Origin of the sequence: Bordetella genomosp. 9, from assembly GCF_002119725.1 — a bacterium.
Classification (GTDB): domain Bacteria; phylum Pseudomonadota; class Gammaproteobacteria; order Burkholderiales; family Burkholderiaceae_B; genus Bordetella_C.
The window spans coordinates 1,240,463-2,150,570 of record NZ_CP021109.1; the positions used below are offsets into that span (position 1 = coordinate 1,240,463).

Annotated in this window: 825 protein-coding genes, 15 tRNA genes, 6 rRNA genes, 1 other RNA gene, 6 pseudogenes and 1 other annotated feature (2 of these 854 cut by a window edge); of the genes and pseudogenes, 493 read left to right on the plus strand and 360 right to left on the minus strand. The window is 65.1% G+C overall.

Annotated elements, in window-relative coordinates; genetic code table 11:
* From CAL13_RS05770 to CAL13_RS05845, 16 genes are all read right to left on the minus strand, one after another.
* Positions 1-380 carry the 5' portion of a terminase large subunit gene (locus CAL13_RS05770; protein ID WP_086071792.1) on the minus strand. It extends 1,126 nt beyond the left edge of the window, so 380 of the gene's 1,506 nt are visible here — the first part of the coding sequence; it begins with the start codon at positions 378-380; its stop codon lies beyond the left edge, outside the window.
* Positions 377-841, minus strand: a complete 465-nt coding sequence (locus CAL13_RS05775) for a TerS protein (RefSeq protein WP_086071793.1) — start codon at positions 839-841, stop codon at positions 377-379. Before CAL13_RS05775 ends, CAL13_RS05770 begins: the two co-directional genes overlap by 4 nt.
* A 48-nt stretch (positions 842-889) precedes the next feature.
* The gene (locus CAL13_RS21465) at positions 890-1,096 is read right to left on the minus strand and encodes an HNH endonuclease signature motif containing protein (protein ID WP_232467773.1); all 207 of its coding nucleotides are present in this window, start codon (positions 1,094-1,096) and stop codon (positions 890-892) included.
* A 112-nt stretch (positions 1,097-1,208) separates the two neighbouring features.
* A complete protein-coding gene (locus tag CAL13_RS05785) occupies positions 1,209-2,438 on the minus strand; it encodes a phage portal protein (protein ID WP_232467774.1) in 1,230 nt (409 codons plus the stop codon).
* Positions 2,435-2,992: an HK97 family phage prohead protease gene (locus CAL13_RS05790; protein WP_086071795.1), complete on the minus strand. Its 558-nt coding sequence runs from the start codon at positions 2,990-2,992 to the stop codon at positions 2,435-2,437. The genes CAL13_RS05785 and CAL13_RS05790 overlap by 4 nt, the downstream gene beginning before the upstream one ends.
* On the minus strand, positions 2,989-3,576 hold the full coding sequence (locus CAL13_RS05795; protein WP_086071796.1) for a tail assembly protein: 588 nt from the start codon (positions 3,574-3,576) through the stop codon (positions 2,989-2,991). The genes CAL13_RS05790 and CAL13_RS05795 overlap by 4 nt, the downstream gene beginning before the upstream one ends.
* A gap of 9 nt (positions 3,577-3,585) precedes the next feature.
* Entirely contained in the window at positions 3,586-4,941 is a 1,356-nt protein-coding gene (locus CAL13_RS05800) for a phage major capsid protein (RefSeq protein ID WP_232467775.1), read from the minus strand.
* Positions 4,942-4,997: 56 nt separating this feature from the next.
* Positions 4,998-6,245 (minus strand): AAA family ATPase, encoded by a 1,248-nt coding sequence (locus tag CAL13_RS05805; RefSeq protein WP_232467776.1) that lies wholly within the window; start codon positions 6,243-6,245, stop codon positions 4,998-5,000.
* On the minus strand, positions 6,236-6,661 hold the full coding sequence (locus tag CAL13_RS05810) for a DNA primase (protein ID WP_086071798.1): 426 nt from the start codon (positions 6,659-6,661) through the stop codon (positions 6,236-6,238). Before CAL13_RS05810 ends, CAL13_RS05805 begins: the two co-directional genes overlap by 10 nt.
* Entirely contained in the window at positions 6,658-6,888 is a 231-nt protein-coding gene (locus tag CAL13_RS05815; protein ID WP_086071799.1) for a hypothetical protein, read from the minus strand. The genes CAL13_RS05810 and CAL13_RS05815 overlap by 4 nt, the downstream gene beginning before the upstream one ends.
* Complete coding sequence (locus CAL13_RS05820; protein ID WP_157664811.1) at positions 6,885-7,097, minus strand: hypothetical protein; 213 nt, start codon at positions 7,095-7,097, stop codon at positions 6,885-6,887. The genes CAL13_RS05815 and CAL13_RS05820 overlap by 4 nt, the downstream gene beginning before the upstream one ends.
* Positions 7,098-7,367: 270 nt before the next feature.
* Positions 7,368-7,670 carry a helix-turn-helix domain-containing protein gene (locus tag CAL13_RS05825; protein WP_086071801.1) on the minus strand — a complete coding sequence of 101 codons (303 nt, stop codon included), beginning with the start codon at positions 7,668-7,670 and terminating at the stop codon, positions 7,368-7,370.
* Between the two features lie 10 nt (positions 7,671-7,680).
* Complete coding sequence (locus CAL13_RS05830) at positions 7,681-7,905, minus strand: helix-turn-helix transcriptional regulator (protein WP_086071802.1); 225 nt, start codon at positions 7,903-7,905, stop codon at positions 7,681-7,683.
* A 154-nt stretch (positions 7,906-8,059) separates the two neighbouring features.
* A complete protein-coding gene (locus CAL13_RS05835; RefSeq protein ID WP_086071803.1) occupies positions 8,060-8,548 on the minus strand; it encodes a hypothetical protein in 489 nt (162 codons plus the stop codon).
* Positions 8,545-9,711, minus strand: coding sequence for a tyrosine-type recombinase/integrase (locus tag CAL13_RS05840; protein WP_086071804.1), 1,167 nt, complete (start codon positions 9,709-9,711; stop codon positions 8,545-8,547). Before CAL13_RS05840 ends, CAL13_RS05835 begins: the two co-directional genes overlap by 4 nt.
* 178 nt (positions 9,712-9,889) lie before the next feature.
* Positions 9,890-9,980: transfer RNA gene (locus CAL13_RS05845), tRNA-Ser, on the minus strand.
* Positions 9,981-10,379: 399 nt separating this feature from the next.
* Here CAL13_RS05845 and CAL13_RS05850 point away from each other — a divergent pair.
* The 3 genes from CAL13_RS05850 to yaaA all read left to right on the plus strand — a co-directional run bounded on the left by CAL13_RS05850 (position 10,380) and on the right by yaaA (position 13,195).
* Complete coding sequence (locus tag CAL13_RS05850; protein ID WP_086056520.1) at positions 10,380-11,534, plus strand: cation:proton antiporter domain-containing protein; 1,155 nt, start codon at positions 10,380-10,382, stop codon at positions 11,532-11,534.
* 76 nt (positions 11,535-11,610) lie between these two features.
* Positions 11,611-12,393 (plus strand): 3-hydroxybutyrate dehydrogenase, encoded by a 783-nt coding sequence (locus CAL13_RS05855; protein ID WP_086056521.1) that lies wholly within the window; start codon positions 11,611-11,613, stop codon positions 12,391-12,393.
* 28 nt (positions 12,394-12,421) lie between these two features.
* Positions 12,422-13,195, plus strand: a complete 774-nt coding sequence (gene yaaA, locus CAL13_RS05860; protein ID WP_086071805.1) for a peroxide stress protein YaaA — start codon at positions 12,422-12,424, stop codon at positions 13,193-13,195.
* A gap of 71 nt (positions 13,196-13,266) precedes the next feature.
* Here the strand turns inward: yaaA and CAL13_RS05865 are convergent, their stop codons facing one another.
* Positions 13,267-15,483, minus strand: a complete 2,217-nt coding sequence (locus CAL13_RS05865; RefSeq protein WP_086056523.1) for an FUSC family protein — start codon at positions 15,481-15,483, stop codon at positions 13,267-13,269.
* Positions 15,484-16,005: 522 nt separating this feature from the next.
* On the opposite strand from CAL13_RS05865, the gene CAL13_RS05870 reads away from it, so the two are divergent.
* From CAL13_RS05870 to pssA, 5 genes are all read left to right on the plus strand, one after another.
* The gene (locus CAL13_RS05870; protein ID WP_232467777.1) at positions 16,006-17,715 is read left to right on the plus strand and encodes an acetolactate synthase 3 catalytic subunit; all 1,710 of its coding nucleotides are present in this window, start codon (positions 16,006-16,008) and stop codon (positions 17,713-17,715) included.
* A gap of 10 nt (positions 17,716-17,725) precedes the next feature.
* Positions 17,726-18,217 (plus strand): acetolactate synthase small subunit, encoded by a 492-nt coding sequence (gene ilvN, locus CAL13_RS05875; RefSeq protein WP_066353686.1) that lies wholly within the window; start codon positions 17,726-17,728, stop codon positions 18,215-18,217.
* Between the two features lie 60 nt (positions 18,218-18,277).
* Positions 18,278-19,294: a ketol-acid reductoisomerase gene (gene ilvC / locus CAL13_RS05880; RefSeq protein ID WP_086056525.1), complete on the plus strand. Its 1,017-nt coding sequence runs from the start codon at positions 18,278-18,280 to the stop codon at positions 19,292-19,294.
* A 237-nt stretch (positions 19,295-19,531) separates the two neighbouring features.
* Entirely contained in the window at positions 19,532-20,203 is a 672-nt protein-coding gene (locus CAL13_RS05885; protein WP_086071807.1) for a phosphatidylserine decarboxylase, read from the plus strand.
* Positions 20,196-20,975: a CDP-diacylglycerol--serine O-phosphatidyltransferase gene (gene pssA, locus CAL13_RS05890; protein ID WP_086056527.1), complete on the plus strand. Its 780-nt coding sequence runs from the start codon at positions 20,196-20,198 to the stop codon at positions 20,973-20,975. Before CAL13_RS05885 ends, pssA begins: the two co-directional genes overlap by 8 nt.
* A 51-nt stretch (positions 20,976-21,026) precedes the next feature.
* On the opposite strand, the gene CAL13_RS05895 is transcribed toward pssA, so the two are convergent.
* Positions 21,027-21,473, minus strand: coding sequence for a hypothetical protein (locus CAL13_RS05895; RefSeq protein ID WP_232462590.1), 447 nt, complete (start codon positions 21,471-21,473; stop codon positions 21,027-21,029).
* 392 nt (positions 21,474-21,865) lie between these two features.
* Between CAL13_RS05895 and rpsO the strand changes: the two genes are divergently transcribed.
* The 4 genes from rpsO (at position 21,866) to CAL13_RS05915 (ending at position 26,507) form a co-directional block, all read left to right on the plus strand.
* Positions 21,866-22,135: a 30S ribosomal protein S15 gene (rpsO, locus tag CAL13_RS05900; protein WP_086056528.1), complete on the plus strand. Its 270-nt coding sequence runs from the start codon at positions 21,866-21,868 to the stop codon at positions 22,133-22,135.
* An 89-nt stretch (positions 22,136-22,224) separates the two neighbouring features.
* Positions 22,225-24,390, plus strand: coding sequence for a polyribonucleotide nucleotidyltransferase (gene pnp, locus CAL13_RS05905; RefSeq protein WP_086056529.1), 2,166 nt, complete (start codon positions 22,225-22,227; stop codon positions 24,388-24,390).
* A gap of 121 nt (positions 24,391-24,511) precedes the next feature.
* On the plus strand, positions 24,512-25,243 hold the full coding sequence (locus tag CAL13_RS05910) for a hypothetical protein (RefSeq protein WP_086056530.1): 732 nt from the start codon (positions 24,512-24,514) through the stop codon (positions 25,241-25,243).
* 46 nt (positions 25,244-25,289) lie between these two features.
* On the plus strand, positions 25,290-26,507 hold the full coding sequence (locus CAL13_RS05915) for a threonine ammonia-lyase (RefSeq protein ID WP_086056531.1): 1,218 nt from the start codon (positions 25,290-25,292) through the stop codon (positions 26,505-26,507).
* Between the two features lie 36 nt (positions 26,508-26,543).
* On the opposite strand, the pseudogene CAL13_RS05920 reads toward CAL13_RS05915, so the two are convergent.
* A pseudogene (locus CAL13_RS05920) lies at positions 26,544-27,128 on the minus strand (PIN domain-containing protein); the annotation flags it as partial.
* A 161-nt stretch (positions 27,129-27,289) separates the two neighbouring features.
* Here CAL13_RS05920 and CAL13_RS05925 point away from each other — a divergent pair.
* Together CAL13_RS05925 and CAL13_RS05930 are read left to right on the plus strand one after the other, a co-directional pair.
* Positions 27,290-27,931 carry a hypothetical protein gene (locus CAL13_RS05925; RefSeq protein ID WP_086071808.1) on the plus strand — a complete coding sequence of 214 codons (642 nt, stop codon included), beginning with the start codon at positions 27,290-27,292 and terminating at the stop codon, positions 27,929-27,931.
* Positions 27,932-28,137: 206 nt separating this feature from the next.
* Entirely contained in the window at positions 28,138-29,763 is a 1,626-nt protein-coding gene (locus CAL13_RS05930; protein ID WP_086071809.1) for a glucan biosynthesis protein, read from the plus strand.
* A gap of 296 nt (positions 29,764-30,059) precedes the next feature.
* Here the strand turns inward: CAL13_RS05930 and CAL13_RS05935 are convergent, their stop codons facing one another.
* A complete protein-coding gene (locus CAL13_RS05935) occupies positions 30,060-30,389 on the minus strand; it encodes a hypothetical protein (protein WP_086071810.1) in 330 nt (109 codons plus the stop codon).
* A gap of 261 nt (positions 30,390-30,650) precedes the next feature.
* Between CAL13_RS05935 and CAL13_RS05940 the strand changes: the two genes are divergently transcribed.
* Positions 30,651-31,301 carry a LysE family translocator gene (locus tag CAL13_RS05940; RefSeq protein WP_198297919.1) on the plus strand — a complete coding sequence of 217 codons (651 nt, stop codon included), beginning with the start codon at positions 30,651-30,653 and terminating at the stop codon, positions 31,299-31,301.
* Positions 31,302-31,346: 45 nt separating this feature from the next.
* Here the strand turns inward: CAL13_RS05940 and CAL13_RS05945 are convergent, their stop codons facing one another.
* Complete coding sequence (locus tag CAL13_RS05945) at positions 31,347-32,033, minus strand: GntR family transcriptional regulator (protein WP_086071811.1); 687 nt, start codon at positions 32,031-32,033, stop codon at positions 31,347-31,349.
* A 125-nt stretch (positions 32,034-32,158) separates the two neighbouring features.
* On the opposite strand from CAL13_RS05945, the gene CAL13_RS05950 reads away from it, so the two are divergent.
* The 3 genes from CAL13_RS05950 to CAL13_RS05960 are packed head-to-tail and all read left to right on the plus strand — an operon-like array spanning position 32,159 to position 35,248.
* A complete protein-coding gene (locus tag CAL13_RS05950) occupies positions 32,159-33,145 on the plus strand; it encodes a Bug family tripartite tricarboxylate transporter substrate binding protein (RefSeq protein WP_086056536.1) in 987 nt (328 codons plus the stop codon).
* A 25-nt stretch (positions 33,146-33,170) separates the two neighbouring features.
* Positions 33,171-33,971, plus strand: a complete 801-nt coding sequence (locus tag CAL13_RS05955) for an enoyl-CoA hydratase-related protein (RefSeq protein ID WP_086071812.1) — start codon at positions 33,171-33,173, stop codon at positions 33,969-33,971.
* A gap of 41 nt (positions 33,972-34,012) precedes the next feature.
* The gene (locus tag CAL13_RS05960; RefSeq protein WP_086071813.1) at positions 34,013-35,248 is read left to right on the plus strand and encodes a CaiB/BaiF CoA transferase family protein; all 1,236 of its coding nucleotides are present in this window, start codon (positions 34,013-34,015) and stop codon (positions 35,246-35,248) included.
* A 65-nt stretch (positions 35,249-35,313) separates the two neighbouring features.
* Here CAL13_RS05960 and CAL13_RS05965 read toward each other — a convergent pair whose 3' ends face one another.
* From CAL13_RS05965 to CAL13_RS21155, 7 genes are all read right to left on the minus strand, one after another.
* A complete protein-coding gene (locus tag CAL13_RS05965; protein ID WP_086071814.1) occupies positions 35,314-36,006 on the minus strand; it encodes a GntR family transcriptional regulator in 693 nt (230 codons plus the stop codon).
* Between the two features lie 35 nt (positions 36,007-36,041).
* Positions 36,042-39,137: an FAD-binding and (Fe-S)-binding domain-containing protein gene (locus tag CAL13_RS05970; RefSeq protein ID WP_086071815.1), complete on the minus strand. Its 3,096-nt coding sequence runs from the start codon at positions 39,135-39,137 to the stop codon at positions 36,042-36,044.
* The gene (locus CAL13_RS05975; RefSeq protein ID WP_086071816.1) at positions 39,134-40,654 is read right to left on the minus strand and encodes a tripartite tricarboxylate transporter permease; all 1,521 of its coding nucleotides are present in this window, start codon (positions 40,652-40,654) and stop codon (positions 39,134-39,136) included. Before CAL13_RS05975 ends, CAL13_RS05970 begins: the two co-directional genes overlap by 4 nt.
* Positions 40,655-40,747: 93 nt before the next feature.
* On the minus strand, positions 40,748-41,254 hold the full coding sequence (locus CAL13_RS05980; RefSeq protein ID WP_232467778.1) for a tripartite tricarboxylate transporter TctB family protein: 507 nt from the start codon (positions 41,252-41,254) through the stop codon (positions 40,748-40,750).
* Positions 41,255-41,292: 38 nt separating this feature from the next.
* Complete coding sequence (locus CAL13_RS05985; protein ID WP_086056542.1) at positions 41,293-42,270, minus strand: Bug family tripartite tricarboxylate transporter substrate binding protein; 978 nt, start codon at positions 42,268-42,270, stop codon at positions 41,293-41,295.
* A 70-nt stretch (positions 42,271-42,340) separates the two neighbouring features.
* Positions 42,341-43,558 (minus strand): pyridoxal-phosphate-dependent aminotransferase family protein, encoded by a 1,218-nt coding sequence (locus tag CAL13_RS05990; RefSeq protein ID WP_086056543.1) that lies wholly within the window; start codon positions 43,556-43,558, stop codon positions 42,341-42,343.
* A gap of 234 nt (positions 43,559-43,792) precedes the next feature.
* Positions 43,793-44,332, minus strand: a complete 540-nt coding sequence (locus CAL13_RS21155) for a hypothetical protein (protein WP_198297920.1) — start codon at positions 44,330-44,332, stop codon at positions 43,793-43,795.
* Between the two features lie 54 nt (positions 44,333-44,386).
* Here CAL13_RS21155 and CAL13_RS06000 point away from each other — a divergent pair, with 54 nt between their 5' ends.
* Complete coding sequence (locus tag CAL13_RS06000) at positions 44,387-45,973, plus strand: hypothetical protein (RefSeq protein ID WP_157664813.1); 1,587 nt, start codon at positions 44,387-44,389, stop codon at positions 45,971-45,973.
* Between the two features lie 593 nt (positions 45,974-46,566).
* On the opposite strand, the gene CAL13_RS06005 is transcribed toward CAL13_RS06000, so the two are convergent.
* From CAL13_RS06005 to CAL13_RS06020, 4 genes are all read right to left on the minus strand, one after another.
* A tRNA-Leu gene (locus CAL13_RS06005) sits at positions 46,567-46,655 on the minus strand.
* Between the two features lie 580 nt (positions 46,656-47,235).
* Positions 47,236-48,156, minus strand: coding sequence for a bifunctional helix-turn-helix transcriptional regulator/GNAT family N-acetyltransferase (locus tag CAL13_RS06010; protein ID WP_086071819.1), 921 nt, complete (start codon positions 48,154-48,156; stop codon positions 47,236-47,238).
* A 111-nt stretch (positions 48,157-48,267) separates the two neighbouring features.
* Entirely contained in the window at positions 48,268-49,269 is a 1,002-nt protein-coding gene (locus CAL13_RS06015) for an SDR family oxidoreductase (RefSeq protein WP_086071820.1), read from the minus strand.
* 85 nt (positions 49,270-49,354) lie between these two features.
* Positions 49,355-51,151, minus strand: coding sequence for a thiamine pyrophosphate-requiring protein (locus tag CAL13_RS06020; RefSeq protein ID WP_086071821.1), 1,797 nt, complete (start codon positions 51,149-51,151; stop codon positions 49,355-49,357).
* Positions 51,152-51,411: 260 nt separating this feature from the next.
* On the opposite strand from CAL13_RS06020, the gene CAL13_RS06025 reads away from it, so the two are divergent.
* The 4 genes from CAL13_RS06025 to CAL13_RS06040 all read left to right on the plus strand — a co-directional run bounded on the left by CAL13_RS06025 (position 51,412) and on the right by CAL13_RS06040 (position 53,968).
* Positions 51,412-52,392 carry an NAD(P)H-quinone oxidoreductase gene (locus tag CAL13_RS06025; RefSeq protein WP_086071822.1) on the plus strand — a complete coding sequence of 327 codons (981 nt, stop codon included), beginning with the start codon at positions 51,412-51,414 and terminating at the stop codon, positions 52,390-52,392.
* A gap of 53 nt (positions 52,393-52,445) precedes the next feature.
* Entirely contained in the window at positions 52,446-53,258 is an 813-nt protein-coding gene (tpiA, locus tag CAL13_RS06030; RefSeq protein WP_086071823.1) for a triose-phosphate isomerase, read from the plus strand.
* Between the two features lie 20 nt (positions 53,259-53,278).
* A complete protein-coding gene (gene secG, locus CAL13_RS06035) occupies positions 53,279-53,779 on the plus strand; it encodes a preprotein translocase subunit SecG (protein ID WP_086071824.1) in 501 nt (166 codons plus the stop codon).
* Positions 53,780-53,883: 104 nt separating this feature from the next.
* Positions 53,884-53,968, plus strand: a tRNA-Leu gene (locus CAL13_RS06040).
* 297 nt (positions 53,969-54,265) lie between these two features.
* Here CAL13_RS06040 and CAL13_RS06045 read toward each other — a convergent pair.
* From CAL13_RS06045 to CAL13_RS21300, 8 genes are all read right to left on the minus strand, one after another.
* Entirely contained in the window at positions 54,266-54,946 is a 681-nt protein-coding gene (locus CAL13_RS06045; RefSeq protein ID WP_086071825.1) for a BRCT domain-containing protein, read from the minus strand.
* Positions 54,947-55,360: 414 nt separating this feature from the next.
* Positions 55,361-55,996, minus strand: coding sequence for a hypothetical protein (locus CAL13_RS21160; RefSeq protein WP_157664814.1), 636 nt, complete (start codon positions 55,994-55,996; stop codon positions 55,361-55,363).
* Between the two features lie 194 nt (positions 55,997-56,190).
* Complete coding sequence (locus tag CAL13_RS06050; RefSeq protein WP_198297921.1) at positions 56,191-58,017, minus strand: helix-hairpin-helix domain-containing protein; 1,827 nt, start codon at positions 58,015-58,017, stop codon at positions 56,191-56,193.
* 111 nt (positions 58,018-58,128) lie between these two features.
* Positions 58,129-58,944 (minus strand): PP2C family serine/threonine-protein phosphatase, encoded by an 816-nt coding sequence (locus tag CAL13_RS06055; RefSeq protein WP_086071827.1) that lies wholly within the window; start codon positions 58,942-58,944, stop codon positions 58,129-58,131.
* Positions 58,944-59,621, minus strand: coding sequence for a vWA domain-containing protein (locus CAL13_RS06060; protein WP_232467779.1), 678 nt, complete (start codon positions 59,619-59,621; stop codon positions 58,944-58,946). Before CAL13_RS06060 ends, CAL13_RS06055 begins: the two co-directional genes overlap by 1 nt.
* 404 nt (positions 59,622-60,025) lie before the next feature.
* On the minus strand, positions 60,026-60,175 hold the full coding sequence (locus CAL13_RS21470; RefSeq protein ID WP_232467857.1) for a hypothetical protein: 150 nt from the start codon (positions 60,173-60,175) through the stop codon (positions 60,026-60,028).
* Positions 60,112-60,396 carry a hypothetical protein gene (locus tag CAL13_RS21475; protein WP_232467780.1) on the minus strand — a complete coding sequence of 95 codons (285 nt, stop codon included), beginning with the start codon at positions 60,394-60,396 and terminating at the stop codon, positions 60,112-60,114. The genes CAL13_RS21470 and CAL13_RS21475 overlap by 64 nt, the downstream gene beginning before the upstream one ends.
* 197 nt (positions 60,397-60,593) lie before the next feature.
* Positions 60,594-60,923, minus strand: a complete 330-nt coding sequence (locus tag CAL13_RS21300; protein WP_198297922.1) for a hypothetical protein — start codon at positions 60,921-60,923, stop codon at positions 60,594-60,596.
* Positions 60,924-61,511: 588 nt separating this feature from the next.
* On the opposite strand from CAL13_RS21300, the gene CAL13_RS06070 reads away from it, so the two are divergent.
* On the plus strand, positions 61,512-63,065 hold the full coding sequence (locus CAL13_RS06070; protein WP_086056609.1) for a DHA2 family efflux MFS transporter permease subunit: 1,554 nt from the start codon (positions 61,512-61,514) through the stop codon (positions 63,063-63,065).
* A 45-nt stretch (positions 63,066-63,110) separates the two neighbouring features.
* Here the strand turns inward: CAL13_RS06070 and CAL13_RS06075 are convergent, their stop codons facing one another.
* From CAL13_RS06075 to CAL13_RS06090, 4 genes are all read right to left on the minus strand, one after another.
* Complete coding sequence (locus CAL13_RS06075) at positions 63,111-63,650, minus strand: gluconokinase (protein WP_086056610.1); 540 nt, start codon at positions 63,648-63,650, stop codon at positions 63,111-63,113.
* A 23-nt stretch (positions 63,651-63,673) separates the two neighbouring features.
* Entirely contained in the window at positions 63,674-64,342 is a 669-nt protein-coding gene (locus tag CAL13_RS06080; RefSeq protein ID WP_086071829.1) for a thiopurine S-methyltransferase, read from the minus strand.
* A 27-nt stretch (positions 64,343-64,369) separates the two neighbouring features.
* Positions 64,370-65,857: a PepSY-associated TM helix domain-containing protein gene (locus CAL13_RS06085; protein ID WP_086071830.1), complete on the minus strand. Its 1,488-nt coding sequence runs from the start codon at positions 65,855-65,857 to the stop codon at positions 64,370-64,372.
* Positions 65,858-66,013: 156 nt separating this feature from the next.
* A complete protein-coding gene (locus CAL13_RS06090) occupies positions 66,014-66,496 on the minus strand; it encodes a DUF2946 family protein (RefSeq protein WP_086071831.1) in 483 nt (160 codons plus the stop codon).
* A gap of 687 nt (positions 66,497-67,183) precedes the next feature.
* Between CAL13_RS06090 and CAL13_RS06095 the strand changes: the two genes are divergently transcribed.
* A complete protein-coding gene (locus tag CAL13_RS06095; RefSeq protein ID WP_157664815.1) occupies positions 67,184-69,709 on the plus strand; it encodes a hypothetical protein in 2,526 nt (841 codons plus the stop codon).
* A 7-nt stretch (positions 69,710-69,716) separates the two neighbouring features.
* Here the strand turns inward: CAL13_RS06095 and CAL13_RS06100 are convergent, their stop codons facing one another.
* Positions 69,717-70,085, minus strand: a complete 369-nt coding sequence (locus CAL13_RS06100; RefSeq protein WP_086073533.1) for a DUF2784 domain-containing protein — start codon at positions 70,083-70,085, stop codon at positions 69,717-69,719.
* A gap of 121 nt (positions 70,086-70,206) precedes the next feature.
* On the opposite strand from CAL13_RS06100, the gene CAL13_RS06105 reads away from it, so the two are divergent.
* From CAL13_RS06105 to CAL13_RS06115, 3 genes are all read left to right on the plus strand, one after another.
* On the plus strand, positions 70,207-70,578 hold the full coding sequence (locus tag CAL13_RS06105; protein WP_086056616.1) for a response regulator transcription factor: 372 nt from the start codon (positions 70,207-70,209) through the stop codon (positions 70,576-70,578).
* A gap of 133 nt (positions 70,579-70,711) precedes the next feature.
* A complete protein-coding gene (locus tag CAL13_RS06110; RefSeq protein ID WP_086071833.1) occupies positions 70,712-72,232 on the plus strand; it encodes an aldehyde dehydrogenase family protein in 1,521 nt (506 codons plus the stop codon).
* 53 nt (positions 72,233-72,285) lie between these two features.
* Positions 72,286-72,909, plus strand: coding sequence for an FMN-binding negative transcriptional regulator (locus tag CAL13_RS06115; RefSeq protein WP_086059286.1), 624 nt, complete (start codon positions 72,286-72,288; stop codon positions 72,907-72,909).
* A gap of 60 nt (positions 72,910-72,969) precedes the next feature.
* On the opposite strand, the gene CAL13_RS06120 is transcribed toward CAL13_RS06115, so the two are convergent.
* From CAL13_RS06120 to CAL13_RS06135, 4 genes are all read right to left on the minus strand, one after another.
* Positions 72,970-75,684 carry a mechanosensitive ion channel family protein gene (locus CAL13_RS06120; RefSeq protein ID WP_086071834.1) on the minus strand — a complete coding sequence of 905 codons (2,715 nt, stop codon included), beginning with the start codon at positions 75,682-75,684 and terminating at the stop codon, positions 72,970-72,972.
* 100 nt (positions 75,685-75,784) lie between these two features.
* On the minus strand, positions 75,785-76,264 hold the full coding sequence (locus CAL13_RS06125) for a winged helix-turn-helix transcriptional regulator (RefSeq protein WP_086071835.1): 480 nt from the start codon (positions 76,262-76,264) through the stop codon (positions 75,785-75,787).
* A 150-nt stretch (positions 76,265-76,414) separates the two neighbouring features.
* Positions 76,415-77,560 (minus strand): PQQ-dependent sugar dehydrogenase, encoded by a 1,146-nt coding sequence (locus CAL13_RS06130; RefSeq protein WP_086071836.1) that lies wholly within the window; start codon positions 77,558-77,560, stop codon positions 76,415-76,417.
* A gap of 99 nt (positions 77,561-77,659) precedes the next feature.
* Positions 77,660-78,748 (minus strand): Ldh family oxidoreductase, encoded by a 1,089-nt coding sequence (locus CAL13_RS06135; RefSeq protein ID WP_086071837.1) that lies wholly within the window; start codon positions 78,746-78,748, stop codon positions 77,660-77,662.
* A gap of 182 nt (positions 78,749-78,930) precedes the next feature.
* Between CAL13_RS06135 and CAL13_RS06140 the strand changes: the two genes are divergently transcribed.
* The 19 genes from CAL13_RS06140 to CAL13_RS06230 all read left to right on the plus strand — a co-directional run bounded on the left by CAL13_RS06140 (position 78,931) and on the right by CAL13_RS06230 (position 100,576).
* On the plus strand, positions 78,931-79,878 hold the full coding sequence (locus tag CAL13_RS06140) for a LysR family transcriptional regulator (protein ID WP_198297923.1): 948 nt from the start codon (positions 78,931-78,933) through the stop codon (positions 79,876-79,878).
* Positions 79,879-80,007: 129 nt separating this feature from the next.
* Entirely contained in the window at positions 80,008-81,513 is a 1,506-nt protein-coding gene (locus CAL13_RS06145) for an ABC transporter substrate-binding protein (protein ID WP_086056623.1), read from the plus strand.
* A gap of 79 nt (positions 81,514-81,592) precedes the next feature.
* On the plus strand, positions 81,593-83,389 hold the full coding sequence (locus tag CAL13_RS06150; RefSeq protein ID WP_086073534.1) for a gamma-glutamyltransferase family protein: 1,797 nt from the start codon (positions 81,593-81,595) through the stop codon (positions 83,387-83,389).
* Between the two features lie 396 nt (positions 83,390-83,785).
* Entirely contained in the window at positions 83,786-84,949 is a 1,164-nt protein-coding gene (locus CAL13_RS06155; RefSeq protein WP_086071839.1) for a porin, read from the plus strand.
* A gap of 559 nt (positions 84,950-85,508) precedes the next feature.
* The gene (locus tag CAL13_RS06160; RefSeq protein WP_086056626.1) at positions 85,509-85,868 is read left to right on the plus strand and encodes an NADH-quinone oxidoreductase subunit A; all 360 of its coding nucleotides are present in this window, start codon (positions 85,509-85,511) and stop codon (positions 85,866-85,868) included.
* Positions 85,869-85,910: 42 nt separating this feature from the next.
* A complete protein-coding gene (locus tag CAL13_RS06165) occupies positions 85,911-86,390 on the plus strand; it encodes a NuoB/complex I 20 kDa subunit family protein (protein ID WP_066353485.1) in 480 nt (159 codons plus the stop codon).
* Between the two features lie 49 nt (positions 86,391-86,439).
* On the plus strand, positions 86,440-87,069 hold the full coding sequence (locus CAL13_RS06170) for an NADH-quinone oxidoreductase subunit C (RefSeq protein WP_086056627.1): 630 nt from the start codon (positions 86,440-86,442) through the stop codon (positions 87,067-87,069).
* Between the two features lie 2 nt (positions 87,070-87,071).
* Positions 87,072-88,328: an NADH-quinone oxidoreductase subunit D gene (locus CAL13_RS06175; RefSeq protein WP_086056628.1), complete on the plus strand. Its 1,257-nt coding sequence runs from the start codon at positions 87,072-87,074 to the stop codon at positions 88,326-88,328.
* A 64-nt stretch (positions 88,329-88,392) separates the two neighbouring features.
* Positions 88,393-88,887, plus strand: coding sequence for an NADH-quinone oxidoreductase subunit NuoE (gene nuoE / locus CAL13_RS06180; RefSeq protein WP_086056629.1), 495 nt, complete (start codon positions 88,393-88,395; stop codon positions 88,885-88,887).
* On the plus strand, positions 88,884-90,251 hold the full coding sequence (gene nuoF, locus CAL13_RS06185; protein ID WP_086056630.1) for an NADH-quinone oxidoreductase subunit NuoF: 1,368 nt from the start codon (positions 88,884-88,886) through the stop codon (positions 90,249-90,251). Before nuoE ends, nuoF begins: the two co-directional genes overlap by 4 nt.
* A 13-nt stretch (positions 90,252-90,264) precedes the next feature.
* The gene (gene nuoG, locus CAL13_RS06190; RefSeq protein ID WP_086071840.1) at positions 90,265-92,592 is read left to right on the plus strand and encodes an NADH-quinone oxidoreductase subunit NuoG; all 2,328 of its coding nucleotides are present in this window, start codon (positions 90,265-90,267) and stop codon (positions 92,590-92,592) included.
* Positions 92,592-93,665: an NADH-quinone oxidoreductase subunit NuoH gene (gene nuoH, locus CAL13_RS06195; protein WP_086056632.1), complete on the plus strand. Its 1,074-nt coding sequence runs from the start codon at positions 92,592-92,594 to the stop codon at positions 93,663-93,665. The genes nuoG and nuoH overlap by 1 nt, the downstream gene beginning before the upstream one ends.
* Before the next feature lie 20 nt (positions 93,666-93,685).
* Positions 93,686-94,174, plus strand: a complete 489-nt coding sequence (gene nuoI, locus CAL13_RS06200; protein ID WP_086056633.1) for an NADH-quinone oxidoreductase subunit NuoI — start codon at positions 93,686-93,688, stop codon at positions 94,172-94,174.
* A 16-nt stretch (positions 94,175-94,190) separates the two neighbouring features.
* Positions 94,191-94,838, plus strand: a complete 648-nt coding sequence (locus CAL13_RS06205) for an NADH-quinone oxidoreductase subunit J (protein ID WP_086056634.1) — start codon at positions 94,191-94,193, stop codon at positions 94,836-94,838.
* Positions 94,835-95,143 (plus strand): NADH-quinone oxidoreductase subunit NuoK, encoded by a 309-nt coding sequence (gene nuoK, locus CAL13_RS06210; protein WP_066639044.1) that lies wholly within the window; start codon positions 94,835-94,837, stop codon positions 95,141-95,143. Before CAL13_RS06205 ends, nuoK begins: the two co-directional genes overlap by 4 nt.
* An 18-nt stretch (positions 95,144-95,161) precedes the next feature.
* The gene (gene nuoL / locus CAL13_RS06215) at positions 95,162-97,198 is read left to right on the plus strand and encodes an NADH-quinone oxidoreductase subunit L (RefSeq protein WP_086071841.1); all 2,037 of its coding nucleotides are present in this window, start codon (positions 95,162-95,164) and stop codon (positions 97,196-97,198) included.
* A 12-nt stretch (positions 97,199-97,210) separates the two neighbouring features.
* The gene (locus CAL13_RS06220; protein WP_198297924.1) at positions 97,211-98,698 is read left to right on the plus strand and encodes an NADH-quinone oxidoreductase subunit M; all 1,488 of its coding nucleotides are present in this window, start codon (positions 97,211-97,213) and stop codon (positions 98,696-98,698) included.
* A gap of 9 nt (positions 98,699-98,707) precedes the next feature.
* Positions 98,708-100,186, plus strand: a complete 1,479-nt coding sequence (gene nuoN, locus CAL13_RS06225; RefSeq protein ID WP_086056637.1) for an NADH-quinone oxidoreductase subunit NuoN — start codon at positions 98,708-98,710, stop codon at positions 100,184-100,186.
* Positions 100,187-100,240: 54 nt separating this feature from the next.
* On the plus strand, positions 100,241-100,576 hold the full coding sequence (locus tag CAL13_RS06230; protein WP_086056638.1) for a DUF2818 family protein: 336 nt from the start codon (positions 100,241-100,243) through the stop codon (positions 100,574-100,576).
* Here the strand turns inward: CAL13_RS06230 and CAL13_RS06235 are convergent.
* Entirely contained in the window at positions 100,542-100,961 is a 420-nt protein-coding gene (locus CAL13_RS06235) for a YkvA family protein (protein WP_086056639.1), read from the minus strand. The genes CAL13_RS06230 and CAL13_RS06235 overlap by 35 nt on opposite strands.
* 332 nt (positions 100,962-101,293) lie before the next feature.
* Between CAL13_RS06235 and CAL13_RS06240 the strand changes: the two genes are divergently transcribed.
* Complete coding sequence (locus tag CAL13_RS06240) at positions 101,294-103,525, plus strand: TonB-dependent receptor (RefSeq protein WP_086071843.1); 2,232 nt, start codon at positions 101,294-101,296, stop codon at positions 103,523-103,525.
* A 332-nt stretch (positions 103,526-103,857) separates the two neighbouring features.
* Here the strand turns inward: CAL13_RS06240 and serB are convergent, their stop codons facing one another.
* Both serB and mfd read right to left on the minus strand, forming a co-directional pair.
* On the minus strand, positions 103,858-104,715 hold the full coding sequence (serB, locus tag CAL13_RS06245) for a phosphoserine phosphatase SerB (RefSeq protein WP_086071844.1): 858 nt from the start codon (positions 104,713-104,715) through the stop codon (positions 103,858-103,860).
* Between the two features lie 41 nt (positions 104,716-104,756).
* On the minus strand, positions 104,757-108,221 hold the full coding sequence (gene mfd / locus CAL13_RS06250; protein WP_086071845.1) for a transcription-repair coupling factor: 3,465 nt from the start codon (positions 108,219-108,221) through the stop codon (positions 104,757-104,759).
* Positions 108,222-108,250: 29 nt separating this feature from the next.
* Between mfd and ispD the strand changes: the two genes are divergently transcribed.
* Positions 108,251-108,934, plus strand: a complete 684-nt coding sequence (gene ispD / locus CAL13_RS06255; RefSeq protein ID WP_086071846.1) for a 2-C-methyl-D-erythritol 4-phosphate cytidylyltransferase — start codon at positions 108,251-108,253, stop codon at positions 108,932-108,934.
* Positions 108,931-109,431 carry a 2-C-methyl-D-erythritol 2,4-cyclodiphosphate synthase gene (ispF, locus tag CAL13_RS06260; protein ID WP_086073535.1) on the plus strand — a complete coding sequence of 167 codons (501 nt, stop codon included), beginning with the start codon at positions 108,931-108,933 and terminating at the stop codon, positions 109,429-109,431. The genes ispD and ispF overlap by 4 nt, the downstream gene beginning before the upstream one ends.
* A 115-nt stretch (positions 109,432-109,546) precedes the next feature.
* Here the strand turns inward: ispF and CAL13_RS06265 are convergent, their stop codons facing one another.
* The 4 genes from CAL13_RS06265 to risA are packed head-to-tail and all read right to left on the minus strand — an operon-like array spanning position 109,547 to position 112,881.
* Complete coding sequence (locus CAL13_RS06265) at positions 109,547-110,065, minus strand: carboxymuconolactone decarboxylase family protein (protein WP_086056644.1); 519 nt, start codon at positions 110,063-110,065, stop codon at positions 109,547-109,549.
* A gap of 54 nt (positions 110,066-110,119) precedes the next feature.
* The gene (locus CAL13_RS06270) at positions 110,120-110,668 is read right to left on the minus strand and encodes a peroxiredoxin (RefSeq protein WP_086056645.1); all 549 of its coding nucleotides are present in this window, start codon (positions 110,666-110,668) and stop codon (positions 110,120-110,122) included.
* 52 nt (positions 110,669-110,720) lie between these two features.
* Positions 110,721-112,112: a sensor histidine kinase RisS gene (risS, locus tag CAL13_RS06275; protein WP_086056646.1), complete on the minus strand. Its 1,392-nt coding sequence runs from the start codon at positions 112,110-112,112 to the stop codon at positions 110,721-110,723.
* Between the two features lie 34 nt (positions 112,113-112,146).
* Complete coding sequence (gene risA, locus CAL13_RS06280; RefSeq protein ID WP_066639002.1) at positions 112,147-112,881, minus strand: response regulator transcription factor RisA; 735 nt, start codon at positions 112,879-112,881, stop codon at positions 112,147-112,149.
* Between the two features lie 131 nt (positions 112,882-113,012).
* Here risA and tsaB point away from each other — a divergent pair, with 131 nt between their 5' ends.
* Both tsaB and CAL13_RS06290 read left to right on the plus strand, forming a co-directional pair.
* On the plus strand, positions 113,013-114,401 hold the full coding sequence (gene tsaB / locus CAL13_RS06285; RefSeq protein WP_086071847.1) for a tRNA (adenosine(37)-N6)-threonylcarbamoyltransferase complex dimerization subunit type 1 TsaB: 1,389 nt from the start codon (positions 113,013-113,015) through the stop codon (positions 114,399-114,401).
* Complete coding sequence (locus CAL13_RS06290) at positions 114,394-115,428, plus strand: uracil-DNA glycosylase family protein (protein WP_232467781.1); 1,035 nt, start codon at positions 114,394-114,396, stop codon at positions 115,426-115,428. Before tsaB ends, CAL13_RS06290 begins: the two co-directional genes overlap by 8 nt.
* A 25-nt stretch (positions 115,429-115,453) precedes the next feature.
* Here the strand turns inward: CAL13_RS06290 and lplT are convergent, their stop codons facing one another.
* Positions 115,454-116,770, minus strand: a complete 1,317-nt coding sequence (gene lplT / locus CAL13_RS06295) for a lysophospholipid transporter LplT (RefSeq protein ID WP_086073537.1) — start codon at positions 116,768-116,770, stop codon at positions 115,454-115,456.
* A gap of 378 nt (positions 116,771-117,148) precedes the next feature.
* Here lplT and smc point away from each other — a divergent pair, with 378 nt between their 5' ends.
* From smc to ligA, 3 genes are read left to right on the plus strand one after another with little or no spacing between them, the layout of a single operon-like run.
* Complete coding sequence (smc, locus tag CAL13_RS06300) at positions 117,149-120,679, plus strand: chromosome segregation protein SMC (RefSeq protein ID WP_198297925.1); 3,531 nt, start codon at positions 117,149-117,151, stop codon at positions 120,677-120,679.
* A gap of 44 nt (positions 120,680-120,723) precedes the next feature.
* Positions 120,724-121,836, plus strand: a complete 1,113-nt coding sequence (locus CAL13_RS06305) for a cell division protein ZipA C-terminal FtsZ-binding domain-containing protein (protein ID WP_086071849.1) — start codon at positions 120,724-120,726, stop codon at positions 121,834-121,836.
* Positions 121,833-123,947, plus strand: a complete 2,115-nt coding sequence (gene ligA / locus CAL13_RS06310) for an NAD-dependent DNA ligase LigA (protein WP_086071850.1) — start codon at positions 121,833-121,835, stop codon at positions 123,945-123,947. The genes CAL13_RS06305 and ligA overlap by 4 nt, the downstream gene beginning before the upstream one ends.
* A gap of 90 nt (positions 123,948-124,037) precedes the next feature.
* Here the strand turns inward: ligA and CAL13_RS06315 are convergent, their stop codons facing one another.
* The 3 genes from CAL13_RS06315 to CAL13_RS06325 are packed head-to-tail and all read right to left on the minus strand — an operon-like array spanning position 124,038 to position 125,697.
* Positions 124,038-124,814: a peptidylprolyl isomerase gene (locus CAL13_RS06315; RefSeq protein WP_086056651.1), complete on the minus strand. Its 777-nt coding sequence runs from the start codon at positions 124,812-124,814 to the stop codon at positions 124,038-124,040.
* A 10-nt stretch (positions 124,815-124,824) separates the two neighbouring features.
* A complete protein-coding gene (locus CAL13_RS06320; protein WP_086071851.1) occupies positions 124,825-125,115 on the minus strand; it encodes a BolA family protein in 291 nt (96 codons plus the stop codon).
* Positions 125,116-125,697 (minus strand): septation protein A, encoded by a 582-nt coding sequence (locus tag CAL13_RS06325; protein WP_086071852.1) that lies wholly within the window; start codon positions 125,695-125,697, stop codon positions 125,116-125,118.
* A 67-nt stretch (positions 125,698-125,764) separates the two neighbouring features.
* Between CAL13_RS06325 and CAL13_RS06330 the strand changes: the two genes are divergently transcribed.
* From CAL13_RS06330 to CAL13_RS06360, 7 genes are all read left to right on the plus strand, one after another.
* Complete coding sequence (locus tag CAL13_RS06330) at positions 125,765-126,442, plus strand: energy-coupling factor ABC transporter ATP-binding protein (protein WP_086071853.1); 678 nt, start codon at positions 125,765-125,767, stop codon at positions 126,440-126,442.
* The gene (locus CAL13_RS06335) at positions 126,439-127,035 is read left to right on the plus strand and encodes an energy-coupling factor transporter transmembrane component T family protein (protein WP_086071854.1); all 597 of its coding nucleotides are present in this window, start codon (positions 126,439-126,441) and stop codon (positions 127,033-127,035) included. The genes CAL13_RS06330 and CAL13_RS06335 overlap by 4 nt, the downstream gene beginning before the upstream one ends.
* 98 nt (positions 127,036-127,133) lie before the next feature.
* On the plus strand, positions 127,134-127,706 hold the full coding sequence (locus tag CAL13_RS06340; protein ID WP_086071855.1) for a biotin transporter BioY: 573 nt from the start codon (positions 127,134-127,136) through the stop codon (positions 127,704-127,706).
* A gap of 75 nt (positions 127,707-127,781) precedes the next feature.
* Positions 127,782-128,942: an ABC transporter substrate-binding protein gene (locus CAL13_RS06345; RefSeq protein WP_086071856.1), complete on the plus strand. Its 1,161-nt coding sequence runs from the start codon at positions 127,782-127,784 to the stop codon at positions 128,940-128,942.
* Positions 128,943-128,952: 10 nt separating this feature from the next.
* The gene (locus CAL13_RS06350; RefSeq protein ID WP_086071857.1) at positions 128,953-129,990 is read left to right on the plus strand and encodes a branched-chain amino acid ABC transporter permease; all 1,038 of its coding nucleotides are present in this window, start codon (positions 128,953-128,955) and stop codon (positions 129,988-129,990) included.
* Positions 129,991-129,999: 9 nt separating this feature from the next.
* Positions 130,000-131,841 (plus strand): branched-chain amino acid ABC transporter ATP-binding protein/permease, encoded by a 1,842-nt coding sequence (locus CAL13_RS06355; protein WP_086071858.1) that lies wholly within the window; start codon positions 130,000-130,002, stop codon positions 131,839-131,841.
* A complete protein-coding gene (locus CAL13_RS06360) occupies positions 131,838-132,659 on the plus strand; it encodes an ABC transporter ATP-binding protein (RefSeq protein ID WP_086071859.1) in 822 nt (273 codons plus the stop codon). Before CAL13_RS06355 ends, CAL13_RS06360 begins: the two co-directional genes overlap by 4 nt.
* A 60-nt stretch (positions 132,660-132,719) precedes the next feature.
* On the opposite strand, the gene pepE is transcribed toward CAL13_RS06360, so the two are convergent.
* Positions 132,720-133,412 carry a dipeptidase PepE gene (gene pepE / locus CAL13_RS06365; protein ID WP_086059290.1) on the minus strand — a complete coding sequence of 231 codons (693 nt, stop codon included), beginning with the start codon at positions 133,410-133,412 and terminating at the stop codon, positions 132,720-132,722.
* Between the two features lie 213 nt (positions 133,413-133,625).
* Between pepE and CAL13_RS06370 the strand changes: the two genes are divergently transcribed.
* The 3 genes from CAL13_RS06370 to CAL13_RS06380 all read left to right on the plus strand — a co-directional run bounded on the left by CAL13_RS06370 (position 133,626) and on the right by CAL13_RS06380 (position 136,462).
* Entirely contained in the window at positions 133,626-134,414 is a 789-nt protein-coding gene (locus tag CAL13_RS06370) for a class II aldolase/adducin family protein (protein WP_086056661.1), read from the plus strand.
* A gap of 110 nt (positions 134,415-134,524) precedes the next feature.
* The gene (locus tag CAL13_RS06375; protein WP_157664816.1) at positions 134,525-135,517 is read left to right on the plus strand and encodes a Bug family tripartite tricarboxylate transporter substrate binding protein; all 993 of its coding nucleotides are present in this window, start codon (positions 134,525-134,527) and stop codon (positions 135,515-135,517) included.
* Positions 135,518-135,565: 48 nt separating this feature from the next.
* Positions 135,566-136,462 (plus strand): amidohydrolase family protein, encoded by an 897-nt coding sequence (locus CAL13_RS06380; RefSeq protein ID WP_086071861.1) that lies wholly within the window; start codon positions 135,566-135,568, stop codon positions 136,460-136,462.
* Between the two features lie 92 nt (positions 136,463-136,554).
* On the opposite strand, the gene CAL13_RS06385 is transcribed toward CAL13_RS06380, so the two are convergent.
* The 3 genes from CAL13_RS06385 to acnB form a co-directional block, all read right to left on the minus strand.
* Positions 136,555-137,514: a LysR family transcriptional regulator gene (locus CAL13_RS06385; protein ID WP_332457753.1), complete on the minus strand. Its 960-nt coding sequence runs from the start codon at positions 137,512-137,514 to the stop codon at positions 136,555-136,557.
* A 15-nt stretch (positions 137,515-137,529) separates the two neighbouring features.
* Positions 137,530-139,770 carry a TonB-dependent receptor gene (locus CAL13_RS06390; protein ID WP_198297926.1) on the minus strand — a complete coding sequence of 747 codons (2,241 nt, stop codon included), beginning with the start codon at positions 139,768-139,770 and terminating at the stop codon, positions 137,530-137,532.
* Positions 139,771-140,144: 374 nt separating this feature from the next.
* Positions 140,145-142,730: a bifunctional aconitate hydratase 2/2-methylisocitrate dehydratase gene (gene acnB, locus CAL13_RS06395; RefSeq protein WP_086071863.1), complete on the minus strand. Its 2,586-nt coding sequence runs from the start codon at positions 142,728-142,730 to the stop codon at positions 140,145-140,147.
* Between the two features lie 287 nt (positions 142,731-143,017).
* On the opposite strand from acnB, the gene CAL13_RS06400 reads away from it, so the two are divergent.
* Positions 143,018-143,638, plus strand: coding sequence for a transglycosylase SLT domain-containing protein (locus CAL13_RS06400; RefSeq protein WP_086073538.1), 621 nt, complete (start codon positions 143,018-143,020; stop codon positions 143,636-143,638).
* Here CAL13_RS06400 and CAL13_RS06405 read toward each other — a convergent pair.
* On the minus strand, positions 143,635-146,010 hold the full coding sequence (locus CAL13_RS06405; RefSeq protein WP_086073539.1) for a DUF3772 domain-containing protein: 2,376 nt from the start codon (positions 146,008-146,010) through the stop codon (positions 143,635-143,637). The genes CAL13_RS06400 and CAL13_RS06405 overlap by 4 nt on opposite strands.
* Before the next feature lie 260 nt (positions 146,011-146,270).
* On the opposite strand from CAL13_RS06405, the gene CAL13_RS06410 reads away from it, so the two are divergent.
* Positions 146,271-146,981: a glutathione S-transferase gene (locus CAL13_RS06410; protein WP_086071864.1), complete on the plus strand. Its 711-nt coding sequence runs from the start codon at positions 146,271-146,273 to the stop codon at positions 146,979-146,981.
* Between the two features lie 39 nt (positions 146,982-147,020).
* Here the strand turns inward: CAL13_RS06410 and CAL13_RS06415 are convergent, their stop codons facing one another.
* On the minus strand, positions 147,021-147,941 hold the full coding sequence (locus CAL13_RS06415; protein ID WP_086073540.1) for a LysR substrate-binding domain-containing protein: 921 nt from the start codon (positions 147,939-147,941) through the stop codon (positions 147,021-147,023).
* A 245-nt stretch (positions 147,942-148,186) separates the two neighbouring features.
* On the opposite strand from CAL13_RS06415, the gene CAL13_RS06420 reads away from it, so the two are divergent.
* The gene (locus CAL13_RS06420) at positions 148,187-148,456 is read left to right on the plus strand and encodes a hypothetical protein (RefSeq protein ID WP_086071865.1); all 270 of its coding nucleotides are present in this window, start codon (positions 148,187-148,189) and stop codon (positions 148,454-148,456) included.
* A 51-nt stretch (positions 148,457-148,507) separates the two neighbouring features.
* Here CAL13_RS06420 and CAL13_RS06425 read toward each other — a convergent pair whose 3' ends face one another.
* Both CAL13_RS06425 and CAL13_RS21480 read right to left on the minus strand, forming a co-directional pair.
* Entirely contained in the window at positions 148,508-149,086 is a 579-nt protein-coding gene (locus tag CAL13_RS06425) for a carboxymuconolactone decarboxylase family protein (RefSeq protein WP_232467783.1), read from the minus strand.
* Positions 149,087-149,234: 148 nt separating this feature from the next.
* Positions 149,235-149,588, minus strand: coding sequence for a hypothetical protein (locus CAL13_RS21480; RefSeq protein ID WP_157664817.1), 354 nt, complete (start codon positions 149,586-149,588; stop codon positions 149,235-149,237).
* A gap of 193 nt (positions 149,589-149,781) precedes the next feature.
* Between CAL13_RS21480 and CAL13_RS06430 the strand changes: the two genes are divergently transcribed.
* The 5 genes from CAL13_RS06430 (at position 149,782) to rrf (CAL13_RS06450) (ending at position 155,191) form a co-directional block, all read left to right on the plus strand.
* Positions 149,782-151,312: ribosomal RNA gene (locus CAL13_RS06430) — 16S ribosomal RNA — on the plus strand.
* Positions 151,313-151,442: 130 nt separating this feature from the next.
* A tRNA-Ile gene (locus CAL13_RS06435) sits at positions 151,443-151,519 on the plus strand.
* A 9-nt stretch (positions 151,520-151,528) separates the two neighbouring features.
* Positions 151,529-151,604 (plus strand) — tRNA-Ala (locus CAL13_RS06440).
* A 335-nt stretch (positions 151,605-151,939) separates the two neighbouring features.
* Positions 151,940-154,821: ribosomal RNA gene (locus CAL13_RS06445) — 23S ribosomal RNA — on the plus strand.
* Positions 154,822-155,078: 257 nt separating this feature from the next.
* Positions 155,079-155,191 (plus strand): 5S ribosomal RNA (gene rrf, locus CAL13_RS06450).
* The 16S, 23S and 5S rRNA genes sit together here with 2 tRNA genes alongside, the layout of an rRNA operon.
* A gap of 136 nt (positions 155,192-155,327) precedes the next feature.
* Here the strand turns inward: rrf (CAL13_RS06450) and CAL13_RS06455 are convergent.
* The 3 genes from CAL13_RS06455 to CAL13_RS06465 form a co-directional block, all read right to left on the minus strand.
* Positions 155,328-155,720 carry a YchJ family protein gene (locus CAL13_RS06455; RefSeq protein ID WP_086071866.1) on the minus strand — a complete coding sequence of 131 codons (393 nt, stop codon included), beginning with the start codon at positions 155,718-155,720 and terminating at the stop codon, positions 155,328-155,330.
* A 145-nt stretch (positions 155,721-155,865) separates the two neighbouring features.
* Entirely contained in the window at positions 155,866-156,141 is a 276-nt protein-coding gene (locus CAL13_RS06460; protein WP_086056670.1) for a GNAT family N-acetyltransferase, read from the minus strand.
* A 93-nt stretch (positions 156,142-156,234) separates the two neighbouring features.
* Positions 156,235-157,674 carry an MFS transporter gene (locus CAL13_RS06465; RefSeq protein ID WP_086071867.1) on the minus strand — a complete coding sequence of 480 codons (1,440 nt, stop codon included), beginning with the start codon at positions 157,672-157,674 and terminating at the stop codon, positions 156,235-156,237.
* A 138-nt stretch (positions 157,675-157,812) separates the two neighbouring features.
* On the opposite strand from CAL13_RS06465, the gene CAL13_RS06470 reads away from it, so the two are divergent.
* Entirely contained in the window at positions 157,813-158,715 is a 903-nt protein-coding gene (locus CAL13_RS06470) for a LysR family transcriptional regulator (protein ID WP_086059295.1), read from the plus strand.
* Between the two features lie 12 nt (positions 158,716-158,727).
* Here CAL13_RS06470 and CAL13_RS06475 read toward each other — a convergent pair whose 3' ends face one another.
* Genes CAL13_RS06475 through CAL13_RS06485 form a run of 3 tightly spaced genes read right to left on the minus strand, consistent with a single transcriptional unit; the run spans position 158,728 to position 161,880 of the window.
* On the minus strand, positions 158,728-159,444 hold the full coding sequence (locus tag CAL13_RS06475; RefSeq protein ID WP_086056672.1) for an IclR family transcriptional regulator: 717 nt from the start codon (positions 159,442-159,444) through the stop codon (positions 158,728-158,730).
* Positions 159,445-159,473: 29 nt separating this feature from the next.
* Positions 159,474-160,370: an NAD(P)-dependent oxidoreductase gene (locus CAL13_RS06480; protein WP_086056673.1), complete on the minus strand. Its 897-nt coding sequence runs from the start codon at positions 160,368-160,370 to the stop codon at positions 159,474-159,476.
* 46 nt (positions 160,371-160,416) lie between these two features.
* Positions 160,417-161,880 (minus strand): aldehyde dehydrogenase, encoded by a 1,464-nt coding sequence (locus CAL13_RS06485; protein ID WP_420042415.1) that lies wholly within the window; start codon positions 161,878-161,880, stop codon positions 160,417-160,419.
* 180 nt (positions 161,881-162,060) lie between these two features.
* Between CAL13_RS06485 and CAL13_RS06490 the strand changes: the two genes are divergently transcribed.
* The 9 genes and pseudogenes from CAL13_RS06490 to CAL13_RS06530 all read left to right on the plus strand — a co-directional run bounded on the left by CAL13_RS06490 (position 162,061) and on the right by CAL13_RS06530 (position 169,907).
* Positions 162,061-163,029: a tripartite tricarboxylate transporter substrate binding protein gene (locus tag CAL13_RS06490; protein ID WP_086056675.1), complete on the plus strand. Its 969-nt coding sequence runs from the start codon at positions 162,061-162,063 to the stop codon at positions 163,027-163,029.
* A gap of 183 nt (positions 163,030-163,212) precedes the next feature.
* Positions 163,213-163,596 (plus strand): hypothetical protein, encoded by a 384-nt coding sequence (locus tag CAL13_RS06495; protein ID WP_086071868.1) that lies wholly within the window; start codon positions 163,213-163,215, stop codon positions 163,594-163,596.
* Positions 163,593-164,452 (plus strand): annotated as a pseudogene (locus CAL13_RS06500) (alpha/beta fold hydrolase). The gene CAL13_RS06495 and the pseudogene CAL13_RS06500 overlap by 4 nt, the downstream one beginning before the upstream one ends.
* A gap of 126 nt (positions 164,453-164,578) precedes the next feature.
* Positions 164,579-165,748: an ABC transporter substrate-binding protein gene (locus tag CAL13_RS06505; RefSeq protein WP_086071869.1), complete on the plus strand. Its 1,170-nt coding sequence runs from the start codon at positions 164,579-164,581 to the stop codon at positions 165,746-165,748.
* Positions 165,749-165,764: 16 nt separating this feature from the next.
* Positions 165,765-166,631 (plus strand): branched-chain amino acid ABC transporter permease, encoded by an 867-nt coding sequence (locus CAL13_RS06510; RefSeq protein WP_086056679.1) that lies wholly within the window; start codon positions 165,765-165,767, stop codon positions 166,629-166,631.
* On the plus strand, positions 166,632-167,618 hold the full coding sequence (locus CAL13_RS06515) for a branched-chain amino acid ABC transporter permease (RefSeq protein WP_086056680.1): 987 nt from the start codon (positions 166,632-166,634) through the stop codon (positions 167,616-167,618).
* Positions 167,615-168,397: an ABC transporter ATP-binding protein gene (locus CAL13_RS06520; protein WP_086056681.1), complete on the plus strand. Its 783-nt coding sequence runs from the start codon at positions 167,615-167,617 to the stop codon at positions 168,395-168,397. The genes CAL13_RS06515 and CAL13_RS06520 overlap by 4 nt, the downstream gene beginning before the upstream one ends.
* The gene (locus tag CAL13_RS06525) at positions 168,384-169,097 is read left to right on the plus strand and encodes an ABC transporter ATP-binding protein (RefSeq protein WP_086056682.1); all 714 of its coding nucleotides are present in this window, start codon (positions 168,384-168,386) and stop codon (positions 169,095-169,097) included. Before CAL13_RS06520 ends, CAL13_RS06525 begins: the two co-directional genes overlap by 14 nt.
* A 3-nt stretch (positions 169,098-169,100) precedes the next feature.
* Entirely contained in the window at positions 169,101-169,907 is an 807-nt protein-coding gene (locus tag CAL13_RS06530) for an N-acyl homoserine lactonase family protein (protein WP_086071870.1), read from the plus strand.
* A gap of 234 nt (positions 169,908-170,141) precedes the next feature.
* On the opposite strand, the gene CAL13_RS06535 is transcribed toward CAL13_RS06530, so the two are convergent.
* The 7 genes from CAL13_RS06535 to CAL13_RS06565 all read right to left on the minus strand — a co-directional run bounded on the left by CAL13_RS06535 (position 170,142) and on the right by CAL13_RS06565 (position 177,010).
* On the minus strand, positions 170,142-170,774 hold the full coding sequence (locus CAL13_RS06535) for a glutathione S-transferase family protein (protein ID WP_086071871.1): 633 nt from the start codon (positions 170,772-170,774) through the stop codon (positions 170,142-170,144).
* 237 nt (positions 170,775-171,011) lie between these two features.
* Entirely contained in the window at positions 171,012-171,638 is a 627-nt protein-coding gene (locus CAL13_RS06540; protein WP_086071872.1) for a glutathione S-transferase family protein, read from the minus strand.
* A gap of 82 nt (positions 171,639-171,720) precedes the next feature.
* A complete protein-coding gene (locus CAL13_RS06545) occupies positions 171,721-172,113 on the minus strand; it encodes a hypothetical protein (RefSeq protein WP_086071873.1) in 393 nt (130 codons plus the stop codon).
* A 53-nt stretch (positions 172,114-172,166) separates the two neighbouring features.
* Positions 172,167-173,618: a bifunctional 2-methylcitrate dehydratase/aconitate hydratase gene (locus tag CAL13_RS06550; protein WP_086071874.1), complete on the minus strand. Its 1,452-nt coding sequence runs from the start codon at positions 173,616-173,618 to the stop codon at positions 172,167-172,169.
* 19 nt (positions 173,619-173,637) lie between these two features.
* Positions 173,638-174,804 (minus strand): bifunctional 2-methylcitrate synthase/citrate synthase, encoded by a 1,167-nt coding sequence (gene prpC / locus CAL13_RS06555; RefSeq protein WP_086071875.1) that lies wholly within the window; start codon positions 174,802-174,804, stop codon positions 173,638-173,640.
* 52 nt (positions 174,805-174,856) lie between these two features.
* Positions 174,857-175,750 (minus strand): methylisocitrate lyase, encoded by an 894-nt coding sequence (gene prpB / locus CAL13_RS06560; RefSeq protein WP_086071876.1) that lies wholly within the window; start codon positions 175,748-175,750, stop codon positions 174,857-174,859.
* A gap of 270 nt (positions 175,751-176,020) precedes the next feature.
* Entirely contained in the window at positions 176,021-177,010 is a 990-nt protein-coding gene (locus tag CAL13_RS06565; RefSeq protein WP_086073542.1) for a malate dehydrogenase, read from the minus strand.
* Positions 177,011-177,294: 284 nt separating this feature from the next.
* Between CAL13_RS06565 and CAL13_RS06570 the strand changes: the two genes are divergently transcribed.
* The 7 genes from CAL13_RS06570 (at position 177,295) to gltA (ending at position 183,430) form a co-directional block, all read left to right on the plus strand.
* On the plus strand, positions 177,295-178,077 hold the full coding sequence (locus CAL13_RS06570; protein ID WP_086071877.1) for a GntR family transcriptional regulator: 783 nt from the start codon (positions 177,295-177,297) through the stop codon (positions 178,075-178,077).
* A 120-nt stretch (positions 178,078-178,197) separates the two neighbouring features.
* Positions 178,198-178,611: a succinate dehydrogenase, cytochrome b556 subunit gene (gene sdhC, locus CAL13_RS06575; RefSeq protein ID WP_086071878.1), complete on the plus strand. Its 414-nt coding sequence runs from the start codon at positions 178,198-178,200 to the stop codon at positions 178,609-178,611.
* 2 nt (positions 178,612-178,613) lie between these two features.
* A complete protein-coding gene (gene sdhD / locus CAL13_RS06580) occupies positions 178,614-178,997 on the plus strand; it encodes a succinate dehydrogenase, hydrophobic membrane anchor protein (RefSeq protein WP_086056691.1) in 384 nt (127 codons plus the stop codon).
* 3 nt (positions 178,998-179,000) lie between these two features.
* Complete coding sequence (sdhA, locus tag CAL13_RS06585) at positions 179,001-180,779, plus strand: succinate dehydrogenase flavoprotein subunit (RefSeq protein ID WP_086056692.1); 1,779 nt, start codon at positions 179,001-179,003, stop codon at positions 180,777-180,779.
* A gap of 13 nt (positions 180,780-180,792) precedes the next feature.
* Positions 180,793-181,509: a succinate dehydrogenase iron-sulfur subunit gene (locus tag CAL13_RS06590; RefSeq protein ID WP_086056693.1), complete on the plus strand. Its 717-nt coding sequence runs from the start codon at positions 180,793-180,795 to the stop codon at positions 181,507-181,509.
* A gap of 336 nt (positions 181,510-181,845) precedes the next feature.
* A complete protein-coding gene (locus CAL13_RS06595; protein WP_086056694.1) occupies positions 181,846-182,106 on the plus strand; it encodes a succinate dehydrogenase assembly factor 2 in 261 nt (86 codons plus the stop codon).
* Positions 182,107-182,125: 19 nt separating this feature from the next.
* Positions 182,126-183,430, plus strand: a complete 1,305-nt coding sequence (gltA, locus tag CAL13_RS06600) for a citrate synthase (protein ID WP_086056695.1) — start codon at positions 182,126-182,128, stop codon at positions 183,428-183,430.
* 137 nt (positions 183,431-183,567) lie between these two features.
* Here gltA and CAL13_RS06605 read toward each other — a convergent pair whose 3' ends face one another.
* Positions 183,568-184,017: a DUF2214 family protein gene (locus CAL13_RS06605; RefSeq protein WP_086071879.1), complete on the minus strand. Its 450-nt coding sequence runs from the start codon at positions 184,015-184,017 to the stop codon at positions 183,568-183,570.
* Between the two features lie 240 nt (positions 184,018-184,257).
* The gene (locus CAL13_RS06610) at positions 184,258-186,564 is read right to left on the minus strand and encodes an NADP-dependent malic enzyme (protein ID WP_086056697.1); all 2,307 of its coding nucleotides are present in this window, start codon (positions 186,562-186,564) and stop codon (positions 184,258-184,260) included.
* A gap of 592 nt (positions 186,565-187,156) precedes the next feature.
* Here CAL13_RS06610 and CAL13_RS06615 point away from each other — a divergent pair.
* The 6 genes from CAL13_RS06615 (at position 187,157) to CAL13_RS06645 (ending at position 198,420) form a co-directional block, all read left to right on the plus strand.
* Positions 187,157-190,027, plus strand: coding sequence for a 2-oxoglutarate dehydrogenase E1 component (locus CAL13_RS06615; RefSeq protein ID WP_086059298.1), 2,871 nt, complete (start codon positions 187,157-187,159; stop codon positions 190,025-190,027).
* An 82-nt stretch (positions 190,028-190,109) separates the two neighbouring features.
* Complete coding sequence (gene odhB / locus CAL13_RS06620) at positions 190,110-191,345, plus strand: 2-oxoglutarate dehydrogenase complex dihydrolipoyllysine-residue succinyltransferase (protein WP_086056698.1); 1,236 nt, start codon at positions 190,110-190,112, stop codon at positions 191,343-191,345.
* Between the two features lie 192 nt (positions 191,346-191,537).
* Positions 191,538-192,965, plus strand: a complete 1,428-nt coding sequence (gene lpdA, locus CAL13_RS06625) for a dihydrolipoyl dehydrogenase (RefSeq protein WP_086056699.1) — start codon at positions 191,538-191,540, stop codon at positions 192,963-192,965.
* A gap of 154 nt (positions 192,966-193,119) precedes the next feature.
* A complete protein-coding gene (gene zapE, locus CAL13_RS06630) occupies positions 193,120-194,211 on the plus strand; it encodes a cell division protein ZapE (protein WP_086056700.1) in 1,092 nt (363 codons plus the stop codon).
* Between the two features lie 117 nt (positions 194,212-194,328).
* Positions 194,329-195,690: a tryptophan--tRNA ligase gene (locus tag CAL13_RS06635; protein WP_086071880.1), complete on the plus strand. Its 1,362-nt coding sequence runs from the start codon at positions 194,329-194,331 to the stop codon at positions 195,688-195,690.
* Between the two features lie 1,797 nt (positions 195,691-197,487).
* A complete protein-coding gene (locus CAL13_RS06645) occupies positions 197,488-198,420 on the plus strand; it encodes an NEL domain-containing protein (RefSeq protein ID WP_232467821.1) in 933 nt (310 codons plus the stop codon).
* A 21-nt stretch (positions 198,421-198,441) separates the two neighbouring features.
* Here the strand turns inward: CAL13_RS06645 and tex are convergent, their stop codons facing one another.
* On the minus strand, positions 198,442-200,835 hold the full coding sequence (gene tex / locus CAL13_RS06650; protein WP_086073543.1) for an RNA-binding transcriptional accessory protein Tex: 2,394 nt from the start codon (positions 200,833-200,835) through the stop codon (positions 198,442-198,444).
* A 160-nt stretch (positions 200,836-200,995) separates the two neighbouring features.
* Here tex and CAL13_RS06655 point away from each other — a divergent pair, with 160 nt between their 5' ends.
* Entirely contained in the window at positions 200,996-203,191 is a 2,196-nt protein-coding gene (locus tag CAL13_RS06655; protein ID WP_086073544.1) for an ATP-dependent DNA helicase, read from the plus strand.
* Between the two features lie 112 nt (positions 203,192-203,303).
* On the opposite strand, the gene CAL13_RS06660 is transcribed toward CAL13_RS06655, so the two are convergent.
* Positions 203,304-204,068, minus strand: a complete 765-nt coding sequence (locus CAL13_RS06660; RefSeq protein WP_232462593.1) for an outer membrane protein assembly factor BamD — start codon at positions 204,066-204,068, stop codon at positions 203,304-203,306.
* Between the two features lie 137 nt (positions 204,069-204,205).
* Between CAL13_RS06660 and CAL13_RS06665 the strand changes: the two genes are divergently transcribed.
* From CAL13_RS06665 to CAL13_RS06710, 10 genes are all read left to right on the plus strand, one after another.
* Positions 204,206-205,165: an RluA family pseudouridine synthase gene (locus CAL13_RS06665; RefSeq protein WP_086056707.1), complete on the plus strand. Its 960-nt coding sequence runs from the start codon at positions 204,206-204,208 to the stop codon at positions 205,163-205,165.
* Entirely contained in the window at positions 205,162-205,947 is a 786-nt protein-coding gene (pgeF, locus tag CAL13_RS06670) for a peptidoglycan editing factor PgeF (protein ID WP_086071883.1), read from the plus strand. The genes CAL13_RS06665 and pgeF overlap by 4 nt, the downstream gene beginning before the upstream one ends.
* Positions 205,948-206,107: 160 nt before the next feature.
* Positions 206,108-207,748 carry a class I poly(R)-hydroxyalkanoic acid synthase gene (gene phaC, locus CAL13_RS06675; RefSeq protein WP_086071884.1) on the plus strand — a complete coding sequence of 547 codons (1,641 nt, stop codon included), beginning with the start codon at positions 206,108-206,110 and terminating at the stop codon, positions 207,746-207,748.
* A gap of 81 nt (positions 207,749-207,829) precedes the next feature.
* On the plus strand, positions 207,830-208,567 hold the full coding sequence (phbB, locus tag CAL13_RS06680; protein ID WP_086056710.1) for an acetoacetyl-CoA reductase: 738 nt from the start codon (positions 207,830-207,832) through the stop codon (positions 208,565-208,567).
* A 294-nt stretch (positions 208,568-208,861) separates the two neighbouring features.
* Positions 208,862-209,422, plus strand: coding sequence for a polyhydroxyalkanoate synthesis repressor PhaR (gene phaR / locus CAL13_RS06685; protein WP_086056711.1), 561 nt, complete (start codon positions 208,862-208,864; stop codon positions 209,420-209,422).
* 276 nt (positions 209,423-209,698) lie between these two features.
* On the plus strand, positions 209,699-210,235 hold the full coding sequence (locus tag CAL13_RS06690; RefSeq protein ID WP_086071885.1) for an iron transporter: 537 nt from the start codon (positions 209,699-209,701) through the stop codon (positions 210,233-210,235).
* Positions 210,236-210,237: 2 nt separating this feature from the next.
* Positions 210,238-210,585 (plus strand): cupredoxin domain-containing protein, encoded by a 348-nt coding sequence (locus tag CAL13_RS06695; RefSeq protein ID WP_086059301.1) that lies wholly within the window; start codon positions 210,238-210,240, stop codon positions 210,583-210,585.
* A 23-nt stretch (positions 210,586-210,608) separates the two neighbouring features.
* Positions 210,609-211,475 carry an FTR1 family iron permease gene (locus CAL13_RS06700; protein WP_086071886.1) on the plus strand — a complete coding sequence of 289 codons (867 nt, stop codon included), beginning with the start codon at positions 210,609-210,611 and terminating at the stop codon, positions 211,473-211,475.
* Positions 211,476-211,568: 93 nt separating this feature from the next.
* Entirely contained in the window at positions 211,569-212,960 is a 1,392-nt protein-coding gene (locus CAL13_RS06705) for a 4Fe-4S binding protein (protein ID WP_086071887.1), read from the plus strand.
* A 54-nt stretch (positions 212,961-213,014) separates the two neighbouring features.
* Positions 213,015-213,887, plus strand: a complete 873-nt coding sequence (locus CAL13_RS06710) for a PhzF family phenazine biosynthesis protein (RefSeq protein WP_086071888.1) — start codon at positions 213,015-213,017, stop codon at positions 213,885-213,887.
* A 78-nt stretch (positions 213,888-213,965) separates the two neighbouring features.
* Here the strand turns inward: CAL13_RS06710 and CAL13_RS06715 are convergent, their stop codons facing one another.
* The 4 genes from CAL13_RS06715 to cphA (CAL13_RS06730) all read right to left on the minus strand — a co-directional run bounded on the left by CAL13_RS06715 (position 213,966) and on the right by cphA (CAL13_RS06730) (position 220,016).
* Positions 213,966-214,310, minus strand: coding sequence for a BON domain-containing protein (locus tag CAL13_RS06715; protein ID WP_086071889.1), 345 nt, complete (start codon positions 214,308-214,310; stop codon positions 213,966-213,968).
* Positions 214,311-214,365: 55 nt separating this feature from the next.
* Positions 214,366-214,527, minus strand: a complete 162-nt coding sequence (locus CAL13_RS06720; protein WP_086056717.1) for a DUF1328 domain-containing protein — start codon at positions 214,525-214,527, stop codon at positions 214,366-214,368.
* A gap of 243 nt (positions 214,528-214,770) precedes the next feature.
* Positions 214,771-217,356: a cyanophycin synthetase gene (gene cphA, locus CAL13_RS06725; protein ID WP_086071890.1), complete on the minus strand. Its 2,586-nt coding sequence runs from the start codon at positions 217,354-217,356 to the stop codon at positions 214,771-214,773.
* A gap of 44 nt (positions 217,357-217,400) precedes the next feature.
* On the minus strand, positions 217,401-220,016 hold the full coding sequence (cphA, locus tag CAL13_RS06730; protein WP_086071891.1) for a cyanophycin synthetase: 2,616 nt from the start codon (positions 220,014-220,016) through the stop codon (positions 217,401-217,403).
* A gap of 276 nt (positions 220,017-220,292) precedes the next feature.
* On the opposite strand from cphA (CAL13_RS06730), the gene CAL13_RS06735 reads away from it, so the two are divergent.
* The gene (locus tag CAL13_RS06735) at positions 220,293-222,593 is read left to right on the plus strand and encodes a cyanophycin metabolism-associated ABC transporter (RefSeq protein ID WP_086073546.1); all 2,301 of its coding nucleotides are present in this window, start codon (positions 220,293-220,295) and stop codon (positions 222,591-222,593) included.
* Positions 222,594-222,619: 26 nt separating this feature from the next.
* Positions 222,620-223,090 carry a cyanophycin metabolism-associated DUF1854 family protein gene (locus CAL13_RS06740; protein ID WP_086056720.1) on the plus strand — a complete coding sequence of 157 codons (471 nt, stop codon included), beginning with the start codon at positions 222,620-222,622 and terminating at the stop codon, positions 223,088-223,090.
* Positions 223,091-223,094: 4 nt separating this feature from the next.
* Here CAL13_RS06740 and CAL13_RS06745 read toward each other — a convergent pair whose 3' ends face one another.
* Positions 223,095-224,561 (minus strand): mannitol dehydrogenase family protein, encoded by a 1,467-nt coding sequence (locus CAL13_RS06745; RefSeq protein WP_086071892.1) that lies wholly within the window; start codon positions 224,559-224,561, stop codon positions 223,095-223,097.
* Between the two features lie 132 nt (positions 224,562-224,693).
* Between CAL13_RS06745 and manD the strand changes: the two genes are divergently transcribed.
* From manD to CAL13_RS06760, 3 genes are all read left to right on the plus strand, one after another.
* The gene (gene manD / locus CAL13_RS06750) at positions 224,694-225,902 is read left to right on the plus strand and encodes a D-mannonate dehydratase ManD (RefSeq protein WP_086056722.1); all 1,209 of its coding nucleotides are present in this window, start codon (positions 224,694-224,696) and stop codon (positions 225,900-225,902) included.
* A gap of 99 nt (positions 225,903-226,001) precedes the next feature.
* The gene (locus CAL13_RS06755; RefSeq protein WP_232462538.1) at positions 226,002-227,354 is read left to right on the plus strand and encodes an MFS transporter; all 1,353 of its coding nucleotides are present in this window, start codon (positions 226,002-226,004) and stop codon (positions 227,352-227,354) included.
* Between the two features lie 76 nt (positions 227,355-227,430).
* Entirely contained in the window at positions 227,431-228,156 is a 726-nt protein-coding gene (locus tag CAL13_RS06760) for a GntR family transcriptional regulator (RefSeq protein ID WP_198297928.1), read from the plus strand.
* Positions 228,157-228,193: 37 nt separating this feature from the next.
* Here the strand turns inward: CAL13_RS06760 and CAL13_RS06765 are convergent, their stop codons facing one another.
* Positions 228,194-229,330, minus strand: a complete 1,137-nt coding sequence (locus CAL13_RS06765; protein ID WP_086071893.1) for a GNAT family N-acetyltransferase — start codon at positions 229,328-229,330, stop codon at positions 228,194-228,196.
* Between the two features lie 59 nt (positions 229,331-229,389).
* On the opposite strand from CAL13_RS06765, the gene CAL13_RS06770 reads away from it, so the two are divergent.
* The gene (locus CAL13_RS06770) at positions 229,390-230,271 is read left to right on the plus strand and encodes a ferritin-like domain-containing protein (RefSeq protein WP_086071894.1); all 882 of its coding nucleotides are present in this window, start codon (positions 229,390-229,392) and stop codon (positions 230,269-230,271) included.
* On the opposite strand, the gene CAL13_RS06775 is transcribed toward CAL13_RS06770, so the two are convergent.
* The 7 genes from CAL13_RS06775 to CAL13_RS06805 form a co-directional block, all read right to left on the minus strand.
* Positions 230,241-231,137: an NAD(P)-dependent oxidoreductase gene (locus CAL13_RS06775; RefSeq protein WP_086056725.1), complete on the minus strand. Its 897-nt coding sequence runs from the start codon at positions 231,135-231,137 to the stop codon at positions 230,241-230,243. The two genes, CAL13_RS06770 and CAL13_RS06775, sit on opposite strands and share 31 nt — an antisense overlap.
* A gap of 82 nt (positions 231,138-231,219) precedes the next feature.
* Positions 231,220-232,227 carry an Ldh family oxidoreductase gene (locus CAL13_RS06780; RefSeq protein ID WP_086071895.1) on the minus strand — a complete coding sequence of 336 codons (1,008 nt, stop codon included), beginning with the start codon at positions 232,225-232,227 and terminating at the stop codon, positions 231,220-231,222.
* 23 nt (positions 232,228-232,250) lie between these two features.
* A complete protein-coding gene (locus CAL13_RS06785) occupies positions 232,251-233,180 on the minus strand; it encodes a hydroxyacid dehydrogenase (protein WP_086071896.1) in 930 nt (309 codons plus the stop codon).
* An 18-nt stretch (positions 233,181-233,198) separates the two neighbouring features.
* Complete coding sequence (locus tag CAL13_RS06790) at positions 233,199-234,218, minus strand: Bug family tripartite tricarboxylate transporter substrate binding protein (RefSeq protein ID WP_086071897.1); 1,020 nt, start codon at positions 234,216-234,218, stop codon at positions 233,199-233,201.
* Positions 234,219-234,404: 186 nt separating this feature from the next.
* Positions 234,405-235,580 (minus strand): UxaA family hydrolase, encoded by a 1,176-nt coding sequence (locus tag CAL13_RS06795; RefSeq protein ID WP_086056729.1) that lies wholly within the window; start codon positions 235,578-235,580, stop codon positions 234,405-234,407.
* A gap of 12 nt (positions 235,581-235,592) precedes the next feature.
* Positions 235,593-235,874: a UxaA family hydrolase gene (locus CAL13_RS06800; RefSeq protein ID WP_086056730.1), complete on the minus strand. Its 282-nt coding sequence runs from the start codon at positions 235,872-235,874 to the stop codon at positions 235,593-235,595.
* Positions 235,875-236,087: 213 nt separating this feature from the next.
* On the minus strand, positions 236,088-237,215 hold the full coding sequence (locus CAL13_RS06805) for a 3-deoxy-7-phosphoheptulonate synthase (protein ID WP_086056731.1): 1,128 nt from the start codon (positions 237,213-237,215) through the stop codon (positions 236,088-236,090).
* Positions 237,216-237,487: 272 nt separating this feature from the next.
* Between CAL13_RS06805 and aqpZ the strand changes: the two genes are divergently transcribed.
* From aqpZ to CAL13_RS06820, 3 genes are all read left to right on the plus strand, one after another.
* A complete protein-coding gene (aqpZ, locus tag CAL13_RS06810) occupies positions 237,488-238,231 on the plus strand; it encodes an aquaporin Z (RefSeq protein ID WP_232467784.1) in 744 nt (247 codons plus the stop codon).
* An 88-nt stretch (positions 238,232-238,319) separates the two neighbouring features.
* The gene (locus CAL13_RS06815) at positions 238,320-238,793 is read left to right on the plus strand and encodes an NUDIX domain-containing protein (RefSeq protein WP_086071898.1); all 474 of its coding nucleotides are present in this window, start codon (positions 238,320-238,322) and stop codon (positions 238,791-238,793) included.
* 108 nt (positions 238,794-238,901) lie between these two features.
* Complete coding sequence (locus CAL13_RS06820) at positions 238,902-239,258, plus strand: hypothetical protein (RefSeq protein WP_086056733.1); 357 nt, start codon at positions 238,902-238,904, stop codon at positions 239,256-239,258.
* Positions 239,259-239,333: 75 nt separating this feature from the next.
* Here the strand turns inward: CAL13_RS06820 and CAL13_RS06825 are convergent, their stop codons facing one another.
* Positions 239,334-239,711 carry a winged helix-turn-helix transcriptional regulator gene (locus CAL13_RS06825; protein ID WP_086071899.1) on the minus strand — a complete coding sequence of 126 codons (378 nt, stop codon included), beginning with the start codon at positions 239,709-239,711 and terminating at the stop codon, positions 239,334-239,336.
* Positions 239,712-239,874: 163 nt separating this feature from the next.
* Here CAL13_RS06825 and CAL13_RS06830 point away from each other — a divergent pair, with 163 nt between their 5' ends.
* Together CAL13_RS06830 and CAL13_RS06835 are read left to right on the plus strand one after the other, a co-directional pair.
* Entirely contained in the window at positions 239,875-240,888 is a 1,014-nt protein-coding gene (locus CAL13_RS06830) for a zinc-binding alcohol dehydrogenase family protein (protein ID WP_086071900.1), read from the plus strand.
* Positions 240,889-240,914: 26 nt separating this feature from the next.
* Positions 240,915-242,057 (plus strand): L-dopachrome tautomerase-related protein, encoded by a 1,143-nt coding sequence (locus CAL13_RS06835; protein WP_086071901.1) that lies wholly within the window; start codon positions 240,915-240,917, stop codon positions 242,055-242,057.
* A gap of 312 nt (positions 242,058-242,369) precedes the next feature.
* Here the strand turns inward: CAL13_RS06835 and CAL13_RS06840 are convergent, their stop codons facing one another.
* Positions 242,370-243,641, minus strand: a complete 1,272-nt coding sequence (locus tag CAL13_RS06840) for an MFS transporter (RefSeq protein ID WP_086071902.1) — start codon at positions 243,639-243,641, stop codon at positions 242,370-242,372.
* 95 nt (positions 243,642-243,736) lie between these two features.
* Between CAL13_RS06840 and CAL13_RS06845 the strand changes: the two genes are divergently transcribed.
* Entirely contained in the window at positions 243,737-244,684 is a 948-nt protein-coding gene (locus CAL13_RS06845) for a LysR family transcriptional regulator (protein ID WP_086071903.1), read from the plus strand.
* 172 nt (positions 244,685-244,856) lie between these two features.
* Here CAL13_RS06845 and ssrA read toward each other — a convergent pair.
* From ssrA to ompA, 4 genes are all read right to left on the minus strand, one after another.
* Positions 244,857-245,248: a transfer-messenger RNA gene (ssrA, locus tag CAL13_RS06850) on the minus strand.
* Positions 245,249-245,390: 142 nt separating this feature from the next.
* The gene (locus CAL13_RS06855) at positions 245,391-246,074 is read right to left on the minus strand and encodes an HAD-IA family hydrolase (protein ID WP_086071904.1); all 684 of its coding nucleotides are present in this window, start codon (positions 246,072-246,074) and stop codon (positions 245,391-245,393) included.
* Entirely contained in the window at positions 246,071-246,790 is a 720-nt protein-coding gene (gene ubiG, locus CAL13_RS06860; protein WP_086071905.1) for a bifunctional 2-polyprenyl-6-hydroxyphenol methylase/3-demethylubiquinol 3-O-methyltransferase UbiG, read from the minus strand. The genes CAL13_RS06855 and ubiG overlap by 4 nt, the downstream gene beginning before the upstream one ends.
* A gap of 243 nt (positions 246,791-247,033) precedes the next feature.
* Positions 247,034-247,633: an outer membrane protein OmpA gene (gene ompA / locus CAL13_RS06865; RefSeq protein ID WP_086056742.1), complete on the minus strand. Its 600-nt coding sequence runs from the start codon at positions 247,631-247,633 to the stop codon at positions 247,034-247,036.
* A 497-nt stretch (positions 247,634-248,130) separates the two neighbouring features.
* Between ompA and gyrA the strand changes: the two genes are divergently transcribed.
* The 15 genes and pseudogenes from gyrA (at position 248,131) to cysM (ending at position 264,951) form a co-directional block, all read left to right on the plus strand.
* Positions 248,131-250,821 carry a DNA gyrase subunit A gene (gyrA, locus tag CAL13_RS06875; RefSeq protein WP_086071907.1) on the plus strand — a complete coding sequence of 897 codons (2,691 nt, stop codon included), beginning with the start codon at positions 248,131-248,133 and terminating at the stop codon, positions 250,819-250,821.
* Positions 250,818-251,951: a 3-phosphoserine/phosphohydroxythreonine transaminase gene (gene serC, locus CAL13_RS06880; RefSeq protein ID WP_086071908.1), complete on the plus strand. Its 1,134-nt coding sequence runs from the start codon at positions 250,818-250,820 to the stop codon at positions 251,949-251,951. The genes gyrA and serC overlap by 4 nt, the downstream gene beginning before the upstream one ends.
* A complete protein-coding gene (pheA, locus tag CAL13_RS06885; RefSeq protein WP_086071909.1) occupies positions 251,944-253,029 on the plus strand; it encodes a prephenate dehydratase in 1,086 nt (361 codons plus the stop codon). Before serC ends, pheA begins: the two co-directional genes overlap by 8 nt.
* Before the next feature lie 60 nt (positions 253,030-253,089).
* Entirely contained in the window at positions 253,090-254,214 is a 1,125-nt protein-coding gene (gene hisC, locus CAL13_RS06890; protein WP_086071910.1) for a histidinol-phosphate transaminase, read from the plus strand.
* Positions 254,211-255,110 (plus strand): prephenate dehydrogenase, encoded by a 900-nt coding sequence (locus CAL13_RS06895; RefSeq protein WP_232467785.1) that lies wholly within the window; start codon positions 254,211-254,213, stop codon positions 255,108-255,110. The genes hisC and CAL13_RS06895 overlap by 4 nt, the downstream gene beginning before the upstream one ends.
* Before the next feature lie 112 nt (positions 255,111-255,222).
* On the plus strand, positions 255,223-256,557 hold the full coding sequence (gene aroA / locus CAL13_RS06900; protein WP_086071912.1) for a 3-phosphoshikimate 1-carboxyvinyltransferase: 1,335 nt from the start codon (positions 255,223-255,225) through the stop codon (positions 256,555-256,557).
* Positions 256,558-256,574: 17 nt separating this feature from the next.
* Positions 256,575-257,231: pseudogene (gene cmk, locus CAL13_RS06905) on the plus strand ((d)CMP kinase); the annotation flags it as partial.
* 183 nt (positions 257,232-257,414) lie between these two features.
* Positions 257,415-259,157, plus strand: a complete 1,743-nt coding sequence (rpsA, locus tag CAL13_RS06910) for a 30S ribosomal protein S1 (RefSeq protein ID WP_086056749.1) — start codon at positions 257,415-257,417, stop codon at positions 259,155-259,157.
* A 6-nt stretch (positions 259,158-259,163) separates the two neighbouring features.
* On the plus strand, positions 259,164-259,550 hold the full coding sequence (locus CAL13_RS06915; protein ID WP_232462542.1) for an integration host factor subunit beta: 387 nt from the start codon (positions 259,164-259,166) through the stop codon (positions 259,548-259,550).
* A gap of 164 nt (positions 259,551-259,714) precedes the next feature.
* On the plus strand, positions 259,715-260,038 hold the full coding sequence (locus CAL13_RS06920) for a LapA family protein (protein ID WP_086056750.1): 324 nt from the start codon (positions 259,715-259,717) through the stop codon (positions 260,036-260,038).
* A gap of 63 nt (positions 260,039-260,101) precedes the next feature.
* On the plus strand, positions 260,102-261,322 hold the full coding sequence (gene lapB, locus CAL13_RS06925; RefSeq protein ID WP_086056751.1) for a lipopolysaccharide assembly protein LapB: 1,221 nt from the start codon (positions 260,102-260,104) through the stop codon (positions 261,320-261,322).
* The gene (rfaE1, locus tag CAL13_RS06930) at positions 261,319-262,257 is read left to right on the plus strand and encodes a D-glycero-beta-D-manno-heptose-7-phosphate kinase (RefSeq protein WP_086071913.1); all 939 of its coding nucleotides are present in this window, start codon (positions 261,319-261,321) and stop codon (positions 262,255-262,257) included. Before lapB ends, rfaE1 begins: the two co-directional genes overlap by 4 nt.
* Positions 262,254-263,243, plus strand: a complete 990-nt coding sequence (gene rfaD / locus CAL13_RS06935) for an ADP-glyceromanno-heptose 6-epimerase (RefSeq protein WP_086056753.1) — start codon at positions 262,254-262,256, stop codon at positions 263,241-263,243. Before rfaE1 ends, rfaD begins: the two co-directional genes overlap by 4 nt.
* Positions 263,244-263,425: 182 nt before the next feature.
* Positions 263,426-263,956: a ComEA family DNA-binding protein gene (locus CAL13_RS06940; RefSeq protein WP_086071914.1), complete on the plus strand. Its 531-nt coding sequence runs from the start codon at positions 263,426-263,428 to the stop codon at positions 263,954-263,956.
* An 83-nt stretch (positions 263,957-264,039) separates the two neighbouring features.
* Entirely contained in the window at positions 264,040-264,951 is a 912-nt protein-coding gene (gene cysM / locus CAL13_RS06945; RefSeq protein WP_086071915.1) for a cysteine synthase CysM, read from the plus strand.
* On the opposite strand, the gene mltB is transcribed toward cysM, so the two are convergent.
* Positions 264,924-266,177, minus strand: a complete 1,254-nt coding sequence (mltB, locus tag CAL13_RS06950; protein ID WP_086056756.1) for a lytic murein transglycosylase B — start codon at positions 266,175-266,177, stop codon at positions 264,924-264,926. The genes cysM and mltB overlap by 28 nt on opposite strands.
* A 9-nt stretch (positions 266,178-266,186) precedes the next feature.
* On the opposite strand from mltB, the gene CAL13_RS06955 reads away from it, so the two are divergent.
* The 16 genes from CAL13_RS06955 to CAL13_RS07030 all read left to right on the plus strand — a co-directional run bounded on the left by CAL13_RS06955 (position 266,187) and on the right by CAL13_RS07030 (position 282,960).
* On the plus strand, positions 266,187-267,110 hold the full coding sequence (locus CAL13_RS06955) for a histone deacetylase family protein (RefSeq protein ID WP_086071916.1): 924 nt from the start codon (positions 266,187-266,189) through the stop codon (positions 267,108-267,110).
* A 130-nt stretch (positions 267,111-267,240) separates the two neighbouring features.
* Positions 267,241-267,990 (plus strand): electron transfer flavoprotein subunit beta/FixA family protein, encoded by a 750-nt coding sequence (locus CAL13_RS06960; RefSeq protein ID WP_086056758.1) that lies wholly within the window; start codon positions 267,241-267,243, stop codon positions 267,988-267,990.
* Between the two features lie 2 nt (positions 267,991-267,992).
* Entirely contained in the window at positions 267,993-268,922 is a 930-nt protein-coding gene (locus tag CAL13_RS06965) for an electron transfer flavoprotein subunit alpha/FixB family protein (RefSeq protein ID WP_086071917.1), read from the plus strand.
* A 434-nt stretch (positions 268,923-269,356) separates the two neighbouring features.
* Positions 269,357-271,192 (plus strand): acyl-CoA dehydrogenase, encoded by a 1,836-nt coding sequence (locus tag CAL13_RS06970; protein WP_086071918.1) that lies wholly within the window; start codon positions 269,357-269,359, stop codon positions 271,190-271,192.
* Between the two features lie 415 nt (positions 271,193-271,607).
* Positions 271,608-272,249 (plus strand): peroxiredoxin, encoded by a 642-nt coding sequence (locus CAL13_RS06975; RefSeq protein WP_086056761.1) that lies wholly within the window; start codon positions 271,608-271,610, stop codon positions 272,247-272,249.
* A gap of 269 nt (positions 272,250-272,518) precedes the next feature.
* Complete coding sequence (locus CAL13_RS06980; protein ID WP_086071919.1) at positions 272,519-273,556, plus strand: sulfate ABC transporter substrate-binding protein; 1,038 nt, start codon at positions 272,519-272,521, stop codon at positions 273,554-273,556.
* Positions 273,546-274,487 (plus strand): sulfate ABC transporter permease subunit CysT, encoded by a 942-nt coding sequence (gene cysT / locus CAL13_RS06985; protein WP_086071920.1) that lies wholly within the window; start codon positions 273,546-273,548, stop codon positions 274,485-274,487. The genes CAL13_RS06980 and cysT overlap by 11 nt, the downstream gene beginning before the upstream one ends.
* On the plus strand, positions 274,484-275,383 hold the full coding sequence (gene cysW / locus CAL13_RS06990; RefSeq protein WP_086056763.1) for a sulfate ABC transporter permease subunit CysW: 900 nt from the start codon (positions 274,484-274,486) through the stop codon (positions 275,381-275,383). Before cysT ends, cysW begins: the two co-directional genes overlap by 4 nt.
* A gap of 20 nt (positions 275,384-275,403) precedes the next feature.
* Positions 275,404-276,459, plus strand: a complete 1,056-nt coding sequence (locus CAL13_RS06995; protein ID WP_086056764.1) for a sulfate/molybdate ABC transporter ATP-binding protein — start codon at positions 275,404-275,406, stop codon at positions 276,457-276,459.
* 25 nt (positions 276,460-276,484) lie between these two features.
* Positions 276,485-277,216: a phosphoadenylyl-sulfate reductase gene (locus tag CAL13_RS07000; protein WP_086071921.1), complete on the plus strand. Its 732-nt coding sequence runs from the start codon at positions 276,485-276,487 to the stop codon at positions 277,214-277,216.
* Between the two features lie 41 nt (positions 277,217-277,257).
* Positions 277,258-278,166, plus strand: a complete 909-nt coding sequence (gene cysD / locus CAL13_RS07005) for a sulfate adenylyltransferase subunit CysD (RefSeq protein WP_086071922.1) — start codon at positions 277,258-277,260, stop codon at positions 278,164-278,166.
* Positions 278,167-278,182: 16 nt separating this feature from the next.
* Positions 278,183-279,481, plus strand: a complete 1,299-nt coding sequence (locus CAL13_RS07010) for a sulfate adenylyltransferase subunit 1 (RefSeq protein WP_086056767.1) — start codon at positions 278,183-278,185, stop codon at positions 279,479-279,481.
* A 190-nt stretch (positions 279,482-279,671) separates the two neighbouring features.
* Positions 279,672-280,976, plus strand: coding sequence for a PA0069 family radical SAM protein (locus CAL13_RS07015; protein ID WP_086071923.1), 1,305 nt, complete (start codon positions 279,672-279,674; stop codon positions 280,974-280,976).
* A 19-nt stretch (positions 280,977-280,995) separates the two neighbouring features.
* Positions 280,996-281,400, plus strand: a complete 405-nt coding sequence (locus tag CAL13_RS07020) for a hypothetical protein (RefSeq protein ID WP_086071924.1) — start codon at positions 280,996-280,998, stop codon at positions 281,398-281,400.
* A gap of 150 nt (positions 281,401-281,550) precedes the next feature.
* A complete protein-coding gene (rplS, locus tag CAL13_RS07025) occupies positions 281,551-281,961 on the plus strand; it encodes a 50S ribosomal protein L19 (RefSeq protein WP_086056770.1) in 411 nt (136 codons plus the stop codon).
* 252 nt (positions 281,962-282,213) lie between these two features.
* Entirely contained in the window at positions 282,214-282,960 is a 747-nt protein-coding gene (locus CAL13_RS07030; protein WP_086071925.1) for a CoA pyrophosphatase, read from the plus strand.
* Here the strand turns inward: CAL13_RS07030 and rsgA are convergent.
* Complete coding sequence (rsgA, locus tag CAL13_RS07035) at positions 282,954-283,790, minus strand: ribosome small subunit-dependent GTPase A (protein ID WP_232467822.1); 837 nt, start codon at positions 283,788-283,790, stop codon at positions 282,954-282,956. The two genes, CAL13_RS07030 and rsgA, sit on opposite strands and share 7 nt — an antisense overlap.
* 179 nt (positions 283,791-283,969) lie before the next feature.
* Positions 283,970-285,220, minus strand: a complete 1,251-nt coding sequence (locus CAL13_RS07040; RefSeq protein WP_086056773.1) for a M48 family metallopeptidase — start codon at positions 285,218-285,220, stop codon at positions 283,970-283,972.
* 59 nt (positions 285,221-285,279) lie between these two features.
* On the opposite strand from CAL13_RS07040, the gene orn reads away from it, so the two are divergent.
* Positions 285,280-285,825, plus strand: a complete 546-nt coding sequence (gene orn / locus CAL13_RS07045; protein ID WP_086056774.1) for an oligoribonuclease — start codon at positions 285,280-285,282, stop codon at positions 285,823-285,825.
* Here orn and paaX read toward each other — a convergent pair.
* Positions 285,791-286,771 (minus strand): phenylacetic acid degradation operon negative regulatory protein PaaX, encoded by a 981-nt coding sequence (paaX, locus tag CAL13_RS07050; protein ID WP_086073549.1) that lies wholly within the window; start codon positions 286,769-286,771, stop codon positions 285,791-285,793. The two genes, orn and paaX, sit on opposite strands and share 35 nt — an antisense overlap.
* Positions 286,772-286,911: 140 nt before the next feature.
* Between paaX and paaA the strand changes: the two genes are divergently transcribed.
* The 9 genes and pseudogenes from paaA (at position 286,912) to paaK (ending at position 294,999) form a co-directional block, all read left to right on the plus strand.
* Complete coding sequence (gene paaA, locus CAL13_RS07055; RefSeq protein WP_086071927.1) at positions 286,912-287,946, plus strand: 1,2-phenylacetyl-CoA epoxidase subunit PaaA; 1,035 nt, start codon at positions 286,912-286,914, stop codon at positions 287,944-287,946.
* Entirely contained in the window at positions 287,939-288,226 is a 288-nt protein-coding gene (gene paaB, locus CAL13_RS07060) for a 1,2-phenylacetyl-CoA epoxidase subunit PaaB (RefSeq protein WP_086056776.1), read from the plus strand. The genes paaA and paaB overlap by 8 nt, the downstream gene beginning before the upstream one ends.
* Before the next feature lie 9 nt (positions 288,227-288,235).
* Positions 288,236-289,000, plus strand: a complete 765-nt coding sequence (gene paaC / locus CAL13_RS07065) for a 1,2-phenylacetyl-CoA epoxidase subunit PaaC (RefSeq protein ID WP_086071928.1) — start codon at positions 288,236-288,238, stop codon at positions 288,998-289,000.
* Entirely contained in the window at positions 288,994-289,521 is a 528-nt protein-coding gene (paaD, locus tag CAL13_RS07070; protein WP_086071929.1) for a 1,2-phenylacetyl-CoA epoxidase subunit PaaD, read from the plus strand. The genes paaC and paaD overlap by 7 nt, the downstream gene beginning before the upstream one ends.
* Before the next feature lie 44 nt (positions 289,522-289,565).
* A pseudogene (gene paaE, locus CAL13_RS07075) lies at positions 289,566-290,661 on the plus strand (1,2-phenylacetyl-CoA epoxidase subunit PaaE).
* A gap of 42 nt (positions 290,662-290,703) precedes the next feature.
* On the plus strand, positions 290,704-292,368 hold the full coding sequence (gene paaN / locus CAL13_RS07080) for a phenylacetic acid degradation protein PaaN (RefSeq protein WP_086071930.1): 1,665 nt from the start codon (positions 290,704-290,706) through the stop codon (positions 292,366-292,368).
* A gap of 10 nt (positions 292,369-292,378) precedes the next feature.
* Positions 292,379-293,188, plus strand: coding sequence for a 2-(1,2-epoxy-1,2-dihydrophenyl)acetyl-CoA isomerase PaaG (paaG, locus tag CAL13_RS07085; RefSeq protein ID WP_086071931.1), 810 nt, complete (start codon positions 292,379-292,381; stop codon positions 293,186-293,188).
* Positions 293,185-293,646 (plus strand): hydroxyphenylacetyl-CoA thioesterase PaaI, encoded by a 462-nt coding sequence (paaI, locus tag CAL13_RS07090; RefSeq protein WP_086071932.1) that lies wholly within the window; start codon positions 293,185-293,187, stop codon positions 293,644-293,646. The genes paaG and paaI overlap by 4 nt, the downstream gene beginning before the upstream one ends.
* Positions 293,647-293,688: 42 nt before the next feature.
* Complete coding sequence (gene paaK, locus CAL13_RS07095) at positions 293,689-294,999, plus strand: phenylacetate--CoA ligase PaaK (protein ID WP_086071933.1); 1,311 nt, start codon at positions 293,689-293,691, stop codon at positions 294,997-294,999.
* Between the two features lie 9 nt (positions 295,000-295,008).
* Here the strand turns inward: paaK and CAL13_RS07100 are convergent, their stop codons facing one another.
* From CAL13_RS07100 to radC, 4 genes are all read right to left on the minus strand, one after another.
* The gene (locus CAL13_RS07100) at positions 295,009-296,427 is read right to left on the minus strand and encodes an MATE family efflux transporter (protein ID WP_086071934.1); all 1,419 of its coding nucleotides are present in this window, start codon (positions 296,425-296,427) and stop codon (positions 295,009-295,011) included.
* Positions 296,424-298,157 carry an ArnT family glycosyltransferase gene (locus tag CAL13_RS07105; RefSeq protein WP_086071935.1) on the minus strand — a complete coding sequence of 578 codons (1,734 nt, stop codon included), beginning with the start codon at positions 298,155-298,157 and terminating at the stop codon, positions 296,424-296,426. The genes CAL13_RS07100 and CAL13_RS07105 overlap by 4 nt, the downstream gene beginning before the upstream one ends.
* A 161-nt stretch (positions 298,158-298,318) precedes the next feature.
* On the minus strand, positions 298,319-298,582 hold the full coding sequence (locus tag CAL13_RS07110; RefSeq protein ID WP_086056786.1) for a type B 50S ribosomal protein L31: 264 nt from the start codon (positions 298,580-298,582) through the stop codon (positions 298,319-298,321).
* Positions 298,583-298,778: 196 nt separating this feature from the next.
* Positions 298,779-299,459 (minus strand): RadC family protein, encoded by a 681-nt coding sequence (gene radC, locus CAL13_RS07115; RefSeq protein WP_086071936.1) that lies wholly within the window; start codon positions 299,457-299,459, stop codon positions 298,779-298,781.
* Between the two features lie 53 nt (positions 299,460-299,512).
* On the opposite strand from radC, the gene CAL13_RS07120 reads away from it, so the two are divergent.
* The 3 genes from CAL13_RS07120 to maiA are packed head-to-tail and all read left to right on the plus strand — an operon-like array spanning position 299,513 to position 301,644.
* Positions 299,513-299,989, plus strand: a complete 477-nt coding sequence (locus CAL13_RS07120; RefSeq protein WP_086056788.1) for an FKBP-type peptidyl-prolyl cis-trans isomerase — start codon at positions 299,513-299,515, stop codon at positions 299,987-299,989.
* Entirely contained in the window at positions 299,989-300,972 is a 984-nt protein-coding gene (gene ispH / locus CAL13_RS07125; protein ID WP_086056789.1) for a 4-hydroxy-3-methylbut-2-enyl diphosphate reductase, read from the plus strand. Before CAL13_RS07120 ends, ispH begins: the two co-directional genes overlap by 1 nt.
* Before the next feature lie 27 nt (positions 300,973-300,999).
* Positions 301,000-301,644, plus strand: coding sequence for a maleylacetoacetate isomerase (gene maiA, locus CAL13_RS07130; protein WP_086056790.1), 645 nt, complete (start codon positions 301,000-301,002; stop codon positions 301,642-301,644).
* A 62-nt stretch (positions 301,645-301,706) separates the two neighbouring features.
* Here maiA and garD read toward each other — a convergent pair whose 3' ends face one another.
* Positions 301,707-303,260: a galactarate dehydratase gene (gene garD / locus CAL13_RS07135; protein ID WP_086073550.1), complete on the minus strand. Its 1,554-nt coding sequence runs from the start codon at positions 303,258-303,260 to the stop codon at positions 301,707-301,709.
* Between the two features lie 212 nt (positions 303,261-303,472).
* Between garD and kdgD the strand changes: the two genes are divergently transcribed.
* The gene (kdgD, locus tag CAL13_RS07140; RefSeq protein ID WP_086071937.1) at positions 303,473-304,387 is read left to right on the plus strand and encodes a 5-dehydro-4-deoxyglucarate dehydratase; all 915 of its coding nucleotides are present in this window, start codon (positions 303,473-303,475) and stop codon (positions 304,385-304,387) included.
* A gap of 36 nt (positions 304,388-304,423) precedes the next feature.
* On the opposite strand, the gene CAL13_RS07145 is transcribed toward kdgD, so the two are convergent.
* The 3 genes from CAL13_RS07145 to CAL13_RS07155 form a co-directional block, all read right to left on the minus strand.
* Positions 304,424-305,296 (minus strand): NAD(P)-dependent oxidoreductase, encoded by an 873-nt coding sequence (locus CAL13_RS07145; RefSeq protein WP_086071938.1) that lies wholly within the window; start codon positions 305,294-305,296, stop codon positions 304,424-304,426.
* Positions 305,297-305,327: 31 nt separating this feature from the next.
* Entirely contained in the window at positions 305,328-306,080 is a 753-nt protein-coding gene (locus tag CAL13_RS07150; RefSeq protein ID WP_086059311.1) for a GntR family transcriptional regulator, read from the minus strand.
* 162 nt (positions 306,081-306,242) lie between these two features.
* Complete coding sequence (locus tag CAL13_RS07155; RefSeq protein WP_086056793.1) at positions 306,243-307,700, minus strand: MFS transporter; 1,458 nt, start codon at positions 307,698-307,700, stop codon at positions 306,243-306,245.
* Positions 307,701-307,856: 156 nt separating this feature from the next.
* Between CAL13_RS07155 and CAL13_RS07160 the strand changes: the two genes are divergently transcribed.
* On the plus strand, positions 307,857-308,219 hold the full coding sequence (locus CAL13_RS07160) for an ArsR/SmtB family transcription factor (protein WP_086056794.1): 363 nt from the start codon (positions 307,857-307,859) through the stop codon (positions 308,217-308,219).
* Here CAL13_RS07160 and CAL13_RS07165 read toward each other — a convergent pair.
* The gene (locus tag CAL13_RS07165) at positions 308,209-308,811 is read right to left on the minus strand and encodes a diguanylate cyclase (RefSeq protein WP_232467786.1); all 603 of its coding nucleotides are present in this window, start codon (positions 308,809-308,811) and stop codon (positions 308,209-308,211) included. The two genes, CAL13_RS07160 and CAL13_RS07165, sit on opposite strands and share 11 nt — an antisense overlap.
* A 283-nt stretch (positions 308,812-309,094) precedes the next feature.
* Here CAL13_RS07165 and CAL13_RS07170 point away from each other — a divergent pair, with 283 nt between their 5' ends.
* Entirely contained in the window at positions 309,095-310,303 is a 1,209-nt protein-coding gene (locus tag CAL13_RS07170; protein ID WP_086071939.1) for a zinc-dependent alcohol dehydrogenase, read from the plus strand.
* Between the two features lie 27 nt (positions 310,304-310,330).
* On the plus strand, positions 310,331-310,786 hold the full coding sequence (locus CAL13_RS07175) for a hypothetical protein (protein WP_086071940.1): 456 nt from the start codon (positions 310,331-310,333) through the stop codon (positions 310,784-310,786).
* Between the two features lie 48 nt (positions 310,787-310,834).
* On the opposite strand, the gene CAL13_RS07180 is transcribed toward CAL13_RS07175, so the two are convergent.
* The 4 genes from CAL13_RS07180 to CAL13_RS07195 form a co-directional block, all read right to left on the minus strand.
* Positions 310,835-311,818, minus strand: coding sequence for a c-type cytochrome (locus tag CAL13_RS07180; protein ID WP_086071941.1), 984 nt, complete (start codon positions 311,816-311,818; stop codon positions 310,835-310,837).
* Positions 311,815-313,587, minus strand: coding sequence for a GMC family oxidoreductase (locus CAL13_RS07185; RefSeq protein ID WP_086056798.1), 1,773 nt, complete (start codon positions 313,585-313,587; stop codon positions 311,815-311,817). The genes CAL13_RS07180 and CAL13_RS07185 overlap by 4 nt, the downstream gene beginning before the upstream one ends.
* Complete coding sequence (locus tag CAL13_RS07190; RefSeq protein ID WP_086071942.1) at positions 313,584-314,444, minus strand: gluconate 2-dehydrogenase subunit 3 family protein; 861 nt, start codon at positions 314,442-314,444, stop codon at positions 313,584-313,586. The genes CAL13_RS07185 and CAL13_RS07190 overlap by 4 nt, the downstream gene beginning before the upstream one ends.
* A gap of 149 nt (positions 314,445-314,593) precedes the next feature.
* A complete protein-coding gene (locus tag CAL13_RS07195) occupies positions 314,594-315,100 on the minus strand; it encodes a CinA family protein (protein ID WP_086056800.1) in 507 nt (168 codons plus the stop codon).
* A 13-nt stretch (positions 315,101-315,113) separates the two neighbouring features.
* Between CAL13_RS07195 and CAL13_RS07200 the strand changes: the two genes are divergently transcribed.
* A complete protein-coding gene (locus CAL13_RS07200) occupies positions 315,114-315,704 on the plus strand; it encodes a DUF421 domain-containing protein (RefSeq protein WP_232467787.1) in 591 nt (196 codons plus the stop codon).
* On the opposite strand, the gene CAL13_RS07205 is transcribed toward CAL13_RS07200, so the two are convergent.
* From CAL13_RS07205 to CAL13_RS07215, 3 genes are all read right to left on the minus strand, one after another.
* On the minus strand, positions 315,685-317,514 hold the full coding sequence (locus tag CAL13_RS07205; RefSeq protein ID WP_086071943.1) for a RecQ family ATP-dependent DNA helicase: 1,830 nt from the start codon (positions 317,512-317,514) through the stop codon (positions 315,685-315,687). The genes CAL13_RS07200 and CAL13_RS07205 overlap by 20 nt on opposite strands.
* Complete coding sequence (locus CAL13_RS07210) at positions 317,495-318,013, minus strand: hypothetical protein (protein WP_086071944.1); 519 nt, start codon at positions 318,011-318,013, stop codon at positions 317,495-317,497. The genes CAL13_RS07205 and CAL13_RS07210 overlap by 20 nt, the downstream gene beginning before the upstream one ends.
* A 241-nt stretch (positions 318,014-318,254) precedes the next feature.
* Positions 318,255-318,330, minus strand: a tRNA-Thr gene (locus CAL13_RS07215).
* A gap of 259 nt (positions 318,331-318,589) precedes the next feature.
* Between CAL13_RS07215 and CAL13_RS07220 the strand changes: the two genes are divergently transcribed.
* From CAL13_RS07220 to CAL13_RS07265, 9 genes are all read left to right on the plus strand, one after another.
* Positions 318,590-319,300 (plus strand): GntR family transcriptional regulator, encoded by a 711-nt coding sequence (locus CAL13_RS07220; RefSeq protein WP_086071945.1) that lies wholly within the window; start codon positions 318,590-318,592, stop codon positions 319,298-319,300.
* 54 nt (positions 319,301-319,354) lie between these two features.
* On the plus strand, positions 319,355-320,032 hold the full coding sequence (locus tag CAL13_RS07225; protein ID WP_086073552.1) for a DUF2848 domain-containing protein: 678 nt from the start codon (positions 319,355-319,357) through the stop codon (positions 320,030-320,032).
* Between the two features lie 30 nt (positions 320,033-320,062).
* Positions 320,063-321,382: an amidase gene (locus CAL13_RS07230; protein ID WP_086073553.1), complete on the plus strand. Its 1,320-nt coding sequence runs from the start codon at positions 320,063-320,065 to the stop codon at positions 321,380-321,382.
* 53 nt (positions 321,383-321,435) lie between these two features.
* Positions 321,436-322,764 (plus strand): MFS transporter, encoded by a 1,329-nt coding sequence (locus CAL13_RS07235; RefSeq protein ID WP_086056807.1) that lies wholly within the window; start codon positions 321,436-321,438, stop codon positions 322,762-322,764.
* A gap of 147 nt (positions 322,765-322,911) precedes the next feature.
* Positions 322,912-322,987 (plus strand) — tRNA-Asn (locus CAL13_RS07240).
* A gap of 418 nt (positions 322,988-323,405) precedes the next feature.
* Positions 323,406-323,885: a hypothetical protein gene (locus tag CAL13_RS21170; protein ID WP_157664818.1), complete on the plus strand. Its 480-nt coding sequence runs from the start codon at positions 323,406-323,408 to the stop codon at positions 323,883-323,885.
* A gap of 915 nt (positions 323,886-324,800) precedes the next feature.
* On the plus strand, positions 324,801-325,097 hold the full coding sequence (locus tag CAL13_RS07255) for a hypothetical protein (RefSeq protein WP_086056809.1): 297 nt from the start codon (positions 324,801-324,803) through the stop codon (positions 325,095-325,097).
* Between the two features lie 80 nt (positions 325,098-325,177).
* Positions 325,178-326,203: a Bug family tripartite tricarboxylate transporter substrate binding protein gene (locus tag CAL13_RS07260; protein WP_157664819.1), complete on the plus strand. Its 1,026-nt coding sequence runs from the start codon at positions 325,178-325,180 to the stop codon at positions 326,201-326,203.
* Between the two features lie 142 nt (positions 326,204-326,345).
* Complete coding sequence (locus CAL13_RS07265; protein ID WP_086071948.1) at positions 326,346-327,551, plus strand: MFS transporter; 1,206 nt, start codon at positions 326,346-326,348, stop codon at positions 327,549-327,551.
* 159 nt (positions 327,552-327,710) lie between these two features.
* Here CAL13_RS07265 and CAL13_RS07270 read toward each other — a convergent pair whose 3' ends face one another.
* Positions 327,711-327,932, minus strand: a complete 222-nt coding sequence (locus CAL13_RS07270; RefSeq protein ID WP_086071949.1) for a hypothetical protein — start codon at positions 327,930-327,932, stop codon at positions 327,711-327,713.
* A 435-nt stretch (positions 327,933-328,367) separates the two neighbouring features.
* Here CAL13_RS07270 and otnI point away from each other — a divergent pair, with 435 nt between their 5' ends.
* The 3 genes from otnI to CAL13_RS07285 are packed head-to-tail and all read left to right on the plus strand — an operon-like array spanning position 328,368 to position 330,603.
* On the plus strand, positions 328,368-329,177 hold the full coding sequence (otnI, locus tag CAL13_RS07275) for a 2-oxo-tetronate isomerase (protein ID WP_086071950.1): 810 nt from the start codon (positions 328,368-328,370) through the stop codon (positions 329,175-329,177).
* Positions 329,174-329,554: a RidA family protein gene (locus tag CAL13_RS07280; RefSeq protein ID WP_086071951.1), complete on the plus strand. Its 381-nt coding sequence runs from the start codon at positions 329,174-329,176 to the stop codon at positions 329,552-329,554. Before otnI ends, CAL13_RS07280 begins: the two co-directional genes overlap by 4 nt.
* A gap of 11 nt (positions 329,555-329,565) precedes the next feature.
* Positions 329,566-330,603 carry a CobW family GTP-binding protein gene (locus CAL13_RS07285; protein ID WP_086071952.1) on the plus strand — a complete coding sequence of 346 codons (1,038 nt, stop codon included), beginning with the start codon at positions 329,566-329,568 and terminating at the stop codon, positions 330,601-330,603.
* A gap of 633 nt (positions 330,604-331,236) precedes the next feature.
* Here the strand turns inward: CAL13_RS07285 and CAL13_RS07290 are convergent.
* Positions 331,237-331,313: transfer RNA gene (locus CAL13_RS07290), tRNA-Met, on the minus strand.
* A 78-nt stretch (positions 331,314-331,391) separates the two neighbouring features.
* On the opposite strand from CAL13_RS07290, the gene scpB reads away from it, so the two are divergent.
* The 8 genes from scpB (at position 331,392) to typA (ending at position 343,814) form a co-directional block, all read left to right on the plus strand.
* A complete protein-coding gene (gene scpB, locus CAL13_RS07295; RefSeq protein ID WP_086071953.1) occupies positions 331,392-332,672 on the plus strand; it encodes an SMC-Scp complex subunit ScpB in 1,281 nt (426 codons plus the stop codon).
* A gap of 803 nt (positions 332,673-333,475) precedes the next feature.
* Positions 333,476-335,224 (plus strand): 23S rRNA pseudouridine(2605) synthase RluB, encoded by a 1,749-nt coding sequence (gene rluB, locus CAL13_RS07300; protein ID WP_086073554.1) that lies wholly within the window; start codon positions 333,476-333,478, stop codon positions 335,222-335,224.
* 348 nt (positions 335,225-335,572) lie between these two features.
* The gene (rimP, locus tag CAL13_RS07305; RefSeq protein WP_086056815.1) at positions 335,573-336,061 is read left to right on the plus strand and encodes a ribosome maturation factor RimP; all 489 of its coding nucleotides are present in this window, start codon (positions 335,573-335,575) and stop codon (positions 336,059-336,061) included.
* A complete protein-coding gene (gene nusA / locus CAL13_RS07310) occupies positions 336,058-337,539 on the plus strand; it encodes a transcription termination factor NusA (protein ID WP_086056816.1) in 1,482 nt (493 codons plus the stop codon). The genes rimP and nusA overlap by 4 nt, the downstream gene beginning before the upstream one ends.
* 93 nt (positions 337,540-337,632) lie before the next feature.
* Positions 337,633-340,782: a translation initiation factor IF-2 gene (gene infB, locus CAL13_RS07315; protein ID WP_086056817.1), complete on the plus strand. Its 3,150-nt coding sequence runs from the start codon at positions 337,633-337,635 to the stop codon at positions 340,780-340,782.
* 17 nt (positions 340,783-340,799) lie between these two features.
* Positions 340,800-341,201: a 30S ribosome-binding factor RbfA gene (gene rbfA / locus CAL13_RS07320; RefSeq protein WP_086056818.1), complete on the plus strand. Its 402-nt coding sequence runs from the start codon at positions 340,800-340,802 to the stop codon at positions 341,199-341,201.
* 38 nt (positions 341,202-341,239) lie between these two features.
* On the plus strand, positions 341,240-341,977 hold the full coding sequence (truB, locus tag CAL13_RS07325) for a tRNA pseudouridine(55) synthase TruB (protein WP_086056819.1): 738 nt from the start codon (positions 341,240-341,242) through the stop codon (positions 341,975-341,977).
* A gap of 10 nt (positions 341,978-341,987) precedes the next feature.
* Complete coding sequence (gene typA, locus CAL13_RS07330; protein ID WP_086056820.1) at positions 341,988-343,814, plus strand: translational GTPase TypA; 1,827 nt, start codon at positions 341,988-341,990, stop codon at positions 343,812-343,814.
* Between the two features lie 199 nt (positions 343,815-344,013).
* On the opposite strand, the gene CAL13_RS07335 is transcribed toward typA, so the two are convergent.
* From CAL13_RS07335 to CAL13_RS07380, 10 genes are all read right to left on the minus strand, one after another.
* On the minus strand, positions 344,014-344,613 hold the full coding sequence (locus CAL13_RS07335; RefSeq protein ID WP_086071954.1) for a nitroreductase family protein: 600 nt from the start codon (positions 344,611-344,613) through the stop codon (positions 344,014-344,016).
* Between the two features lie 206 nt (positions 344,614-344,819).
* Positions 344,820-345,452, minus strand: a complete 633-nt coding sequence (ureG, locus tag CAL13_RS07340; protein ID WP_086071955.1) for an urease accessory protein UreG — start codon at positions 345,450-345,452, stop codon at positions 344,820-344,822.
* Between the two features lie 14 nt (positions 345,453-345,466).
* Positions 345,467-346,147 carry an urease accessory protein UreF gene (locus CAL13_RS07345; protein WP_232467825.1) on the minus strand — a complete coding sequence of 227 codons (681 nt, stop codon included), beginning with the start codon at positions 346,145-346,147 and terminating at the stop codon, positions 345,467-345,469.
* Positions 346,131-346,772, minus strand: coding sequence for an urease accessory protein UreE (ureE, locus tag CAL13_RS07350; protein ID WP_086071957.1), 642 nt, complete (start codon positions 346,770-346,772; stop codon positions 346,131-346,133). Before ureE ends, CAL13_RS07345 begins: the two co-directional genes overlap by 17 nt.
* Before the next feature lie 33 nt (positions 346,773-346,805).
* Positions 346,806-348,473 (minus strand): urease subunit alpha, encoded by a 1,668-nt coding sequence (ureC, locus tag CAL13_RS07355; RefSeq protein WP_420042438.1) that lies wholly within the window; start codon positions 348,471-348,473, stop codon positions 346,806-346,808.
* A gap of 82 nt (positions 348,474-348,555) precedes the next feature.
* Positions 348,556-348,861 carry an urease subunit beta gene (locus tag CAL13_RS07360; protein WP_086056826.1) on the minus strand — a complete coding sequence of 102 codons (306 nt, stop codon included), beginning with the start codon at positions 348,859-348,861 and terminating at the stop codon, positions 348,556-348,558.
* A gap of 16 nt (positions 348,862-348,877) precedes the next feature.
* Positions 348,878-349,504, minus strand: a complete 627-nt coding sequence (locus CAL13_RS07365; RefSeq protein WP_086071959.1) for a HupE/UreJ family protein — start codon at positions 349,502-349,504, stop codon at positions 348,878-348,880.
* 47 nt (positions 349,505-349,551) lie between these two features.
* The gene (gene ureA, locus CAL13_RS07370; RefSeq protein WP_086056828.1) at positions 349,552-349,854 is read right to left on the minus strand and encodes an urease subunit gamma; all 303 of its coding nucleotides are present in this window, start codon (positions 349,852-349,854) and stop codon (positions 349,552-349,554) included.
* 12 nt (positions 349,855-349,866) lie between these two features.
* Entirely contained in the window at positions 349,867-350,739 is an 873-nt protein-coding gene (locus CAL13_RS07375; RefSeq protein WP_086071960.1) for an urease accessory protein UreD, read from the minus strand.
* A 321-nt stretch (positions 350,740-351,060) separates the two neighbouring features.
* Complete coding sequence (locus CAL13_RS07380) at positions 351,061-351,687, minus strand: TIGR00730 family Rossman fold protein (RefSeq protein ID WP_086059316.1); 627 nt, start codon at positions 351,685-351,687, stop codon at positions 351,061-351,063.
* Positions 351,688-351,742: 55 nt separating this feature from the next.
* Here CAL13_RS07380 and polA point away from each other — a divergent pair, with 55 nt between their 5' ends.
* The 3 genes from polA (at position 351,743) to CAL13_RS07395 (ending at position 356,456) form a co-directional block, all read left to right on the plus strand.
* Positions 351,743-354,460, plus strand: coding sequence for a DNA polymerase I (gene polA / locus CAL13_RS07385; protein WP_086056830.1), 2,718 nt, complete (start codon positions 351,743-351,745; stop codon positions 354,458-354,460).
* A 79-nt stretch (positions 354,461-354,539) separates the two neighbouring features.
* Positions 354,540-355,511 carry an SDR family oxidoreductase gene (locus tag CAL13_RS07390; protein WP_086071961.1) on the plus strand — a complete coding sequence of 324 codons (972 nt, stop codon included), beginning with the start codon at positions 354,540-354,542 and terminating at the stop codon, positions 355,509-355,511.
* A gap of 153 nt (positions 355,512-355,664) precedes the next feature.
* Complete coding sequence (locus CAL13_RS07395) at positions 355,665-356,456, plus strand: dienelactone hydrolase family protein (protein WP_086071962.1); 792 nt, start codon at positions 355,665-355,667, stop codon at positions 356,454-356,456.
* Positions 356,457-356,689: 233 nt separating this feature from the next.
* Here the strand turns inward: CAL13_RS07395 and CAL13_RS07400 are convergent, their stop codons facing one another.
* Positions 356,690-358,354 (minus strand): Na/Pi cotransporter family protein, encoded by a 1,665-nt coding sequence (locus tag CAL13_RS07400; RefSeq protein WP_086071963.1) that lies wholly within the window; start codon positions 358,352-358,354, stop codon positions 356,690-356,692.
* Positions 358,355-358,591: 237 nt separating this feature from the next.
* Between CAL13_RS07400 and CAL13_RS07405 the strand changes: the two genes are divergently transcribed.
* Entirely contained in the window at positions 358,592-359,983 is a 1,392-nt protein-coding gene (locus tag CAL13_RS07405) for an L-serine ammonia-lyase (RefSeq protein WP_086073555.1), read from the plus strand.
* A gap of 270 nt (positions 359,984-360,253) precedes the next feature.
* Here the strand turns inward: CAL13_RS07405 and htpX are convergent, their stop codons facing one another.
* Entirely contained in the window at positions 360,254-361,126 is an 873-nt protein-coding gene (gene htpX, locus CAL13_RS07410; protein ID WP_086071964.1) for a protease HtpX, read from the minus strand.
* Positions 361,127-361,311: 185 nt separating this feature from the next.
* Between htpX and CAL13_RS07415 the strand changes: the two genes are divergently transcribed.
* Positions 361,312-362,193 carry a DMT family transporter gene (locus CAL13_RS07415; protein ID WP_086056835.1) on the plus strand — a complete coding sequence of 294 codons (882 nt, stop codon included), beginning with the start codon at positions 361,312-361,314 and terminating at the stop codon, positions 362,191-362,193.
* Complete coding sequence (locus tag CAL13_RS07420) at positions 362,190-363,059, plus strand: sulfurtransferase (RefSeq protein WP_232467788.1); 870 nt, start codon at positions 362,190-362,192, stop codon at positions 363,057-363,059. The genes CAL13_RS07415 and CAL13_RS07420 overlap by 4 nt, the downstream gene beginning before the upstream one ends.
* A gap of 263 nt (positions 363,060-363,322) precedes the next feature.
* Here the strand turns inward: CAL13_RS07420 and CAL13_RS07425 are convergent, their stop codons facing one another.
* Both CAL13_RS07425 and CAL13_RS07430 read right to left on the minus strand, forming a co-directional pair.
* Positions 363,323-364,468, minus strand: coding sequence for an aromatic ring-hydroxylating oxygenase subunit alpha (locus CAL13_RS07425; protein ID WP_086056837.1), 1,146 nt, complete (start codon positions 364,466-364,468; stop codon positions 363,323-363,325).
* Positions 364,469-364,624: 156 nt separating this feature from the next.
* Positions 364,625-365,590, minus strand: a complete 966-nt coding sequence (locus CAL13_RS07430; RefSeq protein ID WP_086056838.1) for a Bug family tripartite tricarboxylate transporter substrate binding protein — start codon at positions 365,588-365,590, stop codon at positions 364,625-364,627.
* A 210-nt stretch (positions 365,591-365,800) separates the two neighbouring features.
* Between CAL13_RS07430 and CAL13_RS07435 the strand changes: the two genes are divergently transcribed.
* The 10 genes from CAL13_RS07435 to CAL13_RS07480 all read left to right on the plus strand — a co-directional run bounded on the left by CAL13_RS07435 (position 365,801) and on the right by CAL13_RS07480 (position 374,321).
* A complete protein-coding gene (locus tag CAL13_RS07435; RefSeq protein ID WP_420042417.1) occupies positions 365,801-366,103 on the plus strand; it encodes an exodeoxyribonuclease VII small subunit in 303 nt (100 codons plus the stop codon).
* Entirely contained in the window at positions 366,100-367,011 is a 912-nt protein-coding gene (locus tag CAL13_RS07440; RefSeq protein WP_086071966.1) for a polyprenyl synthetase family protein, read from the plus strand. The genes CAL13_RS07435 and CAL13_RS07440 overlap by 4 nt, the downstream gene beginning before the upstream one ends.
* Before the next feature lie 47 nt (positions 367,012-367,058).
* Positions 367,059-368,948 (plus strand): 1-deoxy-D-xylulose-5-phosphate synthase, encoded by a 1,890-nt coding sequence (gene dxs, locus CAL13_RS07445; RefSeq protein ID WP_086071967.1) that lies wholly within the window; start codon positions 367,059-367,061, stop codon positions 368,946-368,948.
* Between the two features lie 168 nt (positions 368,949-369,116).
* The gene (gene folE2, locus CAL13_RS07450; RefSeq protein WP_086071968.1) at positions 369,117-369,935 is read left to right on the plus strand and encodes a GTP cyclohydrolase FolE2; all 819 of its coding nucleotides are present in this window, start codon (positions 369,117-369,119) and stop codon (positions 369,933-369,935) included.
* Positions 369,936-370,242: 307 nt separating this feature from the next.
* Positions 370,243-370,617, plus strand: a complete 375-nt coding sequence (gene rpsF, locus CAL13_RS07455; RefSeq protein ID WP_086056842.1) for a 30S ribosomal protein S6 — start codon at positions 370,243-370,245, stop codon at positions 370,615-370,617.
* Positions 370,618-370,719: 102 nt separating this feature from the next.
* Complete coding sequence (gene priB, locus CAL13_RS07460) at positions 370,720-371,037, plus strand: primosomal replication protein N (protein WP_086056843.1); 318 nt, start codon at positions 370,720-370,722, stop codon at positions 371,035-371,037.
* Positions 371,038-371,149: 112 nt separating this feature from the next.
* Entirely contained in the window at positions 371,150-371,422 is a 273-nt protein-coding gene (rpsR, locus tag CAL13_RS07465) for a 30S ribosomal protein S18 (RefSeq protein ID WP_086056844.1), read from the plus strand.
* A gap of 13 nt (positions 371,423-371,435) precedes the next feature.
* Positions 371,436-371,891, plus strand: coding sequence for a 50S ribosomal protein L9 (gene rplI, locus CAL13_RS07470; protein WP_086056845.1), 456 nt, complete (start codon positions 371,436-371,438; stop codon positions 371,889-371,891).
* A 223-nt stretch (positions 371,892-372,114) separates the two neighbouring features.
* Positions 372,115-372,939 carry a hypothetical protein gene (locus tag CAL13_RS07475; RefSeq protein ID WP_086056846.1) on the plus strand — a complete coding sequence of 275 codons (825 nt, stop codon included), beginning with the start codon at positions 372,115-372,117 and terminating at the stop codon, positions 372,937-372,939.
* Positions 372,940-372,947: 8 nt separating this feature from the next.
* Complete coding sequence (locus CAL13_RS07480; protein WP_086071969.1) at positions 372,948-374,321, plus strand: replicative DNA helicase; 1,374 nt, start codon at positions 372,948-372,950, stop codon at positions 374,319-374,321.
* Between the two features lie 46 nt (positions 374,322-374,367).
* On the opposite strand, the gene CAL13_RS07485 is transcribed toward CAL13_RS07480, so the two are convergent.
* From CAL13_RS07485 to CAL13_RS07505, 5 genes are all read right to left on the minus strand, one after another.
* Positions 374,368-375,357, minus strand: a complete 990-nt coding sequence (locus CAL13_RS07485) for a bile acid:sodium symporter family protein (protein WP_086056847.1) — start codon at positions 375,355-375,357, stop codon at positions 374,368-374,370.
* 104 nt (positions 375,358-375,461) lie between these two features.
* Complete coding sequence (gene pdxA, locus CAL13_RS07490) at positions 375,462-376,478, minus strand: 4-hydroxythreonine-4-phosphate dehydrogenase PdxA (RefSeq protein WP_086071970.1); 1,017 nt, start codon at positions 376,476-376,478, stop codon at positions 375,462-375,464.
* 16 nt (positions 376,479-376,494) lie between these two features.
* Entirely contained in the window at positions 376,495-378,195 is a 1,701-nt protein-coding gene (locus CAL13_RS07495; RefSeq protein WP_086071971.1) for a PhoH family protein, read from the minus strand.
* 57 nt (positions 378,196-378,252) lie between these two features.
* The gene (locus tag CAL13_RS07500) at positions 378,253-378,717 is read right to left on the minus strand and encodes a peroxiredoxin (protein WP_086056850.1); all 465 of its coding nucleotides are present in this window, start codon (positions 378,715-378,717) and stop codon (positions 378,253-378,255) included.
* Positions 378,714-379,169 carry an Mth938-like domain-containing protein gene (locus CAL13_RS07505; protein WP_086073556.1) on the minus strand — a complete coding sequence of 152 codons (456 nt, stop codon included), beginning with the start codon at positions 379,167-379,169 and terminating at the stop codon, positions 378,714-378,716. The genes CAL13_RS07500 and CAL13_RS07505 overlap by 4 nt, the downstream gene beginning before the upstream one ends.
* A gap of 168 nt (positions 379,170-379,337) precedes the next feature.
* Here CAL13_RS07505 and alaC point away from each other — a divergent pair, with 168 nt between their 5' ends.
* The 6 genes from alaC to crcB all read left to right on the plus strand — a co-directional run bounded on the left by alaC (position 379,338) and on the right by crcB (position 385,646).
* A complete protein-coding gene (gene alaC / locus CAL13_RS07510) occupies positions 379,338-380,525 on the plus strand; it encodes an alanine transaminase (RefSeq protein ID WP_086071972.1) in 1,188 nt (395 codons plus the stop codon).
* A complete protein-coding gene (locus CAL13_RS07515; protein WP_086056852.1) occupies positions 380,522-381,826 on the plus strand; it encodes a homoserine dehydrogenase in 1,305 nt (434 codons plus the stop codon). The genes alaC and CAL13_RS07515 overlap by 4 nt, the downstream gene beginning before the upstream one ends.
* Entirely contained in the window at positions 381,823-383,232 is a 1,410-nt protein-coding gene (gene thrC, locus CAL13_RS07520; protein WP_086056853.1) for a threonine synthase, read from the plus strand. The genes CAL13_RS07515 and thrC overlap by 4 nt, the downstream gene beginning before the upstream one ends.
* Positions 383,233-383,358: 126 nt before the next feature.
* Entirely contained in the window at positions 383,359-384,297 is a 939-nt protein-coding gene (locus CAL13_RS07525) for an ATP-binding cassette domain-containing protein (protein ID WP_086071973.1), read from the plus strand.
* A gap of 29 nt (positions 384,298-384,326) precedes the next feature.
* Positions 384,327-385,148 carry an ABC transporter permease gene (locus tag CAL13_RS07530; RefSeq protein ID WP_232462545.1) on the plus strand — a complete coding sequence of 274 codons (822 nt, stop codon included), beginning with the start codon at positions 384,327-384,329 and terminating at the stop codon, positions 385,146-385,148.
* Positions 385,149-385,259: 111 nt separating this feature from the next.
* Positions 385,260-385,646, plus strand: a complete 387-nt coding sequence (crcB, locus tag CAL13_RS07535; protein WP_420042418.1) for a fluoride efflux transporter CrcB — start codon at positions 385,260-385,262, stop codon at positions 385,644-385,646.
* Between the two features lie 36 nt (positions 385,647-385,682).
* On the opposite strand, the gene hpnE is transcribed toward crcB, so the two are convergent.
* The 3 genes from hpnE to hpnC are packed head-to-tail and all read right to left on the minus strand — an operon-like array spanning position 385,683 to position 388,703.
* Positions 385,683-387,002: a hydroxysqualene dehydroxylase HpnE gene (gene hpnE, locus CAL13_RS07540; RefSeq protein WP_086071974.1), complete on the minus strand. Its 1,320-nt coding sequence runs from the start codon at positions 387,000-387,002 to the stop codon at positions 385,683-385,685.
* The gene (gene hpnD, locus CAL13_RS07545; RefSeq protein ID WP_086071975.1) at positions 386,999-387,862 is read right to left on the minus strand and encodes a presqualene diphosphate synthase HpnD; all 864 of its coding nucleotides are present in this window, start codon (positions 387,860-387,862) and stop codon (positions 386,999-387,001) included. The genes hpnE and hpnD overlap by 4 nt, the downstream gene beginning before the upstream one ends.
* Positions 387,863-387,866: 4 nt before the next feature.
* Complete coding sequence (gene hpnC, locus CAL13_RS07550; protein ID WP_086071976.1) at positions 387,867-388,703, minus strand: squalene synthase HpnC; 837 nt, start codon at positions 388,701-388,703, stop codon at positions 387,867-387,869.
* Between the two features lie 187 nt (positions 388,704-388,890).
* Between hpnC and alr the strand changes: the two genes are divergently transcribed.
* The 3 genes from alr to radA all read left to right on the plus strand — a co-directional run bounded on the left by alr (position 388,891) and on the right by radA (position 392,316).
* Entirely contained in the window at positions 388,891-390,033 is a 1,143-nt protein-coding gene (gene alr / locus CAL13_RS07555) for an alanine racemase (protein ID WP_086071977.1), read from the plus strand.
* Positions 390,034-390,193: 160 nt separating this feature from the next.
* The gene (locus tag CAL13_RS07560) at positions 390,194-390,910 is read left to right on the plus strand and encodes an SDR family oxidoreductase (protein WP_086056858.1); all 717 of its coding nucleotides are present in this window, start codon (positions 390,194-390,196) and stop codon (positions 390,908-390,910) included.
* Between the two features lie 26 nt (positions 390,911-390,936).
* Positions 390,937-392,316: a DNA repair protein RadA gene (gene radA, locus CAL13_RS07565; RefSeq protein WP_086071978.1), complete on the plus strand. Its 1,380-nt coding sequence runs from the start codon at positions 390,937-390,939 to the stop codon at positions 392,314-392,316.
* A gap of 576 nt (positions 392,317-392,892) precedes the next feature.
* Here radA and CAL13_RS07570 read toward each other — a convergent pair.
* From CAL13_RS07570 to CAL13_RS07580, 3 genes are all read right to left on the minus strand, one after another.
* Entirely contained in the window at positions 392,893-393,798 is a 906-nt protein-coding gene (locus tag CAL13_RS07570; protein WP_086071979.1) for a hypothetical protein, read from the minus strand.
* Between the two features lie 190 nt (positions 393,799-393,988).
* Complete coding sequence (locus CAL13_RS07575) at positions 393,989-394,405, minus strand: GreA/GreB family elongation factor (protein ID WP_086056860.1); 417 nt, start codon at positions 394,403-394,405, stop codon at positions 393,989-393,991.
* A gap of 307 nt (positions 394,406-394,712) precedes the next feature.
* Entirely contained in the window at positions 394,713-394,898 is a 186-nt protein-coding gene (locus CAL13_RS07580) for a hypothetical protein (RefSeq protein WP_157664820.1), read from the minus strand.
* 296 nt (positions 394,899-395,194) lie between these two features.
* On the opposite strand from CAL13_RS07580, the gene CAL13_RS07585 reads away from it, so the two are divergent.
* The 10 genes from CAL13_RS07585 (at position 395,195) to CAL13_RS07630 (ending at position 404,748) form a co-directional block, all read left to right on the plus strand.
* Positions 395,195-395,392 carry a hypothetical protein gene (locus CAL13_RS07585; RefSeq protein ID WP_086071981.1) on the plus strand — a complete coding sequence of 66 codons (198 nt, stop codon included), beginning with the start codon at positions 395,195-395,197 and terminating at the stop codon, positions 395,390-395,392.
* 203 nt (positions 395,393-395,595) lie between these two features.
* The gene (locus CAL13_RS07590) at positions 395,596-398,148 is read left to right on the plus strand and encodes an ABC transporter permease (protein WP_086071982.1); all 2,553 of its coding nucleotides are present in this window, start codon (positions 395,596-395,598) and stop codon (positions 398,146-398,148) included.
* Positions 398,145-398,573, plus strand: a complete 429-nt coding sequence (locus CAL13_RS07595) for a group II truncated hemoglobin (protein ID WP_086056865.1) — start codon at positions 398,145-398,147, stop codon at positions 398,571-398,573. The genes CAL13_RS07590 and CAL13_RS07595 overlap by 4 nt, the downstream gene beginning before the upstream one ends.
* Positions 398,574-398,893: 320 nt before the next feature.
* Complete coding sequence (locus tag CAL13_RS07600; protein WP_086071983.1) at positions 398,894-399,613, plus strand: 3-deoxy-D-manno-octulosonic acid kinase; 720 nt, start codon at positions 398,894-398,896, stop codon at positions 399,611-399,613.
* A gap of 128 nt (positions 399,614-399,741) precedes the next feature.
* The gene (locus CAL13_RS07605; RefSeq protein WP_086056867.1) at positions 399,742-400,842 is read left to right on the plus strand and encodes a polyamine ABC transporter substrate-binding protein; all 1,101 of its coding nucleotides are present in this window, start codon (positions 399,742-399,744) and stop codon (positions 400,840-400,842) included.
* A gap of 5 nt (positions 400,843-400,847) precedes the next feature.
* On the plus strand, positions 400,848-401,975 hold the full coding sequence (locus CAL13_RS07610) for an ABC transporter ATP-binding protein (protein ID WP_086056868.1): 1,128 nt from the start codon (positions 400,848-400,850) through the stop codon (positions 401,973-401,975).
* Positions 401,972-402,892, plus strand: a complete 921-nt coding sequence (locus CAL13_RS07615) for an ABC transporter permease subunit (protein WP_086056869.1) — start codon at positions 401,972-401,974, stop codon at positions 402,890-402,892. Before CAL13_RS07610 ends, CAL13_RS07615 begins: the two co-directional genes overlap by 4 nt.
* Before the next feature lie 17 nt (positions 402,893-402,909).
* Positions 402,910-403,689, plus strand: coding sequence for an ABC transporter permease subunit (locus CAL13_RS07620; protein ID WP_420042439.1), 780 nt, complete (start codon positions 402,910-402,912; stop codon positions 403,687-403,689).
* Positions 403,686-404,042, plus strand: coding sequence for an arsenate reductase (locus CAL13_RS07625; RefSeq protein ID WP_086071984.1), 357 nt, complete (start codon positions 403,686-403,688; stop codon positions 404,040-404,042). Before CAL13_RS07620 ends, CAL13_RS07625 begins: the two co-directional genes overlap by 4 nt.
* Positions 404,043-404,055: 13 nt before the next feature.
* Positions 404,056-404,748 carry a DNA-3-methyladenine glycosylase gene (locus tag CAL13_RS07630; RefSeq protein ID WP_086073557.1) on the plus strand — a complete coding sequence of 231 codons (693 nt, stop codon included), beginning with the start codon at positions 404,056-404,058 and terminating at the stop codon, positions 404,746-404,748.
* Positions 404,749-404,799: 51 nt separating this feature from the next.
* Here the strand turns inward: CAL13_RS07630 and CAL13_RS07635 are convergent, their stop codons facing one another.
* Positions 404,800-405,549: a YrbL family protein gene (locus CAL13_RS07635; RefSeq protein WP_086071985.1), complete on the minus strand. Its 750-nt coding sequence runs from the start codon at positions 405,547-405,549 to the stop codon at positions 404,800-404,802.
* Between the two features lie 171 nt (positions 405,550-405,720).
* Here CAL13_RS07635 and rmuC point away from each other — a divergent pair, with 171 nt between their 5' ends.
* From rmuC to phoU, 3 genes are all read left to right on the plus strand, one after another.
* The gene (gene rmuC / locus CAL13_RS07640) at positions 405,721-407,091 is read left to right on the plus strand and encodes a DNA recombination protein RmuC (protein WP_086071986.1); all 1,371 of its coding nucleotides are present in this window, start codon (positions 405,721-405,723) and stop codon (positions 407,089-407,091) included.
* 82 nt (positions 407,092-407,173) lie between these two features.
* Positions 407,174-407,851, plus strand: a complete 678-nt coding sequence (gene rpiA, locus CAL13_RS07645) for a ribose-5-phosphate isomerase RpiA (RefSeq protein ID WP_086071987.1) — start codon at positions 407,174-407,176, stop codon at positions 407,849-407,851.
* 177 nt (positions 407,852-408,028) lie between these two features.
* On the plus strand, positions 408,029-408,754 hold the full coding sequence (gene phoU / locus CAL13_RS07650) for a phosphate signaling complex protein PhoU (RefSeq protein WP_086056876.1): 726 nt from the start codon (positions 408,029-408,031) through the stop codon (positions 408,752-408,754).
* A 401-nt stretch (positions 408,755-409,155) separates the two neighbouring features.
* On the opposite strand, the gene CAL13_RS07655 is transcribed toward phoU, so the two are convergent.
* Complete coding sequence (locus CAL13_RS07655; RefSeq protein WP_086056877.1) at positions 409,156-409,428, minus strand: oxidative damage protection protein; 273 nt, start codon at positions 409,426-409,428, stop codon at positions 409,156-409,158.
* Between the two features lie 110 nt (positions 409,429-409,538).
* A complete protein-coding gene (gene argA / locus CAL13_RS07660) occupies positions 409,539-410,894 on the minus strand; it encodes an amino-acid N-acetyltransferase (protein WP_086056878.1) in 1,356 nt (451 codons plus the stop codon).
* A 505-nt stretch (positions 410,895-411,399) separates the two neighbouring features.
* Here argA and CAL13_RS07665 point away from each other — a divergent pair.
* Positions 411,400-413,214, plus strand: a complete 1,815-nt coding sequence (locus CAL13_RS07665; RefSeq protein ID WP_086071988.1) for a DUF342 domain-containing protein — start codon at positions 411,400-411,402, stop codon at positions 413,212-413,214.
* A gap of 82 nt (positions 413,215-413,296) precedes the next feature.
* Entirely contained in the window at positions 413,297-417,223 is a 3,927-nt protein-coding gene (gene hrpA, locus CAL13_RS07670; RefSeq protein ID WP_086071989.1) for an ATP-dependent RNA helicase HrpA, read from the plus strand.
* 96 nt (positions 417,224-417,319) lie between these two features.
* On the opposite strand, the gene lpxO is transcribed toward hrpA, so the two are convergent.
* Entirely contained in the window at positions 417,320-418,219 is a 900-nt protein-coding gene (gene lpxO, locus CAL13_RS07675; protein WP_086071990.1) for a lipid A hydroxylase LpxO, read from the minus strand.
* Between the two features lie 115 nt (positions 418,220-418,334).
* Between lpxO and dnaE the strand changes: the two genes are divergently transcribed.
* From dnaE to CAL13_RS07700, 5 genes are read left to right on the plus strand one after another with little or no spacing between them, the layout of a single operon-like run.
* Positions 418,335-421,829, plus strand: a complete 3,495-nt coding sequence (gene dnaE / locus CAL13_RS07680; protein ID WP_086056882.1) for a DNA polymerase III subunit alpha — start codon at positions 418,335-418,337, stop codon at positions 421,827-421,829.
* Positions 421,829-422,929: a glycosyltransferase family 4 protein gene (locus tag CAL13_RS07685; RefSeq protein ID WP_086071991.1), complete on the plus strand. Its 1,101-nt coding sequence runs from the start codon at positions 421,829-421,831 to the stop codon at positions 422,927-422,929. The genes dnaE and CAL13_RS07685 overlap by 1 nt, the downstream gene beginning before the upstream one ends.
* Positions 422,926-423,774, plus strand: coding sequence for a polysaccharide deacetylase family protein (locus tag CAL13_RS07690; RefSeq protein ID WP_086071992.1), 849 nt, complete (start codon positions 422,926-422,928; stop codon positions 423,772-423,774). Before CAL13_RS07685 ends, CAL13_RS07690 begins: the two co-directional genes overlap by 4 nt.
* The gene (locus tag CAL13_RS07695; RefSeq protein WP_086071993.1) at positions 423,771-424,547 is read left to right on the plus strand and encodes a glycosyltransferase family 2 protein; all 777 of its coding nucleotides are present in this window, start codon (positions 423,771-423,773) and stop codon (positions 424,545-424,547) included. Before CAL13_RS07690 ends, CAL13_RS07695 begins: the two co-directional genes overlap by 4 nt.
* On the plus strand, positions 424,544-425,659 hold the full coding sequence (locus tag CAL13_RS07700) for a glycosyltransferase (RefSeq protein ID WP_086071994.1): 1,116 nt from the start codon (positions 424,544-424,546) through the stop codon (positions 425,657-425,659). Before CAL13_RS07695 ends, CAL13_RS07700 begins: the two co-directional genes overlap by 4 nt.
* 76 nt (positions 425,660-425,735) lie before the next feature.
* On the opposite strand, the gene CAL13_RS07705 is transcribed toward CAL13_RS07700, so the two are convergent.
* The 7 genes from CAL13_RS07705 to CAL13_RS07735 form a co-directional block, all read right to left on the minus strand.
* Positions 425,736-426,446 carry an ABC transporter ATP-binding protein gene (locus tag CAL13_RS07705; RefSeq protein WP_086071995.1) on the minus strand — a complete coding sequence of 237 codons (711 nt, stop codon included), beginning with the start codon at positions 426,444-426,446 and terminating at the stop codon, positions 425,736-425,738.
* On the minus strand, positions 426,431-427,213 hold the full coding sequence (locus tag CAL13_RS07710) for an ABC transporter ATP-binding protein (protein WP_086071996.1): 783 nt from the start codon (positions 427,211-427,213) through the stop codon (positions 426,431-426,433). The genes CAL13_RS07705 and CAL13_RS07710 overlap by 16 nt, the downstream gene beginning before the upstream one ends.
* On the minus strand, positions 427,207-428,223 hold the full coding sequence (locus CAL13_RS07715; protein ID WP_232467789.1) for a branched-chain amino acid ABC transporter permease: 1,017 nt from the start codon (positions 428,221-428,223) through the stop codon (positions 427,207-427,209). The genes CAL13_RS07710 and CAL13_RS07715 overlap by 7 nt, the downstream gene beginning before the upstream one ends.
* 3 nt (positions 428,224-428,226) lie before the next feature.
* Complete coding sequence (locus CAL13_RS07720; protein WP_086071997.1) at positions 428,227-429,108, minus strand: branched-chain amino acid ABC transporter permease; 882 nt, start codon at positions 429,106-429,108, stop codon at positions 428,227-428,229.
* Positions 429,109-429,124: 16 nt separating this feature from the next.
* Positions 429,125-430,345: an ABC transporter substrate-binding protein gene (locus CAL13_RS07725; protein WP_086071998.1), complete on the minus strand. Its 1,221-nt coding sequence runs from the start codon at positions 430,343-430,345 to the stop codon at positions 429,125-429,127.
* 104 nt (positions 430,346-430,449) lie between these two features.
* Positions 430,450-431,274 carry an alpha/beta fold hydrolase gene (locus tag CAL13_RS07730; RefSeq protein ID WP_086071999.1) on the minus strand — a complete coding sequence of 275 codons (825 nt, stop codon included), beginning with the start codon at positions 431,272-431,274 and terminating at the stop codon, positions 430,450-430,452.
* Positions 431,271-432,830, minus strand: coding sequence for a benzoate-CoA ligase family protein (locus tag CAL13_RS07735; RefSeq protein WP_086072000.1), 1,560 nt, complete (start codon positions 432,828-432,830; stop codon positions 431,271-431,273). Before CAL13_RS07735 ends, CAL13_RS07730 begins: the two co-directional genes overlap by 4 nt.
* 196 nt (positions 432,831-433,026) lie before the next feature.
* On the opposite strand from CAL13_RS07735, the gene CAL13_RS07740 reads away from it, so the two are divergent.
* The 7 genes from CAL13_RS07740 to CAL13_RS07770 all read left to right on the plus strand — a co-directional run bounded on the left by CAL13_RS07740 (position 433,027) and on the right by CAL13_RS07770 (position 443,157).
* Positions 433,027-433,932 (plus strand): helix-turn-helix transcriptional regulator, encoded by a 906-nt coding sequence (locus tag CAL13_RS07740; RefSeq protein ID WP_086056893.1) that lies wholly within the window; start codon positions 433,027-433,029, stop codon positions 433,930-433,932.
* 132 nt (positions 433,933-434,064) lie between these two features.
* The gene (gene boxC, locus CAL13_RS07745; protein ID WP_086072001.1) at positions 434,065-435,723 is read left to right on the plus strand and encodes a 2,3-epoxybenzoyl-CoA dihydrolase; all 1,659 of its coding nucleotides are present in this window, start codon (positions 434,065-434,067) and stop codon (positions 435,721-435,723) included.
* A 13-nt stretch (positions 435,724-435,736) separates the two neighbouring features.
* Positions 435,737-437,164 carry a benzoyl-CoA 2,3-epoxidase subunit BoxB gene (gene boxB, locus CAL13_RS07750; protein WP_086072002.1) on the plus strand — a complete coding sequence of 476 codons (1,428 nt, stop codon included), beginning with the start codon at positions 435,737-435,739 and terminating at the stop codon, positions 437,162-437,164.
* A gap of 163 nt (positions 437,165-437,327) precedes the next feature.
* The gene (gene boxA / locus CAL13_RS07755; RefSeq protein ID WP_086072003.1) at positions 437,328-438,668 is read left to right on the plus strand and encodes a benzoyl-CoA 2,3-epoxidase subunit BoxA; all 1,341 of its coding nucleotides are present in this window, start codon (positions 437,328-437,330) and stop codon (positions 438,666-438,668) included.
* 508 nt (positions 438,669-439,176) lie between these two features.
* Positions 439,177-440,241 (plus strand): glycosyltransferase family 4 protein, encoded by a 1,065-nt coding sequence (locus tag CAL13_RS07760; RefSeq protein ID WP_086056896.1) that lies wholly within the window; start codon positions 439,177-439,179, stop codon positions 440,239-440,241.
* A complete protein-coding gene (locus CAL13_RS07765) occupies positions 440,238-442,400 on the plus strand; it encodes an amylo-alpha-1,6-glucosidase (protein WP_086072004.1) in 2,163 nt (720 codons plus the stop codon). Before CAL13_RS07760 ends, CAL13_RS07765 begins: the two co-directional genes overlap by 4 nt.
* Before the next feature lie 28 nt (positions 442,401-442,428).
* Positions 442,429-443,157 (plus strand): polysaccharide deacetylase family protein, encoded by a 729-nt coding sequence (locus CAL13_RS07770; RefSeq protein WP_086072005.1) that lies wholly within the window; start codon positions 442,429-442,431, stop codon positions 443,155-443,157.
* 10 nt (positions 443,158-443,167) lie between these two features.
* Here the strand turns inward: CAL13_RS07770 and CAL13_RS07775 are convergent, their stop codons facing one another.
* From CAL13_RS07775 to CAL13_RS07785, 3 genes are read right to left on the minus strand one after another with little or no spacing between them, the layout of a single operon-like run.
* A complete protein-coding gene (locus tag CAL13_RS07775) occupies positions 443,168-443,509 on the minus strand; it encodes a zinc/iron-chelating domain-containing protein (RefSeq protein ID WP_086072006.1) in 342 nt (113 codons plus the stop codon).
* A gap of 26 nt (positions 443,510-443,535) precedes the next feature.
* The gene (locus CAL13_RS07780) at positions 443,536-444,300 is read right to left on the minus strand and encodes a YdcF family protein (RefSeq protein ID WP_086056900.1); all 765 of its coding nucleotides are present in this window, start codon (positions 444,298-444,300) and stop codon (positions 443,536-443,538) included.
* Between the two features lie 14 nt (positions 444,301-444,314).
* On the minus strand, positions 444,315-445,322 hold the full coding sequence (locus CAL13_RS07785; RefSeq protein ID WP_086072007.1) for a glycosyltransferase family 9 protein: 1,008 nt from the start codon (positions 445,320-445,322) through the stop codon (positions 444,315-444,317).
* Between the two features lie 126 nt (positions 445,323-445,448).
* On the opposite strand from CAL13_RS07785, the gene msbA reads away from it, so the two are divergent.
* Together msbA and CAL13_RS07795 are read left to right on the plus strand one after the other, a co-directional pair.
* Positions 445,449-447,227 carry a lipid A export permease/ATP-binding protein MsbA gene (msbA, locus tag CAL13_RS07790; RefSeq protein WP_086072008.1) on the plus strand — a complete coding sequence of 593 codons (1,779 nt, stop codon included), beginning with the start codon at positions 445,449-445,451 and terminating at the stop codon, positions 447,225-447,227.
* 75 nt (positions 447,228-447,302) lie between these two features.
* Complete coding sequence (locus CAL13_RS07795) at positions 447,303-447,854, plus strand: DUF924 family protein (protein WP_086072009.1); 552 nt, start codon at positions 447,303-447,305, stop codon at positions 447,852-447,854.
* 48 nt (positions 447,855-447,902) lie between these two features.
* Here the strand turns inward: CAL13_RS07795 and rng are convergent, their stop codons facing one another.
* Together rng and CAL13_RS21175 are read right to left on the minus strand one after the other, a co-directional pair.
* Entirely contained in the window at positions 447,903-449,387 is a 1,485-nt protein-coding gene (gene rng, locus CAL13_RS07800; RefSeq protein ID WP_086056904.1) for a ribonuclease G, read from the minus strand.
* A gap of 252 nt (positions 449,388-449,639) precedes the next feature.
* Positions 449,640-449,915 carry a hypothetical protein gene (locus tag CAL13_RS21175; RefSeq protein ID WP_157664821.1) on the minus strand — a complete coding sequence of 92 codons (276 nt, stop codon included), beginning with the start codon at positions 449,913-449,915 and terminating at the stop codon, positions 449,640-449,642.
* A gap of 193 nt (positions 449,916-450,108) precedes the next feature.
* On the opposite strand from CAL13_RS21175, the gene CAL13_RS07805 reads away from it, so the two are divergent.
* From CAL13_RS07805 to CAL13_RS07830, 6 genes are all read left to right on the plus strand, one after another.
* Positions 450,109-451,639 (plus strand): 16S ribosomal RNA (locus CAL13_RS07805).
* A 130-nt stretch (positions 451,640-451,769) separates the two neighbouring features.
* A tRNA-Ile gene (locus tag CAL13_RS07810) sits at positions 451,770-451,846 on the plus strand.
* A gap of 9 nt (positions 451,847-451,855) precedes the next feature.
* A tRNA-Ala gene (locus tag CAL13_RS07815) sits at positions 451,856-451,931 on the plus strand.
* A 335-nt stretch (positions 451,932-452,266) separates the two neighbouring features.
* Positions 452,267-455,148 (plus strand): 23S ribosomal RNA (locus CAL13_RS07820).
* A 257-nt stretch (positions 455,149-455,405) separates the two neighbouring features.
* Positions 455,406-455,518, plus strand: a 5S ribosomal RNA gene (gene rrf, locus CAL13_RS07825).
* 230 nt (positions 455,519-455,748) lie between these two features.
* Positions 455,749-457,074, plus strand: coding sequence for a dicarboxylate/amino acid:cation symporter (locus CAL13_RS07830; RefSeq protein WP_086056905.1), 1,326 nt, complete (start codon positions 455,749-455,751; stop codon positions 457,072-457,074).
* A 124-nt stretch (positions 457,075-457,198) separates the two neighbouring features.
* Here CAL13_RS07830 and CAL13_RS07835 read toward each other — a convergent pair whose 3' ends face one another.
* The 11 genes from CAL13_RS07835 to CAL13_RS07885 are packed head-to-tail and all read right to left on the minus strand — an operon-like array spanning position 457,199 to position 467,433.
* Positions 457,199-458,146 carry a cupin domain-containing protein gene (locus CAL13_RS07835; protein WP_157664822.1) on the minus strand — a complete coding sequence of 316 codons (948 nt, stop codon included), beginning with the start codon at positions 458,144-458,146 and terminating at the stop codon, positions 457,199-457,201.
* Positions 458,147-458,156: 10 nt separating this feature from the next.
* Positions 458,157-458,915 (minus strand): ABC transporter permease, encoded by a 759-nt coding sequence (locus CAL13_RS07840; RefSeq protein ID WP_198297929.1) that lies wholly within the window; start codon positions 458,913-458,915, stop codon positions 458,157-458,159.
* Positions 458,912-459,688 (minus strand): ABC transporter permease, encoded by a 777-nt coding sequence (locus CAL13_RS07845; protein WP_086056907.1) that lies wholly within the window; start codon positions 459,686-459,688, stop codon positions 458,912-458,914. The genes CAL13_RS07840 and CAL13_RS07845 overlap by 4 nt, the downstream gene beginning before the upstream one ends.
* Entirely contained in the window at positions 459,685-460,704 is a 1,020-nt protein-coding gene (locus tag CAL13_RS07850; RefSeq protein WP_086072011.1) for an ABC transporter substrate-binding protein, read from the minus strand. The genes CAL13_RS07845 and CAL13_RS07850 overlap by 4 nt, the downstream gene beginning before the upstream one ends.
* Before the next feature lie 18 nt (positions 460,705-460,722).
* Positions 460,723-461,565, minus strand: coding sequence for a TauD/TfdA dioxygenase family protein (locus CAL13_RS07855; protein ID WP_086056909.1), 843 nt, complete (start codon positions 461,563-461,565; stop codon positions 460,723-460,725).
* Positions 461,566-461,620: 55 nt separating this feature from the next.
* Positions 461,621-462,433, minus strand: a complete 813-nt coding sequence (locus CAL13_RS07860) for a class II aldolase/adducin family protein (RefSeq protein ID WP_086072012.1) — start codon at positions 462,431-462,433, stop codon at positions 461,621-461,623.
* Positions 462,430-463,287 (minus strand): ABC transporter ATP-binding protein, encoded by an 858-nt coding sequence (locus tag CAL13_RS07865; RefSeq protein ID WP_086056911.1) that lies wholly within the window; start codon positions 463,285-463,287, stop codon positions 462,430-462,432. The genes CAL13_RS07860 and CAL13_RS07865 overlap by 4 nt, the downstream gene beginning before the upstream one ends.
* 59 nt (positions 463,288-463,346) lie before the next feature.
* Positions 463,347-464,600, minus strand: a complete 1,254-nt coding sequence (locus tag CAL13_RS07870) for a M20 family metallo-hydrolase (RefSeq protein WP_086073560.1) — start codon at positions 464,598-464,600, stop codon at positions 463,347-463,349.
* Between the two features lie 10 nt (positions 464,601-464,610).
* Positions 464,611-465,492: an alpha/beta fold hydrolase gene (locus CAL13_RS07875; protein WP_086072013.1), complete on the minus strand. Its 882-nt coding sequence runs from the start codon at positions 465,490-465,492 to the stop codon at positions 464,611-464,613.
* A gap of 10 nt (positions 465,493-465,502) precedes the next feature.
* Positions 465,503-466,636 (minus strand): pyridoxal phosphate-dependent aminotransferase, encoded by a 1,134-nt coding sequence (locus CAL13_RS07880; protein ID WP_086072014.1) that lies wholly within the window; start codon positions 466,634-466,636, stop codon positions 465,503-465,505.
* A gap of 11 nt (positions 466,637-466,647) precedes the next feature.
* Positions 466,648-467,433: an SDR family oxidoreductase gene (locus CAL13_RS07885; RefSeq protein WP_086072015.1), complete on the minus strand. Its 786-nt coding sequence runs from the start codon at positions 467,431-467,433 to the stop codon at positions 466,648-466,650.
* Positions 467,434-467,775: 342 nt separating this feature from the next.
* Between CAL13_RS07885 and CAL13_RS07890 the strand changes: the two genes are divergently transcribed.
* From CAL13_RS07890 to bioD, 5 genes are all read left to right on the plus strand, one after another.
* A complete protein-coding gene (locus tag CAL13_RS07890) occupies positions 467,776-468,483 on the plus strand; it encodes a GntR family transcriptional regulator (protein WP_232467790.1) in 708 nt (235 codons plus the stop codon).
* 205 nt (positions 468,484-468,688) lie between these two features.
* A complete protein-coding gene (bioB, locus tag CAL13_RS07895; RefSeq protein ID WP_086072017.1) occupies positions 468,689-469,696 on the plus strand; it encodes a biotin synthase BioB in 1,008 nt (335 codons plus the stop codon).
* A complete protein-coding gene (gene bioA / locus CAL13_RS07900; RefSeq protein ID WP_086072018.1) occupies positions 469,684-471,054 on the plus strand; it encodes an adenosylmethionine--8-amino-7-oxononanoate transaminase in 1,371 nt (456 codons plus the stop codon). The genes bioB and bioA overlap by 13 nt, the downstream gene beginning before the upstream one ends.
* On the plus strand, positions 471,047-472,339 hold the full coding sequence (locus tag CAL13_RS07905; RefSeq protein WP_086072019.1) for an aminotransferase class I/II-fold pyridoxal phosphate-dependent enzyme: 1,293 nt from the start codon (positions 471,047-471,049) through the stop codon (positions 472,337-472,339). Before bioA ends, CAL13_RS07905 begins: the two co-directional genes overlap by 8 nt.
* Positions 472,340-472,413: 74 nt before the next feature.
* Entirely contained in the window at positions 472,414-473,145 is a 732-nt protein-coding gene (bioD, locus tag CAL13_RS07910; RefSeq protein WP_086072020.1) for a dethiobiotin synthase, read from the plus strand.
* Between the two features lie 21 nt (positions 473,146-473,166).
* Here the strand turns inward: bioD and CAL13_RS07915 are convergent, their stop codons facing one another.
* From CAL13_RS07915 to CAL13_RS07950, 8 genes are all read right to left on the minus strand, one after another.
* On the minus strand, positions 473,167-473,679 hold the full coding sequence (locus CAL13_RS07915) for a DUF1993 domain-containing protein (RefSeq protein ID WP_086072021.1): 513 nt from the start codon (positions 473,677-473,679) through the stop codon (positions 473,167-473,169).
* Between the two features lie 91 nt (positions 473,680-473,770).
* Positions 473,771-474,391, minus strand: a complete 621-nt coding sequence (locus CAL13_RS07920; protein WP_086072022.1) for a Maf family protein — start codon at positions 474,389-474,391, stop codon at positions 473,771-473,773.
* Positions 474,391-474,861: a 23S rRNA (pseudouridine(1915)-N(3))-methyltransferase RlmH gene (rlmH, locus tag CAL13_RS07925; protein WP_086072023.1), complete on the minus strand. Its 471-nt coding sequence runs from the start codon at positions 474,859-474,861 to the stop codon at positions 474,391-474,393. Before rlmH ends, CAL13_RS07920 begins: the two co-directional genes overlap by 1 nt.
* A gap of 56 nt (positions 474,862-474,917) precedes the next feature.
* The gene (gene rsfS, locus CAL13_RS07930; RefSeq protein ID WP_086059329.1) at positions 474,918-475,313 is read right to left on the minus strand and encodes a ribosome silencing factor; all 396 of its coding nucleotides are present in this window, start codon (positions 475,311-475,313) and stop codon (positions 474,918-474,920) included.
* Between the two features lie 145 nt (positions 475,314-475,458).
* Positions 475,459-476,049: a nicotinate (nicotinamide) nucleotide adenylyltransferase gene (gene nadD, locus CAL13_RS07935; protein ID WP_086056923.1), complete on the minus strand. Its 591-nt coding sequence runs from the start codon at positions 476,047-476,049 to the stop codon at positions 475,459-475,461.
* Positions 476,046-476,960 carry an oxygen-dependent coproporphyrinogen oxidase gene (gene hemF / locus CAL13_RS07940; protein WP_086073561.1) on the minus strand — a complete coding sequence of 305 codons (915 nt, stop codon included), beginning with the start codon at positions 476,958-476,960 and terminating at the stop codon, positions 476,046-476,048. The genes nadD and hemF overlap by 4 nt, the downstream gene beginning before the upstream one ends.
* Before the next feature lie 20 nt (positions 476,961-476,980).
* Entirely contained in the window at positions 476,981-478,282 is a 1,302-nt protein-coding gene (gene purD / locus CAL13_RS07945; RefSeq protein WP_086072024.1) for a phosphoribosylamine--glycine ligase, read from the minus strand.
* Positions 478,283-478,381: 99 nt separating this feature from the next.
* Positions 478,382-479,116, minus strand: a complete 735-nt coding sequence (locus CAL13_RS07950; protein ID WP_086056926.1) for a YebC/PmpR family DNA-binding transcriptional regulator — start codon at positions 479,114-479,116, stop codon at positions 478,382-478,384.
* 169 nt (positions 479,117-479,285) lie between these two features.
* Between CAL13_RS07950 and CAL13_RS07955 the strand changes: the two genes are divergently transcribed.
* Positions 479,286-480,815: a helicase HerA-like domain-containing protein gene (locus CAL13_RS07955; protein WP_086056927.1), complete on the plus strand. Its 1,530-nt coding sequence runs from the start codon at positions 479,286-479,288 to the stop codon at positions 480,813-480,815.
* 30 nt (positions 480,816-480,845) lie between these two features.
* On the opposite strand, the gene CAL13_RS07960 is transcribed toward CAL13_RS07955, so the two are convergent.
* Positions 480,846-482,213, minus strand: coding sequence for an aspartate aminotransferase family protein (locus CAL13_RS07960; protein ID WP_086072025.1), 1,368 nt, complete (start codon positions 482,211-482,213; stop codon positions 480,846-480,848).
* 262 nt (positions 482,214-482,475) lie between these two features.
* Between CAL13_RS07960 and CAL13_RS07965 the strand changes: the two genes are divergently transcribed.
* Positions 482,476-483,543 (plus strand): tartrate dehydrogenase, encoded by a 1,068-nt coding sequence (locus tag CAL13_RS07965; protein WP_086056929.1) that lies wholly within the window; start codon positions 482,476-482,478, stop codon positions 483,541-483,543.
* Positions 483,544-483,862: 319 nt separating this feature from the next.
* Entirely contained in the window at positions 483,863-484,873 is a 1,011-nt protein-coding gene (locus CAL13_RS07970) for a hypothetical protein (RefSeq protein ID WP_232467791.1), read from the plus strand.
* Between the two features lie 74 nt (positions 484,874-484,947).
* Here CAL13_RS07970 and CAL13_RS07975 read toward each other — a convergent pair whose 3' ends face one another.
* From CAL13_RS07975 to CAL13_RS07990, 4 genes are all read right to left on the minus strand, one after another.
* On the minus strand, positions 484,948-486,567 hold the full coding sequence (locus CAL13_RS07975; RefSeq protein WP_086056930.1) for a DHA2 family efflux MFS transporter permease subunit: 1,620 nt from the start codon (positions 486,565-486,567) through the stop codon (positions 484,948-484,950).
* Entirely contained in the window at positions 486,564-487,754 is a 1,191-nt protein-coding gene (locus tag CAL13_RS07980) for an HlyD family secretion protein (protein WP_086072026.1), read from the minus strand. Before CAL13_RS07980 ends, CAL13_RS07975 begins: the two co-directional genes overlap by 4 nt.
* Before the next feature lie 19 nt (positions 487,755-487,773).
* Positions 487,774-489,213 carry an efflux transporter outer membrane subunit gene (locus tag CAL13_RS07985; RefSeq protein WP_086072027.1) on the minus strand — a complete coding sequence of 480 codons (1,440 nt, stop codon included), beginning with the start codon at positions 489,211-489,213 and terminating at the stop codon, positions 487,774-487,776.
* A gap of 139 nt (positions 489,214-489,352) precedes the next feature.
* Positions 489,353-489,832: a MarR family winged helix-turn-helix transcriptional regulator gene (locus CAL13_RS07990; protein ID WP_086056933.1), complete on the minus strand. Its 480-nt coding sequence runs from the start codon at positions 489,830-489,832 to the stop codon at positions 489,353-489,355.
* A gap of 166 nt (positions 489,833-489,998) precedes the next feature.
* Here CAL13_RS07990 and CAL13_RS07995 point away from each other — a divergent pair, with 166 nt between their 5' ends.
* The 3 genes from CAL13_RS07995 (at position 489,999) to CAL13_RS08005 (ending at position 492,383) form a co-directional block, all read left to right on the plus strand.
* The gene (locus CAL13_RS07995) at positions 489,999-490,952 is read left to right on the plus strand and encodes a DMT family transporter (RefSeq protein ID WP_086072028.1); all 954 of its coding nucleotides are present in this window, start codon (positions 489,999-490,001) and stop codon (positions 490,950-490,952) included.
* 71 nt (positions 490,953-491,023) lie between these two features.
* Positions 491,024-492,016 (plus strand): quinone oxidoreductase family protein, encoded by a 993-nt coding sequence (locus CAL13_RS08000; protein ID WP_086072029.1) that lies wholly within the window; start codon positions 491,024-491,026, stop codon positions 492,014-492,016.
* A 151-nt stretch (positions 492,017-492,167) separates the two neighbouring features.
* Positions 492,168-492,383, plus strand: coding sequence for a YgdI/YgdR family lipoprotein (locus CAL13_RS08005; protein WP_086072030.1), 216 nt, complete (start codon positions 492,168-492,170; stop codon positions 492,381-492,383).
* 71 nt (positions 492,384-492,454) lie between these two features.
* On the opposite strand, the gene CAL13_RS08010 is transcribed toward CAL13_RS08005, so the two are convergent.
* The gene (locus CAL13_RS08010) at positions 492,455-493,480 is read right to left on the minus strand and encodes a class 1 fructose-bisphosphatase (RefSeq protein ID WP_086072031.1); all 1,026 of its coding nucleotides are present in this window, start codon (positions 493,478-493,480) and stop codon (positions 492,455-492,457) included.
* Between the two features lie 25 nt (positions 493,481-493,505).
* Positions 493,506-496,208, minus strand: a complete 2,703-nt coding sequence (gene pepN, locus CAL13_RS08015; RefSeq protein WP_086072032.1) for an aminopeptidase N — start codon at positions 496,206-496,208, stop codon at positions 493,506-493,508.
* A 154-nt stretch (positions 496,209-496,362) separates the two neighbouring features.
* Here pepN and CAL13_RS08020 point away from each other — a divergent pair, with 154 nt between their 5' ends.
* Positions 496,363-497,001 (plus strand): DUF4136 domain-containing protein, encoded by a 639-nt coding sequence (locus CAL13_RS08020; protein ID WP_086072033.1) that lies wholly within the window; start codon positions 496,363-496,365, stop codon positions 496,999-497,001.
* A 118-nt stretch (positions 497,002-497,119) separates the two neighbouring features.
* Here CAL13_RS08020 and CAL13_RS08025 read toward each other — a convergent pair whose 3' ends face one another.
* A complete protein-coding gene (locus CAL13_RS08025) occupies positions 497,120-497,491 on the minus strand; it encodes an H-NS histone family protein (RefSeq protein ID WP_086056940.1) in 372 nt (123 codons plus the stop codon).
* A gap of 119 nt (positions 497,492-497,610) precedes the next feature.
* On the opposite strand from CAL13_RS08025, the gene CAL13_RS08030 reads away from it, so the two are divergent.
* The 7 genes from CAL13_RS08030 to glcF all read left to right on the plus strand — a co-directional run bounded on the left by CAL13_RS08030 (position 497,611) and on the right by glcF (position 506,727).
* Positions 497,611-498,435, plus strand: a complete 825-nt coding sequence (locus tag CAL13_RS08030) for a carbon-nitrogen hydrolase family protein (protein WP_086072034.1) — start codon at positions 497,611-497,613, stop codon at positions 498,433-498,435.
* A 20-nt stretch (positions 498,436-498,455) separates the two neighbouring features.
* Entirely contained in the window at positions 498,456-499,916 is a 1,461-nt protein-coding gene (gene tldD / locus CAL13_RS08035) for a metalloprotease TldD (protein ID WP_086072035.1), read from the plus strand.
* Between the two features lie 296 nt (positions 499,917-500,212).
* The gene (gene aroG / locus CAL13_RS08040) at positions 500,213-501,283 is read left to right on the plus strand and encodes a 3-deoxy-7-phosphoheptulonate synthase AroG (RefSeq protein ID WP_086056943.1); all 1,071 of its coding nucleotides are present in this window, start codon (positions 500,213-500,215) and stop codon (positions 501,281-501,283) included.
* A gap of 88 nt (positions 501,284-501,371) precedes the next feature.
* Entirely contained in the window at positions 501,372-502,781 is a 1,410-nt protein-coding gene (locus tag CAL13_RS08045; RefSeq protein ID WP_086056944.1) for an FAD-binding oxidoreductase, read from the plus strand.
* Positions 502,782-502,853: 72 nt separating this feature from the next.
* Entirely contained in the window at positions 502,854-504,356 is a 1,503-nt protein-coding gene (locus CAL13_RS08050) for an FAD-linked oxidase C-terminal domain-containing protein (protein WP_086056945.1), read from the plus strand.
* Positions 504,357-504,368: 12 nt separating this feature from the next.
* Complete coding sequence (gene glcE / locus CAL13_RS08055; protein WP_086056946.1) at positions 504,369-505,478, plus strand: glycolate oxidase subunit GlcE; 1,110 nt, start codon at positions 504,369-504,371, stop codon at positions 505,476-505,478.
* A gap of 4 nt (positions 505,479-505,482) precedes the next feature.
* The gene (glcF, locus tag CAL13_RS08060) at positions 505,483-506,727 is read left to right on the plus strand and encodes a glycolate oxidase subunit GlcF (RefSeq protein WP_086072036.1); all 1,245 of its coding nucleotides are present in this window, start codon (positions 505,483-505,485) and stop codon (positions 506,725-506,727) included.
* Here the strand turns inward: glcF and CAL13_RS08065 are convergent.
* The 3 genes from CAL13_RS08065 to CAL13_RS08075 all read right to left on the minus strand — a co-directional run bounded on the left by CAL13_RS08065 (position 506,724) and on the right by CAL13_RS08075 (position 509,772).
* Positions 506,724-508,163: an NAD(P)(+) transhydrogenase (Re/Si-specific) subunit beta gene (locus CAL13_RS08065; RefSeq protein WP_086072037.1), complete on the minus strand. Its 1,440-nt coding sequence runs from the start codon at positions 508,161-508,163 to the stop codon at positions 506,724-506,726. The two genes, glcF and CAL13_RS08065, sit on opposite strands and share 4 nt — an antisense overlap.
* Positions 508,163-508,477 carry an NAD(P) transhydrogenase subunit alpha gene (locus CAL13_RS08070; protein ID WP_086056949.1) on the minus strand — a complete coding sequence of 105 codons (315 nt, stop codon included), beginning with the start codon at positions 508,475-508,477 and terminating at the stop codon, positions 508,163-508,165. Before CAL13_RS08070 ends, CAL13_RS08065 begins: the two co-directional genes overlap by 1 nt.
* A gap of 185 nt (positions 508,478-508,662) precedes the next feature.
* A complete protein-coding gene (locus CAL13_RS08075; RefSeq protein ID WP_086072038.1) occupies positions 508,663-509,772 on the minus strand; it encodes a Re/Si-specific NAD(P)(+) transhydrogenase subunit alpha in 1,110 nt (369 codons plus the stop codon).
* A gap of 154 nt (positions 509,773-509,926) precedes the next feature.
* Here CAL13_RS08075 and mnmA point away from each other — a divergent pair, with 154 nt between their 5' ends.
* Together mnmA and CAL13_RS08085 are read left to right on the plus strand one after the other, a co-directional pair.
* Entirely contained in the window at positions 509,927-511,042 is a 1,116-nt protein-coding gene (gene mnmA / locus CAL13_RS08080) for a tRNA 2-thiouridine(34) synthase MnmA (protein ID WP_086056951.1), read from the plus strand.
* Positions 511,043-511,167: 125 nt separating this feature from the next.
* Positions 511,168-511,983 carry a sulfite exporter TauE/SafE family protein gene (locus CAL13_RS08085; RefSeq protein WP_086072039.1) on the plus strand — a complete coding sequence of 272 codons (816 nt, stop codon included), beginning with the start codon at positions 511,168-511,170 and terminating at the stop codon, positions 511,981-511,983.
* Between the two features lie 94 nt (positions 511,984-512,077).
* Here CAL13_RS08085 and CAL13_RS08090 read toward each other — a convergent pair whose 3' ends face one another.
* A complete protein-coding gene (locus CAL13_RS08090; protein ID WP_086056952.1) occupies positions 512,078-512,692 on the minus strand; it encodes a glutathione S-transferase in 615 nt (204 codons plus the stop codon).
* A gap of 179 nt (positions 512,693-512,871) precedes the next feature.
* Between CAL13_RS08090 and purB the strand changes: the two genes are divergently transcribed.
* On the plus strand, positions 512,872-514,248 hold the full coding sequence (gene purB, locus CAL13_RS08095) for an adenylosuccinate lyase (RefSeq protein ID WP_086073563.1): 1,377 nt from the start codon (positions 512,872-512,874) through the stop codon (positions 514,246-514,248).
* 307 nt (positions 514,249-514,555) lie between these two features.
* Positions 514,556-514,810, plus strand: coding sequence for a hypothetical protein (locus CAL13_RS08100; RefSeq protein ID WP_086072040.1), 255 nt, complete (start codon positions 514,556-514,558; stop codon positions 514,808-514,810).
* Between the two features lie 357 nt (positions 514,811-515,167).
* Here the strand turns inward: CAL13_RS08100 and CAL13_RS08110 are convergent, their stop codons facing one another.
* Complete coding sequence (locus CAL13_RS08110) at positions 515,168-515,506, minus strand: hypothetical protein (RefSeq protein WP_086072041.1); 339 nt, start codon at positions 515,504-515,506, stop codon at positions 515,168-515,170.
* 388 nt (positions 515,507-515,894) lie between these two features.
* On the opposite strand from CAL13_RS08110, the gene CAL13_RS08115 reads away from it, so the two are divergent.
* Positions 515,895-516,098 carry a cold-shock protein gene (locus CAL13_RS08115; protein WP_086056956.1) on the plus strand — a complete coding sequence of 68 codons (204 nt, stop codon included), beginning with the start codon at positions 515,895-515,897 and terminating at the stop codon, positions 516,096-516,098.
* 423 nt (positions 516,099-516,521) lie between these two features.
* On the opposite strand, the gene CAL13_RS08120 is transcribed toward CAL13_RS08115, so the two are convergent.
* Positions 516,522-517,223 (minus strand): VirK family protein, encoded by a 702-nt coding sequence (locus CAL13_RS08120; protein ID WP_157664823.1) that lies wholly within the window; start codon positions 517,221-517,223, stop codon positions 516,522-516,524.
* Between the two features lie 136 nt (positions 517,224-517,359).
* On the opposite strand from CAL13_RS08120, the gene CAL13_RS08125 reads away from it, so the two are divergent.
* Positions 517,360-517,680: a hypothetical protein gene (locus tag CAL13_RS08125; protein WP_086072043.1), complete on the plus strand. Its 321-nt coding sequence runs from the start codon at positions 517,360-517,362 to the stop codon at positions 517,678-517,680.
* Positions 517,681-518,132: 452 nt separating this feature from the next.
* On the opposite strand, the gene CAL13_RS08135 is transcribed toward CAL13_RS08125, so the two are convergent.
* The 3 genes from CAL13_RS08135 to egtD all read right to left on the minus strand — a co-directional run bounded on the left by CAL13_RS08135 (position 518,133) and on the right by egtD (position 520,608).
* Positions 518,133-518,209: transfer RNA gene (locus CAL13_RS08135), tRNA-Met, on the minus strand.
* Between the two features lie 191 nt (positions 518,210-518,400).
* Positions 518,401-519,693 (minus strand): ergothioneine biosynthesis protein EgtB, encoded by a 1,293-nt coding sequence (gene egtB, locus CAL13_RS08140; RefSeq protein ID WP_086072045.1) that lies wholly within the window; start codon positions 519,691-519,693, stop codon positions 518,401-518,403.
* A gap of 24 nt (positions 519,694-519,717) precedes the next feature.
* Positions 519,718-520,608, minus strand: a complete 891-nt coding sequence (gene egtD / locus CAL13_RS08145; protein WP_232467792.1) for an L-histidine N(alpha)-methyltransferase — start codon at positions 520,606-520,608, stop codon at positions 519,718-519,720.
* A gap of 346 nt (positions 520,609-520,954) precedes the next feature.
* On the opposite strand from egtD, the gene CAL13_RS08150 reads away from it, so the two are divergent.
* The 4 genes from CAL13_RS08150 to CAL13_RS08165 all read left to right on the plus strand — a co-directional run bounded on the left by CAL13_RS08150 (position 520,955) and on the right by CAL13_RS08165 (position 523,687).
* A complete protein-coding gene (locus CAL13_RS08150) occupies positions 520,955-521,290 on the plus strand; it encodes a DUF883 family protein (RefSeq protein WP_086056960.1) in 336 nt (111 codons plus the stop codon).
* A gap of 62 nt (positions 521,291-521,352) precedes the next feature.
* Positions 521,353-521,865: a hypothetical protein gene (locus CAL13_RS08155; protein WP_086056961.1), complete on the plus strand. Its 513-nt coding sequence runs from the start codon at positions 521,353-521,355 to the stop codon at positions 521,863-521,865.
* Between the two features lie 18 nt (positions 521,866-521,883).
* Positions 521,884-522,201: a hypothetical protein gene (locus CAL13_RS08160; RefSeq protein WP_157664422.1), complete on the plus strand. Its 318-nt coding sequence runs from the start codon at positions 521,884-521,886 to the stop codon at positions 522,199-522,201.
* Positions 522,202-522,229: 28 nt separating this feature from the next.
* Positions 522,230-523,687 carry a phospholipase D-like domain-containing protein gene (locus CAL13_RS08165; protein WP_086056963.1) on the plus strand — a complete coding sequence of 486 codons (1,458 nt, stop codon included), beginning with the start codon at positions 522,230-522,232 and terminating at the stop codon, positions 523,685-523,687.
* A gap of 110 nt (positions 523,688-523,797) precedes the next feature.
* Here the strand turns inward: CAL13_RS08165 and CAL13_RS08170 are convergent, their stop codons facing one another.
* Positions 523,798-524,166: a hypothetical protein gene (locus tag CAL13_RS08170; RefSeq protein WP_086072047.1), complete on the minus strand. Its 369-nt coding sequence runs from the start codon at positions 524,164-524,166 to the stop codon at positions 523,798-523,800.
* Positions 524,167-524,334: 168 nt separating this feature from the next.
* Here CAL13_RS08170 and CAL13_RS08175 point away from each other — a divergent pair, with 168 nt between their 5' ends.
* Complete coding sequence (locus CAL13_RS08175) at positions 524,335-524,658, plus strand: hypothetical protein (protein ID WP_086072048.1); 324 nt, start codon at positions 524,335-524,337, stop codon at positions 524,656-524,658.
* 88 nt (positions 524,659-524,746) lie between these two features.
* Here CAL13_RS08175 and CAL13_RS08180 read toward each other — a convergent pair whose 3' ends face one another.
* Positions 524,747-526,273, minus strand: a complete 1,527-nt coding sequence (locus CAL13_RS08180) for an RNA polymerase factor sigma-54 (protein ID WP_086072049.1) — start codon at positions 526,271-526,273, stop codon at positions 524,747-524,749.
* Positions 526,274-526,517: 244 nt separating this feature from the next.
* Between CAL13_RS08180 and CAL13_RS08185 the strand changes: the two genes are divergently transcribed.
* Positions 526,518-526,970: a PRC-barrel domain-containing protein gene (locus CAL13_RS08185; RefSeq protein ID WP_086072050.1), complete on the plus strand. Its 453-nt coding sequence runs from the start codon at positions 526,518-526,520 to the stop codon at positions 526,968-526,970.
* A gap of 32 nt (positions 526,971-527,002) precedes the next feature.
* On the opposite strand, the gene CAL13_RS08190 is transcribed toward CAL13_RS08185, so the two are convergent.
* On the minus strand, positions 527,003-528,016 hold the full coding sequence (locus CAL13_RS08190; protein WP_086056968.1) for a sigma-54 interaction domain-containing protein: 1,014 nt from the start codon (positions 528,014-528,016) through the stop codon (positions 527,003-527,005).
* 354 nt (positions 528,017-528,370) lie between these two features.
* On the opposite strand from CAL13_RS08190, the gene CAL13_RS08195 reads away from it, so the two are divergent.
* Together CAL13_RS08195 and CAL13_RS08200 are read left to right on the plus strand one after the other, a co-directional pair.
* Entirely contained in the window at positions 528,371-529,762 is a 1,392-nt protein-coding gene (locus tag CAL13_RS08195) for a sigma-54-dependent transcriptional regulator (protein ID WP_086056969.1), read from the plus strand.
* Between the two features lie 186 nt (positions 529,763-529,948).
* The gene (locus tag CAL13_RS08200; RefSeq protein ID WP_086056970.1) at positions 529,949-530,509 is read left to right on the plus strand and encodes a type 1 glutamine amidotransferase domain-containing protein; all 561 of its coding nucleotides are present in this window, start codon (positions 529,949-529,951) and stop codon (positions 530,507-530,509) included.
* Positions 530,510-530,567: 58 nt separating this feature from the next.
* Here the strand turns inward: CAL13_RS08200 and CAL13_RS08205 are convergent, their stop codons facing one another.
* The 4 genes from CAL13_RS08205 to CAL13_RS08220 all read right to left on the minus strand — a co-directional run bounded on the left by CAL13_RS08205 (position 530,568) and on the right by CAL13_RS08220 (position 534,634).
* Positions 530,568-530,849, minus strand: a complete 282-nt coding sequence (locus CAL13_RS08205; protein ID WP_086056971.1) for a hypothetical protein — start codon at positions 530,847-530,849, stop codon at positions 530,568-530,570.
* Between the two features lie 107 nt (positions 530,850-530,956).
* Positions 530,957-532,183, minus strand: coding sequence for a YeeE/YedE family protein (locus CAL13_RS08210; protein WP_086059332.1), 1,227 nt, complete (start codon positions 532,181-532,183; stop codon positions 530,957-530,959).
* Between the two features lie 197 nt (positions 532,184-532,380).
* Positions 532,381-533,658 carry an arsenic transporter gene (locus CAL13_RS08215; protein WP_086072051.1) on the minus strand — a complete coding sequence of 426 codons (1,278 nt, stop codon included), beginning with the start codon at positions 533,656-533,658 and terminating at the stop codon, positions 532,381-532,383.
* 31 nt (positions 533,659-533,689) lie between these two features.
* Positions 533,690-534,634, minus strand: a complete 945-nt coding sequence (locus CAL13_RS08220) for an AEC family transporter (protein WP_086072052.1) — start codon at positions 534,632-534,634, stop codon at positions 533,690-533,692.
* Positions 534,635-534,752: 118 nt separating this feature from the next.
* Here CAL13_RS08220 and CAL13_RS08225 point away from each other — a divergent pair, with 118 nt between their 5' ends.
* Positions 534,753-535,190: a GNAT family N-acetyltransferase gene (locus CAL13_RS08225; protein WP_086072053.1), complete on the plus strand. Its 438-nt coding sequence runs from the start codon at positions 534,753-534,755 to the stop codon at positions 535,188-535,190.
* Between the two features lie 118 nt (positions 535,191-535,308).
* Here CAL13_RS08225 and CAL13_RS08230 read toward each other — a convergent pair.
* Positions 535,309-535,393: transfer RNA gene (locus tag CAL13_RS08230), tRNA-Leu, on the minus strand.
* Positions 535,394-535,604: 211 nt separating this feature from the next.
* Between CAL13_RS08230 and dsdA the strand changes: the two genes are divergently transcribed.
* Positions 535,605-536,984, plus strand: coding sequence for a D-serine ammonia-lyase (gene dsdA, locus CAL13_RS08235; protein WP_086072054.1), 1,380 nt, complete (start codon positions 535,605-535,607; stop codon positions 536,982-536,984).
* Between the two features lie 200 nt (positions 536,985-537,184).
* Here the strand turns inward: dsdA and CAL13_RS08240 are convergent.
* Positions 537,185-537,269: transfer RNA gene (locus CAL13_RS08240), tRNA-Leu, on the minus strand.
* A gap of 96 nt (positions 537,270-537,365) precedes the next feature.
* On the opposite strand from CAL13_RS08240, the gene rnr reads away from it, so the two are divergent.
* From rnr to CAL13_RS08275, 7 genes are all read left to right on the plus strand, one after another.
* Positions 537,366-539,837: a ribonuclease R gene (gene rnr, locus CAL13_RS08245; protein ID WP_086056976.1), complete on the plus strand. Its 2,472-nt coding sequence runs from the start codon at positions 537,366-537,368 to the stop codon at positions 539,835-539,837.
* A gap of 47 nt (positions 539,838-539,884) precedes the next feature.
* A complete protein-coding gene (gene rlmB / locus CAL13_RS08250; RefSeq protein WP_086056977.1) occupies positions 539,885-540,622 on the plus strand; it encodes a 23S rRNA (guanosine(2251)-2'-O)-methyltransferase RlmB in 738 nt (245 codons plus the stop codon).
* A 39-nt stretch (positions 540,623-540,661) separates the two neighbouring features.
* On the plus strand, positions 540,662-541,906 hold the full coding sequence (locus tag CAL13_RS08255) for a cystathionine gamma-synthase family protein (protein WP_086072055.1): 1,245 nt from the start codon (positions 540,662-540,664) through the stop codon (positions 541,904-541,906).
* 14 nt (positions 541,907-541,920) lie between these two features.
* On the plus strand, positions 541,921-542,601 hold the full coding sequence (locus CAL13_RS08260; protein WP_086072056.1) for a Fe2+-dependent dioxygenase: 681 nt from the start codon (positions 541,921-541,923) through the stop codon (positions 542,599-542,601).
* A 303-nt stretch (positions 542,602-542,904) separates the two neighbouring features.
* Positions 542,905-543,177: an HU family DNA-binding protein gene (locus CAL13_RS08265; protein WP_086056980.1), complete on the plus strand. Its 273-nt coding sequence runs from the start codon at positions 542,905-542,907 to the stop codon at positions 543,175-543,177.
* Positions 543,178-543,390: 213 nt separating this feature from the next.
* Positions 543,391-543,466 (plus strand) — tRNA-Val (locus CAL13_RS08270).
* Positions 543,467-543,560: 94 nt separating this feature from the next.
* A complete protein-coding gene (locus CAL13_RS08275; RefSeq protein WP_086056981.1) occupies positions 543,561-544,037 on the plus strand; it encodes a VOC family protein in 477 nt (158 codons plus the stop codon).
* 75 nt (positions 544,038-544,112) lie between these two features.
* Here the strand turns inward: CAL13_RS08275 and CAL13_RS08280 are convergent, their stop codons facing one another.
* The 4 genes from CAL13_RS08280 to CAL13_RS08295 form a co-directional block, all read right to left on the minus strand.
* Entirely contained in the window at positions 544,113-544,550 is a 438-nt protein-coding gene (locus tag CAL13_RS08280) for a carboxymuconolactone decarboxylase family protein (protein WP_086056982.1), read from the minus strand.
* A gap of 77 nt (positions 544,551-544,627) precedes the next feature.
* Complete coding sequence (locus CAL13_RS08285; RefSeq protein ID WP_086072057.1) at positions 544,628-545,605, minus strand: tripartite tricarboxylate transporter substrate binding protein; 978 nt, start codon at positions 545,603-545,605, stop codon at positions 544,628-544,630.
* 124 nt (positions 545,606-545,729) lie between these two features.
* Positions 545,730-546,929 (minus strand): CaiB/BaiF CoA transferase family protein, encoded by a 1,200-nt coding sequence (locus CAL13_RS08290; protein WP_086072058.1) that lies wholly within the window; start codon positions 546,927-546,929, stop codon positions 545,730-545,732.
* 22 nt (positions 546,930-546,951) lie between these two features.
* The gene (locus CAL13_RS08295; RefSeq protein ID WP_086072059.1) at positions 546,952-547,791 is read right to left on the minus strand and encodes an HpcH/HpaI aldolase/citrate lyase family protein; all 840 of its coding nucleotides are present in this window, start codon (positions 547,789-547,791) and stop codon (positions 546,952-546,954) included.
* Between the two features lie 87 nt (positions 547,792-547,878).
* On the opposite strand from CAL13_RS08295, the gene CAL13_RS08300 reads away from it, so the two are divergent.
* From CAL13_RS08300 to CAL13_RS08330, 7 genes are all read left to right on the plus strand, one after another.
* A complete protein-coding gene (locus CAL13_RS08300) occupies positions 547,879-548,802 on the plus strand; it encodes a LysR family transcriptional regulator (RefSeq protein ID WP_086072060.1) in 924 nt (307 codons plus the stop codon).
* 189 nt (positions 548,803-548,991) lie between these two features.
* Positions 548,992-549,816: an energy transducer TonB gene (locus tag CAL13_RS08305; RefSeq protein WP_086072061.1), complete on the plus strand. Its 825-nt coding sequence runs from the start codon at positions 548,992-548,994 to the stop codon at positions 549,814-549,816.
* 149 nt (positions 549,817-549,965) lie between these two features.
* On the plus strand, positions 549,966-550,871 hold the full coding sequence (locus CAL13_RS08310; protein WP_086056987.1) for a MotA/TolQ/ExbB proton channel family protein: 906 nt from the start codon (positions 549,966-549,968) through the stop codon (positions 550,869-550,871).
* Positions 550,872-551,360, plus strand: coding sequence for an ExbD/TolR family protein (locus CAL13_RS08315; protein ID WP_086072062.1), 489 nt, complete (start codon positions 550,872-550,874; stop codon positions 551,358-551,360). It abuts the gene before it with no gap.
* A gap of 70 nt (positions 551,361-551,430) precedes the next feature.
* Positions 551,431-552,111 (plus strand): response regulator transcription factor, encoded by a 681-nt coding sequence (locus CAL13_RS08320; RefSeq protein ID WP_086056989.1) that lies wholly within the window; start codon positions 551,431-551,433, stop codon positions 552,109-552,111.
* A 183-nt stretch (positions 552,112-552,294) separates the two neighbouring features.
* On the plus strand, positions 552,295-553,320 hold the full coding sequence (locus CAL13_RS08325; RefSeq protein WP_232467828.1) for a sensor histidine kinase: 1,026 nt from the start codon (positions 552,295-552,297) through the stop codon (positions 553,318-553,320).
* On the plus strand, positions 553,317-555,227 hold the full coding sequence (locus tag CAL13_RS08330; RefSeq protein WP_086056991.1) for a potassium transporter Kup: 1,911 nt from the start codon (positions 553,317-553,319) through the stop codon (positions 555,225-555,227). Before CAL13_RS08325 ends, CAL13_RS08330 begins: the two co-directional genes overlap by 4 nt.
* Positions 555,228-555,354: 127 nt before the next feature.
* Here CAL13_RS08330 and argG read toward each other — a convergent pair whose 3' ends face one another.
* From argG to argF, 4 genes are all read right to left on the minus strand, one after another.
* On the minus strand, positions 555,355-556,689 hold the full coding sequence (argG, locus tag CAL13_RS08335; protein ID WP_086056992.1) for an argininosuccinate synthase: 1,335 nt from the start codon (positions 556,687-556,689) through the stop codon (positions 555,355-555,357).
* Between the two features lie 83 nt (positions 556,690-556,772).
* Complete coding sequence (locus tag CAL13_RS08340) at positions 556,773-558,086, minus strand: MFS transporter (RefSeq protein WP_086072064.1); 1,314 nt, start codon at positions 558,084-558,086, stop codon at positions 556,773-556,775.
* Positions 558,087-558,148: 62 nt separating this feature from the next.
* Positions 558,149-559,585: an amidase gene (locus CAL13_RS08345; RefSeq protein WP_086073564.1), complete on the minus strand. Its 1,437-nt coding sequence runs from the start codon at positions 559,583-559,585 to the stop codon at positions 558,149-558,151.
* 359 nt (positions 559,586-559,944) lie between these two features.
* On the minus strand, positions 559,945-560,886 hold the full coding sequence (gene argF, locus CAL13_RS08350; protein ID WP_086056994.1) for an ornithine carbamoyltransferase: 942 nt from the start codon (positions 560,884-560,886) through the stop codon (positions 559,945-559,947).
* A 243-nt stretch (positions 560,887-561,129) separates the two neighbouring features.
* On the opposite strand from argF, the gene CAL13_RS08355 reads away from it, so the two are divergent.
* Entirely contained in the window at positions 561,130-561,450 is a 321-nt protein-coding gene (locus CAL13_RS08355) for a DUF3579 domain-containing protein (RefSeq protein WP_086056995.1), read from the plus strand.
* Between the two features lie 29 nt (positions 561,451-561,479).
* Here CAL13_RS08355 and CAL13_RS08360 read toward each other — a convergent pair whose 3' ends face one another.
* Positions 561,480-562,439 carry a 2-hydroxyacid dehydrogenase gene (locus CAL13_RS08360; RefSeq protein ID WP_086072065.1) on the minus strand — a complete coding sequence of 320 codons (960 nt, stop codon included), beginning with the start codon at positions 562,437-562,439 and terminating at the stop codon, positions 561,480-561,482.
* Between the two features lie 39 nt (positions 562,440-562,478).
* Positions 562,479-563,450: a Bug family tripartite tricarboxylate transporter substrate binding protein gene (locus tag CAL13_RS08365; protein WP_086056997.1), complete on the minus strand. Its 972-nt coding sequence runs from the start codon at positions 563,448-563,450 to the stop codon at positions 562,479-562,481.
* Between the two features lie 254 nt (positions 563,451-563,704).
* Between CAL13_RS08365 and CAL13_RS08370 the strand changes: the two genes are divergently transcribed.
* The 4 genes from CAL13_RS08370 to garL all read left to right on the plus strand — a co-directional run bounded on the left by CAL13_RS08370 (position 563,705) and on the right by garL (position 567,484).
* The gene (locus CAL13_RS08370; protein ID WP_086072066.1) at positions 563,705-564,634 is read left to right on the plus strand and encodes a dihydrodipicolinate synthase family protein; all 930 of its coding nucleotides are present in this window, start codon (positions 563,705-563,707) and stop codon (positions 564,632-564,634) included.
* Between the two features lie 152 nt (positions 564,635-564,786).
* Positions 564,787-565,512 (plus strand): FadR/GntR family transcriptional regulator, encoded by a 726-nt coding sequence (locus tag CAL13_RS08375; protein WP_420042440.1) that lies wholly within the window; start codon positions 564,787-564,789, stop codon positions 565,510-565,512.
* A gap of 136 nt (positions 565,513-565,648) precedes the next feature.
* Positions 565,649-566,689 carry an Ldh family oxidoreductase gene (locus tag CAL13_RS08380; RefSeq protein WP_232467829.1) on the plus strand — a complete coding sequence of 347 codons (1,041 nt, stop codon included), beginning with the start codon at positions 565,649-565,651 and terminating at the stop codon, positions 566,687-566,689.
* Positions 566,690-566,710: 21 nt separating this feature from the next.
* The gene (garL, locus tag CAL13_RS08385; RefSeq protein ID WP_086072068.1) at positions 566,711-567,484 is read left to right on the plus strand and encodes a 2-dehydro-3-deoxyglucarate aldolase; all 774 of its coding nucleotides are present in this window, start codon (positions 566,711-566,713) and stop codon (positions 567,482-567,484) included.
* A gap of 279 nt (positions 567,485-567,763) precedes the next feature.
* Here garL and rpsT read toward each other — a convergent pair whose 3' ends face one another.
* The 10 genes from rpsT to CAL13_RS08435 all read right to left on the minus strand — a co-directional run bounded on the left by rpsT (position 567,764) and on the right by CAL13_RS08435 (position 575,550).
* Positions 567,764-568,027: a 30S ribosomal protein S20 gene (gene rpsT / locus CAL13_RS08390; RefSeq protein WP_086057001.1), complete on the minus strand. Its 264-nt coding sequence runs from the start codon at positions 568,025-568,027 to the stop codon at positions 567,764-567,766.
* An 82-nt stretch (positions 568,028-568,109) separates the two neighbouring features.
* Entirely contained in the window at positions 568,110-569,102 is a 993-nt protein-coding gene (locus tag CAL13_RS08395) for a FecR family protein (protein ID WP_086072069.1), read from the minus strand.
* Positions 569,103-569,305: 203 nt separating this feature from the next.
* Positions 569,306-570,874, minus strand: coding sequence for a murein biosynthesis integral membrane protein MurJ (murJ, locus tag CAL13_RS08400; RefSeq protein WP_086057002.1), 1,569 nt, complete (start codon positions 570,872-570,874; stop codon positions 569,306-569,308).
* 45 nt (positions 570,875-570,919) lie between these two features.
* Positions 570,920-571,678: a 3-hydroxyacyl-CoA dehydrogenase gene (locus CAL13_RS08405; RefSeq protein ID WP_086057003.1), complete on the minus strand. Its 759-nt coding sequence runs from the start codon at positions 571,676-571,678 to the stop codon at positions 570,920-570,922.
* 27 nt (positions 571,679-571,705) lie between these two features.
* The gene (gene adk / locus CAL13_RS08410) at positions 571,706-572,359 is read right to left on the minus strand and encodes an adenylate kinase (RefSeq protein ID WP_086072070.1); all 654 of its coding nucleotides are present in this window, start codon (positions 572,357-572,359) and stop codon (positions 571,706-571,708) included.
* Positions 572,360-572,449: 90 nt separating this feature from the next.
* The gene (kdsB, locus tag CAL13_RS08415; protein ID WP_086057005.1) at positions 572,450-573,214 is read right to left on the minus strand and encodes a 3-deoxy-manno-octulosonate cytidylyltransferase; all 765 of its coding nucleotides are present in this window, start codon (positions 573,212-573,214) and stop codon (positions 572,450-572,452) included.
* A gap of 6 nt (positions 573,215-573,220) precedes the next feature.
* The gene (locus CAL13_RS08420) at positions 573,221-573,409 is read right to left on the minus strand and encodes a Trm112 family protein (RefSeq protein ID WP_086073565.1); all 189 of its coding nucleotides are present in this window, start codon (positions 573,407-573,409) and stop codon (positions 573,221-573,223) included.
* A 10-nt stretch (positions 573,410-573,419) separates the two neighbouring features.
* Entirely contained in the window at positions 573,420-574,475 is a 1,056-nt protein-coding gene (gene lpxK, locus CAL13_RS08425; RefSeq protein ID WP_086072071.1) for a tetraacyldisaccharide 4'-kinase, read from the minus strand.
* On the minus strand, positions 574,472-574,882 hold the full coding sequence (locus CAL13_RS08430) for an ExbD/TolR family protein (RefSeq protein WP_086072072.1): 411 nt from the start codon (positions 574,880-574,882) through the stop codon (positions 574,472-574,474). The genes lpxK and CAL13_RS08430 overlap by 4 nt, the downstream gene beginning before the upstream one ends.
* A complete protein-coding gene (locus CAL13_RS08435; protein WP_086059338.1) occupies positions 574,879-575,550 on the minus strand; it encodes a MotA/TolQ/ExbB proton channel family protein in 672 nt (223 codons plus the stop codon). The genes CAL13_RS08430 and CAL13_RS08435 overlap by 4 nt, the downstream gene beginning before the upstream one ends.
* Before the next feature lie 345 nt (positions 575,551-575,895).
* Between CAL13_RS08435 and xseA the strand changes: the two genes are divergently transcribed.
* From xseA to pcaF, 4 genes are all read left to right on the plus strand, one after another.
* Positions 575,896-577,257, plus strand: coding sequence for an exodeoxyribonuclease VII large subunit (gene xseA / locus CAL13_RS08440; RefSeq protein WP_086072073.1), 1,362 nt, complete (start codon positions 575,896-575,898; stop codon positions 577,255-577,257).
* A gap of 144 nt (positions 577,258-577,401) precedes the next feature.
* Positions 577,402-577,980, plus strand: coding sequence for a superoxide dismutase [Fe] (sodB, locus tag CAL13_RS08445; protein ID WP_086057009.1), 579 nt, complete (start codon positions 577,402-577,404; stop codon positions 577,978-577,980).
* A gap of 198 nt (positions 577,981-578,178) precedes the next feature.
* Positions 578,179-579,588, plus strand: a complete 1,410-nt coding sequence (locus tag CAL13_RS08450; protein WP_086057010.1) for a chloride channel protein — start codon at positions 578,179-578,181, stop codon at positions 579,586-579,588.
* 109 nt (positions 579,589-579,697) lie between these two features.
* A complete protein-coding gene (gene pcaF, locus CAL13_RS08455; protein ID WP_086057011.1) occupies positions 579,698-580,903 on the plus strand; it encodes a 3-oxoadipyl-CoA thiolase in 1,206 nt (401 codons plus the stop codon).
* Between the two features lie 197 nt (positions 580,904-581,100).
* On the opposite strand, the gene CAL13_RS08460 is transcribed toward pcaF, so the two are convergent.
* Together CAL13_RS08460 and CAL13_RS08465 are read right to left on the minus strand one after the other, a co-directional pair.
* A complete protein-coding gene (locus CAL13_RS08460; protein ID WP_086072074.1) occupies positions 581,101-581,598 on the minus strand; it encodes a DUF192 domain-containing protein in 498 nt (165 codons plus the stop codon).
* Between the two features lie 95 nt (positions 581,599-581,693).
* The gene (locus CAL13_RS08465) at positions 581,694-581,939 is read right to left on the minus strand and encodes a cold-shock protein (RefSeq protein ID WP_006220277.1); all 246 of its coding nucleotides are present in this window, start codon (positions 581,937-581,939) and stop codon (positions 581,694-581,696) included.
* A gap of 224 nt (positions 581,940-582,163) precedes the next feature.
* Between CAL13_RS08465 and clpS the strand changes: the two genes are divergently transcribed.
* The 11 genes from clpS (at position 582,164) to CAL13_RS08520 (ending at position 598,250) form a co-directional block, all read left to right on the plus strand.
* The gene (clpS, locus tag CAL13_RS08470) at positions 582,164-582,478 is read left to right on the plus strand and encodes an ATP-dependent Clp protease adapter ClpS (protein WP_086072075.1); all 315 of its coding nucleotides are present in this window, start codon (positions 582,164-582,166) and stop codon (positions 582,476-582,478) included.
* Between the two features lie 505 nt (positions 582,479-582,983).
* Positions 582,984-585,287 (plus strand): ATP-dependent Clp protease ATP-binding subunit ClpA, encoded by a 2,304-nt coding sequence (gene clpA / locus CAL13_RS08475; RefSeq protein WP_198297750.1) that lies wholly within the window; start codon positions 582,984-582,986, stop codon positions 585,285-585,287.
* A complete protein-coding gene (locus CAL13_RS08480; protein ID WP_086072077.1) occupies positions 585,287-586,639 on the plus strand; it encodes a paraquat-inducible protein A in 1,353 nt (450 codons plus the stop codon). The genes clpA and CAL13_RS08480 overlap by 1 nt, the downstream gene beginning before the upstream one ends.
* 19 nt (positions 586,640-586,658) lie before the next feature.
* Positions 586,659-588,347 carry a PqiB family protein gene (locus CAL13_RS08485; RefSeq protein WP_086072078.1) on the plus strand — a complete coding sequence of 563 codons (1,689 nt, stop codon included), beginning with the start codon at positions 586,659-586,661 and terminating at the stop codon, positions 588,345-588,347.
* Positions 588,344-589,000, plus strand: a complete 657-nt coding sequence (locus tag CAL13_RS08490) for a PqiC family protein (protein WP_086072079.1) — start codon at positions 588,344-588,346, stop codon at positions 588,998-589,000. The genes CAL13_RS08485 and CAL13_RS08490 overlap by 4 nt, the downstream gene beginning before the upstream one ends.
* 229 nt (positions 589,001-589,229) lie before the next feature.
* Positions 589,230-593,045, plus strand: a complete 3,816-nt coding sequence (putA, locus tag CAL13_RS08495; RefSeq protein WP_086072080.1) for a trifunctional transcriptional regulator/proline dehydrogenase/L-glutamate gamma-semialdehyde dehydrogenase — start codon at positions 589,230-589,232, stop codon at positions 593,043-593,045.
* A gap of 390 nt (positions 593,046-593,435) precedes the next feature.
* Positions 593,436-594,593, plus strand: a complete 1,158-nt coding sequence (locus CAL13_RS08500; RefSeq protein ID WP_086072081.1) for a branched-chain amino acid ABC transporter substrate-binding protein — start codon at positions 593,436-593,438, stop codon at positions 594,591-594,593.
* Between the two features lie 126 nt (positions 594,594-594,719).
* A complete protein-coding gene (locus tag CAL13_RS08505) occupies positions 594,720-595,649 on the plus strand; it encodes a branched-chain amino acid ABC transporter permease (RefSeq protein ID WP_086057020.1) in 930 nt (309 codons plus the stop codon).
* Positions 595,646-596,737: an ABC transporter permease subunit gene (locus CAL13_RS08510; RefSeq protein ID WP_086057021.1), complete on the plus strand. Its 1,092-nt coding sequence runs from the start codon at positions 595,646-595,648 to the stop codon at positions 596,735-596,737. The genes CAL13_RS08505 and CAL13_RS08510 overlap by 4 nt, the downstream gene beginning before the upstream one ends.
* Entirely contained in the window at positions 596,734-597,519 is a 786-nt protein-coding gene (locus CAL13_RS08515) for an ABC transporter ATP-binding protein (protein WP_086057022.1), read from the plus strand. The genes CAL13_RS08510 and CAL13_RS08515 overlap by 4 nt, the downstream gene beginning before the upstream one ends.
* A complete protein-coding gene (locus tag CAL13_RS08520; RefSeq protein WP_086057023.1) occupies positions 597,516-598,250 on the plus strand; it encodes an ABC transporter ATP-binding protein in 735 nt (244 codons plus the stop codon). Before CAL13_RS08515 ends, CAL13_RS08520 begins: the two co-directional genes overlap by 4 nt.
* A gap of 8 nt (positions 598,251-598,258) precedes the next feature.
* On the opposite strand, the gene CAL13_RS08525 is transcribed toward CAL13_RS08520, so the two are convergent.
* Both CAL13_RS08525 and CAL13_RS08530 read right to left on the minus strand, forming a co-directional pair.
* A complete protein-coding gene (locus CAL13_RS08525; protein ID WP_086073566.1) occupies positions 598,259-599,542 on the minus strand; it encodes an Nramp family divalent metal transporter in 1,284 nt (427 codons plus the stop codon).
* Positions 599,543-599,833: 291 nt separating this feature from the next.
* The gene (locus CAL13_RS08530; RefSeq protein WP_086072082.1) at positions 599,834-600,259 is read right to left on the minus strand and encodes an OsmC family protein; all 426 of its coding nucleotides are present in this window, start codon (positions 600,257-600,259) and stop codon (positions 599,834-599,836) included.
* Positions 600,260-600,437: 178 nt separating this feature from the next.
* Between CAL13_RS08530 and CAL13_RS08535 the strand changes: the two genes are divergently transcribed.
* From CAL13_RS08535 to CAL13_RS08545, 3 genes are all read left to right on the plus strand, one after another.
* The gene (locus CAL13_RS08535) at positions 600,438-600,896 is read left to right on the plus strand and encodes a (2Fe-2S)-binding protein (RefSeq protein WP_086057025.1); all 459 of its coding nucleotides are present in this window, start codon (positions 600,438-600,440) and stop codon (positions 600,894-600,896) included.
* 32 nt (positions 600,897-600,928) lie between these two features.
* Positions 600,929-603,190, plus strand: coding sequence for a xanthine dehydrogenase family protein molybdopterin-binding subunit (locus tag CAL13_RS08540; RefSeq protein ID WP_198297960.1), 2,262 nt, complete (start codon positions 600,929-600,931; stop codon positions 603,188-603,190).
* A 182-nt stretch (positions 603,191-603,372) separates the two neighbouring features.
* Complete coding sequence (locus CAL13_RS08545; RefSeq protein ID WP_086072084.1) at positions 603,373-604,485, plus strand: NADH:flavin oxidoreductase/NADH oxidase; 1,113 nt, start codon at positions 603,373-603,375, stop codon at positions 604,483-604,485.
* A gap of 37 nt (positions 604,486-604,522) precedes the next feature.
* Here the strand turns inward: CAL13_RS08545 and dut are convergent, their stop codons facing one another.
* Genes dut through CAL13_RS08560 form a run of 3 tightly spaced genes read right to left on the minus strand, consistent with a single transcriptional unit; the run spans position 604,523 to position 606,243 of the window.
* Positions 604,523-604,972, minus strand: a complete 450-nt coding sequence (gene dut, locus CAL13_RS08550) for a dUTP diphosphatase (protein ID WP_086072085.1) — start codon at positions 604,970-604,972, stop codon at positions 604,523-604,525.
* Between the two features lie 45 nt (positions 604,973-605,017).
* Complete coding sequence (locus CAL13_RS08555; protein WP_086072086.1) at positions 605,018-605,590, minus strand: hypothetical protein; 573 nt, start codon at positions 605,588-605,590, stop codon at positions 605,018-605,020.
* Between the two features lie 11 nt (positions 605,591-605,601).
* Positions 605,602-606,243 carry a DedA family protein gene (locus CAL13_RS08560; protein WP_086057030.1) on the minus strand — a complete coding sequence of 214 codons (642 nt, stop codon included), beginning with the start codon at positions 606,241-606,243 and terminating at the stop codon, positions 605,602-605,604.
* 97 nt (positions 606,244-606,340) lie between these two features.
* Here CAL13_RS08560 and CAL13_RS08565 point away from each other — a divergent pair, with 97 nt between their 5' ends.
* Complete coding sequence (locus CAL13_RS08565; RefSeq protein ID WP_086072087.1) at positions 606,341-607,393, plus strand: metal-dependent hydrolase; 1,053 nt, start codon at positions 606,341-606,343, stop codon at positions 607,391-607,393.
* A gap of 57 nt (positions 607,394-607,450) precedes the next feature.
* Here CAL13_RS08565 and coaBC read toward each other — a convergent pair whose 3' ends face one another.
* The 4 genes from coaBC to CAL13_RS08585 are packed head-to-tail and all read right to left on the minus strand — an operon-like array spanning position 607,451 to position 613,039.
* Positions 607,451-608,647 carry a bifunctional phosphopantothenoylcysteine decarboxylase/phosphopantothenate--cysteine ligase CoaBC gene (gene coaBC / locus CAL13_RS08570; RefSeq protein WP_086072088.1) on the minus strand — a complete coding sequence of 399 codons (1,197 nt, stop codon included), beginning with the start codon at positions 608,645-608,647 and terminating at the stop codon, positions 607,451-607,453.
* A 31-nt stretch (positions 608,648-608,678) separates the two neighbouring features.
* Positions 608,679-609,227: a signal peptidase II gene (lspA, locus tag CAL13_RS08575; RefSeq protein ID WP_086072089.1), complete on the minus strand. Its 549-nt coding sequence runs from the start codon at positions 609,225-609,227 to the stop codon at positions 608,679-608,681.
* Positions 609,220-612,081 (minus strand): isoleucine--tRNA ligase, encoded by a 2,862-nt coding sequence (gene ileS, locus CAL13_RS08580; protein WP_086072090.1) that lies wholly within the window; start codon positions 612,079-612,081, stop codon positions 609,220-609,222. Before ileS ends, lspA begins: the two co-directional genes overlap by 8 nt.
* Entirely contained in the window at positions 612,071-613,039 is a 969-nt protein-coding gene (locus CAL13_RS08585) for a bifunctional riboflavin kinase/FAD synthetase (protein ID WP_086057035.1), read from the minus strand. The genes ileS and CAL13_RS08585 overlap by 11 nt, the downstream gene beginning before the upstream one ends.
* Positions 613,040-613,106: 67 nt before the next feature.
* Between CAL13_RS08585 and purN the strand changes: the two genes are divergently transcribed.
* Positions 613,107-613,775, plus strand: coding sequence for a phosphoribosylglycinamide formyltransferase (gene purN, locus CAL13_RS08590; RefSeq protein WP_086073567.1), 669 nt, complete (start codon positions 613,107-613,109; stop codon positions 613,773-613,775).
* Positions 613,776-613,806: 31 nt separating this feature from the next.
* A complete protein-coding gene (locus CAL13_RS08595) occupies positions 613,807-615,294 on the plus strand; it encodes an RsmB/NOP family class I SAM-dependent RNA methyltransferase (protein WP_420042419.1) in 1,488 nt (495 codons plus the stop codon).
* Here CAL13_RS08595 and CAL13_RS08600 read toward each other — a convergent pair.
* Positions 615,266-615,655: a hypothetical protein gene (locus CAL13_RS08600; protein WP_198297931.1), complete on the minus strand. Its 390-nt coding sequence runs from the start codon at positions 615,653-615,655 to the stop codon at positions 615,266-615,268. The genes CAL13_RS08595 and CAL13_RS08600 overlap by 29 nt on opposite strands.
* Positions 615,656-615,966: 311 nt before the next feature.
* On the opposite strand from CAL13_RS08600, the gene CAL13_RS08605 reads away from it, so the two are divergent.
* Both CAL13_RS08605 and CAL13_RS08610 read left to right on the plus strand, forming a co-directional pair.
* Positions 615,967-617,175: a DesA family fatty acid desaturase gene (locus tag CAL13_RS08605; RefSeq protein WP_086059342.1), complete on the plus strand. Its 1,209-nt coding sequence runs from the start codon at positions 615,967-615,969 to the stop codon at positions 617,173-617,175.
* Positions 617,172-619,460, plus strand: coding sequence for a UvrD-helicase domain-containing protein (locus tag CAL13_RS08610; protein WP_086072092.1), 2,289 nt, complete (start codon positions 617,172-617,174; stop codon positions 619,458-619,460). Before CAL13_RS08605 ends, CAL13_RS08610 begins: the two co-directional genes overlap by 4 nt.
* A gap of 18 nt (positions 619,461-619,478) precedes the next feature.
* On the opposite strand, the gene CAL13_RS08615 is transcribed toward CAL13_RS08610, so the two are convergent.
* The 5 genes from CAL13_RS08615 to dapC are packed head-to-tail and all read right to left on the minus strand — an operon-like array spanning position 619,479 to position 625,510.
* Positions 619,479-621,428 carry an ABC-F family ATP-binding cassette domain-containing protein gene (locus CAL13_RS08615; protein WP_086072093.1) on the minus strand — a complete coding sequence of 650 codons (1,950 nt, stop codon included), beginning with the start codon at positions 621,426-621,428 and terminating at the stop codon, positions 619,479-619,481.
* Positions 621,425-622,321, minus strand: coding sequence for a 50S ribosomal protein L3 N(5)-glutamine methyltransferase (gene prmB / locus CAL13_RS08620; protein WP_086059343.1), 897 nt, complete (start codon positions 622,319-622,321; stop codon positions 621,425-621,427). The genes CAL13_RS08615 and prmB overlap by 4 nt, the downstream gene beginning before the upstream one ends.
* 8 nt (positions 622,322-622,329) lie before the next feature.
* Positions 622,330-623,469: a succinyl-diaminopimelate desuccinylase gene (gene dapE / locus CAL13_RS08625; RefSeq protein ID WP_086072094.1), complete on the minus strand. Its 1,140-nt coding sequence runs from the start codon at positions 623,467-623,469 to the stop codon at positions 622,330-622,332.
* Positions 623,469-624,290: a 2,3,4,5-tetrahydropyridine-2,6-dicarboxylate N-succinyltransferase gene (gene dapD, locus CAL13_RS08630; RefSeq protein ID WP_086057040.1), complete on the minus strand. Its 822-nt coding sequence runs from the start codon at positions 624,288-624,290 to the stop codon at positions 623,469-623,471. The genes dapE and dapD overlap by 1 nt, the downstream gene beginning before the upstream one ends.
* Positions 624,291-624,310: 20 nt before the next feature.
* On the minus strand, positions 624,311-625,510 hold the full coding sequence (gene dapC / locus CAL13_RS08635) for a succinyldiaminopimelate transaminase (RefSeq protein WP_086072095.1): 1,200 nt from the start codon (positions 625,508-625,510) through the stop codon (positions 624,311-624,313).
* 44 nt (positions 625,511-625,554) lie between these two features.
* Here dapC and CAL13_RS08640 point away from each other — a divergent pair.
* Positions 625,555-625,641, plus strand: a tRNA-Leu gene (locus CAL13_RS08640).
* A 164-nt stretch (positions 625,642-625,805) separates the two neighbouring features.
* A complete protein-coding gene (locus tag CAL13_RS08645) occupies positions 625,806-626,795 on the plus strand; it encodes a tyrosine-type recombinase/integrase (RefSeq protein ID WP_086072096.1) in 990 nt (329 codons plus the stop codon).
* Here the strand turns inward: CAL13_RS08645 and CAL13_RS08650 are convergent.
* From CAL13_RS08650 to CAL13_RS08705, 16 genes are all read right to left on the minus strand, one after another.
* Complete coding sequence (locus tag CAL13_RS08650; protein WP_086073568.1) at positions 626,779-626,988, minus strand: helix-turn-helix transcriptional regulator; 210 nt, start codon at positions 626,986-626,988, stop codon at positions 626,779-626,781. The two genes, CAL13_RS08645 and CAL13_RS08650, sit on opposite strands and share 17 nt — an antisense overlap.
* Before the next feature lie 121 nt (positions 626,989-627,109).
* Positions 627,110-627,502 carry a hypothetical protein gene (locus tag CAL13_RS08655; RefSeq protein ID WP_086072097.1) on the minus strand — a complete coding sequence of 131 codons (393 nt, stop codon included), beginning with the start codon at positions 627,500-627,502 and terminating at the stop codon, positions 627,110-627,112.
* Between the two features lie 3 nt (positions 627,503-627,505).
* On the minus strand, positions 627,506-627,883 hold the full coding sequence (locus CAL13_RS08660) for a hypothetical protein (protein WP_086072098.1): 378 nt from the start codon (positions 627,881-627,883) through the stop codon (positions 627,506-627,508).
* Positions 627,876-628,112, minus strand: a complete 237-nt coding sequence (locus CAL13_RS08665; protein ID WP_086072099.1) for a hypothetical protein — start codon at positions 628,110-628,112, stop codon at positions 627,876-627,878. Before CAL13_RS08665 ends, CAL13_RS08660 begins: the two co-directional genes overlap by 8 nt.
* Positions 628,112-628,303, minus strand: coding sequence for a hypothetical protein (locus tag CAL13_RS08670; protein WP_086072100.1), 192 nt, complete (start codon positions 628,301-628,303; stop codon positions 628,112-628,114). Before CAL13_RS08670 ends, CAL13_RS08665 begins: the two co-directional genes overlap by 1 nt.
* Entirely contained in the window at positions 628,300-629,100 is an 801-nt protein-coding gene (locus CAL13_RS08675; RefSeq protein WP_198297932.1) for a Lar family restriction alleviation protein, read from the minus strand. The genes CAL13_RS08670 and CAL13_RS08675 overlap by 4 nt, the downstream gene beginning before the upstream one ends.
* Positions 629,090-629,983, minus strand: coding sequence for a hypothetical protein (locus tag CAL13_RS21310; protein ID WP_198297933.1), 894 nt, complete (start codon positions 629,981-629,983; stop codon positions 629,090-629,092). Before CAL13_RS21310 ends, CAL13_RS08675 begins: the two co-directional genes overlap by 11 nt.
* Positions 629,970-630,275 (minus strand): HNH endonuclease, encoded by a 306-nt coding sequence (locus tag CAL13_RS21680; protein WP_420042441.1) that lies wholly within the window; start codon positions 630,273-630,275, stop codon positions 629,970-629,972. Before CAL13_RS21680 ends, CAL13_RS21310 begins: the two co-directional genes overlap by 14 nt.
* A gap of 260 nt (positions 630,276-630,535) precedes the next feature.
* Positions 630,536-630,835: a hypothetical protein gene (locus CAL13_RS21180; protein ID WP_157664826.1), complete on the minus strand. Its 300-nt coding sequence runs from the start codon at positions 630,833-630,835 to the stop codon at positions 630,536-630,538.
* A gap of 93 nt (positions 630,836-630,928) precedes the next feature.
* Positions 630,929-631,537 carry a hypothetical protein gene (locus CAL13_RS08685; RefSeq protein WP_086072103.1) on the minus strand — a complete coding sequence of 203 codons (609 nt, stop codon included), beginning with the start codon at positions 631,535-631,537 and terminating at the stop codon, positions 630,929-630,931.
* Between the two features lie 6 nt (positions 631,538-631,543).
* Positions 631,544-631,687, minus strand: a complete 144-nt coding sequence (locus tag CAL13_RS21185; protein WP_157664827.1) for a hypothetical protein — start codon at positions 631,685-631,687, stop codon at positions 631,544-631,546.
* Positions 631,688-631,697: 10 nt separating this feature from the next.
* Positions 631,698-632,201, minus strand: coding sequence for a siphovirus Gp157 family protein (locus tag CAL13_RS08690; RefSeq protein WP_086072104.1), 504 nt, complete (start codon positions 632,199-632,201; stop codon positions 631,698-631,700).
* A gap of 12 nt (positions 632,202-632,213) precedes the next feature.
* Positions 632,214-632,831, minus strand: a complete 618-nt coding sequence (locus CAL13_RS08695) for a hypothetical protein (RefSeq protein ID WP_086072105.1) — start codon at positions 632,829-632,831, stop codon at positions 632,214-632,216.
* A 2-nt stretch (positions 632,832-632,833) separates the two neighbouring features.
* A complete protein-coding gene (locus CAL13_RS08700) occupies positions 632,834-633,487 on the minus strand; it encodes an AAA family ATPase (protein WP_086072106.1) in 654 nt (217 codons plus the stop codon).
* 96 nt (positions 633,488-633,583) lie between these two features.
* A complete protein-coding gene (locus CAL13_RS21585) occupies positions 633,584-633,718 on the minus strand; it encodes a hypothetical protein (RefSeq protein WP_269768194.1) in 135 nt (44 codons plus the stop codon).
* Positions 633,715-633,987, minus strand: a complete 273-nt coding sequence (locus CAL13_RS08705; RefSeq protein ID WP_086072107.1) for a hypothetical protein — start codon at positions 633,985-633,987, stop codon at positions 633,715-633,717. Before CAL13_RS08705 ends, CAL13_RS21585 begins: the two co-directional genes overlap by 4 nt.
* On the opposite strand from CAL13_RS08705, the gene CAL13_RS21590 reads away from it, so the two are divergent.
* Entirely contained in the window at positions 633,986-634,120 is a 135-nt protein-coding gene (locus CAL13_RS21590) for a hypothetical protein (RefSeq protein ID WP_269768195.1), read from the plus strand. The two genes, CAL13_RS08705 and CAL13_RS21590, sit on opposite strands and share 2 nt — an antisense overlap.
* 14 nt (positions 634,121-634,134) lie before the next feature.
* On the opposite strand, the gene CAL13_RS08710 is transcribed toward CAL13_RS21590, so the two are convergent.
* The 5 genes from CAL13_RS08710 to CAL13_RS21190 form a co-directional block, all read right to left on the minus strand.
* Positions 634,135-634,407: a hypothetical protein gene (locus tag CAL13_RS08710; protein WP_086056564.1), complete on the minus strand. Its 273-nt coding sequence runs from the start codon at positions 634,405-634,407 to the stop codon at positions 634,135-634,137.
* Complete coding sequence (locus CAL13_RS08715; RefSeq protein WP_086072108.1) at positions 634,404-634,616, minus strand: hypothetical protein; 213 nt, start codon at positions 634,614-634,616, stop codon at positions 634,404-634,406. The genes CAL13_RS08710 and CAL13_RS08715 overlap by 4 nt, the downstream gene beginning before the upstream one ends.
* A gap of 13 nt (positions 634,617-634,629) precedes the next feature.
* Positions 634,630-634,953, minus strand: coding sequence for a hypothetical protein (locus tag CAL13_RS08720; RefSeq protein WP_086072109.1), 324 nt, complete (start codon positions 634,951-634,953; stop codon positions 634,630-634,632).
* A 24-nt stretch (positions 634,954-634,977) separates the two neighbouring features.
* On the minus strand, positions 634,978-635,694 hold the full coding sequence (locus CAL13_RS08725) for a hypothetical protein (RefSeq protein ID WP_157664828.1): 717 nt from the start codon (positions 635,692-635,694) through the stop codon (positions 634,978-634,980).
* A gap of 70 nt (positions 635,695-635,764) precedes the next feature.
* A complete protein-coding gene (locus CAL13_RS21190; RefSeq protein ID WP_157664829.1) occupies positions 635,765-636,028 on the minus strand; it encodes a hypothetical protein in 264 nt (87 codons plus the stop codon).
* Between the two features lie 244 nt (positions 636,029-636,272).
* Between CAL13_RS21190 and CAL13_RS08730 the strand changes: the two genes are divergently transcribed.
* Entirely contained in the window at positions 636,273-636,539 is a 267-nt protein-coding gene (locus tag CAL13_RS08730; protein WP_086072111.1) for a hypothetical protein, read from the plus strand.
* A gap of 492 nt (positions 636,540-637,031) precedes the next feature.
* Positions 637,032-637,271, plus strand: coding sequence for an Arc family DNA-binding protein (locus tag CAL13_RS21685; protein ID WP_086072112.1), 240 nt, complete (start codon positions 637,032-637,034; stop codon positions 637,269-637,271).
* A gap of 49 nt (positions 637,272-637,320) precedes the next feature.
* On the opposite strand, the gene CAL13_RS21690 is transcribed toward CAL13_RS21685, so the two are convergent.
* Genes CAL13_RS21690 through CAL13_RS08750 form a run of 4 tightly spaced genes read right to left on the minus strand, consistent with a single transcriptional unit; the run spans position 637,321 to position 639,276 of the window.
* A complete protein-coding gene (locus tag CAL13_RS21690; RefSeq protein ID WP_420042420.1) occupies positions 637,321-637,776 on the minus strand; it encodes a DUF6941 family protein in 456 nt (151 codons plus the stop codon).
* Positions 637,769-638,242, minus strand: a complete 474-nt coding sequence (locus tag CAL13_RS08745; protein WP_086072114.1) for a helix-turn-helix transcriptional regulator — start codon at positions 638,240-638,242, stop codon at positions 637,769-637,771. The genes CAL13_RS21690 and CAL13_RS08745 overlap by 8 nt, the downstream gene beginning before the upstream one ends.
* Complete coding sequence (locus CAL13_RS21315) at positions 638,172-638,588, minus strand: hypothetical protein (RefSeq protein ID WP_198297934.1); 417 nt, start codon at positions 638,586-638,588, stop codon at positions 638,172-638,174. The genes CAL13_RS08745 and CAL13_RS21315 overlap by 71 nt, the downstream gene beginning before the upstream one ends.
* Positions 638,589-638,631: 43 nt before the next feature.
* Complete coding sequence (locus CAL13_RS08750; RefSeq protein WP_157664830.1) at positions 638,632-639,276, minus strand: LexA family transcriptional regulator; 645 nt, start codon at positions 639,274-639,276, stop codon at positions 638,632-638,634.
* Between the two features lie 168 nt (positions 639,277-639,444).
* On the opposite strand from CAL13_RS08750, the gene CAL13_RS08755 reads away from it, so the two are divergent.
* From CAL13_RS08755 to CAL13_RS08885, 26 genes are all read left to right on the plus strand, one after another.
* The gene (locus CAL13_RS08755) at positions 639,445-639,669 is read left to right on the plus strand and encodes a transcriptional regulator (protein ID WP_086072116.1); all 225 of its coding nucleotides are present in this window, start codon (positions 639,445-639,447) and stop codon (positions 639,667-639,669) included.
* Between the two features lie 92 nt (positions 639,670-639,761).
* On the plus strand, positions 639,762-640,199 hold the full coding sequence (locus CAL13_RS08760) for a phage regulatory CII family protein (protein ID WP_086072117.1): 438 nt from the start codon (positions 639,762-639,764) through the stop codon (positions 640,197-640,199).
* A complete protein-coding gene (locus CAL13_RS08765) occupies positions 640,199-640,672 on the plus strand; it encodes a hypothetical protein (protein ID WP_086072118.1) in 474 nt (157 codons plus the stop codon). The genes CAL13_RS08760 and CAL13_RS08765 overlap by 1 nt, the downstream gene beginning before the upstream one ends.
* Positions 640,669-641,028, plus strand: coding sequence for a Ref family recombination enhancement nuclease (locus CAL13_RS08770; RefSeq protein ID WP_086072119.1), 360 nt, complete (start codon positions 640,669-640,671; stop codon positions 641,026-641,028). The genes CAL13_RS08765 and CAL13_RS08770 overlap by 4 nt, the downstream gene beginning before the upstream one ends.
* Positions 641,025-641,792, plus strand: coding sequence for a helix-turn-helix domain-containing protein (locus tag CAL13_RS08775; protein ID WP_198297935.1), 768 nt, complete (start codon positions 641,025-641,027; stop codon positions 641,790-641,792). The genes CAL13_RS08770 and CAL13_RS08775 overlap by 4 nt, the downstream gene beginning before the upstream one ends.
* Positions 641,734-642,534, plus strand: a complete 801-nt coding sequence (locus tag CAL13_RS08780) for an ATP-binding protein (RefSeq protein ID WP_232467793.1) — start codon at positions 641,734-641,736, stop codon at positions 642,532-642,534. The genes CAL13_RS08775 and CAL13_RS08780 overlap by 59 nt, the downstream gene beginning before the upstream one ends.
* Positions 642,535-642,581: 47 nt before the next feature.
* Positions 642,582-642,881, plus strand: coding sequence for a hypothetical protein (locus CAL13_RS08785; protein WP_157664831.1), 300 nt, complete (start codon positions 642,582-642,584; stop codon positions 642,879-642,881).
* A gap of 5 nt (positions 642,882-642,886) precedes the next feature.
* Complete coding sequence (locus tag CAL13_RS08790; RefSeq protein ID WP_232467830.1) at positions 642,887-643,339, plus strand: putative PDDEXK endonuclease; 453 nt, start codon at positions 642,887-642,889, stop codon at positions 643,337-643,339.
* Positions 643,340-643,492: 153 nt separating this feature from the next.
* The gene (locus CAL13_RS08795) at positions 643,493-644,014 is read left to right on the plus strand and encodes a hypothetical protein (protein ID WP_086072121.1); all 522 of its coding nucleotides are present in this window, start codon (positions 643,493-643,495) and stop codon (positions 644,012-644,014) included.
* Positions 644,015-644,764: 750 nt separating this feature from the next.
* On the plus strand, positions 644,765-644,944 hold the full coding sequence (locus tag CAL13_RS08800; protein ID WP_086072122.1) for a hypothetical protein: 180 nt from the start codon (positions 644,765-644,767) through the stop codon (positions 644,942-644,944).
* On the plus strand, positions 644,941-645,255 hold the full coding sequence (locus CAL13_RS08805) for a hypothetical protein (RefSeq protein WP_198297936.1): 315 nt from the start codon (positions 644,941-644,943) through the stop codon (positions 645,253-645,255). The genes CAL13_RS08800 and CAL13_RS08805 overlap by 4 nt, the downstream gene beginning before the upstream one ends.
* Positions 645,256-645,367: 112 nt before the next feature.
* On the plus strand, positions 645,368-645,781 hold the full coding sequence (locus CAL13_RS08810) for a hypothetical protein (RefSeq protein WP_232467794.1): 414 nt from the start codon (positions 645,368-645,370) through the stop codon (positions 645,779-645,781).
* Entirely contained in the window at positions 645,778-647,286 is a 1,509-nt protein-coding gene (locus CAL13_RS08815) for a terminase large subunit (RefSeq protein ID WP_232467795.1), read from the plus strand. The genes CAL13_RS08810 and CAL13_RS08815 overlap by 4 nt, the downstream gene beginning before the upstream one ends.
* A complete protein-coding gene (locus CAL13_RS08820; protein WP_086072125.1) occupies positions 647,283-648,518 on the plus strand; it encodes a phage portal protein in 1,236 nt (411 codons plus the stop codon). The genes CAL13_RS08815 and CAL13_RS08820 overlap by 4 nt, the downstream gene beginning before the upstream one ends.
* A gap of 5 nt (positions 648,519-648,523) precedes the next feature.
* Positions 648,524-649,381, plus strand: coding sequence for a head maturation protease, ClpP-related (locus CAL13_RS08825; RefSeq protein ID WP_086072126.1), 858 nt, complete (start codon positions 648,524-648,526; stop codon positions 649,379-649,381).
* A gap of 9 nt (positions 649,382-649,390) precedes the next feature.
* Positions 649,391-650,593 (plus strand): phage major capsid protein, encoded by a 1,203-nt coding sequence (locus CAL13_RS08830; protein WP_198297937.1) that lies wholly within the window; start codon positions 649,391-649,393, stop codon positions 650,591-650,593.
* Positions 650,594-650,941: 348 nt separating this feature from the next.
* On the plus strand, positions 650,942-651,331 hold the full coding sequence (locus tag CAL13_RS08840; protein WP_198297938.1) for a hypothetical protein: 390 nt from the start codon (positions 650,942-650,944) through the stop codon (positions 651,329-651,331).
* A complete protein-coding gene (locus tag CAL13_RS08845; RefSeq protein WP_086072130.1) occupies positions 651,328-651,639 on the plus strand; it encodes a head-tail connector protein in 312 nt (103 codons plus the stop codon). Before CAL13_RS08840 ends, CAL13_RS08845 begins: the two co-directional genes overlap by 4 nt.
* Entirely contained in the window at positions 651,639-651,995 is a 357-nt protein-coding gene (locus tag CAL13_RS08850) for a head-tail adaptor protein (protein ID WP_086072131.1), read from the plus strand. The genes CAL13_RS08845 and CAL13_RS08850 overlap by 1 nt, the downstream gene beginning before the upstream one ends.
* Complete coding sequence (locus CAL13_RS08855; protein ID WP_086072132.1) at positions 651,992-652,555, plus strand: hypothetical protein; 564 nt, start codon at positions 651,992-651,994, stop codon at positions 652,553-652,555. The genes CAL13_RS08850 and CAL13_RS08855 overlap by 4 nt, the downstream gene beginning before the upstream one ends.
* 2 nt (positions 652,556-652,557) lie before the next feature.
* Entirely contained in the window at positions 652,558-652,926 is a 369-nt protein-coding gene (locus tag CAL13_RS08860) for a DUF3168 domain-containing protein (protein WP_232467796.1), read from the plus strand.
* Between the two features lie 59 nt (positions 652,927-652,985).
* Positions 652,986-653,453: a phage tail tube protein gene (locus tag CAL13_RS08865; RefSeq protein WP_086072133.1), complete on the plus strand. Its 468-nt coding sequence runs from the start codon at positions 652,986-652,988 to the stop codon at positions 653,451-653,453.
* Positions 653,454-653,456: 3 nt separating this feature from the next.
* Positions 653,457-653,834 carry a hypothetical protein gene (locus tag CAL13_RS08870; RefSeq protein WP_086072134.1) on the plus strand — a complete coding sequence of 126 codons (378 nt, stop codon included), beginning with the start codon at positions 653,457-653,459 and terminating at the stop codon, positions 653,832-653,834.
* Positions 653,835-653,851: 17 nt separating this feature from the next.
* Positions 653,852-654,061, plus strand: coding sequence for a hypothetical protein (locus CAL13_RS08875; RefSeq protein WP_086072135.1), 210 nt, complete (start codon positions 653,852-653,854; stop codon positions 654,059-654,061).
* A gap of 9 nt (positions 654,062-654,070) precedes the next feature.
* Positions 654,071-656,218: a phage tail length tape measure family protein gene (locus CAL13_RS08880; RefSeq protein WP_086072136.1), complete on the plus strand. Its 2,148-nt coding sequence runs from the start codon at positions 654,071-654,073 to the stop codon at positions 656,216-656,218.
* Positions 656,218-656,568, plus strand: a complete 351-nt coding sequence (locus tag CAL13_RS08885; protein WP_086056599.1) for a hypothetical protein — start codon at positions 656,218-656,220, stop codon at positions 656,566-656,568. Before CAL13_RS08880 ends, CAL13_RS08885 begins: the two co-directional genes overlap by 1 nt.
* Positions 656,569-656,627: 59 nt before the next feature.
* Here CAL13_RS08885 and tnpB read toward each other — a convergent pair whose 3' ends face one another.
* A complete protein-coding gene (gene tnpB, locus CAL13_RS08890) occupies positions 656,628-657,761 on the minus strand; it encodes an IS200/IS605 family element RNA-guided endonuclease TnpB (protein ID WP_086072137.1) in 1,134 nt (377 codons plus the stop codon).
* A 125-nt stretch (positions 657,762-657,886) separates the two neighbouring features.
* On the opposite strand from tnpB, the gene CAL13_RS08895 reads away from it, so the two are divergent.
* The 11 genes from CAL13_RS08895 (at position 657,887) to CAL13_RS08945 (ending at position 667,611) form a co-directional block, all read left to right on the plus strand.
* The gene (locus CAL13_RS08895; RefSeq protein WP_086072138.1) at positions 657,887-658,363 is read left to right on the plus strand and encodes a DUF1833 family protein; all 477 of its coding nucleotides are present in this window, start codon (positions 657,887-657,889) and stop codon (positions 658,361-658,363) included.
* Between the two features lie 76 nt (positions 658,364-658,439).
* Complete coding sequence (locus CAL13_RS08900; RefSeq protein ID WP_086072139.1) at positions 658,440-659,039, plus strand: hypothetical protein; 600 nt, start codon at positions 658,440-658,442, stop codon at positions 659,037-659,039.
* A gap of 436 nt (positions 659,040-659,475) precedes the next feature.
* Positions 659,476-663,393, plus strand: a complete 3,918-nt coding sequence (locus CAL13_RS08910; RefSeq protein ID WP_232467797.1) for a host specificity factor TipJ family phage tail protein — start codon at positions 659,476-659,478, stop codon at positions 663,391-663,393.
* Positions 663,394-663,801: 408 nt separating this feature from the next.
* Positions 663,802-664,038, plus strand: coding sequence for a hypothetical protein (locus CAL13_RS08915; RefSeq protein WP_086072141.1), 237 nt, complete (start codon positions 663,802-663,804; stop codon positions 664,036-664,038).
* 355 nt (positions 664,039-664,393) lie between these two features.
* Complete coding sequence (locus tag CAL13_RS08920) at positions 664,394-664,966, plus strand: DUF4376 domain-containing protein (protein WP_157664832.1); 573 nt, start codon at positions 664,394-664,396, stop codon at positions 664,964-664,966.
* 42 nt (positions 664,967-665,008) lie between these two features.
* Positions 665,009-665,275, plus strand: a complete 267-nt coding sequence (locus tag CAL13_RS08925; protein ID WP_086072143.1) for a hypothetical protein — start codon at positions 665,009-665,011, stop codon at positions 665,273-665,275.
* A complete protein-coding gene (locus CAL13_RS08930; RefSeq protein ID WP_086072144.1) occupies positions 665,272-665,532 on the plus strand; it encodes a DUF7940 domain-containing protein in 261 nt (86 codons plus the stop codon). Before CAL13_RS08925 ends, CAL13_RS08930 begins: the two co-directional genes overlap by 4 nt.
* Positions 665,519-665,944, plus strand: a complete 426-nt coding sequence (locus tag CAL13_RS08935; RefSeq protein WP_086072145.1) for a glycoside hydrolase family protein — start codon at positions 665,519-665,521, stop codon at positions 665,942-665,944. The genes CAL13_RS08930 and CAL13_RS08935 overlap by 14 nt, the downstream gene beginning before the upstream one ends.
* 255 nt (positions 665,945-666,199) lie before the next feature.
* On the plus strand, positions 666,200-666,454 hold the full coding sequence (locus CAL13_RS08940) for a hypothetical protein (protein ID WP_086072146.1): 255 nt from the start codon (positions 666,200-666,202) through the stop codon (positions 666,452-666,454).
* A 600-nt stretch (positions 666,455-667,054) separates the two neighbouring features.
* Positions 667,055-667,216 carry a hypothetical protein gene (locus CAL13_RS21195; protein ID WP_157664833.1) on the plus strand — a complete coding sequence of 54 codons (162 nt, stop codon included), beginning with the start codon at positions 667,055-667,057 and terminating at the stop codon, positions 667,214-667,216.
* 188 nt (positions 667,217-667,404) lie between these two features.
* Positions 667,405-667,611, plus strand: coding sequence for a cold-shock protein (locus tag CAL13_RS08945; RefSeq protein ID WP_086057113.1), 207 nt, complete (start codon positions 667,405-667,407; stop codon positions 667,609-667,611).
* A gap of 61 nt (positions 667,612-667,672) precedes the next feature.
* On the opposite strand, the gene CAL13_RS08950 is transcribed toward CAL13_RS08945, so the two are convergent.
* Complete coding sequence (locus CAL13_RS08950; protein WP_086057114.1) at positions 667,673-668,200, minus strand: TIGR00645 family protein; 528 nt, start codon at positions 668,198-668,200, stop codon at positions 667,673-667,675.
* A 355-nt stretch (positions 668,201-668,555) separates the two neighbouring features.
* On the opposite strand from CAL13_RS08950, the gene tig reads away from it, so the two are divergent.
* The 4 genes from tig (at position 668,556) to lon (ending at position 674,546) form a co-directional block, all read left to right on the plus strand.
* Positions 668,556-669,866, plus strand: a complete 1,311-nt coding sequence (gene tig / locus CAL13_RS08955) for a trigger factor (RefSeq protein WP_086057116.1) — start codon at positions 668,556-668,558, stop codon at positions 669,864-669,866.
* The gene (gene clpP, locus CAL13_RS08960) at positions 669,866-670,522 is read left to right on the plus strand and encodes an ATP-dependent Clp endopeptidase proteolytic subunit ClpP (RefSeq protein WP_086057117.1); all 657 of its coding nucleotides are present in this window, start codon (positions 669,866-669,868) and stop codon (positions 670,520-670,522) included. Before tig ends, clpP begins: the two co-directional genes overlap by 1 nt.
* Positions 670,523-670,619: 97 nt before the next feature.
* Entirely contained in the window at positions 670,620-671,918 is a 1,299-nt protein-coding gene (clpX, locus tag CAL13_RS08965; protein ID WP_086057118.1) for an ATP-dependent Clp protease ATP-binding subunit ClpX, read from the plus strand.
* A 168-nt stretch (positions 671,919-672,086) separates the two neighbouring features.
* Positions 672,087-674,546 (plus strand): endopeptidase La, encoded by a 2,460-nt coding sequence (lon, locus tag CAL13_RS08970; RefSeq protein ID WP_086057119.1) that lies wholly within the window; start codon positions 672,087-672,089, stop codon positions 674,544-674,546.
* Positions 674,547-674,679: 133 nt separating this feature from the next.
* On the opposite strand, the gene lexA is transcribed toward lon, so the two are convergent.
* Complete coding sequence (gene lexA / locus CAL13_RS08975; RefSeq protein ID WP_086057120.1) at positions 674,680-675,330, minus strand: transcriptional repressor LexA; 651 nt, start codon at positions 675,328-675,330, stop codon at positions 674,680-674,682.
* A 143-nt stretch (positions 675,331-675,473) separates the two neighbouring features.
* Positions 675,474-676,679 (minus strand): amino acid aminotransferase, encoded by a 1,206-nt coding sequence (locus tag CAL13_RS08980; RefSeq protein ID WP_086072147.1) that lies wholly within the window; start codon positions 676,677-676,679, stop codon positions 675,474-675,476.
* A gap of 76 nt (positions 676,680-676,755) precedes the next feature.
* Between CAL13_RS08980 and uvrB the strand changes: the two genes are divergently transcribed.
* From uvrB to CAL13_RS09035, 11 genes are all read left to right on the plus strand, one after another.
* Positions 676,756-678,783: an excinuclease ABC subunit UvrB gene (uvrB, locus tag CAL13_RS08985; protein ID WP_086057122.1), complete on the plus strand. Its 2,028-nt coding sequence runs from the start codon at positions 676,756-676,758 to the stop codon at positions 678,781-678,783.
* A gap of 260 nt (positions 678,784-679,043) precedes the next feature.
* The gene (locus tag CAL13_RS08990; RefSeq protein WP_086057123.1) at positions 679,044-679,535 is read left to right on the plus strand and encodes a low molecular weight protein-tyrosine-phosphatase; all 492 of its coding nucleotides are present in this window, start codon (positions 679,044-679,046) and stop codon (positions 679,533-679,535) included.
* Positions 679,536-679,865: 330 nt separating this feature from the next.
* The gene (gene iscR / locus CAL13_RS08995; RefSeq protein ID WP_086057124.1) at positions 679,866-680,426 is read left to right on the plus strand and encodes a Fe-S cluster assembly transcriptional regulator IscR; all 561 of its coding nucleotides are present in this window, start codon (positions 679,866-679,868) and stop codon (positions 680,424-680,426) included.
* Between the two features lie 22 nt (positions 680,427-680,448).
* Positions 680,449-681,660 carry an IscS subfamily cysteine desulfurase gene (locus CAL13_RS09000; RefSeq protein WP_086072148.1) on the plus strand — a complete coding sequence of 404 codons (1,212 nt, stop codon included), beginning with the start codon at positions 680,449-680,451 and terminating at the stop codon, positions 681,658-681,660.
* A gap of 75 nt (positions 681,661-681,735) precedes the next feature.
* Positions 681,736-682,122 carry a Fe-S cluster assembly scaffold IscU gene (iscU, locus tag CAL13_RS09005; protein WP_086057126.1) on the plus strand — a complete coding sequence of 129 codons (387 nt, stop codon included), beginning with the start codon at positions 681,736-681,738 and terminating at the stop codon, positions 682,120-682,122.
* A gap of 2 nt (positions 682,123-682,124) precedes the next feature.
* The gene (gene iscA, locus CAL13_RS09010; protein ID WP_086057127.1) at positions 682,125-682,448 is read left to right on the plus strand and encodes an iron-sulfur cluster assembly protein IscA; all 324 of its coding nucleotides are present in this window, start codon (positions 682,125-682,127) and stop codon (positions 682,446-682,448) included.
* Positions 682,449-682,451: 3 nt separating this feature from the next.
* Positions 682,452-682,970, plus strand: coding sequence for a Fe-S protein assembly co-chaperone HscB (gene hscB / locus CAL13_RS09015; protein ID WP_086057128.1), 519 nt, complete (start codon positions 682,452-682,454; stop codon positions 682,968-682,970).
* A 79-nt stretch (positions 682,971-683,049) separates the two neighbouring features.
* Complete coding sequence (gene hscA / locus CAL13_RS09020; RefSeq protein ID WP_086072149.1) at positions 683,050-684,915, plus strand: Fe-S protein assembly chaperone HscA; 1,866 nt, start codon at positions 683,050-683,052, stop codon at positions 684,913-684,915.
* Positions 684,916-684,938: 23 nt separating this feature from the next.
* The gene (fdx, locus tag CAL13_RS09025; RefSeq protein ID WP_086057130.1) at positions 684,939-685,280 is read left to right on the plus strand and encodes an ISC system 2Fe-2S type ferredoxin; all 342 of its coding nucleotides are present in this window, start codon (positions 684,939-684,941) and stop codon (positions 685,278-685,280) included.
* Positions 685,280-685,474: a Fe-S cluster assembly protein IscX gene (gene iscX / locus CAL13_RS09030; RefSeq protein ID WP_086057131.1), complete on the plus strand. Its 195-nt coding sequence runs from the start codon at positions 685,280-685,282 to the stop codon at positions 685,472-685,474. Before fdx ends, iscX begins: the two co-directional genes overlap by 1 nt.
* Before the next feature lie 51 nt (positions 685,475-685,525).
* Positions 685,526-686,431 carry a methylglyoxal synthase gene (locus tag CAL13_RS09035; protein ID WP_086072150.1) on the plus strand — a complete coding sequence of 302 codons (906 nt, stop codon included), beginning with the start codon at positions 685,526-685,528 and terminating at the stop codon, positions 686,429-686,431.
* 18 nt (positions 686,432-686,449) lie between these two features.
* Here the strand turns inward: CAL13_RS09035 and lysS are convergent, their stop codons facing one another.
* From lysS to prfB, 3 genes are all read right to left on the minus strand, one after another.
* Positions 686,450-687,970, minus strand: coding sequence for a lysine--tRNA ligase (lysS, locus tag CAL13_RS09040; RefSeq protein WP_086057133.1), 1,521 nt, complete (start codon positions 687,968-687,970; stop codon positions 686,450-686,452).
* A gap of 8 nt (positions 687,971-687,978) precedes the next feature.
* Positions 687,979-688,734: an SDR family oxidoreductase gene (locus tag CAL13_RS09045; RefSeq protein ID WP_086072151.1), complete on the minus strand. Its 756-nt coding sequence runs from the start codon at positions 688,732-688,734 to the stop codon at positions 687,979-687,981.
* A 490-nt stretch (positions 688,735-689,224) separates the two neighbouring features.
* A protein-coding gene (gene prfB / locus CAL13_RS09050; protein WP_157664436.1) for a peptide chain release factor 2 occupies positions 689,225-690,329 on the minus strand; the annotation gives its coding sequence in 2 pieces (ribosomal slippage) (positions 689,225-690,247 and positions 690,249-690,329; 1,104 coding nt in all).
* Positions 690,330-690,616: 287 nt separating this feature from the next.
* On the opposite strand from prfB, the gene CAL13_RS09055 reads away from it, so the two are divergent.
* Positions 690,617-691,924, plus strand: coding sequence for an MFS transporter (locus CAL13_RS09055; protein WP_086057135.1), 1,308 nt, complete (start codon positions 690,617-690,619; stop codon positions 691,922-691,924).
* 274 nt (positions 691,925-692,198) lie between these two features.
* Here CAL13_RS09055 and recJ read toward each other — a convergent pair whose 3' ends face one another.
* Both recJ and CAL13_RS09065 read right to left on the minus strand, forming a co-directional pair.
* Complete coding sequence (gene recJ / locus CAL13_RS09060; RefSeq protein ID WP_086072152.1) at positions 692,199-693,899, minus strand: single-stranded-DNA-specific exonuclease RecJ; 1,701 nt, start codon at positions 693,897-693,899, stop codon at positions 692,199-692,201.
* Positions 693,881-694,834, minus strand: coding sequence for a hypothetical protein (locus CAL13_RS09065; RefSeq protein ID WP_086072153.1), 954 nt, complete (start codon positions 694,832-694,834; stop codon positions 693,881-693,883). Before CAL13_RS09065 ends, recJ begins: the two co-directional genes overlap by 19 nt.
* A gap of 121 nt (positions 694,835-694,955) precedes the next feature.
* On the opposite strand from CAL13_RS09065, the gene CAL13_RS09070 reads away from it, so the two are divergent.
* The 11 genes from CAL13_RS09070 (at position 694,956) to CAL13_RS09120 (ending at position 709,958) form a co-directional block, all read left to right on the plus strand.
* Positions 694,956-696,188 carry a lipoprotein-releasing ABC transporter permease subunit gene (locus CAL13_RS09070; RefSeq protein ID WP_232462555.1) on the plus strand — a complete coding sequence of 411 codons (1,233 nt, stop codon included), beginning with the start codon at positions 694,956-694,958 and terminating at the stop codon, positions 696,186-696,188.
* Complete coding sequence (locus tag CAL13_RS09075) at positions 696,181-696,855, plus strand: ABC transporter ATP-binding protein (protein ID WP_086057140.1); 675 nt, start codon at positions 696,181-696,183, stop codon at positions 696,853-696,855. Before CAL13_RS09070 ends, CAL13_RS09075 begins: the two co-directional genes overlap by 8 nt.
* A 19-nt stretch (positions 696,856-696,874) precedes the next feature.
* Positions 696,875-697,681: a TatD family hydrolase gene (locus CAL13_RS09080; RefSeq protein ID WP_086072154.1), complete on the plus strand. Its 807-nt coding sequence runs from the start codon at positions 696,875-696,877 to the stop codon at positions 697,679-697,681.
* A 242-nt stretch (positions 697,682-697,923) separates the two neighbouring features.
* Positions 697,924-698,262: a DUF4148 domain-containing protein gene (locus CAL13_RS09085; protein ID WP_086072155.1), complete on the plus strand. Its 339-nt coding sequence runs from the start codon at positions 697,924-697,926 to the stop codon at positions 698,260-698,262.
* Between the two features lie 368 nt (positions 698,263-698,630).
* A complete protein-coding gene (locus tag CAL13_RS09090; protein ID WP_232467798.1) occupies positions 698,631-701,183 on the plus strand; it encodes a DNA internalization-related competence protein ComEC/Rec2 in 2,553 nt (850 codons plus the stop codon).
* A 183-nt stretch (positions 701,184-701,366) separates the two neighbouring features.
* Complete coding sequence (locus CAL13_RS09095) at positions 701,367-702,296, plus strand: alpha/beta fold hydrolase (RefSeq protein WP_086057143.1); 930 nt, start codon at positions 701,367-701,369, stop codon at positions 702,294-702,296.
* 4 nt (positions 702,297-702,300) lie between these two features.
* Entirely contained in the window at positions 702,301-703,149 is an 849-nt protein-coding gene (locus CAL13_RS09100; RefSeq protein ID WP_086057144.1) for a 3',5'-nucleoside bisphosphate phosphatase, read from the plus strand.
* A gap of 60 nt (positions 703,150-703,209) precedes the next feature.
* The gene (gene greB / locus CAL13_RS09105; RefSeq protein WP_086072156.1) at positions 703,210-703,758 is read left to right on the plus strand and encodes a transcription elongation factor GreB; all 549 of its coding nucleotides are present in this window, start codon (positions 703,210-703,212) and stop codon (positions 703,756-703,758) included.
* 77 nt (positions 703,759-703,835) lie between these two features.
* Positions 703,836-707,873 carry a phosphoribosylformylglycinamidine synthase gene (purL, locus tag CAL13_RS09110; RefSeq protein WP_086072157.1) on the plus strand — a complete coding sequence of 1,346 codons (4,038 nt, stop codon included), beginning with the start codon at positions 703,836-703,838 and terminating at the stop codon, positions 707,871-707,873.
* Positions 707,874-707,885: 12 nt separating this feature from the next.
* Positions 707,886-709,358, plus strand: a complete 1,473-nt coding sequence (locus CAL13_RS09115) for a M20 family metallopeptidase (protein WP_086072158.1) — start codon at positions 707,886-707,888, stop codon at positions 709,356-709,358.
* 27 nt (positions 709,359-709,385) lie between these two features.
* Complete coding sequence (locus tag CAL13_RS09120) at positions 709,386-709,958, plus strand: DUF1415 domain-containing protein (RefSeq protein ID WP_086073575.1); 573 nt, start codon at positions 709,386-709,388, stop codon at positions 709,956-709,958.
* Between the two features lie 96 nt (positions 709,959-710,054).
* Here CAL13_RS09120 and CAL13_RS09125 read toward each other — a convergent pair whose 3' ends face one another.
* Positions 710,055-710,960, minus strand: a complete 906-nt coding sequence (locus CAL13_RS09125) for a class I SAM-dependent methyltransferase (RefSeq protein ID WP_420042421.1) — start codon at positions 710,958-710,960, stop codon at positions 710,055-710,057.
* Positions 710,961-711,213: 253 nt separating this feature from the next.
* Here CAL13_RS09125 and fusA point away from each other — a divergent pair, with 253 nt between their 5' ends.
* The 4 genes from fusA (at position 711,214) to CAL13_RS09145 (ending at position 718,145) form a co-directional block, all read left to right on the plus strand.
* A complete protein-coding gene (gene fusA, locus CAL13_RS09130) occupies positions 711,214-713,322 on the plus strand; it encodes an elongation factor G (RefSeq protein ID WP_086073577.1) in 2,109 nt (702 codons plus the stop codon).
* Positions 713,323-713,464: 142 nt separating this feature from the next.
* On the plus strand, positions 713,465-714,925 hold the full coding sequence (gene guaB, locus CAL13_RS09135; protein WP_086057149.1) for an IMP dehydrogenase: 1,461 nt from the start codon (positions 713,465-713,467) through the stop codon (positions 714,923-714,925).
* 106 nt (positions 714,926-715,031) lie between these two features.
* A complete protein-coding gene (gene guaA / locus CAL13_RS09140; RefSeq protein ID WP_086057150.1) occupies positions 715,032-716,624 on the plus strand; it encodes a glutamine-hydrolyzing GMP synthase in 1,593 nt (530 codons plus the stop codon).
* 306 nt (positions 716,625-716,930) lie between these two features.
* The gene (locus tag CAL13_RS09145) at positions 716,931-718,145 is read left to right on the plus strand and encodes a tyrosine-type recombinase/integrase (RefSeq protein WP_086072159.1); all 1,215 of its coding nucleotides are present in this window, start codon (positions 716,931-716,933) and stop codon (positions 718,143-718,145) included.
* A 117-nt stretch (positions 718,146-718,262) separates the two neighbouring features.
* On the opposite strand, the gene CAL13_RS09150 is transcribed toward CAL13_RS09145, so the two are convergent.
* Positions 718,263-719,243 (minus strand): LuxR family transcriptional regulator, encoded by a 981-nt coding sequence (locus CAL13_RS09150; RefSeq protein WP_069220142.1) that lies wholly within the window; start codon positions 719,241-719,243, stop codon positions 718,263-718,265.
* A gap of 84 nt (positions 719,244-719,327) precedes the next feature.
* On the opposite strand from CAL13_RS09150, the gene CAL13_RS09155 reads away from it, so the two are divergent.
* Together CAL13_RS09155 and CAL13_RS09160 are read left to right on the plus strand one after the other, a co-directional pair.
* A complete protein-coding gene (locus tag CAL13_RS09155; protein WP_086072160.1) occupies positions 719,328-719,621 on the plus strand; it encodes a helix-turn-helix transcriptional regulator in 294 nt (97 codons plus the stop codon).
* The gene (locus CAL13_RS09160; protein ID WP_086072161.1) at positions 719,618-720,733 is read left to right on the plus strand and encodes a replication initiator protein A; all 1,116 of its coding nucleotides are present in this window, start codon (positions 719,618-719,620) and stop codon (positions 720,731-720,733) included. The genes CAL13_RS09155 and CAL13_RS09160 overlap by 4 nt, the downstream gene beginning before the upstream one ends.
* A gap of 642 nt (positions 720,734-721,375) precedes the next feature.
* Here the strand turns inward: CAL13_RS09160 and CAL13_RS09165 are convergent.
* The 6 genes from CAL13_RS09165 to CAL13_RS09190 form a co-directional block, all read right to left on the minus strand.
* Positions 721,376-721,681 (minus strand): hypothetical protein, encoded by a 306-nt coding sequence (locus CAL13_RS09165; RefSeq protein ID WP_069220143.1) that lies wholly within the window; start codon positions 721,679-721,681, stop codon positions 721,376-721,378.
* A 2-nt stretch (positions 721,682-721,683) separates the two neighbouring features.
* The gene (gene trbL, locus CAL13_RS09170; RefSeq protein ID WP_086072162.1) at positions 721,684-723,357 is read right to left on the minus strand and encodes a P-type conjugative transfer protein TrbL; all 1,674 of its coding nucleotides are present in this window, start codon (positions 723,355-723,357) and stop codon (positions 721,684-721,686) included.
* Position 723,358: 1 nt separating this feature from the next.
* The gene (locus CAL13_RS09175) at positions 723,359-723,553 is read right to left on the minus strand and encodes a hypothetical protein (protein ID WP_086072163.1); all 195 of its coding nucleotides are present in this window, start codon (positions 723,551-723,553) and stop codon (positions 723,359-723,361) included.
* A 2-nt stretch (positions 723,554-723,555) separates the two neighbouring features.
* Positions 723,556-724,320 carry a P-type conjugative transfer protein TrbJ gene (gene trbJ, locus CAL13_RS09180; protein WP_086072164.1) on the minus strand — a complete coding sequence of 255 codons (765 nt, stop codon included), beginning with the start codon at positions 724,318-724,320 and terminating at the stop codon, positions 723,556-723,558.
* Positions 724,321-724,395: 75 nt separating this feature from the next.
* The gene (locus CAL13_RS09185) at positions 724,396-724,704 is read right to left on the minus strand and encodes a hypothetical protein (RefSeq protein ID WP_086072165.1); all 309 of its coding nucleotides are present in this window, start codon (positions 724,702-724,704) and stop codon (positions 724,396-724,398) included.
* The gene (locus CAL13_RS09190; RefSeq protein WP_086072166.1) at positions 724,704-724,922 is read right to left on the minus strand and encodes a hypothetical protein; all 219 of its coding nucleotides are present in this window, start codon (positions 724,920-724,922) and stop codon (positions 724,704-724,706) included. Before CAL13_RS09190 ends, CAL13_RS09185 begins: the two co-directional genes overlap by 1 nt.
* A gap of 408 nt (positions 724,923-725,330) precedes the next feature.
* On the opposite strand from CAL13_RS09190, the gene CAL13_RS09195 reads away from it, so the two are divergent.
* Entirely contained in the window at positions 725,331-725,705 is a 375-nt protein-coding gene (locus tag CAL13_RS09195) for a plasmid mobilization protein (RefSeq protein ID WP_086072167.1), read from the plus strand.
* A 16-nt stretch (positions 725,706-725,721) separates the two neighbouring features.
* Here the strand turns inward: CAL13_RS09195 and CAL13_RS09200 are convergent, their stop codons facing one another.
* The gene (locus CAL13_RS09200) at positions 725,722-725,904 is read right to left on the minus strand and encodes a hypothetical protein (protein ID WP_081336731.1); all 183 of its coding nucleotides are present in this window, start codon (positions 725,902-725,904) and stop codon (positions 725,722-725,724) included.
* Positions 725,901-726,092 (minus strand): helix-turn-helix domain-containing transcriptional regulator, encoded by a 192-nt coding sequence (locus CAL13_RS09205; RefSeq protein WP_086072168.1) that lies wholly within the window; start codon positions 726,090-726,092, stop codon positions 725,901-725,903. The genes CAL13_RS09200 and CAL13_RS09205 overlap by 4 nt, the downstream gene beginning before the upstream one ends.
* A gap of 219 nt (positions 726,093-726,311) precedes the next feature.
* Here CAL13_RS09205 and CAL13_RS09210 point away from each other — a divergent pair, with 219 nt between their 5' ends.
* The 10 genes and pseudogenes from CAL13_RS09210 (at position 726,312) to CAL13_RS09260 (ending at position 737,746) form a co-directional block, all read left to right on the plus strand.
* Positions 726,312-726,509 carry a plasmid partition protein ParG gene (locus CAL13_RS09210; protein WP_069220149.1) on the plus strand — a complete coding sequence of 66 codons (198 nt, stop codon included), beginning with the start codon at positions 726,312-726,314 and terminating at the stop codon, positions 726,507-726,509.
* Positions 726,510-726,694: 185 nt separating this feature from the next.
* A complete protein-coding gene (locus tag CAL13_RS21320) occupies positions 726,695-729,469 on the plus strand; it encodes a class I SAM-dependent DNA methyltransferase (protein WP_086072169.1) in 2,775 nt (924 codons plus the stop codon).
* Positions 729,466-731,520 (plus strand): DEAD/DEAH box helicase, encoded by a 2,055-nt coding sequence (locus tag CAL13_RS09220; RefSeq protein ID WP_086072170.1) that lies wholly within the window; start codon positions 729,466-729,468, stop codon positions 731,518-731,520. The genes CAL13_RS21320 and CAL13_RS09220 overlap by 4 nt, the downstream gene beginning before the upstream one ends.
* Positions 731,513-732,697, plus strand: coding sequence for a GIY-YIG nuclease family protein (locus CAL13_RS09225; protein WP_086072171.1), 1,185 nt, complete (start codon positions 731,513-731,515; stop codon positions 732,695-732,697). Before CAL13_RS09220 ends, CAL13_RS09225 begins: the two co-directional genes overlap by 8 nt.
* A 657-nt stretch (positions 732,698-733,354) precedes the next feature.
* Positions 733,355-734,111: pseudogene (locus CAL13_RS09230) on the plus strand (IS3 family transposase); the annotation flags it as partial.
* Positions 733,675-733,788, plus strand: a sequence feature (AL1L pseudoknot). Its footprint overlaps the pseudogene before it by 114 nt.
* 270 nt (positions 734,112-734,381) lie before the next feature.
* Complete coding sequence (locus CAL13_RS09240) at positions 734,382-735,338, plus strand: DNA cytosine methyltransferase (RefSeq protein ID WP_086072173.1); 957 nt, start codon at positions 734,382-734,384, stop codon at positions 735,336-735,338.
* The gene (locus CAL13_RS09245) at positions 735,338-736,198 is read left to right on the plus strand and encodes an NgoMIV family type II restriction endonuclease (RefSeq protein ID WP_232467799.1); all 861 of its coding nucleotides are present in this window, start codon (positions 735,338-735,340) and stop codon (positions 736,196-736,198) included. The genes CAL13_RS09240 and CAL13_RS09245 overlap by 1 nt, the downstream gene beginning before the upstream one ends.
* A 13-nt stretch (positions 736,199-736,211) precedes the next feature.
* Complete coding sequence (locus CAL13_RS09250) at positions 736,212-736,619, plus strand: very short patch repair endonuclease (protein ID WP_420042442.1); 408 nt, start codon at positions 736,212-736,214, stop codon at positions 736,617-736,619.
* A gap of 109 nt (positions 736,620-736,728) precedes the next feature.
* Positions 736,729-736,878 (plus strand): annotated as a pseudogene (locus CAL13_RS09255) (transposase domain-containing protein); the annotation flags it as partial.
* A 556-nt stretch (positions 736,879-737,434) separates the two neighbouring features.
* Entirely contained in the window at positions 737,435-737,746 is a 312-nt protein-coding gene (locus CAL13_RS09260; RefSeq protein WP_086072176.1) for a hypothetical protein, read from the plus strand.
* 281 nt (positions 737,747-738,027) lie between these two features.
* Here the strand turns inward: CAL13_RS09260 and CAL13_RS09265 are convergent, their stop codons facing one another.
* From CAL13_RS09265 to CAL13_RS09275, 3 genes are all read right to left on the minus strand, one after another.
* Positions 738,028-738,666 (minus strand): LysE family translocator, encoded by a 639-nt coding sequence (locus tag CAL13_RS09265; RefSeq protein WP_086072177.1) that lies wholly within the window; start codon positions 738,664-738,666, stop codon positions 738,028-738,030.
* 89 nt (positions 738,667-738,755) lie between these two features.
* Positions 738,756-739,601, minus strand: coding sequence for an AraC family transcriptional regulator (locus CAL13_RS09270; protein WP_086072178.1), 846 nt, complete (start codon positions 739,599-739,601; stop codon positions 738,756-738,758).
* Between the two features lie 91 nt (positions 739,602-739,692).
* The gene (locus CAL13_RS09275) at positions 739,693-740,562 is read right to left on the minus strand and encodes a LysR family transcriptional regulator (protein ID WP_198297939.1); all 870 of its coding nucleotides are present in this window, start codon (positions 740,560-740,562) and stop codon (positions 739,693-739,695) included.
* Between the two features lie 280 nt (positions 740,563-740,842).
* On the opposite strand from CAL13_RS09275, the gene CAL13_RS09280 reads away from it, so the two are divergent.
* Together CAL13_RS09280 and CAL13_RS21695 are read left to right on the plus strand one after the other, a co-directional pair.
* Positions 740,843-741,787, plus strand: coding sequence for an aromatic alcohol reductase (locus CAL13_RS09280; protein WP_086073578.1), 945 nt, complete (start codon positions 740,843-740,845; stop codon positions 741,785-741,787).
* Positions 741,735-742,064 (plus strand): helix-turn-helix domain-containing protein, encoded by a 330-nt coding sequence (locus CAL13_RS21695; RefSeq protein ID WP_420042422.1) that lies wholly within the window; start codon positions 741,735-741,737, stop codon positions 742,062-742,064. Before CAL13_RS09280 ends, CAL13_RS21695 begins: the two co-directional genes overlap by 53 nt.
* Positions 742,065-742,233: 169 nt before the next feature.
* Here the strand turns inward: CAL13_RS21695 and CAL13_RS09290 are convergent, their stop codons facing one another.
* On the minus strand, positions 742,234-743,034 hold the full coding sequence (locus CAL13_RS09290) for an APH(3'') family aminoglycoside O-phosphotransferase (protein ID WP_086072180.1): 801 nt from the start codon (positions 743,032-743,034) through the stop codon (positions 742,234-742,236).
* Between the two features lie 9 nt (positions 743,035-743,043).
* A complete protein-coding gene (gene soxR, locus CAL13_RS09295) occupies positions 743,044-743,508 on the minus strand; it encodes a redox-sensitive transcriptional activator SoxR (RefSeq protein ID WP_086072181.1) in 465 nt (154 codons plus the stop codon).
* A gap of 213 nt (positions 743,509-743,721) precedes the next feature.
* Here soxR and CAL13_RS09300 point away from each other — a divergent pair, with 213 nt between their 5' ends.
* Positions 743,722-744,918, plus strand: a complete 1,197-nt coding sequence (locus CAL13_RS09300) for an MFS transporter (protein ID WP_086072182.1) — start codon at positions 743,722-743,724, stop codon at positions 744,916-744,918.
* A 60-nt stretch (positions 744,919-744,978) separates the two neighbouring features.
* Here the strand turns inward: CAL13_RS09300 and CAL13_RS09305 are convergent, their stop codons facing one another.
* A complete protein-coding gene (locus CAL13_RS09305; RefSeq protein WP_086072183.1) occupies positions 744,979-745,863 on the minus strand; it encodes a LysR family transcriptional regulator in 885 nt (294 codons plus the stop codon).
* Positions 745,864-745,986: 123 nt separating this feature from the next.
* On the opposite strand from CAL13_RS09305, the gene CAL13_RS09310 reads away from it, so the two are divergent.
* Positions 745,987-746,892, plus strand: a complete 906-nt coding sequence (locus tag CAL13_RS09310; RefSeq protein ID WP_086072184.1) for an NmrA/HSCARG family protein — start codon at positions 745,987-745,989, stop codon at positions 746,890-746,892.
* Positions 746,893-746,948: 56 nt separating this feature from the next.
* Here CAL13_RS09310 and CAL13_RS09315 read toward each other — a convergent pair whose 3' ends face one another.
* On the minus strand, positions 746,949-748,211 hold the full coding sequence (locus tag CAL13_RS09315) for a YbfB/YjiJ family MFS transporter (protein ID WP_086072185.1): 1,263 nt from the start codon (positions 748,209-748,211) through the stop codon (positions 746,949-746,951).
* Positions 748,212-748,366: 155 nt separating this feature from the next.
* On the opposite strand from CAL13_RS09315, the gene CAL13_RS09320 reads away from it, so the two are divergent.
* Positions 748,367-748,975 (plus strand): TetR/AcrR family transcriptional regulator, encoded by a 609-nt coding sequence (locus CAL13_RS09320; protein ID WP_086072186.1) that lies wholly within the window; start codon positions 748,367-748,369, stop codon positions 748,973-748,975.
* A gap of 161 nt (positions 748,976-749,136) precedes the next feature.
* Entirely contained in the window at positions 749,137-749,592 is a 456-nt protein-coding gene (locus CAL13_RS09325; RefSeq protein WP_086072187.1) for a carboxymuconolactone decarboxylase family protein, read from the plus strand.
* 163 nt (positions 749,593-749,755) lie between these two features.
* Here CAL13_RS09325 and CAL13_RS09330 read toward each other — a convergent pair whose 3' ends face one another.
* On the minus strand, positions 749,756-750,214 hold the full coding sequence (locus tag CAL13_RS09330; RefSeq protein WP_086057164.1) for a winged helix-turn-helix transcriptional regulator: 459 nt from the start codon (positions 750,212-750,214) through the stop codon (positions 749,756-749,758).
* 200 nt (positions 750,215-750,414) lie between these two features.
* Here CAL13_RS09330 and CAL13_RS09335 point away from each other — a divergent pair, with 200 nt between their 5' ends.
* Positions 750,415-751,584, plus strand: coding sequence for an MFS transporter (locus CAL13_RS09335; protein WP_198297940.1), 1,170 nt, complete (start codon positions 750,415-750,417; stop codon positions 751,582-751,584).
* 9 nt (positions 751,585-751,593) lie between these two features.
* Here the strand turns inward: CAL13_RS09335 and CAL13_RS09340 are convergent, their stop codons facing one another.
* The 5 genes from CAL13_RS09340 to CAL13_RS09360 all read right to left on the minus strand — a co-directional run bounded on the left by CAL13_RS09340 (position 751,594) and on the right by CAL13_RS09360 (position 755,134).
* Complete coding sequence (locus CAL13_RS09340; RefSeq protein ID WP_086072189.1) at positions 751,594-752,370, minus strand: molybdopterin-binding protein; 777 nt, start codon at positions 752,368-752,370, stop codon at positions 751,594-751,596.
* Positions 752,367-753,245: a cytochrome b/b6 domain-containing protein gene (locus tag CAL13_RS09345; protein ID WP_086073579.1), complete on the minus strand. Its 879-nt coding sequence runs from the start codon at positions 753,243-753,245 to the stop codon at positions 752,367-752,369. The genes CAL13_RS09340 and CAL13_RS09345 overlap by 4 nt, the downstream gene beginning before the upstream one ends.
* Before the next feature lie 56 nt (positions 753,246-753,301).
* Positions 753,302-753,937: a hypothetical protein gene (locus tag CAL13_RS09350; RefSeq protein WP_086072190.1), complete on the minus strand. Its 636-nt coding sequence runs from the start codon at positions 753,935-753,937 to the stop codon at positions 753,302-753,304.
* A gap of 114 nt (positions 753,938-754,051) precedes the next feature.
* Positions 754,052-754,297: a hypothetical protein gene (locus CAL13_RS09355; protein ID WP_086072191.1), complete on the minus strand. Its 246-nt coding sequence runs from the start codon at positions 754,295-754,297 to the stop codon at positions 754,052-754,054.
* A gap of 129 nt (positions 754,298-754,426) precedes the next feature.
* Positions 754,427-755,134, minus strand: coding sequence for a TetR family transcriptional regulator (locus CAL13_RS09360; protein WP_420042423.1), 708 nt, complete (start codon positions 755,132-755,134; stop codon positions 754,427-754,429).
* A gap of 291 nt (positions 755,135-755,425) precedes the next feature.
* On the opposite strand from CAL13_RS09360, the gene CAL13_RS09365 reads away from it, so the two are divergent.
* The gene (locus CAL13_RS09365) at positions 755,426-756,085 is read left to right on the plus strand and encodes an O-methyltransferase (protein ID WP_086072192.1); all 660 of its coding nucleotides are present in this window, start codon (positions 755,426-755,428) and stop codon (positions 756,083-756,085) included.
* Between the two features lie 37 nt (positions 756,086-756,122).
* Here CAL13_RS09365 and CAL13_RS09370 read toward each other — a convergent pair whose 3' ends face one another.
* The gene (locus tag CAL13_RS09370; protein ID WP_086072193.1) at positions 756,123-756,785 is read right to left on the minus strand and encodes a TetR/AcrR family transcriptional regulator; all 663 of its coding nucleotides are present in this window, start codon (positions 756,783-756,785) and stop codon (positions 756,123-756,125) included.
* Between the two features lie 109 nt (positions 756,786-756,894).
* Between CAL13_RS09370 and CAL13_RS09375 the strand changes: the two genes are divergently transcribed.
* Positions 756,895-758,169, plus strand: coding sequence for a glycosyltransferase (locus CAL13_RS09375; protein WP_086072194.1), 1,275 nt, complete (start codon positions 756,895-756,897; stop codon positions 758,167-758,169).
* Between the two features lie 41 nt (positions 758,170-758,210).
* Here CAL13_RS09375 and CAL13_RS09380 read toward each other — a convergent pair whose 3' ends face one another.
* Positions 758,211-758,900 (minus strand): type 1 glutamine amidotransferase domain-containing protein, encoded by a 690-nt coding sequence (locus CAL13_RS09380; protein ID WP_086072195.1) that lies wholly within the window; start codon positions 758,898-758,900, stop codon positions 758,211-758,213.
* Positions 758,901-759,312: 412 nt separating this feature from the next.
* Here CAL13_RS09380 and CAL13_RS09385 point away from each other — a divergent pair, with 412 nt between their 5' ends.
* Both CAL13_RS09385 and CAL13_RS09390 read left to right on the plus strand, forming a co-directional pair.
* The gene (locus CAL13_RS09385) at positions 759,313-760,794 is read left to right on the plus strand and encodes a SulP family inorganic anion transporter (RefSeq protein WP_086072196.1); all 1,482 of its coding nucleotides are present in this window, start codon (positions 759,313-759,315) and stop codon (positions 760,792-760,794) included.
* 174 nt (positions 760,795-760,968) lie between these two features.
* The gene (locus tag CAL13_RS09390; RefSeq protein WP_198297941.1) at positions 760,969-762,444 is read left to right on the plus strand and encodes a pyridoxal-phosphate dependent enzyme; all 1,476 of its coding nucleotides are present in this window, start codon (positions 760,969-760,971) and stop codon (positions 762,442-762,444) included.
* Positions 762,445-762,463: 19 nt separating this feature from the next.
* Here CAL13_RS09390 and CAL13_RS09395 read toward each other — a convergent pair whose 3' ends face one another.
* Positions 762,464-762,958 carry an Lrp/AsnC family transcriptional regulator gene (locus tag CAL13_RS09395; RefSeq protein ID WP_086072198.1) on the minus strand — a complete coding sequence of 165 codons (495 nt, stop codon included), beginning with the start codon at positions 762,956-762,958 and terminating at the stop codon, positions 762,464-762,466.
* Complete coding sequence (locus CAL13_RS09400; RefSeq protein ID WP_086072199.1) at positions 762,955-763,848, minus strand: LysR family transcriptional regulator; 894 nt, start codon at positions 763,846-763,848, stop codon at positions 762,955-762,957. The genes CAL13_RS09395 and CAL13_RS09400 overlap by 4 nt, the downstream gene beginning before the upstream one ends.
* Positions 763,849-764,023: 175 nt before the next feature.
* Between CAL13_RS09400 and CAL13_RS09405 the strand changes: the two genes are divergently transcribed.
* Entirely contained in the window at positions 764,024-765,262 is a 1,239-nt protein-coding gene (locus CAL13_RS09405) for a YbfB/YjiJ family MFS transporter (RefSeq protein WP_086072200.1), read from the plus strand.
* A gap of 110 nt (positions 765,263-765,372) precedes the next feature.
* Here CAL13_RS09405 and CAL13_RS09410 read toward each other — a convergent pair whose 3' ends face one another.
* From CAL13_RS09410 to CAL13_RS09425, 4 genes are all read right to left on the minus strand, one after another.
* Positions 765,373-765,984: a superoxide dismutase gene (locus CAL13_RS09410; RefSeq protein WP_086059356.1), complete on the minus strand. Its 612-nt coding sequence runs from the start codon at positions 765,982-765,984 to the stop codon at positions 765,373-765,375.
* Positions 765,985-766,240: 256 nt separating this feature from the next.
* The gene (msrA, locus tag CAL13_RS09415) at positions 766,241-766,750 is read right to left on the minus strand and encodes a peptide-methionine (S)-S-oxide reductase MsrA (RefSeq protein ID WP_086057177.1); all 510 of its coding nucleotides are present in this window, start codon (positions 766,748-766,750) and stop codon (positions 766,241-766,243) included.
* Positions 766,747-767,196: a peptide-methionine (R)-S-oxide reductase MsrB gene (msrB, locus tag CAL13_RS09420; RefSeq protein ID WP_086059357.1), complete on the minus strand. Its 450-nt coding sequence runs from the start codon at positions 767,194-767,196 to the stop codon at positions 766,747-766,749. Before msrB ends, msrA begins: the two co-directional genes overlap by 4 nt.
* 220 nt (positions 767,197-767,416) lie before the next feature.
* Complete coding sequence (locus CAL13_RS09425) at positions 767,417-768,325, minus strand: LysR family transcriptional regulator (RefSeq protein WP_086072201.1); 909 nt, start codon at positions 768,323-768,325, stop codon at positions 767,417-767,419.
* A 188-nt stretch (positions 768,326-768,513) separates the two neighbouring features.
* On the opposite strand from CAL13_RS09425, the gene CAL13_RS09430 reads away from it, so the two are divergent.
* Complete coding sequence (locus tag CAL13_RS09430) at positions 768,514-769,275, plus strand: SDR family NAD(P)-dependent oxidoreductase (protein ID WP_086072202.1); 762 nt, start codon at positions 768,514-768,516, stop codon at positions 769,273-769,275.
* Positions 769,276-769,398: 123 nt separating this feature from the next.
* Entirely contained in the window at positions 769,399-770,859 is a 1,461-nt protein-coding gene (locus CAL13_RS09435) for an MFS transporter (RefSeq protein ID WP_086072203.1), read from the plus strand.
* Here CAL13_RS09435 and CAL13_RS09440 read toward each other — a convergent pair.
* Complete coding sequence (locus tag CAL13_RS09440) at positions 770,799-771,083, minus strand: hypothetical protein (RefSeq protein WP_086072204.1); 285 nt, start codon at positions 771,081-771,083, stop codon at positions 770,799-770,801. The two genes, CAL13_RS09435 and CAL13_RS09440, sit on opposite strands and share 61 nt — an antisense overlap.
* Positions 771,084-771,379: 296 nt before the next feature.
* Between CAL13_RS09440 and CAL13_RS09445 the strand changes: the two genes are divergently transcribed.
* Positions 771,380-771,952, plus strand: coding sequence for a DUF4232 domain-containing protein (locus tag CAL13_RS09445; protein WP_157664835.1), 573 nt, complete (start codon positions 771,380-771,382; stop codon positions 771,950-771,952).
* Positions 771,953-772,012: 60 nt separating this feature from the next.
* On the plus strand, positions 772,013-772,969 hold the full coding sequence (locus tag CAL13_RS09450) for a tripartite tricarboxylate transporter substrate binding protein (RefSeq protein WP_086072206.1): 957 nt from the start codon (positions 772,013-772,015) through the stop codon (positions 772,967-772,969).
* Positions 772,970-773,091: 122 nt separating this feature from the next.
* Here CAL13_RS09450 and CAL13_RS09455 read toward each other — a convergent pair whose 3' ends face one another.
* On the minus strand, positions 773,092-774,552 hold the full coding sequence (locus tag CAL13_RS09455; protein ID WP_086072207.1) for an MFS transporter: 1,461 nt from the start codon (positions 774,550-774,552) through the stop codon (positions 773,092-773,094).
* A gap of 90 nt (positions 774,553-774,642) precedes the next feature.
* On the opposite strand from CAL13_RS09455, the gene CAL13_RS09460 reads away from it, so the two are divergent.
* The 7 genes from CAL13_RS09460 to CAL13_RS09490 all read left to right on the plus strand — a co-directional run bounded on the left by CAL13_RS09460 (position 774,643) and on the right by CAL13_RS09490 (position 781,588).
* Complete coding sequence (locus CAL13_RS09460) at positions 774,643-775,344, plus strand: TetR/AcrR family transcriptional regulator (RefSeq protein WP_232467800.1); 702 nt, start codon at positions 774,643-774,645, stop codon at positions 775,342-775,344.
* A 238-nt stretch (positions 775,345-775,582) separates the two neighbouring features.
* Positions 775,583-776,671 (plus strand): ABC transporter ATP-binding protein, encoded by a 1,089-nt coding sequence (locus CAL13_RS09465; RefSeq protein WP_086057184.1) that lies wholly within the window; start codon positions 775,583-775,585, stop codon positions 776,669-776,671.
* On the plus strand, positions 776,671-777,756 hold the full coding sequence (locus tag CAL13_RS09470) for an ABC transporter ATP-binding protein (protein WP_086072208.1): 1,086 nt from the start codon (positions 776,671-776,673) through the stop codon (positions 777,754-777,756). The genes CAL13_RS09465 and CAL13_RS09470 overlap by 1 nt, the downstream gene beginning before the upstream one ends.
* Complete coding sequence (locus CAL13_RS09475) at positions 777,753-778,643, plus strand: carbohydrate ABC transporter permease (RefSeq protein WP_086072209.1); 891 nt, start codon at positions 777,753-777,755, stop codon at positions 778,641-778,643. The genes CAL13_RS09470 and CAL13_RS09475 overlap by 4 nt, the downstream gene beginning before the upstream one ends.
* The gene (locus CAL13_RS09480) at positions 778,636-779,448 is read left to right on the plus strand and encodes a carbohydrate ABC transporter permease (protein ID WP_086057187.1); all 813 of its coding nucleotides are present in this window, start codon (positions 778,636-778,638) and stop codon (positions 779,446-779,448) included. Before CAL13_RS09475 ends, CAL13_RS09480 begins: the two co-directional genes overlap by 8 nt.
* Positions 779,449-779,458: 10 nt before the next feature.
* Positions 779,459-779,767, plus strand: a complete 309-nt coding sequence (locus CAL13_RS09485; RefSeq protein ID WP_086057188.1) for a DUF2160 domain-containing protein — start codon at positions 779,459-779,461, stop codon at positions 779,765-779,767.
* Between the two features lie 90 nt (positions 779,768-779,857).
* Positions 779,858-781,588 carry an ABC transporter substrate-binding protein gene (locus CAL13_RS09490; protein WP_086072210.1) on the plus strand — a complete coding sequence of 577 codons (1,731 nt, stop codon included), beginning with the start codon at positions 779,858-779,860 and terminating at the stop codon, positions 781,586-781,588.
* Between the two features lie 48 nt (positions 781,589-781,636).
* On the opposite strand, the gene CAL13_RS09495 is transcribed toward CAL13_RS09490, so the two are convergent.
* On the minus strand, positions 781,637-782,740 hold the full coding sequence (locus CAL13_RS09495) for a mandelate racemase/muconate lactonizing enzyme family protein (protein WP_086072211.1): 1,104 nt from the start codon (positions 782,738-782,740) through the stop codon (positions 781,637-781,639).
* A 241-nt stretch (positions 782,741-782,981) separates the two neighbouring features.
* On the opposite strand from CAL13_RS09495, the gene CAL13_RS09500 reads away from it, so the two are divergent.
* From CAL13_RS09500 to CAL13_RS09515, 4 genes are read left to right on the plus strand one after another with little or no spacing between them, the layout of a single operon-like run.
* The gene (locus CAL13_RS09500; protein WP_086072212.1) at positions 782,982-783,782 is read left to right on the plus strand and encodes an SDR family NAD(P)-dependent oxidoreductase; all 801 of its coding nucleotides are present in this window, start codon (positions 782,982-782,984) and stop codon (positions 783,780-783,782) included.
* Between the two features lie 10 nt (positions 783,783-783,792).
* A complete protein-coding gene (locus tag CAL13_RS09505; RefSeq protein ID WP_086072213.1) occupies positions 783,793-785,982 on the plus strand; it encodes an alpha-ketoacid dehydrogenase subunit alpha/beta in 2,190 nt (729 codons plus the stop codon).
* The gene (locus tag CAL13_RS09510; protein ID WP_086072214.1) at positions 785,982-787,229 is read left to right on the plus strand and encodes a 2-oxo acid dehydrogenase subunit E2; all 1,248 of its coding nucleotides are present in this window, start codon (positions 785,982-785,984) and stop codon (positions 787,227-787,229) included. Before CAL13_RS09505 ends, CAL13_RS09510 begins: the two co-directional genes overlap by 1 nt.
* A 13-nt stretch (positions 787,230-787,242) precedes the next feature.
* Positions 787,243-787,989, plus strand: coding sequence for an SDR family NAD(P)-dependent oxidoreductase (locus tag CAL13_RS09515; protein WP_086073582.1), 747 nt, complete (start codon positions 787,243-787,245; stop codon positions 787,987-787,989).
* Positions 787,990-788,047: 58 nt separating this feature from the next.
* On the opposite strand, the gene CAL13_RS09520 is transcribed toward CAL13_RS09515, so the two are convergent.
* From CAL13_RS09520 to CAL13_RS09540, 5 genes are all read right to left on the minus strand, one after another.
* Positions 788,048-788,896 carry an SDR family oxidoreductase gene (locus CAL13_RS09520; RefSeq protein ID WP_086072215.1) on the minus strand — a complete coding sequence of 283 codons (849 nt, stop codon included), beginning with the start codon at positions 788,894-788,896 and terminating at the stop codon, positions 788,048-788,050.
* Between the two features lie 15 nt (positions 788,897-788,911).
* On the minus strand, positions 788,912-789,616 hold the full coding sequence (locus CAL13_RS09525; RefSeq protein ID WP_086072216.1) for an ABC transporter ATP-binding protein: 705 nt from the start codon (positions 789,614-789,616) through the stop codon (positions 788,912-788,914).
* On the minus strand, positions 789,609-791,522 hold the full coding sequence (locus CAL13_RS09530) for a branched-chain amino acid ABC transporter ATP-binding protein/permease (protein ID WP_086072217.1): 1,914 nt from the start codon (positions 791,520-791,522) through the stop codon (positions 789,609-789,611). Before CAL13_RS09530 ends, CAL13_RS09525 begins: the two co-directional genes overlap by 8 nt.
* 13 nt (positions 791,523-791,535) lie before the next feature.
* Positions 791,536-792,402 carry a branched-chain amino acid ABC transporter permease gene (locus CAL13_RS09535; protein ID WP_086057197.1) on the minus strand — a complete coding sequence of 289 codons (867 nt, stop codon included), beginning with the start codon at positions 792,400-792,402 and terminating at the stop codon, positions 791,536-791,538.
* A 66-nt stretch (positions 792,403-792,468) separates the two neighbouring features.
* A complete protein-coding gene (locus CAL13_RS09540) occupies positions 792,469-793,671 on the minus strand; it encodes an ABC transporter substrate-binding protein (RefSeq protein ID WP_086072218.1) in 1,203 nt (400 codons plus the stop codon).
* Between the two features lie 174 nt (positions 793,672-793,845).
* Here CAL13_RS09540 and CAL13_RS09545 point away from each other — a divergent pair, with 174 nt between their 5' ends.
* The 3 genes from CAL13_RS09545 to CAL13_RS09555 are packed head-to-tail and all read left to right on the plus strand — an operon-like array spanning position 793,846 to position 796,507.
* Positions 793,846-794,628 carry an SDR family oxidoreductase gene (locus tag CAL13_RS09545; protein ID WP_086072219.1) on the plus strand — a complete coding sequence of 261 codons (783 nt, stop codon included), beginning with the start codon at positions 793,846-793,848 and terminating at the stop codon, positions 794,626-794,628.
* A 12-nt stretch (positions 794,629-794,640) separates the two neighbouring features.
* Positions 794,641-795,579 carry a 3-hydroxyacyl-CoA dehydrogenase gene (locus CAL13_RS09550; protein ID WP_086072220.1) on the plus strand — a complete coding sequence of 313 codons (939 nt, stop codon included), beginning with the start codon at positions 794,641-794,643 and terminating at the stop codon, positions 795,577-795,579.
* Positions 795,572-796,507, plus strand: a complete 936-nt coding sequence (locus CAL13_RS09555; RefSeq protein WP_086072221.1) for a 3-keto-5-aminohexanoate cleavage protein — start codon at positions 795,572-795,574, stop codon at positions 796,505-796,507. Before CAL13_RS09550 ends, CAL13_RS09555 begins: the two co-directional genes overlap by 8 nt.
* Positions 796,508-796,515: 8 nt before the next feature.
* Here the strand turns inward: CAL13_RS09555 and CAL13_RS09560 are convergent, their stop codons facing one another.
* Both CAL13_RS09560 and CAL13_RS09565 read right to left on the minus strand, forming a co-directional pair.
* Positions 796,516-797,583, minus strand: coding sequence for a glycerol dehydrogenase (locus tag CAL13_RS09560; RefSeq protein ID WP_086072222.1), 1,068 nt, complete (start codon positions 797,581-797,583; stop codon positions 796,516-796,518).
* A gap of 65 nt (positions 797,584-797,648) precedes the next feature.
* Entirely contained in the window at positions 797,649-798,356 is a 708-nt protein-coding gene (locus tag CAL13_RS09565; protein WP_086057203.1) for a GntR family transcriptional regulator, read from the minus strand.
* 112 nt (positions 798,357-798,468) lie between these two features.
* On the opposite strand from CAL13_RS09565, the gene CAL13_RS09570 reads away from it, so the two are divergent.
* From CAL13_RS09570 to CAL13_RS09585, 4 genes are read left to right on the plus strand one after another with little or no spacing between them, the layout of a single operon-like run.
* Complete coding sequence (locus CAL13_RS09570; protein ID WP_086057204.1) at positions 798,469-799,326, plus strand: transketolase; 858 nt, start codon at positions 798,469-798,471, stop codon at positions 799,324-799,326.
* A gap of 11 nt (positions 799,327-799,337) precedes the next feature.
* Entirely contained in the window at positions 799,338-800,390 is a 1,053-nt protein-coding gene (locus CAL13_RS09575; protein ID WP_086073583.1) for a transketolase family protein, read from the plus strand.
* Positions 800,387-801,199 (plus strand): shikimate dehydrogenase family protein, encoded by an 813-nt coding sequence (locus tag CAL13_RS09580; protein WP_086072223.1) that lies wholly within the window; start codon positions 800,387-800,389, stop codon positions 801,197-801,199. Before CAL13_RS09575 ends, CAL13_RS09580 begins: the two co-directional genes overlap by 4 nt.
* A 17-nt stretch (positions 801,200-801,216) precedes the next feature.
* Entirely contained in the window at positions 801,217-802,815 is a 1,599-nt protein-coding gene (locus tag CAL13_RS09585; protein ID WP_086072224.1) for a GMC family oxidoreductase, read from the plus strand.
* 36 nt (positions 802,816-802,851) lie between these two features.
* Here the strand turns inward: CAL13_RS09585 and CAL13_RS09590 are convergent, their stop codons facing one another.
* A complete protein-coding gene (locus tag CAL13_RS09590; RefSeq protein ID WP_157664836.1) occupies positions 802,852-803,568 on the minus strand; it encodes a hypothetical protein in 717 nt (238 codons plus the stop codon).
* Between the two features lie 218 nt (positions 803,569-803,786).
* On the opposite strand from CAL13_RS09590, the gene CAL13_RS09595 reads away from it, so the two are divergent.
* The 4 genes from CAL13_RS09595 to ypfH all read left to right on the plus strand — a co-directional run bounded on the left by CAL13_RS09595 (position 803,787) and on the right by ypfH (position 808,936).
* A complete protein-coding gene (locus CAL13_RS09595; RefSeq protein ID WP_198297942.1) occupies positions 803,787-804,461 on the plus strand; it encodes an ABC transporter ATP-binding protein in 675 nt (224 codons plus the stop codon).
* Positions 804,458-806,986, plus strand: coding sequence for an ABC transporter permease (locus CAL13_RS09600; RefSeq protein ID WP_198297943.1), 2,529 nt, complete (start codon positions 804,458-804,460; stop codon positions 806,984-806,986). The genes CAL13_RS09595 and CAL13_RS09600 overlap by 4 nt, the downstream gene beginning before the upstream one ends.
* Before the next feature lie 52 nt (positions 806,987-807,038).
* Positions 807,039-808,166: a lipocalin-like domain-containing protein gene (locus CAL13_RS09605; RefSeq protein WP_198297944.1), complete on the plus strand. Its 1,128-nt coding sequence runs from the start codon at positions 807,039-807,041 to the stop codon at positions 808,164-808,166.
* 68 nt (positions 808,167-808,234) lie between these two features.
* Positions 808,235-808,936: an esterase gene (gene ypfH / locus CAL13_RS09610; protein WP_086057210.1), complete on the plus strand. Its 702-nt coding sequence runs from the start codon at positions 808,235-808,237 to the stop codon at positions 808,934-808,936.
* A gap of 31 nt (positions 808,937-808,967) precedes the next feature.
* On the opposite strand, the gene CAL13_RS09615 is transcribed toward ypfH, so the two are convergent.
* The 13 genes from CAL13_RS09615 to glgA all read right to left on the minus strand — a co-directional run bounded on the left by CAL13_RS09615 (position 808,968) and on the right by glgA (position 834,354).
* A complete protein-coding gene (locus CAL13_RS09615; RefSeq protein ID WP_086072228.1) occupies positions 808,968-810,455 on the minus strand; it encodes an efflux transporter outer membrane subunit in 1,488 nt (495 codons plus the stop codon).
* A 13-nt stretch (positions 810,456-810,468) separates the two neighbouring features.
* The gene (locus CAL13_RS09620; RefSeq protein ID WP_086072229.1) at positions 810,469-811,479 is read right to left on the minus strand and encodes an efflux RND transporter periplasmic adaptor subunit; all 1,011 of its coding nucleotides are present in this window, start codon (positions 811,477-811,479) and stop codon (positions 810,469-810,471) included.
* Between the two features lie 2 nt (positions 811,480-811,481).
* On the minus strand, positions 811,482-811,694 hold the full coding sequence (locus CAL13_RS09625; RefSeq protein ID WP_086057213.1) for a DUF1656 domain-containing protein: 213 nt from the start codon (positions 811,692-811,694) through the stop codon (positions 811,482-811,484).
* Positions 811,691-813,763, minus strand: a complete 2,073-nt coding sequence (locus CAL13_RS09630; RefSeq protein ID WP_086072230.1) for an FUSC family protein — start codon at positions 813,761-813,763, stop codon at positions 811,691-811,693. The genes CAL13_RS09625 and CAL13_RS09630 overlap by 4 nt, the downstream gene beginning before the upstream one ends.
* The gene (locus CAL13_RS09635) at positions 813,760-814,239 is read right to left on the minus strand and encodes a MarR family winged helix-turn-helix transcriptional regulator (protein ID WP_086057215.1); all 480 of its coding nucleotides are present in this window, start codon (positions 814,237-814,239) and stop codon (positions 813,760-813,762) included. The genes CAL13_RS09630 and CAL13_RS09635 overlap by 4 nt, the downstream gene beginning before the upstream one ends.
* A 451-nt stretch (positions 814,240-814,690) precedes the next feature.
* Positions 814,691-817,387 (minus strand): malto-oligosyltrehalose synthase, encoded by a 2,697-nt coding sequence (treY, locus tag CAL13_RS09640; protein ID WP_086072231.1) that lies wholly within the window; start codon positions 817,385-817,387, stop codon positions 814,691-814,693.
* Positions 817,384-819,519, minus strand: a complete 2,136-nt coding sequence (malQ, locus tag CAL13_RS09645; RefSeq protein ID WP_086057217.1) for a 4-alpha-glucanotransferase — start codon at positions 819,517-819,519, stop codon at positions 817,384-817,386. The genes treY and malQ overlap by 4 nt, the downstream gene beginning before the upstream one ends.
* Positions 819,516-821,351: a malto-oligosyltrehalose trehalohydrolase gene (treZ, locus tag CAL13_RS09650; protein ID WP_420042424.1), complete on the minus strand. Its 1,836-nt coding sequence runs from the start codon at positions 821,349-821,351 to the stop codon at positions 819,516-819,518. Before treZ ends, malQ begins: the two co-directional genes overlap by 4 nt.
* A complete protein-coding gene (glgX, locus tag CAL13_RS09655) occupies positions 821,348-823,456 on the minus strand; it encodes a glycogen debranching protein GlgX (protein WP_086057218.1) in 2,109 nt (702 codons plus the stop codon). The genes treZ and glgX overlap by 4 nt, the downstream gene beginning before the upstream one ends.
* A 7-nt stretch (positions 823,457-823,463) precedes the next feature.
* Complete coding sequence (glgB, locus tag CAL13_RS09660; protein ID WP_198297945.1) at positions 823,464-825,683, minus strand: 1,4-alpha-glucan branching protein GlgB; 2,220 nt, start codon at positions 825,681-825,683, stop codon at positions 823,464-823,466.
* A gap of 30 nt (positions 825,684-825,713) precedes the next feature.
* Entirely contained in the window at positions 825,714-829,049 is a 3,336-nt protein-coding gene (gene treS / locus CAL13_RS09665; RefSeq protein ID WP_086057220.1) for a maltose alpha-D-glucosyltransferase, read from the minus strand.
* 39 nt (positions 829,050-829,088) lie between these two features.
* Positions 829,089-832,535: an alpha-1,4-glucan--maltose-1-phosphate maltosyltransferase gene (locus tag CAL13_RS09670; RefSeq protein WP_086072233.1), complete on the minus strand. Its 3,447-nt coding sequence runs from the start codon at positions 832,533-832,535 to the stop codon at positions 829,089-829,091.
* 199 nt (positions 832,536-832,734) lie between these two features.
* Complete coding sequence (gene glgA / locus CAL13_RS09675; protein WP_086057222.1) at positions 832,735-834,354, minus strand: glycogen synthase GlgA; 1,620 nt, start codon at positions 834,352-834,354, stop codon at positions 832,735-832,737.
* A 359-nt stretch (positions 834,355-834,713) separates the two neighbouring features.
* Here glgA and CAL13_RS09680 point away from each other — a divergent pair, with 359 nt between their 5' ends.
* Positions 834,714-835,856: a ligase-associated DNA damage response exonuclease gene (locus tag CAL13_RS09680; RefSeq protein WP_086073586.1), complete on the plus strand. Its 1,143-nt coding sequence runs from the start codon at positions 834,714-834,716 to the stop codon at positions 835,854-835,856.
* A complete protein-coding gene (locus tag CAL13_RS09685; RefSeq protein ID WP_086072234.1) occupies positions 835,853-837,523 on the plus strand; it encodes an ATP-dependent DNA ligase in 1,671 nt (556 codons plus the stop codon). Before CAL13_RS09680 ends, CAL13_RS09685 begins: the two co-directional genes overlap by 4 nt.
* Positions 837,524-837,590: 67 nt before the next feature.
* On the opposite strand, the gene CAL13_RS09690 is transcribed toward CAL13_RS09685, so the two are convergent.
* The gene (locus CAL13_RS09690) at positions 837,591-838,517 is read right to left on the minus strand and encodes a LysR family transcriptional regulator (RefSeq protein ID WP_086072235.1); all 927 of its coding nucleotides are present in this window, start codon (positions 838,515-838,517) and stop codon (positions 837,591-837,593) included.
* Between the two features lie 131 nt (positions 838,518-838,648).
* Here CAL13_RS09690 and CAL13_RS09695 point away from each other — a divergent pair, with 131 nt between their 5' ends.
* From CAL13_RS09695 to CAL13_RS09715, 5 genes are all read left to right on the plus strand, one after another.
* Positions 838,649-839,782, plus strand: a complete 1,134-nt coding sequence (locus tag CAL13_RS09695) for a C45 family autoproteolytic acyltransferase/hydolase (RefSeq protein WP_086072236.1) — start codon at positions 838,649-838,651, stop codon at positions 839,780-839,782.
* 81 nt (positions 839,783-839,863) lie between these two features.
* Positions 839,864-840,895: a Bug family tripartite tricarboxylate transporter substrate binding protein gene (locus CAL13_RS09700; RefSeq protein WP_157664837.1), complete on the plus strand. Its 1,032-nt coding sequence runs from the start codon at positions 839,864-839,866 to the stop codon at positions 840,893-840,895.
* A 13-nt stretch (positions 840,896-840,908) separates the two neighbouring features.
* On the plus strand, positions 840,909-841,739 hold the full coding sequence (locus CAL13_RS09705) for a polysaccharide deacetylase family protein (RefSeq protein WP_086072238.1): 831 nt from the start codon (positions 840,909-840,911) through the stop codon (positions 841,737-841,739).
* The gene (locus tag CAL13_RS09710; RefSeq protein WP_157664838.1) at positions 841,736-842,617 is read left to right on the plus strand and encodes a polysaccharide deacetylase family protein; all 882 of its coding nucleotides are present in this window, start codon (positions 841,736-841,738) and stop codon (positions 842,615-842,617) included. Before CAL13_RS09705 ends, CAL13_RS09710 begins: the two co-directional genes overlap by 4 nt.
* A 416-nt stretch (positions 842,618-843,033) precedes the next feature.
* Positions 843,034-844,287, plus strand: coding sequence for an MFS transporter (locus CAL13_RS09715; protein WP_086072240.1), 1,254 nt, complete (start codon positions 843,034-843,036; stop codon positions 844,285-844,287).
* Positions 844,288-844,308: 21 nt separating this feature from the next.
* On the opposite strand, the gene CAL13_RS09720 is transcribed toward CAL13_RS09715, so the two are convergent.
* Positions 844,309-845,727, minus strand: coding sequence for an FAD-containing oxidoreductase (locus tag CAL13_RS09720; RefSeq protein ID WP_086072241.1), 1,419 nt, complete (start codon positions 845,725-845,727; stop codon positions 844,309-844,311).
* A 267-nt stretch (positions 845,728-845,994) separates the two neighbouring features.
* Here CAL13_RS09720 and CAL13_RS09725 point away from each other — a divergent pair, with 267 nt between their 5' ends.
* Both CAL13_RS09725 and CAL13_RS09730 read left to right on the plus strand, forming a co-directional pair.
* On the plus strand, positions 845,995-846,588 hold the full coding sequence (locus tag CAL13_RS09725) for a DUF2975 domain-containing protein (RefSeq protein ID WP_232467802.1): 594 nt from the start codon (positions 845,995-845,997) through the stop codon (positions 846,586-846,588).
* Positions 846,589-846,593: 5 nt separating this feature from the next.
* Entirely contained in the window at positions 846,594-846,800 is a 207-nt protein-coding gene (locus CAL13_RS09730) for a helix-turn-helix domain-containing protein (RefSeq protein WP_086072242.1), read from the plus strand.
* Between the two features lie 126 nt (positions 846,801-846,926).
* Here the strand turns inward: CAL13_RS09730 and queD are convergent, their stop codons facing one another.
* From queD to CAL13_RS09745, 3 genes are all read right to left on the minus strand, one after another.
* On the minus strand, positions 846,927-847,370 hold the full coding sequence (gene queD / locus CAL13_RS09735; protein WP_086057231.1) for a 6-carboxytetrahydropterin synthase QueD: 444 nt from the start codon (positions 847,368-847,370) through the stop codon (positions 846,927-846,929).
* A 28-nt stretch (positions 847,371-847,398) separates the two neighbouring features.
* Positions 847,399-848,031 carry a 7-carboxy-7-deazaguanine synthase gene (gene queE / locus CAL13_RS09740; protein ID WP_086072243.1) on the minus strand — a complete coding sequence of 211 codons (633 nt, stop codon included), beginning with the start codon at positions 848,029-848,031 and terminating at the stop codon, positions 847,399-847,401.
* A gap of 325 nt (positions 848,032-848,356) precedes the next feature.
* Complete coding sequence (locus tag CAL13_RS09745) at positions 848,357-849,649, minus strand: NCS2 family permease (RefSeq protein ID WP_086059364.1); 1,293 nt, start codon at positions 849,647-849,649, stop codon at positions 848,357-848,359.
* Positions 849,650-849,738: 89 nt separating this feature from the next.
* On the opposite strand from CAL13_RS09745, the gene tsaD reads away from it, so the two are divergent.
* On the plus strand, positions 849,739-850,770 hold the full coding sequence (tsaD, locus tag CAL13_RS09750; protein ID WP_086072244.1) for a tRNA (adenosine(37)-N6)-threonylcarbamoyltransferase complex transferase subunit TsaD: 1,032 nt from the start codon (positions 849,739-849,741) through the stop codon (positions 850,768-850,770).
* Positions 850,771-850,804: 34 nt separating this feature from the next.
* On the opposite strand, the gene plsY is transcribed toward tsaD, so the two are convergent.
* A complete protein-coding gene (gene plsY / locus CAL13_RS09755) occupies positions 850,805-851,452 on the minus strand; it encodes a glycerol-3-phosphate 1-O-acyltransferase PlsY (protein WP_086057234.1) in 648 nt (215 codons plus the stop codon).
* A gap of 106 nt (positions 851,453-851,558) precedes the next feature.
* Between plsY and surE the strand changes: the two genes are divergently transcribed.
* The 7 genes from surE (at position 851,559) to rlmD (ending at position 858,342) form a co-directional block, all read left to right on the plus strand.
* Positions 851,559-852,320, plus strand: coding sequence for a 5'/3'-nucleotidase SurE (surE, locus tag CAL13_RS09760; protein WP_086057235.1), 762 nt, complete (start codon positions 851,559-851,561; stop codon positions 852,318-852,320).
* Positions 852,305-853,135: a protein-L-isoaspartate(D-aspartate) O-methyltransferase gene (locus CAL13_RS09765; RefSeq protein ID WP_198297946.1), complete on the plus strand. Its 831-nt coding sequence runs from the start codon at positions 852,305-852,307 to the stop codon at positions 853,133-853,135. Before surE ends, CAL13_RS09765 begins: the two co-directional genes overlap by 16 nt.
* A 17-nt stretch (positions 853,136-853,152) precedes the next feature.
* Complete coding sequence (locus CAL13_RS09770; protein ID WP_086072245.1) at positions 853,153-854,052, plus strand: peptidoglycan DD-metalloendopeptidase family protein; 900 nt, start codon at positions 853,153-853,155, stop codon at positions 854,050-854,052.
* A 1-nt stretch (position 854,053) separates the two neighbouring features.
* Positions 854,054-854,833, plus strand: a complete 780-nt coding sequence (locus tag CAL13_RS09775) for a 3'-5' exonuclease (RefSeq protein ID WP_086057236.1) — start codon at positions 854,054-854,056, stop codon at positions 854,831-854,833.
* A gap of 120 nt (positions 854,834-854,953) precedes the next feature.
* On the plus strand, positions 854,954-855,568 hold the full coding sequence (locus CAL13_RS09780; RefSeq protein WP_086072246.1) for a hypothetical protein: 615 nt from the start codon (positions 854,954-854,956) through the stop codon (positions 855,566-855,568).
* 407 nt (positions 855,569-855,975) lie between these two features.
* Complete coding sequence (locus CAL13_RS09785; RefSeq protein WP_086057238.1) at positions 855,976-856,728, plus strand: TorF family putative porin; 753 nt, start codon at positions 855,976-855,978, stop codon at positions 856,726-856,728.
* A 195-nt stretch (positions 856,729-856,923) separates the two neighbouring features.
* Positions 856,924-858,342 carry a 23S rRNA (uracil(1939)-C(5))-methyltransferase RlmD gene (gene rlmD, locus CAL13_RS09790; RefSeq protein WP_086072247.1) on the plus strand — a complete coding sequence of 473 codons (1,419 nt, stop codon included), beginning with the start codon at positions 856,924-856,926 and terminating at the stop codon, positions 858,340-858,342.
* 89 nt (positions 858,343-858,431) lie between these two features.
* On the opposite strand, the gene argH is transcribed toward rlmD, so the two are convergent.
* Positions 858,432-859,850: an argininosuccinate lyase gene (gene argH, locus CAL13_RS09795; RefSeq protein ID WP_086057240.1), complete on the minus strand. Its 1,419-nt coding sequence runs from the start codon at positions 859,848-859,850 to the stop codon at positions 858,432-858,434.
* Positions 859,851-860,043: 193 nt separating this feature from the next.
* Between argH and CAL13_RS09800 the strand changes: the two genes are divergently transcribed.
* Genes CAL13_RS09800 through CAL13_RS09810 form a run of 3 tightly spaced genes read left to right on the plus strand, consistent with a single transcriptional unit; the run spans position 860,044 to position 862,392 of the window.
* On the plus strand, positions 860,044-861,720 hold the full coding sequence (locus CAL13_RS09800) for an NAD+ synthase (RefSeq protein ID WP_086072248.1): 1,677 nt from the start codon (positions 860,044-860,046) through the stop codon (positions 861,718-861,720).
* 32 nt (positions 861,721-861,752) lie between these two features.
* Entirely contained in the window at positions 861,753-862,091 is a 339-nt protein-coding gene (locus tag CAL13_RS09805) for a P-II family nitrogen regulator (protein WP_086057242.1), read from the plus strand.
* A 10-nt stretch (positions 862,092-862,101) separates the two neighbouring features.
* Positions 862,102-862,392: a 4a-hydroxytetrahydrobiopterin dehydratase gene (locus CAL13_RS09810; RefSeq protein WP_198297947.1), complete on the plus strand. Its 291-nt coding sequence runs from the start codon at positions 862,102-862,104 to the stop codon at positions 862,390-862,392.
* A gap of 10 nt (positions 862,393-862,402) precedes the next feature.
* Here CAL13_RS09810 and CAL13_RS09815 read toward each other — a convergent pair whose 3' ends face one another.
* Positions 862,403-863,299 (minus strand): LysR family transcriptional regulator, encoded by an 897-nt coding sequence (locus CAL13_RS09815; RefSeq protein ID WP_086072249.1) that lies wholly within the window; start codon positions 863,297-863,299, stop codon positions 862,403-862,405.
* Between the two features lie 241 nt (positions 863,300-863,540).
* Here CAL13_RS09815 and CAL13_RS09820 point away from each other — a divergent pair, with 241 nt between their 5' ends.
* From CAL13_RS09820 to CAL13_RS09840, 5 genes are all read left to right on the plus strand, one after another.
* Positions 863,541-865,169 carry a gamma-glutamyltransferase family protein gene (locus tag CAL13_RS09820; RefSeq protein ID WP_086057245.1) on the plus strand — a complete coding sequence of 543 codons (1,629 nt, stop codon included), beginning with the start codon at positions 863,541-863,543 and terminating at the stop codon, positions 865,167-865,169.
* Between the two features lie 98 nt (positions 865,170-865,267).
* Positions 865,268-866,782, plus strand: a complete 1,515-nt coding sequence (locus tag CAL13_RS09825) for an ABC transporter substrate-binding protein (RefSeq protein ID WP_086057246.1) — start codon at positions 865,268-865,270, stop codon at positions 866,780-866,782.
* A 71-nt stretch (positions 866,783-866,853) separates the two neighbouring features.
* Positions 866,854-867,798 (plus strand): ABC transporter permease, encoded by a 945-nt coding sequence (locus CAL13_RS09830; RefSeq protein ID WP_086057247.1) that lies wholly within the window; start codon positions 866,854-866,856, stop codon positions 867,796-867,798.
* Positions 867,795-868,673: an ABC transporter permease gene (locus CAL13_RS09835; protein ID WP_086057248.1), complete on the plus strand. Its 879-nt coding sequence runs from the start codon at positions 867,795-867,797 to the stop codon at positions 868,671-868,673. The genes CAL13_RS09830 and CAL13_RS09835 overlap by 4 nt, the downstream gene beginning before the upstream one ends.
* A gap of 14 nt (positions 868,674-868,687) precedes the next feature.
* Positions 868,688-870,562: a dipeptide ABC transporter ATP-binding protein gene (locus CAL13_RS09840; RefSeq protein ID WP_086073589.1), complete on the plus strand. Its 1,875-nt coding sequence runs from the start codon at positions 868,688-868,690 to the stop codon at positions 870,560-870,562.
* Positions 870,563-870,640: 78 nt separating this feature from the next.
* Here the strand turns inward: CAL13_RS09840 and CAL13_RS09845 are convergent, their stop codons facing one another.
* Positions 870,641-875,329, minus strand: a complete 4,689-nt coding sequence (locus CAL13_RS09845; RefSeq protein ID WP_086072250.1) for an NEL-type E3 ubiquitin ligase domain-containing protein — start codon at positions 875,327-875,329, stop codon at positions 870,641-870,643.
* Positions 875,330-875,567: 238 nt separating this feature from the next.
* Between CAL13_RS09845 and CAL13_RS09850 the strand changes: the two genes are divergently transcribed.
* Positions 875,568-876,104, plus strand: a complete 537-nt coding sequence (locus CAL13_RS09850; protein WP_086057250.1) for a YaeQ family protein — start codon at positions 875,568-875,570, stop codon at positions 876,102-876,104.
* Between the two features lie 53 nt (positions 876,105-876,157).
* Here CAL13_RS09850 and CAL13_RS09855 read toward each other — a convergent pair whose 3' ends face one another.
* Complete coding sequence (locus tag CAL13_RS09855; protein ID WP_086072251.1) at positions 876,158-876,772, minus strand: chorismate--pyruvate lyase family protein; 615 nt, start codon at positions 876,770-876,772, stop codon at positions 876,158-876,160.
* Positions 876,773-876,889: 117 nt separating this feature from the next.
* Here CAL13_RS09855 and CAL13_RS09860 point away from each other — a divergent pair, with 117 nt between their 5' ends.
* Both CAL13_RS09860 and mdeB read left to right on the plus strand, forming a co-directional pair.
* Positions 876,890-877,621 carry a pseudouridine synthase gene (locus CAL13_RS09860; RefSeq protein WP_086057252.1) on the plus strand — a complete coding sequence of 244 codons (732 nt, stop codon included), beginning with the start codon at positions 876,890-876,892 and terminating at the stop codon, positions 877,619-877,621.
* Positions 877,622-878,030: 409 nt separating this feature from the next.
* The gene (mdeB, locus tag CAL13_RS09865; RefSeq protein WP_086073590.1) at positions 878,031-880,676 is read left to right on the plus strand and encodes an alpha-ketoglutarate dehydrogenase; all 2,646 of its coding nucleotides are present in this window, start codon (positions 878,031-878,033) and stop codon (positions 880,674-880,676) included.
* A 33-nt stretch (positions 880,677-880,709) separates the two neighbouring features.
* Here mdeB and CAL13_RS09870 read toward each other — a convergent pair whose 3' ends face one another.
* Positions 880,710-881,645, minus strand: a complete 936-nt coding sequence (locus tag CAL13_RS09870; protein WP_086059369.1) for a LysR family transcriptional regulator — start codon at positions 881,643-881,645, stop codon at positions 880,710-880,712.
* 223 nt (positions 881,646-881,868) lie between these two features.
* On the opposite strand from CAL13_RS09870, the gene CAL13_RS09875 reads away from it, so the two are divergent.
* From CAL13_RS09875 to adeC, 3 genes are read left to right on the plus strand one after another with little or no spacing between them, the layout of a single operon-like run.
* Positions 881,869-883,059: an efflux RND transporter periplasmic adaptor subunit gene (locus CAL13_RS09875; RefSeq protein ID WP_086057253.1), complete on the plus strand. Its 1,191-nt coding sequence runs from the start codon at positions 881,869-881,871 to the stop codon at positions 883,057-883,059.
* Between the two features lie 21 nt (positions 883,060-883,080).
* Positions 883,081-886,263, plus strand: a complete 3,183-nt coding sequence (locus tag CAL13_RS09880) for an efflux RND transporter permease subunit (protein ID WP_086072252.1) — start codon at positions 883,081-883,083, stop codon at positions 886,261-886,263.
* Between the two features lie 11 nt (positions 886,264-886,274).
* Positions 886,275-887,849 (plus strand): AdeC/AdeK/OprM family multidrug efflux complex outer membrane factor, encoded by a 1,575-nt coding sequence (adeC, locus tag CAL13_RS09885; RefSeq protein ID WP_086072253.1) that lies wholly within the window; start codon positions 886,275-886,277, stop codon positions 887,847-887,849.
* A 55-nt stretch (positions 887,850-887,904) separates the two neighbouring features.
* Here the strand turns inward: adeC and CAL13_RS09890 are convergent, their stop codons facing one another.
* Together CAL13_RS09890 and ugpQ are read right to left on the minus strand one after the other, a co-directional pair.
* Complete coding sequence (locus CAL13_RS09890; protein WP_086072254.1) at positions 887,905-888,762, minus strand: 23S rRNA (adenine(2030)-N(6))-methyltransferase RlmJ; 858 nt, start codon at positions 888,760-888,762, stop codon at positions 887,905-887,907.
* Positions 888,763-888,784: 22 nt separating this feature from the next.
* Positions 888,785-889,534 (minus strand): glycerophosphodiester phosphodiesterase, encoded by a 750-nt coding sequence (gene ugpQ / locus CAL13_RS09895; RefSeq protein WP_086059370.1) that lies wholly within the window; start codon positions 889,532-889,534, stop codon positions 888,785-888,787.
* A gap of 194 nt (positions 889,535-889,728) precedes the next feature.
* Here ugpQ and CAL13_RS09900 point away from each other — a divergent pair, with 194 nt between their 5' ends.
* Entirely contained in the window at positions 889,729-891,684 is a 1,956-nt protein-coding gene (locus CAL13_RS09900) for a SurA N-terminal domain-containing protein (RefSeq protein ID WP_086072255.1), read from the plus strand.
* Positions 891,685-891,884: 200 nt separating this feature from the next.
* On the opposite strand, the gene CAL13_RS09905 is transcribed toward CAL13_RS09900, so the two are convergent.
* Complete coding sequence (locus CAL13_RS09905) at positions 891,885-892,550, minus strand: arylesterase (protein ID WP_086072256.1); 666 nt, start codon at positions 892,548-892,550, stop codon at positions 891,885-891,887.
* Between CAL13_RS09905 and CAL13_RS09910 the strand changes: the two genes are divergently transcribed.
* Positions 892,549-893,226, plus strand: coding sequence for an ABC transporter ATP-binding protein (locus CAL13_RS09910; RefSeq protein WP_086072257.1), 678 nt, complete (start codon positions 892,549-892,551; stop codon positions 893,224-893,226). The genes CAL13_RS09905 and CAL13_RS09910 overlap by 2 nt on opposite strands.
* A 16-nt stretch (positions 893,227-893,242) precedes the next feature.
* On the opposite strand, the gene CAL13_RS09915 is transcribed toward CAL13_RS09910, so the two are convergent.
* From CAL13_RS09915 to CAL13_RS09925, 3 genes are all read right to left on the minus strand, one after another.
* Entirely contained in the window at positions 893,243-894,655 is a 1,413-nt protein-coding gene (locus CAL13_RS09915; protein WP_086072258.1) for an FAD-binding oxidoreductase, read from the minus strand.
* Positions 894,656-894,858: 203 nt separating this feature from the next.
* Positions 894,859-895,071: a DUF1059 domain-containing protein gene (locus CAL13_RS09920; RefSeq protein WP_086057261.1), complete on the minus strand. Its 213-nt coding sequence runs from the start codon at positions 895,069-895,071 to the stop codon at positions 894,859-894,861.
* A 127-nt stretch (positions 895,072-895,198) separates the two neighbouring features.
* Positions 895,199-896,182, minus strand: a complete 984-nt coding sequence (locus tag CAL13_RS09925) for a DMT family transporter (protein ID WP_086072259.1) — start codon at positions 896,180-896,182, stop codon at positions 895,199-895,201.
* Between the two features lie 115 nt (positions 896,183-896,297).
* On the opposite strand from CAL13_RS09925, the gene CAL13_RS09930 reads away from it, so the two are divergent.
* From CAL13_RS09930 to CAL13_RS09965, 8 genes are all read left to right on the plus strand, one after another.
* The gene (locus CAL13_RS09930) at positions 896,298-897,302 is read left to right on the plus strand and encodes a LysR family transcriptional regulator (protein ID WP_086072260.1); all 1,005 of its coding nucleotides are present in this window, start codon (positions 896,298-896,300) and stop codon (positions 897,300-897,302) included.
* Positions 897,303-897,404: 102 nt separating this feature from the next.
* Positions 897,405-898,214: a putative hydro-lyase gene (locus CAL13_RS09935; RefSeq protein ID WP_086057264.1), complete on the plus strand. Its 810-nt coding sequence runs from the start codon at positions 897,405-897,407 to the stop codon at positions 898,212-898,214.
* A gap of 374 nt (positions 898,215-898,588) precedes the next feature.
* Entirely contained in the window at positions 898,589-899,866 is a 1,278-nt protein-coding gene (locus CAL13_RS09940) for an ABC transporter substrate-binding protein (protein ID WP_420042443.1), read from the plus strand.
* Between the two features lie 65 nt (positions 899,867-899,931).
* Entirely contained in the window at positions 899,932-900,783 is an 852-nt protein-coding gene (locus CAL13_RS09945; protein WP_086057266.1) for a branched-chain amino acid ABC transporter permease, read from the plus strand.
* Positions 900,784-900,802: 19 nt separating this feature from the next.
* Positions 900,803-901,783: a branched-chain amino acid ABC transporter permease gene (locus tag CAL13_RS09950; protein WP_420042425.1), complete on the plus strand. Its 981-nt coding sequence runs from the start codon at positions 900,803-900,805 to the stop codon at positions 901,781-901,783.
* The gene (locus CAL13_RS09955) at positions 901,770-902,492 is read left to right on the plus strand and encodes an ABC transporter ATP-binding protein (protein WP_086057268.1); all 723 of its coding nucleotides are present in this window, start codon (positions 901,770-901,772) and stop codon (positions 902,490-902,492) included. Before CAL13_RS09950 ends, CAL13_RS09955 begins: the two co-directional genes overlap by 14 nt.
* A gap of 4 nt (positions 902,493-902,496) precedes the next feature.
* Positions 902,497-903,204, plus strand: a complete 708-nt coding sequence (locus CAL13_RS09960; RefSeq protein WP_086072263.1) for an ABC transporter ATP-binding protein — start codon at positions 902,497-902,499, stop codon at positions 903,202-903,204.
* A gap of 188 nt (positions 903,205-903,392) precedes the next feature.
* Positions 903,393-904,682 carry a Glu/Leu/Phe/Val family dehydrogenase gene (locus CAL13_RS09965; protein WP_086059371.1) on the plus strand — a complete coding sequence of 430 codons (1,290 nt, stop codon included), beginning with the start codon at positions 903,393-903,395 and terminating at the stop codon, positions 904,680-904,682.
* 57 nt (positions 904,683-904,739) lie between these two features.
* On the opposite strand, the gene CAL13_RS09970 is transcribed toward CAL13_RS09965, so the two are convergent.
* The 4 genes from CAL13_RS09970 to CAL13_RS09985 all read right to left on the minus strand — a co-directional run bounded on the left by CAL13_RS09970 (position 904,740) and on the right by CAL13_RS09985 (position 907,631).
* Positions 904,740-905,516 carry an RsiV family protein gene (locus tag CAL13_RS09970; RefSeq protein WP_086073591.1) on the minus strand — a complete coding sequence of 259 codons (777 nt, stop codon included), beginning with the start codon at positions 905,514-905,516 and terminating at the stop codon, positions 904,740-904,742.
* A 109-nt stretch (positions 905,517-905,625) separates the two neighbouring features.
* A complete protein-coding gene (locus tag CAL13_RS09975) occupies positions 905,626-906,402 on the minus strand; it encodes a lipoate--protein ligase family protein (protein ID WP_086072264.1) in 777 nt (258 codons plus the stop codon).
* Positions 906,399-906,674 (minus strand): lipoate protein ligase C-terminal domain-containing protein, encoded by a 276-nt coding sequence (locus CAL13_RS09980; protein ID WP_086057271.1) that lies wholly within the window; start codon positions 906,672-906,674, stop codon positions 906,399-906,401. Before CAL13_RS09980 ends, CAL13_RS09975 begins: the two co-directional genes overlap by 4 nt.
* Before the next feature lie 54 nt (positions 906,675-906,728).
* On the minus strand, positions 906,729-907,631 hold the full coding sequence (locus CAL13_RS09985; protein WP_086057272.1) for a DMT family transporter: 903 nt from the start codon (positions 907,629-907,631) through the stop codon (positions 906,729-906,731).
* A gap of 151 nt (positions 907,632-907,782) precedes the next feature.
* Here CAL13_RS09985 and CAL13_RS09990 point away from each other — a divergent pair, with 151 nt between their 5' ends.
* Positions 907,783-908,250 (plus strand): Lrp/AsnC family transcriptional regulator, encoded by a 468-nt coding sequence (locus CAL13_RS09990; RefSeq protein WP_086059373.1) that lies wholly within the window; start codon positions 907,783-907,785, stop codon positions 908,248-908,250.
* 61 nt (positions 908,251-908,311) lie between these two features.
* Entirely contained in the window at positions 908,312-909,142 is an 831-nt protein-coding gene (locus CAL13_RS09995; protein WP_086072265.1) for an amidohydrolase family protein, read from the plus strand.
* A gap of 35 nt (positions 909,143-909,177) precedes the next feature.
* Here CAL13_RS09995 and CAL13_RS10000 read toward each other — a convergent pair whose 3' ends face one another.
* Entirely contained in the window at positions 909,178-909,678 is a 501-nt protein-coding gene (locus CAL13_RS10000; RefSeq protein WP_086072266.1) for a glutathione peroxidase, read from the minus strand.
* Positions 909,679-909,834: 156 nt separating this feature from the next.
* On the opposite strand from CAL13_RS10000, the gene CAL13_RS10005 reads away from it, so the two are divergent.
* Positions 909,835-910,108, plus strand: the 5' portion of a protein-coding gene (locus CAL13_RS10005; protein WP_086072267.1) for a tetratricopeptide repeat protein. 47 nt of this gene lie beyond the right edge of the window; 274 of the gene's 321 nt are visible here — the first part of the coding sequence; it begins with the start codon at positions 909,835-909,837; its stop codon lies off the right edge, out of view.

Sequence of the window (910,108 nt, forward strand, 5' to 3'; positions counted from 1 at the left end):
GGCAGGCCAAGCAGCCGCTTGCTGGACGGAACGATCTTGACCACGTTGGATAGCTTCGCCGATAGCTGAACCATCTTTGCGGCCAAGTTGAAAACTAGGGCAGCTTGGTCGCGGCTCATAGCGCCGGACACAATCTGGCTGTTCCGCTTCGCTTCCGGCCCCACAAGGTGGGCAAGCAGTAGCCCGGCAATCAGGCCGGTCTTGCCGTTCTTGCGTGCGATGGACAGGTAAGCGCGCCGTGTTCCCTCCGGGTTGTCGTAGACCTCTCGGATAAATCGCTTCTGGAAGTCCGCAAGGCACAGCGGTTGACCAACATGCGCGCCATCAGGCGTCACGCAGTACTTCTCGATAAAAGCAATAACGCGCTCGCCCCGTGTCATTGGACCGTCCGCAGGCTAGGGATAAGGTCGTCGTCGTGATCCTGACCAGCCGCGGCACGCTCCAGCGCCAAAGCATTGCCAGCATCGCGGGACCGGCCCACAACCGCCTCCGCATGCACGTGCAGCATGCGCGCCAGAGACACAGCACGGCGGCTCAACGTCTCGATAAGTTTGTGCTTCGGATTGAGCGCGCCATCGATCACGTCGCCTTCTTTGAAGACTTCATCCTGCAAGCGCTCCACGTCCGCTTGGCACCGCGCTAAGTTCGCAGCGTGCGCTAGATCCGTCTCCGTCCACGTATTGCGGGCGCGGGCAGTTACTACCGCGTTCCAAAAGGGCCAGTCCTGGGGGCGCAGGGTCACATGGGCAGGCGGCTGCAAGGGGCCGAGCGCTGCAGCTTGGGCCGCTTCGATAGCGGCAGCGGTGGAATCAGAGCGTTTGCGTCGTGGCGTCGATTTCATAATATGGAATCTCTGGACTTAGCAATTACTCGAGGGGGAACGGTCGGTCTAGCCCCCTCGGTTGCTGGTGATTTCTCGGTTCCATGGGTGCGCGGGATCGGTCGGCATCCCCTGGGCGTCACAGCCGTAGGCCACGCGCTTGCCGTGGTCGCGTGCGGTCTTGCGGGAATGGCATTCATGGCACAGGCCCACGAGGTTGCCCATGTCGTTGTTCCCCGGGTCGCCGTCGTGGTGGTCCACGTCCGTAGCAGGCACAACCAGGCCGCGTGCCGTGCAATCCCTGCACAGCGGTTGATCGGCCAGTACCGACGCACGCAGCCGCTGCCATGCGGCGCTATTGAGCGGGATAGTGCGGCGCGGGTCTGCATCACGTCCGGTTCGCTTGGCTCTGGGTAGGCGCGGGGCCAGAGCCAGGCGCGGCGGCACTTCCTTGAGCCGGGGCTTGAGCATCTTTATCTTTGGCATCGTCTATTCCTTCGATAACGGGTAGGTTTTCTAAGCGGCGGGCCTCGGACTTGAGTAGCCATCCGGCGCTGATGCCCTTGTCATAGAAGTCCGCGCGGGTGGTGGAGTCGCCACGCAATAAGCCCTCTACGCTGTGTTCCGCGAAGTAGGTACGCCGTCCTGCATCGGTCAGAAGTTGGCGCGCTATGGCCTGTTCCCACGCCACCAAATGACGGCGCAGGGTGAGCGTCACGAATTGGCGGTTCATCTCCACGCTGTTGGAGTAGTTGCCGTGGCGCAGATCGCCAATGATGGTCGGCGGGACACGGAACAGGCGAGCTACTTCCTCCACACTGAATTGCCGTGCCGCGATCCATTCGGCGTCCTCAAGCGTCATGCTGATGGTCTGGTAATCGACGCCTTCCTCCAGCAGGGCAGTCTTGCCACTGTTAGCTCCGCCGCTGTACTGGCTGTCCCACGATGCTTTAAGGGCTGCCCGCTGCTCCGGCTTCAGCTTCTGCGGGAACTTGAGAATGCCGGATAGTCTGGCCCCGTTCCGGAAGGTTGCATTGCCGTGGTCGCGTTCGCTGATAGAAAGCTCGATCACTTCCTTTGCAGCCTGGATGGGCGATATACCCAAGGCGAACTCGTCCCCGGCGCGGTGGCGCAGGTGGAACACCTCATCATCAAGCAGGCGATGCACGCGGCCAGCGCGGTCGGCATACTCGTAGCCAAGCTTTTCGCCCACGCGCAGCACGCTCATGCGGTCAGGCGGGACTGGAATAAGCTCACGCACCTGGCCGTCCCAGCCGCGCACGATGCGGGCGTAGGCGTTCCCCCGGAGCAGGACGCAGGCTTGCATCCATTCGCGGAACTCAAGCGCCGTCTGCACCTTGTTGGGCGAGTCGTGCAACACCTTGTACAGCGGATGATCCGTCGCAGGCGTGCGGCTTTCGCCTTCGCGCCGGTAGGTAATCAGCGGAAGGCTTGCGATCGTCTCGCTGATGGCGGCCACGCAAGCGTAAACGGCGCTAACACTCTGCGCCGTCTTGTCGTTTACAGGGCCAGTCCGCAGTGCCTGCCAATTCTCCCAATAGGGGTCGCCGTTGGCACGTTTCTCAAAGCCGAAGCGAGACAGTAGGCGCTCAATCATCGGCACGTCTCCAGCCACAAAGCGCGAGGATCACAGCCGCCCACCGTGAAGAATTGGTATTGCTTCGGCATCGAGCGCATGGCTACGGTGGTATCGGCATAGGCCGGGTCGTGGGTTAGCGTGATCTCCTGCAAGTCCACATCAAGCAGTTCGCGCAGCCATTCCCCGCCGTTTCGCTCTTCCCATCGGTCCCCTCCGCTACGCACTCGGAAGCCGAAGGAGCAACCAGAAACGTCGCCACGATCAACAAGGATGGCGAGGTCGCGCCCATGCGTGGTGTCGGGCAATGCCAGATCGAAGTGCAGGCCGGTTTGGTCCTCGGCCAGTTTCAGCGTGCCGCCGCGGGTCGTGCCGAGCAGGGCATCCCCTTTGTGATGGTAAAGAGCGCGCACGTTAGTGCCAGACGCCAGGGTCTTTGCGAATGCACCAGGGCGAACAATTTCCGTAAAGCCACCAAGGTTGGCTTCGCTTCCGAAGATTGCTGCGTATCCGGTCAATCGACCGGGCGATACGGCGCGTAGGGTGCCGCTGGAGCGGATTTCGATATCGGTCATACTTGATCTTCCGCGTAGATTCCTGCCGACACCACGGCGCTGCCGACAATCATTTCCCCATACAGCAGCGGCACGGGATTGCCCTGTGCGCTCGTGTTCACCGGACCATTGAAGTTGTAAGAGGCCCCGTTGTCGGGGCTATCTTTGGTGCTCAGTCCACGCTGCTGGGTGGAAAGCATCTGTACGACTCCACCGATAGCCAGCGCCGCGCCGAACTGCATGAGATACGGGGAAGCGGCTGCAAGGGGCGTGAATGACAGAACAGCCCCAACAGCGACCAACGCCGCGCCGAGGATGGTCTGGAATACCCCGGCTCGTTTCGCTCCCTGCACTACCGGCGCAATGCGAATGTCTTCATCGCCGACCGGATGCTTCAACTCGTCCTCACCGAGATTGCGTTTTCCAAGGAAGCAGGCGTAGGCGGCGCCGCGATCTAGGCTGGCGATGAGTTCCTTCTCAAATCCGGGAATAACCACGCACAAGGCCCGTACCGCCTCAGCGGTGCTATCGACTGCCAGGCGATGCACGCGGCCAAACTTATTGCCCAGCCAGCCGTAAAGGCGGATTGTGCGCAGTTTTTCCATGTCAGCCCCTTACTGTTCGGTCGGCGCGGGCGGTACGGCAACATCGTTGGCGATGACGAAGGCTTCCGGGTAGCGGATCGCCACATCGGCGGTCGCCATCGCACGCACTTGCACGCCGCCCCGGCTGTATGCCGGTTCAGCGTAAGGGTTGACCAGCACGTCCAGCTCAGACCAAACGCCCAGCAGGACTTGCGACCAATCACCCAGGATCGCCGTGCCCTTGCCAGCGTCAACCGGCAATTGCCGCGTGGTGCGCAGCGGATATTCCGCCAGTTGCCCACCTTGCAGCAGATAGCCCGGCAGGCCGGTCTCCTTCAGCGTGCCGGACAGGACGCGTTTCACGCCCACCGAGGTAAGCCAGGTTCCGTTGGTCAGCTCGGTATCCTCGAAGGCTTCCACCATTGTGAGGACGGTTGCCCAATCGAGGGTGGCGAGGCTGAAGGTTTGCGTGCCCGGAGCATGCAGGACGCCCAGCGGTTCGTTGTTCGTGCCGGTTCCAGCGATAATGGCGCGGTCCAGTTGCTTGGCGATCAGGAAGGCCAAATCATCGCGCACAAGCTGCTCAATATCCGGGCTGGACTGTTGGAGCAGTTGACGGCTCATTTCCGTCTTGCCGCCAACATGCTTGGGGGTCAGGCCCACGCTATCGAACGCCATATTGCCTTCCGGCACAGCTTGGCCCTCGGCAACCCAGCCGGTTTCCAGCCCGCTGCCGTACTTGGGAATGGACAGGTTGCCACGCAGACCGGTCAAGACGCGGACACCCAGCTTGCGCGCCACAAGGGACTCACGCAGCGGGCCGATATACAGGTCGGCGCGATGATCGGTGGGGACCAGATCCGATGCGCTCGTCGTCGTATTCACGCGCTGCTCCAGGGCCGACATGGGCACGAATGCGCCTTGTGCCTTGCGGCCCGTGCGACGTTCGATTTCCTGGCTGTATTCCCGCTCAGCGCCGTCCAGGCTACGGCCTTCCATCTGCGCCCGCATGCTGGCGACCACGGACACGCGCTTTTCCAGCTCCGCTAGGGACTTGTCGCCATGCGGCGTGATCGGCTCGCCCGACATGCGGCGCTCTTGTTCAGCCATGAACGCAGCGCGCTGCTCGTCGCCTTCCAGATCGGTGACTTCGGCTTTCAGTTTGTCAAACGCAGACTTCTCCGCGTCGTTCAGGTTGCGCTTTTCGGCTTCCGCCTTGGCAAGAATGCCGCGCATTTCGGTGGTCTTCGCGGCGCGGGCTTCGCGGATTTGGGCAAGGTTCATTCGGGTCTCATGTGGTGGATGACTGAGACCTAAATAACATGCAACTACTGGACAAAAACGCAGCCCCGGAAAGTCCGTCCCCCCGCGAACCAGGGCGGACAATTGACCTCCCGGGGCGTTGGTTCTATCCAACGGAGAACCAAAAATACGGGCCCAGGCTATCCGCGCAGGTCAGCATAGGACTTAGGGTTTTCCATTAAGGTGCTCACCTTTTCATTAAGATGCTCACCTTTAGAACGTGAGCACCTTAATGTTTCGTTGAGCGCCTTAATCGGCATGCGCCACAGCCAGGCCCCGCCCCCTCGGGTTCCCGCCGCCCCTTCTCGGTAGGCCTCTACTCCGATGGCTTTCTGAGCGCGGCGGATGGTCGCCCAGGCGTAACCGGCGTCAGACGACTCCGCTTTGACGGTCTTGGCCGGGACCGGGCCGTCGCTCAGTAGGTCCCTGAGAAACTGCTCGGCGTCCGCCCTTTCTGTGCTTTCGTCGTCGCTAGCCTCAACGCTTCCAAGAATTTCCCGAGCGCTGCCGTCTATCGTCTCGCCCCAGGTAACGCGCGTGGTCTCAATGCCGCCATCCACGCTGCACGGTTCGATGTAATACGACACCCCGCCGTCGTCCAAGCTGATATTGGACTTGGCGCGGGCCAAGACTCGCGCCTCATCACCCTCCTGCTTTGCCGCCACCAAAACGGTGCGCGCCAGTGCTCCAAAGGCCTGAGAACCGATAACCCGGTCCTGTGGACTAGATCCGGCAGAACCTTTGGAAAAGTGACTAATGCCCAGCACGGCGCAATCGTGTTCCTCCGCGAAGTCCACCAGCGATTGCAGCCCACGGCGCACATCGTTGGCTTTGTGCATGTCGCCGGAGATTGCCGACACGATGGGATCGACCATCAACATCGCTGCCCCGCCGATTCTCTTTACCGCATCATGTAAGGTCGGAATGTCTCTGGCCGGGTCGAACGGCATTGCATTGCCGTATTCGTCTGTCACGGCCTGTACGAAGAAAACCCGAGACACATCCGCGCCGCACGCCATAAGCCGCGGCTTCAGCGTGTCGGCAGGGTCATCTTCGCTAGACCAAACGAGAATGTTCTCGCGCGTAGTGCATGCCACCCCATCGGGCCAACGGGCGGCGGTTGTCACGGCCGATGCAAGGCCAAGGGCAAGCGTGGTTTTGCCGGTACCCGCCGCCCCGGCCAGGATCGTCAACTTGCCGCGTGCCAGCCAGCCGGGCCAAAGCCAGCGAATGGGGCGCTCCTTTACTTCGGACGCACAAAGCAATGTGACGCTCGCAGCCCGGCGCGGGATATCGCTGTACGCCCCGATAGGCGGCAGTTCGGGCATCGACCGATCCAATTGCGATTGCGCCTGCTCTAGCAGAGAAGCGCGCTTTTCTACCTGCATTCGCATACCTCCAGCGCGTGATTGATGCGATTGGCCGCCAGCCAAAGACGTTGCCGGTCATCGTCAGTAAGGGAGACACCCTTGGCGATATTTCCTGCGGCCACTGCGGCCACCAGGGCCTCGAAGGACACACATCGAAGCGCATCGGCGTACGAGAACGGCATGCGGGCAGTGCGCAGGGCCGACCTGGGCGCACGGTCCCGGAACAGGTCATTCACCTGCATGCCGACAGAGAACAACACGTCATAGACGCTGCACCCGCCGAAGTCGTGGACAAGCACCTTGCCGTCGTCTGTCTCGCGAATCGCAAGGGATTGCTTTGATTTGGAGTCGTGCGCTGGGCAGCACGCTACCCAGCGGCCAGGGCCGGTTTTCTTGACGCGTTCCAGCCGGGAGAGAAAGGTATCGACGCTCATTGCCGGCCCTCCGCATCAGGGAGCCCCAATGCCTTGCGCAGGGCGTACCAGTGCGTGTGATCGGCGTGAAGGTCGTGGGCGACCTCGATCAAGGCAAGAAGATTGGGATCGTCCTTGGGTGCCATTTCCCGGATGGCAAGCAATACCGCATATACCCGGTCTTTCTGCACGTCCATGCAGTTCAGGCGATGGGACACTTCAAAGATGTTGTTGATCGGCGCGCTCATCTTTCGGCCCCCTCACCGTTGACCATCAAGCGGATTTCCTCGGCCAGGTCACTGGCGAGCCACAGAACATGATCGCGCTGCACTTCGGGCAGGCCATTGAAGGCGCTGCATCCCTGTCCGTGGATCAACATCAAGAGGGAAGAAAGCTGCGCCGTGCGGTTCTCGAGATCGAGTTGAACCATAGCGCGGCGAGAGGGGGTATTAGCCATGAGCGGCCTCCTTTGTCAGGTAGGCCCGCCGTCCGCTGTCAAACGGGGTGGGCGGGCAGAGAGCAGGGTTGACAGACCGGTGACAAAGGAAACCGGCAGGCCGAAGCCTCCCCGCAATCGCCCGCCCAAAGAGGGTGCGCAATAGCGTACGGACGTAAAAATACCGCCTGGCGGCGGTCGTCCGCCTTTGTCGATTCTGGCTGTCAAACCAGGCTGCGTCTGTATCGGCAGCACGTCCATTATGGGGAAATTCGACGTAGGCCGCAAGCATCATTTCCCCCCGAAGCTGTAGAGTGCCACGCGGCTATGACTGTAGCCGTCACCGTCGATGATCGTCACCAGGTCGGTGCGAATGTCGTAACCCAGGCGGCGCAGTTCCAGCACGCGGGCGGCGCATTGGTAACAGCCGATCCGGCGCAGGTCGTAGCTCGTCTTGGGGCCGGTGGCCAACGCGGACAAGATGCGTTCGCGCTGCGCTTCGGTCGCGGTGGATTTGGGGTTAAACTTCGGGCCGTGACTTGCCGCCAAGCGATCACCAGCCCCGCCTTGTGTGGGGTTTTTCTTTTGCGTCATCGTGGACCCCTTAGGCGGCAATGGGGTCGGCGAGGAAGGCGTCCAGAGTTGCGCCGGAAGTCTCGGCTTCCATCTGCCTGCGCCAGTCTGCGGCGGCTTCAGCGCTGATGAGGGTGCGGCGGCCCAGCTTCATCAAGCGCGGGCCTTTCCCCTGCTTAATCAGGTCGTATAGGTGCGTGCGACTGATGTTGTGGGAATCGCAGAACTGCGGGATGGTCCAGGTTGCTTTATGCATGTTCGTTTGTCCTTGAACGTTTGGGGGCGTCCGGCCGGGACAAACAACATGCTAGAGATCAATGCGGGCGCTGGATATTTGTATATCAAGGCGCGTGGTTGAATAAGATTGGATCGCTGAAAGTATTCTAAAAAGCGGTCGAAAAATTAGAACATTAGTGGATGTTCCCTCTATCTATTTTCCGCGTGAACACCTCAAGTGCTCGGTCGTGCCTGTCCCAATAGTCGTTCCAGTCGTAATAGTCCTTCGTAACCTTTTGCGCTGACTTGTGGTGCTTCGCCGCCACGGCGGCAATCGCGTGAGTGACTTTCTCGCCGTTCTTAACCAAGCCTCGAACCTCACGCGCAATGGCTTTCCGGGCCTTTTCGCTGGCACTTTCGATGGGGAGGTTATCGAAGATGTATGGGAAGTGGACGCGAGGGTCTTTGGGGTTATCTGGTCCTAACACCAAATGCATTGCGACCACCAGGGCGGCTTTATCGAACGCGGTTTTGCGCTCCCAGCTAAGAACGTTATTGACAAAGATGCGTATGGCATCGCGCAATAAGCCCTCGTCCCGTTCGGCAAAGGGGTCATCCGTGATCCCTTGCTCGAATCGGGCTTCCAGTTCATCGTCATCAATAAACTGATCGTCTTCGCTCATCGCCTCTTCCTTTCGCTATCCAGATAATCCGCCCACCACTGCATCATCTTTCCCCGCTGCTTGAGATAAAGGGCATGGTTGTAGGCGGCGCTGATTTCATTCCGTTCTTGGTGTGCAAGCTGCAATTCGATATGCTCGTGCGGCCAGCCATGCTCGTGCAGAATCGTTGACGCTACGCCCCGAAAACCGTGTCCTGTCATCCGCCCCCGGTAGCCCATTCGATACAAGGCATACAGAATGGTGTTATTGCTCATAGGTGTTTCAGGGTTACGCTCACCGGGGAAAAGCAGGGCATGCCCGAAAGACACAGCTCTTAGTTCTTCGAGCACCGCCAGCGCCTGCCGCGACAACGGCACGATGTGCGGTGCCTTCATCTTCATGCGCTCCGAAGGAATGTTCCATCGGGCGGCGTTAAGATCGAACTCTTCCCACCGGGCCGCAATCAATTCCGTAGTACGCACGAAGGTGAGCGCCATCAGCCTGAGCGCAAGGCGGGTATGTTCATTCCCAAGATAACCGTCAATTGCTGCCAGTAGGGCTGGCAATTCTTTGGCGTCGATCCGGGAATAGTTGCGCTTCTTGCGCGTCTTGAGTACGTCAGCGGGCCGCACGTCCGCCACCGGGTTACGCTCGGCCAGGTCGTGGGCGACGGCATAGCGCATGACCTGGCCGCAGGTTTGCAAGGCGCGCTTGGCGATATCAAGCGCACCGCGGTTCTCAATCTTCTTCACCGCGTCCCGAAAGGCGGACGCCGGGATACCCCCAACAGGCATACCCCCAATCTCCGGGAATATATCTGCCTCAAGCCGACGGATGACGTATTGGGCGTGGCGCTCGCTACGGGCAGGGGACCAGTGTGCCCACCATTGACGGGCTACCTGTTCAAACGTTAGGGCGCCGGATGGCTGCTTCTTGACCAGCATAGGATCAGCACCGGTGTCCAGCACCGCACGGGCTTCCTGGTGCAGCTTACGGGCCTTGGCCAGCGTTACCTTTGGGTAGACGCCGAAGGCCATCACCTTCTCTTTGCCGCCGTGCCGGTACTTCCAACGCCAGTATTTCCCGGCCCGGTTAACCAGCAGGTACAGGCCGCCGCCATCGGCAAGCTTGCGCGGCTTGTCGCCCGGCTTCTCGTTGCGGATCTGGGTATCTGTCAGGGGCATGCGCCTGGGGGTATCTCGGGATGGAATCTCAATAATACCCCCACATCTACCCCCAAGTACCCCCGGCTGTAGGCGCTCATCCACGAACATCGACGGACAACAAAAAACCCGCAAGCCTTTGATTCCTGCGGGTTTCTGGACTTCTGCGGATTTTGGCGACCCAGCGTAAACACATAACTGGCGGAGAGGGTGGGATTCGAACCCACGATACGGGAGAACCGTATACCGGATTTCGAGTCCGGCGCATTCGACCACTCTGCCACCTCTCCTGAAGGTGTTGCGTCGCGGCGTCTTTCCGTCTTGGCCTGCACGAAGCGGCGTTGACGCCGATGCCAGGCCGCGACGAGTGGTCCATAAGACGTCGCGGAAACTTTTGCCTTGCCCTGTGTAACCGTGCCGAAGGTGATTCGAAGTCGATCGCTATCGTTTCGCTATCGCTTTCGACAACGGCTGATCACCACCTGTGCTCGCCGTTTGCAAACGCGAGCTGGGCAACGGGGTCTGCAGCACGGGGCCTGCAGCAAAGCCCGCTATTCTACAGTAAATCCAGCGCCCTTGTATAGCGTGCGTTCCGACACCGCTACGGCTTAGTGCGGTTTTGCCACTCTGCCAAGCCCCGCCGACGTAATTTTTTGTCAGAATGCGTTGTCCGTCCGGCCAGGGTGCTCATGGAACTCGTCGTCATCCTCCTGCTTTCCGCCGTGGTGTGCGTCCCACTGACCCAGCTGCTGGGTTTGGGAGTCATTCCCGGGTACCTGCTTGCCGGTATCGTGATCGGTCCGTCGGGCCTGGGACTGGTCACGGACGTGCCGGACGTCGCCAGCATTTCCCAGTGGGGCGTCGTCATGATGCTCTTTGTCATCGGGCTGGAACTGGAGCCCGCCCGCCTATGGGGCATGCGGCGCGAGGTTTTCGGCGTCGGGCTCTTCCAGCTTGCGATCTGCGCCGGCGTAATGGCGGTATTGATGGGGGCGCTGCGGCAGCTGAGCCATCTGTCATGGGCGGGGGCGATCGTTTGTGGTCTGTCCCTGGCCCTGTCTTCAACCGCGGTGGCCTTGCGGCTGCTGGACGAGCGCCAGTTGACGCGTACCCCCATGGGACGCACAGCGCTGGGCATCCTGCTTTTGCAGGACATCGCCGCGATACCGATTTTGGTTGGCATCGGCATTCTGGGCGGCGGCGGCACGCGAGCCCCGTCTTTCGTCTGGTCGCTGATCGCGGTGGCGGTGGTGCTGGCGTGCGCACGCCTGCGGGTCATCAGCTGGGTGGACCGGGTGCAGTTGCGGGAACTCTTTACCGCCGGGACGCTGCTGGTCGTCATCGGATCGGCGCAACTGTTCGACCATGCGGGCCTGTCGGCCGGCCTCGGCGGCTTCCTGGTCGGGGTACTGCTGGCGCGGTCCCGATATCGCGACGCCTTGGAGGCGTCGATCGATCCGTTCAAGGGGCTGTTACTGGGCTTGTTCTTCGTCAGCATCGGTATGGCGGTCAACCTGGATGTCGTGCGGGCGCACTGGCCGTTCATCGCCCTGAGCGTGGCGGCCTTGCTGGTGGTCAAGGGCGGCATTCTGTATGGAATCGCCCGCATGGCGGGCCTGCCGCGATACCACCGGCTGACGTTCGCCATCGTGCTGGCGCAGGGAGGCGAATTCGGTTTCGCCATCTTCAATGAAGCGTTGGACAACGGGATACTGAACCAGGTGCAGCGCGACGTGGTGTCCGTGGTGGTGGCGGTGTCCATGGCCCTGGTCCCGATCCTGATCAAGGTGCTGGAGCGCGTGCAGCCCGAGCGCGTGCGCGGCTACACTTCCGGGGCGCCATAACGTCGCGCGGGCCTGCCGCCGCCGCGGCGCAGCCGCGCCCGTGCCGCCCCACTGATCGCCGCAAAGGAGAAACCTCATGCTGAAAGGAAAAGTCGCCGTCGTTACCGGATCCACCAGCGGTATCGGGTTGGGTATTGCCACCGCGCTGGCCGCCCAGGGGGCGGACATCGTCCTGAACGGCTTCGGCGAGCCGGCCGAAATCGAAAAGACCCGCGCCGGCCTCGCGCTGGCGCACGGCATCAAGACCGTCTATGACGGCGCGGATTTGTCCAGCGGGCCGGCGGTGCGGAAACTCATCGAGAATACGGTGGCCGCCTTCGGCCGCATCGACATTCTGGTCAATAACGCGGGAATCCAGCACACCGCGCTGATCGAGGATTTTCCGCCGGAGAAGTGGGACGCCATCATCGCGCTGAATCTGTCGGCCGTGTTTCACGGCACCGCCGCGGCGCTGCCCCATATGAAGAAGCAGAAGTGGGGGCGCATCATCAATATCGCCTCGGCGCATGGCCTGGTCGGGTCGCCGAGCAAGTCCGCTTACGTTGCCGCCAAGCACGGCGTCGTCGGATTGACCAAGGTGACGGCGCTGGAAACCGCCGGTTCGGGCGTCACGGCCAACGCCATCTGCCCCGGCTGGGTGCGCACGGCGCTGGTGGAAAAGCAGATTACCGCCTTGGCGGCCCAGGGCGGCGTGGACCAGGAGACCGCGGCCCGCGAACTGCTCAGCGAAAAGCAGCCCTCGCTCCAGTTCGTGACGCCGGAGCAATTGGGCGGTACGGCTGTCTTCCTTTGCTCGTCCGCCGCCGACCAGGTGACGGGCACGACCATTTCGGTCGACGGCGGCTGGACTTCGCGTTGATTTTTTCGGAATAAGGAATTCTTCCAAGATGCTGTTTCTGCTGTCTCCAGCCAAGAAACTGGACTACGACTCCCCGCTGCATGTCGACCTGCATACCGAGCCGCTGTTCGTCGATCAAGCAGCTGCCTTGATCAAGGTGCTGAAAAAGAAGTCCGCGCAGGACATCGCCGCCCTCATGGACCTGAGCCCGGCGCTGGCGGAGCTGAACGTGAAGCGGTATGCCGCCTGGAAACCGGTCTTCACGCAGCAGAACGCCCGCCCGGCCGTGCTCGCTTTCAACGGCGACGTGTACGAAGGCCTGCAGGCGAAAAGCCTGAGCGCGCCGCAGCTGCAATGGGCGCAGGACCACGTTGCGATCCTGAGCGGCCTTTATGGCGTACTGCGGCCGCTGGACCTGATGCAGCCGTACCGGCTTGAAATGGGCACGCGCCTGGAAACGCCGCGGGGCAAGAATTTGTACGAGTTCTGGGGCGCCGATATCGCCAATTACCTGAACGAGCGCCTGCGGGGCCAGAAGCATCCGGTCGTGATCAACCTGGCCTCGGAGGAGTATTTCAAGTCCGTGGACCTGAAGGTGCTCAAGGCCAGGGTGGTGCAATGCGTCTTCCAGGACTGGAAGGGCGGGGCGTACAAGGTGATCAGCTTCAACGCCAAACGCGCTCGCGGGCTGATGGCGCGCTACGCGATCCAGCACAAAATCGCCACGCCGGAGAAGCTGCAGGGATTCGATAGCGAGGGCTACGCCTACGATGCATCGGCGTCCTCGCCCGACAAGCTCGTATTCCGTCGCAGGCAGGCCTGATCCGCGGATGACCGGGCAGGCACATGGCGCGCGGCGCGTTGCCGTGTGCCTGCTCCGATTCCTTCCGGCGCCTAGCTGTCGAGCGCCGCGCTCTCCTGGCGGATCATCTGCGCGGCGCGGACCATGAGCTTGAGCGGGTAGGCCAGGGCGGCCAGATCGCCCCGGGTGTCGACCTGGTCGGCGACAGGCGGCGCCGGCGGCTGCGCCGGATCGAGCATGGCCGAAATGGCGTCCATCGTGTTGACGACGGCCGGCGGCGGCTCCTCGCGGAGCGTGGCCAGCGCGGGCACCGCCGCGGTCGTTTGCGACGCCAGCACGTGGTTCTGGATCAAAAGGTTGTTGAGTTCCGGCACGTATTGCTGGCGCGAACGCGGCTCGCTCATCATCCGGTAGAACGCCTGGGCAAAGTTGCTGAAGGCCACGTGCACGTTCTTGCGCGCCAGGCGCCAGTTCAGGTCGGCGTCGATCTCGTTCTGCGTGGCGGGCGGTTCCGGCACGGGGCCTTGTTCCTGGTCGGCGCTGGGACGGCGCGATTGCTTCTGCCGCATGACGGCCGCGTACTGCAGGCCGGCCTGCAGGTAATCCCGGTTGGCCTTGATCGCCGCACGCGCCAGCGAGGGCATGGAGCGGGCTTCCCACCATGGGAATGCGTAGCTGCAGAGCAGGGAAAGCGCGCAGCCGATGAAGGTGTCCAGCGCGCGTTCGCCGATGACGTCCATGGAGACCGTGCCGGGCGAGACGAAGTGAAAGACCAGCACCACGAAGACGGTGTTGAAAATGGCGCTGGCCATGTAGTTCAGCAGCACCAGGCTGTTGCCCATGATGCAGGCCACCAGCAGGCAGGCGAACAGCACGCCCGGCGTGTCCGTGACATTCAACAGGATCAGCGCCAGCAGGCAGCCGATCAGCGTGCCGGTGAGCCGCCAGCCGTTGCGCTGCCGCGTCAGGGCGAAGCCCGGCTTCATGATGATCACGATGGTCAGCATGATCCAGTAGTTGTGCGCGGAAAAGGCGTGCGGCATCCATATCTCGCTGCCGGTCATCGCGATCGCCGCCGCCAGCGTCACGCGCAGGGCATAGCGGAAGTTCGGCGAGTCCAGCCGCAAGTTGCTGGTGATCATGCCCAGGCGGAATTCCTGCCGGGACATGAAGCGCGTCAGGGATTTGTCGATGCGAAGGGCGCTGGTGGGCTTGGCGTCCGGGCCTGCCAGGGTATGGTCGCCCAGCCGTTCCACGATGCGGCCGGCATTGCGCAGACGCCGCTGCAGCTGGATGAGCAGCGCCAGGATTTCGGGCTCGCGTTCCCCCAGGCCTTGCTGCCGTAGCTGGTGGATCTCGTATTCGATGGCCCGCAGCTCCGCCTTGATGCGCGTGCGGCGCTTGACCGGCGCGCCCTGGGAGACGCTAAGGGCAATGCGGTTCAGGTCCAGCGACATCTTCAGCAGCGCGTCCTGCATGAAGAGCAGGATGTCGTTGCCCGCCAGCGTGCGGCGCAGGGCGGCGTAGTCGGTGTGCGTGGCGAACAGGGTGTCCGCCAGCTGCAGCATGTCGACGAACATGTTCCAGACCATCACGCGGCGGCCGTCGCCGGCGCCCTTGCCGCGCGGCAGGGCGCGCAGGACGACGTCGCGCGCGGTCTGGTGGGCGTCGGTCATGGCCGACTGGCGCTGGATCAGCGTGCGGTAGCTGTCTTCCAGATCTTCCGAGGGGTCGTAGAACGCCGCGCGGGCGGCCACGTAATCCGCCGTGGCGAACAGCGCCACCGACATTGCCTGCTGTTCCTCGCGCAGCCAGAACACGCGGCTGAACCCCAGGCTGAACAGCAGGTAGAACAGGGCGCCGCCCAGCGTGCCGGCCGCGTGCAGCAGCACCTGGTTTGCCGGCAAGGGCGAATGCATCGTCAGCGCCATCACCAGCAGTCCCGCGAAGCCGATCAGGCCGCCGCGCTTGCCGAAAACCGTGAACAGCGAATAGACGAAACACTGCGCGATGACGACCAGCCACAGCGCCAGCGGATGCGTGGACGCGAAACCGGTGATGCAGACGGTGACGGTCGCCAGGATGGCCCCGCCCAGCATTTCGTTGGTGCGATGGCGCTGCGGCCCGCCGGGCTGGTCGATGATGGCCACGCATTGGGCGCCGAAGGTGGCGACCAGTCCCAGCGTGTATTCCCCGAACAGGGCGCCCAGGATCAGGACGGGCAGCAGCATGCCGACCCCCTGCCGCACGCCCCCGAAAAAATAGTGGCTGTAGATGAAGCGGCGGAGGTTCGCGATGCGCAAGTCCATGGGTGGCGGCTTGGTCCGAAGGGGATAGTCCGCAAGTATAGAGAGTCCGCTGGCGGCGCGGACTGCCGTAGCCGCCAGGCATTGGCGGGGGATGTCGCGCGGAACCGACGCGTTGAATGGAAACGGCTTCCACGAACCCCTTCCGATTTGCTACAGGACCGGCAAACACGGTAAATTCCCCGGTTCCCGCAGGCCCGATATCCTGGGCCGGCGGCGATGGTTTGCCAGTTTCCCGGCCTACCGGCCGGTTTCAAAGCGCCAGCAGCACCCTGCCGTTGGCCGCGCCACAAGCGCGGAGTCAAAGGCTTCCATTTCGCTATCCGGCGCCCGTTGTGGGCGCATGCACTGCGTTCAGGAAGGACGCGTGCCGGGCCGGCAAGGCATCCGGGTGGAGCGGTTCCGTGAACCGCGAAGCGCCGGGTCGTGTTGCCGGGACCGGTATCGGGTCCAGCAGCCGCCATACATCGTATGGAGGCGCCGCACTCCCGATCGCAGGGCCGGAACACAGAAAGGAAAGACATCATGGATCTCAATGGCGCCGACATCGTCGTACGCTGCCTGGCCGAGGAGGGCGTCGAGCACGTCTTCGGCTACCCCGGCGGCGCGGTGCTCTATATCTACGACGCAATCTTCAAGCAGGACAAGTTCCAGCACATCCTGGTGCGGCATGAGCAGGCCGCCGTGCACGCTGCCGACGCGTACTCGCGTTCCTCGAACAAGGTGGGCGTGTGCATCGTCACCAGCGGCCCCGGCGTGACCAACGCGGTCACCGGCATCGCCACCGCGTACATGGATTCCATTCCGCTGGTCATCATCAGCGGCCAGGTTCCCACCGCGGCCATCGGCGAGGACGCGTTCCAGGAGTGCGACACGGTCGGCATCACCCGTCCCTGCGTCAAGCACAACTTCCTGGTGCGTGACGTCAAGGATCTGGCCGATACGCTGCGCCGGGCCTTCTACATCGCCCGCACCGGCCGCCCTGGCCCGGTCCTGGTCGATATCCCCAAGGACATTACGCTCGCGCCGTGCAAGTACGTGCCCGCAAAGGGCGAGATTTCGATGCGCTCGTACGCGCCGGTCAACAAGGGGCACCAGGGCCAGATCAAGAAGGCCGTGCAGATGCTGCTGCAGGCCGAGCGGCCCATGATCTATACCGGCGGCGGCGTCATCCTGTCCGACGCGGCGGCGGAGCTGCGCGCCCTGGTTGACCTGCTCGGCGCGCCCTGCACCAATACGCTGATGGGCCTGGGCTCGCTGCCGGCGGATCACAAGGCGTTCCTGGGCATGCCCGGCATGCACGGCACGTACGAGGCCAACATGGCGATGCAGCATTGCGACGTGCTGCTGGCGATCGGCGCCCGCTTCGACGACCGCGTGATCGGCAACCCCCGCCATTTCGCCCAGAACCCGCGCAAGATCATCCACATCGATATCGACCCCTCGTCGATCTCCAAGCGGGTGCGTGTCGACGTTCCCATCGTCGGCAACGTCAAGGACGTGCTGATCGACATGCTGGCGCAGCTGCGGCTGGCGGAAACGCAGCCGCCGTCGCTGGAAAAGTGGTGGCAGCAGGTGCAGGAGTGGCGCGGCAAGGAATGCCTGAAGTATTCCCGCTCCGACTCGGTCATCAAGCCGCAGTTCGTAGTGGAGAAGCTGTGGGAAGTCACCGGCGGCAATGCCTTCGTGACCTCCGACGTGGGCCAGCATCAGATGTGGGCTGCGCAGTACTACCGCTTCGGGCAGCCGCGCCGCTGGATCAATTCGGGCGGCCTGGGCACCATGGGCGTGGGCCTGCCGTACGCCATGGGCGTGCAGATGGCCAACCCCGGCCATGATGTGGCGGTCATCACGGGCGAAGCGTCCATCCAGATGAACATCCAGGAGCTGTCCACCTGCCATCAATATCATCTGACGCCCAAGATCATCTGCCTGAACAACCGCTTCCTGGGCATGGTGCGCCAGTGGCAGCAGATCGACTACGGCTCGCGCTACTCGGAGTCGTACATGGACTCGCTGCCTGACTTCGTCAAGGTGGCGGAAGCCTACGGACACGTCGGCCTGCGCATCGAAAGTCCGGCGGACGTAGAGCCCGCGTTGCGCGAGGCGTTCAGAAAGCACAAGGACTGCCTGGTGTTCCTGGACTTCATTACGGACCGGACCGAAAACGTGTGGCCGATGGTCAAGGCCGGCCGCGGCCTGACCGAAATGCTGCTGGGTTCCGAGGATCTGTAAGGGGGGCGCCATGAAACACGTAATATCGGTTTTGCTCGAGAACGAGCCGGGCGCCTTGTCCCGCGTGGTGGGCCTGTTTTCCGCGCGCGGCTACAACATCGAAACCCTGACCGTGGCGCCGACGGAAGACGCCACGCTGTCGCGCATGACTATCGTCACCACGGGATCGGACGAGGTGATCGAGCAGATCACCAAGCACCTGAACCGCCTGGTCGACGTGGTCAAGGTCGTGGACCTGACCGAAGGCGCCCACATCGAGCGGGAACTCATGCTCGTGAAGGTCCGCGCGGTCGGCAAGGAGCGAGAGGAAATGAAGCGCATGGCGGATATCTTCCGCGGGCGCATCATCGACGTGACCGACAAGTCGTACACCATCGAACTGACCGGTGTGCAGGAAAAGATCTCGGCCTTTATCGAGGCGCTGGATCGCAGCGCGATTCTCGAGACCGTTCGTACCGGGGTCTCGGGGATCGGACGCGGGGAACGCGTACTGAAGCTATGACCGGCGCAGGCCGATCGATCAATCACACATCACAGAAGCACGAATACCGGAGCTATTGAAATGAAAGTTTTCTACGACAAGGATTGCGATCTCTCCCTGATCAAGGGCCGTACCGTTGCCATCATCGGCTACGGCTCGCAGGGCCATGCTCATGCGCTTAACCTGCATGAATCCGGCGTCAAGGTCGTGGTCGGCCTGCGCAAGGGCGGCGCCTCGTGGAACAAGGCCGCCAACGCCGGCCTGAAAGTCCAGGAAGTGGCCGAAGCCGTCAAGGGCGCGGACGTCGTCATGATGCTGCTGCCCGACGAAAACATCGCCCAGGTGTATCGCGACGAGGTCCATGCCAACATCAAGGCGGGCGCCGCGCTCGCCTTCGCGCACGGCTTCAACGTGCACTACGGCCAGGTCGTGCCGCGCGACGACATCGACGTCATCATGGTGGCCCCCAAGGCCCCCGGCCACACGGTCCGCTCCACCTACACCCAGGGCGGCGGCGTGCCGCATCTGGTCGCGGTCTACCAGGACAAGTCCGGCGCGGCGCGCGATGTGGCCCTGTCCTATGCCAGCGCCAATGGCGGCGGCCGCGCGGGCATCATCGAGACCAACTTCCGCGAGGAAACCGAAACCGACCTGTTCGGCGAGCAGGCCGTCCTGTGCGGCGGTACCGTCGAACTGATCAAGGCCGGCTTCGACACGCTGGTGGAAGCGGGCTACGCGCCCGAAATGGCGTATTTCGAGTGCCTGCACGAGCTCAAGCTGATTGTCGACCTCATTTATGAAGGCGGCATCGCCAACATGAACTACTCGATCTCCAACAACGCGGAGTTCGGCGAGTACGAGACCGGCCCCAAGATCGTCACGGAACAGACCCGGGAAGCCATGCGCAAGGCCCTGGCCGACATCCAGAACGGCGAATACGCCAAGCGGTTCATCCTGGAGAACGCCGCCGGCGCCCCGACGCTGACTTCGCGCCGCCGCATCAACGCGGAATCGCAGATCGAGCAGGTCGGCGCCAAGCTGCGCGCGATGATGCCCTGGATCGCGGCGAACAAGCTGGTCGACAAATCGAAAAACTGATCGGCCGCGTACCCGGCTCGCCGGGTACGGTGCTTGCACCGACGGCATGCTCCGGCATGCCGTTTTCTTTTCGGCCGCGGAACGCGGGCCGGCGGGCCGGGCAGGGGCGCGGGCCCCGCGGCGTTTCTGGCGGCGCCATGCAAGGCGGCCGGCCGTCACGGATTTGTCGCTTCCATGCAGCGATGCGGACCGCCGGCAGGGCACATACGGGGCCATATCGGTTAACCTTCGGCTACGATGAATAAACCCCCTTATCCCCATCCCATCATTGCCCGCGAGGGCTGGCCGTTCCTGGCGGGCACGGTCGTGCTGGCGATACTGGTCACGCTGTGGTCGCCCGCCGTATCGGTCGTGTTCTGGATCCTCGCGCTGTTCGTCCTGCAGTTCTTCCGGGACCCGCCTCGCATGGCGCCGGACTCGCCCACCGCGGTGCTGTCGCCCGCCGACGGGCGTATCGTCGCCGTCGAGACCGTGCGCGATCCCTATGCCAACCGCGACGCCCTGAAGATCAGCGTCTTCATGAACGTCTTCAACGTCCATTCCAACCGCGCACCGGTGGACGGACAAGTGATGGACGTCCAGTATTTCCCGGGCAAGTTTTTCAATGCGGCCCTGGACAAGGCGTCGCTGGAGAACGAGCGCAACGCCATGGTTCTGCGCACCACGGGCGGCCAGCTGGTGACCGCCGTGCAGGTGGCCGGCCTGGTGGCCAAGCGCATACTTTGCTACGCGAAAAAGAACGACACCCTGGCGCGCGGCCAGCGCTACGGTTTCATCCGTTTCGGCTCGCGCGTGGACGTCTATCTTCCGCCGGCTGCGCGGCCGCGCGTTGCGCTGGGCGACAAGGTCAGCGCAACGAGCTCCGTGCTGGCCGACCTGCCAGCAACCGACGATGCGACCCATGCCTAAAATGTCGATGCGGGATCCGGAGAACCGTCACCGCAGTATCTATCTGCTGCCGAACGCGTTCACCACAGCGGCGCTGTTCGCCGGCTTCTATGCCGTCGTGCAGGCCATGAACAACCAGTTCGAGGCCGCGGCCATCGCCATCTTCGCCGCCATGGTGCTGGATGGCATGGACGGCCGCGTCGCCCGCCTGACCAACACCCAGTCGGCGTTCGGCGAGCAATACGATTCGCTGTCGGACATGACTTCCTTCGGCGTCGCGCCGGCGCTGGTGATGTACGAGTGGATGCTCAATGAGCTGGGCCGCTGGGGCTGGCTGGCGGCCTTCGTCTATGTCGCGGGCGCTGCGCTGCGTCTGGCCCGCTTCAATACGAACATCGGCGTGGTGGACAAGCGGTTTTTCCAGGGCTTGCCCAGTCCCTCGGCTGCCGCCCTCGTGGCGGGATACGTCTGGCTGGCGGTCGACAACAAGCTGCCCATCCATGACGCCTTCATGGCATGGACGGCCTTCTGCGTCACCATGTATGCGGGCATCGCCATGGTCAGCAATGCGCCTTTCTATAGCGGCAAAAGCTTCGCCCTGGGCCGCAGTGTGCCGTTCTGGGTGATTCTCCTGGTCGTGGCGGCCTTCGTTTTCGTGTCCAGCGACCCGCCGGTGGTGCTGTTCGGCCTGTTTGTCATCTATGGCGTGTCGGGCTGGTTCATCCTGGCCTGGCGCTGGAACCGGGCGCGCGAGCTGCAGCGCACGCGCACCCGGTCAGGCGGGCAGGAATAGGGCGGCCTGGTCCGCCGCTCCGCCCCTAGCGGGCGAAATCCCGCTCCTTCCCTAGCGGGCGAAATCCCATTCCTGGTCGTACATGGGGTCGGGCCCCGGATGGTGCCGCGTGACGCGGTCGCCGTTGCGGCCCATGTAGACGTACATCAACGAATTCCAGACGTCGTTTTCGCGATAGCGATACGACCAGACCACCTGCCGCACGCTGGGTAACCCGACTTCGTCGATGATGGCGGGCGGGCCGAACTCGCAGCGGACGCGGTCCGGCGTCCACACGCCTTCGGACAGAATGGCGAAGTGAGCGTCCGTCAGGATGGGAACGACCCGGTCGATCCGTCCGTCCGGTCCGACGTTGCCGCCCCAGGCATACTGCCCCAGCGGCTGCTGTGTCCAGATGACCCGCTGGCCGCCGCCCGGCAGGGGGCAGGTGAAGTTCGGCCGGCCATATTCCGCCACGACCTGGCTCAAGGGCGTGTTGGGCGGGGTTCGGGCCGCCATGTCGGCGCAGCCTGCCAGGTCGGCGGCAAGCGCCGCCGCCAGGGCGGCCGCCCCAAGTCTGGCGGCAAGGCGCCGGCCGGCGCCGTTGGCTGCCCGGCGGGTTGGCGCAATGAAATGGCTGCTGCGGGGTTGCGCGTTCATGGTCACTCCTGTTCATCGCGGTTCGGTCCGGGGCGCCGCTCGCGGCCGGTGTGGTCCCGGCAGGCCCGTGCCCGGACGCCTGCCGGCCGCAGGCGGCGTGCCCTGACATTCCTGCCCGATAAGCTATAATCCTTTGGATTTTGCTGTCGAACAACTGTCGCCCCCGAAAGTTCGCGGAGCGGCGGTTTTGTTTTTTATCCACCCCACGCCAAGGCGCCTCGGCCCTGGCGCATGTCCGAAGAGGTCAATACATGTCCGTAGCTGACATCAACAAAGCTGATATCGTCGCGCAGTTCCAGCGCGCCCAAGGCGATACCGGCTCTCCCGAAGTCCAGGTGGCGCTGCTTACGGCGCGCATCAATGAGCTGACCGGTCACTTCAAGGAACACATCAAAGACCACCACTCGCGCCGCGGTCTGCTGCGCATGGTCAGCCGCCGCCGCAAGCTGCTCGACTACCTGAAGGGCCGCAACCCCGATGCCTATCGCGCTCTGATCGAAAAACTCGGTCTGCGCAAGTGATCGACGGGGCCGGTACCCCATGACGCAACCGTGGTCGGTGCGACCTTGTCGCAGCGGCCACGGTTTTTCATTTGCAAGGAATAACCGTCATGTTCAATAAAGTGACAAAAACGTTCCAGTACGGCCAGCACACGGTCGTGCTGGAGACTGGCGAAATCGCCCGGCAAGCTTCCGGCGCGGTGCTGGTCTCCATCGAGGATACGGTGGTTTTGGCAACCGTCGTGGGGGCGAAGAAGGCCAAGCCGGGCCAGGATTTCTTTCCCCTGACCGTCGATTACATCGAGAAAACCTACGCCGCCGGCCGTATTCCCGGCGGTTTCTTCAAGCGCGAAGGCAAGCCGTCGGAAAAGGAAACGCTGACTTCCCGCCTGATCGATCGCCCGCTGCGTCCGCTCTTCCCGGAAGGCTTCTACAACGAAGTCCAGGTCGTCATTCACACGCTGTCGGTCAACCCGGAAATCGATCCCGATATCCCGGCCATGATCGGCGCATCCGCCGCGCTGGCCATCTCCGGTATCCCGTTCAATGGCCCGATCGGCGCGGCGCGCGTGGGCTATATCGACGGCCAGTACCTGCTGAACCCCACGGCGTCGCAACTGAAGCTGTCGCAGCTGGACCTGGTCGTGGCCGGCACCGAGACCGCCGTGCTGATGGTGGAATCGGAAGCCGAGCAGCTGCCTGAAGACGTGATGCTGGGCGGCGTGGTCTACGGCCACGAACAGATGCAGGCCGTCATCAATGCGATCCACGATCTGGTGCGCGAAGCCGGCAAACCCGAATGGGACTGGCAGCCGGAGCCCAAGAACGAGGCCCTGATCGCCGCCGTCACCGAAGCCGCCAAGGATGGCCTGACCGCCGCTTACCAGATCCGCGAAAAGCAGCTGCGCACGACGAAGCTGCGCGAGGTCTACGCCGACGTGCAGGCCCGTCTGGCCGCTCGCGCCGCGGAAACCGGCGAAGGGGTGCCGGATCCGGTCACCGTGGACAACATCCTGTTCGACCTGGAAGCGCGCATCGTGCGCGGCCAGATCCTGAACGGCGAACCGCGCATCGACGGCCGCGACACGCGCACCGTGCGTCCGATCAGCATCCGCCTGGGCGTGCTGCCGCGCGCGCACGGCAGCGTGCTGTTCACCCGTGGCGAAACGCAGGCCCTGGTGGTCGCCACCCTGGGCACGAAGCAGGACGAGCAGATCATCGACGCGCTCATGGGCGAATACCGCGAGCGCTTCATGCTGCACTACAACATGCCGCCCTTCGCGACCGGTGAAACCGGCCGCATCGGCGTGCCCAAGCGCCGCGAAATCGGCCACGGCCGTCTGGCCAAGCGCGCGCTCGCGCCGTTGCTGCCCGCGCCGGAAGACTTCCAGTACACCATCCGCCTGGTTTCGGAAATCACCGAATCCAACGGTTCGTCGTCCATGGCGTCCGTGTGCGGCGGTTCGCTGGCAATGATGGACGCCGGCGTGCCGATCAAGGATCACGTGGCCGGCGTCGCCATGGGCCTGATCCTGGAAGACGGCAAGTTTGCCGTGCTCACGGATATCCTTGGCGACGAGGATCACCTGGGCGACATGGACTTCAAGGTGGCGGGTACCGAAAAAGGCATCACCGCGCTGCAGATGGACATCAAGATCCAGGGCATCACCAAGGAAATCATGCAGGTGGCGCTGGCCCAGGCCCGCGAAGGCCGCCTGCATATCCTGGGCAAGATGCGCGAGGCGCTGACCAGCTCGCGCGGCGAACTGTCGGCTTTCGCGCCCCGCATGCTGACGATCAAGATCAACCCCGAGAAGATCCGCGACGTCATCGGCAAGGGCGGCGCCACCATCCGCGCCCTCACGGAAGAAACCGGCACGCAGATCGACATCTCGGACGACGGCACCATCGTGATCGCCAGTGTGGACGAGCTGCAGGCCAAGGAAGCCCAGCGGCGCATCCTGGAGCTGACGGCGGACGTGGAAGTGGGCCAGGTCTACGAAGGCAGCGTGCTGCGTCTGCTGGATTTCGGCGCGATCGTCCAGGTTCTGCCCGGCCGCGACGGTCTGCTGCACATCTCCGAAATCGCCAACTACCGCATCGCCAATATCAACGATGTGCTGAAGGTGGGCCAGAATGTCCGCGTCAAGGTCATCGAGGCCGACGACAAAGGCCGTCTGCGCCTGTCGGTGAAGGCGATCGGCGGCATCGAGCAGCAACAGGCCCAGCAGCCCGTGGCTGACGCGGCGCCGCAATCGGAGCCTCAGCCCGAGTAAGCGCGGCAGCGCTGCAAAGGAACGGCACCCGCGGGTGCCGTTTTTTTGGTCTGCGGTAAAGTGCTGGCGCGCGGCCCGCAGGGGACGCCTGGACGGCATCGACGAAATAGGCAGTTATGGCATGAGAAGGCGCGGGTGCACCGCCATCGCAACGATGATCGCAAGCGCGATGCTGGCGGCCTGCGTGTCGGCGCAAGCCCCATCGCGCGATGGGCGCCGTCCCGACGCCGAATCGATGTCGGCGGACCAGTTCATGCAAACGGACTTCAACCGTACCGTCACGCTGGAAGTCCGCGACAACATGGCAAGCCTGTACGCTCTGGCGGACAAGCTGTATCGCCGCAATCCGCGCGAATGGCGCAAGGCGGGCATGGCGGACCAGGCCGGTGCGCTGAAGCGCCTGCATGGCCTGATCGACGACCGCAGGCCGCCCGCGCCCCTGTCGGGGCTGCACGACATCCAGATCCTGGCGGTGGCGCTGGATCCCGGTTTCCAGGGCGATAGGGTGGCCGCCTTCATCTACGGTCTGGCGGACACCATTATCGCGGCCCACAACGACAAGACGCGCTTTTACGCCGCCGATGTGCTGGATGGCCAGCGCGTCTACAATGCCGCTCGTAACGTGGAAGCCGCGGCGTGGCTGCTGGCCACCCGGCGGGACAGCGCCGGCCAGCCGCTGCTGCTGGCCAACGAAATGCGCGCCGGCAGCGTCAACCTGAGCTTCGAACGCGAATTCGGGGCGATCATCGGCCGGCTGGACCTGATCGCCAATCTGTTGGGCGAAAACAGCCGGCGGGTGGGCATCAACTACGCACAAGGCCTGTTGTTTTTCAACTTCCTGCCGGTGCGGTGATGACCAGGCTGCCCACGCATCGGCTGCGCGCCTCCAGGAGGCAAACGTGATCGACCTTTCCGCCATCGAGTCCGCCCGCCTGCGCTTGCAGGGCCAGGTTCTGAACACGCCGTTTTCCCATTCGCGCACGCTGTCCGACATGCTGGGCGCCGAAATCTGGCTGAAGTTCGAGAACCTGCAGTTCACGGCCTCGTTCAAAGAGCGCGGCGCGCTGAACCGCATGCTGAACCTGGATGCGAGCGAGCGCGCGCGGGGCGTCATCGCGGTGTCCGCCGGCAACCACGCGCAAGGCGTGGCCTATCACGCCCAGCGCATGGGAATCCCGGCCGTGATCGTCATGCCGCGCTTTACGCCAACCGTCAAAGTGGCGAACACCCGGCGATTTGGCGCCGAGGTCGTCCTCGCCGGGGATTCCTTCGACGATGCCAAGGCGCATGGCTACGAGCTGGCGCAGGCGCGCGGCCTGGTCATGATTCACCCCTACGACGACCCGGACGTGATCGCCGGGCAGGGAACCATCGGCCTGGAAATGCTGCAGGCGCGGCCGGACCTGGATGCGCTTGTCGTCGCCATCGGCGGCGGCGGACTGATCGCCGGGATCGCCGTGGCCGCCAGGGCCGTCAAGCCGGATATCGAGATCATCGGCGTCCAGACCGAACATTTCCCTTCGATGTTCGAAGCCACGCAAGGGGTCACGTTGCCTCACGGGCCCTATACGATTGCGGAAGGCATCGCGGTGCGTTCGCCGGGCGAGCTTACGCGCGAGATCGTCGCGCGCCACGTCGACCGCATCGAACTCGTGAGCGACAGCGACATCGAGCATGCCATCGTGGTGCTGCTGGAGATCGAAAAGACCGTGGTCGAAGGGGCCGGCGCGGCCGGCTTGGCGGCGCTGCTGCGCGACCAGGCGCAAGGCAGTTCGCGCTTCCAGGGCAAGCGCGTGGGACTCGTGCTGACCGGCGGCAATATCGACCCCCTGATGCTCGGGGAACTCATCGAGCGCGGCATGGTCAGGGCAGGGCGCCTGGCGCGTATCCGCGTGGACCTGCGCGACCTGCCCGGCGCGCTGGCGCGCGCAACCACCGTGATCGCCGACGCCCACGCCAACATCACGGAAGTCCATCATCAACGTGCGTTCACGGCCCTGCCTGTGCGCAACGTGGAAGTGGATTTCGTTCTACAGACGCGGGGGCCGGAACATATCGCCGACATCATCGCGCGGCTGAACGCGGCGGGATTCGTCGCCAGCAATCACGATCATTGAGGTGTCTGCGGGCGCCGGATCGCCGGCAAGCGCGACCAGCGCCCGCAGACGATACAAGCGCTCTCTGTGCAGGGTGGTGACCAGCGGCTCCGGTTCCCGGCCCACCGCCGCCACGTCGGCCGCCGTGCCGGCCAGCGCTCGCGCCACATGCATGCGCTGCTCGTCCCACCAGCGCGACAGCAAGCGATCGGGGTTGTACACGTCGAGCCCCAGCCGACGTATTTCCGACCGGTTGAAGTCTTTCAAATTCCAGGTCATCAGCAGTACCGAAGGGGGGCGGGGAAGACCGCAGCGCGCGCGCTTCGCCAGTCCCGCGGCGATGACGTGGTGGTCCTTGGGATCGCTGTAACGCAGCCCCGCCTCGTACGGCCTGACGTCTCCCGGGTCGGCATCGGGAAACCGCTGCCGCATGGCTTGCCATAGGCGTTCCACATCGTCCCGGGGCACCTGCCAGAGCCGCGCGGCATTGCGTATCCATTCCTCGCCGATGCGTGCGCTCCACACAGGGCTGAACACGCCAGCCTCGGCAAGCCGCAGCAATAGCGGGCGAAGGATGGAGGACATCAGCACGCAGGCATCCAGCACCACAAAAGGCGGCGGTGTGAGGCGGGCGTCAGGCAAGGAGTCGGGCGGCACGGCAGGGCGAGATCGGGTTGGGCCATTATCGTAGCCCACGCCCTGGGAAAGCGTCCGAGGAACTGCTGGATGACGGGCGGAACGTACCCGTCGCGCTTCGCGCAGTCCATCCTCGCAGCTCTTACTACTATTCACGGAGACAATCCATGAGCATGAACGCTTTTCCCATCGGCCAGGCAGCCGCCTTCGACGTCCTGCAAGTCCTTTCCGGCGAGCCGAAGCCGGTGGAAAAACGTTCTGCCGCTGTCCAGGGAGTCGAGTCCTACGAGGCCGCGGCGCACGCGCCTGCAATCGCGGAGGATTGCCGCAAGCGCGCGCCCGCGCAAGGCGGCACCGCGGCGAGCGATGTGAACGGCACGGACCAGTTTCAGCGAAGCCGGCCGCCCGTCATGCTGACCATTCGGAAGGTCGGCGAGGACCCGGAAGCGTTCGGCAAAGGCGTGCGGGACAAGCTGGACATGGTCGTCGCCGCCTGCAAGCTGCTCGACGTGGACCGTATCGACGTGATCGCCTATTCCTTGCTCCTGCGCAAGCAGGCCTCGCCTCGCGCCTGGGCGGTGAAGGAATACCTCGGCAGCCGCGGCGTCGATCAGAATCGGATTTTCACCAAGGCGCAGGGCCCTGGCCTGTTCAGCGAGAACTATCGCCTGGGACTGGACAACACCGTGGTCGTGTTCATTCATACCAAGCCCGTCAAGCCCGCTCAGGAGAACGCGGCCTCTATTGGCGACTTGCCGGCGGCTGCGCCGCTTGTCCGTCGAGACGCCGCTACGCATCTGATCGCGTGACGCCATGCGAAGCCAAGGCGGCCGGGGCCTTGGCGCCGGGGGATTTTCTTTCGCCGTTTTTCGGTTGGTGACGCTGTGCCACGGCGGCGGCCGCATGGCCCCGCCGAGGCCATGAGCCGGCGCCAACCTATGGTTCAATGTGCCTTCCATGGCGTGGCGCCGGTCCGGCCGCGCCCTTTGTCTGGCACGTCCTTTCCATAGGTACCATGCATCGTAGAACCCTGCTGAAAGCCTCCATGGCCCTGGCCGCTTACACCGGTTTGCCGGCCTCTTTCCTGTACGCGGCGCGCGCGTTGGCCGATACCGCCGATGGCGAGGCGCAATCGTTCAGCTTCCAGGCCCTGCAAGCCAAAGCGCGCGAACTCGCCAAATCGCCCTATGTGGACACCCGCGAGACGCTGCCGCCCACGCTGGCCAATATGACCCCGCAGCAGTTCAATGCCATCCGGTACGATCCGGCGCATTCGTTGTGGCAGCGCAAGGGCAAGCTCGACGTGCAGTTCTTCCATGTGGGCATGGGGTTCCGGCAGCCGGTCCGCATGCACAGCATCGATCCCAAGAGCGGCGTCGCCCGCGAAGTGCACTTCCGGCCCGAGCTGTTCGACTACGACAGCAGCGGCGTGGACGTCAGCCAGTTGAAGGGCGACCTGGGTTTCGCAGGCCTGAAGGTTTTCAAGGCGCCCAATATCGATAAGTACGACATCGTGTCCTTTCTGGGCGCAAGCTATTTCCGCGCCGTGGACAACACGGGGCAATACGGCTTGTCCGCGCGTGGCCTGGCGATCGATACCTATGCGGGCGGGGTGGAAGAATTCCCGGACTTCATCGAATTCTGGATCGAGACGCCGCCCGCGGACAGCACGCGTTTCGTCCTGTACGCGTTGTTGAATTCCCCCAGCGCAACGGGCGCCTACCGGTTCGACATCGATTGTCTGCCGGACCGCGTCATCATGGGCATCGACGCCCATGTCAACGCGCGAAAGGACATCAAGCAATTGGGCATTGCGCCGATGACAAGCATGTTCAGTTGCGGCACCAACGAACGGCGCATGTGCGACACCATCCATCCCCAGATCCACGATTCGGATAGGCTTTCGATGTGGCGGGGCAATGGCGAGTGGATATGCCGGCCGCTGAACAACCCTGAGCGCATCCAGTTCAACGTTTTTGTCGACAACAACCCCCGCGGATTCGGACTGCTGCAGACGGATCATGACTTCGCGTCGTACCAGGACACGGTGGACTGGTACAGCCGTCGGCCCAGTCTGTGGGTGGAACCGACGACCCCATGGGGCGAGGGCGCCATCAATCTGATGGAGCTGCCCACGACCGGGGAAACACTGGACAACATCGTTGCCTTCTGGAATCCCAAGGAGCCGGTAAGGGCCGGTCAGTCGCTGCATTACGGCTACAAGCTGCATTGGGCGGCGCAGGCGCCTGTCGGGCCCACCTTGGCGCGCGTGCTGGCGACACGCACGGGAATGGGCGGCTTCGTGGAAGGCTGGGCCCCCGGCGAACACTATCCGACCGTATGGGCGCGGCGTTTCGCCATCGATTTCACAGGCGGTCCGTTGCACGGCATGGACAAGAACGAGCGGATCGAGTCGGTGGTGACGGTATCGCACGGCCAGGCGAAGGATTTCCAGATCTTCGCCTTGCATCCGGAGGTCGAAGGCTTTCGCGCCATGTTCGACTGGTACCCCACCAGCGACAGCACCGAACCGGTGGAGATGCGCGCCTTTATCCGGCGCGGCAGCGATAAACAGGTTCTGAGCGAAACCTGGCTGTATCAGTACTTTCCGCCGCCCCCCGAAAAGCGTCGCTATCCCTGATAAAAAAAAGCCACGGCCGTGCGGCCGTGGCAAATCGGTTTGCGCTCAGCCCCGCGATGTCACTGCAAGATCATCCAGGGCCGAGGCGGCACGCTATCAGCGCCCAACGATGGCGTGCCTGATATCCAAGTCTATGTGTAACTCGAAAAGGACGGCCGGTTTGTCTATGCGTCAATGCATAGCCGCGCGGATTCTGGGTCTGGGGACTGCGAGGCCGTCGCGCGTTTTTAAGCTGCTGAAATGTAACGTTACATCATTGCGGCGGTAGTTGCGCACTTTTCGTAGCGCACTTTTCATTACGCCTTGCGCTTCGTTCTTCGCTTGGTCGGCGCGGTCAGCTCGTCCTTGATCTCGCTTTGCTCCAGCACACACGGTTCCGCGGCGAGATCCGCCAGGAACTGGGCCCATACCTCGTCCAGGCAGTTGTTCGGTTTCGGAAAGCGATCACGCAACTGGTCCGCCCGCAACAGCATGGCGCGCAAACGCTTGACTTCGTAGAGCAGGGCCACGATGTCTTTCCAGACGATGACGTCCTGGTAGGCGCATGGAGCGCGGTTGGGCGTGATTTCGTACCGGGCGCGAATCCGGGTCAGTTCGGTCAGGGTGAGGGGGGGCCGGAATGGCATGGCAGAGCAGCATATCTGTATGGATATACAGTATAAGCCCGGGCGTTCCACGAAAACGGCTTCGAATCGCAACCGGAGCGCGTTGCCTTCCGGGATTCGCCGCGTGCATTGGGCGTCGACAAAATGGCCGCGGGCAAGCCGTTCGACGCGCGGACCGTCGACAAGCGGCGCCCGCACCGAACGCGGCGGAAAGGGGCGGGGCAGCTTTGCGGCGGCTGCTGCCAGCCGTCGGGCATAATCCGTTCTTTTTGCGCCCCCGCCATGCCCACCCTGCATTTGCTGTTGCTCTTTCTGGCTGCCGACCTTGCGCTCAAGCTGACGCCAGGGCCGGACATGGCGCTGACCCTGACGCGCGGCATGACGCAGGGCTTTCGCGCGGCGTGGTCCAGCGTGCTCGGCACATGGGCCGCGGGCTTCGTGCAGGTGCCGCTCGTCGTACTGGGCCTGGCCGCCATCTTTCAGCAGTCGCAGATGCTCTTTGCGGGGGTCAAGGTGCTTGGCGCGCTCTACCTCGTCTATCTCGGCGTGCGGGCATTGCGCCGCTGCGCGACGTCCGCGCAAGGGCGCCTGTCGGCGAAAGCGGGCGCCGGCCAGGACGCCTTCTGGCAAGGCTTCATGACCAACCTGCTCAATCCCAAGGTCTTCATCTTCATGGTCGCCTTCCTGCCCCAGTTCACCGACCCGGCGCAAGGTCCGGTGTGGCTCCAGATGCTCACGCTGGCGGTCATCTCGAAGATGCTGGGCCTGGTCTCCGGCGGCGTGTACGCCTACGGCGCATCGCGCATTCGCGGGTGGCTCACGCACAACGCATGGTTCATGCGTGTGCAGGACGGCCTGCTCGGCACGGCGATGCTGGCCATTGCCGGGTGGCTGCTGCTCAATCGGGATCCGCTGGTCCAGCCGGTGCGTTGAGGGCAGGCCAGAGCCGCGCAATCCGATCCGGCCGCCCGTCTCCCTTCACCGAAGGTTGTAGGCCTTCTTGCTGTACAGGTGCTGGCGCATACGTTGCTCCGCGCCGTCGCCATCGCGCGCCAGGAGCGCCCGCACGATGGCTTCGTGGTCGGCCACTCCGGCCGCCCATTCGTCCGGATCCAGGTTGGACTTATAGCGCAGCGCCTTGACCTGCAGATTCAGGCGGTCGTAGCTGGACACCAATGCCGGATTATGGGCGGCGCGGCTGATGGCGATATGGGTCCCCATGCTCGCCTCGAAATACGCGCCGATATCGCGCGCCTCATAGGCTTTCAGCATGCGGTCGTGCAGATCGGCGATATGCGCCATCTCGGCGTCGGTGGCGCGCTGCGCGGCTTGCCGCACCGCCAGGCCTTCGAGCACGCTCAGCACGTCGAAAACGTTTTCTATGTCCTCGCGCGATAGTTCCACGACCATGGCCCCTCGCTTTGGCTGAATCGTCAGCAAGCCGTCCGACGCCAGGATGCGATAGGCCTCGCGTAGCGGGGTGCGCGACACCTTGAGCAGGTCGCACAGATCGCGCTCGTTGAGCCAGGTGCCGGGGCGAAGCGTTCCATTGACGATCAGCTGCCGCAGACGGTCCGCGACCACGGCCGGCAGAGTGGGGTGATGGATGGCCAATCCATCGGGGGGAGCGGCCGCAACCGCAAGGGCGGAGTCAGGGTTTGCCATAGGTGTACAGCGTCAGGTTTGACGATAGTCTGGTGTCTGGTATACCAAATTCCAAGAAAATACCAGGTCAGCCCGAATCATAGACCAAGCCGTTACGGGCGGCGCGCACACCAAAGGAGACCATCATGTGGAGAGAAGCGCTCGCTGCCTTGGGCAGCACCTTGTTGCTCGCCCAAACATCGCCTGCGGCCGCTGAATATCCGGACAAGCCGATACACCTGTACGTGGGGTTCGTGCCGGGCGGCGGCACCGACGTATCCGCGCGCATTGTGGCGCAGCGCCTGTCGGGCATCCTGAAGCAGCAGATCGTGATCGAAAACAAGCCGGGCGCGTCCGGCCTGATTGCCGCCGACATGGTGGCGAAGGCGCCGCCCGACGGATACACGCTGCTGCTCGCGAACATGCAATCGACCGTGGCGGCGCCTTACGTACTGCCGACCTCGTTCGATCCGATCAAGGACTTCACGCCCGTCCGCTATATCGGTTCCGTGCCCAACGTACTGGTGATCAACCCTGCCCGCCACGACTTCAAGACGGTGCAGGATCTGGTGAAGGCGGCCCGCGCCAAGCCAGGCGCCCTGACCTACGCGTCCTCCGGGCTGGGCAGTCCGCAGCACCTGACGGCGGCGAGGTTTTCACAGATCGAGAAAGTGGAGATGGTCCATGTCCCTTACAAGGGCAGCGGCCAGGCGGTGGCCGACCTGCTGGGCGGCCAGGTTGATCTGAACTTCGACACGCTGCCCGGCGTCATCGGACAGATTCAGGCCGGCAAGCTGCGCCCGCTGGCCGTGACCAGCGCGCAGCGCACCCCGCGGCTGCCCGACGTGCCCACGCTGTCCGAAGCCGGCGTCAAAGGCGTGGACGTAGTGCAGTGGTATGCGGTGCTCGCGCCCGGCAAGCTGCCCAAGCCGGTCCTCGAGCGCCTGGACCAGGCGCTGGCGGAAACGCTGAAGGATCCTGCCGTGCAGGCCAAGCTGGCCGACCAGGGCATGGATGTGGGCGGAGGCCCCGACACGCCGGCCGCTTTCGCGGCATATGTGGAGCAGGAATGGGACAAGTACGGCCGCCTGACCGGCAGCCTGGGCTTGTCGAAGAACTCCTCCAAGCAATGAACTGGCCAGATAAAGGAAGCGCAACATGACCGAATCCGCGGCATCCGCCGAATCTCCCATCCTGGTCCGGCGCGACGAGGCCATCGCGACCGTCACGCTGAACCGCCCCGCCAAGCTCAACGCATTGACCGTCGATGCGTGGCGCTTGCTCGGCGATACCTTCCTGGCGCTTTCGGACGACGACGAGGTCCGCTGCGTCATACTGCGCGGGGCAGGCGAAAAGGCATTCTCCCCGGGCAACGACATTTCGGAGTTCGAGACTTCGCGGTCCAGCAAGCAACAGGCTCGCGAGTATGGCGCCATCATGCGGCGCACGATCGAAGCCATCGGCGGATGCCGCCACCCTGTGGTTGCGCAGATCCATGGCATCTGCGTGGGCGGCGGCATGGAAATCGCCAGCCTCGCCAATGTGCGCATCTGCGGCGCCAGTTCGCGCTTCGGCGTGCCCATCAAGAACCTGGGGCTGGTGATGTCGTATTCGGAACTCGGGCCGCTGGTGCGACTCGTCGGCCCCGACGCCGCGCTCGCCATGCTGCTAGAAGGCACGATTTTCGATGCCCAGGAGGCGCTGCGCCTGGGCGTTGTCACGCGCGTGGTCCCCGATGACAAGGTAGCGGCCGAAGCATGGGCTGCCGCCGAGCGCATCGCAGCGGGGGCGCCGCTGGTGGCGCGCTGGCATAAACGCTTCGTGCGCAGGATCCTGCAGGGAGGAGAACTCACGGACGCCGAGCGCGATGAGGCGTTCGATTGCTTCGACACCGAAGATTTCCAGACGGGCTATCGCGCCTTCCTGGCCAAGCAAACCCCACGGTTCCAAGGCCGCTGAGACGCTGGCGACATACTCACGGGCAGCAAGGAAGAAGCAACATGGAAGAACTCAATTCATCGTCATCAGTCAAGGACGCGCTGGCGGGCATGCGCGTCATCGAGCTTGCGCAAATCATGGCCGGGCCGACCTGCGGCATGATGCTGGCCGACCTGGGCGCCGACGTCATCAAGGTGGAAAAGCTGGAAGGGGGCGACGACGCGCGTCAATACCGCGATCCGCAGGTCAACGGCGTGTCCATGCCTTTTCTGATGCTCAACCGCAACAAGCGGGCCATCGCGTTGGACCTCAAGCGTCCGGAAGGCAAGGCGGTACTGATGCGACTGCTGCGCGATGCGGACGTCATTACCGAAAACTTCCGCAAAGGCACGATGGAAAAGCTCGGTTTGGGCTACGAAGACCTGCGCAAGGAGAATCCGGGGTTGATCTACTGCAGCGTGTCCGGCTATGGCAGCACCGGGCCGTATGCGGACAAGGGCGGCTTCGATCTGATCGCGCAGGGCTTTTCCGGCTTGATGAGCATTACCGGCGAACCGGGAGGGCCGCCTTTGCGCACTGGCAACTCGGTGGCCGATATCAACGCGGGTCTGCTGGCTGCATTCGGCATTCTTGCCGCTTATCAGCACAAGCAGCGCACAGGGCAGGGGCAGCGCGTCGAAACCTCCTTGCTGGAGGCAAGCCTGCAGCAGTTGTACTGGCACGCCGCCATCTATTTCGGATCCGGCGTATCGCCGGGGCCGACCGGTTCGGCGCATGTGCTCACGGCGCCGTACCAGGCCTATCCCACCGCCACATCGTGGATCATCATCGGCGGCGCCAACGAGAAGAACTGGACACGTATCGCGCAGACGCTGGGGCAGCCGCAATGGATAGAGGACCCGCGGTTCGCGCGCAATAGCGACCGCATGGCCAACCGCGAGGAATTGACGCGGCTGATATCGGAAATCCTATTGCGGCGCCCGGCGCAGGACTGGCTGGACGATCTGGATCGCGCCGGCGTGCCGGCCGGGCCGGTGCATTCCGTGGGCGAGGCGCTGTCGCATCCGCAAACCCTGGCGCGCGAAATGGTGGTGGAACAGCAGCACCCGCAGGCGGGCCCGATCCGCACGCTGGGCATGCCGGTGAAGTTTTCCGCCACGCCGGCGCGCTATCACCGCGCGGCGCCGCGGCTGGGCGAAGACACCCGGGCCATCCTGGCGGAATACGGCTACGACGACCGCAGCATCCAGGCGCTCGTGGACGGCGGCGTGGTCAGGGACGCGGCGCAAGTGCAATAAGGCGACGGCAAGCAGCGGGCTTGGCGCCCGTCACGCCGGCATGGCGGCGGGGCGCGGCGTCATGCTCAACCCGGCAAGCCCAGCTCCAGGATGGCGTCGCTCTTGTCCAGCATGTGCTTGCGCAGGATGCGGCCCAGGCGGGCGCCATCGCGTTGCCGCAGGGCGTCCAGCATCTGCTCGTGGTCCGCAATCGCGCTGGCCCACTTGGGCGCCTTCAGGTTGGAGCGCAGGCGAAGCGCCTGCACGCGGCGGTTGACGGAAAGATAGGTTTGCCGCAGCAGGTCGTTGCGGGCCGCCAGATTGATACGGTCATGAATCTGCTGGTTGCGGCTGTAGTAGCCCGGAAGGTCGCCTCGGGCGCGGCACTCCAGCATGGCGTCGTGCAAGGCCTGGATCTGCGCCACTTCCTCGTCGGTGATGCGTTCGCAGGCGAGTTCCCCCGAAAAGGCCTCCAGGCCGCTCAGCACCTCGAACGCTTCACGGATTTCCGCTTCGGTCATGCGGGCCACGGTGGCGCCGCGATTCGGCGATATCTCGATCAGTCCCTCGGCGGCCAGCACTTTCAGCGCCTCGCGCAGCGGCGTGCGCGAGATCCCCAGCGTTTCGCACAACTGGCGCTCGTTCAGCTTCATGCCCGGGGCGAGTTTGCCTTCGATGATGAAGTTGCGCAGATGGTCGGTGACCGAATCGTGAAGGATCGCTCTTTCCACCGGCGCCAGGAGCGGCGTGGCGCGAGGAATTTCCTGGTCTGTGTACATAGCGGATATTGACGGAACTGCCGACGCGCCAGCGGTCAGGCTGGCGCGGACTGCCGTTCCCGCGGGGACGCCGCCGAGTCGAGCGCTGCTGCCAGCACTTGGGCAACGTGCAGGGATTCTACCCCGGCCCCGTCCAGTATCTGGTGTCTGCAACTGGTGCCGTCGGCCACGATCCAGCTGTCTGGGGGAGCCGCGCGGACCGCGGGAAGCAGCGCGGCCTCGGCCATGGCCACGGAGGCGGCGAAGTGCTCGGCCTCGTAGCCGAAACTGCCCGCCATGCCGCAGCAGGACGATTCGATGACGGACACTTGCAGCCCCGGGATCCACCCGAGCACGGCGCGGATGGGTTGCACCGCATCGAAAGCCTTCTGGTGACAGTGGCCATGAATCAGGGCGTGTCGCCGCGCAGGCGTGCGCAACGGCAGCGACAGCCGCCCGGCCTTGTGCTCGCGCACCAGAAACTCCTCGAACAGGAAGGCCGATGCCGCGAGTTTGCGGGCCGCATCGCCGTGGCCGTAATGCAGGAACTCGTCGCGCAGCGTCAGCAGGCAGGAGGGCTCCAGGCCCACGATCGGCACGCCGCGCGCGACGTAGGGCGACAGTGCATCGAGCACGCGGCGCGCCTCCGCCTTCGCTTCGTTCACCAGCCCGGCGGCAAGAAACGTCCGCCCGCAGCACAGCGGCCGCTCGCCGGGGCGAACGTTCAGATGCACTGTATAGCCCGCCGTCTCCAGCACCTGGCGCGCCGCATGGGCGTTGCCGGCTTCCATGTAGTTGTTGAAGGTGTCGACGAACAGGAGCACTTCCTTCGCCGCGCCGGCCCCGGCGGACATCGCGTTCTTCGTTGGCATGCCCGCAGCCGCGGCCGGGGCAGGGCCAGCCTGGCGCAGGAACGACGCGCCGAAGCGCGGCAGCGACCGTTGCGGCGCCAGGCCGAGTCGGCGCTTGATCATCCGCGCCAGCAAGGGGCTGCGGTCGATCAGCCGGACCAGGGCGCCCAGCCGGCTGGCCACAGGCGCATAGCGCGGCAGGAAGGCCACCGCCCGGTCGCGCAGGACGAGCCCGTGCGCATCCACCCACGCGCGGCGCGCCTCGATTTTCAGCTTGGCCATATCGACGCCCGTCGGGCATTCGCGGCGGCAGCCTTTGCACGATACGCAAAGGTCCAGCGCATCTTTCACCGCCCTGCTCGCCAGGCCATCCAGCCCGATCTGTCCGCTCAGGGCCAGACGCAGCGTGTTGGCGCGTCCGCGCGTCACGTGCTGTTCGTCCTTGGTGACGCGGTAACTGGGACACATGGCGCCGCTGTCGAACTTGCGGCAATGGCCGTTGCTATTGCACATCTCCACGGCCATGGCCAGTCCGCCCGCGGGATCGCCGCCGGTGCCCGGGCGTGATTCGCGGCCGGTCATGGGGTCGCGCGAGACGTTCCAGACCGACCAGTCCAGCGCCGGCGCATAGGGCTTTACCCGATAGGAGGGCGGATATCGGAAATTGGCGGCGTCGTCCATGCGCGGCGGGTTGACGATCTTGTCGGGATTGAAGCGATTGCCGGGATCGAACAAGGCCTTGATCTCGCGAAACGCCTGGTTGATCCGGGGGCCGTATTGCCAGCTTACCCATTCGCCTCGGCACAGCCCGTCGCCATGCTCGCCGGAATAGGCGCCCTTGTAGCGGCGCACCAGTTCGGCCGCCTCCTCGGCGATGGCCCGCATCCGGGCGGCGCCATCGCGCCGCATATCGAGGATCGGCCGCACGTGCAGCGTCCCCACGCTCGCATGCGCGTACCAGGTGCCTTCGGTGCCGTGGCGATGGAACACCTCGGTCAGCTGGCGCGTGTATTCCGCCAGGTGCTCCAGCGGCACCGCGCAGTCTTCGATGAAGGATACCGGCTTGCCGTCGCCCCTCATGCTCATCATGATGTTGAGACCCGCCTTGCGCACTTCCCACAACGCCTTCTGCGCATTGGCGTCGGTCATTTCAACCACCGCCCCTGGCAGACCGAGGTCCCCGGCCAACTCCGTCAGCCCGCGCAGGCGCGCCAGCAGCATGTCCCTGTCGTCGCCGGCGAACTCCACGAGCAGGATGGCCTGCGGCTGCCCCACCAGGGCGCGTTCGATGACGGGGCGGAAGGACGGATTGTCCATCGCCAGGTCTATCATGGTGCGGTCCACCAGCTCCACGGCTACCGGTCCCAGTTTGACGATGTGCTGAGCCGCGTCCATGGACTGGTAGAAAGTCGGGAAGTTCACTACGCCTAATACCTTGTGGGCGGGCAGCGGCGCGAGCTTCAGCGTAAGCCGTCTGGTGAAAGCCAGCGTGCCTTCCGAACCGACGAGAAGATGAGCCAGATTCGCCTCGCCGTCGTCGGAATAGGCGCGCGGGTTCTGGCAATCGAAGATATCGATGTTGTAGCCCGCCACCCGTCTCAGCACCTTGGGCGTGCGCGCCGCGATCTCCTCGCGTTCGCGCAGGGCAATGGCGCGCACGCCTTCCAGGATTTCGCGCAGGCGCGGGTCGGGCGCCAGCTGCGATACGGGGCCGAAGGCGCCTTCCGTGCCGTCGGCAAGGGTGGCATCGATGGAAAGCACGTTGTGCACCATATTGCCGTATTCGATCGAGCGCGAGCCGCAGGAATTGTTGCCCGCCATGCCGCCGAGCGTGCACTGCGCCGAGGTCGACACGTCCACCGGAAACCACAGGCCATGCGGCTTGAGCCAGGCGTTCAGGTGATCCAGAACGATGCCGGGTTCCACCGTCACCGTCCGCGCCTGCGGGTCGAAGTCGGTCACCCGGTTCAGCCACTTGCTGGTATCGATGACCAAAGCCTCCGCCACCGTCTGTCCGCACTGGCTGGTACCCGCCCCGCGCGCAAGCACCGGTACTTGCGCGTCCCGGGCGACGTCCAGGGCGACCGCCAGATCGGCCTGGTCGCGCGGCACCACGATGCCGATCGGGGTGATCTGATAGATGGAGGCGTCCGTGGCATAGCGTCCCCGGCTCGCGCCATCGAAAAGCACGTCGCCGCGCAGCGCCTTGCGCAGCCTGGTGGCGAGGGCGGGCGCTGCGCCGGCGGCATAAGGGACCAGGCGCACAGGCTGGGGCAGAACCGGGGAGGGGGTCGTAGTCATGGATAGCGAGGCGACAAAGCGTTGCGGTGCTTGCGCAACCGTCCGATCAGGGCCGAAATGAGGGGCCAGAAGAGGGCGACCATGGCCAGCGCGACGATGCTGCCCACCAGGCCGTTGGACCAGAACACGCTCAGACTGCCCGAGGAAATCAGCATGGTCTGGCGAAAGGCGTCCTCCGCGCGGTCGCCCAGCACCAGGGCCAGCACCAGCGGGGCCAATGGGTATTGCAGCTTCTTGAAGAGATAGCCCACCACGCCGAACACCAGCATCAGCCAGATATCGAAGCCCGCGTTATGGACGGTGTATGCGCCGATGGCGCATACCACCAGAATCATCGGCGCCACGATGGAAAAGGGAATGCGCAGGATGGCCGCGAACAGCGGCACCGTGCACAGCACCACGAAGAGACCCGCCAGATTGCCCAGGTACATGCTGGCGATCAATCCCCACACAAACTCTTTTTGCTCGGCGAACAGCAGCGGGCCGGGCTGCAGGCCCCATATCATCAGTCCGCCCAGCAGCACCGCGGCCGTCGCCGAGCCGGGGATGCCCAAAGCCAGCATCGGCAGCAGCGCGCTCGTGCCCGCCGCGTGCGCCGCGGTCTCGGGCGCCAGCACGCCCTCCACGTTGCCCTGGCCGAAGGAGTCCGGCTGCTTGGAAAATTTCTTCGCCACGCCATATCCCATGAAGGATGCTGCGATCGCTCCACCCGGCGTGACGCCCAGCCAGCAGCCGATCGCCGCCGATCGCAACAGCACCAGCCAGTAGCGCGGCAGGCCCGCCCAGGTCTTGAACACCACTTTCAGATCGATGGCGGCTTTCTTGCCCTTGAAGGCGACGCCTTCCTCCATGGTCAGCAGGATTTCGCCGATGCCGAACAGGCCGATGACGGCCACCAGGAAGTCGAAGCCGCGCAGCAGCTCCGAAGAGCCGAAGGTCATGCGCAAGTCGCCTGAAACGGTGTCCATGCCCACGGCTGCCAGGGCGAAACCGATGCCCATGGCGATGAGGATCTTGGGCTTGGACTCGCGTCCCATCCCGATAAAGCTGCAGAACGTGAGCAAGTAGACCGCAAAGAACTCGGCCGGGCCGAAACGCAAGGCGAAGCGCGCCACCGCCGGGGCCAGGAAGGTTATGAGCAGCACCCCGACCAAGGCGCCGAAAAACGACCCGGTGAAGGCGGACGTCAACGCCTGCCCCGCCCGCCCTTGTTGCGCCATCGGATAGCCGTCGAATGTGGTGGCCACCGACCAGGCCTCGCCCGGAATATTGAAAAGAATGGACGTGATGGCGCCGCCGAAGAGCGCGCCCCAGTAGATGCATGACAGCAGGATGATGGCCGAGGTGGGGTGCATCGAGAAGGTCAGGGGCAGCAGGATGGCCACGCCATTGGGCCCTCCCAGCCCGGGCAGCACGCCGACCACGATGCCCAGCAGGATGCCGATCATCATCAGTCCCACGTTGCCCCAGGACAAGACGACGCCGAAGCCGTCCCACAGCGCGGATAGTTCTTGCATGGTGTCCTCCTAAGGCATGCGGCCGTCGTATCGGCGCCGGACGCGTCCGCTCGCAAGCGGGCCGGGCGCGCATCGTCCGGACGCCCGATCGTGCTAATAGCCGAAGAGACTTTCCAGCGGCCCCTTTGGCAAGGGCACCAGGAACTTCATCTCGAAGACCCAGAACAGCACGGCCATGACGGCCGCCGCCAGGGGCAGCCCTTTCCACAAGGGGTATTTGCCTACTGCGCGCATGAAGCCGGCGACGAAAAGGGCGGACGCGACGTAGATGCCAAGAAAGTGAATGAGCGCGACGTAGAGCGCCAGCGGTATCAGGACTACGCACACCTGGCGCAGTTCGCCGACGTGCACGAAGGGCCTGCGGTCGCGCTTGCGCAGCGCCTGTATCGCCACCGCGACCGTGGCCGCCAGGATCAGGATGCCGATGCGCATGGGGAAGTAGCCGGCCTGCGGCCCGTCCTCCGTCCAACCCGCGCCAATGGTGTAGTTGCTCCAGATCACCGTGGCCGCGAGCGCGGCAATCACAACGGCGACCACCAGTTCCATCGTCATGTACGAAACCGCGGGGCGGCTCGAACCTTGCTCTTGCTGTTCCAGCATGATCGTGCTCCTTTCGAGGCGCGCGGAGACCGGTGCGCCTAGAAGCCGGCCGACTTGATGATGTCCTTGTGCATGCGCTCATCCTTCTCCAGATACGCATTGAGCGCCGCGCCGGTCAGCAGCTCCGGTTTCAAGGCGGAGCGCTCCAGGTATTGCTGCCACTCCGGCGTCTCGCTGATCTTTTTGAAGACATCGGCGTAATAGGCAACCTGGTCCGGCGTCGCCTTGCCGGGCAGCAGGAAGATGCGGAGCATTTCGTAATGCACGTCCAGCCCCTTTTCCTTGCAGGTGGGGATGTCGGCCCAGCTCTGGGTCTCGGTCACCTTCTGGGTGTAAGACAGACGTTGCTCCGCGAAGACACATAGCGCCCGGTGTTCGCCCGCGCGCCATTGCGCCACCGACTCCGCGGGATTGTTTACGTTGGCGTCGATATGATTGCCGGACAGCTGGGTGGCCGCTTCGCCGCCGCCCTTGTACGGCACGTAAATGAACTTCGCTCCGGTCGCGTGCTCGACCATCGCGGTGATCATCTGGTCCTCGCGCTTGGAGCTGGTGCCGCCCATCTTCAGCTTGCCGGCCTTTGCCGCGGCGATGAACTGGTCCACCGTCTCGTAAGGCGACTTGGCGTTCACCCACAGGACGAACTCATCGACGGCCACCATCGCCACCGGGGAAAGGTCGCGCCAATTGAAGGGCAGCTTGCTGATCAGGGGCACCGTGTAAAGCGCGGAAGAGGCCACCAGAAGCTTGTGAGGGTCGCCGGCCGATGCCTTGGCGTCCATCAGGCCCTCTGCGCCGGACGCGCCGGCTTTGTTCACCACGACCATCGGTTGCTTCATCAGGTTGTGCTTGGCGACGATGCCCTGAATGGTCCGAGCCATCTGGTCCGATGCGCCGCCGGCGCTGAACGGCACGATGATTTCGACAGGTTTGGTGGGTTCCCAGGCCGAAGCGGCGGCGGGCATCAAGACCGCCGTCGCCAGGGCGATCGCGCAAAGCGCCTTGCTGGATTGCATCGTGATCTCCTCAGTGGTGGTGTGGTCGCGCAATGGGCGCCGCCTTCTGCGAAGCGATCGCCCCGGGGCATCAGGCCGCTTTCGCCCGGCTTTCTTGTGCGCCGTCCTGCAAGACGTCCATGGCCGCCTGCACGCCGCTGCCGCGCAATGCGATGCCGGAGAGTTTCAGACCCATCTCGCATCCCGCCAGGGTCGCCATCAGGGTCAGGTCGTTGCAATCGCCCAGGTGGCCGATGCGGAACATCCGGCCCTTGATCTTGCCCAGGCCGGTGCCCAGGGACATGTCGAAGCGCTCATAGACCAGCCGGCGCACCGCGTCGGCATCCACGCCCGGGGGCATCACAACCCCGGTGAGCACCGGCGAGTAGCGTTCCGGCTCCACGCACTGGATCTCCAGTCCCCATTCCTGGACGGCAGCGCGGCACGCGCGCGCCAGCCGCTGATGGCGCGCGAAAACCGCGTCCAGTCCCTCGGCAAGAATCATCTCCAACGATTCGTGCAGCGCGTAGAGCAAGTTCGTGTTCGGGGTATAAGGCCAGTAGCCCGTCTGGTTGCTTTCCAGGATTTCGGACCAGCGCCAGAAGCTGCGCGGCAGCCCCCCGTGCCGGCTGCATTCGATGGCCTTCGGCGAAAGGGCGTTGAAGCTGATGCCCGGCGGAAGCATCAGCCCCTTCTGGGAGCCGGAGATCGAGACGTCCACGCCCCATTCGTCGTGGCGGTAGTCGGCGCAGGCCAAGCCCGAGATGGTGTCGACCATCAGAAGGGCAGGGTGGCCCGCGGCGTCGATGGCGCGGCGAACCGCGGCGATATCCGATGTGACGCCGGTGGAGGTTTCGTTGTGGACGACGCACACCGCCTTGATCTGGTGGCCGGGGTCCCCGCGCAAGCGCTCTTCTATCATCTGCGGCTGCACGCCGCGCCGCCATCCTTCCGTGCCGGGCAAGCCCAGGAACTCCGGCTTCAGCCCCAATCCTTCGGCCATCTTTTTCCAGAGGGTGGCGAAATGGCCCGTCTCGAACATCAACACCTGATCGCCGGGATTCATGGTGTTCGATAGCGCCGCTTCCCAGGCGCCCGTGCCGGAGGCGGGGTAGATGATGACCGGATGCCGGGTCTTGAAAATTTTTTTGATGCCCTGCAGGACTGCCAGGCCGAGGGCGCCGAATTCCGGGCCGCGATGGTCGATGGTGGGGTAGCTCATGGCCCGCAGCAACCGGTCCGGCACCGGGCTGGGGCCGGGAATCTGCAGGAAATGGCGCCCTGCGGGATGGAAGTCGAGTCGCAGCATAAGCCCCTCGCTCCTGGTGTTTGGAATTTTGAATGCAAAATACCATAGCAGCAGGCGAAGGGGCTGGGAAGAGTGTCAAGCCATTTTTTTGGATAGTGGTTTACCCGCGTGGATGCGCGGGGAGATGAGGGGCGCTGCGCAGATCGCCAAGCGCCGCGGTGTGCACAGCTTCGAGATGACGCTCAGGCGCCGGGCGCTTCCCCGCCACCTCGCATGGCGGGGAAGCGCCCGGCCCTATGGGCCGCGGCGAACGCTCAGCGTCGGCCATTTATCGAGGAAGGGCCAGAACACCATCAGCATGACATCGTCGTTATCGAATCCAAGGCTGTCTGTGGGTTTCTGCGCCCCAATGTTGGCGTAGTTGCCCGCACCGATCTTCTGTGTCTTGCCCTTCAGGTCCATGGCCTTGAATTCCGAATCCTCCAACTGAAAGACTACATTGCCGGATGAGCCGGTTTTGTATGGCACCAGTTGTCCGGAATGCGGCTCGACGGTTATCGACGACGGTCCGGACACGAGCGCCTTCCCGTCTGCGGAAATCTTGAGGTACCGCTTATATGCCGAGTTATTGATCATCGCGACGTAGAACGCGCTGTCAGGCGGCAGGTTCAATGTGTATGTGACGTTCCCAATGCCTCCATCGCCTCCATTGTCTCCGTTGCCTCCATCGCTTCCATTGCCTCCAAATGCGCTTCTCTTGGCCACTGGCAGCGAAAGGGCTGCATCGATACTTTGACTCGACGAGCCTTCAAACAGCTTGTGCACGTCCCACAAGTCGCTTATCTTGCCGCTCTTGGCGGTGTAGTACTCATCGCGCCACACAACGTTATGGACACTCTTGCAGAGAAACAGGCCGGTCAACGCAGCTATTGGGGTACACGCCTGCTATTGATCGCTGTCGCCTTTCTCGGCCTTGCCCATCTGGCATTCCTGCCGCCCTGGGAAGGATTCGATGAGCCCGCGCACTGGAGCTCGGTCGAACAAATTGCCGACACCGGAACGCTTCCCTTCTATGGAAGGGCCCGTCTCAGCGCGGACATTGAAGGTTATCTGGGGCCTTGGCCGTACGGTTTTTCTCTGCCGGAAAACGGAGTGAAACGGCAAACCTACCGGACATACCGGGACGCCGGGTCTCCCGACCTTCCAACTTCCCCCGAGCGCAGATATGAGCCGGGCACGGCGCTTAATTGGCAGGCACAGCATCCACCTCTGTTCTATGGTTTGATGGCGCCCGTTTATAAACTCGTGGCGCATCTCCCCTGGGTGGACCATCTGCTGTATCTGCGGCTGGCGTCGTGGCTGATTGCTTTATGCGGGCTGGTGGTGGGTGTTCTGGCGACCGAGCGTCTGCTGCCTTCAATGGGCGGGCGCCTCGCTTCGCTGATGGCCGCCTATCCGCTCTTATTCCCGCAGTTTTTCCCCGAGATGGCGAGGCTGGGCAACGATAGTCTTGTCCTGCTGTTCTGCGGCGCGAGCTGGGCGGCGCTGCTATGCATTCTGTATGGCAAGCCAGGCGTAAAAGCCCCCATTCTCCTGGGCGTCTTTCTGGGGCTAGGCCTGCTGACCAAGGCCTTTTTTCTTCCCATCTCAGCTGGATTTTTATTGTTCCTGGCTTATTACTGGTGGAACAACAAAGTTGATTTTCCGCTGCGGCACCTGCTGCTTGCGCTTGGAGTGACCTTGCTTATCGGCGGGGCTTGGTACGTGCGCAATGCCTGGTTATTCGGCTCGGTGGTGGGCGGAGATGAATTCGTGGCTATGGAGCGCGGGCCCGGTTTTATCGAGGGGCTGCGCGCCAATTTTTCCATCGGGGCGCTGCTTCGCGGATTCGCCTCCATGATGGCCACGTTTTCGTGGGCCGGAACCTGGTCGCTCGCGCGATTGCCCGACCTGCTGCTGTTGGGCCCGCTCGCCCTGCTGGGCCTTGCCGTCGTTGGCTGGCTGCTGGACATTCGCCGCCGGCCCGTCATTGCCTGGGCGCCGCTCTTTATCGTGACGCCGATGCTGGCGGGACTAGGCTACCATGTCTTCATGAAGATCGCACAAACCGGTCTTGGCAAAGGCACGCCCGGCTGGTATTTGCACGTCCTGGCGGCTCCGCTAGGCATGATCGTCGCTCTGGGCTGGCGCTGGCCGCGGCTGATGTCGGCCTTATTCTCATACTCGCTGATCTTTGCCACCGGAGCATGGGTGATGCAGCTCACGCTTTTCAGCGGCTGCTCGGCCAAGCTGGACGGAAATCCTTACTACACATTCAAGGATTCCAGCTGCTTCATCGACTGGCATCAGTTGGATGTCCTCACCTCTCCCATGGTCGGCTTCGCCAGCCTGCTTGCAGGGGGGGTGGCACTTGGCGTGGCCGGTATCGTGCACTTTCGTGGCCGGGCGGCTTCGGTGGGCAGCGACCTGCGGTAGGGAGGCGTAGTGATTGATTATGTCCAACCGCCGAATCAGGGGAATTTGAAGTTCTTCACCCAGATTTGAGCTGGCACTATTTTCGCACCATGAGGGTCCGCGTAGTTCGGAATTGTCCGGATATGTGTAATGGTGCCGGCGTCCGCGATCGTGCCACGGCGTACGAACAGCCCATAGTCTTGCAGCAGCAGCGGACGGAATCGCGGTCTCATCGGCAAGTTTTGCCGCTGGGTGTGCCACCCGGCGCAGCCAGGTGTACGGCTCCAAGCCCGTTGGCCTTGGCCGTTTCCACCAGCGAGTAGATCAATGCGCTGATCTCGTGGCCGATCTGGACCATCGGCGTGCCGCCACGCGCAGGTGCGGGGAGTCCCGTTCGCACGCAACAAAGACTTGCGCGCGCCAACCGCTCTTGTGCGGTGTTATCGATGCCATGGGGGCTGTGCGTAGAAAACGGGGATCACAGTGAACAAATCATCGGATCCGACGCCAAACTCCGGTGGTATGCGGATGCAGTGATTTCTGCTTGGTTCTTGATTTCCCGAGCTTTTCTAATGCATGGAAATGCGAAGTCGGCGGATTCTGGAAACGACCAGTGGTGCCCGAGACCGGAATCGAACCGGTACGGCCGGTTAAAGCCGGAGGATTTTAAGTCCTCTGTGTCTACCAATTTCACCACTCGGGCTTCGTGCGGCGCCGGTCTGGACAGGCGCGAGATATCGCCGCGGCGCTGCACGGGGGGCGAATTGTACTCCGTCGGAATGGCCTGACCCGGCCCATCGGCGGCACATTCCCACCGCGCCGGCGGTCGTATCGCACCGGCGGGCGCACTCCGAAATCCGATACAATCGCCTCCACGGAAGGTTGGCAGAGTGGTTGAATGCACCGGTCTTGTTCAATCGAGCGCCGTCGGGGAAACCCGGCGGATGTAAGGAGTCAAATTCGGCGAAGCCCCTGGGCGCTTCCGAGGTAACGCCGAGCGAAGATCGATGCGGGTCGGCAATGATCACGTATGACGTGCATCACCGCTTGCTGCACCATTGCATCGATAACGTGTAGAGACTTGACGGCTCCCGCCTAACGTCCCGATCGGGACCATGGTGAAGGCAAAGTCCAGACCCGCAAACAGGTGTTTCGGCCTGGTGGCGAAAGTCATAGGGGTAAGGAAAACCGGCGGGGCTTCACGGCCCTCGTGAGTTCGAATCTCACACCTTCCGCCAATTCTTTTGTTCGCTCACTGCGCATATCGCGTCGCCCGGCGCTTTTCAAAGATCGCGGGCCAGCACCTGCCCCACCAGCTCTTTGCCGAAGCTGTGGTGCGCTTCCTCTTCCACCAGCTTGAAGCCCGCCTTGTCGTAGATGCGGCGGGCGTCGGTCAGCACACTGTTGGTCCACAGCACCATCCGCTTGTAGCCTGCCAGCCGGGCGAAGCGCAGGCATTCCTCCACCAGCCGGCTGCCGATGCCCAGGCCGCGCGCCTGGGCATCGACATAGAGCAGGCGCAGTTTCGCGGTGTCGGCGTCCTGCCGGACGAGGAATACCGAGCCGACGACCTTGCCGTCTTTTTCCGCGACCCAGCAGCGTTCGGCTCGCGGGTCGAATTCGCGCATGAACGTCGCAACGATCTGGGTGATCAAGGCTTCGAATTCGCTGTTCCAGCCATATTCCTGGGTATACAGCACCGCCTGGCGGTGGATGATCCAGCCCATATCGCCCGGTTGCGGGTCACGCAGGATATAGCTTGACGGCGCATCGGCGAGCAAACCGTGGATCTGGCCCATGGCGTCCACCAATTGATGCTGCGCCGGCGGCGACAGGCGTTGCAGCATGGCCATGACCTCGCGCCGCGAGGCATGGTCCAGCGGTTCGAAGGTGGCGCGCCCTTTATCGGTGAGCTGCAGGTGGATGACCCGCGCATCGTCCGGCGAGCGCGTCTTCGATACAAGCCCTTTTTTCTCGAACCGCGTGATTACGCGGCTCAGATAACCCGCGTTCAGCCCCAATTCCTTGCAAAGTTCGGCGGACGTCAACGTGGGGCGATGGGCCAGCTCGTAAAGAATGCGGGCTTCCGTCAGCGAGAAGTCGCTATCCAGGAGGTGCTCGTGCAACACGCCGATCTGGCGGGTATAGAAACGGTTGAAGCGCCGGACCGCCTCGGCGCGATGGGTGAGCGAGTCTACGGACATGAGGGCCACCTTGCGGATCCGCGCACGTTATTTGCCTGAAGCACATTTATAGTTGCTCGAAGCAAATAATACAAGGGGTGGCCGCCGATATGGCGGCCGTACGCGGCGTCATCAGCGCTTCTTGCGCCCCGCCCAGATCAACCCCGCCAGCGCGAGTCCCGCACCCACGAGTGCGGTGCGATGGGTGGTGGCCCACAATGCCAGGCTGTACCCCTGCGCGCGGCTGTCGAAAGATCCGTGCGCGGCGTGCAGGCCGCGAACGGGCCGCCAGAGGTTGGACGTCTTTGGCGGCGGAGTGATCGGCTTGCGTTGCTGCGCGGCGTAGTTGGTCCGGGCCAGGTAGCGGTCCAGCAGGCCAGGGAACAATTTGTTGGCGATGATGGCCTTGATGGTCGGCATGCCGACGTAGACCTCGCGCCGGCGATGGCGGGCCGCCCATACGATGGCGTGCGCGGCGACTTCGGGCTGGAAGATCGGCGGCACGGGCTGCGGCGCAAACGGCATGCGGCACTCGGCCCAGTCGAACTGCGGCGTATTCAACGCGGGCATCTGGACCATTGTGACGTGGACCCGGCTGCCGTCGTGCATCAGTTCGCTGCGCAGGGAATCGGTGAAGCCGCGCACGCCGTGCTTGGCGCCGCAATAGGCCGACTGCAGCGGGATGGCCCTATAGGCCAGCGCCGAGCCCACCTGAACGATGGTGCCCCGGTTGCGCGGACGCATGTAGCGCAGCGCCGCCATCGTGCCGTAAACCTGGCCCAGGTAGGTGACAGCGGTGACACGTTCGAATTCCTGTGCCGTCAGCTTGGACAAGGGCGAGAACACCGTCAGCATGGCGTTGTTCACCCAGACGTCGATGGGGCCCAATTCTCTTTCGATGCGTTCCGCCGCATCGTCGATGGCGCGTGGATCGCTTACGTCCAGTGCGATGGGCAGGGCCCGCACGCCCAGACGCCGGATCTCGCGGGCCGCGTCTTCCAGTGAGACGGCATCGCGTGCGAGCAGGGCCACATTCGCGCCCTCGCGCGCGAAGGCGAGGGCGGCCGCACGCCCGACGCCGGCGCTGGCCCCGGTGATGACGACGGTTTGTAGGGATGCCTTTGCATCTCGCATGTAGCTCTCCAAAGGAGTCCGCGCCGACGCCGTTCAGCACTGTAGGGCCGCCCGCCCGCGCTGAACCGCGACGCCGGCTGTTCCTCTATTCCTTCCGATTGCCCGGCAGCACGCTGCCCAGCACCTGCTTGGCGGTGTCGATCAGGACGTGGCGCTGGTCCGGGTCGCCCTTGATCAGCGTGGTGGCGAAGGCCTTGGCTTGCTGCAGCGTGATGTGGGGCGGCAGTGGCGGCACGTTGGGGTCCGCTTTTACCTCGATCAGCGTCGGCCGGTCGGCGGCCAGCGCTTGATCCCACGCTTCTCCCATCGCCTCCGGCGTATCCACGTAGATGCCGCGCAACCCGATGGATTCGGCGAACTGGTGATACGGCACGGACGGAATGCTTTGGGACGCTTCGAACTTCGGATCGCCGTTCATGACCCGTTGCTCCCACGTCACCTGGTTCAGGTCCGCGTTGTTCAACACCATGCAGACCCAGCGCGGATCGCCCCACTGCTTCCAGTACTTGGCGACCGTAATCAATTCGGCCATGTTGTTCATCTGCATGGCGCCATCGCCCACCAACGCGATCACTGGGCGTTGCGGATGGGCGAACTTGGCCGCGATGGCATAAGGCACGGCCGCGCCCATCGACGCCAGTCCGCCAGACAGCGAGCACATCATGCCGCGTTGCACCTTCAGGTCGCGGGCGTACCAGTTTGCGACGGAGCCTGAGTCGCTGGTCACGATTGCGTTGGCCGGCACGCGCGGCGAAAGCTCCCAGATCGTGCGCTGCGGATTGACGCCGCCTTCGGCTCCGGCCAGCGCCCGCTCTTCCAGCTTTTTCCACCAGTCCGCCGTCCAGCCTTCCACGGTGTCGCGCCACTCGCGATCGGCGCGCGGCTCGAGCAAAGGCAAAAGCTCGCGCAACGTTTCCACGCTGTCGCCAACCAGATTGACTTCCATGGGATACCGCAGGCTGAGCATGTCGGGCTTGATGTCGATCTGCACGCCGCGCGCCTGCCCTTCCTTGGGCAGGAATTCGGAATAGGGGAAGCCCGACCCGATCATCAGCAGCGTGTCGCATTCGGTCATCAGCTTGTAGCTCGGTTCGGTGCCCAGCAGCCCGATCGAGCCGGTCACCCATGGCAGGTCGTCGGGCAGGGCGGCCTTGCCCAGCAATGCCTTTGCCACGCCCGCGCCCAGCTTGTTGGCAACCGCAATGATTTCTTCGGTGGCATGCAACGCCCCCGCGCCCACGAGAATCGCGACTTTCTTGCCGGCGTTCAGGACCTGCGCGGCCCGGCGCAGGTCTTCCGGCTGGGGCACCGTGCGCGGCGCGCGATAGCCGACGCCGGAGTGCACGGTGCCGTGCTTGCGCGCCGGGGCCTCGTACGGAAGGTCCTGCAGATCGTTTGGAAGGATCAGTGCTGTGACCTCGCGCTTGCCCAGCGCAGTGCGCACGGCGCGGTCGACCAGGTGGCGCACCTGCCCCGGCACGCTGGCCTGCTGCACGAAGGATCCCGCGACATCCTTGAACATGGAGACCAGATCCAGCTCCTGCTGATAGTGCCCGCCCAGCGACGCGCGGGCCTGCTGGCCCACGATGGCGAGCACGGGCATGTGGTCCATCCGCGCGTCGTACATGCCGGTGATCAGGTGCGATGCGCCCGGCCCGGACGTCGCGATGCAGACGCCAAGCTCGCCGGTGAATTTCGCGTGCGCCGACGCCATGAAGGCGGCCATTTCCTCGTGCCTGGCCTGGACGAACTCGATCTTGCCCTTGGCGCGATTCAGCGCGCCGAATACGCCGTTGATGCCGTCTCCGGGGTAGCCGAATATCCGCCGCACGCCCCATGCGTGCAATCGTTCGACGATGAAGTCTCCGACAGTGGGTGCCATGGCGTTCCTCCAGTTGTCGAACGCCGCGCAACATCCGCGCGGCGTTCGAATCGTGAATGCGGCCCGCGCGCGGCGGCTTCGGTCGCGTCGCGCCGGGCATTCAAGGTCGCCCGCGCCACAGCAAAACTTGTTCCTACTGCCCGCGCCTGCATGCGGTGAAGCAAGGCAAATCACCCTTCGCGAGCGCCCGTTATGGGCCCATATTTCCTGGACGGCGCGATAATGCGGGTTTCTTCCAGAACAAGACCAGGAGGCCGTCCATGCTCGCCGTTGAAATCTCCCGCCCCGGCGGACCCGAAGTGCTCGTTCCCGTCCAGCGTTCCACGCCCGAGCCCGGTGAAGGCGAAGTCCTGATCAAGGTGTCGGCGGCCGGAGTCAACCGTCCGGACACGTTCCAGCGCAAGGGCTCGTATCCGCCGCCGCGCGGAGCCTCCGACCTGCCCGGACTGGAGGTTGCCGGAGAGATCGTCGGCGGCGACGCGGCGTCGGGCGGTTTCGCCATTGGCGACAAGGTGTGCGCCCTGGTGGCGGGCGGCGGCTATGCCGAATACTGCGTGGCGCCGGTCAAGCAATGTCTTCCCATCCCGGCCGGCCTGTCGGAAATCGAGGCGGCCGGCCTGCCCGAGACCTATTTCACCGTATGGAGCAATGTCTTCGACCGCGGGCGCCTCGGCCCCGGCGAAAGCCTCCTGGTTCATGGCGGCGCGAGCGGCATCGGCACTACGGCCATTCAGCTGGCCACGGCGCTCGGCCACAAGGTCTATGCCACCGCGGGCAGCGACGATCGCGCCCGGGCGGTGGAAAAGCTGGGCGCGGCGCGCGGCATCAACTATCGCGAGCAGGACTTCGTCAAGGAAGTTTTGGACGCAACCGGCGGCGCCGGCGTGAACGTCATCCTGGATATGGTGGCTGGCGACTACATCGCCCGCGATATTCAATGCCTGGCTGACGAGGGCCGCATCGTGCTCATCGCCACGCTGGGCGGCAACCATGGGAATGTGGATTTCGGCCAGGTCATGCGGCGGCGCCTGACCATTACCGGATCGACCCTGCGCCCGCGTCCTGTCGCCTTCAAGGGGCAGATCGCCGAGCGCCTGCGCGACACCGTCTGGCCTCTGCTGGAGAGCGGCAGGATCAAGCCGATCGTGCACGCCACTTTTCCGCTGGCGCAGGCCGCCCAGGCGCACGCCATGATGGAGGCGGGCGAGCAGATCGGGAAGATCGTCCTGACGGTGAGTTGAGCGGCTCCAAACACGATACAATCGCGGGTTTGACCGGGATTTTTTCAGAGACAATGACGACAGCCGATCGCCGCGATACGTCCGCCGGAAACCCCGGCACGGCCAATGGGGCAGGGGCGCCGCACGCCGGCGCCACGCGCGCCCGTCTGGTGCTGGGCAACTGGAAGATGCACGGCAGCCTGAACGAAAACGCCGCGCTGCTCAATGCCCTGCGAGCACGCGCCGGCGCCGGTACGTGCCAGGTCGGCGTCTGCGTCCCGTTTCCCTACCTTGCCCAGACGGAAGTGCTGCTCAAGGGCAGCGCCGTCTCGTGGGGCGCCCAGGACATCAGCGTCCATGAAAAGGGCGCCTATACCGGCGAAGTGTCGGGCGCCATGCTGAACGACTTCGGTTGCCGGTGGGCCATCGTCGGCCATTCCGAGCGCCGCGCCATGCACGGCGAATCCGACGCGCTGGTCGCCCGGAAGGCCCAGGCCGCGCTGTCTTTCGGACTGACCCCGGTGGTCTGCGTCGGCGAGACGCTGGCGGACCGCGAAGGCGGCAATACGCTGGGCGTCATCGAGCGGCAGCTGGCGCCGGTGCTGGCGCTGGGGGCCGAAGCGCTGGCGCACGTCGTCCTGGCCTACGAACCGGTCTGGGCCATCGGCACGGGCCGCACTGCCACGCCGGAGCAGGCGGAGGAAGTCCATGGCGCCATCCGCGTCGCTTTGCGCGGCCTGGGGGTGCCTCAAGTCCGAGTTCTGTACGGCGGCAGCGTCAAGGCGTCCAACGCCGCCGAGCTGTTCGCCATGCCAGATATCGATGGCGCCCTGGTGGGCGGCGCATCGCTGGTGGCCGATGAATTCCTGCGCATCGCCGCAATTTGAGTTTCCGTCCGGAGTAAGTAATGTCTTTGATGCTTTCCCTGCTGATGGTCGTGCAAGTGCTGTCGGCACTGGCCATCATCGTTCTGGTCCTGCTGCAGCAAGGCAAGGGGGCCGACATGGGCTCCGCCTTCGGCACCGGATCGGCTGGCAGCCTGTTCGGCGCCTCGGGAGCCGCCAATTTCCTGTCTCGCACCACCAAGTGGGCGGCTGTGGTGTTTTTCGCTTCCACGGCAGGCCTGGCCTATGTCACGCACAAGAATGCCGGCGGGCCGGCGGCTGTGGACAGCGGCGTGATGCAGGGCTACCAGGCGCCGGCCGATAAGTCCGTGCCTCAGGCCCCGGGTGCGGGCAGCGTTCCGGCGCCGGCGGGCGATGCGTCGGTGCCGAATGCCCCGGCGCCTGCCGCCGGCGTGCAACCGGCGGCGCCCGCCAAGCCGGATGCCTCCGTGCCGCAGGCCCCCGCCACGACGGCGCCCGCTGCGCCGGGCAAGACGGACCAGCCCGCCACGCCGGCAAAGTAAGTTATCGTTCCTTTCGCGGCTGGCGGCAAGAAACCGCTGGCCGTGCTAAAATTTCCGACTTTCCAAAGCGCCCAGGGTGATCGCCCGGCGCATTGCGAAACGAAGCCGACGTGGTGAAATTGGTAGACACGCTATCTTGAGGGGGTAGTGGCGAAAGCTGTGCGAGTTCGAGTCTCGCCGTCGGCACCAAGAATACTTTTGATGGCATCTCAGGATGTGTCAGAACCCGCGTAGCTTATGGAGCAACGCGGGTTTTTTGTTTCGCGATGGGCTTGCCTCGATCCCTCGGACAGGCCGGTCACCGCAACAAGGCGCTGCTTGGAACTGCATATGGGGCCAGGCATCCCAGCGTGAGCGCAAAGCTTGGGCAGGGAGGCGCTGATCGTGATGCTGGGCGGCGGTGACACGTCGACCCGGCAGGCCGACATTCGGCGCGCGCTACTGCTCTGGCGAAATCCTTACGGTGCGAGCACAGCGATCTTGGCTTTATGACTCCCAAGTAAGGTGATCGAACCAGTGCTGCTCGCTGACGATCCTGAGTGGCGTTCCGGCCTCGCGATAGTCCATCGCCTTCTTTATCTTCGTGCCGTGAGTGGAGTGAAGCCAGTCTCGGCTTCCGATGTCGCCGATCACTAGGTAGTGCAATTTTTTCGTTACTCCTGGGATAGCGAATCCGCCTCTGTTGTGCACTTGTTCGTGGCACCACGCTCGCGATCCACTGCTGAATTTTCCTGTGAAGCAGAAATTGCGCCCTCCGAATGTAACGTGTGGGGCCGGCTCGCATAACGGCAGCCGGGTTGAATTACTTGCCTCCCCCTTCGCTACTGCGTGATTGCCGCCTGTCGTCGCCAGCAAAAGTGCCATGATATCGGCCTCTTCCTCCGCGTCCATGTGGCCGTCTGCGAGCGCTTCGGCGATCCGCGGGTAGATTGCGCGTGCGGGCCACTCCTGTGCGGTCTGTTGGTTGGCGTTCATCCAGCCGAGAAGAAACTCGACTTCACTTTGGCATATTGCTCCGTCGGCCAATACACCCTTCACGAGCCCAATCAATTCGTCCACTTGCCGCGCCTGAACGGCGTGTGCCCGCCACCGCTCATTGAACGGCTGACCATCTTCATTCAAGCCTGGCGGCTTGAAGCGCGCCAAATTATCCGTGAACCAACCCATGTCTCTACTCCTCCTGTAACTAAGTACGCTACATCGTAGACGCGGAAATATTAGTTGCACCTTTTGAGAAGCCATTGGATGGATGTAATCGTTCTAGCCATGGACTCCCTATCAAGTGCCGGGCAGTGACCCAACAAGACACAGCCGGCGCTCTTTAGCCAACGAATCGCAGACGCCCCGGATCCGTCTGCCTCCCCTTGAAGTCACCCCAAGGGTACTTTCTTGTACTGAGAACTGATGGCGCCCTCCGTTCGGAATTCCAGCAGCCGAAACGTGAGTGCTGCCCGCTACTCGACGCCGCTGATTCGTGCCAGGAATGGATAACAGGGCGAAGCAGCCACAAAAAACGGTTGTGCACCGTAGTATGCGACCGTCCACCGGAATCCCCCCGATCTGGCGGACGCTGGGGAGGGGTTATCGCACAAAAGCGGCCACGAACAGCACTCCGGCAATGGCATAGAGCGCCGGAACGATCTTGGGTACTGTTTTGTTGTCCTTATAACCAGTTTTGAAGCGGCGGTCTCTTTTCGGCGTGAGCGCAGAAGCCATGAAAATCAGGATCGTGCTGATAAACGCCAGTCCCGCGCCGGACGTTTCGGACGGGGCATTAGCAGGCGTGGTGCTGCCGGTTGCACTGTTCGGCGCGGTTCGCACGGCGCGCGTCGATTCTATCTGAGCTATTCGTTTCTGCGGTGCTGCGGGAGACAGGTCATTCGCCGCCTGTGCTGACAGATCCTGTGCCGCTGAAACGGGCGGCGAATTCTGCATCGACGTCGAGGTCGGCTCTGGGGGCGCGGTCGGGGCAGGGGGAAGGGGCCGCATCTGTATGGTCGAGCCGGCAACGCGGGACGGTGAAGTCGGATTGGGCGGCGTCGCCTTCATTGCCTGTAGCACCGAAATTCTATCGTCGTACGCGCGAATAAGGCACGACACATCGGTGCAGCGATCACGGACGGTTCTTAGCCATGTCCTCTCTGAAGCAGCAAGTTCGGCCGAGTCGCCGAGACGCTGTGCTGCCTTTCGGTACTCGGATGCGAGCAGATTGTCCATCGCCGACACACCGGGGCTTTCACAGATTATCTGTTCAACGGGGGTTAACCGGCCGCCGCAGTCAAAGCTCGCACCCATGACAGTACTCGGTATAGATAGTGCAAGGAGTAGCAAGAGTCTCATGTCGTCATTCCTATCGGTCGCTGCGTCTGGCGTGGTTTTAACCACAGGAGATTGGGCCTGTACGGCAGGGTCTACCTTCTTATTGCTTCCAGATTGGCTTGGGCCTGTCCCAGTTCTGCGGCTGCGCTCCCCAGGGGCGACTCAAGGGCTTTACGCCGGGCAACGATGTTCCGGGCCAGCATCAGGAGATCGTCTTTGCCTTTGACGAGTTCGGCCTCGATGGCCGAGCGGCGGCTTGCAATCGCCCTGTGAAGGTCGGAAACCTGGCGTGGGTCCACAGCGGCTTGAGGATCGAAACGAAACTTCGCCTCGAGGCTGCGTCGCCATTGCATGAGCTTGTCAGTGAGGGCGGGGCCGAAGCCCGGTACAGCGAGGACAGTGGCGCGGTTAACGTCCCATGCGGTCTCGATCCCATAGGACTGCAGCATGGATTTTTTGTTTGGACCGATTCCGTGGATGACCGCGGCCTCGATATCATGCTGGTCCAGGAACTGCTGTAAGGCCAGCTGCTGTCGGTTCGCTACGAGTTTCTCGTACTGCTTGCGCTGCTCGGCAGGCAGCGCAACCCACTCTTCCCGAAGCCGCCGCAGCGTTTCCAGCTTGGTCATGAAGGCTTGCGCCGCGGTCTCCGTTTTCCAACGCCGCGACAGATCCTCATATGCGCGTTTAGCTTGTTCGACTCTCTTTTCCAACGCCGGGATATCAATGTGTCCGGCCTGCCCGTGCAGCCATCGACCGAGTGCGAAAGATATCGCCGCCCACGTATGCCAAAACTGGGCTTTGATTGCGATGCCCGCGACGACGACGGTCAAGCTGACGATAATCGCGGCGTGGCGCCACATATTGTCGCGGTTCCGTGCTTTCAGAACGGCGGCCGCTGCAGGCACGTGGGGGACCGAAGGAGGTGCGGTATATCTTGGGACCGTGATGGACGTGATCTGCGTCCATATGGCGTTGATATCGAAAGCGCTATTTCCGCGCGTCAAGGGGACGTTGGCCTGCCGCCCAAACAATACGAGTCCAGTGGCTTCTATCGGGCACCAGGGGCATTGGCGGCAGCCCGCGAAATAGTAATGTGCGGGGTTGGCCGTACAACGACGGAAAGAGGCTTCCAGCTTGGATAGCGCGGCCACCCATTCGGCGGCGGAAGGCCGTCCCGACGGGGCCGAGCCGCCAGGTGAAAAAGCTTTTTCCCATAGGTCGGCCAACAGTTCCGAAGAGACCGTTGGCGACACGGTGACCGGGGGCGGGGACATAGCAGTGCGGGCGCGGTCACGGCTATAGGCGTAGCGGTATTGCGCGATTGCTTCGCCAATGGTGAGGTCACCGGGGCCTTGATAACGGCCGGCGAACGGATGTCGCCCCATCTGCAGAATGAGGAACACCATGACGGCCAACCCGAAATTATCGTGGTTCGCCGTGCGTAATATGTTCTTGAAAGACTTCCCTTGAAGCTCAGGCGGCGTAAAGTTGTCTACTCCGACTTCGCACGGAAAATCGGCTTCCGGCGTGCAAATCTGGAAGCTATCGCAGTCGATAAGCGTCACGGTGGCGTCGCCGTTGACGCGGATGCCACCGTGATTTACGTCGCCGATCACGCAGCCCGCATCGTGGAGAACGGCGAAGGCACGTGCTGTATTCAACGCAGCTCTAACGAGCAATCGCCAATCGGCATGCGGGAAATCGGAAAGGCGACTCTTTGGACTGTAAAGCCTATGAATATCTTTGGATCCTGACAGGTTTACCATCAGAAAGCCAACGATTTCGCCGGTCGAGGAACGCAAGAGTTCGATCGGCCAGGCGGTGAGCAACTGGAGTTTGGGACTCAGTAGCCGCTGCATGGCGCCCAACTTAGCGGCTTTTGTCGCTCCGATTTCCTTGTTGTAGATTTTCGCCACAACGGCAGGGCGTCCGGTGACTTCGTATACGGACCCTTCGCCACCCGCGCCTAAGACCAAGCCAAGCTGTATCGGCCCGTCCTTTCCGAGGATTGCAGTCGACCTCATTCCTCATTCACCCTCGGGTACCGCCGCAGTGTTTCCTAGATATGGACGGCCGCGACTCGCAAGGAGCAGTGTCTTATCGTCATCCGTGCGGTCGCAAATCGCGGCCGACGCGAGGTAGGCGGCGAGTTGCCCCGATAGGGAGGGGTCGAGACCTGGTCGTGAGAGGGAACGGACGGGCTTGAAAATGCCATTGAAAAACTGGCTATGAACTTCTCGCGTCGCGTATCGGAGCACCAGAGGCTCAATTCCATCGGTGAAGACGGCGACGTCGGTAATTGTGGACTTGGCCGCTTCAAACTTGAATGACTCTCGGGATGAAGCATCCGTGAGGAATGCTGTCGTATTGATGTATTCGCCGTGGTCAGGCCAGAAGATGTACGACCATTCCTCCGGATCGGATAGAACGACCATCGCGCCGTCTCCTATCTGCAGATAAGCGGCCGCGTGTGGGCCGACGACTGCGGCAAGAAGGGTGCAGGCGAACTCGCGCAACGGAAGGTTTTCGGAATCGGCGAGGTCCTGCATCGACTGGACCGTGGCGTCAAGCCATTCGCAGGCAAGATCCCGTGTCATGTTTTCAACCGAACCACCTTGGTGGAGGTAGTTCTGTATACAGGCAACCAGGGATCGGCACGCCAATGAAGAGCCAGCATCGGAGCGCGATGCGCTTCCAGCCCCGTCCGACGCTACAAGTACAAGTATGGGCTCTGCCGCCTCGATCAGGCAAAACGCATGGCTATCCTGGCACGGAGTCTCAGTCTTGATGTGTGAGGACCCAATGACGGACGCGGCAATGCCGCGCCATTCTCCGGCATCCATCAGACGGTCGCCCAGCCTTCGGGTGCAGTCGGGTTTGCGAGCGGAACAGCATCCCCAGGGGCGGATCGCGATACGGCACCCATGGAGTTGGATAACCAGTGGAACAGGTCCCGGAACCGAAGACCTTTGAGTTGAAGAGGCGCGCGCACGGATATCTGCTGCAGCACCTCCATATTCGCCCCTTCTACGCCAACGGCGAAAAACTGAAAGCTTTTCGATTCCTCGCCTTCTCGGACGAGTCGCGCAGCATGTTGCCAGGAGTCTGTGGGGCCCCCATCGGTGATCAAAAAAACCCAGGGCCGGTAATACGCGACGCCATTCTGGCGGTACGCTTCTTTACGGCTCTTGATCATCTCGACGCCCTGCTCGATCGCCGCGCCCATCGGCGTGTCGCCTCTGGCTTGGAGAGTGGGCGGAAAGAACGCGTCTGCAGTCACGAACTCGGTGATGACTTCCACTGGCCCGAACGTCACTATGCCCACCTCTACGCGTTTCGCCGCCATCGCGTCGGCAGCCAATTCATCTTTGAACTGAAGAAGTCCCGCATTGAGTTCGGTGATGGGCGCGCCTTGCATGGAGCCCGAGGTGTCCAATAAAAGCAGGCACGGGCAGCGGTTCTCGGGGTTTTCAGCAAATTCCAGATGTCCGAAAGGCACTTGGTCGAACTGCTCAGTCACGGCACGCTCCTTGTATCCATATGACCAGAACGTATCAAAGTATATCTTTGGATGCGGAGTTCGTGCCTGATCGTTACTAAATTTGTTTGTGCGTTGTTCCATACATTAGCTGCTGCCGTCTGAACCGTGCTTGCGACGCAACCCAGTATTAGTTGCGTCGCTTGTGCAGCCGTACGGGCCACGAAGATGCTCCGGGAACGCTTCGCGCACAACGACGCGCGCGTGTCAGACAGGCCGAACCCGTCGGTCCCCAGCGCGATAAAGCGGCGATCCCGGATGAAGGGCCGGATCTGGTCCGCGACGATCTTCGTGTAGTCGGTGGCCGCGACGAGAGGCCCAGGCCGCGCCGCGCGGCACTGCTGGACGTACGGGGCGCGCGCCTCGTCTTCCGGATGCAGTCTCTTTCAGCGCTGCGCCGCCATGCTGTCGCGGCGCAGTTCCGTCAGGCTGGTTGCGTTCCAGACATTGCTGCCGATGCCGAAGTCCTCGCTCAACAGCTCCGAGGGTGCAATGACTTCTCGGATGGCGCCGCTGCCCATCGATTGCACGCGCACCGGTTGTCCGCGCCGGCGGCTTCCCGGAACAGGTAAAGACCCTTGAGAAGGCCTGCTTCCGCGCTCGCCGGCAGCGGATAGTTCTCGTTGAGAAGCGCGATGTAGTACGCATCTTCGTGCTCGACGAACATCCGCCGCAGGCGATCCTGGGTGATGACGGGCGGCTCGTATGCGAAGGTCGGATCGTAGGCGATACAGCTGGGGACCACGGAAGCCAGCATGTAGCTGTGCCGTCATCGTGTTGCAGCCCCTCGCCCATCAACGTGGTGCGGCCCGTGGGGCGCCAAGCATAAAACCCAAGGTGCGCGCGTCGGCCGCCGCCCATGGATAGAGCCATGCTGGCGGCCGCGCTGCGCGAGAGGCCGATCGGGGCGCAGCGTAAGCAGCGGGCGCTGCATGGCAGGCCCGCTGCCGTCCTTCAACGGCCCGCGCGGTCCATCGCCATGTCGCCGGGCGTCTTGGCCGGGTCGGTGCCGGGCTCCATTTCGATGTTGAACCACGTGTCGCCCGCTTCGCCGCGCAGGACGCTGGCGGTTCCGGGCGCCAGCCGGTATTCCGTGCGTTGGACGTTGGCGGATTCGATGTGAAGCACGATCTCACGGTCTGTCGTGTTGGAGATGTATATCTGTTCCCCGGCGGCGGATGGCGGCGCGGGATCGACGGAAGTCGATTGCGCGCTCAACGCCACGGGAATCGACAACGACAAGCCAAAGAGGAGTGCAATGGGGCGACGCTGCAGGATGTTCATGATGACCCTCGGTGTATCGAGAACTGAATCGGCAGCCAGGACCGCAGGCTGCGATAGGCGGCGAGAGCATCATGGATCGTGGATCCCGATGTGGAGTGCGAGCGGATGGAAGGCCGCCGCAACGATCCGGAAGGCGGTCGGCGGACGCCAGTGCAGGCGGCAGCGGACAAGCCCTTGATAAGGAAACGTCACGCAGATTTCATTGGCTGCATGTCGTGATGATGGCTCCCGTCGTGCCGGCGGACGATCCGCGCAGCGCATTACACTGCGCGCCGCCTCGCACCGCAATGGGCGGGCATGGCCGGCGGCCGCCTGCCGCGATACAGGTCATGCCTTCGCGCACATCCGGGCCGGGTTCAATGTCCGGCAACGCCGCCGTGGGGCCGTGGGCCCCTCGATACTTCGTATGACGATTTCGGGCGTGCCGTGCCGCCCGGCTTCTCCATCCGGTCCGGCCCCGCCGGGGCGCGGGGCGCGTTGCGCCCGCCGGATTGCATCGGATGGCGTATTCAGGTGACGGACAACCGATTTTCCTAATATGGGCGTGTTCCCACCGAACTTCCCGTACGTCCGGATCGAATCGCCGCCATGGCCACGCAACCATCGCCCCATCCGCCGCTGCACGGCGGTCAACTGGTGCTCGCGACCGTCGCGGTGGCGCTGGCCACCTTCATGAACGTGCTGGACACATCCATCGCGAACGTCGCGATTCCCACGATTTCCGGCAATCTCGGGGTATCCGTGGACGAGGGCACCTGGGTCATCACGGTATTCGCGGCGTCCAATGCAGTCTCCATCCCGCTGACCGGGTGGCTGACGCAGCGCGTGGGGCAGATTCGGCTGTTCGTCTGGGCCATCGCCCTTTTTACGCTGGCGTCCTGGTTGTGCGGGGTGGCGCCGAATCTTCCGGTGCTCCTGATGGCGCGGGTGTTGCAGGGCGCCGTCGCGGGGCCGTTGATTCCCATGTCGCAGGCGATCCTGCTGGGTTCGTATCCGAAAGAGAAAAGCTCGATGGCGTTGGCGTTGTGGGCGATGACGGCAACAGTCGGGCCTATCGCGGGCCCTTCGCTGGGTGGCTGGATCACCGACCGGTACAGCTGGTCCTGGATCTTCTATATCAATATCCCGGTGGGCATTTTCGCGGCCGTGGTCACGTGGGGTATCTATCGCAAACGGGAAACGCCGACGCGCAAGGTGCCGATCGATCTGGTCGGCTTGATATTGCTGATCGCCTGGGTGGCGGCGCTGCAGATCATGCTGGACAAGGGCAGGGACCTGGACTGGTTCAGCTCTCCGATCATCGTGGGACTTGGGGTTGCGGCTTTCGTGACTTTCGTTTTCTTCCTGATCTGGGAGCTGACGGAGCCGCATCCGATCGTCGACCTGCGGCTGTTCGGACAGCGGAATTTCAGCGGCGGAACGATCGCCATTTCGGTGGCCTACGGCGTGTTCTTCGGCAACCTGGTGCTGCTGCCGCAATGGTTGCAGGAATACCTGAACTATCGCTCGGTCGATGCCGGCCTGGTGATGGCGCCGCTGGGCATCTTCGCCCTGATTCTGTCGCCGATACTCGGCAGGCTGTTGCCCCGCTCGGATGCCCGCATCATCGCGACGCTGGCTTTCGTCAGCTTCGCCATTGTGTTCTTCATGCGTTCGAACTACGTGATGGAGATCGACACCTGGCATTTGGTCCTGCCGACCTTGCTGCAAGGGATACCGATGGCCTTGTTTTTCATTCCGCTGACGGCCATCATCCTGTCCGGCCAGCCGCCCCAGCGCCTGCCTGCCGCCGCCGGGTTGTCGAATTTCATCCGTGTCTTCTGCGGGGCGGTCGGGACGTCGATCGCCGGCACGGTCTGGAACAACCGCACGGTGTTGCACCATGAGCGCCTGACCGAAGTCGCCAATACCGAAAATCCGCTATTCAATCGGCAGATCGAGACGCTGCAAGGGCTGCTGCATCTGGACATCAACGCGGCGCACACGCTCTTCGATTCCACCGTGAATGCCCAGGCCGCGATGATGGGCCTGAACGACATTTTTTTCGTGTCGGCGCTGATCTTCCTGCTGATTATTCCCTTGATCTGGATTACCCGGCCGGTGAAGGGCGGCGGCGGGGCGGACGCCTCCGCCGCGCATTGAAGGCGGGCAAACGGCGCGGGCGCCGCCGCGGCAGGCGGACCCGCGCTATCCGAGCCGGCCGCCAGGCGCCAGGCCGAGCCGCCGAATAATGGTTTCCGCAATGGCCGACGGCGCAGGGCCGATGTCCACGCGTATGGACGGCTCATCCGCCTCAGGTTCCTGCAGGGTTGCGAATTGGCTATCCAGCAGGGCCGGCGGCATGAAATGGCCATGCCGCGCGGCCAGCCGGGCGGCGATCGTTTCCCTGGTGCCGGCCAGGTAAACGAAACGCACGCCATGGCCGCGGCGGTTGATGATGTCGCGGTAGGCGCGTTTCAAGGCGGAGCACGTGATGACGCCGCTTTCGCCGGCGTCCAGGCATTCCTCGACCCAGAGCGCCACCTTCTCCAGCCATGGCGCGCGGTCGGCGTCCGTGAGCGGATGACCGTTGCGCATTTTGTCGATATTGGACTGGGGATGCAGCGCGTCCCCTTCTTCGAACGGCCAGTTCAGCCGTCCGGAAAGAATGGCGGCGACCGTGGTCTTGCCGCAGCCGGACACGCCCATCAGCACCAGCACCACCGGCTGCTTGACCGGATCGGACATCCTTGCACCCTCCTGGCGTTGTGTCAGCCGTTGGCGGCGCGGCGCCCCAATCGGTAGGCCACCGCATCCAATCGCGAAACGCCGGCTTTCTGGAATTTCGGCTCCAGCTCCAGAATATCCCGCCGGTAGACGATGTCGGCGGTGGAATGCCGCCGGAACAGCGACTGGACTTCATCATCGTCCACGGAAAAGGGCGGCCCGTCCATTTCCGCCTGGGGATAGTCCAGGGTGATCAGAAGCCCCTGGTACCGGTCGTCCAGCTGGCCGTACACGTGTTCCGCATAGCGCACCCGCATGTCGCGAGGCAGGGCAATCAGGGCCGCCCGGTCGTAGACACCCACGCAGCTGCGCAGGGTGTCCGCGTCCATGTCGAAGACATCGCCGCAGATAATCTCGATATTCCCGGCGGCGTAGTGTTCGCCCATCGCGGAACGGCGGATGCGCGGGACAAGCCCTTGTTCGTCGAAGAACTGCTGCACCGCCAGGGGAGAAAGTTCGACGCCGAGCACCTGCAGGCCGCGCTGCGCCAGCCACGCCATGTCCAGCGACTTGCCGCAAAGCGGCACGAAAATGCGGCTGCCCGGCGGAAATTCCAGCGTGGGCCACAAGCGCTCCAACGGCGGCGTCACCCGTGCCTGGTGAAAGTTGGTGCGCCCTTCGCGCCACCGCTCCAGCCAGAATTCCCGATCCATGCGAATCCTCCCTTTATCGACTCGGCATCACGCCCGCATGTAGCCGCGTGACCGGGGCCGCCCCGCAAGGCGCCAGCGCACGACGTCCACCAGCATGAAAGCCAGAAAGCTTAACCCCATCAGCGGCAAACTCCAGCCCAGGGCGCAGGCCAGGACGACGGCGATCCACCGTTGAACCACGGGCAGGCGGTTCCAAGCCTGCGTCACGGTCAGGGCCGGCGACCCCGGTGCCGGCCGGCGCCGCCACCACATCGCATAGCCGATGACGATCATCGCGCTGAGCGCGATGCCGAATGCGGCCATCAGCAGCTGGTTCACCCATCCGAACAGGATGCCCATGTGGGTGTCGATGCCCCAGCGGATCAGTTTGGCGATCAGCGGAAACGTCGCGAAGTCCGCGCGGCTGACGATGGAGAAGTCGCGGCCGTCGATGGCCACAGTGTCCACCTGCGTAGGCCAGGAACGGTCTACTTCGCGCACCAGCCAGGCCTGGTCCGTCTTGCGCGGCGGACGGATCTCGATGCCGGCGGCATCGATTCCGCCCGCGCGCGCCGCCGCCAGGATGCGATCGAACTGAGACGCCACGTCCGTGGGACGGGCGCCGCCATCGCCGGCGGTCTTGGCCGACATGTCCGGCATGCCGGACATCACCGCGGCCATATGGTCGGCGTGCTCGCCCCCCATGGCGTGTCCGGCGTGGCCGGCGTCCGTTCCGGCGCCCTTCAGGCTGGTGGATACGGAGGGCGTGACCCATCCCAGCTGCTCGCGCAGCGCATCGATGTGTCCGCCGGCCCAGCGCGACCATGTCAGTCCCGTGGCGGACAGGAAAAACAGCCCGATGGCGATCGCCAGGCCGATCCCGCTGTGGATGCGGCGCAGCCGCGCCCTGCCGGTGAGCGCGCAGGCCGAGGCGGCGCGCCGGCGCCCATGCCACCACACCAGGATGCCGCCCAGCGCGGCGAACCACAGCCAGGACGCGGCCAGCTCGCTGTAGTTGCGGCCAACGTCGCCGAGCAGGAGATCCCGGTGCATCGTGTCCAGCGTCGTCCGGAAGGGCAAGGTGCCGCTGGTGCCGTAGACGTTCAGGTCGCCCTTGACGGCCAGCGTGACCGGGTCCACGAAGATGGCGCGATGTTCGGAATCCTGCAGGCTGGGCTGACTGAACATGACGCGCGTGGTGGTGCCAGGGCGCGGCGCCGGCCGCACCGCGAACAATCTGGGTTCGGGACCGACCGCGGATCTGGCCGCCGCAATCTGTTCAGTCAGGGAATGCGCAGGGCCGGATGCGCCGCTATACAGCTGATCGGCATAGAGCCGGTCTTCCAACTGCGGGGTCAGGACGAACAGGGTGCCCGTTACGGCCGCAACGAGCATGAACGGCCCGACGAAGAGGCCGACGTAGAAGTGCAGCCGGGTAATCAGGGCGATCAGGCCCGTGGCGGACGACGGGTTGGGAGCAGGGGATGGGGCAGCCGCATCCCGGATGGATGCGGGTTTCTGTGGTGAGCTTGACATGACGATGACCTCGCCTGTGTGGCGCGCAGCGCGATCCCGGCGAAAAGGCCTGGGATAGCCGAGGCGGCGCCTCGGCGCGCATGGTCCCACCGGAACCGCGCGCGTGAACGTATCGGGTCCCGCCGTAGCGGGAGTACGAGAGAAATGCGGCGGAGATCAGGCGAGGGGAGGCGCGCGCGAGCCCAATGGCGGGCCGGCGGGCGGCATCGGCGGCAGGGCCGCGTGCGGAACGATATGCGTTGCGGCGTCGGCCGCGGACGCGAGCAGAGGGGAAACGACGGCGGGCGGCAGATGCAGGGCGATATGCGCCACGGCCCAGAAGGGGCATTCCGCGCCGGCGGCCTGATCCGGTCCCTGATCATGGGTGCCGTGAAGGTGAGCGCTGCCGCCTTCGTGCTGAGCGGCGGCGTCCATGCCGGCGTGGTCATGACCATGATGCAGGTCACGCAGCAATTGGCCGATGGGCACGGCGCCCATCGATGTACACAGGCTGATGCGCAGCTGGCCCTGCCGCAGCGCATGCGGGTCCGGCATATAGCCGGCCGGTATCAGCGCCCGCACGCTGACGGCCAGCAAAAGCAGGCACATCAGCACGCGTGCGCGAGCGGTCGCGCGAAGGGTCCGGGCAGCGGGCAGCATCGGGAAATTCTACGCCATGCGGTTTCCGCGTCTCACCGCCGCAGCGGCTTCCTGCCTTCCTACCTGGCCGTCAGACGCCATCCCGCTGCAATCGGCAAGCGCGACGCATCATCGCGCCACCGTCCGGCACCGTGGCGTCGAACAGTTCTCTAAGATGCGCCGCAGCAACGGCCGATGGTCCTATTTTTTGTAGGTCATTGACGTCATCGGCCGCTGCGTTCAGGAGCGATAACGATGCCGAAAGTCAACGCCGCAGCGGGTGCCGGTACGGCCGCGATGCGGCCGGTGCGCATGCCGGCATTCCGGGTCCGTCCAGCCCATCCGCGCGCGACGAGTGCTCTTTCAGGGAGCCGTGTAATGAAGCGCCGGGCGCTGTCGGGAAAACCACGGCCCGTGCTGAAGGGCGCCACTGAAGTGATGGCGCAGCTTTCCCATCCATTGCCGCCGGCCGAAGCCGCGCCCGCGCGCCGGCACGGTCCGGCGCCATGCCGCATCGCCGCGCCGTCTCCGCCGACCGGGCGGCGTCCGGAAATTCCCGATATACCGCTTCACGCCAGGGACGGCGCCATACGGCGGGATATGGCGGTAAAAATTCTTCAGCGCGTGGAAGCGCGGCTGGCGGAGCAGCTGAGGGACGCCAATGCGGCGCCTCCTCGTATTCAAGGCGCCATGCAGCGTCACCACCGTATGCTTCAGCGCCTCCGGGAAGACATGGCGTCGCGGCTGGCGTCATCGCCTCACCGTGTGCCGGACGACGAGCTCGCGGATGGCCCGAATGCGGTCCCGGACCGGGGCCTGGAGTGGACGGAGCATGCGCAGCTGGCGCAGGCGCTGCGGCAGACGCGCAAATCGCTCCGTGCCAAGCCGTCGCTGCTCGCGCGCCTTTGGCGAGCTCTATATCCGCCCGCCCGCAAGCGTCCCGGGTATCGGCCCGATGCTTTGCTGGAAATGCTCCTGCGGCATTTCGAAGTGCAAGTGCTCGGCGGATGGGCCGCGCTTGCGCGCGTGCAGATCGAACGGGCCAAGGACTCCGGTTTCGCGCCTTACTCCCATGCCGGCGAGAGCCGTTCGGAGTTCCTGGGCGGACAGACGACCGTGTCCGCGTCGTCGGTCGCCGGTGTTCCCGTCGGCGTGGTCGTCGGGCTTACCGTCCGCGGGCGCGATCTGGCCGCCTGCGATGACGGCAGCATCGAACAAGCGCGGTGGACGTCAGGCACCGCGGGAGCAGCGCTGTCCGCCAATTTCGGGGCGGTCAAGGGGAACGTGTCCTTCACCGGCAGCTACAAGCGCCGGCATGGCATGTTCTTCAACGACGTCGCACACCTGGTGCGATCCAGCAAGGGCGTCGCGCATGGCGAAGCGCTGTCCGGGCCCGGCATGGGCGAACTGAAAAAAGCCTGGGGCAAGCGGCGGTTGGTGGGATCGACCGGTCTTTCGCTGCGTCAGCTCGATGCCATCCAGGAAAATGCCTACGCTGAGCGGGATATTTTTGCCAAAGCGGTGGGGCCGCTGGACTTGAACCCTGGCACGCGTTCCGATGGACTCCATATGGTTGCAGTGGATGCGCGAGCGCCGGATGAAGTGCTGCCGTCCGCCTTCACCTCTTCGACCTGGACGGCCGCGGCCGAGGCCGGCTTTCAGGCGGGATTGCTGCAAGTACTGGGCGCAAGCGCGACTTTGAATGCGGCGATCTCTGCGACCGACCTCGCTATCCGCCCGCGGGTGGGGTTCTGGGATGCCGTACGCGGCGTCGATACGGGGGCGTCCACGGTGGACGCCGAGGCCCGGGCCGAGCGCGTCTCGGCTTTGCAAGACGCCGGCCGCCGCATCGAGGGCGCGCTTGCGCACCTTCCATCCTTGCGCAACACCGCTGAGGGCCGGCTGGTAACCGAGCCATTCCGCATCGGCGTCGCGACGGCTGCGCAATTGCGCGGGCTGCTGGATGACATGGAGCAGGAATTCGAACGTTATTGCTATGCCCGCCGTCAGATCGCCGCGGGCACGCCCCGGTACAAGGCCATGGCGCGTCACATTGAACAGAGCTGGGGCGTTCAGGGAGCCGCTGGCGAAAAGGCCATGTACGCCTATGTGCAACGCCTCGGTATCGTGCATGCGCTGGCGGGGCTGCGCATGCAGGCGCTGGGCGAAACCGATGATCTGGCGCAGGCGCATGGCCGGCTCGCGCGCAAGCTCGATGCGCCCGGGATCCCTTCCTACGATCGCGCCAAGGCCCAGCGGTACACCACGTTCGGCAATGAACTGAAGGTGACGCTGAGGAATATCCCCGTGTCGATCAAGGGCCAGGCGGGCCTGTTGCGAAATGCCGAACGGGCCGGCATGGGAGCTTTCGCGCAAGTGGAAGCAAAAGCGGAAATCTGCGTCAGGCGCGACTGGAACATGTTGCGCGACGGCGACTACCTGTATTTGTCCGTGGACCTTGGCGGCCAGGTGGCGGCAGATGTCCACCTGCCTGCCGTCGGGCAGTTTCTGTCGGATCGGCTTCCCGGCCTGGGACCGGAACTCCTGACCCAGGCGTTGGAGCCGGCGGCGGAGGCATTGAAGGACAGCCTCATGCTGGGCCAGCAAGTGAGCGGCTCGCGGCGTTGGACGTGGACTTTCTTCCAGCCGCGAGACGGGGGCAACGCAAGCGCGATGCGGCTGCAACACTTTCGCGTGACCGCCGGGCATGGCGGACCCGTGCACGATAAGCGGCACCTGCTGTCGGAAAAAATGGGCACGCATACGCTGTCGTATCTGTTCATGCGGCATCACGCCTATTTCTCCGCCGGGTCAGGCGACCGCGCGGGACACTGGGAGCGGTTTTGCAGCGGCCATCGCGGCGAGATCGACAGAATCATGGCCGGGCTTGGAGAGGAAGAAACCACGGTCCGCGGCGAAGCGGCAAGGTATTGGGATCAAGTCATCGCCGCGGACCGGCATCGTCGCAGCGAGGATCGAAGGGCGGTTGCGACGCTGGCGCCGCAGGAGACGTCCGATCTGTCCGCCCCGCTCATCCGCCAGCGCGAAGCATTCTTCCGCGCCATGTCGTCGTACGCCAATGCCCTCAAAGCGGGCAAAGACGCCGAAACGGCCGGGGCGCGTCAGGCGGCTTGGGAGGCCCTGGAAGAATTGCTCGAAGCCCATACGCAGCCATGGCGCGATGCCAGGGGGCGCCACATCCGACGCAGCGCCAGCATCCCGCTTTTGCACTAGGGCGTGGTTAACGCCGGAAGGAGCCCCGGCGGTACAGGAGCAGGTAGATCGCGGCATTGCCGCCCAGCAATAGCGCGGCAAGCAGCGCCTGGACAGGACGCGTCAGGCCTGGCGGGTAGAGCAGCGGCATCAGGTATTGCTGCACGAAGTCGCCCGCATAGGGCGTCAGCCCGGCTTGCTCGCGCAGTGCGTTTTCCAGCGGGGTGAGCGGACAGATCCACCCCATGCCGGCAGCGGCGGCGCCCCACGCGAGCGCTGGAAGGTGCAGCCAGATCAGCCATCGTTTCCAAAAGCCTGCCAGTGCGCCGAACACCACCCATGCGACAAAGAGCGCATGCAGCAAAAGGACGGCGTTCGCCAGAAAATGATAGGTCATACGCATGGCATAAATGGGCACGGCGTTTGCTACCGCGGCCCGTTCGCCGGACCGGACCCGCTTTCTTTTCCGGTCCACGGCGTTAGCATAAAGGGATCGCGCCCGGCGCGACGGAGTGAACATGGCAAAAATCATGGTGGTGGACGACGAGGCCACCTTGGCGAACGTGATCCGGGAGGCGCTGACCGGCGCCGGCCATACGGTATACATCGAAAACGAAGGGCTGGCGGCCCTGACCCGCATGCTGGAAATAAAACCCGACCTGGTGGTTTCGGACGTCATGATGCCCGGCATGGGCGGCGCGTCGCTTTTGACCGCGATGCGCGACAACGCCTACCTGGGCGAGGTGCCGGTCATCGTCATGAGCGCCCTGCCAGAGGAAATGGTCAGCCAGGCATGCAGCGGGTATGCCTATTCCGCCTATATCGCCAAGCCGTTCGACCTGTCCGAAATGATGGACACGGTCGAACGGGTGCTGGAACGGAACGCGTAGCAAAACGCGCGGTTCGTCTACGACGGCCCGCCGACGCAGGGAGAACCAGAGGCCCCGGCCATGTGTGGCGAGGGCCCCGCGCAGCACTGTGCCAACCTGGATCCCGCCACGGGATCGCATGAGGAGACAAACCATGGACAGTCCCGCAGACCTGAAAACCCGCCCGGCCCTGTCGCCCGCCATCGAGCAATGGCTTTCGCAGCCGCGCGCCATGCTTATCGACGGACGCTGGGTGAACGCGCAATCCGGCAAGTCCTTCGAAGTGCGCGACCCCGCCACCGGGGAAGTCATCGCGCAGGTGGCCGAGGGCGACAAGGCCGACATCGATCTGGCCGTGAGGGCGGCCAGGCAGGCCTTCGAAAGCGGCCCGTGGCCGCGCATGACGGCGTCCGCCAGGGGCCGCCTGATCCATCGTATCGGCGACCTTATCCTGGAGCACGCGGACGAATTGGCCGAGCTGGAAGCCATCGACAACGGCAAGCCGAAGACGGTTGCGCGCGTCGCGGACGTCGCCCTGTCGGCTGACATGTTCCACTACATGTCCGGCTGGACCACCAAGATCGAAGGCAAGACCATACCGATCTCGGCGCTGGCGGCGCCTGGCATGGAGTTCCTTTCGTATACACGGCCGGAACCGATCGGCGTGGTGGGACAGATCATCCCTTGGAATTTTCCCCTGCTGATGGCCGCATGGAAGCTGGCTCCCGCCTTGGCGACGGGTTGCACGGTGGTCCTGAAGGTGGCCGAAGAAACACCGCTGTCGGCGCTGCGCCTGGGCGAGTTGCTTTTGGAGGCGGGGCTGCCCAAAGGCGTGGTGAACATCGTTCCGGGATTCGGCGAAACCGCGGGTGCGGCATTGGCCGCGCATCCCGGTGTGGACAAGGTTGCGTTTACCGGGTCCACGGAGGTTGGAAAGCTCATTGTCCAGGCCGCCTCGCGGGACCTCAAAAAGGTCAGCCTGGAGCTGGGAGGCAAATCGCCCAACATCGTCCTGGGCGACGCGGACCTGGATATCGCGATCCCGGGCGCGGCGGCGGCGATTTTCTTCAACCATGGACAGTGCTGCAACGCCGGCTCGCGGCTGTACGTGCAGCGGAATGTGTTCGACCAGGTGGTCGCGGGCGTCGCCGAGATGGCTGGCAAGATCACGCTGGGCCACGGTCTGCTCGAAAGCACGCAGATGGGTCCATTGGTGTCGCAAGTGCAGTACGAGCGCGTCACGGGCTATCTGGAATCGGGCAGGACGCAAGGGGCCCGCGCGGTCTGCGGCGGCAAGGGTCTGGGCGGGGAGGGCTACTTCGTCGAACCCACCATCCTGGTGGATACCAAGCCCGATATGAAGGTGGTGCAGGAAGAGATCTTCGGCCCCGTCCTGGTGGCGACGCCTTTCGATGAAGTGGACGACGCATTGATCGCGGAGGCCAACAATACCGTTTATGGACTGGCCGCCGGCGTGTGGTCGCGCAGCGAGGGCCGCGCCACGCAGATCGCCAACCGGCTGCGGGCGGGAACGGTATGGATCAATTGCTACCACGTCTTCGACGCCGCCTTGCCGTTCGGCGGATACAAGCAGTCCGGATGGGGGCGTGAAATGGGCCAGGCGGTATTGAACAACTACCTGGAAACCAAGGCCATCACGACGCGGATCGCCTAGCGCGCGGGGCGGGCGGCATGGCCCATAATGCCGGCTTGTCCCTGGAGACCGCCATGTACATCCCGTCCGCCTTTCGCGTAGATGACCTTTCCGCCATTCATGCGGCGCTGCGCGATGCGCGTCTGGCCCAGCTGGTAACGGCGGGGCCGGACGGCATCGTCGCCACGCCGCTGCCAATGCTGCTGGAGACCGGCGAAGGCGGCCAGGGCGTACTGTACGGACACATGGCACGCGCCAATCCACAGTGGAAGGCGCCCGTCAACGGCGATGCCCTGGCCATCTTCATGGGTCCGGATGCTTACGTGTCGCCGTCCTGGTACCCCGGAAAACAGCGCGACGGCAAGGTCGTGCCCACCTGGAACTATCTGGCCATCCACGTTTATGGGCCCGTCGAGTACTTCGACGATGCGGATCGCCTGCGCAAGGTCGTGACGGCCCTGACGGCGCGGCATGAGGCCGGACGGCCGCAGCCCTGGGCGGTCTCGGACGCGCCGGCCGACTACATCGCCGCCATGCTCAAGGGGATCGTGGGTGTGCGTCTGCCCATCGCACGTATCGAAGCCAAGCGCAAGATGAGCCAGAACCGCAGCGAGGAAGACCGTGCCGGCGTGGCCGCCGGACTGGCGGCCAGCGATGATCCGCTGGATCGCGCCGCCGCCGCGCTCGTACCGCGCTGAGCTGGCTGGCTCCCGATCGGACGGACGGCGCCGGGCCGGCGATATCCGGCCGGATCGCGGTCACGCGCCAGCCGGCCGCTGGCCATCGTCGCGCGACGGCCCCTTTGCGGGCGCCGATCCATCGCCCGGGGTCCCTGGCGTGGCAAGCGGCGACCCATCAGCCGGCAGCAGCAGGCTGGCGCGCGGATTGGCGATTTCGATGCCGAGTTCACGGAATCTTTCCAGGATCCGGCGGTTGATCTCCCGCTGCACGCCCCAGCGGCCCTTGTCGCTGCAGCGCATCTGCCCGACCAGGGTGATCATGGAGCCGTCCACCGAGTCGACGCCCCAGACCTCGATGTCGTTCAGTATCTGGTCCTGGAAGGCGGGGTCGGCCCGCAGCGCGGCGCCGATCTGTTTCAGTTCGCTGACCACGCGGTCGATATCGGTGTCATAGGCAACGCTGATACGGACGGCGGCGTTGCCGATGCCGCGGTTGCTGTTGGTGACCGTCGACACGGAGCTGAAGGGAACGATATGCAGGGCGCCGTCGCCCCCGCGCACCCGCACCGTCCGTATCGACAGATATTCGACGCTTCCGGATACGCCCGCGACAGTGACCCAATCGCCCACCCGCATTGCGTTTTCCATCAACAGGAATATGCCGGTGATGAAGTCCTGAACCAGCTTCTGCGAGCCGAAGCCCAGCGCCACGCCGATGATGCTGGCGCCGGCAAGCAGGGGCGTGGTGTTGATGCCGATCTGGTTCAGGGCGGTCAGGCCGACGATCAGCGCCACCACGATGAAAAGCGCGGTGCGCAGCATCGGCAGCAGCGTGCGCAGCCGGGCGGCGCGCACCATATCGCCCTGGCGTTGCCAGCGTTGCAGGCGCCGCTCCACGGCGTATTGCGCCGCCTCCCACACCAGGATGGCGACGATGACGGCCACCACGATCGTCAGCGCCGCCCCCGCCATGCTGCGGCCCAGCGTGCCGGGCGCGAACCAGTCCAGGGCGTCCAGGCCCCATGATTCGAACAATGCGATCACCGTGCAGAGCGTAATGACGACGGAGACCAGGCCGCGCATCCACGGGTAGTAGCGGTCCGATAGACGGGCGCCGCGTTGGGCGCCGCCATTGGCGGCGTCCGTTGCGGCCTCGGTCTTGTCCGGCGTGAACAGCCGGCCCAGCGCGCCGAGCAACAGGATAGCCAGAAGGCGCGCCGCCACCAGCACCGCCGCTGAGACGAGTACGAAATGGACGAGTTTCGGAAAGCCGTCCTCCACCCCCAGGGCCCATACCACCCATATGCCCATGACAAGCACGACGGCGATCACGGCCCAGGCATCGGCGAACCAGTTGCGGGCGACCGCCAGAGGGCCGCTTGCGCCGGCTGGCGCCCGCAGGGCGCTGCGCACGGGCCGCCGCAGTTTGACGATCAGCACGACGGCGCCAAGATGCACCAGAAGCGACACTGCCTTGATGAACGCGCCGCGCAGGCCGAGACCGGCGCCGAGCAGGGCGGCGGCGTCGGCGACCGCCATGCCGAATACCGCCAGGCCGACGATGCGGCGGGTCCAGGTCAGCAGCAAGGCCGCCGTGGCGGGCCCGATATCCAGCAGACGCAGGCCCTGGCCCGCGGGCGACACCAGCAGACGCATCACCGCCATGGTCAGCCGCAGCGCGACATAGGCCTGGATGAAGTCGGCCGTCACGGCCACGGTCCGGGGATGGCTGCCGGCGAATAGGCGCAACGCCAGGCTTGCCGCCACGAAGAAGAGCGCGATCGGAAGCACGTCCAGGACCAAGGCGCCGAGCGCGTAGGGCAGATTGCGCAGCGTGCGCCAGTGCTGGCGCGAGTGCTTGCGCGTTTCCTCGTCGACCTTGCGGGCCGGCTCGACGGGGCGGTCCGCATCGGAAGCGGGCGGCGCGCCGGCGGCGTTCTCGCGTCCCACGGGCACCGGCTCGACGCTGTCAACGCCGTCGCGATGCGCATGCACCAGCGCCACGCCCTCGTGTGCCGGCCGCAGCCCGGCCTGCGTGGCGTCGGCAGGCGCATCTGCCGCCGCATCCTGGCGCACGCCGTGCGCGGTCTCCAAGGCGGACGCGGCCCGGGCGCCGTCATGGCGTTGCGCCAGCCGGTCCGCATGCTCGGCCAGCGCCTGCCGGGGGCGCCGCAGCGCCCGGTGCAGCGCCCATTCCAGCGCCAGTCCAAGCGCGAACGTCCCCAGCAGCGCCAATGCGACCCGCTCCATCAGCCGCTTGTTTGCCGGCGTCATGACGGTGTTCGATTGCGCCAGCAAAGCGGGGATGGCGATGGCGGCGTCGCGGATCACGCCCAATTGCCCGACGAAGTCATCCATCCAATCGTCCAGGCTGCGCAGCGTGCGTGCCATCAGGCCGCCCGCCTCCAGCGGCACGATGGTGTCCGGCGCCGCGGCGCCGCTGCCGTCGGTGGCAGCCTCGCCCGGCGCGCTGTTGGCCGGCTCTGCCGGCGGAGGGCTGCCGGCGGGGGTGGAAGCGGCGGTGTCCCCCGCCGCAGGCGCGCCCTGCGCCGCCGCTGTCGCGCTCGACGCCGGCGCTGCGGCTGCGATGGCTCTGAGGGTGCGCAGCAATTCCGCGCGCCGCGTGTCGTCCTGCAGGATATCGATGGCGCGCTGGGCGTCCGCCGCCGTGATGGCGGGGGCCGAAGCGCTGGGCGGCGATGGCGCCTGCGCTTGCGCCGCGGCGCCTGCACGCATGAGGAGAAAAACACAGCTGAAGGCCAGCGCTGCCTTGATGAAGTCGCTTTTGTGCATGCCAACGGGCCGGCGCGAGGCGCACCGGCGGACAATCAAAAGCGAACGCCAGAGCAAGCGCTGTACCCGCGTACGGGCCTGGCGGACGTCCCCGCGCGGCTCAATAAAGCCCGGGTTCGGCCCTGGCAAGCACGCGCTGCGTGTCCGTGTGCAGCAGCGCGGGCCGGGCCAGAACGCCCGCCATGACGCCGGCCGGGTCGTCCAGCGCATCGGCTTCGCGCGCCGTCATCACCGGTTCCACGGCCGCATCGCACTCGGCCAGCGCGGGCGCGTGCTTGTCGCCCCACTCGCGCAACGCCGCCAGCACAGGGAGCAGGTCGCGCCCCTTTGCCGTCAGCACGTATTCGCGATAGACGCTGCCGTCGGAAGCCGGCGCGATGGCAAGGACTTCGCGATCCACCAGCATGCGCAGGCGCGTCGTCAGGATATTGCGGGGAATGCCCAGGTTTTTCTGTATCGCGTTGAAGCGCCGTACATCCTTGGCGACGTCCCTCAGGATCAACAGCGTCCACCAATCGCCGATGCTGTCCAGGGCTCTGGCGATGGGGCAGGGGGATGCGTGAAGACTTTTTCTTTTCATCGATTCGCTCCTTTTCAGTCGCAAGCGTGGCCGGGCCACGAGGATCGCGCGTAATAAGCGCCGCGCGCGGCGGCGGTGCTGCGATGCCCGGCTGCAACCGGCCGGGCGAACCAACAAAATCGAATACCGGCGGGGCCGCGCCGGTACGATCTAGCGTCGCGGGGTGAGCCGCAGGAGCCGCGCATCGTCGCCGTCCTCGATTACCCACAAGGCGCCGTCGGGGGCGACCGCCACGTCGCGAATGCGCTGGCCCATGTCCCACAAGTCCGCCTGTACCGCGCCGCCCTTGCCATCGAACTGAATGCGCGCCAGGGCCCGTGCGCGCAGACCGCCGATGAAGGCGGAACCCTGCCATTGCGGGAAAAGCGGCCCCTGGTAGAAGGCCAATCCCGCCGGGGCAATCACCGGGGTCCAGTAAATGACAGGCGCTTCGAACTCGGGCCGCGTCGCGTGGCGGGGAATCGGCGTGCCGTTGTATTCGTCGCCGTTCGAGACGATGGGCCAGCCGTAATTGCGGCCCGCGATCAGAAGATTCAGCTCATCGCCGCCGCGCGGACCCATCTCATGCAGCCACAAGCGTCCATCGGGAGCGAAAGCCAGCCCGTAGGGGTTGCGGTGACCGGTCGTCCAGGTCTGCGCGCGCACCCCGCCCTGCGCATGCCAGGGGTTGTCCGGCGGCGTGCTTCCGTCCAGGTTCAGGCGCAATACCTTGCCCAGCGCCTGGTCGGGATCCTGGGCGGTGTCAGGCCGCATGCGGTCCCCGGAAGTCAGGTAAAGATGCCGGCCTTCCGGATCGAAGGCGATGATGCCGCCCGGCTGTCCGCCCGATCCCTTGGGAAGTTGGCGCCAGATCACGGCCAGCCCGCTCAGCGCGGGACCGCCGCCGTCCTCGCTCAGCCGGGCGCGCGCCAGCGCGAGGCCGCCGCCTCCCTGCCCCGGCTCCACATAGCTGAGGTAAACGACGCGGTCCTGCGCGAACGTCGGCGCAAGGGCGACGTCCAGCAGCCCGTTCTGGCCGCCATAGGCCACCTTCGGCACGCCGGCCACGCGCTGTTGCCGGCCGTCGGGGCTGACCAGCAGCAGGCGGCCCGGCTTCTCGGTGATCAGCATCCGGCCGTCGGGCAGGAAAGCGATGGCCCAGGGGCGATCCAGCGCGGTCACCGGCGTGGCGGCAAAAGGCTTGTCCTGGCTGGGCTTTTGCGCGCCGGCATTGGTCTCGGCGGCGGCCATGGGCAGCGCCGCGCCGAGCGCGGCGGCCGCGACGGCCAGGGCGCAAGCGATGCGAGCGAGCTGCATGGTCCAGACCTCCTCCCTCGTGACGGCACGGCGGAAAGCAAATCCGCCGGCCCCGTGTTTTGCGGCGCGCGCCGCCTCCTGCCGTCCGCCGCCGCCGCTTCAGCCGTCCAGCGGCGCCACGCCGACGCTTTCGGCCAGCGCGTCCAGCGCCGTCCGAAGTTCCGCGTGAATGGGCACGCCGTGGGCGGCCCGTTCTTCGAACGTGCGATGGGACTGCTCCCCCGGCAGCCGGATCTCATCCCAGCCCGGCAGCCGCGGCGACGATTTCATCTGCGCCCAGATATCGTCCACCTGTTCCTCGAACTCGCGCAGCGGCATGAATGCTTCCACGTCCACCGCGATGACGGTGTGGCCGGTGTTCGTCGTCGTGGCATAGTCCCGATTGAAGTCCACGACGTCCTTGCCGAAGGCCGCGCCGTTCAGCGTGCCGGCCAGCAGACCGAACATCAGCGCCAGGCCATAGCCCTTCGCGCCGCCGATGGGCAGCAGGAAACCCTCGTTCGAGCGTTTCGGGTCCAGCAGCGGTTTGCCGTCGCGCCCCACCATCCATCCTTCGGGCATCGTTTCGCCACGCTGCGCCTTGGCCTTGACCTTGCCGTACGCCGCGTTCGTGGTGGCCATGTCGAGCACGATGGGCGGACGCGAATGGCCCGGCACCGCGATGGCGATGGGATTGGTCGACAGCAGCATCTCCGTGCCGCCCCATGGCGGCATGTGGTTGGCGCTGCCCACCGCCATATAGATACCGATCATGCCGTGCCTGAGCGGCATGCGCGCATAGATGCCTGCCGGTCCGGCGTGGTTGCTCATGCGCGCGCCCACCCACGCCACGCCGGTATAGCGCGCTTTCTGCACCGCCAGGTCGGCCGCCTTTTTCATGATCAGGTGGCCGATGCCATTGTCGCCGTCGAGCAGCGCCGAGCCCGCGCGTTCCTCCACGATGCGGATGTCCGGCCGCATGTTCATGCCGCCGGCCCGGATCCGCTTGACGTAGGCAGGCAAACGAAAAACGCCGTGTGCATCCGCGCCGCGCGCATCCGCTTCGGCAATGATGGCGCCCACGGTGCGGGCGTCGGGTTCGGGCATGCCCACGGCGGTCAGCACACGGGCGACGAAATCCTGAAGTTGCGCAATGGAGACCGAGGTGGCGCTGGCCACGGCGGCGGGAGCATTCGATACAGAGGGCATCCGATGAACCAAGCTGCTTGTAGCGGCGAGCGATAGGCCCGCCATATCAAATTGAGCTGAGGAGGCTGAGTATAGGAAGGCGGCCCCGCAGCAGACCAATGCTGATTTTTTGCGCAGCCATAACAGTCTGTTCTAGACTCCGTTCCGCCCGGCAGTCTCGCGGGCTGACTCGGAGGGAAGGGATGAACCTGAAAGCCTTGCGCTATTTCGTCGCCATTGCCGACTCGGGGAGCTTCACCGCCGCCGCCGCCCTGGTGCGCATCGCCCAGCCAGCGCTAAGCCGCCATATGCGCGAGCTGGAAGCAGAGCTTGGCGTGCCGCTGCTGCGCCGCAGTGCAAGAGGAGCGATGCTGACGCAAGAGGGCGTCACGCTCTATGAATCGGCGCGGCGCATCCTGGCCGAGGCGGAGCAGGTCCGCGCGCAGCTGACGGCCCGCGCCGAGCTGGGGCAGGCCACCATCACGGTGGGCGCGTCCCCCACGCTCGGCCAAGTCCTGCTGCCCGGCCTGTTCGAACGTTGCGACAGCGGGTTGGGCGGATTCCGGATCCTGTTGCGCGAGGCCTTCACCCCCATCCTCTCGGACTGGCTGGAACGCGGCATGGTCGATGCCGCGTTTCTGACCAACGCCGACAGCTCGCGGGATTTCGACCTGCACCATCTCTGCACCGAGCCCTTCGCGCTGATCACCGCCGCACCGCGCCGCATCGCTCCCATCGTTGCCGTTTCCGACCTGCCCGGGATACCTTTGCTGATGACGCGTTTCCACCGCAGTATCGTGGAGCGGCAACTGGACGTCGTCGGCGGCCGCCTGAACGTGCATGCCGAAGTCGATTCCGTCGCGTCCATCTGCGAATTGGTCATGCGAGGCCGTTGGACGACGCTGATGCCCGTGTCGGTGTTCAGCCGGCAGCGGGAGGCGCGCGCGGTGGCGGTATCCGAGGTCGCCGGCGTGCAGCTGAACCGCCTGCTGATGCTGGGCACGCGCCGCGACGGCAAGTCCAACGCCGGCATTGCGCTGTTCACCGAGCTCGTCAGGGCGGAATGCGAGGATCTGCTCGCCAAGGGCGTATTCAGTTTTTCCGACGGCCCCCGCGCCGCCGCACGCGGGGGCGCGCGAAGCCGGAAGTGACGGCGGGCTGCATCACGCCGCGTCAAGGACGGATGTATCGGCTTCGATACAATCGCCGCTCCGATCTGCCAGCGGCGCGCGTAGGGCGGGCATTTTCGTGGCGGGATCCCGAATCGATGGAGGACTTTCATGCGTAAACTCTGCCTTGCCCTGACCGTGGCCGGCATGCTGGCCAGCAGCGCCGCAATGGCGCAATCCACGCTGCGCATCGGCTTGCAGGACGATCCCGATGTGCTCGATCCTGTGCGCGCCCGTACTTTCGTGGGGCGCATCGTGTTCGCCTCGCTGTGCGACAAGCTTGTCGACATCACGCCGGATCTGAAGATCATTCCCCAGTTGGCGGTCTCCTGGTCCACCAGCCAGGATGGCAAGACGTTGACCATGAAGCTGCGCAAGGGCGCCGTCTATCACGACGGCACGCCCATCGACGCCGCCTCGGTCAAGGCCAACCTGGACCGCGCCCGCACGCTGGCCGACAGCAACCGCAAGAGCGAGCTGGTGACCCTGGCCAGCGTCGATGCCCCGGATGCCGAAACCGTCGTGCTGCACCTGACCGAGCCGGACGCGTCGCTCCTGTCTCAGCTGTCCGACCGCGCGGGCATGATGATGTCGCCGGCTTCCTTCGACAAGGATCCGGGCAGCAAGCCGGTGTGTTCCGGCCCTTACCGCTTCAAGGAGCGGGTGCAGAACGATCGCATCGTGCTGGAGAAATTCCCGCAGTATTGGGACGCCGCCGACTACCACTTCGATCGCGTCGTCTTCACCCCCATTCCGGATGCCACCGTGCGCGTCAACAATCTGCGCGCGGGGGATCTGAACATCATCGAACGCGTCGCGCCGTCCGATGCCAAGGCCGTGAAGGAAGACCCCACGCTGCGGCTGGCCCCCGTCACGGGACTCGGCTATCAATCGATGTCGGTCAACCTCGCCAACGGCGCGCGCGCCAACAACCCGCTGGCCAAGGACAAGCGCGTGCGCGAGGCCCTGGACCTGGCCATCGACCGCGATGCCATCAACCAGGTGGTGGGCGAGGGCATGTTCCAGCCGGCCTACCAGCCTTTCCCGCCTGCCAGCTTCGCCTACGACAAGCGTTTCGAGCGCAGCGGCCGCGATCCCAAGAAGGCGCAGCAGCTGCTGAAGGCGGCGGGCTACGACCGCGTCAAGTTCGAAATCACTTATGGCAACAACACCACGATGCAGCAGGTCTACGAGCTCATCCAGGCCATGGGCGCGGAAGCAGGCTTCGATATTTCGCTGCGGCCCGTGGAGTTCGCCGCACTGCAATCCGCGCTGGCGCGGGGCGATTTCGAGGTGGGGCAGAGCGGCTGGTCCGGCCGTGTCGATCCCAGCGGCAACATCTTCCAGTACATGTCGAGCAAGGGCAGCCTGAACGACGGCAAGTTCAGCAACGCCGAGGCGGACAAGCTGCTTACCCAGGCCCGTGCCGAGTCCGATGAGGCGAAGCGCAAGGCCCTGTACGGCAAGGTGATGGAGATCATGCATGAGGAAGATCCCATCATTTACCTGTTCTACCTGCCCTGGACGTTCGGCGTGCAGAAGCAGGTGCAGGGCTTCGTGCCGTACCCGGATGGCCTGATCCGCCTGAAGGGCGTCACCATGGCGGCCAAGAAGTAAACGCAGGGAAAAAGTGAAGGCAAAGTAAAGGCAGGCGCACACCTCCCCGCCAGGGGGCGGCTCAGCGGAGACAGACATGATGTTCACCACCCGCCCCGAGATCATGGGCACATTCGGCGTCGTGACGTCGACGCATTGGCTTGCCACCGCCGCCGGCATGGCGATGCTCGAGCGCGGCGGCAACGCCTTCGACGCCTGCGTAGCCACCGCCTTCGTCCTGCAGGTCGTGGAGCCGCATCTGGTGGGCCCCGCCGGGGAAGTGCCCATCCTGTTCTATTCCGCGGCTACCGGCCGCGCCGAGGTGCTGTGCGGGCAGGGCACCACACCGGCGGCGGCGACGCTGGACCGTTTCCGCGCCGAAGGCCTGGCGCTGATCCCGGGCAACGGCCTGCTGCCGGCGGTGGTGCCCGGGTCCTTCGATGCATGGATGCTGCTGTTGCGCGACCACGGCACGATGTCGCTGCGGGACGTCCTGGAGCCCGCCATTTACTACGCGGAAAGCGGGCATGCTTTGATGCCGCGCATCTCCAACACCATCGCGAGCCTGAAGGATTTCTTTGAAAAGCACTGGCCCACCAGCGCCGATATCTATCTGCCAGGCGGCAGCGTCCCGGCGCCGCGCCAGCGCTTCCGCAATCCGCGCCTGGCTCAGACCTGGCAGCGGGTGCTGCGCGAGGCCGAATCGGCGGGTGCCGACCGCCAGCGGCAAATCGAGGCCGCGCGCGACGCGTTCTATCGCGGTTTCGTGGCCGAGGCCGTGGACCGTTTCGCCCGCCAGCCGGTGATGGACGAAAGCGGTACGCCGCACGCCGGCGTCATCACCGGCGATGATTTGGCCCGGTGGTCGGCCACCTACGAAGCGCCGCAAACTTACGACTACGAAAACTACACGGTCGCGAAAGCCGGCCCCTGGAGCCAGGGGCCGGTGTTCCTGCAGACCCTGGCGCTGTTGAAAGAGGCCGACCTGGGCAGCGTCGGGCCGGCCAGTCCGGAATTCGTGCATCGCCTCACCGAGGCGATGAAGCTGGCTTTTGCCGACCGCGAGGTGTATTACGGCGATCCCAGCTTCGTCGATGTCCCGCTGGACGTGCTGCTGTCCGAAGACTACAACGCGCCGCGCCGCGCCCTGATCGGCGACCGCGCCTCGCACGAGCTCCGCCCCGGAACGGTGCCTGGCTACGAAGCGCAGTGCGCCCGCATGCTCGACGTGCTGCAGCGCCTGTCGCGGGTGTCGGGCTCGGACATGGTCGGCAACGAGCCAACCATGGCGGAAATGCGTGCGTCGGTGAAGCGTGGCGATACCACCCATGTCGATGTCATCGACCGCTGGGGCAATATGGTTTCCGCCACCCCGTCCGGAGGCTGGTTCCAGTCTTCCCCGGTCATTCCCGAGTTGGGCTTCGGCCTGACGACCCGTGCCCAGATGTTCTGGCTGGAAGCCGATCTGCCCGGGACGCTCGCGCCCCGCAAGCGGCCGCGCACCACGCTGACGCCGTCGCTCGCGCTGCGCGACGGCCGTCCTTACATGGTGTTCGGTACGCCGGGCGGCGACCAGCAGGAGCAATGGCAGCTGCAGTTGTTTTTGCGCCACGTTCATCATGGGCTGAATCTGCAGGAAGCCATCGACCAGCCCATGTCGCACACCTCGCATTTCCCAAGCTCCTTCTATCCCCGCGAGCGCAAGCCCGGCCACCTGGCCCTGGAGCAAAGCTTCGGCGGGGAAACGATCGACGCCTTGCGCGCGCTGGGGCACCAGGTGGAAGAGATGCCGGCCTGGTCGGTCGGGCGCCTCACCGCCGCTTCCCTGGACGAAGAGGGCTTCATGCACGCGGCCGCCACCCCGCGCCTGATGCAGGCGTACGCCGCCGGCCGCTGACCCGGCCCGGGTGTGGAAGGCCGGCCTGGATGCCGTATCGGGCGGAACGCCGGCGATGCGATCTTCCGTAGGCGAAGCGCCGCTCGGCGGCGACCGTGGCGTCGACGCCGCACCTGTGGCCGGAGGGACGCGCCCAACCGTTGCCTCCGGAACCGGCTGCCGATATCCTTCACGCAGGCCATTCAAACGGGGACGTAGTGTGGAACGCACGGCGACACCGTGTTGTATGGACCCAACAAAGCTTGGGTGCAAAGCCCTCGTTTTGCGGCACGACCATAGCCAGTCCCCCTGTTTTTTGATGCAATAGCGTCAACTTCCCTTCGCGGAGTTAGGGGGGCGGCAGGCTGGTTTGCTGGATTGCTGCTCTTGTCACTCAAATCAACGGAGATTTCTTAAATGAAAAAGACTCTGCTCGCTGCCGCCCTGCTCGCCGGTTTCGCCGGTGTTGCACAGGCAGAAACGTCCGTGACCCTGTACGGGATCCTGGACACCGGTATCGGTTACCAGAACATCAAGGGCGACGGCTTCGATAAGCAATCGAAGTTCGGCATGATCAACGGTGTTCAGAACGGTTCCCGCTGGGGTCTGCGCGGCTCGGAAGATCTGGGTGACGGTCTGCGCGCGGTCTTCACCGTCGAGTCCGGCTTCAATTCGGGCAACGGCAACTCCGCTCAAAACAACCGCTTGTTCGGTCGTCAGGCCACCATCGGTCTGGCCAGCAACAGCTGGGGTCAACTGGACTTCGGTCGTCAGACCAACGTCGCTTCCAAGTTCTTCGGTTCGATCGACCCGTTCGCTGAAGGCTTCGGTCTGGCCAACATCGGTACGGCGTTCAGCTCGTCCAACACGACCCGCTACGACAACCTGGTCCTGTATCAATCGCCCGTGTTCGGCGGCTTCCAGCTGGGCGCCGGCTACTCGTTCAACATCGACGACAACGATGCTGGCGACACCGGCTTCCGCACGAACGAAAACCAGCGCGGCATCACCGCCGGTCTGCGTTACGTCAACGGTCCTCTGAACCTGGCTGCCGGCTACGACCAGATCAACCGTCCGCATACCGCTGCTGATACCAACAGCGACGCCGCCGGTACCGGCGACCGCATCCGCGCCTGGCTGGTTGGCGGCGCTTACGACTTCGAAGTCGTCAAGCTCTCGCTGGCCTACGGTCAGACCCGCGGCGGCTGGATCCAGGCTTCGAGCCTGACCGGTCTGTTCACCAGCGGCGGCAACCCCCTGGGCAGCAGCTTCTTCCCGAGCAACATCTACAGCGACGACTTCAAGACGAAGCAGTGGATGGTCGGTCTGAGCGCTCCCATCGGCGGCGCCACCAGCGTCTTCGGTTCGTGGCAGCGTGTGAACGTCTCCGACAGCAGCCTGTACACCTCGGGCACGTACCTCGGCGAAGACAGCAACATGAACGTCTACTCGCTGGGCGTGACGTACGACCTGTCCAAGCGCACCAACCTGTACGCTCTGGGTTCCTACACGAAGAACTACGGCTTCGTGGACGATCTGAAGAGCACGGTTGTCGGCGTCGGTATCCGTCACCGCTTCTAAGCAATACCGGCGTCCGGGCGATTCGTCGCCCGGCGCCGATCGCATCGCGCCAGGGCGGGGTTCAATCCGTCCGGTGCAAGCGAATCGGGCCCGCCGATCCTGTATCGGCGGCGCTTGTTCAAGCCACCCTTCGGGGTGGCTTTTTGCTTTTGGCTGCTTTGGGTCGCCTAGCCGCCTTGGGTCCGCTTCAGCCCGCTTGGGTCCGCTTGGGTCCCTTGATTCCCTCGAGTCCTTGGATCCGGTCCTTGGGTCTTTTCAGGCGCTTGCGGCGCTTTATTCCAGGCCGCTCGGCAGAGAGGCTTTTTTGTATTTGCGTTCGGATTTTGTTATCGTTTCCGGCGAGGAAGGCGCGGCGGCGGTCGGCGGATCCGGCCCACATTATCTTCCCGGCCTTCCCCCACAAGATGTTCACTCCTGGCTTCGCGCCGCTCGCGCGCGAACGCGGAATCGCCCAATCAGCGGCGTCCGCGATCCTCTCCTCCGGCTACAGAGTTCAGCGGGAAGTAACGACGCGAATGCTACAATCGACAGGTTTGAGCATTACACGGACGCGCCCAAAATGAACCTGCAACAGTATTTCCCCGTTCTGCTATTCATCATTGTGGCGACGCTGATCGGCTTCGCGTTGATCACCGCGGGCTCGCTGCTTGGGCCGCGGCGTCCCTATGCGGAGAAACTCTCCGCGTACGAGTGCGGCTTCGACGCCTTCGAAGACGCCCGCATGAAGTTCGACGTGCGCTACTACCTCGTCGCCATCCTTTTCATCCTGTTCGACCTCGAAATCGCCTTCCTGTTTCCGTGGGCCATCGCCCATGGCGCCGTGGGTCTGGTCGGTTTCTGGACCGTGATGATTTTCCTGGCGGTCCTTACGGTGGGTTTCATCTACGAATGGAAGAAGGGCGCGCTCGATTGGGAATGACGCTTACCTGCGCATTTCCTGTCCACGCCACCAGAGAGCAATATGGCTATTGAAGAAGGCATCCACAAGCAAGGCTTCATCACGACGAGCGCCGACAAGTTCATCAACTGGGCCAAGACGGGTTCCATGTGGCCGATGACGTTCGGCCTGGCCTGTTGCGCCGTGGAAATGATGCATGCGGGCGCGGCTCGTTATGACCTGGACCAGTTCGGCATCATCTTCCGCCCCAGCCCGCGCCAGTCGGACCTGATGATCGTCGCCGGCACGCTGTGCAACAAGATGGCGCCGGCCCTGCGCAAGGTGTACGACCAGATGCCGGAACCGCGCTGGGTCGTATCCATGGGTTCGTGCGCCAATGGCGGCGGCTACTACCACTACTCCTATTCGGTGGTGCGCGGCTGCGACCGTATCGTCCCCGTGGACGTATACGTGCCGGGCTGTCCGCCCACGGCCGAGGCGCTGGTCTACGGTCTGCTGCAAATGCAGAACAAGATTCGCCTGACCAACACCATCGCGCGCTGAAGCGGGCGTCGCCCCGCTGCGCGTGTCTCGGCTTACCTAATCGTTGAAGATGATGACCAGGCTCGAAACCCTGAAAACCAATCTGCAAGCCGCGTTCGGCGAAACGCTTGCCCTGACGGAAGCCTTGGGCGAGTTGACGCTGGAAGTGCCGGCGGCCCAGTGGGTCTCCGTGTGCAATCGTCTGCGCACCGATCCGGCCCTGCAATTCGAAACCTGTCTCGACCTGTGCGGCGTGGACTACCTGAGCTGGGGCAACGGCACCCGCCAGGTGGCGGAAGATCGCATCGCCAGCCGCGGCCAGCGGGGCCGCTTCGCGGTGGTCATTCACCTGCTGTCCATCGAGCATAACTGGCGTCTGCGCGTGCGCACCTGGGCCCCGGACGACGATTTCCCCATGGTGTCGTCGCTGATCGAGTGCTGGCCGTCGGTGGGCTGGTACGAGCGCGAAGCGTTCGACCTGTTCGGCATCGTGTTCGAAGGTCATCCCGACCTGCGGCGCATCCTGACGGACTACGGCTTCATCGGCCACCCGTTCCGCAAGGACTTCCCCTTGTCCGGCAATGTGGAAATGCGCTACGACCCCGAGCAAGGCCGCGTCATCTACCAACCGGTCACCATCGATCCGCGTGAACTCACGCCGCGCGTCGTGCGCGAAGACACTTACGGAGCCGGTCGCTGATCATGGCTGAAATCAAGAACTACACCCTGAACTTCGGTCCCCAGCACCCGGCCGCGCACGGCGTGCTGCGTCTCGTGCTGGAACTGGACGGCGAAGTCATCCAGCGCGCCGACCCCCATATCGGACTGCTGCACCGCGCCACCGAAAAGCTGGCCGAGCACAAGACCTTCATCCAGGCGCTGCCCTACATGGACCGCCTGGATTACGTGTCCATGATGTGCAACGAGCACGCCTACGTCATGGCCATCGAGAAGCTGCTCGGCATCGAGCCGCCGCTGCGGGCGCAATACATCCGCGTCATGTTCGACGAAATCACGCGGATTCTGAATCACCTGATGTCGCTCGGCTCGCACGCGTTGGACGTGGGCGCCATGGCGGTCTTCCTGTACGCCTTCCGCGAACGCGAAGACCTGATGGACTGCTACGAAGCGGTGTCGGGCGCGCGCATGCACGCTGCCTATTACCGCCCGGGCGGCGTGTACCGCGATCTGCCGGACAGCATGCCGCAGTACGGCGAGCCCAGCAAATTCCGCGGCGAAAAAGAGCTGCGCGCCATGAACGAAGCGCGTTCGGGCTCGCTGCTCGATTTCATCGAGGACTTCACGAACCGCTTCCCGGCCTGTGTCGACGAATACGAAACCCTGCTGACCGACAACCGCATCTGGAAGCAGCGGCTGGTGGGCATCGGCGTGGTTTCGCCGGAGCGGGCCAAGGCGCTGGGCTTTACGGGCCCGATGCTGCGCGGCTCTGGGGTCGCCTGGGACCTGCGCAAGACGCAGCCGTACGAGGTCTACGATCTGCTCGATTTCGACGTGCCGGTCGGCGTGAACGGCGACTGCTACGACCGCTATCTGGTGCGCGTCGCGGAAATGCGGCAGAGCAACCGCATCATCCGCCAGTGCGTCGAGTGGCTGCGCAACAACCCCGGCCCCGTCATGATCGACAACCACAAGGTCGCGCCGCCCAAGCGCGCCGCCATGAAGAGCAACATGGAAGAGCTGATTCACCACTTCAAGCTCTTCACGGAAGGCTTCCATGTGCCGCCGGGCGAGGCCTACGCCGCCGTCGAGCATCCCAAGGGCGAGTTCGGCATCTATCTGGTGTCCGACGGCGCGAACAAGCCGTATCGCCTGAAGATCCGCGCGCCCGGTTTCGCTCACCTGCAGTCGCTGGATGAGATGACCCGCGGCCACATGATCGCGGACGCGGTCACCGTCATCGGCACGCAGGACATCGTGTTCGGCGAAATCGACCGCTAGGGAACGCCGCGCGACCTCGAAGAAGACCCCCGCAGGGGCCTCTTGCATATTCCGGATTCAAACTATGCTGCTTTCCGAACAGGCTTACCAGAAAATCGACCGGGAGCTCACGAAGTTCCCGGCCGACCAGAAGCAGTCGGCCATCATGGCCGCTCTTGCGATCGCGCAGGACGAGAAAGGCTGGGTGTCGACCGAGATCATCGAGGACGTCGCCACCTACCTGGGCGTCCCTCCCATCGCGGTCCAGGAAGTCGCCACGTTCTACAACATGTTCAACGTGACGCCGACCGGCAAGCACAAGATTTCCGTCTGTACCAACCTGCCGTGCGCGCTGCGCGATGGCGAGAAAGCCGGCGACTACCTGAAGCGCAAGCTCGGCGTCGACTATCGCGGCACGACCGCCGACGGCATGTTCACGCTGATCGAAGGCGAATGCATGGGCGCCTGCGGAGACGCGCCGGTGGTGCTGGTGAACAACAAGCATATGTGCGTACGCATGACCGAGGCACGCCTCGATGAACTGGTTGCCAGTCTGCGCGCGCAAGGAGAAACGGCATGAACGCGCCGGACCTGTATCGCCAGTTCGCGCAGGGGCTGGACCCCAACCCCATGGGCGATCTGTCGCAGTCGATGTGCCTGCACGGACGTCATATCCAGCCGCAGATTCTGGCGGATCTGGACGGCACCAACTGGCGGCTGGAAGACTACGTCAAGCGTGGCGGCTACGAGGCGCTGCGCAAGATCCTGACCACCGGCATGAAGCCGGAAGACGTCATCGCCGAAGTCAAGGCCTCGGGCCTGCGCGGCCGCGGCGGGGCGGGTTTCCCCACCGGGTTGAAGTGGAGCTTCATGCCCCGCACCTTCCCGGGCCAGAAGTACCTCGTATGCAATTCGGACGAAGGGGAGCCGGGCACGTTCAAGGACCGCGACATCCTGCGCTTCAATCCGCACATCGTGATCGAAGGCATGGCCATCGCCGCCTACGCCATGGGCATCTCCGCCGGCTACAACTACATCCACGGCGAAATCTTCGAAGTCTATGAGCGCTTCGAGGAAGCCCTGGAGGAAGCCCGTGCGGCAGGGTTCCTGGGCGAAAGAATCCTGGGGTCGGACTTCAGCTTCCAGCTGCACGCGTTCCATGGCTACGGCGCCTACATCTGCGGCGAGGAAACCGCGCTGCTCGAATCCCTGGAAGGCAAGAAGGGCCAGCCGCGCTTCAAGCCGCCGTTCCCGGCCAGCTTCGGCCTGTACGGCAAGCCCACCACGATCAACAACACCGAAACCTTTGCCGCGGTGCCGTGGATCATCCGCAACGGCGGCCAGCAGTATCTGGAAGTCGGCAAGCCGAACAACGGCGGCACCAAGATCTTCTCGATCACGGGCGACGTCGAGCGGCCGGGCAACTACGAAATCCCCCTGGGGACGCCGTTCGCCAAGCTGCTGGAACTCGCCGGCGGGATGCGCGGCGGCCGCAAGCTGAAAGCGGTGATCCCCGGCGGCTCGAGCGCGCCGGTGCTGCCCGCCGACATCATGATGGACACGACCATGGACTACGACGCCATCGCGAAGGCGGGGTCCATGCTGGGTTCGGGCGCCGTCATCGTCATGGACGAGACCCGCTGCATGGTGAAGTCGCTGCTGCGTCTTTCGTATTTCTATTACGAGGAAAGCTGTGGGCAGTGCACGCCTTGCCGCGAGGGCACGGGCTGGCTGTATCGCATGGTGAATCGTATCGAGCACGGCCACGGCCGCCCCGAGGACCTCGACATGCTGGACAGCGTGGCGGGCAACATCATGGGCCGCACCATCTGCGCCCTGGGCGATGCCGCCGCGATGCCGGTACGCGGCTTCCTCAAGCACTTCCACGACGAATTCGCGTACCACATCGAGCACAAGAAGTGCGTGGTCCCGCAATATCTGTAGGTCAGGAACAGCAATGGTTGAACTAACCGTCGACGGCAACAAGGTAGAAGTGCCCGAAGGCAGCATGGTGATGCATGCCGCCCAGAAACTCGGGCAGTACGTGCCGCATTTCTGCTACCACAAGAAGCTTTCCATCGCGGCCAACTGCCGGATGTGCCTGGTCGAGGTCGAAAAGGCGCCCAAGGCGCTGCCGGCCTGCGCCACCCCTGTGACCAACGGCATGGTGGTCTACACGAACTCCGAAAAGGCCAAGGCCGCCCAGAAGTCGGTGATGGAGTTCCTGTTGATCAACCACCCGCTGGACTGCCCGATCTGCGATCAGGGCGGGGAATGCCAGTTGCAGGATCTCGCCGTGGGCTACGGCGGCTCGGCTTCGCGCTATCACGAAGAAAAGCGCGTGGTGTTCCATAAGGACCTGGGCCCGCTGGTATCGGCCGAGGAAATGAGCCGCTGCATCCACTGCACGCGCTGTGTCCGCTTTGGCCAGGAGATCGCCGGCGTGATGGAGCTGGGCATGATCAACCGGGGCGAGCACTCCGAGATCACGTCCTTCGTCGGCCGCGCCATCGAGTCCGAACTGTCGGGCAACATGATCGATCTGTGCCCCGTTGGCGCGCTGACGTCCAAGCCGTTCCGCTACAGCGCCCGCACCTGGGAACTGGCGCGCCGCCGTTCGGTCAGCCCGCACGACAGCCTGGGCGCCAACCTGGTGGTGCAGGTCAAGAACGACAAGGTCATGCGCGTCGTGCCTTTCGAGAACGAAGCCCTGAACGAATGCTGGCTGAGCGACCGCGACCGTTTCTCGTATGACGGCCTGAACAGCGAAGACCGCCTGGCCACGCCCATGATCAAGGGCGCCGACGGCCAATGGCAGGAAGCGTCCTGGGCCGATGCGCTGCAGGCCGTGGCGCAGGGGCTGGCGCGCGTGCGCGACAACTTCGGCGGCGGCCAGATCGGCGCGCTGGCGACCGAATACGCCACCACCGAGGAATATGCGCTGCTGGGCCGCCTGGTCCGCGCGCTTGGTTCGGAGAACATCGACTTCCGCCTGCGCATGACCGATCCGGCCTTCGGCGCCGCCCTGACCGGGGCGCCCTGGCTCGGCATGCCGGTGGCAGATTTGGATACGCTGGATCGCGTGCTGGTGGTGGGCTCCGTCCTGCGCAAGGATCACCCGCTGATGGCGCAACGCCTGCGCCAGGCGGCCAAGCGCGGCACGCAGGTGCTCCTGGTCGACAGCATCGCCGAAGATCCCCTGATGCCGGTCACCGGCCGCATCACCGTGGCGCCGTCGGCGCTGCCGCGCGCCCTGGCCGAAGTGGCCGTGGCGCTGGCGCAGGCCAAGGGCCAGGACGTTCCCGCCGAATTCGCCGGCGTCGCCCCGGGCGAGCAGGCCAAGGTGATCGCGGCCAGCCTGGCTTCGGGCAGCCAGGCCGCGGTCCTGGTGGGCAACATGGCGGTGTCGTCGCCGCAGGCCGCGACGCTGGCCGCCAATGCGCAAAGCATCGCCACGCTGGCGGGCGCGCGCTTCGGTTTCCTGACCTCGGGCGGCAACACCGTGGGCGGCTATCTGGCCGGCGCCGTGCCGGGCAAGGGCGGCAAGACCGCCGCCGCCATGCTGGCCGATCCGCTCAAGGCCTATATCGTGCTGCACGCCGAGCCGCTGCTGGACGCCGACAACGGCGCGCAAGCTGTGGCCGCGCTGCGCGAAGCGCAGTTCGCCGTGGCTCTGACGCCGTTCCGCTCCGCCGCCGCGGACTGGGCCGACGTCATGCTGCCCGTCGCGCCGTTTACCGAAACCTCGGGCACCTTCGTGAACGCGCAGGGCCTGGCGCAAAGCTTCAAGGGCACGGTCGTTCCGTTCCAGCAGACCCGTCCCGCGTGGAAGGTGCTGCGCGTGCTGGGCAACGTGCTGCACCTGCCCGGCTTCGATGACGAGACCTCCGAATCCGTCCGCGATGCCGTGCTGTCGGGCGGCGTGGAAGGGCGCCTGTCCAACCGCATCAACGCAGCGCCCGGCTTGGGCCAGGCCGCCGGCGCCCTGGAACGCGTCGCCGACGTGCCGATCTACCGCAGCGATGCCATCGTGCGCCGCTCCGCGCCGCTGCAGGCCGCGCCGGCATCCCGTGCGCCGGCCGCCCGCATGAATGGCCAGACCCTGGCCAGCCTGGGTCTGACGGCGGGCGTCAAGGTGCGCGTGCGCGGCGCCGCCGGCGCCGTCGAACTGGAAACGGTGCAGGACGAAACCGTGGCGGACCGCGCCGTACGGGTGTCCGCCGGCTTCGAACAAACGGCCGCACTGGGCGGCGCATTCGGTGAACTGAGCGTGGAGCGTGCCTGATGGAATGGCTCAACACTTTGGAAAGCCATGGGCAGGCCTTGCTGGGCGCAACCCCGTGGCTCGTGGTCTGGACCATCGTCAAGATCGTGGTCATCGCGGTCCCCATCATTCTGTGCGTGGCCTATCTGACGTACTGGGAACGCAAGATGATCGGTTTCATGCACGTGCGCATGGGTCCGAACCGGGTGGGCTTCCGCGGGTTGCTGCAGCCCTTCGCCGACGTGTTCAAGCTGCTGACCAAGGAAGTGGTGGTGCCCTCGGCGGCCAACCGCATCCTGTTCGTGGTGGCGCCGGTGGTCACGCTGATGCCGGCGCTGGCGGCCTGGGCCGTGGTGCCGTTCGGCCCCGATGTGGTGCTGGCCAACGTCAATGCCGGTCTGCTGTACATCATGGCCATCACGTCGGTCGGCGTCTACGGCGTCATCGTGGCCGGCTGGGCGTCGAACTCCAAGTACGCGTTCCTCGGAGCGCTGCGCGCTTCGGCGCAGATGGTGTCGTATGAACTCGCCATCGGCTTCGTGCTGGTCACCGTACTGCTGGTGTCCGGCAGCCTGAACATGACCGACATCGTGCTGGGGCAGACCCGAGGCTGGTTCGCGGACCACGGCCTGACGTTCCTTTCGTGGAACTGGCTGCCGCTGCTGCCGCTGTTCGTGATCTACGTGGTCTCCGCCGTCGCCGAAACCAACCGCCACCCGTTCGACGTGGTGGAAGGCGAATCGGAAATCGTCGCCGGCCACATGGTGGAGTACTCGGGCATGGCCTTCGCCCTGTTCTTCCTGGGCGAATACGCCAACATGATCCTGTTGTCGGCCCTGGCCTCCATCATGTTCCTGGGCGGTTGGACCTCGCCCATCGACGTGGCGCCGCTGACCTGGATCCCGGGCTGGATCTGGCTGGGTCTGAAGACCTTTTTCATCGTGTCCCTGTTCGTCTGGTTCCGCGCGTCGTTCCCGCGCTACCGCTATGACCAGATCATGCGCCTGGGCTGGAAGATCTTCATTCCGCTGACCGGCGTGTGGCTGCTCGTCGTGGCAATCTGGATGCAGACGCCCTGGAACATTTGGCGCTAGCGATAGGCAAAAGGCAGGATATGGAAGCGATCAAGGATTTCTTCGGCAGCCTGTTGCTGTCCGAACTGCTCAAGGGCATGCGCCTGACGGGCAAGTATTTCTTCAAGCGCAAGGTCACCTTGCGTTACCCCCAGGAAAAGACGCCGGCCTCGCCGCGCTTCCGCGGGCTGCACGCCCTGCGCCGTTATCCCAACGGCGAAGAGCGGTGCATTGCCTGCAAGCTGTGCGAAGCTGTGTGCCCGGCCCTGGCCATCACCATCGAGTCGGACGTGCGCGAGGACGGCAGCCGCCGAACCACGCGCTATGACATCGACCTGACCAAGTGCATCTTCTGCGGTTTCTGCGAAGAAAGCTGTCCGGTGGATTCCATCGTGGAAACCCACATCCACGAATACCACGGCGAAAAGCGCGGCGACCTGTATTTCACGAAGGACATGCTGCTGGCGGTCGGCGACCGTTACGAGGCGGAAATCGCCCGCCGTCGCGCCGAAGACGCGCCCTACCGTTGATGCCGGGTAAGACTCCATGACTTTCACGACTTTTCTGTTCTACCTACTGTCCATCGTCCTGGTGGTGGCGGCTTTCCGCGTCATTACGGCGCGCAGCCCCGTCACCGCGGTGCTGCACCTGATCCTGGCGTTCTTCAACGCCGCCATGCTGTGGATGCTGCTTGGCGCGGAATTCCTCGGGCTGCTGCTCGTGCTGGTCTACGTCGGCGCCGTCATGGTGCTGTTCCTGTTCGTCGTGATGATGCTGGACATCCGCATGGCGACGTTGCGGCAAGGCCTTCGCACCTATCTGCCGCTTGGGCTCGTGATCGGCCTGATCCTGGTCCTCGAGATCTCCTTCGTGCTGGGCACGACGTGGATGGACGCGGGCGCCCCGGCCGCCATGGCGGGCGACTACAACAACGCCCGCGCGCTGGGCACGGCCATGTACACCCAATATGTGTATGCGGTTGAAGTCGGCGCCGTCCTGCTGCTGGTCGGCATGGTGTCGGCGATTGCGCTGACCCTGCGCCGCCGCCGCGACGTCAAGTACAACAATCCGGCCGAAGCGGTGCGCGTGCGCGCCAAGGACCGCTTTCGGCTGGTAAGCATGCCGGCGCAGAGCGAGCGCGCCCAGGCCGCGCGCGCCGCGGCGGCCGTCCCGTCCCAAGGAGAACAGAAGTGACGTTGACGCTGGCCCATTACCTGATACTGGGGGCGATCCTTTTTGCCATCGGCATCTTCGGCATCTTCCTGAACCGCCGCAATCTGATCATCCTGCTGATGTCCATCGAGCTGGTGCTCCTGGCCGTCAACATGAATTTCGTGGCGTTTTCGAGCTGGTCGGGCGACACCGCCGGCCAGGTGTTCGTGTTCTTCATCCTGACGGTGGCGGCCGCCGAGGCCGCCATCGGCCTGGCCATTCTGGTGCTGTTGTTCCGCAACCTGAACACGATCAACGTCGACGAACTCGATCGCCTGAAGGGCTGACGGAGTCCAGGAATAACAATGTCTAGCTCCCCCAATCTCTACCTGCTCATCGCGCTGGCGCCCTTGGCCGGCGCCATTCTGGCCGGCCTGTTCGGCACCGGGTTTCTCGGCAAGCCCATCGGGCGCCGCGGCGCGCATTGCATCACCATCCTGGGCGTCCTGATCTCCACCATCGGCGCCTTCGTGGTGCTGGGCGACGTCCTGAACGGCCACACGTACGACGGCAACGTCTATACCTGGAGCCTGATCGGCAACACGCAGCTGAATATCGGCTTCCTCATCGACCCGCTGTCGGCCATGATGATGGTGGTCGTGACCAGCGTGTCGCTGATGGTGCACATCTACACCATCGGCTACATGGCGGACGATCCGGGCTACCAGCGCTTCTTCGCCTACATCTCGCTGTTCACCTTCTCCATGTTGATGCTGGTCATGTCCAACAACATGGTGCAGCTGTTCTTCGGCTGGGAAGCGGTGGGCCTGGTTTCGTATCTGCTGATCGGCTTCTGGTACACGCGTCCGACCGCCATTTTTGCGAACATGAAGGCCTTCCTGATCAACCGGGTCGGGGACTTCGGCTTCGTGCTGGGCATCGGCCTGCTGTTCGCCTATGTCGGCTCCATGCAGTACGCGGACGTGTTCAGCCAGGCCGACAAGCTGGCCGGCATGACGTTCCCTGGCACCGACTGGCTGCTGCTGACGGTGGCTTGCATCTGCCTGTTCGTCGGCGCGATGGGCAAGTCGGCGCAGGTGCCGCTGCATGCGTGGCTGCCGGACTCCATGGAAGGCCCCACGCCGATTTCGGCGCTGATCCACGCCGCGACCATGGTGACGGCGGGCATCTTCATGGTGGCGCGCTTCTCGCCGCTGTTCGAGCATTCGGATAAGGCGCTGTCCTTCGTCATCGTGATCGGCGCCATCGGCGCGCTGTTCCTGGGCATCCTGGGCATCATCCAGAACGACATCAAGCGCGTGGTGGCGTATTCGACGCTGTCGCAGCTGGGCTACATGACCGTGGCGCTGGGCGCCTCGGCGTACTCGGTGGCGATCTTCCACCTGATGACGCACGCCTTTTTCAAGGCGCTGCTGTTCCTGGGCGCGGGCTCGGTGATCATCGGCATGCACCATGATCAGGACATCCGGAACATGGGCGGCCTGCGCAAATACATGCCGATCACCTGGATCACCTTCCTGATCGGCACGCTGGCGCTGGTCGGCACGCCGTTCTTCTCGGGTTTCTATTCCAAGGAACACATCATCGAGGCCGCCGGGGCCGCGCACGTGTGGGGGGCGGGCTTCGCTCACTACGCGACGCTGATCGGCGTGTTCGTGACCTCGCTGTATTCGTTCCGCGTCTACTTCCTGGTCTTCCACGGCAAGGAGCGCTTCGATGCGCACGGCCACGGCCATGCCCACGGCGACGACAGCCACGGCGCCGAAGCGCAGGTGCACGGCCACGACGACCATGGCCACAGCGGCCCGCCGCATGAATCGCCGTGGGTGGTCACGCTGCCGCTGATCGTGCTGGCGATTCCGTCGGTCATCATCGGCGCGCTGGTCATCGACCCGATGCTGTTCGGCAAATACTTCCAGGGCGCCATCACCATCCTGCCGCAGCATCCGGCGATGCACGAGCTGACGGAAGAATGGCACGGCTGGGTCGCGTTCGGCCTGCATGCCTTCACCACGCTGCCGTTCTGGCTGGTGGTCGCGGGCGCGGTCGTGGCCTGGTACTGCTACCTGGTCAACCCGCGGGTTCCGGCGGCCATCAAGTCCAGCCTGTCGGGGATCAACGCCATCCTCGAGAACAAGTATTTCGTGGACTGGATTAACGAGCAGGTCATCGCGCGCGCGGCCCGCGGCCTGGGCCGCGGCCTGTGGCAGGCCGGCGATCGCGGTTTGATCGACGGCCTGATCAACGGCAGCGCGCGGCTGGTGGGCTGGGTGGCGGGCGTCAGCCGCCACCTGCAGTCCGGCTTCATTTACCACTATGCCTTCGCCATGATCATCGGCATCTTGGCCCTGGTGACTTTCTTCGTACTGATTCCCCAATAAATGGCTAGCGAGATGGCATCCCAAACTTTTCCCTGGCTTACCCTCGCGGTCTTTGTTCCCATTGTTTTCGGCCTTCTGGTGCTCGCCCTCGGCGGCGACAACCGGCGCGGCCTGACGCTGTGGCTCTCGCTCATCGGCGCGGTGGCGGGGCTGCTGGTGACGATTCCGCTCTACACGGGCTTCGACGCCTCCACGGCGAACATGCAGTTCGTCGAGAACGTGCCCTGGATCAGCACTTTCAACGTCAACTACCACCTTGGGGTGGACGGGATCTCGCTGTGGTTCGTCCTGCTGACGGCCTTCGTCACGATCATCGTGGTGCTGGCCGGCTGGGAAGTGATCACCAGCCGTGTGGCGCAATACATGGCGGCCTTCCTGATCCTGTCCGGGCTGATGATCGGCGTGTTCGTGGCGCTGGACGGGCTGCTGTTCTACGTGTTCTTCGAGGCGACCCTGATTCCGATGTACATCATCGTCGGCGTCTGGGGCGGTCCGAACCGCGTGTATGCCGCGTTCAAGTTCTTCCTGTACACCTTGCTCGGTTCGCTGCTGACGCTGATCGCCTTCATCTACCTGTGGAACGTGTCGGGCGGGTCCTTCGACATCCTGCAGTGGCAACAGCTCAAGCTCGGCATGACGCCGCAGTTGCTGATCTTCCTTGCCATGCTGGCCGCGTTCGCCGTCAAGGTGCCGATGTGGCCGGTGCACACCTGGCTGCCCGACGCCCACGTCGAAGCGCCCACCGGCGGTTCCATTGTGCTGGCCGCCATCATGCTGAAGCTCGGCGCCTACGGGTTCCTGCGGTTCTCGCTGCCGATCGCGCCGGACGCCTCGCACAGCCTGGCGGGACTGATCATCGCGCTGTCGCTGATCGCCGTGATCTACATCGGTCTGGTGGCCATCGTCCAGGACGACATGAAGAAACTGGTGGCCTATTCGTCCGTGGCCCACATGGGCTTCGTCACGCTGGGCTTCTTCCTGTTCAACACGGCCGGCGTGGAAGGCGCCATCGTGCAGATGATTTCGCACGGCTTCGTGTCGGGCGCGATGTTCATGTGCATCGGCGTTCTGTACGACCGCGTGCATAGCCGGCGCATCGCCGACTATGGCGGCGTGGTCAACACCATGCCGCGCTTCGTCACCTTCTTCGTGCTGTTCTCGATGGCCAACAGCGGCCTGCCCGCCACCAGCGGCTTCGTGGGCGAGTTCATGGTGATCATGGGAGCCGTGCAGCACAACTTCTGGATCGGCCTGGCGGCCGCCACGGCGCTGATCCTGGGCGCGTCCTATTCGCTGTGGATGGTCAAGCGCGTCGCCTTCGGCGAGATCGCCAACGACCATGTGCGGGCGCTGACGGACATCAACCGCCGCGAATTCCTGATCCTGGGCGTGATGGCGATCGCCGTGCTGTACATGGGTATCTATCCCAAGCCCTTCACCGATGTGATGCATGCGTCGGTCGAGGCCCTGATGCAACACGTTGCCATCTCCAAACTGTAAGCCAAGACAATGATGCATTCTTCAACTGATTTCGCGCTGGCGACACCGGAGATCCTGCTGCTGATTCTGGGCGCAGCCATCCTGCTGATCGATGCCGTCAGCACGCATCCCACGCGCAAGCTCAGCTATCTGCTCACGCAGGGCACCCTGGTGCTCCTGACCGTCGTTTCGCTGGTCCAGTGGAACGACGGCGTGCAGGGCAGGGCGTTCGGCGGCCTGTACGTGGCCGACGATCTGGCGCACCTGCTCAAGATCGCGTCGTATATCGCGGTGTTCGTGACCTTGGTGTATGGCCGCATCTATTCCCAGTCGCGCGATATGCTGCGCGGCGGCGAGATGTACGTGCTGGCGCTGTTCGGCCTGCTGGGCCAGATGGTGATGATTTCGGCCGGCAACCTGATAACGGTGTACCTGGGCCTGGAGCTGATGTCCCTGTCGCTGTATGCCCTGATCGCCCTGCGCCGCGACAACACCACCGCCACCGAAGCGGCGATGAAGTACTTCGTGCTGGGCGCGCTTGCCTCGGGCTTCCTGTTGTACGGCATGTCGATGATCTACGGCGCGACGGGCCATCTGGATCTGGCGCAGATCGCCGAAACCATCGCCGCCGGCAAGGCGCAGAACCTGGCCCTGGTGCTCGGCGTGGTCTTCATCGTTGCCGGTCTGGCATTCAAGCTGGGCGCGGCCCCTTTCCACATGTGGGTGCCAGACGTCTACCACGGCGCGCCGACCGCGATCACGCTGCTGCTGGGCGCCGCGCCCAAGCTGGCAGCCTTCGCGATCACGCTGCGCGTGCTGATCGAAGCCATGCATACGCTGGCCGCCGATTGGCAGCCCATGCTGCTGATCCTGGCCGTGGTGTCGCTGGCCGTCGGCAATATCACGGCCATCGCGCAGAGCAACTTCAAGCGCATGCTGGCCTATTCGACGATTTCGCACATGGGCTTCGTGCTGTTGGGCTTGGCGTCCGGCGCGGCGGGCGGCCAGACCGGCGCCGCGGCCTACGGTTCGGCGCTGTTCTATATGGTCACCTACGTGCTGACCACGCTGGGCAGCTTCGGCATGGTCCTGCTGCTGGCGCGCGACGGCTTCGAGTGCGATCGCATCGACGACCTGAAGGGCCTGAACCGCCGCAGCCCCTGGCACGCATTCATCGTTCTGCTGCTCATGGTGTCCCTGACCGGCTTGCCGCCCACGGTGGGCTTCTACGCCAAGCTGGCCGTGCTCCAGCCGCTGGTGCAGAGCGGTCACGTCACCATCGCGGTCCTGGCGGTTCTGTTCTCGCTGATCGGCGCGTTCTACTATCTGCGCGTGGTCAAGGTCGTGTATTTCGACGACCCGGTTGGCGATACGCATCCGGTCACGGCATCGTTTGCGCAGCGTGGCCTGATGTCGCTGAATGGCGCCTTGCTGCTGCTGCTGGGCCTGCTGCCCGGCGGCCTGATGGCGGCGTGCGTGCGTGCGGTCCAGACCTCGCTGGGCCTGTAACCATCCCGGTGTGGCGCGCCATCGCGCGCCACATCCAGTGCTAACCGTGGGCCGATGAGTCAAACCCTTGCCGTCTGGCTATTGATCGCGTTGGCCCTGGTCTGCGCGAACCTGCCGTTCGTGAACGAACGGGTATTCGCAGTCATCGTGTGGCGCAAGGACGGCGCCCCGGCCGCCAAGCCGTTCTGGCTGCGGCTGATCGAACTCCTGGTTTTCTATTTCATCGTCGGCGGCCTGGGCTTCGCCTTCGAATCCGCGCTGGGCAACCGGTTCTCCCAAAGTTGGGAGTTCTATGTCATCGCCCTCTGTCTTTTCCTGGTCCTCGCCTATCCCGGCTTTGTCATCCGCTATCTGCTCAAGCGCCGCCGCCCGGCGCGGTTGGATGAATAACCGCCCATAGCAGCCAAAGCGCGATCGCGGCGATCGCAATCCATACCGCCACGACGAACACCGCGCCCGCCCGGCTGCGCGGCCGGGCCAGCTTGCGCGCGGACCACGCCTGCGCACGCTGCGCGCTTTCCTCGCGCACGGGGCGGGGCAACATCCGCAAGGCGGCCCACATCAGCACCGGCACCAGCACCAGGTCGTCCAGCAGGCCCAGCACCGGAATGAAGTCCGGAATGAGGTCGATCGGGCTCAGGGCATAGGCCACGACCAATATCGCCAGGCCCTTGGCGTACCAGGGCGTCGCGGGGTGGCGCAGGGCAAACCACAAGGTCATTGCGTCCTGCCGGGCACGCAACGCCCACAGGCGCCCCAACTTCAGCCATCGCATCGTTCCTCCCCGGCGCGCCTCCGCCTGTTCACTGCCATGTCCCAACCACGTACGCGAACTTGCCGTCGCCAGCTTGCGGTCGCGAGCGTGCGGCGGGGTTCCGGCAGGCGTCCGGTCGCGCCGGCGTGCCCGCGATGCAACACCGAACAATTCCGCGCAACACCCGGTGCGATATAGGGACTTCGTTAAGAATCAACACTATAGCCGCCGCCACCTCACCACAATCTCTGCGAAAGATTAATAAAGATTGTTCAAGGCTTCTAAATTGTCTATGATGCGAAACGAATTCGAAAACAAGAATCGTTGTCATTTACATTCGCTGGAGAAGCGCCTTGAAGGAGCACGACTCGTATTCCCTGAATACGCTTACGCAGTCCCTGGCCGCCGCCTTGGCGACACCGGCCCTGTTTCTTTCGCCGTACGCATCCGCACAGAATGCCGCCGGCGTCACGGAGCTCGCGCCAGTGCGGGTAGAAGGCGAGGCCTCCCCATACCAGGCGACCACGTCGGAATCGCCGAAGTTCACGGCGCCATTGCTGGATACCCCGCGCACGGTGCAGGTGGTGCCGCAGCAGGTGATTCAGGATCAGGTGGCCAATTCGCTGCAGGATGTGCTGCGCAATTCACCCGGAATCACGTTCGGCGCGGGCGAGGGCGGCCGCCCGGGTGCGGATCTGCCCATCATCCGGGGCCAGAACTCCGCCAACAGCATCTTCGTGGACGGTGTGCTCGACCCCAGTCTGCAGATTCGCGATACCTTCAACATCGAGCAGGTGGAGATCATCAAGGGACCGGATTCGGTGTACTCTGGCCGTGGCGGCGCCGGCGGCAGCATCAACCTGGTGACCAAGACGCCTCACCTGGGCAATGCCGCCTCGGGCCAGGTGCAAATCGGAACCGACAACAACTACCGCGCCAGCGCTGACGGCAATTTCCAGTTGAGCGACAAGGCGGCGTTCCGGTTGAACGTGATGGGCGCCACGGGCGACGTGCCGGGCCGGGACAGCGTGGTGGATTTCAAACGCTTCGGCATCGCGCCCTCGCTGACCGTGGGGTTGGGCACATCCACGCGCATCACGGCAAGCTACTTCCACTATCAGGATGACAGCATGCCGGACTTCTCGATGCCCTACGACCCGCGCACCGGCGAGCCGGTCACGGAAAGCAAGGGTGTGAAGCGCTCGACGTTCTACGGCCTGAACGGGCGCGACTTCATGAAGACCCGCAACGATGTGGGGACGCTGGACATCCAGCACGACTTCAACGACAAGCTGACCCTGCGCAACGTCACGCGTTACGGGACGGCGGTGACGGACTACGCCGCGACCAACCCGGACGACAGCGCCGGCAACGTCAATCGCGACCTGGTCTATCGCGCGCTGAAGGCCGGCTACTACAACACCGAGACCTTCACCAACCAGACCGACCTGAGCGGCAGCTTCAATACCGGCAGCCTGAAGCATTCCTTCGACGTGGGCGTGGAGTACACGAACATCAAGCAGGACAAGGACGGCTATACGCAGAACATCGCCAGCGCGCCCACGGCTTGCACGCTGCCGCGCAACGCGGTGAACAATCCGGCCCTGTGCACCTCGCTGTACGATCCGGACCCGCATACCTATTACCCCGGGTCGCTCTCGCGCAATGGCAACCCCGCGCGGTACAACACCGACCTGATCAGCATCTACGGCTTCGATACCGTCGAACTGAACAGGCACTGGCAGGTAAGTGGCGGCCTGCGCTGGGACCGTTACGACACCACGGCAACGAACGTTTCCGGCGCCACTGGGGCATTGCGCCGCACCGACAACATGTGGAACTACCAGGTCGGTCTGGCGTACAAGCCAGTCGAAAACGGTACGTTCTACGTGACGTACGGAACCTCTTCCACGCCGTCGGCGATCTCGTCGAGCGCCGTTTCCGATGCGCTGACCACGACCACCAGTTCGCTGGAGCCGGAACGCAGCCGCACCGTCGAGGTGGGCACCAAGTGGCAGGTGCTGGACGATCGCCTGACCCTCAGCGCCGCGGCTTTCCAGGACATCCGCAAGAACACCAGCGTGGCGGTGTCGGCCAATGAAACGGAGCAGGTGGGACGGGCGCGAGTGCGTGGCATCGAGCTCGGCTTCGCCGGCAGCATTACGCCGAAGTGGAACGTCTACGGCGGCTACGCCTTCATGGACAGCGAGCTGCAGGAAGGCGCCTACAACAGCGGCGCCGTGGGCGAGGAACTGCCGAATACGCCCCGCAATACCTTCAGCCTGTGGACGACGTACCGCCTCATGCCCAAGCTGACGGTGGGCGGCGGGGCGTACTACGTGTCCAAGGTGTACGGCAATTCCGACAAGTCGTATAACCCCGACGGCACGCCCAAGGTGCGGTATGTGCCTTCGTACTGGCGTTTCGACGCGATGGCGGCCTACGAGTTCAACGAGCATCTGACCGCCCAGTTGAACGTCGTGAACATCTTCGATGAGACGTACTACACCAAGGCCTATGCCGCGCACTACGCGCAGCTCGGCACCGGACGTGCGGCGATCCTATCGCTGAATGTGAAGTATTAACCCACCCCCGAAGCGCTGGCGCGTGAGGGACAGCCCACCCCCGAAGCGCTGGCGCGTGAGGGACAGCCCACCCCCGAAGCGCTGGCGCGCTTCCCCCTCAAGGGGGCGACGCGGGTGGACCGGCGGAGCCGGATCCACCGCGTCCCGGGTCTGGGGGATCTGTTTTCATGGGGGGGGGCGGGCTTGCCGCCGAAGCGCCGACCCGCTTTCCCTAAGAGGGCGACGTAGGTGTACGGACTTCGCCGTGTAGTGACGCTGGTTTCCTGGCGCGAATACCAGGTGCGCACCCGGCGGCAACTGCGCGGATGGCGAAGGCGATCCGCGGTGGGGGCTCAGTGTTCGAACCAGTTCAGGACGCCGTCCAGGCCGGAGACGTTGAGGGCGAAGCGGGTTTGCTCGCGCACGACGGGTTTGGCGTGGTAGGCGACCGAATAGCCGGCCAGGCCCAGCATTTTCAGGTCGTTTGCGCCGTCGCCCATGGCGATGATTTGCTCCGGGGATGCGCCGTGCCGCTGGGCGAAGGCCCGCAGGCGTTCGGCCTTGCCTGCCGCGTCGATGATCTCGCCCTGGACGCGTCCGGTCAGGACGCCGTCCTGGATGTCAAGCACGTTGGCGTGCGCTTCGTCCAGGCCTAGGCGTTCGCGCAGGCGTTCGGTGAAGAACGTGAAACCGCCGGAGACGAGCAGCACCTTGATGCCGGCGTCGCGCGCCGTGGAGATCAGCGCTTCGGCGCCGGGGTTCAGGCGCAGCCGTTCGCGGTAGACGCGTTCCAGCGCGTCCGCCGGCAGGCCGGCCAGCAGGGCCACGCGCCGCCGCAGGCTTTCGGCGAAATCGGTAATTTCGCCGCGCATGGCGGCTTCGGTGATCGCTGCGACCTTGTCCTTGACTCCCGCGATGTCGGCGATCTCATCGATGCATTCGATGTTGATCAGCGTGGAATCCATGTCCATGGCGAGCACCTTGCATTGCTTCAGGGCGCTGCCCTTGGGCATGAATGCATAGTCGATGCCGGCCGTTTCGCACCACTGCCGCACTTCGCGCCGCGTGTCCTCGTCGTGCTGCACGTCCAGCAGCCGCGCCGCGGTTGCGCTCAGGCGTTGCAGCCCCTGAGCCTGCGAGAGGGCTGCGGCCTGCTCGCAATGGTCGGCGCCTAGCGCGGGGGACTGGATGACGAGATGGTGGGCGGTCATGTCGGATAAGGGTCCGGTGAAAGAGGAGTTGGGTTGATCGCTCAGGCCAGTGCGCGCAGGACGGCCCGCACGGCTTCCACGCGGGCCGGAATCTGCTGTCCCTTGATCTCCACCCGCAGCTTGTCCTGGCCGGCCAGTTTGATATGGCGCTGCTTCTGTACGAGCTCGATGATGCGCATGGGGTCGATCGGGGGCTTGGGCCCGAACTGCAGCAGGGCCTGGTTTTCGCTGGCGTCGATCTTCACGATGCCCAGCGCCTGCGCCGCCAGGCGCAGCCGATGGGAGGCCAACAGGGTCTGCGCCGGTTCCGGCATCTTGCCAAAGCGGTCGATCAGTTCTTCCTGGATACGGATCAGGTCGTCTTCGCCCGCGGCGTGCGCCAGGCGCTTGTACACCGCCAGGCGGGCGTGCACGTCGGCGCAGTAGTCGGCGGGCAGCAGCGCCGGCGCGTGCAGGTTGACCTCGCTGGCCTGCCCGAACGGCGCTTCCAGATCCGGTTCTTCCCCTGCCTTCAGGGCGCGGACGGCTTCGTTCAGCATGTCCGTGTACATGGAGAAGCCTACTTCCTGGATGTTGCCCGATTGCGATTCGCCCAGCACCTCGCCGGTGCCGCGGATCTCCAGATCGTGCATGGCCAGGTAGAAGCCGGAGCCCAGTTCTTCCATGGCCTGGATGGCTTCGAGCCGCTTCTTGGCGTTGGATGTGATGGCGTCCTCACCCGGCGTGAGCAGGTAGGCGTAGGCCTGGTGATGGGAACGGCCCACGCGGCCGCGCAGCTGATGAAGCTGCGCCAGCCCAAAGCGGTCCGCCCGGTGGATGACGATGGTGTTGGCCGTGGGGACGTCGATGCCGGTCTCGATGATGGTCGTACAGAGCAGGACGTTGAAGCGCTGCTGGTAGAAGCCCTTCATCACCTGCTCCAGCTCGCGTTCGCCCATCTGCCCGTGCGCCACCGCGATGCGGGCCTCGGGCACCAGTTCTTCCAGCCGCGCGCGCCGGTTGTGGATGGTTTCCACCTCGTTGTGCAGGAAATAGGCCTGGCCGCCGCGCTTGAGCTCGCGCAGCAGGGCTTCGCGTATCGTGCTGCCGTCCTCGCGCCGGACGAAGGTCTTGATGGCCAGCCGCTTCTGCGGGGCGGTGGCGATGACGGAGAAGTCGCGGATGCCTTCCAGCGACATGCCCAGCGTGCGCGGAATCGGCGTCGCTGTGAGCGTCAGCACGTCCACTTCCGCGCGCAAGGCCTTCAGCGCTTCCTTTTGCCGCACGCCGAAACGGTGCTCTTCATCGATGATGACGAGTCCAAGCTGTTTGAACCGGACGTCCTTGGACAGGATTTTGTGCGTGCCGATGACGATATCGACACTGCCATCCTTGATGCCCTGGATGGCCGCGGCGACTTCCTTCGCCGAGCGGAAACGCGAAAGCTCCACCACGCGCACCGGCCAATCCGCGAAGCGGTCGGCGAAGGTCTGCGCATGCTGCTCGGCGAGCAGCGTCGTCGGACACAACAGCGCGACCTGCTTGCCGTTGGCCACCGCCAAAAAGGCCGCGCGCAGGGCAACCTCGGTCTTGCCGAAGCCAACGTCGCCGCAGACCAGCCGGTCCATGGGCTTGCCGGAAGTCATGTCCAGGATGACGGCCTGGATGGCGGCCGCCTGATCCGCGGTTTCCTCGAAACCGAAGCCCTCCGCGAATGCCTCGTAGTCATTCAAAGGCAGTTTGAAGGAATACCCTTCGCGCGCGGCGCGCTTCGCGTACAGGTCCAGCAGCTCCGCGGCGGTATCGCGCACCTGCTTGGCCGCCTTGCGGCGCGCCTTGTCCCACTGGCCCGACCCCAGCTGATGCAGCGGCGCGGATTCCGGATCGGCGCCGCTATACCGGGCGATGACGTGCAACTGCGAAACCGGGACGTACAGGGTGCTGCCGTTGGCGTACTGGAGATGCAGGAACTCCATCTCGCCTTCGCCCATGTCCATGTTGACCAGACCGTGGTAGCGCCCGATGCCGTGCTGCGCATGCACGACGGGATCGCCCTCGCGCAGCTCCGACAAGTCGCGGACCATCGCCTCGACGTTGCTGGCGCGTTCCTGCTCGCGGCGTCCGCGTCGGCTGACTGCGGCCTGGCCGGGGTACAGGTCGTTTTCGGTGATGAATGCGATGCCTTCGCCGGGCAGGCTGAAGCCTGAGGTCAACGGTGCGGCCAGCAGAGCCAGGCGCAAGGGCGACGTGCGGAAATCTTCGATGGACGCCGGCTCCGCGTCGGGCGCGAGGCCGAACTCGGTAAGCATCTGCGCCAGCGTCTCGCGTCGTCCCGCGGAATCGGCGCAAAGCAGGACCCGCCACTTGCCGCTGTCCATGACCGCGCGCAGCCGCGCCACCGGGTCGTCGGCGCGCCGCAGCACCGCAACGTCGGGCGCCGGGCCGATGTCCGGATGCGCGCGCTCGGCCGTGAATGCCAGCCGCTCGAAATCCTTGAGATGGGCAAACAGCGATTCGCCATCCAGGAACAGCGCCGAGGGGGGCAGCACCGGACGCTCGCGGTCGCTCTTCAGGAATTCGTAGCGGCTGGATGTGTCCTGGCCGAAGCGGCGCATGGCTTCGTCGATGTCGCCGAGGGTGACGGCGATGGTCGACGAATCCAGGTAATCGAAGAGGGTGGCCGTCTGCTCGAAGAACAGCGGCAGGTAGTACTCCACGCCGGCAAACGCAATGCCATTGCCGATGTCGCGGTACGGGACGGCGCGCGACGGGTCGCCTTCGAAGATTTCGCGAAAGCGCGCCCGGAAGCGGTTGCGCGCCTCCTCGTCCATGGGGAACTCGCGCCCCGGCAACAGCTGGACCTCGTTGACCGGGTACATGCTGCGCTGCGTATCCACGTCGAAGGCGCGGATCGACTCGATCTCGTCGTCGAACAGATCCAGGCGGTAGGGCACCGCGGACCCCATGGGAAAGAGGTCGATCAGGCCGCCGCGCAGACAGAACTCGCCAGGCGCGGTCACCTGCGTGACATGGGTGTAGTTGGCCAGCGTCAGTTGCGCGCGCAAGGCCGCTTCGTCGAGCTTGTCGCGCTGCTTGAACGAGAACGTGTAGGCCGCCATGAACGCCGGCGGCGCCAGGCGGTAGAGCGCCGTGGTCACCGGCACGGTCAGCACGTCCACGGACCGCCGCATCAGCGCGTCCAGCGTTTTGAGCCGCTCGGAGATCAGATCGTGATGCGGCGAAAACGCGTCGTAGGGCAGCGTTTCCCAATCGGGCAGCTGGCGCACGCGCAGGTCCGGCGCGAACAGATGGATTTCATCGGTCAGGCGCTGGGCTTCCAGGGGATCGGCCGTCAGCACGAGCAGCGGGCGGCCGGCGCGGCGAGCCAGGTCGGCCAGTAGCCAGGCATCCCCCGAACCGGGAGGGCGAGGTTGCGTATAGCGGGAGCCGGGTTTCAACGCCGCCAGGATGGAATCGGTCGACGGGACCAGCGGCGCCGTGGATGTGGGAGGGAAGGCAGCAGGCATGAGAAGGAAGATTATAAAATCACCGGCTTATGTCCGCCTCTCTTATCGCGATCGTTCCCGCGGCCGGCGCCGGCGCCCGCGCGCAAACGGGGGACGCCAGCGGCCTCCCCAAGCAATACCGGCTCCTGGCCGGGCAGCCGATGCTGCGGCACGCCGTGCTCGCGCTGCTCGCCGACCCGCGCATCGCCCAGGTCCGCGTGGCGGTTTCCCCGGGCGACCGCCGCGTCGATGACGCGCTTGCCGGGCTGCCGCGCACCGTGTGGCGCGCGTGCGGCGGCGCCACGCGCGCCGAGACCGTGGCAAATGCGCTGTCCGATAGCGGCGTGGCGGACGATGCCTGGGTATTGGTCCACGATGCAGCGCGGCCGGGTCTGACGCTCGAAGCCCTGGCGCGATTGATCGATGCCTGTCTGGACGACGCGGTAGGCGGGCTGCTTGCCTTGCCGGTGCGCGATACCGTAAAGGCCGGTACGGCAAGGGTGGCGAAGACGGTGGACCGCCAGGCATTGTGGCTGGCGCAGACGCCGCAGATGTTCCGGGCGGGCGTGCTGCTGCGCGCGCTGCGCGACGCGGCCCTGCGGGGCGTCGAAGTCACCGACGAGGCATCCGCCATCGAGGCGGCCGGCCATGCGCCGCTGCTGGTGCCGGGGGCCATGCGCAACTTCAAAGTCACCTGGCCCGAGGACTTCGCCTTGATGGAGAAATGGCTGTGAAAATCCCGTTCCGCGTTGGACAGGGCTTCGACGTCCACGCCCTGGTGACCGGACGCCCGCTGATCATCGGCGGCGTCACCATACCGCACACCCATGGGCTGCAGGGGCATTCCGATGCCGATGTGCTGCTGCATGCGATCACCGACGCCATCCTGGGAGGCGCAGGCCTGGGCGATATCGGGCGCCACTTTCCCGATACCGATCCTGCCTATCGCGGCGCCGACAGCCGCGTGCTGCTGCGCGACGCGGCGGCCAAGGTGAGGGCGGCTGGGTGGATGGTCGTCAACATCGACGCCACGGTGCACGCGCAGGCGCCCAAGATCGGCCCCCACGCCGCTGCGATGGTGCGCAATATCAGCGCCGACCTCGGCCTGGAGGAGGACGCGGTCAATATCAAGGCCAAGACCAACGAAGGGCTGGGTTATCTCGGGCGCAAGGAAGGCATCGCTGCCACGGTAGCCGCCCTCCTGTACCGCGCCGAAGCGGCGGACGCCTGATCGCAGCCGTCTTCGGCGCATGCCGCGGCGGCGCTACCGGGGCCGCGCAAGCGAAAAAAGCTCGCGCATCGCGCGAGCCTTCGACCGACGAGCGCGAAGCGCGCCTTCGTCGCGGTTACTTGCCTTGCGCGGTCAGGACCAGCGCAGCGGCGTTGACCACCGACGCGATACGGCCCACGTCGCGCAATTGTTCGACCGTGTAGCCTTCCTTCTTCAGGAGGGCGTAGTGCGACTGCACGCAGAAGTGGCATTTGCCCACGATGGACGCCGCCAGCGCGAACAGCTCGAAGCGTTTTTTCTCGACGCCGCCGCTGGTGGCGTACGCGTTCATGCGCAATTGGGCAGGCAGGCTTTTCAGCTGCGCGTCGTCCGCCATTTCCACATACGGATACCAGACGTTGTTCATGCCCATGAGGGCCGCAGCCGTCAGCGCCGCGTTGGCGTCGGTTTCCGACAGTCCCTTCTTGAAGGCTTCGATCAGCATGGGGCTGCGCGAAGCGAACGCCGCCGCCAGCGCCGCGCCCACCGCGTCTTCGGCGGGCAGCGTGGACCGCGCGATTACGCCGTCCAGGTTCAGCCGGATGTCTTTCGCCCAGTCCGGCACCGCTTCCTTAATGGCTTGGATGAATTCCATAGTTTTTACCTATAACGTGAAGCAGCAAAAGCCCGGCGAACCGGGCTGGGGAAATTACAGCGTTTCGCCGCCGACCTTACGGTTGCAGGGGCAGAGCTCGTCGGTTTGCAGGCCGTCGAGCAGACGCAGGATTTCCTCGGGGTTGCGGCCGACGTTCAGGTTGTTCACCGACACGTGCTGGATGACGTTGTCGGGATCGACGATGAAGGTCGCGCGCAGCGCCACGCCGGCGCCCTTTTCACGGATGCCCAGCTGGTCGACCAGCGAGCCAGTGGTGTCGCCGAACTGATAGTGACCCAGCTTGTTCAGGTCCGGGTGCTCACGGCGCCAGGCCAGCTTGACGAATTCGTTGTCCACGGAGCCGCCCAGCAGCACGGCGTCACGGTCTTCGAATTCCTTGGCCAGCGCGTTGAAGCCGACGATTTCGGTGGGGCACACGAAGGTAAAGTCCTTCGGGTAGAAGTAGATCACCTTCCACTTGCCAGGGAACGAGCTCTCGGTGATGTCTTCGAACGCAGAGACGCCGTTTTCTTCGTGGTGGTTGAAGCCGGGCTTGACGCCGATGACCTTGAAGGGCTCGAGTTTGTCGCCAACAGTTTTCATGTGGACTCCTATGCGTTTGGGGTGATGAAACTCAGAACTAAATTTTACGCTATTAAGATTCGCTGTCTAATTGATAATTTCTAAGTCGGGCTTTGGGCAACTCTATCCTGGCCGTCAGGCCCCCGCCGGGCCGCGGCAGCATTTTCAGCGTTCCACCCACGTGCTTGAGAAGCCGTTCCACGATCGCCAGTCCCAGCCCCGCGCCGCTGACGCCCGTACGGGCGGCCTCGCCCCGCGAGAACGGGCGCAGCAGGCGGTCGACGTCGTCCGCCGCAATCCCGGGGCCGCGATCCGAAACCTCGATGGCGATGATATTGCCCTCGGATTGCACCGCCATGTACAGATGCGCCTGCCCGTCGCCCGAGCGGCCATAGCGGCGGGCGTTCTCCAGCAGGTTGCTGACGATGCGCTTCAGGTCCAGTGCGGTGATGCGGGCGCGCAGACCCGGCGTGATCGACGCTTCGATTTCGCCCCCGGTCGACGCCGTGTGGCTGCGCTCGCGCTCGAGCAGCTCGCTGAGTACGCTGGACACATCCGTGGCCATTTGCGGCAAGGTCCCGGCCGGCCGTGCATACTCCATCAACTGTCCGATGCTGTGGTCGATCTGGGCAAGGTCGTCATCGATGGCCTGCCGCGCATCTTCGGACACCCCGCTCATTTCGATTTCCAGCCGCATGCGGGCCAGCGGCGTGCGCAGGTCATGCGAAATGCCGGCCAGCATCAGCTCCCGATCCGCCTCGGTCTGGCGGATGTCCCTGGCCATGCGGTTGAATGAAGCGTTGAGGTCGCGGATTTCGAGGGGGCCGTTTTCCGGCAGTGGCGCGGGCGTCTCCCCGCGCGACAGCACCTGGGCGGCGCGCGCCAGCCGCGACAGCGGCCGGTTCACGAAGCCGACGCTGACCGCGGCCCCCACGAGCGAAAGCAGCAGGGCGGTGGCGCCCCAGCCCAGCCATTCGATGCCCCCGGTCAATCCGATCTGCTCGCGTTCGAACACCAGCCAGTACAGGTCGTTATCGATGCGGAAGCTGACCCAGAACCCGGGTACCTGGTTGACGCCCCACGCGATCTGCGTATCCGGGCCGAAGCGGCTGCGGATATGGTCGGCCACGCGCTGCCAATAGTCGTCGTTGGGAAGCGGCTCGGCGAAATCCGTCAGTTCGCGCGGGTAGACCTGGATGCCTTCGTTCGTCGCAAGGTCGAGCAGCAGCTTGCTGCGCTCGTCCGCCTGCGCGTAGACGAGCGCCGTGCGCGTGATGTTGACCGCCGTGATGACGCGCTGCGCCATCTGGTTGGCGCGCGGGCCCAGCTCCATGCTGAAGAAGACCTGCAGCCAGGCGCCCAGGCTGACGAGCATCAAGGCCGCGAGAAGCAGAAACGTACGGCCGAACAGGCCCAGACGTATCCGCGACGTCATGGATTTGAGCGTGCTGCGAAAACGGAGCATGTTGCGGCGTTCCTGCCCCGGGAACGATCAGGTTTCAGCTGCCACCGTCCGGTACGAATACGTAGCCCAGGCCCCATACCGTCTGGATGAAGACCGGCTTGGAGGGATTCGGTTCGATGAGTTTGCGCAGGCGCGAGATCTGTACGTCCAGGCTGCGGTCGAACGCTTCGTATTCCCGGCCGCGCGCCAGTTCCATGAGCTTGTCGCGCGACAGCGGAATCTTGGGGTGGCGGGCGAAAACCTTCAGGACCGAAAATTCGCCCGTGGTGATGGGAACCTGTTCATTGTTGCGCGTGAGGGTGCGCGTGGAAAGGTTCAGGACGTAAGGCCCGAAGGCGATGGACTCGTTTTCCTGGCTCGGGGCGCCCGGGTGTTCTTCCGTGCCGCGGCGGCGCAGGATGGCATTGATGCGCGCAAGCAGCTCGCGCGGGTTGAACGGCTTGGAAAGGTAATCGTCCGCGCCCATTTCCAGGCCCACGATGCGATCGATTTCCTCGGCCTTGGCCGTCAGCATGATAATAGGCGTATTGTCGTGCCCACCCCGGAGGCGACGGCAGATGGAAAGGCCGTCTTCGCCGGGCAGCATCAGGTCCAGCACCAGCAGGTCGAAATGCTCGCGCTGCCAGAGCTTGCCCATTTCCTTGGCGTCTTCCGCGACGAAGACGTTGAAGCCCTGTTCCGATAGATATCGCCGCAGCAGATCGCGCAGGCGGGGGTCGTCATCGACAACGAGGACTTTGCGCGTCGGAGTGGTGTTTTGAGTATTCATGGCCGGAAATGTAACAGTGCCCGGAACGGCGGACTAGTGGGCGTTCACAAGATATTACACATTGGGCGAGATGGTTGAAATCCCCCTTACAAGCGAGGGCAAGTCTTTGGTATTACGTACAATTCCGGCCTATGACTTCCACTCTTTTGGCGCTTGAAACCTCGTCCTCGCGGTGCAGTGTGGCGCTGTTGCGGGACGGTCCCGGCGGCCTGTCCATCTCGGCGCTCGAGCACGATGGCGCGCAGGAACACGCCGAGCGCCTGTTGCCGATGGCGCGGGACTTGCTGCGCGATGCCGCTCTTGGCCCGGGCGATCTGAAGGCCGTCGCTTTCGGCCAGGGACCCGGCGCGTTTACCGGCTTGCGAGTGGCGTGCGGCGTGGCCCAGGGCATCGCGATGGCGCATGGCTTGCCAGTGGTGCCGATCGTCTCGCATCTGGCCGTGGCGGCCCAGGTGCCGGCCCGGCCGGAGCAGGCCATCGTGGTGGCGCTGGACGCCCGCATGTCGGAGGTCTACCTGGCGGTTTACCGCCGCACGCAAGGCGCAGCCGACAACACCCCCTGGGAAGTGCTGGCGGCGCCCATGCTGATCGCCGCGGCCGAAGCCGTGCCGTGGGTCGAGGGTCACTTGCCGCTATGGCGCGAGCGCACGGGACTGGTGTTGGAGCCGGTGCTGGCTGGTGATGCCTGGGAAAGTTACGCCGCCTTGATGGTGCCCAGCGCCGATTGGACCCGCTACGACGCACAGCGTCCGCATGCCCGCGACGTGGCCCGTCTGGCCTTGGAGGCCTGGAAGCGCGGCGAAGGCGTGCCGCCGGAGAACGCGGCGCCGCTTTACGTGCGCGATCGCGTCGCCTACACGACGGCGGAACGGCTGGCCGGACAGGGCGGCAACCCGAAGGCGCCGTCCGCGCTCCATGCATCGGCCGGCGCCCGGGCGAATCCCGCCGCGCCGAACACCGCCCCGTCCGTCGCCCCCGCCTCGGCCGACGCTTCCTCGGGGGGCGCTTTGCTTCTTCCGCCGCATGCCGCTGCGGCCGATACGGAGGGCTTGCCGGTGGAAATGGCGCCCATGACGGCCCAGGATCTGGACGAAATGGCTCGTATCGAGGCTTCCGTCCAGGCATTCCCCTGGACGCGCCGCAATTTCGCCGACGCGCTGGCGGCTGGCTACGATACGTGCGTGTTGCGGCGTGCCGGCCAGGTGCTGGGGTTCTGCATCCTTATGCATGCCCCCGACGTCTCGCACCTGCTGGTTATCGCCGTGGACAAACGGGCGCATCGCCAGGGTCTGGGTTCGCGTCTGATTGCCTGGTGCGTCGAACGGACGCGTCAACGCGGCATTGCCGGGCTGCTGCTGGAAGTCCGGCCTTCCAACGTAGGCGCTATCGCCTTCTACGAACGTCACGGCTTCCTGCACGTCGGCGTGCGGCGGGGCTATTACCCTGCGGGACGCGGCAAGCGGGAGGACGCGATGGTGATGCAGAAGGCCATCCCCGGCGTTGGGGACGGCCATGGCTGATCTGTCGGCGATGCCTGGAGCACCCCGCCTGAATCCGCTCCAGCGCGCCTGGCTGCGCGAGCTGGGCATGGAGAAGATCTGGCTGCGGCAGGAATCGGGTCAGCCTGCCGATGCGACGCCCGCACGCGGCCCCCTGACGGTCCCTGCATCACCGTCCTCGCGACAGGTTCAACCGGCGCCGGCCGCGGCGCCGACAGCCGTGCGGGATGCCGGGGGCGTGCCGCCAGGCGCCTCATCCCTCGAGCAGGATACGCGGAGCGTGTCGGCCGGCCCGGCCGGGCCGGCGGGCGTCGCGATGCCGCAGGCCCGGGCGAACGGCCCGGCGCCCGCCGCGGACACGCCCGTAGCGTCGCCGGGCAAGATTGCCGCCCCATCACGGCCCGTCCGGCCTGCCAGCCCTGTGGCGCCATCCGCGAAGGACCCGGCCGCGCCAGCGCAGCCCGCGCCCACGCCCGAAGCTTTGGCCGCCATGGACATGGAAACCTTGCGCGGCTGCGTAGCGGCGTGTACGGCCTGCGGGCTGTGCCGCGGCAGGCGGCAGGCGGTGTTCGGCATGGGGCCGGCGCCCGAGCAGGTGCGATGGCTGGTGGTCGGCGAAGCCCCAGGGGAGCAGGAGGACCGGCAGGGTTTGCCGTTCGTCGGCCGTTCTGGGCAATTGCTGGATGCCATGCTGGCCGCCGTCGGCATGAGCCGCGAGCGCGACGTCTATATCGCCAACGTGATCAAGTGCCGCCCGCCCGGCAACCGCAATCCGAAGCCGGAGGAGATCGCCGCGTGCAGTCCCTACCTGATGCGGCAGATTGCCTTGTTGAAACCCGAACGTATCCTGGTGCTGGGCCGCTTCGCAGCGCAGACTTTGTTGGGGACCGACGCGGCCATCTCCGGGCTGCGTGGCCGAGTCCATATCTTGAAAACCGACGGCCGGGACATTCCGGTTGTGGTGAGCTACCACCCCGCGTATCTATTGCGCAGTCCAGCGGAAAAAGCGCGCGCCTGGCAGGACCTGCGGCTCGCTCTGAATCTCTAGCGCGCGCCGCACGCGGTGCGGCGGCTCAGTGGACGCGGCCTTCCAGCGCCTGCCCGTGGCCTTCCTGGCCAATCTGCGACAGCAGCTCGGGCCGCGATTGCAGATTGCGGTGGCTCCAGCGCATGAAGATCAGCATCAGGATCGCAACGATGGAGCCGAAGATCACGATGACGATGCCGATGGGCAATTGCAGCCACAGCAGCACGGTATAGATGGCGACCATGAGCAGGATGTTGAGCTGCTCATTGAAATTCTGCACGGCGATGGAGTGGCCCGCTGATAGCAGCACGTGGCCGCGGTGCTGCAACAGCGCGTTCATCGGCACCACGAAAAACCCGGCCAGGCCGCCGACGATCAGCAGCAGCAGGTACACGCTCCAGGTCGCGTGCACCAATGGCATCAGCAGCACCACCAGGCCCATCGCGGCGCCCACTGGAAGCACGCTCAGCGCCTTGCGCAGCGGAATCCGGCCGGCCAGGATGGACCCGATCACAGTGCCCACCGCCGCCACGCCCATCAGAATCGACGCCTGGTCCAGCCGGTATCCCAGCTGGCTGCGGCCCCATTCGATCACGATCAGTTGCAGCGTGGCGCCGGCGCCCCAGAACAGCGTGGTCACGGCCAGCGAGATCTGGCCGAGTTTGTCTTTCCATAGGACGCGGACATAGCCGCCGAACGTCCGGATCAAACGGATGGGGTTCTTTTGCTGGGGCGGATATCGCACGTGGGTGTGCGGAATGAGCAGGTTGCACACCGAGGCCAGCAGATATACGCCCGCGATGACGAGGATGGCGGCCTCGGCGGGCGTGCGCACCAGTCTGCCGCTCACGGGGTGGCTCAGGATGATCTGTGAAATCTCCGGCGATATGAGCGCGCCGCCAAGCACGGTGCCGAGGATGATTGAAATGACGGTCAGACCTTCGATCCAGCTATTGCCCTTGACGAGCAGTTCGGGCGGCAGCATTTCGGTGACGATGCCGTACTTCGCCGGCGAGTAGGCCGCGGCGCCCACGCCGACCAGCGCATATGCGACGCAGATCAGATAGGTTTGCCCCGTGTGCGGCAGGCCCAGGCTTGCATAGGAGAACATGAGCAGACAGCCCGCCACCTTCAGCGCATTGGTGGCGAACATCACGCGGCCCTTGGGGTAGGAGTCGGCCACGGCGCCTACGAAAGCCGCCAGAAGCACATAGGCCAGCGCGAACGACCATTTCATGATTGGCGCCATCCAATCGGGCCCATGCAGTTCCTGGATCAGGGCAATCGCAGCGATGAAAAGGGCATTATCCGCCAGCGAGGAAAGGGCCTGCGCGGCCATGACCAGATAAAAACCTCGTTTCAAAGACATGTCCCCATTCACGTTGCCGGGTCAGTATCCGGCAGCGGCCGCGGTCTGGATAGCCCCAGTCCCGAAAAATTGTCAGCGAGTATAGCGTCCGCGCAGGGCAGGTCGCCTCGGATTTGCCCTATGGCGGGGCAGCGCCGCGAAGTTTGCCGCGCGGCGGCGCCGCCATGGCCGGGCAGCGCGTGCCGGAATGGCGCGCCGCAAAGGCGAGCCGCATGCGGGACCGGCGGGCGGTGGGGTATCATAAGCCCCGAAAAAAAGGCCGGTGCCCGCTGGGCCGGCCCATGGATATCGGCCCTGCGGGGCCGATTTGCCATGCGGGCGGCAGGTCCGTTCAACGCCTCGTTCAACTCTCCGGTCCGTCAAACAGATACTGTGCGTCTCACCCAGATAAAACTCGCCGGCTTCAAGTCGTTCGTCGATCCCACGGTCATCCCGGTCCCGAGCCAGCTGGTCGGCGTCGTGGGCCCCAACGGCTGCGGCAAATCGAACATCATCGACGCGGTTCGCTGGGTCCTGGGCGAGGCCAAGGCCTCGGAGCTGCGCGGCGAGTCCATGCAGGACGTGATCTTCAACGGATCCGGCAACCGCAAGCCGGCTGCGCGCGCCTCGGTGGAAATGGTCTTCGACAACAGCGAAGGCCGCGCCGCCGGGCAGTGGAGCACGTATTCCGAAATCTCGGTGCGCCGCGTGCTCACGCGCGACGGCACGAGCAGCTATTTCATCAACAACCAGCAGGTGCGCCGCCGCGATATCCACGATATCTTCCTCGGCACCGGGCTGGGCGCGCGCGGTTACGCCATCATCGGCCAGGGCATGATCAACCGCCTGATCGAGGCGCGCCCCGAAGAACTGCGGGTGTTTCTGGAAGAGGCGGCCGGCGTCTCGCGCTACAAGGAAAGGCGCCGGGAAACCGAAAACCGCCTGTCGGATACGCGCGAAAACCTGACGCGGGTCGAGGACATCCTGCGCGAACTCAATAGCCAGCTCGAAAAACTGGAGGCCCAGGCCGAAGTGGCGCGCGAATACCGCGAGCTGCAGGCCGACGGCGAGCGCAAGCAGCATGCGCTCTGGTTCTTGAAGGAATCCGGCGCGCGCGAGGAGCGTCAGAAGAAAGCGCAGGAAATCGAAAAGGCGCAGAACGAGCTGGAAGCCGCGATCGCCGAATTGCGCGCGGGCGAAGCCGCGCTGGAATCGCGGCGGCAGGCCCATTATGCGGCCAGCGACCAGGTGCATGCCGCCCAGGGCCTGCTTTACGAGGCGAACGCGCAGGTCAGCCGGCTCGAGGCTGAAATCCGCCACGTGGTGGAATCACGCAACCGGCTGCAGGCGCGGCGCGAACAACTGCGCCAGCAGATCGAGGAATGGGAGGCGCAGCAGACGCATTGCGCCGAGCAGATCGCCCAGGCCGAGGAAGACCTGGCCGTTGCCGGAGAACGCGCCCAGGAAGCGCGCGCAATGGCCGAAGATGCGCAGGCATCGCTGCCCTCGGTCGAAGCCAGGGTGCGCGAGGCGGCCCAGGGCCGCGACGGCATGCGCAGCGCGCTGGCCCGTGTCGAACAGGAGCTGGCCCTGGTGGCCCAGAGCCAGCGCGATGCCGACCGGCAGTTGCAGGCGCTGGAGCAGCGCCGCGAGCGTGTGCAGCAGGAAATGCGCGATCTGCAGACGCCGGATCCGGCGCGCCTGGAGGAATTGGCCGGCGCGCTGGCGGCGGGGCAGGAACAGCTGGATGCCGCCCAGGAAGAACTGGCGTCGCTGGAAGCCCGCCTGCCCGAAGCGGATGCGGAACGCGGCCGCGCCCAGGCGGCGGCGCAACAGGAAGCGCAAACCGTCGCCCGCCTGGAAGCCCGCCTGGCGGCGCTGGTCAAGCTGCAGGAAGACGTACAGAAGCAGGGCGCGCTGGAACCGTGGCTGGCGAAGCACGAGCTGGCCGGCATGGCGCGCCTGTGGCAGAAGCTGCATATCGAGGCCGGCTGGGAAAACGCGCTCGAGGCGGCCCTGCGCGAACGCATGGCGGCGCTGGAAGTGCGCAGCCTGGACTGGGCCAAGGCCTTCGCCGACGATGCGCCGCCGGCGCGATTGGCGTTCTATCAGCTTCCGCCCGCGGCCCCCGCGCCGGCGGCCGCGCCGGGCCTGCAACCGCTGACGGCGCTGCTGCGCATCACGGACGCGGACCTGCGGACCCTGATGAACGACTGGCTGCGCGATATCTACGTTGCCGACAGTCTGGGCCAGGCGCTGGCCGAGCGCGCGGCACTGCCGCCGGGCGGCGCCTACGTCGTGAAGGGCGGACACCTGGTGGACGCCCACAGCGTGCGGTTCTATGCGGCCGATTCCGAACAGGCCGGCATGCTGGCGCGCCAGCAGGAAATCGAGAACCTGCAGCGCGAACTCAAGGCGCAGCAGCTCATCGCCGATCAGAGCCGTGCCGCCGTCGCGCGCAGCGAGGCCGCGTGGCAGCAGGTGTCGCAGGCCCTCGTGCCCGCGCGTCAGCGCGTCGCCGAGCTCACCCGCCGGGTGCACGACATCCAATTGGAGTATTCCCGGCTGCAGCAGCAGGCGGAACAATCGGGGGAACGCGGCGCCCGCCTGCGCGAGGATCTGGCCGAAATTTCCGCGCAGGAAGAAGAACTGCGCGCGGCGCGCGAAGACGCCGAGGTGCGTTTCGAAACGCTGGACCAGGAATTGGCAGAACACCAGTCGCGTTTCGCCGATGCGGAAATCGAAGGCGAAAGCCTGGCCGCACAGGCCGAGGCGGCTCGCGCCCGTTTGCGCGAACTCGAGCGCGGCGTGCACGAATCGGAATTCGCCCAACGCGGTATCGAAGCGCGCATCCAGGACCTGCGGCGAAACCAGCAGCTGGCGGCCGATCAGAGCCAGCGGGCGCGCGCGGAACTGGAGCAGTTGCAGGGCGAACTGTCCGAGCTGGACGCATCGGCGTCCCAGGCCGGTTTGCAGGACGCGCTGGAGCTGCGCGCCGAGCGCGAAGAGGCCCTGGCGCGTGCGCGGATCGAGATGGACAACCTCGGCGCCCAGCTGCGGGGCGCCGATGAGGACCGCATCCGTCTGGAGCAATCGCTGGAGCCGCGACGCGCGCGCATCATGGAGCTGCAGTTGCAGGAACAGGCCGCGCGGCTGGCCGAGGAGCAGTTCAGCGAGCAGCTGAATGCCCGCGAGGTGGACCGCCAGGCGCTGGCGCAGTCGCTGGAATCCATGCCGGACGAATGGCGCCGCACCAGCTGGCTGCAATCGGAAGTGACCCGGATTTCCCGCCAGATCGATGCGCTGGGTTCGGTGAACCTGGCGGCGCTGGACGAACTCGCGACGTCGCGCGAACGGAAGGAGTTCCTGGACTCCCAGCAGCAGGACCTGATGACCGCCATCGAAACCCTGGAAGACGCGATCCGCAAGATCGACCGGGAGACGCGCGAACTGCTGCAGGAAACCTTCAATACGGTGAACGGCCACTTTGGCGAGCTGTTCCCGAAGCTGTTCGGTGGCGGCGAAGCCAAGCTGATCATGACCGGCGACGAGATACTCGATGCCGGGGTGCAGGTGATGGCGCAGCCGCCCGGCAAGCGCAACAGCACCATCCATCTGCTGTCGGGCGGGGAAAAGGCGCTCACCGCGACCGCCCTGGTGTTCGCGCTGTTCAAGTTGAATCCCGCTCCCTTCTGCCTGCTGGACGAAGTGGATGCGCCGCTGGATGATGCGAATACCGAGCGCTACGCCAATCTGGTCAGCGCGATGAGCGAACAAACCCAGTTCCTATTCATCTCTCACAACAAGATCGCCATGCAGATGGCGAAGCAACTGGTCGGGGTTACGATGCAGGAACAGGGCGTGTCCCGCATCGTCGCCGTGGATATCGATTCGGCGGTTCAGCTGGCGGCCGAGGCCGCATAAACCTAGCTTCAAGAGGCGTTGCCGCAAAGGCGCGGGATTCATACATGAGTGATTTGCAGATCGGGCTGATCGTCCTGGGCGTACTGCTCATCCTGATGGTTCTGGGCTTCAACTGGTGGCAGGACCGCCGGGTGCGCCGCAGGATGCAGGCGCATTTTCCAAGCAACGAGCACGATCCGCTGCTCGGCGCCGCCGGCCAGGATGGCGCCGGTTCTCACGGCAATCATGGCGGCAATTCACATGGGGCGCCGCAGCGCCGAGAGCCTGGACTGGGCAACGGACCTGCGGCCGCTTCGACTTCCGCTTCCGCGGCCCAAGCAGCGGCGCATGCCCCAGCGCATGCCGACGGCGACGATGCCGAAGAGGCGGATCCGGCGTGCGAGGTCGTCATCGAAGTCACCTTCGCCGAACCCGTGCGGGGCGGCGACCTGCTGCCGGTGACGCAGAGCATGCGCGCCGCCGGACGCAAACCCATGCGCGTTTTCGGCCAAACGGATAAGGCGCGCCATCGCGCACGTCTGCGTCCGGACGAGCATTACGCATCCCTGCAGATCGCCGTATTGTTGGCCAACCGCTCCGGCCCGTTGACGGCCATCGAGTGGTCGCAGGCATGGGCGCGCGCGCAGGATTTGGGCGAGCGGTTCGACGCCGCGATCGAAGGCCCGGACCAGCAGGCGGTGCTGGAACAGGCTGCTCGCCTGGACGATACGTGCGCGGCTCTGGACACCCAGGTCGGCCTGACGCTGCTGCTCGGCGGGGCGCAGCCGGCGGCGGAAGTGCTTGCCGTGGCGCGCGACCTGGGATTCGTGCACGATGGTCCGCGTCTGGTATGGATGTCCGACACGGGCTTGCCGCGCTTCACGCTGACGCGGGCGGACGGCGCCGCTTTCGACGCCGGCATGGCCGGCGTCGAGCGCCTGAATCTGCTGCTCGATGTGCCCTGCAGCCCGCCCGACGACCGCGCTTTCGGCCGCATGGTGGACGTGGGCCGGCAGCTGGCCCAGCGTCTGCGCGCCGAACTCGTGGATGACCAGGGCAAGCCTCTGGCCGATGCGTCGGTCGCCGTGATCGACGAGCGTCTGCAGGTCTTGTTCGGACAGTTGGAGCAGGCCGGCCTGCGCGCCGGCAGCGAACGCGCGCTGCGGGTGTTCTCGTGACCACGAGCCCGGCCAGCGGCCCCAACACCGACGCGCAGGAAGAGATCGCGCGTTTGCGGGTCGAGATCGAACAGCATAACTACCGGTATTACGTCGAAGACGCGCCCGTCATTTCAGACGCGGAATACGATGCGCTGATGCGACGCCTGATGGCGCTGGAGCAGGCGCACCCCGAGCTCGTCACGCCGGAGTCGCCGACGCAGCGCGTGGGCGCCACGCCGCTTGCGGCGTTCGGCGCCGTGACGCATGCCGTGCCGATGCTGTCGCTGGGCAATGCCTTTGACGAAGACGAGGTCCGGGCGTTCGACAAGCGCGTCACGGACACGCTGCGCGCGGCGGGATTGCTCGGGCCCGCCGCGCAGGCGGATTACTTCTGTGAATTGAAGCTGGACGGGCTGGCGATCAGTCTGCGTTACGAAAACGGCAAGCTGGTGCAGGCCGCCACGCGAGGCGACGGCCAGACGGGCGAGGACGTTACCGCGAACATCCGCACCATCCGTTCGATCCCGCTGCAGCTCAAGGCCGGCGCTCCCGAAGTGCTGGAAGTGCGCGGCGAAGTGCTCATGAACCGCCGCGACTTCGAGCGGCTCAACGAAGCCCAGGCCGCGCGCGGCGACAAGGTATTCGTCAATCCCCGCAATGCCGCGGCGGGCAGCCTGCGCCAGCTCGATCCTCGCATCACGGCGCAGCGGCCGCTGCGCTTCTTCGCCTACGGGTGGGGCGAAGTGCACGGACTCGCAGGACGGCAATCCGGTCTGTTCGACGAGCCGGCGCCGGGAAAGCGCGAGGTTTCCACCTTGCCTCGCGAAGCGCATAGCGCGATGCTGGCTTGGCTCGGGGAACTCGGGCTGCCGATCAATACCCAGCACAATCACAAGGCCAAGGGCGCGGACGGCCTGCTGGCCTTTTACGAACGCGTGGCGGGGCTGCGTCCGGTGCTGCCCTACGACATCGACGGGGTGGTCTACAAGGTCGATTCGCTGCCCGCGCAAAAGGTTCTGGGTTTCGTGGCGCGGGCGCCCCGTTTCGCGCTGGCGCACAAGTACCCGGCCGAAGAGGCCACCACGACGCTATTGGACATCGAAGTCCAGGTCGGCCGCACCGGCGCAATCACGCCGGTGGCGCGCTTGCAGCCGGTGTTCGTCGGCGGGGTCACCGTCACCAACGCCACCCTGCATAACGAGGACGAAGTGCGCCGCAAGGATGTGCGCATCGGCGACACCGTTATCGTGCGGCGTGCCGGCGACGTCATCCCCGAGGTCGTCGGCCCCGTGCTGGCGAAACGGCCCGCCGACGCGCGCGAGTTCCGCATGGTGACCGCGTGCCCTGTCTGCGGATCGGCGATCGAACGGCCGGAAGGCGAGGCGGTGGCCCGCTGCACCGGCGGGCTGTTCTGCGCGGCGCAACGCAAGCAGAGCCTGCTGCATGCGGCAGGCCGCAAGGCGCTGGACATCGAGGGCCTGGGCGAAAAGCTGGTCGATCAATTGGTGGACCGCGACCGCGTGAAGTCGCTGGCCGATATCTATAGCCTGACCGCCGAAGAGCTGGCCGGTTACGAACGCATGGGCGCGAAGTCCGCGGAAAACCTGGTGCGTGCAATCGATAAGGCGCGCACGCCCACGCTGGGGCGGCTGCTTTTCGCCTTGGGCATCCGCCATGTCGGCGAAAGCACGGCGCGCGACGTCGCACGCCACTTCGGCAGCCTGGAGGCCATCATGAACGCCACCGAGGCGCAGTTGCTTGAGGTGACGGATGTGGGGCCTGCGGTGGCGGCGTCCATCCACCGGTTCTTTGCGGAACAGCATAACCGGGACATCGTCCATGCCTTGGAAGAACAGGGCGTCAGGCCATCGGCCGAAGCCGGCGCGCGCACCGGCGCGCTCACGGGGAAGACCTTCGTGCTGACCGGCACCTTGCCGAACTGGACGCGCGATGACGCGACCCGCCATATCCTTGCCGCGGGCGGCAAGGTGAGCGGGTCGGTTTCGAAAAAGACCGCGTATGTCGTCGCGGGCGAAGAGGCCGGCAGCAAGCTGGCCAAGGCGCAGGAGCTGGGCGTGCCCGTTCTGGACGAAGACGGCCTGAAGCAATTGCTCGGCGTCGACGAATAGCCAAGCAGTGCGCTTGCAGGCAAACAAAAAGCCCCGCGTGCGGAGCTTTTTGTTTCGGGCCGCGCGGGCAGGAGCGCCCGCATTGCCGTCTTACTGGATCTTCGCCTGGTCGCGCAGCGACTTCTGGTAATCGGCCAGCAGTTGCTGACGCAGCATTTCCTCGATCTGCGGACGCACCTGATCGAGCGGGGGGAATTCGACCGGGCGGGTGTCTTCCACCTGGATGATGTGCCAGCCGTATTGGGTCTGTACCGGCTTGTCGGCGAGTTGACCCTTCTTCAGCGCGGTCACGGCCTGCGCGAAGGGAGCGACGTAATTGCTGGGGGGCGCCCAACCCAGATCGCCGCCCTTTTCGGCGCTGCCGGGATCCTTGGATTCCTTCTTCGCTGCGTCTTCAAATTTCAGCTTGCCGCTCTTGATCTGGGCGAGAAGGTCGTTGGCGGTTTTTTCGTCCGCCACCAGAATGTGTCGGACCTTGTATTCCATCTTGCCGGCTTGCTGTTTCTTGATGTCGTTGTATTCGTCCTGCACCTGCTTGTCCGTGATGGGGTGCTTTTGCAGGTAATCGGCCATCAGCGCGCGGACCAGGATGCCCTGGCGAGCCAGGTCGACTTCGGTCTGAACGTCCGGCTGCTTGTTGATGCCAGCTTTTTCGGCCGCCTGGACGAAGACCTGGCGGTTGATCATTTCCTGCTTGACCTGTTCGCGCAGTTGCGGCGTATCGGTCGCGCCCTGGCCGACGAGCAGTTTGACGAATTGATCGAGGCTTTTCTGGGTAATGGGCTTGCCATTGACCGTTGCCACGTTCTGGGCCAAAGCGGGGGCGGCAATCACGCAGGCCGCCGCCAGCAGGATGATGCGTTTCATGTATGTCCTTTCAGGGAGTTCTTGTTTCCAGCGCCAGGGCATGGAGGGGAAACGGCATTAAGTCGTCGAGCCGATCATACACCAGGCGATGTCGCGCCACGGGGCCAAGACCAACGAAACATGACGACGTTATCCGCACTGTGAAATGCGAAGCGCCGCCTTCGCTTGCGGCGTGGCCGGCGTGCAGGTGCGAGTCATCCTGTATTTCGAGCGCCACGGGGGAGAGGGCCTGCAGCCGCTGCCGGATAACCTCGGCCAGATCGGCGTTCGGCTTTGCCGCGGATTGTGCGGTTTCAACCATTTACCGTTTTCCTCCTTCGCTGCTCTGGTCGCCGGCCTCGCCTTCCGGATGCTGCAGGTGGCGGCCGAGCCAGATGGATTGGGCCACAACGAAAACGATCATCAGGCCCATCAGCCCGAACGCCTTGAAAGTGACCCATTGCGCCTCGGAAAAATGCCCCGAGAACGCCACATAAAGATTGATGGCGCCAGCGGCCAGAAAGAAGACGGCCCAGGTGGCGTTCAGGCGGTCCCATACCGGCTCGGGCAGGGCGATCTGTTTATCCAGCAGCCGGCGAATGAGATTGCGTTTGAAAACCCAGCGGCCGATCAGCAGCGCGCCGCCGAAAAGCCAGTAAAGCACGGTAGGCTTCCATTTGATGAAGACATCGCTGTGCAGCCACAGCGTGGCGCCGCCGAAAATAACGATAACCGCCAGATTGATCCAGTGCATGCCCTCGATGGGACGGCCGGCAACCTTCAGCCAGAGTATCTGCACGATCGACGCCGTAATGGCGACCGCCGTGGCGGTATAAATGCCGGCATAGCGGTAGGCGATGAAAAACAGCAGCAGCGGAAACAGGTCGAATAAAAACTTCTTCATTTGCGTACTTTTTGCGGGCGCCGCCAAGGGGCGGCGCCGGGAACCGGTTCGTGCATAATCGCGCCCCATGTTAATCGAGTTTGATCATGCCGTCGTGAGGACGCCCCAGGCCGAAATCCTGCATGGGCTCAACGTCGCTTTGCACGAACGCCGCATCGGCATCGTGGGACCGAACGGCGCGGGCAAGAGTACCTTCGCGCGGCTCATCAATGGACTGGTGCTGCCCTCTGCCGGAGCCGTGCGCGTCAACGGCCACGATACCGGCCGGGCGACGCGCCAGGTCCGCCGCGAGGTCGGTTTTGTATTCCAGAACCCCGAAAACCAGATCGTCTTTCCCATCGTACGCGAAGACATGGAGTTCGGCCTGAAGGGCCTGCTGCCGGACCGCGCCGAGCGCGAGTGCCGCGCTGCGGCGCAGCTGGAGGCGCTGGGGATTGCGCACCTGGCGGACCGCGCCAGCCATACCCTGTCCGGCGGCGAGCGCCAGTTGGTGGCCTTGGCCTCGGTGCTGGTCATGCGGCCGAAAGTCGTCGTCTTCGACGAACCGACTACCCAGCTGGATCTGCGCAACCGCAACCGGGTGCAGCGCGCCATTGCGGACCTGGACTGCGCGGCGGTGGTCGTCAGTCATGACCTGCCGCTGCTGGAGGACTTCGACCGTGTCCTGGTCATCGCCGACGGGCGTATTGCCGCCGACGATGCGCCGGCGCCGGCGCTGCGCTGGTACAGGGAGCACTACGCATGATGGAGCCGCTCTATGTCCAGGGCGGCGGCATCCTGCACCGCCTGCCCGCCGCATTGAAGCTTGGCGTGCTGCTCGCGGCAGGCATCGGGCTCTTCTTTGCTCATCGTCTGGACGTGCTCGGCGGCGCATTCATGGCTGCCGCACTGCTGGTGGCGGCGTCGGGCGCCGGAGCGGGCGCGGTATGGCGCCATATCAAGGGCCTGCTGCCCATCCTGCTCGTGGTGGGCGGCTGCGCCGCCTGGTTCGATGGATGGGGCCGCGCCGCCGAGATGCTGTTGCGGGTCGGTGCGCTGGTGGCGCTCGCGCTCGCCGTGACGCTGACCACGCGCACCAGCGATCTCGTCGATGTCTGCGAGCGGACCTTGTATCCGCTGGACCGGTTGGGCTGGGTGGACGCCCGCCGCCTGGCGCTGGCCCTGGCGCTGACGCTGCGGTTCATCCCGGAAATCTGGCGCAATTATCAGGACATCCGCGAAGCACAGGCCGCGCGCGGGTTGTCGCGGAACGTGCTGGCGCTGGCGGTCCCGCTGCTGGTGCGCACGCTCAAACGCGCCGAGGAAGTGGCCGACGCCATCGATGCCCGGGGGCCATAGTCCCGGCGAGGCGGGGCCGCAGCAGGTTCACCGGCGGTGTTATATGAGCAGGCGGCTTGAGCCGTTGGCAGTCTACATTTTGTGAGCAGGAGAGCGCCATGCGCACCAGGGATACCGTTACCGTCGCGATGTTTGCGGCGCTTATCGTCGTTTTGAGCCTTGCGCCCCCCATTCCGGTGCCGGCGCTGCCGGTGCCGATCACCCTGCAGGTGCTGGGCGTCATGCTCGCCGGCTGCATGCTGGGGCCCGTGCGGGGCGCAGCCGCGGTGGGGCTGTACCTGCTTCTGGCGGCCGTCGGGCTGCCCGTTCTGCCGGGCGGGCGCGGGGGACTCGGCGTCTATGCCGGGCCGACCGGCGGCTTTCTGGTCGGCATGTTCCTCGGCGCGGCGGTCTGCGGCGCCATCGCCCGCACGGCGGCGCGCGCCGGCCGCTCCACGCTGGTCGCCATGGCGGGCTACTTCCTTGCCTCCCTGGCGGGGGGCCTGGTCGTGGTGTACGCCGTCGGCATACCGTGGCTGGCCGTGGTGACCGGCATGACCCTGACCAAGGCGGCCCTTGCCATGGTGGTCTTCCTGCCCGCCGACATCGTCAAGGCCGTGGTCGCGGCGGTCATATCGCAGCGGGTAAGCCGGGTTTGGTCGTTCTCCCGCGACCGCGGCCCCGCAATCTGACGCGCCTGGCGGGCCGGATACCGGCCCTGAACCTATAATCCCGCTTCCCGTACAGGCCCTTTCCGGAGACAAAGGATGCATTCCAAACATAAAACAGGCATCGCGGCCGCCGCGCTGGCGCTCATCTTCCCGCTCGCGGTCCATGCGCAGGTCAAGGTGGGCGTGACGGTTTCCAGCACCGGCCCCGCTGCCTCGCTGGGAATCCCCGAGCGCAATACCGTCGCGCTGCTGCCCCAGGAAGTGGCCGGGCAGAAGATCGAATGGATCGTCCTGGACGACGCGACCGACACCACGCAGGCGGTGAAGAACATGCGCAAGTTCGTCAGCGAGGACAAGGCCGATGTGGTCATCGGCACCTCGGCAACGCCCGGCTCGCTGGCGATGGTGGACGTGGCGGGAGAGACCGGCACGCCGATGATCAGCGTGGCGGCCAGCGTGAAGATCGTCGACCCGGTCGAAGGGGCGCGCAAGTGGTCGTTCAAGACGCCGCAAAACGACGCGCTGATGGCCGCCGCCCTGGCGGATGCGATGGCGCACAACAAGGTGAAGACGCTCGGCTTCATCGGATTTTCCGACGCCTACGGCGATAGCTGGCTGCAGGAAATCAAGGGCGCCGCCGAGAAAAAGGGCATCAAGATTGTCGCGGTCGAAAAGTACGCCCGTGCGGACACAAGCGTGACGGGTCAGATCCTGAAAATCATGGCGGCCCGTCCGGATGCGGTGCTGATCGCCGGTTCCGGCACCCCGGCCGCGCTGCCGCAGAAAGAGCTGCGCTCGCGCAACTACGGCGGACAGATCTATCAGACGCACGGCGTGGCCAACGGCGACTTCCTGCGGGTGTGCGGCAAGGGCTGCGAAGGCATGTTGTTGCCCGCCGGTCCGCTGCTGGTCGCCGAGCAATTGCCGGACGACCATCCCGTGAAGCGGTCGGCCCTGACCTATGTCGCCGCTTATGAAAAGGCCCATGGCGCCGGCTCGGTCAGCACCTTCGGCGGCCATATGTGGGATGCCGGCCAACTTGTGGTGGCGGCGATTCCGGTTGCGTTGAAGACGGCCCAGCCCGGCACGCCCGAATTCCGCAAGGCCATGCGCGATGCCCTGGAAAACGTGAAGGATCTGCCTGCCTCGCAGGGCGTCTTCAACATGGGTCCGGCCGATCATGCGGGCCTGGACGACCGCGCCCGCGTCATGGTGAAGGTGCAGGGCGGCAAGTGGGTCTACCAGCCGGGGCTGTAACGGCGGTCTTATGGATTCCTCCATTGCGCTGATCCTGCTGCAGGACGGCATTGTCAGCGGGGCCATTTACGCCCTGCTGGGCATGGCCCTGGTGCTGGTGTTCGCGGTGACGCGCGTTATCTTCATCCCGCAGGGCGAGTTCGTCGCCTTCGGCGCGCTGACGCTGGCGATGCTGGTGGACGGCAAAGTGCCCGGCACGGTGTATCTGTTGCCTTTGCTCGGCGGCGTCGTATTCCTGATGGCGCTGGCCCGTGCGCTGCGCACGCGCAGCGCTGCCGGGTTGCCGACGGCGTTCGCGGCGAACATTGTGTTGCCCGCGGTGCTGTATTGGCTGACCACGCATCTGGCGGGGCCCGATACGCCGCTATGGCGCAACATGCTGTTGACCCTGCTGCTGATCGTGCCGATGGGGCCGATGATCTATCGCATCGTGTACCAGCCCCTGGCCGAAGCGTCGGTGCTGGTGCTGCTGATTCTGTCTGTGGCCGTTCACTTCGTGCTGGTCGGGATGGGGCTGCTGTTTTTCGGCGCGGAGGGGTGGCGCACGCCGGTCTTCATCGACGGCCAGGTGGACCTGGGCGTCATGGCGTGGTCTGGCCAAAGCCTGTTCGTGGTCGGGACCTGCGCGGTGCTGATCCTGGCCTTGTGGATTTTCTTCGGCAAGACGCTGTACGGGCGCGCGCTGCGGGCGACGGCGGTGAATCGCCGCGGCGCCCGGCTCGTCGGCATCAGCAGCACGATGGCGGGCGGCATCACGTTCACGCTGACGGCGCTGATGGGGGCGGTCTCCGGCGTTCTGATCGCGCCGGTCACAACCGTGTATTACGACACGGGTTTTTTGATCGGGCTGAAGGGCTTCGTCGGCGCGATCATCGGCGCGCTCGCCAGCTACCCCGCCGCCGCCGCGGGCGCATTGCTGGTGGGCCTGCTGGAGGCCTTCTCGTCGTTCTGGGCCAGCGCGTACAAGGAAGTCATCGTGTTCACCCTGATCATTCCGGTGCTGCTGTGGCTCTCCCTGCGGGGCGGCCATGCGCAGGCGGAAGAATAGGGGGCTGCCATGAGGGGAACGGCGGTGCGGCGCCTGCCTTTGTTCGTCTTTCTCGCGGTGCTGGCCGCCTTGCCGGTCATCGGCGCCACGCCGGAGTTCTGGATTACCCAGCTCAATTACATCGGGCTTGCAAGCCTGGTCGTGCTGGGGCTGGTGGTGCTGACCGGCGTGAGCGGGTTGACGTCGTTCGGGCAGGCGGCTTTCGTCGGCATCGGCGCCTATGCCACCGCCTGGACGACCACCGTGCTGGGCTGGTCGCCCTGGCTGGGACTGCTGGCGGGGCTGGTCCTGACCGGCGTCGTGGCGTGGCTGCTGGGCGCCGTGACGCTGCGCCTGTCCGGGCATTATCTGCCCCTGGGAACCATCGCCTGGTGCCTCGCCTTGTTCTACCTGTACGGAACGGTGGATGCGCTGGGCGCGCACGATGGCATCGCGGGCATCGCGCCTCTCAGCCTGTTCGGCATGTCGCTGGCGAGCGGGCGCCATATCTATTACCTGATCTGGGCACTGGTGCTGGCGGCGGTCTGGGCCACGGCCAATCTGCTGGACTCGCGCCCGGGCAGGGCCATCCGCGCCTTGCGCAACGGCGCCGGCATGGCCGAGTCCATGGGCGTGAACACGGCACGGTACAAAGTCATCGTCTTCGTCTACGCGGCGCTGCTGGGCAGCGTGTCCGGCTGGCTTTATGCGCATATGCAGCGCGCCGTCAGTCCCAGCCCGTTCGGGCTGAACTACGGCATCGAGTATCTGTTCATGGCGGTGGTGGGCGGTGCCGCCCATGTCTGGGGCGCGCTGCTGGGAGCGGCCGTCATCCTGGTGCTGAAGGACCAGATCCAGAACCTGTTGCCGCAATGGCTCAACGCCAGCGGCAATTTCGAGATGATCGTTTTCGGCATCTTGCTGATCCTGATGCTGCAATACGCGCGCGATGGCGTGTGGCCCCTGCTGGGGGCCGGATGGCGCCGCCTGACGCGTCAGGACGGCGGTCCGCGTTCGGCCGGACGCCCCGCGCAGGCGCGCGCATTGCCGCACCGAACCCGCCCGCAGGCTGGACAGCCGGTGCTGGAGGTGCGCGACATACGCAAGACATTCGGCGGTCTGGTGGCGGTGAATGACATCTCGTTCACGGTGCGCGCCGGCGAAATCATGGGTTTGATCGGCCCGAACGGCGCCGGCAAAAGCACGACGTTCAACCTGATCACCGGCGTGCTTCCGTGCACGGCGGGTGAAGTACGCTTCATGGGGGAACGCATCGACCGCTTGCCGGCGCGCGAGATCGCGCGACGCGGGGTCGGCCGCACTTTCCAGCACGTGCAACTGCTGCCCGGCATGACGGTGCTGGAAAACGTCGCGCTGGGCGCGCACCTGCGCGCCGATGTGGGCGTCATGGCGGGGGCCTTGCGGCTGGACCGCGCGCCAGAGGCGCGACTGTTGCAGGAAGCGGCGATCCAGCTCGAGCGCGTGGGACTGGGCCACTGCATGGGCGAGCAGGCCGGCAACCTGGCATTGGGCCAGCAGCGGATCCTGGAAATCGCCCGTGCGCTGGCGGGCGACCCCATCCTGCTGCTGCTGGACGAGCCGGCGGCCGGCCTGCGCTACAAGGAAAAGCAGGCGCTGGCGCAGGTGCTCGCGCAATTGCGCGATGAAGGCATGAGCATCCTTCTGGTGGAACACGATATGGATTTCGTCATGCGCTTGACCAACCACCTCGTGGTGATGGATTTCGGCACCAAACTGGCGGAAGGCGTCCCGGCCGACATCCAGCGCAATCCCGCCGTCCTGCAAGCCTATCTGGGCGGGCTGGACGACGACGTTGCCGCGCCGGCAGCCGTGGCCGAGGAGGCACGATGACGGCATCTCCTTCCGTGCAAGCGCAAACGGCGACAGCCGGCCGCGCTGCCCCGGACCGCGGCGCGGCGTCCGATTCCGCCGTGGCCCTGTTGCGCGCCGATGGCCTGTCCGTGCGTTACGGCAAGGTGGCGGCGCTCGCGCCCATGTCGCTGTCGGTGCCGGCGGGCAGCATCGTGACCGTGATCGGCGCCAACGGGGCCGGCAAGTCGACGATGCTCAACGCCATCATGGGGGCATTGCCGAGCACCGGTCAGTCGCAGGGCGGAATATGGCTGGGCGGACAGGACGTGTCGGCGTGGCCAGTGGAACGCCGCGTGGCCGCGGGCATGTCGCTGGTGCCGGAACGGCGCGAGCTTTTCTCAAGCATGTCGGTGGAGGACAACCTGCTGCTCGGCGGTTTCCGCCGCTACCGGATGCGCGAAGCGGGATGGCGCGAGAGCATGCAGGATGTCTACGAACTCTTTCCGCGCTTGAAGGAGCGGCGCACGCAGCAGGCCGGTACGCTGTCCGGCGGCGAGCGCCAGATGCTGGCCGTCGGGCGCGCCCTCATGGCCAAGCCGCGCCTGCTTATGCTCGACGAGCCCAGCCTGGGGCTGGCGCCACGTATCGTTCGCGAAATCTTTCACATCATCGCGCGGCTGCGTGAGGGCGGGGTGTCCATCCTGCTGGTGGAACAGAACGCCCGCGCCGCCCTTCAGGTCGCCGACCAGGGCTATGTGCTGGAAACCGGAGAGGTCGTTCTGTCCGGGCCAGCGGCCGAACTGGCGAACAATCCGCGGGTGGTGGAAAGCTACCTGGGCCTGGGCAACAAGGGCTGAACGCGGATCGTGGCGGCTCGGCCGCGTCCATGCCGTCGCGGCGCGGACACGGCCAGGGAATCAAACCTCGTCCACCGCCATGCCGGCGCGCAGTTCCGCCGGCGCCTTCCCCTGGCGGAACACCCACCCGGCGTGCGGACCCTCCAGCGTCATGCGGCGCCCATCGCCGGACAGCCAGTCTCCCTCGGGCAATCCGACCACCGTCACGGAGGGGTTGGCGACCAGGAATTCGGCGATGCGGTCGTTGCGCGTCTCGCCCTGGTGGCCCGCCGGCAACGCATTGGTGTAGTGCGGGTTGATCTGGAACCCGATCAGGCCCAGCGCGTCGAATCCGCCAGGGTCGACGATGGGCATGTCGTTGGTCGTGCATAGCGTCGGGCACGCCAGGTTCGCGCCCGCGCTCCAGCCCGAGTACGGCGTTCCCGCCCGCACGCGTTGACGGATGGCCTGCAGCCATCCGCGCCGGCGGCATTCGGCAACCAGCTGAAAGGTGTTGCCCCCGCCGACCAGAATCAGTTCGAAAGCGTCGGCCTGATCCGCATCCACGGTATGCGCGCCGGTGAGCGAAAAACCCAGCGGATCGAGGCGCTTCTGTACGTTTGCCGTGTAGTCGTCCCAACTCGTCGTGACGCCGGCAAACGGCACGAACAGGATTTTGCGCCGTTCGCCGGCGAGCGCCCGCAGGGGGTCGAGCGCGTGCGTCAGGTAGCTGCCGTCGGGCGAGCGGGAATTGCTGAAAAGAAGCAGGTGCATGGACATCTGGTGAAAAGCTCCGCGACTGTGGGTGATCCGGGAATGGGATCGGATCGCCGCCGCGCGATGATACCAACCGCGATGCAGCGCCGTTGCGGCGCACCATCGAAGCAGCGGAAACGCCGCATTCTCAAAACGGCAAGGCGGCCGCGTGCGCCGGCACTAACATTTCGTCAAGCGTACGGCCACGGCCCCGTTCCAGGAGATATCGCCATGATGAAGCACGAACTGAAAATTTCCTCGATGAAAGAGCATTGCTCGCCGGAAGAATGGGAAGCCCGCGTGGACCTGGCCGCCTGTTACCGCCTGGTCGCCCACTACGGCATGTCGGACATGATCGCCAACCACATTTCCCTGCGCGTGCCGGGAGAGGAAGGCACATTTCTGATCAACGCCTACGGACTGCTGTATGAGGAGATCACGGCGTCCAGCCTGCTGAAGATCGACCACCAGGGCAACATCCTGAGCAAGCCGGATTTCGGCCCGCATCTTTCGTACGGAGTGAACAAGGCGGGCTTCGTCATCCACAGCGCCATCCACGAGGCGCGTCCGGAAGTCGATTGCGTCATCCACACGCATACCTGGGCGGGCATGGCGGTGTCGTCGCTGGCCTGCGGGCTGCTGCCGCTGAACCAGACGGCGATGCGCTTCGCGAAAATCGGCTATCACGATTACGAAGGCGTCGTGCTGGACGTGCGGGAGAAAGAATCCCTGTGCCGCGACCTCGGCCAGAACGAAGCGTTGATCCTGCGCAATCATGGCCTGCTCACGGTAGGCCGCACCATCGGCGAAGCCTTCAATTGGATGCATCGCCTGGAGCTGTCCTGCAGGGCCCAGCTCGCCGCCATGGCCTGCAACGCGCCGCTGAACCCGGTTCCGAAGGACGTCGTCGAGGCCACCTGGAATCAATACCAGCCGGGCACCCGGCGCCCCTACGGGCAGATGGAATGGCCGGCGCTGCTGCGCCTGGCCGACCGCCTGGATCCCTCGTACCGGACCTGAAAGCCCACGCAGGCGACGCGGCGCGCATGGAGGCGCGCGTCCGTCGCAACGCCCCGGCGCGGCGCGCTGCGCCCGCACGCATAAGTTTCATACGCAGTACGGAGACGTCAATGAAGAAGTTCGAAGGCGCTGTCAAAGCGCTGGGGATAGCTATTGCCCTGAGCCTGGGGGCGCACTCTGCCGCCGCGCAGACTTACCCGGACAAGCCTATCCGGCTGGTCGTTCCTTATCCTCCCGGCGGCAACCTGGATATCACCACGCGCGCCATCACGACGGCAATGGCGCGTCATCTGAAGCAGTCGATCGTCGTCGAAAACCTGGGCGGCGCCGGCGGCTCCATCGGCGCGGGCAATGTGGCGCGCGCCGCGCCTGATGGCTACACCGTGCTGTCGACCACCATCGTGCCGCTGGTGGTGAACCCCACGCTGGTGCCCGGCACGAAAGTCAAGCTTGGCGACTTCGATCCGGTTGGCATGCTGGCGGTCGTGCCCTCCGTGCTGGAAGTCAATGCGAAGAACAAGCAGGGCATAAAGGACTTCAAGAGTTTCATCGCCTATGCCAAGGCGCATCCCGGCGAACTGGCGGTGGCGCATTCCGGCACCGGCACCACCAACCACATCGCGGGGCTGCTTATCGAGCAGGACTTCGGCATCAAGCTGAACCCCATCCCATACAAGGGATCCGCGCCCGCGCTGGCCGATTTGCTGGGCAATCAGGTGGACGGCATGGTGGACCAGCTGACCAGCTCGCAGCCGCAGATCCAGACGGGCGCGCTCAACGCGCTGGCCGTTACTTCCGCCAGGCGCGTCGCGCAGCTGCCCGACGTTCCGACCGTGGCCGAACTGGGCAAGCCCGATTTCGAGATGGTGACCTACTCCGCGCTGATGACCCCCAAGGGCACGCCGCTGGCGGTGCGGCAGGTGCTCAACCAGGCGCTGGCCAAGGCCGTCGCCGATCCCGAGGTGCAGCGTCAATTGCAGAACATCGGATCGGAAGTGGTGCCGTCCACCATCGACCAGACGGCGCAGATCTTCGCCAAGGAAGAGGCCAAGCTGCAGCCGCTGCTGTCCTCAGGCGTGCTCAAGCCCGAGAGCGCGCGCTGACTTCGCCGTACTTCGCTCAATCCACGTCCGCCAGAAAAGGATGGAGACATGACCAAGCCCTGTTTGCCGCCCTTGTCCGAAATCTCCGCGGTGCGCGAGCCCGTGCCGCCGGGCGCGTGCGACTCGCATGCGCACGTGTTCGGCCCGTATCGCGAATTCCCGCTGGCGGATGACCGCAGCTACACGCCCCCGGAAAACGGGCCCGGGCGCTTTATCGCGCACCTCGACCGGTTGGGGCTCAGCCGCGGCGTGCTGGTCACGGCCAGCGCGCAGGGGGATGACAACCGCAATGTGCTCGCGGCTTTGCGCGCCTACCCCGACCGGCTGCGCGCGGTGGTCGTGGTGCGGGCCGATATTTCGGATGCCGAACTGGACAGCCTGGCCGAACAGGGCGTGCGCGGGGCCCGCTTCAACCTGTACAAGCACGGCGGCAAGGCGGTTTACCGCAACGGGGTGGGTCTGGAAGACTTCATCGCCCTCGCGCCCCGCCTGAAGGCGCGCGGCTGGCATGCGCAGATCTGGATCCACGCGCCCGACCTGCCCGAGCTGGCGCCGGCGCTGCTGGCGCCGGGCGTGGAGCTGGTCGTCGACCACATGGGGCGCATGAATGCCTCACGCGGCGTCGAAGACCCGGGATTCCGGTTCCTGTGCAAGCTGCTCGCAGAGGGCAAGGCATGGACGAAGATATCCGGGGCGGACCGCAACACCGCTCAGGGCTCGCCATTTGCCGATATCGCTCCCTTCGCCACGGCGCTGTTGCAAGCCAACGCCGAACGGGTCGTATGGGGCACCGATTGGCCGCACATCAATTACTACGAGGCCCCTCAGGTTCCCGACGACGGTCTGCTGTTGAACCTTCTCACGGAATGGATGCCGGACGCCGCAACCCGTGCGAAGGTCCTGGTCGACAATCCGGCGCGGCTTTACGGTTTCGCGAAGCCGTGAGGGCGCACGCCCGGGAATAAGCGAACCGCGGATGCGGCGTGTCCGGACGGTCATGCCGCATTGCGTTCGACCGGCGACCGGCGACCGGCGGCCTACGCTGCCGGCCGGCCGATTCCGACCAGAAAATCGAACAGATCGCCAGCCGCCATCCGCATATGGGCGCGGTCGCGGGCGCACACGTAGAACTGGCGGCGGGCCCATTCATCCAGCAAGGGCACCTTGACCAGTCCCAGCAAGCCAAGGTAGGTATCGGCGATCAATTCCGGCATGACCGCGATGCCCAGCCCCTCGCGCACCATGCGGCAGCGCGCTTCGTAATTGGCGACCTGGATCTTCACGTTCAAGGGGCCGGTCAGGGTAGGGCCGGCCAGCTCCAGGAATGCTTCGAAGGAATGGCGCGGGAAGTAGCCCAGGAAATCGTAGGACCGCGCCTCGTCCAGGTGCAGGCCGGCCGCCTGCGACAGGGGGTGGCCGACCGGCACCACCAGCACCACGCGGTCCGTGCGGTAGGGATAGGACATCACGCCCGGCGCGGCGCCCGCCGCGTGATAGATGCCGATGTCCACTTCCTGGTTGGAGACCATGCGGGGAATGTCTCCGCTATAGGCTTCCACGAGATCCAGGCGGGACTTGGGGCTTTCGGCCTGGAACGCGCGGATGTCTGCAGGCAGGAATTGCACGATGGCCGAGCGGTTCGCCGCCAGGCGTATCTTGGGGATCCCATCCGGCGAGAATTCCTCGCACATGTCCTGCAGCGTGCGTACGCTGGTCAGGATGGCCTTGGCCTTGTGGTACAGCGCCGCGCCGGCCGGCGTGGGTTCCACCCCCCGGTTGTGGCGCACCAGCAGCGTGGTGCCGACCTGGCGCTCCAGCTCCGAAATGCGCTTGCTGGCGGCCGAGGTGACCAGGTGTTCGCGTTCGCCCGCTTTCGCGAGGCTGCGTTCCTCGACGGCGGCCACCAGCATTTGCAAGGCGGATAGATCGATCTTCATTGCCATGGCAGGCGGCGCGACGCCCGCGAGCCCCAATTCTTCCAGGCCACGAGTGTACATGCGGCCCGCGCCGGCTCAGAAATCCACCGCGACCGACAGCTTCACCGTGCGCGGGTCGCCCTGGATCAGGTATCCGCCGTAGGCCGAGGTCCAGTAACGCTTGTTGGCGATGTTTTCCACGCCCAGGCGCCAGACTACATCGTGGCGCTCCACCCTCGTGGCGTAGCGCACGCCAAGATCGACCGTGGTCCAGGGTTTGACTTTCACCTCGTTGGCGGTATCCAGATATTGGGAACCCGTTCGCGTGACCCGTCCTTGCAGCGTCAGGCCGGACACCCATGGCAAATCCCATTCGGCATTGAGCACTGCGTTGTAGTTCGGCACGCCAGGCGCCTTGTTGCCCGACGTGTCATCGCCGGTATCCAGAAGTTTGCCGTCAATGAACGCAATGCCGCCGATCACTCGCACGCCGCGAGCGGGCTCACCGTATACGTTCATCTCCACGCCCTGATTGCGCTGCTTGCCCAGCGGCGCGAATATCCCCGTGTTGGGATCGGTCACCCCATTGGGAGAGGGCTGGCGGATTTCGAAGAATGCAAGGTTCGCGCCGTAGTCCCCCATATCGAGCTTGACGCCGACTTCGTTTTGCTTCGACTTCCCCGGCGCGAAGGTCTGCCCCTGGTTCGCCGTTCCCGACGGCGCGGTCGGCCCGGGTTGCAAGCCTTCGATGTGGTTCGCATACAGGGACACCCGCTCCCACGGTTTCACCACGATGCCGTAGACCGGCGAGGTCGCGGAGTCGTCATACTTCGTGTCCACCTCGCCCGTGTAGCTGTAGTTCGTGACCCGGATCTTCTGGTGACGCGCGCCCACGGTGAGCAGCACGCGATCGTCCAGGAACGACACCGTGTCGGACAGCGAGACGCCGGTCATGCGGTTGCGTCCCGTCACGCCGGGGTCGTCCATGTCGCCGCCGCTCAGGATGGTAGAAGGCGAGGGCACGTGCGGCGTGTCTTCCAGGCTGGTCGCGAAGGAAGAACCGAAGGTGTAGGCGGACCGCTTTTTCAGATAGACGCTGGAGAAGGCGGCATTCACCGAATGCGCGAGCGGGCCGGTCTCGAACTTGCCCCGCACGCCCGCCATCATGCCGTAGGTGTCGGATTCGTAGGGCACGTCCAGGCGCCCGGCCATGCCAACCCCATCGCCATCCACCGTCGGATTCGAATAGGAGCCTTTTTCCCGTGCATGGTTGCCGCCGATGGCGGCATAGGCGGTCCAGCGCTCCGCCAGGTCATATTCCGCTTTCACCATGCCGAACGTGTTTTCCGTCATCGACCACGTCCACGGCTGCGCATAGTTGCTGCGCGCCGAGGGGGGGTCGGGCAGATCGATGCCCGACACCTGCACCATGGGGCGCCCCTGGTCGGTGCGTTGCTTCTGATACCCCAGGTCCAGCGAAGCCCGGAAGCGCTCGCCGCGGTAGTCCAGCCCCACCGATCCGAACGTCATGCGGGCGCTGTTGTCGTGGATACCCGTATCGCCTTCCCGTTGCAGCGCGTTGACGCGAATGCCGAACTGATTGCTGGCGCCCCAGCGGCGCGCGATGTCGGCGCTGGCGCCGCGCTGCGAGGATGTGCCGTAGTCCAGCGAAACGCGCGTCAGCGGGTCGTCGCCGGCGCGCTTGGGTTCGATGTTCACCATCCCGCCCACGCCTGACCCGGTAGCGGGCACGCCGTTCAGGAATGCACTGGGGCCCTTGAAGATTTCGATGCGTTCGGCGCCCTGCGGCGAAATGATCTGGCGCGGCATGACGCCGAACAAGCCGCCATACGATATATCGTCGCCCGCCAGCGGAAAACCGCGGATCACGAACATCTGCGCATCGTTGCCGAAGCCCCGCGTCACCTGCACCGACGCATCGTTGCGCAGCACGTCGCCGAGCGTGCGTGCCTGCTGGTCTTCCACCAGTTGCGAAGTGAAGCTGGTGACGCTGAACGGCACGTTGGCCGCATCTTGTTCTCCCAGCACGCCCAGGCGTGCGCCCTTGGCTACCTGGCCGCCCGCATAGGTGGGCGGCAGTACGTCGCCTTCGGTCTCCACCGTGCCGGTCACCGATACCGGCGCCAGGGTGGTTACCGGCGCCGCGCCCGATCCCGATGCCTGGCCGACGGCGGCAGGCGGCGAAGACGGTGGCGTGCCGGCCGATTGCGCCCATGTGCCGGCGGGCGCCGATGCCGCGCTAGCGGCCAGGCCGGCCATGGCCAGCCGCAGAGCCAGCGCCCCGGAGATCGGCGGCAGGGGGCGGGGTGCGGACAATGCGGGTTCCGACGAACCGGGGCGTTCTGGAGATGCGAAAGGCATAGGGGTTCCTGGAAGGCGGACGCGCGCGCCGGCGCGATGCGGGCCGGCAGACCGGCGAGGGTCGAAGCAACATCCGCTATGGCGATCGGCGCTGAACGAAATTGGCTCAATTAATGCGAACTGTTCGCATTATCATTAATATATTGTCACAGCGCAACGGGGTGGTAGGCTCCAGGGTCCTCAGGGGCCGTACGCCGCTCAGCGCCGCATAGGCGCCGCCACGCGCGCCGCGGGCGCGAACGATTGCCGGCGGCGCGATCGCCCCAAAAGACAAAACCCCGCCGAAGCGGGGTTTTGTCCTCGGCGCGGAAAAGTCCGCGCCAGGCCGATCAGACTTCCACGACGTCGGCGACGTCCTTGTAGTCCTCGATCTTGTCGAAGTTCAGATACTGGTAGATCTTGTCGCCGTTCTGGTTGACGACGCCGATCTCCGCCATGTATTCCTCGCGGGTCGGGATGCGGCCCAGCTTGGAGCAGATGGCGGCCAGTTCGGCAGAACCCAGATACACATTCGTGTTCTTGCCCAGACGGTTCGGGAAGTTGCGGGTGCTGGTCGACATGACGGTCGCGCCCTCGCGCACCTGTGCCTGGTTGCCCATGCACAGCGAGCAGCCCGGCATTTCCGTGCGCGCGCCGGCGCTGCCGAAAACGCCGTAATGGCCTTCCTCGGTCAGTTGGCGGGCGTCCATCTTGGTCGGCGGCGCCACCCACAGCTTGACGGGAATATCGCGCTTGCCTTCCAGCAGCTTGGACGCCGCGCGGAAGTGGCCGATATTCGTCATGCAGCTGCCGATGAAGACTTCGTCGATCTTCGCGCCGGCCACGTCCGACAGCGTCTTCACGTCGTCAGGGTCGTTGGGGCAGGCCACGATGGGTTCGGTGATTTCCGCCAGGTCGATCTCGATCACAGCCGCGTACTCGGCGTCGGCGTCCGGCTCCAGCAATTGGGGATTCGCCAGCCACGCTTCCATCGCCTGGATACGGCGGCGGATGGAACGCTCATCCTCGTAGCCATTGGCGATCAGCCACTTCAGCATGACGATGTTGCTGTTGATGTACTCGATGATCGGCTCTTTGTTCAGCCGCACCGTGCAGGCTGCGGCGGAACGTTCGGCCGACGCATCCGAGAGTTCGAAGGCCTGCTCGCATTTCAGGTCGGGCAAGCCTTCGATTTCCAGGATGCGGCCGGAGAAGATGTTCTTCTTGTTCTGCTTTTCGACGGTCAGCAGGCCTTGCTTGATCGCGTACAGCGGAATCGCGTTGACCAGGTCGCGCAGCGTCACGCCGGGCTGCATCTTGCCCTTGAATCGGACCAGCACGGACTCCGGCATGTCCAGCGGCATCACGCCGGTGGCAGCGGCGAAGGCCACCAGCCCGGACCCTGCGGGGAAGGAAATGCCGATGGGGAAGCGCGTATGCGAATCTCCGCCGGTGCCGACGGTGTCCGGCAGCAGCATGCGGTTCAGCCAGGAGTGGATCACGCCGTCGCCCGGCTTGAGCGAAATGCCGCCGCGCGTGCTCATGAACTGCGGCAAGGTGTGGTGCGTCTTCACGTCCACGGGCTTCGGGTAGGCGGCGGTGTGGCAGAACGACTGCATCACCAGGTCGGCCGAGAATCCCAGGCAGGCCAGGTCCTTCAGCTCGTCGCGCGTCATGGTGCCGGTGGTGTCCTGGCTGCCCACGGAGGTCATGCGCGGCTCGCAGTACGTGCCGGGACGCACGCCCTTGCCTTCGGGCAAACCGCAGGCGCGGCCGACCATCTTCTGGGCCAGGGTGTAGCCCTTGCCGCTGTCGGCCGGGCTGACAGGCAGGCGGAACAGGGTGGAGGGCGGCAGGCCCAGCGCTTCGCGCGCCTTGGCGGTCAGGCCGCGGCCGATGATCAGCGGAATGCGGCCGCCGGCGCGCACTTCGTCGAACAGGACGTCGGACTTCACTTTGAATTCGGCGATGACCTTGCCGTCCTTCAGCGCCTTGCCCTCATAGGGGCGCAGCTCGATGACGTCGCCCATGTTCATCTGCGACACGTCGAGCTCGATGGGCAGCGCGCCCGCGTCTTCCATCGTGTTGTAGAAAATGGGGGCAATCTTGCCACCAAGGCAGACGCCGCCGAAGCGCTTGTTGGGCACGTAGGGGATGTCCTGGCCCGTGAACCACAGCACCGAATTGGTGGCCGACTTGCGCGAGGACCCCGTGCCGACCACGTCGCCGACGTAGGCGACCAAATGGCCCTTTTCCTTGAGCTGATTCAGGAACTTGATGGGGCCGACCTTGCCGGGCTCGTCCGGTTCGATGCCCGGGCGCGGATTCTTCAGCATGGCCAGCGCGTGCAGCGGGATGTCCGGGCGGCTCCAGGCGTCGGGCGCGGGGGACAGGTCGTCGGTGTTGGTCTCGCCGGTCACCTTGAACACCGTCAGCGTCAGGCTTTGGGGCACTTCCGGACGGGAGGTGAACCACTCCGCATCGGCCCAGCTCTGCAGCACGGCCTTGGCGTTGGCGTTGCCCTTGTCGGCTTTGTCCTTGACATCGTGGAAGGCGTCGAACATCAGCAGGGTCTTCTTCAGGCCGTCCGCGGCGATCGTGCCCACCTGGGCGTCGTCCAGCAGCTCGATCAGCGCGCTGATGTTGTAGCCGCCCAGCATGGTGCCCAGCAGCTGCGTCGCCTTCGCGCGATCGATCAGCGGACACGATTCCTTGCCCAGCGCCACGGCCGCCAGGTACGACGCCTTGACCTTGGCGGCATCATCCACGCCTGCCGGGACGCGGTGCGTGATCAGTTCCAGCAAAAAGGCTTCTTCGCCGGCGGGCGGCGCCTTCAGCAGTTCGATCAGGTCGGCGGTCTGCTGCGCCGACAGGGGGAGCGGGGGAACGCCCAAAGCCGCCCGTTCGGCGACGTGTTGGCGATAGGTAGCTAGCATGAGATGCCCTGGTCGTTGTTGGGGGAATGTCGGCCGCGATTGTAGTGGTCCGCCCCCCCGCCGCGCAAGACGTCTTATATCTTATATAAGACTACGCCGGCGCGCCGAGACAGGAGGCCGCCGATCGGATTATCGTTACGCCTGCTCACGACGAGGACCCGCATGACAGCTTCATTCCGCACGCGGAAGCGGCAGCGCCAACCGGCCCGCCACGATGCCCGCGCAACCCGCCATGCCGGCGCATTCCCGTTTCGGCCCGCGGCGCATTCGTGATCGCCTTCCCTCGCATGCGTCCCCGCTGTCGCCGCCTCATCGCCGCCGTACTTAGTTTTCTGCCGCTGAGCTGGCTGGCAGGTTGCGCGACGTCGCCGCCGCGCAACCCGGACGACATCTGCGCGATCTTCCGGGAAAAGGACGACTGGTACGAAGCCGCCCTGGACGTCCAAAAGAAATGGGGCGTGCCGGTCCAGGTGCCGTTCGCCATCCTGTATCAGGAGTCGAGCTTCCGCCACGACGCCCGGCCGCCGCGCGTCTACCTGCTCGGCTTCATTCCCTGGGGCCGGGTCAGCTCCGCCTACGGCTATGCGCAGATCAAGGACGAGACCTGGGACGACTACGTTCGGCAGAACAACCGGTGGTTCGCCAGCCGCGACGATTTCGACGACGCCATGGATTTCATGGGCTGGTACATCGACAAGACCCAGAAGCTCAACGGCGTATCGAAGTGGGACGCCTACGGCCAATATCTGAACTATCACGAAGGCTGGACCGGCTACCGCGCCAAAAGCTACCGCGGCAAAGGCTGGCTCCTCGGCGTCGCGCGCAAGGTGCAGGCGCGCGCCGACCGTTTTCGCCAGCAATACGCGGCATGCAAGGACGACCTGGACGGCGGCTTCTGGCCGTTCTAGGAAGCCGGCCCCGCTTCGGGAGGCGTCCGGCCGTCGCCTGCCGGACGGGGAAGGATGGGTTTGTCCGCGCTCACCAGCATGGTCGGCGGCTTGCCGAGCGAAATATCGGCGGCCGACAGGCGCTCCAGCACCTCGAATAGCAGCGCGCTTCGCGTCGAATAGGACTGGCGCGGGGACCCGACATACCCGGTGGCATTGAAAACGAGGTTGCTGTTGTCGATGCCATCCAAAAATACGTTCGGCGCCGGCGTCTCCAGAATATCGGGGTGGTCCTTGAAGGCGGCCAGAATGATTTCCCGTGCCCGCGCCGCATCCGTACCCAGGGGCATGGGCAGCTTGATCTGCACCAGGCCAAGCGGGTTGGCGTGCGTCACATTGCGCACGGTCTTGGTGATGAACTCGGAGTTCGGCACGATGACCGTGGACCGGTCGCCCATCTGGATTTCGGTGGCGCGCACGTTGATGCGGCGGATATCGCCTTCCACGCCGCCCAGCGACACCCAGTCGCCCACCTTGACCGGCCGTTCGGCCAGCAGGATCAGGCCGGAAACGAAGTTCTGCACCACCGCCTGCAGGCCGAAACCGATGCCGACCGACAGCGCGCTCGCCACCCAGGCCAGGCGTTCCAGGCCGATGCCCAGCGCCGACAGCGCCAGTGCAACGGCAACCACCACGCCGAGATAGCCGAACAGGGTCGTCGCCGACGATTGCATGCCGGGATCCAGCGTGGTCGTCGGCAGATAGCGCGCCTTCAGCCAGCGCTTCAGGATGCGCACTGCGAGCAGGCCAACGGCCAGCACGATGAAACACTGCAGGATGGCCGCGGGCCGCAGTTGCACCTGGCCCACCGTCAGGCCGTTGAGCAATTGTTCCGCGCGCTGCACCAGCTCAACCGGCCCTTCGGCAAACTGGCCGAGCACCATTACGAAGGCGACCACGCCGATAAGCACGCGAGCCATGCCGGACAACAGCACGGCGGCCTGGTCCCGTATGCGCGGTTCCTGTCCGCGCTCCTGGGCGTCGTCGTCGCGGTGCGATGCGCCGAGCAGGGTCATGAAGAAATCGTCGATGAGCACGCTCAGCAGATACGCCGAGCTCAGCACGATCACCGTCCACACCACCTGCTTGGCCGCGAAATTGCCGAAGGCCACATAGCCGGTCAACATGGCGAGCACGGCGACGCCAAGCACGATCCAAAGCAGGCCCACCGTAATGACCAGCCAGAGCTGGCGGGGCGGCGCCTGCCCCGTCTCGGGATCGCGCAGGGCTGCGCGGCGCACGCGCTCTGCGCGGACGAGTCCGGCCGCGGCGATGACGACCAGCAGCACCGTAACCAGGCAGTTCAGTGCGATGGTGGTGCTGAGGCTGGCGTTCAGCACGACGGGCAGGCGTTCCAGCAGCCAGATGACGACGACCAGCGGACCCAGCGTGGTGGGGAACCAGCGCATTTTCTCCGCCACCGGATCGGGCACGGGCGGCAGACGCCACGATGGCCGCGAGGGCGACAGCAGGGCCAGTCCCAGGCCCGTGACGAAGCCGCCCAGGCACAGGATGCCGGCGAACCCTTCGACAAGCGACTGCGTGTCTTCCGCCAGTTGCCCCTGCCAGTCCAGGCCCACCGCCAGGAATTGGCCGATCAGCCCGGGCGCCAAGGTCGCCACCAGCACGATGAACAAGGCCTGGAAGGATCGCCGCAGCCGTCCGGCTGGCACGCGCGCCGCGGTGAAACGGCGGATCAATCGGCTGGCTGCCACCGCGGCGCCGATAACCACCGCCGACAACAACACCAGGATGGTCCAGACCCACCCGGGCGTTCCCCGGATGGCCGCTGCCAGCTCGTCGCCCAGCGTCTGCAGCCGGCTCGTGTCGCGCGGCAGATCGTCGCCGAAGTCCGACCAGAATGCCGTGCTCAGGATCGATGCGCGCCGTTCACCGAGCCGTGCCTGGAACTGGGAGCGCCGCATCGTGGACACCATTTCCGCCGTCTGCACGCCTTCCACGGAAAGCAGCCGGGCCAGCTTGATCTGCGCGTCCAGGGTGGACCGGGTCTTCTCCAGGTCGGCGCGCTGCGCCGCCACGTCGTGCGCCTCCTTGCCCGTGTCCGCAGCAGGACCAAGCTCGGTCAGCCGCGCCTGCACGGATGTCAGGACCGGCGTCAATTTCTCGGCGATGGCGTCCGCCTTCGCCTGGATGTCCAGCGCGGCGGCGCGCCGGCGCAGCAGCTCGGCGTCGTCGGTCTGTTCCGAGAGGTTTTTGCGCAGCGCCTCCATATCCTTGCGCGCGGCGTCCAGCGCCTTGTCCACTTCCTGGTGGGTGGCGGGCGCTTGCGCCTGGGCGGTTGCCGTTCCCAGGGCCAGGCACAACGCGAGCATCAGCGCGAACGCGAGTCGGATAGGGGCGAATGAAAGGGGTGAGGAAAGCGCCAGGCGGCGCGGGGCGGCGCCGGCGGCCGCAAGCGCGCGAAAAGAAGAAGAATGCATCGGGCTCGAGCAAGGTCGAAGACGCGGCAGCATACCGCGCCGAAACGGTGGGCGCTGCAACAAAAGTTATGTGCAGCACGGCGGATTTGGACGGCGCGGGAAGGATGGGTACAACGGTTGCTGAACGTCGCCTTTCGACGGGAGACGCAGCAATGACTTACGACCTTTGGTATTGGGACGGCATTCCGGGACGCGGCGAGTTCGTTCGCCTGGCGCTGGAAGCGGCCGGCATCGCCTATCGCGACCGTGCGCGCGAGCCGGGCGGGGACGAGGCCCTTGCGCGCGACATGAAGGCGCGCGACGTGCATCCGCCGTTCGCGCCACCCTACCTGGTCACCAGTGAAGGCATGACCATCGGGCAGACGGCAAACATTCTGCTGTTTCTGGGCGAACGGCACGGACTTGCCCCGCAGGACCCGGCGGGGCGCTTGTGGGTGCATCAGATCCAGTTGACCATCGCCGACCTGGTCGCCGAGGCCCACGATGTTCATCATCCCATCGCCAACAGCCTCTATTACGAGGACCAGAAGAAGGAAGCGGCGCGCCGCGCCCGCCACTTCAGGGAAGAGCGCATCCCGAAGTTCATGGGCTGGTTCGAGCGGATTCTCGTCCATGAAGGTCTGTGGCTGGCGGGCGGCGATCGCTGGACCTATGCCGATCTCTCACTTTTTCAGCTGATCGACGGCCTGCGTTTCGCCTTTCCGCGGCGCATGGCCACCTTGGCGGGCCAGTATCCCAAGGTGATGCGGTTGCACGAGCGGGTAGCGGCGCTGCCTGAACTGCAGGCTTATCTGAATAGCGATCGTCGCTTGCCGTACGGAGACGGGATTTTCCGTCACTATCCGGAATTGGACGCCGCATGACGTATCCGGCCCTTTCTTCGTGAAGACCGGCCGGCGGCGTCAGGCGGCCGCCGGCCGCTCATGCAAGGCTCGTTGCGATTGTTCCAGTTCATCGCGGATCCAATTGCGCAGCGCCGCGAGGGGCGCCCAGTCGCGTAGCGCCGGCGGATAGACCAGGTGATAGCCGCGGGCGCCTTCGTACTCGATGGAGATGGGGGAAAGCCGTACCAGCCTTCCGTCCCGTAAGGCATCCGCGGCCAGCAGCTCCCTGGCGACAGCGAGCCCCAGTCCCTGTTCCGCCGCGGAAAGCAGCAGCGCGGCGTCGTTGAACACGGCCACGGGCGTGACTTCGCGTGTTATGCCGGCGGCCCCGAACCAGGCTTGCCACAAGCCCGCTTCGCCCAGCAGCGGCTCCTCCAGAAAAGTCGCCGGCGGGGCGTCCGCAAGCCGTCCCGCCATGGCCGGACTGGCTACCACGATCATCGACATCGATTCGTTGAACAGCCGTTCCGCCACCAGGCCCGGCCAGTCGCCAAGCCCTTGCCGCACGGCGGCGTGGAATCCCTCGCGCTGCAAGTCCACGACCTGTTGCGAGGTCTCGATTTCCAGGGCGAGTTCCGGATGCCGCTGCCGCCATCCCGTCATACGCGGCAGCAGCCAGCGTTGTGCAAATGAAGGCAGGACGCTGATGCGCAGGCGCTGCTCCAGCGCCCCGGCCGCGGCGGCGGCGGTTAGCACGCCTTCATCTAGTACCGCAAAGGCCCGCTGCACGCTGCTCAACAGGGCGGCCCCCGCGCGGTTCAATACGACCCGGCGCCCACGGCGGTCGAACAAGGGGTGTCCCAGCCGCGACTCAAGCAGCCGTATCTGCTGACTGACGGCACTGTGCGTCAAATGCAGCGCATCCGCTGCCGCGCGCAGATTCTGTTTCTCCGCGACGGCGCGGAATACCGGCAACGTGTTCAAGGGAAGCCGTGGCATCTTGGTAAGAAAAACTGACCAAAATGGCAAGAATATAGCGTTTCCTTCTCGGATGTTGGTCGGATAACTTGCACAGCAAGCATCCAGACGCGCGGCCGTCGTTGAAGTGGCTCCTTGGCCCAATGCCCGGCGGTTGAGATGCGCGCCGAAAGTCGGACCGATACCGGGAACGTACGTCCGTGGTGACGTGACTTTCTCGGCCGTGGCCACTTTCCCGATCCAACTTTTCGAACAAGGAGACACCCATGTCCGACACTTCATCCCTCCCCACGGTCGCGACCGGCGCAGAGGCCGGGCAGGCCACGGTCTGGCGTCACCTGGCGGCAAAACTGGGGGCGGCCTGGAAAGGCGTCTTGCGGGCGGAGAGCGGCGAGACGCGGCTGTCCCTCGACGGGGTGTCCATCGCTGAGATGCGCCAAATGGGGCTGCCGCCCGAAGTCATGGCAGACGCCGAGGCGCGCCAGGAATACGAACGGATCCGGGCGTTCGACATCTACCTGTTCCCCAACTGGTAGGGATTTGTGCCGGTGGAGCCGCGACGAAAGGGGACGGGCGGCAGACGCCGGTCAAGCCGGACCGTGCCCATCCAGCTCCGTTTCCACTCCATCGGGCGGCTGGATGTCGAAGGCGCCCAGCGTCATGGCGATCAGCGTGTAGTAGCCGGCAATGCTGACCAGGTCGATGACGCCCGCTTCGCCCAATCGATGCACGATGCGATCGTACAAATCCTGGGGAATGCGCCGTGTCTCGTGCAGCACGTCCAGGAATTCATGGATGAGCGCCTCATCGTCATGCGAATACGGCACCGGTTTGCCGTCGCGTAGCGCTTCGATCATCGCCGGCGCAACCCCGGCCTTGATCGCCAGCGGCTTGTGCGCCCACCATTCATATTCGGAGCGCCAGTGGCGCGCGAGGATCAGGATCGCCCATTCCGATAGGCGCGTGGGCAGGCTCGTCTCATAGCGGCAATACTGCCCCAGGGCCTGCGCGTGTTCCGCCATCGCGGGCCGATGCAGCCACACTGCCAATGGGCCGCGCACCTGTCCGCGCGGCCCGGACGCAATGACGTCATGAATGCGCTTCTGTTCGGGGCTCATTTGCGCGGGTTCCAGCAGGGGAACACGAGGCAAACGGGACGTGGTCATCGCGGCTCTCCAGTGCCCGGCGGGTCCTGCCCGGCGCAGCGGCATGGCGGAGCGGCGGGGCAGGGCGGGCGGCAAATCCATCGGAGTGCCATTGTGGCCGCTGCGCGCCTACATCGATCTGAAACGCGGCACGTTCGCCGGCAGTGTGCTATAGTCGCGCCCCTTCGCTGTTCGCGGTGCTCCACCGTGTCCCGCTTGCGGCGAAGACGAGTGCGTGAAGCGCCGGCAGAAAAAAAAGAAGCGACGCTTCGATTTGACAGCCAAAAAAAACTTCTTCATAATCTCGTTTCTCTGCTGCTGACACAGCAACGACGCAAACGACGCGACGGAAACGAAGCGACGGCCCGGCAAGCGAAAGCGACCCGGCAAGCGGATGCGGCGAAGTGAGCCAAGGCGTGGTGACACGGCGCGGCGTGTGGTGGTAGAGCTTGTTCTTTAAAAACGAAACAACCGATAAGTGTGGGCGCTTGATAAGACTGAGGCGCACCTGCTTGGCGAGCAAGATGCCGGGACGCGAGTCCTGGGGTTGAGTGAGCCGGGCGGGGCCGAAGAAATCAAGTGCTCACAGAAGTAAGTTTGAATCAGGCAGAGCAATCTGTCTGGGTTCTCACTTCCTTTGAGAGCGCTAAGCGAAAGACGAATCCGGTGGCTGTTCCTGTAATGGGGGTGGCGCGGGATTCGTACGAACAGAGATTGAACTGAAGAGTTTGATCCTGGCTCAGATTGAACGCTGGCGGGATGCCTTACACATGCAAGTCGAACGGCAGCGCGGACTTCGGTCTGGCGGCGAGTGGCGAACGGGTGAGTAATGTATCGGAACGTGCCCAGTAGCGGGGGATAACTACGCGAAAGCGTAGCTAATACCGCATACGCCCTGAGGGGGAAAGCGGGGGATCTTCGGACCTCGCACTATTGGAGCGGCCGATATCGGATTAGCTAGTTGGTGGGGTAACGGCTCACCAAGGCGACGATCCGTAGCTGGTTTGAGAGGACGACCAGCCACACTGGGACTGAGACACGGCCCAGACTCCTACGGGAGGCAGCAGTGGGGAATTTTGGACAATGGGGGCAACCCTGATCCAGCCATCCCGCGTGTGCGATGAAGGCCTTCGGGTTGTAAAGCACTTTTGGCAGGAAAGAAACGGCGCCGGCTAATACCTGGCGCACCTGACGGTACCTGCAGAATAAGCACCGGCTAACTACGTGCCAGCAGCCGCGGTAATACGTAGGGTGCAAGCGTTAATCGGAATTACTGGGCGTAAAGCGTGCGCAGGCGGTTCGGAAAGAAAGATGTGAAATCCCAGGGCTTAACCTTGGAACTGCATTTTTAACTACCGGGCTAGAGTGTGTCAGAGGGGGGTGGAATTCCACGTGTAGCAGTGAAATGCGTAGATATGTGGAGGAACACCGATGGCGAAGGCAGCCCCCTGGGATAACACTGACGCTCATGCACGAAAGCGTGGGGAGCAAACAGGATTAGATACCCTGGTAGTCCACGCCCTAAACGATGTCAACTAGCTGTTGGGGCCTTCGGGCCTTGGTAGCGCAGCTAACGCGTGAAGTTGACCGCCTGGGGAGTACGGTCGCAAGATTAAAACTCAAAGGAATTGACGGGGACCCGCACAAGCGGTGGATGATGTGGATTAATTCGATGCAACGCGAAAAACCTTACCTACCCTTGACATGTCTGGAATCCCGAAGAGATTTGGGAGTGCTCGCAAGAGAACCGGAACACAGGTGCTGCATGGCTGTCGTCAGCTCGTGTCGTGAGATGTTGGGTTAAGTCCCGCAACGAGCGCAACCCTTGTCATTAGTTGCTACGAAAGGGCACTCTAATGAGACTGCCGGTGACAAACCGGAGGAAGGTGGGGATGACGTCAAGTCCTCATGGCCCTTATGGGTAGGGCTTCACACGTCATACAATGGTCGGGACAGAGGGTCGCCAACCCGCGAGGGGGAGCCAATCCCAGAAACCCGATCGTAGTCCGGATCGCAGTCTGCAACTCGACTGCGTGAAGTCGGAATCGCTAGTAATCGCGGATCAGCATGTCGCGGTGAATACGTTCCCGGGTCTTGTACACACCGCCCGTCACACCATGGGAGTGGGTTTTACCAGAAGTAGTTAGCCTAACCGCAAGGAGGGCGATTACCACGGTAGGATTCATGACTGGGGTGAAGTCGTAACAAGGTAGCCGTATCGGAAGGTGCGGCTGGATCACCTCCTTTCAGAGCGCGCGTCTTGGTTTTGCAAGCGGCCACACTTATCGGTTGTTGGATAGACTGGATCGGTGATGCCTTGGGGGCGCGGGTGTTGGTGCGCGTCTTCGGGGGTCAGCAAGCGGATCCGATGCGAATTGGGTCTGTAGCTCAGTCGGTTAGAGCACCGTCTTGATAAGGCGGGGGTCGTTGGTTCGAATCCAACCAGACCCACCAAGTTAGACTGGGGGTGTAGCTCAGCTGGGAGAGCGCCTGCTTTGCAAGCAGGATGTCATCGGTTCGATCCCGTTCACCTCCACCATTTTCCTGGGTTTTTTGCTTGGCGAAGTGGGTTGGACAGTGGTTTGGAAAGGGGATCCGCGTTCGAGAGTCTAACGGTCAGTGCCGCGTGCGGTGTTGAGCGTTGGGTTTTTTGGCCCGACGGTTTATCGGTTTATTCGTTCTTTAACAATCTGGAAGAAGCACAACGAGAAGTATTGGCGGTGCATTGTTGTTTGATGCGCCGTTGGATACGGGTTGTGATTGCATGATTAGTTCAAACTCAAGTGAATTGAGGGTGAACGGCACAAATGCGCAAAGCATCATGTCAGTAGCAAGACGGTTGCTAGGAAGGTTTTATAGCCATTAGCGTTATAGGATCAAGCGACTAAGTGCATATGGTGGATGCCTTGGCGATCACAGGCGATGAAGGACGTTGTAGCCTGCGAAAAGCTGCGGGGAGCTGGCAAACAAGCATTGATCCGCAGATGTCCGAATGGGGAAACCCACTGCCGCAAGGCGGTATCCTGAACTGAATCCATAGGTTCAGGAGGCGAACCGGGTGAACTGAAACATCTCAGTAGCTCGAGGAAAAGAAATCAACCGAGATTCCGAAAGTAGTGGCGAGCGAAATCGGAAGAGCCTTTACGATTTAGCACGCAGGATAGCCGAACGGGATGGAAAGCCCGGCCGTAGCAGGTGATAGCCCTGTAGGCGAAATTCTGTGTGTGGAACTAAGCGTAAGAGAAGTAGGGCGGGACACGTGAAATCCTGTTTGAAGATGGGGGGACCATCCTCCAAGGCTAAATACTCGTGATCGACCGATAGTGAACCAGTACCGTGAGGGAAAGGCGAAAAGAACCCCGGAAGGGGAGTGAAATAGATCCTGAAACCGTATGCATACAAACAGTCGGAGCCTCGCAAGGGGTGACGGCGTACCTTTTGTATAATGGGTCAGCGACTTACATTCAGTGGCGAGCTTAACCGGATAGGGAAGGCGTAGCGAAAGCGAGTCCGAATAGGGCGATTCAGTCGCTGGGTGTAGACCCGAAACCAGATGATCTATCCATGGCCAGGTTGAAGGCACGGTAACACGTGCTGGAGGACCGAACCCACTAGTGTTGAAAAACTAGGGGATGAGCTGTGGATAGGGGTGAAAGGCTAAACAAATCTGGAAATAGCTGGTTCTCTCCGAAAACTATTTAGGTAGTGCCTCAAGTATGACTGCGGGGGGTAGAGCACTGTTATGGCTAGGGGGTCATGGCGACTTACCAAACCATGGCAAACTCCGAATACCCGCAAGTCCAGCTTGGGAGACAGAGCACCGGGTGCTAACGTCCGGACTCAAGAGGGAAACAACCCAGACCGCCAGCTAAGGTCCCCAATTACCGCTAAGTGGGAAACGAAGTGGGAAGGCTTAGACAGTCAGGAGGTTGGCTTAGAAGCAGCCATCCTTTAAAGAAAGCGTAATAGCTCACTGATCGAGTCGTCCTGCGCGGAAGATGTAACGGGGCTAAGCGGTAAACCGAAGCTGCGGGTGTGTACTTTGGTACACGCGGTAGGAGAGCGTTCTGTAAGCCTGTGAAGGTGACTCGTAAGGGTTGCTGGAGGTATCAGAAGTGCGAATGCTGACATGAGTAGCGATAAAGGGGGTGAAAAGCCCCCTCGCCGTAAGTCCAAGGTTTCCTGCGCAACGTTCATCGGCGCAGGGTGAGTCGGCCCCTAAGGCGAGGCAGAGATGCGTAGCTGATGGGAAGCTGGTTAATATTCCAGCACCGTCGTACAGTGCGATGGGGGGACGGATCGCGGAAAATCATCAGGGTGTTGGAAGTCCCTGTTGCTGCATTGGAGAGGGCGCTTAGGCAAATCCGGGCGCGTGACTCAAGGGTGTGGCACGAGCGAGCAAGGCTCGCGAAGTGATTGGAAGGGGTTCCAGGAAAAGCCTCTAAGCTTCAGCTGTACGAGACCGTACCGCAAACCGACACAGGTGGACGGGATGAATATTCCAAGGCGCTTGAGAGAACTCGGGAGAAGGAACTCGGCAAATTGATACCGTAACTTCGGGAGAAGGTATGCCCCGGTAGTGTGAGGCGCCTGCGCGCCGAGCATGATGGGGTCGCAGAGAATCGGTGGCTGCGACTGTTTATTAAAAACACAGCACTCTGCAAAGACGAAAGTCGACGTATAGGGTGTGACGCCTGCCCGGTGCCGGAAGGTTAAGTGATGGGGTGCAAGCTCTTGATCGAAGCCCCGGTAAACGGCGGCCGTAACTATAACGGTCCTAAGGTAGCGAAATTCCTTGTCGGGTAAGTTCCGACCTGCACGAATGGCGTAACGATGGCCACACTGTCTCCTCCCGAGACTCAGCGAAGTTGAAGTGTTTGTGATGATGCAATCTACCCGCGGCTAGACGGAAAGACCCCATGAACCTTTACTGTAGCTTTGCATTGGACTGTGAACCGGCCTGTGTAGGATAGGTGGGAGGCGCGGAAACCGAGTCGCCAGATTCGGTGGAGCCGACCTTGAAATACCACCCTGGTCTGTTTGCGGTTCTAACCTTGGCCCGTTATCCGGGTTGGGGACAGTGCATGGTGGGCAGTTTGACTGGGGCGGTCTCCTCCCAAAGCGTAACGGAGGAGTTCGAAGGTACGCTAGGTACGGTCGGAAATCGTGCTGATAGTGCAATGGCATAAGCGTGCTTGACTGTGAGACTGACAAGTCGAACAGGTGCGAAAGCAGGACATAGTGATCCGGTGGTTCTGAATGGAAGGGCCATCGCTCAACGGATAAAAGGTACTCTGGGGATAACAGGCTGATACCGCCCAAGAGTTCATATCGACGGCGGTGTTTGGCACCTCGATGTCGGCTCATCTCATCCTGGGGCTGTAGCCGGTCCCAAGGGTATGGCTGTTCGCCATTTAAAGAGGTACGTGAGCTGGGTTTAAAACGTCGTGAGACAGTTTGGTCCCTATCTGCCGTGGGCGTTGGATACTTGACGGAGCCTGCTCCTAGTACGAGAGGACCGGAGTGGACGTACCTCTGGTGTACCGGTTGTCATGCCAATGGCATTGCCGGGTAGCTATGTACGGAAGAGATAACCGCTGAAGGCATCTAAGCGGGAAACTCGTCTGAAGATTAGGTATCCCGGGGCCTCGAGCCCCCTGAAGGGTCGTTCAAGACCAGGACGTTGATAGGTCGGGTGTGGAAGCGCAGTAATGCGTTAAGCTAACCGATACTAATTGCCCGTGCGGCTTGATCCTATAACCCTGATGGTTGCAACACCCATCCCAAGCAAACACCGGCTTGCATAGCCATGATGCTTGCCCACTGTGCCGGCAGCACCTGCCCCGAACAGGCAGCGCTGCCCTGCAGTCCAACCCATCCAAACCCCAATACCCTCGCCGCGACGTCGCCTGCGACGCCGCGCGTGCTTTAACCAGATTGGCGTGGCGCGACCCCCGAAAGGCCCGGACCTTACCCGGCCCCACAAGGACCCCGCACCGCGCAACCCTTTACGCCTGACGACCATAGCAAGGTGGTCCCACTCCTTCCCATCCCGAACAGGACAGTGAAACGCCTTCGCGCCGATGATAGTGGACGGACGTCTGTGAAAGTAGGTCATCGTCAGGCTCTTATCCCGCAAAACCCCGCCGGCTTCCGGCGGGGTTTTGTCTTTGTGCGCGCCCATCCTCCAACGCGCCCGTCGCGCCGCAGCCTGCACGCCTGCAACCCTGTCCGGCCCCAGGCCCGGACCGCGACGCTTGCTTCAGCTAACGTCGCCGTCCACATAGAACCAGCGGCCGTCCTCGCGCAGGAAGCGGCTGACTTCATGCAGGCGTTGCCCTTTGCCGCCGGAGCGGCCGCGCGCCACGAACTCCACTTCGGCGTGCCTGTCATCCAGCACCGTATGGCGTTTCACCCGCAAGCCGAGCCATTTCCAGTCTGGCGGGTTGGGCACGATGTGCGCTGGCCGGGTCGTGGGGTGCCATGTGTCGCGCAGGTAGTCCAGCAGATTCAGGACATACGCGCTGTACCGCGACCGCATCAGTCTTTCGGCGTCGGGCGCCTGCAGATGCTGGGGGCCATGATGCCAAGGGCCGCAACAACGCCCGTAGACAATACCGCTACCACAGGGGCAAGGAAGAGAAGGGCTGTGCACCGCGACGGTCTCCAATGAATGAGAACCGGCAGTTTAGATCGCGCGTGTCAGCCGCTAGCCATTCGCGTGTCCGATCCCGCAGGCGCCGGCGGCCGCCGGCGCGTCGGATCTGCGTGCCACGGTCCCCACGCCTTTACGGCATCGTTCAGGCGAGCAGCGGCGTGTACTCGGGATGCCGGCGAAAGTAGACGGCGGCGTATGAGCACAGGGGGACGACCTTCCAACCCTGCGCCCGCGCATATTCCAGGGCGGATCGGGTCAGTTCGGCCGCGATGCCGCGGCCGCCGACGGCGGACGGTACGCCGGTGTGCAAGATCGTCATTACGTTGTCGCGAATGGAGTAATCGAGCTCGCATTCATGCTGGTCCACGACTGCGGTGAAGCGGTGCGATTGGGCGTCGTGCGTCACGGAAATATCCATCCTCGGCTCCAGAAGCGGGTGGCGGCAGCGCTATCGCGCTGCTTTGAAATGCGCAAAGGCAAAAGGCGCCCCGGCATTTCCTCACTTTACCCCTCAGCGGCATGGCGCGCTGGCGCGCGCCGCGCCGGAGCCCGTACGGACCCGGCCATCGTCGCCACCCCGCAAGTATCGCCATACCAAGGCCGCCGCCATGAAGTAAACCGCTGCCATGGTCCCATAGGCGACCGGGAGCGCGCCGCCCCAGTCGGCGAAGAGATGCAGGATGCTGCCCATGACGGCCACGCCGACCAGCACGCCGATCTGGCGGTTGGCGTTCAGGCAAGCCGCTGCGATGTTCGCGTAGGATTGTCCGGCCACTTGCATGACGACGGCCGTCATGGACGGTACGGACACCCCGATGCCCAGGTTCACCACGCAAACCAAACCGATGAACACCCAGTAGTCCGTCTGCGGCGTCAGCACCCCGGCGGTCACCGTTGCCGCGACGCCGGATAGCGCCATGCTCGTCATCAGTGTCCCGCGCGGCCCAAGGCGGGCCAGCACGGACGAGGCCGCCAGATTTCCAAGCGTGAACATCGCCATGGCAGGAACCAGCTGCGTGCCGGCCTGCAGCGGTGTAGCGCCACGGGCTTGTTGCAGGTAAAGGCTGAGAAGGAAAAACTGCCCGTATCCGCCGAAATTGGTCAGGAAACCCAGCCCGTTGGCGGCGGGGAACCGGGACGTGGCGAACAGGTCGCGGGGCAGCAGGGGATGCGAGCTGGTGCGCTGACGGAAGACAAAGCCGGCGGCGGAAATCAGCATAAGGGCCGCCGCCCCCAGGATCGGCAAGGCAGTCCACCCGTGCACCGGTCCCTCGATCAGGACGAAGCTCAAAGCCCCAAGCGCCGTGATGCCCAGGATGTGGCTGTCCATGTTGAGGGCACGAGATCGACGCGACGACCGGGGTATGGCGCGCTGCGCCATCGCCAGCCCGATCAGACCGATGGGCAAGTTGATCAGGAATATGCTGCGCCAGCCGAAGAGCTCGATGAGTACGCCGCCGACGAATGGCCCCGATGCGCCTGCTACCGAAACGATTGCCGACCACAGCGCCAGCATTCGCGCGCGCACATGGTCGTCTGGATAGGCTCGCGTCAGCAGGCTGAGCGAGCTAGGCATGAAAAGGGCCGCGCCCACGCCCTGCAGGAACCGGGCGACGACGAGCACCGTACCGCTGGGCGCCACGCCACACAGCACCGACGCCAGCACGAACACCGCGAGTCCGGCCTGATAGACCGCTCTCGCGCCGAAGCGGTCGGCCAGGCCGCCGCCCACGAGCAGCATCGCAGCGAAGGTCAGGGTGTAGCCGTCCACCACCCAGACCAGGCCGGACAGCGGCACCTGTAGTTGCACGGAGATATTCGACAGCGCCACGTTGACGACCGTGACGTCCAGCATAGCCATGATGAAACCCATGGCGAGCGTGAAAAGGGGAAGGTACTGGGCGCGAGCCTCGCCGGCGATGGGCGGCGTTCGGGAAGAGCGGTCGGGCATGGCGTTGATCTGTTGGCGGCAATCGTGGCTGCGCGGCGGAACCGCAGCATGTCTGTCCTTCGCGCCGCATGATAGCCCCCGGGCTTGGCATGCAAAAATACGTACAATTGCCGCATAGTCATGCAAAAATGCATCGCCATGGATTGGGACGACGCACGTGTCTTTCTTGCCGTTTATCGCGGTGGCACGCTAAGGGCTGCGGCCGCTTCGCTGCAGGTCGACCAGGCCACCGTGGGGCGCCGCCTGCGCGCGTTGGAAGAGGTTTTGGACGCCCGGCTGTTCTTGCGCACGCCTCGCGGCTATGTCCCCACGCGGGCTGGCGAGGTGGCGTTGTCCGCGGCCGAAGCCATGGAACGCGCCGCAGACCAGATGCTGCGCCTGACGCAGGGAACTGACGAGCGGGTATCCGGGACGGTGCGGGTGGCGACTTCGGACACCATGGCGCGTTTCTTCATGATGTCGGCGATCCAGCGCGTGCACGAGGCTCATCCGGACCTGCGCGTCGTCCTGACGACATCGACGCACCTGAGCAACCTGACCCGGCGCGAAGCCGATATCGCCGTGCGCAACGTCCGCCCCGACAATCCGGATCTGATCTCGCGCCGGCTTGCGCGCCGCGAACTGGGCGTCTATGCCAGCAAGCGCTATTTGAAACAGCACGGCGAACCCCGCCGGGGCACCGCCTTCGAAGGCCATTCGGTCATCGTCTATCAGCGGGCATATTTCGGCGCGCGCGCCGAAACCCTGTGCGGCGAGCCGTACGGCAACGCGCGTGTGGCGCTGGAAGTCAATTCGGGCTTGATGATGATGGAGGCCGTCACGCGCGGCATGGGCGTCGGCGAGCTCGCCAACTACATGGCCGACACCACGCCGAACCTGGTGCGGATCTGGCCCGACTGCCGGGAATTCTATGACCTGTGGCTGGTGATGCACGGCGACCTGCATCGCACCGCGCGCGTGCGTGCGGTGGCGGACGCGATCATCGCCGTGTTCGAGCAGGCCGATACGGAGCAGGCGGCGGCTTCGAAGGGTCGGACCTGATCCGACGCAGGCCTATTTGACCGAGGGCCAGCGTCCGCCGAGCGACTGTGTCGCCGCGCGGGCCGCCTCCTGCACCAGCTTCGACATCTTCTTGACGGCCGCGGGAACGAAGCGCTCTTTCGGTCCGGATAGCGAAATCGCGCCGCACAACTGTCCATCGGGACCGAAGACCGGGCTGGCCACCGCCGCACAGTTCGGGTCGCGCTCGCCCATGGATATCAGCAGCAGGCCCACGTCTTCGGGCGTTTTTTCCTGCACCAGATAGGCGGTGATGAGCCGTCCCGCTGCGCCTTTGTCCAGCGGCAGCAGATCGCCGACCCGGATGCGGTCGAGCGTCGAGTGATGCGAGTCCACGCGCAGCAGGCACATGCGGAATGCCGGATCGTGGTAGACGTGAAACGATGCGCTTTCCGTGCCTTTCTCCACCAGGCCCTGCAGGATCGGCAGGATGTGCTCGGTCAGCCCGTAGGTGGCCTCGTAGGCGCGTCCCAGGCTGTGGGCGAAGGGCCCCAGCGCATAGCGGCCGTCGGCGCGCCGCACCACCAGCGACGCCTTTTCCAGCGAAGCGATCAATCGCAGCAACGTGCTTTTGTAGAACCCCGTGGCGCGTGACAGATCGGCCAAGGTGATGGGTTCGGTGCGCTGGGAGATGGCGTCGACGATGGCGAGCGCGCGCTCGACGGCGGCGACGCCATCGCTGCTGGTGTCCTGACTGGCGGTACGGCTCATTCGGGCTGAAACGTGGGTTGGGGCCTATCCTAGGCGTTGCTTCCCGGCTCGGCATCGATGACGCGGCTGACGACGGGAAAGTAGCGGTCGCCATGGCCCTGCGCCTGCGCCGCCTCGAACCAATGGTCGACGTTGCGGGCATTCAGCGCCTGGACGCCGGTCTGCTGCGCCAGCGCCAGCGCGTAGCGCAAATCCTTGCGCGCGTACCGCACAGGAAAGGCCTTCTCGGGAAAATCACCCGGCAGAATAGCCTTTAAGCCATGGTTGCGCAACGCGAAGCTATCGGCCGACCCGCGCGTGAACGTCTCCAGGACGATCTTGGGATCCACGCCGGCACGGCGCGCGATCGCCCGCGCTTCCGACAGCGCAACGACGGTTTCGAAGAGCACCATGTTGTTCAGGATCTTGACGACCTGGCCGCTGCCGACCGGTCCGCACAAGGTGATTTCCTCGGCGAAAGTGGCAATCAAGGGCTTGACGCGTTCGAACACGGCCGCGTCGCCGCCCACCATCACCGAAAGCGTGCCGGCTTCGGCGGCCGCGCGGGTGCGGGCGATGGGCGCGTCGATGAAGATCATGCCGCGCTGGGCGAAGTCGGCGGCCAGTGCACGAGTCGTATCGACGGGGGAAGTGCTGGTGTCCACGACGATCTGCCCGGCGCGTCCGAGCGCAAGCAGACCCTGTGCGTCGCGCGCCAGCTGGTCGACGATTTCGCCGGAGGGCAGGGACAGGAACACCACGTCGCACTCGCGCATGATGCCGGCCACCGTCGCACGCTGTACGCCATGCGCAGCGCTGCGTTCCAGCGGTTCGGGATTCGTATCGAAAGCCAGCACGGGCAGGCCGCACTTTTGCGCCAGATTGCGGCACATGGGTTCTCCCATCACGCCCAGACCGATAAAGCCGATACGCTTGAATTCACTCATGAATCATTCTCCGTGGGTAGTTTGCGCGGCCGCGGTGCCGCGGCGTTCAAAGTCCGAAGTAAATGCCCTTGGCCTGCTGGTACAGGCGGACGCCGTTGATGCCTTTCTCACGCCCGATACCGCTTTGCTTGAAGCCGCCGAACGGCGTACTGATCGAAAGCTGCTTATAGGTGTTGATCCATACCGTTCCGGCTTCCAGGGCGGTGGCGACGCGCCATGCGCGGCGATAGTCCCCGGTCCAGACGCCTGACGCCAGTCCGTATACGCTGTCGTTGGCCTGCGCGATCAGATCGTCTTCATCGTCGAACGGCAGCGCGCAGAGCACCGGTCCGAAGATCTCCTCGCGCACCACCAGGGCGTCGCGCGACAGTCCCGCCAGAATCGTGGGCCGGTAGTAGGCGCCGGGCTGCAGCGCCGCGTCGCCCGGACGCTCGGCGCCGGTCAGCACCTGCGCGCCGTCGCGGCGCGCGGACTCCACCATCGACTCGATTTTTTCCCGGTGCGTGAACGAGGCGATGGGCCCCATCTGGGCTCCCGCGGCCTGCGGCAGGTCCAGCTTGATCGCATTGGCGCGGGCGACGAGTTTTTCCAGGAACCGGTCGGCGACGGCGCGCTGGACGTAAAGCCGTGAGCCGGCCACGCAGGATTGCCCGCTGCCTTCGAAGATGCCGCCGGCCACGCCTTCCACCGCGGCATCCAGGTCCGCATCGGCGAACACGATGTGCGGGGACTTGCCGCCCAGCTCCAATGCGACCGGCATGAGCTTGTCGGCCGCTACGCGCGCGATGGCGCGGCCGCTCGCGGTGCCGCCGGTGAACGACACCATGCGGACGCCGGGATGTTCGACCAGACGTTTTCCAGCGACGGCGCCGGTGCCGGTGATGACGTTCAGTATGCCCGCGGGCACTCCGGCTTCGAGCGCCAGGCGGCCCAGCTCCAGCGCCGGCGACGATGTGACTTCCGATGGCTTGAGGATGACGGCATTGCCCGCGGCAAGCGCCGGCGCCACCTTCTGCGCTTCCATGGTCAGCGGCGAATTCCATGGCGTGATCGCCGCCACCACGCCATAGGGTTCATAACGCGTCATCGAAAGATAGTTGCCGCGCGGCGGCGTGACTTCCCCGCATACGGTCTCGCACACGCCGGCGTAGTAGCGGAAGGTGGCGGCGGCGCTGGCGACCTGCGCCTGGCATTCCTTCCACACTTTGCCGTTCTCGATCATCTGCAAACGCGCGAACAGTTCGGCTTCGCGCTCCATGCCGTCGGCGATCCTGCGCAGGATCGCGGCGCGCTGATGCGGCAGCATGTCGCGCCACGCCGGCTGGCGCACCGCACGCCAGGCGGCGTCCACTGCGGCATCGACGTGCTCGGCGGTTGCGGCGCTGATCAGGTAGTTCTGCGAACCGGTGGCTGGGTCCACCGACGCGAAGGCGTCCGCCTGCGCGGTCACCCACGCGCCGCCGATAAGCATGGGTTTTACGGAGTCGGGAGAGGTCGGGGAAAGGGACATGAGGCGATGCTTCCTTTGAGGACTGCGCAGCGCACGGGCGGCGCCTGACGCGATTTGAATTGACAAGCCGGGTGCCGAAAAATATAAAATAGAATACGCGTTCTGTACAGAGGAACGCGTCGCCATAGCGAAATCGACACGACGCCATAGCGAAATCGACACGACACAAGGAGACACCCCATGCGCAGCAAATGGATGCGTGCTTGCCTGCTGGCCGCCGGTCTGCTGGCCGCGAATGCACACGCCGATTCCTACCCCGACAAACCCGTGACGATGGTCGTCCCCTATCCGGCAGGCGGGGCCACCGACGTGGTGGCGCGCGCGGTGGCCGAAAAACTGACGGGGGTCTGGAAGCAATCGGTGATCGTGGAGAATCGCGCCGGTGCGGGCACGACCATTGGCGCCAGCTATGTCGCACGGGCCGCTGGCGACGGCTATACCCTGTTCATGACGACCTCCGCGCACACGATCAGCGGGCACCTCTATCCCAAGCTGCCGTACGATCCGGTGAAGGACTTCGCGCCGATCACGCTGGTGACCAAGGTGCCGCTGGTGCTGGTCGTCAATCCGGCCGTTCCGGCGAAGAGCCTGCAGGACTTCCTGGCGTATCTGAAGCAGGATGGCAGCAACGTGAACTTCGCCTCGCCCGGAACCGGCACGGCGCAGCATCTCAGCGGCGAGCTGTTCAAGATCGCCACGCACGCCAACCTGACCCACGTGCCGTACCGCGGCGATGCGCCCGCGTTTACCGACCTGGTGGGCGGACAAGTGCAGATGATGCTCGCCACCATCACCTCCGCGTTGCCGTTGATCGAATCAGGCAAGCTGCGCGCGCTGGCCGTCGCCAACGACAAGCGTGTGCCGGCACTGGCGTCGGTCCCGACGTTCGGCGAAGCCGGCATGCCGGGATTCGAGGCGGCCACCTGGTTCGGCCTGCTCGCGCCGGCTTCCATCCCGCCCGAGCGGGTCGCGCGCATTCACGATGACGTGGCGCGTATCGTCGATACGCCCGACATGCGCAAGCGCATCCAGGATCTGGGCGGGGAGGTCGTCAACAGTACGCCGCAAGCCTTCGCCGAGTTCATGCGTGCCGAGCAGGACAAATGGGGGCGGGCCGTAAAGGCTTCCGGTGCGACGGCTTCGAATTGAGGGCCGTCTCCTGGGTCGCCGTCGCGGTTTGCATACCGGGTTTCCGGCTGTTGACTTCCCGATGGCACGCCCTAGAATGTTCTCCATAAAAGAATAGACATTCTGTGCAACAGAATACGTGCAACGGCATGACGCCCCCCGCCACGGCGCTGCCGCCGGCAGGTTCCACGAAAGGCTGGAGACATGTACGAACAACCGAATCCGTCTGAGCAGGACCTCGTCCACCGGTTTTCGGCGGCGGCGCGTCATTACGCGCGGCCGCGCGACCTCGACGCCGACATCCTCGTGCAGTTTGGCGCGGCGCCGGTCATCGTGCGGGTCCGGAGCGGCGCGGTGGCGGATGTGGCCGCGCCACACGCGCCATTGGCATCCTGGGATTTCGCCATCCGCGGCAGCGTCCGCGGTTGGCAAGCGCTCTGGCAGGCCATGCCGGCGCCCGGCTGGCACGACATCTTCGCGCTGACCAAGCGTGGCGAATTCGCCATCGAGGGGCGGCTGCAGCCGCTCATGGCGCATCTGCAGTTCGTCAAGGACCTGCTTGCCGCACCCAGGGAGGGACGCGCATGAACGCCATGGAACCCATGGTCGGCCGCTACGTGCATATGCCGGTGCAGGGCCGATCCTGCCGCGTGTATTTCGAAGAGGCGGGACAAGGCGTGCCCCTGGTATGCCTGCATACGGCGGGTGCCGACAACCGGCAATACCGTCACTTGATGTGCGACCAGGCCATCACATCGCGCTTTCGCGTGCTGGCCTTCGATATGCCGTGGCACGGCAAATCGTACCCGCCGCAAGGCGCCATGCGCGATGAATACCGGCTCTCGACGGCGCTTTATGTCGATACCATCCTGGCGTTTTGCGATGCACTGGATCTCTCGCGCCCCGCCGTGCTGGGGTGCTCCATCGGCGGACGCATCGTGCTCGAGCTGGCGCGCGCCCACGCGCACCGTTTCCGCGCGCTGATCGGCGTGGAAGCGGCGGACTTCCAGTCGCCGTGGTACGACACCCAGTGGCTGCACCGCGGCGACGTCCACGGCGGCGAAGTCTGCGCCGCGCTGGTTTCCGGTCTGGTCGCGCCCCAGGCGCGGCGCAGTATCGCGACGAGACCTTGTGGCAGTACATGCAGGGCGGGCCCGGCGTCTTTCGCGGCGATCTGCACTTCTATCGCGTCGATGGCGACCTGCGCGGCCGGCTGGGCGGCATCGACACCGCAGTCTGCCCGCTTTATCTGTTGACCGGGGAGTACGACTTTTCCTGCACGCCGGAAGACACCTTGCGCACCTCTGCCGCGATCCCGGGCGCGGAGGCGACCATCATGCGCGAACTCGGTCACTTCCCGATGAGCGAACATCCCGAGCGCTTCCGAGAGTACCTGCTGCCTGTCCTGGAGAAGATCGCGCTGCAGGATCGCGGCGACGCCTGAGTCCGCAGAACGGGTCCAGGAGGCGGACCGTCGGCGTTCGCGCCCGCTGCCCGATCCAGGCCAAGCAAATTCCAAACTTCAAGGCCCTGGCGGTCCGCCGCCAGCCATCCATAACAAGGAGACGATATGAAAGTTACGACCACAACCGCGCTGCTGGTGGCGTGCGCGGCTTTCGCCGCCGGCGCGGCCCGCGCGGACGAAACCCTGAAAATCGGTGCGCTGGTCACGCTTTCCGGACCGGGCGCGTCATGGGGGCAGGGCATGCGCAACGCCGCCGAACTCGCTGCCGACCAGGTCAATGCGAACGGCGGTCTGGAGGTCGGCGGCAAGAAATACCGCGTCAGCGTGGTGGCCTATGACGACAAGTACCAGGCCAATGAAGCCGTCACGGTGGCGAACCGCCTAGTGTTCGAAGACAAGGTGCAGTACATCATCGGACCCGTGGGCTCGGCGCCCGTGCTGGCGATCCAGCCGATCACCGAGAAGAACAAGGTGATCGTGCTGACGCTCGGGTTCACGGCCAAGGCGCTGGGACCGGACAAGGCATATACCTTCCGCCCCAACGTCACCACGGCGGAGGTCGCGCAGCCGCAGATCGATTGGCTCGTGAAAACGCAGGGAGTCAGCAAGGTGGGGGCGCTGTTTCCCAACGATGAAACGGGACAGCAGATCGCCAGCGATCTGGAGGCGGCCTACAAGAAGGCGGGCGCAAGCCTGTCGGCGAAGGAGTTTTTCGAGCGCGACCGCGTGGATTTCGTCCCCATGCTGACGCGCATGATGGCGCGCGGCATCGATGCCATCGAGCTGGACGGCAATTCCCCCGCCACGGCGGGGCTGATCGTCAAGCAGGCGCGGGAGCTGGGCTTTGACGGCAAGATCGTGCGCACCGGCGGCCCTGCCACGCAGGAAATCATCAATGTCGCCGGGGCGCAGGCGGCCGAAGGCATGTTCGTGCATACCCCCATCGACCCCAACCTGCCGTCAACCAAAGCCTATGCGGAACGGTACGCCGCCAAGTACAAGCAAGCGATGAACGGCTTCAGTCCCGCCTTCTATGACGGCACGCAGCTGCTGTTCGAAGCCATGCGGCGCGCGGGAACGGTAACCGATACCGCTCGCGTGCGGGACGAGATGGAAAAGTTGTCCGATGTGGACGGTGTGCTGGGCAAATTGAGCTGGACGGGCAAGGCGATGTACGGCATCGATCACCAGCTGAACGCGCCTTTCTACGTCGCCGAAGTGAAGGCAGGCAAGGAAGTGGTCCGCGCGCGCTGCACCGTGGAAGGCTGCCGCTGACGCGGCGGGAGGCACCGTGGACTGGACCTTACTGGCCGGCCAGGCGACGATCAATGGCTTGATCGTCGGGCTGCTTTACCTGTTGATGGCCGTGGGCTTCACGCTGGTGTTCGGCGTGATGCGCATGGTCAATTTCGCGCACGGCGAGTTCTACATGCTGGGCACGTTCGCCGCGTACTTCCTGATGACCCACGGCGGCATGAGCTTCCTGCCCACGCTGGCCATCACCTTCGTGCTCGCGGTCGCCGGCGGCGCGGTGGTGGAATGGGGTGTCCTGCGATCCTTCAGGCGCGATGAACTGAACGGCATGATCGCGACGCTCGGCCTGGCGATGATCCTGCAGAACCTCGCGTTGATGCTGTTCGGCCCCGATCCGCTGTCGATGCCCGCGATCGCGCGCGGCGCCATGCGCTTCGGCAAAATCGTGGTGCCGGCTTCGCGCGTCTACGTCGTCGGCTTCGCCCTGCTGACGCTGGCTCTGCTCTATGGATTCCTGCGTTACTCCAAGCCGGGCCGCGCGTTGCGCGCCGTCGTGGAAGACTTCGAAATCGCATCGGCGCAAGGCATACGCGCACGCATCTACTACCCGCTGGGCTTCGGCCTGGGCGTCGGTCTGGCCGCCGTGTCGGGCGCCTTGATGGCGCCGTTGTTCTCGGTATCGCCCTTCGTGGGGGCCACGCCGCTGCTCAAAGCCTTCATCGTCGTCATCCTGGGCGGCCTTGGAAGCCTGCCGGGCGCGGCGGTGGCCGCGCTGGCCCTGGGCCTGACGGAAAGCTATGCCAGCCTGTTCCTGAGCGGCAGCGCGGCTGACATGCTGATCTTCGTCATCGTTATCGCGATGCTTGTCGTGCGCCCCGCGGGTCTCATTGGACGGGGGAACTAGATGAAATCCACATCTCAAGCGCTGGACGGCGCTTCTTTTGCCCGCACGCTCTCAGGGCGGGGCGCGCCTTGGCTGCTGGGACTGCTCGGCGTCGCCGCCCTGGTGCCATGGTTTTGCGGTCCCTTCGTTCTGCACCTGGCGGTGCTGGTGTGCCTGAACGCCGTGGTGGTGTCGGGGCTGGCGCTCATCGCACGCACGGGTCAGCTATCGCTGGGGCATGCCGCCTTCGTTGCGATAGGCGCTTATGCGGCCGTGTTGTGCCAGCGTTTGCTGGGGCTGCCCTGGCTGGCGGCCTGCGCGGTGGGCGTGGGCGCCGCGCTCGTGGCGGCGGCCGCGCTGGGTTGGGTAATCGTGCGGCTGCGCGGCGTCTACTTCGTGCTGGTTACCTTCGCGTTCGGCGAACTCGTCAGGCTCGCGCTGCTGGACTGGGCGCCGCTGACTGGCGGGGCAAACGGTCTGGCGAACATTCCGGCAGTCCGCATCGCCGGCTTCGCCTTCGACCAGCGCGCCACCTTCTATGCCCTGGCGTTGGTCGTCGTGGCGGGCTCGATACTGGCGATGCGGGCGGTTTTTCGCCGGCCTATCGGGCAGGCCATCGACGCCGTGGCGGAGAATCCCCAGCTTGCCGAGTCCACCGGCCTTAGCGTGCGGCGCATCCAGCTGCTCGCTTTCGCCTGCGGCTCCGCGCTGGCGGCGCTGGGCGGGGTGCTGCAGGCTGGGTATGTAGGATATATCTCGCCGGAGTCCTTCAATACCGGTATCTCCATCGGCTACATCATCATGCTGGTCATCGGCGGACGTGCGTCGATCTGGGGCCCGCTGATCGGCGCGATGGTCCTGACGCCCTTGCCGGAGCTGTTTCGCGGCGCCGTGCAGACCCAGCATATTTTCTACGGCGCGGCGCTGATTCTGATCCTGAAGTTTTTGCCGCAGGGGCTCGCCGGATTGGGCGGGCTCACGGCGCGCGCGAAGGAGGCCCGGCCATGACCGCTCCCTTGCTTGATGTACAGGCCGTTTCCCGTACGTTCGGCGGTCTGGCCGCCTTGCGCGATGTGTCGTTCCAGGTGCAACCGGGCGAGATTGTGGGCTTGATCGGGCCCAATGGCGCTGGCAAGACCACGGCTTTCAACGTCATCAGCGGGACCTTGCCGCCAACCGCGGGCCGTGTCCTGTTCGAGGGCGCCGATCTGAGCGGCGGACCCCCGAGCCGCGTGGTGGCGGCCGGACTGGCCCGCACCTTTCAATCGACCTCGACCTATCCCTCCGCCACGGTGGCCGACAACGTCGCCCGCGGACTCCTGTCGCGCCTGCGCGGATCTTCGGTGCGCCTGCTTGCGGGGCGTCGCGACGGCCTTTTGGCGCCGGCGCAGATGCATCAGGAAGTCGATGCGATTCTCGCCATGCTGGATCTGCAGCCGTGGCGCGACGCGGCGGCAGGCGCCTTGCCCTACGGGGTGCAGAAGCGGCTGGGTATCGCCATCGCCTTGGCCGCCCGTCCCCGCATGCTGCTGCTGGACGAGCCCGCCGCGGGACTGAATCACGAGGAATGCAACGAGCTCGGGCGCGTCCTGCGCAAGCTGCACGACGAGCACGGGCTGACTTTGCTTCTTGTGGAACACCATATGGCCCTCGTCATGTCGCTCTGCCACCGGATCGTGGTGCTGGTCCAGGGAGAGAAGATCGCCGAAGGCAGCCCGCAGGAAATCCGGCAGCATCCCGCCGTGATCGAAGCCTATTTGGGAGCGCCCGACTATGCCCATGCTTGAAGTCGATGACCTGACGGTGCGCTACGGCAATCTCGCCGCCGTTCGCGCGATTTCCTTTGCGGTGGAGGCCGGCCAGATCGTCGCGCTGATCGGCGCGAACGGAGCTGGAAAAAGCTCCACGCTGAAGGCGATCATGGGTCTGGCGCCGGTGTCGCAGGGCGCCATCCGGATGGATGGCGAGGACGTCGCGCGCCGGCCCTCCTCGGCGCGCGTGTCCAGCGGAGTGGCCTTGTCTCCGGAGGGCCGCCGGCTGTTCGGCCGCATGACGGTGCTGGACAATCTGTTGACCGGCGCCCACGCGGTGCGCTCGCGCACCGCTACCCGCCGGCGCCTCGACGAAATCTACGCATTGTTTCCGCGCGTGCACGAACGGCGTGGGCAGCTCGCGGGATCGCTATCCGGCGGCGAGCAGCAGATGGTGGCCATTGGCCGAGCGCTGATGGCGCAGCCGCGGCTGCTGATGCTCGACGAGCCGTCGCTTGGCATCGCGCCGAAGATTGTGGGCGAAATCGCGCAGGCCATTCAGCGGATCAACCAGGAAACGGGGATATCGATCGTGCTTGTCGAACAGAACGCGCGGCTGGCATTGCGCCTGGCGCACCAGGCGTATGCCTTGGCCAACGGCGAAATCGTCAGGGCGGGCGCCGGCGCCGAACTGCTGGCCGACCCTTTCGTGCAGAAAGCCTATCTGGGAGTGTGAAGCATGGCTGGCTCATTGCCCGCGTACGAAGTGTTCGCGCTGCGCTATGCGCGCATGCCGCGCCAGCGGCGCGACAACTTCCTGGGCGGCGACCCGCACGACGGGTCCATGCCTATGGATTTTTTCGTGTGGCTGATCCGCGGCGCAGACACCGTGGTTCTGGTCGACACGGGTTTCAACGCGGCGGCTGCCGCGCGCCGCCGCCGGGAGCTGTTGCGCTGTCCCGTTGAAAGCCTTGGGACGCTGGGCGTGCGCGCCGAAGACGTCGCTCACGTCATACTGACCCATCTGCACTACGATCACGCGGGCAATCTCGACCGCCTGCCGCGCGCGACGTTCCACGTGCAGGACGCGGAAGTCGAATATGCCACCGGCCGCTGCATGTGCCACGGCGCCTTGCGCCACGCCTACGAAGCCGACGACGTGGTGACGCTGGTGCGCCGCGTCTATGAGGACCGCGTCGTATTCCATGACGGGGATAGCGGCCTGATGCCCGGCATCGGCCTGCTTAAGATCGGCGGCCATACCAAGGGCCTGCAAGCCGTGCAGGTTCACACGCGGCGCGGGTGGGTCGTTTTGGCATCGGACGCAAGCCATTACTACGAGAACATGGGCGCGGGCCGTCCGTTTCCCATCGTCTACAACACGGCGGACATGCTGTCAGGCTATGCCCGGTTGCGGCAGGCCGCCGACAGCGACGATCACATCGTGCCGGGTCACGATCCGCTTGTGCTGGCGCGCTATCCCGCCATGGCGAACGAACCGGACATCGTGGCGCTGCACGAGCCGCCGAGCCGCCAGCGTCAGTGACGGTTCCGTTTGGAAATCAACATGTCGCCGCCGCGATGCCCCGCCAATCTTTCCACAGTTGCTGTGGACAACCTTTTGGACATTCGACGGACAAAATAAAAAAAGCCCGTCGCGTCAAAGAGATAGGGTTCCTGGGTCACGAAACGCGCAGCACGTTCTGGTGCCCCGACTGCCCTATACACGAAAACGCCGCGCCTGGAAACGCGTTTGCCAGGCGCGGCGCGCGAAAGGGGATCAGAGCGAATCCAGCTTGACTTCGAAGCCGCGCCGGGTGGCGGGCCGGGCCATCATCGTTTCATACCAGCGCTTGACATTGGGGAAATCCGCCAGGTCGACCTTGTGGCGCTCGTGACGCCAGGCCCAGCCCACGATGGCGAAATCGGCCACCGATATCGGGCCAGCGACGAACTCGACCTGCGCCAGCCGACGGTCCAGTACGCCGTAGAGGCGGCGCGTTTCATCCACATAACGCTTGGCGCCATAGCGTTTGTCGTCTTCGTTCTCCAGCCCCAGGAAGTGGTGCGCCTGGCCGGGCATCGGCCCGAAACCGCCCATTTGCCACATCAGCCACTCCAGCACCGGGATGCGGTCGGCAAGCTTGGCGGGAAGGAACTTGCCAGTTTTTTCTCCCAGGTACAACAGGATGGCGCCGGACTCGAACACGCTGACGGGTTTGCCTTCCGGCCCGTCGGGATCGACGATCGCCGGAATGCGATTGTTCGGGCTGATGCGCAGAAACTCCGGCCTGTGCTGTTCGCCATTGCGGATATCGACGGTGCGCACGGTATAGGGCAGCCCCATCTCTTCCAGCGCCACGCTGATCTTGCGGCCGTTCGGCGTATTCCACGTAAAAAGTTCGATGCTCATGATGTCTCGGATACCTTTGAAAAACCCTCGTCGCCCAAAACATAAATGTCCCCCAACCCGGGACGCCGCGGATCCGGCTCCGCCGGTCCGCCAGCGTCGCCCCCTTGAGGGGGAAGCGCGCCAGCGCTTCGGGGGTGGGCCACACCCTCGGCTTTGCCGGTCCGCAGGCGCGCCCCCTTGAGGGGGAAGCGCGCCAGCGCTTCGGGGGTGGGCCTATTTCTCCCCGGGGTGGGCTGATCAAGTCAAAGCCGGGGCGATGTGGCGCTGGAAGGCGGGGCGCTGCTGCAAACCGTCGTACCACGATTGCAATGCCGGCGTCTGCGGGCGGGCAATGCCGTCCAGACCGATGAAGCGCCGGCAATACGCGCCCAGTACGATGTCGGCGAGCGTGAACCGGTCACCCTCCATGAAACGGCGGCCTTGCAAATGGGCGTCGATCATCAGCCATAGCTTGCCGGCCTCATCCGCGAAGGATTGGATGGCGGCCATATCGCGCTGTTCCGGCGGCGTGCGCACCATGCCCCAGAAAACGTGGCGTTCCACGGGCTGCAGCGTGGACAGGACCCAATCCATCCAGCGGTCGACCGATGCGCGCAGCTTCGGCTCGTCCGGATAGATGCCGCTGGCGGCGCCATACTGCATTGCCAGATAGCGGATGATGGAGTTGGATTCCCACAGCACGAAGCCGTCGTCCTCTAGCGTGGGCACCTTGCCGTTGGGGTTCTTCGCCAGATAGTCCGGCTCGTTATTGCGGCCGAAATGCAGGCCCGCGTCGATACGCTCGTAGGGCAGCGACAGTTCGTCGCAGCACCACAGGACCTTCTGCACGTTGACCGAATTCACACGGCCCCAGATTTTGATCATGACGGTCTCCTCCTTGTGTCGCATCGGGCCGGTCGCGGCGGCCTGCCATTCTGGTTTTGAAAGCGCCCGGCGTTAACCAGCCCTAGTGTCGCACCAGCAGCAAGGCCCATACGGTGATCATCGCTGCCAGCCCGATCCAGCAGCCCGCCCAGAGACCCATGATGGGCCATTTGATGGCCATCGGCACATGCGCCGGATCGACATGCGCCAGGTTGCGGTTGGCTTGGCCGAACAGACCCTTGCGTGCGCGGGGAAACAGCAGGCGCAGGAAGTAGTCCAGAAAAATGCCGGCCTGAATCGCCCGCGGATATTCGCGGAAGGGGCGATGTTGCAGCAGTGGATGCCGCAGGGTGTCGTTGATGCGGTCCAGCTTGAAGAACCAGATCGCCGCCAGCGAAATCGCGGCAACCGCAGCGCAGGCGACGAAGATATTGAACGCCGTGGTCAGCGCGTAGACATAGATGGTTGAATTCATTGCGTAAGCATAACCGCCGGCGACCCCGGGCAGGGGCCGCCGGGCAGACGCCGTCAGATCACGTACAGGTCCACGTATTCATGGACCGGCATGGCTTCCAGCTTCTTCTGGTCCAGCGATACATCCAGGATGCGGTTCTGCTGGCGGGCCGGAAATTGCCGCGCAAGATTGGTGCGGAACTTCGCTTCCAGCAACGGGATGCCTTCCTGGCGGCGGCGTTTGTGGCCGATCGGATATTCGCAAACGACCTCGCCGAGGCGGGTGCCGTCATTGAACTCGATGGTCAGCGCGTTGGCGATGGAGCGCTTGTCCGGATCGTGGTAGTCGCGCGTGAAGGCGGGATCCTCCACGCACTCGATCTTGTCGCGCAACGCGTCGATACGCGGATCGCTGGCGAAGGCGTCTTCATAGTCGGCCGCCGTCAGATGGCCGAAGATCAGCGGAACCGCCACCATGTACTGGATGCAGTGGTCGCGGTCCGCCGGGTTGTTCAGCGGCCCCTTCTTGTCGATGATGCGGATGCAGGCTTCGTGCGTGCGGATCGTGATCTTCTTGATGTCCTCCACCCGCTTGCCCTGCGCCGCCATTTCGCGGTGCAGCTGCATCGCGCATTCCACCGCCGTCTGCGAATGGAATTCGGCCGGGTAGGAAATCTTGAACAGCACGTTTTCCATGACGTAGCTGCCGTAGGGGCGCTGGAACTTGAAGGGCTGGCCCTTGAAGGACACATCGTAGAAGCCCCAGGTCTTGGCCGTCAGCACCGAGGGATAGCCCATTTCGCCCGTGCGGGCGATCAGGGCCAGGCGCACCGCCCGGCTCGTTGCGTCGCCCGCCGCCCAGCTCTTGCGGCTGCCTGCATTCGGGGCATGGCGGTATGTGCGCAGGCTCTGGCCATCGACCCAGGCCAGCGAGACGGCGTTGATGATTTCCTCGCGGCTCAGGCCGAGCATTTCGGCCACGACTGCAGTCGAGGCTACCTTGACCAGCACGACGTGATCCAGTCCCACCTTGTTGAAGGAGTTTTCCAGCGCGATGCAGCCCTGTATTTCATGCGCCTTGATCATGGCGGTCAGCACCTTGCGCATGGTCAGCGGGGGCTTGCCGGCGCCCACGGCATTGCGCGACAGCCAGTCCGCGGTGGCCAGGATGCCGCCCAGGTTGTCCGATGGGTGGCCCCATTCCGCGGCAAGCCAGGTGTCGTTGAAGTCCAGCCAGCGGATCATCGCGCCGATGTTGAACGCCGCCTGCACCGGATCGAGCTGGAACTGCGTGCCCGGCACTTTGGCGCCGTTGGGCACGATGGTGCCGGGCACGATGGGTCCGAGCAGTTTGCGGCAGGCGGGATACTCCAGCGCCTCCAGCCCGCAGCCCAGGGTGTCGATCAGGCAATTGCGCGCGGTCTCATAGGCCAGGTCGCTCTTGATCTCATAGTTCAGTACATAGTCCGCGATGTCGACCAATACCTGGTCGGGTTCCGGACGGACATTGGAAATATGCGTGGACATGTGCGTGCCTTTGCGCGAATCACTTGCGTTTGTCGAGGGGAACGAACTTGCGGTCTTCGGGCCCGACGTAGTTGGCGGTGGGGCGGATGATCTTGTTGTCGATGCGCTGTTCGATGATGTGCGCGGACCATCCCGCCGTACGGGCGATGACGAACAGCGGCGTGAACATCGCCGTGGGCACGCCCATCATGTGATAGCTGACCGCGGAATACCAGTCCAGGTTGGCGAACATCTTCTTGGCATCGGCCATGACGGTTTCGATGCGTTCGGCGATGTCGAACAGCTTCATGCTGCCGTTCTGCCTGGACAGGTTGCGGGCGATTTCCTTGATGACCTTGTTACGCGGATCGGAAACCGTGTAGACCGGATGGCCGAAGCCGATCACCACTTCCTTGTTTTCCACCCGGCGACGGATGTCCGCTTCGGCTTCGTCTGGCGTTTCGTAGCGGCTCTGCACTTCGAAAGCGACTTCGTTCGCACCGCCATGCTTGGGGCCGCGCAATGCCCCGATGCCGCCGGCGATGGCCGAGTACATGTCCGAGCCCGTTCCCGCCACCACGCGGCATGTGAACGTGGATGCATTGAACTCATGTTCGGCGTACAGGATCAGCGAGGTATGCATCGCCTTGACCCATTCATCGCTGGGCGTCTCGCCATGCAACAGATGCAGGAAGTGGCCCCCGATGCTGTCGTCGTCGGTCTCGACGTCGATGATGCGGCCGTTGTGGCTGTAGTGGTACCAGTAGAGCAGGGCGGAGCCCAGGCACGCCATGAGCCGGTCCGCAATGTCGCGCGCCCCGGGCAGGTTGTGGTCATCCTTTTCCGGCAGCACGCAGCCCAGCACCGACACGGCGGTGCGCATGACGTCCATGGGGTGGCTCGACGCGGGCAAGGCTTCCAGCGCCACTTGCAGCTGCGCGGGCAGGCCGCGCAGGGCTCGCAGCTTGCGCTTGTACGCCTTGAGCTCGGCCGCGTTCGGCAGCTTGCCATGCACGAGCAGGAAGGCGATTTCCTCGAATTCGCTGGTATCCGCGATATCCAGGATGTCGTAGCCCCGGTAGTGCAGGTCGTTGCCGCTGCGGCCGACGGTGCACAAGGCGGTATTGCCCGCGACGACGCCGGACAAGGCGACGGATTTCTTGGGCTTGAACCCGGGTTGCTGGGTGTCCTGATCGGATGTGGTCATGTCTGCTCCTTTCCTCTTTTAGGGGCGTGGCGCTGCGGCGCGGGTAGCGCCGCTACTTGGACTTCTGCTGCTGGAACAATGCGTCCAGCCGCGACTCGAACTCGTGGTACCCGATGCGGTCGTACAGTTCGTCGCGCGTCTGCATCAGGTCCAGCACATTCTTCTGGTGTCCATCGCGCCGGATCGCGGTGTACACCGCTTCGGCGGCCTTGTTCATGGCGCGGAACGCGGATAGCGGATAAAGCACCATGCCGACGCCCACGCTCTTCAGTTCGTCGACGGTGAACAGAGGCGTCTTGCCGAATTCCGTGATGTTCGCCAGCACGGGCACCTTGACTGCCTTGACGAAGCGGTCGTAGGTGGGCAGGTCGTAGGCCGCTTCGGCAAAGATGGCGTCCGCGCCGGCTTCGACGCAGCGGCATGCGCGGTCGATGGCCGCTTCCACGCCGTGCGAGGCGATGGCATCGGTGCGGGCAATCAGATAAAAGTCCGTATCGGTACGGGCGTCGGCCGCTGCCTTGACGCGGTCCACCATTTCTTCTGTGGACACGATCTCCTTGCCGGGCCGATGCCCGCAACGCTTGGCGCCCACCTGGTCTTCGATATGGCATGCCGCCGCGCCGAACTTGATCAGGCTTTTGACCGTGCGGGCGATATTGAACGCGGATGGCCCAAAGCCGGTATCGATATCCACCAGCAACGGCAGATCGCACACATCGGTAATGCGCCGCACGTCGGTCAGGACGTCGTCCAGCGTATTGATGCCCAGGTCCGGCAGACCCAGCGAGCCCGCGGCCACGCCGCCGCCCGACAGGTAAATGGCCCGATACCCCGCACGCTTGGCCAGCAGCGCATGGTTGGCGTTGATGGCGCCAATAATCTGCAGCGGCGATTCTTCAACGAGCGCCTGACGAAACCGGGCGCCAGGCGATGAGGGTCGTGACATGCTGTCTCCCAAATGTCCAGTCCACATTGCTGCCGGCTCCACCGCACGAAACCGATGCATCCCAATCGGGGACGCCGCGGATCCGGCTCCGCCGGTCCGCCAGCGTCGCCCCCTTGAGGGGGAAGCGCGTTAGCGCTTCGGGGGTGGGTTTTCCCCGCCGGTCCGCCAGGGTCGCCCCCTCGAGGGGGAAGCGCGTTAGCGCTTCGGGGGTGGGTCTCAAAGAAAGGCCCGTTCGCACGGGCCCCTTTTCTTCTTGTTGCTTGCTTCGGCTTACTTCAGCAGGTCTTTCACGCCGTCGCGCTCTTCCAGCAGCTCTTTCAGCGTCAGGTCCATGCGTTCACGCGAGAAGGCGTCGATTTCCAGGCCGGTGACGCGCGTGTACTTGCCGTTCTCCGTGGTAACCGGCACGCCATAGATGATGCCTTCGGGGATGCCGTAGGAGCCATCCGAGGGCACACCCATCGTGACCCATTTGCCGTTGCTGCCCAGCACCCAGTCGCGCACGTGATCGATGGCGGCGTTGGCGGCGGAAGCGGCGGACGACAGGCCGCGCGCGTCGATGATCGCCGCGCCGCGCTTGCCCACTGTCGGGATGAACACGTCGCGGTTCCAGGCGTCATCGTTGATCAGCTTGGCCAGGCTCTGGCCGCCGACGGTGGCGAAGCGGATATCCGGGTACATCGTCGGCGAGTGGTTGCCCCACACGATCAGCTTCTCGATGTCGGCCACGGCCTTGCCCGACTTTGCCGCCAATTGCGACAGCGCGCGGTTGTGGTCCAGGCGAAGCATGGCGGTGAAGTTTTCGGCGGGCAGGTCCGGCGCCGACTTCATGGCGATGTAGGCATTGGTGTTGGCCGGGTTGCCGACCACCAGCACTTTGACGTCGCGCTTGGCGACTTCGTTCAGGGCACGGCCCTGGGCGGTGAAGATCTGGGCGTTGACGGTCAACAGGTCCTTGCGCTCCATGCCGGGGCCGCGGGGACGGGCTCCCACGAGCAGGGCGATGTCGGCGTCCTTGAAGGCGGTGCGCGGATCGCTGTGAGCAGTCATTTCCTGCAGCAGCGGGAAGGCGCAGTCGTCCAGTTCCATCATGACGCCCTTCAGCGCCTTCTGGGCCTTTTCGTCCGGGATCTCCAGCAGTTGCAGGATGACGGGCTGATCTTTGCCGAGCATTTCGCCGGAAGCAATGCGAAACAGCAGGGCGTAGCCGATTTGACCGGCGGCGCCGGTAACGGCGACGCGCAAAGCGGGCTTGGACATGAACATTCTCCGTAAGAGTCGTCGAGAAAAAATCTCGCCGGACAGTGTAATCGTTGTGGCCGCGCGGGCACCTGAATACCGTCAAACGAACGAGGTGGGAAAGCGCTTCGGCAGGGCGTATCCTAAGTGCAAGGTGACGTTTACGTCAATTTCGTCTTATATCTTATATAAGACATAAGACGTTGGACAGCGGTCCGCAGGTTGTGCAACAATGGCGAGCTTGCCCGCGCCGGGCCTTCAGAGGTCCTGGCGCGCTGTCCGGCGAGCGGAAGATTACGGATTCCATGGCAGATCCCAGGCCCGAAACTCCTACGCGAACCAAGGGCGCCGCCGGTCAAGGCGGCGCCAGCGCCGCTTTCAGCCCGCTGTACCGGCAGATCAAGGAATTGCTGGTCCAAAGCCTGGATCGCGGCGAATGGAAGCCGGGTGAACTCATCCCGAGCGAAATCGACCTGGCCGCGCGTTTCCAGGTCAGTCAGGGCACCGTCCGCAAGGCCGTCGACGAACTGGCGGCCGAACATGTGCTGCTGCGGCGGCAGGGCAAGGGCACCTTCGTTGCGACCCATCACGAAGCGCGCGTCCGCTACCGTTTCCTGCGGCTGGCCAGCGACGAAGGTGCGGAAGCCGAACGTGCCGAAAGCCGCATCCTGGAATGCCGTCGCGTGCGGGCCACGGCTGAAATCGCCCGCGCGCTGGAGCTTCGCGCGGGCGAAACCGTAGTGGCGATCCGCCGCCTGCTCACTTTCGGCGGCATTCCCACGGTGCTGGACGATATCTATCTGCCCGGCTCCGTGTTCCGCAGGCTGACGCTGGAACTGCTCACCGCCAACAAGGCGCCCCTGTACGGTTTCCTGGAATCCGAATTCGGCGTGAGCATGATCCGCGCCGATGAAAAACTGCGCGCCGTCGGCGCCACGACGGAAGCCGCGGCGGCGTTGAATGTCGCGCCGGGTACGCCTTTGCTGCAGGTCGACCGGACTTCCTACACTTACGGCGACCGGCCGATGGAGATCCGTCGGGGCCTGTATCTGACCGATCGATACCACTATCGCAATAGTTTGAATTGATGGACTTTTTCCGCCGATTTGATAGCAACCCGTTACATGGGCGAAAATAATACGTTTTTCCCGAAAGGGCCAGGCATTCCCGCCGTTACGATTTTCTAGTTCCGAAACCCCGAGGCCGTCATGTCCGACTCAGCTGCCAAGCCGCGTCCGCAGTTTCGCAATATCAGCATTCCCCAGATCCTCAGTTACCGCCTGCCGCTTCCCGGCAAGGTCTCCATCCTGCACCGCATCAGCGGCGCCTTGCTGTTCCTCTGTCTCCCGCTGGTCCTGCTGCCACTGCTGGCCGCGAGCGTGGGCTCCCCGGAAAGCTTCGCGAGCGTGGCGGGGATCGCGGGCAATCCCATCGTCAAGCTGATCCTGCTGGTTTTGATCTGGGGCTATCTGCATCACTTCTGTGCCGGCATCCGCTATCTGGTGCTGGATCTGCACAAGGGAATCGAAAAAGCCCAGGCGCAGAAGAGCGCCGGCGTGGTTCTGGGGGTCAGCCTGGCGCTGACCGTGGTGTTCGGTCTGAAACTGTTCGGAGCCTGGTAAGCATGGCTGTCAGCAAGAATTACGGCGCGAAGCGCCTGGTCGTAGGTGCGCACTACGGCACTCTCGATTTCATCGCCCAGCGCATCACCGCCATCATCCTGGCGCTGTACACGATCGTGCTGCTGGTCGGCATTCTGATCATGCCGGGCTTCACTTACGAGAACTGGAAGGCCCTGTTCGCCTTCCACGTGTTCGCCTTGCCGCTGGGCCAGATGCTGGCCACGCTGGCCTTCGTGTCGCTGATCTGGCATGCCTGGATCGGTGTGCGGGATATTTGGATGGACTACGTCAGGCCCGTGGGCGTGCGCCTGCTGATGCAAGTCCTGACCATCCTGTGGCTGGTGGGCTCGCTCGTGTACTTCGCGCAAATCATCTGGAGGCTCTAAGCCGTGGTCGCTGTCATGAATTCCCTGCCGCGCCGCCAATTCGATGTGGTGGTCGTCGGCGCCGGCGGTGCCGGCATGCGCTGCTCCCTGCAACTGGCCCAGGCGGGCCTGTCGGTGGCGGTGCTTTCCAAAGTGTTCCCCACCCGTTCGCACACCGTGGCCGCACAGGGCGGCGTGAGCGCGTCGCTGGGCAACATGAGCGAGGACAACTGGTACTGGCACATGTACGACACCGTGAAGGGTTCGGACTGGCTGGGCGACCAGGACGCCATCGAGTTCATGTGCCGCGAGGCGCCGAGCGCGGTGTATGAGATGGAGCACTTCGGCATGCCGTTCGACCGCAACCCGGACGGCACCATCTACCAGCGTCCCTTCGGCGGCCACACCGCCAACTTCGGCGAAAAGCCGGTGCAGCGCGCCTGTGCCGCCGCCGACCGTACCGGCCATGCGCTGCTGCACACGCTGTATCAGCGCAACGTTGCCTCGCGCACGCAGTTCTTCGTCGAATGGATGGCGCTGGACCTGCTGCGCAGCGAAAGCGGCGACATCGTCGGCGTGACCGCGCTGGAGATGGAAACCGGCGAGATCTACATCCTGGAAGCCAAGACCACCGTGCTCGCCACAGGCGGCGCCGGCCGCATCTGGGCCGCGTCGACCAATGCCTTCATCAATACTGGTGACGGGCTGGGCATGGCCGCCCGCGCGGGCATCCCGCTGCAGGATATGGAGTTCTGGCAATTCCACCCGACCGGCGTGGCCGGCGCCGGCGTGCTCATTACCGAGGGCGTGCGCGGCGAGGGCGGCATCCTGCTGAACAAGGACGGCGAACGCTTCATGGAGCGCTACGCGCCCACGCTGAAGGACCTGGCGCCGCGCGATTTCGTGTCCCGTTCGATGGACCAGGAAATCAAGGAAGGCCGCGGTTGCGGTCCGGACGGCAGCTATGTGGTCCTGAAGCTGGATCACCTGGGCGCCGAGACGATCAACAAGCGTCTGCCGTCGATTCGCGAAATCGCGATCAAGTTCGGCAACGTCGATCCGATCAAGGAACCCATCCCGGTCGTGCCCACCATCCACTATCAGATGGGCGGCATTCCGACCAACTACCACGGTCAGGTCGTGACCTGGCAGAACGGCGAATCGAAGGTCGTGAATGGCCTGTACGCGATCGGCGAGTGCGCCGCGGTGTCGGTGCACGGCGCCAACCGCCTGGGCACCAACTCGCTGCTGGACCTGATCGTTTTCGGCCGCGCCACGGGCAATCACATCGTCGCTTCGCATCCCGAACGCCAGCATTCGCACCAGAAGGTGTCGCAGGCCTCGCTGGATGCGTCGCTGGACCGCGTCAACAAGCTGGAATCGCGCACCTCGGGCGAGAAGACCCAGGACGTCGCCAACGCCATCCGTATGTCCATGCAGCGCCATTGCGGCGTGTTCCGCACGCTGGAGCTGCTGAACGAAGGCGTCACGCAGATCGAGGAGCTTGCCAAGCAGGCGGATCACATCGCTTTCAAGGACAAGTCCAAGGTGTTCAACACGGCTCGCGTGGAAGCGCTGGAGCTGGCCAACATGACCGAAGTGGCGCGCGCCACGATCAAGTCGGCGGCCAACCGTACCGAAAGCCGCGGCGCGCATGCGTTGAACGATCATCCCACGCGCGACGACGAGAACTGGCTGAAGCACACCCTCTGGTATTCCGAGGGCGGCCGCCTGGACTACAAGCCCGTACAGATGAAGCCCCTGACGGTCGAGTCCTTCCCGCCCAAGGCGCGTACTTTCTAAGCAGGATGCCGGCATGAGCACCAAGCGAATCGTTAAATTCGAGATCTACCGCTACGATCCGGACAAGGACGAGCGTCCCTATATGCAGAAGCTCGAGGTCGAGCTTCAGCCCAACGACAAGATGCTGCTGGATGCGCTGGTCCGCATCAAGAACGACGTCGATGACAGCCTCGCGCTGCGCCGTTCGTGCCGCGAAGGCGTGTGCGGCTCGGACGCGATGAACATCAACGGGAAGAACGGCCTTGCCTGTATCACGAACCTGCGTGAACTGAAGGAACCCATCGTCCTGAAGCCGCTGCCCGGGCTGCCCGTGATCCGCGATCTGATCGTGGACATGACGCACTTCTTCAACCAGTACCATTCGGTCAAGCCGTACCTGATCAATGACACGCCGCCGCCCGAGCGCGAGCGTCTGCAGTCGCCCGAGGCCCGGGAAGAGCTGGACGGCCTGTACGAGTGCATCCTGTGCGCATGCTGCTCGACGTCGTGCCCGTCGTTCTGGTGGAACCCCGACAAGTTCGTCGGCCCGGCCGGCCTGCTGCAGGCATACCGCTTCATCGCGGACAGCCGCGACGAGGCGACCGGCGCGCGCCTGGACAACCTGGAGGATCCGTACCGGCTGTTCCGCTGCCACACCATCATGAATTGCGTGGACGTCTGTCCCAAGGGTCTGAACCCGACGAAGGCGATCGGGAAGATCCGGGAACTGATGGTGCGAAGGACTGTGTGATTGGCCCACCCCCGAGGCGCTGCGCGCCTCCCCCTCAAGGGGGCGCGCCTGCGGACCGGAGGGAGGAAAGCCCACCCCCGAAGCGCTGGCGCGCTTCCCCCTCACGGGGGCGCGCCAGCGGACCGGCGAAGCCGGATCCGCGGCGCCCCGCTTGGCCTTGCTGCTTGCGTGAGGGCGCAGAGGTATTCGGTCCGAGGGGCTGGCGCGCTTGCCCTGAGGAAGCGCTGCTGGTGGAGCGGGGGCGGTGCGGTCTTGGTGATGTTTTATGGGGCGCGGGATAGGTTGGCGCCTTGGAAAGTTTTATGAACGAGCAAGCTTGCCGGCGGGGGGTGTAAATTGAACGCGCTGACGGAACTGGAGCGCGCGCGCCTGCGCTGGCGGGCGCGTCGTGGGCTGCTTGAGAACGACCTGATTATTACGAAGTACCTGGACGCGTACGAGTCGCAGTTGACCGACGCGGACGTTGCGGCGCTGACGCAGCTTTTCGAGCTGGGCGACAATGACCTGCTCGACTTGCTGCTGGGGCGCAGTGAGCCAGAAGGTGCACTGGACACGCCGAAGCTACGCGAAATCATTGCCAAGATGCGCGAGCTGTAACCCTTGAGAGGAATGTACGATGAAACTGTCAGACAAAAAGGCCACCCTAACGTTTTCGGACGGCACCGCTCCGATTGAGTTTCCGATTTACCAGGGTTCGGTAGGTCCGGACGTTATCGACATTCGCAAGCTGTACGGCCAGTCCGGGATGTTCACCTACGACCCCGGCTTCATGTCGACGGCGTCGTGCTCTTCCGCCATCACCTACATCGACGGCGACAAGGGTGAGCTGCTGTACCGCGGCTATCCGATCGAGCAGCTGGCCGTCAATTGCGATTTCCTGGACGTCTGCTATCTGATCCTGAACGGCGAGCTGCCCACGCCGGAGCAGAAGAAGGACTTCGATTCCCAGGTGACGCATCACACCATGGTGAACGAGCAGCTGCACTTCTTCCTGCGCGGCTTCCGCCGTGACGCCCACCCGATGGCCGTGCTGACGGGCCTGGTCGGCGCGCTGTCGGCCTTCTATCACGACTCGCTGGACATCACGAATCCGCAACATCGCCACATTTCGGCGATCCGCCTCATCGCCAAGATGCCCACGCTGGTGGCGATGGCGTACAAGTACTCGCAGGGCCAGCCCTTCATCTATCCGCAGAACAACCTGTCGTACACCGGCAATTTCCTGCGCATGATGTTCGCCACGCCGTGCGAGGACTACCAGGTGAACGAAGTTGTCGAGCGTGCGCTGGACCGCATCTTCATCCTGCATGCCGACCACGAGCAGAATGCCTCGACGTCCACCGTGCGTCTGTGCGGTTCGTCGGGCACCAACCCGTTTGCCGCGATCGCGGCGGGCGTGGCATGCCTGTGGGGCCCCGCGCACGGCGGCGCGAACGAAGCCTGCCTGCAGATGCTTGAAGAGTTGCAGGCCAATGGCGGCGTGGCCAAGGTCGGCGAGTTCATGGAGAAGGTCAAGGACAAGAACTCGGGCGTGCGCCTGATGGGCTTCGGTCATCGCGTCTACAAGAACTACGATCCCCGCGCCAAGCTGATGCAGCAGACTTGCAAGGAAGTGCTGGCCGCGTTGAACCTGGAGAACGATCCGCTGTTCAAGCTGGCCATGGAGCTGGAGCGCATCGCGCTGGAAGACCAGTACTTCGTGGATCGCAAGCTGTACCCGAACGTGGACTTCTACTCGGGCATCGTCCAGCGCGCCATCGGCATCCCGACCGCGCTGTTCACCGCGAACTTCGCCCTGGCCCGCACGGTCGGCTGGATCGCCCAGTGGAACGAAATGCTGACCGACCCCGATTACAAGATCGGCCGTCCGCGCCAGCTGTTCACCGGTTCGCCCCGCCGCGACGTCAAGCGCGGGAAGTAGGCGTCCCGCAGCAGGAGGCCCGCAGTAAGGGGCCTCCCTTGCAAGAAAAAAGCCTCCTGCGGGAGGCTTTTTTCTTTGGCGGCCACGCGCGCATCGGCGCGAAGCCCGGTCGGGGCTTCTTCCAGCGTTGACAGGCCCTAGCGTATGCCGCGCGCCATCAGCGCGGCGAACAACGGCAGGAAAACGAAGAGATGCGCCTGGGCCATGACCCAGCGGCGTATCCGCTTGATCTCGGTGTTGGTCGGCACGAAGCCGGGCAGCATGCGGGCCTGCCGCTGCCAGCGCAGGAAGGCCAGGGTGGGGCGCAGCGACAGCAGGGCGATGAGCACGAATAGCGTCATCTTGGCGTGAAACCACGGATTGGGCGCAATGAACGCCACGCCCTTGGCGCCGTAGAAAAGCCGCAGCAGACCGGTGACGATGACGCCAAGGGCGCTCGCCAGATAGACGCGGTCGTATACCGCCAGGCGCCGGACCGCGACGGCGGGCATGTCGGGCCGAAGCAGAACGGCCTGGGCTGTCAGGGGAACGATAAGGGTAAAGATCGCCATGAAGTGAAGCCAGGCGAGCAAAGCGTCGGTCAACATGCGGACTCCAGGGTTCGTTGCTTGAGCCGTTGTTCAAAGCCCGACTCTTTTACCTCAACCGCCTGTCATCCGGAAGATCCGCTTGTCATTCGAAAGGCCGCCGGTCATCCGGCAATGAAGCGGACGGTGTGGCCCCTCGGCGCCGCACCGGGCGCATGCCGGCGCCCGAAGATGCCGCGGGCGCCCGCACGCCCGACCCGGCGATGCCAAGGCCGGGCGCCGCGCCAGCGCCCGCCGCCATCAGCGGCGATTGGCGGCTTTGGCCGCTTCCGCCGCTTCCTGCTGCGCATCCACCACCGCCAGCGCCGTCATGTTGACGATGCGGCGCACGGTGGCGCTATTGGTCAGGATATGCACGGGACGCGCCGCGCCCAGCAGGATGGGCCCCATGGCGATGCCGTGGCTGCCGGTCATCTTCAGCATGTTGTAGGTGATGTTGCCGGTATCCAGGTTGGGCATGATCAGCAGGTTGGCCGGTCCCTTCAGCGTGCTGTCCGGATACGAGGCCATGCGAATGGCTTCGGACAGGGCGGCATCAGCATGCATTTCGCCATCCACCTCCAGGTGCGGCGCGCGTTCGGAAACGATCTGGCGGGCCTGGGCCATCTTGTTGGAGGAGGCCGTACGGCGGCTGCCGAAGTTCGAATGCGACAGCAGGGCCACCTTCGGCACCACGCCAAAGCGCAGCATCTCGTCGGCGGCCTGGATGGTGATGTCGGCCAGCTCCTCGGCGGTCGGGTCCTCGTTGACGTGCGTGTCCGCGATGAACAGGGTCTGGTCAGGCAGCATCAACACGTTGAGCGCGGCGTAGGCATTGGCGCCGGGCTTGCGCCCGATGACTTCGTCGACGTACTTCAACTGGTTGTCGTAGCGGCTGCCGACGCCGCAAAGCAGGGCGTCCGCATCGCCGCGTCGCAGGAGCATCGCGCCGATCAGCGTGTTGTGCTTGCGGACCATGGCCTTGGCGATGGCCGGCGTGACGCCGTGGCGGCCGCGCATCTGGTAATAGCTGCTCCAGGTTTCGTTGAAGCGCGCATCGTCCTCCGGGTCGACGATTTCGATCGTCTCGCCCACCGCCAGGCGCAGCCCGAACTTCCGGATGCGCATTTCGATGACGGAGGGGCGGCCGATCAGGATGGGGCGGGCCAGTTTTTCATCGACCACCGTCTGCACGGCGCGCAGGACGCGTTCGTCCTCGCCGTCGGCGTAGATCACGCGCTTGGGCGCCTGCTTGGCCTGGTGGAACAGCGGGCGCATCAGCGGCCCCGAGTGGTACACGAAGCCCATCAGCTTCTGGCGGTAAGCTTCCATGTCCTGGATCGGGCGGGTGGCCACGCCCGACTCGGCGGCAGCCTGCGCCACGGCGGGCGCGATCTTCACGATCAGGCGCGGATCGAAGGGCTTGGGAATGATGTAGTCGGGGCCGAAGCTCAGTTCCTGCCCGGCGTAGGCGCGCGCCACCTCGTCGTTCTGCTCGGCTTCGGCCAGTTCGGCGATGGCCTTCACGCAGGCCAGCTTCATTTCCTCCGTGATGCGCGTGGCGCCGGCGTCCATGGCGCCACGGAAGATGAAGGGGAAGCACAGCACGTTGTTGACCTGGTTCGGGTAGTCCGAACGGCCGGTGGCGATGATGCAGTCCGGCCGCGCCGCCTTGGCGATTTCCGGGCGGATCTCGGGCTCGGGATTCGCCAGCGCCAGAATCAGCGGCTTGTCGGCCATGGTCTTGACCATATCGGCCGTCAGCACACCGGCGGTCGAGCAGCCCAGGAAGACGTCGGCGCCCTTGACGATATCGGCCAGCGTGCGCGCCTGCGTGTTCTGGGCATAGCGCTTCTTGTTCGGCTCCATCTCGGCGTCCCGGCCTTCCCAGATCACGCCCCGGGAATCGGTCACGAAGATGTTTTCGCGCCGCACGCCCAGGTGCACCAGCAGGTCCAGGCATGCGATGGCCGCCGCGCCGGCGCCCGAGCAGACCAGCTTCACCTGATCCATCTGCTTGCCGACCACCTTCAGGCCGTTCAGGATGGCGGCCGACGAGATGATCGCCGTGCCATGCTGGTCATCGTGGAAGACCGGAATTTTCATCCGCTCGCGCAGCTTCTTTTCGATATAGAAGCATTCCGGCGCCTTGATGTCTTCCAGGTTCACGCCGCCCAGCGTGGGTTCGAGCGCGGCGATGATATCGACCAGTTTGTCCGGATCGGTTTCGGCCAGTTCGATGTCGAAAACGTCGATGCCGGCGAATTTTTTGAACAGGCAGCCCTTGCCTTCCATGACCGGCTTGGCGGCGAGGGGGCCGATATTGCCCAGGCCCAGGACGGCCGTCCCGTTGGTGATCACGCCGACAAGGTTGCCGCGCGAGGTGTATTTGGAGGCGGCGTCGTCGCCGCCCGAATGGATTGCCATGCAGGCCGCGGCGACGCCGGGCGAGTAGGCCAGCGACAGATCGTCCTGGTTCGCCAGCGTCTTCGTTGGCGTCACGGAAATCTTGCCCGGCGTGGGATGGGCGTGATAATCCAGCGCCAGTTTGGTGAGGGTTTCGTCCATTTCAGTACAGCCTTATCGATAAGGAAGAAGAACGGGGCGCGCGGCGCCGGTGGCGCGGCACGGCCGGAAAGGGGCGGAAAATTCCGGATCTGGGCTAAGGGGCCGCGGCGCGGGATGCCCGGGATCGGGGCAAAGGGCCCCGGGGTGCGGGGCGGCGGCGCGAGCGGCGGGCGGCCAGCCGTGTATTTCAGCAGAAACAGGCGCGCGGCGCTTGTTGCAGTGCGACGTAAACCGCTTCGGGCCGTGGCGCGCCGGCGCTGGCCGCCGTCCGAAGGGCCGTCCGAAGGGCCGTCCGCACGCGCTCGCCATCCGGCGCGCATCGGTGCGGCGCCTGACCGATCGCTGAACCCGCGCCGCGTTTGTCTCCGCCGCGCCACGAAACCGTCACATGGATGCCGCCGGAGCCGTTTCAAGGCGCTGCTTCAGGGGGCCGTCATGCTTGGCCCCATGCAAAGCGCTATACTGCTCGGATACGGCTTTCAAGGCTTGTACGTGCCTTCTGCCCCCCGCTATCCGCCAACCGGTTGAGCCGTGTCGCGGAAGGTTTTCCTGCATCGCAACGGGTGAAGCACCCGGTAAGGTGAAGCGTTATATGTCCACAGAGATCGAATCCAAGTCAACCTCATATCTTTTCGGGAGCAACGCTCCCTACGTCGAGGAGCTCTACGAAGCCTACCTCGACAATCCCGCCTCCGTCGGCGATAACTGGCGCAATTACTTCGACTCGCTGCAGCACCTTCCCGCGACCGACGGCCAGGAAACCACCCGCGACCAAGCCCACGCACCCATCGTTGCCTCGTTCGCCCAGCGCGCGCGCACCAATGGTTTCGTGCATCGCGGCCAGGAGCCCGATCTCTCCGTCGCTTCCAAGCAGGTATCGGTGCAATCGCTGATTGGCGCCTATCGTTCGCTCGGTTCGCGCTATGCCGACCTGGATCCGCTCAAGCGCCAGGAACGCCCCGAGATCCCCGAACTGGATCCCGCCTTCTACGGCCTGACGGAAGCCGACCTGGACCAGGTCTACTCCGCGACGAACACGTACTTCACCACCGCCAGCACGATGACGCTGCGCGACATCCTGAAGGCCTTGCGCGACACGTACTGCCGGTCCATCGGCGCCGAGTTCATGCACTGCTCGGACCCCGCGGTGAAGCGATGGATCGAGGAACGCCTGGAATCCACGCTCAGCGCGCCGCAGTTCACTGCCGAACATAAACGCCATATCCTGCAGCAGCTGACCGAAGCCGAAGGTCTCGAGCGCTTCTTGCACACGAAATACGTGGGCCAGAAGCGCTTTTCGCTGGAGGGCGGCGAAAGCTTCATCGCGGCGATGGACGAAGTCGTCAATCACGCGGGCGAAAACGGCGTGCAGGAAATCGTGGTCGGCATGGCCCACCGCGGCCGCCTGAACATGCTGGTCAACATCATGGGCAAGATGCCCGGCGACCTGTTCGCGGAGTTCGAAGGCAAGCACGCCGAAGGCCTGACCGACGGCGACGTGAAGTACCACAACGGCTTCTCCAGCGACCTTTCCACGCGCGGCGGCCCGGTGCATCTGTCGCTGGCCTTCAACCCCTCGCATCTGGAAATCGTCAACCCGGTGGTGGAAGGCAGCGTCCGTGCGCGCCAGGAACGCCGCGGCGACCGCGAAGGCAAGCAGGTTCTGCCCGTGCTGGTTCACGGCGATGCGGCTTTCGCCGGCCAGGGTGTGGTGATGGAAACGCTGAACCTCGCGCAAACGCGCGGCTACGGCACCGGCGGCACGCTGCACATCGTCATCAACAACCAGATCGGCTTCACCACTTCCGATCCGCGCGATACGCGTTCGACGCTGTATTGCACCGACGTGGTCAAGATGATCGAAGCCCCGGTCTTCCACGTGAACGGCGACGATCCCGAAGCCGTGGTCTTCGTCACGCGCCTGGCGCTGGACTACCGCGCCCAGTTCCATCGCGATGTCGTGGTCGATATCGTGTGCTTCCGCAAGCTGGGCCACAACGAGCAGGACACGCCCTCGCTCACCCAGCCCCTGATGTACAAGCGCATCAGCCACCATCCCGGCACCCGCAAGCTGTACGGCGACAAGCTGGTGGCGCAGGGCATCATGACCGACGCCGAGGTCGATCAGCTCGTCAAGGATTACCGCCAGCTCATGGAAGACGGCCATCGCACCATCGAGCCGGTGCTGACCGATTACAAGAGCAAGTACGCCATCGACTGGTCGCCCTACCTGGGCGCCAAGTGGACCGACCAGGCCGACACCGCGGTGCCGCTGGCCGAGCTCAAGCGCATCGGCGAACGCATCACGACCGTGCCCGAAGGGTTTACGGTCCATCCGCTGGTGGCGCGCCTGCTGAACGACCGTCGCGCCATGGCGCGCGGCGAGCTGAATCTGGACTGGGGCATGGGCGAACACCTGGCGTTCGCCACGCTGGTGTCTTCCGGTTATGCCGTGCGCATCACCGGCCAGGACTCCGGCCGCGGCACCTTCACGCATCGCCACGCCGTGCTGCATGACCAGAATCGCGAGCGCTGGAACGACGGCACCTACATCCCGCTGCAGAACGTCTCGGAAGGCCAGGCGCCGTTCGTCGTGATCGACTCCGTGCTGTCCGAAGAAGCTGTGCTGGGCTTCGAATACGGCTTCTCGAGCGCCGAGCCCAACACGCTGACGATCTGGGAAGCCCAGTTCGGCGACTTCGCCAACGGCGCCCAGGTGGTGATCGACCAGTTCATCAGCGCCGGCGAAGCCAAGTGGGGCCGCCAGTCCGGCCTGACGATGATGCTGCCGCACGGCTACGAAGGCCAGGGTCCGGAACACTCTTCCGCCCGCATCGAACGCTATCTGCAGCTGTGCGCCGACAACAACATGCAGGTGGTGCAGCCCACCACCGCCGCACAGATCTTCCATCTGCTGCGCCGCCAGATGATCCGGCCGTTCCGTAAGCCGCTGATCATCATGACGCCCAAGTCCCTGCTGCGCAACAAGGACGCCGGCTCTCCGCTGTCCGATCTGGCCAACGGCGGGTTCCGCACCGTCATCGGGGAAGTCGACGAGAACATCAACCCGGCTTCGGTCAAGCGCGTGCTCGTATGCTCGGGCAAGGTTTATTACGACCTGGTCAACGCCCGCAAGGAACGCGGCCTGGACAACGTCGCCATCATTCGCGTCGAACAGCTGTATCCGTTCGCGCACAAGGCGTTCGAGGCGGAACTGCGCAAGTATTCGAAGGCCACCGAGGTCATCTGGGTTCAGGACGAACCGCAGAACCAGGGGCCGTGGTTCTACGTGCAACATCATCTGTACGAAAACATGACCGAGGGTCAGAAGCTGGCGTATGCCGGCCGTCCCGCCTCGGCCTCGCCGGCTGTCGGCTACCTGGCCAAGCACCAGGAGCAGCAGAAGGCGCTGATCGAACAGGCGATGGCGCCCAAGTACAAGGGCTTCATGCTGACGAAGTAAGAAGCACGCGTGATGCGCGGCCCCGGTGCGGCCGCGCGCGTAGATCCATCATCGAATACTCCTTTTCACGGAAAAAAAACTCATGGCCATCATCGAAGTCAAAGTTCCCCAGTTGTCCGAATCCGTTTCCGAGGCATCGCTGCTGACCTGGAAAAAGCAGCCTGGCGCCGCGGTCGAGGCCGACGAAATCCTGATCGAGATCGAGACCGACAAGGTTGTGCTCGAAGTGCCGGCGCCGTCTGCGGGCGTGCTGGCGGAAATCGTCAAGGGCGACGGCAGCACGGTGACTTCTGACGAAATCATCGCCAAGATCGATACGGAAGCGAAGAGCGCCGCCGCCGCGCCGACCGCGCCCGCCGCCGAGCCGCCGAAGGCCGCGCAAGCCGCTGCCTCGGCCGCGCCCGCCGCCGCGCCTGCCGCCGCCGCTTCCACCCCGGTCGCCTCGCCCGCTGCCGCCAAGATCCTGGCCGACAAGGGCGTTGCGCCCGAAAGCGTGTCCGGCACGGGGCGCGGCGGCCGCATCACCAAGGGCGACGCCCTGGAAGCGGGCGCCAAGCCTGCCGCGGCTGCGCCGGCCGCCGCGCCGGCGCCCATGCCGACCCAGCTTTCCCTGGACGGCCGTCCCGAGCAGCGCGTGCCGATGAGCCGCCTGCGTGCCCGCATCGCCGAGCGCCTGCTGCAATCCCAGCAGGAAAACGCCATCCTGACCACGTTCAACGAGGTCAACATGCAGGCCGTCATCGACCTGCGCAACAAGTACAAGGAAAAGTTCGAGAAGGAGCACGGCGTCAAGCTGGGCTTCATGTCGTTCTTCGTGAAGGCGGCGGTTGCGGCGCTGAAGAAGTACCCCGTGCTGAACGCCTCGGTCGACGGCAAGGACATCATCTATCACGGCTATTTCGATATCGGTATCGCCGTGGGCAGCCCGCGTGGCCTGGTGGTGCCGATCCTGCGCAATGCCGACCAGCTCAGCATCGCGGAAATCGAAAAGACCATTGCTGACTTCGGCAAGCGCGCCGCCGAAGGCAAGCTGGGCATCGAAGAGATGACCGGCGGTACGTTCTCCATCTCGAACGGCGGCGTGTTCGGTTCGATGCTGTCCACCCCCATCATCAACCCGCCGCAGTCGGCCATCCTGGGCATCCACGCGACCAAGGAACGTCCGGTGGTGGAAAACGGCCAGATCGTGATCCGTCCGATGAACTACCTGGCCATGTCGTACGACCACCGTATCATCGACGGCCGCGAAGCGGTGCTGGGGCTGGTCGCCATGAAGGAAGCGCTGGAAGATCCGCAGCGCCTGCTGCTGGACCTGTAAACCGGCGGTCCGGCGCCCGCGTCGCGCGCCCAGCCCGGTTGCGGCCGGGTGGCATCGCAGAATGCGGGCGCCTGCATCACCGCCCCCGTCGCGCCGACCGGCGCATGCGCGGGGGCGGCTTTCCAGCCTTGCTTCATACCGCCGGTCGGCCGGCGTCACGCCGCCCGACCGCACCAACTCGCGAGAATCACCATGTCCAAGCAATTCGACGTCATCGTCATCGGCGCCGGCCCCGGCGGCTACATCGCGGCCATCCGCGCCGCGCAGCTGGGAATGTCGGTCGCCTGCATCGACGCCTGGCAGAACGCCCAGGGCGGTCCCGCTCCCGGCGGCACCTGCACCAATGTGGGCTGCATTCCGTCCAAAGCGCTGCTGCAGTCTTCCGAGCACTACGAGCAGCTGAACCACCATTTCGCCGAGCACGGCATCGAGGTCAAGGGCGCCAGCGTCAAAGTTGACAAAATGCTTGCCCGCAAGAACTCGGTGGTCAAGCAGAACAACGACGGCATCCTGTACCTGTTCAAAAAGAACAAAGTGACCTTCTTCCATGGCAAGGGCGAGTTCGCCGGCCAGGTGGAGGGCGGCTGGGCCATCAAGGTGAACGGCGCCGCGCCGGAAGACCTGGTGGGCAAGCACATCGTGGTGGCGACCGGTTCGGCGCCGCGCGCGTTGCCCGGCCTGCCGTTCGATGAAAAGAACGTGCTGTCCAACGACGGCGCGCTGGCCATCGAAGCCGTGCCGAAGAAGCTGGGCGTGATCGGCGCCGGCGTGATCGGCCTGGAAATGGGCAGCGTGTGGCGCCGCCTGGGCGCCGAAGTCACCATCCTGGAAGCCATGCCGGAATTCCTGGCCGCTGCCGACCAGCAGGTGGCGAAGGAAGCGCTGAAGGCCTTCACCAAGCAGGGCCTGAACATCCAGATGGGCGTGAAGATCGGCGAGATCAAAGCCACCGGCAAGTCCGTCACGGTGCCCTACACCGACGCCAAGGGCGAGCAGCAAACCCTGACCGTGGACAAGCTGATCGTTTCCATCGGCCGCGTTCCCTACACGGACGGCTTGAAGGCCGATACGGTCGGCCTGAAGCTGGACGAGCGCGGCTTCGTCGCCGTGGACGGCGACTGCAAGACCAATCTGCCCAACGTGTGGGCCATCGGCGACGTGGTCCGCGGCCCGATGCTGGCGCACAAGGCCGAAGAAGAAGGCGTGGCGGTTGCCGAGCGCATCGCGGGCCAGCATGGCCACGTCAACTTCGACACCGTGCCCTGGGTCATCTACACCTCGCCGGAAATCGCCTGGGTCGGCAAGACCGAACAGCAGCTCAAGGCCGAAGGCCGCGAGTACAAGGCGGGCAGTTTCCCCTTCCTGGCCAACGGCCGGGCCCGCGCCCTTGGCGACACCACGGGTTTCGCCAAGGTGATCGCCGATGCCAAGACCGACGAGGTCCTGGGCGTGCATATCGTCGGTCCCATGGCGTCGGAACTGATTTCCGAAGCGGTCACCATCATGGAGTTCCGTGGTGCTGCCGAGGACATCGCCCGCATCTGCCACGCGCATCCCACGCTGTCCGAAGCAGTGAAGGAAGCCGCGCTGGCGGTGGACAAGCGCGCGCTGAACTTCTGATGCGTCGCGAGCGGTTCCACCACGTCCGTGCGGCGCGGTGGACCGCATCTGACCAACCGGTTGCCCCGCCAGTCGGGGGCCGGGTCGATGGACCAAGAGGGCGGACTGCGAAGCTTCTGCCCTTTTTTTTGCCCGTCAGGAAAGGCGTTCAACGATGAATGTCCGCGAGTACTATGAGCGTGCGCTCGCCGAGCGCGGCTATCGCTCCGATGCGGCGCAGGAACGCGCCGTGGACCGCCTGCAGAAGTATTACGACGATTGGGTCGGCTTCAAGGCGATGCGGTCGAATGCGCTCAAGAAGCTGCTGAACCGGCCGGATGTGCCCCGCGGCGTCTATCTTTGGGGCGGGGTGGGCAGGGGCAAGAGTTTCCTGATGGACGCCTTCTACGCCACCGTGCCCGTGGTGCGCAAGACGCGCGTGCATTTCCATGAGTTCATGCGCAGCGTGCACCGCGAAATGCAGGAAGTCCGGGGGATGCCGGATCCGCTGGACGAAGTGGCCCGCCGGGTAGCGAAGCGGTATCGGCTGATCTGCTTCGACGAGTTCCATGTGTCGGACGTGGCGGACGCCATGATCCTGCACCGCCTGCTGCTGAAGCTGTTTGAGTACGGGACGTCGTTTGTCATGACGTCCAACTACGAGCCCGACACCCTGTACCCGGACGCGCTGTATCGCGAACGCATCCTGCCCGCCATCGAGCTGATCAAGGCCCGCATGGACGTATTGAATGTGGATGCGGGCGTTGACTACCGGCGCCGTTCGCTGGAGCAGGTGAAGGCTTACCACGCCCCTCTCGGGCCAGAGGCGGATGCGGCATTGAAGGAAGCGTTCGACAAGCTCGCCGATCGTCCGCCGGAAAAACCGGTCCTGCATATCGAGCATCGCGAGCTTCGCGCAAAGGCTTTGGCCGGCAGCGTGGTCTGGTTCGATTTCGCGACGTTGTGCGGCGGGCCGAGGTCGCAGAACGACTATCTGGAACTGGCCAGCCGGTTCCAGGCCGTGATCCTGTCGGACGTGCCGAAGATGGCGCCCCGCAACGCGTCCGAAGCGCGCCGCTTTACGTGGCTGGTGGATGTGTTCTATGACCATCGCGTGAAGCTCATCATGTCGGCGGAGGTCGAGCCGGAACAGCTCTACACCGAAGGCACGCTGGCCAACGAGTTTCACCGCACGGTATCCCGCATTCTCGAAATGCAGTCCAGGGAATACCTGGAATCCAACCGGCGCGATACGGTCGCGCTTTAGGGCTGTAACGCGTCGGGCCTCGGCGTGTGGCGCGCTGCTTCCGGCGAAACCCGGGGCGTCCGCGCCATCGATCGCCCGCACAGTAAACTTTCCGCTTCTGCTTTCTGTCACAACGCCATGAACACCCGCGTCCTTACCGGCATCACCACTTCCGGCACCCCGCATCTGGGCAATTACGCCGGCGCCATCCGTCCCGCCATCCAGGCCAGCGAGCAGCCCGGCGTGGACGCGTTCTTTTTCCTGGCGGACTATCACGCGCTGATCAAAACGACGGAAGACCCCGAGCGGGTGGCGCGGTCCCGGCTGGAGATCGCGGCGACCTGGCTGGCGGCGGGCCTGGATCCCGAACGGGTGACGTTCTACCGGCAATCCGATATTCCGGAAATTCCCGAGCTGTGCTGGCTGCTGACTTGCGTCACGCCGAAGGGGCTGATGAACCGCGCCCACGCCTACAAGGCCGCGGTGGACCAGAATACGGAAAAGGGCATCGAGCCGGACGACGGCGTCAGCATGGGATTGTTCTCGTACCCCGTGCTCATGGCGGCGGACATCCTCCTGTTCAACGCGCACAAGGTGCCGGTGGGGCGGGATCAGATCCAGCATTTGGAAATGGCGCGCGATATCGCCCAGCGCTTCAACCATCTGTACGGCGACGAGTATTTCGTGCTGCCCGAAGTCGTGATCGCCGAAGAGGTGGCCACGCTGCCGGGCCTGGACGGCCGCAAGATGTCCAAGAGCTACAACAATACGATTCCGCTGTTCGAGGGTGGCGCATCGGCCTTGCGGTCGGCCGTCATGCGTATCGTGACCGATTCGCGCCAGCCTGGCGAACCGAAGGACGCGGAAAACTCACATCTCTATACGCTCTATCGCGCCTTTGCGTCGGCCGAGGCGTCCGCCAGCTTCCGCCAGGCGCTCGAAGCAGGCATGGGATGGGGCGATGCCAAGCAGGCCTTATGCGACCTGCTGGAGCGCGACCTGGCGGCAATGCGCGAGCGTTATGTCGAACTCATGGCCCGGCCCGAGCGAATCGAGGAAATTCTGATGGCCGGCGCCGAGAAGGCTCGCAAGCTGGCCGTGCCTTTCATGGCCCGGCTGCGCCATGCCGTGGGGCTGCGCCGTCTGGAAGCGGTTCGGCAGAGCGCGCCGGCGAAAGCGGGCAAGAAGCAGGCGTCGCGGGGGGCGCGTTTCGTCAGCTTCCGCGATGAATCGGGCAGCTTCCGCTTCCGCCTCCTGGCACAGGACGGCGAAGAGCTGCTTTGTTCCATCGCCTACGCCGATCCAAAGCAGGCCGGCGCCGTCATGCGCAGCCTGCAATCCGCGCCGGTGTCGCTGCGCGCGGAAGGTCTTGGCTATGCCGCGATGGTGAATGGCGCGACCGTGGCGCATGGTCCCGATCGCGCCGACGAGGCCACTCGCGACGCGGCCATGACGCGCACGAGCGACGCGCTGGCTGCGCTTGCCGCCGCCCAGGAATAACCGGCCGGGTACCATCAAGAACAGGCCGAATCGCTAGGACGGGCGGAACCGCGGCCCCGCCATACCGACCCATCCCGACATGGCGCGTCGGGATCGCCGGCCGGCAAGCCGGCCATGGGCTGCGCCGCTTCGCTGGCGGCCTGGCCGCGCTGCCGGACCGTATCAGGAGCAGCCTGGCCCGATCGGCCGCGCAAACGTGGGGCCGGCTGCGTCCCCTCGATATCCAGCGCGTCGCCGCGGCATTGCGGCCGGGGGCGCCTCAGCTCGCGCACGCGCTCGACCGGCTTGTCGCGACGGTACGCCGCTACAGTATTCCCGACGGCGTGTGGCGCGTTCGTAGCCATAGCACGGCGCGCGCCACCGCGGCCAACGAGGCCATCGGCGTCCTGCCGAAAATCTCCGCGCATAACCATCAAGGCGACCGGCTCACCTTGCTGCCCTATGGCGGCGCCTCGGGAATGTATACCCAAACCGATACCGCAGGTGAGCGCGTGGGGGCGCTGTTGATCGCGGATACTGGCGGCTGGCTGCACAACGTCATGCCCCTGGCGAGTCTGGAGCGCTATCGGGTCGCGTCGCCGTCGACTTTGCGCGCGCTTTCGGGCCGCCGGCCGAGAGGGGATGGCACGGTCGTCCTGGACGGTGCACATTACGCTTGCCTGGGCGCCGACTATGTCGAAGTGGCGAAGGATGCGGCCGCTTCCACGGCCGCGCGGCGCATCTGGCGGGTGGTCGCGCCGCCGGGAATCGTGGCGGATATCGTCGCGTACAGGCTGGTGTTCGATCGCGCCGAAGGCTTGTGGCGGCAGGCCGGCGCGCCCAGTCTGGCCGGCGGTATGCGGCGCCTTCGCGCGGGTTCGCAGGGCCGCGCCCGGGTGGGCGCGGCATCGTCTTTGAACGTACGGATGACGCCGGATGCCGCCCAATTGACCCGGTTCCACAACGCCTTGAGCCAGGGCCTCCTCGGTGCGAGCGGGGAGCGCCTCGAAGCCTTCCGCGCCTTGCTGGACCGGGTCGCCGGCACGCCGCGGGGCGTGGCGATCCTGAATGCGATGGCCGCGTATTACGAACGGCTCGATCAGGTACCTCATATCGTGCTGGGCGAACACGGCGGCGTGGCCGGCACCAGGCCGTCACTGGATGCGCCGGTGCGCGGCAACACCTGGCATCTGGATCTGGATGCGCTCCGATTCGGTACGACCGAGGCGGCGGTCCAGGAGTTTGCGGCGGTGTACAACAACATGACGGGCCTGCTGCAGAACGAGCACCCGTTCGAAAATCCGGCCGCCGCAGGCGAGCCTGCCCTGGATCCGGCGCTGGAAAGCGCCTGGTTGGAATGGCTGGTGCACGATCCCGACAGGGGACCGCGCGTGGGCATGCCGCTATCGGACGACGAAGGACTGATCACGGCGCGGCAACTGGCGGTGAACTATCTCAGGACCCAACTGCGCGAAATCGCCTGTTATGGGGGGCTGGACAGCTCCGCACTGAAGGCGGCGCTGCGCGGCGCCAGCGGGCGCTGGGAGATGCGGCTCAATCTGTCTCATCGCGGGCTGAACAGCGTGCCACCGCTCCCGGCGGACCTCAGGATATTGGATATCTCGAACAACCCGATCCGTGTCTGGCGCAATCTTCCGCCGTCGCTGCTGGTGCTGGACGCTTCAGGAACCGGCATTTCGGCATTGCCATCGAACCTGCCCCAAAGTCTCGAGGACCTGAACCTTGCCAACAACCGGTTGCGGCGCACCGTTCTGGCCCTGCCTCCACGGCTGATGCGGCTGAGCCTTGGCGCAGGTGGTGCGGCACTGGTGGACCGAACCGTCGGTCCAGGCGCAAAGCCGCTGGGAAGCCATCGATCGGGCGTTGGGGACGCGCGCCGACGCCAAGGAATTCGCCATCTTCCTGGACCGGTTGCGGGCCACCCTCAGCTATCGCGACCCCGCATTCCGGGCGCAAGTCCACGATTGGCTGGCGGAGCTTTCCAAGCCGGATCGCGCGACGCTGCTGGACGAAACGCTGGCCGTATGCCGGGGTGGAACCGAAAGCTGCGAGGACCGCCTCGTCGCTACCTGGAACGACGCCCAGAATCTGCGCCGCAACGACGACATCCGGAACGGCGTCTATGACGAACGTATCGACGAGGTGCTGGATACCGCGCGGCAGATGTTCCGCATCGATATATTGACGGACATCGCGCGGCGCCATGAACGCGGCCATGCGGTGGAGGATCCCGTCGAGCTGTACCTGGCGTATGTCGTGAGGCTGCGCAGCGTCCTCGGCCTGACCACGGTAGCGCCCGCCATGCAGTTCTACCCGCTTTCGGGGTTGAGCCAGGCCGACCTGACGGCCGCCCGGGATACCGTGCTCGCGCGGGAGCGCGAAGAATTCGATGACTTTCTGGTGCTGGACTACGAGCCGTGGCAGACCTTGCTGCGACGCCAGGACCCGCAGGCGTATGCGCAGGCGGAACAGGAAGCGCATCGGCTGCTGGCATCGACGTTCAAGCAGCGATTGCAGGAAGAAGTCGACAAGCTTGGGCTGGATGCCGCCGACCGCGATGCGGTGGAAGATGCGCGCAAGGACCTTGGTCCGTCGATCATGCGCCGTATCCGGTACGAAGCACTGGCGCCGTTGACGCGCGCGCGCCTGCAGACCTTGGAACAGGCGCCGGAACGCGAGGCCGTGGAAGAGGCGGCGGCGCGGGAAGACGCCCGCACGCCGCCGGGCTAGGGCCGTCGACGAAGGGTGCGGCTAGCGCTTCAGCTTGGCCAGCGCCTGCGCCATGGCGTCTGCCATGGCGCCGCCCGCCGGCGCGCTTCGCCCATCCGCGCCGTTGCGGCGCGACCGGTCTCCGGCCTGCCGCGCACCGCCTGCGCCGCGGCTGTCTCCGGACGCGGCCCGCCGGGGCGCAGCCGCGGTGTCGTTCAAGCGCATGGTCAACGCCACGCGTTTGCGCGGGACGTCCACTTCCAGCACTTTCACCTGCACGGTCTGGCCGACACGCACGACGTCGCGCGGATCCTTGACGAACTTTTCCGACAGCGCGGAGATGTGGACCAGCCCATCCTGGTGCACGCCGATGTCGACGAAGGCGCCGAAGTTCGCCACGTTGGTGACCACGCCTTCCAGAATCATGCCCTCGTGCAGGTCGTTCAAGGTTTCGACGCCCTCCTTGAACTGCGCCGTCTTGAATTCCGGACGCGGATCGCGGCCCGGTTTTTCCAGTTCGGCGAAGATGTCGCGCACCGTGGGCACACCAAACCGCTCGTCGGTGAATTCGGCCGGCGACAGGCCTTTCAGCGCTTCCCTTTGACCCATCACGGCGCGAACGTCGGCCTGGATCTTCGCCAGGATGCGTTCGACCACGGGATAGGCTTCCGGGTGCACCGACGATGCATCCAGCGGATTCTCGCCGTCGCGGATGCGCAGGAAGCCCGCGGCCTGTTCGAAAGCCTTCTCGCCAAAGCGCGGCACCTTGCGCAGCGCTTCGCGCGAGGGGAAGGCGCCATTTTCGTCGCGCCAGGCAACGATGTTCCTGGCCAGCAGGGCGTTCAGGCCAGACACGCGCGCAAGCAGCGGCACCGACGCCGTGTTCACGTCCACACCGACGGCGTTCACGCAGTCCTCGATGACGGCGTCCAGCGAGCGGGCCAGCTCGCGCTGATTGACGTCGTGCTGGTATTGGCCCACGCCAATGGCCTTGGGTTCGATCTTGACCAGTTCGGCCAGCGGGTCCTGCAGGCGCCGCGCGATCGAAACAGCGCCGCGCAGGCTGACGTCCAGGTCCGGGAATTCCTGTGCCGCCAGTTCCGAGGCCGAATACACCGACGCGCCCGCCTCGGAAACCACCACGCGGGTCAGGCCCAATTCCGGATAGCGCGACATCAGTTCGCCCACCAGCTTCTCGGTTTCCCGCGATGCCGTGCCGTTGCCGATGGCCACCAATTCGATCTTGTGCTTGGCCGCGATGGCGGCCAGCGCCGCGATGGCGCCTTCGCGATCGCGGCGCGGTTCGAAGGGGTACACCGTGGCCGTCTGCACCACTTTGCCGGTGCGGTCGATGGCTGCGACCTTCACGCCGGTACGGATGCCCGGGTCCAGCCCCAGCACCGCGCGCGGGCCGGCCGGCGCGGCCAGCAGCAGGTCCTTCAGGTTGGCGGAGAACACTCGGATCGCTTCGGCTTCGGCGCTTTCGCGCAAGCGTCCGATCAGTTCGCTTTCGAATGCCGAAAGCAGTTTGACGCGCCAGGTCCAGCGGCAGACTTCACCCAGCCAGCGGTTGCGGGGCGTGGCATCGATGTCGAACAGCCCGGGACCGAGCTTGAGGAAATTGGCGATCCGCACCACGCAAGGGTGCGGCGTTTCCGCTTCCCGCTCCGGTTCCAGGCCCAGACGCAGCTCCAGCACGCCTTGCTGGCGGCCGCGCAGCAGCGCAAGCACGCGATGCGAGGGCAGGGTGCGCAGCGGTTCGCTGAAGTCGAACCAGTCGCGGAAATTCGCTCCTTCTTCTTCCTTGCCTTCCACCATCTTGGAATAAAGCAGTCCGGTGGACCAGAGATGTTCCCGCATGTTCTCGAGCAGGTCCGCGTTTTCCGCGTAACGCTCGGCCAGGATATCGCGCGCGCCGTCTAGCGCCGCCTTGGCGTCGTTGATCGAGGCTTCCGCATTCAGGTATTGCTGCGCCAGTGCGGCGGGGTCGCAGGCCGGGTCGGCCAGGATGGCATCGGCCAGCGGCTCCAGGCCCGCCTCCCGCGCGATTTGCGCGCGGGTGCGGCGCTTCGGCTTGTAGGGCGCGTAAAGGTCTTCCAGCCGCTGCTTGGTGTCGGCCGCCTCGATTTCCTTCTGCAGTTCGGGCGTCAGCTTGCCCTGCTGGCCCACCGATTCCAGGATGGCCGCGCGTCGTTCTTCCAGTTCGCGCAGATAGCTCAGCCGTACTTCGAGGTTGCGCAGCACCGTGTCGTCCAGGCCGCCGGTCGCCTCCTTGCGATAGCGCGCGATGAAGGGCACCGTGGCGCCGTCGTCCAGCAGTTCGACCGCGGACGCCACCTGGGCGGGACGCACCCCCAGTTCGGCGGCAAGTTGCGCGACGATGCGGGCTTGGTCGATGGCGGGGGCTGCAGACGTAGTGGCGTTGGTTTCAGGCATCTCTTGGGCGACGAAGAAGGAAAAACGAGGAAAAACAAGCGCCGGATTTTGCCACAAGGGCTCGTGTCCAAAAAATGCGCCCGGGACCATATCGTCCCTTTTTGAAGGATCGCCCGATGACGGGCGGTATGATGCAGGCTGTCCCGCCCGCTTGTTTTTCATGCTGCACCTGGAGCTCGCCGAATATTTCGCCGAAGACGGCCCGCTTGCCAAAGCGTCGCCGGGCTATCGCATGCGCCCGTCGCAGGTGGCGCTGGCGCAGGCCATCGAAAAGGCCATCTCCAGCCGCGCCACGCTGGTGGCCGAGGCGGGCACGGGTATCGGAAAAACCTGGGCTTACCTGGTGCCGGCTTTCCTGGGCGGCGGCAAGGTGCTGATTTCCACCGGTACGCGCACGCTGCAGGACCAGCTCTTTACACGCGACTTGCCCCGGGTGCGCGCCGCCTTGGCCGTGCCCGTCACGGCCGCCTTGCTGAAGGGGCGCGGCAACTACCTGTGCCATTACCACTTGGACCGCCTGTCCGGCGACGATCGCGCGTTGAAGTCACGCGCGGAAATCGGCCAGCTCCGGCACATTCAACGGTTCGCCGCGGTGACGAAAACCGGGGACCGCGCTGACCTTCCGCAGGTGCCGGAAGATGCCGACATCTGGCAGCGCGTTACCTCCACCCGTGAAAACTGCCTGGGCCAGGAATGTCCACGCATTCGCGATTGCTTTGTGGTGAAGGCGCGCCGCCAGGCCCAGGAGGCCGACGTCGTGGTGGTCAACCATGCGTTGTTCATGGCGGATCTGGTGCTGCGGGAAGAAGGCGTTACCGATCTTCTGCCGGAGGCGGATACGGTCATCTTCGACGAAGCGCATCAGTTGCCCGACACCGCCACGCGTTTCCTGGGTACGAGCCTTTCCACCCACCAGCTGCTCGACTTCGGGCGTGCGGCCGAAGCCGCCGGCCTGGCTTACGCCCGCGAGGCCAACAACTGGGGCGAGGCTTCGCGCAAGCTCGAGCATGCCGCCCGGGAGCTGCGGCTGGCATGCGCCGCCATCGAGACCATGCCGGGCCGCAAGGCCACCTTCGAAGCCGTGCCCGAACCGGAAGGCTTCCACGCGGCGCTGCGCGTGTTGAACGAAGCCGTTCACACGGTCACGCGAGCCCTGACGCAGGTCGCCGAGAAACATCCGGATCTGGCTGCCGCCGCCCGGCAGGGGGCGGATATTCTGCTGCGGCTGAAGCGCTGGGCGCCGCCGCCTCCCCCCGAAGGGGTGCCGGCCGCCTCCGTGGAAGACAGCGATGAGGCGGTCATCGCGGCATGGTCGGCCGCCATGGCCGCCGGCGTGCCGGCTACGGGTGTCGACGCGCCCGCATCGGACGCTGCCGGCGACCGTCCCCGTCATCCGGCTGCCACGCCGCCGCCGCTCACGGACTGGACCGGGCCGGCGGTGCGCTGGGTGGAGCACGGTACGCACCACGTACGTCTACATGCCGCGCCGCTTTCGGTGGCGCAGGCGTTCTCCCGTTACCGGAAATCCGGCCAGGCGTGGGTGCTGACGTCCGCGACGTTGTCGGTGCATGGCGATTTCGGTCATTTCACGCGCCAGCTTGGTTTGCAGGACGCCGAAACCGGCCACTGGGAGTCGCCGTTCGACTACGCCACGCAAGGGCTGCTGTTCGTGCCCAAGGATTTGCCGGAGCCCCAGGCGCCGCGCTTTGCCGAACGCTTCGTCGACACCCTCATGCCGTTGCTGCATGCGAGTCCAGGCGGCGCCCTGGTGCTCTGCACGACGCTGCGCGCTGTGGAGCGCTTCGCGGGATTGCTGGCCGATGCATTCGAGGCCGACGGCGTCGATTGGCCGCTGCTGCGCCAGGGAGAAGGCACGCGCCGCGATCTGCTGGACCGGTTCCGTACGCTGACGCACCCGGTCCTGGTGGGAAGCGCGAGCTTTTGGGAAGGGATCGATTTGCCCGGCGAGATGCTGACGCTGGTCGCCATCGACAAGCTGCCTTTCGCGCCACCCGACGATCCGGTGATCGAGGCCCGGCTGCGGGAGTGCCGCTCGCGCGGGGGCAATCCATTCGCGGAGTATCAGTTGCCGGAAGCGGCCATTGCCCTGAAACAGGGCGCCGGACGCCTGATCCGCACCATGGGCGACTGGGGCGTGCTGATGGTCGGCGACGTGCGCTTGGTCGAAAAAAGCTATGGCAAGCGCCTATGGCGCGGTTTGCCGCCGTTTGCCCGCACGCGCGACTTGGCGGCAGCCGTGGAGTTTTTGAGGGAAGGCCCATCCCTGGGCAAGGCTCGCCCCGGAAGCGCTGGCGCGCCACCGCCTCAAGCGGACGACGCTGGCGGACCGGCGTAGCCGGATCCGCTGCATCCCGGCCGTAAGGCCGCACATTCATGCGGCGGTCCGTTTGCCGCGCACGGGTGACCTGGAAAGCAAAACGCCTCCCGAAGGAGGCGTTTGGGGTGGCTTACAGCCAGCTCCAGGGGTCCCACCAGTTCTTGTCCTGCGCGAAACCCTGGGTGGGGTACTTGCTGTTCGGGAAATTGGCGTCCAGCACCCGCTTCGCGTCCTTTTCCAGCTGAGGCATGTTCAGCTTTTCGTAGGACTTGTACAGGATGTACAGCGCTTCCTCGGTCGCCGGGGCACCCTGGAAATCCGTGATCACCGTTTGCGCCCGGTTGGCCGCCGCCACGTAGGCGCCGCGTTCGTAGTAATAGCGCGCCACGTGGACTTCGTTGCCGGCAATCGCGTTGACCAGCCAGACCACGCGCAGCTTGGCATCCGCCGCGTACTTGCTGTCCGGGTAGCGCTTGATCAGCTCGTTGAAGGCGTCATACGACGCCCGCAGGCCCTTGGGATCCCGTTCGCTGGGATCCTGGCCGGTGAGATTGGTCATGAATGCGCTGGCGGGCGTGAAATTGATCAAACCCTTCAGGTAAAGCATGTAGTCCGTGCCGGGGTGGTTGGGATACAGCTGCTGGAAGCGGTCGATGGCGGCCAGGGCCTGCTCATTCTCGCCGTCCTTCCAGTTGATGTACGCCAGGTTCATCAGCGCCTGCTGCGCGTAGATGCCGAACGGGTAGCGGCTTTCGACGGCCGTCATGCGGTCGCGGGCGTCTTTCCAGTTGCCGGCGTCCATTTCCTGCTTGCCGTCGTTGTAAAGCTGTTCGGCGCTCCAGCCGGCGGTCTTATCGACCTTGGTGCCGCTGGACGCGCAGGCGGCGAGCAGCACCGTGAAGGCGAGCGCAAGGCAGAGGCGCGCGACCGACCCGAAGCGGGAGGCGGAAAACGAGGGGACGGGAACGCGGTGAATCACGAGGTCATTTCCTTGGTGTTAGCATGGCTGCGTCGATTATATGATTTGTCTCCATGTCCGATATAGCCGCCGGGGCCGATCTGCCCTCCGACGACGATCCCCAGATTTTGCGCGTGCCGGAAACCGTCCGAGCCGACCGCCTGGACAAGGTTCTATCGGGCCTGCTCACCGAACATTCGCGCAGCCGGCTGCAGGGCTGGATCGAGGCCGGCTACGTGCATGTCAATGGCGCACCCGCCAAAGTGCGGCAGGCCGTCGGGCCGGGCGACGTGATCGCGGTCTGGGAACAACCGGCGCCCGACGATCAGGCCTTCGAGCCGCAACCCGTGGATTTCCGGGTCGTGGCGGACAGCCCGGCCTGGATCGTCGTCGACAAGCCGGCGGGGCTGGTCACGCATCCGGGCGCAGGCAACTGGCGCGGCACCTTGCTCAACGGGCTGCTCTTCCGCTACCCCGAGCTGCGCGGCGTGGCCCGCGCCGGCATCGTGCACCGGCTGGACAAGGACACGTCGGGGCTGCTGGTGGTGGCCCGGACGGAGCAGGCGCAGACCCATCTGGTGCGGCAACTGCAGGCGCGCACCATGGGGCGCGAATACCTGGCGCTGGCGCACGGCTGGATATCGGCGGCCGGCACGGTGGACCGCCCGATCGGGCGCGACGCCCGCGTCCCGGTGCGGATGAGCGTGGAGCGGCCCATCGCGCCGAAACAGGCGGTCACCCATTACCATCCGGAAGCGCTGGGCGCCGCGGACAACGTGCGCGTGTCCCGGGTCATCTGCCGCCTGGAAACCGGGCGCACGCACCAGATCCGGGTCCACCTGGCCAGCCTGGGACACCCGTTGCTGGGCGATACGTTATACGGCGGCAAGCCGGCCGCCGGCGCAACGCGCCAAATGCTCCATGCCCGGTCGCTGCGGTTCGAGGATCCCGCCGGCGCAGGGCCTTTGTCCTTCGATGCGCCGCCGCCCGACGACATGGCGGCCGCCTGTCGCGCCATAACCTGGAACGAATGAAAGAAACCGTGGATTTTTTCGAACGCCCGGGCGCGGCGCAGCTGCCCATCGTGACCGGCCCGCAATGGACCGGTGTGCGCTATTTCTGCACGACCCGTATGGGCGGCGCGGGCTCGGAGCCTTATGACAGCTTGAACCTGGGGTTGCGCGCGGGCGACCGGCCCGAAGTCGTGGCGGAGAACCGGCGCCGGCTGCGCGCCGTGCTGCCGGCCGATCCCCTCTGGCTCAGGCAGGTGCATGGCAATCGCGTCATCGACGCCGACGGACCGGTTGAAGAAGAACCGGCAGCCGATGCGTCGGTGACCGCGGCGTTGAACCGTCCGCTGGCGATCATGGTGGCGGACTGCCTGCCGGTATTGATCGTCGAGACGCGCGGACGTGCGGTGGGCGCGGCGCACGCCGGCTGGCGCGGCCTGGCGGGCGGGGTATTGGAAAACACATTGAACGCGCTGCGCGCCAAGTGCCCCGATGCGGCGGGCTGGCATGCGTGGATAGGGCCAGGGATCGGCCCGGGCGCCTTCGAGGTCGGACAGGACGTCTTCGACGCGTTCGCCGGCGATGGCCCCGGCACGGCAGACCGATTCAGCCCTGTCGCCGGCCGGCCCGGGAAATGGCTTGCCGATCTGCCGGGCCTGGCCGCGGCGCGTTTGCGCCGGGCGGGTGTTGACACAGTGCATTGCAGCGGACATTGCACGGTTTCCGACCCGGGGCGGTTTTTTTCCTATCGGCGTGATGGGCAGACCGGCCGCATGGCGCTGCTGGCCTGGCTTTGCCGGGACTGAAGCCGGTGTGGCGGGGAACCGGCACTGAAGCCGGTGTGGCGGGAAACCGGCGCGGCGCGTTGGGTTTGGCGCGGCACGGCTCCCCTGAGAATCCCGCATTGACACTCCCACACCCGCAATGCACCATGCTTTTCGGAAGAGACCATAACAAGGTGTCAAGGTGAGTGCCCATCCATCCGCAGCATGGCCCGTTCCGGTGGGGGTTGCGCCGGACATCCTGTCTCAGATACAGGCCGATTTCTCGCGCGAGTGGCTTCGCCTTGCCGAAGACGCGCGGGCCGGCCGGCTGGAGCCGCCTGCGGACAAGCGCTTTGCGGGCGAGGCCTGGCGCAAAAGTCCGTCGCATTTGCTCATGGCGCACGCGTATCTGCTGTCGGGCCGCGCAATGCTGCGCATGGTTGACGCGGCCGACGTCAGCGAAGCCATGCGGTCGCGGTTGCGGTTTTCCATCATGCAATGGCTGGACGCCATCGCGCCGTCGAACTTCCTGGCCCTGAATCCCGACGCGCAGGCGTCCATTCTCTCGACCGCCGGCAAGGCGCTGGACGACGGCATGGCCAATCTGATGAACGACCTGCGCAAGGGCCGCATTTCGCAAACCGACGAAAGCCAGTTCGAAATCGGCGTCAATGTGGCCGTCACGCCAGGGCAGGTCGTCTTTGAAAACCCGCTGTTCCAGCTGATCCAGTACACGCCGGCCACGGCCAAGGTGCATGAGCGTCCGCTGGTCATCGTGCCGCCGAACATCAACAAGTTCTACATCCTGGATCTGCGCCCGGAAAACTCTTTCGTGCGGTACGCGGTCCAGGCCGGTTTCACCGTCTTCATGATGTCGTGGCGCAATCCGGTCCCTGCCGACCGCGATGGCATCGATCGGGCGCAATGGGCCGACTATCTGGATAACGCGGTGTTGCCCGCACTGCGGGTCGCTCGGGAAATCACCGGCCAGGAGCAGGTGAACGCGCTTGGCTTTTGCGTCGGCGGAACGCTGCTGGCGTCCGCGCTGGCGCTGGCGCACGGGCGCGGCGAGAATCCGGTTGCTTCCCTGACGCTGTTGACAACCTTGCTCGATTTCCGCGACACCGGCGTGCTGGAGGTTTTCGTCGATGAAACCCATGCATTGCTGCGCGAGCGTCAACTCGGCATGGGCGGTCTTATGTCGGGCCGCGAACTGGCCACCACGTTCTCGTTCCTGCGGCCCAACGAACTGGTTTGGAACTATGTCGTTGAGAATTACCTGAAGGGGCGTACGCCGCCCGCCTTCGATCTGTTGTTCTGGAACGCGGACAGCACCAATCTGCCGGGTCCGTTCTTCGCCTGGTATTTCCGCAATACCTATCTGGAAAACAATCTGAAGGTGCCAGGGCGTTGCGTGGTGGGAGATGTCCCGCTGGACCTGACCCGGCTGACAATGCCGGCGTACGTATTCGGTTCGCGCGACGATCACATCGTGCCGTGGACCTCCGCCTATGCGTCGACGCAGTTGCTGCGCGGTCCGCTGCGCTTCGTGCTCGGCGCATCAGGCCATATCGCGGGCGTCATCAATCCGCCGGAGAAAAAGCGGCGCAGCTATTGGGCCATCGGCACGCCCGACGACGATGGCCGCGAGCCGCTGCCAGGCGATCCGACGGCGTGGCTGGAACGGGCCCAGGACTGCCCCGGAAGCTGGTGGCCGGACTGGGCGGCGTGGTTGCAGCGCCATGCCGGCAAGCAGATCAAGGCGCCGGCGCGCGCCGGCAACCGGCGATATCCGCCGATCGAGCCTGCGCCCGGCCGCTACGTCCGGGTGCGCGCAACCTAGAGGCACGGCCCGGAGCAATCTGGCAGGAAAACAGCAGGAATCGGAACGTTCGCAGGGACGGTCGCAGACAGGAGAATACCGATGAGTGAAAAACTCGCATATGTGACAGGCGGCATGGGCGGCATAGGAACGTCGATCTGCCAGCGGCTCGCCAAGGACGGCTTCAAGGTCGTCGCGGGGTGCGGCCCCAGCCGTAACTACCAGCAGTGGCTCGATGAACAAGCGGCCCAGGGCTACACCTTCTATGCGTCGGTGGGGAATGTTTCGGATTGGGATTCCACCGTGCGCGCTTTCGAGAAGGTGCGCGAAGAACTGGGCCCCGTCGATGTGCTGGTGAACAACGCGGGCATTACGCGCGATGGATTGTTCCGCAAAATGTCGCTGGACGACTGGCGCGCGGTGATCGACACCAATTTGAACAGCCTGTTCAACGTTACCAAACAGGTGCTGGAGCACATGGTGGATCGCCAGTGGGGCCGCATCATCAACATCAGTTCGGTGAACGGCCAGAAGGGCCAGTTCGGGCAAACCAATTATTCGACGGCCAAGGCCGGCATCCACGGTTTCACCATGGCGCTGGCGCAGGAGGTTGCGAGCAAGGGCGTCACGGTGAACACGGTATCGCCGGGTTATATCGGCACGGATATGGTGCGCGCCATCCGGCCCGATGTCCTGGAAAAAATCGTCGCCACCATTCCCGTGCGCCGCCTCGGTACGCCGGAGGAAATCGCTTCCATCGTTTCCTGGCTGGCGTCGGACCAGTCAGGCTTCGCGACCGGCGCGGACTTTTCGCTGAATGGCGGCTTGCATATGCACTAGGGAAGCGAAGCGAAAGCGAAGGAAAAGCCAAGGAAAAGCCAAGGAAAAGCCACCCCCCGAAGCGCTTTCGCGCTTCCCCTTCCAAGGGGGCACGCTGGCGGACCGGCGGAGCCGGATCCGCGGCGTTCCCGATTGTTGGGGCGCCGGTTTTTCATGAGGGGAAAGGCGGCTGGCGCGCAGCGCCCTGGATAACTAAGATATAGGCCGTTGCACGGCGACGCGGCGTTCGTATCGGGCCGATCCGAACCGATGTCGTTCTCATAAGTACAACACGATGACCCGCAGGGGACAACCATGACGCAAGCCCAAGCAGGCGGCAGCACGCGCCTGATCAAGAAGTACCCGAACCGCCGCTTGTACGACACGCAGACCAGCACGTACATCACCCTGGCGGATGTCAAGCAGCTGGTGCTGGCCAACGAGTCTTTCCAGGTCGTGGACGCAAAAAGCGGCGAGGACCTGACGCGGAGCATCCTGCTGCAAATCATCCTGGAGGAAGAGGGTGGCGGCGTGCCGATGTTCTCGTCCAACATGCTGGCGCAGATCATCCGTTTCTATGGGCACGCCATGCAGGGAATCATGGGGTCCTACCTGGAAAAGAACATTCAGGCCTTCATGGAAATCCAGGAACGGATGGCCGAGCAGTCCAAGGGGCTCTACGGCAGCCAGTTCGGTCCCGAGGCCTGGGCGCAATTCATGAATGGCCAGGCGCCCATGATGCAGAACATGATGAACAGCTACATCGAGCAGAGCAAGAATCTGTTCGTGCAGATGCAGGACAAGATGCAGGACCAGACGCGTTCAATGTTCTCGTCTTTCCCTTTCCCGGGCGCCAGCCAGGGGAATCGCAAGTAGCGCGGTAACGCGAGGCGCGCAACGTTGAAAGGGGCTGGCGAACCTGCCAGCCCCCTGTTCACGATGGCGGGAACCGCTGGTTTGCGGGTGTGTCAATATGCTTCGGGTGGCCGGTCGGCTGCCCGGGTGGGTGCAAGGCAAAGCGGGCACGTCGGCGGATGAGCAATTCCGCATCTGCATGAAAACGGTTCTTGTTTGCATTCCGCTTTGCTTTTCCCTATGCTTTCAACTTTACGGTCGCATGCCGGCGCTTCGCGCGCCGAAAGGAAGAAATCGATGATCAAACAGGCTCTGGTGCTGGCTGCCAGCCTTGCCATTTGCGGCACGGCCTCGGCTGCGGAATATCCGATCGGCAAGCCCACGGAAAAAGGCGGAATGGAGATCGGCGCCGTCTACCTGCAGCCCATCGAAATGGATCCTCCGGGGATCATGCGTCCGGCCAAGGACTCGGACATCCACCTGGAAGCCGACATCCACGCCACCGCGGATAACCCCACCGGGTTCCCGGAGGGCGAGTGGATGCCTTATCTGGTCGTGAAGTACGAGCTGCAGAAGGTCGGCAGCGACAAGGTGCAGAAAGGCACGCTGATGCCGATGGTGGCCAATGACGGCCCGCATTACGGCGAGAACGTCAAATTGGAAGGACCGGGCAAGTACAAGCTGAAGTACTCCATTTCGCCGCCCACGGCCGATGCGCACAGCCATTTCGGCCGGCACATCGACAAGGAAACCGGTGTGGGGCCATGGTTCAAGCCGTTCGAGCTGGACTATGAGTTCGTCTATGCCGGCACCGGCAAGAAGGGTGGCTACTGATGATGCGCAGCTGCCGCGCCGTGCTGTTTGCAATCGCGCTGGCCTCGATGGCCGGCGCCGGCGCGGCGAGCGCCGATGAACTGCCCACGTTCACGCTGACCTTCAAGGCCGACGGCACCTTCGAACCTGCGCGGCTCGAGGTGCCCGCCGGCCGTTTCAAGATCGAGCTGAGCAACGAAAGCAACGAGCCGGTGGAATTCGAGAGCATTCCCCTGCGCAAGGAAAAAGTGCTGGGACCCGGCGTGAAGTCGTTCGTCGTCATCACGATTTCCCGTCCGGGCGAGTATCCCTTCTTCGACGACTTTCATCAGGACGTCAAGGGAACACTCGTCGTCAAACCCAAGGATTGAAGGGCGCAAGCGCCCGCGGTGTCATGGAACAGGTTTTATTCATAGTCTGGCGCGAGTCCGTGGAAGCCCTGCTTGTCGTGGGCATTCTGTACTCCTGGCTGCGCGCCACGCCTTCCGGCCGGCGCGGTTTGCCGTATCTGTGGGGCGGGGTGGCCGCGGGACTGGTTCTGGCGCTGATGCTCGCGCTGGTGCTGCTGGGCGTTTCCTCCTGGCTGTCCGACGAGGGGCAGGAGTGGTTCCAGGCCGGCATGGCGCTGGTTGCCTGCGTGCTGGTCGTTCAGATGGTGGTCTGGATGAAAAGGCACGGCCGCACGCTGAAGGGCGAACTCGAAAGCGGCGCGCGTACGTCGCTGCAGAACGACAACTGGTGGGGCCTTCTGGTCCTGGTGATGATTGCCGTTGCACGGGAAGGCAGCGAGACCGTGGTCTTCCTCTATGGCACCGTATCGGCCGGGGCGGAAAACAGCAGCGGCTGGATGCTTGCGCTGGCGGGCCTGGGCGGGTTCGTGGTGGCGCTGCTGACGTTCTGGCTGCTTCAACTGGGCGGCAGGCTGATCACGTGGCGGCGCTTCTTCCGCCTGACGGAAATCCTGCTGTTGCTGCTGGCCGGCTCGCTCCTGGTGGGGGGGCTGGATCATCTGATTTCGCTGGGTGTCGTCCCGCCGCTGGTCGACCCCGTCTGGGATAGCAGCTGGCTGCTGGACGACAGCAGCGGCTTCGGCAAGGTGCTGGCCGACTTCGCCGGTTACCGGGCCTATCCCGCGCTGGTTTCGGTGTTGGCCTGGGTTGCCTACTGGGTGGTGGTATGGGCGCTGCTGAGCCGCGTGCGTCCCGCCTCGCCCAGCGGCGCCGGGGCGGGCGGAAAGGCGGCACAGGCCGACGCGAGGTAAGCTGCCGTGCGGTCCGCCATCCGGCATGCGCCCCCCGCAGGCGCCGCCGGAGGCGGCGGTCAATGTGATCGAAGTATCGAAAGGGTTTCACCGATGGCTGTAGCAGTGGCGCGGGCAACCGCCCGCGTAGCCGATTACCTGCGTGACCATGCCCCGCTGCTGCGCAAGCTGCAGTGGGGCATCGTCGCGCTGTACGCGTTTCTTCTCATCGTTCCGGCGATGATGCCGCTGCCCGACAACACGGCGTCGGTCTTCAACAACCTGACCGTGGTCGCGCAGTTCGCGTTCTGGGGCATCTGGTGGCCATTTGTCCTGGTGTCCATGCCGATCATGGGACGGGCTTGGTGCGGCCTGTTCTGCCCGGAAGGCATGCTGACCGAATGGGCGAGCGAACGCGGCCAGGGACATGCCATTCCCCGCTGGATGCGCTGGGGCGGTTGGCCCTTCGTGGCGTTTGCCCTGACCACGATCTACGGTCAACTTGTCAGCGTGTATCAATATCCGCTTGCGGTGCTTGCCGTGCTGGGCGGATCCACCCTGGCGGCCATGGCCGTCGGCTGGCGCTACGGCCGCAGCAAGCGCGTCTGGTGCAAATACCTGTGTCCGGTAAACGGCGTGTTTCACCTGCTCGCCAAGCTGTCGCCCTGGCACTACCGGGTCAACGAAGAAGCCTGGCGGCATCCGGTCATCCGCATCCAGCCGGTCAATTGCGCGCCCCTGGTTCCGCTGCGCCAGATGAAAAGCGCCGGCGATTGCCACATGTGCGGCCGTTGCAGCGGTTACCGCGGGGCAATCACGCTGGCGCCCCGTTCCCCCGAGGATGAAATCGTGCGCGTTGCCGATGGCGACGCGTGGCAGACCGCGCTGCTGATCTTCGGCATGATGGGCATCGCGATGGGCGCGTTTCTGTGGACGGCCAGCCCCTGGTTCGTGACCATCAAGCAGGCGGCCGCCACCTGGCTGATCGAGCGCGACATCATGTGGCCGCTGCTCGATAACGCGCCATGGTTCGTGCTGACTCACTATCCGCAGGTCAATGACAGTTTTTCGTGGCTGGACGGCGCCTGCATCCTGTTCTTCATCGGCGCCACGACGGCCATCGTGGGCGGCGCGCTTTACCTGGCGCTGTGGCTGGCGGACCGCCTGCTTCCCATGCGGGCGGACGCAAGCCGCTCCACGCTGGGTGGCGCAGGGGTGCACAAACTCGCGCAGGCCTTGATACCGAGCGCCGGTATCGGCGTCTTCCTGGGGCTGTCGGCCACCACCATCACCCTGCTCAAGCACGAGGGCGTGAGCGCCCATTGGGCCAATCCGGTGCGGTTCACGCTGCTGACCCTGGCGATCGCGTGGACGCTGCGCCTGGCCTGGCGTGTCATGGGCCAGCGTACCGGCGCCGTGGGCCGCCGGGTGGCCGCTTGGCTCGTGTACGCGGCGGGGCTCGTGCCGTTCTGCGTTGCCTGGGTGCTGTTTTTCGTCATCTGGTAAGGCGATTGCGCATGCCGCACGGCGCGAGCCGCGTCCGTGCGGTAGCATGCGCGCATGAGAACCTACCGTTTCCGCATTCTGAACGTGTTCGCCGAATCGGCTTTCGGCGGCAATCCCCTGTGTGTGTTTGAAGACGGCCGTGGTCTCAGCGACGCGGAGATGCAGGCGCTGGCCCTGCAGTTCAACCTGTCGGAGACCACCTTCATCCTGCCTTCCGAGGCCGCCACGGCGCGAGTGCGCATCTTCACGCCCGGCTACGAGATGCCGTTCGCGGGCCATCCGACGCTGGGTACGTCGCAGGTCGTGCGGGCGCTGACCAACGCCGGCGATCGCATTACCCTGGAAATGCAAGCGGGCATCGTGCCGGTGCAGGCCGAGGGGAACGTCTGGACTTTCGCGGCGCCGGGTGGCGCATCCCCCAAAGTCACGGCGCCATCGCTGCCGGCGGAACGGATCGCCGCGCAGATGGGCGTGATGCCCCGGGATCTCGCTGGGGCGCCGCTGTGGGTCGATACCGGCGCCCATCAATTGCTGATCCCCTTGGGAAGCGCCGACGCAGTACGGCGTGCGGCGCCCGACCCCGCGCTGCTCGCGGAGTGGGAAATCAGCAAGGCGGGCAGAAAGACTGCCTACCTGTTTGCCTTCGATGGCCATGGCCCGGACGGCGCCGAGCGCGTGGTGGCGCGCTATTTTTTCGTCAAACCTGGAGGCGGCGTGGTGGAAGACCCGGGAACGGGCTCGGCATGCGCCAACCTTGGCGGCTGGGCGGTTGCCACGGGGCGAGCCTTGCCCTTGCGGGCGCGTATCGAACAGGGCGAGCAGACGGGGCGTCCCTGCGTGCTGGGCCTGGAGGTAACGGCGGACAAGGAAGTCCGCGTCCAAGGTCAGGTCTGGGAGTTCGGCGACGGGGTCATCTCGTTGCCGTGAAGCTGGCAGCCTGGACGCCAGGCAGCGCCGGCATCCTCCGCGATGCGAAGCGCCAGGTCCTGGCGCTTCGCATCCCGCTTACTTCCGGGCTTTGCTGGCATCCACCTTCAGCTCGTTCTTGACCTGCTTGACGCCCTCGACGCCGCGGGCCACGTGAGTCGCGGTGTCGCTTTGCGCCGCGGACGGGACGGTGCCCGTCAGCGTGACCACGCCGTTATTGGTTTCCACGGCGACGTCCAGCGCGCTGAGCGACTTGTCCGCCACGATTGCGGCCTTCACTTTGGTCGTGATGACGGCGTCCGAGGCATATTCGCCGACAGACTGCTTGGATTTTCCGTCCGTGTTGTCGGCCGCATGCGCGAACGGCAGCGCGGCGGCATTCAGGCCCAATACGGCGGCGGCGATGATATGGCGAGTGCGCATCGTGTTTTCTCCTTATGCGGGTTCAGATGGTCCGAAGCGGTGAATGAAGCGCCAGCTACCTTCGGAACATGCCGCCCAGGATGGAAAGCAGCGCCAGTACCAGGAAGACGAAGAAGAGGATCTTGGCAATGCCAGCCGCGCCCGCGGCGATGCCGCCGAAACCGAGAACGGCGGCGATGATGGCAATAACGAAAAAGACTGCGGCGTAGTACAGCATGGTTCCCTCCCGATGGGAAAAAGCGTCGAGGCGGGAAGCCCCGGCTCGGAATCGGCGCCCGGGGCGACAAGCCGCGGGCGTTCGACGTAGGACTACGCTACGTGCCGAGGAGAGGGAGGGTCAAACCGGGATGTGGGCAAATGTAAACGGCCGGGTCCAGCCCAGCCGTGCAGCCGCATGGCGGCACCGCTGTTACAAATGCGCAACCCTTGGCTGGGTTTTGAGCGATGCGGTTTACACGCGTCACTGCGCCATGCCGGTCGTTTCCCCGATGCGCCGCGCGATGTGGGCCAGGGCTTCCTCCACCTGGTCTACTAGGATCAGGCACAGGTCACCCGCTTGCAGGCGCGCCAGGGCTGCGTCGATGGCTTTGAATTCGCCACGTATTTCATCGATGTAGCGGGTGCGGGTCGCGCCGCGCAGGCCTTCCCTCAGCAGGGCCAGGACTTCGCCGTCCGCGCGTCCGCGCTGGCATTGGTCTTCGTACAGCAGAACGTCGTCGAAGGCATCGCCCAGGATCTCGGTCTGCCGCCGCAGGTCTTCGTCGCGGCGGTCGCCCGCGCCGCTGATCAAGGCCACGCGCCGCCTGGCGGGCATGGTTTCGACCGCGCCCACCAACGCAATGATGGCGTCCGGGTTATGACCATAGTCCGCGATAACCGTCGCGCCGCGATAATCGAAGACATTGAACCGGCCCGGCGCGCTCGCGGCATCGTTGACGAATGTCTTCAGGCCCTGGCGGATCAGCGCCCATGGGACGTCCAGCCCCCACGCCGCGCCGATGGCGGCCATGGCGTTTTCCACCTGGAATCCGATGGTGCCGTTGCGGGTAAGAGGAATGTCGGCCAGCGCGATGCGCGTAACGTCGGCGCCCTGGGCGGCCACCAGATGGCCGCCGTCCCGATACACCACCCGTCCGCCCTGCGCGCGATGCGTGGACATGCGGGGATGGTGTCCGTCGGCGGCAAAAAAGATGATGCTTCCGGGGCAACTGGACGCCATGTCGGCCACGATGGGATCGGCGGCGTTCAGCACGGCATAGCCATTGGCCTGCACATACTGCACGATCACGCGCTTGACCACGGCCAGCTCTTCCACGGTGGTGATGTAGCCCAGGCCCAGATGGTCGCCCATGCCGATATTGGTCACCACCGCGACATTGCAGCGGTCGAAGGCCAGGCCCTCGCGCAGAATGCCGCCGCGCGCGGTTTCAAGCACCGCGGCGTCGACGTCGGGGTGCAGCAGTACGCTGCGGGCGCTGCGCGGACCGCTGCAATCGCCCGTATCGATGCGCCGCTGGCCGATGTACACGCCATCGGAATTCGTCATGCCGACACGCTTGCCGTCCTGGCCCAGTATGTGCGCCGTCAATCGGACCGTGGTCGTCTTGCCGTTGGTCCCGGCCACGGCAACCAGGGGAATGCGGCCGTCCTCGCCGTCGGCGAACATGTTGGCGATGATGGCCTCGCCGACAGCCCGGCCTTTGCCGAACGAGGGGTTCAGATGCATGCGCAGGCCGGGCGCGGCATTGATTTCGACGATGGCGCCGCGCTGCTCCTCCAGCGGCAGATGGACGCTTTCGGCCACCACGTCCACGCCGCACAGATCCAGGCCGATCATGCGCGCGGCGGTGACGGCGCGGGCCGCCAGTTCCGGATGGACTTCATCGGTCACGTCCGTGGCCGAGCCGCCCGTGCTCAGGTTGGCGTTGTTGCGCAGCACCACGCGGGCGCCTTTGGGCGGCACGTCGTCCACGCCCAGGCCCTGTTTGGCCAACGTCGCGATGGCGATATCGTCGATGCGGATCTTGGTCAGCGCGGTGGCGTGGCCGTCGCCGCGCAGCGGGTCCCGATTGACCTCGTCGACCAGTTCGCGCACGGTATGAACGCCATCGCCCGAGACCTGCGGCGGATCGCGGCGCGCGGCGGCGACCAGCGTGTCGCCCACCACCAGAAGCCGGAAATCGTGGCCCGGGATGTAGCGCTCGACGATTACGTCGCGGCTGATCTCCGCGGCGGCCGCATACGCGGCGGCGATGCGTTCGCGCGTTTCGATGTTGACGGCCACGCCGCGGCCCTGGCTGCCGTCGCGCGGCTTGACGACGACCGGGCCGCCCAGCTCCTGCGCGGCGGCCCAGGCGTCATCGGCGCTGGAGACCGTGCGTCCGAGCGGGACCGGCACGCCGGCGGCGTCCAGCAGCATCTTGGTCAGATCCTTGTCCTGCGCAATCGATTCCGCGATGGCGCCGGTGCGGTCCGTTTCGGCGGCCTGGATGCGGCGCTGCCGTGAGCCCCAGCCGAATTGCACCATGCTTCCCTGCGTCAAGCGCCGATAAGGGATGTTGCGCGCCACGGCCGCCTGCACGATGGCGCCGGTGCTCGGGCCCAGGCGCACGTCCTCGTCCAGCTCGCGCAGTTGCCGCAGCGCGCCGGACAGATCGAATCCCGTATCGTCGAGCGCCGCGCGGCACAATGCTTCCCCAAGCTCGAACGCCAGCCGCCCGACGGCTTCTTCCGTGTATTCGACCACGACCTGGAAGACGCCCGGTTCCACGGTGGCGGCGGTGCGGCTGAACGCCACCGGGCAACCCGCATGCGCCTGCAGCGTCAAGGCGACCTGTTCCAGCATGTGCGCGACCGATATGGTCCCTTCGTAGCCTTCGGGACGCAGCAGCCCCAATTGCGGAAAGCGTGCGCGCAGGCGCGGTTCAACCTCGGGCATGCGATCGATGGAACACTCCAGATCGTCGCAGGTAACGATGGCTTCGATGGCGGTGTTGCGGCTCCACAGGTTGGGGCCGCGCAGCGCGCGTAGACGGGAGACGTGCATGGATTTTCCTGTCGGCCGCCGGATCGGCGCGGCGGCGCTGATCCTTAGTTCTGTCCGATCCAGTGACGGAGGCAATGCAGGGTGGTGTCCGCACTGCCTTCGTCGCACTGCAGGACGATCAGGTCGCCGGGCCGGGCGGCCGCGAGGGCCGACCGGATCGCGGTTGCATGATCGGGCTCGTCAGCGATGGCGGCGGCGCGCGTGCCCTGATGCGCGCCGGTACGCAGCAGCGCGCGCGCTTCACCGGGCGCGCGTTGCGTCGGCACCGTGGCGTCGTCATACAGCACCACGTCGTCGAAGGCCTCGCCCAGCAGCCTGCCCAGGTCGAGAAGATCCTGGTCGCGCCTGTCCTTGCCGGCGCCGTACACGATGCGGCGGCGCGATGCCGGAAAGTTCTCCGCCGCCGCGATCAGGGCACGCAGCGCCGAGGCGTTGTGGGCGCCATCGACAACCGCCGTAATGTCCCGGTGCTGCACCACGTGAAACTGCCATGGCGGGTCCGGCCGGTCCGCTTCGAATGCCTCGACACCGACGCGGATGATGTCGGCCGGCACGCCAAGCGCCCAGGCGCCGGCCACGGCGGCAAGCACGTTTTCCAGTTGGAACGCAACGCGGCCGCCGACCGTCAATGGGATCGCCGCGACTGCGGTCAGCCGCTGCTCATGTTGTCCTTGCGCCAGCACGACATCGCCATCGCGCACGAACACCGCGCGCTTGCCCAGCGCCAGATGCGAGGCGATGGCGGGCAATTGCGCATCCAAACCGAAAAACACCACCTCGCCGTCGCACAGCGGGGCCATGGCGGCGACCCGCTCGTCGCGCGCGTTCAGTACCGCCGCGCCGGTCGGCAGCACGACGTCGACCTGGGTTCGCATGACGTTGACCATGCCGTCCAGATCGCGGATGTCGTGTTCGCCCAGATGATCCGCCTGGTCGATGTTGGTGACGATGCCGACCTGGCAGCGATCGTAGGCCAGCCCTTGGCGCAGGATCACCGAGCTGCTGTTTTCGATGACGGCCGCATCCACGGAGCGGTTCATCAGCACGCGGCGGCCGCTGGCCCAGTCGGCGCGGTCGCCTCGCTCGACCTGCCGTTGATTGAAGTACAGCCCTTCGCTGCAAGCCAGGCCCACATGCCGGCCCCACAGTTGCAGCAGACGCGCCGTCAAGCGCGCGACCACGGTTTTTCCGTTCGTGCCCGATACGCCCACGACGGGTATGCGGCCGTCTTCACCGGGCGGAAAGAGATGGTCGATGATGGCTTGCCCCACCGGACGCGGCTGGCCGTCCGCGGGCTTCAGGTGCATCAGGAGTCCGGGCCCGGCGTTAACCTCGACGATCGCGCCGCGCTGTTCTTCCAGCGGGCGTGAAATGTCCTCGGCCACCAGGTCCACGCCCGCGACGTCAAGCCCCACGATGCGCGCGGCAAGCGTGACGGCGTGGGCGACTTCGGGATGCACCTGGTCCGTGACGTCGAAGGCGACATTGCCGTTGCGCTGGATCAGTACGCGGCGTCCGGCCGGCGGCACGCTATCGGCCTGGAACCCTTGGCGCGCGACTTCCAGCGTGGCGGCCGAATCCAGCCGCACCAGATTCAAGGGGCAGTCCTCGCCGCGGCCGCGGCGGGGATCGGTATTGATCTGCAGGTCGATCAGTTCCTCGATGGTGTGCTCGCCGTCGCCGGTCACCCAGGCCGGCTCCCCACGGGCAGCCGCGACCATGCGCTCGCCCACCACCAGAAGGCGGTGCTCGTTGCCCGGGACGAAGCGTTCGACCAGTACGCCGCTGCCTTCTTCCACGGCTACTTCGTATGCGGCCTTTACCTCTTCATAACTGTTCAGGTTGGTGAAAACACCCCGGCCATGATTGCCGTCATAAGGTTTGACCACGACCGGCGTGCCGATGTCGCATGCCGCTTCCCAGGCCTGGCCGACGGATTCCACCACACGGCCCTCCGGCACGGGTACGCCGCACTCCGCGAGCAGCCGCTTGGTCAGGTCCTTGTCGCGCGAGATGCCTTCGGCGATGGCGCTGGTGCGGTCCGTTTCCGCCGTCCATATCCGCCGTTGGCGCGCGCCGTAGCCCAACTGCACCAGATTGCCTTCAAACAGGCGGATGTAAGGAATGTCGCGATCGTCGGCGGCATCGACGATACACGCCGTGCTCGGTCCCAGGCAGTGGCGATCGACCATGCGTCGCAGGCGGGAGATCGTTGCTTCCACATCGAAAGGGCGGTCTTCCATGGCCGCCATCACCAGATCGCGCGCCTCGCCCAGCGCCGCACGGGTCACGTCTTCCTGCCAGGCGCGCACGATGACCTTGTATACCCCGCGTTTGGCGGTTTCGCGCGCCTTGCCGAACCCTCCGGGCAATCCGGCCAGGTTCTGCAGCTCCAGCGTGACGTGTTCGAGGATATGCGCCGGCCAGGTGCCTTCGCGCAAGCGCTGCAGGAAACCGCCGCGCACGCCGGGGCTGCATCGGTGTTCGATCAGCGTCGGCAGCCAGCTGGACAGGCGTTCCGGGAAGCCGGGAATGGTGTTGGACGGATGGTCTTCCAGCTCACCGATATCGACCCAGGCTTCCAGCACCGGACGATAGGTCCAGATGTTCGGGCCGCGCAAAGCCACGACATCGAGAAATTCAATGTCTTTCTTTTTCATGTTCTAATTTGCCGAAATCCGATGGCGAACGGAAGAGTTCCTGGCTGGTGGGCGGTTATGGTTTTGGTAGTGCCGTGCCCATGCACGGTGCGCGTATCGTCGAAGCCAGCGGTAGTCTGTGAACGCCGCCGATTATAGAAATATCGGTAAGCAGGCGGCGACGCGGATTCTATCCATGACGTCCGTTGTGTTGCAAGGAAGGCACACGTTTCCCGCTTTTCGCGGAACTCGGGTGACCGGCCTGATGGTTGCGCCGCGGATGTGTATGCGTTTTCCATGAAAAAACCCGATCCAGTGTCCGTCCAGGACGGAAATGCCCTGCCGGCCGAGCGGCGGGCTGAAATGCTTGCGCAACTGGCCGACGGCGAGACGTTGCTCGCCTGGCTGCCGCTAGACCTCGATGCTTCGCTGAAGTTCCGCGATGGCGTGATTTTTCTTACGGATCGAGCCATCGTCGCCCGGGAGCCGGGCGCCGCAAACTGGCGGCGGTGGCCATACGAAACCACCGAAGACCTGATCGTGTCCGATCATGCCGGCGCGGGGTGCCTGGAACTGCAGAGCAGGGACGCGCGTTTGGCGATATGGCGATATACCCTGGGCCGGCACCCGGCCGCGCTTCGGTTGCGCGATGCATATGTGCGGCAACGCCAGATCGCGCAGGGCATGGCGCCCGCCGAACCCCCTGCCGAACGCGTGTGCACGAACTGTCTTGCGCCGCTCGCCGCAGACCAGGAGGCGTGCGCCGGGTGCAATCCGCCGGTCCCGGCGGCGCCATCGACATGGGCTTTGCTGCGATTGTGGCGCTTCGCGGTGCCGTACCAGGTCCCGCTGACGATCGGCTTCATCCTCACGGTACTCGCCACCGCCGCAACGCTGGTGCCGCCGTACCTGACAATGCCCTTAATGGATGACGTCCTTATCCCATTCCAGAATGGCGCGCCGATCGATTCGCAGCGCGTCATCCTGTACTTGTCGGGGCTGTTCGGATCCGCCATCCTGGCGTGGGTATTGGGCTGGGGCCGCACCTACATTCTCGCCTGGGTCAGCGAACGCATCGGCGCGGACCTGCGCACCACTACCTACGAACATCTGCAGCATCTTTCCCTGGCCTACTTCGGCGGCAAGCGCACTGGCGACCTGATCGCGCGCATCGGCAGCGAATCCGATCGCATCTGCGTCTTCCTTTCGCTGCACCTGCTCGATTTCGCCACCGATGTGCTGATGATCGCGATGACAGCGGCCATCCTCATCTCCATCAATCCCTGGCTGGCGCTGGTGACCCTGGTGCCGCTGCCGTTCATCGGCTGGATGATTCATATCGTCCGCGACCATCTGAAGCATGGCTTCGAGAAGGTCGACCGCGTCTGGTCGGAGATCACCAATGTGCTGGCCGATACGATACCCGGCATTCGGGTGGTGAAGGCCTTCGCGCAGGAAAAGCGCGAGGTGCGCCGCTTCCGCGAAGCCAACCAGCGCAACCTCGACGTGAACGACCGCGTGAACCGGGTGTGGGCCCTGTTTTCCCCGACCGTCACGCTGCTCACCGAGATCGGCCTGCTGGTGGTGTGGGTGTACGGGATCTGGCAGGTCTCGCGCCATGACATCACCGTCGGCGTGCTGGCGGCCTTCCTGTCGTACATCGGCCGTTTCTATACCCGCCTGGATTCGATGAGCCGTATCGTTTCCGTGACGCAGAAGGCGGCTGCCGGCGCGAAGCGCATCTTCGATATTCTCGACCATGTTTCGAGCGTTCCCGAGGCGCGCAATCCCGTTCAGGTGGGACGCGTGGACGGACGCATCGAGCTGCGCGACGTGGGGTTTCGCTACGGCAACCGGTCGGTCATACGCGGGCTGAATCTGCGCATCGAGCCGGGAACCATGGTGGGGCTGGTGGGCCACAGCGGCTCGGGCAAGAGCACGCTGATCAATCTGATCTGCCGGTTCTACGACGTATCGGAAGGCGCCGTGCTGGTGGACGGCACGGATATCCGCACCATGGGCATCGCTTCGTACCGCCGCAATATCGGTCTGGTGCTGCAGGAGCCCTTTCTGTTCTTCGGCACGATCGCGGAGAACATCGCCTACGGCAAGCCGGACGCCACGCGGGAAGAAATCGTCGCCGCCGCGCGCGCGGCGCACGCCCATGAATTCATCCTGCGGCTGCCCCATGGCTACGATTCGCTGGTGGGCGAACGCGGACAGGCCCTGTCGGGCGGCGAACGCCAACGGATTTCCATTGCGCGCGCCTTGCTGATCGATCCGCGCATCCTGATCCTGGACGAGGCCACGTCGTCCGTCGATACCGCCACGGAAAAGGAAATCCAGAAGGCGCTGGACAACCTGGTGCGCGGCCGCACCACGATTGCGATCGCTCATCGGCTCAGCACCTTGCGCAAGGCCGACCGCCTGGTCGTGCTGGATCGCGGGCGCATCGTCGAACAGGGCAACCACGAGCAACTGATGGCTGCCGGCGGCGCCTACTACGCGCTGTATCAGGCCCAGGCGCGGCACGCCGAAGCGGGCGGGGAAGACGCTGCCGGAGATGACGACGATGACGATCTCGTCGCGCAGGCCTGATGTCGGCTCGATGAAGGGGGGATACGATGGGCGCGCCTGATTTCCGCTTGCGGCGCAATCCGCATGGACGTTTGGTGTACGAGGGCCGCGACGGCGCCGTGGTCGATGGCGTCGTGCCGGTGCGCGCGTTTCCGATCTCGGCGCCGGAGGCCGGCTGTTCGCTCGTGGACGCCGGCGGCCACGAGGTGGCCTGGATCGACCGGGTGGACGACCTGCCTCATCCGATGCGCGTGCTGGTGCAGGAAGCGCTGGCGGCGCGGGAATTCATGCCCCGCATCCAGCGCATTGCATCGGTGTCCGGGTACGCGACGCCCTGTACATGGTCCGTCCAGACCGACCGCGGGCCGACGGCCTTCGTGCTGCGCGGCGAAGAAGACATCCGTCGGCTGGGCGGCCAGGCGCTGCTGATCGCCGACAGCCACGGGATCCATTACCTGATCGGCGACATGCGGGCTTTGGACAAGCAAAGCCGCAAGCTGCTCGACCGGTTTCTGTAGGCCGCTACAGGCTGGCGTAGCGCCGGGCGGTGGCCAGGGCGCCGTCGCGGCCCAGGGCGTCGTAGGCGTTTTTCAGCGAAGCCGAGAAGCGCGGATCTTCCGCCAGCGCCGCCGGGAATATTTCCCGCACGGCGAGTACGCGCTCGACCAGGCCGTCCGCGCCTTGCGCGGCCAGCGCGGACAGCCGCGCCGCCATGGGATCGCTCAACTCCAATGCCGCGCCGCTTTCCGAGCGCCCCAGCAGGAACCGCATCCAGCCGGCGACGCCCAGGGCCAGGCGGTCCACGCCGTAGCCCGCGCGCAGGCGGTCGGCCGCCGTGCCGAGCAGGCGCGGCGGCAGCTTCTGGCTGCCGTCCATCGCGATCTGGATGCAGCGATGCTTCAAGGCCGGATTGGCCAGGCGTTGCAGCAGCTGGTCCCGATAGGACAGGCGATCGAAACTGGCGGGCACCGTCAGGGTCGGGGCGATATCGTCCGTCATCAGGCGATGCAGCAGGCCGCGCAAATCGGGATTGGCCACGGCCTGATCGACGGTTTCGATATCCGCCAGCAGCGATAGATAGACCAGCGTGGAATGCGAGCCGTTGAGCATGCGCAGCTTGGCCGCTTCATACGGCGTGACGTCGTCGACCATCAGCGCGCCGGCCTGCTCCCACGCCGGCCGGCCGGCGGGGAAGCGGTCTTCGATGACCCATTGCCGATAGCTTTCGCTGGGCACCGGCCACGCGTCCACGCACCCCAATGCGCGCGCGGCGGCGTCGCGATCGGCGTCGGTGGTGGCGGGAACGATGCGGTCAACCATGGTCGAGGGAAAGGCTACGGCGTCCTCGATCCATCGTCCCAGCGCGGGATCGAGCGCCGTTGCGTAATCCACCGTCACCCGGCGCAGGGCTGCACCGTTGTGCGACAGGTTGTCGCAGGACAGCACCGTGAACGGATGCTGGCGGCGGCGCTTGAGCGCGGCGACCAGGTAACCCGGCACGCTTTGCGGATGGTCCGGATCCTTCAGGTCGCGGACGATCAAGGGGTGTTCGAAATCGAGCCCGCCGGTCTTCGGGTCCTGGCAATAGCCTTTCTCCGTCACCGTCAGCGAAACGATCTTCACGTGCTCGTCGCACATGGCGTCAAGGACCGCCTGCGGTTCTTCCGGCGCCACCAGGATACGGCGCAGGGCGCGGGCGATGCGTACCCGCTGGCCGTTCGTATCGCGCACCAGCACGCTGTACAGATAGTCCTGCGGCGCCAACGCGTCGCGGGTATCGGGCCGGCGCAGGGAAACGCCGCAAATGCCCCAATCGCCGCCGCCGGCCAGCATGGCGTCTTCCGTGTACATCGCCTGATGGGCACGGTGGAAATTGCCCAGACCCAGATGGACGATGCCAATGCGCGGTTCCTTCCATGGGATGGCCGGCAGGTGATCGGAAAGCTGGGGCAGGCGTTGGCGGTTCAGGCGGGGCAGGGCAGCGTTCATTTTTGCGGCTTGCAGCAAAGTTCGGGGATTGCGTCGATCCGACACTATATCGGCCGGGGCGGGTTAACACTAGACAGGATGCCGATGCTGGTATGGTAGTATCCCACCCAGCCATGAGCAAGCGGAGTTTCCATGAAGATCACCCATGCCGAAGTCATCGTCTGCTGTCCGGGCCGCAACTTCGTCACCCTGAAAATCGTCACGGATCAGGGCGTGCACGGCGTCGGCGACGCCACGCTCAATGGCCGTGAGCTGGCCGTCGCGGCCTACCTGAAAGAGCATGTCTGCCCGGTCCTGATCGGCCGCGATCCGGGCCGGATCGAGGACACATGGCAATACCTGTACAAAGGCGCCTACTGGCGCCGGGGACCGGTGACCATGTCGGCCATCGCGGCCGTCGACATGGCGTTGTGGGACATCAAGGCCAAGATGGCCGGCATGCCGCTCTACCAGCTTCTGGGCGGCGCGTCGCGCGAGCGGGTGATGGTCTACGGCCACGCGACGGGCCGGGACATCGAGGAAGCGCTGGATCGCTATGCCGAGCACGTGGAGCAGGGCTACCAGGCCATACGCATCCAGTGCGGCGTCCCGGGCATGAAGTCGGTGTACGGGGTGACCAAGCACGGCGAGGCCTACGAGCCCGCCACCAAGGGCTGGCCGGAAGAGCAATCCTGGTCCAGCGAGAAATACCTGGATTTCATCCCGAAGCTGTTCGAAGCCGTGCGCAGCCGCTTTGGCTTCGATACGCATCTGTTGCATGACGTCCATCATCGCCTGACGCCCATCGAGGCGGCGCGCCTGGGCAAGGCGGTGGAACCCTACCGCCTGTTCTGGCTCGAGGATCCCACGCCCGCCGAAAACCAGGAGGCCTTCCGCCTGATCCGCCGGCATACCGTCACGCCCATCGCCGTCGGCGAAGTGTTCAACAGCATCTGGGACTGCAAGCAGCTGATCGAAGAGCAATTGATCGACTACATCCGCACGACCATCACGCATGCGGGTGGCATCACCCACATGCGCCGCATCGCGGATTTCGCGTCGATGTACCAGGTCAGGACCGGCAGCCACGGTCCATCCGATCTTTCGCCCGTTTGCATGGGCGCGGCCCTGCATCTCGACCTGTGGGCGCCGAACTTCGGGGTCCAGGAGTACATGGGTTATCCGGAACCCGCGCTGGAGGTCTTTCCGCACGCGTGGTCGTTCCAGGACGGCGCGATGCACCCCGGGGACGCGCCCGGACTCGGCGTGGATATCGACGAGGCGCTGGCGGCGAAGTATCCCTACGAACCGGCGTATCTGCCGGTGGCAAGGCTGGAAGACGGCACGCTGTGGAACTGGTAGCGGCGTGCGCGAAATGAACCGTCCCGCTGGCGTGCGTCCGGTGCGCCGCACCGGATAGGCGCCATGACAGGCATGAATCAAAAAAGACGTGGAGCAGACATGAGCACCATCACGAGTCCGAATTCCGCCCGCGGGGCGGGCGCCGGCGCGGCGCCGCAAACCATGCTAAGGCGCGCGGCCGTCGCATCGACCATAGGCACCGCCGCGGAATACTACGACTTCTTCGTGTATGCGACGGCGGCCGTGCTTTTCTTCGGCAAGCTGTTCTTTCCCAGCTCCGACCCCATGGTCGGCACCGTCGCCGCATTCGCCACATATGCCGTGGGGTTTGTCGCGCGTCCCATAGGCGGCATCGTGTTCGGGCATTTCGGCGATAAGCTCGGCCGCAAAAAGGCATTGGTGATCACCATCCTGATCGTGGGGCTGGGCACCTTCGTCATCGGGCTGATGCCCACCTACGAGCGCATCGGCTTCTGGGCGCCGCTGGCGCTGGTGGCGATCCGCATCCTGCAGGGTTTCGGCGTGGGGGGGGAACAGGCCGGGGCCGTGCTCATGACGGCCGAATATGCGCCGCGCGAGCGGCGCGGCTTTTACGCCAGCTGGGTGCAGCTGGGCGCCCCGGCTGGCTTCCTGATTCCCGCCGGGCTGTTCGCGGTGCTCACCGCCACGCTCGACGAAGAGCAGTTGCTGGCGTGGGGATGGCGCATTCCCTTCCTGCTCAGCCTGGTGCTGGTGATCATCGGCCTGTATGTGCGCCTGCGCATCGACGAGTCGCCGGTCTTCGACGAGATCCGCAAGACCAAGGCGGTGGAATCCCGCCCCGTGTCCGAGGTGTTGCGCGCGTATCCCGGCATCATCGTCAAGGGCGTTTTCGCCAAACTGGTGGAGGCCTGCGCCTTCGCCATGTACAGCACCATCGTGCTGGCCTACGGCAAGGCGAACCATCTGAACGACGCGTGGCTGCTGCAAAGCATTCTGCTTGCCGTCGGCGTGGAGCTGTTCACCATCCCCATCGCGGGCATGCTTTCCGATCGGTTCGGCCGCAAGCCCGTGTATATGGCGGGGGCCTTGCTGCAGATCGTCATGGTGGTGCCTTTCTTCCTGATGCTCAATACGGGCGATCGGCTGCTGACGCACGTGGCCATGATTCTCGTTCTGTCCATCGGCCACGCGCTTTGTTATTCGCCGCAGGCATCCCTGTTTCCCGAGCTTTTCCCCGCGCGGGTGCGATGCAGCGGCATCGCGCTGATCTGGCAGATCGGTTCGCTTATCGGCAGCGGCATGCTGGGCCTGCTGGCCGTGAAGATCATCCAGGCCAGCGGCGGCCATTACGCCGGCCTGGCCGGCTATATGGGCGTGCTGGCGCTGGCGTCCATCCTGGCGCTGCGGCTGTTGCCGGAGACCGCGCCGCAGCGCCGTGGCGATGACCTGCACGACTGGGGGCACCGCTGACCTGCGGCAATGCGACGATATACTTGCGCCTTGCCGTACCGCCCAGGACGCAAATCCGAACACGAGGGGATGAACGATGAGGTCGCGCGCGAATGCGGGCAGCGAAGCCCCGGCGCTGCCCAGGCTGGACGACATGCAGGGGCCGGTGAACCAGCGCATCTACCGGGCCTTGCGCGAGTCGATCGTCAAAGGCGTTTTCCCGCCAGGATCGCCGCTATCGGAAAAAGATATCTCCGATCGCTTCGGCGTCTCGCGGCAGCCGGTGCGCGAAGCCTTCATCAAGCTGGGCGAAGCGGGCCTGGTGCAGGTGCTGCCGCAGCGCGGCACTTTCGTCATGAAGATATCGCCCAAGCGCGTCGAAGATGGCCGCTTCATTCGCGAAGCGGTTGAAGTCGCCGTGGCCGCCAGGGCGGCGGAACGCGTCACGCCGGCGCAGATCGACGCCATTGCGGGCCTGCTGGCCGGCCAGCGCGCCGCCGCGCGCCGCAACGACACGGCGGCCTTCCTCGACCTGGACGATGCCTTTCACCAGGCGGTCGCCAACGCCGCCGATTGTCCGTCGGTCTGGCAGACGATCGAAAACATCAAGGCCAACATGGATCGCGTCCGCTATCTGAGCCTGGCGGACGTGACTCCGCTGGACGTGCTGATCGCACAGCACGAAGCCATCTTCGAAGCCCTGCACGCCCGGGATGCGCAGGCGGCGCGCGCCGCCATGCAGCAACATCTGCGCGAGCTTACGATCTCGTTCGAACCGATACGCGCGCGCAATCCGGATTGGTTCGGCGTCGCCGAGGGCTGAGCCGCATGCCGCGCGCATCGCGCGGCGCGCCGGGCGGTCATTGGGCGCCTTGCCGGAACGGCGTGTGGGACGACAGCGCTTCGCGGTAATCCTGCATCGCGGCGCCTTCCTGGTCCAGGAAGTCCGCGATGGCATGAGCGAAGCGGCGGTCGGCGATCCAGTGGGCGGAGTACGTAGGCGTGGGCAGCAGCCCGCGCGCCATCTTGTGCTCGCCTTGCGCCCCGCCCTCGAAACGATCGATGCCGTTGGCCAGGCAGTATTCGATGCCTTGCACGTAGCAGGTTTCGAAGTGCAGCCCGGGAACGAATTCCAGGGTGCCCCAATGTCGGCCGTAAAGCGCGGCGCCGTCCGTCATGTTCAGGGCCGCGGCGATGGGCGTGTCCCCGCGGCAGGCCAGTATCAGGACAAACGCATCGGGCATTGCGCGAAGGGCGCGTTCGAAAAAACCCAGGCTCAGGTACGGCGAAGACCAGTGGTTCCGGTAGGTCTCCTGATAGCAGCGATGGAAGAATCGCAAGGTGTCGCCGTCGATCTGCTGGCCGCGCAGCCACCGGAAGGAGATGCCGGCGGCGGCGACGCGCTTGCGGTCCTGCCGCAGCTTTTTGCGCTTGTCGTGGTTCAGCGCGCCAAGGAAGGCGTCGAAGTCGGCATAGCCCTCGTTACGCCAATGGAATTGCACGCCCTCGCGCACCAGGTAGCCGGCGTCGCGCAGCGCCGCCAGATCTTCTCCGGCGGGAAACAGCACGTGCAGGGACGACAGCTTCAGCCGCGCCGCCAGTTCCATCGCGCCGCGCGCCAGCGCCACGCGGTCTTCATGCGCGGCCGCCAGCAGGCGCGGCCCCGTCACGGGCGTAAAAGGCACGGCCGACAACAATTTCGGGTAGTAGCGAAGGCCATGCCTCGCGAAGGCATCGGCCCACAGCTGATCGAACACGTACTCGCCGCGCGAGTGCCCCTTGACGTACAGGGGCATCGCGCCGGCGAGCCCGCCGTCGCGCCACAGGCTCAGGTACAAGGGCGACCAGCCGGTATCCGGGGACGCGCAGCCGGTATCGTGGAGGGCGGACAGGAAAGCATGCTGTAGAAACGGCTGCGGGCCCGCCAAGGCGTCCCATTGGGCCGGGTCCACATCGTTGAGGGTATCCAGGACTTGCAGGCGTAGGTCGGCGGTCATGATGTTTCACAGGCAGGCTCAGGCAGTATAGGGCAGCCGTTTTCAAGTACGCTTGCGCGATGGTCGATGTTTTCGTTTCTTCCGCCGGCGGGCCTTGCCGGGTCGATGGCTGCGCCGCCGATTTGCGGCGCTCGGCGCTGCATGCGCTTGCTCTATCTTCGTGGCCGGACAAGCTGGCCGCCGTTCAGGCCATTCCGGCCGATGCGCCGGTGGACGTCGAAGCCGTACTGGCGCCCAGCGGGGAATTGCCCGGCCGGCCGGCCCGCCCCGAACTGGTTCCGCCCGCGCAGCTCAAGCCGCGGCCGGTCGGCACGCCCGACGGCCGCGCCGCGCTCATCCATGCCCTTGCGCATATCGAGTTCAACGCGGTCAATCTGGCCCTGGACATCGTTTGGCGCTTTCCCGGCATGCCGCCGGATTTCTACCGCGACTGGATGCGCGTGGCGCGCGAGGAGGCCGGGCACTTCCGGCTGCTGGCCGGGCATCTGGCCACGCTGGGACGGGCGTACGGCGATTTTCCGGCCCACAACGGGCTATGGGAGATGGCGGAAAAAACCCGCGACGATGTGGCCGCGCGGTTGACCCTGGTGCCGCGCGTGCTGGAGGCGCGCGGCCTGGACGCGTCGCCGCAGATCCGCGACAAGCTGCTATCCGTGGGCGATGAGGCCGGCGCGGCCATCCTCGACATCATCCTGCGGGACGAGATCGGCCATGTGGCCATCGGCAACCGCTGGTGGCGCTATCTGTGCGAGCGCCATGGACGGGACAGCGTGGACTGGCATGCGGAGCTGGCGCGCCGCTATGCCGCGCCCAGGCAGCGCGGGCCGTTCAATTTGCAGGCGCGGCGCGCGGCCGGCTTCGATGAGGCGGAGCTATCCGCGCTGGCCGGGCAAGCCCAGGGCGGTGCGGCTCAGCCCTTGGCGCCGCCCTGCGCCAGATAAGCAATCATCTCGGGCACGGCGGCGTCGGCGATGCCCGCCCGCGTGGCGGCGGCATAGGTGTCGCGTACCGCCTGGGCCGTGCCGCGGGGCGCGCCGGTTTCTTCCGCCATGGTGGTGTAGTACCCCATGTCCTTCAGCGCATTCGAGATGGAAAAGCGGAAGTTGCCCGTATCGCCGGATTCGATGAAGGGCCGCAGTCTTTCCAGCACCACGCCGCCGCCCCCGCCCTTCGCCAGGATATCCAGCAGTACGGCGGAATCGACGTTGGCAAGCTTCGCGCATGCCGCGGCTTCGGCGAGCACCGCGGAAAAACCCAGGGATACATAGTTGTGCAGCAGCTTCAAGCGATGGCCCGAGCCGACCGGGCCGGCATGCACGATGTTTTCCGCATAGGCCTGCAGGACCGGTTTGCATTCTTCGAACAGCGCCGGGTCGCCGCCGACGATCAAATTCAGGCGCCCCTCGGCGGCCTCCTTCGGCGTGCGTGTCATGGGCGCATCCAGGAAGCGTCCGCCGGCGGCTTGCACCGCCTGCGCGACCTTCAGCGTGGACGAGGGTATGGCGGTGGAGCAATCGATGACGATCGTGCCGGGCCGCATCCCGGCCAGCACGCCCTCGGCCTTGAACAGGACGTCTTCCACTTGCGGCGTTCCGGTCACGCACAGGATGACCACGTCGCTCCTGCCCGCGACTTCCGCCGGCGTGGAGGCCTTGGCCGCGCCGCGCGCCAGCAGATCGTCCACCGGTTGGTTGCCGGGATGATCGAGCAACACCAGCGGGTAGCCGGCCTTGACGATGTTGAAGGCGATGCCGTGGCCCATCTGGCCCACGCCGATGATTCCGATACGGATTTTGCCGGCCTGCATGTCTCGTCCTCCTTTGGAAGCGGATGGCCGCCCCGGACTGGAGGCGGGAGGCCATCATATAACGGCCGCCCCTGCGTGGCGCTTACGCCCGTCCAGCCAGTTGCTTCATCTCGGCAATGAGCGCGTCAGGCACATTGACGCCGCTTTCCCGTGCCTGCCGCGCCAGACCGGCGCGGCGCTGCCCGGGCAGGCGCACGCCCTCGTCGGCCAGCATCGCCGCGACCAGGGTTTCCACGCGATCCAGATAGGCGGCCCGGCCGGCCAGGGCGTCCGGGTCGATGACCAGGAAAGCCTGGCCGATACGCGCCCGGTTGCCTTCCTCGGTGAAGAAGGAATCGGCCTCGAAGCCGAAATGCGCGCCGGTCAATGCGCAGGCCAGCAATTCCACCGTAAGGGCCAGCATGGCGCCTTTGACGCCTCCCATGGGGAGCATGCTGCCGGCCAGGCCCGCCTTCGGATCTGTCGTGGGATTGCCCTGGGCGTCCAGGGCCCAGCCGATGGGAATCTGCTTTCCTTCGCGGGCGGCAACCATCAGCTTGCCGCGCGCCACTTCGGAAAGCGAAAGGTCGATCACCAGCGGCAGTTCGTCGCGGCGCGGAAAGGCGGCCGCGATGGGGTTCGTGCCGAACAGGGCGCGCTTGCCGCCCCACGCCGGCATGGCGGCGGGCGAATTCCCCATTGCCAGGCCGACCATGCCGGCGCGCGCGACCGCGTCCAGATGGTAGGCCGCGACGCCGAAGTGATGGCTGTTGCATACCCCCGCGAACGCCACCCCGTTCTCGCGCGCCCGCCTGATCGCCTGTTCGATGGCCAGGGCGCAGGCAGGGAAGGCCAGACCGTCCGCGGCGTCCACCAGGACCGCGCCGCCGCGCTCGCGCGCGATGCGGGCTACGGCGGCGCCGTCCGCGCGGCCATTGCGCAGATGCGTCGCATAGAAGGGCACGCGCGAAACGCCGTGCGAGGCGATGCCCTGCGCTTCGGCGTAGAGCAGGGCGCGAGCGGTATGCGCGGCCATCTCGGGGCTCGCGCCGGCGCCTTGCAGCGCGGCCACGGCCAGTTCATGCAGCGCGTCGAGTTGAATCGTTGCCATCTTTCCTTCCTGGTGTCGGCTGGTCAGCCTTGCTTCAATGTTTCCGCCACCCGCTGCGCCACCATGTCGGAGACACGTGTATTCGCCTCTTCGGACAGACCCGCGATGTGCGGCGTCAGGATCAGATTCGGCGCGCCCGCCAGCGGGCTGCCCGCCGGCAGCGGCTCCTCGCCGAAGACGTCGATCGCGGCACCCGCCAGCTTGCCGGCGCGCAACGCCTGCGCCAGCGCGGCTTCGTCGACGATGCCCCCGCGCGCGGTATTCACGAGCACCGCGCCGTCCTTCATGGCGGCGATGCGAGATGCATCGAACAGGTTGCGGGTATTTTCGGTCAAGGGGATGTGCAGCGTGACCGCGTCCGATTGCGCCAACAGCATCGCCAAGGCCAGCGGCGTCACGCCGGTTTCCGCCCAGACCGGATCGTCTTCGGCCAGCATCGGATCATACGCGACCACGCGCATGTCCAGCCCGCGCGCCAGCCGCGCCGTCAGCCGTCCGATGCCGCCGAAGCCCACCACGCCAAGCGTGCGGCCATCGATTTCGTGGCCGTTGGACATGGCCGCTCGCGGCCATCCGCCTTCGGCAACCTGCGCGCTGCCGTGGAAGACGCCGCGCGTCAGGACCAGGACGCTGGTAACCACATATTCGGCCACGGCGCGCGCATTGGCCCCCGTCGCCGGCAACACCGCGATCCCGCGTTCACGGCACGCCGCCACGTCGATGTTGTCCAGGCCCACGCCCAGCCGGCCCACCGCCTTCAGGGCGCGTCCGGCGGCCAGCACCTCGGCGTCCACGCGGGTCCGGTTGCGTACGATCAGGGCATCGGCCTGCGCCAGCGCGCGCAGCAGATCGGCGCGGCGGTCCACCAGGTCCGGCTCGTACCGGACATCGAAGTCGCGCCGCAGCCGATCGGCGGCCGCGGCGTCCATGAACTCGGAAATGACGATATGCATGGCTGCGGGCTCCGGGTGTCAACCGACTTGAATGTTGGCCTGGTGAATGGTCTTGCTCCAACGCGCCACCTCGCTGGCCAGGTACTGCTTGAATTCCTCGGGGCCGCGCGGCTGCGCGACGAAGCCCAGCTGGCTCAGCGTCTTTTTCATCTCCGGCTGCGAGACCTGTTTTTCGATGGCCTTGCCGATGCGTTCCACCAGTTTGGGGTCGGTGCCCGCCGGGGCCATGACGCCGGTGAAATTCTCGACGACCAATTCCGGCAAGCCAGCTTCCGCCACCGTTGGCACATCGGGCAGATCCGGGCTGCGCTGCTTGGTCGTGACGGCCAGGGCCCGCAGCTGGCCGCTTTTCACGTAGGAAAGCGATTCCGGATAGTTGGAGAAGATCACATCCAGCTGTCCGCCGATCAGATCGGTCAGTGAAGGCGCGCCGCCCTTGTACGGGACGTGCAGCAGCTTGGTGCCCGTCAATTGCTGATACAGCGCCAGGGTCAGGTGCGGCGGCGTGCCGTTGCCGCTGGAGCCGGCCGACAACCCGCCGGGCTTGGCCTTGGCGGCGCGCGTCAGATCATCCAGCGTCTTGATGTCGCTCTTGGCCGGTACCACCACCATCATCGACGATGACGCCAGGCCTGCCATGGGCACCAGGTCTTTCATCAGGTCGTAGCCGGCCTTGCCCGCGAACAGGGTGGCGTTCGCCGCGTGCGACATGGTGATCGCCAGCCATGTGCAGCCATCAGGCTCGGCGCGGGCGACATAGGCGGCGCCGATGTTGGCGCTGCCGCCCGGCTTGTTTTCGACCACGATGTTCCAGCCTTCCGCGGACGTGACGGCCTTTGCGACCTGGCGCGCGGCCACGTCGGTCAGGCCGCCGGGCGGAAAGGGTACGACGTAGTTGATCGGTTTCGAGGGCCACTGGCCGCCTTGCGCCAGGGCCTTGGAAAGCGGCGTCAACAGGGTGAGTCCGGCTGCACCCATCGCCGCCAGGGTGGAACGGCGGCCAGCCGAAAGCGGCAGAGCCGTGGATACGCGTTTCATGGGGTGTCTCCTCCGATTTGGGGACGCCCGCGCAAGCGGGTGTGCGCGGGCGGGCGGCGCCCGGCCATCTGCGGGCCGGTGCGCCAGGGAATGTCAGCCCCTGCGCCGGTACGTCTGAAAAAGCCGGCCTGGGGCCGAGGCGCGGGCGCTGCCAGCCGGAACCGGCAGCGCCAACGCCGGCGGACGTCAGGCGCTTTCGAACAGGCGCGTCAGCACGAACTCGCGGTGACCCAGCGCTTCGGCGGAGGTCCAGCGGCCGTTGACCGTGGCGAGCATGCACTCCAGCAGTTTGTCGCCGGCCTGGTCCAGGTCGATCTCACGCTGCAGCAGGCCAGAGGTGTCGACGTCGATATGCTCGGACATGGTGCGCACCGTGCGCGGGTTCGCGCAGATCTTGATGACCGGCAGGATGGGATTGCCGATCACGTTGCCCTGGCCGGTCGGAAAGAAGTGCACGACGTATCCGGAAGCGGCGCAGAGGGTGACCATTTCCGCCGCGGCCGAGGACGAATCCATGAACCACAGGCCCGGATGGGTCGGCGTTTCGGCCTTGTCCAGTACGCCGTCCACGCGGCATTTCTTGCCGATCTTCTGGATGTTGCCCATGGCCTTTTCTTCGATCGTCGTGAGGCCGCCGGCGATGTTCCCCTTGGTGGGCTGCGATTCGGACAGGTCGCTGGTCTTCCAGCGATCGATCATTTTTTGGTAGCGGTCGAACATGAACATGAAGCGTTCGCGCACCGCGTCGTTGGCACAGCGTTCGGCGACGATGTGTTCGCCGCCGGTCAGTTCGGAGGTTTCGCCGAAGACGAGGGTCGTACCGAGCGGATACAGCTTGTCGAAGGCATTGCCGACCGTGGGGTTGGCGCCGCAACCCGACGTGGTGTCCGACTCGCCGCATTTGGTCGAGACCCACAGATCGCTGATCGGACACTCCGTGCGCTGCAGGGACGTTGCGTAATGGACGAATTCCTTGGCGGCCTTGGAGGCGCGCATGATGGTGTCCAGGTCGCCGTGCAGTTCGATCGAGAAACCGGCCACCGGCTTGCCGGTTGCGGCGATGGCGTCCACCACGCGCTTGGTCCAGCCTTCCTCGATGCCGATCACGACAACGGCGGCGACGTTGGGATTGCAGCCGGTGCCGATCAGGGTGCGGAAATGCAGCTCCAGATCCTCGCCGAATTGCAGGCGCCCATACGGATGGGGCAGGGCCATCGTGCCCTTGATGTTATTGGCAACGGCCTCGGCGGCGGCGTTGGAGATATCGTCCACGGGCAGCACGATGACGTGGTTGCGCACGCCGACGCGGCCGTTGTCGCGGCGATACCCGCGGAAGGTGGTGGATGCGGAAATAACAGCCATGGAAGTTTCCCCTTACCAACGCTTGGTCTTGATGTTGTGAACGTGCGCGTGCTGGCCCACCTGGATGTCGGCCACCACCTTGCCAATGTCGACCCCGTACTTGTAGACGGTGTCGCCGACCTTCATGTCCTTGAGCGCGACCTTGTGGCCGATGGGAATGTCCTGCTTGGCCTTGACCTGGATGACCTTGTCCTCATCCATGATCCAGGCGTTCAGATCGGTGCCCGCGGTGATGCCCTCGACGACGGCCACGGCGACCGTGTCCTTCGCGTCGTGCAATACGGCATGAATCATGTCCTTCCTCCTGGTGGCGGCACGGCCGATTGCACCTTGCGCCGTGCCCGCTGTTGATCGTGCCAGCCATGTTATTTTCGAATTTCATGCATGTCAATCAAATCATATATATGAATTGAGGTGGCGAATTGAGGAGGCGGCGAAGGACGCATGAGGCGGCGCTTTGGGGGCAGGAAACGGGGCCGCGGCCTTGTGGGGCCGCGGCGCACGAGCTCAGGGACGGCGGGCTGCGCGGCGCTGGCCGACGGCCGCGGCCAGCTGGCGCAGCACCGGCTCGGTCTGCGCCCACCCCAGGCACGCGTCGGTGATCGAAACGCCGCGCCGCAGCGGCGCGCCCGGTTTCAGGTCCTGGCGTCCTTCTTCCAGGTGGCTTTCGATCATGACCCCGGCAATGCGGCCATCGCCGCCGGCGATCTGGCGGGACAGGTCGGCGGCCACTTCCACCTGCCGGCTGTGCGACTTGTTCGAGTTCGCGTGCGAGCAGTCCACCATGACCTTTTCACGCAGGCCGGCGCGCTTCAGGATGTCGCAGCAGGCGTCGATGCTGGCGGCGTCGTAATTCGGGCCTTGTTTGCCGCCGCGCAGAATCACGTGCGTATCGTCATTGCCGCGGGTTTCGAAGATCGCGGCCATGCCCATCTTGGTCATGCCCATGAAGGCATGCTTCGCCCGCGCCGCGACGATCGCGTCGGCCGCGATCTGGACACTGCCATCGGTGCCGTTCTTGAATCCCAGCGGACAGCTCAACCCCGAAGAAAGCTGCCGATGGCTCTGGCTTTCGGTGGTCCGTGCGCCGATGGCGCCCCAGGCGATCAGATCCGCGATGTATTGCGGGCTCAGCAGGTCCAGGAATTCCGTGCCGGTCGGCAAGCCGAGTCCGGCGATGTCCAAAAGCAGTTCACGCGCGCGGCGCAGACCTTCGTTGATGCGGTAGCTGCCGTCCAGGCGCGGGTCGTTGATATAGCCCTTCCAGCCGACCGTGGTGCGCGGCTTCTCGAAATACACACGCATGACGATCAGGAGGTCTTGCCGGAATTCATCGGCGGCCGCCTTTAGCAGGCGGGCGTAATCCATGGCCTGATCGTGGTCGTGGATGGAGCAGGGGCCCACGACCGCCACCAGCCGATCGTCCCGCCCGTGCAGGACGTCGGCGATGGCCGCGCGCGTGCCCTCCACCAGGTCTTGTATGGCCGGCGAAACCGGCAATTCATCCAGCAGAAGGGCGGGGGAAATCAGGGGGCGGACCGCGCCGATGCGCACGTCGTCGATACGTGTGGTATCCAGGGTGGAGTCGGCGCTGCCGACCTCGCGGTCGTGGTGAGGGTCGTCCAGACGGTTCAAAACGGTTCTCCAGGGCAATCCGCGATTTTATCCCTCCGGGCCTAGGGGCCGCCGTCCCTTCCACACGCTTGCTTACCGTTTATGCAGCGCGCAAAAGCGCACGGATTGTTACCTTCTGTCGTTATAACGGTGTACATTTCTGTCCGGCCAATGCTCATCCATGTGGGCATGCCGGGAGGGGCCCGATTCATCGTTTCTTGGGGCCAAGCGTCGCAGACGCTGAGCGCCTGAAGATGCGGCGAGCCGCGGCGGCCGTTTTTCACAGGAGAGCAATGATGATGGGCAAGCGTTGTCTGGCGGAGTTTTTCGGTACGTTCTGGCTGGTGTTCGGGGGATGCGGATCCGCTGTGCTGGCGGCCGCCTTTCCCGATCTCGGTATCGGTTTTGCCGGCGTGGCGCTGGCGTTTGGCCTCACGGTGGTCACCATGGCCTACGCGGTGGGCCATATTTCCGGGGGGCATTTCAATCCTGCCGTGACGTTCGGCGTGTGGGCCGGCGGCCGCTTCGCGACCAAGGACATCGTGCCGTACGTGGTTTCCCAGGTGGCCGGGGGCCTCGCCGCTGGCGCAGTCCTGTACGTCATCGCCAGCGGGAAAACCGGCTTCGACCCGACCGCCGGCTTCGCGTCGAACGGCTATGGCGCCCATTCGCCCGGCGGGTATACGCTGGCGGCGTGCATGGTCGCGGAATTCGTCCTGACGGCTTTCTTCCTGCTCGTCATCCATGGCGCGACCGACAAACGGGCGCCCGCCGGCTTTGCGCCGCTGGCCATCGGTCTGGCCCTGACGCTTATCCACCTTGTCAGCATCCCGGTGACGAATACCTCCGTCAACCCGGCCCGCAGCACCGGCGTCGCGCTGTTCCAGGGTAGCTGGGCGGTGGACCAATTGTGGATGTTCTGGCTGGTGCCCATCCTGGGCGGCATTGTCGGCGGCGTGGTGTATCGCTGCCTATCCGCGCCCGAGGCCGGCAGCCAGGACCTGGGCGCCGTCCACAAATCGGCCGCGCGCGCTTGATCTGAAGACGCTGGCGTCCCTTGGCCTGAACGCGGGCAAGGGACGCCGGGCCTTGACGATCGGCCCTGCCTGGTGTGTAACCCTGATCATGGCTACCACCAGCGCGGGCATCCTGATGTATCGGCGGGCGATCGACGGTCCGCTGCTTCTTCTCGTCCATCCCGGCGGACCGTACTGGTCCAGGCGCGATGACGGTGCCTGGTCGATTCCAAAGGGCGAGATCGGGCCTGGCGAAGAGCCCGCCGCCGCGGCGGTGCGCGAGTTCGAGGAAGAACTGGGCGTCGCCCCGCAGGGCAAGCTGTGGTCGCTGGGGCAGGTGCGGCAACGCGGCGGCAAGCTGGTCATTGCATTCGCGGTCGAGGGCGACTTCGAGCCCGCGCAACTTCGCAGCAACACCTTCGAAATGGAGTGGCCGCCCAGGAGCGGCCGCCTGCAGCGCTTCCCAGAGGTGGATCGCGCCGCATGGTTTTCGCTCTCGCAGGCCCGAGAAAAAATTCTGCCCGCCCAGGCGCCGTTGATAGAGCGCCTGTGGCACGTGCTCGTCAACGAGGATCAGCGCTGACTCGCTGTCTCGGGGCTGCTGAATCGGACATATCCTTTCCGCCCAAAGGGGCACCAAACGGCCGGTGGCGCACACTGACGCCTTTTTTTGCGATTTAGGAGAGCATGAATGCGCATTGGCACCGGCCGCGCCGAAACCCCCACGATTCCGTTTCCGCAGGCTGAGCACTTCGCCGATACGGCCACGTCGAAGCGTCGACAGACACGCGCGGTGTTCTATTACGGCGCAACAGGGGCGCCGGAAACCTCCCGCGCCGGACAGCCCCAGGATTCCAACGCGCCAGCGATATCGATGGAAAAGGCGATGGCGGCACTATCGAAACTGGGCGCGCTGTCTCAGCAGGCGCGCAAGGCCGCCGATGCATGGCAGGCGTCGCGTCGTCCTGAAGACCGCGCCCGGCTGGAGGCGTTGCTCGAGCGCGATGTCGCTGCGCTGAGAAACGTTGCTTCCAGAATGTCGGCCTGACGCCGGCTGGCTGTCGATCCCACCGGTGTGTGCGTTCCCTATGCTTGGGCCGGCGGGCCGGCGGGGCGGCCGGGTTCAGGCCGCTTTCTTCACGGGTTCGGCGGCTTTTACGATCACATCGCGCATATGGGTATCGCCCCAGGTCTTCAGCGCGCGAATCACCGGCCCCAAGGTGCGTCCGCGTTCGGACAGGCGGTACTCAACGCGCGGGGGAACCTCGGGATAGACGGTGCGGACGATCAATTCATCGCTTTCCAGCTCCCGCAGCTGATTGGTCAGCATGCGTTGCGTCACATTGGGCAGACGACGGCGCAGTTCGTTGAACCGCAGCACTTTCTCCAAGGACAAGTGGTAAAGAATCACGCCTTTCCACTTTCCGTCGATGACGCTGAGTGTGGCTTCGACGGCGCAGCCGGGGCTGCAGTCGAGTCGATCGTGACGGGTTCGCGGCATATATCGGCTCCAACGGGGTAGCAGGGGGGTAGTAGGGGTAGTATCTTTTTTGACACTATGGGCGGTTTATGTGCGTTCTTGCACGGTGTCGTTATACGTAGCATAGTCGCTTTCATGGATGACGGCCATCGCGCCCATCGGTACTTTTTGAAGGAGAACCTCCATGAAAGCGGTTGCGTACTACAACAATCTTCCCATCGGCGACGCCAAGTCGCTGGTCGACATCGAAGTCGACAAGCCCACTCCCGGGCCGCGCGATCTGCTGGTCCAGGTGCAGGCCGTATCGGTCAACCCGGTAGACGTCAAGCTGCGCTCGGGCGCCACGCCGCCGGCCGGCCAGCCGCGTATCCTCGGCTATGACGCCGTTGGCGTCGTCGAGGCCGTGGGCGCCGGCGTCACGCTGTTCAAGCCGGGCGATGAAGTGTTCTATGCCGGCGCGATCGACCGTCCCGGCACCAACGCCCAATACCATGTGGTGGACGAACGGGTCGTCGGCGCCAAGCCGCGCAGCTTGAACGCCCAGCAGGCCGCCGCGCTCCCGCTCACGTCGCTCACGGCGTGGGAGCTGCTGTTCGGCAAGCTCGGCGTGCCTTTCGGCCGCATGATTTCCGATGACGCGATCCTTATCGTGAACGGCGCCGGCGGCGTGGGATCCATCCTGACGCAGCTGGCGCGGCGCCTTACCGGCCTGACCGTCATCGCCACCGCCTCCCGTCCGGAAACCATCGCGTGGTCCAAGGCCATGGGCGCGCATCACGTCATCGATCATCGCCGGCCCTTGAACGAAGGCCTGAAGGAAATCGGCATCCCGCAGGTCCGGTATGTCGCGGGGCTGACCGCCACGGACAAACATCAGGCCGCCATCCTGGAAGCGCTGGCGCCGCATGGCGCGTTGGCCTTGATCGACGATCCGCAGGCCTTCGACATCGTGCCCTTCAAGCGCAAGAGCCTGTCCGTGCACTGGGAGCTGATGTTTACGCCCACGCTCTATCAAACGCCCGACATGGTGGGGCAGCACAAAATCCTGATGGAAGTCTCGGCGCTGGTCGATAGCGGCGTCCTGCGATCCACGCTGCAGGAAGACTACGGCCCCATCAATGCCGAAAATCTCAAGCGCGCGCACGCCGCGATCGAAAGCGGCCGCGGCATCGGCAAGATCGTCCTGAGCGGCTTCTGAGCCGTCGCCTTCACGGAGCGCACATCATGAAGTTGAAGCGAACGATTCCGGCATTGGCCGCCGTCCTCTTGCTGCAATGGGGGGCTGCCGCGCATGCCGACGCCGGGCTGCGCCGCATCGAAACCGTAGCCACCTTCAACGATGCCATGCCGACCGGCGTGGCGGTCAGCGGCGGCGGCCGCATCTTCGTCAACTATCCGCGGTGGGGCGACGACGTCCCCTTCACCGTCGCGGAAATCGTCAACGGCAAGGCGGTGCCGTACCCGGACGCCGCCTTCAACAAAGCCGATCCGGATCGTCCCGTCGATACGCTGATCAGCGTGCAAAGCGTGGTGGCGGATGGCAGCGGCCGGCTTTGGATCCTCGATACCGGGGCCCCGGCGTTCAAGCCGCCGATCCGCGGCGGCGCGAAGCTGGTCGCCGTTGACCTGAACACCAACCGCATCGCGAAGATCATCGTTTTGTCCGACGATGTCGTCCTGCCGACCACCTATGTGAACGACGTCCGCTTTGACTTGAGGCAAGGGAAAGAGGGCGTGGCATACATAACGGATTCGTCGATGAGCGGCCCCGGCGGCATCATCGTGGTGGACCTCGCCACCGGGCGCGCGTTCCGGCGGCTGAGCGGCGACCGCACCACCTCGCCGGATCCGGATTTCCAACCGGTCATCGACGGCCAGCCGCTGATGGTTCGTCCAAAAGGCGGCAAGCCCTCGAAGTTCCGGGTGGCGAGCGACGGCATCGCGCTGTCCGCCGATGGCGGCACGCTTTACTACTCGCCGCTTTCCAGCCGTCATCTCTATGCGGTACCCACGGCGGAGCTGCGGGACCGCTCCATCAGCGACGCCCAGCTGTCGCGGCAGGTCAAGGATTTAGGTTTGAAAGGGGCGTCCGACGGGCTGGAAGCCGACGACCGGGGCCGCGTTTACGCCGGCGACTACGAAAACCATCGCGTCCGCATGTTCGAAAACGGCCAGTGGACGACCATCGCGGAGTCCTCCGAAATCCAGTGGCCCGATACCTTCGCGACAGGCAGCGACGGGTATCTGTATTTCACCGCCAACCAGCTGGATCGCCAGCCCAATTTCCATGAGGGCGCGGACCTGCGCCGCAAGCCCTACAAGCTGCTGCGCATTCCGATCGATGGCGGCCCGGTGTCGTTGAAGTAAGGCTGGCAAGGCGCCGGCATCAGCGCCCAAATTCGGACGCGCTCATGATTGAAGGCGCCTTCACCGCTATGTAAGCCCGTGCGCGTTGGAGTCTCCCATCAGCGCCGGACGCGGCGGGTCCCCTGTGGGTGCAATCCGATTTTTATGAATCCTTTCTCACACGAGAAAACACAGCCCCAGGCCGTAGCCAGCGAAACGACGAGATACATAACCCATGGCAAGAATATCAAGTCGTTCCTGTATGGGGCTGGACTGTCCCAGGGTGATTCCGAAAGAGGGCGTATGGATTGAGACCGCTGAGTCGCCTGGGCCTTAGCCAGCCGACAGACCGGACCGGCCGGCATCATCCACGTGATCCGACAATGCGTGCGCCGCGGCTCCAGTCGCTCGCCATCTGAGCGCCAGGGCCAGCAGGGCTGCGCACGTTCCCACCGCGGTCACGCCCAACCAGCCGAAGTTGGCCAGGGCCAGGCTGCCCAGCACGCCGCCGATCGCCATGCCGACGAACACGCCGACCATCAATACGGCGTTCAACCGGCTGCGGGCGGCAGGATCCAGCCCGTACACGATCGTCTGATGCGAAATCAAGGCAACCTGGATGCCGAGGTCGAAGCCGACGGTGCTCAAGCCCAGCAGCCACAGTGCGCCCGTGGCCGGCAAGGAAGGCATCAGCACCATCGCGGCGAAGGACAAGGCCGTCAGGCCCGCTCCGGCTTTGCTGACCACGCCCGGACCGTGACGATCCGCCATGCGGCCCGCCACCGGCGCGGCCAGGGCGCCCACGGCACCCGCGATGCCGAATGCGCCCGCCGCGCTGGGGCCCAGGTTGAAAGGCTGGCCGTGCAGCATGATCGCCAGGGTCGACCAGAACGCGCTGAATGCGAGCGACAGCATCCCTTGCGACCACGCGGCCAGACGCAGGGCAGGGTGCTTGCGCCATAGTTGTCCGATGGAAGCCAGCAAGGCGGCATAAGGCAGCCGGGTCGTCGGTGCGAACGAAGGCAGGCCGCGCCACAGGATCACTGCCAGCACCAGAACGGCGAAGGCTGCGGCGTGGAACATCGTGCGCCAGCCGAAGTGGTCGGCAACAAACCCGCTGATGACACGCGACAGCAAAATCCCGAGCAGCAAGCCGGTCATTACCGTGCCCACGGTCTTGCCTCTTTGATGCGGCTGGCTGAGGACCGCTGCAGCGGGAACGATGTCCTGAGCCAAGGTCGCGGAAAGTGCGATGGCGAAGCTGGCCGCCAGCAAGGCGCCGGACGATGGCGCCATACCGCTGGACAGAAGCGCCACGCTGAGGAGAACGGCCTTGATCAGGATGATGCGCTTGCGATCGTAGCGGTCGCCAAGCGGCGCCAGGAACAGGATGCCAGCGGCGTAGCCCAGTTGCGTCAAGGTCGGCAGCCAGCCTACTGTCCTGCCGCTGGCGCCGATATCCGGGCCAAGGACGCCCAGCATAGGCTGGATGTAATAGAGCGATGCGACGCCGATTCCGGCCGAAATCGCAAGCAGCAACAGCAGTAAAGGGGAAAGCGGGCGATATGCTGTCTGCCCTTCATGCGTTGGTCGTATGGTTGCCATGATGTAGTCCAGAGTTCGCTGTGGTGCCGCATTCTGTCCTCAAGAGAGACGATGCGGTAGACGGCTCCGACGAAGATCGGTTATACGTCTGACGCATGGCCGATCCGATAACCGACAAAGGCGGCGCCGACCGCCTGACCCTCATCGATACGTTCGTGCGTATCGTCAATGCCGGCAGCCTCAGCGCCGCCGCCGAACAGTTGGGCGCAACGCAGCCCACCGTAAGCCGCCGGCTGCAGGCGCTGGAGCGAGCTGTGGGCGTACGCCTGATCCAGCGTTCCACGCATGGCATGCAACTTACCGAAGACGGACGACGCTGCTACGACCGGGCCGAGGAGCTGATCGCGTCCTGGCAGGCCTTCGACAGCGAGGTGCGTGGAGCCGGCCAGCAGCCTGTGGGCACCCTGAGGATCGTCGTGCCCCACGCCTTCGGCCAGCAGCGCTTCGTCGGGCCGCTGGCCACCTATCTGGAGCGCTACCCCGGGATGCGGGTGGAATGGCTGCTGAACGACCGCATGCCGGATTTCGTGGCGGACGGAGTGGACTGCGCGATTCGTGTGGGCGAGGTCGCCGACGAATCCGTCGTCGCGATCAAGCTGGGCGACGTGCCACGCATCATCGTCGCCGCCCCGTCCTTGCTGCCAAACGGCGTCGTGCCGCAGCATCCCGGCGAGCTGGCGGGGCTTCCCTGGCTGGCCCTGCGCACCTTCTATCGCGACGGGATCGCCCTGAGCAATACGGCCACCGGCGAATCCGTACGCGTGCCGATCCAGCCGCGCATGGCGACCGACAGCCTGTATGCCCTGCGCACCGCCGCCATACTGGGGTTAGGCGTCGGGGTGGCATCGACATGGATATTCGAGGAAGACCTGCGCGAAGGCCGGCTGCGACAGCTCGCGCCGCAATGGCAGGCCAGCGCGCTGCCCCTTTACCTTGTCTACCCCGCGAGCCGGCTGCAGCCGCGCAGGCTGCGCGCTTTCATCGATACGATGCGCGCGGAACTGGGGCAGTGGTTGAACATAGGGCCTCAAGCGCTGGGGTAGCGCGACGAGGCGGTGAGGCCGGCCCGCGATGCTCCCGTATCCCTGCGGGTTCGCATCCCCGTCTCGACGACCGGTTCGGCAATCCGCCGATCCGCCTGGTAGGGGCGCAGGCAAAAAAATAGCCAGCTTATAGGGCTGGCCATCTTCTAACGTCTTGATTTCCCTGCGAATCTGGTGGAGCCGGGGGGAATTGAACCCCCGTCCGCAAGCCCTCTGCAGGCAGTTCTACATGCGTAGTCGACCTATTTGGTTTTAACCCTGGCCTTAGCCAGCCGACAGGCCGGACCAGAGCGATTCACGTAATTTAAGCATGGACCGTGTGACCCCAGTACATGCCGATTCTTTGTTCGATGACACTGCTGCGGTTCGAGGTTGCCCTCTAGGAAGTTTTACCTTCCTCCGCCTGACCCAAAGACAAGTCAGTGCAGCGGCTCATTAAGCGTTAGCGGCTTGAGCGAAGAACGCGTCGTTGGCGTTTATGGTTTTCCAGTGGATTTACGAGCGGACTGGTGCTCGGCATGCCCTGCACTGTTTCGCGACCCACGTCGAATCCGGATCGGCCCCAGTTGTCTCCATTGTACTCTCAATGGGATCTTGATGCTGCCTTATCGCCCCCGCTGTGCGGCAGACAAAAAGGCGGCAGTTCCACGTATATAGGGGCAAGATGCGGCCAATCAAGCCCGAGATCGCAAAAAGCACCCATAGCTCAGGCCGTGGATGCTTGCGCGCCCGGCATCACGCTTTCAATCGCTTCCCATAGCGCTTCAGGACTATCCGCGCGGGCGTCGGCTTCCCACAGGGTGACGTCATGGTCGCCGCCCAGGTAGCCGTAGGCAGCGGCAACGGCCGGCATGCCGGCGGCGTGCGCAGCTTGCACATCGCGCAGGTCGTCCCCCACATACACGCACTGGCCGGTGGCGTAGCCCGCATCGCGGGCGGCGTGGAGCAGGGGGTCGGGGTAGGGCTTGGCGCGCGGCGCGGTATCGCCGCAGACCAGCGTGGCGGCTTCGTCCGTCAGGCCGAGAAACTCGACGATGGGAAGGGTCAGGCGGGTCACCTTATTGGTGACGATGCCCCAGGCATGGCCTCTGGCGCGGATGTCGTTCAACAGCTCCCGGATGCCCGGGAAGAGCCGTGTTTCCACGGTAGAGCTGGCGGCATAGTCTTCCAGAAACTCGGCGCGGGCCGCCTCGAATTCCGGGTGATCCGGCAGCATGCCCAGCGCCACCCGCAACAGGCCGCGGGCGCCTTGTGATGCGACGGGACGCAGCAATTCGTAGGGCATCGGCTCCAGCCCGCGGCGCACGCGCTGGCGGTTCGCAGCCCCCGCCAGATCGGGGGCGGTATCGGCGAGCGTTCCGTCGAAGTCGAACAGGATCAGGGCGCTCATTTGCGCGTGCTCATCAAATAGTTCACCGAGGCGTCGGAGCCCAGGGCGTAGATCTGCGTGATTGGGTTGTAGGTCATCCCGGTTATCTGCACCGGCTCCAGACCGGCAGCCCGGGCGGCGGCGGCCAGCTCACTGGGCTTGATGAAGTTCTCGTAGCTGTGCGTGCCGCGCGGCAGCAGGCGCAGCACGTATTCGGCGCCGACGATGGCAAAAAGAAAGGATTTCGCGTTGCGATTGAGCGTGGAAAAGAAGACCCAGCCGCCCGGGCGGACCAGGGTGGAACAAGCGCGCACGACGGACGCGGGGTCCGGTACGTGCTCAAGCATTTCCATGCACGTGACGACGTCGTATGCGCCCGGCTGCTCTACTGCCAGGTCCTCGACGGCGACGGCACGGTATTCCACCTTGACGCCGGACTCCAGGCCATGCAGTCGTGCGACCTTCAGGGACTTCTCAGCTAGATCGATGCCGGTGACGTCCGCTCCGTCGGCAGCCATGCTTTCGGACAATATTCCGCCGCCGCAGCCCACATCCAGAACCCGCTTGCCTGCCAGGGTGCCGACGCTCTGGCGTATCCAATCCAGCCGCAGCGGATTGATGGCGTGCAAGGGCTTGAACTCGCTGTCGGGGTCCCACCACCGGGCAGCCAGGGCGCTGAATTTGGCGAGCTCAGCCTGGTCGGCATTGGCGGCGGGGGAGGTGGGCGTGTGGGTCATGACGGGAAATGAGTAATGAAGGCTTATATATATTAGAGGCGTGCCGCCTGGCGTGCCTGTCTCTGTCATCGGCCCGCCAGGAAGGCGGGCCGGCATGGAGATGCCCAGGGACCCGCCGGCGCCCCGCTGGTTCCGTCTACCGGGAACGCGTCACGCCTCGGCGCCCGGCACAGAAAGACAACCGAGCAGGCGAAAAAAAAGGCCTCGCCGAAGCGAGGCCCTTCATTGTAGCGTCGGCAGCGATTACTGACCGGCCTTGCGGGTACCGACGATTTCGATTTCCACGCGGCGGTTCTTGGCGCGGCCAGCGGCGGTCTTGTTGTCCGCGATCGGCTGCGATTCGCCCTTGCCCTGCGTGTAGATACGGTCGGCCGGGACGCCCTTGCTCACCAGGTAGGTCTTGACCGCGGCGGCACGGCGCTCGGACAGCTTCTGGTTGTAGGCTTCGGTACCGATCGAGTCGGTGTGGCCGACGGCGATGATCGTTTCGAGGTCGATGGTTTGCGCTTGCTGAGCAACTTGATCCAGCAGTTGGCGGCCTTCCGGCTTCAGGGTCGACTTGTCGAAGTCGAAGAAGGTGTCGGCGTTGAAGACGACCTTGGCGGCCATCGGGGTCGGAGCCGGAGCCTTGGGCGCGGCTTGCGCAACGGGCACGCCGTCGCAACCCGGGATGCCGGTGGCAGGGGTCCAGAACGCGTCACGCCAGCACAATTCGTTGGTGCCGTTTTTCCACACGTTGCCGAACGGGTTGCGCCAGTTGTCGACGGTCTGGGCCGAGGCTGCACCGGAGGCCGTAACGGCGGCAAACGCGAGCGCCAGAGCGAATTTGGAGGGTTTGTTCATGTTTCTCCTCGTTGAGCTTGAAGCTGGATAAGTGACTCGCAGCGAACCCCCGCCGCTATCAGGAAAACGGGGCCAGTATAGCAACGCCAAGAACAGGTTCAAAGGATTGCGACTGGGTTTCCTGCGTGCTGGAAACAATCTTAAGGCATTTGTCGTGCACTGGCCCGCGCATTCATGCCGGACTGGACCATTTCGCCGCCCAGTCCTTGCCCTATGTTGGTTTTTGGCAACAGGCCGGGAAGCGTCGCGAAACCGCCATGGATGAGCACGGCGGCCCCGGGCCAACCCGTTTCCGGCCCCGCCGCCGGAGGCGGCTGCGGCGATTGGAATGATAGAATTTCCTGTTTCCCCGACGCATGCCGCACTCGCGTCCGCGGCTTCAGGTCGTTCCAGACCTGCCCGCGAACCGGACCGTGCGGCGGTCGGGGCCAGGTCGTCTGGCCGCCGGCGGTCGCCATGGGGCCACGGCTTCAATCGAGTCGCCACTGCTTATATATATGGATTCCTTCGCCAAGGAGACGCTTCCGGTATCGCTGGAAGAAGAGATGCGTCGCAGTTACCTCGATTACGCCATGAGCGTGATCGTGGGCCGGGCCCTGCCCGATGTGCGCGACGGGCTGAAACCCGTGCATCGGCGTGTGCTGTTCGCCATGCACGAGCTGAACAACGACTGGAACCGCCCATACAAAAAGTCCGCTCGTATCGTTGGCGACGTCATCGGTAAATATCACCCGCACGGCGATCAGGCGGTATACGACTCGATCGTGCGCATGGCCCAGGACTTCTCCCTGCGGTACATGCTGGTGGACGGGCAGGGCAACTTCGGCTCCATCGACGGGGACAATGCCGCGGCGATGCGGTATACCGAAATCCGCCTGTCGAAGATCGCTCATGAGCTGCTGGCTGACATCGACCAGGAAACGGTCGATTTCGGGCCCAACTATGACGGCAGCGAAAAGGAACCGCTGCTGTTGCCGTCGCGATTGCCCAACCTGCTGGTGAACGGCAGCTCCGGCATCGCGGTGGGGATGGCGACGAACATCCCGCCCCACAATCTGCATGAAGTCATCGACGGCTGCCTGTACTGCCTGCGCAATCCGGAATGCACGGTGGACGAGCTCATCGAGCTGATCCCGGCGCCGGATTTCCCCACTGGCGGCATCATCTACGGGCTGTCCGGCGTGCGCGAAGGCTACCGCACCGGCCGCGGCCGGGTCGTGATGCGGGCCAAGACCCACATCGAAGACATGGAAAAGGGTAACCGTCAGGCCATCGTGGTCGACGCGATCCCGTTCCAGGTCAACAAGAAGACGCTGCAGGAACGCATCGCCGAACTGGTCAACGAGAAGAAGATCGAGGGCATTTCCGATATCCGGGACGAGTCGGATAAGGAAGGCATGCGTTTGGTCATCGAGCTCAAGCGCGGCGAAGTGCCGGAGGTTGTTCTCAACAACCTCTATAAGAATACGCAGCTGCAGGATACCTTCGGGATGAATCTGGTGGCGCTGGTCGATGGTCAGCCGCGCCTGCTCAACCTGAAGCAGCTGGTGGAGTACTTCCTGCAGCACCGCCGGGAAGTGGTGACGCGGCGCACGGTTTTCCAGTTGCGCAAGGCGCGCGAGCGCGGCCACGTGCTGGAAGGTCTGGCCGTGGCGCTCGCGAACATCGACGAGTTCATCGCCATCATCAAGGCCGCGCCCACCCCGCCGGTGGCGCGGCAGGAATTGATGTCGCGGTCCTGGGACTCCTCGCTGGTGCGCGAGATGCTGGCCCGCGCCGATGGCGAAACCCCGGGCGGCATCGCTGCCTACCGGCCGGACGACCTGTTGCCCAGCTACGGCATGCAGAGCGACGGCCTGTACCGCTTGAGCGACACGCAGGCGCAGGAAATCCTGAACATGCGTCTGCAGCGCCTGACCGGGCTGGAGCAGGACAAGATTGTCGGCGAATACAGGGAAGTGATGGAGACCATTGCGGACCTGCTCGACATTCTCGCCAAGCCGGAACGCATTACTTCGATCATCAGCGACGAGCTGCAGGCCATCAAGGCGGAATTCTCCACGGCGGCCAAGGACGTCCGGCGTTCCGAAGTCGAACTGAACGCCACCGAGCTGGATACCGAGGATCTGATCACGCCGACCGATATGGTCGTGACGCTGTCGCATGGCGGTTATATCAAGAGCCAGCCGTTGTCCGAGTATCGCGCCCAGAAACGTGGCGGCCGGGGCAAGCAGGCCACGGCAATGAAGGACGATGACTGGATCGACCAGCTCTTCATTGCCAACACGCACGATTATCTGCTCTGCTTCTCCAACCGCGGCCGCGTGTATTGGCTCAAGGTGTGGGAAGTGCCGCAGGGCACCCGCACGTCGCGCGGCAAGCCCATCGTCAATATGTTCCCGTTGGCCGAAGGTGAAAAGGTCAACGTTGTGCTGCCGGTGAAGGAGTTCAGCGAAGATCACTACGTGTTCATGGCGACTTCGCGCGGGACGGTAAAGAAGACCCCGCTGTCCGACTTCTCCAACCCGCGCAAGGCCGGCATCATCGCCGTTGATCTGGACGAGGGCGACTATCTGATCGGCGCCGACCTGACCGACGGCAAGCACGACGTCATGCTTTTCTCCGACGGCGGCAAGGCGGTGCGCTTCGATGAGAACGATGTGCGCCCGATGGGCCGCAATGCGCGCGGCGTGCGGGGCATGATGCTGGAAGAGGGCCAGGCGGTCATCGCCATGATCGTGGCCGGCGACGAAGCGCAGAGCGTTCTGACCGCCACCGAAAACGGCTTTGGCAAGCGCACCCCCATCACCGAATACACGCGCCATGGCCGCGGAACCAAGGGCATGATCGCCATCCAGACGTCTTCCCGCAACGGCAAGGTCGTTGGGGCAGTACTGGTCAAGCCCGAGGATGAGATCATGCTCATCACCACGGGCGGCGTGCTGGTGCGTACGCGCGTGGCGGAGATCCGCGAAATGGGTCGCGCGACGCAGGGCGTGACCCTGATCAGCGTGGACGACGGCAGCCGTCTGTCGGGCGTGCGCCGGGTGGTGGAAAGCGATGCCGACCTCGACAGCGAAGCCGAGGCCCAGTGCGACCCGACTGGCTCCGAGCCCGGTACGGCGGACGGCGGCGATTCCAGCGATTCCAGCGATTCCAGCGAGTCTAACGAGCCGACGGAGGAATGATGGCGCGTCTGTGGAATTTCTCGGCGGGGCCGTCGGCGCTGCCCGAGGCGGTGCTCAGGCAGGCCGCCGAAGAGATGCTCGATTGGCATGGCAGCGGCGTGTCCGTGATGGAGATGAGCCATCGCGGCAAGCACTTCGTCCAGATCTGCGACGAGGCGGAACAGGATCTGCGCGAGCTGCTCGGCGTGTCGGACGATTACGCCGTGCTCTTCATGCAGGGCGGCGCGACGGCCGAAAACGCCATCGTCCCCATGAACCTGATCGGCCGGCGCGGCGCCGGCGCGGCGGACTATGTGCTGACCGGCCAGTGGTCGGTCAAGTCGCACAAGGAAGCCGCCAAGTACGGGGACGTGCACGTCGCGGCCTCCAGCGGCAGCGAGACCGAGCTGGACGGCAAAACGCAAAAGCCCTGGACCTGGGTGCCGCCGGTCGAAACCTGGAAGGTCCGCAAGAACGCTGCCTACCTGCATTTCTGCAGCAACGAAACCATCGGCGGCGTGGAAATCGCGGACTGGCCCACGGCCGGGCAATTGGGCGTGGATGACGTTCCGCTGGTCGTCGATGCCTCGTCCCATTTCCTGTCGCGCCATCTGGATGTGTCGCGCACTGGCATGGTCTACGCAGGCGCGCAGAAGAACGCGGGCCCGGCGGGCGTGACGGTCGTGGTGATCCGCCGCGACATGATCGGCCATGCCTTGCCCATCTGCCCTTCCGCCTTCGACTACGCCAATGTGGCGCCGGAGCATTCTCGCTTCAATACGCCGCCCACCTATGCGATCTATATCGCCGGCCTGGTGTTCAAGTGGATCAAGGCGCAGGGCGGCGTGGCGGCGATGGAACGCATGAACATTGCGAAGTCCGAGCTGCTGTACGGTTACCTGGACAACTCCGGCTTTTACCGCAATCCCGTCCACGCGCCTGCGCGTTCGCGCATGAACGTGCCATTCGTCCTGGCCGACGAATCGCTCAACGACGCTTTCCTGAAGGGCGCCGACGAGGCGGGGCTGACCCAGCTGAAGGGGCACAAGAGCGTGGGCGGCATGCGGGCGTCCATCTACAACGCGGTGCCCCTGGAGGCGGTGCAGGCGCTCGTGGCCTATATGCAGGACTTCGAGCGACGCCATGGCTGATTCCCTCGCCGACAAACTGCGGCCCTTGCGTGAGCGCATCGACGCGATCGACGCGCAGATTCTGGAATTGCTGACACAGCGCGCGCGGACGGCGATGGAGGTGGGCGAGGTGAAGCACGCCGAAAATGCCGACGGGCCCGTGTTGCGGCCGGACCGCGAATCCGAAGTGGTCCGCCGCCTCCAGCAGCTGAACAACGGGCCGCTGCCGCGCGAGGCGGTGGCCGCCATCTGGACAGAGATCGTGTCCGCGTGCCGGGGCCTGGAGCGCGGCCTGACGCTCGCCTACCTGGGGCCGGAAGGCTCCTATTCGGAACAGGCCGCGCTCGAGCATTTCGGTCATGCCGTCAACAAACTGCCGTGCCCGTCCTTCGACGAGGTTTTCCGCGCTTTGGAGGCGGGGCAGGCGGACGTCGGTATGGTGCCGGTGGAAAATTCCACCGAAGGCGCGGTCAATCGGACGCTCGATCTGCTGCTCAATACCACGCTGACGGTGATGGGCGAGCGCTCCTTGGTGATCCGCCACTGTCTGATGTCCCAGGACGGCACCATGGACGGCGTGAAGACCGTCATGGCGCATCCGCAGGCGCTGGCGCAGTGCCAGGTCTGGCTGAGCCGCAATCACCCGGACCTGGCGCGTTCCGCCGCCGCCAGCAACGCCGAGGCGGCGCGCGTCGCGGCGCAGGATCCGACCGTGGCGGCCATCGCCGGCGAGTCGGCGGCGGCGACCTGGGGATTGCGCGTCGTGAGCGCCGGCATCCAGGACGATCCCCACAATCGCACGCGTTTCCTGGCGCTGGGTTCGATTCCGTCGCAACCCACCGGCAACGACAAGACCAGCCTGATCCTGGCCGTACCCAATCGTGCGGGCGCTGTCTACGAGATGCTTGCGCCGCTGGCGGAGAACAAGGTTTCCATGACGCGCTTCGAATCGCGTCCCGCTCGCACGGGCCAGTGGGAATACTATTTTTACGTCGATGTGCTGGGGCACGCACAGGATCCGCATGTCGCCCGCGCGTTCGACGCCCTGCGGTCGCAAGTGGCTTTCTTCAAACTTCTCGGCTCCTATCCCGCGCAATGAAGGCGCCCTGCGCCGTCGGCGGACGTTTCCGGCCCGCGGCGGCGCGAACGCTCAATCGCTATGACTGACACCCAAAAAACCCTGGCCGCGCCCGTCCACGTGAGCGCGATCGCGCCTTACCAGGCGGGCAAGCCCATCGAGGAACTCGCGCGCGAGTTCGGGCTGGACCCGGCCGCCATCGTCAAGCTGGCGTCCAACGAGAATCCGCTGGGCATGCCGGAGTCGGCGCGCGCCGCCATGCTCGCCGCGGCGTCGTCGCTGGGGCGTTATCCGGACCCCAACGGTTTCGATCTGAAGGCGGCGCTTGCCCGCCGCTACGATGTCCCCATGGACTGGATCACGCTGGGCAACGGCTCCAACGACATCCTGGAACTGGTGGCGCTGGCCTTGCTGGAGCAGGGCACTTCGGCGGTCTATGCGCAGCACTCCTTCGCGGTGTACCGCCTGGCGACGCAGGCGCGCGGCGCCCGCCACATCGTCGTGCCGGCGCGCGATTATGGGCATGACCTGGACGCCATGCTGGCCGCGATCCAGGGCGACACGAGGGTCGTGTTCATCGCCAACCCCAACAACCCGACGGGCACTTTCCTCCCCGCGCCCACCATCCAGTCTTTCCTGGAGCAGGTGCGCGAGCGGCACGGGGAACGGGTCGTGGTGGTGCTGGACGAGGCCTACAACGAATACCTGGACCCGGAACTGCGCTTCGACAGCGTGGCATGGGTGCGCAAGTTCCCCAATCTGGTGGTGTCGCGCACTTTCTCCAAGGCCTATGGCCTGGCCGGGCTGCGCGTCGGTTTCGCCACTTCGCAACCGGTGCTGACGGATCTTCTCAATCGCGTTCGCCAGCCGTTCAACGTGAACACGCTGGCCCAGGCCGCCGCCGTGGCGGCCTTGCAGGACCGGGACTTTCTCGAACGCTCGTACCGGGTGAACAAGGAAGGCAAGGCGCAGCTCTGCCAGGCCTTCGATGCCCTCGGGCTGAAGTACGTGCCGAGCTACGGCAATTTCGTGCTGGTGCGCGTGGGCGATGCGCCACGCATCAACCTGGAGCTGCTCAAGCGAGGCGTCATTGTGCGCCCGGTCGCGGGCGACGGCCTGCCCGAGTGGCTGCGCGTCAGCATCGGGCTGCCGCAGGAAAACGCCCGCTTCATCGAAGCGCTGACCGCCATTCTGCAGGCGTCATGATGGCGACGCCGGCGGATGCGCGGAGCGGCGATGCGGCGCCGCCGATCCCCGTGCTGGCCGTCGTCGGCGTTGGGCTGATCGGCGGCTCCTTCGCGGCGGCGCTGCGCCGCGCCGGCTTGGTCGGGCGCGTTCTTGGCGCAGGCCGCAACGGCGCTTCGCTGGCGCGGGCGCGCGAGCTGGGACTGATCGACGACGTCGTAACGGTGGCGCAGGCGGCGGCGCGGGCGGACCTGATCATGCTCGCCGCGCCGGTAGGCAGTTTCGCGGCCGTTCTTGGCGAAATGGGGACGCTGCTCAAGCCGGGCGCCGTCATCACGGACGCAGGCAGCACCAAGGCCGAGGTCGTGCGGCACGCCCGGGCTGCCCTTGGCGCGCGTGTCGGCGCGTTCGTCCCCGGACATCCCATCGCGGGCGCCGAGAAGATAGGTCCTGACGCGGCGGATCCGGATCTTTATACTGGCCGCAACGTGATCCTCACCCCATTGCCGGAAAACGCCGCGGCTGATGTGGACCGGGTGCGCACCGCCTGGGAAGCCTGCGGCGCGCGCGTCCTGGACATGGATGCGGACGAGCATGACAGGGTATTGGCGTCCGTCAGTCACATGCCCCATTTTCTGTCGGCCGTGTACGTGGCGCAGGTTGCACGCAGCGCGGACAGCGCACAGCGTTTGGCCGTGGCCGGCAGCGGGTTTCGCGATTTCACGCGCATTGCCGCCGGCTCGCCGGAAATGTGGCGCGACATTTTCCTGTCGAACCGCCCGGCCATGAAGGCGGAATTGGCGGCAGTCCGCGCGGTGCTGGATGAGGCCGAGCGCGCGCTGGATGCGGGCGATGCCGAGCGGCTGGAAGGCCTGCTGGATGAAGCCGCCCGCTTCCGGCGGGGATGGAAAGCGTAGCGTCAGGCAGCGAGGCGCGCCGCCCGCGGCCGGGGAAGGCCCGCAGCCGCCCGGCGTGAAAGGGCGATGCGGCGGCGCGGAACAAATTGGTGTGCGTAAGGAGAAGGTTTACATGAGCGCAGCTTCTTATCTCGATCTGCCGCGAGCGGGCCGCGCCCGCGGCGCGGTATCGCTGCCGGGCTCCAAAAGCATATCGAACCGGGTGCTTCTGCTCGCGTCGCTGGCGGAAGGCACCACCGAAATCACTGGCCTGCTGGATTCCGACGATACGCGGGTGATGCTCGCAGCGCTGCGCGCCCTGGGCATCGACGTGCGGGCGCAGGGCGGGGACAGCGTGTCGGTGCGGGGAGCCGCGCGGTTCCCGGCTTCTGCGGCCGAGCTTTTCCTGGGCAACGCCGGGACCGCTGTGCGGCCGCTGACGGCCGCCCTGGCCCTGATGGGCGGCGACTATACGGTGTCCGGCGTGCCGCGCATGCACGAACGTCCCATCGGCGATCTGGTGGACGCCCTGCGGGCGCTTGGCGCGACCGTCGATTACACGGGCCGCGAAGGATATCCGCCGCTGCGCATCGGCCGCGGCTCACTGGCCGGCGACGGTACGGTCCGCATGCCCGGCGCGGTCTCCAGCCAGTTCCTGACAGCCATGCTGCTGGCGGCCCCGCTGTACACCCAGGCGCGAGGCACGCCGCTGGTGATCGAAATCGTCGGCGAGCTGATCTCCAAGCCCTATATCGACATCACCTTGAACCTGATGGCGCGTTACGGCGTGACGGTGCAGCGCGACGACTGGGCGCGCTTCACCGTGCCCGCAGGCGCCGCCTATCGCAGCCCCGGCCGCATCGCGGTGGAAGGCGATGCGTCTTCCGCGTCGTATTTCCTGGCGTTGGGCGCCATTGGCGGCGGCCCCGTGCGCGTACAGGGCGTGGGGCGCGACAGCATCCAGGGCGACGTCGCCTTCACCCGCACGTTGGAGGCCATGGGGGCGGACATCCAGGCCGGGCCCGACTGGATCGAGGCGCGCGGCGTCAACGTGGCGCGCGGCGAGCGTTTGCGAGCGTTCGACGCGGACTTCAATCTGATCCCGGATGCCGCCATGACGGCCGCCGCGCTGGCCCTGTTCGCCGACGGCCCCTGCCGGCTGCGCAATATCGGCAGCTGGCGGGTGAAGGAAACGGACCGCATTCACGCGATGCAGACCGAACTGGCCAAACTGGGCGCGCAAGTTGCGTCCGGCGCCGATTGGCTGGAGGTCGTTCCGCCGGGGCCCGGGCAATGGCGCGACGCGGAGATCGGCACCTGGGACGATCACCGGATGGCGATGTCGATGTCGCTGGCCGCCTTCGGCCCGGCGGCGGTGCGCATACTGGACCCCGGTTGCGTAAGCAAGACCTTTCCAACGTATTTCGACGTTTATGCCGGCCTGGTCGGCGGCGAGGAGCGTCCATGATGCAGCCCGAAAGCGCTATGAATTCCCCCGAAAACGACGTCCCGGTCATCGCCATCGACGGACCCACCGCCTCCGGCAAGGGAACGGTCGCGCATGGCGTCGCCAGGCGGCTGGGCTGGGCGGTGCTCGACAGTGGCGCGCTGTACCGCCTGACCGCGCTTGCGGCCCTGGACCGCGGCATTGCCGCCGACGATGAGCCCGCCGTGGCGGAAGTTGCCCGGGCGCTGGCCGCCCGCTTCGAGGGCCCGCACATCTATCTGGACGGCCGCGAGGTCGGCTACGACATCCGGCAGGAACGCGTTGGCAACTACGCTTCCCGGGTCGCGGCCTTCGGTTCGGTGCGCCAGGCCTTGCTGGAGCGCCAGCGCGCCTTTCGCCGGCCTCCGGGCCTGGTCGCCGATGGCCGCGATATGGGGACGGTTGTGTTTCCCGACGCAGCGCTGAAGATATTCCTGGTGGCCGACGTCGCCGCGCGCGCCGAGAGAAGGCGTAAGCAGTTGATGGAAAAGGGGATTTCCGCTAAACTTGACGACCTTCTGCGAGATATGCGCGAGCGCGACGCCCGCGATACCCAGCGTTCCGTGGCGCCGCTCGTGCCCGCCAGCGACGCCCGGGTGTTGGATTCGTCCAAGATGACGGCCCAGGAAACGGTGCAAGCCATACTCGATCTCTGGAATGGTCCGCGCACCGCCGGGCAGCAAAAGCCCGGTGCCGCGGCAGGGTCAGGGAAAGCAAAAGGATTTACCGGTGCCGGCGGGAACATCGCTCCAAGATAGCGGTGCGCTTGCCGGTTGTGTTCCACTCCGCTGGCGCGGGCAAACCGCGTTGGCGTGTATATAACCAGGCCGTTCCGGCCTATGGATTTCAATTCAATGTCTTCCAATCCCTCTACTGCCGTCCTTGAACAAGCCACGGGCGGCGAAAGCTTTGCCGACCTGTTCGCCCAGAGCCTCAAGAACCAGGACATGAAGTCCGGCGAGGTCATCAGCGCCGAAGTCGTTCGCATCGATCACAACTTCGTCGTCGTCAATGCTGGGCTCAAGTCCGAAGCTTTGATTCCGCTGGAAGAATTCCTGAACGACCAGGGCGAACTCGAGGTCAACCCCGGCGACTTCGTCTCGGTGGCCATCGACTCCCTGGAAAACGGCTACGGCGACACCATCCTGTCGCGTGACCGCGCCAAGCGTCTGTCGGCCTGGCTGCAGCTCGAGCAGGCTTTGGAGAACGGCGAACTCGTCACCGGCACCATCACCGGCAAGGTGAAGGGCGGCCTGACCGTCATGACCAACGGCATCCGCGCCTTCCTGCCGGGTTCGCTGGTCGACCTGCGTCCGGTCAAGGACACCACGCCGTACGAAGGCAAGACCCTCGAATTCAAGGTCATCAAGCTCGATCGCAAGCGCAACAACGTCGTGCTGTCGCGCCGCCAGGTGCTGGAAGCCAGCATGGGCGAAGAGCGCCAGAAGCTGCTCGAAACGCTGCACGAAGGCGCGATCGTCAAGGGCGTGGTCAAGAACATCACCGACTACGGCGCGTTCGTCGACCTGGGCGGCATCGATGGTCTGCTGCACATCACCGACATGGCATGGCGCCGCGTGCGTCACCCCTCCGAGGTCCTGCAGGTGGGCCAGGAAGTGGAAGCCAAGGTCCTCAAGTTCGACCAGGAAAAGAGCCGCGTGTCGCTGGGCGTCAAGCAGCTGGGCGAAGACCCCTGGGTCGGTCTGGCCCGCCGCTATCCGCAGGGCACCCGTCTGTTCGGCAAGGTCACCAACCTGACCGACTACGGCGCGTTCGTGGAAGTGGAAGCCGGCATCGAAGGCCTGGTGCACGTCTCCGAAATGGACTGGACCAACAAGAACGTCGACCCGCGCAAGGTGGTGACCCTGGGCGAGGAAGTCGAAGTCATGGTTCTGGAAATCGACGAAGACCGCCGCCGCATCTCGCTGGGCATGAAGCAGTGCCGCCCGAATCCGTGGGAAGAGTTCGCCACGAACTTCAAGCGCGGCGACAAGGTGCAGGGCGCGATCAAGTCCATCACCGACTTCGGCGTGTTCGTCGGTCTGCCCGGCGGCATCGATGGCCTGGTGCACCTGTCCGACCTGTCCTGGACGGAAACCGGCGAAGAAGCCGTGCGCAACTTCAAGAAGGGCGACGAGATCGAAGCCGTGGTTCTGGGCATCGATACCGACAAGGAACGCATCTCGCTGGGCATCAAGCAGCTGGAAGGCGATCCCTTCAACAACTTCGTTGCTACCCATGACAAGGGCGCCGTGGTCCCGGGCACGATCAAGTCGGTCGAACCCAAGGGCGCCGTGGTGACGCTGTCGGTGGACGTGGAAGGCTACCTGCGCGCTTCCGAGATCTCCTCGGGCCGCGTGGAAGATGCTACGACCGTCCTGAACGTCGGCGACAACATCGAAGCCATGATCGTCAACGTCGATCGCAAGACGCGTTCGATCCAGTTGTCCATCAAGGCTCGCGACAACGCCGAAACCGCCGATACGATCGCGCGCATGTCGGAAGCCAGCGCTTCGTCGGGCACCACCAACCTGGGCGCCCTGCTGAAGGCCAAGCTGGACCAACAGCGCAACGACGGTTAAATCGTCGTGACCAAGTCGGAGCTTATCGCCGCCTTGGCGGCCCGCTATCCCCAGCTGGCCGCCCGCGATACCGATTACGCCGTCAAGACGGTGCTCGATGCGATGGCCCAGGCGCTTGCCGCTGGCCAACGCATCGAAATCCGCGGTTTTGGCAGCTTTTCGCTATCGCGGCGGTCGCCCCGCATCGGACGCAATCCGAAGTCGGGCGAGCAGGTGCTGGTGCCGGGCAAGCAGGTGCCGCACTTCAAGGCGGGCAAGGAATTGCGGGAGCGGGTCGATCTGGACGGCAATAACAACGAGGGCGCCCCCTCGTCGAAGTCCTCCTCGTCGGACACCTCCAGCGATACCGTCGAAGCCGCGGTGTCGGGCGTCCGCGCCCACGCGATGCTCTGATCGCGCGGCGGCCATCCGTTGCCGCCGCGCCGGTCCCGCCGGTCTGTCGTTATCCAAGAAGCCGCCTTCATGGCGGCTTTTTTTGGTCGTCACGGAAGGCGCCCGCCGATCGATGGGTCCGGCGCGCTTACAATCTCGATACTGAACCCTCTGGAGCTCGCGTCATGCGCTATCTTGTCTGGGTGCTGCGACTCGCTGTGTTCGTCGCGGTGCTGATGTTCGCGCTCAAGAACACCAACCCCGTCCAGGTCAATTTCTACGGCGACTACATCATGCATGATGTGCCGCTGATCGTCGTCATGCTGGTCACTTTCGTGGTGGGCGCCATCTTCGGTTTGCTGCTGACCGTGCCGGCCTCGATGCGCCGCCGGCGCGAGGCCCTGCGTCTGCGCCGCGAGGTGGAGCGGCTGCAGGCCGCGATGAACAACCAGCCTTCGCAAGCGGGTGACGTGCCGCCCGAAACCATCGCTCCCATGTCGCCCCTGTGATGCGATCGCACCATACTTCCATCGCGCCCGCGGGCGTGTCCGACATCTGCGAGAACGAGCGCCGTGGATTTTGAGCCCTGGTGGTTGATATTCGTCCCATTGCTTTTCGCATTGGGCTGGCTGGCGGCGCGCTTCGATATCCGCCAGATGTTGTCCGAAACGCGCGTGCTGCCCGACTCTTATTTCCGCGGCCTGAATTTCCTCTTGAATGAGGAGCCGGACCGGGCCATCGACGCCTTCGTGGAAGTCGCCAAGCTGGACCCGGAGACGACGGAGCTGCACTTCGCGCTGGGCAGTCTGTTCCGCCGCCGCGGCGAGATGGAACGCGCGATCCGGGTGCACCAGAGCCTGCTGAATCGGGCCGACCTGCCGGCCGCCGAGCGTGAGCATGCGCAGCACGAACTGGCGCAGGATTTCCTGAAAGCCGGCATGCTGGACCGCGCCGAGGCGGGGTTCAATCAATTGCGGGACACGCGTTATTCCCTGCAGGCGTTGCGCTCCCTCATCCGCATCTATGAGTCGGAGCACGATTGGCCGCGTGCCATCGATGCCGTCAAGACGCTGCGCGGGCTGGTCGACGAACCGGTCCCGCAGTTGGTGCACTATCACTGCGAGCTCGCGCAGCAGGCGCTGTCGCAGCAGCCGCCCGACCTGGAAGCCGCCCAGACCGCGCTGGACGCCGCCGACCATGCCGCGAATATCGCCACGGACGCGGGGTCGCCGAGCAAAGGCTCCGAGGTCCGTATCGCCATGCTGCGCGCCCGGCTGGCCGCGGCCGAAGGCGACGCCAAACGCGAACGCCTGCATCTGGAATCCGTGCTGACGGACGCGCCGGACTATGCGGGCCTGGTGGCCGAGGACCTGCTTGAAAGCTACCAGGCCAGCGGCGAGTCCGCGGCCGTACTGGATCTGTTGCAGAAGCAGTACGCCAAGCACCCCTCGCTAGACCTCTTCAACACGGTATTTCGCGAACTGCGCGCGCAGCAGGGCGCGGCGCCGGCCTGGGCGTTCGCCCGTTCCGCCTTGCGGCATCATCCGTCGCTGCTGGGTTTGGACCGCCTGCTGGAGGCCGAACTGGCCGCGCCGGGCGGGGATGGGGAAGTTAGCCCGGTGCCCGGCGCCGACCTGAGCCTGCTGCGCACCCTGATCCACAAACACACCCAGCGGCTGGATCGCTACGCGTGCCGCAACTGCGGTTTTCAGGCCCGCCGCTATTATTGGCAATGTCCCGGTTGCAACGCATGGGAAACCTATGCGCCGCGCCGTCTGGAAGAACTCGAATGAGCGCTTTTCCCGTTGACGCTATTTCCAAGCGCCGCGTCCTGGTCGTCGGCGATGTCATGCTCGACCGCTATTGGTTCGGCGAAGTCGATCGCGTTTCGCCAGAGGCGCCGGTACCGATCGTGCGCGTCGCCCGCCGCGAGGATCGCCTGGGCGGAGCGGCCAACGTGGCGCGCAACGTCGTCGCGCTGGGGGGGCAGGCTACGCTGGTTGGCGTCGTGGGCGCCGACGAGGCTGGCGAACGCATCCGCGCGCTGGCCCATGACGCGGGCATTGCGCCCGGCCTGGTGGCCGACGCGCGCCACCCGACCACGCTGAAGATGCGCGTGCTGGGCAGGCAACAACAGCTGCTGCGCGTGGATTTCGAAGAATCGCCGGGCGCCTCGGCGCTGGACGTCCTTGACGCCGAGTTCGACCGCCAGCTGGAAGGCCATGACGTGGTTGTCCTGTCCGACTATGCAAAGGGCGCGCTCGGACGGGTGCAGAACCTCATCGCCCGCGCCCGCGCAGCCGGCGTTCCCGTGCTGGTGGACCCGAAAGGCGATCATTACGATATCTACCGCGGGGCCACCCTGGTCACGCCGAACCGCGCGGAAATGCAGCAGGCGGTCGGCCGCTGGCGGTCCGAGGACGATCTGGCGCAGCGCGCGCAACAGTTGCGCGAGAAACTGAATCTGGAAGCGCTGCTGGTTACGCGTTCCGAGCAGGGCATGACCCTGTTCACCGACATGGGGCGCGAACATGTCGACGCCCAGGCGCATGAAGTGTTCGACGTGTCCGGCGCCGGCGACACGGTCCTCGCCACCCTGGCGGTGACGCGCGCCGTCGGCATGCCGTGGCCGCAGGCCATGCGCTGGGCGAACCGCGCCGGCGGCGTCGTGGTCGGCAAACTGGGGACGTCCACGGTAAGTGCACAGGAATTGGGAGACCTATCATGATCGTCGTCACCGGAGCGGCAGGCTTCATCGGCAGCAATCTCGTTCGCGGCCTGAACCGGCGCGGCATTCAGGACATCCTGGCGGTGGACGACCTGACCGACGGCGATAAGTTCGTCAATCTGGCGGACTGCCGCATCGCCGACTACATGGATAAGGATGACTTCCGCCGGCTGGTGAACAGCCGCAGCCTGCCCAAACCCGATGCCATTTTTCATCAGGGCGCGTGCTCCGATACCACCGAGCGCAACGGCAAGTACATGATGGACAACAACTACCGCGTCACGCTGGAGTTGTTCGACTATTGCCAATCCGAATGCGTGCCTTTCCTGTACGCGTCGTCGGCGGCGACCTATGGCGGCTCGTCGGTCTACGCGGAAGATCCTGCCAACGAGCGGCCGCTGAATGTCTACGGCTATTCCAAGCTGTTGTTCGACCAGGTGCTGCGCACGCGTCTGCACGCCTTGACCGCCCAGGTCGTCGGCTTGCGGTATTTCAACGTCTATGGGCCGCATGAGCAGCACAAGGGCCGCATGGCCTCCGTAGCGTTTCACAACATGAATCAGTTCCTGGCGGAAGGCCACGTGCGCCTGTTTGCCGGCTGGGACGGCTATCCCGATGGCGGACAGAGCCGCGACTTCATCTCCGTCGATGACGTCGTCGCCGTAAACCTGCATTTCCTGGACAACCCGCAGACCTCCGGCATCTTCAACTGCGGGACCGGACGCGCCCAGCCGTTCAACGACGTGGCGATGGCGGTGGTCAATACGCTGCGCGAAGAACAGGGGCAGCCCGCCTTGCCGCTGGACGAACTGGTCGGCCAGGGCCTGATCCGCTACATCCCCTTCCCGGACGATCTGAAAGGCCGGTATCAAAGCTATACCCAGGCCGACGTCAGCCGGCTGCGCGCCGCCGGGTTCGACCAGCCGATGCGAGACGTGCAGACCGGCGTCGCGGAATACGTGCGTTACTGGCGCGCACGGCCGTAGGCCGTCCGCGCCGCACGCGCGCGGTCCGGATATACGTAGAACCGCGCAGGGACGTTTCCGTTCAGTCTGGTCCTGCCCAGGGCAGCCCTGGGCGATGATGGCCGTGGCGTTTCGACGCTGCGTCTGCAGGCCGCCTTGCCGGCCTGTTTCCGCCATTTTTTCACCGCTGTCCGGAGGCTCCCATGAACCCTTTCCTGCATGATCCCGTGGCGACCGTCCACGCGCCGCCTGTGCGTCTGACCGCGCGGCGTCCGTCCCTGGCACGCGGCGCGCCGCGCTGCCGCAAGCCGCCGCGGCAAGCCAGGTGGCCCCGCGTGCTTGGCCTGATCGCGTTGGCCACGGGGCTTTCCATGGCCGCTTCACCTGCCGGCGCGCTGGATGTGAACACCGCTACGATCGAGCAGTTGCGTGGCGTCCGCGGCCTGGGGCCGAAGACGGCGGAAACCATCGTCAAGGAACGCGAGCGGGGGGGCCGCTACGAGTCCATGGAGGATCTGTCGGACCGCGTGCGCGGCATCGGAATGCGCAAGGCTCAGGCGTTGGAAGCTGCCGGGCTCCGTGTGGAAGGCGTACGCGGGGCAGAGGGCGCGCGCAGCGCGGCCGGGGCAAGTCCGGCAAGCCGCGGTTCCGCGGCGGGGGGACAGGCCAAGGGCGGCGCCCAGCAAGCGGCGGGCGGGCGGCAGGATCGACAGGCGCCCCGCGGCCAGCGCTAGTCATCGCCGCGCCGGCGCGCCTTCCCCCTTGCGCCGGCGCGGCCATCCCCGGCGCCATACATCGGCGGCGTTATAGTTGCAGCATGAAAACCGTCACCTACCCAACCGTTGAGCAGACCGTCGGCAACACGCCGCTGGTGCGGCTCCAGCGCATTCCGGGCGCCGACAATGCCGCGCGCGGCAACGTCATCCTGGCCAAGCTCGAAGGCAACAACCCGGCTGGATCGGTCAAGGACCGGCCCGCCCTGTCCATGATCCGCCAAGCCGAGGCGCGCGGCGAAATCAAGCCGGGCGACACCCTGATCGAAGCCACCAGCGGCAACACCGGCATCGCGCTGGCCATGGTGGCCGCGATGCGCGGCTATCGCATGATCCTCATCATGCCGGACAACCTTTCGGTGGAACGGCGCGCCGCGATGACGGCGTATGGGGCGCAGCTGATCCTGACGCCGGCCGATAAAGGCGGCATGGAATACGCCCGCGACCTGGCCATGGCGATGCAGAGCGAAGGCAAGGGTAAAGTCCTGGACCAGTTCGCCAACCCCGACAACCCGCGCGCACATATCGAAGGGACCGGCCCCGAGCTGTGGGCGCAGACCGATGGCACGATCACGCATTTCGTCAGCGCGATGGGGACCACGGGGACCATCATGGGCGTGTCCACGTATCTGAAATCGCGCAATCCGGCGATCCAGGTCATCGGCGCGCAGCCCGAGGAAGGGTCGCAGATACCCGGCATACGCAAGTGGCCCGAAGCGTATCTTCCGGCCATTTTCGACCGCGACCGCGTGGACGCCTACGAGTACATCCTGCAGGCCGACGCCGAAGCCATGGCACGCCGGCTGGCTGCCGAAGAGGGCATCTTCGCCGGCATTTCCTCCGCGGGCGCCCTGATCGCCGCGCTGCGCGTGGCCTCCCGGGTAGAAAACGCCACAATCGTCTTTATCGTGTGCGACCGCGGCGATCGCTATCTTTCCACCGGCGTGTTCAACTGAGCGGGGCGGGCGGCCACGGCCCGCATCCTCGCCTGTATGGCTGCCGCCAGGTCGGCCACCGAGGCCGCGTAGAAATAGCTGCGGTTGTATTGGGTCACGGCGAAGAAGTTCACCGTGGCCGTGCGGTATTCCGCCGTGCCGGCGGATTCCTCCGGCAGGTCGATGACGCCCAGCATGCCCGACTGCCAGCTGACGTCGCCGGTCGCCATTGGCGAGGGTATGGCCGTAGCGCCCGCGGCCTGCAACTGCGGCCATGTCCGTGTCGGCGCCAGGCCGCCATCGACCAGCCGTGCGGCGTCCGCCGGCAGTGCGACCGGCGCGAAGATCGGGCGTCCCCGCTCCCAGCCATGCTGCATCAGGAAGTTGCCCACGGACAAAATGGCGTCGCGCGGGCTGTTGGCCAGATCGATATGGCCGTCGGCATCGCCGTCCACGGCATAGCGCATGATGCTGCCCGGCATGAACTGCGGCATGCCAATGGCGCCGGCGTAGGAACCCAGCGTCTGCAGGCTCAGCTTTCCTTGCAGCACCAGCGTCAGGAAATCCGCCAATTGCCCCTGGAACATTTGCGCCCGTTCCGGCTTGTTGGGATCCGGATAATCGAAGGCCAGGGTCGACAGCGCGTCCAGCACGCGGAAGCTGCCCATGTTGCGGCCGTACAGCGTTTCGACCCCGATGATCGCCACGATGATGGATGCGGGAACGCCGTAGCGCTGCTGCGCCAGTTCCAGGGTGTCGGCGTTTTCCTGCCAGAACGCCATCCCCCAGCCGATACGCTTGGGCTCGACGACGCGCGACCGGTAGGTCAGCCAGCTTCGGGAAATCTTGCGTCCCGGCGCCGGCGCGATCAGCCGCGCCACCGTGGGGCTGAAGCGGGCGTCGGCCAACGCGCCGCTGAGCTGCGAGGCCGGCAGGCCGCGCTCCGTGGCGAGTTGCTGAATGAAGGCCTGCACGTCCGGCCGCATGCGGCCGTCCGGGGTCGTTACGGCCGACCGCTGCTCATCGGCGGCCGCAGCGTCGCCTTCGCTGCCTATCGTCGAGGCCGCGCCCTGGTCGGGCGGCGGGCCGATGCGGATGCGGGGCACGGAGGCGTCCGGAACAGAGGGGGCGGGAGCGTTGGGACCGGCGGCCAGCGCCGAGGCGCCGGGGCTGTGTTGAGCGGTGGAGCAGCCGGCCAGCAGGGCCGCCATGATGCCAAGTTGCAGTAAGCGCCGACAGGTGAACATAATCTTCCTATGGAGACCCTGTATCTTACCCACCCGTCCTGCCGGCTGCATGAGATGGGCGAGTGGCATCCGGAATGTCCGCAGAGACTCGATGCCATATCCGACCAGCTGCTGGCGAGCGGCATCATGTCGTATCTGGACGTGCGCGAGGCGCGGCCCGCGCCGCGCGAGGCGTTGCTGCGCGCGCATAGCGCGGCATACGTGGACGCGCTGGCGCAGCGCACGCCGGCGCAGGGCTATCGCGCCCTGGACCCCGACACCCTGATGAACGCGCATTCCTACGAGGCTGCGCTGCATGCGGCGGGGGCGGGCCTGCAGGCCGTCGATGCCGTCATGGCCGGAGGGGCCGCTACGGCGTTCTGCGCGGTCCGGCCGCCGGGGCACCATGCCTGCCGCGATCGCGCAATGGGGTTCTGCCTGTTCAACAACGTTGCGATCGCCGCCTATCACGCCATGGCGCAACACCGGGTGGAGCGGGTGGCGATCATCGACTTCGACGTGCATCACGGCAATGGCACCGAAGAAATTTTCGCCGGCGATGCCCGTGTCCTGATGTGCGGCATATTCCAACATCCGTTCTACCCTTACAGCGGCGCGGAGAGCGCAGCGGAAAACATGGTCAACGTACCGGTGCCGGCCTATACGGGCGGCGCCGCCGTGCGCGACATCGTGACGCAACGCTGGCTGCCCCGGCTGGAGGCCCACCGGCCGCAGCTCATCCTGGTGTCGGCCGGGTTCGACGCCCACCGCGAGGACGACCTGGGTCAGTTGGGCCTGGTCGAGGCCGACTTCGCCTGGATGACCGAACAGATCATGCAAACGGCGCAGCGTCACGCCAACGGCCGTGTCGTCAGCATGCTGGAAGGCGGCTACGATCTTTCCGCCTTGGGCCGCAGCGTGGTGGCGCATATCCGCGCACTCGCCAGCCTGTGAGTCCACTCCGTGGACTCGGTGCGGGCGGGGCGCCAGGCCGAGGTTGTAGAATCAGGCGATTCCAAAGGATCGCGCGGCCCGCCGCGCCGTTCGATTGCTCGAAGACTCAATTATTTGTGGAGGCTGCTGGATGAAGGTCCTGGTACCGGTCAAACGCGTGGTGGACTACAACGTCAAGGTGCGCGTCAAATCCGATCAAACGGGTGTGGACATCGCCAACGTAAAGATGTCGATGAACCCGTTCGACGAAATCGCCGTGGAAGAGGCCACCCGGCTGAAGGAAAACGGCAAGGCCACCGAAGTCGTGGCCGTATCGTGCGGGGTGGCGCAATGCCAGGAAACGCTGCGTACCGCGATGGCCATCGGCGCGGACCGCGGCATCCTCGTGCAGACGGACGCCGAGCTGCAGCCCCTTGCGGTCGCGAAGCTGCTCAAGGCCCTGGTCGACAAGGAACAGCCGCAATTGGTCATCCTGGGCAAGCAGGCCATCGATGACGATGCCAACCAGACCGGCCAGATGCTCGCCGCGCTGCTGGACTGGCCGCAAGCCACCTTCGCCAGCAAGATTGAAATCGCCGACGGCAAGGCCACCGTCACGCGCGAAGTCGACGGGGGTTTGGAGACGGTCGCGCTGAAGCTGCCGGCCATCATCACCACCGATCTGCGCCTGAATGAGCCGCGCTACGTCACGCTGCCCAACATCATGAAGGCCAAGAAGAAGACCCTGGACACCTTCACGCCCCAGGACCTGGGCGTGGATCCCGCTCCGCGGCTGAAGACGCTGAAGGTCACCGAGCCGCCCGCGCGCAAGGCGGGCGTCAAGGTGCCCGATGTGGCGACCTTGGTGGACAAACTGAAGAACGAAGCGAAGGTGGTCTGACTATGACGATTCTGGTTATTGCCGAACACGACAACGCCCAGTTGAAGGGCGCGACGCTGAATACCGTGGCAGCCGCCGCCAAGCTGGGCGGTGAGATCCATGTCCTGGTCGCAGGCAGCGGCGCGCAAGCGGTGGCCGACGAAGCGGCGCGCGCGGCGGGCGTGTCCAAGGTGCTGCTGGCCGATGCGCCGCACCTGGCCGATGGCCTGGCGGAAAACCTTTCGGCGCAGGTGCTGGCCGTGGCCCAGAACTACAGCCACATCCTGTTTCCGGCGACGGCCTCCGGCAAGAACGTTGCGCCGCGGGTCGCCGCCAAGCTCGACGTCGCCCAGATTTCCGATATTTCGGGCATCGAATCGGCGGACACCTTCCAGCGCCCGATCTATGCGGGCAACGCGATCGCCACCGTGCAGTCGGCCGATCCCATCAAGGTCATCACCGTCCGTACCACCGCGTTCGACGCCGCGCCGTCGCAAGGCGGATCGGCGCAGGTCGAGACCGTTGCGCCGGTAGCGGACGCCGGCATCTCGTCCTTCGTGGGCCGTGAAGTCGCCAAAAGCGATCGCCCCGAACTCGCCGGCGCACGCGTCGTCGTCTCCGGCGGCCGCGGCATGGGCAGCGCCGAAAACTTCAAGATCCTCGATCCTCTGGCCGACAAGCTCGGCGCCGCGCTGGGCGCGTCGCGCGCGGCGGTGGACGCCGGCTACGCCCCCAACGATTGGCAGGTCGGCCAGACCGGCAAGATCGTCGCCCCGCAACTCTACGTCGCGGTCGGCATCTCCGGCGCCATCCAGCACCTGGCCGGGATGAAGGACTCGAAGGTTATCGTCGCCATCAACAAGGACCCGGAAGCCCCCATCTTCGGCGTGGCCGATTACGGCCTGGTGGGAGACCTGTTCCAGGTCGTGCCGGAGCTCGCCAGCGCGCTCTGATCCGCGTCACGGGCGCGCGCTCGGAAGGCGCGAATTGACGGCCGTCCCGAAGGGACGGCCGTTTTGCTTTGAAGCGCCCCTGCAGCGCCGCATGCAAGACCATACAAGCCCTGATGGCGCTCCCCCGCCAAACTGGTATGGTCGACGGGCGGCTCGGATCCGGCCCTGTTGCCATCAGGGATGCGCAGGCCTGGATTGAAGTCCGCATTCATCCAGCGTTGAGCCAAACGACATTCACCTGCTTCGCAACAAAGGACGCCACGGGACCGGCTCCCCTGTGCGCCAGCGCTCCCGGAAGGGGAAAGCGCCAACCGCTCCGGGGTGGACTTTACTTCGCAAGAAGTAGGGCCCGACCGGGGACGCGCGGATCCGGCTCCGCCGGTCCGCCAGCGTCGCCCCCTGGGGGAAAGCGCGAAGCGCTTCGTGGGGACCTTATGTATCAAGCACCGCTGACGGACATCCGCTTCACCCTCAAGGAGCTGGCCGGCCTGGACGACGTGCTGGCCCTGCCCGGATACGATGAGGCGACGCCCGATCTCGTCGAAGCCGTCCTGCAGGAAAATGCGCGCTTCGTGGAGCAGGCGATCGCACCGCTGAATCGTGCAGGAGACCGGCAACCGCCGGTGTGGCGCGATGGCGCCGTCGCAACCAGTCCGGGCTACGCCGCCGCCTACGCGGACTACGCCGCGGGCGGCTGGCAGGGCTTGCAGCATCCGGTGTCCTGGGGCGGGCAGGGCCTGCCCAAGCTGGTGGCTGCTGTCGCCAACGAAACGATCAACTCGGCCTGCCTGTCGTTCTCGCTTTGTCCCCTGCTGACCGATGGCGTCATCGAAGCGCTTTTGACGGTGGGCAGCGAGTCGTTGCGCAATACCTACGTGCCGAATCTCGTGTCGGGCAAATGGACCGGCACGATGAACCTGACCGAGCCCCAGGCAGGATCGGATCTGGCCCAGGTGGCAATGCGCGCCGTCCCGCAGCAGGACGGGACATACCGGCTGTCCGGCCAGAAGATATTCATCACGTACGGCGAACACGACATGGCGGAAAACATCGTCCATCTCGTGCTGGCCCGTACGCCGGACGCGCCGGCGGGCGTGAAGGGGATTTCGCTGTTCGTGGTGCCCAAATTCCTGCCCGGAGACGGCGGACGGCTGGGGCCGCGCAACGACGTCTGGTGCGCGTCCATCGAACACAAGCTTGGCATCCACGGAAGCCCGACCGCCGTGCTGCTGTATGGCGCCGGCAAGGGCGAGGCGGGTGAGGGCGCGGTAGGGTACCTGGTCGGCGAAGAGAACCGCGGCCTGGAATACATGTTCATCATGATGAACGCTGCGCGCTTCGCGGTGGGGCAGCAGGGCGTGGCGGTGGCCGAGCGTGCGACGCAGCAGGCGTTCGCGTATGCACGCGATCGGATACAGGGACGTGCGGTGGAAGGCTCGCCCGGGCCGGTCGCCATTGCGCATCATCCGGATGTGCAGCGCATGCTGCTTACCATGCGCGCGTTGACGGAAGGCGGGCGGGCAATTTCGTATATGGCCGCCGCTGCGCGCGATACCGCCGCACATCATCCGGATGCTGGCACGCGCGATCGCCATCGCGCCCTGTACGAGCTCCTGGTGCCAGTGGTCAAGGGCTTCTGCACGGAGTCGGCGGTGGAAGTCGCCTCGCTGGGCATCCAGGTGCATGGCGGCACCGGCTATATCGAGGAGACCGGCGCGGCACAGCACTATCGCGACGCCCGCATCCTGCCCATCTACGAGGGAACGACGGCAATCCAGGCGAACGATCTGCTCGGACGCAAGTTGTTGCGAGACGGCGGCGCCACGGCAGCGCGCATCCAGCAGGACATGCAGGTCACATTGGCGGCCTTGGATGCGGCGGCCGGGCGAGCGCAAGGCGATGATGCGCAGGGGCTGCTTCTTTTGCGGACGAACCTGGCGACGGCGATGCAGGCCCAGCAGCAGGCGCTGGGTTTCATGGCGCGAACCGCGATGACGGACGTGCGGGCGGTGTTTGCCGGCAGCGTGCCGTTTTTGATGCTGACCGGAGTCCTGGTCGGCGGCTGGCAAATGGCGCGTGCGGCCGTCGCCTGCCAGCGGGAACTTGCGGATGCGGCGGGCGGCCGCTGGCCGCGGGAGTTCCTGCACAACAAGATGACGACGGCGGTTTTCTACGGCGCGCACATCCTGCCGCGTGCCGGCGCGTGGTCAAGCGCGATCCAGGCGGGCGGCGTCATCGAGGCATGCGTACGGCGTTCGGATATTGCATAAGGTTATATGCAATCCATACTTTCCGGCATTTCAGTTTGGTGTGAGAATTGGCCGACCCCCGAGGCGCTGGAGGGCTTTCCCCTCAAAGGCGCGCGCCTGCGGACCGGCGGAGCCGCGGGAAAGGCTCACCCCCGAAGCGCTGGCGCGCTTCCCCCTCAAGGGGGCGCGCCTGCGGACCGGCGGAGCCGCGGGATAGGCCCACCCCCGAAGCGCTGGCGCGCTTCCCCCTCAAGGGGGCGCGCCTGCGGACCGGCGGAGCCGGATCCGCGGCGCCCCGGTTATTGTCTGTTTTGGGAGGTGGTGGCATAGGGAGCTTCGGTGGTTAAGGAGCTTCGGTTTTTGGTCGTGGGCGACCGCGGCGGACGGGTGGGGCCGGGCGCCTAACGTTTTCGTTTATTTGAAAAAAGGACAGATCATGGGACAACTCCGTTTGGGCGATACCGCCCCCGATTTCGAACAGCAATCCTCCATCGGCCCTATCCGGTTTCATGAATACCTGGGTGACAGCTGGGGCGTTCTTTTTTCGCATCCTGCCGATTTCACCCCTGTGTGCACGACGGAACTGGGCTATACCGCCAAGTTGGCGGACGAATTCGCCAAGCGCAATGTGAAGGTGCTGGCCCTGTCCGTGGATCCCGTGGACTCGCACACCAAGTGGATCGAGGACATCAACGACACCCAGGGTACGACGGTCAACTTTCCGATCCTCGCCGACGAGGACCGCAAGGTGTCCGAGCTGTACGACATGATCCATCCGAACGCCAGCGCAACCGCCACGGTGCGTTCCGTGTTCATCATCGATCCCGCCAAAAAAGTGCGCCTGATCATCACGTACCCCGCCAGCACGGGGCGCAATTTCAACGAGATCCTGCGTGTCATCGATTCGCTGCAGCTGACCGACAGCCACAGCGTCGCCACGCCGGTGAACTGGCAGGACGGCGACGACGTCATCATCGTGCCGTCGCTGAAGGACGAGGAAGTGATCAAGCAGAAATTCCCGAAGGGCTATAAGGCCGTGCGGCCGTACCTGCGGATCACGCCGCAGCCCAATAAATAACCCGGCATCCGCGTGATCGACGCCCCCTTGCAAGGGGGCGTTTTTTTTTCGCGCCGCGCACGTCCGAATGGCCGGCACGGCGCCGTCGGCCGGTATTTCGAGATTGGGGGTTTCCGGTTCGCCTTATTGCGCCAGCGGAAATATACAAACAAGAACATCTTCGTTTGAGGCGTTGGCCGTTGCCTTCACAATGCGTCCTCATTGAACGGCGCTGCCTGATGCAGGCGCGCCGCCTGTCAACAGACGCGGTGAATGCGGGACGAAGGGCGATGGCGCACGATACGCAAAAACGGGAATTTCTGAAGCGGTCTTTCGGCCTGTTCGCGGCCGGTATCGGTTTGCCCGCGCTTGCCGCGACGGGTGCCGCACGCGCCGCGGGCCGGCCGGTCGAGCTGCTGAATGTCTCGTACGACCCGACCCGCGAGCTTTATGCGCAGTACAACCCCTTGTTCGCGAAGTACTGGAAGGCCAAGACCGGCCAGGACGTAACGATCAAGAATTCGCACGGAGGTTCGGGCAAGCAGGCGCGCAGCGTCATCGACGGCGTCGATGCCGACGTGGTGACGCTGGGCCTCGCGCCCGACGTGGAGGCGCTGGTCCAGCACGGCGGACTTATCCGGCCGGGATGGCAGGACCGCCTGCCCGACAATTCCTCGCCCTACACGTCCACCATCATCCTGTTGGTCCGCAAGGGAAACCCCAAGAACATCAAGGACTGGAACGATCTTGTCCGGTCTGGCGTGTCGGTCATCACACCCAATCCCAAGACCTCGGCGGGTGCGCGTTGGAATTACCTCGCCGCCTGGGAATACGCCCGCCGCCAGGGTGGCGAGGCTGCTGCGCGCGACTTCATCGGCAAACTATTCCGCAATGTTCCGGTGCTCGACTCCGGCGCTCGCGGCTCCACCATCACGTTCGCGCAGCGCGGCGTGGGCGACGTCCTGATTTCGTGGGAGAACGACGCTTTCCTGGCGTTCAAGGAATTCGGCCCAGGCGAGTTCGAAATCGTGGCGCCCAAACTCAGCATCCTCTGTGAGCCCACCGTGGCTGTGGTCGACAAGAACGTGGACCGCAAGGGCACGCGCGAGGTGGCGGAGGCCTATCTGCGCTATCTGTACTCCGAGGAAGCCCAGGACCTGATCGGGCGCAACTACTATCGCCCGATTTCCGCGCAGGCGAAAGCCAGGTACGCGTCGCAGTTTCCAAAGCTGGATCTGTTCACCATCCGCGACCTGGGCGGCTGGCCGGCCGTGGACAAGACCCACTTCGCCGACAACGGGGTATTCGACCAGATCTATGCCAAGTAGCGGTGGCGGTCCCGCACTGCGCGGCCTTGCCGCGCCCGGCGTCCAGACCCGGCAGCACGCGGGCCTGGGCGTGGTCGCGTCCGTCCTGCCGGGCCGCCGCAAGGGCCGTACGCCGCGCGTGCTGCCCGGTCTGAACCTGACGCTGGGCTACACGCTTTTCTACCTGGGCGCGTTGGTCCTGTTGCCGCTGTCCGCGCTGGTGATCAAGGCGGCCGGGCTCAGCTGGGACGCCTTCGTCGCGGCCGTGACCTCGCCGCGCGTCCTGTCCGCCTATCGCATTACCTTCGGCGCTGCGCTGATCGCCGCGGTGGTCAATCTGTTCTTCGGTCTGCTCGTCGCCTGGGTGCTCGTGCGCCATTCGTTCCCCGGCAAGCGCGTGCTGGATGCCCTGGTCGATCTGCCCTTCGCATTGCCTACGGCCGTGGCCGGCATATCGCTGGCCGCGCTGCTGGGGCCGCACGGATGGATCGGCCAATGGCTGGCGCCCCTGGGCATCAAGATTGCCTATACGCCCGCGGGAATCGTGGTGGCTCTGATATTCATCGGCATCCCTTTCGTCGTCCGCACCGTGCAGCCCGTGCTGGAGGATCTGGAGAAGTCGCTGGAAGAGGCGGCGGCCAGCCTGGGCGCGAGGCCCGTGCAGATCTTCCTGCGCGTGTTGCTGCCCGCCATCGCGCCCGCGCTGCTGACGGGGTTTGCGATGGCGTTCGCACGCGCGGTCGGCGAATACGGTTCTGTCATTTTCATCGCCGGCAACATGCCGATGGTTTCGGAAATCGCGCCGCTGCTTATCCTGGTCAAGCTCGAACAGTTCGACTACGCCGGCGCGGCCGCCATCGGTTCGGTGCTGCTCGGCCTGTCGTTCCTGATGCTGCTCGCCATCAATGGGTTGCAGGCGTGGCAGCGTCGCGCGCATGGAGGCGAGGCATGACGTCGCCCACGCCGAACCTGAACCGTGGCAACGCCGGTATCGCGCCCTGGCTCTTGATCGCGGGCGCCGTCGCCTTCCTGTCGCTATTCCTGATCCTGCCGCTTTGCGTGGTGTTCGCCGAGGCGCTGCGCAAAGGCGTCGCGGCCTACGTTTCCGCATTGACCGAGCCGGACTCCTGGTCGGCCATCGTGCTCACGGTGGTTACCGCGCTGATCTGCGTGCCCTTGAACATGGTGTTCGGGCTTGCGGCGGCATGGGCGATCGCCAAGCACGAGTTCCGCGGCAAGTCGCTGCTGATCACGTTGATCGATCTGCCTTTCTCGGTCTCGCCGGTGGTGGCCGGCGTCTCATACATCCTCGTGCTGGGCGCGCAGGGCTGGCTGGGTCCCTGGCTGCTGGCGCACGACCTGAAGATTGTCTTCGCCGTGCCGGGCATCGTCCTGGTCACGGCTTTCGTGACGCTGCCCTTGGTCGCCCGTGAGCTGATTCCCTTGATGCAGGCGCAGGGCAGCGAAGAGGAAGAAGCTGCCGTCGTGCTGGGAGCGAGCGGCTGGCGGACCTTCTGGCACGTGACGCTGCCCAACGTACGCTGGGGCCTGCTGTATGGCGTCATTCTGTGCAACGCCCGGGCCATGGGCGAGTTCGGCGCGGTATCGGTGGTGTCGGGGCACATCCGGGGCGTGACCAACACCATCCCCCTGCAGGTCGAGATTCTCTACAACGAGTACCAGATCCAGGCAGGCTTCGCGGTCGCGTCGCTTCTGGCCGTGCTGGCGCTCGTGACCTTGGTCATCAAAACCGTGGTGCAATGGCGGCACACGCGCGGGCTCGCGCGCGACGATGCTGCGGCGGATGTCATGCCGCGGCAAGCGGCGGCGGCGCCGGCACGCGCCTAGGCACGGGACAAGGAAAACCTATGGATATCGAAATCAAATCGGTCAACAAGCGCTTTGGGTCGTTCCAGGCGCTGCGCGATGTGAACCTGCACATCGATTCCGGCGAATTGGTGGCCTTGCTGGGGCCTTCCGGTTGCGGCAAGACGACCTTGCTGCGCATCATCGCGGGGCTGGAAACGCCGGACAGCGGCAGTATCTATTTCTTCGGCGAAGACAGCACCGGCGTGCACGTGCGCGAGCGGCAAGTGGGTTTCGTCTTCCAGCATTACGCGCTATTCCGTCACATGACCGTGTTCGAGAACGTCGCCTTCGGCCTGCGCATCAAGCCCCGGTCGCAACGTCCGAACGAAGCGGCCATCAAGGAGAAAGTCCATGCGCTGCTGAACCTGGTTCAGCTCGATTGGCTGGCGGACCGTTACCCGGGGCAGTTGTCGGGCGGCCAGCGCCAGCGCATCGCCCTGGCGCGCGCCCTGGCGGTGGAGCCTCGCGTGCTGCTGCTGGACGAGCCTTTCGGGGCGCTCGATGCCAAGGTGCGCAAGGAATTGCGACGCTGGCTGCGCCGGCTGCACGACGAACTGAACGTCGCCAGCGTCTTCGTGACGCACGACCAGGAAGAGGCCCTGGAGGTAGCGGATCGCGTGGTGGTGATGAACGCCGGGCGCATCGAGCAGGTGGGCACGCCGGGCGAAGTCTGGACGCATCCGGCCACGCCTTTCGTGTACGGCTTCCTTGGCGATGTGAACCAGATCGAAGGCTATGCCGCCGGCGGGCAGTGGCGCGCCAGCGGCATTTCGCTGCCCGCGCCGACGTTCGACGGCCTGGATGAACAGCGCGCCGTGGCATACGTGCGTCCCCACGAACTCGAGGTCGTGCCCTTCGCACCGGCGTCCGAGGGCATCGCCGTGAAGCTGAACCATGCCTACCTGGCGGGGCCCAGCGCGTACCTTGAGCTGCAGCGCGAAGATGGCGCGCTGCTCGAGGCCCAGTTGCCCGAAGAGGATTACCGCGGCATGAATCTGCGCGAAGGCGCGATGCTGCTCGCCCGCCCGCGCCGCGGACGGATTTTCCGGGTATAGCGAGTGATTGGATGACCGATTGGATATGAACAGTACCGAACCCGATTCCGCCGTTGCGTCCGCCGTCGCCACCCGGTGGGCCGAGCTGTTGCGCGTGCTGGCCGATATCGCGGCCCGCTACCCGGACGCCGCGCTGGCGTCGTCGATGGCGGCAGAAGACATGGTGCTGACGCACGCCATCCATACCAGCGGCGCGCCGATCGAAATCTTTACGTTGGACACCGGACGGCTGCATGCCGAAACCGTCGCGATGCTCGACGTCATCGAACGCCGCTACGGGCGTCGTCCCACGGTTTATCGGCCCCAGCCCGACGCGGTACAGGCCCACGTCGCCGCCCATGGAGCCTTTGCGTTCTACGAAAGCCAGGCGTTGCGCAAGGCCTGTTGCCATATCCGCAAGGTCGAGCCGCTGACACGGGCGCTGGCGGGGCGGGGCGCATGGATCACCGGTCAGCGGCGCGCTCAGGCCGCGACACGGGGCAACCTGCCGGAGGAGGAGCACGATGCCACCTTCGGTCTGTACAAGTTCAATCCGCTGGCCGCATGGACCGAGGACGACGTCTGGAACGCGATCCGCACGCTGGACATTCCCTACAACCCCCTGCACGACCGCGGCTATCCGTCCATCGGCTGCGAACCCTGTACCCGTGCGATCCGGCCAGGCGAGGATGTGCGCGCCGGCCGATGGTGGTGGGAATCCTCCGATAGCAAGGAATGCGGGCTGCACGCCGGCAACCGCACCGTGGCCCAGGCCTGATCTCCGGGCCAGTCCCTATCCCAAGCAAACCGAGAAGCGACATGTCTACCGTTCATACCCGCAGCCACCTGGATTGGCTGGAGTCTGAAGCCGTTTTCATCCTGCGCGAGGTCGCCGCCGAGTGCGAAAAGCCGGTGCTGCTGTTTTCCGGCGGCAAGGACTCCTGCGTGCTGCTGCGTCTGGCCGAAAAGGCCTTCCGGCCGGCGAAGTTTCCCTTTCCGCTCATGCACATCGACACGGGCCACAACTTCCCGGAGGTGATCCAGTTCCGCGACGCGCGCGCCGCCGAGCTGGGCGAGGACCTGATCGTACGCAGCGTGGAAGACTCCATCGCGCGCGGGACCGTCAGCCTGCGCAAGGAAACCGATTCGCGCAATGCGGCGCAGGCGGTGACGCTTCTGGAAGCCATCGCGGAGTTCGGTTTCGATGCGTGCATCGGCGGCGCCCGGCGCGATGAAGAAAAGGCGCGCGCGAAGGAGCGCATCTTTTCCTTCCGCGACGAGTTCGGGCAATGGGATCCCAAGAGCCAGCGCCCGGAAGTCTGGAGCCTGTACAACACCCGCGTTCACCGCGGCGAGAACATGCGCGTATTTCCCATTTCCAACTGGACCGAGCTGGACGTGTGGCAATACATCGAGCGCGAGAATCTGGCGTTGCCGTCGATCTACTATGCGCACCGGCGCGAGGTCGTGCGCCGTCGCGGCCTGCTGGTGCCCGTCACGCCCCTGACGCCGCCGCAGCCGGGCGAACAGGTTGAGACCTTGTCCGTGCGCTTCCGCACGGTGGGCGATATTTCGTGCACGTGCCCGGTCGCATCCGAAGCCGCGGACAACGCGGCCATCATCGCCGAAACGGCCCTGAGCGACGTCACTGAGCGCGGCGCGACCCGCATGGACGACCAGACCTCGGAAGCATCGATGGAACGGCGCAAGAAAGAAGGTTATTTCTGAGCGCCAGGGAGCAAGCATGAACGCAGTCAGCGAATCTTTCCTTCCGGCGGGCGAGACCGCCGTCATCCGGCTCATCACGGCCGGCTCCGTGGACGACGGCAAGTCGACCCTGATCGGCAGGCTGCTCTACGACAGCAAAAGCGTGTTCGCCGACCAGCTCGATGCGATCGGCCGCGCGAAGTACAAGCGGGTGGCGGGCGACGGCATCGACTTCGCACTGCTGACGGACGGCCTGGAAGCCGAGCGGGAGCAGGGCATCACCATCGACGTTGCCTACCGCTACTTCGCCACCCCGCGGCGCAAGTTCATCATCGCCGACGCGCCGGGCCATGAGCAGTACACGCGCAACATGGTGACTGGTGCCTCGACGGCCGATGTCGCGGTCATCCTGATCGACGCAACGCGCGCGGCCGACGGGCGCCTGTTGCCGCAGACCAAGCGCCATAGCACCATCGCGCGTCTGCTTGGGATCCGCCACATCGTCGTCGCCATCAACAAGATGGACCTGGTGGACTGGGACCGGGCGGTGTTCGAGCGCATCCGCGGCGCGTACGCCGACCTGGCGCGCCGTATCGGCATCGAGCGCTTCCACGCTTTGCCGATGTCGGCGCTGAACGGGGACAACGTGGTCTCGTCTTCGCCTCGATCGCCGTGGTACGACGGCGGGCCGCTGCTCGCACTGCTGGAGTCGCTGGATCCCGTGCAGCGCGATGATGGCGCGCCGCTGCGTTTTCCGGTGCAGTGGGTCGTGCGCCATGATGGCAGCAGTGCGAAGGATTTCAGGGGGTATGCCGGCCGTATTGCAAGCGGGACGTTGCGTCCTGGCGACGAGATCGTGGTGCAACCTTCCGGCGTTGCCGCGCGTGTTGCCGAAATCCGCGCCCACGAGCGCGTGCTGTCGCATGCCGAGGCGGGGGACTCCGTCGTCGTCGTGCTCGACCGGGACGTCGATGTGTCGCGCGGGGACGTGCTGTCGCACGCGGCGGCTCCGGCCAGCGTCGGCAAGAATTTCGAGGCGGAGATCTGCTGGCTCGATACGCAGCCGCTGAACCCGGCGCGCAAGTATCTGCTCAAGCACGGTACCCGCCTGACCACGGCCGTGGTGCGCGAGGTGGCGACACGCCGCGATATTCACGAACTGCGGGAAGTGGAGGGCGATGTCGGCACGCTGTCGATGAACGATATCGGCAAGGTACGCATCGCCACGCGTGATCCGCTTGCCATGGACCCTTATGACGAGGTTGCCGCAACCGGTGCGTTCATCCTGATTGACGCTGCCACGCATCAGACCGCCGCGGCCGGGATGCTGCGCTGAGGGCTGCCCGGGGGGCGCTCTTTTACCACGGTGGCGGGCCGCAGAGCCTTGCTTCATGCGGGTTTTGCGGCAAAGCCACACTCGCGGATTTCGCAGGCGGCGGCGCGGGGACTTGGAGTAAAGTGGGGCGTCGCCAGAAAAACGGCGGCGGGTGCTTGCCAGGAATACTGTATGGATGTACAGTACCCTCATGGCACGTACCGATCATTCCGTTTTTGCCGGTTCTGGGTCCCCGGCTGCCGCCCCCGCCGCCTTGCGCGGTCGGGGTGCGGTTACTAATGTTCGGCACCGCTTCCAGTCCGAAGAACGCATCGCGGATCCGTCCGCGAATCCGTCCGCGGACGCAGGCTTGGATGAAGACGCCGCAGCCCGGATCGAACCGATCGCATCATCCGGCTCGCCCGCGGCGCTCCCACTGCGTACCACCGTTTCGGTCGAACAGGCCCGCAAGCTGCTGTCCCGCAATGATTCGCCGGACGTGCCTTTCGATCGCGCCATCAATACGTATCGGGGGTGCGAGCATGGCTGCGTCTATTGCTATGCCCGCCCGACGCATGCCTACTTGGGATATTCGCCGGGCCTGGATTTCGAAACCCGGCTCATCGCCAAGGCAAACGCCGTGGACGCGCTGCGCGCGGAATTGGCCAAACCGGGTTACCGGGTCGAGCCCATCAATATTGGTTCCGCCACCGACGTCTACCAGCCGATCGAGCGCGATTGGCGGCTGACGCGCGGGGTCATTTCGCTTTTGCTCGAAACCGGGCACCCCCTGACCATCGTCACGAAAAACGCCCTCATCGAGCGTGACCTGGACCTGCTGCAGGCCCTGGCCCGGCGCAAGCTGGTGGCGGTCTATATCAGCATCACGTCCCTGGACGATGCTCTTTCGCGCACGCTGGAACCGCGGGCGTCGGCGCCGTGGCGCCGCCTGCAGACAGTGCGCAGGCTGGCAGAAGCCGGCGTGCCGGTGGGCGTGCTTGCCGCGCCCATGATTCCTTTCATCAACGACGAATACCTGGAACGCATCGTTGAAGCCGCGGGGCAGGCGGGCGCCTATTACGCCAGTTACACGGTGGTGCGGCTGCCTTGGGAAGTCAAGCCGGTGTTCGAGGAATGGCTGCAGGCGCATTTTCCCGATCGTGCCGAACGCGTGCTTCACCGTATCGAAGACATGCGCGAAGGCAAGCGCAACGATCCCAAGTTCGGCTCGCGCATGCGCGGTACGGGTATCTGGGCCGAACTCCTGCGCCAGCGATTTGCCATCGCGGTGCGCAAGGCGGGCCTGAACCAGCACCGCCTGCAGCTCGATACCCGCCAGTTCGTCCCGCCCGCGGCGGTGTCCCAACCCTTTCCCGGCCAGCCATCTCCCGGCATGCCATCTCCCGGCATGCCTCGGAGCGCGGGCGTCACCGGCGGCGGCCCCCGATCCCTTCCCGAATCTGCCCGTGCGACGTTGCATCCCATGCGGCAGCTGGGTCTCTTCGACCAGATGTAGTCTCCCAAGGAGCACGTTCATGAACTTTGCCGCAGATCAGCAGTTCCCGACGAAATGGCCCTTTCCGCCGGCCCCGCCCGCGCGGCGCGGTCTGAAGCGCCTGTTGTCCCCCGCGGTGCAATGGTTTCGCGGGGCCCCCATAGGCCTGCCGAACCATCCGGGCAATCTTGTCGATCGCGCCGGTTTCGCCCATGGCGCTCTGCCGGCGGCGGCGGCTCCTGCATCGGACGGCACGGCGATCCCGCTGTCCGCCTTCCCCGCCGGCTCTGCCGTTGCCTCTGCGCCCGCCGCCGCTCCGGTCTCCGGGGTTTTGGCTTCCCAGGCGATGACAGTGCGCCAGATGGTGGTGGACGTGTTGCTTGTCGCCATGTGGGGCGCCATGATTCCGGCCCTGATGTGGCTGGGTGCCGCCGCGGGGTTCTGAAGGGTCTGGATTGCGCGGGACAGCCCCGGTGCGGTTTACCTAAGCCGCTGATTTCATGTAGAATGCCGGGTTTACCAAATCTCATCCTCTGCGCGCGGGCCGCATTCCTATCCCTCCAAAACCGCGCGGCATGATGACTCCGGAGTTCTCATGAACCTTATCGCTATCCTGGAACAGGAAGAAATCCAGCGCCTGACCGGCGACAAGACCCTGCCGTCCTTCGCCCCCGGCGATACGGTGGTCGTCAACGTGAACGTCGTCGAAGGCACCCGCAAGCGTGTCCAGGCCTTCGAAGGCGTGGTGATCGCCAAGCGCAATCGTGGCCTGAACTCGGCCTTTATCGTGCGCAAGATCTCCTCCGGCCAGGCCGTGGAGCGTACGTTCCAGCTGTACTCGCCGCAAATCGCTTCCATCGAAGTGAAGCGCCGCGGTGACGTCCGCCGTGCCAAGCTGTACTACCTGCGCGATCGTTCGGGCAAGTCCGCTCGCATCAAGGAAAAGCTGGTCAGCCGTCAGGCTGCTGCGCAATCGGCTCAAGCTGCCGAGGCCGCCGCTTCCTGATTGCGGTGATGGGTGCCGCCAGCCGGTTCCCTGCGCAGCAAAGGCACCCATGGGGTGCCTTTTTCATGCCCGCAGGAATCGCCTCGCAGCCGTCTTCCGAGTCAGCACGGGGCACCCGCGGGGGTGCCTTTTCGTTCTCTGCCGGAGGGTTTTATTTCCGCGCCCGCCTTACCGGCGGGTATCCTGTTCCCTATCCATCGCTGTCCCTTATCGCCGTCCGTATCGCGCCGCCTTTCTGAACGCCCCGCCCCCATGTCCGAACAGCCGTCCAGCCGACCCCGCCGCCCCATCGTCCGACCCGCTTTCGATCCGGCCGAACAGCCTTGGGTCGTTGCCAACGAAGGGCTGCAGGCGCTGTCTCAGGAGGCGCTGCGGCCGGAGTCCTTGCGGCGGGCCTTGGCCCAGCCGGAGAGCTGGTCGGTGCAGATGCCCCTGAACGGCGATTCGCGCTATCCGGGACGCGAAGGCCCGCCCGTGCTCGCGGCCGTGCTGATCCCGCTCGTCATGCGCGAAGCTGGCGTGACGGTCATGCTGACCCAGCGCACGGCCCACCTGCACGATCACGCCGGCCAGGTGAGTTTTCCCGGCGGGCGTATCGAGGAAACGGACGCCAGCCCAATCGCGGCCGCCCTGCGCGAGGCGCAGGAAGAGACCGGCTTGACCGCGGAATGGGTTGAGGTGCTGGGCGCGATGCCGCCGTATCTGACAGCGACGGGGTTTTCAATTACCCCTGTCGTCGCGCTGGTCAGGCCGGGCTTCACGCTGTCCCCGGATGAATTCGAAGTGGCCGAGGTTTTTGAAGTGCCGTTGGCCTTCATTGCGGATCCGGCGAACCACCGGCTGCACCGCGCCGAATTGCCGGATGGGCGGGTGCGCCGGTTTTATTCCATGCCCTGGCAGGGATACTTCATCTGGGGTGCGACGGCGGCGATGCTCCGCAATCTGTACTACCTGCTGCGCGGTCCGGCAGCGCCGGACGAGACGCAAGCGCCTCAATAGCGCTGCGCGGCCGCGTTTTCCTGCACGATGCGGGTATAGAGCGCATGCCGGGCGGGATCGATGCGGCCCTCGGCCAAGGCCGCGAGCACGCCGCAGCCCGGTTCGTGCTGGTGCGTGCAGTTGTAGAAGCGGCACTGGGCGGCGTAGGGCGCGAACTCCGGGAAGCCGCGTTCGATCTCTTCGCGGGACAAATGCTGCAGGCCGAAGGCCTGGAACCCCGGTGAATCGATGACGTCGCCCCCTTCGGGCAAGTGGTAAAGCCGGGTGCTGGTGGTCGTGTGCCGCCCCATGTCCAGGGCCGTGGAATGCTCCCGCGTGGCGGCATTGGCGCCGGGCACCAGGGTATTCAGCAGCGTCGATTTCCCCATGCCGCTCTGGCCAAGCAAGAGGTTGACATGGCCGGTCATGTGCGGGAAGAGCGTTGCCCGGGCGTGCTGGGGGTCGAGCGCGCTGACCTCCAGCACGGGCACACCCAGCTTGGCCAAAGAGGCCAGCCGAGCGCGCGCCTGCGGCAGGGCATGGGTAAGATCGGCCTTGTTCAGAACGATGAAGGGTGCGATGCCGGCGCTCCAGGCGCCCGCCAGCGCCCGCCCGGCCAGGTCGTCGGAAAAGGTTGGCTCGACCGCCACGACGATGAACAGCCGGTCCACGTTCGCGGCGAACTGCTTGGCGCGCATGTCGTCCGAACGATAGAGCAGGTTGCTGCGAGCAAGGATCTCCTCGATGGCGCCTTCGTCGCGGCCCTGCGGCGCCACGCGAACGCGGTCGCCGACCGCAGGGCCAGCCTTCTTGCCGCGGGGATAGCACTGGCGTTGGCTGCCGTCCGGCATTTCGACCAGGAAGTGCCGGCCATGTGCGGCGATGACGCGGCCTTCGAGCAGGCCGGACTGGCCGTCGGCGCCGGCCTGCGACGTGCGCCGATTGCCATTTTTTTGAAGACCGGCGTTCTGCCCCGCAGGGGCGGACACCGGCGACGATGCCTGGGATCGGGACGGGCGGCCTGGGCGACTCATCGGGCGGCCGCGCCCAGGTGCCGGATGCGAACGGCTGCCGGGGGATGGCTGTCGTAGAACGCGGAATGGACAGGGTCCGGGGTCAGTGTCGCGGCGTTGTCGTCATACAGCTTGACCAGGGCGGACACCAGTTGTTCGGCCGAGCTTTGCTGGGCGGCGTAATCGTCCGCCTGGAATTCATCGCGGCGGGAATACCAGCTGGCGATGGGCGTGAAGGGGAAAGTGAATACCGGCACGACCAGGAAGAAAAGCAGCAGCGCCATGGCGTCGTTGCGCCCGTCCATACGGGGCAGTACGCCGAGCTGCTCATAGAACCACGGTTGCTGCGCCAGCCATCCGAGCAGGGCGAAGAAGAGCAGCGCCACGGCGAAACTGACGACGATGCGTTTGACGATATGGCGGCGCGCGAAGTGGCCGAGCTCATGCGCGAGCACGGCTTCGATTTCGTCGCCATTCAGGCGCGCGAGCAGCGTATCGAAGAATACGATGCGGCGCGATTTGCCGAAGCCGGTGAAATACGCGTTGCCATGCCCGGATCGCCGCGAGCCATCCATCACGAACAGGCCGTTGATGGCAAACCCGCAGCGCTGCATCAGTTGCCGGATGCGATTGGACAGCTCCTGGTCGGCCAGGGGGGTGAATTTGTTGAACAGCGGCGCAATCACCATGGGGAACAGCAGCAGCGTCAGCAGACTGAATCCGACCCATACCGCCCATGCCCAGATCCACCACAAGTCGCCCGCCCGGCCCATGAGCCAAAGGATGGCCGCAGCCAGCGGCAGTCCTATCACGGCAGTCAGGGCCACGCCCTTGATTGCATCCGAGACGAACAGCCCGGGCGTCATACGGTTGAAGCCGAATCGCGCTTCCAGCTTGAATTGACGCCATACCGTAAACGGCAGCTCCAGCACGCCCAGCAGGACGGCCGCCATCGCGAGCAACAGAAGCTGGCGCAGGAAATCGTTGCCAGCCAGATGTCCCGCCCAGAGATCCAGCGCCTGCAGCCCGCCCAGCAAGGTCAGGCCGACCAGCACCGCCGCGTCGAAGACGCGTTCCAGCATGCCCAGCCGCACGCGCTCGACGGTGTAGTCGGCGGCGCGCTGATGGCTGGCCAAGCCGATGCGGTTGGCGAATTCGGCCGGAACACGGTCGCGATGGCGGATGACGTGGCGCACCTGCCGGGTGGAAAGCCAGAGCCTGATGCCGATATCGACCAGCAGGAATACGACGAACAACAGTGTCAGCATGGGATGGCCGGCGTAGGAATTCCGATATGAGAAAATCGGGTTTTAAAAAGGCAAATTATATGGCTCTGAACGAGAACCGCCTGGTGTGGCTGGACATGGAAATGACAGGTCTCGATCCTGAAAAGGAACGGATCATCGAAGTGGCCGTGGTGGTGACGGAGCCCGATCTGACGGTGGTGGCCGAAGGGCCCGTGCTGGTTATCCACCAGCCCGACAGCCTGCTGGACGCCATGGACAGCTGGAACAAGTCCACCCACGGCAAGAGCGGCCTGATCGACAAGGTCAAGGCGTCCACGCTGACCGAAGCCCAGGCCGAGGACGCGCTCATCGCCTTCCTGTCCCAGCATGTGCCGCCCGGAAAATCCCCGCTGTGCGGCAATACCATCAGCCAGGACCGCCGCTTCATGTTCCGCTACATGCCGCGGCTGGAGCAGTTCTTCCACTATCGCAATCTGGACGTCAGCACCCTGAAGGAACTCGCGCGCCGCTGGCGTCCGGACGTTTACAAGGGGTTCGAGAAGAAGAGCCGGCATGAAGCCCTGGCCGACATCTACGAGTCCATCGACGAACTCAAGTATTACCGCGAGCACTTTCTGAAGGTTTAAGGCCGTCCGGGCCGCCGAAACGGCGCCGCGCTTCGGGCGCAAGCGGGCCGAAGTGGCTGGGGTCGGCCCCGGCGATATCCGCCAGGTGGCGTTCCGACGCCTGAAACAGCATCCAGTACAGCCGGCGGCACAGTGTCCGCGCGGCGTGCCCCGGCCAATCGGCGGGCAGCATGCTGGCCGGCAGACCGGGGTCGTGCAGGACGAGCCGGCGCCAGCGGTGCAGCAGGACCATGCGCGCCGCGAAAGCCGCGGGGGGCGGGATGCCGTCGCGCGTGTCGGCGCCGTCCAGCGCGTTTTCCATCGGGGCGAATTGCCGCAGGAAGTGGCGGTATTGCTCGGCCAGGCCGGCCAAATCCCAGCATTGCGGCGCCAGCGCCTGCAACGGCAGCGCGCCGGCGCCCGGAAGGTCGCGCGCCGTCAGCACCAGCGCCTTGTCCCGGATCCGCAGCGTTTCCAGGATGCTGCTGGCGGTATCCTGGCGCGCCCGCGGATGCGCGAAGACGCCCGGGGCGACAACCCCGTAGCCTTCCCATTCCAAGGCCTTGCGCAGTTCGGTCCGTTCGGCCAGGCCGTTGTTGCCCGAGCGCGGAACGACGACCAGCGTCCATTGCCCATCCCAGGGCGCGTCCCCGGCGCCGTAGATGCGCGGCGCCGCGTGTGCCGTGTTGCGCGCCCCTTGCGCAGACAAACGGTACAGGCTGCGGCGGCCGTGCCGTTCCGCCTGCAGCCAGCCTTCGGCGACCAGCCGGAACACACTCGTGCGCAGCAGCCTTTCGTTGATGCCAAGCGGCAGCAGAAGGGCGATCAGATCGCCCAGCCAGATCGCCCCGCCGTGCGGTTGCAGCGCGTCGCCCAGCAGCGTGACGCACAGCGACTTGGCGCGGGGCGGATCGGCGCGCAGCAGGCGGGCGGTAAGACGGTCCAGCGCGGAGGCGGCAGCTGCCATGGCGAGCCGAAAAAGGACGTTATGAACATCCGCGACATGATACAGAAATCCAATGTGATACAGAAATACGTTTGACATTGGAATTTCTGTATTAAATAATCGGTCGGCATCGTGCGCGAAGACGCATGGAGAAGACCCCTATGGACGCATACGCGCCGCCCCCGGCCACGTCCGGCGGCCGGCAGGCCGATCCGGACGAAGCGTTCCAGCGCCGCATCGACGCCGGCGTGCGCATCGAAGCACGGGACGATATGCCGGAGGCATACCGCAAGACGCTGGTCCGGCAGATATCGCAGCACGCGCATTCCGAAATCGTGGGCATGCTGCCCGAAGGCAATTGGATATCCCGGGCGCCCACGCTCAAGCGCAAGGCGATCCTCCTCGCCAAGGTGCAGGACGAATGCGGTCACGGCTTGTACCTGTATAGCGCCGCCGAAACGCTTGGCGTGTCGCGCGACGAGATGGTTGCCGACCTGTTGGCGGGCAAGGCCAAGTACTCCAGCATCTTCAACTACCCGACCCTGAGCTGGGCCGATATCGGCATGATCGGATGGCTGGTGGACGGCGCGGCGATCATCAACCAGATTCCGCTGTGCCGCTGCTCCTATGGCCCCTATGCGCGCGCCATGGTGCGCATATGCAAAGAAGAGTCGTTTCATCAGCGCCAGGGTTACGACCTGCTGATCCAGATGTGCCGGCACGGCACGCCCGAGCAGAAGGCGATGTGCCAGGATGCGCTGGACCGTTGGTGGTGGCCGGCCCTGATGATGTTCGGCCCGCCGGATGCAGAATCGCCCAACAGCGCGCGCTCCACCCGCTGGCGCATCAAGCTGTTTTCCAATGACGAGCTGCGCCAGAAAATGGTGGACCAGACCGTGCCGCAGGCCGAATACCTGGGCCTGAAAATACCGGATCCCCATCTGCGCTGGAATGCGGAGCGCGGCCATTACGACTTCGGCGAGATCGATTGGTCGGAATTCCAGGCCGTGCTGCAAGGCCATGGTCCCTGCAACCGCGAACGCTTGGCCGCGCGCCGGCGCGCGCACGAAGAGGGCGCGTGGGTGCGGGAAGCCATGGCAGCCCATGCCGCCAAGCGCCGGCGCGCCAATGGCGCCGGTGTGAACGAGATGGACGGCGACGCCCGCGCCGAACTCGCGGAGGCGCATCATGGATGAGAAACAGTGGCCGTTGTGGGAAGTCTTCATCCGCAGCCAGCATGGGCTGGCGCACAAGCATGTGGGCAGCCTGCATGCGCCCGACGCGGAAATGGCCATCCTGAATGCGCGCGACGTTTATACGCGCCGCAACGAAGGCATGAGCATCTGGGTCGTGCGCGCGAACGATATCGTCGCCAGCGATCCGGACGACAAGAGCAGCCTGTTCGATCCTGCCCGCGGCAAGATCTATCGCCACCCCACTTTCTTCCCGATGCCGGAAGAAGTGAAGCATATCTAGGATGCGCCGATGGACCGCTGCCTGTTCGAGTTCGCGCTGCGCATGGGGGACACGACGCTGATCCTGTCGCAGCGCCTGTGCGCCTGGTGCGGCCACGGGCCTATCCTCGAAGAGGACCTTGCCCTGACCAACACGGCGCTGGACTTGCTGGGGCAGGCGCGTCTGTGGCTGTCGCTGGCCGGCGAAGCGGAAGGCGCCGGGCGCGACGAGGACAGCCTGGCCTATCTGCGAGACGCCCATGCCTTTCGCAATCTGCTGCTGGTGGAGAGGCCCAACGGCAGCTATGCCGATACCATGGCGCGCCAGTTCTTCTTCGATGCCTGGCACTACTTCCTGTTGCGCCAGCTTAGCGCATCGGCCGAGCCGCGCATCGCCGCCATCGCGGAAAAGGCCGTGAAGGAAGCCGCCTATCACGCGCGGCGTTCCGCCGATATCGTGGTGCGGCTGGGCGATGGCACCGCCGAAAGCCATGCCCGCATGCAGGCGGCGATCGATCAGGCATGGCCTTATACCGGCGAGCTTTTCACCGATGACGACATCGACGCCGAGCTTGCCCGCCGCGGCATCGCCTGCCTGCCTTCCACGCTGCGCGAATCGTGGTCGGCGCACGTGGGCGCGGTGATCGCGGAAGCCACGCTGGTCCTGCCGGCCGCCGACCTTGCCTCGCATGCCGCCTATCGGGGCGGCCGCCAGGGGCGTCATACCGAGGCACTGGGGCCGCTTCTGGCCGAGATGCAGTTTCTGCAGCGCGCGTATCCGGGGGCATCATGGTAGCGGCCGCGATCACGCCGGAACACCGCTTCGCGCCGGTCACGCCCGACCACATCGCGCGTTGGCTCGAATCCGTGCGCGACCCCGAAATCCCGGCGCTGTCCATCATGGACCTGGGCATCGTCCGCGACATTGCCTGGGAAGACAGTGCGTGCATCGTCACCGTGACGCCCACCTATTCCGGTTGTCCGGCGATGCAGGAGATCGCACAGGACATCGAACGGGTGCTGCGCGGTCATGGCCTGTCGCAGGTGCGGGTGCGCACCCGGCTGGCGCCGGCGTGGACGACCGACTGGCTGTCGGCCCGTGCCAGGCAGGCGCTATCCAGGGATGGTATCGCGCCGCCCGCCGAGCGCGCGGTCGACGCTTCCGGCATCGCGCGCCGCGCTGCGCCCGCGGTGGCGTGCCCGCGTTGCGGGTCCGCGAACACGCGCATGCTGAGCGCTTTCGGCGCCACGGCTTGCCGGGCCTTGTACCGCTGCAATGCCTGCCGCGAACCCTTCGATTACTTCAAGGCGCATTGAAAGGCTTGCGCGCCTTCATTCCCCGAGGAAGCCAACCGGACCCAATGGCGATGCCGACCAGCTTTCATCCGCTCAAGGTTGCCGAAGTGGCGCGCGATACGCGCGATGCGGTCGTGCTGACGTTCGAACTGCCGCCGTCGCTCGCGCCAGCCTTTGCCTTCCGTCCCGGCCAGTATCTGACCCTGCGCACCCGCGTGGGCGGCGAGGCGCTGCGCCGGTCCTATTCGATCTGTTCGTCGCCCGGCGACGGCGTGCTGCGCGTCGCCATCAAGCGCATGGACGATGGCGCGTTCTCCAGCTGGGCCAACCGCGAAATCAAGCCGCGAAATCAAGCCCGGCATGGTGATCGAAGTCATGCCGCCGGACGGCGCCTTCACGGTGCCGTTCGATCCGGGCAATGCGCATCATTACGTGGCCTTCGCGGTCGGCAGCGGCATCACGCCGGTGTACTCCTTGATCAAGACGGCGCTGGAGACCGAGCCGCACAGCCGCTTTACCCTGTTCTATGGCAATCGGGCCTCGTCCTCCGTGCTGTTTCGCGAGCCGCTGGAGGATTTGAAAAACCGCCATATGGGGCGCTTTGCGCTGTGCCATGTGATGAGCCGCGAGGCGCAGGACGTGGACTTGTTCAATGGCCGCCTGGACGGCGACAAGGTGCGGCGGCTGCTGACGCAGTGGCTGCGCGTGCGCGATCTCGACTATGTATTCCTGTGCGGCCCCCAGGCCATGGTGGAAGAGGTCGTGCCGGTACTGCAAGCGCTTGGCATCCCGTCCGAACGGATCAAGTACGAACTGTTCGGCGCGCCGCGCGGGCCCCGCGCCCCCGCATCCCGGCCTGCAGCGCCCGGCAGCGCGCAATGCCGCGTGACGGTGGTGCAGGATGGTCACCGGCGCAGCTTCAGCATCGACAAGAACCGCGACAGCGTGCTGGATGCCGCGCTGGCGCAAGGCATCGAACTGCCCTACTCGTGCAAGGGCGGCGTCTGCTCCACCTGCCGCTGCAAGGTGGTGGAAGGCGAGGTCGATATGGACGCCAATTTCGCGCTGGAAGACTACGAGGTCGCGCGGGGCTTCGTGCTGAGCTGCCAGAGCTATCCCGTCAGCGATACGCTGGTGTTGGACTTCGACCAGGAGACCTGATGCCGGCCCGCCATTCATGTTTTCAGGCCCGAGGAGACCGTCGTGACCCAAGATTTTTTCGAGCGCCACCGCGCCTTGCTGGAGGATGCCGTACGCGCCACCGAAACCCGCGCCTACTGGAGTTCCTATCCGGAGTCCCCAAGCCCGCGTAACTACGGCGACACCGCCAACGAGCAGGGCCGGCAGGCTTTCGATGCGCTGCGCGAGGGCGATTTCCCGATGGATATCGCAGGCGCGGGCCGCATGGCGTCGCACGAGCGTTCGCCCTACGGGCTTGCCTTGCAGATTCGTTATCCTCACCTGTCTGCCGATGCATTGGTGGCGGCGTCGTCCCGCGCGCTGGCCCAATGGCGCCGCGCCGGGCCGCGCGCGTGGGTCGGCGTGTCGCTGGAAATCCTGAGCCGCCTGAACCGTGCCAGTTTCGAAATCGCCCATGCCGTGCAGCACACCACCGGGCAGGGCTTCATGATGGCCTTCCAGGCCGGCGGTCCGCATGCGCAGGACCGCGGCCTTGAGGCAGTCGCTTATGCCTGGCGCGAGATGTCGCGCATACCGGAACGGGTGCTGTGGGAAAAGCCGCAAGGCAAGCAGGATCCGCTGCGCATGGAAAAACGCTTCACCATCGTGCCGCGCGGCGTCGCGCTGGTGATCGGTTGCTCGACCTTCCCTACCTGGAACGGATATCCCGGACTGTTCGCAAGCCTGGCGACAGGCAACACGGTGATCGTCAAGCCGCATCCCACGGCGATCCTGCCGCTGGCGATCACGGTGCGCATCGCCCGCGATGTGTTGCAGGAAGCCGGCTTCGACCCGGACGTGGTGCTGCTGGCCGCGCATGCGCCCGCCGAGCAAACCGGGCAGACGCTGGCAACGCACCCTGACGTCAGGATCGTGGACTTCACCGGCAGCAAGACCAACGGCGAATGGCTGGAACGGCATGCCGCGCAGGCGCAGGTCTATACGGAGAAGTCCGGCGTCAATCCGGTCGTCCTGGATTCCGTGGAAGACCTGAAGGCCGCGGCGCGCAACCTGGCGTTCTCGCTGGCGCTGTACAGCGGCCAGATGTGCACGGCGCCTCAGAACATCTACGTGCCGCGCGCCGGTATACCCACTGCGCAGGGAAAGGCCTCGTTCGACGACGTGGCCGCCGCCATTGCGGACGCTTTGCATGCCCTGACGGCCGACGAAGCAAAGGCCGCCGAGCTGCTGGGCGCAATCCAGAGCGAGGCCACGCTGGCCCGCTTGGACGCAGCCTCGGCGCTGGGACTGCCGGTGCTGGCCCAGAGCCGCCCGCTGGCCCATCCGCAGTTTCCGGATGCACGCATCCGGACGCCGCTGCTGTTGCGCGCGGACGCCGATCATCCCGACATCCAAAGGGAGTGGTTCGGCCCCATCGCCATCGTTGTACAGGTGGCGTCCACGGACCAGGCCATCGCGCTGGCCCGCGACGGCGCGCGCGAACACGGAGCGCTGACGTGGTCCGCCTACACCACGGATCCCGACGTGGCGCGGCGGGCGCAGGAGGCCGCCGAGGACGCGGGCGTGTCCCTGTCGTTGAACCTGACGCGGGGGGTGTTCGTCAACCAGTCGGCGGCGTTCAGCGACTTCCATGGCACGGGCGCCAATCCCGCCGCCAACGCCTCGCTGTGCGACAGCGCCTTCGTGGCGAATCGCTTCAGGGTGGTGCAAACCCGTTGGCACGCCTGAGGGAGCCGCCATGACGACACGAGACGACGCGCCGGACTATGAGGACATCCGGTTTTCCTTGCAGGACGGAATAGCGCGGCTGGTGCTGCACCGGCCCGACAAACTCAACAGCTTCACCGCGCGCATGCACGGCGAGGTGTCGAGCGCCCTTGACGAGGTGGAGTCAGGCGGGGCGCGCGTACTGCTGATCACCGGTCAGGGACGCGGATTCTGCGCGGGACAGGACTTGAGCGAACGGCGGGCCGCGCCAGGCGCGGGCCCCGTGGATCTCGGCGAAACGGTCGAGAGATACTATGCGCCGCTGGTGAAGCGCCTGCGTGCCTTGCCCATGCCGGTGGTGGTCGGCGTCAACGGCGTCGCGGCGGGCGCAGGCGCCAACCTGGCATTGGCGGGCGATATCGTCATCGCGAAGGAGTCGGCCAGCTTCATCCAGGCCTTCTGCCGGCTCGGGCTGATCCCCGACACCGGCGGAACTTATATCCTGCCGCGGCTGGCCGGCCACGCCCGGGCCCTGGGCCTGGCCATGTTGGGCGAGAAGATCAGCGCTCGGCAGGCGGAGCAGTGGGGTTTGATATGGCAATGCGTGCCCGATGACGCCTTCGAAACGACGATCGAAAAGCTGTGCCGCCATTTCGCCGCGGCGCCCACCAAGGGGCTGGCCTATACCAAGCGGGCGTTGCAGGCCAGCCTGAACCATACCCTGGACGAACAGCTGGCGCTGGAAATCGGCATGATGCGCGAGCTGGGGCGTAGCGAGGATTACGCCGAAGGCGTGGCCGCCTTCCTTGAAAAGCGTGAACCGCGATTCAGGGGGCGATGATGCGCGATCCCCAGGCGCTGGCGCGCGAAGTGGCGCGCGCCATGTATGAGGCCGACGCGGCGACGCGCTCGCTCGGCATGCGCATGGACGAGGTGGGGCCTGGTCATGCAGCCCTGTCGATGCGCGTGCGCGCCGACATGCTCAACGGCCATGGCACTTGTCACGGCGGCTTCATTTTTTCACTGGCCGACAGCGCTTTCGCCTTTGCCTGCAATGCCCGCAACGTCAGCACGGTCGCCTCGGGGTGCACCATCGACTTCCTTGCGCCCGCCCGCGAAGGCGACGTGTTGACGGCAGTTGCCAGGGAGCGTTCGCTGGCGGGACGCACCGGCGTCTACGACGTGACGGTGAGCAACCAGCACGGCGAGGCCGTGGCGCTGTTCCGGGGCCGCTCGTATCGGATACGAGGCCAGATCATCGACACCCAGAGCGAGCAGGGCGGGGACGGACATCCATGATCCACATGACCCACCGCCGACGACCGGGAAAGGAGACAAATCATGCCAACGCCGGGCAGAAGGGGACTCGATCCCATCGAACATGCCAGCCGCGACGAAATCCAGGCCCTGCAGCGGCGGCGCCTGAAATGGACGCTGACGCACGCCTATACCCACGTCCCGCACTATCGCCGCGCGTTCGATGCGGCTGGCGTGCATCCGGATGATTTCCGGGACCTGCCTGACCTGGCGAAGTTTCCGTTCACCACCAAGCAGGACCTGCGGGACAACTATCCGTTCGGCATGTTCGCCGTGCCGCGCGAGCAGGTCATTCGCGTGCACGCGTCCAGCGGCACGACGGGCAAGCCCACTGTGGTGGGTTATACGCGGGCGGATCTGGATACTTGGGCCGGTCTGGTGGCGCGCTCCATCCACGCCGCGGGCGGCAAGCCGGGGGACCTGGTGCACGTGGCCTATGGCTATGGACTGTTCACGGGCGGACTGGGCGCGCACTACGGCGCCGAACGTTTGGGATGCACCGAGATTCCCATGTCCGGCGGCCAGACAGAGAAGCAGGTGCAACTGATCCGGGATTTCCGGCCGGACATCATCATGGCGACCCCTTCCTACTTCTGCAACATCCTGGAGGAAATGACGCGGCAGGGCATCGATCCGCGGGCATCGTCACTGCGCGTCGGCATTTTCGGCGCGGAGCCCTGGACCGGCCGGCTGCGGGAAACGCTGGAATCCCGGGGCGGTCTGGACGCGGTCGATATCTACGGATTGTCCGAAGTGATGGGGCCCGGCGTGGCAAGCGAATGTGTGGAAGCCAAGGATGGGCCCGTGGTGTGGGAAGACCACTTTTATCCCGAGATCGTGGATCCCGAGAGCGGCGCGCCGGTGCCGGAGGGGGAACCGGGAGAGCTCGTCTTCACTTCGCTGACGAGGGAAGCCATGCCGGTGATCCGTTACCGCACGCGGGATCTGACGCGCCTGTTGCCGCCGACCGCGCGCGCAATGCGGCGCATGGGCAAGATCACCGGCCGCAGCGACGATATGCTCATCGTGCGCGGCGTGAATCTGTTTCCCACCCAGGTGGAGGAACTCGTCCTGAAAACCGGCCGGCTGGCGCCGCACTACCAGCTTGTGCTGACGCGCAGGGGCGCGCTGGACCAGCTCGAAATACTTGCCGAACCCAGCCCGGAGCTGGAAGGCATGCCGGAGGACCAGCGCTCGGCGCTCGCGGCGCAGTTGTCGCAGAGCGTGAAGGCGTATATCGGCGTGACGGCGACGGTACGGGTGCTGGAATGCGGGCAGGTCGAGCGCACGCTGACCGGCAAGGCCCGCCGGGTGGTGGACCGCCGTCTCGCATAGAGGCCGCCGTTACGGCGCCGCGGGCGCTGCCACGAGGCTCCGGTGCACGATGTGCCGGTACCAGGCGTGCAGCAGGGCCGCCGACAGCCCGAGCCCCGCAATGGCCATCAGCCACATGGTCCCCGCGCCCACCGGGGAACCGGGCAGCAGCAGGTTGCGCAGGGCGTCCAGGTCGCCGCGCCGCGGCCCGAAGCCGTAAAGCCAGCCGCCGCCCAGGCCGATCACGCCCAGCGCCGACGTCTGCAGCACCAGCGGCATGACGGCCACTTTGTACGCGCGCAGCAGGTAGGAGTTGATGCACTGCATGGCGTCGCACAGGTGAAACAGCGGAATCACCTGCAGCAGCGTGGCTGCCACGGCGGCGACCTGCAGGTTGTCGGTATAGGCCTGCAGGATCAGCGGCCGCCCCGTCCACAGGACCAGGGACGTCAGCGCAGCGCCGGCCAGTCCCAGGACCAGCCCCGCCATGCCGGTGCGGTGGGCCAGCGCCAACTGGCCCGCGCCTATGGCCTGCGCCGTCAGGGACGCGCTGGCCACGCCGATGGCCATCGGCATCATGTAGCACAGCGCGGCCAGGTTGGACATGATCTGATGGCCGCCCGTCACGAAGGTGCCTTCGCGGGCCACCAGCAAAGCCATGAACGTGAAGGCGCTGACTTCGACCAGGTAGGACCCGCCCATCGGCAGGCCCAGCCGCAGCAGTTCCTTCTGGGCTTTCCATTGAGGGCGGCCGATGCGCAGGTGCAGCCGGGCATAGTAGCGGTCACGCGTGATGATCCACAGGCCCCCGCCGAGCATCATCCAGGAGACCAGCGCGGAGGACAGCCCGGCGCCGGTGGCGCCCAGCGCGGGCAGGCCCAGCTCGCCGTAGATGAGGACCCAGTTGAACAGCGCCTTGAACACAATGGCGACCAGGTTGATCGCCATCACGAGTTTGGGGCGCGAGACGGCCGTCCCGAGCGCGTAGATCGTACGGAAAATCAGTGTGGCGGGCAGGGCCAGCGTCAGGGCCTGAAGATACGATGCCACGCGCGCGCGGACGTCCGGCGCGACGTCGCCCGAAAACGACAGCCACATATCCGGAAACAGCATCAAGGCGCCGCCGAACACCGACAACGCGATGGCCAGCCACACGCCCTGGCCCCACATGGCGCCGACGTCGCGCATGCGTCCCGCGCCGAAATGCTGCGCCAGGATGGGTATCAGCGCGTGGATGACGCCCATCAGGCCGACGAACACGGTGATGAAGACCGACGCGGACAATGACATGGCCGCCAGGTCGTCCGGACTGGCGTGCCCGGTCATGGCGGTGTCCAGGACGCCGAAGGCGATACCGGCCCACTGGCTGATGAGCACGGGCCACGCTTGGCGCGCGATGCCGCGCAGCGCGGCGCCGAAGGACGTCGCGGAGGACAGGGATGTAGTCATCGGGCTGAGGGCGGCACGCGCAGCAGGCGGAAGACTTCACTGCGGTCGGACAGACGGCCGCCCTGCCACAGGACATCCGCGCCTTCGCTGTATGCGGCCGTGCCGTCCTTCAAGCTGCTGCGCGTGGTCTGCTGCAGGATCAGCGTGCAGCGGTTGTCGTAGGGGAAGTTCAGATTCTCGAACACCAGGAACGAGGCGCGTTGCCCGTTGCCCAGACCCAGGCCGCGCACGCATTCGCCAGGGCGCTTGTTGCGCGCGATCGCATCGGCCAGTTCGGCCGACACCTGGCGGTAGCTGCGCGCGTAGTTGACCGGCGGCTGCCACAGCAGCACCAGCAGGATCCAGGTGGCGGCCAGGCCGGCGGCCGACATGACCGTTCCGCGCCACAGCGCCGTGGGCCTGACGCGCAACCGCCACACCACCAGGACAATCCATCCGGTGGTGACCGCAAGCGCCAGCGCCACGGCGGGCCAGGAGATCTCCGGCACATAGCCGGTCGTTTGGCGCTGGATGTTGTGTGCGATCTTCGGGGGAAAACCGAAGTTCAGCGCCACCCATCCCAGCCACACCGTGGCGGCCGTCAGGGAAAAGCACATGACGGCGAACCAGTCCAGCGTGTTGACGACGCCACGCCGCAACGTCGGCAGGGAGAACGCCGCCAGGCAGGCGCAGGGCACGGCCAGCAGGATGAACTCCGCTTCGGTCGGTTCATCGGTGAAGCCGATCAGCAGCAGGGGGCAGACCGCCATGGCCATCGGCAGCCAGACGTGGGGCGCGTAGCGCCAGCCCCGCCAGCGCCACAGCGCCAGAATGGCGAATGGCCAGGTCGGCCACAGGTACCAGGGCAGGTCCCGCAGCGTGCGCAGCAGATCGCCCGGGTCCGGCCAGGCATAGTTGTCGATGTTCCACAGCTTCCAGTTGCGCACCCAGTACTCGCTGGTGCGGGTCGCCGGGATCCACCATGCCAGCATGATGGCGGCGCACAGCACGACGCTGACGGCCAGCCAGCGGCGCTGCGTCCACAGAGGGCTTTTCGGATGGAAAGCCAGCAGGCTTCCCAGCATGATCGGCAAGGCGCCGACCCAGCCACGAATCAGGAAGGAGGCGGCCAGCGCCAGCCCCAGACTGGCGGCGCCGAGCAAAGGCCGGTCCAGCATCCGCGCCAGGGAATAGAAGGCGAAGGCCTGCGCCGCCATGATGGCGGGGATTTCCGAGGTCTCGTGGACGCGCTGCAGGATCCCGACGGTGGCCAGCAGCAGCAGCAGGGCGGCGTCCGCCAACATGCGCCCGTAGTCGCGCACCGTGGGTTCGCCGCCGAATGGCAGAGCCAGCGGTTGGGCTTCCGGGCGCCGGCCCAGCAGGTAGGTGCCGTACCACAGCGAGATCGTGGTGATCGCGAACCACAGCAGGTTGGGCAGGCGGCCCGCCGTGATCTCACCCATTTCGGAACCGAAGAGCCACATGGCGCCGCCGCCCACCCAGGTGATCAGGGGGCCTTCTTCGGCGTGCGCAAGGTGGCCCACTTGCGGCAGCAGCCAGGTGTGCCCGCCATCGCGCACGGCCGTCAGCATGGTCGCCAGGCCCACCACGTCGTCCGTCTTCCACGGATCGCGCATGAACAGGCCGAAGACGATATAGGCAACGCACAGCCCAAGCAGTGCCAGCCGGGGCAGCTTGACGGTGGCCGGCGCGGTCAGCCGGGCAGGGGTGGTGTGTGATATCGGGGACACGAAGCGTACTGTACCGGATTGGCGAGCGTGGACTTACTGCGCTGATGGGCGACCCCTCGTTGGGGCGGGATCCTGAATGGCGCCGGCATGGCCGGCTTGCTGCCCGGACAAAAAAAAGCAGCCCGCAGGCTGCTTTTTTTCCGGCGTGCGCGCTGCCGCGATCAAGCCGCCTTGCCGGCGCCCGTGGTGCGGGCGAAACGCGCGCGGAATTTTTCCACACGGCCGGTTTCGACGATACGGGTCTGCGCCCCGGTGTAGAAGGGATGCGACTTCGAGGTCACATCGCACTTGAACAGCGGATAGGTCTTGCCGTCCAGATCGATGGTTTCACGCGTGTTGACGGTGGAGCCGATGATGAACTTGTCGCCCGTCTGGACGTCCATGAACACCACTTCGCGGTATTCGGGGTGGGTATTCTGCTTCATGACTAATCCTTGAATATGCGGGTCGCCGGCCGAAAGCGGTGAAAGCAACGAAACTGCCGCAGCCAGCCCAGAGCTCGCTCGGCCAAGTCCGCCATCGGTCACCGTCACCTGTCGGTCACGTATCCAGAAAGAACTCGGCATTCTAGCCCGAACGCGGCCGCATCCGCAAGCGCAGCGCCCGTATCGGGAGGGGCGGTCACATCCTCCCTTGCTCCGCCATGGACAGGGCTGCGCCGCCCGCCACGATCAGGTGATCCAGCAGCCGCACGTCGACCAGCGCCAGCGCTTCCTTCAGATGGCGAGTCAGCCTTTGGTCAGCCTCGCTGGGGGTGGCCAGGCCGGAAGGGTGGTTGTGCGCCAGGATGAGCGCCGCGGCGTGGTGGCGCAGCGCGTCGCGCACGACCTCGCGCGGATAGACCGAAGCCTGCGACAGGGTGCCGCGGGCCACCTCGCCGGTGGCGACGAGCCGCAGCCGGTTATCCAGATAGAGCGCGATGCAATGTTCGACTTCGCGGTGCCCGAGCAGCGCGACGCAGTATTGCTTGACGCGGGCCGGCTGGTCCAGCGCGCAGCCCGCGCCCAGCTCTTCCCGCATGGCGCGCCGCGCCAGCTCCAGGACGCTCAGCACCTGGCAGCTTTTGGCGCTGCCCAGGCCATGGACTTTCGTCAGGGTCTCCGGCCTGGCCGCGAACAGGCCGCGCAGGCCGTCGAAATGCGCCAGGATGTCGCGGGCCAGGGCCAGCACGGGTCGGCCCGCCGTGCCGGTTCGCAGCACGATGGCGAGCAGTTCGGCGTCGGTCAGCACGGCGGGGCCATGCCGAAGCAGCCGTTCGCGGGGACGCTCTTCGGCGGCAAGGGGCGGGCGGGCAAGCAGCATGGCAGTATCCCTGGGTCTAAAATGGCGGATTCACCCCATTACGGTGGCATATCTTGAGCACCGCTACGTCCAGCACGAATGTTTTTGTCCGTCCGGATTCCTACCTGACGCTGCACTACCGCATCGTCCTTGCCTCGGGACCGGGCGAAGGATCCGTCTTCGCCGATACCTTTACCGGGCGGCCGGCCACGCTGCAATTGGGCGCGGGCCAGTGGGCCCCCGGCATGGAGGCCGCGCTGGTCGGACAGGCCGAGGGCAGCCGGTTCAGCGTGACGCTGCCGGCGGCCGATGCCTACGGCGAGCGCAACCCCGACCTGATCCAGCGCGTCAGCCGCGCCATGCTGGCCGAACACGCCGGCGCCGACGCCAGCTTCGATCCGGGCGACCTGGTCGAATTCCAGGCGCCCAACGGCGGCCGATATTCCGGCGTGCTGAAATCGATGGACGACGATGGCGCGCTCTTCGATTTCAACCATCCGCTGGCCGGCACGGACCTGAGGCTGGACGTCCACATCCTGGGGGTGCTGTGATGAACCGCCCCGTCACGCGTCCCGACGCCGAGGTCGTGCTGGCGCAGCCGCGCGGCTTCTGCGCCGGCGTCGATCGCGCCATCGACATCGTCGAGCGTGCGCTGGAACTGCACGGCGCGCCCATTTACGTGCGTCATGAAATCGTCCACAACCGCTATGTGGTCGAGGACTTGCGCCGCAAGGGCGCGATCTTCATCGATGAACTGGATGAGGCGCCGGCCGGCGCCATCGTCGTCTTTTCCGCCCACGGCGTATCCAAGGCGGTGCGCGCCGAGGCCGAAGCCCGCGGGCTGCAGGTGTTCGACGCCACGTGTCCGCTCGTCACCAAGGTGCACGTGGAAGTTGCCCGCATGCGGGCCGCCGGGCGCGAAATCATCATGATCGGCCACAAGGGGCACCCGGAAGTCGAGGGCACGCTCGGTCAGTCGCGAGACGGCATGTACCTGGTGGAAACGGTCGAAGACGTGCAGGCGCTGCAGGTGTCCGACCCGGAACAGCTCGCGTTCGTGACCCAGACCACGCTATCGGTGGACGATGCGGCGGCCGTGGCGGCCGCGCTGAAGGCGCGTTTCCCCGCCATCGTGGAGCCGCGCAAAAGCGATATCTGCTATGCCACGCAGAACCGCCAGGATGCGGTAAAGCTGCTGGCGCCGCAATGCGACCTGGTGCTGGTGGTAGGCAGTCCCAACAGCTCGAATTCGAATCGCCTGCGCGAGGTTGCCGAACGCAAGGGGGTCGCCGCGTATCTGGTGGACAGCGCCGACGGCATCCAGGCAGAGTGGCTGGAAGGCCGCCAGCGCATCGGCATTACGGCCGGAGCCTCCGCGCCCGAAGTGCTGGTCCAGCAGGTCGTGGACCGCGTGCGTGAATTGGGGGCGGTGTCCGTGCGGACCATGCCCGGCCTCGAAGAAAACGTCGCCTTCCCCTTGCCGAAAGGCTTGTCGCGCAAGACCGCCGACGCCAATCGCACGCCCGCGTCCTGACCGTCGCGGCGTACTTCAGGAGTCCGCATGCAGCTGTACAGCTATTTCCGCAGTTCCGCCGCGTATCGCGTCCGCATTGCCTTGAATCTGAAGGGCCTGGCCTACACCTGCGTTCCCATTCATCTGCTGAAGGATGGCGGGCAGCAGCTGAAGCCGGACTACACAAGGCTGAATCCCCAGGCGCTGGTGCCCACGCTGGTGGACGGCGATGCGGTGCTCACGCAATCGCTCGCAATCATCGAGTATCTGGACGAAACTTACCCGTCGGCGCCCTTGCTGCCGGCCACGCCGCTCGCCCGCGCGCGGGTGCGCGCATTGGCGCAGAACATTGCCTGCGACATCCACCCTCTGAATAATTTGCGAGTGCTGCGTTATCTGAAGCGGGAAATGAATCTGCCCGACGAGGCGCGCGATACCTGGTACCGGCACTGGGTGGAAACGGGCCTGCTGGCGCTGGAAAAGATGCTGGCGGATTCTCCGGAAACGGGCACGTACTGCCATGGCGATACGCCGACGCTGGCCGATACGTGTTTGGTCCCGCAATTGTTCAACGCGCGCCGGCTGAAGTGCGATCTGTCTGCGATGCCTACCGTCGTGCGGATCGACGAGGCATGCCGCGCCTTGCCGGCCTTCCAGCAGGCGGCGCCGGAAAACCAGCCCGACGCGGAATAGGCGGTTGCCCGGCGCGGCCGACGTGCGCTGGCGCCGGGCGCGGCTTCCCAGAAACCAGGCCGTCAGGTCACCGGCGCCGGATTGAACAGCGCCAGGGAGTTGTGCAGGCGCAGCGCTTCCGCACAGCTTTTGCGGCGTCCGCTGGCGACGTCGAGCATCGTGTGGAACAGTTCCCAACCGACGTCGGCAATGCTGGCTTCACCCGTGGCGATTCGTCCCGCGTTGACGTCCATCAGATCGTGCCACCGCCGCGCCAGATCGTTGCGCGTGGCCACCTTGATCACCGGCACTTCCGCCAATCCGTAGGGCGTGCCCCGGCCCGTGGTGAAGACGTGCAGGTTCATGCCGGCGGCGAGCTGCAGCGTGCCGCAGATGAAGTCGCTGGCCGGCGTGGCCGTATAGAGAAGGCCCTTGACCGTGGCCCTTTCGCCGGGCGGCACCACCCCCGATATCGCCGAACGGCCGGATTTGGCGATCGAGCCCATCGCTTTTTCGACGATATTCGACAGGCCGCCCTTTTTATTGCCTGGCGACGTATTGGCGCTGCGGTCGGCCGCCCCGCGCGCCAGGTAGGCGTCGTACCACGCCATCTCGCGGATCAGGGCCTGAGCGATCTCGGGCGTGGCGGCGCGCGCGGTCAGTTGCGCGATACCGTCCCGCACTTCGGTGTTTTCGGAAAACATCACGGTGGCGCCGGCGCGCACGAGCAAGTCGCTGGCGTAGCCTACCGCCGGATTCGCGGTGATGCCGGAAAAGGCATCGCTGCCGCCGCACTGCACGCCCACAACGAGGTCGGAGACCGGACATTGCACGCGGCGCCGCTGGTCCAGGATGGCCAGGTGGCGCTTTGCCGTTTCCATGATGGACCGCACCATCGAGTCGAAGCCGACGTGCGCTTCGTCCTGCAAGGTGACCAGGTCCACGCGGTTGCCGCCGTCCAGGACGGGGATGCTGCCGGGCGGCATGAGCCGGTCCGGCTGCAGCTTTTCACAGCCCAGGCTCACCATCATGGCCGTGCCGCCGAAATTGGGATTCAACGCGATGTTGCGCAGCGTACGGATGGGAATGATGGCGTCGGGCGCGTCGATGGCGACGCCGCAGCCGTAGGTGTGTTCCAGGCCGATGACGTCATCGACGTTGGGATAGCGGGGAAGCAATTCTTCCCGTATGCGTTTCACCGCATGTTCGACGACGCCGGAAACGCATTGGACCGTGGTGGTGATGGCCAGGATGTTGCGCGTGCCAACGGACCCGTCGGCATTGCGGTAGCCCATGAAGGTATAGCCCTCCAGCGGTTCGGCGGGGGGCGGAACCCGGGTGGAAAGCGGCAGCTCATCGAGCCTGGGCGCGGCCGGCAGGGTAGTCACCCGTTCGTTCACCCAGCTGCCGCGGGGCAGGGAGCGGGCAGCGTAGCCGATCGTGACGCCGTAGCGGACGATGGCATCGCCTTCTTCGAGGTCGCGCAAGGCGACTTTGTGGCCCTGCGGAACGGCTTCACGCAGGGTCAGACCGTCGTCGAACACGGCGCCGGCGGGCAGCCCGCCGTCGTTCACGACGATGGCGACGTTGTCATCGTCGTGGATGCGGATATAGAGGGGTGTCTGGGGCTCGGACATGATGGCGGTGTGGAGGCAGGGCGGGGGTTCCCGTCCGACGTAATGTTTGTCATCGTACAAGGAACGGCCCAGCTTGTCAGCCAAGTTTGGCTTGCAGGGCGGAAATGTATGTGCGGATCAGGCGGCAACTGGTTGGCTGGCAGTGGAGTTGGCGCGGTATACCGATATGTTGTACGATAACGTATAACTTCAACGACCCACCACGCGCCCACATGACCACGCCGCAAGAACTCAAGCAAATCATCTCCCATGGCCTCCTGTCTTTTCCGATCACGGACTTCGACGAGCAGGGCGATTTTCGTCCGAAGTCCTACATCGAGCGCCTGGAATGGCTGGCGCCGTACGGCGCCAGCGCCCTGTTCGCCGCCGGCGGCACCGGGGAATACTTCTCGTTGGCCCCCGCCGAATATGCGGACGTGATTCGCACGGCCGTGCAGACCTGCGCGGGCAAGGTGCCCATTCTTGCCGGGGCGGGCGGTCCGACACGCACGGCCATCGCCTATGCGCAGGAAGCCGAGCGCCTGGGCGCCCATGGCATCCTGTTGATGCCCCATTACCTGACCGAAGCCAGCCAGGACGGCATCGCGGCGCACGTGGAGCAGGTGTGCAAATCGCTGAAGATCGGCGTCATCGTTTACAACCGCGCCAATTCGCGCCTGGGGCCGGACCATCTGCGCCGGCTTGCGGATCGCTGCCCGAACCTGATCGGGTTCAAGGACGGCGTCGGCGACATTGAGAACATGGTGCGCGTGCGCCGGGCGCTGGGCGACCGTTTCGCCTATCTGGGCGGCCTGCCGACGGCGGAAGTCTACGCGGCGGCCTACAAGGCGCTGGGCGTGCCGGTGTATTCCTCGGCCGTTTTCAATTTCATCCCGAAGACTGCCATGCAGTTCTACCGCGCTGTCGCCAGCGACGACCACGCAACCATCGGCAAACTGCTCGACGAGTTCTTCCTGCCGTACCTGGACATACGCAACCGCCGTCCGGGGTATGCCGTCAGCATCGTGAAGGCGGGCGCCCGCCTGGTAGGGCGCGATGCCGGGCCGGTGCGCGCGCCGTTGACGGATCTTACCGACGAGGAAATGGGCATGCTGGATGCGCTCATCCGCAAGCTCGGTTCGCAATAAGCGCCGGGCGGTCGGGCGCGGTGTGCCCGCGCCCGCTTATTGTTCCGATCGGCTCAGCGCGACCTGACCCAGCACGGCCAGGTCATGTTCGCCCAGGCCTTGTTCCACGGCCGCGCGCAGGCGCGCCGCAACGACCTCGCCCAGCGGCAGCGCGGCGCCGGCTTCACGCGCGGCTTGCTGCGCCAGCCCCACATCCTTCAGGCCCAGGCTGGCCTTGAATCCCGCGGGCTGATACTCGCCCTTCGCCATCAGCGCGCCGTAGCCGCTGTAGACCGGGCCCGGAAACAGCGTGCCGCCGATCAGCGTGACGAGGGTGTCGGTTTCGATGCCGTAGGCCTTCGCCAGTGCGGCGCTTTCGGCCAACGCCTCCACGGCGCTCGCCAGCATGAAGTTCACCGCCAGTTTCATCGCGTTGGCGCGATACGGCGCGTCGCCCAGCATGACGGTTTTCTGGCCAATGGCATCGAACAACGGTGCAACCGTCCGCATGCGATCGGGCGCGCCAGCGGCCAGCAGCGTCAGCTTTGCCGCCGCCGCCGAATCGGGCCGTCCCATCACCGGCGCGGCGACATAACCCACCCCGCGCGCGTCATGCGCCTGCGCGAGACGCTTGGCAGCCGGGATGGATATCGTCGCCATGTTCACGTGGACGGCCGTGGCGTCCATGCCGGCCAGCGCCCCGCCTTCCAGGAAAACCTGCTCGACCGCCCGGTCGTCGGCGAGCATGCTGAACACAACCGGGTTGGCGCAGGCCTGCGCGGGGTCCCTGGCGATGCGGGCGCCCTGGCCGGCGAGCGGCGCGGCGGCGTCGGCGGACCGGTTCCACACCGTGACGGTATGGCCGGCCTTCAAAAGATTGGCCGCGATCGCGCGGCCCATATTGCCCAAACCGATGAATCCGATGTCCATGGCGTATGCCTCCAGACTCGCCGGCGGAAATTCAGGCGCCGCCGGTGTATTCCTGGCCCAAGTATTCGTAGGCGTCGGTATTCACGTGCGACACGCGCCATTCCACCGGCTGACGGTGATAGGAATAGGCCACGCGGCGGATCTGCAGCAGCGCCTGGCCTTGCGCGATGCCGAGCCACGACGCATGCGCCGGGCTGGCCTGGCAGGTTCGCAGGCGCTCGTCGGTGGCGATGACGTTCACGCCGAACGTGTCCTGATAAAGACTATACAGGGTGCTCGGGCGCTCCCGCAGCGTGCGTTCCGTCATCCCGGGGAACAGCGCTTCGGGAAGCGTGACTTCGTCGACCATCACGACGTCGCCGTTCAGCGACAGCACGTTGCTGAACTCGAAAACCTGGGCGCCTGCCGGCAGTCCGAGCTTCTCGCGTGCCAGCGGCGTGGCGCGTACGCGCCTGAACCGCATGAGTTCGGTGGTGGGGTAGGCCTTCTTCCCATCCTGACGCACGATGCGGAAGAACTTGAAGAAATGCGAATTGCGCGTGTGGACCGCCACATAGGTGCCACGCCCCTGGTGCCGGACCAGGATGTTTTCGGCCGCCAGTTCGTCCACGGCCTTGCGCAAGGTGCCGATGGACACCCCGAAGCGTTCGGCCAAGACCTTCTCCGGCGGTATGGCTTCGCCCTGTTTCCACTCCCCATGCGCGAGGGCCGTCAAGATCGCTTGTTTGACCTGTTCGTAAAGCGGGCTGCCCAGAGGCACTGCAGACGACAGCGGATAATTCATATCGCTTCCAACATAATGGGGCGGATTGTAAGGCGTCGCCGATTGCGCAGGGATGGCGGCGAGCCGGGCCCGCACCGGATCCGGACGGATTATATATATCATTCATATGACCGGATCCGCGGCGGCCCGTCCCACTTCTGGTAACGAGATGTGGGACGCTCGTCAGCCGCCGGCGGCTCGCTCCAGATCCTGGAACGGCGCTTTCGATCCGCGGCCTGGCAGCGCCAGTGCAAACAGCAATCCCAGAAGCATGCCGGCGCACGCCATGCAGAAGGCATGCCGCGCACCGGTCGCGATGGCATCGCGCAATGCTTCGCCCGCCATTCCTTCGACACCGCGGTTGGCGAAAGCCACCAGCACGGCGATGCCGATCGCATTGCCCACGTTCAGCGTGGTCGACGCCATGCCCGAGGCAACCCCTTGTTCATCGTGCGCCACGCCTGATGCGGCTGCGATCCACATGGCCGTCCATACCACGCCTTGGCCGATGCCTGACACGATCAGCCCGGGCACGATGGCGCCGTAGGGTGCGCCGACGAAGACGGCGGGAACCAGGCCCAGCGTGCCGGCGATCCCGACCAGGAAGCCCACGAGCAATGTGCCGCGGACGGACATGCGGTTTGCCAGCCGGGCGCCGAACTGCGTGCCCGCAAGGATCGCGACAGAGGGCACGATGAACGCCAGCCCGGTCTGCAAGGCGCTGTAGCGCTGCACATTCTGGAACAGTACGGTCAGGAAGTACGGCAGCGCCCCGAAGGTGCCCATGTAGATGAAGGTAATCGCCATGCCGGCGGCCAGGCCGCGATGGCGGAACAATCGCACCGGCATCAACGGGTCGCCGCTGCGGGTTTCGATCACCGCAAAGGCGATCAGGAAAACGATGGCCAGCGCGAGCGCCGCGACGATGTGCGGCGCCCGCCATCCGTCTTCGGGGCCCTGGACCAGTGCGTAGACCAGCAGCGTGGCGCCGGCCGTAACGGTCAGCGCGCCCGGCAGGTCGAAGCTGCGGCGCTGCGCCCGCGCGTCGTCCCTGGGAATGACGGCGAAGGCTGCCACGATGGCGAACCCCGACAGGACGACGTTGACGAAGAAGACCGATGGCCATCCATAGGCGCTGGTCAGCACGCCGCCCGCGATCGACCCGATGGTCAGTCCGCTTGCGCCGGCGCCGCCCCAGATCGCCACCGCACGATTGCGCGCAGGACCTTCCGCGAACAGCCGATTGATCAGGGACAGCGTGGCAGGAAACAGCAGCGCCGCGCCGACGCCCTGCACGGCCCGCGCGGCCACGATTACCACCGGGTGCCACGCCAAGCCGCCGGCCAGCGACGACAAGGCATACAGCCACAGCGCGAATATGAACATGCGCCGCTGGCCGAGCAGATCGGCCGCCCGGCCGCCCAGCAACAGGAATCCGCCGCAGAAGACGGTGTAGGCGCCGACCACCCACTGCAAAGTCTGTCCGGAAAAGCCGAGTCCCTTGCCGATCTCGGGCAGGGCGACGAACACGATGTTGATGTCCAGGGAATAGATGAGCTGGGCAAAGGCGAGCAGCGCCAGGCTCCAGCGGAGGGACCGATGGCGGTTGCCGGCGGATGGCGGGGAGAGCAGGGAAGGCATCGAAAGGATCTCCGTAGTCTGTTCGAATGTACGAGGAAATGCGTACTATAACGATACGAAGATACTCGAACAATAGTTCAAAGTAGAAAATGTTTGTCTATACTCGTACCGTAGGACAGCGACATGCCGTCCTGAGGCAAGCCGCCGAGATATCCCATGACTCCCAATCATCCCGACCGCAATCAGATCCGCCTGGAAAACGTGCTCGCCGCACTGGGCAACCCGCTGCGCCTGACGGTGGTGCGGGTGCTGGCCGGTGGTGGAGAGCATGCCTGCAGCGCGGTGCTGCAAGGCATCCCTAAATCCACGCTGACCCACCACTGGCGGGTGCTGCGCGATAGCGGCGTGATCTGGCAACGGCCCTATGGCCGCGAGAATCTGCTTTCGCTGCGCCGGGAAGATCTGGACGCGCGCTTTCCCGGACTGCTCGACGCCCTGCTGGGCGCGGTCCGGGAAGACAGGCTTACTCAGGAAGCGACGGCGAAGAACCTGCCGCCGCCGCACCAGTTCACTGCTTGACGGGCATCGGCGAGCGCCGCGCCTTCCTGTCCTGTCCGCGGGCCTTCAGGCCACGCAACAGTTCTTCGGCGAAAGGCAGGATCTCCAGCAGCACCGAGGCGCCCAGGACGAACACGATATAGCCCGTCGGCAGCGGGGCTTCTTTCAACCTGAGGGACCACTGCGCGGGCTCGTCGCCCAGCCCGAACAGCGCCAGGAATTGCGGCCAATGCAGCGTTGCCAATAGGACGCCTGCCATCAAGGACAACAGCTCCAGAAAACTGTGCACATGCTGCTCGAATGGCCGGACATCGCGACGCCGGGTCGCATAGCCGACATCCCACAAAGCCGTGGCTTCGTGGGCGAAGAACGCGACGATCATGACCAGGAAGATCAACGCGTTGATCTCCAGGAAGAGGCAGGCGAGCAGCGGCACTCCGATCTCCGCGAACATGAGCAGATGCAGAACCGATTCCTTCGGTCCTGCCGTGCGCGCGATATCGGTGCGCCGGTGGCATAGGTAGTCGGCCACTCCCGCGAGCATCCAGAGCGGCATGACGAAGTACATCAGAATCCATAGGGCCGGCGCGTCGGCGCCCTGTGTTTCGTTCACCTTGCGTGCTCCCGAAATTGCGGCCGGCGGAACGCGCCGCGGCGCCCGCTGCCTGGTTTGCTTTTTTTCCTGTGTGCAGCACGAGCCATGCCGCCGATGCGCGCTGCGGCCGGCCGCGCCGCATCGCCCCGTAAGAGGCGCGTTGGCGCCCCCGGACTGCGCTCGCATGGCGCTTGCTGGAGCCGACGACAGGCGGCGTGCCGCGCGCCAGCGATTGCGCGGCGGCACGGACCGACGGATAGGTCCTGAAAGCACGGATCTGCCTACTGATCAGGAGCGATATATGAAAGCTGTCGTATTCCATGCCATCGGCGACATCCGGCTCGAAGATGTGCCGGATCCCCAATTGCAGGAGGACACGGACGCCATCGTGCGTTTACAGGTGAGTGCGATCTGCGGGACGGACCTGCATTTCATCCGTGGCACGATGGAGGGCGTGGCGCCGGGCACCATCCTGGGCCATGAAGGCGTCGGCGTTGTCGAGCAGGTGGGCGCGGGCGTGCGCAATCTGCAGGTGGGGGACCGCGTCGTTATTCCATCCACGGTTGCCTGCGGATACTGTTCGTACTGCCGCGCCGGCTACTACGCGCAATGCGACAACGCCAACCCGCATGGCAAGTCCGCCGGGACCGCGTTCTACGGCGGCCCGCAGCAGGCCGGCGGATTCCATGGCCTGCAGGCGGAGAAGGCCCGCATTCCCTACGCACATGTCAACCTGGTGAAGCTTCCGCCGGAAATCAACGACGACCAGGCCATCATGCTGTCCGATATCTTTCCCACTGGCTATTTCGGCGCGGATCTGGCGGATATCGCGCCAGGACGGACCGTCGCGGTGTTCGGGTGCGGTCCGGTGGGGCAATTTGCCATCGCGTCCGCCAAACTGATGCATGCCGGGCGCATCTTCGCGGTGGACGCCGTGCCGGACCGGCTTGCCATGGCGCGCGCGCAGGGCGCCGAAACCGTCGACTTCAACGCGGAAGATCCCGTGGAGACCATCAAGCACCTGACCGGCGGCATCGGTGTGGACCGCGCCATCGACGCAGTGGGCGTCGATGCCGTGCATCCCCATCATGGACCGGCCGCCGATCCGCAGCAGAACGCCGCCATGGAAGCGCAATCGCGTGAGCTGGCGCCGCACGCGCACCCCGATGGCGCGAACTGGGTGCCGGGCGATGCACCGTCGCAGGCGCTGAACTGGGCGGTGCAGGCGCTGGCCAAGGCCGGCACCTTATCGATCATTGGCGTATATCCGCCCACCGACAACGCTTTTCCCATCGGCCTGGCCATGAACAAGAACCTGACCGTGCGGATGGGGAACTGCAATCATCGCAAGTACATCCCCATGCTCATCGAGCTCGTGCAGTCGGGTCGTATCGATCCGGCCCGGATCCTGACCAAGCGCGAGCCCCTGACCTCGGTGCTCGAAGCCTACAAGGCCTTCGACACGCGGCAGCCCGGCTGGATGAAAGTGGAATTGGCTCCGGTGGCGTGATGCCGCCTAGACAACCAGGAGAGAGTCATGAAGGCACGCAACAGAACGACGGCGCTGCGCCGTTGGGGCAACGTCGGCTGGCTCGCCGCGCTCGCGCTGGGCGCGGCGGCGATTCAAAGCATGGACGCCGTGCATGCGGCGCCGTCGGGCGGCGCAAGCCTCATTGCGCAGGCAGGCCCGGGTAGTGGCGGCCAGGGTGCTGACGGCGGTGCGGGATCCACCGGCGGCGGCCAATGGAAGCATCCCGAGTCCGGCGCCACCAGCCCTTCCGGGTCGAGCGCCGTGGGACCGGGCGACAGCCAGGGACAGGCGCGCGACGCGTCCCCGGGGCAAGGCGGCGACAGCGGCAAGCACAGCGGCAACGATACGAAGCGCGGTTCGTCCAAGGGTGCGTCCGGCATGAGCGGCAGCAGCAAGGGCAGTGCCGCGAACAGCGACAAAGGCCCCGGACACCGCGGCATGGAATCCAAGCCGGGACACTAGGGCGAGGGAAACGCGGCTCTCACAGGAGCCGCGTTTCGCTCCTGGCCTTCAGGGCTGCCGCATGCCCGAATAGTATTTGACGAGGGCCGCCTGATCTTCGGCGCTGAGCCGCTTGGCGATATCGCGCATGGTGCCCAGATCGTCATTGGCGCGCTGGCCGCTGCGGAATGCGTCCAGCTGCGTGGCCAGATAGGTGTCGGATTGCCCCGCCAGACGGGGCAGCATCGGGTTTTCGCCTTCCCCGTTCGCGCCGTGGCAATTGGCGCACGCCGCCAGCGCAAGCGCGTTGTCGCCGAATCCATGCAATACCTGTCCGCGGTCCTGCGGATTGGGCGCCGGCGGCTTCAACGGGGGCGCGGGCAGACTGCCGTAGTAGCGCGCGACGGCGGCGATGTCCTGGTCGCTCAAGCCTTTGGCGATGCCCGTCATGATCGGATGCTGGCGCGTGCCGTCGCGGTAATCCAGCAGTTGTTTGACCGTATAGGCGGGCGACGCGCCGGCCAGGATCGGGAAAGGCGTGCCGGCCGCCGGCACCCCTTGAGCGCCGTGACAGGACGCGCAAGCGGCCACGCCCGCTTCCGGCTTGCCCGAGTTCGCCAGCGATGCGCTGGACGCTGTGTCTCCCGATTGCGCCAGCAAGGCGTCCCAGCGGGCCTGGGGAAAGGAAAAGTCGGTGCCCTTGCGTGGGGGAGGCGGGGGCGGCGCGGGTTGAATCTGGGGCGCTGGCGGGCTCTGCGCGGACTGCTGGCCCTGCGGGGCCGCCGCGGTCTGCGTTGCCGCCCCGCCCGCTCCCGCTGGCGCCTGTGGCGTGCCCGTTGGCGCCTGGGCCTGACCGGGTGAGAGCGTCGCGCCGCCCGCCGACGGCTGCGGCGCGCCAGGCTGGGCCGGCGCAGGCTGGCCCGGCGGTCCGCCGGCCGGCGTGCTGCGGTGTACGGAAATATGAAACAGCGAAGCGGTTCCGGCCACCAGCACGCCAGCCACCACGACCACCGAAATGGCGCCCTTGGCGAGCGCCGCCATGTTGTCGTTCATACCTTCACCAGCGGTCCAGGAGCTTTCAGGTAATCGCGCTTCACCGCATCCACGATCCAGTACGCGGTCGCGCCCACCGTGCCGGTGGGGTTGAAGCACGAGTTCTGGGGGAACAGCGAGGCGCCGGTCACGAAAACGTTGGGCACGTCCCAGCACTGCCCGTAGCGGTTCACCACGCTGGTGCGGGGGTCGTCGCCCATGGCGGCGCCGCCGGTCAGGTGGGTGGACTGATAGCTGGCAGCCGAGTAAGGCTTGCTGCGCGGCGCGGGCTCGGTGCGGATCACGCCCTTCATCGCCTTGCCGATTTCATCGCCCTTGGCCGTCACGAAGCGCGACATGCGGATGTCGTTGTCCGGGAAGTCATACGTGATGCGCAGCAGCGGCTGCCCCCACGCATCCTTGTACGTGGGGTCCAGATCCAGATAACTGCCGCGGGTCGGCAGGGCCGAACCCGTGATGGTGATCGGTATGGCATGGTTGTAGTAGCGCTTGACCGCCTGCTTCCAGGCGGAGCCCCATGCAGGTGTGCCGCTGGGCACGGGATGGTTGCCGATAGGCGTGCCGCTTACCACCTGGATCTGTATGTACGCGCCGCCCACGAAGCCCAGCGGGCCGTGGTCGAAATTGTCGGTACAGAAGTCGTCCATGGTGACCGCGACGGCGCCCGCGCCCATGAACGGGTTGATCGGCGTCTTCTCATCGAAAAACAGGCCGACGCCAGACGTGGTCTGGTGGGTGTAATTGCGGCCCACCACGCCTTCGCCCGTTTGCGGGTCGTAGGGCTTGCCAATCCCGGAGAGCAGCAACAGGCGCACGTTGTTGATGCTGAACGCGCACAGGAAGACCAGGCTGGCGGGCTGGAACACTTCTTCGCCGGCTTCGTCGATATAGGTCACGCCAGTGGCGCGCTTCTTGTCCTTGTCCAGCTCCACCCTCAGCACATGCGTGCCCGTCCGCAGCTCGAAAGTGTTCAGCTTCATCGCTACGGGCAGTATGCAAACCTGGGGCGATGCCTTGGCGAAATGCTCGCAGCCGTAGTTGGAGCAGAAGCCGCAATAGACGCAGGCGTTCATGTGCAGCCCTTCGGAGTTCACATAGGGCCGGGTGCAGAGCGCCGACGGCTGCACGTACGGGTGATATCCCAGCTTGCGCGCCGCTTCCCCGAAGAGCGCCGGCGCGTAGGGCACCTTCATTGGCGGATTGGGGTAGGGATTCGAGCGCCAGGGTTCGAAGGGATTGCCTCCTTCCTGCTTCTGGCCCTTGATGTTGCCCGCGAATCCCGATGCACCGATCAATTTGTCGAAGCGGTCGTAGTAGGGCTCCAGTTCCTCATAGCTCACCGGCCAATCCTGCGCCGTGATGTCCTCGTCGAAAATCTTCGCGCCGTACTTCTGGGTGTAGTGCGAGCGCAGCTTGAACTCGACTTCGTCGAATCGGTAGTAGGCGCCCGACCAATGGTTGCCGGCGCCGCCCAGGTGTGTGCCCGGGTAGGCGAAGGTCCACCGCCGCATCGGCAGCGCGGTCTGGCCGACGTTGTTGCGGAAGGTGAAGGTTTCCGTGGCGGTGTTCTGGTGCAGGGCGTGGCGGCGCGTGTACTTCAATTCGTCATGCACCATGGGGCCCTGGAAATCGGGCGAGGGCCAGCGCGGCTGTCCGCGTTCCAGCACCACCACTTTCTGGCCGTTGGCAGCCAGCTCCTTGCCGATGATCGATCCGGTCCAGCCGCCGCCAATGATGGCGACGTCGACTTCCGGCAGTTTGCGGCTCATGCTGCCTCCTTCACCGTCGGAGCATCCAGCTGCGTCCGCTTTTCGGGCTGCGGCGTGGGGCCGTGCATCGGCATGTCATGCACCGGACTGTTCGCAATCGATACCGGTTCGCGCACGAACGCGACGCCGTGGCGCTCGATGTCGTTGGAGTAGCTGGCGTATGCGCCGGGAAACTGTACGAGCTTCCAACCCACCATGTCGCGGTTGCCTCCGTGGATGGGATCGCAGAAAAATCCCTCGATGGTCGCATCCATCAGCGCGCCGAAGAATACGGCGGACGGCAGGGGCGAGAAATCCAGCTTGCCTGCTTCCATGCGGGCAAGCATGTCGTCCTGCGCTGCGGCGTCCAGTTCCGTGAAGGACTTGCCGTTTTGCGCCTGCCGCACCGCCTGCGCGAAGCGCGCCAGGCCGGTGCGGAACATCTCCGCCGGCGTGTACGAAAGCTGGTAGCCCTGCTGCGGCGTCCCCGAAGCAAATGGACCGGACCGGTAGAAATGGTCGCCGCTGCCCCAGGCGCCGGCAAGCTGGCGGTCAATGTACGTCGTTACGCCGGCTTCCCTGGCGCCCGGTCCAAGGTCGTCCGCAGGAATCAGCCGGGCCACGATGGCGTCCATCAAGGCGGCCTCTTCGGCGTTGAAGAATTGCCATGCCGGCATCCCGCCTGTCGCGGCGGCGGCCGGCGGGGTGGCAGGGGAGGGCGCGCTCTGCGGCGGTGTGCCGGGCGCCGGTGCACCCGATTCCGGCGCGGGAGGATCTGCCGCGGTGGCTCGTCCGGCCAGCGCCGCGGCGGGCAGGCCGACAGTGATCGCCTTCAATACTTGGCGGCGTGAAGCGGGATCGACGGGTTTTGAGTTCATACGGTTCCCCCAGGCAAACTCGGCGCGCCGCTGCAACCGCTATGCCCGGCCTTGCGCCGTGACGCGCCATCGGTGGACATTGGGATGGCGGACGAAATCGCCGCCGCCGTGCCGGAAACCGTGCAAAAAATGCGCACGGGTGAGCCGCGTCATCGACCGCCGTGGCGCCGCCATTCCTGGTGGAGCGTGATCATGCGCTCCAAGGCATAGGCCGCGGCGGCCTTGCGTATGCCATGCCGGCCGCCATCGAAGCGCCGGGTTTCCGTGTACACCGCGGGGGTGGCGTCGGCCGCGCTGAGCTTGAACACCCATGCGAAGCATTGTGTGCCCGCCGGTATCTCGTCATCCGTACCGTCGGCCAGCCCGGTGTTGGCGATGGCCACATTCGCCGGGCTGCGCTGCGCGGCGCCCAACGCCATCTCCCGCGCGACGGCTTCGCTAGTCAGGTTGTGCGTGTCCAGCGTGCGCTGCGAGACGCCGACGCAGCGGCGCTTCGCGTCAGGCGAATAAACGACGAATGCGCAATCGAGCAGGGCGCCTGCCCCCGGCACGTCGGCCAGCATGCTGGCAATCATTCCCGCTGTGCAGGACTCGGCGGTGACGAGCGTCAGCCCGTTCTCGCGCATGAAAACGGCGACGCGATCGATGGTGTTCATGGCTTTCCTCCAAATGAAGAGAAAGCAACTGTCGGACCCGGGCCTGACGGTTGCTCGTCAGCAGCGCCGCCAGGTGGAATTGGCGCTGGCTGCGGGACCGAGGAGAAGTTGCATGGACATCCAGTGGGAAAACATTTTCACGTTCAGCATGTCGCCCATCGAAATCATCATTCGGGGCACCATCACCTATTGGTTCATCTTCATCCTGATGCGCTTGGCCGGCCGCCGCGACGTCGGTTCTCTCGGGATGGCGGACGTGCTGGTGGTCGTTTTGATTTCCGACGCGGCGCAGAACGCCATGGCCGGCGAGTACAAGGCCGTGCCCGATGGCATGGTGCTGATCGCCACGATCGTGTTCTGGAGCGTCTTCATCGATCGGCTGGCATATGCGTTCCCGCGCGTGCGTCCGCTGTTGCAGCCGCCCAAGCTGTGCATCGTCAAGGACGGGGAGCTGCAGCGCCGGGCGATGCGGCGCGAAAGCATCACGCCGGACGAGCTGGAAAGCGAATTGCGCCAGAAAGGCATCACCGATGTGGCGGACGTGCGGCGCGCGTACATCGAGCCGGACGGCTCCATCAGCGTGATCAAGAGGCCGGGCGCTTGAGCGACGGGATGGCGGGCCTGGCGCGCGGCGGCGTCCGCGCGGGCGGCGCGTGGGTTGCGGCCGCCGCCGGCGCGGATGCGGGCACCGGCGGCCTTTCTTTCAGGCGCCGGACGTACGAGGGCAGGAAACGGCGCAGTTCGCCGTTGGGAAAGCGGATGTCCACCCGCTCGAGCGTTACGGATTCCACGACGCCGGCGCCATACCGGCGCACGCGCACGCCATCGCCCACGTGGAGGGCGTTCGGCTTGCTTTCGGGCTGCTCCCGATCCGGCAGGTCGCCGGCCTGCGCCGCGGCTTCGGCCTGACGGGCCAGGTCGCAGCTGTCGCAGTGGCTGCACCGCTCCCAGGCCGGTTCCTCGCCGAAATGCGCCAGCAGCATGTGCCAGCGGCATCGCCCGCTGCGCGCGTAGGCGACCATGGACTCGAGCGTCTTGCGGTCCGTTTCGGCTCTTTCTTCGTAAGCGCGCGCGGCGTTCGCGATCTGCTCGTCCCGGTCGGCGCCGTTTGACGGCGCGTCCTTCAGTCGCAGGATGGCGTCACGGCCGTCGCGCGCCTCTCGCGCCACGATATCCGCGTCGGCCAGCAGCTTCACGGCGACCTGCAATTTCCGCAGTCCGGCATCGGCCAGGGCTTCGTGCAAGGCGTCGAAGCGCAGGCCTTGTGGCGTGTCGGCCAACGTGTGCACCACACGTTTCAAAAGTTCTTCGCCGGGATAGCGGTTGGCCAGGAAGAACTGCTGGATGCGCTTGTCCTTTTCCTCGTGGATCAGAACGCAACGGGCCGGCTTGCCATCGCGGCCCGCCCGGCCGGACTCCTGGTAATAGGCATCCAGGCTGCCGGGCAACTGGGCATGCACGACCAGCCTGACGTCGGGCTTGTCGATCCCCATGCCGAAGGCATCGGTCGCGACCATGATGCGCAGCGATCCCGACATGAAGGCATTCTGCGCCTCTTCGCGCCGGGATCCGGCCAGCCGCCCATGGTAAAGGCCCGCCGGTTGGCCCGCTTCCGCAAGCATCGCGTGCAAGGCCTCTGCCTCCTTGACGGTAGCGGTGTAGACGATTGCGGGGCCGTCCGTGCCGGCGACCAGGTCGCGCACGGCGGCCTGTTTGCTTTCTTCACCGGCAACCTGCCGGACGGCGTAATACAGATTCTCCCGATAGACGCCGACCTTGATCACGCAGGCCGCCCGCAGATCGAGCGATTCGGCAATGTCCTGGATGACTTCATCGGTGGCCGTCGCGGTCATCGCCAGCACGGGAGGCCCCCCGAGCGCGCGCACCGCGCTGGGAATCTCCAGATAAGCGGGGCGGAAATCATGCCCCCATTGGGAAATGCAATGCGCCTCGTCGATCACGAAGAGCGATACCTGCTGGCGCGTCAGCCAGCGCATGAAGTCGGCGTCCGCCAGGCGCTCCGGCGTGACGAGCAGAATGGGGCGGCGCTGGCGGGCGGCATCGCGGCGGGAATCCGCCTGCTCCTGCTCGGAAATGGCGCTGTTGAAGACCGCCGCATCCACGCCGTATTCGGCCAGTTTCTCGTCCTGGTCCTTCATCAGTGCGATAAGCGGCGATACCACCACCGTCAGGCCTTCCATGCAAAGCGCCGGCGCTTGATAGCAAAGCGATTTGCCGCTGGCGGTGGGCATGACCGCAATCGTGTCGTTGCCTCGCATGACGCTGGCCATGACCTCCGCCTGACCCGGGCGCAAAACCCGGATGTCGAACTGCTCGTGCAGCACGTGCCGCAGTTGCACCGGGATGCCATCGAAGGGCGACGAAGGCTTGCGCTTACTCTTCGACGCCGGCATAGCTTGCATCGGACATATTGATGAGGCGGGGTTGCGCTTCACGCGCACGCTGGGACGCCGCCCGCAAGGCGCGGGGCAGCGAATAGGCGGGTCCTGTCGTCACCACGCGCGCGGGGGCGACGGTGGGGGCGCCATGGGCCGCAGCCGTCACGGCCGCGGGCTGGCGAGCGTCATCTTGGGCGGATTGCGCGGCCCCGCTCTTCGCTGTCGCTTGGGGAATGTCCTGGATGAGCGGAGCGGCCCCGCCGCGCGCGCCCGGTTCGGGGCGCGGTTCGGTTTTGGATCGGTTCGCGGCTGTCATGCGACGGCGTTGCGCCGGCCGCGATTCCTGCGGCGCATCGTCATCGCCGATGCGGTGGATCAGTACGCCGGGCGCGGCGGCAACAACCATGCTCTTGCGCTCCCGCTTCGGGGCAGCGTCACGGCGGATGTGATGGCCCTGCGGGATGGACGTGACGAACAGGGCCGGGCCGGCCACGGTTTTGGTTTGCTCCTTCATCGTGTACTCCCTTTGGTTCCTGTGGTCGCCGCCGCAACAGCCGCGGCGCGACGGCTCGGAAGCCTGAGCGCATCGAGCAAGAACGGTGCCGCGCGCGGCAGGGCTGCGAAAGCAGCAGGCAAAAGGGGGAGGAAGGGCAAGAAAAAGGCAGCCGGTGGGCTGCCTTTTCTGTATCGGCAGCCCCATGGGGCTGCCCTTCAAGTGTATGCGGCAGCCCATAGGGTTGCCTTGCGGTATTCGGTGGTGCCGGCAATAGGAGTCGAACCTACGACCTTCGCATTACGAATGCGCTGCTCTACCAACTGAGCTATGCCGGCTTGCCAGTCGGGGTGCGACCCCCGGCAAAGACCGAAATGATAGCAGAGTTTTCGGCTGCTAGGGAAGAGGGTGCAGCATGCGTCGTAGCTTTCATGACGTGCATCCGAAGGCGACCGGCGCCCGCTCCGCCTGTCGGGGCAAATGGCGCGTTCTTCGTTGGGTGTCATCAGGCGTCGGAACTTGCCGATTCGGGTTTCCCCCCATTCGGGCACAGTGATATATCAGAGTATTATCACTTGCGTTTTAGACGGATCCGCCATGGCCACCACACCGATACGTGCGCGCTTGCAGGCCGCAGACATTTCCGCCCCTGCCCCGGCGGCCGCGAAGGCGTCGTCGGGAGCCGCCCTGCGCGAGTTGGCCTATGCGGAGATAAAGCGCCGCATCATTTCGTGCGAGTTCCGGCCGGGTGAGGCGATCAATGAATCGCAGGTGGGGGCGCTGCTGGGGCTCGGGCGTACGCCGGTGCACCAGGCGCTGCATCGGCTGGAAAGCGACGGATTGGTATCGATCCTGCCCCGCAAAGGGGTGCTGGTCGCGCCGCTGTCCCTGAATGAAGTGCTCGACATGATCGAAGTGCGCCTGACGAACGAGCTGCTTTGCGTCACGCTTGCGGCCGAGCGGGCCCATGGCAGCGACATCCAGGCAATGCGCGACATCGTCCAGCGTTCGGAGGCCCTGCTGGCGCACCGGGACATCAACGGCCTGATGGAACTCGACCTGAAGTTCCATAACGCGATATCGGCCGCGTCCCGCAACCGCGTCCTGGCGGAACTGCTGCGGGGCCTGCACGAGAAACAGGCGCGCTTCTGGTTTCTGTCCCTGCAGGATCCGGTGCACCTGGCCAACGTCTATCACGAGCACATGGCGGTACTGGACGCGCTGGAAAGGCGCGACATCCCGGGCGCGCGCGACGCGATCCGGGCGCATATCGACGAGTTTCGCAAGAACATCATCCGCTCCATCTGACCCGAGGGCGGAATCACCGCGGCCGTGCGGCCGCATCCAACGGGGTTCATTGTCATGCCGCAATTGCAGTTCAACATCGCCGGAGTGGGCGAGCGCAGTATCCAGATCGATCGTCTCGTCATCGCCGGCTGGGCCGGCCGCGACGAGGCCGCCGTGCAGCACCACATCCGGGAGCTGCAGGAAATCGGCGTCAAGCCGCCGTCCACGGTTCCGTGCTATTACCCGCTTGCCGCCGCGCTGCTGACCACCGACACGGAAATCGAAGTGCCGCGCGCCGACTCCTCCGGTGAAGTGGAGGCCGTGCTGTTGTCCACGCCCGAAGGGCTGCTGGTGGGCATCGGTTCCGACCACACCGACCGCAAGGTCGAGGCCTACGACGTCACGGTATCCAAGCAGATGTGCGCCAAGCCGGTCAGCCGGGACCTGTGGCGCTTCGAGGAAGTGGCCGGCCACTGGGATCAGCTGGTGTCGCGCACCTGGCGTGTGCGCAACGGCGAGCGCGCGCTGTATCAGGAAGGACCCATGACCAGCCTGCGCGATCCGCGCGAGCTGGCCAGCAAGTACGCCGCCGACGCCGGTCTGCCGGTGGGAACGGCCATGTATTGCGGCACGCAGACCGTCATCGGCGAGCTGGGCTATGGCGAGGCGTTCGAAATGGAACTGCACGATCCGGTTTTGAACCGCACGCTTCGGCACGCCTACCGCGTCCGTGTGCTTCCCGTCTCCGACTGAACCGGCTAGTCCGAAAAAGGGGTGCTTTCCATGCAGACCATTCAGCAGTTGCAGGCCGACCTGGCGGCTGGCCGCGTGACCAGCGTCAGCCTGGTCGAGCAATCGCTCGCCGCTATCGAGGCCCATCGCAAGGGCGGCGGCAGTGCTTTCGTGCACGTCGACCCGGAAGGCGCGCTGCGCGCAGCACAGGCCAGCGACGCGGCGCGGCGGGCCGGCTTCGTGCCGTCGCCGATCGCCGGCCTGCCGGTTTCGATCAAGGATCTGTTCGACGTGCGCGGACAAGTCACCACCGCGGGCTCCAAGGCGCTCGCCGGCGCGCAGCCGGCCGCTCAGGACGCGGAAGCGGTGGCTCGTCTGCGCGCGGCCGGGGCGATCCTGATCGGCCGCACCAATATGAGCGAGTTCGCGTTTTCCGGACTGGGGCTGAACCCGCATTACGGAACGCCCCGCGCGCCTTTCGATGCGGCGCGTGTCGCCGGCGGCTCGACCTCGGGCGGCGCGGTCAGCGTGGCGCAAGGTATGGCGGTCGCAACCCTGGGCACCGATACGGGCGGTTCCATCCGCATTCCTTCCGCATTTTGCAACCTGACGGGATTCAAGCCCACGGCCCATCGGGTGTCGTTGAAGGGCGGGGTGCCCTTGTCGCGAACGCTCGACTCCGCGGGGCCGTTGGCGCGGTCGGTGTCGTGCTGCGCGATCCTCGATGGCATTCTCAGCGGCGAGCCGCTGGACGCCCGCCCCGCGGTGCTGAAGGGACTGCGGCTATACGTCACGCGGGATTTCGTGTTCAACGATGTGGATCCCGCCGTGGCGGCCGCGTTCGATGCGGCGTTGTCGCGCCTGTCCGCGGCCGGGGCTTCCATCGTGCCGTTCGATTTTCCCGAGCTGCACGAACTGCCCGTGATCAACGGCGGCGGCGGTTTCACGGCCGCCGAGGCTTGGCACTGGCATCGCGAGCTGCTGCGTACAAAGGGCGACGTTTATGACCAGCGCGTGGCCATGCGCATCCGGCGCGGCGAACAGCAATCCGCTGCCGACTATCTGCAATTGATCGACGCGCGCGCCCGCATGATGGCCGTTGCCGCCGACCGTCTGCGCGATGCGGATGCATGGCTGATGCCAACCGTGGCCGTGCGTCCGCCGCGGGTGGATGATCTGCAGCAGGACGATGCGTTCTTCTCGACCAATGCGCTGGTGTTGCGCAATACCAGCGTGATCAATTTCCTGGACGGATGCGCGGTGTCGCTGCCTGCCGGCGAGCCCGGTATCGGGCTGGCCGTATGCGGCCTGCACGACGCGGACGCAAGAATCCTGCAGGTTTCCGGGGCCATCGAACCCGTATTGGCCTGACATCACCCATCCCGCCGCGGGGCGGGCAACTATTACTACTTCCGGAGTTTTCCATGTCGTCCACCGTTACCCCGGCGCCGGGTGGGGCTTCTTTTGCGCCGCTCCCGGCGGAGCGCACGCTTGCGTACCGCAAGATCGCAGTACGTTTGATTCCGTTCCTGGTCTTCCTGTTCGTGCTGGCGTGGATCGACCGCGTGAACATCGGCTTTGCGAAACTGCAGATGCTGCAGGACCTGCAGTTCAGCGAAACCGTCTATGGGCTCGGCGCGGGCATCTTCTTCATCGGCTATTTTCTGTTCGAAGTCCCGAGCAATCTGCTTCTGGAGAAGATAGGCGCGCGCCGCACGCTGGCCCGCATCACGATCCTGTGGGGTTTGGCCTCCATGGCCATGATCTTCGTGAAGACGCCCACGCAGTTCTATGTGCTTCGATTCCTCTTGGGCGTTTTCGAGGCGGGCTTCTTCCCGGGCGTCGTTCTGTATTTGACGTACTGGTTCCCGGCCGACCGCCGTGCCCGCATCAACGGCTACTTCATGACGTCTTTCGCCATCGCGGGCGTGGTGGGCGGCCCGCTCGCCGGGTTGATCATGAGCGTGATGTCGGGCGTGGAAGGGCTGACCAATTGGCAATGGCTGTTCGTGATCGAAGGCATCCCGTCAGTGCTGGCCGGCTTCGCCGTCCTGGCCTGGCTGCCGGAAAAGCCGGCCGATGCGAAATGGCTGAATGACCGCGAACGCCAGATCGTGCAACGCGATTTGGACGCCGAACGCCGCGACCCCGCCAAACATTCGTCCCTGCGGCATGCCTTCAACGGCCGGGTGTGGCTGTGCGCCCTGATCTATTTCTGCATCGTGAGCGGCAACGCCACCATCGCCTTCTGGACGCCTTCGATCATCAAGGAACTGGGCGTGCAGGGCAACTTCCATATCGGCCTGGTCTCGGCGATTCCGTTCATTCTGGGCACGATCGCCATGGTGCTGAACGGCATACATTCAGACCGCACCGGCGAGCGCCGTCTGCATAGCGTCTTCGCCAGCGTGATCGCCGCCGCCGGCCTGATGGCTACCGGTTATCTGCTGGGCAGTCCGGTGATGGCACTGTATGCGCTGTCGTTCGCCGCCATCGGCATCCTCGCCGCATTCCCTGTGTTCTGGTCGCTGCCGGCGGCGTTCCTGACCGGTACCGCCGCCGCGGGCGGCATCGCGCTGATCAACTCCGTGGGCAACCTGGCTGGCTTCGCCGCCCCTTACCTGATGGGTTGGCTGAAGGACAAGACCGGCAGCCTGGCTTCGGGCTTGTACAGTGTGGGCCTGATGGAACTGTGCGCCGCGCTGCTGGTGCTGCTGTTCATCAAGGTCAAGCGGGACCTGCCGAAGGCTTGAGGCAATGGCGCTACGCCGGTTTCGTGCAGCAGGAAGCCGCGCGAAACCGGCGCACCAAGCAGGCGGGGCGCCGAGCCCGCCGCAAAAAAACGAGCGGGTGTTGCACAACCAAAAAAATTCGTGCTATAGTCTCGCTTCTCTAGCAGTTCCCCGATAGCTCAGTCGGTAGAGCGACGGACTGTTAATCCGCAGGTCGCTGGTTCGAGCCCAGCTCGGGGAGCCAAAAACTCTAGAGAGAAGTACCGATAGATCAAGCATTTAGGCCATCCTCAGGGGTGGCCTTTTGCTTTTCCGGCGCCGAATTTTGGGTTCGATTTTGGACGGATGTTGGACAGCGTCAAATATCCACCACCCATCCAGCACTGGACTTTAACCAGCCAAGAGCGTTGTCCATCGGCACGCCGGCGCGCCACACGTCGGTGGCTTCCTTGCCCTTGCACTAGCGGCTTGACCCGAGCAGGTTCTGCTGGGGGCATTACAGCCCGACAATGGGCGGTGGTGCCAGGTCCCGTTTCACTGATGTGAATGAGTCTTGGATTTTTCTATGGTTCGAGCCGGGACTTCATGGTTGCAAGAACCTTGGCTTTGCGCGAAGAGATGTTCCTTCCGCATTCATTGGCCAGTCTCAGGAGGTTGTGACCATGCTAGTCAACAATGTCAATTCAGGTCGTGTCGTCGACACCTACCCTAACGCGATTTCGCAGAGTCTGCCCGTTTATGGCTCGCCGGCCGAGAAGGCATTCTCGGAATATCAATCAGGAAGCGCAGCGCAGATCGGTAAGGGGCGCGCCAAGCGCGATACGCTTTGGCAGGAGATAGAGTTGAAAGACGTTCCCGAATCGGGAGCGTTGAGAGATAGCAATCGCGATCGCCTGAATGAATTGGGCAACGAGATAAAAAAAGATCCAAATAAATTCACGAAAATAGAGATGGACGGTTGCTATAAGCGGGTCAAGGAAGGCGCGAAGAAAAGCGTAGCCAATGCGGAAGAATACCTAGAAGGTTATCTACGAGGGGCGGGGATCGAAAAGGATATCGAAACCGGAGAAAAACGGTGCGGCCGGTCCAGGGATGATTTCCGCAACAAACATAAGGTAGAAGTCAGGGTGTATACGGCCTAGTAGGCTAAACATTCCCCGTGACTGTCCACGACCGCAACATGCGGTGATATTCCGTTCTTGCGGGATACTTGCTCCGTTGTTCAGGCTGCGGCGCGCAGTGCGTTCTCCGCGTCGCAGTTTTCTCCCGCCACGCCGACCGTTTAGCCGCTGTTGCCAGCACTGCCGCTGGTGCCCTAGCACTCCCGCCGGCACCACGCGCTCCCACTCGATGCTTTTAGCACGCGTCGGATTCTCTCGAGCTTTGTAGCCGCACGATTCGAGGTCTATCTTTTTCTGGTGTATATGCAGCCGCAATACAACTCGGTTTTGGTGGAACTCGGTTTGTGCCCTTTCGCTTGGAACAGCAGCCTTTCTCCCGCTACATACACCGCCGTGTTGGCCAACACGCAAACGTAGCTGTATTTCACGGGAGAACTTCAGAATGACCCTATCCGCATGCCGCAATGATTGTTCGCGATCCGCCGCATCGCCCAACGTATCCGCCGACTACTCCCAGAATGGGGCGCGCGGCGATATGAAGGCATCGAAAGACGGGCGTTACGCCGACATGGCGGCGCTTCTGGACGCCGCGGCGAAGGACCCAACGCCGATCTTCGATAACGCGAACTTCGGGCCTCTGAGCCCAGAGGAACGCGCCGCATCGGATCGGAGCCTGTTGACGTCAGGGCTGAAAGCCTAGCGGACGACGCCCACCCATTCCACCGGAAAGCGCGCGGCCTGCGATGCCGGCCTTCAACACGCCGGCGTCCTGCTTCGGTACCTGGGCGGCTCCCGCCGCCTACAATCGGCGCTAGAGCAGGGCGGGGGCGGCCGGACAACGCGGCCCGTGTCCGGCATCCCGTTTCCAGCGCCGGCGCGCGCCGGCATGCCGACACGTTTACCCGCCACCGCGTGCCATCACCGGGAGTGACCATCATGAAAACGATCCGTTCGGCTTTGCCCCTCGTCTTGCTCGTGGCCGCCTGCGCCGTAATGGCGGGGTGTGCCGATGGGTCGTCCCGACGGGCCGGCTCGGGACCCTACAACGCGCCGGCTCCCACGACGCCGTCCAATGACATGGGCAGCCGTGCCGGCGGATCCAGGCCAGCCTTGAGCATTCAGGCAGGCGAGGGGGAGAAGCTGTATCTGCCGTGGTTCATCAACGACGTCGCAGGCTGGGTGAACGCCCGCAACGCGCCAGATGCGCTGGAGCGGCCTCCTGGTACGCCTTGATCATTTCGCGCGTTCGCTGCAATCGTCCAATGGCTTGGCGGCCCGCAATCTTCCGCCTTGGAGTGCAACTGACGCTCCCAATGAAGCGTGGCTCCTCCGGGCGCGGCCATGCTGCCGTGCAGCGGCTTCTCGTCGTGCTTGCCGTGGTGGCGATGATGCTGGCGCGCCCGGCCGTAGCGACTGAAGCAAGTTCCGCAGAGCCGTATTCCACAAACGCCATTACGCTCGTGGTCGGCTTTCCTCCGGGCGCGGACGCGGACGCACTGGCCCGGCTGATTGCCCGCCACGTCGGCGCCGCCCTCAAACAGAAGATCATCGTTGCGTACAGGCCGGGCGCGGCGGGCAATATCGCCGCGGCTTACGTGGCGCGCGCGCAAGCCGACGGACAGACGCTGTATCTGGCCGTGCGTCCGAACACCCTGCATAAGGTGCTGTATCCGGACGTGGCGTACGACTTCTCCCGTGACCTCTCGCCGGTCGCGCTGGTCGCCACAATGCCCTTCGTCATGGTGACCGGTGCAAATTCTCCCATCGCGACGATCCAAGACCTGCTGCAGCGGGCTCGCCGCGATCCCGGCGCTTTGAGCTGCGCCTCGGACGGCATGGGCTCGGCACCGCATCTGCTGTGCGAACGGCTGCAGCAGCAGGCGCGCATCGGGATGCTGCACGTGCCGTATCGGGGCGCCGCCCCTGCGCTGACCGACGTGATGGGGGGCCGCATAGACGTGCAGATCGTCCCCGTTGCGGCGGCCCTGCCGCACATCGCGTCCGGCAGGCTGCGGCCGCTGGCCGTGATGTCGGCCACGCGGCTTCCGGCGCTGGCCCATGTCCCAACCATGGAAGAGGCCGGTGTGCCGGGCCTGTCGCTGCAGGCGTGGTACGGGCTGGTGGCGCCCGCCGGCACGCCCGCTCCGGTCATCGAACGATTGAACCGCTCGACGAACACGGCGCTGCGCGGCCCGGGTTTGCGTGATGCAATGGCCCGGCTGGCGTACGCCGTCCCCGCACAGCCCAATACGCCGGCGATGTTCCAGGCATGGATCGCCGAAGAGACGGCGCGATGGACGGCTGTCCTGCAAGGGGGCGTGGGGCAGCCGCGCCGCTGAGTCCGGCGGGCGGGTGCGGCGACGGCGCCACAAGTCCATGCCGGCGGCAGTGGATTCAGGGCATGCCGGGGCGGGCCTTCGTACAATGCCTTCGCTGCATTGCAGCAATTCTCTGGCTCTTCCGCTACACCAGGACAATTCGATGTTGGATCAACCCGCCGCGCCTGCCCGGCCCGGCCCAGTACTTCTTGCGCTCGCGGTTGGCAGCTTCGCCATTGGCACGACCGAGTTCGCGACCATGAGCCTGCTGCCGTATTTCTCGAAAAGCCTAGGCATCGACGCGCCCACGGCAGGCCACGTCATCAGCGCCTACGCCCTCGGCGTGGTCGTGGGCGCGCCGGTGCTCGCGGTGCTTGGAGCGAAGCTTCCGCGCCGCACGCTGCTGATCCTGCTGATGGCGTTGTTCGCCGTCGGCAACGGCCTGAGCGCGCTGGCGCCCGACTATCACTCGATGCTGTTGTTCCGTTTCCTGAGCGGACTGCCGCACGGGGCCTATTTCGGCATTGCGTCGCTGGTGGCCAGTTCGCTGGTGCCCGCGAATCGCCGGACCGTCGCGGTGGGCCGGGTGTTTCTCGGTTTGACGTGCGCCACCATCGTCGGCGTGCCGCTGGCCAATTGGCTGGGGCAGGCGGTGGGATGGCGCTGGAGCTTCGGCCTGGTGGCCTTGCTGGCGATTCTGACCATGGTCAGCGTACGGCTGTTCGCACCGAACACGCCGGCGGATCCCGATTCGAGTCCGCTGCGCGAGCTCGGCGCGCTCCGCCGCGCGCAGGTCTGGCTGACGCTCGGCATCGGGGCGGTCGGGTTCGGCGGCATGTTCGCGGTCTACACCTACCTGGTGGACACCCTGACGGCGGTCACCCACGTGTCGGCCGCTACTGCGCCGCTGGTCCTCAGCATCTTCGGCGCGGGATTGACGGTGGGCAATATGGTCGTGCCGCTTTACGCGGACCGGGCCCTGATGCGCACCGCCGGCGCATTGCTGGTCTGGGCCGCAGTCATCCTGGCGCTGTTTCCGCTGATGGCGGGCAACCTCTGGCTGGCGATGATCAATGTCTTCCTGATCGGCATCGGCGGATCGCTGGCCAGCGTGTTGCAGACGCGGTTGATGGACGTCGCCGAGGACGCGCAGGGCCTTGCGGCCGCGCTGAACCATTCTGCCTTCAACACCGCCAACGCGCTCGGCCCATTCCTGGGCGGACTGGCGATCGCGGCGGGCTACGGATGGACTTCCACAGGCTGGGTCGGCAGCCTGCTGGCGGTCGCCAGCATGCCTTTGTGGGTTATCTCCGTGGCGCTGCAAAGGCGGCGCCGCGCCGCCCTTGCCGTGGCCAACCAGGCTGGCTGAACGCGGACGCATCGGTCCCCGGGGCGTTGGTCATGTCGCTCGGCTTTCGGGGGGCGTTCGGCAGGCGGAGGGTCTTCGGGCGGCGAGCGGGCGCGCCGTCTGCCCGCCACCGGGCGGGGACGTGGGACGCCCAGACCGAGGTTCCACGCCGAGGCTGGTCTACGCCTTCGCTGCTGTGCGGATCAGGGCGGCGCGGCGGGCCCGCAGGGCCGCGAGCTGTTTCTCCATTTCCCGCGCTCGTAATTTCTCTCCCAACGCCCGGCTTCCCTGCAGCCGCAGGACGGCGATGCGGCGGTATTGGCATTCCAGCTGGTGTGCGCACTCGGCGATCAGAAAATCCGTCTTGCGCAGATCGATGTACGGCTCGTGGTCCTTGATCATGGGAGCTCCGGGATGGTTGGGAACGGGCTGCGCGCGGGATGCGGAGCGGCGAGTATGCGCGTTTGCCGGGAGCGCCAGCAGGGGAGCAGTGTGTTCGGTGGGCGACGTTCAGTTGGCTGCCATCGCCACGGCGTCATCGGATAATCCTTCGGGATACGCGCCGCCGCATCGCACCGCCCATGCAGCGGTCGTGGCCCAACGGTGATCCTGCCCGCCAGGCTGCCGCGGCCCGGACCTGCCGCCTGAGCGCGGCAGGCGATGAGCGGTCCGTCGACACGGAGAGCCGCAGCGTTCATTCGCTCAGATGCAGCGACGCGGCCATGGCGGACAGCCGCGTCGGAAGGTCATAATCCGGAAACCGGCGTGACCCGCCACGCCGTTCCGCAAGGAACGATGCGGTGCGCGGGCCGCGCGTGTCCCACGGAGAAGGCGCGCATGACGAGGTTTGCCGCGAATCTAAGCTTGATGTACCCGGAGTTCGAATTCCTGGACCGCTTTCGCGCGGCCGCTCAGGACGGTTTCACGGCGGTGGAGTGCACGTTCCCCTATGCCTGGGACACCGGCGACTTGCGCAATCGTTTGGACGATTGGGGCTTGCGACAGGTGCTGTTGAACGCGCCCCCGGGCGATGCCGACGCCGGCGAGCGCGGGCTCGCATGCCTGCCACATCGGCGCGAGGCCTTTCGCGATGCCATCCTGCGCGCGCTGGACTACGCGGCGGCGCTGGCTTGCCCGCGCATCCACGTCATGGCGGGGATATGTCCGCCAGACGCGGACCGCGAGCGCCTGCACGAAACCTATCTGGAAAACCTGGCCTGGGCGGCCGAGCGGGCGCGCGGCGCCGGCCGCGACGTCATGATCGAACCGATCAATCCGCGCGACATGCCGGGCTATTTCCTGAATCGGCAGGAGCAGGCGCACGCCGTCCTGGCGGCCATTGGCGCGCCGAATCTGAAGGTTCAGATGGATCTCTATCACTGCCAGATCGTCGAAGGCGACCTGGAAACGCGGCTGCGTCGCTACATTCCCACCGGCAACGTCGGCCATGTGCAGATCGCCGGGGTCCCGGCGCGCCAGGAGCCCGACCGGGGAGAGGTCAACTATGTCCATCTTTTCGGCGTGCTCGACGAGCTGGAATACGATGGATGGATCGGCTGCGAGTATCGGCCCGCCGCCGGTACGCACGAGGGGCTGGCGTGGCTGCGCACGCTGGCACGGCAAGGACTAGCCAGGAATCAAGCATGATCGAACGTATCCAGACGGCCGATGCGCCGGTGCCCGCGGGGCATTACTCGCAAGCCATCAAAGCCAATGGCTTCGTCTTCGTGTCGGGCCAGCTGCCTTTCGCGCCCGGGCCGCACCGCGTCATGCCGCAAGGCATCGCCGCGCAGGCCCGGCAATGCCTGGAAAATCTGCGCGCCATCCTGCAGGCCGCCGGAACGTCCGTGGATAGCCTGACCAGCGTGCAGATTTTCATTCCCGACGTCGCGCTCTGGGGGGAGGTGAATGCGGTGTATGAATCCTTCATGGGACAGGCGCGGCCGGCGCGCACGGTCGTTCCGACCAATGCCCTGCACCATGGCGCCCTGATCGAATTGAACGCGGTGGCGGTCTGTCCTTGACCGTATCGGGCATGCCTTCCGACACCCGCATCGGCGTCACGGTCCTGACCGGCTTCCTGGGCAGCGGCAAAACGACGCTGCTCAACCGGATGGTCGGTACGCCGCGCTTCGCCGAGTCGGCCGTGGTCGTCAATGAGTTCGGCAGCGTGGGCGTGGACCATCATCTGGTTCGCCACGTGGGCGAAAACGTCAGGGTGCTCGAAGGCGGCTGCATCTGCTGCATGGTTCGCGGCGGCTTGGCCGATACGCTGCGCGACCTCTTTCTGCTGGCGTTGCGGCGGGCGATCAAGCCGTTTCGCCACGTCCTCATCGAAACCAGCGGGCTGGCCAGTCCGGCGCCCGTGCTGTTCACGCTGCGGCACGAACCTTTTCTTGCCGAGCGCTACGTGTACGAAGGCACCATTGCGGTCGTGGACGCGCAGCGTGCCAGTATGCAGGTCGACACCCAGCCCGAGGCCGGTCAGCAGATCGCCCTGGCGGACGAGGTCGCCGTTACCAAGCTGGATCTGGCCACGCCGGTGCAGCGGCAGGCCGCGCTGGATGCCGTGCGCGCGGTGAACCCGGCAGCGAACGTGCACGAACTCGCGCCGGATGGCGCCGTGCCGCCGGCCCTGCTCGCGACGCGCCTTTACCGGGGGCGGGCAGGCGCGGCATCCGCGGGCAGTCCCTGGCTGGCGCGTTACGGCGCCACGGCCGGGCGCGGCGCGAAGATCGTGGCCGCGCACGATGTGGCGGTGATCACGTTTGTCTTGCCTCCCTCTACCACGCGCGCGGGCTTTTTGCGCGGCATGGCCGCGCTGCAGACCGAACTGGGCGCTTCGCTGCTGCGCATGAAGGGTTTGGTCCGTTTCGCGGACGATGGAAAGCCGATGGCCGTGCATGGCGTTCACGACCAGCTATACCCAATGGTGGAGCTGTCCGAATGGCCCGACAGCGAAGAGGACGCCCGCGTGGTGTTCATCGCGCGCGGTATTGAACCGGCCGTGCTGGACCGGCGGGTGCGCTGGCATCTTGGGCAGGGCCAGGCGCGCGGCGCCGAGCCGTATTAAGGCGTCAAACGATGGCGATTTTCCCCCTCTGAAAAGTTAATAGGGGTATAATTTGTAGCGTTCCTGCAGACGGTTTGGCTCGAACACAGCGGCCAACGACGGGCATAGTCCCGGCACAGGCAGGGCTCGCCGGGTCAAGTTTCCCCAAGCTCTCACGCCCGCTTTCGCCTTTTCCGTCCACGCGCAGGTTGAAAGGCAATAAGAATACGCTCCGGTTACCGGAGCAACGCCGGACGGCTCAGTTCAATCTTTATCGACGCCGCGCCACGTCGCCCGATTCATGGGGCGCGGATACTGTCCGCCCGTCGTCCATTGCCAATATCGTTCCTTTTCGGCTTTTGCGGTTCGTGGTAGCTCTTGCATGCCCCGGCGCCGCACGGGTATTGCAGACCAGCCTTATTGGCCGAGGTTTTTTTGCAAGCGTATTTCTGCTTCGAGCCGCATGCCGCGGCTGCTTCCGCACAGACGCGCGTTCGCGCCGTGTTCCCCGCTGCCACGGCGTCTGCCGTGCGGCAGGGTGGCGCGCGCTGCCTCAGCTTGACGAAGCCGGCACGTCCGCTGCAACGTCACGCGGTGCAGCAACAAAAAAGGCTTGGTGCGGTTGTGACCGGCACCAAGCCTTGTTTGCGAATCTGGTTGCGGGGGCAGGATTTGAACCTACGACCTTCGGGTTATGAGCCCGACGAGCTGCCAGACTGCTCCACCCCGCGTCTGGAGAAAGAGATATTACTCCGGTTTTTTTGCCTTGGCAAGTCAAGGCGCCATCCCACGACGATAGTGAAGTATCGATGAACGATAGCGAGGCAACACTGGTACTCGAAACGGCGCTGTTATGTGCGCCCCAACCCATGCCACGCGCGGAGCTGCGCCAGCTTTTCTCGGAAGAGGATGGCGTGGACAATGCGCGGCTCGATGCGCTGCTCGAGGGCTTGCAGGCCGCATGGTCCGACCGCGGTCTTGAGCTCGTGTCGCTGGCCAGCGGTTGGCGTTTCCAGAGCCGGCCCCAGATGCAGCGTTATCTGGCGCGCCTGAATCCGGAGAAGCCGCCCAAATACTCGCGCGCCGTGCTCGAGACGTTGGCGATCGTGGCGTGGCGCCAGCCCGTCACGCGGGGCGATATCGAAGACATTCGTGGGGTCGCGGTATCGTCGCAGATCGTCAAAACGCTGGAAGACCGCGGCTGGATCGAAGTCATCGGCCATCGCGACGCGCCTGGCCGGCCGGCGCTGTTCGGCACCACGCGGCAGTTCCTGGACGACCTCGGATTGCGTGCCTTGGACGAGCTGCCCCCGCTGGAGGCCGGCGGCGCCATGGCGGCGCTTGAGGGCCTGGACCTGGGCGGCGGCAATGCAGCCGACGACGGCAAGGAAGGCGGCGAGGCGCAAGCAGGAGCTGCGGATTCGTCCGCGGCGGATCAGCCTGACGTCGACCAGCCGGATGCGCCGCAGGCGGATGCGCAACCGGGCGAGGGCTTGCAGGCCGACGGGCAGTCCTCTGATTCGGACCTGAGTGGCGCCCCGGCCTCCGAGGCGGAGGCTTTTGAAACGGCGTCCCCCTCCGAAGCGGACGAATCGATAGGGATCAGCCGGCCGCGTGCGGCGCCGGAGCTTGCGGCGCTGGAAACGGCGCAGGACGCCGAGGTGACCGCGATCGCTCGGGAGGCCGGACACCGGCGCGAAGCGGACGGCGACGCCGACGAAGCGAACGGCAGAGACGCGGACGCAGCCGTGAACGATCATGGAGCGTTGCCCGTCGGCGATGCCACGCCCATCGCGCCCACGGCTGGCAATGACGTGTTGTCCGCCGCCACGCGGCCGGGGCCGGACGAGCCCGAAATCCGCGTGCCTCAAGGAGATTCCATCGAGCCCGGCGTGCATCGTCCCGAGATTGTGCCGCCGAGCCCGGAGCCCGAAATCACCCCACCCGGCGGATCGCCGGAGATCGATCCGCCGGAGCCGGCGCCCGAAATCGCGCCTCCCGCGCCAGAGCCTTCGGCGCCTGAACAGCCGCCCGAAGCGCCCCCCGCCCAACCCGATGAAGACGCGCCCGGCGCGCCTCGCAAAGTTTGAATTCCGGAGTAGTCCCAGTGAGTATCAATAAGAACGTGCAGGACGATGTCATCGAACCCCGTGATACGGCGGGCGTAGCGCAGACGCAGGCGGATGCCGCCACGGAAGCCGCGCCGCGCGCCCGGCGGTCCGCATCGAAAGCGGCGGATGCCGGCGAAGCGGCGGCGCGCCCTCGCGCCCGGCGGACGACCCGAGGCAAGGCGGCCGGCGAGGATGCGGCAGCGGCCACGGCCGTGCAAATCGCGCCGCCCGCGCCCGCCGCTTCGGACTCGGCCGGCTCCCTGGACACAGGCGCGGCACCGGCCAGGAAGACGCGCACCCGTGCCGCGAAATCCGCCGTGAAAGCGGATGCGGCGCAGACGCGCGACGATGGCGCCGCCGCGTCGGCCGGTGCAGAGACGGCCGTAGCGGCGGAAAGCGCGCCACGCGTCCGGAGCCGCAAGCCGCGCGGCGCACAGGCGGCCGCCGCGACGACCGAACAAGGCACGCTTCCGTTGGCGCTGGATGAACAGGGCGCCGCGTCCCAGACCGATGGGTCGCCCGTCAAGCGCACGCGCAAGCGCAAACCGGCGGACGCGGCGGCTCTGCCATCCCATGACGCGTCTGCGCCGGCGATGGCGACTGCGCCGCGTGCGCCGGAGGGTGTCGCTCACGCCGCACCCGCGCAAGCCCACGCTGCCTCAAATTCGCAGTTTTCGGCGCCTGCCGCGGCTGCGCGCGCCGGCTCCGGCGACGGCAGCGGCGACGCGTCCGTCCACGCATACATGCCGCCGGCCGGCGCTTCTATCGAGCGCGCCGGCGCCATGCCCTCGGGCGCGGACGACCTCGGCGGTTCGTCTTCGGCGGCCAGCAGCGTTCAAAGCGCCGTGGAAGGCGCCGGGGATGTGCCGTCGTTCGCGTCGGCGCAAGCAGGGCAGGGCGAAGACACCGCCGCCGCCGGGAACCGCGGCCGTGGGCGCAAGCTGCGCACGCCATTCCGCCGGCGCCGGGGCGATGCCGTGGCGAGCGGCGACACGGCGCCGGGCGCTGACGGCGGTCCCGTTACGGGTGCCCGCGGCGGCGCCGCTGTCGACCCGGACGCCGCCTCGCCGTCCGGCGAGCGGGAAGCCGAGCAGGCGCTGGCGTACCTGGACAAGGCGGCGCGCATGGAGCAGCGGCTCAACAAGTACCTGAACAGCGAAGCGGTCATGCCCAAGCTGCACAAGGTGCTGGCGGATGCCGGCATCGGGTCGCGTCGCGAAATGGAAGAGTTGATCATCGCGGGGCGGGTTTCGGTGAACGGCGAGCCGGCGCATATCGGCCAGCGCGTCGCCAGCAGCGACCAGGTGCGTGTGAATGGCAAGCTGATTGCCCGGCCCAACACCCGCAAGCCGCCGCGCGTGATCCTGTATCACAAGCCGGCCGGCGAAATCGTCAGCCATGACGATCCGGGCGGACGCGCCAGCGTATTTGCGCGCTTGCCCAAGCTGCGCACCGGTAAATGGCTGTCGGTCGGCCGCCTGGACCTGAACACGGAAGGCCTGCTGATCTTCACCACGTCCGGCGATATGGCCAACCGCATCATGCATCCCCGCTATGGGACCGAACGCGAGTACGCGGTGCGCGTCCTGGGCGAGATGGATGACGCCCAACGCCGGTCCCTGGTCGAAGGCATCGAGCTGGAAGACGGCAAGGCCGCTTTCGGGACGCTGGAATACCTGGGCGGAGAGGGCAGCAACCGCTGGTATCGCGTCACCCTGCAGGAAGGGCGCAACCGCGAAGTGCGGCGGATGTTCGAGGCCGTCGGCGTGACGGTGAGCCGGCTGATCCGCACGCGCTTCGGCGATATCGTGCTGCCGCGCAACCTGCGCCGCGGCCGTTGGGAAGAGCTGGATCCGAACCTGGTCACGGCGCTCATGGTGCAGCTGGGCCTGTTGCGCGACGATGATGGCGGCGGCAAGCGCTCGCGCCAGCCGCAGTCGCATGACAGCGCCTTGCCGCCGGGCTTCGGGACGCTGGACAACAACGGCATGAATGGCGCGCGCATAGGCCGCCGCGGCAAGCTCCAGGGTGGCCGTGCGGGCAAGAGCGCTGGCGCCACCATGTCGTATCCGTCGGATCCCTTCGGCACTGGCCTGCTGGTCACCGGCGGCTATGCCAACGGCCACCCGCTGGGCAACGACGGAGGCGGCCGTCCCGGCAAGGGGCAGCGCCGCGGGGCCGGCAAACGCCCGCAGGGGCAGCCGGCGGCCGCCCAAGGGCAGCCGCGCGGCAAGGCGGCGCGCAAGGGCAAACCGGCTGGACCCAATCCCGGCCGTCCGCAGGGGCAGGGCCAGCATCCGGGCGCTCAGGCCGCCAACGGGCAGGCGCCCGGCGGGAATGCCGGCGGTCCCAAGGGCGGCCAGCGCGGGCGCCCCGGCAAGGCCGGCGCGCCAGGCAAGAAGCGCAACGCCAACCCCAAGGGCCCGCGCGGGGGCGGCATGGCGCGCGGCGACGATTGGCAGCCGCGGGGCGCGTCGGCGCACGAGTCCCGGTTGGGCGTAGCCGGGCTGCGCGGGCGCGGATCGCGCTGACGCGGCGGGTCCGATACGCCGCCTTGAACACGTAAACCCGCGACGCAACAGGCAATTTCGCATTTTTCTGGTAACATACCGGGTTTTCGTGGGCATGTTGCATCCGCTTGCTGCGGGCGGCATCACCCCGAGGCGATTCATCGGCGCGGACTGCTCGGCAGTACCTGGTATGGCCGGTGGGTCGTGTTGGCGGATCGGACTTTCTCGCGCGGCTTTATCGCGCGAAACGGCGCGCCGGCGCGGCCGGAAAGCAGTAAGCGTGGCGCGCGGCGCCCGTTGCGGGCTTTCCGGGCATGCTTGGCGTGTGATAACGATGGGCTGGGCTGACAGCCCATTTTTTTCGAGTGTATGGCTGATTTATTCGCATTGACCCAAGAGGCGCTGGCCGGCATGGACGTGGAACTCGTCGATGTCGAGCGGGCTCCGCTGGGCCTGCTGCGCGTCACGATCGACCGCCCCGAGGGCGTGCGTATCGAAGACTGCGAGCAGGTCTCGCGCCAACTTTCGCGCGTCTACGAGGTCGAGAACATCGACTACCGGCGGCTGGAGGTCGGATCCCCCGGCGTGGACCGGCCGTTGCGCAACGAGGCCGACTTCCATCGGTTCGCTGGGCAGCGCGTCGAGGTCAAGCTGCGTCAGGCCATCGAGGGGCGCAAGGTCTTTACCGGCACGCTGGTTGCAACGGCCGGGGATGCGGCGCAGGACCAGGGGAAAGCCGTTTTCGGCGTGGAATTTGAGGCAAAGAAGGACGATATCCAAGTGGTGAACTTCACGTTCGATGAAGTCGAGCGCGCCAAGCTGGATCCGGTCCTGGATTTCAAGGGCAAAAAGCGATGAGTCGCGAAATTCTTCTGTTGGTCGACGCCCTGGCGCGGGAAAAGAACGTGTCGCGCGAAGTGGTGTTCGGAGCGCTCGAAAGCGCGCTGGCTTCGGCCATGAAAAAGCGGTTCAAGGAAGACGCGGACATCCGTGTTTCCATCGATCGGGAAAGCGGCAGCCATGAGGGCTTTCGCCGCTGGCTCGTCGTGCCCGACGAGGCTGGTCTGCAGGAACCCGACAAGCAGGAGATGTATTCCGACGCCCGCGAGATCGTGCCGAACATCCAGGTTGGCGAATACATCGAAGAGCCGCTGGAACCGATCGAGTTCGGCCGTATCGGCGCGCAGGCCGCGAAACAGGCGATCCTGCAGAAAATCCGCGACGCCGAGCGCGAGCAGGTCCTGAACGACTTCCTGGAGCGTGGCGAGACCATCATCTCGGGCACCGTGAAGCGCATGGACAAGGGCGACGCCATCATCGAGACCGGCAAGATCGAAGCCCGCCTGCCGCGCTCGGAAATGATCCCGAAGGAAAACCTGCGGGTCGGCGACCGCGTGCGCGCCTACGTGCTGCGCATCGACCATGCGGCCCGCGGCCAGCAGGTCATCCTGTCGCGCACCTCGCCGGAATTCATCCGCCAGCTGTTCGAAAACGAAGTGCCGGAAATCGAGCAGGGCCTGCTGGAAATCAAGGCGGCCGCCCGGGACCCCGGCGTGCGTGCGAAGATCGCCGTTATCGCCTACGACAAGCGCATCGACCCGATCGGCACCTGCGTCGGCATGCGCGGGTCGCGCGTGACGGCCGTGCGCAACGAACTGGGCGGCGAGCAGGTCGATATCGTGCTGTGGTCGGAAGACCCGGCGCAGTTCGTCATCGGCGCCCTGGCCCCGGCCAATGTCGAATCCATCGTGGTGGACGAGGACAAGCACGCGATGGACGTCGTGGTGGACGAGGAAAACCTGCCCAAGGCCATCGGCGCCAAGGGCCAGAACGTCCGGCTCGCATCGGAGCTGACCGGCTGGCAGATCAACATCATGACGCCGGAAGAAAGCCAGAGCCGCCAGGAAGTCGAACGGTCGGCCTTGCGCAGCACGTTCATGAGCAAGCTCGATGTGGACGAGGAAGTCGCCGACATCCTCATCGATGAAGGCTTCACCGGGCTCGAGGAAATTGCCTACGTCCCCATGCAGGAATTGCTGGAGATCGAGGCCTTCGACGAAGACACCATCAACGAGCTGCGCACCCGCGCGCGCAACGCCCTCCTGACCGAAGCCATCGCGCAGGAAGAGCGTCTGGAAACCGCGCAGGACCTGCTCGAGCTGGAAGGCATGACGCCCGAGCTGGCCGCGCGGCTGGCCGAGCGCAAGGTGCACACCCGCGACGACCTGGCCGAGCTCGCCTCCGACGAGCTCGCCGAAATCGCGGGCCTGGAGGAAAGCCAGGCGAGCGAGCTGATCATGCGGGCTCGCGCGCACTGGTTCGATGAAGAAAAATAAGCGGCGGGGGAGCGTCATGGCGCTTCCCCGGCCTTGTCGTATTGGATCTCGCTAGTCATATTGTTATATCGCCGTACACAGGAAGAAAGCCTAATGTCGAGCAACACCGTCGCCCAGTTCGCTACCGAGCTGAAAATGCCTGCCAATGTGCTGCTGGAACAGCTGCGCTCGGCAGGCGTTGACCTCAAATCGGTGGACGACGCCGTCACCGATAGCGACAAGGCGAAGCTGCTCGACTCGCTGCGCCGCGCCCATGGCGCCGGTGCCGGCGAGGGCAAGAAGATCACGCTGACCCGTCGCCAGACTTCGGAAATCCGGCAGGCCGATGCCACCGGACGTTCCCGCACCATCCAAGTGGAAGTGCGCAAGAAGCGCGTCTTCGTCAAGCGCGATCCCGCCGAATTGGCAGCGGAAGCGGCTGCGGCGCGAGCGCAACAGACGCAGGCCGATAACGCGGCGGCGCCTGCGCCCGCTCAGGCGGCACCGTCTGGCGACGGCGCCGCCAAGCCCACGGCGCCCGCAGCGCCCGCTGCGCCGGCCACCGCCGCTCCCGCGCCGGAAACGCGCGCCGCCGCAGCCGCTCCTGCCGAGCCGGCTGCCGCCGACGGCAAGGCCGCCGAGCCCGCCGCCGCACCGGCGCCGGCCGAGCCGGCGCCCGCCCCCGAGGCAGCCGCCCCGCAACCGGCCCCTGCCGCGCCCGCCGAAGAACCGGCGTCCGCGACGCAGTCGTCCCAACCCGAATCCACTCAGCCGGAACCCGAACACGAGGCACCCGTGGCGCCAGCCGCCGGCCCCGCCGCCGAGCCGCCGGTCGCAGCAGTCCCGCCACAGTCCGTGAATACCCAAGCCATTCCCGAGGTTTCCCAGAAGCCGGAAACCCAAGTGTCAACCGCATCGAACGCGCAGTCTCCCGCACGCGCCGCGCCGTCGTCGGCGCCGAGTCCCGCTCCGGAAGATCGCCCGCGCGCCGGCATGCCCGTGCCGCCGCGCCCCGCCGTCTCCAAGGGGCCGCGCGCGGGCGACGCGCGCCGCGGGCCGCCGATTCCGGCTGCCGCGCCTGCCACGACCATGACCACCGCCCAGCGTGAAGAGGCCCGTCGCCAGGCGGAAGCCGAGGCTGCCGCGCTGCGCGAGATGCTGAACCGCCCGCGCAAGGTCCTGCGCGCGCCCGAACCGGAAGCCCCCGCGGCCGGCGCGCTGTCCGGCACGTTGCACAAACCCGCCGCCAAGACGGGCGGCGGCGCCAAGAAGGACGTCAAGGCAGGTCCTGGCGCCGGCACGAAGAAGACCATCAAGACGGCGGAAGTCTCGTCCACGTGGACCGATGACAGCGCCCGCAAGAAGCCCGCCGAGAAGACCGGCGGTGCGCCGAGCCGCGATGGCTGGCGTGCCGGCGGCAAGGCGGGCGGCAAGGCCGGCGGCCGCGGCCGCGGCCAGCAGGGCGACCGCCGTGGCGGCATGGCCGAACAGGCGCAGCAGGAATTCATCGCACGTGAAGTGCACGTGCCGGAAACCATTACGGTGGCCGATCTGGCGCACAAGATGTCCGTGAAGGCAGCGGAAGTCATCAAGCAGCTGATGAAGCTGGGCCAGATGGTGACCATCAACCAGGTGCTGGACCAGGAAACGGCCATGATCGTGGTCGAGGAATTGGGCCACAAGGCCATCGCCGCCAAGCTGGACGATCCCGAAGCCTTCCTGGACGAAACCGCGCCCGAAGGCGAAGACCTGGAGATGCTGCCGCGTGCCCCCGTGGTCACCGTCATGGGCCACGTCGACCACGGCAAGACCTCGCTGCTCGACTACATCCGCCGGGCGAAGGTCGCCGCGGGCGAAGCGGGCGGCATTACGCAGCATATCGGCGCCTATCACGTCGAGACCGGCCGCGGCGTCGTGACCTTCCTGGACACCCCGGGCCACGAGGCGTTCACCGCCATGCGTGCCCGCGGCGCCAAGGCCACCGACATCGTCATCCTGGTGGTCGCCGCGGACGACGGCGTGATGCCGCAGACGCGCGAAGCGATCCACCATGCCAAGGCGGCCAATGTGCCGCTGGTGGTGGCGGTCAACAAGATCGACAAGCCGGACGCCAACCCCGAGCGCGTGAAGCAGGAACTGGTGGCCGAGGAAGTCGTGCCGGAAGAATACGGCGGCGACGTGCCCTTCGTGAACGTGTCGGCCAAGACCGGCGCGGGCATCGACGATCTGCTTGAAAACGTCCTGCTCCAGGCGGAAATCCTGGAACTGAAGGCGCCCGTCAACGCCCATGCGAAGGGCCTGGTCATCGAAGCGCGCCTGGACAAGGGCCGCGGTCCGGTGGCCACCATCCTGGTGCAGAGCGGCACGCTCAAGCGTGGCGACGTGGTCCTGGCGGGCGCCAGCTTCGGCCGCGTGCGCGCCATGCTGGACGAGAACGCCAAGCAGGTGCAGAGCGCGGGTCCGTCCATTCCGGTGGAGATCCAAGGTCTGACCGACGTGCCGGCCGCCGGCGACGAACTGATCGTGCTCACGGACGAACGCAAGGCGCGCGAAATCGCGCTGTTCCGCCAAGGCAAGTTCCGCGACGTCAAGCTGGCACGGCAGCAGGCCGCCAAGCTGGAATCCATGTTCGACAACATGGGAGAAGGCACGCAGACGCTGGCGCTCATCGTCAAGACCGACGTGCAGGGTTCGCAGGAAGCGCTGGTCGCGGCGCTCACCAAGCTGTCCACGGACGAAGTCCGCGTCCAGGTGGTGCACGCGGCGGTGGGCGGCATCTCCGAAAGCGACGTCAACCTGGCCATCGCGTCCAACGCCGTGGTCATCGGGTTCAACGTGCGTGCGGACCAGAGCGCGAAGAAGCTGGCGGAGGCCAACGGTATCGACCTGCGCTACTACAACATCATCTACGACGCCGTGGATGAGGTGAAGGCGGCGATGTCCGGCATGCTGGCGCCTGAAAAGCGCGAGGAAGTCATCGGTCTGGTGGAAATTCGCGAGGTCTACTCGATTTCGCGTATCGGCAACGTCGCGGGCTGCATGGTGCTGGACGGTATCGTGCGCCGCGACGCGCAGGTACGGCTGTTGCGGAACAACGTCGTCACCTGGACCGGCCACCTGGAATCGCTGCGCCGCTTCAAGGACGACGTGCGCGAAGTCAAGGCCGGTTTCGATTGCGGCCTGACCTTGCGCGGCAACAACGACATCCAGGTGGGCGACCAGCTGGAAGTCTTTGAAATCAAGGAAATCGCGCGCACGCTGTAAGCTCGCGCTCCGAGTCCATGAGCCGTCACAAGTCCAAAGCCATCCCCGGCCGCAATCTGCGGCTGGCCGACCAGATCCAAAAGGATCTGGCCGGCCTGATCCAGCGCGAAATCGATGTCGCGCGGGCGGGGTTGATCACGCTGTCCGGCGTCGAGCTTTCGCCCGACTACGCGCACGCGAAGGTCTATTTCACTGTGTTGGGCGCCGAGCCGGAAACGGCCGCCGCTCTGCTGAACGAAAAGGCGGGCTGGCTGCATTCGCAGCTGTACCGCATGCTTCATATCCACACCGTTCCGACGCTGCGCTTCGTTCATGACCAGCAGGTCGCTCGCGGCATCGAGATGTCGCGCCTGATTGATCGGGCCAATCAGCCGGGTTCCTACCGCCCCGATCCCGACGAGCCGGAAGAGCAGTCCTGACGGGCTGTCGTCACGGCGCTTTTTTCTCGGACAAGACGATGGCCAAACGACGCGGGCTGATGCTCGACGGTGTCCTGCTGTTGGACAAACCCGAAGGGTTGTCCAGCAATCACGCCCTGCAGCGCGCACGCCGCACCCTGGATGCCGCCAAAGCGGGGCATACCGGCACTCTGGATCCCTTCGCCACGGGGCTGCTCGTATGCTGCATGGGCAAGGCGACCAAGCTTTGCGGCGTTATGCTGGGCGCGGACAAGGGATACCGCGCCACTTTGCGCTTCGGCGAAGAGACCGACTCCGGCGACCTCACGGGCAATATCGTGGCGCGCGCGCCGGCGGATTTCGCTGGCGTGCAGGAAACCGCGGTGCGCGAGGTGTTGTCACGTTTCCAGGGCACCATCACGCAGGTTCCGCCGATGTACTCGGCATTGAAGCGCGACGGCAAGCCCCTGTACGAGTATGCGCGTGCGGGCGTCGAAGTGGAACGCGAGGCCCGCCAGGTCACCATCCATCGCATCGATTTGGTGTCCTGCGATGGCATGACGGCCGTGATCGACGTGGCGTGCAGCAAGGGCACCTATGTGCGCACGCTGGCGCAGGATATCGGCCGCGCGTTGGGCTGCCATGCGCATCTGGCAGCCCTGCGCCGTACTCACGTGGGGCCTTTTTCGCTGGACGATGCGATAGCGCTGGAGGCGCTTCAGGCCATGCCCGACCCCAAGCAGGCGCTGCTGCCCCTGAACGCGCTGCCCGCCAGCCTTGCCCCTATTCAAACTTAAAGGATTTCTTATGACTCGCGCCTTGCGCAACGTCGCCATCATTGCACACGTCGACCACGGCAAGACCACGCTGGTCGACCAGTTGCTGCGCCAATCCGGCACCTTCCGCGAAAACCAGGCCGTCGCCGAACGCGTCATGGACTCCAACGACCTGGAAAAGGAACGCGGCATCACCATCCTGGCCAAGAACTGCGCCGTGGAATACCAGGGCACGCACATCAACATCGTCGACACCCCGGGACACGCCGACTTCGGCGGCGAGGTCGAGCGGGTGCTGTCCATGGTCGATGGCGTGCTGCTGCTGGTCGATGCGGTCGAAGGCCCCATGCCGCAGACCATCTTCGTGACCCGCAAGGCGCTGGCGCTGGGCCTGAAGCCCATCGTTGTGGTCAACAAGATCGATCGCCCCGGCGCACGCCCGGACTACGTCATCAATGCGACCTTCGAACTCTTCGACAAGCTCGGCGCGACCGAGGAACAGTTGGATTTTCCTGTCGTCTATGCATCCGGCCTGTCGGGCTATGCCGGCTTGACCGCCGACGTCCGCGAGGGCGACATGCGGCCCCTGTTCGAAGCCATCCTGAAGCATGTTCCCCAGCGCAACGACGACCCGAACGGGCCGCTGCAGCTGCAGATCATTTCGCTGGACTACAGCAGCTATGTCGGCAAGATCGGCGTGGGCCGCGTCAATCGCGGCCGCATCCGCAGCGGCATGGACGTGCAGTACCGCTTCGGCCCGGACGGCGAAAGCGGCAAGGGCCGCATCAACCAGGTGCTGAAGTTCAAGGGCCTGGAGCGCGAGGTGGTGAGCGAGGCCGAGGCCGGCGACATCGTTCTGATCAACGGTATCGAAGGCATCGGCATCGGATGCACGGTCATGGACGTGGCCTCGCCTGCCGAGGATGCGCTGCCCATGCTGCGCATCGACGAACCGACCCTGACCATGAACTTCATGGTCAATACGTCGCCGCTGGCCGGCCGTGAAGGCAAGTTCGTCACCAGCCGCCAGCTCCGCGAGCGCCTGGACCGCGAACTGAAGTCGAACGTCGCCCTGCGCGTGCGCGATACGGGAGACGACACGGTGTTCGAGGTGTCGGGCCGGGGCGAACTGCACCTGACCATTCTGCTGGAAACCATGCGCCGCGAAGGCTACGAGCTGGCCGTCTCGCGTCCGCGCGTGGTGTTCAAGGAAGTGGACGGCCAGCGCTACGAGCCGTTCGAACTGCTGACGGTGGACGTCGAGGACGCCCACCAAGGTGCCGTCATGGAAGAACTGGGCCGCCGCAAGGGCGACCTGCTCGATATGCAGCCGGACGGCCGCGGACGTACCCGCCTGGAGTACCGGATTCCCGCGCGCGGTCTGATCGGCTTCCAGAACGAGTTCCTGACCATGACCCGCGGCACCGGCCTGATGAGCCATATCTTCGACGAGTACGCGCCGGCGCGGGAAGGCAGCATCGGCGAGCGCCGCAATGGCGTGCTGATCAGCCAGGACAACGGCGAGGCCGTGGCCTACGCACTGTGGAAGCTGCAGGATCGCGGCCGTATGTTCGTCAATCCGGGCGATCCCCTGTATGAAGGCATGATCATCGGCATCCACAGCCGCGACAACGACCTGGTCGTCAACCCGATCAAGGGCAAGCAGTTGACCAATATCCGTGCGTCCGGCACCGACGAAGCCGTGCGCCTGGTGCCGCCGATCCAGATGTCCCTGGAGTATGCGGTGGAATTCATCGACGACGACGAACTGGTCGAGGTCACGCCAAAGTCGATCCGCCTGCGCAAGCGCTATCTGACCGAAAACGAGCGCAAGCGCATGGCGCGCGCCGGCGCCTGACGAGGGCAGCTCCATAACGCGCTGGCGCCCCTGACGGCTGGCCGTCCGGCCGACGTCATCGCCGCGCATGCGGCGGCCGTGCGGCAAGCGAAAGGCCTCCCGCCTGTACATTCCCGGTTCGGGATTGTCAGGCGAGAGGCCTTTTTTATTGGTCCCGCGGCGCTGCCGCGCCGGCGGGAACGTTACGGGCGCCTGGCGATCAGCGATGGACCCGGAAGCGGTCCGTATCGGCCATGAAGGTTTTTTCGTTGAAACCCGCTTCGTTGGAGCCGAACGGCATCTGCGCACGCAGTTTCCAGCTGGCGGGGATGGACCATTCGGCTGCGACGGCTTCGTCGATCAGCGGGTTGTAGTGCTGCAGGCTGGCGCCGATGTCGGCATTGGCCAGCGCCGACCACACGGAAAGCTGCGCCATGCCGCCGGACTGTTCGGACCAGACGGGGAAGTTGTCGGCATACAGGGGAAATTTTTCCTGCAGGCCCTTGACGACGTCCTGGTCCTCGAAGAAGAGGACGGTGCCCGCGCCGGCGGCGAAGCCGTCGATCTTCTTCTCCGTGGCGGCGAACGCGTCGGCCGGGACGATCTTGCGCAATGCCGACTTGGCGATGTCCCACAGCTTCTGGCTTTGGGCGCCGAACAGAATGACGGCGCGCGAACTCTGGGAATTGAAGGAAGAGGGCGAATGCTTGATCGCTTCCTGGATCAGCTCGACGACGGCGTCTTGCGTCACGGGCAGGTTCCGGCCCAGCGCGTACTGCGTGCGGCGGCGCTTCAGCGCCGCAATGTAGGCGTTATCCATCTTTGGTGTTCCTTGATACGAGGCAAAAGTGCTCAGCCGGGCATCATGGCATGATGCACTGCAGCGTGCGCCAGTATCATCATGACGTGTGGGGGTTTTCAGGAAAAAGTCAGGAGAAACAGGCAGTGAGGGAGCTGCTGTTTCCGCCGGAGCCGGGCGCCTGCGTCATGGTGCTCGCGGCACGCGCGCACGCCCGGACCGACGCATCAGGCGTTCACGCGCAGCAGGCCGCGATCTTCGATGAAGGCGACGATGTCGGCCAAGCCCTTGCCGGCCTTCATGTCCGTCATGACATAAGGACGGCCGCCCCGCATGCGGCGCGTGTCTTCTTCCATGATGACCAGCGACGCGCCTACCATGGGCGCAAGATCGGTCTTGTTGATCACCAGCAGATCCGACTTGGTGATGCCGGGGCCACCTTTGCGCGGGATCTTCTCGCCGCCGGCAACATCGATGACGTAGATCGTCAGATCCGAAAGCTCGGGGCTGAACGTGGCGGCAAGGTTGTCGCCGCCCGATTCGATGAAAACGATGTCGGCGTCCGGAAAGCGCGTCAGCATGCGATCGACCGCTTCCAGGTTGATGGACGCATCCTCCCGTATGGCGGTGTGCGGGCAGCCGCCGGTCTCGACGCCCATGATCCGTTCGGCCGGCAGGGCGCCGGCCACCGTCAGCAGGCGCTGGTCTTCCTTGGTGTAGATGTCATTGGTAATGACCACCAGGTCGTAGGCATCGCGCATGGCCTTGCACAACATTTCGGTAAGCGTGGTCTTGCCGGACCCGACGGGGCCGCCGATGCCGACGCGCAGTGGCGGGTTCTTCTTGGTGCGTTGAGTCATGGTGAGGGAAGTGGTCAGGAACGGAACAGGCGGGAGTACTGGGTTTCGTGCCGGGCTGAAAGAATGCCCAGCATCGGCGAAAAGGTCGACGCTTCTTCTTCGGGAATCAGCGCCGCGCGTTGCGCGGCCCGCGCGATCGCGGCATGCAGACTGAACAGGATGCGCTGCCCGGCGACCTGTCCCAGCGGCACGGCCTTGAGTGCGGCGGCCACCTGGTTTTCCACCCAGGCGAAAAGCCACGCGGTCAGGCAGTCCTGCAGCGTCGCGCCGGCGCGCTGGGCGGCATAGGCGTAGGCGGTGGGCAGGCTCAGCGGGCGCATGTCGCGCAGCGCGGCACGCCCCGCCGCATCGCCCCATTCCAACTCGTCCAGCAGACGGGACAGCGACCAGCCCATTTGCTCGGTCTCCTGCCGCAGTTCGAACGATTCCCGCATGGCGAGCAGAAACCCGTTCAAGGACGCGGCGGCGGCCGTGTCATCGGCGGCCCAGTTACGAAACTGCTGTGCGAGCAACACGGCCTCGCCTTCCGCCGCGATGTCCAATCCGTCGGCGATCCAGCGGGTGGCGCCTTGCGCATCGCGCACGATACCGGCGTCGATGGCGGCTTCCAGCCCCTGGGAATAACTGTAGGCGCCGACCGGCAAGGCGGGCGAAGCCAGATGCAGCAGCGATACCAGTTCAGTGCTTGCGGCCATGGCGATGCCCGGCGGGCGAATGATGATCATGGCCGTGCCCATGATCGTGATCGTGTCCATGGCCGTGACCGTGCGCGTGGCCGTGATCGTGTCCATGGCCGTGCCCGCCATGCCGCTCCTGGTACGCGCGCTGGGCCAGCGCATAGTCCTCGGCGAACGTCTCGTCGTGGCCGTGCTTGTGCCCGCCGCCGTAGGCGCCGGCTTCGGGCTCGAAGGGCGCGTCGATGGCGATCACCGTCAGGCCGAGCCGCAGCAGGAGATCGCGCAGCACCGGATCGTGCTCCAGCTGCAGATAGTCCCGGCCCACCTCCACCGGCGTATGGCGGTTCCCCAGGTGATAGGCGGCGCGCAGCAGCACATGCGGATCGGGGCAGGTGGCGCGCAGCACCGGTTCGGGGGCGGCAACCACGCGGACGAGGCCGCCGTCTTCGGCGATCAGCGCGTCGCCGTCGCGAAGCACCGTGCCGCGCGGCAAAAACAGCGCCACCGCTTCGCCGTTGTCCAGCGTCGCCGACAGCCGGCTGCGGCTGCGCGACTCAAAAGGCAATGTCAGGGTGGGCGCGCGGCGCAGCAGGGCTTTGGCGATGGTGTGGCCCTGGCCCACGGCTTTTTCGATACGTCTCATGGGTAAATCCGGACAGTGACGGCACGCCGCCGCTCAGAACAGGAAATAGCGCTGCGCCATGGGCAGCACCCGGGCCGGCTCGCAAATCAGTTCCTGTCCGTCCGCGACGACGCGATAGGTTTCTGGGTCGACATCGATGCGCGGCTGCCAGTCGTTGTGAACCATATGGGATTTGCGGATGCCCCGGATGCCTTGAACCGGCACGACGCGCTTGGTCAATCCGTACCTGGCCGCAACGCCAGCCTGGTAAGCGGACTGGGAAACGAAGGTCAGACTGCCGCGTGCCAGCGCGCCCGCGCGCGCGCCGAACATCTCCCGGTAGTGTACCGGCTGCGGGGTGGGGATCGAGGCGTTGGGGTCGCCCATCAGCGCCGTCGTGATGATGCCGCCCTTGAGCACCATCTCGGGCTTGACGCCGAAGAACGCCGGATCCCACAGCACCAGATCGGCCCATTTGCCGGCCTCGATCGAGCCGATTTCATGCGCCATGCCGTGCGTCAGTGCCGGGTTGATCGTGTACTTGGCGATGTAGCGCTTGGCGCGCGCGTTGTCGGCGCGCCCGTCGCCGGGCAGCGCCCCGCGCTGCGCCTTCATCTTGTGCGCGGTCTGCCAGGTGCGCAGGATCACTTCGCCGATACGGCCCATGGCCTGCGAGTCGCTGGAAATCATCGATATCGCGCCCAGGTCCTGCAGTATGTCCTCCGCGGCGATGGTCTCGCGCCGGATGCGCGACTCGGCAAAGGCCACGTCCTCGGCAATGGCCGCGTCCAGGTGATGGCACACCATCAGCATGTCCAGATGTTCGTCGATGGTGTTGACGGTATAGGGCCGCGTGGGATTGGTCGATGAGGGCAGCACATTGGGCAGGCCGGCCACCTTCAGAATATCGGGCGCGTGGCCCCCGCCTGCGCCTTCGGTGTGATACGTGTGGATGGTGCGGCCCTTGAACGCCGCGATCGTGCTCTCGACGAAGCCGCCTTCGTTCAGCGTGTCCGTATGAATCGCCACCTGCGTATCGGTGCGCTCGGCGACGTCCAGGCAGCAATCGATGGCGGCTGGCGTCGTGCCCCAGTCCTCGTGCAGTTTCAGCCCGATGGCGCCGGCGTCGATCTGCTCGAGCAGGGGCGCGGGCTGGCTGGCGTTGCCCTTGCCCAGCAGCCCGATATTGATCGGCCAGCCATCGGCCGCGGCGAGCATGCGCTCGATGTGCCAGGCGCCGGGCGTGCACGTGGTGGCGGCGGTGCCCGTGGCGGGCCCCGTGCCGCCGCCGAGCAGCGTGGTCAGACCGGCAGCCAGCGCCTCGTCGATCAATTGCGGGCAGATGAAATGCACGTGCGAATCGATGCCGCCGGCCGTCACGATCTTGCCTTCGCCGGCGATGATTTCCGTGCCCGGACCGATGACGATGGTGACGCCGGGCTGGATGTCGGGATTGCCAGCCTTGCCGATGGCCTGGATCCGGCCATCCTTCAAGCCGATGTCGGCCTTGACGATGCCCCAATGGTCCAGGATGACCGCGTTCGTGATGACGGTGTCCGCCACTTCCGCGCCGATGCGCTGGGACTGGCCCATGCCGTCGCGTATCACCTTGCCGCCGCCGAACTTCACTTCTTCGCCGTAGATGGTGAAGTCGCGCTCGATCTCGATAAGCAGATCGGTATCCGCCAGGCGCAGGCGATCGCCCGTGGTGGGCCCGAACATTTCGGCGTAGGCACGCCGCCCGATTTTGACGCTCACTGTGGTGTTCTCCTGTCGCCGCCTGGCGACGCCAGGCCGGGGCGTTTCATAACCGGCCCATCACGCGGCCGGCAAAGCCGTAAACCACGCGCTCGCCGTCCAGCGCGACCAGTTCCACGGTACGGGTCTGGCCAGGCTCGAAACGCACGGCGGTGCCCGCGGTGATATTCAGCCGGAAGCCGCGCGCGGCTGCGCGGTCGAAGCGCAGGGCATCGTTCACTTCGTGGAAATGGAAATGCGAACCCACCTGTATGGGGCGGTCGCCCGTGTTGTCGACCGCAAGGGTGATCGTGGCGCGCCCGGCATTGAGTTCGATCTCGCCCTCGTCCACCAGCAGTTCTCCCGGAATCATTGCGGCTCTCCCTGGCTCACGCCGTCAGCAGCGCCGCGCCATACAGCGCAACGCCCAATCCCGTCACGCGAGGCACCCAGGCATGCGCGCGGCGCAACAACATGCCTGCCCCGATGCCGGCGCCGTGCAGCGCCAGGGTGGCGAGCATGAAGCCGCCGATATAGGCGGCGGCGATGGCTGTCTCCGGCAGTTCCGCTCCGTGCGCATGGCCATGGAAAAAGGCGAACAGCGCGGCGATCCCCGCGCCCGCCCAATCGGGCAGCCGCGCCCGCGTCGCGACCATGAGACCGAGGACCAGCAGCGAGGCGGCGATCATGGGCTCGACGCCCGGCATGGGCAGACGCGCGAGCCCGAGCAGGGCGCCCGCCAGGAGCACGCCCGCGAAGGCCAGCGGCGCCATCCAGGCGCGCCGTGCCGTCATCGCGCTCCAGATGCCGACGGCGATCATTGCGCATAGATGGTCGGCCCCGGTCAACGGGTGCAGCAGGCCCGCCATGGCGCTGGCGGCCATGCCGCCGGTCTCGGCGATATGTTCGGTCCAGGGATGGGCCGCCGCCGCGGCGCCGTAAAGCAGGGCGGGCACACTGGCGATGGCGGCGATTGTGCCGGCGGTGCGGGCGCGATCGAGTGGGTTCGGTGTCATGGGCTTCCTTGGTATGGCGGACGACGCAGCGGCGTCCCGGGTGGCCGTCAGGGGATAGGGTGGTGGACGGTGACCAGCTTCGTCCCGTCCGGAAACGTGGCTTCGATCTGTACGTCCGGAATCATTTCCGGGACGCCTTCCATGACGTCGTCGCGGGTGAGCAGGGTCGTGCCGTAATCCATCAGCTCCGCAACGGTCCTGCCGTCCCGGGCGCCTTCCATCAGCGCGGCGCTGATGTAGGCCACCGCTTCGGGATAGTTCAATTTCAGTCCGCGCGCCTTGCGGCGTTCGGCCAGCAAGGCGGCGGTGAAGATCAAAAGCTTGTCTTTCTCGCGAGGCGTCAGCTTCATGGGTGTCCGATGTCAGGTCGCCCAAAGGCGCAGAGGGCGGCCGGGGACGCCGTGCACCAGGGGACGGAGCCGCAGCCACAAGGCGGCAAAGAGATTACGTAGCGGTTCGATGTGCGCGGCGGCGGCGCGCACGATAAGCACGCCCGGGACGGGCGAGGTGGCGCCGGCCCGCAGGCCTTCGTCGAAGGGCAACGCGGGGGCCAGCGCTTCAGCAAGCGCCGCCGTGCACGCGGCCCCCGCCGCCCACAAGGTGCCATAGGCGGCCAGGCCGGCCAGCCCCTGCGGCGCCTGGCGCAGCCCCGAACCGGCGCGCAGCCGCTGGCGTTCCGCCCATAGCAGCCGCCCGTCCTCGGACAGCAGGCGGACGTCCCCGCTGATCTGTCCGGCTGCCCACGCTTCGCCGGCTGCCTGCCGGCCCAGAAGGGCCGCGTCCCACCCCAGCGCGGTCGCGCCCCGGCCCAGGTGAATGTCGGTGTGCTGGCGCGCCTGGCTATGGTCGAAGTAAATGTTTTCCAGCGGCAGCCAGTCCAGCCGGGCGCCATCGCCCACGCGCAGCGTCAGCGTCTGACGCGACGGCCATGCGGGGCTGGCCTTGTACCACTTCGTCGCGCCGGGCGTAGTGACGACCGCGTGCGCGCCCTTGGCCAGCGACAGCGCGACGCTGAGGGTGTCGCCGCTTGCCAGACCCCCGGGGGGATGGAGCAGCGTCAGATGGCAGATGCCTGGGTCCGGCTCGGGGTACAGCGGTTTTTGCACCGTCAGGGGACCGCTGTGGCGGCGTTCCACCAGAACCGTGCGCCCGGCGCGGGACGCCAGACCCAGCCGCAGGGTCGCGAGCCATCCCCCGGTATGCGGGATATCGAGGATGGGCAGTGCGGCGTCCATGCGGTTCGAGCGTTCCAGGGTCTTGGCGGGGATGTCTGGCGCCTGCGGCGAACACCTTCATGTCCCCGTGCGCCGATAGGTCGATGCAAAACCCATGCCAGATTTCAGAAGCGGCGCGTCGATACGTTGCACGACGCAAAGGCGCACCAGCACGGACGGCGGACAAAAAAATCGCCCCGGGAAGGGGCAAAAAATGGGGCAAGGAGGGAGGGGAATGCGCCATATCGGTGCAGATGGGTGCACTCCGTTACGATTTTGCACCGGAACGTTCCGGAAGCCTGGCGCCGGGCATGCCGGAGGCTCCGGGGCCCGATGGAACGCTCAAGCAGGCAGAGAGGGCGCGTATTGTTCCGGCGACAGATACTTGGCGTGGAAGTCGACGATGCGCCGAACCACGATCTCGGGGTCGTCCTCCACGATGAACAGCTCCAGGTCGTGGGCGCCGATCATCCCGTTGGTCAACACGGTTTTGGCCAGCCAGTCCACCACGCCATGCCAATATTCCTTTCCCATCAGAACGATAGGCGCTGGCGGCACCTTGCCGGTCTGCACCAGGGTCAGCGCCTCGAACAGTTCGTCCAGCGTGCCGAAACCCCCGGGCAGGGCGACATAGGCGAAGCTGTGCATGAAGAACGTCGCCTTGCGCGAATAGAAATACTCGAACATCAAGCTGATGGTCTGGTATTCGTTGTTGTTGGCCTCATGGGGCAGCACGATGTTCAAGCCAACGCTGGTGCCGCCGGCATCGTAGGCGCCTTTGTTGGCGGCTTCCATGATGCCCGGGCCGCCGCCCGCGATGACCGCGAAGCCTGCCTGGGCGAGGGCGCTGGAAAGCGCTTCGCATTTTTCGTAGTAAGGGGAATCGCGGCTGACACGCGCGCTGCCGAAAATGCTGACGGCCGGACCGAGGTCGCGCAGCTTCTCAGCCGCTGTCAGTATCTCTGACATAATCACCGGTATTTGCTTGCCGGCGGGCGTCTCCCTGCCATCTGTTTTTTTGATCATGAATAAAACCCTGTTGCTGGTTGACGGTTCTAGCTATTTGTACCGCGCCTATCATGCCATGCCCGACTTGCGGAACGCCCAGGGCGAACCCACGGGAGCGCTGTACGGCGTGATCAATATGCTGCGCAAGCTGAAGCAGGACTATGACGCGCAATATGCGGCATGCATTTTCGATGCCCGTGGCAAAACCTTCCGTGACGACCTGTATCCCGAGTACAAGTCGCACAGGCCGCCCATGCCGGACGACCTGGCGGCGCAGATCGAGCCGATACACGAAACGGTGCGCGCGCTCGGATGGCCCGTTTTCGCCGTCGAAGGCGTGGAAGCCGATGACGTGATCGGCACGCTGGCCCGCATCGCGACGGAACATGGCCTGAAAACGATCGTGTCCACGGGCGATAAGGATCTGGCGCAGCTGGTGAACGAGCACGTCACGCTGGTCAACACCATGACCAACGAGACGCTGGATCCGGCTGGCGTGGTGCGGAAGTTCGGCGTGCCGCCCGAACGCATCGTCGATTACCTGATGCTTATCGGCGATACGGTGGACAACGTGCCGGGCGTGGACAAAGTCGGCCCGAAAACCGCCGTCAAATGGCTGACGGAATACGGCTCCATCGAAAGGCTGATTGAAGCCGCCGATTCGATCAAAGGGGTGGCCGGCAACAATCTGCGCAACGCCATTCCGAACTTTCCGCTGACCCGCAAGCTGCTGTCGGTGCGCTGCGACTGCGACCTGAGCGCGGTGGTATCCGGTCCCGAAGGGCTGGTGCCCGCCGAGGAAGACAAGGAAGCCTTGCTGGCGCTGTACGAACGCTATGGCTTCCGCACCTGGCTGCGCGAAATCAGCGGCGAGAGCGAACGCGTTCCCACGGGCGACTCGCGGGTGGCGCCCGAGCGCCCCGCGGCGCCCGAGCAGACCGACTACCGGATCATCACCGATTGGGCGGCCTTCGACGATTGGCTGGAAAAGCTGCGCGCCGCGCCCCTGGCCGCCGTCGATACGGAAACCACGTCGCTTGACGAAATGCAGGCCCGGCTGGTCGGCATTTCGTTCGCGATCGCGCCCGGTGTGGCGGCGTATATCCCGGTCGCCCACCGGGGACCGGAGGCCGGCCAGCAACTGCCCAAGGACGAAGTCCTGCAGCGCCTGCGCTTCTGGCTCGAAGACCCGGCCGTGCCCAAGCTGCTGCATAACGCCAAGTACGACGCGCACGTGCTTGCCAATGAAGGCATACGCCTGGCCGGCGTCGCAGAAGACACCATGCTGCAGGCGTATGTGCTGGAGTCGCATCGCGGCGTCAGCCTGGCCGACCTGGCGCAGCGTTGGCTCGGACGCAGCGGCGTCACCTACGAGGAACTGTGCGGCAAGGGCGCCAGCCAAATTTGCTTTGACGAAGTCGCGGTGGATCGCGCCGGCCATTACGCCGCCGAGGACGCCGATTTCACCATGCAGATGCACGCCATCCTGCGCCCGCGCGTCAGCGCCAACCCGGGGCTGGAGCGCATCTACAGGCTGGAACTGCAGGTTTCCGAAGTCCTGACCGATATCGAGCGCACCGGCGTGCGCGTGGATGCCGAAGAACTGGCCCGGCAAAGCCATGCGCTGGGCCAGGAGATGCTGACCCTGGAGCAGCGGGCCTATGAGCTGGCCGGTCAGCCGTTCAACCTGAATTCGCCCAAGCAATTGGGCGAAATCCTGTTCGGCCGCATGCAATTGCCGGTGGTCCGCAAAACCGCCAGCGGCGCGCCATCGACCGACGAGGAAGTGCTCAGCAAACTGGCGCAGGATTATCCGTTGCCGCAGGTATTGCTGGAATACCGCGGACTTTCGAAGCTCAAGTCCACCTATACGGACAAGCTGCCCCGCATGATCAATCCCGCCACGGGACGCGTGCATACGCATTACGCGCAGGCGGCCGTGATCACGGGGCGTCTGGCGTCTTCGGAGCCCAATCTGCAGAACATCCCGGTGCGCACGCCCGCGGGCCGGCGCGTGCGCGAAGCCTTCATCGCGGAGCACGGCGTCCTTATGTCTGCCGATTATTCGCAGATCGAGCTGCGGATCATGGCGCACGTGTCCGACGATGCCAATCTGCAGCAGGCCTTCGCCGCCGGCGAGGACATCCACCGCGCAACCGCGGCCGAAGTCTTCGGCGTTCCCCTGGAAGCCGTTGCGGCCGAACAGCGGCGGGCGGCCAAGGCGATCAATTTCGGGTTGATCTACGGCATGAGCGTGTTTGGCCTGGCGGCGAACCTGGGCATCACCCGCGACGCCGCACAGGCGTACATCGACCGCTACTTCGCGCGCTATCCGGGCGTGGCGCAGTACATGGAATCCACGCGCGTCCTGGCGCGCGAGCAGGGCTTCGTCGAAACGGTGTTCGGACGGCGTCTCTGGCTGCCCGAAATCCGCGGCGGCTCCGGGCCGCGCCGCCAGGCCGCCGAGCGCGCGGCCATCAACGCCCCCATGCAGGGCACCGCGGCCGATCTGATCAAGATGGCCATGGTCGCGGTGCATCAATGGATTGCCCGGGAAAAACTGCTGACCCGCATGATCATGCAGGTGCACGATGAACTGGTGCTCGAAGTGCCCGAAGCCGAGGCCGAACTGGTCAAGGCCGAGCTGCCGGGTTTGATGTGCAACGTGGCGCAGCTTCGGGTGCCGCTGGTCGCGGAAGTCGGCGTGGGCAAGAACTGGGAGCAGGCGCACTGATATATCGCCCGCGCCGGGGTCGCCCCGGATCGGCACGCGCGGTGCTACGCCGCCGGTACCTCAACCAAGGTCCACGGCGATGGCGAACCAGTCTCCCTTTACCGTTGTTCTCACCGGCGCATCCAGCGGCATAGGACGGGCGACCGCGCTCGCATTCGCCCGCGAGGGCGCAAGCCTGGTGCTGGCCGCCCGGGATCGCGACGCGCTGGAAAGCGTCGCGCAATCCTGCCAACGCGCCGGCGCATCGGCGCTGGCGGTGCCCACCGACGTGACGGAACCCGATCAGATGCTTGCGCTGGCGGACAGCGCAATCGAAACCTTCGGCGGCATCGACGTCTGGATCAATAACGTCGGGACGGGGGCGGTGGGCCGTTTCGACGAGGTTCCCCTCAAGGCACACCGCCGTGTGATCGAAGCCAACCTGCTGGGCCATCTGTACGGCAGCCACGTGGCCCTGCGGCATTTCCGCCAACGTGGGCGCGGCGTGCTGATCAATATGGTTTCCGTCGGCGGGTGGGCGGCCACGCCCTATGCGGCCTCGTACGCCGCCAGCAAGTTCGCCCTGCGCGGTTTCTCCGAATCGCTGCGGGCGGAACTTTCCGATATGCCGGGTATCGCGGTGTGCGAGGTCTATCCGACCTTCGTCGATACGCCGGGACTCACGCACGCCGCCAACTACTCCGGACGAAGATTGCGGCCGACGTTGCCCATGCTTGACCCGCGCGACGTTGCCGCCGCGCTGGTCGCGCTGGCTCGCCGCCCCCGTCCCTCGACAATGCTCGGCAGCGTGGCCTGGCCGGCACGGCTGGCGCACATGGTGACGCCGGACCTTTCGGCGCGCGTCGCGCGGCGCCTGATGGACGCCGGATTCCGGCGCGCTCACCCCGCGGCCATGACGGATGGCAACCTGTTCGCGCCTTCGACCGGCCACCGCATCGACGGCGGCCTGCCGCCGCAGGGACGCCGGCTGGAAACGCTTCTGAAATGGGGCATGGCCGCAATGGCCGGGTTCGCGCTATGGCGCGCCGTCTCGCGCGGCGATGGCCGCTGAGCGGCCCGTGGACGGGCTCGCCAGCCAAGCTTAAGCCAATGCGGGGCATAATCGGCTGAACGGCGTCGATGAAAGGCGCCGGATGAACGGCGCCCCAGCCGCGCGCGGACCGGCGCCTTTCGCCCATGCACCAACCAGCCAGAGGATACCGCCATGAGTTTTTCTCCCGCCGCAGGCAACGTCCAGAGCACGGCCATCCACACCAGCCCTGAGGGTCTGACGCACGGTCTGATCGATCTGCCAGTCAAGGACGGCACCGTCCCGGCCTACTACGCCACGCCGGAAGGCAAAACCAACGTGCCCATCGTTTGCGTGGTGCAGGAGATCTTCGGCATACACGAACACATCCAGGACATCTGCCGCAGGCTTGCCAAGGAGGGCTATTTCGCCATCGCGGTGAACCTGTACGAGCGCCAGGGCGACGCGTCCACCTACACGGATATCCCGACGCTGATCCAGGACATCGTTTCCAAGGTTCCCGACGAACAGGTCATGGCCGATCTGGACGCCAGCGTGGCCTGGGCCGCGCAGCACGGCGGCGATGACAGCCGCGTGGGAGTGACGGGCTTCTGCTGGGGCGGCCGCATCACGTGGATGTACACCGCGTACAGCCCCAAGGTAAAAGCCGGCGTCGCCTGGTACGGCAAGCTCACCCAGGGCCACGGCCCCCTGATCAAGCGCAACGCCGTCGACATCGCGCAGGAACTCCACGGCCCCGTCCTGGGCCTGTACGGCGGCCAGGACCATAGCATCCCCCTGGCCGACGTGGACCTGATGAAACAGCGCCTGGCCGCCGGCAACGCGCACGCCAAGGCATCCCGCATCGACGTCTACCCCGACTCCGGCCACGCCTTCCTGGCCGACTATCGTCCCAGCTACAACGAAAAGGACGCCAAGGACGCCTGGTCCAAAATGCTCGCCTGGTTCGCCCAGTACCTGAAATAAAACGAAAACGCGCCGCGCTTGAGGGAAAGCGCGTCACCCCCAGGGTTGCCACTACGCTGCACAAGAAGCAGGGCAGCCGGGGCGCCGCGGATCCGGCTTTGCCGGTCCGCAGGCGCGCCCCCTTGAGGGGGAAGCGCGTCAGCGCTTCGGGGGTGGGCCCTTCCCCTCGGCTTTGCCGGTCCGCAAGGCGCGCCCCCTTGAGGGGGAAGCGCGTCAGCGCTTCGGGGGTGGTCTCAATTAGCGCTTTCCCGCAGCCTGCTCGGCAGCAGCTCGCCTTCTTTTGCGAGTACCGGATATGCAGCCGCCCCGACAAGGTAGGAATTGACGCCTTTCACATCGCGCAAGATATCCAGGTAAAGCTGGCCGACTTCCGCCGCTTCGATGTGACCGGACTTGATCTTGTCCAGGTGCGCTTCGGACGCCTGTGCTTCCAGTGCGCGGAACCGTTCTTTTTCTCCGGCGAGGGCGCGCGCCTGGCGCAGGTCGGCATTGACGAACAGCGCCGCCGATCGGCGTTCGTTGCTCAGCAGGTGCCCCAGCGATTCATCCAGCTGCGCGCGCTGATCCGGCGCCAGGGTCCATCCCTGCTTGCGCAAACGCGCGGCGTGAGAAAGCAGCCCGCTGTAGACGATGTCCGCCGCATGGCCGATATTGCTGGTGAAGGCCAGGATCTGTTCCATGCGCTGCGTGTCCTCGCTGGTCATGTTTTCCCGATCCAGCGTGGCCAGGTAGAGCGTGATCGCGGTTTCCAGTTTGTCGACCGCCGTGTCGAGCTGCTTGGCCTGGGCCATGCGATGGCGGTTGTCGCGCTTGAATCCGGCGCGCGCCACCAGCAAAAGCGTCTGCAGCATATCGGCCATGCGCAGCGCTTCGCGCGATGCATTGCCCAGTGCGACGGCAGGCACGTCGTGCGCGGACTCGTCCAGGTACTGCGGCCGCGCGGGATCGTCCGGGTCCACCCGTTTCGGCAGCCAGCGCGTCAGCAGGGCGGCGTAGGGCGCGAGCGCCGGCAGGAACACGATCGCGATCACCGTGTTGAACAGCGTATGGAAATTGGCCACCGCGCGTGATGGATCGTCCGCGCCCAGCGCGTGCATCCAGGTGTCCACCCACGGCAGCACCGCCAGGCCCAGCACGACGCCGGCCGCGCGCGTCAGGAGATTTCCCAGCGGCAGGCGGCGTGCCGCGGGATCGTCGCCGGTCACGCCCTCCAGCATCGGATTGATCGCGGTGCCCAGGTTCGCGCCCAGCACCATGGCATACGCGGCCTCCGGCGGCACCAATTGGTGAGTCGCCATCGACATGATCAGCACCACCATCGCGACGCTGGAATGGGCTGCCCACGTCAGCACCGCCGCCACCGCCATCGCGGCGAATGGCTGAGTCGCCAAAGCCTGCAGCACGATGCGCAGCAAAGGCGCATTCTGGAAGGGGATGAACAGGTCGACCAGGGAGTGCAGCGACATCAGCAGCAGGCCCAGACCGATGAACACGCGCCCGAGATCGCGCGTGCGGCCCGGCGGATAGCGGCGGAACATCCACACGCCGCACAGGATCAGGACGGGCGCCAGGGCCGTGAGGTCGAAGGACAGCAGCTGCACGATGAGCGTCGTGCCGACGTTTGCGCCGAGCATGGCGGACAAGGCCGGCACCAGGCCGACCACTCCGCCAGCGGCGAAGCCGGTGATCATGAGCCCGGTTGCCGTACTGCTTTGCAGCGCGGCCGTGATCCCCAGACCGGCGGCAAAGGCGCGCAGCCGTGTCCCAAGCGCCCGCCCGAGCGCGGCCCCGAGGGCGGCGCCGAACGCGCGTTGAACGCCGGTCTGCACCATATGGACGCCCCAGAGCAGCAACGCGACATAGCCAGCGAAGTCGAGCAGGGTGAGGAGTCCGGACATGGGTCTTGCGCCTGTTGCGAAACGATCGAAAAGAGGGGGCTGCCGGCCGCCTTTTGCGGCAGTCCCCAATGATCGCACGGTTCCGTCCCCCGGAACGCACAATCGTTGAAAACGTTCTCATTCGTTCCGCCGCCGCGTTGCCTGCGCATGGATGGCTCGGGCGATGCTGCGCGGGCTATCATAACGAGCGGCCGGCACGCGGGGTGCCCGGAAATGCGCAACGTTCGTGGAGCCATCGTGGCGGTTTCAGTTTTCGATTTATTCAAGATCGGCATCGGTCCTTCCAGCTCCCACACCGTTGGTCCCATGCGCGCCGCCTTGCTGTTCGCCCAGGGCTTGCAGCGGGACGGGCTGTTGCCCAGGGTCGCCAGCGTGCGCGCCGAGCTATACGGTTCGCTCGGCGCCACCGGCAAGGGTCACGGCACCGACAAGGGCGTCATGCTCGGGCTGATGGGCGAGGCGCCCGATACGGTCGACCCCTCCGCGATCGCCGGCATGCTGCAAGCGGTGCGCGCAAGCCGCGTCCTGCCGCTGCTCGGCCAGCACCGCGTGCCCTTCATCGAAAAGGAACATCTGCTGTTCTACCGGCGCGAGGCGATGGCCGAGCATCCCAATGGCATGAAGTTCCACGCGTTCGACGCCGACGGCGCGTCGCTGCGCGAATCGCGCTATCTGTCAGTGGGCGGCGGGTTCGTCGTCACGGCGGGCGCGTCGAACACACAGGTGATCGCGGCGCACGACCAGTTGCCTTTCCCTTTCCGCACCGGCCGCGAGCTGCTCGAAATGGCCGCCGACTCCGGCTTGAGCGTGGCGGGGCTGATGATGCGCAACGAGCAGGTCTGGCGCACCGAAGACGAAGTCCGGGCCGGTCTGGACCGCATCTGGGAAGTCATGCAGCAGTGCGTCGCGCGCGGTTGCGGCCAGGACAATCCGGACGCCGACGGCGAACTGCCGGGTCCGTTGCGCGTGCGGCGCCGGGCGCCGGAGCTTTACCGCAGCCTGACGCAGCGCGCGGAACGCACCTTGTCCGATCCCCTGTCGGTCATGGACTGGGTCAATCTCTACGCGATCGCGGTGAACGAGGAAAACGCCGCTGGCGGCCGTGTGGTTACCGCTCCCACCAACGGCGCGGCGGGCATCATCCCCGCCGTGCTGCACTACTACGATCGCTTCGTGCCCGGCGCCAGCCGGGCCGGAATCCACGACTTCCTGCTCACCGCGGCCGCCATTGGTCTGCTGTACAAGTTCAATGCCTCGATCTCCGGCGCGGAGGTCGGCTGTCAGGGCGAAGTCGGCGTCGCCTGCTCGATGGCGGCCGGCGGCCTTGCCGCCGTGCTGGGCGGCACGGTGTCGCAAGTCGAGAATGCCGCGGAAATCGGCATGGAGCACAACCTGGGACTCACCTGCGACCCGGTCGGCGGTCTGGTGCAGATACCCTGTATCGAGCGCAACGCGATGGCGTCGATCAAGGCTGTCAACGCCGCCCGCATGGCCCTGCGCGGGGACGGACACCACTACGTGTCGCTGGACTCCGTCATCAAGACGATGCGGGAAACCGGCGCCGACATGAAAACCAAATACAAGGAAACCGCCCGCGGCGGCCTGGCCGTCAACATCGTCGAGTGCTGACGCCCAAAGAACGAGAACGCCAGCCGCCAGAAAGATGGTGCCGCCAGCCCCAGGACGCCGCGGATCCGGCTCCGCCGGTCCGCCAGCGTCGCCCCCTCGAGGGGGAAGCGCGACAGCGCTTCGGGGGTGGACTTCCCCCTCCGGTCCGCCAGCGCCGCTCCCAATAAACCACGGTGCCCCACGATCGGGGACGCCGCGGATCCGGCTCCGCCGGTCCGCCAGCGTCGCCCCCTTGAGGGGGAAGCGCGATAGCGCTTCGGGGGTGGACCTCTACCCCCGCTGCAACGCGGCGATGCGGGACTGGATCGGCGGGTGCGAGGCGAACAGCGCGCTGATGGCGCCGCCGCCGGCGATGCCGGACGCCTCGAAGGACTTCGGCAGCGGACCCGATTCCAGCCCGCCCAGGCGCGCCAGCGCGCGGATCATGGGATCGCGCGAACCCAGCAGGTGCGCCGACCCGGCGTCGGCGCGGTATTCCCGCTGGCGGGAGAACCAGGCAACGATGATGGACGCGACGATCCCGAACAGGATTTCGCAGACGATCACAGTGATGTAGTAGCCAGGCCCGATGCCGCGTTCGCTGCGGAACACGGCCTTGTCGATGAAATAGCCCACGACGCGCGCCAGGAAAACGACGAAGGTGTTGACCACGCCCTGGATCAGCGTCAGCGTGACCATGTCGCCGTTGGCGATGTGCGCAACTTCATGGCCCAGGACGGCCGTCACTTCTTCTTCCGTCATGCTTTCCAGCAAGCCCGTGCTGACGGCCACCAGCGCATCGTTCTTGAATGCGCCTGTGGCGAATGCGTTGGGGGGGCCTTCGTAAATCGCCACTTCCGGCCGGCCAATGCCGGCGCGGTCGGCAAGCTGGTGCACCGTGTCGAGCAGCCAGGCCTCCTGCTGGGTGCGCGGCGCATTGGGGGCGATCACCTGCGCCCCCGTGCTCCACTTGGCCATGGACTTGCTCATGAGCAGCGAAATGATGGCGCCGGTAAAGCCGACGACCACGGAAAAGACCAGCAACTGGCTGACGTTCAGCCCGTTCATGGTCAGATAACGGTCGATCCCCAGAATGCGCAGCGTGGCCGACAGCACGAGCATGACGGCCAGGTTGGTGAGCACGAACAAAACAATGCGTTTCATGGTTTTTATGGTCCCTTTGCGAGCGATGTAGCTTTGACGACCCGTCTTGGTCCAGGTTCCGCAGCGTATTGAAAAGTTCGCTGCGGCATTGGGCATCCTGCGATGCCGACACGCGGAGGGGCCGAAGCCAGCGGCAGAGTATAGTATCGCTTCCTTGCAACCCTACCTACGCGCGTTCCCGTCCCATGCAGGCTCTCTGGATGTTGTTGGCGTCCCTCATGTTCGCCATCATGGGGTCCTGCGTGAAGCTGGCAACGGAACACAACGCGTCGCTATCCCAGGTTGTCCTGTTCCGCGGGCTGCCGTCGGTCGTACTCCTGCTGGTTTGGGCACGCGCCGCACGCCAGTCCATCGTTCCCAGCAGCTGGAAGCTCCACGTCTGGCGCAACGTCGCCGGCGTCAGCTCGATGTGGCTGGGATTTTTCGCCCTGTCTCATCTGCCGCTGGCTACGGCCACCAGCCTCACCTATACGTCGCCGCTCTTCATTGCGGCCTGGATGCTGGGGTGGGGCGGGGCCCAGCGCGACATGGTCCGGATCATATCGGTGGGCCTGGGTTTCCTGGGCGTGATCGCCGTCCTTCGTCCCAGCATCGGGGACGACCAGTGGCTGGCCGCCTTGCTCGGGTTGGGCGCCGGGGGCGCCGCCGCGGTCGCCATGATGCAGATCCGCGAACTCGGCCGTATCGGCGAACCCGAATGGCGGACGGTTCTTTTCTTTTCCTGCGCCGTTTCCCTGAGCAGCGCCGTGGGTCTGTTCGCGGAAGGGTGGGGCGGCGCGGACGCCACCGGCTATGTTGCCCTTACCGGGATCGGCGTGGCCGGCCTGTTCGGCCAGCTGGCCATGACTCGCGCCTTCGGCCTGGGCTCTGCGCTGTTGACGGCCGCCTTGCAGTACACCACCATCATTTTCGCGGCCGTCCTCGGGATGGCCTTCTGGCATGATCATCTGGACGAAATCGCCTGGGTGGGCATGGGCTTGATCATCGCCGCGGGCTTGCTTTCCATCTGGCGCACCATGCGGGAAACGCGAGCCGGGTCGGCGGCGAAAAAGGAGAAGCAGGCATGACAGGAGAAACGGCGATGCGTCCCGCTCCACTGATATCCGCATCCGAGCTGGCCGCCCGGTTGAACGACGCGGACGTGCGCGTCTTCGACGTACGGCACGACCTGGGCGATTTCGCCGCGGGGCGGCGCCAGTACGAGGAATCGCACGTCGCGGGCGCGCGCTTCCTGGACAACGAAACCGAACTGGCCGGACCCCGCACCGGCCGCAACGGACGGCATCCGCTGCCGGACCGCGCGGCGCTGGCGGGCCTGATGGCTGCGCACGGCGTGCGGCCCGAGACGCTGGTCGTCGGATACGACGCCAGCGGGGGCCAGTTCGCCGCGCATCTGTGGTGGCTGCTGCGCTGGATCGGCCACGATCGCGTCGCCGTTCTGGATGGCGGTTGGCAAGCCTGGACGGCAGGCGGGTTGCCCGTCGAAAGCGGCCCGGCGCCACAGCCCGAGGCGCCGGCCCAGGCCGTCGTGCGGGCGCCGCTGGTGCAGGCCGTGGACGCCGACGCGGTCCTGGCCAACCTGCGAAGCAAGTCCTTTACGCTCGTCGACGCGCGCGCCGCCGCCCGCTACCGCGGGGAAGTGGAGCCCATCGACCCGGAAGCGGGCCGCATCCCGGGTGCGCTGAACCGGCCCTACACCGACAACCTTGAGGCGGACGGCCGCTTCAAGTCGCCGGCGCAATTGCGGCAGGAGTTCATCGCCGTCATTGGGGATCGTCCCCCCGAATCCATCGTTCACCAGTGCGGATCCGGCATTACGGCATCTGCGAACCTCTTCGCCATGGAAGTCGCCGGCCTTGGCGGCTCGCGGCTCTACCCGGGTTCATGGAGCGAATGGATCAGCGACCCATCGCGGCCCAGGGAAAAGGGCTGACGGCTGCCCGATCGGGATTTCGCGGCAACGGGAAAGCGGCCGCTGCCGGGATATCGCCGCACGGGCAGGCGGGCCGGTCCCGAAAAATCGGGGGCCGGGGCCGCCGCCCAGTCGAAAAGTCGCGGAGGCGATAACCGGCCCGGTTGAAAAAAATCGCGGGCCGGCTATCCGGCCCAGCCAAAAAATCGCGGGCCGGATAGCCGGCCCGCGGTGCTGTCGCAGCGAAGCTCCAGAAAGCGCCGCCGGTGCGGCGCGGCCCAGCGTCACGGGTGCGGATCGGTTTCTTCCATGATGCGCCGGTACCACTCGTGGAAGTGCTGCATGCCGTCTTCCATGGGCGACTGGTACGGCCCCGCTTCGGTAACGCCGCGCTCCATCAAGGCCTTGCGGCCGGCGTCCATCCGTTCGGCGATTTCGTCGTCCTCTTTCGCGGTTTCCATGTAAGCGGCCTGTTGCGCTTCCACGAATTCGCGTTCGAAGGCGGCGATCTCTTCGGGATAGTAGAACTCGACCACATTCACGGTGTCCTGCGGGCCGCGGGGATGCAGCGTCGAAAGGACCAGCACGTGCGGGTAGACCTCGATCATGTGCGTCGGGAAGTACGTGGCCCAGATCGCGCCGAAATCCGGCGCCTGCCCCTGCCGGTAATCCAGCAGCCGGTCATGCCACGCACGGTAGACGTCCGATCCCGGATTGGCCAGAGCCTGATGGACGCCGACGCGCTGCACGCTGTGCCAGGCGCCGAATTCCCATGTCAGGTCATCGCACGTGACGAAGCGGCCCAGCCCCGGGTGGAAGGGGCCGACGTGGTAATCCTCGAGATAGACCTCGATGAAGGTCTTCCAGTTGTAGTTGCACTGGTGGATTTCCACGTGGTCCAGCACGTAGTCGCCGAAATCGAACTCCGGACGCGCGAACAGCCCGCCCAGATCCTGCGCCGGGTCGCGCGGGCCTTCGAACAGCAGCCCATGGCAATCGCGCAGGCGGAAGCGGTCCAGCTTCATGCATGGCGTGCTTTCGAACTGGGGGGCGCCCAGCAGCTCGCCCTGCGGGCTGTAGGTCCAGCGGTGCAGAGGGCAGACGATATTGCCGCCGGTGGCCTTCAGATTGCCGGCGGGATCGGCCTGTCCGCCGACGCCGCCCAGCATCAGGGCCTGGCGGTGGCGGCAAACGTTGGAAATCAGCTCCACGCCCTCGGAGGTATGGACGAGGGCCCGGCCGCCGTTTTCCTGGACGAGCGTGCGCCAGTCGCCCACTTCGGGCACCATCTTCCGATGACCAACGTAAAGCGCGGATTGTTTGAAGATACGTTCTTGCTCGCGCCGGAAGCGGGCTTCGTCAAAGTAGGCACTGACGGGTAGCTGGGTGCGAGCTGGCACGAATTGCGCCATCCGACCAATGTCGGTCATGATTCCCTCCGCTCGGATAAAAAAGCCAGGACGGCACGAATCCGTTCTGGCGCGAAGAAAAATCGGTCTGGCCGATCGAGTGAATTGCGTATTGTACCCCAGTCCCCGTCACCGCGCCGGCGCCGGACGTCTCCTGCGGCCGGCGCGCGCTTCGGCCTATTGCAGGACGATGTTCGCCTGCCTCACCAGCTGCTGAACGACGGGCTGTTCGGCCTTCATCTGGCTGATCAATGCCTCCGCGGTGCCCGATGCCGGTTGTATGCCCATATCGAGCATCTTTTTGCGGACGGTCTCGTCCTTCAGCGCTTCCATCAGTGCGGCGCGCAGCTTCGTCAGCGCCGTTTCGGGCGTGTGCGGCGGCGCCACGAAGCTGAACCAGGCCGTCATGTCGAACTTTGGATAGCCTTGTTCGGCGAGCGTCGGCAGCTTCGGTTCGCTGTCCAGCCGCTGCGTGCTGGTAATGCCGAACACCCTCACCTTGCCTGCGTCCGCCTGCGGCATGCCGGTCGCCACCATATCGAAGAAGATATCCACGTCGCCGGCGATGAGCGCGGGCAAGGCCTGCGTGGCGCCCTTGAAGGGCACGTGCAGCATGTCGGTGCCGGTCTGGCTCTTGAACAGCTCGGCAGCCAGATGCGACGACGTGCCGGGCCCGAAGGTGGCGAAGGTCACTTTGCCGGGATGCTTGTGGGCGTAGTCCACCAGTTCCTTGACGTTGCCGAAAGGCGTCTTCGGGCTGGACAGCAGGACGAGCGGCCCGATACCCACCATGCCGATGGGCGCGAACCCATCCGGGTCGTAGGGCAATGACTTGTACAGGAAGCGGTTCGTCACCAGCGTCGAGTTGGTGGCCATCAGGATGGTGTAGCCGTCGGCCGGTTCACGCTGGACGTAGGATGCGCCGATGGTCGTGCCGGCGCCCGCCCGGTTCTCGACGATCATGGACGTGCCCAGATCCTTGCTCATCCGCTCGGCCAGAAGCCGCGTCAGGACGTCCGTCGCGCCGCCAGCCGGAAAGGGCGAGACGACCTTGATCGGGCGGGATGGATAGTCCTGTGCTTGCGCGATACCGCAGGCCGCCGCCAGGGCGGTGGCGGCGATGATTTTCAACCAGGCATGCATGGATGGCTTTCCCCTTGTGTTGCGGCGCGCCGTGGCGCCGGTGTTGTCCGCCCCCCGCAGGATTGCGGTCGATACGGATTGTTTCGAGCCGGGCCCGGACGACTATAAGAATGCGTCGTCCCGAATGCAATCGGGGTTGGCCAGAGGCCGCCCCCGCCCCGATCTCGTACAATTCCAGGATTATTCACGCGCATCTCAACGGAGACACGTTTGGCCCCCACGCAAGCCGATCAGCAGAACGATTCTTCCGCAGCGGCGTCGGGCGGACGTGGCGAGGCGCCGTTGCCCCAGGACTTCGAAACGGCCCTGGCGCAATTGGAAGCGCTCGTCGCCGCCATGGAAGACGGTTCCCTGCCGCTGGAGGAATCGCTGGCGGCCTACCGCCGCGGCGTCGAGCTCACGCGCATCTGCCAGGAGCGCCTGGCGCAGGCGGAGCAACAGGTGCGGGTGCTGGAAGGCGACCTGTTGCGCCCCCTGGACCCCGACGCGCTGGACGACGAATCGAACGGATGAAGCACGCCCATCTCGCTTTCCAGGACTGGCTGGCGGACCGCGCCGCGCATGTCGAGCGCACGCTCGATGAATTGCTGCCGTCCGTAGACACGGTGCCGGCGCGTCTGCATGAAGCCATGCGCTATGCGGTGCTGGGAGGCGGCAAGCGCGTGCGCGCCGCGCTCGTGTACGCCGCCGGTCAGGCCTGCCCGGTAACCGGCCATGCCGCCGCGATCGACGCCTCGCTGGATCGCGCCGCGGCCGCGGTCGAGCTGATACATGCCTATTCGCTCGTGCATGACGACCTGCCATGCATGGACAACGACACGTTGCGCCGCGGGCGGCCCACCGTGCACGTGCAATACGACGACGCCACCGCCATGCTGGTGGGCGACGCGCTGCAGCCGCTGGCATTCGAGCTGCTGGCCGAAATGCCCATCGCCCCGGCGCTCGTGGTCCAGGCGACCAAGGTGCTGGCCCGCGCCTCGGGCAGTCTGGGCATGGCGGGCGGGCAGGCGATCGATCTGGAGAGTGTCGGCCGTGCGCTGGACCGCGACGAATTGCAGACCATGCACGGCATGAAGACCGGCGCCATGCTGGCCGTCAGCGTGGCGCTGGGCGGCATCGTGTCGGGCGCCAGTTCCAGCGCCCGGCAGGCACTGGACGATTATGCGCAGGCGATCGGACTGGCGTTTCAGGTGGTGGACGACATCCTCGATGTGACGGCGGATACCAGCCGGCTGGGCAAAACGGCCGGCAAGGACGCGGCGGAGAACAAGCCAACTTATGTATCGCTGCTGGGCCTGGATCAGGCGCGGGCCTTCGCACAGGACTTGCGCGCGGCGGCGTTGGATGCGTTGACCCCGCTCGGAGAAGGGCGCGCGCGGCTGGCGGAGCTGGCCGATTTCATCGTATTGCGGGATCGCTGAAGCGGCGTTCGGCCGCCTGCGGCGCCCCGCCCTGGGTTGCGAAAAGCATGACCACTGACTTATTGGAAACCATCGATAGCCCTGCGGACCTGAAGCGGCTGGACCGGCGCGCCCTGAAGAAGCTCGCCGATGAACTGCGCGCGTTCATCCTGGCTTCGGTTTCCCGCACGGGCGGCCATCTGTCGTCCAACCTGGGCACCGTCGAGCTGGCGCTGGCGCTGCACACCGTTTTCGATACGCCGGACGACCGCATCGTCTGGGACGTGGGCCACCAGTCGTATCCCCACAAGATCCTGACCGGCCGCCGCGAAGGCATGGCGCGCCTGCGCCAGGAAGGCGGCATTTCCGGCTTTCCGCGCCGCAGCGAATCGGAATACGACGCCTTCGGTACGGCGCATTCATCGACCTCGATTTCCGCCGCGCTCGGCATGGCGGTGGCCTCCCGCAACGCGGGCGTGTCGCGTCAGCACATCGCGGTGATCGGCGACGGCGCCATGTCGGCGGGCATGGCGTTCGAAGCCATGAACAATGCGGGCGTCACGCCGAACATCAATCTGCTGGTGATCCTGAACGACAACGATATGTCGATCTCGCCGCCGGTAGGGGCGCTGAACCGCTATCTGGCCCGGCTGATGTCCGGGCGCTTCTACGCGGCCGCCAAGAATATGGGCAAGGCGGTGTTGCAGCATGTGCCCCCGGTGCTGGAGTTTGCCCGGCGCATAGAAGAACACGCCAAGGGCATGGTCACGCCGGCCACGCTGTTCGAGGAATTCGGCTTCAACTATGTCGGGCCCATCGACGGCCACGATCTGGACGCGCTGATCCCCACGCTGCAGAACCTGAAGGCGCTGCAAGGGCTGCAATTCCTGCATGTCGTGACGCGCAAGGGGCAGGGCTACAAGCTGGCCGAAGCGGACCCGGTGCTGTATCACGGGCCGGGCAAGTTCGACCCGGCGGTGGGTATCGTGCCGGCAAAGGCGCCTTCCAAATTGACGTTCACGCAGGTGTTCGGCCAGTGGCTGTGCGACATGGCGGAGCAGGACGAGAAGCTGGTCGGCATTACGCCGGCCATGCGGGAAGGCAGCGGCCTGGTCGAATTCGAGCAACGCTATCCTTTGCGCTACTTCGACGTTGGCATTGCCGAGCAGCATGCGGTCACTTTCGCTGCGGGACTCGCCTGCGAGGGGCAGAAGCCGGTGGTGGCCATCTATTCGACCTTCCTGCAGCGCGGCTACGATCAGCTCATCCACGATGTGGCATTGCAGAACCTGGACGTCACTTTCGCGTTGGACCGTGCCGGCCTGGTCGGCGCCGACGGCGCCACGCATGCCGGCAACTACGACATCGCCTATCTGCGCTGCATTCCGAACATGGTCGTGGCGACCCCATCCGACGAGGCGGAAGCGAGGCTGCTGCTGACCACCTGTTACCGCTATCCCGGCCCCGCGTCGGTGCGCTATCCCCGCGGCGGCGGGCGAGGCGCGCAGGTGCCCGCCACCCTGGACGACGTGCCGGTCGGCAAGGGCGTCGTCCGGCGCCATGGCGCCACGATCGCCATTCTGTGCTTCGGCACGTTGCTGCCCGCGGTGGAGAAGGCGGCGGAGGCTTTGGATGCCACCGTTGCCGACATGCGCTTCGTGAAGCCGCTGGACGAGGCGCTGGTGCGTGAACTCGCATCGCGCCACGACGCACTCGTCACCGTGGAAGAGGGCGCCATCATGGGCGGCGCCGGCAGCGCCGTTTGCGAAGCCCTGAATGCCGCCGCCGTCACCATCCCGGTCCTGCAGCTGGGCCTGCCCGATCGTTTCATCGACCATGGCGATCGGCAGGCCTTGCTGGCCGCGGTGGGGCTGGACGAGCATGGCATCGAAACGGCCGTGCGCAACCGGTTCGGTCATCTGCTGGACCGGCCGATCCAGAAAGTGAACCGCGGCTGATCCGGCAGGCTGGCGCCGGCGCGGCGCCGTGCCGGCTGTGCGATGCGCCCGGCGGGACATTATGGGTAAAAGGGTTTTCCCGCCCCTGGGCAGGTCTTTAGGGGATAATGCTCCACCATCGAGATTCAGGACGGTGCTCGAGCAGCCCGTTTGTGAAAGGCCAGACAAATGAATTCCCCTATCGACCCCGCCCTCGTCATGCCGGACATCCAGAGTTCGGCCGATACCCGGCACATCCCCATTCAGCGCGTCGGCATTCGTGGCGTGCGCCACCCCATGCTGGTGCAGGCTGCCGACGGCAGCGCCATGGCGACCGTGGCCAACTGGACGTTGACGGTGGCCCTGCCGGCCCAGGAAAAGGGCACCCATATGTCGCGGTTCGTGGCGCTGCTGGAAAAGTACCGCCAGGTTCCCATGACGCCGGCCGCCTTCCGCGATATGGCGCGCGAAATGCTGCCGCTGCTGCATGCGCAGCGCGGCGACATCACCGCCGCTTTCCCATATTTCATCAATAAGTCGGCGCCGGTCTCCGGCGTGCAGAGTCTGATGGACTATGAGGTGCAGTGGATCGCGCGCGCCGCCGGCGACGAGGTCGATTTCGAACTCGTCGTCCAGGTGCCGCTTACCAGCCTGTGCCCCTGCTCCAAGGCCATCTCCGAGTACGGCGCCCACAATCAGCGCTCGCACGTCACGGTGTCGGCGCGCATCGGCGACGAAGTGGGCGTCGATGAAATCATCCGTTTGATCGAGGATGAAGGGTCCTGCGAGGTCTGGGGGCTGCTCAAGCGTCCCGACGAAAAATTCGTGACGGAACGCGCCTATGACAACCCCAAGTTCGTCGAGGACCTCGTTCGCGACGTTGCCGCGCGTCTGTCCGTTCGCGCCGGAGTAGGCGCCTACCGGGTCGAAGCGGAAAACTTCGAGTCCATCCACAATCATTCCGCCTACGCGGTGGTGGAAGGCCAGGGACCCGCCCAACCCGCCTGAAGCTTGCGCGAAAGCCCGATTCGGGCGATAATCGAGAGCTTTCTTGCTCGATCGCCCGGCGATCGAAGCCCGCCACAAGCGCCGCGCCTTCGCTGTCTACGACGGCATCGGGGTGTGCGCCATGGCGGCGTTTCGACTCGCTGGTCCGGCGGGCTGCCCCCCGGACGCGGTTCCCGTTCGATCAACCGGCGGGCCATATGGAGTCCTCTTGCGGAATCCTCATACGGAATCCCCTAAGGAATCCCATATGGCCTATGCCCAATGGCGAGCGCGGCGGCGTCAGGGACATCCACAAGGAGTTTTACCCATGCGTCACTACGAAGTAGTGTTCATCGTTCACCCCGACCAGAGCGAGCAGGTGCCCGCCATGGTCGAGCGCTACCAGTCGCTGGTCACCGGCCAGGGCGGTACCGTCCACCGCCTGGAAGACTGGGGCCGCCGCCAGCTGGCTTACCCCATCCAGAAGCTGGTCAAGGCCCACTACGTGTGCCTGAACATCGAGTGCAGCCAGTCCACGCTGGACGAGCTGGAGCACTCCTTCCGCTACAACGACGCCGTGCTGCGCCACCTGGTCATCAAGACCAAGAAGGCCCAGACCGCCCCGTCGATCATGATGAAGTCCGTTGAGCGCGAAGAAGCGCGCAAGGCTTCGGCGGAAGCGGCCGCGGCTCAGGCCGAGTAATCGGTCGGCCATCCGGCTGATTCAAGGCTGCAAGACCGGTTTCAGCGGCAGGGTGTTCCACCTGCCCGATATCCAGCCGGGGCGACCCGGCGCGAGCGGACCATGAATGAAACCGCATTGAGCGCACAGGTTCTCGAACGCGAGCCGCTGCGCCATACGCCCGCCGGCATCCCGGTACTGGAGATGACGCTGGGCCATGTGTCGGAAGTCGTCGAGGCGGGGCATCCCCGTCGCGTGGAACTGACGATACAGGCGGTGGTCGTGGGCGACCTGGCCCTCATGCTGGCGGACATCCAATTGGGTACGCCGCTGCAGGTGCAGGGTTTCCTGGCGCCCGTGCGCCAGGGCGCGGTCAAGCTCAGGCTGCACGTCCAGCGCGCTACCCGGCTGGCGGCCGGCGGAGATCCGCCGGTGGCGTGAGGGCCGGGATGGCGCCGGATATCCGGACCGGTTATGGGAACGATGGGGCAGGGATCGCCCTGCATAGGTAAGAGATACGGGTCAAGGACCCAAACGATTCAAGAGGCACATCATGGCTTTCTTCGGTAAGCGCAAGGAAAAACGCAAGTTCGCGCAACAGAACCCGCTGTTCAAGCGCCGCAAGTTCTGCCGTTTCACGGCAGCCGGCGTGGAAGAGATCGACTACAAGGATCTGGACACGCTGCGTGACTTCATCCAGGAAAACGGCAAGATCATCCCGGCTCGCCTGACCGGCACCAAGGCCCACTATCAGCGTCAGCTGGACACCGCCATCAAGCGTGCGCGCTTCCTGGCGCTGTTGCCCTACACCGACAACCACAATTGATCCGGAGCCCGTGATGGAAGTGATCCTGCTCGAAAAAGTCCCCGGCAAGGGCAACCTGGGCGATATCGTCCGTGTCCGTGACGGCTACGCTCGCAACTGGCTGATCCCGCAGAAGAAGGCGCAACGCGCCACGGCGGCGGCCAAGGAAGCGTTCGAGGCGCGCCGCGCCGAACTCGAAAAAGTCCAGGCCGAACGCCTGGCCGCCGCCCAGGCCCTGGGCGAACGCCTGTCCGGCCAGCAGATCAAGATCTCGCAAAAGGCCGGCGTGGACGGCCGCCTGTTTGGTTCGGTCACCAGCGCCGACATCGTTGAAGCCATGCGCAAAGCCGGTTTCGACAACGTCGAGAAGTCGCAGGTGCGCCTGCCCGCCGGTCCGCTGAAGGCCGTCGGCGAGTATCCCGTGCAGGTCGCCCTGCACGCCGACGTGGTGACGGACGTCACTGTCGTGGTCGAAGGCGAAATGGCCTGAGCCCGCGGCGCCGGCGCGCTCAGGCGCCGCTGGCCTTTGGCTGGAACGTATGGACGCATGGTCCGGCGTTCCGCCGATCGACGGCACCCGCTGCAAAAAAATGCCCCGCGATGGGGCATTTTTGCCTTGTGGCGCGGGCATGCGCCAAACCGCCGCGATGCGGACGCCGTCGTACCATCGGCACTTCCCGTGCTGTCCACCCGTCATTCTCACAGGACTCGCTTTGACCCTGCCGCCCCGACACGAAGCGCCGCCCGCCGGCTTGCGCGATTGGCTGGATCGATCCAGGGCGACGCCGCAACCGTCGGTGGATGAAGTCGAGATCGATGGCGTCCAATGCGTCGTCAAGCGCCGGCGCGAGAGTCTGCGCGGGCGCATCGGCTATGTCCTGCGCTACGTGCGTGCGTTCGTCCTGGGCGTGGGGTGCCGGCTGGTGCTTGGGGAGTTTCCCAATCCTGGCGTGCTGCTGCGCAACGGCCTGGACTACGAAGCGGAGCGCCTGCGCCGCCTGCGCGCGGCCGATTGCCGCGTGCCGGACATCTGGTGGCAGGAACCCGGCCTGCTGGTTCTGGAGCACGTCGGCACCGACCTGAACGCGTTGATGCGCCACGGCAGCGAGGAATATCGCGTGGAGCTGGCCCGCCAGGCCGGACGCGACCTGGCCGAGTTCCATCAGCGCGGCTTCTGCCATGGGGGCGCGCAGATCCGCAACCTCACGGTGCGCAACGGCGAGATCTGGCGCATCGATTTCGAGGAGAACATCGGCGAGGCGCTGTCGCGGCCGCTGGGCCAGGCCTACGATTTGTTCCAGATGGTGGCGTCCCTGCTTTCGATGCGCAAACTGCCGTCGGCGGTCATGCCGCGTCTGGGGCAGGTTATGCTGGATGCCTATTTCGAAATCAACCCGGATCCCCAGGTGCGTGCGGGGCTGTTGCGGCTGGGCCGCTTCCTGCGCGTCATTGCGTGGCCGCTGCGGCCGTTGCTCGGCTGGCTGCGATCCCGCGACATCCAGGGCTTCTTCCGCGTGGCCGACGCGTTGCGACCATGAATGAACCGATGACATCTCCCACCGACACCACGCTCGAATATCTGCGCGTGCCGCCGCATTCCATCGAGGCGGAACAATCCGTCCTCGGGGGGCTGCTGCTGGACAACGCCGCCTGGGACCGTATCGCCGACGTGCTGGTCGAAGAGGACTTCTACCGCCACGACCACCGCCTGATCTGGCAGCACATGGCCAAGCTGATCGGGCTGGCCCGGCCGGCCGACGTGATCACCGTGCACGAAGCGCTGGTCACGGCCGGCAAGGCGGAAGATGTCGGCGGCATCGCTTACCTGAACTCGCTGGCGCACAACACGCCGTCGGCGGCCAACATCCGGCGCTATGCCGAGATCGTCCGCGAGCGTGCCACGCTGCGCAAGCTGGTGTCCATCGCGGACGAGATCGCCGCGGCGGCCCTGAATCCGCAGGGCAAGGAAGCGCGGCAGATCCTGGACGAAGCGGAGTCGAAGGTCTTCAAGATCGCCCAGGAAGGGGCGCGCGGTTCGGCTGGCTTCCAGGAGATCCAGCCGTTGCTGACGCAGGTGGTCGAGCGCATCGACGAGCTGTACCACCGCGAGAGCGATTCGGACGTGACTGGCGTGCCGACGGGCTTTACAGACCTGGACAAGATGACGTCCGGTCTGCAGCCGGGCGACCTGATCATCGTCGCGGGCCGCCCGTCCATGGGCAAGACCTCGTTCTCGATGAACATCGGCGAGCACGTCGCGATCGAGCAGGGCCTGCCGGTGGCCGTCTTCTCTATGGAAATGGGCGCGGTGCAGCTGGCGATGCGTATGCTCGGTTCCGTCGGCATGCTCGACCAGCACCGCATGCGTACCGGCAAGCTGATCGCGGAGGACTGGCCGCGCGTCACGCATGCCGTGCAACTGATGCAGGACGCGCAGGTCTATATCGATGAAACGCCGGCGCTCAGCGCCATGGAAGTCCGGGCCCGCGCACGCCGGCTGGCGCGGCAATGCGGCCAGCTTGGCCTGATCATCATCGACTACCTGCAGCTGATGTCCGCGAGCAGCGCGGGCGAGAACCGCGCCACGGAAATTTCGGAAATCAGCCGTTCGCTGAAGGGGCTGGCGAAGGAATTGAATTGCCCGCTGATCGCGTTGTCGCAGCTGAACCGCAGCCTGGAACAGCGCCCGAACAAACGGCCCGTCATGAGCGATCTGCGCGAATCCGGCGCTATCGAACAGGACGCGGACGTCATCCTGTTCATCTACCGGGACGAAGTCTATAACCCCGACTCTCCGGACAAAGGCACGGCCGAAATCATCATCGGCAAACAGCGTAACGGCCCGATCGGCACCGTGCGCCTGACGTTCCAGGGCATGAGCACGCGCTTCCTGAACTTCACGGCGGCGCCGCAGTATTGAGGCCAGGCCTGGGGGCGCAACGGCGTCCCGGCTCAGCCCATGGCGGTCAGTGGCGGCCGCCTTCGTCGGCTTCCGGGCGCCGCGCGAAGCGGCCCGCCAGCACGGCGCACACCATCAACTGCAATTGATGAAACAGCATCAGCGGCAGCACGATCGCGCCCACCGCATGGCCGGCAAAAAGCACCTGCGCCATGGGAATGCCGCTGGCCAGGCTTTTCTTGGAACCGCAGAACAGCAGCGTGATGCGGTCCGGCACGTTGAACTTCATGATGCGGCCCAGCATTGTCGTAAGGAACAACGCGACCGCCAGGATCACGGCGCAGGCGAGAATGAGCCCGGCCAGGGCGGGCAGCGGCGTGTTGTGCCACAGGCCTTCGTTGACCGCTTCGGAAAAGGCCGTGTAGACGACCAGCAGGATGGAACCCTGGTCCACCACCTTCAGCAGCGACTTGCGCTTGTGGACCCAGCCGCCGATCCAGCGGCGCAGGACTTGACCCAACACGAAAGGCAGCAGCAGTTGCAGCATGATCTTGCCGACCGCATCGAAGGACACGGGCGAGCTGCCTGCCTTTACCACCACCAGCCCCACAGCGATCGGCGTGATGAAAATGCCCAGCAGGCTGGATGCCGAAGCGCTGCACACCGCCGCCGGCACGTTGCCGCGCGCCATCGACGTAAACGCGATCGCCGATTGCACCGTGGCGGGCAGGCAGCACAGGAACATGATGCCCAGATATAGCTCGGGCGTGACCAGCGGCATCAGGACCGGCTTGAGCAGCAGGCCGATCACCGGGAACAGGATGAAGGTCGTCGTGAAGATCAGGCTGTGCAGGCGCCAGTGCGTGATGCCGGCAATGATGGCTTCACGCGACAATCTTGCGCCGTGCAGGAAGAAAAGCAGTCCGACGGCGATGTCGGTGATGATTTCGAAGGCGTCGATGCCCTGGCCATGGGCGGGAAGCAGACTGGCGATGATGACGGTGATCACCAGGAACAGCGTGAAGCGGTCCGGCAAAAAGCGAGTGAAGCGGTTCATTGTGCTGCGACGGAGGGCGGTCTGCCACGCGGCAACCGCGCCAGCCGGCCAGTATGGGGATTGTAAGGTGGCGCTATTGTAGTCCCGCGTCCACCCCGATGCTTTCAATCCGCTGTCGATGCGTCAGGGGTCATGGCGAGCGCCAGGTCGAAGGCGGCGACCAGCGAACTGGGGTCCGCGATGCCTTGCCACGCGATGTCGAACGCCGTTCCGTGATCCACGCTCGTGCGCACGAAAGGCAGTCCCACGGTGACGTTGACGCCTTCTTCCACGCCCAGGTATTTCACCGGTATCAGCCCCTGGTCGTGATACTGGGCGACCACGATATCGAAGTCCCCGCGACGGGCACGCATGAACACCGTATCGCCGGGCCACGGCCCGCTGGCATCGATGCCTTCGCTCCGTGCGGCCTCGATGGCGGGAGTGATGATGTCGATTTCCTCGCGGCCGAACTTGCCGTTCTCGCCGGCATGGGGATTCAGGCCCGCCACGGCGACACGGGGACGCGCGATGCCCATTTGCCGGCAGGCGGTGTGCGCCAGCCGTATGGCGCGCAGTTCCGACCCCACCGTGATGCGGGCGAACACGTCGGCCAGCGCCACGTGGATGGTGACGAGCAGGACGCGCAACTCGCGATTCGCCAGCATCATGGCGAACTCGCTCGTGCCGCTGCGCTCGGCCAGTATTTCGGTGTGGCCGGGATAATCGATGCCGCCCGCATGCATCGACGCTTTGTTGAGCGGCGCGGTCACGATGGCGCGGATGCGGCCCGCCATGGCGTCGTCGATGGCGGCGCATACATATTCATAAGCTGCGCGTCCAGCGAGTCCGTTGATTTGTCCGGGCGCCAGGTCCGGCGGCAGGGCCGGATGGCAGGCGACCACCGCAATGGCGTCGGGCGCAGGCGGAGCCTCGCCGGGACCCGCGATTTCGCGCACGGAGACGCGCGCGCCGAGCAGGTCGGCGGCGCGCCGCAGCGCCCCCGCATCGCCATAGACGACCGCCGGCGCCGCCAGCCCCTGGGCGTAGGCCTGCACCACGATTTCGGGCCCGATGCCCGCGGCATCGCCCATGGTGATGCCGACGGGCAGTCCCGCGCGGGATGGCTTGGTGGCGCTCATGCGGCGCTTTCCCTTGCTACAGAACGTCGCCGGCGTAGTCGGCGAGCCTGGACCGTTCGCCGCGCTGCAGGGTCACGTGTCCGGAGTGCGGCCAGCCCTTGAAGCGGTCAACGACATAGGTCAGCCCCGAACTGCCTTCGGTCAGGTAGGGCGTGTCGATCTGCGCGATGTTGCCCAGACAGACCACCTTGGTGCCCGGGCCTGCGCGCGTCACCAGCGTCTTCATCTGCTTGGGCGTCAGGTTCTGCGCCTCGTCGATGATCAGGTACTTGTTCAGGAAAGTCCTGCCGCGCATGAAATTCAGCGACTTCACCTTGATGCGCGAGCGGATGAGATCCATGGTGGCGGCGCGGCCCCAGTCGCCGTTGCCGTCGCCGTCGCCCATGTTCAACACGTCCAGATTGTCTTCCAGTGCGCCCATCCAGGGCAGCATCTTTTCTTCCTCGGTGCCTGGCAGGAAGCCGATGTCCTCGCCCACGGGAACCGTCACGCGCGTCATGATGATCTCGGTGTAGCGCTTGGTCTCCAGCACCTGCGTCAGGCCGGACGCCAGGGCCAGCAGCGTCTTGCCGGTGCCCGCCTGGCCCAGCAGCGACACGAAATCGCATTCCGGATTCATCAGCAGATTCAGCGCGAAGTTCTGTTCACGGTTGCGCGCCGTGATGCCCCACACGTTGTTCTTGCCATGGGTGTAGTCGCGCAGGGTGGCCAGCACGGCGGTTTTGCCGTTGACCTCGCGCACCTGCGCATACAGCGGCATCTGCCCTTCGAAATACACGAACTGGTTGACGACGAACTGCGCGCACAGCGGGCCGTTGATGCGGTAGAAGGTGGTGCCGCCCTGCTGCCACGACTCGACGTCCTTGCCGTGCTTGTTCCAGAAGTCCTCCGGCAGGGCCATGACGCCGGTATAGAGCAGGTCCGAGTCTTCCAGGACATGGTCGTTGAAATAATCCTCGGCCGCCATCCCCAGCGCGCGCGCCTTCAGCCGCATGTTGATGTCCTTGGACACCAGCACGACCTCGCGCTGCGGATACTTTTCCTGGAGGGCGCGTACGACGCCCAGGATCTGATTGTCCGCCTTGCCCATGGGCAGGTCGGAGGGCAGGGTGCTGTGTATGGCCGTGGTCTGCAGAAGCAGGCGGCCGCTGGCGTCCTTGTTGCCCAGCGCGTTCAGCGCCAAGCCTTCCTCCAGCTTCACCGTGTCGCTTACCAGCGCGTCCAGCGACCGGCTGACCTGGCGCGCGTTGCGCGCGACTTCCGACATCCCCTTTTTCTGATGGTCCAGCTCTTCCAGCGTCATCATGGGCAGGAAGACGTCATGTTCCTCGAAGCGGAAGAGCGAAGTCGGGTCGTGCAGCAGGACGTTGGTGTCCAGCACGAAAAGCTTGCGCACGCCGCTCTCGGCGCGAGCGCGCGTCTTGCGCGCGGGCTGCGGGGCAGGCGCAGGTGCGGCGCGCAGCGCCGGCGTGGCGGCGGGCGACGGCGCGCTCGTCTGCGCGGTCGCCGCCTTGCGAGCCGGCTGCTTGCGTGCCGCGGTTTTGCGCGGCGCCTCGGCTTCCGCTTCCGCGATGCCGGCCAGCTCGTGCTGGACTGATTCTTCCGCCGGCTGTGCCGCCGACGGTTTGGCGCTGCGTGCCGCGGGCGGGCGCGCGGCCTCGCCCGAGGGGAAGGTCAGGATGGCGGCGGGACGGGTGGGCAACTTGGGAAGCGGCATGGAGTCACTCTCCTTGGGGGGCCGGCAATATCGCCTGACGGGACTGCATCATTCGGATCAACCGATGCTTTTCGCGGCCTGCAGGACTTCCTTGGCATGGCCGGGCACTTTCACCCCGCGCCACTCCTGCACCAGCACGCCGTAGGCATCGATCAGAAAGGTGCTGCGCTCGATGCCGCGCACCTGCTTGCCATACATGTTCTTCTGTTTAATGACGCCGAACAGATTGCACACGGTTTCGTCCGGGTCGGTGATCAGGGGGAAGGGAAGCTCGTACTTGCACCGGAAGTTCTCGTGCGACTTCAAGGAGTCGCGCGAGACGCCGATCACGACGCAACTGGCTGCCAGGAAGTCGGGATAGAGGTCGCGGAAGTCCTGGCTTTCCGTCGTGCATCCCGGCGTGTTGTCCTTGGGATAAAAGTAAAGGACCACGGCGCGCCCCCGGCACTGCTCCAGGCTGATCGGGCCGATCGTGCTGTCGGCGGTGAAGAGCGGGGCGGGTTTGCCTATGATCGGCTTCATCGAGCGGGGTCTCCGGTGGGAATCAGCGCGACGACGACGCGCCGGCCTTCGGACATGAGAATGTTGTAGGTGCGCGCGGCGGCCTGGGTGTCCATCACCTCGATTCCGATGCCGGCGCCCAGCAGCGGCCGCAGCACCTCGGGGCGCAGGAAGCGCTGGCGGGCGCCGGTGCCGATGAGCAGGACTTCCGGGGCGTTGGGAGGAAGGGCGGGCGCGGTGGCGGGCTCGTCCAGGAAAGCGAGCGGATCGCTGGCGGCTTCAGGCAGGCCGGCGGCCTGGCGCAACAGCGCGGAAGTGATCTGGTCTGCCGAATCGACCGGCCATTCAGCGACCGGGCCTTCGGGGCCGAATGCGACCGCGTGGGAAAAACGTACCTGGTTGACTTCGATATATCCGTCACCGTATGCCGTGACGGTGTTCAGCGCCGACGCAGGCTCAGTATGTAGCTTCAATAAGGACTCCGGCTTGTTGTGCGGATAATAGCGCATCGGAATGGCGGCATGTTGCGCGCCCAACACGAGGGAAATGGCATTTTTTGAGCCTATTTGCCGGGCTGCGCGCCATCGGCTAGATTATCGGGTTAGCCCAACAATTCCCTCCCCGCATCAAGGATTCCCGCCATGAGGAAGTTCTCGCGCATCGAGCGCCTGCCGCCCTATGTTTTCAATATCACGGCCGAATTGAAAATGGCGGCGCGACGGCGGGGCGAGGACATTATCGATATGTCGATGGGAAATCCGGACGGGGCCACGCCGCGCCATATCGTCGATAAGCTGGTCGAGGCGTCGAGCCGGCCGGATACGCACGGTTATTCGGTTTCCAAGGGCATCCCGCGCTTGCGCAAGGCCATTTCCGACTGGTATCAGCGCCGTTATGCCGTGGATATCGATCCGGACAGCGAAGCCATCGTCACCATTGGTTCCAAGGAAGGGCTGGCGCACCTGATGCTCGCCACCCTCGACCGCGGCGATACGGTGCTCGTTCCCAATCCCAGTTACCCCATCCATATTTACGGGGCGGTGATTGCCGGCGCCAATATCCGTTCCGTCCGGATGACGCCCGGCGTGGATTTCTTCGAAGAACTGGAACGCGCCGTTCGCGAGTCCATTCCCAAGCCCAAGATGATGGTGCTGGGTTTTCCCAGCAATCCGACGGCGCAGTGCGTGGATCTTTCCTTTTTCGAGCGCGTGGTGGCGCTGGCGAAGGAGCATGACATCCTGGTCGTCCACGATCTGGCGTACGCCGATATTTGCTTCGACGGCTATGTCGCGCCGTCCATCATGCAGGTGCCTGGCGCCCGCGACGTCGCCGTCGAGTTCTTCACCATGAGCAAGAGCTACAACATGGCCGGCTGGCGCATCGGCTTCATGGTGGGCAATCGCGAGCTCGTGCACGCTCTGGCGCGCATCAAGAGCTATCACGACTACGGCACGTTCACGCCCATCCAGGTTGCATCGATCGCGGCGCTGGAAGGGCCGCAGGATTGCGTGCGGCAGGTGGTGGAACAGTACCGCAGCCGGCGCGACGTGCTGGCCCGAGGCCTGCACGAGGCCGGCTGGAATGTGGAGATTCCCAAGGCATCCATGTATATCTGGGCGCAGATCCCCGAACCCTATAAGGCCCAGGGCTCGCTCGAGTTTTCCAAGCGCTTGCTGGCGGACGCCAAGGTCGCCGTCTCCCCGGGGATCGGGTTCGGCGAGTACGGCGACGAATATGTGCGCTTCGCGCTCATCGAAAACGAGCAGCGCACCCGCCAGGCGGTGCGCGGCATCAAGGAAATGTTCCGCAAGGACGGATTGTTGAAATGAATCCCATGAAGGTGGGCCTGCTGGGCCTGGGCGTGGTGGGCGGCGGCACCTGGACGGTCCTGTCGCGCAACGCCGAAGAAATCGCGCGGCGGGCGGGGCGCCGTATCGAAGTGACGCATATCGCCGTGCGCGACGCCGCCAAGGCGGCCAGCCGCGTCGGCGACGCCGTGGCGATCACGACCAACGCCTACGAGGTCGTGCGCAATCCCGATATCGACATCGTCGTCGAACTGATCGGCGGCGACACGCTGGCGCGCGAGCTGGTGCTGGAAGCCATCGCGCAGGGCAAGCATGTGGTCACGGCCAACAAGGCGCTGCTCGCCAAGCATGGCAACGAGATTTTCGCGGCCGCGTCCGAACGCGGCGTCATGGTCGCCTTCGAAGCCGCGGTGGCGGGCGGTATTCCGATCATCAAAGCCATACGCGAAGGTTTGACCGCCAACCGCATCCAGTGGGTGGCGGGCATCATCAACGGGACGACCAATTTCATCCTGTCCGAAATGCGCAGCCGCGGGCTGCCCTTTGCCGACGTGCTGGCCGAGGCGCAGCGGCTGGGCTATGCGGAAGCCGACCCCACCTTCGACATCGAAGGCGTGGATGCGGCGCACAAGCTGACGCTGCTGGCGTCGCTGGCCTTCGGTGTGCCGGTGCAGTTCGACAAGGCCTATGTCGAAGGCATTTCGGCCCTGGCGCAGGAAGACATCGCGCATGCGGAACGGCTGGGCTATCGCATCAAGCTGCTGGGCATCACGCGCCGGCGTCCGCACGGCATCGAGTTGCGGGTGCACCCCGCGCTGGTGCCCGCCGAACGGCTGCTGGCCAACGTCGAGGGCGCGATGAACGCGGTGCTGGTGCGCGGCGACGCCGTGGGCCCCACGCTGTATTACGGGCAGGGCGCCGGCGAGGAGCCGACGGCGTCGGCCGTGGTGGCGGACCTGGTGGACGTTACCCGCCTGCATACCGCCGATCCGGGCAACCGCGTGCCGCACCTGGCCTTCCAGCCGGACGCCATGTCCGATACGCCCATCCTGCCCATCGAGCAGGTATCCACGTCCTATTACCTGCGCCTGCGTGTGGATGACCAGCCGGGCGTGCTGGCGGACATCGCCCGCATTCTGGCCGCACACCGGATTTCGATCGGCTCCATGATCCAGCAGCCGTCGCACATCGGCGGCGCGGATATCATTTTCCTGACGCACGAGGCGGTGGAAGGCGACGTCAACCGCGCCATCGCGCAGATCGAAGACCTGCCGTTCGTGCGTTCGCGGATGACCCGCATCCGCATGGAGCAACTGTCATGAAGTACGTTTCTACGCGCGGTGGGATGGCGCCGCAGAGCTTTTCCGACATTTTGCTGGAGGGCCTGGCGCCGGACGGCGGACTGGCGGTGCCGGAAACGTTGCCGCGCCTGTCGGCGGAAACGCTCACGTCCTGGCGCGGGCTGCCCTATGCGGACCTGGCGTTCGAGGTGTTGCGGCTGTTTGCGGATGACATTCCCGCGGACGACTTGCGGCGGCTGACGCGGGCTGCGTATACGGAGCAGGTATTCGGCAGCGAGGATATCGTCCCGTTGCGGCCGCTGACGGGCGGCATGAGTCTGCTGGGCCTGTCCGAAGGGCCGACGCTGGCCTTCAAGGACATGGCCATGCAGTTCCTCGGCCATGTCTTCGAATACGTGCTCGCCAAGCGCGGCACGACGCTGAACATCCTGGGCGCCACGTCGGGCGATACCGGATCGGCGGCCGAGTATGCGCTGCGCGGGAAGAAGGGCGTGGCGGTGTTCATGCTGTCGCCGCATGGCCGCATGAGCCCCTTCCAGCGGGCCCAGATGTACTCGCTGCAGGACGAGAACATCCACAACATCGCCTTGCGGGGCGTGTTCGACGACTGCCAGGATATCGTCAAGGCCCTGGCCGGCGACCTCGAGTTCAAATCGGCGTGCCGGCTGGGCGCGGTGAATTCGATCAATTGGGCGCGCATCGCCGCCCAGGTCGTCTATTACATCCACGGCTGGCTGCGCGCCACGACGCGTGCGGACCAGCAGGTATCGTTTGCCGTGCCGTCGGGCAATTTTGGCAACATCCTGGCCGGCCACATCGCCCGGCGCATGGGCTTGCCGGTGCGCCGGCTTGTGCTCGCCACCAACGAAAACAACGTGCTGGAAGAATTCTTCCGCACTGGCATCTACCGGCCCCGTTCAGCGCTGCACACCTATGCGACGTCCAGCCCGTCCATGGATATCTCGCGGGCATCCAACTTCGAGCGTTTCGTCTACGACCTGGTGGGCGCGGATGCCGCGCGCGTGGCGGATCTGTGGCGCGAGCTCGTGCAGACCGGCCAGTTCGATCTGTCCGCCATGCGGCCCGCGTTCGAGTCGCAGTATGGCTTCGTGGCAGGCGCCAGTTCCCATGCGGACCGTCTGTCCACCATCCGTTCGACCTATGACGATACGGGGGTGCTGATCGACCCGCATACCGCGGATGGCGTACGCGTGGCGCGGGACTACGTCGAACCTGGCGTGCCGATGCTGGTTCTGGAGACCGCGCTGCCGGCGAAGTTTTCCGAGACGATCGAACAGGCGCTGGGCCGCCCGGTGCCTCCGCCGGCCGGACTGGCGGATCTGGAGTCCCTGCCGCAGCGCGTGCAGGTGATGGATTGCGACGCGGCCGCGGTACGGGATTACGTCCGGACCCACGCCGTGCTGTAAGGCATTCCGCCGGGGCGGCCGGCTCGTGCGGGCGTTGTATGCGCGCGCCGGCGCAACGGCACGGTCGTCGCGGCCGTGGTCGGTTCCCACTAGAATGGACCGATGACGCTCGCGCCCTCAGATACGATGTCCCGCCTCGCGCCCGATACGCCGGCCCTGCGTATCGAAGGCCTGTACAAGCGCTACAACGGCCGGCCCATCGTGCAGGGCCTGTCGTTTTTTTTGCGCCGCGGCGAATGCTATGGCTTGCTGGGACCGAACGGCGCCGGCAAGACCACCACCCTGAGGGCCTTGCTGGGCCTGACGCCCATTGACGGCGGCAGCGTGACCTTGCTGGGATACCCCGTTCCAGCCCAGGCCACCACCGCGCGCATGCGGGTCGGCGTGGTCCCGCAAATGGACAACCTGGATCCGGACTTCACCGTCGTCGAGAATCTGCTGGTGTTCGGCCGCTATTTCGGCCTGGCCGACCGGCGGATCAAGGAACGCATTCCCGGCCTGCTCGAGTTCGCGGCCCTGACCGCCAAGGCCGACGCGCGCATCGGCGAGCTTTCCGGCGGCATGAAACGCCGGCTGACCTTGGCGCGCGCCATGATCAACGACCCGGATCTCATCGTCATGGACGAACCCACGACGGGGCTCGATCCGCAAGCCCGGCATTTGATCTGGGAGCGCCTGAAAACCTTGCTGGGGCAGGGCAAGACGATTCTGCTGACCACGCACTTCATGGATGAGGCCGAGCGCCTCTGCGACAGACTGGGCGTCATCGACCATGGCAGCATGATTGCGGAAGGCAGCCCGCGCGCCCTGATCGAGAAACATGTGGAGCCGCAGGTGGTGGAGGTCTATGGCGAGGGCCTGCACGCCTGGCTGGCGCAGCACCGGGCGGCGCTGCGGGCGCGCATCGAGGTCAGCGGCGAGACCGCCTTTTGCTACACCGGCGACGCCGAGCCTATCGTCGCGACTTTGCGCGGCGCGGCCGGCGTGCGCTCCCTGCATCGGCCGGCCAATCTGGAAGACCTTTTTCTGCGCCTCACGGGCCGGGATATGCGCGAGGACACGTGATATCGGGCACGCCTCCCGGGGAGATCGTCATGCATTCATCCGTCCAGGACCAGCCGCCATCCTCCGCCGCGCAGCCGATGTGGCGCTGGCCCGCCCTGACGCGCGGCAGCATCGCCGTCATCCGCCGCAATTTCCTGGTGTGGCGCAAGACCGCGCTGACCACCATCCTGGGGGATGTGCTCGACCCCATGGTGGCGCTGCTGGCGCTGGGCTATGGCCTGGGCGGGATGCTGCCGGGCATGGAAGGCGTGCCGTATGTGACTTACCTTTCCGCCGGCTCCATCTGCGTGGGGGCGCTGTACGGCGCCACCTTCGAGGCGACGTACAACGCGTTTTCACGCCTGCAGATCCAGCGCACCTGGGACGCCATATTGAATACGCCTCTCAGCCTGGACGACGTGGTCTGGGCGGAGATCCTATGGGCCACCGCCAAAGCGCTGAAAAGCGGCATCGCGATACTGCTCGTCGTGCTTGCGCTCGATATTTCCCGGGCGCCCACGCTTGCCTGGCTGCCTCTGGTCCTGGTGCCGATGGGCGTGGTGTTCGCGGCCATGGCCATGGTGGTCAGCGCGCTGGCGCGCGGCTACGACTTCTTCATGTATTACTTCACGCTCGGGGTCACGCCGATGGTGTTTCTGTCCGGCGTGTTCTTCCCCGTATCGCAGCTGCCCGCGCCTCTGGTCGCGGTGATGCAGTGGCTGCCGCTGGCGCCGGCTGTGGACATCGTCAGGCCTTTGGTGCTGGGCCAGACGCCCCCGGCATTGTGGGGCGATGTTCTTCAGCTGCTGGCGACCGCCGCGCTGGCCGTTTGGGCGGCCGCGGTGTTGATGCGGCGCCGTTTGCTGCGATAGTTCTTTGCGATAATCCTGCCCGGCTCCCGCCCGCCGCACGTGGCGCGCACGTCGCGTCGCGCGTTGTCGCGGCGCACGCCGGCCGTTTCTCCTATCGACGATCCCATTCCTATGCTGCCGATACTCTCACCCGCGAATTTCATCGCCATCGGCGCCGGCGCGGCGCTGGGGGCATGGCTGCGCTGGCTTTTGGGGTTGTTCCTGAACGCCGGCGGCTGGCCGTGGGGCACCTTCGCGGCCAATCTGCTTGGCGGCTATGCAATCGGCGTGCTGATGGCGCTGGTCTCCGCCCATCCCGACTGGCCGGCCTGGGTGCGGCTCGCGTGCATTACCGGATTTCTTGGGGGCTTGACGACGTTTTCCACTTTCTCGGCTGAAACCGTTGCGTTCGTCGAGGAAGGCGCGCTCGGCATGGCGCTGGCGTATGCGGCAGCAAGCCTGGCCGGTTCGCTCGCGCTGACGGCCGCGGGCCTTTATACGGTACGCGGCCTGCTGTAGGCCCGCGCGCTGTTTCCGGCGCGAGACGAAACGACGTCAGGCGCCGGGCGCTTTTTCGAGAATCGCCGCGGCCGCGCGCAAGCCGCTGCGTACCGCGCCTTCCAGCACGCCGGGATAGCCGGTATCTGTCCAATCTCCCGCCAGGGCGAGCGCCCGCCATGCCGTCGCCTGCGGGGGCCGCCACAGGCCCGGCAGCGCCATGAAAGCCGCCCGCTTGTCGACCAGCAATGTGGCGCGCACGACCGCTGGCATGGGGGGTAGCCCGCCCTGCAGGGCTTGCTCCCGCAGCTGCTCCACGATCGCCGCGATGGCGGCATCGCGCCCGCGCGCGGCCAGCGCCGTGGCGGCGCTGACCACCACGGACAGTTCCGCCGGGCGGCCGACGCGCCCCGCCAGGGCGGCGCGATCGAAGACCCATTGGCCGTCATGTCCGCGCGCCGGCGATTCTGCCAGCATCATCATCGGTTCAGGCAGCGCCCACGGCGCCGCCAGTTGCAGCGTGAGGGTGGCGATGGGCCCATGGGCCATCGTTCCCAGCCCGGCCGCCAGGTCGCCCGCGGCGCCGCGCCGCAACAGGCGGGCGGCGGCCGCCGGCGGAACCGCGATGACGGCGGCGTCGTAGCGTTCCCCATCGACGGCCACGCCGGCCCCGCCGGGATCGACGCGCCTGATGGCATGGCCGTAGCGCATGCGGCAGCGGCGGGCTGCTTCGTCGGGCCACAGCGCCGACATATCGACCCGGGGCAGCAGGATGTCCGTGGCGTTTCCGGGGCCGCCCAGGCTGTCCCGCAGTACGTTCGCATAGAGCTGCGCGCACGCCTGTGCAATGGGGGTGTTCAACGCCGCCAGGCACAACGGTTCCCAGAGCCAGCGTACCGGCCCGGGCGGCTGCCTGTGCCGCTGCAGCAGATCCGCCACGGTTTCGCCGCGCGCGGTTCGCCAGTTCGACGCGCGCAACGAACGCATCATGCGGACGCATGCGAGCCTGTCCCGCCAGCCCAATCCGCGCGCCCCGAGCAGCGCCACCGCCGTGTGCCAGGGCGCGGGCAGGCGCGGCGCCGACAGCCGGAAGCGGTTGTTCAGAGCCGCCAGGCGCAGCGGCTGGCGCAGGAGCAGCGCGCCGGGATCGCGTCCCAGCCGCCGCATCAGCGCCAGGGTTTCGGTATAGGCGCCCAGCAGAATATGCTGGCCGTTGTCCAGCGCCATGGCGAAATCGTCTTTCGTGCCCGGCACGCGGCGGGCCCGGCCGCCCGGCGTATGGCCGGCTTCGTAGACGGTCACGTCGCAGCCGGCCTCGCGCAGCGCCGTCGCCGCGGCCAGCCCCGCCCAGCCCGCACCGACGACCGCGGTTTTCACCGCGACAACCGCCGCACCACGTTCCGTCCGCCGCCTACCCAGGTCTTCCAGGCCAGCCACAACTTGCGCAGGGGCGTCAGCGAGATGCGCTGATGCAGAACCTGCCAGTTGTCGCGTTCGATTTCGTCCAGCAGCGCGTGGTAGATCGCCGCCATCATCAACCCCGGCCGTTGCGCGCGGCGGTCGGCTTCCGGCAGCGCCTGCATGGCTTCTTTGTATAGGCCGCGCGCGCGATCGGCCTGGAAGGCCATCAGCTCGCTGAAGGCCGGCGAATACTTCCCGTTCAGGATGTCTGCGGCCTTTACGCCGAACTGCTGCAGGTCGTTCACCGGCAGATAGATGCGGCCGCGCCGCGCGTCGTCGCCCACGTCCCGGATAATGTTCGTCATCTGGAAGGCGAGCCCCAGCCGCTCCGCATAGACCAGCGTCGAGGGATCGGTATAGCCGAATATGGCCGCCGACATTTCTCCGATCACGCCAGCCACGTGCCAGCAGTACTTGCGCAGCCCCGGCCAGTCCAGGTAGCGCGTCTGGTCCAGGTCCATTTCCATCCCATCGATGACGGCAAGCATACGGTCGCGCGCAATCCCATAGGGCTGCAGATGGGGCGCCAGCGCACGCGTCACGGGGTGCTCGGGCGCGCCGCCGTACATCCGGTCGATTTCGGTACGCCACCACGCCAGCTTGATCCGCGCCACGGAGACATCGCTGACCTCATCGACCACATCGTCCACTTCACGCCCGAAGGCATACAGCGCCGTAATCGCGCGCCGCCGCTCGGGCGGCAGGAACAGAAACGCGTAGTAGAAACTGGACCCGCTCTTGGCGGCCTTTTCCTGGCAGTATTCGTCGGGATTCATCTAATCATCCATGGCGCAGCGCTTTCCAGATCATCAGCGCCCAGTCCTTGGGGCCCAATTCCGGACGGTTCATGAACACGTCGAAGCGCGCGCCCTCTATGCGTTCCAGTATACGGAGGCCGCCCTGGACGACCAATCGCAGTTCCAAGCCGATGCGGCCGGGAAGGCGCCGGGCCAACGGCGCGCCGGAGTGTAACAGCGCCCGAGCATGTGCGACCAACTCGCGCATCAGGCCTTCCCATTCCGGCGTCAGCCGGCATGCCGCAATATCTTCTTCCGTGACCCCGTGCCGAAGCAGGGTGTCTTGCGGCAGATACACCCGCTGTTTGCGCCAATCGATGCGGACGTCCTGCCAGAAATTCGTCAGTTGCAGGCCGGTGCAGATGGCATCGGCGTCGCGCACATTACCCGGCGTTGCCGCGCCGTACAGATGGAGCATCAGCCGGCCCACCGGGTTGGCCGAACGCGCGCAGTAATCGAGCAGGGCGCTCATGTCGGCGTAGCGTTTCACGGTCACGTCCTGTTCGAAGGCGGACAGCAGGTCGTAGAACGGCGTGATCGGCAATTGGTGGCGCGCGATGGTATCGGCCAGCGGGTCGAAGACGCGCGCAAGTTGCGGGTCGGCGATGGGCCTCGCGCCGGGCTTGCCCTGCGCGATCCGGTGCAGCTCGGCGCGATACGCCGCAAGGGCGGCCAGCCGTTGTGCGTCATCGGCGGCGCCTTCATCGGCGATGTCGTCGGCGCTGCGGGCGAAACGGTAGATGTCCGCCACGGCGCGGCGCAGCCGGCGCGGCAGCAGGACGGAGGCAACAGGGAAATTCTCGTAGTGGTCGACAGCCATGTGGGGAGGCGCCGCGCCGGCGCGCCGATTCGAAGAAGGGGCGGCGGCGCGGCCGTACGTCAGGCGTGGATGGGCCGCCTTGTTCCAGGCGTTGATCGGCCGCTTATTTTAGAGGCCCCCGCCACGGCGTCCGCGCCGTTCGCGGCAGGGCAATCGGGTAGACTTGGCATGCCTAAGGATTGCCGCAATGCCACGCCCGATTTCCGTCACCATTTCCGTCTCCGCCCTGGCTCACAATCTTGCCGTCGTGCAGCGGCATCTGGAACAGGCCGCAGCCGCTGCGCGGGGCCGCGGCGATGCCTGCAAGACTCCCTCCATCTGGGCCGTCATCAAGGCCCATGGCTACGGGCATGGCACGGCCCAGGCGGCGCGCGGGTTCGCCAACGCAAACGGCCTTGCCATGCTCGACCTGGCCGAAGCCGTCGAGTGCCGGGAAGCGGGGTGGACGAAACCCATTCTGCTGCTGGAAGGCTTCTTCGAACCTGCCGATCTGGAAATCCTCGACCGCTATCGCCTGACGTCGGTGGTTCACACGCGCGAACAGCTAGACATGCTGGCCGGCTATCGGCCTTCGCGCCCGCTGAACGTTTTCGTCAAACTGAACAGCGGCATGAACCGGCTCGGCTTCGCGCCGCAGGCCTATCGCGACGCTTTCGCCCGCGCGCAGGCGCTGCGCGAACAAGGCGTCCTGGGAGCCGTCGGGCGCATGACGCATTTCGCCAATGCCGACGCGCCCGAGGGCGTGGCGAGCCAGCTGGAAGTCTTCCAACGCACGGCCGGGGATCTGCCCGGCCCGGTCAGCCTGTCGAATTCCGCGGCCACGCTGCGCTATCCCGAAATCGCGCTCGCGCGGCCGGATGGCGAAAGCTGGGTGCGTCCGGGCATCTGCCTGTACGGCGCCTCGCCTTTCTTCGATACAGACGCCGCCACCTTCGGCTTGCGACCCGCCATGTCGCTGCGTTCGCAGATCATCGCGGTCCAACACCTGCAACCGGGCGACGCCGTCGGCTACGGCAGCCTGTTCACCGCGGACCGCCCCTTGCGCACTGGCGTGGTGGCGTGCGGCTATGCGGACGGCTATCCGCGGCATGCGGGAACCGGCACGCCCATCGTCGTGGCTGGCGTGCGCACGCGCGTCCTTGGGCGGGTCTCCATGGACATGCTGTGTGTGGACCTGACGCCCGTGCCGGACGCTGGAATCGGCGCGCCGGTGTCGCTCTGGGGCGCTGACGGACCTTCGGTCGACGAGGTCGCCCAGGCCGCCGGAACCATTGGCTACGAACTTCTTTGCGCGCTCGCGGCGCGTGTGCCGGTCCGCAGCGTCGCCTGATCTCCGCCATGGCGTCGTCGCATCGCGCCGGCGCGGCCGCAGCGGCCGATCCGGGCGGCGCGACGGCGGGTTGCCTGGCCGCGCACGAAACCCGAGACAGACGGTCCGGATGGTGGTCTACTTGGCGCTTTGCGGTAAGCAGTCTGAAGGCGAGGTAACCATGAAAGACAAATGCGTCCTGGTGACGGGAGCCACCAAGGGAATCGGTTGGGCGCTCACGCGGCGCCTGGCGGATATGGGATGCCATGTGGTCGGCATTGCCCGGAATACGAGCGATGTCGATTTCCCGGGTTATCTGTATGCATGCGATCTGGCGGATGCCGGCAAAACCGAGGAAGTGCTGCGCGAAATCCGTGACAAGTATCCCGTCGATGCGGTCGTCAACAACGTAGGCCTGGTGCTGCCGCAACCGCTGGGATCCGTGGAGCTGGCATCGCTGTTCAACGTGCTGGATCTGAACGTGCGCGTCGCCGTCCAGGTCGCGCAGGCTTTCGTCGAGAACATGAAGGCGCGCCGTGCCGGACGTATCGTGAACGTGGTCAGCCGGGCCATCTATGGCGGCTATGAGCGGACCAGTTATTCGGCGGCGAAGAACGCGCTGGTGGGGTGTACGCGCACGTGGGCGCTGGAGTTGGCCGAGTACGGGATTACCGTCAATGCCGTGGCGCCGGGCCCGATCGAAACAGAATTGTTCCGGGCCAGCCGGCCGGTTGGCAGCGACGCCGAAAAGCGGATCCTGTCCACCATTCCGATGAAGCGTATCGGCAGCCCGGCCGATGTGGCGGCCGCCATTGCATTCCTCCTTTCCGATGATGCCGGGTACATCACCGGGCAGGTGCTGTCGGTGGATGGCGGCGGCAGCATCGCCGGCCGCTGACGGCGCCTTGCCGGTACACTGCCGGCATGGCCAAATCCCGAACCGTTTACGTCTGCGCCGAGTGCGGCGGCACAAGCCCGAAATGGCAGGGCAAATGCCCGCACTGCAACGCCTGGAATACCCTGGAAGAAACCGTGGAGACCGCCGCCGCGCCCGCCGCGGCGGCTTCCCATCGCTACGCGCCGCTGGCGTCATCCAGCCCGGTGCGCAGCCTTGCCGAGATCGAAGCGCGCGAGGTGCCGCGCCAACCCACGGGGCTGGACGAGTTCGATCGCGTGCTCGGCGGCGGCCTGGTAGCGGGGGCAGTGGTGCTGATCGGTGGCGATCCGGGCATCGGTAAATCTACCTTGCTGCTGCAGGCGCTGGCATCTTTGTCCGAATCGGCGCGCGTCCTGTACGTGACCGGGGAGGAATCCGCCGAACAGGTGGCGCTGCGCGCGCGGCGCCTGGGTCTGACCACGGGCAATGTCGATTTGCTCGCGGAGATCCGTCTGGAGGCCATCCAGGCTGCGGTCACCGAGCAGAAACCCGCGGTCGCCGTCATCGATTCCATCCAGACGCTGTACAGCGGCGAGCTGACCGCCGCGCCGGGGTCCGTATCGCAGGTGCGCGAATGCGCGGCGCAATTGACCCGTCTGGCCAAGCAGACGGGCATCGCGATCGTCATGATCGGCCACGTCACCAAGGACGGCGCCCTGGCGGGCCCACGGGTACTGGAGCACATCGTGGATACGGTGCTCTATTTCGAGGGCGACACGCACTCGTCCTTCCGCCTGGTGCGCGCCTTCAAGAACCGCTTCGGCGCCGTGAATGAATTGGGCGTGTTTGCGATGACGGACCGCGGACTGCGCGGCGTGGCCAATCCTTCCGCGCTGTTCCTGTCGCAGCATGACCGGCAGGTGGCCGGATCCTGCGTAATGGCGACGCAGGAGGGCACGCGCCCCTTGCTGGTGGAAATCCAGGCGCTGGTGGATGGCGTGCAGGGCTCCAACCCGAGGCGCCTTACCGTCGGGTTGGAAAGCAACCGGCTGGCGATGCTGCTGGCCGTGCTGCATCGGCATGCGGGAGTGGTGACGTCGGATCAGGACGTGTTCGTCAACGCGGTCGGCGGCGTGCGGATCACCGAGCCCGCGGCGGATCTGCCGGTTCTGCTGTCCATCATGTCGTCGCTGCGCGACCGGCCGTTGCCGCGCGGGATGGTGGCGTTCGGCGAGGTTGGCCTGGCGGGGGAGATCCGGCCGGCGCCGCGCGGGCAGGAGCGCCTGCGGGAAGCGGCGAAGCTGGGGTTCAACGTTGCGCTGATCCCCAAGGCGAATGCGCCGCGGCACCCGATCGAAGGGCTGGAAGTGTGGGCCGTGGACCGCCTGGAACATGCGTTGGATCGCTTGAAGAACGGCGCCGGATGACCGGCGGTTCCGTGGTTCGCCAATAGGTATCCGGCGGGCGGGGCGGCACCGTGACGCTGGCCGTCCGGCGGGGTGGCCATTGGCCCTGTCCGGCCCGGTCGGCCGGTCCGGCGCCCGGGCGCCGGACACCGCATCGCTCGCTTCGTCCGGCGGCCGCTCGATGCCGGCGTTCTTTCGGACAGCGGTGCGGCTCGCCTTCCTTCAGCGTCCGCTCGCTCGGCCTCCGACGTGCCGGACAGGGCCAATGGCCACCCCGCCGGACTGCGTCGTGCCTTATCGGCGGCTGCTGGGGCGGGTGGGGTTCTTGCGCTTCGTGGCTGGACTTTCGCGTTCTGGATGATTTTGCGGTGCCCGATCATCGCGCCCGCCCTGCGCGGGCGCGATGATCTTACGCGTTGTGGTGCGGTGTGGGCGCGATGATCTTACGCGTTGTGGTTCGGTGTGGGCGCGATGATCTTGCGCGTTGCGGTTCGGTGTGGAGGTGCTCGCGTTTCGTGGACCGTGAGGCTGCGCGGTGCGTTGGGGCAGCGGTCGCTCAGGACTTTCGTTCTCGCGATGAGTCTGCCGACGTGCTGGCTAGGTGGGGCAAGCAGACGCAGCGTCATTCGGCGAGCAAGCCGATTCGTCCGGCCCGGCCCACCAGCCGCTGTGCAGTTGGACGGGCCGGCGGCGCGCCCGGACCTGGGCGCTGGTTTCCCATGCGTCATCGCGTACGTCCAGTCCCGCATAGATGCCGTACCCAGGGCCTGCCCGGATTTCTTCCCCCGCGCGTATGCTTTCGCCGGCGCGGATGGCGCCTTCGGCCAGTATCGAGCCCGAGGCGCGTATCCCCCATCCGGCGTGGATGTGTCCGGCGCAGCGCAAGGTGGCGCCGCATTCCACGCCGTGCTTGACCGTGATGGCCGCCGCGCATTCCATCTCTTCGCCGACCCGTACGCCGGCCAGACCGTCCAGCGGTCCGTGCAGATGCAGGGAACCGCCGACCCAGACGTCGGCGCGCGCGCGCAGCCCGGCCCCGCCCGTCAAGTCCCAGCCGACACGCAGGCGTTCGGCCGAGACTGCACCGGCGGCATCGAGGTTCCAGGCAACCAGCAGGTCGCCGCCTGCCGCGATCGCCGCATCGCAGGACAGGGCGGCGCCACAGCGTATTTCGCCGCCGGACGTGACGCGGTTGGCGCGTATGCCGCCGTCCACGCGCAAGTCGCGGCCGACGCGCAGGACTGTGTCCACGCGGACGCTGCCTCGCACGTGCAACGTGCCGGCGAAGACGATGGCGTGCGCCTCGATATCGTCCAGCACGCACACGGCGTCGGTGGGGCCGAACTGGTCGAGGAGCCAGCACGCGTCGCCGACGCGGCCGTCGGCGACAAGGGCGTCGAGCAATTGTTGATAGGAATCATCGGCCCTGGCGTTGCGCAGGTACCAGCGATAGCCGTCCGCGCAGGGTTGCTTGGCCTTGATGAAGGCTTTGGTAATGTCCATGTCGATCCTTTCTTCCGCCCGGCAGGCGTGACGAGGCCCGCCGGCGGGCATGGGAAGAGGTCGGGGCAGGGCGGAGCGTCACTGCCGTGTCGGGGCGAAGTGGTGATTACGCATCGAAGCGATGCGGTCGCGGGGCGCCCGAAAGCGATGCAGTCATTGCGCGCCTGTGGCGCGCGGCGTCACAGCCGTGTCATGTGCCGTAGTCGCCGGCAGCTTCGGGCTGATACAGGATCTTGGCGATCGTGCTGGTGTGCACGACGCGGTCGCGTCCCTGCCACTGGATCGTCTGGCCTTCGCGGCATCCAATCAGGCTCAGGCCCAGCGGCGACAGCACCGAGATGCAGCCGTGCGCGGCGTCGGCCTCGGCCGGATAGACGAGCGTCAGCTCCTGCTCGCCGTTGTCCTCGCCGCGCAGCAAGAGCCGTGTGCGCATGGTCACGAGATCGGGCGGCACGGCGGGTCCGGGGACGGTGGGCGCCGTGACGAGCAGGTCGTGGGCGTCCTGGGTGGCGTCATCGTGACGGCTGGCGGTCAGCCGGGTCAGCAGACCGACGAGACGGGCATGGTCGAGTTCGCTCAGGACTCTTTCTTCGGCGGAAACGTGCATGGGGCACTCCTTGTGGGTCGTGCGCCGCACGGCGGTGCGGCACGGTTTCGCGCGGGCTGTGCCCGACGACCTGGAGGAATGCGCTTTGGGGGGAAGGGGTGCTGCGGGTCGCCGGGCTCAAGCATGTGCGGCAAAAGCCGCGGCCGGTCCGGTGTTGTGGCGTCGAAGCGGGCGCGCGCACGCCAGCCCCCGCCGCTGAAGCGGACGGGCGGCAACGAAGGCGTGCACGGGATGCCGGGAAGTCATGAAGGGGATTGTAGGCCGTGCTGTGCGTTGCGTCCAATGACCGTGCCGGTCGCACGTGCGTTCAAGCGCGATCGGAACGCCGCGAAAGAAAATCCGCGACGAAGGCCTGAGCGGTCACGCCGGCGCGGCGCGGCACGCTTGCCACCACGATCTGCGCCGTTGGCGCGGGCGATAGTTCGATCTTGTGGAATCGCAGGGACGAGGTCTTCGCCTTCACCATGGACCATGGCACGACAGCGGCGCCCATGCCGGCCTCGACCAAGGTCAGGATCGACGGCAGGCGGCTTTCCTGCGATAGGCATCGGCAGAAGCATCGTCGCGGTTGAGGTCCTGCGTGCGGCGTTGGCGGTCGCATGCACTGCTGGCGAATGGCCGGACACGCCACAATTTTTCTGAAAAGCGCCTGAAATCGATGGCGGGATTTTTTTTCGGTGTCGACGAAACCTTCGCGCAAAGTCCTGCTCAAACGCAGTACGGGAAACATGGCATGGTGCCGTTCCCGTGGGTTGAGGCCTGATGGCCTTGCTAAATATGGAGTTTCATATGACCAACCGCTCCCGTATCGCTGCTTTCCTGTCCGCGTCCGCCCTGTGCCTGGGTCTGAGCGCGGCGCCCGCCGTGTTCGCCGCTGAAGCCGGTTCGGCCAATGCCAAGCCGGCCAAGGCGCATACCCACAAGCACAAGGCCAAATCGGGCGCCACCGCGAAGAAGTCGGCTGCTCCGGCACCGGCCGCGAAGTAAGCCACGATTCCTTATCGCCTGGCGAAGCTTCCGCAAGGAAGCTTCGCTTTTCTTTTTTATGCGCTTCGGCCGCGCCGTGCGGCCACCGCGGCCCGCCGCATGCGTCGGTGGTCAAGGTCTCCGCGCCGTGGCGGCCGCGCCATCGTGCCTCCGGTCATCGGCGCGCGGTCATTGCCAGGGAACTGTCAGGTTACGATTAGGCCATGCACGATACCTCCGCCGCCCGCCTGGACGCCGCCATTCCGGCATCCGCTCCGACAGGTTTGAGCCACAGCTTGCGGCTGGGCGTGCGCGCGCTGCTGCGCGACTGGCGCGCCGGCGAACTGCGGCTGCTCGTCATCGTGCTCATCGTCGCCGTGGCCGCCGTCACGAGCGTGGGATTTCTCGCCGACCGCGTTGGGCGCGCGCTCGAACGCAATGCCGCCCAAATGCTGGGCGCCGACATCGTGCTGGACGCGGACGAACCGATCCCGGCAGCCTTCGAGCGCCGGGCCCGCGAGCAGGGTTTGCGGCTGGCGCGTACCTACCAATTCCCATCCATGGCCTCGGCCGGCCAATCGTCGCAGCTGGTCTCGCTGAAGGCAGTGGAAGCCGGGTATCCCTTGAGAGGCGGTTTGCGTACGGCTGCAGAGCCGGCGGGCCTGGAAACCGCCACGCGCGACATCCCGGAACCTGGCACCGTGTGGGTCGACGCTCAGGTGTTGTCCGCGCTTGGCGTCCGGATGGGGGATCGCATCGCGCTGGGCGACAGTCAGTTCCGTATCGCGCGCGTGCTGACCTACGAGCCCGACCGCGGCATGCAGTTCGTGAACCTGTCGCCGCGCGTCTTGATGCGCGCGGACGAGCTGGCGGCCACCCATTTGCTCGCGCCGGGCAGCCGTGTCGGTTACGGCCTGCTGGCTGCCGGCGATGCGTCCGCGGTGGCGGCTTACTCCCAATGGCTGCAAGCCCATCTGCAGCGCGGCCAGAAAATCGCAACGGTCGAGTCTGGACGCCCGGAGATCCGGCGCATGCTCGATCGGGCGCAACGGTTCCTGTCCCTGGTCGCGTTGCTCGCCGTGCTCATTTCCGCGGTGGCGGTCGCGCTCGCCGCCACCCGCTTCATGGTGCGCCATCGGGACGGCATCGCGATCATGCGCTGTCTGGGCGCGACGCAGGCGCAGATTGCCCGCATGTTGGCCGCCGAATTCCTGATGGTCGGGCTGATCGCCTCCCTCGTGGGCGGCATGTTCGGCTATATGGCCCATTTGGGGCTGATCGCCGCGCTGGGCCGCATGCTGGACGCCGATCTCCCGTCGCCATCCATGGTGCCGGGCATCCAGGGACTGGCCACCGGCCTGTGGCTGCTGCTCGGTTTCGCCCTGCCTTCGCTGGCGCAATTGCGCCATGTGCCGCCCGCGCGCGTCCTGCGTCGCGACGTGGGTCTCGTGCGTCCGGGCAGCGCCGCGGGCTACGCCGTCGGCGCGGCGGGCTTCGCCCTCTTGATATGGTGGTTCGCTGGCGACGCCATGCTCGGCGTCGTCATCGCGGGCGGCTTTCTGGGCGCCTTCGCCGCCTTTGCGCTGGTGGCGCTGTTGTGCGTTCAGGCGCTTGCGCGTCTGCGGCGGGCTGCTGGTGGAATGCCGGCTTTGCGCTTCGCCCTTGCGGGCGTGGTGCGGCGGCGGGCCGCCACGGTCACGCAGGTCTGCGCGCTGGCGATCGGCCTGATGGCCTTGCTGCTGCTTACCATGACGCGTACCGATCTGGTCGCAGGCTGGCAGCGGACCCTGCCGCAGGATGCGCCCAATCGTTTTCTGATCAACATCCAGACCGATCAGCGTGAGCCGGTGGCCGCCGCCTTGCGGCAAGCGGGCGTCGGCGACGTCACGCTGTTCCCCATGATCCGGGGACGCCTGGTCGCGGTGAACGGCCGTCCCGTTTCGGCCTCGGATTACGCCGAGGAACGCGCGCGCCGCCTGGTGGATCGGGAGTTCAATCTGTCGTACAGCGCGACCATGCCTTCCTACAACAGCCTGCAGGCGGGCCGCTGGATGTCCGCCGATTCGCGCGAAGTGTCGATGGAATCCGGCATCGCGGCGACGCTGGGCCTGGGGATGGGGGACAAGTTGACGTTCGACATCGCCGGACAGTCCGTGGAGGTTACGGTGACTAGTCTGCGCGGCGTGGACTGGGATACCATGCGGGCGAATTTCTTCGCGATGCTATCGCCCGGCGTGCTTGCCGATGCGCCGCAAAGCTGGATCACCGCGTTTCACCTTCCTTCCGGGCAGCGCGAGCTGCTGCCGCGCCTGGTGCAGCGCTTTCCCAATCTGACCGTGTTCGATGTGGATGCCATCCTGCGGCAATTGCAAGGCGTGCTGGATCAGGTCGTACAGGCCGTCCAGCTGCTGTTCGGTTTCACGCTGGCGGCCGGCGTGCTGGTGCTGACGGCCGCGCTGGCCGCCACGCGCGATGAACGGGTGCGCGAGGCCGCCGTGCTGCGCGCGCTGGGCGCAACACGCCGGCAGCTGGCACGCGCGCAACGTATCGAGCTGCTTGCGGTCGGCGGCCTGGCCGGCCTGCTTGGCGCGGCGGGCGCGGGCGCGGTGGCCTGGGCGCTGTCGCGGCACGTCTTCGATTTCGACATTACCTTCAGTCTGTGGCCATGGCTGGCGGGCGTCGCGGTCGGCATGCTGGGCGCCTGGGCGGGCGGCGCGCTGGCGCTGCGCGGCGTGCTTCGCACGCCGCCCCTGGTCACTCTGAGAGAAGCCCTATGACAACCACCACGCGGGTTCAACCGATTTTCGAACCCCTCGATCACACCCGCACGATTTTTGAACAGCTGGGCGGTGAGCCGGCCGTGCGCGAGCTGGTCAACCGGTTCTATGACCTCATGGACATCGAAGAGGACTTTGCCGCCTTGCGGGCGGCGCACGGTCCGAGTCTGGACGCTGCCCGGGAAAAGCTGTTCCTGTTCCTGTGCGGCTACTTCGGGGGCCCCGACCACTACGTCCAGAAGTATGGCCACCCGCGGCTGCGCGCCCGCCACCTGCCGTTTTCCATCGGCGAGGCAGAACGCGATCAGTGGGTGGCCTGCATGGGAAGGGCGATGCAGGACATGAATGTGCCGGCGCCGTTGATGGACCGCCTGCTGCACGCGTTCTACGGTACGGCCGATTGGATGCGCAATCGTGCGGGGTAGGAGGGCCCACCCCCGAAGCGCTGCGCGCTTCCCCCTCGAGGGGGCGACGCTGGCGGACCGGCGGAGCCGGATCCGCGGCGTCCCGGATCGTGGGGCACCTGTTTTCATGGGAGGGAGGGCCCACCCCCGAAGCGCTGCGCGCTTCCCCCTCGAGGGGGCGACGCTGGCGGACCGGCGGAGCCGGATCCGCGGCGTCCCCGATCGCGGGGCATCTGTTTTCTTCGGCGGACCGGCGGAGCCGGATCCGGGGCGTTCGCGGTCGGGCGGCGGCTGGTTTGGGGCTGGCGCCTTGTTTTTTGCTGCGGCTAGGGTGAGGGGCCATGGGCGCTGAGACGTTACGGGTGGCCTGGCAGGGGAAGCGGCCGGGGGCGATGTGTTATGACGCGATGCAAGTGCCGAGGGCGGATCCGGCAATGTTCGACCCTGCCTACTATGGCGCGCGGGCCGAGCCCGTCGCGGTCGGCGGGCGGCAGTCGGCCTGGTTTGTCGATGGGGATTGCGGGCCGGCCGTGCTGCGTCATTATCGGCGCGGCGGCATGGTGGCGCGGATCAGCCGACAGCGCTATATCTGGCTGGGGGAAGCGCGCACGCGCTGCTTCAGGGAGTTCCGGCTGCTGGAGTCCCTGGCCGCCCAGGGGCTGCCGGTGCCTGCGCCGCTGGCCGCCGCGTATTGGCGGGTGGGTGCGCTGACTTACGAAGCGGCCATTCTGGTGCGGCGCCTGCCCGACGTGCGGCCGCTCGCGCGGATGCTGCAAGAACCCGTTTGGGATGCGGCGGCCGATGCCATCGCGCGGATGCACCAGGCGGGGGTCTGGCATGCCGACCTGAACGCGTACAACATCCTGCTGGATGCGCGCGGGAAAGCCTGGATCATCGATTTCGACCGCGGCAGGCAGGGAGGCGTCTCCGGGCCGGCCAAGCGCCGGAATATGGAGCGACTGCAGCGTTCGCTGGTGAAGGTCGGCGGCGCCGCCGGACAGGCGTTTTTCGAGCGTTTGAACCAGGCCTACCAGAATCGCATGACCCGGGCGCCGGCCTGACGGCAGGGGAAAAAAGGAATTATCATTTTTGCCTTTGCGCGCGGCAGGCCCGCGCTGGGGGCGGCTGGCTGGCATTGTCCGGCGCGGCATCATCGATACGGAATTTTCACGGCAAGGGGCTCTGTAACATGGGTATCAACGCGCGTGCGCGCTTGGCGGCGGGAGCCTTGATGGCGCTGACGGCGTTGTCGGCGAAGGCTCAGGAAAACGTGGTCAACGTCTACAACTGGGCCGAATACACGGCGCCCGACACGATTCCGGGGTTCGAAAAGGAAACCGGCATCAAGGTCCGTTACGACACCTACGACAACAACGATACCCTGCAGGCGAAGCTGCTGACGGGCAAGTCCGGCTACGACGTCGTCGTGCCGTCCACGCATTACGCATCCCGCCAGTTGCAGGGCGGCTTGTTCCAGCCCCTGGACAAGGACAAGATGCCCAATCTGAAGTACCTGGACCCAGACGTGATGGCCCTGGTGGCCCAGGTCGATCCGGGCAACAAGTACTTCGTGCCGTGGGGCTACGGCACCAACGGCCTGGGATACAACGTCACCAAGGTGCAGGCCATCATGGGCAAGGACGCGCCCCTGAACAGCTGGGACATGCTGTTCAAGCCTGAGAACGCCGCCAAGCTGAAGGACTGCGGCATTTCCGTCCTGGACGAAGCGGCGCAGGTCTTTCCGGCGGTGCTCCATTACCTGGGCAAGGATCCCAACAGTACCAATCCGGACGACTACAAGGCGGCGCTGGATGTGCTCAAACAGATCCGCCCCTACATCCGCCAGTTCAGCTCGTCAGGCTATATCGATGAAATGGCCTCGGGCGACCTGTGCATGGTGTACGGGTTCTCCGGCGACGTCATGATCGCGCGCGACCGGGCGAAGCAGAACAAGCAGTCTTTCGAGATCAATTACGTCATTCCGCAAGGCGGAGCGCCGGCCTGGTTCGACGTCATGGCGGTGCCCAAGGATGCGCCGCATCCGGAAAACGCGATGAAGTTCATCAACTACATCGAGACGCCGCAGGTCCACGCCGCCATCACCAACAAGATGTTCTATCCGAACGCCAACAAGGAAGCGCGCAAGTACGTCGTGCCGGAAGTGGCGGACAATCCCATGATCTATCCGCCGGCGGATGTCTCGAAAACGCTCTACGTGATCAAGGCGCAGCCCATCAATATCCTGCGCCTGCAGACCCGCATGTGGGCCGAACTGAAGTCCGGGCGATAAGCATCATGAATGACAGCCGTTACGCGGCCCCCCATGCGGCGGATGCCGACGAATTCGTTCGCGTCTGCGATCTGGTGAAAATCTTCGGCGACACGGTCGCCGTGCGTTCGGTGAACCTGGCGGTGCGCCGCAACGAGCTCTTCGCGCTGCTGGGAAGTTCCGGCTGCGGCAAGTCCACGCTGCTGCGCATGCTGGCCGGATTCGAGGAAGTCACTTCCGGGCAGATCCTGCTGGACGGCGAAGACATCACGAACGTGCCGCCTTATCGCCGCCCGGTCAATATGATGTTCCAGTCGTATGCGCTGTTCCCCCACATGTCGGTGGAGGCCAATGTCGCGTTCGGGCTGAAGCAGGAAGGCGTCGATCGCGCCGAAATCCACGATCGGGTGTTTGAGGCGCTCAACCTCGTCCAGATGGCCGGCTACTCCCGCCGCAAGCCGCACCAGTTGTCCGGCGGGCAGCAGCAGCGCGTGGCGCTGGCGCGCAGCCTCGTCAAGCGGCCGAAGCTGCTGTTGCTCGACGAGCCCATGTCGGCCCTGGACAAGCAGATACGCCAGAACACGCAGATCGAACTCGTGCGCATCCTGGAACAGGTAGGCGTGACGTGCATCATGGTGACGCACGACCAGGAAGAGGCCATGACGATGGCGCACCGGCTGGCGGTCATGACCGAAGGCCAGATCGTCCAGGTCGGCACGCCGCAGGACGTGTACGAGTTTCCGAATTCCCGCTTCGTGGCCGGTTTCATCGGCAGTACCAATCTGTTCTCGGGCACCATCGTCGTGGACGAACCGGACCATGTGGCGATCGAAAGCGACCAGCTGTCGCGTCACCTGTACGTCAGTCATGGGGTAAGCGAGCCGCTGGGCATGCCGGTCCACGTGTCCATCCGTCCCGAACGCATCGTCGTGTCGCGTGAGCAGCCCGACAGCGCCTACAACTGGGCGCACGGCGCGGTCACGCACATGGCATGGATGGGCAGCTATGCGCTGTACCACATCCGGCTCGATTCCGGCGCGACGGTAGAAGCCACCGTGCCAAGGCGCGTCTTCGAAAAAACCGAAGCGCCGGCCGTGCACGAAGAGGTCTACGTCAGTTGGGACGCCGACAGCGCCACGGTACTGCCGTCATGAACGGGTCCTTGCTGCGCCGCCTGCTGCCATCGTCGCGGGCGCTGGCGGTCGTGCCGCCATTTGCCTGGCTGGCCTTGTTCCTGCTCGTGCCTTTCCTGCTCGTGCTGAAGATCAGCTTCGCGGACCTGCAGTTCGGGGTGCCGCCGTACACGCCGCTGGTCGAACTGAAGGACGAGGCCCTGAACTTCAGCCTGCACCTGCGGGGCTACGCGCTGCTGTTCACCGACAGCCTCTATCTGGCGACCTATCTCAGCTCGGTGAAGATCGCCGCGATCAGCACGGTCTGCTGCATTCTCATCGGCTATCCGATGGCGTACTACATCGCACGCTCGAATCCCGAGACGCGCAACATCCTGCTGCTCGGCGTGATCCTGCCGTTCTGGACGTCGCTGCTGCTGCGTGTGTATGCCTGGGTAGGCATCCTGCGCAACGATGGCCTGCTGAACAAGCTGCTGCTCGGGCTGGGCATCATCTCGCAGCCCCTGGAGATCTATCGCACCGATCTGGCGGTTTACATCGGCATGGTCTATTCCTACCTGCCGTTCTTCATCCTGCCGCTTTACGCGAACCTGGTCAAAATGGACCTGCGCCTGCTCGAGGCCGCCTACGACTTGGGTGCGCGTCCCTGGCAGGCGTTCTGGCAGATCACCGTGCCGCTGTCCCGGCCGGGCGTCATTGCCGGCGCGATGCTCGTGTTCATTCCGGCCGTGGGCGAGTACGTCATTCCCGAGATGCTCGGCGGCGCCAACACGCTGATGATGGGCCGCGTCATGTGGAGCGAGTTCTTCAACAATGCGGACTGGCCCATGGCCGCGGCGGTGACGTGCGTGATGGTCCTGCTGCTGCTCGTGCCGTTGGCGCTGTTCCAGTACAACCAGGTCAGGCAGGTGGAGATGATGCGGGAGGGCAAGCTGTGAAAGGGCCTCACCGCGGCATGCGTGCGCTGGCCCTGGGCCTGGGCTTCGCCTTCCTGTATATCCCCATCCTCAGCCTGGTGGTGTTTTCGTTCAACGATTCGCCGCTGGTCACATCCTGGTCCGGTTTTTCCTTCAAGTGGTACGCGTCCTTGTTTCATGACGACGCGCTGCTCAGCGCTGCCTGGCTGTCGTTCCGCGTTGCCGCGCTGGCGGCGACGGCCGCAACGGTGATCGGCACGTGGGCCGGCTACATCCTGGCCCGCATGGGCCGGTTCCGCGGTTTTTCCCTCTACATAGGCATGCTCAGCGCGCCGCTCGTCATTCCCGAAGTCGTCATCGGCATCTCGCTGCTGCTGATGTTCGTGGAAGTGAGGAGCACCATCGGCTGGCCGGAGAACGGCATCTTCACCATCTGGGTGGGGCATACCACCTTCTGCATGGCCTTCGTCGCGGTGATCATCCAGTCGCGCGTACGCGACCTGGACCGTTCGCTGGAAGAGGCCGCGCTGGACCTTGGCGCCACTCCGCTCAAGGTCTTTTTCACCATCACGCTGCCGCTGATCGCCCCGGCGCTGGCGTCGGCCTGGCTGCTTTCCTTCACCCTGTCGCTGGACGACGTCATCCTGTCGTCCTTTCTTTCCGGTCCGGGCTATACCACGCTGCCCATCGAAGTCTTCTCGCGGGTCCGGCTGGGCCTGAAGCCCGAGGTCAATGCGCTGGCGGCGTTGTTCATCCTGACCGTCGGCATATGCGTGGTGGTGGCCAACCGACTCCAACGCCGCAAGGAGAGCGCATGAACTTGCCCATACTCTACGGTTTGAAACAGTGCAGCACCTGCGTAAAGGCGCGGACCTGGCTGGACGGGCACGGCATTGAACACGAGTTCATCGATTACCGCGACCATCCCGTGCCGCCGGCCACGCTGAAAGCCTGGGCCGAGCAGTTGGGCGGGTGGGAAAAGCTGGTGAACCGGACCTCCATGACCTGGCGTGCGTTGCCCGAGTCGCGCAAATCCGCGTCCACCGATGCCCAGTGGCAGGCGCTGATCGCCGAGTATCCGGCCCTGGTGCGGCGGCCGGTCACCGTAACGCCCGACGGTGCGGTAGCCGTCGGGTTCTCGGAAAAACGCTATAGCGAACGTTTTGCCTGATCCCGCCGGGCGCATGCTGCCCGATTCCTTCTTCGACCGCGACGCCCAGCAGGTTGCGCGCGAATTGATCGGCATGGTGCTGCGCCGCCGGCACGGCGACCTGTGGCTGTCCGCGCGGATCATCGAAACCGAAGCCTATTACCTGCACGACAAGGGCAGCCACGCGTCGCTGGGATACACGCACAAGCGGCGCGCGCTGTTCATGGACGGCGGCGCCATCTACATGTATTACGCGCGGGGCGGCGACTCGTTGAACATCAGCGCCGGCGGCCCGGGCAACGCGGTCCTGATCAAATCGGCGCATCCCTGGCTGGACGCGGTGTCCGGCGAGGATTCCCTGGCCCGCATGCAGGCGCTGAACCCCGACGCTCAGGGCCGCTCGCGGCCGCCCCAGCGGCTATGCGCAGGCCAGACGCTGCTGTGCCGAGCGCTGGGCCTGAAAGTGCCGGAATGGGATGGCGGCCGCTTCGATCCGTCGTCGTTCTTCGTGGAAGACATCGGCGCACGGCCGCGCCGCCTGATCCGGACCGTGCGTCTGGGCATACCGGAAGGGCGTGACGCCCATTTGCCTTATCGCTTCGTCGACCCTGCGTACGCGCCGTTCTGCACCCGCAATCCGTTGCGCCGGGGGCAAGTGGCGGGGCGCGACTATGATTGGATCACGCGGCAGGGCAGGCCTTGCAAGGGTCAGGCTGACCCAGCCTGACCCTTTCCAGCATCTTGGCGCTTCGCGCTCTTTCCCTTCCCAGTAGGCGATTCAATCGTGCAGCTGCGGCCGCGCAAGACTGCGCGCCTGCAGCTTGGCGCGCAGCATGCGGTATTTACGCTGGATGCGGCGCCGGTTCAATGTCTTGCTGTAGGCGAACAGCGGGATGGCTTGCTTCGAGCCGAAGCCATCGATCAGATACAGACCGGTTTCGCCGTCGGCGTTCAGGCCCATGACCACGTTGCGCGCCGAGACGTCGTTCAGGACGACATGGTGATCCGCGAGCGCGTCGAAGAAATTGTCCAGCTCGCGGGCAAGCGTTTCGTCCAGGCCGCGTTCGCGCACGATCTGTTCGACCGTCGGCGCCAGGCCGCCCTGTCCGTCGGTGATCTTTTCGACCAGCAATCCCAGGCCGAGATTGGTCTGCGCCAGCCCAAGCATGCGCGCCATGGGGATCTTCCAGCGTCCGGCAGCCGCATGCTGGGCGGCCGCATATTCCGCCAGCTCGGCGATGTGGTTGCGATAGGCGCCGTCGCGCTGCAGGTTCTTGCGCCAGCGGCGCAGCGGACGCGTGCTGAGATGATCCGCCAACTCGGCCAGATCGACCACTTTCACAAGCAGGGACGGGTGGGTGGGGTGCTGGTACACCAGCCGCTCCGCGCCGGATGCGATCGGGCGCAAGCCAGCCAGGTCGAGCATATCGAAGGGGGCAAACGTTTCCCCTGCCACCGGCAGCGGCGCCAGGGACGCCAACGGCGGCGCGGCGAACTCGCGCCTGGCCGGGAGGGAAACGATGCTCATTCGGTGTTGTCCGTGCTGTGTGGCGTTTTTGATTTTTGTAACTGCCACAGTTTTATTACGAAAATTCCACGACTGCAGTAGTTTGACCGGTAAACGCGCGCGCGGAAAGCCAAAAAAGACCGGTGTGGCGCCGGCCCTACAATGCGCGGGTGTCATGCATAGGAGAGGGTGTTGCCGCAAAGCGACATTTTGCTGTTGTCCTGGGTGGGTGCGGCCGCGGCCGTCGTGGCCGCCGTCGCGGCGATTGTGGCAGCGTGGCGGGCCGGACGATCCACCGGCGTCGGCGTTCGCCTGGAGGCGCTGGCCGCGGAGCAGGAGCGCACGGCGCGCGAGCTGCGTTTGGAACTCTCCGAAAGCCAGCGCGGGCTGCGCGTGGAGCTCGGTCAGCAGCTGGACGCGCTGCGCGGCGGCATCGCCCGCGACGCCCAGGCCGCGCGTACCGAAAGCGCCGAGTCGCTGGCGCGGTTCGGCGCGGCTTTCGGCGAGCAGGTGCAGCGCCTGATCGATCTGAACGATCGCCGGATGCAGGAGGTCCGGCAGACCGTGGAGCAGCGCCTGCAGGCGCTCCAGAGCGACAACGCCGGCAAATTGGACGAAATGCGCCGTACGGTGGACGAGAAGCTGCACGCGACGTTGGAACAGCGCCTTGGGGAATCCTTCAAGCTGGTGTCAGACCGCCTGGAGGCGGTGCACAAAGGGCTGGGTGAAATGCAGTCGCTGGCGTCCGGCGTGGGCGACTTGAAACGGGTGCTGACCAACGTCAAGTCGCGCGGCACCTGGGGCGAGGTGCAACTGGCGCGGCTGCTCGAAGACACCATGACTCCCGATCAATATGCCTGCAACGTCAAGCCGGTGCCGGGCAGCGACGCCATCGTCGAATTCGCCATCCGCCTGCCCGGGCGTGCGGAAGGCGGCGCGCCCGTGTGGCTGCCTTTGGACGCCAAGTTTCCCAAGGAAGAATACGAACGCCTGATCGAAGCAGAGCAGGCGGCCGACCCCGATGGGGCTCGCAACGCCGCTGCGGCGCTGGCGCGCGCCGTGGAACTCCAGGCCAAATCCATTGCGGCGAAATACATTGCGCCGCCGCACACAACGGATTTCGCCATCATGTTCCTGCCTACGGAAGGGCTCTACGCCGAAGTCCTGCGGCGGCCGGGCCTGCTGGACAAGTTGCACGGGATGCGCGTCAACGTGGCCGGCCCCGCCAACCTGGCGGCGTTGCTGAACAGCCTGCAGATGGGTTTTCGCACGCTCGCCATCGAGCGGCGGTCTTCCGAAGTCTGGCAGGTGCTGAGGGCGGTCAAAACGGAGTTCGGCCGCTTCGGCGAGGCGCTGGCCGGCGTGAAGCGTACGCTGGATACGGCCAGCAGCAAGATCGGCCAGACGGAGGTCCGCACACGCGCCATGCTGCGCAGCCTGAAGGCCGTGGAGGCGCTGCCGGGCGACGCCCCCGGCGCCGGGGCAGGCGCGCCCGAGCAGGGCGGAAACGGCCTGGCGACGACCGTGTTCGATGCGGACGATGACGAGGCGCCACAGGCGTAGCATGGAGACGGCCGTCGCGCGGGGAACCATGTGCCGGCCGATCTGCTAAATTTTCCCGCTTTACTTTCTTCCAGGTTTTCCCATGCTCAGCCAGCAAGAATTGAAGCAGCAAGCCGCCACTGCCGCGCTCGAATTCGTCGAGGAAGTGGCCGGCGCCGATGTGGTCATCGGCGTCGGCACCGGTTCGACAGCGGACCTTTTCATCGATGGACTGGCCCGCTTCAAGGAAAAACTGCGCGGCACCGTCGCCAGTTCCACCCGCAGCGCTCAACGCCTGCAAGCGCTGGGCATCCCGGTGCTGGATTTGAACGACGTGGAACGCATGCCGATCTACGTGGATGGCGCCGACGAAATCGACGGCAATCTGCACATGATCAAGGGCGGCGGCGGCGCGCTGACGCGCGAGAAGATCGTCGCATCGGTGGCCGACCGCTTCATCTGCATTGCAGACGAATCCAAGCTGGTGAAGCGCCTTGGGACATTCCCGCTGCCCGTGGAGGTCATTCCGATGGCGCGCGCCGCGGTCGCTCGCCAGCTCGCCTCGATGGGAGGGCGGCCGGCCCTGCGCGAAGGATTCGTCACCGACAATGGCAACGTCATCCTGGACGTGTCCGGCCTGCCCATCACGGACGCCGCGGCCCTGGAGCTGCGCATCAACAACCTGCCGGGCGTGGTGACCTGCGGACTGTTCACGCAACCGGGCGCGCACGTCGCGCTGCTCGCCACGCAACAAGGTATCCGGCGCTTGTCCCGGCCCTGACCGGGCGGCATGGAGGCAAGGGCCGCAGCCGCCCGTCGGCTGCGGCGTGAAGCAGTTCATAATGCTGTCACATGGGAGTCATAAGCTGCTGCGCGATGCGGCCCGGGACTTCCATGATGGCATTTCTTGGAGGCGCGCATGGCAATGGCAACATCATCAACCCCGCTGGGAGCCCGGATGACCGAGCACACAAACAAACAATTCGATGCCGACCTGGAACGCGTCCGTTCGCAATTTCTGGCGATGGGCGGCGTGGTGGAAGCCATGATCCAGGATGCCATCGACGCTTTGGCGCAGGGCGATATGGCCCTGGTCGACAAGGTGCGCGAGCGCGAAAAGGAAGTGAACCGCTACGAGGTCGAGATCGATCAGTGCATCAGCCAGATCCTGGCGCGGCACCAGCCGACCGCGATTGACCTGCGCATGCTGCTCGCCGTCAGCAAGATGCTGACCGATATGGAGCGCTGCGGCGACGAGGCGGAAAAGGTCGCCACCGTCGCACGGCGCATCCACGAAGGCGAGGTGCGTACCGTCCCCATGGTCGATCTGCGCCACATCGCGAATCGCGTGCTGAACATGCTCCGTCTGGCGCTGGACGCCTTTGCACGTCTGGACCCGGTGCAAGCCGCGCAGGTGGTGCGCAGCGACAAGGAAGTCGACAAGGAATGGAAGGCCGCCCTGCGGCAGGTCATTTCCTTCATGATCGAAGACCCGCGCACCATCACCCCGTCGATCGACCTGATCTTCATCGCCCGCGCGCTCGAACGCATTGGCGACCACACCAAAAACATGTGCGAGCGCGTCATCTACATGGTCCGCGGCGCCGACGTCCGCCACACCGGCGCCAAGAACGCCGAAAAACAGGCGCGCGGCGAAGAAGAAGACACCGAAACCACCGGCTGACGCTTCCCCGCATTCGTCCCCACCAAAGAAAAGGCGGCCCGTCAGTTCATCAGGGCCGCCTTTTCTTCGATCCACTCACTCGCGCAAGTCGCGACTGCCTCCCGATTCGGGGACGCCGCGGATCCGGCTCCGCCGGTCCGCCAGCGTCGCCCCCTTGAGGGGGAAGCGCGTCAGCGCTTCGGGGGTGGACCTATCCAGGACGCCGCGGATCCGGCTCCGCCGGTCCGCCAGCGTCGCCCCCTCGAGGGGGAAGCGCGTCAGCGCTTCGGGGGTGGACCTATCCAGGACGCCGCGGATCCGGCCCGCCGGTCCGCCAGCGTCGCCCCCTCGAGGGGGAAGCGCGTCAGCGCTTCGGGGGTGGGCCTTCCCTTGGGGAAGCGCGTCAGCGCTTCGAGGGTGGGCTACCCCGCCGGAGGCACGAAGCCCTGCGCTTCAACGCTGCCGTCTTCGAACAGATAGCGCTCCATCTGCTGCTGCAGATACTTGCGGGCACGGGCGTCGGCCAGGTTCAGGCGGTTTTCGTTGACCAGGCGCGTCTGGATTCCTTTCCACTCTTCCCAGGCTTCCTTGGAAATGCTCTGCCAGATGCGCTGGCCCAGTTCGCCGGGGTAGGGCGGGAAATCGAGCCCTTCGGCTTCGCGCTTGAGTTTGACGCAATGAACGGTACGGGTCATGGCTGCCACTGCCTGATGAATTCGGAACCGTCGATTTTACCGAAGCGCGGCCTCGCCTGATCCACCGGCCGGAATCGCCCGATCCAGCATGGCTTTCCGGCCTCGACCCACTAGAGCCGTTTGATGAAAACCAGGCTGTTGCGGGACCGGTTGTAGTGCTGTTGCTTTTCGCGAGGCAGGTCGGCCACGCCGCCCTGTACGAAACCGCGCTTCATGAACCAGTGCGACGTGCGTGTGGTCAGCACGAACAGCCGTTTGGCCCCCAGCGCGCGGGCACGGGATTCCATGTGACGCAGCAGCAGTTCGCCTTCGCCCGAGCCCTGCCATTCCGGGTGGACGATCAGGCACGCCATCTCCGCCATCTGCTCTTCCAGATACGGATGCAGCGCCGCGCATCCGTAGATGACGCCATCGTGCTCCAGAACCGTGAAGTTCTCCACGTCGCGCTCGATCACGCTGCGCCCGCGGGGCACCAGCGTACCGTCCGCTTCCAGCGGCTCCACCAGGCTCAGGATGGCCCCGACGTCGTCCACCGTGGCCGGCCGCAAGTCGTCCAGCTTATCTTCCACCACCATCGTGCCCACACCGTCGTGCGTGAAGATCTCGAGCAGGACGCTGCCGTCCAGGCTGAAGGGCACCACGTGTGCGCGGGCGACGCCGCGCTTCACGGCCTTGGAGCTGTATTCGATGAACAAGGCCGTGTCCTCGTCCAGTTCGCCCTTGGCGAGCAGCGCATCGGCATCCACCCGGGCCAGCTCCGTGTCGATGGTGCCGTCCTCGTTGCGCACGCCGTCCGTGGCGGACAGGAAGATCAGCTTCTCAGCGCGAAGCGCCACGGCGACGCTGGTGGCCAGGTCTTCCATCGCCAGGTTGAAGGCCTCGCCCGTCGGCGAGAACCCCAGCGGCGACAGCAGCACGACCGAACCTTTTTCCATGGCGAAGCGCATGGCGTCCACGTCGATCTTGCGCACGTGGCCGGTGTGCTTGTAATCGACGCCATTGATCACGCCCGTGGGCCGCGCCGTGACGAAGTTTCCGGAGATCACCCGGATCTGCGAATGGGACATCGGGGTGTTGGGCAGCCCCTGGCTGAAGGCCGCCTCGATGTCCAGGCGGATTTCACCGGCGGCTTCTTTCGCGCATTCCAGGGCTGCGGCGTCGGTGGGCGACAGGCCGCGATCGAACTGATGGGTGTAGCCCTTCAGGCGCAGCTGCTCATTGACCTGCGGCCGCGAGCCATGCACGAGCACCAGCCTTATGCCCAGCGCGGAAAGCAGCGACAGATCCTGCACCAGCGCATTGAGCGCGCCAGCCTGGACGAGTTCCCCGCCGAAAGCCACCACGAATGTCTTGCCTCGGAAGGCATGCACATACGGAGCCACTTCTCGGAACCAGCGCACGAACTGGGCGGGTGCAAATCCAGGAGCTTCCTGTGCGGAGACGGTGTCTTGATCCAGGTCGGGCATGATGCGGGCAAAGAGCCGGGAAAACGGAAAAGGGCGGCCAGATTGCGTCTGGGGTTAAGCGTGAAATTATAGTGACCGCGGGAGCGTGCCGGCGTATGCGCCTGTGAACGCAGCGGAGGCGCCCCCCGCCGCTTCCGTGGCGTCGAGGCGTGAAACGATGCTGCCGCATTGTCGTTCCGTTGCGCGCCAACGGGGATCTCCATGCCGTGATTTCGCGGCGGAACCGCCCCGGCAAGGGCCTGTCCGCTGGTTCGGTGATGAAACGACGATGGAGCCCCAAGAGAGGCGGCCCCGTCCAGTAATAAAACCGCAAAATAAGGAAAAAAAGGGCCGCAACTTGCGGTTTAGAAATTAATATTCTGAAATACGCACCGCGCCGAGCCGCGAGCGAGCCTATCGCGTGCAACGCCTTCGACCCAACAACGATACCAAGCTGACATGGGGACACGTGATTTACGGACACGTGATTTCCGCATGCCGGTGATTTCATCGAGGACACACGGCTGTGACGCAATCCTATTGGCTGACATTGGATCCCGCCACGCGTGAGCTGCGTGCCGGGTTCCGCGCGGCGGCAGCGGTGGAACCGCCCGATTCCGATATGTTGAAGGCCGCGCTCGCGGCGCGCGGCTGGACCGCCGATGCGTTGGATCGTGCCGCCGTGGCTGCATTCCTGGCCAGATGCAAGGAAGCAGCGGCGCGCATGGGTGGGGAAGCGATGCGCGCGGGGGGCGCCATGCCCGCCGCGCCGGATCTTGCGCGCGTCGCTGATGGCGTGGCCGAAGTGTCGCAGGAGCTGGCCGCCATCGAATCGAATGCGGCACGCCTGGGCGCGACGCTGCAAATGATGGACGCTACGCCGGACGCCGATGCCGATGCCGGTGCCGGCGCCGCCGTTGACGATCAGGGCGTGGTGGAGGCGGTGATCGGCGAAGTGGTCGACGGGGCTTTCGAACTCGAAATCACCGAGGACAAACAGCAGGTCTTCCTGACCTTGCATGCCGCGCGCGGCGGCCGCGGTGTCCAGCTTGCGGAAGTGCGCGCGGCGCTGGCCGGGCACAACATCGTTTATGGCGTGGATGAACAGGCGCTGCTGCAGGCGGTGGAGCAGGGGGCGGTGGAATCGGCGCTGATTGCTTCCGGCATCCCGCCCAAACCCGGCGCGCCAACGCAGTTTGAAAGCCTGTTGAAGCGCGAGCGCGAGCCGGAAGACGACAATGCGCTCGTGGACTATCGAACCTTGGGCAGCCTGGTGCTGGTCAAGGCCGGCATGCCGCTGATGCGTCGTATTCCCGGTACGCCGGGCACCGATGGCATCGATGTGTTCGGCAATCCGGCGCCCCCGCCGCCGCCCGACGATCTGCCGTTCGACGACAACCTGGCTGGCGTCGCCGCGGATCCGGCCGATCCCGATGTGCTGGTTGCCGCCATCGACGGCATGCCTTCGCTGCTGCCGCATGGCGTTTCCGTCAACCCGGTGGTCGAGGTGGACGCCGTCGACCTGGCATCCGGCAACATCGACTTCCAGGGCACGCTGCAGGTGCGCGGCGACGTGACGACCGGTATGTCCGTCAAGGTCAGCGGCGATGTGCTCGTCAGCGGCACCGTCGAAGCCGCCCACATCGATGCCGGCGGCAATGTCGTCGTCAAGGGCGGGATTCTGGGCGCGGCGGAGGGGTCGCCCGGCGCCGAAACCACGCGCCTGGCGCAGGTGTCGGCGCGCGGTTCCGTGCAGGCGCGTTTCATCGGCAATGCGACGATCAGCGCAGGCAAGGATGTCGTGGTCGAGCGCGAGATCCGGCAAAGCGACGTGGCGGCTGGCGATACCGTGACCGTGGGATTGAAGGGCTCGCAGCAAGGCAACATCAACGGCGGGCAAGTGCGGGCCTTGCGGGCGGTGAAAGCCGTCTCCCTGGGTACGATGGCCGGCGTGCGCACGGTCATCCAGGTCGGCGTGAATCCGCATGCACAGGCGCAGAAGGAAGCGCTGCAGCGCACGCGCCAGCGCTTGGTCGAGGAAAAGTCCAAACTGGAGCAGCTCATCATTTTCCTGCGCAAGAACCCGGAGAAAGCCGCCAATGGAATCGGCGACCGGGCGTTGCTGACCCACGGCAAGCTGCTCAAGGACCTTGCCGCCGTGGAGGCGCGCGAGCGCCGCCTGGCGGCGGAAAACACCGTGGCCGAAGACGCCGTCATCCACGCCGCGCGCAAGATGCACAGCGGCGTCGAACTGCGGGTGGTGAACCGGCACGAGGAAGTCACGGAGAACCTGCCCGGCGGCACCGCCAGGCTGGCGCAGGGCAAGATCATCATCCGCTAGCCGTCTCCGCTGGCGCACGATCTTCCGGGATGGCAACGCACAGCGCACGGCGCGGCGCCGGCGAAAAACTATAATTGCGGGGATGACCGTCAAGCCCCAGATACCCTCTCGGCGCGGCCGGGCCGCGCCCGGGCCCGACGCCTCGCCACCGCAGCCTTCCACGCCTTCGTCTGCCGTCCCGCTCCGCTCCATACCAGCGATCCGTTATCCCGAGGATCTGCCGGTCAGCGCGCGGCGGGAAGAGATCGCGCGCGCCATCGCGGCGCATCAGGTCGTCATCGTCAGCGGCGAGACGGGCTCCGGCAAGACCACGCAGTTGCCGAAAATATGCCTCGAGCTGGGACGCGGCCGCACCCGCATGATCGGCCATACGCAGCCTCGCCGGCTGGCGGCGACCTCGGTGGCCCGCCGCATCGCCGAAGAACTCGATACGCCGTTGGGCGAGGTGGTCGGATACCAGGTGCGCTTCAACGACCGCACGGGGCCCAATGCCGCGATCAAGCTCATGACCGACGGCATCCTGCTGGCCGAAACCCAGCGCGACCCGCTGCTCAAACGCTATGACACCATCATCATCGACGAGGCGCATGAGCGCAGCCTGAATATCGACTTCCTGCTGGGCTACCTGAAGCGCGTGCTGCCGCGGCGGCCGGACCTGAAGGTCATCATTACGTCGGCCACGATCGACGCGGAACGTTTCGCGCGGCATTTCGCGGACTCGCCCGAACGGCCGGCGCCGGTCATCGAAGTGTCCGGACGCCTGTATCCGGTGGAGATCCGCTACCGGCCGATTCGCGCCGAGGAAGGGGAAGACGCGGATACGTCGTCCGGGGCGGCGCGCGAGCGCGGGCGTGACGAAGAGCGCGACCTGGTCGATGCCATCGTCGATGCGGTTGACGAGTGCGCCCGGCATGGCCCGGGCGATATTCTGGTTTTTCTGCCCGGCGAGCGCGAAATCCGCGAAGCCGCCGAGGCGCTGCGCAAGCGGCATCCCGTGGCCACGGAAATCCTGGCGTTGTACGCCCGGCTGTCACAGGCGGAGCAGGAGCAGATCTTCCGGCCGCGCGGCAATGCGCGGCGTGTGGTGCTGGCGACCAACGTCGCGGAAACCTCGCTGACGGTGCCCGGCATACGCTTCGTCGTGGACAGCGGCCTGGCGCGCGTCAAACGCTATTCCTGGCGCAACAAGGTCGAACAGCTTCGCATCGAGCCGGTGAGCCGCGCGTCGGCCAACCAGCGTGCGGGCCGTTGCGGCCGGGTGGGGCCGGGCGTGTGCATACGCCTGTATGACGAAGCGGATTTCAATGCGCGGCCGCCGTTCACGGATCCGGAAGTGCTTCGCAGCTCGCTCGCGTCCGTCATCCTGCGGATGAAGTCGCTCAAGCTGGACGACATCGAGGATTTTCCCTTCGTCGAGGCGCCGCCCGGACGCGCCATCGCCGACGGCTATCACCTTTTGCAGGAGCTCGGCGCGATCGAACCGGCGTCGCGTCCCGCCCGCGGCGACGACGCCGACGGCGACGCGCCTGGCCCGGCCTATGTCCTGACCCGCACCGGGCAGGAGCTGGCGCGCCTTCCCCTGGATCCCCGGATCGGCCGCATGATCCTGGCTGCGCGCGAACAGCAGTGCCTGGCGGAAATGCTGATCATCGCGTCGGCGCTGTCGATCCAGGATCCGCGCGACCGCCCCATGCAGGAAAGGGAGGCGGCGGAAAACGCGCACGCGAAATTCGCCGACGACAAATCCGAGTTCCTGTCGTTCATCAAACTTTGGCGCTGGTACGGCGAGCAGGTGCAGCACAAGGCTTCCCAACGCAAGCTCGTGAATCTGCTGCGGCAGAACTTCCTGTCGCCGCTGCGTTTGCGCGAATGGCATGACGTGCATTCGCAGCTTGCCTCGGTGGTGGGCGAGCAGGGCTGGCGCGTGAACCAGGCCGAGGCCACCTATGAACAGATCCACATGGCGCTGCTCACGGGTCTGCTCGGAAACATCGGCTACAAGAGCGATGACGGCGCCCATTACCAGGGCGCGCGCGACATCCGCTTTCACATCCATCCCGGATCGCGCCTGGCGAAGAAGGCAGGCCGGTGGATCGTCGCGGCAGAACTCGTGGAAACGACCCGTCTGTATGCGCGCTGCGTGGCCCGCATCGAGCCCGTGTGGATCGAACGCGTGGCGCCCCATCTGCTGCGGCGCAGCTGGTCCGATCCCCGCTGGGAGAAAAAGGCCGGACAGGTGGTCGCCAACGAGCGCGCCATGTTGTATGGACTCGTCATCTATTCGGGCCGGCGGGTGCATTACGGCCGCATCGATCCGGAGCGCGCACGTGAAATCTTCATACGCGAAGCGCTGGTTCCCGGCGACATTGACACGCGGCTGCCGTTCGTCGCGCAGAACCGCCGCCTGATCGCCGAGATCGAGAAGCTTGAGCATCGCGCGCGGCGTCCGGACATTCTGGTGGACGACACGCTTATCCAGGCGTTCTACGATCGCCAGATTCCGGCCGGCATGAGCCAGACCGCCACGCTCGAAAAGTGGTACGCCGGCCTGGACAAACTGGCCGCGCAGGCGCTGCTGCTTACGCGCGAAGATCTGATGCGGCACGAGGCGGCGGGCATCACCACGGACGTCTTTCCGAAGAAAGTGGAATGGCAGGGCGTGGAAATGGCCCTGGACTATCACTTCGAGCCCGGCTCTGCGCGCGACGGCGTGACGTTGTCCGTGCCGCTGTTCGCCTTGAACCAGATCGACGCCCAGCGCTGCGAGTGGCTGGTGCCAGGGATGCTGAAGGAGAAAGTCCACCTGCTGCTGAAGTCCCTGCCGCAGAAGATCCGGCGCCATTGCGTGCCCTTGCCCGACTACGCGGCCGGCTTCTACGAGCGCTGGTTCGACAGGCTGGGCGACCCGCAGCAGGGCTTGCTCGACGCGCTGGCGCAGGACATGTGGGAACAGGTGAAGGTGCGGCCCGCGCCGGCGGACTTCAAGCTGGAGACACTGCCGGCCCACCTCTTCATGAATTTCCGCGTCATCGACGAACACGGGCGCATGCTTGGGGCGGGCCGCAACCTGGCGCAGTTGAAAGCCGAGTTTGGCCGCCAGGCGCAGGCCGATTTCCAGCAGCTTGCCGCGCGCGACACCCAGGTGGCGCAGGCCCTGGCTCAGGATGGATTGACCTCCTGGTCCTTCGGCGAGCTGCCGGAGATCATGGAGATCCGCCGCAAGGGGCAGTCCGTGATCGGCTATCCCGCCCTGGTCGATCGCGGCGACCACTGCGATCTTGACGTGTTCGATGATCCCGAGGAAGCGAAGAGGCACCATCGGGCCGGCCTGCTCAGGTTGTTCCGCCTGGGACTGCGCGAGCAGGTCAAGTACCTGGAAAAGAACCTGCCCGACCTTACGCGGATGAGCATGCTCTTCATGCCGCTCGGCACGCAAGAGGCCCTGCGCGACCAGATCCTGGACTGTGCGCTGGCGCGGGCCTGCCTGGCCGAACCCTGGCCGGTGAACCAGGAGCAGTTCGAGGCGCGGCGGCTGGAAGGCAAGGGCAGACTGGGCCTGCTGGCGCAGGAAGTCGCGCGCCTGGCGGGCGCCGTGCTCACGGAATGGGCCGCGGTGCAGCGCAAACTGCCGCAGGCCAAGCCGCATGCCGCGGCCTACGCTGACCTGCAGCAGCAGGTGGGCGCGCTGGTCCCGCCGACTTTCCTGCGCGACACGCCGCACGCCCAGCTGGCGCATTTTCCGCGCTATCTCAAGGCAGCGGTGGCGCGCATCGACAAGCTTCGGGCCGATCCCGCGCGCGACCAGCGCCTGATGGCCGAAATGGCGCCCTTGCTCACGCAATACCAGCGCGCCCGGGCTGCGCTGAAAGGCGCGCCCGATCCGCGTCTGGACGAGTTCCGATGGATGCTGGAAGAACTGCGCGTCGCCCTGTTCGCACAGGAGCTGCGCACGCCGATGCCGGTTTCGGTCAAGCGGCTGCAAAAGGCGTGGGAGTCGATGCGGCGCTGAGCGCCGCGATTCCGCGCTTCCGGACCTGCATGCGCGCCCGCCGGTCAAAAGAGGACAGTGCTGCCGGCGTTCCGGTCGGGCCCGTCCGGCGATCCGTCAGATCCAGACGAACGCGCCGATCACCAGCACCACCAGGCCCCATTTCACCGCCTTGTACAGCGGCTTGTTCCAGGCCTTGAAGCGCTTGCGCGCCTGGTCCAGGCGGTAGTGGGCGTGGGTCAGCCGATTGATGGCGCCGGTCTGATCGTTCGCATCGTTGGGCGAACTCGCCGCGGACATTACCACGCGGCCGAACCAGCGATTGAAAGCCTCCGCCCAGCGCCACCGCAGCGGCCGTTCGACGTCGCAGAACAGGATGATTCGGTTGCGGCCGGACTGGTTGTGCGCTTCGTGGATATAGGTTTCGTCGAACACCACGCCTTCGCCGTCGCGCCAGCTGTATCGTTCGCCGTCCACCACGATATAGCAGCGATCGTCATTGGGCGTCGCCAGCCCCAGGTGATAGCGGAGCGAGCCCGAGAAGGGGTCGCGGTGAGGATTCAGTTTGCCGCCGTCGGGCAGCTCGGCGAACATCGCTGCCTTGACCTTGGGCAGGCTCTTCAGCAAGGCGACCGTGCGCGGGCACAGGGCTTCCGCGGAAGGATGGCGGGCGTCGTACCACTTCAGGTAGAAGCGCTTCCAGCCGTACTTGAAAAAGGAATTGAACCCGATATCGTCATGCCGCTCGGCCGCCTTGATGCGGCGCAGCTCTGCCATGTGCAGCGCCTCGTCACGGATGATCTCCCAGTTGTCCTGCAGGACCTGCAGTTCCGGGATCTCGCGAGTCGATATATAGGGCGTGGTCGGCACCCGCGAGGCGAGAACCATGAAAGCGTTTACCGGCGCTAGCAGCACGGAATGGTCGAGGAAAACGCGGGACCAGGCCAGCCGCACGCGGCCGCGGTAATGCCCATACAGGATGGCGGCCAGCCACAGGCCAGGGATCAGCCATTTCATAGCGAGAGACAGAAAGTCGGATCAACCGCATATTCTTGCACAGCCGGGGCGCGGCCGGGGCGGCCGATGCGTTGGGCGATGCCGCGGCGGGGAGTCGGCTGAGTACAATCGCGCCATGTCAGAAGAAGCCGTCGTAGCCCCGTCCCCGTTTGTCCATCTGCGCGTCCATTCCGAGTTCTCGGTGGTGGACGGGCTGGTTCGTATTCCCGATCTGGTCAAGCGCGCCGCCAAGCTTGGCCAGCCCGCGGTTGCGCTTACCGACCTGTGCAATCTGTTCGGGCTCATCAAGTTCTACAAGGCCGCGCGCGGCGCAGGCATCAAGCCGATAGCCGGCTGCGACGTCTGGATCACCAACGACGACGATCGCGAAAAGCCGCATCGCCTGCTCGTGCTGGTGCGCAACCGGCAGGGCTATCTGGATCTTTGCGACCTGCTGACTCGGGCCTGGCTGAACAACCAGCACAAGGGCCGGGCGGAGGTGCGGCGCGAATGGCTGCAGCGGGCGCAAGGGCTGATCGTGCTTTCCGGCGGCCGCGCCGGCGACGTCGGCCAGGCGCTGGAAGCGGGCAATGCGGCCCAGGCCCAGGCGCTGGCGCGCCAATGGGCCGCGGCATTTCCCAACGCCTATTACATCGAACTGCAGCGCGCCGGTTTCGATGGCGACGAGGCCTACGTGCAGGCCGCCTTGCGGCTGGCCGGCGAATGCGGTTTACCGGTGGTCGCCACGCACCCCGTGCAGTTCCTGGACAAACATGAATTCCAGGCTCACGAAGCCCGGGTATGCATCGCCGAAGGCGAGATCCTCGCCAATCCGCGGCGCGTGCGGCGCTTCAACGAAGACCAGTACCTGCTGGACAGCCAGGAAATGGCGCGCCGCTTCGCCGACGTGCCTTCCGCGCTGGAAAACACCGTCGAGATCGCCCGGCGCTGCAACCTGACACTGGTGCTGGGCAAGCCCCGGCTGCCCAATTTCCCGACGCCGGAAGGCGTCACGCTGGACGACTATCTGGTCCAACTGTCGGAAGAGGGCCTGGAAAAGCGGCTGAAGTTTCTCTTTCCCGACGAAGCGGAACGCGCCGCCAAGCGCGACATGTATTTCGAGCGCCTGCGGTGGGAGTGCAAGACCATCATCCAGATGGGCTTTCCCGGCTACTTCCTGATCGTGCAGGACTTCATCAACTGGGGCAAGAACAACGGCGTGCCGGTGGGGCCGGGCCGGGGTTCGGGCGCGGGCTCGCTGGTGGCCTACGCCCTGGGCATTACCGATCTCGATCCGATCCGCTACGACCTGCTCTTCGAACGGTTCCTCAATCCGGAGCGGGTTTCCATGCCCGACTTCGATATCGATTTCTGCCAGGACAACCGCGAACGGGTCATCGACTACGTCAAGTCCAAGTACGGCCGCGAGGCGGTCAGCCAGATCGCGACCTTCGGCACCCTGGGCGCCAAGGCCGTCGTGCGCGACGCAGGGCGCGTCCTGGACATGCCTTATACCTTCTGCGATGGTCTCTCCAAGCTGATCCCCTTCAACCCGGCCGATCCCTGGACCTTGGAGCGCACGCTCAAGGAGGAGCCGGCCTTCCGGGAACGCTACGAGCAGGAAGAGGAAGTGCGCGGTCTGGTCGACCTGGCCAAGCCGCTGGAAGGCCTGACGCGCAGCATCGGCATGCACGCGGGGGGCGTGCTGATCGCGCCCGGCAAGCTCACCGATTTCTGCCCGCTCTATTGCCAGCCGGGCCAGGAAAACAGCGCGGTATCGCAGTTCGACAAGGACGACGTCGAGGCCGCCGGCCTGGTCAAGTTCGACTTCCTGGGCCTGCGCAACCTCACGATCCTGGACTGGGCCGTGCGGTACGTGCGCCAGTTCAACGAAGACAAGCGCGACTTCGACATCATGGCCGTGCCGCTGGACGACCCCGCGGCGTACAAGGTCCTGACCGACGCCAACACCACCGCCGTGTTCCAGCTGGAATCGCGCGGCATGAAAGAGCTGCTGAAAAAGCTGCGGCCCAGCACCTTCGAAGACATCATCGCCATGCTGGCGCTCTACCGCCCCGGCCCGCTGGAATCGGGCATGGTGGATGACTTCGTCAACCGCAAGCACGGACGCGCGCCGGTCGACTATTTCCATCCCGACCTGGAAGGCACCCTCAAGAGCACGTACGGCGTCATCGTGTATCAAGAGCAGGTGATGCTGATCTCGCAGATCATCGGCGGCTATTCGCTGGGCGGCGCCGACCTGCTGCGGCGCGCCATGGGCAAGAAAAAGCCCGAGGAAATGGCGAAGCACCGCGAACTGTTCCAGAAGGGTGCGCAGGAAAAAGGCCACGATCCCAACCTGGCGGTCAAGCTCTTCGACCTGATGGAGAAATTCGCGGGCTACGGCTTCAACAAGTCGCACTCCGCCGCCTATGCGCTGATCGCCTACCAGACCGCCTGGCTCAAGGCATACCATCCCGCCGAATTCCTGGCCGCGACGCTGTCTTCCGATATGGACGACACCGACAAGGTGCAGACGTTCTGGCGCGACGCGGTGGAAAACGGCGTTGAAGTCCTGCCGCCGGACGTCAACGCGTCGAATTACCGTTTCGAACCGGTCGCCGATGCGCGCACCGCCAAGGGTTTGCCGCCGCGCACCATGCGTTACGGCCTGGGCGCGGTGAAAGGCACGGGCCAGAGCGCGGTCGAGGAAATCATCCGCGCGCGCAACGAGGGCGGGCCGTTCAAGGACCTGTTCGATTTCTGCCGGCGCGTGGACAAGCACACCGTCAATCGCCGCACCATCGAAGCCCTGATCAAGGCGGGCGCCTTCGACAGCATCGAGCCGAACCGCGCGGCCCTGCTGGCGTCGGTGCCGACCGCCATGGAGGCGGCCGAACAGGCTGCGCGCAGCGCGAACCAGGTATCGCTGTTCGGCGACGACGGCAGCGACGTGGTGGCAAGCGAGTTGGCCAAGGTGCCGCCCTGGAACCTGCACACCAAGCTGACGGAAGAGAAGTCTGCGCTGGGTTTTTATTTCAGCGGACACCTGTTCGACGCGTGGCGCGACGAGGTCCGCCGCATCGTGCCGATGACGCTTGCCCGGCTCGAGCCGCAGCGCGAGCCGCAGTGGATGTGCGGCGTACTGTCCGGCGTGCGCGCAATGATGACCCGGCGCGGCAAGATGGTTTTCGCCGTCCTGGACGACGGCACCGCGCAGGTCGAAATCTCCATCTTCAACGAGCTTTACGAAAAGCACCGCAATCGCCTGCGCGAGGACCAGCTGCTGATCGTGCACGGCAAGGTCAGCAACGACGAGTATTCCGGCGGCATGCGCATCGTGGCCGAGAACCTGTTCGACCTGCAGCTTGCCCGCGAGGCGCGCGCCCGCGCGTTGCGGATCCGCCTGAACGGCAACGCCGACGCGGCCCACCTGCGCAAGCTGCTCAACCCCTATCGCGCCGAGCCGGAGAACGGCGTGCCCGGCACGCCGGTGGAAGTGGTGTACACCCGCGATAACTTCCTGTGCACCGTGCGCCTTGGCGAAGACTGGCGCGTGCGGATGGCGGACGCGCTGCTGGAACGGCTCAACGAATGGACACGCCCGGAAGGCGTGGAGATCGCATACTGATGAAACCCCTACGCATCGTGCATTCGGAGGCCGCGGTGGCCTTCGGCGGCCAGGAGCACCGCATCTTCAAGGAAATGATCGCCATGCGGGCGCGCGGCCATCACATGGAAGCCATCTGCCAGTCGCGGGCCCAGCTGGTCAAGCGCCTGACCGACGAGGGGTTCAAGGTTCACCAGGTCGATATGGACGGTGTGGCCAACTACTTCAAGGGCATTGCGAAGATCCGCCGCATCCTGAAAGCCGGCCGCTTTGACGTGCTGAACACCCACAGCCGGCGCGACACCGTCATCGCCGCGCCCGCGGCCCGCATGGCGGGCACGCCGCTGATCGTGCGCACGCGCCACCTGGCGAGCAAGGTGGGGTCCATGTGGTCTTACACCATCCTGCCGCACCGCGTGACGACCGTCAGCGATCACGTGCGCGAGTACCTCATTACCCGCGGCGTGCCGCGCGACGCTGTCGCCACGCTGTATTCGCCCATCGTGCCGCCGCCGCCCATCGAGCGCTCGACGCTGCGCGACGAGCTGGGGCTGTCCGATACGGACATCGTGGTCGGTTGCGTGGCCGTCATGCGGCCCATGAAGGGGCACATCGACCTGATCGACGCCATGGTGCCGCTCATGCAGACCCGGCCCAACCTGCATCTGGTTTTCGTGGGCAGCGGGTCGCCGACTTTCGAGCGGGTGCAGGCCTATATCGCCGAGCTGGGCCTGCAGTCGCGTATCCACCTGATGGGTACGCGCCGCGACGTGCCGAATCTGCTGGCCGGCTTCGACCTGTTTGCATTGGCGACCCTGCAGGAGGCGTCCGGAACCGTTTACGTCGAGGCCCAGGCCAGCGGCCTGCCGGTGGTCGGCACCAACGTGGGCGGCGTCTCGGAGATGTTCCGCGACGGCATCAGCGGCATCCTCGTGCCGCCCAAGGACAAGGCCGCGCTGACCGCGGCTTTGCAGCGTCTGATCGACGATCCCGACCTGCGCAGGCGCATGGGAGAAGCCGGCCGGCGCATGATCCGGGAAGAGGGCGTGTTCTCGCCCGAGCGCCTGGCCGAACGGACGGAAGCCATCTACCGCAAATGGCTGGCGGAGCGACGCCGATGAAGCAAGCGCACAATGTCCCGGTGCTCATGTACCACCACGTCACGCCGGCGGGTGGCATGATCGCCGCCACGCCGGCGCACTTCGAAAGCCAGATTGCGTGGCTGGCGCGCGCAGGCTATACCGCCTTGACGGCGGACCGCTTCGCCGCGCACCTGGCGGGCGATCCGGCGCCGGAAAAGTCAGTACTCATTACCTTTGACGACGGTTATCTGGACAACTGGGTTCACGCGCATCCCATCCTGCAGCGTTACGGCATGCATGCGGTGATGTTCATTGTGACGGGTTGGATCGGCAGCGGCCCAGCGCGGGCCCATGCCGGTCAGGCCGGCGCACCGGCGGCGCCCGACCACGCGGCCTGCAAGGCGGCGATTTCCGGCGGCCGCGCGGACGAAGTCATGGCGCGCTGGAGCGAAATCGAGGCCATGCAAGCCGCCGGCACGTTCGAGTTCCACAGCCATACCCACACGCACACGCGCTGGGACAAGACCTGCGGCAGCGATGTGGCGCAAAAGCGCGAGCGCATCGCCGAAGAACTCGACAGCTCTCGCGCGACGCTCGCCATGCGCCTGGGCAGGTCCAGCCCGCACCTGTGCTGGCCGCAGGGCTATTTCGACGATGACTACCTGCAGGCCGGCCGCCAGGCGGGATTCCGCTATTTCTATACCACCGACGCGCTTGGCCAGAACACCGTGGGCGCCGACCCCGAGCATATCTACCGGTTCGCGGTCCGCAATCAGCCGGGACGCTGGCTGGCGCGCCGGCTCTGGCTGGGCGGGCATCCCTTCTGGGGGCCGCGCTATCACGCCTGGAAGGCATGGAAACGCCGCCTGAGGGGACGCGCATGAAGCTGTCGGTCATCGTCATCACGAAGAACGAAGCGGCCAACATTGTGGCCTGCCTGGATTCCGTGGCCTTTGCCGATGAGTTCATCGTGGTGGATTCCGGCAGCACGGACAACACGATAGAGCTGGCGCGGGCCATGGGCGCGACCGTGGAGCAAACGCACGACTGGCCCGGCTTCGGCCCGCAAAAGAACCGGGCGCTGAATCTTGCGCAAGGCGAATGGGTGCTTTCCATCGATGCCGATGAGCGGGTCACGCCCGAGCTGGCCAAGGCCATTCAGGACGCCATCGCCGCGCCGGCCTCCGACGCCTATGAGATTGCGCGGCTATCGGATTTCTGCGGCCGTTTCATCCGGCACAGCGGATGGTGGCCGGATTACGTGGTGCGTCTGTTCCGTCGCGACCGCGCCCGGTTCAGCGATGCGGCGGTGCACGAGAAGGTCGTTCCCGCGCCTGGCAGCCGCATCGGCCGCCTGCCGGGCCACTTCGTGCACTATCCGTATCCCAACCTGGATGCGCTGGTGAACAAGGTCAACCGCTACTCCTCGGATGCCGCCGCCATGATGCATGCGCGCGGCAAACGCACCGGCATCTGGGGCGCCCTGGGCCATGGGTTCTGGACCTTCGTGCGCATTTACCTGATCCGCCGGGGATTCCTGGATGGCCGCCATGGACTGGTGCTGGCGGTCACGGCGGCGGCGGGCAGTTTTTTCCGTTATGCGAAGCTGATGTTCCTGACCGAAAACGCGCGCCGCGACGGCGCTCCCCGCCCTTGAAGATCCTGTACACGAACTTCCATCCCCGCAACGGCGGCGGACACGTTACCTACATCATGAATCTGGCGCGCGGGCTGGGCGGTGCGCATGCGATTACGGTCGCCACCCCGGGCACCAGCCGCCTGTACCGCTATGCGGGCGAACTGCCTGGCGTGCGGACGGTCGATATGCGTTTCCGCTCACGCGCGTCGGCCCTGCTGAGCGAGCCGTCCAGGCTGCGCAGGCTGATCGTCGAACAAGGCTTCGATCTGATTCACGTCAACGGATCGGCCGACCATCGCCTCGTCATGCTCGCCACCTTGGGCATGCGGCGTCCGCCCATCGTGTTCACCAAGCACAACGATCTTCGGCTCGATACCATCGGCCATCGCATGCGGGCGCGCCTGGCGACGGACCAGGTGATCGCCGTCAGCGAGTTCGTCGCCGGCCTGCTGCGACGGTCGGCATATGGACGCTTGCCGATCACGACCGTGTATCACGGCATCGATACGGATTATTTTTCGCCGCCTTCCGAGGCCCTGCGGCCGGCGCTGCGCGAGAAATACTTCGGACCGACCGCCCCGGGCAAGATCCTGCTCGGCAGCGCCGGCGGCACCGACTACGAGAAGGGCTGGCTGGATCTGCTGGCCGGCCTGGCGCTGCTCGATCCCGCGGAGCGGCAGCGCTTCCGCGTCCTGGTCGCCGGGGACCCGCCCACCGAGGAAAAAATGGCGCGTGTGCGCGAACTTGGGCTGCAGGACCAGGTGGTTTTCCCGGGGCTTCTGGACGACGTGCGCCCGGCGCTTGCGGCGTGCGACGTGGGCTTCGTCCTGTCGTATCGGGAAGCGCTGTCATTTGCGTGCCGCGAGGTGATGTCGCTCGGTCTGCCGGCGCTGGTCTCCGATGCGGGCGGGTTGCCGGAAAACGTCCGCGATGGGCATGACGGCTGGATCGTGCCGGTGCGCAGTCCGCAGGCGATCGCCGGCGTGCTGCGCGGCATGCTGGCCGACCCGGGGCGGATCGCCGCCATGGGAGCGGCAGCGCGCGAGCGAAGCCTCCATGAATTCAACCTGTCGCGGTTCGTGTCTGCGACGCTGGCCGTCTACAGGCAGGCGCTTGGCCGCGCAGCCTGAATCGGGACAATCCCGCCACTGGCTTGGATAGAGGCCGGCGGCAGCGTCCGTCGGCAGGCTGCCGCCGGGAAGCGGCCTACACGCCCAGGTAGCGTTCCAATACCGTGGGCATCCTCGCCAGTCCGGGGCTGCTGTCCTGATGCGCCAGCACGCCTTTCTCCATGATGACGCAGCGATCGGTGTGGGCCAGCACCGCGCGGTAGTTGCGGTCCACGATCAGCGTCGATATACCGGAGCGGCGGATGTCGGCGATGACGCGCCACAATTCGGCCACGATCAGCGGCGCCAGTCCTTCGGTGGCCTCGTCCAGAATCAACAGGTCGGGGTTGGTCATCAGGGCCCTGCCGATGGCCAGCATCTGCTGCTCGCCGCCTGACAATTGCTGGCCCCCATGATGGGCACGTTCGCGCAGTCGCGGAAAGGTGTCCATGACGCGGGCATAGTCCCAGTCGCGGCGTCCGGACGCGCCGGCGCGCGCCGCTACGAGCAGGTTCTCGCGTACCGACAGGTTGGGAAAGATGCCGCGCCCTTCGGGGACGTAGGCCATGCCCAAGCGCGCCCGCGCATGCGCGGGTGCATGCGTACGGTCGCCGCCGGCGATGCGCACGCGGCCGGCGCTGCAACGCAGGTGGCCCGCCAGCACGCGGATAAGGGTCGTCTTTCCCATGCCGTTGCGACCCAGCAGGCCGACGGCCTCGCCCGGGCCGATGTGCAGGTCGACGCCGCGCAGCACGTGGCTGGCGCCGTAATGCGCGTGCAGCGCTTCGCCTTCTATCCATGCGGGCATGACGGGTCTCCTGCCGCGACGGCCGCGTCGCCGTCCGTGCCGAGGTAGGCGGCGCGGACCGACGCGTCTGCGCGGATGGCCTGCGGGCTGCCGCTGGCGATCACGGCGCCATTGACCATGACCGTGATCGTATCGGCGATGCGAAAGACCGCATCCATGTCGTGTTCCACCAGCAAAATGGCGTGATCCGGCTTGAGGGCCTGCAGCAGCGCGAGCATGCGCCCGGTTTCCTCGGGACCCATGCCCGCCAGCGGTTCGTCCAGCAGCAGTACGGACGGCCTTGTGGCCAGGCACATGGCGATCTCCAATTGGCGCTTGCGGCCGTGCGGCAGCGTGCCGGCGATGCGGCCGCTGTCCGCCGACAGGCCGGCGCGGGCCAGTGCGTCCTCGGCCCGGGAGGCCGTCAGAGGGCAGGTTTCGGCGTGACGCCACCACTGCCAGAATCGCGGCCGCGCGGCTTGCGCCGCCAACCGGCAGTTCTCGCGGACCGTCAGGGTGGGGAACAAGGTGGACCGCTGGTAGCTGCGTCCCAGGCCAGCCCGCGCGCGGCGGGGCTGGGGCCATGCCGTGACGTCGTCGTCGCCCAGCCGCACCGTACCGGCGTCGGGCGGCAAGTCGCCGGACAACAGGTTGATGAGCGTGGATTTGCCCGCGCCGTTGGTGCCGATGACGGCGTGCACGCTGCCTGGCCGCAGCGTCAGCGATACGTCGTTGACGGCCGTCAGGCCGCCGAAGCGGCGGGTCAGCCCTTGTGCGCGCATCAGCATATCGGATCGACTCCCTCGGCATGGCGTTGCCGGCGGGATGCCCGCGCCGCCGTGGCGCCGTCGGTCAGGCCGGCCAGGCCGCGAGGCAGCAAGGCCACCAGCAGGATGATCGTCATGCCCATCGGCAGGTGCCAGTGGCGTGCGTAATCGCCGAACACGGCCTCCGACTGAAAAAGCTCCTGCATCAGCACCAGGGCCGCCGCCCCGGCGACCGCGCCGCCGGGGCGCGCCATGCCGCCCAGGATCACCATCAGCAGCACCAGGCCCGATTGTTCCCAGGCGAAAAGCTCGGGCGTCACGAAGCCATCCTTCAGTGCGAACAAAAAGCCCGCCAGGCCGGCCAGCGCGCCGCCCACCGTATAGGCGGCCAGTTTGTAGGGAAAGGTGGAATAGCCGGCCGCGCGCATGCGTTGTTCATTGATGCGGATGCCTGCCAGGGCGGCGCCGAAGGGTGAACGCCGCAGCCGCGCCAGGAAGGCCCAGGCCAGCGCCAGACAAGCCAGGACGAAGAAATGGAAGGTCGCCGTATCCGTCAGGTCGAAGGGCTGCAGGCCGCCCGGCGCCAGTTCCGGGCGGAAGTACAGATAGGCGCCGTCGCTGCCTCCTCCCAGCTTGGTATCGTGGAACACGTAATAGGCCATCTGCGCGAACGCCAGCGTGACCATGATGAAGTACACCCCCCTCGTGCGCAGTGCCAGCGCCCCGGTTGCCAGCGCGTACGCCGCGCCGCCGCCCATGGCCGCGGCCAGCAAGGGCAGCAGCGGCCCGGCGGACGAGGCCGGCGACAGCAGCGCGGCGGCGTACGCGCCGATGCCGAAGGGCGCTGCGTGCCCCAGGCTGACCAGGCCCGCCTCGCCCACGAGCAACTGCAGGCTCAGCGCGAACAGGGCGTAGATCATGATGCGAGCGCCCAGGCCCACGTAATAGTCGTTGGTCACCCAGGGCAGCAGCGCCAACGCCAGCAGGGTGGCGATCGCTGCGGCGCCCGCGCCTGTAATCTTCATCGCCATCGCTCACCCCTGTTTGAACAAGCCTTCCGGCTTGCACAGCAGGATGGCCGCCATCAGCACGTAGACCAGCACGCCTGCCGCCGCGGGAAAGAACACCTGCCCCATGGTGTCCACGAAGCCCACCAGCATCGCGGCCAGGAAGGCGCCGCGTATGGAGCCGATGCCGCCGATCACCACCACCACGAAGCAGGCGATCAGCACGCCGCTGCCCATGCCGGGATATACCGACGAGACAGGCGCGGCGATTGCGCCCGCCAGCGCGGCCAGCGCGACGCCCGCCGCGAAGACGATGCGGTACAGGCGGTCGATGTCCACGCCGAGCGAAGCGATCATCTCGCGGTTGCTTGCGCCAGCCCGCACCATCATGCCGATGCGGGTGCGCGTGATGACCAGGTAAAGCAGCAGCGCCACTGCGGCGCCCACCGCTGAGATGAACAGGCGGTAGACCGGATACGTCATGACGCCGCCCAGCGCGACGCTGCCCTGCAGCCACGCCGGCATGGCCACGCCATGCACGTCGTTGCCGACCAGGATCGCGCGCGCTTCTTCAAACACCAGGATCAGTCCGTACGTCATCAGCACCTGCTGCAGGTGATCGCGCCGATACAGGAAGCTGAAGAAGACCAGCTCCAGCGCATAGCCCAGCGCGGCGGCCAGGATGACGCAGGCCAGAATGGTCAACGGCAAGCCGCCGCCTGTCGCGCGCTCCACCAGCGGCCCCAGGGCGAAGGCCATGTACGCGCCGGCCATATAGAAGCTGCCGTGCGCCAGGTTGATGATGCCCATGATGCCGAAGATGAGCGTCAGCCCGCTGGCCACCAGGAACAGCAGCAGCCCGTACTGCACCGCGTTCAGGCATTGAATCAGGAAGACGGCCGGATCCATGGCGCCGCTCCGCGCGCTACAGCCTGCAGCCGCGGGCTGGGTCGGCCAGCTTCTTGACGGCCACCTTCACCACCTTGTTTTCCAGCCCGTCGACCTGGCGCAGATAAATGTCCTGCACGGGGTTGCCCGCAGCCGATAGCGTGAAACTGCCGCGCGGGCTATCGATGACGGCGGATCGCATCGCCTTGCGCATCTCGTTCTTCTTCGCCTTGTCGCCCTGCACAGCCTGCAGGCCGGCGCCCAGCAGCTGGGCGGCGTCGTAGCCCTGCACGGCATACACATCCGGCGGCGTGCCCGGGTAGGCCTTGGCGTAGGCGGCGCGGAAAGCCTTGTCGCGCGGCGTATCCAGGCCGTCGGCGTAGTGCAGCGTGGTCAGCAGGCCTTGCGCGGCCTGCCCCTGTGCCTGCAGCGTCCCGTCGGTCAGGAAGCCCGACCCGTAGAGCGGGATGGTTTTGTTGAGCCCTGCGGCCGCATAGTCCTGCACGAACTTCACGGCGCCGCCGCCGGCAAAAAAGGTGAAGACGACGTCCGGCTTGAGCGCGGCGATTTCGGTCAGCAGAGGCTGGAACTCGACGTTGGGGAAGGGCAGGCTAAGGTCTTTCAGGATCTTGCCGCCTGACTTCTCGAAGCCTTCCCGGAAGCCGGCCACTGCTTCGTCGCCGGCGGCGTATTTCCAGGTGATGGTGACAGCCGTCTTGTAGCCTTTTTCCGCCGCGACGGGGCCCATGGCATAGGCGGGCTGCCAATTGCTGAACGAGGTGCGGAATACGCCCAGGCCGCACATGGGGCCGGTGATGGCGTCGGCGCCCGCATTGGTCACGAGCAGCGTGGTGTCGGATTCCTTCGCCGCCTTTGTCAAGGCCATGGCGACGCCGGAATGCACAGTGCCGACCAGGATGTCGACGTGGTCTCGCTTGATCAGCCGGTTGGCGTTCTCGGGGGCCTTGGCGGGATTGGATTCGTCATCCACCTTGTAGTAGACGACCTCGCGGCCGCCGAGCTTGCCGCCCTGTTCATCGACGTAGAGCCTGAAGCCGTTCTCGATGGCCGTTCCCAGGGCGGCGTAGGTGCCGCTGTAAGGCAGCATGAAGCCGATCTTGATCGGCTCCGCACCCGGCGCGGCCGGCTGCTGCGCCAGGGCAGCGGCGCATGTCAGGGCCGAAGCGGCGGCCAGGGCGGCGGTTCGGGCGGCGATTGCGCCGGCCCGCGTGGCGGCGCTTTTCGTGGGCGTGTTCATCGTGTGTCTCCGGTCTGTTTATCGTTATCGCTATACGTACGCGGTGTGCAAGGCGCACATCGCCGGTGAACTGTGCCGCGCCACGGCGGGTCGCCATGGCGCCTTTACGGCCTGATCATGCGCAGGAACTCCTTGATGGCATCGATGACGGCCTGCGGCTGGTCGCGGTGCGGCGAGTGGCCGCAATCGGGCAGCACCCGCATGCTGGCGTGCGGGGCGCGCCGGGCAATGCTTTCCACCTGCGCCAGCGTTCCGTATTCGTCGTCTTCGCCCTGCAACGCCAGCACCGGGCAGACGATGTCCGCAAGAACCGCTTCGATATTCCAGCCCCGGAATGCAGGGTCCAGCCAGATGTCGTTCCAGCCCCAGAAGGCGGAATCGGGGTCGTCGTGATAGCGCCCCAGCTTGTCGCGCAGATCGGTGTCCAGGTAGGCCCGGCGCGCCGCCTCGATATTGCGGACGGTGATGTCTTCCACAAACACGTGGGGCGCGGCTGCAATGACGCCCGCTACGGCATCGGGATACCGCGCCGCATACAGCAATGCGATCGAGCCGCCGTCGCTGTGGCCGAACAGAATGGGGCGGTCGCGCCGCGCGTCCAGATGCAAGGCCTGGAACAGCGCGGGAAGCACCGCGTGGGCCTGCGTATGCATGAAGCCGACCGGCCATTTTTCGCCGGCGGGCCGCGGCGTGGAGCGGCCATAGCCCGGCCGCGAGTAAAGCAGCCCGCGGCAGCCCGCGGCTTCGCAGACCCGCGCCGGCCAATCTTTCCACATCGAGAGCGACCCGAGTCCTTCATGCAGGAAGACCAGCAGCGGCGCATCGGCGCGCTCGCGCGCGATCCATTGGTATTCCAGCCGAAACTCCCGCCCGTCCGCCTGGACGGGAACCGAAGCGCCGTCTACGGGCGGCCGTGCAATATCAGTCATGCCCGCCGCTCCTCCATTTGCCGCAACCGGAAGCGCTGGATCTTGCCGGTAGCGGTTTTGGGCAGTTCCTCGGTGAAGTCGATCTGCCGCGGGTACTTGAAGGGAGCCAGATGCTGCTTGACGTAGGCCTGGAGCGCGGCCCCGGTGTCCGGGCCGGGCGCATACCCTGGCCGCAGCACCACATAGGCCTTGGTCTTGACCAGGCCGTGTCCATCGGGCACGCCGATGACGGCCGCTTCCAGCACGGCTTCGTGCTGAATCAGGACGTTCTCCACCTCGACCGGCGAGACGTACTGCCCGCTGACCTTGATCATGTCGTCGCTGCGTCCGGCATAGGTGTAGTAGCCGTCCTCGTCGCACACATACTTGTCGCCGCTCTTCAGCCAGTCGCCCAGGAAGCATTGCCGCGTTTTTTCCCGGTTGTTCCAGTACATCAGGGCCGCGCTCGGGCCCTTGATGTAGAGATCGCCGATGGCGCCGGGCGGCACCGGCCGCCCCTGCTCGTCGCGCAACTCCACTTCATAGCCGGCCACCGGCATGCCTGTGGTGCCATAGCGGATGCGGCCGACGTGGTTGCTGATGAAGATATGCAGCATCTCGGTGGAGCCGATGCCGTCAAGGATGTCGCAGCCGAAGTGCCGGCGAAAGCGCTCGCCGATGTCGCGCGGCAAGGCTTCACCCGCCGAAGTACAGACGCGCAGCGCGACCGCGTCGCGCGGCGGAAGATCGGGCGCGGCCAGCATTGCCGCGTACAGCGTGGGCACGCCGTAGAACACCGTGGGGCGGTGCCGCGTCAGCCGCTGGAATACGGCCTGCGGGGTGGGGCGCTCGGCCATCAGTATCACCGTGGCGCCCACCGACAGAGGAAAGGTCAACCCATTGCCAAGGCCGTAGGCGAAGAACAATTTGGCGGCGGAAAACACGACGTCGTCCTCCCGGATGCCGAGCACCGGCTTCGCGTAGAGTTCAACGGTGTGCCATAGATTCCCGTGCGTGTGCACGACGCCCTTGGGCTTGCCGGTGGAGCCGGACGAATACAGCCAGAATGCCATCTCGTCGGCCAGGGTGCGTACGGCGGCAATGGCGGGCGTGCCGGCCATCGCGGTCTCCATCTCGATCTCGCCATTGGCCGGCGCCTGTGCCGGGCGCGAGACGATGATGTGCGCCACTTCCGTTTCCGTGCGGTCCATCGCCTGGCGCAGCACGGGCAGCAGGGCGCCCGATACGATGGCGGCACGCGCGCGGCTGTGCGACAGGATGTAGGCATAGTCGTCGGCTGTCAGCAGGGTGTTCACCGCCACCGGCACGATGCCGGCATGCAGGGCGCCCAGGAAGGCCACCGGCCAGTCCACGGTGTCCTGCATCAGCAGCAACACCCGCTCTTCCCGGCGCAGGCCAAGCCGCTTCAGCAGCCCGCCGAAACGGGCCAGGCGGTCCGCCAGTTCGCCGTAGCTCAGCGTGCCGAAATCGTCGATATAGGCTGCCTTGTCTGCCCGCGCCGCGTTCAGTGCGACCAGGTGCCCGGCGAAATTCAGTTCCTGCGGACAGCTTTCCACGGTGCGTCTCCTGTCTTTATCTCGTCCCGCCGCTGGAAGGCCTAGAATCACAGGCCGCCGCGCTTGACGCCATCCGTCCTGCGGCGTCAGCCTGCATTCAACCTTGGCAGGAAAAATAGTGCTTTAATCGCCCCTGGTCAAGCACTATAATGCATGAATCGTTGTACCCTAGGGAAATCTCGGAGCAAGGAGACCCATGACTCAAGCGGTGGATATGGCCGCCCCCGAACCGCGCCGCGACGCCTTTCTGGTGGCCCTGGGGGAACGCGTGCGACGGCTGCGGGCCATCCGCGGCATGACCCGCAAGGCCTTGGCGCAAGCCACAGGGGTTTCCGAGCGCCATCTGGCCAATCTCGAGCACGGCGTCGGCAATGCGTCCATCCTGGTGCTATTGCAGATCGCCAAGGCCTTCAATTGCGCGCTGGCCGAACTGGTGGGCGACGTCACCACGGAATCGCCGGAATGGCTGTTGATCCGCGAGCTGCTGAGCGGACGCAGCGAAGCCGACCTGCAGCGCGCCCGGGAATCGCTGGCGCAGTTGTTCGGCATGGGCGGCGCGCAGCGTCCCAATCGTTTCCAGCGGATCGCGCTGATCGGGCTGCGCGGCGCCGGCAAATCCACACTGGGCCAGATGCTGGCGGACGACCTGGGCTATCCCTTCGTCGAACTCAACGTGGAGATCGAACGGGTAGCCGGTTGCGGCATCCTGGAAATCCACAATCTCTACGGCCCCAATGCCTACCGCCGCTATGAAAAGCGGGCGCTCGAAGAAGCCGTTCAGCTGTATCCGGAGATGGTGCTGGCGACCCCTGGAGGGCTGGTGTCCGAGGCGGCTACTTTCAATCTGCTGCTGGCGCATTGCTATACCGTGTGGTTGCGCGCCACGCCGGAGGAACACATGGGCCGCGTGATGGCGCAGGGCGACTTCCGGCCGATGTCCGGCAACAGCGAAGCCATGGCGGATCTCAAGCGCATACTGGCCGGCCGCGAAGCGTTCTACGCGAAGGCCGACCTGACCTGGAATACCAGCCACATGGACGTGGCGGAGTGCTTCGCCGGTCTGCGTGCCCAGGTCCGCAAGGCGGGCGGGCTGCCCCTCTAGTCCGAAAGTCTTTCCCCGGCGTCTGCATTTTTTTGCACGTCCGCCTTGACTGGCGCAGTGTCATGCACTATTCTGCATCAAACATAGATTCATGCAATATGTTGCATGCTTCGTGCGGTGCAGGAGACCTTCATGACGAACGCCGTAGCTCCGGTCGATTTCCGGACCGATCCCACCCGCTATCGCCACTGGCGCTTGACCACAGACGGCCCGATCGCCACGCTCGCCATGGACGTGGCCGAGGACGGCGGCTTGCGCCCGGGCTACAAGCTCAAGCTGAACTCCTACGACCTGGGCGTCGACATCGAACTGCACGACGCCCTGCAGCGGATCCGTTTCGAGCATCCGGAAGTCCGCACCGTGGTCGTCACCAGCCTGAAGGACCGCGTCTTCTGTTCGGGCGCCAACATCTTCATGCTGGGGCTGTCCTCCCACGCCTGGAAGGTGAACTTCTGCAAATTCACCAACGAGACGCGCAACGGCATCGAAGACGCCAGCCGTTACAGCGGCCTGAAGTTCATTGCCGCGGTCAACGGCGCCTGCGCGGGCGGCGGCTATGAACTGGCGCTGGCCTGCGACGAAATCCTGCTGGTGGACGATCGGTCGTCGGCCGTCGCCCTGCCGGAAGTGCCACTGCTCGGCGTGCTGCCCGGCACCGGCGGCCTGACACGCGTCATTGACAAGCGCAAGGTGCGGCACGACCACGCCGACATCTTCTGCACCCTGGTGGAAGGCGTGCGTGGCGAGCGCGCCAAGGCCTGGCGCCTGGTCGACGACGTGATCAAGCCGCAGCGGTTCGCCGCCGGCGTGCAGGAACGCGCGCTGGCGCTGGCCGAAGGCAGCCGGCGTCCCGGCCAGGGCCCCGGGGTGACGCTGACGCCGCTGGAACGGCGCGACAGCCCAGACGGCCTTTCCTACCGCTACGTCCAGGTGGACATCGATCGCCAGCGGCGTGTCGCCAACTGGACCGTACGCGCCCCGGACGAAATGCCGCCGCAGGACGCGCAGGCCATCCTGGCGCAGGGCGCCGAGTGGTGGCCGCTGCGCATGGCCCGCGAACTGGACGACGCCATCCTGTGGATGCGCACCAACGAACTGGACGTTGGCACCTGGGTGTTGCGCACGCGCGGCGATGCGCGGGCCGTGCTGGCCGCCGACGCCGCGCTGCAGGCGCATGCGGACCACTGGTTCGTCAATGAAACGGCCGGCATGCTGCGGCGGACGCTCGCGCGCCTGGACGTGACGTCCCGCACGTTGTTCGCGCTGATCGAGCCGGGTTCCTGCTTTGCCGGAACGTTGCTGGAACTGGCCCTGGCCGCCGACCGCATCTACATGCTCGACGACGAAGACGCAGCCGATCCCGCGCGCATCGTGGTTGGCGAGCGCAACTTCGGCGCCTGCCCGATGGTCAGCGGCGAAAGCCGCCTGCAGCGCCGCTTTCATGGCGAGACCGGGCCGCTGGAGGCCGTGCGGGCGCAGGCCGGAAAGGCGCTGTCGGCCCGCCAGGCGCTGGACCTGGGCCTTGCCACCTTTACCCCCGACGCCATCGACTGGGACGACGAGATCCGGCTCGCGCTGGAAGAACGCGGCGCGCTGTCGCCCGATGCGCTGACGGGCATGGAAGCAAATCTTCGCTTCGGCCCGCGCGAAACCATGGAAACCCGCATCTTCGGGCGGCTCACCGCCTGGCAGAACTGGATATTCAACCGCCCCAACGCCGTCGGCGAGAAGGGCGCCCTGAAGGTATACGGCAAGGGCGAGCAAGCGGCCTTCGACTGGAACCGGGTCTAACGGGAGCACCGACATGTCAGGCGTCAATTATTCCGACAAGATACCCAACAACGTCAATCTTTCCGGGGACCGCGCGCTGCAGCGCGCCCTGGAACACTGGCAGCCCAATTACCTGCAGTGGTGGCGCGACATGGGCCCCGATGGGGCGCACAACCACGATGTCTACCTGCGCACCGCGGTCAGCGTCGAGCCGGATGGCTGGGCCCATTTCGATTACGTCAAGATGCCCGACTACCGCTGGGGCATCTTCCTGACGCCGCAGGACGGCCAGCGCAAAATCCACTTCGGCGAGAACCTGGGACGCGACGTGTGGCAGGACGTGCCCGGCGAACACCGCGCCAATCTTCGCCGCATCATCGTCACCCAGGGCGACACCGAACCCGCATCGATCGAGCAGCAGCGCCATCTCGGATTGACCGCGCCGTCGCAGTACGACCTGCGCAATCTGTTCCAGATCAATGTGGAGGAAGGGCGGCACCTGTGGGCCATGGTGTACCTGCTGCACCGCTACTTCGGCCGGGATGGCCGCGAGGAGGCCGACGCGCTGCTGCAGCGCACGTCCGGCGACGCCGACAATCCGCGCATTCTCGGCGCCTTTAACGAAAAGACGCCGGACTGGCTGTCCTTTTACATGTTCACCTACTTCACCGACCGCGACGGCAAGTTCCAGCTGTGCGCGCTGGCGGAGTCCGGCTTCGACCCCCTGGCCCGCACGACGAAGTTCATGCTGACGGAGGAAGCGCACCATATGTTCGTGGGCGAGTCCGGCGTGTCGCGCATCATCCAGCGCACCTGCCAGGTGATGAACGAACTGAAGACCGATGATCCCGCGGCCGTGCGCGCGGCCGGGGTGATCGACCTGCCCACCATCCAGCGTTACCTGAACTTCCACTACAGCGTCACCATCGACCTGTTCGGCGCCGACCAGTCCTCGAACGCGGCGATTTTCTACAGCGCCGGGCTGAAAGGGCGCTACGAGGAGGGCAAGCGCCAGGACGACCATCAGCTCAAGCATGACAGCTATCGCATCCTGGCGGTGGAAGGCGGCAAGCTGCGCGAAGTCGAAGTGCCGATGCTGAACGCGCTGAACGAAGTCTTGCGGGATGACTTCATCCGCGACTCCGTGGCGGGGGTAAGCCGCTGGAACAAGGTCATTGAAAAAAGCGGCATTCCGTTCCGCCTGACCGTTCCTCACAAGGCCTTCAACCGCCAGATCGGCACGCTGGCCGGCGTCAAGGTCTCGCCGGACGGTGAAATCGTCGACGACGCACGCTGGCAGGCCGGGCTTGCGCACTGGCTGCCCACCGACGAAGACCGCGCCTTCGTCGCCTCCCTGATGGGCCGCGTGACGGAGCCGGGCCGCTTCGCCAACTGGATCGCGCCGCCCGTCATGGGCGTGAACCGCCAGCCCGTCGATTTCGAATACGTACGCTTCAACTAGGGTCTGTCAACGCCAGAAGGAGCCCCCGCATGAGTACGCAAACAGGCGCCCGGCAAGGCGCGAAGCGTAGACATAGTGGTGCCATGGCGGGCGTTCGCAACGCGGCCAGACGCCTTCCAGCGTTGACACGCCCTGGGCTGCAGTCCGCACTCCCGGTGTCACCATGAACGCGCCTCTGCCCGCCACGCTTTTGAAGCAGCACCTGATCGATCCGGAGATCTGCATCCGCTGCAATACCTGCGAGGAAACCTGTCCCATCGATGCGATCACGCACGACGCCAACAACTACGTGGTCAATCCGGACATCTGCAACGGCTGCATGGCGTGCGTGCCGCCTTGCCCGACCGGCTCCATCGACAACTGGCGCGTCGTCGCGCGTGAACACGCGTACGGCGTGGAGGCGCAGTTCGGCTGGGATGCCTTGCCTGCGCAGGAGCCGGTCGAGGCGCTTCTGGCCGCCGCGGCAGCGGCCGACGTCGGGACGCCCGCGGCGAATGCGACCGCTTGCGTGGACGCGGCGTCCGGATTCGCCGGCGCGCTGGATGCGGACGTCCCCCCCGGCACGATGGAGGCGGCCGTCGGCAACGCGGGCGCGCAGGCCACGGCGGCCGATGTTACGCCCGCGCGCGGCGCCATCGTGCCGCCCTGGTCGGCGGCCCACCCTTACGTCAATCTCTACACGCACAAAGACCCCGTCATCGCCACCGTCGTCGGCAATTACCGCGTGACCGACGACGACGCGGAGAGCGACGTGCGCCACATCGTGCTGGACTTCGGCGAGTCGCCGTTCCCGGTCCTGGAGGGCCAGTCCATCGGCATCCTGCCGCCCGGCGTGGACGCGCGTGGCCGGCCGCACCACGCCCGCCAGTATTCCGTCGCCAGCCCCCGCGACGGCGAACGTCCCGGCTACAACAACCTGTCCCTGACCGTGAAGCGGGTCGTGGGCGGCCGGGACGGCAACACCCATGACGGGCTCTGTTCCAACTACCTTTGCGACCTGGAACGGCACGATACCGTGCGGGTGATCGGCCCCTTCGGCAGCACCTTCCTGATGCCCGGCCGGCCGGGCGCCAATCTGCTGATGATCTGCACCGGCACCGGTTCGGCGCCGATGCGCGCCATGACCGAGCGCTGCCGGCGTCGCATCGGCGGCGGGGAGAACGGCACCCTGATGCTGTTCTTCGGCGCGCGCACGCGCCGCGAACTGCCGTACTTCGGTCCCCTGATGAAGCTGCCGCGCGATTTCATCGACATCAACCTGGCCTTGTCGCGCGAACCAGGCCAGCCGCGGCGCTATGTGCAGGACCTGATCGTGGAGCGCGCGGACGACGTGCGGGCGCTGCTGAACGACGACAGGACCTGCATCTATGTGTGTGGCCTGAAGGGCATGGAAGCCGGCGTGCTGGACGCGCTGCGCCAGGTCGTCGTGCAGGCCGGCCAGGATTGGACTGTCCTGCACCAGGCCTTGTGCCGGCAAGGCCGGCTGCATTTCGAGACGTATTGACGCGCCCGGGCCCGTCTGGCGCGTTCGGGCAGGTCTTGAAAACCATGGGACCCGATCCTATTCTAGGGAGGCTTCGGCTTCCCGCCATGAATGCCGACGCTTGGTCTCTCGTCCTGTCGCAGTTCGTGGAGATATTCGTGATGTATCGGTTCCCGTACGCGTTTGATGCATTCGCCATACCGGGTCTTCTACAACGCGAATGCCTGTCAGCACCGGCCCTGCAGGGCCGCCGAGCGCCGTGTCTGCCCGCAGCGGCGCTGCCTCCCGACCACCCGCCCGATGGCCGCACGCGATCACCGCGGCCGTGCCGCGAGGCATCGCGGGCGGCCCTGTAGCCATCAAGGTCGTCTTTAAACACTGAACCCCTGAGCATCCCGTCCGGCGCGTTCCGGGGCGCGTTGCTGCGCTCGCGGCCGGCAGGCTGTCGCGCACACGCCTGGCCGTGTGCCGCGCATTGCGCCGCGCCTGAATACCGGAAACCGCCGGGCGGAAAACCGAGAGGAAAAGAATGAGGATTGCGCAGATCGCCCCCTTGTACGAAGCCGTGCCGCCCCGTCTTTACGGCGGCACCGAACGGGTCGTCGCCCACCTGACCGAAGCCCTGGTCGAACAAGGGCACGACGTGACGCTGTTCGCCGCCGCCGATGCCCGCACCAGCGCCCGCCTGGCGCCCATGCGGGAGCGGTCCCTGCGGCTGGACCCGCAGGCGCTGAAGTCGGATGTGGCCGCCCATCTGGGCATGCTGCACGCGCTGCGCGATCGCGCGGACGAATTCGATGTCCTGCATTTCCATATCGATCTGCTCCACTTCCCGTTCTTCGAGCATATCGCCGGGCGCACGCTGACCACGTTGCACGGCCGGCTGGACTTGGCCGATCTGCCCCAGGCTTACCGGCGCTGGTCCGCCTATCCGCTCGTATCCATCTCGGATCACCAGCGCACACCGCTGCGGGAAGCGAACTGGATGGCGACCGTCCCCCATGGGCTCGATCCGCGCGGCTACCGGTTCGCCCGCGAACCGGCGGGCGGCTATCTGGCGTTCCTGGGCCGGATCTCTCCCGAAAAACGGCCGGACCGCGCCATCCGTATCGCGCGCGAGGCAGGCATCCCGCTGAAGATCGCGGCCAAGGTGGACAACGCCGACCGCGACTACTTCGAACAGACCATCCGCCCGCTGCTGGACGGCCCCGGCGTGGAGTTCATCGGAGAAATCGGCGACGCGACCAAGAGCGATTTTCTTGGCAATGCGCGCGCCTTGCTGTTCCCGATCGACTGGCCGGAGCCTTTCGGCCTCGTCATGATCGAAGCCATGGCCTGCGGCACACCGGTCATCGCGTGGAATCACGGGTCGGTGCCTGAAGTGGTCGATGATGGCGTCACGGGCTTCGTTGTGGATGACATTCCGCAGGCCGTCGAAGCGGTGTCGCGCGCCCATATGCTCGATCGGGCCCTGATACGGCGTGTCTTCGAGCAGCAGTTCACCGCCCAGGCCATGGCCAACCGGTACGTTCAGTTGTACATGCGCCTGGCGCGCCAGGACCGGGTCAGCATGATGGAAAGCGAGGCGGCATGAACACTCCCACCCTGGCGCCGGGCGATACCGGCGCGACCGGAAGCGACATCATCGAGCCGCGTTCGCCGCAGCGTCTTTTCGTGCTGAAGGAAGGCGACACTTTCCTGGTCGCGGACGCGTTCGGGGACGTGACCGGCGAAGGCGACGGCCTGTTCCACGACGATACCCGCCTGCTGTCGACCTTCCGGCTGCGGCTGGCGGACCGGCAGCCCTCGCTGCTGTCCAGCGCGGTCAGCCAGGACAACGCCTTCTTCACCGCGAACCTGACGAACCGCCCCTTGCCGCCCCTGGGCGGCGCATCGACCCCGGAAGGTGTCATCCATGTGGAGCGCCGCCGGTTCCTCTGGCAGGGCCGGCTGTTCGAGCGGATCACCCTTGTCAACTATGGGGAGCGGGTTGCGCGGGTGCCCCTGTCGCTGCATTACGGCGCCGATTTTCGCGACATGTTCGAGGTCCGGGGCCAGCAGCGGCCGCGGCGCGGTGAATTCCACGTCGGCCACGTCGGCGCCCGGGACGTAGAGTTGTGCTACCGCGGTCTGGACGACCGCTGGCGTAGGCTCGTCATCGCGTTTTCGGAAGTGCCGGCGCGCATCTCGGCGGACCAGGCCCATTTCGACGTCACGCTGGGCGAGCGGCAGCACTGGGAGCTTTACGTCGAAGCCGGCGGCGACGCGGCGGCGTGCGGGCGGACCCGCTGGCGCGCGGCGGCGGCCCAGGCCAGGCGCAGTTTGCGCGTGCGGCGGCGGCGGGGCGCGGCATTGCATGCGTCCAGCCGCCTGTTCCAGGCATGGGTGGACAAGTCGGCCGCCGATCTCGCGTTGCTGACGACCGAACTCCCTACCGGGCCTTACCCCTATGCGGGCATCCCGTGGTTTTCGACGCCGTTCGGGCGGGACGCCATCGTGACCGCTTTGCAGACCTTGTGGCTGGATCCGGCGCTTGCGCGCGGCGTGCTGGCCTTTCTCTCGCGCAACCAGGCGCACGAGACGTCCACCTTCCGCGATGCCGAGCCGGGCAAGATCATGCATGAGACCCGAAAGGGCGAGATGGCGGCGGCCAATGAGCTGCCTTTCGGCAGATACTACGGAGGCGTCGATACCACGCCCCTGTTCATCATGCTTGCGGGCGCCTATGCGGAAAGGACGGGCGACCTCGCTTTCATCGGCTCGATCTGGCCCGCGCTGTTGTCGGCGGCCAATTGGATCGAGGACAACGCCGCCCGGCACGGTACCGGCTTTCTCAGTTACGCCCGTGGCGAGGAGTCCGGCTTGGCGAACCAGGGCTGGAAGGACAGCCACGATTCCGTCTTCCACGCCGACGGCAGTACGCCGCGGGGTCCCATCGCCCTGATCGAAGTCCAGGGCTATGCCTACGCGGCGTACCGAGGCTTGGCCGCGCTGGCGCGCGCGCGGGGCGAGGAGGGGCGAGCCCAGGGCTGGGAGCGCCGCGCCGACGCTTTGCGCCAGGCCGTGGAGCAGCACTTCTGGCAGGACGACATGCAGTTCTACGCGCTGGCGCTCGATGGCGAGGGGCGGCCGTGCCGCGTGCGGGCTTCCAACGCGGGACATCTTCTCTATACCGGGCTGCCATCGCCCGTCCGGGCGCAAGCGGTGGCGCGGCAACTGCTGTCCAAGTCCTTCCGCACGGGCTGGGGCATTCGCACGCTGGCCGTGGAGGCGCCGCGCTACAACCCCATGTCCTACCACAATGGATCCGTATGGCCGCACGACGTCGCCCTCTGCGCGGCGGGGATGGCGCGTTACGGACTGCGCGACGGCGCCGCGCAACTGCTCGATGCGATGTTCGAGGGCGCGTCCTACTTCGGCATGCGGTTGCCCGAACTGTTCTGCGGTTTCGAGCGTGGCGCCGGCGAGGCGCCCATCGCGTATCCCGTCGCGTGCCTGCCGCAGGCATGGGCGGCCGGCTCCGTCTTCATGCTCCTGCAGGCCTGCCTGGGCCTGCGCGTGGATGGGCCGCGGCATCGTGTGATCATCGAACAGCCGCGGCTGCCGCACGGCATGGAAACCCTGCGGATCGCGCGCCTGGCCGTCGGCGGCCAGTTGCTGGATTTCACCTTCCAGCGTTTGCAGGACCGGGTGGTGGCGTTCGTGCGGCAGAACGGCGACGCGCCGCGCGTCCGTGTGGACCTCAGGCTGTAGCGGCGGACCGGCTCGTATAATCGCGCGCATGTCGATCCCCATACTCATGTATCACCAGGTCGGTGCGCTGGCGCCGCGCGGCACGCCGTTTCGCGGGCTGACGGTGGACACGGCCAGCTTCCGCCGCCAGATGACGTGGATGCACCGCCTGGGCTACCTGGGGCTGTCGATGCGCGACCTCATGCCGTATCTGCGCGGCGAACGCAGCGGCAAGGTCTTCGGCATCACGTTCGATGACGGTTTTCGCAACGTGCACGACAACGCGATGCCGGTCCTCGCCGACCTGGGATTCACCGCCACCAATTATTTCGTCGCCCGCCAGTTGGGCGGCAGCAATGTGTGGGACCATGCGCACGGCGTGCCGTCGTCCCCGCTGATGACGGTCGCCGAAATGCGCGAATGGGCCGCGGCCGGCAACGAGGTGGGGTCCCACACCCTGGACCACGTTCATCTTCCGCTGCTGGACCCGGCCGAGGCGCGCCGCCAGATTGCCGGTTCGCGCCAGGCGCTCGAAGACGCGATCGGCCAGCCGGTGACGGCGTTTTGCTATCCCTATGGCGAGTTCACCGAAGCGCACATCGGCATGGCGCGTGAGGCGGGCTACGAGAACGCCACGCTGACCAAGCGCGGGCTCGCAAACGGCAATGACGACACGATGGCGCTGCCGCGCGTGCTGGTTGCCGGCTCCACCGGCATCGTCAGCTTTCTGCGCAAGATGCTGACCTCGTACGAGGACCGCAAGCGCCGCAACTGGTAGCAGGCGTCCGCTAACGGTGCGGCGGCATCGCGGCTTGTGTCCCTCTGGGCAAGGAGGCCGCCGGCGCGGTCAGTTTTTCCAATTGCCCCAACCACACCATCGCGTGTTCGCGAGAAGCGCCGCACATTTCCTGGCTGGGCTGCAGCCCGCCGCATACCGCCGGGCGTTCCGGGCGCCCGAACAGCTCACAATCCATGGCCTCGGTCAGGTGCGCGCAGCGTTCGCCGGCCGGCTTGCCCGCGGGCATTTTCGGCAAGGGCGAGGTGATGGAGGGCGCGATGCAGCATGCCCCGCATCCGCGCCGGCACGCCGCGGCGTCGCTGCCAACCTCCGACGGCTGCGACGTCGCCATTGCGCGTGCGGGCGGGGCACTGGCCGTCATATCCATCCCCGCAGCCAGTACACGAAAAGTCCCGTGTACTCCTTGATGATGGAGCGGCTGGCATCGAACGCCCGCTCGTGCGGCAGCCACGGCGAAATGCGAGGAGACTCCGGAAGCACGATCTGCGGCTGGGACGGAGCGGGAATGGCCGTGATGCCCTGCTTGCGGAAGGCGGCCATCGCGCGCGGCATGTGCAGCGCGGACGTGACCAGCAGCACTGTGCGTATGTTGTGCTCCTTCAGCTGGTTTTCGGTCAGGATGGCGTTTTCATAGGTGGTCCGGCTGTCGTTTTCCAGGATCATCGCGCTGCGCGGCACACCTGAAAGGCGCAATGCGTGCGCCATGCCCTCGGCTTCGCTGACGTCGCCGCTCAGCGCGCCGCCGGACAGCACGATTTTGGGCGCGCGTCCCGCGTCGTACAGCTGCTCCGCGGTCCGGAAGCGCCGGATCGCCGTTTCGCGGTCGTAGGGCAGGAACCAGTTCTGGCGGTCATTGGCGATATTGCCGCCCAGCACCACGATCGCGTCTGCGGTCGGCAGTTCGTTCGGCGGCCGATAGGGATAGGCCTGTTCCAGCATGCCGCCCAGCCACAGCGAGGTCGCGGGCAGCGACCAGGCGTAGGCCCACGCCATTCCGGCCAGCGCCACCGCCAAGCCGGTCTTGCGCCAGCGGAACAAGGCCAGCACCAGGCCGATCGCCATCAGGGTCAGGCACAAATAGAGCGGGATGATGAGGTAAGCAAGCAGACTGACGATAGACATACCGTCCCGATTGTTCAGGCCGGCGCCGCCCCTGTCAATTCACGGGATGCCCCGCCGGGCGCGGGCAGGTTCAACAGATTTTCAGCCGTTTGCGCCACTTCCTGCACCGACGGCCAGGCATCCTCGTCCCCCAGGCAGCAGGCGCCGGCCGACCATGGGCCCGTCCGCGCGCGCTGGGTCACTCCGAACAAGGTGATCTGCCGGGCGCCCACAGCCGCCGCTACGTGCGACACCCCCGAATCGTTGCAAACGACCAAAGCAGCGCGCGTGGCGAGGGCGGCAAAGGCGCCCAGCCCCATGGGCGGCAGCAGCAGGGCGTCCGGGGCGTTGGCGCGCGCGGCCTGCGCTTCGGCCGGCGGCGGACACATGACGACCGGCAGGCCCGCGGCCTTCAGTGCGCGCGTCAGGTCGGCGAAGCCCGGCCACACCTTGTTGCGGCCGCGATGCAGCCCCGTCGCCGTCGGCGCGATCAACACGAATGGCCGGTCGCGCAGCCCGGACTTGATCAGGGCGGCGTCGGCGTCGGCGCGATGCGCAGGCGTGAGCGTCAATCCGAGCTCGGGACCAGGATGCGCGTTGCCAGTGGGCAGCGCCCAACGTCCCAACGCCTCGCGCGCCAGGTAGTACCAGGACTGCACGGCATGCAGCGGCCCGGCCGGCTTGTTCACCGGCCATCGCAGCAAGGGGCTGCGGCCATCGTCCCGATAGCCGGCCACCGGCAATCCGGCAAGCCGGAAGACGGCGGCGCTGGAAAGCGAGTCGGGCAGGGCGAGCGCCACGCCGCCCCGTCCGGCGGTCCGCACGTGCGCCCGCACGGCGCCGCGGTCGTGCAGGAACCCGCCGCGCATGGCGATGAAATCGTCCTGGCCGGCCACGCCGGCGAGCAGATCGCGCGCCCAGGGACGTGCGCACAGGACCACCGGCACGCCCGCGGCGCGCAGCAGCCGCAGCGCGGGAAGGCTCATGCAGACATCGCCCACCCAGTTCGGGAGGCGCACGTACAAACGGGTTATCGGCGGCATAGGGAAGGGCGCACGACGGGCGCGACACGGCTTTTCGATTCAAGGGGATGGGGCGGGCCGCCGGCCGTGCAGGGGGCGCGCCGACGGTACAATGCCCCGCACGATTGTATTCAAGCGGGAGATTTCTTGGATTCTGCCACTCGCACCAAGGTGGCCGGCTCCCATCCGGTCAAGGCTGTGCTATGGAAACGTATTTATTCCCGCGTGGGCTCGCACTGGAAGGCGCTGGTGCTCGCCATCCTGCTCATGGCGGGGGCGGCGGGCACCCAGCCCACGCTGGCCGTCATCATGAAGCCGCTGCTGGACGACGGCTTCAGCGGCGCGAAGCCTTATTACGTCTGGGCGATTCCGCTGGCCGTCGTCGGCCTGATTTTCCTGCGCGGCGTGTGCAACTTCTTCAGCGATTACCTGCTGGCCTGGGTCGCGAATAACGTGCTGCGCGGCATACGGCAGGAGATGTTCGACCGGCTGCTGGGCCTGCCGGACGAGCACTTCAAGCGCGGCGATACGGGACGGTTGCTGAACCGCTTCACCATCGATGCTGGCAACGTCACGGGCTACGCCACCGACGTCATCACCGTTCTCGTGCGCGAAAGTCTGGTGGTGGTGGCGCTGATCTGCGTGCTGCTCTATATGTCCTGGGTGCTGACGCTAATCATCCTGGTCATGCTGCCTGTGTCGGTGTCCATCGCCCGCGTGTTCATTCGCCGGCTGCGCAAGATCAACCGCGAGACGGTCAACATGAACGCCGAGCTGACCCGCGTGGTTGGCGAAGGCATCGACGGCCAGCGCGTCATCAAGCTGTTCGACGGTTACGACTACGAGCGGGGCCGCTTCAGCTACGTGAATTCGCGCCTGCGCCGCTTCGCCATGCGCAGCGCCGTCGCCGACGCCGCCATGACGCCGCTGACGCAGGTCTGCATCGCCTTGTCGGTGGGCGGCATCATCGCCGTCGCGCTGGGGCAGGCCAACGCCGGGATGCTCACCGCGGGCAGCTTCGCGGCCTTCATGGCGTCGCTCGCCCAGCTCTTCGATCCCATCAAGCGGCTGACCAATCTGGCGGGAAGGATGCAGCGCATGCTGATTTCCGCCGAAAGCGTTTTCATGCTGATCGACGAAGTGCCCGAGAAGGAAACCGGCCAGCGCACGCTGCCGCAGCCGGTGCGGGGCCGCATCGAATTCGAAGCGGTGTCGCACCGTTTCCCGGACGCCGATCGCGAAACGCTGAGCAAGGTCACTTTCACGGTGCAGCCCGGCGAGACCGTGGCGTTGGTGGGGCGCTCGGGCAGCGGCAAGACGACCCTCGTCAATATGCTGCCGCGCTTCGTCCACCCGACAGGCGGGCGCATCCTCGTCGATGGCATCGATATCCGCGACCTGACGCTGGGCAGCCTGCGATCCCACCTGTCGCTGGTCAGCCAGGACGTGGTCCTGTTCGACGATACGATCGCGGTCAACGTCGGCTATGGCGCGCTGGGACAGGCGAGCGACGAACAGGTGCTGCAGGCGCTGGAGGCAGCCAACCTGAAGGATTTCGTCAATGGCCTGCCCAAGGGAATCCATACGCCGGTCGGAGAAAACGCGGCGCGCCTGTCTGGCGGGCAACGGCAGCGGCTGGCCATCGCTCGGGCGCTCATCAAGAACGCGCCCATCCTCATCCTCGACGAAGCCACCTCGGCGCTGGATAACGAATCCGAGCGTCAGGTGCAGGCGTCGCTGGAAAGGTTGATGAAGGGGCGCACGACGCTGGTGATCGCCCACCGTCTTTCGACGGTACAGAATGCCGACCGCATCGTGGTCCTGGACGACGGCAAGGTCATGGAGCAGGGCCGTCACGAGGAGCTGCTTGCGGCGAACGGCTTGTACGCCAACCTGTACCGGATGCAATTCCGCGAGTCGGAGTAGCCGGGCGCCCGGCCGAAAGGCTGGGCAAGCCGCGGTTTCCGGCCACTTCCCGTTCGACATTCCAAAGGGGCGCCCATGTTCGACGATCTGCCTCCCGACGCCGCCGCCTTGCTCCGGTTCTGGCGCGATGCCGGCCCCGGCAAATGGTTCGCCAAGGACATGGCGTTCGATGCGGAATTTTCGGGGCGGTTCGCGCCCCTGCACTTCGCTGCCGCACGCGGCGAACTTGACGACTGGGCCGACACGCCATACGGGGCCCTGGCTTTGTTGATCCTGCTCGATCAGTTTCCGCGCAACGCCTTTCGCGGCACCGCGCATATGTATGCCACCGACCCGCTGGCGCGGCGTGTAGCGGCGTACGCCGTGGAACGCGGCTGGGACGACCGCATCGAGTCGGATCTGCTGGTATTCATGTATCTGCCGTTCGAGCACTCCGAAGACCCGGCCGATCAGGCGCGCTCGGTGGCGCTTGCGGACAAACTGGACCCGCGCAGCCGGGATTTCGCCATTCTGCACCGGGACATCATTGCCCGCTTCGGTCGCTTTCCGCATCGCAATCGCCATCTGGGGCGCGATAGCACACCTGAAGAGCTGGCTTTCCTGGCCGAGGGCGGCTTCGCGGGCTAACGGGCGCGAAGCGTCGCCGCGGCCGCATCTTTCGCGCCCAGCGGCGGCCTAGATCAGGATGAGGTCGTACTGCTCCTGGGTATAGCTGGCTTCCACTTCCAGCGAAATCTTCTTGCCGACGAAATCGCCCAGCATCGCCAGGTGCTGGCTTTCTTCTTCCAGGAACAGATCCACGACTTCCTGCGAAGCAAGGATGCGGAACTCCTTCGGGTTGAATTGCCGCGCCTCGCGCAGGATTTCCCGCAGGATCTCATAGCAGATAGTGCGCGCGGTACGGACATGACCGCGCGATTGGCAGGTGGGACAGGGTTCGCACAACTGATGCGCCAGCGAGTCCCGCGTCCGCTTGCGCGTCATTTCCACCAGACCGAGCTGGGTGAAGCCGTTCACCGTCATCCGGGTGCGGTCGCGCGCAAGGGCTTTGCGCAGTTCGGCCAGTACCGTTTCGCGATGACCAGCGTCCTCCATATCGATGAAGTCCAGGATCACGATGCCGCCGAGGTTGCGCAACCGTAGCTGGCGCGCGATCGCCTGCGCCGCCTCCAGGTTGGTCTTGAAGATCGTGTCGTCGAAATTGCGTCCGCCGACGAAGCCGCCGGTGTTCACGTCCACGGTGGTCAGCGCTTCGGTCTGATCGATGATCAGGTATCCGCCGGACTTCAGGTCCACCCGGCGCGACAGGGCGCGCTGGATCTCCTCATCCACATTCGCCGTGTCGAACAGCGGGCGTTCCCCGCTGTAATGGCTGATGCGATCGACCACCGAAGGCGTATAGAGGCGAGCCCATTCGATGAGGCTCGCGGTGGTGGTGCGCGAATCCACCCGGATGCTGCCGGTGTGCGGCCCGACCATATCGCGCAGCACCCGCTGCGCCAGCGTCAGGTCCTGATGCAGCACCGCCGGCGCGGGCTGGCTGCGCGCGGCGGCCTGCACGCTTGCCCACAGCTTTCGCAGGTACTCCAGGTCCGCGCGCAGCTCCTCGTCCGTGGATCCCTCCGCCTGCGTGCGAACGATGAATCCGCCTTTTTCGTCCTCGGGCATCAGTGCTTGCAGCCGCTCGCGCAATTGGATGCGCTCGGCTTCCGAGTCGATCTTCTGCGAAATGCCGATGTGCGGGTCGTGGGGCAGATAAACCAGCATGCGGCCCGCCATGCTGATCTGCGTGGAAAGCCGCGCGCCCTTGGTGCCCAGCGGATCCTTGATGACCTGGACCATCAGCGTCTGGCCTTCGAACAGCAGTTTTTCGATGGGCGTCGGCGTGACGCCCTGGCTGCGTTCCGCACGGTTTTCGCGCAGATCTGCGATATGTATGAATGCGGCGCGCTCCAAGCCGATATCGACGAAGGCGCTCTGCATGCCGGGCAACACGCGCACGACGCGGCCGAGATAAATGTTGCCGACGTGCCCGCGCTGGATGCTGCGCTCGACGTGCAGTTCCTGCACCGCGCCCTGTTCGACCACGGCGACGCGGGTTTCGAACGGTGTGACGTTGATGAGGATGTCTTCGAAAACATCGGAAGGGTTGGCGGACATGGCAGCAGACGAAAAGGGGGAGAACGAAACTGACAGGCATGCGGCGGACCACGCCAGGCGGGGCTGCCCATCAGTCGAAGTCTATCCATAAAGCGCCGCCCGGGCGATGCTGACGTTCCGTTGCGGCGGCATCGCGCGCACTGTGCTATAGTCCCGCCCCTTCGCCAAGCGAAGGCGGGAATGAAGAAGCCGACGGCTGCAGTATCGCCGGCCGGTGTGCGCCGCGGCGCGGTCGATAGGCCTCAGCGCGGATCACAAACAAGCAAACATGACGCCGGTTTGACACGCACAAAAAACTTCTTCATAATCTCGTTTCTCTGCTGCTGACACAGCAACGACGCAAACGACGCGACGGAAACGAAGCGACGGCCCGGCAAGCGAAAGCGACCCGGCAAGCGGATGCGGCGAAGTGAGCCAAGGCGTGGTGACACGGCGCGGCGTGTGGTGGTAGAGCTTGTTCTTTAAAAACGAAACAACCGATAAGTGTGGGCGCTTGATAAGACTGAGGCGCACCTGCTTGGCGAGCAAGATGCCGGGACGCGAGTCCTGGGGTTGAGTGAGCCGGGCGGGGCCGAAGAAATCAAGTGCTCACAGAAGTAAGTTTGAATCAGGCAGAGCAATCTGTCTGGGTTCTCACTTCCTTTGAGAGCGCTAAGCGAAAGACGAATCCGGTGGCTGTTCCTGTAATGGGGGTGGCGCGGGATTCGTACGAACAGAGATTGAACTGAAGAGTTTGATCCTGGCTCAGATTGAACGCTGGCGGGATGCCTTACACATGCAAGTCGAACGGCAGCGCGGACTTCGGTCTGGCGGCGAGTGGCGAACGGGTGAGTAATGTATCGGAACGTGCCCAGTAGCGGGGGATAACTACGCGAAAGCGTAGCTAATACCGCATACGCCCTGAGGGGGAAAGCGGGGGATCTTCGGACCTCGCACTATTGGAGCGGCCGATATCGGATTAGCTAGTTGGTGGGGTAACGGCTCACCAAGGCGACGATCCGTAGCTGGTTTGAGAGGACGACCAGCCACACTGGGACTGAGACACGGCCCAGACTCCTACGGGAGGCAGCAGTGGGGAATTTTGGACAATGGGGGCAACCCTGATCCAGCCATCCCGCGTGTGCGATGAAGGCCTTCGGGTTGTAAAGCACTTTTGGCAGGAAAGAAACGGCGCCGGCTAATACCTGGCGCACCTGACGGTACCTGCAGAATAAGCACCGGCTAACTACGTGCCAGCAGCCGCGGTAATACGTAGGGTGCAAGCGTTAATCGGAATTACTGGGCGTAAAGCGTGCGCAGGCGGTTCGGAAAGAAAGATGTGAAATCCCAGGGCTTAACCTTGGAACTGCATTTTTAACTACCGGGCTAGAGTGTGTCAGAGGGGGGTGGAATTCCACGTGTAGCAGTGAAATGCGTAGATATGTGGAGGAACACCGATGGCGAAGGCAGCCCCCTGGGATAACACTGACGCTCATGCACGAAAGCGTGGGGAGCAAACAGGATTAGATACCCTGGTAGTCCACGCCCTAAACGATGTCAACTAGCTGTTGGGGCCTTCGGGCCTTGGTAGCGCAGCTAACGCGTGAAGTTGACCGCCTGGGGAGTACGGTCGCAAGATTAAAACTCAAAGGAATTGACGGGGACCCGCACAAGCGGTGGATGATGTGGATTAATTCGATGCAACGCGAAAAACCTTACCTACCCTTGACATGTCTGGAATCCCGAAGAGATTTGGGAGTGCTCGCAAGAGAACCGGAACACAGGTGCTGCATGGCTGTCGTCAGCTCGTGTCGTGAGATGTTGGGTTAAGTCCCGCAACGAGCGCAACCCTTGTCATTAGTTGCTACGAAAGGGCACTCTAATGAGACTGCCGGTGACAAACCGGAGGAAGGTGGGGATGACGTCAAGTCCTCATGGCCCTTATGGGTAGGGCTTCACACGTCATACAATGGTCGGGACAGAGGGTCGCCAACCCGCGAGGGGGAGCCAATCCCAGAAACCCGATCGTAGTCCGGATCGCAGTCTGCAACTCGACTGCGTGAAGTCGGAATCGCTAGTAATCGCGGATCAGCATGTCGCGGTGAATACGTTCCCGGGTCTTGTACACACCGCCCGTCACACCATGGGAGTGGGTTTTACCAGAAGTAGTTAGCCTAACCGCAAGGAGGGCGATTACCACGGTAGGATTCATGACTGGGGTGAAGTCGTAACAAGGTAGCCGTATCGGAAGGTGCGGCTGGATCACCTCCTTTCAGAGCGCGCGTCTTGGTTTTGCAAGCGGCCACACTTATCGGTTGTTGGATAGACTGGATCGGTGATGCCTTGGGGGCGCGGGTGTTGGTGCGCGTCTTCGGGGGTCAGCAAGCGGATCCGATGCGAATTGGGTCTGTAGCTCAGTCGGTTAGAGCACCGTCTTGATAAGGCGGGGGTCGTTGGTTCGAATCCAACCAGACCCACCAAGTTAGACTGGGGGTGTAGCTCAGCTGGGAGAGCGCCTGCTTTGCAAGCAGGATGTCATCGGTTCGATCCCGTTCACCTCCACCATTTTCCTGGGTTTTTTGCTTGGCGAAGTGGGTTGGACAGTGGTTTGGAAAGGGGATCCGCGTTCGAGAGTCTAACGGTCAGTGCCGCGTGCGGTGTTGAGCGTTGGGTTTTTTGGCCCGACGGTTTATCGGTTTATTCGTTCTTTAACAATCTGGAAGAAGCACAACGAGAAGTATTGGCGGTGCATTGTTGTTTGATGCGCCGTTGGATACGGGTTGTGATTGCATGATTAGTTCAAACTCAAGTGAATTGAGGGTGAACGGCACAAATGCGCAAAGCATCATGTCAGTAGCAAGACGGTTGCTAGGAAGGTTTTATAGCCATTAGCGTTATAGGATCAAGCGACTAAGTGCATATGGTGGATGCCTTGGCGATCACAGGCGATGAAGGACGTTGTAGCCTGCGAAAAGCTGCGGGGAGCTGGCAAACAAGCATTGATCCGCAGATGTCCGAATGGGGAAACCCACTGCCGCAAGGCGGTATCCTGAACTGAATCCATAGGTTCAGGAGGCGAACCGGGTGAACTGAAACATCTCAGTAGCTCGAGGAAAAGAAATCAACCGAGATTCCGAAAGTAGTGGCGAGCGAAATCGGAAGAGCCTTTACGATTTAGCACGCAGGATAGCCGAACGGGATGGAAAGCCCGGCCGTAGCAGGTGATAGCCCTGTAGGCGAAATTCTGTGTGTGGAACTAAGCGTAAGAGAAGTAGGGCGGGACACGTGAAATCCTGTTTGAAGATGGGGGGACCATCCTCCAAGGCTAAATACTCGTGATCGACCGATAGTGAACCAGTACCGTGAGGGAAAGGCGAAAAGAACCCCGGAAGGGGAGTGAAATAGATCCTGAAACCGTATGCATACAAACAGTCGGAGCCTCGCAAGGGGTGACGGCGTACCTTTTGTATAATGGGTCAGCGACTTACATTCAGTGGCGAGCTTAACCGGATAGGGAAGGCGTAGCGAAAGCGAGTCCGAATAGGGCGATTCAGTCGCTGGGTGTAGACCCGAAACCAGATGATCTATCCATGGCCAGGTTGAAGGCACGGTAACACGTGCTGGAGGACCGAACCCACTAGTGTTGAAAAACTAGGGGATGAGCTGTGGATAGGGGTGAAAGGCTAAACAAATCTGGAAATAGCTGGTTCTCTCCGAAAACTATTTAGGTAGTGCCTCAAGTATGACTGCGGGGGGTAGAGCACTGTTATGGCTAGGGGGTCATGGCGACTTACCAAACCATGGCAAACTCCGAATACCCGCAAGTCCAGCTTGGGAGACAGAGCACCGGGTGCTAACGTCCGGACTCAAGAGGGAAACAACCCAGACCGCCAGCTAAGGTCCCCAATTACCGCTAAGTGGGAAACGAAGTGGGAAGGCTTAGACAGTCAGGAGGTTGGCTTAGAAGCAGCCATCCTTTAAAGAAAGCGTAATAGCTCACTGATCGAGTCGTCCTGCGCGGAAGATGTAACGGGGCTAAGCGGTAAACCGAAGCTGCGGGTGTGTACTTTGGTACACGCGGTAGGAGAGCGTTCTGTAAGCCTGTGAAGGTGACTCGTAAGGGTTGCTGGAGGTATCAGAAGTGCGAATGCTGACATGAGTAGCGATAAAGGGGGTGAAAAGCCCCCTCGCCGTAAGTCCAAGGTTTCCTGCGCAACGTTCATCGGCGCAGGGTGAGTCGGCCCCTAAGGCGAGGCAGAGATGCGTAGCTGATGGGAAGCTGGTTAATATTCCAGCACCGTCGTACAGTGCGATGGGGGGACGGATCGCGGAAAATCATCAGGGTGTTGGAAGTCCCTGTTGCTGCATTGGAGAGGGCGCTTAGGCAAATCCGGGCGCGTGACTCAAGGGTGTGGCACGAGCGAGCAAGGCTCGCGAAGTGATTGGAAGGGGTTCCAGGAAAAGCCTCTAAGCTTCAGCTGTACGAGACCGTACCGCAAACCGACACAGGTGGACGGGATGAATATTCCAAGGCGCTTGAGAGAACTCGGGAGAAGGAACTCGGCAAATTGATACCGTAACTTCGGGAGAAGGTATGCCCCGGTAGTGTGAGGCGCCTGCGCGCCGAGCATGATGGGGTCGCAGAGAATCGGTGGCTGCGACTGTTTATTAAAAACACAGCACTCTGCAAAGACGAAAGTCGACGTATAGGGTGTGACGCCTGCCCGGTGCCGGAAGGTTAAGTGATGGGGTGCAAGCTCTTGATCGAAGCCCCGGTAAACGGCGGCCGTAACTATAACGGTCCTAAGGTAGCGAAATTCCTTGTCGGGTAAGTTCCGACCTGCACGAATGGCGTAACGATGGCCACACTGTCTCCTCCCGAGACTCAGCGAAGTTGAAGTGTTTGTGATGATGCAATCTACCCGCGGCTAGACGGAAAGACCCCATGAACCTTTACTGTAGCTTTGCATTGGACTGTGAACCGGCCTGTGTAGGATAGGTGGGAGGCGCGGAAACCGAGTCGCCAGATTCGGTGGAGCCGACCTTGAAATACCACCCTGGTCTGTTTGCGGTTCTAACCTTGGCCCGTTATCCGGGTTGGGGACAGTGCATGGTGGGCAGTTTGACTGGGGCGGTCTCCTCCCAAAGCGTAACGGAGGAGTTCGAAGGTACGCTAGGTACGGTCGGAAATCGTGCTGATAGTGCAATGGCATAAGCGTGCTTGACTGTGAGACTGACAAGTCGAACAGGTGCGAAAGCAGGACATAGTGATCCGGTGGTTCTGAATGGAAGGGCCATCGCTCAACGGATAAAAGGTACTCTGGGGATAACAGGCTGATACCGCCCAAGAGTTCATATCGACGGCGGTGTTTGGCACCTCGATGTCGGCTCATCTCATCCTGGGGCTGTAGCCGGTCCCAAGGGTATGGCTGTTCGCCATTTAAAGAGGTACGTGAGCTGGGTTTAAAACGTCGTGAGACAGTTTGGTCCCTATCTGCCGTGGGCGTTGGATACTTGACGGAGCCTGCTCCTAGTACGAGAGGACCGGAGTGGACGTACCTCTGGTGTACCGGTTGTCATGCCAATGGCATTGCCGGGTAGCTATGTACGGAAGAGATAACCGCTGAAGGCATCTAAGCGGGAAACTCGTCTGAAGATTAGGTATCCCGGGGCCTCGAGCCCCCTGAAGGGTCGTTCAAGACCAGGACGTTGATAGGTCGGGTGTGGAAGCGCAGTAATGCGTTAAGCTAACCGATACTAATTGCCCGTGCGGCTTGATCCTATAACCCTGATGGTTGCAACACCCATCCCAAGCAAACACCGGCTTGCATAGCCATGATGCTTGCCCACTGTGCCGGCAGCACCTGCCCCGAACAGGCAGCGCTGCCCTGCAGTCCAACCCATCCAAACCCCAATACCCTCGCCGCGACGTCGCCTGCGACGCCGCGCGTGCTTTAACCAGATTGGCGTGGCGCGACCCCCGAAAGGCCCGGACCTTACCCGGCCCCACAAGGACCCCGCACCGCGCAACCCTTTACGCCTGACGACCATAGCAAGGTGGTCCCACTCCTTCCCATCCCGAACAGGACAGTGAAACGCCTTCGCGCCGATGATAGTGGACGGACGTCTGTGAAAGTAGGTCATCGTCAGGCTCTTATCCCGCAAAACCCCGCCGGCTTCCGGCGGGGTTTTGTCTTTGTGCGGGCCGTGCGCGCGAACTGACGAGCGCGGCCTGCCGGATTACCCGCATTTTCGGAAAACCGATTTCAGTATCCAGACAGGATGGCCCGATAGTCATCCCATAAAATAGCGCTACCCGTGCGTATCCCGGGTGGCGCTCTGGGCGGATGCTCGGGCCACGCACAGCAGAGTGGATGGAGCAATGATCGAAGTAGATGAGACCGCGGTGCCGCGGAAGCAGAAGTTTTATCAAATCCTATATGTCCAGGTCCTGGTAGCCATCGTCATCGGCATCCTACTGGGCTATTTCAAACCCGATACCGCTGAAGCGATGCGGCCGCTAGGCGACGGCTTCATCAAGCTGGTCAAGCTGATCATTGCCCCGGTGATTTTCCTGACGGTATCCACCGGTATCGCCGGCATGAGCGACCTGAAACGGGTCGGCCGAGTGGCGGGCAAGGCTTTCGTTTATTTCCTGGTTTTCTCGACGATCGCGCTCATTGTCGGCATGCTGGTCTCGCACCTCGTGCAGCCCGGCGCCGGCATGCATGTCGATCCGCAGACGCTCGATAACAAAGCGGTCGCCCAGTACGTGACAAAGGCGCACGACAGCACGGTGACCGGCTTCTTGATGAACATCATCCCGAGCTCGCTGGCCGGACCTTTCGTCACGGGGGATATTCTCCAGGTACTGTTCGTGTCGGTGCTGTTCGGCGTGGCGCTGGCCTTGGTTGGCGAACGTGGCAAGCCCGTTCTGAACCTGCTCAACGCCCTGGCGCATCCGGTCTTCAAGATGGTCGCGATCCTGATGCGTGCCGCGCCGATCGGCGCCTTCGGCGCGATGGCGTTCACCATCGGCAAGTACGGCATTCATTCAGTGTTGAATCTGGCGGCGCTCGTGGGCACGTTTTACGCCACGTCGATTCTGTTTGTCGTCATCGTGCTTGGCCTGGTTGCCCGCTATAACGGCTTCTCCATTATCAAGCTGGTTCGCTACATCCGCGAAGAGCTGCTGCTCGTGCTCGGCACCAGTTCATCGGAGGCGGCGCTGCCAACCCTGATGCAGAAGATGGAACGCGCCGGCTGCTCCAAGCCCGTGGTAGGTCTGGTCGTGCCCACCGGTTATTCCTTCAACCTGGATGGCACCAACATCTACATGACCATGGCGGCGCTGTTCATCGCCCAGGCCTGCGACATTCATCTGTCCCTGGGCGACCAGGTGCTGCTGCTCTTGGTGGCCATGCTGAGCTCCAAGGGGGCCGCGGGGGTGACCGGGTCAGGGTTCATCACCCTTGCGGCTACCTTGTCCGTGGTGCCGAGCCTGCCCCTGGCCGGCATGGCGTTGATCCTTGGCGTCGATCGTTTCATGTCGGAATGCCGTGCGCTCACCAACCTGGTCGGCAACGCGACGGCTTCGATCGTGGTGGCCCGCTGGGAAGGGCAGTTGGACAAGGATGCGCTGGATGCCGCGTTGAACGGGGAGACTCCCGTGTCGGCTCGGCCCGCGCAGCCGGCGGTCAGTCGCTGACGCTATACCCGGTTCTCCTGCGCGGAGATCCGGGGCCGAGGCACTGATATCAGGCCGTCAAACACGCCCGGGACAGGCGTGTTTGACGGCCGATTGCCTTCATTCGCCGGATCCGCTTCCAGCCTTACGCCGGATCAGACGTCCACGCGAAGCCCATGGTCCGGCCTTCGTAGTACAAGCCGCCGTCCTGCACGATGAGGAAGTCGGCTCGCGCATCACCCTCGTTATGGTGCGAGTGCGCCACGCCGGCTGGCGTGACGAGGGTAGCGCCTTCCTCCCACGCGCAGCGCACACCCCCCAACATCGAGTGGCAGGAAGTTCCGGACAGAACCAAGGTCAATGCCGCGGAGTTGTGGCGATGCGCGGCTTGTGAGCCGCCTGGCGCCAGCGTGTTGAGGGATAGCGTCAATGCCGGCATGATGTTGCGCTTTTCCTCCAGCGCCTCGCAGGAGAAGACCACGGCCCGCCCGGAAGTATCCGCATCAGGTGTCGCCGCCTGCACGCTATCCATGTGCGCGGCAATGTCTGCGCGTGTGAAATGAACCGCCTGACCGATTCCTGCCCTGGGCGCAAGCTCAAGCGCGGCAAGTAGCGGCTCGTCAGTCACGACCCAGAGAAGGACGTCGTGGTCCGCATCCGCCGTGAGCTCGGTTCTGCGGCATGGCAAGAGAAACACGTCGCCGGAGCCGAATGCCAGCCGTTCGTCGCTACCCGTGTCAACGCCTGCTCCCGTCGACACGGTTCCGCGGCCAGCCATGACGTACCAGATGGACGACGAAGCGCGCTCGGCAAATGGCGCCACGATGGACTCGCCTGCCTGGATTCGGGCATAACGCGCCAGCATGAACGGCGTCGTGGCGGGATAAGCGCAGCCCAGTTGATCGGACTGATCGCAGGCGTAGAAACCGGAGGCCGCATAGGGCACCGCCGCCATGCGGGGCGGCTCTGTGAAAACACGGGCCGTCACCTCTGGCAGGGCGATATTGAACGCGTTTGCCGAGTTGAAATATCGGGCGCGAGCCTGTGCCGCGGTGGCCGGCGAACGCGCGCGACCCACTGGCAAGGCCGCCATCCGCAGGCCGCTATTTCCAGAAGACATAGCGCCTCTCGAGCAGGTTTACGATGCCGAACAACAGCAGGCTGGCTCCCGACGCCACAAATATGGCCGACCATACCTGTACAAAGTCGATCTGCAGGACGGCCTGGAAAATCGTCCAGCCAAGGCCGCCCGTGGCGCCCAGCATTTCGGTCACGATAGCGACGATCATTGCACGCACCGTAGATACTCGCATGCCGGCGGCGGTCAACGGGATGGCGGCCGGCAGCCGCAACCGCCACAGGATGGCCGCACGGTCGGCGCCGAAGCTGCGCATCAGGTCGACGACGCGGGGGTCCACGCGGTCCAAACCGGCCAGCGCGTGCAGGAACACCGTGAAGCCCACCGCCAGGGCCACCATTACGATTTTCGATTCCGGCCCCACGCCGAACCATAGAAGAATGAGCGGCGCATAGGCGACGACCGGCACGGAGTTCAACGCGGTTGCCAGCGGCAGCAGCACCTGCCGGGCGCGGGGCAGCATGGTCAGGACGACGGCGAACACGATACCCGCGCACGCACCAAGGAGGAAGCCGCATACCGCTTCCATGATGGTCAGGCGAGCGGCCTTCAACAGCGCCTCGTGCTGCGTGGCAATCGCCGCAAGGATCTGGGTCACGCTCGGCAGTACGTAGGGCGGCAGATCGAAAGCGCGGGTGCAGGCTTCCCAGAGCACGGCGACCCCGATCATGCCAAACGTGGCGCGTTTCGCGCTGCGCGAAAGATGCGGCAACCGGTACTTCACAGTTCGCTCCTCCAGAACACGGCCTTGCGCTCGGCCCATGCAACAAGCGCGTAGAACGACGTCCCGAGCAAGCCCGCCATGAGAATGGCGGCCCACAGTGCGATGAACTGTTCGTTGTACATTGCCTGCAGCAGAAGGACCCCGAGCCCGACCGTGTCGCCAAACCATTCGCCAGCGATCGCGCCCAGCAGGCTCAGCGTGCATGCCAGCCGCAGCGCAACGAAAATCTGCGGAAGCGCCGCCGGAAGCTGCAGCCTGAGCAAAAGCTGCATGGGACTGGCCCCGAAGCTGCGCAGCAAATCCAACTGCTTTCGGTCTATCGCTTCCAGTCCATTCAGGGTGTTCACCGTCACTGGGAAAAAGGTCAGGTAGAACGCAATTACGGCCTTCGCGAGAATCGTGTTGCCGAACCAGAGCACTACCACCGCCCCGAACGCAATCACGGGTATCGTCTGTGAAACGATGAACAGCGGAAATATCAGTTCGCGCAGCGCGCGCCAGCGGTGGAATAGAACGCCATTGAGCACCCCTACCGCTGCGCCGGCTGTGTATCCCAGGAGCGTTTCGGATAGTGTCCGGACAAAGCCGGACGCGTAGGCGCCGGGCACCGCCGCGATCGCTTGCAGAATGACGGAGAGCCGAGGCAGGTAGTAGGGGCGGATGCCGGCAACAGCGACCCCCGTCTCCCAGATGACGGCAATCAGCAGGATGGCCGCGAGCGTTCGCAGGAGGGCGTGGGCGCTTGCCGCGAAGCCTGGCGCGCCAGCGTTCATGGCAGTCGCTCCGCGACGGGAATCGCCTGGAGGAAGCGGGCGTCGAACGCCTTCTCGACGTCCATGGGTTTGGCAATGACCTTGTTGGCGAGCAGGAACTGCTCCGCGGCCTTCATCGCGGCCGGATCGATCCAGAACAGGCCTTCCGTTTTCGCATTCCCCGCCGTCATCAGACGATATGCTTCGGTCAGCATGAATTCCTGGTGAGCGCGGTCCAGTGTGGGCGAGGCTTTCATCACAATGTCCACCGCTTCCTTCGGATGCAGCATTGCATCGCGCCAGCCACGTATCGATGCCTTCAGGAAAGCAGTGACGAGTTCCGGTTTCTCCTGCGCCGTCCGAGTGGATACGATCAGCGTGTCGCGCGGGAAGGTGATGCCGTAGTCTTCGGCCTTGAATAGCCGCAGATTGTCCTCGCCGACGCGTTGCCGGATCGTATAGAGCTCGTTGTACCAGGTAGCGGTGACGACATCGACGTCGCCGTTGACAAAGGGCGTCACGCTAACCTGCTGAGGTTGGATATCGACTTTGGCCCGATCGATCCCCTGGTTCGCCAGCATGCCGAAAAGTACATAGTTCGCGCCGGTGAACCACGCTGTAACCTTCTTTCCTTCGAAGTCTTTCAGCGTCTTGATTTTGCTATCCCGGCGAGCCACGAAAACGAACGGCGTAATCTGGTGCGCTACTCCGATGGAAACGATGGGCATGCCCTTGTCGATTGCCGCCATGACGCTGTCCGTCCCCCCCGAAAGCCCGAAGGTGTCCGCGCCGCTGGCCACCAGGTTTTCCGTAAGCAGGTTGGGACCGCCGGGATTGATGGTCAGGTCGATGCCCTCCTGCTTGTAGTAGCCTTTCGCCAGGGCATAGTAGAAGCCGGCGAATTGGGCTTGCGGCAACCACTTCAAGCGCAGCGATGCCTTGACTGGTTCATCCGCTGCCCGCGCAGCGGGCGCAAGCGCGACGACGGCAAGCGCTGCTCCCCATGCCAGCGTGACGAGCATTTTCCTGATGTTCATCGTGGAATCCCCTTGTCTTCAGAATGGCCGCGTGCCCGCGACGGTGGTTCGGTGCATGATGCGCCGGTATTTGGTGTCCTCGTACGGCGTGGCGCAATGCATGGTGCAGCGGTTGTCCCAAATGATCAGGTCTCCCTGGCGCCACTTGTGCCGATACACGAACTCTTCGGATATGGCATGCCGGTTCAGCTTGTCCAGAAGCGCATTGCCTTCTTCCGGTGGCAGCCCATTGACCGACTTGATGATGTCCTGACCGACATACAGGGACAGACGTCCCGTCACGGGATGCGTGCGTACGAGCGGATGAACCACATCAGGCGTGCGCGCCTTCTGTTCGTCGCTCAAGGGTTCGCGGTCCGCGAAGGCTTTGCCGTAGTAGCCAGCATACGAATGCGTGGCGCTCAAATGACGGATGCTGGCCTGCACTTCGGGTGGCAGGGCCTCGTAGGCCAGATGCATGCTGGCGAAAAGCGTGTCGGCGCCGACAGGAGGCACCTCCACGGCGTACAGCAGCGATCCCATGCTCGGTTCAGCGACATAGGAAAGGTCGGAATGCCAGTTCCATCCTTCCTTGTGATTGCCGATGGGTTTGCCGTCCTCCGTCACGTTGGACAACACGTAGATTTCCGGCAAACCGGTAGTCAGGAATTGCTTGAGGACATGTGTCATCAGGTCGCCGAACCGGCGGCTGATGCCGACGTGACGCGCATTGCTCAGGGTCTGGCCGCGGACCAGAATAAGCGAGTGGCGGTCCAGTTCCTTGACGAGCTGATCCACCGCAGCGTCGCTGGCAGGGTCGGATAAATCCAGGCCCACGACTTCGATACCGAAACCGGGGTGCAGGGGCCGTGTGTGCAGCATGATGGTTCCTCTAGGGTGGCGATCCGTATCCCGTGGCGGGATGGGTCTGGGTGGCTTATCGCTTGTAGGAGGTGTCAGCGCGGTCGAGCTGTCTCAGCAGCGCCGGCCATTCGCGCTCGCCGGGGATGAGGATGTCGCCCTGGTTCTCCCAGAACTGCCGGGCCGCTTTCTCGCATGTTTCCGGTTCGGGAAGCATCATTGGTCCTGCGCCTCCCGCGACGGCGGCCTGCATGGCAAGCTGAATGCGCGCCGCTCGTTCGAAGTAGTACAGCAGCATGAACGCTTCACCTGGCGTGCGGCCTACCGTCAAGAGTCCGTGATTGCGCATCAGCATGACGGGATTTGCACCGAGGTCAGCCACGAGCCGTTGCCGCTCGTCCATATCGATAGCCACGCCCTCATAGTCGTGGAACCCCTGGCGCCGGTAGAACCGCATGGCGAACTGAGACAAGGGCAGCAGGCCATCGCGTTGCGCGGAAACGGCCACGCTGGCGTCGGAGTGGGTATGCAGTACGCATGCAGCATCGTGCCGAGCCTGGTGGATGGCGCCGTGGATCACGAACGCGGCCACATTCACCTCGTGCGGCGTATCGCTCAGTTTTCGCCCTTCGATATCGATCAGCACCAGGCTGGAAGCGGTGATCTCTTCGAACTGGAGCCCGTAGGGGTTGATCAGGAACCGGTCCGCGGCGCCCGGCAGGCGCAGGCTGATGTGGTTGTAGATCAGATCGTCGAGCTTCAAGGCCGCAACCAATCTGTAGCACGCGGCAAGAGACACTCTGGCATCCCATTCCACGTCCGAAATACCGTGCGGGCGCCGCACGTCATCCGTTGCGTCATGGCGTGTTGCGCCGTGGATTGCGATCATGGCCGCTTCTCCTGCAGGTCCGGCGTCGTGAACGACTTCATGCTTTCTTCCTCGATAGCGGACAGCAGCGTCCGCTTCATGGCGATGAACTCCGGCGATGTGACGATGTCCGGCAGGCGCGGTCTTGGCAAGGCGACCTTTTGCTCCAGCTTGACGCGGCCGGGCCGCGAGGTCATGACGAGGACCCGATCGCCCAGGAACAGCGCCTCGTCTACATCGTGCGTAATGAACAGGATGGTGCGCCGGTGTTTTTGCCACACGTCCAGCAGCCAGCGCTGCATCATCGTTCGCGTCAGCGCGTCCAGTGCGCCGAACGGCTCGTCGAGCAGCATCAGGTCGCGCTTGAACATGAACGTGCGCATCAGCGCCACCCGCTGCCGCATGCCGCCGGACAGCTGCTGCGGATACTGCTTCTCGAAGCCGGCCAGACCGAACTCCGGCAACATCTCCATCGCGGCGCGACGCGCGTCCGCGCGGCGTACGCCCTCGAGCTCGACCGCCAGGATTGCGTTGTCGATGACGGTGCGCCAGGGCAGGAGCAAGTCCCGTTGCGGCATGAAGGACACTTTTCCGAGCAGGTCGCGCGCGGGGCAGGGCTTGCCGAGGAACTGGATGCGTCCGCCGGCATCCGGCTCTTCCAGGCCAGCGACGATATTGAACAGCGTGCTTTTGCCGCAGCCGCTGGGACCTACCACCGTGACGAATTCGCCTGGCGCGATGTTGACCTGCAGTTCACTCAGCGCTCGCACCGATCCGAACGTCTTTGAAATGTTCGCCAGCGTCAGCAAGGGCTGGGTGGCCGACGCGCGGTCGCCGGGAGACGCGTACGCCAAGGGGGCGGTCTGCGCGTGCATGGGCAATACTCCTCTGGACAAGGGAACAAGCTGCCGTATGGGCGATTGGGCGGCCGCGCTCACGGCGCCGCCCCGGTCGCCAGTCCGGCCAGGACTTCGGCCAGCACCCGCGTGCCGGCATGCAAATCGCCGGGCTGGGCGTATTCCTCTTCGTTATGTGTGACGCCGCCCCGGCAGGGGACGAAGATCATTGCCGAGGGACACACGGTGTGCAGATAGCGTGCGTCGTGGCCCGCCGCCGATATCAGGTCGCGGTGCGGCAGCGACAGCGTATCGGCGGCGCGGCGTACGCGGCGGCGCATGTCCTCGGGGAAGGTCAGCGAATCCGCCTCTGACAAGCGTTCCACCTGCACGTCGCACGGGCCCGCGTGAGCCTTGCACGTGATCTCCACCATGGCAGACAGCCGGCGCAGTTCCGCGGTGTCCGGATGACGGAGGTCCACCGAGAAGACAACCTTGCTGGCCACGACGGACGGCGCGCTCGGGGTGACGTCGAAACGCCCGACGGTGAACTTGACCATGTCGCGCGCGTCGTGAAGCGCGGAAGCCAGGGCCTGGACCATCGCCGTGGCCGCCAGCAGGGCGTCCTTGCGCTCTGCGCGCGCCGAGGTGCCGGCGTGCGCGGCCTCGCCCTGCACGCAGACACGGAAAGTGTGTTTGCCCTGTATCCCGGTGACCACCCCAATGGGTATACCCTCGCGTTCAAGCACCGGGCCTTGCTCGATATGCGCTTCGACATACGCGTGCACAGGGCCGCCCAGGCACCGGAGGGGGATCGCATCGAGCAGGGCGGCTTGCGCGTCCAGCGCTTCGCGCACCGACACGCCGGCGGCATCGCGTACCGCAAGGGCGGCCTCCAGCGTCCGCTGGCCCGCGAATACCGCCGATCCCATCATCCCGGGCGCGAAACGCGATCCTTCCTCATTCATCCACGCCACGACGTCGATTCCGCGCTGCGGCCTGACGCCGGCTTCCTGCAAGGCTTGCACCGCTTCAAGGGCCGCCACGACGCCGTACGCGCCATCGTATCGGCCGCCCGTAGGCTGGCTGTCCAGATGCGAGCCGCTCAACAGCGGCGCCAGCGCGGGTTCCGCTCCCGGCCAGCGCAAAAAGAAATTGCCCGCCGCGTCGCGGGTGGCATGCAAACCGAGCTTTTCCCCCCACGCCGCCATCAAGCGCTGCGCGCGCGCATCTTCGGCGGACAAGGCCGGCCGGTTGACCCCGCCTGCCGCGGTGGCGCCGATCTGCGCCAGTGCGTCCAGGCGGGCCATCAGCCGTTCGGGGTCGACGAAATCGGAAGGGCGTGGCGTCATGGGCGGCATGTCAGGCGGTTTTCATGATTTCGCTGGCAACCGAGCGGGGGTCGCGAGGCTGCCATCTGCCTTGTTCAACCGTCGCAAGGAAATCCGATACGAACTGATTGAACAGTGCCGGCTCTTCCAGGTTCAGCGTGTGGCCGGCCTTGGGCAGCACCGCCAGTCCGCTCGCAGGTATGGTCCGCTTCATGAAGATGCCCGGTTGCAGACAGTGATCGTCTTCGTCACCCACCACGATCAGCGTTGGCACCGGCATCTGGCGCAGCTCGTGTTCCAGGTCGTAAATGGACGGACGGCGCGCCTGCACGCCCCGCATCGTCAGGGCGGAGCCCTTGGCGTCATGTTCGCCCAGTTGCGTCGCGAATTCCTGCCAGCCGCGCGGGTCTTTCAACTGGAAGATGATGCGCGAAGCTGCCCGGGAGTAGGTCCTGGCAAATACCGCGGCACCTTGCGACTCGAACTTGTCCGCTACCTCGCGGGATACCGTACGGAAGTATTCTTCGTACTGCTTTTCCGCCCCGTAGCCGGCCCCCGCAACGACGAGCGACAACGCACGTGGCGCGTTACGCAGGCCGAAATGCAGGGCCGCGAAGCCGCCCATGGACAAGCCGACGACATGTGCGCGTTCGATACGCAGTGCATCGAGCACATCGGCCATGTCATCCACGGCGATGTCCTGCGAATAGCGGTCCAGCGACTCCGGCACGTCCGAAGGCGCATAGCCGCGGGCGCTGTAAGTGATGCAGCGGTAGCGGCGGGCGAAGTAACGCATCTGCGGTTCCCAACTGCGCCAATCTCCGCCGAATTCGTGGACGAACAGGATGGGCGTGCCCGATCCTGCTTCTTCATAGTGCAGCCGGATGCCATCGCGGGTTGTGATCGTGGGCATGTGAAGGGTCCTAGTAAAGCGCGCTGGCGTGCGGTTCTCGCCGGGCCTGATCGACCATCTTGGGAAGCAGCTCGCAGAACCGGTCCGCCCAGGATTCGGGCACGGTCAGGCTGATCTTCACGAAGCGGTCACCAAATCGTTTGGTGTGGTAGGTGCCCTGGCGGATCATGATTCCGTGTTTCTGGTAGGCGGCCACCAGCGCTTCGGGCTTCACGCCGGCATCCACGGTTTCCACGATGACAAGGTTGGCCTGTGAGGGATGGACAGGCAGGCGCAACCCCGGCACCCTTGCGGCGGCTTCGGCCACCGATGCCTGGTTGCGCCTTTGCCGGCGTCGCACATCGGGGAACCAGTCGGCCTTGGTTTGCAAGCCGGCAATGGCGGCCCGTTGCGAAAGCACGTTGCTGCCAAGATTGTTCGGCGGCGCCGTTGCCAGCCGCTCGATGATGTCCGGGTTGGCGATGACAGCGCCAAGCCGCATGCCAGCCAGTCCCAACCATTTCGAGAAGCTGTACGTCATGATGGTTTTTTCGGGATAGAAGCGATAGGCCGGCGTGAAGGCGTCGGCGAAGTGAAAATACGTCGCGTCGTGAATCAGAAAGGCGTCAACGGACCTGGCGATCGCGGCGATTTCACGGATCTCATCCTCGGTGTGGCAGGTGCCGAGCGGATTGTTGGGATCAACCAGGTAGATCGCCGTGGTGTCCGGTCCGACGGCCGCCCGCAGCTGTGCCGGCGTCAGCTTGTATTGCTGCTCAGCGTTGTAGATTGGCAGCTCCACTACGCGCGCGCCTGCCTGCCGGGCGAAATGCATGGGCCACGCCCAGCTGGGGTCCGTCGTGACGAAATCCCTGCCCGTCTGGCATACGTGGCGGCATACGCTGTACAGCGCCTGCACCGCCCCGTCCGTGACAAAGGCGCAGGCATCCGGCACGCCGGCGTCTTCCACGATCAGGCGGCGCAGCGCCTCGAACCCAGCGGGCGGCGCGTAGGCGTGATAGTCGCCGCGCGCGACCGCGTCCATGATTGCCTGGACGACGGCCGGATGCGGGTCGAAGTGATTGGTGTTCTGTCCCAGCCACATCAAACCCGGCGTATTGCACAGGCGGTCGAAATAGGCATTGCGTTCTTCAAAGCCCCGCATGGCGTACCCCGTCAGATGATGGAGCGACGCGACGCGATGCCGCCATCGATGGTGACGATGGTGCCAGTGATATAGCCGGCACGCGCGGATGAAAGCCAGACGATCAGGTCGGCGACTTCCTCTGCGGATGCGGGGCGCTTTGCTGGATACTTGTCGAACAGTTCTTCCCAGCGGGCTTCATCGCCGTACCAGTCCAGCGCTCGCCGCTTCATCAGCTTCACCATGCGATCGGTCGCCACCGGCCCCGGGTTGACGCCCACGACCCGAATGCCATCGTCCAGGCTACGGCCGCCCAGGGCGCGCGTGAAGGCCATCATGGCGGCATTGCCCGTCGTGCCAACGATGTAGTCCGCGTCCGGGTTTTCGCCGGAATTGCCGATGTCGTTGACGATGACGCCGGCGCCGCGGGATTTCATATGGGCATAGATTTCCCGCGACAGCGTGACGTAGGAGAAGATCTTCATGTCGAGGCTGTCGCGCCAGACCTGGTCGGATAGCTTGTCAAGCGGTCCGGCCGCCGAGTCGGCCGCGTTATTGACCAGAATGTCAACGCCGGCGCAGCGGCGCGCCAGTTCCATCGCATTCGCATTCACCGCGAGGTCCATAGGGTGAATATGGACGTCGACGTCATGGGACTGCACGAGCGCGTCGCGCGCTGCCGCAAGTCCTGCTTCGGAGCGCGCGGCCAAATGCAGGGTGCTCACGCCTTCATTTGCGAAGCTGTGCGCGGTCGCCAGACCGATGCCCTTGGACGCGCCGGTAATCAGCGCCGCCTTCCCTTTCAACCCCAAATCCATTGCGATGTTCCTTACCTGAGTATGTACACAGACCCCCGGGTCATGTATGCAACTGGACGCGTGGGGTGAGGCGATCGGCCAACCCGTCGTCGCCGGCGGGGTATCCGATGAAGGAGACAAACGCAACATCCATGCCAAGTCCGTTTACCGCTGCTGGGAAAAGGCGCTAGGTTTCGATGCGCCAAGCAGGTGCCAAACATGGTTCGAGACGCACAATATCGTGCATACTGGGCGATGTTTCTTGTATACAAGAGCGGCTATAATGTCTCGCTAGTGCCATCTCGCGTGGCCGTTCAGTGCGTTGCCCATCGGCAGCCGCGCCTCGGCCCAAGGACAGCAGGAGTGAAAACAGTATCCAAAGCGACTTCGCCTTCATCCCGCTCATCGGACCGATCGGCTACTGCGCCAAGCCGTTCGGCGCAAGTCCAGAAGGCGCTGGAAAGGGAGATCCTTTCTGGGCAGCTCGCGCCAGGCGCCCGGCTGGACGAAGTGGAGCTGGCGCAACGTTTCCGTGTATCGCGCACTCCGGTACGCGAGGCGCTGCGGCACCTGGCGTCCGCCGGACTGATTCGCATACGAAGCCGCCAACCGGCTCAAGTCGTGGAGTTGTCGGCGTCGCGGCTGATCGAGATGTTCCAGGTCATGGCCGAATTGGAAGCGCTTTGCGCCCGCATGGCGGCGCGGCGCATCTCGGCATCCCAGCTCGCCCTGCTTGGCGGGCTGCATGCGCAATTGGCCCAATTGGCGAAAACCGACCAGGTCGAGGACTTTTATGAGGTGAATCGGCACTTCCACGAATTGATCTACGAGGCATCGCAGAACGAGTTCCTGGCCGAACAGACGCGTGCGTTGCGCAATCGCATCGGCGCATACCGGAAGCTCGTTACGCAAAAGCCCAGCCGCCGCGCCGCAACGCTGACGGAGCATGAACAAGTCCTGCGCGCCATCGCCACGGGCGACGAGGATGGCGCCGCGCAGGCGATGCGAGGCCATGTCAATCTGCTGGGCGAGAAGCTGCTGGACTTCATCGCGCTATTCCCGAAGCCGTAGTGCAGACATATTTGGAAACGACTGCGTGGCAACTATTCGGCCCCGCGTTTACGCGGCAAGATGTCAGCAGCGTCTGGCCAACTCCGCCGAACTCCGCGGAGTAGGCGTCAACCTGCCGGTAAAAACGCCATAGAATCGCCATTGCGTGGCGGCATTCCGCTCCCTACGATCCGGCCGTTTTTCAACGCCGCTTCTGGAGTACGCCATGCCGCATACCCGCACCGTTGCGCCACCGCAGCGCGGTTCGCATCGAATTCCATCCCCGGGCCGTTGGACCGGCCAGGCTGTCGCAGCGCTCTACGAGCTGCCTTTCCCGGAACTGATGCACCGCGCGCAGCGGGTGCATCGCCTTAATTTCGACCCCACCGAAATTCAGCTTTCCAGCCTGCTGTCGATCAAGACGGGGGGCTGTCCGGAGGACTGCGGGTATTGCTCACAGTCCGTGCATCACGACACCGGGCTGAAGGCGCAGCCCCTGATGGACCTGGAGGAAGTGCTGACGGCCGCGCGCGCCGCCAAGGCGGCCGGCGCCCGGCGCTTCTGCATGGGCGCGGCATGGCGTTCCCCCAAGCCCAGGCAGGTCGCTGCCGTCGCGCGCATGATCGAGGGAGTCAAGGCGCTGGGCCTGGAAACCTGCGTCACCCTCGGCATGCTGGATGACCAGCATGCGCGGCAACTCGCCGATGCCGGCCTGGACTACTACAACCACAACCTGGACACCTCGCCTGAGTTCTACGGCAACGTCGTGACGACGCGCACCTACCAGGATCGCCTGGATACCCTGCAACGCGTGCGTGAGGCCGGCATCAAAGTGTGCTGCGGCGGCATCATCGGCATGGGGGAAGACCGGCGGGCCAGAGCGGGCCTGATCGCCCAGCTCGCCAACCTGGATCCCTATCCGGAATCGGTGCCCATCAACGGCTTGATGCGGGTCGCCGGAACGCCGATGCACGCAGCCGAGAAGCTCGATCCGTTCGAATTCGTGCGGACCGTCGCCGTGGCGCGTATCGCCATGCCGCGCGCCATGGTGCGACTGTCCGCCGGGCGGCAGCAGATGGACGATGCAACGCAGGCATTGTGTTTCCTGGCCGGCGCGAACTCCATGTTCTACGGCGATGTTCTGCTGACGACTGGCAACCCCCAGGTGGATGCCGACCGCGGGCTGCTGGCGCGGCTGGGTATGCGCACGGGAGATGCCGTATGCAAGGCATAGCGCATCCTGACCGCGCGGCGGATCTGGTCGGTCGCAGCTTGCGCGCGGTCTGGCACCCCTGCACGCAGATGAAGCACCACGAACGCTTCCCTTTGCTGCCCATTGCGCGCGCCAGCGGCCCATGGCTCTACGACACGGCAGGACGCCGCTATCTGGATGGCATCAGCTCGTGGTGGGTCAATCTGTTCGGTCACTCGCATCCCGCGATCAATGCCGCGCTGACCCGCCAGCTGGACACGCTGGAACACGCCATGTTGGCTGGATGCACGCATGAGCCCGCAGTGGCGCTGGCCGAGCGTCTGTCGAGCCTGACGGAGGGCGCCCTGGGGCATGCATTCTTTGCGTCGGACGGCGCCTCGGCGGTAGAGATCGCCCTGAAAATGAGTTTTCACTCCTGGCGTAACCGAGGCCAATCGGGCAAGCGCGAATTCGTGTGCGTCGAGCACGGCTACCATGGTGAAACGCTCGGCGCATTGGGCGTGACGGACGTTGCCTTGTTCCGCGACGCGTACGGCCCATTGCTGCGGCACGCGCACCGCGTCGCAACGCCGGACGCCAGGGGGGCCATGCCTGGCGAAACCGCAGGTGACGTGGCGGCGCGCGCACTGGCCGGTGTCGCGGCCCTGTTCGAGGCGCGCGGCGCCTCCATCGCGGCGATCATCGTCGAACCGCTGGTGCAGTGCGCGGCCGGGATGGCAATGCACGATCCAGCGTATCTGCGCGGCCTGCGCGCCTTGTGCGACCGGCACGGCGTACACCTGATTGCCGACGAGATCGCCGTCGGTTTCGGGCGTACCGGCAGTTTTTTCGCACACGAGCAGGCGGGCATACGGCCCGACTTCCTGTGCCTTTCCAAGGGAATCAGCGGCGGCTATCTGCCTTTGTCCGTGGTGTTGTGCAGCGACGAAATCCATGAGGCCTTCTACGATGACGACATCGCGCGGGGCTTCCTGCACTCGCACTCCTACACCGGGAATCCGCTAGCGTGCGCGGCAGCCCTTGCGACGCTGGACCTGTTCGACCAGCTCGATGTGCTGTCGGCCAATCGCGTTCGGTTCGATGCCTTGGCGGCCGCACTGAGCGACCTCGACGGGCATCCCGGCGTCACGCATTTCCGGCGGTGCGGCGCCGTGCTGGCTTTCGACGCCGTGGTGGACGACGCGTATGCCGCAAGCAGCTTTGCGCGCCGCTATGCAGAGCACGCCCTGGCGGCCGGCGCCTTGCTGCGTCCCATCGGCCGCACGGTTTACCTGATGCCGCCTTACATCCTGGACAAAGAACACATCGGCTTGCTGGCGTTCGCGACGATACAGGCGCTGGACCGCACGCTCAACGACAAGGTGCCACGCCATGCCTGATTCCACTTTCCCCATCCGACCCGCGGCCAACTTCTCCGGCACGCCGCCGGCGGGCGACCGGCGCACCGCCTTCGATACTCTGGAACGCCGTATCGCGGAACTCGAAGCGCAGTCTTTGATACGGCGGCGGCGCGTCGGCGATACGCCCTGCGCGCCGCGCGTCCGTGTCGACGGTCAGGCGCTGGTCGCCTTCGCCAGCAATGATTATCTGGGTCTGGCCAACCACGCGGCGCTCATCGACGCCATCGGGGAGGGCGCGCGCCGCTATGGCGCCGGCAGCGGCGGGTCGCATCTATTGGGCGGGCATTCGCGCGCGCATGCCATTCTGGAAGACGCGCTGGCGAGCTACGTTGGCGCGTTTGCCCGCGACCCGCGCGCCTTGTCATTCTCTACGGGGTATATGGCCAATATGGCGATTCTGACCGCCCTGGCCGGACGCGGCGCGACGGTGTACTCGGATGCCTTGAATCACGCATCGCTGATCGATGGTGCCCGGCTGTCCCGCGCCGATGTTCGCATCTATCCGCATGCGGACGCGGGAGCGCTCGGCGCGATGCTGGAGGCGGATCGCCGCGACGGCGTCAAACTCATCGTGACCGATGCGGTATTCAGCATGGACGGCGACGTGGCGCCGCTGCGCGAGCTGGCGGTGCTGGCCGAGCGGCACCAGGCCTGGCTCGTCGTCGACGATGCCCACGGCTTCGGGCTGCAGGGAATGAACGGCGCGGGAACGGTGGCGGCCCTGGGGCTGCAAACGCCGCTGCTGGTCTACATGGGAACGCTGGGCAAGGCCGCCGGTGTGGCGGGGGCCTTCGTCGTCGCCGAGGCGACCGTGATCGAATGGCTGATCCAGCGGGCACGAACCTATATCTTCACCACCGCGGCCGCGCCGGCGCTGGCGCATGCGGCCACGGTCAGTGTCGCGCTGATGCGGGGACCGGAAGGCGATGCCAGGCGCGCCCGCCTGCGCGATCACATCGAGGCCATGCAGGGATACATCGCGCAAACGATGTGGGGACGGCCGATGTGGGGACGGCCGCCTGAAGCGTCGCCGCGTACGCCCATCCTGCCCATTGTCGTCGGCGCCAACGAGGCTGCAATGGCGCTTGCCGACTGCCTTCTGGAACGTGGCTTCTGGCTGCCGGCGGTCCGGCCCCCCACGGTGCCGGCGGGTACGGCTCGCCTGCGCTTGTCGCTATCCGCGGCGCATGACGCTGGCGATATCGCCCGGCTTGGCGCCGCCCTGGTCGAGGCCTCCCGCCGGCCGCCGATGCACCAGGCCTGACCCCATCCATGCAATCAACCGATCCGGGGCCCTGCCGATCCGTCGCGCGGGCGCCCCTGGCGCGGACAGACACCATGACACGCAGACACGCATCTTATTTCGTTGCAGGAACCGACACGGAAATCGGCAAAACGCTGGCCAGTTGCGGCTTGCTCAGCGCCTTCGCCGCACGGGGGCTGTCCACGGCGGCAATGAAGCCCGTCGCCGCCGGCGCGGCGCCCGATGCAGCCGGCATATGGCGCAATGAGGACGCCGAATTGCTGGCCGGTTGCGCCACCGTGCCGGTGCCGCGCGATCTCTCCACGCCTTTCCTCCTGCACGAACCCGCAGCGCCGCACCTGGTGGCGGATCGGGAAGGCGTGACGCTGGACATCGCCCGCATCGTCAGTTGCCACCGCGATATCGCGGCGCGAGCCGATATCACCATCGTGGAAGGGGTCGGGGGCTTCCGGGTGCCCTTGGGCCGGGACCGTGACACGGGGGACCTTGCGCACGCGCTGGCGCTGCCTGTCATATTGGTGGTCGGCATGCGGCTGGGCTGCTTGAGCCACGCGCTTCTGACGGCCGAAGCCATCGCATCGCGCGGCCTGCGGCTTGCCGGATGGATCGCCAACACCGTCGATGCCGCCATGCGCCTGCCCCGGGAAAACCTTGCCACCTTGCAAGACCGCTTCGCGCGCCACTACGGCGCGCCGCTGCTGGGCGCGATCCCCCGGCTGCCGGCGCCTTCTGGCCGGGCAGCAGCGGCGTGGCTCGATGTCGATCCCATTTTTCCGCCCGGGGCGGCTCAGGCGCACCCGGAATGAGGGGTCGATCCGGGTTGCCGATCAGCCAGGATAGGGGCCGAGGAAGTCCAGCTTGCCGATAGGCACCCCGCAGTGGCGCAGGATGTCGTATGCCGTGGTGATATGGAAGTAGAAATTCGGCAAGGCAAAGGTCAGCAGATAGGCATCGCCCTGGAACGTCGGCTTGAAATCGCCGAAGCTCAATTGCACGGTGCGGCTTTCGCTGCCTTCCAGGGCCGAGGCGGGCACGCTCTGCAGCCAGGCGATCGTATCGGCGATGCGCTTGCGCAGTTCCGGGAAAGTGGTCTCCGTATCCTCGAAGCTCGGCGCATCCAGGCCCGTCAGGCGTTTGACCGCGAACTTCGAAGTGTCGCTGGCGCGCTGGATCTGCCCCGACAAGGGATACATGTCCGGGGCCAGGCGGGCATTGACCAGCGTGGACGGATCCACGCCGTTCTGCGCCGCGTGCGACTCCGCCTTATCGAGCAAAGCGGTGAGCACGTTCAAGGCCCGGACAAATACGGGAACGGAAGCCTGGTACATCGACAAAGGCATGATGGTCTACTCCGTGGCACGAATGGCGGCTCCGAACGATTCGGAGGCGTGACGCCGCAGCCCGGGCGCATGGCAGCGTCCCGGACAGCCGCTATGGTACGTCGATGCCGACGCGCCGGAGCAGGGCGGCGGTTTCATACAACGGCAGACCCATCACGCCGGTGTAGCTGCCGTCGATGCGGGCGATGAAGGCCGCGGCCACGCCCTGTATGCCGTATGCCCCAGCCTTCCCATAGGGTTCGCCGCTGTCGCAGTAGCGCTCGATCTCCGCCCGCGTAATGGTTCTCATGCGGACTTCGGTGATCGACACATCCTCGAACATGCGGCCGTCGGCGCAGACGACGACCGCGGTATGCACCTGGTGGCGCGAACCGGACAGCCGCCCGAGCATGTCGATGGCATGCGCGCGGCCATCCGGCTTGCCGAGCACTTCGCCATCGAGGATCACCGTGGTGTCCGCGGCCAGCAAGGGCAGGGGCGGCAAGCCCTGGTCGCGAATGGCGAGTTCCCCGCGTTGCGCTTTCTCGCGGGCCGTCCGCCGGACATAATCGGCGCCGGCTTCGCCCGGGTGCCGGGGCTCGTCTTCGCCGGGCGGGGCGGGCACGTTCAGGACGCGGTGCGCGATGCCGATCTGATGCAGCAGTTCGCGGCGGCGCGGGCTGGTCGACGCCAGATAAAGACGGGGCACGGGATGCGAGTCAGCGAAGGCCATTACGCGCGATGATAAGGATGATTGGTCAGGATCGCCCACGCGCGGTACAGCTGTTCCGCCAGCAGGATCCGCACCATGGGGTGAGGCAGGGTCAGGGACGACAGGCGTATCGATGCATCGCAGGATCCCTTCAGGGCCTCGTCCAGGCCGTCCGGCCCGCCCACAAGGAAGGCGACGTCGCGGCCCAGGCCGCGCCATTGTTCCAGCGTCCTGGCGAGCGCGGCGGTGGTCAGGTCCCGTCCGCGCTCGTCCAGGGCAACGCGCAGGACGCCCGCGGGCAACGCCGCCTCGATCCGGCGCGCTTCGGCGGCCATCATCTGCGCAGGCGTTTTGCCGCTGGTGCGCGGTTCAGGCTTGATCTCCCGCAATGCCAGGGCACAGTCCGGCGGAAGACGCTTGGCGTAGTCGTCCCAGCCGCTTTCCACCCAGGCTGGCATGCGCGTGCCCACTGCGACGACGAGCAGTTTCACGCTGAACGGACGCTAGGGCGCTCAGAGACGTTGGTCATGCCGGGGCCGCTCCGGAATCAGATGTCGTCTTCGTCGTACGTGGCGCCCGACAGCGCAGGGCGTGTCGATTGCGGCAACAGCTTGACGCGGACCGGCTTGCCGCCCCAGATCTCTTCCAGGTTGTAGTACTCGCGTATTGCCGGCTGCATGATATGCACCACGACATCGCCCAGGTCGACGACGACCCACTCGCCGGTATCCTCGCCTTCGACGGCAACCGGGATGCGCAGGGCACGGGCGCGGTCCGAGACGCTGGATGCCAGCGCGCGCGTCTGCCGGTTCGACGTCGCGCTGGCGATGACCACACGGTCGAACAGGCTGGTCAGGTGCGTCGTATTGAAGATCTTGATGTCCTGCGCCTTTACGTCCTCGAGGGCGTCGATGACGGCGCGCTGTAGTTTCTGTATTTCCATGTTGTAACTATAACCCTCCGGGCCGCCTCGGTGAGGCTGGTAATCCTGCTCCGTCATGCGCTCGGCTTGCCCAAGGCGCGGCAGGCCGGTTTCATCGGCTGTTCCGGCCGCGCGGACCCGTGCAAGCCGGCAGCGCCCGGATGATTCAATCGTGGTAGAGGCGATGCGCGCGTATGTAACGGGATACCGGCTCGGCAAGCAGGCCGTCCACCGGCAAATCATGTGCCAGCCGGTCGCGGATCGCCGAGGCCGATACGGGCATTTCGGCGAAGGGCAGGGTTTCCACCTGCCGCCCCTGAGCAGCCAGCCGCTGCGCCAGTTCCGCGGGCGGCGTCGATGGCGCGCCAGGCCGGGTGGCGACGGCCAGATCGACTCGATCCGCGATGCCCTGCCATTCGCGCCAGGAGCAGAAATTGGCAAGCTGGTCCGTACCGAGCAGCCAGACGTAGCGCCGGTCCGCAGGCAAGGCCCGAATGGTCTCGATTGTGTAAGTGGGGCCGCCGCGGTCGATTTCGGTGGTGTTCAGCACGAGACCCGGCTCGCCGGCGATGGCCAGACGGATCATTTCGCACCGTTGCGCCGGCGTCGCCCGCAAGGGGCCGCGCTGCCAGGGCGAGGCGGCGGGAATCAGTTCTACCCGCTGCAGATCCAGTGCGTGCAAGGCCGTGCGGGCCAGAGCAAGGTGCGCCACGTGGATGGGGTCGAAGCTGCCGCCGAGCAGGCCGATGCGTTTCAAATCCAATCTCTTGCGGTAAGGAAGCCGGCCAGCGCCGCTTCCGGCGAGCCCGGTTCCGGGTGCCAGTCGTAGCGCCAGTGCGCGACGGGCGGCATCGACAGCAGAATGGATTCCGTGCGGCCGCCGGATTGCAGGCCGAAAAGCGTCCCGCGGTCGTAGACCAGGTTGAATTCGACGTAGCGGCCGCGGCGGTATGCCTGAAATGCCCGTTCGCGCTCGCCGTAGGGTTCCTTGCGGCGCAGCTCCACGATGGGCATGTACGCTGGCAGGAAAGCGTCGCCGACATCGCGGGTCAGGGCAAAGCAGGCGTCGAAGTCGGGCTCGTCCAGATCGTCGAAAAAGACGCCGCCCACGCCGCGCGCTTCGGCCCGGTGCTTCAGGTAGAAATATTCGTCGCACCATTTCTTGAAACGCGGGTAGTAGTCCTCGCCATGGGGGGCAAGCGCGTCCCGGCAGGTGCGGTGAAAATGCCGCGCGTCCTCCTCGAACGGATAGTAGGGCGTCAGGTCCATGCCGCCGCCGAACCAGAACGCCGTCGTTTCTGCGCTGTGCCGCGCGGGCGCGGCGAACATCCGCACGTTCATGTGGACGGTCGGAACATAGGGATTGCGCGGATGCAGGACCAGCGACACCCCCATGGCCTGCCAGGGCCGGCCAGCCAGGTCCGGGCGGCGCGCGCTGGCCGAGGGCGGCAGGCTTTTGCCCATGACGTGGCTGAACAACACCGCGGCGCGCTCGAACACATGGCTGTTTTCGATCATCCGCGAAACGCCCCCGCCGCCCTCCGCGCGCTGCCAGGCATCGGTGCGGAAAGTCGCGCCATCGACCTGCTCCAAGGCGGCGACGATGCGGGCTTGCAGGCCCGTGAAGTATTCACGCGCGCGGTCCGGATCGGGTGTGCCGGCGACCATGGAAGAGGAGGCCGGCGCCATCATGCTGCCTTGGGTTTCGCCGGGCCGCGTTTCAGCGCCCGCCAGCCGATGTCCGTACGGTACTGCCGGCCGTCGAAAGCGATGCGGTCCACCGTCTCGTAGACCCGCTCCCGTGCCATGCGCACCGAATCGCCCAGCGCCGTGACGCACAGCACCCGTCCGCCGGCGGTCGTGATTCTGCCGTCATGGGCCCGCGTGGCCGCATGGAATACCATGCAATCGCTGGCGTCCTCCGGCAAACCGGTGATGGTGTCGCCGGTGCGCGGCGTGCCCGGATAATTGTGCGCGGCCAGAACCACGCCCAGCGCCGTGCGGCGGTCCCAGACGATGTCCGCCTGGTCCAGCGTGCCGGCGATGGCATGTTCCACCACATCCACGAAATCACTCTTGATGCGCATCATGATGGGCTGCGTTTCCGGGTCCCCCATGCGGCAATTGAATTCCAGCACCTTGATGGCGCGATCCGGGTCGTCGCCGGATGCGATCATCAGGCCCGCGTAAAGGAAGCCCGTGTAGGGCAGCCCGTCGCGCGCCATGCCCTGCACCGTGGGCAGGATGACTTCCCGCATGATGCGGTGATGCAGTTCTGGCGTTACCACCGGCGCGGGCGAATAGGCGCCCATGCCGCCCGTATTCGGACCCTGGTCGCCGTCCAGCAAGCGCTTGTGGTCCTGGCTGGTGGCCAGCGCCAGGACGTTGCGGCCGTCCACCATGACGATGAAGCTGGCCTCTTCGCCTTCCAGGCATTCCTCGATGACGACGCGCGCGCCGGCCGCGCCGAGCGAGCCGTCGCCCAGCATGGCGTCCACCGCCGCGTGCGCCTCATCGAGGGTGGTGGCAACCACCACGCCTTTCCCGGCCGCCAGCCCGTCGGCCTTGATGACGATGGGGGCGCCTTCCTGATCGATGTAGGCGTGCGCCTGGGCGGGGTCGCTGAAGGTCTGGTAGCGCGCGGTGGGTATGTTGTGCCGCACCATGAAGGCTTTGGCGTAATCCTTGGAGCTTTCCAGCTGGGCCGCCGCCTTGGTTGGCCCGAAGATTTTCAGGCCGCGCGCGCGGAAGATGTCGACCACGCCGGCCGCCAGCGGCGCTTCCGGCCCGACGACGGTAAAGGCGACGCCTTCGCGCTGGACGAAGTCGGCCAGCTCTTCGGCGCTGGTGAACGGTACGTTTTGCAAACTGCCGCGTTGCGTGCCGCCGTTGCCGGGCGCCACGAAAACCTTATGGACGCGCGGGGACTGCGCCAGTCGCCAGGCGAGGGCATGTTCGCGGCCGCCCGAACCGATAACCAGGAGTTTCATAGTCGATGGATAGGATGAATGTAGGCGCGAGGGCAGAACCGCGGGCCGCTGGGGCTGTGCCCCGGTGTTGCAAGCCCGCCGGTGGCGGGCCGGCGGGAATCATGCGTCGGTTTCATCGAGGACGGCCGTGGTGTAGACCTCCTGGACGTCGTCCAGCGCTTCCAGGGCGTCGAGGAGCTTCTGCATCTTGACGGCGTCTTCGCCTGCCAATTCGGTTTCGTTCAACGCTTTCATTACGACGCCTTCGACCTCGGCCTTCAGGCCGGCGGCTTCGAAGGCCTGCTTCAGGGCGGCGTAGTCCGCCGGCGCGCTGATGACTTCTATCACGCCTTCGGAATCGGTGGTGACGTCTTCCGCGCCCGCTTCCAGGGCGGTCTCCATGACCTTGTCTTCCGGCGTGCCCGGCGCGAAGATGAATTGGCCGCAGTGCTTGAACATGAAGGCGACGGAGCCTTCCTGGCCCAGATTGCCGCCGTTCTTCGAAAAGGCGTGGCGGACTTCCGCGACGGTGCGGGTGCGGTTGTCCGTCATGCAATCCACGATGACGGCTGCGCCGCCCACGCCATAGCCTTCGTAGCGGACTTCCTCGTAATTGTCGCCGTCCGCGCCGCCGGCGCCGCGCTGGATGGCGCGCTGGATGTTGTCCTTGGGCATATTGGCGTCGGTGGCCTTGTCCCAAGCCAGGCGCAGCCGCGGGTTGCTTTCCGGGTCAGGGCCGCCCGCCCGCGCGGCGACGGTGATTTCTCGGATGATCTTGGTCCACAGCTTTCCCCGCTTGGCGTCCTGGCGACCCTTGCGGTGCTGAATATTGGCCCATTTACTGTGTCCGGCCATGGCTTCTCGAATAGGAGTGAGGCAAAGGGCAGGTATTTTAACTTGCCGTCCTCCCCGCTGGCGTCACCGCCGGCTTGCAAGCCTCGACGCCCGGATAGAGAATGGCCGCGCCGGAAGGCGTTACGCCGGCCGGCGCACCAGACCGCAACAATCTTCTCCGGAGTCCGCCATGTCCGACAATGCCACCCCTGTTCCGCCGCTACCGATCGCCCGGCACGACGGTCAGGACATTCTGCTGCTTCCCGGCATGGCGAACCGGCATGGATGCATCACCGGGGCCACCGGCACCGGCAAGACTGTCACGCTGCAGGTGTTGGCCGAGCATTTCTCGCGAATCGGCACGCCGGTATTCATGGCCGACGTGAAGGGCGACCTGACGGGAATTTCCCAGGCGGGCAACCCTACGCCCAAGCTGCGCGAACGCCTGGCCGCGCTGGGACTGGCCGAACCGGCCTGGGGCGCCTCGCCGGTCATCATGTGGGACGTCTTCGGGGAACAGGGCCATCCTGTCCGGGCGACCGTTTCCGATATGGGGCCGCTGCTGCTGTCGCGCATGCTGGAACTGAACGACACGCAGGAAGGCGTCCTCAACCTGGTGTTCAAGGTCGCGGACGACGAAGGTTTGCTCCTGCTGGATCTCAAGGACCTGCGCGCCATGCTGCAAAGCGTGGCGGACCGCGCGGCGGCGCTCAAGACGCGGTATGGCAACGTCTCGGCCGCCACGGTGGGCGCGATCCAGCGCGGGCTGCTGGCGCTCGAATCGCAGGGGGCGGACGCCTTCTTCGGCGAGCCGATGCTCGACGTGGCGGACCTGATGCGCGTCGATGCGCAGGGCCGCGGGGTGGTCAGCATCCTGGCGGCGGACAAACTCATGCAGGCGCCCCGGCTGTACGGCATCTTCCTGCTGTGGCTGCTTGCGGATCTGTACGAAAAACTGCCCGAGGTCGGCGACCCGGACCAGCCGCGGCTGGTCTTTTTCTTCGACGAGGCGCACCTGCTGTTCAATGATGCGCCGCGGGCTCTGCTGGAAAAGATAGAACAGGTAGTGCGTTTGGTGCGATCCAAGGGCGTCGGCGTCTACTTCGTTACCCAGAACCCGCTGGATATCCCCGAAGCGGTCCTGGGACAGCTGGGCAACCGGGTCCAGCATGCGCTGCGCGCCTTCACGCCGCGCGACCAGAAAGCGGTGCGGACGGCGGCGCAGACGATGCGGCCCAATCCGGCCTTCGATATGGAGCAAGCCATCACGGAGCTGGGCGTCGGCGAAGCGCTGGTCTCGCTGCTCGATGCAAAGGGGCGGCCCGATATCACGCAGCGGGCGTGGATTGCGCCGCCGGCCGGCCGGATCGGTCCGGCCACCCCTGCCGAGCGGCAGTCGCTCCGCACGACTTCGCCCGTGCAGGGCAAGTACGAACAGCAAATCGATCGGGAGTCGGCTTATGAAGTGCTGGCGGGGCGAGCCGCCAAACCGGCCGGCGACGATGCCGATGCGCCTGGAGGCGGAACGCCGCCCGCCACGGGCAAGGAGGCGGGCGGTTTCATGGACGGGCTGGGCGACGTGCTGTTCGGATCCACCGGCCCGCGCGGCGGGCGCCGGGATGGCGTTGTGCAGACCATGGCCAAAACGGCGATGCGTTCCGTTGCGCGCGAACTGGTGCGCGGCGTTCTGGGCTCCCTGTTGGGATCGCGGCGCCGCTGAGGCGCCGCCTCCGGGCGGAGGCGGCTGCCGTCAGCCTACGACGTGGCGGGTCACATCTTCCAGCGTACGCTTGAAGCGGGACACCATGTCCCGCACTTCCTCCGGCGTGATGATCAACGGCGGGCAGAACGCGACAGTATCCTGGATGCCGCGGATGATAAGGCCATGCGCATGCGCCTGTTCGTAGGCGTACCCGCCTGCCTTGCCCAAGGGATCGAAGGGGCGTTTCGTCGCCTTGTCGGCGACCAGTTCCACGCCGGCAATGAGGCCCACGCCACGGACCTCGCCGATCAGCGGATGGTCAGCCATGGCGCGCAGTTCGCTTTGCAGGACTTCTCCCGAGCGTGCCGCGTTTTCCACCAGCCTGCGCTCTTCGATCAGATTCAGGTTCTCCAGCGCCACCGCCGTGGCTACGGGATGTCCGCTGGCGGTGTAGCCGTGACCCAGCGTCCCGACGCGGCCGCTGTTTTCGGCGATGACCTCGTGCACGCGCGGCGACAGCAGGACGGCGGCCAGGGGCATATAGGAAGAGGTGATCTGCTTGGACAGCACCATGATGTCCGGCTCGATGCCATAGGTTTGCGAGCCGAAGAAGGTGCCCAGCCGCCCGAATCCCGTAATGACCTCGTCGGCGATCACCAGAACGTCGTACTTGCGGCAGACGGCCTGGATCTTCTCCCAATACGTGCGCGGAGGCACGATGACGCCGCCCGCGCCCATCACCGGCTCCCCGATGAATGCGGCCACCGTTTCCGGACCTTCCTGGACAATCAGGGTTTCGAGTTCGGCCGCCATGCGCGTGGCGAAATCTTCCTCTGTTTCGCCCGGATTGGCGTTGCGGTAATGGTGCGGACAGGCGGTGTGCCTGATCTGCGGCAGCGGCAGATCGAAATCGCGATGATTCCCCGGCAAGCCCGTCAGGCTGGCGGATGCCACCGTAACGCCGTGGTAGCCGCGATGCCGGGCGATGATCTTCTTTTTTTGCGGGCGCCCCAGTGCATTGTTGTAGTACCAGACGAACTTGATCACCGTGTCGTTGGCTTCGGAACCGGAGTTGGTGAAGAAAGCGCTCGACATCCGGCCCTGCGTATAGCCGATCAGGCGTTCAGCCAGCGCAATCGAGGGTGAATTCGATTTATGGGTGAACGTGTGATAGTAGGGGAGCTTGGCCATTTGGCGCGATGCCGCCTCGACCAGGCGGGGCTCGCCGAAGCCCACGGCCACGCTCCACAATCCAGCCATGCCTTCCAGGAACTTGTTGCCCTGGTCGTCGTAGACATAGATGCCTTCGCCGCGCTCGATTACCCGCGGACCCACGGTACGGTGCTTGACCGCGTTGGTGTAAGGGTGAAGCTGGTGACGTATGTCCTGTTGGTGGGAGTCGGGCGTGATCGGCATGGGAATTCCGGAAGAGTCGAGGAGGGTGGGCCGTGGCAATCCTGGTGCGCGCTTTCGCACCGCGCATGTCCGACATAGTATCCGTCCGCGCCACGTCCGTGAACGGACCGGCGTTGCCGGCTTTGCGCCATGCAAGGGTCGGATCCGGCCCGCTTGTGTTGCCGCGTCATGGCCGCTGGCCGATAATGGCCCCCGCGCGTCCGTAAGCGGCGGCGCCGCCGGATCGGGCGGCACGATCACAATCGAATCATGGAGACGGCCAGTGGCTGACAAACACAGGATCGCGGTAATTCCCGGGGACGGTATTGGAAAGGAGGTCGTCCCTGAAGGGCTGCGCGTGCTGGATGCGGCGGCCGCCAAATTCGGCATCCAGTTCCAGTGGGACCATTTCGACTGGAGTTGCGACTATTACGCCAAGCACGGCAAGATGATGCCGGACGACTGGGCGGCGCAGATCGGCGGCCATGAAGCCATCTTCTTCGGGGCCATCGGGTGGCCTGAAACCGTGCCGGACCATGAGGCGCTGTGGGGATCGCTGTTCCGCTTCCGGCGGGACTTCGACCAATACATCAATCTGCGGCCTGTGCGGCTGATGCCGGGCGTGGTCTCGCCACTGGCGAACCGCAAGCCCGGGGATATCGATTTCTTCATCGTCCGCGAAAATACCGAAGGCGAATACTCGAACAGCGGCGGCAAACTCTTTGCGGGCACCGAGCGCGAAGTCGTGATCCAGGAGAGCGTTTTCACCCGCGTCGGCGCGGAACGCGTCCTGAAGTTCGCGTTCGAACTGGCGCGCAAGCGGGGCAAGCATCTGACCGCGGCGACCAAATCCAATGGAATTTCCATTTCCATGCCGTGGTGGGATGAGCGGGTGGCGGAAATGGCGCAGCGCTATCCCGACGTGCGCTGGGACAAGTACCACATCGACATCCTCTGCGCGCACTTCGTGCAACGGCCGGATATGTTCGACGTGGTGGTGGCGTCCAACCTGTTCGGCGATATTCTGTCGGACCTCGGTCCCGCCTGCACCGGCACCATCGGCATCGCGCCTTCGGCCAATCTGAATCCGGAACGAAAATTCCCGTCGCTGTTCGAACCCGTCCACGGTTCGGCGCCCGACATCTACGGCAAAGGTATCGCCAACCCGATCGGCCAGATCTGGAGCGGGGCGCTGATGCTGGATTTCCTGGGTTATCCCGAAGCGTCCGCCGCCGTCGTCGCCGCGATCGAGCACGTGCTGGCCAACGGCCCGCGCACGCCGGATATGAAGGGCGACGCCCGCACCGAAGACGTCGGGCGCGCCGTCGCCGAACGCGTGGCCGCGATGTAAGGTATGGCGGCAGTCGCCTGCCGCGCCGCAACAAAACGTAATTAGTGCGTGTACGGGGCAGTCGAGGCGACCCCGCGACGTGCGGCGCGGCCTGGTTCGAGCTTCCGGAAAGGCAGAGCGCCTTGTAAGCGGGTTTTCCCCTGCAAGTTTGTAAATTCCGATGGAAATTCAACCTATTGGAAGCGCTGCGGGGGTATAGTCTGATTGCCGCGGTGCGCGCTGCGGCGTTACATCTCCCGCGACTGCGGCCCGCTCACGGGAACATTTTTGTACTTTTGGTTTTTTTCGTTCGGGTTTGGCATTGTTATCTTCCACAGGTTTGGCTGTCGACAACGCGGAGTCCCTGGTTACGGGAAAGGTTTCCGATCAACCGGAAGCCGGCAGCGCCGTTGCGTCGGGCAATGACACGGTAGGCGACAAGCCGCTCGACCGTTTCTGGCGCAAATGCTATGCGCTGTTTCGTAGCCGCAGGATGCAGCACAATCGCCATCTCTGGCCGTATGTGTCGATCCGCCGTGACGAGCAGGGCGCCATCTCATCGTTCTCCGCCTTCGGACGCCCGGTGCCGTTGACGCCCCTGTCTCAGGCATTCCACGAACAGCACGACGAAGTACACCTTATCCTGAGCGGCCCTTCGGTGGCCGAGATCGCGTACGATCGCCTGCCCATGCAGGCTGCGATGGGGGTCAACGGTTCGATCTCGCTCGCAAGGCAGTTCGATATCCCGTTCAAGTACTACTGCGTGATCGATCAGAATTTCGTGCGGCGCCGGCTCGACCTGATGCGCGAAGTCGTCGACCGCGAGCTCACGCTGTTCGTTACCCCCGATGTGCTGCGGTACATGGTGCAGGGCCTGCCCACGCCGGAACGCTACCGGTGCCGCATCTGCGTCATTGAAGTCGTGTCCGAGCGCGCTTTCCAGCCGCATTGCCGGCCCGAAGAACTGACCGCGATGGCCAGGAAAAACCCCGCGATGTCGCTGTTCGATCCCCGGCGTTCATTGGGATACAGCTTCGATCTGGCCAGCGGCGTGTTCGACGCGGACACGGTCGCCTATGCCGGGCTGCAAATCCTGGTGGCTGGCGGCGTGCGGCGCATTTACATGCATGGCCTGGATCTCGGCTTTTCGGGCGCCCGGCGTTTCTACAAGGAAGCCCGACCAGAAAACAGCCGGCTGGTGCGCAATTTCGACCGCCTGATCGAGCCGTCTTTTCTGCACGCGGCCGCCCTGTTGAAGGAGCGCGGCGTGCATCTGTTCAATCTGTCCATGAACAGCGCCCTGTCCGATCGCATCATTCCCAAGGTCGACTGGCGCAATCTCGTTTCCTGAGCCAGACGGACCGGCGCGCAGCCCTCCGGCGAGATGCACGGCGCAACGCGGCCTGCGCCGCGCCGTGTGCGTACTCAGTGGGCGCCCGCCGCTGCCTCCGTGGCGCCGGCATCCTTGGCGCGCGCGGGACGCGCGAACCAGACCAGACCCGTCAGCAACAGGAAGACGATCGCCGAGCCGTAGAACACGTCCAGCGCCGACATCGTGAAGGCCTGGGTGTCCAGCATGCCATTCAGCGCCTGCAGGGCCTGGTCCGCAGTCATCCCGGCGCTGTGCAAAGCGTCCATGACGGGGCCGTAGGCATGAGCGCCAGGGTGTGCCGCTTCGGTCAAGTGCGCATGGTGCATGGTGGCGCGATTCTCCCAAAGCGTCGTCGCGATGGAGGTGCCGAACGCGCCCGCGGTGAGCCGGCAGAAGTTGGACAGGCCCGCCGCCGCCGGTATGCGCCATGGCTCCAGCCCCGACAAAGTGATCGAGGTCAACGGCACGAAGAACGCAGCCATGGCGGCGCCTTGAATGACCGTGGGCACCATCAACGCGCCGATGTCGGTCTGCGGCGTGAAGCTCGATCGCATGTAGCAGACAAGGGCGAAGACGATGAAGGCGAACGTGACAAGCTGGCGGGGATCGCGGGTTGCCAGCATGCGGCCCACCACCGGGGTCAGGGCGATAGCGAGGATTCCCACTGGCGCGGTGACGATACCGGCGTCCGTGGCGGTGTAGTTCATATTGCTTTGCAGCCACAGCGGCAGCAGCACGACGTTGCCGAAAAACACGCCATAGGCGATGGCGAGCGTCGCGGCGCCGATCGTGAAATTGCGGCCCTTGAAAAGCCGCAGATCGACGATCGGATGCGCCTCGGTCAATTCCCAGATGATGAAGAACACGAAAGCGACCACGACCACGACGGCCAGCGTCACGATGGTTGAGCTTTCGAACCAGTCCAGCTCCTTGCCCTTGTCCAGCATGACCTGCAGCGCGCCCACCCAGACCACCAGCAGCACCAGGCCTGTCTTGTCGATGGGCAGCTTGTGCGTCACCGATTCCCGGTCGCGGTAGATGCGCCAGCTGAACCAGGCGGCCACCAGACCCACCGGCACGTTGATGTAGAAGATCCACGGCCATGTGTAGTTGTCGGAAATCCATCCGCCCAACAGGGGGCCGGCCACTGGCGCCACCAAGGTCGTCATGGCCCACACCGCCAACGCCATGCCGGCCTTGTGTTTGGGAAAGCTCGCCAGCATCAGGGTCTGCGACAACGGGATCATGGGCCCGGCGACGGCGCCTTGCAGTACGCGGAACGCGATCAGGGCTTCCAGCGTGGGCGCGAAACCGCACAGCCACGACGCCAGCACGAACAGCAGCGTGGAGGCCAGAAACAGCCGAACCTGCCCGAAGCGCTGCGTCAGCCATCCGGTCAGCGGCACCGTGATCGCGTTGGCCACGGCGAAGGAGGTGATCACCCACGTGCCCTGGCTGGTGCTGACCCCCAAGTCGCCGGAGATGGTTGGAATGGACACGTTGGCGATGGACGTGTCCAGCACGTTCATGAACACGGCCGTCGACAGCGCGATCGACCCGATTATCCGCGCGCTGCCTTCCAGGGGAGGGTAGGTGCGCGGCGCGGGTGCGGCATTACCGGGCGCTTCCGGTTCCTGCTTCGGGGCCGGTACGGCATTGCTGGAAGGATTCATCTTGCAAGATTGGCTTCGATGATTTTCTGGATCAGAACTTCGGCCTGCTGGTGGTCAGGTTCGAAGGCCCGGGTGGCCAGCGCCGGTTCCGTGCGTTGCGATTGCGTCACGGCCGCGCCTTCCTGAGACCGCAGGTCGACTTCGACGTCCATGGACAGGCCAATACGCAGGGGATGTGCCTTGAGCTCTTCCGGATCCAGCGCGATGCGGACGGGCACGCGCTGCACGACCTTGATCCAGTTGCCGGTGGCGTTCTGCGCCGGCAGCAGCGCGAAGGCGCTGCCCGTCCCCGCGTCAAGGCCGACAACCTTGCCGTGGTAAGTGACGCTGCCGCCGTACAGGTCGGCAGTCAGCTTCACAGGCTGACCGACACGCATGTCACGCAGCTGGCCTTCCTTGAAGTTGGCTTCCACCCACACCTGGTCCAGCGGCACGACGTTCATCAGCGTGTTGCCGGGTGCGACGCGCTGGCCCACCTGGACGCTCCGGCGCGCCACCATGCCGGTGACGGGGGCAGGCAGCACCGTGCGGGAGCGGGCCAGCCAGGCATTGCGCAGTTCCGCTTCCGCCTCGCGCACGTCCGGGTGGTTTTCCACCGTGGTGCCATGGGTGAGCGCCTGGTTGGTTTCCAGCTTGGCCTTGGCGGCTTCCAGCGCAGCCTTGGCCTGCGCCAGACCGGATTCCGCCGCCTTCAGCGTGGTCTGGGCATGCAGGATTTCCTCGCCGCTGACGCCGCCCGATTTGGCCAGCATCTGACGGCGGGCGAAGTCGCTGCGGGCGCGGGTCAGGTCGGCCTGCGCGCGCTCGACGTCAGCCTGGCGCACCGCCACGTCGGCGGCCAGCGCATCGTTCTGCACGAACAACGTGCGCACCTGGCGCACCGTCTGCGCGAGCTTGGCTTCCGCCTGCTGCAGGGCGATGTCGGTGTCCGAGGGATCAAGCCTGATGAGCGGAGCGCCCGCGGTGACCGTCTCGGTGTCGTCCGCTTCGATGGCGACGACCGTACCGGGCACCTGGGGGGTGATCTGGACCAGGTTGCCATGTACGTAGGCGTCGTCGGTGCTCTCGAAGTGCGAGCCGACCAGCCACCACCATGCGCCGTATGCGATGGCGATGAGCACGAACACCGCCGTTGCGATGAGCATCAGGCGCTTGCGTTTGGGGTTCGAGGTTTGAGGGGCGTTCATGACGTCAGAGTCCGGTTCTTCAATGGGTGGTGTTTGCATTCGCCGGGGCCTGGGCCACCGTGGCGTCATCGGATGGGGCGACGTAGCCGCCGCCCAGCGCGTTGGCGAGATCGGCGTCGAGCTTGTAGGCGCGGTAGCGCAAGTCGGTTTCCCGCCGTGCCTGCGCCAGCACATCGTTCTGCGCAATCAATACCGTCAGGTAATTGCCCAGCCCGGCCTTGTACCGGTTCACGGCAAGCTCATATGCCGCGTCAATGGATTCGCGTGCCTGCCGTTGCTCCGCCGTCTCGCGGCCGATCAGGCGCAGCGCATCCAGCGCATCGGCAACCTGGCGCACCGCGTCCAGCACCGTCTGGTTGTAGTCCGACACCGCCAGATCAGCGTCCGCGCGCCGCCCCGCCAGATTGGCGTTCAGTTCGCCGCCATGGAAGATGGGCAGCGAGATCGCGGGGCCGATGGAAGCCGTGCGGCTGGCCGCTTCCAGCAGGTTGTTGGTGCCCAGCGCCTGGAAGCCGATAAAGGCCGTCAGGTTGACGTTGGGATAGAACTGGGCCTTGGCGACGTCGATGGTGCGTCGTGCCGCTTCCGCTCGCCATCGTGCGGCTGCCACGTCCGCGCGGTGACCGAGCAGTTCGAGCGGAACCGCGGCGGGGATGCCGCCGGCCGGCACGGTCAGCGTCACGGGCTGCAGGCTTTGCCCGCGTTGCGGCCCGGCGCCCGCCAGCGCCGCGACCTGATTGCGCAACTGCGCCAGCGTTGTCTCGATCTGCGTCAGTTCGACCTTTGCCTGTGAAAGCTGGGATTCCGCCTGCTTGACTTCCACCTGGGTATCCAGGCCCGCGCCGAAGCGCTGCCGCGTAATCGACAGCGTTTCCTCGCGCTGCGCGATGATGCGTTTGAGCACTTCACGCTGGGCAAAGGCGTTCTGCAGGCTCAGGTAGCTTTGAACCATGGCGCTCGACAGCATGGTGCGCGCCGCCTGCCTGTCAGCCTCGGCGGCTTGTTCGCGCGACAGCGCCGACTGCAGGGCGGCGCGGTTCTTTCCCCAGAAATCCAGCTCATAGCTGAAGTCCAGACCCAGGCGGGTGTCGCTCTGGACCGACCCCGCGAGCGGCTCGGGATAAATGTAGTTCTCGGACATCCGTTCGCGCGTCAGCGAATAATTGGCGTCCACGCGGGGGAAGAGGGGGGCGCGGGCGCCCCGCACGGCGGCATTGGCCTGCGCCAGGCGGGCCTGGGCGGACGTCATGGACGGGTTGTTCGCCAACGCCTCCTGGACCAATGCGTTCAGCTGCGGGTCGCCGTAGCGCTCCCACCACTGGGTTGTCGGCCAGGCAGGCGCCTGATCGCTCAGGCCCAGCTTCTGTCCCGATAGTTCGGGCACGGCGTCCGGGCCTTTGTCCATGAATGCGCAACCGCTCAAGGCGATCACGACCAGTAAACTCGATAGGCGTTTCATAGCTTTGACTTCGCGATACGGAATCCGGGCCCCGGCATACCCGGGCAGCGGCTTTAAGTTTCTTGTCAACTTGCTGACTGTTTACTTACTGACTAGTCAAGTATCTTGGCGGACAATGGCCGGGGCAGGCGCCGGCCGGTCATGACCTGCCCGGCGGCACGGGCGCCGATCCGTTGGCCAGCATGCGGCGCATGAAGTGCATGAGCATCGCGACTTCGGCTTCGCTGAAGCCGCGCAGGTAGTGATTCACGGTGCGCGCGATATTGGCCGGAATGTCACGGGCGATGGCTTGTCCTTCCTCGGTGAGCTCGATGCGCACCACGCGGCGATCCTGCTCGCTGCGCTGCCGGCGCACCAGCTTCTTTGCCTCGAGCCGGTCGAGCGTACGGGTCATTGCGCCGGTGTCCACGCCGTTCAGCCGAGCCAGCTCCGCCGCCGTGTCCGCGCGGCCCAGTGCGATCATGGCCACGGGGCGCCATTGGGTGGCGGTGAGGCCTAGCGGCGCCATTTCCTGGTCCAACGCCCGGTTCATGGAGTTGTAGACCATCTTGATGAGGTAGCCGGGGTTGTCCTCAACCCGGCTGCGATCGCAGCGATAAAGAGGGGAATCTTCTGACATGGCAGTAGTTGCATTGCGCGTGGACGTAAATTTAGCTGCCTAGGCAACTACTGTCAAGGGTGCGATCGTGCCGTTCGGCCGACTTGCCACGCCGATATCGCGCCTTTGTCACGGCCGCGAAGAAAGAGGGTGCAAATCCCCCGACCCCAACCATAAAATCGCTGCCATGAATTCCACCGTCGTCACGCCGGCCGCAGCCGGTCTATCCAGCCGCGCCGTCGGCTTCCTGTTGGCCGCCCTGGGCGCAATTTTGTTTTCCGGCAAAGCCATCGTCGTCAAATTCACATATGCGTACGGCGTTGACGCTGTGACACTTATCGCCTTTCGCATGCTTTTCTCCCTGCCGTTCTTCGCGGTGATCGGGTGGCTGCAGGCGCGCCGCGCGCGGCGCGGGGAGATTCCGGTCCTGACGGGGCGGGAACGCATCAAGGTCGTCCTGCTCGGGCTCATCGGCTATTACCTGTCCAGCTTCCTGGACTTTCTTGGCCTGCGCTATATCAGCGTGGGCCTGGAGCGCCTCATCCTGTTTCTGTCTCCGACGCTGGTGCTGCTCATCACGGCGTTCTGGCTGAAGCGCCCCATTGCGTCGCGCCAATGGCTGGCCTTGCTGTTGTCCTACGCCGGCGTGGTGCTGGTCTTTGCCCACGATATGGCGCAGACGGGCCACGATGCGGTGCTCCTGGGCTCGGCATTCGTGTTTGCGTCGGCGTTGACCTATGCGTTGTATCTGATCGGTTCAGGCGAACTGGTCAAGCGTGTGGGTTCGACCAGGCTGACCGCGTATGCCATGTCCGTATCCAGCATTGCGTGCCTGATCCAGTTTTTCCTGCTGCATCCTGCTTCGACGCTCGTGCAGCCCGCCGGCTTTTACGGCTTGTCCTTCATACATGCCACTCTCAACACCGTCCTGCCGGTTTTCATGATCATGGGCGCAGTTTCGCGGATCGGTCCGCCGCTTGCCGCCCAGCTTGGCATGCTGGGGCCGGTGTCGGTGCTGTTCCTGGCTTTCTGGTTTCTTGGCGAGCCCATCACCGCCTGGCAATTGGCGGGGACGGCGCTCGTATTGGCGGGTGTTTTCGTATTGTCCGGACGCAGCCGGGCGGCCGGCAGGCCGGCCTGATCTTCTCGCGCGAATCGCCACCGTTTATCGACCCATTCATTCACGACAAACGCAAAAGAAAGGAGCGTCGTATGGCCAGCAATACAGTCAAGGCAATCCAGCTGGAGGCGCATGGCGGCCCCGAAGTGCTGAAGCTGGTGGACGTGGAGGTTTCTCCTCCCGCGCCCAATGAAGTGACGGTCCGCCAGCACGCTGTGGGACTGAACTTCATCGATATCTATTACCGCACCGGCTTGTACCCCCATCCTTTGCCGCACGGCCTGGGTTTCGAGGCCGCCGGCGTGGTAGAGGCGGTCGGCAGCGATGTTGCGCACATCAAAAAGGGCGACCGCGTGGCATACGGCCAGAGCCCGTTAGGCGCCTATGCGGAAATGCGCAACGTGCCGGCCAATAACGTCGTCAAGTTGCCGAAAGGGATCGCGTTCGATGAAGCGGCTGCGATGATGCTCAAGGGACTGACGGTGCAGTATCTGTTCCGCCAGACCTACCGCCTGCAGGGACACGAGACGATTCTGTTCCACGCCGCGGCTGGAGGTGTCGGTCTGATCGCGTGCCAATGGGCGCGGGCCTTGGGCGTCAAGCTCATCGGCACCGTATCGAGTCCGGAGAAGGCCGAACTTGCTCGCGAACATGGCGCATGGGAAACCATCGACTATTCGCGCGAGAACGTCGTCGAACGGGTTCTCGAGCTGACCAATGGCAAGAAAGTGCCGGTCGTGTATGACGGCGTGGGCAAGGACACCTGGGAAACTTCGCTCGATTGCATCGAACCGCGCGGGCTGATGGTGAGTTTCGGCAATGCCTCCGGCCCGGTGACCGGCGTCAACGTGAATATCCTCAATCAAAAAGGCTGCCTGTACCTGACCCGCCCGTCGCTTGGCCCGCACGTCAATACGCCGGAGAAGCTCAAAGCCGCTTCCGACGAATTGTTCGACCTGGTGCTGAAGAAAAAGATTCGCATGCGTATCGACCAGCGTTTCCCGCTTGAGCAGGCCGCAGAGGCTCACTCCGCGCTGGCTTCCCGTAAAACGACCGGGGCGACCGTTTTGATGCCGGCCGGCTGACGCTGGCCGCCGGCAGCGCGCGCTCGCTGCCGGCGCATCGCCCCGGTTTGAACCGGATTAACAGACGCTCGCATTTTCTGCACATCCGGTCACCACTGGCCGAGGCCTGCTTCGATACATTGGGTCTGTCCCTCACGAAAGGAGATACGACATGACCAAGAAGTCGATGGTTTTGGCGCTTGTTGCAGCGGGCGTTCTGGCGGGATGTTCGTCGCCTTCCGTTGTGCAGACCAAGGACGGCTCGCAGATCGTGACGCCGGACAAGCCCGAGTACGATAAAAAGTCCGGGATGTACCAGTACGAGAATAACGGCAAGGATGTGCAGATAAACAAGGACGAAGTCCGCTCCATTCAGGAGGTGAAATAACTTCTGCCGCCCTGGAGTAAAAAAAACGGCGCCCCAGTCTGCCTGGGGCGCCGTTTTTTTGAAGATTGCGCCTACTGCGCAGTGTCGTGCTCGCGATGGTAACGAGCCACCGTCTCCACTTCATTGCGCGAACCCAGTATCACGCTGACGCGCTCGTGCAGCTGGGACGGCTGGATATCCAGAATGCGCCGCTTGCCATCGATGGCCGCGCCGCCGGCCTGTTCGACGATGAAACTCATCGGGTTGGCTTCGTACATCAGCCGCAGCTTGCCCGGCTTGGAGGGTTCACGCGCATCCCAGGGGTACATGAAAATGCCGCCACGGGTGAGGATGCGATGCACGTCGGCGACCATGGAGGCCACCCACCGCATATTGAAATCCTTGCCGCGCGGACCGGTCTTTCCCGCCAGGCAATCGTCGATATAGCGCTTCACGGGCGGCGCCCAATGACGCATATTCGACATATTGATGGCGAATTCCTTCGTGTCGGCCGGGATCTCCAGCTTTTCGTGCGTCAGCACCCACGAACCCATCTCCCGATCCAGCGTGAACCCGACCACACCCGCGCCCACGGTCAGCACCAGCATGGTCTGCGGCCCATAGACCGCGTAGCCGGCGGCGACCTGCTGGCTTCCGGGCTGCAGAAAATCCTTCTCCGTGACGGGCTGACCGGGCTCATTCTGATGCGGCGCATGCAGCACCGAGAATATCGTGCCGATCGATACATTCACGTCGATATTGGAGGACCCGTCGAGCGGGTCGAACAGCAACAGGTATTCGCCTTTGGGATAGCGATTCGGAATGGGATGTATCGTTTCCATCTCTTCGGACGCCATCGCCGCAAGGTGGCCCCCCCATTCGTTTGCTTCCAGCAGGACCTCGTTGGACATGACGTCCAGTTTTTTCTGGACTTCGCCCTGGACGTTTTCGGTGTCAAGGCTGCCGAGCACCCCGCCGAGCGCCCCTTTGCTGACCGCGTGGCTGATGGTTTTGCAGGCGCGGGCCACCACTTCGATCAGCAGCCGCACTTCGGGTTTTACGATCTGGGCCTGGCGCTGCTGTTCCACCAGGTATTGGGTCAGGGTTTTACGTTTCAAGCGACTCTCCTAGAACAGATAATCTTCAAGCAGCCAGCTCCAGCGCCTTCGAGACGATCTCCATCACGTTGCGGGACAGGCCGGCGTGGCCGCGCACGCGCTCCAGGGCCGCCCGCATGGGATCGCGCAGCGCGGGAACGAAGCGTGACCAGTTGTCCATTGCGCGCGCCAGCCTGGCCGCGACTTCCGGGTTGAGCGCATCGAGCGCGAGTACCTGCTCTTCCCAGAACGCATAACCGGATCCGTCGGGGACGTGCACGCCACGCGCGTTGTTCAGGCAGAACTGGAATATCAGGGCGCGGGCGCGGTTGGGATTGCGCAGAGTGAAGGCCGGGTGCGCCATCAGCCCGCGCACGGTATCCACAGTGGTCGAGCGCGCCGTGGCCTGCAGGCTGAACCATTTGTCGATCACGAGCGGATCCTGCTGCCACTGTTCGTAGAAGCCGCTCAAGGCGCGCGCGGCGGTTTCCTGGTCGCCGTAATTGACCAGCGCCGTCAAGGCGCCCAGGCGATCCGTCATGTTGCCCGCCTGCTCATATTGCGCGAGCGCCCAGGCTTGCGCTTCGGCGTCGCCTCCGGCCATGAGATGGGCCAGCGCCATGTTCTTCAGGGCGCGCTTGCCCGCGGGCTCGGGCGCGGGGCTGTACGGGCCCGGCGTCTGGCAGCTGGCGAAGGCGGCGCGCCATGCGTCGGCCAATTGCCTGCCCAGCTCGGCACGGACGAAATCCCGCGCCACCGCCAAGGCAGGCGGGTCGATGGCCGCCATGCGCTCGGCCAGCGTTTTTTCCGAGGGCAGCGACAGGGCCCGCGCGCGGTAGGCCGCATCCAGGCCGGGATCCTCCAGCAGGGCGCGCCAGGCGGCGACGAAGGCGGGTTTGACATGCAGCTGCGCGCCCGCCTGGTGCAGCGCGGCCAAGCCCAGAATCTCCCGCGTTGCCAGTTCCTGTCCCGCTTCCCAGCGCGAGAACGGATCGGTGTCATGCGCGGACAGCAGCGCAAGCTCTTCGTCCGTCCATGGGTATTCCACGATGACGGGGGCGGAAAAACCTCGAAGCAGGGAAGGAACGGGGGCACTGGGTATATCTTCGAACACCCACTCCTGTCTTTCCGAAACCAGTTCCAGCAATGCCGTCTGGGTTTGCTTGCCGTCCATGCGCAACGTCATGGGGTTGCCATGCCGGTCGAGCAGGCCCAAGGCGAAGGGAATGTGGAACGGCTGTTTGCCGGCGGGATCGGGCGATGTTTTTTCCACCCCTACGGGGGCGCAGCGCTGGGACAGGCCGACGGTGCAGCGGCGCGCGGCCGCGTCGTAATGCAATTCCACGCTGACGCGCGGCGTTCCGGCCTGCCGGTACCATCGCCGGAAAACCGACAAATCGCGGCCCGGATGCTGGCGGGTATATACCGACTCCATTGCGGCGACAAAGTCGTCGCACGTTACCGCCTGGCCGTCGTGGCGACGGAAATACTCGTCCATCCCGGCGCGGAAGCCCCCCTCGCCCAGCAGCGTATGCTGCATCCGGATGACTTCGGCGCCTTTCTCATAAACCGTGGCCGTATAGAAATTGCCGATTTCCTGGTAGCTTTCGGGGCGGATGGGGTGCGCCATCGGGCCCGCATCTTCCGGAAACTGCGCGGCCCGCAACGTCACCACGTCGTCGATTCGTTTGACGGCGCGCGCACTGGCGGCCGCCCGCTCGTCCAGCCCGCGCGCCATCATGTCCGCGCTGAATTCCTGATCCCGGAACACCGTCAGCCCTTCCTTCAAGCTCAGCTGGAACCAGTCGCGGCAGGTAACGCGGTTGCCCGTCCAGTTATGGAAATACTCATGGCCGATGACCGACTCGATTGCCTCGTAGTTCGCGTCCGTCGCCGTCTGCGCGTCGGCCAGCACGTAAGCAGCGTTGAAAATATTCAGGCCCTTGTTTTCCATCGCCCCCATATTGAAGTCGCGCACCGCGACCACCATGAAGCGGTCCAAATCAAGTTCAAGCCCAAAACGGCTTTCATCCCACCGCAGGGCCCGCACGAGCGATTCCAGCGCCCACTCTGTTTTCGATTCGGATCCCGGGTCGCTGTAAACCTGCAGCAGGACCTCGCGTCCAGAAGCCGTTTTCAAACGGGTTTCGCGATGCGTCAGTTGCCCCGCAACCAGGGCAAACAGATAGCAAGGCTTCGGGAAGGGGTCTTCCCAGACGACCTCTTTGCGGCCGTCCGGCAGGGTGCGGCTTTCCAGCAGGTTGCCATTGCTCAGCAGTACGGGATAATCCGGCCGGGCCCGCAGCGTGACGCGATAACGCGACATCACATCGGGCCGGTCCGCAAACCAGGTAATGCGGCGAAAGCCTTCAGCCTCGCATTGCGTGAAGAAGTTCCCGCCGGACACGTAAAGGCCCATCAGCGTGGAATTTTCAGATGGCCGGCAACGGCTGACGATCTCCACGACGGCCTCATTGCCGAGACCGGGCAGGATGAGTTTGTCCGCGTCCAGCTGGTATGCGCCCGGGCTCAGCGGCCGCCCATCCAGCGACACGGAGATGAGCTCTAGTTCGCTGCCATCGAGCTCGAGAGGCGCGTCGCCGCCGCCGGGGTGCCGCCGTACCTCCAGCCGGGACGTAACCGTCGTGACGTCCGGCTCCAGATCGAAGGCCAGCGAAACCTGCGGAATATCGAAGGGATAGGGGCGGTAATCCTTGCGGTAGACGGTGACGGAGGTTTCAGTACGCATGGCATAGCCTGTCTGAGGAAAGTCGGCCCCTATTGTAGGTCGGGCCTTGGGAGGGCTCGCAAAACTTTGCTTCCAGTTTCCTGTCCAATACTGCCGTGCACCGCATTATGATGACCCGTGGGCGCTCGCGCCTCGTCGTTACGCAGGAGTCCTTATGTATCTGACCAAGCTGTATCGCTCATGGCGCATGGCGCACGCTTTCGCCCTGCTTCTGATCCTGGGGATGGTGGCGGGATGCGCCACGACGGAATCGGTCTCGGCGCGCGTCACGTCCTTCCAGCAATGGCCGGCGGACGCGACGGGGCAGCCCTATCGTTTCGTGCTGAACGATCCCGGGCAGAACAACAACCTGGAATATCAGAATTTTCAGGACATGGTGCGCGCCGGCATCGGCAGCACCGGACTCGTGGAGGCCAAGCCGGGCCAGCCGGCCCGCTTTGACGTCTCATTCGCCTATGGCACGACGCAGACACAGGTTAATGTCCGTCAGCCTTACGACCCATATTTTTATGGGGGGTTCGGCCCCGGCTACTACGGACGTCCTTGGGGCCCCTGGGGGTACTGGGGCCCTGACTGGGTCGATGTGCCGGTGGCGGCGTATCGCAATTCGCTCACGGTCATCATCCGGGACGCCAGCCAGGGCGGCAAGGAGGTTTACCGGGCAACTTCGTATAGCGTCTCGGAACGGGAGGAACTGCTGAAGGTGATGCCTTACCTGGTGCGGGCCATCTTCGACAACTTCCCCGCAAACAACGGCTCGGAACGTCGCGTGCGCTATACCGTAGGCCACTGAGCCGTGGCCGGGAACGCTTGCCCCGCGCCGTTCCATTCGTTCGCCAATAAAAACCCCGCAGCCGGAGCCGCGGGGCAGATGGAAGGGCAGAGACCGGCAGTGCCGGAACGGCCGGGATTTACTGGATGAGGAAACTCTCCCGGGAAGCGCCGGCGGCTTCCGCCGCCGTGAGCCAACGCGGCGCCTTGCCGCGGCCGCTCCACGTTTCCTTGGTTTCGGGGTGCCGATACTTCGGCGCGACCGGACGCTTCGCGGGAGTCGCTGCGGCCGTTGCGGCGCTCTTCTTTGCGGGCCCACGGCGCGCGGCGGCGGGCTTGCCGAAAGCGGCCGCAATTTCTTCTGGAGTGATATCGTATTCGCGCATGGACCGCACGATCGAAGCGATCACAGGCTTGCGCCGCTTGAGCTGAAGCGCTTCCGCCTTTTTACGCAGTTTATCGATCTCTTTTTCGATCCTTGCCTGCTGCGCGGCGTAGGTTTCTCTTGGCATGGTGTATCGATCCTTATTATGGGAATTGATTTTCCGTCCAGATTATAGTTATTTTGTCGACAATAGCACAAAATCACTTCTTGGATTATCCCTGGAATTCTTGAATCTATTTGTTTCCGATGACTCATCCTCCTGATCGTCCCGCGTCCTCCCGCATTGCAGCGGTGCAGATGGTAAGCACGCCCATTGTGAAGGAGAATCTGGACGCCGCGGCTCTATTAATCGCAAAAGCGGCCGAATCCGGCGCCGCGCTTGTCGCGCTGCCCGAATATTTCTGCTTCATGGGACAAAAAGATCACGATAAGCTGGCGATTCGGGAAACCGAAGGGGCAGGCCCCATTCAGGAATTTCTATCGGCGCAGGCGCGCCGTTATGGGGTTTATGTGGCCGGCGGCACGCTCCCGCTGGAAAGTCCGGATGAGCGCCGCGTTTACAACACATCGCTCGTATATGGACCGGACGGCAAGCCGCTGACCCGCTACGACAAAATTCATTTGTTCAATTTCAAGCGGGGCGCCGAGGCCTATGACGAATCCATCGCCATCCGGCCCGGAAGCGGCGTCCGGACTTTCGAGACGCCGTTCGCGAAAGTCGGCTTATCGGTGTGCTATGACCTGCGCTTTCCCGAGCTTTACCGGGCGCTGGGCCAAGTCGACCTGATTCTCGTCCCCGCAGCCTTTACCTACACCACAGGCAAGGCACACTGGGAAGTCCTGCTGCGGGCGCGCGCCATCGAAAACCAGTGCTACGTGCTGGCGCCCGCCCAGGGCGGCCTGCACCCCAACGGACGGCGCACGTGGGGCCATTCCATGCTCATCGATCCTTGGGGCGAGATCATCGACGTGCTGGCGGAAGGCCCGGGTGTGGTAGCGGGTAACATAGACACCGCGAGGCTTGCCGAGGTCCGAACGGCCTTGCCCGCGCTGCGCCATCGCGTCATGTGAACCGCCACCGAGTTGTCCGTATGAAAATCACCGATCCCGACATTCATGCCCTGGCCACCGCCAAATCGCTTCTGCTCGACCCTTGGGGACTGAGCGAGGCCGATATGGCGCGCGCCCTTGGCGAAATATTCACCCACAAGGTCGACTACGCCGACCTGTACTTCCAGTACACGCGCAGCGAAGGCTGGAGCCTGGAAGAAGGCATCGTCAAAACGGGCAGCTTTTCGATCGGGCAGGGGGTTGGTGTGCGCGCTATCAGCGGCGAGAAAACGGCTTTTGCCTATTCCGACTCCTTATCGCCTGAAGCTTTGCTTTCATCAGCGCGTGCCGTGCGCGGCATCGCCCGTCAAGGCGCCGGCAAGGCGAAGGTACGGGGCAATGGCGAAGCGGGGCGGGCCCACGACCTTTATCCCGGTATCGATCCGTTGCTTACCATGAGCGCGCCGGACAAGGTTGCGTTGCTGGAGCGCATCGAACGTATGGCGCGAGCGCGCGATCCTCACGTGATCCAGGTCATGGCGGGCCTGGGTGCCGAGTACGATGTCATCCTCGTGGCGGGCAGCGACGGACGGCTGGCCGCCGACGTACGGCCGCTCGTGCGGCTCTCCCTGACCGTGATTGCCGAACGCGACGGCCGCCGCGAGATGGGCCATGCGGGCGGCGGCGGCCGTACCGGACTCGCGTATTTCACCGACGAGATTCTGCGCGGCTATGTGGAACATGCCGTCCATGAAGCCCTCGTCAATCTCGACGCCCGTCCCGCGCCGGCCGGCGAAATGACGGTGGTCCTGGGATCGGGATGGCCCGGCATCCTGCTGCACGAAGCGGTAGGGCATGGTCTGGAAGGCGATTTCAACCGCAAGGGCTCCAGCGTGTTTGCCGGCCGTATCGGCGAACGGGTGGCGGCGAAAGGCGTGACGGTCATTGACGACGGCACGCTGCCCGACAGGCGGGGTTCGCTCAATGTGGACGACGAGGGCAATCCCACGCAGCGCAACGTTCTGATCGAGGATGGCATTTTGCGCGGCTATATGCAGGACACGATGAACGCGCGTCTGATGAAGACAGCCGCGACCGGCAACGGCCGCCGCGAATCGTTCGCGCACCTTCCCATGCCGCGCATGACGAATACGTACATGCTTGGCGGGGACACGCCGCCCGAAGAGATCATCGCGTCGGTCAAGCGCGGCCTTTACGCCGTGAATTTCGGCGGCGGGCAAGTGGATATCACCAGCGGAAAGTTCGTATTCTCCGCGTCCGAAGCCTACATGATCGAAAACGGCAAGGTCACCTATCCGGTCAAGGGCGCTACCCTCATCGGCAACGGTCCGGACGCCATGACGCGAGTCAGCATGATCGGCAACGACATGCGCCTCGACTCCGGCGTGGGCACCTGCGGCAAGGAAGGGCAGAGCGTCCCGGTCGGCGTCGGCATGCCGACCTTGCGCATGGATGGCCTGACCGTCGGCGGCACGGCCTAGCGGGCGGGCGGATTTCTATGCTAGGATTTGTCGCGATTTGAATTGGCGTGCCCGTATCCGGTCACCCAGGCGCGCCGGGCGAAATCCCGGCAATGAGCAGACGAAATGACGCAAGCAAGCAACCGCGGCTTCACCGCCCGATTTTATTTTTATTTTTATGGCTTTCCGATGCCGCTGGCGGAGGAAGGGTTGCGCGCATACTAAGGTTTGCCTGAATCCCCCCGAAAAAGCCGCCAGCACACTGGCGGCTTTTTTTGTGCCCGCCAGCCTGGCCCGTACCCAGGAAGGAGCTTTCCGTGTCACACAATACCGATGACCTGCGTATCCGCGAAATCAAGGAGCTCACGCCGCCCGCGCACGTGATGCGCGAATTTCCCTGCACCCAGCCGGTGTCCGACATCGTTTACTCGGCTCGGCAGGCCCTGCATCGGATACTCCATGGGATGGACGACCGTCTCGCGGTGGTCATCGGACCTTGCTCCATCCACGATCCCGAAGCCGCGCTGGACTATGCGCGGCGGTTGAAAGGAGTGCGCGAGCGCCTGCGCGGCGACCTGGAGATCGTCATGCGGGTTTACTTTGAAAAGCCGCGCACCACGGTCGGGTGGAAGGGCTTGATCAACGACCCCGATCTGGATGGCAGTTTCAACATCAACAAGGGCGTGCGGGTGGCCCGTGAGCTGTTGCTCGAAATCAACGCGCTTGGCCTGCCGGCGGGCTGTGAATTCCTGGACATGATCACGCCCCAATACATCGCCGACCTGGTGTCCTGGGGCGCCATCGGCGCGCGCACGACGGAAAGCCAGGTTCACCGGGAACTGGCTTCGGGGCTTTCCTGCCCGGTCGGATTCAAGAACGGCACCGACGGCAATGTAAAAATCGCAGTCGATGCCATCAAGGCGGCATCGCAGCCGCATCATTTCCTGTCCGTGACCAAGGGCGGGCATTCGGCCATCGTTTCGACCGCCGGAAACGAGGACTGTCATGTCATCCTGCGCGGCGGCAAGACGCCCAATTACGATGCAGCCAGTGTGGGCGCCGCCAGCCAGGAACTGGCAAAGGCCGGGCTGGCGCAGCGGCTGATGATCGACGCCAGCCATGCCAACAGCAGCAAGAATCCGCAGAACCAGCCGCTGGTCGCGCAGGACATTGGCCGCCAGATCGCCGACGGCGATACCCGCATCGTGGGCCTGATGGTGGAAAGCCATCTGCTGGCTGGCAGGCAGGATCTGGTGCCGGGCAGGCCTCTCACCTACGGCCAGAGCATTACCGACGGCTGCATCGACTGGGAGACGTCGGTGCAGCTGCTGGAAGGGCTGGCGCAGGCGGTGCAGGCGCGCCGGCAGGCGCTCGGCAGCGGCAAGTAAGCGCGTGCTGCGGTGCGGCATACCAAAAGGCACAGCGCGAAGGAGCCGCGTCGTAGAATGACGGATTCCCTCCGGTTCGGACAACAACATGAACGACCTGACCGCTCCTTCCGCCTTGCGCCGGCCGCTGCCTGAAGACTGTCTCGCGGAATTGCGAGCCGTCCTCGGCGAACGGCTGTCCACTGCCCAGGCCGTGCGCGAGCACCACGGCCACGACGAATCCCCATACCCGGACGTCCTTCCCGACGCCGTTGCGTTCGCGCACACGACGGAAGAAGTGGCCGCCATCGCGCGAATCTGCAATGCGCATCGCGTCCCGATCGTCGCGTATGGCGCCGGATCTTCGCTCGAAGGCCATCTGCTGCCTGTGCAGGGCGGTATCACGCTGGACCTGTCCCAGATGAATGCCGTCCTCGAGGTGCATGCGGGCGACTTCACTGCTACCGTGCAGGCTGGCGTGACGCGCAAGCAGCTCAACGAATATCTGCGCGATACCGGTTTGTTCTTTCCCGTCGATCCCGGTGCGGACGCGAGTCTCGGCGGAATGGCCGCTACCCGTGCTTCCGGCACGAATGCGGTCCGCTATGGGACCATGCGCGAAAACGTGGTCTCGCTTACCGTCGTCACGGCCGATGGGCGGGTCGTGCGTACGTCGCGCCGTGCCCCGAAGTCGTCGGCCGGATACGACCTGACCCGCATTTTCGTCGGCAGCGAAGGCACCTTGGGCATCATCACTGAAGTGACGGTGAAGCTGTATCCGCAACCCGAGGCCATATCGGCCGCCATCTGCAATTTCGCTTCGCTGGGCGATGCGGTGGACAGCGTTATCGAAATCATCCAGGCCGGCGTGCCGGTCGCCCGGGTCGAGTTCATGGACGAACACGCCGTGCGGGCGGTGAACCGCTACAGCAAGCTGGAACTGCGTGAAACGCCGCTGCTGCTTTTTGAATTTCACGGCAGTACCGCCGGCGTTCAGGAGCAGGCCGAGGTGGTTCAGGAAATCGTGCGCGGCCACGGCGGGATGGACTTCGAGTGGGCCAACCGTCCAGAAGACCGCAACCGGCTATGGGCAGCGCGGCACAACGCCTATTTCGCCGGACTGCAATTGCGGCCGGGCTGCCGGTCGAGCACGACGGACGTATGCGTGCCCATCTCCGCACTGGCCGATTGCGTGCGCGAAACGGCGCGCGATCTCGCCGAGGCGCCATTCCCCACGACCATCGTCGGCCATGTGGGAGACGGCAATTTTCATGTGCTGATGCTGCTGGATCCCGACAGCACGGAAGAATGGGAAGCATCGGAGCGCATCAATCACGCGCTGGTGCGGCGCGCCATCGCGGCCGACGGCACCTGCACCGGTGAGCACGGCGTGGGGCTTCACAAGATGGGCTTCCTGTTGGAGGAGCACGGTCAGGACGCGCTGGATCTGATGCGCAGCCTGAAACACGCATTCGACCCCAACAACATTCTCAATCCGGGAAAGATCATAGATTGGTAGCCGCGGCCCGGGATCGTGCGTTGGGGTAAATCCCTGACTGTGCGTTTGTCCGCCCCGAGCTATCTTTGTGCAATGAACACCCTGGTAGAGACCGACCTTACGGATGCGCAGGTGGCCCCGCCTGCCGTCCCGGAACTGGTGGCCGCATTGCAAGCGGTGTTGCCCGCGCATTGCGTGCTGTACCGCGAAGAAGACACGCGGCCATATGAGTGCGACGGACTGTCCCTGTATCGCGCTTTGCCGGCCGTCGTTTGCTTGCCCGAAAACGAGGCGCAGGTGCAACAGGTCCTGCGGGTATGCAAGCGTTTGAACGCGCCGGTGGTGCCGCGGGGGGCCGGCACCGGTCTCTCGGGCGGCGCCATGCCGCACAGCCAGGGTGTGTTGCTCGGACTTTCCAAGCTGAACCGCATCAAACGGATCGATCCCGAGAACGCCTTGGCAGTGGTCGAGCCCGGCGTGCGCAATTTGGCAATTTCGGAAGCGGTGGCGCCTTACGGCTTGTATTACGCGCCCGATCCTTCCAGTCAGATTGCGTGCTCCATCGGCGGCAACGTCGCCGAAAACTCCGGCGGCGTACGCTGCATGAAGTACGGGCTGACCGTGCACAACATCCTGAAGGCGCGGGTCGTGACGATCGATGGCGACATCGTCGAACTCGGCAGCGAAGCGCCGGATGCGCCGGGTCTGGATCTGCTTGCAGTCTTCATCGGCTCGGAGGGCATGCTCGGCATCGTGACGGAGATCACGGTGAAACTGCTGCCCAAGCCCGTGTGCGCGCAGGTCGTGCTTGCCAGCTTCGCAAGCGTCGAAGCCGCCGGCCACGCGGTCACGCATATCATCGCGGCAGGGATCATTCCAGCCGGGCTGGAGATGATGGACAGGCAGGCGGTGCACATGGTGGAGCCTTTCGTGCAGGCGGGCTACGACATGGACGCCCAGGCCATCCTGCTGTGCGAATCCGACGGTACGCCTGAAGAGGTGGCGCACGAGATCGCCCGCCTGGAAGCCGTGCTGAGGGAAGCCGGCGCGACGCGACTGCAGGTGTCGACTTCCGAGGCGGAGCGGCTACGGTTCTGGGCGGGGCGCAAGAACGCGTTTCCCGCCGCCGGCCGCGTATCGCCGGACTACTATTGCATGGACGGCACGATCCCGCGGCGGCACCTTGCCCGTGTGCTGGGGGCGATTGAACAGATGGAAGACGAGTTCGGCCTGCGCTGCGCCAACGTATTCCATGCCGGCGACGGCAATTTGCATCCACTCATTCTTTTCGATTCCAACAAGCCGGACGAGACCGAACGCGCCGACAAATTCGGCGTGGCGATCCTCGAGCTGTGCGTACAGGTGGGAGGCACCGTGACGGGAGAGCACGGTGTGGGTATGGAGAAAATCAATCAGATGTGCGTGCAATTCTCGCGCGAGGAGCTCGATACGTTCCTCGCCGTCAAGCGTGCGTTCGACCCGAGCTGCCTGCTCAATCCGCAGAAGGTGATTCCCACGCTGGCGCGCTGTGCCGAGTACGGCAAGATGCACGTGCACGGCGGCGAACTGCGATTCCCGGACCTGTCCCGTTTCTGAAGCAGGTTCGTCATGGAATTCGTCCTGTCGGAGTTGTGCGACCAGGTTATGACCGCGCGCGCCGCGCATAAGCCCCTGTTCATCTGCGGCGGCGGCAGCAAGGCTTTCTACGGCAATCATCGGCCCCTGCGGCCGGAGGACGGCCATTGCCTGCTCGACGTCACCGCTTATCGGGGTATCGTCAATTATCAGCCGTCCGAACTTGTCGTCACGGTGCGCGCCGGCACGCCGCTGCGCGAACTGGAGGCGGAGCTGGCGGCGCAAGGCCAGATGTTGCCGTTCGAGCCGCCGCACTACGGAACCTCCGCCACGGTCGGCGGCTGCGTGGCGGCGGGCCTTGCCGGGCCGCGCCGCATGGCGGTCGGCAGCGTGCGCGACTTCGTCCTCGGTGTGCGGCTGCTCGATGCGCACGGCCGCGTGCTCAATTTCGGCGGCGAGGTGATGAAGAACGTGGCGGGCTACGATGTGTCGCGGCTGCTTGCCGGCTCGCTGGGCATTTTCGGCGTGTTGCTGGAAGTCTCGTTGAAGGTCTTGCCGCGGCCGATGATGGAGCGATCCCTGCGGCTGCAGGGTACGCAAAGCGAAGCGCTGGCTGCATTCGCGACGTGGCGGCGTTTGCCCATGCCGGTATCGGCGGCTTGCTGGATACCCATGGGCCGCGACGACCTGGGCGAGATCCTCGTGCGCCTGTCCGGCGCGCCGCCCGCCATCGACGCCGCACAGGCGCGCATTGGCGGCGAGCCGGTGCCCGATGAACGGGCCGCCTTGCTGTGGCAGTCGCTGCGTGAACAGACGCACGAGTTCTTCGACCGGTCTCAACCGCTGTGGCGCATAGCCGTGCCGCCTGCCACCGCGCCCATGGCCCTGGGGCCGACGCTCATCGAGTGGGGGGGCGGGCAGCGCTGGGTCAGCGGTCAGCAAGAGCCAGCATCGATACGCGCGGCAGCGCAGGCGCGTGGCGGCCATGCGACCCTTTTCCGTGCTGCCTCTCATCGGGATGTTCCGCGCGACGGCGTCTTCCATCCGCTGGCGCCCGGCGTGGCTACCTTGACGCGCCGGCTGAAGCAGGAGCTCGACCCGTCCGGCCTTTTCAACCCAGGCCGCCTCACCCTGGAGCTATAGCGCCATGCAAACCCAAATCGCTTCCTGGGCGCGCGATACGGATTACGGCCGCGAAGCCGACGCCATCCTGCGCCGCTGCGTGCATTGCGGTTTCTGCACGGCCACGTGCCCGACTTATCAGGTGTTGGGCGACGAGCTGGACGGTCCGCGCGGCCGTATCTACCTGATCAAGCAGATGCTGGAGGGCGCGGAGCCGACCCGTTCCACCCAGACCCATCTGGACCGCTGCCTGACATGCCGCAATTGCGAAACAACATGTCCGTCCGGCGTCCAGTACGGCCACCTCGTCGATATCGGCCGTGCATTGACAGCCGAGCGGGTGCGCCGTCCGTGGACCGAGCGTGCCGCGCGGGCCTTGCTGCGCAAGGGACTCAACTCCCGGTGGTTCGCGCCCGCGATGCGTTTGGGACAGACCTTGCGGCCCCTCTTGCCCCGCGCCATACAGGCCAAGGTGCCCGTTCGGCGTCCGGCCGGACCATTGCCCGATACCCGCGCGCATTCCAGGCAGGTGCTCCTGCTCGCGGGGTGCGTGCAGCCTTCCATGATGCCCAGCATCGACGCGGCCACCATACGGGTGCTGGACGCGCTCGGTATCGGCAGCATCGTTGCGGCCGGCGGCGGCTGTTGCGGGGCGATCAACCTGCATCTGGATGACGTCCCGGCGGCGCTGGCCCAAATGCGCGCCAACATCGATGCGTGGTGGCCGCTGGTCGAGAGCGGCAAGGTCGAGGCGATCGTGATGAACGCATCCGGGTGCGGTGCGATGGTGAAGGAGTACGCGCATCATCTGCGCAAGGATTCCGCCTATGCCGGCCGTGCCGCGCGAGTCGTGTCGCTGGTGCGTGATGTTTCCGAAGTGGTGGCGCCGCACGCCGGCGAACTGCGGCAACGTTTGAAAACGCCGGTGCGCGCCGCTTTTCATCCGCCGTGCACGCTTCAGCACTGGCAGGGACTGCGGCCGCTTGCCGACAAGCTGTTGGCGGATCTCGGCTTCGATCTGCAGCCGTTTGCGGACCGTCACTTGTGCTGCGGTTCCGCCGGCGCTTATTCGGTGATGAATCCCGGAATGGCGGCCACGTTGCGGGATCGCAAGTTGGCTGCGATCGCGCCGGCGGCTCCGGATGTCATCCTGTCCTCGAACATCGGATGCATCACGCATCTGCAAAGCGGGACGGCCATCCCGGTGCGCCACTGGATCGAAATCGTCGATGAAGGTCTGCGAAGCCCCGCTGGTGCCTGCAAGGGCTAAGCCACTGCCTTGACCATATCCTCAATGACCTTCTTGGCGTCGCCGAACACCATCATGGTGCGGTCCATGTAGAACAACTCGTTGTCCAGGCCGGCGTAGCCGGCGGCCATGGACCGCTTGTTCACGATGATGGTCCTGGCCTTGTACGCCTCCAGAATCGGCATGCCTGCGATCGGCGATTTCGGATCGTTCTTCGCCGCTGGATTGACCACGTCGTTCGCACCAAGAATCAGCACGACATCGGTCTGCCCGAACTCGCCGTTGATGTCGTCCATCTCGAAGACCTGGTCGTAGGGCACTTCCGCTTCGGCGAGCAGCACGTTCATATGCCCCGGCATTCTGCCCGCGACGGGATGGATCGCATAACGGACGGTGACCCCCGCGTCCGTTAGCTTGGCGGCCAGCTCCTTCAGGGCATGCTGGGCGCGCGCCACCGCCAGGCCGTAGCCCGGCACGATGATGACCGATTCCGCGTTCGCCAGGACAAAGGCGGCGTCTTCGGCGCTGCCGGATTTGACGTTGCGCTGCGTGTCGGCCGCCCCTGCGGAGCCCTGTTCCCCGCCGTTGCCGAAGCCGCCCAGCAGCACGTTGAAGAACGAGCGGTTCATCGCCTTGCACATGATGTAGGAAAGAATGGCGCCGGAGGATCCCACCAGCGATCCGGCGATGATCAGCATCGGATTGTTCAGCGAAAAGCCGATGCCGGCCGCCGCCCAGCCGGAATAACTGTTCAACATCGACACGACCACCGGCATGTCGGCCCCGCCGATGGGGATGATGATCAGCACACCCAGCACGAACGCGATCGCCGTCATTGCGGCGAAAGGCGTCCACGAGGGCTGCAATACAAACGCCACGCCGCAAGCGAGCATGACGATCGCCAGCACCAGATTGAGGGCGTGTTGCCCCCGGAACACCACCGGTGCACCTTGGAACAGGCGGAAGCGATAGCGGCCAGAAAGCTTGCCGAAGGCAATGACGGATCCTGAGAACGTGATTGCGCCAACGAAGGTCCCGATGAAGATTTCCACCCGGTTTCCCATGGGGAGAAGGGCGCCCATGGGCGCGATGCCGAAGGCGTGCGGCTCGGCCACCACAGCGACGGCAATCGCCACGGCTGCCAGACCGATCATGCTGTGCATGAAGGCCACGAGCTCCGGCATCTTGGTCATTTCCACGCGCCCGGCCATGATGGTGCCCGCCGTGCCGCCGATCAGCAGTCCAAGCAACACCCAGCCAAGCCCCATCCCGGCGATTCCCGGTCCGGCGAGGCCGACGATCAACGCGCCCGTCGTCAGGACCGCGATCGCCATGCCCGCCATGCCGAATGCGTTGCCCAAGCGCGATGTGGTGGGATGCGACAGGCCCTTCAACGCCTGGATGAAGCAGACGGAGGCGACCAGGTAAAGCAGGGTAACGACGTTCAGGGAAATCATCAGGCGTCCTCCCCGCGCGTTTTCCTTTCCTTCTTTCTGAACATCTCGAGCATGCGCCGAGTTACCAGAAAGCCCCCGAAAACGTTTACCGCAGCCAGGGCAACCGCCAGCACACCCATGCTCCGCGCAAGGTTGCCTTCGGTCAGCGCGGCGGCAAGCATCGCCCCGACGATGATGATGGCCGAGATGGCATTGGTCACCGCCATCAGCGGCGTATGCAAGGCCGGCGTCACATTCCATACGACGTGGTAGCCGACGTACACGGCGAGCACGAATATGATTACGTTGATCAGGGTCGGACTGATGGCATCCATCTCAGTTCTCCATTGCGCTGCAGCCACCGCATCAAACAAACGCGGCCTCCAAACCAACAGGGGCCCCAAACTCCAGAAAGCCACCCCCCTCAAATGGACCGGCGCACAAAACCGGTACCGTGATCGGGGACGCGCGGATCCGGCTCCGCCGGTCCGCAGCGCCGCCCCCTTGAGAGGGAAGCGCGCTAGCGCTGCGGGGGCGCGTTACCCACAGCACACCCCGTCACGATTTCGTCTTCCCACTGGATCGCCAGCGCGCCGTCCCTGTCCACGATGAGCTTCATGAACTCCAGCAGATTGCGGGCGTACAGGGCCGAGGCATCGGTGGGCACCAGCGCCGGCAGATTGGTCAGCCCGACCAGGGTCACGCCATGTTTCTCCACGACACGTCCTGGTTCGGACAAGGGGCAATTGCCCCCGCGCTCGACGGCAAGATCGACCACCACCGAGCCAGGCTTCATGTTCTGCACCGTCTCGGCCGACACCAGCATGGGCGCCGGACGGCCCGGGATAAGGGCCGTCGTGATGACGATGTCGGCTTGTCTGCAGCGTGCGGCGACCATCTCGGCTTGCCGCGCCATCCAGGCGGCAGGCATGGGCCGGGCATAGCCGCCCGTGCCCTCTGCGATCTGTCGCTCCTCCTCGGTCTCGAACGGCACGTCGATAAACTTGGCGCCCAGAGATTCCACTTGCTCCTTGGCAGCGGGCCGCACGTCCGAAGCCTCTACCACGGCGCCCAGCCGTCTCGCCGTTGCGATGGCCTGAAGGCCGGCAACGCCGGCGCCCAGGATCACGGCCCGCGCGGCCTTCAGCGTGCCGGCGGCGGTCATCATCATCGGGAAGAGTCGGCCGTAGTAATGGGCGGCGAGCAGCACCGCCTTGTAGCCCGCGACATTGGCTTGGGACGATAGAACATCCAGGCTCTGCGCGCGGGTGATGCGCGGCGCGGCCTCCAGGGCGAACGCGGTCACTCCCGTGGCGGCCAGCCGTGCGATGCCTTCGGTATCGAACGGGTCCAACATGCCGATCACGATGGAGCCACGCTTCAAGGCGGCCAGTTCATCGCCATGTGGGCGCCTGACTTTCAGCACCACCTCGGCGGACAGCGCCTGATCCGCCGACACGAGCGTGGCGCCCGCCGCCTCGTAGTCGTGGTCCGGGTAGCGAGCCGCGGCGCCGGCGCCTCGCTCCACCATGACCGTATTCTTGCCCGCCACGTACTTCCTGACGGTCTCCGGTGTTGCCGCAACACGCGTTTCCCCTGGCAGGGTTTCCCGCGGAATACCGATGCGCATGCGCTCTCCTCGTCGGATATCGGGCCGGAGACACTTATACACGACTTGACCTTCCGTGGCGTCAGGGGAAAACCACCGGGTAAAATGCCAGGCGCCCCACCGCTGCCGGTCTGGCCGGTGGGGCGGCCACTTTTTCCAAGCGATTTTCTTCCCCATGTCCTCCATTGCTCCCACCAAAGGCCGCGTCGTCGTCGGCATGTCCGGCGGCGTCGATTCCTCGGTTACAGCCTGGCTGCTGAAACAGCAAGGCTATGAGGTAATCGGGCTCTTCATGAAAAACTGGGAGGACGACGACGATTCCGAATACTGTTCCACCCGCCAGGACTGGCTGGACGCCGCCAGCGTCGCGGATCTGATCGGCGTCGATATCGAAGCGGTGAACTTCGCGGCGGAATACAAGGACCGCGTTTTCGCGGAGTTCCTGCGCGAGTATTCCGCGGGCCGTACGCCCAATCCCGACGTTCTTTGCAACGCCGAAATCAAGTTCAAGGCGTTTTTGGATCACGCGATGAGCCTGGGCGCCGAGCGCATCGCCACGGGGCACTATGCTCGCGTACGGGCGGTGCAGAGCGGCGGACGCACGCAGTACCAATTGCTGAAGGCGTTGGACGGGACCAAGGACCAGAGTTATTTCCTGCACCGGCTCAACCAGGACCAGCTGTCGCGCACCATGTTCCCGTTGGGAGAAATTCCCAAGACCGAGGTGCGGCGGATTGCCCACGAGATCGGCTTGCATAACGCGGCGAAGAAAGACTCCACCGGCATCTGCTTCATCGGCGAACGCCCCTTCCGCGAATTCCTGAACCGCTATCTGCCGACCGCACCGGGACCCATACTGACGCCCGAGGGCCAGCGCGTCGGCACCCATACCGGCTTGTCCTTCTATACGCTGGGCCAGCGCAAAGGCATCGGCGTCGGCGGGGTCAAAGGGCGGCAACGCGAGGACGGCACGGCGCAAGCGTGGTATGCCGCTCGCAAGGATCTGGCAAGCAATACCCTTTATGTGGTCCAGGGCCATGATCACCCGTGGCTCTTGTCGCAGTCGCTGAATGCGCAGGACGCCAGCTGGGTCGCCGGCGAGCCCCCAGCGCCGGGCGCCTACGCGGCCAAGACGCGGTATCGGCAGGCCGATGCGCCTTGCACATTGGGCGACGGCGCAACCGCCGCGTTCACACTCGCATTCGACGAGCCCCAATGGGCGGTGACGCCGGGGCAGTCCGCCGTTCTCTACGACGGCGACGTTTGCCTGGGCGGGGGTATCATCGCGTAGTTTGCGCGCCGGAAGGGGCAGGGCGCCGCTGCGTGGGGCGATGAACCGTGTCGCTGCCGCGCCGCGGCGCGGCGTCACGTCCGGACCGCGACATTCGAACCACGATCATAACGATGGAGCGGGATGTGGATATTCCAATGCTGGTTTTGCTGTTGCTGCTTGGTGCGGGCGCCGGATTCGCGGCGGGTCTGCTTGGAATCGGAGGGGGCATGGTTCTCGTGCCTTTCCTGACCATGCTGTTCGACTGGCATGGCATGCAGGACGACCTGGTGGTCCATGCCGCGATCGCAACTTCCATGACCTCCATCCTTTTCACATCGGTTTCCAGCGTGCGTGCGCATCATGCCGCGCGTGCCGTCATCTGGCGCATCGTGGCGGCCATGGCGCCCGGCCTGATCATCGGGGGCCTGCTGTCCGGCGGCGCGGTCTTTGCGGCGCTGCATACCGGATGGCTATCGGCCTTTTTTGCCGCCTTCGTCGCCTATTCGGGCTATTCGATGCTGCGCAATACCAAGCCGAAGGCATCGCGGCAGATGCCAGGCCTGGTCGGTACGTCTGCAGCCGGGGCGGGTATCGGCTTCATATCCGGACTCGTCGGGGCCGGCGGCGGCTTTCTTTCCGTTCCGTTCATGATCTGGTGCAACGTGCCGCTGCGCAACGCCGTTGCCACCTCGGCGGCACTGGGCTTTCCGATTGCCCTGGCCAATAGCGCGGGTTATGTCGTATCGGGCTTGCGGGAAGCCGGCCACACGCCGGGCATGCTCGGATATATCTATTGGCCCGCGCTGCTGGCCCTTGTGTGCACCAGTGTGCTCACCGCGCCCATGGGCGCGCGCATGGCGCACCGTCTGCCCGTGGCCACGGTCAAGCGGATCTTCGCCGTGCTGCTTTTCGCGCTCGCCGTGTTCATGGCATACAAGGCCTGGCGCGCATTTGCCTGAGCCGGTGCTGGTTGCGCTTCAATGACAAGGGGCGCCGAAAGGCGCCCCGGTGTTTTCCGCCGCGGCTGCGTCGCAGTCGCGGGATTCCCCCGTCTTACGCCCCGGGGGGCGGAAGGGTGTCCGCGAAAGATTGGCGCGCCGCAAGTTTTTCCGCCAGGCGAGCCAGGTTCGTGTGGCCCGACCGCCAGTCCAAATCGGAGAAACGCAGGTCCAGATAGCCCAGGGCGCACCCGACCGCCACATCGGCCAGGGTGTAGTTGATGCCCATGCAGTATGCGTGCTCGCCAAGGCTTTTGTTCATGGCGTCCAGGCTGGCGTGGATCTTGCCGTATTGGCGCGCAATCCATTCTTCGCTGCACTGTGCCTGCGGGCGCTGACGTTCCTTCACGATGGCCACGCAGGCATCCAGGACGCCATCGGCTATGGCTTCCCAGCACTTCACGGCGGCGCGTTCGCGGCCGGACTGGGGAATCAGGCGCGCAACCGGCGACAAAGTATCCAGGTATTCGACGATAACGCGCGAGTCGAACAGCGCGCCGCCGTCTTCCATCACCAGGCAGGGCACCTTGCCCAATGGATTGAATTGCTGGATGTTCGTGTCCGGCGACCAGACGTTTTCCAGCTCAAAGCGGTAATCCAGCTTTTTTTCCGCCATGACGATCCGTACCTTGCGTACGTACGGGCTGGTAAGTGAGCCTATAAGTTTCATGGATATACAGTCATAGTCGGAAAGCGGGCGGCAGTATAGCAGGATGATGCCACGCCGAAACACGGCATGGCGGGGTGTCGGATACGCGGGCGCACGCGGGTGGGGCAGGGAGACCGCGAGTGATAAAATCGCGCGGTTTTTCCGCGCTTTTCAACGTACTTTCCGGTTTTTCGCTGCTCATGCATATCGCTTCCGCCCTCAGTCCGCTCAACGCGCTTTCCCCTCTCGACGGGCGTTATGCCTCCCGCGGCGACGCCTTGCGCGGCCTGCTCTCCGAAGCCGGCTTCATGGCTCACCGCGTCGAAGTGGAGGTCGCCTGGCTGACGGCCCTGGCGGAAGCAGGACTGCCTGAGCTGCCGGCGTTCTCCAACGAGGCCCGCCAGCGCCTGCAGGCCATCGTCGCGGATTTCAGCGAGGCGGATGCGGCGCGCATCAAGGAAATCGAACGGGTCACGAACCACGACGTCAAGGCGGTCGAGTACTGGCTGAAGGAAAAGGTCGCGGACGATGCAGAGCTGTCCCGGGCTGCGGAGTTCATCCATTTCGCCTGCACGTCCGAAGATATCAACAACACCTCGCACGCGCTGATGTTGTCGCGTGCATGCAACGGTGTGCTGCTCCCGACACTGAAAAAAGTGCGGGATAAGCTGGCCGCCATGGCGGAGGCGAACGCCGATCAGCCCATGCTGTCCCGCACGCACGGGCAGCCTGCCAGCCCGACCACGCTGGGCAAGGAGTTCGCCAATGTGGCGGCGCGCCTGTCGCGCGCCATCGACGCGGTCGAGGCGGTGCAGCCGCTTGCCAAGCTCAACGGCGCTACCGGCAATTACAACGCCCACCTGGCCGCCTATCCCGAAATCGACTGGCCCGCCTTCAGCAATCGTGTACTCCGCGGTCTTGGGCTGACGCAGAATCGCCATACCATTCAGATAGAGCCGCACGATTGGATGGCCGCGCTTTTCGACGCGGTCGCGCGCGCCAACGTGATCGTGCTCGATCTGGACCGTGACATCTGGGGTTATGTCTCCCTGGGCTACTTCAAGCAACGGCTGAAGGAAGGCGAGGTCGGTTCTTCGACCATGCCGCACAAGGTCAACCCCATCGATTTCGAGAACTCCGAAGGAAATATCGGGCTTGCGAACGCGATGCTGCGCCATTTGGCCGACAAGCTGCCGGTATCGCGTTGGCAGCGCGACCTGACCGATTCGACGGTGTTGCGCAACCTGGGGGTGGCCTTCGGATATTGCATGGTGGCGTGGGACGCCTGCCTGCGTGGGCTGGACAAGCTGGAAGTCAATGCGGCGGCCATCGACGCCGATATCGACGCATGCTGGGAGGTCCTTGCCGAGCCGGTCCAGACGGTCATGCGCCGCTACGGGCTGCCCCAGCCCTACGAGCAGCTCAAGGCCCTCACGCGAGGCAAGGGAATCACCGAGGCAGCCTTGCGGGAATTCATCCAAGGCCTGGCGCTGCCGCCGCAGGCCAAAGAGCGTCTGCTGGCAATGACGCCCCGGTCGTACATCGGTCTCGCCGCCGAACTGGCCCGGTCGTTGTAAAAACTTCCACGCCCCCCGAAAAGCCGGCAGGTCCTGCCGGCTTTTTTTCGTCCGTACGCCGCGGGCCGGCCCGCAATCCGTTTCGCCGGGGCATCCCGCGACGGCAACGCAATTATGGCCGTTTCGAATCCACACAGTTTTGTGTCGATATGCCTCGCTTCTGCTGCGTTCCCCGGCGAAGTGTCCCCGCTTTTGCCGGCATCCCCAGGCCTCGTCCGGCGGGCTTTTCCCTGGGAGGAGCCGGATAGAGGCGCCTCAGGCACACAGCTTGCTCATGGACCGGCACCATTCCGCAAGGCGATACGCAATGGAAGTTTTCGCAAAAACCTTCAACGCTTGGGGCGCGACGCTGACGGTCCATCCGGAGGGCCAGGGCAAGTACGGCTGGAAGATCGTGGTCGAAGACCGTCGTCAGGGTTCGCCTCGCGTCCAATGCATCTCGTCTCCAATCGGCTTCCCGTCCGTGGACGAAACCATCCTGGATGGCCGCGCCGCGCTTGAAGCGCTGGTGCCGGAGCCTTGCGGTACCGAAGAACTACACCGGCCGTATCAGCCGGAATGACTTTTCATATTCAGCCGTTAGCCATACTGGAGAAAACAATGAGCGCAATGATGTGCCTTCCTTGCCAGAGCATTACCCTCGCCACTCCCGGGCTGCAGGCCCACCAGAATCTGGTTCACGAGGGCTTTGTACGGCCCACGGAAAAGCATCGGGAGAATCACCGCGAGGACCGGTTCCGTTGTTCTTGCTGCCACACCCAGTGGGTTCGCGAGACCGACCGTTGGGGCATGGACTTGGGCTTTCGGCTGGCACCCATTCAGAATGGCGCCCGGCCGCGCTTCGCGTACTCTGAAAACAATCCGCGTCCAGGCGTGCGCGTATATCAAGTGTCGCCGACCTGAGCGGGCGCCGGATGGGTTAATGCAGTTCCGTGTCGATCCTGCTCGGGTCGTAGCCCAGAAGTTGCAGCGCCGCTTCGTACGCCGCCGGCGTTGCGCACAGGAATACGGCGATATCACCGGGGTTGATATTGTCCAGCACGTCGCCGATTTGTTTTGGTGCCGCGGCCGGGTCGCTGACCGCGGTGGCGTGGATTTCTCCTCCTGCCTCCACTTCCGTGCGTGGAACGATGTCGGCGATTGCATTCAGGTCCGGCGCGCTCACCACCACATAGCTTCTTATGAATTCACCTTCCAGGGTGGTCCGCAGGGCCATGCCGGCCGCCAAGTCCGCCGTGCGGACGCTGATGATGCTCATTCTCTTACCTGTCTGTGGCGGGCCGTTTTTCGAAGCGGCCCTCGATATATCGGTATTCCAATATATACGCTTTCCGCCAGCGTCCAGGACAGCCACCGTGGCGGCAAATCCACGGGCGGGCGCCTTCACAATCTTCATGTGCAACGCCGCGTAAGACGACCCACATTTTATGCGCGGCGTTGTAGCACTTAGTTTCAATTATCGTGGAGGAGGCCGGAAAAGCTTTTGACTTCTATTGTGGGGCCGTTCATAGTGTCGTGGAGATTTTCAAGCGGTGCGATCTTTGTACAGTTCAGAGTGCTTCCCGGTCTCCGCTATTGTTCTTGGCCCAAGCTTGAAAGTTTCGTGTCCCGGGCGTTAGCCCTTTGTAATTGCAAGGAAAATCGGTATGGAAACCGGCGTCGTTAAGTGGTTCAACTCTGAAAAAGGTTATGGCTTTATCACCCCCGAGTCGGGCGGTAAGGACCTGTTCGCGCATTTCTCGGAAATCCAGGGCAGCGGCTTCCGCTCGCTCGAGGAAAACCAGCGCGTGCAGTACGAAGTAGCCACGGGTCCCAAGGGTCCGCAAGCTACCAAGATCCGGGTCATGTAAAGCTCCAAGCTTGAATGCCTGACAAAAAGCCCCGCTTGCCGGGGCTTTTTGCTGTCTGGCGGAAATGATGGGGCGGCGCGGCACTGATACCGCCCCGCCAGGAAACTTGGCCGTACAGGCCTTTGCCGCCGGGGAAACATGCCTGCAGCCTTCGCCTGACCGGCTGGCCGCCGGCGGGATAATGTGGTTTTACGGTGGAAGAGGGCGATGGCGACGAGCGGTACATTGGGTGCGGCGCTGAGCACCGCCATTTGGGCGGCCATCGCGGGCGCCGTATGGGCCTCGGTTACGGCTGCGCTTTTACGCGGGCCCGCATGGGTACGCGCCGGGCGTTGGCTGGCCAACGCGGCCGGATGGTTCGTGATCGTCATGGTGCCGCAAGGACTTCGCCTGTGGGCGCCCAGCCCCCTGGTGCACCGGCTGTTACCGCATACCCTTACCGTCCCGGAGCTCGCGCTGCTGGTCAAGATTGCCGCCATTGGGGGAATCGTCGGCACGGCTGCCGCTACCCTGTATCGTCATCTTCTCCGTCGTCTGGGCCAACGGCACTAGCGAGGGCTCCGGCGGCTCGCCGGTGTCCAGAAACCTGATGCCCTTGTCGATACCGCATCGGTACTCTCCCCGCATCGTGACCTCGTCGCTCCCCTCGGGTCGCGAATCGAAGCGGACGATGACGGAGCCGTCTCGCATGGCGCGATATCGGATGTATTCCACGATCGGCCGGCTCTCCGTGTCCAAGGTGGCATGCACATCCGCGAACGCTACGTATTTTCCGTCCGGGATCAGAAAACGGGAGATCATCATCCCGCCCAGAATGTGCGGCGGCGGCTTGATGCTTGTCCCGCGGTCGCATTGGGAGAGGTCCAGTACGGTGGCAAGAAGGCGCCCGCCGGTCAATGCGGACACAAGCTTGTCATAGCTATCCACGGCGCTGGATGCAGATGCGGCCGTTGCGCCAGACGCGATCAATGCGCCAGCGGCGGCCAAGGCCACGCTGGCGAAAGCGCGGGCATGCATGGTGCTTTGCGGGTCTGCGCGTTCCGTTGTGCTCCGGACGCCCGCCATATCCGAATCGGGGTGGCGTTGCGAGGACGCAACAAGCGAGCGAGACTGGGTGCGAGTCATGGGCCAATGCTCCTGAGATGGTGTGGGCAGTATTCCTGCCATGCCGGATTCGCGGTCTGTGAGCCATCCCTGTGCATGGTTCCTGCGCATCCTCGCGCGGATTTTCTTGAGGTCAACGGTCCACAGGAGGTATCAAATGGCCGATATTCGGATAGAAATTGCGATGGCGAAGGGCAGGGAGAGGCTGCTCGGTGCAGCCCCCGAGATCGAGCGCAACGCAGACGCCCGCGCGACCGAGCAGGCCGGGCGCGCTCAGCAGGAACGCATGGCGCTTTACGAGGCGGAAATCGATCGGGAGATCGAAACCTACGCGCAGCAGCAGGGGATCGAGGTGGGTGAACTGCTTCTGCGGCTGGGCGCTGAGTCCGAGGAGCAGGCCGATGAACTCGTGGCCTCCTGGCGCGACCATGGTGGCGGGTCCGCCGGCGATACCGGGGACAACAACGCTTCTGGGTGATCGCGCGCGGGGACGCTCCGCGACTCAGGGTTTCCCGGATACCCGGCCCAAATGCGCAGTGTCCGGGCGCCGCAAGCGGCGGGGCTCATTGACCCGTGGGCGGATAGTTAGGCCCGGCGCCAAAGCCGCGCTCGCTTGCCCACGGATTCGCGGCGCCGGGATGCGGCGGCCCAGGATGTTCGAACCGCCCGTCGCCGGCACAGCCCGCGAGCAGCATGCCGGCGGTGCATAGAGCAGCAAGGCGGCGCCGATGGACGAGGGTCATGCGAAGCTCCTTGTGCCCTGAGCGCAGGGCCCGCGCGGCGGCGCTCCAAATTGCGCCGCCGCCGATTGTCGGCATCGGATGTGCCCGGATCGGACTGCTCCAGGGATTGCGGAGCGCAGGGCAGATTGCGGAGCGAAATGAAGACGAAACGAAAACGGCCCGCATCGCTGCGGGCCGCATAAATACTTGGTGGCGCATCCCTGATTCGAACAGGGGACCTGCGGATTATGATTCCGTCGCTCTAACCGGCTGAGCTAATGCGCCAACTTCCGCGGGTTTCGCCCGGCGATCGGCAGTGCCGAAAGCTACGCTTCCCTGGAAAAGAACGTGATTCTAGCACGCACTTTTCAGGTCTGCAAAACGGTTGGGCAGCTCCTTTGGCATGGCTTGCGCAACGCTGCATTCCGGCCGCCCCCCACGCCTTGCCGGCCCGGCCGCATTGCCGGGGGCGATCCTCATGCATCCCGAGCCAGCCGCAGTCCGGAGAACTGCCAGCGGGCGTCCGGCGGGAAGAAGTTGCGGTAGGTCGCCCGGATATGCGATCGGGGCGTGGCGCAGGACCCGCCGCGCAGCACATACTGGCTGCACATGAACTTCCCGTTGTACTCCCCGACGGCTCCGGCCGCAGGCGCGAAGCCGGGGTAGGGCTCATAGGAGCTCGCCGTCCATTCCCAGACATCGCCATACATTTGCAGCGGCCCCGCACCGTTTGCGGCCGCGGGCGCCCGCGGATGCAGAAGGCCCGATTCCGCCAGGTTGGCGTGCGGGTCCACGCCGTCCAGGGTCGAAGCCATTTGCTCCCATTCCGCCTCTCTTGGCAGGCGCGCGCCTGCCCAGCGCGCATAGGCGTCCGCCTCGAAGTAGCTGATGTGCGTGACGGGAGCGTCCAGGTCCAGATCTTCCATTCCGTGCAGCGTGAAGCTCCGCCAGACGCCGTCGGCATGTTCCCAATAAAGGGGCGCCTCCCAGCCATGGGCGCGCACGGCATCCCATCCGAGGGAAAGCCAGTATTCCGGTCGGCGATAGCCCTCATCCTCCACGAAGGCGAGGAACTCTCCCTGCGTGACCGGACGGCGCGCCAGCTGGAAAGGCTGCAGCAGCACCTGGTGCGCCGGCGTTTCGTTATCGAAGCAGAATCCATCACCGCCATGGCCGACGGTCACAATGCCGCCCGGGTGTTCCAGCCACGCCTGCGTCGGCGCCGAGCCGGCCGCGCGGGGCCGTTTTGCACCGGCGTACGAGGGTTTGAGCGCGCTGCACGACAAAAGATGTTTGACGTCGGTCAGGATCAGTTCCTGATGCTGTTGTTCGTGGTGCAGGCCAAGCTGCACCAGCGCACCGAGCTCGGCATCATCACCGTGGCCCGGCAGCAGACGCGTCATGGCGGCGTCAACGTGGCGCCGGTATGCCAGGATGTCCTGCAAGGCCGGCCGCGTGAGCAGGCCGCGTTGCGGTCGGGGATGGCGTTCACCGATGGCGTTGTAGTAGGAATTGAAGAGAAAGCCGTAGCGCGGGTGGAACGGGGCGTAATCCGCGGCATAGCGCTGCAGGATAAAGGTCTCGAAGAACCAGGTGGTATGCGCCAGGTGCCATTTGACGGGGCTGGCATCCGGCATGGATTGGGCTTGGCAGTCTTCAGGCGTCAAAGGCGCGGCCAGCGCCAAGCTGGCCGATCTGACCATCCCGTAGTCCAGCGACGTACCGCGACGTTCTGGGGCGGCCGGCGTTGCGCGATGTCGAGCGTCCATGAGCGTATCCAATGCAAGCTCCCTTCAGGCGCGCGCGCAGAAAACGGCAAACCATTCCCGTTCGTCCGTCCAGTAGCGGATCTGCCCGAAACCCGCGCGCGCGAGCATGGTCTTGAAAGTTTGAGGGCGGTATTTGTACGAGTCTTCCGTGTGGATCGCTTCACCTTCTTCAAAGCGGCGCTCGCCGCCGTCCCATCTGACCACGGCGGTCTTGCGCGCGCGCAGATGCATTTCCATGCGCGATCGGGCTTCGTTGAAGCAGGCGACGTGCTGCCATTGCGCCGGATCGAAGTCGGCGTTGAGGATGCGGTTCACGTGGCGAAGCAGATTCAAGTTGAAGGCAGCCGTAACGCCGATCGCGTCGTCATACGCCGGTTCAAGTATCTCCCGCGGTTTCACGAGATCCACGCCCACGATGATCGCGCCACCCGGCGCCTGGCGCCGCATATTGGCCAGCAGCTCGGCCGCCTGCTCCGGCGGCAGATTGCCGATGCTCGAGCCGGGATAGAAGAACGCGCGTCCTTCGGGCAGGACTTCGTCGGGCAGCGAGAGGTCGTGAAAAAAATCCATCCCCAGCGCCACCAGATCCGGATCGGGATAGCGGCCCGCAATCCGCCGGACGGCCGCCTTCAGATAGTCGGCCGAGATATCAACCGGCACGTACTGGGCCGGTTTCAAATGTTCGAGCAGCCTTTCCGCCTTCGCGCAATCGCCGGCGCCCAGATCGATCAAGGCGCGGACCCGACCGGCGTGACCGACGATTTCACCGGCGTATCGCGAGAAGATCTGGTTCTCACAGCGCGTCGGATAGTACTCGTCGAGCAGCGTGATGGCGGTGAAGAGGCTGGAACCGAGTTCGTCATACAGGAACTTGGGACTGATCTCTGCCTGTGGCTTCACCAGTCCCTCGCTCAACTCTTTTCTTACGGTATCCGCACCTTCGATGTGACGCTGGTGAAAACGCGGCCGTTGCGGCAATGCAGGGATGTGCGGACTGGAAGGCGGGGGATCGGCGAGCGGTGGCGAGTACGAGGAAGAGCGCATGCGAAGTCCTTTTGAAATAGACGTCAGGCCAACCGGATGGCAGAGCAACTGCTGTTCCTGCAACGCGGCTAGCGCCGGTTTGGCATGGCCGCGCTGAAATAGCGCTTTACCCCTGGTTTCGAAAGAAAAGGGCCAATGCAGAGGTCACGCTCGACAATGGCTCTTACGGTACGCCGTCACCTTTGGCATCTGCAAGGCTTTTTTCCAAGGAGAGACCATGAATACGAATTCCCATAGCGCTGAACTCCTGGCCAGCAAAGAGAAGGTTGCGACGAGCCTGCGGGAATTGATGTCCGGCACCGAAGAACTGCTCAGGTCAACCGCTTCGTACACCGGCGAAGAGATAGACCGTGCACGCCAGCGCCTGAAAGGCCAGTTGGAATCGGCGCGCAGCCTGGCCGGTACTTGGGAAAGCAATGCCGCAGAGCGGTATCGGCGCGTATCGTCCGCTACCGACGACTACGTTCACGAGAACGCTTGGAAAACCATCGGGGTCGCCGCCCTGGTGGGAGCCCTGATCGGTGCCTGGCTTGCATCTGGCGACCGGCGCTAGTCGTGCCGCGCCGGCCCTGATCATGCCAACGGCGCGTTGAGTATGGAGGAGCGAGGGCTACCATGCCGTTGATTGTCGTTGCGCGCTTCGACACTTTGGCCGCCGCCGCAAGCGCCGCGCACGCGCTCATGGGCGAGGGGTTCCGCGACGATGCGGTGGCGGTCTTCCGTGCGGCGGACCAGCGTGAGCGATGGCCCCGTGCGCGGGTTCACGCCGCCATGGCCAGAATCGCCGGCCTTGCGGCTGCGGGGTCGGGCGTCGCCGCCGCTGCTGCGGCATTGCTGGACACGCCGGCCCCGTACGGTGTTGCCATTGCGGCGTGCGGCGCCTTGGCTGGCTCATTGATTGCGACTCTGATCTCGCGCGCCGGCGCGCATCGCGCCCGACCATACCGTGCCCAAGGCGCTTTCGTCGCCGTCGTGGCGGAGCCCGCAAGGGCGGCGCAAAGCGCCCAGCTGCTGCATGACGCAGGCGGCTGGGGAGTGGAACGTCTGGGCGGCCGCTACGTGTCGCCGGAAGCCCTGTATCGGGATGCCGGCTTCGACGAGTTCCATGCGGGCCAAACGATTCCATGATGTCCAAGGAGAAAAACCATGAAAGCTGCACGTACCGATGAACACGACCGTCGTCCTGCCGACACGACACATCCTGCCGGGGAGCAGGCTGAAACGCGGCGTGAAGGGCCGCCTCGTGTGGCGCATGAGCTCGATCGCGAGCAGGAATGGGACGAGGCGGCCCAAGACCGCGGTTATCAAAAAGGCGACCAGGGCGGATACAAGGGCGACTACGACCAGGCGAAGTATGAGAAGCGCGACTTCGGCTTTCCGCGAAAGGAAGACGCCGAGCGGCGGCAGGGATCCCGCCAGGCCACGCCATCGCTGGCTGAAGGCGAACAAAAGCCGAAAAAGTAAACTCCCCTTCCAAGAATAAGAAACCATCATGAACGTGTCATGGCGGGCCGGATGGCTCGCGGTGGTTTGCTGTTTTCTCGCGGCCTGCGCGACGGTACCCGACGCCCAGCCCGCCGCGATTTCTCCTTCCAGCAGCCAGATTCGCATCGCCACCAGCTCCGGATGGCTCAGCTACCGGCGCAGCCAGGATATCGTCAAGAAACTGGACCAGGCAGGCGGTGCGTCGGTTGCTCCAGAATCGCCTGGCGGCGGGGATCCATCGGCCGGTTTTCTCGCCCGCCATCTCAAGGTGGAGGAGGCCATCAACGGCACGCCACTGGTGGCGGGAAACCGCGTCGACCTGCTGGCGGACGGACCCAGCACGTATCGCGCGATGCTGGAAGCCATAGCGTCGGCGCGGCAGTACATCCACATGGAAAGCTACATCTTCGACGATGACGATGCGGGACGCGCGTTTGCCGACGCCTTCATCGCCAAGCGGAAAGAGGGTGTCGCGGTGGCCCTGATGGTCGATGGGGTGGGCACGCTCAGCACGCCGAAGTCCCTTTTCGACCGCATGCGCGACGCCGGCGTCCAAGTGGTCGTTTTCAATCCGGTGAATCCCGCGCATGCCCGTGGCGATTGGTCGTTGAACAACCGGGACCACCGCAAATTGCTGGTCGTGGACGGGCAGGTCGGTTTCCTCGGCGGCATCAATATCAGCGAAGTCTACGAGTCCTCTCCCTCGGGCGGATCGTCTTCGTCGATCTTGCGCGGCAGCAGCACGAGCGACAAAAAGCCCGATCCCAAGAAGGCGCCGTGGCGCGATACCCAGATCCGTGTTCAAGGGCCTGCGGTGGCCGAGATCGAGCGCGTGATGCAGGCCGGCTGGCAGGAGCAGCATGGGCCTGCGCTGGACCCACGGGAGTTTTATCCGAACGCACGGGCGCAAGGCGATCTGATCGTCCGCATTGTCGCGAACCGTCCTGGCGACCGCGACGGCTACACGCTTTACCTGACCTTGATGTCGGCCATTCAAAGCGCTCAGAAGACCATACATATCACGATGGCTTACTTCGTGCCCGACCCGGCGTTTCTACAGGGCTTGATGGATGCAGCGAAGCGCGGCGTCGACGTCACCTTGGTGCTTCCAGGCTTCACCGATTCGTCGCTGGTGTTTCATGCCGGCCGGTCGTACTACAGCGAGCTGCTCGAAGCTGGGGTGAAGATCTACGAGCGGCGGGATGCTTTGCTGCACGCCAAGACGGCGGTGATCGACGGCGTGTGGTCCACGGTCGGTTCCAGCAATATGGATTGGCGCAGCTTCGCTTTGAACTACGAGCTGAATGCCATCGTTCTCGGCGCGCCGTTCGCAACGCAAATGGAGGCGCTCTTCACGGATGACGTGGCGCAGTCCCATCGCATCGACCCGCAGACATGGGCGGACCGTGGCTTCAAGGCGCGTTTCATGGAAGGGGTGGCGCGGCTGTTCGAGCGCTGGCTTTAATGCCTGGTCTGGCGCCGGCCATTTCGACTCGATGCGGTGGAAACAGTAAACCGCCCCGGAAAAAGAAAAGGGCGCTTCGCTCTCGCGAAGCGCCCCTCCAATCTGGGTGCTTACTTGCCGTACCGCGTCTTGGCGTCGGCCAGGCACGCGTCCTTGGCGTTCCCGGACATGGCGTCGCATTTTTCCTTCGCCACGTCATAGTCGGCCTTGCGTTTTTCCTTGGTGGCGTCATGGCGCGCTTCAGCCTGTTCCTTGGCCTGCTTGGTGTCCGCCTTGGCGTTCTCGCGGGCAGCCTTGGCCTGCTTCTCGCAGACGTCCTTCTCGTTGCCCTTCATCGCATCGCACTTCTTCTGGTCGGCCCGGTACTGTGCGTCGATTTCCTTGTTTGTCATAGGCGCCTGTGTCTGCGCCTGCGCAGTGAAGACGAAGGCAGGGATGCTGACGAAGGCGGCGCTCAGGGCCAGTTTGATGGGGCTCATAGATGTACTCCTTGTATTGTTGGAACGGGCCTCACGGCCCACCCTGGATGGGCATATCCGATAAGCAATTGGTATGCCGCGGAAGCGCGCCGCCAGCGCCGCGCGCGCGAGGATGGGCATAGCGGTTGCTTATGAAAGGTCCCACATCGCCAAGAAGGGAGAACGTCAATGAAGCTCAGTCGTATCACGTCCATGTTGATCCTCGCGGCCGCGGTTGGCACCGGTACGGCGATGGCGCAGCAAAACGCGCCCACCATGCCTTCCACCACGCCGAATGACTCCACGGCGACGCCGCCCAACAACGACAAGGTGCCGCCCGGCACGCCGGCTCCCGCGCCGTACTCGTCCCAGCCGAGCACCACGGCGCCGGTGATGCGCGATACGTCGGGCAACAAGGAAACCGAACCTCGCCTGCCTTCCGATCCCAAGAACACCAACGTCTCGCCGACGCAAGGCGGCGGTGCGCCTTATACGGAGCCCGGGAAGCGATAAAGGCGGCGCCGGATGCGGGCGCCAGGGCGCCCGCGGCACCGAAAGACAAACGGGGCGCCTCGGCGCCCCGTTTCCATTGAGCATCGACTCAGTACTGCCGACGCATTTCAGCGGGGGGATACTTCAACTGGCCCCGGTACTTCGAAACGGTGCGGCGCGCCACCACCACGCCCTGCTGCCCCAACATATGGGCCAGATCGACGTCCGACAAGGGCGAGGACGCGTCCTCGCCGTCGATCATCTCTTTGATGAGCGCGCGCACAGCCGCAGCCGAGCAGCTCCCGCCCGTGTCGGTATAAAGCTCCCGCGAGAAGAAGTGCTTGAACTCGAAGATGCCGCGCGGCGTGGCCATGTACTTGTTGCTCGTCGCCCGTGACACAGTGGATTCGTGAATCTCCAGTTCATCGGCGATTTCGCGCAACATGAGCGGGCGCAGTGCAATTTCCCCGTATTCGAAGAACGTCTGCTGGCGCAGGACGATTGCCTCCGCCACGCGCTGAATGGTGCTGTAGCGCTGTTCTACGTTGCGGATCAGCCAGCGGGCTTCTTGCAGTTCCTGCGCCATGGGCGATCGGTCGCTGTACCGGGCATTGCGGAACAGGTCGGCATAAGCGCGATGCAGCCGCGCGCGCGGCATGGCCGCGCGGTTCGGTGTGACGATCCATTGCCCGTTGAACTTCTGTACAACGACGTCGGGCACGACGTAGCTCGAATCGGGTTCGGCATAGCGCAATCCCGGCCTGGGGTCGAGCCGGCGGATCAAGGCGCAGGCCTTGCGCAGTTCGTCATCGCTGCACTGGCATACGCGTACGAGCCCGGAGAAGTCGTGCTTGCCGAGGCGTTCCAATTCGTTTTCGACGATATGCAAAGCCAGCTCGCGCGCGGGCGTATCTTCGTCCATGGCTTGCAATTGCAGTTTCAAGCACTCGGCCAGATTGCGTGCCGCAAGGCCTGGCGTGTCGAGCTGCTGCACAAGCTTCAGGGCGACCTCCCATTCTTCCCGCTCCGGCGGCGGGTCGAACACGCCGTCGCCCGCGAGCTCGGTCAGCTCGGTGCGCAGATAGCCCTCTTCGTCGAGTCCCTCGATGATGTATTCCGCCATCAGCCGATCCCGCGGCGCGAGGCGGTAACTGCATAGCTCGGTGCGCAGGCGGTCGCGCAGATCCTCCGTGCTGCGCGCCCACTGGCCGACATCGCTGTCGCCGTCGCCCGTCGCGCGCGCAGCAGGATAGTCGCCGGAGTATTCCGACTGGAAGTCAGGAAGTTCCGGCAGTTCAGTGACGACTTCCGGCGGCGCTTCGGTGATCGCGGGCGCCTGCATATCGGGCGCCGCCGAGATGCTTTCGCTCATGACCGAGTCGCTGGCGGATGCCGGCGAGGATGCTCCATCAACAGGTGTCGCGGCCGTCTCTTCGTCGCCTTCCTCCAGAAAAGGATTGGTGGCCAGCGCCTGTTCGATTTCGCGGGTGAATTCCAACGCGGACATCTGGAGCAGTTTGACGGACTGTTGCAGCCGCGGCGTCAGGCTGGTCTGCTGACGCGCCCTGAGTTCGTACGTGGCTTGATGTGCCAATTGCTGTCTCCGTGATTGAATGCAGGGAACGGAAACGTCCATTCCATTCAAAAAGGATGAAAGCAAAGTACGTGCCATTTTTCGGTGTCGCAGACGTTTTCCCGATTTCTGGCGTAAGCCCGCGTATTTATTGGCTTTCTGGGGCACGCGATATGCTGACCGGCGGGTACCAGGCTCTTCCCGAGCCGCCGGATGCCCACGTTCGCTTTGCGGAATTTCCACGCCATGTAATAAGTTCCGAGGGCGGGGGCTGGATTTTTTGTACCGCTGTAGCAGGAGAAGCGTCATGGACCATGGCCGGGATAGCGCGACCCCGCCGCGCGCCGCCGCGGCCGGCTCGCCGGCAGAAACCCGCATCGTCGGTTCCGGCAAGAAATCCGGCACGGGGCCGGGGCCGGAGATCATGGCTGCGGCAACCCTCGAAGGCAACGATGTGCTGAACCTGTCAGGAGAAAAACTTGGCACGCTGCAGGACATCATGATCGACGTCCCATCGGGCCGCATCGCCTATGCAGTGTTGGCGCGCGGGGGCGTCATGGGCATCGGCGACAAGCTCTTCGCGATTCCGTGGGGCGCCTTGACGCTGGATACGGACCGCAAGTGCTTCCTGCTCGATATCGACCTGGAGCGTTTGCGCAACGCTGCCGGTTTCGATAAGGACAACTGGCCGCGCATGGCGGACCCCGCGTGGGCGGCGGCGGTTCACGAGTACTACGGGCAACCGCCGTATTGGTCCTGACCGCCGCGCCGAAGGGCACGGCGGGCGCCGGTTCAACCGGAGTGCGGCGACGCCGACGAGGCGTCGTAGGTTCCCAGGCGGTTGTAGAGCGTCTTCAGGCTGATACCCAGGGTGCGGGCGGTGCGGCGCTTGTCGCCCTGGTGGTGCGCGAGCGTCGCGAGGATCAACTCCCGTTGCGCCTGCAGCAGGGAAGTCCCGACGCACATTTTCAAGGTGCCCTGGGCGACTTGCGTCTTGGCCGGCCGGCGCGACAGCGCGGGCCCCGCGATCTCCACGACGTTGTCGGCAAGGATGAAGGCGCGATGTATCGCGTTTTTCAGTTCGCGCACATTGCCGGGCCAGTCATACGCCACCAGGGTCTCCATGGCACGCTTGGAGAACACCTTGCGAGTGGATTCCGCTGCATTGAAGCTGTCCAGGAAGCGCTGCGCGAGATACGGAATGTCCTCGACCCGTTCGCGCAGCGGGGGCACGCGCAGCGGCACGACGGCAAGCCGGTACAGCAGGTCCTCGCGGAAGCGGCCCTCTGTCACCGCCTTGTAGGGATCGCGGTTTGTCGCCGCAACGATCCGCACATTGACCTTGACCGGTTGCAGGCCGCCCACACGGTGGAAGGTGCCCGTTTCAAGCACGCGCAGCAGTTGGACCTGCATATCCAGCGGCATTTCGGTGACTTCGTCCAAAAACAGTGTGCCGCCGCTCGCGTGCTCGAAGTAACCGATGTTCTGCGCGATCGCGCCGGTGAAGCTCCCTTTCTCGTGTCCGAACAGTTCTGCTTCGATCAGCGTGGCGGGAATGGCCCCGCAATTGACCGGTACGAAAGGCTGATCGACGCGCTGGCTGCGGCCGTGTATTGCACGCGCGACCAGCTCTTTGCCGGTGCCGCTTTCGCCCACGATCAAGACGCTGGCTTCCGTACCGGCTACCTTGTCGATCTGCTCGGCCAGCTTGCGCATGGCCTCACACTTGCCCATTGTCCAGGGATCTGGCGGGGTCGTGTGGTCGGGGCGCGCGCCTGCGCGCGTCGACGCGGAAGCGTTTGGCATGGGTGTTTCCTTCCTGGCTTGTCGGGTGCTCCGGCTCGCGGAGGACGCCGGACTCTGAATGGGAAATTCCTATAAGAAAGATCGTACTCAGCCAGCTTACGGGCCATTGCAAGCATCTGAAAGAAGATGAAAATCTTAGCCAACTGTACGAATTCATTACGTTTGGCCGAGAAGCGGCACGATAAGCTTCGCTGCCGAAATCGGCCCGCATTATGCACCGGTCTCCGTCTTTATTGCGATGCGGAGCATGCCTGACCGACGCTAGAATGGAGGACGAGGATCGGCGGGTACGCGGCTGCGCCGCTGCCCATCTATAGGCCTTGGAAGAAAACTCGAACTTCACGGAAACTGCGCATGCCACATGTTTTGATCGTCGATGACGAATCTCCGGTGCGAACCGCGCTGGCAGAGATCGTCAAGGACGAAGGGTTCACCGTTGCCCAGGCGAGCGACCTGCGAGAGGCGAAGATCCAGATCCTGCGCCAATCGCCCGACCTGGTGTTGTCCGATCTGCAGTTGCCGGATGGGAGCGGGCTGGAGATTTTCCAGGCCCTGAGCTCCCCGAATGTGGACGTCGTTTTCATCACTGGGCACGCCAGCGTGGAAAGCGCCGTGGACGCCCTGCGCCTTGGCGCCATCGATTACCTGCTCAAGCCGGTCAACATCCAGCGCCTGAAAATGGTGCTGGGACGGATGCCGCGCAACGCCGATCTGTCGCCGTGGGGCGGCCCGTTCGAGGCGGAAGACCGCTTCGGGAAAATGCTGGGCAAATCCGAGCCCATGAAGCAGTTGTACCGCCAGATCGCCAAGGTGGCGCCGACGGAGGCGACGGTCTTCCTGATGGGCGACAGCGGAACCGGCAAGGAGCTGGCCGCCCAGGCCATTCACGAACTGAGCAATCGCCGCAAGGGTCCCTTCCTACCGGTGAACTGCGGCGCGATTTCGCCCAACCTGATCGAAAGCGAGATGTTCGGCCACGAGCGCGGCAGTTTTACGGGGGCGGATCGGCAGCACAAGGGCTATTTCGAGCGGGCGGCAGGCGGCACGCTGTTCCTGGACGAAATCACCGAAATGCCGATCGACCTGCAGGTGAAGCTGCTGCGCGTGCTGGAAACCGGCCTGTTCATGCGGGTCGGCACAAACCGGGAGATTGCCAGCGACGTGCGGGTGGTTGCGGCGACGAACCGCAATCCTGAGGAGGCGGTCGCGGAAGGGAAGCTTCGCGAGGACCTCTATCATCGCCTGAACGTGTTCCCGGTCGAGCTGCCGCCCCTGCGCGAACGGGGCGACGACGTGATCCTCATCGCGCAGCGGTATCTCGATATGCTGAACAAGGAGCGCGGCGCCAACAAGAAATTCGCGCCGGACACGCTGGAAAGCCTGCGCAACCACAGTTGGCCCGGCAACGTGCGGGAGCTGAAGAACTACGTCCACCGCGCTTTCATCCTTGCCGACGACAACGAGATCCGCGCCGGAATCGTTCCGCTGCAGATGTCTCCCGAGAAGGCGGCCACGGGGACGCAGATCACGGTGCCCGTGGGCGTGCCGCTTGCCGACGCGGACCGGCGGCTGATCTTCGCCACGCTCGAGCAGTGCGGCGGCGTCAAGAAGCACGCCGCCGAGATCCTCGGCATCAGCCTGAAGACCTTGTACAACCGGCTCGAAGAGTATGCGGCTGCCGGCCACTATCCCAAGGTGAACGGCGAAGGCGGAGCCAAGGCAGAAGCGGCCGGCCGAGCCAAATAGCGCTTGCCGTCAGGCACGCGGTGGGCAGGCGACTCTGCTGTAAACCGCTTGCCCGCTTGCGTCATCGCCGCCATGGCGAGGGAAGTCCTGGCCCCTCAGCCTCGTCCCGTCTGGCATCGCACTTGCGGCGCTGCGGGCGTTGGCCCGGCCGTGGCGGCCGGGCCGCTTCCATGACGAGGTGCATAAATGGCAGATGTTCTCAAGGACGTTACCGTCGCCATTCTGGCGGTCGATGGGTTCGAGCAGGCCGAGTTGCTGGAGCCGCGCAAGGCCTTGCAGCAGGCGGGCGCACGGGCGGTAGTCATCTCGGCCCGGCAGGAACCCATTCAGGGATTCAAGCACACGGAAAAAGGCGAGACGGTCGACGTCGATCTGACCTTTGCCGAGGCGGATCCCGAACATTTTGCTGCCGTACTGCTGCCGGGCGGCGTAGTCAACGCTGATGAGATCCGCCAGCATCCCAAGGCGCGGGAGTTCGTCCGTCGCATCAGTGAAGCCGGCAAGCCGCTGGCGGTGATCTGCCACGGCCCCTGGCTGCTGGTCTCCGCCGGATTGGTCCAGGGCCGGACCTTGACCAGCTGGCCCTCGCTGCAGGACGATCTGCGCAACGCGGGAGCGAACTGGGTGGACCAGGAAGTGGTGGTGGACGGAAACTGGGTCAGCAGCCGCAAGCCCGACGATATTCCCGCCTTCAATCGCGAGTTCATCGGACTGCTCTCCAAGGCCGCCCGTCCCCAGGCCGCATAGGGGCGGCTGGACCGCCCGCGGCATGCGGCCGGCGGCTGAGCTGCCGCCAGTGTCGGCGCTACCCCCCGTTGCGGGCGGGATCGGGGCGGGTATGAGCCAGGCCGGCGTCGTCTTCGTCCACAATGCGGTCGGTGGCGATATCGTCGGCGGCTGGGCCGTCCGGATCGCCCTCCACGTCGGCGCGCTCACCGGTGCCGGTCGCATCCGTATCCGTATCGGGTGCGTATGGGCCGACGTCGCTGGCGGAATCCGAAGAATCGCTGGGACCCAGCGCGCGGTTGCCGTGGCCGGGCAGGGACGTGTCGGCCAAATCGGCGTCGGGGTTGTATCGTGTTGCCATGAGTGCCTCCTGATGGGTTCGCCTCGCCCGACATGGCGCGAGGCGACGTTATGTGGCAGGAAGCAATCGCTGTGCCTCGCCATGGGGGAGGCAACCGGTTTGGAGCCTTAGCAGCTGCTGGGCGGAGGCGACTTTTCCACCGCCAGGCCGAACACCGGCCGCAGGCGCACGCCCAGGGCGCTGCCCGCGAACGCCGCGGGCAGCCACAGCCAGGCATGCAGGCTGCCGGAGATGATGCCGCTGAAATAGGCGCCGATATTGCAGCCATAGGCCATGCGGGCGCCGAAGCCGAGCAGCAGGCCGCCCACCACCGCGCCAGCGAGGGACCGGGCCGGCACTTTCCAAACCGGTGCGAACTTGCCGGCGGCCGATGCGGCGGCCAGGGCGCCGAGCATCAGCGCGATGTCCATGACACTCGTCACGTCCTCGCGCACCGGCGCTGCGAGCGCCTTGGATTGCTTGGCCCAGTAGGCCCAGTTCGCCACATCGCCGCCCAGGGCGTCCCATACCTTGGCGCCCCACAAGGCGAAGGCTGACGTGATGCCCCAGGGCCGGCCGGCCAGCGCCAGCGTGGCGAAGTTCAGAACGACCAGCGCCACGCCGCCCCAGACGAGCGGCCAAGGGCCCCGGACCAGGCTGGCGGGGCGGTCGGTGCGCGCGGCGAAGGAAACGAGGCGACCGTGCCGGCGCCGTTCCATATGGGTCGCGATGGCGGCGATGACGCCGAATACCGCCAGGTTCGCCACGATGGCGGGGACCGGACCCCATGCCAGTACGAACGAGGTCGGCTTGATGGCCGGCAATGCGGACCACCACGGGAAGGTGTAGGTGCCCAGCACGGACCCCACGATGAAAAACACCAGTGTGACAACCATGCGGGTGTTTCCGCCGCCCACCGCGAACAGGGTGCCCGACGCGCAGCCGCCGCCCAATTGCATGCCTATGCCGAACAGGAACGCGCCCAGCAGGACCGAGAGGCCGGCCGGCGATACCAGGCCGGCCACCGGCTGGCCAAAGAGCGATCCTTGCGACAAAACGGGGAAAAAGACCAGCACGCCCACCGCGAGCATCAGCATCTGGGCGCGCAAGCCGGCGCCGCGGCGGTCGGAGACAAAGACCCGCCATGCCTGGGTAAAGCCGAACGAAGCGTGGTACAGGGTAACGCCAAGCAGGGCGCCGGTAATCCATAGCGCCGCCTGCCGCCAGCCGACGGTCGCCCCCAGATACCACGTGCCGAGGATCAGGAGTAGCAAAGCCGCCCAAAGGGGACGGCTATTGATGCGTAGCGGCGGCAGGGTGCCGCCCAGATTCAGGGTGGATGCGTTGACGGACATGATGGGATGCAGGCGGGCGCGCGCCGGGGTGGCGCGCCAAGGAGCCACTGTAAGGGTTAACGCTTATTTCTCAAAATAATGAATATCGATTAGTACATCATTTATGGGTATAAAGACGCCGTGCCGATGGGCGCGGGTGGCGAGCCGCCGGCATCGTGAGCGAGTGCCAGAGCACATGGCGCGGGGCCGGCGCGCCTTTACATCAGCCGCACCGCCAACGCAGCGAGCGTGATCAGCAGGACGGGCAGGGTCAGCACCACCCCCATCCGGAAGTAATAGCCCCAGCCGATATGCAGGCCTTTGCGGTCCAAAACGTGCAGCCACAGCAGCGTCGCGAGGCTGCCGATGGGCGTGATCTTCGGACCTAGGTCGCTGCCGATGACGTTCGCATAAATCATGGCTTCCCTGACCGTGCCGGTGACGGCAGTGTCGGCGATGGACAGGGCGCCAACCAGGACGGCAGGCAGGTTGTTCATGACCGAAGACAGCAGCGCGGCGGCCACGCCGGCGCCGAATGCGCCACCCCAGACGCCGCCCTGCGCGCACCACCCCAGGAATGCGCTCAGGTGCGCGGTCAGTCCGGCATTGCGCAGGCCATAGACGACCAGGTACATGCCGAGCGAAAAGACCACGATGTGCCACGGCGCATGACGCATGATGCGCCGCGTGCCGACGATGTGCGTGCGTCCCGCGATGGCCAGCAGACCGAGGGCGCCGGCAGCTGCGATGGCGCTTACAGGGATGCCTGCGGGCTCCAGAATGAAAAAGCCGGCCAGCAGCAGGCTAAGCACGAGCCAGCCGGCACGGAACGTGGCGGGATCGCGTATCGCGCTGCGAGGTTCAGGCAATTCGCCATTGTGATACCGCGCGGGTACCGCGCGCCGATAAACGACGAGCAGCATCGCGAGCGATGCCGCCACCGCGACCAGATTCACGGGCACCATCACCGATGCGTAGCGGGCGAAGCCGATATCGAAGAAATCGGCCGAGACGATATTGACCAGGTTGGAAACGATCAGCGGCAGGCTCCCCGTATCGGCAATGAAACCGGCGGCCATGACGAAAGCCAGCGAAGCGCCGGCGCCCAAGCCCAGGGCAAGCAGCATCTCCATCACGATGGGGGTCAGGATCAGGGCTGCGCCGTCGTTCGCAAACAGGGCGGTGACCATGGCGCCCAGGAGGACGATCAGGGCGAACAACCGGCGGCCGTGCCCCTGGCCCCATCGTGCGACGTGCAGGGCGCACCACTTGAAGAAGCCTGCTTCGTCGAGAAGCAGGCTGGTGACGATGATGGCGATGAAGGTAGCGGTTGCGTTCCACACGATGTGCCAGACCGCGGCAATGTCGCCCAGGTGGACCACGCCGGTGGCCAATGCCAGCAAAGCGCCGCCCGCGGCGCTCCAGCCGACACCGAGTCCGCGGGGTTGGGTGATCACCAATGCCAGGGTCAGGACGAAGATGCAGGCAGCGAGCATAAGGCGGGAAGCGGAGTGTGGGGCAAGCGGGCTACCGGACGCCGTGACGTTCTATCCAGGCGATAAGAACGGAAATGGTGAGGACGGAGCCGAGTGTCGAAAGCAGGATGGTCCGCGACGCCACGCGTGCGTCGCGGCCATAAAGCTGGGCAAGCATGAAGGGCCCTGTCCCGATGGGGAGGGCACTGAGCAGGACCGCGGTCCAGGCCCAGACTGGCGGCAATGAAAAGACGCCGAAAGCAAGCAGCGCCGTCACGCCCGGTTGAACCAGCAATTTCGCCGCCACCACACGGGCGACCGCCTTGCCGTCGCCGCCGCCTTGGGCCTGCGCCAAGAAAAGGCCGATGGCAATCAACGCGCATGGGCTGGCGGCGTTCCCCAGAAGCGCCATGAACCTGTCGATGGACTCGGGCAGCGGCACACCGGTCAGCGACCATGCGAAGCCGGCCAGGGGCGCGATCAGCAAAGGATTCCGGCCCAACGCCAGGCCGACCTTCCATACCGTTCTGCCCATATGCTGGCCGTGCTGCAGGTCGAATTCGATCAGGGCAACCGACAGACCGAAAAGCACGCAGGCCGTGATCATGGTGGCGACGACGGCCGGCGCCATGCTTTGTTCGCCGAACACCACCAGGCACAGAGGAATGCCCATGAATCCGACATTCGCATACGAATTGCCGAGCGCCTCGATACTGACGTCGGTCAACGGCGTCGCCTTGCCGCGATGCGCCACGAGCGCCACAACGAAGGCCGCCCCGATACCGCCCAGGAAAGACGCGATGTAGCCGCCATGCGCCAGCTGTGCCCAACTGACGTGCGACATTGCCCTGAATAGCAGGGCCGGCAGGGAAAGGTAAATGACGAAGCGGTTCAGTACATCGCTGGCCGCGTCGCCCATCAAACGCTTGCGCGCCGCCAGCCATCCGACGAGGATCAGGGCGAATACCGGCAGTGCGGCAGTGACGACGGCATGCATGGGGGAGAGAGCGCAAAAAAGGAGCTCATTCTAACTGCGCCCGGCGACAGGGATTTGCGTGATCCCCCCCACGCTGGCGAAAATCCCGCTTTATCCATAAGCATGCGAGGAATGCAGTATGAGCGAACCATCCATCGCGGTTCGGACGGGGGACTGGGATCGGCTCCGGCAGGATGCGGCCGGCGTCCGGCACGCCGTGTTCGTCGTCGAACAGCGGGTTCCCGCCGAGCTCGAACTCGATGAACTGGATGCGGTGTGCCTGCATGCCGTCGCCTACGATGCCCAGGGCAATGTTTTGGGAACCGGACGCCTGCTTCCGGATGGTCATATCGGCCGCATGGCGGTGCATCGCCATGCGCGTGGCATGGGAGTCGGAGCCCGGCTGCTTCAGGCCCTGGTGGAAGCAGGGCGCGCGGCGGGGCATCGCAAGCTGGTCCTGAATGCCCAGACCCATGCGCGTGGATTCTACGAAGGGCAGGGATTCGTGGCGGAGGGCGACATTTTCATGGACGCCGGTATACCGCACGTGACGATGACTCGAGTGCTGCGCAACTGATTCGCGCCGGTCCTTGGACAAACGCCCAGGACCAATAGCCCCAAAACGAAAACCCCCGCGTGTGACCGCGGGGGTTTTCACATCATCGGCGCCGTCGCGCCGATGACGATATATCGGGTGGTGCCCAGGAGAGGACTCGAACCTCCACACCTTGCGGCACATGGACCTGAACCATGCGCGTCTACCAATTCCGCCACCTGGGCATATTCGCAGCCGCCAGAAATGCGCGACGTCGAACAGGAGCGGGATTATGCACATTTTTCGCTCGTGTGGCAAGTTGCCAGCTTTTTCGGTGGATCGCGGATTCTTTGTTGAATCCCAGTCGCCCCTTGTGGCCGTGCCGTGTTGCCGGCCGGCCAGTAGCATTGTCAAAATGCCGCCATTCTTTTATTCGGACACGCCGGGCAGCAAGCCATGATTGCAGATCGATCCATCGAACAGTGGTCCCAAAGCCATCCACTGCTCGAGGACCTTATCGCGTTGAAGCCGACGACATGGTTCAACCCGGCGGTGTCGCCGGCCCGTGAAGCGTTGCCGGACGTCGGTCTGACTGAGCGAGACGTGGCCGACGCCGGCGCCCGGTTGACGCGTTTTGCGCCGTACATCGCGCGCGTGTTCCCCGAGACGGCGGCTGCCGGCGGCCTTATCGAGTCCCCGATCCGGCCGGCGCCCCGAATGCAGGAGGCCCTTGCCGGACGTTACGGCGTGGACCTGGCGGGTCGGCTCTGGGTCAAACTCGACAGCCATTTGCCGATTTCCGGTTCCATCAAGGCGCGCGGCGGCATTTACGAGGTGCTCAAGCATGCCGAGGATCTCGCGCTGGCGCATGGGCTGCTGTCCAACGGCGAAGATTATTCGAAACTGGACAGCGATGCGGCCCGGGCTTTCTTCGGCCGGTTCCGGATTGCCGTCGGCTCTACCGGGAATCTCGGGTTGTCCATCGGCATCATGGGCGCCACGCTGGGATTCCAAGTAACGGTCCATATGTCGGCCGATGCTCGGCAATGGAAGAAAGACAAGCTGCGCGCCCATGGGGTGAGGGTGGTGGAATACGCATCCGATTACAGCGCGGCGGTGGCAGAGGGCAGAAAACAGGCCGCCCGGGACGCGACGTGTCACTTCATCGACGACGAAAATTCCCGGAACTTGTTCCTGGGCTATGCGGTCGCGGCCGAACGGCTGAAGCAGCAGCTTGCGGCGGCCGGCATACGCGTGGACGCGTCGCACCCCCTGTTCGTTTATCTGCCGTGTGGCGTCGGGGGCGGGCCCGGCGGCGTGGCATTCGGTCTGAAGCTGGCTTTTGGCGACGCGGTGCACTGCATCTTCGCCGAACCCACGCATTCGCCCTGCATGATGCTGGGCGTCTATACCGGCCTGCACGACGCCGTGTCGGTTCAGGATTTCGGCATCGATAACGTTACCGCCGCGGATGGGCTGGCGGTGGGGCGGCCATCCGGTTTCGTCGGCCGCGCAATGCAGCGTCTGGTCGATGGCTATTTCACAGTTGAAGACGATGAACTGTACGCCCTGCTTGCGTTGCTGCGGCAAGCGGAAGGCATCGCGCTGGAGCCGTCGGCGCTGGCGGGAATGCCCGGTATCGTGCGCGTCATGATGCCCGATCAGGCGGCATATCGGACGCGCATTCACTTCGACGCGGCGGCACAGGCGAACGCGACCCACATCGCGTGGGCAACCGGCGGCAGTATGGTGCCCGAGGGCGAGATGGCGGCTTACCTGTCCAAGGGCGGCCGGATACTTGCAGAGACTGGGCACGACGGGCCCCTTGAACGCTGAAGCGGTGCGTGGCCTGGCGCGGCAGCGGCCCGCCGGGCGGCGCTAAAAAAAACCGCGCCCGGGACCCCCCGATCTGAAAGCCGAAGAAAACCACGCCGAAGAAAACTACGCCAAAGAAAAACCCCGCAGGCCATTTCGGACCTACGGGGCTTTTCGGAATACGACGGTCTTGTCGAAAGAACTCTTATCGAGAGAACCGTTGGTGCCCAGGAGAGGACTCGAACCTCCACACCTTGCGGCACATGGACCTGAACCATGCGCGTCTACCAATTCCGCCACCTGGGCACTGTATTTTCGTTAGAATACCGCCTTTGCAATTGATTCCGCGGCGATTTCCTGCGAAAGCACAGAAGCTGCGCATTATAAACAGGAATTCCGACTTTGGCAAAACGATCGAGCGACGAAGCCAATAACAAAAACAAGAACAGACCGACGGTCGTGCCCGAGACGCCCCCCGATTTTGATCCCGACGTCCCGAGCCGCGAAGCCATCCTGCGCGCCTTGCGTTCCGCTGGCGCGCCGCTGTCCCCCGCGGAGCTGGCCGAGCGCATGGGGGTCCAGCGGCCTGAGACGCAGGTAGGTTTCGAGCGGCGGCTGGCCGCCATGGAGCGCGACGGCCAGCTGTTGCCCAATCGCAAGGGCGTGCTGCTGCTTGCCACCAAATTGGACTTCGTCCCGGGCCGGGTCCAGGGGCATCGCGATGGATTCGGTTTTCTCGTCCGCGACGACGGTGGGCCGGACATCTTCCTCTCGCCGCGCGAGATGCTCAAGGTTCTGCACGGCGACCGTGTGCTGGTCAAGCTCAGCGGCGAGTACCGGGGCAAGCCGGAAGGCAATATCGTCGAGGTCATCGAGCGCCGGACCAACAAGCTGGTGGGCCGGTTCCTGCACGAACATGGATTGTCCATCGTGGTGCCGGAAGACCAGCGCATCAAGCACGACATTCTGATCCCGCCCAGCGATACGAATGGCGCTCAGCACGGGCAGGTCGTGTCGGTCGAGATAATCGAGCAGCCGACGCGTCATACGCAGCCGTTGGGCCGCGTGGCCGAAGTGCTCGGCGAAATCGACGACCCCGGCATGGAAATCGAAATCGCGGTGCGCAAGTTCGACGTGCCGGTGGAATTTTCCGAAGCGGCGCGCAAGCAGGCGGCGCGCCTGCCCGACGCGGTCCGTAAGTCGGACCTGAAAGACCGGGTGGACCTGCGCGATATTCCGCTGATCACCATTGACGGCGAGGATGCCCGCGATTTCGACGACGCCGTCTACTGCGAACCCGTCGAGCTGGGCTCCGGACAGCGCAAGCGGCCGGCGTGGCGCCTGCTTGTGGCCATCGCCGATGTCAGCCATTACGTGCGGCCCAACGATGCCCTGGACGACGACGCGGTCGAGCGCGGCACGAGCGTCTATTTCCCGCGGCGGGTCATTCCCATGCTGCCGGAAACGCTGTCGAACGGCCTGTGCTCGCTCAATCCGCACGTCGACAGGCTGGTGCTGGTGTGCGACATGGTCATTCCCGCATCGGGCGCGAAGGCCGGGACTGTGACGGCGTACCAGTTCTACAACGCGGTCATGCATTCGCATGCGCGCACCACCTACACGAATATCTGGGCGGCGCTGCAGCAGCCGGGTGGCCCGGCGGCACAAGCCATGGCCGATGTGATGCCGCACGTGCAGCATCTGTACGAGCTTTTTCAGCTCCTGGCGCAGGCGCGCCGCAAGCGGGGCGCGATCGATTTCGACACGGTCGAAACCAAGATTGTGTGCAATGAGCTCGGCCGCATCGAGCAAATCGTGGGCGTCGTGCGCAACGACGCGCATCGCCTGATCGAAGAGTGCATGCTGGCCGCGAACACCTGCGCGGCCGACTTCATGGCGCGCAGCAAGCACCCGGGCCTGTACCGCATTCACGAGGGACCCACGCCGGACCGCCTGCAATCCCTGCGCGAGTTCCTGCGCACCCTGGGTCTGTCGCTGGGCGGCGGCGATACGCCTACGGCAAAGGATTACGGCGAGTTCCTGGATAGTGTGCGCAACCGTCCTGATTATCCCTTGCTGCAGACCATGTGCCTGAGGTCGATGCAGCAGGCCATGTACAGCCCGGAAAACGTCGGCCACTTCGGTCTCGCATATCCGGCGTATACGCATTTCACGTCACCCATCCGGCGCTATCCCGACCTGCTGACCCATCGGGTCATCAAGGCCCTGTTGCAAGGCGGACGCTATGTGCCCAGCCTGGAAGACGAGCCGGTGGTCATCGGCCGCTCCCACAAAGAGCACGAGCATGCCATCTGGGAAAAACTCGGGCTGCTGCTGTCGGCCAGCGAGCGCCGCGCCGACGAAGCCTCGCGCGATGTCGAAGCCTGGCTGAAGTGCTGGTTCGTCAAGGAGCGCGTTGGCGAGGATTTCAGTGGCACCGTGACCGGCGTTGCGAGTTTCGGCATATTCGTCACGCTCGATACCTTGCACGTCGAAGGCCTGGTGCACGTATCGGAACTGGGCGGCGAGTATTTCCAGTTCAACGACGCCTTGCACGAGCTGCGCGGCGAACGGACAGGCATGCGCTATCGGCTTACCGACAAGGTCCAGGTTCAGGTCGCGCGTGTGGATCTCGAAGCCCGGCGTATCGAATTCCGCCTGGTCAAGGGCACCAGTTTCGAAGCGCTGCGCAAGGCAGCGCAGCGGGGGCCCGATGAACCGCCGCGGCGCATCAAGAAGGCGGCCGGCACCAAGCCGCAGGCGCTGAAGGGCCAAACCGCCAAGGCGCGTCGCGCCGCCGCCAAGAAAGCCGATCGCGCGGCGGCCCGTCAGGCCCAGGCCGCCACCACATCCGCGGCGCGTAAGCGCCGCTGAGCATCGGCCGCCCTGGCGGCGGCTTCTATCGAAGAGGTATTGGTTCTATGGCGTCGACCCAGGTACTCGCAGGGTTTCACGCGGTGGTGGCGCGCCTGCGCCACGCGCCTTCATCCATCAAGGAAATCTATGTGGAAGAGACGCGTCGCGACAAGCGCATGGCGTCGCTCACGCAGCAGGCCGCGCAGGCGGGCTGCAAGGTGCATCCGGTGCCGTCCGAACGTCTCGACGGGATGGCGCGCGGCACCCGCCACCAGGGCGTGGTGGCCCTGGCTGAGCCGGCGCAACTCGCTGTCGATATCGACGACGTCCTTGAAGGGATCGGGGGACCGGCCTTTCTTCTCTTGCTGGATGGGGTCACCGATCCCCACAATCTGGGCGCCTGCCTGCGTACGGCCGACGCGGCTGGCGTACATGCCGTGATCGCCCCGCGCGATCGCGCCGTCGGTCTGAACGCGACGGTGCAGCGCGTCGCTTGCGGTGCGGCCGACACCGTGCCGTACATCATGGTCACCAATCTCGCCCGCACGATGCGCGCGCTGAAGGATCGCGGGATCTGGCTGGTCGGCACGGACGACCAGGCCGGCACGCCGCTGCATGGCGTGGACGCGCGCCGGCCCATGGCGTGGGTCATGGGCGCCGAAGGGGAGGGGATGCGCCGGCTGACGCGTGAAACCTGCGATGAACTCGTGCATATCCCGATGCTCGGATCGGTGGAAAGCCTCAACGTCAGCGTGGCGAGCGCGGTGTGCCTGTATGAAACCGTGCGCCAGCGCCAGGGGTAAAATCGCTCGCTTACCGTATCTCCTTGGCGCCCCACCATCATGGAAAAGTCCGGCTTCACCACCAGCATTCTGCATTCCGACCGGCGTGACGCCGTCGAGCACGGCGCCGTGCACAAGCCCATTCACGTCTCGTCGCAATATGGATATGCGGATGCGCATGAATTGGCCGCCGTGTTCCAGGGCAAGCCCGGCTATTCCTACGCGCGCCAGGGCACCCCGACGACCGCGGCGCTGGAATCGCGCATCACGAAGATGGAAAACGGCGCCGCCACGGTGAGCTTCGCGACCGGTATGGCGGCATTGGCAGCGGTCTTTACCACATTGCTGCGCGCGGGCGACCATCTGGTTTCCAGTCAGTTCATCTTCGGCAACACCAACAGCCTGTTCGCAACGCTGGCCGAGCTGGGCGTCGAAACGACCTTCGTCGATGCGACCGACGCCGAGCAGGTGAGGGCAGCGCTGCGTCCCAACACGCGCATGGTCTTCGTCGAAACCATTGCGAATCCCGGTACCCAGGTTGCCGATCTGCAGGCCATCGGCGCAATCTGCCGGGAGCGCGGCCTGGTCTATCTTGTCGACAACACCCTGACGTCGCCTTGGCTGTTCCGCCCCATCGACGTTCAGGCGTCGCTCGTGATGAACTCCCTGTCCAAGTACATCGGCGGACACGCCAATGCGCTGGGCGGATCGATCACCGATACGGGGCTGTACGACTGGTCCAGCTATCCCAACATCTTCGACTCGTATCGCAAAGGCCCATCCACGGGATGGGGCCTTCTTCAGATCAAGAAGAAAGGCCTGCGCGATATGGGCGGCACCCTGGCCGCGGAACCCGCGCATCGCATATCGGTTGGCGCCGAAACGCTGGCGCTGCGTATGCGCAAGCACTGCGATAACGCATTGGCGCTTGCGCGCATGCTTTCCAAGCACCCCGGCGTCAGCAAAGTCTATTATCCCGGCCTGGAATCGCACCCGCAGCATGCCCGCGCGTCGCAGTTGTTCGACGGCCGTTTCGGCGCCTTGCTTGGTGTGGAACTGATCGATGGCATCGACTGCTTCGAATTCCTGAATCGGCTGCGCGTGGTGATCCTCGCCACCCATCTGGGCGACACGCGTACGCTGGCCCTGCCCGCTGCGCACACCATCTATTACGAAATGGGTGCGGCTCGCCGCGCGCAAATGGGCATCGCGGACAGCTTCATACGGGTATCGGTTGGCATCGAGGACGAGGAAGACCTGCTCGGCGATTTCGACCACGCCCTGCGCGCCTGTATGGGCGCTTGAAACGGAGGGCCGCGATGCTGATACACATCGCCGAAGTATTCCAACCCGAAGAGGCCGCCGACATCCGGCGGCGCCTCGAAACCGCCGACTGGCGCGATGGCAAGATCACCGCGGGCTACCAGTCGGCGCAGGTGAAGCACAACCGTCAGCTGGCCGAGAACGATCCATTGGGGCAGGAGATCGGCAGCCAGCTGCTGCAGCGTCTGGCGGGAAACAACCTGTTCATGTCCGCGGCCCTGCCGCGGAAGATATTCCCGCCGCTTTTCAACCGGTATGAAGGCGGCGAAGCGTTCGGCTATCACGTCGACAATGCCGTGCGGCCCATTGCCGGCACCGCCGAACGGGTCCGCACCGATCTATCCGCCACTCTGTTTTTTTCCGAGCCGGACAGTTACGAGGGCGGAGAGCTGGTCATCGATGACGTGTACGGGCCGCGTCCGGTGAAACTGCCCGCCGGGCACATGGTTCTGTATCCGGGAACGAGCCTGCACAAGGTCAACCCAGTGACGCGGGGCGCGCGCATCAGCGCATTTTTCTGGATACAAAGCCTGGTGCGTGAGGACGCCCAGCGCACGCTGTTGCTGGAACTCGACGTCGCCATCCAGCAGTTGAATCAAACCGTGCGCGACCACCCTGCCATGACGCAATTGACCGGCGTCTACCACAACCTGCTGCGGCGCTGGGTGGACGTCTAAGGTCGGCATGGGCCCCGTATCGCCGGCCATGCAGGCGTCCGCGGCGTTGTCGCGCGAAAGCCAGCAGCCATGCGGGTTTGCGGGGTTTTTTCTTGACAGTGCTCTGCCGGCGGTGCCTAATACGGCTCTGCGTCGCTCCTGGTTTGCCCGCTTCACGCCGGCAGGATCACGAGCGGCGTAGCAATTTAAACGTCGCGATTTTCGCGTTTCTCCAGGACGCGAGTCGCTCCAAGAAGAAGCCGTTCGACCGTCCGGCAGGCCGCCGCGCCGCCAGGACGCCATACCTGTGAGGGGTAATCCTGCATGAACAAAACTGAGCTCATCGACCACATCGCCACCAAGGCGGATATCTCGAAGGCGGCTGCCGGCCGTTCGCTCGACGCCTTGATCGGCGCCGTGAAGTCGACGTTGAAGAAGGGCGGCACGGTAACACTGGTCGGTTTCGGCACCTTCGCCGTTTCTTCGCGCGCCGCCCGTACGGGCCGCAACCCGCGCACCGGCGAAACCATCAAGATCAAGAAGGCCAAGGTGCCCAAGTTCCGCGCTGGCAAGGCGCTGAAGGACGCCGTCAACTGATTGTCCCGGCCGGCGCGCGCCGCCGGCGGTCCCAAGGACGTTGCCATCACGGCCATCGGCTTGAACCTGGTGACGCAGCGCCGAAACGCCGATAGTGTTGCCCCACGCGTTTGCGGACCTGCCGGCCGGTCGCTATAATCGCCGGCTCGCGGTTGCGGATCGTCATTCATCCCGCAGCGCGTGGTTCTTGCAAGAGTGGCCCCACTCGAACGTGGGTGCTTAGCTCAGCTGGTAGAGCGGCGCCCTTACAAGGCGTAGGTCGGGGGTTCGAACCCCTCAGCACCCACCACTCCAATTTCCCAAGTTCCCAGTTTCCGGTCATCCCGCAGACACGCCGACATCACAGGCGGTACACGCCTGGGTCTGCCAGGCCACACAGGGAGATGCGCTTGGATCTGCTGATCAACATCGACGTCGACGACATCGCGCGGGCAGAGGCCTTCTATCGCGATGCCTTCGGACTGCGCGCAGGCCGGCGCTTCGGCGCCGATGCCGTTGAAATGCTCGGCGCCCGGGTGCCTATCTACCTGCTGCGTAAGGCCGCGGGCACAGCGCCGGCCCCACGCCCGGCCGCCAAGCGCAGCTATGAGCGCCACTGGACACCCGTGCATCTGGACTTCGTGGTGACGGACTGCGATGCGGCTGTGGCGCGCGCCGTAGCGAGCGGCGCCAGGGTGGAGACGCCCGCGGCCACGCAATCCTGGGGCCGGATCGCCGGCCTGGTCGATCCCTTCGGCCACGGCTTGTGCATCCTTCAGTTCATCGGGCGCGGTTACGATGCGATCAGCGATTGTGCATCGCCGCCACCTGGGCAAGGGCGGCCGGAAACCGACAATGCCGCGGCGCCGGGCGGCGAGTGATACACGCATGCTCATTGCCTGGGCCCGCGGCTGCTTGCTGGCAGGCCGAACTGCAGGCTGCACTTGGATTCCACATCATTTCGGGTCTCGCGGCGATGCTGGCGTCAAGGCATAGCCGATGTCGCCGGCCACGTCGCGCAGAATATTCTGCGCAAGATTGAAGGCCGTATTGGCCGCCGGCACGCCGGCATAGATCGCGTTCTGCAGCAGCACTTCCTTCAGTTCATCGGGCGTCAGCCGCGTGTCGTCCGCCGCGGCAAGGGCCGCCCTGACATGGAGCTCGAATTCCTCCCAGCGGCCCATCGCCATGGTCGTCGTCAGCACCATGATGCGGCGGGTCTTGCGGGGCAAGCCGGGGCGGCTCCATATTTCGTCCCACGCGTAGCGCGTAATCAGGTTCTGGAACTCCGCGGTAAACGTCGTCGCGCGCGCCAGGGATCGTTCGACCCAGTCGTTTCCCAGCACTTCCCGCCGGTTGCGCAATCCCTTTTCGAAACTCTCGTCCTTGCCCATGGCCTGCTCCTGAAAAGATGCGGGGCCGCTTGCGCGGCCCCGTACGATCGTTCTGTCCAGCCCGTGCCGGGCGGCGATCAGTTCACCGTGATGTTATTGCTTTTGGCCACGTCGGCCCAGCGCTTCTCTTCGCTTTCCACGAACTTCGCGAATTCCTCGGCCGAGCTGCCCACGGGCGTCAACCCCAGCTTGGCCAGTTTCTCGCGGATGTCCGGGCGCGCCAGCGTTTGCTGCACCATGGTCTGAAGTCTGGCCACTACCGCCGGCGGCGTGCCGGCAGGCACGAAGAACCCGTTCCACTCTTCGACGTTGAAGTCCTTGAAGCCGCTTTCGGCCATGGTCGGCACGTCGGGCAGTTCGGCCATGCGCTGGCCCGAGGTGACCGCCAGCGCGCGCAGCTTCTTGCCGCTGATGTAGTTGATGCTGGACGCCGCGTTGGCGAAATAGACGTCGACCTGGCCGCTCATCACATCGACGAGGGCCGGGGCGCCGCCTTTGTACGGGATGTGCACCAGTTCAAGCGAGGCGTCTTTCTTCAGCAGCTCGCCCGCCATTTGAGCCAGGCTGCCGGGACCGTAGGAAGCGAACGTATGCTTGCCGGGCTGCTTCTTCGCCGAGGCGACGAAATCCTGCACGCTTTTGAAGGGCGAGTCTACCGATGCCACCAAGACGTTGGGAACGCTGACGGCCTGCGACACGGGAATGAAGTCCTTCTTGGGATCGTAGGGCAGCTTGCGCACCACGGCGTTGATGGCGAAAGCCGATGCATCGTAAAGCACGGTGTAGCCGTCAGGCGCCGATCGGGCCACGTACGCGGCGCCGATGGAGCCGCTGGCGCCGCCTTTGTTCTCGATGATGACGCTTTGCTTGGCGACTTCGCTCAGGCCTTGCGCGATGATCCGCGCGGCGTTGTCGGCGCCGCCGCCGGCCGAGTAGGGCACCACCAGCGTGATGGGTTGCGCGGGATACTCCGCCGCGACCGCGGCGCCATGCAGGCCCAGGATCGCGAGCGCGGCCGCCAGTACGGCCACGCCTTTGCGTTGTTGCGATTTCAAAGTCTTCTCCAGTCCGATTGGGGTCAAAAAGTCGTTGATTGTGCGCCTCGGCTCGTCACTCGCCGAGGCGTATTGATTGCGGTTGTTTGTGCGATGCGGGTTCCGTGCGAAGGCCGTCGCTTTCTTAGCGGGCGGCGGCGCTTCCCAACAGGGATTCGATTTCGTTGTCCGCGTAGCCGAGTTCGCTGAGGATGTCGCGCGTATGCTGGCCCAGCGCCGGCGCGCCTTCGGCCGCGGGGTCGGGGGCGGCGCCGATGTCGTCGCCGAATACCGCCCAGCGGCGCAAGCCCTGATACGCGCCCGCCTGTGGATTGCGATACTCCCCCATGAAACCCATGGCCTGCACCTGCGGATGGTCGAACATGTCTTCCACGGGATTGACGACGGCGCACGGCACGCTCTGGCCAAACCGCTCGGCCCAGGCCTTCGCGCTATCGCGGGCCAGCGCGGCGCGTACTCGCGGAATCAGTTCATTGGCGCGAGCCGCACGTTTTTTCACCGTGTCGTACTCGGGGTCGTCGGCCAATTCGCTCAATCCGAGGTGCTCGCAGAGCGATCGCCAGAAGTGCGGGGTGTTCGCCGAAATATAGATGTAGCCTTCTTGAGTGGGATGAATGCCCGTGATTCCGCCGGACCGCATATCGCGTTCGATGTGGCGTGGCTCGCCTTCGGCCCAGACCAGTCGGGCGGACTGCATGGCCAGGGCGCTTCCCAAGAGCGAGACGTCGATGGCCTGGCCTGCGCCGGTCTTCTCGCGCTGGTACAGCGCAGCCGATACGGCGTTGGAAATGAGCGCTGCGCCGTAATAGTCGACCACGGACCCGTACAGGATTTCCGGCGGGCCGCCGGGTTTGGCTTGCGATGCGCACATGCCGGTCATCGCCTGCAGCACCTGATCGTAGCCAGGCTGCCTTGCCATCGGGCCCACGGCGCCGTAGCCGGTCATTGCGCAGTAGATCAGGCGGGGATTGAGGGCGTGCAGGGTAGCAAAGTCGATACGCAGGCGTTCCGGCACGCCGGGCCGGAAGTTGTGGACCAGGACGTCCGCCCGAACCACCAGCCGGCGCAGCACCTCGTAGCCCGCCTCGGTTTTCAGGTCGAGGCAGATGCCGCGCTTGTTCCGGTTGATGCCCAGGAAGGCGCGGCTTTCGGCGGCCAGCGTGGAAGGATACTTGCGCAGGTTGTCGCCTTCCGGCGGTTCGACTTTGATGATCTCCGCGCCCATGTCGCCCAGCAACGCGCAGCCATAGGGGCCGGCAATGTAGGCGCTGAGGTCGAGCACGCGAATGCCCGACAAGGGCAGTTGGGAAGTGGCTTGCGTCATGAGAACCCTGGAACAGAAAAAATCACGCTTGGCCCGAAGCGAGCAGAATGTCTTTGGCGCGGCGCACGAACGGGGCGTCGATCATCTTGCCGTCCAGCAAAAACGCTCCTGTCCCTGCCTGCGCGCGGCTGGCTTGCACGATGCGGCGGGCTTGCGCGATCTCTTCGCTGCTATAGGCGTACACCTCGTTGGCGATGGCGATCTGTGTGGGATGGATGCACGATTTGCCGAGGAATCCCAGCGAACGCGACAGGCGCGCCTCGGCGCGGAAACCGTCCTGGTCCGCCACATTGGGATATGCCCCGTCCAGCACATACTTGCCGCTGGCGCCGGCTGCCAAGCGCAGGGCAAGCATGACGTGACGCAGGGTCTCCGGTACGTAGCGCGCAATGCCGAGCGGCTCGAACAGGTCGCCCAGCCCCAGCTGAAGACCGCACACCATCTCGTGCGCCGACGCAATGGCGGCGGCGTTCGCAAGCGCGGCAGGGGTTTCGATGTTCACCAGCAGGCCGCCCCGGAAGCCGGCTTCCAATAGCGTCTTCGCCACCGCCTGCACATCCGCGGCGCTTTCGAGCTTGGGGACGTTCAGGATATCGACCGGGGCCGCCGCAAGGGCTTGCAGATCGGCATGAAAGAGGGGTGTGTCCGCGCCGTTGACACGGACGATAATTTTTTTGCCGTGTCCGGGAAAGTCGTGCGCCATCTCGGCTTGTAGCCACTTGGCCAGGATGGTGCGAGCCTCGTCCTTGCGTTCCGGCGCCACGGCATCCTCGAGATCGAAGGAAATGGCGTCTGCCGCGCTGCGCATCGCCTTGGGGAACAGTTCGGGCCGCGAAGCGGGGACGAAAAGTTTGCTTTTCATCTTTGTCTCCTTTGGCCACATTGTGGCAAACCCGCCGGGCGGGATGCGGCGGCCGCGCTACGATAAAACGATAGAATCTCTATCATTATGAATACTGACTATATCAAGACGTTGCTGGCTATTGCGCGCTATGGGTCAATGGCGGCCGCCGCCCGCCGCCTGGGTTTGACGCATGGCGCCGTGGCGCAGCAGATCCGCGTGCTGGAGAAAGAGTTCGGCACCATCCTGGTGGCGCGCGCCGGGCGCACGGTGCATTTGACGGAAAAGGCGGCGCAATTGCTCGAGCCGGCCGAGGCGGTGCTCGAGCAGCTGGACCGATTGCGCTATCTGGCGCGCTCCAGCGAAACCGTCGGTGAACTGCGGCTGGGCGCCGGCCAGACCGCGCTGAATACGACCGTGCCGGCCATTCTCGAGGCGCTCATCAGGCGCCACCCGGGCATCAACGTCGATATTCGGCCGGGCCACTCGGCGCAGTTCTATCCCGCCATCGAAAAAGGCGAACTGGATGTCGCCATTGCCTTGCAGGCGCCGTACTCGCTACCGAAAAGCATGGACTGGCATTTGTTGCGGGAAGAGCCGCACGTGCTCGCCGCGCCGCCTCAATTGGCCGGCCAGGACGCTCACACATTGCTCGCCACGCAGCCCTTCATCCGATATACGCGCAGCGATTGGGGCGGGCGTCATGCCGACGAGTATCTGCGGCGCGTCGGTATCCAGCCCCGCGAACGGTTTGAACTGAATGCCATCGAGTCCATCGCCGTGATGGTGAGCCGGGGACTGGGGGTCGCCATCCTGCCGTTATCGACAAGCGCCCTGACGTCCCGGCTGCACATCCTGACGTTGCCGCTGCCGGCGCCGTGCGAACCGCGCCGGTTCGGCCTGATCTGGTCACGAGGTTCCCCGCGCAGCAGCGTGATCCGGGCGTTCCTCGAAATCGCCGTAAGCGAATACGCGAAGTTCGCTCCCGCTACTACCGCATCGCCGGCGGGTATCGCGTCTGCCGGCGTCTGAAGAATGGAAGCGCCGCGCTTGAAGCGTCGACCCGGGCAGGGGTCGGCCAGGGCAGCGAGCCGTTGACCCAACGCTGAATGGTTTTGCGAATAATTCCTATTTGAGATAGGATATCGGACTCATTCTAATCGCCGAGCAACCGGAGCCAGGTTGCAGCGGCGCTTCCTGGTCATGGCATCGGGCTGGTAAATGCCTCGCAATAAAAAGAGCGGTTGGTCCACGTCGTCGCAATCTCCGCTGGCAATCAGGATAGGGGCGGGCATCGCGGTGGTCGCCGCACATGCCGTCGTGGCGTCCGCCATGCTTGCCAATCCAGAGGTCGTGCCTGTCCCGCCGGAAAGCCAGCCCATCATGGTGAGCGTGGTGGAGGCGCCCGTGCCCCAGGTGGCGAAGGCGCCTGAGACGCCCGAGCCGCCTCGTCCGCCGCAGCCTGAAGTGCAGCCGCAACCGCCCGAACCCCAGGTCCAGCCCGACCCCGAACCGGCGCCTCCCGAGAAAGTGGAGCCCCAGCCCGAACCGGAACCGGTGATCGAGCGTCCCGCTGTACCGGCGCCCAAACCCAAGCCGATACCCAAGCCACAGCCCAAGCCGAAACCCAAGCCGGAGCCCGCGCGGCCGGCGCCGCCGCCAAAGCCGGTGGAACAGCCGCCCGTGCCTCCCGCGCCTCCCTCGGGCGCGCCCGAGGGGGCGACGACGACGCAGGCGCCGCGCCAGGGGCCGCCGCGCGACCAGCCCGAATTGGTTTCCAACATCGAGTACCTGGGACCCGGGCCTGCCCCCGTCTATCCGATGGCGTCGAAGCGGCGCCGCGAAGAGGGGCGGGTGACGGTGCTGGTGGTCATTAGCCCGCAAGGCCTGGTGGAAAAGGCAACGGTTGTGTCTTCGTCCGGCTACCCGAGACTCGACGATGCGGCGCTGGATGCCTTGCGCAAGGTCCGCTTCAAGCCCTACACGCGCAACGGTGTCGCCTATACCGTCCAGGCCCGCATCCCGTTCGATTTCAACATCCGATGAAAACCAAAACCCACCCCCGAGGCGCGAACCCGCCTCCCCCTCAAGGGGGCGGCGCTGGCGGACCGGCAAAGCCGGATCCGCGGCGTTCCCGAGTGGTTTAAACCCCTTTCATGCGGCGCGTACTTGGTGCCGCATTTTGGAGAACTGACATGTCAATCGCACATCACATTGCCATGGTGCTGGCGCAGGCGATGCCTGCGGCGCCGGCCGACGCTGGCGCAGGACCCGCGGCGGCGCAGGCGCCGGCTGCGGTCGGAGAGGCCGCCGGCAATGCGCTGCAGGGCGCCGCGCCGCTGCCCGCGCCGGACATGGGCATCATGCACTTCGTCGCACAGAGCGATATCGTGGGCAAGACGCTGTTCGTCATTCTGATCCTGATGTCGCTGGTGACGTGGTACCTGATCCTGGTGAAGGCCGGTCATAGCATGGTGATCCGATCCCGATCGCGGGACTTCCTGAACAAGTTCTGGAACGCGGGATCGCTGGAGCAGGTCGAGCATGAAATCGCGACCCACGGCGCGCGGGATCCCTTCTCGCACCTGGCCGCGCATGCGATGCACGCCCAGGCGCACCACGCCAAGTACGGCGCCACCAAGCTTGCCGAAGCCGGCTCCAACGGGGAATTCGTCACGCGGACGATGCGCAAGGTCATCGACGAAGAGACCGCCAAGCTGGAGAACGGCCTGACCGTACTGGCGTCGGTGGGTTCCACCGCACCGTTCGTCGGCCTGTTCGGCACGGTCTGGGGCGTCTACCACGCCCTGGTCGGAATCGGCCTGGCCGATGGGGTAACCATCAACCGCATCGCCGGACCCGTGGGCGAGGCGCTGATCATGACGGGACTGGGCCTGGCGGTGGCCATCCCCGCCGTGCTCGCCTACAACGCCTTCGTCCGGAAGAACCGCGTGTTCCTGTCGCGCCTGGACGCCTTCGCGCACGACTTGTTCGCGTTCCTGACGACGGGGCAGCAGGTGGCGGTTTCCGACAGCAAGGTGCGCGCAATGCGCCGCACGGGCGCCGTCAACGGCGTGAACGGCGTGCGCGGGAGCGAATAAATGGCTTTCGGCGGATTCGACAACAAGGGGCCGGGCGGTCATGCCATGTCGGAGATCAACATGGTGCCGCTCATCGACGTGATGCTGGTGCTGCTGGTGATTTTCATCATCACGGCGCCGCTGCTGGCGCATTCCATCCGTATCAACATGCCGCAGGTCAGCGCCGAGCCGGTCAAGGAAGAACCCAAGACCATTGACCTGGCCATCGACGCAAGCGGCCAATTGTTCTGGGATGAGAAACCCGTGCCCGAGTCGGAACTGGCCGATCGATTCGCGGGCGCCGCGGCGACGCAGCCGCAGCCGGAACTCCGCATCCGGGCAGACCTGAACACCCGCTACGAGACGCTTGCCAAAGTGATGGCCGCGGCACGGCGCGCGGGGCTGGGACGGATCGGTTTCGTGACGACACCCGGCTCGGCCGACGCCGGCGGGCAGCCCCCGGCCGGTTCGGCGCCGCGGGCGCCGGCGGCCGGCGCCCCCGCCAGGTAGGCGCGAAATATTTCGCCGGACGCCCGTGCGCGGCAGCGCGCGGCTGTCCGGATCGCGCTAGAATCGCGCCATGCGAGTACTGGTAATCGAAGACGACACAACCCTGGGCCATGCGCTGCAGGAGTTTCTGGCCGACCAGGGGTATGCGGTCGATTGGCTAACCGATGGCGACAAGGTTCTTGGCGCCCTGGCTGGCCAACCTTACGATCTGCTTCTGCTCGATCTCAATCTTCCCGGCATGAGCGGCCTCGATGTCCTGCGCCAACTGCGCGCGGACGGCAACCAGGTCCCCGTGCTCATATTGACGGCCCGTGACGGATTGGAAGACCGCGTCGCGGGGCTGGATGCCGGCGCCGACGACTACGTCACCAAACCCTTTGACCTGCCCGAACTGGCGGCGCGCGTGCGTGCGTTCGGCCGGCGCCGCAGCGGCCAGGCGCAGCCCTTGATCGAGGTCGGCCCGCTGGTCTTCGATACGGTAGGCCGCGAAGTCAGGGTCAATGGCGAGCGTCTGTCGCTGTCCGTCCGGGAACTGTCCGTCCTGGAGATGCTGATGGCCCGGGTAGGCCGTGTCGTCACCAAGCGCCAGATCGTCAATTCCTTGTCCGCCTGGGATGCCGACTTCAGCGAGAACGCCGTGGAGGTCTACGTGTACCGCTTGCGCAAGCGCCTCGAAGGCACGGGCGCCAGCATCCAGACGGTGCGCGGCTTCGGCTACCTTCTGGACGTGGAAATGGCCGGTTCGGCCTGACGTGGCGCCAGAGCGGCCGGGCGCTTCCACCCGACACGCGGCCGCCACCGGCAGCCGGCGTGGTCCGTGAACATGACCGTGGATATTCCGTCCGAACGCATCCGTAGCGCGCAAGACGCGCGGGCCTACCGGCCTGGTCTCCTGCCCAGGGGATCGCTGGCCCGCTATCTGGTCGTGCGCCTGTTGCCGGCCATCCTGTTTCTGGTCATGCTGGACCTGGCGGCCACCTGGGTCATGACGCACAAGTTCGACATGACGCTGTGGGAACTGGAAGATTTCTTCCTGCTCATGGTGCTGGGCCAGGTGGTGCTGATGGGCCTGTTCGCCTGGGTCGTGGTTCATGGGGTCCGTTCAGGACTGCGTTCGGTGAACCTTCTGTCCGAGGAAATCCGGCAGCGCTCCATCGACGATATGCAGCCCCTCGAGGTTGCCGGCGTACCCGTCGAGATGGAGCCGCTGGTCCTCCATACCAACGATCTGCTTGCAAGGCTGGACGCTTCGCTGGCGGCGCAGCGCCGGTTCATCGGCCACGCGGCGCATCAACTGCGCACGCCGCTCAGCGGCCTGCGGCTGGAATCGGAGCTGATGCTGGCGCGTCCCTTGCCCGACGACGTCCGCGCCCGCGCCGAGCGCATCAAGGCCGTCAGCGACCGCATGATCCGCCTGGGACAGCAATTGCTGGTGCTGGCGCGTGCCGACCCCAATGCGCGGCCGCAGGACAGCTTCGTGCGTGTCGATTTATGCGAATGGGCAAGGGCCAGCGGCGCCGAATGGATTCCCCGGGTGCGCGCGGCGCAATTCGAACTGGATCTGAACGCGCCGGATTCGCCGGTATGGGTCGACGCGGACCCTCTGCTGCTTGACGAGCTTCTGGGCAATCTGATCGACAATGCGCTGCGTTACGGCAGGAAAGGCGGGCGGATCACGCTGAACGTCGGAGGCAACCCGCCCAGTCTCACGGTGATGGATGACGGACCCGGGATTCCTCCGGAGGACCAGGACCGGGTCTTCGAAGCCTTCTACCGGTCGCCCTCCGCGACGGCGGGGGGATCCGGCCTGGGTCTGGCCATCGTCCGCGAGATCGCCCACGCGCATGGCGCGTGGTGGAAACTGTCCAGCCGGCCGGAATTCCCTGGAACGCGCTTGACCGTGGTATTTCCCGGCCCCAGGAAGGGGGCGCAATTGACTCGACACGACATTCAGGTATGACAACCGGAACTGCAAGCGCGCCGCCAGCCACGGCCGCACAACATGCGCCTTCGTCCAGGGCCGCCCTGGTGATCGGGGCGCTTGGCGTCGTCTATGGCGACATCGGCACCAGTCCCCTGTACACCTTGCGCCAGTGCCTGGTCGGATACGGCGACCTCAAGCCGGAACACGTGCTCGGCGTGCTGTCGATCCTGTTCTGGATGCTGATGCTGGTGGTGTCGTTCAAGTACGTCACGCTGGTGTTGCGGGCCGACAACCGCGGCGAAGGCGGGACGCTGGCGCTGCTCGAGCTTGCCATCCGCGGCCGCCATGGGCGCGCTCGCACATTGCTGATCGCGCTGGCAATCTTCGGCGCGGCCCTTTTCTATGGCGACAGCATGATCACGCCCGCCATTTCCGTGCTGTCGGCGCTGGAAGGGATCAGCGTGGTATCGGACCGGTTCGAGCATTGGATCGTGCCCATCTCGCTGGTCGTTCTGATCTGTCTGTTCCTGATCCAGTCGCGCGGTACGGGCACGGTGGGCAAGCTGTTCGGTCCCATCATGGGCCTGTGGTTCGCCACTCTGGCAGTGCTGGGCATATGGCAGATCACGCAAACGCCCGCCATCCTGTCGGCGCTGAATCCGATGTGGGGCTTGCATTTCGTGGTGGAATCCCCGCGCGCCAGCTTCGTGCTGCTGGGGTCCGTCGTGCTGGCGCTGACCGGGGCGGAGGCGCTGTATGCCGATATGGGGCACTTCGGGCGCGGAGCCATCCGCCGCGCGTGGTTCTGGATGGTGGCACCGGCCTTGACGCTCTGTTATTTCGGGCAGGGCGCCTTGCTGCTGCGGGACCCGGCCGCGATATCGAACCCCTTCTTCCTGCTGGCGCCGGACTGGGGCGTCGTGCCGCTGGTCTGCCTGGCAACCGTGGCGACGATCATCGCTTCTCAGGCGGTCATCTCCGGCGCCTATTCCATGACTCGCCAGGCCGTGCAACTGGGGTACTGGCCGCGCATGGAAATCCTGCACACGTCCGCCATCGAGAAAGGGCAAATCTATCTGCCGCAGGTCAACGCCCTGTTGCTGGCGGCAGTGCTGGTTCTGGTCGTGGTTTTCCGCAGTTCGGACAATCTTGCCGCTGCCTATGGTTTCGCCGTGACGGGAACCATGCTGACGACGTCCGTGTTGATGTTGTCCTTGATGTCGCGTGCGGCCGTCAGCGGCCCCCGTCGCTTGATGTGGTGGGGCGTGCTGGGCTTCCTGCTCGTCTTCGATCTGCTGCTGTTTTCCGCCAATGCGCTGAAGGTGGAAGAGGGCGGCTGGCTGCCCCTGATGGTCGGCCTGGCCGTTTTTACGCTGATGCTGACATGGCGGCGCGGCCGGTATCTGCTCAGCGAACAGCAGCAGCGCGACAGGCAGCCCCTGGCCGAGTTCATGGAACAGTTGGAGCAATATCCGCCCGCGCGGGTGAGCGGTACGGCCATTTTCATGACCATGAACCCGGGCAATGTGCCGCCGGCCTTGCTGCACAACCTAAAGCACAACAAGGTGCTGCACGACCACGTCCTGTTCCTGACGATACACAGCGCCGACGTCCCGTACGTGTCTCCGGAAGAGCGGTTTTCGGTCAAGAAGCTCAGCGCCTCGAGCTGGCAGGCCGTCGTCACCTACGGCTTCAAGGAAGAGCCGGATGTGCCCGAGGCCCTGCGTGAAGTGGCCGAGGCCTATCCCGAGCTGGATCTGGAGCCGATGCGCACCTCGTACTATCTGTCGCGCCAGACCGTGGTCGCCGCCAAGCGGCCCGCGATGCAAGGCTGGCGGCGCGCCTTGTTCTCGTTCATGGCGCGCAACTCGACGCGCAGTACCAAGTTCTTCAAGATCCCGCCGAACCGGGTCGTCGAAATGGGGATGCAGGTCGAGCTCTGATCGCCGGCATCATGAAAAAGCGGCGGTGAACCGTTCACGGGCTGCGCGATGCGCTGCCTGGGTTCGGTTCACCGCCGCTGTCTTCAGGCGGGCGGGGCGCGCCATCGCGCGCCCCAAGCTGTGACGATTACTTCTTTTCGTCCTTCAGCTGAGGCAGGGCCGCGCCGGCAGTGGGGGCCAGCAGGCCTGCCTGAACGTAGGTGAACAGCTTTTCGCGCGTGTCGACAATGTCCAGATTGCGCATGGTGAGCTGACCGATGCGGTCCTGCGGCGAGAACACCGATTCGCCCTTCTCCATGGTCAGGCGCTCGGGCTTGTACGTCAGGTTAGGCGACGCCGTGTCCAGGATGGAGTAGTCGTTGCCGCGGCGCAATTCCAGGGTGACCTCGCCGGTCACGGCGCGCGCGACCCAGCGCTGGGCGGTTTCCCGCAGCATGATGGCCTGCGGGTCGAACCAGCGGCCCTGATACAGCAGGCGGCCCAGCTTGCGGCCGTTCTCGCGATACTGTTCGATGGTGTCTTCGTTATGGATGCCGGTGATCAGGCGCTCATACGCGATGAAGAGCAGCGCCATGCCGGGGGCTTCGTAGATGCCGCGGCTCTTGGCCTCGATGATGCGGTTTTCGATCTGGTCGCTCATGCCCAGGCCATGGCGGCCTCCGATGCGGTTGGCTTCCAGCATCAGTTCGACCGGGTCGGCATACTCGACGCCATTCAGGGCCACGGGGCGGCCTTCGACGAAGCGCACGCTGACCTCTTCGCGCTTGACCTCGACGTCATCGCGCCAGAACGCCACGCCCATGATGGGCTGGACGATGCGGATGCCGGAATTCAGGTGCTCCAGATCCTTCGCCTCGTGCGTGGCGCCCAGCATGTTGGAGTCGGTCGAATAGGCTTTTTCCGCGGACATGCGGTATTCGAAACCGGACTGGCGCATGTACTCGGACATTTCGGCGCGCCCGCCCAGTTCATCGATGAAGGCCTGGTCCAGCCACGGCTTGTAGATGCGCAGGGCGGGGTTGGTCAACAGGCCGTAGCGGTAGAAGCGCTCGATATCGTTGCCCTTGAAGGTGCTGCCGTCGCCCCAGATGTTGACGTCGTCTTCCTTCATGGCGGCCACCAGCATGGTGCCGGTGACGGCGCGGCCGATGGGCGTGGTGTTGAAGTAGGTGATGCCCGCCGTGGAAATGTGGAAGGCCCCGCTTTGCAGGGCGGCAATGCCCTCGGCCACCAACTGGGCGCGGCAGTCGATCAAACGTGCCTTTTCAGCGCCGTAAAGCATGGCGCGGCGCGGGATTTCCTCGTAGTCCGGCTCGTCCGGCTGCCCCAGGTTGGCGGTGTAGGCATACGGCACCGCGCCTTTTTCACGCATCCAGTGTAGGGCGGCGCTCGTGTCCAGACCGCCTGAGAACGCGATGCCGACTTTCTCGCCGACGGGGATGTGCTGAAGGATGGTTGCCATTGCGTGTCGCCTGGGGGAAGAAAACCCGCAATTTTAGCGCTTTTGTCCCGCGTCGGGCCTGCCCCGCCGCGGGACGATGCCCCTCAGACGGTGCGGGAAGTGGCCACGTCGGCCGGGGCGGCGATACCGCGCCCGGGCTGCGCGCCGTCTTCATCGATGCGCGACAGATCGAGCCCGTTGGTTTCGGGCAGCATCAGTGCCGAAATGATCACCACCGCGTAACCGACCCCGGCGACGACAGCGATCGACACGCCCAGGCCCAGGCTGCCCCCGCTCAGCCAGCCGACGCTGAGCGGGAAGAACGAGCCGATGACGCGTCCGACGTTGTACGAGACGCCGTATCCCGTGGCGCGCACGCTGCTGGGGTAGGACTCCGAAATGGTGGCGCCGATGCCGGAGAACATGCCCTGCATCAGGATGCCCATGGGAAAGCCCAGGAACAGCATGGACGTGTTGGAAATGGGAATGATCATGTACACCAGCGCCATCGCCATCGCGCCTATTGCGAACAGAACATAGGTGGCGCGGCGGCCCAGGCGGTCGGTCGCATAGGCGCCCGCCACGTAGCCGAGAAAGGAGCCGAGGATCATGACGACCAGATATGAGCTGGTGCCGAATACGGACAAGCCGCGCTCCAGCTTCAGATAGGTCGGAAGCCAGGTCGCAATCGCGTAATAGCCGCCCAGCATGCCGCCCGAAAGCAGGCTGCACAGCACCGTTTTCGTCAGCAGCGGGAAACGGAAGACACGGCCCAGGTTCTGCTTGAGCGGCGGTGCGCCGGCCGACGCCCGCGCGGCCATGTAAATGGCCGGCTCTTCCAGATTCCGGCGCAGGTAGATGACCACGAACGCCGGCAACACGCCCAGGAAGAAGCAGGCGCGCCAGGCATACTCGGGCGGCATGACGGCGTACATGGCGGCGTAGGCAAGGGCCGCCGCGCCCCAGCCGAACGAATAGCTGCTTGCCGTGAAGCCGGAATACTTGCCGCGGTGCGCCGGGTTGCGGATCATCTCCGTGACCAGAACCATGCACAGCGACGACTCGCCGCCGAAGCCCAGGCCCTGGATGATGCGGAACACCATGAGCTGTTGCGGGCTTTGGGACAGCCCGCACATGAAACAGGCGAATGCGAACACCACGATGGTCCAGCGCAGCACGCGCACGCGGCCGTAGCGGTCGGCCAGCACGCCTGCCAGGATGGCGCCGACCAGGGACGAGACGAGCGTGTAGGTGACGATGGCGCCCGCCTCCGACTTGCTCATGTTCCATTGGGACAGCAAGGTCGAAATCAGGAAGGAATAGATCATGAAGTCGAAGACATCGACCGCGTGGCCCAGAAAGGCGCCGTAAAACCCTTTGCGCTCCATGCGCGTCAAATCCTTGAACCAGGCAAACATGCTTTTCCCCTTTTCGTATCGTTGATTGAGCAAGGACGGAAATACGGTGCTTGGTCGCGCGGTCAGGCGCTTCGCAGGCGGACGGGCGGTTGGAACGCGTAGCCGTTGTCTTCCAGCCATTGGGCAAAGCGCAAGGAAGTCAGATCGCGTCCGAGGCCCGCGACGATCTGCACGCCCACGGGGAGTCCGCCCGCCGTGCGTCCGGCCGGCGCCACGGTCGATGGCAGGCCGCAAAGGCCGGAATGGCCGGCCCAGAACAATTGGGTCGTCATCGGCTGCGCCTCGCCGTTCACGTCCAGCGTGCGTTGCCACGGCTCGCCGGTCTCGTTCAACGGGAAGGCCGCGGTGGCGGCCGCCGGGCACAGCAGCACGTCATGCTCGCCGAAGAAGTCCGCCCAGGCGCGGGCAAAGCCGCGCCGCGTCTCGGCAAGCCGCAGCCAGGCCCGATGATCCAGCGCTGCGCCCACATATTGCAGGGCCGCATAGGAGTCGTCGCCAGGATCGGCATGCCGGGCGAGCGCTCGCACAGTGTCGAACGCGGCATCGCTCATGTACGTGGACGTCGCCGCGCGGAGCATCAGCACATAGGTTCGCCACAGCGCGCGCGCGTCGATGGCCGGCTTCGCGTTCCAGCTGACCCGCACGCCCATGGCCGACAAGCGGCGGCCCAGCGTCTCGATGGCGCCGGCGACATCTGCGTCGACCGGCGCGAACGGATGGGTTGGCAGAACCGCCACGCGGAACTCGCGCGGCGGCCGGTCTGGCGCGGGCCGCAGCGGCATGTGGGCAGTCGCGCCGTCGGCCCCGCCGGCAAGCACGCCGAGCAGGATTTCAAGGTCGCGTGCCGAACGCGCGATGGGGCCGGCAACATTGATGTCCGGCGCCGCGTCGGTTCCGCCGATGCCATGCCCGCGCAGCGAGATCAGCCCATGACTGCTTTTGTGGGAAAAGACGCCGCAGTAATGGGCCGGATTGCGCAGCGAGGAACCGATGTCCGAACCGACGTCGAACAGGCTCATGCCGGTGCAGACGGCGGCGGCGCTGCCGCCCGATGAGCCGCCCGGCGTGCGCGCCGGATCATGCGGGTTGCGGGTGGTGCCGTACAGCGCGTTGTAGCTTTGCCAATCGCGCAGGTAGACCGGCACATTTGACTTGCCCACCAGGATCGCGCCCGCCTGCCGCAGCCGCCGCACCACATCGGAATCTTCGGAGACACGGCGGCCGGCATGGGCGGGGTCGCCGCACGTCGTGGGCCAGCCCGCGACGTCGAAGCTTTCCTTTATGGAAAAGGGGATGCCGTGCAGCGGACTCGGGAGGGCGCCGTCACGGCGTGCCGCATCGGCGCGCCGTGCCTCGATCCTGGCCGCGTCATAGTCGTGGACGGGCAGGGCGTTGATGGCGGGGTGGTTTTCCAGAAAGGCAGCGTGGCAAGCGTCCACCAGCGCCTCGGCCGTGATTTCGCCGTCGCGAAGCGCCTGCAGGCATCGCCACAGAGGCATATAGCGCAAGCCGGACGCGGCGGATGCCGCTGTGTCGATGGGACGATCCACTGCTCCTCCTGAGGGCCCGACGGAACCGTACTTTGTATACTATATTCGCGTAGCGGCGCAGGAAATCCGGGTTGTCCCGATCGAGGGTAAGTCCGGGGTATGGACGTTGATCCGGCGGAAGCGGGAAGGCAGGAGAACGGGAAAGAGAAGAGGGACGAGGGGCGATGGCGCGGTCGCGCGACAGCGACGTGCATGCCCTACGGCGCCGCAAAACATTGCGCCCGCCGGAAGGGCGGGCGCAACGGACGTTTTTCGTCGGATCGCGAAGACTCTTTGCCGCGTGCGAATGAACGCGACCGGCCTGGAAGTCAGGACAGCCGGCCCAGAAGCAGGAATTCCATCAGGGCTTTCTGGACGTGCAGCCGGTTTTCCGCCTCGTCCCAAACCACGCTTTGCGGCCCATCGATGACCTCGCCGGTGACTTCTTCACCGCGGTGCGCCGGCAGGCAATGCATGAATACGGCATCGGGCGAAGCCACGGCCATCATGTCGGCATCGACGCACCAGTCGGCGAATGCCGCGCGGCGTTGCTCGTTTTCCGCTTCATATCCCATGCTGGTCCACACATCGGTCGTCACCAGATGCGCGCCGCGGCAGGCCTCCATCGGGTCCCTGAACTGCCGCAGCACGCCGTCGGGCGGCGTGCCGATGCGCGCCGGGTCCAGCTCATAGCCGGACGGCGTCGAGACGTGCAGCGTGAACCCAAGCATCTCTGCCGCCTGGAGCCAGGTGTACGACATATTGTTCGCATCCCCGACCCAGGCCACCGTCTTGCCGGCGATCGGCCCGCGGTGTTCCACATAGGTGAAGATGTCGGCCAGGATCTGGCAAGGGTGGAATTCGTTGGTCAGGCCGTTGATGACCGGCACGCGTGAATGCGCGGCGAAGCGTTCGATGCGCGTCTGCTCGAACGTGCGGATCATGACGATATCGACCATGCGCGAGATGACGCGAGCGGTATCCTCGATGGGCTCGGCGCGGCCCAGCTGGGAGTCGTTGGACGTCAGGTTGATGACCGATCCGCCCATCTGGTACATGCCCGCTTCGAACGAAACGCGTGTACGCGTGCTCGCTTTTTCGAAGACCATCGCCAAGGTGCGATCGTGCAGGGTCATGTGCGGCTCGTAGCGTTTGAACTTGTCCTTTATCAGGCGTGCGCGATCCAGCACGTAGGCGATTTCAGCCGCAGAGAAATCCCGGAATTGCAGAAAATGCCGCAAGGGGCCATTTGGAGTGCTTGCTGTTGTCATGGTCAGTCTGCAAATCGTTGGTCCGGCCCGCTGGAGAGGGGCGGGCGGGGCGCCTCATTATGCCTGTACTTTGCGAACGCGTCCTTTATGCCGGGGTTCGCTGCAAATGCCAGCGTAAAGGCCTCAGTTCGACCGCGAGGGCGCGCGCCGAATACAATCCGTAAGCTTCAATCATATACAATCGGCGCCGCGGCACGAGTCCTGCGGCCACGTCCCTGACGGCGCAGCGAGCGCTCGTCGCCGATAGCAGAACCAACGGTATTCCGCGTGCGACAACTCGTTATTCTCGGTGTTACGGAAGATGGACGGCGCTTTCGCCCCAGCGATTGGGCCGAGCGGCTCGCTGGCGTCATGGCGCAATTCCGGCCGCCGGGCAGCGCGCCGAGCACGCGCGGGCTGTACTACTCGCCCTATGTGATGCCGGTCATCATCGATGGCGAACGCAGTGTGGTGGTCGATGAACGCCTGCGCGAACTCGAGCCTCTCGCATGGAAGTTCGTCGTCGATTTCGCCAAAGATAATCGCCTGAAGACCCAGGAAAGGGAAATCGCCCATCCTCTGTAGATGGGCGACGGTTTATCGCAATCGGGGGCTTATTCCACGACCGGCGTCAGTACCTTCCCGGTTTTCAAGAAAGCCTCCAGATTCGCCAGCATCAGGTTTTCCATCTCGAGGCGCGTTTCCAGCGTCGCGCTGCCGATATGGGGCAGCAGCACCACATTGTCGTTTGCCTTGAGCGCGTCGGGCACCTTCGGTTCATGTTCGAAAACGTCCAAGGCGGCATTGCCCAATTTGCCGGTCTGCAAGGCTTCGACCAAGGCGTTCTCGTCGATGACGGGGCCACGCGCGATGTTCACGATGGTGCCCTTGGGCCCCAGCGCTTCGATCACTTCCTTCGAAATCAGATGGAAGGTGCTGGGGCCGCCGACCGTCGCGACCACGAGAAAATCGGCCCACGCCGCCAGGTCGCGCAGCGACGCTTCATACGTGTAAGGGACGTCATCGCGACGGCGGCGGCCGTGGTAACGGACCTCCATATCGAACCCGCTGCCCCGCTTTGCGATGGCTTGGCCGATGCGGCCCAGGCCCACGATACCCAGCTTCTTGCCGCTGACACGGCTGCCAAGCGGGATGCTGCCGTGGACCTGCCCCCAGCCGCCGGTGCGCACGAAACGGTCGCCATAAGCGATGCGGCGGGCGGCGGCGAGGATCAGACCCCACGCCAGATCGGCAACGCAGTCGGTCAGAACGTCGGGTGTATTGCTGACCTGTATCCCACGGCGCTGGGCCGCTTTGACGTCGATGGTCTCGTAGCCGACGCCCCAGCTGCAAATGGCCTTGAGGTCGGGCAGCGCATCGATGATCTCTGCAGTGCATCCCATGCTGGCCGACGTCACAAGCACGTCGACCCCTTTGCCGTGCTCGGCCAGGGCGGCCTTCCGGTCGGGATACTTCCAGAGCTCGACGACATCGTAGTCCCGCGCCAGGCGGTCGTTCGCGGTGGGGGATCCGGCGTAGGAGCCGACCTGGATGATGCGGTGCTTGGCGGTCATGTCGTCTGTCGTTCAGGAGTTCCGGAGAGCGCGGTTATGCTACTCCAACTTGATGTTGGCCTTGGAGATCACGTCCTTCCAGCGGTTGACCTCCTGTTGCTGGAATGCCGTGAATTTTTCCGGGCTGTCGGCCACCACTTCAAAACCCAGGCCATTCAGCGTCTTCTCGACCGCGGGGTCACGCAGCGTCTTGCGCAATGCGTCCGAAAGCGACGTCACGATGTCCTGCGGCGTCGCGGCGGGCACGGCGAAGCCCTGCCAGGAGTACACCACCATATCGCTGACGCCGGCTTCCTTCATCGTCGGTACATTGGGCAGGTCCGGGATGCGCTGTTCGCCCGTCGTCGCCAGCGCCTTCAGTTTGCCTGCCTTGATGTGGGTCAGCACGGCGCCAAGGTTCTGGAAAGACACGTTGACCTGGCTGCCCATGAGGTCGCTGATCGCCGCCGCGCCGCCGCGGTAGGGGACGTCAACGCCGGTGGTGCCCGTCTTCTGGCGGAACAGCACGGCCGATAAATGATCGGACGAACCGGTGCCGGACGAGGCATAGGACACCGCGCCAGGGTTTTTCTTGGCGTATGAGATGAGCTCTTCGACGTTGTTGGCGGGGAAGGTGGGGGCCGCCACCAGCACATTCGGGTTGCGCACCGCCATGGTCAGGTACTTGAAGTCCTTGCTGGGGTTATAGGACAAGTCCTTGTACAGCGCCTGGTTGATGGCGAAAGTGCCGATGGAGCCGACCATCATCGTGTAGCCATCCGGCGTCGAGCGCGCCAGCGCCTGCGCCCCGATGGCGCCGTTGGCCCCGGGTTTGTTCTCCACGACGAATGTCTGACCAAAGATCTTGTTCAAGCCTGGCAAAACGGCACGCGCTGTGATGTCGGAGGAACCGCCAGGGACGAACGGGACGATCACCGTAACCGGTTTGTCGGGATATTTGGCAAGGGCGGGCGCGGCGACGCCCAGTGCGAAGGCCGCGGCGAGCGCGAAGGCGCGAATCGGACCGGTCATTTTTGTCTCCTGTTGTCAGGGGCGCGCCTGAGTGCAGGGATCCCCGCGCGCTTGTCCTGTTGTAGGTTGTCGGACTACGTGCTTGTTAGACAACTATATGGATTGAGTGTAGATATGTCAACCAAGTATACTTGTCAGCATTCTGTTCGCGCTTGTCCGACAAGCTGCTTGCAGCGCCGTGCTCGCGATCGCACCGGTGCGCCGTCGCAACCCGCCAACGCCGACCCGCCAACCCCTCTACCCAGGAGCTCCCCATGAAAACCACGCTTGTTACCGTGGACGATCTAGGCCGTTCGGTCATCGCGGTGCCGCCGCTGGCCCGTCACGCAGATCTGACGCTCAATTCCCAGGCCAATGCCGCGCTTCTGCGGCATCTTGAGCAGGGCGGGGTGCGCAGCGTGATGTATGGCGGCAATGCAAACTTCTACAACCTTGCCGTCAGCGAATACGCCCGGGTGCTGGACTTCCTTGCCGAACACGCAGGCGCCGACACCTGGGTGCTGCCATCGGCCGGTCCGGATTATGGGAAATTGATGGACCAGGCCGCGGTCCTCAAGTCGCGGGCTTTCCCGGCAGCCATGCTGCTTCCGATGTCCTTTCCGTTCACGGACGCGGGCCTGGCCGACGGCATCCGCCGCTTCAGCGACGCCATCTCGCGTCAGGTCGTGATCTACATCAAGGCTGCGAACTACATCGCGCCATCCACCTTGGCGCGCTTGGTCGAGGAAGGGCGCATTGCCGCAGTCAAATACGCCGTGGTGCGTGAAGATCCGTCCCAGGACGCCTACCTGTCCGCCCTGCTCAAGGAAGTCGACGCGCGCCTCATGGTCAGCGGTATCGGCGAACGGCCGGCCATCGTTCATTTCCGGCAGTTCGGCCTGCAAAGCTTCACTTCCGGTTCGGTTTGCGTGGCGCCGCGCGGGTCGATGCAATTGCTTCGTCTGCTGCAGGCTGGCAGGGTACATGAGGCGGAAGCGGTGCGCGCTGCCTACATGCCGCTGGAGGATTGCCGGGACAGCATCAGCCCCATCCGGGTGCTGCACGATGCGGTGACACTGGCCGGCGTTGCCGATATGGGGCCCATGCTGCCCCTGTTGTCCGGGCTGACCCCAGCCGAACGGGAACAGGTGGCGCCGGTCGCGCGCGCCTTGTTCGAACGCGACCGGGAATTCGCGGCGGCATAGCGTCAAGGCGTTGCCTGGGGACTTGCCGCGGCGCGCTTCGGCTGCGCCGCCTCGATGACGTACGATTAGGGCTCGATTCGAAGGAGAGCGATTTGTCCAGCAAGCACCGTGCGTCGGACCTGCCCCACGAAGGCCGGACGGCCGAAGCGACCGTGGCAAACGGAGAGAGCGCCCGCACGCTGGACCGCAGTCAGCGCGTGCGATTGGGGGACCAGCTGTACGGGCAGATTTTCGACCGCATTGCGTCGGGCGAGCTCAATGTCGGCGACAAGCTGCCCTCGGAGCACGAGATCTGTGAACAGTTCGGCGTTTCGCGTCCCGTTGTGCGAGAGGCTCTGCTGCGGCTGCGCGCCGATGGCCTGGTCAGCGCCTACCAGGGCTTGGGAACCTTCGTCATTCATCAGCCGGCCCCGCGCCTGAAAACGTTTGGCGACGTGCAGAACGTCGGGGCGTACCTGCGTGCGCAGGAGGTGCGGCTGGCGCTGGAAGGGGAGGCGGCGCGGCTGGCCGCGATGCGACGTACCGACGAACAATTGAAGAAGATCGTCGAGGCGCACCAGGCCTTTGCCGAGGCGCTGGCGCAGGGCAGGGTGTCCGCGGAGGCGGATCTGGCTTTTCACGCAAGCATCGCCGAGGCCAGCGGCAACGACTTCTTCCTTGGCGTGCTGGAAACCATCCATGAGTCCATACACGGCTTCATGCGGCTTTCGCTGAACTTGACGCGCACAGGATCGAAGCAGCGCGCCGAACGGGTCATGGACGAACACGCGAGCATCCTGGCCGCCATCCGCGAACAGGATGGCGAGCGGGCGCGCACGACCATGCAATTTCATCTGGGGCAGGCGCGGTATCGGCTGGTCGATCGCGAACGCGACTGATTCGCGGCCTTTTGCGCCCCAAGAACGCGGCCCACAAAACAGGAGACATGCAGTGGCAAGCAACGGAACATCCACCTTCAATGCATCGCCCGAATCCGTGCGCGAGCAGATTCTGCGGGTGCTGAGTGCGTGGGGCATGCAGCCGGACCTGGCCGGCACGGCCGCCGATCTGATGGCCGAAACCGATCTGCTCGGCATCGATTCGCATGGGATTTCCATGCTGCCCAGTTACGAGCAAAAAGTGCTGGCCGGGACGCTGGCCATCGCCGCGCGTCCCCGTGTGGTACGCGACAGCACGGCCTCGGCGTTGCTGGACGGCATGGGCGGCCTAGGCTATCCCGCGGCCGAGCAAGCCATGCGCATGGCAGTGGACAAAGCGCTCGAGCACGGGGTTGGCGCGGTCGCGGTACGCAATTCCCACCACTTCGGCGCTGCGGGGGTTTACGCCCGCATCGCCGTCCGCCGCGGCGTCGTCGGGCTGGTGACCAGCAGCGCCAATGGCGTCATCATGGTTCCGACCCATGCGGCCATGCCGATGCTGGGCACCAATCCCATCGCTTTCGCCGCGCCGGCGGCGCGCAACGAACCCTTCGTTCTGGATATGGCGACCACCACCGTCGCGGCCAATAAGGTGAAGGTATACGACTTCCATCGCAAGCCGCTGCCGCCAGGCTGGGCGGTGGACGAACGTGGCGAGCCGGTTACCGACGCCGCGCAGGCCATGACATATATCTTCGATCGTCCAGAAGGGGGCTTGACGCCGCTGGGCGGCACTCCGGCCATGAGCAGCCACAAAGGCTATGGGCTCGCCATGATGGCGCAGATATTGGGATCCACCCTGAACGGCAGCGGTTTCGCCGCCGTGCATGCCAAGCGGCGGCAGCCCGGCGATCCCGACAATATCGGCCATTTCTTTCTTGCCTTGAATCCGGACGCGTTCCGCGACGCGGGCTCCTTCGAGGCCGATCTGGACGAGATGATCGACGCCATGCATGAAGCGCCTCGCGCGCAGCCGGACGTGCCGGTGCAGGTGGCCGGCGAACCGGAAGCGCGGGAGCGGGCCCGCCGGGAACGCGAAGGCATCCCTATCCCAGCGGCGCTGGAAATGCGTCTGCGCGAGATATGCGAACGCTGCCGCGCCGACTTCGTACTTGCGCCCATGGCTGCCAAAGCCTGATCCCGCTCACCCACAGATAGGATCACGACGATGACTTCACCGCTCCCCAACCGCTTTCGCCAGCGCATTCTCGCGCGTGAACAGGTGATTGGCTTCTGGATGTGCATGGCCAGCCATATCACCGCCGAACTGGCCGGCCTGGCGGGCTACGATTGGCTGCTGCTGGACGGCGAGCATTCGCCCAACGACGTCCCCATGTTCCTGCAGCAATTGCAAGCCTTGCAGGGCAGCGACGCGGCGCCCGTGGGCCGCCCAACCATCAACGATCCCGTCGAGATCAAGCGGCTGCTGGATATCGGGTTCTACAACCTGCTGATTCCTTTCATCGAATCCGCGGATGAAGCGCGCCGGGCTGTCGCGGCCACGCGCTATCCGCCGGCCGGTATTCGCGGCGTCGCGGGCATGCAACGCAGCAACCGCTACGGGACCGTGCCGGACTATCTGCAGACCATCAACGACAACATCTGCGTACTGTTGCAGATCGAGAGCCGGCGCGGCATCGAGGCGGTAGACGAAATCGCCGCGGTGGAGGGCGTGGACGGCATCTTCATCGGTCCTTCGGACCTGGCCGCGGCGCTCGGGCATATCGGAAACCCTGCGCACCCCGACGTGCAGGCGGTGATACGGCATCTTTACGAGCGTGCGTCCGCCCATGGAAAGGCGGTGGGGATACTCGCCCCGGTACCGGCGGACGCGCGCCGCTATCTCGATATGGGGATGCACTTCGTCGCCGTGGGGACCGACCTGGGCGTGTTCAAGCAGGCGACGTTCGCGCTGCGGGAGAGCTTCCGATAGGCGTGTAGCGTCTGGCCGGCGGCTCGCCAGACGCACGGATAGCCACCGGCGAATCGAAAACAAAAAGGACGTCCCTTGGAGCGCGCCGAAGGTTGGAGCTGTACAGCCAACCTGGGAGGCGCCGTTCACACGGGGCGTCCTTTCGATTTGCCGAGAGGTTCGCGCAAAGCTCGCGGGCAGGCGTGCCGTTGCGCGCGAAGTCGCTTGTTCGACTGAATGCTTTTGTCGCGAGCCAAGCCCGGCGGCGAAGCAGCCGGGGCTTAGTTGCAATCAGCCGGATCAGGCCAGCGACTTGACAGCGGCCGACAGGCGGCTCTTGTGCCGAGCAGCCTTGTTCTTGTGGATGATGTTCTTGTCCGCGACGCGGTCGATCACGCTGGTCGCCTTCTGCAGCACGGCAGTCGCGGCGGCCTTGTCGCCGGCTTCCACGGCTTGGCGCACGCGCTTGATGGCGGTGCGCAGCATCGAGCGCAGGCTGGAGTTGTGCTTGTTGCGTTCCACCGATTGGCGGGCACGCTTGCGAGCTTGGGCGGTATTGGCCATGTTGCGAGTATGTTAGAAATTCGGCAAAGCTCGCTATTTTAGCAACTATGGCCCGGATTGCAAGCTTTACGCGTTGGCCGGGCTACGAGGACAGCACGTCGATCGTCACGAGCCACGGCGTGATGCGACGCACGGTGATGGGCATGCTCCGCTCCAGCGTGCCCAGGGTGGCGTCCGTATCGTCCAAGGGGAACTGTCCGGTCACCGGCAGGCCCCCGGCCGCCATGGATACGCGCAGCATCCCGCTACGGTACGGCCGCAGCGCCGCCACCACTTCCGCAAGGGGCCGGTTGCGCACCGCGATCCATCCTGTTTCCCACGCCGCGTCGGCAACCAGCTCCGGACGCGGCGTATCGACGCGCGCATCGTCGAAGCGGGCCCCCATCCCGGCGCCGACAACACCGCGCGCCTTTGAGAGCGTTTCGACCTCCACTTCGTGCTCATGCACGACGACCAGCGAGCGGCGCGCCTGCTGGCGCACCATGAAACGGGTGCCGAGCGCCCGGACGGTGCCTTGGTCGGTGGTCACAGTGAACGGGCGGTTGGGGTCATGGGCCACGGAGACGGTGACGGCGCCTTCCAGCAGCCGGACATTGCGAACGGCGCCTGCAAAGTCCAGGCGAACCCTGGAACGTGCGTCCAGAAGCATCTGGCTGCCGTCCGAGAGCCTGTACAGGCGGCGTTCCCCGGTGGCAGTGGCGGCGTCGGCCGTCAGGTTGTGCAACGGGTAGACCTCGTTCAGCCCGATACCGGCCGCGGCCGCCATGCCCAGCCCGAGCGCGCCAGCCAGCAGGCGGCGGCGCGTACGGTTCACCCGCAAATGGCGGGGTACCAGGGCTTGGGATCCATAGGACGCGGCAGGCGGCGCGGCGGCACCGCTGCCCGGGGTTGCAAAACCGATGGGGTAGAAATCGCTGAGACGCCCGAAAGATGATCCGAGCGCCGAGGTCAATTGCTGCCAGGCGCTCTCGTGAAGGGGATTCTCGGCCCGCCACGCCAGGAAGTCGGCGTAATCGGATTGGGAGGCGCGGCCGGAACGCAACAGCAGCAGCCAGTTCACGACCTGGTCTGCCACGGGCGTCGATCTGTCCGGAGGGGCGTCCTTTTCCAAAACGGGGTCCGAGGGTGAGCGAGTCGGGGTGTCGAATTGTAAATATTAAAGCGTTTTATCAAGAACCGGCCAAATTTGCCAGTGGGGTAAGCAAAAAATCGGTCTTCCGGGCAGGCGCAGCCGCCGCCGAGACACTGGCTGGGCGGCCGGGTGGCTTGAATGAATGGCTATGCAGGCTTGATGGCGCGCCTGCGGGTGAAGTCCCGCGGGCGGAAGCCGCACAATGCCAGTACGCCGAAGTAAGCGAAGGCGCTGGCTGCCAGGACGGCGGCAAGCAGCAGGATGCGCTGGCCGCTGTGCGCCTGCAGCGCCAGCCAGTTCAAACGCGCGTCTGCGTACAGGAGCACGCCTGCAAGGGCGGCCAAGGCCGGCAGCAGGCGCAGCAGGAACACGCTCCAGCCGGGTGCGGGGCGGTAGACGCCCCGCTTGTGCAACACCCACAGGAGCAGGGAGGCATTGATGCACGCGCCCAGGGCGATCGCCAGCGCCAGCCCCGCGTGCGCAAGGCGGGGCACCAGGATCAGGTTCAGGCACTGCGTTGCCACCAGGGCGACGATCGCAATCTTGACCGGCGTCCGGATGTCCTGCCGGGCATAGAAGCCCGGCGCCAGGATTTTTACGGACAGCAGGCCAATCAGTCCGACCGAATACGCCATGACGGCGAGCCGGGTCTGCAGGACATCCCGGACGGCAAAGGCGCCGTAATGGAACAGGGTGGCCACCAATCCGTCGGCCAGCAGCGCCATGCCGAGTGCGCTGGGCAAGCCCAGCAGCAGCGTCAAGCGCAAGCCCCAATCAAGCAGTGCGCTATAGGCGTCGCCATCCGCGCGCGCATTCGCGGCCGACAGGCTAGGCAGCAGTACGGTGCCCAGCGCCACGCCAAGCAGCGCGGTGGGAAACTCCATGAGGCGGTCGGCATAGGAGAGCCACGTCACGCTTCCAGGCGGCAGCCACGTCGCGATATTGGTGTTGATCAACAGCGAAATCTGGCCCACGGAGACGCCCAGGATGGCAGGCAGCATCTGCTTCAGGATGCGCCGGACGACGGGGTCGCGCCACGCTTCCCGCACCCGCAGGCTGTACCGTGGCACCAGCCCGAGCCGCGCCAGTGCGGCCCATTGGATGGCCAGTTGCAGCACGCCGCCTGCCATCACGCCAATGGCCAGTGCGTAGACTGGCGGGTCGTAGCGGGGCGCCAGCCAAAGGCACGCCGCGATCATGCTCAGATTGAGAAGCACGGGCGTGAACGCAGGTACCGCGAAATGGCGCCAGGTATTCAGCACGCCCGACGCGAAGGCGACCAACGACATGCACAGGATGTAGGGAAACATCGCCCGCGTCATCCACACGGCGGCATCGAACGCGTCCGCGCCGGCCTCGCCTCGCAGCCCGCTGGCCATCGCCGTCACCACCCATGGGGCCAGCACGATACCCGCCGCAGTCACCAGCATGAGCGCGCAGGTCAGCAACAGCGCCACACGGTCCAGCAGATGGCGTACCGCTTCTTCGCCGTTCCTGGTTCGCGCATCGCCCAGGATCGGCACAAACGCCTGGGCGAAGGCGCCTTCCGCGAACAGGCGGCGCAGCAGGTTGGGGATCCGAAAGGCTACCCAGAACGCGTCGGTAAGCGGCCCTGCGCCGAAGGCGCGGGCCACCAGCACGTCTCGGATCAGGCCGGCGATTCGGGACAGCAAAGTGAAACTGCTGACCGTGGCGGCCGATCGCAACAAACTCATGGCGTAGACGGGTCTATGTGGCCGGGCGGCGAAGGTTCGACGTGCTTACTTGGGCGGCATGCGGATCGCGCCATCCAGACGGATCGTTTCGCCGTTGAGCATTTCGTTCGTGATGATGCTGTGCACCAGCTTGGCATAGTCCTCGGGACGGCCGAGCCGGGCGGGGAAGGGGATGCTGGCGGCCAGAGAATCCTGCACTTCCTGCGGCATGCCGAAAATCATCGGCGTGCCGAAAATGCCGGGCGCGATCGTCATGCATCGTATGCCGAGCTTGGAAAGGTCGCGTGCGATGGGCAGCGTCATGCCAGCCACGCCGGCCTTGGACGCGGCATAAGCGGCCTGGCCGATCTGGCCGTCGTAGGCGGCAACAGAGGCGGTATTGATCAGGATGCCGCGTTCGCCAGTGGGTTCCGGCGTGTTGGCGCTCATGGCGTGGGCGGCCAGGCGCATCATGTTGAAACTGCCAACCAGATTGATGGCGATGACTTTCTGGAAAAGGTCCAGGGGGTGCGGGCCGTTCTTGCCCACGATGCGCGCGGCCGGCGCGATCCCGGCGCAGTTGACCAGGCCGAAGAGCGGGCCCAGCGCCGTGGCCGCGGCCACGGCGGCCTGCGCATCGGACTCCTGCGTGACGTCGCAATGGACGTAATGCTGCCCGAGTTCGGCGGCCAGGCTGCCTCCGGCTTCGTCCTGCACGTCCGCGATGACGACACTGGCGCCGTTGGCCGCCAGCATGCGAGCCGTTCCGGCGCCAAGGCCCGAGGCGCCGCCCGTGACGATAAACACCTTATTCGCGATTTCCATAAATGCGTTCCCCTGCCTGATCCGCTGCTAGCCTTGAAGCGCGTCGAACAACCGCGTACGGATTTCGTCCACGGCGCCCACGCCCGAGATCTTGCGATAGCGGGGCGCCTGGGAATCGGATTTCGCCCAGTTCGCGTAGTAGTCCACCAGGGGGCGGGTTTGTTCGCGATAGACCGACAGACGGTGGCGTACGGTTTCTTCCCGATCGTCGTCGCGCTGCACGAGCGGCTCACCGGTCACGTCGTCCTTGCCTTCCGCCCGGGGGGGATTGAAGCGCACGTGATAGCTGCGGCCGCTGGCGGGATGCACGCGCCGTCCGCTCATGCGTTCGATGATGTCTTCTTCAGGAACTTCGATCTCCACGACATAGTCCAGCTTGACGCCTGCGTCCTTCAAGGCGTCTGCCTGCGGGATGGTGCGCGGGAAGCCATCGAAAAGATAGCCCTTGGCGCAATCCGGCTGGGCCAGCCGGTCGCGCACAAGGCCAATGATGATTTCGTCGGAAACCAGACCGCCTGCGTCCATGACCTTTTTGGCTTCCAGGCCCAAAGGCGTCCCGGCCTTGACCGCCGCACGTAGCATGTCTCCCGTGGAAATCTGCGGAATGCCGAAATGCTGGGTGATAAAACCGGCCTGGGTGCCTTTACCGGCGCCTGGCGGGCCGAGCAGGATGAGACGCATAGGAACTCCTGAGGATGTAATTCTTTTGTTGGGCCCGATTATGCCGCATCGCGCATCGCGAGCTTGCCTGCGTGCGGCTGGACGAATCCCTTATAACGCATTTGCATAGTGGGCACGAACGCGCTCCAGATCGGCAGGGGTGTCGACCCCGGCAGCGGGCGCGTGCTGCACCTGGTGCACCAGAATCGTGTAGCCGTGTTCCAGGGCGCGCAATTGTTCAAGTGATTCGAAACGTTCCAGAACGCCTTGCGCCAGGCGCGGGAAGCGGCGCAGGAAGTTGGCGCGGTACGCGTAAAGGCCGACATGGTGCCATGCGGGCAGCCCCTCGGCCATCCGCCGTTGGCCGTCGGCCAAGGCATCGCGCGCCCAGGGGATGGGCGCGCGGGAAAAATACAGCGCCCGCCCATCGGCGGCGCACACCGCCTTGACCACGTTGGGATTGAACAGGGCCTGCGCGTCCGCGACCGGGCAGGCGCAAGTCGCGATGGCGGCGTCCGGGCGGCTGGCAAGCAGGCCGGCGACGGCGTCGATCAACGCAGGCTCTATCAGCGGTTCATCCCCTTGCACGTTGACCACAATGGCGTCGTCAGCCAGTCCGAGCAGATCTATTGCCTCTGCCAGCCGATCCGTGCCGGTGGGATGGTCCGCGCGCGTGATGAGGGCCTCATGGCCGTGCGCCTGCGCGGCGTCCGCGACCCGGGGGTCGTCGGTGGCGACGAGCACCCGGCTGGCGGCGGACAGGCGCGCGCGATCCGCGGTGCGCACGACCATGGGTTTGCCCGCGATATCTGCGAGCGGTTTGTCGGGAAGCCGGGTGGAGGCGGCGCGCGCCGGAATGATGGCGATGAAATCCACGATGCCCTACGACGCGTCGGCGCCGCGCTCGGCATCGAGATTTCTGGCTTCGCTTTCCAGCATGACCGGAATACCGTCACGCACGGGATAGGCCAGCCGGTCCGCCACGCAGACGAGCTCGGCCTGCGGACGATCGTAGCGGAGAGGGCCCTTGCAAATGGGGCAGACGAGTATATCGAGCAGACGGGATTCCATGATCGGCATTTTAGTTATCCCCGCCGCGGCGCGCCACTCGGCCCACGCGCGCCGCGATCCAGTCGAAAAAGTCCGGATCGGAAAACCGCGGTGTGACCGGCACGGCCCATAAACGGTTATCGCCCAGGCCGCTGCACTTGATCGCATCCTTGGCCGTCACCAAGATCAACCCGGCCTTGATTCCGGCAAAGGGCGATTGCGCATAACTGTAATGGTCGGGCAGCGGCAGGGTGGTTTCAAGGGCGACGCCGGCCGCCCGCAGCGTGGCGAAAAAACGGTCGGGATTGCCGATGCCGGCGGCGGCGGCAATTCCGCCAGCGCCGTACTCCGCCTGCAGTTCCCACAAGGCGCGCAGGCTGCCGTCGCGCAGATTCCAGGCTTCGCCGGGCTCCATCCACATGCTGACCTGCCGGGGGGGCGAAGCGCCGCCTGGGGCAGCGGGCGGCGGCGAGGCGGTGTTCGTGACAATGGCGTCGACGTGTTCAAGGCGGCTTGCGGGTTCCCGCAAGGGCCCCGCGGGCAGCAGCCGGCCATTGCCGGTGCCGCGTCCGTCCTGAACGACGATCTCGACGTCGCGTGCCAGCGCCAGGTGCTGCAGACCGTCGTCCGAAACGATGACGTCGACGTCCGGGAAGGCGCCGAGCAGGGCGCGGACTGCTCGGGGCCGGTCCGGATGGATGCCGACCGGCGCATCGGTCGCGCGGGCAATCAGCGCGGGCTCGTCGCCAAACCGCTCCGGCGAAAGGTCGCCGCGCCCGGTCCGGGCCAGGGGGCCCACCTTGACGCCGTAGCCACGGCTGACCACCCCTGGCGTCCAGCCGCGTTCACGCAAAGCTTGAACGAGGGCGATCACCACCGGCGTTTTGCCCGTGCCTCCCACGTAGATGTTGCCTACTACGATGACCGGCACCGGCGCACGGTAGGCCTGGCGCCACCCGCGCCCGTAGAGCGCGCGCTTTCCAACGACGGCGAGCCAGGCCAGGCCTGACAGGGGCGCGAGCAGGCCGGACAGCCATCCGCCGTCCTGCCACTGGCGCTGAAGGAGCGTGCGGGCGATCTGGCTCACCGGGCGAGCTGGGTGGCGAAATTGACCCGGGCAATGCCCGCCAGGCGTGCCGCTTCCATGACGTTGACGACGGTCTGGTGCGTCGCAAGCGCATCGGCATTGATCACCAGCACCGCATCGGCCTTGCCGGCGACGGCCTGCCGCAGGGCCTCGGCGATTTCCTCCGTGCTGGTGGCTTCGAGAAGCGTGCCGTTCAATGCGTAATGGCCGTCTTGACTGATGGCGACTTCGATGGGCGCCGTTGCGCGCTGTTCCGCCGTTGCCTGCGGCAGTGTGACTTTCAACTGGCTGAAGCGGGCGAACGAAGTGGTGGCAGCCAGAAAGATCAGGATAACCAGCAGGACGTCGATGAGCGGGATCAGATTGATCTCCAGCTCGTCCTCGCGGCGATGATTGCCGAAATTCATGCCAGCGGATCCTGGACCGGCGCGGTGCGAGGCGTGAACAACGGTTCGTCTTCGTCGACGCGGCGCCGCGGCGGCGCCGCCAGTATCCGCGCCGTGCGGGAAGCGGCCGCTTCGAGCATATGCAGATAGTCGTCGACCCGGCCGCGGAAATAGCGGTGGAAGATCATCGCGGGAATGGCGATCAGGATGCCGAAACCCGTGTTGTACAGGGCCACCGAAATGCCATGGGCGAGTTGCGCCGGATCGCCGCCCGTAGGGGAGTACGAACCGAAGATATCGATCATGCCGACGACCGTGCCGAACAGGCCCAGCAGCGGCGCCACGACGGCAATGGTCCCGATGGCGCTGACATACCGGCCCAGTTCATGGGCCACCGATCGCCCCGTATCCTCGACGGCCGTGCGCATTTCGTCGCGCGGAAGGTGACGCTGGCGGAGAACTTCGGCCAGGACGCGGCCCAGCGGTGAACTGCGTTCGAGGCGAGCGATGGCTTCCGGCGTGTCCTGGCGGTTGCGGACCATGTCCAGCACCTGGGTGACCAGCCCGGCTGGCGCCACTTGGCTGCGGCGCAAGCTGAAGAACCGCTCCAGAATCAGCGCCAGGCAAAGGACGGAAGTGGCAAGCAGGGGCCAGATAGGCCAGCCCGCATCACGGAGGACGGACAGCAAGAACACGCTCCAGAAGTCCCATGGGGACCGGACGATCGGGGGAAGGGAATCAGCGCACTGTAACGGCCCTTGGGCCGCGCTGGCAATAGCCGGAACGCGCGGAAACTATCCACATTTTTTGTGGATAATTCTGTGTAAAACCGCTTGCGCGAGCTTGTTTTGCCGAGGCCCGCGTCGGCGGCGCAAAAATTGAGCAAAACGGCGATTTCGGTTTTTTCGCTTTAAAATCAAGCGCTTATAGCTTTGTCTTAAAGAAAAAACCTACACATTGCAAAAATAGACCTCCGCGGGACCTTCCACCCAGTGTTTTCGCGCCCTGTGGACAGGTTTTGCCCGGAAACCCTTATGACAGTTGAATTTCAAATCAAAGAAGCCGTATTTGCGGGCGAAATCCTCACGGTCGGCCAGTTGAACCAGGCCATCGGCGAGCTGCTGGAACGCAGCGTCCCCATGCTTTGGGTGCGTGGCGAGATCTCCAACTTCACGCAGGCTGCGTCCGGCCACTGGTATTTCACGCTGAAGGACAGCCGCGCCGCGGTTCGAGCCGTGATGTTCCGCAGCCGCGCCATGGCGGTCGGCTTCGTTCCCCGCGCGGGCGACAAGGTGGAATTGCGTGTCCGTGTCTGCCTTTACGAGCCACGCGGGGACTACCAGCTTCAGGTGGAAGCAATGCGGCGGGCGGGTCTGGGGGACTTGTTCGAAGCCTTCCTGCGTTTGAAGCAGAAGCTCGAAGCAGAAGGATTGTTCCAGGCGGAACGCAAACGCTCGCCGGCGTCCTTGCCGCGCGCAATCGGGGTTGTCACCTCGCTGCACGCAGCCGCCCTGCGCGACGTACTTTCCGCATTGGCGCGCCGCGCCCCCCAGGTGCCGGTCGTAATCTACCCGGCGCCCGTGCAGGGAGCCGATGCCGCGCCGCGCCTTGCGGCGGCCATTTCCGCGGCCAACCGGCGCGCCGAAGTTGACACCCTGCTGCTGGTGCGCGGAGGCGGAAGCATTGAGGATCTTTGGAGCTTCAACGACGAAGCCCTGGCGCGGGCCGTCGCGTCCAGCGAGATCCCGGTGATCAGCGGCGTCGGCCACGAGACGGATTTCACCATCGTCGATTTCGTCGCCGACGTGCGGGCGCCCACGCCCACGGCCGCTGCGGAACTTGCCTGCATCCCCAGGCTGGATCTGTACAACCGCGTGATGAGCCTGGCGGGCGCTTTGGTCCGCACGCAGGAACGCCGGATGGACCGCTTGGCGCAGCGCCTGGACCGGGCAGCCGCGCAATTGACGTCGCCGGCACAGCGCCTGGCGCATCAGCGCGAACGCTTGGCGTCCTTGCGGCACCGGCTGCTGGCGGCGTGGGCGGCGCCGCAGGCACGCCGGCGCGCCCGTGTCGAATTGCTGGTGGCGAAAGTGCTGCATCGCGGTCCGGACCTGGGCAGGGCGGCCGATCGCCTGCAGGAACGCATGCGCCGTTTGCAGCAGGCGCAGCTGCGGCTGCTGCAAAGCCGGGCGAGCCGGCTCGAAACACTCGCCGGCCATCTGCGTGCGTTCGATCCCCACCAGGTGCTGGCGCGGGGTTATGCCCTCGTTCGCACCGAGGATGGGCGCGTGATCCGCGACGCTGGCGCGCTGACCATGGGCCAGAAGCTCGACGTCACGTTGGCCCGGGGGCGTGCCGAAGTGGCGGTCGTGCAGCCACATCCCGGCCGTGACTGACACGGCGGCGAGCGCTCCGCGGCCGCCAGTTCGAGGGGCGATTCGGCGTTTTCCCCGCGTCGAGCAGGGGTAAAGACATACGCCAGGAAAGTGCCGATACAATGTCCGGCTCGATCGTGCACTCAACCAAGAAGGAACCCAAATATGGCGCACACGCTTCCCCCCCTGCCGTACCCGATGGATGCCTTGCAACCGCACATCTCCAAGGAAACGCTGGAGTTCCACTATGGCAAGCACCATCAGACCTACGTCACGAATCTGAACAACCTGATTCCCGGCACGGAGTTCGAAAACGCCTCGCTGGAAGACATCGTGAAGAAGTCTTCGGGCGGCATCTTCAACAATGCGGCGCAGGTGTGGAACCACACGTTCTACTGGAACTGCCTGAAGCCGCAGGGCGGCGGCGCGCCTAGCGGCAAGCTGGCGGACGCCATCAACGCGAAGTGGGGCAGCTTTGACGCCTTCAAGGAAGCCTTCAACAAATCCGCCGCCGGCAACTTCGGTTCCGGGTGGACATGGCTGGTGAAGAAGCCGGACGGTTCCGTGGACATCGTCAACACGAGCAATGCCGCCACCCCGCTGACAACGGCCGACATCCCATTGCTGACCTGTGATGTGTGGGAGCACGCCTACTACATCGACTACCGCAATGCTCGTCCCAAGTACCTGGAAAACTTCTGGGCGCTGGTGAACTGGGACTTCGCGGCGAAGAACTTCGGCTGATCCGCTCCCGGAATGAAAAGGCCGCTGCGGACGCAGCGGCCTTTTCATTTGCGAGCCACGCTTCCGGATTCTGTCGAGCGGACGGCTGCGCAATTTTGAATTGTTGCGCGTGCGGCGGCTGCTTCGGGACATAAGCGATGGCGCCGCGCCGGCCAATGGTATGGTATCGCCCTCATTCCGCTGCATATCTCGATCGCCATGTCCCAGTCTCAATCGGTGCGCAAGGCGCGGGCGCGTGTGCGCCGTGCGCTGCGCCGCAAGCGCCGCCAGGCGGCCCGCTTGTCGCGAAAGTCGGTGCAGATGGCGCTGCTGCTCGGCGGCGCCGCCTTGGTCTCCCTGGTGTCTCTCGGCTTTGCGCAATTGGCCGACTTTGCGTTGTCGTGGAATGCGGCATGGATGTCACGCGCAGGCTGGCTGGCCTTCATCCTGCTGCCCGTTGGAATGGCGGTTATCCGCTGGCTGACGCTGCGCCTCGCTCCGAACGCATCGGGCAGCGGCATACCGCAAGTCATCGGGGCGCTGTCTCTGCCGCCGGGGCCGGGCCAATCCAGCCTGGTGTCGTTGCGGCAGACCATCTGGAAAATCCCGCTGACCTTTCTGGGGATGCTTGCGGGCGCATCCATAGGACGCGAGGGGCCGTCCGTACAAGTGGGCGCGGCCGTCATGCTGGCTTGGGGCCGATTCTGGAAAAACCGCCGCTTGCCTCTGCAGGGCTTTCATCACAATGAGTTGATCGCCGCGGGTGCGGCAGGCGGCTTGGCCGCCGCGTTCAACGCGCCGTTGGCGGGCGTCATCTTTGCCATCGAGGAACTGGGCCGGGGCACCGTGCTGCGATGGCAGCGTCTGGTGCTGATAGGCGTGCTTGCATCCGGCTTCATGGTAGTGGCCCTGGCTGGGAACAATCCGTATTTCGGCGTATTTGGCGGCGCGCCCGTTTCCAATATGGTGGGATGGGTGCTGCTGTGCGGGGTGGTCAACGGCATGATGGGCGGTATTTTCGGCCGCCTGCTGGGCAAGGGGCCGACGGTGCTTGTGCCTGCGTCTTGGCGCGCCAGCGTGCGTGCGCATCCGGTCTGGACGGCATTCGCGCTCGGCGTGCTGCTGGCGGCGCTCGGCTTCGCCATGGGCGGAACGACCTACGGCACCGGCTATGGCGCGGCTGCCCGATTGCTGTCAGGCCAGGAGCTGGGTCATGAAGGCTTCGGTTTCGCCAAGCTCGCCGCGACGCTGGCTTCGTACTGGGCCGGCGTGCCGGGCGGTATCTTCACCCCGGCGTTGACGATCGGGGCCGGCATCGGCGAGCACGTCTGGCAAGTGGCTGGCCATCCGGTGGATCAGCGCGTCCTCGTCCTGATCTCGATGGCGGCGTTTCTCGCCGCCGCGACGCAGGCTCCCCTGACGGCCAGCGTGGTGGTCATGGAAATGACTGGCAGCCAGCCCATGCTGTTCTGGCTGTTGCTGGGCTCATTGACGGCTTCGCTGGTGTCGCGCCAGTTCTGTCCCCACGCCTTCTACCATCTGGCGGCAGGCCGTTTCCGGCGTCAGGCGATCGTCGAGGCAGGGCGGGCGGTGCGGCACGGCGCCCCACCCGGCCACGCCGCCGGTTGACGTCCATTGGGTAGACGCCGTCCATGGCATGGACGGCCGCATGGCAGTCCTCCGGGTCATGGAATCGCGCTGGGCTACCATTTCGCTTCACATCTTCAGAGAGCGAGACATGACAGAGCAAGCCTATATCTGCGACGCCGTCCGTACGCCTTTTGGGCGCTATGGCGGCGCCCTATCGTCCGTGCGGGCCGACGACCTGGCCGCCATCCCGATCAAGGCGCTGATGGCGCGCAACCCCGGCGTGCAGTGGCAGGAGCTCGACGACATCATCTTTGGCTGCGCCAACCAGGCAGGCGAGGACAACCGCAACGTCGCCCGCATGGCCGGGCTGCTGGCCGGCCTGCCGGTGGAAGTTCCGGGATCGACGGTGAACCGCTTGTGCGGTTCGGGGCTGGACGCGCTCGGTACCGCCGCGCGCGCCATCCGGCTCGGTGAGGCGGGTCTGATGCTGGCGGGCGGGGTCGAAAGCATGAGCCGCGCGCCGTTCGTCATGGGCAAGGCGGAAACGGCGTTTTCGCGCAATGCGGCAATCTACGACACGACGATTGGATGGCGCTTCGTCAACAAGCTGATGAAGGCGCAATACGGCGTCGATTCGATGCCGGAGACGGCCGAAAATGTCGCTACGGATTTCAAGATATCCCGTGAGGACCAGGACCGCTTCGCGCTCGCCAGTCAGGAAAAAACGCTGAAGGCGCAACAGTCAGGGTTTTTCGACGCGGAATTGACCCCGGTATCCATCGCGCAGAAAAAGGGCGATGCCATTCTGGTGGATAGGGACGAACATCCGCGCGAGACCAGCCTGGAGGCCCTGGCGCGTCTGAAGGGGGTGGTGCGCGAAGGCGGTACTGTCACCGCGGGCAATGCATCGGGCGTCAATGATGGCGCGGCTGCCTTGCTGCTCGCCGGCGAGGCGGCGCTGAAACGCCACGGTTTGAAGCCACGGGCGCGGGTGGTCGGAATGGCCACCGCCGGCGTCCCGCCGCGGATCATGGGTATCGGACCCGTCCCGGCAACGCGCAAGGTGCTGGCCCTGACCGGTCTGACGCTGGAGAAGATCGACGTCATCGAACTGAACGAGGCGTTCGCCGCGCAAGGGCTGGCGGTATTGCGCGAACTCGGACTGCAGGACAACGATCCGCGCGTCAACCCGAATGGAGGCGCGATCGCCCTGGGGCATCCCCTGGGAGCCAGTGGCGCCCGCCTGGCCACGACCGCCGTCAATCAGCTGGAGCGCAGTGGCGGCCGTTATGCCCTGTGCACCATGTGCATCGGCGTGGGGCAGGGCATCGCCGTGATACTGGAGCGGGTCTGAAGACGCTGTGGAACTGAACGGCAGCGCCAACAGTTCACGATAACGGCGCGAGACCCGCGCTGTCCGCTCAGGCGATACGGCGCGGGCGGTCAATGCCGGATTTCCCGGCGGTATTAAGCGGCAATAAAAAGCGATTATGTCGCGAAGCCATTGCAGGATGCCATGCCGCTGTTTGTTATGTATTCTTGTTCATACAATTAAGGCAGCCCGTCGATTTTCTTTCCCACCGTAATCCCATGATCGGCAAACCAGCCCTGTGCCATTTCAAGTGCATACCGCACTGGTTTGCGCGAACAATGCGTATCGTCGGTTTGCGGCGCCATGTCTTCGATATTGACGATGGCGCCGTCGTCGGCCATGAAGGCGATGGAGAGCGGCTGCGGGGTGTTGCGCATCCAGAAGCATTGGCGATCCGGCCTATCGAAGACGAACAGCATCCCGTCATTGCCTTCCAGGGGCTTGCGGAACATCAAGCCGCGCTCTCTCGACTCCTCCGTTCGGGCGACTTCCGCCTGGATGACATGGATGCCGGCCGAAAGCTGGGTCTTCGGCAGCGTGGGCTGGGCCTCGATGAAGGTCTGCGCGATGGCGGGCTGGGCGGTGGCGCACACAAGCGCGGCAGTCAGAAAGACCGCGGCGGCGCGCTTTCCCTTCGAATTGTTCTGGGTTTGCGGCAAGACAGGACCGTTATGCATGATGGCTACGAAAGGACGACGCAAAAAAGGCGGGGCGTGAGCCGCCCCGCCTTCGTATGGTACTCGAAGACGTCTATGAAGCCACGCCTGAGCGCTCAGGCCGCGGTAATGTTCAAAGCCTGTTTGCCCTTGGGACCCTGGATGATCTCGAATGCCACCTTTTGGCCCTCTTTCAGGGTTTTGAACCCATTCATCTGGATGGACGAGAAGTGCGCGAACAAGTCTTCCCCACCGTCATCGGGGGTGATGAACCCAAACCCTTTCGCGTCGTTGAACCACTTCACGGTACCCGTGGATTTTGGATTGTCCCCCTGGACAGCGGTTGCGGTCGTATCAGACATGCGGACTGCCTCATAAATCATATGTTGACAGAAGGGCTCCCCGGCCGGGCCGTCTCCCCCCCTCTTTTCCAAGTGCCTAACAGCCAGTTGAAAGCGCTTAGAATGGCTGGATAATGCGCCGCTTTTCTGAGGCGAGTCAAGTATGGAAACTACGCATTTCTACATGTAAAAAGGGCTCGTCCGCGATACTCGGTAATCCAGCATTAAATAAAATATCAGCAGCCATGAGCAATAGTACGGATACTCAGCATGACCTGGTCGTGGAGAAGGAGAGCGCGCGTACCGCGCCGCCGCCCATGTATCAAGTCGTCTTGCTCAACGATGACTACACGCCGATGGAGTTCGTCGTCGGCGTCCTGCAGAAGTTTTTCGGCAAGAGCGAGGAAGAAGCCACTCGCATCATGCTGCAGGTGCACCACGAGGGGCGCGGCGTATGCGGGGTATATCCCCGCGACATTGCTGCGACCCGCGTTGCTCAGGTGGCCCAATACGCGCGCGCCAAACAGCATCCCCTCCAATGCGTCATGGAACCGACTTAAATCCCGGACGCCTTCGCCGTCGCTTCTGAACACTGGTTTCCTCATAATCTCGCCCGGCTTTATCGGAACCGATTGGCCGAGCGGCGGCATTGCCCCGGTCCCAGCTTCGCCATGGGTTATGCTAGACCGCAGCTGCCAAAGCGCTGCGTTTTTCTTAGGTATGCTGGTTCCATGTCGAAACCGCGCCTGACGGCGGGGCATCGCGCCGCTTGATTTCGGCCGGGCCAGCACCACATCAAAGAAGGAGCAGGTCTTTCGGCCTGCACCATAGCGGCCCGCCGGCCGCAGTTCGCTCCCGACGCGGCGCGGGGTCGGGCCATCACAGACTTGCCGTACGGTCATCCCACTTTTCTGGTGTCGCTGGCGCGCGACGGTCGGTATGCCCGGGGTCATGGACAGCCCCGGCGTTACGATCGGATCGAATTTGAAATCGCTGGCGTTACGCCCCGATAGGCATAGAATATGTCTTGTGTTTTTGTCCGCTTCGATGCGTTATGGAGGAAGCGTGATTTCCCAAGAGCTTGAAGTAAGCCTGCATATGGCTTTCGTCGAGGCCCGATCGGCCCGGCACGAATTCATTACAGTAGAGCATCTGCTGTTATCGCTGCTCGACAACGCTTCCGCGGTGGAAGTGCTGCGCGCTTGCGCGGCGAATCTGGACGACCTGCGCCGCAACCTGCGGCAGTTCGTCAATGAGAACACGCCTGTCATTCCCAGCGGCGCCGAAGTGGACACGCAGCCCACGCTCGGATTCCAGCGCGTGATCCAGCGCGCCATCATGCACGTGTCGGCGGGCGGCAGCGGCAAGAAGCCGGTGACCGGCGCCAATGTGCTGGTGGCGATTTTCGGGGAAAAGGACTCCCATGCCGTGTACTACCTGCAGCAGCAGGGCGTGACCCGGCTCGACGTGGTCAATTTCCTTTCGCACGGGATCACGAAGCAGCCGCAAGTCGAATCGGCCGCTTCCCAGAAAGACCAGCAGCCCAATCCCGAGGAACAGGGCGAATCGCGTCAATCGCCACTGGACCAATACGCTACGGACCTGAACGCGGCGGCCCTGGCGGGCCGCATCGACCCGCTGATCGGCCGCGAGTCCGAAGTCGAGCGCGTCATCCAGGTGCTGTGCCGCCGGCGCAAGAACAACCCGCTGCTGGTGGGCGAGGCCGGCGTGGGCAAGACCGCCATTGCCGAGGGCTTGGCGTGGCGCATCACGCGCGGCGAAGTGCCTGAAATCCTGCAGTCGGCGCAGGTCTATGCGCTCGATATGGGCGCCTTGCTGGCTGGCACCAAGTACCGCGGCGATTTCGAGCAGCGGCTCAAGGGCGTGCTCAAGCAATTGCGCGGCAACCCTGACGCGATCCTGTTCATCGACGAAATCCACACGCTGATCGGCGCGGGTTCCGCATCGGGCGGCACGCTGGACGCCTCGAATCTCCTGAAGCCGGCCCTCTCTTCGGGGCAATTGAAGTGCATTGGCGCGACGACGTACACCGAGTATCGCGGGGTCTTCGAAAAGGATCACGCCCTGTCGCGGCGGTTCCAGAAAATCGACGTCAGCGAACCCAGCGTGGAGCAGACCGTGCAGATCCTGCGCGGCCTGAAGACACGGTTCGAAGAGCATCACAATGTGCGCTACTCGTCCGCGGCGCTGCTGGCGGCCGCCGAACTGTCCGCCCGGCACATCAACGACCGTCATCTGCCCGACAAGGCCATCGACGTGATCGATGAGGCCGGCGCCGCTCAGCGCCTGTTGCCGCGGTCCCGGCAAAAGAAGGTCATCGGCAAGGTCGATATCGAAAACATCGTGTCCAAGATCGCGCGCATTCCGCCGCAGTCGGTCTCCAACGACGACCGCAGCAAACTGGCGACGTTGGAGCGCGATCTGAAAACCGTGGTCTTCGGCCAGGATGCGGCCATCGAGGCGCTGTCGGCGTCCATCAAGATGGCGCGGTCAGGCCTGGGCAAGCCCGAAAAACCGATCGGCGCTTTCCTGTTTTCTGGCCCCACCGGCGTGGGCAAGACCGAAGTGGCTCGTCAGCTTGCCTTCACGATGGGTGTGGAGCTGGTGCGCTTCGATATGTCGGAGTATATGGAGCGCCACGCCGTATCGCGGCTGATCGGCGCGCCTCCGGGATATGTCGGGTTCGATCAGGGCGGCCTGCTCACGGAGGCCATCACGAAGCAGCCGCATTGCGTGCTGCTGCTCGACGAGATCGAGAAGGCCCACCCGGACGTCTTCAATATCCTCCTGCAGGTCATGGACCATGGCACGTTGACGGATAACAACGGTCGCAAGGCCGACTTCCGCAACGTCATCTTGATCATGACGACAAATGCAGGCGCCGAAACGCTGAACCGGCCCTCCATCGGGTTTGCGAACTCGCGTGTCGTGGGCGACGAGATGGCGGAGATCCGCCGCATGTTCACGCCGGAGTTCCGCAACCGCCTTGACGCGATCATCCCGTTCTCGCCGCTGTCGCGCGAAATCATCCTTCGTGTGGTGGACAAGTTCCTCATGCAGCTGGAAGATCAGCTGCACGAACGCCGCGTGGACGCGGTATTCACCGAGGCCCTGCGCGAACATCTGGCCAAGGAAGGATTTGATCCTTTGATGGGCGCCCGTCCGATGCAGCGCCTGATCCAGGACACCATACGCCGCGCGCTGGCGGACGAGCTGTTGTTCGGCAAGCTCGTCGATGGCGGGTCGGTCACCGTGGACCTGGACGAGGACGGCAAGGTCAAGCTGACTTTCGGCGACAAGCCGCCTTCGGACGCGCCTGACGCGCAGGAAGTTGCTTTGGCGGATTGATGGCCGGCCAGTCCCCCCTGATCTCCTGCGAACATTGCGGCAGCGTCTATCGCCGTCAGGAGCTCGGGCCGGGTGAGCAGGCAGGCTGCGTCCGTTGCGGCGCGGTCCTGTGGCGTTATAGCAGTCTGACGGTATCGGGGTGGCTGGCGCTTGCGCTCGCCGCCCTGATTGTTTTTCTGATCTCCAATGCCTATCCCGTCGCCATCATGCGGGTGCAAGGCATGGTGCAGCAGGCATCCCTGCCTCAGGCCATCCTGGTCACCTGGCGACAAGGTCATGAAGCGGTCGCCGCGATGGCGGGACTGGCGGGCTTCGGGCTGCCGCTGCTCCAGTTGCTGTTGTTGGTCTGGACGCTTTATCCCCTGGCGCTCGGCGCGCGCCCGGCCGGCTTCACCACGGCAACGCGGCTGCTCGGCATGCTGGCCCCGTGGAGCATGGTGCCCGTGTTCCTGCTCGGGGTGCTGGTCGCCGTGGTCAAGCTGGCGGGCATGGCATCCGTGTCGCCCGGTGTGGGCCTGGGCGGTTTTGCGCTGCTTACCGTCCTGCTTACCATGTTGGGGCGGCTTTCGCCGCATATGCTGTGGCACTTCGCCGAACACGCCGGCGTTGTGCCGTCCCACACGGCCGAACCGGCGCCGGGCGAGGCCCTTACCAGTTGCGCGGTGTGCGCCCAGGTTCAGGCTTTGCCGGCGGCAGACCCGGAAGCGCAGCACCAATGCGTCCGGTGCGGCAGTCCGGTGCATCTGCGCAAGCCAGACCACCTGGCGCGGACCTGGGCGCTTCTGATCGCGGCCAGCATCCTTTATATCCCTGCCAACGTGCTGCCGGTCATGAACATCGACTCGTTGCTGGGCGATAGCGCGCACACCATATTGGGCGGCGTCATCGAACTGTGGCAGACCGGATCGTGGGACATCGCGGTGATCGTATTTGTCGCAAGCGTAATGGTGCCTCTTACCAAGCTGCTGGCGCTGGCCGTTCTCGCGATACGGGTCGGGCGCGGCGATACGGCCAATCTTCGGCAGCGCACGCGTCTGTACCGCATGGTGGAATTCATCGGGCAGTGGTCCATGTTGGACGTCTTTGTGGTTATTCTCCTGTCCGCGCTGGCGCAGTTCCAGGGACTGATGGACATCAGCGCCGGCGCGGGGGCCGGCGCCTTTGGCATGGTGGTAATCCTGACCATGCTCGCGGCCATGAGCTTCGATCCCCGCCGCGGCTGGGACGCGGCGGCGCAGGAGCCGTCACGTCCTGCGGCCTCGTCGCGCGACGCTCAGGCACGCGCGGTGCTTGCCGGGGACGCTTCGGCCCCAGCCACAGCGGCCGAAGGCGGCGGCCGTTCACAATCATAAGGAATAAGGAAGCAGCAGCATGTCCGACCCAGTACCGTCCGGAGGAAGCCCAGGAATCCGGACTCCCGAGATTACGCGCCGAAAGCGTCATATCTCTTGGATCTGGCTTGTCCCTATCGTTGCCGCACTGGCGGGCTTGTCCCTGCTGGCCCGGGCGTGGTGGGAATCAGGCCCCACCATTACCATCACATTCAATACCGCCGAAGGGCTGGAAGTCGGCAAGACCCGGGTACGGTACAAGGACGTCGACATCGGCACGGTCAAAAGCATCCGCTTGAGCGAAGACCGCTCCAAGGTGATCGTCAAGGCCGAACTGGTGAAAGACGCGGCCAGCATTGCGCGCGAGGGCACGCAGTTCTGGGTGGTGCGGCCCCGGCTCGGGCTGAGCGGCGTGTCGGGGCTCGGCACCCTGCTGTCCGGCGCCTATATCGGCGTCGATGCGCCGAATGGAAAAAAAGAGTCGGCGAGCAGCGCTTCCGAGGAAGAGAAAACCGAGTTCGTAGGGCTGGAATCGCCTCCGGAAGTCACGCATGACCGGCCTGGCAAGCGCTTCACGGTACGGGCAACGGACCTTGGATCCCTGGACGTTGGATCGCCGGTCTACTACCGCCGCATCAGCGTGGGCCAGGTCATCGGCTATCAATTGGACAGCACCGGCCATTACGTCAATATCCAGATTTTCGTCGATGCGCCGAACGATCGGTTCGTCACGGCCGACACCCGGTTCTGGAACGCGAGCGGTGTGGACTTCACGCTGAATGCGGACGGCTTGAAGGTGCGGACGCAATCGCTGCTGTCCGTTGCCGTGGGCGGAATCGCATTCGGCCAGCGTGATGACGATAAGCCGGCGCCGCCCGCCAAGGCCGACACGGTCTTTACTTTGTACGGCAACGAAACCGCGGCCCAGGCAACGCCGGATGGAGAGCCCTTCGCGGTGGTGATGCGCTTTGACCAATCCATACGCGGATTGAGCGTCGGTGCGCCCGTTGACTTCAACGGCGTCGGGCTCGGCCAGGTCGATTCCATCACCATGGATTTCGATACGGAATCCAAGCGGTTCTTCGCGCTGGTGCACGCGACGCTGTACCCGCAACGTCTGGGGCCGGTGTACCAGCGGGTACGCGCGCTTGCCGAAAGCGAGTCGAGTCCTGGCGACGTGCATCCCGGCGGCCGCCTGCTGGCCGCCATGATCAATCATGGCCTGCGGGCGCAGTTGCGCAGTTCCAATCTTTTGACGGGGCAGCTTTACGTCGCACTGGACGTGTTCCCGAACGCTCGCGCGGTCTCCTTCACCATGTCCGATCCGGCGCAGATCCCCACAATGCCGGGCAACCTGGACCAGCTGCAGCAGCAAATCAGCAGTATCGCCACCAAGCTGGACAGGATCCCGTTCGACAAGATCGGGCAAGATCTGGAGCGGACGCTGGCCAGCGCATCTCGCGTCATGAGCAAGCTGGACAAGCAAGTGGCGCCGCAGGCAGAAGCAATGCTCAAACAGGCGAACAAGTCCTTGGCGGATTTGGGAAATCTTCTCGCGCCTGACGCCGGCTTGCCGATGAATGCGCAGCGGGCGATGGACGAACTGGCGCGCGCGGCCCGGTCGCTCCGCGCGCTGGCGGATTACCTGCAGGCAAACCCGGAAGCGTTGGTCCGCGGCCGCGGTCCGGATCCCTTGCCCGGCACCACCATCAATCGGAATCGACCATGAAGACTGTTCCCGGAATGGCATTCAAGTCGGCGCTTCTCGCAGCCGCCTTCGGCTTGGCAGGTTGCGCGACGTCGCCGCCGGTGCATTACTACACCTTGCTTTCCAGCGAGACTCCGCAGGCCGGGAACGTACAGCCCCCCGAGGCGGGTTATCTGCTGGAGGTCGTGCCTGTCACCGTGCCGCCGCAAGCGGACCAGCCGCAAATCATGATTCGAGAAGCGGGCGGTGGCGTCAGTGCGTATTACTCGGACCGATGGACCGCCCCCCTGGGCGACGAGATCCGCGGCGCGCTCTCCTACAACCTGGTGCGCATGCTCGGGGCGATCGACGTGCAGTCGATCAATGCCCCGGCCCAGGCGCCGGTGTGGCGCGTGCAAGTGGATGTCCAGCGTTTCGACGCGATGGCGGGCGGCGCGGCTATCCTGGATGCCACCTGGCGCATCCGGCCGTTGAACCTGGGGGGCGCGGCATTGCTTTGCCGCACGGTGGTACAGGTGCCGCTGGGCGGCGGCAGGCCGGCCGACGCGGCCGGCGCGCAACAGCGGGCTGTCAGTGAGCTGGCGGCGACGATCGCCACCGGCATCCGGGCGGGCGGTGCCCGCGCCGAGCCAGCCAGCGCGGCGGTGCAACTCAGCGGGTGCAGGGCAGGGTGATGGACCCATCCCGTAGCGCTGCGCGCTTCCCCCTAGAGGGGGCGCGCCGGCGGACCGGGGGAGCCGGATCCGCGGCGCCCCGGTGGGCGCCTTCTGGCTGGGAAGTTGCTTTGGTGACCTAGGGTTAACCTTAATACTCGGACGGGTGCAACCCGCCTAAGATCGCGGTCCAACCGGCCGCGTTCGGCCCGGGCGTTTTTTCTCATCCGAAAGCGAGTACCGAAGCAGTATGGGCACCACCACTCTGGGCGTCAAAGTCGACGAAGCATTGCGCGACCGTCTCAAGGACGCCGCCTCCAAACTCAAATGCACGCCCCATTGGCTGCACAAGCAAGCCATCGTGGCCTATCTCGACAAGATCGAGCGGGGTCATCTTCCAGCCGAGATCGTGCATTTCACGGGCGGCGACGCCGCCCCCGAGGACAGCGAGCTGCAGCCCCCCGCGCAGGTCCCGCCGTTCTTCGAGTTCGGGCAGGACGTGCAGTCCCAATCGGTGCTGCGTGCCGCCATCACGGCCGCTTATCGCCGTCCGGAGCCCGAGTGCGTGCCGTTGCTGCTTGGCCAGGCGCGCATGCCGAATCCGGAAAAAATCCATGCCCTGGCGGCGAAGCTGGTGAAGGCGCTGCGCGAAAAGGGCACCGGCGGCGGAGTGGAGGGCCTGATCCAGGAGTTCTCCCTGTCCAGTCAGGAGGGCGTGGCATTGATGTGCCTGGCCGAGGCCTTGCTGCGCATACCCGACCGGGCGACGCGCGACGCGCTGATCCGCGACAAAATCTCCCGGGGAGACTGGCGATCGCACATGGGCGAGTCGCCGTCCCTGTTCGTCAATGCGGCCACCTGGGGCCTGATGCTGACGGGCAAGTTGGTCGCGGTCAACAGCGAGCAGTCGCTGTCCCGTGCGCTTACGCGCTTGATCGGCAAGGGCGGCGAGCCGCTGATCCGCAAGGGCGTGAACATTGCCATGCGGATGATGGGCGAGCAGTTCGTCTCCGGCCAAACGATCTCGGAGGCCCTGGCGAACAACCGAAAGATGGAGGCCAAGGGCTTTACCTATTCGTACGACATGCTCGGCGAGGCTGCCACTACGGCGGCCGACGCGGACCGTTATTACGCGTCGTACGAGCAGGCCATCCACGCCATAGGCAAGGCCGCCGCAGGACGGGGTATCTACCAGGGCCCTGGAATTTCCATCAAGCTGTCCGCGCTGCATCCGCGGTATTCGCGCGCCCAGCGCGATCGTGTCATGACCGAATTGCTGCCGCGCGTTCAATCGCTGACGCGGCTTGCGCGCAGCTACGACATCGGCCTGAACATCGATGCGGAAGAAGCGGACCGGCTTGAAATCTCGCTGGATCTGCTGGAAGCCCTGTGCTTCGACCCGGAACTGGAGGGCTGGAACGGAATCGGCTTTGTGATTCAGGCTTATCAGAAGCGCGCGCCGTTCGTGATCGATTATGTGATCGATCTGGCGCGGCGCAGCCGCCATCGCCTGATGATCCGCCTGGTCAAGGGAGCCTATTGGGACAGCGAAATCAAGCGTGCCCAAGTGGACGGTCTGGAGGGCTATCCCGTTTATACGCGCAAGGTATACACGGACGTTGCCTATCTGGCCTGCGCCCGCAAGCTGCTCGCGGCGCCCGAAGCGGTATTCCCGCAGTTTGCCACCCACAATGCGTACACGCTGTCCGCCATTTATCATCTGGCGGGACAGAACTATTACCCCGGACAGTATGAATTCCAATGCCTGCACGGCATGGGTGAGTCGCTGTACGAAGAGGTTGTCGGACCGGTCGCGCAAGGCAAGCTGAATCGCCCCTGCCGCATCTACGCGCCCGTCGGCACGCATGAAACGCTGTTGGCCTACCTCGTCCGCCGCCTGCTGGAGAACGGCGCCAATACGTCGTTCGTGAATCGCATCGGCGACGAAACCATTTCCATCGACGAGCTGATCCAGGATCCGGTGGAGGCCGCTTCGGCCATCGTTCCGCTGGGCGCGCCGCACGAGAAAATCCCGCTGCCGCGCGAGCTCTATGGCAACGTGCGCGCCGGCGCCCGCGCCAACTCCCAGGGCCTGGACCTGAGCAACGAACATCGCCTTGCTTCCCTGTCGGCCGCCTTGCTTTCCAGCACGGCGACCGCGTGGCAGGCATATCCCATGGTGGGGAGTGGCGGCGTGGCGTGGGACGACTCGCGCGCAGTGCCGGTGCGCAACCCTGCCGATCATCGCGATGTGGTGGGTCACGTCATCGAGGCGTCCGAGGCCGAGACGACGGCGGCACTGCAGCGTGCGTCCCACGGCGCATCGATCTGGCAATCCACGCCGGTTGCAGAGCGCGCGCTGTGCCTGCGCCGCGCCGCGCAGATGTTGGAAGAGCAGATGCAGACCCTGCTTGGTCTGATCGTGCGCGAGGCGGGCAAGTCTTTGCCCAACGCGATTGCGGAAGTGCGCGAGGCGGTCGACTTCCTGCGCTATTACGCGGAACAGGCCGAGCGCGAGTTCGACAACGCTACGCACCGGCCTTTGGGTCCCGTGCTTTGCATCAGCCCATGGAACTTCCCATTGGCCATTTTCACGGGACAGGTTGCCGCGGCGCTGGCCGCTGGCAACGCGGTCCTGGCCAAGCCGGCCGAACAGACTCCGCTCATCGCGGCGCAAGCGGTGCATATCCTGCGTGCGGCCGGCGTGCCGGACGACGCCGTGCAGCTGTTGCCGGGCCGTGGCGAAACGGTGGGGGCCGCGCTGGTTGCCGCGCCTGAAATCCGCGGCGTGCTTTTCACGGGTTCGACCGAGGTCGCGCGCCTCATCTCCCGCAATCTCGCGCAGCGTCTGGACGATGCCGGGCATACCATTCCCCTCATCGCGGAAACCGGCGGCCAGAATGCAATGGTGGTCGATTCGTCCGCGCTGGCGGAACAGGTTGTGTTCGATGTCCTGACATCGGCATTCGATTCGGCGGGTCAGCGCTGCTCCGCGCTGCGCGTGCTGTGCGTGCAGGAAGACAATGCGGACCGCATCCTGGAAATGTTGCGTGGCGCCATGGCGGAGCTGCGTGTCGGCAATCCGGACCACCTGTCCACCGACGTAGGTCCGGTCATCGACAGCGAGGCGCGCGAAAATATCCAGCGCCATATCGACGCCATGCGCGCTGCGGGCAAGGCCGTGACGCAGGTGCCGCTGCCGCCAGCCTGCCGCAACGGCACCTTCATTGCGCCCACGCTCATCGAGATCGGCAGCGTGCGTGAACTGAAGCGGGAAGTGTTCGGTCCCGTGCTGCACGTGGTGCGCTACAAGCGCGACCAGCTCGATGCGCTGCTGGATGACATCAATGCGACCGGTTATGGCTTGACGTTCGGCGTGCATACGCGCATCGACGAAACGATCGCGCACGTCACGCGCCGGGTCCATGCCGGGAATATGTATGTCAATCGCAATATCGTCGGCGCGGTGGTCGGCGTGCAGCCGTTCGGCGGTGAAGGTTTGTCCGGCACCGGCCCGAAGGCGGGCGGGCCTCTGTATCTCTACCGCCTGTTGTCCGTTCGGCCGGCAGGCTTGCCGGTCGGGCATGGTGCGTCGATGCCGATAGAACTGGCCTTGCCCGGGCCGACCGGGGAATCGAATACCTACCGGCTTGAGCCGCGCGGCGCGGTGCTGTGCGTTGCGGCGTCGGAGCAGGGCGCCGTGGCGCAATGGGCCGCGGTGCAGGCCACGGGCAACCGGGCAAGCTTCGTCGATGGGGCAGTTGCACGCGCGTTCGTGGAGACGCTGGCGCCCACGCAGCGCGGCCAGGTGACGTTCGTCAAAAACGAGGACATCGATACCGCCGATTTCCAGTCGGTGCTGTTCGAGGGCGACGGCGATGCGTTGCGACAGTTGAGCGAGCGCGTGGCGGCGCGACCCGGGCCCATCATATCCGTACAGGGACTGTCGACGGATGCCGTGGCGCAGGGCCAAAGCTATGTGCTGGACCGACTCGTCGCCGAGCGGTCCATCAGCATCAACACCGCCGCGGCAGGAGGCAATGCCAGTTTGATGACGATCGGTTGATCGCGTTTGCCTCGTCCATGCGTGTTGCGTTGAATAGAGGTGTAGGGGATAAGTTCGCGCGCTGGTGATTCGGGAACGCATCGGCGCGGATCACGAACAAATCACCTCATTCGACGCCGCGTGGACAATTTCAGCAGGGAGGGTTATCGCCAATACCTGGCGCGCGTGGCGCCACCGAAAATGCGCTAGCCATGGCGCGGACGGCGCCAGGGGCGCGTCTGTCCCGCGCCTGGGAAGTATCGAAAGAATCGGAAGAATCGAAAGAATCGAAAGAATCGGAAGAATCGGAAGAATCGGAAGACTGCCGGGCAGCGCAATCCGCGACCCGGCCCAGAGACAGCCGGGACACCGCCCGCAGGTCAATCAAGCCTATCCTACAAGGAGGAATCGATGCGTTTCACTACGACTATTAAAACCCTCGCGGCGGCCATCGCCGCCGGCTTCTGCATGGCCGGCGCCGCGCATGCCGCCGATACCGAGGAAGTGAAGCTCGGCTATGCCGGGCCATTGACGGGGCCGCAGGCGCACTACGGCGAAGATATGCAGAACGGCCTGACGCTCGCCATCGAAGAGGCGAACAAGAAAGGCATCAAGCTGGACGGCAAAACCGCGAAGTTCGTTCTGGTCTCTAAGGACGATCAGGCCGACCCGAAAACCGGGGTGACCGTTGCGCAGCAATTGGTGGACGAAGACCTCAAAGGCATTCTGGGCCACTTCAATTCCGGTACGACGATCCCGGCTTCCCAGGTCTATCACGATGCGGGCGTACCGCAGATCGCGATGGCGACCGCGCCGGAATACACCAAGCAGGGCTACGACAGCGCCTTCCGCATGATGACCAGCGACACCCAACAGGGAACGGCAGTCGGCGAGTTCATGGTGAAAGACCTGAAAGCGAAGAAGGTTGCGATCATCGACGACCGTACCGCCTATGGTCAGGGCCTTGCCGACCAGGTGGAGAAAGCGGTAAAGGCGAATGGCGGCCAAGTCGTGCGCCGCGAGTACACGACCGACAAGGCCAACGATTTCACCGCCATCCTGACGAACATCAAGGGTTCCGCGCCGGATGCCATCTTCTATGGCGGCCTCGACGCGCAATCGGGCCCCATGAAGCGGCAGCTGGCAACGCTGGGCATCAAGGTGCCTTTCGTGTCCGGTGAAATGACGCGCAGCGAGACCTTCCTGAAGCTGGCCGGCGACGCTGCTGACGGCACTTACGCGTCGCTCGCCGGGGTGCCGCTGGACAAGATGGCCGCAGGCAAGGAGTTCGAGCAGGCGTACAAGGCCCGCTTCAAATCCGAACCCGGCGTCTATGCACCTTACGCCTACGATGGGGCCTGGAACATGATCACCGCGATGGAGCAGGCCAAATCCGCAGACCCGGAGAAGTATCTGCCGATGCTGCGCAAGCTGGACCGCAAAGGCGCCACCAGCGAGCACATCGCCTATGACAAAAATGGCGATCTCAAGGAAGTGTCCGTGACCCTGTACCAGGTCAAGGACGGCAAGTGGCAAATGGTCAAGACCATGGTCAGCGAGGCGAAGTAAGTTTGCCGCGGCCCGGCGCACCGCCGGGCTGTTCGGATACGGAACCCCGGGGGATGCGCGCCTCGCCCGGGGTTTTCCAGGCCGCGGCAAATCCTGGCCGCGGAGATTTCGTTTCACTGGCATTCCATGGAAATCTTTCTTCAGCAACTGATCAATGGGCTGACCCAGGGCAGCATGTATGCCCTGGTCGCATTGGGCTATACCATGGTGTATGGCATCGTCGGCCTGATCAATTTCGCGCATGGCGATGTCGTCATGATCGGGGCGATGGTTGCCACGACCATCGCGGTGGCGCTGATCGGGGGGGATCCGTCGATGTCCCCCTGGCTGGTGCTGGGCGCGGGCCTCTTATGCGCAGTTCCCATTTGCATGGCATTGGGCTGGCTCGCCGAAAGAGTGGCGTATCGTCCGTTGCGCCGCGCTCCACGGCTGGCGGCGCTGATTACCGCCATTGGCGTTTCCATCATCCTGCAAAACGTCGCCATGATGATCTGGGGCCGCGACTATGCCCATTTCCCGCAGATCATCAGCCCGCGGGTGTTCGAACTGGCTGGCGCGCGCATCAGTGTGCTGCAAATCGCAATTATCGTGATCGCGGCAGCGATGATGGCCGGGCTGCTGCTCATCGTGCACCGCACCCGTCTCGGAACGGCCATGCGGGCCACGGCGCAGAATCGTGAAGTCGCGGGACTCATGGGGGTCAACATCAACACCGTCATATCGGCGGCCTTTCTGATTGGTTCCGCGTTGGCCGCCGTGGCGGGAATGATGGTCACCACCTACTACGGTGTTGCCCACTACACGATGGGATTCATGCTCGGCCTGAAAGCATTCACGGCCGCAGTGTTGGGCGGTATCGGCAACCTTGCGGGCGCCATGTTCGGCGGTCTGTTGCTGGGTGTCATCGAAGCGCTGGCCTCGGGCTATATCGGCGACCTGACCGGCGGGTTCATGGGCAGCAACTATCAGGATGTGTTCGCCTTCCTGGTCCTGGTCCTTGTCTTGATTTTCCGTCCCTCCGGATTGCTGGGCGAACGCGTGGGGGATCGCGCATGAACACGAATTCCACTTCCCGCGGCCGTACTTCGGCGGCCGCGTTCCTGGGCATCGCTGTGGTGGCGGTGGTGCTGGCGGTATTGCCCTTCGTGCTCGGCCTGGCCGGGCAAAGCTGGGTACGCATTCTGAACTTTGCGCTGCTTTACGTGATGCTGTCCCTGGGCCTGAATATCGTGGTCGGCTTTGCCGGCCTGCTGGATCTGGGCTATATCGCCTTTTACGCTGTGGGGGCGTATACGTGGGCATTGCTCGCGTCTCCGCATCTGAACGTCCATCTGCCCTTCTGGGCCATTCTCCCCTTGGGCATTGCGTTGGCGTGCTTCTTCGGCATTCTCCTGGGCGCGCCCACCTTGCGGCTGCGGGGCGATTACCTGGCCATTGTGACCCTTGGCTTCGGCGAGATCATCCGGGTGTTTCTCAACAACCTGAATTCGCCCGTCAATATCACGAACGGCCCCCAGGGGATCAACCGGATCGATCCCTTCCGGGTGGCGGGGTTCGCGTTCAACCGGACGGAAACGCTGTTTGGCATACGCGTAACAGGGCCGGAGAAGTACTACTACCTGCTCCTGCTTTTGACGCTGTTGATCATGTTCATTTGTGTGCGTCTGCAGAATTCGCGCATCGGCCGCGCGTGGGAGGCGATACGCGAAGATGAAATCGCGGCCAAGGCCATGGGGATCAACACCCGGAATATCAAGCTGCTCGCATTCGCCATGGGCGCGTCGTTCGGCGGGGTCGCCGGCGCACTGTTTGCGTCGATGCAAGGGTTCGTCAGCCCGGAGAGCTTCAGCTTGACGGAGTCCATTTCGGTGCTTTGCATGGTGGTGCTGGGCGGTATGGGACATATTCCCGGCGTCATCCTTGGCTCAATCATCCTGGCCGTCTTCCCGGAGTTCCTGCGGGCCGTCATCGTGCCGCTTCAGCAGGCCGTTTTCGGCGAAGTGGTGGTGGATCCGGAAGCCATCCGCATGCTGCTGTTCGGCCTGGCCATGGTATGCGTGATGCTTTTCCGCCCGGCGGGCCTCTGGCCATCCTCAGTACGCAAGCGTGAACTCAGCCGCACGGCGCAGGGAGGTGCGGCATGAGCACGCCTTTGCTTGAAGCTCGCGGTTTGTGCAAGCGATTCGGCGGCCTGCAGGCCTTGTCGGATGTCAGCTTCGACATCCAGGCCGGCGAGATCTACGGCCTGATTGGTCCCAACGGGGCGGGCAAGACGACGCTGTTCAATGTGCTGACCGGGCTGTATGTGCCGGAATCGGGGCAATGCCTTTTCGGCGGCGAGAATCTTGTCGGCGCCAAGCCGCACGAGATCGCCGCCTTCGGGATGGCCCGTACGTTTCAGAACATCCGCCTGTTCGCAAACCTGACGGCGCTGGAAAACGTCATGATCGGCCGCCACGTCCGAACCCGGTCTGGGGTGTTGGGGGCCATTCTCCGTACTGGGCGTACCCGGGCGGAAGAGGCTGATATCGAGGCGCGCGCCCATGCGCTGCTGGAATATACCGGGATCGGCAACCGGGCCAACGACATCGCCAAGTCGCTGTCCTATGGAGATCAGCGGCGGCTGGAGATCGCGCGGGCGCTCGCCACTGAACCGCGCCTGCTGGCGCTGGATGAACCTGCCGCGGGGATGAACGCGTCCGAAACCGTCGTGCTGCGACGGCTGATCGAAAAGATCCGCGATGACGGCATCACCGTGCTTTTGATCGAACACGATATGAAGCTGGTTATGGGACTGTGCGACCGCGTGCTCGTGCTGGAATACGGGAAGGTGCTTGCCATGGGCAAACCGGTGGATGTGCAACGCAATCCCAAGGTCATCGAAGCTTATCTTGGCGTCGGCGCGGCGCAGGAGGCAGCGGCATGAGCACGGCAACGCCTTTGCTGGAACTGCGTGCGCTGGAAGTCGCCTACGGCGGCATCCGCGCGGTCCGTGGCGTGAACCTGGTGGTGAACGAGGGGGAACTGGTTTGTCTGATCGGCGCCAACGGCGCTGGCAAGAGTTCCACCTTGCGCGCCATCTGCGGGCTCGTGCCTGTTGCGGGGGGCGAGGTGCGCTATCGCGGCGCGCCCATCCAGGGGCGCCGTCCGCATGAGCTCGTCCGGGACGGGCTCATCATGGTCCCGGAGGGCCGGGGCATATTCGGCCAGCTTACGATCGAAGAAAACCTTGCCATGGGCGCTTACGTTCGACGCGATGCCGAGGGCGTACGCGCGGATATGGATCGCGTGTTCGAACAGTTTCCCCGCCTGGCAGAGCGCCGCAAGCAGGCTGCCGGCACGCTGTCGGGCGGCGAACAGCAGATGGTGGCCCTGGGGCGGGCCATGATTGCCCGGCCCAAGCTGCTGCTGCTCGATGAGCCGTCGATGGGGCTGGCGCCGCTCATGGTCGAGAAGGTGTTCGAGGTCGTGCGGGCCATCGCGGCCGAAGGCGTGACGATATTGCTTATCGAGCAGAACGCGCGTCTCGCGCTGGAACACAGCAAGCGGGGCTACGTCATGGAGTCCGGCGAGCTGACGTTGTCGGGGGACGCACGGTCGTTGCTCCACGACCCGAAGGTCCGGGCGGCATACCTGGGAGAGTTGGAAGCCGCCTGATCTGCTGCCTACAGAAACTGTGCTGCGAGCAGGTAGGCGTCCAGCGCGATAATGGCCATCGTTGCAGCGATGGCCGCCGCCCGCCAGACGCCCCGCAGCACGAACGCTCCCATTACGTCGCCACGTGTCGCCAGCATGACCAGGGGCACCAGGGCGAAGGGCAGGGCCAGGCTCAGGATCACCTGGCTCAACACCAGTAACTGGTCGGGATTCTGGCCGCCCGTATAGGCCAACATCCCCATGGCGGCCGCGCCGGCCGCGGCGCGCGTCACCAAGGCGCGCCTGCGGTCGGACCATCCGCTGGCGCCAAATCCTTGTGACAACACCTTGCCGGCCAGCACGCCGGTAATCGTCGAACTCTGCCCAGCGGCATAAAGCGCAACGGCGAATACGATGGCTGCGCCGGCGCCCAGGCTTTTCGCGATGACGGCATGGGCCTGGTCCAGGCTGGTGATGGCCAGCCCCGCACCCGAGAGCGAGGCCGCAGCGACGATCATGATGGCGGCGTTGATCAGTGTCGCGATGCCCAGCGAAAACAACGTATCGGTACGCGCCACCTGCATCGCGATCGGCCGCATGGCGGCTGGCAGGTCGCGGGCGCGCTGCGCCAGCGAACCGGAGTGCAGGTAAAGGTTGTGCGGCATCAGCGTGGCGCCCAGTATGCCGAGCGCGATCATGAATCCTTCGGGCTCGCGCAGCGCCGCGGCTGGGCTGGCGGCTTCCTGCATCACGGCCGTCCATGCGGGATTGGCCTTGAACAATAGGAATACGAACGACATGGAGACGATGGCCAGCAGCGCGCCGATGATGCGTTCGTGCCGGTCGGCGTTATTGCGCGCGAACAACAGAACAGCATAAGTGCCAGCGCCGGTCATCGCCACCCCGGCCATCAGCGGAATCTGGAAGAGCAGGCGCAGCGCGATGGCGCCGCCGACAAGCTCGGCCAGGGCGGTCGCGAGTATGGCCGCTTCGCCAGCCAACCACGCCGCCCGGGCAAGCGGGCGGGGCAGGTGGCGCAGCGTCAGCGCCGCCAGATCTTCCCCTGTCGCCAGCGCCAGGCGTGACACCAGGACTTGGAAGCCCAGCGCCAGAAAGGCCGCTCCAAAAACGATCATCAGCAAGTGGTAGCCGAAGCGGCTGCCGCCAGCGATGTCCGTGGCCCAGTTTCCCGGATCGATGTAGCCGACCGCCACGAGCAGCCCCGATCCGACCAGGCGGCGCAGGCCTGCCGGCATACCCGGCTGACCAAAGGCGTTCCTCCCGCCTGAAACCGCAAAGATGAGATTGCTCACGATCACCCCTTGAGAATGGTTCTTATTATTAGAGGGCGTGAACAGCGCGTCCAATGAATTGGTTTTTCGTTTCCGTTAGATTTTATCTATTGGCGGCTTTATTCTCGCTGGTTCGAGATCGGGGCCGATGCCCTGCAGGATTTCACCAAGCGGTATCCAATCCGGCGAGCCCTCGGCATGCCAGCGACGAGGCCGCACCCCCACGTGTTTCAGGGAAGGCCGCGGCCTTCTTCATAAGGAGAATCCGGCAGGCACGCCCGACGGTGCCGCGCCTGCCGGCAGAGCCATCGATTACGACGCCAGCCGCGCGTCCATCGTGATGTTCGCGTTCAGCACCTTGGAAACGGGGCAGCCTGCCTTGGCTTTATTCGCGGCTTCCTCGAACGCCTTGGCATCCGCCCCGGGGATCCGGGCCACTACCGTCAGGTGTACCGCCGTGATGGCAAAGCCGCCATCCGCCTTGTCCAGCGTCACCACGGCCTCGGTTTCGATGCTGTCGGCTTTCAGTCCGGACTCGCCCAGGATGTTGGACAGCGCCATGGAAAAACAACCGGCATGCGCCGCGCCGATGAGCTCTTCGGGATTGGTCCCTTTGACGTCCCCGAATCGCGTGTTGAAGCCGTAAGGCGCATTGGAGAGCGCGCCGCTTTCGGTGGATATCGTCCCCGTGCCGGATTTGAGGTCGCCTTTCCAGACTGCAGATGCTTTTTTCTTCATGCTCGAGCTCCTTGACTTAAGGTCTGCGGAAAACGCACGTCCATCATAAACCGCCGCCGGCCTGCAGGATCGGGCAAGAATTCCGCAGTAATCGGCATTGCTCCGCTGGCGGCGTGCTCTTATGCTCGCTGGCAAATCGCCGGCGGCGGCGCGCCGCTTTTTGCCACCAGGAGGCCCCATGCCCAAGCTCAACATCAATGGCAAGGACATCGTCGTCGACGCCCCCGCGGAAATGCCGCTGCTGTGGGCGCTGCGGGACGTTGCGAATATGACCGGAACGAAATATGGCTGTGGGATGGCGCTTTGCGGCGCCTGTACCGTGCATGCCGACGGCAATCCCATCCGGTCCTGCGTCATGCCGATTGCCGCCGTCGTCAATCAGAAAATCACCACCATCGAAGGTATCGAGGCCGACCCGGTCGGACGCGCGGTGCAGGATGCCTGGCGCGAACTGGACGTCGTGCAGTGCGGGTACTGCCAGTCCGGCCAGATGATGTCGGCTGTCGCCTTGTTGAAGCAAAACAAGCGCCCCACAGACGATGACATCGATGCGGCCATGAGCGGGAACATCTGCCGCTGCGCCACGTATGTTCGCATCCGCGCCGCCATTCATCACGCCGCCAAGGCGCTGGCCTGAAGTCCGGGAGACCATCGATGAAAAACCTCATGATGAAGGCGGCGCAGCAAGCTGCCGCGATCGATACTGCGACGCTCCCCGTACGCAATGTCAGCCGGCGGCGATTCCTGCAGGGCGCCGGCAGCCTGGTATTGGGCGTCACGCTGGCCCCCGCATGGGAGGCAGTCGCCGCGGAAAGCGGCGGTGCGTCCGGAACAGACAAGGTGTTTGCGCCCAATGCATTCGTGCGCGTCGATGCCGATGGAACCGTCACGGTGCTGGCCAAGCACCTTGAAATGGGGCAGGGCGCCTACACCGGCCTGGCGACGCTGGTCGCGGAAGAGATGGATGCCGATTGGCAGCGGGTCCGTGTCGTCGGCGCGCCAGCGGACAGCGCCCTGTACAAGAACCTTGCGTTCGGAATCCAGGGGACCGGCGGCAGTACCGCCATCGCGAATTCTTTTGAGCAGATGCGCAAGGCAGGCGCGGCCGCACGCGCCATGCTCGTCGCCGCCGCGGCGCAGCAGTGGGAAGTTGCGCCCGATTCCATTGTGGTGAGCCAAGGCGTCGTATCCCATGCTGCCTCGGGCCGCAAGGCGGGCTTCGGCGAGTTGGCCGGTGCTGCCTCGCGCCAGGCGGTCCCCGCCGAGGTCGTCCTGAAAAAGCCCGAACAGTTCACCCTCATAGGCAAGGCCGGCGTGCATCGTGTGGACAATAGGGCCAAGACGGACGGCACGGCGGTGTTCACGCAGGACATCAAGCTGCCCGGCATGCTCATCGCCGTCCCGGCGCATCCGCCCCGCTGGGGCGCCACGCTGGCGCACGTGGACGACAGCAAGGCCATGCAGGTGCCCGGCGTCAAGGCAGTGGTGCGGTTCGAGGGCACGGCGCACCACTTCGGCGGCGTGGCGGTGCTGGCCACCAATACGTGGGCCGCGCGCGCCGGCCGCGATGCGCTGCAATTGCAATGGGACGACAGCAAGTCTTTCCGCAAGGGCACGGCGGAACTGCTGGCCGAGTATCGCGAGGCAGCCGCGACGCCGGGCACCGTCGCCGCCAGCACCGGCGATGTGGAAGCCGCCCTGTCCGGCGCTGCGCGGCGTATCGAGGCGGAATTCGAGTTTCCCTACCTGGCGCATGCGGCCATGGAGCCCTTGAACTGCCTGGTGAAGCTGGACGATGACCGGTGCGAGATCTGGAACGGCGAGCAATTCCAGACCGTCGACCAGAACGCGGTGGCGCAGGCGCTTGGGATGAAGCCGGAACAGGTGCAAATCAATCAGCTTTATGCAGGCGGCAGTTTCGGCCGGCGCGCCAGTTCTCAAGCAGACTACGTGCTTGAGGCCGTGGCGATTGCCCGCGCCGCGCGCAAAGCGGGCGTCCAGGCGCCCGTCAAGATGGTGTGGACGCGTGAAGACGATATGCGCGGAGGCTATTACCGGCCCTTGAATCTACATCGTGCCCGTATCGGTCTGGATGAACAGGGCAACGTGCAGGCGTGGTACGTTCGCATCGTGGGCCAGTCCATCATGCGTGGAACGGGGCTCGAGCAGGCCATGGTCAAGAACGGCATCGACGCCACGTCGGTCGAAGGCCAGGCGGATTTGCCGTACGCAATTCCGAATCTGCGGGTCGAATTGCATACGCCTGCGGATGTCGCCGTGCCGGTGCTGTGGTATCGGTCCGTCGGACACACGCATACCGCCTTTTCGTCCGAAACGCTTATCGATGAGGCGGCTCGCCTGGCGGGCAAGGACCCGGTCGAATACCGCTTGAACCTGTTGCAGAAGTGGCCGCGTCATCAGGCGGTGCTGCGCCTGGCGGCGGAAAAGGCGCAGTGGGGGTCGCCGCTGCCGCCGGCGGCCGACGGCGCACGCCGCGGGCGTGGCGTGGCGGTGCACGAGTCGTTCAACACGCGCGTGGCGGAGGTGGTGGAGGTGACGATTGGCAAGGATGGCGCGCTGAAGGTCGACCGCGTTGTCTGCGCTGTGGATTGCGGCGTCGTCGTCAATCCGGACGTCGTCAAGGCGCAGATGGAAGGCGGTATCGGTTTCGGACTCGCGACCGCGCTGCACGGCGCCATCACCTTGAAGGACGGCGTGGTGCAGCAGGGCAATTTCAACGATTATCCGGTGCTGCGGATGAACGAAATGCCGGCGGTCGAGGTCCATATCGTGCCTTCCAGCGAAGCGCCAACCGGTGTCGGGGAACCCGGCGTGCCGCCCATTGCGCCCGCGCTGGCCAATGCGATCTACGATGCCGTGGGGACCCGCATCCGGACATTGCCCATGGGGACCTCCTTGAAGATGGCATAAGCGCGCACCCGCATCGTGTCGCCCAATCTCGCGCCGCGGCCGGCTTGGATGATCAGGCCTGCCGCGGCGTTTGCGTTTCATGGTCACGGCGGCCGGCCGGTGGCCCGGTCCGGAGTGGGGAATTCAGGTTCTCGCCTTCGGTCCTGCTGTATAACGGGCTGGTTTTTTCCTAGGGAGCCCGCATGACCACGCTATTTTCCCCAATCGGCCTGGGCCGGCTGACGCTCGCGAATCGCATCGTCATCGCGCCGATGTGCGAGTATTCGGCCGATAACGGAAAGGCCACCGACTGGCACATGATTCACCTGGGGCATCTGGCGCTATCCGGCGCCGGGCTGCTGATCACGGAAGCGACCGCCGTCGAGCCGGGTGGGCGCATCACGCCGGCGGACCTGGGCTTGTGGGACGACGAAACCGAACAGTCCATCGATAAGGTCCTGCAGGCGATCCGGCGCTATTCGCCCATCCGCATGGGGATACAGCTTGCCCACGCGGGCCGGAAGGCATCCAGCGCCGCGCCGTGGGAAGGCGGCAGCCAATTGCCCCTGGACCGCGGCGGCTGGGTGTGCGATGCGCCTTCCGCGGTCGCCTACAAGGACGGCGAACTGCCGCCGCGCGCCCTCGATCGCGCCGGTCTGGACCGCGTCCGCGACGCCTTCGCGCACGCCGCCCGGCGGGCCGGCCGGCTCGGCTTCGATACCATTGAAGTCCATGCCGCGCACGGCTATCTCCTGCACCAGTTCCTGTCGCCCCTGGCCAATCAGCGCAGCGACGAATATGGCGGGAGCCTGGAAAACCGCATGCGTTTCCCATTGGAAGTTTTCGACGCCGTCCGTGCGGCCTTCGGCGCCGGTAAGCCGGTCGGCGTACGCGTATCGGCCACCGAATGGGTGGACGGCGGATGGGACATTGAGCAGACCATCGCGTTCGCGCAGGCGCTGAAGGCGCGCGGCTGCGACTACATCGATGTATCTTCGGGCGGCATGTCGCCCGCCCAGAAAATTCCGCTCTCGCCCGGATATCAGGTTCCGTTTGCCGAACGCGTCAAAAGGGAAACCGGCTTGCCGACGATGGCGGTGGGACTGATCACCGAGCCGCAGCACGCGAACGAAATCATCGCGCAAGGAAAGGCCGACATGGTGTCGCTGGCCAGGGGGATGCTGTACGACCCCCGCTGGCCCTGGCATGCAGCCGCGCAGCTGGGCGCGCAAGTCCAGGCGCCGCAGCAGTACTGGCGTTCGCAGCCCAGGGAGCTGAAGGAGTTGTTCTTCAACGCCAGCTTCGGCCAGCGTTGACCGTTCCAAGCCGCAGCTGGGCCTGCCGTTCGCGGGCCTAGCCGCGCCCGGTGCTTCCGAAGCCGCCGGCGCCGCGATCCGTGGCTTGGAATTCGGACACGACCTCGAAGGACACCTGGGCCACCGGTACGATGACCATCTGCGCCAGGCGATCCATAGGGTGAAGGGTGAAGGCGGTGTCGCTGCGGTTCCACGTAGAGACCATCAATTGTCCCTGGTAGTCGGAGTCGATCAATCCGACCAGATTGCCCAGCACGATGCCATGTTTGTGGCCCAGGCCGGAGCGGGGCAGGATCATGGCCGCATAGCCGGGATCGCCGATGTGGACAGCCAGTCCGGTGGGGACGAGTTCGGTTGCGCCCGGCTCGATGGTAAGCGGTTCGTTCAGGCAGGCGCGCAAGTCCAGCCCCGCCGCGCCAGGGGTGGCGTAAGAGGGCAGGTATTCGGACATGCGTTCGTCGAGAATCTTCAGAGCTACGGATTTCATCGTGTCGAGTAAGTAGGGGACCGTCCCCGCTGGGACGGGTGGCAATCAACGGCGCGATTTGCCGGGGGCTCCCGTAGGGAGGGTGGTCAGCGGCGGCAGGCGCGCGGGCGGCTGGTTGGCGCGCGAACGCTGGCTGGTGGCCGCGCGCCACAGGACGCCGGCGAAAATCAGCAGGAATGCGACCGGCACCAGATCGTTCCAGTCGAATTGCGGCGCGCGCAGGGCCGCCGCGAGCAAACGTATCGCTTGCCACATGATGGCGAGCGCGACGATGGCCACGGCCACCGCCGAGCGGCGCTTTCCGGCCCGGGCGGCCAGCGTGTCGTCGCGCGATGGCGGCTGGCCGGGAGACCCGGTTGTTTCCGGCTCCGTGTTGCTTTTTTCCGCAATGGTCCGCGCAGGATCGTCGCGGTTTGCGCCGGTTTTCCATGGCATGGCGATACGGCCCGCCGGTTGTCCTGCTTCCCTGGCGGTTTGGCCGGGCGCGGGTCCGGCCGCGGAGCCGGCCGCCGGCTCACGCATTCCCGCGCTGACCTGCCCAGGCGCCGACTGCCCGCGATGGACCAGCTGTTCGATGTACCGGACGTAGTCGCCGTCCTTCGGTTCGCCGTCGATCACCGCAGCGGCTCCTAACGGCGGCCGCGCCGGACCGCGGCGGGCACCCGCCGCTTGCGCAGCATTGCGATCAATAGCGCCACACCCAGTACAACGGAAAGGCCGGTGCCGATCAGCATGCCGATATTGCCGGCCATGGGAACGCTTTCCATATGGCGCATTGTCAGGTAGCCGGGGGCGAGCATCAGGGGCATCCATAGCGCCGCGGAAAGCACGTTGGCCGCCTGGAAACGTGCGTGGCTCATGCCCATCACGCCGGCGACGGTGGGAATCGTGCTGCGGATCGGGCCCATGAACCGGCCGGCCAGCACCGATGCGAAGCCGTAGCGGTAAAAGAAGAGCCGCGCCCGCGCAACCGCGGGACGATGCTGGTTCAACGGCCAGCGCCGCAGCACGCGCGTTCCGACGCCACGCCCCAGCCAGTACGAGATGGCGTCTCCGACGATGGCGCCGGCGATGCCCCAGGCCAGGATCGTCGCGCCGTCCAGCGTTCCGCTGCCGACCAATCCGCCCGTGATCAGCATCATCGCGGTGGCCGGCACGAACAGCCCGACAATCACAAGCGATTCGGCCAGTGTCAGCAGCGCCGTGACGGGGCCCGCCCAAGCCTGATGGGTCTCAATGAAGATTCGAATCTGATCGACGATTTGGTCCATGGCCCGCGCCCCGTCATCCGGATACGGTATCTTACCCCGTGCGCCGCGCCCCGCCGGGGGCGGCGCGCAGCACTCGCCCAAAGGAACGACAAGCAGCATGGACTCGTTGACGCACGTGGTAATGGGAGGAAGCATCCAGGCGGCCCTGCTCGGCCGCGCGCAGGGCCGAAAGGCCCTGCTTTACGGCGCGGTCCTGGCCACCTTGCCCGATCTGGACGTTTTCATGTCGTATCCCGACCCGGTTTCGCTAATGACCTATCACCGGGGTTTCTCGCATTCCGTTTTCGTGTTGACCGCGCTGGCGGCGCTGCTGGCGGCGCTGATCCGATGGCGCTGGCCCACTGCCCCATACAGCGCAAAGCGGCTGTTCCTGACGCTATGGCTGGTGCTGATTACACATCCCGTGCTCGATGCGATGACGACATACGGCACGCAGCTGTTCTGGCCCTTGCCGATGTCGCCGATCAGCATCTCGAGCATCTTCATCATCGACCCCGTTTTCACGCTGCCCCTGCTGCTCGCGTTCCTCGTCACGCTCTTCCTGGGAGAGCGCGCGCATCGGTTCCGCACCGTCGCGTTGACGGTGGCCGCCATTTATCTGGGGTGGACGTTGCTTGCGAAGAACCTGGTGGAGCATCGGGTGCGGTCGGCGCTAACGCTCCAGGGGGCGCAACCCGGCGCTGTGTTCTCCGCGCCCATGCCTCTGAACAGTCTGCTCTGGCGCGTGATTGCCCGCGGACCGCAGGACACTTACTTCGAAGTGGTTTCCAGCGTGTTCGATCGCGGCGCCCCGGAGCAGCTGAGTCAGCCCCTGCACGAGGACTTGCGGGGCGCCTTGCCGCCAGCGCCCTTGGTGGACCGTCTCGACTGGTTCACATCGGGCTGGCTTAGATTCGACGCCATCGGCAGCGATCTGGTGGTGACCGATCTGCGCATGGGTATGCCGGGCCACTACACTTTCCGCTTTGTCATGGCGCGCCGCAATGGCGACGGCAGCTGGCGGGTCGTCGTACCCACGCGCTGGCCCAGCGAACGGGGCGGATGGGAAGAGTTGCGGCGGATTCTGCGTCGCATCGTCAGCGAGGAGCCGCCGCTGCCCTTGGGCGCATGGGCGGTGCGTACAACCGAGCCCGAACGCGCAGCGCCTTAGCGCGGGTTTGCGGACGGCGCCCGGGGAGTCGCGGCCCGGCCGCACGGGGCAGCGCCCCTATCGCGGCAAGCGCGAAGCGACTTCGGCGATCAGGCGCCGTGCGGCCTGCAGCTTGTCCGCCGCGGGCAGGGGATGCATGCCCTCGTCATCGAATAGCACCAGCTCGGTGCCGTCCGCATCCATTACCTTGTGCGCCAGGTTGCCGACCAGCAGCGGTATGCCTTTGCGGCGGCGCTTGGCTTCCGCGTGGCGGGCGAGATCCTCGGTTTCCGCCGCGAAGCCGACACACCAAGGTCCGTTTTCCAGCGCCGCCACTTCCGCCAGGATGTCGGGGTTGGGCGCGAACTCCAATCGCGGCGCGCCGTTGCCCGAATCGTCCTTTTTCATTTTCTGCTGGCTGGCGTTCGTTACGCGCCAGTCCGCCACGGCGGCGACGGCGATGAAAATATCGGCCCGGCTCGCCTGCGCCATGACGGCGTCGCGCATCTGCTGAGCGGTCTGTACGGGAAACGCATCCACACCGCGGGGAACCGGCAGGGCGGTGGGCCCCGTCACAAGCGTGACGCGTGCGCCCGCTTCGCGGGCGGCGCGGGCGATCGCGTAACCGGTCTTGCCCGAAGACCGGTTGCTGATCACGCGCACAGGGTCGATCGGCTCGACCGTCGGACCCGCTGTCAAGAGGACATGCCTGCCCGCCAACACTTTGGGCTGGAAGAAGGAGATGATGTCGGCCAGGATGTCATGCGGTTCCAGCATGCGGCCGTCGCCGATTTCGCCGCAGGCCTGGTCGCCGCTGGCCGGTCCCAGGATCTCGATGCCGTCGTCGCGCAACTGCCCGGCATTGCGTTGCGTTGCGGGGTTGGCCCACATTTCGCGGTTCATGGCGGGCACGATCAACAAGGGGCACGCGCGGGCCAGGCAGAGTGTGGACAGCAGGTCGTCCGCCATGCCGTGGGCCAGCTTGGCCATGAAGTCGGCGCTGGCGGGCGCGACCACTACGGCATCGGCGCCGCGCGTCAGGTCGATGTGCGGCATGTTGTTGGCAATGCGCGCATCCCATTGGCTGACGAATACCGGCCGTCCGGAAAGCGCCTGCATGGTCACCGGCGTAATGAAGTGCGTCGCCGCCTCGGTCATGACCACGTCCACGATGGCGCCCTGTTCGGTCAGCCGGCGCACGAGTTCGGCGATTTTGTAGCAGGCGACACCGCCCGACATGCCTAGGACGATGCGTTTGCGGGCGAGATCGAGCATGGCAGCAACCGGGGTGTGGAAAACGCCCTCATTATGCTCCGGACGGGGTCGTCCTGCGCATGCGCAGCAATTCGTCCAGTATGAGAAGGATGGCGCCGCAGGTGATGGCGACGTCCGCCACATTGAAGGCGGGGTAGTACCAATCCTTCCAATAGAAAAGCAGGAAGTCCACCACATGGCCATAGGCGATGCGGTCGATCACATTGCCCAGCGCGCCGCCCATGATCATTGCCAGCGCCAGCGCGAACCGCGGCGCGGCCCGTTTCCCCTGGCGAGCGAGGATGACGGCGATCACGACTGCGGCGCCGACGCCCAGCACGGTGAAGAACCAGCGTTGCCAGCCGGGTTCGGAGGCCAGGAAGCTGAATGCCGCGCCGCGGTTGTAGACCAGCGTCAGGTCGAAAACGGGCAGGACGTTGAGCCGCTGCCCATAGCTGAAGTTGGCGTTGAAGTAGAGCTTGGACGCCTGATCCAGCACGATGATGGCCGCTGCGAGCAGCAGCCAGAACGTCAGTCCACGCCGATACCGGGGTTGGCTGGCCGCATCGGGAGCCGCCGCGGGCTGCTGCGCTTCAAGCATGGCTGCGCGGCTCGCCGGATCCGAACAGATTGCTGACGCAGCGCCCGCAGATCTCGGGGTGCTCGGGATCGGCGCCCACGTCGGCGCGCCAGTGCCAGCAGCGTTCGCATTTCTTTTGCGCCGACGGCGCGATCACGATCTGCAGCTCGCCTTCGCCCGCGTGCACGGTGGCGCGCGAGACGATCAGAACGAAGCGCAGATCGTCGCCCAGGCTGCGCAGGGCGGCGAGATCGTCGCCCGACGCCGTAATGTCGATTTCAGCCTGCAGCGAAGAGCCGATGCCGCCGGCGCTGCGCACTTCTTCCAGCTTGCGCATGACCTCGGCCCGGATCGCGCGCAACCGCGCCCATTTCGCCGGCAGGGGATCGTCCTGCGCCACGGGCGGCAGAGACTGGAAGACTTCGGCGAATACCGTGACGCGCGAAACGTCCGCCTGGTGCCGCAGGGTCGAGCCGACCAGCACCTTCCAAGCCTCTTCGGCCGTGAAGGACAAAATCGGCGCCATCAGCTTCAACAGCGTCAGCGTCACGTCCAGCAGGCTGCTCTGCGCCGACCGCCGCGCCAGGCTGTCCGCGCCGGTGGTGTACAGGCGGTCCTTCAGGATGTCCAGGTAGAACGCGCCCAGATCCTCGGAGCAGAACGTTTGCAGCCGGGCCACGGCGGGGTGGAAGTCGTACTTGTCGTAATGGCCCAGCACTTCTTCCTGCATCTGCGCCGTCATGGCAAGCGCGTAGCGGTCGATTTCCAGCCGTTGGCCGTAAGGCACGGTCATCGACACGGCGTCGAAGTCGGCCAGGTTCGCCAGCAGGAAACGCAGCGTATTGCGGATACGGCGGTAGCTCTCCACGACCCGCTTGAGGATTTCATCCGAGATGGACAATTCGCCCGAGTAATCGGTGGAAGCCACCCATAGGCGCAGAATTTCGGCGCCCAGTGAGTCCGACACCTTCTGGGGCGCGATGACGTTGCCAACGGATTTGCTCATCTTGCGGCCTTGTCCGTCGACCACGAAGCCGTGGGTGAGCAGAGCGTTATACGGCGGCCGGCCGTACAGCATGCAACCGGTCAGCAGCGACGAATGGAACCAGCCGCGATGCTGGTCCGAGCCTTCCAGATAGAGGTCGGCGGGCCAGGCCAGCTCTTCGCCATGCGACGATGTCTGCGCGGCATCCTTGCCGCCCAGCACGGTGAAGTGCGTGGTGCCGGAGTCGAACCAGACATCCAGCGTGTCCCGGCTCTTTTCATACTGGTCGGCCTCGTCGCCCAGCAGCTCGCGCGGGTCCAGCGATTGCCATGTTTCGATGCCGCCCTGTTCGACACGCTGCGCGACCTGTTCCAGCAATTCCACCGTGCGGGGATGCAGTTCGCCAGTTTCCTTGTGCACGAAAAAGGCCATCGGCACGCCCCATTGGCGCTGACGCGACAAGGTCCAGTCCGGCCGGTTCGCGATCATGGCGTGCAGGCGCGCACGTCCCCAGGAGGGGTAGAAGCGCGTGGCGTCGATACCGGTCAGCGCCGATTCGCGCAACGTCGGGCCGCCGTCTCGCGGCTTGACGTCCATGCCGGCGAACCACTGGTTGGTGGCGCGATAGATGATGGGCGTCTTGTGCCGCCAGCAGTGCATATAGCTGTGCGACAGCTTTTCGTGGTGCAGAAGGGTGCCGGCGTCGCGCAGAGACTCGATGATTTTCGGATTGGCGTCCCAGATGCTCAGTCCGCCGAACAGCGGCAACGACGGCGCGAACCGGCCATCGCCCATCACGGGGCTGATCATGTCGGCATCGGTCATGCCGTGAGCCTTGCACGTGACGAAGTCCTCGATGCCATAGGCGGGGGCGGAGTGGACCACGCCCGTGCCGGTATCCAGGGTCACGTAGTCGCCCAGGTAGATTGGCGAAAGCCGGTCGTATCCCGCATCGGCGCCCGCAAGGGGGTGACGGAAAGTCAGGCCGGCCAACGCTTCGCCGCGCGTCGTCGCGATGACCTCGCCTTCAAGATCCCATTGCTTCAGACAGGGTGCCACGCGTTCGGCGGCCAGCAGCAAAAGCTGGCCGGTGGCGCGCGCAGACGACAGGCGAACCAGCGCGTATTCGATTTCCGGATGGACGTTCAGCGCCTGGTTCGACGGAATGGTCCAGGGCGTGGTGGTCCAGATGACGATGGCGCCGTCGCCCACGGACGGCAGTCCGAAGGCTCGCGCCACACCGGCCTTGTCGGCAAAGGGGAAGGCCACATCAACAGCGGGATCCACGCGATCGGCGTACTCGACTTCCGCTTCCGCCAATGCCGATCCGCAATCGAAGCACCAGTTCACGGGCTTGAGGCCGCGGAACACATAGCCCTTTTCCATGATGCGCGCCAAGGCCCGGATTTCGTTGGCCTCGTTGCGATAGTTCATGGTCAGATAGGGACGGTCCCATTGCGCCAGCACGCCGAGGCGCTTGAAGTCCTTTTTCTGCCGCTCGATCTGCTCCTGCGCGTAGGCCCGCGCCTTGGATTGCATCTCGGCCACGGGCAGGTTCTTGCCGTATTTCTTCTCGATCTGGATCTCGATGGGCATGCCATGGCAGTCCCAGCCCGGCACATAGTGCGCATCGTAGCCGGCCATGTTCCGGCTCTTCAGGATCATGTCCTTCAGGATCTTGTTGACGGCGTGGCCGATATGGATATCGCCGTTGGCGTAGGGGGGGCCGTCGTGCAGGACGAAACGCGGGCGGCCCTTGCTGGCGGCGCGGATCGCCTGGTAGACGTGGTTTTCCTCCCATTCGGCAACCCAGCCGGGTTCCCGTTTCGCTAGGTCGCCCCGCATCGGAAAGGAGGTGTCGGGCAGATTGAGCGTTTTTTTATAGTCCATGAACGGCAAAATAGGCGCGCGCGTTTTGCGCGTCTTCAGTGATGGCGGCAGTCAGGGAAGCGAGGTCGGGGAACTTTTCTTCGTCCCGCAGCAGATGCAGGAATTCGACCCGGACGAGTTTACCGTATGCGTCCAGGGCGCCCGCGTCCAGTACATGGGCTTCCAGAAGCACACGGCCGTGATTTTCGATGGTGGGGCGCACGCCCAGGCTGGCGACGGCGGGCAAAGGCCCGTCTGCCAGTCCGTGCACCCGCACGACATAGATGCCGGAGCGCGCCGCACAGCGCGGCGTGACGCGCACGTTGAGCGTCGGGAACCCGAGGGTGCGGCCCAGCTTGCGGCCATGCACCACATGGCCGCTGAGGTGATAGGGGTGCCCCAGCAGGTCCTGGGCGCGCGCGAGATCGCCCACCGCCAGCGCGGTGCGGACTTCCGAGCTCGATATGCGATGCCCATGCGAGTCCGTGACGTCCTCCAGGGTCTCGACGTCGAACCCGTGACGCCTGCCGGCTTCGCGCAGAAAACCGATATCGCCGCTGCGCTTGTGGCCGAACCGGAAATCGGCGCCCACGAGCACCCAGCGCGCGCGCAGCCCGCGTACCAGCAGCCGCTCGATGAAAGCGTCGGGCGACATCTCGGCGAGCCGTGCATTGAACCGCTCCACCACGACCTGCTCGATGCCGCAGCGGGCCAGGGCGTCCAGCTTGTCGCGCAGGCCGGTGATCCGCGTGGGCGCCAGTTCCGGGCGCTGATTCAGCGTGGCGAAGTACTCGCGCGGGTGGGGTTCGAATGTCATGACGGCCGGAGTAAGGCCGCGGTCGGCGGCTGCCGCCCGGACGTATGCCAGCATGGCCTGGTGTCCGCGGTGCACGCCGTCGAAATTGCCGATGGTCAGGGCGCATGGCCGGCGGGCGCCAGGCGGCGGAAGGGAGCGGAAGATATGCAGCGCGGGTTTCACGACACAGAGTTTACAATTTTGGCCGGGCTTGCTCTGTACTTCCAGTGGATTCTTTATCTTGACAGCTATATCTTCGAGCCGCCGGCGCCTCGTCATTCTGATCTCCGGCCGCGGCAGCAATATGCAGGCACTGGTGCGGGCATGCCGGCAAGAGAACTGGCCGGCGGAAATTTCCGCGGTCATCGCCAGCCGGCCGGACGCCGCCGGCCTTCAATGGGCGAAGGAGTCGGGCATCCCCACGGCCTGCGTCCATCATCGCGACTATTCCGGACGGGAAGCCTTCGATGCCGCGCTGGCTGATGAAATCGACCGGTATGAGCCCGACTACGTCATCCTGGCAGGTTTCATGCGTGTGCTGACTGCCGGATTCGTCAACCGGTATGCCGGGCGGCTGGTCAACATCCATCCGTCCTTGCTGCCGGCGTTTCCCGGCTTGCATACGCATGCGCAGGCGCTGGCGACGGGTGTACAGATACATGGCTGCACCGTGCACTTCGTCACGCCGCTGCTCGACCACGGCCCCATCATCGCCCAGGCCTGCGTCCCCGTGCTGCACGACGACACGCCGGATACCCTGGCGCTGCGCGTCCTCGAGATGGAGCACCGGGTGTTTCCGGCGGCCGTACGCTGGCTGGCGGAGGGCCGCGTGCGGCTCACCCCGGATCACCGGGTGGAAGTGCAAGGCAACCCTCCACGCTTATACGCAGGCGCCGCCGGCGAGCCGGCGCCGCATTGAACTTAGTCGACGGGCTTGCCCCCGTCAGGGAATGAAAATGAAGAAACCGCACCGCGCTGGCGGAAAACCCGCCGCGCCGCGCGCGGGTGGGGCAGATCGTGCCCGCCCGTCGTTTGCCGCCATCCGGCTCGATCAGGTCCAGAAGGTTTTGGGCGAGGTGTTGCAGTGGTCATCGCCCGCGGACGCGGCGTTGACCAAGTGGCTGCGGGCGCATCCCGCCCTGGGGGGCCGAGACCGTGCAGAAGTGTCCGAAGCCGCCTATGACGTTCTGCGCAACCTGCGCCGTTATCGGCGATTCGCAGAAACCGGCGTAGGTCCCGCCGCCCGGCGTCTCGCAATCCTCGGCCTGACGGCTACGCTCGGCCGCGATGCGCTGCGCGAGGCCTTGTCCCCCGAAGAGAACGAATGGCTGCAGCACATCGCCTTGATCGATCCTGCGACGCTGCCGCGCGCGGTGCGTGCGAGCCTGCCGGATTGGCTGGAAGAGCGTCTCGGCACCCTGGAGAACGCCGACGCGCTGATTGAAGCCTTGAACCGGCCTGCGCCGCTCGATATCCGCGTCAACCCCTTGAAGACGGACCGCGACACCGTGTTGCGCGGTCTGACCGATGGGCCGGCCGCGCGCTATGCGCCCAAGCCGACGCCGTTTTCGCCCTGGGGCATCCGCCTGAGCGGGCGCCCGCCGGTGAACCGCTGGCCGCAATTCGAGGCCGGGGAAATCGAGGTGCAGGACGAGGGGAGCCAACTGCTGGCCTTGCTCATGGCGCCGCGCCGAGGCGAAATGGTGATCGATTTCTGCGCCGGAGCGGGCGGCAAGACGTTGCTGCTCGGCGCCTTGATGCGGTCCACTGGCCGCCTCTATGCCTTCGATGTTTCGGCCGCCCGGCTGGCGCGCGCCAAGCCGCGGTTCGCCCGCAGCGGCTTGTCCAACGTGGTGCCAGTCGTCATCGACAGCGAAAACGATACGCGGGTCAAGCGGCTGGCCGGCAAGGCGCAGCGTGTCCTGGTCGATGCCCCTTGCAGCGGCATCGGGACGTTGCGCCGCAATCCGGACCTGAAGTGGAGGCAGCATCCCGAAGCCCTGCAGGAGCTCGGGGCATTGCAGACCCGAATCCTGGCGTCCGCGGCGCGTTGCGTGGCGCCGGGCGGCCGTCTCGTCTACGCCACCTGCAGTCTGCTGCCCGAGGAAAACGAGGCGCAGGCCGAGATCTTCCTGGCCGCGCATCCGGAATTCGAACGCGTGGACGCGGCCGCGCTGATCGCCGCGCGTTGCGAAGGGCTGGCACTGACAGGGCCGTACATGCAATTGCGCCCCGACGTCCATGGCACGGATGGGTTCTTCGCGGCGGTTTTCGAGCGCCGCAAGGGCGATGCGCTTTCGACAACCGAAGCGGCCGCCGAAAGCGTGAAGGCCCGCGCCGCAACGGCAGTTCCGATGCCGCAGGGCGAGCCTGAGGCGGAACTGGAGCCGGAGTCACGCCAGCCGCAGGTCAACGCAGGCGAGGGTTCGGCGGGGTGACCGTCACCGTCCCTCGCACTTGCTGCGTGCCTTTTTCGCGCGACTGGAAGAAGACCTGCCAGCCGACTTCGACCTGGCCCGTGGTCTGCCCGGCTTGAAATCGCACGAGGGTCACGGGAACTTGGACATTCCGGCACTTGCCGGGCGCGCCTGCGAGCTGGGTCGTGGTATTGACGATCAGCTTGCCCTGCGCCGGGCGGATTTTCAGAGCCACCGGCGGCGCGCGCAGGGCGCGACAGTCGGCTGGCTGGATCTCGTAGTAGCGCCCCAGCACCACGGATTCTCCCGCGGGAGCGCGCCACGCCTGCACCGTCGTGGCGCCGTCGGCCGCCCATACCCGCGCACCGGGCACGGCCAACATCCCGGCCGCCAGCATGGCGGCTGTGGCAAAAAAGAAACGCCGCCGGGGTTTGACGGCGGGCACGGCACATGCAAATAAGGAAGCACGCGCTGACCGGCCTTGCCCGCGCCCACGTCGCGCACGGGGTGGAGGCTGGGAGGCTATCGTTGAAAAAGAAGTCAAGATCGGGGGTAGAAGTGAGAGAAAACAACGATTTTGCTGAACATTCGCGACGGTTTTATTTTTTGCACGCGCTGTCATAACACCGCAAGGTAGGCTACACTCAAAAGCTCGCTATGACCGAGGTCTTTACGCCCTATATGGATCAAATTTTGGATTCCATCCTTCATTTCGCCGCCGGCGGCGTCCTGCACGCTTCCTGGTGGCAGATCGTCGTCTTCACGCTGGTGGCCACTCATATCACCATCATGTCGGTGACGATATTCCTGCATCGCAGCCAGGCACACCGCGGGCTGGACCTGCATCCGGCTGTCATGCATTTCTTCCGGTTCTGGCTTTGGCTGACCACCGGTATGGTCACCAAGGAATGGGTCGCCATCCACCGCAAGCATCACGCGAAGTGCGAACGCGAAGGCGACCCGCATTCGCCGATGTTGTTCGGTGTCTGGAAAGTGCTGTTCCGCGGCGCCGAGCTCTATCGCGAGGAAGCCACGAACGCGGAGACCATGGCCAAGTTCGGCCACGGCACGCCCGACGACTGGCTCGAACGCAATGTGTACTCGCGCCATAGCCTGGCCGGGGTCATGATCATGCTGGCCATCGATATTGCCCTGTTCGGCGCCATCGGCGTCACGGTCTGGGCCGTCCAGATGGCATGGATTCCGTTCTGGGCCGCAGGCGTGGTCAACGGCATCGGCCACTATTGGGGGTACCGCAACTACGCCAGCCCGGACACGAGCACCAACGTGTTCCCCTGGGGCATCATCATCGGCGGCGAAGAACTGCACAACAATCACCACGCCTATGGCACCTCGGCCAAGTTTTCGGCGAAGTGGTACGAGATCGACATCGGCTGGGGCTATATCCGCGTCCTCTCCTTCCTGGGCCTGGCCAAGGTGAAGAAGGTCGCGCCCAAGCTCAAGCTGGACTCGGACAAGCCCATGGTCGATCTCAGCACTTTGCAGGGCGTCATCACTCATCGCTACGAAGTGATGGCCCGCTACGCCGACATCGTGAAGAGCGCCGCGCGACAGGAGCTTGCCAAGCTCAAGCCTGCCCGCGGCCAGGACGGCGCCAACGGCAACTGGGCGACCCTGCGCCGCGTGAGCCGGTGGCTGCACCGTTCCGAGGAAGTGCTGCAGCCCGAGCAGGTTGCGCAGGTGGATCAGGCGATCGCCAGCAGTGAGAAGCTGTCGACGCTGGTGCAGATGCGGCGGGAGCTGGGCCGGCTTTGGGAAAGCTCCAGCGCGAGCAGCGAGCAATTGCTGAGCCATTTGCAGGCCTGGTGCCAGCGGGCCCAGCAAAGCGGTATTGAAGGGCTGGAGCAGTTTGCCGACCGACTCCGCCGCTATGCGGCATGATCGATAAGTTAAATCCCGAGCAACGCGCCGCTGTTACGCTGGAGCCGCAGCACGCCCTGGTTCTCGCCGGGGCGGGCAGCGGCAAGACGCGGGTTCTGACCACGCGCATGGCGTGGTTGATCCAGAACGGCATGGCCAGTCCCTATGCGCTGCTGGCCGTCACCTTTACCAACAAGGCGGCGCGCGAGATGCTCGCGCGGATTTCGGCCATCCTCCCCATCGATACGCGGGGGCTTTGGGTTGGCACCTTCCACGGGTTATGCAATCGCCTGCTGCGCGCCCATCACCGTGACGCGGGCCTGCCGCAGGCTTTCCAGATCCTGGACACTGCCGATCAGCTGGCCGCCATCAAGCGCCTGCTCAAGGCCAATGGCATCGACGACGAAAAGTATCCCCCACGCGACGTCCAGCGCTTCATCAATGGCGCAAAGGAAGAGGGCGAGCGGCCCGGCGACCTGGAGGGCTGGGACAGCCACCGCAGGCGCCTGATCGAGATCTACCAACTCTACGAAGCGCAGTGCCAGCGCGAAGGCGTGGTCGATTTCCCCGAACTGCTCTTGCGGGCCTACGAGCTGTTGTCGCGCAATGCGCCGGTCCGCGAACATTACCAGCGGCGCTTCCGGCACATCCTGGTCGATGAGTTCCAGGACACCAATACGCTGCAGTACAAATGGCTGCGCCTGCTTGCGGGCGGCGGCGCGTTCATCTTTGCCGTGGGCGACGACGACCAGTCCATCTACGCGTTCCGGGGCGCCAACGTCGGCAATATGGCCGATTTCGAGCGCGACTACGCCAGGGGTACGGTTATCCGGCTGGAGCAGAACTACCGCTCCTACGGGCACATTCTGGATGCCGCGAACGCCTTGATCGGCCATAACAGCGGCCGCCTAGGCAAGAATCTGTGGACGGATCAAGGCGAGGGCGAGCCCATCCGGGTCATCGAGCAGCCTTCCGACGGCATGGAGGCGCAGTGGGTGGTGGACGAGATCCGCGCCCTAGTGAACGAAGGCCGGGCCCGTCGCGAGATCGCCGTCCTCTACCGCAGCAACGCTCAGTCGCGTGTGCTGGAGCATGCGCTGTTTTCCGCCGGCATCCCCTACAAGGTATATGGCGGCCTGCGGTTCTTCGAGCGACAGGAAATCAAGCATGCCCTGGCCTACCTTCGCCTGATCGCCAACCCGCACGACGATACGTCGTGGATGCGCGTCGTGAACTTTCCGGCTCGCGGAATCGGTGCGCGCACGCTTGAGCAGCTTGCCGATGCCGCGCGCGCGCACGACACCAGTCTCTATGGCGCCGTGGCACGCGTGGCAGGCAAGGGCGGGGCGAACCTGGCCCAGTTCGCGGCCTTGATTGGCCGCATGGCGGATGAAACGCGCGAATTGCCGCTGCCGGAAATGGTCGAACACGTCCTCGAGTCCAGCGGCCTGATCGAGCATTACAGGGGCGAAAAAGAAGGCGCGGAGCGTATCGAGAACCTGAACGAACTCGTCAACGCCGCCGCGGTTTTCGCCTCCGAGGAAAACTTCGACGGTGTGCCGGCGGGCCTGCCGGCGCAGCGCGATCCTGGCCTGGCCCCCTCGGTACCGGAAGCGCCGTTTGGTCCCGTCGATGAGAACCTGACTCCACTGGCGGCTTTTCTCTCTCACGCCGCCCTGGAGGCCGGCGACAACCAGGCGCAAGCGGGCCAGGACGCGGTCCAGCTGATGACGGTGCACGCCGCCAAAGGTCTGGAATTCGATGCCGTGTTCATCACGGGGCTCGAAGAAGGCCTTTTTCCGCACGAAAACAGTGTGCTGGAGCAGGCAGGCCTGGAGGAAGAACGCCGCCTCATGTACGTGGCCATCACGCGCGCGCGCGAACGGCTGTACCTGAGCCTCGCCCAGAGTCGCATGCTGCATGGTCAGACGCGCTATGCAATGCGTTCCCGCTTTTTGGGCGAAATCCCCGAAGGGCACTTGAAGTGGTTGACGCCCCGTGCCGGCATGGCGGAAAGCTATGGCGCCACGGGCAGTTCCTGGAACGGCGCTGCGCGGGATGCGTTCGGCCGCAAACCGACCGGTACGATCACCCCGCGCGCGCCGCGCGGCGTGTCTTCGGGTGTGACCGTGGGCGACCGGCATTACCGTATCGGCCAAGGCGTCCGGCACGCACGCTTCGGCGACGGCACCATCATCGGATTGAGCGGAAGCGGCCAGGATGCGCAGGCGCAGATTCAATTCCGCGACGTTGGCGCGAAAACGCTGGCGCTGGGCATCGCCAAGCTGGAAGTGATCGCGGGCTGAGGCGCGGCGCGGGCTGCGCTATGTCGCGGCCGATGCCGCGTCTTTTTCGGCGGCCTCGATCGCTTCCTGCAGGGCGAACCACTGTTCTTCCAGTTCGCCCAGGCGCTTGGTAAGTTCCCCATGCTCCGTCATGACCTGTTGCCGTTCGGCGCGTCGGGCATCGGAGTACAAGTCGGCATCGGCAATGGCAGCGTCCAGCGACTGCAGCCGCGCGCGCGCCTTTTCCATTTCGGCATCGACTTTCGACAGCTTGGCTTCCAAGGGCTTGCGCGCTGCCGCCATGCGTTGGCGCAGCTCGGCTTCCTGGCGGCGTTGCTGCTTGCGATCCACCGGGGGTGGGGTGTCGGGCGTCGCAGCGTTGGCGCGTGCCTCCGCTTTTTCGTCCGCGCTGCGCGCGGCGAGCCAGTCGCGATAGTCCTCCAGGTCGCCGTCGAATTCGTGCACGGTGCCGTCCGCCACGATCCAGAAGTTGTCCACCGTCGTGCGCAACAGGTGCCGATCGTGTGAAACCAGCAGCATGCTGCCCGCGAACTCCGCCAGTGCGGCAGCCAATGCCTCCCGCGTTTCCACATCCAGATGGTTGCTCGGCTCGTCCAGCAGCAGCAGGTTGGGCTTTTGCCAGACGATCAGGGCGAGCGCCAGGCGCGCCTTCTCACCGCCGGACATAGGTCCGACCTTGCTCGTAACCGCATCCCCCGAAAACCCGAACCCGCCAAGGTAATTGCGCAGATCCTGCTCGCGGCTGTCCGGCGCGATGCGCGAAAGATGCATCAGCGGTGTGGCGTCCGTGTCCAGCATATCGAGCTGGTGCTGGGCGAAATAGCCGATGGAAAGGCCGCGGGACGCGCGCCGTTCCCCAGCTCGCACGGGCAGCGTTTCTGCAAGCGTTTTGATCAGCGTGCTTTTCCCGGCGCCGTTGGCGCCCAGGATGCCGACGCGGCTGCCCGCGCGCACCATCAGGTTGACGTTGCGCAGAATGTCGACCGGCGTGCCGGTTGCATCGACATAGCCGGCGGAGAGGTTTTCCAGCACCAGCAGCGGGTCCGGCATATGGTCAGGCGACGGGATGCGGATGTCGATACCGGCCTCGGCATGCAATGGCGCCAGGGACTGCATCCGGGCCAATGCCTTGACGCGGCTCTGCGCCTGCTTGGCCTTCGATGCCTTGGCCTTGAAGCGGTCGATGAAGCTTTGCAGCCGGGCGGCCTCGCGGTTTTGCCTTTCCCATGCAATCTGGGTCTGGCGCAGCCGCTCCGCACGCTGCATCACAAAGTCCTGGTAGCCGCCGCGATAGCGCACCAGTTTGCCATGGTCGAAATGCAGAATGGACTTGGCCGCTGCGTCCAAGAATTCGGTGTCGTGTGAGATCAGCAAAACGGTACCCGGATACGCCGCCAGCCACTTCTCCAGCCACAGCATGGCGTCCAGATCCAGATGGTTGGTGGGTTCGTCCAGCAACAGCAGGTCCGAGGGCGCCATCAGCGCTCGAGCGAGGGCAAGACGCATGCGCCAACCCCCGGAGAAGCTGTTGACGGGCTGGGTCCACTCGCTGGGTTTGAATCCCAGCCCCGCCAGCAACTGCTCCGCACGCGCCGGTGCGCTCCAGGCGCCGGCTTCGATCAGCGCTGCCTCGGTTTCGGCGATCTCGGTGCCCTGGCTGTCCGCCAGCCCGGCGCGCCTGGCCTGCAGCGCACGCAAGGGCACGTCGCCGTCGATGACGAACTCGCGCGCGGGTCGGTCGTCGGCGTGCAGTTCCTGCTGCACGCTGGCAATGCGCCAGTCGGGGGGCATCGTCAGGGTGCCCGCGTCCAGGTCCAGGGCGCCGGTCAATAGTCCGAACAGCGAAGACTTGCCCGCGCCGTTCTTGCCAACGATACCCACCCGTTCGCCCGGATTGACCACGAAATCGGCGCCGTCCAGCAGAACCTTGGTTCCGCGGCGAAGGGTGATGCCGGTTCCTCGTATCACGGCGCCAACTGCTCGCGGGTCAACAGCACGATCTGATCCGACGCCTCGGACGAGTCGAGCCACACGGGCTCCAGATTCGGGAATGCGGCTTCGAAATGCGGCCGTTCGTGCCCGATTTCCAGCACCAGCAAGCCGCCCGGCTTCAGGTAGGCCGGCGCGTCTTTCAATATGCGCCGTACGAGATCCATGCCATCGTCGCCGCCGGCCAGCGCGAGCGCAGGCTCGTGGCGATATTCCTCCGGCAATGCTTCCATGGAGCCCGCGTTGACGTAAGGCGGGTTGCACACGATCACATCGTATTGCCGCGGCGGCAGCTTCTCGAAAAGGTCGCCGGCATGCAGGGATACGCGGTCGTGCAGGTTGTAGGCCTCCACGTTGTGCATGGCGACTTCCAGCGCGCTGGGCGATATGTCAACCCCATCCACATGCGCGAATGGAAACGCCAGGGCCGACAGCACGGCAAGACAGCCGGAGCCGGTGCACATGTCCAGCACGTACTCGACGGTCTCGGGATTCGAGACCCACGGAGACAGGCTATCGTCCAGCAATTCGGCGATGGGCGAGCGCGGCACGATGACGCGGTTGTCCACATAAAAGCGGCGGCCGCGCAGCCACGCTTCGTTGGTGAGGTAGGGCGCGGGCATGCGGTCCCCGACCCTGCGGTCGATCAGGGCGAGCACCTGCTCCCGTTCACCGGGCAATACCCGGGCGTCCAGGAAAGGCTCCAGCGTGTCCAGCGGCAGGTGCAGCGCATGCAGCACCAGGTAGACAGCCTCGTCCCACGCATTGTCGCTGCCATGTCCGAAGGCGACCTTGGCGCCGTTCAGGCGCGATACGCCATAGCGCACCAGATCCCGGACGGTCTGCAATTCTTGGCGATCGGTGGCGCTCATGATCCGGCTCATGGGGAAAGCAGCAGGTTTTCGACCGTGCGGCGATAGATGTTTTTCAAAGGAACCAGCGCATCCAGTTCGATGCGCTCATTGACCTTGTGGATGGTCGCGTTGCAAGGGCCGAATTCGATGACTTCGGCGCAGATCTTCGCCAGGAAACGGCCGTCGGATGTGCCGCCGGTCGTGGAAAGTTCGGTGTCCAGGCCGGTTTCTTCCCGGATCGCATGGCTCAGGGCGGCGCTGAGCGTGCCCCGCGGCGTCAAGAACGGTTCACCGCCCAGTTCCCAATCGATGTGGTGCTCTACGCCATGCTTGTCCAGCACGGCCGCCACACGGGCCTTCAGGCTCTCCGGCGTGCTCGCCGTGGAAAAGCGGAAATTGAACAGTATCGATGCTTCACCCGGCACAACGTTGGTCGCGCCGGTGCCTGCCGACATGTTGGAGATCTGGAAGGTGGTCGGCGGCAAGTATTCGTTGCCCCGGTCCCATTCGATGGCGACCAGTTCGGCGAGCGCGGGCGCTACTTCATGCACGGCGTTGCGGGCCAGATGCGGATAAGCGACGTGCCCCTGCAGGCCCTTCACCGTGAGACGACCGGACAGCGATCCGCGCCGGCCATTCTTGCACACGTCTCCAAGCCGTTCGGTGGAGGTGGGTTCTCCCACGATGCAGTAATCGAGCGTCTCTCCACGCGCCTGCAGCTGTTCGCACACGCGCACGGTGCCATCCACCGATGGGCCTTCCTCGTCGGACGTCAAAAGCAAGGCGATGGACCCGGCATGTGCCGGATGCGCGGCCACGAACTCCTCCGCCGCAACCACGAAGGCCGCGATCGAGCTTTTCATGTCGGCCGCGCCGCGGCCGTACAAAAATCCGTCGCGCTCGACCGGCACGAAAGGATCGCTTTGCCATTTATCGCGCGGCCCGGGCGGCACCACATCGGTGTGGCCCGCAAATACGACCAGCGGGCCTTGCGTGCCGCGCCGCGCCCACAGATTCGTCACCCCGTTGAACGCCATGGTTTCGCAACGGAAACCGATGCGCGCAAGGCGAGCCGCCAGCATCTGCTGGCAGTCGGCATCTTCAGGCGTGACGGATGGGCGAGCGATGAGATCCTTGACCAGATCGAGTACGGCGGATTCGCCCATTACGCCCTCAGCAGGTCGTTGATGCTGGTCTTGGCGCGCGTCTGCGCGTCGACCCGCTTGACGATGACCGCGCAATACAGGCTGTGCGAGCCGTCTGCGGAGGGCAACGAGCCGGGCACCACCACCGATCCGGAGGGAATGCGGCCGTAGCTGATCTTGCCGGTCGCGCGGTCGAAAATCTTGGTGCTTTGCGACAGGTATACACCCATGGAAAGCACCGAATTTTCTTCGACGATCACCCCCTCGACGATTTCGGAACGGGCGCCGATGAAGCAGTTGTCTTCAATGATCGTGGGATTGGCCTGCAAGGGCTCCAGCACCCCGCCGATGCCCACGCCGCCCGACAGGTGCACGTTCTTGCCGATTTGCGCGCACGAACCGACCGTGGCCCAGGTGTCCACCATGGTGCCCTCGTCGACATAGGCGCCCAGGTTCACGTAGGACGGCATCAGCACGACATTGCGGGCAATGTAGGCGCCCCGACGTGCGACGGCGGGGGGCACGACCCGATAGCCCCCATGCTGGAACGCCGCGTTGCCGTATTCGGCGAACTTCAGCGGCACCTTGTCATAGAACTGCAGCGGCGCCTGGCCCATGACGGCGTTGTCCTGCAGACGGAACGACAGCAGCACCGCCTTCTTGATCCACTGATGCACGACCCACTCACCGGTGGATTTGTCGGCCACGCGCAGGCGCCCGGTATCCAGGGCGTCGATGGTGTGCTCGACCGCTTCGCGGACTTCGGCGCTGGCATCGGTCGGCGTCAGGGAGGCCCTGGCTTCCCAGGCTTGTTCGATGGTGGTTTGGAGGTCGAGGGTCATGGTCGTAGATGGTGAAGGGGTTAAACGGAAGATTTGACGAAGTCGGCGATGCGTTCGGCGGCATCGACGCATTGCGCGAGGGGCGCAACCAGGGCCATGCGGACGCGATTGCGGCCGGGGTTCTGGCCGTGCGCCTCGCGCGCCAGATAGCTGCCCGGCAACACCGTGACAGCCGTCTGCGCGTACAGGTTGCGGGCGAAATCGGTATCCGGCACCGGCGTGGCGACCCAAAGATAGAAGGATGCCGCCGGCCGGGCGATATCCAACGCCCGCTGGAGTATAGGGACAACGGCGTCGAACTTTTCCCGATACAGACGCCGGTTCTCGCGCACATGGGTCTCGTCGGTCCAGGCGGCGATGCTGGCGGCCGACACGACCGGGCTCATCGCGCCGCCGTGGTAGGTGCGGTACAGGAGGAAACGACCGACGAGCGCGGCGTCTCCCGCCACGAAGCCGGAGCGCATACCCGGCACATTCGACCGCTTGGACAGGCTGGAGAACACCACCAGGTTGCGGTAATCATGGCGGCCCAGGGCATGGGCGGCCTGCAGCCCGCCGAGCGGCGGATGGGATTCATTCAGGTAGATTTCGGAATAGCACTCGTCGGACGCGATGATGAAGCCGTAGCGATCGCTCAGCTCGAGGATTTCGCGCCAGTCCTCCAGGGACATGACGTTGCCCGCCGGGTTGCCCGGCGAGCAGACATACACCATGCGCGTTTTGCGCCACACGGCTTCCGGCACCTGGCTCCAGTCGGGGCCGAAATTGCGCTCGGGATCCGCGTTCACGAAGTACGTCTGCGCGCCTGCCAGCAGGCTCGCGCCTTCATAGATCTGGTAGAACGGGTTGGGGCAGATCACCACATCGTCGCCCGTGGGGTCGATCACCACCTGAGCGAAGGCGAACAGAGCTTCGCGAGAGCCCAGTACGGGAAGCACCTGGGTCTCGGGATCCGGGGCAGGGATGCCGTAGCGCTTCCCCAGCCAAAGGGCGATCACTTCCCGCAGCCGGGCTTCGCCTTTGGTGGCGGGATACGACGCCAGTCCGCCGGGCAAAGCCTGGATCATGGCCTGCGCAATTCTCGCCGGGGTTTCGTGCTTCGGTTCGCCGATGGACAGGTTGATGGGGCTCAACCCGCTCGGCGGCGTGCCGGCCTCCGCCATCAGCCGGCGCAGCTTCTCGAAGGGGTAGGGGTGTAGGACATCTAGGCGGGGGTTCATGGCGCGGAATTTTAACAAGCAAGCTACAATAACGGGCTCGGCTTGCGAAGGTGGCGAAATTGGTAGACGCACCAGGTTTAGGTCCTGACGCCGTAACAGGTGTAGGGGTTCGAGTCCCCTCCTTCGCACCAACTAACACCCATCATTGATTTGGCGTAACGCCAACAATGACCCACTACATAGGCACTTTCGAGTGCCTTTTCTTTTTACGAACCCCCGCAGAATTGACACACGCCTGCAATTTCGCCTACTTTCCTACGCCAAATCCACGCCAGAAATTACGCCAGGGGTCGGAATGGCATCGTTCAGGAAGCGCGGCGACATGTGGCGCGCAGAGGTTTACAAGGGTGGGGTGCGTGACAGCGCTACTTTCCCAACGAAGCGCGAAGCCCAGGAATGGGCGGCTAAGCGCGAGCTAGAACTTGCCGAAAGCAAGGAGACTGGCGTAATTCCGGCGAAGCTTTCCAAGGTGCTTGAGAAGTACCGGGACGAGGTTTCGCCGAAGAACAAGGGGCACCGCTGGGAGCGGGTGCGGATAGATCGGTTTCTGAAGGAGGAGCCGGACCTGTGCGACAAGCTCATCCACACCATAACCCCGAAGGACTTGGCGGCGTGGCGGGATAGGCGCTTGGAAGTGGTCCAGGGGGTGTCCGTCCGGCGCGATATAGCACTGCTGCGGACGGCATGGGGATACGCCAGACGAGAGTGGCGTAATTTGAAGGTGGACCCGTGGCCCGACGTGGCGAAACCGCCAGAGGGGCGCCATCGGGACCGGATTTATACCCAGGCCGAGATAGACCGCTTGGTGGCGTGCCTGACCTGGGAAGAGGGGGCGAAGGCGGTCAACCCTCGCCAGCAGACTGCTATTGTTTTTCTTCTGTCCCTAGAAACCGCCATGCGGTCCGGGGAGATCGTCTCGCTCGAATGGCCGCAGGTGGACTTGAAACACCAAGTCGTCCACCTTGACAAGACGAAGAACGGCGACAAGAGGGCCGTCCCCCTATCCAAGCGGGCGGTGCAACTCTTTGACGCCGTGAAGGGGCTAGACGACACGCGGGTATTCACGATCAGCCACCAATCCCGCGATATTCATTTCCGCAACGCCAAGGAAGTGGCCGGGATTACCGACGCCACTTTCCACGACGCCCGGGCGACTGCCTTAACCCGGCTTTCAAAGAAGCTGGACATTCTGCAGCTTGCCCGGATGGTGGGCCACCGCGATCCCCGTAGCCTCCTTATCTATTATCGCGAGAGCGCGGCTGACATCGCTAAGCAACTTGGGTAGACCTGCGCCCATCCCTGCGCTGCTGCTGGCCTTCTATCCATAGATCGACTTCCTGTGCCTTCCACCTGCGGGCGCCTCCGAAAACGAAAGGCCGCGGGAAGTCTGGCCGCTTGGTCAGACGATCCCGGACATGCGCGGCGTTCAGGTGCAGCCGTTCGGCAATTTCCTTGTGGGTGATGAATTCGTGTTCCATCGTCCAATCCTTCCTAGTCGTCTCTAAGATGCGCTGTATGGTGCTGGTCAAGGCCTTGTCCTGAATATGACCCAAATGACGAAGGCCCAGAATCCGAAATAGACCAAGGTCTCAAAGTCGCTCACCCCTCACCCCCTTCCTTGCGCTGCGAGTTGATGGCGGAGTCGATGGCTTGATCCAACGCCTCCCCACGTATGGCCTCTCCCGAACAGTCTTCCCAGAATGCAACATCAAGGCCGACTACCGGGACTTCCGACGGCGCATCCCTCAGCCACAGATACCTCCGCGCCATCTTCACCAGTTCCATGACGGTCTGAGGGTCGCAGTTGGCGATGTGGCGCGCATCGGGTTGCGTCAAGCTACCCGAGCTGGACACACCGTGCTCTTTGGAGTCGCATCCCACCATGCCGCACCAGCAACTCGGCCCTTCGTGGCAATACTCGAACCTCCACGGTCCCGGCGTAGCCTTCTGCGCGTCCTGCTCTATCTTCAATAACTGTTCAGCGGTCAGCATCGTCTAGCTCCGATTTGATTTCGATCCCATTGCAGCGGCAGCGCGTACGATGGCGCGGCGGGTGGCGGCGTTCGGGTCGCCTCCGAACGGCTCCGAGATCAGGGAATGTGCCTGGTATGAGGGACAGCCGCCGGAGCCATATCCAAGTAGCTCAGGCGTGTGCGCCCATACGGTGGCGCTTTCTTTGTAGATGCTGATTTGGATATGCAGCTTCACAGCCAGCCTGAGCGCTTGGCCGTCGTTGGCAAGCGGGTTCCACGGGCAGTCAGCGCCACCAATGACGGGCTCATAGATGCCGCATATGCCGGGGATTGGCTCGTCGTACGTTCCGACGATCCCCGCAGCCCGCGCCGCGGCCTCCAGCAGCATGCGGTCATTCATCGCTCTGCTCCTTCGCCATCTTGGCAGCCCGGCGCAGTTCCTTGATGAAGCGCTCCAAACAATAGGCCGGCACGTTAATGCGCGCATCGCCGGCGCTTATCCAAATTTCCTGGTCGTTGTAGAAGCCGATGCAGATGGCCGGTCCGAAATGTTCGCTCGAAACTTGGTCGGAAGGCATGGTAAGCGCCGCCGTGCAGGTCTCGCCGGGGCCGAACTTCACGATGTCCATTATTCTTTCTCCTTTCCGGCGCGCTGGGCGCGATAGAACCGAGACGGCGACCAGTCGCAGCGCGTGTCTGTTTCGGTGTGGCCGAAGATCGTTTTGCAACGATAGATATGGGCGCAATCGCCGCAAGTGGTCCCGGCAGGAAGGTTCATCTTGTCCGGGTCTGCCGGGTCGTAGTTCAGCATCTGGCTCATGACGCCTCCTCTCCGGCACGCTGGGCGCGGGCGGTGTCTTCGGTGCGGCTGACGACGTAGCGCATGCCCGTGACCGCGGCCGACAGCTCGCTATCCTTGGGCGCCGCTTTCGATAGACGCTCCAGAACGGCCAGGATGTACCGCAAATCCAACAGGTGGTTCGGGTGCAATGCGGCATCCTTCACCCGCTCGGCGTCCTTGGCGCAGGTCGCGCAGCGATAGGGGCGGTACCATGCGCGCACTTTGGCGCTGAATTTGCGATATTGGCTGTCCGTGATGTACTTGAAATAGACAGGTGTGGTTGACTCCCAGGCTATCGGCTCGGCGTCCTGGGCGGGGGCGTAGCGGGCGAGAACGCGGCGGGCGAACTTGACCACGCTATAGGGCATGCGGTCGTAGTCGATATCGAACTCATCAACGGCAATGCCGATCAGCTCCGCATCCGTCGGCGCGCCCTGCTGCGCAATCCCGCCACCCTCAGAGCCAGTGCTGGCGCGGGTCTTGGGGTCGTCCGATGGCGAGAACCCGCCGGCCTGCTGCGCGGGACTGGCGCGGCGGTTCCACCAGGCGATGGCATCGCCCTTTGCCTGCGCCGATATATTGGTCGTGCCCTTGCCGGACTCCCACTTCTCGTCTTCGAAGCCTTTGCCACTGACCCCGCAGGATGGACATTTCACCCACCACTTGCCAGGGTAGTATCCCCACGAACCGGAGGCATGCTCCAGGGCGCCAGGCGATCCGCAGAAGGGACACGGTTTTAGCTTCGCCGCCAACTCCAGCAGGTGCTTATCGTCCATCGCCATCCCCCTGTGCAGCCGGTGCTCCACATACTGCGCACGGGACGTTATCGCCGCTCGGCTTGCCTTCGCACGCGACGCATTGTGCAGCCGGTGCGGTGTAAGTGTCGCGACTCTTAAAACGCGGGATTCCGCCAGGGGTGCGCCATGCAGGCTCATCGCCCTGCGCCGCCGGTGCGACATCATCCGGCCGGTCATGCTCCCATTCCGCACCAGGGTCCAGCCAGCGGTCTACGGCACGCGCCAGAGCGGATACAGACGGCTCGCTGCCAGTCCACGCTTTCAGGGCATCGACTACATAGGTCGGCACGAGTTGCACATCCGACCCGGCTTGCTGAATGGGTGCGGGCGGGGCGGCGATCTCGCCACCAAGCAATATCGATCCTTCTTCCGGGCAGTCATCGAGCCAGCAGTAATATCCCCGACCGCTATGTCCGTCGCCGTATCGGATGACCGCAACAGCCTCCATTTGATCCGGGTCACGGTCTGGCGCAACGTAATCAAGCGCGGCGGCAAGTTCGGCCCCGGTCAACGAAACGGAAAGTTCATGCCCCGCTTGCTTCTCGGGCTGCGCGGGAGCGGCGGCGTAGACAGGCGTGCCGGGCGGCATGATGGCCGCATCAAAGTAAGCAGCGGTGAACCCCGGCTTCGATTCCGTGGCATACCCCATCGGCACCGCCCCAGCCTCGCTGGCGGCGGGCAGGATGCGGGAGCGCAGCCATACCTGCCACGCAAACTCTACAGCGTCATCGGCGTAGCGCCCTATAGGCAGTTTCCAGTCAACGAGTGCGCGGGGCTTACCAGCAGCTTCAGCAGCAGCCTCAAATGCAGCTCGGCTCTCCGCCGGCATGCCGCCCAGCTTGGCGCTTTCATCGTTGGTCATACGTTTCACCCCTTTTCTCTAGGACGTGTAGAGCCCCTTGGCGCGCTGCGTTGGCCTCACGGAGCGTTGGATATAGGCCCAGGTGATAGCTTTCCCCGTTGATCTGGATCTGAGCTTTCCAGCGGTTTTCTTGCATGCTGATTCCGACGTATCCGCTCCTGTTGTTCGCCCGTATGTCCGCATTTCGGATATTCAACGAGTGCGTCGCCAAGCGGAGATTCGTCAGTCGGTTGTCGGTCTTGGTGCGATTTATGTGGTCAATAATTTGTGTGGGCCACTCTCCATGAGTCATCGCCCAGATAGCCCTATGAGCTTTGAAATGCGCACCATTGAGGCGGATGGTTAAGTACCCATTCCCGTTCAGGGAGCCAGCAGCGGAACCGGCCCATCGCCTATTCCATGCTATGTGCGAGCGGTCATTTTTGAAGTGCGCTCTGGGACGTTCCTTCCAGGACAGCTTTCCGGTTTCGGCGTCATAGGCCAAACATTCATGCAGGTATGGCACCGGTAATGGGGCGCTGAACGTTACCCGGTCGTCGAATTCTTCGTCCGTCACTTCGTCGGCTCCTTGTCGATCAGGGCGCGGATAGCGGCGGCGATGTATTGCCCGCACGCATGCCCTGGCGTTGTGCTGATCGTCTGCCAATGTTCGGCTTCGGCGGCGGCCAGCTCGAACGCCTTGCGCCGCTCGTCGGCGACCTCCCGCTCCAGCAGTTCGATGTACTCGCATAGCGTGATGGCACGTTGCGCGTGGAGCGTTACGTCGATGAACGCGCTGCGCAGATCCTCCATGGTTTCGTCGACGCCTGCGGGTCGCTTCGGCGGCAGGTCTGGCTTGTCAGCGGGGGTCATTTGCGAACCTCCGCTGCGTAGGCGCCATACGCATAACCCACCAGGAATCCGAACATTCCCGCGGCTAGAAGAGATACCAGGAACCACAAAATATCAATTGCCATTCTTCCCGCCCTCCCCAGCGCTATCCGACATGGCGGCGATGGCTGCATCCGTGATTTCGTCCAGGCGTTCGTCCTGATCGACTATCGGGAAGAAATCGTCCTCGCCCATGGTGCCGACGCTCCAGGCGGACCAGACGCGACCGCAGTCATATGCACTACCGCCTATCGCTGCCGCAATGGCATCGCGCACGCGCTCGCGTAGAGCCGCGTCCCGTACATCGTCCTCCTGCTGCGATGGGTGGGCGCCAGGAAATGGCGGAAGCGGTTGCCACAAGGAGGGGACAAGACGCGCGTGAGTCTGCCCCATATAGCACTGCGCGATCCAGCCAGTTTGGTCCAGCCAATAGCCGACTACCCGTGTGCTCGCCTCCGCGTTGATATGGCGCGCGAAGAGCATGAGCGGCGTCCCATCCCTCGGTGCCGTCTCGATATCCCTCCACCCGGCCGGCTGCTGGGGCTGGGCTGCGACCTTTTCGAGCCACGCCGCGACTTCATCACACAGCGATTGCTCGATTCCGTCGCTGTCTTCCGTCAAGTGCCGTGCGATCGCCAGCAGTTTTTCGGGACTGGGGGATGTCGTATGGTTTTGGGTGGTCATGATTCCTCACGCAGCGATGAACTTGCGGATGCGGGTCTGCCACGACAACTTCTTCTTTTTGTCCCGCGCCTCAGACCGGGTAAAGCAAGTCAGAAGTGGCTGCCAGCCTGCGGAGGTATGGCGCTCAATAATCCAGTAGTGGTGTTGCATCGCTGGCTCCTTACTTGATGTTCAGTCGATAACCCTGGGTCAGCTTCGCGCCGGGCACCTCAAATCCATCTTGGATCGCCTTCTTAATGAGTGTTTTGTCGATCTGGGGAGGCGGAGGCGGGGGGCTTGTGAAGTAGTCTTGTGGAATCTGCCGCTCATCCTCGATAAGGACAGAGGGCGGATTCTTGGCGATGGACAGGACGAAATGCGGGCATTCGATGCGCTGAATATCGTTCGCCTGCATGACTTGGAGAACGTAGCTCTTGATCCGCTCCACCTTCTTTTCTATGACGCGCCGACGGTGCGCCATCTTCTGCTCGGCTTCCTTAATGCTCGCTGCGACAGCCTCAAGATGCTGCGTGAAGGCGATTGTGTTCTGCGCCTTCACCTGCAGCTCACCCCCCAGGCTCTCCAGGGTGTCGGCGAAGGCTTTTTCGTCCAGATCCAGCTCGGCCAGCTTTTCGAGGTCGGCACGGTACTCACGCGCGATCTCGTAGAGGGTGATGTTGCTCATGTCGGCTCCAGATCAGAAAGGTATGTCGGTGAGGTCATCCGAGGCCGCTTCTGCCGCGGCACGGTTCCCCGCTTCGATGGATGACGTGCCGGATGTCTTCAGAGGCTTGTCACGCAACGCTTGCACCATCTTGGGAAGCTGCTCTGGCGTCGTTTTTCGATCCAGAATCTCGGACGCGACTAGTTCCGTTGACGCTTGAAAGACTCCGGCCAGAATGGGGCGCCATTTGTCCGCCTTGTACTCCTCCATGGAGAACAAGAGGCCAATAGGTTTGCCCAGGAGTTCGGTGAACTGAGGCACTACAGCCTCAATCTCCTTCCCAGCATCGAAGTCGTAGATTTTTGCGGGCGTATCCTTGGGGTCTGCCAGTTGTCGAAGCGATAGGCAAGCCATGATGGCGGACAGCTGCTTGTATCCGTATACCTGGGTTCCGTCGCCGCGCTGCGTATAGATGGCGAACCGCGCCTTCTGGCCGGATTCAGTCACGAAATCAAAGTCAATACCGTAGGTTCCCTTGTCGGAAATGATGTGTTGGGCGCGGGTGAACTTGCCCTTGTATTTGCCCTTCTCGGTGATTCGGTTGCCAGTAGATTCTGCGGCTTTGGCGGCGGTGGGATCGAGTGCGTACATGCTTATTCCTCAACGGTTGCGTGGTAGTAGTCAAAGATTGCTTGGTCAACTGCGGCAAGATCGTTATCGATCAGGTCTTGCTCAAATAGCCCCATCGGGGTTTTCGTGGTGTCGCTCCCGTTGTTCCGGGTGGCGAACAGGTATTGCCCGTCTCGGATCACGGTGCGTAAGACAATGGTCACCATGCCTTCGAGGGTGATCTTCTCGTCCAACATCTTCCCGATGGTCTTAATCTTCGTGCGTCCAGATTCGGTTGTCTCTACGTGGGAAAGCAGGTAGACGCGCACATCTTCTTGGAGGGATGCCGCGGCGTTCAGAATGTCCCAAGCGTTCTTCCCAATTTCAGTGAACTTGTCGAACCCTCGTTCGTCTGTGCGGCGCATGAACTCGTTCGCCATGACGTACTGGAAGTCGTCAACAACAATCACTTTTCGGCGCGTGCGCTGCATCAGGGCGATGATGTTCGCCGCCGCATCCGTCTGGAAAATGTTCCCCTCAGGGCACGCTTCTTTGTCAAAGCGCTTCCAGTTGCCAGAGCGGAACGGGAGCGGCTTTTTCACCGCCTGGATCAACAGGGTGTCTGCCGGGTCTAGGTTGCGTAGGCTGGCCGATTTCCCTGTACCGGACTCGCCCAATACCATCGTGACTATGCTCATTGATTGCTCCTGATTGCTCTACGATTGCTATTTCTTCGCCCCTCCGTCCGCGCAGGAACAGGTCGGGCGATCCTGGGAGGAAGTAGTCTTCTGGCCTCATCTATGGGCCACCCGAGCCCAATTCACTTGATGCTGGATCCGCTGCGAGTCCTCGTAGTCCCAATGCGAAGCCAGCAGGTAGCAGGCGAGGACTACGATCAGCTTCCAGCCGTGTTTCTTCATATCGCTCATGCCGCCCTCCGGTGCTGGATCGTCTCGGCACGGTCTTCTTCTTGTTCTGCCTGGAATGACTTCCAGTACGCCCTCATGCTTTGATAGGTGAGGGAGTCGCAGACTTCCACCCACTCGCCGGATTTGGTGCGGACCTTCTTGACGGCGTATACCGGGTACTTCTTGCCCTGGTATTCATCCGTCTCGAACTCGATCATCACTTCCAGATCGTCCGTCCCTTCACCCTTGAAAAGCACGTAGTGGGGAGTGAGTTGCAGGTCAGTGTCCATGGCTATCTCCCATGTATGGGTCGGCGCAGCGATGGAGCCGGGCTATCTCGTCGCCAGCCTTTGCTATTGCGATGGCTGCCAGGGCGATCAGCACGCACTTCTCAACTTCGACCCACGTCAGCACGCCGCCTAAGATAAGAAAGAGCGTCACGTCGCTATCTCCTGTTCAATGACAGCCTCAAGGCGCTTGCGCATGTCGGCGGTCCAGTGAGAGTTATCCTTCGCCAGCGCGTGGAGCAGTTCTGCCTTGGCAAACGTGTCCAGGCGGTCGAAGAATCCGGCATCGTCGATCCTGGCTGTCCACCACATCAGGTCATGGTGGTCAGCATCCCAGGCGGACGGGCAGCGCAGCACTTCCATGGCTTCATCTGCCGTAGCGCTGATTACGTCAGGCTCTTTGAAGGTGGGGAGGGCGCTCATGATTCCATCCCCGGCACGCACCGCACCGACTCTGCGGCTTGGCGGGCTAGTTCGGTGTAATGGATGCCGCTGCAAATGCGCTTCATATCGTCCAACTGGTGGATCATGTCCTGAGCGGCGATTCGCATGGACTCGATGCGCATTGCCATGTAGACCGCAATCTGCGGGTTCTCCTGCACTCGGCGGGTGAAGTCGGGGGGGATAGACATGGATGGCTCCTTATCAGTCCATCTGGTAGTAGCCGATCACGTTGTAGCCACATGACCGCATGTGATCGATAAACGTCTTGTTCGCAGTAGCGCGCTTGTCGGCTTGCCCATATCCGGGCGGCGATACCATCACCCCGCGGCCCAGCCACCGCGACACTCCAGCACTGAGCCCAGCCGCGCGGAGGGCGTCAACCAGCTTTGTCCCACTCTCATAACGTTTCAGCGGGAAGAAAGCGGCATCGAGATTGCATGTGCCGCCGTCTTCGATTGCCACTGATGCCGCCTCTGCTTTGACGCGCGCGACCTTGGCATCCTGAGTCAGCTTCTGGAAGTCCATCGTTCTTCTCCGTATCTCTGGGGGTTAGGCGGTAGCCTGGACCTTGACCGCAGCGGCAGCAGCCGTGATTGCATCCTTCGCCGCCTTCTCGATGTTCTTTGCTATTGCCTTGTTGACGTCATTGACCGCTGCCTTGGCGTGCTTTTCCAAGGTGTCCCTGATGTACATTTGCATCAAGACAGTAAGGCGCGGTCCGCAAGATCGCCAGTTGTAGGAGTCTTTGCATTCCTGCTTGGACTTTCCGTGGAAATCCACGTCCTCGCTCATATAGACCTCGGCGCGATGAGCGATGTATTCCTTGAACGTCATGGGCGGCGATTTGGACTCGCCCCACTGGTTCGTCTTGACCATGTTGGCGCTTTCAATAAGCTCGCCAACGCGGGGTATCAAATGGACCTCAGCCAACGCAGCAATCTTCTCGTCTACCGCTTTCTGGATGCGCGCTTCGATTTCTCGCTTGAAGCGGCTTTCGTAGCGCGTTTCTTCTTCGGTGTCGGGGTTGAAGCCTGTACTTGAAAGCAACGCGTCTACGGCTTGGTCCACGATGCGGTCGCTCAGGTCTTCCACGCTGACGCCAAGGGCTTCCAATGTCTTGATATCCATTTCTTCTTCTCCATTTCGTTGTGCAAGAGATTCAGGGGAGGGCGGCTGGGTGCGAATCCAGCGCGCTGGGGCCTCGTTACTCCCAGCCTGAATCAGCGTTAGCTCGCGACCGGTCAACGCTTCGCTGATAGTGCGCATCGCCTGCGCGTACTGCTCGCCCTCTCCTGAATCCCCTCAGTGCTGCCCCGGCGAACCGGGGAGAGGGCTGTTAGGCCGAAAACCGTTCTTGGATGCGCGACATGCGGCGCATGTATTCGGCGCGCGCAATGCCGCCGTTGATGTGGTAACAGCGAAGGCGATACAGCGCGTGTACTGCGATGGTTTGCATACGGGTCATGTTCATTTCTCCGGTTCGTGCTGCGTTGATCGCATGAAGCTGCCAGCTCTCATCGAGAGGGCATCCAGATGCGATCGCATCCGCGGCTCTGTCGGGTCGGGCGCTCTCCGCTATCTGCGCCGTCTTACCGTCCACCAGATTGCAGCTCCGGCTAGGCATTCCCTCGTGGCTCTCCACCACTCTCACGCTCTGGGCTTGCGGGCCTTTGGTCTTGCGGGGCCAGCGCCGGGCACTCGGTGAGTGCGTAGGGGCATAGTAGCAATGCTGTTAACCGTACGTCAATAGCAATGCTGCTATTTATTTTGTAACGGCGCAGCGGCGAATGAATCTGTGGTGGGCGCGCGGCATACTTCCTCATCCACTTGGATAAGAGGAAAGTATGGAAAGCGTGACGTTGCCTGAGCAGATCGTGGCGCTCTTGGCGGAGCCAGATGCACACGCGCTGTCCGGGGTGCGGGACGGGGCTATCGTTAACTTCGCCCTGCGTGGCGACCGAGTCGCCGTAAAGCTGGCGGAGACCGGTCGGCGCCTTGGCGATTTAGAGGCGGCTAACTTGCTTGGTCACATGCGCCGCGGCGGCAGGGCGCAAGGGTACGTTGAGAAAGGTTTGAATGGCGTCTGGGTGATCTGCGCTCTGCTGCCATAAGCAGTACTTGGTGGTGAACTTGTTCTATTACGGACGTCCAGCGATCCGCCAGATCCCCAGGGGAGACCCGATGCGGGTCCAACTGAAGCTCTAGATGCTGGTCGCCGTCCAAATACGCGCGCAGGGCGATTCCTGAACGGAGGTGCCACTTGGCAGATTGTCTCAGTGCGGCAAGGACCCCTTGAGTGGCTAGCCCGTCTGCCGCCAATTCTTCCAGCGCCCGCGAATCCTCCGGCAGCCTGATGCCGCCGTGAACATCTGGGCGAACTTCGATGCTTACCAAGTAGGGCCAGCGCCCCATAAGGGAAACTTCGGCCGCTACTGTCATGCTCTCCGACTCCTGCATCGTCTTCCCTCCTGCTCGATGCAATCCCACTGTCTCCTGTCCTATTGCAGCACCGTTACGCGGGCGGCAACGGGGGGAACAGGGCGGAAAAGTAGCATCAGTCTGATGCTATTTAATCCAGCATTGTGCGGGTACGCTGCCCCGCCATGGGAAGACCTCGCAAGAGCAAAGTAGAAGAGTGGGATCAGTTCACGCTGCGCCTTCCACCTGGCATGCGCGACAGCTTGAAAGAACTGGCGGCGAAGCATGGGCGTTCTATGAATTCTGAGATCCTGGAGCGTTTGGAGCGATCACTGTCCCCCAATGCTAGTCTTGACCTCCCAACAGTGCGGCAGGTCGTGCGGGAAGAAGTGAGGGCGGCGCTGACGGAAGCGAAGCGCCGATGAACAAAAGCCCGCTATGCGGGCTTGAGTTCATGCTGCAGTTGGCGCAAACCTATTCTGCCGTGTTTGCTCGCTCAGATGGCCGCTGCCGGATACGCAAGACTGTCGGCGAAAGACAATGCGTGCCGTCCGAGAATTTGAGCCGCATCCGCAATGTCATCGGTTCCTGAAATTCGAGGTTCTGCATCTCAAGGACCGCGACTCCTCTGGGGGGCGTGTCCCTCCCGTTGAGCGGGGAATCAATGCTCTCGGGATCAATCGGGGCACTATAGACGTCCGCGATAACGTCTTCGTTATCGGTCCGGAAGATCTCAAATTGCACGCCGTCTGCGAACTTCCCGTCGCTGTCATGTATAGAAACGAAGGCGGTCAATCTCGGGAGGCGCAACGGGAAGCCCTCGGCGATCACCTGGTCTTGGTAAACCCCGACCAACGACATGGTCCCGCCTATCTCCCTTCGGACGCTGTCGCAGAACAAACAAAATACGACCGGTCCCATGTTATTCATCTACAGGCTGAGTCAACGACAGGATCTGCTCGACAGAAACCCCCAGCGCGGCCGCCAATTTTTTTAGCGTGCTTCCCCTGAGGTCCTGGCGCTCTCGTTCAAGGCGAGCCACATACGGCTGCTGCTGATCAATGAGCGCGGCCAATTCGGACTGCGTTAACCCCCTCCGCAGGCGTAGGCTGGTGATGGTTTCGGCGCCTTCCTTGCCCGCTAACTCACTGCCGAGTCGCCTTCTGGCGGCGATGAGAGCTTCCTTCCGGCGGGGGTTCTCGGAGTGACGTCGTACGACGTCGCCTATTAGGCGGCCAGCGCCGGAGTGTGTGCTTTGGCGCCCCTTGGAAAAAACAACCTTGTGAGCACAATACGCCCAACCGGTGGTTGTGACGCCATCGGACTCAGTAAGTTGGAATCCCAAGGGAATGATAGTCAGCGATGATTCGCTTAACTCGCGGATGGTCGATTTCATAGCAGTGTTCTCGATGAACGATGCCTAGCACGTGGAAGCAGTCGTACCTGGGGTCGTATGCATACAAAATACGATACGGGATAAGTGCCCCCTGGTCCCAGGCCTTGAGGCGCAATATGTTGTATCCATCGCGCCAAAGTTTGACGATACGGTCGGTATCCGCGGATGGCTCGCCCAACCACCGAACATTGGGGCTGTGCATTCGACTGAGAAAATCGACGTCACACCCAATTTCCTCAAGCAAAATTTCAATCGACGCTACAGCCCGCTCCGCGATGGGATCGCCAGACTCCCACATCAGGTCAAGGTCTTCTTCAGCGGCGCGCTCGATGACTAGGCTGGCCATTATATCTTTCTAGATATGTTGGGGCAATTGTGTCCCCGAATTATCATAGCTCCCGATGCAAATGCACCACGCGCCCCAATAGACAAGTCCCGTCGCCGCACGGCACCGGCGGATAGGTCTTCTGGTCGGCATTGTCTGACATGAGCCACCAGCGCCGATGCTCATATTTCAGCCGCTTCACGGTCAGTTCGCCTTCGTGATTAACGGCCACAATGGCGTCCTTTTCTCGGCTTGTGTTCGCCGTGTCAACGACGATCACGTCGCCGTCGAGGATCCGCGGCGACATGCTGTTGCCGTTGACTCTCGTGGCGTAGAGCCTGGAGGGGTCTAGATCTCGGCGCTCGATCCAATTGCGGGGGAGAAACAGCGGCTCTTCCGCATCTTCCTCCGAAAATTCCACCGAGAAGCCGGAGATACCGGCAGAAATCTTGAAGACGACCTGACGGACCGGAACCAATCCAGGGTCAAGTTCTGGGTCAATCTCTTTCCCCTCCCTCATGGCGACCCTGCCAGAAGCCTCAGCGATCCGAGCTGCCAGTGTGGGGCTGAATTCATCTATGGCGCAGTTCAGTCCTTCGGCAAACTTCTTCGCGGCCTCGATGTTCAATGGGCGCCGCCCCAGGAGGTATTGGGAAACCATGCTCTGGTTTCCGATGCCGTAAGCCGCCCCAAACGCCATTTGGCTCATGGGCGACTTTTGCTTGAACAAAGCGTTCAGCCGGGCGGCGTCTTCTCTCTGCCAAAGCTCTAACGGTTTAGGGGCGGCTGTCATGGGGCGGAGTGTAGCGATGCTATTTGCCACCACAACCAGCAATGCTGTTGACACGGAGCTAACAGCAATGCTACTTTAGGTGGTATGAAGATAGACCAATACCTAGAGAGTAGTGGGCTTACCCAGGCGGCGTTCGCCGGAGCCCTGGGGGTAACTCAATCGGTCGTTTGGCAATGGCTGAGCGGTAGGCGCCCGGTGCCGGTTGAGCGCTGCGCTGATATTGAGCGTGTGACCAGCGGCGCCGTAAGCCGAAAGGATCTGCGTCCGTCCGATTGGCATCGTATATGGCCAGAACTGGCGTGCTCGTAACGGTTTGGTCTTCATTCTTCTAAGCCTTCTTGTTGTTGCAGCGCATCGTACCCGCTCTGCCCATCAGTAAAAACGTTCGGAGACGCTTCCCAATGAACACCACCGACGCAGCCTACGCCACCGTTCACGATTATCCAGGCGGAAGCGAGTCTCTTGGCCCGAGGGTGGGCATCTCCGCGGCCGTGCTGCGGAACAAGGTCAACCCGAACAACGACACGCACCACCTTACCTATGCCGAGGCGATCCGCATATCCGGCCTCACGGGCGACGTGCGAATGATCGAAGCGTGGGCGGCGCTGCATGACCGGATCCTCGTGCCGGTGCCACAAGCTGGCACATCGGACATGGATGTTCTGTCTGATACCTGCTCGCTGGTAACCCAAGTCGGCGAGTACATGAAGACCATCCACACGGCGCTGTCTGATGGCAGGGTAGACCAGAAGGAAATTTCCGCCATTCGCCAGCAGGCTATCGAAGCCATGGCTAAGGTCGCCACGCTCGTCGCCTGCCTGGAAGGGATGGCCGAGTAATGGCGAAGATCGCGCTGCGCAAGGACGAGTCCGGCAAATTGGCAGGGCTGACTGAGGCTGATCAGCGCGCTTGGTCCAGGTTCATTCGCAAGATCAAGTCGCTGCCTTTGGGAGGGACCATCTCCTTCGAGCATCGGTTCCCGCGCAGTCCCAAGTTTCATCGCCTGCACTTCGCGATGCTGGGCGTGCTGTTCGACAACCAAGAGCAGTTTGCAAACCCGGAGGACCTTCGGAAGTGGGTTGAAGTAGGGGCGGGGCACTGCAGCTTTGTCCCGGGCCCGAAAGGACGCCTGGTGGCGTTGCCGCTTTCCATCAGCTATGAGTCCCTGGACGACGCCGAATTCTACGAGCACCACGTCAAGGTTTTGGCGTTCCTGCGCTCGAAGCCCGCGACTCGATTTCTTTGGCCCGATATCGCGGACACCGCAGCGTTGTCAGCAGTGGACGGCATCCTGGCGGAGTTCAGCGTATGAAAGGCCGTTCCCCGTCCGCAGAACAGAAGCGCTTCCACGACCTGCTTGCGCGCGAGATAGGCTGCGTAGCATGCCGTACAGAAGGCATCCTCAGTACATACGTGTCGATCCACCATTGCGACGGTCGCACGAAGCCGCACGCGCACTGGTTCGTCCTGCCGCTGTGTGGCCCACATCACCAAGATCAAGGCATTGCAGGGGTGGTCGCGATCCACCCGCACAAGACGCGTTTTCAAGAACGGTACGGCACTCAGAAGACGCTCTTGGCGTGGTGCATAGAGATCCTGCAAGACCGTGGGTTTGTCGTGCCCGATGGCGCACTGTGCGCGGCTGGAATGTTGGGGGCGCCCGCATGAGCATCGCCCTGATGACCGAGGCATGGAAGCTTCAGGGCCTATCGAGCACCCAGAAGCTCGTGCTGCTGTCCCTGGCTGACAACGCGAACGACCAGGGCGAGTGCTATCCCTCCCTAGCCCAGATATGCGCGCGCACCTGCCTGTCCGAGCGCGCAGTACGTGGCGCTATCAGAGCGCTGGAGGATATGGGATACGTGAAATCGGTATCCCGGCTTGGCACTTCCACCATGTACCACCTGACGACCACCCCGGCACATGGTGCCCCCCCGGCAGGAAATGCCCCCCGGCAGGAGATGCCGCCCAGGGGGGCACCAGATGCCGCCCTACCCCGGCATGACGTGCCCCCCACCCCGGCACGTGGTGCCCCCAAACCGTCAATTAACCGTCAATTGAACCATCACTTAACCGTCACTAAGAGGCGTGTGAAGGGGGGCGGGTTTGATGCGGCGCAGATCGAGCTGCCGGACTGGTTGCCTGCGGACGCTTGGGCAAAGTGGGTGAAGCACCGACGCGAGATCAAAAAGGCTCTGACGGAGGAAACCACCAAGCAGCAGATCGCCAAGTTGCACGAGTGGCATGAGCAAGGCCACAGGGTTAACGAAATCATCGATCACTGCGTTGGAGCAGGGTGGCAAGGTCTCTTCCTGCCCAACAACTGGAGCAGGCCCGCAGGGGCAGCCCAACAACCGAAGAAGGCGAACGCACATGGAAATTTTGGAAGCCAAGACTACCGAGCCGGGGTTGGTGCGGATGGCTCTTTCTAAGTTCGTCAAAGTTCCTGGCACCTGCGAGGAGCATGGCAACTACGAGGGAATCGTTTTCCGCGGGCAAGGACCGTTCTGCCCCACCTGCGTTGAAAACCAGCGCAAGGAGGACGAGGCGAAGAGGAAGGAAGAGCTCTACCGAGAATGGGCGGAGCGTAAGGCTGCGATCCTGCTCGGTCGCGCCGCTATCCCGCCCCGCTTTGCAGATCGCCGCCTGGACAACTTCGCCCCCCACGCTGAGGGGCCGGCCGCTGCATTGGCGATCGCCAAGCAGTTCGTGGCCGAGTTCGATCAGTGCCTAGAGACCGGCCGCAGCCTGATCTTCTGCGGCGGCGTTGGCTCTGGGAAAACGCATTTGTCCGTAGGAATATGCCACGGCGTTATCGCGCTGGGTCGGATGGCGGTTTTTACTTCCGTGCTGACCGCGATCCGGTCTATCAAGGAAACGTATCGCAAGGGTTCCGAGACGACGGAAGCCCAAGCGATTGAGCGGCTGATCGAGCCCGACTTGCTCGTGCTGGACGAGGTAGGCGTCCAGTTCGGTAGCGAGACCGAAAAAATGTACCTGTTCGAAGTAATCAACGGCCGCTATGAACAACTGCGACCAACCATCGTTATTAGCAATCTCGCCAAGGACGCCTTGACGGAATACCTGGGAGAGCGAGTTGTTGACCGTCTCCGTGAAGGCGGGGGGCGCATGGTGATCTTCGATTGGCCCAGCTACCGGAGAATCGCGCGATGAGAAATTACCACAGGCTACTGGTATACGCGCTGCGCAAGGCTGGGCCAATGACTTCGTCGGAATTGGCCGCTGAAGTTGAGATGGAGAAAAAGTCAGTAAGAGACGCGCTGAGTCTCGCCCGGCGCAAAGGGACCATCCACATCACAGCCTGGAGAGTCAACGAGGGTGGTAGGCGGGTGGCGGTGTACGGGCCAGGGGCCGGCGAAGACGCGCCGCTGCCTGAAATGCCATCGAAGGCGAAGAGAGAAGTGCGGCGCCGCCTGCCGACGAGCGTCGATATCGAACGAATCGCGGCCTCTTCACAATACTTCAACCCCTTCAATCTCGGCCGCGGAGGTCAAGCGTGAAGCAAATGGACGTAGCCATGGACCCCCTGGCCGCGCGTGGCCGGAGTTCCCGCACCAAAGGCCAGAACTTCGAGCGCCTGGTTGCCAACATGCTGACCGAAGCGACCGGCGCCACGTGGAAACGCCGGGTACGTCAGCATGGGAACGACAGCGACGTGGTGACGGAGGACCCGGCATTCCAGCACGTCAGCATCGAGTGCAAGCATGCCGACCGTCTCTGCATCCCGGCGTGGTGGAGGCAGGCCCAGGCCCAGGCCGGGGGCAAGGTTCCGATGCTCGTCTACCGGCAGACAGGCTGCCCGATAGCGGTGATCGTGGACGCTCACTATGTCAGTCCGACGACATGGCCTGTCCGCGGCAGAAGCAAGCTGACGCTCGATTGGGAGTCGGCGATGCAATGGCTGCGGGAGATTGCGCGAAAACGCGTAACGGGCGACTGCATAGTCCTAGGGGAATGAAATGTGGATCAAACCGAAGGCCAGGAAGCTAGGCGACTTTTGGAATGTCTACTCTGACCACCACGAGGCCATGGGAAACACGCTGGACGAAGCCTACAGGTTATGGGCATGGCTGGCGGGTATCCCGGATTGGCTCGCTCATGGGAAGGCGCCATGAAGCCCCTCATGCGCTGGCAGATGGGTGACCCCGCCAAGGTCTACGAACAGATTGAGGAAGGGTGCCGCAAGCGAGCGCGGCGGGAATTGAAGGTAGACCCCTTCGGGGCGATTTGGAGAAAAGGGGTAATCGTGATGACCAGGGACGAAAGCGAACAGATCGAGGAACTGCTGCTGACGTGGTACTACTGGGCGGACGCCCACAGGGAGGAACGGGGATACAGCCGAGTATCCCCCGGCTTCCAGTACGCCGACAGCAGCGACGTGCACGAGGATGACGACGACCGGGACGCCCGCCTCAATCGATACGTCGCGGAGCAAGTAGACGCCTGCCTCGTTGCGCTACCGGTCGAGTTGCGCGCCGCAGTGGGGCTGCATACTGCCAACCGGGCGGCAGGGAACGAGGTCTATCGCAATCCACGCTGCAGTCCGGAAGAACAACATCGCCGGTATCAGCAGGCAAAACTGGATCTGCTACCTTTGTTGCGCAGGCGCGATCTCGTGAAGATTGCTGCGTGAGGGTGTTGCATTGGGTCCCGGCATACCTTATAATTCACGCCAAGGCGACTTCGCTCGCCCTAAAGAAACGTAAGCCCGCCAGGAAACTGCGCGGGTTTTCGTTTTTCAGCATCATCACGCTTGGCGATTCAAGTGCCGCGCGAAGCAAGTCGGCGTTGCCCGTTTGACGGGTGGCATCCTGGCCAGGGCCGAGACTGCTGCGGGGGAGTCGCCAGCCGTGATGGTGAAGCGCAGCGCGTGTAGAGGTCGCCGCAAGGCGTCAACCCGAAAGGGCCGGTTCCTCGAAGCTGGGCACCGTCAATGCGTTATCCGGCCCGCAAGGGTTCGGCGTGAATCTGGAGGGATCAAACCTTCCAGTTGGCAGCGCGGGAAGACGCGCAACCATTCCGCCCCTAGTGAGAAATCGCTGGGGGCTTTTTATTTCTCCGTGGCTCCCCGGAACCTTGCCGCCTAGAGCGGCTTTTTATTTGGAGGTCCGCATGTTCGGCGCAAACAATCCTGAAGACTGCATCTTTACCCCGAAGCGCAAGCAAGGGCTCGGGCCTTCGCGCGCGTGATGGAGACGTTCTACCTCTGTCGGCACGGCGACGGACGGATAGTGTTGTCCGATCAGGTAGAAGGGATTGGTGTCACCCCCATGAGTGCGCAGCCCGAAGATGGCAAGACCGCATGGCAGGTGTGCCGGGATCGGGTAGACATGTACGGGCTGGAGCATCGGCCAGGCTATGGCTACTACTCGGATGGACGGCGATGAGCACGCAAACACAGCTAGACCGCATCGAGCAGAATCAGCAGATCATCATCGAGCAGAACAACCGCCTGCTCGAAGCGTTCGCCGCCCTGGCCGAAGAGGAAGAACAGGAAGAGCTCGCTGTATCGCTGGACGGTGAGTACGCAGGTAGCGAGCGGGATCAGGATCAGCCGCTATGACTCAGCCCGCCTACAAGGCCTGGTACAAGACGTACCGATGGCAGCAGCTACGCAAGAGACACCTGCATGACAACCCTCTGTGCGTCATGTGCGAGAGGGAAGGCAAGTACAAGCTGGCCAACATCTGCGATCACATAGAGCCGCACAGAGGCGACGAGACGAAGTTCTGGGAAGGACCGTTCCAGTCACTATGCAAGGCGCACCACGACAGCACCAAGCAGGCGATGGAGAAGTCAGGAGTGCTGAAGGTCGCGGTTGGTAGGGACGGATGGCCTATCAGTGATACCCCCAGGGGTATGGCAAAAGTCTGAGGCCTTCTGGCTCCAGACCGGCCGCGAAGGTCTTTCTTCATAAACGTCCAGAAAAAAGCGGGACACAACAGGATTTGAAATGGGCACTCGGGGCCGTAAATCGACGTCAGAAATGACCGTCGCGGCCCAAGTTGCGCCCGTTTCCAGCACTGACCGGCTGCCCGCTCCGGTGCATCTGACAGACGCCGAGCGGAATGTCTGGCTTGAGGTGGTCAACGACCAACCGGCCAGCGCATTCACGCCGGTTCATGGCCCTCTGCTGGAGCAGTACTGCCGTCATGTCGTGCAGGCGCGCTTGTTGGCCGACGAGATCATGCACTTTGACCGGGCGTGGCTGGCTGACGATGACGGGCTGAAGCGTTATGACCGCCTGCTGGCGATGCAGGAGCGGGAAGGGCGCGCTGCATCATCTTTGGCGACCCGCCTACGCATTACCCGGCAGGCGACTGCCGACCCGAAAACCGTAGGCCGGGCGAATAGCCGTCAGGCCAGGGCCAGGAAGCCGTGGGAACTCGTCGAGGATTGAGCCGCGGCGAGCGAAATATCGCCTGGATCGAATCTCACTGCAGGATTCCGGAAGGGCGATTCGTAGGTAAGCCGGTCAAGCTATCGGCCGCGCAAAAGCGCTGGCTCCGCGCGATTTACGACACGCCGACGCGGACTTTCATTCTTTCGATGGCTCGGAAGAATGCCAAGACCGCCACGGCAGGGTTTCTGCTGCTGCTGCACCTGTGCGGACCTGAGGCGAGGCCCAACAGCCAGCTGTACAGCGCTGCGCAGTCCCGGGAACAGGCGGCGATCCTATTCGCGCTGGCGGCAAAAGTGGTGCGCATGTCGCCCGATTTGAGCCAGTACGTGGTCATTCGGGACACCGCAAAGCAGCTTTTTTGCCCTGAGCTTGGCACGTTGTACCGGGCATTGTCGGCAGAAGCCAGCACCGCATACGGGCTTTCGCCTGTGTTTACGGTGCATGACGAGCTGGGCCAGGTGAAAGGCCCTCGATCGGAGCTATACGAAGCGCTGGAAACCGCGTCTGCGGCTCAGGAATCGCCCCTGTCGATCATCATCAGCACGCAGGCCCCCACCGATGCGGACCTGTTGAGCCTGTTGATTGACGACGCGCTGACCGGTGCTGACCCGCGGACAAAGGTGGTGCTGCACACGGCGCCGTTGGACGCGGATCCGTTCGACGAGGACACGATAAGGCTGGCGAACCCGCATTACGACGAGTTCATGAACCGGGAAGAGGTGCGCCGGCAGGCGGCAGACGCCAAGCGGATGCCGAGTCGTGAAGCGGCCTATCGCAACCTGATTCTGAACCAGCGCGTGGAGGCGAGTAACCCCTTTATCTCCCGGACGGTATGGGAGGAAAACGGGGAAGAGCCCGAGAGCCTGGAAGGGAAGGCAGTCTACGGTGGGCTGGATCTGTCCAGCGTGTCGGATCTGACGGCGCTTGTGCTGGTCTCGGACGATGGCGACGTGCATCCCACCTTCTGGCTGCCGGGAGAAGGGCTGGCAGAGAAAGCCAGGAATGACCGGGTGCCGTATGACGTGTGGGCGGACGATGAGTTGTTGCAAACGACGCCGGGCCGCGCGATTGAGTACGAATACATCGCTCACTATCTGCGCGAGGTGTTCGACCGGTACGACATCCGGGCACTCGCCTTCGACCGCTACAACATGCGGTTTCTGAAGCCATGGCTGGAGCGAGCCGGATTCACCGAAGAAGAGCTTGAGAAGTTCGTGGAGTTCGGCCAGGGCTTTGTGTCGATGAGCCCGGCGATTCGTGAACTGGAGGCCAGACTGCTGGCGAAGAAGCTCAAGCACGGGAAGCACCCGGTACTGACGATGTGCGCCGCGAATGCTGTAGCAGTGTCAGACCCAGCCGGAAATCGGAAATTCACGAAATCGAAAGCGTCTGGCCGGATTGACGGGATGGTTGCGCTAGCCATGGCGGTAGGTGTGATGCCAAACGAAACCGAGGACGACGGCGACTTTGCCGACTTTATTAGGGATCCCATCATCGTATGAAAACCAAGGCAAAGCCCGGCCGAGTGAAGGCCGCGCTATTGAACTGGCTAGGGGTTCCCATCAGTTTGACCGATGAGGCGTTCTGGGCGCAGTTCGGAGTGACTGCGGCGGGGCAGCAAGTCAACGAGAAGACCGTATTGCAGTTGTCGGCCGTCTGGGCGTGCTCCAGACTGGTCGCGGAAACCATATCAACTCTGCCTTTGGGGCTATATGAACGCACGCCGACCGGCCGGATCTCGGCGGATCGGCACCCTCTGTACAACCTGATCCATGCACGGCCAAGTGCGGATACGACGGCTACGGTGTTCTGGGAAGCAAAGATTGCGTCCATGCTGCTGCGTGGGAACGGGTTTTCGGAAAAGAAGTACATCCGGGATCGCCTTGTCGCATTGGAGTTCCTGGTGCCCTCTCGCCTCGCAATCTCCCGCGATGCGAACGGCAATCCGAAGTACCGATATACGGAAAAGAACGGCAAGCAGCGCGATATCCCGGCGAGCCGGATCTTCCGTATTCCTGGGTTCACGTTGGACGGGGATTGGGGCCTGAGCGTCATCGAGTACGGCGCTAGTGTGTTCGGGTCGGCATTGGCGGCGTCTACGGCCGCCAATAGCACATTTGAGAAGGGCCTGGCCCCGACGGTGGCCTTCACGGTTGACCGCGTGCTGAAGAAAGAGCAGCGCGACGATTTCCGCAAGTCAGTCGAAGAAATCAGCGGGGCACTGAACGCGGGGAGGTCGCCTGTGCTTGAGGGCGGCATGGACGCCAAGACGATTGGCATCAAACCAAGCGATGCGCAGTTGCTCGAGTCTCGCAACTTCAGTGTCGAGGAAATCTGCCGCTGGTTCCGAGTTCCCCCGCACATGGTTGGGCATACGGCCAATTCCACGAGCTGGGGGACCGGGATCGAGCAGCAGATGATCGGATTCCTCACGTTCACGCTGCGCCCCTGGCTTACCCGCATCGAGCAGGCGATCAACAAGGATTTGCTATCCCCTGCGGACCAACTGCGCTACTACGCGGAGTTCAGCGTGGAAGGGCTGCTGCGGGCGGATTCGGCCGGTAGGGCCTCGTACGAATCGACCATGGTTAACAACGGGATCATGACCCGCGACGAGGTTCGACGCTTGGAGAACCTGCCCCCGAAGGGCGGCAATGCGGACGTGCTCACCGTTCAGACCGCCCTTATCCCGATCGATCAACTGGGCAACGCCCAAACCGTCACCCAGGAGTAAACCCAATGCCACGAAATCACCTTCCGGCAGCGCCGGAGGGGCGCCCCTGCGCGGGTGTCAGATATGACCTGTCTCCCAAGGCGCTGGACCGCTGGAATCCCGGCATCAAGGCAGCCGCCGAGGAAGATAACACGATCAGCGTTTTCGACGTGATTGGGCAGGACTACTGGACCGGCGAAGGTGTCACGGCCCGGCGCATTGCCTCGGCGCTCCGTTCGATGGACGGCAAGGACATCACGGTCAATGTGAATTCGCCGGGTGGCGACATGTTCGAAGGCCTCGCGATCTACAACCTGCTGCGCCAGCATAAGGGCGATGTGACGGTACGCGTCCTCGGTGTGGCAGCTTCGGCAGCTTCGATCATCGCCATGGCTGGCGATCGCGTGGAGATCGCCCGGGCCGGTTTCCTCATGATTCACAACTGCTGGGTGATGGCGGTCGGCAATCGGCACGACTTCCGGGAAGTGGCGGACACGATGGAGCCGTTCGACCAAGCGATGGCCGATATCTACGCAGCCAGAACCGGCGACACATTGGAATCGATACAAGCCTTGATGGACGCGGAGACATGGATCGGCGGCGCTGATGCTGTTTCCCAGGGTTTCGCTGATTCCCTGCTTCCGTCAGACGAGATCACCCAAACCGACCAAAAGGCCAGCGCCGCGGCAGTGCGGCGTATGGAGACCGCCTTGCGCTCCTCGGGAATGACCAGAAGCGAAGCCATGCGGTTGATCAGCGACTTCAAGACCAGCCTGCGTGATGCGGCTGGCGGCGGTGGGCGCGATGCCACCGAACGCGGCCTGAGCGATTCAGCCGCTTCTGAAGCAGCCGCACTCGCGGCATCCCTCATCAAATCCCTATAAGGAAACATCATGTCCCTGGAAAAGGATATCGAAACCATCACCGCCAGTTTGAAGCAGGTCAACGACCAACTGAAAGCCAATGCGGAAACCGCACAGAAGGAGATCAAGGCGCATGCCCAGATGTCCGAAGAAACCAAGGCGAAGGTGGACCAACTGCTGGTTCAGCAAGGCGAGCTGCAGGCGCGTCTGCAAGCTGCCGAACAGCTGGTTGTGAAGCTGCAAGACGGCGGCGGCGACATGCGGCCGGCCTCGATGGGCGAAGAGTTTATCAAGGCCGAAGGCTTCGAGTCGTTCGCGACTAAGGCCGCCGGTGGCATGAAGGGCAGCTTCTCCGTGCCGGTCAAGGCGGCCATCACCAGCCTGGACACGTCTGCCGGCGAACTGATCCAACCCACCCGCGTCGGGCTGATTCAGCCTGTCCAGCAACGTCTGTTCATCCGTGACCTTCTGTCGTGGGGCCGCACCGGCTCGAACAGCATCGAGTACGTGCGCGAAACCGGCTTCACGAACAACGCCAACGTCGTGTCGGAGAACCCGACAAATCCGAAGCCGGAATCAGACATCACGTTCGAACTGGACACGGATCCGGTGGCGACCATCGCCCATTGGGTACGCGCCTCGCGCCAGGTTCTTTCCGACGCGGCCATGCTGGCAAGCTACATCGACGGGCGCTTGCGCTACGGCCTGAAGCTGAAGGAAGAGGCGCAGCTACTCAAGGGCTCGGGCGTCGGATTGAACCTGAACGGCATCTACACCCAGGCATCGGCCTATGCCAACCCAGGAGTGACTGTCCAAGCAGAAACCGCTATTGACCGCCTGCGCCTGGCGTTGCTGCAAGTGACGCTGGCCGAGTTCGATGCGGATGGCATCGTTCTCAGCCCTATTGATTGGGCAGCTATCGAACTGACCAAGACCACGGATAACGCGTACCTGTTCGCCACGCCTACCGGTCTGGCTACTCCTGGCTTGTGGGGCCGTCCGGTTGTGCCAACCCAGGCCATGACTGCGGGTGAGTTCTTGGTCGGTGCGTTCCAGCAGGGCGCCCAGGGTTGGGATCGTGAGGATGTGTCGGTGACGGTTTCTACCGAAGACCGGGACAACTTCGTGAAGAACATGGTCACGATCCTGTGCGAAGAGCGCGTGGGCCTGTCTGTCTACCGCCCGGAGTCATTCGTGAAGGGCGACTTCGCCGGGCTGGCGGCCTCGGCATAAGACGGCGGGGGCTGAGGCCCCTGTCCTTATGGAGAAGATGATGGTTACGGTTACTGCGCGGCAGTCCTTCGATCACGATGGCAAACGAATGCCGGGCGATCAATTCGAGGTCAGCGAGCAGCACGCTAAGCAACTGGCTTGCAAGGGCCTGATCGATACATGGAGCAACGATTCCGCTGACCCTCAAGAGGCCGCTGGCGAACCGTCGTCTGCATCGCAAGCGGCCCAAGCCTCACGGCGGACGACTGCGAAGCGGTCCGGGCGTGGCGCACGGGGTCGAAAGATCGAGGGGTAATTGTAATCAACACGACGTTCCGGTTAGCCCCATGGGCGGACGTTCTGTATGCCATGGACCGGGCCTGGTGGAAAGAGTACGGGGAAGAAGCGATCAGTAGTTTCCGTGGGGAGCTTTGGGCACCATTGACAGGTCTTCGGGGTGTCCGCAAGGCATCCTTCGATTACGGGAAGAATTCGGGTCTGGGCGCCATATCGCTGGCGGTGCATTGGGGCGCGCAGCGGATCATATTGATCGGTTACGACTGCCAGAAGACGGAAGGAAAGGCGCATTGGCATGCCGACCATCCCAACGGGCTGGGCAATGCTGGCGCGGTGGACAAGTGGCCTGCTCAATTCGAAGCCTTGGCGAACCGCCTGATGATAGAGGTTGTGAACGCGTCACGTTCGACGGCGCTGAAATGCTTTCCTCGGCGCGCACTTAATGAGGCATTGCTGCAATGAGCGTCATTGACCTACAGTCGGCCAAGCAGTTTCTAGACGTCATCCATAACGCGGACGATGCCAAGCTACAGATGCTGCTCGATGGTGCAGAGCGCGAGGCGCTGGACTTCATGAACCGAAAAGAGTTCGGCATGGATGAATGCAGCAGCGAAACGTCTGCCGAGCTTGATGCCATGCCGGATAGCGTGCGGCTTGGCGTGCTGCTTTTACTTCAGGCAGCGTATCAGGCCACGCCGGATGATGCTAAAAAGCTCCGCATAGCGGCTGAGGTCAAACTTATGCCGTACCGTTGCTTCATGGGGGTCTGATGCTTTCCCACCGACTCCGCCACCGCATTGCGCTTCAAGAGCAGGTCAAGGTCCAAGACCCGGACACAGGCGCAGTTAAGCTGACCTGGAAGAACGCCAGAATCGACCCCGACACGGAGCTTTCCAGTGTCCCGGCCGAAGTCCTGACCGGCCCCGGGCGGGAATGGGTGGGATCAGGCACGATCAACGCGGAAACGTCCGCGCGTATCAATCTTCGGTGGTTCCCCGGCCTCAAATCGTCGTGGCGGATCCTCTGGGACGGCCGAATCTACAACATCCAGTCCATCGAAACGGACGCAACGGGGCGCCAAGAGTGGCGTTTACGTTGTGTAGACGGGCCAAGCGAGGGGCTATGAAGTTAGAGGTCAAGTTGTCGGGAATGGACGGCATCCTCGCTACCCTGAAAAGCTTGCCGGCTGAAGTCGTATCGAAGAACGGCGGCCCGGTAAAGTTGGCGCTCGCGAAGGGCGCCCGCGTCCTAAGAGACGAAGCAAAGAAGAATCTTCGCGCCTCGATTGAGGCGCCCGGCAAGACTGGTATAACTGAGCGGACTGGCTTCACGGAAAAGAACGTAGTTGCGATGCGCAAGAACCCGCCATCCGGAACCAAGGGTGAGCGGTACATCGTCACTGTGAAGCCGGCGGCGCATCCCTCTGCGCGAAAGGTGAAGAGAGCCAGCCGGAGGGCGGCGAATTCCAAGCGGAGGGTGAGGCAGCGCATAACCCGAGATATCCAGGCCAACGACATTGCTTTCATGATGGAGTATGGAACGAGCAAGCAGGCTGCGTTGCCCTGGCTGAGACCTGCGTTTAGTGCCAAGGCTCAGCAGGCTATCGACGTATCTGCGGCGGACCTAGTGAAGAGGGTGGAAGCGATCGTCAACAAGCTTAGCGTGCAGAACGCATCCAAGAAATAGCTATGAGCATTCTCCCGCCTGTTTTCCGGCTGCTCGCCGTACCTACAGTGAGCGCCATTGTCGGAGCGGACCCTGTACGCATCTATCGGCACGGGTCCGCGCCCCAGGACGTTCAGAAGCCATACATTACGTGGTTCTCCGTCGATGCTCAGCCCTATGACCAGCTCAGCGGGCCGCCTTGCGGGGACTTCGATACAGTACAGATCGACTGCTGGTCGATGGACGACGAGCAGGTGGAAGCGCTGGCAACCGCCGTCCGGGACGCCTTGGATGCAGGTGGCATCGCCAACCGGCTTGTCATCGATCAGCGAGAAACCGACACGAAGCTTTTCCGCATCGCCATACAAGCCGATTTCATACGCAGCAGATAACTTTCACCTTTTCCATCCGGCCCGCCTTGTTGAGCGGGCCTTTTTATTGGAGCTTCAAAATGCCGATCAAGTCTCAGGGCACCGAGCTTTTCTATGTCAAACCCGGCGATACGCCGACCCTGGTCAAGCTGCATTGCCCCACCGGCATCACCGGCCTGGGCGGCGCCGCGGATCAGATCGAGACGACTTGCTTGTCCGATACCGACGATAAGCAGTACACGCGTGGCCTGGGGAACCCTGGCCAAGTCTCTGCGCCGGTCAACTTCGACCCCCAGCAGGTCAGCCATCAGGACATGTTTGCCCTTAAGGCGTCGGGCGAAACCCTCCAATGGATCATCGCTCTGTCCGATGGCACGGCGGCACCTACGCTTACGGGAAGCACGATTACGCCGCCCACCGACCGTACGAGCATCCAGTTCAGCGCCTACATCGCCGATTGGGCGCTGGATATCGCCGCAAACGACATCGTGAAGGGCACGCTCACCCTGCAGCGTTCCGGATCCGTAACCCTGACCCCGAAGGCGTAATCAATGCTGGATAAGTCTCTCTTCGCCAGCGCGGAAGTTCAGGAGCGCGAAGTCACCTTGCCGGACGGTGGGAAGCACAAGCTGTACTTCAGGGAAGCGTCTGCCGTTGACTTTCGGAAGTTCGTCTTCGCCCAGCGCTCCGAGGATGAAGATCGGCAAGCGGCCAGCATTTCGCAGCTCATTGCCGCCTGTGTCTGTGAGCCGGATGGCAAGCCTGCATTGACCGTCGAGCAGGCAAGCCGGCTAAAGCCAGCGGCTGCGAACGCCATCTTTTCGATCATCATGGAAATGGCACAGCCCCCGGAGGGAAACGGCTCGCGGCTGGAGGCGAAGATTGGTTCTGGCACGTCCTCGCCCTCCGACTCGGCGGCCGAACAATAGCCGAGTGGCAGGCAGCAATGAGCCAAGCGGAGTTCGCATCCTGGCTCGAGTTCTACAACCGGTATCCCTTTGACGACATGCACACGATCCACAGGCCGGCCGCCCTGATCGCCCAAAGCATGCGTGGAGGGGAGATCGGGCCGCTCATTGACTGGCTGCAGCCGCGTGACACTGAGTTTACGGACGCGGACCGCAAGACCCTTGCGGCGTTCGGGTTCAAATCGTAAGGACGGATAATGGCAACTGCCGGATCGATCGTTTTGGATCTCCTGCTGCGCACGGGTAGCTTCGAGACTGATGCCCAACGTGCGTCCAAAGCCGCCGAAAAGAACTTCAAGGCGATGCAGAAGCAGGCAGAGGCCAGCGCGGCCGCGATCACGAGGGCTTTCACGGGAATTTTCGCGGGTGCGCTGTTTGGGATCAGCGCTGGGAGCGTCTTCGGAAAGTTCATCGAAGAGACAAAGAACGCGCAGAACGAGCAGGCTCAATTGGCCGCCGTCCTCAAGTCCACCGGCCAGGCAGCGGGGTTCACGATTGCCAAGCTAAACCAGATGGCAAGCGACTTGTCATCCCAAAGCGTTTTCAGCGAAGGAGATATAAACCGGGCGCAAACCCGGCTGCTCTCGTACACAGGGATCGTAGGAGAAACGTTCCCGCGGGCGATGCAAGCCGTCATCGACACCGCTCAGCGCATGGGGATGACGGTGGAGCAGGCCGCGGAGACGGTTGGGCGGGCGCTGGATATTCCAAGCCAAGGCCTTTCCTCGCTCTCGAAGCAGGGCTTCCGCTTCACCGACGAGCAGAAGCAGCTCGTTGAGCAGCTGGAGAGGACCGGGAAGACTGCGCAAGCTCAGGCGGTCGTCCTTGAAGCCCTCGAATCGTCTTACGGTGGGGCTGCTGCTGCCGCCCGAGAAACGCTCGCAGGGGCTCTCCAGGCGTTGCAGAACCAGATCGACGACTTAATGACTGGGGAAGATGGGTCAGTCGATGGCCTCACTCGGTCTATCAACAGTCTTACAGAAACGTTAGGGTCCGACGATACCAAGCAGGCATTTGCGAACTTTACCTCGTGGCTTGCCGATATGGCACGTCAGGTTGTGACTGCGGCTGGCGTGATCAACTCATCGTCTCTGTGGGGCTGGCTGCAGGTTGGGGGTGACGAGCAGGACAACCCAGATCGCGCTATCGCGGAACTTGACGAGAAGATCGCCAAGCTGCAGCAGCTGCGGGAAGACCTGGACCCCGGAAAATCGTTCACCAATAAGGTGAATGATGTGCTCTTTGGCGACGTCGCAGACCTGGACAGGCAAATTGCAGCGGCTCAGTCTAAACGCGCCGCGTTGCTGGTGTATCAGAGAAACGCGCCGAATCCCTATGCTGGCGTGGGAGAGACCGGCGCCGGCACGGTGACTATGCCGACGGTTCACACAACCGCCAGTGCTCCGGGAAAGGGCAACGCAGGAGTCGATCAGGGGCAAAAGCTCATCGACCAACTGCAGAAGCAGATCGCCCTGACCGGCGAATTGACGGAGCGCCAGAAGCTACAGATCCAGATCCAGCAGGGGTACGTCTCGTTCCAGACGCAGAGCCAGCAGGATCAAGCCCTTGCGCTGGCCGATACCCTGGACTTCATCAAAGAGCAGAACGACGCCTACGAGCAGACGCAAAAGACGCTTCAGGATCTGTCCAAGGTCGATCAGGACACCACTGACCAAATGGGGCAGTTCGCCATCCAGGCTGCTCGAAACATTCAGGACAGTTTGGGTGACGGGTTGTATGACTTGCTGACGGGCAATTTTGACAACATCGGCAAGAGTTGGGCAAACACGATCCTAAAGATGGTGGCCGACGCCCAAGCCGCGCAACTCGGCAAGGCGCTGTTTGGAGACTACGACAAGTCCGGCCAGATCGGCGGGTTGATCGGCAAGGCGTTTGGATCGCTGTTCGGTGGCCCGTCCATCAGCCCGAACCAGACTGGTAGCTTGGCGGGGATCACCAACGTAGGGCCTGCCACCGGGAGTTTCGATGGTCTGAGCTACACCGGCTTTGCGGATGGTGGCTATACCGGCCCAGGCGGGCGGAACGACGTCGCGGGGGTCGTGCATGCTGGCGAATACGTCATCAATGCGGACGCTACACGCAAGCTGGGCTTGGGTTTCCTGAACCGCCTGAACGGTTACGCGAACGGCGGTTATGTGGGCAACCCGCCCCCTGCCTCTGGTGGCCCTAATGTGCAGGTGAATCTGACGAATCAAAGCAGCGCAAACATTGAGGCGACGCAGAGCAGCGCTCGCTTTGACGGAGAGCGATACATCATTAATGTCCTTTTGAAGGACAAGATGAAGAACGGCCCGGTGAGCCGCGCGTTTGCAGGAGGGCGGTGATGGCAGTGCCTGACTTCCCTCCCTATGCGTGCATCCAACTTGACGGGTACAGCGAATCGGCCGATTTTGGCGTGATTCGGTCGGAAATGGACGGGCTGGCGAAGCAGCGCCCGCGGTGGTCCAAACCCATCGTGACGCGTACCGTCAAGGTGAAAGTGGGCGATAGGGCGAACAAGTTAGCTTTTGACGCTTTCGTAAGAAATGACTTGGCGGGCGGATCTGGCTGGTTCAATTTCACGGACCCGGTGGATGGGGTGACGAAGCAGGGCCGGTTGGTAAGCGGAACGGTCCAGTGGAGCACGCCCGGCCGAATTTGGTTCTTCAACGCACAAATTGAGAGCATAGGTTGACATCCTCCCCGCCCTGAAGGGCGGGGATTCCCACTTCACCGAAGCCAGCCAATGCGCACTTACATGCACACAGGACTTACAGCTTCTCCATGGGCTGACACCGCCAGTCCGGCGGCCAAAACATTGCGGGCGGCGTTTATGTCACGGTCGTGGATTGATCCACATTCCGGACATACCCACTCACGCACGCTGAGCGGCATCTTTGGCATGGTGTATCCACAATCAAAGCAACGCTTTGACGACGGATACCACCTGTCGATGCCTATCAATTCACGCCCGTACCAGCGGGCCTTGTATTCCAGTTGCCGAACGAATTCAGACCAGCTTGCATCGCTGATAGCCTTCGATAGGCAACGGTTCTTCTGCATGTTCGACACGGACAAGCTCTCAATGGCGATCACTTGGTTCTCGTTTATCAGCCTGGTTGATAGCTTGTGCAGGAAGTCCCTGCGAGCGTCCGCGATCTTCGCATGCACACGTGCAACTTTGAGCTTTGACTTCTCTCGGCGGTTCGATCCTTTGGTCTTTTTGGCGAGCCGCCGCTGTAGCTTCGCCAGCTTCTTTTCGTACCTGCGGAACGTGTTTGGTGCAGCGACCTTCTCGCCAGTAGAAAGGATGGCGAAGTGAGTAAGTCCAAGATCAACGCCAACCTTTCCATTCGAGGCGGGCTTCTTGGCGACCACATCGTCGCAAAGCAGGCTCACGAAGTACCGCCCGGCGGAGTCCTTGCTGACCGTCACGGTTGTGACCTTGGCGGCCTTCGGTATCTGGCGCGACCATCGAACGGCCAGCGGTTCGCTCATCTTCGCCAGCTTGAGCGACCTACCATCCCACTTGAACGCGCTTGTCGTGTACTCCGCCGATTGAGGTCCATTCTTCCGATTGAATTGCGGGTAGCTGGCGCGCTTGGCAAAGAAGTTGGCGAATGCGGATTGCAAGTGGCGAAGCGACTGCTGGACAGGGACGCTGGACACTTCGTTGAGCCAAGCGTATTCGGGCTGCTTTTTGAGCGCCGTAAGTGCCGCAGAAGTTTCGTGGTATCCGATGCGCTCCTGCCGCTGCATCCATGCATCCGTCCGAAGACGAAGCATGTAGTTGTAAGCAAAGCGAGCGCAGCCGAACGTCTTGGCAAGAATCATTTCTTGCTCAGACGTCGGATAGAACCTGAACTTGTACGCTCGCTTGATTTCCATTCACACATTATACTTGATCTGTGTAAAGATAGCCAGCTAAACGGAGGATGTGAGAGGAAGGGGCACGCTTCGCGTGCCGCGCTATCCCTCCCCGGCATGAATGCCGGGGTCTCGCGCGCAGAACGATGAGCCGCCAGTTTTCCGCCAATGGCCGGCGCCAGCTCCTAGCTACGAGTGCCGACGAAAACCTCCTTGTGTGTCTGGAGATCAGCCATCCTGACCTCTCGATTCCGATCCGGGTCGTCCGAGACACCCAGGATCTAGTAGCGCGCGGGAACGTGTACACCGCCTGCCCGTTCGATATCACGCTGCCTGACGACATCGAAGGGCAAATCCCCCAGGCGACGATTCAAGTCGATAACGTTGGGCGAGAGCTAACGGAATGGCTGGAGTACAGCCGCGGCGGGCAGGGGGCGAAATGCCGAATCATCACCCTGTTTCGGTCCGACCCCGACGTGTTCGAGACGGACATGACGCTGGATCTCACCGGGATGAAAATCGACAACCTGAAGGTGTCTGGAAACCTAGGGTTCATCAACACGTTGGGGCAGGTCGCGGTGGTTAAGACGTTCACCCCTAAGACGGCTCCTGGGCTATGGTGAGGTTCACCGATGCCAAAACTGAACATGGCGGAAAAAAGTTGGACGTGGTAAATATGCCGGCGTTCTGGGAGGGCATATGCGATTGATCTTTGTTGCAGTCCTGGCCATTGTCTTGAGCGGATGCGCCAGCAAACATCCGCCTCTGAGCCGGGAAGAATTTTTGAAGGTGAGCCAGCGGGTGTACGACGGGAAGACGCCGGAGCAGGTTTTTGCGGCTGCTGAGAAGTTGTTCCGCCTTGCTGACGGGAATGACTTCACTTACACCTATTCTCAGGACGGGATGACGGCGCAGCGGCAATGGTCTTTCTATTTCGTCTTGGCTGCTGGGTTCGGCGCGGACACTTGGACCATAAAGACCTCCCAGGATGGCGTAGCGACTAAGGTATCCGTTGACGTTTCCACAACGTCAAGCCAAGCACTCGGGCCAACGTTGGTAGGGAACTACAGTGGAACTTCCCTCTACGACCTGTTTTGGTCTCGCCTCGACTACTTACTCGGCCAATCCAATCATTGGATGACGTGCGAGGAATCCAATCAACGGATCAAGGATGGGGTCGTGTGGGGCTCAAATGACCCTTTATGCGATAGCGTTACGGTCAACGATGATGTGCCGGAAGAACTTCGGGGGGTCTTGGTGAAGCAGAAGCCCTCACGACCGAATCCCAATCCAACGTAGAAGTATTCAAACGATGCTTATAGCCACCTCTAGGGTGGCTTTTTTTATGCCTGGGAAAAATGCACTGGTCTGATCGATACGTCGGCTTGCCATACATACCGGAGTCAGGGGACTGTGCCGCGCTGGCTGCCCGGGTGGCTAGTGAAGTGCTGCGCATTGATTGCGCATTGCCGACCGCTCACGCTACGACGCTGCGCGACCAAGCGAAACAGATCATGGATTGCCGCGACTCGTTGGCGATACGAGTCGCCCATCCCGTAGATGCCCATCCGGCCTTGTTCGTCGGTCGGGGTAGGACATGCCATATCGGGGTGGTGTGCGTCATCGATTCCCAAGTGTGGGTTCTGCATGCAGACCAAGGTGCGGGGTTCGTAGTTCGTGAGCGCCTTCAATCCATGACGCAGCCCCATCGTTTCCGCCTGGAAGGGTTCTACAAATGGCTGTGAGCGACCTGCCGTCTCTGGTCAGTATCCCGCATCCATTGGTTGCTGACGAGCGGGCTCTATGTTTCGCTGAATTTCTGCCTCGAGAGACGTTGCGGGCATACATCGAGCGTACAGGCGTCGTGGTGGCGAAAGGCCCCGTGGCGGTCTGGCACAACGGCTACCGCGTCCCAGACGATCTTTGGGACCGACTCATCCCGCGCAGGGGCGACCAGATCATTATCAGGGCCCGCGCACAGGGCGGTGGTGGCGGTAATAAAGTGCTGCGCACTGTGGCTCTGGTGGTGGTAGCCATCGCGTCAGCGGGCGCGGCGTCAGCAGCGTCTACCGCCGCACTCTCGGCAGGAGCATCGACCGCCGGCGCGACCGCAGTGGGCGCCGCCGTGTCGGCGGCGGTAATGATCGGCGGCTCTATCCTAGTCAACGCTTTGATCCCCCTGCCTAAGCCAAATCTGGCGACCACAGCGGATGGTAGCGTCGATAACTCCCCGAGCTATCAAATCCAGGCATCGCGCAATACCGCCCGGCAGTGGGAGCCCATGATGTTGGTCATGGGCGGACCAATCAAGGTTGTGCCCGACCTTGGGAGTAACCCGTCTACCAGCTACGTTGGCGATGATCAGTACCTGTCTCAAATTTTCCATTTCGGGCTGCAGACCGATCTGGTGATCGACGATGTGCGCATCGGGGATACGCCGATCTTCGATTTCCAGGGCGTGCAGATGGAGCGGTCCGGGCCGGACGGTGTGATCACACTCGCCCCGGATAACGTCGATACCATCCAAGGGTTCGATCTGAATCAACCTGACGGGTGGAACAGCAGGACGACGCCGGTTGACACCAACTACTTCGAGATCGAAGTGGCCACGGTGTGCTATAGCCTGGACACCATGACCGGCAAGTTCCTGCCGCGGACGGTCGAGTTCCAGATCGAGTATCGGAACGTCAACAGCGAAACATGGACCCCGTTGGGGTCGTACACGGATCCGGTCTACGCGACCCACTATTGGGCGCTTGGCGTCTATGAGGTACCGAACTACGACAGCTCAACGATCGCCGACGCCACATGGCACCAAGTGGCGTACGGATCGCTCAATCCCAACGATCATGTGAACGGGGAGAGGTACCAAGTATGTGAGTCCTGGGGCGGTGGCGACTACGGGACGGTTATCTCGTGCAAGACCTACGAGTGGAGGTGGCTGCCGCACCCTTTCCAACTCGGCAGGCCCTGGCAGGGAATCGCGCCTGACCCTCTGATCCAGTATGTCACGACCGAGGGCAACCGTCTCACCGGCGACTCGAACAAGCCGGTCCGGCAAACGTACTCGGCGTCTGTCCCGCTGGGGCAATACGAGATCCGCGTTCGCAAGATCTCGGAAGACCTAAACACCAACACCGATTCAAACGTCACTTCCGTTACCCAGATCAGGGCCTATCAGTACACGCCGACCGATTACAGCGATCAAGTCAGGCTCGCCGTACGCATTCGCGCGACTTCGCAGCTCAATGGGCCGATTGATGAGTTGTCGGCAACATGCTGGGCGATGTGCAACCAGTGGGACGGGACGAAATGGGTATACGGGCCTACGCGTAACCCGGCATGGTGGTTCCTATGGTTTGCGCTCGGCAAGCGAAACTCCGCCGGGGAGAAGGTATACGGCGCCTGCATCCCGGAATCGCAGATCGATATCGAGAGCATCAAGGCGTGGGCTGCCTACTGCGATCTGATGGGGTGGAAGTTCGATTACATCCTCGCCCAGAAGATGAGCGCGCATGATGTGCTGACGTTGATAGCCAGGGCGGGACAGGCTTCCTACACGTGGCAGTCGGGCAAGCTCGGGGTTATATGGGACGCAGCGAACCAACCTGTCGTGGCGATGATTGGCCCGTACAACATCAAGGCGGGGACGTTCGAGGTCAGCTATGTCGATGGGACTGTTGACGAGATCATTGGAAACTTCATCAACAAGGACCGGAACTGGCAAGCAGACCAGGTGAGGGTGCGTGTGCCAGGCGCACCGATCCTCAACAACCCGCAGACTTTCGATTTGGAGGGGATCGTAGACGCGGGGGTGGCGGGGCGAGTGGTCAACCTGCTGGCAGCCAGCCAAAACTTCCATCGCCGCCGGGTCACGTGGGAAATGGATATTGAGGGATACATTGCCACCCGCGGCGATGTGGTGCAGCTGTCTCATGATCTGACAGTTTGGGGGTACGCGGGACGGCTGGTAGGCGGGAACAGATCTGTCCTGGTTCTGGACAGGACGGTGCCGATCAACGGGACGGGGTTTTTCCAGCTGCGAGGGCCGGGTAACCAGATGGTCATGTTGTCGGTCTCAGGCATCGGTGATACGGACACCTTAACCATTCTTAACCCTGCTGCACTTACGTCCTTCCCAATGCCGGGAGACCAAGGCTATGAGGATGTGCCAGCCTTGGACTGGGCTTGGCAGTTTGACCTACTTCAGACCCCGGGACGCAGGCTAAAAATCGTCTCTGTGCAGCCGACCAACGACGATGGCGTGCGATTTGAGGCGGTGGACGATTCTATTGACTACTACAACTCAATAAACAACCCCTTCATCTACGCGCCGCCGCGTGACGGGGCCTTGCTTCGTGGTGTTGTGCTCGCCCTGGCGTTCGAAGAGACGATCCTTAACGTCAAGTCCGATGTGATCGAACTTCGATTGGATTGGGTTGTTTCGGCTACTTCAAAGGTTAGGATCGACTATCAGGTCAACGGGGTAGCTTTTCCATCCGTAAGCACATCGGACCGATATTTCACTCTGCAGGCCCACACGGGAGATTCCGTGAGCGTGACCGTAACGCCCGTTGGCGTTACTGGACTTGGGATCGCAAAATCTGGGACCTGGACCATAGTAGGTCTTGCCGCGCCGCTTCCGCCAGTGACTGGGTTAACCAACGTTTTCCGTGATGGTTTGACTTGGCTGTCTTGGATGCGTGTTGATGATATCCGGGAGCCGTCATATGAGATACGCCTCGGACCGACTCAGACGAATGCTCGCGTGATTGGCGTTACGGAATCGCTAGAGTCGCTGGCAGTCGGTAACGGCCTCTATTGGGTCTTCGCGCGATTCACCCTCTCGAATGGCGCTGTCATTTACGGGCCTCCTGACAGCATTCTGATCGCCGGTGCGACGCTAGTCCGCAATGTACTCGTCGCTCAAGATGAGGCCCCGAAGTGGGACGGAACCCTCTCTGACGGGGCGTATGTCTATGACGGAAAGCTGACCCTGGCACCGCAAGGTGACATCCTGGGCTTGGCCGATGTGCTCGCGGAGCAGGACATCCTTTGGTACGGCGGTCCAGCGTCGAGCGGCATCTACACCAATGCGGAGGCGGAGCAGGTCGATATCGGGTACGTGACTCCGGTGAGAGTCGATTTTGATATCGAAGTGGAAGCACGGAACATCACGGCTGACATCATGATCGTGCCTGACATTTTCGCGGTCGCCGACGTTCTAAACGGGTCGGACCTGCTGAAGATTACGGTCACGCCCCAGATCCGGACCGCTGTTGTTGAGGGAGACTGGACGGAATGGCGGAACTATGTTCCGGGGCTCGTCAACGCGCGCTATTTCGATGCGCGGGTGCTGATTGCCACATCGGACCCTCTCATCATTCCTTTCGTAAGCAAGTTCGAATGGACGATTGACGTGCCAGATCTGCTGCAGCGCGCGGAGGGGGTGGCCATTCCGGTAGGCGGGATGCGTATCACCTACGCCAAAAGGTTCCATGCAGTGCCGAACGTGCAGGTCACGATTCTCGACGCTCTGAATGGTGACCGCGCTGTGTTGATCGACTCGGACGATGAAGGGTTCGACATTGAAGTCATAAACGGCTCTACCTCGGTGGAGAGGAAAATCAACTGGATATCTCAGGGATTCTAAGCATGCAAGATCGATCGCAGATTTCAACGACGCCCCCTTTGCCTGGGCCCGACCTTGTGGCGGGGATAAATGCGGCTCTGGGCACGATTGCCACGGATTTTGCGGGGGGGAATGACCCAGCGAACATCGCTGGTCCCTATATGACATGGGCCGATACCGCCAATGGATTAATCAAGCGTCGGAACGCTACCAACACGGCTTGGGTCACCGTGGGGGAGCTGTATCAGCCCAGCCAGCCGATATTCTCAGCGGCGTTGATTCCTACATCTGACCGCGGCCCGATCACGGTAGTTGGCATCGGCCCGATGGAGTGGGACAACTCGCTCAACATGTACATCCCTATCAGGATAAAAAACTTCCGAACGATAGCCACGAACACCAGCGTTCTTATCCCTTCGACGCGAATTTTTGTTCAAGGATGTGGCGGTGGAGGCGGCGGCGGTGGAGGCGCAGGATTTGTTGGCCTTCAGGCTCAGCTTCATGGAGGCGGTGGTGGCGCTGGGCAGTCAACCCTATGGGTCCCTGTTGCGACGACTCCTCAGGAGGTCTTGGACGTCCAAATTGGAGCTGGCGGTAGTGCTGGATCGGGAGGCGCAGTTGGAGGTGCCGGCGGGGCAGGCGGAAATGGAGGTCCCACCCGCCTGATGCGAGGGGCAACCGCCCTTGTGAATCTGGATTTCGGTCGCGGCGGCGGCGGTGCCCTCGCCGGTGGCCCGGCGCCTGGGGGCGTCGGGTACCCCGCCGGGCAGTGGGGCCAGGGATGTCAAGAGGTTTCCACGTCCAGTTCCTTGTGGCTTTCTGCGGGGAGTGGCGCTAGCTCTCTATTTGGAATTGGTGCCTTGGGGCCCACGGCATTGAGTGAGGGGGCCAACGGAACAGCCGGAACGGGCTACGGCAGCGGGGGCAGCGGTGGGTGTTCTCCCGTATCAAATTCAGGTGCTGCCGGCGGAGCTGGTGGCCAAGGGCGGCCTGGAGTTCTCATGATTGCATGGTGAAAAAGATGACGAAACGAGTTTTGTATTCCACTGCCAACGGCGCGATTCTTCAATGGCAAGACACCGCCTTGTTCAACTACGCCGATCCTGCAGAGGGCATGGCTGTTGCTGCGGTATCGGACGACCAATGGGATTCGCAAGCAAGCTTTTTATCGGTCAAGAGCGGCGCCCTGTCTAGCGACGAGCCCGAATACCCGGCGCCGCCGCTTGAGTCTGTCAAGCAAACCCAGGCCGAGAGAATTACGGAAGCATGCTTGCGTGCCATCGATTCGGGCTTCGACTACGGCGGGCACCGCTATGATTCCGATCTCGTCAGCCGGACGAACATCATCGGCACGGCCACTGGAGTGCAGGCTGGCATACCGCTACCCGCAGGCTTCACATGGCGCACGTCCGACAACGAGAACGTCCCTCTCGACGGCCCTGGCGTCATCGCGCTCGGTGCTGCGCTCCTGCAGCACGTCAACCAGCAGTACGCGCTTTCCTGGCAGTTGAAGGCACAGATTGAGGCGGCCACGACGGCAGAAGAAGTAGCGGCCATAAGTTGGCCGCCCGGCGACTCGCCCACGCAACCATGACAACCCGCCACGAGCGGGTTTTTTTACGCCTGGAGAAAGTGAATGGCAGAAGAGCCGAAGGAAGGATGGTTGGTAAGCGCAAAGGTGTTGGTCTCGATGATCGCTTCGGCGTTCGTCATCCTGGGCAGTGTCCTGGGTGGCTGTGGGTGGGTTATTGGCCTGTACAACGGGATGGACAAGCGTTTGACCATCGTAGAGGCCAGCAACGCGCGCATGGGTGACGACATTCGGGACATCAAGACCATGCTTAGCCAGCTTCTGATGAACCGGGCGGATAACCGGCCTGAAACGCGGGGGTGGACGAAATGAGCTTCCGGATCCGACTTGTCGAGGGATGGCAGGAGCTGCATAAGGCGTCCAGCGTCATCGCGGCGTCTTTCTTCGCCGCCTTGTATGCGCTGGGCCCCACGCTGATCGACGCATGGAACATGGTGCCGTCCGACTTGAAGGCGGCACTCCCGGAGGGAGCGGCCCGGTGGCTATCCATTGCGGCGTTCGTTCTGCTTGTCCTGTTCCGGTACACGAAGATCGAGCGCAAGAAGGGGAGCGGGGATGGGAGCCTATGATCTCGCAACCCTGCAGGCTGAACTCTGGCGGGATGAAGGAGAAAGGCTGAAGCCGTACCGGGACACGGTTGGGAAACTAACTATCGGTATCGGGCGCAACCTCGATGATGTGGGTATCAGCCACGAGGAAGCGCTGATGCTTCTCGCCAATGACATTGTGCGCGCCGAAAAGTGGCTTGATAGAAATCTCCCCTGGTGGGGCAGTCTAGACGACGTCCGTCAGCGTGTGATGGTCAATATGGCCTTCAACCTGGGCGGCAAGCTCCTCACGTTCAAGAACACCTTGAAAGCTATCCAGAGCCATGACTGGCAGCAGGCCCACGACGGAATGTTGGACAGCCTCTGGGCGAAGCAGGTAGGCCAACGTGCGCAAAGGCTCGCCAAGATGATGCTCACAGGAGAAACGGCATGACGGCGCTAATTGGAATGTTAGGGTCCGTTTGGCCCGCCTTGGTCGGGGGATTCGGCCTTCTCGCCGGGCTAGTCGTCACTTACCTGGGCCGGAAATCGGCCGAGGCGCAGGTCGCCCAGGCAACGCAGAAAGCTGCAGAAGCGAGCGCCGCTACGGAAAGGGCCAGGGCGCAGACGGCCGCGGTTCGAGACGCTGAGGCTCAAGCGAACGCCGCCGCAGCCATGGCTGGGGTGAAGTCGATAAAGGAGCGTGCAAATGTTGAAAGCGATGTTGCTGGCCTGCCTGTTGGCGCCGCTGCTGACCAGCTGCGCAACGACTGGGCAACCAGTCCCGGAGCAGGCGACGCAGCCGGAGGTGCAGGTAAAGACGCGGGTCATTGATACGGGCTGCGATTGGACGCGCCCGATCTACGTTGACCCGGCAGACGTCCTGAGCGATGGAACGGCGAAGCAAATCCTGGCACACAACCTTGCTGGGGCCAAGAACTGCGGCTGGAAGCCGAGGAAGTAAGTTCTTCCGGCTGTGGCCGAGTTCTGGCCTCAGCGCTTCGGATATCGGTACTCCCGCCGCGTTTTGAAGCTACCGTCGTATTCCCAATAGACGCACCCGGTCTTGGGATTTGCCTCGATGGAGACGCTTCCCTTCTCGCGGCGACAGACGGTGTGGGCGCCGCCTCCGACCATTTCTCCCTTCCAGTGCTGACAAGCGAAGCAACCCCCTGGGCGGTGGTCTGCCTGCATAAAATGGCTGTGTGACATGGTGACACTCGCTGTATGTATATACAGTGTAGCGGGCCAAAAAAACCGCCCCGAAGGGCGGCGTAAGGCTCGTGTGCGGTGGCGAAGTACCTTTACGCCACTACGCCAATTCTACGCCAGGATGCCCGCAAACCCGCGAAAATGCGCGCTCTACGAGTCCCCTCCTTCGCACCACTCTCTTTGACCTCGATGGGGCCGCCCGGCCCTATGCTCAGTGTCTTACATGAGGATGCAAGCGTCCGTGGGGATGCAAGCGTCCGGAAGCGTCGGCCTGGCGGTGGGCCCTCGTGCCTCCTGCTCAGCGGTGGCGACGCTTCGGTGCAGGGGCGCTGCAGGTGATGGCTTTGCCGGCGTGCTCGAGCGCCCGTGGCGGGTTCGGCCGTGGTCGTATCGCTTCGTGATGGTGGAGCTCGCGGTGCAGGAATCCATCGGCATGGCGCGATATGGCTTGTGGAACGCCATGGGGTGGAATCCCCCTCGCGCCGACGCAGCGCTGGCGGGCTGCGCCAACTAGATCAAACGTCCGATACTGGGGTGAGCTGCGATTGACCCCGTAAAAAATTCCTGATTACACTCGATCGGCGGGACCTTCAAGCGGCGTGGTGGTCGATCGATTCGTTGCCTGTACTGGTATTTGTCGTTGCCGGTTCCCCTCCTTGAAGTCTGGCGTTTTCTTCTTATTCTTCCCAGGCGGTGGCAGATATGGCAACGGGTATCGTGAAGTGGTTCAACGCGGAAAAGGGCTACGGTTTCATCGTTCCGGACGACGGCAGCAAGGATCTCTTCGCTCACTTCTCGCAGATCCGCACAGAAGGGTACAAAACCCTGCAGGAAAACCAGCGCGTCACTTATGAAGTAGGGCAAGGGGCCAAAGGCCCTGCCGCCATGAATATCCAAATTCTGAAATAGGCGCGTACCGCAAGCGGGCCCGGGCGGCCCCCTTGCGCTTCCGACGCCCGGGTCGGGCCGTTCAGTGCGCCGACGACTTCGTTTGCCCTGCCGGTACGACCAGCAGCCGGTCCACGTAGGCGATGCCGATGGCGGACAGAATGAAGACGCAGTGAATGATGGTCTGCCACATCACGCCGCTTTCCGTGAACTTGACGCCGCTGCTGCCGAGGCCGCCTGCCTCGATGAACGTGCGGAGCAAGTGGATCGACGAGATACCGATGATGGCCATCGCCAGTTTCACCTTCAGGACACTGGCGTTGACATGACTCAGCCACTCCGGCTGATCCGGGTGGCCTTCCAGCCGCAGGCGGGAAACGAAAGTCTCATAGCCTCCGACGATCACCATGACGAGCAGGTTGGAAATCATGACCACGTCGATAAGGCCGAGCACGATGAGCATGATCTCCATTTCGCCGAACGATGCGGCATGGCTGACCAGATGCCACAACTCCTTCAGGAACAACAAGACGTAAACGCCCTGTGCGACGATCAGACCTAGATAAAGAGGTAGTTGCAGCCAGCGGGAGCTGAAAATCAGCGCCGCCATGGCGCTCAGGCGCGGCGACGATGTGCCCGACGGCGAGGGGCGGGGATTGGAAGGCAGGGCAGTTGTACGCGTGTCGCTGGGTTGCATGATGGCGAACGAGAAAACGGAGACGGCGGATTCTATCAAGCTGTTTGTAAGGGTTTTCACCCTTGCGCGTATCTCTTCGTCACCGAGCCGGCGGCGCTGGCCAGTGCCGAGGTTCCCTGTCAGGGACACCCGCCGGCGCGCTGGGCTCGAGCCGGGGAGCAGGGCAGTCTTATCCGTCCCCGCGCTGCGCCCGGGGCGCATCCCAGATTCCGGTAAAATGACCGGTTGATTCCCATCTTCCATTCACTCGCAAAATAGGTCTTTTCTAATGCAGCCTGTGGTTGAAACCCTCTCCGGCCTGAAGCGCCGCGTCGATCTGTCCGTGTCCGTGGCCGAGGTCGAAAAAGAAGTCCAGGCGCAATTGAGGCGCGTCGCGCGCACCGCCAAGGTTCCTGGCTTCCGCCCGGGCAAGGTCCCCATGGCGATGCTGGAACGCAGCCACGGCCCCGGTATCCGCTATGACGTGATCAATACCCAGGTCGGCCGCGCGTTCGAAGAGGCCGTCGATTCCGCCAAGCTGCGCATCGCCGGCACGCCTTCCATCGAGGCGAAGACCGAAGGCGTTCCGGAGGACACGCTGGCCTTTTCGGCCACGTTCGAGGTCTATCCTGAAGTGACGCTGCCGGACCTGTCCGGATTGTCCGTCACGCGCTATGACACCCCGGTGACGGACGCCGAAGTCGATCAGACCATCGAGGTCTTGCGCAAGCAACGCGCAACCTACGAAGCCCGCGAAGGCCGCGAAGCCCAGGATGGTGACCGCGTGACGCTAGATTTCGCGGGCACCATCGACGGTGTGCCGTTCGAAGGCGGCAAGGCGGAAGGCTTCCCCTTCGTCCTGGGACAGGGCCGCATGCTTCCCGAATTCGAGGCCGCCGCGAAGGGCATGAAGGCGGGTGAGACCAAAGTGTTCCCGCTGACGTTCCCGGAAGACTATCAGGGCAAGGAAGTGGCCGGGAAGACCGCTGAATTCACCATCACCGTGAAGGAAGTGGCCGAGGCCGTGCTGCCCGCGCTGGACGCGGAATTCGCCAAGTCGCTGGGCCAGGCGGAAGGGGATGTGGAGAAGCTGAAGGCCGACATTCGCAAGAACGTCGAGCGCGAAGCCAAGATGCGCCTGCTGGGCCGGACCAAGAACAGCGTCATGAACGCCCTGGCCGAAGCGGCCACGTTCGAAGTCCCGTCCGCGCTGGTGGAAAGCGACGTCAACAGCCGTGTGGCCGCCGCCCGCGAAGAGCTGAAACAGCGCGGCCTGCCCAACGCGGATTCCGTGCCGATCCCGCCCGAGGCCTTCAGCACCGAGTCCGAACGCCGCGTCCGTCTGGGCCTTCTGGTTTCCGAGCTGGTCAAGCAGGCGCAATTGCAGGCGAAACCAGAGCAGGTCCGCGCCCGCATCGAGGAGTTCGCCCAAAACTACGAAGAGCCCGCGCAAGTCGTCAGCTATTATCTGGCGGACCGCCAGCGCCGGGCTGAAATCGAGGCCATCGTGGTGGAGGACAACGTAGTTTCCTATGTGCTCGAAAAGGCCAAGGTCACGGATGAGCAGGTGCCTTTCGACCAGTTGATGGGGATGGCTTGATGAACAGATTTACCGATTTCTACGCGTCCATGTATGGCGGCGCGTCCGTAACGCCGACTGCCTTGGGATATATTCCCATGGTGATCGAGCAGTCCGGGCGCGGCGAACGGGCGTACGACATCTACTCCCGCCTGCTGCGGGAACGCGTGGTGTTCCTGGTCGGTCCGGTCAACGACAATTCGGCCAACCTCGTGGTGGCCCAGTTGCTGTTCCTGGAGTCGGAAAACCCCGACAAGGACATCTCTTTCTATATCAACTCTCCGGGCGGTTCGGTGTATGCCGGCATGGCGATCTACGACACGATGAATTTCGTGAAGCCGGACGTGTCGACGCTGTGCACGGGACTGGCGGCCAGTATGGGCGCTTTCCTGCTGGCGGCCGGCAAGAAGGGCAAGCGTTACACGCTGCCCAACTCCCGTATCATGATTCACCAGCCGTCGGGCGGCGCCCAAGGCCAGGCCAGCGATATCCAGATTCAGGCGCGCGAGATTCTCGATCTCCGCTCGCGTTTGAATCGTATCCTGGCAGAGAACACCGGACAGCCGGAAGAACGCATCGCCGAGGACACCGAACGCGACAACTTCATGTCCGCGGAAGATGCGGTATCGTATGGCTTGGTGGATAAGGTTTTGGCCTCGCGCTCAGAGGATCGCTGAGGCGTTCGCGAGTCCGATTCCGACCCGCCGCTATTTCGAGCCAGCGTAGGATGGGTGGCGCGCGCAGGCGCGACATCCATCGTCACCAGAGATATATATGCCTGAGAAAAAGGGATCGGCAGACGCGAAGGTGCTGCATTGCTCATTTTGCAACAAAAGCCAGCACGAAGTCCGCAAACTGATCGCGGGACCTTCCGTGTTCATCTGCGACGAATGCATCGATCTTTGCAACGATATCATTCGGGAAGAAGCGCAGGCGACGGCACGCGCCGCCATCCGTTCGGAACTGCCCACCCCGACTGAGATCAAGAATTTCCTGGACCAGTACGTGATCGGCCAGAACACGCCGAAGCGTACCCTTGCAGTTGCGGTATACAACCACTACAAGCGCATTCGCCACGGTGAAGTCAAGGGCGACGAAGTCGAACTGTCCAAGAGCAACATCCTGCTGATCGGCCCCACGGGGTCGGGCAAGACGCTGTTGGCGCAGACCCTGGCCCGCATGTTGAACGTGCCGTTCGTCATGGCCGACGCGACCACGCTCACCGAGGCCGGCTATGTGGGCGAGGACGTCGAGAACATCATCCAGAAGCTGCTCCAGAACTGCAACTACGAAGTTGAGAAGGCGCAGCGCGCGATCATTTATATCGACGAAATCGACAAGATATCGCGCAAATCCGATAACCCGTCCATTACCCGGGACGTGTCCGGCGAAGGGGTGCAGCAAGCCTTGCTGAAGCTGATCGAAGGGACCGTGGCGTCGGTGCCTCCCCAGGGCGGGCGCAAGCACCCCAACCAGGATTTCGTTCAAGTCGATACGACGAACATCCTTTTCATCGTCGGCGGGGCGTTCGACGGCCTTGAAAAGGTCATCCGCGATCGCACGGAAAAATCCGGTATCGGGTTTTCCGCTTCGGTCCGTGCCAAGTCCGAGCGCGGTGTGGGAGAGCTGTTCAGCGAGGTCGAGCCCGAGGACCTGATCAAGTTCGGTCTCATTCCCGAACTGGTCGGACGTCTTCCTGTTGTCGCCACCCTTGACGAACTCGACGAAGCCGCGCTGGTCCAGATCCTGACCGAACCCAAGAATGCATTGGTCAAGCAGTTTCAAAAGCTGTTTGCCATGGAAGGCGCGGAACTGGACGTCCGCCCGGCGGCCTTGCGCGCCATCGCCCGCAAGGCGCTCAAGCGCAAAACCGGGGCACGCGGGTTGCGTTCCATCCTCGAGTCGGCATTGCTGGATACGATGTACGAACTGCCTTCCCTGGGCAACGTAAGCCGTGTGGTGCTTGACGAGAACGTTGTCGAGGGCGACGGACAGCCTTTGCTCATCTACGCGGACGACGCGGCGCAGGCCTCGAAACCGGACCGAGGCGAAGTCAGGGACGCCGCAGCGTAATGGCCTGAAACCCGTCCGACGACGGGTTTTTTGGCTTTTCGGGGCTATAGGAGCCGAAAACTTGATTTTTCGGCTATTGTTCCCATATCAGACGTAACCGATGGCCGATGCGAATGACCCGCATGTTGTTCGCATCGCCGATACGCCGAGTCATCCAAGGAATCCTCTATGTCTGGTACGCAGACCCTGCCTTCCGAACCCATCGATCTGCCGCTGCTTCCGCTGCGCGACGTCGTGGTGTTCCCGCATATGGTCATCCCGCTTTTCGTCGGCCGTCCCCGCTCCATCCGTGCGCTGGAAGTGGCGATGGAAGCCGGCAAGAGCATCATGCTGGTCGCTCAAAAATCCGCAGGCAAGGACGATCCATCCCCCGAGGATGTGTACGAGATCGGCTGCGTCGCCGGCATCCTGCAGATGTTGAAGCTGCCCGACGGCACCGTGAAGGTGCTGGTCGAAGGCGCTCAACGCGCCCGTATCACGCGTGTGGACGACGTTGAATCGCACTTTACGTGTGAAGTGGTGCCTATCCAGCCGGATGCCGTTCAAGGCTCCGAGACGGAGGCGCTGCGCCGGGCGATCGTGGCCCAGTTCGAGCAGTATGTAAAACTGAACAAAAAGATCCCGCCGGAAATCCTGACTTCCCTGGCGGGAATCGACGACGCCGGCCGCCTGGCCGACACCATTGCAGCCCATCTGCCGCTGAAGCTCGAGCAGAAGCAGAAGATGCTCGAGATCTTCGCCACGTCCGAGCGTCTGGAAGGCTTGCTCACTCAGCTGGAAACCGAGATCGACATCCTTCAGGTCGAGAAGCGGATCCGCGGCCGCGTGAAGAAGCAGATGGAGAAGAGCCAGCGCGATTACTACCTGAATGAGCAAGTGAAGGCCATTCAGAAGGAATTGGGCGAAGGCGAAGAGGGCGCCGATATCGAGGAACTCGAGAAGAAGATCGTCGCCGCCCGCATGCCGAAGGAAGCGCGCAAAAAGGCCGACGCCGAGCTGAAGAAGCTCAAGCTGATGTCCCCGATGTCCGCCGAAGCCACGGTTGTCCGCAACTACATCGACACCCTGATCAATCTGCCGTGGCGCAAGAAGAGCAAGGTCAACAACTCCATCGCCAACGCCGAGTCGGTGCTGGACGACGACCACTACGGGCTGGAAAAGGTCAAGGAACGGATCCTGGAATACCTTGCCGTGCAGCAGCGCGTGGACAAGGTAAAGGCCCCGATCCTCTGCCTGGTCGGCCCTCCGGGCGTCGGCAAGACGTCGCTCGGGCAATCGATCGCCAAGGCGACGAACCGCAAGTTCGTCCGCATGGCGCTCGGCGGCGTGCGCGACGAAGCGGAAATCCGCGGACATCGCCGTACGTATATCGGTTCGATGCCCGGCAAGATCCTGCAGAACATGAGCAAGGTGGGCGTGCGCAATCCGCTGTTCCTGCTCGACGAGATCGACAAGCTCGGCATGGACTTCCGTGGCGATCCGTCTTCGGCGTTGCTGGAGGTGTTGGATCCGGAGCAGAACCATACCTTCCAGGATCACTACGTTGAGGTCGATTTCGACCTGTCCGACGTCATGTTCGTTGCCACCAGCAACACGCTGAACATTCCGCCGGCCCTGCTGGACCGGATGGAAGTGATCCGGCTGTCGGGCTACACCGAAGACGAGAAGGTTCACATCGCCAGCGATCACCTGATCCCGAAGCTCCTGAAGAACAACGGGCTGAAGGAGAACGAACTGACGATCGACGAATCGGCCCTGCGCGACATCGTGCGCTACTACACGCGCGAGGCTGGCGTGCGGGCGCTCGAACGCGAGGTCGGCAAGATCTGCCGCAAGGTGGTCAAGCAGCTGCTGACCGAGCGCGATGCGAAGGCGGAAGGCGATGCAGCGAAGGGCGCGGCCGACACGACGACGATTGCCGTTACGTCGGAAAACCTGAGCGATTACCTGGGCGTGCGCCGCTACAACTTCGGTATGGCCGAAAAGGAAAACCAGGTCGGACAAGTCACCGGCTTGGCCTGGACGGAGGTAGGCGGTGATCTGCTTACCATCGAAGTCGCCGACATGCCGGGCAAGGGTGCGATTCAGCGTACCGGTTCCCTGGGCGACGTGATGAAGGAATCCGTCGAAGCGGCCCGCACAGTGGTGCGTTCGCGAGCGCGCCGCCTGGGGTTCGCCGACAGCGTGTTCGAAAAGCGCGACATGCACGTGCACGTTCCGGAAGGCGCGACGCCCAAGGACGGTCCGTCCGCCGGTATCGCGATCACGACAGCCATGGTTTCCGCATTGTCGGGTATTCCGGTGCGCGCCGATGTGGCGATGACCGGCGAGATCACGCTGCGCGGCGAAGTGCTGGCAATCGGCGGCCTGAAGGAAAAGCTGCTTGCCGCGCACCGCGGCGGGATCAAAACCGTGCTGATTCCCGAGGAAAACGTCAAGGACCTGGCTGAGATTCCCGACAACGTGAAGAATCAGTTGGAAGTCGTTCCGGTGCGCTGGATCGATAAGGTTCTGGAAAGGGCGTTGGAGCGTATGCCTGAGCCGCTTACGGAAGAAGAGGCGAAGGATAAGCCCATGGTGACCCCGGCGCCCGCTTCGGCATCCGCCGACCCGGTTATCAAGCACTGAAGCCAAGGACGCGGCGGGACGGTTTCATGACGGTCCCACCGCTGGCCGGCCGCCTAGCCGGCAAAAACAAGAGCCCGGAGGCGAAAGCTCCCGGGCTCTTTTTCTGTGCTGGAAATTCTTCGTTCGCCGGGCCTCAGTGCAGCGCCTGCGTTCGGATAAGGCCCACTGCAATGCCTTCCAGTGCAAACTCCTGCCCTGGCTGGACGACGATGGGTTCGAAGTCCGGATTTTCCGGCAGGAGCCGGATGCGGCCGTCTTGCCGTTGCAGACGCTTGACGGTGACGTCTTCATCGATCCGCGCGACAACGATCTGGCCGTCTCGGGCTTCGCTGGCTTTTTTGACGGCGAGGAGATCGCCATCAAGAATGCCGACGTCGCGCATGCTCATGCCGCGCACCTTCAACAGGTAATCCGGCCGCTGCGCGAAGAGAGAAGGATCGACGCCCACGTCGCGTTCCACGTGCTCGGCGGCCAGGATCGGGCTGCCGGCTGCCACACGGCCGACCAACGGCAGTACAAGTTGGGCAAGGGAGGGGATGGGCAGCAACGGCTGCTGGCCTTCAGGTCGCGCCTCTTTCAATCGGATGCCGCGCGACGCCCCTGCAGTGAGCTCGATGGCGCCCTTGCGCGCCAGCGCCTTGAGGTGATCTTCGGCCGCGTTGGGTGACCGGAAACCAAGCGCCTGGGCGATTTCGGCGCGCGTGGGCGGGAAGCCCGTGCTGGCGACGGCCTGACGAATGAGATCGAGGATCTGCTGCTGGCGTTCGGTAAGTTTGCTGGCCATGGCGGATTGCTGTGCCCTGTATGGATATACAGGTCGCCATTTTGGGGGACGCAGCTTGAAAACGCAAGGGCCAGCGGAATCGAGCAACAAAAAAGCGGGGCGCAGGCCCCGCTTTCTTTACCCCAGGCTGCCGCGAAGGGTTCTCAGCCCCGCAGCACTGCGGCAATGCTTTTCGCCACTGTGTCGATGTTCTGGCTGTTCAGCGCCGCGACGCAAATGCGGCCGGTGCCAATGGCGTACACGCCATGTTCTTCGCGCAAGCGGTCGACCTGGGCGGAGGTCAATCCCGAATAGGAGAACATGCCGCGCTGGTCGAGCACGAAGCTGAAGTCCTGCTGGGCGCCGTTCTCCTTGATTTTTGCGACCAGCTGCTGACGCATCAGGCGGATGCGGTCCCGCATGCCCGCCAACTCCTGCTCCCACAATGCGAACAGTTCCGGGCTGTTGAGCACGGTCGAAACAATAGTGCCCCCGTGCGTGGGCGGGTTGGAGTAGTTGGTGCGGATGACCCGCTTGAGCTGGCTGAGCACACGCGTGGCCTCGTCCTTGCTGCCGGCCACGACGGTCAGCGCGCCGACGCGTTCGCCGTACAGCGAAAAGGACTTGGAGAAGGAGGAGCTGACGAACACCGTCATATCCATTCCCGCGAACAAGCGCACCACGGCGGCATCCTCGTGCAGGCCCGCACCGAAGCCCTGGTAGGCGATGTCGAGGAAGGGCACGAGATCGCGTTCCTTCACGACGTTGGCGATCTGCTGCCATTGTTCCATCGTGGGATCCACGCCCGTGGGGTTGTGGCAGCAGGCATGCAGGACCACGACGCTGCCGGCCGGCATGGACTTCAGCCCGGCCAGCATGCCTTCGAAGTTCAGTCCGTGCGTGGCGGCATCGTAGTACGGATACGTTTCGACCTGGAAACCGGCGCGTTCGAACAGGGCGCGATGGTTCTCCCAGCTCGGATCGCTGATGTAGGCCTTGGCGTCAGGCAGCAACTGGTGCAGGAAGTCCGCGCCGATCTTCAGCGCGCCGGTGCCGCCCAGGGCCTGGGTGGTCAAGACCCGTCCCGCCGCGGTAAGGGGCGAATCGGCGCCCAGCAGCAAGGCCTGCGCGCCTTTGTTGTAGCTGGCGATCCCCTCGATGGGCAGGTAGCCGCGCGCAGCGGCCGCTTCGATGCGAGCCACCTCTGCCTTGCGGACGGCAGCCAGCAGGGGGATGCGGCCGTTATCGTCGTAGTACACCCCCACGCCGAGATTGACCTTGCCCGCACGGGGATCGGCGTTGTATTGCTCATTCAGCCCCAGGATAGGGTCGCGCGGGGCCAATTCGACGTTTTGAAAAAGGGTGCTCATCGGATCGCAGAAAGGGTGGGTGGACGCAGCCGTATATGCGGCGGATAATGGGGGGTTTACCCCGAGACAGTCTAGCATGACGGCACCTGGATTCGTCGAGTTCCCCGATAGTCCTTTCCAGCTATATCAACCCTATCCGCCGGCGGGCGATCAGCCCAACGCGATCGACGGATTGGTGGAGGGCGTGCGGGACGGGCTCATGTACCAGACCCTGCTTGGGGTCACCGGTTCGGGCAAAACGTACACAATGGCGAACGTCATCGCGCGCCTTGGCCGCCCGGCGCTGGTGCTCGCCCCGAACAAGACCCTGGCAGCGCAGCTTTACGCCGAGATGCGGGAATTCTTCCCGAAGAACGCCGTCGAGTACTTCGTTTCCTACTACGACTATTATCAACCCGAGGCCTATGTGCCGACGCGGGATCTTTTCATCGAAAAGGACTCGTCGATCAACGAGCACATCGAGCAGATGCGGCTGTCGGCGACCAAGAGCCTGCTGGAGCGTCGCGATACCGTGATCGTGGGCACCGTGTCGTGCATCTACGGTATCGGCAACCCGGGCGACTACCACGCCATGGTGCTCATCCTGCGCGTCGGCGACCGCATATCGCGGCGTGAGATCCTCGCCCGCCTCGTCGCCATGCAATACACGCGCAACGATGCGGATTTCACCCGGGGCGTGTTCCGCGTGCGCGGTGAAACGATCGACATCTTCCCGGCGGAAAGCGCGGAACTTGCCCTGCGCTTGACCTTGTTCGATGACGAGGTGGAAACCCTGGAGCTGTTCGATCCCCTGACCGGCCGGACTCGGCAAAAGGTCCCGCGATTCACTGTATATCCGGGGTCGCATTACGTCACGCCGCGCGACACGGTATTGAGGGCCATTGAGACGATCAAGGAAGAATTGCGCGAACGCGTGGAGTTCTTCACCAGGGAAGGCAAGCTGGTGGAGGCGCAGCGGCTCGAGCAGCGCACGCGTTTCGATCTGGAAATGCTGCAGGAGCTGGGTTTCTGCAAGGGCATCGAAAACTATTCCCGCCATCTGTCCGGCGCCGCGCCCGGCGAGCCGCCGCCTACGCTAATCGACTACCTGCCCGCCGACGCGCTGATGTTCATCGACGAAAGCCATGTCACGATGGGGCAGCTGAGCGGCATGTACCGAGGAGACCGGTCCCGCAAGGAAACCCTGGTGCAGTACGGTTTCCGGCTGCCGTCCGCGCTGGATAACCGGCCGCTTCAGCTGCAGGAATTCGAGGCGCGCATGCGTCAATGCGTGTTCGTGTCCGCCACGCCGTCGGACTATGAGCGGCAGCATTCGGATAACGTCGTCGAGCAGGTGGTCCGGCCCACGGGTCTGGTCGACCCCGTCGTCGAAGTTCGCCCCGCCCGTACCCAGGTGGACGACCTGCTCGGGGAAATCAAGCTTCGCGTGGCGGAGTCCGAGCGCGTCCTGGTCACCACGCTGACCAAACGGATGGCTGAAGACCTGACCGACTTCCTGGCCGAACATGGCGTCCGGGTGCGCTATCTGCACTCGGACATCGATACGGTCGAACGCGTGGAAATCATCCGCGATCTCCGGCTGGGGACTTTCGACGTGCTGGTGGGGATCAACCTGCTGCGCGAGGGGTTGGATATTCCAGAGGTTTCCCTGGTGGCCATTCTCGATGCGGACAAGGAAGGCTTCCTGAGGTCCGAGCGCAGCCTTATCCAGACCATCGGGCGGGCCGCCCGGAATTTGAACGGCAGGGCCATCCTGTATGCGGACCGGATCACGGACTCGATGCATCGCGCCATTGGGGAAACCGAGCGCCGGCGCAAGAAGCAGCAGGAATTCAATGCCGCGCACGGCATCACCGCGAAAGGGGTGCAGAAAGCGGTGCGCGAATTGATCGATGGCGTGGTGGCGCCAGTGCATCACCCGACGATCGAAGATGCCCTGCCGGCCGATGTGCTGACCGATGAGAAGGCGTTGGCGCGCGAAATCCGCAGGCTGGAGAAGCTGATGATGGATCACGCGCGCAATCTGGAGTTCGAGCAGGCCGCAGCGGCCCGCGACGCGCTGAACGCGCTGAAGGAGCGGGTGCTGCTCGACGGGGCGAGGTAAAGACAGGGACCGCTAGCGTCTGCCATCGGTTTGTAACGATCCGGACATAAAGGGGACACAATCCCGCTGTTGCGGTGCAACCGCAGGAATGCCGGCCGGATCGCGGCAATACGTGTAGCAAACGTTAATCGCTTCCTTAGGATTTCCCTATAAGTCCTTATCGCACCTCAACTTTTGGCGGTGCGTCACGACGCCCGGCTGCGCACTTTCGATGCAAAAAAAGCTTGCCTAGTTCCGGGTTTTCCCTCAGACTATGAAACATGATGACCAAGGTACTTTTCGTTTGCATGGGCAACATCTGCCGCTCGCCGAGCGCGGAAGGTGTGTTCCGTCGGCTGGTCAATGACGCCGGTCTGAGCGATGTCGTGCGGATCGATTCCGCCGGGACGCACGCTTTTCACATTGGCGAGGCGCCGGATGCCCGGGCGCAGGCTGCCGCCCGTAAGCGCGGCTACGAAATCACGCACTGCGAGGCGCGTCAGGTCACGCCCGAAGATTTCCGTGAGTTCGACCTCATTCTGGCAATGGACTGGGAAAACCTGTCGGCGTTGCAGCAGCAGTGCCCCAAGGCTTACCAGCACAAGTTGATGCTCCTGATGCGGTTCGCCAACGAGTTCGAAGAGGCGACCGTTCCCGATCCGTACTACGGCGGGCCGGAAGGTTTTGGCAAGGTGCTGGACTATCTCGAGGACGCCTGTCAGGGCGTGCTGGAATTGGTCCGTAAGCGCGCGACGCAGTATCAGGCGGCTTGATCAATAGCGAAGCCTGCCGGCGACGCGCCGTCGAGGCCCAGCGCGTCTGCCTCGGGCGCCAAGGTGTTTCCATCTTCTGTCTGTCGTCATAAGATCCTGGCGGCGCGCGCAGCGCGCCACCGGTTCTGCCAGGGCCCTTGCGGGCCCCTAACGAAACCGCCGTCACGGCGGTTTTTTGCTGTCTGTCTGCTGCTCGTCCCTATCGGCCGCATGGTTTCATAGTAATTTAGTCGGGAATAGGCTATACTTGAACCAATTACTCAGGTATTGAGATCAGGTATCGGACCCCGGCCGTGCGCCGGGCCTACTGGCTAAACAGGAATCTCGACTATGCGGCTGACTACCAAAGGACGTTTCGCCGTGACCGCCATGATCGACCTCGCCATGCGTCAGCACAGCGGGCCGGTCACCCTGGCGGCCATCAGCCAGCGCCAGAACATTTCTCTTTCCTATCTCGAGCAACTGTTCGGCAAGCTGCGTCGGCACGAGCTCGTCGATAGCGTTCGCGGGCCCGGCGGCGGCTATTCGCTGGCGCGGCTTGCCCGCAATGTCACTGTCGCCGACATTATTTTCGCGGTGGATGAGCCGCTGGACGCCACCAGCTGTGGCGGCAAGCAGGACTGTACGAGCGGCAAGGACGGCAAGTCCGGCAAGTGCATGACGCACGAACTTTGGGCGACGCTCAACCGCAAGATGGTGGACTACCTGGATTCCGTTTCCCTGCAGGACCTTGTGGACCAGCAACGCGTCCGCCAGCTCCAGGAAGCGAACAATCAGGCGCAGAACGGAACCGTCCGAGTGAACCGGGTCGCCAACGGCGCCGCCGTGTCGAGCGCTTGCACGAATACCAGCGCGACGGCCAAGCCGTCCGGCGCCTCCGCCACCGTATAAGAAAATCAGGAGCTGTACGAATATGTCCAACCGTCCCATTTACCTCGACTATTCCGCCACGACTCCGGTCGATCCCCGCGTGGTGGAAAAAATGGTGCCGTGGCTGTACGAGCATTTCGGCAATCCGGCATCCCGCAGCCACTCGATGGGGTGGGAAGCGGAAGACGCGGTCGAACGTGCGCGTGAGGAAGTCGCCAAGCTGGTGAACGCCGACCCGCGCGAAATCATCTGGACGTCGGGCGCCACCGAATCGGACAACCTGGCCATCAAGGGCGCTGCCAACTTCTACGCCGAACGCGGCAAGCACATCATCACGGTCAAGACCGAGCACAAGGCCGTGCTGGACACGTGCCGCGAGCTGGAGCGTCAAGGCTTCGAGGTGACCTACCTCGATGTGCAGGATAACGGCCTGATCGACCTGGACGTCTTCAAGGCGGCGATCCGCCCCGATACGGTGCTGGTGTCGGTGATGATGGTCAACAACGAGATCGGCGTCATCCAGGACATCGAAGCGCTGGGCGAAATCTGCCGCGAGCGGAACATCATTTTCCACGTCGATGCCGCCCAGGCGACCGGCAAGGTCGAGATCGACCTGCAAAAGCTGAAGGTGGACCTGATGTCCTTTTCGGCGCACAAGACCTACGGTCCCAAAGGCATTGGCGCGCTGTACGTGCGCCGCAAGCCGCGCGTGCGTATCGAAGCGCAAATGCATGGCGGCGGTCATGAACGCGGTTTCCGTTCCGGTACGTTGCCCACGCATCAGATCGTCGGCATGGGCGAGGCCTTCCGCCTGGCGCGCGAGGAAATGGGCACCGAGAACGAACGCATCCGCATGTTGCGCGACCGCCTGTGGAAGGGGCTGTCGGAGATCGAAGAGGTTTACCTGAACGGCGACATGGAACGCCGTGTGCCGCATAACCTCAACGTCAGCTTCAATTATGTGGAAGGCGAGTCGTTGATCATGGCGGTCAAGGAACTGGCGGTATCCAGCGGATCGGCCTGTACGTCGGCCAGCCTGGAGCCTTCCTATGTGCTGCGCGCACTGGGACGCAATGATGAATTGGCGCACAGCTCGATCCGCTTTACGATCGGCCGCTTCACGACGGAGCAGGAAATCGATTTCACGGTGGATCTAATCAAACAGCGCGTCGGCAAGCTGCGCGATATGTCGCCGCTGTGGGAAATGGCCAAGGAAGGCATCGACCTGAACAGCGTGCAGTGGGCGGCGCACTGACCGGCGCCCAAACCGTGCCGGTTGGCGGCGTGAACCCATTTGGATTGCCTTCGCCTGGCGAAGGGGAGAAATATCATGGCATACAGCGATAAAGTTCTGGATCACTATGAAAACCCGCGCAATGTCGGGTCTTTCGACAAGGGTGACGATTCGGTTGGTACCGGCATGGTAGGCGCGCCGGCCTGTGGCGACGTGATGAAGCTGCAGATCAAGGTGGGCCCCAACGGCGTCATCGAGGATGCGCGCTTCAAGACCTACGGCTGCGGTTCGGCCATCGCGTCGAGCTCGCTCGTGACCGAATGGGTCAAGGGCAAGACGCTGGACGAGGCGATGAACATCCGCAACACGCAGATCGCCGAAGAGCTGGCCCTGCCGCCGGTGAAGATTCACTGCTCCATCCTGGCGGAAGACGCCATCAAGGCGGCCGTCAAGGACTACAAAGAAAAACACTCGCAGGTTTGATAATGGCCATCACACTGACTCCCCAAGCGGCGAGCCACATCAGCCGCTATCTGCAGCGCCGCGGCAAAGGGGTGGGTCTGCGCCTGGGCGTCAGGACCACCGGCTGCTCCGGCATGGCTTACAAGCTCGAGTATGTGGATGAGCCCGATGCCGCCGACCAGGTTTTCGAAAGCCACGGCGTGAAGGTGTTCGTGGATCCGAAAAGCCTGGTCTATATCGACGGGACCGAGCTGGACTACGCTCGCGAGGGTTTGAACGAAGGGTTCAAGTTCCACAACCCCAACGAAAAGGCGACTTGCGGCTGCGGCGAGTCTTTTACGGTGTAATCCTTGGCTTCAGCGGACGATCATTTCGCCTTGTTCGGGCTGCCGGCGCGTTTCGATCTGGACACCGCGCGCCTCGAACAGGTCTGGCGGGAAGTCGCGGCCCGGGTTCACCCGGACCGCTACGCAACCGCATCTCCTGCCGAGCGCCGCGTGGCCATGCAGTGGTCCGCGCGGGCCAATGAGGCCTACCGGCAGCTGCGCGATCCTTTGCTGCGCGCGCGCTATCTGTGCGAACGCGCCGGCGTGGACCTGCAGACGGAAAGCAATACGTCCATGGACACGGACTTCCTGATGCAGCAGATGAGCTGGCGCGAAGCGCTCGACGAAGTGCGGGAGCAGGGTGGCAAGGGGCCGGCTGCCGACGCGCTGCGTGCGGAACTGGCCGAGGCCGAGGCGGGGCTGCAGCAAGCAGTGTCCCGCCTGCTGGACCAAAGCGGCGATGCCGCGGCCGCGGCAACCAAAGTGCGCGAATGGATGTTCGTGCGCAAGATGAGCCAGGAACTGGCCCAGGCAGCGGAGTAAGCCGCTGGATCGCCCGGTCCGCCGCGACGCGGGGCATTGCAAGGCCCGCACCACCTGAACCTATAACGACATCCCAATCATGGCTTTACTTCAGATTTCAGAACCGGGCGAATCGCCCGCGCCGCATCAGCGCAAGCTTGCGGTCGGGATCGATCTGGGCACGACCAATTCCCTGGTGGCCACCGTGCGCAGCAGCGTGCCGGAGGTGCTGAAGGACGAAGAGGGCCGTGTCCTGCTGCCGTCCGCGGTCCGGTATCTGGCTGATGCGCCGCCCATCGTGGGCCACGAAGCATTGGCGACGCAGGCGGAAGACCCGGCGAATACCATCGTGTCCGTAAAGCGATTCATGGGGCGCACGGCCGACGAGGCTCGCGCCTCGGGTACGGCCTACGATTTCGTGGATGCCCCCGGCATGGTCCGGCTGCGTACCGCCGCGGGCGATCTGAGTCCCATCGAGGTGTCCTCGCACATTCTGGCGCGGCTGAAGGCGCGCGCCGAAGCGGCGCTGGGCGATGAGCTTGTTGGCGCCGTGATCACCGTACCGGCTTACTTCGATGACGCGCAGCGCCAGGCGACGCGCGACGCCGCCCGACTCGCCGGGCTGAACGTGCTGCGCCTGCTGAACGAACCGACGGCCGCCGCCATTGCCTACGGTCTGGAAAACGCCGCCGAAGGCGTCTACGCCGTGTACGACCTGGGCGGCGGTACGTTCGATGTATCCATCCTGCGCCTGACCAAAGGCGTATTCGAGGTCGTCGCCACGGGTGGCGACACGGCGCTGGGCGGCGACGATTTCGACGCGTTGATCGCCGAATGGGCCGCCTCGTCCATTCCCGAGGCCAAGGACTGGTCCCGCCACGACCGCCGGGCCCTGATGGTGGCTGCCCGGGCAGCGCGCGAGCGGCTGTCTGTCGAAGCGGCGACTTCCGTGCGGTTTCCGTTGCGGGACGGCACGGAAGTGGACGTGCCGCTGACCCGCGAGCATTTCGAAACCATGGCCGCGCCCCTGATCGAACGTACCCTTGCCTGTGCCCGCCGTGCCTTGCGCGATGCCGGTTTGAAGCCGGCCGACGTGCGTGGCGTGGTCATGGTTGGCGGCGCGACGCGCATGCCGGTGGTGCGCCGGGCTGTTGGCGAACTGTTCGGCCAGACGCCGCTGACGGATCTGGACCCCGATCAGGTGGTGGCGCTGGGCGCCGCCTTGCAGGCCAATCTGTTGGCGGGCAATCGGCTGCCGGGCGAAGACTGGTTGCTGCTGGACGTGATCCCGCTGTCGCTTGGCCTGGAAACCATGGGCGGCCTGGTGGAACGCATCATCCCTCGCAACAGCACGATTCCGGTTGCGCGCGCCCAGGAGTTCACCACCTTCAAGGACGGCCAGAGCGCCATGAGCATCCACGTGGTGCAAGGCGAGCGGGAGCTCGTGTCGGCGTGCCGATCCCTCGCGCGCTTCGAATTGCGCGGCATTCCTCCCATGGTTGCCGGGGCCGCCCGTATCCGCGTGACGTTTCAGGTCGATGCCGACGGGCTGCTCGGGGTGACCGCGCGCGAGCAGAGCACCGGGGTCGAAGCATCCGTGACGGTGAAGCCTTCCTATGGGCTTTCGGACGACGAGATCACGCGCATGCTGGCCGAGAGCATCGATCAGGCGGACGCCGACGCGCGCGCCCGGATGTTGCGCGAGCAGCAGGTGGAAGCGCGCCAGCTGGTGGAGTCGGTTCGGGCTGCGCTCGCCGCCGATGGCGATCTGCTCGACGAGGCTGAGCGCCGGCGCGTGGATGCCGCACTTGCTCAGGCCGAGGCCGCCCGCGATAGCGACGACGTCGAAGCCGTACGGGGCGCGGTGCGAGAGCTTTCCGAATCCACCGAAGCCTTCGCCGCGCGGCGAATGGACCGCAGCATCCGCGCCGCCCTGTCGGGCCGCAAGCTGGACGAATTGACCTGAACGGTCCTTTCCCTTTCCGAATCATGCCGAAACTGACCGTATTGCCCCATCCGGAAATCTGCCCAGAAGGCAAGGTGATCGAGGACGCGCCCAGCGGCGTGTCGATCTGCCGCACCCTGCTGGACCATGGCGTGGAAATCGAGCACGCCTGCGAGCTTTCCTGTGCCTGCACGACATGCCACGTTATCGTGCGCCAGGGCTTCCAGTCGCTGGACGACGCCAGCGACATGGAAGAGGATCTGCTCGACAAGGCCTGGGGGCTGACCTCTACGTCCCGGCTGTCTTGCCAGGCCAAGGTCGCCGACACGGACTTGACCGTGGAAATTCCCCGATACACGATCAATCACGCGAAGGAGAACCACTGATGAAGTGGACCGATATTCAGGATATCGCCGTGGCGCTCGCCGACACGCATCCGGACGTCGATCCGACGCAAGTCCGCTTCACCGCGCTGCGCGACATGGTCCTGGCGCTGCCGGATTTCAATGACGATCCCAAGCATTGCGGCGAAAAAATCCTGGAAGCCATCCAGCAAGCCTGGATCGAAGAAGCGGAATAACCGGTTGGCGGCGGTATCATCCGTAACCGTCGTCATCCCGATTCCGCCATCATGACCCTTCCAATCCTGCGCTTCGGCCTGGCCGCCAATCGCCTGCATCACGAGACCCCGGACGCCATCCTGTTCGATTGGCTGCGCGCCTGTTCGGCGACCATCCGCCAGATGGGCATGCAGTTCTACACAGTCGGCCGCACGCACGACGCCATCACGCGGGAAGGCATGCTGCAGGGCTATTCCGGCCTGATCCGCTATCCCTACGGCCGGGAGGGCGGCTTGATGAAGCTGGTCGCGCGCGTGACGGAGGGCCGCGATGGCACCATGCCTTTCGACGGCGCGATCTACTTCATCGACCCCGTCGATCCCTCATCGATCTTCCCCGAGGCGCTGGCCCTGAAGCGCCAATGCGTCACGCATGGCAAGCCCTTCATCTCGACGCTGGCCGGCGCGCTCGAATGGATGGAAGTCGAACGTCTGCATGCCGGCCTGGCGCCGGACCCGGCCCTTTCGAGCATGTTCGATTTTTCGGGGCAGACGCTGGCGCTCATTGCGCACGACGCCCTGAAGGACGAAATGGTGGCGTTTGCCGACGCGCACTTCGACGTGCTGTCACGGTTCGGCCGGCGCGTGGCGACCGGAACGACCGGCGGTCGGCTGAACGAGCTGGCTTGGTCGCGCGGATGGCCGAAGGACAGGCCGTGGGCGCACCGCTACCTGAGCGGTCCCTTGGGCGGAGACGCCCAGATTGCCGAGCTCGTGCTCGAGCGCCAATGCCAGCGTGTCATTTTCTTTGAAGACCCGCACGTGGCGCGACAGCACGAAGCCGATATTCAATTGCTCGAACGCGCGGTACGGGTGGCCACCCGTGTGGCCTCGTGCGCGACGTCCCCTGCCGTCGCACGCCGCTGGGCCGAAGCGGTCGTGCTTCGCGACGCGGCGTTGTCCGGCGCCCAGGGGTAGGGCGCCGGTTTCCCGGGCTCAGTCTTCCCGGCGCAGGTGCGGGAACAGGATGACGTCACGGATGCTGGGGCTGTCGGTCAGCAGCATGACCAGCCGGTCGATGCCGATTCCGCAGCCGCCCGTGGGAGGCATGCCGTATTCAAGCGCGCGAATGTAATCCGCGTCGTAGTACATGGCTTCTTCGTCGCCCGCGTCCTTCGCTTCCACCTGCGCACGGAAGCGTTCCGCCTGGTCTTCCGGGTCGTTCAGCTCGGAGAAACCGTTGGCGATCTCACGGCCGGTGATGAACAGCTCAAAGCGTTCGGTGATGCCGGGCCGCGTGTCGGAGGCGCGGGCCAGCGGCGACACCTCCACCGGGTAGTCGATGATGTACGTCGGGTTCCATAGCTGCGCTTCCGCGGTTTCCTCGAAAAGCGCCAGCTGCAGGGCGCCTAGCCCGGCGCGGGCCAACGGCGGCGCATCCACATCCACCTTCAGGCGCTTCAGTTCCTGGCGGAGGAACGCCGCGTCGTCCAGCTGCGCCTGCGTGTAATCCGGCGCGTATTTCAGGATCGCTTCACAGATGGTCAGCCGGTCGAAAGGCTGGCCCAGGTCCAGTTCCCGCCCCTGATAGGTCAGCACGGCGCTGCCGGTTGCCCCGATCGCGGCCTGGCGAATCAGCTGTTCGGTGAAGTCCATGAGCCAGCGATAGTCGGTGTACGCGGCGTAGAACTCCATCATCGTGAACTCCGGATTGTGACGCGGGCTGACGCCCTCATTGCGGAAGTTCCGATTGATTTCGAAGACCCGGTCGAAACCGCCGACGACCAGCCGCTTCAGGTAGAGCTCCGGGGCGATGCGCAGGAACATTTCCATGTCCAGCGCATTGTGATGGGTGATGAACGGCTTGGCGGCCGCACCGCCAGGGATCGGATGCAGCATCGGCGTTTCCACTTCCAGAAAGCCGGCCTGCAGCATGTACTGCCGGATGGCGCCCACCGCCTTGCTGCGCGCTTCGAACGTGCGCCGGGTCGATTCCGTCATGATGAGGTCGACGTAGCGCTGGCGATAGCGCAATTCCTGGTCGGCAACGCCGTGGAATTTGTCGGGCAACGGGCGCAGCGACTTGGCCAGCAGGCGCGCCTGCGTGGCATGGATGGACAGTTCGCCCTTGTTCGTCTTGAAGACCGAGCCTTCGACGCCGATGACGTCGCCGATGTCCCACTGCTTGAACGCGGCATAGGCGTCGTCGCCCAGCACGCCGCGGTCCAGGTAGATCTGGATACGGCCGCTGGCGTCCTGCACCGTCGCGAAGCTTGCCTTGCCCATGACGCGCTTGAGCATCATGCGGCCGGCCACTTTGACGACCTTGCCGAGCGTGGTCAGCGTTTCCTGGTCCGCCTCGTCGTATTGGGCGTGCAGCTCGGCGGCGCGGGCGTCCGGCGTGAAGTCATTGGGAAAGGCCGGGCCGCTTTCGCGCAGCTTGGCCAGCTTGGCGCGCCGTTCGGCGATCAGCCGGTTCTCGTCCTGCGCGGCAGTGGCGTTCGAAGTGTCGGTCATGGTAAGCGCTAGTTGTAATTGCGGATGTCGTCGATTTCGGTCGCGCCGAAATCGTCGCGTTCGAGATAGGCAGCGATTCGCGCCGCGACGTCGGCCGGCGAAGACAGCTTGCCGCCCGCGTGCAGGTCCTGGAAGCGGGGCAGGGCGGGGAAGGCGCCGGGGTCGCTTGCGCGGATGGCCGCCTGCATGTCGGTGTCCACCACGCCGGGGGCCAGGGAGACGAATCTGGCATCGCCTTCGCCGTGCTCCTGCTTCGCGACACGGGTGTACATGTCCAGCGCGGCCTTGGTGGCGCAATATACGCCCCAACCCGAAGTGGGATTGCGGCCCGCCCCGGACGAGATGTTCAGCACCCGCCGTTCTGCCGCCAGCCCGCGGGTGGCAGCCAGGAAACGCGAAGTCAGCAGCATCACCGCCACGACGTTCAGATTCAATGCCTGCGTAATTGCCGCGGGGTGATCCAGGCCGTCCACTGGGGCGACCGGGCTGACAGTCCCCGCGTTGTTCACCAGCACGTACCGTCCGGCGTCACGCGGCAATTGCGCCGCGATCCGCTCCGCCGCATCGGCCGCCCCCTGGGGATCGGAAAGATCGACGGCCATCTGTTCCAGCGCCGCGCCACGCGCGGCGGCGTGCGCAGCCAGTTCCGGATCCTGCCGGCGCGCCAGCGTGATAAGCCGGACGCCCGGCTGAGCCAGTTCCCGCGCCAAAGCAGCCCCAAGGCCGCGCGATGCGCCAGTCAGAACGACTACGGATTGAGGCATGGTCACACCTTTCCTTTTCGGTTAGTCATATCGCTGCGGATTCCCACCGCCAGAACCCAGCATTCCCCATGTCGGCAAGGCCAATCATTGCGGTTCGCCCCCGCAAAAAACAGGTGCCCCCCGACCGCGGACGCCGCGGATCCGGCTCCGCCGGTCCGCTGGCGTCGCCCCCTCGAGGGGGAAGCGCGGAAGCGCTTCGGGGGTGGGCTTCCCTTCCGGTCCGCCAGCGTCGCCCCCTCGAGCGGGAAGCGCGGAAGCGCTTCGGGGGGTGGGCTTCCCTTCCGGTCCGCCAGCGTCGCCCCCTCGAGGGGGAAGCGCGTAGCGCTTCGGGGGCGAGCTTCCCTTCCAGTCCACCAGCCGCTCTTCCGAGAAGCCCCAGCCCCCGCAAAAAACAGGTGCCCCCCGACCAGGGACGCCGCGGATCCGGCTCCGCCGGTCCGCCAGCGTCGCCCCCTTGAGGGGGAAGCGCGTAGCGCTTCGGGGGTGGGCCCTACACACCTTGCTTCAAACTGGCTTCGATGAACGGGTCCAGGTCGCCGTCCAGAACCTTTTGCGTGTTGGAGATTTCCACGTTGGTCCGCAAGTCCTTGATGCGGCTCTGGTCCAGCACGTAGGAGCGGATCTGATGACCCCAGCCCACGTCGGTCTTGGAGTCTTCCAGCTTCTGCTGTTCCGCCATGCGGTTGCGCATTTCCAGCTCGTACAGCCGCGACTTCAGCATTTGCATGGCTTCCGCCCGGTTGCGATGCTGCGACCGGTCGTTCTGGCACTGCACGACGATGCCGGTCGGCATGTGTGTAATGCGTACTGCAGAATCGGTCTTGTTGATGTGCTGGCCGCCCGCGCCGCTGGCGCGGTAGGTGTCGACGCGCAGATCCGCTGGATTGATCTCGATCTCGAAAGAGTCGTCCACCTCTGGGTACACGAACACGCTGGCGAAGGACGTGTGCCGGCCGCCGGACGAGTCGAAGGGGCTTTTGCGCACCAGCCGGTGCACGCCCGTTTCGGTGCGCAGGTAACCGAAAGCGTATTCGCCTTCGATCTTCAGGGTGGCGGACTTGATGCCCGCGACTTCGCCTTCGGATTCTTCCAGCACTTCGGCCTTGAATCCCTTGCGTTCGCAGTACTTCAGGTACTGGCGAAGCAGCATCGATGCCCAATCCTGGGCTTCCGTGCCGCCAGCGCCGGCCTGGATGTCCAGGAAGCAGTTCAGCGGGTCGGCCGGATTGGAGAACATCCGGCGGAATTCCAGCGCTTCGAGCTTTTTCTGGAATTGGTCGGCGTCGCCTTCGATGGAAATCAGCGTGGCGTCGTCTTCATCGGCTGCCGCCAGTTCGAAAAGCTCGGCGGCATCGGCCAGGCCGCTGCCCAGCTCGGAAAGCGTCAGGACGACGTCTTCCAGGCTCTTCTTTTCGCGGCCAAGGTCCTGGGCATGCTTGGGGTCGTTCCAGACGTCCGGACTTTCGAGCTCGGCGTTTACGACCTGCAGGCGCTCGGCTTTGGCATCGTAGTCAAAGATACCTCCGTAGCGCCTGCTCGCGTGCCGCGTAGTCGGCGAGTCGGGCGGCGATCTGGTTCTGACGTTCGGCTTCCATGGCGAATCCTGGCTGAAAATTGCGAAAACCCGACATTTTAGCCTGCTCCCTGGCAACCGCCGGACGCCACAACCGTAGGCGGGCCGGCATCGTCCACGGCGCGCGGCGGCGGAGCGTCATTCAGGTTCGCGTCAGAAAGAACAAACGGGTTTGTGGAAACTTGCCCGGCGGATTTATAAAACCCTGTCCGCAACCACGCGGACATGAAAAGCCGCGAGGCCGGGCTGTGCGGGCAGGGCATTTGTCCTTGCCGGCGGCCATAAAACCATCCGAGAAGGAGGAGACGAATGGAAACCGTGATCACCCCCGATGCTGCGCCGTCATCGGCCAGCGCCGAAGACCGGCTGTACCGGAAAGTGACGCTGCGCCTGGTGCCGTTTCTGGTGCTTTGTTATGTCGTGGCCTATCTGGACCGCGTCAACGTCGGCTTCGCCAAGCTGCAGATGCTGCAGGACCTGAAGTTCAGCGACACAGTCTATGGGCTGGGCGCCGGGATTTTCTTCCTGGGCTATTTCCTTTTCGAAGTGCCCAGCAACATCATCCTGCACCGGGTGGGTGCGCGCCGCTGGATCGCCCGCATCATGATTACGTGGGGCGTGATTTCGGCGGCCATGATTTTCGTGACGACGCCCGGCATGTTCTACCTGCTGCGGTTTCTGCTGGGCCTGGCGGAAGCGGGCTTTTTTCCGGGCATCATCCTGTATCTGACGTATTGGTTTCCGCACGCGCGCCGCGGCCGTATCACGACCTTCTTCATGACGGCCGTGCCATTGTCCGGCCTGATCGGCGGGCCGGTATCCGGTTGGATCATGCACACTTTCCATGGCGACCACGGGATGGCCGGCTGGCAGTGGCTGTTCATCCTGGAAGGCATCCCGTCCGTGATCATCGGGCTGATCGTGCTGTTCTGGCTGGATGACCGCATTTCGCAAGCCAAATGGCTGACCGAAAACGAGCGCGCCATCCTCTCGCGCAATATCGAAGCTGAGGAAAAGGTGAAAGAAGACCCGCCCCTGCGCGCCGCCATGACCAAGCCGCGCGTCTGGGCCATGGCAAGCATCTATTTTTCGTTCGTGATGGGTCTGTATGGCGTCGGTTTCTGGATGCCGACCCTGATCCGCAATACCGGCGTGCAGGACCCGCTGTCTATCGGGTTGCTGACGGCCATACCAAACCTGTTCGCGGTGATCGGCATGATTCTGATCGCGCGTAGCTCCGACCGTCAGCATGAGCGCCGCTGGCACCTGGCGATTCCTTCGCTGATCGGCGCAGCGGGGCTGGTGGTGTCGGCCATGTGGAGCGGCAATACCTGGATCGCCATCCTGGCGCTCACCGTCGCGAACGTGGGGATCTGCACGGTGCTGCCTTTGTTCTGGAGTCTGCCCACGGCTGTTCTCGGAGGCACGGCGGCGGCGGCTGGCATCGCGCTGATCAATTCGGTCAGCAACCTTGCCGGATTCATCAGCCCCTATTTGGTCGGCTGGCTAAAGGATACGACGGGGTCGACGAACAGCGGCATTTACGTCCTGGCAGCCTGCCTGTGCGTGGGGGCGCTAGTTGCGTTGGCGCAGCCAGCGAAATTGGTGAACCGCTAGTGTGTCGCCGACACGGCGCCTGCAGGCGAGGCGTCGTGTCGGCGGCCCTGGACGTCAGCCGTCGAGCGCATCCTCCTCAGGCGAAGGAGATGCCATGGTCGCGGCCGGCGTGCGAGGCACGCTCGTTCCTAGGACCGGGCTGGGAGTTTCCCCGTGCGAGCCTTACGATCGTCCAAGCCAGGTCTTCCGGGACCGTCAGCAAAAGCCGATCGTCTTTTCAAGTCCGTCGGCCGCGCCAGTCATCGATGGACCGGCGCGACAGGGATACTCCGGTCTAGCCGGCGTGCTCCACCACCAGCTGGACCGACACGCGGCCGTTCCAAACGTTCTGTTCCAGGCGGTATGCCACATCGACCGTGTCCGGCAGCAGCCGCGTCTGGCCGAACCAGATGGCATCGAAGCGCTGCGCGCCGCGCTCCAGCGTGAGCTTCAAATGCTTATCGCCGAGAAGGCGCTGCGCCCTTACCTGGAAGGTATCCAAAAACAGCGGCGCGGCAAAACCGGAACCCCATACCTGTTGCTGCAGCAGTCCAGCCACTTCGGCATTCGCGTAGCCGGTTTCGAGCGGACCGTCGGTTTCCAGCAGGGGCTCGAAATCGTCGCGTCCGGTCAATTCCCGCACGGCGGCGTCGAAGGCCGGCGCGAAGCGCGGAAAGTCGGCCCGGCCCACGGTAACGCCGGCCGCCATGGCGTGGCCGCCGAACTTGCGGATCAGCGCCGGATCGCGCTTGGAGACGAGGTCCAGCGCATCGCGCAGGTGCACGTCCGGAATCGAACGGCCTGAGCCGCGCAATTCGTCCTCGCCGGCGGGCGCGAACGCGAGCGCGGGGCGCCAGAACTGGTCTTTCAACCGGGAGGCCACCAACCCGACCACGCCTTGGTGCCAGCTATCGTCGTAGACGCAAACCGTCGCGCCCGTCGCCATCGCGGGATCGCCAGCCGCCGCCATCGCTTGTTCGCGCATGGCTGCCTCGATGGTCCGGCGTTCGCGGTTGATCGTATCGAGCTCGCGTGCAATCTCCAGTGCCTGTCCTTCATCGTCCGTCGTCAGGCAGGCGATCCCCAGACTCATGTCCGACAGACGTCCTGCCGCGTTGATGCGCGGGCCCAGGGCAAAGCCCAGATCGAAGGCGCTGGCCGTCCTCGGTTCTCGGCCCGCCACGGCGAACAGGGCGCGCAAGCCGGGCTGCATGCGTCCGGAACGGATGCGCTGCAGGCCCTGCGTGACGAGCAACCGATTGTTTGCGTCCAGCTTGACGACGTCGGCCACGGTGCCCAGCGCGACCAGGTCGGACAGCGCGTCCAGCCGCGGCCCGCCGTCGGATGCATATATGCCGCGCCGGCGCAGTTCGGCCCGCAGCGCCAGCATCAGGTAGAACACGACGCCGACGCCGGCCAGGTTCTTCGACGGGAATCCGCAACCCGGCTGGTTGGGGTTGACGATAGCCAGGGCGTCGGGCAGGCGGTCTCCCGGCAGGTGGTGATCCGTGATGACCACGCCGATGCCCTGCGCATTGGCGCTGGCCACGCCTTCCACGCTGGCAATGCCGTTGTCCACCGTGACGATGAGATCGGGCTTGCCCGCCGGATGGCGGCAAGCCAGTTCCACAACGGCGGGGGACAGGCCATAGCCGGTCTCGAAGCGGTTGGGGACCAGGAAGTCAACGATGGCTCCCATGGCGCGCAACGCGCGCAAGGCGACAGCGCATGCCGTTGCGCCGTCGCAGTCGTAGTCCGCCACGATCAGCATGCGGCGGCCTTGGGCGATGGCGTCGGCGAGGATGGCGGCGGCATGGTCCGCCCGCGTCAGGCCGGCAGGCGGCAGCATGGCCGCCCAACCGAGGCGGGTATCTTGGGGATGTACGACGCCGCGGGCGGCCCACAGGCGCGCCAGCAGCGGATGGATGCCGGCGGCTTCCAGCGCCCTGCAGACGCCGGGATCGCCACGGCGAATGGTCAGGCGCGGGGCGACCACCAGGACCTCCAGTTTTGTTCACGTATGGGCAGCCAGCGCAGCAGCGCGCTGCGCGGCTGGGGCGACAGAGTAGCGCGCCGGTCGCGGCCGAGCGCGACCAGGGACAGCTGGCGTCTGGGCCGGCCTTGCGCATCCGCATGCGGCTTGAGCACTTCCGCGTCGACCCGGGCGATCGCTTCCAGCCAGGCGCCCCAGTCCTCCGCCTGGAAAGGCGCCTGCAGGTCGGCGACGACTTGCGGCTGGGGTACAGCGGCTGCGGGACGCGTCCAGCTCTCGGCCCCGCCATAGAGCCAGACGCCGTTCACCGGCAACTGATTCCGGGCCACGCGGGCCTCGTTTACCGGGTGTTCATGCCACACCATCTGAATCTCGTTGACCAGGCGCCGCCACGGCCGGGCGGCGGCGTCCTGCGTCCACCAGGCGTCCAGCGCGTGGCCGGCCACTGCGCCGGGGCTGGCCGTCGGCAGGTTCAGCGTGGCCGGCAACCGTACGCGCCACCGGAAGGGCGCGATGGCTTCCGCCGAGAACGGAGTATCGGCGAACAGGGGCTGGGCGGCATCGAAAAGCGACGCGCCTTCGGCGTCGGTCAGGGCCAGGGCGTCGGCCGGCACCAGGCTGGCGCGGTCGGTGCCCAGCGCGATATGCGTCAGGTCGGCCACCCAGACTTTTTCTCCGCGGGCCGCCGTTGCGCCGGCCCGCAGGGGGCCGAGGCCAGCGCCCATGGGCTGGCCGGGCGCGGGCCGGAAACCGGCTTGTTCCAACTGCCAGGCCTCGAATGGCGTGCAGCCGTGTTCGTAGGGGTCGAATGGGATCTGCCGTCCGGGGCTTTGGCGCATCCAGGCGTACAGCGTGGGAGCGGCCGCGGGCAGCCGCTTGGCCAATTCCTCGGCGATGGGCGCGCTGGGCGGCAGCGCGCCGGGTAGGACGATTTGCATGGCCGGGATTGTAGTGCGGTGCGGCCGTGGCGGCGGCGCTCGGATCGCCGTCCGTTAATGCCATAATGCGCGGGTGCTGAAAATACCCTACGAATTCTGGATAGGCGCCCGCTACGCGGGCATGGCTCGTATCCGCCAGCGTCGCGGCCGCCGCGACCGGTTCATTTCCTTCATCGCGGCCAGTTCGATGGCGGGCATCGCGCTGGGTGTGGCCGCGCTCATCATAGTCCTGTCGGTGATGAACGGCTTCCAGAAGGACGTGCGCGACCGCATGTTATCGGTGCTGCCTCACATCGAGCTCTATGTGCCCGGCGGCAGCCCGGAAGCCATTCTGACGCAATGGCAGGCGCTGGCCCAGGCCGCGGAACGGAACAAGGAAGTCCGGGCCGCCGCGCCCTTCGTCGCGGCACAAGGCATGATCGTGCGAGGCGAGGCCCTGCGCGGCGTGCAGGTGCGCGGCATCGATCCGCAGGTGGAAGGCAAGGTTTCGGATATTCCCAAGCAGATGGTCGCCGGCAACCTGGATGACCTGAAGCCCGGGTCCTTCGGCATCGTGCTGGGACGCGATCTGGCCAGCGACATGGGCCTGTCGGTGGGAGACACCGTGCTGTTGCTGGCGCCCCAGGCGTCCATCAGTCCGGCCGGTTTCGCCCCGCGTATGCGTCAGTTCACCGTGGCGGGCATTTTCTCGTCGGGCCATTACGAATACGATTCTTCGCTGGCTTTTGTCGACGACCAGGACGCCGCCAAGGTGTTCCGCGATAGCGGCACCGCCGGTGTCCGGCTGCGCATCGCCGACATGCAACAGGCGCCGCAAGTCGCGGCGGAACTGTCGCGCCAACTGCCGCCGTATGTGTCGGCCAGCGACTGGACGCGCAACAACCGCACGTGGTTCGCGGCCGTGCAGACGGAAAAGCGGATGATGTTCCTGATCCTGGCGTTGATCGTGGCCGTGGCCGCGTTCAACCTGCTGTCCTCGCTGGTGATGGCGGTGAAGGACAAGCAATCCGATATCGCCATTCTTCGCACCCTTGGCGCCAACCCGTCGGAGGTCGCGCGGATTTTCCTGGTGCAGGGCGCGCTGATCGGCGTCGTCGGCACACTGCTCGGCGTACTGGGCGGCATGCTGATCGCGTACAACATCGACGTCATCGTGCCTTTCATCGAACGCCTGCTCGGCATACATTTCCTGCCCCGGCAGATCTACTTCATCAGCGAGCTGCCCTCGGATCCGGAGATGCGCGACATCGTCACCATTGCCATTACGTCGCTGGTTCTTTCGCTGCTGGCGACCATCTATCCCAGCTGGCGCGCGTCGCGCCTGCAGCCGGCCCAGGTGTTGCGCCATGACTGAGTACGCGCTGCATGCGGAGAACCTGACCAAGGTCTATGACGAAGGTCCTGCTCGCATCGAGGTGCTGCGGGACGTCAGCGTGTCGATCCACCGCGGCGAGATGCTGGCCATCGTGGGCGCATCGGGGTCCGGCAAGAGCACCCTGCTTCATATCCTGGGGCTGCTCGACGTGCCGACGCGCGGCACGGTCACTGTGGATGGCGTGGCGGCCGCGGGCCTGACGGAGTCCGCGAAAAGCGAGCTGCGCAATCGCAGCCTGGGGTTCGTCTACCAGTTCCACCATCTGCTCGCCGAGTTTTCGGCGCTGGACAACGTCGCGATGCCGCTGATCGTGCGGCGGATGCCGCGCGACGCGGCGCGCGAGCAGGCGCGGGTGGTGCTGCAGCAGGTTGGATTGGCCGCCCGCGAACACCACTTTCCAGGCCAGTTGTCCGGCGGCGAACGGCAGCGCGTCGCGCTGGCGCGCGCGCTGGTGACGCGGCCGGTCTGCGTGCTGGCCGACGAACCGACCGGCAACCTGGACCGCAATACCGCGCACAGCATGTTCGAGTTGCTCACGCGCGTGAACAAGGAATCGGGTACGGCCTTTGCTATCGTCACCCACGATCGTGAACTGGCCAGCCGCGCCGATCGGCAACTCGCAATGGAGCAGGGCCGGTTGGTGTAGCGGCGCCTCTGGAGCGCTCATGCTGATCGACACCCACTGCCACCTCGACGCCCAGGAATTCGACACCGACCGCAGCCATGTGGTGGCGCAGTCTGCCGCGGCCGGGGTGCGCGCGGTGGTGATTCCGGCAGTGGGGCGCGGCAACTTCCAGACCGTGCGCGATCTGGCGCACGCGATGCCGGGCGGCGCCTATGCGCTCGGCATTCACCCCCTGTTCGTCGGCGCGGCGTGGGATGACGACCTTGCCGCGCTGCGCGCCGCCGTGGAGGCGGCGATGGACGACCCGCGCTTCGTGGCGATTGGCGAAATCGGGCTGGACTTCTTCGTCAAGGAAATCGCCAGCGGCGCCGCGCGGGAAAAGCAGGAGCGGTACTACGCCGCCCAGCTCGATCTTGCGGCGGAATTCGGTTTGCCGGTGCTGCTGCACGTGCGCCGTTCGCAGGACATCATCCTCAAGCACCTGCGTCGTCATCATGGCCTGCACGGGATCGCACATGCCTTCAACGGCAGCGAACAACAGGCGCGCGCTTTCATCGACCTGGGTTTTGCGCTGGGCATCGGCGGCGCGATGACATATCCCCGCGCCTTGCAGATACGGCGGCACGCGCAGCAGTGGGGGCTGGAGCACCTGGTTCTGGAGACCGACTCCCCTGACATCCCTCCGGCGTGGCTGCATCCGCCGGATCGACGCAATACGCCCGCTCAGGTGGCCGGCGTGGCGCAAGCGTTGGCGGAGTTGCGCGGCGTGGATGTCATGGCCGTGGCTGCGGGGACGGCGGCGACTGCTTTGCGGGTGTTGCCGCGGCTCGTGCCCGTGGTGCATTGAACGCACGGACTCCACTCTGTGAACGCACGGACTTTACTCTGTGGAGAAGTCTTTTCCTGGCGTAATTGCTCCTGTGTATCTTGGATTGGTGCCTGGATTGGAAAAATGAATTCCGGGAATCCGGGTTTTTCCCTATGTTCTGTCGGCGCAGAATACAAGCCATGGGGACAGCAACGGATGCCCCGGGATCTTTCCCCTGATCGGTATCCGGCCCTTCAAACATCCAGGACAGGAGTACTGCCATGCAAGCCAAGACCATCGCCACCGCATTGATTCTTTCCTTTGCCGCCATCGGCGCCGCGCAAGCCGGCACGCCGCGCGGAGATACGGACAACGAGCCCTTCCAAGGCGTCTACGGGCAGAACGAAAGCAGCGCCAGCCGCGACCAAGTGCTGGCCGATCTGCAACAGGCCCGCGCCGCTGGCCTGACCGGCAACGGCGACATCGACAACGCGCCTTTCGCCGCCGCAGCCGACAGCGGCGTGACGCGCGCGCAGGTTGCCGCCGAAGCGTCGCAAGCCAACAGTTCCACGGATATCGCCTTTGGCGATATCGACAACCAGCCGTTCCAGGGCGTGTGATCGCGCCCGGTCGGGGACCGGCGCGCCTGTGTGGTTCGACGCGACGCTCTCGTGACCGATCGGTTTGTCTTTCAGGCCCCGCCCATCGTCGCAGCGTGCGGGGTCAGGAAGTCCTGGCCATGCGGATTTGCCCTCCGCATGGTTCCCCGGTGAGAGGCGGGGATGCTGTGGAAGTCCTCTCGATGCAGTACCCGGCCCCGCGCAAGCGGGGCCATTTTTTTGTATTGCGCTTCTTTCCGTTCCGTATTGCGCATCTTGCTGTATGGCGCTTCTTCCTTACGGCGCCTGCGTGACCATTCGAGCCCGCACGCCCGCCGCTGTCCCGTTCGGACCGTTAGCATGCCGGGACATTGCTCGGAGAGATCGGAATGGAAGGGCGCATGGCGATGCTGGCGTTCGTCGCAGCGGTGGCCGCCGTCCACGTCCTGGGGGCCCTGCCGGGCGGCGCCGCGCGCGCCGGACTCGCGGTGGTTTGCCTGGCGTCGGGCGCGCTTCATGGACGGCTTCGGTTCGCTCACGGGCGGCAGCCTGGTGGCCCCCGCATGCGGGCGATGCTTGCGTTGACGCTATGTCTTTGCACGGCGAGCGGCGGAGGGCTGTACGCCATCGAACGGGCGCGGCAGCGCCTGGACGACGCGCTTCCTGCCGCGCAGGAAAACCAGGTGGTCCGGACGACTTTCCGCGTGGTGTCGCTGCGCGAAGACGCGCCGGACGCCGTGCGCTTCGATGCGGAAGTCATCGACGCCGCTTCTGCCGGCATTCCGCGACGCATCCGCGTATCGTGGCCCTTGCCGATGCGAGGAGACGACGCCGCACAGCGATCCGTGACGCCGGGCCAGCAATGGCGCGCGGCGCTTGTCCTGAAACCGCCGCACGCCGCGCAAAACCCGTACGCGGCCGACGGCGAGGCCCGGCTGTTCCAGCGCAACATACGGGCCACCGGCACGGTGCGCGGCAAGCCGCGCTTCATGGGTGACGAGGGCGATTCCTTCGGTATTGTCGCCGTGCACCGATTGCGCGACCGGCTGCGTGCCCGTATGCATGCGGCGCTGGACCAGGCGCGGTACGGACCCGTGATCGTGGCGCTGGCGCTCGGCGACCAGGCAGGCATTGCGCGCACGGACTGGCGCGTGTTCAACGTCACGGGGATCACGCATCTGGTCTCTATCAGCGGGTTGCACGTCACGCTTGTCGCGGGCCTGGTCGGGACGACGGTCGGGTGGGCGTGGCGGCGGGCGAGATGGCGCGGCTTGGGCCTGGGTGAATTGATGCCGGCGCAAATTGCCGCCATTGCCGCGGCGGTTCTGGCCGCGTGGTGCTATTGCCTGCTGGCGGGATGGGGCAGCCCCGCGCGCCGGACGTTCTTTACCTTGGCCGTCGCCGGCGGCGCCGCCATGTTCAGGCTACCGCTATCGCCCTCGCGGATTCTGCCGATGGCGGCATGCGCCGTCGTGGCGCTGGATCCCTGGGCGCCGATCGCGCCAGGGTTCTGGCTCTCCTTCGGAGCGGTGGCCGCGGTACTGGCATGGGGGCATGCGAGCCGTATGCGGGCGGACCCGGACGCGCCTGCCTGGCGCCGCCTGATGCGTGGTTGGGGCCAGGCGAACCGCCTGCAATGGGTCGTGACGCTGTCGCTCACGCCCGTGCTGGCGTTTCTGACGCAGCAAGTGACGCTGGTGTCGCCCCTTGCGAATGCGATCGCCATTCCGGCCGTCAGTTTCGTCGTCACCCCGCTCTCGCTGGCGTGCGCGTGGCTTTGTGCGATACCGGGCGCCGCACCGGCGGCAGCGCTGATGGCGCAGGCGGCGCACGGTGCGTTTGCGCTGACGATGCGGCCCGTCGAATGGCTGGCGGCGCGCGATTGGGCGGTGTGCAACGTTGCCGCGCCGCCGCTCGTGCTCCTTGCCGTCGCCCTGGGCGGCATTGGGTGGGCGCTTCTGCCGCCCGGCATGGCCTCGCGCCGCTGGGCCTGGCTGCTGCTGCTTCCCGCGCTGTGCTGGCGCCCTTCGCGACCCGGTCACGGCGATTGGATGCTGACGGCGCTGGACGTAGGGCAGGGCGGCGCGGTGGTGGTCGAAACTGCGCGGCACACGCTTGTCTTCGATACTGGACCGTTGCATCGCAATGGGACGGATGGGGCAGAGCGGGTGCTGTGGCCTTATCTGCGGGCACGGGGCATAGGGCGTATCGACACGCTGGTGGTCTCGCACGGCGACCTCGATCATGCCGGGGGGCTGGACACGCTGCTGCGCGCCGTGCCGGTGGTGGCGGCTTATGCGCCCTTCGATGTTCATGCGCGGCTGCGCAGGGATGCCCGTGTGCGGGACCGCACCACGTCGGCGCCCGCGCCGTCGGCGGCGCACCGCTGCCAGGCCGGCCAGGCGTGGGAAAGCGACGGGGTCCGGTTCGAGTTCCTGCATCCTCAGGATGACGCCAAGGGCGCTGCGACGCCACGCCCGCGCACGGCAAGCGGCGTCAAGGCCGCACGCGGCCGGTCGCGCGGCGGCTCAAATGCGGGGGGCTGCGTCCTATTGGTGCAGGGGCGCCATCATGCCGCCTTGCTGCCGGGGGATGTGGGCATCGCGGAAGAACAGCGCTTCGCCTCGCGGCTCGCGGCGGCAATGGCGCCGGCGTCGGGCGTGGACCTGGTGATGGCCCCCCATCACGGTTCCGCGACATCATCGGGCGCCGCCCTGGTGGAGGCGACGCGGCCGGCCCATGTCGTGGCGCAGGTGGGCTATCTGAACCGTTTCCGGCATCCCGCGGGAGCGGTGCTGCGGCGGTGGCGGCGCGCCGGCGCGACGTTCTGGCGTACGGACCGCGATGGCGCGGTGATCGCTTCTTCCAGCGCCGCAGGGCTGCAGGTGCAGGGTCAGCGCGACCGCGCCCGCCGCTATTGGCACGGGCCGCGGGATCGCTGAAAGCGGCCCGCCGGACGGCGTGACCGGCACGGCGGGCGGGCGTGCGGGGCGGACGGCGCAAAGCCGCGAACGGGGCTGCTATAAAAGAGCTGCAGGCAGCGGCGCGGGATGGTGAGCGGCGCTGCCATCATCGCACCGCACCGCGCCGCGCCGGCATCCCCGGCGCGCACCTATGGAGGTCCCATGCCGAATCCGCGTCTCGATTTCGTGACTTGCGCCAGCCCAGCGGGCCTGCATCGCCAGGCTTACTGGGAATGGGGCGACCCCGACAACGACAAGGTGCTTCTGTGCGTGCACGGCCTGACCCGCACCGGCCGCGATTTCGACACCCTGGCCCAACGCCTATGCGGCGAGTATCGGGTCGTGTGCCCGGACGTCGTGGGCCGCGGCGCGTCGGACTGGCTGCTGAATCCGGCCTTCTACACCGTCCCCCAGTACGTCGCCGATATGGTGACGCTGATCGCGCGCCTGCGGCCCGCGACGCTGCACTGGATCGGCACGTCGATGGGCGGCTTGATCGGCATGACGCTGGCCGGCACCGCGGCGCTGTCCGCTCGCATGCGCACCAGACAGCACGCGGGCCATGACCGCCTGCCGGGCCAGGGGCTGCACATCGACAAACTCGTGCTGAACGATGTGGGGCCGCGCCTGCAGGCCGCGGCGCTTTCGCGCATCGGCCAGTATGTGGGGCAGGGGCAGGCGTTCGATAGTTTCGAGGACGCCGTCGCCTATCTGCGCGACGTCTCGGCGGCATTTGGCAGTCACACCGATGAGCAGTGGCGCGACCTGGCGAGCCATGTCTTCCGACAGGAGGGCGGGCGCTGGGTCAAGCACTACGATCTCGGCCTGGCGGCGCCATTCAACGTGCAGGACGACGCCGCGCTGGCCGCGGGCGAACAGATGCTCTGGCATTCCTACGAGGCCATCGATTGTCCGATCCTGGTCATGCGGGGCGCGCACTCGGATCTGCTCAGCCCCGAAACAGTGCGGGAGATGGTCCGGCGCAATCCGCGCACGCAAAGCGTGGAGGTGGAAGGCGTCGGCCATGCGCCTACGCTGATGCACGACAACCAGCTCGGTCCCATCGAAAACTTCCTGCGCGGCCTACAATAAGCCTATGCCCGATTCCGCCTTTTCCAATGTCGATCTGCATTGCCACTCCACCGTTTCTGATGGCGTGCTGTCCCCGCGCGACGTCGCGCTGCGGGCGCGCGCCAACGGCGTGGACGTCTGGTCGCTCACCGATCATGATGAAGTGGGCGGCCTGGCCGAGGCTGCCGAAGCCGCGGCAGAGGCGGGACTGCGTTTCGTCACCGGCGTCGAAATCTCGGTGACGTGGGCATCGCAGACTGTGCATATCGTCGGTCTGGGGTTCGACCCGCAGAATACGGCGCTGCGCGAAGGCCTGCGCCGCACCCGTTCGGGGCGGGCCGACCGCGCGCGCAAGATCGGCGAAAAACTCGCCCAGATGGGCATGCCGGGCGCTTTCGAAGGCGCTTTGCCCTTTGCCGGCAACCCGGAACTGATCAGCCGCACGCATTTCGCCCGCTATCTCGTGGAAGCAGGCTTTTGCCCCGACGTTCAAACAGTTTTCAACAAGTACCTGGGCGACGACTGCCCGGGGCAGGTGGCCATACAGTGGGCCACGCTGGCCGAAGCCGTGCGCTGGATCGTCGATGCCGGCGGCCGCGCGGTCATCGCCCACCCGGGCCGATACAAGTACACCCCCTTGCAGTTTGCCGCGCTATACGACGAATTCCAGCGTCTGGGCGGGGAGGGCATCGAGGTCGTGACGGGCAGCCACACCCCCGACGAATGCCGCCGTTACGCGGACGTTGCCCGGGAATGCGGCTTCCTTGCTTCGCGCGGCTCGGACTTCCATAGCCCCTCGGAAAGCCGCGTCGATCTGGGCCGCCTGCCGCCGCTGCCGCGCGACCTGCGCCCGGTGTGGCACGATTGGGCCTGACGCCCGGCGACCGCGCGAGCCCGGCGCCGCGCGCTTCCGTCAAGCGATTCGAGTGCAGCCATGAACAAAGCTTTTGTCAAAGAAACGGACCAGGACGAAGACGACGACATTCCGCAAGCCCAGGCCCTGCCCGCGGGAACGCGAAACTACATGACGCCGCAAGGCTACGCACGCCTGCGCGATGAATTGACCCATTTGATGAATGTCGAGCGGCCCAGCGTCGTCCAGGTCGTGTCATGGGCGGCGTCCAATGGCGACCGCTCCGAAAACGGCGATTATCTGTACGGCAAGAAGCGCCTGCGTGAAATCGACCGCCGCATGCGCTTCCTGACCCGCCGTCTCGATATTGCGGAAGTCGTCGATCCGGCGGCGCAGCCCAATCGCGACCAGGTGTTCTTCGGCGCCACGGTGGTCTATATGGATAAGGCCGGGGAAGAGCACGAAGTCACCATCGTCGGCGTGGACGAGGCCGAGCCGCTGGCCGGCAAAATCAGCTGGATTTCTCCGGTCGCCCGCGCCTTGCTGAAGGCGCGCGAGGGCGACACCGTCACGCTGCGCACGCCAGGTGGCGTCGAGACGCTGGAAATTCTCGAAGTACGGTATCCGTAGCAAGCGCAAGACGGCGCGAGCGGGTGGCCGGCAACGGGTAAAATTCCGTTTTTGCCCTTCCCGCTACGGCCGTCATCGTGTCCATCGTCCAGTATTTCCCCGGCTCTTCCGTTCTGTCGACTTTCCGCCGCGAGCGGCTGCTTGCCCAATTGAAGCAGGCCGGGCTGCCGGTGGCCGATATTTCGGCGCGCTACGAGCATTTCATCTTGTGCGACGCCCAGCTGGCGGATGCCGACCGGCAGCGGCTGGCGGAGCTGCTGGACTACGGCCCCCCCTATGAAGCCGAAGCGCCGGCCAAAGCGCTGGTTCTGCGCGTCATTCCGCGTCTGGGCACGATTTCGCCCTGGGCCAGCAAGGCCACCGACATTGCGCACAACTGCGGGCTTGCCGCCGTGCGCCGCATCGAGCGCGGCGTTCGCTACGTGCTGACGCCGGAAAGAGGCCTGCTGGGCGCCAAGTCCTTTGACGACGCCATGCTGGCGCGCGCCGCCGATTGTTTGCACGACCGCATGACCGAAACGGTCGTCGACGCGCAATTCGACGGCCAGGCGCTGTTCGCCCCGGTCGAAGGCCGCCCCATGCGCACCGTGCCGGTGCTCGCGCAAGGCCGGGCCGCCCTTGAGCAGGCCAATACGACCCTGGGGCTTGCGCTTTCCGACGACGAAATCGTCTACCTGGCCGAAGCCTTCGCCAAGCTGGAGCGCGACCCCACGGACGTCGAGCTGATGATGTTCGCGCAGGCCAATAGCGAGCATTGCCGGCACAAGATTTTCAACGCCCAGTGGGTCATCGACGGCCAGCCGCAGCCCAATACCCTGTTCGGCATGATCCGCGCCACGCATGCCGCCCAGCCGGGCGGCACCGTCGTGGCGTATTCGGATAACGCGGCCATCATGGAAGGCGGGGTGGCGCAGCGCTTCCACGCCGGCGTGGCCGGCGAAGGCGACGCGGCGCTGACCTACCGGCGGCGCGAGGCCCTGGTGCACACCCTGATGAAGGTGGAGACGCACAATCACCCCACGGCGATCGCGCCGTTTCCGGGCGCGTCCACCGGCGCGGGCGGCGAGATCCGGGACGAAGGCGCCACAGGCCGCGGATCCAAGCCCAAGGCGGGCCTGACCGGATTCACCGTGTCCCATCTGCGCTTCGACGATGCGCCGCAGCCCTGGGAAAACGATCACCATGGCTTGCCGGACCGGATCGCCTCGCCCTTGTCCATCATGATCGAGGGCCCGATCGGGGGGGCCGCCTTCAACAACGAGTTCGGCCGGCCCAACCTGCTCGGCTACTTCCGCAGCTTCGAGCAGACGGCGGGCGGCACGCGCTGGGGTTATCACAAGCCCATCATGATCGCCGGCGGCCTGGGCAGCATCGACGCCGGCCTGACGCACAAGGAAAAAATCCCGCCCGGTGCGCTCCTGATCCAGCTGGGCGGCCCCGGCCTGCGCATCGGCATGGGCGGCGGCGCGGCGTCCAGCATGGGCGTGGGCAGCAACAGCGCCGACCTGGATTTCGATTCGGTCCAGCGCGGCAACCCGGAAATCGAGCGGCGCGCGCAGGAAGTCATCGACCGCTGCTGGCAGCAGGGCGAGCGCAATCCGATCCTGGCCATCCATGACGTGGGCGCGGGCGGGCTGTCCAACGCCTTCCCCGAACTGGTCAACGACGCCGGGCGCGGCGCCGTCTTCGACCTGACGCGCGTGCCGGTGGAAGAATCGGGCATGTCGCCCGCCGAAATCTGGAGCAACGAGTCGCAGGAGCGCTATGTCCTGGCGGTGCTGCCGGACGATTTGCCGCGCTTCGACGCCATCGCGCGCCGCGAACGCTGTCCCTATGCGGTCGTTGGCGTCGCAACGGAAGAGCGTCAATTGCGCGTCGTGCAGGGCGAAGGCCTGCCGGGCGTGGATCCGCAGGGCCAAGCGGCCGGCCCCGTCCGCCCGGTGGACGTCCCCATCGACGTTATCCTGGGCAAGCCGCCCCGTATGACCCGCGACGTCAAGCGGCTGCCCGGCGTGTCCGAGCCGCTGGATCTGGCGGGCATCGACCTGACCGAAGCGGCGTATCGCGTGCTGCGCCATCCGACGGTGGCCAACAAGACCTTCCTCATTACCATCGGCGACCGCACGGTGGGCGGTCTGTCCGCGCGCGACCAGATGGTCGGTCCCTGGCAGGTGCCCGTCGCGGACTGCGCCGTCACCCTGGCCGACTACGAAGGCTTCCGAGGCGAAGCCATGGCGATGGGCGAGCGCACGCCGCTGGCGATGATCGACGCTCCGGCGTCCGGGCGCATGGCCGTGGCCGAGGCGCTGACCAATCTGGCGGCTGCCGACGTCCACCTGGTGGAGCACATCAAGCTGTCGGCCAACTGGATGGCCGCCTGCGGCGTGCCGGGCCAGGATGCCGCCCTGTATGACACCGTGTCCGCCGTCAGCGAGCTGTGCCAGGCGGTGGGCCTGTCGATTCCGGTGGGCAAGGATTCCCTGTCCATGAAGACGTCGTGGACCGAAGGCGGCGAGCAGCGCCAGGTCATTGCGCCGGTGTCGCTGATCGTCAGCGCCTTCGCGCCGGTGGGCGATGCCCGCCGGACGCTGACGCCGCAATTGCGCACCGATGCCGGCGACACCGTGCTGATCCTGATCGACCTGGGCCGCGGCCTGCACCGCATGGGCGGTTCCATACTGGCCCAGGCCTACAACCAGGTGGGCACGGAAACGCCGGACATCGACGTGCCCCAGGACCTGCGCGCCTTCTTCATTACCATCCGCACCCTGGCGGAGGCCGGTACGCTGCTGGCCTACCACGACCGCTCCGATGGCGGCCTGTTCGCCACGCTGTGCGAAATGGCCTTCGCCGGCCACACCGGCATCTCCGTCAACCTCGACATGCTGACCTTCGACGCCAACGCGGCCGATTGGGGCGACTTCAAGATCCGCCCGGAGCAGGTCGCCGTCCAGCGCGAGGAGCTGACCTTGAAGGCGCTGTTCTCGGAAGAGGCCGGCGCCGTCATCCAGGTCCCCGCGTCCCAGCGCGACGCCGTCATGCAGGTGCTGCGAGGGGCAGGGCTGTCCAGGTTCGCCCACGTCATCGGCGGTTTGAACGACAGCGACGAGATCGAGTTCTATCGGGACGGACGCAAGATCTGGGGCCAGCCGCGTGCCGAGCTTGGACGCGCCTGGAGCGAAACCAGTTATCGCATCATGGCTCGCCGCGACAATCCCGCCTGCGCGCAGGCCGAGCTCGACATGTGGCAGGACAAGGACGATCCCGGGTTCTCGCCGGTGGTGTCCTTCGATCCGCAGGAAGACGTGGCGGCGCCCTTCATCGCCACCGGCAAGCGTCCGCGCGTGGCGATTTTGCGCGAGCAGGGCTGCAACAGCCAGATCGAAATGGCGTGGGCCTTTGACACCGCCGGGTTCGAGGCCCTGGACGTGCACATGACCGACCTGCTGTCCGGCCGCGTGGACCTGCGCACCGTCAACGGCATGGTGGCCGTGGGCGGCTTCAGCTATGGCGACGTGCTGGGCGCGGGCGAGGGCTGGGCGCGGACCATCCGCTTCAACAGCCAGCTTTCGGATCAGTTCGCCGCCTTCTTCGGGCGGCAGGATACGTTTGGACTCGGCGTGTGCAACGGTGCGCAGATGTTCGCGGCGCTGGCCAGCATGATCCCCGGCGCGCAGGACTGGCCGCGCTTCACGCGCAACCTCTCGGAGAAGTACGAGGCCCGGCTTTCCATGGTCGAAATCGCCGATTCGCCGTCGATTTTCTTCGCCGGCATGGCGGGCACGCGCGTGCCGGTCGCGGTGGCGCACGGCGAAGGCTATGCCAATTTCGCGCGCCAGGGCGATCCGTCGCGCGTCATCGCCGCGGCACGCTACATCGATAACCGCGGCGCGCCCACCGAGGTCTATCCCTTCAATCCCAACGGCAGCCCCGGCGGACTGACGGCGGTGACCACGCCCGACGGCCGCTTCACCTCCATCATGCCGCACCCCGAACGGGTCACCCGGAACGTGATGATGTCCTGGGCGCCCGAGAAATGGGGCGAGCGCGATAGCGGCGGCGCCTTCAGCCCCTGGATGCGCGCGTTCCGCAATGCGCGGGTCTGGATGAAGTAAAGGAGCCTGTCCATGAATGCACGTGTTCCCGATTCCGCGGTTTCCGGTCCCGTCGATCCGCAGGCCCTGCAGGCCTACGTGGACGACAAATGGGATCGCGAGATTCTGCCCGCGCTCACCGACTACATCGCCATCCCGGCCAAAAGCCCGGCGTTCGACGCCGATTGGGAAAAAAACGCGTACATCGAGCGGGTCGTGCGCGACGCCGCCCAGTGGGTGGAAACGCAGAAGGTCGATGGCCTGACGCTGGAAGTGGTGCGCCTGCCTGGCCGCACGCCGGTGATTTTCTTCGATGCGCCGGCCACCCGGCAGGACAACGGCGACACGGTGCTGTTCTACGGCCACCTGGACAAGCAGCCCGAGTTCTCCGGCTGGCGGGCCGGACTGGGGCCTTGGACCCCGAAATATGAGGATGGCAAGCTCTACGGCCGCGGCGGCGCGGACGACGGCTACGCCATCTACGCCTCCCTGACCGCCATCCTGGCGCTGGACAAGCAGGGCATTCCGCGTCCCCGCTGCGTGGGCATCGTCGAAACCTGCGAGGAATCGGGCAGTTACGACCTGCTGCCGTATGTGGACGCGCTGCGCACCCGCATGGGCAACGTCGCGCTGGTCGTGTGTCTGGATTCCGGGGCGGGAAATTACGACCAGCTCTGGATGACCACCTCGTTGCGCGGCATGGTGTCCGGCACGCTCGAGGTCCAGGTGTTGGACGAGGGCGTGCATTCGGGCGATTCCAGCGGCGTGGTGCCGTCCAGCTTCCGCATCCTGCGCCATCTGCTCGACCGCCTGGAAGACAGCGCGACGGGGCGGCTGCTGCCGCAGAGCTTCCATTGCGAGGTCCCCGCGGAACGCCTGGAACAAGCGCGCGCCACGGCGCAGATCCTGGGCGATGAAGTCTGGCGTCGTTTTCCCTGGAGCTGCGGCGCGGACGGCGGCTTCGTGCTGCCCATGACCACCGATCCCGAGCAGGCGCTGCTCAATCGCACGTGGCGGCCGACGCTGTCGGTGACAGGCGCCGATGGGCTGCCGCCGCTGTCCAGCGCGGGCAACGTGCTGCGGCCCCGCACGGCCTTCAAGCTGTCCCTGCGGCTGCCGCCGCTGGTGGACGCCGTGGCCGCCGCGCAGGAACTGAAAACCCTGCTCGAGCACGACGCGCCCTACAACGCCAAAGTGATCTTCAAACCCAGCGAGGGCCAGTCCACCGGCTGGAATGCGCCTGCGTCGGCGCCCTGGCTTACCAGCGCGCTGGATGCCGCGTCCCGTCAGTATTACGGCGCCCCGTGCGGCTATATCGGGCAGGGCGGCACCATTCCGCTCATGAATATCCTGCAAAAGGGTTTTCCCAATTCGCAGTTCATGGTTTGCGGTGTGCTCGGCCCCAAGTCGAACGCCCACGGACCGAACGAATTCCTGCACGTACCCTATGGCAAGAAGCTGACGGCGGCCGTCGCGCAGACCATCGCCGCCATGCCGGCCGCCTGAGGCCAAGGAATCGGGATGGAGCCGGGCATGGAGGACCGTGACGCTCGTGCCGCATGCACGCGGGCAGCGATCGAAGCCACCCAAGCCTGGCTGGTCCGTGCGGTCATCGGCTTGAACCTTTGCCCGTTCGCCAAAATCGTCCACGTCAAGGGCCAGATCCGGTACGCGGTTAGCCACGCCGCCGACGAGGCGGGCGTGGCTGCAGATCTGGAAAGCGAACTGCGCCGGCTGGTGGAGAGCGACCCGGTAAGCGTCGATACCACCATGCTGATCCTCACTTCGGCTTTGCAGGATTTCGGCGCGTACAACGACTTCCTGGCGCAGGGCGACCGCATGCTCAAGCGCATGCGTCTGCGCGGCGTCGTGCAGATCGCCAGCTTCCATCCGGATTACCGGTTCGCCGACGCCGGGCCGGACGACATCGAGAACTATACGAACCGTTCGCCGTATCCAATCCTGCACCTGCTGCGCGAGGACAGCGTCGCACGGGCGATCGACAGCTATCCGGATCCCGACGATATCTACGCGCGCAACCAGGAAACGCTGCGCCGCCTGGGCTACGAGGGATGGCGGCGCGTCATGCGCGGGGAAGGGCGCTAGGGCCTGTCAACGGCGGAAGGAGCCCCGCACGGGCGGATTCCGGGGCGGGCCCTAGGCCGGGCGGCCGGCAACGACCAATGACGATACGCAGCCGGACTATTGCGCCGTCGCGGTTTCCTCGGCCGCTGGCGCAAAGAAACGGGTCTTCAGCTCCTGCAGGCCGATGCGGTCCAGCATGGCGTTCAGCCGCTCGGTGGCGCGCCGGCGCGCCACGTCCTTGTTCTGCTGGGCGATGATGAGCTCGTTCTTCATCGAATGCTCCCAGCCCACGAGTTCCGTTACGCTGACCTGGTAGCCGTGCGCCTCCAGTTGCAGGCAGCGCAGCACATTCGTCACCTGGCTGCCGAACTCGCGCGTATGCAGGGGGTGGCGCCAGATTTCCGATAACGGGTCGCCCATGGCCCGCTGCTTGTTCCGGCGCAACGCCGCGGCCACTTCCGCCTGGCAGCAGGGCACCACGACGATATAGCGCGCCTGCCTGCGCAAGGCGAAGCGGATGGCGTCGTCCGTGGCGGTATCGCAGGCGTGCAGCGCCGTCACGATATCCACCCGGGCCGGCAGTTCGGGCGACTCGATGGCCTCCGCCACCGAAAGGTTCAGGAAGGACATGCCTCCCGCGAACCCCAGCCGCTGCGCGAGCTCGCGCGAGTAGCGCACCAGCGGCTCGCGCGTCTCGATGCCGTAGATGTGGGAATGGTCGCCCAGACCCTTGAAAAACAGGTCGTACAGGATGAAGCCCAGGTACGACTTGCCCGCGCCGTGGTCGACCAGCGATATGTCGCGGCCGTCTTCCTTGAGCGCCTGGAGCAGCGGCTCGATGAACTGGAACAGGTGATAGACCTGCTTGAGTTTGCGCCGGCTATCCTGGTTCATCTTGCCGTCGCGCGTCAGGATGTGCAGTTCCTTCAGCAGTTCGACGGACTGGCCGGGGCGGATGTCGTAGGTATTGGGCATGATCGGGCGGGAAAAAACGGCCCCGGCATTGCGGCGGGGCCTCGTCATTCTACTTGCACACGGCTTGCCCATACTGGGCGCCCGTACGGCCGCGCACGCGTTGCGGGCCTGGTCGGGAAAACGGGGACGTGATATTGAAAAAGCCGCCGCGCCGCCCAATCTAGATGCACTGTCCGTCCCTTGCGCTTTGCCTGTGCGAAGGCGAAGATAGCGGACGGACTTCCGCGCCTCGGGCGCTTCCGCCGTTGCCGAATCCGGCTCGGGCGCGACGCCGGAAGGCGGTCCATCCTTGGAGAATATCGTGCCTCGCAAGACCCCCATCGAGAACTACCGCAACATCGGTATCAGCGCGCACATCGACGCCGGCAAGACCACGACCACCGAGCGCATTCTTTTCTACACCGGGGTGAACCACAAAATCGGCGAGGTCCACGACGGCGCCGCCACGATGGACTGGATGGAGCAGGAGCAGGAACGCGGCATCACGATCACGTCGGCCGCGACGACGGCCTTCTGGCGCGGCATGGCCGGCAACTACCCCGAACATCGCATCAATATCATCGACACCCCGGGACACGTGGACTTCACTATCGAAGTCGAACGCTCCATGCGGGTGCTGGACGGCGCGTGCATGGTGTACGACTCCGTCGGCGGGGTACAGCCCCAATCCGAAACCGTCTGGCGCCAGGCCAACAAGTACGGCGTGCCGCGAATTGCCTTCGTCAACAAGATGGACCGCATCGGCGCGGATTTCTTCCGTGTGCAGCGGCAGATCGCCGAGCGCCTGAAGGGCGTGGCCGTGCCGGTGCAGATTCCCATCGGCGCGGAAGACCATTTCCAGGGCGTGGTCGATCTGGTGAAGATGCAGGCCATTATCTGGGACGACGCCAGCCAGGGCGTGCAGTTCAAGTACGCGGACATCCCGGCCGACCTGCGCGAGCTGGCGCAGGAATGGCACGACAAGATGGTCGAGGCCGCCGCCGAGGCCAACGAAACCCTGCTGGACAAGTACCTGGGCGGCGAAACGCTGACCGAAGCGGAAATCAAGCAGGGCTTGCGCGCCCGCACCATCGCCAACGAAATCGTGCCGATGCTCTGTGGCAGCGCCCTCAAGAACAAGGGCGTGCAGGCCATGCTGGACGCCGTCATCGACTACCTGCCGTCGCCGGTGGACGTGCCGGCCATCAAGGGCCATGACGACCGCGACCGGGAGATCGAACGGCATCCGGCCGACGACGAAAAGTTCTCGGCGCTGGCGTTCAAGATCATGACCGACCCCTTCGTCGGCCAGCTGGTGTTCTTCCGCGTCTATTCGGGCGTCGTCAATTCCGGCGACACCGTGCTCGTATCCAGCAAGGGCAAGAAGGAAAGGCTGGGCCGCATCCTGCAGATGCACGCCAACGAGCGCAAGGAGATCAAGGAAGTTCGGGCCGGCGACATCGCCGCCGCGGTGGGCCTGAAGGACGTCACCACCGGCGATACGCTGTGCGACCTGTCGCAGCCGATCATCCTGGAGAAAATGACCTTCCCCGAGCCGGTGATCTCGCAGGCCGTCGAGCCAAAGACGCAGGCCGACCAGGAGAAGATGGGGGTGGCGCTGAACCGCCTGGCGCAGGAAGACCCGTCCTTCCGCGTCCATACCGACGAGGAATCGGGCCAGACCATCATCTCCGGGATGGGCGAGCTGCACCTGGAGATCCTGATCGACCGCATGAAGCGCGAGTTCGGCGTGGAAGCGTCCGTGGGCAAGCCGCAGGTGGCCTACCGCGAAACCGTGCGCGGCACGGCCACCGACGTCGAAGGCAAGTTCGTGAAGCAGTCGGGCGGCCGCGGGCAGTACGGCCACGCCGTCATCACGCTGGAGCCGAACGAGCCGGGCAAGGGCTATGAATTCGTGGACGCCATCAAGGGCGGCGTCATTCCGCGCGAGTACATCCCCGCGGTCGACAAGGGCATCCAGGACACCATGCAGTCCGGCATCCTGGCGGGCTACCCGGTGGTGGACGTGAAAGTCACGCTGACCTTCGGTTCGTACCACGACGTGGATTCGAACGAAAACGCCTTCCGCATGGCGGGCTCCATGGCGTTCAAGGAAGCCATGCGGCGCGCCAAGCCGGTGCTGCTCGAGCCCATGATGCACGTCGAGGTGGAAACCCCCGAGGACTTCATGGGCAACGTGATGGGCGACCTGTCGTCCCGGCGCGGCATGGTGCAGGGCATGGAAGACATCGCCGGCGGCGGCGGCAAGCTGGTGAAGGCCGAGGTGCCGCTGTCGGAGATGTTCGGCTATTCCACGTCTCTGCGTTCGTTGACGCAGGGCCGCGCCACCTACACCATGGAGTTCAAGCACTACGCCGAAGTGCCGCGGCAGGTGGCCGACGAGGTCATGGCGGCGAAGGGCGCGAAGTAGCCGCATTTGCGGGCTGGCAGGGCGGGACCGGGTTCCGCCGCAGCCCCGCTTTGCATACAACGATATCGGGGCGAGGTTAGGGGTTACACCTAGTAATTCCGGGCGGAAGGCGTATAATCTTGCTTTGCGCCCGGAGTTTCCCATGCGTCTCATCCAAACCGCGCTCACCTTCGACGACGTCCTGTTGGTGCCCGCGTTCTCCCAGGTGCTGCCGCGCGATACGTCGCTGGCCACCCGCCTCACCCGCAACATCACCCTGAACATCCCGCTCGTGTCCGCCGCCATGGACACCGTGACCGAGTCACGCCTGGCCATCGCCATGGCGCAGGAAGGCGGCATCGGCATCATTCACAAGAATCTCACCGCCGAAGAGCAGGCGAGGGAAGTCGCACGCGTCAAGCGCCACGAGTTCGGCATCGTGATCGACCCGATCACGGTCACGCCGCAAATGAAAGTGCGCGACGCCATCGCGTTGCAGCGCCAGCATGGAATCTCCGGCCTGCCGGTGGTGGAAGGCCGCAAAGTCGTCGGCATCGTCACCAACCGCGATCTGCGCTTCGAAACCCGCCTGGACGAGCCCCTGCGCAACATCATGACCCCGCAGGAGCGCCTGGTCACGATGCGCGAAGGCGCCACCCTGGACGAAGCGCAGCATCTGATGCACAAGCACCGCCTGGAGCGCGTGCTCATCGTCAACGATGCCTTCGAACTGCGCGGCCTGGCCACGGTCAAGGATATCGTCAAGAACACCGCCCATCCGCAAGCCAACAAGGACGCCCACGGTCAACTGCGCGTTGGCGCCGCGGTCGGCGTGGGCGCCGGCACCGAAGAGCGTGTCGAAAAACTCGTCGCTGCCGGCGTGGACGTGATCGTCGTCGATACGGCGCACGGCCATTCCAAGGGCGTGCTCGAAGGCGTGCGCTGGGTCAAGAAGAACTATCCCAAGGTCGATGTGATCGGCGGCAACATCGCCACTGCCGAAGCCGCGCGCGCCCTCGTGGAATACGGCGCCGACGGCGTCAAGGTGGGCATCGGCCCCGGCTCCATCTGCACCACGCGCGTTGTCGCCGGCGTGGGCGTGCCGCAGATCACCGCCATCTCCGATGTGGCGCAGGCGCTGGAAGGCACCGGCGTTCCGCTGATCGCCGACGGCGGTATCCGCTATTCCGGCGACGTCGCCAAGGCCCTGGCGGCCGGCGCCTTCGCCTGCATGATGGGCGGCATGTTCGCCGGCACGGAAGAAGCGCCGGGCGAAGTGGTCCTGTATCAGGGCCGCTCCTACAAGTCGTACCGTGGCATGGGCAGCCTGGGCGCCATGGCGGAAGGCTCGGCCGACCGCTACTTCCAGGACCCGGCCAACAACGCCGACAAGCTGGTGCCCGAAGGCATCGAAGGCCGCGTGCCCTACAAGGGCAGCGTCCTGGCCATCATTTACCAGCTCGCCGGCGGCGTGCGCGCCTCCATGGGTTACTGCGGTTGCGCCACCATCGACGAAATGCGCACCAAGACCCAGTTCGTGCAGATCACGTCGGCGGGCTTCCGCGAATCGCACGTTCACGACGTGCAGATCACCAAGGAAGCGCCGAACTACCGCGCCGACTGATCGACGGCGCAAACGCCATGCAGCCATATGCGCACCGGGGGAGGCCAGCTTCCCGCCGGTGCGCTTTTATATTTGACGGGCGCCGCGCCCGATACCAGAGCCAACCATGCACCAGCGCATTCTGATCCTCGATTACGGTTCACAGGTCACCCAGCTCATCGCCCGCCGCGTCCGCGAAATCGGCGTGTATTGCGAAATCCATCCCGGCGACGTCGGCGATGACTTCGTGCGTGAACAGCAGGCACAGGGTCTGAAGGGCATCATTCTTTCCGGCAGCCATGCGTCCGCCTACGCCGAGGGTTCCTTGCGCGTGCCGCACGCCGTCTTCGAAGTCGGCGTGCCCGTGCTGGGCATCTGCTACGGCATGCAAAGCATGGCCCAACAGCTGGGCGGCAAAGTGGAGTGGTCGGACCATCGCGAATTCGGCTACGCCGAAGTCCGCGCCCACGGGCACACCCGCCTGCTGAACGAAATCGAGGACTTCACCACGCCGGAAGGCCACGGCATGCTGAAAGTCTGGATGAGCCACGGCGACAAGGTCACCCAGTTGCCGCCCGGCTTCAAACTGATGGCGTCCACCCCGTCATGCCCCATCGCCGGCATGGCCGACGAAGAACGCGGTTTCTACGGCGTCCAGTTCCATCCCGAAGTCACGCACACCATTCAGGGCAAGGCGCTGCTCGGCCGCTTCGTGCGCGACATCTGCGGCTGCGACGGCGACTGGAACATGCCGGATTATGTGTCTGAAGCGGTGCAGCGCATCCGTGAACAGGTTGGTGACGACGAGGTCATCCTGGGCCTATCCGGCGGCGTGGATTCGTCGGTTGCGGCGGCGCTGATCCACAAGGCCATCGGCGATCAGCTCACCTGCGTCTTCGTCGACCATGGTTTGCTGCGCCTGGACGAAGGCAAGCAAGTCATGCAGACCTTCGCCGAAAACATGGGCGTGAAGATCATCCACATCGACGCCAGCGAACAGTTCCTGGGCAAGCTGGCCGGCGTGTCCGATCCGGAAGCCAAGCGCAAGATCATCGGCCGCGAATTCGTGGAAGTGTTCCATGCGGAAGCCGACAAGCTGAAATCGGCGAAGTGGCTGGCGCAGGGCACCATCTATCCGGACGTGATCGAATCCGCTGGCGCGAAGACCGGCAAGGCGGTTGCCATCAAGTCCCATCACAACGTGGGCGGGCTGCCGGAAACGCTGAATTTGAAGCTGCTGGAGCCGCTGCGCGAACTGTTCAAGGACGAAGTCCGCGAGCTGGGCGTGGCGCTGGGTTTGCCGCATTCGATGGTGTATCGCCACCCGTTCCCCGGTCCTGGCCTGGGCGTCCGGATCCTGGGTGAGGTGAAGGCGGAGTACGCGGATTTGCTGCGTCGTGCCGATGCGATTTTTATCGAGGAATTGCGAAGCACGCTGGATCCCGTCAGCGGCAAGTCCTGGTACGACCTGACCTCGCAGGCCTTCGCCGTATTCCTGCCGGTGAAGTCGGTGGGGGTGATGGGGGATGGGCGTACGTATGACTATGTGGTCGCCTTGCGGGCGGTGCAGACCAGCGACTTCATGACCGCGGATTGGGCGCCGTTGCCGTATCCGTTGTTGGCAAAGGTCAGCTCGCGGATCATCAATGAAGTGCGCGGGATCAACCGGGTGGTTTATGACGTGAGCAGCAAGCCGCCTGCGACGATTGAGTGGGAATGATCCCACGTCCGGCATGGACTGGCACGGTTAAGCACCAAAACACACGTAAGCCCGCAGAAATGCGGGCTTTTTTGCTGGTATGTCTGGCACGTTCCGGCAGATTTTTGCATCGCCAAGCACGACTTTTTTATGGCATAGTCGATGGTACCGAGTACCACTGATGCCATGTCTGGCGCCCGATACCATGTCGTGAAAATGAGCGGATCATGGTATTGAGTGTGCGTAGTACGTTGATATTGAAGGGTTTTCACCGGTTCAACGTAGCGTTTCTGAGCATGGTATTGAAGCGGAGAACTGCAAAGGCCCATGCTGACCGATACCAAGCTGCGAAACCTCAAGCCAAAGGACAAGCTCTACAAAGTGAATGACCGTGACGGCCTCTACGTGGCCGTTACACCGGCCGGGTCAATCTCATTCCGCTACAACTACGCGATCCATGGCAGACAGGAGACCATCACCTTCGGCCGCTATGGTGTAGGAGGCATCACGCTCGCGGAAGCCCGGGAACGGCTGGGCGAAGCCAAGAAGATGATCGCGGCCGGGAAGTCGCCAGCGAAGGAGAAAGCGCGGGACAAGGCCCGTATCAAGGATGCGGAGACGTTCGGGGCTTGGGCGGAGAAGTGGTTGCGCGGCTACCAGATGGCCGATTCCACTCGCGACATGCGCCGATCCGTGTTCGAGCGCGAGTTGAAGCCGAAATTCGGCAATCAGAAGTTAGTCGAGATCACGCACGAGGATTTGCGAGCGCTGACTGATGCCATCGTGGAGCGCGGCGCTCCGGCCACGGCGGTACATGCCCGCGAGGTGGTGTTGCAGGTCTATCGTTGGGCCATCGAGCGCGGCCAGAAGGTGGAGAACCCGGCAGAGCTTGTGCGTCCAACGACCATCGCCAAGTTCGAGCCGCGCGACCGGGCGCTGACGCCTGACGAAATCGGTCTGATGTACCAATACATTGAGCGCATCGGCACGACGCCATCCATTCGGGCGGCAGCCAAGCTGCTGTTGCTGACTATGGTGCGCAAGAGTGAACTGACCAACGCCACGTGGAGCGAGATCAATTTCAGCCAGGCGCTTTGGACGATTCCAAAGGAACGGATGAAGCGGCGCAATCCCCATTTGGTGTTCTTATCGCGACAGGCGCTGGACATTTTCATCGCACTGAAAACGTTCGCGGGTGGGTCGGACTACGTGTTGCCGTCGCGGTACGACTCGGACTTGCCCATGAGCAGCGCCACGCTCAATCAGGTGCTGACGTTGACCTACCGCTTGGCGCAGAAGGAGGGCAAGCCCCTTGGCAAATTTGGCCCGCACGACTTACGGCGCACCGCCAGCACGCTACTCCACGAAGCCGGCTACAACACCGATTGGATAGAGAAGTGCCTTGCGCACGAGCAGCGGGGCGTGAGGGCTGTCTACAACAAGGCGGAGTACCGGGAGCAACGGGCGGCGATGTTGCAGGACTGGGCGGACATGATAGACGAGTGGACGCTTAAAAAGCCGCAAGTGGGGAAAGACTGCTGATTTCTTTGTCGAACGACGGGCTCTTTATTGGACGCTTCGGTTTGCACGATGCGACTGCGTTGACGGCCGGAGATCAATTCACGCTCGGCCGGGATGCACTTAAGCGGAGCGAACAAGTTAGCGGGCAGAGCGCTTTGGCAAGCTCAGTCGAAATATCTGGGGGATCGAGGCAATGGCCTTCGATACAGCTTGCCGTTCAATACCTAGTCTGCGGGCAATCTCAGACTGATTGAAGCCAGCTCGCTGAAGCATCAGTATCTGCTTTTTTCGATCCGACAATTTCGAGTCCACCATTAGGCGTGCTCGGTTTCGCAGCTCGGCTTCATCCGCCGGCTGCAACGTCTGTCCGAGCATGTAATGGAGGATGTAGCCGTCGACCAGTTCGTCGCCAGATTTCGCTTGCGGCGCGCCCCGCATTGCGCATTGTCGGGTGAGTCTTTCTAGTTCGAGATCGAACTGCGCCACGGAGCGTTTCGCTTGCCTGTACGCAGGATTCCATGCGCCATTCGCTAACTTGGGCCGGTGGTCCACGCAGTACAGGTTGCTCAGGCGGAGCTGCTCGTCTGCATCGTCCGCTTTGGGCGCGTCGCTTCCTGCGGCGAAGGAAGCCAACTCCGCGAGTTCGCCGCAAAAGCGGCAAAAGCCCTGCAAGCGTTGCCCGTTCAGGCGAGTATTGCGCACCTGCCTTTTCGCGGGACGCTTACGAGCGCAGGCCCAAACCAACTCAATCAAAGATTCAAGTGTCGCGACAAATCGCTGATCTCGCGGGGACTGTTGGTCCTCTGTGAGGACAAACGCTCGAAGCAACTGGCGCTGTAAACGCACCATCGCAGTGAGCCCGACCAGTCGGACAATCTCGCTGAAGGCCACGCCCGTTCCTGCGCCGGGGATGTGGCCGACGTAACGGGACGGAAGCGTTGCTGAGTATGCCGCAACAGCGGGGTCAATGAGTTCTTCGATAAGCCGAGCGATGGGGTAGCGCTTCCCGGACTCGGAGTAGGGCTTCCAGCGATCCTGAAATTGTCCGATGGCCTTTGAAACGGTGGGATCGCACCCGTCCCAGACGGTAATGGTCGGCTGATTTTTCATGTCAACCATTTTAGCCAATCATTAGGTCGATGCAATCTGTATTGCCGGGCACCATCAGGCACGCATTCGAAAGTGACTGATGGAGGTCAAAGCATGCAAGCAAAGACGAGCAGGACTCTCATCAATAAAAAGAAGCTGTTGGCGATGATCCCGCTGTGCGAGCGCACGATTTACAACTTGGAGCAGCGAGGTGAATTCCCGCGCCGCATAGCACTAACTAGCCGGAACGTCGCCTGGGATCTGGCCGACGTCGAGCAATGGATTGAGACGCGCAAGTCGTCGGGCATTCAAGCCGCCCATCCCGGGATGGGACCCAACCGCGGTAATGCCCAGAAACGAACTGCCTGCGCTCGGCCTTATGCGACGGAGGTCGGACCGCTCGTATGATTATCAGAAACAGCGGTCTTACGCCGATCGGCGCTGTGCTAGGCGATGTTGGCGGCCTGCTGGATCGCATTGAGGCCATGAGGAGGCAGCAGAGGGAGCCCATCGAGGCTGCTGCACGTCCTGGCGAGACATACGAACACGTTGCCGCCCGCTTCCAGCGTGAAGCGGAAAAGGTAGGCCGTCCGACCGTTTCTAATCAGCAACCGGCGACCCTCGTGCGCAAACCGCCCAAGGGCGACGAGCAGCCGGATTTCTTCATCCCGGCCTTGCGTGAAGTTGGCACGCGTGACAGCCGCAGCATGATGGATGTGGCCGTGTTCCGTCTGTCCAAGAAGGATAAACGGGCGGGTGAGGTCATCCGCTACGAGCTGCCGGACGGCCACGTGGAGGTCAAGGCGGGGCCGGATGGCATGGCCTCGATCTGGGACTATGACATTGTGCTGATGCTCGTTTCCCACCTCACAGAAGCCATGAACCGTTATCGAGAGGGGAAGGGGGATAAACCCGGCCGCGTGTTTAAGCCGCACGTTTCGGACATTCTGAAATTTTGTCGCAAAGGTGACGGCGCGCGTCAGTTCGAGCAGGTCGAAGCAGCGCTCGACCGGCTCAAGGGAACCACGATCAAGAGCGTGCGGGAAGTATCGCGCGACAGTAAGCGCACTACGCGCGAGGTCAAATCGGAGGGGCTTATCAGCTCCTACGAGATCGTATCGCGCACGGACACAGGCAAGGTGGCCAGAGTGGAGATCGAGGCCCCAAACTGGATTTACCGCGAGATCACCGAGGGCAAGCAGCCGGACGTTCTAACTGTACACCCGGACTACTTTCTGATCGAGCCGGGTATTGGTCGCTTTGTTTATCGTCTCGCGCGTCGCGCCGCCGGGAAGGGTAAGGCGAAATGGGCTTTTCGGACGATCTATCACCGCAGCGGAAGCGCCGGCACGTTTAAAGAGTTCTGCCGCATCCTACGCAAGCTTATCGTTGCCGACGACCTGCCCGAGTACACTTTACGTGAGGAGGCAGGGCAGAGCGGCCCTCAATTGCTCATGCGGCATCGGAGCGAAGCGCCTGACGCGTTACTGCATGATATGGCGGTGTGTAATAGACGGTGACGGAGTGCCAAGAAGGCTTGAAATGGCCTCTTTGGCTGTCCAGAAACTCATACGTTTGACGGACACAAAGAAATCGCTCTCCTGCTTGTGGACAGACCGTCTATCACCCACCCGGCACCGTCTATTACCCACCCGGGACCGTCTATTACCCACCAGAAACCGTCTATTACCCACTGGTCTCCTCCGTAAATCATTGAAAAGTCGGGGGAAATTGGCAATTCGCGCGCCTAAAACTCTTTAAAACTATATAAAACTCTTAAAACCCGATTGGCCTGTGCATAACCATATCGCGGCTGTTGGTTGCACAGCTCATGCGAGGGACGGTGCGGTTGGACGCAGATGAGCGAGGTGAACGCCTGATTGCTTTGGGGATCAGGCTTCGAGCCGGTTACTTGCCGGGCAAGCGAGCGGGAGGACACCAAAAGGAAAGGCGCAGATTGCCGGGCGCCACCCGCGTGTAATCTGATACGCCTACGGCTGCGCAGGCGGACCGTGGTGAAGTTTTCAGGGGGTGGGCGCAGGGTGGGTAGCCCCTTGTCCGCTTCGGCCCGTGTGGCGCGTTGTGCACGCCCCTACCGCCTTTGCGTAGGCAAAAGAAAGCCCGCCATCCTTGGCGGGCTGCGGCTGGCTCGGTGCCGAAACTTACTGCCGGCGCTTCTGTTGCGCCTGCTGCTGTTCCCGAAGCTGGGCCACGAGCTGGGCGAGTTGCTGGGCCTGCTGCTTGGAACCCAGCAGCGGCACGCTGTGGATGGCCCGCGCCGCACCGAGCATTCCGAACCCGAGCGGGGCCATGATGCGATCCGCCACGAACCCGCGTGCAACGTCGATCTTGTCGGCGACGGCATCGAGCTTAGGGCCGTGGCCGCGCGCGCGCAGCCAGTAGCATAGGAGATACATGATGGCGAACAGGACGAACAAAGTCCCGAAGGTGTACAGAAACTCGGTCATTTTCAGGCTCCTTGGGGATTAGGGTACGAGGCCATGCCGGGGATGCGCAGGGCCGACAGGGACGACGCTGGCTTTGAGGCATCCGTCGTTGGCGACGGCGCGGCCTTCGTCTCGGCGGTATTCCCGTCCGGCTCGGAAGATGCGGCGCGGGCGGGCCGGATAACATTTTCCGGCTCATTCGGGCCGCCCGCGTTTTCGGTCGGGGCTTCGCCTGCACTGCCGGCGGTCGGCGCGTTGAGCGACAGGCCTGCTGCGCTTTCCATCCCCGGAACCGACATGGCTGACAGAACGCCGGCCATACGAACCGCGCCGGAGGCAAACGTAGAGGCTTTGCTGCGGCCGCTATCAGGCGACGGAGCCGGGGCAGGCTGCGCTTGCGCCTGGCTCTTGTTGTCGCCGCCGTGCTGCGCCTGCCCGGCGGCCGTGGCCGCTTGCTTGACGCCGCTGCTGGCTGCGCCCGTGGGCTTCGGTGCCGGACCGCTGGCCGCTTCGCCGCCGCCGACGCGCGGTGCGGCCGCCTTCGCCGCATTGCTGCCGGTACTGGCGGCGCTGGCCATACTGCCGCCCGCCGTGCTGCCTGCCGACGCGGCTCCGGCTTGCCCGGCGAAGCTCGAATTGATGAGGCTCGCCAGACCACCGCCACCTGCTGCACCACCGGCCGCCCCGCCTGCGGCACCCGCTGCGCCGCCAGTGCCGGCCGCCCCGAGGGCACCCGCTGCGGCCGGAGCGGCCGCTCCTGCGCTGGCGAGGGTAGCAATTGCGGCCGCCGCGCCTGCGGCCCCTGCGGCTGCCATGCCACCGATAGCGTGGCCACCGCCCATCGAAACTCCCGAAATCATGCCGCCCATCAATTCAGGGATGGTGCGCGTTAGATAGGCGCACACCAGAGACAGCCCGACGAGCGTGAGCAACGAGGCCTGATCGTTGGAGTACTTTGCCGACCAACCGGCGGCGGCCGTCATAATCAGGCCGACGAGCAGCGTCAGTACGAACAGCTTGACTCCAACGGCGACGCCGTAGCGCAGGGGCGCGATAGCGTATTCCCGCGTGAAGCGCAAACTACCAAAACCGAACAGCAGCACAGAGCCGTTGATGACGACATAGGCCTCAACCAGCGTCACGAAGATCAGCGCCGCGATGAAGGCGAAGCACAGCAGGACAATGATCGCGCCGAGGGCAATGACGCCCGATGTAATCGGACTCAGAATAGACATGCCAGAATTCATGATCTTTTCCGAGAACTCGACCGCCAGCGAGAACATATCGCCCGGCATGAGCTTTTCCGTGGGCAGGCCGGCCGCCGATGCGCCTGCCTGCCGGAAGCTATTGACGACCGCGCCGACCCATTCAGTCCCGTGTTTAATCAGGGCAAAGAAGAAGCCGACGACGAGGATTGTGCGGACCATCTCGCCGACGGTTTCCCCAATTTCCGCCTGTTTGAACACCAAAGGCATGAACTGAAGGACGAGCTGGATCACCGCAAGGCCGACGAGCAGGTGCGTTGCATAGCCTTGTAGCCGGCCGGCCCATGCGTTGGATGCCTCGTGAATCTCGCGGAGCAGCCCGTTCATGGCGGTGTTGCTCTGGGTGAGATCCACGCCTTGAGCCATCGCAGTGCCGGTCAGCAACAGAAGCGCCAGCGCGGCGAAGCAGAGAGGGATGGCTTTGCGGTTCATATCAAAACCCCTCCGATGGGCCGCGCTGGCTCGGGCGGCGGCGGAACTCTTCTTCAGCCGCGTTGCCTTTGCTGATCTTGTCGGCGATCACCGGGCATTCGCTGCCGGGCGATATCACGAACCGGGACACAACCGCGCCACCGAAGCCGACACTGATAAGCAGTGCGGCAAATACCCACTTGGAAATAGTCATCATGATTAGAAACCCTCGCTCGGGCCGCGCTGGCTCTTGCGGCTATAGAACTGTTGAGCGGCAGCATCGCTTACCGCCTGCCGCTCGGTCTGCTGCGCGATGTAGTTGCTTTGCAGCGTGACGTTGGTGGCGATCATTTCGCGCAGCTTTTGGAGCTGCTGCACCTGCTGGGCCGCGATTTCGTTCCCGGCCTGAATCGCCTGCATCCGGCCTTGCGCGGTCTGCGAGCGGGACACCAACGAGGCGAGCACCGCATCCTCGGAATCGAACATGCTGGTATTCAGGCCGACCGATTCCATCGCCGTGCGCGCATTGTCGAAGCTCGATTGCGCCCAGTTCTGGTAGCGGTCGGGCATGTTGTTGGTGCCCTGGCTGATGCTCTTGAGGTAGTTGTCGTAGCCCTTGAATTGGTCGCGGAACTGCGTATCGAGGTTCGACATGGAATGCGCGAGCGCCCGGCTGTCGTTGTAGATTGACTGCAACCGGCGCAGGTCATTCGTGAAGCTCTGGAACATGCTGTTAGGCAAGGACAGGCCTTGCTTAATCATGTCGTTGTACTGCTGGATTTGCGTCTGCAACTGGCGCGCCGTGTTGATCGAGGTTTCGACCGCCTTGGCGTACTCCATCATCTGATTCCAGACGGTCGAGCAGTTCGAGCAGTAGATTGCATGGGCGGGCGGTGCATAGAGCGTTGCCGCTCCCCCCATCATGCTGGCAGCGATAGCAACGGTGAGCGCGGCGGGGGTGACTTTCTTGAGAAGAGTAATCATAATTCGCGGTCCTCTGTTGAGTTCACATCGCTATTTTTCTCCGTTCCTTGGAGGAAATCATCGGCGGATAGGTTTCTATCCGCCTATTCCTTTGAGCGATTTGGATGGACTAAGCCGTTCCGGTTTATTCATTCCGAAAAGCCGCTTGAATGCGTTTTCGATTTTCGAGGCCAGCCAGTAGCCGATAACGTCGGTCGCGCGCATGGTGCCGAGCGGGTGATAGGACAGGATCACTACGCGCAGCACGTGTCCCGGCGCGATGCGCTGCGCATCGGCGAGGGCGGCGACGGTCCAACGGTCCATCATGCGCGAGTTGACGATGACGTTTCCGAAGAAGCCGCCGCCGCCGTGGCGGTGCGCGGCGTAGCTCACGAAGTAGCGCATCACTGACTCCTTTGGTTCACATAGGGATTGGCCGAAACGTAGCGCGAGCGCTCGGTCGGCGGGATGTGCAGGAGGGCCAATTGCCAATCTTCGAGTTCGGCCGCCGCCCATGCGGCGAGATGTTGGGCGGTCAACAGATCGGCGCGGCCAATGGCCGCTTGCAGCTCGTCTATCGTCGCCGCGAGCGACTGCACTCGGTCGTAGGTCTGACTTTTCATTTGGTGCCTCCATCATCTGGCGTTTGTACCATCTGAGTATATGAATCTATGAGTAAAAGCGCATCGGCGGATAGAAAGCTATCCGCCGATGCGCACGTGGAGAGAAGAGCGGTGGGGTGAACGAGTATTTGTGCGAATAAATGCGAATTAGCGCGAAGATTTGCGAACAAAGTGAGCTGTGCGCGAACTAGCGCAAATTAGCGCTATTCGAGAATGTACTTACGAAACATCGCGTTGAATTGCAGAACAACGGACGGCAAGATGTGTGTTGTACCGGTACGGGCTACGCCCGCACCGCTCCAACACCGCCCCTTACTCGCCTGCGGCTCGACGGCATCTTGCTCTGCGAGGCTAACGGTCGCTGCCGCGACAGGGGCCAATGGCACCAAAAGGAGGGCACGCCAACGCATGACAGACGATGAGAAAAAAGCGACCGCCAGAGGCACGCGACCGCGCCGTGAGCGGATCGAGGTATGGGTGACGCCGGACGAAAAAGCCGAGCTGGCCGACCGGGCCGCACAGGGCGGACTATCGCTGTCGGCCTACCTTCGGGCGTCCGGACTGAATCACCCGATTCGATCCGTGGCGGACCTCGATGCCGTGGCCGACCTTGTGCGGGTCAACGGCGACCTCGGCCGCGTCGCCGGGCTGCTGAAGCTCTGGCTTGCGGAGAAACGAGGAGAGGGTGCCAATCCGGTCGATGTAGAGACCTTGATGAGAGAATTTCGGGCTCAGCAAGCTAAGCTGAGCGCCATCATGGGGCAACTGGTTCGGGGCAAGTGACGCCAACCGCAACCCGTTACGGTTGCGTTTCGGTCCTTCCCTTTGGTGCCAGCCCGCCGGCCTTGGCTAATTGACGGCGGATTATGGCGAGTTCCGCGTGGTCGCCATCCAACTCGACAGCGGATAGGACGGCAGCTGCGAGTTCCGGGTCACTCCGGAACAGCTCGGCCATCGCTTCTTCATGGTCTCTATCTTTCATGGCTGTTTGCCTCCGCCCGGCAGAGTCTTGTCCGGCCCTCTCAGATTGCGAGCGCGGGCCGCGTCTCCAAGTGCCGCCGCGATCAGCGCGGGGTCGCCATCCTCCATCACGGCGTCGATGTAGGCCGCAATGTCATCCTCGGTCTTGAGGTAGTCGGCGGTGTTGTAGCGGCTGAATTTGACTTCCATCGTGGTCACTCCCTTGCTGCTGCGCTCTCTGGCACGAAGTCGCTCCGGCATCCCTACCGGCCTCTCCGGAATCGACCAACTGCCAAGACCCAGGCGGACACCGGGTAACACAAAGCCGAGGCGGCCAGCTTCCTTTACTCATATACTTGTTTGAGCATAAAATCTCGATATGCTAGAGCTTACACAAAGTCTCATCTAGTGCGTGAGGAAAAAACTGCCATGAAGAAGCAAGGCCGCGTAACTGCGCCAAAGGGCAAGGCCGTCACGCATGAGACCGGTGGGAATGTTCAGATGAAACGGGTGAACTTCCAGATACCGGCCGACCAGCACACGAAGCTGAAGGTGTATGCCGCCCAGCATGGCAAAACCATCACCGAGCTTTTGACGGAGCATGTCGAGCAATTGGTCGATGAGTAATCAGGTGGTCAAGATGAAAGGGACTTGGCCAAACTTTGAAACGCCTCGCCATGCAATGCCAATCGAGTGGTCTTCTATGAGCCAACTCGATGGTCTGCTGCAGATTGCTAGGAAAACACAGAACAAAACATGAGCGACCCGCGAAACGACCTTGTCGCGTCGTTCGGAGGAGTGTCCGCACGCCCATGAACGCCGTAGAAATCGAACAAGCCATCACAGACCTCGCGGAGCAGCCCTTTGACCCCGCAGAGTTTCCCTACGCCTTCCTTGAAGCCTTTGGCAACAAGGCGACGACCATCAAGCGCCTGCGCACTGGGGCGTCTAACAAGTCCGACCTCGGCGGTGTTCTCCAGACCAGCAACATCCACATCCTGACTTGCGACGCGGGGCGAGTGACGCAGACGCTGGCAGCCCTCAAGGCCAGTCCGGCGACGGGCAAGGCCAAGGCGAAGTTCATTCTCGCCACGGACGGTGTGGACTTCGAGGCCGAAGACCTGACCAGCGGCGAGACCGTCGCTTGTGCCTTCAAAGACTTTCCTGACCACTTCGGCTTCTTCCTGCCGTTGGCGGGCATCAGCACAGTTCGCCAGATCAGCGAAAACGCCTTCGATATCCGAGCCACTAGCCGTCTCAACCGCCTGTACGTCGAACTGCTGAAAGACAACCCCGAATGGGGTACGGCGGAGCGTCGCCATGACATGAACAAGTTCATGGCGCGGCTGATTTTCTGCTTCTTCGCCGAGGACACCGATATCTTCGTCGGCAAGGGCCGCTTCACCGAAACCGTCGCGCAGATGAGTGCCAAGGACTCCTCCAACACGCATGAGGTTATCGCCACGTTGTTCCGCGCCATGAACACCAAGCGCGAGGACCGGGCTGCTGCCAAGACTCCCCGTTGGGCCGAAGATTTCCCTTACGTCAACGGCCAGTTGTTCTCCGGCGGCGAAGAGGTGCCTCGATTTAGCAAGTTCGCACGGTCTTACCTGTTGCACGTTGGCGGCTTGGACTGGACCAAGATCAACCCGGACATCTTTGGCTCGATGATTCAGGCCGTCGCCGAAGATGAGGAGCGTGGTGAGCTGGGGATGCACTACACCAGCGTGCCCAACATCCTCAAGGTGCTCAACCCGCTGTTCCTCGATGACCTGCGCTCCAAGCTTGAAGAGGCCGGCGACAACCCTCGCACACTGCTGAATCTGCGTAGGCGCATGGCGAAAATCAGGGTCTTCGATCCCGCCTGCGGCTCCGGCAATTTCCTCGTCATCGCCTACAAGGAGATGCGTGCGATCGAGGCGGAGATCAATAGGCGGCGTGGCGAGCTAGATCGCGCATCTGAAATCCCGCTCACGAACTTTCGCGGAATCGAGCTTCGCGACTTCCCGGCTGAGATCGCCCGCCTTGCGCTGGTCATCGCCGAGTACCAGTGTGACGTGCTGTACCGAGGGCAGAAGCTGGCTTTGGCCGAGTTCCTACCCTTGCGCAATGAAAATTGGATTACGTGCCATAACGCACTCCGGATTGACTGGTTAAGCGTGTGCCCGCCGACGGGTACCGGCGTGAAGTTGCAGGCGGACGATCTCTTTGAAATGCCGCTCGACCAGGCTGAGATCGACTTCCAAAACGAAGGTGGGGAAACGTACATCTGCGGGAACCCGCCATACAGGGGCAGCAAATGGCAAAGCGACAAGCAGAAAGCTGATTTGGCGAACGCTTGGGCCAAGCACCCCAAGCTGGCGAAGACTACCGACTTCGTGACCGGTTGGTTTGCACGTTTTTTCGATTACGCCGACAAGGTGCCGGATGCCGTTGCTGCCTTCGTGGCAACAAACAGCGTTTGCCAAGGGCAGCAAGCCAGCGAGGTATGGCCTGCCGCTTTTGAGCGCGGATTTGAAATTCGTTTCGCTCACACGTCGTTTAAGTGGGCCAACCTAGCTGCTCACAATGCGGGCGTAACCGTCGTAGTCATCGGCCTGGGGAAAAAATCTAATCAGCCTAAACGGTTGTATCAGGATGACATGCTCAAGCAATGCTCTGCCATCGGCCCGTACCTCGTGCCAGATAGCTTGGCATGTGTCGAAAAATCCAACGATCCGATTGGCGCACAATCCGTCATGCTGTTTGGCAACATGCCGCGTGACGGCGGTAACTTGCTGATGGATGCCGATTTGGCAAGAAAGGTCATGGCTGACGATGCGGTGGCACGCCCTTTCATCAGACGCTTCATCGGTTCCGAGGAATTGATTAACGGCAAGCTCCGATACTGTTTCTGGATTGAGAGCGATGAAGTTGAAGCAGCAAATGCGAGCGAGTTCATCGCGCAACGATTGAAGTTGGTGGTGGAAAATCGCAGCAATTCGCCGGCTGAATCCACGCGCAGCTTCGCAAAGAAGCCGCATCGGTTTGTTCAAATTGCTGGAGTTGCCAAAGAGAGCGCAATCGTTGTGCCTACGGTGTCTTCCGAATCACGCGAATATTTGCCCGTGGGTTTCGTAACAGCGGACACCATTGTTAGCAATCTTGCCTTCGCTCTCTACGACGCTCCTCTGTGGAACATGGCGCTTATCGCAAGCCGATTACACCTGGTCTGGATCGCCACCGTCTGCGGCAAGCTGGAAACGCGCTACCGCTATTCGAACACCCTCGGTTGGAACACCTTCCCTGTCCCGACCCTAACCGAGAAGAACAAGGCAGACCTGACGCGCTGCGCCGAAGACATCCTGTTGGCGCGTGAGCATCATTTCCCGGCCACCATCGCCGACCTCTACGATCCTCAAAAGATGCCCGCCGATCTGCGCGCCGCGCACGAGCGCAATGACGAAGTGCTGGAGCGCATCTACATCGGTCGGCGATTTAAGAACGACACTGAGCGGCTGGAAAAGCTGTTCGACCTTTATACCAAGATGACCGCTTCGGCCGCTCCGGCCAATGGCAGGAAGCGGAAGGCGGGAGCCAACGCATGAGCAACCAGATCAAATCCGTACCCTCCGTTTCAGTTACCTACGCTCACAATGGCGCATCGACCAAGGCCAATGCGCTTGGGATGCGGCCCATGCAGGAACGAGCTTACGAGAAGCGGGGCGAGCAGTACCTGCTCATCAAGTCGCCACCCGCCTCTGGTAAGAGTCGTGCGCTGATGTTTATCGCACTGGACAAATTGCAGAACCAGGGCTTGAAGCAGGCCATCATCGTCGTGCCCGAGAAGTCCATCGGGGCCAGCTTCAACGACGAGCCGCTGTCGAAGTACGGTTTCTGGTCTGACTGGCAGGTCGAGCCAAAGTGGAACCTGTGCAACGCGCCGGGCAACGACAATGGCGGCAAGGTCAAGTCGCTGGGCGTGTTCCTCGAAGGCGACGACAAGGTGCTGGTCTGCACCCACGCCACCTTCCGCTTCGCGGTCGATGCCTACGGCGTGGAGGCATTCGACGACCGACTGATCGCCGTCGATGAGTTCCACCATGTTTCGGCCAACCCCGACAACAAGTTGGGCACGCACCTGGGCCAGTTCATTGCGAGAGGCAAAACCCACATCGTCGCCATGACCGGCTCCTACTTCCGGGGCGACGCCGAGGCCGTGCTCGCCCCGTCGGATGAGTCGAAGTTCGATACCGTCACCTACACCTACTACGAACAGCTCAACGGCTACGAGCACCTCAAGCAACTCGACATCGGCTACTTCTTTTACAGCGGGCCTTACGTCGATGACATACTCAATGTCCTCGACCCAGCCGAAAAGACCATCATCCACATCCCTAACGTCAATTCGCGGGAAAGCACGAAGGATAAGATGCGCGAGGTGGAGCACATTATTGAGGCGTTGGGGGAGTGGCAGGGAATCGACGCCACTACCGGTTTCCAGCTCGTCAAACGCCCTGATGGCCGCGTGTTGCGCATCGCTGATTTGGTCGATGACGATGCCACGAAGCGTGACCGGGTTTCCGCCGCGTTGAAAGACCCGGCGCAGAAGAACAACCGCGACCATGTGGACATCATCATCGCGCTGGGCATGGCGAAGGAGGGCTTCGACTGGATTTGGTGCGAACACGCGCTGACCGTGGGCTACCGTGCCAGCCTGACTGAGATCGTTCAGATCATCGGCCGTGCCACTCGCGACGCGCCGGGCAAGACCCGCGCGAGGTTTACCAACCTGATCGCCGAGCCGGACGCGACCGAGGCAGCGGTTACCGAGGCCGTCAACGATACGTTGAAGGCCATCGCCGCGAGCCTGCTGATGGAGCAGGTTCTCGCACCGCGCTTCGAGTTCAAGCCCAAGAACCCCGACAGTGGCCCGACGCCGGGCTTTAACTATGGCGAGAGTGGCTACGATCCGGACCGTTGCAACATCGGTGTCAATGAGCAGACCGGAACCTACCAAATCGAGATTAACGGCCTCGCCGAGCCCAAGAGCAAAGAGGCAGCGCGCATCTGTCAGGAAGACTTGAACGAAGTGATCGCGGCTTTCGTGCAGGACAAGCCCACCATCGAACGCGGCTTGTTCGATGAGGAACTAGTGCCCGAGGAACTGACGCAGGTTCGCATGGGCAAGATCATTAAGGACAAGTATCCCGAGCTTGATGCTGAAGATCAGGAGGCCGTGCGTCAGCACGCCATTGCCGCCCTCAACCTCACCCAGCAGGCCAAGCGGCTTGTCACCGAAGGCGAGGGTGACGGGTCGCCCAACACCGCCCTGATCGACGGCGTGCGTCGCTTCGCGATGGACGTGCGCGAGCTGGACATAGACCTCATCGACCGCATCAACCCCTTCGGCGAAGCCTACGCCATCCTCGCCAAGACCATGAGCGAGGACAGCTTGAAGCAGGTGGCAGCAGCCATCTCGGCCAAGCGCACCTCAATCACGCCTGAAGATGCCAAAGTGATCGCCAAGCGCGCGGTAGAGTTCAAGCGCGAGCGTGGGCGGGCTCCATCTGTTACCTCGCAGGACGCCTGGGAAAAGCACCTGGCCGAAGGCGCGGCCGCATTTATGCGTTTCAGGGCGGAGGGGCGCTATGAGTAACTCCGATCTTGACAATCTGGCGGCAGAGCTGGCCGAGTTCGCGCCGCCTGAGAAAAAAAATGGACGCCCCGCCAGCGAGGAGCGTGTCATCGCTGGCTTCGAGGAAATCCAACGCTTCACCGAGCAGCACGGGCGTGCGCCGCAGCATGGCGAAGACCGCGACATATTCGAGCGCCTATATGCAGTGCGGCTCGACCGTCTACGCGCGCTCCCGGATTGCCGCGCCTTGCTTGAGCCGCTAGACCATCAGGGCTTGCTTGCTGGGGCGCCGACCGTCGACGCTTCGGCGGAGGAAACTATCGACATCGATGACCTGGCTGCCGAGCTGGCGGATGTTGCTGACGCGAACGACATCACGGTTCTGCGCCATGTCCGCACCAGCGCCGAAAAGCGCGCTGCTGAGGAGATTGCGGATCGTAAGCCCTGCGAGGACTTCGAGACCTTCCGGCCCTTGTTCGAGCGCGTGCAGACGGAAGTCAAGACCGGCTTGCGCCAGTCCCAGCCTATAGAGGCGGGTCGCCGTGCGATTGAAGCCGGGGACTTTTTCGTTCTTGATGGCATTACGCTCTACGTCGCCGAGGTTGGCGAGCCGCTGAAAACCACTGCTAGGGAAGTAGACCGCCGCCTGCGCCTCATTTTTTCCAACGGCACCGAGAGCAATTTGCTGCTGCGCTCGCTACAGCGTGCGTTCTACAATGACCCCGCCGCGCGACGACTGGCCTCGCCCGAGAGCGGGCAACTCTCCTTCGGGGGCGAGCTTGAGGCCGATGATGTTGAAAGCGGCACGATCTACGTCCTGCGTTCCCTGTCCGATCATCCCTATGTCGCGCAGCACCGCGACATCATCCACAAGGTGGGAGTAACCGGCGGCAGGGTTGAGGCGCGCATCGCCAACGCTGAGAACGAAGCGACCTATCTGCTCGCAAAGGTCGAGGTCGTTGCGACGTACAAGCTCGCGGGGATCAATCGCACCCGCATGGAGAACCTCTTCCACAGGCTGTTCGCACCCGCGCGGTTGGACATCACCATCAATGATCGCTTCGGGCACCCCGTGCAACCCGAGGAATGGTTCCTTGTTCCACTGTTCATCATCGACGAGGCCGTCGCGCGTATCAAGGATGGCAGCATCACGGAGTACATCTACGATCCCAAGGCCGCGAAGCTGGTGAAGGCATAGGACAGAGCAATTGTTCGAGCCACCCGGCCACGTCAGTACAATGCACGCGCCCGAAATCCTGGCGAGCCTCACCGAGGACGAGTTGGCGACTTGGCCCAGCACGCTTTCGAAAGGGGAGATCGAGCGCCGGAAGGCTGGCCGGCATTGCCAAGTCTGACGACGCCAGCTCAGCCCCTCCTTTGGTGCTTGATGGTATTTTTCATGGCATCGATGGCGAATGGATTTATAAGGCGCTGATTATAAAGATGTTTTTCTTGCAAAAAACAATCGAGTGGGAGTGAGGCTGCATTTGGCATAGGCTGGCATTAAAGAGCAGAAAACGCCTCCAGGCCCGAGTAACTGCGCACTATCTTCATTTTCGGTTTGGCACAGTTCGCCAAGATTTTGCATCGCCCAGCATCCCGTTTCCGTGTAAGGGTTCGGTAATCCCGCCTTGAACTACGGCGTTGTCCTCGATTAGTGCCCATCATTTTTGAACTGAGCCCCGAAGGTTGGACATCCATGTAGAGGGATATGGGGAACTATACTGAGCAACCCCAGCTCGCAGCGGTCCGAGATCCTTCTTAAAAAAGGGACGCTTTCGTCCGACGACGTGAGAAGCCCGCCAGCAATCGCTGGATGAACCGTGCCATGTCCATATGGAGAACGCCTATTTGAATGAATCGTCCCGGGTTTTGCGGCAGCTCCAACTTTCGACAAAATGAAGCCATGAATAAGAATAATCCTATGGAATTTTCCCCGGAAGGGCATGAGCGGCGGTGCGCTGGGTGCAGGAACACCGCGACGAGTATCCGTCGCTATGGACGGCAGTCGTGTCCATAGCGCCGAAGATTGGCTGCTCGGCGCAAACGCTGCTGACTTGGGTCAAGTGGACGGCGCACGCTGTGAAGGGGGCACGACAAGTGAGCGCGAGCGGATCAAGGAGCTGGAGAACCGTGAACTGCGCCGTGTCAATGATGTTTTTGCGCTCCGCCAGCTGCTTTTTGCGCAGGCGGAGCTCTACCGGAAACTGAAGTCGTAAACACCTACATCGCCACGCATCGAGCGTCTACGGGGTCGAGCCGGTCTGCAAGGCGTTGCAAGTTGTCCCGTCTGCCTATCAGTGTCATGCCGCACGGTTGCGTGACCCGTCACGTCGCAGCGACCGCGCCGCGCGGGGAGTGGTTCAAGCCCCATGTCCAGCTGGTTTTGCAGGAGAACCACCGGATCTATGGCGCCGACAAGGTCTGGCGTCACCTGAATCGCGAAGATGCAGCGAGCCGCCCGCGGGCACGGGCAGCTGCATGAGGCCTTCGTCATCGACGTCTACGCCGGACGCTTCGTCGGCTGGCGCCTGAGCACGTTCATGATCACCGATTTCGTGCTCGACACGCTGGGGCAAGCCTTGTATGCCAGCCAACCGGGCAATGACGGTGGCAGGGCCCAAATTTTTGGATACACAATCGTGTATCCATGCCATAATCCAACTCATGTCAGGTAAAAACGTTGGCCTTCGTATCCGTGTGGAAAAGGAACTCCGCGAGGCGTTTCAGGGAGCATGTCTCGCCGAAAACCGGAACGCTTCCGAAGTGCTGCGCGAGTTCATGCAGACATTCGCCGATCGTCATCAGGGCGGCTTACAGACGGACTTGTTCCCCTCGCAGGCGGTCAGAAAGCCACGTAGGGCAACCAAGAGAAAAGCGATATGAGTCTATTTAATTCTTTGGAAATGTGCGCCGGTGCGGGTGGGCAAGCGCTCGGCCTGGAAATGGCAGGCTTCGATCATGCCGCCCTGGTTGAGTTGGAACCGGCCGCGTGCAACACGCTGCGCCTGAACCGGCCCGCCTGGAACGTCATGGAGGGTGATCTACGCCGTTTCGATGGTCGTCCCTATCGAGGCATTGACCTCGTGGCTGGTGGTGTGCCGTGCCCGCCATTTTCTAAGGCCGGGAAACAGCTCGGCGCCAGCGACGAGCGCGATCTATTTCCCGAGGCCATTCGTTTGGTCGATGAGTGCCGCCCGCAGGCGGTGATGCTTGAAAACGTGCGCGGCCTGCTTGATGCCGTTTTTGACGACTACCGGAACAAAGTCGAAAAGCAGCTCGAGAAGCTGGGATATACACCGGGGTGGCGTCTGCTCAACGCCTCAGACTATGGTGTATCGCAACTTCGACCCCGGGTTGTGTTTGTTGGCATCCGTAAAGATTTGGCTGATGGGTTTTCCTGGCCAGAACCATTGCAAAGCAAGCCGCTGACGGTTGGCGAGCTGCTGCATGACCTCATGGCTGCGAATGGTTGGCGCGGAGCCGCCCGGTGGCGTGATCAGGCGAACACGATTGCCCCGACCTTAGTAGGGGGTTCTAAGAAGCACGGAGGGCCTGATCTTGGACCAACCCGCGCGAAACGCGCTTGGGCTGCCCTAGGGGTTGATGGCATGGGCCTGTGGGACGATGCTCCGGCCGATAACTTCGTTGGTATGCCGCGTCTAACGCCGCGCATGACGGCACGCATCCAGGGCTTCCCCGATGATTGGCAATTCTTCGGGCGCAAGACGGCCGCCTATCGCCAGATTGGCAACGCTTTTCCACCGCCGGTGGCCGCTGCTGTGGCTCGGCAAATCTTCGCTGCCCTGTCAGTCAAACGGATCTACAAAGTCGCGTGATGGTTGACGCTGCCTTTCTGGAAGCGCGAAAGACTTTCCATGCTTCGTTGCTTCAAACTACTTTGACCACCAATGCCGCTGGCATCGTGAGCAATGCCGACACGGGTAATGGACCAAGCAGAGCCATTGCTAAAGGCATTGCCGACCTGCTCAAGGCCGAAACCATAGCTGAGCGCATCGCAGGTCAAACTTCAGGTAATCAGTTTGAAAGCATATGCGCTGCATTCGTGCGCGAAACTTTTCTTAAGCTCAGTCACTTGCGCCCTGGCTCCTGGGACATCCACCAAGTCTCAGGGCGCAACCGCCTGGAGATCGCCCGCTATGAACAATATGCGCACCTGATCGCGCTCGACAAGGCCGCAAAAGCTGATGCCGAATTGGCAGCAGCGCTTGGTAGCGATTACACGATTACGCCGGATATTGTCGTAGTACGGGGCACGGAGGAAGACGATGCCATCAACGCACCGGGCCTCCTAGTCGATGACACTGTGACCAGGCTTGCGAGCCTGAGAAAAAAGAACGGCGGTCTGCCGCTTCTGCACGCTAGCATTTCATGTAAGTGGACGATTCGGAGCGACCGCGCGCAGAACGCGCGTTCTGAAGGCTTGAACTTGGTACGGAATCGGAAGGGCCGCCTGCCGCATGTTGTCGTCGTGACGGCAGAGCCAACACCGAGCCGCCTTGCCTCGATCGCGCTCGGAACCGGTGACATTGATTGCGTCTATCACTTTGCTCTGTATGAACTACAAGCGACAGTGAAAGCGCTAGGTATGGACGACGCAGCAGAGTTGCTGGACGTGATGGTGAATGGAAACCGGTTGAAGGACATTTCCGATTTGCCGCTGGATTTGACGGTGTGAAACCTCCATGGGGATGAACCGCAGCGAAAACATGCGCCGTATCCGCAGTAAAGATACGGCGCCCGAAATGGCTGTGCGACGTCTGGCGCATAGCCTTGGTTACCGCTACCGGCTGCACCATAAAAAAATCCCCGGCAAGCCGGACCTAGTGTTTCCCTGTCGCCGAAAAGTGATCTTCATTCACGGCTGTTTTTGGCACCAGCATCCAGGATGCAAGGAGGGGCGGCCGCCTAGGTCGAATGCAGCCTACTGGCTTCCCAAACTTGAACGCAACATGGAACGCGATAGATCTGCACTAGCACAGCTCATGGACGCTGGGTGGGATGTACTGGTGATGTGGGAATGTGAAATCAAGAATCGAGAAGCTACGCGCCAAGTTCTATTAGACTTCCTGGGACCGCCCGGTCATCTCAGTACGTGACTCAGACGAGGAGAGCTCTTCGGCTGCCATGGTATACCCTCGTGAAGGGCGCGTATCCTGCCGTCTACTAAGAACTTTTGACGAAGAAATAGTGGAGTGGAATGAGGGGGCTTCCAAGTTTATGTGCCTGATCCAGTTGGCTCGCCTGAACGGGTATGACCCGCACGCCTACCTCAAGGACGTGCTCACCCGGCTGGTGACGCAGAAAAACAATCGGATCGCCGAACTGCTGCCGCGTCAGTGGACACCCGCGGCCTGATCCTCGTCGTCAAGGCGTGATTGCAGACCGCTTACGGCCATGAAAGCGGAAGTCCTGATTGACGCGCGGCAGCAGGGGGCCGGGGTGCGTAATCGGACTCATACCATCGCGATACCGCGAATTCTGCCGTTACCTATCGAGCTCCTTTAAACCATGGAGTTCGCAAAATGTCGATTACGAGTACGGCCGTGACACGGAGCGTGTGTCATCCGGGTACCTTGTCCGGTGACGAGCAGGGCAATGGCAAGCTTGACGAGATGACGAAGAAGTTCGCGGCGGTCGCAGCTGTCGCCGACCAGGCCGCCGCGGCACCCACGGTGGCTCGGATGGATGAACATCGGGCCAGCGTTCTCATTGACAGCCATGGCTTGACGCCGGCAGGGAGAACCGATCCCGCGGCATCGAGCGAGACGTCAAAGCTGGTGTCGCGGTTCGGGAGGATGACTCTTCGGCGGGCTGGCTGGATCGGCGAATCTCCGAGCTGGAGCGGCTGGAGAAGGAAGGACGCCTTGGCCAGCATCCTCCGGCCGACCGGCAGGCTTACGAGCAGTGGAAGATGGGCAACAAGCAACCGATGCTTCGCGTCATGCGCGATCACATCAGTCGCGTCGAGCACGGCTACGCGATGAAAAAGGAGTGGCCGAGGGGCGCCGGGCCATACCCCAAGGGACTGTATTCGGCTCTGGATGGCGCGATAAAAACAATCGACAAGCTAAAGCAGATCGAGAAGGAGCAGCCGCATCAACCGTTGGAGAGAATCCTGTCTCCGAGGTTGCACGAAGCCTACGAAGAGTGGAAAGCTGGAAACCACAAACCGCTGCTTCGCTTCATGGACGATCTTGTGCAGGGCAAACTGTTGATAGGATAGGAACGCTCGCGACGGCGTCGGCAGACGCCGTTCCGGGCTCGGATGTCGCGTTGGACGGCGAACAGTGGCAGGTCTTGAGCCCTAGTGCCGGGTTTGCCTTGGCAGCACGTCGGCGGCGCTGCCGGCACACAAAACAATCAGATCGACGAGTTGCTGCGGCATCGTTGAAAACCGGCTGGCTGATCACCGTCGTCAAGACGTGATTGCTGGGCGCTTATGCTGGGGCGCCGCTTTTCGCCGTCCTGGCTACGACGGTGACAGAGCCGGCATGCAGCTCTGTCTCAGCGCGCAACCAGAACGACGACGACGCCCAGCCCGAGCAGAATCAATACGACGCCGGAAATGCGCTCGAGCCAGGGCAACGCCCGGGCGAAGCGCCGCAGTACGGCAGGATTGCCGATCAGGATGGCGATCAGGACGTCCCACGCGAGTACGACGCTGAACATCCATATGCCGTAGAACATCTTCCAGCCGGCGCTGGCGTGGGGGCCGGTCAGCATTGCGGCAAGGCTTGCGTAGAAGATCGCGTTTTTCGGATTCAGAATGCCGGAAAGAAACCCCATGCCGGCGGCGCGCCGCCATGCCGTGAATGGATGAACCGGCGCGGCAGCATGATGGGGGGCCGATATATTCAATTCGCTGCTGCCGGCGAACCGGATGAACAGCACGCCGAGATAAAGCAGATAGGCGCAGCCGGCCATTTGCAGGCCGGCAAAGAGCACGCTGTCCGGTCGGAGCGCAGCCGTGCCGGCGAACGCCGCGATAATGAACACGCCATTGGCGAGCGCGATGCCGACGCAAGCGCCGTTGGCCACGCGCCAGCCTGCGGACAGCGAGGTCCGGGCGATCAGGAAGAAATCCGGGCCGGGAGAGAGCAGCGCAAGGAAATGCGCCGCGGCAATCACCAGGAACTGCTGCATTCAAAGCACGCGTGGAAGTTTTTCCGCGCAGTGTGCCAAGCGGCGGGTTTCCTGTATTGAAGGAAATTGCAGCTGCGCTGCGGCCGGCGTTAAGCGCGGAAACGCCCGGGCGTTACGCCCGCATGTGCCTTGAACACGCGCTGGAAGTGAGCCTGATCGGCGAAACCCAGGCGCTGCGCCAAAGCGGAGAGGTCGTCTCCCTGCCGCATGCGTTCCCTGGCCAGGTTGATTCGCAGGTTCAGCTGCCAGGCATGCGGCGTCATGCCGGTAACGGCGCGGAACGCGCGAATCAGTTGGTAGCGGCTCATGCCAGCAAGCTGCGCCAATTCGCGCAAGGCGATGGCGGCCGCCGGCGCCGCACGCAACGCGTCAAGCGCCGGCTGGATTTGATCCGCGACCCGAGAGGGGATGGTGGGGGCTTCGATGCGCAAGCCCTGTTCGGTGTCGCGGTCGCCGATGAATTCGATCAGAGCGGTTTCCTTGTCTCGCGCCGCCGCGTCTGAAAACAAAAGCGCATTGAGCTGACAGAATCGCGCATAGGCGGCTGGCGCGACGACGATTCGCACTGGCTCGTCGTCCCTTGCATCGGTCTGGGCGTACTCCTGCCGGACAGCGCACAGCCAGTCCGCATCCACGTGCAGCATCTGATAGCTCCATTCCGCCCCGGGCATCGGGTTGCAAGCGTGCACACGCCCGGCGGGCACGAACACCAGCGTGCCGGGTTGAAGTTCGACCGGGCCGCTGGCGGCGCCGGTGAAGACGCTTCGGCCGCCGTCCACCGCGCCGATGGAAAATGTGGGATGGTGGTGCGGCCGATAGCAGGCCCGGCTCCGGCAGGCGCGGCGGCTTTCCACGAAAGGCATGGCCGGGTCGCGCCAGAAGGTCTGGCTCATATCGCTGCGGGGCAGGCGGCGCGACGGCGTGGCGGATGACATATCTGCTTCGGTGCGATTGGGCTGAAGGGGCGGAACGGGCTTTCGATGGATTTTATCGGGGAGGGCGCGCTTTCTCCCGCTCCAGCTTCCTTTACCAGTCGGACGCGGCCTTTCCAATTACCTCGGAACACCAGTCGATGAACGCGCGGGTGGCCGGCGCCAGGTGGCGGCTTTGCGGGTACAGAATGGATACCGGCTCCGGCGGCGCTTCGATATTTTCGAGCAGCCTGATCAGTCTTCCATCTGCAATATGCTGTCTTGCCATATAGCTCGCCACGCGGATCAGGCCCAGGCCGGCGACGCCAGCGGAAACATAGGCATCGGTGTCATTCACGCGAACGTTCTCCGGCATTGACCGCGCGACCACGTTGCCGCCTTCACGGAACAACCACTGACTTGAACGTCCCGTTTGGCTGTTGATATAGCCGACGGCAACGTGTTGCGCAAGCGCGTCCAGCGTGGCCGGCGTGCCGTGCCTTCGAAGATACTGCGGCGAGGCGCAGACATACCAATGAAACTGGCCAACGCGCCGCGCAACGAGCCGGGACACCGGCGGTTCGCCGGCGCGAATGACACAGTCCAGGCCCCGCTGGGCGATGTCCACGGTGGCATCCTCGAGCTGAAAATCCAGCGTTATTCCGGGATAGCGCTCACGAAAATCCGGCAAGGCCGGGATCAGGAAATTCTTGGCCAGGGATGGCGTCGTGCCGACGCGGATAACGCCCTGCAGCGCACCGGTCGATTGTGCAACCATGCCTTCGGCGGCCCGCATATCGGACAGGATCGCTTTGCAGCTGTCGTAGTAGCGCAGTCCGGCATCGGTGACGCTCAGGGCGCGGGTCGTCCTGTTCAGGAGCCGCGTACCCAGGTACGCCTCCAGCTCCTTGATCGTGCGCGTCACGGTGGATGGAAGCACGTGCATGGTGTCGGCCGCCTTCTTGAAGCTGCCGGCCTCGATCACGCGAATGAAGGTCTCCATGGCCTGCAATCTGTCCATGCGATTCGCCTTGCACCGAAGAAGGGTGAAAGTCCAGATTATTGCAAATATTCAAATTATGAAATCGCGTCGCCGCGGGCAATCGCCGTCGTGCTTGCATGCAATATAGGGCTTCCAGGCGGCGCGGATTCGGTTTTCACCGTGCCTGCATTGGAAGACGCGCCGCGAGCGGAGCAGGGGATATCTCCCTGGCTGTGTCCGGGCGATAGTTCAATTGCATCGAAATCTGGAAGGAATGGAGAGCATGGCTCAACGTGAATCAGATCGGCCGAATGTGCTTGTCCTGGGTGCGGGGCAACTCGGGATGGCCGTATTGCGCGCACTCGCGCCGCGTATCCAGGAGCGGCATGGGTCGGTCACCGCATTGGTATCGCCTGACACCGCCGGCAAGACGGCGAGGCAGGATGCCGGGCATGTCGCCGAACTCCGGGGGATGGGAGTAGACGTCATCGGCTTCGATCTGGCTGCCGACGAAGCGGCCCTGACAACGTGCTTCGAAAGGTACGACACCGTCCTGAGCTGTACCGGCTTCGTTGCCGGGCCCGGCACCCAATTGAAGATCACCCGCGCCGTTCTGGCGGCGGGAGTGAGGCGGTACTTCCCATGGCAGTTCGGCGTGGATTACGACGTCGTCGGCCGTGGCAGCGGCCAGCCGGTGTTCGACGAGCAATATGAAGTCCGGCAATTGCTGCGTGCGCAGAATGTGACCGAATGGGTCATCGTTTCTACCGGCATGTTTACCAGCTTCCTGTTCGAACCGGCATTCGGTGTCGTGGATCTGGAAGGCAAGGCGATTCATGGCCTGGGGAGCTGGGATACCAAACTGACGGTAACGACACCCGAAGACATCGGCAGGCTCACCGTTGAGATTCTGTTGGCCGAGCCGCGGATCGCCAATCAAGTCATTTATGTGGCCGGCGACACGATCTCGTACGGAGAGCTGGCGGAGATTGTCGAGCGAGTCACCGGGCAGATATTCGAGAAATCCGTATGGACGCTGGACCAACTGCGCGCGGACCTGGCGGCTGCCCCGGAGGACGCGATGGCGCGTTATCGCGCGGCCTTCGCCCTTGGTGATGGCATGTGGTGGGACAAGTCCGCCACTTTCAATGCGCGATATGGGTATGAGACGGTCGATGTCGAGCGTTACTTCAGGTCGCGCTGGGCGATGGAGGACAATCGGGGCTGACGCCGTACATCTATCTATCTGGCGCCTTCCCCGCGCGGGGCGTAGCTGGGATTCAGCTATTTCGCGAATATTCGAGATTCAGATATTTTGCTTTTATTCGAAATCCAGGTATACGCATGGCCCCCTCTCGCAAACGCTGGTCAGGCCGGTCCAATTGGGCGCCGTGCTGCAGGCCGCCCGAAAAACGCAAGGACTGACCCAGTCCGCCCTTGCCGCTCGTATCGGCCTGAGCCAGTCACGAGTTTCCCCATCTGGAGCTGAAATGCCCATGAACTGAGCGTGGAGCAGTTTCTCGCCTGGTGTGCCCCGTTGGGGCTGGAACTCACCATTCTTGGCGGGCTCGAACAAGCCGCAACGGCCCTTGCGGGCATGGCCCAGTAAGCCGGGGCCGGCGCCCGTAAAAGCCTGCCCCGCCTGGGTTATGCGGCCGATTCCGCAGGATCGCTCTAGCCCCAGGTGAGCGGGTCCAGGCGCAGATAGAAGGCAAGGCGGTCGCGGTCCGGCGTTTCGATCCTCATTATGTCGAACAGCACGGAGAAGGCACGCTCCGCTTGATCCGGTTCTGTCCAGCTTTCTTCTGCGTTGGCCACCATAAGCGCCAGGTCGGCGTAGCGATCCGCCGTACCGAGCCGTCCTAAATCGATCAGGCCGGTGCATTGAAGGCGGTGAGGGTCTATGACGAAGTTGGGCATGCATGCGTCGCCATGACACACCGCCATGTCGGCTGTCTCTTGCTCGAGTCGAAGCGGCAGCTCTCGTTTCACCCGCATCAGGAGTTCGGGCTGAGGAATGTGCTGGTCCTCATCCGGCAAAAAGTCGCGATTGACCGCGCCGCGAGACACGACGTCCGCCGCGCGGCTATACAGCCCCGACAACCTGCGTTCGAACGGACATTGACCGGCCGGCAGGGTGTGAAGAACGGCAAGCTGCTGCGCCATCGAAGGCCAGGCTTTGAGCAGATCATCTCCGGACAGACCGGCCGCCGGGATGCCGGGGATGGCGGTCATGATCAGGCAGGCGCCGTCTTCCTCCTGCCGCCAGTCCACGATTTCGGGGCAGGCGACGCCCCGCCCCTGCAGCCAGTTCAGACGGTCCCGTTCGGCCGACAGGTCAGCAGCGCGGGCGCCCGTAGCGATCTTGGCGTAGGCCAGTCCATCATCGCGGCGGTAGACGAAATCGCCAGACTCTCCACTGCCAATAGCGGCCCAGCGGCGCAGGTCTGGAAGTAAGCGATGTGCCATGTTCATTCCTTCGGTTCATTCAGGCGGAGGATCGCCCAGCCAGCGGCGCGGCCCCGGCCCGCTCAGGCCGGAGCGGTCGCCTGGATTGGTCAATAGGCATTTCTTCATCGACAGACATCCGCAGCCGATGCATTCGTCCAGGCCCATGTTCAGCGCCTGCAGTTGAGCAATCTGCTGTTCGATGCGCATTTTCCATTGTCGTGTGAGACGCTTCCAGTCTGCGCCCCTCGGTACGCGGTCCTTGGGCAGGTGCGCCAGTTCGGCCGCAATCTCGTCCAGGCTTAGACCGATCTTCTGCGCGAACACGATGAAGGCGATCCGACGAAGGGCCGAGCGCGGGTAGCGCCGGTGGCCGCTATCCGTCCTCACCGACGTGATCAATCCGCGTGATTCATAGAAGCGCAGCGCCGAGGGGGCAATGCCGCTGCGTTTGGAAACCCATCCGATGGTGACCAGGGGATCAGCGCTGGAATCAGTCATATCCGGCTCCTTGACTTAAAGCTGACTTTAACTTTTATTCTGCTTCCTCGGCGTTTCGGACAGGGGTGGATGAGGAATATGCGGGGGGTGCTGTCCGGCGTCGCGACGTGGTCGGACCGGAACGCGCCGGCAGGGGCGGCCTTGGCGCACCGGGCACCGGCCGGGCCTCTTGATCACGACTGTTGCGGCCATCAGACGGGAGGAAGAAAAACCATGATGGAAAGCACCTTGCGAGCAAAACCGACCGCGCCGCCCGCTGCGGGCGCCACGTTCGATCGATGGGCGATCACGCTGGTGATTGTGGCGGGGGTGATGTCGGCGCTTCACGTAGGCAAGGGGCCCATCGCGTTGCCCGAAATGCAGCGCACCTTCGGCCGCAGCCCGGCGGACCTGAGCAGCCTTCTGTCGGTGTTCGCCATCGTTGGCGTCATCGGCGGCATGGCCGCGGGGGTGCTGGCGCAGCGGGTGGGCGACCGGCGCGTGCTCATCGCCGGACTCGTCATCCTGGCTTTGGCCAGCTTCGCCGGCGCGGCGGCGCCCAGCTACGCCTGGCTGCTGGCCACCCGCATCGTGGAAGGGCTGGGCTTTCTCATGGTGGTGGTGGCCGCGCCGGCGGCGCTCAACCGCCTGACGCCGCCAGAACGGCGCAGCCTGGTGTTCGGCTTCTGGAGCACGTTCATGGGCATCGGTATTGCGTTGTCCATGCTGGCCGGCCCGCTGCTCGATAGTTGGCAACGGTTGTGGTCGCTCGACGGTGCGCTCTCGCTTGGCATTGCAGTCTGGGTGGGCCTGCGCGTGCCCGGCGCGCCGGGCACGCCAAAAGAGACGCAGGCAGGGGCGCGCAGCGTGCTCCAGTCCCGGCCCACGGTTCTGCTGGGTCTGGCCTTCGCGGTGTACAACCTGCAGTTCTTCGGCATGATGTCGTTCCTGCCCGCTTTCCTGATGCAGCAGGCAAGCCTGTCGATGACGCAGGCGGGCGCGGTCGGCGCCGTGACCGTGCTCGCGAATGCGGCGGGGAACGTGCTGGGCGGGATCATCCTGCAACGCGGGATGACCGCAGCAGGGTTGATGGGGGCGGCCTTCCTGGCTACGGGCGTGCTTGGGGCGCTGGCCTTTCTGCCGTCCATGCCAGCTGCTTCAGTGCTGGTGCTGTGCGTGGCTTTCTCGGCCGCGGCGGGCGTGCTGCCTGCGACCTTGCTGGCCAGTGCACCGCGTTCGGCGCCCGCGCCGCACCTGGCGCCCATGAGCCTGGGTCTGGTCATGCAGGGCAACTACCTTGGACAGGTCGTTGCACCGGTACTGGCCGGCGCCCTTGTCGCGGCTTTTGGCTGGATTGGGGTCGGCGCGCAGATTGGAATCGCCGCGTTCGCGGGGTTCGTACTGATTCTGGGATACCGGCGGGGCAGTTAGCGGCCGTCGGAGCGCGACCTACGCGCCTGACCATCGCTGCGCGCTTCGCGCGACAGTGATTCACCGGGTTGGAGTGGTGAACGATCCATGCGGGTACTCGGCGCATATGAACTCGACGAAGGCGCGGACTTTCGGGCTCTGCAAACGGCGTGAAGTGTGCAGAACCCAAAGTTCGACCTCGCCGCCGGCAACGCCCCACGTAACGAGTTCGCCCTTTTCGAGCAGGTTGCCGATGATGGACTGCGGGAGCATTGCCACCCCAGCGCCGCCCGCGACGGCATCGCGGACCATCAGGAGCGAGGACAGGCGCAGAACCGGCTGCGGCGCAATGGTGATCCCACCATGGCGGATGGTCCACAGGTCACCGTCGCGGTAGCTCGGCATGACGACCGCCGGAACGGCGTAAGGCTGATTGCGGCGCTTCCTGGGCATGTCGACCGACGGCGCGGCGGCAAGGATCATCCTGTCTTTGGCGAAGCATCGGCCGACCAGCGCGCTGTCCTTGGGCGGATTGACTCGGATGGCAACATCGAAATGTTCGTCGACGAGATCGGCAAGACGATCCTCCGCCACGGCTTCGATTTCCACCTCGGGATAGGCGGCGCGGAACTTGGCGGCAAGCCACCCCAGGGCCACTTGGGAAAACAGAAGCGGCGCCGCAATGCGCAGGCGTCCGCGCGGCGCCGAAAGACCATCTCGCGCTGCGGCGACCGCGTCGGCTACCTCGTTCATCGGTCCCTGTGTTCTCGCCCGTAAAAGCTGGCCGGCTTCGGTCAGCTCCAGGCTTCGCGTACCGCGCTCGATGAGCCGGATTCCCAGGGCTTCCTCCAGATCGGCGACACGGCGCGATAGGGTGGCCTTGGACCGGCCGGTGGCGCGGCTCGCTTTGCCGAAGCCGCCGTGCGCAGCCACGAGTTGAAAGTCTTCAAGCGCATTGAGATCCATGAGTGTCTCGATTCCGATACAGGGTGTCCATATTTTGACGTCTTTGTTTTGTGTGTGAAACCTCCTATCGTGGGGTTGTGCGCCATTCGACGTACCCGCAAACCCAACCCCAAGGAGTTTCATATGAGCCCCATCGACAACTATCCTTCGAAGGAACAGGACGCCAGCATCCTCGTCACGGGTGCCTCGGGCACCGTAGGTTCACAGGTCGTGCAGCGTCTGGCCTCCACAGGCGTCCAGGTGAAAGCGCTGGTTCGAGCGCCGGGGAAAGTGGCGCTGCCCGCGGGCGTGACGGAAGTGGTCGGGGATATGAGCAGCGTGCGCGCCATGCGCGCGGCTTTGTCTTCGGTGCGAACCCTTTTCCTGCTTAACGCGGTTGTCCCCGATGAAGTCACCCAGGCCCTGATCACCCTCAATCTGGCCCGCGAGGCGGGCATCGAACGCATCGTCTACCTGTCGGTGATTCATGCAGATCTCTATACCAACGTGCCGCACTTCACCGGCAAGCACACGGTTGAGCGGATGATCGAAAGCCTGCAACTGCCTGTGACCATCCTGCGCCCCGCGTACTACATGCAGAACGACGAGCGGATCAAGTCCGTCATCGAGACGCACGGCGTCTATCCGATGCCGATCGGCAAGGCTGGCGTCAATATGGTGGACGTGCGGGACATTGCGGACATCGCCGTTGCCGAACTGCTGGAACGGCACCGTACGCCCGGCGCGCTGCCCAGCCGCACGCTGGAAGTCGCCGGGCCCGAAACGCTGACGGGCGAGTCCGTCGCTCGCGTTTGGAGCGAAGCGCTTGGTCGCGGCATCCGCTATGGCGGCGACGACCTTGACGGCTTCGAGCAGCAAATGGCGGCGAACGGGCCGGATTGGCTCGCCTACGACATGCGTTTGATGATGGGCGGCATCCAGAAACACGGAATGCTTCCGGGAGACGGCGCCGAAGATGCCCTGCGAAAGATTCTTGGCCGGCCATTGCGGACCTATCGGGACGCCGTGCGAGAGGTGTTGGGGGCGTAGGCGCGCCGGCGTATCGAGCAAGCGCTGCGTGGCCTCGCGCATGCGCCGGCGGATCGCTATCGCAACGGCGCGTGACCGGGCGAGGCGTCGCCATCGTCGGCGCGATGGTCCGCTCCAAACAACGCGCCGACTTCCCCGCCCATTGCGACGATCACCAGCAGCGCCGCCGCCAGGAATACGAGCCGGTGATTGCCACCGCTGGCATTGAATAGCGCCGAGAAGGCATAACCGGCCCCGGCCATTACGCCCGCTGACAGGGTCGTGGCCCGGCTCCAGACGATGTTCTGCTTCGGGGCATTCTTCGGCACCAGTTCATGCACCCGTGCCAGCACGATCGGAACAATGCCCGGGGCGAAGGTGCCTATGAGGATGGTGAGCACGCCTACCGCCATAGCGTTTTCGGTCAGATAAACGCCCAGCAGGGCTGCAATCTGCACACTCGCCACCAGCCTGATGCCATTGCGCGCGCCCATGCGGTCAGCCAGGAGTCCATACAGCGGCGGGCCGGCAATGGCGCCGACGCCATAAAGCACCCAGAAGACCGCGCCATACTGCGTACCCATTCCCAGGCCTCGGGCGATGTAGTCCACCAGGAACACCATGGGCGAAACCACGGATGCGGCCAGCAGGGCATATTGGGCGTACAGCAGCTTGATGCGCCATCCAAAGTGCGTTCGGACGCCAACGTGGCCGGCTGGAAGCGGCTGGCTTGCGGGAGAAAGCTTTGCGGATGGCCAGGCGAACCAGCTTGCTGCGGTCAGCACCGCCGACACGATGGCCAGACCGATCCATGTCTGCGCCAGTCCCAGCCGCAGCAGGAGGGGAATGATCGTCCCTGTGCCCGCAATGCCCAAACCCAGCCCCAGGAAGATCGCGCCGCTGGCCTTGCCCTTGCTGGATGGGGGAACATGCGGAAGGATGGTGGCCGCCACCAGGACCATCACCACGCCGCCTGCGATGCCGGATAGCGCCCGCCAGAAGAAGTACCAGCTGACGGATAGCGGAAAGGCACAGGCCAGAAAGGTGGCGGTGATGAGGAGCATCATTGCGCGCAGCGTGCGCTCGTTGCCGAGCCGGTTGCCCAGCGGGCGCGCCAGCAGCGCGCCGCAGAGGTAGCCCGCCAGGTTGGCGGCGCCCAGGTAGATGACGCTGGAAGTGGAGAACCAGTGTTCGCGGATCAGTTCCGGGATCAACGGCGTGAATCCGAACCGGGCCAGGCCAATGCTGACGAGGCTGGCGGACAGCCCGGCGAAGATGTAGCGCCAGACCAATTTCCGGTCGATCTGTGCCGGTGTGAAAGCGCTTGCGGCGGAAGTCATGAGCGTTTGCCTTTGCACGTAGAAAGCCGGTGCGCGGAAGCCGCACCGGTTTATGTTTGACATGCGTGTCAATAATGGCAGCGTATTCAAACTTGACACGACTGTCAAGCATGTGAAAATGGAGGCATCAAAGGCACCACGATATGGAGCGATACATGGCAGGCGTCCGCCAGTTCGATGAAAGCAAGGCGCTGGAACAAGCGATGGAGGTTTTCTGGCAGAAGGGCTTTGCAGCGACGTCCATGCAGGAACTGGCTGCCGCGACGGGCGTGCAGCGGGGCTCGCTTTACAACGCATATGGCGACAAGGAGACATTGTTCCTGCGCGTTTTCGAGCTGTACCGCGAACGGTTCCTGCTGCAGATCCGCGAATCCCTGGAAAAGCCGAAGGCGCCGGATGCGCTGCGCAGCTTGTTCGAGCACCTGATCGCTTCGATGACGCTGCCTGTCGCGTCCCCCGCATCGACGCGCGGTTGCCTGAGCACCAAGACGGCGGTCGCCACGGAGGACATGGAGGAACCGATCCGTCAGGCGATCCAGAGCTTGCTCGATGGCTTCGAGCGGATTCTTGTGGAACGTTTATCGAGGATGGAAGAGGGCGCCCAGCTGCGCCTGCCGGCGCCCGAAGCAGCGCGCCTGATCGTGACGCTGACGCGTGGGATCGTGGTGATGGAACGGGTCTACCGCGATCCCAAGCGCTTGCGGCGCACCGCGGACGCGCTCATCGATTTGCTGGTCGATACGCCGGCCCGTGCTCGCGGGTGATCCCTTACGTGCCGGCTCGCCGGCGTTTCAACCATCCAGTTGGCCACCGCGCGTACGCGCGGCGAGAGCGGTGGACTATGCGCCGGGCGGCGCATTCCCATTGCACGAGCCTGAAAAGTCCGCATTCATCCCCTGCAATCCCTGTCGCCAAGGAGATAACCATGAGCAAACGTCTCGATTACAACCAGATCGCACCCGCGGGCGCCAAGGCGCTGGGCGGTGTCTACGGCTACGTCATGCAAAGCGGCCTGCCTTCCATCCTGGTGGGACTGACTTATCTTCGCGTCTCCCAGATCAACAACTGCGCGTATTGCCTGGACATGCATACGCGCGATTTGCTGAAGGAGGGCGTGAAAATCGAGAAGCTGGCGCTGGTGCAGGCCTGGCGCGAAGCGGGAACGCTATTCGATGAACGCGAGCGCGCCGCCCTGGCATGGGCGGAGTCCGTCACACGAGTGGCCGAAACAGGGGTGGCCGACTCCGACTACGAAGCGGCGCGGACGGTGTTCAGCGAGCGCGAACTGGTCGATCTGACGATCGCCATCAGCCTGATGAATGCCTATAACCGTATGGCCATCAGCTTCCGGAATACGCCGCAGGCCGTGCTGGCGCAGTGAGACGGCCCCGTGCGGCGGACGACGCCGCGGCTCGCATCACGCCGCTCATCGCGGTCACGCAAAGCGCCAGCAGGGGCTGGCGCCCGATGGCCGCGAGATGGGACGTCGCCGTACCGATGTTGCCGCATGACGTTGCCGGATTGTCGGCCGTGTTCCCGCAAGCCTATGAGCCCGTGTGCCCGGCCACCTTGCGCACCTCGGTGGCGTCCGGATTCAGCACGGCGCCGTCTTTTCCCATCGGCGACATGAGCGGGACCGGCTTGCCGGTGCGCTTGTCGATCAGCACCGAATGGCGTTCGCCGCGCGCGAACAGGTGTTTTTCACCCCATTGCCGCATTGCCACGATTACTGGGAACAGGCGCTTCCCCCTGGCGGTCAGGACATATTCCCGGTAAGCCGTGCCGTCCGAAGCCTCCCGCGTTTCCAATACCCCCGCATCCACCAGCTTGCGCAGCCGGTCCGACAGGATGTTGCGGGCCACGCCCAGGCTGCGCTGAAGATCGCCGAAACGGCAGATGCCGTCGAAGGCATCGCGCACGATCAGCAGCGACCAGCGGTCTCCGAGCACGTCGACGCAGCGCGCAACGGGGCAGGGCTCGTCCTTCATGGTCTTGCGTGGCATCGCTTCTCCTGCACAAAACAGATAGGGAGGGACGGATAGGTGAATGGTGGAAAGTTGCATTTTAAAACTGGATAGCCTAGCATTCAATCCGGTTTTGTTTTGCAACTGGAATGCCGGAGTGCCACATTGTGAAGCCTACTTTTGCATCGAGCGAGCCGCCGCCTTGCCACCATAGCGAGCCGCGTCCCCGGACGGCAGGCATGCCGCCCTTCCTGGTTGGGCTCTTTTCCGCCGCGTGCGGCCTGAGCGTCGCAAACGTCTATTACGCGCAGCCCTTGCTGGACATGCTGGCGCGCGACTTCGGCATCGGGCACGCAGCCGTCGGGGGCGTCGTCACGGCCACGCAGACCGGTTGCGCGCTGGCCCTGCTGCTGCTCGTGCCGCTTGGCGATAGGGTGGATCGCCGCCGCTTGATGGCCGCGCAATCGATCGCGTTGGTGGCGGCCTTGGTTCTGGTTGCCATGGCCCGGTCCACGCCGTGGCTGCTCGCGGGGATGCTGGCCGTCGGCATGCTGGGCACCGCGATGACGCAGGGCCTGATCGCCTATGCGGCGGGCGCCGCCGGCGCCCATGAACGCGGTCGGGTCGTCGGCGCGGCCCAAGGCGGTGTGTTCATCGGTCTTCTGCTGGCGCGCGTGTTTGCCGGCGCGGTCGGCGATCTGGCCGGATGGCGCGGCGTTTACCTGTGCGCGGCGGCGTTGATGCTCGCGATCGCATGGCCCTTGTGGCGGGCGTTGCCGGCGTTGCGCACAGCGCCGGCGGCCATGCCTTATCCGCGCCTGATCGCATCCATGCTGGCGCTGTTGAAGCAGGAGAAAGTGCTGCAAGTGCGCGGCATGCTCGCCTTGCTGATGTTTGCCGCCTTCAACATCTTCTGGAGCGCGCTCGTCCTGCCGCTGAGCGCGCCGCCCTATGGTTTTTCGCATACCGTGATCGGCGCGTTCGGCCTGGCCGGTGTGGTGGGGGCGCTCGCTGCCGCGCGCGCGGGCCGATGGGCGGACCAGGGCTATGGCCAGCGCACCAGCGCGGTGGCGCTGGGGGCGCTGCTGCTGGCGTGGTGGCCGTTGTCCCTGCTGCAATGGTCGCTCGCGGCGCTTGTCGCCGGCATCGTGCTGCTCGACCTGGGCGGCCAGGCTCTGCATGTGACCAACCAGAGCATGATCTTCCGCACGCGTCCCGAGGCCCACAGCCGGCTTGTCGCGCTCTACATGTTGTTCTACGCCGCAGGCAGCGGATTGGGCGCGATCGGCGCCACCGCGGCGTATGCGCATGCGGGATGGCAGGGCGTCTGTTTCCTTGGCGCCGCGGTCAGCCTGGCGGCGCTGCTGTTCTGGTGGGCGACAAGGCACGTCGCGCACCACGCGGGGTGATTCCCGCCGTCAAATGCCCGCGTACCATTCGTAGCCGCGATCTTCCCAGTAGCCGCCCCGGCCGCCCCACAGCTTGTCGAATGCGGACACAACCTCAACCCGCATCAGGTACTTGGCGTGCTTGTACCCCAGCTGCCTTTCGACCCGCAGACGCAAGGGGGCGCCATGTGCGACGGGAAGGTCCTTGCCATTCATGCCATAGGCCAGGATGGTCTGGGGATGGTAGGCATCGATCAGGTCGATGCTTTCGTAGTACCGGCCGCTGCCGTCGAAGGTGACTTCCAGTTCGTCCGCGCAATGGAAGACCACATAGCGGGCGCCGGGTTTCAGGCGCGCCAGATCCAGCACCCATCGCAGGGGTACGCCTTGCCATTGTGCGATTGCGCTCCAGCCTTCGACGCAATCGTGCCGCGTGATCTGCCGCCGCGACGGCAGGCGCTTCAGGTCGGAAAGCGACAGGTTCAGCGGCCGCTCCACGAGTCCGTCCACCCGCAACCGCCAATCGGCAAAGCCGTCGGCCAACAGGCGCGCGTAGTCTGCCGAGTCCGGAGACTGCGTGCCGTTAGCCCGGAACACGGGCGAAATGTCCGGCGTGCCGTATTCCGGGGCCAATGCATGACGCCCGATCAGCAGGCGCTGGGTCGCCATCGTCAGCTTCTCGGTGTTGCGCAACACGGCGCCCAGCTGCGGATGTTGGGTCACGCGATCGCAGCCGGCGAGCATCGCCGCTGCCGGCGCCGACAAGAGGCCTGTCAGGAGGCGCCTGCGTGCAAGGTCCGGCTTCATCGTTCGTCTCCCGAGCGGTCGATTGCGTAGCGCCCGTCAATCATCGACCGGACGTTGTTCCAGAAGCCGGACAGGACGACCATCAGCAGATGAACGGCAACGAACAGCACGAGCATGGAGGCCGTGATGAAGTGCAGCGTGCGTGCCGAGGGGCGGCCGCCGAACATGGCGGGCAGAAAGGGAAAGGCGGCATCCAGGCCTGGCGACATGGTCAGCCCCGTCAGGACCATCAGCGGCAGCAATCCCAGCGCCACCGCCAGGTAGCTGAGCTTTTGCAGCGCGTTGTACCGTTGTGCCTCGTGGCCCCGGGCGAAGCGAAGCCGGGCGTGATCGACGACTTCCCGCCACAGGTGTGCCGGCGTCAGCTGGTCGCGGTCGGGCAGGAGATCGCGGCGCAGGTGGCCGCGCGCGAATCCGTGGGCCAGGTATACCAGGCCGTTTATCACCAGCATCCATGCGAACAGAAAATGCCAGTTTCTGCCTGCGCCAAGGTCATGATAAGAGGGAATGGTGAGCCAGGAAGGGAACGCCCGCGCCGTCATTCCGGCGTCTTCGCGCGAGACGCCGAGGAGTCCGGTGGTGTCCATGCGGATTGCGCCGATACGAAAAAAGCCGTGCAAGCCGTCTTCACGCCGCTGGGAGCCGATTTCGACGAATGCGGGATCCGCATCGGCACCGTACTTTCCCCAGTACAGCCCCGGATGCGCATTGAAGATTTGCAGTCCGCTGAGCAACAGGACGAACAGGCAAAGCGCGTTGATCCAATGCGTGATCCGCACGGTGGCGGAATGCCGATCGATGTACCGGCGGCCAAGGGCGGGGGGCTGTGCCGTCGCGGACTGCTGCAGGTCGGGTTTGGGTTTGGGTTTGTCCATGGAAACCTCGTGCGCCGGCCGGCCCATATGTCCGGCCGGCGATAACGAATGACCCCTCACATGGGGGGCACGACACCGTTCTTGCCAACCACCAGTTGACCGGCGGACAAGGCGCCGTCTGCGCTCTTCTCGGCAGGAATGAAAACGGCCGTGCCCGGCTTGACGTCGTCAGGCGTGGCGGGGGCCAGCGTCACTACCGGCGTGCCGTTGGGAATGGAAATCTTCTTTTCCTGCCCGTGAAAGTTGACCGTCACGACGCTGCCGTTCACGGATTTGACGGCATCGCCTACCGTTGCGTTCGTCATCGTGCTGTTGGGTTTCAGGTCCCATCCATAGCTGCCTTCGCCGCGCCCCTTCAAGGCGGGCGGGAAGATAAGCACCTCCAGGGCCCCGTCGCCGCCTTCCGATCCGGGCAGGGACGCGATGCCCACGAAGTCGCCGGGTTTGATGTCGCCGATGCTGGCTTTGACGACCGCGGACGCAGTCCAACCTTCCTTGAGCGTGACCGTGACGGATGTTCCATCGCGGGCGTTCACCTGAAGCTGATTTCCGGTCAGGGCGGCAACGGTGCCGCGAACACGAGCATTCTCGGGGGACGGGCCGGCGGCGATGGCCGTGGATAGGCCGCCGAACGCCAGCACGGCGCCGGTCAGGCTGCCGATCAGGAATCGACGAGTACGGGGAATATGCATGCTGAAGCTCCTGGGCGATATGGGAGTCGCCGATCACCAACCAACTAGTTGGTTGGGCGTTGAGAAAAAAACGGGCGCCTGGCATCAGCCCATGCGCCCCCGGAAGCCGGCCGGTCAGGCCGATGTCAAACGTTCGATCGCCGCGCGGGAAATGCAGGCGAATGTTTCTGGGTCGTCCAGCGCCCGCGCGGTAAGCATCGCGCCGTGCACCGTCGACATAAAGGTCCGTGCCTCCACGGCGGCATCGTCGCGCAGCTTGAATTGCTTTTTCGCGCTGCCTTGCTGCGAAACCGTCGCCGGCCACGCAATCAGATCCTCGAAATAAGCGCGCACCTCGTCGGCGACCGCTTTCGGGATCATGGGCAGCTCTCCGTTGCCCGGGGCGAAAGTTCTGTGTTCATGCCACCCAATCTACTAGTTGGTTGGGTGGCTGTCAATGCTTGCTCGTGGCCGTTTTTGCGTACCCGGCGTGAAGCCTGGGGGCCCGGCTCAACTCCGCCGCAGCGTTTCGATGTACGCGCAGAACATATCCGCCATGGCGTCCGCGTATGCCTCGATCTCCGCTTCGCTGCGGGGACTTTCCGAAAAACTCGCGCCGACGGCGCTGAAGGTCGTGCCGATCAGATCCGTGACCAGCGCACGCTTGGCGCCAGGTATGCCGGGCAGCAATTCCTCCATGAACCGTTCGAAGGTGCGGTCGGCGGCGGTGCGCACCTCCAGGGCTTCCGGGGCGTCGCGATAGAGCGGGGCGGCGTCGTTCAGCGCCACGCGCATCTCGGCTTCCTCGCATTCCGAACGGATGAAGGCATGGACCAGTGTGCGCAGCCGGTCCAGCGGCGGTCGGGCGGTGTCTTCCAGTATCCGGCTCAACAATCCGGTGGTCTGCTTCCACTCGTCCGCCTGCAGACGGAACAGGATTGCCGCTTTGTTGGGGAAGTACTGATAGACGGAACCGACGCTGACGCCCGCTTTCTCGGCCACACGCGCCGTCGTGAAGCGCGCGGCTCCTTCCTTGGACAAGACCTGGGCGGCGGCTTGGAGAATTGCCGCGACAAGCTCGGTGGAGCGTGCTTGCTGGGGTTGCTTGCGCGATGCGAGCGGGGGGCGGCGGCGAAGGCTCATGACGGCGCGTTCCAGGGCAAGAGCGGTTGGAAAGGCGGTGGTTATCGCGTCCATAACGCGATGGATGGTTCGCATCTTATCGTGGGGCGGATTGCCTTCCCAATCTGCCAATTGCGAGCCTTCCTGAGCGCAAATGCGAACATCCGCCGCCAGAGGAAGCGCCGCGCGAACCGTGCGTTACCCGAACGGCCGTGCTTTCTCTGGGGATTTCGATGCACGCCCAAATCGGTGCGCGCATGCGCAAACGCGAATGCCAATGCGAATAGAAAACGCGAATGATCGATCGTATTCTTTTTTGAACGCGAATGATGCTTCGCGTTTCCCAACACGCCGTGCCGGCGCGTTCAACGACCATCGGATTTCTTCATGACCACGACACTGACCACCGCGCCATTGGCGCCCCTGCTGGACCGCCTGTTCGAACAGGCCGAGGCCGCCACGGGCGCCTCGTTCGCCGACATCTCCGAAAAGGAGTTGCAGCGGCTGATGCGCAGCAAGACCGAATATCTGGATTTCTACGGGCGGCTGAAGGATCTGTGGCTGCCGGTATCCCGTGAAACCGGCAAGCTGCTTTATGTGCTGGCGCGCAGTAGCGGCGCTCGCAATATCGTCGAATTCGGCACGTCGTTCGGCATTTCCACATTGCACCTGGCCGCGGCGGTGCGCGACAACGGCGGCGGCCGCGTGATCGGCAGCGAATTCGAGCCTTCCAAGGTGGCGCAAGCGCGCCGCCATCTTGCCGAAGGCGGCCTGGCCGACCTCGTCGACATCCGGCAGGGCGACGCGCTAGAGACCTTGGGCCGCGACCTGCCCGATACGATCGACCTGCTGTTGCTGGACGGAGCGAAATCGCTTTATGGCGACATTCTGGATCTGGTTGAAAGCCGCCTGCGGCCCGGCGCGCTGATCGTCGCGGACAACGCCGATTACAGTCCCGACTATGTCGCGCGGGTGCGCGAACCGGGCGGCGGCTACCTGTCCCTGCCGTGCGCCGGCCACGTCGAACTTTCGATGCGGCTTGGCTGACGCGGCGTAGCGGCAAGGCGCGGTGTCCGACCCGCTCCTACCGCCGCGCCGGCCCGGTTCCTTGCCTTGAACGTGTTTGGCGGCCCGGGGTGGCCGCCCCCTCGAGGAATAGTTTCGTGATCGCTCTGAACTCCGCCGCCAGGGAGATTCCCGGTTCGTTCAGCCACCGCAGAAGGGCGCCCAGGTAAAGGTGATGGAAGCAGGCGGCAAGCTGGTCTGCCGACAGCGTCTTGCTCAGCTCACCGGCCTGCTGGCCCGCGGCGATCAAATGCCGCCATGCCACGGCGATATCGCCGGCCTGCTCATTGCGCACTGTGGCATCGTCATTACCCATGCCCAGGAAGCGGTGTTTCAGGTAAGCGGCCAGGTAGGCGGGATGGGCCTGGCACCATGCCGCCGAGGCGTCGAGTATGCATGCGACCCGGGATTGGAAGCTGCGGCGCCTGGCGACGTCCTTTTGCAGGCCGGCCAGGTCGCGCTGAAGCTGCCCGTCCATCCAGTACGCCAGCAGGGCTTCCTTGGTGGGGAAGTGGTTGTACAGCGTGCGCTTGGCGACATCGGCCTGCCGGGCGATCTGCTCCATGGTAACGGCGTCGTAGCCGTACTGCTCGAACAGGCGGGCTCCGGTTTGCGACAAGTGCAGAAGCATCTGCAGGCGCTTGCGCACCCTGCGTCCCGGGTCATCGGCCACGGCCTCCATCGCTGCCTCTTTTCCTGATATGCACGGCATGCAATAGTATACGTCGTATACTTTTTATCCGTGCATTCTTCCTGCGCGCCGCGTCCAGGCGCCGGATCAGGGGCTGACGATGAAAGTCCTCGTTGTGACGTATGGAACGGAAGGGGATACCCGTCCGCTGGCGGCGCTGTGCCGCGCGCTCATCGATGCCGGCCATGAAGCGCGCTTGCTGGCGGATCGTTCCACATTGGGGTCCGCGCTATCGTTGGGCGTTCCGGCGCAGGCCCTGTCCGGGGATATCCGGGCGGCATTGATGCCGGGCGCGGTGCTGTCGTCCGCTGTGCGGCGCAAGGCCGGGTTCAACAGCACCAACAAGGCGCTTGCCTGGATCGCCAACTCGCACACGCACGCATGGATGCGCGAAACGATGGAGGCATCGGAGGGATGCGGCCTGCTGATCCTCTCGGGACTGGCGGCTTTCGTCGGCTTATCCGTAGCCGAGTATCGCGGCATCGCGGCCATAGGCGCCGGATTTATTCCGATCAATCCGACGGCGGCGTTCGCATCGCCGTTTTTGCCGCCCGATAAGGTGCCGCGCTGGTTGAATCGTGCAAGCCATCGTTTCGTGAACAACACCCTGTGGCGCGCCTTTCGCAAGGCCACCAATGCTGCGCGCGCCGATGTGTGCGGCTTGCCGCCGCGGCGCACGGTGTGGACGGACCATCCCATGCTGTATGGCGTATCGCCCAGTCTGGTGCCGCAACCGGAGGACTGGCCCGCGAACGCGCTCGTGTGCGGGCAGTGGAAAACGGCCAACCCTGAATGGACGCCTCCCCCTGCGCTGGAAGCGTTCGTGGCGCAGGGCGAGCCGCCCGTGTACATCGGTTTCGGCAGCATGGCGGGTTTCGACCCGCGCGGTATGGCGTCCCAGCTTGCCGCGGGCGCGGCCGGGCGGCGGGTCGTTTTCTATCCGGGGTGGAGCGGCATCGACGCGTCCATGTTGCCGGACAATTTCTTTTTCCTGGGCGACACGCCGCATCATTGGCTGTTCCCGCGCATGTCGCTCGTCGTGCACCATGGCGGCGCGGGGACCACGCATTCCGCCGCCGGCGCCGGTGTGCCATCCGTTGTCGTGCCGTTTGCCGCCGACCAGTTCTTCTGGGCCGACCGGCTCCGTCGCCTGGGCGTCGCCGCGCCCGCCGTCATGGGCGCGCGCATGCGCGGGGCGGACCTGGCGCGGGCCATCGCTTTTGCCGAGCGTGACGAGGTCAGGCAGCGCGCCGGCGCGCTGGGGCGGCGGATGGCCGAGGAAGACGGCTTGCGAAACGCCTTGGCGGCGATCGAGCGGTTGTCAGCGGGCAGGCGGGCTGGCGCCTGCGGTCGTTCGCCCCGGCCGGCCAATTGAGCGGGGCGGCGCCGCGGCCGCGCCGGATCACCGCTGCGGGTCTATTGCCTCGCGCCCGCCAGCCGCTTCAACAGAAGCTGCGCGGCGGGGGCCGATGAGGCCGGGTTCTGCCCCGTGATCAGCAGGCCGTCTTCGACCACATAGGGCCCCCAGTCGGGCCCGCGCGAGAACTCGCCGCCCTTGGCCTTCAGCTCGTCCTCGACCAGGAAGGGAACGACATCGGTGAGTTGGACGGCGGCTTCCTCCGAATTGGTGAAGCCGGTGACCTTTTTGCCTGACACCAGCGGGCGGCCGTCGGGCGCCTTCACATGCCGCAGCGCGCCCGGCGCATGGCACACCAAAGCAACCGGTTTACCTGCCGCCACGAAGGATTCGATCAGGGCGATCGAGTGCCTGTCTTCGGCCAGATCCCAGAGCGGGCCGTGGCCGCCCGGGTAAAACACCGTATCGAAGTCGTCTTGCGCCAGGCTGTCCAACCGGACCGTGGCGGCCAGTTGCGTCTTGGCCTGCGCATCGGCATCGAAGCGGCGCGTTGCTTCGGTCTGCGAGTCCGGTTCGCTGCTTTTCGGATCGAGCGGCGGCTGGCCGCCCTTGGGCGACGCAAGGACGATGTCGGCGCCGGCGTCCTTGAACGCATAGTAGGGCGCGGCCAGCTCCTCCAGCCAGAAACCGGTTTTGCGGCCGGTATTGCCGAGCTGGTCGTGAGAGGTCAAAACCATAAGGATTTTCATGCTGGTCCTCCGGGAGTTGCGTTGACGATGTTGGGCGATGCGGTCGCGACGGAAGGCCCGCATGTTTGGGTCCCGGACCGGGAAGCGGACGCCGGCTGGACGCACCTTGCATGCTTCTGTATCATGTTGCGCCGCAGCAGGCGGCCGGCCTGCGTCATCTCCCTCCTCGGACCCACACCCATGTAGCGTTTCGCGAACCGCCCACCGTCATCGCATATCGACCGACCGGGGTTCGCGGATCCGCCGCGCCGTCGCCGGGCCCGCCTGGCGCGACGCACAGGTCCTTTTCGTTTCCATGCTTACCGCCGCAGCGGCGTGGCCGTCCATTCAGGACGCGTGCCACCGCCCGCACGACCCGCAAGCGCACGGCGCCTTCGGTCGCCCACCGTTTTGATTCTTCTTTGACATACCCATGCAGACGCATTCCTTACGGGACGAATGGTTCTCCAACGTCCGCGCCGACATTCTGGCCGGCATCGTAGTCGCCCTGGCCCTGATCCCCGAGGCGCTGGCTTTTTCCATCATCGCGGGTGTCGACCCGCAAGTCGGCCTTTACGCTGCCTTCAGTATTGCCGTGGTGTCCGCCATCGCCGGCGGCCGTCCCGGCATGATCTCCGCGGCCACGGGCGCGGTGGCGCTGGTCATCGCCTCGCTGGTCAAAAGCCATGGCGTCGAGTACATCCTGGCCGCCGGAATCCTGGCGGGCGTGCTGCAGATCGGCGCCGGCTTGCTGAAGCTGGGCGCGCTGATGCGTTTCGTGTCCCGTTCGGTGATGACCGGATTCGTCAATGCGTTGGCGATCCTGATCTTTCTTGCGCAACTGCCGCAGCTGCGGAATGTGCCCATGTACGTGTATGTCATGGTTGCCGCCGGGCTTGCCATCATCTATCTGTTGCCGCGGTTGACCAAGGCCGTGCCGTCCCCGTTGATCTGCATCGTCGTGCTGACGGCCATCTCCATGGTCCTGCATCTGGACCTTCGGACGGTTGGCGACATGGGCGTCTTCCCCGACCGGCTGCCGGCCATCGCGCTGCCGCAAGTGCCGTTTTCCCTGGAGACGCTGAAGATCATCTTTCCCTATTCGGTGGCGATCGCCGTGGTGGGCCTGCTCGAATCGCTGATGACGGCGGCCATCGTGGACGATTTCACCGATACGTCCAGCGACAAGAACCGGGAATGCCGGGGACAGGGCATCGCCAATATCGTTGCCGGTCTCCTGGGCGGCATGCCGGGCTGCGCGATGATCGGCCAGACGGTGATCAACATCAAGTCCGGCGGCCGCGGACGCCTGTCCACCTTCGTGGCGGGCGCCTTCCTGCTGGTGCTCGTCGTCTTTCTAGGCCCCTGGGTGCGGCAGATCCCGATGGCCGCACTGGTGGCGGTGATGATCATGGTGTCGATCAGCACGTTCGACTGGCGCTCGATCCGCAATCTGCGCACGCACCCCAAAAGCTCCTCCGTGGTCATGCTGGCGACCGTGGCGGTGGTGGTCGCGACCGGCAACCTGGCGATCGGCGTCCTGGTGGGCGTCCTGCTCAGCGCGCTGTTCTTCACATCGAAGATCCGACAGGTCCTTGCCGTGGAGTCTTTCCTCGACGAAAACGGCGGGCGCCGCTACGTCGTACGCGGGCAGGTGTTCTTCGCTTCCTCGGAAGCCCTGGTCAACGAGTTCGACTTCAAGGAGGCCGTGCCGCGCGTGCATCTGGACTTGTCGCATGCCCATTTCTGGGACATCACGGCGATCAACGCGCTGGATCGCATCGTTCACAAGTTCCGCCGCAACGGCGTGCAGGTGGAGGTCAGCGGCCTGAACCGCGCCAGCGCGACCATGATCGAGAAGTACGGCACGCACGACAAGCCACAGGGCGCGGCGGCGCTGGATACCTCCCACTAGGGCCTGTCTGCGCACTCATGCCGGGCTCCTTCTGGCGTTGACGGGCCCGGGGCACGAAAGGGCGGGGAAAGCGCCAGGTGCGGCAAAAGCGCGGTTTTCCCGCGCGAGCACGGCCAAAAACGCGGCCGTGCGGCGATGGGGGCGGGCCATACTTCGGATTTTTTCCCGTCCGCCATGGCCACCGTTCTTCCCATCCTTACCGACGACGATCCCCGCCTGCGCCGCCGCGCCGAAGACGTGACGGCTATCGACCACAGCATCCGCGACTTCATCGAGGACCTGTCGGCCACGCTGCTGGACTTCCGCCGGCGAACGGGGTTCGGGCGTGCGATCGCCGCGCCGCAGGTTGGGGCGCCGCTGCGCATCATCGCCGTCCATCTGGGGGCCACGCCCTTCGCGCTGATCAATCCGGTCATTACGTGGCGCAGCGAAGAGATGATGGAGACCTGGGACGACTGCATGAGCGTCCCTGGCAGGACCGTGCGCGTCATGCGGCATCGCTCCATCAGTCTGCGTTACACGGACGTGCACGGGAATGTCCGCGATTGGGGCAAGTTGCCGGCCGACTTGTCCGAACTGATGCAACACGAGCTGGACCATTTGGAAGGCGTGCTCATGCTGGACCGTGCGCACGGCGCCGATGCGGTACGGCCGGTATCCGCGCGCGACATTCCTGCGCCACCGTCAGCGAAGCCGCACCGCATATCGCTGGAAGGCATTCTGGAGGCCAGCGCGGCGGTGGATCCGGTCTTTCTCCGCACTCCGCAATTCGTATGCGAGCCCCTTGCGGACGCGCTGGGCTGCGCATTGACCGTGAAGGTGGAAACGCTCAATCCGATCCGGTCCTTCAAGGGCCGCGGCGCCGACCACTTCGTACGCAAGGCGCGGGCGCGCGGCGACACCCGCGCGTTGGTCTGCGCCAGTGCCGGCAACTGGGGACAGGCGATGGCCTACGTCGCGCGCAAGCGCGGCGAACCGATGGAGATATTCGCCGCGGAATCGGTCAATCCGCTCAAGGCGCAGCGGATGCGTCAGCTTGGCGCGCGCCTGTATCTGCAAGGCCGCGACTTCGATGCGGCGAAGTCGGCGGCGCGCGCGTGGTGCGCGGCCCAGGGCAAGTGGCTGGTGGAAGACGGCCTTGAGCCGGAGATCAGCGAGGGGGCGGGCAGCATCGCGGTGGAATTGCTGGCCGATGGCGCCTGCCTGGATGCCGTGCTGGTGCCCTTGGGCAACGGCGCGTTGTTGAACGGCATGGCGCGCTGGATCAAGGCGGCTTCGCCGGCCACGCAGGTGATTGGCGTGGTCGCCAGCGGTGCGCCGGCGATGGCGGATAGCTGGCGGGCAAGACGGGCGATCGATGCGCAGTCGGCCGACACCATTGCGGACGGCGTGGCCGTGCGGGTGCCTATCCCCGAAGCCGTCGCCGATATGCTGCCGCTGGTGGACGACGTGCGGAAGGTGGACGAAACCGCAATCGTGGACGCCATGCGCCTGGTGCACCGGCACATGGGCCTGGTGGTGGAGCCGGCTGGCGTATTGGGCATCGCGGCCCTCGCGGGCGACGCGGCGGCATGGCGCGACAAGCGCGTGGCGACCGTCTTATGCGGCGGCAATGTCGCCGACGAGGACGTGCGGCGATACCTGGCTTGACGCGTTATTGCGGCTTCGCTTATCGGCAGTCGGCTTGCGCCGAGATCGGCAAAGCGAAGCCGGTCTTTGCGCAGTCCATCACAACGTGCGTGGAGAAGCTGCGCACATTCGTGTCGTTCATCAGGGCCGCTTCGGTGAAGCGCTCGTATTCCTGCATATCGCGGGCGGTGACCACCAGGATGAAGTCCCACTGCCCCGTCACGTAGTAGCACTGCTGCACGTTGGGCAGGGCCAGCATGCGTTGCTTGAACCGGTTGATGTGTTCCGCCCGTTCGTAGTCGATGTCCACCGTGACGATACAGGTCAGGGCGAATCCCAGCGCGGGACCGTCCAGCCTGGCGATTTCTTCCCGTATGACGCCGCCGTCGCGCAGCTGCTTGATGCGGCGCTGGACCGAGGCGGCCGATAGACCCACGGCCGCGCCGATTTCCTCGGCCACAAGCCGGGTATTCGATTGATAGCGGGCCAGGATGGCGCGGTCGAAACGGTCGAGTTTGTGGGCGCCTTGGGTCATATCGTCGGTTTCGCTATTGTTGTGCGGGCGGGTTTGCGCGCCATGGACAGAAAGGCTTTCATGGCGCTGGATACGTAGGCGTCGGTGCGCCGGATGAACAGCGTTTCGGCGCGCGCCTGGTCCTTCGGCAGGCGATGCAGGACGATCCGGCCGGCCTTGGCCGCCGGGGCCACCACGCCGCGCGGCAGCAGGGTGACGCCGACCCCGGCCGATACGCAGCTGACGATGGCGTCCAAAGAGCCGAACTCCAGGGGCCGCGCCACGACGATGCCCAGGCCGGCCAGGAACGTTTCCAGCCGCTGGCGATAGGAGCAGCCGCGCTGGAAGACGATGGTTTTCAGGTCCGTCACGCTGGACAGCGCGCGCAGCGAGCCGATGGCGGGACTGGTTGCCAGGACGAGCTCCTCGGTGAAGACGGATTCCTGGTGCAAGTCCGGATGCCGGATGGGTCCCGTCACGAAAGCGCCGTCCAGCCGGCACGCCACGACGTCGTCCAGCAGTCTGGCGGTATTGCCCGCGGTAACGATCAGCCGTACGTCCGGATAGCGGTTTGCGAAGGCGGCCAGAAGCGGCGAAAGGCGCAGCGCGGTGGTCGTCTCCAGCCCGCCCAGCAGCAGCGAGCCGGAAGGCGAGCCCTCGTCGCGGGCCGCGGCGCGTGCCTCGGCGAGCAGTTTGGTGATGCGTCCCACGAAGGGCAGCATGCGCTGACCGGCCGGTGTGATGGTGACCCCGCGCGCATGCCGCTGGAAAAGCGTCAGGCCCAGCTCGTCTTCCAATGCGCGGATCCTGGCGGTGACGTTGGACTGGACGGTATGCAGCTCCGACGCCGCCTTGTTCATGCTGCCATGGCGGGCGACGGCTTCCAGGGTACGGAGATCGGCAAGGTCCATGAGGTCGCAAGAAAGGGCCACGGGCGTATCCGGCCGGTGGGGATGGGGCAGCCGGCCCGTAGGGATGGGTCAGCGTAGCACATATCAGTAAAACAGATATGTGCTATCGCACAATTTTGCTTCTGCAGATAACTGCGCGGGCGTACGCTGGCATCGTCGGTACAGGATGGCAATCATGGACAAGGACGTGGCGGTGAAGCGCGATACCAAGGGCGGCGGCGCGCCGGCCGCAGACGAGGCGCGGGCGTGGCGGGGCACCGTCGCGGGATTCTGTGCCACCCTGGTCGGTATCGGACTGGCCCGTTTCGCCTATACGCCGCTATTGCCGGCCATCGTCGCGGCGCATTGGTTCGACGCCGCCATGGCGGCCTATCTGGGCGCGGCCAACCTGGCGGGCTATCTGGCCGGCGCGCTGGCCGGACGCCCCATCGCGGCGCGCGTGCCGATTGCCTGGACACTGCGCGCCATGATGTTGTTGGCGGCAGCGGCATTCATTGCCTGCGCCTTACCCGTTTCCTTCGGGTGGTTCTTCGCGTGGCGCTTTCTCTCCGGTCTGGCTGGCGGCGCGCTCATGGTGCTGGCCGCGCCGTCCGTGCTGCCCGGGGTGCCGCCGTCGCGGCGTGGACTGGCGGGCGGCCTCATATTCATGGGCGTGGGGGTGGGCGTGGCCGCGTCCGGGACGCTGGTGCCGGTGCTGCTCTCACGCGGACTGGCCCACGCCTGGCTGGGCCTTGGCGCGCTGTCGCTGATACTGACCGCCGTCGCCTGGAAAGGGTGGCCCGGCGACGCGCCATCCACGCGCGCCGCGACCCCGGCGTCCGACCGCGGGCGCACGCCAAGGCTCGGCGGCCTGCGCGCACTTTATGCCGAATACGCATTGAACGCGGCGGGCTGGGTGCCGCACATGATTTTCCTGGTCGATTTCGTGGCCCGGGGCCTGGGGCGGGGGCTGCAGGCGGGCGCGCAATACTGGGTGCTGTTCGGTATCGGCGCGACGGCAGGGCCCGTTCTGGCGGGCGTGCTGGCCGATCGCATCGGGTTCGGCCGCGCCTTGCGCGCTGCCTTCGTGCTGCAAGCCGCCGGCGTCGCCATACCGGCCTTGGGATGGGGCGGTTTCTGGCTGACGGTATCGAGCGTCGCGGTGGGGGCCTTCGTCACGGGAACGGTGCCGCTGGTGCTGGGCCGGGTCCACGAGCTGCTGGGGGATCATCCCCACCTGCGCGATCCGGCGTGGCGCACGGCGACGGTTGGATTCGCGCTGTTCCAGGCCATCGCGGCCTATGGTTTGTCCTTCGTCTTTTCGCACAGCGGCGGGGATTACCGCCTGCTTTTCGCGATCGGCGCGTCGGCGATGCTGCTGGCGCTGGTCATCGACGCGGGCGCGGCCATCCGCGGGCGGCTCCGGTCGCGGTGACCGCCGCCGTTACCTGTCCTGTGCGCGCAGCCGGGCATCCAGGCGCGGATAGACGCGCCGCGCCGCCCGGGAAACGGCGGGCCGCAGCGCTTGCCAGGTTGGGAAAGGGGTTACCCCATTGCCTCGTCGTAACGCCGGGCGACTTCGGGCCAGTTGACGACGTTGTAGAAGGCGGCGATGTATTCGGGCCGGCGGTTCTGGTATTTCAGGTAGTAGGCGTGTTCCCAGACATCCAGGCCCAGGATGGGCGTATTGCCGGTCATCAGCGGGCTGTCCTGGTTGGCGGTGCTTTCGACCACGAGCTTTTTCTGCGGCGTGACGCTCAGCCATGCCCATCCGCTGCCGAACCGCGAGGTCGCTGCCTTCGTAAAGGCTTCCTTGAATTTCTCCATGCCGCCCAGGTCGCTGTCGATGGCGGCGGCGAGCTGGCCTTGCGGATTGCCGCCGCCGTCCGGCGACATGACGGTCCAGAAGAGACTGTGGTTGGCATGTCCGCCGCCATTGTTGCGCACCGCCAGCCGGACGGATTCGGGCAGCTGGTCGATTCCCTTGAGCAGTTCTTCGACCGGCGGGAACGGCAGATTGGCGCCTTCGAGCGCGGCGTTCACATTGTTGATGTAGGTCTGGTGATGCTTGGTGTAGTGGATCTCCATCGTCTTCGCGTCGATATGGGGTTCGAGCGCGTCGTACGCATAGGGCATCGGGGGAAGGGTATAGGCCATGTGACTCTCCTGCGGTTGTTCATGCACTGACGACAGGAACCGGCGCGGCGGCGGGTCGTGCGCCGCGGCCCGCATGCCGGCCGCATGGCGCGATGGGCAGCGTGGATGAGCATCATTGAACCTTTTGGCAGCGATGCGGGCGCGCCGGCGCCGGGCCGCGCGTGGCAGCCCGGACCTTGCCGGCATGGCGCCGCACGAAACGTACCAGCCGCCGGGGGGCCCCGGCGCATCGCAAGGAGGCAAGGGCTTGCCGGGCTTAGCGCGCGTCGGCGCGCTTGGGAAGCTTCCATCCGGGACGAACGAAATGGCAGGTATAGCCATTCGGGATTCGTTCCAGATAATCCTGGTGTTCCGGTTCCGCTTCCCAGAAAGGCCCGGCTTCGGCCACCTCGGTCACGACTTTGCCCGGCCAGAGCCCCGACGCGTCCACGTCGGCGATGGTGTCCTCGGCGATTCGCTTTTGTTCGGGACTCGTGTAGAAAATCGCCGAACGATAACTGGTGCCGATGTCGTTGCCTTGCCGATTCGGTGTGGTGGGGTCGTGGATCTGGAAGAAAAATTCCAGCAGCTCCCGATAGCTGGTCTGCGCAGGATCGAAAATGATTTCGATGGCCTCGGCATGGGTGCCATGATTGCGGTAGGTGGCATTGGGCACGTCGCCGCCCGTGTATCCGACGCGGGTCGAGATCACGCCCTTGAAACGCCGGATCAAGTCCTGCATGCCCCAGAAGCAACCGCCCGCCAGTACCGCGCGTTCCTGATTCATCGTACGTCCTCCACCTGATCGAGATAGGCGCCGTAGCCTTCCGCTTCCATTTGATCGCGCGGGATGAAGCGCAGCGCCGCCGAGTTGATGCAATAGCGCAGGCCGCCGCGGTCGGGCGGCCCGTCCGGAAAGACGTGCCCCAGGTGGCTGTCGCCGTGCACCGAGCGCACTTCCGTACGAATCATTCCATACGACGTGTCGCGCAGTTCGTTGATGTGGGCGGGCTCGATGGGTTTGGTGAAGCTGGGCCAGCCGCACCCCGACTCGTACTTGTCGGAGGAGGCGAACAGCGGTTCGCCGGACACGATATCGACGTAGATGCCCGGCTCCTTGTTGTACAGGTATTCGCCGGTGCCCGCCCGCTCCGTCGCGCTTTCCTGGGTGACGCGGTATTGCTCCGGCGTGAGCCGGGCAATGGCCTCCGGATCTTTGCGATAGGTAGGCATGGTGTGCTCCTTGGGCATGGAAGAACTGCTAAATGGGGGAGTAAATGCCGTCTTCAAGGCAAGCTCCGCCGTGAACGGCGTGCCGGACGACGGCTCGGCGAAGGAAGTATAAGTTCAGGCGCCAACCCGGTTCACGCCGCCGCATATCGTCGCCCAGGACGGGCTTGCGTCATCGGGACAACCCTTTTCCCAACACGAGAAAAGGGGAATTCGCAGACGGTCATGCGTTGGGCAGAAGATGCGGCGCCAGCAAGGCGGCGATCCAATCCATGAAAACGCGCACCCGCGTCGCAAGGTGGCGGCGCCGGACGTACAACAGCGAAACCGGCATGGGCGCGGGCGCCAGGTCCGGCAGGATTTCCACCAGAGAGCCGGACTCGATGCGTTCCTGCACCGCCATCGCCGGCACCTGGACGATTCCCAGACCGGCCAGCGCGGCCGCTTCGTAAGACGCGCCATTGTTGACCACGATCGCGGCGGTCATCGGCAGCATGCGCGGACCTTCGGCGGTCAGGTACTCGAAACCGGGCTGCGACTGTGCGAAGGAGGCGGCATGGTGAACCAGCCGGTGTGCCGCCAGGTCTTCGAGCGTGCGGGGCACGCCGTGCCGCGCCAGGTAGTCCGGGCTGGCGCAATTGATCAAACGCATGCGGCCCAAGGGCTTGGCGACCAGCGTGCTGTCCTCCAGTGTGCCGACACGCACCACGCAATCGAAGCCTTCGCGTATCAGGTCGACGCGGCGATCCGTGCCGCTGATCTCCACCGACAGGCCGGGATGCTCGGCAAGGAAGGCGGGCAGGGCCGGGATGACGGCCCTGCTGGCCATGCCCGCCGGCATATCGATCCGCAGGCGTCCGCTCAGCGATGCGCCGGTATGACGGAACATGCCATGCAGCTCGTCCATGTCGTCGAGCAGATCGCGCGAACGTTCGTAGAAGGCCTCGCCGTCCTGGGTCAGCTGCACTTTCCGCGTAGTCCGGTGCAGCAGCTGGGCGCCCACGGCGGCCTCCAGGCGCTGGATGGCTTGCGATACGGCGCCCTTTGACAGGCCCAGGCTTTCGGCCGCGCGGGCAAATCCGCCTTGCTCGGCGACACGGTGAAAGATGCGCAGGTTTTCGAGCGTGTTCATGGCGTGTCGATGAAGGTTCGTTCTATCGCGCCGCCTGCGGCAGCCCGATGGCGCGTGTGAGATCCGGATGGCAAGGTGTTGTTTAGAGATTCTAAACACTCTGATCATGTCCATGGCATTTATCCGGTCGGCGCCTGCCAATAAAGTGTCGATGTCGCGGGTGGCCGCGATTCAACCGGGAGACCGTTATGAGCACCATCGAACGCATCGCGCTGATCACCGGCGGCAGCCGTGGCCTGGGCCGCAACGCCGCCTTGCACGCCGCCAGGGAAGGCGTGGACATCATCCTGACCTACCACAGCAACGCAGCCGAGGCGCAAGCCGCCGTCGCCGAAATCCAGGCCTTGGGCCGGCGCGCCGCGGCGCTGCAACTGGACGTGGGCGACAGCGCCGCCTTCGCGAATTTCGCCGATCAGGTCAAGGCGGTGCTGGCCGATTGGGGCCGGTCGCGATTCGACTATCTGGTCAACAACGCCGGCATCGGGCTGCACGCGCCATTCACGGAGACGAGCGAAGCGCAGTTCGACGAATTGGTGCGCATTCATCTGAAGGCGCCATATTTCCTGACGCAAACCCTGCTGCCCCTGATCAATGACGGCGGGCGCATCATCAACGTGTCCAGCGGCCTGGCGCGCTTCACGTTCCCGGGCATGTCGGCATACGCGATGATGAAAGGCGGCGTGGAAGTGTTGACGCGCTATCTGGCCAAGGAGCTGGGCGCGCGCGGCATCAGCGCCAACACGATCGCGCCGGGCGCCATCGCCACCGACTTCGGCGGCGGCGCCGTGCGTGACGACAAGCAGGCCAACGCTTTCGTCGCCGGCGTAACCGCGCTGGGCAGGGCGGGGCAGCCGGACGATATCGGGCCGGTCGTGGCGGCGCTGCTTTCGCCCGGCACCAAATGGATCAACGGCCAGCGCATCGAGGCTTCGGGCGGCATGATGCTGTGATGGCCGCGACCCCGCGCGCATCAGGGGCATGACACGAATATGCGGCGTCGCACCATATACTGCGCGACCTCATCCATTGCACCTGGCGGTGCGCTCACGAGGCGGCGCCGCAACCTTCATGTCATGAGATCGTCATCGACCCCCGCCCATCTGAGCCGCGCCGGTTTGTACCTGCTGCTGGCCGGGCAGCTGCTGCCCATGATCGACTTCTCCATCGTCAATGTCGCGCTGGATGCGATGGCGCGATCGCTGCACGCCAGCGAGATGGAGCTGGAGCTGATCGTCGCCGTGTATGGCGTGGCCTTCGCCGTGTGCCTGGCGATGGGCGGCCGCCTTGGCGACAACTATGGGCGCCGCCGCCTGTTCGGTTGGGGCGTGCTGCTGTTCACGGTGGCATCCCTGCTGTGCGGCATGGCCAACACAGTGTGGCTGCTGCTGGCGGCGCGCGCCCTGCAAGGCGTGGCGGCGGCGCTTGCGGTGCCGCAGATTCTGGCCACCATCCACGTCAGCCTGCGCGGCCATGAGCATTCGCGTGCGCTCGGCCTGTACGGGGCAATCGGCGGGCTGGCCTTCGTGATCGGGCAGGTCCTGGGCGGCTTGCTGGTCTCGATGGACGTGGCCGGCCTGGGCTGGCGCAGCGTGTTTCTGATCAATCTGCCGATCGGCCTGGCAGTGCTGGCGTACACCCGGCGCCTGCTGCCGGAAACGCGATCGCCGCATCCCGCCAGTATCGACAAGCCGGGAACCGCGTTGCTGGCGGTGGTGATCCTTGGCCTGCTGATTCCCATGGCCGTGGGCCCGGTTCTGCACTGGCCCTGGCCGTGCGAAGCGCTGCTGGCCGCGGTCCCGGCGTTGCTTTACGCCTTGTGGCGCGTGGAACTGCGTCAGGAACGCCGCAAGGCATTTCCGCTGCTGCCGCCTTCGCTGCTGCGCACGTCCAGCGTGCGGTTCGGCATCTGGATCGCGATCCTGTTCTTTTCCAGCTGGAGCGGCTTCATGTTTTCCATGGCGCTGACGTTCCAGGCCGGCGCCGGAATGTCGGCGATGTCGTCCGGCAACGCTTTCATCGCCATGGGGGTTACGTATTTCATCGGCTCCCTGCTGACGAGCCGCGCGGTGGCGCGGTTCGATAAGGTGCCGGTGCTCGTCTTCGGTTGCCTGGTGCAGATGGCCGGCGTGCTATCGCTGATGCTGACGATGCGCGCCGTGTGGCCCGAGCCGACGGTCTTCAATCTGATGGCGGCCACGTTGCCCATCGGCTTCGGACAGGCCTTCATCGTCGGCTGCTTCTTCCGTATCGGGCTTTCCGAAGTGCCGCCGGATCAGGCGGGCGCCGGCAGCGCCACCTTGTCCACCGTGCAGCAGAGCGCGCTGGGACTGGGGCCGGCGCTGTCCGGATCGGTGCTGGCCCATTTTCTGCACCTGCCCGGCGGCAACTATCTGCATGCCGCATCCGCTGTGCTGACGATGGAGCTCCTGGTGGTCGGCGCGCTGGTCGTCAGCGTGCTGGCCTACGCGCGGCGTCATCGTGTGCCCGAGGCGCCCGTGGCCTGCTCCGCGGGCGCGTTGCCGCCCTTGGAATAGGCTGACTTGGCCGGTTCTTCGCGGCCGTTGATCAGCAGATCCCCCAGCACGCTGACGTCCGTCTGGCCCCAGCCGACACTGGCGAGGGCCGACACGATGTCCCGGATGGCGTCCGGCAGCCAGGCCTCCAGTCGTTGCGCCTCCGATGATGGAGAGGGTGCGCCGCCATGCGGTTCCGCTGGCGGCGCGCTGGAAACATTGCAGGCGTTCATGCGATCGGTCATTTCCGGTCCTCCAAAGGCGGCAAAAAACAAAATCGAGGCCGCTGAGTGGACGGCCTTCCGATGCGGGTTCCTCCGTTTCGTCGTGCACGATGGAAAGAATCCGTGTGGTTCCTGCGGTACACGCCTGAACTTTCCTCGCATGAAGGCCCCCATCGAACGCGTGTGCGTCGCATAATCCACGCATTCCGGCGCGGCAGGCGGTATGGCCGCGGCGATCGGGTTCATGACGTACAGATGGAGATCGACGAATGGTAAGCGCAGGCGCATCCGAGACGTTCAGGATAACTGCCGGGTTTTTGAATTCCGGTCTGCCGCATCGCGTTTTGTTTTTCGCGGCCTTGGTCACGGCCTGCGTGCTGGCTGCAATCGGCCTTCCGGCACAAGCGCAAACGGGAACGTCCGCCGCGCCCGATCTGCCCCTTTGCGATCCGGCCAGCGTGTCGTTCGCCGCCGACACGGAAGACGGATGGTTCGTCGGCATGTCGCAATCCGGCACGCTGCTGGTGCTGCGCAATCTGGGGCCGGTGCTTTGCGCCATCCCTGCGCGTCCGCAGGTGGGCTTCCTGGATGCGAAGGGGCAGCCCTTGGCGGTTGAGCCGGAGTCGCCCAAGGGCATGCATCCTGGACCCGTCATTCCGCCGGTGGCGGTGCCTGTGAACGCGGAACTGACCAGCGAGATGCGCTGGGTGTCCGCCGACGCCTATGGCGACAATAATTGCGTTACGGCCGCCTACATTACGCTGGAGTTGCGCGGCTACCGGTACCAGGCGCCGTTCAGCACGCAGTTGTGCGGTCCCAAGGGCCGCAAGCCGGTCTTCGCCGTGACGTTGCTGCGCCGCGACCCGCCATATCAGCCGCCCACGCGATAGAGCGTCCGGAATCGGCAATAATCCAGCCCTTCCACGCTACGCTTCACCAGGAGGGGTCTCATGTTCAAACGTTTGATTGCCGGCGCCGTGCTGGCCGCGGCCGGCATGGCCGCGCACGCCGATTATCCCGATCGGGCCATCAAGCTCATCGTGCCGTTTCCGCCGGGACAGGCGACGGACATCTTCGCACGCGCGCTGGCCGAAAAACTGGGCGAGGCGTTCAAGCAGCCGATCGTCGTGGATAACCGGGCGGGGGCGGGCAGCAATATCGGCATGGCGCAGGCGGCGCGTGCGCCGGCCGACGGCTACACCCTGGTGATCGCCGGCAGCGCCGCGGCCGTCAACCAGACGCTTTACAAAAAGCTGGACTACAGTTTGGCCCAGGATTTTGCGCCGGTAAGCGGGGTGTTTTCGGTGCCCTTGATGTTCCTTTCGAATCCCCAGTCCGGGATTCGGACATTGCCGCAACTGGTCAAGCAGGCAAAGGCGCATCCGGGCGATCTGGCCTATGCCAGCGCAGGCATAGGCGGAACGCAACATCTGTCGGCGGAGATGTTCAAGGCCGCGGCAGGCATCGACATCCGGCATATCCCGTACAAGGGCAGCGGTCCGGCGCAGGCGGATTTCCTGGGCAACCAGGTGCCGCTGATGGTGGATTCGGTCACCGCGGGACTGCCGCACGTGAAAAGCGGCAAGGCCATCGCGCTGGCGGTGACGACGGCGAAACGCCTGCCCCAGCTGCCGGACGTGCCGACCATCGCGGAGTCGGGCTATCCGGGCTTCGAGGCCATCGGCTGGGCGGCCGTGCTGGCGCCGAAGGACACGCCGGCGCCCATCGTCACGCGCCTGAGCCAGGAGATCGGCGCCATACTGTCGGCGCCCGCCATGCAGGCCTACCTGCGCGACCGCGGGGCAGAACCGATGCCGATGACGCCGGAGCAGACCGGCCGCTTCATCCAGGGCGAAATCGCCAAATGGGGCGCCGCGGTGAAGGCGTCCGGCGCCGAAGTCGATTGATGGCGGCGGACGTGCGCGCCTGTCCGGGCCAGGGAGTGCGGCCTCGCCAGCGCGCTAGGCGGCCCGCGGCCCGCAGCCCGATCCGCTTCGGTTATCAGACGAAAGGCGCCTGGCTCCTGCGTTCAGCGTCGGCTGTCGCCGCGCAACGCCACGGCGAACAGCGCCAGGCTGGCCAGTGCCGCGCCGATGTTGTAAAGCGTCGCCCGGGCAACGGCGTGTCCGTGCATTGTCAGTACGTCGCCCTGTACGTTGTCGTTCAACAGCGAAAACAGGGCGACGCCGACCACGGTGATGCCGAACGACGTGCCCAGGGTTTGCAGCGTTCCCACGGCGCCGGAAGCCATGCCTGCATGGCCGGTTCCGACCTTGCCGATCAAGGCATTGAGCCCCAGGGGAATGGCCACGCCCTGTCCCGCGCCGTTGAGGATCAGCGATACGATCATCCAGCCGGCGGAGCGGGGCGCCGCCAGCGCTACCGCCGCCGACATGGCCAGCCCCGCCGCGAACAAAGCGATGCCGCCCATCAGGGCGTAATGCCCCCAACGCCGCGCGAGCCAGGGACCGGCCAGGGAAGCGGCGAAGAACGCGATGGCCGAAGGGGTAAAGAGCAGGCCCGCGTCCCAGGCGGACAGGCCGATGCCGTTCTGCAGCAGCAGCGTCAGCGATAGAAAGAACGAGCTGATCGAGGAATAGAACAGAAAGATCGCGGCCACGCCGATGGCAAAGGGCCGGTTGCGGAACAGGCCGGGATCGAGCATGGGGGTGCCGCCGCGCGCCAGCAGGCGGTTTTCATAGCGCAGGAACGTCGCCAGCACGCCTACGCCCAGGACGGGCAGCGCCCACGACCACCACGGCCAGGCGTATTCGTGTCCCAGCATGATGGGGACCAGCAGCAATGCGACCGCCACGCCGCCCAGGGCCGCCCCGGGAAGATCCGGCCGCTCGCGGCCGGCGGGGCGCGTCTCGACCAGCCAGCGCGCACCGGCGGCCAGGGCCGCCAGGCCTATCGGCACGTTGATCAGGAATACCAGGCGCCATCCCAGCCAGTCGGGCGCGTGGCCAATCAGCGCGCCTCCGATCAGTTGCGAGATCGACGCCGCCACGCCCTGCACCGCGCCCATCGCGCCGAAGGCGCGGCGGCGCTGATCGCCGTCGAACAGCACGCGGATGGACGCCATGACCTGCGGCATCAGGGCCGCGGATCCCAGGCCTTGCAGCACCCTGGCGGCAATGAGCAGCGCCGGCGTCGTCGCAACTCCGCATATGGCTGACGCCAAGGTAAAGAGCCCCATGCCGGCAAGGAACAGCCTTTTGCGTCCGTACAGATCGCCCAACCGGGCGCCATTCATCAAAAACACGCCATACGCGGCGGCATAGCCGACCAGCACCAGCTGGATATCGGCGTCGGTCGCCGACAGCCCGGCGCGAATGCTGGGGATCGCGACGTTGACGATGAACAGATCCAGGATGGTGATGAAGTTGCCGGTCAACAGCACGGCCAGCGCCAGCCATTGGCTGCGTGCCTGCGCGCCGTGCGGCGGCAGGGTCGGGGACGATAGGGCGGCGGGAGGCTCGGAGGGCATGGGTCGTTTCCTTAACAAATATATACGAACGTATTTATAGTAACATGGCGGAGGCAGCCGAACACCATGCCGTTGACCGGAGAATTCCCCATGAATCCGCAAAGCAAGCCTCGCTCGGGCCGCGGCAAAGCCGCGCCGTTGGAAGCCGCCGCACCGCCGGGCGATCGGCCTGCCGCGGCGGCGTCCGCACCGCCGGACGGGCGCCGGCTGCGCGGCGAACGGTCGCGCGCGAAAGTGCTGGACCGGTCTACCGCGCTGGCTTCGGTGGAGGGGCTGGAAGGCTTGACGTTCGGCCGTGTGGCGGCGGAAGCGGGCGTCGGCAAGGCCAACATCCAGGTACTGTTCGGCGACCGCGAAGGGCTGCAGCTGGCGACCCTGGAAAGCGCCCTGGCGATCTACCAGCGCGAGATCCTGGAGCCCGCCATGCGGCGGCGCACCCCGCTTGCGCGGCTGCGCGCACTGGTCGAGGGATGGTTCGCCTTCGTCCGCGAGCGGCGTCTGCCGGGCGGTTGCTTCATCACGGCGGCCAGCAGCGAATTCCGGGCGCGTCCCGGCGCGATCCGCGACCGCATCAATGCCAGCCGTCTCGCCAAGCGCGAGCGCTTCCGGACGCTGATCGAAGCGGCGCGCGAGGCGGGCGAACTGCGCGGCGACGTCGATGCCGACCAATTGGCGTTCGACCTGGTCGCTTGCGAGGCTGCGGCCAACGTCGCCGCCCTGATGGACGATGAATGGGAGTTCGAGATGGCGCGGCGCACGGCGTTGCGTCATATCGCGCAGGCGCGGGCCTGAGGCCGGCGCCGCCGGCCGCGGGACACCCCGCGCGCGTATCGCGCCGGCGCGACATCAATCGTGCGTATGGCCGATGACGCCGTCAATGGTTTTCGTGCATAACGGCGGCGCTTTGCGTGGCCCGCGCAACGGTCCAGGCGTCCGGCGGGCGACGTCGTTGTCTTTCTTCGCGGCTTTCTGTACAAACGCAGGGAACGATAAATAGAAGCGGTCGTACAGCTTTTCGCCAGGAGACGCGATGCGGCTGACGCTTGAAGGCATAGAAAGCCAGGCGGGATCACAAGTCCTGCTTTATCCCATGAGCCTCGCGCCTGAACCTGGCGCCATGACGGTCCTGCTGGGAGCGACCCAGGCGGGCAAGACATCCCTGATGCGCATCATGGCGGGCCTGGACCGGCCCAGCCGAGGCGCGGTGCGGGTGGACGGCGCCGACATGACCCGCGTCCCGGTGCGGGAGCGCAACGTCGCGATGGTGTATCAGCAGTTCATCAACTATCCGTCGATGACGGTATTCGACAATATCGCCTCGCCATTGCGGCTGCGCCGCGCGCCCCAGCTCGAGCAGCGCGTGCGGGCCATGGCGGCCCGGCTGCATATCGAACATCTCCTGGATCGCTATCCCGCCGAACTGTCGGGGGGCCAGCAGCAGCGCGTGGCGCTGGCCCGCGCGCTGGTCAAGGAGGCGCCGCTGGTGCTGCTGGACGAGCCGCTGGTCAACCTGGATTACAAGCTGCGCGAAGAACTGCGGGAAGAGTTGAGCGATCTGTTCGCCGAAGGCGATTCGACGGTCGTCTATGCCACCACCGAACCGGCCGAAGCGTTGCTGCTGGGCGGCTACACCGCGGTACTCGATGCCGGCGAGCTGCTCCAGTACGGACCGACCGCGCAGGTGTTTCATCGTCCGAACTCGATCCGGGTGGCGCGCGCGTTCAGCGATCCCCCCATGAATCTCTTCGATGCGCGGCGCGATGGCCAGGGCTTCGTACTCCAAAGCGGTCTGCGCGTACCGCGCGACCTTCCGGACGGCGCTTCGGAGGGCGCCATTACAGCCGGCCTGCGTGCGGGCGCGCTCGGATTGGAACCGGGCGCCGGCCGCGTGGCGCTGCCCGGCGAAGTGAAGCTCGCGGAAATCTCTGGCTCGGATACCTTCGTGCACGCGCATACGGCCGCCGGCGACCTGGTCGCGCAGCTGACGGGCGTGCATCGATTCGAGCTGGGCGCCCACATACAGCTTTACTTCGACCCGGCTCAGACCTATGCCTTCGGCGCCGGGGGCGAGCTGCTCGCCGCGCCCGCGCACCGCAGTTTTTCGCCGGAGGGCCGTTGATGGCGAGCATCGAGCTGGACCTGTCGCACTCGTACGTTGCCAACCCCGCCAGGGACGATGACTATGCCTTGCTGCCGTTGCGGTACACCTTCCGCAACGGCGGCGCCTATGCCTTGCTCGGGCCGTCGGGCTGCGGCAAAACCACGCTGTTGAACTGCATATCGGGCCTGTTGCGGCCGTCTTCCGGAAGCGTGCGATTCGATGGGCAGGACGTGACGAACCGCACCCCGCAGGAACGCAATATCGCGCAGGTCTTCCAGTTTCCCGTCGTCTACGACACCATGACCGTGGCGCAGAACCTGGCGTTTCCGCTGCGCAACCGCGGCATGCCGGAAAGCCATGTGCGCGAGCGGGTAGGGCGGGTGGCGGAAATGCTCGAACTGTCGGGCGTGCTGGACCGGCGGGCGCGCGGGCTGGCCGCGGACGCCAAGCAGAAAATCTCCCTGGGCCGCGGCTTGGTGCGCAGCGACGTATCGGCGGTGTTGTTCGATGAGCCTTTGACCGTGATCGACCCGCACCTGAAGTGGTCCTTGCGGCGCAAGTTGAAGGAGATCCATCAGGAATTCAACCTGACGCTGATCTACGTGACGCACGACCAGACGGAAGCGCTGACGTTTGCCGATCACGTGGTCGTCATGTCCCGCGGCAAGGTTGTCCAGGTGGGGACGGCCGACGACCTGTTCCTGCGTCCGGCGCACACCTTCGTCGGCCACTTCATCGGCTCGCCCGGAATGAACTTCCTGCCCGCGCAATGGCGCGAGGGCCGGCTGGAAGTGGAGGGACGGACGCTGGGCGATGCGCCCCCCGCGCTCGCCGGGCGTCTGGCGGCGGCAGGCAGCTTCACCCTGGGCGTGCGGCCGGAGTTCGCCGGCCTGTGCGCGGAGGAAGCGCCCGGCGCCTTGCCCGTGTCCGTGGCCCGCGTGCAGGACATCGGCACTTATCTGCTTTTGACCGGCGTGTACGGCAGCCATACCGTGCGGGCGCGCCTGCCGCTGGACGCCGCGGTGGCGCCGGGCGGCATCGCCTGGCTGTCCGTGTTGAACGCGCATACCTGCTTTTACCGGGACGAGGAGCTGATCCAATGAAGCCCGTGAACCAGAAAGCCTGGCTGCTGATATTGCCGGTGGTCATTTGCGTGGCGTTTTCCGCCATCCTGCCGCTGATGACCATCGTGAACTATTCGGTGCAGGACATTATTTCGCCCGAGCGCCGCGTGTTCGTGGGCACGGAGTGGTTCGCGTCGGTGCTGCAGGACGAGGAGCTGCACGGCGCGCTGTGGCGCCAGATCGGCTTTTCGGTATCGGTGCTGGCGCTGGAAATTCCGCTGGGCATCCTGTTGGCGCTTTGCATGCCGGCCGAGGGGTGGCGGGCGTCCGCGGCGCTGGTCATCATCGCCCTGTCCCTGCTCATCCCGTGGAATGTGGTCGGCACGATATGGCAGGTGTTCGGCCGCACCGATATCGGCCTGCTGGGCGCCGCGCTGGCCGGCATGGGCTTCGACTACAACTACACGGGCGACAACCTGGATGCCTGGGTGACGGTGCTGATCATGGATGTCTGGCACTGGACGCCGCTGGTGGCCCTGCTTTGCTATGCCGGCCTGCGCGCCATTCCGCAGGCCTACTACCAGGCCGCCCGCATCGACGGCGCCTCGCGCCTGGCCGTCTTCCGCTACATCGAGCTGCCGAAGATGCGCGGCGTGCTCATGATCGCGGTGTTGCTGCGATTCATGGACAGCTTCATGATCTACACCGAGCCTTTCGTCCTGACGGGCGGCGGCCCCGGCAACGCCACCACTTTCCTCTCGCAATACCTGACGCAGAAGGCGGTGGGACAGTTCGACCTGGGGCCGGCGGCGGCGTTCTCGATCGTGTATTTCCTGATCATTCTCCTGCTCTGCTTCATCCTGTATAACTGGATCCTGCGCGCCGGAACATCGGGCGCCGTGGATGAGGAGAACGCAAATGCGTGACAAGCCCATCGTCTGGCGCAGCGCCTTTCTTGTCCTGTATCTGCTGTTCGCCATCCTGCCGCTGTACTGGATGCTGAACATGTCGTTCAAGACGAACACCGAAATCGTCGGCGCGCTGACCCTGTGGCCCCGCGATTTCACCCTGGCGCACTATCGCACCATCTTCACCGATCCGGCCTGGTATTCCGGCTATATCAATTCGCTCATCTACGTCGCGATCAACACCGTCATATCGCTGGTCGTGGCTCTGCCGGCGGCCTATGCGTTTTCGCGCTACAGCTTCATTGGCGACAAGCACGTTTTCTTCTGGCTCCTGACCAACCGGATGACGCCGCCCGCGGTGTTCCTGCTGCCGTTCTTTCAGCTGTACAGCTCCCTGGGGCTGATGGATACGCACATCGCGGTGGCGCTGGCGCACCTGGTTTTCAACGTGCCGCTGGCGGTATGGATACTGGAAGGTTTCATGTCGGGGGTGCCGCGCGAGATCGACGAGACGGCCTACGTGGACGGCTATTCCTTCCCCCGGTTTTTCCTGACCATCTTCCTGCCGCTGATCAAGGCGGGGGTGGGCGTGACGGCTTTCTTCTGCTTCATGTTCAGCTGGGTGGAGCTGCTGCTGGCGCGCACGCTGACGTCGGTGAACGCGAAGCCGATCGTGGCCACCATGACGCGGACGGTGTCGGCTGCCGGGATGGATTGGGGCGTCTTGGCAGCCGCAGGCGTGCTGACCATCGTGCCGGGCGGCATCGTGATCTGGTTCGTGCGGCACTACATCGCGAAAGGTTTCGCGATGGGGCGCGTGTAGGGAGGCCGCCATGCTGGACTGGATGGTATGGACCACTCCCGTGGCGGTGTTCTTCGGTTGCGTCGTACTGATGCTGGCCGGCATGACCGTGTGGGAACTGCGGTCGCCCACGCGGCTGCGCAAGGGCTTTCTGCCGATCGCCACCACGCGGGGGGACCGGCTGTTCATCGGCCTGATGGCCGCCGCATGGATCAACCTGATCTTCGTCGGCCTGGGCCAGCGCTTCATGGACTGGTTTTCGCTGGACGAACCGCCGTCGGTATGGATCAGCTTTGTCGTTTCCATGCTGGTGCTGGCCTTCGTCATGCGCAAGGGATAGGGCACATCGCTTTCCGGACCGACGGCCACCGCGCCTTTCCCGGCCGCGTCCTCCGCACACGTAGGGGAAGGCTTATCGAGGAGACAGCTCATGAAATTGCGTATGCATACCGTGGCGGCCGCGATTGCCATGATGGGTACGACGGCTGCCTGGGCAGGCGAGCCCGAGGCGCAGAGATGGATCGATTCGGAATTCCAGCCTTCGACGCTGTCGAAGGAGCAGCAGATGGCCGAGATGAAATGGTTCATCGATGCAGCGGCGAAGTTGAAGGCGAAGGGGGTGAACGAGGTGAGCGTCGTCTCGGAGACCATCACCACGCACGAATACGAATCCAAGACCCTGGCGCGCGCCTTTACGGAAATCACGGGCATCAAGGTCAATCATGATTTGATCCAGGAAGGCGACGTCGTCGAGAAGCTGCAGACGTCGATGCAGTCGGGCAAATCCATCTACGACGGCTGGATTTCCGACTCGGATTTGATCGGGACCCATTACCGGTACGGTGCTATTCTGCCGCTTTCCGACTACATCAACGGCGCGGGCAAGGATTTCACCAATCCCGGCCTGGACCTGAAGGATTTCATTGGCACGCGCTTCACCACGGCGCCGGATGGCAAGCTTTACCAGTTGCCGGACCAGCAGTTCGCCAATCTGTATTGGTTCCGGGCCGACTGGTTCGCGCGCAAGGACCTGCAGGACAAGTTCAAGGCCAAGTACGGCTATGAGCTGGGCGTGCCGACGAACTGGTCCGCCTACGAGGACATCGCCGACTTCTTCAGCAACGACGTCAAGGAGTTGGACGGCAAGCGCGTCTACGGCCACATGGACTACGGGAAGAAGGACCCCTCCCTGGGCTGGCGCTTCACCGACGCCTGGCTGTCGATGGCCGGTACGGCCGACAAGGGCCTGCCCAATGGGATGCCCGTGGACGAGTGGGGCATCCGTGTGGCGGACGACAAGTGCACCCCGGTGGGCGCGTCGGTGGCGCGCGGCGGCGCCACCAATAGCCCGGCTGCCGTTTATGCATTGACCAAGTACATCGATTGGATGAAGAAGTACGCGCCGCCGCAGGCCATGGGCATGACTTTTTCGGAAGCGGGGCCCGTGTCGGCCCAGGGCCAGGTCGCGCAGCAGATCTTCTGGTACACCGCGTTTACCGCCGATATGACGAAGAAGGGGCTGCCCGTCGTTAACCCTGACGGCACGCCGAAGTGGCGCATGGCGCCATCGCCCTATGGGCCGTATTGGAAGGACGGGATGCAGAATGGCTACCAGGACGTCGGATCCTGGACTTTCTTCAAGTCCACCGATCCCGACCGCATGGCGGCGGCCTGGCTGTACGCGCAGTTCGTCACGTCCAAAACCGTGTCGCTGAAGAAGTCGATCACCGGCCTGACCTTCATCCGGGACAGCGATATCCACAGCGACTTTTTCACCAAGAACGCCAACAACTATGGCGGATTGATCGAGTTCTATCGCAGCCCGGCGCGCGTGGCCTGGACGCCGACCGGCACCAACGTACCGGACTATCCGAAACTGGCCCAGCTCTGGTGGAACAACATCGCGACCGCCGTCACGGGCGAAAAAACGCCACAGCAGGCCATGGACAACCTTGCCAACGAAATGGATCAGGTGATGGCGCGGCTGCAGCGCGCCGGGATGGCCCAGTGCCCGCCCAAGCTGAATGCGAGGAGCGATCCTTCCAAGTGGCTGTCGGACCAGCACGCGCCCTGGAAAAAGCTGGCGAATGAAAAGCCCAAGGGCGAAACCATTGCCTACGACAAGCTGCTGCAGGCGTGGAAGGAGGGCAAGGTCCGCTGAAGCCGGCTGCCCGTCGAACGCATACGGGTCCGTCCGGACCCGTATGCGTCAATGATGCTCGCTGCGGTGGACGCGGTAGCGGTCCAGCTTGTCCCAGTCCCATGCGATGCCCAGGCCGGGCTCGGCGGAGGGGATCGCCCGGCCCGCTTCCACGCGCATGCCTGACGTGGTCACCATATCCAGCTGCGGAATGTATTCCAGCCAGCGGCTGTTGGGCACGGCGCAGCATAGCGCCACGTGGATTTCCATCAGGAAGTGCGGGCAGACGGGCACGTTGTAGGCCTCGGCCATGTGGGCCACCTTCAGCCAGGGCGTGATGCCGCCGATGCGGCCCACGTCCACCTGCACGATGGAGCAGGCGCCGGCCTGCAGGTAATCCTTGAATTGCGACAGGCTGTACAGGGATTCGCCGATGGCGATGGGCACGGTGGTGGATGCGCACAGGCGCCGGTGGGCATCGACGTCGTCGGCGTGGATGGGCTCTTCGAACCATGCCACGTCCAGGGCTTCGAAGCAGCGGGCGCGCCGTATCGCTTCGCTCAGGTCGAAACCCTGGTTGGCATCGGTCATCACGTCCCAGCCGGGCCCGACGGCATCGCGCACGGCCGACAGCCTTTCCATGTCCTCGGCCACATGCGGCCGGCCCACCTTGATCTTGGTTCCGCCAAAGCCCGCTTCCTGGGCGCGCAGCGCCTCTTCCACCAGTTGCGCTTCATCCAGGTGCAGCCATCCGCCTTCCGTGTAGTACATCGGGATGCCGTCCTTCGCGCCGCCGGCCAGGCGGTGCAGCGGCAGGTTGGCGCGCCGCGCGCGCAGGTCCCAAAGGGCTGTATCGATGGCCGCCAGGGCGATCGACGTCAACGCGCCCACCGTGGTGGCATGCACGCGGAAAAACAGCGCCCGCCAGATGCCTTCGATATCGTCGGCGTCGCGGCCGATCAGCAGCGGCGCCAGATGATCGTCCAGCAGCCGCGCCACCGACGAGCCGCCCGTCCCGATGGTGTAGCTGTATCCGGTTCCCACCGCGCCGTCGGCGTCGCGGATGCGCACCATGGGCGTTTCCTGGCACTCGAAACTTTGCACGGCATCGGTGCGCTTGACCTTGGGTTGCAGATTCACCAGCAGGATTTCGACGGAAACGATGGCGGCCATGCGGACTCCTTGGGTGCCTGGATGAACGAAGACACCCTCGCAGACTGCATGATCCGGGCGGGTTCCGCGACCTAGGGTTATCACGTAGTTGTAAGGTCCGCTGACGAGCAGATAGGATGCCTGCAGCGGCGGCGCGCGATGGCTTGCGCCATGCCGCCATCACGCACAATAAAAGACGGACGACAACGAAGTTCGAGCGGCGCGCATCCCTTTGCCGCGCCGCCGCCAGGAGGAGCTCGTCATGCCGGATTCCCCTTCGGCCGCCCCGGTCTATCCCGACCTCGGCGGCAAGGTGGTGCTGTGCACGGGTGCGGCCCAGGGCATCGGCCGCGCCATGCTGGACGCGTTTGCCCGGCAGGATTGCCGGCTGGCGCTGCTGGATCTGAACGAAGCCGGCATGCAGCGCGCGGACGCCGAATTGCGCGAACGGCACCCCGGCGTCGAAACGCTGTGCCTGGCGGCGTCCGTGCGCGACGATGGCGCGGTGGATCAGGCCTTTCGCGCGGCCCGCGAGCGCTACGGGCGCATCGACATCGTCCTGAACAACGCGGGCATTTCGATGAACAAGCCTTCGCTGGAGCTGACCGGCGAGGAGTGGCGGCGCGCCATCGACATCGATCTGTCGGGCGTCTTCTACTGTTGCCAGTCTGCCGGAAAGATCATGGCGCGCCAGGGCGGCGGCGTCATCGTCAATACGGCGTCCATGTATGGCGTCGTCGCGGCGCCGGAACGGGCCGCCTACTGCGCGGCCAAGGCGGGGGTGGTGGCGTTGACCAAGTCGCTGGCGGTGGAGTGGGCCTCGTACGGCATCCGTGTCAACGCGCTATGCCCGGGCTATGTGCGGACTGCGCTCGTGGACGATCTGATCGCCCGCGGTGCGCTGGACGGCGAACGAATCGCCGCGCGCGCCGCCATGGGCCGCCTGGGCACCCCCGAAGAGATGGCCGAGGTGGCGCTGTTTCTGAGCTCGGACGCATCGCGTTATACGACCGGCCACGCCTTGCTGTCCGATGGGGGATGGACGGCGAACGGATATCTGTGAAGGACGTTGGATGCCGGAAACCAGAACATTGGCGCCGCGCGCCCCATGGGTGACGCTGGCCACGACGGAGCAGGACTGGGCGCAGGCCGAGCCGGCCCTGCTAGGCACGCTGCTGGCGCATTGCCAGATCATCCGCGGCTTCGAGGAAACGGTGCTGGCGCTGGCGGCCGAAGGCCTGGTGCATGGTCCGGCGCATTCCAGCATCGGCCAGGAGGGCGGCGCGGCGGGGTCCATCGTGGGTCTGACCGCGGCGGACGGCGTGAACGGATCGCACCGCGGGCATCACCAGTTCCTGGCGAAATCGCTGGCTTACCTGTGTCCCCAGGGCATCGACCCCAAGGGCGATCTGCCAGCCTCCGTGCCCGGCCTGCTGCAACGCACGCTTGCCGAGATTCTGGGTTTGGCGCAGGGATTCTGCCGCGGGCGCGGCGGGTCGATGCATCTGCGCTGGCCGGAAGCGGGCGCCTTGGGCACCAATGCCATCGTCGGGGGCGGCGTGCCGATGGCGGCAGGCCAGGCGTGGGCGAACCGGCACGCCGGCACGGACGCGGTCATGGTGACCTATTTCGGCGACGGCGCGATCAACATCGGTTCCGTATTGGAGACCATGAATCTGGCCGCGGCCTGGAAGCTGCCGTTGTGCTTTTTCATCGAGAACAATCGTTATGCGGTGTCCACGGGCGTCGAGGAAAGCACCGCCGAGCCGCGCCTGTCGGCGCGCGGCGGCGCCTTCAATATCCCCAGCTGGCACGTGGACGGCATGGACCCGCTCGCCGTGCACCTGGCGATGCAGGCGGCCCTGCGCCATATGCGCGCCGGCAAGGGGCCGACGCTGATCGAGGCGGATGTCTATCGCTTCTTTCATCAGAACGGCCCGTATCCCGGCAGCGCCTTCGGCTATCGCAGCAAGGAGGAAGAAAAGGCCTGGCGCGATCGCGATCCGCTGGCGTTGCTGGCGCGCCGCATGATGCAGCGCAGACTCATCACCCAGGCGCAGTTGGACGTGCTGCGCGAGCGGGTGGCGCAAGCGATGCGCGCCGCGGTCGAGGCCCTGGTCGAGCCCGATCCGCAGGCGGAGGAGGGCAAGCGGCGCATCCGCCCGGCCTTGTGGCCGGCGCCGGACTTTCGCGACGTGGGCATCCTCGGCGACCTGGGCGAGATGGAAAACGCGCCCGTCGCCGACCGGGACGGCTTTCACGGCGGCATCGCCGAATGCAAGTTCATCGACGCCGTGGCCGAGGTCATGGATCGGCGCATGGCGCAAGACGACCGCATCGTGGTGATGGGCGAAGACGTGCATCGCCTGAAGGGCGGAACCAACGGCGCCACGCGGGGCCTGGCGCAACGCTATCCGGGCCGTTGCCTGGGCACGCCCATCAGCGAGAACGCCTTTGTCGGCCTGGCAGGCGGAATCGCGCTGGACGGGCGCTACCGGCCGGTGGTCGAGTTCATGTACCCCGACTTCATGTGGGTGGCCGCCGATCAGGTGTTCAACCAGATCGGCAAATGGCGCCACATGTTTGGCGGCGGCGACGCGGTGCCGCTGGTGCTGCGCACCAAGGTGGCGATGGGAACCGGCTATGGGTCGCAGCATTCCATGGATCCGGCGGGAGTTTTCGTTACCTGCCCGGGCTGGCGCATCGTCGCGCCTTCCGATCCCTTCGACTACGTCGGCTTGATGAACGCCGCGTTGCGATGCCAGGATCCGGTGCTGGTGATCGAGCACGTGGACCTGTACAACGCCGAAGGGCCGGGCCCGGTGGACGACTACGACTACGTGCTGCCCGTCGGGCGTGCCGCGATGCGGCGGACCGGACCGGCTGTCACGGTGATCGCCTACCTGTCCATGGTGCGCCACGCGCTGCAGGCCTTGGATGAGGCCGGCATCGACGCCGACGTGATCGATCTGCGATGGCTGGACCGCGCCAGCCTGGATTGGGACACCATAGGCGCGAGCGTGCGCAAGACCAGCAATGTGCTGATCGTCGAGCAGGGCGCACGCGGGACCTCCTATGGCGGCTGGCTCGCCGACGAGATCCAGCGGCGCTATTTCGATTGGTTGGATCAGCCCGTGCAGCGGGTCACGGGCGCGCTGGCAGCGCCCAGTATTTCGCGCGTGCTCGAGCGCGCGGCCATCGCGCGCACGGAGGAAGTGGCCGAGGCGTTGCGCGAGGTCATGCGCAATAAAGGGGAGGCCTGATGGCGACACTGGTCCGGATGCCGGCGGTTTCGGCCAACGCCAAGGACGCTGTCCTGGTGGAATGGCTGGTGGGCGAGGGCGATGCCGTGCGGCGGGGCGACAGCCTGGGCGGCATCGAAACCGACAAGGCGGTGGTCGATCTGGAAGCCGAGTGCGACGGCCGGGTTGGCAAGCTATTGGTCGGCGCCGGCGCCCGCGTGGCGGTGGGCGCGCCGCTGGCCGTGCTGCTGGAGCAGGGCGAAACGGCGGCGGACGTGCCGGGCCTGCCGGAAGTTAACGGCGCGGATGCCGGGGCGCGCGACGGCGCAGGGCGGATCATGGCAAGTCCGCTGGCCCGGCGTCTGGCAGCGGACGCCGGCCTGGACCTGCGGACCGTGGCCGGCTCGGGCCCGGGCGGACGCATCGTCAAGCGGGACATCGAGCGCGCCAGGCAAGAGACGCCGTCGCGGCGGCAATCGCCATCACCGGTGCCGCCGCCCGTCATGGCAGGCGAAGCCGCTGCGGCGTCCGGCGGGAAGGGACAGACTCTACAGGACGATACATCGCCGACCGAGGCGCAAGCGGGCACGGACATCGACGTGATCCCGCACACCGCCATGCGCCTTGCCATCGCTCGCCGCCTGACCGAAAGCAAGACGACCATCCCGCACTTCTACCTGCGCGGAAGATGCCGCGCGGACGCCTTGCTCGCGTTGCGCGCACAACTGAACGCCGTGGCGCCGCGGCGGATATCGCTGAACGACCTGGCGGTGCGCGCCGCGGCCTGCGCGCTGCGCGACGTGCCCGAGATGAACGTGACATGGGCGCCGCAAGGCTTGCATCGGCACCGCCGTGCGGATATTGCCGTGGCGGTGGCGACCGACAAGGGTTTGATCACGCCCATCGTGCGCGCGGCCGACACGCTTGGCGTCGCAGCCCTGAGCGAAACCCTGGGGACGCTGGTGGCGCGCGCGCGGGAAGGCAGGCTTGCGCCGGTGGAGTACGAGGGCGGCAGCTTCGGCGTCAGCAATCTGGGCATGCATGGGGTGATGGACTTTGCCGCCATCATCAATCCGCCGCAGTCGGCCATGCTGGCGCTGGGCGCGGCGGCCCGGGAACCGATGGCTGACGGCGATGCGGTGGTCGTGGCGACGGTGCTGCGCTACACGCTGGCCGTCGACCATCGCGCCATCGACGGGGCCCTGGCGGCGCGCTGGCTGGCCCGCTTCACCCGCTACATGGAGCAGCCCATGGCGCTGCTCCTATGACGTGATGCCTTCCATGAGCCAATATGATTTTTCCGGGCGTACGCTGGTGCTGACCGGCGCGGCTGGCGGGATCGGCCAGGCCGTTGCGCGGCGCTTCCGCGACGCCGGCGCGAATCTGTGCCTGATCGATGTCGATGCGGCCGCGCTCGACGGGCTCGCGGCCGCCTTGCCGCAGGCGTCCGGAACGGTGCTTACGCTCGCGCTCGATCTGTCGGACCCGGCGGCGGCCGATACGGCGGCCGCCCGCATCGCGCAAGCCTGCGCCGGCGTGGACTTCCTGGTTCCGGCGGCGGGCATCTATCTGGCCGAGCCGTTTTCCGAAATGACGGACGAACAATGGCGGCGCACGCTGGCGGTGAACCTGGACGGGGTGTTCTACCTGACGCGGCGCCTGCTGCCGCTGCTCAATGCCGGCAGCGCCATCGTCAACGTATCGTCCATGGCCGCCCATCGGGGCGCGTTCTGCAATGCACACTACAGCGCGTCCAAGGGCGCGTTGCTGAGCTTCACCCGCAGCCTTGCGCGTGAACTGGGGCCGCGCACGCGCGTCAACGCCGTGTCGCCCGGGATCATCGAAACGCCCATGACGCAGGAATTGCTGAAAACGCGCGCCGATTCCTCGCGCCAGGAGTCCATGCTGAAGCGGCTGGGCCGCGCGGACGAAGTGGCCGCCGCCATTGCCTTCCTGTGCAGCGACGACGCCAGCTTCATCACCGCCGAGGTGCTGCACGTGAACGGCGGGCTCTACGTGTCCGGCTGACGCTGGGTCTTCCTTTTGCCGCCATCGATTGGCGGGCCGCGCTCGCAGGGGCCGGCGCTTACGTCATCAGCCAGCCGCCGGCCACGTCTATGACCTGGCCAGTGACGAAGCGCGCCTGGTCGGAAGCCAGGAACAGACAGGTGTCCGCGACCTCCTCGGGCGTGCCGAGCCGCCGCAGCGCCGTGGCGCTCGCAACGGCGTCGTTCACCGCCTGCGGCACGGTCTTCAGCAGCGGCGTGCTGATGCGCCCCGGGGCCACGCCGTTGACAGTGATGCCGTGCTCGCCCAGTTCGCCTGCCCAGTGGCGGGTCAGGCCGATCAGCGCCGCCTTGGTGGCCGCGTAATGGCCACCGACGATATCGCAATACGCCTTGCCCGCCACGGACGACATGTTGACGATGCGGCCCCAGCGGCGCGCCATCATATGGGGCACGGCCAGCCGGGCCAGATAAAACACGCTGTTCAGATTGACCTGGACCACGGCGTCCCATTCCTGCGGCGGCATTTCCCATACCTTCAGGGCGCGGCCGTCGGTCTTCGGAGAGATGCCCACGTTGTTGATCAGGATGTCGACGCCGCCCAGCGCCTGCGTCAGCGCTGCGTGGGCGGTCTGGCAGGCTTCGAAGTCGCGCACGTCGGCGTGGGCGAAGCGCACGGTATGGCCGGCCTTGCACAAACGAGCCTCGAAGGCGGCGCCGGCATGCGCGTCGCGGTCGATCATGGCTACCTTGGCGCCCTCGCTCGCCAGCGCGTGCACGATGGCAGATCCGATGCCGCCGACGGCGCCCGTCACGAGCGCGGTCTTGCCCGCGAAACGCAACCCGGCCGGGGCGGCCGCGGCATCGAGCCCGGCGGCCACAGCGTCCGCGCCGGCGGACGGGCTGTTGGCAGGGGTGGCATTCGACATGTCGGTGCGCCTTCGTCAATGTCCCAGGTAGGCCTTTTTCACGTGCGGATTGTTCAACAGCTCCTGCCCCGTGCCCGACAGGACGATGGCGCCGTTCTCCAGCACGTAGCCGCGGTCGGCCAGCCGCAGCGTTCGAAATACGTTCTGCTCCACGAGCAGGACGGTGACCCCATGCGCGGTGATATTGCGGATGATGTCGAACATCTGCTGCACGAGCAGGGGCGACAGACCCAGCGACGGCTCGTCGAACATGAGCAGCTTGGGATTGGCCATCATGCCGCGTGCGATGGCCACCATCTGCTGTTCGCCGCCGGAAAGCGAGCCGGCATACTGCCCCAGCCGCTGCCTGACGCGCGGGAAGATCTCCAGCACTTCCTCCAGCTTGCGCCGCACCAGCGGCCGGGCCGCGCGTTTGTAGGCGCCCATCAGCAGGTTGTCGCGCACGGTGAAATGCGGGAACAGCTGGCGGCCTTCCGGAATCATGGTGATGCCGGCATCGACGATATCGTACGGCGTGCGGTTGGTCAGGGGTTGGCCTTCGAACTCGATGCTGCCGCCCTGGCATGGCATGATGCCGCACAAGGTCTTCAGGGTCGTCGTCTTGCCCGCGCCGTTGGCTCCGATCAGCGTCACGATTTCCCCGGCCCGGACCTCGAAGTCCAGGCCGTTCAGCACTTGCGTCTTGCCGTAGCCCGCCCGCAACTGCGACACCTTAAGCATCCTGGTACTCCTTGCCCAGATAAGCCTCGATCACCGCCGGGTTCTCAACTACCTCGCGCGGCGTCCCGCTGACCAGCACGCTGCCTTCGTTGATCACGATGATGCGATCGGACAGCGCCATCGTGGCCCGCATCATGTGCTCGATCAACAGAATGGACACGCCGCTGTCGCGGATGCCGCGGATCAGCTGGATGGCGGCTTCGATGTCGGTGGGATTGAGCCCGGCCATGACCTCGTCCAGCAGCAGGATGCGCGGACGCGTGGCCAGGGCGCGCGCCATTTCCAGGCGCTTCATGCCGCCCACCGTCAGGTTGCGCGCCTCCGTATCCAGGAAGCGCGTCAAACGCGTGCGTTCCGCCACTTCGCGGGCGATCCGTTCCGCCTCGTCACGGTCGGCGGTGTGGATGAAGGCGCCCAGCATGATGTTTTCGAGCACGCTCAGCCCGGTGAAGGGCTGAGCGATCTGGAAGGTCCGGCCCAGGCCGCGGTGCGCGAACTGGTCGGGCGTGCCGCAGCTGACCCATTGCCCCTCTGCCGTGCGCAGCTGCACCGTGCCCTGATCCGGCGCAAGGAAGCCCGATAGCAGATTGAAGACAGTGGTCTTGCCAGCGCCGTTCGGCCCGATGATCCCCAGAATCTCGTGTTCGTGCAATGTCAGGGACACGTCGTTGGTGGCGCGCAGGCCGCCGAAGCGCTTGTGCAGGTGTTCCGCCTTGAGAATGGGAGCGCCGATGGGCCGGGCGGGCGCCGCCGGCATCGAAGCGGCGTCGGCCAGTTCCAGCGCTTCCTGCGGCTGGGCCGGCGGCGGCACGGCGGAAGGCAGGGGCGGGGCGGCGGCTTCGGCCAGGGGCGTGGACCAGCCGCCCGCGGCCGGCGCGGCGGCCAGGACCGCGACGCGCCGCTGGCGATCGCCCTCCGCGCGGCCGAGATAAGGCAGCCGCGCCAGCAGGCGCTCGATGACCGGGCCGAAGGCGCCCGCCAGGCCGCGCGGGATGGTCAGTACCACGGCCACCAGGATCAGCCCGTAGATCAGGCCGTGCATGCCGTTGCCGACCGCGCTTAGCCAGCCTCGCGCCAGTTCCGCGATGGGCAGCACGAGGAAGGTGCCGGCGATCGGTCCGGCCACGGTGCCGAGCCCGCCGATCAGTGCGAACATCGCTATCTGCACCGACAGGTCCAGGGAAAAGGCGGAGGCCGGGTCGATGAAGGTAAGGTAGGTGATGTGGAAGGTGCCGATGATGCTGGTCAGCATGGCGGACACCACCGCCGCGAGAATCTTCATCCTGACCGTGGGAATGCCCACGCTGCGCGCGGCGTCCTCGCGTTCGCGGATGGCGATCAGGTAGTGGCCCATGCGCGATTTGCGTATGGCCCACGATACCCAAAGCACCAGCACGAACAGCGCGAAGGCGATGATGACGTAATTGACCTTTTCGCGGAAAACGATCCAGGTCCAGCCGATGTTCAAGGGCAGGCTGATGCCGCTGGAGCCGCCCGTCCAGCTCTCCTCATGGATCACCAGCAGGCGGAAGACCTCCAGAATCGCGATGCTGGCCAGGGCGAAGAACGGGCCGCGCAGGCGCAGCGTGGGGTAGCTGATCACCGCCGCCACCACCCCGGACAACAGCGCGCCCGCCGCCATGCCGATCCACGGAGAAATCGCGAAGTTCTGGGTCAGCAGCGTGGCGGTGTAGCCGCCGATGCCGTAGAAAACGGCATGGCCCAGCGACAGCTTGCCGGCATAGCCGCCCACGATGTTCCAGGCCACCGACATGGCGGCAAAGACGAAGAGCAGGATGAACAGGTTCGTCCAGAACGGCGTGCCGGCGATCACGGGCACCGCGAACATCGCGGCCAGCAGGATCAGGCTGACGTAGCCCTTGGGGCTGCGGAAATCGGGGAACACGGGCAGCTCCTTGTTATTCCGTCCCGACGCCGAAGAGACCGGCGGGGCGCAGGACCAGAATCAGCAGGAAGATGCCGAAGTAGACGACCTCCTTGAGGTCCGGCGCGATGTAGTAGCCCGCCAGCGCATCGACCACGCCGATGATCATGGACCCGGCCACGGCGCCGTACAGGCTGCCCATGCCGCCCAGCACGACGATGACGAAGGCGGTCAGCACGAAATACGTGCCCACCGTCGGGAACACAGGATATTGCGGCGCCAGCAGGCCCGCCGCGATGCCGACGAAGGCCGTTCCCAGGCCGAACGCGATGACGTAGACCATCCTGACGTTCACGCCCATCAGCATGGCCGCGTAGCGGTGCTGCGCGACGGCGCGCAGCGCCCGTCCCAGGTAGGTCCGGTGCATGAAGACATGCAGCAGGATTGCCAGCACGATCGCGACCAGGAAGGTGATCGCTTGCCCGCTGACCATCGAATACTTGCCCAGCGCGAAAGCGCCGGTGCCTGTTTCGACGGGCGCGCGCAGCACGTTGGCGCCGAACACCACCAGCGCCAGGTTCAGCAGGATGGTCGACACGCCCACCGTCGCGAAGATCTGGATATGTTCGTCGCTGTTCAGCAGCGGCTGGATGATCGCGCGCTGCGTGAACGCGCCCAGCGCGAACATGATGATCGCTACCGGCGCCAGGCCGATGTAGGGATGCAGGCCGAACTGCATGGCCGCCAGGTAGACCAGGTACATGCCGACCATCAGGAATTCGCCGTGCGCGAAGTTGACCACGCGCACGACGCCGAAGATCAGCGTCAGGCCGAGACTGATGATGGTGTACGCGCCGCCCAGCAGCAGCCCGTTGATGATCAGCTGAACGAATATATCCATTGTGCAATCCCGCGATGGGGCGGCCCGGACGCCGCGAACGTCCGGGCCGCCGTCCGGCCTCTTCGTTTATTTGTTGAAGATCGGCTTGCCGAGCGCGAGATTGGGCGGCGAGATGGTGACGAGTTTGCCGTTATCCTGCCACTGCATCACATAGAACTCCGATGCATTGTTCTGGCCGTCCTCGCCGAAATCGAAGCCCCAGCCATTGGCGGTCTCACCCGGCTTTTTCTTGTAGGCCAGCACCGCGGCGCGGATCTTGTCCTTGTCGGTGGATTTGGCGTTGGCCATGGCTTCCAGAAAGGCCTTGGCGCCGACGTAGTTGGCCAGGCTGTGGCCGGATTGCGGATCGCTTTTGTAGGCGGTCTTGTAGGCCTGCAGGAACTTGTCGAGGCCCGGCGCGCCTTCCGGATTGATGGAAGCCTGGGGGAAGTCCAGGTCGAATACACCGTTCATGGCCGGCCCGACGGCCTTGGCGGTGTCCGCCAGCGAATAGCCGCCGCCTGCGCCGATCACGACCTTGGGCGTGAAGCCCGCCGATTTGGCCTGATTGAAATACAGGATGGCGTCGTTCTGGTAAGCCGTCTGCAGCACCACGTTCACGTTGGCGCCTTTCAATCGCAGGATCAGCGAAGACAGATCCACCGTCTTGGCGGAGTAGGGCAGGACTTCGGCCACTTTGTAGCCGAGCTCTTTGGCGCGCTGCTGCTCCGTCGCGGCAACGTCGGTGCCGTAGGGCCCGTCTTCGTGGATGATGCCGATGGTAATGTCCTTGGGGGACATGCCCATGCCGGGCGCGATCAGGTCATGCAGCGCGTTGACGACCGCATAGCCGTACTTGCCGGTGTTGGGATTGCTGCGGAACAGATATTTGTAGCCGCGCTGGGTGATCTTGTGCGCGGTTGCGCCGAGCTCGAAATACGGGATGCCCGCCAGTTCGGTGACGGGCGTGGCGGCGTATGAAATGCCGGACGCATAGCTGCCGAACACCGCAGCCACGCCGGATGACGTCAGGCGTTTGGTTTCCGACACCGCCTGGTTCGGGTCCACGGCGTCGGCCTTGATGATCTGGATTTTCTGGCCGTTGATTCCGCCCGCTGCATTGACTTCGTTGACCGCGATTTCCAGCCCGCGGAAGCTTTCCTGTCCAAGGAGCGCCAACGCGCCGCTGAAGGGGTAGACAGCGCCAACCTTGATATCGGCCCAGGCTCCGCCACTGAGTAGCGCGCCGCACGCGCCGACTGCCAGCGCCCATTTCCTGATGCTATGCATGTCTCGCTCCTTGATGTCGTTGTATGGCGATCGCACACCCTGGCAGCGCTAAACATATATGATATATTTTCCGCGCGGACGAACGAAAGCTGCCCAAATTCTGTCGTGGCCCCAGAAGCACGGTAAATGGGGGATTTCCCTAGCGATAAGGGCGGATGAAAACGGAGACAAGCCATGTTCGAAGACGTGGATTACCGCGGCAAAAAAGTCCTCATCACGGCTGGCGCCGACGGCCTGGGTCTTGAGATGACCCGCTGTTTTCACCGGGCAGGCGCCAGCGTCCTGATCTGCGATATCGACGAAGCGCGACTGGCGCAGGCCGCGCAAGACCTGCCGGGCCTGCATACCGCGATGGCCGACGTGGCCGACGAGGAAAGCGTGGACAAGTTGTTCGGCGTCGTCCAGGAAAAACTGGGCGGCCTGGATGTGCTGGTGAACAATGCCGGTATCGCGGGTCCGACCGGCTTTGTCGAAACGCTGTCCAAGGCCGATTGGGATCGCACGCTCGCGGTCAACATCACCGGGCAGTTTCTCTGCGCGCGGCGCGCGGTGCCGCTGTTGAAGCAATCGAAGGCGGGCGTCATGATCAATCTGTCGTCCGCCGCGGGCCACCTGGGTTTTCCGGGCCGCTCCGCCTACGCTGCGTCGAAGTGGGCGGTCATCGGCTTCACCAAAACGCTGGCATTGGAGCTGGGGCCTTACGGCATCCGCGTGAACGCGATTCTGCCGGGTGCCGTCGAAGGTCCGCGCATCCGCGCGGTGATCGAGGCGAAGGCCCGCGCGCTGGGACGTCCTGTGGAAGAGATCGCGGCGCAGTACGAGGGTCAGGCGGCCCTGGGCCGCATGGTCACCGCCCGCGACGTCGCCAATCTGGTGCTGTTCAACGCGAGCGAGGCGGCCGGCAATATCTCGGGCCAGGCGCTGGCCGTGGACGGCTTCACGCAAAAACTCTATTGAGGGAGGTGCGCCATGCCGACAGCGGCCATCGTGGGCGCCGGCTTGATCGGGCAGGGCTGGGCCATCGTCTTCGCGCGCGCGGGCTGGCAGGTGCGCCTGTTCGACGCCGAAGCGGAGCGGACGGCGCAGGCCCGCATGCTCGTCGTGCGCCAATTGCATGCGCTCCAGACCCATGGGCTCGCGCGCGATGCCGATGCCATCGCCCAGCGTGTGCACATCGCCGCGACGCTGGAAGAGGCGCTGGCGGGCGCCGCGTACGTGCAGGAGAACTGCCCCGAAGTCGTCGAATTGAAGCGCGAGCGCTTTGCCGCCTTTGACGCGCTGGCCGACCCGACCGCCATTCTGGCCAGTTCCACGTCGAGCATTCCCGCCAGCCGCTTCACGGAGCATCTGCGCTCGCGGCACCGCTGCCTGGTCGCACATCCCGTCAACCCGCCGTATCTGGCGCCCGTGGTGGAAATCTGCGGCGCGCCGTGGACGGACGCGTCCACTGTGGCGCGTGCCCGTGAAATTCTGGCGAGCGTGGGGCAGCGTCCGGTGGAAGTGCGCGCCGAGATCGAAGGCTTCATCCTGAACCGCCTGCAAGGCGCGCTGCTGCAGGAGGCGTTCCGCCTGGTGCGCGACGGCATCGCCAGCGTCGAGGACATCGATACCACGGTCAAGGACGGACTCGGTCTGCGCTGGTCCTTCATGGGGCCGCTCGAAACCATAGATTTGAATGCGCCCGGCGGCATCGCCGACTACTGCGCCCGCTATGGCGGCATGTATGCCTCCATCGCCGCGACCCAGGCGCAGCCGCCCGACTGGACGGAGGATCTGGTGGGCCAGCTCGCCCGGGAGCGGCGCGCCGTGCTTCCCGAAAAGGATCTGGCGCCGCGCCGTTTCTGGCGCGACGAGCAGTTGATGCGTTTGATGCGCCATAAACAGCCGAGCGGAGACACGAATGCCTAAGCCCAAGCAGAAGGTCATCATCACCTGCGCCGTCACGGGCGCCATCCACACGCCGAGCATGTCGCCGCACCTGCCCGTGACGGCCGATGAAATCGCCGAGGCCGCGATCGGCGCAGCTCGGGCGGGCGCCGCGGTGCTGCATTTGCATGCGCGCGATCCCCAGACCGGCAAACCATCGCAGGATCCCGCGCTGTTCGAGCCCTTTCTCAAGCGCATCAAGGCGGAAACCGACGCCGTGGTCAATATCACCACCGGCGGCAGCCCGCATATGACGGTGGAGGAACGCATGCGGCCCGCGGCGGTGTTCAAGCCCGAGGTGGCGTCGCTGAACATGGGCTCGATGAACTTCGGCCTGTTTCCCATGCTCGACCGGTTCAAAACCTTCAGGCATGAATGGGAAAGAGAGCATCTGGAAAACAGCCGCTCCCTGATCTTCCGCAACACCTATCAGGACATCGAGACCATTCTCTCGATCGGCAACGCCAATGGCACCCGCTTCGAGTTCGAGTGCTATGACATCAGCCACCTCTACAACCTGAAGCACTTCGTCGATCGGGGGCTGGTGAAGTCGCCGCCGTTCATACAGTCCGTGTTCGGCATCCTGGGCGGCATCGGTCCCCATCCGGAAGACCTGATGCACATGAAGCGCACCGCCGACCGCCTGTTCGGCGCCGACTACGAGTGGTCCATCCTGGGCGCGGGCCGCAATCAGATCCCCCTGGCCACGATAGGCGCCGCCATGGGTTCAAACGTGCGAGTGGGCCTGGAGGATTCATTGTGGATCGGGCCGGGCCAGCTGGCGCAATCGAATCGTGCCCAGGTCGAGCGTATCCGGACCATACTCGAAGCCCTGAATCTGGAGATCGCCACGCCGGATGACGCCCGGGAAAAGCTTGGCCTGAAGGGCAGGGAAAACGTGGCGTTCTGATACGGCGGTCAGGCGTGACGCAGCAGGGCGCTCGCAAGCCGGTCGACGTCCAGCGGGCGCTCGAAATTCGCGGCGTGGCGGGCTTTCAACGTCAGCGTGGCCGCGCGGCGCGCCTGTTCCGGTTCGACCGCCGTGGCGCCCAATTCGGACAGCGAAGCCGGCAGCCCCACCTTGCGGTACCAGGCGACGATGTCATCGCGCATGGCGTCCTGGCGTTGCTCGAGGTCCAGCTGCACGAGCAGCCCCAGGGCCACCTGCAGGCCGTGCGGCGATGTCGCCACGCCGTCGATGCAGGGCAGGCCCCGTGTCAGCGCGTGGGCGATGGACAGCCCGCCGCTCTCGAACCCCAGCCCGCTCATCAGGATCATGGCTTCGACGGCGCGTTCGAACGCCGGCGTGGGGCGGCCCCCGCCCGCGGCGGCCAGCGCCGCTTCGCCGTCGGCCAGCAGAGTCCGGAAACAGGCGTCGGCGATGGCCTGCGCGGTCAGGGTGGAGGCGCCGTCATACATATTGCGGCCCTGGCTGCGGGCACACTGTTCAGCCTCGAACTTCTTCGTAATGGCGTCGCCCAATCCCGCGCGGAAGAAGGGCGCCGGCGCCGTGGCGATGAGCGCGGTGTCCACGATGACGATGGTCGGGTTGAACAGCATGTGCTCGACGGCCAGCAGGCGATGATCGTCGTCGTACAGCACGTAGTTCTTGCTGGTGGGCGCATCGTTGGAAGCGACGGTGGGCACGGTGACCAGGTGGCAGTGCGCCGCCTTGGCCACGGCCTTGCCGGCATCCAATGCCTTGCCGCCGCCCGCCGCGATGACGAGGGGCGGCGGCGTTCGCAAGGCATCGCGGCGCAGGGCGTCGATCCGGGCCGGTGTGATGTCGCCTTCGACGCGCAATGGCGCGAGCGCGACGTCGTGTTTGCGGCAGATCGTTTGCAGCCGTTCGCCGATCAGCGTCCAGACATGGCCGTCGATGACCAGGGCGGCGCGCCGGCCGAACAGGGCCGCGCATTCGCCCAGGCTTTCGATGGCGCCCGGGCCCTGGATGTAGCGTGACGGTGCGCCGAAGATTCTGAACATGCGGTCTCCTTGCTCCTGCTCCTTGGATCGACCGCGACAGCGGCGCACGCCGCGCCTTCCGCGGCCTATTTGGCTCGCGTCGCCGCGGCCAGGGCTTCCTGCTCCTTTTCCTTCTCCACCAGCCAGTCGATCATGATCTTGCCGCCCCACACCAGATCGGCCTGGATGGCTTTTGCCGCCGCTTCGGGGTCGCGCGCCTTGAGCGCGGCCAGCACGGCTTCGTGCCTGTGCTGTCCGCCGGAGTAATCGAGTCCGGCGGTCTTCACGTGGAAGACCTTCAGGATGGGCCCCGTGATGACCCAGAAAGATTCCACCGTGTTCCTCAGGATCGGCATGCGGCTCGCTTCCAGGATGGCGAAGTGGAACTTGCGGTTCAGGTAGCTCGCCCGCTTGGGATCGGTCGACGTGCAGGCGATGAAGGCTTCCTGCAGCGCCACCAGGTTGTCCAACTGGGCCGGCGTGATCTTCGTGGCAGCTTCGGCGGCGCCCATGCCTTCGAGGTGAAAGCGGATCTGCTGGATTTCGCGCAGTTTTTCCGAATTGACGTAGGGCACATAGACGGCGGTGGCCGCCTGCATCTCCAGGCCTTGTTCGCTGATCAGGCGGAAGATGGCTTCGCGAACCGGCGTAATGGACACGCCCAGCTCCTGCGCCAGTTCACCGATGATGAGCCGTTCGCCAGGCTCGTACTGGCCGTTGATGAGCGCTTCCCGTATTTCGGTGTAGACCCGGACCGACAGGTTTTCTTTTTTGACGGGCTTGAGATTGGACATGACGAAACGGCGAGCCGCGAAGGAAAGGACGGAATTCTAGCGCCGGGCCGATGCTTGCCGTACGGTGCCTATATTATATATCATATATCACGAGCGACAATAAGGAGGAGAGATGGCCGATGCGGATTACGCGCCGGATGCCGGTGAGCTTGCCCGGCTGCGCGAGCGCGCCAGATTCATCCGGCTGGAGACGATCCGGCTGATCGAGATCGCCAAGGTCGGGCATTACAGCTCCGTATTCTCCTGCGCGGAGATCTTTGCCTCCCTCTACTACGGCGTCATGGCGCTGCGGCAAGGCGACCCACGGTGGGAAGAACGCGACCGCTTTCTCATGGGCAAGGGCCATGCGGCGGTGGGATTGTTCCCCGTGCTGGCGGACAAGGGGTTCATTTCCCGCGAATTGCTGGACGGCTATACCCGGCTGGGCAGTCCGCTGGGCGACCATCCCGATATGGCGAAAGTGCCTGGCATCGATTTCAGTTCGGGCTCGATCGGGCATGCTCTGTCCAATGGCGCCGGTATCGCCCTGGGCGGCCGGATGCGCGGCCGGTCCTATCATGTGTTCGTGATGCTCGGCGACGGCGAGATGCAGGAAGGGCAGGTGTGGGAAGCCGCGCTGTTCGCCGCGCACCACCGGCTGTCGCGCCTGATCGCCATCGTGGATCGCAACGGCTACCAGCTCGACGGCAAGGTCGACGAGGTGATGGGCGTGGAGCCCCTGCGCGATAAATGGTCCGCCTTCGGCTGGGACGTGCATGAGGTGGACGGCCACGATCTCTCGGCCCTGACCGCACTGCTGCGGCGCCTGAAGGCCGATACGGCGCGGGCGCGGCCGGCCTGCGTGATCGCGCGCACGGTGAAGGGGAAGGGCGTCGGCTTCATGGAAACCGAGCCGGGCTGGCACCTGGGCTATCTGGCGCCCGCGGATGCGCGGGCCGCCATCGACGAAATCATGGCGCGGGAGATCTGACCATGGCAGGCATGACGCAAACCCAGCGCGCCGCGCAAACGCCGCAAACCGCCACGCCGTCCGCCGCCGGCGCGGCCCTTCGCTCGCCCGATTCATGGCAGTACCGGGCGCTCAACGCCGTGACGCCCGGCCTATCCTGGCTGGCCGATGCGCTGATCGAGCTGACGCGCGCCGGCCACCCGGTAGTCGCGGGTTCGGCCGATCTGCAGCATTCCAACGGACTGGCGCGCTACGCAGCGGCGTATCCCGACCGATACATCCAGTTCGGCATCTCCGAACAGAACATGGTTTCGGTGGCCGCCGGCCTGGCGACGACGGGCCATATGCCCTTTGTCGCGACGTTTGCATCGTTCCTGGCGCTGCTGTGCTGCGAGCAAATCCGCATGGACGTCGCGTACACGCGCCTGCCGGTGCGTTTGATCGGCCACCACACGGGCATCAGCCTGGGCTTCTATGGCACCTCGCATCACGCCACGGAAGATATCTCCACCATGCGCGCCATCGCGGGGCTTACCGTGGTGTCGCCCGCCGACGGGCCGCAGCTGGCGGCGGCGATCAAGGCGTCAGCCGATTGGCCCGAGCCCATTTACTTTCGCATCGGCAGGGGACGGGAGCCCGACGTGTACGAGAAGGGAGGGCCTTTCCAATTCGGCAAGGCCGTCGTCCATGCCACGGGCAGCGACGTCACGCTGGTGGCGTGCGGCATCGCGGTGCGGGCGGCGCTGGACGCCGCCGCCGCGCTGCGCCAGGAGGGGTATTCGATCGGCGTCATCGACATGCCGACCATCAAGCCGCTGGATCGCGATGCCATCGTCCTGGCCAGCCGGCAGGCCCCGCTCATCATCACCATCGAGGAACACAATGTGATGGGCGGGCTCGGTTCCGCGGTGGCCGAAGTGCTGGCCGAGTCAGGCGCGGGTGCGCGTCTGGCCCGGCATGGCATAAACGATGAATTCAGCCTGATCGCGCCGCCCGCGTCGCTGTATGCGCACTACCGGCTGGATGCGGACGGCGTCAGGCAGGTAGTGCTCGAACAAATCGCCAAGCACGGAGGCAAGCCATGACGCCCATCAGCGGCAAGACCCGGGTCTTCGGCATCCTGGCCGATCCCATCCATCACGTTCAGGCGCCCGCGCGCCTGAACGCGTACTTCGCCGACGCCGGATACGACGGCGTGATGATCCCCATGCACGTACGGCCGGACAGTCTGCCGGCCGTCGTGGCGGGTCTGCGCGGCATGGAAAACCTGGGCGGCGTCGTCGTGACGGTACCGCACAAGACGGCCATTCTGGCCCTGTGCGATGAGGCGTCGGAAGTGACTCGCCAGATCGGCGCAGCGAACGTAGTGCGGCGGGATCCGGATGGGCGGCTGGTTGCCACCATGCTTGACGGAGAAGGCTTCGTGCGCGGCTTGCTGGGCGAGGGCAGGCAGGTCCAGGGCAGGCAGGCCTATCTGGCGGGCGCGGGCGGCGCCGCGAATGCGATCGCATTCGCCCTGGTGCAGGCCGGCGTGGCGCGGCTGACCATCGCCAACCGCACCGCGGCAAAGGCCGAGGATCTGCGGCGGCGCGTCCTGGCCCTGCATCCGCACGCCGACGTCCGTATCGGCAATGCCGATCCCAGCGGCCACGATCTGGTCATCAACGGCACGTCGCTGGGCTTGCGGCCGGGCGACGCGCTGCCCCTGGACGTATCGCGCCTGTCGCCGGCGCAACTGGTATGCGAAGTCATCATGCAGCCAAAGGAAACGGCGCTGCTGCTTGCCGCGCGCGAACGCGGCTGCGCTGTTCACTATGGGGCGCCGATGCTGGCCTCGCAACTGGCGCTGATGGCCGAATTCCTGGGCGTGCCGTCGGCGTCCCCTGCCGCATAACCGCCGGCTCCCTGACGATGGAAGACTACGACTTCATCATCGCCGGCGGCGGTACGGCGGGATGCATCCTGGCCGATCGCCTGACCGCCAACGGGCGCTACCGGGTGCTGATGCTGGAAGCCGGCCGCGATGCGGCCAATATGTGGGTGGCGATCCCCGCGGGCTTCAGCAAGCTTCTGGTGGACCCGGTCTACAACTGGCGCTTCCAGACCGAGCCCGAGGAGAACGTTTGCCAGCGCGCAATCGCGGTGCCGCGCGGCAAGGGTCTGGGAGGTTCGACGCTGATCAACGGCGGCATTTACGTGCGCGGACAACAGGCCGACTACGACGCCTGGGAGCGCGCCGGCGCTGAAGGATGGAGCTGGCGCGACGTGGCGCCGTATTTCCGCAGATTCGAAGACTATCCGCAGGGCGATGCGAGCCGCGGCAAGGGCGGGCCCATGCACCTCGTGCAGGTGCGCGAGCGCTTTCCCTTGTCCGAGGCCTTTCTGGCCGCGGCCCGGGAAGACGGCCAGCCCCTGAACCCGGACTACAACGGCGCGCGCCAGGAGGGCTTCGGCTACTACCAGGTGCTGCAGCATCGCGGACGCCGATGGAGCGTGGTGCAGGGCTATCTGGCAGCGGCAAGGCGCCGCCCCAATCTGCACATCCTGCCGGAAGCCCATGTGACGCGGCTGGTGTTCGAGGGCCGGCGTTGCGTCGGGGTGCGTTATCGCAGGCAGGGGCAGGAATCGACGGCGCGGGCGCGCATCGAGACCTTGCTATGCATGGGCGCGGTGCAATCGCCGCAGATGCTGGAGCTGTCCGGTATCGGCGATCCGCGACGCCTGGGCGGGCTGGGCGTTGGCGTCGTGCATCCGCTGCCTGGGGTGGGCGAGAACTACCAGGAGCATTTCGCCACGCGCATGAACTGGCGCGTCAAGGGGACGGTAACGCTGAACGAGATGTCGCGCGGATGGCGGCTGCTGCGGGAGCTGGGAAAGTACTACGCCGGCCGGCGAGGCATCCTGACCCTGGGAACGGGCTTGGTGCATGGCTTCGTCAGGACGTCGCCTGATCTGCCAGATGCCGACGTCCAGTATTTTTTCGTGCATGCCAGCTATGCCAACGCAGCCACGCGCATCCTGGATCGCCATCCGGGCATGACGATAGGCGTTACGCAGCTGCGGCCCCGTTCTGTCGGAAGCATCCATGCGCGCAGTCCGGATCCTTTCGATGCGCCATCGATCAGGCCCAATTTCCTGAGCGACGAGACCGACCGCCGCTGCCTGGTGGAAGGCATGCGTATCGCGCGCCGCATCGTTCATCGGCCCGCCATGCAGCGCTATGTGGAAGCGGAACTGAGTCCCGGCGAGCAGGTGAATACCTTCGAGGAATGGCTGGACTTCGCCCGGCGCAATGGGCAGACGATCTATCACCCGGTGGGCACCTGCCGCATGGGCCAGGACCCGAAGGCAGTGACGGACCCGCGGTTGAGGGTGCATGGCCTGGCGGGGTTGCGGGTGGTGGATGCGTCGGTCATCCCCAGCATGGTGTCGGGCAACACGCAGGCCGCGGTGATGATGGTGGCGGAGAAAGGCGCGGATCTGATCCTGGCCGATGCGGCCGCGGCGTAGCGTTGTCGCGCAGGCTCCGCTACGCCGGGGCAGGTCTTAGATGCTGCTGAGCGCGCTCGCGGTCAGCTCCCGCTCGTACGTGGCCACGTCCTCACGCGGCAAGTCGCCTTGGGTCATCGTGGCGCCCGGCGGTTGCACGCCGGTGTCCGTGCTCCCTGGGCCCGACGTGAGCACATCGGCCATGAAGGCCAGCGCGCCGACGATTCCCCCGTGCAGCATCGACGCAAGGTCCAGCGCGCGACGCCACGATCGGGAGGCTGCCATGTCGTCGTCCCGGCTGGGCCGGGCCCGATCCGGGTTTGGCCGCGACGCATGCCAAATGGAAGACGTCACCCCGCCATGGCCCGATGCGCGCTTGCGGCGCGCGGGCGGCGGCATGGCCGCGTCCGTGGATTTCGCATTCACGGGGACCTTGCGGTCCGCGCAGGTGTGGCCATCGTGGCACGGGGCGAGCAGGATGGTGGTGCGCCGGTCGAACACCATGGCGTCGACAATGGATTCGGGCGTGTCGCCCGGCTTGCGTTCCGGACCCAGCGAGGGGTGCGTGCGCGTCATGTGGACCAGGCGCTCATAGGCGCGCGTGCCTTGCAGATCTTTTCCCGTGTAGGTGTCGCCGGCGTCGCTGGCGTTGGCGTTGGCGTTGGGAGCGGGCCTCATGGCGTAGTAGCAATTGGGCGGCGCGGGCGGCCTGGCCGGGTCCTTTACCGCCTCGAAGGCCGCTGCGCCGACGGCGACCGCGGTACGCGGATCCATGCCTGGAATATCGCCGTTTTGGCCCCGTGCCAGGGGGATCGCCGTATTGTGCGAATCGCAAACCGGCGATGCGTGCGTGCGGGACAATGCAACCATCAGTGCCTCCATCGTGGGCGGTAGGGACCGGCTGAGTGCAGCGCCGTATACGAAAGTTCCGGGCGGTTACGATAGTCGCACCGCCGTGAACCAAAGGTCTGGAAGTGCTCATCGTCGAGGACGTGCATAAATCTTTCGCGACCGCGCAGGGCCCGTTGCCGGTTCTGCGCGGCGTGCGCTTGCGGCTGGAGGCGGGCCGCAGCCTGGCGCTGATGGGCGAATCGGGCAGCGGCAAAAGCACCTTGCTGCATATCATTGCGGGACTGGAAAAACCGGACAGCGGGCAGGTGCTTGCCGATGGCCGTGCCGTGCACGCCCGCGGCGAGGCGGGGCTGGCGCAGTGGCGGCGTACAGGCATCGGCCTGATCTTTCAGCAGTACAACCTGATCGGCAGCCTCGATGTATCGGCCAACCTGGCGTTCCACGCGCGGCTGGCGGGCCGCCACGACCCCGCGTGGGTCGCGCATATCACGGACCGCCTGGGCCTCGGGTCCTTGCTCGCCCGCTATCCGGAACAGTTGTCGGGCGGTCAGCAACAGCGCGTGGCGATCGGCCGCGCGCTGGCGGGCCGGCCCGCACTGGTGCTGGCCGACGAACCGACAGGCAGTCTGGACGAAGCAAGCGGCGACGCGGTGCTGGACCTGCTGCTGGAATTGGTGCGCGAGGCAGGCAGCGCATTGCTGATGGTCACGCATAGCGGCCGCCTGGCAGGCCGGCTCGACCGCCGCCTGACGCTGCATCTGGGGCGCATCCAGGCGGGGGTGCAGGACGGCGCCGTATCCAGGCGGCAGGCATGATGCGCAGCGTCCTGATAGCCATCCTTGCGCTGGCCAGTCATTGGCGGCGCCATCGTCTGCAGTGCGTCAGCATCCTCAGCGGGTTGTGGCTCGCGACCGCGTTGTGGAGCGGCGTGCAGGCGCTGAATGCCCAGGCGCGCGCCGATTACGCGCGTGCCAGCGCGGTGCTCGCGGGCGCCGATGCGGCGCAGTGGCTGCCGAGCACCGGAGAGTGGCTGGAGCAGGACGTCTATGTCGCGCTGCGCCGCGCCGGGTGGCAGGTCTCGCCGGTGGTGGAGGGGCGGCTGCGGTTCCCAGGGGATCCCCCGGTCGCCTTGCGGGTGCTGGGCATCGAACCGCTGAGCCTGCCGCCGGACAGCGTTGTGGCGGGGCGGCGGGCAGCCGCCTTCGACCTTGGGGCATTCATCGGCGAGCCGGGGCAGGCTTGGGCGGGTCCCGACACGCTGGCGCGGCTGGGGCTCATGGACGGCGACACGCCGGTCACCGTGGACGGCGACCGCCTGCCCCCGCTGCGCCTGCAACCGCAGCTGGCGCCGGGCGTCATCGTGATGGATATCGGCCACGCACAGCGGCTGCTGCACGCCGCCGGCAAGATCTCCCGCCTGCTGTTGGCTCAGGCCAGCGCGCGCACCCCCGACGGGACGGCGACGCCGGGCGGACACGATGGCGAGCCTGGCGCGGTCGAGCCGCCTGCGCAATGGGCCGGCCGATTGAAGGCCGCGCCGCCCGCAGACCGGGCGGACCTGGACCGGCTGACGCGCAGCTTTCACTTGAACCTGACCGCGATGGGACTTTTGGCTTTCATCGTGGGCCTGTTCATCGTCCACGCTTCCATCGGGCTGGCGCTGGAACAGCGCCGCCCGCTGCTGCGGACCTTGCGGGCGTGCGGCGTGAGCCTGCGCGTGCTGGTCGCCGCGCTGGGCGCCGAGTTGACCGCTTTTGCGCTGGCGGGCGGACTGGCCGGCGTGGCGACGGGGTATCTGCTGGCCGGCGCCCTGCTTGGAAATGTGGCGGCAAGCCTGCGCGGCCTGTATGGCGCCGAAGTCGCGAGCCATCTTGCCTTGCCGCCGTCCTGGTGGCTGGCCGGCATCGCGATGACGCTGGCGGGCATGCTGGCGGCTGGCGGCGCCAGTCTGTGGCGCGCCGCGCGCCTGCCCTTGCTGGCGCTGGCGCGCCCTCAGGCGTGGCGCGGCGCGCAGGCCGCGGCGCTGCGGCGTCGCGTCTGGGCCGCCGGCGCGCTGGCGATCGTCGCGGCCGCTTGCGGCGTAGCGGGCAACAGCCTGGCCAGCGCCTTCACGATGCAGGCGGCCATCCTCCTCGCGGCGGCGCTGCTGCTGCCCGCGCTGCTCGACGGCGCGTTGGCGTGGGCGGCCCGCCATGCCGGCGGCCCGCTGGCCGCGTGGTTCGTTGCCGACAGCCGGCAGCAGCTGCCCGCGTTGAGCCTGGCGCTGATGGCGCTGTTGCTGGCGCTGGCCGCCAGCGTCGGCGTCGGCAGCATGACCGAAGGGTTCCGCGCTACCTTCCTGGGATGGCTGGACCAGCGTCTGTCGGCGGACCTGTACGCGACCCCGCACGACAGCGCGCAAGGGGAGACGGCCGCCGCATGGCTGCGCGAACGCCGCGACGTGCATGCCGTATTGCCCCAGTGGCGCGCCGACACGCGTATCCAGGGATGGCCGCTGGAACTGCAGGGCGTCGAGAACCACGCGGAAACGCGTCGCCAGTGGCCATTGCTGTCGCACACGGGCGAGGCATGGGCGCGCGTCGCGCAGGGTGAAGGCGTGATGATCAGCGAACAGCTGGCGCGGCGTCTCGGCCTTGGGCTGGGCGCCCGGCTCGCGCTGCCGGCAGAAAACGGCGGGACGCGCGCCTACGCGATCGTGGGACTCTACGCGGACTACGGCAACCCCAAGGGCCATGTGCTGATGGACGCCGCCGCGTTGCGCCGCGATTGGCCGTCGGCATCCCTGCGCAGCCTGCACGTCTACGCCGTCGCGGGCCAGGCGGCGCACGTACGGGCCGCATTGGCGCGGCGCTTCGAAACCGCCGGCATGCAGATCGTGGACCAGGCCGGGATCAAACAATGGTCGCGTCAGGTTTTCGAGCGGACGTTCGCCGCCACGGGCGCCTTGAACGGGTTGACGCTGGGCGTGGCGGGGGTGGCGGTGTTCATCGGGTTGCTGACCCTGAGCCACAGCCGGCTGGCGCAGCTTGCTCCTCTGTGGGCCTTGGGCGTGCAGCGCTCCAGACTGGCCTGGCTGGCGCTGGGCCAGGTGTCGATGCTGTCCGCGATGACGGTGTTGTGCGCGATTCCGCTGGGCATCCTGCTGGCGTGGTGCCTGGTCGCCGTGGTGAATGTACAGGCCTTCGGGTGGCGGCTGCCGCTGCACGTCTTCCCCATGCAGCTGGTGCGGCTGGCGGCGCTGGGCCTGATGACGAGTTTGCTGGCCGCGGCCTGGCCGGTGTGGCAGTTGCGGCGGCGCCAGCCGGCGGAGCTGCTGCGGCAGTTCGCGGGCGAGGCTTAGGTCTATGGACGTGCATGGGACGCCGAATGGAATCGCGCAACCGGGAGCGGACGTGTTGAGGCGATATGGAGCACGGCTGGCTGGCCGGGTGGCGCTGGCGGCGGCCGTGCTGCTGACGGGCGGCTGCGAGCGGGCCGACCCGCCGCCGGGCGCCAGCTACGCGGGGCTGGGCAGCGAGGCGGGCGGCTATCTGCAGGTCGAACGCGGGCGGGCCTTGCAGTTTCCGGCCGACCATGGCGCCCATGACGGCTACCGCATCGAGTGGTGGTACGTCACGGCCGCTCTGGAGGACGAACAGGGGCAGCCCTGGGGCGCGCAGTGGACTTTGTTCCGGTCCGCCTTGCGGCCTGGCAGGGATGGCGCCGGTTGGGAAAGCCCCAATGTGTGGATGGCCCATGCGGCGCTGACCGACGCGCGCCGGCACGATTTCGCGGAGAAATTCGCGCGCGGCGGCGTGGGGCAGGCCGGCGTGCGGGCAACGCCCTTCGAGGCCTGGATCGACGACTGGTCGCTGCAGTCCGCCGGCGCGGCCCCGGACGATGCGGGCGAAAGCGCCGATGGCGTGAATCGGCTGACCATGCAGGCAGGCGGCAAGGACTTCTCGTATCGGCTGACCCTCGTGGCGGACGGACCGCTGGTGTTGCATGGCGATGGCGGTTACAGCGAAAAGTCCGGACAGGGCCAGGCGTCGTACTACTACAGCCAGCCTTTCTATCGCGTAGAAGGCGAGGTCCGGCGCGGCCAGGAGCGCCATCACGTGCGTGGACGGGCGTGGCTGGACCGCGAATGGAGCAGCCAGCCGCTATCGGCGGATCAGCGGGGTTGGGATTGGTTTTCGCTGCACCTGGCCGGCGGCGACAAGCTCATGCTGTTTCAGGTTCGCCAGTCCAGCGGCGGCCCTTTTCGGGCGGGCACGTGGATCGGCGCGGACGGCCGCGCCGTCGTGCTGGACGGAACGCAGATTCGGCTGGACCCGCAGGGTTGGACGGACCAGCACAACGGCCGCCGGGTGCCGACGCGTTGGCGTGTGCGCGTGGCCGGACCGTCGGGCAAGGAATTGGATGTCAATGCGGCGGCCGTGTACCCGCAAGCATGGATGGGGACCGCGTTTCCTTATTGGGAAGGTCCCGTGCGCCTGGATTCGGGAGGAACTGGGTATCTGGAGATGACGGGGTACTGAGGGCTGGCTTATCGAGCCTAGAATGACATGCATGGGCGGCTCGCCGCCGCTGCGCAACGGAGCAGCCTATGAGTTTATCGACCGATATCGAGTCCGTGCCCGCGCAGGGAGAAGTGCGCCAGCTCTTCATCCTGCTGCACGGCTCCGGCGGCGCGCCCGCCGACATGCAAGGCCTGGCCGAGGCAGTGCGGCGTGCGTTTCCGCAAGCGGCCATCGTCGCGCCCGCGGGTTTCGAGCCTTACGATGGGCCGGGCGAGGGCCGCCAATGGTTTTCCACGCGCGGCATCGATGAAGACAACCGCCCGGCGCGCGTGGCGCGCGCGTTGCCGGCGCTGGTGGCCTACATCCGCGCCTGCCAGCTGCGCTTTCACCTGCTGCAAAGCGACACCGCGCTTGCCGGGTTTTCACAGGGCGCCATCATGGCACTGGAAGCGACCGCGGCGCACGATGGCCTGGCCGGACGGGTGCTGGCATTTTCCGGGCGCTACGCGGCGATGCCGCACGCCGCGCCGCAATACACCACCATTCATCTTCTGCACGGCGCCGACGACAGCGTCATGCCTGTCAGCCATGCGAGGCGCGCGCAGGCCAGGCTGAGCGAACTGCACGGCGATTCCACCATCGACGTGGCGACGCACGTCGGACACGAGCTGCATCCCGCGCTGATCGAACGCGCCGTCGTCCGGCTGCAAACCTGCGTGCCCTTGCGCAGCTGGGAAGCGGCGCTGGGCCTGAATCAGGCCGCGCCGCCAGGCACCCTGCTGCATTGACGGCATTGCCGTCGTTGGGGCCGGCCGCGTATCAGCGGGAAGCGGGAACGAGTTGCGTCGCGCCGGCGGGCTGCGGCGCCGTCCCGGAGTCCTGGGTCTGCCATCCGCCGCCCAACGCCAGGAATAGCGTGATCTGATCGTTCGCGACCTGCGCCTGCGATGCGGCCAGGGCGCTTTCGGTGCTGGCCAGCGTGCGTTCCGCGTCGAGCACGGTCAGGTAATCGGTTTTGCCGTACTGATACAGCATCCGGGCCTGACGCGCCGCCTCGGCGGCCTGGTCGCGCGCGGCACGCAAGGCGGCGTCGCGGTCCAGTTCGCGCGCATAGGTTTCCAGCGCGCTTTCGGTTTCCCGCAAAGCATTGAGCACGGTGGCGTCGAATTGCGCGAAGGCGGCCTTGGCGCCGGCTTCAGCCTCGGCGATCCTGGCCTGCACCGCGCCGGTGTTCGGCAGGGTCCAGGAAATGAGCGGGCCGATGCTCCAACTGAAGGTGCCCGCCTGCGCGAAGAGGGAGGCCGGCCCCGCGGAGCCCGCCGACAGCCCCAGACTCACCTTGGGATAGAGGTCGGCCGTGGCGACGCCAATGCGGGCGGTGGCGGCGGCGAGATCGCGTTCGGCCTGACGGATATCCGCACGGCGGCGCAGCAGGGCCGCGCCATCGCCCACGGGAATCGGCTGCTTCAGCGTGGGCATCGCGGAGCACTCGCGCAGCGCCGCCGGAAACTGCGCGGGCGTGTCGCCGGTGAGCGTGGCAAGCTGGAACAGCGCAGTGCGGCGCTGCGCCTCGAGCGGCGGCAGGCTGGCGCGCAACTGCTCCAGCTGGCTGCGCGCACGCGCGACATCGAGCGGCGTGCCGCGCCCAAGGCGTTGCAGCCGTTCGTTGACTTCCACCGACTGCCGTTGCACGTCGACGGAGCGCCGGGCCGACAGCAGTTGCATGCCGGCCGCGCAGGCGGTGGTGTAGGCGCGCGTGGTCTGCGCCGCGACGGCCGCTCGCGTGGCGTCGTATGCGGCCTGCGCGGCGTCGCGATCGGCGCCGGCCGCTTCGATGGTGCGGCGGATCTGGCCCGCCAGGTCCAGCTGGTACGAAATGCCGGCGCTGCCGCTGTAGGACCATTGATTGGGCGGACGGAAATCGGGGGCCAGTTCCTGTACGCCCGATACGTGGCCGAACGTGGGCGAAGCGCTGAGCGAGATGCCGGGCCGAGTCTGCGCCCGGGCTTCGCGCACGATCGCGTCGGCGCGCTCCAGGTTGGCCGCGGCCACGCGCAGGTCGGTGTTCGCCGACAGCGCTTTTTCCACCAGACCGTTCAACGTCGGGTCGTCGTAAAGCCGCCACCATTGTCCGGGCACGGCCGCGTCGAGAAAGACGCGGCTGTCGTCCGCGCCGGCGAAGGGTGCATTGGCTTGGGGGCGGTTGACGGCCGCCTGTTCCGGCACATGGTAGTCGGGCCCCACCGCCGAGCAGGCGGCGAGCATGGCAATCAGTGCGGCGGCGAAAGGGAAACGCATCGTGCTCATGGTCGGCGTCCGCTTACTGCGCAGGGCGTTTTGCCGCCGTGCCGGTGTTGGCGTGTGGTTCGGCGGGCGTCGCCGGCCCGGGTCCGGCAGCCGCTTCCGGCGGCGCCTGGTCGGCGCCGGACGGCGCGGCATCGGCTACCTGCCGGGTCACGGCATCGACAGAGACGGTGGCCGTCTGGCCGGCGACCAGGCGTACACCTTGCGGCACTTCATCGATGTGCACGCGTACCGGTATGCGCTGCGCCAGCCGCACCCAGTTGAAGTTGGGGTTGACGTTGGGCAGCATGTTGGCCGCGGTGCTGCGATCGCGGTCCGCGATGCCCATGGCGATGCTTTCGACGTGCCCGCGAAGCACGCGCGGTTCGCCCATCAGCGCGACGGTGACCGGGTCGCCCTCATGGATGCGCGGCAGCTTGGTTTCTTCAAAGTAGCCTTCGACGTAGAAGCTGTTGGCGTCCACCAGCGCCATGACGCCGCGCCCGGCGGTGGCATAGGCGCCCACGCGCAAATCCAGATTGGTGACCCGGCCATCCGTGGCGGCCACGACGCGGCTGCGCTCCAGATTCAGGCGGGCGACGTCCAGCGCCACCTTTGCCTGCGCCAGCGCGGCCTGTGCCTGCTCCACGCGCGTCTGGCTCTGCTCGCGGACTTCCGCCGACACCAATTGCCCCAGCTCCCGATTGCGCCGCGCGTCGCGGTTGGCTTGCGCCAGCGCCACGGTTTGCGATTCCACCGCCGCCTTGGCCTGCTCGAACGCCAGCTGGAAACGGGCCCGGTCGATTTCGAACAGCACGTCTCCGGCTTTCACATCCTGGTTGTCGTGCACCGGCACCGCGGTCACCAGCCCGGATACGTCGGGCGCGACCTGGACGACGTAGGCCTTGACGCGGCCATCGCGTGTCCAGGGTTCCAGCTCATAGTGCGACCACAAGCGCCAGCCGGCGTAGGCGGCAGCAACCACCAGGATCACGGTGACGGCGAACCGGACGAAGTCGAGCGGACCGGGCAGGGAAGGGACCTTCATGACTATCTCGAGAAAATCAAAGGGGAAACGCGCACCACGGCGTAGAGCAGCACGACGTAAAGGGCGAGATCGAACAGGGCGGGGTGCCACACCAGCCGATAGACGCCGGTCAGCGCCAGCAAGCGGCGCACGAACCAAGCCAGGCCCAGCGTGATGACGCCGAGGACCAGCAGCCAGGGCAGGTAGACGCCGTACAGACTGATTTCGCCGATCATGACGTTGCTCCTGAATCGGATTGCGGCTGGCCGGCGCGGGCGCTGTGAACGCCCTGCGGCACGTAGGCTGGCGCTTGCGGGAACAGGCCGCGGCGCAGCCCCACCAGCGCGACGATGGCCCGGTCGCGCGCGGCGCCGGCGGGCGCGGCGCTGGTGCGCGCCAGCGCCGTATCGAGCCGCGGCAGGAAGGTATCGGGCTTGTCGCCGCGGCCGCGGATGCGGTTGCGGAACCACTGCGCCAGGCAGGAAAGCACGGGCCGGATTGCGGCGTCTGCAACGGGCAGTTCGGCCCGCGCACGCTGCAGTTCGACGATTTCGTTGCCAACGCGCAAGTCGAGCAGGGTGTCTTCCTCGACAGGGGTTTCGTTCTGGCCGCGCACCGCCAGGCGGGCATAGACCAGCCCTATGCGGTCGAGCATGCGCACGGTGTAGGCGTTGCCGGCGGGCGGCCGGTCGGCCGACGCCAGCTGAGCCAGGTCGCGCCAGTTCGCGGCCTGGATGCGGCGCGCGCTGTACTCGGCGCTCATCCTGCGCAGCAGCGCGGCCACCACGGCGGCGGTGCCCACGCCGATGATCTGGGCGGTCATGGTATCGATGAACGAGACCAGGTCCGCCGTGTTGGTATCGTGCATGGCCAGCGTGCCGGAAAAGCCGAAGAACACCGCCATGGCCTTGCCCATGCTGGCGGGCCGGGCGATGTAGATGCCGCAGACGAAGCACACCGGGAACATCACCAGGGCCACCATCTCGAAGGAGTGCAGGGCCGGCAGCACCCCAAGCAGGTAGATGGCCGACAGCGGAATCGACACCACGGTATAGGTCAGGAACTGCATGATCCCGGGAACCGGATCGTCCTGGGTTGCGAAGAAGCAGCTGAAGATGGCGGCCATCATGGCTGCCGTCGCGCCATTGGTCCACGCCGTGCCGATCCAGAACGCGCAGCACACGCTGATCGCCACCGCGGCCGAGACGGAAGACAGCAGGGCGACGCCATGATCGTGGTGCAGCGCCCGGTTCGACGTGGCGGCTTCGCGCGGCATGGGCGTGGGTGCGCCGGACAAACCGGCCTGGATATCCCGCCGCAGCGCGAACCCGCGTTCGCAATGCTCGATCAGCTCGCGCAGGCGCGTGGTCAGGCTCACCATGAGCAGGGCGTTCCAGTCCGAACCCCCGTCCACCGAGGGCATCAGGCGTTCGACGCGTGCGCGCAGCGCCGCGCCGCGCGCACGATCGCCCCGCGGGCCGGCTTCGACCCACGCCGAAATATCGTCGAGCAGCGCGGGCAATTCCGGCGGCAGCGGCTGGCCCGAGGCGCGCAGGGCGCGCAGACGGTCTTCCAGCGAGGACACCGTAGGCGTCAGCGCGGCCATGCGGTCCTGCATGGCCGCCACCGAGCGGGCCGTCCACCGGATATGGCCCGTGTCGTAGGGAACGTGGGTGGACAGCAGGCGCAACTGGGTGATGTCGTTGGCCAGCGCCCTGCGGTCCTTGTCGCTTTGCGATACCGTGCCGCTGCGCAGGGCGTCCTGTATCCACAGCCGCGCGTCGCGCAGCGCCTGGTCCAGGCGGCCGATCACCGCCGGACCGACCCCGCGGGGCAGGATCAGGCTGTGCGCGAGCATGGCGCAAAGTATGCCGGCCGTGATTTCCTCCACGCGGGCCAGGCCGGTGTCGAATACGGTTTCGGGCGTCGTGACGCTGGGCAGGCCGATCATCGCGGCGGTGTATCCCGCCAGCATGAACAGATAGGATCGCGGCGTGCGGTCCAGCACCGCGATATACAGGCACACCCCCACCCAAAGGGACAGGGCGAGCACCATGAGCACCGGATAATTCGCCAGCCTGGGCACCAGGAACACGACGGCTGCGCAGCCGAAGAACGTCCCGCCCAGGCGGAAGACCGCCTTCGAACGCACCGCGCCCGCGAACGGCTGCGACACCACATAGGCGGTGGTCACCGCCCAGAAAGGCCGCGGCAGGTCGATCAGCATGGACAGATAAAGCGCCATCATGGCGCCGATGAAGGCCTTCAGCGAGAACAGCGCTTCCTGTGCAGTGGGAAGCTTCACGGCTCGCGCTCCGGACGAGTGGATTGCGGCGGCAGATTGCGCGCGAGAGAGGCCTTGATGCGTTCGAACACGCGAATGCATGCTTCTGCATCGTCGGCATCGACTTCGTGAAAGACCTGGCGCCGCAGTTTCACGAGCATGGCTTCAACCTGTTCACGCAGCGCCTCGCCGGCAGGCGTCAGATGCAAGGTCTTGGCCCGGCGATCGCGCGCATCCTCGCGCCGTTCGATCAAACCGGCGGCCACCAGCTGATCCAGCAAACGAACCAGCGAGGGTCCTTCGACACCCATGGCGTCTGCCAGTACCCCCTGGCGAACGCCGTTGCCGAGGCGCCCGACCCAGATCACCGGCCAGGCGGTGGCCTGCGACAAGCCGTAATCCGCCAACGCCTTATCGGCCGCGGCGCGGTAGGCGCGATGGATGACCAGCATATGGCCGGTCAGCACCGCTAGACGGGCATCGGACGGTTTCTTCATGGAATATATTATAAGCTAACTATTAGCGTCCTATCAATATTCAGGAAGGCGGCCCGCCAGCACGCCGCAGCGCCGCAACCGCCGCCGTACCTCTCCATCCCAGCCCGCGTCCCGCCCACAAAGCGCGCACACAACCGCCCACCTCGTCCCGGAAGGGCCGCGTCCACGGCGCAGCCCTGTCCGCTCATCCCAAGAACCGCCAAATTCCCTGGAAACAAACCCCCGCACGCAGCGGGCCGCCCCCCACCGGGGACGCGCGGATCCGGCTCCGCCGGTCCGCTGCGTCGCCCCCTCGAGGGGGAAGCGCGTCAGCGCTCCGGGGGTGAGCTCCCCCTCCGCCGCGTCGCCCCCTCGAGGGGGAAGCGCGTCAGCGCTTCGGGGGTGGGCTTCCCCTCCGCTGCGTCGCCCCCTCGAGGGGGAAGCGCGTCAGCGCTTCGGGGGTGAGCTCCCCCTACCCAACCAGCAGTGCGACGGGGAAATCCGACAGCACTTCCGCCAACGGCAGGATGCTGTCAGCGCCGACGCGGCGCTCGCGTCCGCTCAGCGCGTCGCGCAGCGTGGCTCCTGCATAGCGGTGGGGCAGTACAACCGACGTCGTGTTCCAGAAATCGGGGTCGATGCGGGGCAGCGAGGTTGCGGGCGCGCGCGGGTCATCCCCGGCCTCGGAACGAAGCGCCTGCGCGCAAAGGCGCGGCGCAAAAACAAAGGCGCAGCGGTCTTGCAGGCAACGCACGAAGGCCAGAATATGGTCGCCCCGAAACCCGAGCACGGGCAGCGGCACATAATCGCCGCGGGCGAACAATTCCGGGTCGGACTGGCGCGCGTGCAGGGCGCCCCGTACGACCGCCTGTTTGATGCGCCCGCTGCGCCAATCGGCGATCAGTGCGTCGGGATCGTTGGAATCCGGCGCTTCCAGCGCCGCGGCGCGCGCCTCATAGTCCACCGGCGCGCGGTTGTCCGGATCCACCAGGCTGAAGTCCCAGAACTCCGTGCCCTGGTACAAGTCCGGCACGCCGGGAACCGTCATGCGCAGCAGGGCTTGCGACAGGCTGTTCACGACTCCCGTTGGCGCGATGCGCGCCACGAAATCGGCGATCTGCCGCGCGGGGGCGCCAGGATCGTTCCCCGGCGCCAACAGGCTGCGCAATATCCGCTCGCAGGCGCCTTCGTAGGCCTCGTCGGGCACGACCCAGCTGGTCCGCAGCTTGGCTTCGCGCAGCGACTTCTGCTGCCAGGCGGACAGGCGATCGGCGAAGGCCTTCAGGCCGGCCTCATCGCCGGGTTCGAGCAGCAGGGGCCAGGCGCCCACGATGCTCTGGAGCAGCATGTACAGATCGGCCGGATGCGCGGCCAGCGTGCCGGCCGGGGTATACGAGGAAGGCATGTGGCGGTTCAGCCAGCCCTCCGCGGTATCGGCCCACAGTGCCGGGAATTCGCTGAGCGCGGCCAGGCGCGCGCGGGTGTCTTCGCCGCGCTTGTGGTCGTGGGTGGCGGTGGCGACCATCGCGTGCGGAAAATGCCGCGCACGCGCGGCGCATCGGCGATGGAACGTCTCCGGCGACATGCTGAAGAGGGCAGGGTCCGCCCCTACTTCATTGCGCGACAGCAGGCGGCCATAGCGGTAGAACGCGGTGTCCTCCAGGGACTTGGCGGTCAGCGGCGGCGTCAGCTGCTGGAATCGGCGGATGGCCTCGCAGCGGGCTTCGCGTTCCGGCGACGGGAAGTCCGCCGGCGCTTCGCCGCCCAGCCAATCGGACACCAGGTCGAGCAGCGGCCCGTCGTCGCCGTCGCGGTCCTGACGGATGCGGGCGTGAGCGCGCATGGCGGCGTGCTGGAAGCGCACCCGGTCCATGTGGTGCCAGCCCTGTTCGTCGGCGTAGACGCGGTAGACGGGAAACACCGACAGCAGGTCCCACAGCACGCGCGAAATGGCGGATTCGCCCCAGTCGCGGGTGCGCGGGTTCAGGCGGGCCACGCGGTGCAGGGCGCGCGCGGCCGCCAGCCGTTCGGCGGGAAAGTGCCGCAGCATGATGAGGTCGCGCGCTTCGTTTGCAATGGCGGAGAAGGGGCGCGGATCGCGTGCGATCGTCTCCCACAGCTCGGTCAGCAGGTCCTCGCCGGCGGGGTCGTGCAGGACGGCGTTGACCTGGCTCATGAAGTCGTAGCCGGTGGTGCCGTCCACCGCCCAGCGCTCATCCAGCGTTTCATCGTCGGCCAGAATTTTTTCGATGACGAGATAGGGCTCGTGGGGCTGCAGCGCGGCCGGCCGGCGCCCCGTGCGTTCATTCAGCGCTGCGCGCAGCCGCCTGCAATAGTCGATGGGATCGCTCAAGCCGTCCACATGGTCCACGCGCACGCCGTCGATCAGCCCTTCTTCGTAGAAGCGCAGGATCATTTCGTGCACGGCATCGAAGACTTCCTGCTTGTCCACGCGCACGCCGACCAGGTCGCTGATTTCGAAGAAGCGGCGCCAGTTGATCTCTTCCGGCGCGGCGCGCCACCACGCCAGCCGGTAGTGCTGCCGTTCCAACAGCGCGTGCAGCCGCTCGCGGCCAGCCTTGGTGGCGGGGTCGTAGTCGGATAGCTGCGCGGGATCCGTCAGCCCGGCGGCGCGCACGCTATCCAGGTTCAGCGGATAGCGGGTGCCGTAGACGTCCAGGTAGAAGCGGTCGTCCTGGGCATCGTGCCGCACCGTCAGGTCGCCGTTTTCCAGCGCCTCGCCATAAGGCAGGCCCAGGAAGGGGGCCAGCACTTTGTGGCGCAGCTCCTCGTCGATGGAATCCCAGGCGATGTCGAACCAGTCGCCGTGCGGGCTGGACCGGCCGAACTCCAGCACACTGTGCCACCACGGGTTGTCCGTGCTGGTTGCCATGTGGTTGGGCACGATGTCGACGATCAGGCCCATGCCGTGGGCGCGCAGCGTCTGCACCAGATCGCGCAGCGCCGCTTCGCCGCCGAGTTCGGGGTTGACCTGTCCGTGGTCGACCACGTCGTAGCCGTGCATGGAGCCCGGGCGGGCCCGGGTGATGGGGGACGTGTAGACGTGGCTGATGCCGAGCTTGGCGAAGTAGGGCACCCATTTGCGGGCATCCGCCAGGGTGAAGCCGCTATGCAATTGCAGACGTACGGTGGCGCGGGGCGGCGTCATGGTTTTCTCCGGTTCTGAACCACCGCTTCCGCGCGCCGCCGCACCGCTTCGTCGTCGAACAGCTGGCCGGCGTTCACCGGCAGGCGGCGGCGCCAGTTGGGGTGCTCATCGATAGTGCCGGGCAGATTCGGCTGCTCGGGTACGCCAAGCAGGTCCTCGGTGGGAACGAGCATCAAGGCCGAGGGCGTGCTGGCGACAAATCGAAGAATCTCCTCGATGGGAGGCTCGGCAGGCGGATCCGCCTGCGCATCCGGCGCGGTGCAGCCCGCCTCGCGCAGCGCGCGCCACAAGGCCTCCCGGTCGCGCCCGCGCTGCGCGTTCGCGGCCGCTTCGGTTTCGTCGTCGCCCAACAGTTGCAGGCGCTCCCGCCACGCGATGTCCGTGCCGTTCCACCATCCGGCGATGGTGGGAAGGTCGTGCGTCGTGCTCATGGCCGCCGAACATGCCGGCCAGCCGCCGGGCTGCTGGAAGGGCGGCGGGTCGCCTTCGCCCTCGCGCTGGAACCAGAGCACGTTCATGCCCAGCATCCCCGCGCTTTCAATGCGCGAATTGAAGCCTTCCGGCACGGTGCCCAGGTTTTCGCCGACCACCACGGCGCGGTGGCGCCAGGCTTCCAGGGCGACCAGCCGCAGCATGTCGTCAAGGGGGTAGCGCAGATATGCGCCTTCCTTCGGGGAGGCGCCGTTGGGCACCAGCCAAAGACGCGCCAGCCCCAGCACATGGTCCACGCGCACGCCGCCCGTGTAGGCCAGCGAAGCGCGCAGCATCTCGCGAAAGGCGGCATAGCCATGCAGCTTCAGCGATCGCGGCGAAAACGCGGTCAGCCCCCAGGACTGCCCAAGAGGGTTGTAGATGTCCGGCGGCGCGCCCGGCGAAAGCGCGTCCAGGATGTCGTCCTGCCGGCTCCAGGCATGGCTGCCGCCCGGGTCCGTGCCGACGGCCAGATCGCCGATCAGGCCGACCGCCATGCCGGCGTCGCGCGCCGCCTGCTGCGCGCGCGCCAGGCCGCGCGCGGCCAGCCACTGCAAAAAGATATGGAAGCCCACGTCCTTTTCATGCGCGTGCGCCCATGCCTTGACCCCGCTGCTGGCCGGGTCCCGCAAATCGGAGGGCCAATGGCGCCAGTCCGTGGCGTCGCCCAGCGGCGGCAGATGGCGGGCGTGCAGGGCCTCGAAGCGCGCATGGCTTTCCAGCGGCTCGCCGCCCGCCATGCGAAATGCCTGGAAGTCCGCATGTTGCCCGGCGCCCGAATCGGTGCGGAACTCGTCGTAGAGCCGCCGCATCACCTTCAGCCGCAGTCGCGCCACGGCGGGCCAATCGACCAGCGGCAGCGCGTCCAGGCGCAGGGCTTCCTCGCCCAGATTGAGTGCGTCCAGCGCGGCGGCGACCATGCGCTCGCCCAATATCGGGCAGGGGTCCGCGTACAGGCCGTTCAGGAACAGCCGGCTGGAAGGGGCGTAAGGACTGTAGCGGCTGGGGTCCGCCGAGAACATGGCGTGGACGGGGCTGATGGCGATCGCGTCCGCGCCGCGCCGCGCCGCCGCGCCGGCCAAGTGCGCCAGCGCGGTGAAGTCGCCCAGGCCGGGAGCCTGCGCCGGCTTGCCGTCGTGCGGCCGGCGCAGGCTGTACATCTGGGCCGCCACGCCCCAGATGCGGGGCGACGGCGTTTCGACGATGTCGGCAATGCTTGGACAACGCCGCGGCGCGACCGCGAGCGTCCATTCGCGGCCGCCCGCGCGCAGGCGGTAATAGCCCGGTATGTCGATGGGCGGGATGTGCGCCGCGCTGTCGTCCGCGCCATGCGCGGTCACTTCTCGCCGTTGGCCGTCCTCGTCGATCAGCTCGAACACCGTGTCCCGCGCGCCGCGCAAGGCGATGGGCGACCCGGTATCGACGATGATGAACGTTTCATGCTCGTCGGATTCGTCCTGGCGCAGGCGTTCGATGCTTTCCTGAATCTGCGAGATGCTGCCGCATGGCAGATCAAGCGCCGTCAGCAAGGCCCGGATGGTGTCGCCGGAAATGCGCTGCGGACGCCCCCGGGCATCGGTCCAATCCACCAGGATGCCCGCCCGTTCCGCCAACTGGGCCAGGGCGGCCTGTTCGTCGCCGGAAAGCGCTTGGCTGCTCATGCCGGCTCCTTCAGGAGCGCCACGGTCACGCCGTTCTGCAGCATGCCCTCGTAAAGCGCGGCGCCCGCGCCGGCTTCGCTTTCGTACAGCAGCGTTTCGCCGCGGTGGTCATCCTGAAGCCAGTCGGGCCTCAGGTCGACCGTGCCCAGGTTCACATAAAGCGACAGGATGGCGCCGTCGGAAAGCAGCCATTGCGCCACGACGGCGCGCAGGCCCAGTATGTGCGCGCCCAGCGCCCGGGCGCCCTCGAGCCGAGGCGCGATCATGCGATGGCGCACCTGCAGCAGGTCCCGGTAGTACGACAGCCAGCTTTCGTTGGCCGGCTCGCGGTAGGGGTCCGATTGCGCGAAGGTTTCGGGATCGTTGGGGTCCGGGATGCGGTCGCGCGTGGCGGGGTTGGCGAAGGCGCGGAACTTCTCGAATTCCTTGCGGCGGCCATCGCGCACGGCTTGCGCCAGTTCCGGGTTGGTGTGGCTGGTGAAGTACAGGAAAGGCGCGGTGGCGCCGCGCTCCTCGCCCATGAAAACCAGCGGAATCTGCGGGCACAGAAGCAGCAGCGCCACGGCCGCGCGCAAGGCGCGCGTGTCGTTGCGCAACAGCGAGATCAGCCGGTCGCCCATGGCGCGGTTGCCGATCTGGTCGTGGTTCTGCAGGAACAGCACGAAGGAAGTCGGCGGCAGATGCGCGCTGGGTTCCCCGCGCCTGGCCCCGTTGCGATGGGCCGAGGGCTCGCCTTGGTAGATGAAGCCGTCGGCCAGTGCGCGGGTCAGGCGCTGCGCTGGGTGCACGGCGTAATCGCCGTAATAGCCTTCGCTTTCGCCTGTCAGCAGCTGGTGCAAGACGTGATGGCCGTCGTCGTTCCATTGGGCCTGATAGCCATGTTCCAGCGGATGGACCTGGTTGTCGTCATTCTCCAGCACCAGATGCACGTGGCGGTCCGCCGGCAGATGGGCGCGCACGTAGCCGGCCATTTCCTCCAGCCAGCCCACGTCGCGGATGGCATGCACGGCGTCCAGGCGCAGACCGTCGAAACGGTACTCGGTCAGCCAGTACAGCGCGTTCTCGGTAAAGAACTGGCGCACCGGGCGGCGCCGGAAATCGATCGCCACGCCCCAGGGCGTATGCAGATCGTCGCGGAAGAAGTCGCTGGCGTAGGCCGATAGATAATTGCCGTCCGGACCGAAATGGTTGTAGACCACGTCAAGGAAGACCATCAGGCCCAGGCCATGGGCGGTGTCGATCAGCCGCTTCAGTTCTTCCGGGGTGCCGTAGGCGCAGTCCGGCGCATAGGGCAGCACGCCGTCATAGCCCCAGTTGCGCGGACCGGGAAAATCCGCGATGGGCATCAGCTCGATCGCGGTGAAACCCAGGTCTGCCAGTTCCGGCAAGCGGGCCTCGATGCCGGCGAAGCCGCCGGCGATGCCGGGATGGATCTCGTAGAACACTGCTTCGCGCCACGGCCGGCCGCGCCAGCCGTCGTTGCGCCATGTATAGCTGCTGGACGTGACCACGCTGTCGTCGTGCACATCGCCGGCCTGCAGGCGCGACGCGGGATCGGGCACGCTCAGGTCCGGACTGACGCGGTAGCGGTAGCGCGTGCCCGGCGGGCAGGGCGTTTCGATTTCGTAGTAACCATCGCCGACGTCGGTCATCGGCTGCGGCTCGGCGCCGGCGATCTCCAGGGTCACGCCGTGCTCGGCGTTGGGGGCCCAGAGACGAAAGCGGGTCAATCCGCTGGGCAGATGGCAGGCGCCAAAGCTGGGCATGAAGGTCCGGCCGGTTTCGGCGCGCGCGGACTGCTCCGTCGGATTGGATGAGGGGGTGTCGGTCATTCGTGCTCCCTGGCGCGGGGATACCCGCTCAATAATGCGATGCCGTGTGCGTGGACGGTGACATGGTTGCCATGCACGTTGTGCTCCGGCACTTCCGGCCTAGTGGAATCGACTAGCATGCGCCATGCCATATCGCGCGGCAGCGCGAAGGAAACGTCGCTGTCGCTGCCGTTCATGAGCGTCAAGGTAACGTCCAGGCCTTCGCGCGTGCCGATGGCCCGGCGCAGGCCCAGTGCGCGGCCTTCGGGGTCGCGCCATGCCGCTTGCGTCATGGGGTGCCCATCCACGTCGAACCAGGTGACGCCGGGTATGCCGGGCGCCGCTTCCTGGTGCGCATTCATATAGCGTGTGCTGCGCAGGCTGGCATGCTGGCGGCGGCAGGCCGCGACACGGGCCACGAACTGCGTCAGGTCGCGGCCTTCCTGGCTGGCCGCCTGGTCCCAATCCAGCCAGGACACCGGGTTGTCCTGGCAATAGGCGTTGTTGTTGCCGTCCTGGCTGTTGCCGAACTCATCGCCCGCGAGCAGCATGGGCGTTCCGTACGACAGCAGTGCGCTGGCCAGCAGGGCGCGCTGCACCCGCCGCCGCACGTGCAGGATCTGCGGGTCGTCGGTAGGCCCTTCCACCCCCCAGTTGCGGCTGCAGTTTTCGTTATGGCCGTCGCGTCCTTCTTCGCCGTTGGCTTCGTTGTGCTTCTCGTTGTAGCTGACCACGTCGCGCACGGTAAAGCCGTCGTGCGCGGCAACGAAGTTGATGGACGACCAGGGGCGCCGGTGCCGGCGGTCGAACAGATCGCTCGATCCTGCCATGCGTTCGGCAAGTTCGCCGCGCTGGCCCGGATCGCCGCGCCAGAACCGGCGCACTGTGTCGCGAAACTTGTCGTTCCATTCGGCGAAGCCCGGCGGATGCTGGCCCAGCTGGTAGCCGTCAGGCCCGATGTCCCAGGGCTCGGAAATCAGCTTCAGGCGCGACAGCACCGGGTCCTGCAGGATGGCGTCGAAGAAGCCCGAGCCCGGATCGAAGCCGGTGCCCTCGCGGCCAAGCGTGACGCCCAGGTCGAAACGGAAGCCGTCCACGCGATAGGACGTGGCCCAATGCCTGAGCGAGTCCAGCACCATCTGCAGCACGCGCGGATGGGAAAGGTTGACGGTATTGCCGCAGCCGGTGTCGTTGATGTAGTAGCGCTCGTCGCCGGGAATCAGCCGGTAATAGCTGGCATTGTCCAGACCGCGCCAGGAGAGTGTCGGCCCCAGCTCGTTGCCTTCGCAGGTGTGGTTGTAGACCACGTCCAGGATGACCTCGATGCCCGCGGCCTGGAGCCGGCGGATCGCCATGCGCAGGTCGTTCGGTCCGCCCTGGGACAGGTACGACGGCTCCGGCGCGAAATACGACAGGGTGCTGTAGCCCCAGTAATTGCTCAGGCCGCGCTCGACCAGGAACTTGTCCTGCAGGAAGGCATGTACGGGCAGCAGCTCGATGGCCGTTACGCCGATCTTGTGCAGGTGATCGATGAAGCGCGGATTGGACAGGGCCGTGACGGTGCCGCGCAGGTGCGGCCAGATGTCGTCTCGGCGCATCGACACGCCGCGCACGTGCGCCTCGTAGATGAGGGTGTGCTCCCAAGGCGTGCGCGGCGGGCGGCTTTCGCCCCAATTGAAGGCGTTGTCCGTGACCACGGCCTTGGGCATGGCCGGCGCGCTGTCGCGCCGGTCCGGCACCAGGTCGGCGCGCGCATGGCCTACGCGATAGCCGAACAGCGCGTCCGTCCAGCGCAGCGGCCCGATCAGTTCGCGCGCGTAGGGATCCAGCAGCAGCTTGTGCGGGTTGAAACGGTGGCCGTGCTTGGGGTCGTAGGGGCCGTAGGCGCGATAGCCGTAGACCAGTCCCGGCGCCGCGTCGGGCAGATAGCCGTGCCAGATCTCGTCGGTGCACTCGGGCAGCGGCATGCGGCGGATTTCCTTGCGGCCGCGCGCGTCGAAGATACAGAGGTCGATACGGGTTGCGTTGGCGGAGAAAACGGCGAAATTGACGCCAAGGCCGTCGCTCGTTGCGCCCAGGGGATAGGGCATGCCGGGCGACAGCCGGTCGGGAAGCGGACCAGGCATGTAGGCATTATCCTTCTTGCTGGAAAATCACCGTGGCCAGGGGAGGAAGCACCAGGGACAACGACTGCGCCTGTCCATGGGACGGAATGTCGTCGGTGTGGCGGCCGCCGCCGTTGCCCACGCCCGATCCGCCATAGTCCGACGCATCGGTGTTCAGGCGTTCGCGCCACCATCCCGCCCGCGGCACCCCGATGCGGTAGTCGTGCCGCGGCACCGGCGTGAAGTTGCAGACGGCAAGCACGCGCGCGTCGCCATCGTGCCGCATGAAGGCGAAGACGCTATTGGCCGAATCGTCGCCGATCACCCAGCTGAAGCCGCTGGCGTCAGCATCGTGCCGGTGCAGAGGGGATAGCTCGCGGTAAAGGTTGTTCAGGTCGCGCACCAGCTGCTGGACGCCGCGGTGCATGGCGTCGTCCAGGGCCGGCCAGTCGATGCTGGCGTCGTGGTTCCATTCGCGCTCCTGCGCGATCTCCCCGCCCATGAACAGCAGTTTCTTGCCCGGATGCGCCCACATGAAGCCGAAGTAGGCGCGCAGGTTGGCGAAGCGTTGCCAGCGGTCGCCCGGCATTTTGTTCAGCAGCGAGCCCTTGCCGTGCACCACCTCGTCGTGCGACAGCGGCAGGATGAAGCGTTCGGAGTAGGCGTACACCATGCCGAACGTCATGTCGTTGTGGTGATAGCGGCGGTGCACGGGCTCGTGATGCATGTAGCGCAGCGTGTCGTGCATCCAGCCCATGTTCCACTTGTAGGTAAAGCCCAGGCCGCCATCCTCGGTGCGCGCGCTGACGCCGGGCCAGGCGGTCGATTCCTCCGCCACGGTAATCGCGCCCGGGCATAGCTTCGCCACGGTGGCGTTCATGTCGCGCAGGAACTCGACGGCTTCCAGGTTCTCGCGCCCACCGTAGCGGTTCGGGATCCATTGCCCCGCCGCGCGGCTGTAGTCCCGGTAAAGCATGGACGCCACCGCGTCCACGCGCAGGCCGTCAACGTGGAAGCGGCGCAGCCATTCCAGCGCGCTGGTCACCATGAAATTGCGCACTTCGGTGCGGCCCAGGTTGTAGATCAGCGTATTCCAATCCGGATGGAAGCCTTCGCGCGGATCGCTGTATTCATAGAGCGCCGTCCCGTCGAATTGCGCCAGGCCATGCGTGTCGGTGGGAAAGTGAGCGGGGACCCAGTCCAGGATCACGCCGACGCCGGCCGCATGACAGCGGTCCACGAAGCGCGCGAAATCCGCCGGCGTGCCATAGCGCGCCGTCGGCGCGAAAACGCCCAGCGGCTGGTAGCCCCAGGAGCCGCCGAAAGGGTGCTCCATGATGGGCAAGAGTTCGATGTGCGTGAACCCCATGTCCTTGGCGTAGGGCACCAGGCGTTCGGCAAGGCGGTCCCAGACGCAGCCGTCGCCCTCGCCCTCGCGGGGCAGCCAGGAGCCGGCATGCACTTCATAGACGGAAATGGGCGCGTCCGGCGCCTGGCGCGCCGCGCGCTGCGCCATCCATTCGCCGTCCGTCCACGTGAACTCGCCGGGCTGCGGGACCACCGACGCCGTCGCCGGCGGCATCTCGGTCTGGCGCGCCAGCGGGTCCGCCTTCAGCGGCAGCAGGTTCCCGCCGGCGCCGATGATCTCGTATTTGTAGCGCTCGCCGGCTTGCAGGCCGGGGATGAAGAGCTCCCATACTCCCACGGAGTGCCGCAGGCGCATCGGATGGCGGCGGCCGTCCCAGGAATTGAAATCGCCCACGACCGACACGCGCCGCGCATTGGGCGCCCAGACGGCGAACCGCACGCCGGTCTCGCCTTGCAGTGTCATGACGTGCGATCCGAGACAATCGGCCAGGGATTCGTGCCGGCCTTCGCCGATCAGGTAAAGGTCCAGATCTCCGAGCAGGGGACCGAAGGCGTAGGGGTCCGCGCTTTCCTGCGCGCTTGCGCCCCAGTCGATGCGAACGCGATAGGCATCCGGCCGCCCCAGCGGCACATCGCCGACCTCGCCCATAAAGAAGCCGTCGCGCAGATGGGGCAGGGGAATCGGGTCCGGCGCGTCGGGCAGCACGACGGCGACGTGACGCGCATTCGGGGCGAATACCCGCACCACCGTGCGGTCGCCCACCCGGTGGGGCCCGAGGATATGGAAGGGATCGCCATGCCGGCCGGTGAGCAGGGCGTCGATCTCCGCGTTCAGGGCGGCGTCCGCGGACGGCGTTTCGGTAGTAGAGGCGGTCGTCATGGAGCCTGTATTCCTATGTTTCGGCATGGGTTATTCGGCCGGCGCCGAGGCTTCGCTCGACAGCAGGCGGTCGACCAGCTGGGACAGGCCCGTCAGCGGGATGCAGACCCAGTCCGGCCGGTGCGCGGCTTCATAGCCGATCTCGTAGGCGGCCTTCTCGATCAGCGCCAGATCGATCAGCGGACCTTCCTGGCTGTCGTCCATCCAGCGATGTTCGGCGTTGCGCGCGACGCTCCGGTAGGCCGACAGGAAGGCATGGTCGGCGATGTCGCGGAAGCGCGCGATCAGATCGCGGCGGCGCCGGCGCAGAATCGCTTCGGCGGGTTGCACCTCGCCGGCGTTTTCCGCGTCGCCGAAGCCATTGGCCACCGTGGCGGCGGCGTAGTCGAAGGAGCGCAACAGCCCCGCGATGTCGCGCGCGGCGCTGCTTTTGGCGCGGCGCTCGGCAAGCGAACGCTTGGGCTCGCCTTCGAAGTCGATGATGTACGCGTCGCTCTGGGCCACCAGCACCTGTCCCAGGTGGAAATCGCCATGGATGCGGATATGCAGCGTGCCGGCCTCATGTTCCGCCAGCGATTTGATGGTGTCGACGACCGTCTCGCGCTGCTCCATCAATCGCTGCGCCTTCTCGTTGCTGGACGCGTCCAGCCGGCTGCTGTTTTCCTTCAGCTGCTTCAGCGCGCTGTCGAACATGGCGATCACGTCGGCGGCCCGCTTGCGCGCGTCGGCCGCGGTGGCCTCATGCGGCGTGAAGGCGGGATCGTCGCACGGCTGGGCCAGCGTCGCATGCAGTTCGGCCAGCCGCCGTCCGATCGCCGCCGCGAAGGCGGTGTAGCCTTTCAGGTCTTCGTCGTAGTCCGCGGCGCTTTCGGCCGTCAGGGCCGCCGCTTCGAGCGTCCGCTTCAGGTACTCCAGCGTCCACCCCCAGGCATCGCCCTGGTTGCTGATGGCCGCGTGCATCAGCGCCAGCGTGTGCGGCGTGCCGTCTTCATCGACACGGACGATCTCGCCCAACAGTTGCGCGCTGTTGGTGTAGCCCGCCTGCGTCAGGCGCCGCGTCATTTCCGCTTCGGGATGGACGCCCGGCACCACGCGACGGATCAGCTTCAGGATAGCGACTCCGCCGATCGTCATGGAGCTGTTGGATTGCTCGCCGGTGAACCAGGTCACTTCCGCGTCGTCGGGAAGGTCCAGCGCGTTCAGGCCGGGCTCGCCCAGGAACCGCAGCACCGCCGGCGGCTTGGCCCGCGGCACGGGGATTTCAAGCCCGTCGCGCAGCCCGCGCACCAGCGCCCGGATGAAGGACGGCAGCGTGTAGGCGTCGGTGACGAAGCCCATTTCGGCGGCGCGCCGCACGCGGGCCAGGGCGTACTGCTGCGCCATGGGCGGCAGGGTCTCGCTCCAGATCAGCGCCACCGGCAGAAGGAAGCGGGCCGGCTCGCCGTTCATGTCCATTTCGAGTTCGGCGATGAAGCACTCGTATTCGGTGTCTTTCAATTGCACCGCGTAGGCCGCCATCGCGAGCTTGACCTTGCTGTCCTTGGGGAACCAGCGCTGGCGCGACAGGTACAGCGGCAGCACGTCTTCCCGCAGCGAACGGACGGCGCCTTCGGTCAGCTCGTAACCGGTGCGTCCGCGCAGCACCAGGGTGTAGTACTCGGGCATCTGTTCGGGATGCGTCGCGTGCCACGACGGCGGCGAAGCCACCGTACTCAGTTCGAACCAATAGAAGCCGTAGGGCGGCAGCGTGAGCAGATAGGGCAGCTCGCCGATGGCGGGGAAGGGCGTGCCTCCCAGCAGTTCCACCGGCACGCGTCCGTTCATGGAGGACAGGTCCAGTTCTACCGGCTGCGGTGCGCGCGACAGGTTTGCCACGCACAGGATCACCGTGTCTTCGTATTCGCGCAGATAGGCCAGGATCTTGCGGTTGCCCGGGAACAGGAAGCGCAGCGTGCCGCGTCCGAACGCGCGCGTCTGCCGGCGCGTGGCCAGCATCCGCCGGGTCCAGTTCAGCAGCGAATGCGGATCGCGCTGCTGGGCTTCGACGTTCACCGCTTCGTAGCCGTACAGCGGCCCCATCAAGGGCGGCAAGGGCAGGCGTTCCGGATCGGCGCGCGAAAAGCCGCCGTTGCGGTCGGGAGACCATTGCATCGGCGTGCGCACGCCGTCGCGGTCGCCCAGGTGCACGTTGTCGCCCATGCCCAGTTCGTCGCCGTAATAGATCACCGGGGTGCCCGGCATCGAAAACAGCAGGCTGTTCATCAGCTCGATGCGCCGGCGGTCGCGTTCCATCAGCGGCGCCAGGCGCCGGCGTATGCCCAGGTTCAGGCGCGCGCGGCGGTCGGCCGCGTAGACATCCCAGAGGTAGTCACGCTCGTTGCTGGTTACCATCTCGAGCGTCAGCTCGTCGTGATTGCGCAGGAAAATGGCCCATTGGCAGTTCTGCGGAATATCCGGCGTCTGCCGCATGATGTCGGTGATCGGGAATCGGTCCTCCCGCGCGATCGCCATGTACATGCGCGGCATCAGCGGGAAGTGGAACGACATGTGGCATTCGTCCCCTTTGCCGAAATACTCCTGCGCGTCTTCGGGCCATTGGTTGGCTTCGGCCAGCAGCATGCGGCCGTCGTATTCCTTGTCCAGCTCGGCCCGGATTTTCTTCAGCACCGCATGCGTTTCCGGCAGGTTCTCGTTGTTGGTGCCTTCGCGCTCCACCAGGTAGGGCACGGCGTCCAGGCGCAGTCCGTCCACGCCCATGTCGAGCCAGTACCGCATCACGCCGAGCACTTCTTTCAGTACTTGGGGATTGTCGTAGTTCAGGTCCGGCTGGTGGGAATAGAAGCGATGCCAGAAGTACGCGCCGGCCACCGGATCCCAGGTCCAATTGGATTTTTCGGTGTCCAGGAAGATGATGCGCGTGCCGGCGTAGGCCTGGTCATTGTCCGACCAGACGTAGTAGTTTCTTGCGGCCGAGCCGGGCTTGGCGCGGCGCGCGCGCTGGAACCAGGGGTGCTGGTCCGACGTGTGGTTGACGACCAGTTCGGTGATGACGCGCAGCCCGCGCGCATGCGCGGCGCGGATGAACTTGCGCACGTCGGCTAGCGAGCCGTAGTCCTCGTGCACGCCCCGGTAGTCCGAGATGTCGTAGCCGTCATCGCGCCGCGGCGAGGGGTAGAAGGGCAACAGCCAGATGCAGGTAACCCCCAGCGAGGAGATGTAGTCGAGCTTCTCGATCAGACCCGCGAAGTCGCCGACGCCATCGTTGTTGGCGTCGTAGAAGGATTTGACGTGCAGCTGATAAATGACTGCGTCCTTGTACCAGAGGGGATCGTCCTTGTCCGGTGTGTTGACGGTGCTGTCTGCCATGGTTAGCTTCGCCTGCTTGTTCGTCTTGTCGAGCGGACCTTATGCGAGGCCCGCCACCCGCCATATCCGGTAGGGTTGGCCCGGATGCAGATAAATCGTTTGCTGCTTGCCTTGCCACGACACCTGGCCACCGTCGATCAGATCGTCGGCATAAAGCGTGCCGTGATCGGGCAAGCCGAATTCCCACAGCGGCACTTCCACCTGCGCCGTCTGCGGTTCGAATGGGTCCAGGCTGATCGCGATCAGCAGAACGTTGTCGCGCGACGGCGTGGCCTTGGAGAAGAACAATACGCGGTCGTTGTATGCCTGATGGAAACGCAATCCCAGGTGGCTGTGCAGCGCCGGGTTGCCGCGCCGGATGTGATTGAGCCGGGTGATTTCCTGGATGATGTTGCCGGGGCGGCCGTGGTCCCACACGCGGATCTCGTATTTCTCCGAGTCCAGATACTCTTCCTTGCCCGGCACGGCGCGGGCTTCGCAGAGCTCGAAGCCGTTGTAGACGCCCCAGAGCCCGGACAGCGTGGCGGCCAGCGCCGCACGGATCAGAAAGCCTCCGCGCCCGGATGCCTGCAGAAAGCGCGGATTGATGTCCGGCGTATTGACGAAGAAATGCGGGCGGAAGAACTCCGCCGGCGGCGCCTGATTCAGTTCCGTCAGGTATTCGGTCAATTCCTGCTTGGTGTCGCGCCACGTGAAGTAGGTGTACGACTGCGTGAAGCCCACCTTGGCCAGCCGGTACATCATCTTCGGCCGGGTGAAGGCTTCCGACAGGAAGATGGTTTCCGGATGGCGGCTCTGGACGTCGGCGATCAGCCATTGCCAGAAAGGCAGCGGCTTGGTGTGGGGGTTGTCGACGCGGAAGACCCGGATCCCCTGCGCCACCCAGAACAGCACCACGTCGCGCAGCGCCCGCCACAGCGGCGCCTGGCGGGACGTGCCCGGGCGCGGCCCGTAGAAATCGACATTGACGATGTCTTCGTACTTTTTCGGCGGGTTCTCGGCGTACTTCAGGGATCCATCGGGCCGCCAGTCGAACCATTCGGGATGCTCCTTCAGCCACGGATGGTCGGGCGAGCACTGGATGGCGAAATCCAGCGCGATCTCCAGGCCATGCCGATGGGCCGCTTCGATCAGGCGCTTGAAGTCGTCCAGGGTGCCCAGCTGCGGATGCAGCGCATCGTGGCCGCCTTCTTCCGCGCCGATGGCGTAGGGGCTGCCCGGATCGTCCGGCCCCGCCTGCAGGCTGTTGTTGCGTCCCTTGCGGTTGCGCCGTCCGATGGGATGAATGGGCGGAAAGTACAGGGTGTCGAACCCCATGTCGCGGATGCGGGGCAATTGCCGGATGACGTCGGCGAAGGTGCCGTGCCGCCGCGGATCGTCGGTCTGCGAGCGCGGGAAAATCTCGTACCAGCTGGAAAAGCGTGCGGCCGGACGGTCCACCGTGACCGCGTATTCCGCGGACGTCGTCTCGAACGGCCGTTCGTCGGCGATGCGCATGGCATCGGCCGTGGCGGCTGCGAGCAGCGCCTGGACCTGTTCTTCCGTCGGCGAGGCGAAAACGGGCGCCGGCGCGTCCTCGGTTTTGCGGCGGCCGCGGCGGGTCTTGGGCTTTTCCGGCTCGTGGCCCAGGACGTGCAGCGCATGCTGAAGCACGGACGCGGCCGGGGAATCCGCAGGCAGACGCTCCAGCGCCTGAGCGATCTGCTGACGGCCTTCGGCCGTTTCCAGGGCGATATCGACCCCGGCCTCGTGTTTCTTGCGCAAGCCTTCGGTGTAGGAGTGCCAGACGTCGGCCCAAGCCTGGATGGCGAAATAATGCCGCCCGTTCCGATGCGGCACGAAGCTGGCCTGCCACCGGTCGTTGTTGATGAGCGTCATGGGGACGCGCTGCCACTCCTTCTCGTCGGCCGCGCGCCACAGCAGCGCCACCGCGATATGGTCGTGCCCGTCAATGAAAACGTCGGCTTGCACGTTGACCGTTTCGCCCACCACGCGCTTGACCGGGAAAGCGCCGTCGTCCACGGCGGGCGTCACCCGTTCGATGGCGACGCGCGGGGCGCGCATGGCGGCCGTGACCGATAGCCGCGCGTCGTCGGAAGCGGGCAGCCGCACGGGCGCGGCGCGGCTGGCGCCCAGCTGCAGGACGGCGCCGGGCGGCAGTTCGTCCGGCAGCGCTTCGGCCGGCTGCTCGGCGTCCCAGTTGTCCAGGCGCGCATAGTTGTCGGGCAAGCGGCTGAGCAGGACTTCCCAGTCGATGGGCGCGCTGCGGTGGGAATCGGGATTCAATACCACCATACGCGCGCTGGTCCGGGCCTGGCCGTTGGGGGCCGTCGCGAACGGCTTGCCGTCGCCGCGGAACAATGCCGTGACGGGCGACTGCTGGCCCAGCAGACTGCGCAGCGTGCCGTGGGCGCCGGCGGTGCGAACCAGCCATTGATTCACCCGCGACACGTCGCCGTGCAGGGCAGGATGCGCGTCGCCGGAATGTGCTGCCACAGCGGGGCCAGCGGCCTGGAATTCGAGCTGCGCGATGTCCGCATCGCCCGCGCCGTCGCCGTCGCCGCCGGGTTCGGCCGCGCCGCCATTCGGCGTGAGCGGTCGCGCTTCGCCGTCCTCGAATCCCATCGGCACCAGGATGCCCGCGTCGCCGACCACGGCAGCCGTCCAGATCGCCCGGGATGCGTCCAGATAGCGCCCGGCAGCATCGGAGTTCCACTCCGCCACACGTTTGGCGTAGGGCGCTTCGGCCGGGGCGATGACCGGCGCGACTGCGCGCAGACGCGTGTATTCCTCCTCCAGCCACGGCGCGCGGTAGTCCCACCAGGGCAGCGAAGAAAAGACCCCGTCGAAGCCCGCGCCGGCCAGCGCTTGGAGCTGCCATGGATTCAACCCGGGCGTCCAGGCCAGAAAACGGCAATCGGGCCGCACCGCGCGCACCCCTTCCATCAGGTCGCGCCATTCCTCGGCGCCCAGGGCCTGCGGCGTCAGGCACCGAAAGCCCGCCACGCCGTTCTGCACCCAAAGGCCCAGCCGTTCCACCCAGTTCGCGATGAAGCCTTCGGGCAAACGCCCGTCGGCGCGCCGCAGGGAGATGGCGTAGCGTTCCTCCAGCGGCTTGCGCGGATCGCGCAGCACATCCACGCCTTCCGGCCGCACATACCAGTCCGCGTGCGAGCCTGCCATGGCGCCGTCCGCCGCCACGCGGTCCAGGACCAGGTCCACCATCAGCGACAGGCGATGCTTGCCGCACAGGCTCGTCAGGGTCGCCAGCGCTTCATCCAGGGCAAGCTCGCCGAGGGCCGGGTTGAGGCGGTCGGGATCGGCGGGGACGTAAGGATTGCCCGCGGGATCGGGCGCCCAGAGCGGCGCCGTCATCAGGGTATCGAAGCCCAGGGTTTTCGCGCGCGTGCACAGTGTCTGCCAGCGCCCGGCGGCATGGTTGGAAAGCGGACCGGCGAGCACGGGGTGGACGTAGTAGATGCGCATTGATGACTCGTGGAGGGTTCTCGTTGAACGTGGGATGAGCTGTATCGTCGAATCTTCCGCTTACGCCGGCTGGCGCGCCGGGCCTGGAAGCAAGCACGGGGCCCGCGCAATGCCGGGCCCCGCGTTGCTTGCGCGGACGGAAACCCGGGTGCCGCGCGCTCCCGCGCAAGGCGGCGGGTTCCGCCGCGGGCCGGCGCCGTCAGGCCGCGCCGGCTCGCAGCCCGCCTGGCGCGGACTCCTTGGCGGCGCGCACGCCGATGCCCACGGCCAGGGGCCGCGCCGCAGCCGTGACCTGGTCGAGCAGGGAGGGGCGGCTGGCGGCGGGGCTGGCCACGGCCACATCCTGCAAGGCTTCGTCCGGCAGCAGCGAGCGGTACAGGCTGACGTAGCCCAGCACTGCCCGATCCCAGCCGAAGTCGCTCGTCATGGCGCGGTACTGCATGGCTTGCCAGATCGGCGGACGGCGATACAAGCCCATGGCGCGCGTGATCGCGCCGGCCATGGCATCGACGCTATCGCCCTCGAAGAGGAGGCCCGTCGCGTTGCGCATGGCATCGCGGCCGGCGTGCGCGCCCGGGTCCGTGATGGTGTCGGCCATGCCGCCGACACGCGAGCCGATGGGGATGGTGCCGTAGCGCATGGCGTAAAGCGGGGTCAGCCCGAATGGTTCGAAGCGGCTGCCGTGCAGCAGCAGGTCGCCGCCGGCGTGCAGCATGTGCGCAGTGGCCTCGTCGAAACCGATACGCACGGCGCACCGGCCGGGATAGCACCGCTGCAGCTGACGCAGGGCGGCCTCGATCGGTTTCTCGCCCTGGCCGAGCACGGCCACCTGCAGATCCGGATAGTCGTCCAGCACGCGGGGCAGCGCCTGCACCGCCACGTCGGCCATCTTCTGGTGCGTCAGGCGGCTGCCCATGACCAGGACCGGCGCACGCGGGTTTTCCATCAGGCCGAAATGGCGCTGCAGAAGTTGCTTGCAGCGGCGCTTGTTGCTCATGTCGCCGGTGCTGAACTGGAATTTTCCCAGGTGGACGTCCGTGGCCGGGTCCCATTCCTCGGGGTCGATGCCGTTGGGGACAGCCAGCAGATCGTGCAGGCGGGTAGCCAGCACGCCTTCCAGGCCGCAGCCGAAGCGCTCGGTAAGGATTTCGCGCGCGTAGGTCTGGCTGACGGTGGTGATGCGGTCGGCGTAGCGGATGCCGGCTTTCATGAAGCTGAGCTTGCCCCAGTACTCGATGCCGTCCACGTCCAGATAGCGCTCGTCCACGCCAATGGCCGCCGCGGTCTCCATGGGGAAAACGCCCTGGAACGCCATGTTGTGCAGGGTCAGGATTGTCCGCACGTTGCTGACGCCTTTGTCCCGCAGCAGCAGCGGCACCAGGCCGGTATGCCAGTCATGGGCATGAACCACGTCGGGCTTGGGCAGTTTGGTCGCGCCGGACGCCACACGTACGGCGGCGTGCGAGAGTGCCGCGTAGCGGATGGCGTTGTCCTCGTACTCACGGCCATCCGCGTCCACGTAGAGATGGTCGCGGTCATAAAGCTTGTCGTTGTGCAGCAGCAGAACGGGAACATTGCCCAGGGCGGGGCACAGGCCATGCAGTAGCCGCGCTTCACCGCCGGGCAGCCGCCGCAGACGGGCGATTTCGCGCACCTGGGTCAGGTGCTCGATCGTGCCGCGGTAAGCCGGAAGCATGATCGTGATGGCAGTGCCGGATGCGTGCAGGGCGCGCGCCATGCCCCCAATGGCGTCGCCCAGTCCGCCGGTTTTCGCCAGGGGGTACGCTTCCGACGTAACAGCCAAAATTCTTAGCGACACGATACCTACTCCGAAGGAGAACGCGTCCTGAAAAAGAGGAAGACGCGAGGAACGAGGACAAGGGAATGCCGGACGCAGCGCCGACCTGGAGCAAGGCCGCCACGGCAGCGAGGTAACGATTGCTACCGTGTTTCGCGTAGGAAAGAACAACCCACGTAATTTCTATACGCGCGGCCGTGTCGCGCCACAGTCCGGTTGTATTCCTTGGCAAGCAGCGTGCCTGAGCACGACGCGCTGGTGTACGCAGGCAATTCTGCGCGGGCATGTGCGACGGCGATGTGTACATTGGTAACGCCACGCAAGCGGCGTGGCCCGCCATTTGCTTTGTGCGTCCCCGTTTGCCGTCCGCGCCTGCCGCCATGGATCTCGTCATTGCCCGACCCGAAGGACTCTATTGCCCGCCCGGCGACTTCTACATCGACCCATGGCGTCCGGTGGAACGGGCGGTCATCACCCACGCGCACGCCGACCATGCGCGCGGCGGACACCGGCATTACCTTGCCGCGGCGCCCGGCGCCGGCGTGCTGCGCAGCCGCCTGGGAAACATCGATCTGGATGCCGTCCCGTACGGCGAGGCGCGCGTCCACAATGGCGTGCGGATCAGCCTGCATCCGGCCGGCCATGTCCTGGGTTCCGCGCAGGTGCGGATCGAGCACCAGGGCCAGGTGTGGGTGGCCTCGGGCGACTACAAACTGCAGGAGGATGGCACCTGCGATCCTTATGTACCGGTCGCGTGTGATGTCTTCATTACAGAATCCACTTTCGGTCTGCCCATCTATCGGTGGGACCCGGTCGAGCGGGTTCGCGCCGATATCAACGCGTGGTGGGCCGCCAATGCCTCGCAGGGGCGGCCTTCCGTACTGTTCTGCTACGCCTTCGGCAAGGCGCAGCGCATCCTGCACGGCCTGGATGCATCGATCGGCCCCATCGTGGCGCATGGCGCGGTGGAGGCTTTGAACCGCGTCTACCGCGAATCAGGCGTGCGGCTTCCGGACACGATCATGGCGGCGGACCTGCGGGATGCGGCCGCCTTGCGCCGCGCGCTGGTGCTGGCCCCGCCATCTGCGCGCGGCTCGGCCTGGATGCGGCGGTTCGGCGACCACGCCGACGCCTTCGCCAGCGGATGGATGCGGCTGCGCGGCGCACGGCGGCGGCGGGGCGTCGATCGGGGCTTCGTCATGTCCGACCATGCGGATTGGCCGGGCCTGCAAGCGGCCATCGCGGCTACAGGGGCCGGGCGGGTCATCGTCACCCACGGCAGTGTCGGTGTGCTCGTGCGCTGGCTGAACGAGACCGGACTGCAGGCGCAGGCTTTTTCCACGGAGTACGGGGCCGAGGAAGACGAGGGCGGATCGGCGCCCGCGCCGGCCGAGGCGGCTGGGGCGGCCGGCGACGGAGCGGACGATGGGCCGGACGGCGGCGCAGGGGACAAAGCGGGCGACGCATCCGGCAGCGATGGCAACGGCGGCCCGCACCCAACGCCCGGAGAGCAGGCGCCATGAAGGACTTTGCCGACCTCTACGCCAAGCTCGACGCCACGACCTCGAGCAATGCCAAGCTGGCCGCCATGCGCGATTACTTTGGCGCTGCGCCGCCCGCCGACGGCGCCTGGGCGGCGTACTTCCTGGCCGGCGGCAAGCCGCGTCAACTGGTGCCGACCAAGGTCCTGCGCCAGTTCATTACCGAAGCCGCGGGCGTGCCGGAATGGCTGTTTGAGGAAAGCTACCAGGCCGTGGGCGACCTTGCCGAGACGCTGGCGCTGTTGCTCCCGGATCCAGGGGAGCCGGACAGCGCCAGCCTGTCCGAATGGGTCGAGGAACGGCTGCTGCCCCTGCGCGGCCTGCCTCCGGCCGAAACGATGTACCGCTTGAAGGACCTGTTCGGGCGCCTGGATCAGCATGGGCGCTTCGTCTGCGCAAAACTGATGACGGGCAGCATGCGCGTCGGCGTGTCCAAGCTGCTGCTGACGCGCGCGCTGGCGGAGGTCGCCGGCGTCGAGACCCGTCACATGGCGCAGCGGCTGATCGGCTACACCGACATCAGCGCGCGGCCCCACGCCGCGGCTTTCTCGCGGCTGCTGGAGCCGGTCTCGCATGACGCCCAGGCGCGGGCCGACGGCCAGCCGTATCCCTTTTTCCTGGCCCATCCGCTGGCGGCCGATCCCGCCGACTTCGAGCAGCTGCTGGGGCCGCCCGCGCGCTGGCAGATCGAATGGAAGTGGGACGGCATACGGGCGCAGATCGTCCGCCGCGCGGAGCAGACATGGGTCTGGTCGCGCGGCGAGGAACTGGTCACCGAACGTTTCCCGGAACTGATGCGCCTGGGCAACCGTCTGCCCGATGGCACCGTGCTCGACGGGGAGATCGTGGTCTGGCGCGAGGGCAGGGTGCAGCCCTTCGCCCAGCTGCAGCAGCGCCTTGGCCGCAAGACCGTTGGCGCCAGGCTGCTGGCGGAAGCACCCGTCGTGCTGCTCACCTACGATTTGCTTGAACTGGACGGTGAAGATCAGCGCGGGCGGTCCCAGGCCGAACGCCGCGCCGCGCTCGAGCGGCTGGCCGATCGGGTGAGCGACCCCGCCCTGGTCCTGTCGCCGGTGCTGAGCGGCGAAAACTGGCAAGACCTGGCGCGGCAACGCGAAGCGTCCCGCAGTCTGGGCGTGGAGGGGATGATGCTGAAAGCCGCCGACGCCCGCTATGGCGTGGGCCGCACCAAGGACGTGGGCGTGTGGTGGAAATGGAAGGTCGACCCGTTTTCCGTTGACGCGGTATTGATCTACGCCCAGCGCGGGCATGGCCGGCGGGCCAGTCTCTACACCGACTACACGTTCGCGGTGTGGGACGGTCCGCCCGGCGCGCCCGACCGCAAGCTCGTGCCTTTTGCCAAGGCGTACTCCGGCCTGACCGATGCGGAGATACGCCAGGTCGATGCCATCGTGCGGCGCACCACGGTGGAAAAGTTCGGACCGGTGCGCAGCCTAGAACCGACCCAGGTATTCGAACTGGGCTTCGAAGGCATCGCGCGCAGCACCCGGCACAAAAGCGGCATCGCCGTCCGGTTTCCACGCATGCTCCGGTGGCGCCAGGACAAGACGCCGGCGGACGCCGATACCCTGGACACGCTGGAGGCGCTTCTGCCCGATACAGCCGGGGTGCTGGTTTCCGGCAAGTAGGCGGGCTCGGGGCTCATCGCCTCACGAGTTCGCCGGGTCACGGGCCGCGGGTTCACGGATCACGGATTCACGGACTCGCGTCCTGCGTCATCAGTTCGGCCACAACGCCGCGCATCCAGCGATGCGAGGGCACCTCGTCCCATCTGGCATGCCAGACCATGTTGTAGTGGGATTTCGGCAGTTTGAAGCCCAGCTCCAATACGTGCAGCCGATGAAACCGGGCGATATAGGTTGCGAGCTTGCGCGGCATCGTCACCGCGAGGTCGGTCTGCAACAGTATGAGCGGCACATGGCTCATGCTGGAGACATAGAGGTCGAAGCGGCGATGGCGGCCGTGGGTGCGTAGCCAGGCGTCGACTTCGTTGTCCTTGCCGAACATGTCGGTGGTTGTGACGAAGCGCAGTTCGCAGAACCGGGCCGGCGTGAGCTTCGCGCGTGCGGCGGGATGGCCGTGCCGCACCAGGCACACGCGGTCGTCGTCGAACAGCCCCAGGCTCTGGAAACGGGAACCGATATCTTCGAATCGGCCCAGGGCAATATCGATGGAGTGATCCTCCAATTGCTTTTCCGGAAGCGCGACGCCTTGCATGTTGACGAAGGCGAATCGCACGTTCGGCGCGTGCTTGTCGCAATAGCTGCGCAGGCGCGGGGCCAGCATCCATTCGATCGTGTGGCGCGCCGCGATGCGAAAGGTCCGCGCCGATTGTTGCGGGTCGAAGCTGCCGCCCGTTTCCATGATGCCGCCGATGGCGGCCAGCGCTTCGCGCACCGTCGGGCGGATCTCCAAGGCGCGCGGGGTAGGGACGAGCTGCCGCCGGACCAGGACGAACAGCGGATCGGCGAAAACGCGCCGAAGCTCCGCCAGCTTGCGGCTGATGCCGGGCTGGGTCGTATGCAGCCGCGCGGCCGTCTCGGTGGCGCTGCGGGTTTCCATCAATAGCTCGAAAACGGTCAGCAGGTTCAGGTTGACCTTGCGCAGGGCGTCCAGTTCCACAGGCGTCGGCGATCCATATCAAAATCGGCATTATAGATTTCATATAAATAATTTGATGTTATGTCCGGGCAAACTTAGGATGGCTTCGCTGCGAGGCACGGTTGCGCTTCGCAAAGCGATGGAGAAAGCACATGAGCGCAAGACCGGTGAAGCCGTTTCCCCTTTACGAAGTCAGCGGGGCGCCCGCGAACCGGGGGCGGGCGTACGGGGAGCAGGCGCGGGAACGCATCGCGCGTTCGATTGCCCACTACAGCGAGCAGGCGGCACGCTGGCGGCTGGCACGCACGGAGATCGACCGGATCATCCACAGCTATATCCCGGCGGTGAAGAAGTTCGACGAGAACTACCTGACCGAGATGCAGGGGATCGCCGAGGGCGCCGGCGTACGTCTGGAGGACATCTTCCTGCTGAATGCGCGGACCGAGGTCATGAAGCTCGCCTTCAAGCCCGAATTGCGGGCCCGGCTGCTGGGCGAATCGAACGACGGCTGCACCTCGGTGAAGGTGACGCGCCAGGCGACGGCCGACGGGCAGCTGATACATGCCCAGAACTGGGATTGGAAGGAAGAGTGTGCCGAGACGGGCGTGGTCTTGCGCATTCTGCGCGACGACGGTCCGGACATCCTGACGTTCACCGAGGCGGGCATGCTCGCCCGCTCGGGTTTCAATTCCGCGGGCATTTCGATCACCGGGAACAACTTGGAATCGGATCGCGATTACCGCCAGATCGGCGTGCCGCTGCCCTTGATCAGGCGCAAGGCGCTGGAGAGCCCGTATCTGGCTCTGGCACTGCATGCGGTATATGCCACGCCGAAGACCGGCTCGAACAATATGGCCGTCTGCCATCGTGAAGGCGTGGCGATCAACTTCGAATGCGCGCCCGATGAAAGCTTCCTGTTGCATCCCGAGAACGGACTGCTCGTGCATTCGAATCACTGGCTCAGTCCGATCGCGCTGGCCAAATTGAAGGACACCGGCATCGCGTTTTCCCCCTGCACGCTGTACCGCGAGCAGCGCGTGCGCGAGCTGCTGACCCCGCATGTCGGCCGGATCACGGCGGACACGGTCAAGCAGGCGCTGCTGGACGACTTCCAGACGCCGTGGTCGGTCTGCCGCCCGCCGCGTCAGGACTTCGGGCGCGACACGCGCAGCGCCACGGTGTCCACGGTCGTGATGCAGCCCGCGCGCGGCCTCATGGAAGTGGCCAGCCTGCCGGCGCTGGACCCCACCTTCACCACCTACGAATTGCCTGTGCGCGGACGCTGAGGGGCGCCGGCAAAGAGCGGCCAAGCCAGCGGCCGGCATCGCGCCGAGCATATGTTCGACAACATCACAAGGGAAAAAGTCATGAAGACGGTATCCAGACAGTATCCGGGCGCCCGCCGCGCATTCATCAAGACCCTGGCTGGCGCCGCGGCATCGCTCGCCATGGGCGCGGCCGCGCTGGCGCCCGCCGCGGCGAGTGCGGAATCGGGCGAAGTCTATCCCGCTCGGCCCATCCGGCTGATCGTGCCGTTCGCGGCGGGCGGCGGCACCGATATCCAGGCCCGCATCATCGCGCAGGAATTGGGCAAGGTGCTGGGCCAGACGGTGGTCGTGGAAAACAAACCGGGCGCTGGCGGCAGCATCGGCGCCAGCTTCGTCGCCCAGTCCAAGCCGGACGGCTATACGCTTCTGGTCGGCTCGACCGGCACGCATGCCGCCAATCAGTTCCTGTACTCGAAGCTGCCCTACGACCCGGTCAAGGATTTCACGCCCATCACGCTGCTCGCTACCTTCGACAACGTCGTGGTAGTCCCGGAGTCCTCCAAAGTGAAGACGCTTGCGGAGCTGATCGACACCGCGAAGAAGAATCCAGGCAAGCTGGATTACGGCGTGACCACGGTGGGCAGTTCATCGCATCTGGCAGTGGAGAAATTCAAGCGCGACGCCGGCATCGATGCGTCGCCGGTGCCGTACAACGGAGCAGGGCAGGCCACGACCGACCTGCTTGCCGGACGCCTGGACTTCATGCTGGACCTGGTCGGCACGCAGATAGGCAATATCAAGGCGGGGAAGGTCCGGCCCATCGCGACCACGGCGCTGCAACGCAATGCCGTGCTGCCCGATGTGCCCACCATCGCCGAATCCGGCTATCCGGGCTTCAGCGCCGTGGGCTGGGTCGCCTTGCTCGGACCGGCGGGCATGCCGCAGCAAGCCGTCGACACGCTGTACAAGGCCATCGAAAAGGTCTACGCGATGCCGGACTTCCAGGCCACCATGCGTGCGCGATCCTTCGATATCGCGGCCATGCCGCCCAAGGAGTTTGCCGAGTTCCTGGCGAACGAACGGCAGAAGTGGGGCGCCGTGGTGCGTGAATCGCATATCAAGCTGGACTGAACCGGGGCGAGAGATGAGACAAGAAATTCTGTTTCCCGAGGACATGCGCTGCGTCGTACTCATCGGCATCGACTTCGACGGTCCCAGCCATGAAGTCGGGCGCGGCATCGCGCCGTTGGGCAAGCATTCCTGGGGCAATTATTCCGCGCGTTGCGGCGTGCCGCGGCACATGGACATGCTGGCCCGCCACGGCGTCCCGGCCACTTTCTTCATTCCCGGCTACGATGCGCAGCACTATCCGAAGACGGTGGAAGAAATCCGGCGCCGCGGCTTCGAGGTCGCGGCTCACGGTTATCTGCACGAGGCCTGGGAGCTCGGAGCGGCGGAAGAAGAAACGCTGTTGCGCAAGACCGACGCGATCCTGCGCGAGATCATGGGCGAGCCGGTCCGGGGATGGCGCTCGCCCTCCGGCCGCAAAAGCGACCGGACCATGGCCGTTCTGAAGTCGCTGGGCTACATCTACGACTCCAGCGACAAGGACTACGACCGGCCGTATCGCCTGCGCTTCGGCAAGGGGCCGGACGACGTCATCGTGGAGCTGCCCAATAACACCTACAGCCTGGACGACTTCCCGTTCTACAAGTTCAGCTATACGCCGCCATCGGAAGTGCTGGAGCAATGGAAGGCCGAGTTCGATGCCATCTACGGCGCGGACCGGTTTTTCGTGATGTCCTTGCATCCCCGTTCGGGCTGGGGTTCCGGCACGCCTTCGCGCACCAAGGCCCTGTCCGACCTGATCGCCTACATGAAAGGGCACGACGGGGTGCGGTTCATGGAGTACCGGGCCTTCGCGCAATGGTGCCTGGACAACCGCAACAACATGGAAGAGGTTTCCTTTCTATGAGCACGTACACCTGGCCTGACGGCGCACGCGCGGTGGTTCTGCTGACCGTGAACTTCGACGCCGAATCCTTCGATCTGAAAGAGGTGCCGCCCGAGCGCATGTTCGGCCGCTACTCCTATGGCCGCTACGGAATCCGCGCGGGCTTTCCCCGCCTGGTCGCCTTGCTGAAAAAGCACGCCGTGCCCGCCACCTTCTTCGTCCCCGGCACGGACGCCCGGCGCAATCCGGGCCTGATCCGCGAATTGGCCGGGGAGGGCCATGAAATCGCCGCGCGCGGCGTGGGCCTGGAAGACTTCGGCGCGCTCGGCGACCAGGAAGTCGAGGTGCTGAAGGCTTCGCGCGACATCCTGGCCGACGTCGTCGGCATCGCGCCCGAAGGTTTCCGGGCGCCGGCCGGGCAGTTGTCGTCCAGAACGCTGGAGCGGCTGGCCGAGACGGGATACACGTACGACGCCACGTTCCAGGATGCCGATTTCCCTTATGTTTTCGGCTTGTCCGGCGGCAGAAAGCTGGTGGAGCTGCCTTCCAGCTTCGCGCTTGATGACGCGCCGATCTACTCTGCGCGGCATACGCATGCGCGCCTGCTTTCGATCTGGCGCGATGAAGTGGCCGCGATGCATGACGAAGGCACGCTGATTCCGATCACGGTGAACCTGCGCGGCGACTTCGGCTCCACGCGCGCCGCGCGCATCGCGGTCCTGGATACGCTGTTGACCGAGCTCAGGCAAATGGCCGGCGTGCGGTTCATGACCGGCCGGCAGCTGGCGGCGCATACGCTGGCGCAGAACCCGTCGCCGGAACCCGATCCCTATCTTGCGCATGCCGAGACACTCGCCAACACGGTGTATCGCGGCGATCTGGCGATCCGGCCGCTGTAGCCGTACGGCCGATACCTCCTTGCTGTCGCACGTGCCCGCGGCATGCACGGCCGCGGGCATGGGCTTTGCTCAACCTTCCGCGCAGCCGGCCATATGGCGCCGGCACCAGACAAGGAGAATAGCGATGCGCGGAATTCTGCTTTGGCTCTTGGGCATTCCCCTTCCCATCATCATCCTGCTCTGGCTGTTTCATGTGATCTGACGATCGCAAGTCCTGGGGACCCGGCTCCCACAGGGCGCCGGGTCCCGGCAGACGGCCCATGCGCAAGGCCACGGCCCTGCACCTGTCCGGCAAGGGGGGTACTGTCCATTCCAGTGTTGCCCATGCCGGTGCCGGCCATTCCGGTACGGTATATCGGCTGGCAAGCGCCGCGGCGGGGCGTATAGTACGCAGCGACTCAATTCCGCCACGACCCATGGACTCAAGCAGCGCTGCCGCGTCGGCCACCGACACCGATAGGTTCGAACAAGGGTCGGCGCATTGGCGCCGCAATCTCGCGGTGTGCGTCTTCGGCTCGTTCACCACCATCGTGGCCATGACGCTGCTGCTGCCGTTTCTGCCGCTGTACGTGGAGCAGCTTGGCGTCACGGATCATGCCGCCATCGTGCAATGGTCCGGCGTGGCGTTCGGCGCGACGTTTTTCACCGCGGCATTGACCGCGCCGCTGTGGGGGCGCCTGGCGGACCGCTACGGCCGCAAGCTGATGCTGATTCGCGCGAGCCTGGGCATGGCCATCGCCATGTCGCTGATCGGCATGGCGACCAGCGTGTGGCAACTGGTCGGATTGCGGCTGCTTGCGGGCCTGCTGGGCGGATATGCGTCGGGTTCCATGGTGCTGGTCGCCACGCAGACGCCGAAAAGCCGCACCGGATGGGCGCTTGGCGTCATGTCTTCCGGCATCATGGCCGGCAATCTGGCCGGGCCGCTCATCGGCGGCGCCCTGCCGCCGCTGATCGGCATCCGCGTCACGTTCCTGGCCTGTGGCGCCTTGATCTTCATCGCTTTCCTCGTCACGGTGTTCCTGATCAAGGAAGAACGCCGTCCCCGCCCGTCCAAATCGGCCGACAAGCCGAAAACCGGCTGGGCGGCCGTGCCGGACAAAGGGCCGCTGATCGCGATGTTGGTCACGGGCGCGCTGCTGATGCTGGCCAATATGTCGATCGAACCCATCATCACCGTCTATGTGGCGCAGTTCGCCGAGCCGGGGAATGTCACGATGGTGTCCGGTCTGGTCATGTCGGCCACGGCCTTGGGCAGCATCCTGTCCGCCTCGCGTCTGGGCAAGCTCGCCGACCGGGTGGGCCACTGGAACGTCATCATCGGCTGCCTCGCGGCCTGCGCCGTCTTGCTCATTCCGCAGGCCTTCGTCACCCAAAGCTGGCAGCTGGTCGCGCTGCGTTTCCTGATGGGGCTGTCCCTGGGCGGATTGTTGCCCTGCATCGCCAGTGTCATCCGCCACAACGTGCCCGAGCGCGTGGCGGGCGGGATGCTGGGCTATTCGACTTCCGCGCAGTATGTGGGGCAGGTCCTCGGGCCGCTGGCAGGCGGCTTCGCCGGCGGGCATTTCGGCATGCGCTCGGTGTTCCTGGGCACCTGTGTGCTGATGGCCCTTGGCGCCCTGTACAACCGTGTGGTGTACAGCCGCCGCGGCAAGCGCCCCGCCCGCTGAACGCGAGAACGCGCGCCGTTTTCAGTTCAAGGGTTTCAGCTCTCCGAGTACCGTCGGAATCAGTTCGGATACTGTCGGGTGGATGTGGACGGCGCGGCGCAGCGTCTGGAAGGGCGCTTTGCTCGCCATCACATCGAGGATGCCGTGGATCGCCTCGTCGCCGCCGGTGCCCAGGATGGCCGCGCCCAGGATCGCCTGCGTCTGCGCATCGACGACGACTTTCATGAAGCCCTGCGTTTCACCTTTTTCGACCGCCCGCCCCACGCGCGACATGGGGCGGACGCCGACCAGCGCCGGGCGGCCCGCCGCGCGCACGGCGGCCTCGGTCATGCCGACGCGTCCCAGCGGGGGGTCGATATACAGGGCGTAGCAGGGCAGGCGGTCGGTGACGCGCCGCGTCTCGCCATCGAGCAGGTTCGCCGCCACAATCTCGAAGTCGTTGTAGGAAGTATGGGTAAAGGCGCCACGCCCGTTGCAATCGCCCAGTGCCCAGATGCCCGGCACGCTAGTGCGCAACGTGTCGTCCACCTTGATATAGCCGCGCTCGTCGGTTTCCACACCCGCGGCGTCCAGCCCAAGGTCGTCGGTGTTGGGACGGCGCCCAACTGCTATCAGCACGTGCGAACCGACGATGGGTCCGGGATCCCGGTCGCAGGAGACGTGCACCGACGCCCCTTCGGCATGCGGCGCGAGGCGGATGCACTCCGCGTTCAGGACCACCCGGATCCCTTCGTCTTCGAAGATGCGCAGGATGGCTTCGGAGATGTCCGGATCTTCGCGGGAGATCAGCCGCGGCCCTTTTTCCACCACGGTGACATGGGCGCCGAAGCGGCGGTACATCTGCGCGAACTCCAGCCCGATATAGCTGCCGCCGATCACCACCAGATGCCGGGGGACTTCTTCCAGATCCAGCAAGGAGGTATTCGTGAGCAAGGGCACGTCCATTACGCCGGGCATGTCCGGAATGTGCGCACGCCCGCCCACGTTCAGGAATATCCGGTCGGCGGACAGGCGGTGACCATCGACATCGATTTCGTTCGGCGCGGCGAAACGGGCATGGCCTTCCAGCACATGGCATCCGGGCATGCCGCGCAGCCATTTTTCGACATTGGCGCGGGCGCGCAGCACGACCTCGTCCTTGCGCGCCTTCAACCGGCGGGCATCGATGCCGACGCTGCCTTGCAAGGCGACGCCGAAGTCCGCGGACCGGCGCGCCAGGTGCGCCGCATAGGCGCTGGCCACCAGGGTCTTGGTCGGCATGCAGCCCGTATTGACGCAGGTGCCGCCGAAGCGCTTGCGCTCGATGACGGCGACGCGCAACCCGGCCTGCGTCAGCCGTTCCGCCAACGGAGGGCCGGCCTGGCCCGCGCCGACCACGATGGCGTCGAAGTGCGTGGCGTCGTGCGAAGGCCGGGAGTCGTCGATTGAGCCGGTGATCATTGAGCACCTCCTTAAGCGGCCGCGCGTGCGCGACGGGCGCGCGACCGGATCGATTAGCGGGTGACTTCACTGTAAACGGTCGGGCAGCGTTGGCGAAGCGTTGAATTGCGTACGAAAACGCGCGAGTGTATTCAAGCAAAACAATAATGAATTATTGTTTTACGATAAGTAGATCGTTAAGATTGCATGCAGGATCGCAGGCGCCCGAGGTGCACGAGCGCCGCCAGCCTGTTGTCCGCTCATCGATGTTTCAGTTGGAGGTTTCCCATGCTTACTCCGAAGGCGACGCCGGCCATCCCCTCCAAGGCTGCCGACAAGCTTGCCGTACTCAGCCACCGCATGGCTGGGATCACGTTCACCTTCATGGTCGCGATGCTGGCCCTCAATGCCGCTGCCTGGTTCCAATACACCGCGTCGGTGCAGAACTCCGGCTGGAATTTCGGCTTATCGGTACGCCTATTGGATACCCTGAAAGTCACCGCCCGTGAACTGACTTGGTGGCAACTGCTTGGCGCCGTTCTGATTTCTAGCGTGCCGCTGCTCGCGCTGATCAACGGGCTGCGGCACCTTCGCGCCTTGTTTCGCGAGTATGCGATGGGAGCGTATTTTTCAAGTCAGGCCGCAGTTCATCTTGGCAAAACAGGCTGCGCGGTCGCCTGGTGGGTGTTGCTGGAGACCCTGTGCGAGCCCATTTTGAGCGTGTGGCTTACCCTGTTGCGCGGCACGGGGCAGCGCATCGTGTCGCTTTCCTTTGACAATTCCGACATCGTGGCGCTTTTTATTTCGGCCAGCATCGCTGTTATCGCGCGAATTCTCGGCCGCGCCGCGGAGCTCTATGAAGAAAACCGCCAGTTCGTGTGATCCCCATGCCCATCATCGTCAAGCTCGACGTCATGCTCAGCATGCGCAAAATGAAGTCGAAGGATCTTGCCGCCGCGGTCGGCATCACGGAACAAAACCTGTCTCTGCTGAAATCGGGCAAGGTCAAGGGCGTCCGATTCGACACGCTGGAAGCGATTTGCCGGGAGCTGGGTTGCCAGCCGGGGGATCTGTTGGGATACCAGCCGAAATAGCGCCGGGCGTCGCCGCCGATTCCGACGGCCTACAAGCCGTAGCAGAAGGGGCGAGGGCGAATAGGCGGTAAACGAAAGGCGCACAAAATGAAAGGCCGCACAAAAAGGCCCCGAATCGGGACCGGTTCAGCCGTCGCAGTCGGCCCAGCAGTTCGGGGTTTCATATAGCCGCACCCGGGCCAGCCGCAGGTCGCGGCCGTAGTGGCGCAGATACTGCGGCTGCAGAATCTCGAAGGCGATGCGCGCCAGGTTCTCCACGGTGGGGATGCGGTCGATCACCACGGTTTTGTGGCCGGGCAGGCTTTCCAGGAAGCCGCGCACGGCGGTGTCGCCGGCGTAGACGAGGAAAGCATGGTCCCAGGCATCGACCACGTGCGCTTTGGCGATGGCCTTGATGTCGGAAAAGTCCATCACCATGCCATTGTCGGAAGCGCCGGGGGCGTCGACGACATCGCCTGCCAGCGTGATTTCAAGTACGTAGCGATGCCCGTGCAGATTGCGGCACTGGCTGCGATGGTCGGGAATGCGGTGACCGGCGTCGAACTCGAGCCGGCGCGTGACGGAGATCATGCCCGGTTCTCCGCCAGGGTAAGGCTAGTCATGGAATGCCTATGTATTTGTGGGTTTGCAGGCTGAGCCGCCATTGCGGATGCTGCATGCAATAGTTCACTGCTTCGCGCGTGTTGGCCAGCCGAGCCGGGCCGTCCATGGGTTGCAGGAAGAAGTGATCGAACTTCAGATCGGCAAAGGCCTCGGGCCGCGCGTCGGCCTGCGGGTAGACCAGCTTCAGCTCGTTCCCGGCGCGCAGGACGACCGGCGCCTTGCCTTTCGGGCTGACGCAAATCCAATCAATGCCCTCGGGCGGCTCCAGCGTGCCGTTGGTTTCGATGGCGATCTGGAAGCCGCGTGCATGCACGGCGTCGATGAGCGCCCGGTCCAGCTGCAGCAGCGGTTCGCCACCGGTGAAGACGACGTAGCGGCCTTCGGTTTCCGGTCCCCATTCGGCCACCAACGCATCGGCCAGGGATTCGGCGCTGGCAAACTTGCCGCCGCCCGGGCCGTCGGTGCCGACGAAATCGGTATCGCAGAAAGTACAGGCAGCGGTGGCGCGGTCGCTTTCGCGGCCCGACCACAGGTTGCAGCCGGCCAACCGGCAGAACACCGCGGCGCGCCCCGCCTGCGCCCCTTCACCCTGCAGGGTCTTGAAGATTTCCTTCGCGGCGTAGGTCATGAAAACAGCGGGTATCCAAAACGCCATATTTTACCAAGCGGAAAGGAACCCATCCCCCACAACCCGTAGGGCTACCCCCCGCGCCGCGCCGCGACTCCCCAGCGCGCCCCTTGAGGGGGAAGCGCGCCAGCGCTTCGCGGGGTGGCCCCGCAAGGCCCCCCGATCCCCAGACACGCCCCGTCCCCAAGAAAGCTCGCAGCGCTCAACCCCCACAACGCCCCAAAAAAACCACATCCGACCGGGGCGCCGCGGATCCGGCTTCGCCGGTCCGCAAGGCGCGCCCCCTTGAGGGGGAAGCGCGCCAGCGCTTCGGGGGTGGTCCTCCTCACCCCGCAAAGAAAGCGAACCGGATCACGAACAGCGCCGCCACCAGCCACGTCGCCGCATGGATTTCCCGCACCTTGCCCGTCAGCGTCTTCAACACGACATAGCTGATGAAGCCGAAGGCCAGGCCGTTGGCGACCGAGTAGGTGAATGGCATGACCAGGGCGGTGAGGGCGGCGGGCGTCGCTTCGGCCACGTCGTTCCAGTCAACCTCGATGAGCTCGCGCATCATCAGGCCGGCGACGTAGAGCAGGGCGGGCGCGGTGGCGTAGGCGGGCACCGAGCCCGCCAGCGGCGAGATGAAAAGCGCTGCCAGGAAGAGCAGACCCACGATCACGGCCGTCAATCCGGTGCGGCCGCCAGCCTGCACGCCCGAAGCGCTCTCGACATAGGCGGTGGTGCTGCTGGTCCCCAGCGCCGAACCGGCCACAATGGCCGCGCTGTCGGCAAACAGCGCCCGACCGAGGCGGTTCGGCTTGTTCTCCGGAATCAGGCCGGCGCGTTTGGCCACGCCGATCAGCGTACCCGTGGCATCGAAGACCTCCACCAGCACGAAAACCAGGATCACGTGGAAAAATCCGCTATGCAGCGCCCCGGCGATATCGAGCTGCAGGAACGTGGGCGCCAGGCTGGGCGGCGTCGAGACCAGTCCATGAAAGCCGTTGTAGCCGAGCACCATGGACAGCGCGGTCACCACCAGGATGCCGATCAGGATGGCGCCGCGAACGCGCAGCGCATCCAGCGCCGCGATGATGAAGAAACCCAGCACGGCGAACAGCGGCCCGTGCGTGCGCAGGTCGCCCAGGCTCACCTTGGTGGCGGGATTGGCCACCACGATGCCGGCGTTCGACAGCGCGATGATCGCCAGGAACAAGCCAATGCCCGCCGCAATCGCGCTGCGCAGCGATTGCGGGATGCCGCGGATCAGCCAGCTGCGGACACCGGTGACGGTCAGGATCAGGAAGATCACGCCGGAGATGAAAACGGCGCCCAGCGCCTGCTCCCAGGTGTATCCCATGGCTTTGACCACCGTGAACGCGAAGAAGGCGTTCAGCCCCATGCCGGGCGCCATGCCGATGGGCCAGTTGGCCAGCAGGCCCATCACCAGAGAACCCAAGGCCGCGGCCAGGCAGGTGGCGACGAAGACCGCGTCGCGGTCCATGCCGGTCGTCGACAGAATGTCCGGGTTCACAAAAATGATGTAGGACATCGTCAGGAAAGTGGTGAGCCCGGCGACGACTTCGGTGCGCGCCGTCGTTCCGTGTTCCGTCAATCGAAAAAATCGTTCCAGCATTCGCTTCTCCAGGGCGTTGCCCATCGTCCCGCGGGCGTTATCGGCCAAGGCGCGAAAATAGCATGTCCCGTGCATGTAAACTCGCCGCCATGATCATTCTCGGCTTTGAAAGTTCCTGCGACGAAACCGGCGTGGCCGTGGTCTGTACCGAGCGCGGCCTGCTGGCGCACGCGCTCCACAGCCAGATCGCCATGCATGAGGAGTACGGCGGCGTCGTGCCGGAGCTGGCTTCGCGCGACCACGTGCGCCGCGTGGTGCCGTTGACGCGCCAGGTCCTGGCCGATGCCGGCCTGTCCGTCTCGGATGTCGACGCGGTGGCCTATACCGCAGGCCCGGGCCTGGCCGGCGCGTTGCTGGTGGGCGCCAGCGTGGCGCAGGCCTTCGCCTGGGCCCGCGATCTCCCGGCAATCGCCATTCACCATCTGGAAGGGCACCTGCTGTCGCCGATGCTGGCCGATCCCCGGCCGGAATTCCCCTTCGTCGCCTTGCTCGTATCGGGCGGTCACACCCAGCTGATGCGGGTCGATGGGGTGGGGCGCTACACCTTGCTTGGCGAAACGCTGGACGACGCGGCCGGGGAGGCCTTCGACAAATCGGCCAAGCTGATGGGCCTGGGCTATCCGGGCGGACCGGCGCTGTCCCGCCTGGCGGAAAAGGGCGACGCCACGCGCTTCGACCTGCCTCGGCCCATCCTGCACAGCGGCGACCTCGATTTCAGTTTCAGCGGCCTGAAGACGGCCGTGCTGACCCGGATGAAAGCAATGGAAAGCGGCGGCGGGGCGGCGGGTCCCAACGCCCTGGCCGACCTGGCGGCGGCCACGCAGGCCGCCATCGTCGATGTGCTGGCCGCCAAGGCGACCCGCGCGCTGAAGGAAACCGGCTTGCGGCGATTGGTGGTGGCGGGCGGGGTCGGCGCCAACAAGGCCTTGCGCGAGCGCCTGGCCGCGACGCTGCCGCGCATGAAGGCAACCGCGTTCTTTCCGCCGCTGTCGCTGTGCACCGATAACGGCGCCATGATCGCCTTTGCGGCGGCCGAGCGCGTCAAGGCAGGCTTGGCGGTGCTGGACCGCGGCGATCACGCCTTCACCGTCCGTCCCCGGTGGGATCTGGCCGAAATCTAGCGCCGTGAACCCGCGGGCCTGCTTCAAAAAAGCTTCAGGCCTTTTTCTTTTCGCCGATGCGCGATTCCGTGCCCTTGAGCAGACGCGAGATATTCGCGCGGTGGCGCAGGATCAGCAGCACGCTGATCAGGGTAATGGCGGCAAGCAGGGGGATTTCCGTGTACCAGGCGATATTGCCGCCGAACAGGTAGTACAGCGGCGCGAATACGGCGGCAACCAGCGCCGCAAGCGAGGAATACCGGAAAAACACCGCGATGATGATCCACGTGGCAACCGTGGCAAGCGCCAGCCACGGCGACACGGCGAAAAGAATGCCGAGGGCGGTGGCGACGCCTTTGCCGCCGCGGAATTTCAAGAACACCGGGAAAAGATGCCCGAGGAAAACCGCGATGGCCGACAGCGCCATGACGTTCCAGGTCATGCCGACGGGACTGCTCAACGTCTTGACGAGCCATAGCGCGAACCAGCCCTTGGCCGCGTCGCCCAGCAGCGTCAGGGCGGCGGCGGCCTTGCTGCCTGAGCGCAACACATTGGTCGCCCCGGGATTTCCCGACCCATACGTGCGCGGATCCTGCAGCCCCATGACGCGGCTGACCACTACCGCGAACGGCACCGAGCCGATCAGATAGGACAGCACGACCAGCCCGATATTGAAGGCGACGGGGTGGGAAATCTGCAGCATCGAGGCCTTTCCACAAAATGAGTAGCCGCGGATTCTACCGTGACCGGTGCGCCCGTACAGTACAATTCGACGCACCCCGCGGCCGTAATTTTCTTTTCGACGCAGAATGCGGATTCTGGTTTCCAACGATGATGGTTATTCGGCGCCCGGGCTGCAAGCCCTGGTGGACGCCTTGCGTGGACTCGGCGAGCTCACCGTGGTCGCGCCGGAGGTCAACCACAGTGGCGCCTCCAACTCGTTGACGCTGAGCCGTCCGCTATCCGTGCGCGAGTCCGCCAACGGTTTCTACTACGTGAACGGAACGCCGTCCGACTGCGTGCACATCGCCTTGACGGGCGGCCTGGTCGAAGCGCGTCCGGATCTGGTGGTATCCGGCATCAACAACGGCGCCAACATGGGCGACGATACGCTGTATTCCGGCACCGTCGCCGCCGCCATCGAGGGCTATCTTTTCGGCATCCCGGCCATCGCGTTCTCGCTGCATGACAAAGGCTGGGCGCACCTTGATGCCGCGGCCGCCATGGCGCGCCGCGTCGTCGAACACCAGATCGCGCATCCCCTGCCGGCGCCGGTGCTGTTGAACGTGAATTTCCCCAACCGGCCGCTGCACGCGATGCAAGGCATGCGCGTGACGCGCCTGGGCAAGCGACATCCTTCCGAGCCGGTCGTTCGCACGACGACGCCGTATGGCGACACGGTCTATTGGATCGGGCCGGCGGGACTGGCGGCCGACGCCGGGCCGGATACGGACTTTCACGCCGTGGCTGAAGGCGCGGTATCGATTACGCCGTTGCGATTGGATCTGACGCACCAGGGCCGGCTGGCCGAGGTGCGGTCATGGGCGGAGCCTCTATGCGCAAACGGGTAGGTCCGGAGCCCACGCCCTGGGCCGCGCCCGCCGGGACGCGGGGCAGCGCACCGTATCGAACGGGGAGCCTCGCGCCGGCGTTCACGCCCGCCAACAGCAATACCCGCGTCTCGCCGCCCGGCCTGCCGCGCGTGGCGCCGCCGCCGCCGGCGCCCGACAGCTCGGCCAATCTCGGGCTGAATTCCGAGCGCCTGCGCCGCGCGATGGTGCAGCGGCTGCGCGCCCAGGGCATTACCGACGAACGGGTGCTTGCGGCCATGGAAGCGGTGCCGCGCCACATCTTCGTGGACCAGGCCCTGGCGAGCCGCGCCTACGAAGATGCCGCCTTGCCGATCGGACATTCGCAAACCATTTCGCAGCCATGGGTGGTGGCGCGCATGATCGCCGCCGTCTGCGAAGACCGTGAGCCCACGCGGGTCATGGAGGTGGGCGCCGGATGCGGTTATCAGGCCGCCGTGCTGGCCCAGTTCGTTCGCGACGTCCATGCCATCGAACGCATACGCGGCCTGTACGAACTGGCCCGCGGGCACCTGCGCCAGCTGCGTCTCACCACGCGTGTGCGCCTGACCCATGGCGACGGCATGCTGGGCCTGCCGAACACCGCGCCGTTCGATGCTATTGTTGTGGCCGCCGCCGGCCTGACGATTCCGCAAGCCTTGCTGTCGCAACTGGCGCCCGGCGGCCGCCTGATCGCGCCCGAGGGCGGTTCGAACCAGCGCCTGGTGCTGATCGAACGCACCGGCGCGTCAAGCTGGAAACGGGTGGAACTCGAAGCCGTTCGTTTTGTCCCGCTAAGGGCCGGCATACAATCTTGAGCAACCAGGAGAATCACATGCTCGACGGGCAGTTGTCGCTGACCGGAACCGTATCCCCTGGCGCGCACGCCGCGCGCTCGGCCCACCTGCTGATTGGCGTGGGTCTTATCTGTCTCTTCCTGGCTGGCTGCGCGTCGCGCACGACGCGTGCGCCGGTGGTCGACATGACGGCCACGCCGGCGCCCGCGCCGGCTGCAGCGGGTGGAACCTATGTGGTCAAGCCCGGCGATACCTTGTACGGCATCGCCCGCGCCAACGGCGTCGACGTGGAAAGCCTGAAACGCTGGAACAACATCGTCGACTCCAACCATCTGGCCGTGGGCCAGGTGTTGAAGCTGTCGGCGCCTTCCGGAGCGGCGTCGGCATCGGCGGGCGGCTCGAAGACGGCGCCTGCCACCCCGGTGCGGCCACCCGAACAGAAAACCGAACCCACGCCCTTGCCGCCGCCGCCTGGCGAAGAGCCTGCCTCGCCGGCCGCGGCCGCCAACAATCCGGCGCCGACCCCGCCGGCGCCGGCCGATACGCCGAAGCCCGCGCGCGCGGCCGACGCCGGCAGCGTCAACTGGGGCTGGCCCGCGCAAGGCCAGGTGATAACAACCTTCAGCACCTCCACCAAGGGTATCGATATCGCGGGCAATCCCGGCGATCCGGTGGTCGCGGCCGCCGACGGCAAGGTGATGTACAGCGGCAATGGCGTACGCGGCCTGGGCAACCTGATCATCATCAACCACACAAGCGGCTTCATCACGGCCTACGCGCACAATCGCACGCTGCTGGTGAAGACCGGACAGGAAGTGAAGAAGGGCGCGAAGATCGCGGAGGTCGGCCAGACCGATACGACATCGCCGCGCCTGCACTTCGAAATCCGGCGCCAGGGCACGCCGGTGGACCCGCTGACCTATCTGCCGGCGCGCTGACATGACGCCTACCCTGGTCTTCGACCTGGAGACCCTGCCCGACGTGGCCGGCCTGCGCCGTCTGAACGGGTGGGGGCCTGAAGTGCCCGATGCCGAGGTGGCCGAACGCGCCTTCGCCCAGCGTCGCGAGGCCACGGGCAGCGATTTCCTGCCCCTGCATCTGCATCGGGTCGCGGTGATCGGCTGCGTCTTCCGGGACGACCAGGGTTTCCGGGTGAAGACCCTGGGCAATCCGGACGACCCGGAGCCGGTCCTGCTGGCCGGCTTTTTCAAAACGATCGAGCGCTATACCCCGCGGCTGGTCAGCTGGAACGGTTCGGGGTTCGATCTGCCGGTGCTGCACTATCGCAGTCTGATCCATGCCGTGCCCGCGCCACGCTATTGGGACATGGGCGAGGACGACCGCGAATTCAAGTTCAACAATTACATCGGCCGCTATCACACCCGGCACATCGATCTGATGGACGTGCTGGCGAAGTACAACGGCCGCGCCAATGCGCCGCTGGACCAGCTCGCCAAGCTTTGCGGATTTCCCGGCAAGCTCGGCATGGATGGCGGCAAGGTCTGGGAAGCCTGGACCCAGGGCAAGGCCGACGAGGTTCGCGCGTATTGCGAGACCGACGTGGTCAACACCTGGCTGGTGTATTGCCGCTGGCGCTTCCTGCGCGGCGAGCTGGATGCGGCTTCCTACCAGGCGGAGATCGACCTGGTGCGCAATACGCTCGCGGTCAGTCCCGCGCCGCATTGGAAGGAATATCTGGAAGCCTGGGACAAAGGCTGAATGTCGGCAAAGGGCAGCCGGCCGCGCAATCGACTGAAATATTCCGCCCCGCGCACGAAACCAACGCGTAATCGGCCCGCCCCCACAATGGTCTCGCACTCACTCCACAGGAGACCTTTCATGACCCGATTCGCCATTCGTCCCATCGTTGCCAGCCTGGCCGTTACCCTTGCCGCCGGCGCGTTTGCCGGGACCGCCACGGCCGCGCCTGACGCTTCGCCTTCGGCCGCCGCGCAATCCGCCGCGGGTCCGGAGGGCCGCGGGCCGGCCGGCCACCGCTTCCACCACATGGCGGCCATGCGCGACGCGCTCTGGCTGCCCGGCGTGGGTCCCATCGGCAAGCAGGAAGTGGCCAAGCTGAAGCTGGACGCCAAGCAGCAGGCCTTGTTCGATGCCGCCCGCCAGGCGCAGCAGGACTTGCGTAAATCCCTGCGCGAACGCGGCATGGCCCGTCACAAGGCGCTGGACGCCCAGCTGCAGGCAGGCAAGCTCGATCCGCACGCGCTGGTCCAGGACGAAACACAAGGCCGGCAACAGGCCCAAGCCCAGGCCGAGCAGGTGCGCCAGAAATGGCTCGCGCTCTGGGATAGCCTGAACGACGGCCAGCGTCAGCAGATCACACAGTTCGTCAAGGAGCGCCAGGCGCGTATGGAGGCCCGCCGCAAGCAGGAGCGCGAAGGGCGCGACGGTGCCGGCCATCGCGAGCAGCCGGCCGCGCCGCCTTCCGCAAGCTGATGCCGCCCGCCCCGCCTGGGCGGGGCGCCTTTTGCGTCTTCTTTCCTGTGCCCCGCCGCGTGCGGGGTTTTTTCATGGCCGATCCCTTTTATGGGGCATTGCGGCCCGGCTTGCACGATGATGGTGCGCGCGTTGGCGCATGGATGGGGCTCCACGGTCGCGCGCGCCGTGCGGGCGCATCGGCAGCGCCCGTTTTGCGGGCGACGCGGCCGGCGCGGACGGCGGCATTCCGTCACGCGCCAAACATGGCACGGATTTCGCTTTATCGGGGATGAAGCCGGGAGGGATGCCATCGTTCGATGGAGGCGAAGGCCGGGCTTCGAAGCTGTAGGTCTTTCTGCTGCGCCATGGCGGGCCGCGTCGCCCGGCATGCCACATCGATGCCCCATTGAACCAGGACCTTGAACATGAAGAAGACGTTGCGCGCAGTCCCCTTCGTTGCCGTCGCGTGTTTCGCAGCGGCGGCTCATGGCGAACCCACCGACCTGGGCGCCGGTTTCTCGTTGAGCGGCAATGCCGCGATCACCAACGACTATCGCTTCCGCGGCTACTCGCAAACCGACTTCAGGCCCGCGGCGCAATTGGGCCTGGACCTGACGCATGCCTCCGGCTTTTATCTGGGCAACTGGAACTCCAACGTCTCGAGTACGCTTTATACGGACGGCAACCTGGAAATGGATTTCTACGGCGGCTGGCGCGGCGAGGTGTACAAGGGACTGGGCGTCGATGTCGGCGCCTTGCATTACTACTATCCGGGCTCCTCGTCGCCCAAGGGCGGCAACTACAACAACACCGACATCTACCTTGGCCTGTCCTACGCAAACTATGCGTTGAAGTACTCGTACACGCCGGGCGACTTCTTCAGCACGCCCAATTCCAAGGGCACGTGGTACCTGGATGCCTCCGCCACCTTCGACCTGGGCGATGGCTGGGGCGTCGTGGGCCACGTCGGATACCAGAAGCTGAAAAACCAGGTCGATACGGACGGGGACGATCTGGGCCACTACGTGGACTACAAGCTGGGCGTCACCAAGGACATCAAGGGCTGGGTCTTCGGACTTGCCGCCGTCGGCGCGTCCAAGGACAACTGGTACAACACCAAGTACGACCATCCGGCCGGCCGGCTGGGCCTGATCGCCTCGATCTCGCGCACGTTCTGACGTCCGCAACCGAATACCAAAAGCGGCTTGTCCGCGCTCCCAGGGGGAACCGTCCGCCACGAGGCGGACGGTTTTTTTTCGTCCAGCGCGTCCGTGGGCGGGTCCCGGGGCGCCGGGCCGTCCAGGCGAACAGGGCGGCGCGGCGGCGGCGCGCCGGAACTTCTACAATGGCGGGTTCTTCTGATGAGACTGCCGATGGCTGAAGTTCTGAATATCGAATCCCTGGACCTGGAAGCCAGGGGCATCGCCCGCCGGGAGGGCAAGGTGGTGTTCGTCGAGGGCGCGCTGCCCGGCGAACGGGTGGCTGCCGACACGGTGCGCCGCAAGCCTTCGTACGAAATCGCGCGTACCGTGCAGGTGCTGCGCCCCTCGTCGCAACGCGTCGCGCCGCGCTGCCCGCACTTCGGCGTCTGCGGCGGCTGCGCCATGCAGCACCTGGAGCCCTCTGCCCAGGTGGCGATCAAGCAGCGGTCGCTGGAAGACACCTTCTGGCACGTCGGCAAGCTGCGGCCCGGGCGCATCCTGCCGCCGTTGCACGGGCCGACCTGGGGCTACCGCTTCCGGGCCCGGCTGTCGGTGCGCGTCGTGCCCAAGAAGGGCGGCGTGCTGGTGGGCTTTCACGAGCGCAAGAGCAGTTATGTGGCGGACATGCGCGAATGCCATGTGCTGCCGCCGCACGTGGCGCGTCTGCTGTTGCCGCTGCGCGCCATGATCGCGTCGATGTCCGCCCCCGACCGCCTGCCGCAGATCGAGGTGGCCGTGGGCGATGCCGCCACCGTGCTGGTGCTGCGCCATCTGCTGCCGCTTACCCAGGAAGACATCGGTATCCTGCGCGCCTTCGCGGCCGGGCACGGCGTCCAGTGGTGGCTGCAGCCCAAGGGGCCGGACACCTGTCATCCGCTGGAACGCGAGCATGCCGACGCGCTGGCCTACACCCTGCCGGAGTTCGGTCTGCGCATGCCGTTCCGTCCGACCGACTTCACGCAGGTAAACCACGCGATCAACCGGACGCTGGTGTCGCGCGCGCTGACGCTGCTGGACGCCCAGCCGGATGAGCGCGTGGCCGATCTTTTCTGCGGCCTGGGCAACTTCACGCTGCCCCTGGCTACGCGTGCGCGCGAAGTCGTGGGCGTGGAAGGCAGCAAAGCCCTGACCGACCGCGCGCACGAGGCGGCCACGCGCAATGGTCTTGGGGCGCGCACGTCGTTTGCCACGTTGAACCTGTTCGAGGTGGATGTGTCCTGGCTGCGCGGCCTGGGCCATTTCGACCGGATGCTCATCGATCCCCCGCGCGAGGGGGCCCAGGCCGTGGCGCAGGCGCTGGCACAGCTGTCCGCGCAGGAGCGCCCGCGGCGCATCGTGTACGTGTCGTGCAATCCGGCCACCCTGGCCCGCGACGCGGCCATCATGGTGCACGAAGGCGGCTATGCGCTTTTGAGCGCCGGCGTCATCAACATGTTCCCGCACACGGGACACGTGGAATCGATTGCCGTATTCGAATCGCAGGACGCGGCTGCCATCGAAGCCGCGCAGCGCCAGGCCGCGGCGAAGCGGGCAGAGGGCATCGAAGCCGGAGAAGCGCTGGGAGCCGGCAAGGCTGAGCAAGCGGCCTGAGGGCTGTGCCGTGGGCCGGGCCGTGGGCCGTGCGGTGAAGGGGCGGGAGCCGGCAGGCTCCCGGGCCCGGGGCGCTCAGGCCCGGGCGGTCATGCGGCGGTCTGGGCCAGCACGCGTTGCGCTTCTTCGCGTACGCGCTGCGGCGCGGTGCCGCCGATGTGATTGCGTGCCGCGACGGAACCTTCCAGGGTAAGCACCTGATGGACGTCCTCACCGATGGACGCGTGATACGCCTTCAGTTCGTCCAGCGTCAGGTCGGCCAGGTCGCAGCCGCGCTGCTCGCAATCGCGCACCGCATGGGCCACCACTTCGTGGGCGTCGCGGAAAGGCACGCCGCGCTTGACCAGATAGTCGGCCAGATCTGTCGCCGTCGCGAAGCCCTGCAGGGCGGCGGCGCGCATGTTGTCGGCCTTGACCTTGATGCCGCCGATCATGTCGGCAAAGATGGTCAGCGTGTCGCGCAGCGTATCGGCGGTGTCGAACAGGCCTTCCTTGTCTTCCTGGTTGTCCTTGTTGTAGGCCAGCGGCTGGCCTTTCATCAGGGTGAGCAGCGCCACCAGGTGGCCGTTGACGCGGCCGGTCTTGCCGCGCGCCAGCTCGGGGACGTCCGGGTTTTTCTTCTGCGGCATGATCGAACTGCCCGTGCAGAACCGGTCCGCCAGATCGATGAAGCCGACGCGCGGGCTCATCCACAGCACCAGCTCTTCCGAGAGCCGGGAGATATGGGTCATGACCAGTGCGGCGGCGGCGCAGAACTCGATGGCGAAATCGCGGTCGGACACGGCGTCCAGCGAATTGCGGCAAACGCCCTCGAACCCGAGCGTGGCCGCGACGCGTTCACGGTCGATCGGATAGCTGGTGCCGGCCAGGGCGGCGGCGCCCAGGGGAAGCCGGTTGACCCGGCGGCGGCAATCCTGCAGCCGCTCGGCGTCGCGCCCGAACATTTCGGCGTACGCCAGCAGGTGGTGGCCGAAGGTAACCGGCTGCGCGACCTGCAGATGCGTGAAGCCCGGCATGATGGTGTCGGCGTGTTCCGCGGCCACCGTGGCCAGGGCATGGCGCAACTGGCGCAGCAGGTCCAGCGCGATGTCGATTTCCCCCCGCAGCCACAGGCGGATGTCGGTGGCGACCTGGTCGTTGCGCGAACGGCCGGTGTGCAGCCGCTTGCCCGCGTCGCCCACCAGTTCGACCAGCCGCTTTTCGATGTTCAGGTGAACGTCTTCCAGATCGAGCAGCCACTGGAAGGTGCCGGCGTCGATTTCCGACAGGATCTGCGCCATGCCGCGTTCGATGTCGGCCTTGTCCTGCGCGGAGATGATGCCTTGCGCGGCCAGCATGTCGGCATGGGCCAGCGAGCCCTGGATGTCGTGGCGGGCGAGCCGGCGATCGAAATCCACGGACGCGGTGTAGCGTTTGACGAGATCGGAAACCGGTTCCGAGAACCGGGCGGACCAGGCTTGCGCCTTGTTGGCGAACTGGTTTTGGGCGGGGGAGGAGGGCGTCGACATAGTCTGGGGATTATATAGAGCCGGCATTGCGCGTGGTGCGATAATCGCACCGCTGGCGAGATGACCGGGCCACGCCAGCGTGCCGCGCTGGTGAGATAATCGAACCACGCCGGCGTGTCCGGTTCCTCGCGCGATTTTCGGCCGGCCGTCTTCCGATGCCGGTGTTTCGACCTCCCAATACGGAACGTTTCCCATGAACGCACCCCGCGTCGCGATCGCACAGATCAATGCCCACGTCGGAGACCTGTGCGGCAATGCCGAACGCGTCCTGCAAGCCGCCCGCCAGGCGCACGAAATGGGCGCGGACATCCTGCTGACTCCCGAACTCGTCCTTACCGGTTATCCGCCGGAAGACCTGCTGCTGCGGCCCTCGTTCGTGAAGGAGCAGCAGGAGCAGTTGGACGAACTCCGGCGCGATCTGGCGCAGCTCAAGGGCCTGCACGTCATCGTGGGGCATGTGGACGGCGATGCGCGCGGCGCCAAAGCCTATGCGTTCGCAGACCGCAACGGCAGGCCCGCCCTCTACAACGCGGCGTCGGTGTTGTTCGAGGGCCGGGTGCTGGGCACCTATCGCAAACGCGAACTGCCCAACTATTCGGTGTTCGACGAGCAGCGGTATTTCACATCCCAGGCTCAGCCGCTGACCTTCGACGTCAAGGGGGTACGGTTCGGCGTGGCCATCTGCGAAGACATCTGGTTCGACCGGGTGCCTCGCGCCGCGCGCGAAGCAGGCAGCCAGGCGCTGCTGGTGCCCAATGCGTCGCCCTACAACACCGGCAAGCAGGCCGAGCGGCTGGAGGTCGCGGCCGAGTGCGCGCGGCTGAGCGGCGGGCCGGTCATCTACGCGAACATGGTGGGCGGGCAGGATGAACTGGTCTTCGACGGCGCCTCGTTCGCCGTAGACGCGCAGGGCCGGCCCTGCGCCCGCCTGCCGGAATTCACGTCCTGCGTGCAGGCCGTCGATGTGGCCGCCGATGGCCGGATCGCGCCGGTCGGCGCCCAGGCCGACGTCGCCCCCACCGAAACGGAAGAGCAGGTTTGGAAAGCGTTGGTGCTGGGCGTGCGCGATTATCTGGGCAAGAACCGGTTCCCGGGCGCCATCATCGGCCTGTCCGGCGGCATCGATTCCGCCGTCGTGTTGGCCATCGCCGTGGACGCCCTGGGCGCCGAAAACGTGCGCGCCGTGATGATGCCTTCCCGCTATACCGCCGACATCTCGCAGACGGACGCCGCCGAGATGGCGCGGCGGCTGGGCGTGCGCTACGACGTGATCGCGATCGGCCCGGTGGTGGACGCCTTCGAAGGCGCACTGGCGCCGCAGTTCGCCGGCATGGCCCCGGACGCCACGGAAGAGAATATCCAGGCGCGCGCGCGGGGCACGCTGCTCATGGCCTTGTCCAATAAAACCGGCCACCTGGTGCTGACCACCGGCAACAAATCCGAAATGACCACCGGCTATTGCACGCTTTACGGCGACATGGCGGGCGGGTTCGCGGTGATCAAGGACGTCCCGAAGACGCTGGTCTACCGCCTTGCCCAGTGGCGCAATCGCCAGCGCGAGATCATTCCTGAGCGCATCATCACGCGCCCGCCGTCGGCCGAGCTGCGGCCAGACCAGAAAGACCAGGACAGCCTGCCGCCGTACGAGATCCTGGACGGCATCATGGAACGCTACATGGAAGCCAACGCCTCGGCCGCGGATATCGTCGCGGCCGGGTTCCCGGAAGACGCGGTGGAGCAGGTGGTGCGGCTCATCCGCATCAACGAGTACAAGCGCCGGCAGGCGCCTCCGGGGCCGCGCATCACGCCGCGCGCGTTCGGCAGGGATTGGCGCTATCCTGTCACGAACGGATTCCGGGAAACGCCCTAGATTCGCAGAATCAATAGAACCAAGGACTGCAATTGAAACAAGTCACCGCCATCATCAAACCGTTCAAGCTCGACGAAGTTCGGGAAGCGCTGGCCGAAGTGGGCGTCAGCGGCCTGACCGTGACCGAGGTCAAGGGTTTCGGCCGCCAGAAGGGGCATACGGAGCTGTATCGCGGCGCGGAATACGTGGTGGACTTCCTGCCGAAGATCCGGGTCGAAGTAGTGCTGCCCGACGACCTGGTCGAAAACGCCATCGAGGCCATCGTGAAAGCGTCCCGCACGGGCAAGATCGGCGATGGCAAGATCTTCGTCACGCCGGTCGAGCAGGCCATCCGCATCCGGACCGGCGAATCCGGTAACGAGGCTTTGTAGGGCCGCTGCCATGAGCGATGTCATCCGGATCGGCGCCGAGCAGGCCGTGCGAGAGCTTGGCGGATGGAGCGTGGCCGCCGGCCGGGACGCCATCGCGAAGACGTTCCGCTTCGCGGATTTCAACGCGGCCTTCGGTTTCATGTCGCGCGTCGCGCTGATATCCGAAAAGATGAACCACCACCCCGAATGGTTCAACGTCTACAACCGTGTCGACGTCACGTTATCCACGCATGACGCAGGCGGCGTGACGGAAAAGGACGTGCGGCTGGCCCGCTTCATGGACGACATCGCGCGCGGCTAGGCGCGATCCGCTATGCGGTGACGCTCGCGTCGAACAACCTCGCGTAGCGCTGGAAGATCGATTCCGTCAGATGCTGTCGCGCGTGTTCGCGGCGCTCGATCATGCCGACGGCCCTGGCCACGGGGCCGATATCATGGGGCAGCGGCAGCACGCGCAGATCGGGCGCGGTTCGCCACTGCGCCGACATCAGGAGCGGCAGCAGGCTGACGCCCACTTCCTGCCGCACCAGTTCCACGACGGTTTCGATCGCGTTCAGCTCCAGGAAATCATGCACGTGGACGTTCAGCCGCCGCAGCACGCGGTCGATCTGCAGCCCTGTGCGTTGGGTGCGGTCGAAGCGCAGGAAGGGGTTGCGCTCCAGCACTTCGTGCACCGTGCCGCCCGGGGCGGCGCGAGGCGCCAGCACCACCAGCGGCTCCTCGTACAGTGGCGTCCAGCGCGTGCTCGCCATCCGGCGCCCCGATTCCACCACCAGCGCCGCGTCCAGGTCGCCGCTTTCGACCTTTTCCGCCAGCTCCCCCGATTTGCCGGTGAACAGCCGCACGTCCAGGCCATCGTGTTCCTGTTTCATGCGGGAAACGACCTTGGAAAGCGGTCCCATGCAGGAAACGATGGCGCCGAAGGCGACCGAGCCGGCCAGTTCGCCAGGGCCAGGCCGGCGCGGCAGCCGCATCCGGTCGTAAAGATCCAGCAGATGCTTGACCTCCGGCAGCAGCTCACGCCCGGCCGCGTTCAGGATGGCCAGCCGGCCGCTGCGGTCGAACAGTTCGCGGCCCAGTTCTTCTTCCAGGGCCCGCATCTGGAAACTGACGGCCGCCTGGGTCAGCGCGACCCGCTCGGCGGCCTCGGAGAAGGAGCCGTAGCGGGCGACGGCGAGGAACGTGCGGAGAAAGCGGATGGTGCTCATTGATGCGCTGGGAAAGCGATGCGGGACGCGCGGATGCCGGGGCGCGGCGGGCGGCCGTGGAGCCGCCCTAGGGCTATCCCTGAGTCCGCCACGGTCCGCCACGCCGTGGCGGTGCTGACGCCCGGGAAGGCGTCATCTATAAAAATATCTTTTGTGACTCGAAAAAAATTCAAATTGATCTAATTAGAGCACGCGCGTATCTTCACCGGTTTGGCCCCGGCCCTTCTTTTTTGTCCCGACCATGAAGACCTTCAACTGGGAAAACCCGTATCCCACCATCCGGGCGCCGCACTTCGCGCGCAATATCGTTGCCACGTCGCACCCGCTGGCCGCCCAGGCGGGCCTGCGCATGCTGCTGAAAGGCGGCAGCGCCGTGGACGCGGCGATCGCGGCGGCGGCCACGATTACCCTGACCGAACCCGTGTCGTGCGGCCTGGGCAGCGATTGCTTCGCCATCGTATGGGACGGCAAGCAGTTGCAGGGCCTGAATTCGTCGGGCGTCGCGCCCGCCGCCTGGAGCATCGACTACTTCCAGCGCAAATACGGAACGGGCGCCGACGGGCTGGCCAAGCAGCCGAAGCGCGGTTGGGACACGGTGACCGTGCCGGGCGCGGTGGCCGGATGGGCGGCCCTGCACGAGAAGTTCGGCAAGCTGCCGTTCGAGCAATTGTTCGACCCTGCCATCGAAGTCGCGGAACGCGGCTATTCGGTGCCGCCGATCACCGCGCGCAAGTGGGAAGCCGCGGCCGCCGAATTGAAGGACCAGCCGGGCTTCGCCCAGGCTTTCATGCCGGATGGCCGCGCCCCGGTGGTGGGGCAGCACTTCCGCCTGCCGGATGCCGCGTGGACTCTGCGGCGCATCGCCGAAAGCAAGGGCCGCGATTACTACGAAGGCGACATCGCCGAGAAAATCATCGCCTTCAGCAAGGCCTCCGGCGGCGCAATGACGCTGGATGACCTGCGCAACTACCGGCCGGATTGGGTCAAGCCGATTTCCCGCGCCTACCGGGGCTATGAGGTGCACGAGATTCCGCCCAACGGCCAGGGCATTGCCGCGCTCATGGCGCTGGGCATCCTGGAGAAGTTCGACGTCGCCGGCTTGCCCGTCGATTCCATCCAGTCCCAGCATCTGCAGATCGAGGCGATGAAGCTGGCGTTCGCGGACCTGTACAAATACGTCGGCGATCCGCGCACCATGGAAGTGACGCCGGAGCAGATGCTCGACGACGCCTACCTGGCCGCGCGAGCCAAGCTTATCGACATGGACAAGGCCACGCATTTCGCGGCGGGCCGGCCGCACGCCGGCGGCACGATTTATATGTCCGCGGCGGACGAGAGCGGCATGATGGTGTCCTTCATCATGTCGAACTACATGGGGTTCGGCTCCGGCGTCGTCGTTCCGGGCACCGGCATCAGCCTGCAGAACCGCGGTGTCGGTTTCTCGATGAACCCGAAGGCGGCCAATGTGGTGAAGGGCGGCCATCGTCCTTTCCACACCATCATCCCGGGCTTCTTGACGCGCGGCGGCAAGCCGGTCATGAGCTTCGGCGTGATGGGCGGCGACATGCAGCCGCAAGGGCATCTGCAGACCGTCGTGCGCATGCTGGACTATCACCAGAACCCGCAGGCCGCCTGCGACGCGCCGCGCTGGAAGGTCAACCGCGACTTTACGCTGGACCTGGAAGCAACCATGCCGGCGGCCACCGTGGAAGGCCTGAAAAAGCTCGGCCATACGCTCAAGAGCGTGAACGACCCCTATATGGACTTCGGTTCCGGGCAGTTCATCTGGCGCATGTCCGAAGACAACCACGACTGGGGCTACGTGGCGGCAAGCGACAGCCGCCGCGACGGCCAGGCCGTAGGCTTCTAGGCCGGAATCCGGGTGCTCGCGGCGCGGCATCGCAGCGGTAAACCGGCCGGCAGACCAACCAACATCCAGCCAACAATCCAGCGAACAAGGGGAATGCAATGAGAAAACTGGGTTTCGCCCTTGCCGGGGCGCTGTTGACCGTGGCCGCCGGGTCGGCGGCGGCACAGGAAATCCGCATCGGTCTGCAGGAGGATCCGGACGTCCTGGATCCTGCCCGCGCGCGCACTTATGTGGGCCGCATCGTGTTCACGTCGCTGTGCGACAAGCTGGTGGACATCGATCCGAAGCTGCGCATCGTGCCCCAGCTGGCCACGTCCTGGAGCTGGAATGCGGACAACACCGTGCTGACCATGAAGCTGCGCGATGACGTGGTGTTCCATGACGGCACGAAGTTCGACGCCGCGGCGGCGAAGGCCAACCTGGACCGTTCCCGCACGCTGCAGGACAGCTTTCGCAAGGGCGAGCTGGCCTCCATCAGCAAGGTGGACGCCCCCGATGCCAACACGCTGGTCCTGACGCTGAAGCAGCCCGACGCGACGCTGCTGTCGCAGCTGACCGACCGCGCCGGCATGATGCTGTCTCCGGCGATCTTCAACGACAAGGACGCCAACGCCGTGGGCCGCAATCCCGTCTGCTCCGGCCCCTACAAGTTCGTGGAGCGCGTGCAGAACGACCGCATCGTGCTGGAGAAGTTCGACAAGTACTACGACGCCAAGAGCTACAACTTCACCAAGGTCACCTTCCTGCCGATTCCGGACACCACCGTGCGCCTGCAGAACCTGCGCTCGGGCGGCCTGGACATTCTTGAGCGGCTGAATCCCTCCGATGCGCCGGACGTCAAGAAGGACGACAGGCTGCATTTCTCTTCCGTGGCGGGCCTGGGTTTCCAGGAAATCGTGTTCAACCAGAACAATGGGGAGCGCGCGAAGAACAACCCCTTCCGCGACGAGCGGGTGCGGCAGGCGCTGAGCCTGTCCATCGACCGCGACGCCATCAACGAAGTGATCGGCGGCGGCATCTACGAACCGGCCAACCAGGCGTTTCCGCCGGCCAGCCCCTACCACAGCGATAAGTTCCCGGTGCCCAAGCGCGACGTCGCCAAGGCCAAGGCGCTGCTGAAGGAAGCTGGGATGACCCAGGTCAAGGCCGAGCTGGCCTATGGCAACAACACCACGACGGCGGCGATCGCGGAGATGATGCAGGCGATGGCCCGGGAATCCGGCATCGAGCTGAGCCTGCGGCCCACCGACTACGCCGCGCTGCTGTCGCAGATGCACGCCGGCAACTTCGAGGTGGCGCTGCGGGGCTGGTCGGGCCGGCCGGATCCGGACGGCAACGTGTATCCCTTCGTCACCTGCAAGGGCGCGCTGAACGACGGCCAGTACTGCAACGCCAAGGTGGACGAGCTGCTGAACGAAGCCCGCAAGGTGCCCGACGAGGCCAAGCGCAAGGTCTTGTACGAGCAGGCCGAAGCCATCATCCAGAAGGAGATGCCCGACGCCTTCCTGTACTTCCAGCCGTGGCCCTTCGCGATGCAGCGTAAGGTCAAGGGCTTTTTGCCTTATCCTGACGGCATGATCCGCCTGAAGGGCGTTTCGTTCGCCCAGAACTGAGGCGGCCGCGCCTCGCGCAGCGCCGGGTCCCGCGCCCGGCGCTTTGCGTTTCCAGTTTCTCCGGTTTCACTATGTTCAAACTGATCCTGCGCCGCGTCCTCGTGGCGATTCCGACGCTGATTCTGGTGTCGATGATCGTATTTCTGCTGCAGAAGGTTCTGCCCGGGGATCCGGTATTGACCCTTGCGGGCGAGGAGCGCGACCCCGCCGTGCTTGACTACCTGCGCGACAAATACCACCTGAACGACCCCTTGCCGGTGCAGTACGTGGCCTGGGTCAGGCAGGTCGCCACCGGCGACCTGGGCAAATCGCTGCGCACGGATGTGCCCGTCACCTCGCTGATTGCGCAGAAGCTGCCGGTGACGCTGCAGCTGGCGGCGATGGCGATGATCATCGCGTTGCTGGTCGGCATTCCCACGGGCATCCTGGCGGCGGTGCGCAAGGGCAAGCTGCTGGAGTACGGCGCCAACGTCGCGGCGCTTTCCGGGATGTCGATTCCCAATTTCTGGCTGGGCATCATTTTGATCATGATCGTGTCCGTGCAGCTGCGCTGGCTGCCGGCGTCGGGCTATGTTTCGCCGTCCGAGGATTTCTGGCTGTCGATGAAGACCATGATCATGCCGGCCATCGTGCTGTCCACCTCGCTCGCCGCCTATCTGATGCGCCACACCCGCTCGGCCATGCTCGAAGCGCTGGGCGCCGATTACGTGCGCACGGCCCGCGCGAAGGGCGTTCCGCCGCGCAAGGTGGTGCTGCGTCATGCGCTGCGCAATGCCCTGATGCCGATCGTCACGCTGGTCACGCTGCTGTTCGGCGAGCTGCTGGCCGGCGCCGTCCTGACCGAGCAGGTGTTCACCATTCCCGGCTTCGGCAAGTTGGTCGTCGATGCGGTGTTCAACCGCGACTATGCCGTGGTGCAAGGCGTCGTTCTCTGCGTCGCCGTGGGTTTCATCGTGATGAACCTGCTGGCCGACATTCTCTATATCGTTGTCAATCCCCGTCTGAGGCATTCATGAGCGCACATCCTGCCGTGGCTTCCGCCGGCGCGATGCCACGCCGCACGAACCGGGCGTGGACCAAGTTCCGCCGCAACCGCATTGCGATGATCGGCGCGATCATCGTGCTGTTCTTCGTCGTGGTGGCGATCTTCGCGCCGCTGCTCGCCAATCACGATCCGTTCCAGACCAGTTTCACATCCATCCGCAAGCCGCCGTCCGCGAAGTTCTGGCTGGGAACCGACGAACTGGGCCGCGATATCTACACGCGCATGCTGTACGGCGCGCGGGCGTCGCTGATGGCGGGCCTGGCGTCGGTGATCATTGCGATGATCGTCGGAGTGCCGTTCGGCCTGCTGGCCGGCTATTTCGGCAAGTGGACCGACAGCGCCATTTCGCGCGTGACCGAAGCGCTGCTGGCGATTCCCTTCCTGATCCTGGCGATCGCGCTGGCGGCCTTTCTCGGGCCCAGCCTGGTCAACGCCATGATCGCCATCGGCGTGTCGGCCGCGCCGAAGTTCGTGCGGCTGGCGCGCGGCCAGGTGCTGGCCGTGAAGAACGAAGATTACGTGCAAAGCGCGCGGGCGCTGGGCGCCTCGGACCGGCGCATCATCCTGCGCCACATCCTGCCCAACATCATGCCGCCGCTGATCGTGCAGGCGACCATCACCATCGCCACGGCGATCATCGCGGAGGCCAGCCTGTCGTTCCTGGGCCTGGGTCTGCAGCCGCCCAATCCATCGTGGGGCTCGATGCTCAATACCGCCAAGAACTTCATGACCCAGGCGCCCTGGATGTCGATTTTCCCCGGTTCGGCCATCTTCCTGGCCGTGCTCGGATTCAACCTGCTGGGCGACGGGTTGCGCGATGCCCTCGACCCGCGTCAGGAGAAGTAAGCGCAATGCAAGCGATGGAATCCAATCGCGTCGTCGATGTCGACGACCTGACCGTGCGCTTCAAGACGCACGAGCGTACCGTGGAGGCGGTGCGCAACGTGTCCTTCCACGTCAACCGCGGCGAAACGCTCGCCATCGTCGGAGAATCGGGCTCCGGCAAGTCGGTGACCTCGCTGGCCCTGATGCGGCTGGTCGAATATGGCGGCGGCGCCATCGCCAGCGGCAGGATCCAGCTGCGCCGCCGCAACGGCGAAGTGCTGGACATGACCGCGGCGTCGGAGCACACCCTGCAGCGGGTGCGCGGCGCCGACGTCGCCATGATCTTCCAGGAGCCGATGACCTCGCTGAATCCCAGCTTTACCGCCGGGGTGCAGATTTCGGAGGCATTGCAGCTGCACCAGGGACTGGACGCCGCGGCGGCGCGCGCCGAAACCCTGCGCATGCTGGAACGCGTGCGTATCCCCGAGGCGAAGTCGGTGCTGGATCGTTATCCGCATCAGCTGTCCGGCGGCATGCGCCAGCGCGTGATGATCGCCATGGCGCTGTCCTGCAAGCCGCAGTTGCTGATCGCCGACGAACCTACGACGGCCCTGGATGTGACCATCCAGGCGCAGATCCTCCAGCTGATCCGCCAGCTGCAGGAAGAGATGAATATGGGCGTGATCTTCATCACGCACGATATGGGCGTGGTGGCGGAAGTGGCCGACCGCGTGCTGGTGATGTATCGGGGCGACAAGGTGGAGGAGGGCAGCTCGGACGAGGTCTTCGCCCGCCCTAGGCATGCCTATACCCGTGCGCTGTTGTCCGCGGTGCCGCGGCTCGGATCGATGCAGGGTACGGACGAACCGGCGCCGTTTCCGCTCCTGACCATGGACGACGTGGCGCACGGCCAGACCCAGGCCAACCCGGTCGGCCGCGTGACGGAAAGCACCGTGCGGCGGGAGAACGGGCCGGTGCTGAAAGTGCGCGACCTGGTGACGCGCTTCGACATCGCCGGCGGCATTCTCGGCCGCGTGCAGCGGCGGGTGCATGCCGTGGAAAAGGTCAGCTTCGACCTGTATCCGGGCGAGACGCTGTCCCTGGTCGGCGAATCGGGTTGCGGCAAAACGACCACCGGCCGTTCGCTGCTGCAGCTCGTGCGCAGCCAGGGCGGCACCATCGAGTTCGACGGCCGCAATATCGGCGCCCTGCGCGGCGCGGCCATGCAGACGCTGCGCCGGCACATCCAGTTCATCTTCCAGGATCCGTTCGGGTCGCTCGATCCGCGCATGACGGTGGGCGATTCCATCATGGAGCCGCTGTTGATCCACGGCGCCGCGAAGGGCGCGCAGGCGCAGGAGCGCGTGCGCTGGCTGATGGACAAGTGCGGCCTGGCGCCCGAAATGATCGGGCGCTATCCGCACGAGTTTTCGGGCGGCCAGCGCCAGCGGGTCTGTATCGCACGCGCCCTGGCGCTGAATCCGAAGGTGGTGGTGGCCGATGAATCCGTATCCGCGCTGGACGTGTCCATCCAGGCGCAGATCGTCAACCTGCTGCTGGATCTGCAGCGCGAACTGGGCGTGGCCTTTCTTTTCATCTCGCACGATATGGCCGTGGTGGAGCGCATCAGCCATCGCGTGGCGGTGATGTACCTGGGGCAGATCGTCGAGATCGGACCGCGCCGTGCCATCTTCGAGAACCCCCAGCATCCGTACACGAAGAAGCTGATGGCGGCGGTGCCCATCGCCGATCCGCAACGGCGCCACCGGCAGCGTTCGCTGCTGGTGGACGAGATTCCAAGCCCGGTGCGCAGGGTCGGCGACGAGCCGGCCGTGGCGCCGCTGGTGGAAGTTTCAGCCGGGCACTACGTGGCCCGGCATGCGGTCGGCGCGTATCCGGCAATGGCCTGAGGGGGGCGGCTGGCCGCCGCCCCCGCTTGCGCAAGCGCGCGAATGGCCGGCGCCGGAACGGGGCGGCCGTTCAAGCGCTTAGCCCTGTTCAGGCACGGCAAGCTGCGCATCGGCCAGATACCGCCGCGTAAGCGGTTCCAGAACCTCGAACTTCATGTCCCGCCAAACGGCGTGCCCCAGCTCGCGCTGCGCGTCGGTATCGGCGCCGTCGATGCCCCGCGCCTGCAGTTCGGCGCGGATTTTCTCTTGCAGCGGCGTGCCGGCAAGCTGGTGAAGCTGCGCTTCGGCCTGCGCGTAGCGCTCGCCCAGGCGCTGCCGGATCAGCGCGTTCCAGCTATCGTCCAGGACGAGATACCGGTAGAACTCCTTGCCTTCCGCGTCCAGGACTTCCTGCAAGGCCGCATCCAGGTTTTCCGAGGTCACGCGGGACACGCTCATGAAGCGCATCCGCGGCGCGACCAGCGACAGCCCCAGGCGGTCGCGCAGGCCGACGGCATAGGCCAGGTAGACTTCCACATCGTCGAGGTGCGCGTCCGACTTGATGTGCCGGTACGCGATCTCCTGCAGCTTGCCGATGCGGAACGTCTGCCGCAGCGCGTCCACGGCCTTGCGAGGCTCATAAATGCCGAGCCGGACGTCGTCGTGCACGCGCAGGCGGCGCAGTTCCGACAGCGTCAGCGAAACGCGGTCTTCGCACTGCTCGCTGGCGGTCACGCAGGCCTGCAGGGTCCTGTCCAACAGCGGCTTGCGTTCCGGCTTGGCGAGCTCGGCCAGCCATTCCCGCACGTCGGCGCGGAAATCGGGGTCGTCATGGCTGACGGATTGACGAAGGTAATCGAGGAAGCGGGCGAATTGCCCGCCGGCGGCGCGGCCCTCCGGTGTCCCGCGGACGTCTGCGCCGATCGCTTCCCAGCGGGCGGCCGCCGCTGCATCCTCGTCTCCCAGCCATGCGCGCGCCGCATCGGCCAGCGTGCCGGATGCGGTGTCGAGCGCCGGATCCTCATCGGCGATGAACCTGACTTGCGGCCCGGCGCCGGCCCTGAAGCGGGCCGTCAAATCCTCCTGGACGCGGATGGGAATGGGGTTGCCGTCCAGCAGGATGGTGCACGATGGCGTATCGATTTCCGCGGGCACGCCGGTCAAGGCGTTGTCGCGCACATCGAGAAGCCGCGTGCCCGCCGGTACGCCGCGCGGAAGGTCGCGCAGGCGGTTGCCTGAAGCAATCACGGTTTCGATGGCGGCGGGCAACGGGGCGGGCAGCGTCTCCAGGGCGCAATCCTCCACGTCCAGCAGCGACAGCGTCGGCGGCAGGGCGGGCAGCGCGGCCAGCTCACGGTTGCGGGCCAGTTTCAGCGTGTGGATGCGCGTTGCGGAAAGGTCGGGCACGCGGGGCAGGTCATTGTCGGACAGCACCAGGGTCTCGAGCGTGTCGGGCATCGGGGCCGATATCCGCGTCAGCACATTGTGGTCCGCGATCAGCGTGGTCAGATCGGGCGGAAGCGGCGGCAGGCTGGCCAGCGAGTTCCTGCCGGCCTGCAGGACCTTCAGCGTGCGGGGCAGTCCGTCGATCTGCCCCAGCAGATTGTTCGATACATCCAGGTACTCGAGCGCTTCCAGCCGCGCGAGCCTGTCAGCGGGCAGCCGGGTCAGGTGATTCCAGGAAACATCCAGAAAGACCAGCGTTGGCGGCAGTTCGTCGAATACGCCAGCCCCGGTGTCCCGCGCCGACAGCCGCCTCAGGCCCTTCGCGCGGGAAAGATTGCGCCAGTCCGTTATCCGGTTGTGATCGATCTTCAACTCATACGTGTTGTCCCGCAGGGGCGGAACGGCGTCCAGGCCCCTGTCGTACAGGTGGATGGACGGCCCCTCGGGAACCGGGGCGAGTTCATCCTGCAGCACGCGGATGAACGCGTCTTTATCGAGCCCGCCGAAGCAGTCGGCCAGCCATAGTTGCTGGCGCATGGAGTTCACGGCAAGCCGGCGTCGCGCGTCGCCCCCCGCCCACGCCGCCCATTCCGCTTCCAGAGCCGGCTCGAAGGCGGGCCTGCCGCTTCGGCCCGCGCGGAAGAAGGCGTTCAGGTAGACCTCGCGGAAGGGCTGGCCGCCCTGGAGCAGTCCCGTCATGTTGTTGTAGACCGCCGCCAATTCCCGCACGGCGGCGTCGTCGTCCGACGCCAGGGCGGACAGGTGCAGATGCCATACGCCGCCGCGCACGGGCTCGGCCAGCGACGGCCGCTGCCCGGCTGCCGGGTCGTCGTCGATCAGCACGATCTCCGGGACCTGACCGAGTTTTTCATGGCAGGCCTGCATCGCGCGCAGGATGGCGTCGCCGCGCGGCGTGGCGCGCAGCCGTGACAGCAGCGCGTCGATCGCATCGCGCTGCGGCGCCGTGGCCCCGCCGCGCACCCGGCCGATCAGCAAGGCGCCGTACGGATCCGGCGTGCGGATCGAGGCGTTGCCGGCCCCCGATGCCTGAGCGTGCGCCGGGGCCGGGCCGCGCCCGCCGCCGCGCAGGCCAGGCGCGTCGGCATGGCGCCACACGGACTTTTCGGGATCATGGAAGAGGCGATGCGGGACACGGTCCCGCCGGGCGCCGGGCGCCGTTACGACGCGCCAGACCGGCCGGCCGGCCGTGGACGCAGGGTCCCGGGCAACTTGCACATAGTCATCGCCGATTCGCGCGTAGTGCCTGCCCTCGAGCGTATGCGTGCCATCCGCGCCGGCCCGCCGCGCGCCAAGCGCGTTGCGCAGGCTCGGCGACGCGACGCGGTGGCGCGACAGCGCTTCCATGGACAAGACGCGATACAGGCGTCCTTCGCGATCGGCCGCCAGCAGCGGACCCTGTCTATTCCCCGTCCAAGCGTCGACCATCGTGTAGACGCGCGACCGCGCGTCGCCGTACGGCAGCACGGCCAGCGTGTCGCCGTTTGCCGCCCGCGCTTGAAGCGTGCCAAGCGGCCGGATGCCCGGATCCCGTTTTGCGGCCGCAAGGCTTTGGGCCGGCAACCGCCATGCGCCGTCTTCAAAAGAGGCGGCGCGGCGGCGCAGGGCAGACTGTGCGAACACGTTCGCAAGGCGGGGATGACTGGCGCGCATCGCCCTTGCCATGCGCGTCGCGTCGGCTGCCGGCAAGGGATCCGGCGCGGCGGCCGCCGAACGAAACGTGCGGACCGCCGTCTTGATGACGTCGCGCAATTTCGGCAGCGCCCGTTGCGCCCCGGGCCGAACCGACGCGGCCGCGGCGGTCAGGCCGCGGCCCGCCGGACGCGCGGCCGCGCCCAGCGCGCGTCCGGCCGCCGCGCCCGCCCGCGCGCTGGCGCAAAGCATGGGCAGGGCAAAGCTGATGAGATCGATCCCGCCGCTGACGACCGCCGTTTGCAGGTCGTCGTTGCGGGCGGCGACGATCATGCGTCGAAACGGCACGAAGTCGAGCAGGACGTCGATGGCTTGTTCCCCCGGCGCCAACCCGCGCGCCTGCGCCTTGCTGCGGCCCAGGTGGGTTTGCAAGGCCGGCGTCAGCCAATGCGCCAGGCCCGGGCGCGGACCGCTGCCTATCGGGTCGATGGCCACGCGGGTCTTCCACAAATGGGTTCCGTCCGTACCCTCGGACGAGGCGCCGAAGACGATGTCCCGGCGTTGCTCGGCCCATGCCTGCAGCGTGACGTCGGGCGGCACGCGGTGGATGCCGCCATCCTCCGTCGACAGAAAGTAGCGGCGGGCGCCCGTCGCGGTGCGCAGGGTAGCGAAGTAACCGCTGGAAGGCGTTTCGCGATCGGTCCTGCCGTCATAGAGGAAGGCCGCGCCGCGCAGCACCTGGACCTCACGCCGGTAATGCTGGCGACGGGCCGCGGCTATCTCGACGGTTGCGGTATCGGCGGCGTGGCCAAGCTCGCGCGCAACGCAGGTCAGCCAGCGTTCGGCCAATGCCGTGATCCGGCGGGCCGCGTCCGCCGCGTAGGCGTCGAAGCGCCGGCTGAATTCGGCGTCGAGCGACGCCGGCAGCCGGCCCCGGACCGCGCCGGTATCCGCGTCCGTCAGCGGGCGATCCGACATGCGCCGGATATCCGCATCGTTCAGCGCATCGGCATTGAGATAAAAGGCGGCAGCCGGCTTTCGCTCATTCACCGCCGATGGATTGTCGGGGTCCATCAGCTCGGGCGTGTCCACGCGGCGCGCGGGGTCCAGGCCGGCGCCGCGCAGCAGATCCGCGGCCAGCGCCTGCCGCGTCGGCGGCTTGAGCGCCGCCAGGTCGAGCACCGCCTGTGCCAGGGCCATTTCGTCGGCAAAGCCGGCTTGCAGGAAGGACTCCATTTGCGCGGCGATGCTTGCATCATCCTTGCCTGCGCCGTCCGCCTTGCCGGTCATGCCGTGCGCTTCCAGTGCGGCCTCGGCCAGCGCGCGCATGCGCGCGGCGTGATTGCCGTGCAGAAGAAGGTCCACGATCCGTTGTCCGCCCAAGGCCGCGACGTCTTCGATCGGATACGCGTCCGGATCCTGGCGCAACTGCCGCAAGGTCCAGCGCCCGAAAGCCACAGCCGCGGCTTGCCGTGCGTCCGCGGGATGCGAGGGGGCGCCCGCGCCGGACCCGGCGCCCGCTTCGGGGTCGCCCACTGGCGGCAGGAGCCAGCCGGCGAAAGCCAACAGCTCGGCCAGCGCCGCTGCGTCGAAATCGTGGCCGGGAGGAGCGGAATCACCGTCGTGCGCCGGTGCGGGGCCGCGCGGGGGGACGGTGATGAGGAGAGCGTGGGAAGCGCTTGGAATCTGCATGGGTGTCTCCGGGCGGAACACCGGGCGCCTTGAACGGGGAGGGAGCGGCGCCCGGAAAGCGGTAGTGCCTTCGCCACGCAATACGCTCCCGGAATGGGCATGCAGGCTTGCGCCCTGCGCCGCTTCGGGACACCGCGCCTCGGCCTCGCGCTCGGACGCCGGGGTGTTGCATGCCGCGCCGGCCCGGCCCTTGCGGCTCGAGCGTTATGATGCCGGGTTTCGCAGGAACGGATACGTCATGGCATTGCGCGCAACCATCTACAAGGCCGATCTGAACGTGGCCGACAATGACCGCCGCTATTACGGCAACCATGCCCTGACGGTGGCCCGCCATCCGTCGGAAACCGACGAGCGGATGATGGTGCGCATCCTGGCCTACGCACTTAACGCCGACGAGGCCCTGGCCTTCACGAAAGGGCTGAGCGAGACCGATGAACCGGATATCTGGCGCAAGGACCTGACAGGGGCGATCGACCTGTGGATCGAGGTGGGCCAGCCCGACGAACGCCGCATCCTGAAGGCCTGCGGGCGCGCCGCGCAAGTGCTGGTCTACTGCTACGGGCACGCCAGCGCCTTGTGGTGGCAGGGCGTGCGCGACCGCGTGGCGCGGGCGCGCAACCTCAAGGTTGTCTACGTGCCGTCGGAAGCCGCGCAGGCCCTGGGCGCGCTGACGCAGAGAACCATGTCGCTGGACGTGAACGTGCAGGACGGCGACGCGTATGTGACCGGCGAGGCGGGCAGCGTGGTTGTTACGCCGGAAACGTGGCGCGATTGAGGCGGTGATTTCCGCTGGCGCGCCGCGTGCCGCCGTATGGCGCGCGGCTGCGCTCAGCGGGGGCAGCGGCCGGCGGCCTTGTCCCAGAAGCCGCTCAGGAATCCTTCGGCCACGAGCAGCGGCTCGCCATGGCGCCAGAACACGGAACGCCGCGCCAGGATGCGCGCATCGCGGCGGATGTCCGACAGCCGGCCGGCGTCGCGTGCGGCATGGCCGCATCTGCCCGACCGTACGGCCGCAAGCGCCGTGGCGTGAAACGGCACGCCGGGCGCCAGCCGGCGGCATTCGAACGGCGAGCGCGACACGGTGCGATCGTGGTACAGCATGTCGGCCAGCGGACGGTTGCGCAGGCGGCGCATCCCTTGCCAGGTCGAGCGCGCCGCGGCCAGCGGCGTGAGGCTGCGCGCAACGACGCCGTCGATGCCATCCACCGACATCAACACTTCCCGCACCCATACCATCGATCCGCGCCGCAGGCGCATGGCCGCCGCCTCGTCGCCGGGGACCGTCTGGGCATACTCCGCCAGCACGCGCAGGCGAAACTCGCCCAACTGGCGCAAGCCGGCGGTGAGGGCGCCTGGGCGCAATAGCCAGAATCGTTGGGTGGCGCTGCAGGAAGGGGGAGGGGACGGCGTCCAGCCGGGACTGTCGGGGCGGAGGATCTTCATGGCGCCGTATTATCCCGCATCGCCGTGGCGCCCGCCGTCTGCTCCCGCCGCCGCTTGCGGCGGTCGCGTCCGGTATCGGCTCCACCCGTTAGAATGTCGGCTTTCGCTTCGCCTCCAATGGAAAAAGTACGCATCTCCAAGCTCATGTCGGAACGCGGCCTGTGTTCGCGCCGGGAAGCCGACAGCTACATCGAGCGCGGCTGGGTGCGCGTGGACGGCGAAGTCGTGTCCGAGCTGGGCGCCAAGGCCTATCCCACGCAAAGCATCACCCTGGAGCGCGCGGCGCAGGCCAGGCAGCAAACCCGCGTCACCATCCTCATCAACAAGCCGGTGGGCTACGTGTCCGGACAGGCTGAACAGGGTTACCGGCCCGCCGCCGCGTTGATCGACGCGCGGTCACGCGCCGCCAGCGATCGTTCACCGCTGCGTTTCGACCGTTCCCATCTGCGCGGCCTCGCCGTGGCCGGCCGCCTGGATATCGATTCCCAGGGCCTGCTCGTCCTGACGCAGGACGGGCGCATCGCCAAACAGCTGATCGGCGAGGATTCGACCGTCGAAAAGGAATACCTGGTGCGCGTACAGGGCCGCTTGAGCGAAAACGGTCTGGCGCTGCTCAATCACGGGCTGTCGCTGGATGGCAAACCCTTGCGGCCCGCCAAGGTCGCCTGGCAGAACGAAGATCAGTTGCGCTTCGTGCTCAGGGAAGGCAAGAAGCGCCAGATACGCCGGATGTGCGAACTCGTTGGCTTGAAGGTCATCGGGTTGAAGCGCGTCCGGATCGGCCGGGTGGTGCTCGGCGATCTGCCCCTGGGGCAATGGCGCTATCTGCGCGAGGGCGAGCGTTTCTGAACGCGCCGGCGCGCAGTGTGCCGCCCTGGGCGTCGACGCGCCATTGAACCGCCACATGTATTTTTCCCGGGCGGGATGCGATCCGCATGCCTTGCGGCTTCCTATGCCGGCTGCGGGCGTTTAGCATGGCGGGGCATCCGCGCCATCCAGCCGCGAGCCTGCCGGGACGGCCCTGCCGCCGGCGGACCAGGGCAGATTCAGGCGCGCACCGCTAGAACGGGCGGCAAAGACCGCGCCGGTACACAGGAGACCCGCCATGTTGGACCCCAGGATCGCTTCCGCCATCCCGCAGCCGCCCGACGACGCCGTCCATGCCGCCCCCCTTCCTGCCAGCGGCAACGGCCGCGGCGGCCGGGAAGCCGGCAACGACGATTTCAACCAGAGCGGCGCCATCGCATCGGGGCCCTCCATGGCCCTCGATGCAGACCCCCAGGAAACCGCGGAATGGCGCGATGCCCTGACCGCGCTCGTCGAGCGCGAAGGGGAAGACCGGGCGGCCTTCGTGCTGGACGCGGTGCTCGCGCATGCCGCCCGTCTCGGCGTGCGGGCGCATGGGCCGGTCGCATCCGCCTATCTGAACACCATCCCGCCGGAACAGGAGCCCGCCTTCCCAGGCGATGCGCGCATCGAGGAACGCATCGCCTCGATCAATCGCTGGAATGCGCTCGCCATGGTGGTCCGCGCGAATCAGGCCCACGGCGAACTGGGCGGACATATCGCCAGCTACGCGTCCGCGGCGGATCTTTTCGAGGTCGGCTTCAACCACTTCTGGCGCGCGCGCGGGCCGGCGCACGGCGGCGACCTGGTCTATATGCAGCCGCATTCGGCGCCCGGCGTGTATGCGCGGGCATTCCTGGAAGGCTTCCTGACCGAGGCGGACCTTGCGCATTTCCGCCGCGAAATCGCCGCCTCGGCTCAGGGCCTGCGCGGCCTGTCCTCCTATCCCCACCCGTGGCTGATGCCGGACTTCTGGCAGTTTCCGACCGGGTCCATGGGTATCGGTCCCATCAGCGCGATCTACCAAGCGCGCTTCATGCGGTACCTCGAACACCGTGGCCTGACGGCGCCCTCGGACCGCAAGGTATGGGGCATTTTCGGCGACGGTGAAATGGACGAGCCGGAGTCCGTCGCCGCGCTGACCCTGGCGGCGCGCGAAAAGCTGGACAACCTGGTCTTCGTCGTCAACTGCAACCTGCAGCGCCTGGACGGCCCGGTGCGCGGCAATGGCCGCATCATCGACGAGCTGGAAACCCTGTACACGGGGGCCGGATGGAACGTCATCAAGCTGCTGTGGGGCGGAGACTGGGATCCGCTGTTCCGCCGCGATACGGCGGGGGCGCTGGCGCGGGCGTTCGCCGGCACGGTGGACGGACAATTCCAGACCTTCGCCGCCAAGGACGGCGCCTACAACCGGCGGCAGTTCTTCGGCCGCGACCCCGCCCTGGCCGCGCTGGTGGCCGACTGGTCCGACAAGGCCATTGACGGACTGCGCCGCGGCGGCCACGACATCGTCAAAATCTACGCGGCCTACCATCGCGCCGTGCGCCACACCGGGCAGCCCACCGTCATCCTGGCCCAGACCAAGAAAGGCTACGGCATGGGCGAGGCCGGGCAGGGCAGGATGACGACGCACCAGCAGAAGAAACTGGACGTCGATGCGCTGCTGGCGTTCCGCGACCGCTTCTCGCTGCCCCTGAGCGATGCCGATTGCGCGGCGCTCCGGTTCTACCGGCCGGATCCGGACAGTGCCGAGATGCGCTATCTGCGCGAACGCCGCGCAGCGCTGGGCGGCTGCGTGCCGCGCCGCAGCGCCGAGGCGCCCCGAATGACGCCGCCCCGCTGCGAAGCCTGGGCGAGTTTCGCGCTGGCGCCCAAGGGCAAGGAAATGTCCACGACCATGGCCATCGTGCGCATGCTCACGGCATTGCTGAAAGACCCCGCCGTGGGCCCGCGCATCGTGCCCATCGTGGCCGACGAAGCGCGCACCTTCGGCATGGCCAACCTGTTCCGGCAAGTCGGCATCTATTCTTCGCAGGGCCAGCTTTACGAGCCCGAAGACATCGGCTCCGTGCTGCATTACCGGGAAGCGCGGGACGGGCAGATTCTGGAAGAAGGCATCACCGAGGCCGGGGCGCTGTCGTCCTGGATCGCCGCGGGCACCAGCTATTCGGTCAACGGGCTGCCCATGCTGCCGTTCTATATCTACTACTCGATGTTCGGATTCCAGCGCGTGGGCGACCTGATCTGGGCGGCGGCGGACCAGCGCACGCGCGGCTTTCTGGTCGGCGCGACATCGGGGCGCACGACGCTGGGCGGGGAAGGACTGCAGCACCAGGACGGCAGCAGCCATCTCGCCGCCAGCGCCATCCCCAATTGCCGGGCCTACGATCCGGCCTATGCCTACGAGATCGCCGTCATCGTGGAGGCCGGCCTGCGCCGTATGCTCGACGACCAGCGCGATGAGTTCTATTACCTGACGGTGGGCAACGAGAATGCGCCGCAGCCCGACATGCCGGCCGGCGATACCGCGCGCGAAGGCATACTGCGCGGCATGTACCGCCTGCGCCAGGCGGACGGCCAGGCCGAGATCCGCCTGCTCGCCTCCGGATCCATCGTGCGCGAGGCGGTGCTGGCCGCCGAACGGCTGCACGACGAACATGGCGTCGCCGCCGAAGTATGGAGCGTGACGAGCTTCTCGGAGCTGGCGCGCGACGCCAGAACGGCGGACAGGGCGCGCTGGCTCGGGCAGTCGTCCGCGCCGTCGTGGATCGAGGCGCAGTGGGGCAGGGACGCGCTGCCCGTCGTTGCTGCGACCGATTACGTTCGCGCGGTGCCCGAGCAGATCCGCGCCTGGGTTCCGGGGCCGTACCGCACCCTGGGCACGGACGGCTTCGGCCGCAGCGATACGCGGGCGCAACTGCGCGACTTCTTCGAGATCGGGGCGGACTGGCAGGTACTGGCGGCGCTGGACCTGTTGGGCCGCCGTGAAGCGGCCGGCGCCTTGCGCGCCCGGCTCGACGCGGCAAACCGCCAGACGCCTCCCTGGGAGCGATGAGTCTGCAACGCCGGGCGCGCGGCGACAGCCGTTTCAGTCGGTTTCGGCCGGCGACACCGGGCTTGCCGCTGCGCTACCCTTGCCCTGGCGCGACCATTCACGTTGCAGGCGCTCGGCCAGGAACTCCACGAAAACGCGGGTCTTGACCGGCAGCAGCCGGGTCTCGGTCACGGCGTAGACGGGGAAGGGGCCGACCTCCCAATCCGGCAGCACGCGTTGCAGGCGGCCCGCGGCGACCTCCTCCTGCGCGCTGACTTCCGACAGCACCGCGATACCCGCGCCCAGCGTTGCCAGCCGCCGGATCATGCCGGCGCTGTTCATCGAGAACCGCTTCCCCGGATGAAATTCGATATGCTCGCCGTTGCGGTGCAGCGGCCACCTGGTGACGCGCGCCCGCTGCGTGGCCCGGAATTCCATGCACTCGTGCCCGGCCAGGTCGTGCGGGTGCCGCGGCATGCCGAATTTCGCCAGATACGAAGGCGCCGCGTACAGATAGGCCGATATCGAGCCGAGCTGGCGCGCGATGCGCGTGGGCGCGGGCTGCTCGGCGATTTCGATGGCGACGTCGCAGGTCTGGAATACCTTGTCCGCGTGCTCCGGCGCCGCCATGTCCAGGTGGAAGGTGACATCCGGATAGCGCCGGGAAAAAGCCATGAGGGATTCGGCCAGGAAGTCGGTGCCGAAGTCCACGGGCATGTTGACGCGCAGCGGCCCCGCCGGCGTGCTCGCCAGCCCCTGGATTTCCTCGTGCGCGATCTGCGCCTCGGTGACGATGTGCTGGCACCGCTCGAAGTAGCGCGAGCCCGCGTCGGTCAGCTCGACCTTGCGCGTGGTCCGGCTCAGGAGACGCACGCCCAGGGAACGCTCCAGTTCGGCGACCTGGCGGCTCAGGGTGGATTTGGGGATGCCCAGCGTGAGAGCGGCGCGGCTAAAGCTCTTCGCGCGCGCGACCTCGACGAACAATTCCATGGTTTGAAGGCGTTTGGTCATACCGTATTGTCTCACTGATGGAACATTGTTTTCGCCGCGCCGGGGTTTGTTACGCCGGTGGAATAGTGCAAAATGCGACTTTTTGCGACGCAGCAAGCGACGGCATCCACGCCGGTTCCACGCCTACGCTGTCCGCCGCGAAGACCGTTATGCCGGTCGGCGTTCGCCGCCCGGCTCTAGTTGGAATCAGGAAATGCACCGTATGAATAAGAAGACTGCCGGGCGCGCCGCCGCGGTGGCGGCCGTTGCCGTGCTCTCGCTTACCCTGGCGGCTTGCGGGAAGAAGGACAACGCCGCCGCCGCTCCCTCCAAACCCACGGTCGGCGTGGTGACGCTGAAGGCGCAGCCGGTGTCGCTGACCACGGAGCTGCCGGGGCGGACATCGGCGTTTCGCATCGCCGAAGTGCGGCCACAGGTGAACGGGATCGTCCTGAAGCGTCTGTTCACCGAGGGCGGCCGCGTCAAGGCGGGGCAGCAGCTGTACCAGATCGATCCGTCGCTGTACCAGGCGACGCTGGACAGCCAGCGCGCCGCGCTGGCGCGCGCCGAGGCGCAGGTCAAGAGCGCGACGCTGCTTGCCGAGCGCTACAAGCCGCTTACCGAAACCCGCGCCATCAGCCGTCAGACCTATGACGACGCCGTCGCCGCGCGCGACCAGGCGAAGGCGGATGTGCTCTCGGCCAAGGCGGCGGTGGAAACCGCGCGCATCAACCTCGTCTATACCAAGGTGCTGTCGCCCATCGACGGCATCATCGGCCGCTCCATGGTGACCGAGGGCGCGCTGGTTACCGCCAACCAGGCCGATGCGCTGGCTTCGGTCCAGCAGATCGATCCCATCTACGTCGATGTCGTGCAGTCGAGCGTGCAGCTGCTGCGGCTGCAGGATCAGCTCGCCAAGGGTGAGATCAAGCGGGCGGAAGGCGAACAGGCCGCGCAGGTCACGCTGACGCTGGAAGACGGGACCCAATACAACCATCAGGGCAAGCTGCAGTTTTCGGAAGTGACCGTGGACCAGAGCACCGGCTCGGTGACGCTGCGCGCGGTCTTCCCGAACCCCGAGCATCGCCTGCTGCCCGGCATGTTCGTGCGCGCCAAGCTGGTCGATGGCGTGGCTGCGGAGGGCCTGCTCGTCCCGCAGCGCGGCGTCACGCGCAGCCAGCGCGGCACACCGATCGCCTACGTGGTGGACGCGCAAGGCAAGATCGCCGTTCGCGATATCGTCACGGACCGGGCCATCGGTTCGGACTGGCTCGTAACCAGCGGCCTGAAGCCGGGCGACAAGGTCGTGGTGGAAGGGCTGCAGACGATACGTCCCGGCATGGAAGTGGCGGCCAACGAAGTCAACACGCAACCCGCCGCTGCCGCGGCGGCGCCCGCCGCGCCGGCGCAGTAAGGCCGGCAGGAGTTTCGAAGCATGGCTAAGTTTTTCATTGAAAGGCCGGTCTTCGCCTGGGTCATCGCCATTGTGATGATGCTGGCGGGCGCGCTGTCCATCATGCAGCTGCCCGTCTCGCAGTACCCGGCGATCGCGCCACCGTCGATCAGCATCCAGGTGAACTACCCGGGCGCCTCCGCGCAGACGGTGCAGGACACCGTCGTCCAGGTCATCGAGCAGCAGATGAACGGCCTGGACCACCTGGAGTACATGAGCTCGGAAAGCGCCGCTGACGGCAGCGTCACCATTACGCTGACCTTCGCCCAGGGCACCAACCCGGACACGGCGCAGGTGCAGGTGCAGAACAAGCTGTCGCTGGCGCAGCCGCTGCTGCCGCAGGAAGTACAGCAGCAGGGCATCCGCGTGACCAAGGCCACCAAAAACTTCCTGATGGTGGCGGCGTTCATTTCCACGGACGGCCGCATGACGCGCGCCGACTTGTCCGACTACGTGGCTTCCTATGTGCAGGATCCCATCAGCCGGACCAGCGGCGTGGGCGACTTCCAGCTGTTCGGTTCGCAGTATGCGATGCGCATCTGGCTGGATCCCGCCAAGCTGCTGAACTACAACCTGACCAGCATCGACGTGGTCAACGCGATCCAGACCCAGAACGTGCAGGTATCGACCGGCCAGCTGGGCGGCTTGCCGGCCGTGCGCGGGCAGGACCTGACCGCAACCATCATCGGGCCCACGCGGCTGCAGACCCCCGAGCAGTTCGGCAACATCCTGCTCAAGGTAAACCCGGACGGTTCGCAGGTCCGCCTGCGCGACGTCGGCACGGTCGCGCTGGGCGCGCAGTCCTACAACATCGACAGCCTTTACAACGGCAAGCCCGCCGCCGGTCTGGCGATCAAGCTGGCCTCCGGCGCCAACGCGCTGGATACCGCCGACGCGGTGCGCGCGACCATCGACGGACTGAAGCCTTTCTTCCCGCCGGGCATGGAGGTCGTCTACCCGTACGACACCACGCCGTTCGTCAAGCTGTCCATCGAGGACGTGTTCAAGACCCTGGCCGAAGCCATCGTGCTGGTCTTCCTGGTCATGTACCTCTTCCTGCAGAACATCCGCGCCACGCTGATCCCGACGCTGGCGGTGCCGGTGGTGCTGCTGGGCACGTTCGGCGTGCTGGCGGCGTTCGGCTACTCCATCAATACCCTGACCATGTTCGGCATGGTGCTGGCGATCGGCCTGCTGGTGGACGATGCCATCGTCGTGGTGGAAAACGTCGAACGCGTGATGGCGGAAGAAGGGCTGACGCCTCGCCAGGCCACGCGCAAATCGATGGAGCAGATCACCAGCGCCCTGGTGGGCATCGCCATGGTGCTGGCCGCGGTGTTCATCCCCATGGCCTTCTTCGGCGGTTCCACAGGGGTGATCTATCGCCAGTTCTCGATCACCATCGTGTCGTCGATGGCGCTGTCGGTGCTGACGGCCGTGGTCTTTACGCCGGCGCTCTGCGCGACGCTGCTCAAGCCCATCGACAAGGACCATCACGAGGCCAAGACTGGCTTCTTCGGCTGGTTCAACCGGACGTTCAACCGCAGCAGCCACGCCTACGCCAATACCGTGGCGCGCGTGCTCAATCGCACGCCCCGGCTGATGCTGATCTACGTGCTGATCGTCGCCGGCATGGTGTTCCTGTTCACGCGCATTCCCACCTCCTTCCTGCCGGAGGAGGACCAGGGGATTCTGTTCGTGCAGGTGGCCACGCCCTCGGGCGCGACCTCCGAGCGTACGCAGGTGGCGATCGACCAGGCCACCCGTTACTTCCTGGAGACCGAAAAGGACACGGTCGCGTCCGTGTTTTCGATCAACGGGTTCAACTTCGGCGGCCGCGGGCAGAACGCCGGCATGATGTTCGTCAAGCTGCGCGACTGGGAAGATCGGCCGGAAGCGCGGCAGAAAGTTGCGGCGCTGGCGCAGCGCGCTTCAGGTTTCTTCGCGAAGAACATCCGCGATGCGGTGATCGTCGGCTTCGCGCCGCCAGCCGTGATGGAGCTGGGCAACGCCACGGGTTTCGACTTCCAACTGATGGACCGCGCCGGCCTGGGCCACGAGGCCCTGCTGGCCGCCCGCAACCAGTTGCTGGCCGCGGCGGCGCAAAGCCCCGTCCTGGCCGCGGTGCGGCCCAACACGGTGGAAGACGCGCCGCAATACCGGCTCAACATCGACCGGGAAAAGGCGCGCGTGCTGGGAATCTCCATCCAGGACCTGAACAGCGTGCTGACGACCGCCTGGGGCTCGACCTACGTCAACGACTTCATCGACCGCGGCCGCGTGAAGAAGGTCTACGTGCAGGGCATGCCCAGCGCGCGCATGCTGCCCGACGACCTGAACAAGTGGTATGTCCGCAATGCCGCCGGCGATATGGTGCCGTTCTCGTCCTTCGCCTCGGCGGAATGGACCTACGGCCCGCAGAAGCTGAACCGCTACAACGGCGTGCCGTCGTACGAGATCCTGGGGCAGCCGTCGCCCGGACATAGCACCGGCGAAGCCATGGCGGAAATGGAGCGGCTTGCCGCCTCCTTGCCCCCGGGCATCGGCTACGAGTGGACCGGCCTGTCGTTCGAAGAGCGGCTGTCCGGCTCGCAGGCGCCCGCCCTGTATGCGATTTCGCTCATCGTGGTGTTCCTGTGCCTGGCGGCGCTGTACGAAAGCTGGTCCATTCCGACCGCGGTGATGATGGTGGTGCCCCTGGGAATCATCGGCGCGCTGGCGGCCACGCTGCTGCGCGGCCTGTCCAATGACGTGTACTTCCAGGTGGGCCTGCTGACGACGGTGGGGCTGGCGGCGAAGAACGCGATTCTGATCGTGGAATTCGCCAAGGAGCACTACGAGGCGGGCGCGAGCCTGACCGAGGCCGCCATCCATGCGGCGCGTCAGCGCCTGCGGCCGATCCTGATGACGTCGCTGGCGTTCATCCTGGGCGTCGTGCCGCTGGCCATCGCCAACGGCGCGGGCTCGGGCAGCCAGAACGCCATCGGCACCGGCGTGATCGGCGGCATGCTGACCGCGACCTTCCTGGCCATCTTCTTCGTGCCGACTTTCTTCGTGGCGATGCTGCGCCTGTTCAAGGTGAAGCGTCAAAGCGAACGCGGCGATCCCCACGAGTCCACCGATGCGAGAGACCGCACGGAACCGGCCGGGGGGCAAGCCGAATGACAAGCAATGCAATGAGAACGACGCTGCGTTTCACCCTGACCGCCACCTTTGCGGCGGTGCTCGCCGGGTGCACCTTGATCCCGGACTATGACCGGCCGGCGGCGCCCATCGACGCCGCCTATCCGACCGGGCCGGCCTACCATTCCGCCAGCCAGGCCGCGGTGCCGCCCGGCGGCGTGGCGGCGGCCGATGTGGGCTGGCGCGAGTTCTTCGGCGACCCGCTGCTGCAGGAGCTGATCGCGCTGGCGCTGCAGAACAATCGCGACCTGCGCGTGGCGGCGTTGAACGTGGAAGCCGCGCGCGCGCAGTACCGCATCCAGCGCGCCGATCTGCTCCCCACCGTGGGCGTGGCGGCGCAGGAGTCCGCGCAGCGCACGCCGGCGGACCTGTCGGCTTCGGGCCGGGCGACCACCAGCCATACCTACCAGGTCGGCGCCTCGGTGGCGTCCTGGGAGCTGGATTTGTTCGGCCGCATCCGCAGCCTGAACCAGCAGGCCTTGCAAACCTATCTGGCACAGGACGAAACGCGTCTGGCGACGCAGCTGTCACTGGTGTCTGAGGTGGCGACCGCCTATATGACGCTGCGCAGCGATCAGGAACTGCGGCGGTTGACGCAAGACACCTTGAAGAGCCAGCGCGATTCCTATGAACTGACGAAGCAGAGCTACGACAACGACATCGCCACGGCCCTGGATCTGAGCCAGGCGGAGGTTTCGGTACGCACCGCCGAACGCAACCTGGCGCAGTACGAACGTCAGGTGGCGCAGGACATGAACGCGTTGGTGCTGCTGCTGGGCGATCCGCTGCCGCAGGCGATCCGCGACCGGCTCCAGGCCGACGCCCCGTTGAACGACTCGCTGATGCCGACGGCGCTGCCGGCCGGTCTGCCTTCCGAACTGCTGGAACGCCGGCCGGACATCCGGGCGGCCGAGCACCAGTTGTTGGCCGCCAACGCCAATATCGGCGCTGCGCGCGCGGCGTTCTTCCCGACCATCACGCTGACCGGCGGGGCCGGTACGGCCAGCTCCAGCCTGGGCCGGCTGTTCGATGGCGGACAGGGAGCCTGGAGCTTCACGCCGCAGATCACGCTGCCGATCTTCGCGGGCGGCGCGCTGGAGGCGAACCTGGATCTGGCCAAGGTGCAGAAGCGCATCGAGATCGCGAACTACGAGCGGGCAATCCAGTCCGCCTTCCGTGACGTGGCGGACGCGCTTGCCGGGCGCGGCACGCTGGACGACCAGATCCGCGCGCAACAACTGCTGGTCGCCGCGAACCAGCGCGCCTATGACCTGTCGCAGGAGCGCTTCCGGCAGGGCGTGGACAGCTATCTCAGCGTGCTGGACTCCCAGCGGTCCCTGTACGAGTCTCAACAGGTGCTGGTCCAGACGCGACTTGCGCGTCTGACGAATCTGGTGGACCTGTACAAGGCGCTTGGCGGCGGCTGGACGGAGCACACGGTGCAGGCGCAGCAGGGGCAGGGCGCGCCGACGGGCGCGCCCGCGCAGCCCGCGGCATCCCCGGCCGCCTCGCGCCAGGCATCTCCCGCCGCCGCGGCGTCGGCCGCGCCGCAGCCGCCGTCCCTCTAGCGGCGCTGCCGCGGGCGCGGATGTGCAAGGGGGCGGCAGCGCCGCCCCCTTGCTTTCAGTCTTCCCGCACGTCCAGGGTGTAGCGGGCCCGGGGATCCTGTGCCAGCACCTGCTTCAGCCAGGGCAGCGCTTCTTTCAAGGCAGCGGCCAGCGTCCATGGCGGATTGATCAGGAACATCCCGCTGCCATGCAGGCCGAATCCGTCGGCCGCCGGTTTCCTGACCGACAGGGCGGCGTGCAGCCAGCGTTTCGCGCCCAGCTTTTCCAGCTGGCGGGGCAGTTCCTGCGACTCCCGGCGCTGCACCAGCGGATACCAGACGGCGTAGGTGCCGGTGGCGAAACGCTTCAGGCCCTCCTTGACCGCCAGGGTCACCCGCCGATAGTCCTGCTTGTCCTCGTAGGACGGATCGATCAGCACCAGGCCGCGGCGGGGCGGGGGCGGCAGCAGCGCCTTCATGCCTTCGAACCCGTCCGTATCGAAAATCGTGGTCTGGCGCAGGGCGATGCCACCCTGCTGCTCGAGGTTGCCGACCAGGACCTCCGCTTCCGTGGGATGAGCTTCGAAGAGCCGCAGCCGGTCATGGTCGCGCATGGCGTCCAGCGCCAGCCAGGGCGATCCGGGGTAGTGGCGCAGGGTTCCGGCCGGGTTGTATGCCCGTATCCGCTCCAGGTACCGGGCCAGCAGCGGCGGCGCGTCGGCGCGGTTCCAGAGGCGGCCGATGCCATCGGCGAACTCCGCGTTCTTCGCTGCCCAATCGCTGTCCAGGCGGTACAGCCCGGCGCCGGCGTGAGTATCGATGATCCAGTACGGCGTGTCTTTCTGGCCCAGGTAATCCAGCACGTGGATCAGGATGGCGTGCTTCAGCACGTCGGCATGATTGCCGGCGTGAAAGGCGTGTCGATAGCTGAACAAGCGCGTTCCTCGTCGTGTCGGACTACGCGTCCGGCCGGATGGTGGCCAGCTCGTCCGTGAAGATGGCGTCCACGCCCCAATCGAGCAGATCGCGTGCACGCGCGGGGTCGTTCACGGTCCACGCCGACAAGCGGTAGCCGGCCCCGTGCACCGCCTTGACCAATTCCGGCGTCACGTCCTTCTGGTTGACGTTCAGGGCAATGCAGTCGTGCTGCACCAGCCTGTCGCGCCAGTCCATGGGAATCTTTTCCACCAGCAAGGCGCGCGGCAGCTGCGGCGCGGCGACGTGCGCCGCGGCCAGCGCTTCTTCTGAAAACGAAGACAGCAGCGGCGCCACAGGCGCGTCCCGCCATAGTTCGCGCACGGCCAGCGCGACCGCCGTTCCGGTTTCCGTCTCGCGGCCCGGGCACGGCTTGATTTCGACATTGCTGGCGATGCCTTGTTCGATGGTATAGCGCGCCACTTCCTCAAGCGTGGGAATTCGCGCGCCGGCGTAGGCAGGCGAATGCCAGGCGCCGGCGTCGAGGCGGGCCAGTTCGGCATAGGTCATGTTGCGGGCGGGACCCTTGCCGTCCGTGGTGCGGTCGACGTCGTCGTCATGCAGCAGGATCAGCACGTCGTCCTTGCTCAGTTTGACGTCGTACTCGAACATGCGGAAGCCATGTTCGGCGCCGGCGCGCATGCCGGCCATGGTGTTTTCCGGGGCAAGCCGGCCGCCGCCGCGATGGGCGATCAGGCGCGGGTAGGGCCAGGTGGGAAGCGGCGTATCCATGGACATAAAACCTATCGAAAATGTGGCACGATCCGGCAAGGATACAGCAGGGGTTGACCCCCGCCGGGAGGTGTTAAACTCCAGCCCGCTGATCCGGTACCAACCAGCAAGAAAAAGGGCGAATCGGGTTCGCCTTTTTTGTCTTTATCGCGGATCGACACGGGTTTCCGTGTGCCCGCCGCAACAGGGACTCCATGTTCGATTTCATTCGCAACCATCAGCGGTGGATGCAATTCATCCTGCTGATCCTGATTGTTCCGTCCTTTGTCTTTTTCGGCGTGCAAAGCTATAGCAGCTTCATGTCCGAAGAACCGAAAATGGCAACGGTGAACGGCAAGCCGATCACCCAGCGCGAATACGACCTGGCCCGGCGCGAGCAACTGGACCAGTACCGGCAGATGATGGGCGCGCAGTTCGACCCGGCCCTGCTGGACACGCCCGCCATGCGCCAGCGGCTGCTGGATCAATTGATCAATCAACGCCTGCTGGCCGCGGCCGCCGCCGACAACCGGTTCTCCGTGTCGGACGAGACGCTGCGCAATACCATTGCGTCCAATCCCGCCGTGCAGGAAGGCGGCCGATTCTCTCCGGAACGTTACCGCAGCGTGCTCGCCGCGCAAGGGCTGACGCCGGCAGCTTTCGAAGCCGGCCTGCGCCGCGATCTGGCGATCGCGCGCGTGTTGGATCCGGTGGGTCAGTCGGCCCGCGTGCCGACGGCCGTGGCCACGTCCATCGAGCATGCCTTGACGGAAACCCGTCACGTGCTGACGCGCCGCTACGCGGCGGCGGACTACCGCAAACAGGTGCAGGTCAGCGACGCCGACGTGCAGAAGTGGTATGACGAGAACAAGCAGCAGTACCAGGTCCCCGACCAGGTAAAGGCGCAATACGTGGTGCTGGACGAAGCCGCGGCAAGCGCCGGCATCCAGGTCAGCGATGACGATATCGCCAAGTACTACGAGCAGAACAAGAGCCGCTTCGGCCAGCCCGAACGGCGGCGCGCCAGCCACATCATGATCGAGCTGCCGGCCAATGCGTCGGACGCCCAGCGCAAGGCGGCGCGCGCCAAGGCCGACGACATCGCCAGGCAGGCCGCCGAACACCCGGCCCAGTTCGCGGAACTCGCCAGGAAGTATTCACAGGATGCCGGCTCGGCGTCCAAGGGCGGCGACCTGGGATGGATTGCGCCCGGGATGCTTACCCCGGCCTTGCAAAAGGCCCTCGACGGACTGAACAAGGGTCAGGTGTCGGGCGTTGTCGAAAGCCCGTATGGCTTTCACGTCCTGCAGTTGACAGACCTGCAGCCCGCCCAGACCAAACCTTTGGCCGAAGTGCGCCAGCAGATCCAGGACGAGATCCGCAAGCAGATCGCATCCTCGCGCTTTTCCGATATGGCGACGAAGCTGACCTCGCTGGTCTATGACCAGCGCGACAGCCTGCGGCCCGCCGCCGATGCGCTCGGTTTGAAGATCCGCGAGGCGGGCGGCATCACGCGTACCGGCCTGCTGCCGCAGGAAGAGGCGGGCGCCGACGCGGCTTCGGCCAGCCCGGATTCCGCGCTGCTGGATAACGCACGTGTCCGCCAGGCGCTGTTCAGTCCCGAAGTGCTGCGCGACAAGCAGAACTCCGGCGTGATCGAACTTTCCCCGGACAGGATGCTCGTGGTCCGCGTGGCCGCCTACACGCCGGCTCATGTGCCGCCGCTGGATAAGTTGAAAGACAAGATCCACGCGCGCCTGGTGGAACAGCGAGCGGCCGACGCTGCCGCTAAGGCCGGCGAGCAGGCGCTGGAATCGTTGCGGAAGAATCCGTCGGCGCCCGCGGACGGTTTCGGCGGCGCTGTGGACGTTTCGCGCCAGGATCCGCAGAACCTGTCGCGCCCCGTGCTCGAGGCCGTCATGCGCGCGCCCGGCTCGCCGCTGCCGTCCTATGCGGGTGCCCGCGACGGTGACGATTACGTGGTGGCCCGCATCGACAAGGTCGAAGCGGGCAAGGTGGAACCGGACGCCGTGACCGCGCTCAGCAAACAGCTGTCCGACGCCTGGGGACAGGCCGAGGACGAAGCGGTGCTGAAGATGCTGCGCACGCAATACAAAGTGGAGATCGCGCCCGAAGCCGCGCGAATCCTGCAGGGCGGCGAGGTGGGGTAAGTCCAAGGCCCACCCCCGAAGCGCTGCGCGCTTCCCCCTCAAGGGGGCGACGCTGGCGGACCGGCAGAGCCGGATCCGCGGCGTCCCCGATCGGGGCGGAGGCTAGCCCACTCCGAAGCGCTGCGCACTTCCCCCTCAAGGGGGCGACGCTGGCGGACCGGCGAAGCCGGATCCGCGGCGGCCCCGATCGGGGCGGGGGCTTAGTTCAGCATGGGGCGTAGGCCGGCCCAGACGTTTTCCAGGAGCCGTGGCTGGCCCGCTTCGTTGGGGTGGATGCCGTCGGGCTGGAAGAAGTCGCGGTTGGTGGCGATGCCTTCCATGAAAAACGGCACCAGGCCGGTGTTTTCCGCGCTGGCGACCTTTTCGAACAGGTCGCGGAATTGTTCGGTGTAGGCGCGGCCGTAATTGGGCGGAATCTGCATGCCCACCAGCAGGACGCGTGCGCCGGCCTGCTTGGCCTGGCGCGCCATCGCGGTCAGGTTTTGCTGCGTCATCGACAGAGGCAGGCCGCGCAGCGCGTCGTTCGATCCCAGCTCCAGGATGACGATTGCAGGGCGGTGCTGCTTGAGCAGCGGCGGCAGGCGCGTCAGGCCGCCGGTGGTGGTGTCGCCGCTGATGCTCGCGTTGACCACCGTCCATCCCGTATGCTCCCGCTCCAGGCGCTGGCCGAGCAGAGGCACCCAACCTGTGCCGCGCGCGATGCCATATTCAGCGGATAAGCTATCGCCGACGACCAGGATGGTGCGCGTCCGCTGAGCCGCGCCGGGGGTGGGGGAACCGGATCCCGCAAGCGTGGTCTGAGCATGGGCGGCGGACGTCAGCAGGACCAGGGCGGCCGCGAAAAGAAATCGGATGAGGGGTCGCATGGGTACGGGAAACGCGATAGAAGTGCGGGGGCTGGGGAAGAAAGTGGCCGACGCGGGCGGGACGCTGGCCATCCTGGATGGAATCGATTTTACGGTCCCCGCCGGCGCGGCCCTGGCCATTACAGGCAGCTCGGGATCGGGCAAGTCCACCTTGCTCGGACTGCTGGCGGGCCTGGACGTTCCCACGGCGGGGTCGGTCTCATTGGCCGGCCGCGACCTGTTCGCGCTGGACGAGGACGGCCGCGCCCGCCTGCGGGCCAATCACGTCGGTTTCGTCTTCCAGTCCTTTCAATTGCTGCCCAACCTGACAGCGCTCGAAAACGTCATGTTGCCGCTGGAGCTGGCCGGGCTTCCGGCGCGCGACCCGGCCATCGCCATGCTCGAGCGCGTGGGGCTGGCCGGCCGTCTGCACCACTATCCCAGGACGCTGTCGGGCGGCGAACAGCAACGGGTATCCCTGGCCCGGGCCTTCGTAGTCAGGCCGGACCTGCTGTTCGCCGACGAGCCGACCGGCAGCCTGGACGCCGCCACCGGGGCCCGCGTCATCGACCTGATCTTCGAACTGCACCGCGAGCATCGCGCGACGCTGGTGCTGGTGACGCACGATGCCAGCCTGGCCGCCCGCTGCGAGCGCCAGCTCGTGCTCGCGGCGGGGCGGGTCGTCTCCGCGGCGTGAATCGAGCGAGGCGGGATCATGCCGCCGGGCGCGCGTGCTCTTGGGCGTCGGGGCGGATGTTCTGGTTGTGGCGGAAAAGATTGTGCGGATCGTAGCGGGCCTTCACGGTCCGCAGCCGCGCGATGTTCGGCCCATAGGCGGCGTCGATCCGCGCGGACTCGTCGTCTGTCATAAAGTTGACGTAGACGCTGCCCAGCGCGAAGGCCGCCGCGCGATCGAAGAAATCGCGCGCCCAGCCGATGCAGGCGGCGTCGTCCGCGGCATCGTTCCAACGCGCGTGAACATTGACGATGTATTTCGCATCGCGGTTCGCATACGCCATGGCGTCCGGCGGGACGCGGCCGGCCTTGCCGCCAAGTTGTCCCAGGAAGATTTCACATTGGGGCGATGGCAGACGGCCGGCGGCGTCGATCAGGGTGTCGAAAAGCCCGTCCTGCAAGTCGGCGAAGTCGTGCGATTTCCAGTAATTGCGCGCGCCCGGCGTAAGCAGCGGGTCGAACGCCTTCTGCCAGGCGACGTAGGGCATCGCGCCAAGGTGTTCGCCATAGGGCGTGCCGAAGTGCCGCAGCGGCTCGACGGCCTGCGGACCGTCCTCCACGTCGCCGCTATAGCACATCGCGAAGACCGCCACCGGTTTGCCATGCGTTTCCGGCGGCAGAAAGGGCAGCGGAGGCGCCAGGCGCAGCACCGCCCATACAGTCAGTTCTTCCGGCATCGCGGCCGCGGCCGCGCGGTAGGCGCGCAGTGCGTTGGCGGCCTGCTCCATGGGCAGCACGAGCAGCCCGCCGTAGATCTGCGGACCGAGCGGGTGGAGCTCGAATTCGAACGTCGTGACGACGCCGAAATTGCCGCCGCCGCCGCGTATCGCCCAGAACAGGTCTTCCTGCTCGGCCGCGCTGGCGTGATGCAGCGCGCCGTCGGCCGTCAGGACGTCGGCCGCGCGCAGGTTGTCGATGGTCATGCCGAAACGGCGGCTCAGCCAGCCGAAGCCGCCGCCCAAAGTCAGGCCCGCCACGCCGGTGGTCGAATTGATGCCCAGGGGCGTGGCCAGGCCGAATGCCTGTGCCTCATGGTCGAAGTCGGCGAGCGTGGCGCCCGGCTCCACATATGCGCGCCGCGCCTGCGGATCGATGCGCACAGATCGCATGGCCGACAGATCGATCATCACGCCCTGGTCGCAGACGGCGCTGCCGGCGATATTGTGGCCAGCGCCGCGTACGCTCAGCGGCAAGCCGTGTTCGTGGGCGAAACGAACGCCGCAGCGCACGTCCGCGACGCCGGCGCAGCGCACGATGAGCGCCGGGCGGCGATCGATCATGGCGTTCCAGACGCGGCGCGTTTCGTCGTATTCGGCGTCTGAAGGCGTGATGACGCGGCCGCGTAGGGCCGCCTTCAGGTCGTCCATGGCGGTATGGGACAGCGTGAACATGAGAACCCCCTTGGCGGGCGCCTGTCGTCATGAAGCGCCTCGCCACGACAGATGCCGGCGGGTGGGCGCGGCCGCGAGCCAGCCGTCCGCGCATCTGTTGCGCCGGGGCGGAAATGCGGCATGCACGTCCGCCCCTGGCGCGCGCACGAGCGGCCGCGCCGGTGCGGCCGCATCATGAGGGCCGGCGTGTGCCGGCCGCCGGGTCAGGCGCGCTGCGGCGCCTCCACGGGCGGGGTGCCGTCGTGGAATAGCGTGCGGATCTGCTGCCGCAGCTCCGGCGTGTCGGTGTGGTGGTGGACCGCGCAGGCGTGCTGCACGGCGGCTTCCAGCAATTCCTCTTCGGAATCCGCGGACAGGGCGACGGAACAGTTCGCCTCGCTGGGGAATTCGCGGCAATCGATGTATTTGCGGGTCATGGTTCGCTCCTCCCAAACGCCGCCGGTAAGCCGTTTGTCGGATCGAGTATAGGAGTCGGCGCCCGGCCGTGGCCGCGCCTACGCCGAAAGGCGTCAACCATGGCGGCCGCGCCAGCCGCCAAGCCGTTCAGCCCGGATTTCCGGGCACCCGGATGGCGCCCGCCAGCCGCCGCTGGCGTTCGGCACGGCGCCATTCCATGATGCCGATGGTGATGCCGCTGCCGCAGATCACAGCGATGCCCAGCCAGGTCAGCGCATCCGGAAAGTGGCCCCAGATGAGCCAGCCCGTGGTCGTCGAACTGACGATCTGCAGATAGGTGAAGGGCGCCAGGGTCGAGGCAGGCGCCTTGCGATAGGCGGCGATCTGCAGCAGATGCCCCAGGCAGCCGGTGACGCCGGTCGATGCGAGCACCGCCCAGTGCAGCGCATCCAGCCCGCGCAGCGCGGGCAGTGCGGCCGGGACGATGTAGGGCAGGGCGAATGAAAGCACCACCGTGCCCACTCCGCCGCTCCAGATGACGGACGTCAGCGGGTCGTCGCCCGCGACGCGGCGGCTGGCGATGTACTGCGCGGAAAAGCAGAAGGCGCCGAGCAGACCGAAGATGGTGCCCACCGTATCCAGGCCGCCGCCGGGCCGGATGACGATGAGGACGCCCAGGAAGGCGACGCCCGCCGCCACCCAGCGCGACAGCCGCGGCGGCTCGCGCAGCAGCCACGGCGCCAGCAGCAGGACGATCAGCGGCGCAAGGAAATTGATGGCTGTTGCCTCGGCCTGCGGCAGATAGCGCAGCGCCGTGAAGAACATCAGGGTCGCGCCCAGCATCGCGCCGCCGCGCAGCATCTGCTCGCGCGGCCGGCGGCTTTTCAGGATGCCCCATCCCTTGACCGGGACGATCAGGGCCAGGGCCAGCGCCAGATGGGCGGCATAGCGCACCCAGGAAAGCAGGAGCATCGGCACGCCGGCAGCCATTACCCACTTGCCGCTGGCATCCAGGCTGGACAGCGTCCACATCGACAGCAGCAGCAGCGCGATGCCGGCCAGCGGCTGCGCCGCGGGCGCCGCCAGGCCGGCGTGCCCTCCGGCCGTGCGGGATTGCGAGGCCCCTCCCATAAGGCGACTTCCTCCGTTTTTTCCGGCGCCCCAGGAAGAACGCCGATTTTTTCGCCCGCCATGATACGCTCAGCGCGATCAAAATTCCTGATGGGTGTCCCGGCGCCCGCGCATCATGATCGACCTGCGCAACATCGAGACCTTTTTCTGGGTCGCCAGGCTGGGCGGCTTTCGCGCCGCGGCGGAAAAGCTGAACGCCACGCAGCCGGCCATTTCGCAGCGCATCGCCTCGCTGGAAGCCGGATTGGGCGTGCGGCTGTTCGAACGCGATTCGCGCGGCATCACGCTGACCGCGAAGGGATACGAGCTGTTGTCGCATGCCGAGCGCATGCTGCAGATGCGCACCGACATGCAGCAGGCGGCGCGCGCGCAGAACGTCATGAGCGGCACCTTGCGTCTGGGCGTATCCGAAACCATCGTGCATACGTGGCTGCCCAGCCTGATGGAATACATGCACGAGGCCTATCCCGCGCTGATGGTGGAGATCCAGGTCGATACCAGCACGGCGCTACGCGCGCAACTGTCCTCGCATCAGATCGATCTGGCTTTCCTGCTCGGCCCCATGGAAGAGCCCCGCGTTGAGAACATTCACCTGTGCCGCTATCCGCTGGCTTGGATCGCCAGCCCCCAGCTGCGGCTGGGGCGTCCGCCGATTTCGCTCAAGCGCCTGGGGCGTTGGCCCGTCATCACGTACACGTCGAACACGGATCCGCACCGCGCCGTGCGGCGCATCCTGATCGAAGGCGGCGTACAAACGCCGCGCATGTACGGCAGCTCTGCCCTGAGCGTGATCGTGCGCATGACGCTGGACGGCATCGGCACGGCGGTGATTGCGCCGGTCATCCTGGGCCGTGAACTCGCGCAGGGCCTGCTGCAGATCCTGGACGTTCAGGCGCCCGAGCTGCCGCCCTTGAACTACACGGCGTGCTGGATGCAGGGCCCGGACAGCCACGTGGCGCGCACCGTCGCCCAGGCGGCGCAGTACATCGCCCGCGAGGACGCCGCGCGCATCGCCGGCAATCCGCTCACGCTCGATCCGCCGCCGCTGCCCGCGCCCGGACTGGGCCCAGCTTTGCGGGGCGGCCATAAGGACAAGGGTGGCAGGAACGCCGATAAGTAATTCTTATCAGGGTTCATCGGAACATGTGATTGGACAGGGCGGCTTCCCGTAGGGTGCAATAGCGCATCGATAAGAAATGATCACATTTCACGGGGAATTACGATGTCCGCTTTACCGCACAACGGGGCCGGCACGCCTTCGGCTTCCTACCAGGCCCGCCTCGATGCCCGCTCGGGCGCCATGACCGGTCCCACCGCCAATGTGGCGCCCGGCCATGTCCAGGCCAATCTCGCCATCCTGCCCAAGGCCCTGGCCGACGACTTCCTGCGTTTCTGCCTGCGCAATCCCAAGCCGTGCCCCGTGCTGGCGGTTTCGGAACCCGGCAATCCGGCGCTGCCGGAGTTGGGCGTGGACATCGACATCCGCACCGACATCCCCCGCTACCGGGTCTGGAAAGACGGCGTGCTGGTAGAGGAACCGCTGGACGTGAAGCACGTGTGGCGCGACGACCTGGTGTCCTTCCTGATCGGCTGCTCGTTTTCCTTCGAGGAAGCGATGCTGGACAACGGTCTGCCGGTCCGCCACATCGAGCAGGGCCGCAACGTGCCGATGTACCGCACCAACGTGCCGACCCAGCCGGCCGGCCGTTTCTCGGGCCCGCTGGTGGTGTCGATGCGCCCGCTCAAGCCGGCGGACGCGATCCGCGCCATCCAGGTGACGTCGCGCTTCCCGTCGGTGCACGGCGCACCGGTGCACTTCGGCGACCCCGCCGCCATCGGCATCGCCGACATCGGCAAGCCCGACTACGGCGACCCGGTGGACATCCGTCCCGGCGAGGTGCCCGTCTTCTGGGCCTGCGGCGTCACGCCTCAATCGGTCGTGGCCGCGGTGAAGCCCGAATTCTGCATCACGCACGCCCCCGGCCACATGCTGGTCACCGACTTGATCAACAGCCGCGTCGCGGCGCTGTAAACGCGCTTCGTCCCGCCCCCGAACCACCACGCATTCCACGCCGCGCCACCCGCGCCCAGGAAGCCAGTGGACCAGAGCGCCGCACTGAACAGCTGCCCTCCGATCGGGGACGCCGCGGATCCGGCTTCGCCGGTCCGCCAGCGTCGCCCCCTTGAGGGGGAAGCGCGCAGCGCTTCGGGGGTGGGCTTCCCTTCGCCCCCTTGAGGGGGAAGCGCGGAGCGCTTCGGGGGTGGGCTTCCCTCCCCCATAGGGTTTCTTCGGCTGTCCTCTCTCAATCGAGCGGATAAGCTTGCTGTCGGCAGTTCCTTTCACTTTCTACGAAGTTGTCAGTTCTCAGGAGCAACGCAATGAAGATGGACTCCCACGCGGCGCCTATGGCGTCGGCTGGCCTTGGCAAGGCGCGCGTTTCGAAATTGATCGCTGGCGCCGCCGCGTGCTTCGCGCTCGGTTTTGGCGTGCCGGCCGCCGCGCAGACGCAGACGGTTCGCATCGGCGCGATCTATCCGTTGAGCGGCGCGCTCGCCTCCACCGGCGCGGAAATCAAGGCTGCCGTCGAACTCGCGGTCGACATCGTCAACAACCCGCATCCTGAACTGAAGGGCCTGCCGTTGGCCGAGGGTTCCGGCCTGCCGAATCTGGGGGGCGCCAAGCTCGAAGTGGTGTTCGGCGATTCGCAGGGCAAGCCCGAGGTCGGTCTTGCCGACGCCCAGCGCCTGATCCAGCAGGAGAAGGTCGTGGCCCTGACCGGCGCCTATCAATCGGCCGTCACCAAAACCGCGAGCCGCGTGGCCGAACAGGCCGGCATTCCTTACCTGAACGGCGAATCCAGCAGCCCGGACCTGACCGATCGGAAGTACAAGTGGTTCTTCCGCACGTCGCCGACCGACGATACGTTCATCGAAAACATGATGCAGTTCCTGGACGGCATCAAGCAGGTTCCCACCGAGAAAATCGCGGTGGTGTATGAGAACACCGATTTCGGCGTCAATACCTATAAGGCGCTCGATAAATTCGCCAAGCAGTACAAGCGCAAGATCGTCGCCAATATCGCGTACACCGCCGGTTCTGCTTCCGTGACGTCCGAAGTCCAGAAGCTGGCCGACGCCAAGCCCGACGTGGCGATCTTCGCGAGCTACACCTCGGACGCCATGCTGTTCGTGCGTACGATGCGTGAAGCCAAGTACGCGCCGCCGGTCTTCCTGGCCAACGATGCCGGGTTCATCGATTCACGCTTCGTGCAGGAAGTCGGCCAGCAAGTGCAGGGCGTGCTGACGCGCGACGTGTGGAGCAACGACATCGCGACGAGCAAGCCGATCCTCAAGACGATCAATGACCTGTACAAGGCCAAGACCGGCAAGGAGCTTAACGGCAATAACGCGCGTTCGCTGCAGGGCGTGCTGGTGCTGGCCGACGCCATCAACCGCGCCGGCTCCACCAAACCCGAAGCGATCCGCGATGCGTTGAAGAAGACGGACCTGAGCGAGGCGCAGATCGCCATGCCGTGGTCCGGCGTCAAGTTCGACGAGACGGGCCAGAACAGCAAGGGCGCCGGCCTGATCCTGCAGATGACTTCTGCCGGCTACCAGACGGTGTGGCCCACCAACTACAACAAGGACAAGTCGCTGCCCGCGCTTCCCTTCGCCTGGAAGTAAGCGGCCCGCGCGACAGCGCAACGCCAGACACGGCGGGCCCTCGGGGTCCGCCGCAGGAGTACCGAATGTTAGAAGCGCTTTACGCCGGGCTGTTCAATGGCCTGATCTACGCCGCGGTGGCGGTGGGCCTGGCCCTGATCTGGGGCATCACCGACGTCATCAACTTCGCGCACGGCGAGTTCCTGATGCTCGCCATGTATGCCGCCTACTGGTTCTTCACCCTGGGTCATGTCGATCCGACGCTGTCGGCGCCGCTGGTCGCCGCGCTGCTGGGCTTCGTCGGCTTCCTGACCTACGCGCTGATCATCAAGCGCTTGCAGAAGGGGCCGCCCATGGCCGTGATCCTTGCCACCTTCGGGCTGGGACTCGTGCTGCGGCAGCTGGCTTTCATTGCCTTCACGCCCGACTATCGCAACCTGCCCGACACGCTGGTCTCGGGCAGCGTGTCGCTGGCCGGCATTTCGATCGGCCGGCCGCAAGTGATCACCGGGCTGGTCGCGCTGGTGGTGGTCATCGCCCTGTTCGTGCTGGTCTACCGCACCCGCTGGGGGCATGCGTTGCAAGCCGTGGCGGAAGACCGCCAGGTCGCCGCGCTCGTCGGCATTTCGCCGGACCGCGTGAACGCGCAGGTGTGGATCCTGGGCAGCGCCGCGGTTGGCCTGGCCGGCGCGCTGCTCACGACGTTCTTTTATGTGTTCCCTTCGGTAGGCACGGTCTTCGGCCTGCTCGCCTTCGTGGCGGTGTGCATGGGCGGTTTCGGCTCGCTGCCGGGCGCCTTCATCGCGGGGATCCTGATCGGCATCATCGAGGCGATGACGGGCTATTTCGTGGCCCCCGCACTGAAGACGGTGTCCATCTTCATCCTCTTCATTCTGGTTCTCTGGTATCGGCCGCGCGGCCTGTTCGGGCGGTGGTGAGATGACAAGCGTAAAACAAATGGATATGACGGCTGCCATGCCGGCCAAGGCGCGCCATTCGCGCGCGCCCCTGGCCGCCGCAGTCGTGCTGGCGATCCTCTTCGCCCTGGTGCCGTTCTTCGTCACCGACCAGTTCACCATCCAGGTCCTGCTGCTCGTGCTGCTGTTCGGTGCGCTGGGCGCGGCCTGGAATTTGGTCGGCGGCTTTCTGGGACGGATCTCGTTCGGCCATGGCGTGTTCGTCGGCGTCGGCGCATACACCACCATCCTGTTGCTGCAGCACCTGGAGTTGACGCCCCTGGTCGGCATTCCCGCCGGCGCGCTGGTGTCGGCGGTGCTCGCGTGGATCGTCGGCGGCCCCACGCTGCGTCTGTCCGGCCATTACTTCGCCATGGCCACCATCGCGCTGCTGCAGATTGGCCTGCTGCTGATGGTGAACTGGGACTGGGCCGGCGGCGCCGTGGGCATCGAGGCGCCCATCGGCGACTCCGCGCTGATGCTGCTGTTCCGCACCAAGGTGCCGTATTACTGGATCGCGGTGGGGCTGGCCTTGGTGACCTTCCTGGCGACCTATTTCCTGGTCCATTCGCGCACCGGCTTTTATTGGCGCGCGATCAACGGCGACGAGGCGGCCGCCCGCAGCCTGGGCGTGCCGGCCGACCGCTACAAGATGCTGGCCTTCGTGCTGTCGGCGGCCATTACCGGCGCGTGGGGCGGCTTCTTCGCGATGTACGTCGGCTTCATCGACCCCGAATCCATGTTCAGCCTGACGCTGTCCGTGCAGGTGGTGCTGGTCGCCATCCTGGGCGGCGTCGGCACCCTGGTGGGGCCGTGGATCGGCGCGGCGGTGCTGCTGCCGCTGTCGGAAGGGACGCGCGTCCTGTGGGGCAGTTCCGGCATGGGGCTGGACCTGCTGGTGTTCGGCCTGGCCATTCTGCTGGTGACGATGTTCCTGCCCGGCGGCCTGATTACGTTGAGGGGGCGCCGTGGCTCTGCTTGAAGTCAAGGAATTGACCAAACGCTTCGGCGGCCTGGTCGCGAACAAAGACATCAACCTGTCCGTCGATGCCGGCGAAATCGTGGCCATCATCGGACCGAACGGGGCGGGCAAGAGCACGCTGTTCAACGGGCTGGTGGGCCATCACGCGCCGACGTCGGGCAGCGTGACCTTCAATGGCGAATCGATGCTGGGGCGCAAGCCGGAACAGGTCGCCGCCATGGGCCTCGTGCGCACCTACCAGATTCCGCGCAACTTCGGCCAGATGACCGTGCTGGAAAACGCCATGGTGGGCGCCTTGCTGCGGCACCCGCGCCTGCAGGATGCCCGCGAGGCCGCGCGCAAGGTGCTGGAGCTCGTCGGCCTGGCCGACCGCGCCGACGTGAAGGCCGCTGGCCTGAACGTGGCGGGGCAGAAACGGGTGGAGCTGGCCCGAGCGCTGGCGACCGAGCCGCGCATGCTGCTGCTGGATGAAGTCGCCGGCGGTCTGAATCCGACGGAAGCGATTGCGCTTGCCGACATCCTGCGGCGCATTCACGGCGCTGGCGTGACGCTGGTGATCGTCGAGCACGTGCTCGAAGTAGTGATGCGGCTGGCGCAGCGCGTCCTGGTGCTGAACTTCGGTCAGACCATCGCGGAAGGTCCGCCGCAGGAAATCGTGCGCAATCCCGCCGTGATCGAGGCCTATCTTGGGAGGAAGCACCGTGCCTGAGGCAATGTTGAAAGTCGAGAACCTGAACGTGGCCTACGGCGGCGTGCAGGCGGTGCGCGGCATTTCCCTGGAGGTGCGGCCGGGCGAGATCACGGCGCTGCTGGGCGCGAACGGCGCCGGCAAGTCCAGCACGCTGGCGGCCATCGTCGGCACGGTGCGTCCGGCGGCAGGGCGTATCGTGTTCGAGGGCGAGGACATCACGGGCAGCCGGCCGGAAAACCTGGTCCAGCGCGGCATCGCCATGATCCCCGAAGGCGCGCGCGTGTTCGCCCGCCAGCCGGTGGAGCAGAACCTGCGGCTGGGCGCCTATACGGTGCGCAGCGAATCCGTGTACCGGGAACGGCTGGAGCACGTGTACGAAGTATTCCCGCGGCTGCGCGAACGGCGCACGCAGCTGGCGGGGACGATGTCGGGCGGCGAACGCCAGATGCTCGCCATCGGCCGGGCGCTGATGAGCGGGCCGCGACTGCTGCTCGTGGATGAGCCCAGCCTGGGCCTGTCGCCACTGCTGGTGGAGCAGGTGTTCGATGCGCTGGCGGCGCTGAACAAACAGGCCGGCCTCTCCGTGCTGCTGGTGGAGCAGAATATGAACGCCGCGCTGGAAGTCGCGAGCCGCGCCTACGTCATGCAAAGCGGCGCCATTGCCTTGTCGGGCGATGCGGCGGAACTCGCGGCATCCGATGAGGTGCGTGAAGCCTACCTGGGGATGTAGCCGCAGTGCGGGGCAGGCGCCGGCCGGATGCGGCGGCCGGCCCAGACCCGCATCGGCGCACACCACAGGCGGGCCAGCCAGCGTAGGTGGATTAATGCGTCCCTTTTATTTTGATTTATAAATTTAACGGGGACACCGATCTGTTCTGCGTCTACAATTGGCGCGACAACCCTCAGGAGCAGTTCGATATGCACGAAACGCCTACCCACGCCTTGCCTTCATACCTGGACCCCAACAATGTCGGCCCCTGGGGAATCTACCTGCAGCAGGTCGATCGTGTTACGCCTTACCTGGGCGCCCTCGGCCGCTGGGTCGAAACGCTGAAGCGCCCCAAGCGCGCCCTGATCGTGGACGTCCCTGTTGAGCTCGATAACGGCCGCATCGCCCACTTCGAGGGCTATCGTGTCCAGCACAACACCTCGCGCGGTCCGGGCAAGGGCGGCGTGCGCTTCCACCAGGACGTCACGCTGTCCGAAGTCATGGCGCTGGCCGCGTGGATGTCGATCAAGAACGCCGCCGTCAACCTGCCGTACGGCGGCGCGAAAGGGGGCATCCGCGTCGACCCGCGCGGCTACTCACAGGCGGAACTGGAGCGGATCACGCGCCGCTATACCAGCGAGATCGGCGTCATCATCGGTCCCTCCAAGGACATCCCCGCGCCGGACGTGAACACCAACGCGCAGATCATGGCGTGGATGATGGACACCTACTCCATGAACGAAGGCGCCACGGCCACCGGCGTCGTCACCGGCAAACCGGTCGCCCTGGGCGGCAGCCTGGGCCGCGTCGAGGCAACGGGGCGCGGCGTGTTCGTGGTGGGTTGCGAGGCCGCGCGCGACCTGGGCTTCGACGTCAATGGCGCCCGCGTCATCGTGCAGGGCTTCGGCAACGTGGGCGGCACGGCCGCGCGCCTGTTCCACGGCGTCGGCGCCAAGATCATCGCCGTCCAGGACCATACCGGCACGGTGTACAACGAATACGGCCTGGATGTGCCCGAGCTGCTGGTCCACGTGTCTCAGCATGGCGGCGTCGGCGGGTTCGAAAAGGCGCAGACCATCGAGGCTTCCGAATTCTGGAAGCTGGAAACCGAATTCCTGATCCCGGCGGCCCTCGAGGGCCAGATCACGGCCGCCAACGCGTCGGACATCAAGGCCAAAGTGGTGGTGGAGGGCGCCAACGGACCGACCACGCCGGAGGCCGACGATATCCTGTTCGACAATGGCATCCTGGTCGTCCCGGACGTGGTGGCCAACGCCGGCGGCGTGACCGTCAGCTACTTCGAATGGGTGCAGGACTTCTCCAGCTTCTTCTGGACCGAAGACGAGATCAACCACCGCCTGGAGCGGATCATGCGCGACGCCTACGCGGCGGTGTCGCAGGTGGCCCGCGAACACAAGGTCACGCTGCGCACCGCGGCCTTCATCGTGGCGTGCACGCGCATCCTGCAGGCCCGCCAGGTCCGCGGCCTGTATCCGTGATCCCCGGCGATTCACGCGGATGAGCCGGGCCGGGCGCGGCGCTTGCCGCGCCCGGCGTCAGTCCTGGCGCGGAATGAATTCCGGCCGCAGGACGCCGACCAGGTCCTTGTACGGAATCTGCAATTCCGGCTCGCCGTAGGAATAGGGCGCGATGCTGTACGCGTCGTATTTCACGGTCACTCCTTCGCGGGTCAGGGCGAAATTGCTCGACGGGGAGAAAGGCCACATCCTGTTGTAGGCCGCCGGGTCCCGCCTGGCGTCTTCGTTGGTTTTCAGCCAGCGGGCATGCGCCGCCTTCAGGGCATCCACGAACTGCGGCCCGCGGCCCGGAATGATGGCCTCGTCCAAGGCCAATACGCGTCCCTTGCTGCGCTCCCAGTTCAGATACTGGGTGGCGGGTATCGGATGTGCCGCGCCGGTCAGCATCTGTCCGGTATGCAGCTCGATGGCGATGATGTCCCCCACGGTGTCCTTCACACGCGCCTTGAACCAGGTCTCGTCGCGCGGCTGCGCGGTCTGGAAAAAGTACTGCGCGTATTCGTTCAGCGTGTCATAGGGGCGCGGCCGGTTCGGGTCGACGCCGGTCATGTAGGCGAGCACGTGGTCCACCAGCGCGGTCAGCTTCGGGATGCCGGGAAACGCAATCGAGTCCACCTCGATGCGGGGGCACTCGCCCGAGCAACCGGGTTTCGTGCGCGTCCATTTGACGGTATCGACCCGCACGTCGCCGGCATTCGCCGATGCCGCCGAACCGGGCGACAGGCTGATGTCGGCCGGCGGCGTGCTGCCGCAGCCCGCCAGCAATGCCGTCAAACCGAGCAATCCCGCGCTCATGGCGCGCGGCGTGCCGGACAGGATGCGGAACAAAGGGAAAATGGACGGCCCGGGCTTTCGAGGGCCGGCCGGACGGAATTCATGCATCGCGCGTCTGCTCCAGTTCGGATCAGGGCACCTGGGTCAGCCAGGCCGCGGTGGCGAAACGTTCGCGCGCCTGCCGGTCGGCCTCGGCCATTTCGGCTTCCGTGATGGCGCCCTGCGTCAACCCATGCCGGTTGCGAAAGACTTCGATCATACGATCGATGATCTGTTCCCGCGGCATTCCAGTTTGGGTCAGCAGCGGATCCACACGCTTTTTCGCGCTGGTCGTGCCCTTGTCGGAAAGCTTCTCGCGGCCGATCCTGAGCACCTGCACCATTTTCTCGGCGTCGATGTCATAGGCCATCGTCACATGGTGCAGCACGGCTTGGCCCCGGCGGGCCTGGGCCGCGCCGCCAATCTTTCCGCCTGAGGATGTGATGTCGTTCAAGGGCTGGTACCACGCCTGGATACCCACCGATTGCAGCGCTTCCAACGTCCACGCATCCAGGAAGGCATAGGATTCCTGGAAGCTCATGCCCTCCACAAGCGATAGCGGCGCGTAGATGGAGTAGGTGATGGTGTTGCCGGGCTCGACGAACATCGCGCCGCCGCCGCTGACGCGGCGTACCACTTCCACGCCGTGGCGGCGAGCGCCGTCGGGATCGACCTCGTTTTTCAATGACTGGAAGCGCCCGATCACCACCGCCGGGCGGGCCCATTCCCAGAAGCGCAGCGTGGGCGCGCGCCGCCCGGCTGCGACTTCGTCACTCAGCACGGCGTCCAGCGCCATATGCTCCAGGGGCGTGCGCGCGCTTTCGCGTATGAGCTGCCAGTCGTGATCGCGCCAGGTGGACCGCGTCATGCCAAAGCCCTCCTGACCGCAATGGCAACCGCCTCGGGCGAGAAGCCGAACATTTCGGTGCCCGGCGGCAAGGCCAGGGCAACGGCAAGGGCCAGTTCGGCTTCGCTTGCGGTCGCCGCCAAGCCGGTGAGCGCGCGGTCGATTTCGGCCAGCGCCTCGGGCGGTTCCAGGAAAAAGTCGCCGCTGATGCTGACCGCGGTCAGCGCGCCGTCCTCTACGTTCACGTCAGCCACGACGAGCTTGCCGCCGGGCACCTTGTATTCGCCATGCATGATTGGTCCTCAAGCCGATGCGTGTCGATGTTACGGCATACGGCCTGCCACGTGTCACGCCACGCCGCCCTTGCGCGGGGCGGGCCACAGCCGCCAGTTCAAAGTGACGCCGGCCACAGCGAGGAGGATGAGCGAGATGCCAGCGGCCTGCGCCAGATCGAGCCGCTGTGCGAAGAAGGCGTAGTCCACCAGAATCGCCACGGCGGGGTAGATGAACGACAGCGCAGCCAGCATGGCCGTAGGCAGCTTCTGGATCGCCGAATAAAGCAGGATATACATCAGGCAGGTGTGAACGACCCCGAGTACGGCCAGGCAGATCCACTGGCCGGCCGTGGCGGGCAGGGCGGAGAAGTCCGCCATCGGCGCCAGCATGACGATGCCGACCACGGCCTGCACCAGCGCCAGCAGGTGCGGCGGAATGCCGGCCAGGCGCTTCACGATGATGGCCGTGACCGCATAAAGGAAGCCGGCGCCCATGCCGAGCAGCAGGCCCGACAGATAGTGGTCGTGCGAGAGCGCGCTCGACCCTTGCAGATCGAGCAGCATCAGCAGCCCCCCGAAGGCCACGCCCGCCCAGGCCACCTTGGTGAGAGAGGGACGTTCGCCAAGGAAGACCGCGCCCAGCCCCATCAGAAAAAAGGGCTGGAAGTTGTAGACGGCGGTGGACAGCGAAATGGACGCCAGGCGGTAGGCCGAGAACAGCAGCACCCAGTTCATGACCAGCGCCGCGCCGGCCGCAACCGCCAGCCCGAAGCTGGTGCGGCCGAAATAGCGCCGGGAAAGCAGGCCGCGCGCGTGGCAATAGACCAGCAGCGCGAGCGCGCCGAAAAGACAGCGGAAGAAAACGACATTGAAAGGGCCCTGGCCGGACTCCAGCACGAAATAGCCCAGCGTGCCGGACATGGCCATGGCGGCGCTCATCTGCAGCGCGCCGGTGCGTTCAGTCGGTGTAGCCATGATGGAAGTCCTCGGATACTTGCGCGGCGCCGCCGCTTGGAAGTACCGTTGCAGCGGTACCGGTGAAACGCATTATCGCAGCCGGTTATGCGGTTTTGAATCGCTTTTCAGCTCAAAAATCGCGCGTACACATTGGATTTCGAAGGCAAAAATGCGCAATGACCTTAACGATACGCAGGGGCCTCTGGATGCGGTGGACCGTCGCCTCGTAACGCTGCTCGCGGCAAACGCCCGGGCAACCGTGGCGGAGCTTGCACGGCAGGTCGGCATGTCCTCGCCCAGCGTCGCAGACCGCCTGCGCCGGCTGGAAGACGCGGGCGTCATCCAGCGCTACACGGTGGAAGTCGATCCCGCGGCGCTGGGATATGCGTTGCAGGCCATCGTTCGCGTGCGGCCCTTGCCGGGCCAATTGCGGCGGGTGGAAGAACTGATCGCCGATATTCCGGAATTCATCGAATGCGACAAGGTGACCGGCGAAGACTGCTTCATCGCGCGGCTCGTGTTGCGCACCATCGGGCACCTGGACGAGATCCTGGACCGCATTACCGAGTACGCCGAAACCAATACCGCCATCGTCAAGGCGGCCACGCTGCGCCGGCGCCTGCCGCCGCTGGGGTAATCTCGCGTCTTTCTGGAATGCCGCCCAGCGGCCTGGTTTTTCGAGTTTCAAGGAAATGGCAATGACTTTCCCCGCCGGCATGCCGGACAACGCTTGCGACAGCCACCTGCATATCTTCGACTCCCGCTTTCCCGAGCAGCCCGGTTCCGGCGAGCCCTTCGCAGGCGGCACGGTGAGCGATTACCGGGCGATAAGCCGGCGCATGGGTACGGCGCGCGCCATCATCGTGCAGGCGAAGCGCTATGGCACGGACAACGCCTGTCTGCTCGACGCCATCGCGCAGTTCGGCGGGCAGGCCCGCGGCATCGCGGTGGCCACGCCGGACGTGGGCGACGCGGCCTTGCGGCAGCTCGACGCGGGCGGCGTTCGCGGCTTGCGCTTCAGCGTTTGGAATCCCAAGGACACGGTCACGACGGTGGACATGATCGAAGCGCTGGCGCGCCGCATCGCGCCCCTGGGCTGGCATGCGCAGCTGCACATGTCCGGCGACCAGATCGTGGCGCACGCCGACATGCTCGGCCGGCTGCCATGTCCGATGGTGATCGACCATATGGCGCGATTGCCGCCTGCGTTGGGCGTGCGGCACCCGGCATGGGACGTGGTGCGCGGTCTGCTCGATGGCGGCAACTGCTGGGTGAAGCTTTCGGGCGCGTATCTGAACACGGCGACGGGAGGCCCCGACTATGCGGACGCCACGGCGGTGGCCCGCGCATTCGTCCAGGCGGCGCCGGAACGGCTGGTGTGGGGCAGCGATTGGCCGCACGTGACCGAGGCGTCGCATCCGCCCGACACCGTGGCGCTGCTCGGCCTGCTGAACGCCTGGGCGCCCGATGCTGGCGTTCGCACGCGCATCCTGGTCGATAATCCGCGGCAGCTCTACGGCTTCGATTGATACGCCGGGTCCCGCGGCGCGGCTGCGTCCTGCCTTCAGGCGGGCGCCGTGGGCGCGGCACACGCGGCCGCCACATCCGGCGCGATCGATCCCGGCTTTTCGGCGGGGCCATAGCGCCTGATGGCCTGCCCGTCCCGTCCGACGAGGAACTTCGTGAAGTTCCACTTGATCGCGCGGCTTCCCAATACGCCGGGCCTTGCCTGTTTCAGCCACCGATAGAGGGGGTGTGCGCGTTCGCCGTTGACATCGATCTTCGCGAACATAGGGAAGGTCACGTCATAGCGCGATGTGCAGAACCGCTTGATCTCGGCCTCGTCGCCCGGCTCCTGATGGCGGAACTGATCGCAAGGAAAACCGAGCACGCTGAAGCCGGCGTCGCGGTAACGCCGGTACAGGTCTTCCAGCCCCGCGTACTGCGGCGTGAACCCGCAGCGCGACGCCACGTTCACCACCAGCACCACGCGGCCGGCAAACTCGCTGAGCGGGCGTTCGGGGCCGTCGATATCGCGCGCGGAAAAATCGTATAGGGATGTCATGGCGGAAGCTCCTTGCGGGCGGCGCATTGCAATGCATGGCCGCCCGACATTTTAGAGCCCGCCGCCCGGCGCCGAGTCCAGCGTGCGCCGCGATATCGATGTTCGATGCTGTAATGTGCGAACGAGACAACTGAACCCGTAGCGGGGAGGCCGGGCATGACCGCACCTTCGATGATGGAACGGCTGGAAGCGATGCTGGCTTCCGGCAAAGACGACAAACTGCTGCGATATACCCTGGGCAAGGCTTACGCGGAGGCCGGCAATTTCGACAAGGCGTGCGAACACCTTGAGGTCTCCGTCTCCTACGACCCCGAGTACTCGGTGGCGTGGAAATGGCTGGGCAAGGCGCGGTTGGGGAGGGACGACAAGGAGGGAGCGCGCCAGGCATGGCAACGCGCATCGGAAGTGGCCGCTGCCCATGGCGATGCAC

Coding starts and splice junctions, on each gene's coding strand:
- CAL13_RS05775 (WP_086071793.1), bottom strand. CDS start 841: ATGAAATCGACGCCACGACGCAAACGCTCTGATTCCACCGCTGCCGCT.
- CAL13_RS05785 (WP_232467774.1), bottom strand. CDS start 2,438: ATGATTGAGCGCCTACTGTCTCGCTTCGGCTTTGAGAAACGTGCCAAC.
- CAL13_RS05790 (WP_086071795.1), bottom strand. CDS start 2,992: ATGACCGATATCGAAATCCGCTCCAGCGGCACCCTACGCGCCGTATCG.
- CAL13_RS05795 (WP_086071796.1), bottom strand. CDS start 3,576: ATGGAAAAACTGCGCACAATCCGCCTTTACGGCTGGCTGGGCAATAAG.
- CAL13_RS05805 (WP_232467776.1), bottom strand. CDS start 6,245: ATGCAGGTAGAAAAGCGCGCTTCTCTGCTAGAGCAGGCGCAATCGCAA.
- CAL13_RS05810 (WP_086071798.1), bottom strand. CDS start 6,661: ATGAGCGTCGATACCTTTCTCTCCCGGCTGGAACGCGTCAAGAAAACC.
- CAL13_RS05815 (WP_086071799.1), bottom strand. CDS start 6,888: ATGAGCGCGCCGATCAACAACATCTTTGAAGTGTCCCATCGCCTGAAC.
- CAL13_RS05820 (WP_157664811.1), bottom strand. CDS start 7,097: ATGGCTAATACCCCCTCTCGCCGCGCTATGGTTCAACTCGATCTCGAG.
- CAL13_RS05825 (WP_086071801.1), bottom strand. CDS start 7,670: ATGACGCAAAAGAAAAACCCCACACAAGGCGGGGCTGGTGATCGCTTG.
- CAL13_RS05830 (WP_086071802.1), bottom strand. CDS start 7,905: ATGCATAAAGCAACCTGGACCATCCCGCAGTTCTGCGATTCCCACAAC.
- CAL13_RS05835 (WP_086071803.1), bottom strand. CDS start 8,548: ATGAGCGAAGACGATCAGTTTATTGATGACGATGAACTGGAAGCCCGA.
- CAL13_RS05840 (WP_086071804.1), bottom strand. CDS start 9,711: ATGCCCCTGACAGATACCCAGATCCGCAACGAGAAGCCGGGCGACAAG.
- CAL13_RS05850 (WP_086056520.1), top strand. CDS start 10,380: ATGGAACTCGTCGTCATCCTCCTGCTTTCCGCCGTGGTGTGCGTCCCA.
- CAL13_RS05855 (WP_086056521.1), top strand. CDS start 11,611: ATGCTGAAAGGAAAAGTCGCCGTCGTTACCGGATCCACCAGCGGTATC.
- yaaA (WP_086071805.1), top strand. CDS start 12,422: ATGCTGTTTCTGCTGTCTCCAGCCAAGAAACTGGACTACGACTCCCCG.
- CAL13_RS05865 (WP_086056523.1), bottom strand. CDS start 15,483: ATGGACTTGCGCATCGCGAACCTCCGCCGCTTCATCTACAGCCACTAT.
- CAL13_RS05870 (WP_232467777.1), top strand. CDS start 16,006: ATGGATCTCAATGGCGCCGACATCGTCGTACGCTGCCTGGCCGAGGAG.
- ilvN (WP_066353686.1), top strand. CDS start 17,726: ATGAAACACGTAATATCGGTTTTGCTCGAGAACGAGCCGGGCGCCTTG.
- ilvC (WP_086056525.1), top strand. CDS start 18,278: ATGAAAGTTTTCTACGACAAGGATTGCGATCTCTCCCTGATCAAGGGC.
- CAL13_RS05885 (WP_086071807.1), top strand. CDS start 19,532: ATGAATAAACCCCCTTATCCCCATCCCATCATTGCCCGCGAGGGCTGG.
- pssA (WP_086056527.1), top strand. CDS start 20,196: ATGCCTAAAATGTCGATGCGGGATCCGGAGAACCGTCACCGCAGTATC.
- CAL13_RS05895 (WP_232462590.1), bottom strand. CDS start 21,473: ATGGCGGCCCGAACCCCGCCCAACACGCCCTTGAGCCAGGTCGTGGCG.
- rpsO (WP_086056528.1), top strand. CDS start 21,866: ATGTCCGTAGCTGACATCAACAAAGCTGATATCGTCGCGCAGTTCCAG.
- pnp (WP_086056529.1), top strand. CDS start 22,225: ATGTTCAATAAAGTGACAAAAACGTTCCAGTACGGCCAGCACACGGTC.
- CAL13_RS05910 (WP_086056530.1), top strand. CDS start 24,512: ATGAGAAGGCGCGGGTGCACCGCCATCGCAACGATGATCGCAAGCGCG.
- CAL13_RS05925 (WP_086071808.1), top strand. CDS start 27,290: ATGAGCATGAACGCTTTTCCCATCGGCCAGGCAGCCGCCTTCGACGTC.
- CAL13_RS05930 (WP_086071809.1), top strand. CDS start 28,138: ATGCATCGTAGAACCCTGCTGAAAGCCTCCATGGCCCTGGCCGCTTAC.
- CAL13_RS05935 (WP_086071810.1), bottom strand. CDS start 30,389: ATGCCATTCCGGCCCCCCCTCACCCTGACCGAACTGACCCGGATTCGC.
- CAL13_RS05940 (WP_198297919.1), top strand. CDS start 30,651: ATGCCCACCCTGCATTTGCTGTTGCTCTTTCTGGCTGCCGACCTTGCG.
- CAL13_RS05945 (WP_086071811.1), bottom strand. CDS start 32,033: ATGGCAAACCCTGACTCCGCCCTTGCGGTTGCGGCCGCTCCCCCCGAT.
- CAL13_RS05950 (WP_086056536.1), top strand. CDS start 32,159: ATGTGGAGAGAAGCGCTCGCTGCCTTGGGCAGCACCTTGTTGCTCGCC.
- CAL13_RS05955 (WP_086071812.1), top strand. CDS start 33,171: ATGACCGAATCCGCGGCATCCGCCGAATCTCCCATCCTGGTCCGGCGC.
- CAL13_RS05960 (WP_086071813.1), top strand. CDS start 34,013: ATGGAAGAACTCAATTCATCGTCATCAGTCAAGGACGCGCTGGCGGGC.
- CAL13_RS05965 (WP_086071814.1), bottom strand. CDS start 36,006: ATGTACACAGACCAGGAAATTCCTCGCGCCACGCCGCTCCTGGCGCCG.
- CAL13_RS05970 (WP_086071815.1), bottom strand. CDS start 39,137: ATGACTACGACCCCCTCCCCGGTTCTGCCCCAGCCTGTGCGCCTGGTC.
- CAL13_RS05975 (WP_086071816.1), bottom strand. CDS start 40,654: ATGCAAGAACTATCCGCGCTGTGGGACGGCTTCGGCGTCGTCTTGTCC.
- CAL13_RS05980 (WP_232467778.1), bottom strand. CDS start 41,254: ATGCTGGAACAGCAAGAGCAAGGTTCGAGCCGCCCCGCGGTTTCGTAC.
- CAL13_RS05985 (WP_086056542.1), bottom strand. CDS start 42,270: ATGCAATCCAGCAAGGCGCTTTGCGCGATCGCCCTGGCGACGGCGGTC.
- CAL13_RS05990 (WP_086056543.1), bottom strand. CDS start 43,558: ATGCTGCGACTCGACTTCCATCCCGCAGGGCGCCATTTCCTGCAGATT.
- CAL13_RS06000 (WP_157664813.1), top strand. CDS start 44,387: ATGGACACTCTTGCAGAGAAACAGGCCGGTCAACGCAGCTATTGGGGT.
- CAL13_RS06010 (WP_086071819.1), bottom strand. CDS start 48,156: ATGTCCGTAGACTCGCTCACCCATCGCGCCGAGGCGGTCCGGCGCTTC.
- CAL13_RS06015 (WP_086071820.1), bottom strand. CDS start 49,269: ATGCGAGATGCAAAGGCATCCCTACAAACCGTCGTCATCACCGGGGCC.
- CAL13_RS06020 (WP_086071821.1), bottom strand. CDS start 51,151: ATGGCACCCACTGTCGGAGACTTCATCGTCGAACGATTGCACGCATGG.
- CAL13_RS06025 (WP_086071822.1), top strand. CDS start 51,412: ATGCTCGCCGTTGAAATCTCCCGCCCCGGCGGACCCGAAGTGCTCGTT.
- tpiA (WP_086071823.1), top strand. CDS start 52,446: ATGACGACAGCCGATCGCCGCGATACGTCCGCCGGAAACCCCGGCACG.
- secG (WP_086071824.1), top strand. CDS start 53,279: ATGTCTTTGATGCTTTCCCTGCTGATGGTCGTGCAAGTGCTGTCGGCA.
- CAL13_RS06045 (WP_086071825.1), bottom strand. CDS start 54,946: ATGGGTTGGTTCACGGATAATTTGGCGCGCTTCAAGCCGCCAGGCTTG.
- CAL13_RS21160 (WP_157664814.1), bottom strand. CDS start 55,996: ATGGACAATCTGCTCGCATCCGAGTACCGAAAGGCAGCACAGCGTCTC.
- CAL13_RS06055 (WP_086071827.1), bottom strand. CDS start 58,944: ATGGATGCCGGAGAATGGCGCGGCATTGCCGCGTCCGTCATTGGGTCC.
- CAL13_RS21475 (WP_232467780.1), bottom strand. CDS start 60,396: ATGCTGGCTTCCGTGGTCCCCAGCTGTATCGCCTACGATCCGACCTTC.
- CAL13_RS21300 (WP_198297922.1), bottom strand. CDS start 60,923: ATGAACATCCTGCAGCGTCGCCCCATTGCACTCCTCTTTGGCTTGTCG.
- CAL13_RS06070 (WP_086056609.1), top strand. CDS start 61,512: ATGGCCACGCAACCATCGCCCCATCCGCCGCTGCACGGCGGTCAACTG.
- CAL13_RS06075 (WP_086056610.1), bottom strand. CDS start 63,650: ATGTCCGATCCGGTCAAGCAGCCGGTGGTGCTGGTGCTGATGGGCGTG.
- CAL13_RS06080 (WP_086071829.1), bottom strand. CDS start 64,342: ATGGATCGGGAATTCTGGCTGGAGCGGTGGCGCGAAGGGCGCACCAAC.
- CAL13_RS06085 (WP_086071830.1), bottom strand. CDS start 65,857: ATGTCAAGCTCACCACAGAAACCCGCATCCATCCGGGATGCGGCTGCC.
- CAL13_RS06090 (WP_086071831.1), bottom strand. CDS start 66,496: ATGCTGCCCGCTGCCCGGACCCTTCGCGCGACCGCTCGCGCACGCGTG.
- CAL13_RS06095 (WP_157664815.1), top strand. CDS start 67,184: ATGCTTCAGCGCCTCCGGGAAGACATGGCGTCGCGGCTGGCGTCATCG.
- CAL13_RS06100 (WP_086073533.1), bottom strand. CDS start 70,085: ATGACCTATCATTTTCTGGCGAACGCCGTCCTTTTGCTGCATGCGCTC.
- CAL13_RS06105 (WP_086056616.1), top strand. CDS start 70,207: ATGGCAAAAATCATGGTGGTGGACGACGAGGCCACCTTGGCGAACGTG.
- CAL13_RS06110 (WP_086071833.1), top strand. CDS start 70,712: ATGGACAGTCCCGCAGACCTGAAAACCCGCCCGGCCCTGTCGCCCGCC.
- CAL13_RS06115 (WP_086059286.1), top strand. CDS start 72,286: ATGTACATCCCGTCCGCCTTTCGCGTAGATGACCTTTCCGCCATTCAT.
- CAL13_RS06120 (WP_086071834.1), bottom strand. CDS start 75,684: ATGCACAAAAGCGACTTCATCAAGGCAGCGCTGGCCTTCAGCTGTGTT.
- CAL13_RS06125 (WP_086071835.1), bottom strand. CDS start 76,264: ATGAAAAGAAAAAGTCTTCACGCATCCCCCTGCCCCATCGCCAGAGCC.
- CAL13_RS06130 (WP_086071836.1), bottom strand. CDS start 77,560: ATGCAGCTCGCTCGCATCGCTTGCGCCCTGGCCGTCGCGGCCGCCGCG.
- CAL13_RS06135 (WP_086071837.1), bottom strand. CDS start 78,748: ATGCCCTCTGTATCGAATGCTCCCGCCGCCGTGGCCAGCGCCACCTCG.
- CAL13_RS06140 (WP_198297923.1), top strand. CDS start 78,931: ATGAACCTGAAAGCCTTGCGCTATTTCGTCGCCATTGCCGACTCGGGG.
- CAL13_RS06145 (WP_086056623.1), top strand. CDS start 80,008: ATGCGTAAACTCTGCCTTGCCCTGACCGTGGCCGGCATGCTGGCCAGC.
- CAL13_RS06150 (WP_086073534.1), top strand. CDS start 81,593: ATGTTCACCACCCGCCCCGAGATCATGGGCACATTCGGCGTCGTGACG.
- CAL13_RS06155 (WP_086071839.1), top strand. CDS start 83,786: ATGAAAAAGACTCTGCTCGCTGCCGCCCTGCTCGCCGGTTTCGCCGGT.
- CAL13_RS06160 (WP_086056626.1), top strand. CDS start 85,509: ATGAACCTGCAACAGTATTTCCCCGTTCTGCTATTCATCATTGTGGCG.
- CAL13_RS06165 (WP_066353485.1), top strand. CDS start 85,911: ATGGCTATTGAAGAAGGCATCCACAAGCAAGGCTTCATCACGACGAGC.
- CAL13_RS06170 (WP_086056627.1), top strand. CDS start 86,440: ATGATGACCAGGCTCGAAACCCTGAAAACCAATCTGCAAGCCGCGTTC.
- CAL13_RS06175 (WP_086056628.1), top strand. CDS start 87,072: ATGGCTGAAATCAAGAACTACACCCTGAACTTCGGTCCCCAGCACCCG.
- nuoE (WP_086056629.1), top strand. CDS start 88,393: ATGCTGCTTTCCGAACAGGCTTACCAGAAAATCGACCGGGAGCTCACG.
- nuoF (WP_086056630.1), top strand. CDS start 88,884: ATGAACGCGCCGGACCTGTATCGCCAGTTCGCGCAGGGGCTGGACCCC.
- nuoG (WP_086071840.1), top strand. CDS start 90,265: ATGGTTGAACTAACCGTCGACGGCAACAAGGTAGAAGTGCCCGAAGGC.
- nuoH (WP_086056632.1), top strand. CDS start 92,592: ATGGAATGGCTCAACACTTTGGAAAGCCATGGGCAGGCCTTGCTGGGC.
- nuoI (WP_086056633.1), top strand. CDS start 93,686: ATGGAAGCGATCAAGGATTTCTTCGGCAGCCTGTTGCTGTCCGAACTG.
- CAL13_RS06205 (WP_086056634.1), top strand. CDS start 94,191: ATGACTTTCACGACTTTTCTGTTCTACCTACTGTCCATCGTCCTGGTG.
- nuoL (WP_086071841.1), top strand. CDS start 95,162: ATGTCTAGCTCCCCCAATCTCTACCTGCTCATCGCGCTGGCGCCCTTG.
- CAL13_RS06220 (WP_198297924.1), top strand. CDS start 97,211: ATGGCATCCCAAACTTTTCCCTGGCTTACCCTCGCGGTCTTTGTTCCC.
- nuoN (WP_086056637.1), top strand. CDS start 98,708: ATGATGCATTCTTCAACTGATTTCGCGCTGGCGACACCGGAGATCCTG.
- CAL13_RS06230 (WP_086056638.1), top strand. CDS start 100,241: ATGAGTCAAACCCTTGCCGTCTGGCTATTGATCGCGTTGGCCCTGGTC.
- CAL13_RS06235 (WP_086056639.1), bottom strand. CDS start 100,961: ATGCGATGGCTGAAGTTGGGGCGCCTGTGGGCGTTGCGTGCCCGGCAG.
- serB (WP_086071844.1), bottom strand. CDS start 104,715: ATGACCGCCCACCATCTCGTCATCCAGTCCCCCGCGCTAGGCGCCGAC.
- mfd (WP_086071845.1), bottom strand. CDS start 108,221: ATGCCTGCTGCCTTCCCTCCCACATCCACGGCGCCGCTGGTCCCGTCG.
- ispD (WP_086071846.1), top strand. CDS start 108,251: ATGTCCGCCTCTCTTATCGCGATCGTTCCCGCGGCCGGCGCCGGCGCC.
- CAL13_RS06265 (WP_086056644.1), bottom strand. CDS start 110,065: ATGGAATTCATCCAAGCCATTAAGGAAGCGGTGCCGGACTGGGCGAAA.
- CAL13_RS06270 (WP_086056645.1), bottom strand. CDS start 110,668: ATGAAAACTGTTGGCGACAAACTCGAGCCCTTCAAGGTCATCGGCGTC.
- risS (WP_086056646.1), bottom strand. CDS start 112,112: ATGCTCCGTTTTCGCAGCACGCTCAAATCCATGACGTCGCGGATACGT.
- risA (WP_066639002.1), bottom strand. CDS start 112,881: ATGAATACTCAAAACACCACTCCGACGCGCAAAGTCCTCGTTGTCGAT.
- tsaB (WP_086071847.1), top strand. CDS start 113,013: ATGACTTCCACTCTTTTGGCGCTTGAAACCTCGTCCTCGCGGTGCAGT.
- CAL13_RS06290 (WP_232467781.1), top strand. CDS start 114,394: ATGGCTGATCTGTCGGCGATGCCTGGAGCACCCCGCCTGAATCCGCTC.
- CAL13_RS06305 (WP_086071849.1), top strand. CDS start 120,724: ATGAGTGATTTGCAGATCGGGCTGATCGTCCTGGGCGTACTGCTCATC.
- CAL13_RS06315 (WP_086056651.1), bottom strand. CDS start 124,814: ATGAAACGCATCATCCTGCTGGCGGCGGCCTGCGTGATTGCCGCCCCC.
- CAL13_RS06320 (WP_086071851.1), bottom strand. CDS start 125,115: ATGGTTGAAACCGCACAATCCGCGGCAAAGCCGAACGCCGATCTGGCC.
- CAL13_RS06325 (WP_086071852.1), bottom strand. CDS start 125,697: ATGAAGAAGTTTTTATTCGACCTGTTTCCGCTGCTGCTGTTTTTCATC.
- CAL13_RS06330 (WP_086071853.1), top strand. CDS start 125,765: ATGTTAATCGAGTTTGATCATGCCGTCGTGAGGACGCCCCAGGCCGAA.
- CAL13_RS06335 (WP_086071854.1), top strand. CDS start 126,439: ATGATGGAGCCGCTCTATGTCCAGGGCGGCGGCATCCTGCACCGCCTG.
- CAL13_RS06340 (WP_086071855.1), top strand. CDS start 127,134: ATGCGCACCAGGGATACCGTTACCGTCGCGATGTTTGCGGCGCTTATC.
- CAL13_RS06345 (WP_086071856.1), top strand. CDS start 127,782: ATGCATTCCAAACATAAAACAGGCATCGCGGCCGCCGCGCTGGCGCTC.
- CAL13_RS06350 (WP_086071857.1), top strand. CDS start 128,953: ATGGATTCCTCCATTGCGCTGATCCTGCTGCAGGACGGCATTGTCAGC.
- CAL13_RS06355 (WP_086071858.1), top strand. CDS start 130,000: ATGAGGGGAACGGCGGTGCGGCGCCTGCCTTTGTTCGTCTTTCTCGCG.
- CAL13_RS06360 (WP_086071859.1), top strand. CDS start 131,838: ATGACGGCATCTCCTTCCGTGCAAGCGCAAACGGCGACAGCCGGCCGC.
- pepE (WP_086059290.1), bottom strand. CDS start 133,412: ATGCACCTGCTTCTTTTCAGCAATTCCCGCTCGCCCGACGGCAGCTAC.
- CAL13_RS06370 (WP_086056661.1), top strand. CDS start 133,626: ATGATGAAGCACGAACTGAAAATTTCCTCGATGAAAGAGCATTGCTCG.
- CAL13_RS06375 (WP_157664816.1), top strand. CDS start 134,525: ATGAAGAAGTTCGAAGGCGCTGTCAAAGCGCTGGGGATAGCTATTGCC.
- CAL13_RS06380 (WP_086071861.1), top strand. CDS start 135,566: ATGACCAAGCCCTGTTTGCCGCCCTTGTCCGAAATCTCCGCGGTGCGC.
- CAL13_RS06385 (WP_332457753.1), bottom strand. CDS start 137,514: ATGTACACTCGTGGCCTGGAAGAATTGGGGCTCGCGGGCGTCGCGCCG.
- acnB (WP_086071863.1), bottom strand. CDS start 142,730: ATGCTAGCTACCTATCGCCAACACGTCGCCGAACGGGCGGCTTTGGGC.
- CAL13_RS06400 (WP_086073538.1), top strand. CDS start 143,018: ATGCGTCCCCGCTGTCGCCGCCTCATCGCCGCCGTACTTAGTTTTCTG.
- CAL13_RS06405 (WP_086073539.1), bottom strand. CDS start 146,010: ATGCTCGCGTTGTGCCTGGCCCTGGGAACGGCAACCGCCCAGGCGCAA.
- CAL13_RS06410 (WP_086071864.1), top strand. CDS start 146,271: ATGACTTACGACCTTTGGTATTGGGACGGCATTCCGGGACGCGGCGAG.
- CAL13_RS06415 (WP_086073540.1), bottom strand. CDS start 147,941: ATGCCACGGCTTCCCTTGAACACGTTGCCGGTATTCCGCGCCGTCGCG.
- CAL13_RS06420 (WP_086071865.1), top strand. CDS start 148,187: ATGTCCGACACTTCATCCCTCCCCACGGTCGCGACCGGCGCAGAGGCC.
- CAL13_RS06425 (WP_232467783.1), bottom strand. CDS start 149,086: ATGACCACGTCCCGTTTGCCTCGTGTTCCCCTGCTGGAACCCGCGCAA.
- CAL13_RS06460 (WP_086056670.1), bottom strand. CDS start 156,141: ATGGATATTTCCGTGACGCACGACGCCCAATCGCACCGCTTCACCGCA.
- CAL13_RS06465 (WP_086071867.1), bottom strand. CDS start 157,674: ATGCCCGACCGCTCTTCCCGAACGCCGCCCATCGCCGGCGAGGCTCGC.
- CAL13_RS06470 (WP_086059295.1), top strand. CDS start 157,813: ATGGATTGGGACGACGCACGTGTCTTTCTTGCCGTTTATCGCGGTGGC.
- CAL13_RS06475 (WP_086056672.1), bottom strand. CDS start 159,444: ATGAGCCGTACCGCCAGTCAGGACACCAGCAGCGATGGCGTCGCCGCC.
- CAL13_RS06480 (WP_086056673.1), bottom strand. CDS start 160,370: ATGAGTGAATTCAAGCGTATCGGCTTTATCGGTCTGGGCGTGATGGGA.
- CAL13_RS06485 (WP_420042415.1), bottom strand. CDS start 161,880: ATGTCCCTTTCCCCGACCTCTCCCGACTCCGTAAAACCCATGCTTATC.
- CAL13_RS06490 (WP_086056675.1), top strand. CDS start 162,061: ATGCGCAGCAAATGGATGCGTGCTTGCCTGCTGGCCGCCGGTCTGCTG.
- CAL13_RS06495 (WP_086071868.1), top strand. CDS start 163,213: ATGTACGAACAACCGAATCCGTCTGAGCAGGACCTCGTCCACCGGTTT.
- CAL13_RS06505 (WP_086071869.1), top strand. CDS start 164,579: ATGAAAGTTACGACCACAACCGCGCTGCTGGTGGCGTGCGCGGCTTTC.
- CAL13_RS06515 (WP_086056680.1), top strand. CDS start 166,632: ATGAAATCCACATCTCAAGCGCTGGACGGCGCTTCTTTTGCCCGCACG.
- CAL13_RS06520 (WP_086056681.1), top strand. CDS start 167,615: ATGACCGCTCCCTTGCTTGATGTACAGGCCGTTTCCCGTACGTTCGGC.
- CAL13_RS06525 (WP_086056682.1), top strand. CDS start 168,384: ATGCCCATGCTTGAAGTCGATGACCTGACGGTGCGCTACGGCAATCTC.
- CAL13_RS06530 (WP_086071870.1), top strand. CDS start 169,101: ATGGCTGGCTCATTGCCCGCGTACGAAGTGTTCGCGCTGCGCTATGCG.
- CAL13_RS06535 (WP_086071871.1), bottom strand. CDS start 170,774: ATGAGCATCGAACTTTTTACGTGGAATACGCCGAACGGCCGCAAGATC.
- CAL13_RS06540 (WP_086071872.1), bottom strand. CDS start 171,638: ATGATCAAAATCTGGGGCCGTGTGAATTCGGTCAACGTGCAGAAGGTC.
- CAL13_RS06545 (WP_086071873.1), bottom strand. CDS start 172,113: ATGAATTCAACCATCTATGTCTACGCGCTGACCACGGCGTTCAATATC.
- CAL13_RS06550 (WP_086071874.1), bottom strand. CDS start 173,618: ATGTCCACGCATATTTCCAATGTCCGTCCGGAACCCGACCAGGTATTG.
- prpC (WP_086071875.1), bottom strand. CDS start 174,804: ATGACCACATCCGATCAGGACACCCAGCAACCCGGGTTCAAGCCCAAG.
- prpB (WP_086071876.1), bottom strand. CDS start 175,750: ATGTCACGACCCTCATCGCCTGGCGCCCGGTTTCGTCAGGCGCTCGTT.
- CAL13_RS06565 (WP_086073542.1), bottom strand. CDS start 177,010: ATGTCCAAGCCCGCTTTGCGCGTCGCCGTTACCGGCGCCGCCGGTCAA.
- CAL13_RS06570 (WP_086071877.1), top strand. CDS start 177,295: ATGGCAGATCCCAGGCCCGAAACTCCTACGCGAACCAAGGGCGCCGCC.
- sdhC (WP_086071878.1), top strand. CDS start 178,198: ATGTCCGACTCAGCTGCCAAGCCGCGTCCGCAGTTTCGCAATATCAGC.
- sdhD (WP_086056691.1), top strand. CDS start 178,614: ATGGCTGTCAGCAAGAATTACGGCGCGAAGCGCCTGGTCGTAGGTGCG.
- CAL13_RS06590 (WP_086056693.1), top strand. CDS start 180,793: ATGAGCACCAAGCGAATCGTTAAATTCGAGATCTACCGCTACGATCCG.
- gltA (WP_086056695.1), top strand. CDS start 182,126: ATGAAACTGTCAGACAAAAAGGCCACCCTAACGTTTTCGGACGGCACC.
- CAL13_RS06605 (WP_086071879.1), bottom strand. CDS start 184,017: ATGTTGACCGACGCTTTGCTCGCCTGGCTTCACTTCATGGCGATCTTT.
- CAL13_RS06610 (WP_086056697.1), bottom strand. CDS start 186,564: ATGGACGAAACCCTCACCAAACTGGCGCTGGATTATCACGCCCATCCC.
- CAL13_RS06615 (WP_086059298.1), top strand. CDS start 187,157: ATGTCCACAGAGATCGAATCCAAGTCAACCTCATATCTTTTCGGGAGC.
- odhB (WP_086056698.1), top strand. CDS start 190,110: ATGGCCATCATCGAAGTCAAAGTTCCCCAGTTGTCCGAATCCGTTTCC.
- lpdA (WP_086056699.1), top strand. CDS start 191,538: ATGTCCAAGCAATTCGACGTCATCGTCATCGGCGCCGGCCCCGGCGGC.
- zapE (WP_086056700.1), top strand. CDS start 193,120: ATGAATGTCCGCGAGTACTATGAGCGTGCGCTCGCCGAGCGCGGCTAT.
- CAL13_RS06635 (WP_086071880.1), top strand. CDS start 194,329: ATGAACACCCGCGTCCTTACCGGCATCACCACTTCCGGCACCCCGCAT.
- tex (WP_086073543.1), bottom strand. CDS start 200,835: ATGCCTGAAACCAACGCCACTACGTCTGCAGCCCCCGCCATCGACCAA.
- CAL13_RS06655 (WP_086073544.1), top strand. CDS start 200,996: ATGCTGCACCTGGAGCTCGCCGAATATTTCGCCGAAGACGGCCCGCTT.
- CAL13_RS06665 (WP_086056707.1), top strand. CDS start 204,206: ATGTCCGATATAGCCGCCGGGGCCGATCTGCCCTCCGACGACGATCCC.
- pgeF (WP_086071883.1), top strand. CDS start 205,162: ATGAAAGAAACCGTGGATTTTTTCGAACGCCCGGGCGCGGCGCAGCTG.
- phbB (WP_086056710.1), top strand. CDS start 207,830: ATGAGTGAAAAACTCGCATATGTGACAGGCGGCATGGGCGGCATAGGA.
- phaR (WP_086056711.1), top strand. CDS start 208,862: ATGACGCAAGCCCAAGCAGGCGGCAGCACGCGCCTGATCAAGAAGTAC.
- CAL13_RS06690 (WP_086071885.1), top strand. CDS start 209,699: ATGATCAAACAGGCTCTGGTGCTGGCTGCCAGCCTTGCCATTTGCGGC.
- CAL13_RS06695 (WP_086059301.1), top strand. CDS start 210,238: ATGCGCAGCTGCCGCGCCGTGCTGTTTGCAATCGCGCTGGCCTCGATG.
- CAL13_RS06700 (WP_086071886.1), top strand. CDS start 210,609: ATGGAACAGGTTTTATTCATAGTCTGGCGCGAGTCCGTGGAAGCCCTG.
- CAL13_RS06705 (WP_086071887.1), top strand. CDS start 211,569: ATGGCTGTAGCAGTGGCGCGGGCAACCGCCCGCGTAGCCGATTACCTG.
- CAL13_RS06710 (WP_086071888.1), top strand. CDS start 213,015: ATGAGAACCTACCGTTTCCGCATTCTGAACGTGTTCGCCGAATCGGCT.
- CAL13_RS06715 (WP_086071889.1), bottom strand. CDS start 214,310: ATGCGCACTCGCCATATCATCGCCGCCGCCGTATTGGGCCTGAATGCC.
- CAL13_RS06720 (WP_086056717.1), bottom strand. CDS start 214,527: ATGCTGTACTACGCCGCAGTCTTTTTCGTTATTGCCATCATCGCCGCC.
- cphA (WP_086071890.1), bottom strand. CDS start 217,356: ATGCACGTCTCCCGTCTACGCGCGCTGCGCGGCCCCAACCTGTGGAGC.
- cphA (WP_086071891.1), bottom strand. CDS start 220,016: ATGAAAAAGAAAGACATTGAATTTCTCGATGTCGTGGCTTTGCGCGGC.
- CAL13_RS06735 (WP_086073546.1), top strand. CDS start 220,293: ATGAAAAAACCCGATCCAGTGTCCGTCCAGGACGGAAATGCCCTGCCG.
- CAL13_RS06740 (WP_086056720.1), top strand. CDS start 222,620: ATGGGCGCGCCTGATTTCCGCTTGCGGCGCAATCCGCATGGACGTTTG.
- CAL13_RS06745 (WP_086071892.1), bottom strand. CDS start 224,561: ATGAACGCTGCCCTGCCCCGCCTGAACCGCCAACGCCTGCCCCAGCTT.
- manD (WP_086056722.1), top strand. CDS start 224,694: ATGAAGATCACCCATGCCGAAGTCATCGTCTGCTGTCCGGGCCGCAAC.
- CAL13_RS06755 (WP_232462538.1), top strand. CDS start 226,002: ATGAGCACCATCACGAGTCCGAATTCCGCCCGCGGGGCGGGCGCCGGC.
- CAL13_RS06760 (WP_198297928.1), top strand. CDS start 227,431: ATGAGGTCGCGCGCGAATGCGGGCAGCGAAGCCCCGGCGCTGCCCAGG.
- CAL13_RS06765 (WP_086071893.1), bottom strand. CDS start 229,330: ATGACCGCCGACCTACGCCTGCAAGTCCTGGATACCCTCAACGATGTG.
- CAL13_RS06770 (WP_086071894.1), top strand. CDS start 229,390: ATGGTCGATGTTTTCGTTTCTTCCGCCGGCGGGCCTTGCCGGGTCGAT.
- CAL13_RS06775 (WP_086056725.1), bottom strand. CDS start 231,137: ATGCAGGCCGGCAAAATCCGTATCGGAATCATCGGCGTGGGCCAGATG.
- CAL13_RS06780 (WP_086071895.1), bottom strand. CDS start 232,227: ATGGCAACGATTCAACTCGACGCGCTGCATGAACTGGCCGTGGCCGCG.
- CAL13_RS06785 (WP_086071896.1), bottom strand. CDS start 233,180: ATGCATATCGTCATTTCCGAGTTCATGGACGCCGCGGCCGCCGATCGG.
- CAL13_RS06790 (WP_086071897.1), bottom strand. CDS start 234,218: ATGAAACGCGTATCCACGGCTCTGCCGCTTTCGGCTGGCCGCCGTTCC.
- CAL13_RS06795 (WP_086056729.1), bottom strand. CDS start 235,580: ATGGCTGTTATTTCCGCATCCACCACCTTCCGCGGGTATCGCCGCGAC.
- CAL13_RS06800 (WP_086056730.1), bottom strand. CDS start 235,874: ATGATTCATGCCGTATTGCACGACGCGAAGGACACGGTCGCCGTGGCC.
- aqpZ (WP_232467784.1), top strand. CDS start 237,488: ATGATGATGGGCAAGCGTTGTCTGGCGGAGTTTTTCGGTACGTTCTGG.
- CAL13_RS06815 (WP_086071898.1), top strand. CDS start 238,320: ATGGCTACCACCAGCGCGGGCATCCTGATGTATCGGCGGGCGATCGAC.
- CAL13_RS06820 (WP_086056733.1), top strand. CDS start 238,902: ATGCGCATTGGCACCGGCCGCGCCGAAACCCCCACGATTCCGTTTCCG.
- CAL13_RS06825 (WP_086071899.1), bottom strand. CDS start 239,711: ATGCCGCGAACCCGTCACGATCGACTCGACTGCAGCCCCGGCTGCGCC.
- CAL13_RS06830 (WP_086071900.1), top strand. CDS start 239,875: ATGAAAGCGGTTGCGTACTACAACAATCTTCCCATCGGCGACGCCAAG.
- CAL13_RS06835 (WP_086071901.1), top strand. CDS start 240,915: ATGAAGTTGAAGCGAACGATTCCGGCATTGGCCGCCGTCCTCTTGCTG.
- CAL13_RS06840 (WP_086071902.1), bottom strand. CDS start 243,641: ATGGCAACCATACGACCAACGCATGAAGGGCAGACAGCATATCGCCCG.
- CAL13_RS06845 (WP_086071903.1), top strand. CDS start 243,737: ATGGCCGATCCGATAACCGACAAAGGCGGCGCCGACCGCCTGACCCTC.
- CAL13_RS06855 (WP_086071904.1), bottom strand. CDS start 246,074: ATGAGCGCCCTGATCCTGTTCGACTTCGACGGAACGCTCGCCGATACC.
- ubiG (WP_086071905.1), bottom strand. CDS start 246,790: ATGACCCACACGCCCACCTCCCCCGCCGCCAATGCCGACCAGGCTGAG.
- ompA (WP_086056742.1), bottom strand. CDS start 247,633: ATGAACAAACCCTCCAAATTCGCTCTGGCGCTCGCGTTTGCCGCCGTT.
- gyrA (WP_086071907.1), top strand. CDS start 248,131: ATGGATTCCTTCGCCAAGGAGACGCTTCCGGTATCGCTGGAAGAAGAG.
- serC (WP_086071908.1), top strand. CDS start 250,818: ATGATGGCGCGTCTGTGGAATTTCTCGGCGGGGCCGTCGGCGCTGCCC.
- pheA (WP_086071909.1), top strand. CDS start 251,944: ATGGCTGATTCCCTCGCCGACAAACTGCGGCCCTTGCGTGAGCGCATC.
- hisC (WP_086071910.1), top strand. CDS start 253,090: ATGACTGACACCCAAAAAACCCTGGCCGCGCCCGTCCACGTGAGCGCG.
- CAL13_RS06895 (WP_232467785.1), top strand. CDS start 254,211: ATGATGGCGACGCCGGCGGATGCGCGGAGCGGCGATGCGGCGCCGCCG.
- aroA (WP_086071912.1), top strand. CDS start 255,223: ATGAGCGCAGCTTCTTATCTCGATCTGCCGCGAGCGGGCCGCGCCCGC.
- rpsA (WP_086056749.1), top strand. CDS start 257,415: ATGGATTTCAATTCAATGTCTTCCAATCCCTCTACTGCCGTCCTTGAA.
- CAL13_RS06920 (WP_086056750.1), top strand. CDS start 259,715: ATGCGCTATCTTGTCTGGGTGCTGCGACTCGCTGTGTTCGTCGCGGTG.
- rfaE1 (WP_086071913.1), top strand. CDS start 261,319: ATGAGCGCTTTTCCCGTTGACGCTATTTCCAAGCGCCGCGTCCTGGTC.
- rfaD (WP_086056753.1), top strand. CDS start 262,254: ATGATCGTCGTCACCGGAGCGGCAGGCTTCATCGGCAGCAATCTCGTT.
- CAL13_RS06940 (WP_086071914.1), top strand. CDS start 263,426: ATGAACCCTTTCCTGCATGATCCCGTGGCGACCGTCCACGCGCCGCCT.
- cysM (WP_086071915.1), top strand. CDS start 264,040: ATGAAAACCGTCACCTACCCAACCGTTGAGCAGACCGTCGGCAACACG.
- mltB (WP_086056756.1), bottom strand. CDS start 266,177: ATGTTCACCTGTCGGCGCTTACTGCAACTTGGCATCATGGCGGCCCTG.
- CAL13_RS06955 (WP_086071916.1), top strand. CDS start 266,187: ATGGAGACCCTGTATCTTACCCACCCGTCCTGCCGGCTGCATGAGATG.
- CAL13_RS06960 (WP_086056758.1), top strand. CDS start 267,241: ATGAAGGTCCTGGTACCGGTCAAACGCGTGGTGGACTACAACGTCAAG.
- CAL13_RS06965 (WP_086071917.1), top strand. CDS start 267,993: ATGACGATTCTGGTTATTGCCGAACACGACAACGCCCAGTTGAAGGGC.
- CAL13_RS06970 (WP_086071918.1), top strand. CDS start 269,357: ATGTATCAAGCACCGCTGACGGACATCCGCTTCACCCTCAAGGAGCTG.
- CAL13_RS06975 (WP_086056761.1), top strand. CDS start 271,608: ATGGGACAACTCCGTTTGGGCGATACCGCCCCCGATTTCGAACAGCAA.
- CAL13_RS06980 (WP_086071919.1), top strand. CDS start 272,519: ATGGCGCACGATACGCAAAAACGGGAATTTCTGAAGCGGTCTTTCGGC.
- cysT (WP_086071920.1), top strand. CDS start 273,546: ATGCCAAGTAGCGGTGGCGGTCCCGCACTGCGCGGCCTTGCCGCGCCC.
- cysW (WP_086056763.1), top strand. CDS start 274,484: ATGACGTCGCCCACGCCGAACCTGAACCGTGGCAACGCCGGTATCGCG.
- CAL13_RS06995 (WP_086056764.1), top strand. CDS start 275,404: ATGGATATCGAAATCAAATCGGTCAACAAGCGCTTTGGGTCGTTCCAG.
- CAL13_RS07000 (WP_086071921.1), top strand. CDS start 276,485: ATGAACAGTACCGAACCCGATTCCGCCGTTGCGTCCGCCGTCGCCACC.
- cysD (WP_086071922.1), top strand. CDS start 277,258: ATGTCTACCGTTCATACCCGCAGCCACCTGGATTGGCTGGAGTCTGAA.
- CAL13_RS07010 (WP_086056767.1), top strand. CDS start 278,183: ATGAACGCAGTCAGCGAATCTTTCCTTCCGGCGGGCGAGACCGCCGTC.
- CAL13_RS07015 (WP_086071923.1), top strand. CDS start 279,672: ATGGCACGTACCGATCATTCCGTTTTTGCCGGTTCTGGGTCCCCGGCT.
- CAL13_RS07020 (WP_086071924.1), top strand. CDS start 280,996: ATGAACTTTGCCGCAGATCAGCAGTTCCCGACGAAATGGCCCTTTCCG.
- rplS (WP_086056770.1), top strand. CDS start 281,551: ATGAACCTTATCGCTATCCTGGAACAGGAAGAAATCCAGCGCCTGACC.
- CAL13_RS07030 (WP_086071925.1), top strand. CDS start 282,214: ATGTCCGAACAGCCGTCCAGCCGACCCCGCCGCCCCATCGTCCGACCC.
- rsgA (WP_232467822.1), bottom strand. CDS start 283,790: ATGCCGGACGGCAGCCAACGCCAGTGCTATCCCCGCGGCAAGAAGGCT.
- CAL13_RS07040 (WP_086056773.1), bottom strand. CDS start 285,220: ATGCTGACACTGTTGTTCGTCGTATTCCTGCTGGTCGATATCGGCATC.
- orn (WP_086056774.1), top strand. CDS start 285,280: ATGGCTCTGAACGAGAACCGCCTGGTGTGGCTGGACATGGAAATGACA.
- paaX (WP_086073549.1), bottom strand. CDS start 286,771: ATGGCAGCTGCCGCCTCCGCGCTGGACCGTCTTACCGCCCGCCTGCTG.
- paaA (WP_086071927.1), top strand. CDS start 286,912: ATGGACGCATACGCGCCGCCCCCGGCCACGTCCGGCGGCCGGCAGGCC.
- paaB (WP_086056776.1), top strand. CDS start 287,939: ATGGATGAGAAACAGTGGCCGTTGTGGGAAGTCTTCATCCGCAGCCAG.
- paaC (WP_086071928.1), top strand. CDS start 288,236: ATGGACCGCTGCCTGTTCGAGTTCGCGCTGCGCATGGGGGACACGACG.
- paaD (WP_086071929.1), top strand. CDS start 288,994: ATGGTAGCGGCCGCGATCACGCCGGAACACCGCTTCGCGCCGGTCACG.
- paaG (WP_086071931.1), top strand. CDS start 292,379: ATGACGACACGAGACGACGCGCCGGACTATGAGGACATCCGGTTTTCC.
- paaI (WP_086071932.1), top strand. CDS start 293,185: ATGATGCGCGATCCCCAGGCGCTGGCGCGCGAAGTGGCGCGCGCCATG.
- paaK (WP_086071933.1), top strand. CDS start 293,689: ATGCCAACGCCGGGCAGAAGGGGACTCGATCCCATCGAACATGCCAGC.
- CAL13_RS07100 (WP_086071934.1), bottom strand. CDS start 296,427: ATGACTACATCCCTGTCCTCCGCGACGTCCTTCGGCGCCGCGCTGCGC.
- CAL13_RS07110 (WP_086056786.1), bottom strand. CDS start 298,582: ATGAAGCAGAATACCCACCCCGAATACCGCGAAGTGGTGTTCATGGAC.
- radC (WP_086071936.1), bottom strand. CDS start 299,459: ATGCTGCTTGCCCGCCCGCCCCTTGCCGCCGAAGAGCGTCCCCGCGAA.
- ispH (WP_086056789.1), top strand. CDS start 299,989: ATGAACCGCCCCGTCACGCGTCCCGACGCCGAGGTCGTGCTGGCGCAG.
- maiA (WP_086056790.1), top strand. CDS start 301,000: ATGCAGCTGTACAGCTATTTCCGCAGTTCCGCCGCGTATCGCGTCCGC.
- garD (WP_086073550.1), bottom strand. CDS start 303,260: ATGTCCGAGCCCCAGACACCCCTCTATATCCGCATCCACGACGATGAC.
- kdgD (WP_086071937.1), top strand. CDS start 303,473: ATGACCACGCCGCAAGAACTCAAGCAAATCATCTCCCATGGCCTCCTG.
- CAL13_RS07145 (WP_086071938.1), bottom strand. CDS start 305,296: ATGGACATCGGATTCATCGGTTTGGGCAATATGGGCCGCGCGATCGCG.
- CAL13_RS07150 (WP_086059311.1), bottom strand. CDS start 306,080: ATGAATTATCCGCTGTCGTCTGCAGTGCCTCTGGGCAGCCCGCTTTAC.
- CAL13_RS07155 (WP_086056793.1), bottom strand. CDS start 307,700: ATGCCTTCCCTGCTCTCCCCGCCATCCGCCGGCAACCGCCATCGGTCC.
- CAL13_RS07160 (WP_086056794.1), top strand. CDS start 307,857: ATGACTCCCAATCATCCCGACCGCAATCAGATCCGCCTGGAAAACGTG.
- CAL13_RS07170 (WP_086071939.1), top strand. CDS start 309,095: ATGAAAGCTGTCGTATTCCATGCCATCGGCGACATCCGGCTCGAAGAT.
- CAL13_RS07175 (WP_086071940.1), top strand. CDS start 310,331: ATGAAGGCACGCAACAGAACGACGGCGCTGCGCCGTTGGGGCAACGTC.
- CAL13_RS07180 (WP_086071941.1), bottom strand. CDS start 311,818: ATGAACGACAACATGGCGGCGCTCGCCAAGGGCGCCATTTCGGTGGTC.
- CAL13_RS07185 (WP_086056798.1), bottom strand. CDS start 313,587: ATGAGCCGCAAACTGCCGGAAGTCGACGTCGCCATCATTGGCGGCGGC.
- CAL13_RS07190 (WP_086071942.1), bottom strand. CDS start 314,444: ATGAACTCAAAACCCGTCGATCCCGCTTCACGCCGCCAAGTATTGAAG.
- CAL13_RS07195 (WP_086056800.1), bottom strand. CDS start 315,100: ATGAACACCATCGATCGCGTCGCCGTTTTCATGCGCGAGAACGGGCTG.
- CAL13_RS07200 (WP_232467787.1), top strand. CDS start 315,114: ATGAAGAGAAAGCAACTGTCGGACCCGGGCCTGACGGTTGCTCGTCAG.
- CAL13_RS07205 (WP_086071943.1), bottom strand. CDS start 317,514: ATGCCGGCGTCGAAGAGTAAGCGCAAGCCTTCGTCGCCCTTCGATGGC.
- CAL13_RS07210 (WP_086071944.1), bottom strand. CDS start 318,013: ATGAAGGAGCAAACCAAAACCGTGGCCGGCCCGGCCCTGTTCGTCACG.
- CAL13_RS07220 (WP_086071945.1), top strand. CDS start 318,590: ATGGCCACCACACCGATACGTGCGCGCTTGCAGGCCGCAGACATTTCC.
- CAL13_RS07225 (WP_086073552.1), top strand. CDS start 319,355: ATGCCGCAATTGCAGTTCAACATCGCCGGAGTGGGCGAGCGCAGTATC.
- CAL13_RS07230 (WP_086073553.1), top strand. CDS start 320,063: ATGCAGACCATTCAGCAGTTGCAGGCCGACCTGGCGGCTGGCCGCGTG.
- CAL13_RS07235 (WP_086056807.1), top strand. CDS start 321,436: ATGTCGTCCACCGTTACCCCGGCGCCGGGTGGGGCTTCTTTTGCGCCG.
- CAL13_RS21170 (WP_157664818.1), top strand. CDS start 323,406: ATGCTAGTCAACAATGTCAATTCAGGTCGTGTCGTCGACACCTACCCT.
- CAL13_RS07255 (WP_086056809.1), top strand. CDS start 324,801: ATGAAAACGATCCGTTCGGCTTTGCCCCTCGTCTTGCTCGTGGCCGCC.
- CAL13_RS07260 (WP_157664819.1), top strand. CDS start 325,178: ATGAAGCGTGGCTCCTCCGGGCGCGGCCATGCTGCCGTGCAGCGGCTT.
- CAL13_RS07265 (WP_086071948.1), top strand. CDS start 326,346: ATGTTGGATCAACCCGCCGCGCCTGCCCGGCCCGGCCCAGTACTTCTT.
- CAL13_RS07270 (WP_086071949.1), bottom strand. CDS start 327,932: ATGATCAAGGACCACGAGCCGTACATCGATCTGCGCAAGACGGATTTT.
- otnI (WP_086071950.1), top strand. CDS start 328,368: ATGACGAGGTTTGCCGCGAATCTAAGCTTGATGTACCCGGAGTTCGAA.
- CAL13_RS07280 (WP_086071951.1), top strand. CDS start 329,174: ATGATCGAACGTATCCAGACGGCCGATGCGCCGGTGCCCGCGGGGCAT.
- CAL13_RS07285 (WP_086071952.1), top strand. CDS start 329,566: ATGCCTTCCGACACCCGCATCGGCGTCACGGTCCTGACCGGCTTCCTG.
- scpB (WP_086071953.1), top strand. CDS start 331,392: ATGAACGATAGCGAGGCAACACTGGTACTCGAAACGGCGCTGTTATGT.
- rluB (WP_086073554.1), top strand. CDS start 333,476: ATGCCCTCGGGCGCGGACGACCTCGGCGGTTCGTCTTCGGCGGCCAGC.
- rimP (WP_086056815.1), top strand. CDS start 335,573: ATGGCTGATTTATTCGCATTGACCCAAGAGGCGCTGGCCGGCATGGAC.
- nusA (WP_086056816.1), top strand. CDS start 336,058: ATGAGTCGCGAAATTCTTCTGTTGGTCGACGCCCTGGCGCGGGAAAAG.
- infB (WP_086056817.1), top strand. CDS start 337,633: ATGTCGAGCAACACCGTCGCCCAGTTCGCTACCGAGCTGAAAATGCCT.
- rbfA (WP_086056818.1), top strand. CDS start 340,800: ATGAGCCGTCACAAGTCCAAAGCCATCCCCGGCCGCAATCTGCGGCTG.
- truB (WP_086056819.1), top strand. CDS start 341,240: ATGGCCAAACGACGCGGGCTGATGCTCGACGGTGTCCTGCTGTTGGAC.
- typA (WP_086056820.1), top strand. CDS start 341,988: ATGACTCGCGCCTTGCGCAACGTCGCCATCATTGCACACGTCGACCAC.
- CAL13_RS07335 (WP_086071954.1), bottom strand. CDS start 344,613: ATGGATAACGCCTACATTGCGGCGCTGAAGCGCCGCCGCACGCAGTAC.
- ureG (WP_086071955.1), bottom strand. CDS start 345,452: ATGACTCAACGCACCAAGAAGAACCCGCCACTGCGCGTCGGCATCGGC.
- CAL13_RS07345 (WP_232467825.1), bottom strand. CDS start 346,147: ATGGCCGCAAGCACTGAACTGGTATCGCTGCTGCATCTGGCTTCGCCC.
- ureE (WP_086071957.1), bottom strand. CDS start 346,772: ATGAGACGTATCGAAAAAGCCGTGGGCCAGGGCCACACCATCGCCAAA.
- ureC (WP_420042438.1), bottom strand. CDS start 348,473: ATGTTCGGGCCCACCACGGGCGATCGCCTGCGCCTGGCGGATACCGAT.
- CAL13_RS07360 (WP_086056826.1), bottom strand. CDS start 348,861: ATGATTCCGGGAGAACTGCTGGTGGACGAGGGCGAGATCGAACTCAAT.
- CAL13_RS07365 (WP_086071959.1), bottom strand. CDS start 349,504: ATGACACCGAACCCACTCGATCGCGCCCGCACCGCCGGCACAATCGCC.
- ureA (WP_086056828.1), bottom strand. CDS start 349,854: ATGAAGCTGACGCCTCGCGAGAAAGACAAGCTTTTGATCTTCACCGCC.
- CAL13_RS07375 (WP_086071960.1), bottom strand. CDS start 350,739: ATGGACGCCGCACTGCCCATCCTCGATATCCCGCATACCGGGGGATGG.
- CAL13_RS07380 (WP_086059316.1), bottom strand. CDS start 351,687: ATGTCAGAGATACTGACAGCGGCTGAGAAGCTGCGCGACCTCGGTCCG.
- polA (WP_086056830.1), top strand. CDS start 351,743: ATGAATAAAACCCTGTTGCTGGTTGACGGTTCTAGCTATTTGTACCGC.
- CAL13_RS07390 (WP_086071961.1), top strand. CDS start 354,540: ATGGCGAACCAGTCTCCCTTTACCGTTGTTCTCACCGGCGCATCCAGC.
- CAL13_RS07395 (WP_086071962.1), top strand. CDS start 355,665: ATGAGTTTTTCTCCCGCCGCAGGCAACGTCCAGAGCACGGCCATCCAC.
- CAL13_RS07400 (WP_086071963.1), bottom strand. CDS start 358,354: ATGTCCGGACTCCTCACCCTGCTCGACTTCGCTGGCTATGTCGCGTTG.
- htpX (WP_086071964.1), bottom strand. CDS start 361,126: ATGAAACGCATTGTTTTGTTCGTGCTCACCAACCTGGCCGTCATGCTC.
- CAL13_RS07415 (WP_086056835.1), top strand. CDS start 361,312: ATGCAGGCTCTCTGGATGTTGTTGGCGTCCCTCATGTTCGCCATCATG.
- CAL13_RS07420 (WP_232467788.1), top strand. CDS start 362,190: ATGACAGGAGAAACGGCGATGCGTCCCGCTCCACTGATATCCGCATCC.
- CAL13_RS07425 (WP_086056837.1), bottom strand. CDS start 364,468: ATGACCGACATTGGTCGGATGGCGCAATTCGTGCCAGCTCGCACCCAG.
- CAL13_RS07430 (WP_086056838.1), bottom strand. CDS start 365,590: ATGCATGCCTGGTTGAAAATCATCGCCGCCACCGCCCTGGCGGCGGCC.
- CAL13_RS07440 (WP_086071966.1), top strand. CDS start 366,100: ATGAAGCACGCCCATCTCGCTTTCCAGGACTGGCTGGCGGACCGCGCC.
- dxs (WP_086071967.1), top strand. CDS start 367,059: ATGACCACTGACTTATTGGAAACCATCGATAGCCCTGCGGACCTGAAG.
- folE2 (WP_086071968.1), top strand. CDS start 369,117: ATGAATTCCCCTATCGACCCCGCCCTCGTCATGCCGGACATCCAGAGT.
- rpsF (WP_086056842.1), top strand. CDS start 370,243: ATGCGTCACTACGAAGTAGTGTTCATCGTTCACCCCGACCAGAGCGAG.
- priB (WP_086056843.1), top strand. CDS start 370,720: ATGAATGAAACCGCATTGAGCGCACAGGTTCTCGAACGCGAGCCGCTG.
- rpsR (WP_086056844.1), top strand. CDS start 371,150: ATGGCTTTCTTCGGTAAGCGCAAGGAAAAACGCAAGTTCGCGCAACAG.
- rplI (WP_086056845.1), top strand. CDS start 371,436: ATGGAAGTGATCCTGCTCGAAAAAGTCCCCGGCAAGGGCAACCTGGGC.
- CAL13_RS07480 (WP_086071969.1), top strand. CDS start 372,948: ATGACATCTCCCACCGACACCACGCTCGAATATCTGCGCGTGCCGCCG.
- CAL13_RS07485 (WP_086056847.1), bottom strand. CDS start 375,357: ATGAACCGCTTCACTCGCTTTTTGCCGGACCGCTTCACGCTGTTCCTG.
- pdxA (WP_086071970.1), bottom strand. CDS start 376,478: ATGAGCGCCACCAAGCCATCCCGCGCGGGACTGCCCGTCGGCATCACC.
- CAL13_RS07495 (WP_086071971.1), bottom strand. CDS start 378,195: ATGCCGCTTCCCAAGTTGCCCACCCGTCCCGCCGCCATCCTGACCTTC.
- CAL13_RS07500 (WP_086056850.1), bottom strand. CDS start 378,717: ATGAAGCCGATCATAGGCAAACCCGCCCCGCTCTTCACCGCCGACAGC.
- alaC (WP_086071972.1), top strand. CDS start 379,338: ATGAGGAAGTTCTCGCGCATCGAGCGCCTGCCGCCCTATGTTTTCAAT.
- CAL13_RS07515 (WP_086056852.1), top strand. CDS start 380,522: ATGAATCCCATGAAGGTGGGCCTGCTGGGCCTGGGCGTGGTGGGCGGC.
- thrC (WP_086056853.1), top strand. CDS start 381,823: ATGAAGTACGTTTCTACGCGCGGTGGGATGGCGCCGCAGAGCTTTTCC.
- CAL13_RS07525 (WP_086071973.1), top strand. CDS start 383,359: ATGTCCCGCCTCGCGCCCGATACGCCGGCCCTGCGTATCGAAGGCCTG.
- CAL13_RS07530 (WP_232462545.1), top strand. CDS start 384,327: ATGCATTCATCCGTCCAGGACCAGCCGCCATCCTCCGCCGCGCAGCCG.
- crcB (WP_420042418.1), top strand. CDS start 385,260: ATGCTGCCGATACTCTCACCCGCGAATTTCATCGCCATCGGCGCCGGC.
- hpnD (WP_086071975.1), bottom strand. CDS start 387,862: ATGAATCCCGACGAATACTGCCAGGAAAAGGCCGCCAAGAGCGGGTCC.
- hpnC (WP_086071976.1), bottom strand. CDS start 388,703: ATGGCTGTCGACCACTACGAGAATTTCCCTGTTGCCTCCGTCCTGCTG.
- alr (WP_086071977.1), top strand. CDS start 388,891: ATGCCACGCCCGATTTCCGTCACCATTTCCGTCTCCGCCCTGGCTCAC.
- CAL13_RS07560 (WP_086056858.1), top strand. CDS start 390,194: ATGAAAGACAAATGCGTCCTGGTGACGGGAGCCACCAAGGGAATCGGT.
- radA (WP_086071978.1), top strand. CDS start 390,937: ATGGCCAAATCCCGAACCGTTTACGTCTGCGCCGAGTGCGGCGGCACA.
- CAL13_RS07570 (WP_086071979.1), bottom strand. CDS start 393,798: ATGGACATTACCAAAGCCTTCATCAAGGCCAAGCAACCCTGCGCGGAC.
- CAL13_RS07575 (WP_086056860.1), bottom strand. CDS start 394,405: ATGCACGTTTCCGCCGAAGAAAGAGTCCTGAGCGAACTCGACCATGCC.
- CAL13_RS07580 (WP_157664820.1), bottom strand. CDS start 394,898: ATGGGCGCCGCTGTCGTGCCATGGTCCATGGTGAAGGCGAAGACCTCG.
- CAL13_RS07585 (WP_086071981.1), top strand. CDS start 395,195: ATGACCAACCGCTCCCGTATCGCTGCTTTCCTGTCCGCGTCCGCCCTG.
- CAL13_RS07590 (WP_086071982.1), top strand. CDS start 395,596: ATGCACGATACCTCCGCCGCCCGCCTGGACGCCGCCATTCCGGCATCC.
- CAL13_RS07595 (WP_086056865.1), top strand. CDS start 398,145: ATGACAACCACCACGCGGGTTCAACCGATTTTCGAACCCCTCGATCAC.
- CAL13_RS07600 (WP_086071983.1), top strand. CDS start 398,894: ATGGGCGCTGAGACGTTACGGGTGGCCTGGCAGGGGAAGCGGCCGGGG.
- CAL13_RS07605 (WP_086056867.1), top strand. CDS start 399,742: ATGGGTATCAACGCGCGTGCGCGCTTGGCGGCGGGAGCCTTGATGGCG.
- CAL13_RS07610 (WP_086056868.1), top strand. CDS start 400,848: ATGAATGACAGCCGTTACGCGGCCCCCCATGCGGCGGATGCCGACGAA.
- CAL13_RS07615 (WP_086056869.1), top strand. CDS start 401,972: ATGAACGGGTCCTTGCTGCGCCGCCTGCTGCCATCGTCGCGGGCGCTG.
- CAL13_RS07620 (WP_420042439.1), top strand. CDS start 402,910: ATGCGTGCGCTGGCCCTGGGCCTGGGCTTCGCCTTCCTGTATATCCCC.
- CAL13_RS07625 (WP_086071984.1), top strand. CDS start 403,686: ATGAACTTGCCCATACTCTACGGTTTGAAACAGTGCAGCACCTGCGTA.
- CAL13_RS07630 (WP_086073557.1), top strand. CDS start 404,056: ATGCTGCCCGATTCCTTCTTCGACCGCGACGCCCAGCAGGTTGCGCGC.
- CAL13_RS07635 (WP_086071985.1), bottom strand. CDS start 405,549: ATGAGCATCGTTTCCCTCCCGGCCAGGCGCGAGTTCGCCGCGCCGCCG.
- rpiA (WP_086071987.1), top strand. CDS start 407,174: ATGCTCAGCCAGCAAGAATTGAAGCAGCAAGCCGCCACTGCCGCGCTC.
- phoU (WP_086056876.1), top strand. CDS start 408,029: ATGACCGAGCACACAAACAAACAATTCGATGCCGACCTGGAACGCGTC.
- CAL13_RS07655 (WP_086056877.1), bottom strand. CDS start 409,428: ATGACCCGTACCGTTCATTGCGTCAAACTCAAGCGCGAAGCCGAAGGG.
- argA (WP_086056878.1), bottom strand. CDS start 410,894: ATGCCCGACCTGGATCAAGACACCGTCTCCGCACAGGAAGCTCCTGGA.
- hrpA (WP_086071989.1), top strand. CDS start 413,297: ATGACCGTCAAGCCCCAGATACCCTCTCGGCGCGGCCGGGCCGCGCCC.
- lpxO (WP_086071990.1), bottom strand. CDS start 418,219: ATGAAATGGCTGATCCCTGGCCTGTGGCTGGCCGCCATCCTGTATGGG.
- dnaE (WP_086056882.1), top strand. CDS start 418,335: ATGTCAGAAGAAGCCGTCGTAGCCCCGTCCCCGTTTGTCCATCTGCGC.
- CAL13_RS07685 (WP_086071991.1), top strand. CDS start 421,829: ATGAAACCCCTACGCATCGTGCATTCGGAGGCCGCGGTGGCCTTCGGC.
- CAL13_RS07690 (WP_086071992.1), top strand. CDS start 422,926: ATGAAGCAAGCGCACAATGTCCCGGTGCTCATGTACCACCACGTCACG.
- CAL13_RS07695 (WP_086071993.1), top strand. CDS start 423,771: ATGAAGCTGTCGGTCATCGTCATCACGAAGAACGAAGCGGCCAACATT.
- CAL13_RS07705 (WP_086071995.1), bottom strand. CDS start 426,446: ATGCCCGCATGGATAGAAGGCGAAGCGCTGCACGCGCATTACGGCGCC.
- CAL13_RS07710 (WP_086071996.1), bottom strand. CDS start 427,213: ATGCTGATGCGCGCACAAGGGCTGACCCGCCGCTTCGGCGGCCTGACG.
- CAL13_RS07715 (WP_232467789.1), bottom strand. CDS start 428,223: ATGGCGATGAAGATTACAGGCGCGGGCGCCGCAGCGATCGCCACCCTG.
- CAL13_RS07720 (WP_086071997.1), bottom strand. CDS start 429,108: ATGGATCCGGCCGTCTTCCTGATTCAATGCCTGAACGCGGTGCAGTAC.
- CAL13_RS07725 (WP_086071998.1), bottom strand. CDS start 430,345: ATGAACACGCCCACGAAAAGCGCCGCCACGCGGGCCGGCGCAATCGCC.
- CAL13_RS07730 (WP_086071999.1), bottom strand. CDS start 431,274: ATGACTGATATTGCACGGCCGCCCGTAGACGGCGCTTCGGTTCCCGTC.
- CAL13_RS07740 (WP_086056893.1), top strand. CDS start 433,027: ATGACTCAAGCGGTGGATATGGCCGCCCCCGAACCGCGCCGCGACGCC.
- boxC (WP_086072001.1), top strand. CDS start 434,065: ATGACGAACGCCGTAGCTCCGGTCGATTTCCGGACCGATCCCACCCGC.
- boxB (WP_086072002.1), top strand. CDS start 435,737: ATGTCAGGCGTCAATTATTCCGACAAGATACCCAACAACGTCAATCTT.
- boxA (WP_086072003.1), top strand. CDS start 437,328: ATGAACGCGCCTCTGCCCGCCACGCTTTTGAAGCAGCACCTGATCGAT.
- CAL13_RS07760 (WP_086056896.1), top strand. CDS start 439,177: ATGAGGATTGCGCAGATCGCCCCCTTGTACGAAGCCGTGCCGCCCCGT.
- CAL13_RS07765 (WP_086072004.1), top strand. CDS start 440,238: ATGAACACTCCCACCCTGGCGCCGGGCGATACCGGCGCGACCGGAAGC.
- CAL13_RS07770 (WP_086072005.1), top strand. CDS start 442,429: ATGTCGATCCCCATACTCATGTATCACCAGGTCGGTGCGCTGGCGCCG.
- CAL13_RS07775 (WP_086072006.1), bottom strand. CDS start 443,509: ATGGCGACGTCGCAGCCGTCGGAGGTTGGCAGCGACGCCGCGGCGTGC.
- CAL13_RS07780 (WP_086056900.1), bottom strand. CDS start 444,300: ATGTCTATCGTCAGTCTGCTTGCTTACCTCATCATCCCGCTCTATTTG.
- CAL13_RS07785 (WP_086072007.1), bottom strand. CDS start 445,322: ATGCCGCCGATAACCCGTTTGTACGTGCGCCTCCCGAACTGGGTGGGC.
- CAL13_RS07795 (WP_086072009.1), top strand. CDS start 447,303: ATGTTCGACGATCTGCCTCCCGACGCCGCCGCCTTGCTCCGGTTCTGG.
- rng (WP_086056904.1), bottom strand. CDS start 449,387: ATGTCCGCCAACCCTTCCGATGTTTTCGAAGACATCCTCATCAACGTC.
- CAL13_RS07830 (WP_086056905.1), top strand. CDS start 455,749: ATGATCGAAGTAGATGAGACCGCGGTGCCGCGGAAGCAGAAGTTTTAT.
- CAL13_RS07835 (WP_157664822.1), bottom strand. CDS start 458,146: ATGGCGGCCTTGCCAGTGGGTCGCGCGCGTTCGCCGGCCACCGCGGCA.
- CAL13_RS07845 (WP_086056907.1), bottom strand. CDS start 459,688: ATGAACGCTGGCGCGCCAGGCTTCGCGGCAAGCGCCCACGCCCTCCTG.
- CAL13_RS07850 (WP_086072011.1), bottom strand. CDS start 460,704: ATGAACATCAGGAAAATGCTCGTCACGCTGGCATGGGGAGCAGCGCTT.
- CAL13_RS07855 (WP_086056909.1), bottom strand. CDS start 461,565: ATGCTGCACACACGGCCCCTGCACCCCGGTTTCGGTATCGAAGTCGTG.
- CAL13_RS07860 (WP_086072012.1), bottom strand. CDS start 462,433: ATGATCGCAATCCACGGCGCAACACGCCATGACGCAACGGATGACGTG.
- CAL13_RS07865 (WP_086056911.1), bottom strand. CDS start 463,287: ATGCACGCGCAGACCGCCCCCTTGGCGTACGCGTCTCCCGGCGACCGC.
- CAL13_RS07870 (WP_086073560.1), bottom strand. CDS start 464,600: ATGACGCCACGCCCTTCCGATTTCGTCGACCCCGAACGGCTGATGGCC.
- CAL13_RS07875 (WP_086072013.1), bottom strand. CDS start 465,492: ATGCCCACGATCACAACCCGCGATGGCATCCGGCTGCACTATGAAGAA.
- CAL13_RS07880 (WP_086072014.1), bottom strand. CDS start 466,636: ATGCGGGGCTTTGAAGAACGCAATGCCTATTTCGACCGCCTGTGCAAT.
- CAL13_RS07885 (WP_086072015.1), bottom strand. CDS start 467,433: ATGGATTTGGGGTTGAAAGGGAAGGCGGCGCTGATTACCGGCGCGTCC.
- bioB (WP_086072017.1), top strand. CDS start 468,689: ATGCCGCATACCCGCACCGTTGCGCCACCGCAGCGCGGTTCGCATCGA.
- bioA (WP_086072018.1), top strand. CDS start 469,684: ATGCAAGGCATAGCGCATCCTGACCGCGCGGCGGATCTGGTCGGTCGC.
- CAL13_RS07905 (WP_086072019.1), top strand. CDS start 471,047: ATGCCTGATTCCACTTTCCCCATCCGACCCGCGGCCAACTTCTCCGGC.
- bioD (WP_086072020.1), top strand. CDS start 472,414: ATGACACGCAGACACGCATCTTATTTCGTTGCAGGAACCGACACGGAA.
- CAL13_RS07915 (WP_086072021.1), bottom strand. CDS start 473,679: ATGCCTTTGTCGATGTACCAGGCTTCCGTTCCCGTATTTGTCCGGGCC.
- CAL13_RS07920 (WP_086072022.1), bottom strand. CDS start 474,391: ATGGCCTTCGCTGACTCGCATCCCGTGCCCCGTCTTTATCTGGCGTCG.
- rsfS (WP_086059329.1), bottom strand. CDS start 475,313: ATGGAAATACAGAAACTACAGCGCGCCGTCATCGACGCCCTCGAGGAC.
- hemF (WP_086073561.1), bottom strand. CDS start 476,960: ATGGTCGCCGGCACACCCGATCCGGACCGCGCGCGTGAATACTTCACG.
- purD (WP_086072024.1), bottom strand. CDS start 478,282: ATGAAACTCCTGGTTATCGGTTCGGGCGGCCGCGAACATGCCCTCGCC.
- CAL13_RS07950 (WP_086056926.1), bottom strand. CDS start 479,116: ATGGCCGGACACAGTAAATGGGCCAATATTCAGCACCGCAAGGGTCGC.
- CAL13_RS07955 (WP_086056927.1), top strand. CDS start 479,286: ATGTCCGACAATGCCACCCCTGTTCCGCCGCTACCGATCGCCCGGCAC.
- CAL13_RS07960 (WP_086072025.1), bottom strand. CDS start 482,213: ATGCCGATCACGCCCGACTCCCACCAACAGGACATACGTCACCAGCTT.
- CAL13_RS07975 (WP_086056930.1), bottom strand. CDS start 486,567: ATGAATCCTTCCAGCAATGCCGTACCGGCCCCGAAGCAGGAACCGGAA.
- CAL13_RS07980 (WP_086072026.1), bottom strand. CDS start 487,754: ATGAACGCCCCTCAAACCTCGAACCCCAAACGCAAGCGCCTGATGCTC.
- CAL13_RS07985 (WP_086072027.1), bottom strand. CDS start 489,213: ATGAAACGCCTATCGAGTTTACTGGTCGTGATCGCCTTGAGCGGTTGC.
- CAL13_RS07990 (WP_086056933.1), bottom strand. CDS start 489,832: ATGTCAGAAGATTCCCCTCTTTATCGCTGCGATCGCAGCCGGGTTGAG.
- CAL13_RS07995 (WP_086072028.1), top strand. CDS start 489,999: ATGAATTCCACCGTCGTCACGCCGGCCGCAGCCGGTCTATCCAGCCGC.
- CAL13_RS08000 (WP_086072029.1), top strand. CDS start 491,024: ATGGCCAGCAATACAGTCAAGGCAATCCAGCTGGAGGCGCATGGCGGC.
- CAL13_RS08005 (WP_086072030.1), top strand. CDS start 492,168: ATGACCAAGAAGTCGATGGTTTTGGCGCTTGTTGCAGCGGGCGTTCTG.
- pepN (WP_086072032.1), bottom strand. CDS start 496,208: ATGCGTACTGAAACCTCCGTCACCGTCTACCGCAAGGATTACCGCCCC.
- CAL13_RS08020 (WP_086072033.1), top strand. CDS start 496,363: ATGTATCTGACCAAGCTGTATCGCTCATGGCGCATGGCGCACGCTTTC.
- CAL13_RS08025 (WP_086056940.1), bottom strand. CDS start 497,491: ATGCCAAGAGAAACCTACGCCGCGCAGCAGGCAAGGATCGAAAAAGAG.
- CAL13_RS08030 (WP_086072034.1), top strand. CDS start 497,611: ATGACTCATCCTCCTGATCGTCCCGCGTCCTCCCGCATTGCAGCGGTG.
- tldD (WP_086072035.1), top strand. CDS start 498,456: ATGAAAATCACCGATCCCGACATTCATGCCCTGGCCACCGCCAAATCG.
- CAL13_RS08045 (WP_086056944.1), top strand. CDS start 501,372: ATGAACGACCTGACCGCTCCTTCCGCCTTGCGCCGGCCGCTGCCTGAA.
- CAL13_RS08050 (WP_086056945.1), top strand. CDS start 502,854: ATGAACACCCTGGTAGAGACCGACCTTACGGATGCGCAGGTGGCCCCG.
- glcE (WP_086056946.1), top strand. CDS start 504,369: ATGGAATTCGTCCTGTCGGAGTTGTGCGACCAGGTTATGACCGCGCGC.
- glcF (WP_086072036.1), top strand. CDS start 505,483: ATGCAAACCCAAATCGCTTCCTGGGCGCGCGATACGGATTACGGCCGC.
- CAL13_RS08065 (WP_086072037.1), bottom strand. CDS start 508,163: ATGATTTCCCTGAACGTCGTTACCCTGCTTTACCTGGTCGCCTCCGTC.
- CAL13_RS08070 (WP_086056949.1), bottom strand. CDS start 508,477: ATGGATGCCATCAGTCCGACCCTGATCAACGTAATCATATTCGTGCTC.
- CAL13_RS08075 (WP_086072038.1), bottom strand. CDS start 509,772: ATGCGCATCGGTATTCCGCGGGAAACCCTGCCAGGGGAAACGCGTGTT.
- mnmA (WP_086056951.1), top strand. CDS start 509,927: ATGTCCTCCATTGCTCCCACCAAAGGCCGCGTCGTCGTCGGCATGTCC.
- CAL13_RS08090 (WP_086056952.1), bottom strand. CDS start 512,692: ATGAAACTTATAGGCTCACTTACCAGCCCGTACGTACGCAAGGTACGG.
- purB (WP_086073563.1), top strand. CDS start 512,872: ATGCATATCGCTTCCGCCCTCAGTCCGCTCAACGCGCTTTCCCCTCTC.
- CAL13_RS08100 (WP_086072040.1), top strand. CDS start 514,556: ATGGAAGTTTTCGCAAAAACCTTCAACGCTTGGGGCGCGACGCTGACG.
- CAL13_RS08110 (WP_086072041.1), bottom strand. CDS start 515,506: ATGAGCATCATCAGCGTCCGCACGGCGGACTTGGCGGCCGGCATGGCC.
- CAL13_RS08115 (WP_086056956.1), top strand. CDS start 515,895: ATGGAAACCGGCGTCGTTAAGTGGTTCAACTCTGAAAAAGGTTATGGC.
- CAL13_RS08120 (WP_157664823.1), bottom strand. CDS start 517,223: ATGACTCGCACCCAGTCTCGCTCGCTTGTTGCGTCCTCGCAACGCCAC.
- CAL13_RS08125 (WP_086072043.1), top strand. CDS start 517,360: ATGGCCGATATTCGGATAGAAATTGCGATGGCGAAGGGCAGGGAGAGG.
- egtB (WP_086072045.1), bottom strand. CDS start 519,693: ATGGACGCTCGACATCGCGCAACGCCGGCCGCCCCAGAACGTCGCGGT.
- CAL13_RS08150 (WP_086056960.1), top strand. CDS start 520,955: ATGAATACGAATTCCCATAGCGCTGAACTCCTGGCCAGCAAAGAGAAG.
- CAL13_RS08155 (WP_086056961.1), top strand. CDS start 521,353: ATGCCGTTGATTGTCGTTGCGCGCTTCGACACTTTGGCCGCCGCCGCA.
- CAL13_RS08160 (WP_157664422.1), top strand. CDS start 521,884: ATGAAAGCTGCACGTACCGATGAACACGACCGTCGTCCTGCCGACACG.
- CAL13_RS08165 (WP_086056963.1), top strand. CDS start 522,230: ATGAACGTGTCATGGCGGGCCGGATGGCTCGCGGTGGTTTGCTGTTTT.
- CAL13_RS08170 (WP_086072047.1), bottom strand. CDS start 524,166: ATGAGCCCCATCAAACTGGCCCTGAGCGCCGCCTTCGTCAGCATCCCT.
- CAL13_RS08175 (WP_086072048.1), top strand. CDS start 524,335: ATGAAGCTCAGTCGTATCACGTCCATGTTGATCCTCGCGGCCGCGGTT.
- CAL13_RS08180 (WP_086072049.1), bottom strand. CDS start 526,273: ATGGACGTTTCCGTTCCCTGCATTCAATCACGGAGACAGCAATTGGCA.
- CAL13_RS08185 (WP_086072050.1), top strand. CDS start 526,518: ATGGACCATGGCCGGGATAGCGCGACCCCGCCGCGCGCCGCCGCGGCC.
- CAL13_RS08190 (WP_086056968.1), bottom strand. CDS start 528,016: ATGCCAAACGCTTCCGCGTCGACGCGCGCAGGCGCGCGCCCCGACCAC.
- CAL13_RS08195 (WP_086056969.1), top strand. CDS start 528,371: ATGCCACATGTTTTGATCGTCGATGACGAATCTCCGGTGCGAACCGCG.
- CAL13_RS08200 (WP_086056970.1), top strand. CDS start 529,949: ATGGCAGATGTTCTCAAGGACGTTACCGTCGCCATTCTGGCGGTCGAT.
- CAL13_RS08205 (WP_086056971.1), bottom strand. CDS start 530,849: ATGGCAACACGATACAACCCCGACGCCGATTTGGCCGACACGTCCCTG.
- CAL13_RS08210 (WP_086059332.1), bottom strand. CDS start 532,183: ATGTCCGTCAACGCATCCACCCTGAATCTGGGCGGCACCCTGCCGCCG.
- CAL13_RS08215 (WP_086072051.1), bottom strand. CDS start 533,658: ATGCTCGCTGCCTGCATCTTCGTCCTGACCCTGGCATTGGTGATCACC.
- CAL13_RS08220 (WP_086072052.1), bottom strand. CDS start 534,634: ATGCATGCCGTCGTCACTGCCGCACTGCCGGTATTCGCCCTGATCCTC.
- CAL13_RS08225 (WP_086072053.1), top strand. CDS start 534,753: ATGAGCGAACCATCCATCGCGGTTCGGACGGGGGACTGGGATCGGCTC.
- dsdA (WP_086072054.1), top strand. CDS start 535,605: ATGATTGCAGATCGATCCATCGAACAGTGGTCCCAAAGCCATCCACTG.
- rlmB (WP_086056977.1), top strand. CDS start 539,885: ATGGCGTCGACCCAGGTACTCGCAGGGTTTCACGCGGTGGTGGCGCGC.
- CAL13_RS08255 (WP_086072055.1), top strand. CDS start 540,662: ATGGAAAAGTCCGGCTTCACCACCAGCATTCTGCATTCCGACCGGCGT.
- CAL13_RS08260 (WP_086072056.1), top strand. CDS start 541,921: ATGCTGATACACATCGCCGAAGTATTCCAACCCGAAGAGGCCGCCGAC.
- CAL13_RS08265 (WP_086056980.1), top strand. CDS start 542,905: ATGAACAAAACTGAGCTCATCGACCACATCGCCACCAAGGCGGATATC.
- CAL13_RS08275 (WP_086056981.1), top strand. CDS start 543,561: ATGCGCTTGGATCTGCTGATCAACATCGACGTCGACGACATCGCGCGG.
- CAL13_RS08280 (WP_086056982.1), bottom strand. CDS start 544,550: ATGGGCAAGGACGAGAGTTTCGAAAAGGGATTGCGCAACCGGCGGGAA.
- CAL13_RS08290 (WP_086072058.1), bottom strand. CDS start 546,929: ATGACGCAAGCCACTTCCCAACTGCCCTTGTCGGGCATTCGCGTGCTC.
- CAL13_RS08295 (WP_086072059.1), bottom strand. CDS start 547,791: ATGAAAAGCAAACTTTTCGTCCCCGCTTCGCGGCCCGAACTGTTCCCC.
- CAL13_RS08300 (WP_086072060.1), top strand. CDS start 547,879: ATGAATACTGACTATATCAAGACGTTGCTGGCTATTGCGCGCTATGGG.
- CAL13_RS08305 (WP_086072061.1), top strand. CDS start 548,992: ATGCCTCGCAATAAAAAGAGCGGTTGGTCCACGTCGTCGCAATCTCCG.
- CAL13_RS08310 (WP_086056987.1), top strand. CDS start 549,966: ATGTCAATCGCACATCACATTGCCATGGTGCTGGCGCAGGCGATGCCT.
- CAL13_RS08315 (WP_086072062.1), top strand. CDS start 550,872: ATGGCTTTCGGCGGATTCGACAACAAGGGGCCGGGCGGTCATGCCATG.
- CAL13_RS08320 (WP_086056989.1), top strand. CDS start 551,431: ATGCGAGTACTGGTAATCGAAGACGACACAACCCTGGGCCATGCGCTG.
- CAL13_RS08330 (WP_086056991.1), top strand. CDS start 553,317: ATGACAACCGGAACTGCAAGCGCGCCGCCAGCCACGGCCGCACAACAT.
- argG (WP_086056992.1), bottom strand. CDS start 556,689: ATGGCAACCATCCTTCAGCACATCCCCGTCGGCGAGAAAGTCGGCATC.
- CAL13_RS08340 (WP_086072064.1), bottom strand. CDS start 558,086: ATGTTTGCCTGGTTCAAGGATTTGACGCGCATGGAGCGCAAAGGGTTT.
- CAL13_RS08345 (WP_086073564.1), bottom strand. CDS start 559,585: ATGCCTCTGTGGCGATGCCTGCAGGCGCTTCGCGACGGCGAAATCACG.
- argF (WP_086056994.1), bottom strand. CDS start 560,886: ATGACAACAGCAAGCACTCCAAATGGCCCCTTGCGGCATTTTCTGCAA.
- CAL13_RS08360 (WP_086072065.1), bottom strand. CDS start 562,439: ATGACCGCCAAGCACCGCATCATCCAGGTCGGCTCCTACGCCGGATCC.
- CAL13_RS08365 (WP_086056997.1), bottom strand. CDS start 563,450: ATGACCGGTCCGATTCGCGCCTTCGCGCTCGCCGCGGCCTTCGCACTG.
- CAL13_RS08370 (WP_086072066.1), top strand. CDS start 563,705: ATGAAAACCACGCTTGTTACCGTGGACGATCTAGGCCGTTCGGTCATC.
- CAL13_RS08380 (WP_232467829.1), top strand. CDS start 565,649: ATGCAGCCGGACCTGGCCGGCACGGCCGCCGATCTGATGGCCGAAACC.
- rpsT (WP_086057001.1), bottom strand. CDS start 568,027: ATGGCCAATACCGCCCAAGCTCGCAAGCGTGCCCGCCAATCGGTGGAA.
- murJ (WP_086057002.1), bottom strand. CDS start 570,874: ATGAGTTTGTTGCGATCGGCCGCCACGGTCAGCAGTTTCACTTTGCTG.
- CAL13_RS08405 (WP_086057003.1), bottom strand. CDS start 571,678: ATGGAAATCGCGAATAAGGTGTTTATCGTCACGGGCGGCGCCTCGGGC.
- adk (WP_086072070.1), bottom strand. CDS start 572,359: ATGCGTCTCATCCTGCTCGGCCCGCCAGGCGCCGGTAAAGGCACCCAG.
- CAL13_RS08420 (WP_086073565.1), bottom strand. CDS start 573,409: ATGGAATCCCGTCTGCTCGATATACTCGTCTGCCCCATTTGCAAGGGC.
- CAL13_RS08430 (WP_086072072.1), bottom strand. CDS start 574,882: ATGAATTTCGGCAATCATCGCCGCGAGGACGAGCTGGAGATCAATCTG.
- xseA (WP_086072073.1), top strand. CDS start 575,896: ATGACAGTTGAATTTCAAATCAAAGAAGCCGTATTTGCGGGCGAAATC.
- sodB (WP_086057009.1), top strand. CDS start 577,402: ATGGCGCACACGCTTCCCCCCCTGCCGTACCCGATGGATGCCTTGCAA.
- CAL13_RS08450 (WP_086057010.1), top strand. CDS start 578,179: ATGTCCCAGTCTCAATCGGTGCGCAAGGCGCGGGCGCGTGTGCGCCGT.
- pcaF (WP_086057011.1), top strand. CDS start 579,698: ATGACAGAGCAAGCCTATATCTGCGACGCCGTCCGTACGCCTTTTGGG.
- CAL13_RS08460 (WP_086072074.1), bottom strand. CDS start 581,598: ATGCATAACGGTCCTGTCTTGCCGCAAACCCAGAACAATTCGAAGGGA.
- CAL13_RS08465 (WP_006220277.1), bottom strand. CDS start 581,939: ATGTCTGATACGACCGCAACCGCTGTCCAGGGGGACAATCCAAAATCC.
- clpS (WP_086072075.1), top strand. CDS start 582,164: ATGAGCAATAGTACGGATACTCAGCATGACCTGGTCGTGGAGAAGGAG.
- CAL13_RS08480 (WP_086072077.1), top strand. CDS start 585,287: ATGGCCGGCCAGTCCCCCCTGATCTCCTGCGAACATTGCGGCAGCGTC.
- CAL13_RS08485 (WP_086072078.1), top strand. CDS start 586,659: ATGTCCGACCCAGTACCGTCCGGAGGAAGCCCAGGAATCCGGACTCCC.
- CAL13_RS08490 (WP_086072079.1), top strand. CDS start 588,344: ATGAAGACTGTTCCCGGAATGGCATTCAAGTCGGCGCTTCTCGCAGCC.
- putA (WP_086072080.1), top strand. CDS start 589,230: ATGGGCACCACCACTCTGGGCGTCAAAGTCGACGAAGCATTGCGCGAC.
- CAL13_RS08500 (WP_086072081.1), top strand. CDS start 593,436: ATGCGTTTCACTACGACTATTAAAACCCTCGCGGCGGCCATCGCCGCC.
- CAL13_RS08505 (WP_086057020.1), top strand. CDS start 594,720: ATGGAAATCTTTCTTCAGCAACTGATCAATGGGCTGACCCAGGGCAGC.
- CAL13_RS08510 (WP_086057021.1), top strand. CDS start 595,646: ATGAACACGAATTCCACTTCCCGCGGCCGTACTTCGGCGGCCGCGTTC.
- CAL13_RS08515 (WP_086057022.1), top strand. CDS start 596,734: ATGAGCACGCCTTTGCTTGAAGCTCGCGGTTTGTGCAAGCGATTCGGC.
- CAL13_RS08520 (WP_086057023.1), top strand. CDS start 597,516: ATGAGCACGGCAACGCCTTTGCTGGAACTGCGTGCGCTGGAAGTCGCC.
- CAL13_RS08530 (WP_086072082.1), bottom strand. CDS start 600,259: ATGAAGAAAAAAGCATCTGCAGTCTGGAAAGGCGACCTCAAATCCGGC.
- CAL13_RS08535 (WP_086057025.1), top strand. CDS start 600,438: ATGCCCAAGCTCAACATCAATGGCAAGGACATCGTCGTCGACGCCCCC.
- CAL13_RS08540 (WP_198297960.1), top strand. CDS start 600,929: ATGAAGGCGGCGCAGCAAGCTGCCGCGATCGATACTGCGACGCTCCCC.
- CAL13_RS08545 (WP_086072084.1), top strand. CDS start 603,373: ATGACCACGCTATTTTCCCCAATCGGCCTGGGCCGGCTGACGCTCGCG.
- dut (WP_086072085.1), bottom strand. CDS start 604,972: ATGAAATCCGTAGCTCTGAAGATTCTCGACGAACGCATGTCCGAATAC.
- CAL13_RS08560 (WP_086057030.1), bottom strand. CDS start 606,243: ATGGACCAAATCGTCGATCAGATTCGAATCTTCATTGAGACCCATCAG.
- CAL13_RS08565 (WP_086072087.1), top strand. CDS start 606,341: ATGGACTCGTTGACGCACGTGGTAATGGGAGGAAGCATCCAGGCGGCC.
- coaBC (WP_086072088.1), bottom strand. CDS start 608,647: ATGCTCGATCTCGCCCGCAAACGCATCGTCCTAGGCATGTCGGGCGGT.
- lspA (WP_086072089.1), bottom strand. CDS start 609,227: ATGCTTGAAGCGCAGCAGCCCGCGGCGGCTCCCGATGCGGCCAGCCAA.
- ileS (WP_086072090.1), bottom strand. CDS start 612,081: ATGGACTATAAAAAAACGCTCAATCTGCCCGACACCTCCTTTCCGATG.
- CAL13_RS08595 (WP_420042419.1), top strand. CDS start 613,807: ATGAAAATGAAGAAACCGCACCGCGCTGGCGGAAAACCCGCCGCGCCG.
- CAL13_RS08600 (WP_198297931.1), bottom strand. CDS start 615,655: ATGTTGGCCGTGCCCGGTGCGCGGGTATGGGCGGCCGACGGCGCCACG.
- CAL13_RS08610 (WP_086072092.1), top strand. CDS start 617,172: ATGATCGATAAGTTAAATCCCGAGCAACGCGCCGCTGTTACGCTGGAG.
- prmB (WP_086059343.1), bottom strand. CDS start 622,321: ATGAGCGCCACCGATCGCCAAGAATTGCAGACCGTCCGGGATCTGGTG.
- dapE (WP_086072094.1), bottom strand. CDS start 623,469: ATGGGCGAATCCGCCGTACTCGATCTGGTCAAGGATCTCATCGCTCGC.
- dapD (WP_086057040.1), bottom strand. CDS start 624,290: ATGACCCTCGACCTCCAAACCACCATCGAACAAGCCTGGGAAGCCAGG.
- dapC (WP_086072095.1), bottom strand. CDS start 625,510: ATGAACCCCCGCCTAGATGTCCTACACCCCTACCCCTTCGAGAAGCTG.
- CAL13_RS08645 (WP_086072096.1), top strand. CDS start 625,806: ATGGCATCGTTCAGGAAGCGCGGCGACATGTGGCGCGCAGAGGTTTAC.
- CAL13_RS08650 (WP_086073568.1), bottom strand. CDS start 626,988: ATGGAACACGAATTCATCACCCACAAGGAAATTGCCGAACGGCTGCAC.
- CAL13_RS08655 (WP_086072097.1), bottom strand. CDS start 627,502: ATGCTGACCGCTGAACAGTTATTGAAGATAGAGCAGGACGCGCAGAAG.
- CAL13_RS08660 (WP_086072098.1), bottom strand. CDS start 627,883: ATGAATGACCGCATGCTGCTGGAGGCCGCGGCGCGGGCTGCGGGGATC.
- CAL13_RS08665 (WP_086072099.1), bottom strand. CDS start 628,112: ATGGACATCGTGAAGTTCGGCCCCGGCGAGACCTGCACGGCGGCGCTT.
- CAL13_RS08670 (WP_086072100.1), bottom strand. CDS start 628,303: ATGAGCCAGATGCTGAACTACGACCCGGCAGACCCGGACAAGATGAAC.
- CAL13_RS08675 (WP_198297932.1), bottom strand. CDS start 629,100: ATGGACGATAAGCACCTGCTGGAGTTGGCGGCGAAGCTAAAACCGTGT.
- CAL13_RS21310 (WP_198297933.1), bottom strand. CDS start 629,983: ATGACCAACGATGAAAGCGCCAAGCTGGGCGGCATGCCGGCGGAGAGC.
- CAL13_RS21680 (WP_420042441.1), bottom strand. CDS start 630,275: ATGACTCATGGAGAGTGGCCCACACAAATTATTGACCACATAAATCGC.
- CAL13_RS21180 (WP_157664826.1), bottom strand. CDS start 630,835: ATGACCCCCGCTGACAAGCCAGACCTGCCGCCGAAGCGACCCGCAGGC.
- CAL13_RS08685 (WP_086072103.1), bottom strand. CDS start 631,537: ATGACCACCCAAAACCATACGACATCCCCCAGTCCCGAAAAACTGCTG.
- CAL13_RS21185 (WP_157664827.1), bottom strand. CDS start 631,687: ATGCAACACCACTACTGGATTATTGAGCGCCATACCTCCGCAGGCTGG.
- CAL13_RS08690 (WP_086072104.1), bottom strand. CDS start 632,201: ATGAGCAACATCACCCTCTACGAGATCGCGCGTGAGTACCGTGCCGAC.
- CAL13_RS08695 (WP_086072105.1), bottom strand. CDS start 632,831: ATGTACGCACTCGATCCCACCGCCGCCAAAGCCGCAGAATCTACTGGC.
- CAL13_RS08700 (WP_086072106.1), bottom strand. CDS start 633,487: ATGAGCATAGTCACGATGGTATTGGGCGAGTCCGGTACAGGGAAATCG.
- CAL13_RS21585 (WP_269768194.1), bottom strand. CDS start 633,718: ATGAGCGATATGAAGAAACACGGCTGGAAGCTGATCGTAGTCCTCGCC.
- CAL13_RS21590 (WP_269768195.1), top strand. CDS start 633,986: ATGGCTATCTCCCATGTATGGGTCGGCGCAGCGATGGAGCCGGGCTAT.
- CAL13_RS08705 (WP_086072107.1), bottom strand. CDS start 633,987: ATGGACACTGACCTGCAACTCACTCCCCACTACGTGCTTTTCAAGGGT.
- CAL13_RS08710 (WP_086056564.1), bottom strand. CDS start 634,407: ATGAGCGCCCTCCCCACCTTCAAAGAGCCTGACGTAATCAGCGCTACG.
- CAL13_RS08715 (WP_086072108.1), bottom strand. CDS start 634,616: ATGTCTATCCCCCCCGACTTCACCCGCCGAGTGCAGGAGAACCCGCAG.
- CAL13_RS08720 (WP_086072109.1), bottom strand. CDS start 634,953: ATGGACTTCCAGAAGCTGACTCAGGATGCCAAGGTCGCGCGCGTCAAA.
- CAL13_RS08725 (WP_157664828.1), bottom strand. CDS start 635,694: ATGCGCACTATCAGCGAAGCGTTGACCGGTCGCGAGCTAACGCTGATT.
- CAL13_RS08730 (WP_086072111.1), top strand. CDS start 636,273: ATGGAAAGCGTGACGTTGCCTGAGCAGATCGTGGCGCTCTTGGCGGAG.
- CAL13_RS21685 (WP_086072112.1), top strand. CDS start 637,032: ATGGGAAGACCTCGCAAGAGCAAAGTAGAAGAGTGGGATCAGTTCACG.
- CAL13_RS21690 (WP_420042420.1), bottom strand. CDS start 637,776: ATGAATAACATGGGACCGGTCGTATTTTGTTTGTTCTGCGACAGCGTC.
- CAL13_RS08745 (WP_086072114.1), bottom strand. CDS start 638,242: ATGAAATCGACCATCCGCGAGTTAAGCGAATCATCGCTGACTATCATT.
- CAL13_RS21315 (WP_198297934.1), bottom strand. CDS start 638,588: ATGGCCAGCCTAGTCATCGAGCGCGCCGCTGAAGAAGACCTTGACCTG.
- CAL13_RS08750 (WP_157664830.1), bottom strand. CDS start 639,276: ATGAGCCAAATGGCGTTTGGGGCGGCTTACGGCATCGGAAACCAGAGC.
- CAL13_RS08755 (WP_086072116.1), top strand. CDS start 639,445: ATGAAGATAGACCAATACCTAGAGAGTAGTGGGCTTACCCAGGCGGCG.
- CAL13_RS08760 (WP_086072117.1), top strand. CDS start 639,762: ATGAACACCACCGACGCAGCCTACGCCACCGTTCACGATTATCCAGGC.
- CAL13_RS08765 (WP_086072118.1), top strand. CDS start 640,199: ATGGCGAAGATCGCGCTGCGCAAGGACGAGTCCGGCAAATTGGCAGGG.
- CAL13_RS08770 (WP_086072119.1), top strand. CDS start 640,669: ATGAAAGGCCGTTCCCCGTCCGCAGAACAGAAGCGCTTCCACGACCTG.
- CAL13_RS08775 (WP_198297935.1), top strand. CDS start 641,025: ATGAGCATCGCCCTGATGACCGAGGCATGGAAGCTTCAGGGCCTATCG.
- CAL13_RS08780 (WP_232467793.1), top strand. CDS start 641,734: ATGGAAATTTTGGAAGCCAAGACTACCGAGCCGGGGTTGGTGCGGATG.
- CAL13_RS08785 (WP_157664831.1), top strand. CDS start 642,582: ATGACTTCGTCGGAATTGGCCGCTGAAGTTGAGATGGAGAAAAAGTCA.
- CAL13_RS08790 (WP_232467830.1), top strand. CDS start 642,887: ATGGACGTAGCCATGGACCCCCTGGCCGCGCGTGGCCGGAGTTCCCGC.
- CAL13_RS08795 (WP_086072121.1), top strand. CDS start 643,493: ATGAAGCCCCTCATGCGCTGGCAGATGGGTGACCCCGCCAAGGTCTAC.
- CAL13_RS08800 (WP_086072122.1), top strand. CDS start 644,765: ATGAGCACGCAAACACAGCTAGACCGCATCGAGCAGAATCAGCAGATC.
- CAL13_RS08805 (WP_198297936.1), top strand. CDS start 644,941: ATGACTCAGCCCGCCTACAAGGCCTGGTACAAGACGTACCGATGGCAG.
- CAL13_RS08810 (WP_232467794.1), top strand. CDS start 645,368: ATGACCGTCGCGGCCCAAGTTGCGCCCGTTTCCAGCACTGACCGGCTG.
- CAL13_RS08820 (WP_086072125.1), top strand. CDS start 647,283: ATGAAAACCAAGGCAAAGCCCGGCCGAGTGAAGGCCGCGCTATTGAAC.
- CAL13_RS08825 (WP_086072126.1), top strand. CDS start 648,524: ATGCCACGAAATCACCTTCCGGCAGCGCCGGAGGGGCGCCCCTGCGCG.
- CAL13_RS08830 (WP_198297937.1), top strand. CDS start 649,391: ATGTCCCTGGAAAAGGATATCGAAACCATCACCGCCAGTTTGAAGCAG.
- CAL13_RS08840 (WP_198297938.1), top strand. CDS start 650,942: ATGGACCGGGCCTGGTGGAAAGAGTACGGGGAAGAAGCGATCAGTAGT.
- CAL13_RS08845 (WP_086072130.1), top strand. CDS start 651,328: ATGAGCGTCATTGACCTACAGTCGGCCAAGCAGTTTCTAGACGTCATC.
- CAL13_RS08850 (WP_086072131.1), top strand. CDS start 651,639: ATGCTTTCCCACCGACTCCGCCACCGCATTGCGCTTCAAGAGCAGGTC.
- CAL13_RS08855 (WP_086072132.1), top strand. CDS start 651,992: ATGAAGTTAGAGGTCAAGTTGTCGGGAATGGACGGCATCCTCGCTACC.
- CAL13_RS08860 (WP_232467796.1), top strand. CDS start 652,558: ATGAGCATTCTCCCGCCTGTTTTCCGGCTGCTCGCCGTACCTACAGTG.
- CAL13_RS08865 (WP_086072133.1), top strand. CDS start 652,986: ATGCCGATCAAGTCTCAGGGCACCGAGCTTTTCTATGTCAAACCCGGC.
- CAL13_RS08870 (WP_086072134.1), top strand. CDS start 653,457: ATGCTGGATAAGTCTCTCTTCGCCAGCGCGGAAGTTCAGGAGCGCGAA.
- CAL13_RS08875 (WP_086072135.1), top strand. CDS start 653,852: ATGAGCCAAGCGGAGTTCGCATCCTGGCTCGAGTTCTACAACCGGTAT.
- CAL13_RS08880 (WP_086072136.1), top strand. CDS start 654,071: ATGGCAACTGCCGGATCGATCGTTTTGGATCTCCTGCTGCGCACGGGT.
- CAL13_RS08885 (WP_086056599.1), top strand. CDS start 656,218: ATGGCAGTGCCTGACTTCCCTCCCTATGCGTGCATCCAACTTGACGGG.
- tnpB (WP_086072137.1), bottom strand. CDS start 657,761: ATGGAAATCAAGCGAGCGTACAAGTTCAGGTTCTATCCGACGTCTGAG.
- CAL13_RS08895 (WP_086072138.1), top strand. CDS start 657,887: ATGAGCCGCCAGTTTTCCGCCAATGGCCGGCGCCAGCTCCTAGCTACG.
- CAL13_RS08900 (WP_086072139.1), top strand. CDS start 658,440: ATGCGATTGATCTTTGTTGCAGTCCTGGCCATTGTCTTGAGCGGATGC.
- CAL13_RS08910 (WP_232467797.1), top strand. CDS start 659,476: ATGGCTGTGAGCGACCTGCCGTCTCTGGTCAGTATCCCGCATCCATTG.
- CAL13_RS08920 (WP_157664832.1), top strand. CDS start 664,394: ATGACGAAACGAGTTTTGTATTCCACTGCCAACGGCGCGATTCTTCAA.
- CAL13_RS08925 (WP_086072143.1), top strand. CDS start 665,009: ATGGCAGAAGAGCCGAAGGAAGGATGGTTGGTAAGCGCAAAGGTGTTG.
- CAL13_RS08930 (WP_086072144.1), top strand. CDS start 665,272: ATGAGCTTCCGGATCCGACTTGTCGAGGGATGGCAGGAGCTGCATAAG.
- CAL13_RS08935 (WP_086072145.1), top strand. CDS start 665,519: ATGGGAGCCTATGATCTCGCAACCCTGCAGGCTGAACTCTGGCGGGAT.
- CAL13_RS08940 (WP_086072146.1), top strand. CDS start 666,200: ATGTTGAAAGCGATGTTGCTGGCCTGCCTGTTGGCGCCGCTGCTGACC.
- CAL13_RS08945 (WP_086057113.1), top strand. CDS start 667,405: ATGGCAACGGGTATCGTGAAGTGGTTCAACGCGGAAAAGGGCTACGGT.
- CAL13_RS08950 (WP_086057114.1), bottom strand. CDS start 668,200: ATGGCGGCGCTGATTTTCAGCTCCCGCTGGCTGCAACTACCTCTTTAT.
- tig (WP_086057116.1), top strand. CDS start 668,556: ATGCAGCCTGTGGTTGAAACCCTCTCCGGCCTGAAGCGCCGCGTCGAT.
- clpP (WP_086057117.1), top strand. CDS start 669,866: ATGAACAGATTTACCGATTTCTACGCGTCCATGTATGGCGGCGCGTCC.
- clpX (WP_086057118.1), top strand. CDS start 670,620: ATGCCTGAGAAAAAGGGATCGGCAGACGCGAAGGTGCTGCATTGCTCA.
- lon (WP_086057119.1), top strand. CDS start 672,087: ATGTCTGGTACGCAGACCCTGCCTTCCGAACCCATCGATCTGCCGCTG.
- lexA (WP_086057120.1), bottom strand. CDS start 675,330: ATGGCCAGCAAACTTACCGAACGCCAGCAGCAGATCCTCGATCTCATT.
- CAL13_RS08980 (WP_086072147.1), bottom strand. CDS start 676,679: ATGAGCACCCTTTTTCAAAACGTCGAATTGGCCCCGCGCGACCCTATC.
- uvrB (WP_086057122.1), top strand. CDS start 676,756: ATGACGGCACCTGGATTCGTCGAGTTCCCCGATAGTCCTTTCCAGCTA.
- CAL13_RS08990 (WP_086057123.1), top strand. CDS start 679,044: ATGATGACCAAGGTACTTTTCGTTTGCATGGGCAACATCTGCCGCTCG.
- iscR (WP_086057124.1), top strand. CDS start 679,866: ATGCGGCTGACTACCAAAGGACGTTTCGCCGTGACCGCCATGATCGAC.
- CAL13_RS09000 (WP_086072148.1), top strand. CDS start 680,449: ATGTCCAACCGTCCCATTTACCTCGACTATTCCGCCACGACTCCGGTC.
- iscU (WP_086057126.1), top strand. CDS start 681,736: ATGGCATACAGCGATAAAGTTCTGGATCACTATGAAAACCCGCGCAAT.
- iscA (WP_086057127.1), top strand. CDS start 682,125: ATGGCCATCACACTGACTCCCCAAGCGGCGAGCCACATCAGCCGCTAT.
- hscA (WP_086072149.1), top strand. CDS start 683,050: ATGGCTTTACTTCAGATTTCAGAACCGGGCGAATCGCCCGCGCCGCAT.
- fdx (WP_086057130.1), top strand. CDS start 684,939: ATGCCGAAACTGACCGTATTGCCCCATCCGGAAATCTGCCCAGAAGGC.
- iscX (WP_086057131.1), top strand. CDS start 685,280: ATGAAGTGGACCGATATTCAGGATATCGCCGTGGCGCTCGCCGACACG.
- CAL13_RS09035 (WP_086072150.1), top strand. CDS start 685,526: ATGACCCTTCCAATCCTGCGCTTCGGCCTGGCCGCCAATCGCCTGCAT.
- lysS (WP_086057133.1), bottom strand. CDS start 687,970: ATGACCGACACTTCGAACGCCACTGCCGCGCAGGACGAGAACCGGCTG.
- CAL13_RS09045 (WP_086072151.1), bottom strand. CDS start 688,734: ATGCCTCAATCCGTAGTCGTTCTGACTGGCGCATCGCGCGGCCTTGGG.
- CAL13_RS09055 (WP_086057135.1), top strand. CDS start 690,617: ATGGAAACCGTGATCACCCCCGATGCTGCGCCGTCATCGGCCAGCGCC.
- CAL13_RS09065 (WP_086072153.1), bottom strand. CDS start 694,834: ATGCAAATCGTCCTACCCGGCGCGCTGCCGCCCAGCGCGCCCATCGCC.
- CAL13_RS09070 (WP_232462555.1), top strand. CDS start 694,956: ATGGCTCGTATCCGCCAGCGTCGCGGCCGCCGCGACCGGTTCATTTCC.
- CAL13_RS09075 (WP_086057140.1), top strand. CDS start 696,181: ATGACTGAGTACGCGCTGCATGCGGAGAACCTGACCAAGGTCTATGAC.
- CAL13_RS09080 (WP_086072154.1), top strand. CDS start 696,875: ATGCTGATCGACACCCACTGCCACCTCGACGCCCAGGAATTCGACACC.
- CAL13_RS09085 (WP_086072155.1), top strand. CDS start 697,924: ATGCAAGCCAAGACCATCGCCACCGCATTGATTCTTTCCTTTGCCGCC.
- CAL13_RS09090 (WP_232467798.1), top strand. CDS start 698,631: ATGGAAGGGCGCATGGCGATGCTGGCGTTCGTCGCAGCGGTGGCCGCC.
- CAL13_RS09095 (WP_086057143.1), top strand. CDS start 701,367: ATGCCGAATCCGCGTCTCGATTTCGTGACTTGCGCCAGCCCAGCGGGC.
- CAL13_RS09100 (WP_086057144.1), top strand. CDS start 702,301: ATGCCCGATTCCGCCTTTTCCAATGTCGATCTGCATTGCCACTCCACC.
- greB (WP_086072156.1), top strand. CDS start 703,210: ATGAACAAAGCTTTTGTCAAAGAAACGGACCAGGACGAAGACGACGAC.
- CAL13_RS09115 (WP_086072158.1), top strand. CDS start 707,886: ATGAATGCACGTGTTCCCGATTCCGCGGTTTCCGGTCCCGTCGATCCG.
- CAL13_RS09120 (WP_086073575.1), top strand. CDS start 709,386: ATGGAGGACCGTGACGCTCGTGCCGCATGCACGCGGGCAGCGATCGAA.
- CAL13_RS09125 (WP_420042421.1), bottom strand. CDS start 710,960: ATGACGAGGCCCCGCCGCAATGCCGGGGCCGTTTTTTCCCGCCCGATC.
- guaB (WP_086057149.1), top strand. CDS start 713,465: ATGCGTCTCATCCAAACCGCGCTCACCTTCGACGACGTCCTGTTGGTG.
- guaA (WP_086057150.1), top strand. CDS start 715,032: ATGCACCAGCGCATTCTGATCCTCGATTACGGTTCACAGGTCACCCAG.
- CAL13_RS09145 (WP_086072159.1), top strand. CDS start 716,931: ATGCTGACCGATACCAAGCTGCGAAACCTCAAGCCAAAGGACAAGCTC.
- CAL13_RS09150 (WP_069220142.1), bottom strand. CDS start 719,243: ATGGTTGACATGAAAAATCAGCCGACCATTACCGTCTGGGACGGGTGC.
- CAL13_RS09155 (WP_086072160.1), top strand. CDS start 719,328: ATGCAAGCAAAGACGAGCAGGACTCTCATCAATAAAAAGAAGCTGTTG.
- CAL13_RS09160 (WP_086072161.1), top strand. CDS start 719,618: ATGATTATCAGAAACAGCGGTCTTACGCCGATCGGCGCTGTGCTAGGC.
- CAL13_RS09165 (WP_069220143.1), bottom strand. CDS start 721,681: ATGACCGAGTTTCTGTACACCTTCGGGACTTTGTTCGTCCTGTTCGCC.
- trbL (WP_086072162.1), bottom strand. CDS start 723,357: ATGAACCGCAAAGCCATCCCTCTCTGCTTCGCCGCGCTGGCGCTTCTG.
- CAL13_RS09175 (WP_086072163.1), bottom strand. CDS start 723,553: ATGATGACTATTTCCAAGTGGGTATTTGCCGCACTGCTTATCAGTGTC.
- trbJ (WP_086072164.1), bottom strand. CDS start 724,320: ATGATTACTCTTCTCAAGAAAGTCACCCCCGCCGCGCTCACCGTTGCT.
- CAL13_RS09185 (WP_086072165.1), bottom strand. CDS start 724,704: ATGCGCTACTTCGTGAGCTACGCCGCGCACCGCCACGGCGGCGGCGGC.
- CAL13_RS09190 (WP_086072166.1), bottom strand. CDS start 724,922: ATGAAAAGTCAGACCTACGACCGAGTGCAGTCGCTCGCGGCGACGATA.
- CAL13_RS09195 (WP_086072167.1), top strand. CDS start 725,331: ATGACAGACGATGAGAAAAAAGCGACCGCCAGAGGCACGCGACCGCGC.
- CAL13_RS09200 (WP_081336731.1), bottom strand. CDS start 725,904: ATGAAAGATAGAGACCATGAAGAAGCGATGGCCGAGCTGTTCCGGAGT.
- CAL13_RS09205 (WP_086072168.1), bottom strand. CDS start 726,092: ATGGAAGTCAAATTCAGCCGCTACAACACCGCCGACTACCTCAAGACC.
- CAL13_RS09210 (WP_069220149.1), top strand. CDS start 726,312: ATGAAGAAGCAAGGCCGCGTAACTGCGCCAAAGGGCAAGGCCGTCACG.
- CAL13_RS21320 (WP_086072169.1), top strand. CDS start 726,695: ATGAACGCCGTAGAAATCGAACAAGCCATCACAGACCTCGCGGAGCAG.
- CAL13_RS09220 (WP_086072170.1), top strand. CDS start 729,466: ATGAGCAACCAGATCAAATCCGTACCCTCCGTTTCAGTTACCTACGCT.
- CAL13_RS09225 (WP_086072171.1), top strand. CDS start 731,513: ATGAGTAACTCCGATCTTGACAATCTGGCGGCAGAGCTGGCCGAGTTC.
- CAL13_RS09240 (WP_086072173.1), top strand. CDS start 734,382: ATGAGTCTATTTAATTCTTTGGAAATGTGCGCCGGTGCGGGTGGGCAA.
- CAL13_RS09245 (WP_232467799.1), top strand. CDS start 735,338: ATGGTTGACGCTGCCTTTCTGGAAGCGCGAAAGACTTTCCATGCTTCG.
- CAL13_RS09250 (WP_420042442.1), top strand. CDS start 736,212: ATGAACCGCAGCGAAAACATGCGCCGTATCCGCAGTAAAGATACGGCG.
- CAL13_RS09260 (WP_086072176.1), top strand. CDS start 737,435: ATGGGCAACAAGCAACCGATGCTTCGCGTCATGCGCGATCACATCAGT.
- CAL13_RS09265 (WP_086072177.1), bottom strand. CDS start 738,666: ATGCAGCAGTTCCTGGTGATTGCCGCGGCGCATTTCCTTGCGCTGCTC.
- CAL13_RS09270 (WP_086072178.1), bottom strand. CDS start 739,601: ATGTCATCCGCCACGCCGTCGCGCCGCCTGCCCCGCAGCGATATGAGC.
- CAL13_RS09280 (WP_086073578.1), top strand. CDS start 740,843: ATGGCTCAACGTGAATCAGATCGGCCGAATGTGCTTGTCCTGGGTGCG.
- CAL13_RS21695 (WP_420042422.1), top strand. CDS start 741,735: ATGTCGAGCGTTACTTCAGGTCGCGCTGGGCGATGGAGGACAATCGGG.
- CAL13_RS09290 (WP_086072180.1), bottom strand. CDS start 743,034: ATGAACATGGCACATCGCTTACTTCCAGACCTGCGCCGCTGGGCCGCT.
- soxR (WP_086072181.1), bottom strand. CDS start 743,508: ATGACTGATTCCAGCGCTGATCCCCTGGTCACCATCGGATGGGTTTCC.
- CAL13_RS09300 (WP_086072182.1), top strand. CDS start 743,722: ATGATGGAAAGCACCTTGCGAGCAAAACCGACCGCGCCGCCCGCTGCG.
- CAL13_RS09305 (WP_086072183.1), bottom strand. CDS start 745,863: ATGGATCTCAATGCGCTTGAAGACTTTCAACTCGTGGCTGCGCACGGC.
- CAL13_RS09310 (WP_086072184.1), top strand. CDS start 745,987: ATGAGCCCCATCGACAACTATCCTTCGAAGGAACAGGACGCCAGCATC.
- CAL13_RS09315 (WP_086072185.1), bottom strand. CDS start 748,211: ATGACTTCCGCCGCAAGCGCTTTCACACCGGCACAGATCGACCGGAAA.
- CAL13_RS09320 (WP_086072186.1), top strand. CDS start 748,367: ATGGCAGGCGTCCGCCAGTTCGATGAAAGCAAGGCGCTGGAACAAGCG.
- CAL13_RS09325 (WP_086072187.1), top strand. CDS start 749,137: ATGAGCAAACGTCTCGATTACAACCAGATCGCACCCGCGGGCGCCAAG.
- CAL13_RS09330 (WP_086057164.1), bottom strand. CDS start 750,214: ATGCCACGCAAGACCATGAAGGACGAGCCCTGCCCCGTTGCGCGCTGC.
- CAL13_RS09335 (WP_198297940.1), top strand. CDS start 750,415: ATGCCGCCCTTCCTGGTTGGGCTCTTTTCCGCCGCGTGCGGCCTGAGC.
- CAL13_RS09340 (WP_086072189.1), bottom strand. CDS start 752,370: ATGAAGCCGGACCTTGCACGCAGGCGCCTCCTGACAGGCCTCTTGTCG.
- CAL13_RS09345 (WP_086073579.1), bottom strand. CDS start 753,245: ATGGACAAACCCAAACCCAAACCCGACCTGCAGCAGTCCGCGACGGCA.
- CAL13_RS09350 (WP_086072190.1), bottom strand. CDS start 753,937: ATGCATATTCCCCGTACTCGTCGATTCCTGATCGGCAGCCTGACCGGC.
- CAL13_RS09355 (WP_086072191.1), bottom strand. CDS start 754,297: ATGATCCCGAAAGCGGTCGCCGACGAGGTGCGCGCTTATTTCGAGGAT.
- CAL13_RS09360 (WP_420042423.1), bottom strand. CDS start 755,134: ATGCGAACCATCCATCGCGTTATGGACGCGATAACCACCGCCTTTCCA.
- CAL13_RS09365 (WP_086072192.1), top strand. CDS start 755,426: ATGACCACGACACTGACCACCGCGCCATTGGCGCCCCTGCTGGACCGC.
- CAL13_RS09370 (WP_086072193.1), bottom strand. CDS start 756,785: ATGGAGGCCGTGGCCGATGACCCGGGACGCAGGGTGCGCAAGCGCCTG.
- CAL13_RS09375 (WP_086072194.1), top strand. CDS start 756,895: ATGAAAGTCCTCGTTGTGACGTATGGAACGGAAGGGGATACCCGTCCG.
- CAL13_RS09380 (WP_086072195.1), bottom strand. CDS start 758,900: ATGAAAATCCTTATGGTTTTGACCTCTCACGACCAGCTCGGCAATACC.
- CAL13_RS09385 (WP_086072196.1), top strand. CDS start 759,313: ATGCAGACGCATTCCTTACGGGACGAATGGTTCTCCAACGTCCGCGCC.
- CAL13_RS09390 (WP_198297941.1), top strand. CDS start 760,969: ATGGCCACCGTTCTTCCCATCCTTACCGACGACGATCCCCGCCTGCGC.
- CAL13_RS09395 (WP_086072198.1), bottom strand. CDS start 762,958: ATGACCCAAGGCGCCCACAAACTCGACCGTTTCGACCGCGCCATCCTG.
- CAL13_RS09400 (WP_086072199.1), bottom strand. CDS start 763,848: ATGGACCTTGCCGATCTCCGTACCCTGGAAGCCGTCGCCCGCCATGGC.
- CAL13_RS09405 (WP_086072200.1), top strand. CDS start 764,024: ATGGACAAGGACGTGGCGGTGAAGCGCGATACCAAGGGCGGCGGCGCG.
- CAL13_RS09410 (WP_086059356.1), bottom strand. CDS start 765,984: ATGGCCTATACCCTTCCCCCGATGCCCTATGCGTACGACGCGCTCGAA.
- msrA (WP_086057177.1), bottom strand. CDS start 766,750: ATGAATCAGGAACGCGCGGTACTGGCGGGCGGTTGCTTCTGGGGCATG.
- msrB (WP_086059357.1), bottom strand. CDS start 767,196: ATGCCTACCTATCGCAAAGATCCGGAGGCCATTGCCCGGCTCACGCCG.
- CAL13_RS09425 (WP_086072201.1), bottom strand. CDS start 768,325: ATGAACACGCTCGAAAACCTGCGCATCTTTCACCGTGTCGCCGAGCAA.
- CAL13_RS09430 (WP_086072202.1), top strand. CDS start 768,514: ATGAGCACCATCGAACGCATCGCGCTGATCACCGGCGGCAGCCGTGGC.
- CAL13_RS09435 (WP_086072203.1), top strand. CDS start 769,399: ATGAGATCGTCATCGACCCCCGCCCATCTGAGCCGCGCCGGTTTGTAC.
- CAL13_RS09440 (WP_086072204.1), bottom strand. CDS start 771,083: ATGACCGATCGCATGAACGCCTGCAATGTTTCCAGCGCGCCGCCAGCG.
- CAL13_RS09450 (WP_086072206.1), top strand. CDS start 772,013: ATGTTCAAACGTTTGATTGCCGGCGCCGTGCTGGCCGCGGCCGGCATG.
- CAL13_RS09455 (WP_086072207.1), bottom strand. CDS start 774,552: ATGCCCTCCGAGCCTCCCGCCGCCCTATCGTCCCCGACCCTGCCGCCG.
- CAL13_RS09460 (WP_232467800.1), top strand. CDS start 774,643: ATGAATCCGCAAAGCAAGCCTCGCTCGGGCCGCGGCAAAGCCGCGCCG.
- CAL13_RS09465 (WP_086057184.1), top strand. CDS start 775,583: ATGCGGCTGACGCTTGAAGGCATAGAAAGCCAGGCGGGATCACAAGTC.
- CAL13_RS09470 (WP_086072208.1), top strand. CDS start 776,671: ATGGCGAGCATCGAGCTGGACCTGTCGCACTCGTACGTTGCCAACCCC.
- CAL13_RS09475 (WP_086072209.1), top strand. CDS start 777,753: ATGAAGCCCGTGAACCAGAAAGCCTGGCTGCTGATATTGCCGGTGGTC.
- CAL13_RS09480 (WP_086057187.1), top strand. CDS start 778,636: ATGCGTGACAAGCCCATCGTCTGGCGCAGCGCCTTTCTTGTCCTGTAT.
- CAL13_RS09485 (WP_086057188.1), top strand. CDS start 779,459: ATGCTGGACTGGATGGTATGGACCACTCCCGTGGCGGTGTTCTTCGGT.
- CAL13_RS09490 (WP_086072210.1), top strand. CDS start 779,858: ATGAAATTGCGTATGCATACCGTGGCGGCCGCGATTGCCATGATGGGT.
- CAL13_RS09495 (WP_086072211.1), bottom strand. CDS start 782,740: ATGGCCGCCATCGTTTCCGTCGAAATCCTGCTGGTGAATCTGCAACCC.
- CAL13_RS09500 (WP_086072212.1), top strand. CDS start 782,982: ATGCCGGATTCCCCTTCGGCCGCCCCGGTCTATCCCGACCTCGGCGGC.
- CAL13_RS09505 (WP_086072213.1), top strand. CDS start 783,793: ATGCCGGAAACCAGAACATTGGCGCCGCGCGCCCCATGGGTGACGCTG.
- CAL13_RS09510 (WP_086072214.1), top strand. CDS start 785,982: ATGGCGACACTGGTCCGGATGCCGGCGGTTTCGGCCAACGCCAAGGAC.
- CAL13_RS09515 (WP_086073582.1), top strand. CDS start 787,243: ATGAGCCAATATGATTTTTCCGGGCGTACGCTGGTGCTGACCGGCGCG.
- CAL13_RS09520 (WP_086072215.1), bottom strand. CDS start 788,896: ATGTCGAATGCCACCCCTGCCAACAGCCCGTCCGCCGGCGCGGACGCT.
- CAL13_RS09525 (WP_086072216.1), bottom strand. CDS start 789,616: ATGCTTAAGGTGTCGCAGTTGCGGGCGGGCTACGGCAAGACGCAAGTG.
- CAL13_RS09535 (WP_086057197.1), bottom strand. CDS start 792,402: ATGGATATATTCGTTCAGCTGATCATCAACGGGCTGCTGCTGGGCGGC.
- CAL13_RS09540 (WP_086072218.1), bottom strand. CDS start 793,671: ATGCATAGCATCAGGAAATGGGCGCTGGCAGTCGGCGCGTGCGGCGCG.
- CAL13_RS09545 (WP_086072219.1), top strand. CDS start 793,846: ATGTTCGAAGACGTGGATTACCGCGGCAAAAAAGTCCTCATCACGGCT.
- CAL13_RS09550 (WP_086072220.1), top strand. CDS start 794,641: ATGCCGACAGCGGCCATCGTGGGCGCCGGCTTGATCGGGCAGGGCTGG.
- CAL13_RS09555 (WP_086072221.1), top strand. CDS start 795,572: ATGCCTAAGCCCAAGCAGAAGGTCATCATCACCTGCGCCGTCACGGGC.
- CAL13_RS09560 (WP_086072222.1), bottom strand. CDS start 797,583: ATGTTCAGAATCTTCGGCGCACCGTCACGCTACATCCAGGGCCCGGGC.
- CAL13_RS09565 (WP_086057203.1), bottom strand. CDS start 798,356: ATGTCCAATCTCAAGCCCGTCAAAAAAGAAAACCTGTCGGTCCGGGTC.
- CAL13_RS09570 (WP_086057204.1), top strand. CDS start 798,469: ATGGCCGATGCGGATTACGCGCCGGATGCCGGTGAGCTTGCCCGGCTG.
- CAL13_RS09575 (WP_086073583.1), top strand. CDS start 799,338: ATGACGCAAACCCAGCGCGCCGCGCAAACGCCGCAAACCGCCACGCCG.
- CAL13_RS09580 (WP_086072223.1), top strand. CDS start 800,387: ATGACGCCCATCAGCGGCAAGACCCGGGTCTTCGGCATCCTGGCCGAT.
- CAL13_RS09585 (WP_086072224.1), top strand. CDS start 801,217: ATGGAAGACTACGACTTCATCATCGCCGGCGGCGGTACGGCGGGATGC.
- CAL13_RS09590 (WP_157664836.1), bottom strand. CDS start 803,568: ATGGATCCGCGTACCGCGGTCGCCGTCGGCGCAGCGGCCTTCGAGGCG.
- CAL13_RS09600 (WP_198297943.1), top strand. CDS start 804,458: ATGATGCGCAGCGTCCTGATAGCCATCCTTGCGCTGGCCAGTCATTGG.
- ypfH (WP_086057210.1), top strand. CDS start 808,235: ATGAGTTTATCGACCGATATCGAGTCCGTGCCCGCGCAGGGAGAAGTG.
- CAL13_RS09615 (WP_086072228.1), bottom strand. CDS start 810,455: ATGAGCACGATGCGTTTCCCTTTCGCCGCCGCACTGATTGCCATGCTC.
- CAL13_RS09620 (WP_086072229.1), bottom strand. CDS start 811,479: ATGAAGGTCCCTTCCCTGCCCGGTCCGCTCGACTTCGTCCGGTTCGCC.
- CAL13_RS09625 (WP_086057213.1), bottom strand. CDS start 811,694: ATGATCGGCGAAATCAGTCTGTACGGCGTCTACCTGCCCTGGCTGCTG.
- CAL13_RS09635 (WP_086057215.1), bottom strand. CDS start 814,239: ATGAAGAAACCGTCCGATGCCCGTCTAGCGGTGCTGACCGGCCATATG.
- treY (WP_086072231.1), bottom strand. CDS start 817,387: ATGACGCCGCCCCGCGCCACCGTACGTCTGCAATTGCATAGCGGCTTC.
- malQ (WP_086057217.1), bottom strand. CDS start 819,519: ATGAGCAGCCAAGCGCTTTCCGGCGACGAACAGGCCGCCCTGGCCCAG.
- treZ (WP_420042424.1), bottom strand. CDS start 821,351: ATGACCGACACCCCCTCATCCAATCCGACGGAGCAGTCCGCGCGCGCC.
- glgX (WP_086057218.1), bottom strand. CDS start 823,456: ATGCCTGGTCCGCTTCCCGACCGGCTGTCGCCCGGCATGCCCTATCCC.
- glgB (WP_198297945.1), bottom strand. CDS start 825,683: ATGACGACCGCCTCTACTACCGAAACGCCGTCCGCGGACGCCGCCCTG.
- treS (WP_086057220.1), bottom strand. CDS start 829,049: ATGGCAGACAGCACCGTCAACACACCGGACAAGGACGATCCCCTCTGG.
- CAL13_RS09670 (WP_086072233.1), bottom strand. CDS start 832,535: ATGCGCATCTACTACGTCCACCCCGTGCTCGCCGGTCCGCTTTCCAAC.
- CAL13_RS09680 (WP_086073586.1), top strand. CDS start 834,714: ATGGATCTCGTCATTGCCCGACCCGAAGGACTCTATTGCCCGCCCGGC.
- CAL13_RS09685 (WP_086072234.1), top strand. CDS start 835,853: ATGAAGGACTTTGCCGACCTCTACGCCAAGCTCGACGCCACGACCTCG.
- CAL13_RS09695 (WP_086072236.1), top strand. CDS start 838,649: ATGAGCGCAAGACCGGTGAAGCCGTTTCCCCTTTACGAAGTCAGCGGG.
- CAL13_RS09700 (WP_157664837.1), top strand. CDS start 839,864: ATGAAGACGGTATCCAGACAGTATCCGGGCGCCCGCCGCGCATTCATC.
- CAL13_RS09705 (WP_086072238.1), top strand. CDS start 840,909: ATGAGACAAGAAATTCTGTTTCCCGAGGACATGCGCTGCGTCGTACTC.
- CAL13_RS09710 (WP_157664838.1), top strand. CDS start 841,736: ATGAGCACGTACACCTGGCCTGACGGCGCACGCGCGGTGGTTCTGCTG.
- CAL13_RS09715 (WP_086072240.1), top strand. CDS start 843,034: ATGGACTCAAGCAGCGCTGCCGCGTCGGCCACCGACACCGATAGGTTC.
- CAL13_RS09720 (WP_086072241.1), bottom strand. CDS start 845,727: ATGATCACCGGCTCAATCGACGACTCCCGGCCTTCGCACGACGCCACG.
- CAL13_RS09725 (WP_232467802.1), top strand. CDS start 845,995: ATGCTTACTCCGAAGGCGACGCCGGCCATCCCCTCCAAGGCTGCCGAC.
- CAL13_RS09730 (WP_086072242.1), top strand. CDS start 846,594: ATGCCCATCATCGTCAAGCTCGACGTCATGCTCAGCATGCGCAAAATG.
- queD (WP_086057231.1), bottom strand. CDS start 847,370: ATGATCTCCGTCACGCGCCGGCTCGAGTTCGACGCCGGTCACCGCATT.
- queE (WP_086072243.1), bottom strand. CDS start 848,031: ATGACCTACGCCGCGAAGGAAATCTTCAAGACCCTGCAGGGTGAAGGG.
- CAL13_RS09745 (WP_086059364.1), bottom strand. CDS start 849,649: ATGCTGGAACGATTTTTTCGATTGACGGAACACGGAACGACGGCGCGC.
- tsaD (WP_086072244.1), top strand. CDS start 849,739: ATGATCATTCTCGGCTTTGAAAGTTCCTGCGACGAAACCGGCGTGGCC.
- plsY (WP_086057234.1), bottom strand. CDS start 851,452: ATGCTGCAGATTTCCCACCCCGTCGCCTTCAATATCGGGCTGGTCGTG.
- surE (WP_086057235.1), top strand. CDS start 851,559: ATGCGGATTCTGGTTTCCAACGATGATGGTTATTCGGCGCCCGGGCTG.
- CAL13_RS09765 (WP_198297946.1), top strand. CDS start 852,305: ATGCGCAAACGGGTAGGTCCGGAGCCCACGCCCTGGGCCGCGCCCGCC.
- CAL13_RS09770 (WP_086072245.1), top strand. CDS start 853,153: ATGCTCGACGGGCAGTTGTCGCTGACCGGAACCGTATCCCCTGGCGCG.
- CAL13_RS09775 (WP_086057236.1), top strand. CDS start 854,054: ATGACGCCTACCCTGGTCTTCGACCTGGAGACCCTGCCCGACGTGGCC.
- CAL13_RS09780 (WP_086072246.1), top strand. CDS start 854,954: ATGACCCGATTCGCCATTCGTCCCATCGTTGCCAGCCTGGCCGTTACC.
- CAL13_RS09785 (WP_086057238.1), top strand. CDS start 855,976: ATGAAGAAGACGTTGCGCGCAGTCCCCTTCGTTGCCGTCGCGTGTTTC.
- rlmD (WP_086072247.1), top strand. CDS start 856,924: ATGGCTGAAGTTCTGAATATCGAATCCCTGGACCTGGAAGCCAGGGGC.
- argH (WP_086057240.1), bottom strand. CDS start 859,850: ATGTCGACGCCCTCCTCCCCCGCCCAAAACCAGTTCGCCAACAAGGCG.
- CAL13_RS09800 (WP_086072248.1), top strand. CDS start 860,044: ATGAACGCACCCCGCGTCGCGATCGCACAGATCAATGCCCACGTCGGA.
- CAL13_RS09810 (WP_198297947.1), top strand. CDS start 862,102: ATGAGCGATGTCATCCGGATCGGCGCCGAGCAGGCCGTGCGAGAGCTT.
- CAL13_RS09815 (WP_086072249.1), bottom strand. CDS start 863,299: ATGAGCACCATCCGCTTTCTCCGCACGTTCCTCGCCGTCGCCCGCTAC.
- CAL13_RS09820 (WP_086057245.1), top strand. CDS start 863,541: ATGAAGACCTTCAACTGGGAAAACCCGTATCCCACCATCCGGGCGCCG.
- CAL13_RS09825 (WP_086057246.1), top strand. CDS start 865,268: ATGAGAAAACTGGGTTTCGCCCTTGCCGGGGCGCTGTTGACCGTGGCC.
- CAL13_RS09830 (WP_086057247.1), top strand. CDS start 866,854: ATGTTCAAACTGATCCTGCGCCGCGTCCTCGTGGCGATTCCGACGCTG.
- CAL13_RS09835 (WP_086057248.1), top strand. CDS start 867,795: ATGAGCGCACATCCTGCCGTGGCTTCCGCCGGCGCGATGCCACGCCGC.
- CAL13_RS09840 (WP_086073589.1), top strand. CDS start 868,688: ATGGAATCCAATCGCGTCGTCGATGTCGACGACCTGACCGTGCGCTTC.
- CAL13_RS09845 (WP_086072250.1), bottom strand. CDS start 875,329: ATGCAGATTCCAAGCGCTTCCCACGCTCTCCTCATCACCGTCCCCCCG.
- CAL13_RS09850 (WP_086057250.1), top strand. CDS start 875,568: ATGGCATTGCGCGCAACCATCTACAAGGCCGATCTGAACGTGGCCGAC.
- CAL13_RS09855 (WP_086072251.1), bottom strand. CDS start 876,772: ATGAAGATCCTCCGCCCCGACAGTCCCGGCTGGACGCCGTCCCCTCCC.
- CAL13_RS09860 (WP_086057252.1), top strand. CDS start 876,890: ATGGAAAAAGTACGCATCTCCAAGCTCATGTCGGAACGCGGCCTGTGT.
- mdeB (WP_086073590.1), top strand. CDS start 878,031: ATGGCCCTCGATGCAGACCCCCAGGAAACCGCGGAATGGCGCGATGCC.
- CAL13_RS09870 (WP_086059369.1), bottom strand. CDS start 881,645: ATGGAATTGTTCGTCGAGGTCGCGCGCGCGAAGAGCTTTAGCCGCGCC.
- CAL13_RS09875 (WP_086057253.1), top strand. CDS start 881,869: ATGAATAAGAAGACTGCCGGGCGCGCCGCCGCGGTGGCGGCCGTTGCC.
- CAL13_RS09880 (WP_086072252.1), top strand. CDS start 883,081: ATGGCTAAGTTTTTCATTGAAAGGCCGGTCTTCGCCTGGGTCATCGCC.
- adeC (WP_086072253.1), top strand. CDS start 886,275: ATGAGAACGACGCTGCGTTTCACCCTGACCGCCACCTTTGCGGCGGTG.
- ugpQ (WP_086059370.1), bottom strand. CDS start 889,534: ATGGATACGCCGCTTCCCACCTGGCCCTACCCGCGCCTGATCGCCCAT.
- CAL13_RS09900 (WP_086072255.1), top strand. CDS start 889,729: ATGTTCGATTTCATTCGCAACCATCAGCGGTGGATGCAATTCATCCTG.
- CAL13_RS09910 (WP_086072257.1), top strand. CDS start 892,549: ATGGGTACGGGAAACGCGATAGAAGTGCGGGGGCTGGGGAAGAAAGTG.
- CAL13_RS09905 (WP_086072256.1), bottom strand. CDS start 892,550: ATGCGACCCCTCATCCGATTTCTTTTCGCGGCCGCCCTGGTCCTGCTG.
- CAL13_RS09915 (WP_086072258.1), bottom strand. CDS start 894,655: ATGTTCACGCTGTCCCATACCGCCATGGACGACCTGAAGGCGGCCCTA.
- CAL13_RS09920 (WP_086057261.1), bottom strand. CDS start 895,071: ATGACCCGCAAATACATCGATTGCCGCGAATTCCCCAGCGAGGCGAAC.
- CAL13_RS09925 (WP_086072259.1), bottom strand. CDS start 896,182: ATGGGAGGGGCCTCGCAATCCCGCACGGCCGGAGGGCACGCCGGCCTG.
- CAL13_RS09930 (WP_086072260.1), top strand. CDS start 896,298: ATGATCGACCTGCGCAACATCGAGACCTTTTTCTGGGTCGCCAGGCTG.
- CAL13_RS09935 (WP_086057264.1), top strand. CDS start 897,405: ATGTCCGCTTTACCGCACAACGGGGCCGGCACGCCTTCGGCTTCCTAC.
- CAL13_RS09940 (WP_420042443.1), top strand. CDS start 898,589: ATGGCGTCGGCTGGCCTTGGCAAGGCGCGCGTTTCGAAATTGATCGCT.
- CAL13_RS09945 (WP_086057266.1), top strand. CDS start 899,932: ATGTTAGAAGCGCTTTACGCCGGGCTGTTCAATGGCCTGATCTACGCC.
- CAL13_RS09950 (WP_420042425.1), top strand. CDS start 900,803: ATGGATATGACGGCTGCCATGCCGGCCAAGGCGCGCCATTCGCGCGCG.
- CAL13_RS09960 (WP_086072263.1), top strand. CDS start 902,497: ATGTTGAAAGTCGAGAACCTGAACGTGGCCTACGGCGGCGTGCAGGCG.
- CAL13_RS09965 (WP_086059371.1), top strand. CDS start 903,393: ATGCACGAAACGCCTACCCACGCCTTGCCTTCATACCTGGACCCCAAC.
- CAL13_RS09970 (WP_086073591.1), bottom strand. CDS start 905,516: ATGAGCGCGGGATTGCTCGGTTTGACGGCATTGCTGGCGGGCTGCGGC.
- CAL13_RS09975 (WP_086072264.1), bottom strand. CDS start 906,402: ATGACGCGGTCCACCTGGCGCGATCACGACTGGCAGCTCATACGCGAA.
- CAL13_RS09980 (WP_086057271.1), bottom strand. CDS start 906,674: ATGCATGGCGAATACAAGGTGCCCGGCGGCAAGCTCGTCGTGGCTGAC.
- CAL13_RS09985 (WP_086057272.1), bottom strand. CDS start 907,631: ATGGCTACACCGACTGAACGCACCGGCGCGCTGCAGATGAGCGCCGCC.
- CAL13_RS09990 (WP_086059373.1), top strand. CDS start 907,783: ATGCGCAATGACCTTAACGATACGCAGGGGCCTCTGGATGCGGTGGAC.
- CAL13_RS09995 (WP_086072265.1), top strand. CDS start 908,312: ATGACTTTCCCCGCCGGCATGCCGGACAACGCTTGCGACAGCCACCTG.
- CAL13_RS10000 (WP_086072266.1), bottom strand. CDS start 909,678: ATGACATCCCTATACGATTTTTCCGCGCGCGATATCGACGGCCCCGAA.